The organism is Lysobacter sp. (assembly GCA_013141175.1).
GTDB lineage: Bacteria > Pseudomonadota > Gammaproteobacteria > Xanthomonadales > Xanthomonadaceae > Lysobacter_I.
The window spans coordinates 1,886,303-2,805,000 of sequence record JABFRN010000001.1; the positions used below are offsets into that span (position 1 = coordinate 1,886,303).

Consider the following 918,698-nt stretch of genomic DNA (forward strand, 5'->3'; position numbering starts at 1 on the left):
GCACGCCGACCCAGGCGGGCAGCTTCACGCTGAACGCTTCGGCCACCGACAGCAGCACCGGCAACGGTCCGTTCACGGTCGGTGAGGCGTTCACGCTGACGGTCGCCGGCCCGACGCTGGCGCTGGCGCCGGCTTCCACCACGTTCAACGTCCCGTACGGTGTTGCCGGTTATTCGCAGGGCTTCACCGCCAGCGGCGGTATCGGTCCGTACACCTACGCGCTGAGCGGCGCGCTGCCGCCGGGCGTGACCTTCGCCGGCAACACCGTGTCGGGCACGCCGACGGTGCCCGGCAGTTACAGCTTCACCATCACGGCGACCGATACGGGTTCCACCGGCACGGGCTCGCCGTTCACGGTGGCGCAGAACTACATCATCAACGTGGCGGCACCGACCATCGTGGTGAATCCCGCCACGCTGCCTGACCCGACCGCCGGCAACGCCTACAGCCAGACGCTTACCGCGACCGGTGGTGTTGGCCCGTACGGCTTCTCGCTCGGCGGCGGCACGCTGCCGTCCGGCATCACCCTGTCGAGCGGCGGTGCGTTGTCCGGGACATCGAACGAAGTCGGCACCTTCAACATCGCCGTCACCGCCACCGATGCCAACGGCCAGACCGGCAGCCGCGCCTACACGCTGACCATCGCCGCGCCGACGCTGACCCTGGCGCCCGCAGCCGGCGTACAGACGTTGACCTACGGCGTGCCGTACACGCAGGCCTTCACGGCTGGCGGTAGCGCCGGTCCGTTCAACTACGTGTTGAGCGGTGCCCTGCCGACCGGTGTCACCTTCAGCGGCAATACGCTGTCGGGTACGCCGACTGCGCCGGGCAGCTATCCGGTCACCGTCACCGCCACCGACACGGTGCTGACCGGTGCGGGTGCGCCGTTCTCGATCACCCAGGACTACGTGCTGAACGTCCCGGCGCCGACCATCGCGGTCAATCCGGCCACGTTGCCGAACCCGGTCGCGGGCGCGGCTTACAGCCAGACGCTCACCGTGACCGGCGGCGTCGCGCCATACAGCACGGCCGTCACCAGCGGCACGCTGCCGACCGGCATCACCCTGACCAGCGGCGGCGTGCTCTCGGGCACCTCGTTCGAGGTCGGCACGTTCAACGTGACCGTGACCGGCACCGATGCCAACGGCCAGACCGGCAGTCGCGCTTATACGCTGACGATCGCAGCACCGACCCTGAGCATGAGCCCGGCGGCCGGCGTGCAGACGCTGACCTATGGCGCGCCGTACACGCAGACCTTCACCGCCAGCGGTAGTCCCGGTCCTTACAACTACGTGTTGAGCGGCGCCCTGCCGGCCGGTGTCACCTTCAGCGGCAACACGCTGTCGGGTACGCCGACGGTCCCGGGCAGCTATCCGGTCACCGTCACCGCCACCGACACGGTGTTGACCGGTGCGGGTGCGCCGTTCTCGATCACCCAGGACTACGTGCTGAACGTGCCTGCGCCGGTCATCGCGATCGCCCCGGCCACGTTGCCCAACACGACGGCGGGCCTGGCTTACAGCCAGACGTTCAGCGCCAGTGGCGGCGTCGCGCCCTACAGCTTCGCGGTGACCGCAGGCGCCTTGCCGAATGGTCTGACGCTGAGCTCGGGCGGTGCGCTGTCCGGTACCACGACGGCCTCGGGCACGTTCAACTTCACCGTGACCGCGACCGACGTGAACGGCCAGAACGCCAGCACCGCCTACACCGTGGTGGTGGCCGTGCCGACGCTCACGCTGACACCGGCCACGTTGCCGGCCGGTACGGCAGGTACGGCTTACACGCAGGTGCTGACGATCGGTGGCGGCATCGCGCCGTACACGGTGACGCTGACGGGCGCACTGCCGACGGGCCTGACCTTCAATGCGGCCACCCGCACCTTCAGCGGCACGCCGACGCAGGCAGGCACGTTCAACCTCAGCGTGACCGTCACCGACAGCACCGGCGGCACCGCAGCGACGGTGACCAACGCCTACACGCTGACGATCGCGACACCGACGCTGGCGATGACGCCGGCCACGGTGCCGGCCGGCACGGCGGGCGTGGCGTACAGCCAGACCTTCGTCGCCAGTGGCGGCATCGCGCCGTACACCTACGCCTTGAGCGCGGGTGCGCTGCCGGCCGGTCTCACCCTCAATGCCGCAGGTGCACTGAGCGGCACGCCGACGGTCGCGGGCACGTTCAACTTCAGCGTGCGTGCGACCGACAGCACCACCGGCACGGCGGGTACGGTGACCATCGCCTACACGCTCACGTTGTCCGCCCCGACCATCACCATCAACCCGGCGACCCTGCCCAACAGCGTCCAGCAACTGCCGTACACGCAGGCGTTGACCGCGACCGGCGGCACCGCGCCGTATGCCTTCGCGATCACGGCGGGTGCATTGCCGGCCGGCCTGACGTTGAGCACGGCGGGTTCGCTCAGCGGCACGCCGACGGTGTCGGGTCTGTTCAACTTCACGATCCGTGCGACCGACGCGCTGGGCTTCACCGGCACGCGGGTCTACGCGCTGAGGGTCGTGGATCGCCCCGATCCGTCGAAGGATCCGGAAGTGCGCGGTCTGCTGGAAGCGCAGGCGGATGCCACCCGTCGCTTCGCGACCACCCAGATCAACAACTTCCAGCAGCGTCTGGAGCGGTTGCATGGTGCGGGTCAGGACGGCGGCTTCGACAACGGCCTGAGCGTGTCCTACGACCAGTACTGTCCGGAGATGGTGGGTGCGATTCCCGGCCGCCGCTGCGACCGTCCGACCACCGGCAGCACGATCGGCGCCGCGATGACCGAGCAGAACAATGCGCGCGCCGGAGACGGCAACAACGCGTACGGGATCTGGACGGCGGGCACGATCCGCTCGGGCAATCACGATGGCCGCAACGGAAGCGCCGGCGTGGACTTCGAGACCGATGGCCTGAGCGCCGGTCTGGACTACCGCGTCAACGATGCGCTGACGATCGGTGGCGGCGTGGGTTACGGCACCGACAGCAGCGACATCGGCGACAACGGCAGCCGCAGCAAGGGCAGTGCCTACTCCTTCGCGCTCTACGGCAGCTACAGCCCGGGCGAGATGTTCTTCATGGATGGCCTGTGGGGCTACCAGAGCCTCGACTACGACCTGCGCCGGTTCGTCACCAGCAACGGCAACTTCGTCGATGGCAAGCGCAAGGGCACGCAGTGGTTCGGCTCGGTGTCGGCGGGTGCCGATATCCAGAAGGGCGCGTGGCAGTTCACGCCGTACGTGCGTGCCGATGTGGCGCGTGCCGAACTCGATGCGTATACCGAGCACGGCGATCCGATCTTCGCGCTGGCCTACGACAACCTTGCAGTCGATACGGACACCGGCAATGTGGGCGTGCGCATCGACTACCGTCGCGAAGCGAGCTGGGGCCTGTGGTCGCCGCAGTTCCGCGTGGAATACCAGCACGATTTCAAGGGCAACGGCGCGCAGACGATGCGCTACGCGGACCTGCCCACCGGCCCGTTCTACCGTGCGGGTCTGAACGACTTCGACCGCAGCCGCCTGATGCTGGGCCTGGGCGTGTTGTTCAATCTGAGCAACGACTGGTCGTTCAAGTTCGACTATCGCGGCCTGATCGGCAGCGGCGGCGACACCGACCACGGCGTCCAGTTCAACGTCGACAGGAAGTTCTGATCTTCAGTCGCCACGGTTGAGGAAGACACGGCGCCGCTGCTCATGCAGCGGCGCTTTTTTTTGCGGCGGTGATATTGTTGTGTGGGGCGAACTTCACCTCACGACCTGCTGCAGGCAATGACCACGTCTCCCGCTCCGATATTGCAGCGCTGGATCCACCGATGCGCGCTGGCACTGATGGCCATGGCGCTGTCGGTGGCTGTGCTCTTGCCGGTCAAGGCGATGGCGCAACCGGCATTGACGCTCTCGCCGGAAACCCTGCCGAATGCCTCGACCCAGGTCTACTACTTCCAGTTTTTCAGCGCTTCCGGCGGCGTAGCGCCGTACACGCATCGCATCAGCGCAGGAGCCTTGCCGCCAGGGATTTTTCTCTTCGGCAATTTCATGTCCGGCGTACCGAGCATTGCCGGCACCTACAGTTTTTCGATCACGGCAACCGATCGGACATCGCCCGTTCCCCTCACGGTGACTCGCGATTACGCGCTGGTCGTAGAACAGACGCCGTTCGTGATCGATGAAGCCATGCCCCCTGTCGCGACGGCAGGGCGGAATTACAGTCATTCGATCACGGCACGAGGGGGCATCAAACCGTACGCCTTTCGGGTGGAGAGCGGAGCATTGCCACTGGGCTTGACCTTGGCCAGCGACGGAAGCGTCAGCGGCATCCCCATGGTAGCCGGGACGTTCGATATCAACGTGGTCGTTACCGACAGCACAAGTGGGACTCCTTCCACCGCGATCAGGAGCTTCCGGTTTGTGGTCGAACTTCCCGTGATGAGCGTTTCGCCCGAGCGGCCGTCGCACGCTGCGGTCGGTTCGCCATACGCGATGTCTCTCGGTGCCGTAGGCGGCAAGGAACCATATCTCTATGCGCTGACATCCGGCGTGCTGCCGGAAGGCTTGGAACTGCAGTCCAACGGGACCATCACCGGCGTACCGGAAGTGGTTGGGTCTTACGAGATCATCATTACCGCGACCGATGGCAGCACCGGCTACGGTCCGATCACAGGCAGTCGCGCGTACACGATGGTGGTGGAGCCACCCAGGTTGGTGCTCGATACCGGCGTCTTGCCGGTCGCGACGGCCGCGCAGCCCTACATCGCCAGGCTTGGCGTCTCGAACGGTGTCGCACCTTATGAGTTCACGCTCGGGAGCGGCACACTGCCCCCGGGGCTCACGCTTGCAGAAGACGGCACGATTTCCGGAATCCCTGCGCGTCCATTGCCGCCACCGGATTTTTCGCAATACGCCTTCGTCTTCAACGTGGTCGATGCGAACAGGCGCAGTGCGACGTTCAGCATGGATATGACGGTGATCGATACACCGATACAGATCGGACCGGCGGTGGTGCCCGATGGCATCGCCGGGGTCACCGAATATCTGTTGCCATTCACCGCCGAGAATGCGACCGCACCCTTTGCCTTCGCGCTGCAGGAAGGCGCGTTGCCTCAAGGCCTGCGCTTCGACCCGGACACCGCAACGTTGTCGGGTATCCCGACCGAATCCGGCAGCTTCGCTTTCACCCTGCAGCTGACCGACGCCGAAAACCGGATCGTGGCCAGGCAGTACGCTTTCACGATCGCCGCGCCCACGTTGGCGCTCACATCGACCGCGCTGTCTGCGGGTACGACCGGGGTTGCCTATCGCCACTTGCTCAGTGCAGGCGGTGGCGCCGAACCTTATCGATTCCGGATCATCGAGGGGGCGATGCCTCCAGGGATGGCCTTGAGTGTCGATGGCGAGATCAGCGGCACCACCCATCAAGCCGGAACATTCCCGTTCGCGATCGAAGTGGCATCGGCCACTCGACAGCTGAGCGTCCAGGCATTGACTCTGCAGATCAATCCGCCGGCGAGCATGGATTCAGCTCCGGTCATTACCACGACAGTCGCGCCGGTCATCATATCTTCGCGCACCGTTACCATGGTGGCGGGCGTAGCCGCGACGATCGAGCTCACCGAAGGCGCGACCGGCGGGCCGTTCACTGCGGCGAACGTCGTGTCGCTGAGTCCTGCCAACGCGGGCACGGTCTCCATCGACCATGGCGGTAGCGGCACGAATACGCACTATGCGCTGAGGTTCGCGCCCGCGCCGGATTTTTCCGGGGTCGCCACTGTCCAGTACACGCTCGGCAACAGCGGTGCGATCTCGGCCCCGGCGACCATCGTATTCACCGTCGTGCCACGTCCCGACCCCGCGCACGATCCTGAAGTGCTCGGGTTGCTGGATGCGCAGGCGCATAGCGCGCGCAGCTTCGCGACCGCGCAGATCGGCAATGTGCGCCAGCGGCTCGAACGTCTGCACGGCGCGGGCGATGGCCGCTACGGCTTCAGCGATGGTCTGACGTTCGCATCCAACGGTGGGATCAACCGTTGTGCGTCGCGCGTCGCAACACCGCCGGGCGAAACCTGCGCGCGACCGCTTGCCGACGACGTGGTCGTCAGCAGTCGGCATCGCAGCGATTATCTGTTCGGCACCTGGGTCGCCGGCACGCTCGGCAGCGGCGAGCGCGATGCGCGCAACGGTCGCGAGGCGATGGATTTTGAAACCCGGGGCGTCAGCGGCGGCGGCGACATGCGCATCGGCGATGGCTATGCGGGCGCAAGTGTCGGTTACGGGCGCGACCGCACCTGGGTCGGCGACGACGACACCCGCAGCGATGCGCAGGCGTACACGCTCTCTGTCTACGGTGGTTATGCGCCGGGCGATGTGTTCTTCATCGACGGCATGCTCGGCTACCAATCGCTGCACTACGACCTGCGCCGCAGTCCGACTGCGACTGCGGGAGACGTGAAAGGTCGACGCAACGGCCGGCAATGGTTCGCCGCGCTCACCGCTGGTGCCGATCTCGAACGCGGGCGCTGGCAGTTCACGCCCTATGGCCGATTCGAATTCGTGCGCGCCACGCTCGACGGTTATCGCGAGCAGGGCGACCCGGTCTACGCCCTGCGCTACGACGACCAGACCCTGCGCAGCACTTCGGCCAATCTCGGCCTGCGCGTGGATTACCGCAGAACAATGGGATGGGGCATGTTCGCGCCGCAGTTGCGCCTGGAATATCAGCGCGATGTGGAGCGCGACGGCGCGGCCACGCTGCACTACGCCGATTGGACCCAGGGCCCGGCCTATCGCGCGGATGTGCCCGGCATCGGTCGCAGCCGCTTGGAAATCGGTCTGGGCGCGTTGTTCGAAAACCGCGCGCAATGGACTTTTGCCTTCGGCTATCGCGGTCTGTTCGACGACGACGGCAGCGATCACGGTCTGACTTTCGACATCCAGCACGAGTTCTGAGCGCCGGGCATTCCGCCCGTGCGACGCTGCGGCCCGTGGGTGTGCGGTGTTGAGCGCGCATGCGTGCGTACACTGCGTCCTCCCGTATCGCGAGTCGCGCACATCATGGCCATCGACCTCCACACTGCCGCCATCCCCCCGTTGTCGCGCACGCTGCAACAGTTGCGCCAGGTACTCGCCAAGGGCGCCGCGCACGCCGAAGCGCAGAACTGGGACCCTGCCGTACTGCTTGGGATGCGGCTGGCGCCCGACATGTTTCCGCTGACCCGCCAGGTGCAGATCGCGACCGACATGGCCAAGAACGCAGGCGGACGCCTCACGGGCACCCAGGCGCCTGCGTTCGAGGACAACGAAACCACGTTCGCCGAGCTCGACGCGCGTCTGCTGCGCGCCATCGACTACCTGCACTCGCTGCCGGTCGATGGGTTCATCGGCGCGGAGACGCGCGCGATCACGGTGCCCACGCGCGCGTACGGCGATCTGCATTTCATCGGTACCGACTACCTGTTCGGCTACGTGTTGCCCAACGTGCATTTCCACAGCACCACCGCCTACGCGCTGCTGCGCCATGCCGGCGTGCCGCTGGGCAAGGCCGACTACATCGGCCAGCCGCCCGTACGGGACTGATCCGGCATCCGCGGAAGCCCCGGAGGAGGCGTCCTGAGGACGTCTCCGGCATCATGTCGGATCGATGCCCACCGCCTCCGCCCGTTTCCACCTGATTTCCGGCAACCGCCTCGACCGGTTGGCGGCGCATCTGGGCGCGCGGCTGGCGGCGCCTGCGGATCCCGACTCGCTGGTGCCGGATGTGGTGCTGATTCCGCAGCCCGCGCTGCGCCACTGGCTGCAGCAGGCCTTGGCCGAACGCTACGGCGTCGCCGCCAATCTCGACATCTGCACGCCCTCGGAATTCGTCTGGCGCCTGCTGCGCAGCGCGCATCCGCAGCTGCCCGACACCTCGCCGTGGGATCGCGAATCGCTGCGCTGGCAGCTGTACGCGCTGCTCGACGACAGCGCCGCGACATTGCCGACTGCGGTGCGTCTGCATCTGCAGCGTGCGGCTGGCGCATCCGCGGAGATCGGCGAACATGCGCTCGCGCGTTATGGGCTCGCCGACGCCTTGGCCGGTGCCTACGACAAATACCAGGCGTATCGCCGGGACTGGCTGCAGGCGTGGGAGCGCAACGATCTGGCCAGTCGCGACGATTGGCAGGCACAGCTGTGGCGCGCACTGCGCCAGCGCCTGCGCGGCACGCCGCATCGCGCTGCGCTGCTCGGCGACTGGCTCGCGCGTCACGATCGCGATGCCGACGGTTTCGCCGGCAGCGCACCGCCCGGACTGCCGCCACGCGTCGCCGCGTTCGGCACCATCCATGTCTCGCCGGATGTGCTGCACCTGCTCGCGGTGGTCGGACAGTGGTCCGAACTCGATTTCTATCTGCCCACGCCCTCCGCCGAATACTGGGGCGATGTCGAGTCGCTGCGCGAGCGGTTGCGTCGCGATGGCGTCGCGGCGCTGCCGACGGCGCTCGCGGATGCCGAGCGCGACAACCCGCTGTTGACCGCGTGGGGCGCGGGCGGACGCGAAATCCTCGCGCAGCTGTTTTCCTACGAGATCGTCCTGCCGCAGCGCGAAACCGAACTGTTCGCTTTGCCCGGCCGCGACACGCTGCTGCACCGGCTGCAGCAGGACGTGCTGGATCGCACCGCGCCCGCGACATCCACGTTCGACGCCGACGATGCGTCGCTGCAGCTGCACGCCTGCCATTCGAAACTGCGCGAAGTCGAGGTGCTGCACGACCAGCTGCGTGCGTTGCTCGATGACGCCCGCTTCGACCCGCCGCTGCAGCCGCGCGAGATCGCGGTGCTCGCGCCGGACATCGCCGACTACCTGCCGCTTGCGCGCGCGGTGTTCGGCGGCCTGCCGCCGGACGATGCGCGCTATATCCCGTTCTCGCTGGCCGACCGTCCACAGGCGCAGTCGCATCCATTGATCGGACTGTTGCTGGATCTGATCGCGTTGGCCGATACGCCGCTGACCGCCAGTGCGTTCCGCGATCTGCTCGCAACGCCATCGATCGCGCACGCGCTGCAGCTCGATGCCGCGCAGCGCGCGAAGATCGACGCGTGGTTCGAGGCCGCCGGCATCCGCTGGGGCGAGGACGAATTCGCGCGCGAACGCGTCGGCGCCGGGCGCTGGCGCGAATACAGTTTCGATTTCGGCATCGACCGTCTGCTCAGCGGCTATGCCACGGGCACGCAGACGGCGGAGATCGAGGTCGGTGCGGAGTTCATCGCGCCGTATCCGGAACTCGAAGGCGCGGATGCGGACACCCTGGACCGCGCACTGTCGGTGTACCGGCAGCTGCGCGAACTCATCGCATGGATGCGCGCGCCGCATACCGCCGCCGACTGGCGCGCGCGACTCGCCGACACGCTGCAGACGCTGCTCGCACCGGTGCCGCAGGACGACAGCGAAGCGCAGGCGCGGCGTCTGCTGCTGGACACGCTGGACGATTTCGCGAACGAGGCCGAGCATGCCGGCGCGTTGCCGGCCACGCTGGTGCATCGCACGCTGCGCGACACGCTCACCCAGCCGTCGTCGCATCGTCCGTGGCTGTCGGGCGGCGTGACCTTCGCCGGCATGGTGCCGCTGCGCACGGTGCCGTTCCGCGTGATCTGCCTGCTCGGTCTCGACGCCGATGCGTATCCGCGCCGCGAACCGGGCGACGACATCAACCGCATCGTCGACGCGATCCAGGGCCGCGCGCCGCGCCGGCTCGGCGACCGCTCGGTGCGCGACGACGACCGTTTCCTGTTCCTGCAGCTGCTGTGCGCGGCCGGCGACGTGTTCTATCTCAGCTACGGCGGCCGTGATGCGCGCGACGGCAGCGTCCGCGAACCCTCGCCGGTGATTTCCGAACTGCTGGATACGGTCGAGCGCATGCATGGCGATGCCGCTCGCGAGCGTCTGTGCGTGCAGCATCCGCTGCAGCCGTTTTCGCCGCGCGCGTTCGGGAGGGGTGACGACGACGGCATTGAGTCGCGCAGGTTCTCGTATCGTCGGGAATGGGCGATGCCGGTCGCTGACGTGCAGGCGATCGAACCGCCGTTCGTCGCTACGCCGCTGCCGCCGCCCGCTTCGGACGATGCGCAGATCATTCCGGATCGCGACGCGCTGCAGCGCTTCTTCGTCAATCCCGCGCGCGACTGGCTGCGCGAACGGCTCGGTCTGCGGCTGCCGGATGCGGCGCACGAGATCGCCGACCGCGAGCCCTTGGGCGAGAACGGCCTGTTGCGGTATGGCGCGACCGATGCGCTGTTGCTGCATGACGACGACGAAGCCGCTGCACCGTGGCTGCGCGCCCAGGCGCTGCTGCCGCCGGGGCGCGATGGCGATGCGATCGCACAGCATGCGCGCGGCGTGGCGCGTGATCTGCTCGCGGCGCGCGCGACCGCCGTGGGAACGGCGAGATCGCGCATCGTATCGGCGGATGCAGAGGATGCGGCGCACGGCATCGCCTTCCGTTTCGACGATGTCCATGACGATGCCCGCGCCATCGCGGTTGCGGGCAGGCCCGACGGCAAGCGTCGTCTGCGTGCCGGCATCGACCATCTGCTGCTGGCGTCCCTGCTGGGCGAGCCGGCGCGGACCCATCTGATCGGCTACGACAGCAAAGCTGATGCGCCGGTCGAAATCGTCTACACCGGTTTGTCGCAGACGGAAGCCAGCGACAGACTCGTTGCGATGCACGCGCTTTGGCGCGAAGGCCGCGACGCACCGCTGCCGTTCGCACCGAAGACCGCGTTCGCATACGCCGCGCTATGGCATGCCAAAAAGGATGTCGGCGCCGCGTGGAAAGCCGCTCACGCCGCATTCGCACCTTTCGGCGGCGGCGGCGAAAGCGAAGACATGTGGCTGCGGCTCGCGTTCCGGCCCGAGGGTCTGCTCGCCCGTTTCGACGCAGCGCACGCGCAACGCTTCCGCGAGATCGCGATCGTCGTGTTCGATGCGCGGGAGCCGGCGGCATGAGCATCGATGGCATGAACGCGCCATTGCCTGCGGACATCGCGGCCGATGTCGGCCTGCATCTGCCGCTGCACGGCGCGCGCCTGATCGAGGCCAGCGCCGGAACCGGCAAGACCTTCACGCTGGCCACGCTCGTATTGCGCTTGCTGTTGGAACGCGGCGCGTCGATGTCGCAGATGCTCGCGGTGACCTTCACGCGCGCCGCGACGCAGGAATTGCGCCAGCGCCTGCGTCGTCGTCTGCGGCTTGCGCGCCGGCTGCTCGATGCACCGGAAACTTCGCTGCAGGGCGAGGCCGCCGTGACCGATGCAGTGCTGCAGGCAGCGATCCGGCGGGATGGCACCACGGTCGTGCGTCAACGCATCGAAGCCGCACTGCTGCAACTGGACGAAGCCACCGTCTCCACGATCCACGGGTTCTGCCATCGCGCGCTGCGCGAGTTCGGGTTCCGTGCAGGGTTGTTGGCCGAACAGGCGGTGATCGACGATGCCGGCGAAGTATGGAGCGATGTCGCCGCCGATCTGTGGCGCGCGGCGGCCAATACGGACGCTGCGGTATTCGATGCAGGCATCGACGTCCACGGCCTGCTCGCAGCGCTGTGGAAAACACCCGATGCATTGGCCGGGGATCTGCCGGCGCTGTGCGATCCGCTGCGGGTCGTGCATCCGCTGCGTGAAGAATCGATCGCGGCGGCGGCCCTGCATGCGCTGCGCGATGCCGCCGTCGTGCGTTTCGATACCGCGATGTCGCGCCGCAGCGAGTGCAGCCAGGACCAGTTGATCGAGCGCGTGTGGCAGGCGTCGGAAGCGCCGGAGTTCGCCGCCGCGCTGGCTGCGCGCTGGCCGCTGATGCTGATCGATGAATTCCAGGACACCGATCCGCGCCAGTGGGACATCTTCCGGCGGATGTACGAAGCCGGCGATCCGGGTGCGCGCTGGCTGTGCCTGATCGGCGATCCGAAGCAGGCGATCTATCGCTTTCGCGGCGGCGATCTCGCCACGTATCGACGTGCGCGCGCCCATGTCGTGGCCGATGCCAGCGACGGCACGCGCGGCACCGCCGAACTCGACGCCAATTTCCGCTCGACACCGGCGGTGCTGCGCGCGATCGAAACGGCGTTCACGGCGAATCCATTGCCGTTCGTCGACGAGATCATCGCGTTCCATCCGGTCCGCGCTGCGGGTCCTGCACAGGATGGCGATCTGCGCGTCGACGATGCGGTGGTGCCGGGCATGACCCTGCACTGGTTGCCGCCGGGCGAAGGGCGTGGCGGCATGCGCACCAAGGACGACGAGTTCGCGATGATGCGCGATGCGGCCGTGCGCGCAGTCGTCGAGCTGTTGAACAGCGGTCGATTCATGGACGCAGGCGTTGCGCGCGCGTTGCGGCCATCGGAGATCGCCGTGTTGACGCACACCAACGATCAGGCGATGACGATGCAGGCCGCGCTGGCTCGCGGCGGAATCGCCGCCGCGTTGCTGTCCAGTGCGAGCGTGTTCGCCAGCGACGCTGCGGAGGATCTGCACGCATTGCTCGCCAGCCTGGTCGAGCCGGCCGATGGCGGACGTTTTCGCGCCGCATTGGCGACGCGGCTGTTGGGCTGGGACGCCGCGCGGATCGCTGCGCTCGATGAAGGCGATGGCCTCAGTCAGAGTGCCGGCCAGAACCCGCTCGAACGCTTCATGGGCGCCGCGGAACAGTGGCGCGGACGCGGACCGCTGCCGGCGCTGCTGCCCTTCATCGCCGACGCAGCGCCGCGCTGGCTGGCCGAAACCACCGGCGCGCGTCGATTGACCGATGCGCTGCATCTCGCGGAGCTGCTGCAGGCGGAGTCGTCCTCGCGTCACGGCATGGCCGAGCAGTTGCAGTGGTTCTCGCTGCAGCGCGCGACCGCCGCTGCCGATGAGGCGCGGCAGCTGCGCCTGGAATCGGACGCAGGCCTCGTGCAGATCGCGACCGTGCACAAAAGCAAGGGGCTGGAGTATCCGGTGGTGATCCTGCCGTTCGTGGCCTGGCGCAGCGAGCCGGGCGCGCGCGGCCTGTCGTACGATGATTTCCACGATCCGCAGGGACGACCCGCGCGCGCATGGCGTTGCAAGGATGTGCTCGAGCCGGCGCAGGCGGACGCGATCGCGGTGCAGGTCGAACGCGAGGAGCAGGCCGAGGCGCAGCGCCAGCTGTACGTCGCGATGACCCGTGCGAAGCATGCGCTGCACGTGGTGTGGAGCCGCAACAGTCGCACCGAAACCAGCGCCCTGCACTGGCTGCTGCATGCAGGCGCGAAGACAGGGCGCAAGCACGACCCACTGGATCACGCCGGCATGCAGGCGCGGATCGCAGCGCTGGCTGCGGATTCCGGCGGCAGCATCGTCGTGCGCGCATTCGATCCGAATGCGCCGCGATCGCGTCTGCGCGCCGTGATCGACGCGGACAACGTCGACACTCCGCCCGCGCGTACCGCTAGGCGCCGCTTCTCCACCGACCCGCGCCTGCACAGCTTTTCCTCCCTGCACGCGCGCAGCGAAGACGGCGAGATCCTGCGCGGCGCGGACGATGAAGTCGTTGCGATTCCCGACGAGGAAGTCGAGGTCATCAGCCTCGGCGGCACCGCGTTCGGCAATGCGGTGCATCAGGCGCTGGAAACCGCGGATGCGCCGCTGTGGTGTCGCGAGGCCGAGGCGCAAGCCTCGTTGCTGGAGGATCGCTGGCCGCAAACGCAGCGCGCTGTGCTCGAACACGCACTGCTGCGCCATGGCCTGGCGGCCACGCCCGCGCATCTCGTGCAGACCGCGCGGCTGGTGTCGCGGGCGCTGAATGTGTCGCTGCCGGGCGATGTGCGCCTGTGCACGCTGCCGGCATCGCAGCAGGTGCGCGAGATGGCGTTCCATTTCCGGCTGCGGCCGACGCGCATCGACGCGGTGCACGCGCTGCTGCAGGCGCACGGCTATCCGCGCGCGCGCAAGCCCGCGCAGGCGACGCTGGATGGTTTGATGCAGGGCTACATCGATCTGGTCTACCGCGATCCGATCGGCCGGCACTACGTGCTCGACTACAAGACCAATCGACTGCCGGCTTACGATCCCGACAGTCTGCGTCGCGCGATCCGCACGCAGGATTACGATCTGCAGTACCTGATCTATCTCGTCGCCCTGCGTCGTTGGCTGAAACTGCGTCGCGGCGCGGCCTACGACGATGCGCGCGATCTCGGCGGCTCGGTGTATCTCTTCCTGCGTGGAATCCGCTTGCACGACGAAGAGGGCGATATCTCGCAGTCGCGCGCCGGTGTGCATGTCGATGCGGTCGCGCCGACGCTGCTCGCCGAGTTGGATGCGCTGTTCGATGGTGTGGATGCGAATGCGGGAATGCCGCGATGAGCGATCCACGAATGGACGACCGGATCGACGCCGTTGCCGCACGCGCGCTGCAGCGCCTGCAGATCGAAGGCGCATTGCGTCAGGTCGATATCGAATTCGCCGAACTGCTGCGCGACCGCCTGCGCGCCGGCACGCCAGTGGCGCTGGCCGGTGCGCTGGCGATGCGCGCGGTCGCGATGGGCCACAGCAGCTTCGCCATCGCGGACGCGCACCGTTTGCTGGACGCGCTCGACGCCCATGCGCAGTTGCCGGATATCGACGCGTGGACCGAAGCATTGCATGCCAGCGGCCGGGTCGCGATTGCGCAGGCAGCCGACTCCGAAAACGCATTGCTCGCATTCGAGAACGGGCGCATCGCGCTGTTGCGCTACGCCCGCTACGAACAGGATCTGGCCGAACGTCTGCATCGGCGTGCGCATGCGCCGGTCGAGGATGCGCCTCTCGGCGATTCGGCGCTCGCCGACATGCTGCGACGATTGTTCGGACATGACGCTGCGGCGCCAACGCACGCCGACATCGACCGGCAGGCGCTGGCGGCGGTCGCGGCACTGCGACGACGCCTGCTGCTGATCACCGGCGGCCCCGGCACCGGCAAGACCACCACCGTCGCGCGCCTGCTCGCCATCCAGGTGGCGGATGCGCAGGCGCGCGGCCATGCGCCGCTACGGATCGCGCTGGCCGCGCCCACCGGCCGCGCCGCCGCGCGTCTGGGCGAAGCGATCGACAGCGTGCTGCGCGCCGATCTCGACGCCGGCCGACTCGATGTCGCCTGCGCCGACGCGATTCCGCGCCGGGCGCGGACCCTGCATCGCCTGCTCGGCTGGCAGCCGGGTCGGGTCGCGTTCCGGCACGATGCGGAGCGTCCGCTGCCGTTCGATCTGGTCGTCGTCGACGAAGCCTCGATGGTCGATCTGCCGCTGATGGCGAAATTGGTCGCGGCGGTGCCTGCGGAAGCGACGCTGGTACTGCTGGGCGACCCGGATCAATTGCCTGCGGTGGAAGCAGGCGATGTGCTCGGTGGCCTGTGCGCGGCCAGCGGCGATGGGCTCGCGCTGCCGAAGAACGATGCCGATGCAGCAGCTGTATTGCTCGGCATGGCGGTGCCATCGCGCGATGAGGATTCGCCATTGGCGGGATCGCGCGTGCATCTGCTGCGCGGCTGGCGACAGACCGACGCCGAAGCGCTGCTGGCATTGGCGCAGGCGATCCAGCGCGACGACCGCGACGCGGTGTTGGCACGCCTGCGCAGCGACGATCCCGCACTGGCGTGGCGATACGGCGATGTCGCCGCGCTCGCGGAAACGATGCGGCGCGATGCCTTGCCACCCTTCGAAGCCGTGCGCGATGCCGACGACCCGCAGCAAGCGCTGAGGCAGGGCGCACAGCTGCGCGTGCTGACCGCGCTGCGTCGCGGTCCGTTCGGCGCGGAACACTGGAATGCATGGTGCGCGGCGGAACTCGGCGCGCGCATGCCGTATTTCCATGGACGTCTGCTGATGATCGCCGCCAACAGCGAACGCCATGGCCTCTACAACGGCGATGTCGGCGTGGTCTGGCAGGACGCGCGCGGCGATGCTTCGGTGTGGTTCGAGACCGCGCATGGACTGCGCGCGTGGCGCCCGGCGCAACTGCCGGCGCACGCATCGGCCTATGTCACCACCGTGCACAAGGCGCAGGGTTCGGAGTTCGATCGCATCGTGCTGATCCTCCCGGATGCCGATGCCCGTGTGCTCTCGCGCGAACTGCTGTACACCGCGCTCACGCGTGCACGGCGCGGCGTGGTGCTGTGGGCGACGCCGACCGCGCTGGATCGCGCGCTCGAACGCAGGACCTGGCGCGACTCCGGTCTGGAAGCGCGGCTGCGGGCGCTTCCTCTGCATCCGCAGGACGGGCCCTGACGTATGCAACGCGGTAGGCATTCGCCTGCCGCGATACCATTCCTCATCCAGATCCACGACCGAGACCCCGACCATGTGCTCCGCCGATCACGACGACACCTCCCACGACGCAGCCACCCACGCCCAGGACGCAACGCCGGCCGCCGACCAGCGACACGGCGTCACCCGCACCCAGGCGGAGGATGCGGTGCGCACCCTGCTGCGATGGTCCGGCGACGACCCGTCCCGCGAAGGCCTGCTCGACACGCCCAAGCGCGTCGCGAAAGCCTACGCCGACTGGTTCAGCGGCTACGCCATCGATCCCGAGGAGTATCTCAAGCGCACCTTCGAGGAAGTCGGCGGCTACGACGAAATGGTCGTGCTGCGCGACATCGAATTCGAAAGCCACTGCGAACATCACATGGCGCCGATCATCGGCAAGGCCCACGTCGGCTATCTGCCGAGCGGTCGCGTCGTCGGCATCAGCAAGCTCGCGCGCGTGGTCGATGCCTACGCGCGCCGTTTCCAGGTACAGGAAAAAATGACCGCGCAGATCGCGCGCTGCATCCAGGACGTGCTGAAACCGCGCGGCGTCGGCGTGGTGATCGAAGCCGCGCACGAATGCATGACCACCCGCGGAATCCACAAGCGCGGCGTGAGCATGGTCACCTCGAAAATGCTCGGCGACTTCCGCGACGACGCGCGCACGCGCTCCGAATTCCTGCACTTCATCAACGATGGTGCGGGGCGTTGAGGACATGGCTCGCGGATCCACTTGACCGGGATTGTCGCAAAGGCTAGCGTGACTATCGTCACGGACGGCGATCGATTCGCTGCTCCGGGCGCTGCCGAGCCTCGATCACGCAGACTGGATGGTTCGAGGCTCGACGGCTCGATTCACGGATCGGGTGATGGGGCTTGCATGGATCAGGACGGACAGGGGTGCAGTGGTATCCCGATGGCATGGCAACAGGGCGCGATGCGTCTGCTCACGGTGATGGCACTGGCGTTCGCCGGAATCGGTGTTCCGGCATTCGCCCAGACGACAACGCAGTTCTGTTACGACAGCACACCGCAGCAGTGCCGCGACACGTTGGATCAGGCGGAGGCGGCGATGCGCGCGGCGCCGGAGAACGCTTCCATCGCGACGCTGCTGGAGCAGGATGTTCCGGTGTTCCAGCTGGCGGCGCAGACCGCCAGTCATGTCTATCGGGTGAAGGATCAACCGGCGTTGGCGCTGTACGCCCCGAGTTACCAGACCGGTACGGTCGGTGCAGGAGGCGGCTACCTGCCGGTCGGTGGCCATGGCTGCAGCTCCAGCACGGATCCCCATCTCGGCAACAGCTGGTGCAACGACGAAACCGAACTGGTCGGCAAGGCGGTGGAAAAGTACCGCGCGATGTACCCCAACTGCACCTTTACTGGCGCGTCCGAAGTCCAGGACCTGCGCGTCGAACCGTATCGCACGGTCAGCGCCAACAATACGGTCACCGTGCTTTACGGCTCGGTCCGTTACGGTTGGAAGAACTACCGCACGACCCGCACGTGCTCCAGCGGCAGCGACGATCTGGTCTTTCCCATTTACAAGGAAGCCAGCTACACCTGTGCGGCCGGTTACACCCGGGTGAGCGATTCGACAGCGAATGACGGCATCGAGGATCTCACCCTTCCGATGCTGTGCAGAACGGCCAGATTCGCCACCATCAACGGCCCGATCCAGCAGGTCGCCAGCTGCAAGGCCAGCAAGCATCCGTGTTATCCGGCCACCGGCGACAAGGCGCGCGCCGAGCCCGACTTCGCGTTCGCCGGCCGCACCTTTACGCGCTATTACCATTCCCTGCATCAGTTCCGCACCAACGTGGGCTTCGCGGTGGGTTGGACGCACACGTTCGGCGACCGCATCTTCGGCGTACCGGGTGGCTCGCCTGCAGCGCTGGTCGACGAAACCGGCACCTACGAAAGTTTCGTGCTGATCGGCGCGCACCGGTATCGCGGTGAGAACTCGACCGACAAGGTGCTGGAGTCGTTTCCGTCGGGGACGGTGCGCTGGCGGCTGCGGCTGTCAGGCGGGGAGATCCGCGACTTCAACAGCAGCGGCCTGTTGCTGAAGATCCACAATCCCGCCGATCCGCGCGTCGATGCGACCCTCGCCTATGCGAACGGTCTGCTGTCCACCGTGACCGACGGCCAGGGTCGAAAGCTCAAGTTCGAATACTCGGCAGTGAAATTGCTGTCGTATCTCCGGCTACCCGATGGCGCGTCGATCGGCTATGGCTACGATGACGACCGCAATCTCACCAGCGTCGATTACGGTGGTGGCCGGATCAAGCAGTACCACTATGCCGAAGCGGGCGCGATCGGCGATGCCAGCCAGCGACATCACCTCACCGGCATCACTTCGGAAACCGGCGCGCGCTTCGCGACCTTCAAGTACGACGCACGCGGGCGCACGATCGAGAGTCGGGCGTTGGGTGCACCCGACGATGTCACCAGCGTCAGTTACGACAGCGACACCCAGGCGACGGTGACCACGGCCTCGGGCGGAACCCGCATGTACACGATCCGACCGGGTCTGTATCGGCGCATTACTGCAGTCCAGAATGTCGGGGAAATACTGGCCGCCAACCAGCACTTCGATGCTGCCGGTCGGCTTGACAGCAGCACCGACCGAAGGGGTGTGGCGACCCACTACGAATACGCCGGCACGGGCGCCTATCGCTCCGCGACGGTCGAAGCGGTCGGCACGCCGGAACAGCGGCGCCAGGAGATCACCCGGGACCCTGCGACGAACCTTGTGACCGAGCACCGCACCCGCGATATGGCTGGCGCGCTCAAGGCGAAGACCACCTGGAGCCATAACGCCCGCAACCAGGTCGCGGCGGTGGCCGCAACCGATCCGGCCGACGACGCGACCCGCACGACCGGCATGAGCTACTGCGAATCGGCGGATGTTTCGGCACCGGGCAGCACGTGTCCCATCGTCGGCCTGATCAAAGAGATCAACGGCCCGCGTCCCGAGGTGGCCGGCGTCTTCAAGGACATCACGCAATACGCATATCGCCCAGCGGACGAACCGACCTGCGCCGCATCGCCGGCGACATGCCCGTACCGCAAGGGAGACATGTGGGAAATCACCAACGCAAAGGATCAGGTCGTCGAAATCCTGGCCTACGACGGTGCCGGCCGGGTGAAATCGGTGAAGGACGCCAACGGCGTGATCACCGATGCCGAATACGACACGCGCGGCTGGCTCACCGCCAGCAAGGTGCGCGGCACCGACAGCGGCAGCGAGAGCGACGACCGGATCACGCGGATCGAGTACTGGCCGGACGGATCGGCGAAGAAGCTCACCCAGCCCGACGGCGTGTATGCGCTGTTCGGCTACGACGACGCGCGCCGGCTGACCCGCATCAGCGACAGCGAGGGCAATGCGATCGTCTACACCCTCAACGGCAATGGCGACCGGGAGAAAGAGGAGATCTTCGATACGGCCGGTACGCTGCGGCGGACGCTGTCGCGGACCTACAACACGCTGGGCCAGTTGCAGGCGGTATCGACGCGTCATCCGAACCCCGCGATCACAACGCCGGTCACCACCACTTACCACTACGACCTTGAAGGCAATCCCGACAAAGTCACCGATGCGTCGAACCGCGAGACGACCAGCGAGTACGACCCGTTGGGCCGGCTCAAGCGCACGGTGCAGAACGCGACCGCCGCCGCCACGGCGACGGACCGCGCGGAGACCGCCTTCATTTACGATGCATTGGATCGCCTGACCAGGGTGACCGATCCGAAGATGCTCCACACCGACAATCGCTACAACGGCTTCGGCGATCGGACCCAGTTGGTCAGCCCGGACACCGGCACCACCGACTATACCTACGACAGCGCCGGCAACCTCACGCAGCAGACCAACGCCAACGGCAAGATCGTCCAATACGCATACGATGGATTGAATCGGCTCACGACAGTCACCTACCCGCAAGAGCCGGCGCTCAACGCAATCTATCTCTACGATGTCGCACAGAGCGATTGCCCTGCGGGCGAAACCTTCCTCGCCGGCCGTCTGGGCCGGATGACCGATGGCAGCGACAACGACAGGACGACGTACTGCTACAACCGCTTCGGCGACCTGACCCGCAAGGTGCAGCGCACGCAGGGCAAGACCTTCACGCTGCAATGGCAGTACGCCGCGAACGGCCGGCTGCAGGCGATGACGTATCCGGATGGGATCGTCGTCGATTATCTGTACGACGGTCAGGGGCGCGTGGTGGAGATGGGCGTGGCGGTGAGCGAACGGGCAGGGAGTCGCCGCCAGCTGCTGCGCAGCGCCAATTACCACCCCTTCGGTCCGGTGGCGCAGTGGACGTACGGCAATGGCCGGGTGATGGAGCGCACGCTCAACAAGAGCGGTCAGCCGGGGATCGTGCAGGACACGGCGGCGGGCGGAATCAGCCTGGGCTACGAGTTCGACGAGGTGGGCAACCTCAAGGTGTTGCGCAACGGCGATCAGACCGATCCGCCGCAGCGCAGCTACGAGCACGATGGTTTGAACCGTCTGATCAGCGCGAAGGACGCGCAGGCCGTGCCGTGGCAGAGCTACGGCTACGACAAGACCGGCAACCGGACGAACTCGGGTCAGCGGGACACGGTCAGTGCCCAGGACTGCAGCGGAGTACCACCGGGCGAGCCGTGCATCCCCGGCCCATCGACCACGCAGTGGACCGGTGATATCCACAGCTACTGGCCGGGCACGCATCGATTGATGACCGCATCGGGCGCGCAGCGGAACTACGACATGGCGGGCAATCTGATCAGCATCGTGCCGATGGGGACGATCGTGATCGACGACCCGCTGCCCACGCCGGAGGAATCTCTGGAGAGCGCGGCGTACAGCGGCACGGAGCAGGAGGCGACAACCGACGAAGCGCCGCCGCCGGGCGCCTTGACGCGCAGCTTCACGTACAACGCGGCGAACCGGCTGGCCAGCGTGAGCCTGGAAGGCGAGCTGACGATGAGTTACCGCTACAACGGTGCAGGCGAGCGGGTCTACCGCAGCGGCAGCGACGAAGTGGTGCACACGGTGTTCGACCCGGCCGGCCATTGGATCGGCGACTACGATGCGAACGGCATCGCGGTCCAGCAGGCGATCTGGCTGGGCGACCTGCCGGTGGGACTGGTCCGCAACGCGGGCAGCGCGCTCGATCTGCACTACGTCGAAGCGGATGCGTTGGGTACGCCACGCGTCGTCATCGACCCGGACCGGGACGTGGCGGTGTGGCGCTGGGCGTTGACGGACGAGGCGTTCGGCGAGACCGAACCGGAGCAGGACCCGGACGGCGACGACACGCTGTTCGTGCTGGACCTGCGCTATCCGGGACAGCAGTACGACAGCGCGACGGGGTTCAATTACAACTACTTCCGGGATTACGATCCGAGCACGGGGCGGTATAGCCAAAGCGATCCAATCGGACTCGGTGGCGGCATCAGCACATATGGTTACGTTGGCGGAAACCCGATGATCGAAATTGACCCGTTTGGGTTAGCGCAACCTGCACGTATTCCGACGGGAACGCCGAGCTTTCCGCGTGCTCCTGGTCGCTTCACGCCGCCAAATTTGCCACCTGCTAATGATCCGTTTTACGGGCCGGCAAGAGGCGTCGGGATCACTACGGTAGCGAGAATGTGCACGAACCCGATTACCGCAGGGGTCATTTTGATGATGATTCCTGGAAATTTTGGACAGGATGCTTCGTGCTCGGATGATCCATTCAAAGAGCGAGATCAATGTCGGCCTGACAATACATGCCCGCCTTGCAAAACCACCGCAGGAAGAATTGTTCCTGTGGGTACAGTAGGGTATCGGCCATTAGATGTGATCCCAGACACTGAGATGCAACACGGTGTCTATGGATCACATCACAATATGTTTATCGCGAATCAGTATCCATACCCGAAGTGTGATTGCTTTTGGGCAAAGCAAAAATGGGTAGCGAAGCCGGATGCGTTGCAGCCTAGCTGGGTCCCTGTTGAACCGTTTGTAAATTGATTCGGAGTTGGCCTATGAAGTATCTCAAAGGTGATAGAGACATCCGGGTTGGTGACGTGGTTAATGTTGAGGGTAATGTCCGTGGTCTTGTTGTTTGTGACTTTGATAATTGGCTATGTGCTGTGGGATATGACAGTTGGCTTACGAAAGAGGAAATGGTCGGCGGTGGTCGTCTTGATAAAGGTGTTCTCATAGAGACCGAAGATTTAGGAATGCTCTATTACGCAGAGCCAGATCAAACCATCGAAGTTATTGCTTGAAAGAGAACGGCTATCGATGTCAGGTTGTCCCAGTTCTGTCCTGCAAACAAAGAACGCCCCGGCAAGGGCGTTCTTTGTGGATTGGTAGGATCGTCCGCTTTTCACACGACCTGACAAGACTCCTTCGCAATCGATCGACGATTCAAATTCCATGCATCAATCATCTTCCGGCCTTACGTCGACCAGCACCCGCAAAGTGCGTCCGGGATTGATATTTGTCACGGTCTGGTAAGCAAGGCCGGCGTAGGTGTAACTCACCCGATACGTGTCGCGACCGCCATTGCCGCCGATCGTGCGGCAACGACGCTCGGTACCGGAGTTGTCGCTGTAGCGATCGTATCCCTCGTAGCGGTTGTCACGACCGGAGTTTCCGCCGATGGCAGCGCCGATCGCTGCACCGGCGATGGTGGCGGCGGTACGGCCATCACCGCCGCCGACCTGCGTTCCCAAGGCGCCACCGACGATCGCGCCGATCACCGTACGCGTGGTCTTGCTGCTGCTGTCGCCGCGATAGAGTCGACCGGATTCGTCGCGGTAGTAGCCGCTTTCGTTCCTGTTGGTGCTCTCGTTCCAGCACTCCTGACGCTGATAGGGATCACGCCGGTAGCCAGCGTCACGATTGGACATGCGTTCGACACGGGTGACTCGAGCGGATGCGCGGCGCGAGTTTTCGGGCGCGTAACTGTTTTGGGAACCATAGGTCTGGGCGGCGACCAAGCCGCTGAATGAGGTGGCGATAACGAGCGATAGTACAGTGAGTGCGATGCGTTTCATGAGGACATATCCAGAGTTCAGGTGTTGGCAACACCCGTCACGGGAGCGCTGCTTGGCGGCAGTGATTTGAAGGTGACTGCCGGAATACGTGTCGTATTGCTGATGTGCCGTCTACCGGTTCATCGGGGCGTACCGGGATCGGATGCGCCGCGCGGTCTCATGAAGCGCAACGGGAGGCCGCAGTCGGCCTGTATTCGACAAGGCTGACGACATGCGTCGCGAAGGCTTCCCTGCGGATTCGAGAACTCCACGAACATACCGCCATGCTATAGGCCGACGACAACGAAGTCGGTGCGCCAGCGCACCGATCTTAGACTTGCGCTGCAAGGACATGTTCGCCTTGCGACCCTGGGGTAAAAACGCCTGTCGCGAAAGGCCGTAAAGCGGAGTCCGCGAAGCGGATTCCCCTTTTTTCGATGCCCGCCATGATTGAGTTTCGAAATGGCGAATGTGTCGTGATGGCGTGATCGCCTATGGCGGTTACTCCTTGCGTGACTTCCCAACAGGCGATGGATGGGCCGGCGACTTCGTGTTCACCGCCGACGATAGGGCGCATGACGTTTCGCGTATGCACCCTGCAAAAGCGGGGTCTTTGGCGTGCTGTCTGTGAGATAGCAGTCACAAGTGCTGCATCCGTTCGTCCGAAAACCCCCGTTTTTCTTGACATTCTGGTCGTTTTGGAACATCCCATTAATTACGCACAGGAATGCGCAAACGGACCGCAGACGCGACGCACGGTCCCGATAACCATCAGGAGGATTCATGGCCATGCCTGCTCTCTCCCTTACCTTCCTTCGTCTCCGCCTGCGCGACCGTATCGCGCTCGCGGCTCTCTTCATGCTGGCCTTTGTCCTGCCGGCGCATGCGCAAGTCTGCAACACGCCCAATCTGGCGCGCAGCGCCACGGCTACCGCGCAGACCACGTATCCCGGTTACAGCGCCGCGCGGACGAACGACGGCGATCGCAGCACCGCACTGGGCGGTGGCGCCAAGGCCTGTAACCCGCACAAACCGGCGTGCTGGAGCACGACCTAAACCGACCGAAATGTTCTGAGTAGGGCGCGCCCTGGCGCGCCGGATGCGAGCGACGCAAGACTTGCCGTCGAGCGACCGTGTAACGACCCAGCAACTTCTGCACAAGTCAGGCGACAACCCCCTTTTGCTGATCAGCCCAGAAACCTCACGATACTCGCCGCCGCATCCCTGCCTTCCTGCACCGCAGTGACGACAAGGTCCGCGCCGCGCACGCCATCGCCACCGGCGAAGACGTTCGCGTTCGCGGTCTGGTAGGGATAGACCGGGTTCGCGGGATCGATGCGCAGAGGGTGGTGCGGCGGCGGTGCCGGAAACACTTTCACCCGGCCGTCGTCGTGCAGCGCGATGCCGTGCGCGGCGAGCCAGGCGGGCGGATCGGGCTGGAAGCCGAAGGCGATGATGACGATGTCGGCGTCGAGCTCGGTCTCGCTGCCGGGCAGCTGTTCCGGGCGACGGCGACCGCGCGCGTCGGGTTCGCCAAGACGCGTTTCGGCGACGCGCACCGCGCGGACATGGCCATCGCCGTCGTCGAGCAATTCAAGCGGCGCGCGCTGGAACAGGAACTGCACGCCTTCTTCGCGCGCGTTCGCGACTTCGCGCGCGGAGCCCGGCATGCTGGCTTCGTCGCGGCGATAGACGCAGCTGACCTGCGCCGAGCCGAGCCGCACCGCGCTGCGCACGCAATCCATGCCGGTGTCGCCGCCGCCGAGCACGACCACGCGTTTGTCGCGCAGGTCGGGCAGTCGCACCTGATCTTCCCAACCGGCGATGGGCCGGCCGGCGACATCGTGTTCGCCCACCACGATGCGTCCGTTCTGCACCAGGAACGGCAGCGCCGGCAGCACATTGCGCAGGTCCTGCCCGGGCAGGCCGCCATCGGTGTAGCGATAACTGCCCAGACCGAGGAACACCGCGTCGAATTCGGCGAGCAGCGTGTCCATCGTGATGTCGCCACCGATCTCCACGCCGAGGCGGAACTCGACGCCCATGCCTTCGAGCGTGGTACGCCGCGTTGCGATCACCGCTTTGTCGAGCTTGAAACTGGGAATGCCGAACTGCAGCAGGCCGCCGATCTGTTCGTATCGGTCGAACACCACCGCCTGCACGCCCGCGCGCGCGAGCCTGTCGGCGCAGGCGAGACCGGCGGGGCCGGCGCCGACGATCGCGACGCGCTTGCCGGTGGGCTGCGCGGCGGAGACATCGGGCTGCCAACCTTCGGCCAGCGCCTTGTCGACGATGTATTTTTCGACCGCACCGATGGTGACCGCACCGAAGCCATCGTTGAGCGTGCACGCGCCTTCGCACAGACGATCCTGCGGACATACGCGTCCGCAGATCTCGGGCAGTGGATTGGTTTCGTGACACAGCGTCGCCGCCTCGTGCACGCGGCCTTCGCGCGCGAGTTCCAGCCACTGCGGAATGTAGTTGTGCAGCGGGCAGCCCCAGCTGCAGTACGGATTGCCGCAATCGAGACAGCGCGAGGCCTGCTTCTTCGCCTCGGCTTCCTCGAAGCGGCCGTACAGTTCGTGCCAATCGCCCTGCTGGCGCAGATCCAGCGCCACGCGCTCGGGCATCTGCCGCTGCGATTGCAGAAACGCCTGCGGGGTTTTCTTGCTCATGCGGCTCTCCGCAATGTTTCGCCCAGCGTCTCGATGCTCACGGCCTTGGGCTTCACCAGCCAGAACTTGCCGAGGTGGTCGCGGAAGTTGTCGATGATGCCCTGCGCGTACACGCTGCCGGTGTGGCGCACATGGGTTTCGAGCAGATCGAGCAGATGCGAGCGATGGTGCTCGAATCCCTCCGAGTTGATGCGCAGGATATCGATCAGTTCATGGTTGTAGCGGTCGACGAAATCGCGGTCGCGGTCGAGCACGTAAGCCATGCCGCCGGTGAAGCCGGCGCCGAAGTTCAGGCCGGTGCGGCCGAGTACCGCGACCACGCCGCCGGTCATGTATTCGCAGCAGTGATCGCCCGCGCCTTCGACCACCGCAAGCGCGCCGGAATTGCGCACCGCGAAGCGTTCGCCCGCGCGGCCTGCGGCATACAGTTCGCCGCCGGTGGCGCCGTAGAGGCAGGTGTTGCCGAGGATCGGCGACTCGTGCGCGATGTAGCGCGCGGTGCGCGGCGGGCGGATCACGATGCGGCCATCGGCCATGCCCTTGCCGACGTAATCGTTGGCCTCGCCTTCGAGATCCAGCTGCAGGCCGCCGGCGAGGAACGCGCCGAAGCTCTGCCCGGCGCTGCCGTCGAAATGCAGGGCGATGGGTCTGTCGTGCATGCCGTGGTTGCCGTGCGCGCGCGCGATGCGTCCGGACAGGCGCGCGCCGATGCTGCGGTCGGTGTTGCGGATGTCGTAACGCAGCGGCGTGTCGAACGCCTGGTTGCCGCGCTTGTGTGCGATCGCATCCGCGAGATCCGTTTCCAACTGCGCGGCCAGGCCGGTCGGCGCCGGCTGCGGCGCGCGCACGCCGCAGTGTCCGCCTGCGGTGAGGCCTTCGTGCGCAAGCAGCGGCGACAGATCCAGCAGGCGATGAACGGGCAGCGTGCCTTCGGTCTGCTGCAGCAATTCGGTGTGGCCGACGATCTCTTCGATCGTGCGTGCGCCCAGCTGCGCGAGATAGCCGCGCACTTCCTCGGCAAGGCCACGGAAGAAATTCTCGACGCGCTCGGGCAGGCCGGTGAAATGATCGGCGCGCAGCGTGTCGTCCTGGGTGGCGACGCCGGTGGCGCAGTTGTTGAGATGGCAGATGCGCAGGTACTTGCAGCCCAGCGCGATCATCGGCGCGGTGCCGAAGCCGAACGATTCGGCGCCGAGCAGCGCGGCCTTGATCACATCGAGGCCGGTCTTCATGCCGCCATCGGCCTGCACGATCACGCGGTCGCGCAGCCCGTTCGCGATCAGCGACTGCCGCGCTTCCGACAGGCCCAGTTCCCACGGCGTGCCGGCGTAGCGGATCGAGGAGATCGGGCTGGCGCCGGTGCCGCCGTCGTGGCCGGAAATGGTGATCAGATCGGCGCCGGCTTTCGCCACACCACTGGCAATGGTGCCGACGCCCGCATGCGCGACCAGCTTCACCGAGATCAGCGCCTCGGGATTGACCTGGCGCAGATCGAAGATCAACTGCGCGAGATCTTCGATCGAATAGATGTCGTGATGCGGCGGCGGCGAGATCAGGCCGATGCCCGGCCGCGCGTAGCGCAGGCGCGCGATCAACGCGTTGACCTTGTGCCCCGGCAGCTGGCCGCCTTCGCCGGGCTTGGCGCCCTGCGCGACCTTGATCTGCAGCACTTCGGCGTTGACCAGATACTCGGGCGTCACCCCGAAGCGGCCGGACGCGACCTGCTTGATCTTCGAGACCTTGCCGGTGCCGTAGCGCAGCGGGTCTTCGCCGCCCTCGCCGGAATTGCTGCGCCCGCCGAGACGGTTCATCGCGATCGCCAGGGCTTCGTGCGCTTCCGGCGACAGCGCGCCGAGGCTCATCGCGGCGGTGTCGAAGCGTTTGACGATGCTTTCGACCGGTTCCACTTCGTCGAGCGGAATCGCATGCGTCTTCGAGGTGTCGAACGCGAGCAGATCGCGCAGCGCTGCGGGCGGGCGCGAATTCACCGCGTCGGCGTAGGCGTTCCAATCCTCGCGCAGGCCGCTGCGCACCGCGCGCTGCAGGGTGACGACCACATCGGGGTTGTACTGGTGGTATTCGCCGTTCGGCGTGTACTGCAGCAGGCCGCCGATATCCGGCAGCACGTTGTTGTCCCAGGCGCGTTCGGCGATGCGGACGGTTTCTTCCTGCAGAGATGCGAACGTGGCGCCACCGATGCGCGAGGGCGTGCCGGTGAAGCACAGGTCGACGACTTCGCGATCCAGGCCGACGATCTCGAACAATTGCCCGCCGCGATAGCTGCCGATGGTGGCGATGCCCATCTTCGAGATGATCTTGAGCAGGCCTTTCTTGATGCCGCGACGGTAGCTGCGACCGATCTGCGTCGCTTCGCCGTGCTTGGTCTTGAGGATGCCGCGCTCGCCGAGATCGTGCAGCGTCTGATAGGCGAGATACGGATAGATCGCGGTCGCGCCATAGCCGAGCAGGCAGGCGAAATGATGCGGATCGCGCGCGGTGCCGGTTTCGACGATCAGGTTCGATGCGCAGCGCAGGCCGAGCCGCACCAGATGCTGATGCACCGCGCCGGTGGCGAGCAATGCGTGCACCAGCAGATGATCGCGACGCGGGCGGCGGTCGGTGATGATCAGCAGCTTCACGCCGGCGCGCGCGGCGGCTTCGGCATCCGCGCACAGCCGCAGCAGCGCGGCGCGCAGGCCTTCCTCTGCGCTGAAATTCAGGTCGAGATAGCGGTGCGAATCGCGGAACGCCGGCAGCGTCAGCAGCTGCCGCTGCTTGCGCTGCGACAGCACCGGCGAGTTCAGCATCACGTGCGCCACCTGCTCGGGACCGTCGACGAAGATGTTGCCTTCCTCGCCGATCTGCGTGCCGAGCGACATCACGCAGTCTTCGCGCAACGAGTCGATCGGCGGATTGGTCACCTGCGCGAACGCCTGGCGGAAGCGGTCGTACAGCGGGCGGACGTGGCCCGACAGCGCCGCCATCGGCACGTCGTCGCCCATCGAGCCCACCGCTTCCTGTTCGGTTTCGGCCAGCGGGCGCAGGATCTGTTCGCGTTCCTCGCGGGTGAGCTGGAAGAGTTTCTGGAAACCGGACAACGTGCTCGCGTCGAACGGTGCCGCGGTGAGATTCGGGTCGACCAGTTCGGTGTGCAGGTAGGTCATGCCCTGCTTGAGCCATTGCTTGTACGGCGCGCGCGCGCGGTTGATGCCGTCGATCGCCTCGGAATCCAGCAGGCGGCCGGTCTGCAGGTCGGCGGCGATCATCTGCCCGGGGCCGAGTTTGCCCTTGGCGAGGATGCGCGGCGTCTCGACATCCCACACGCCGGCTTCGGACGCGACCATGAACACGCGGTCGTCGCTCAGCTGCCAGCGCGCGGGGCGCAGGCCGTTGCGGTCGACGGTGCAGGCGGCGTAGCGGCCATCGAACGCGACGATGCCGGCCGGGCCATCCCACGGTTCGCTGTTGATCGCGTAGTACTCGTAGAACGCGAGCAGGTCGGCGTCCTTGTATTCCAGCGATTGGGTCGCCGGTGGAATCAACAGACGCAGCGCCTTGAGCAGATCCATGCCGCCGGCCTGCAGCAGTTCCAGCATCGAGTCGAGACTCTGCGAATCGGAGCCATCCGTCTCGATCACCGGATCGAATTCGGAGGGATTCAGCGTATCGGTGCGCCACACGTGCGCGCGCGCCTGCGCCCAGATGCGGTTGCCGGCGATGGTGTTGATCTCGCCGTTGTGGGCGAGCAGCCGGAACGGCTGCGCCAGCGGCCAGCGCGGACTGGTGTTGGTGGAGAAGCGCTGATGGAACACCACCGCGCTGCTCGCCAGTTCCGGACGCTGCAGATCGGGATACAGCTGCGGCAGGTATTGCGGCAGCACCATGCCCTTGTAGCCGATGCTGTTCGCCGAGAGGCTGACCACATGCAGCCCGGGCACGTCGCGCAGCTGCTGCTCGGCGCGGCGGCGCGCGAGATACAGCGCATGGGCGAAGGCATCGCGGGTCATCCGCGCGCCTTCGACATCCAGCACCGGCACCACGAACAGTTGTTCGATCGCCGGCATCGTCGCTTTCGCCAGTTCGCCGCAGACCGAGGCGTCGGTCGGGACGTTGCGCCAGCCGGAGACGGCCAGGCCGACTTCGCGCAGCGCCTGCGAGAAGGTGCTGTGGATGCGCTCGATGGCGTTGTCGCCGTGCGGCATGAATACGATGCCAGAGGCGTAGCGCTGGCCCAGAGCGATGCCGGATTCGGCCGCGAGCGCGCGCAGGAAGGCATCGGGGGTTTTCATCAGCAGGCCGCAGCCGTCGCCGGACAGGCCGTCGGCGGCGACACCGCCGCGATGGGTCATGCGGGCGAGGGCGTCGAGCGCCTGTTTCACCAGCCCGGCACCGGGTTTGTCGTCGAGATGGGCGATCAGGCCGAAACCGCAGGCATCGCGCTCGTCGCGCGGATCGTAGAGACCGTGGTCGTGATGCGGACGGCAGCCGCGTTGGTCGCTTTCCATCGGAAGAACTCCGGGAACAGAACGTGGGGAGAACGTGGGGCGACAACCGCTCCCGCAGACCCGTGGGGTCCGCGTGTCCCGTGTCGCTGGATGACCCGACTAAAGCACAAATGCTGCACTGCGACAACTGGCCGCTGCCCGGTGCCGGTTCCCGGCGACGGTCGGGTGGTCGGGGGCGGGTTAGACTGCGGCCCTCGCTCGTCAGCTGCCCCCACTCCGTGAACAATCCCCTCGTTGGCGCCAAGCGTCAGGCCGCGCTCGTGTTCATCTTCATCACCGTACTGATCGACGTGCTGGCGTTCGGCGTGATCATTCCGGTGCTGCCGCATCTGGTGCAGACCTTCGTCGGCGGCGACCAGTCGCAGGCGGCGTACTGGGTGGGTGCGTTCAGCACCGCGTTCGCGATCGTGCAGTTCTTCAGCGCCCCGATCCAGGGCGCGCTGTCCGACCGCTACGGGCGACGGCCGGTGATCCTGCTGTCGTGCCTGGGGCTGGGGATCGATTTCATCTTCATGGCGCTGGCGCCGAATCTCGCCTGGCTGTTCGTCGGCCGGCTGATTTCGGCGGTCACCTCGGCCAGCTTCTCCACCGCCAACGCCTATATCGCCGACATCACCGCGCCGGAGAACCGCGCCAAGAGTTTCGGCATGATCGGCGCCGCGTTCGGCCTGGGTTTCATCGTCGGTCCGGTGATCGGCGGTCTGCTGGGCGATATCGACCATCGCCTGCCGTTCTGGTTTTCCGCCGGGCTGGCGTTGATCAACTTCGGGTACGGTCTGTTCGTGCTGCCGGAGTCGCTGCCGAAGGCGCGCCGCTCGCCCGCGTTCGACTGGGCGCACGCCAAGCCGATGGGTTCGGTGCATCTGCTGCGCGACTACCCGCAGATCTGGGGTCTGGTGGCGGTGGTGTTCCTCGCCAATTTCGCGCATTTCGTCTATCCCAGCACCTTCGTGCTGTACGCCGATGCCAGCTTCGGCTGGAAGGAAAAAGAAGCCGGTTACGTGCTGGCGGTCGTCGGCGTGCTGAGCGTGATCGTCAACGCGCTGCTGATCGGAAAGATGGTCAAGCGTCTCGGCGAGCGCCGGGCGATCCTCGTCGGCCTGAGCTGCGGCGTGATCGGTTTCCTGATCTACGGATTCGCCGGTAGCGGATGGATGTTTCTCGCGGGCCTGCCGATCAGCGCGCTGTGGGCGATCGCCACGCCATCGACGCAGGCCTTGATCACGCAGCAGGTCGGCCCCGAAGTACAGGGCCGCATCCAGGGTGCGTTGAGCAGTCTGGTATCGCTGGCGGGCATCGTCGCGCCCGCGCTGTTCGCCGGCTCGTTCGGCTACTTCATCGGCCCGCATGCGCCGGTGCGCTTGCCCGGCATCGCATTCCTGATCGCATCTGCGCTGCTGGCCTGCGCGGTGGCGGTTGCATGGCGCTATGCGCGGGCGCCTGCGGCACCGGCGTCCGCCATTGCCGATCCCGCGCTGTAGCCGCACAGCACTGTTGCCTTTGCAGGAGCGGTTGCCTTTGTAGGAGCGACGGAAGTCGCGACAAGCTGCGGATGGACTTTCTTCCGCCTGTCGCGACTTCCGTCGCTCCTGCGAAAGCCTGGTCGCTCCTGCGAAAATCTATTCGTTGATGACGGCCAGATCGCGCGTGGACACCGGCAGGAACGCCCAGAACGGCACGCGGTCTTTCGCCCAACGCTCCGCCGTCTGACTGAGGATGTCGAGCACCGTGTCGAACGTGTCCGACTCCTGCGCGCGCCAATCGGCGGTGTTCTCCAGCACCAGCACATAGCCTTCCGACGGCAACCACGACAGGTCGCCCAGGCAATCCGCCAGCGCGTCTAGGTTTTCGCCGAACCAATCGGGAAAACGCAGCACGTCCGCGATCTCGCACATCGCCGCCTCGGCATCGGCGCAGGCGCGCAGATCCACCGGCAGCACCGCGAACTGCAGCGTGCCGCCGGCTTCCACCAGCGCTTCGCGGTCGCGCGCATCGACGAAATACGCGCCGGCCTGGCTGGAGTCGGCCAGCAGGGTGCCCAATTCGATATCGCTCATCGCGGCGTCTCCCTGCCGACGGTCGCGTTGTCGTCGAGCCTGCTGTCGTCGAGCGTGAACCGCTGAAAGCGGCCGTAGTGATCGTCGGTGTAGAAGTATTCCACCGGCGGGCGACCGCCAGCGATGATCCGGCGCGCGCCGCGATCGCGCGAGCCCGGTGTTTCGACGGTGTATTCGCGGTAATAGCCGCGCGACTGCTGCGGCAGCCGGCGTTCGCGATTGCCGAACACGCCGTCGTCCTGTCGATACGGGTAGGGGCCGCCGCGTTCGATCAACCGCAGGGTGTCGATGGCTTCGGCCGGCAGGAAGGCGGGATAGGCCGCGTTCGGCGCCGTGGCGTCCACCATCGGCGGCGGTGTTTCGAGTGCCGCCGTTTCGCTCGGTGGCTGCGCGCGCGTTGCGCGCGTGGTTTCGCTGGCGACGGACGTACCGGGCCCGCTGCCGTTGGGCACGACGTCGTTCGGCGTGCGGAAGGTGGTCCACGCGAACGCTGCCAGCAGCGCCATCGCGACGACCGCCATCCACTTCGATCCCGATGTCGGATTGCGCATCGCCCGTCTCCTGCCTCGAATGAGGTCGCAGTCTAGGCCTGCGGCGGCGTCCGTGCGCTGATCCGCCTCAATAATCCGCCGCAGTGCGCCTTGTTGCCCGCTGCATGCGGCTTCAACCGCATGCGATCTCGATGATCTTTCCGTCGGCGTCCACGCGGATGTTCAGACGGTCGCCGCGGTAATCCATCGTCACCATCATGTCGGGCTCGATCACCCGCACCGTCTTCGCGCCGCTCGCGGCGATCGCCGCCTGCACCGTGCCTTCATCCGCCTTCCGGCCAACGAAGCGCTGCGCCGGCTCGGCGCTGCAGCTGGCGTCCAGGATTCCCGGCGCCACACGGATCTGTTCCTCGGGCGGCAACGGCCCGCTTTTCATCCGTGGCTTGCCGCCAGCGGCGCTTTCCCCGCCCTCATCTCCACCGGGCGGCGGTTCGTTCGATGCCACCGGCGTGCAGGCAGCGACGGACAACAACGCGAACAACGAGAGCGGGAACGGTGACATGGCAGCTCCTCCTTGGGCGACGAAACGATCGCGACGCGGCTAAGGTAATCCATCCAAAAGACGCGGGTCTGAACGTCGGCACAGGGCCTGCACGGCGGGGTCCGGCAAGGTGCGGAAACCGACGACGATTCGCCCGGTGGATACGGATTCTGTCGATCGGGGTTGTTTCGCAGCAGTCATGAGGCGCGTTGTGCTGGCCATGACTTCCGACCCGCTTGACGGCGCGGCTTTCTTGTTCTACAACTGTAGTACGACACTTGTAGAACGAGAGCCGGCATGGCCGAAGACATCGTATTGAGCGACCTGCAGCTGGACCTGATGCGGGTGCTGTGGCGGTCCGGGGACCTGAGCGTGGCCGAGGTCACCGAGGCGCTGGCCGACCGCGATCTGGCCCACACCACGGTGGCGACGCTGCTGACCCGGCTGGAGAAGCGCGGCGCGGTGGCCGCGCGGCGCGATGGCCGGATGCTGGTCTACACCGCCAGCGTCAGCGAGGCGCAGGTGCGCCGGAACATGGTGTCGAGCCTGATCGCGCAGGTCTTCCGTGGCGACCCGAAAGCGCTGCTGGCGCATCTGGTGAACGAGCGCGAAGTGGCGCAGGGCGATCTGGAACAGGTGCGCGCTCTGCTGCAGCGCGACGATGCTGACGGGAGTGCATCGCCATGATCGAGTGGATCGAAAGTCTGTCGCTGTCGGCGTCGGCCGGCTGGCTGATCGCATTCGTGCTGCATGCCACGGTGCTGCTGTCGGCGGTGTGGGCGATCGAGCGGCTGGGCCTGCTGAAACATCCGGGTTGGGCGGAATGGGCGTGGCGGTTCGCGCTGTTCGGCGCGTTCGTCTCGGTGTCGATGGAGCTGACGCCATGGGATGCGATGCGCGCGCCGTCGATCGATGCACGGCCGACCGCCGTATCGACGCCTGCGCCCGCGGCGGAGGCCACGCCTGTCGTCGATCGTGATGTCGCGTACGGGTCGAAGCGGGAGGACGTCGCTGAAGTGGTCGCCTTCGATACCCGGACAGCTGCAGCGACGCCGACCGCCGGGCCCGCGCCGGTGGCATTGCCGATCGCAAGCGATGCGCTGTTCCTCGGACTGATGCTGTGGTTGTCGGGCACGGTGCTGCTGTTCGTGCGAGTCATGTGCCAGGCGCTGGGGCTGCTGCGCCTGCGCCGACGGCTGGTGCACGCGGGCGTGCCTGCGGGCGTGGAACTGCAGCGCACGATGCAGAGGCTCGTGCAGGAGATGCATGTCCGCGCGCCGACACTGCGCGTGCTGTCGGGACTGACCAGTCCGCTGGTGTTGCCCGGTGCGGTGCTGTTGCCGCGCTGGGCCGAAGGGCTGGATGCGCGCCAGCAGTGCGCGATGCTGGCGCATGAACTCGCGCACCTGCGTCGTCGCGATCCGCTCTGGCGGCCGTTGCAGCGTCTGGCGCTGGTGCCGCTGTTCTTCCACCCGCTGGCATGGCACGCAGTGCGTCGCCTCGAAACCCTGGCCGAAACGCTGTGCGATGCGGCGGCAGTGGAGCGCAGCGGCAATGGCCGGCATCTCGCCGAATGTCTCGCCGAATGCCTGGCGAGAAGCGCGGACCCCTACAACACCGATCATCGCGGCGCAGGCTGGGCGCTGGCGATGGCCGAACGCAGCGGCGGCATCGTCGACCGCGTGCGCACACTCCTGGAGAACTCGCAGATGAAATTTTCGACGATTCCGAAACGCTGGCGCTGGACCGCAGCCGTGTGCGCGATCCTGGCGTTGATCGCATTGCCCGGCGTCATGGTGGTGTCGCGGCCCGGCGTGTTGCCGGAGTTGCTCGATCACCACAGGCTTGCGGATGCGGTCTGGCAGCATGCGCTGTCGATCACCATCCGCAACAACGGCGACACCATGACGATCCGTTCGTCCGCGCCGGCGCCGGGAGAAACCCTGCGCGCGACGATCGACGGAGACGTGGCGTTCAACGCAGAGGAAAGCGACGTCGCGCGCATGGGGCCGGGTGCCGTCTTCGAGATCGAGCAGCGTCGAGGCGGGGTCACGCGCAGTCTGCGCATGGTGCCCGGCAAGAACGGCCCGGTGCGCGAATACACCGTCGGCGGCATCGCCAGGACCTTCGATGCCGAGGCGAAAGCGTGGTTGTCGACAGCGATTCCCGATGTCTATCGCGTCAGCGGTCTGCAAGCCGAAGCGCGCGCGAAACGCATCCTCGCGCGCGGCGGTGCGGCGGCGCTGCTGGATGAGATCGGCATGCTCAAACACGATTTCGCGCGCGCGGCCTATCTCGGCCAGTTCTTCGCGCAGGCGCAGCCGGATCAGGCGCAGATGACGAAAGCGTACGCGTTGATGCGCGACATCGGATCCGATTTCGAGAAGCGCCGCGCGCTGGATACGGCGCTGGTGCGCCCGAGGCTGGAGCCAGAACACCAGGTGGCATTGCTGTCCATCGCGGCGACGATCGATTCGGATTTCGAGTGCGCGGAGTGGTTGATCGAAGCCGCCGGAAAACTGCCGGTGAACGACGCCAGCGCCGCCGAATGGTCGCGCGTGTTGCGCGGACTGGACAGCGATTTCGAGCGCAGGCGCGCATTGGTCGCGGTGATCGAGGACGGCACGCCGCGCGTCGGGGCGGCAGCGCTCGCACTGCAGTCGATGCAGGGGATGGACAGCGATTTCGAGCAGCGCTCCGTTCTGGAAGCCGCATCCAGGACCGGCATCGCCCTGCAGGACAGCGATTATCTCGCGGTGGTCGAAGCGTTGGCGTCCGATTTCGAGCGGCGCGAAGCGCTGGTGGCGTTGATCCGCAGTACGACGCCGGATGTCGCGCGCAGCCAGGGCATCCTGCGCAGCGTGCGCGGCATGTCCTCCGATTTCGAACGCAGCGAAGTGCTCAAAGCGCTGGCCAGCGCGATGCCGCACGACGTGGCGCTGATCGAGGATTACCGCGCGGTCACCCGCGGCATGTCCGATGTCGAGCGTGCGCAATCCGAGAAGGCGCTGGACCGGTTTTATCCAGGTTGATGCTTGCGGAACAGGAATGAACGAAGACCGCGATTTCCCGGGGTCTTCTGTTGTCGACCGGCTGCTTGAACGCGCGGCTTCGCGTCATGCATTGAATTTCTGCAGCAACTCCACCTCGCGCGCCTTCGCCTTGTGCAGATGTGCTTCCTTCACGTGGCCATAGCCGCGGATGTGCTCGGGAATGCTGGCGATCTCGGTGGCCAGCGCGACGTTGCCGGCATCGAGCTTGTCGAGCAGCAGTTTGACGGTCGCGAAATAGTCCTCGATCAGCTGGCGCTCCATTTTGCGTTCTTCGGTGCGGCCGAAAATATCGAACGCACCGCCGCGCAGGAAGCGCAGCTTGGCCATGAGCTTGAATGCGGTGAACACCCAGGGACCGTATTCCTTCTTGATCAGCTGGCCATCGGCGTTCTTCTTCGCCAGCAGCGGCGGCGCGAGGTTGAATTTGAGTTTGTAATCGCCCTCGAACTGCTGCGCGACCCGTTTCTGGAAATCGCCGCTGGTGTACAGGCGCGCGACTTCGTATTCGTCCTTGTACGCCATCAGCTTGAACGCGTAGCGGGCGACGGCTTCCGACAGATCGGTGGAGCCGGGCGCTTTCGCCTGTTCCGCCGCGCGTACCTTGGCGATGAAGTCGCCGTAGCGCTTCGCGTAGATGATGTCCTGGTATTCGCTGAGGAAGCTGGTGCGGCGCGCGACCACTTCGTCCAGCGAACGCGACAGGCGCGCGTCGTCCAGCGGCGCGAACCAGTCGCGATCGGTGGCGACTGCCGGCACGTGGCGCAATTCGTCGGCGCTGCGCAGTTCGGCGCTGTGCGGGTCGAGGCCGGATTCGTGGCCTTCCGACGCGGTCGGCGCCAACAGCGACAGCGCATGCGGCGTGCTTTCGGCGGCGGTCGGCGCGTTGCGCACGATGCCGGCGGCATCGATCACCGCGGGCAGATCGATGACGGCGAGCCGCCCCCAGGCGAACGCGGTCTTGTTCATTTCGATCGCAGCGCCGTTGAGTTCCACCGCGCGCATGATCGCGTCGAACGAAATCGGCACCAGTCCCTGCTGCCACGCGTAGCCGAGCATGAACAGGTTCGCGGCGATCGCATCGCCCATCAGCGCGGTGGCGATCTGCGTGGCATCGATCACCAATGGATCCGCGCCGCCGAGCGCGGTGCGCACGGCGGAGATGATGTCGGCGGCCGGAAACTGCATGTCCGGGCGCGTCGTGAACGTGCCGGGCATCGCTTCGTAGCTGTTGAGCACCACATGACTGCGGCCTTCGCGGATCTTCGACAGCGCCCAGTAGTCGTTGACCACCACCATGTCGCAGCCCAGCACGAGGTCGGCTTCGCCTGCGGCGATCCGCACCGCATGGATGTCTTCGGGTTTGGCGGCGATGCGGATGTGGGTGGTGACCGCACCGCCTTTCTGCGCAAGACCGGTCTGGTCGAGCACGGTCGCGCCCTTGTGTTCGAGATGTCCGGCCATGCCCAGCAGCGCGCCGATCGTGACTACGCCGGTGCCGCCGACGCCGGTGATCAGGATGTTCCAGGGCTTGTCGAGCGCGCTTGCGAAGGTCGGCATCGGCAGGTCGGTGAGGCGGTCCGCGTTGCTGGCCTTCTTGCCTTTCTTCAGCTGGCCGCCGTGCACGGTGACGAAGCTCGGGCAGAAGCCTTCGACGCAGCTGTAATCCTTGTTGCAATTGCTCTGGTCGATGTCGCGCTTGCGGCCGTATTCGGTTTCCTTCGGCAGCACCGAGACGCAGAAACTCTTCACGCCGCAGTCGCCGCAGCCTTCGCAGACCAGCGAATTGACCAGCACGCGTTTCTGCGGATCGACGATCTTGCCGCGCTTGCGGCGCCGGCGCTTCTCGGTGGCGCAGGTCTGGTCGTAGATCAGGATGCTGGTGCCCTTCACCGTGCGCAGTTGTTTCTGCACCGCATCCAGTTCTCGGCGGTCGAAGAATTCGACGCCGGAAGGAAAGATCGATCTGTTCGACCACTTTTCGATGTCGTCGGACACGACGACGATCCTCTCGACGCCTTCGCTGCGCATCTGCTGCGCGATCTGCGGCACGCTCAGCGTGCCGTCGACCGGCTGGCCGCCGGTCATCGCGACCGCGTCGTTGTAGAGGATCTTGTAGGTGATGTTGACGCCGGCCGCGATCGACTGGCGGATCGCGAGCGAACCGCTGTGGAAATAGGTGCCGTCGCCGAGATTCTGGAAGATGTGTTCGTTGTCGGTGAATCCGGCCTGCCCGCACCAGGTCACGCCTTCGCCGCCCATGTGGGTGAAGGTGTCGGTGCTGCGGTCCATCCACGTCACCATGTAGTGACAGCCGATGCCGCCCTGCGCGCGCGAACCTTCCGGCACCTTGGTCGAAGTGTTGTGCGGACAGCCGCTGCAGTAGTGCGGCACGCGCGGGAAGTTGGCGCGCGGCAGCGCCAGTTCGCTTTCCTTCTCCTCCATCCAGCGCAGCACATCGCGGATGTGGTCGCTGGCGCTCGCTTCCAGCGGGATGAATTTCTGGATGCGACGCGCGATCACGCCGGCGATCTTGGCCGGCGTCAATTCGCCGGTCGACGGCAGGATCCATTCGCCGCTTTCGTCGTGCTTGCCGACGATGCTCGGACGGTCGCCTTCGAAGTTGTAGAACAACTCTTTCATCTGGCTTTCGATGAAGCTGAGTTTCTCTTCCACCACCACGATGTCCTGCAGGCCGCGCGCGAACGCGCGGATGCCCACCGGTTCCAGCGGCCAGGTCATGCCGATCTTGTACACGCGGATGCCCAGATCGGCGCAGGCGCGGTTGTCGAGACCGAGATACTCCAGCGCCTGCAGCACGTCGAGATAACTCTTGCCGGTGGTGACGATGCCCAGTCGCGCATTCGGCGAGTCGATCACGATGCGATCGAGTCTGTTCGCGCGCGCGAAGGCCTGCGCGGCGTTCACCGCATAGCGATGCAGGCGCATCTCCTGGTCCAGCGGCGCATCCGGCCAGCGGATGTTCAAGCCGCCCGGCGGAATCTCGAAATCGCTCGGCGTGACGATCTGCAGCGCCAGCGGATTCACGTCGACGGACGCGGACGACTCGACGGTTTCGGCGATCGTCTTGAAGCCGACCCAACGGCCGGTGTAGCGCGACATCGCCCAACCGATCAGGCCCATGTCGAGGATGTCCTGCACGCCGGCCGGATTCAGCACCGGCATCAGCGCGGACTGGAATTCGCCTTCGCTGCCGTGCGGCAAGGTCGAACTGCGGCAGGCGTGATCATCGGCGGCCAGCGCCAGCACGCCGCCGTGACGGGAAGTGCCGGCGGCGTTCGCGTGCTTGAACACGTCGCCGCAGCGATCCACGCCCGGACCCTTGCCGTACCACATGCCGAACACGCCCTCGACCTTGGCGCCCGGGAACAGGTTGGTCTGCTGGGTACCCCAGACCATGGTGGCGCCGAGGTCTTCGTTGAGACCGGGCGTGAACTTCACTCCGGCGGCTTCCAGATGCTTCTTCGCCCGCCACAGCTCCAGATCGAAGCCGCCCAGCGGGCTGCCGCGGTAACCGCTGACGAAGCCGGCGGTGTTCAGCCCGGCCGCCTGGTCGCGCAGCCGCTGCATCAGCGGCAGCCGGACCAAGGCTTGTACACCTGACAGGTAGACGCGGCCCTCCGTTCGGGTGAACTTATCGTCCAGGGTGTAATCGCGATCGACAGCGGGGGGGCTGCCGGCAGCCGGCGGATGGAGGTCGGTGGGGGTGATCATGAAGTTGGGCGTCCTGGTGCTACCGGCGCGAATGCGGCACCGGTGCTTGGCTGGCGATGTGGCGAAAGCGGGATATAGAGCGAAAATTCTAGCAGGGGCGGGAATTTGGGCGCGTGGGCCGCTTGGGGCCAGTGCTCGTCAGCCGCTTCCGGGCGACGGATCCATCGAACGGATTTCCGAATTTAAAGCGGGACGGATTTGGCACAATGGTGCAAAATGTGACTCAATGCGCAGACGATCAGTGCCCGAATCATGGATTTTTCGGTACTTGCAATTGCTTGCTGAATCAGGGGCATAGGCGTTTTCTTGCTGAAAAATCGGCACCTTGGCGTGGAACTTGCTTGCTGCCTCCGGTGTTGTGGATTCCACCCGCCCTCGGACCAGGAGACTGGTCCGGCGACGGGTTTTGTCGCATCCGCAAGTGGTCTTTGATCGTAATTAGATAAATATTCAAAAAAACTCATCCGCGGCACCGGGGGGATTCGGGGCTGCGTCACCGGGATACGGGCAGCGGTCGCGTCGGGGCGGTCGGGTCCAAGGGGAAGTTTCAGTGCTAGCCAATTTGACTTGCATTGCCGATAAAACGCGTCGTTCGATCGTCGCGACTATCGTTTTCGGTATCGCGTTCGTCGCGAGTCCTGTCGCCTGGTCGCAGAACGCGGTCAACAGCGCCACGATCACGCCTCCGGCCACGGTCACCGACCCCAACAACGCGAACAACTCCGCGACCGACAGCGATGCGATCACCCGCACCGCCAATCTGAGCCTGACCAAGACCGCGAGCCCGAGCCCGGTCGTCGTGGGTCAACTCCTGACCTACACCCTCACACTCGGCAATGCCGGCCCGAGCGCCATTGCCGTCGCCGATACCCTCTCCATCCTCGAATCCCTGCCCGCCGGCCTGACCGGCTGCAGCTTCACGCCGTCCACGGGCACCTTCAACGTCGGCACCATCGCCTCCGGCGCGACCGGTACCGGCACGTGGACAGGCGTCGCCATTCCGTCGGGCGGCACCGCCACCCTGACCATCGCATGTACGGTGGGCGCGGCGGCTGCCGCCAGCATCACCAACACCGCCACCGTCATTCCGCCGACAGGCGTCAGCGACCCCGATTGTTCGGGCGCCCCGGTCACATGCGCCGGCGGCAACACAGGCAGCGTGACCACGCCTGTCAACCGTCCTGTGCTCACACTGACGAAGACGGCTTCGGCCGCATCGTTCACCGTGGGCGTGCCGGCGAGCTACACGCTGAGCGTGCAGAACACCGGCACCGCAGCGACGACGGCTGTCTCGACGATCACCGATACGATTCCTGCGGGTCTGACCATCGGCACCTTGCCGGCGGGCTGCACGGCCGCAGGTCAGACGGTGACCTGCACGATCGCGGCCGGTTTGGCAGTGAACGCGACCACCAGTTTTGTCATTCCGGTCACTCCGACCGCAGCGGCAGCTTCGCCTGCGGTGAACACCGCGACGGTGACCGGTGGCGGTGATCCGACCTGTCCGGCGGCAGCGCATTGCACCAGCACGACGACGACGCCCGTAAACCGTCCTGTGCTCACACTGACGAAGACGGCGAGCGCCGCATCGTTCACCGTGGGCGTCCCGGCGAGCTACACGCTGAGCGTGCAGAACACCGGCACCGCAGCGACGACGGCGGTCTCGACGATCACCGATACGATTCCTGCGGGGCTGACCATCGGCACGTTGCCGGCGGGCTGCACCGCAGCGGGTCAGACGGTGACCTGCACGATCGCGGCGGGCCTGGCGATCAATGCGACCACGAGCTTCGTGATCCCGGTGACTCCGACCGCAGCAGCGGCGAGCCCGGCGGTGAACACCGCGATGGTGACCGGTGGCGGCGATCCGACCTGCCCGGCGGCGGCGCATTGCACCAGCACCACGACGACGCCCGTGAACCGCCCGAACATCAATATCGCCAAGACGGCCGGCACGGCGACTGGGCCTTCGGTGGGCGGCATTTACAGCGTGACCTACACCGTCACCGTCACCAACAGCGGTGCTGCTGCGGGCACATATGGTGCGCTGACTGACTCGCCGGTCTTCCCGGCGGCCACCACACCAACCGGCATTGTCTGGACCACGAGCGGCGCAGGCGCGCCTCCGGCCGGTTCGCAGGCGGGCGGTGGTGCATACACGCTTGCACCTGCGGGCAACACGATCGGCGCCGGGGTGACACATACGTTCAACGTCACTGTCACTTACGTATTCACAAGCAGCGCCCCACCCACCGTCTGTGCGGCGACGCCCACGCCAGGAAGTGGTCTCTACAACGCGGTGTCGTTGCCGGCCGGCCAGGAAAATGGCGCCGTCACCGATAACGCCGTGTGCGTCAATTCGCCGCCGCAACCACCACTGCTGACATTGACGAAAACAGCGAGCGCTGCGAGCTTCGTCGTCGGCGTGCCGGCGAGCTACACGCTGAGCGTGCAGAACACCGGCGGAGTGGCGACGACGGCAGTCTCGACGATCACCGACACGATTCCTGCGGGTCTGACCATCGGCACGCTGCCGGCGGGTTGTACCGCAGCCGGTCAGACGGTGACCTGCACGATCGCGGCCGGTTTGGCCGTGAACGCGACCACGAGCTTCGTGATTCCGGTGACTCCGACCGCAGCAGCGGCGAGCCCGGCGGTGAACACCGCGACGGTGACCGGCGGCGGCGATCCGACCTGCCCGGCGGCAGCGCATTGCACCAGCACGACAACGACCCCGGTCAACGCACCGGTGTTGACGCTGACGAAGACGGCGAGCGCCGCATCGTTCACCGTTGGCGTGCCCGCGAGTTACACGCTGAGCGTGCAGAACACGGGCACCGCAGCGACGACGGCAGTCTCGACGATCACCGATACGATTCCGACCGGTCTGACCATCGGCACGTTGCCGGCGGGCTGCACGGCTGCGGGCCAGACGGTGACCTGCACGATTCCGGCCGGTCTGGCGGTAAGTGCGACCACCAGCTTCATCATTCCGATCACGCCGACGGCAGCGGCAGCTTCGCCTGCGGTGAACACCGCAACCGTCACTGGCGGTGGCGATCCGACCTGTCCGGCGGCGGCGCATTGCACCAGCACGACGACGACGCCGGTGAACGCACCGGTGTTGACGCTGACGAAGACGGCGAGCGCGGCGAGCTTCACGGTCGGCGTGCCTGCGAGCTACACGCTGTCGGTCCAGAACACCGGCACCGCAGCAACGACGGCGGTGAGCACGATTACCGACACGATTCCTGCGGGTCTGACCATCGGCACCTTGCCGGCGGGTTGCACGGCTGCAGGCCAGACGGTGACCTGCACGATCGCGGCCGGTTTGGCCGTGAACGCGACCACGAGCTTCGTGATTCCGGTGACTCCGACCGCAGCAGCGGCGAGCCCGGCGGTGAACACCGCGACGGTGACCGGCGGTGGCGATCCGACCTGCCCGGCGGCAGCGCACTGCACCAGCACGACGACGACGCCCGTAAACCGTCCTGTGCTCACACTGACGAAGACGGCTTCGGCCGCATCGTTCACGGTCGGCGTGCCGGCGAGCTACACGCTGTCGGTCCAGAACACGGGCACCGCAGCGACGACGGCAGTCTCGACGATCACCGACACGATTCCTGCGGGTCTGACCATCGGCACGCTGCCGGCGGGTTGTACCGCAGCCGGTCAGACGGTGACCTGCACGATCGCGGCGGGCCTGGCGATCAATGCGACCACGAGCTTCGTGATCCCGGTGACCCCGACCGCAGCGGCAGCTTCGCCTGCGGTGAACACCGCGACGGTGACCGGCGGCGGCGATCCGACCTGTCCGGCGGCGGCGCATTGCAACAGCACGACGACGACCCCGGTCAACGCACCGGTGTTGACGCTGACGAAGACGGCGAGCGCCGCATCGTTCACCGTTGGCGTGCCCGCGAGTTACACGCTGAGCGTGCAGAACACCGGTACTGCAGCGACGACGGCGGTGAGCACGATCACCGATACGATTCCGACCGGTCTGACCATCGGCACGCTGCCGGCGGGTTGTACCGCAGCCGGTCAGACGGTGACCTGCACGATTCCGGCCGGCTTGGCCGTGAGTGCCACTTCAAGCTTCATCATTCCGATCACCCCGACCGCAGCGGCGGCGTCGCCTGCGGTGAACACCGCCACGGTGACTGGCGGCGGCGATCCGACCTGCCCGGCGGCAGCGCATTGCACCAGCACGACAACGACGCCGGTCAACGCACCGGTGTTGACGCTGACGAAGACGGCGAGCGCCGCATCGTTCACCGTTGGCGTGCCCGCGAGTTACACGCTGAGCGTGCAGAACACCGGTACTGCAGCGACGACGGCGGTGAGCACGATCACCGATACGATTCCGACCGGTCTGACCATCGGCACGCTGCCGGCGGGTTGTACCGCAGCCGGTCAGACGGTGACCTGCACGATCGCGGCGGGCCTGGCTGTGAACGCGACCACGAGCTTCGTGATCCCGGTGACACCGACCGCAGCGGCAGCTTCGCCTGCGGTGAACACCGCCACGGTGACTGGCGGCGGCGATCCGACCTGCCCGGCGGCAGCGCATTGCACCAGCACGACAACGACCCCGGTCAACGCACCGGTATTGACGCTGACGAAGACGGCGAGCGCGGCATCGTTCACCGTTGGCGTGCCCGCGAGTTACACGCTGAGCGTGCAGAACACCGGTACTGCAGCGACGACGGCGGTGAGCACGATCACCGATACGATTCCGACCGGCCTGACCATCGGCACGCTGCCGGCGGGTTGTACCGCAGCGGGCCAGACCGTGACCTGCACGATTCCGGCCGGCTTGGCCGTGAGTGCCACTTCAAGCTTCATCATTCCGATCACCCCGACCGCAGCGGCAGCTTCGCCTGCGGTGAACACCGCGACGGTGACCGGCGGCGGCGATCCGACCTGTCCGGCGGCGGCGCATTGCACCAGCACGACGACGACGCCGGTCAACGCACCGGTGTTGACGCTGACGAAGACGGCGAGCGCGGCGAGCTTCACGGTCGGCGTGCCTGCGAGCTACACGCTGTCGGTCCAGAACACCGGCACCGCAGCGACGACGGCAGTCTCGACGATCACCGATACGATTCCGACCGGTCTGACCATCGGCACGCTGCCGGCGGGTTGTACCGCAGCCGGACAGACGGTGACCTGCACGATCGCGGCGGGCCTGGCTGTGAACGCGACCACGAGCTTCGTGATCCCGGTGACACCGACCGCAGCGGCAGCTTCGCCTGCGGTGAACACCGCCACGGTGACTGGCGGCGGCGATCCGACCTGCCCGGCGGCAGCGCATTGCACCAGCACGACAACGACCCCGGTCAACGCACCGGTATTGACGCTGACGAAGACGGCGAGCGCCGCATCGTTCACCGTTGGCGTGCCCGCGAGTTACACGCTGAGCGTGCAGAACACCGGTACTGCAGCGACGACGGCGGTGAGCACGATCACCGATACGATTCCGACCGGCCTGACCATCGGCACGCTGCCGGCGGGTTGTACCGCAGCCGGTCAGACGGTGACCTGCACGATTCCGGCCGGCTTGGCCGTGAGTGCCACTTCAAGCTTCATCATTCCGATCACCCCGACCGCAGCGGCGGCGTCGCCTGCGGTGAACACCGCCACGGTGACCGGCGGCGGCGATCCGACCTGTCCGGCGGCGGCACACTGCACCAGCACGACGACGACGCCGGTGAGTGCTCCGCAGCTGACGTTGACGAAGACGGCTTCGGCCGCATCGTTCACGGTCGGCGTGCCGGCGAGCTACACGCTGTCGGTCCAGAACACGGGCACTGCAGCGACGACGGCAGTCTCGACGATCACCGATACGATTCCGACCGGTCTGACCATCGGCACGTTGCCGGCGGGCTGCACGGCAGCGGGCCAGACAGTGACCTGCACGATCGCGGCGGGTTTGGCCGTGAACGCGACCACCAGTTTTGTCATCCCGGTCACTCCGACCGCAGCAGCCGCGAGCCCGGCGGTGAACACCGCGACGGTGACCGGCGGCGGCGATCCGACCTGTCCGGCGGCGGCGCATTGCACCAGCACGACGACGACGCCGGTCAACGCACCGGTGTTGACGCTGACGAAGACGGCGAGCGCGGCGAGCTTCACGGTCGGCGTGCCTGCGAGCTACACGCTGTCGGTCCAGAACACGGGCACTGCAGCGACGACGGCAGTCTCGACGATCACCGACACGATTCCTGCGGGTCTGACCATCGGCACGCTGCCGGCGGGTTGTACCGCAGCCGGTCAGACGGTGACCTGCACGATCGCGGCGGGCCTGGCGATCAATGCGACCACGAGCTTCGTGATCCCGGTGACTCCGACCGCAGCAGCGGCGAGCCCGGCGGTGAACACCGCGACGGTGACTGGCGGCGGCGATCCGACCTGTCCGGCGGCAGCGCATTGCACCAGCACGACAACGACGCCGGTCAACGCACCGGTGTTGACGCTGACGAAGACGGCGAGCGCCGCATCGTTCACCGTTGGCGTGCCTGCGAGCTACACGCTGTCGGTCCAGAACACGGGCACTGCAGCGACGACGGCAGTCTCGACGATCACCGACACGATTCCTGCGGGTCTGACCATCGGCACGCTGCCGGCGGGTTGTACCGCAGCCGGTCAGACGGTGACCTGCACGATCGCGGCGGGCCTGGCGATCAATGCGACCACGAGCTTCGTGATCCCGGTGACTCCGACCGCAGCAGCGGCGAGCCCGGCGGTGAACACCGCGACGGTGACTGGCGGCGGCGATCCGACCTGTCCGGCGGCAGCGCATTGCACCAGCACGACAACGACGCCGGTCAACGCACCGGTGTTGACGCTGACGAAGACGGCGAGCGCCGCATCGTTCACCGTTGGCGTGCCCGCGAGTTACACGCTGAGCGTGCAGAACACCGGTACTGCAGCGACGACGGCGGTGAGCACGATCACCGATACGATTCCGACCGGTCTGACCATCGGCACGTTGCCGGCGGGCTGCACCGCAGCGGGCCAGACCGTGACCTGCACGATTCCGGCCGGCCTGGCGGTGAGCGCGACCACGAGCTTCATCATTCCGATCACCCCGACCGCAGCGGCGGCGTCGCCTGCGGTGAACACCGCCACGGTGACTGGCGGCGGCGATCCGACCTGTCCGGCGGCGGCGCATTGCACCAGCACGACGACGACGCCGGTGAGTGCTCCGCAGCTGACGTTGACGAAGACGGCTTCGGCCGCTTCGTTCACGGTCGGTGTGCCCGCGAGCTACACGTTGAGCGTGCAGAACACGGGTAGCGCGGCGACGACAGCGGTCTCGACGATCACCGACACGATTCCGACAGGTCTGACCATCGGCACCTTGCCGGCGGGCTGCACCGCATCGGGCCAGACGGTGACCTGCACGATCGCGGCGGGCTTGGCTGTGAACGCGACCACCAGCTTCGTGATCCCGATCACCCCGACCGCAGCGGCTGCGTCGCCTGCGGTGAACACCGCGACAGTCAGCGGCGGCGGCGATCCGACCTGTCCGGCGGCGGCGCATTGCACCAGCACAGTCACGACGCCCATCACCAGCTTGGCGATCGATGCGGTCGACGACGACTACAGCGCAACGCCGGTGAACGGCGCGAGCGGTGGCAGCACGCCGAGCGTGCTGGTCAACGACACATTGAACGGCAACCCGGTGACGGTGGGCGCTGGCGGCAACGTGACGCTGACCCCCGGAGCGGCGCCTGCGCCGACGGCCGGCAGCATCACGATGAACGCGGACGGCACGATCACGGTGGCGGCGGGTACGACGGCGGGCGTGTACACGTATCCGTACACGATCTGCGAAGTGCTGAACCCGACGAACTGCGACACGGCGACGGCCACGATCGTCGTCAGTGCGGCGGTGATCGATGCGGTGGACGACACCGGCACGGTGGCGAACGGTGCGGTCGGCGGCGTGGGCATCCCGAACGTGCTGGTCAACGACACGTTGAACGGTGCTCCTGCGACGCTGGCGACGGTGACGATCACGCAGCTGGCGACGACCAATCCTGGCGTGACGCTGAACCCGGCGACGGGTGCGGTGAGCGTGGCGCCGGGTACGCCTGCGGGCACGTACGACGTGACGTATGAGATCTGCGAGACGCTGAACCCGACGAACTGCGACGTTGCGATTGCGACGGTGACGGTGGGCGCGGCGGTGATCGACGCAGTGGACGACACCGGCACGGTGCCGAATGGCGCGACCGGCGGAACGGCGGTGGCGAACGTGCTGGTCAACGACACGCTCAACGGTGTGCCTGCGACGCTGGCGACGGTGGTGATCACGCAGGTGAGCACGACCAACCCGAACGTGACCTTGAACCCGGCGACGGGTGCGGTGACGGTGGCGCCGGGTACGCCTGCGGGCACGTACACGCTGGTCTATCAGATCTGCGAACAGCTGAACCCGACGAACTGCGACACCGCGACGGTGACGGTGACGGTGGGCGCGGCGGTGATCGATGCGGTCGACGACGACTACAGCGCAACGCCGGTGAACGGCGCGAGCGGTGGCAGCACGCCGAGCGTGCTGGTCAACGACACCCTCAACGGCAATCCGGTGACGGTGGGCGCTGGCGGCAACGTGACGCTGACCCCCGGAGCGGCGCCTGCGCCGACGGCCGGCAGCATCACGATGAACGCGGACGGCACGATCACGGTGGCGGCGGGTACGACGGCGGGCGTGTACACGTATCCGTACACGATCTGCGAAGTGCTGAACCCGACGAACTGCGACACGGCGACGGCAACGATCGTCGTCAGTGCGGCGGTGATCGATGCAGTGGACGACACCGGCACGGTGGCGAACGGTGCGGTGGGCGGCGTGGGCATCCCGAACGTGCTGGTCAACGACACGCTCAACGGCGCTCCTGCGACGCTGGCGACGGTGACGATCACGCAGCTGGCGACGACCAATCCTGGCGTGACGCTGAACCCGGCGACGGGTGCGGTGAGCGTGGCGCCGGGTACGCCTGCGGGCACGTACGACGTGACGTATGAGATCTGCGAGACGCTGAACCCGACGAACTGCGACGTTGCGATCGCGACGGTGACGGTGGGCGCGGCGGTGATCGACGCGGTGGACGACACCGGCACGGTGGCGAACGGTGCGACCGGCGGAACGGCGGTGGCGAACGTGCTGGTCAACGACACGCTCAACGGCGTGCCTGCGACGCTGGCGACGGTGGTGATCACGCAGGTGAGCACGACCAACCCGAACGTGACCTTGAACCCGGCGACGGGTGCGGTGACGGTGGCGCCGGGTACGCCTGCGGGCACCTACACGCTGGTCTATCAGATCTGCGAACAGCTGAACCCGACGAACTGCGACACCGCGACGGTGACGGTGACGGTGGGCGCGGCGGTGATCGATGCGGTCGACGACGACTACAGCGCGACGCCGGTGAACGGCGCCAGCGTTGGCAGCACGCCGAGCGTGCTGGTCAACGACACCCTCAACGGCAATCCGGTGACGGTGGGCGCTGGCGGCAACGTGACGCTGACCCCCGGAGCGGCGCCTGCGCCGACGGCCGGCAGCATCACGATGAACGCGGACGGCACGATCACGGTGGCGGCGGGTACGACGGCGGGCGTGTACACGTATCCGTACACGATCTGCGAAGTGCTGAACCCGACGAACTGCGACACGGCGACGGCAACGATCGTCGTCAGTGCGGCGGTGATCGATGCAGTGGACGACACCGGCACGGTGGCGAACGGTGCGGTGGGCGGCGTGGGCATCCCGAACGTGCTGGTCAACGACACGCTCAACGGCGCTCCTGCGACGCTGGCGACGGTGACGATCACGCAGCTGGCGACGACCAATCCTGGCGTGACGCTGAACCCGGCGACGGGTGCGGTGAGCGTGGCGCCGGGTACGCCTGCGGGCACGTACGACGTGACGTATGAGATCTGCGAGACGCTGAACCCGACGAACTGCGACGTTGCGATCGCGACGGTGACGGTGGGCGCGGCGGTGATCGACGCGGTGGACGACACCGGCACGGTGGCGAACGGTGCGACCGGCGGAACGGCGGTGGCGAACGTGCTGGTCAACGACACGCTCAACGGCGTGCCTGCGACGCTGGCGACGGTGGTGATCACGCAGGTGAGCACGACCAACCCGAACGTGACCTTGAACCCGGCGACGGGTGCGGTGACGGTGGCGCCGGGTACGCCTGCGGGCACCTACACGCTGGTCTATCAGATCTGCGAACAGCTGAACCCGACGAACTGCGACACCGCGACGGTGACGGTGACGGTGGGCGCGGCGGTGATCGATGCGGTCGACGACGACTACAGCGCGACGCCGGTGAACGGCGCGAGCGGTGGCAGCACGCCGAGCGTGCTGGTCAACGACACCCTCAACGGCAATCCGGTGACGGTGGGCGCTGGCGGCAACGTGACGCTGACCCCCGGAGCGGCGCCTGCGCCGACGGCCGGCAGCATCACGATGAACGCGGACGGCACGATCACGGTGGCGGCGGGTACGACGGCGGGCGTGTACACGTATCCGTACACGATCTGCGAAGTGCTGAACCCGACGAACTGCGACACGGCGACGGCAACGATCGTCGTCAGTGCGGCGGTGATCGATGCGGTCGACGACACCGGCACGGTGGCGAACGGTGCGGTGGGCGGCGTGGGCATCCCGAACGTGCTGGTCAACGACACGCTCAACGGCGCTCCTGCGACGCTGGCGACGGTGACGATCACGCAGCTGGCGACGACCAATCCTGGCGTGACGCTGAACCCGGCGACGGGTGCGGTGAGCGTGGCGCCGGGTACGCCTGCGGGCACGTACGACGTGACGTATGAGATCTGCGAGACGCTGAACCCGACGAACTGCGACGTTGCGATCGCGACGGTGACGGTGGGCGCGGCGGTGATCGACGCGGTGGACGACACCGGCACGGTGGCGAACGGTGCGACCGGCGGAACGGCGGTGGCGAACGTGCTGGTCAACGACACGCTCAACGGCGTGCCTGCGACGCTGGCGACGGTGGTGATCACGCAGGTGAGCACGACCAACCCGAACGTGACCTTGAACCCGGCGACGGGTGCGGTGACGGTGGCGCCGGGTACGCCTGCGGGCACCTACACGCTGGTCTATCAGATCTGCGAACAGCTGAACCCGACGAACTGCGACACCGCGACGGTGACGGTGACGGTGGGCGCGGCGGTGATCGATGCGGTCGACGACGACTACAGCGCGACGCCGGTGAACGGCGCGAGCGGTGGCAGCACGCCGAGCGTGCTGGTCAACGACACCCTCAACGGCAATCCGGTGACGGTGGGCGCTGGCGGCAACGTGACGCTGACCCCCGGAGCGGCGCCTGCGCCGACGGCCGGCAGCATCACGATGAACGCGGACGGCACGATCACGGTGGCGGCGGGTACGACGGCGGGCGTGTACACGTATCCGTACACGATCTGCGAAGTGCTGAACCCGACGAACTGCGACACGGCGACGGCAACGATCGTCGTCAGTGCGGCGGTGATCGATGCGGTGGACGACACCGGCACGGTGGCGAACGGTGCGGTGGGCGGCGTGGGCATCCCGAACGTGCTGGTCAACGACACGCTCAACGGCGCTCCTGCGACGCTGGCGACGGTGACGATCACGCAGCTGGCGACGACCAATCCTGGCGTGACGCTGAACCCGGCGACGGGTGCGGTGAGCGTGGCGCCGGGTACGCCTGCGGGCACGTACGACGTGACGTATGAGATCTGCGAGACGCTGAACCCGACGAACTGCGACGTTGCGATCGCGACGGTGACGGTGGGCGCGGCGGTGATCGACGCGGTGGACGACACCGGCACGGTGGCGAACGGTGCGACCGGCGGAACGGCGGTGGCGAACGTGCTGGTCAACGACACGCTCAACGGCGTGCCTGCGACGCTGGCGACGGTGGTGATCACGCAGGTGAGCACGACCAACCCGAACGTGACCTTGAACCCGGCGACGGGTGCGGTGACGGTGGCGCCGGGTACGCCTGCGGGCACCTACACGCTGGTCTATCAGATCTGCGAACAGCTGAACCCGACGAACTGCGACACCGCGACGGTGACGGTGACGGTGGGCGCGGCGGTGATCGATGCGGTCGACGACGACTACAGCGCGACGCCGGTGAACGGCGCGAGCGGTGGCAGCACGCCGAGCGTGCTGGTCAACGACACCCTCAACGGCAATCCGGTGACGGTGGGCGCTGGCGGCAACGTGACGCTGACCCCCGGAGCGGCGCCTGCGCCGACGGCCGGCAGCATCACGATGAACGCGGACGGCACGATCACGGTGGCGGCGGGTACGACGGCGGGCGTGTACACGTATCCGTACACGATCTGCGAAGTGCTGAACCCGACGAACTGCGACACGGCGACGGCAACGATCGTCGTCAGTGCGGCGGTGATCGATGCGGTCGACGACACCGGCACGGTGGCGAACGGTGCGGTGGGCGGCGTGGGCATCCCGAACGTGCTGGTCAACGACACGCTCAACGGCGCTCCTGCGACGCTGGCGACGGTGACGATCACGCAGCTGGCGACGACCAATCCTGGCGTGACGCTGAACCCGGCGACGGGTGCGGTGAGCGTGGCGCCGGGTACGCCTGCGGGCACGTACGACGTGACGTATGAGATCTGCGAGACGCTGAACCCGACGAACTGCGACGTTGCGATCGCGACGGTGACGGTGGGCGCGGCGGTGATCGACGCGGTGGACGACACCGGCACGGTGGCGAACGGTGCGACCGGCGGAACGGCGGTGGCGAACGTGCTGGTCAACGACACGCTCAACGGCGTGCCTGCGACGCTGGCGACGGTGGTGATCACGCAGGTGAGCACGACCAACCCGAACGTGACCTTGAACCCGGCGACGGGTGCGGTGACGGTGGCGCCGGGTACGCCTGCGGGCACCTACACGCTGGTCTATCAGATCTGCGAACAGCTGAACCCGACGAACTGCGACACCGCGACGGTGACGGTGACAGTGGGCGCGGCGGTGATCGATGCGGTCGACGACGACTACAGCGCGACGCCGGTGAACGGCGCGAGCGGTGGCAGCACGCCGAGCGTGCTGGTCAACGACACCCTCAACGGCAATCCGGTGACGGTGGGCGCTGGCGGCAACGTGACGCTGACCCCCGGAGCGGCGCCTGCGCCGACGGCCGGCAGCATCACGATGAACGCGGACGGCACGATCACGGTGGCGGCGGGTACGACGGCGGGCGTGTACACGTATCCGTACACGATCTGCGAAGTGCTGAACCCGACGAACTGCGACACGGCGACGGCAACGATCGTCGTCAGTGCGGCGGTGATCGATGCAGTGGACGACACCGGCACGGTGGCGAACGGTGCGGTGGGCGGCGTGGGCATCCCGAACGTGCTGGTCAACGACACGCTCAACGGCGCTCCTGCGACGCTGGCGACGGTGACGATCACGCAGCTGGCGACGACCAATCCTGGCGTGACGCTGAACCCGGCGACGGGTGCGGTGAGCGTGGCGCCGGGTACGCCTGCGGGCACGTACGACGTGACGTATGAGATCTGCGAGACGCTGAACCCGACGAACTGCGACGTTGCGATCGCGACGGTGACGGTGGGCGCGGCGGTGATCGACGCGGTGGACGACACCGGCACGGTGGCGAACGGTGCGACCGGCGGAACGGCGGTGGCGAACGTGCTGGTCAACGACACGCTCAACGGCGTGCCTGCGACGCTGGCGACGGTGGTGATCACGCAGGTGAGCACGACCAACCCGAACGTGACCTTGAACCCGGCGACGGGTGCGGTGACGGTGGCGCCGGGTACGCCTGCGGGCACCTACACGCTGGTCTATCAGATCTGCGAACAGCTGAACCCGACGAACTGCGACACCGCGACGGTGACGGTGACGGTGGGCGCGGCGGTGATCGATGCGGTCGACGACGACTACAGCGCGACGCCGGTGAACGGCGCGAGCGGTGGATCGACGCCGAGCGTGCTGGTCAACGACACCCTCAACGGCAATCCGGTGACGGTGGGCGCTGGCGGCAACGTGACGCTGACCCCCGGAGCGGCGCCTGCGCCGACGGCCGGCAGCATCACGATGAACGCGGACGGCACGATCACGGTGGCGGCGGGTACGACGGCGGGCGTGTACACGTATCCGTACACGATCTGCGAAGTGTTGAACCCGACGAACTGCGACACGGCGACCGCGACAGTGGTGGTCAGCGCCGCAGTGATCGACGCGGTGGACGACAACCTCGGTCCGGTGGTCGGCGCGAGCGGCGGCAACACGCCGAGCGTGCTGGTCAACGACACGTTGAACGGTGGTGCGGTGACGGTGGGCGCGGGTGGCAACAGCACCCTGACTCCGGGCGCGGCGCCGACGCCGGCAGCGGGTTCGATCACGATGAACCCGGACGGCACGATCACGATCGCGCCGGGCACGACCGCAGGCACGTACACGTATCCGTACACGATCTGCGAAGTGCTGAACCCGACGAACTGCGACACGGCGACGGCCACGATCGTCGTCAGTGCGGCGGTGATCGACGCGGTCGACGACAGCGGCACGGTGGCCAACGGCGCGAACGGCGGCGTGGCGGTGCCGAACGTCCTGGTCAACGACACGCTCAATGGCGTGCCGGTGACCCTGGCGACGGTGACGCTGACGCAGGTCTCGACAACCAATCCGAACGTGACGCTGAACCCGGCGACGGGTGCGGTGACGGTGGCCCCGGGCACTCCGGCGGGCACCTACACGCTGGTGTACCGGATCTGCGAAATCCTGAACCCGAACAACTGCGACACCGCGACCGTGACGGTCACGGTGGGTGCGGCGGTGATCGACGCGGTGGACGACAACCTCGGTCCGGTGGTCGGTGCGAGCGGCGGCAATACGCCGAGCGTGCTGGTCAACGACACGTTGAACGGTGGTGCGGTGACGGTGGGCGCGGGTGGCAACAGCACCCTGACTCCGGGCGCAGCGCCGACACCGGCAGCGGGTTCGATCACGATGAACCCGGACGGCACGATCACGATCGCGCCGGGCACGACCGCAGGCACGTACACGTATCCGTACACGATCTGCGAAGTGCTGAACCCGACGAACTGCGACACGGCGACGGCCACGATCGTCGTCAGCGCGGCGGTGATCGACGCGGTCGACGACAGCGGCACGGTGGCCAACGGCGCGAACGGCGGCGTGGCGGTGCCGAACGTCCTGGTCAACGACACGCTCAATGGCGTGCCGGTGACCCTGGCGACGGTGACGCTGACGCAGGTCTCGACAACCAATCCGAACGTGACGCTGAACCCGGCGACGGGTGCTGTGACGGTGGCCCCGGGCACTCCGGCGGGCACCTACACGCTGGTGTACCGGATCTGCGAAATCCTGAACCCGAACAACTGCGACACCGCGACCGTGACGGTCACGGTGGGTGCGGCGGTGATCGACGCGGTGGACGACAACCTCGGTCCGGTGGTCGGTGCGAGCGGCGGCAATACGCCGAGCGTGCTGGTCAACGACACGTTGAACGGTGGTGCGGTGACGGTGGGCGCGGGTGGCAACAGCACCCTGACTCCGGGCGCAGCGCCGACACCGGCAGCGGGTTCGATCACGATGAACCCGGACGGCACGATCACGATCGCGCCGGGCACGACCGCAGGCACGTACACGTATCCGTACACGATCTGCGAAGTGCTGAACCCGACGAACTGCGACACGGCGACGGCCACGATCGTCGTCAGCGCGGCGGTGATCGACGCGGTCGACGACAGCGGCACGGTGGCCAACGGCGCGAACGGCGGCGTGGCGGTGCCGAACGTCCTGGTCAACGACACGCTCAATGGCGTGCCGGTGACCCTGGCGACGGTGACGCTGACGCAGGTCTCGACAACCAATCCGAACGTGACGCTGAACCCGGCGACGGGTGCTGTGACGGTGGCCCCGGGCACTCCGGCGGGCACCTACACGCTGGTGTACCGGATCTGCGAAATCCTGAACCCGAACAACTGCGACACCGCGACCGTGACGGTCACGGTGGGTGCGGCGCCGATCGATGCGATCGACGACAGCTTCGGTCCGGCCAACGGTGCGACGGGCAACCCGAATGCCGGCAATGCGTACACCAACGACACCCTCAACGGTGTTCCGGTGAACGTGGCCGACATCACCGGCTCGGTGACGACGCCGGCGACGCCGATCAACGGCGGCCCGGTGCCGGTGCTCGATCCGCAGACCGGCAACGTGAGCGTGCCGGCCGGAACGCCGGCGGGCACCTACACGATCGTCTACAGGATCTGCGAGAACCTGAACCCGACCAACTGCGATTCGGCAACGATCACGGTGACGGTGGACGCCGCGCCGATCGATGCGGTGGACGACGCCTTCCCGCCGGTCAACGGCGTGGGCGGCGGCTCGACCGCTTCGGTGCTGGTCAACGACACGCTCAACGGCGTGGCGGTGAACCCGGCCGATGTGACCCTGACGCCCGGCACCGCGCCGACGCCGGGCAGCGGCAGCATCGTGATGAATCCGGACGGCACCATCACGGTGGGACCGAATACGGAAGCGGGCACGTATCAGTATCCGTACACGATCTGCGAAGTGCTGAACCCGACCAACTGCGACACCGCGATCGCGACCGTGGTCGTGTCCGCGCAGCCGGGCCTGACGATCGACAAGATCGCCGGCACCCCGACCGCGAACTCGGCCGGCGGCACGATCCCGTACAGCTTCGTGGTGACCAATACCGGCAACGTGACGGTGACGGGCCTGACGATCAACGACGCGCAGCTCAGCGCGGCGGCGGTCTGCCCGACCACCACGCTGGCGCCGGGCGCGACCACCACGTGCACGGGTTCGCACACCATCACCCAGGCGGACGTGGATGCGGGCACGGTGGTCAACACCGCGACCGCGACCGGTACGCTGCCGCGCGGCGGCACCACGGTGTCTCCGCCGGACAGCACCACCACGACGATCGTGCAGACCCCGGCGATCACCGCAGTGAAGACGGCCACGCTGACCACCGACGGCGGTCTGCCGGGTCTTGCCGATCCGGGCGATGTCATCACCTACAACGTCACCGTCCGCAACAGCGGCAACGTGACGCTGAGCAGTCTGGTGGTGAACGACAGCTTCGAAGGCGGCGCCTCGACCACGCTGAACTGCGCGCCGACCACGCTGGCCCCGGGCGCCACCGCCACCTGTGCGAGCTACACGCACACGGTGACCGTGGCCGAAGCGGCGGCGGGCGGCACGCTCGAGAACGTGGTCACGGCCACGGCGACCTCGTCGACCTCGACCCAGACGGTGACCTCGACCAGTACGGCCGTGGTCAACGTCAACGGCGAGCCGGCGGCGATCCGCATCATCAAGACCGCCAATCCGCGCGACGTGAAGGTCGGCGATCTGGTCCGCTACACGCTGACGATGCAGAACACCAGCATCACGCCGATGGTCGATGGCACGCTGATCGACACCCCGCCTGCGGGCTTCACCTACGTCGAAGGTTCGCTGGCGGTGGTCGATGCCGACAACGCCGGTCGTCTGGTCGGGACCTACCCGATCCGGGTCGACCAGCTCGACATCGCGGGCGAAGGCAGCGCCACCATCACCTACCTGCTGCGCGTCGGCGCGGGTGTCCGTCCGGGCGTCCACACCAACAGCGCGTATGTCGAGGACAACGGTGAGGTGGTGTCCAACGTCGCCACCGCGAACGTGCAGATGACGTCCGATCCGCTGATGGACGAGTCGCTGATCGTCGGTACGGTCTTCAGCGACCGCGACGGCGACCGTTGGCAGGATACGGCCGGCCTCAGCGGCGTCCGCGTCCAGGGCGGCTTCGCGCCGGAGGCCTACGTGCCGAATTCGACCACGGTCGATCGCGGCGCCGGCCCGACGCCGGAGCCCGATGCCAGCTCGCCGATGCTCCACGGCATCGACGTGGGCGACATCACCGCGCGCCAGTCCGAGGCCGATCCCATCGCCAAGCACACGGTGGTCATCCGCCAGACGCTGCGCGAGCTGCGCTTCACCGACGACTTCGCGCTGACCACCGCGCAGGGCGTCACGGTGCGCATGAGCGCCGACGGCAAGACCTCGGTCGACAAGGCCGGCGATGCGGCCAAGGGCCTCAACGCCGCCGAGCCGACGGTGGAACGCCGCGTCAGCCAGGTGGCCGACGGCTATGTCGTCGACTACGTGATCGCCAACGCCGGCATCGATGAGCGCGGCATCCCGGGCGTGCGTATCGCCTCGGTGGAAGGTCTGCTGATGGAAACCGACCAGTACGGTCGTTATCACCTGACGGGTGTGGACGGCGGTCGCGAACGCGGTCGCAACTTCATCCTCAAGGTCGATCCGGCCACGCTGCCGCCGGGCAGCACGCTGACCACCGACAATCCGCTGGTGAAGCGCGTGACCCCGGGCGTCCCGACCCGCTTCGACTTCGGCGTGAAGATGCCGGTGGCGATGCTGGAAGGCGGCGCGCAGACGGTCGAGATGGAGCTGGGCGAAATCGTCTTCCACGCCGAAAGCGCCAAGCTCCGCGAGGAATACCTGCCGGTGATCGAAAAGATCGCCGAGCAGGTGCGCAGCCACGGCAACGGTGAAGTGGTGCTGGCCGCCAATGGCGAAACCCAGTCGCTCGCCTACGATCGCGCCAAGGCGGTGCAGACAGCGCTGCTGGGCATGTTGAGCAAGGACGAGGCGCAGGCGGTGAAGATCAGCCTGCGCAGCGACCTGGCCGATCCCGACAGCACGCTGGTGTCGCTGGGCGAGTCGCCGGTGCTGGGCATGGTGCTGTTCGATACCGACCAGTCGGCGATCAAGCCCGAGTTCGAGCCGGTCATCGCCAAGGTTGCGGCGGATATCGAGCGATTGCGAGGTGGCGTGGTCGGCATCATCGGCCATGCCGACAAGCGCGGCTCGGCGGAATACAACGTCGCGCTGGGCATGCGTCGTGCGAAAGCGGTGTACGAGGCGATCGCTGCGAAGCTCAGCCCCGAGGTGCGCAGCAAGCTGCGCGTGGATTTCAGCGACAACCCGACCGCCCCTGTCGGCATTCGTGGTCAATAAGGGGCGATGACGATGAAGATGAAACTCCTCGACTACACCTTGATCAGCCTGCTGGCCGGTATGGCGCAGATGGCGTCGGCCCAGTCCGCCTCTTCGCAAAACGCCGAGGCTGCGAAGGACCCGTCGCCCAATGCAGCGGCGCAGGTCGACTGCAGCGGTAACGACTGCACCTCGCAGGACGGCCTGCTGCTGCGGGTCCGTACCCGCGGCGAGCATCAGCCGGAAACGCGCAACACCACCGACATCGACAGTTCGCCGACCCTGCAGCCGGACCGCCGGGTCACGATCGAAACCGAGCAGCCCGGCAAGGTGCAGGCGATCGGCAAATGGTCGACAGACGTGCCGGGCGGCGGCGTGATCTGGGCCACCGAAGATCCCAATCTCGGCCAGCCGCAGTTCAACGTGTCCGCGCCGTCGCTGGTCGCCTTCGACGGCGGCCGGATCACCAAGCCGGTGCGCTTCTACGCCTTCAGCAACTACTCGGCCTTCATCCAGCGCGCCGAAGTGCTGGTCTACCGCGCCAGCGACACCGATCTGGTGACGCCGCTGGCCAAGGTCGATCTGCCGCTGGGCGCGGTGAGCGACGCCTCATGGGACGGCACGCTGCCGGCGGGCTTCGAAGCCCGCGCCGGCGACGAACTGCTGTACCTCGTGCGCGCCTACGGTGCCGACGGCAACTTCGACGAAACCTATCCGCGCCGCCTGCAGCTGGTCACGCCCGAGGAAGTCGAGCGCGGCAACCAGACCCTGCGCCAGTCGGTGGAACGTCGCAGCGGCCTCGCGCTGAGCACCGAGGAAGCCGAACAGCGCAGCCTGGTCGAAGGCATCTTCGGCGAGAACTCGCTGCGTCAGCAGAACATCCCGATCTACGGCTCGCGCATCCGCATCCAGGGCCGCGACCTGCCCGAAGGCTACAGCGTCCGCATCAACGGCCAGAGCCATCCGATCGATCTGCAGCGCAAGCTGGTCGCGGAATACCTGGTCCCGGTCGGTCGCCACGGTTTCGCCCTCGAGCTGCGCGGCCCGAACCAGGAAACGCTGTCGCGCAATCTCGATATCGACGTCAGCGGCAAATACATGTTCGCGGTGGCCATCGCCGACCTCACCGTGTCCGGCAGCAGTGCCTCCGGTTCGATCGAGCCGCTGGCCGGCGACGACCGCTACGACGACAGTTTCCTGATCGAAGGTCGCCTCGCGTTCTATCTGAAGGGCAAGGTCAAGGGCAAATACCTGATCACCGCCCAGGCCGATACCGAAGAGCGCGAAGTCTCCGATCTGTTCGACGGTTTCTGGAACGCCGATCCGCAGGACGTGTTCCGCCGCCTCGATCCGGATGCCTACTATCCGGTCTACGGCGACGACTCCACGACCTATCGCGACGTCGACACCCAGGGTCGCCTGTACGTCCGCGTCGACTGGGACAAGAGCCAGGCGGTGTGGGGCAACTTCAACACCGGCATCACCGGCAACGAATACGGCCAGTACTCGCGATCGCTCTACGGCGGCGCGCTGTCGTGGCGTTCGCGCCAGGCGACCGCGCTCGGCGAGCCGGGCAGCGAGCTGAAGGTGTTCGGTTCCGAAGCGCAGACCGCGCCCGGCCACAGCGAATTCCTCGGCACCGGCGGCAGCCTGTACTACCTCAAGCACACCGACGTGATGCCCGGTTCGGATCGCATCGTGCTGGAAGTGCGCGACGAAACCACCGGCCGCGTCGAGCGCCGGATCGACCTGGCGCGCGGCGCCGATTACGAGATCGACGAGTTCCAGGGCCGCGTGCTGCTGACCCGTCCGCTCTCGCAGATCACCCGCGAGAACATCCCCACGCTGACCCGCGACACCCCGCTCGACGGCTTCGCGCAGATCCTGCTGATCGATTACGAATACATCCCCAGCGGGTTCGACGCCGATGCCTTCACCGCCGGCTTCCGCGGCAAGCACTGGTTCGGCGACCACGTCGCGGTGGGCGGCACGTGGGTCGACGAAAACCGCGCGGGCGACGATTACAGGCTTCAGGGACTCGATCTGACCCTGCAGGCCGGTCGCGGCACGTATCTGAAGGTCGAACAGAGCCACACGCGTGCGACCAGCGCGCCGATCTTCTTCTCCGACAACGGCGGTCTGAGCTTCACCGAGACCAATGCCGCGCTCGGCGTGCGTGAAGGCGATGCGCGTTCGGTCGAAGCCCGCGCCAACTTCAAGGAACTCGGCTGGACCGGACTGGACTGGTCGGCCGGCGCCTGGTGGCGCAACGTCGACGCCGGCTACTCGGTCGGACGTTTCGATACCGGTGCGGACATCCGGGAACACGGCGCCGAAGTGCTGGGACAGTTCGCGCCCAACGTCAACGTGCACGGCCGTTACACCCGCGCCGAACGCGGCGCCGAAGCGCTCACCCAGACCCAGGTGACCGGCGAGTGGCGGATCAACGACCACGACAGCGTCGCGGCGGAACTGCGTCGGGTCGATGAAGAGCGGGTGTCCGGCGATGTCGTCGGCACGCTCGCCGCGCTGCAGTACAAGCACCGCTTCGGCAGCAGTCTCGATGTCTACGGCACCGCGCAATTCACCGTCGACGACGACAACGGCCAATACGTCAGCAACGACGCGCTGACCCTCGGCGGCAAGTACCTGTTCGGCGATCTGTCCAGCATCGGTGCGGAAGTCACCAGCGGCGATCGCGGCGATGCCGCGCAGATCAACGGCGAATACCGGATCAGCCCCGAGCACACCCTGTACGGCGGCTACACCTATTCGACCGACCGCAGCGACTACGACCCGCTGTTCAACGACCGCCAGAATTCCGGCTGGACGCTGGGCCAGCGCTGGCGCCTGTCGGACCAGGTGAACCTGTTCAACGAAAGCCAGTTCCTCAAGGCGCCGAACGAATCCGGCCTGGCCCACACCTTCGGCATGGATTTCTATCCGGGCGTGGGTTGGACCCTCGGCTTCACGCTGCAGCAGGCGAACCTCGACAAGGCCATCGGCAACGTCGACCGCGAAGCGGTGAGCGTCAGCGCCGGCCGCACCTCCAACGACACCCAGTGGCAGAGCAAACTGGAATGGCGTCAGGACACCGGCGCGGAACAGCGCGACCAGTGGGTGACCACCAACCAGTTCACGCACAAGATCAACGAGAGCTTCCGGGTCGCGGCGCGCTTCAACTACTCGAAGACCACCGACGATCTGCTGACCGAAGCCGGTGCGAAATTCATCGAAGGCAACTTCGGTTTCGCATGGCGTCCGTTCGATTCGGGCAAGTGGGCGCTGCTGGGCAAGTACACGTACCTGTACGACGTCTCTTCACTGCCGCAGATCGGCGACAACGTCGCGTTCTACGACCAGCGCAGCCAGGTGCTTTCGCTGGAAGGCATCTATTCGCCGAACACGCGTTGGGAATTCGCCGGCAAGCTGCTGCGGCGCGAGGGCGAAGTGCGCTTCGGCCGTCTCGCCGGGCAATGGGCGGATTCCGGCGCGACGTTCGCGGCGGGCCAGGCCCGTTACGCATTCGCCGACAAGTGGCACGCGCTGGGCGAATACCGCTGGCTGGGCGTGAAGGACGGCGGCGACCGCCAGGGCGTGCTGCTCGGCGTCGATCGCGATCTGGGCAAGAACCTGCGCGTCGGTACCGGCTACAACTTCACCGAGTTCAGCGACGACCTGACCGACTTCGATTACGACCACAAGGGGTGGTTCATCAATCTGGTCGGTTGGTACTGATCGCGATGGGCCGGGGTTCGCCGCAGGGCGGGCCCCGCACCTCTGGCGCGATCGATCGAGCATGCGGTCGGATATACGATTCGGCAGACGATCGAAGGACACGATCACCGATGCCCCGCATCGACGCGCAGGGATGCGCGCTGTTGCAGAAAGCAGTGGATGAGGACAGCGAGATGGTAAGGGTCAAGCGGGACGGCGGTAGTGTGCGGTTGGGCGCGATGGCGGCGCTGGCCACGGCGTTGTGCGGTGCGCTGGCAATGCCGGCGCAGGCGCGCGTGCCCGGAAAGGACGGTGCGTTCACGGTCTCGGCCGCCAACACCACCGTCAATGCCACCACCACGCTGACCGCCGGTGCGACTTCCGGGGCGACCACCATCACGGTGGGCAGCGCTGCGGGTATCACCGCCGGCGACGTGCTGATGCTGCATCAGGCCCAGGGCGCCACGATCAGCACCGCCAACGCCAACACCTACGGCGCGGTGACCGCGCTGGGCAACGCCGGGCGCTACGAATACGTCAGCGTGGCCTCGGTCAGCGGCAACACCATCACCCTCGGCACCGCCTGCGACACCACGCCGCTGCGCTTCGCCTACAGCGGCGGTGCGCAGGTCGTGCGCGTGCCCCAATACAGCAGCCTGACCGTGAATGCGGGCGCGTCGATCGTGCCGGCGGCATGGAACGGCAGCACCGGCGGCATCGTCGCGGTCATCGTCGATGGCACCGCCACCGTGAACGGCTCGATCAACGCCAACGGTCGCGGCTTCCGGGGCGGCGCGATCGAAAACGACACCACGGATCCGGCCACCGACGTCACCGCCTATGTCGCCGCGACGACCGTCGACGGCGGCGAAAAAGGCGAAAGCATCGCCGGCAGCCAGGCCACCTACGATGGCTTGGGTGGGCGCTACAACCGCGGTGCGCCCGCCAATGGCGGCGGCGGCGGCAATGCGCACAATGCCGGCGGCGGCGGCGGCGCCAACGGCGGCAACGTGGCCACCTGGAATGGCCAGGGCGTGCCGGATACCAGCCTTGCCGGCTGGGTCACCGCGTGGAACATCGACGGCACCCTGACCGCAACCACCAATTCGTCCGGTGGCGGTCGCGGCGGCTACACCTATGCGTCCGCCAACCAGAATGCGCTGACCCGCGCGCCCGGCGCGACCCAATGGGGCGGCAACCTGCGTCGCGAGCGCGGCGGCCTGGGCGGACGTCCGCTGGCCAACAATCCCAGTACGACCGGCGATACGCGCCTGTTCTTCGGCGGTGGCGGCGGTGCGGGCGACGGCAACAACGGCGCGGCCAGCGCCGGCGCCAACGGCGGTGGCCTGGTGTTCGTGATCGCGACGGCCGTGGCCGGCAGCGGCAACCTGCAGGCCAACGGCGCTGCGGCAACACCGACTGTTCCCGGCCACAACGATGGTCCCGGCGGCGGCGGCGGCGGCGGCTCGGTGGTGCTGGTCGCTCCCGGCGCCGGCGCGCTCAGCTTCGCGGCCAGCGGCGGCCAGGGCGGCAACCAGCTGATCACCGTGGTCGAATCCGAAGGCCCGGGCGGCGGCGGTGGCGGCGGCTTCATCGCGTCTCCGGCGGGGACCGGCACCATCGCCGGTGGCGTCAACGGCACCACGTCATCCAGCGCGCTGACCGAGTTCCTTCCCAACGGCGCGACCCGTGGCAACACCGGCAACGCTGCGACCGCGCCATCGCTGGCGAATGTGCCGATCTGCAACGTGCCGAATCTCGCGGATCTCAGCATCACCAAGACCAATACGCCGGTGTCCGGTCCGAACGACCAGGCCGCCGACACCGTGGTCTCGGGCGCGCAGACCACCTACAGCGTCATCGTCACCAACAGTGGGCCCGGCCCGGCGATCAATGCGGTGATCCAGGATGCCCCGGCAGCCGGTTTGACCTGCCCGCCCGCCAACGCGGTCACCTGCACCAGCGCTGCCGTCGGCGCCTGTCCAGCGGGCCCCTTGACCGTGGCCAACCTCACCGCAGGCGTCACCCTCGGCACGCTCCCGGCCACGGCAGGCAGCAACACCATCACCTTCAGTTTCAGCTGCACCGTACAGTAGCCGTCGTGTTTACCGTCAGCCTCAGGAATCCAGCGTACATGCACGTCAACTCATCTCTCCGTGGTTCCGCGGCACGGTTGCGCAAGGCGGCGTTCACGGCCTTCGCTTTCGGTGCAGTGGTCGTGTCGGGTATCGGCGCCGCCAACGCCCAGGTCTGCGCGCTTCCGGGCAGCAACGGCGACGCCACCATTTCCGGCACGGTCAACACCTACTGGACAGCGGGCACCGGCACCTACAACAACGGCAGCACCACGATCGCGCTCAGCGGCCAGCGCGGCGCCGCCGCGACGTTGGCGGCGGGCGATCTGGTGCTGGTCATCCAGATGCAGTGCGCGAACCTCAACACCGCCAACGGCCTGAATTACGGCGATGGCGCAGGCGGCGAACCCGCGTCCGGCTATACCGATCCCGCCGGCAGCTGCCTCGCCGGGCGCTACCAGTTCGTGCGTGCCGGTACCGGCACCAGCAATGCCGTGCTGAATCTCACCGGTTCGCCGCTGACGGCCACCTACGTGCAGGCCAATGCCACCGCGACCGCCGGGCGCCGCACCGTGCAGATCATCCGCGTGCCGCAGTACGCGAATCTCACGTTGGGCGGCACCGTCACCGCTGCGGATTGGGACGGCAACAGCGGCGGCATCGTCGTGCTCGATGCGGCGTTCACCCTGAACTTCAATGGCCAGGCCATCAATGTCGATGGTCTGGGTTTCCGCGGCGGCGCCGGTCGCAGCCGTTCCGTCGACGACGCCGTCGAACGCTTCCGTTGGGACGACGACACCCGCCACGCCGTGAAGGGCGAGGGCATCGCCGGCACACCGCGATTCGTCAGCCTCAAGCGCGATCCGAACTCCGGCGCCACCGCCGGCTTCACCGATCTCGGCGCGGCCTGGGGCGGGTATCCCACCGGCACCGCCAGCACCGGCGACTTCGCCCGTGGCGCGCCCGGCAACGCCGGTGGCGGCGGGCGCGTACTGGGACGCCGGCAGCGACAACGGCGGCGGCGGCGGCGGCGGCAACGGCGGCGCGGGTGGTCGCGGCGGCGCCGGTTGGCGCAGTGCCGGCTACGCGGGCATCCTGGCCAACTACAGCAACCTCACGGACAAGAAATGGGGCTTCGGCGGCACCGGCTTCCTCGGTGCGGGCGTCGCCCGGTTGGTGATGGGCGGCGGCGGCGGTGCCGGCGACAACAACGTCAACAGCCAGGCTGTCGAATCCAGCGGCGCCGCAGGCGGCGGGATCGTGATGGCGCGCGCGGTCACCTTCACCGGCGCCGGCAGCATCAGCGCGCGCGGTGCGCGTGCCGCCGACAACCCGACCAACGACGGTGCGGGCGGCGGCGGTGCCGGCGGCAGCGTGGTGGCGGTCGCCACCACATGGTCCGCCACGCTCAATGTCGATGTCCGCGGCGGGCGCGGCGGCGACACCTGGCTCACCGGCACTGCGGCGCATGGCGCTGGCGGCGGCGGCGCCGGCGGTGTGGTGGTCACCAGCAGTCTCGCCACCACCACGCTCACCGGCGGCGTGGCCGGCACCACCACCACGGCCGATACCCCGCCCGGCGGCGCCAATCACGGCGCGCAGGGTGGCGCCAACGGTGTGGCGCAGGTCATCACCCCGGCCGCCGATACGCCCGGCAGCGATGTCGGCCGCACCTGCAAGGCGGACATCCGCATCACCAAGACCAATACGCCCGGCGTGAACGGCGAGGTGGATCAAGCCGCCGATATCGTGAATTCGGGTGCGGCCACGGTCTACACCATCACTGTGACCAATACGGGCCCCAAGCCCGCGAACAACACGCGCGTCAACGACCCGCTGCCCACGGGCCTGAACTGTCCGACCGCCACCTGCACGGCGTCTGGCGGCGGCGTCTGTCCTGCATTGACCGGGGCCGCACTGGTCGCCGCGCTGCAGGGTGCTGGCGTGACGGTGCCGACCTTGCCTGTCAGCGGCAGCGTCAACTTTCTGTTGAACTGCACCGTTCAATAGTGATTTCCGATAGGAATATCGAAATCCGATAGTCGTTATCTATATCAAAAGCGATGGCGCGCGCTCGATGCGCGCCATCCCTCGACACCGTGAATCTCGAGCACGGCCACGCTGTGCGCCATCACCGTGACCAATCTGGCCGAAGCCGCGAACAACGCGGTCATCGCCGACCTCTTGCCCAGAACCTTGATCTGCACACCGCGACCTCTGCAGCCGCTGCCTGCGCTTGAGGATGTCGCGCTGCCCGCATCGTTGCATGGCGCCTGTGCGACGGTGCCGACATCGCCAGCAACGACATCAATTTTCTGTTGGATCCCGCTGTTCGATCAGATTGTCGGCTGGAATCGCGAAATTCGATAGTCGCACTCTATCCATAAGCGGTGATGCGCCGCTCCGATGCGACGCCATCGCGAAAACCCCGGTTTTTGCGGGAAAAAAAGCCAACCTGTCAGTAGTGACAGTGCAAGCGCGACGACACGCGCGCTTATCTTGCATGCCGGGGCCACTGGTTCACCGGCCCTTTTCAGCGCGCGATGGATCACCAATGCGCTCTGTCATCGATGGATGGCAGAGCGTGTTTGCGTAACGTGCCGATGAGGGTTGGCGGCCAGGGAAGCGAGACGCAAGACGGGGATTGTCATGACAGCAAGTCGGAAGTGGGTACAAATCGCGCGTGCGCTGACGCTGCGCAGCGGGTGTCGTGCAGCAAGGTCGCTGCGGTCGATGTTCGTTGTCGCAGTCGTATCGGGCGCATGCATCGCGACCGCGCACGCCGCGCAGGTGCAGCACCTCGATACCCAGACCGCCACGGCCACCGGTGCGGGTGCGGCCGGCACGCCCACCATCGCCAGCTTCAATATCCCCAGCGGCAAGAACCGCGTGCTGTTCATCTGGCCGACGTTCGAGCGCGACCACTGCTCGCCGGCCGACGGCACCGGTGGTCTGTGCAACAGCGGCAATACTGCCGGCACTGGCCTGGGCGACAACTATCCCGAACCTCGGGTCGGCACCCCACCGGCCACGACCAGCAACAACCAGCTCACCGCGCGCATCGTCGGCCCCGGCGGCACCATCAACAAGCAGAACGCGCTGGTGATCGGCGGCACGCCCAGCGGCGATACCCGCTTCATCCGCATCAGCACCTCGCCGTCCGGCTCCCCGGCCGGTACGGCGTTCTTTGGCGTCGATTCGTTCCACATCGTGCTGTTCGAGAACGAGATCAATACGCTGCTCGGCGGCGCGGCCTCGGGCACCGTCACCATCACCCTGCCGGATACCGTCGCGCCCTCCAATGCGGGCGACGACGCGCTGCTGATCGCCTCGGTCTACCAGAACGTCGAACAGACACCGACCGGCTTCGTCCGCAATGCGACAGGTGTCGCGCAGGCGGTGGCCGGTGTCGATCCAGCCGGCAACTACACGATCACAGTAGCGGCCTACGACGCTGGCCAGGCTCCGGACGAAGCCGACGACGGCAAGCTGGTGATGGGCGCCAATGCCACCACCGCCGGTTTCGCCGTGCCCGCTGGCCATGTGGCTCTGGCGACGCTATCCACCACCAATGCTGGCGGCACCTTCGATACCCCCAGCGGCGGCGTCACCAATGAACCGAACGGTATGTCCGGCGGTGCCTGGTTCCGCAACGGCGGCGCCACGCCCGCCAGCCTGTACGCGCTGACCTCGGCGGGCACCGCAACCCCTGCGGTCTATGGCGGCACCACCTCCTCGTTCCTGCTCGAATCCGACAACGCCGACGTCGGCGACGCGCCGATCACTTACGGCAATCCCACGCATACGATCACGGGCATCCGCCTCGGCGCCAGCGTCGATGCCGACGCCAGCCTGCTCAACAACGCCACCGCCACCGGCGACGACGTCAACAACACCGACGACGAAGACGGCGTGACCCTCACGCCGCTGCTGCCGACCGGCGAAACCACCATCGTGCCGACCAGCATCCAGAACGGCAGCGGTTTCCTCAACGTCTGGTTCGACTGGAACGCCGACGGCGACTTCAACGATGCCGGCGAGCAGATGATCACCAACCAGGCGGTCGCGGTCGGCGTGACCAACCTCAACATCGCGGTGCCGGTCACCGCCATCATCGGCCCGACCTTCGCGCGTTTCCGGGTCTGCACCAACAACACCGCGCTCGACAACTGCTCCACGCCGGCCGGCACCGTTCAGAGCGGCGAGGTCGAGGACTACCAGTTCACCGTGTCGCGCAAACTGCTGCTGCGCAAGACCACGCTCGGCGGCGTCGGCGGCGCCTTCGGCTACACCTTGACCAACACGGTGCAGACCACCGGCACGGTGACCACCACGGTCGTCAACACGCCGACCCAGGTCGATGGCGACACCGCCAGCACCGCGACGCTGGCCTACACCATCATCGCGCCGACCACGGCGGTCACCGTCGACGAAAGCACCTTGCCGGCGGGCTGGTCGTTCACCGACGCGACCTGCGTCAACGCCGCCGGCACCACCGTCGGCAGCCTGAGCGGTTCCACCTACACCCTGACCGGTGCCGAGATCGGCGCCAGCGTCAGCTTCACCTGCACCTTCACCAATACGAAATTGCCGATCCTGCGTTTGCAGAAGGCGCTGCCGAACGGCCGTTTCGTCGCGACCGACCAGTTCGCGTTGACCATCGCCGGCACCGGCGGGCCCGCAACGGTCACCACGACAGGCGCAGGCACGACGGCCACGGGCATCGCCACGCTCAGCCCCGGCGCGCTCGGCGCGGTCTACACGCTCAGCGAAGCGGGCGCGGCCGGCGCACTGCTGACGAACTACGCGACCATCTGGGCCTGCACCAACGCCCTCACCGGCGGACAGACACCCAACGGCAGCGGCACCAGCTTCAGCATCACTGCGGTCGCGGGCGACGATCTGACCTGCACGCTCACCAACACCCGGAACAACCAGGCCGACCTTCGTCTGACCAAGACCAACACACCGGGCCTCAATGGCGAGGTCGATCAGCCGGCGGACACGGTGGTCTCCGGCACCACCACCAGTTACAGCATCACCGTCACCAACAACGGCCCCGATGCCGCCAACGGCTCGGTGCTGGCCGACCCGGCGCCGACCGGGCTCACCTGCACCACCGCGAGCTGCACCGCAGCGGGTGGCGCGGTATGCCCGGTACCGACCGGCGCGGCACTGGTCACGGCGCTGCAGGGCGCGGGCGCGACCCTCCCGACCCTGCCCAACGGCGGCTCGGTGACGGTGACCCTGACCTGCACGGTGCAGTGACCCCGACGGTTGCCGTTGCTGCCAGCGATGGATCCGCAGCGATGCCGGTCATCGCCTTTCGGGCCATCGCTGCGGTTGCCGTACTCGCGGTCGCGGCATCACGACGGCGCGCGGCCCGGCGGCGTCGCCATTCCCACCTTGCCCGCCACCGGTCGGTGGCCTTCACGCTCGCCTGCGCGGTGAACTGATCGCGGGGATTGACCTTGCGCGCCGCCCGCCCGAATGGAGCTAGACTGGGTTCGTGGGAAAGCGCTGGGGCCGCTGCTCCTGCTTTTCGCGTGTCCGGTCCATGAAACCCTGCGGTCAGCATGTCGATGATCGCGGGCTTTTCGCGATGGTGGGGGGAGGGGGCGATGATGGCGAGTGCAGCAAACTCGAAACAGCAGGAACGCGGCGCGCGCGCGCGCCGCCACAATCACGCCCTGGTCGCATTGGGCCGGCGCGTATGGCACGAGGACTGCACCTTCGACACCGCCATCGCCGAGATCTGCGAAGTCGCCGCCGACACGCTCGAAGTGGAACGCGTCAACATCTGGCGCGTGGACGCCGCCACCCATCAACTGCACTGCGTGCATGCCTACGTCCACAGCAGTGGCGTGCACAATCCTCCCGGTTTCGACGAAAGCCTGCTGCTGGATTCCGAATACGGCACCCAGCTCGACGAGGTGCGGGTCATCGACATCGCCGATGTCGGCAACGACAGCACCGTCTCCGCATCGCAGGAAGCGCTGGGTGCGTATCTGCGCCGGCATGAAATCCAGTCGCTCCTCGACGCGCCGGTGCGCGCCGAAGGCGAACTGCTGGGCGTGATCTGCAATGAGCATGTCGGCAGCGCGCGCGTGTGGAGCCCCGAAGACCACGCCTTCGCCGGCAGTCTCGGCGACTATGTGGCGGTCGCGTACGAAATCGCGCGGCGACGCGACATCGAAAACCGTCTGCGTTTCCTCGAACGCCACGACGCGCAGACCAATCTTCCCAACCGCGACCACCTGCTGGAAGTCGCGCACACCGCGCTACGGCCGCTGCACGACAACGATGCCGGCCTCGCGGTGATCCACCTGCAGATCGATCCGCCCGCCGGCAACGAACAGCTCGATATCGAAGGCTTCCACCGGTTCCTGATCGACTGCGCCGAGCACCTGAGCGAGATGACCTCCGACAACGCCGCACTGGCACGGGTGCGCGACGACGCATTCGCGATCATTCCGCACCGTCATCTGCGCGAAGTGGAAGCGCTGGAACTGGCGGAACGCTGCATCGACCTGGTGCAATCCGACGCGGCGTCGCCCACCGGCTATCCGGCGACGGTGACCGCCGGCATCGCATTCTCGCGCGATCTGGCCGCGCCTTCGGCCGACGCGCTGCTGCGCAATGCCGAAAACGCCAGCCTGCGCGCACGCGCGAACGGCATGGGGCGCTGCAAGGTCTTCAACGCCGACCGGCACCGCAGCCTGCTCGCGCGCATGCGCACCGAGCAGGCGCTGCGCGATGCCTTCGACGATGGCCAGCTGCTGCTGTACTACATGCCCGAGGTCGATCTGCGCGATGGCCACTGGCGGTCCGCCGAAGCGCTGCTGCGCTGGCGCAACAGCGACGGCCGCATCGTGCCTGCGGGCGAGTTCATCGACGCGGCCGAAAGCTCCGGCCTGATCGTCCGTCTCGGCCGCTGGGTGCTGCTGGAAGCCTGCAATGCGGCGATGCGCTGGCCGGTGCGCGACGGCATCGCGCCGATGCTGCGCGTCAACGTCTCGGCACGGCAGTTCGAGGAGACCGGCCTCGCCGCCGATGTCGACAGCGCGCTGGCCGAATCCGGACTGCCGCCCGAGCGGCTGTGCCTGGAGCTCACCGAAACCCTGCTGCTGCGCGACCCCGACGCCGCCGCCAAGATCCTCGCGCGGCTGCGCGCGCTGGGCGTGCACGTGGCGCTGGACGATTTCGGCACCGGCTTCTGTTCGCTCGGCTATCTCAAGCACCTGCCGATCGACACCATCAAGATCGATCGCGGCTTCACCGCCGGCCTGCCCCAGGACCGCGCCGATCTTGCGATCGTCAAGGCACTGGTCGGCCTCGCCAACGACCTGGGCATCGACGTGGTCGGCGAAGGCGTCGAAACCGAAGCCCAGGCCCAGTGCCTCCGCGACTGCGGCGTGGTCGCGGTGCAGGGTTATCTGTATTCGCCTGCGATCGACAACGATGCGTTGATCGCGGGCTTCAACGGAACACGCCTGACAGCGACATAGGGTGCGCCTTGGCGCACCGTTTTTTGCGACGATCCCGAAGCGGTGCGCCAAGGCGCACCCTATTGGCCTACGCTGTAGGTCCCGAGCCCGAGGCGGTTTCCATGCGCAACTTGCCCCTGACCTTCGCGTCTGCCTGTCTGTTGAGCCTCGCCACGGGCGCGACCCACGCCGCCGACCGCGTCACCGGCCAACCCTTCGCCACCCGCAGCGAGGTCTACGCGCCGCATGCGATGGCCGCGACCTCGCATCCGCTGGCCACGCAGATCGCTCTGCAGACGATGCGCGATGGCGGCAGTGCGGTGGATGCCGCGATCGCCGCCAACGCCGCGCTCGGGTTGATGGAGCCGACCGGCAACGGCATCGGCGGCGACCTGTTCGCGATCGTGTGGGATCCGAAGACGAAGCGGCTGCACGGGTACAACGGTTCGGGACGTTCGCCGAAAGCGTTGACGCTCGACGAATTCAAGCGTCGTGGCCTGACCGATATTCCCGCGCATGGTCCGTTGCCGGTGAGCGTGCCGGGCACCGTCGATGCGTGGTTCGCGCTGCACGGACGTTTCGGCAAGCGCACGATGGCGCAGAACCTCGCGCCCACCATCCGCTACGCGCGCGACGGCCATCCGGTGCACGAAGTCATCGCGTATTACTGGAGCCGCAGCGTGCCGGTGCTGTCGAAGTGGCCGGGCTTCAAGGAACAGTTCACTCTCGACGGCGACACGCCGGATAAACGCCGGGGCCCACGCAGGGGCGAGACCTGGCGCAACCCGAATCTCGCGAACACCTTGGAGAAGATCGCGAACGGTGGCCGCGATGCGTTCTACACGGGCGACATCGCGCGCAGCATCGATGCGTATTTCAAAGCCAACGATGGCTTCCTGCGCTATGAAGACATGGCCGCGCATCGCGGCGAATGGGTCGAACCGGTCAGCACGAATTATCGCGGCTACGACGTGTGGGAACTGCCGCCGAACGGGCAGGGCATCGCCGCGCTGCAGATCCTCAATCTGCTGGAACCCTACGATCTGAAAACCTACGGCTTCGGCAGTCCCGAGCATGTGCATCTGTTCGTCGAAGCGAAGAAGCTCGCGTTCGCCGATCGCGCCGCGTCGTATGCCGATCCCGCGTTCCACAAGACGCCGGTCGCGCGCCTGATCTCGAAGGCCTATGCGAAAGAGCGCGGCGCGCTGCTGTCGATGGACCGTGCGATGAAGGCGGTGGAGCCCGGCATCATTCCCGCGTTGAACGAAGGCGACACCATCTACATGACCGTCGCCGACGCCGACGGGATGATGGTGTCGCTGATCCAGTCGAACTATCGCGGCATGGGCAGCGGCATGGCGCCGCCGGGCCTGGGTTTCATCTTCCAGGATCGCGGCGAGATGTTCGTGCTGAAGGATTGCGATCGCAGGCCTGCACATCCCAACTGCTACGCACCGGGCAAGCGCCCGTTCCAGACCATCATTCCCGCCTTCGTGACGAAGGATGGCAAGCCATGGCTGTCGTACGGCGTGATGGGCGGCGCGATGCAGCCGCAGGGCCACGTGCAGATCCTGCTCAACATGATCGACTTCGGCATGAACCTGCAGGAAGCCGGCGATGCGCCGCGCATCCAGCACGACGGCAGTACCGAACCGACTGGACAGAACACCGCGATGACCGATGGCGGCGAAGTGGATCTGGAAACCGGTTTTCCGATCGAAACCATCCGCGCGCTGATGCGCAAAGGCCACAGCGTGCGTTTCGCCGACGGCCCCTACGGTGGGTACCAGGCGATCATGGTGAATCCCGAGGGTGGTTACATCGGCGCCAGCGAGTCGCGCAAGGACGGGCAGGCGGCGGGATATTGATGCGTCTGCGATCCGGCGCGCACGCACGCTACGCATATCGGCACGACAGGGCGTCCGTGTGGCCGCCCTGTGAGATCGCGTTGTTCCCGTGCGCTGCCGTCGCGGCGATCGCAGGGGACGAGATGACGCCTCAGCCGCAGCCGCGACGGGAGAGGCAGTCGAAGTACTCGGCGTTGCACTCGTCCTCCAGACCCCCGTTGACGAGGCACATTTCGCGCTGTTCCCAGCAGTAGGCGTAGGTGGAGGGTGTACAGGCGGCGACGGCATAGCCGCCGCTGCCGAAGGTGAGCAGCAGGCCGAGAACGAGGGGGCGGATCAGATGGCGTGTCGTGTTCATGGCGCTTCCATTGCGTTGGCCCCACAGCGGGGCGAATCATGCTACTACGCTGTGCGCGGCGCTGACGCTGCAGTGCCGCAAAATGCGCACGGCGCCGCGCCCGCATTCCTGTCGCTCCCACAGTGGACATGAACACTTACCGATTCCCGCCCGCATCATGACCTTCGACGCCTTCGCCCTGATCCTCGCCATGCTCGCGCTGGGCTACGGCTTCCAGCGCCTGCATGTGTTGCCGGACAACGCGGCGCAAACGCTCAACCTCGTGGTGTTGTACGTGTGCCTGCCGGCGGCGGTATTGCGCTATGCGCCGCGTCTGCACCTGGAATCGGCGCTGATCGGTGTCGCCGTGGCGCCGTGGCTGCTGTTGATCGCGACCGTGGTGCTGGTGTGGTTGTGCGCGCGCGCATTCAAATTCAGGGACGACGAACGCGCGGTGCTGTTGCTCACGGTCGCCCTGGGCAATACCAGTTTTCTCGGCTATCCATTGACCCGCGCGCTGATCGGCGAACACGCGCTGCCGTACGCGGTGATCTACGATCAGTTCGGCGCCTTCCTCATTCTTTCGACCTTCGGTTTGTGGGTGCTCGCGCGCTACGGCGGCGACGCACCCCCGACCGCGCGCGGGATGCTGCTGCGGGTGCTGAAGTTTCCGCCGCTGTGGGCGCTGATCGTCGGCTTCAGCGTGATGCCCGAAAACCCGCCGCATTGGATCGCCGGCGCACTGCAGCGTCTGTCCGATGCGCTGCTGCCGCTGGCGATGCTGACGATCGGGCTGTCGGTGAAACTCGCGTTGCCGCGCGACGAGCTCAAGCCGCTGGCCATCGGCCTGTTGTTGAAACTCGCGCTGATGCCCGCGCTGGCCCTGCTGCTGGTGCCGTTGCTCGGCCTGCACGGCGACATGGCGCGCACGACCGTGCTGGAATCGGCGATGCCGTCGATGGTGACGGCCGGTGCGCTGGCGATCTCGCACAACCTCGCACCGCGTCTCGCCGCCGCGATGGTCGGTTATGGGCTGCTGCTGTCGCTGCTCACGCTGCCGTTCTGGGCGCATGCCGCCGCTGGGTGATGCCGGTGGGATGTCCACGCCTTCGCCCGCCGGGAATGTTCAGGGGCAGGTCCGTGCCACGATTGCTTTTGTGACGAACAGAGCAAAAAGCCGCTGATGCCGCCTGCGTGTCGCAGCGGCATGTCCTGTTCGTGCCGCAACGCGCGGCCTTCTGACTGTTGAGCCGCCATTCCGGCCCCGCTTGGGCATGGGATGCATCACGCATGCGCCCTGTCGGGTCACCGATGCGTGCGACCGGCTCAGCGCCGTCATGTCGCGAAGAGATGTCCGGATCTTTCGCGATGCCGAAACCACCGGGTCGATGGACAACACGTCAAGGACACACAGATGCGCAGAATCAAGAGGAAGACCGGCCGCGCTTTCGCGGGCATACGTTGCAGCGCAGGTTTGCTGCTGGCCGCGATGGTCCTGCCGGGAACGGGCATGGCCGCCGACGGAACAATCGGCACGTCGCGATTCAGTTCGCGCCTGGCTTATGACGTGAACAACAGGCCCTACCGCATCGCGGAAATTCCCGCGAGCTGGTATGGCGGACGACCGGCCTGTGCCGCCGCCCATGCCAGTGGAACGTTGAACAGCACGCCCTATGTCGCCGCTTTCGTGGGCGGCGGCGGAAACTTCGGCAATACCGATCCCGGCAACACCATCAGGAACGGGTATTACCAGGGCAAGATGATGAACATGGCGAATGCGCTTTCCGCCAATGGCGGTTGCGTCAGGGTGGTGTCGATCGAGGCGCCGCTTGCCGCGGATGGCGGTTACGGCGCATTCGGCGCGTATCCCAATTACAACTTCTTCGGCGCGACGATGAGCGGCAGCTACGATGTCTACCTGCCGATCTCCAAGGGCGCCAGCGCGGATTTCGCCATCAGCCTGGCCATCCAGCGCAATGCGACCTATTCGACGGCTTCGCGCTGGTACCTGCACGGCGGAAGCGGCAGCGCGATGCATTCGGCGCGTTTGCTGGACATGCTCAACGATGGCGCGGTCGCAGCGTACGCCTACAAGGTGCCGCAGGCGACGATCCTCGAATCGCTGCCGATTTCCGGCGATATGCTCGAGGCATGCCGGAACGTCAACGCACTCAGTGACGCGGACAAGATCATTTCCATGTCCTACGCCGGATACGAAACCGCCAACACGTGTTCGGTGGTTCGCGCCAATCCGTCGCTGTACAACTACAGGATCTACACCCCGGCCATTCGCGACTGGTACGTCGGCGCCAAAGGCAAGAGCGTGTACGTGATGATGGGTGCGAACGATCCGCTGTGGAAAGAGACGCTGGGCAAGACGGATCCAGCCGCCGGCGGGTCGGTGTATTACGTCTCGCCGACAACGACAGGTTGGGCATCGCTCGGGCTGTACAGGAATTTCCTTGCGACGATCGGTGTCGCCGAAAGCTCGTGCACGAATCGATCCACGTATGTCTTCGACGCTTCCCACGCGAGCCATATGTACAACACCTACCAGAAAGCCGATTGCGGCGCGGGTGGGCGGATCAAGATCCGCCAGTATCAGAATGGCGGTCACGGGCCATTGACCAACGCCACGTTCGGCGCGATTCCCGCCGGCGAGAAAAATCCCATCGACCAGCTCAGGGCTTGGCTCTTTTGAGTGGATGACCGGTGCGCCGTCCACCCAACGTCGCACGGGACACCTCCACGCGACTTGCGACCTGAGCAGACAGCGCTTGATTGCACGGACGCCGGCACGAAGCCGGCCATTGGATTTTCACACATCGATCATTGGAGAGAACGGATGAAGATCAACACACGGAACACGAGTCGGAAAACCATCAAAAGCCGCAGTCGGGCGCTGAAGCTCCTGATGCTGGGCGGCCTGGCGGCAATCCTGCCGGGCCTCGGGAATGCGGCGGACGGTCAAGTCGGCACCTCGATCTTCGTGGCGCGGTCCGACTACGACGCGTTCAATCAACCCTATGTGATCGCGGAAATACCCGACGCCACCTATGGCACGCCGGAGGCCGGAAACTGCAGGGCCGCGTATCTCAACAACACGCTGAAAAACATGCCTTATGTCGTGGTGTTTCCGGGGGACACCGGAAACTTCGGAAACACGGACCCCGGAAACGCGGCGAGAAACGCCCATTACCAGAGTGTATTGACGCGCGAAGCGATCAGGTTGGCGAATGGCGGCACCTGCGTGCGCGTGGTTGCGGTGGAGACGAGTCCCGCATACACCGGCTATGCGGCTTACCCGCAGACAGGATTCATCGGCGCGAATTTGTCCGGAAGTTCGAATATCAACTGGCCGATGACGAAAGGCGCTTCCGCCATTTTCAACATCACGCGGGACATACAGGGCAACGCCAAATACAGCGGCGCGCCGCGCTGGTATCTCCACGGTGGAAGCGCCGGTGCGATGAACGTCGCGCGGATGGTCGATATGCTCAACGACAGCGTCGTTTCGATATACGCCTACAAGATCCCGGAAGCGGTATTGCTTGAATCGCTGCCGATTTCCGGCGACATGAGCTTGACGTGCGCGAACGCGAACACCGGGAGTCTCGTCTACGCCATCGTCAACAGGGACTATCAGAATGCGAATGCCTGCGCCTATGCCGCCGGGAATCCGTCGGCCTACAACTACAAGGTCCTCAGCGGCAATATCCGGAACTGGTACGTTGGCGCCAAGGGAAAACGTGTCAATGTCATGATGGGCGCGGACGATCTGATCTGGAAAAGCGCGTACACGTCTTCCGGATGGACCGCGCTGGGCAACTACAAGAACTTCATCGGCGCGATTGGCGCATCCGGCTGCGTGGGCTCTGCCTACGCGCTCGATCCTTCGCATGTGACGACGATCTACAACGCCGACATGTGGGTGGATTGCGATGGCGGGCGGATCCGCATCCGGCAGTTCCAATTCGGCGGGCATGGTCCTTTGTACAACTCCTCCGTGGGCAATCATCCTTATGGGAGCGCGGAGGATCACCTCAGGGCCTGGTTCCAATAATCGATCCTGTTGTCCGCATCCGGTCTTCGGATTCATCCGGAGACCGGATGCGATCCGCAACGACATCAACGGCAGATGGACGCCATTCCCGGATGCGATGCTGCCGGTCGCGGCGGGCGCTGCGTGCTGGAATTTCCGTCCCAACCATGCGCCCGGACAATGTCTCGACATCAGCGCCGGCAGCACGGCCAACGGCGGCAACGTCCAGCAGTGGACGTGCAACGGTCTGGAGCCGCAGCAGTTTTCGCTGACGCCGTATCGATCGGCGTATCGACGGGAAACCCTCATCGAGGAATCAACACCGGCTGCCGGACACCCGTCCGCCAGCCGTTGGGCCACTTTCCGCACCACTGGCCACCGATGCGGACACCGCCGCCGATCGGATAGGATGGTGCGAACCTGCTCTCCGCCCGTGTCCCATGATCAGCAACGAGATCGATATCGACCACTGGCGACGCGCGCTCACGGAACGCTCGAGGATCCAGATCCCGGATTTTCTGCAGCCCTCCGCCGCCGATGCCTTCGCGCGCGAGTTGGCCGAACGCGTGCCATGGCAACTCGCCGAGCGCAGCGACGGCGAATCGCGGCTCTCGCCGCGCGGCGCCTATCCCGACGATGCCGAGTACGCGCGTCTGCTGCAGTGCGGCTATGCGCGCGCGACCGATACTTACCAGTTCGCCTACGACAGCTACATGCTGGTGAAAGCCGCGAAGGAAGGCTGGGACCCCGGTCTGCTCGTCCACGGCCTGCTGCAATTCCTCAACACGCCGCCGTTCATCGAATTCGCGCGTTATCTCGGCAGCGATGCATCCATCACCCACACCGCCGCGCAATGCACCCGTTATCGCCCCGGGCATTACCTGATGCCGCACGAGGATCTGGATGAAGGCGAAGGCCGCCGCTATGCCATGGTGATCAACCTGAGCCGCGAGTGGCGAACGGACTGGGGCGGGCAGCTGCAATTCCTCGACAGCGATGGCGGTGTGGGCGAGACCTTCCTGCCGCGCTGGAACTCGCTCAGCCTGTTCCGCGTACCGCAGCGGCACCAGGTCACGCTGGTGGCGCCCTGGGCGGTGCAGCCGCGGCATGCCATCACCGGATGGTGGCTGGCGCGATAGGGCGACGTCCGGGCGATTGCTATATTCCGAGACGACCGGTCCGGGCAGGAGGGGCAGATGTGGAAGCGGATCACCCTCTACGGCGTGCTTTTGGCAGCGGGCACGCTTGCCCTGCAATGGCTGGATTACCAGCGGCTGGCCCGCGCCCACTCGGGCGATTTCTACGTGTTCATGATCGCTGCGGCCTTCCTGGCGCTCGGTGTCTGGCTCGGCGCCCGTGCATTCGGTACCCGGGCGCCTCCCTTCGACGGCAATCCACAGGCGTTGGCCGAACTGGGGATCAGCGCGCGCGAACGCGAAGTGCTGGCCGAGATCGTGGCCGGCCGCTCCAACAAGGAGATCGCCGCGCGGCTCAAGGTCTCGCCGAACACGGTCAAGACCCACGTCGCCCGGCTGTTCGAGAAACTGGGCGCCAACCGCCGCACCGAGGCCATCCGCAGGGCCCGCGAGCTGGGAATCGTGCCCTGAGGCTCATCAAGACGGCTGATTTCGCCGGAATCACCCGTTCGGGCGATTGATCCGCCGCCGTTCGGCACCGTCAATGGCGCCTCCACCGCTTTGAGGAGACACACCATGTTCCGCAAGATCCTGCTCTGGGGGACCGTCGCCGGCCTGATCGTCGGCAGCATCCTGTTCGGCACCACGGTCGCGATGGCCGGCCATCCGCCCTCGATGGGCATCGGCATGGCGATCGGGTACACGTCCATGCTCATCGCCCTGAGCGCGATCTTCGTGGGCGTGAAGCGCCACCGCGACGAAGCGCTGGGCGGCGTGATCCGCTTCTGGCCGGCGTTCGCCATGGGTCTGGGGATCAGCTTCGTCGCGGGGGTGTTCTATGTGATGGCCTGGGAGGCGGCGCTCGCGGTGACCGGCATGGACTACGGTGCCGAATTCGCCGGGCACATGATCGAGCAGCGGAAGGCGGCGGGCGCCAGCGCCGCCGAACTGGCGAAATACGTCGCCGAAATGGAACGCTTCAAGACCCAGTACGCCAACCCGCTGTTCCGCATGCCGATGACGTTCACCGAAATCTTCCCGGTCGGCGTATTGGTGTCGTTGATCACCGCCGGCCTGCTGCGCAAGAGCACGTTCCTGCCGGCAAGGCGGTAGCGCTTTTCGTCTCATGCGGCAAGGCGGCCCGCAAAAAACCGTAAGCAAGCTGTCATGCCGTGCAACAGGCGGGTCGATATACTCGAAGCGTCGTGCGATGGAGTGCCGACGTTGTCCCTTTGCGCTCGCGCAATGCGGAGATCCGGTTCGATCCACGCGCATGACGCCATCCGCACGACCGTGCGGGTGCCGCCCATCGCGTCCCGATCCGGACGCCTTCACGAACAAGGATGATCCTCATGAAAAGACACGCTGCATCCCGCACCGCCGCGCTTGCGGCTGGTGTTCTGCTCGCGATCGGTTCCGCCGCCGCGTTCGCAGGCGAGTTCCGCGCCGTCGAGAATCCCGTCCAGGGCCGCTATATCGTCGTCCTCAAAGAGAACGCCGCCCGTCTTTCCACCGAGGTCGGGATCAAGGCGCGCGTTCCCGATGTCGCGCGCGGCATGGCCACCGGCCATGGCGCGAAACTGTTGCGCAGTTACGAAAACGCCTTGCGCGGTTTCGTGGTCGACGCCGATGACCGCGCCTTGGCGAAACTGCTGGCTGATCCGCGCGTGGCGTACGTCGAGGAAGACGGCTACGCCCGCATCAATGCCACCCAGAACGGCGCGACCTGGGGCCTGGATCGCGTCGACCAGCGCAATCTGCCGCTCAGCACCACCTACACCTACAACACCACCGCTGCCGGCGTACACGCCTACATCATCGATACCGGCATGCTCGCCACCCACAACGAATACGCCGGCCGCGTCGGCAACGGCTTCGACGCCGTCGGCGGCGGCACCAACGACTGCCACGGTCACGGCACCCACGTCGCCGGCACCGTCGGCGGCAGCACCTACGGCGTCGCCAAGGGCGTGACCCTGCATCCGGTGCGCGTGCTCGACTGCGGCGGCTCCGGCACCTGGGCCGGCGTGATTGCCGGCATCGACTGGGTCGCGGCCAATCGCGTGTTGCCGGCGGTCGCCAACATGAGTCTGGGCGGCGGCGCCAACGCCTCGGTGGATGCTGCCGTCGCCAATCTGAGCAACGCCGGCGTCACGGTGGCCGTCGCAGCAGGCAACAACGCGTCCGATGCCTGCGGCTTCTCGCCCGCGCGCGCGCCGTCCGCGATCACCGTCGGTTCCACCACCAGCACCGACGCGGCATCGTCGTTCACCAACTGGGGCACCTGCCTCGATATCTTCGCGCCGGGCTCGTCGATCACCTCATCCTGGAATACCGGCAACACCGCGACCAACACCATCAGTGGCACCTCGATGGCCTCGCCGCATGTGGCTGGTGCCGCCGCGTTGTATCTGGCGAGCAATCCGAGTGCGGCGCCTGCAACGGTCCGCAATGCGCTCGTGGGTAATGCCACCCCGAACAAGGTCACCGGCATCCCGGGATCGGGGTCACCGAATCTGCTGCTGTACACGTTGGGCAGCGCGCCGCCACCGCCACCGCCGCCGGGTTGCGGCATCCTCGCCAGTGGAGCGTCGCTGGCCACCGGCCAGTCGGTGACGTCGTGCGATGGTCGCTTCACGCTGGTCATCCAGGGCGACGGCAATCTGGTGCTGTATCAGGCAGGCGTGGGCGCGCTGTGGGCCAACTACGTGTTCGGCACCGGCCACACCCTGCACATGCAGGGCGACGGCAATCTGGTGGTCTACAACAACATCGGCCAGGCGCGCTGGCACACGTACACCTACGGCCGCAACGGCGCGTACCTCGCCGTGCAGAACGATGGCAACGTCGTGGTCTACAGCACGACGTCGCAGCCGCTGTGGTGGTCCGGCACCTGCTGCCGCTGACTTCGTTTCGCATTGATGCGGTAATGCAGCGGTCCCTGTCGCGACAGGGACCGCTGTCTATTCGTCGTTCGTTCCCGCACTGCGGAAATCGCGATGCACGTTTCGCCCGCGGGTGCCCACAGGCAGGTTTTGCGCAGAATTTACGGCTTCTTCGCCGGCAGTGGATGGCACGTTTATGGCCTGCAGGCGCACAGTGCGCGCATCCGATCGCGCCGCTTCTCCGACCCGCATGTCCATCGCCATCATCCGCAGTCCCGATGCCCCGCCGCCCCGTTCGAGCGGAATGTCCACCGAAGTCGTTTCGCTGCTGGTCGAGCGTGCCTCGCTGGCGGGCAAGGCGCTCGCGCTGCGCAATTGCGATTCCGACGCCGAAGTATTCGATTGCCTGGGTCGGATCAACGACTCGTCCATCGAGCTCGTACTCTTCGACCCGGGCAGGTGCGCATGCGTCAGCGAGCGGCTGCGGGCGAGATTGAATCAGCTCAAAGTGCCGTATATCGAAGTGCACGACGACCACTTCGGTGCGCTCGAAAACCCGTTGAGTCTGGACTGCGGTCCGCGTCTTCGATTGATCCAGGGGTATGGGTCGCAGAGTTACACCCTGGCGCTTTCGATCGCGCTGGAGCATCTGGGCTGCGGCGAATGCGGGAACGATGTGCATGTCGGAACCTGAGTCCGAGCGATCCGATGCACAGATACTGCTATTTCGTCGACTACGAAATCTTCATGGGCGAGAGGTTCAGGATGTGGGGACAGACCACGCTGGACTACCGCATCGACGATCCAGCGGATTTCGATCCAGCGCAGGTCCTGACCCTCATCCGCGAACGGGCCGCCCGGACGCACGGTGTCGGCTGCACCGACGTGAGAGTTCGTGTATTGCACAGGCTGTGATCTTTGCGCGGACTCGGCAGCCCGATGAAAACGATTGCATAGGCGCTACCTATTGATCCTGATCATGGGAGGCATGCCCGCCCGGGACTAGCGTGACCTTGGGCCGGGGCCCCGGCAGACATCACGAGGAAAGCCTCATGCCGACAGACCTATTCAGGAACGAGACGCATCGCTGCATCGCCTTCAGCGACCTTGTGCCGGGCGAGGATGGTGTCCAGGCCAACCAGTTCCTCATCATCGACAACGATGAGGCGGCGCTGATCGATCCGGGCGGCGACCTGCTCTACACGCCGCTGTGGCTGGCCATTTCCAGCCATGTACGGATCCCCCAGGTCAAATGGATCCTCGCCTCGCACCAGGACCCGGACATCATCGGCGCCGCCGACCGGTGGCTGGCCAATACACCCGCGCGCATCGCCTGCTCGCGGCTGTGGGGCCGCTTCGTACCGCATTGCGTCTCGCACTACCAGGCCGGCAAGCTCGGCGACGACCGCTATCTGCTGCTGCCGGACGAAGGTGGCGTCATCACGCTTGGCCGCAGTGCGCTGCATGCGCTGCCGGCGCATTTCCTGCATTCGGTCGGCAATTTCAGTTTCTACGATCCGGTGTCGCGCATCCTGTTCTCGGGCGACGTCGGTTCATCGATGGTCGCGCCCGGCGTGGCGTACGCGGCGCCCACCGATTTCGCGCAGCACGTCCGGACGATGGAAGGTTTCCACAAGCGCTACATGGGCTCGCGCCGAGTCGCGCGGTTGTGGGTGGACATGGTTCGCGAGCTGGATCCCGCGATGATCGTCCCACAGCATGGCTTGCCGATGGATGTCCGCACCATTCCGGCATTCCTGGACTGGCTCGCCGATCTGCCCTGCGGCATCGACCTGCTCGATGCCTCGCTGTATCGAGCGCCGAATGCGCTGGCGCGGGTGGCGTAGATATTCATGCGCGCGGGGCGAGTTTCGTTGCGGCGTGCAGTGAAACTGTTGTCGATTGTCCGAAAGCCGAAGCATTCTGGCTGACCGACGCGCGTGCGGTGCGGCGCTTCGTTCCTGGCGGGCCAAGGCTTGAGGTGCCCCCACTTTTTCCTCAAGAACATCAAACGGATCGATTGATCGGCAGTCACCGCTCTTTTTACCCGTCGTTCCCGCGAATGCGGGAACCCAGTGCCTTTGCGCTGCGCAGAAGCTGAAAGTCGCTGGATCCCCGCGTTCGCGGGGATGACGACGTTTTTTGAAATGCCCGAAAGAATAGGGACACCTCAGGCCAAGGCCTGCCCTATGCGGTGATGAATTTGCTGGCGCGATTCCAGACGTGATGTTTTGGCTCCCTCCCTTTCGCGCAGCGGGGAGGGTTGGGGTGGGATTTTTTTAAAAGCCGGGCAGGAAAACGTAGGCGTCTCAGCGTGAATTCCGCGCGTGTGCAAGCTGCTTCGTTTATGGCGGGCCTACGCTGCCGTGACAACATGGACTTCGGATGAGAGCGGGTGCGCAGCATTGTGAGTAGGGCGGGTCTCGACCCGCCTGCAATGAAACTGTCGTTCATTGATCGAAAATCGTAGGTATTCCAGTGTGACATCCGTACGCGCGATGCGGTGCTTCGTTCGCAGCCAGCCCTGCACTGTTTGGATGTCAACCTGTAACTTTTAACAGGTTTGCGAAAATATAACAGTGGTGAGAATCTTGGAATGATTTTATTGAGTAATTAAAAAACAACCAAATCAAGCAGGGGGTGAGCATTGAATGTTTTACAAAAAGACCATGAAAATTTGTATCGAGAAGAAATCGAGAAAATAGAGAGATATCGATTACTGCTCGACATGGTGAAGTATCACCAAACTATCGTGTGGGGCCCATTCCAGTCTTTTGTACTAACCAATTCAATTTTTCTCGGCATTTTTGCCAGGTATGCAATAGAGGTCGGCCTTACGGCGCAGTCTAAGCCTCATTGGGGTGTGGTGGCCGCATCCGTAATGGGATTCATATTTTGGCTGCCTTGGTATGTCACTTACCAGAGAAGCAACTACTACTTTCTATTTCGCTTAGAGCAGGCAAAGCGAGCGGAACCAGAGGGCTTGAATATACTTCGCGGGTCAATGGAGAGATTGACTGATTACGGTGAAGTATTTGTGGACAACAAAAGATACAAACTGCCTTTCCCTGTAAATATTCTCCAGACTAGAAAGGTTATTCCTTTGTTTATTTTTGGATATGCGGCAATCTACGTATTCTTTGGGCTTTCTCAAATTCCAATAATAAAAAAATATCTCATAGAAGCATTTTGACCTTTAATGCTGGAGCGGTGTGCGTGATTTAAGCCGTCATTCTTTGTATGAAAAACATGAAGACGATTGTGAAAAATTTCTGATTTTGCTCCCTGGTAGACTTGGGGGCAGTCCGATCAATCCGCCGGCACAGTCCGCGCCGAAGCCCACTCCCGCAATTCATTGACCTGCTCCGCCATCAACACCGACAGCGGTCGCGTGTTCTTCAACTCCGCGCGCAGTTGGAAATCGCTGAGCGGGTGGCCGGCGGCGTGGGCGGCGTACAGCGCGGCCACGATGGCCTGTTCGATTTCGGCGCCGGAGAAGCCGTCCGCTGCGGTGGCGAGTGCGGGCAGGTCGAAGCCTTCCGCTTCAACGCTGCGACGACGCAGATGCAGTGCGAACAGTTCGGTGCGCGATTCCGAACTCGGCAGATCGACGAAGAAGATTTCGTCGAAACGGCCCTTGCGCAACAGTTCGGCGGGCAGGTCCTGCACCTGGTTGGCGGTGGCGACGAGGAACACGGGCGATTTGCGTTCGGCCAGCCAGGTGAGGAAGGTGCCGAGCACGCGGCGCGACACGCCGCCGTCTTCGCCGCCGGAGCTGGCGAGGCCTTTTTCCAGTTCGTCGATCCACAGCACGCAGGGCGAGAGCTGTTCGGCCGAGGCCAGCGCGTCGCGCAGGTTCTTTTCGGTTTCGCCGTGGTATTTGTTGTACAGCGCGGCGAAGTCCAGGCGCAGCAGCGGTACGCCGAAACCGGCGGCGATGGCTTTGGCGAGCATCGATTTTCCGCATCCCTGCACGCCGAGCAGCAGCAGGCCTTTCGGCGGGTCGAGGCCCGGCGGTGCGTTGCCTTCGACGAAGGCGCTGCGGCGAAGTTCCACCCAGCGCTTCACGCGTTTGGCGCCGATCACGTGGTCCAGCTTCACCGGGTCGAATTCGTAATGCAGATGGCCGCTGCGGTTGATCAGCTCGAACTTCAGTTTCGCCAGTTCGGGCAGATCGTCGGCGTTGAGCACGCCGTCGCGGAAGATCAGATGGCGCGCGATGCGGCGGGCATCGGTTTCGGACAGACCGCGCAGATTGCGCACGATCTGTTTCACCGCTTCGGGGTCGACCTCCACGCGCTTGCCGCCGTGTTCGCGGGCGTAGGCGGCGGCTTCGTCCTTGACCATCTTCAGCAGCGCTTCGCTGCCGGGCAGTTTCGGGCGGTAGCGCACCGCGTGCGCTTCGAGGTCCTCGGGCAGTTCCACCTTGTTGCCGACCAGCACCAGCACGTGCGGCAGGCAATTGCGGCGCTGCAGGATGTCGCGGACCTGGCGCTGGGTGCCGGCGTATTTCAGGTAGGGCGCGAAATCGAGCAGCAGGAACACGCCGCGCTGGTCCGACCGGTAGATCGCCTGCAGCGTGGAGCCGGCGTCGGGTGCGCCTTCGGCTTCGTCCTCGCGGTCCATGTCGATGCGGCGCAGGCCTTCGGTGATCGACCACCGGTACAACGCGCGCCAGGCGTGCATCAGCGATTGCCGGAACAGTTCGACCACCCGGGGTTCGTCCGGGGTTTCGATCACGATCAGTGGGGTGTCGGCGCGGATCAGCGCCACAAGGTCCTGCAAGCCGCTCATGGGGTCCTGGAGAGGCGGAAATCCGCCGAAAGCAGCGAAAACGATAGCAAAGCCGCGTCGTGGGCGGGCACGGCACCGCCAAGTGATTGATTCGCTTGCCAACCCTTTCCGGAGGGCTCGCCGCGCGCCGCGATTCCGGTGATAAGCTGCGGGCTCTTCACTGCGGAGGTGCCGATGAAAACGGTTCTGGTCGCCAGCTCGAAGGGCGGGGTGGGTAAGACCACCATCGCCACGCATCTCGCCGCGCAAGCGGCTTTGGACGGTCATCGCACCGTCCTGATCGACGCCGACCCGCAGGGGTCGTCGACCCGTTGGGCCGAACGCCGGTCCGATCTGGAAACCGCAGTGCTGCCGATCGACGGTACCCGCAGGAACTGGCAGAAGCTGGTGCCCGACGACGTGCAGCGCACCGTCATCGACGCCCCGGCAGGGGCGACCGCCGACAGCCTCGAAACATTCCTCGAGCGCGCCGATGCGCTGATCGTCCCGGTGCTGCCGTCGACGCTGGATATCGACGCCACCGTGCCCTTCCTCAACGCCATCGCCAAGCACCCGCGCGTGCGTCGCGGCCAGTTGCGCGTGGGCCTGATCGGCAACCGGCTCAAGCCGTGGACGAACGCTTCGCAGCAGGCGGTGGATCTGCTGCAGCAATGGCCCTATCCGGTGGTCGCGCAACTGCGCGACAGCCAGGCGTACGTGATGCTGGTCGGTCTGGGCCGCAGCCTGTTCGACTACCACTCGCAGCAGGTGCGCGAACACCAGGAAGATTGGGCGCCGCTGTTGAAGTGGTTGAAGAAGGGCTGAGCGCCGCAGGGAGGCGACGGCCGAAGCGGGCCGCCGCCCGGCTGCTCACCTCGGCGGCAGCAGACCGTCGGCGCGCAGCAATTGCTTGCCCAGCGCGACCCGCTTCATGCGGTTGTCCGGCGTCTTCAGGTCGATGCCCAGCACGAAGCTTGCGGCGGGTGCCTTGTGGCCTTCCACCCAGCCGCCTTCCACCCAGCCGATCCACCACGCGTTATCGGGGAGGGTGCCGGTCTTGCCGTAGACGCGGCGGCCTCCGATGGTCTCGTCCAGCATCGCCGCCTTCACCGCCTCGATGGTCTTGGCCGAGAACGGCAGGTCGTTGCGGCGCAGGCGGTCGACGAACTGAAGCTGTTGGCGGGCGGTCACGGTGAGCACGCCGTCGAGCCAGGCCTTGGCCGGAACTTCACCGATGCGGCCGTTGCCGTAGTCCGCGCGCGACACCCACACCGCCAGCCGGTCGTGGCCGATGCGGTCGGCGAGCGTGCCGAAGTAGTTCTCACTGGAGCTCTGCATCGCTTCGCGCAGCGCCATGTCCTTCTCCCACTCGGGCTGCTTCGGATAGCGCTTGCCGTCCCAGGGCACGACCTCGTCGGCGCCGCGCAGCGTGCCGGTCTCCAGCGCGACCAGCGCCAGGAAGACCTTGAAGGTGGAGGCCGGCCGCAGCGGCATCGCGGCGCGGTCGGCGCCGTGCAGCACCTGCGGGGCACCGCCGTCGCGCTGCAGCAGCCACGTCCCGGCATGACCGTAGTTGGCGAAGCGCATCGCGATCGTCGTGGTCTTCGCGGCGGCCGGCTTCGAGGTGGATTGGGCCGCCGGTACCGCCAGCGGAGCCAGGCAAAACGTCGCCAAGAAGGCGGCGAGGAACATCTGCGGGCGGATGTTGCACGACATGGATGGCTCCAGTGGATGGGTGAGGCCGCAGTGTGGCGAGCGCACCGGACCGTCTCCAACAGCGCGTACCGTTGCGCGCGTCACTCCTGTAACGTCCGTCACCGCACCGCCGCCGCATGCCAGACTCGACCGATGACGACCAGCCGCACGAAGCCCGCCACCACGCCCGATCGCAAGCAGAAAGATCGTGTGAAGCCCATTCGTACGAAGCCCGACCGTATCGACATCGAACTGGCGGCACCCGCATGCGTACAGGGGCAGCCGGTGCGCCACCAGTCGCTGTGGATCCTGCTGCGGCTGTGGCTGGCGGCGCAGTCGGGCGACGGTTCGGGCTGGGTCCGCGAGACCCAACTGCGCGAGCAGTTCGCCAACGCGCGCAATCTGCGCATGGTGATCAGCCGCGCCTATGCGGATTTCGCGCGCTGGGGCCTGCGCGTGGGCTGGGGCACCGACCGCAGCCGCGATCCCGATCTGCTGCCGCTGGCGGGACGCAATCGTGGCCCGTACTGGTTGGGCGAAGGCGAAGCGGCACGGCTGCAGATCAGCCTCCACGGTGCGCCGGCCGGGCTCGACGCGGTGATCGCCTGGCTCGGTACGCCGGACGCGACCCGCACCGCCGTCGTGCTGGGCGATGCCAGCAGCGCCAGTCCGGCCTACTGGCATGCCTGGGCCGGCGCGCGCCGCGACATGCTCGACGGCCGGCTGATCCTGGATCGCGACCACGGTGCGCTGGCGGGGTATCGGCGTGCGCAGACACTGGCGCCCGATCCCTGGCTGCAGGCGTTGGCGCTGCTGCAGCAGGCGATGGTCTGGCGCCGCGCCGGCAACGCCGATGCCGCGCGCGCAGTGCTGGCCGAGCTGGATCGCCACTGGCACGACGAGCAGGCGCCCGAGCATGCATGGCTCGGCGCGATGGCCGCGATCGTGCAGGCCTGGTGCGCCTATGCCGGCCGCGACCCGCAGGCGGCGCGGCAGATCCTGCGCCAGGCCACCGAGGACCCGCGCTGGTTCGGCCTGTTCCAGTACCACCCCCGGGTGCGCAGCGAGCACGCCAACCTGCAGGCGCTGATCCATCGCGCGCTGGCGCTGGACGAGCGTTCCGACCTTGGCGAACGCACCGAAGCGGCGCGCACCGCGTTGCGCTATTACCGGCTGGCGCTGTCGCTGGCCAACGAGGCCGAATTGTTCGATGCCGCCGCGTCCACCGCGAGCAACCTCGGCTGGTCGCTGTGGTTGTTCCAGCGTTGCGGTCTGGACGTGCCCAGCGACGATGGCCATCCGTTGACCTGGATCGCACTCGCCGCGTGGCTCAGCGAACGGCATGGCGTGGGCGGCGGTTGCTGGAATCTGATCTATCTGCTGCGCATGGTGCGCGGCGGCGGTTCCGACGCGGCGCATCCGCGCGCCGACGTGTTCCGGCGCTGGCCGGTGATCGCACCGGCGGAGTTCCGCGCGCTGATCGCACCGGTCACGCTGTCGATCGAATGGCCGAGCTGGCGCGCGCTGGCACTGGCGATGCAGGCGGACATCGATGCCGGGCGCGTGCAACTGGATGCGCTGCAGCGCGCCAACATCCTGCTGGAAGTGGCTTGGTACGAAGCGCACGACGGCGACCCGCAGCGCAGCACCGAAGCCGCCGCACGGCTGCGTCGGCGCCTGCGCGAATTGACGCCGGCCGATCGCATCTTCTTCCGCGATGCCCTGCGGCGCTTGCCGGAAGTGATCGGCTGAAGAGTGCGGCCCCGGCTTTTCGTAGGAGCTTTTCGCAGGAGCGACGGAAGTCGCGACAGGCGGAGGAAAGTCTTCCCGTAGAGCGTCGCGACTTCCGTCGCTCCTACGCGAGAGATGGCAGGCTTTCCCCGAATCCCGAATCCCGGCCGTTCGCGTTAAGCTGCCTGATATTCCACCGGCCAGAGACCGACGCGCACATGCGAACCCTGATCCTGCTCCGCCACGCCCACGCCGAACCCGTCAGCGACGGCCAATCCGATGTCGATCGCGCGCTGTCTGCGGAGGGACTGGCGGAAGCCGAGGCCGCCGGACGCTGGCTGGCCGGGCAGGGGCTCGCGCCCGATCGGGTGCTGTGCTCGCCCACGCGGCGCACGCGCGAGACGCTGGAAGCGGTGCTGGGCGCGATCGGTTTCGTCGAACAGCGGCTGGTCGACAGCATCTACGAGGCCACGCCGGGCGCGCTGGCCGAACTGGTCGATGAGCATCGCGAGGTCGAGCGGCTGATGCTGGTGGGTCACAACCCCGGTCTGGAACGTCTCGCCGCGCTGATGCACAGCGGACAGTCCGGCGACTACCGCGGCATGCCGCCGGGCAGCGTGGTGGTGCTGAATTTTCCGCTCGACGTCACCGTCGAACCCGGTGTCGCCAGCCTCTCCGCTTTCTGGTGGCCGTGAATTTCGCGACAGTCTCCGTTTCCCTGTGCGCCTGTGCGTTGGCTGCGGCCACCAGCCTTACCGCACACGCCGCCGACATCGATCCGCAGTACACCCAGATCGGCTTCACCCTGAAAACGCGCTGGGGCCAGGTGCTTCGGGGGCGGTTCCCGCGTTACAGCGGCAGTATCGAATCCCTGGATGACGGCCACGAACGGGTGCGGCTGCGGTTGTCGTCGAAGGATGTCGAGATCGTCGGTCATCCCAGCTACACCGGCATGACCCGTGGCCGCGGGTTCTTCGAGGCCGACCGGTTTCCCGAGGTCGAGTTCGTATCGGAACCGTATGCGCCCGCGCTGGTCGCCGATGGCGGCAAGCTCGCCGGCCAGTTGACCATCCGCGACGTGACCCGGCGCGAGACCTTCACGATCCAGCCCAGTGCCTGCGCGCGCCCCGCCGTCGACTGCGATGTGGTCGCCAGCGGCAGCGTGCGCCGTGCCGATTACGGCGTCGACCGATGGGTGCTGGCGGTCTCCGACAGCGTGCGTTTCACATTGCGACTGCGCGTGCGCGAGGACGCCGAATGACCGCGACGCGCGCAATGTTGCTGGTGGTCTTCGCATTGGCGCAGGTCGCGTGCACGCGCTTGTCCACGAAGGACCAGGCGCGGGTGGATACGCTCGTGGCCGCCGCGCGCAGTACCGAGAACACCTGTGGACGCGCCGATGCCTGCGCGCGGCCATCGCCGCTGCTGGCGCTGGGCCTGCGTGCCGGTGGCGAAGCGCAGGCCACGGCCGATGCGCCACCGGCGCCGGACATCGCGTCCTCCGCGATGCCGTCCACGGAACCATCGCGTCCGCAGCACTACGCGCTGATCCTCGACTATGGCCAGGATGCGTTGCTCGCGCGATTGGATCTGATCCGCGGCGCGACCCGCAGCATCGACGTGCAGACGTATATCTTCGACGAGGACGACGCCGGCCACCTGGTTCTCGACGAACTGCTCGCCGCTGCGCATCGCGGCGTGAAGGTGCGGCTGCTGGTCGACCAGCTCGCCGCATTGCGCCGCGTCGACACGCTGGCGGCGCTGGCCGGTGCGCACGCGAATTTCGAGATGCGCCTGTACAACCCGGTGCTTGGACGCGCGCGGATCAGTTATCCGATGTACGCGCTGGCATCGGCCTGCTGCTGGCGCAAGCTCAATCAGCGCATGCACAACAAGCTGATGGTGGTGGACGGACAGGTGGCGATCACCGGCGGACGCAATTACCAGAACGATTATTACGATTGGGATACGAGCTACAACTTCCGCGATCGCGACATCCTCGTCGCCGGGCCGGCGATCGCCGAGATCGCCGCGAATTTCGATGCGTTCTGGGATGCGCCGCTGAGCAGGCCGCTCACCCGCTTGCTGGATGTCGGGCGACTGGTCCTGCGCGATGGCGTGCCGGCGGTGCAACACCCGGAACCCGAGCAGCCGCGCCGGATCGAACTCATCGGCCGCGACGCCGACGACGCCGCGCTGGTGCGCACCCGTCTGGTCGATGCGGCGATTCCCGTGCGCAGCCTGCGCTATATCGGCGATGCGCCAGGAAAACACGCGGGGTCGGTGCCGACCACCGAAACGCCGTCGCAGTTGCTGCGCGAGCTGATCGATTCCGCCGAAGATCGCGTGCTGCTGCAGACGCCCTATCTGGTCCTGTCGAAGCCGGCGCAGCGCCTGTTCAGCGATTTGCAGCAACGCGAGTCGCCGCCGCGGGTCGTGGTGTCGACCAACAGCCTGGCGGCCACCGACGCCTTCATTCCCTACGCGCTGTCGTACAAATACAAGCGCCGTTATCTGCGCGACTTCAAGTTCGAGATCTACGAATTCAAACCGTTTCCGCAGGACGCGCCGATCGACGTGGAAGCGACCGGCACCGTCGGCGTGGAATGGCACGCCGACGGCACCGCCGTCGTCCTGGGTTCGGGCGCCTCGGGATCGGGCGCATCACGATCGGGACCGTCCCGGGGAGGATCGCTTGGCGCGGGCGCCGAAGGCAGCCGTTCGCCGGATCGGCCGATTCCGCTGGCGCGCGAGTATTCGGCGCTGCGTTATTCCAAGCGCGGCGCCAACGAACCGGTGCCGTTGCAGCGCGGCGGCGTGCGCTTCGGCCTGCATGCGAAATCGATGGTGATCGACGAACGCGTCGCGGTGATCGGCACCCACAATTTCGACCCGCGTGGGGAGAACTACAACACCGAGTCGGTGGTGGTGATCGACGATCCGACATTCGCGCGCGTGCTCGCCGCGAGTATCGAACGCGACACGCTGCCGGCGAACGCCTGGATGATCGCGCGGCGCGACAAGCCGCCGGTGTTCTCGGGGCTGGAGTATTCGCTGGCGAAAGTGTCCGAGCTGCTGCCGCTGTTCGATTTCTGGCCGGTGCGCTACGCCACCAGCTACGAATTCACGCCCGGGCCCGATTGTCCACAGCCCATCTCGCCGCGCGACCCGCATTTCCGTCGCTGCTACACGCCGGTGGGAGACTTCCCCGAAGTCGCGCCGGTGATCCGGCCGCTCACCCGGATCTTCACTGCCTTTGGCGCCGGGTTGGCTCCGATTCTGTAGAGCTTGGCCTGCTCCGGACATGATCCGGGGTCTCGGGCTCGAGCCCGCCATGGCGACCCATCCGGTCGCCTCTTGGAACGGCCGAAATCGATCCGGCCATGGCCTCGCAAGCCCTCGAACGCCGCAAGGCGGCCCGAAACCCTGCACAGCAGTCCGTTTAGGGCCTGTTTTGGCGCGAATCGGCACCTGACAGTGGCGTGCCCAAGACTCAGCTCACGACCGTTCGTCGGCTGACAGGCCATGAAAATACAATCAAAACAATGAGTTGTTGCCATGACTGGAGCTGGGTGACTTCCGGCACATCTGTTTTGGTCAATAGGTGTTGTACTTTACCAACACACCAATTCACACCCACTCAGGAACACCGCCATGAACACCCAGACCCAGACCACCGAATCCAACGTCCGCAGCCACGACAACGTCGTCGCTTTTGCCTCCAAAGCCCGCCACAGCTACCGGACCCCCAGCTTCGGTATCGGTTACGGCACCAGCAGCGGCTACGGCACCGACAAGCGCTACACCACCGATTGGGGCCAGATCCGCTTCCGCTGCGCCTGATCAGCGTCTGCTTCCCCGGCGTTACCGGCAATACCCGTTCGTCACTCCCCCGCACATCTGTTTCCAGGACTGCTTCGTCATGAACGCCCCTCGCACCCATGTCACGCTCGCCCCGCGCACGCCGGTCAACGTGCCGTCGCGCGCCGAGTCCACCTCCCGACATTCCCAGCCCAGCCGCTATCGCGCACGCGATTCCGGCATCGGCTACGGCGCCAGCAGCGGTTACAAACGCTACACCAGCGATTGGGGCCAGACCCGCTTCCAATGCCGCTGAACCTTCGATCCACGCCGCAAACCACGTCCCCGGAGCTCCGGCCGCAACGCGCATGTCCTCTCTCCCATGCGCCTGCGGCCGGACCGCCGCTGTCGGCCTCGGTTATCCTGATGCGGTGACCACACCCGAATCCCCCACGCCGCGCCTGTTTCGCGGCACAGCCACCGTCGACGATCTCAATGCGATGTCCCGCGACACCGCGATGGCATCGCTCGGCATCGTCTTCACCGAGATCGGCCCGGATTTCGTGCGCGGCACCATGCCGGTGGACGCGCGGACCCACCAACCCTATGGCCTGCTGCACGGCGGCGCTTCGGTACTGCTGGCGGAAACGCTCGGCAGCAGCGCGGGCAATCTGTGTGTCGCGCCCGGCGAGCTGTGCGTCGGCATCGAGATCAACGCCAACCATGTGGCTGCAGTACGCGAGGGTCGGGTCACCGGCACCGCGCGACCGCTGCATATCGGCCGTCGCACCCAGGTCTGGGAGATCCGGATCGAGGACGCGCTCGGCCAACTCGTCTGCATCTCGCGGCTGACCCTCGCCGTCATCGCGCAGCGCAGCTGACCGGGCCCGTATGCAAAGCTCTAATCCGCTTCCGTATGGTCGCCCGATGACCGGAGCCCCTCTCATCGCGCGCGCCGCACGACCGCTGCGCTATCTCATCCGCACGCCGATGCTGATGTGGCACGCGCTGGTGCACCTGCCGATCACCCTGATCCTGATGTCGCCGCCGTTCGCCGCGATACGAATCGGCGACGACCGCCTCGGTCACTGCATGGTGCGCTGGTGGCAGGGCGGGTTGATGCGGGTGTTCGGTTTCCGCATGCGCCGTATCGGCACGCCGCTGCCGGGCGCAGTCATGTTCGTCGCCAACCATGTCAGCTGGATCGATATCACCGCGTTGCACAGCTATCGGATGATGGGCTTCGTCGCCAAGCGCGAGATCGCCGGTTGGCCGCTGGTCGGCTGGCTTGCGACCATGGGCGAAACCATCTATCACCAGCGCGGCAGCCAGGAATCCCTCGGTGGCGTGCTGCACGAAATGCTGGCGCGGCTGCGCGATGGCCGCGCGGTCGGCGTGTTTCCGGAAGGCCGCACCCGCGGCGGTGAGGAAGTCGGCCCGTTCCACGCGCGCATCTTCCTCGCCGCGGTGGAAGCCGGGGTGCCGGTGCAGCCGGTGGCGCTGCGCTACGGCGTCGGCGGCTCGCGGCAGACGGTGGTGGCGTTCGGCCCGACCGAAAGTTTCGCCGCCAATCTGCTGCGCCTGCTCGGGGAACCCGGCTGCAGCGCCGAAGTGGTCTTTCTCGAACCGATTCTCCCCGGCGATGCCGAGGGCCGCCGTCGTCTGGCCGACACCGCCAGGACGCGGATCGTGGAGGCGATGGGGTCGTGAGGCTGGCGACCACGCTACGCAGTTGCGGCATCCGCGCCGACGGACTTGAATGTCGTCATACAGCAGGTCCTTGCGAACCATGAGCAGATCCCACGACCCCACCGCCGAACGTCTGGCCATCGGCATCCTGATCCTGTTCCTGATCGGCTATGGCTGGTTCGATCTGTGGCAGGGCGGCATTGCGGTCAAGGGTCGCAACGGCGTGGTGGGTTATGCCGAGGGCGGCTACGCGCTCGCCATCGCCGCCGGGGCGTTCCTGTTCGCAGCGCTGGTATCGCTGCTGCTCGCGCGCAGTCTCCGGCTGAGCCGACCGGGCATCCTCTTGCTGCTCGCGGCGATCCTGCTGCCGCCGTTGGCGTATGTCCTGATCGGATGAGGACATCTCCGTCCGCTTATCGCCCACCGCTGTGGCTGCGCAGCCCGCATCTGCAGTCGCTGATTTCGACCAGTCCGCTGCGTCGCGCGCGCGGTGCGCTGCTGTTGCGGCGCAGCGGCGCGATCAGCAAACCGTACATCGTCGATGGCGGCGACGGCGTGCGTCTGGAAGGCGTGCACAGCCGGTTGCCCGGCACCCAGCCGCGCGGGCTGGCGCTGTTGCTGCACGGTTGGGAGGGCAGCGTCGAATCCAGTTACATGCGCATGACCGCCGCGCATCTGCTCGGCGCCGGCTTTGAAGTGTTCCGGCTCAATTTCCGCGATCACGGCGACACCCATCATCTGAACCAGGCGCTGTTCCATTCCAACCGCATCGACGAAGTGGTGAATGCGGCGGCGGATGTCGCGAATCGCTTCCTGGCGGGGTCTTCGCGGCCGATGGTGGTCGCGGGCTATTCGCTGGGCGGCAATTTCGCGCTGCGCGTGGCGATGCGTGCGCATGCGGCCGGGCTGCCGCTGGCGCGGGTGGCGGCGGTGTGTCCGGTGCTGGATCCAGCCGTGACCATGACCCGCCTGGAGCAGGGGATTCCGGTGTATCTGCGCTACTTCGAGCAGAGCTGGCGGGAATCGCTGCGCCGCAAACGCGACCGCTTCCCGCAGTACTACGACTTCGACGACCGCGTGCTCAAGCTCGAGATGCGCGAACTCACCCGCTGGATGGTCGAGCGGCACACCGATTTCGACACGCTCGACGATTATTTCAACGGTTACGCCATCGCAGGCGACCGGCTTGCGGGTCTGGATGTGCCGGCCGATCTGCTGACCGCCGAAGACGATCCGGTGATTCCGGTAGAAGAATTCCACGCGCTGCGCCTGCCGGATACGGCGCTGATCGAGATCGCCCACTGGGGCGGGCACTGCGGGTTTCTGGAAACCGCGCGCCTCGACGGTTATGCCGAGCGCTGGGTCGCGCAGCGGCTGTCGGCGGCGTTCGATACCTGACCGCCGATACCTGAGCACTGTTTCCGGAGGGCGCATTCCCTGCGGCGTTACACTAGACGCTTCCGGGCCCGGCCCCGCAGTCCCAGAACCTCCCATGCAAGAACGAATTTTCGCCGCGCTGCGGCGCGGCGCCAACGCCGAAGCCCTGACGCTGGCCCGCGTGGCCGTGGCCGAAGCCCCGCACGATGCCCACGCGTACGCGCTGCTGGCCCATGCCGAACGCGCCAACGGCGACCAGGCCGCCGCGCAGCATGCGATCGCACGCGCGGTGCTGCTGGCGCCGGAAGACGCCAACCTGCATTTCCAGCGCGCCGGCTTCCTGCTCAACGAGCACAAGCTTGGCGAAGCCCAGGCCGCGCTGACGCGCACGCTCGATCTCGACCCGAACCAGTTCCCGGCCTACATCCTGCAGGCGCAGATGGCGATCGGACGCGGCGAGATCGACGAAGCCGAACGCCTGCAGCGCTCCGCCGCCCGGCTCTCGCCCGATCACGCCTGGGTGAAAACGCTCGAAGGCATGATCGCGCTGCGTCGCGGCGACGGCGCGCGCGCGCAGACGCTGCTGATCCGCGCCGCCGAGCAGATGCCCAACGATCTGCAGGTGCTGTACGCGCTGGGGTTCGCGCATCTCAACCAGCGCCAGTTCGCGTTCGCCGAACAGGCGTTCCGCAAGATCATCGATCTTTCGCCGGCCATGCAGGGCCTGCGCGGCCTGCTCGCCGATGTGCTGTTGCAGCAGCAGCGCCCCGACGAAGCGCTCGAAGCGCTGCAGCCGCTGCTGGACAACCCCGCGACCGCCACGCCTGCGCTGAAGCGGATGACCGCCGAACTGGAAATGACGATGGGTCGCCAGGAATCGGCCATCCAGCGTCTGCGCGAAGCGTTGGCCGAAGATCCGCGCGATCCGCGCGCGTGGTCGCTGGCGACCGACATCTGGCGCCGCACCGGCGATGTCGCCGATGCCCGCACGACGCTCGATATCGCGCTGGAGCGTCACCCGGAAGCGGTGCGGCTGTGGCAACTGCGGCTTGCGTTCGAGCCCGAAGGCGGCGACGGCGCCAAGGCGGTCGTCGACCGCTGGCTGGCGGCCACGCCGGAGCACGTGCTTGCGCTCGAAGCGGCGATGCATCTGCACGAGGCGCGCGGCGATACCGAAGCGGTCGATGCGCTCGCGCAGCGCATCATCGAAGTGGAACCGGGCCGCACCAGCGCCGAGATGCGCGTGCTCGATCGCATGATCCGCGATCAGCCCGAAGCCGCCATCGTCCACATCGAGGGACTGATCGCCAAAGCAGGCGATGACGAAGCCAAACGCGGAGTGATGCCCTGGCTCGGCTATGCGCAGGATCGCGCCGGTCGCCATGCCGAAGCCGTGGCGACGTGGATCGCGCTCAACGCCGGCGAAGCCGCCGCGCGTTGGCCGCTCACGAGTCCCGGTCCCGCCGGCCCGGTCGGCGGCATTTGGCCGGATGCGGCCACGGCCGTGCCGGGCACGCCGCCGGTGGCGTATCTGTGGGGCCTGCCGGGTTCGGGTGTCGAGAAAGTGGCGGCGGTGATCGGCCATGCCGGTTATCCGCTGTGCGCGGATCGTTTCGCACCGAATCCGCCGCAGGACCCGATGCAGAACCCCGACACCATCGCCGCGCTCAACGACGGCAGGCTGACGCCCGAACGCCTGCTCGCCGAATGGCATGCCGCGCTGCCGGCGCGCGGGATCCGCGATGGCATCGTCATCGACTGGCTGCCGTTCTGGGACAACGCGTTCCTGAAGATGCTGCGCCCGCTGCAGCCCGGCGCGATCGTGATGGTCGCGCTGCGCGACCCGCGCGACATGCTGCTGGAGTGGCTGGCGTTCGGCAGCACGCTGCCCTACGGCATCGCCTCGCCGACCGACGCCGCGCTGTGGATGGCGCGACAGCTGCAGCACGTGGTCGCGCTGCGCAAGGACAACCTGCAGCCGCACAAGATCGTCGCTACCGATCATGCGTTGACGAATGTCGAAGCCTTCGCCGCCGAAGTCGGCGGCGGCCTCGGCCTCGAAGAAATCCGGGTGCCACCCGACGTGGCTTTGGGGACGCAGCGCTTCGCGTTCGGCCATTGGCGCCACTACGCCAAGCCGTTGGCCGAGCCGTTCGCGCTGTTGTCGCAGGTCGCGCAGACCCTGGGCTATCCGGAGCGGTAAGGGGCCCGCGCGGTTGTCGATCGATGCACCGTTCGACACTCCCGAAGTCGCGGAGACGTTCGCGCGCTATCCGCCGCACGCACGCGCGAAGCTGCTGGCGTTGCGCCGCTTGATCCTGGACACCGCCGAACGCACCGAAGGCGTCGGCGCGGTGGTCGAAAGCCTGAAATGGGGCGAGCCGGCCTATCGCAGTCGCAGTGGGCGGATGGGCAGCACCGTCCGCATCGACTGGAAGCCGGCGAAACCCGGGCAATACGCGATGTACTTCCACTGCAAGACCACGCTGGTCGAGACCTTCCGCACGCTGTTTCCCGGCGAATTCGGCTTCGAGGGCAATCGCGCCATCGTCTTCGATATGGATGCGGATCTTCCGGAAGATGCCGTACGCGTTTGTATCGAAGCCGCGTTGACCTATCGAGCCGACCGGCGACGGTCGCAGGATCCGGCGAAGCGCATCTGACCGCGGCGGAGCGCGTGCGATATCCTGTTTCCCGGCCGATCGACCGGCCGATCTTCAGCGGATGAACCAGGAGCCGGACATGCAGATCGTCAGCGACAGTTTCGAACATCGCCACCGCATCCCCGCCGAATTCGCGATGGGCACGCCGGAGGGGTTCGGCGGCAATCGCAATCCGCATCTGCGCTGGAGCGATGCGCCCACGGACACCCGCAGCTTCGTGCTGCTGTGCATCGATCCGGATGCGCCGACCGACGGCGCGCTGGTTGCCGACGAGAGCACTGCGATCCCGGTCGAACATCCGCGCGGCGATTTCGTGCATTGGGTCATGGTCGATATTCCCGCCGATGTGAATGAACTCGCCGCAGGCGCTTGCAGCGATGGCATCACGGCGCGCGGGAAATCCGCGCCCGGCGGGCCGGCCGGCGCGCGCCACGGCGTGAACGATTACACCGGCTGGTTCGCTGGCGACGCGCAGATGGGCGGCGATTACCTCGGCTACGACGGTCCGTATCCGCCGGGCCACGACCTGCGCCTGCATCGCTACTTCTTCCGCGTGTTCGCGTTGGATGTCGCGCGCCTGGATCTGCCCGCGAGATTCGCCGCCGCCGATGTGTTCCGCGCCATGCATGGACATGTTTTGGCGGAAACGGCCGTCTACGGGACGTATTCGCTCAATGCGAACGTGAAGGGCTGAGCCGATTCGACGCAGATTTCAGCGGTGACGAATCCGGTTCAAGCAACTCAGAGCGGAATCGGTTTCGCCTGGAACACCAATACCTGGCCGCTGTCGCTGGTCAGGCGCATGCGGTAGGGCTGCGGTTCGATCAGTTCGACCTTGAACGACTGTCCCATCAGTTCGCTGAAGCTGCGATCGGCGAGATTCTTGTCGTCGGTGCAGGACATGCGGGTGGCGATGGCCAGGGTCATGTCGAGGCGTTTGCCTGCGACCGTGTACGTGCCGCGCAGCCGATTGCAGCCGCCGGAAGCACTGACTTCGCCGTTGCTGAATGTCATCTCGAAAGCGATGCCCGGTGCGCGCAGCTCGGCGATGCCAGCGCCGCCCGCCGCATCGGCGGATTCAAGCGTCCAGCCGCCGGTGTTGCTCAGTTCGGTCGGGCTGAAGCGGGCGGTGCGCTCGCGTTCCGCGCCGGTGGCTGCGGCATCGCCGCGCGCGGTGCCGGCCATATCGCCGGTGGCGTCGGCGGACGCGCAGGCGGCGGTCGAGAGAAACAGGGTGGTGGCGATCAGGGCGGTGCGGGTGTTCATGGACGTTCTCCGGAACGGAATGACGATCTGCGGTGACTGTAGACGACGAAGGGAAGGCGCATCACGGATCGATGGTCTGCGACTCGATCACCATGTCCAGCACGTACCCGGTCGCGGGCGCGTCCATCGGCGGATTGGCGATCGCAAAGCGTTTGACGCGCAGCACGTTGCGGACGCCTTCCTCGTGGGTGTAGCCCTCGATGGTGTCATGGAACAGCTGCCATTCGCCGGGTGTACCCGAACGCAGACCTTCTGCGTCGTAATGGAGTTCCCGCACTTCGAGGCATTGCCTGGGCGTGGGCATCATCGGGTGCTGGCAGGGTTCGAGGCGTGCCGCCACTTCCATGAAAACGATCGTGCCCGGATTGCCGAAACGGATTTCCGGCGCGGCCATGCCGACGAAGCGCAGCCTGTCGCCATTCGCGACGTTCAACATCAGTTGCGGTGGATCGCTTTCGAGCAATCGGAATGCGATGCCGCCTTCCAGGCGTTTCGCGATTTCGGCGTCCAGCGCCATCACCGCAGGGTCGGCGCAGGCCATCTTCGTCGAGGCCAGCGCGCCGATGCGCAACGTATCGCCGTCGATGCGGAGGTCGCCGCTCATGCCGTTGCAGGCATTGGTGATGCGGAGACGTCCTTCGGCGACATCGAATTGCAGCGGTTGCGCCGGGCGCACCAGCAATGCGTCGATACGACGCCCCTGTGCGTCGGTGGCGTCCTGCAACCGCCAGCGATAGCCGTCCAGCGCGGTTCCCGTCGCGTCGTTGCTGCGCTCCGACTGCGATGGTGCGGCGGCGACGGATGCATCCGTGTGCGTGGTGGGTCGTGTGCAGGCGACGAGGATCAGTGGCAAGATCAACGACAAGATCAGCGGCAAGATCGGCATCGACAGGGAACGGGTCATGGCGGGCTCCGCGAGAGTGCGTCCTTGAACGTGCGGCGAGGCAGGACGGGGTTCATGTCACTGAATATCGCGCGCGGCTTCGCGCTTCCGAACGATACACCCGACTGCCTCAGCGCGCGTGTGGGCGCAGCAGCAGGGCGATACCGCCGGCGATCAGCCCCCAGAACGCGGACCCGATGCCGCCGAAGCTGAATCCCGAGGCGGTCACGAGGAAGGTGATCAATGCGGCCTCGCGATCGCGGTCTTCGCGCAGCGCGACCGCGAGACTGTTGCCGATGGTGCCGAACAGCGCCAGCCCGGCGATCGCCATGACCAGTTCCTTCGGAAACGCCGCGAACAGTGCGGCGACGGTCGCGCCGAACACGCCCGTGAAGAGATAGAAAATGCCGGCGAAGACCGATGCCACATAGCGCTTCGACGGTTCGGGATGCGCCTCGCGACCGCTGCAGATCGCGGCGGTGATCGCCGCCAGGCACAGCGCGTACGCACCGAACGGCGCAAGCAGCAGATTGGTGGCGCCGATCCAGCCGATGCTCGACGAAATCGGCGGGTCGTAGCCGGAGGCGCGCATCACCGCGACGCCCGGAATGTTCTGCGAGGCCATCGTCACCACGAACAGCGGCAGCGCGATGCCGAACACCGCCGCCAGCGACAGCGAGGGCAGCGTGAAGATCGGCCGCGCGACGCGCAGTTCGACGTCGTCCAGATGCAGCAGGCCGGATGCGCCGGCCACGCCCATTCCCAGCAACAGCGTCGCCAGCACGGCGTAACGCGGAAACCAGCGCCGCCCGCACAGGTAGATCGCCAGCATCGCCAGGGTCATGGCCATCTGCGTGCGCATCGACACGAACACGTCCATGCCGAAGCGCAGCAGCACGCCGCCGAGCAGGCCGGACGCCAACGTCAGCGGCACCCGGCGCATGCCGCGCTCGAACACGCCGCTGAAACCGACGATGGCGGTCAGCGCCGCGACCAGCACGAACGCACCGATGGCATCGGACAGCGGTACGTCGGCGTTGCTGGCGATCAGCATCGCCGCGCCCGGCGTCGACCATGCGGTGACGACCGGTATCCGCCAACGCAGCGAGAGGCCGATGCAGGTGACGCCCATGCCGATGCCCAGCGCCCACAACCAGGATGCGGTTTCCGCTTCCGACGCGCCGAGCGCCTGCGCGGCCTGGAACACGATCACCGCCGAGCTGGTGAACCCGACCAGCACGGTGACGAATCCCGCTGCGACCGATGACGGTGCGATGTCGTGCAGCCATGAATCCCGCGGTGGGGGTGTCGCTGTGCTCATTGGCCCGTGGGGACCAGCCAGAGCAGCGCCGCGCCGACCACGAAGCGATACACCGAAAACGCGGTGAACCGATGGCTCTGGATGTAGCGCAGCAGCCATTTCACCGCGACGAAGGCGGTGATGGCCGAAGCGACGAACGCGACCGCGAGCGCGGTCCAGTCTTCGTGCGCGGCGCCGCCGTCCTTGAACACGCTGAGCAACTCGTAGGCGGTGGCGGCGAACATCGTCGGAATACCGACGAGGAACGCGAACTCGGTCGCGGCGACACGGCTGGTGGTGCCGGCGAGCAACGCCACGAAGATGGTCGCACCCGAACGCGATGTGCCCGGAAACACCCCGGCCACGACCTGGGCGATGCCGACCAGAATCGCCACTGTCCAGCTGATCTCGCTGCGTTCGCCGAGGGTGGCCGCGCGTTTGGCGGCGAAATGTTCGGCCAGCAGCATCCAGACGCCGCCGAGGATCAATGCCCACGCGATCGGCCGCACCTCGTCGGGCAATTCCCAGCCAAGCTTCTTGACCAGCAGCCCGCCGACCGCAGTGACGCCGAACGCCACCGCAAGCTTGATCGCGTAGTCGAAATTCTCGCGTTCGCGAAAGCCGATGAGCAGGCCCCACAGCCGCTGCCAGTAGATCGCGACCACCGCGAGGATCGCGCCGGCCTGGATCGCGATGTTGAACAGGTCGCTGCGATGACCCAGCCAGCGTTCCGCGATCAGCAGATGACCGGTGCTGGAGACCGGCAGGAATTCGGTGATGCCTTCGATGATGCCGAGCAGCAGGGCGGCGAGCAGATCGTTCATGCGGGGGTGGGTGCGATCAAAACGCTAGTGTAACGGTGAAGCAAAGCGCGCGATGCCGAGCGGGGGAAGCGAGTGCCGGAACGACGACACCCCCGATTGCGCGGGGGTGTCGAAACGGGTGTCCGCATGTCGTGTGCGGCTGTCGCAGGGTTACAGTCCGGCGGTGTTGCTCGCCCAAAGCAACTGGCCCTGATGGCTGATGATGATCATGTTGCCGTTGTCCTGTAGCAGCAAGAAAGCACCTGGATGACCGCCCGTGACGCTGCTCCAGCGCAACTGTGGATACGGCAGCCGCTGTGGGAACACGTACAGCATCAGATTGCCGTCGGTTGCCATCGAAAGCCTGTGCGGCATTCCATTGAACCCACTGACGCCCCGCGACCAGATCACACTGCCCGCGGAGTTGTAGAGGCTCAGCCAGCCCGTATACCCCATCGACAGGCGGTAGCGGCCGTTGCATGACAACAGCGAGGTGCCGGCCGCCACGGAATTGCCGGGATTCAGACGTCCGCAGCTGGGTGCGGTGCGCAGCGTCAGTCCGTAGGCGTTGAGGATTGGCTGCAGCGGCTGATGGAACGATATCGGCGCGGCGATCGAACAATTCTCGCCGTTCGCGTTCAATGCGCCGCCGGAGGCCACACCCTGCGCTTCTCCGGTTGGAGTGATGAAGGAACCACCGGAATCGCCCTGCCCAAGACAGGCGCTGGACTGGGTGAGGCCGTAGACGAGACTGCCGCCGTAATTCACGGTGACGTTGCGGGCGCCGATGATGCCGCAGCGATAGCCGGTGCGTGCGCCGGAGCGGCAGGTCACCGCACCCACGGGCGCTTCCAGGCCGCCCATGACACCGATCACGCCGCCCGCATAGTTCGCCACCCACGGCTGGCTGATCCAGCTCGTATTGGTGGCGCGGACCCACGCGAAATCATTGCCCGGGAACGACGAACCGGCGAAGCTGCCGATGGCAACGCCGTTGGATCCGGTGACTGCGGTATTCAGCGTGCCGCAGTGTCCCGCAGTGACGAAGCCGCCCTGCGTGACCGGGAGTCCGATCGAGCACCAGCCGCCGTTGGGCAGCGTATAGCGGTCGCCGCCGATCAGGTCGTACGCCAGCTGAGGCCGCAGCGTCGAGGTTTCGACGCGCACCGTCTGCGGATCGGCGCCGCTGGCGGCGACGAAGTCGATCGCTGCAGCGGTCGCGCTCGCGGCGGCGGTCACCACCACCGTATTGCTCTGCAGATCAACCCGCCAACTGTGGATGTCCTTGCGTCCCGCCACCGAGGCGCGTCCGCGATTCAGGCGCGACATCGACGTTTCCAGCTGCGCCAGACTGTGCCGCACGCGTCTGACTTCCGCGCCGAGCGTTGGTGCCTTCGCGGCGAAGGCACTATTGGTGGTGCCGACGACGAGCTTGAATTCGCCGGTGCTGTCGCGTTCCATCCATGAACCGGCATAGGCATTGCCGAACAGCTGCCTGGCTTCTTCCTGCTTGCGCGCGGCATGACGTTCGGTATCGATGTAACGAGGGATCTGCGCGGAGTCCATGCCCAGATCGCGCTTCATCGCCTTGCGCATTTCGGGCGTTATCGTGTCCGTTCGATCGCCTTGCGCTGCGAACGCAGTCGATGAAAGCGTGGTCGATGAGAGCGCGGCCAGCAGCACGCTTGCGGCCACGATCGAGGTCTTCGTGGGGGTACGGGTATTGGGTTCGATACGACGCTTTCGCATGTGGAATCCTATGTTCGAGTCGTTGACTGGACGGAATATCCAACCAGGCATTCGCGGCGGAGGGGCGAATGCCGGTGCGGAGGGTCGTGGCGATGCGTGGGTGTCTTTTGGGATTGGTATCGCAGTTCGAGCGAAATCATCAAAAAGGATGAGGTGGCTCGTGGCCCGCAAAACGAATTTTTTCTGTTCTTGCGGTGCGTTCTGTGCGAATAGGATGCAGTACGCGTCTGCTTGTCGCGTCGCATCATGCTTTTGCGGTGCAGGAGGCGTTGTATGCGTCAACGCCGCGCGCCTGCGATGCATCGCAGGGCACGTCGTGGCCGCTACCGGCGCATGACAGGATGTCGAGATCGGATGCGTCGCGACATCCTGCGATCAGTACGGCTGGCCCAGTCTCAGGAACACCGCTTCCTGGCCGTTTTCGGCAAGCCCCAGGCCGAAGTAGATCGGACCCAGTGGCGTATCCAGCGCGGTGTAGACGCTGCCGCCGAAGATCGTGCGCTCGAAGCTCGGCGTTTGCCCGCGTCGCCAGAGTTGCCCGGCTTCCAGCGAACCGCCGACGAACAGCGGGTACTGCAGCAGCTGCGCCAGCGGGTAATTGAACTGCAGCGTGCCCAGCGCCGCGCCGGTGCCGCGCAGCGTGTCGATGCCGTAGCCGGACAACCGGAATGGGCCACCGAGCTGCGCCACGTCTTCGTAGGCGTTGCCGCGATGGTCCTGCGCCTGCGCGCCGAACTGCCAGCGTCCGCCCAGCGCGGTGAATGCGTACGAAGCTTTCGCGCTGCTGGTGAAGCCATCGGTATCGGCATCCATCAGCGGCAGGTAGCGCGTGTGCCGCGCCTGCACATACCAGCCCCTGCCGGGGAATTCGGCGTCGTCCTGGGTGTCGAGGGTGAATTCCGCATCGACGCCGGTACTGGTGCTGGTGCGCGGGATGCCGCTGGACAGCGGTTGCGAGCGCAGGTCGAAGTGGTTGCGACGCAGGAACGGGGTGATCGCGATTTCGCCCCAGTCGCGAAGATTCAGGCCCAGCGCAGCGCGCGCTTCCCAGCGGCTGTCGCGATAGTCGCCGGTGTCGTTGTCGTCGTCGATCAGGGTTTCGTTTTCGCCGTTCCATTCCAGCGACGGCCGCACGAACGTGTTGCGGTGCATGTCCAGCGGCTGGTTCCACTGGGCGAACGCGCGGTTGCGGTCGCCCAGTCGCGCTTCGAGCAGCAGGTCGCCGCCGAAACGGTTGAGCTCGCGTTTGCCGTAGCGCGCGCCGATCTGGTATTCGCCGTGGCCTTCGAAATCGTCCTGCAGGAAGATGCCGAACTTCAAGGTGCCGTCCTCTTCCCAGCGCCGGCTGCGCGCGACATAGGTGAGCACGGTCTTGTCGGCCGCATCGGTGTCGACGGTGTAATAGGCGCGCGAGAATTCGCCCAGGCCGTAGAGCCGGCTCAGGTCTTCTTCGATTTTCTTCGGATCGATCGTATCGCCCGGCTGCGTGCCGAGATACGTGCGCAGCGCCTCGTCGTCCATGGTCGAGGTGTTGACCAGTTCGACCCGGTCGACCGGACCGATCGGTTCCAGTCGCGCCAGTCGCGCTTCGCGCCACGTGGCATAGGCCTCGGGCGACACCCGCATCGCCTGCAATCGCGGCAGCGCAGCGACGGTCGCCTGTTCGCCCAGCGCGACGCCCTGGTCCAGGCCGGCGGTGAAATCGGCCGAGCTCAGATCGCCCAGCTCGGGGATGATCAGCACATCGGCAGCGCCCAACCGTTCGCGCTGGTGTTTCGTTTCCTTCAACATCAGCGCGGTCACCATCTGGTCGGTGATGCTGAAAGGGTCGGTCAACTGTTCGCGCTTCTTCAGCGTCGCGCCGATGTCCACCGCGATGATCCGCTTCGCGCCCCAGCCCTGCGCGATCTGCACCGGCAGGTTCATCGACATGCCGCCGTCGACCAGCGAGCGCTCGTCGTAACTCACCGGCGCCAGCGCGCCCGGCACGGCCATGCTTGCGCGCACCGCGTTGACCAGGTCGCCGTGATCCATCGCCACCGCGTCGCCGGTTTCCAGATCGGTGCCGATCGCGCGGAAGGGAATCGGCAGGTCGTCGAAGCGCGGGATGTTCGCGCTCGGCAACAGGGCCGCGCGCAGCGCCACCGCGAGGCGTTGGCCTTCGAACACCGACGGCGGCACCGTCAGCTTGCCGTCGCGCAGGCCGAAGCCGCCTTTCGCCAGGAAACTGCGGTCCTCGTCCTTGCGCCGGTGGGTGAAGGTGCGGCGGTCGATGCGGTCGACGAACATCGCGTTCCAGTCCAGCGCGCGCAGACCGCTTTCGATCTCGGCCGCAGTCATGCCGCTGGCGTAGAGACTGCCGACCACCGCGCCCATGCTGGTGCCGACGATGCAGTCCACCGGGATGCGCTCGCGCTCCAGCACCCGGATCACGCCGATGTGCGCCATGCCGCGCGCGCCGCCGCCGCTGAGCACCAGGCAGGTGCCGAAACCCGACGTCCGGGCCAGCCCTGGGCCGGACGCTTGCGGGAGATTCTTCAGGCCCGAGGGGTTCAGATCGTCGGTTTGCGCCTGCGCTGCGCCGGTAGCAACAAGCAGCAGTGCGAGGGCGACGACAAAGACATGGATCCGCATACCGAGAGTCCTGGAGAGTTTGAGCCAAAAGAGGGATTTCGACGGCAGCTGCACCAATTTGGCGCAAAAAACCAACGGTCGATCAACCCAGTTCCTTTCTGATCAATAGTTTATCGCGACTTTGCCGCTGGCACGCACCTTGCAATAGCAAAGGCATCCTTCTCACCCATCGGAGCCTCCGGATGTCCCTCGAGCACGTCGAAAAACTCATCAAGGACCACAAGATCGAATTCGTGGACCTGCGCTTCACCGACATGCGCGGCGTGCAGCACCACGTCACCTTCCCGAAATCCATCGTCGAAGCGAGCCTGTTCGAAGACGGCAAGATGTTCGACGGTTCGTCGATCAGCGGCTGGAAGGGCATCAACGAATCCGACATGGTCCTGTTGCCCGACGCGTCGACCGCGGTCATCGACCCGTTCACCGCCGATCCGACCCTCATCCTGACCTGCGACATCCTCGACCCGGCGACCATGCAGGCCTACACCCGCGACCCGCGCGGCGTGGCCAAGCGCGCCGAAGCCTACCTCAAGGCCAGCGGCATCGCCGACCAGGCGTTCTTCGGCCCGGAGCCGGAATTCTTCATTTTCGACAGCGTCCGTTTCGCCAATGAAATGGGCCACACCTTCTTCCACATCGATTCGGAAGAAGCGCACTGGAACTCCGGCCGCGAGTACGAAGGCGGCAACACCGGCTACCGGCCGATGGTGAAGGGCGGTTACTTCCCGGTCGCGCCGCTGGATTCGCTGCACGACATCCGCGCCGAAATGTGCAAGGAACTGGAAGCCGCCGGCATCGAAGTGGAAGTGCATCACCACGAAGTCGCCAATGCCGGACAGTGCGAGATCGGCACCAAGTTCAGCACCCTGGTGCAGAAGGCCGACGAACTGTTGACGATGAAGTACATCATCAAGAACGTGGCGCATCGCAACGGCAAGACCGCGACCTTCATGCCGAAGCCCATCGTCGGCGACAACGGCAGCGGCATGCACGTGCACCAGTCGCTGGCCAAGGGCGGCGTGAACCTGTTCTCCGGCGACGGCTACGGCGGCCTGTCGCAGATGGCGCTGTGGTACATCGGCGGCATCTTCAAGCACGCGCGCGCGATCAACGCGTTCGCCAACTCCACCACCAACAGCTACAAGCGCCTGGTCCCCGGCTTCGAAGCGCCGGTGATGCTGGCTTATTCGGCGCGCAACCGTTCGGCCTCGTGCCGTATCCCGTACGTGTCCAACCCGAAGGCGCGTCGCATCGAAATCCGTTTCCCGGACCCGATGAACTCCGGTTACCTCACCTTCGCCGCGCTGATGATGGCCGGTCTGGACGGTATCAAGAACCAGATCGATCCGGGTTCGCCCAGCGACAAGGATCTGTACGACCTGCCGCCGGAAGAAGAGAAGAACATCCCCACCGTCTGCCATTCGTTGGACCAGGCGCTGGAGGCGCTGGACAAGGATCGCGAGTTCCTCAAGGCCGGCGGCGTGTTCAACGACGACTTCATCGACGGTTACATCGCGCTGAAGATGCAGGAAGTCACCAAGTTCCGCGCGGCGACGCATCCGCTGGAATACCAGATGTATTACACGATCTGATGTTTGCTCCCTCCCTTCCGCTGAAAGCGAAGGGGAGGGTTGGGGAGGGGTTGCGGTTGCAGATGTCGGGACAACAGCACTCCCTCCCGACCTCCCCCTGCGCTGTGCGCAAGGGGAGGAGAACACCCGGTTGAGTTGGGGGAGGCGATGGAGATCCGCATCGACGATCTGCGCAGCGAAGCGGTCATCGCGTTGCTGCGCGAACACAAGGCGGATCTCGCGCAGCACTCGCCGCCGGAGAGTTGCCACGCGCTGGACCTGGACGGTCTGCGCGCACCGGAGGTCACGTTCTGGAGCGTGTGGCAGGCCGGCGAACTGGTGGGCTGCGGCGCGTTGAAGCAACTCGACGCGGCGCACGGCGAAATCAAATCGATGCGCACGGTTTCGCGGCATGTGCGCAAAGGGGTGGCGGCCAGGTTGATGCGCCACATCCTGCAGGAAGCCAGGGGCCGGCAGTATCGGCGCCTGAGTCTGGAAACCGGTTCGATGGAAGTATTCGAACCGGCGAGGGCGCTGTACGAGCGTTTCGGCTTCGAGCCATGCGATCCGTTCGCGGATTACGTCGAAGACCCGTACAGCATGTTCATGACGATCGCGCTTTGAAGCGCGGCCGGCGTGCGAGCGATATCGGCGGCTTGGGTTTTTTGCAAGACGAGGCACGGGAAACGCATACGCAGCTTCCTTCCCCACGTCGGAATGCGTAGAGCGGTTCTCTTCATCGATGGCCGGTACTCCGGTGCCGGCCATCATCCACAGCGAATATTCGCCAACGGGGAGAGCGCATGAAACTGATCACCGCCATCATCCGGCCGTTCAAGCTCGACGAGGTGCGCGAAGCCTTGTCCGAGATGGGCGTGTCCGGAATCACCGTCACCGAAGTCAAGGGCTTCGGTCGACAGAAGGGACATACCGAGTTGTATCGCGGCGCGGAGTACGTCGTCGATTTCCTGCCCAAGATCAAGGTCGAGGTTGCGGTTGCGAGCGACAGGCTCGATGCCGCGATCGAAGCGATCCAGCAATCCGCGGGCACCGGCAAAATCGGCGACGGCAAGATTTTCGTCACCGCGCTGGAACAGGTCATCCGCATCCGCACCGGCGAAGTCGGCGCGGACGCGCTCTAACCCTTACTCGGAGACTGTCCCATGAACACTGGATTCTTTTCCGGGTTGCGAACCCGTACGTGGTTGCTTGCGCTGCTGTGCGGCGCGGCGATCTTCGGCGCAACGTTGACGGCGGCGGCGCAAACCGCACCGACGACCGAAACCGCCGCAACAACCGAAACCGCCGAAGCCACCGCTGAAGAGGCCAAGCCCGACGATGCCGCCGCGCCGGCCGCCGCTGCGGAACCCGCCGCGACCGAACCCGCCGCCGCGCCCGCGCAGGTCGCCGACAAGGGCGACACCGCATGGATCCTGGTGTGCTCGGCGCTGGTGATCTTCATGACCTTGCCGGGACTCGCGCTGTTCTACGGCGGTCTGGTGCGCAGCAAGAACGTGCTGTCGATCCTGATGCAATGCCTGGTGGTGTTCTCGCTGGTCGCGGTGCTGTGGGTGGTCTACGGCTACAGCCTCGCGTTCACCGAAAACAACGCCTTCGTCGGCGGCGGCGCGCGCTTGTTCGGCGCCGGGCTCAACGGTGCGATGGGCGCGACCTTCACCAAGGGCGTGTACCTCCCCGAACTCGCGTTCTTCGTGTTCCAGGGTGCGTTCGCCTGCATCACCTGCGCGCTGATCGTCGGTGCGTTCGCCGAACGCGTGAAGTTCGCAGGCCTGCTGCTGTTCACGGTGATCTGGTTCACCTTCGCCTATGCGCCGATGGCGCACATGGTGTGGTTCTTCCCGGGCCCGGATGCGTTCACCGGCACCGATGCGGTCGAAGGCGTGCTCGCGAAGTCCGGCATGCTGTGGGCCAAGGGTGCCCTGGATTTCGCCGGCGGCACGGTGGTGCACATCAACGCCGCCATCGCCGGCCTGGTCGGCGCGTACGTGATCGGTCCGCGTCTGGGCTATCGCCGCGAAGCGATCCGTCCGCACAACCTCACCCAGACCATGGTCGGTGCATCGATCCTGTGGTTCGGCTGGTTCGGCTTCAACGCCGGTTCGGCGCTGGAAGCCAACGGCGTCGCTGCGCTGGCGTTCGTCAACACCTTCCTCGCCACCGCCGCTGCAGTGCTGGTGTGGAGCGCGGTGGAATGGATCGCGCGCGGCAAACCGTCGATGCTCGGCGGCGCTTCGGGCGCGGTCGCGGGTCTGGTCGCGATCACCCCGGCCTGCGGCTACGTCGGCCTGATGGGCGCGCTCGCCATCGGCGCCATCGCCGGCATCGTTTGCTTCTGGGGCGTGACCGGGCTGAAGAAGCTGCTGCGCGCCGACGATTCGCTCGATGTGTTCGGCGTGCACGGCGTCGGCGGCATCACCGGTGCGCTGCTCACCGGCGTGTTCGCGGCGCCGTCGCTCGGCGGCGCGGGCATCTGGGACTACGTGACCGAAACCGCACTGGCCGACTACAGCATCGCCTCGCAGGTCTGGATCCAGCTGCAGGGCGTGCTGGTGACGGTCGCGCTGTCGGGCGTGGTCTCGCTGGTCGCGTTCACGCTGGTGAAATACACCATCGGCCTGCGCGTGACCGAAGAAGCCGAGCGCGAAGGCCTGGATATCGCCTCGCACGGCGAAGCGGCTTACGAGCACTGAGCATCGTCGCTGCCCCGATTCGCAGCAGGTGTTTTCGCGACAACCGACGGCGCCGGAGTTTCCGGCGCCGTCTTGCGTTCCGGCGGCTGTTCAGAGACTGCAGTTGGTCATCAAGCCGCCCCCGGGGCGGTTGTTGCAGGTGACGTAGTACTGCGTGTTGGCCGGACCGAAACCCATCCGCTGCTCGATCAGTTGGCCGTTGAGGTAAAGATAGGTCGCACCCCACGGATCGGCCTCGCGCCAGTAGTCGATGATCGCCTGTGCGTTCTGGAACGGGCCTTCCGCCGGGCAGTTCAGCTTGATGAGTGCGTCCTGCGGGCAGACGAAGTACTGGCCCATGGCGGCCGGACCGAAGCCGTAACGCTGGAATACCAGCGTGCCGTCGACGTAAGCGTAGCCGGCACCCGCAGGATCGAACTGCTGCCAGGCCTGGACCAGGCCGTGCACGTTCTGGAACGGACCCTGTGGAATCTGCTGGGCTTCGGCACGGCCGCCGAACAGCAGCGCGCCGAGCAGGAGCAGGGTGGGGAATACGATGTTTCGGATCATGGAAAAACTCCTGGATGCGAGGGAACGGTGCCCATGGGCACCGGGGGATCCGTGCGTGGATCCAGTTGCTCAAGCGAAATGGGCCGTGCGGGAGGATCACGCCGGAGGCATCCGCAGTGCCGCCGCTGGCCTATGATCGAACCCGGCCGATGTGCCGGCCGACGTACCGGTCAATACGGCAGAGGACTCCGGGCAGATGGAACGACACCGCCACGCTTCGCGCGCCTGCGCACGCCAACGATTTCTCCGGCGCCGGGCATGAGCGCCAGCGTGCACGACGGTCTGCCCGATCTCCCGTTCGCGGCCGATGTCGATGCCATCGGCGATGAGCCGATGCGCTACCTGGACCGATGGCGCCGTTCGCTGGGCGATCTGTACGCATTGCCGGTCGACGGCCCGCTGCTGTCGCGATCGTCCGACTGCCGGGGCGTGGTCGCTGTTTTCGGCGAAGCCCATCAGCGCGCGGTGCTCGCCGATATCGAGCGTTTCGTGCTGCCGGTGTCCGCAGCCGTGCGCCTGGGCCTGCCGCCGACGCTGCAGAATCTCAATGCAAGCCTGCACGGCATGCGCGGCAGCGAGCACGAGCGCCAGAAGCAATCGCTGGCGCGCGTGCTCTCTTCCGCCGATGCGGCGGCCGTGCGCGACGCCGCGGACTCCGCGGTCGCCGAGACCTGCGCGCGCATGCGGACGCAGCGCAAGGGGGGCTTGCTGGCGGAAATGCGCGACCTGGTCCTGCGGGCGTCGTCGCGCCTCATGTTCGGAGACTGCGCCACCTGCATGCTGTCGCCAGCGCTGCTGATGACCTATTTCCAACTGCGGCGCGAAGCCACCGCGCCCTGGCATTCGATGGATGATGCCAGTCGCGATCTGCTGATCCGGATGGGTGGCGACGTCGACGCGGGGTTGCGCGACTACCGCCGCGCCGCGCGGGAGGAGGCTTCGCATCCCGAACGTTTCGGGGCGCTGGCGGCGCTGGCGACGGCGCCCGAAGATGTCATCGACGAAGACCGCTTCGTTGCGCATGCCAATGTCCTCTTCATGTCCTGCAACGAACCGGTGTCGGTGGCGCTGGCGTGGACGCTGCTCGCGCTCAGCCAATTGCCGGGCCTGCGTGCGCGTCTGCGCGAGGCCGATGTCCGCAACGGCGCGACTTCGGCGTTACTCGATGCAGTGCTGAGCGAATCGCTGCGGGTGCTCACTCCCAACGCATTGATGGTGCGCATGACCCGCGAACCGGTGCAATTGGGCCCGCATCGTCTGCCTGCGGATTGCGAAGTGCTGCTGTGCCCGTTCCTGTCGCACCGCGAGCCGGCGCTGTTTCCGCAGCCGCAGCGGTTCCAGCCGTCGCGGTGGTCGCAGCTGCGTCCTTCGCCGTACGCCTATTTTCCGTTCGGCGCGGGCGGACACGGCTGCGTCGGTCGCGGGCTTGCGATGCGTCTGCTGCAACAGACGATGACGGCATTGATCCGGCACGGCGACTGGGTGCTCGATGGCGATACCTCGGTGGATTGGCGCGTGCACATCATGCTGATGCCTGCGGATGATCCGCGCATGCGCTTTCGCGATGCGTCCGACGCGCTTTCCGGTGAGGTTCGCGAAGACGGTCGTCTCTCCGGCGGCGTCAGCGCGATCGTCGAGCTGTCGGATGTCGGGTGTTGACAACGTCGAGAAAGCTGTGACATGTTCGTGTGATCGCAGTTTTCATGCTGGATTTTCGGAAGGATATTCGAACAACGGATTTTCGAAGAACGGGTGTTCAAGGCTTGGGCGTTTCCAGAAAAACCGCGCTTCGGAATGTTTCGTCGGACGTCGCAAGGCGTCCATCACTCGCAGGACGGAGGAGCAGGGAAATGGCAACAACGAAGAAACCAGCCGCCAAAAAGGCAGCCAAGAAAGCAACCAAGAAAGCCGTGAAGGCGGGTGCCGCCAGCATCACGCTGGCAGGCGCGATTCCCAAGCTGCATCTGTCGATGCCGCTGGACAAGAAGAAGATCGCCGCGATCCAGCGCTGCATCGAGAAGGGCACGCTCAATGTGACCCTCAGCAAGGTCGATCTGGCCGGCGGCAAGCTCGGCAGCGGCTGGCTGTACGACTGATGCCTCGTCGGTTCCGGCCGTAAAGGCCGGAACCGATCCGCTCCGCATGACGCGATGCGTTCGCGCATCGCGGGCAGGCGGTGTTCGCGACATGTCTTCGCGAGATCTCTTTGCAACAGCCTTCATCAGTCGAATCGTCGTTATCGATCAGGGGCGCGCAGCGTGAAATTCTTCGAGGCGGATTCCGGAAGAACGCAGTTGGGCCTGGCCTATGGCCCGAGCGCGCTCGCCTATCTCGACAGTCACCCGGAACATCTCGACTACATCGAAGTCCCGTTCGAGCAGCTGCGGCACACGCCCGAGGTCGCGGCGCTGCAGGAACGCGTTCCGATGATCCTGCATTGCGCCAGCGTATCGGTCGCAGGCACCGTCGCGCCGACGCGGATCACGCTGGAAGCCATCGCCGACATCGCCGAGCGCATGCGCACGCCGTGGATCGGCGAACATCTGGCCTTCGTGTCCGCCGAATCCCTCGAAGATGACCGTAGCGATGAGGACCACCGCGACGAGCACCCCCGTGAGCCTGCCGACCCGACCCTGCTCACCTACACCGTCTGCCCGCAGCTGAGCGAAGCATCGGTCGAACGCGTCGTCGCCAACCTCGCCGCCGCGCGCGCGCACCTGGGGGCGACGCCGCTGCTGCTGGAGAACTCGCCGCAGTATTTCCGGATTCCCGGCAGCACCATGCCGATGTCCGAATTCATCTCCGCTGTCATCGATCGCTGCGATGCCGGCCTGCTGCTCGACCTCAGCCATTTCCTGATCACCTGCATCAACACCGGCGCCGATCCGCTGCGCGAATTGCGCAGGATTCCGCTGCATCGCGTGGTCGAGATCCATGTCTCCGGGCTCAGCGTGCAGTCGGGCATCGCCTGGGACGATCACGCCGCACCGGCGCCGCCGCTGGTGTTCGAGATGCTGCAGCGCGTGCTGCGCGAAGTCAGGCCGCAGGCGCTGACCGTCGAATACAACTGGTCGGCGGCGTTCCCGCAGCCGATCCTGCATCAGCACATGCAGCGCGTGCGTGAGCTGCTGGACGCGGCATGAGCGACCTGGCCCGGGTGCATGCGGTGCTGGCCTCCGGCGTGGAGCATCCGCGCCTGCTCGAACAATGGCGGCAGCAGCCAGAGACGCTGCGCGAATTGGGTATCGAACCGGAGACGCTGGATCTCGCGGCGCTGGGAAAATTCGCCGGCCTGAGCGTCAAGGTGCGCCACAATCCGCTGCGGCCGATGATGCCGCTGACGTTCCGGCTGATGAGCATCGCCGCGATCGAGATCGACATCTTCGCTGCCTACGCCGCGTTCCGCTCGCGACAGGGCCTGCGTTACGCGGGTGCGATGCCGGCGCGCGCCCGCGATCTGATCGAATTCCTCGGCGGCTGGCTGGATCTCGGCGATCACACGCATGCGCTGCTCTGGGATGCGATCCGCTACGAGGATGCGGTTGCACGTTTGGGCGTGTGGTACGAGTCCGATGCGTGCGATGCCGACCATGCCGATATCGCTACAGCGCCCCGCGTGCGCGGCGACCTCCTGCTGCAGGAACTGCAATCCGATCCGCGCGCGCTCGCCGATGCGCTGTTCGCCAGTGTTCCCGACCTGGGCAAAGTGCCGTTGCAGCCGCAGTATCGCTGCTTCTGGCGCGCACCCGATGGCGACGATGCGGCGGTGATCGTGCTCGACGCATTCGGTTACTACCTGCTGTCGCTGCTCGATGGGCGCCGCTCCATCGCGGTGTTGGCGCGACGGCTCGGCGGCGGGCAGGGCATGACCGGCGCGGTGCGCGAAGCACTGCAGACGTTCGCGACGCTCGGCATCGTGGAACTGCCGGGCCCGATGGAGGCGCGCTGAGTGCGACTCACCCTGGTCGACAATCTGGTGATGCCGGAAGAAGGCGATCTGGCCATGCTGGATGTGCATCCGCATCTCGGCCTGCTCGCGCTGGCGGCGGCGGCGGAAACCGACGGCCATGTGGTACAGATCTACGACCCGAAGCGCCTGCTGCGCAGCGGCGAGTTGCGTTACGACGAGACGCTGTACGCGCGCGCGGCGAAAACAATCCTGGCCCAGCGGCCGGAAGCGGTGGGCTTCACCACGCTGGGCTGCAGTTTCCTGTTCGCGATCAACGTCGCCGCGCTGCTGCGCCGCGAAGAGCCCGACCTGCCGATCCTGCTCGGCGGCCCGCACGCGACGATGCTCGACCGACCGATTCTCGAGCGCTTCCCGCAGTTCGATCTGATCGTGCGCCACGAGGCCGACGAGATCTTCACCGGCGTGCTGCGCGCGCTGCCGGATCGTCATTTCATTTCGGTGCCGGGCCTGAGCTGGCGCGATGGCAAGGGCCGGTTCCAGATGACGCCGGGCAAGCCCAAGGTCGAAGATCTCGATCGCCTGCCGCTGCTGCGCTACGACCATTACCCGATCGCCGATCTCGGCCTTGATCTGCTGCGCATCGAGGCCGGACGCGGCTGTCCGTTCATGTGCACGTTCTGCTCCACCGCAGGTTTTTTCCAGCGCAGTTTCCGGCTCAAATCGGCCGAACGGCTGGTGCTGGAACTGGAGCGGCTGCGCGAGCTTTACGGCTATTCGGAGTTCAAGCTCGACCACGACATGTTCACGGTCAACAAGCGCAAGGTGCTGGAGTTCTGCGAAGCGGTGCAGGGCCGCGGTTTCCGCTGGCGGGTGTCGGCGCGCGTGGATTGCGTCAATCCGATGATGGTCGAGAAAATGGCCGAGGCCGGCTGCGTCGGTCTGTATTTCGGTATCGAGACCGGCTCCAAGCGGATGCAGCAGATCACCATGAAGCGGCTCGATGTCGATCTGGTCGAGCCGATGCTCGCGGTGTGCGAAGCGGTCGGGATCGAAACCACCGCGTCCTTCATCACCGGGTATCCGCAGGAAAACCGTCAGGACCAGGACGACACGCTGGACATGATCGGCCGCTGCTTCAGTTCCAATTGCCTCACCCAGCTGCATATCCTGCAGCCCGAGCCCGGCACGCCGATGTACACCGAACACGGCGCCGAGGTCCGCTACGACGGCTATTCCAGTCCCTACAACAGCTATCTGCTCGGCGACCGCGATCGCGATCTGGTGGTGGGCACGCCGGAGATCTTCCAGACCTATTTCCATTACCCGGCGGAACTGCCGCGCGACGCGCACGTGTTCGCGGTGCAGACCGTCGAGCTGCTGCGTCGGGTCGGGCCGATCGTCATCGGTTACGCGCTGCGTCGCTTCGAGGGCAAGCTCAGCGCGTTCGTCGCTGCATTTTCGGCATTCATCGCGCGCGGCGAGAATGGCGATAGTGGCGAACGCATGCAGGCGCCGGATGCGACGCTGCTCGTCGCGTTCGTCGCCGATTGTTTCGGGCCGCGACATCACCTTGCTTCGCTGTTCCGCTTCGGGTTGGAATTGCACGATGCGCGCCCGTTGAACGGCACCGATCCGGTCGCGCGCGAGGCCTTCGAAGCGCCGCGCGCCTACGTGCTCAGCGACCGCGTGCGGATCCTGCCGGATCTGCACGACTGCGACCGCTGGCTGGCGCGGATCCGCGACAGTGCGTCGGTCGACGGCCTGCTCGATGACGGCCTGCTCGACGATCGCCTGCTCGACGACAGCGACGACGATCGCGTGATCTATCTTCTGCAGTTGGACGAGCGGGAACCGAAGGCCTACCGGATCGACGAAGGCGTCGAGGCGATCCTCGGCGTGTTCGCGCAGCCGCAGCGCTGCGACCATGTCGCCGAGATGATCCGCGCCAACACCGGCGGCGCGGCGGTCGAAATGACTTTTTTCCGCGATCTGGTGAGCGCCGGCATCCTGGTGCCGCCGCGCGATGCGCATGCGGGCACGATGGATGCCCGGGAGCGACGGCATTGAGCGTCGAAGCGGCGGCGCGAAAGCGCGCGAACGTGGGCGACGCTGCACAGGCAGATGCCGGCATCACCGCCACGCCGCGCTGGTCGGCGCTCGATCTCGCCGAAGGCCTGCAACTGGGCCACGCGCTGTCGACGCTGCACGATCTCGGCGTGCTTGCCGCACTCGCGCGTCCGCGCGGCGTCGACGAACTGGCGGTCGAGTTCGGCCTCGATGAGGCGATGCTCGGCGCGACGCTCGAATTCGCCGCCGCGCGCACCGATCTGATCGACAGGCGCGGACAACGCTTCCGCACCACGGCGGCCTATGCGCCCGCCGCGCGCTTCGTGCTCGATCTGTATGCCGGCGCGTTCGCCGGCAATGCGGTCGCCCTGCCGTCGATCCTGCGTCGCCCCGCGCGTGCGGGCGCGGCGGTCGATCGCGCGCGTCACGCGCAGGCGTTCCTGCAGGCGCCCGCCGGCCCGGAAGCGGTGCCGGCCGGATTGCTGCATCAGCTCGGCGTGCGCGCCGCGCTCGACCTGGGCTGCGGCCCGGGCGCGCTGCTGCGCACCATGGCGCTGCAGGACGACGGCTTTCGCGGCTGGGGCATCGACGCGAACCCGGCGATGTGCCGCAACGCCCGCGCCCGCCTGCGCGAGGCCGGCGTGTCGCGGCGCGTGCGCATCGTGCAGGGCGACGGCCGCGATCCCGCGCGCACGCTGTCGGATGCGGCGCGCGCGAAGATCCAGGCGGTCGTGGCCGGCGATCTGGCCAACGAACTGTGCGCGGTCGGCGCCGATGCGGCGGTCGCGTGGCTGCGTCGCCTGCAGCGCGATTTTCCGCAGCGGTTATTGCTGGTCAGCGATTACTACGGCCGGCTCGGTCATCGCGGCCACGCGGCGGGCCGCGAAACCCTGTTGCACGATTACGTGCAGGCGATTTCCGGGCAGGGCATTCCGCCGCCGGATCGCAAGGCGTGGCAGGCGATCTATCGCGCCGCCGACGTGCGCCTGGTGCATTGCATCGAGGACACGTCGACCACACGGTTCCTGCATCTGCTGCGTCTGTAGTCCTGGCCACATGCCTTGCGTCGGCGACAGCGACGCCGGGAAACCGCGCATCGAGGACGCTGCGCGCGGAACGCCCGGGCAGCGTGGCCGCCCGGGCGTCGTCGGGGATCGATCCTGCGATCAGCGCAGACGCGCGATGTTGCCCAGCGGCTGGTTCACGGTGGGGTTGCCGTTGCCGTCCCACTCGAAATAGCGGCCATAGGCGGTCACGGTTTCCACTTGCGCCCCGCTGGGGAGATGCCGCAGTTCGCGGCTGCCGAAGGTGCAGACCGAACCCGCCGGCCGATACGCGCAGGGGCCGTTGGCGAAACGCGGCACGCTGAGCAGCGTATCGGTGCCGACCAGGTTGCCGACCGCGTCGAAGATCCAATAACGGCCGTAGGCGGTGATCGATTCGTACAGCCCGCCCCATTCCGGCGCATCCAGCAGATTGCGGGTGTCGAAGCGGCAGGGCGTGCCGCCGGCGTAGAGGCAGGGTCCGTTGGCGAAGCGGGTCACGCTGGAGAGCAGCGAGCCGTTGCCGGCAAGACCGTTGCCGTTCTGATCGAAGTTCCAGTAACGGCCGTAGGCGGTGACCGATTCCATGTAGCCGAAACCGGGATAGTCGAGCACCGTCGCCGAATCGATGACACAGATCTCGCCGGCCGGGGCATACAGGCAGGGGCCGTTCGCGTAGCGCGGCAGCGTCGTCAGCTTCCTGGTCGTGCCGATCTGGGTGCCGGCGGCGTTGAACTGCCACAGATAACCGAACGCATAGACCGATTCCACCAGCGTACCGGCGCTGTTGACGTACTGGCCGATGCTGTCGATCCGGCACAGTTTCGACGTAGATGCGCCTGGTGCGCTGCACGGGCCGGTGGTGGTCGACAACGCGGTGTTGACGGCGCCGTAGGCATTGAGCAGGCCCGGGCCGCAGTTGCTGCCGCAGCCGGGCATCGCGCTGGCGGTGCCGCGGATCAGTGAAGTCACCTGCTCCGGGAACAGTCGCGGATTGACCGACAGCATCAGCCCGACCGTACCGGCGACATGCGGCGCCGCCATCGAGGTGCCGCCGAGATGACGGTAGCAGTGCGCGTTGCCGCTGCCCGGCGAAGTGGTCCATGCCGAGACCGCGCCCTCCAGATCGGCGGGATTGAAGCCGCTGGATCCGTCCGCGGGACAGCCGATGCCGGCGCCGTAGAACGAGCGTCCGCCCGGTGCGGTGACGCCGATGTTCGGGCCGCGGCTGCTGTACGGTGCGAGCGCGTTGGTGCGATCGCTGGCGGCGACCGAAATCACGCCCGGGCACGATGCCGGCGTAACGTTGTCGACGTTCACCGCGTTGTTGCCCGCAGCGGCAACCAGATTCACGCCGTGGTCGCGGGCGCGGTCGATCGCGCTGCGCAAGGCCGGAAACGAGGCCTGGGTGCAGGCGGCGGCCGATTCGAAACTCATGTTGACGACGCGCGCGCCGTTGTCGGTCGCCCAGTCGATGCTGGCGACGATCGAGGTCATGCTGATGCCGGTCGTGGTGTCGCCCACTTTCACGTTCATCAGCGTGCAGCCGAAGCACACGCCGCTGCCGCCGATGCCGTTGTAGGCCGCAGCGCCGGCGATGCCCGCGACATGCGTGCCGTGACGCCAGCTGCCGTTGTCGGTGGCGGGCTGACCGGGCGCGGGGCCGTTGTATTCCAGCGGCGACCAGCGGCCGTTCAAGTCCGGATGTCCGCTGCGCCCGGAATCCAGGATCGCGATGCGGGTCGCGCTGCTGCCGATGGTGAGATTCCACGCGCTGGGCAGCGAGATCAACGGGTAGTGCCACTGCTGCGGGTACAGCGGATCGCTCGGGGTGAGCGCGAAGTCGAAAATGTAGTTGAGCTGCGCATATTCGACGTCGTCGCGCTGACGCAGTTTCGCCAGCAGCGCGAGCGTTTCCGATTTCGCGACCCGCATGTCGTTGCGCAGCAGGAGCGTGCTCTCGAGCGTCGCGACGTCGAACCGCGCGGTCCGCGAAGTCAGCTTCACGCCGGCGAGTTGCGACGCGGCTGTAGATTTGCCGGTGTCGTCCTTGAATTTCACGATCACTTCGAACGGCACGAAGCGGAGGTTGCCGGCGGTGTCCGGCGGTGGCGCCGCCAGTGCCTGGCCGGCCAGCGCCAGGCCACCCACGGCCAGGAGAACGGGGGAAATTCTCATGTGATGTTTCTCCATCGAGACAGCATGAAAGGGAGTCGACCGGCGCAGGGTCGGATGCGCCGGAAACGGGCCCGCCCATTGGCGGACCCGCACCTGTCAGCGGAATGCGGAGGAAAACAGGATCACGCGCGAATGACGCTTGCTTGAGCGTCGCATCCCGATGCCGCTGTCGCGCAGACCGTAGGGACGAACTGCGGAACGGGTGCCGTCGCCGTTACGCTGACGAGTGGTGTTCGCAATCGCCTGTCAGAGCGTTTTCGCCGACAGGGAAGGGTCGTCGATCACCAGGCGGAACTCGCTGCCGTACTGCGAGTCGTCGGGCACGTTGTAGTCGAGCAGCCCCATCGAAAGCCGGTCGGCCCATTGCCTCGGCAACGAGATCGAATAGAGCACCTTGTCGGTCGAGCCGTCGTCCCCCATGCTCGAGCCCAGCACTTCGAAGACGGAGTCGATGTTGTATTGGATGACCGGGGGACCGACGACCGGGCCAGCCTCGAACCGGCGGGTGGATTCCGTTGCGATCTCCGCTGCGATCGGGTTCTGCGCGAATTGGGTCCAGCGCAGCGCGATGGCGGTCCGGCCTTCTTCGCCCACCAGCGGGATCTGGGCGACAACGCGGTCCGACAACGGCGGCTTGGTATAGGGCGGACCGATGTCCGCACGCGATTCGATCACTTCGAGCGTCGCCGGGCCTTTCCCGCGCTGGATCTTGCGTACGCGGTACACGGCCGATAGCGGATTGGCCTGTTCAATGTCGTGCGCGAATTCCAGCTGGGTCAGATCGATCCAGTCGCCGGTACGGGCGAGCAATGCGTTGTCGACAGTGAAATGAAGCGCGTACTGCAGATGCAGATGATCGGTCGCGACGAAGGGCAGTTCCGGCAACGAGATGATCCCGAAGCCGCCGAGGCTCGCATACGCGGGGCTCAGCTGGATCGTGCCGTCGGAAGTGTTGGCATCCGGGACCGGCAATCGATCCTTGCATTTGCTCCTGGGGTCGTTCGGGTTCTTCAGCTGGTCGATGATGTCCTCGTTGCCCCACATGACATATTCGGCCTGAAGCCACAGTTCGGTGGCGGCCACTGGCGAGCCGAGCGGCAACAGCTGCAGCTCGGAATTCGGGCACGGTGGAAAAGCCAGGGCCATCGGCGCCCAGGCGAAGACCAGTGCCAAGGGAAGGAAGCGTTTGATCATGTGATTCTCCAAGCGTTCGGATGCAGGCAGGGTGTGGAAGATCGCAGGTCCTGCGCGCTCTTCGAATGTCTCCGGCCCGGGCGTGTCCCGGGCCGGTTCGCGACGCGGCGAACACGTGCGTGCCTGCCGGTCGATGCGGTGATCCTTGGCCGCATGAGTGGGTCGCTGTCGGCGGGTCCGCAGGGTTGAGCGTATTCCGGCGCCGGACAGGATCACCGTTCGTCGGCGCGCGGTCCAAGACGCGTCTCGAGGCTGCGCATGGCGTCGGCAAGCGTGGCCGGCAGTGGTTTGCCGATCTGCCGCCACAGGGCCTCGACAGCGGCGATTTCCCTCCGGACATCTTCCGGCTTGCGCAGCGCAGCGGCGGCTTTCGCCAGCTCCAGCCGCAACCCGCTCAGGGCTTCGGCATCCACCGCATCGTCAGGCTCGCCCGGAGGCGCCGACAGCCGATCCACGCATTCGCGATGGCGCCCCAGTCTGTTGAGCGTTTCCGCCCAGGTCAGCTCGAACTTGCGTACGTCGGCATGCGCGCGCGAAGACGCCTTGCGCCCGATCTGCACCGCTCGCGCCAGATGCGGTTCCGCCAGCTCCGCAGGGTGGCGATATTCCAGATAGAAGCCCGCCATGTTGTATTCGGCGTAGGCGCGGGCGGTGGACACCGGCGGCAGCTTCGCGGTCTGTATGGCGTAGGCCTTGCGCATCAGCGCGTCCTGTTCCCGTGGGTCGGTGATCACGCCGACCGACCAGACGTACGCTTTGGCCGCCTCCAGCGAATCGCTGCCGTAAAGCTGCTCGGCCGTGCGCCTCCAGTCGCCGATGGTCCGGATCAGCGCGTCGCGGTCGCTGCCGCGCGCATCGAGTTCCCGTACGAACAGCCGCAGCGCGCGGATCTGCAATGCGGGATCGCGATCGCGCAGCGCGTCGCGATCGATGCGCTCGCAGATCCGTCGCGCATCCGCATTGCGGCCGGCGCTGAGCAGCGCGTAGCCCAGGTCGACGTGCAGTTGCAGCTTCGATTGCTCGTCCAGCGACCCCGAATAACGTCGCCATGCGTCTTCCAGCGTGCGTGCCGCCAGGCCGAATTCCGACCGGCGCACGTGCAGGCGTTCCTGTTGCCGCGCCGCCTGCACATGCGCTTCGGGCGTATCCGCGATCCGCTGCAGCGCCGACAGCGCGGCGTCGAGCGGCGGCCCATCGTCGGCCAGGACGATCCGATTGGACAATCGCAGCAGATGCGCCCGGAAGCGTACTTTCGGATCGGTGGCGGAGAGGGTTTCGATCGCCGCCGCATGCTTGCGATAGAGCGCATCGCTCTCCTGCACCAGCCCCATGCCGGCATTGCTTTCCGCCAGCAGCAGCGCGAGTTCGGCCTGGACGTCCGGCTGGTCATCCAGCGTATCGAGCCTGCGCTTGCCGCGTTCGATCAGTTCGCGCGCCAGCAGCCCGCCTTCCGAAGCTTTGCCGGGATCGGCCTCTTCGAAGGTCGAGCGCATGAATCCGGCGACGGCGCGCGCGCGATCGCGGTCGATATCGGAACGCGCCCGCGCCGCCTGCGCCGCGTCGCGCTCGGTACGCAGCGCCGCCGCCTGCCACAGCGTGACCGCGAGCGCGATCAGGACGCTGCATGCGGTGAGCGCAGCGAAGGAAACGCCGACCCGGTTGCGGCGCACGAACTTGCGCAGCCGGTACAGCCTGTGGTTTCCGGAAACCGAAATCGGGTAGCCCGACAGCCAGGCGCGCAGATCGCGCGCGAGGTCGCCGACTTCCACGTATCGCTCCGAGGCGTCCTTGCGCAGGCAGTGGGCGACGATCGCGTCCAGTTCGCCCTGCAGCTCGCGTGCCGGGATCGGCAATGACCCGGTGTCCGCTGCCGTGGCGCGCGATTCGCGTTCGCGCGCCACCGTTTCGCTCATGCGCGGCGGTACGGTATCGAGGATCGCGCGCTGCAGTTCGATCGGGTCGCGGTGCGGTTGCGCAAACGGCAGCGCGCCGCACAGCAGCTGGTGCAGCAGCGCACCCAGCGCATAGACATCGACCGCGACCGTGGCGCGCTCCCCGCGCAGCTGTTCCGGCGCCGCCGTCATCGGCGAGAAAAAACGATCCTGCAGGGCGGTCTGTCCGTCGTCCGCCGTTTCCACCAGCGATTTCGCGATGCCGAAATCCAGCAGCTTCACCGCGCCTTGCGCATTGCCGTGCTCGCAGACCAGCACATTGCTGTCTTTCAGATCGCGGTGGATCACCAGGTTGCGGTGCGCGTACTGCACCGCGTCGCACAGTTGCAGGAACAGCGCGATCCGCTCGCGCAGTCCGCTGCCGGTGCGCTCGCACCACGCGCACAGGCTCTCGCCCTGCACGTATTCCATCGCCAGCCAGGGCGTGCCTTCCGCCAGTTCGCCGCCGTCGAGAATGCTGCAGATATTGGGATGCCGCAGCTGCGCCAGGATCCGGCGCTCCTGCGCGAAGCGCTCGCGGCTCCTGTCGTCGATCGCGAAGCGCGGCATGATCTTGATCGCGACCTGCTGCTCGAAATCGCTGCGACGTTCGGCCAGATACACCACGCCCATGCCGCCGCGACCGATCTGCCGCACCAGCCGGAACGCGCCGATGTCGCTGATGTCGCCGACCGGGTCGGGCATCTCCGTGGCCAGCACGCTGCGCGCGGTGTGCGTGCCATAGGCCTCGTCGATCGCCAGCAGACGCCGCAGGCGCGATGCCAGCGTCGGATGCGTCCGGTCCAGTTCGCGCAGGCGCCGGGTCCGCGCTTCGGGGTCGAGTTCGCACAGACTCTCGAACAGACGCCCCTCGTCGATGCCGTCGCGCTCCTGGATGTCGTCAACCATCCCGTCTTCAACCATCCGTGCCGGGCTCCGCATCGAAATGATCGATCAGCCAGGCGCGGGCATAGCGGTAATGCCGGATCACGGTCGCGCGCGACAAGCCCATCGCGTCGGCGATCTGTTCATTGGTGAGGCCGGCGAAGAATTTCAATTCGACCACCTGCGCGGCGGCTTCGTGCTGGCTCGACAGGATGGTCAGCGCCGCGTCCACCGCGATCCAGTCCACGGTGTCGTCCAACGGCGCCGCCGCTTCGTGTTCGATCTTTTCAAGCCGCTCGAACGGCAGGCCGCTGCCGCGTTTCTCGGCGCTGCGCCTGCGCAGGTAATCGACGACGATGTTGCGCACGATCCGCGCGGCCAGCGCGTAGAAATGCTCGCGGTTGTTGAAGCGTCCCGGAAACTCGTGCATCAGCGCGATGTAGGCGTCCTGCGCCAGATCCGAAGCCTGCAGGGTCAGGCCGCTGCGGCCCTGCAACTGGTGCGCGGCCAGGCGTTCCAGCTTCGGCCACAGCGCCGCCGCCAGCGCTTCCAGCTCGGGCTTTTCCACCGACGTGCGTCGATTGATCAGATCGGTGAGATTCATGGCGTCGTCCGCAGCAAAGGCGATGAGGTCCGTCGAGCGCCAGCGGAAGCGAAGATCCGCCGATCCCTCGGCCGGGAACACACGAAGAGAAACACGAAGAGACACACGACGAAAGACACGACGAAAGACACGAACCGTCCTTGGCGCGGCATCGGTGCCGCCGGAGCCGGCCCCCGATGCCCGCATCGTCTCCGGGCGCCGGCGATCATATCGCGTCAATCCGCGCCGGTGCCCAGCTCCCGCAGCAGGCCATCGGCGTGCTCCACGCGGTCGAGCTGCCACAGCAGATAGCGGATATCGACGCTGATGTTGCGCGACACCGCCGGGTTGAAGCCGAAGTCGCCGGCGACGTTCTCCCACACCCGGTCGAAGTTGATGCCGACCAGCGCGCCGCGACCATCGATCACCGGGCTGCCGGAATTGCCGCCGCTGGTGTCGCCGTCGGCGAGGAAATTCACCGGCACATCCTTCAGCGTGTTCTGGCGCCAGCGCGTGCCCGGCGTGCGTGCCGCGTCCCGCACCGACAGCGGCAGGTTGAAGGGCTCCTGGCCGGTGTGCTTTTCCAGCACGCCGGCGAGCGTGGTGAACGGCGTGTAGCGCACGCCGTCGCGCGGCGCATAGCCCTGCACATGGGCGAAGCTGATGCGCAGGGTACCGTTGGCGTCGGGCGCGACCGGCTTGCCCGCTTCCGCCGCCACCGCGCGCCGCCACACCGGGCGATGCAGCGCGGCGCGCGCGTTCCAGTCGCGCTCGCGTTCGCGCAGTTCACGCAGATCCCGGCTCCATGCGATCCCGAAATCGAGCAATGGATCCTTGCGTGCGATCAGCGCATCGGCGCTTTCGCCGAGCATCGCATCGCGTGCGGACGGATCGAGTAGTGGCGATGCCGCATACAGGTCGGCGATGACGCGATCGATCTGTTCCGGGGCCAGCCCGCCGAAGCGCGCGTCGACCGCGTCGATGCGCTGGTCCTGCGGCAGCGCCAGCGCGCGCCGCACCAGCGCGGCGAAGATGCGTTTGTCCGCAGCGGGAAAATAATTGCTCTGCTCGCGACGCAGGCGGTCGCGGAGTTTCGACTGGTCGGCATCGGCGAAGCCGCTCGCGCGCGCCGCATCCGGCTTCGCGCGTTCGTGCGCGTTGTGCGCCAGCGTGGCGCCGTAGTACAGGCCCTTCGGCAGCGGCGGAATGCCGCCGGCCACCGACTCCGCGCCCAGCGGAATCAGGTTCAGCAGGAAGTCGTGCTCCCACGTACGTTCGCGTTCCTCCAGCACCGCGCGCAGCGCATCGCGCGCGGCGATCGCGCCGGCATGCTGCGGATGTTTCGACGCCCATGCGGCGACGACATCGTCCTGCGCGCGCTGGCGGTCGACGATCCGGCCGCGATCGAGCCCGGCGATCTGGCCCTGCGCGTTCTTGTAGCGGTTGAGGATGCCCTTCACGTTCGCCGCGACCGCGATCCTGCCCTGCGGGTCGGCGGCGCTGGCCTGTTCCAGATGCGCGATCCATTCGCCGAACACGTCCTCGCGGCGCACGAAGAACCGCTCGCGGCGTTCGCGCATTTCCTCGGCGATCAGCGAACGGTAGGTGATGCCCGGATAGCCCAGCACCATCACGAAATCGCCTTCGTCCAGTCCGCGTTTGGAGATCGGGAAGAAGAACTCGGGCGTGTACGGGCGATTGGTGTCCGCACGATCCGCAGGGCGCCCGTCCGCACCCACCCACGCGCGGGCGATCGAGAAATCGCCGGTGTGCCGTGGCCACGACCAGTTGTCGGTCTCGCCGCCGTACTCGCCGATCGCGCGCGGCGGCGCGTAGACGAGGCGGATGTCGCGCAGTTCGATCGATTCGACCAGCGTGTAGTTCACGCCGTCGTCGAAGGCGGCGACCTTGCATTTGATGTCGGGCTGTTTCCGGCATTCGCCCACCAGCGCTTTCTGCGCGGCGTCGATCGCCTGCAGCCGCGCCGGGGCATCGGCGCCGGCCGGCACCGATGCCAGGATCTTCGCGGTGACATCGGTGAAGCGTTTGGGGATCTCCACGCGCATCGTGCTGCCCGCCAATTCCTCGCCCCGGGTGCGCGCGAGAAAACCGTTGGTGATGAGATCGCGCTGCGGCGTGCTGTGTTCCTGCACCAGCCCGAACAGGCAGTGATGGTTGGTCACGATCAAACCGGTGCTGGAGACGAAGGCGCCCGAGCAGCCGGCCACATTCACCGTGCCGGTGAGCAGTCCGGTGCCGCGCTTGTCGTCCCAGAGCGCCGATGGCGGCAACTTCAGACCCTGCTGCTTCAGCCATTTCGGGTCGATGTCGAGGACCTGGTCCGGCGTCCATTTGCCGTCGAGGGCGAAGGCCGGGAACGTGGCGAGGGCCGCGACGAGCGCGGCGGCGAGGGCGATGGCTTGCGCGGCCGGAGCTGACGGAGTCTGAGCAGGTTTCTTCATGGCCGGAGTGTAGTTTCAGGGCGCTGACGGCGCCATCTCCCGGCCCGGCGGGCGGTTGCCATGGCGTGTGGTCCCGGACGGCGTCCGCGCAGCCTCGCGGCGCGCGGGCGGCAGGCCTGCATCGACAGCGTTCAAAATGCCCGCTCTCGCGGCTTCCGCATGCGCGATGCATGGCTGGAGGCGTCTCCATCGCGTCGTTCGATGCCGCATCTGTACGGAATCGGACCGCAGCGCGCGGCGCTTGCGGACGCGCGGATGCGGGACGAATGTCCGTGCTAATACTGGGCCGATGCCCAAGACGCGCTCCCCGTTACAGAACCGTCTGCTTTGTGCGCTGCCCGCCGAAGCCCGGGCGCGCATCTTCCCGTGTCTGGAATACGTGCCGCTGCCATTGGGGCATGTGCTGTACGAATCCGGCGATGCCCTGCGGCACGTCTATTTCCCGACCGATGCGATCGTGTCGTTGCTGTACGTCATGGAGAACGGCGCTTCTGCGGAAATTTCCGTGGTCGGCAACGAAGGTCTGGTCGGCATCGCCCTGCTGATGGGCGGTGACAGCACCACCAGCCGGGCGATCGTGCAGAGCGGCGGCTTCGCGTACCGGCTGCCGTCGCAACAGATTCAGGACGAGTTCGCGCGCCATGGCGACATGCTGCGATTGGCGTTGCGCTATACCCAGTGCCTGATCACGCAGATGGCGCAGACGGCGGCCTGCAACCGCCATCACTCGATCGATCAGCAGTTATGCCGCTGGCTGCTGCTGTCGCTGGATCGACTGCCGGACAACCGGCTGGCGATGACCCAGGAATTGATCGCGAACATGCTCGGCGTGCGTCGCGAAGGCGTGACCGAGGCGGCCGGAAGGCTGATGCGTTTGAACGCGATCGAATATCGCCGCGGCCACATCACGGTGTTGGACCGGCCGCTGCTGGAGCGGCTCAGCTGCGAGTGCTACGCCGTTGTCCGCAGGGAAACCGATCGCATCCTGCCGCCGGCTTCCATGGACCTCGCACAGACCACTGCGCGAACCATGGCGCAGGACATCGCGCCGCGGATCCGATCGCCGATCGCGCTCACTGCGTCGCGCTGACCCGCCATATCGTGTTGCCGACATCGTCGGCGACCAGCAGCGCCCCTTTGCGATCCAGCGCCACGCCAACGGGTCGGCCATGGGCCTCACCTTTGGCATTGACGAAGCCTGTGAGCACATCGATAGGCTCACCGACCGGTATGCCTTGCGCGAACGGTACGAAAATCACCTTGTAGCCGGCGAGGGTTTTCCTGTTCCACGAGCCGTGCTGGCCGATGAACATGCCGTGCGCGAAACGCGCGGGCAGGCTGGTGCCGACGGAAGACGCCAGCCCCAGCGACGCGGTATGCGAGCCCAGCGCGTAATCCGGCGCGATCGCCAGCGCCACCAGATCCGGACGCTGCGGCTGTACCCGCGCGTCCACATGCTGGCCGTAATAACTGTAGGGCCAGCCGTAGAAGCCGCCATCGCGCACCGAGGTCATGTAATCGGGCACCAGGTCGTCGCCGATCTCGTCGCGCTCGTTCACCACCGTCCACAGCTGGCCGGTATCGGTTTCCCATGCCATGCCGTTCGGGTTGCGCAGACCCGATGCGAAGATCCTGTGCTCGCCGCTGGCGATATCCACGCGCCAGATGGCCGCGCGCGCGATTTCCGCTTCCACGCCGCGTTCGCCGACGTTGCTGTTCGAGCCTACGGTGACGTAGAGCGTGCGCCCGTCCGCGCTGGCGATCAGGTTCCTGGTCCAGTGATGATTGATCGGCCCGGCGGGTAATGCGACGACCGTCATGCCGTTTGCGACGATGCGCAGATCGCCGGTCCTGTAGGGAAATTTCAGCACCGCGTCGGACGCGGCGACATAAAGCGCGTTGCCCACCGGCGCGTCGCCCACCAGCGCCATGCCGAACGGCGAGTTCAACCCTGATAACAACACCGAGCGCAGGTCGGCGATGCCATCGCCGTCGGTGTCGCGCAGGAGGGTGATGCGATCGGCGCTGGGCACCGCCGCACCTGCGCGTTTCATCACCAGGCCCATGAACCATCCGCGCAGACCTTTGCCGTCGTCGGGTTTGGATGGCGCATTGGTTTCCGCGACCAGCACATCGCCGTTCGGCAGCACGTACAGCCAGCGCGGATGATCGAGGCCGGTCGCGAAGGCATTGGCGCGCAGGCCCGACGCCGCCGTCGGTAGCCGGCCATCGGGCCAGCCAACGGCCGGCGCGATGTTGACCACCGGAATCCACGGATGTCGCGGCGCTGGCATTGCCGGTGTCGGGCCGACGCCATGGGCTAGCGATGGCGTCGCCGGTTCGCCGCCATGGGCGCACGCGCAGAGTGCGGCCAAGAGGAGCAATCCGACCGAACGGGTCGGTAAGCGCAGTGCGATGAGGCGACGGTTGGGATTCATATGCGGAAGCTCACGTCTCGATGATGACTTTCAGCGCGTGCGTGGTCGCCGCATTCGCGAAGGTCTCGTAAGCGTCGAGGATCTTGTCGAACTTGAAGCGGTGGGTGATCAGCGGTTTCGGATCCAGCGTGTGCGCGCACAACGTCTTCAGCAGCATCGGCGTGCTGACGGTATCGACCAGCCGGGTGGTGATGGTGATGTTCCGGTCCCAGAGTTTTTCCAGATGCAGATCGACCTTGGTGCCGTGGACGCCGATGTTGGCGATATTACCGCCAGCAGCGACGATCTGTTGGCACAGCTCGAATGTCGCCGCTACGCCGACCGCTTCGATGGCGGTGTCCACGCCGCGTTCTCCGGTGAGTTTCATCACCGCTTCGGCCGCGTGACCGTCGCTGCTGTTGACGGTGGCGGTGGCGCCGAAGGCCTTGGCCACGGCGAGACGGCCGTCGTCGAGATCGATCATGATGATCTCGGCGGGCGAATAGAATTTCGCGGTGAGCAGCGCTGCGAGTCCGATCGGCCCGGAACCGACGATGGCCACGGTGCCGCCGGGCTGCACGCGGCCGTTGAGCACGCCGCATTCCAGGCCGGTCGGCAGGATGTCGCTGAGCATCACCAGCGCTTCCTCGTCGGCGTCTGCCGGGATCGCATACAGGCTCATGTCGGCGTGCGGAATGCGCACGTATTCGGCCTGGGTGCCGTCGATGGTGTTGCCCAGGATCCAGCCGCCGGTTTCGCAGTGCGAATACATCTGTCGGCGACAGTAGGCGCATTTGCCGCAGGCGCTGACGCACGAGATCAGCACCGCATCGCCGGCCTTGAATGCTGTCACCGCCGAGCCGACTGCATCGACCACGCCCACGCCTTCATGGCCGAGGATGCGGCCGGGCTGGCAGCTCGGCACGTCGCCTTTGAGAATATGCAGATCGGTGCCGCAGATGGTCGTGCGGGTGATCCTGACGATCGCGTCGGTCGGCGCATCGATCGTCGGCATGGGTCGATCCTGCACCGCTTTTTCGTGCGGCCCGAGATAGACGAGCGCTTTCATCACCGTGGCTTTCATATCGATGTGTTCTTCTGGATGCCTGCATGCGCAGCGGACACCCAACATCGCGGTCGCGAGTATCATGGTCTGTCTGTTTTCGCACATACCGTCGCGCCGATCCGGCGCCCGTTCAGCTTGCGCGCGATGTGCTGCTGCCGTTGTCGTGCCGGTCTTGCGACGCGCATGCGCTGTGGCATGATCCGGAGACGATTCCAGGATGTTGCCGATGACGATCCGCTTGAACATGCCTTTCAACATGCACGCTTGGCGCCATGGCATGCGCGCCCTTCTCGTGGCCGCCGCGCTGTGGCCGGCGCTGGCGATGGCGCAGGAAGAACCCTGGGTGCCGCTGGAACGCGCGCCGGAGGAGATCGAACGCCTGCTGCTGGGGCTGAAGACCGCGGACTCGGGGCTGCCGCTCACCGTGCGTCAGGGCATGCTGCGGCGCGTCGAGGCGATCGAAGTGCCACGCGCGGAGGGGCCATCCGATCACTATCTGCGGATGAAGCACGAAGGCGACGGCGTGTACTTCAACGCCATCGTGCGTACGTTCGCTGCGGCTCGACCGGAAGACACCGTGTATTTGCTGCAGGTCGCGAGCGAGATCGATACCTGCGCCGGCTTGAAAGCGCTGCTCGGCGCCGACGATCGCGTCGGCCGGAAGTTCTGCGCGTACGACGAAGAGCAGGGTGCTGCCCGCATCCATCCCGATGCGGACGAACGCTTCGGCTTCATCGCTTACCGTCTCGACGGTCGCGGGCGGGCGCATGTCGTCACGCGGCGCGTCCTGCCCGAAGATCCGATGCTGAATCTGCCCAAGGGCGAGGCTTACGGCGTGCACGACGAAACCGGCAGCGATCCGGGCGTCTGGGTGGACCTCAGCCGATTGTCGGAAGTGCCGGTACTGCGGCTGTATGTCGAACTGGGCGACAGCGGCGGTCTGCCGCGCGATCATCCGCGTGCGTTTCCCGGCGGCTACCCGGGCCGGGTCTACACCGTGCATTTCGGGTTTCTGGTCTGGAACGGGCAGCGCTTCGATCTGCGCAACAGCGTGCCGCGCGCGCTGTGGCCCTGCACCTACGACGACAGCGCGCCGAGCGGCCAGAGCTGTCTCGAACGCGATCCCGATCCGTTCGTGTCGCCAGCGGATCTGCCCGCGAGGCCTTCCGCAACGTCGACGCCCTGACGCGTCCGCCGCGCGGAACGATTACTTCGCGGGCTTCGTCGTCGGCAGGTCTTCCTGGGCGGTCGACGCAGCAGCATGCGTCGGCGGCGGTGGAATGGATTTCAGGGTGTGCGTGGTGCCGAGCACTTCGATCGTGCCGCCCGCGCGCTGGAACGCCGCCAGATCGTCGGCGATCTTGTCGTGCGTCAACGCGGTGCGGCGTTCTTCCTTCGGTTTGCGGAAGAGATCGCTCGTGCTGGATGTCGGCGATTGTGGTTTCAGAGCCATTCGTAGTGCCTCAGCCCACCAGGGCGATTGGAAGCGGGTGCAGCGCGCGCGCGGCTTCGGCGCGCACCTCGCGGCAATAAGGCCCGGCCATCGCGAACTTGCGACAGATGGTCGGGCGCGTTTCGTAGATACCGCAGTTCATCTGCGCGCTGTTCAACGCGACGCACCAGCCGTCGGCGTCGCGCGCCATCACCGTCACGCCCTGCTCGTTGCGTTCGGTCAAATGCGCCGGAATCGCGTCTTCCTCGAACAGCACCACGGTCAGGCGGCAGCACAACGCATCGCAGCGGTTGCAGTGCACGCCCTTTTCGCGGGCAGGCGGCTTGGGGACGGGCGCATTCCAGACAGGCGGGTTGGAGACGGGCGGATTCATCGGCACACCGGGCCGGTGCCGTCGATCGGGTGCGTGGAAGAAACGGTGGAGAATGCGGGCATGGCGGCTCCCGGTAGGCGTCACCCGGCGGAGGGGTGATGACGCAAGAAAGGGAGCGGAGCGAGCCGGATGAAGACTGCAGGCCGTCGATTCGGGCCGTATTTGCATTTCGGGACGCAACGCGCGAATGCAGCGTTTGCAGCTCCATCCTACAGCAAGGGCGACCCTTGCGCCCGGCCCGTGCGATTCAGGTACGGGAATCGCCTGCCGGACGCTGCATCAACGGTGCGCGCCGATACTTCCGCCACATGACAATTCCGGCGCCGCGAAGCATATTGAAAGGATGGCGCAAGCCGTTTCATCCGGTCCGGTCGGGAGTCGACAGTGAGTGCAGACAAGGGCGTCGAGACGGCGCTGGAAGACATGAAGGTCCATGTGCGCATCAAGCTGTCCGCGCTGTGGACCAGTGTGATGCTGTGTTACCTGTACGGCGATTTCTTCGGCCTGTACGTGCCGGGCACCGTGAAGCACATGCTGAACGGCGAAATAGGCGAACTCGGGCCGGCCACGCAGGGCATCGTGCTCGCGATGGCGCTGACGATGGCCATCCCCAGCGCAATGGTGTTCCTGTCGCTGGTGCTCGAAGCGCGGATCTGCCGATGGGCGAATATCGTCCTCGGTGCGCTCTACACCGCGATCATGCTGGTGTCGATGTCCGGCATGTGGACGTTCTACATCGCCCTCGGCGTGATCGAAATCGTGCTCACGCTGTTCATCGTCCGCTACGCGTGGACCTGGCCGAAGCGCGTGGCCGCCTGACGCGCGCGCGCGCGGGAAGCCACTGCAAGTCGTTGTCACTTCCGGCACACGCCCGCGCGCGACGCGGGGTCTACCGTGAAACGCACACACCGCGACCGATCGGAGATGCCATGCGCGAATCCTCATCCACCGCCATCGAACCCGGCGTCGGTTTCTCCGGGTCGTTGGCCTGGGCGCTGTTCTTCGCGTTCGCCGCGACCGGAGTGAAGATGCTGACCGAAGGTCTGACCACCGGCCGCGACGGCCTCGCGATCTGCGGCGGCGCGCTGTTCCTGCTGTCGTTCGTGTTCGGGCAATGGCCGGGCCAGGCGAATCTGCGCTCGAAGCGCGGTTACCGCGCCGCGCAATGGCTCGTGGGGCTGATCGGGTTCGCGGCGATGGTGCGCAGCGTGTTCGTCTTCGGGATGAGCCTGACGTCGTAGCCGACGCGCCGTGCGGGCGTTCCCCGCACCGCGTGACTCGACCGTAGGCGCGTGACAGACTGCGTCCATGCGCATCTTCGCGACCTTGAACCTGCTTGCCCTGCTGGGGCTGCCGATCGCTGCGGCGCATGCCGAAGAGGGCGTGGTCGACATCGCATTCGTCGGCGACATCATGGTCGCCGAAACGCCCGGCGAACTGATCGAGCGCGGCGAAGACCCGTTCCTGCCGTTCGCCGCGTGGCTGCACGACGCCGATCTGCGCGTCGGCAATCTGGAGTGCGTGATCGCCACCGGCGGCACCGCGGAAACCAAGCCCTACACCTTCCGCGCGCATCCGCGCACGCTGCCGGTGCTGGCGCGACATTTCGATGCCTTCTCGCTGGCCAACAACCACTCCGGCGATTTCGGCAAGGCCGCCTTCGCCGAACAGCTGGGCCTGATGCGCCAGGCTGGCCTGCCGTATTTCGGCGGCGGCGTCGATCTGGAAGAAGCGCACAGACCGTGGATCGTCGAACGCAACGGCTTGCGCATCGCGTTCCTGAATTCAAGCCGCGCGCGTTCGAGGCCGGCGCCAGCAAACCCGGCATCGCCTGGAGCGGCGAAGACGAGCAGGTGATCGGCGATATCGTCAATGCACGCACGCGCTACCGCGCCGATCTGGTGATTCCCTTCATGCACTGGGGTTGGGAAGACGAGGGCTATCCGAGCGAACGCCAGAAGATTTTCGCGCGCGCGATGCTCGATGCCGGCGCCGACATGGTGGTGGGCGCGCACCCGCACGTCACCCAGGGCGCCGAGATCCACAACGGCAAACCGATCGTCTACAGCCTCGGCAATTTCCTCTTCAACGGTTTCGACACCGAAGCCACGCAGACCGGCTGGACGCTCAAGGTGACGATGGACAGGCAGGGCGTGGTGGCATGGCGCACGCACGTCGCCCGCCTCGACAAGAACGGCGTCCCGCATCCGGACCCCGCCACCGCCAGCCCCTGCGGCAAGCGCGGCGACGATCGCGTCGGACAGTGTCGCGATGAATAGATTCCAGTGGCTCGCAATATCCACGGCGTTCTGCGCAGCGCAACTCTGCGCAGCGAACGCGCACGCCGACAGCGTCCGCTGCCACATCATCTACGGTGGCGAAAACTTCACCGTCGATGCCGCTCCGACCACCACCCCGTATCAGGTGCCCGCGCAGAAGATCGGCCGCTATTTCGACTTCAAGGCCAGCTATGTCGCCGCTCCCGAGCGCGCCGCCGCCATCAATCTCTACGTCTACGCTCTCGCCAGCGGCGAACCGGTGCTGATCCACCAGGCCAAGCATCGACCGCCGTTCATCGTCGGCGGCTCGCGCTATGGCTTCACAGGTTTGCACTACGTCTACGAACCCAGCAAGGGCAGCGAGCTGCAATATTGGTGTGAGCGGATGGGGTAGGGGTGATGCATGTGTGCGGTGTGGGGCGACAGAAGATCAAAAGCAGCCCCTCATCCGGCCTTCGGCCACCTTCTCCCCGCGTTGCGGGGAGAAGGGCGAAAGATCGGCTTGCTGGTGATGCCTCGTGCTTGGATCGCTCATGCGCTCCCCGCTCCCCGCGTGCGGGGAGCGGGTGGCCGCAGGGCGGGTGAGGGGCGGCTGCCGAAGTGGCCGCTCAGAACGCCTTGTCGATTTGTATCGGCACGGCTGGTTTGCGGAATCCAAGCAGTCGTCACAAGTCGCAGTCTGCGCCTGCATGAGGATTTTCCACTTGCGATCCTTGGGCGTTGCGAACGGCGTCTAAGGCTGCGGGGCCGCGACATCCAGCGGTTACGATAACGCCATCGTTCGCCAGCGGAGTCGCGATGAGTCTCTCACCCACGCGTGTCGTTCTATGGGTCTCGCTCATGGCGAGTGTGCTGGTGTATGTCGTGTTGCTGCCCGCACAACATGCCGCATCGATTCGCAGTGATGATGAACCGTGGATCGGACTTCCTGACACCGGCATGGATGCCTCGAAAATTGGCGTGCGCTGGTTGCTGCGGCTACCGTATGGCACTTTGATGAGCGAAAATGAGTTCGATCAGCTGAAGCTGCTTTGCGGTAATGGCGATACATTCATCCGTGAACGCTACATCGCCCATATCGGTAGAAACGCTTGGGAGCCGTTCCTCGACGTACAAATCGATGTACAGGGCGAATGGCTTGAGATCGCCATGCGTGATGGATCGCCGCTCCCTGCGCCATCCGCGCCGCCTGACGCGGACGATGCTTCCAGTCAGGCGCTGCCGCTTCGACCCATTGTCAGAATGCGCATGCAGAAAGACGATGCTGGGCCGATGCAGCAAGCATGGCGACAACCGGCACTGTGGCACGCCGAGCAAAACATGAATGCATTCAGTTGTCGTGACGGGAACCCTGTTTTTCTCGAAGCGTGCATCAACAATCGCTACGCGGCCCGATTCCGGAATTGCGATGCCGAGGCAGGCGTGCCGACGCAGCAACTGTGGCAAGCGGTGAATAGGCTGCTGCCCGCATTGGGTGGAACCCGCCGAGAGGGAGCAATGCGCGCGCCGCAGTAAGACACATCAATTGCGATGCGCCGCAGCATTCGAAACGCGTTCGATATCCAAAACCATCGCATCGACAGCCTCAGACCACGCCCCAAGATCGAAATTCTGCGGATCGTCGTGCCCACCGGGGTACGGGGTGTCGATCACGGCGTGGTAAGCGGGAATGAGCCATTCGCCGGCACGTACACTGGCGGCGATGTAGGTCAGGGCAAGCAGATGCATCTGCTTGGGCGTGAAGCCCGGGTCTTGTGCGATCCGGTCGTTGACGCAGTGGCCTTCGGCGTTCGCCAGTGGCGCATCGGCCTCGACCTCCGGGCGGCGCAGCTGCACGTTTTCGATATGCAGGAATCTGCCCCGCGTGCTTTCGCCGATCGTCATTTCGTGTTTCGTGGCGCGCCATGGCACGGAGAACGTGCGGCCCTGCGGCGAATAGGCGGCGCCGTCGCGGGTCAGATAGAGATGCGCCTGCTTCGATGATTCCCACGTAGTGGCCGTGTTCCACATTGCGTCCGGGGCGTCGCTGTCGTCGGGAAAATCTTCGCGCGTGCACAGGATGTCGCTGGTGTCGTGGATGACGAAATACAGCGCCGGATGAGCGGGCTCGCCTTCGGTTGTGGAGAGCGGTTCGTCGAGGCCGCCGCCGAGGCGTGTTTCCTGAATGCCCTGTGCTTGCAGATAGTGCCTGAGTGCCGATCGACGGATGGAAACGGGTTGACCGATGCGTGCCGCCAAATGGGCGGGAAGTTGGGCTTCGGTGTCCGCGACGGCGCCGCCTTTGCCGACGGTGCGCAGCAGGCAGGCCGCTTGTTGCAGTGCCGTGCCTTGATAGCCGAGGTTGGCTTCGTCCCAGCGGCAGGCTTTGCTCCAGGCTGCGGAGGGAAAGATGCACAGCAGCACAAAAGTCATGCGAGTGAATGACATCGAAGCAGCTCCTTGATCAGCATCTGGCCCAGTCACTGGTCTGGGCGCACTCCGCTTCATCTTGATGAAAATCGATCAGATCGATCGGTGGGCGCCGTTGTTTTTCGTCATTCCCGCGAACGCGGGAACCCAGTGTCTTTGGCGCGTTGTAGGCCGCATCAAAGTCGCTGGATCCCCGCTTTCGCGGGGATGGCGACGCTTATCATCGACTTTCCAAAGAGGGTGACCGATCTCTGATCCATGGCACAGGCTACAACGCTACGAAAATGCTCTTTCAAAATATCCAACTCTCTCCGGCGGCCATCATCGCGCGTTCGCCCAGCGTTTTTTTCGCGCCGCTCAATTGTTCGCTGTGCTCGCCGCGCAGCGCGACGGGCACAGCGAAGGTGATGGCGTTCGCCGGATCGAGGTTGATCACCACCCACGTCTCACGACCATCGCTGCGCGCCTGCAGCACCCATGCGTGGGTTTCGGCGACGGGGTAGTAGCGCAGTTCCTGCGGTTGCTGCAGGTTGGGGTTATGGCGGCGTACGGCGAGCAGGCGTTTGTAGTGATTGAACAGCGAGGCCGGATCGGCCTGCTGCGCGGCGACGGAATGGCCTTTGCCGCGCAGCGAGGCCCAATACCGCGACCACCATGCGCCCTGGTCGCCGCGATAGCCCTGCGGTGCGGGCAGGTCGATCCAGTTGCGGCCGGTGGCGTTGAAGCCGGCGTTGGCGTCGTCGGTCCATTGCATCGGCGCGCGGCGATAGCGGTCTTCGCCGATGTCGTGCTGCGACATGCCGATTTCCTCGCCGTAGTAGAGATAGGCGGTGCCGGGACTGGTCAGCAGCAGGCTGGCGGCGATTTTCGCCTTGGCGGTGCTGTCCTGCAGCGAATGCATGATCCTGTTCTTGTCGTGATTGGTGAGGAACGGCGAGAAATAGCCCATCGGCGCGGCGGCGGCGCGTTGTTGCAGGTTGCTCCACAGATCGTCGCGGTGTTTGTCGGCGGGCGTGTCGCTGAGCGTTCCGAAATCGGCGGCGCGCACCGATGCCGGATTGAGGATGCCGATCACCAGATCGCCGAAATCGAAATCGAAGGCGCTATCGAGGCCGTGCCCACCGTCGCGGTATCGACCGACGACATCCAGCGATGCCCACGCTTCCGCGACGAGCACCGCGTCGGGATTGATCGCTTTGACGCGCCGGGTGAAGCCGGTCCAGTAGTCGATGGTGGCCTGCGTATCCGCCTGCTTCGACAGCGCGCCGTCTTCGATCGCGTAACGCACGGCGTCGAGGCGGAAACCGTCGACGCCTTTCTTCAACCAGAAGGCGGCGAGCGCATCGAGTTCGGCGACGACTTTCGGATTGCGCAGATTCACGTCGGGCTGCGAGCCGCCGAACGCACCGTAGTAGTACGCCTTGCGGGTTGCGTTCCAGTGCCACACCGCTTCGGGATTCGATTGGTTCGACCACGCCTGGCCCCAGCCTGCGGGCCGCTGGTCGCGCCAGATGAAATAGTCTTCGTAACCCGGTTCCTTGCGTGCGGACTTGAGGAACCAGTCGTGCTGGTCGGAAATGTGGTTCAGCACCAGATCGAGGATGACCTTGATGCCGCGCCGGTGCGATTCGGCGACGAAATGCTCGAACTCGGCCATCGTCCCGTAGTCGCGCTCGACGTTGTGGAAATCCTGGAAGTCGTAGCCGTGGTACGACGGCGCCTCGAACATCGGCGTCAGCCAGATCGCGTCGACGCCGAAGTCCTTGAGGTGATCGAGCTTCGATGTCATGCCGTTGAAGTCGCCATTGCCGTCGCCGTCCGAATCCTTGAAGGACCGCGGCCAGATCTCGTAGACCGTGGCGGCATTCCACCAGCGCTGCGTGCCGGCATCGAAGGTCAGCGATTGATGGTCGGGCGCAGGCATGGCCGGTGCGGTCGCCGTCATCGGCGGCGGCGCGTCGAGACTGGACTGCGCAGTGCAGCCGAGCAGGAGAGTGGCGAGTAGGGCAGTGGCGAACGTTTTCACCGACGGTGTCTCCGGGTTTCGATAGCGAAGCATGCAGGGATGGTCGGCATCGTAGTCAGGCGCGTTGCCCGAACAGCCGCATGCACAGCGCGACGCCGAGTCCCCACGCGCCGTTGAGCAGCAGTGCGCCGCCGATCAGCGTGCCGTTGAGCGCGATGCCCTTGATCGGAAACACCACGAACCATGCGACCAGGCTGGGCAGGACCGCGCCGAGGACCAGCGCGAGCAGCCAGTGCGCTGTGCCGATGCGTTTGTGGATCAAGGCCCACAGTGCGATGCCCCACAGCCCGCCCCAGAACGCGAGCGACACCACTTTGGGCACGCCGAGCGGCGGCGTGGGGTCCATGTTCCAGGCGGCGGTCGGCACTTTGCCGGCCAGATGCAGCAACTGCAGCAGGCCCTGATGGAACAGCAGCGTGGCGATGAAGCCGGCGAGAAAGGCGAACACCAGCGTTTTCGGTTTGAACACGACGCGGCTCCTGTGCGGGCAGGTCCGCAGGATACGCCGAGGCGCAGGCGTTGGTCAGGGTGCGGAAGACGCGGCCTGCGGGTCGCGCCACACCATGTAGACGTCGGCGCGGTCGTAGTGCGAGTCGGGCTTGATCGATGCCTGGTGCTCGAAGCCCATGCTTTCGTACAGGCGCACCGCTGGCGTCAGTTTGCTGTTGGTTTCCAGGAACAGCCGAAGACCGCGACGCTGGCGGAATTCGGCGATCGCCGCTTCCATCAGCGCACGACCGATACCCAGGCCCTGGCGTTGTTCGTCGACCGCCATCTTGGTGAGTTCGTAGACGCCGTCGGATTCGAGCAGCAGCGCGCAGGTGCCGATGACGTCATCGCCCAGCATCGCGAACAGGATCGCTCCGCCGGACTGCAGGATTTCCGCTTCAGGATTCGACAGCACGCGATGGTCGATTTCCTCGACGTAGAAATATTTGCGCAGCCAGGCTTCGTTGAGCCGGTAGAAGTGTTCGCACAGCGCTGGATCGAACGGCACGATCCGCAGCGCGGAGCGGTCCTGCATGGCCGCGCGCGCGACGATGGTGCCCGCGAGCGTCGGCACGAGCACGCTCTCGAAGGCGGTCAGCGTCTGCAGCAGGTCGATGCCCTGTTCGCGGCAATGCTGCGCGAACAGATCCTCGATCGCGCGCCACAGCGGTTTCGCGGCGCGCAGATCGGTGTCCGCGCGCGGGGTCAGCGCCAGCCGCCGACGGCGTTTGTCGGCCGGGTCGACGACGACCTCCAGCCAGCCCTGGTCGGTGAGCTTGTCGGCGAGTTGGCTCACCGCCGAATGGGTCTGGCCGATCGCTTCGGCGATCTCGCCGACGGTCAGCGGCCCACGATCGTGGAGGATGCGCAGCAGCGGAAGCCAGCGCCCCTGGATGTCGAGACCGCTGTGGCGATAGACCTCGTCGGCGGTGGCGTAGAGGCGGTCGCTGACCGCGCGCATGCGGCTGCCGAGGGCGATCAGTCCGAGTTGGGTGATGTATTCCATGGCGATAAAATAGTATTTATGTAAGTAATAACATATTTGCTCGTGTCTGGATTCGCAAGCAGTTTCACTCGCGCCCGGGCTTGATTTGCACTAGATTGGTGCAATGTCTGCCGAGGCCGTATTTCCCGATGCCCATGTCTTCGATGTTCTGGCCACACCGGTCGCCTGGTGTGACGGCGAGGGGCGGGTGCTGGGCGGCAATCTGGCGTTCGCGCGCTGGCTGGGCGTGAGCCAGCGCCGCCTGCCGGGGATGCCGCTGGCGGCGTTCGAGGTGGAAGGCCAGCGGCTGGCGCGGATTCTCGACGAGGCGCCCGTCGGCGAGCAGATCCGGCTGCGTCGGCTGCACTTTGCGTTCCCCGGCAGCGACACCCGGCCGTATGCGGACGCCCTGCTGTCGCAGCGCGCGGACGGCGGCTGGTGGATCGAGGCGCATCCGGTCGATGAATTCCCCGGCGACGACCCGGCCACGGTGCTGCCGTCCGCGCTGTCGGCGGCGCTCAAAGGCCTGGCGCACGAATTGCGCAACCCGCTTGCCGGACTGAAGGGCGCGGCGCAGCTGCTGGCGCGGCGGGTCGAGAGCGACGAGGCGCGCGAGCTCACCGGACTGATCGAATCCGAAGTCGCGCGGCTGACCGAGCTGATCGACCGCCTGCTGTCGCCGCAGCCGGCGCGCGCGCACGAGGCGCTGAACATCCATGTCGTGCTGGAACGTGTGCTGCGCCTCGCCGAAAGCGATGCCGGTTGGGCGGTCAAACTGGTTCGCGACTACGACCCGTCGCTGCCGGAATTGCCCGGCGATGCCGACCGGCTGACCCAGGCGGTGTGGAATCTGGTACGCAATGCGATCGAAGCCGGCGCCGCGAGCGTCAGCCTGCGCACGCGCGTGGAGCACGGCGTGCGCATCGGCGATGCGGCGCATGCGCGCGCGCTGCGGCTGGAGATTTCCGACGACGGTCGCGGCGTGCCGGAGGCGCTGGCCGAGCAGGTGTTCCTGCCGCTGGTCAGCGGTCGCGCCGAAGGCACCGGTCTGGGGCTCGCGCTGGCGCAGCAGGTCGCGCGCGAGCACCGCGGTTCGCTGAGTTATCGATCGCGTGCGGGCCACACCGTCTTCACCCTGCTGCTGCCGTTCGCGCCGCTGGCGCACGACGATCACGATCACATGAAGACACGCAACGATGACCGCTGATCACGACACCAATACCGAGTCGATCTGGGTCGTCGACGACGACCGCTCGGTGCGCTTCGTGCTCGCCACCGCGCTGCGCGAAGCGGGTTACGCGGTGACCGCTTTCGATTCCGCGCGCGCGGTGCTCGATGCCATCGCGGTGCGCCCGGTGCCGGATCTGCTGTTCACGGATGTGCGCATGCCCGGCGACGACGGTCTGGTGCTGCTGGATGCGATCAAGGCGCGGCATCCGCAATTGCCGGTGATCGTGATGAGCGCGTACACCGACATCGCCAGCACCGCCGGTGCGTTCCGTGGTGGCGCGCACGAATTCCTGTCGAAACCTTTCGACCTCGATGCGGCGGTCGCGCTCGCGGCGCAGGCGCTCGCGCCCGGGCGCGAGCGCGGCAACGACGCGGACGATGCCGGTGCGGCGTTCGATGCGCGCGTGCCGGTCACCGACGCGCTGGTCGGCGATACACCGGCGATGCAGGCGCTGTTCCGCGCCATCGGCCGGCTGGCGCAGGCGCCGCTGGGAGTGCTGGTCACCGGCGAAACCGGCACCGGCAAGGAACTGGTGGCGCGCGCGCTGCATCGCGAATCGCCGCGCGCGCGCAAGCCGTTCGTCGCGCTCAATACCGCAGCGATTCCGTCGGAGTTGCTGGAAAGCGAACTGTTCGGCCACGAGACCGGCGCGTTCACCGGCGCCAGCAAGCGTCACATCGGCCGCTTCGAGCAGGCCGACGGCGGCACCTTGTTTCTCGACGAAATCGGCGACATGCCGCTGCCGCTGCAGACGCGGTTGCTGCGCGTGCTCGCCGAGAACGAGTTCTTCCGCGTCGGCGGGCGCGAACTGATCCGCGTCGATGTGCGGGTGATCGCGGCGACCCATCAGGATCTCAACGCGCGGGTCGCCGAAGGCCGCTTCCGCGCCGATCTGCTGCACCGTCTCGACGTGGTGCGGCTGCCGCTGCCGCCGCTGCGCGCGCGGCGCGATGACATTCCGCGTCTGGCCGAGCGCTTCCTGCGCGCGGCTGCCGGCAAATTCGATGCGCCGGTGAAACGCTTCGCGCCCGCCGCGCTGCAGCGGCTGCACGCGCACGACTGGCCGGGCAATGTGCGCGAACTGGAAAACCTGTGCTGGCGGATGGCCGCGCTGGCGCCCGGCGATGTGATCGTCCCGGAAGATTTCGACGATGCGTTCGGCGCGCAGATTGTGGATGCAGCGTCGACATCGGCCGCGTCGGACTGGCAAACAGCGCTCGGCGCTTGGGCGCGCGCGCGTCTCGATGCGGGCGAACGCGATCTGCATGCCGCCGCGCGCGCGCGCTTCGACCAGGTGCTGTTCGACGCCGCGTTGGCGCATACCGGCGGTCATCGTTCCGAAGCGGCGGCGAAACTCGGTCTCGGCCGCAACACGCTGACCCGCAAACTCGGCTCCGGGCGCAAGCCGCGTCGACCTGCCTGAACCCCGGCATGCGTCGTTGGCGCATAACGATGACATGACGATCGTTCGCTTAAGATCGCGTTTCCCGCTTTGCAGGAATCCCACCATGGCACCGATCCGCGTCCTCGCGATCACGACCCTCTCTGCCGCGCTCGCCGCCTGCGCCAGCGCGCCGCCGCCGAAACCGCCCGCGCCACAGCATCGCATCCAGCGCGCGGTCGCCAATATCGCGCCGGTGTCCGCGAGTCTGGTCAGCGGTCGTCTCTCGATCACCGCAGTGGACGGTGGCGTGCGCATCGAAGGCGAACTCGGCGGACTCGGTCGCGGCGGCAGCCATGCGATCCACGTGCACGAGCGCGGCGACTGCAGCGCCGCCGACGGCAGCAGCGCCGGCGGCCACTTCAATCCCGAGGTCGCCGCGCACGGACGCGCCGGCAGCGGCGCGCATCATCTCGGCGACATGGACAATCTTTCCGCGAACCACGCAGGTGTCGCTGCGGTGAATCTCCGACTGCTGGGCGTCACTCTCGGCAGCGGCGGCGCCAACGACATCCTCGGCCGCGCGCTGGTGGTCCACGCCGGCCCCGACGACTACACCAGCCAGCCTGCCGGCAATTCCGGCCCGCGCGTGGGCTGCGGGGTGATCGAGATGGCGATGTGATGCGACGTTGGCGGCGGATGCGCGCAGGTCGTTGGGACCCGTCGTCCTGATCCGGCGACATCGGGCCAGCGTCTGTCCGCGTCGCCCGGGACTCCGCGAAGGCCCGGGGTCTGGTGCCCGGGCCTTCACGGTCCTGGTATCGGATCTGCCTCGCTACTTGCGCGGATCCGCTTTGGTCTGTTCGATCACCGAAAGCATGGCGCTGTCCAATGCTTTGTATGAGGTGCCGATCGACAGCAACGATGTTTCAAGTGCGATGACCGTGTCGGAAACCAGCGCGTAATTGTTCTCGTCGGCTTCTTCCGGTCCGGTGCTCAGGATGTTGTCCTGCACCGTATAGCTGTAGCGCGGTACCCCATCCGAAAATCGTTCGAGCAGGACGCCGTTGTAGCCGAGGACAGGCTCGGGGCTGTAGGCCTCGATGATCTTCTCCGGGTTGGTGGTGGCCTTCGCCAGCGACTGTTCAACACTGTCGAAGTCGTCGCCGGGCGCGAGCAGCACGGTCGGGCTGGGAAGCCCCGAATGCACAAGGAAGGTCATCCGGAGCCATTCGCCCTTGGCCAGCGCCTCGTCCACAGGTGCCTGCTCGGGGAGTCCCGCATACGGATCCGGAATGGGTGGATCGAGCGGTGCATCCGGGTCGTCGTCGGGCGGTAGCGGTTCCAGGGGCGCGTCGCTGTCGAGAGCCGCGGCGGGTTTGAGTGCGGCGCCCGGCTCTGCAGCCTGCGCCAGGAAGATCGCGAACGCTGCAGCGAAAAGGCTCGCGCAGAGCAGGGTCTTGCGATGGATTGCGGTATGCATCTCGTTTCTCCTTGTCCCTGGCGGAATCAGTTGATGTTCTCGTGTCCGTAGCCTTCGGCGATGTCGGACCAGGCGAGGAAGAAACCGCAGAAGTTGCTGTACGGGCCGCGATTCGCAGTGCGTGGGTCGGTGATGATGTTGCCGGCGTTGTCGCGATTGGTCGCCGCGGTGCCACCGGGTTTGTGCGTCCATGTGCCGTTCTGATCGAGCCGGTACCAGTGGTAGTCATAGCCCGGCGCCACTACCAGTGCGAGGCCGGTCTTGAAGTCCAGCGGCCAGTTCGGATAGTAGGAAATCGGCTGCAGGCCATCGGCGATCGCGGCGGCGTGGACTGCCGCGCAAGTCATGGAGACTGCCTGTGCGCCGGCCGCGCGACCGGGTTGTGCGAAGGTGTTGGTCGCCTTGTTGTTGGAATAGTTGTAGCAGTTGTTCTGCCCTTGCCGGCTGTTGCCGTTCCAGTACGACGGCGTGAAGTTCGGGCGACCCGGGTTGAGCACCGACCATACTTCCCAGTTCGGCAGCGCACGGTTGTAGGCGAAAACTTCATCGATGCGGTCGTTGAAGCGGAAAGACGGGATGTTCACGTGCCCGCCGATGTAGAACGGCTGGTCGGTGTTGTTGATGTTGCCCATCTTCGGCGTGGCGTAGCCGGCGTTCTGCCCGTCGATGTAGAAGGTGATGTTGACCGGCCACGAGGTACGATTCACCGAAACCGCGACGTGGTGCCAGCGGTTGGTCGACAGCGTGACCGAACTGTCGGAAACGTAGTTGAGCCAGCCGGTTTCGTCGGAGAGCTGCAAGAGAAGGCGGTTGCCGTTATTGACCGCGAACGAATACCCGCGGCCATTGCTGCCGCGATTGTCGATGATGGTCTTGACGCTGCTCGAAGTGTCGTTGATGCGCACCCATGCCGCCAGCGTGAAACTGCCGGTACCGAAGTTCAGGTTCGACGAATTCGGCACGCGGATGTATTTGCCGCCGGACAGGTTCACGGATTGGCCCATCCAACCGTAGGATGTGGCGGAGCCGGTGTAGATGCGCCCGTGGCGGGCGAAACCGCTGGTGTCGGGCGCGAGCCTGTAGAAAAACAGATTGACCGGGGTCAGATGCCATTCGCCGACCATGCCGTTGGTGACGCGGATGGGAACCGCATGGGTGACCGCAGCCGGCATCAACATGCCGAGGGCCAGTAGCAGGCTCAGCAGGATATTTCTCATACCTTCACTCCTTCGAGGTGGCTGGTGCGCATTGCCGCTGCGGGGGATGCGCGGGCTCCCTGTTCTCTGAACGTTGCCGCCGATGCGACAACGTTGTGTTGCGCAGCTATCCGGAGGTTAGCATGCTCGGCAGCAGCGGAATCGACATCCAAGATCGCTGCGCGCAGGTGCCTGGTGCGGCTCAGCCTGCGAGCACCGCGCGCGCATCGCGCCCCGCCGGGCAGGGCAGCATGCGCACGTCCAACCCGTGCACTTTGAGGATCGCCGCGAGCTGGCGCTGACGCGCCTGGAAATGCATGAAGCCGCGATCGATGCGCGCCGCATCCAGTTCGTCCGCGGCGTAGCGGCGCTGCCAGCCGCTGCGGTCGAAGTCGGCGATGCGCACTGCGCCATCGATATAGCGCAGCAGTGGTTCGGGTGGCGCGTCCAGCCAGGCGTCTTCGTTCGGTGCCAGCAGGGCGGTTTCCACCAGCGGCCACAGTGCGCCCAGGCCGACGTGGCGATATTGCAGTGCCATCATCGCCGCGAGGTCGTAGGCGGTGAGGTAGCGGGCGTGTTCGACCTTCGCCGCGAACGCGTCCTGCGCCGTCAGCGCGGTGTCGGCCTGGGCCATGCCGCGTTCCAGCAGGGCGTGCTCGAATCCGGCTGCGACCGCAGTGGCCTGTTCGGCCGCGCCGACCAGCAGGAACGGCACCACCCGCAGCGGCCCGCCGTGGAGTTCCAGTTCGGCGCGCAGCGGCTGCGGCACCACGCCATGTTCGTCGGCGCCGAAGGCGATGATCCGCGCCGTGTCCGCACCCGCGCCGGTCGATTGCGGCGCGCGCGCGTGCAGTTCTTCCAGCCGCCGATGCAGCGGCCAGCCCGGGCGCAGCATCTCGGCGGGGTCGTAGTGGGCGCCGGCGAAGACCAGATCCAGCGCGGCGGCATCGGCGGCCAGCGTCGCCAGATCGCGCCCGACCAGGCCGGCGAGCGTGCCGGCCTCGGCCTGGCGCAGTGCCGCCCGGCCTGGTTGGCTGCCGGGGACCAGTTCCAGCGCCAGTGCGCCGCGCACGATCATGCGCGGGGTTTTTTTCTGCGTTGTGTGCGGATCTGCGCTCATCGTCTCTTTGGTCGGGCTGCGGTGCGGCGTTACACTCTCACGCATTATCGATGGCCGCCGTGCGCTTCAGCCAGCGGGTCGCTCAATCAAGAGGTGTTCCGATGCTGCATGGTCGTCCCGTCGCCGTCCTGGGTGGCGCCCGTATCCCTTTCTGCCGCCAGAACACCGCCTACACCGATGTCGGCAATCTCGGGATGTCGGTCCGGACCCTCGGCGCGGTGGTCGAGAAATTCGGCCTGCACGGCCAGCAGCTGGGCGAAGTGGCGATGGGCTCGGTGCTCAAGCACAGCAGCGACTGGAACATCGGCCGCGAAGCCGCGCTGTCCTCGGGCCTGTCGCCGCTCACCCCGGGCATCACCATGCAGCGCGCCTGCGGCACGTCGCTGGACACCATCATCACCGTCGCCAACAAGATCGCCACCGGCCAGATCGAGTCCGGCATCGGCGGCGGTTCGGACACCACATCGGACGTACCGATCGTCTACGGCCAGGCCTTCCGCCGCCGCCTGCTGTCGGTGGCCGCGGCGAAAACCACGATGGACCGCATCGCGCGCTTCACCAACGGGTTTTCGTTCCGCGAACTCAAGCCCGAATTTCCGGGCGTCGGCGAGCCGCGCACCGGCAAGTCGATGGGCGAACACTGCGAGGACATGGCGAAAGAGTGGAAGATCGAACGCGAGGCGCAGGACGCGTGGGCGGTGTCATCGCACCACAAACTCGCCGCCGCCTACGAGCGCGGCTTCTTCGATGATCTCGTGGTCAATTTCCGCGGCGTCTCGCGCGACAACATCCTGCGTGCCGATTCTTCGCTGGAAAAACTCGCATCGCTGAAACCGGCGTTCGACAAGACCTCCGGTCGCGGCACGCTCACCGCCGGTAATTCCACGCCGCTCACCGATGGCGCTGCGGCCTGCCTCATCGCTTCCGACGACTGGGCCGCGCAGCACGGCCACGAAGTGCTGTGCCACATCCGCGACGCGCACGTGTCCGCCGTCGATTTCGTCCACGGCGAAGGCCTGCTGATGGCGCCGACGGTCGCGGTCGCCGAAATGCTCAAGCGCAACAATCTCACGCTGCAGGATTTCGATCTCTACGAAATCCACGAAGCCTTCGCCGCGCAGGTGCTGTGCACGCTGCGCGCGTGGGAAAGCGCCGACTACTGCAAGACCCGGCTTGGATTGGATACACCACTGGGCAGCATCGATCCGGCGAAGATCAGCCCGCTCGGTTCCTCGCTCGCCACCGGCCATCCGTTCGCGGCCACCGGTGCGCGCATCGTCGCCACCGCCGCCAAACAGCTGAAGGAACGCGGCGGCGGTCGCTGCCTGATCTCGATCTGCACCGCCGGCGGCATGGGCGTGGTCGCGATCCTCGAACGCTGACATCGGTCACGGTGACGCCGGTTACATCCGGCCGTGGCCGCTCCGCGCTAACCCCACGATCCGATCCGGTACGTTTGATCGCGCCGTGCGTTGCATCCATCACTGATCGATCACCGGGGAATCACCATGCGTTCCATCCATTCGAATCTGATCGCCTGCGGCCTGACCGCAGTGTTGTTTCTGGGTATCGCGGCCTGCAGCAAACAGGAAAGCGCTGCCGAATCGACGAACATGGCGTCCGCCGACGCGGTCGCCTCCGCCGAGGGCGGCGCGATGCCCGCATCGGCACCGATGCCGCAGGAAGCGGCGAAGGCGGAATCCAAAAGCGCCCCCGCTTTCGCCGAACTCGGCGATGCGGCCGTCGAATCCGAAGAAGACGCGCGCCGCAGCGAGCCCCAGGTCGAAGTCGAGACCCGCGTCGATGCCGGGCAGGTCAGCTCCAGCGCCGCCACCTTCGACGACGGCCAACGCAAGTTCATCCGCACCGCGCAGGCGCAGTTCCGGGTGAAGGACGTGTACTCCTCGGCGCTGGCGATCGAGGATGTGGCGGCGCAGCAGGGCGGTTTCATCGTCAACAACAACATTTCCGCGCAGACCATGCGCGTGCAGCGTCGCCCCGCAGGCGACGGCAAGCTGATCGAGCTGGTCGAATACACGGTGCGCGGCACGCTCAGCGTGCGCGTGCCCAGCGACAAGACCCAGGATTTCCTGCGCGCGATCGCGTCGCAGATGGAATTCCTCGACCAGCGCAGCTTCGACGCGGCCGATGCGCAGTTCCAGATGCTCCGCCAGCAATTGGCGTACCAGCGCGAACAGCAGGCGCAGATGGAACTCGGGCAGGCGATGCAGTCGGGCGACCGCCTCGATCGCAAATCCGAAGTCATCGCCGCGCGCACCGGCGCCAAGCTGCAGCGCGACGAAGCGTTGATCCAGCAGAAGGAATTCGAGGACAAGGTCGACTACAGCACGATCAGTCTGACGCTGTACCAATTGTCGAAGATCCGCCAGACCGAAATGGTCGATGTCGAAGCGGTGTTCCAGAAGCACAGCCCGGGCTTCTTCACCCGCCTGTTCGATGCGTTGCGCGTGGGCTGGTACGGCGTGCTCGACCTGTTCATCGGATTGATGAACGTGTGGCCGCTGTGGCTGGTCATGGGCCTCGGCCTGTACGGCCTGCGCCGCTGGGCGGTGTCGCGTCGCAAATCGCGGTCGGTGCCACCGCCGCCGCCGCCGACGGAGTGAATCGAAGCATGATTGCATCGAGGGCGCGCTTCGGCGCGCCCTTTTCGCGAAACCGATGCTGCAGGGCTGCGCAGGCGTCGACCGCATCCCTCCGCATGAGGATTTCGTCGTGACCGAACAGAGCCGTTTCTTCCGATGGATCTACCGTGCGCTTGCGCTGTCCGGGCTGTTGATCGTGTCGATGATCGCTTACGTTTTCGTCAGGGAAGCCCTGTTCCCGGAGCTGTGGCCAGCTTCACACACCATCGAGATATCGGGCGCATCAGGAAACAAAGGGGCGTCCACTATCCGGATGCATGTCGGCAGCGTGACCCGGATCAAGGGATCCGCAGTGAAGATGATCGAGATGACGACCGTAAGTCGCGGCACCGGAAGCCTGCGATCAGGAGGAAGAAATTATGGCGATGACATCCGCAATCTGATCTTCATCGTCGAGGGGCAGCCCGAAGCCAAGTGGCTCTTTGAAAAAAACGGCCAGCGGTTGCGATCGATCCAGCAGGTCTGCGCATGCGACGACCGCGCACAGAGCGGTGATGCCCCGACAACCGCGATCTTCCTCGAAGTGATCCGCACCGATAGCGATGGCGATGGCGAGTTGGATTGGGGCGATCGGCCGGTTCCTGCGCTGCTGCGGCCCGATGGCAGCGGATATGCCGAGCTGGGTCCGTCCGTCGAGAACATCCTCGATACCTCGTTGAGCGAGGATGGCGAGCGCTTTGGCCTGCTGATCAACGATGGCGGCAAGCTGCTGTACCGGGAGTACGCCATCACGGACTTCTCTCTGCATTCCGAACAGGTTTTGACCGAACTCGATCGTTGAGTGCGATCGATAACCAGCGTGTTCGGCGCACGAGTTGTTGCATGCGCGTCATGCGGCGATCAACGCTCGCGTACGCTGCGGTTGCCCTCTGCGAGCACCCAGCCTATGAGTTGCATGTTCGCATCGCCAAGCGCGCGCTCGAATGCACGATTGACCTGGACGACATCGGTGCCAGCGGCAGGCACCGTCACATCGAATACGCGAGTGGCGACGACGCGGTTGCTGGTGTTCTGCACGAGACGTGCGCCGATTTCGATGCGTGCGCCCGGCGTGGTGCCGCCGCTGTAGTCGGATTCGAAGCGGCGCAGGTCGAGCAGCAGTTGGTACTGCGCGCTCACACCTTCACCGCGCCGGGCGACACCGGCGAGCTTGCCGCTGTCGGCGAACGCGCGCAGCAGCGTGTCCAGCACGAGGTCCGGCGCCGGCTGCGTCCACGCCGCGCCCTTGTACACCTGCAGTTCGCCCGGCTGCGGGCGCACGAGAATGCGCGCGGAGTCGTGCATGGTGTCCGCGTACGGCCGTGCGATCTGCAGCTGCCAGTCCGCCTGCGGCCATGCGCTATCGACGGCGATCGTCGGCTCGGGGCGATACAGCGCCAGCGTTTCCTGCTTCGGCAGGATGCCGCAGCCGGCGAGCGATGCGGTCGCGAGCAGCAGCGCAGCGAGGCGGATGCCGGCCACGGAGCGCGCGGAGAGATGTCGATTCATCAGGGCTCGAACTCCTTGGGTTTCTGCCGGCCGAGGACGTAGCCCGCCGGGTTGTCTTCGAGGCGGGAGGAAATCTTGCGCAGATCGCGCACCAGCCCGCGCAGCTCTTCCATCGTCGGCCCGAGCTGGCTCAGGCCGTCCTGGGTGAAGCTGTTGATCGCGCCGCGATTCTCGCTGAGCAGTTTGTCGGCGTTGCCGGCCGCGTTGTCGAGCCGGTCGAGGGTGCTGTCGAGTTTGGCGATGAGCTGCGGCAGCTTCTGCACCAGCTCGCGATCGACATCGGCGATCGCGCCGTTGGTGGTGTCGAGCGTGGCCGCGAGTTTTTCGCTGGAGACGCGCGCGTTGGTGATCAGCGCGCCGATGTCCTTGCGCTGATCGGCCAACACGCCGGTGGCGTTCTCGATGTTGTCGAGGGTCTGGGTGATGTTGCTGATGTTGTCGTCGCTCAGCACCTTGTCGAGTCGCGCCACCAGCTTGTTCGCGGTTTCGGCGATGTTCTGCAGCGCCGAGGCTTCGGTGAGGATCGTCGGCACCGTGTCGCTGTTGTCCGGGACCAGCGATTTCGCGTTCGGGCTGCCGCCGGTGAGCTGGATGAACGCGGTGCCGGTCAGGCCGGTGAACGACAGTTTGGCGCGTGTGTCGACCTTCACCGGCGTGGTCGCGCGCAGTTTGACGTGCGCGACCACTTTGCGCGGATCGTCCGGCGCCAGGCTCAAGGTGTCGACGGTGCCGACGCTGATGCCGTTGTACTGCACGCTGCCGCCTTCGGTGAGACCGGTCACGGCTTCGTCGAAGACGACGTTGTAGTAGCGCCAGTCCTTGCTCGAGGTGTATTTCGCCGCCCACAGCCCGAACAACAGCAGGAACGCGGCGGTCGCGAGCGTGAAGGCACCGATCATCACGTAGTTGGCACGGGTTTCCATATCAGATGCTCTTGGCGGAACGGCATTGGCTGTCGCGCGCGGCGCGTCCGCGCGGCCCGTTGAAATATTCCTGCACCCAGGGGTGATCGAACGTTTCGATCTCCGCCAGCGGCGCGACCGCGATCACGCGCTTTTCGGCCAACACCGCGACACGGTCGCAGATCGCGTACAGCGTGTCGAGATCGTGGGTGATCAAAAAGACCGTGAGTCCCAGCGCCTGCTGCAGCGTGCGGGTGAGATGGTCGAAGGCCGCGGCGCCGATCGGGTCGAGACCGGCGGTGGGTTCGTCGAGGAACAGCAGCGGCGGATCGAGCGCGAGCGCGCGCGCAAGGCCGGCGCGCTTGCGCATGCCGCCCGAGAGCTGCGACGGCAGTTTGTCCAGCGCGTCCGGCGGCAGCCCGGCGAGTTTCACCTTCAGCAGCGCCAGTTCGTACAGCAGCGATTCGGGCAGCTCGGGATGATGTTCCTTCAGCGGTACCTGCACGTTTTCGCCGACGGTCAGCGACGAGAACAGCGCGCCGTCCTGGAACAGCACGCCGGTGCTGCGCTCGATGTGCAGCCGGTCTTCGGTGTCGCGCGAACGACCGTCGACGCCGAGTATTTCGACCGATCCCTCATCTGGCTCGCGCAGGCCGATGATCGAACGCATCAGCACCGATTTGCCGCTGCCGGAACCGCCGACCACGCCGATGATCTCGCCGCGACGCACGTCGAGATCGAGATGGTCGTGCACCACCTGCGCGCCGAATTGATTGCGCAGGCCGCGCACGCGGATGATGGGTTCGTCGGTGGCGTAAGAGGACATCATCGAATGCGAAAACCGACTGAAGCAGGCGCGGTCTCCGCCGCAACGTATTGAATAGGGTGCGCCTCGGCGCACCGATGGTCGATAGAGAGCGTCGTCATGATGCTTCGATCGAAAATCGACGATTTCTTCTTCGCAGGACGTGGCTTGGGGAAACGGTGCGCCGAGGCGCGCCCTATGAAAATCACGGTGGTCGAAGTGATTGGCATCGTTCACCAGCCTACCTGCATGAACCAGATCGCGGCGAACGCGTCGAACACGATCACCAGCGAAATGGTCTGCACCACGCTCGAGGTGGTGCGTTCGCCGACCGACTGCGCGGTGCCGCTGACCTGCAGGCCTTCGAGGCAGCCGATCAGGCCGATCACCACCGCGAAGATCGGCGCCTTCGACATGCCGACCAGGAAATGCCGCAGTTCCATCGTTTCCTGCAGGCGGCCGTAGTAGGCCTGCATCGGGATATCGAGGCTGCTCATGCCCACGACCATGCCGCCGAGCAGGCCGGCGAGCATCGCGATGAAGGTGAGCAGCGGCAGCATCACGATCAGCGCGAGCAGGCGCGGGATCACCAGCAGGTCGACCGGATCGAGGCCGAGGGTGCGGATGGCATCGACTTCCTCGCGGCTGACCATCGAGCCGATCTGCGCGGTGAACGCGCTGGCGGTGCGGCCGGCGAGGATGATCGCGGTGAGCAGCACCGCGAACTCGCGCAGGAAGGCGATGCTGACCAGTTCGACGACATAGATCGACGCGCCGAAGTCGGCGAGGATGTTCGAGCCCAGAAACGCGATGACCGCGCCGACCAGGAACGACAGCAACGCCACCAGCGGCACGGCGTCCAGGCCGACCTGTTCCATGTGGAAGACCGTGGCGATCACGCGCAGGCGACGCGGCTGGACAACGGTGCGCACCAGTTTGCTCAGGGTCTCGCCGAGGAAACTCACCAGCGCGACCACTTCGCGCGCGTTTTCGTGCACCGCACGGCCCAGGCGTTCGAGCGCGGCGACGAAGCCGTAGTTCTTTTTCGCCTTGGGTCGTCCGTCCTTCACGTCCTCGATGATCTGCACCAGCGCGCGATGATCGTCGCGGAAACGCAGTGCATCGTCGTCGAGCCCGCGTCGCGCGGCGTGACGCAGCAACTGAAGCACGCCGAGCGAGTCGAGGCGCGAAACCGCCGAGGCGTCGAGGCGACGCACCTGGTCGGGAATTTCGCGCAGGGCGGCGCCGATGGCTTCGGCGTAATGCAGCGTCCACTCGCCGGACAGGCGCACGCACGCCGCGTCGCCCGGATCGATCTCGATACCTGGAATGGCGTGGCTGGGCGGCGTCATCGTCGGGGGTCAGCCGAGCAATCGCGGCAGGCCATGGGCGTCGCGTTCTTCGATCGCCGCTTCGGCAAGGATCTGCTGCTTCAGATCGCGACCGGGCATCGGTTCGGCCGCTTCGCCGCGCGCGACCCGCAGTGCGTTCCGATAGCAAAGCCTCGCGCGCGCATCGTCGCCGGCCTGCGCGAAGCCGTCGCCGAGCGCTTCCCACGCCTCGCCGCCGCCGCCCTGGGCAATGGCGCGATGCAGCGTCTGTTCGGCCTGCGGCCACTGTCCCTGCGCACGCGCGAGCCGCGCGACGCCGAGCAGTGCACCGGGATTGGCGGGATGCGCGCGAAGCCAGTCTTCGGCGCGCGCGCGCCGACGCTCGAGCGCCGTCGCGTCGAGGCGCTCGACCGGCAGCGCCCCGTAATGCGCGGCGAGCGATTCGTTCCACTGCGCGTCGATCGCCTGTTCGAGACTGCGCGCGGCGGCATCGTCCCAGCGCAGCGCGGCGGCACGGTCGGCGTAGGCGCGCACCACGGTGGGCGCGTTGCGCAGTGCGGCGGGCAGGGCGTCCCAGTGATCGGCCAATGCGTTGGCGTCGGCGGCTTCGCGCAGTGCGCTCTCGGCCCACAATCGTTCGCGTTCGACCAACTGCGATGACGACAGCGCCTGCTGCTGGCGCAACGCACCGAGCATGCCGTAGGCCTGCGCGCTCTGGCCGCTGGCGGCCAGGGCATCCGCGCGCAGCGCCAGCGCGCGCGGCGGCGGCGCGCCATCGGCGACGGTATCGAGTGCGGCGATCGCATCGGCGATGCGGTCTTCGGCCAATGCGGCTTCGGCCAGCACGACCGCTCGCGCATTGGCATGTTTCATCGGCAACGCATCGAGTTGTGCGGTCGCGGCCACGACATCGCCGCGCGCCAGCGCCGCGCGTGCGGCGGCGACCCGCGCCGGCGCTTCGAACTGCGGGTCCCGTGCTGCCTGCGTGAGCAATTTTTCGGCCTGCGCGTAACGCCCCTGATGCAGCGCGTCGATGCCGTCGCCCAAGCGCGCGCGCGCGATGCGTTCGCGTCGCCGATACCACAGCCGGAAGGGCAGGCGCAGCAGTGCGTACAACAGCCACAGCGCGAACAGCGCAGCACCGACCATCAGCAGCCCGCCGACCAGCGTGGACTCGATCGTGGTGCCGAGATATCGCACCAGCACGAAGCCCGGGTCCTGGATCAATACCTGCGCCAGCAGCGCGCCGGCCAGCGCGGCGAGGATCCAGAACAGGATGTGGCGAAAGAGATTCATGTCGTTGCGCGCAACGATGCGATCAATGCGGATACAGCGGGTTTCAGGGGTAAGCCTCGCATCACGGCCCCCGCTGCGCGCGCATCTGTTCGAGCGTGCTGCCGAGGGTGGGGATGTCCAGCGTCAGCGGCGCATCGCGCAGGGTCTTGAATTCGTCGCGCAGCGCGCGGCGCTGCGGCGAGGCCGGCCACAGCCGCACAAGCCAGGCATCGGCGCGTTCGATCGCGGCGCGCAGCGCGGTGGCATCGCGGCGTTCGATCGCGGTACGCGCAAGGCTCAGTTCCAGCTGCAGGGCGATATCGCCGGCGCTGCGGTCCTCGCTGGCGAGCGCGGTCGGCGCATCGGTGCGGCGGACACTCACCAGCCGTGCCAGCACCCGATCCCACCACGGTGCATTCGCCGATGGCACCGGCGCGCGCGGCAGGACGGCGGGGTCGGGCAGCTTCGCCGCCAGTGCATCCAACCGCTGCAGCGCGATGCGGCGCGGATCGGCAGCGAGCGCATCGAGTGCGGCGCGTTCCTGGGCCAGGGTCTGGCGCAGGTTGAGAAAGCCGGGGTTGTCGACGCCGTCGAGCACACCGGCGGCCAACGCATAGGCCCGGCGCGCGCCATCGAGGTCGGCGGCCAGTAGCAGGCGCTGTTGGCCGAGGGTGAGCAGCAGTTCGGCTTCGTCCAGTCGCAGCGCCTGTGCGCCCTGGCGGTTGGCATCGGCGAGTTTGGCGACATTGTCTTCCAGCAGCGCCGCGCGCTGGTTCATGCCCAGCAGTTCGTCGCGCAGGACGCGATTGGTGGCGTCGGCCTGCTGCAGGCGCTGGCTGTGGCCGCGCACATCGCCGCGCAGGCGGTCGAGGCGCGATTCCAGTGCTTCCAGCCGCTGCGCGGCTTCGATGTCGGCGGCCCGTTCGCGTTTCGCCCGTTGTTGGCCGCTGTACCAGGCACCCCCACCGCCAGCGGCCAGCGCGAGCAGCACCAACAGCCACACCCAGCCGCCACGCGCGCACCGCGTCGTGGCCACGGGCGGGGTGGATACGGAGGCAATGGAAGGTGTGGCGCTTTCGGTCATGGGGGCTGGCCGGCTGCATCGGCGGCAGCGCTGGCCGCATGTTAGCCGGATCGCGTCGTTGCGGCAGCGAGCAATTGTGCCGGGCGCGGTCCGGCGGCGATCCGTACATCGTCGCAGCCCAGCGTTCGCGCCAACGCGGCCAGACGTTCGCTGGCTGCGAGCACCCGGGCATCGCGCAGACGCACGGCGATATCCGTGGGTGCCTGCTCGAAGACCTGCTGCAGCGCTTCGCCGCTGCTCACCGGCAGCAGCAGCGGACCGTCGAACGCGCGCAGCCGCGCCAGCGATGCGGGCGAGAGCGCGATGCGCTCTCGGGCATAGACATCGGCACGCTGCACCTGCGCGCCGCGCTCGCGCAGCGTCGGTGCGATCAGATCACGGCCGCCGGGTGCGGTCAGCAGCCCGATCGTGCGCCCATGCACGACACGCAATGCCGACAGCGCGAGCAGGCCGTCGCTGTCCATGCGTTCGGGCGACAGCACATCGGCGACGCCGGCACGTCGCAGCGCGGCGGCAGTGGCGCTGCCGACCGCGCAGAAGAGCTGCCCGCGCCGTGCCCGCAATGCGGACAGGGCGACCGCCGCGCGGACCGCCGCCGGGCTGGTGGCGATCACGATGTCCGCCGCCAATGCCGCGCGCAGGGTCGCACGGGTCGCCGTGTCGGTCTGTACCGCGATCTTCCAAGGCGACAGCGCGGCCACCCGCCATCCGTGCGCGGCGGCGGCGCGGCGCATCGCCGCATGGTCGTTCGCAGGCCGAAGCGACACGACGAGCGGCGCTGCGGAGCATGCCGTGTAGTATTCGCGCGGGCTGCGGCGGGTGGTGGGGCCGGTACGGGACATCGTCGCAGCTTGGCCATTCGCCCCGACGCCCGCAAGCCGGTCGGTTCGCAGGATCACCACACGACTCGCCGATGACCCGATCCACGCCCGCCATACCGAACACCGGAATCGATCTGTCGCCCCTGCGCATGCTCGAAGCCGAACTGCTGGCGATGCCGCCGGTGGCGGCGCTGGGCCTGCGCATCGTCGAGGCCACCGGTGATCGCCTGCGCCTGCACGCACCGCTGGGACCCAACATCAACGACAAGGGTTGCGCCTTCGGCGGCAGTCTCGGTTCGCTGATGACGCTCGCCGGCTGGGGCTTGATCGTGCTGCGGCTGGCCGAGGCCGGGCTGGATGCCGATGTTTTCGTCGCCGACAGCGACATCCGCTACCGCGCGCCGCTCTACGCCGACATCGAAACCACTGCGGAACTGGCCGAAGGCGAGTCCTGGGCGGATTTCCTGTCCACGCTCCGCAGCCGCGGCCGTGCCCGGCTCTCGGTGCGGGCGGTGGTCGGCTTACCTGAAGGCGGGGTGGCCACCGAGAGCCTGTCGCGGTACGCGGCCAAGCTGAGGGGGTAGCATGGCCGCTGTCCCGCACCACAGCCCCCCGGACTCTCGATGCCGACCCCGATGCCGACGATGACGTCACCGTCCCTGCGCTACATGGCCCAATTGCTGATGGCGCTGCTGCTGGTTTCGATGACCGGCGCGGCGTTCGCGGACAAGAAACGCAGCGAACTCGACAGGAGCCAGTACTCGTTCTCGGCGGCGATCCGCTGGGCCGACTTCGAGGGCGCCTGGACGATGGTCGACCCCGAGGTGCGCAAGGCGAGGCCCATGAGCGACGTCGACTTCTCGCGTTTCGAGCAGGTCCAGGTCACCAGTTACCGGGATCTGGCCGTCATGCCCGGCCCCGATGGCACCGAACTGCGCGAGATCCAGATCGAACTGGTCAACCGCAATACGCTCAGCCAGCGTCGCGTACGTTTCACCGAAGTCTGGCGCTACGACGCCGAAGCCAAGACCTGGTGGATCGCGGGATTGCCGGATTTCTGGCAAGGCAAGTAAACGCCGTCGCCGGTCCGGTTTTGCCAGCGGGGCCCATGCAGGCGACAATTCCGGCCCCATCGCGCTCATCTCGCGCCGCTCCCGGATCCGTATCCCGTGAACCTTGAAGAATTGTTGGCCTTTGCCGGCCGTAACCTCGTCTACGCCATCGCCATCGTCGTCCTGACGGTCGCCATCATCGCCAACGAGTTGTCGCGGTTCTTCCGCGGTTACAAAGCGCTGCGACCCGCCGAAGTGACGCATCTGATCAATCAGGAAAATGCGCTGGTGGTCGATCTGCGCGCCAGCGCCGACTACCAGAAGGGCCATATCGCCGGCGCCAAGAACGTGCTCATGAGCCAGTTCGATCCGGAGAGCAAGCAGCTCGCCCCCGCCAAGGCCCTGCCGATCATCCTGGTCTGCCAGAACGGCGTCACTGTCGAAGCGGCGGCCAAGCGGCTGAAGAAAGCCGGCTTCGAGCGCATCCACATCCTGGAAGGTGGCATCACCGCGTGGCAGCAGGCAGAGCTGCCGCTGGTCAAGGGCAAGGGCTGAGCCTCGCCGATCCGACTACGGGCGTTGCAAATACCGGCACCGGCCCCCACGACTGCAAGCGACGGGGGAGTGTCGTCTGCCATGACGGCGATGCCCGGCCCGGCGTCCATGCGATAATCGCCCTCTTTTCCGCTTTCCTTTCAGGAGCTCTGCCATGTCCGAACCCGTCGCCAACGGTGCCGCTGCCGAAGCCAACGGCCCGACCTTCTCGGTCGAGAAGATCTACGTCAAGGATGTCTCGTTCGAGGCTCCCGGCGCGCCGCAGGTGTTCAGCGAGCAGGGCCAGCCCGCGCTTGAAATGAACCTCAACCAGCGCGTGCAGCGCGTGGCCGACAACCTGTTCGAAGTCGAACTGGGCGTCACCCTGACCTGCAAGCTCGAAGACAAGACCGTGTATCTGGCCGAAGTGCGCCAGGCCGGCCTGTTCGGCCTGGGCGGTTTCGACGAGCAGACCCTCGACGCGATGCTCGGCGTGCACTGCCCGAACATCCTGTACCCCTACGCCCGCCAGACGATCAGCGACCTGATCACGGCCGGCGGCTTCCCGCCGTTCCTGCTGCAGCCGATCAATTTCGAAGGCCTGTACGCCGAAGGCCTGCGTCAGCGCGCCCAGCAGGGGACCGGCCTGGCCGGTGCCGAGACCGCCGGCAACGCCTGATCCGGCCATGTCGTCCGATCGCACGGACACCAACGCCTCCCGGCCCGCCGTCGCCGTTCTCGGCGCCGGCTCCTGGGGCACGGCACTGGCGGCGCTGATCGCCCGTCATGGCCATCCCACAGTGCTGTGGGGGCGCGACATCGACACGCTCGCAGCCATCGATGGCCGCCACGAGAATCCCCGGTATCTGCCGGGGATTCCGCTTCCCGAGACCCTTCGCGCTACGCCCGATCTCGCCGCAGCGCTCGTCGGCTGCGATCTGGTGCTGGTGGTCGTGCCTTCGCATGCCTTCGCCGACACCCTGCACGCGCTTGCGCCATACCGGCCGGCACATGCCGGTGTGGCCTGGGCGACCAAGGGCTTCGAGCCCGGCTCCGGCCGTTTCCTGCATGAAGTCGCGGGCGGGATACTTCCCGCCGACGTGCCGCTGGCGGTAGTCACCGGCCCCTCGTTCGCCAAGGAAGTCGCCGCCGGCCTGCCGACGGCGCTGACGGTCCATTCCGACACTCCCGAATTCGCCCAGCAGGTCGCCGATGTCCTGCACGGGCCGTCGTTTCGCGCCTATACCGGCGACGACATGCTCGGCGCCGAACTGGGCGGCGCGATGAAGAACGTGCTGGCGGTCGCCACCGGCGTCGCCGATGGCATGAATCTCGGCCTCAACGCCCGTGCCGGGCTGATCACCCGTGGCCTCAATGAAATGCTGCGGCTCAACGCCGCCATCGGCGGCAAGGCGGAAACGCTGATGGGCCTCGCCGGCCTCGGTGATCTCGTGTTGACCTGTACCGGCGATCTTTCGCGCAATCGCCGGCTGGGTCTCGCCCTCGGGCGCGGCCAGTCCATCGAAGAGGCGGTGCGTGAAATCGGCCAGGTGGTCGAATCGTTGCAGACGGCCGAGGAAGTCATGCGTCAGGCCGGCCGCCACGGCGTCGAGCTGCCGATCTCGAGCAATGTCCGCGACGTGCTCCACGGCAGCATCACGCCGGCCGAAGGGCTCAAGCGGCTGATGGCGCGCGAACAGAAGCCGGAGTACCCGCAGGGCCTGTTCGGAGATTGAACGCAGCGTCCGCCCGGTGCTTGCCGCAAAGAAAAAGCCCGGCAGCAATGCCGGGCTTTTTCATCGGAACGATCGCTGACCGGAGGATCGTGGATCAGAAGCTCGCGCGAACACCCAGCATGTACTGCGATGTGAGGTCGCCGGCTTCGACTTCGCCGACCACGCCCCAGGTCTCGTTGATGATGAACTGCGCACCGAGCGTGCCGCTGAATTCGCCATCGTAGTCGCTGCCGTCGACATAGTTCGCCTTCACCCAGCCCTCGAAACTGTTGCCCAGCGCGCCGCGCAGGCCCACCGACACACGCGCTGCATCGAGGCTGTTGTCGTTGCTGCCGGCGCCATCGAGCTTGGCGTGCTGGAAACCGACATCGGCGGTCAGGTCGGCATTGTCGAATACGGTGTAACGGTAACCGAAGCCTGCCTGCAACTGGCGGGCATAGATGCTCGTGTCCAGATCGCTGTTGTTCGACCAGGCGTAGCCGCCGTAGATATAGAAATTGTCGGACAGTTCTTTCGATGCGCGGATGCCGACGCCATTGAAATCCAGGCTGTCGCTGCCCGGCGTGCCGAAATCGACGCTGAGGCGCTGAAAGCCGCCTTCGACGTAGGTGAAACTGCCCAGACTGTCGCGGGCCGATGCCGCGAACGGCGCACAGGCCAGCAGAATTGCGGCCGCAAGTTGCTTCTTCATGAATCTCCCCAGTGCTTCTGGAAACGGTGAATGGTGTCCTGTCCGCGCCGGGCGCGGCCCCGGGAGTGTACCCAAGCTTGCCCCGATTTGCTGCTTTTTTCGCCGCCCCGGCACAGGAAAGCCCGGCTTTCGCCGGGCTTTCAGGTCGCGTCACGGGAAGGTGGGGCGCGAAGCGGCGGACTTGTGGGCGTACGCCGGCCCTGCACGGGTGAAGCAATGCGTGAACGGGATCACCAGGTGAAGCGCGGGCCGACGGTCCACTGGGTGTCGCCATCGGCGAACTTGACGTCGCCGTTCAGACCCCAGTTCTGATTGAATTTCACCTGCGCGCCGAGGCGGCCGTAGTAGTCGCCGTCCAATTGTTCGAAGTCCTCGTAGCCGGCCATCGCATAGCCTTCGACCTTGGTGCCCAGCGCGCCGCGCACGCCGACTTCGGCACTGTAGCCATCGAAATCGAAGCCGCTGCCGGCGTCGTATTTCTCATAGGCGATGCGGGTGACCAGATCGGCCTTCGGCGAGATTTCGTAGTTGTAGCCGACGCCCAGCTTCCACTGGTCGACATCGATGTTGGTGTTGTCGATTTCCTGCTGGTTGTAGCCGCCGAAGAGGTGGAAGTTCGGGTGGACGGCCACCGAGCCATCGATACCGAAACCGTCGGCATCGGCATTGCCGTTGCCATTGGTGGCGACATAGCCGCCCTGGACATGGTTGTACGACACGCCTTCGGCCGCGGTGGCGGCGAACGGGAGGGCGGCGAGCAGGCTCAGGGCAAGGAGGGAACGCTTCATGGAGGATGACCTCTTGGTTGTTATTGGGCCGAAGCGGGCAGGGGAGAGAGGAGAGTTCCCGCGTCGGTGAGGCGCATTCTCAGGATTGGCGCATAACAAAACCTTAATACTGAACCGGGCGGTACGGGAACTTTCGTGGACGGTTCAGGTGGGCGGCATTTTCGCGACAGCCTTCATCGCGTCCCACCCATCGAAACGCTGGCGCCCCACGCCGACGAATGTCGAATCGCTCCGGGCGCATCATCCGGTCGAATCGCCGATCCGATTGCCACATCGTCGCGTGCTCGCGCGGTGGTCGGAGGAGCGCAAAGCGATGTCGTGACGACGCGGTGTGTCTTGCGTGCTCACACTCTTTCAGTGGCCGCATCCGTCGGGAAGTCGATGGCTACCGGTGCGGGGCGCGATGCGCGTTTGATCGGTGCGCGCGATCGATGGAACTTCGAAAGCGATTGCTTCGCGGACAAGGATCGATGGGCGAATACCGGTGGCGTCATGGCAGCCGCGGATATCTTGACGGCCGAAGTCCGATCGTGTTGACCGTCTTCGATGCCTGTGACACGATCGACGGTCACGGAAATACAGCAGCCATGGCATTCGGCGAACGATGGGAGCGTATCGCTAATGAAAAGCGAAGGACTGCGATGAGGATATTCGCGTTATCGGATATCCATGTCGACTACGATGCGAACGCGGAATGGGTCGGCAATCTTTCGAAATACGATTATCGCGACGATCTGCTGATCCTCGCCGGGGATGTCACCCACAAATTGACGCTGTTGGCATGGTGCGTGGGCGAGTTGAGCGCACGCTTCAAACATGTCCTGTTCGTGCCCGGCAATCACGATCTCTGGGTTCTGGGCAAGGAAAAAGACAAGACATCGCTGCAGAAATTCGCGGATGTGAAAGCCACGGTCGAGGCCAGTGGCGCCTCGATGCGATCTTTCCGCAAAGACGGGGTGCTCATCGCTCCGCTGTTGGGCTGGTACGACTACTCTTTCGGCCAACCGAGCGAAGAGCTGATGCAGATGTGGGCGGACTATCGCGCTTGTCGATGGCCGGCCGGTGTGGGCCCCGCCGAGGTGGCGGCGTATTTCGCGGAAATGAATGCGTACCTCGACACCAGCGACGCAACCCGGGTCATCACCTTCTCGCATTTCCTGCCCCGCATCGATCTGGTGCCTTTCTATGTTCCGCGGAAACATCGGGTTCTCGATCCGGTGCTGGGCGGCACCAGGATCGAAGTGGAACTCCGCAGGCTCGGTTCCAGTCTCCATGTCTATGGACACAGCCATATCAACCGTTCGGTCCATATCGATGGCGTCAGATACGTGAACAATGCATTCGGCTACCCGCACGAAAGCATGATCGCTTCGAAACAATTGTTTTGCATCGACGAAATCTGACTGCTAACCGTTCGCGAAAATGCATCCGGCATCGACGCCTGGCCGCCGCGCAGGTGGCCTGCGGTATGGTTTTCGACAAGGGATCGACGGTTCTGCCGACGATTCCTTCGGCCGGTTGAAAAGCGCGGGCACGTATCGGCGCACACCCGCTCGACGAAACGTCATGGAACCCCGGTAACCTGTCGATCAAGCCGATCCGGTCCCGGATCACATCCACGATCGCATCCACGGGCGCATCCATGATCGTGTCGGGCCCGCCAAGCGCCTCTTTCCGGGGCATCGCTGCGGGCGTCCGGCCGGCCAGAAGTTCCTGGAGGTCTTGGGCTACAATATCCGCATGCAACTCGCTGACAGGGACAGGTTCGCTGCGTGTCGTCTCGGGAAGGGGCAGAGCCGGAGCACACTGCACGATTTCCGATGACTCCACAGCTACCAGGATGCCGGATGCGGCTTGCCCGGGCATCGCCTGCACCGGTTTTCCACAGCGGTACGTGGCCAAGTGGGGCGTTGAATTCCGTGATACAGCGTGGAAGACAATGGAAATGGATCGTCGAGCCCGGTTCCGACCGTTCCGTCGATGCAATCGGGGCACAGCGCATCATCGGGTCGTTCCGAAGGCGGCTCGCGCCAGTGACATGAAATCAAGCAGGGGAAGCGAGCGGGCATGATCGGGAATCGAAGCGACGAATGTCTTCGCGGGCACCGCCTGCAGCGATGCATCGAGGCCGGACCGACACCACGACCCGCCCGAACAGACGCATTCGCAGTCGTGAAAAGAGCATCGACAAACGCCAAGACCGCGTCCAGGCGTCCGCCGGGACGCGACGCGACGAATATCCGCAAACCGTTGGAGAAGACCCAGTGAACAAAGAAGAGATTTTCGAAATCATCGTGCGTCATGCCCGTGAGGTGTTGCCGGAACTGGAGACGCACGATTTCCAGGCGACCGATTCCCTGAAAGCGCTCGGCGCGAACTCGATCGACCGTGCGGACATCATCATGATGACGCTCGAGAGCCTTGTGCTGAACATCCCGCTGATGGAGATGGCCAAGGCCGAAAATATCGGCGAGTTGGCCGGCATCATCCATGCCAAGGCCTGATCTCCACGGGCCCGGGCACGACGACCTGATCGTCAGTGGAATCGGCGTCACCGCGTCGATCGGGCAGGGCAAGGACGCCTTCATCGCAGCGCTGCTGGAAGGTCGGCATCGTTTCGGTGTTCTGGGTCGTCCGGGCCGCCAGCTTCCGGTGCAGGAGGATGCGCCGGCCCTCGCCGACAACGCGCCCGCCGCCTTCGTCGGCGCCGAGATCGGCGATCTGGCGATGCCGGCATCGGTCTCGAAGAGCCTGCTGCGCACCGCTTCGTTTTCAGGACACGTCGCGTTGGCGACGCTGCACGAAGCCTGGCACGACGCAGCGTTGGACGGGGTCGATCCGCAGCGGATCGGCCTGGTGATCGGCGGCTCGAACTTCCAACAGCGCGAGCTGGTGCAAACCCACAATACCTACCGCAATCGCGAGACTTTCCTGCGACCGACGTACGGCATGGGCTTCATGGACAGCGATCTGTGCGGGTTGTGTACCGAGATATTCGGCATCCGAGGATTCGCGTACACGATCGGCGGCGCGTCCGCGAGCGGCCAGGTCGCGGTGATCGAGGCGATCGAAGCGGTCCGGTCCGGTCGCGTCGATGTGTGCATCGCGATGGGCGCGCTGATGGACATCTCCTACTGGGAATGCCAGGGTTTCCGTTCGCTCGGCGCGATGGGCTCGGATCGCTACGCGCAGGACCCCGCATCCGCATGCCGTCCATTCGATCGCGATCGGGATGGATTCATCTACGGCGAATCCTGCGGCGTGGTCGTGGTCGAACGCGCCCGATCCGCGGCACGGCCCGGCGCGCAGCCCTATGCGCAGCTCGCCGGTTGGGCGATGGCGATGGACGGAAACCGCAATCCGAATCCGTCGCTCGACGGTGAAGTGCATGCGATCCGGGGCGCGTTGGCGCGCGCGGGGTTGGCCGCAGCGGACATCGATTACGTCAATCCGCACGGCACCGGCTCGACGATCGGCGACATCACCGAACTCGCGGCGCTCCACGAATGCGGGTTGACGCACGTGCGTTTGAATGCGACCAAATCGGTGATCGGCCACGGCCTGAGCGCGGCGGGCGCGGTCGAACTGATCGCCGTATTGCTGCAGATGCGCGAAGGATCGCTGCATCCCAGTCGCAACCTCGACAATCCGATCGAACCGGATCTCGATTGGGTGCGCGGCACGTCCGCGCCGCATGCGATCGGAAATGCGTTGAACCTCAGCATGGGGTTCGGCGGGGTCAACACCGCGGTCTGTGTGCGCAGGTACTGAACGGTCGCCGGAACATTTCGATTCAATGGAGATAAACCATGGAGAAGCACCGATGAAAACCTACATGTTTCCTGGGCAGGGCTCGCAGGCCAAGGGCATGGGCGGCGAGTTGTTCGATCACTACAAGGATCTGACCGCGAAGGCCGATGCCATCCTCGGATATTCGATCAAGGAACTCTGCCTGGAGGATCCCCGCGACGAGCTCGGCAACACCCGGTTCACCCAGCCGGCGCTGTATACGGTGAACGCGCTGTCCTATCTCAAGAAGATCGAGGAGACCGGTCAGTCGCCGGACTTTCTCGCCGGCCACAGCCTCGGCGAATTCGATGCGCTGATGGCGGCAGGCTGTTTCGATTTCGAAACCGGTCTGAAACTGGTTCAAAAACGCGGCGAGCTGATGGGTCAGGTTTCCGGCGGCGGCATGGCTGCGGTGCTGAACGCCTCGAAGCAGGAAATCGAGGAGATCCTCGGCAAGAACGGCCTCGATGAGGTATCCCTGGCGAACTACAACTCGCCGTCGCAGATCGTCATCTCCGGCTCGGCGCAGCAGATCGCCACCGCGCAGCCGCTGTTCAAGCAGGGCAAGATCCGCTTCTATCCGCTCAATACCAGCGGCGCGTTCCATTCCAGGTTCATGCAAGGCGCGATGGAGCAGTTCCGCGAGTTCCTGAAGGACGTGACGTTCGCGGAACAGAAGATTCCGGTGATTTCCAACGTCACCGCAAGGCCGTACGACAACGATGCGATTCTCGACACCCTGTCGCGCCAGATCGCCAACACCGTGCAATGGTCCGAGAGCGTGCAATACCTGCTTGCGCTGGCCCGCAGTCGTGGCGAAGCGATGACGTTCGAGGAATTCGGTCCCGGCGATGTGCTGATTCGACTCGTCGACACGATCCGCAAGCAGACTCCGGACGCGCTGCTGGATGGTTTCTTCCCATCGACGGCTCCGGCGAAAGTCGAAACGGAAGCGGCGGGCAACCCTTCAGGCGCCACCGCGAAGGTCGTCGCATGGAACCGGAAACACCCGATCGGTACCCGGGTGAAATCCACGGTCCTGGACGATGCCGATCTCGAAACCCGATCCCAAGCGGTCGTGCTGTTCGGGCACCGCGCCGCGGTCTACATGAAGGGCTTCAACGGCTACTTCGATCTGGATGAACTGGCGGCGGGCTGAGCCCGCCTCGGATTCGGGCAATCCTGTCGTTCGGGGCGCTGCGGCAATGCGGCGCCCCGCTGCGGACGACCTCAATCGTTTGCCGGAAAACGCCGCCGGCACCAGTCCGTCACCGCCGAGATCAGCGCAGCCTGTTGCGCGGTTTCGGTGAACGTGTGGTTGGCGTCCGGGTAGTACAGGCTGTCGAGTTTCCCGCGCAACTCGGGAAACCATTCGTACAGTTGATCCGCATGGTTGTAACGCACGCCCTGCGCCGACGAATAAATCGACAGGATGCGCACATCGCGGGCGACGAGGCCGGTCAACTGGCGGCCGTATTCCTCCTGGGGAGGCGGCTGACGTCCGCCGGACGATGCGTCCAAGGCGTCCGCAGATGGCGACAGCCGTACGCGCACCCGTTTCAACAGCTTGGCCGGGAGTGCCAGCCAGGCCGCAGGATGGCGAAGACGCGATCGCAACGCGCGCAAACGCGCCCGGGTGGAGACATAGCAGGGAGGGTCGATCAGGACGAGGCCAACGATGCGCGGGTCCGCTTCGGCCGCCGCCAAGGCATTGTCCGCGCCCGAGCAGATGCCGAACACGATCGCCGATGCAGCCGGGTCGCCTGCGCCAAGATGATCGATGGCGGTGCGGATATCGGCAACGGAGCTTGCCCTGAAGCCGAGCCGCTCCGGAAGCGCGCCGCTGTCGCCGATCCCGGACAGATCCATGCGCAGCGCGGGATGGCCGGCCTGGGCGAGGCGTCGCGCCAGTCGCACATGCAGCCGGTGCGGCCCGATGCGGTGGATCACGCCGGCATTCACCAGCAGCACTGCGGGCACGCCGCGTGGCATTGCCGGTGCACTGGCAATCGCGACAAGTGTACGATGCTCCCCCAGCCGCACCACGCGCTCGGGGATGCTTGAATCGCCGCAGTTTGATGAAAGGGACATGCGTTGCCGGGTCCGACCGGATAATACGTTAACGGGTAAGTACACGGTGGGGGGCACCGCTTGTCAATCCGATTTTTCCAGGCACACGACCGCGATCTGCTCGCAGCCGTGCACATCTCGCCGCGACTGCATGCGCGCAGCGCGGCGGTATTGCTGTGCAATCCGTTCGGCGAGGAAGCCGCCCGCGCGCATCGCGCGTATCGGATCATGGCGCGCAGGCTGGAGGATGCCGGCTACGCCGCGATGCGTTTCGATTACGCGGGCACCGGCGATTCTAGCGGCGATATCGCCGACTACGGCGTCGATGCGTGGATCGAGGATATCGAGGCCGCCGCCGATGTGCTGCGTCGGGAATCGGGCGTGTCGCGCATCGTGCTGGTCGGCCTGCGCTTCGGTGCCACGCTTGTGGCGCTCTGCGCGCAGCGCGGACGGCTGCGTGCGGCGCACGTGGTGCTGTGGGATCCGGTGGTCGACGGTGCGCAATACCTGCGCGAGCTGCGCCGTGCGCATCGCGCCTACATGGATGCGGAATTCGGAAGAGCCACCGCCGCGCATCCTGATCCTGCCGAAGGTTCGGAATCCATGCTCGAGGAAGCGCTCGGCACGCCGATCAGCGCGCGTCTGCACGGCGAGCTCACCGCCATCGATCTGGCCGGCGTTGCGCCCGCCACGACCTTGACCACCGTGCTGTGCACCCAGCGCACGGCGGACATGGATCGTCTCCGCGAACGTTGGGTCGAGGGGCCGCGAATGCACTGGCTCGATGTCGACGCCAGCAGCGCGTGGAATTCCGATGCCGCGCTCAACAACGCCACGGTCCCCATGAACGAAATCCTCGCCATCATTTCCAGAATCGAAGCCTGCCACCCGTGACGACGCCCCAGACCAACGCCGAAGACAAGCAAGGCTCCGCTCCGAACACCGGCAGTCGCCGTATGGATGGCGATCGACCCGACGCCACCGTGCACGCGCGGTTCCGCGAATGCGCCAGACGCCACCCGGAGCGCATCGCACTGCGCTGGCCTGAAGGCGAAATGCGTTACGCCGAACTCGATCGCCGCTCGGACGCGCTCGCGTTGCGGCTGCGCGAACTCGGTGCCGGCACCGACCAGCCCATTGCGTTGTGCCTGCCGCGTTCGCCGCAGGCGGTGGTCGCGGTACTGGCGATCCTCAAGGCCGGTGGCGCGTATCTGCCGCTCGATCCCGACTATCCCGCCGCGCGCCTGCGTCACCTCGTCGAGGATGCCGCCGCGACGATCCTGGTCACCGATGCCGCGCATGCGGATGTGTTGACAGGGATCGCGGCGGAGACGTTGACGCTCGATGTGATCGACACGGATGAGCAGCATCGGCAACCCGTCTCCGACGCACGCCTGCAGGACACCGCATCGGCCAGCAGTCTCGCGTACGTGATGTACACCTCCGGCTCGACCGGCATGCCCAAGGGCGTGCAGATCGAGCATCGTTCGATCCTGCGTCTGGTCGCCGATGTCGATTACGTCCGTCTCGACGGCGACACCTGTTTCCTGCATGCGGCGCCACTGGGTTTCGATGCGTCGACGCTGGAACTGTGGGGCCCGCTGCTCAACGGCGGTCGCTGCGCGATCCTCACCGCGCCGGTTCCGGATGCGCGCGCCCTGGCCGAGGCCATCGACGGAATGGGCGTCACCACCGCGTGGCTGACCGCCGCGCTGTTCAATGCGGTCATCGACGAATCGCCGCAGTCGCTGCGCGGTCTGCGCCAGTTGTTCACCGGCGGCGAAGCGCTGTCGCCCGGCCACGTGCGCCGCGCGCTGCAGGCCTTGCCGGATATCGGTCTGCACAACGGCTACGGCCCGACCGAATGCACCACCTTCGCCACCACCTACGCGATTCCGCGCGATCTGGCCGACGACATCGCCAGCATTCCGATCGGCCGGCCGATCGCCCACACCCATGTGCATGTGCTCGACGCGCAGCAGCGGCCGGTCGCCGCAGGCGACACCGGCGAGCTGTACATCGGCGGTCGCGGCGTGGCGCGCGGCTATCTCGGTCGTCCCGATCTCGATGCCGAACGTTTCCTCGCCGATCCCTTCGTCGCAGGCGAACGCCTGTACCGCACCGGCGATCTGGTGCGTTGGCGCGATGCCGGTGCGGACGCGGTGCTCGAATTCGTCGGCCGCGTCGACGACCAGCTGAAGATCCGCGGTTTCCGCATCGAGCCCGGCGAGATCGAGAGCGTGCTGTCGCGCGTTCCCGGCGTGCGCGCCTGCGCGGTGGTCGCCAAGCCCGGCCCGGGCGGCGGCAAACGCCTGATCGCCTATGTCGTCGCCGATGCCTGGGACGTCGCGCAGGCCCGTGCAGCGCTCGCACGCGAATTGCCGGATTACATGGTGCCATCGGCGTTCATGCGTCTGCCCGCGCTGCCGATCACCGCCAACGGCAAGCTCGACCGCGCCGCATTGCCCGTGCCGAGCCGCGAACGTCCCGAACTGCAGCATCCGTATCGCGCGCCGCGCGGCGAACGCGAGCGTGCGATCTGCGCCGCGTTCGCGGATGTGCTAGAACTCGACCGCGTCGGCATGCAGGATGCGTTTTTCGAACTCGGTGGCGATTCGCTGTCCGCGCTGCGCGTGCTGCAGACGCTACGCACGCGCGGCATCGGCGACCTGCGTCCAGCGCAGTTGTTCGAAGCGCCGACGCCGGCCGGCGTCGCGCGGCTGATCGATGGCGATGCCTCGCCGTCGACGATGCCGTCGTCCGCAGCGAAGAAGCCGAGCGCTGACGAGCCTGTGGCCATAGTCGGCATGGCCGGCCGTTTCCCGGGCGCCGAGGATATCGAAGCGTTCTGGCGCAATCTCTGCGCGGGCGATGAATCGATCCGGGTGTTCGCGCCCGACGAGCTGGATCCTTCGATTCCGCGTGCCCTGATCGACGATCCCGCCTACGTACGCGCACGCGGCGTGATCGACGGCGTGGACCGTTTCGACGCCGCGTTCTTCGGCATCGCGCCGCTCGAAGCGCAATTGATGGACCCGCAGCACCGGCATTTCCTCGAAACCGCGTGGCATGCGCTGGAACACGCCGGCTATGTGCCCGAACGCGTGCCGGGGCGGGCCGGCGTGTTCGGCGGCATGTACAACGCCTCGTATTTCCTGCATCACGTGCAGGCGCGGCCGGATCTGGTCGCGCGCCTCGGCGAGATGCAGACGATGCTCGCCAACGAGAAGGATTATCTGACCAGTCGCGTCGCCTACAAGCTGGGACTGGATGGTCCGGCGGTGAGCGTGCACACCGCGTGTTCGACATCGCTGGTCGCCACGATCATGGCGATGGACAGCCTGCGCAGCGGCGACTGCGATCTGGCGCTCGCGGGCGGCGTCGCCATCACCTGTCCGCCGAACAGCGGTTATCTGTACCAGGAAGGCGCGATGGCATCGCGCGACGGCCACACCCGCAGTTTCGATGCCGATGCCGCAGGCACGGTGTTTTCCGATGGCGTCGCGATCCTCGCGTTGCGCCGGTTGTCGGATGCACTGGCCGATGGCGATACCGTGTACGCGGTGCTGCTCGGCGGCGCGGTCAACAATGACGGCGCCGATCGCGCCAGTTTCACCGCGCCGAATCCGGCCGGGCAGGCGGCGGTCATCGCGATGGCGCACGACAGCGCCGGCGTCGATGCGCGCAGTATTTCCTATATCGAAGCGCACGGCACCGCCACGCCGATCGGCGACCCGATCGAAGTCGCCGGCCTGACCCGCGCTTTCCGTCGGCACACCGACGATCGTGGTTTCTGCGGCATCGGTTCGCTGAAGAGCAATGTGGGTCATCTGGTGACCGCCGCAGGCGCCGCCGGTCTGATCAAGACCGCGCTGGCCCTGCATCGCGAAACGCTGCCGCCGACGATCGGCTACGCGCGCCCCAATCCGCAGATCGATTTCGAGGCCTCGCCGTTCGTACCGCAGGCCGCACTGCAGGCATGGCCGCGCGGCGCGCAGCCGCGCCGCGCGGGCGTCAGCGCGTTCGGGTTCGGCGGCACCAATGCGCATGTAGTGCTGCAGGAAGCGCCGCTCGCGAACGCATCCGTGCCTTCGCTGCGTCCGCAGCAGCTGTTGACGCTCTCGGCGCGCACGCCGGAAGCGTTGGCCGCGCTGTCGCAGCGCATGGCGGCATATCTCGATGATGCGGATAGCGCCGCAGCGCTGTCCTTCGTCGATATCGCGCACACCGCACGCATTGGCCGGCGCGCATTCGCGTATCGCCGCAGTGTGGTCGCTGCGGATCGCGCCGAAGCTGCGCGATTGTTGCGTGCGACCAGCGTTACCGCCACCGCAGCGGTCACCGATGCACCCGAAGTCGCCTTCCTGTGCCCGGGGCAGGGCGCGCAATACCCGGCGATGGGTCGCGGCCTGTACGCCGCCGAGCCGGTGTTTCGCGATGCCTACGACGCCTGCTGCGCAGTGCTCGCGCCGCAGATGAAGATCGGTGCGAATACAGCGGACGATGTGCGCGATCTGTTCTTCACCGATGCGCCGGACGTGCTGGTCGCGACGCATCTGACCCAACCGGCGGTGTTCGCGCTGGAATACGCATTGGCGCGGCTGTGGATGTCGTGGGGAGTCGAACCGGGTGCGCTGATCGGCCACAGCGTCGGCGAGTTCGTCTGCGCGACCCTGGCGGGCGTGATGTCGCTGGCCGATGCGCTGGCGCTGGTCGCGCTGCGCGGGCGGCTGATGCAGGCGCAGCCGGCGGGCAGCATGCTGTCGGTGCGTTTGTCCGCTGATGCGATGTCGCACTATCTCGGCGACATCATCGAACTTGCGGCGGAAAATTCGCCTACGCTGTGCGTGGTCGCCGGCCCGACGCCGGATATCGAGCGTCTCGAAGCGCACCTCGCCGCCGATGGCGTCGCCGCCAAGCGGCTGATGACTTCGCACGCGTTCCACTCGGCGATGATGCAGCCGGTGGTCGCGCCGATGCTGGCGCAGCTGCAGACGATGACATTGCACGCGCCGCGGATTCCGATCGTGTCCACGGTGACCGGCGACTGGCTGAGCGATGCCGACGCCCGCGATCCGCAGTACTGGGCGGAGCATCTACGTCGCCCGGTGCGCTTCGCGCCTGCCGCGTCGCGCCTGCTCGAAGATCCGAACCGCCTGCTGATCGAAGTCGGCCCGCGCGGAACGCTCGCGACGCTGGCGAAACAGTGCGCGCCGAAAGGCCGCAGCGGTCAGGTGGCCATCGCCAGCCTCGGCGACAGCGCCGCGCTGGAAACATCGCTGCTCGCGCAGGCGCTGGGTCAGGCGTGGACGCTCGGCGTCGCGCCCGACTGGAAAGCCTATGTCGCGCGCGAATCGCGTCGTCGCGTGGCGCTGCCGGGCTATCCGTTCGCGCGCGATCGGCATTGGGTCGATGCGGTGGCGAAAACCGCGACTGTTATCGAAGCAGCGCCGGTCGCGTTGCACGCTGTCGAACCTGCGAGTGTTGCTGCGCCCGCAGCTAGCCCGGCTGAAGATCTCGTCGAAGCGAGCGACACGTTGCCGCGTCTGATCGCACTGATCGAAGACGTGTCCGGTTTCGAGATCGGCACCGCCGAAACCGATACGCCGTGGCTCGAACTCGGTCTGGATTCGCTCGCGTTGACGCAGTTGGCGCTGCAGCTGCAGCGCGCGTTCCAGGTGAAAGTCACGTTCCGACAGATCATGGAACAGTACGGCACGGCGGCGCAGCTGGCGACGCATCTGGACGCGAGCCGCGCACCGGAAAGTTCGACGCCAGCATCCGCCGCAAGCACCGCCCTGCAGGTCGCTGCACCGCCGACCGGCGGCGACGACAGCAGCGAAGGCCTGATGTCGTACGACGTCAAGAAAGCCTTCGGTGCGATCGCGCGCATCCATACCCGCGCCGACGCGATGACGCCGCGACAGCGCACGCGTCTGGATGCGCTGATCGCGCGTTACGTCGCCCGCACCGGAAAATCCAAGATCTACACCACGCAGCACCGCCAGCGCATGGCCGATCCGCGCGTGGTCAACGGCTTCCGGCCGCTGACCAAGGAGCTGACGTATCAGCTGGTGATCGAACGTTCGCGCAATTCGCGGATGTGGGATCTCGACGGCAACGAGTACGTGGATGTGCTCAACGGCTTCGGCATGAATCTGTTCGGCTGGCAGCCGGACTTCCTGCGCGACACGTTGCACGAGCGCATCGATCTGGGCTACGAGATCGGCCCGCAGCATGTGCTGGCGGGCGAAACCGCCGAACTGTTCGCGGACCTGACCGGCAGCGACCGCGTCGCGTTCTGCAACACCGGTTCGGAAGCAGTGATGGGCACGATGCGCATCGCGCGCACCGTGACCGGCCGCAGCACCATCGCCATCTTCACCGGCGCCTATCACGGCATTTTCGACGAAGTGATCGTGCGCGGTACAAAAAAGCTGCGCAGCGTGCCGGCCGCGCCGGGCATCATGCCGTCGACCGCGCAGAACGTGCTGGTACTGGATTACGGCACCGAGGAATCGCTGCAGATCCTGCGCGAACGCGCGCATGAGCTGGCCGCGATCCTGGTCGAGCCGGTGCAGAGCCGTCGGCCGGATTTCCAGCCGGTCGAATTCCTGCGCGAGCTGCGCACGCTCACCGAGGAAACCGGTTCGCTGCTGATCTTCGACGAAGTGGTCACCGGCTTCCGCGCGCATCCGCGCGGCGTGCAGGGCCTGTTCGATATCCAGGCCGATCTCGCCGCCTACGGCAAGGTCGTCGGCGGCGGTTTCTCGATCGGCGTGATCGCCGGCAAGCGCGCCTACATGGATGCGCTCGACGGCGGCCACTGGGACTACGGCGACGATTCGGTTCCAACCGTCGGCGTGACTTATTTCGCCGGTACCTTCGTGCGCCATCCGCTGGCGCTGGCTGCGGCCAAGGCCACCTTGCAGCATCTGCAGGATGCCGGCCCGGACCTGCAGCTGCGGCTCACCGCGCGCACCGCCGGCATGGTCGCGCGGGTCAACGCGGCGATGGAGGAACTGGGCGCGCCGTTCAAGCTGGTCACGTTCGCGTCGTGGTGGCGGAACGTGTTCACCGAGGATCTGCCCTACGCCGATCTGATCTACGTGATGCTGCGCGATCGCGGCATCCACATCCTCGACAATTTCCCGTGCTTCCTGACCACCTCGCACACCGACGAGGACATCGATCTGATCGTCGCCGCGTACCGCGATGCGGCGGCGGAAATGATCGCCAGCGAATTCTTCCCGGTGCGTCGCAGGGAACAGGCGCTCGCCGAAGACGGCACCCGTGTGGTGCCGACCACCGAACCGCAGCGCGAAATCTGGCTCGCCGATCAGCTCGGCACCGAGGCTTCGCTGGCGTACAACGAATCGGTCTCGCTGCATCTGCGCGGCGTGCTCGACGTCGAACGTCTGCGCGCGGCGGTGCAGGCCTTGCCGCAACGTCACGATGCGCTGCGCGCCACGTTCTCCGACGACGGTCTGTGGCTGCGGATCCCCGCGCAGGCGGCAGCATTCGAGATCGCGCTGCGCGATGTGTCCGCATCGCAGAAACCGCAGGCGGAACTCGCCGCGATCTGCGAACGTCACGTCTCCGAACCGTTCGATGTGAGTCGTGGCCCGCTGCTGCGTGCCGAGATCGTGCGGCTTGCGCCCGAGCATCACGTGCTGGTGCTCACCGGCCATCACATCGTGCTCGACGGCTGGTCGTTCTGGGTGCTGGTGAAGGATCTGGCCGCGCAGTATCGGCCGGACGCCCTTCAAGCCGCAGCGCCTTCGTTCGCCGATTACGCGGTCGAACAGTCAGCATCGGATGCCGATCCGGCCGACGAACTCGCCTGGTGGATCGCGCAGTTCGCCGACGGCGGACCGGTGCTGGATCTGCCCTGCGATCGGCCGCGTCCACCGATCCGCACCCAGCGTGCGGGGCGCGAAGATCATGTGCTGCCGGCGGAAATGCTCGCCGGGGTGCGCCAGCTCGGCACGCGTCGCGGCGCGAGCCTGTTCGCGACCCTGATCGCCGGCTTCTCGGCGCTGCTGCATCGGCTTACCGGGCAGGACGATGTCGTCATCGGCGTGCCCGCCGCAGGGCAGTCTGCATCGGGGCAGGAGGGTCTGGTCGGACACTGCGTGCACATGCTGCCGCTGCGCATCCAGCCGCACGGCGAACTGCCGTTCGAGCGCTTGATCGATCAGAGTCGCGGCATCCTGCTCGATGCCTACGATCATCAGCGCATCACCTTCGGCCGACTGCTGCGCGCGCTGCCGATTCCGCGCGAACGCAGCCGTCTGCCGTTGATGAGCGTGATCTTCAACATCGATCAGGCGCTGACCGGCGAACACGATGCGATGCCGGGATTGCAGCTGGATCTGGACAGCAACGCGCGCCGCTTCGAAACCTTCGAGCTGTTCGTGAATGCGGTCGATCTCGGCGCCGCCGGCATGCGTCTGGAATGCCAGTACAACGCCGACCTGTTCGATGCGCAGACGGTCGCACGCTGGCTCTCGGGATTCGAGCTGCTGCTGCGCGCTGCGGTCGCCGATGTCGGCAGCCCCCTCGATGCGCTGTCCGTGCTCACGCCCGAAGACCAACGGTCGATCGATGCCTGGAACGCGACCGACGCCGACTATCCGCGCGAGACCCGGATCGAAGCGCTGATTCTCGATCAAGCGTGCCGCACGCCGGATGCCATCGCCGTGACAGCGGGGTCGAAGCATCTGACCTATGCGCAGCTCGCCGATCGCAGTGCGGCGATCGCGATCGCTTTGCAGGCGGCCGGCGTCCAGCGCGGCGACCGGGTTGGTCTGCTATTGGAACGCGATCTGGAATTGTTGCCCGCACTGCTCGGCGTGCTGCGCGCGGGGGCCTGCTATGTGCCGCTGGATCCGGCGCTGCCGGAAGAACGGCTGGGCTTCATGGTCGAGGACGCGCAGCTGCGCATCCTGCTGGGCGATGCGGCATCGATGGCGCGGTTCGACAGCGTCTTGGCATCGATCGCGCAACTGCATCTGCACGGCATTCACGATCGCAGCGACACCGCGTTGCGCGATGCCGGCGCTGACGCCGAGGACGATGCGTACATCATCTACACCTCGGGCTCGACCGGTCGTCCCAAAGGCGTGCGTGTCCGCCATCGCAATGTCGCCAATCTGCTCGCGAGCATGCGGCGCACGCCGGGCATGCAGGCGCAGGACGTTGTCCTCGCGGTCACCACGCTGGCGTTCGATATTGCGGTGTGCGAACTGATCCTGCCGCTGTCGGTCGGTGCGACCGTGGTGCTCGCCGACCGCCGCGACGCGGCGGATGCCGACCGTCTGCGCGCGCTGCTCGACACGCATCGTGTCAACATCATGCAGGCCACGCCCGCGACCTGGCGCCTGCTGCTCGAATCGGGCTGGCGCGGCCATCCGGGACTCAAGGCCCTGAGCGGCGGCGAACCGCTCGCGGCGGATCTCGCCGCCGCGCTGCTGCCCTGCGTCGCCGAGCTGTGGAATGTCTACGGACCGACCGAAACCACGGTCTGGTCGAGCCATCATCGCGTCGTCGACGCGGACGCACCGATTCCGATCGGCGTGCCGTTGGCGAATACGCGGCTGCTGGTGCTCGATGCGCATCGTCAGCCGGTGCCGGTCGGCGTCGTCGGCGAACTGTATATCGGCGGCGACGGCGTGGCCTGCGATTATCTCAATCGTCCGGAGCTGACCGCCGAACGTTTCGTCCCCGATGCGGACGGCCAGCCGCTGTACCGCACCGGCGATCTCGCGCGCTGGCGTCGCGATGGCGTGGTCGAGTGCCTGGGCCGCACCGACTTCCAGGTGAAGCTGCGCGGTTACCGCATCGAACTGGGCGAAATCGAACAGGTGTTGATGACGCATCCGGATATCGCGCAGGCGGTAGTGGTCACCCACGAACCGCGTCCGGGCGATCTGCGTCTGATCGCCTATGTCGTCGCGAACCCGGACTCGGCGTTCGACGGCAGTCGCGCCAGCGAGGACGGTCTGCGCGCGCATGCCGAAAAACTCTTGCCCGAATACATGCTGCCGCAGCGCTGCATCGCGCTGCCGGTGTTGCCGTTGACCGTCAGCGGCAAGATCGACCGCAAGGCGCTGCCGGCGCCTATCGACGCATCGCCGTCGATCGACAGCGGTGAACCCGAACATTTCTCCGACGTCTGGCAGGCGCAGGTCGCGCAGCAGTATCGCGACGCGCTGGCGCTGCCCCGGATCGGCCCGCACGACGATTTCTTCGCGCTCGGCGGGCATTCGCTGCTCGCGGCGCAACTGGCGGCGAAGCTCGGTCGCGAGCTGGACCGTCACGTGCCGATGCGCGTGGTGTTCGATCATCCGACCGTCGCCGGTCTTGCGGCATGGCTGGCCGCGCAGGAAGCGACGACGCTGCCGACCGTTGCGGTGCTTGCGAAAGACGAACGCGCGCCGCTGTCGCTGATGCAGCAGCGGATCTGGTATCTGGAACAGCTGCATCCGGGCCGCACCGTCTACAACGTGCCGTCGGCGCACCGTCTGCGCGGCGCGCTGGATCGCGATGCGCTGTCACGCGCTTTCGCCGGAATGGTGCGGCGTCAGGCCGCGCTGCGTACGACGATCGGCATGCACGAGGGCGAACCCTTCCAGCAGCTGCACGAGACGGTCGATACCGCGCTGCGCTTCGAGGATCTGACCGGCATTGCCGTCGACGCGCGCGAAGCGGAGCTGGCGCTGCGGATGGAGGACGAGATCGCGGTGCCGTTCGATCTCGCGCGCGGGCCGCTGTTCTGCGCCTGCGTCTACAAACTCGGCGACGACGAGCATGTGATGTTCTTCATGGCCCATCACGCGATCTGGGACGGCTGGTCCTTCGATCTGTTCTATACCGAAATGGCCGCGCTCTACGACGCCAACCGCCAGGGCCGCGAACCGTCGCTGGCGCTGCCGCCGGTGAGCTATGCCGATTTCTCGGCATGGCATCGCGAATGGATGGCCGGGCCGGAGTTGACGCGACAGCTCGATCACTGGCGCGGCAAGCTGCAGGGCATGCCCGAAGCGCTGGCGCTGCCGACCGACAAGCCGCGACCGGCGACCCAGAGCGGCGACGGCGACACCGCGTGGCTGCGCGTACCGACCGGCACCGCCGATGCGCTGCGCGCACTGGCGCAGCGCGAAGGCTCGACGCTGTTCACGGTGCTGCTGTCGGCGTGGACGCTGCTGCTGCACCAGCTCAGCGGACAGCGCGACCTGATCATCGGCACGCCCGTGCGCGGACGCAATCTGCCCGAACTCGAACCGGTGATGGGCTTCTTCGTCAATGCGCTGCCGCTGCGATTGCGGGTCGATCCCGCGCAGGGCTTCCGCAGTCTGCTGCAACTGGTGCGCGTGGAGATGATCGATGCGCTGGGCTGCCAGGACGTGCCGTTCGAGCATCTCGTGCGCGTGCTCGGCACGCACCGCGATACCAGCCGCTTCCCGATCTACCAGGCGTTCTTCTCGTACCAGGATGCGCGTCAGCGGCCGTGCCGCTGGAGCGATCTTGCGCACGCCAACGTGCCGGTGTTCCAGCCGGCGGCGGCGCAGGATGTCGCGCTGTGGTTCCTCGACGGCGCCGACGGTCTGGTCGGCGGCCTGAACTACAACACCGACATCCTGATCGCCGACACCGCGACGCTGCTGGTGGATCGTTATCTCGCGCTGCTCGACGGGCTCGTCGATGCACTCGCGAATGCGTCGCAGGACGTGCCGCTGCGCGCGCTGCTGTCGATGACGCCTGCGGAATCGGCGCGCCTCGCATCGTGGAACGCGACGGCCACGCCGATGCCCGACGACCGCGATCTGTCGCATTATCTCGACGACGCCATCGCCCGCCACGGCGATCACGCGCAGGTGCTGTCGACCGACGGTGCGATCACCCACGCCGCGCTGTCGGCGCAGGCCGATCGCGTCGCCACCGCGCTGCGCGTGCGCGGCATCGGCAACGGCGCGGTCGTCGGTCTGCATCTGCAGCGCTCGCCGGCGATGCTCGCGGCGATGCTCGGCGTGCTGCGCACCGGTGCCGCGTACCTGCCGCTCGATCCCGGATTCCCGGCCGAACGGTTGAAGTTCATGGTCGCGGATGCCGACGCGGCGCTGGTGATCGACGACAGCGACAACGATCTCGGACTCGACGCCGCGCATCGGCTGACGCTCGACGATGCGCTCGCGACAGAAGACATCGCAGGACTGCGGTCCGATCATCGCAATGCCGATGCGCTCGCGTATCTGATCTACACCTCGGGTTCGACCGGAAAACCCAAAGGCGTGCGCGTGCCGCAGCGCGCGGTGATCAACTTCCTGGAGTCGATGCGGATCGCGCCGGGGCTCGACGCATCATCGCGCCTGGCTGCCGTCACCACGCTGTCGTTCGATATCGCCGTGCTCGAACTGCTGCTGCCGCTGGCGGTCGGCGCGGATCTGGTGCTGGTCGCGCGCGACGAGGCCAGCGACGGCGTCGCACTGCGCGCGCTGTTGGAACGCCACAACGTCGACACCCTGCAGGCGACGCCGAGCACATGGCGACTGCTGCTGGAATCCGGCTGGCGCGGCGGGCCGCAGTGGAAAGCGCTGTGCGGCGGCGAAGCCTTGCCGGCCGATCTGGCCGAAGCGCTGCTGCCGCGCGTCGGTGCGCTGTGGAACATGTACGGCCCGACCGAAACCACGGTCTGGTCCACGTGCGCGCAGGTCCGGCCGGGGCAGGGCGAGATCGTCGTCGGCCGGCCGATCGCGAATACGCAGGTGCATGTGCTCGACGACGACGGCGCGACCGTGCCGATCGGCGTGAGCGGAGAACTGGTGATCGCCGGTGCCGGGGTGACGCTGGGTTACCACGGGCGCGATGAACTCACTGCAGAGAAATTCATCGCCGACGCATTCGCCGATGCCGCGACGCCTGGCGCGCGCATGTATCGCACCGGCGATCTCGGACGCTGGCGCAGCGATGGCCAGCTGCAGCATCTCGGCCGCCTCGACCAGCAGATCAAACTGCGCGGCTACCGCATCGAAACCGGGGAAATCGAAAGCATCCTCGCGCGCCATCCGGATGTCGCGCAGGTGGTCGTGGTCGCGGCGGTGCGCAGCAGCGAGGATGCGATCCTCGCGGCGTACATCGTGCCGCGCGCGGGTGCGGGCGTCGACGGCAATACGCTGCGCGCGCATCTGCGCGGAGAGCTGCCGGACTACATGCTGCCCACGGCGTGGATCGAGATCGCACAGGTGCCGACCACGCCCAACGGCAAGGTCGACCGCAATGCGCTGCCGCCGATCGCATCCACGACATCCGCCGCCAGGCCGCGTCTGTCGCAGGCGCCATCGACGCAGAGCGAACGCTGGCTCGCGGAGATCTGGCGCGAACTGCTCGGCGTGGACGCCATCGGCGCGCAGGACAACTTCCTCGATCTGGGCGGTCATTCGCTGTTGATCATGCGCGCGGTCGCGATGCTGCAGACGCGCCACGGCGTGAGTCTCAGCCCGCGTGCGTTCGTGTTCCAGACCTTGGCGCAGACTGCGATGGAATGCGATGCGCAGATGGGCACGGGCGCGACGGGCGATGCTGCGCGAGCGCCGGCGAACGAGGAGGCGCCGTCCGGCGGATTCTTCGGGCGCCTGCTGTCGCGGTTCGGAAAACGCCGGGCGTGATGCGCGCCCGACGCTCGAGCGCAGCATGCCCGGCTCTCGCAGATCATGCGGCGCTTACCGCGTAGGCCGGGCCGTCGACCACGGCCCACTACTTTTTCGAGTGCTGAAAAAACATCACCGTCGTCCCCGCGAACGCGGGGACCCAGTGGCTTCGAGGACTCAATGACGTTCAATCAGTCTGCACAGCGTCGAGACACTGGATTCCCGCGTTCGCGGGAATGACGAGCCAAAGAACGATTTCCGCCGGTCAAGCGATCGGTTTTGCCGGCTGGAAGACAAATTGGGGCGCCTTCAACTCGATGACACTGCGCAAAGATTCGTCGATCTTCGACGCGGTCGTCGATGCGGGGTTTCGATCAAAGTCTGGTCGAACCGTCAATCGAGAACGAAGTAATACCCGCTGTAGGCATCGATGTCGCGTCCGCGTGTGTGCGGGATGCGGCACGAGGTTTCGCGATTGGTCCAGTCGTCGACCGCGCGATAGCCCAGCGCGGTGATGCCGGCGACGAATTCGTCGCGGTTGCCGATCCGGTACGGATGGAACGCGCGGCCGGTGGACTGCACGGTGACGAAGGTGTCGCCGTCGTACAGCGGCATCTTGTTGATCAGCAGATGCTGCGGACGCGCGCCCATCTTCGCGAGGATATCGGCCAAGCTCATGTCGACGTACTGCAGCGAGCCGGCGGCCATGAAGATGGTGGTGTCGCTGCCGGTGGCCAGGTCGTCGGTGAAGAACAGGCCGTCGGCCTGCTGTTCCCGGGCGAAGGCCTGGCCTTCGCGGACGATCGCCGGCATGTCGCAGATCGTCCAGCGCATCCCGGGCGGGTAGTGCAGGTAACGCTTCCAGCCGTAGTGGCTGACGCCGATGTGGCCGCCGAAATCGAGCAGCCGCGTTTGTGCGTTCAACAGGTCGCGTAGCCAGAACAGCACCGCGTAATCGCTCTGGCAGGCTTTCTGGATGCGGTCGCGGTACATCCCGGCCAGGGCGTCGTGGTCGTAGCCTACGCGGCTGCCTTCCGGAATGGCCGCTTCGGCTTCGGCGAAGCTGGCGTGCACGCCGCGAAATCGGCCGCGCGGCATCTTCGCGAAGCTGCGCGCATCGTCCATGGCCAGCACGCTGCCGACGATGGGAATGCGCCACGCATTGCGCGCGACGCGTTCCGAAAAATCGATTATTCCCATACGCTCCACCCCATGCGCCAATCGTAGCAGAAGGCTTCCGACCCATGACCACGACCGATCGCCGCGCTGTCGTCGATGTCCCCGCATTCGCCCCATGGGCGATCGGTGCGGTGACCCACCGGCTGTGCGGGCATCCACTGCTGGGCATCGACGCATTGGTCGAACTGGGCCAGCGCCTGGAAGCCCGCAGTCTCGTCCGCACCCACAGCGACGAAGCCACGGCCGGCAGTTCCTTCAGCGATGCGCCCAACCTGCATCCCAACCGGCGCGACGCGGCGGCCACCCTCGCGGGAATCGCCGACGCGCATGCGTGGATGTCGCTGCTGAATGTGCAGGCCGATCCGGTCTATCGGCGACTGGTCGACGAAGTGCTGGACGCGCTCAAGCCCATGGTCGACCGTCATGATCCGGGCATGTGCTTTCGAGGCGGCTGGATCTTCGTCAGCTCGCCCGGCGCGGTCACGCCCTTCCACATCGACCACGAGCACAATTTCATTCTGCAGATCGCCGGCCGCAAGCGGCTTCATGTCTGGGATCCGTTCGATCGCGAAGTGGTCACGGAGCGCGCGCTGGAGCTGTTCCACGAGCAGAACTCGCGCGAGAAGATCGCGTGGGACGAATCCTTCCGCAGTCGCGCGCGGATCTTCGATCTCGAACCCGGGCAGGGCGGCTACATGCCGTCCACCTCGCCGCACATGGTCGAGAACGGAAGCGAACCGTCGATCACCATGAGCTTCACCTATTACACCGACAGTACGCGTCGTCGCGAGCTGTTGTATCGCGGCAACGACAAACTGCGACGGATGGGCATCGAGCCGCGCCCGGTCGGCGCATCGGCGCTGGCGGACCGAAGCAAGGCCTTGTTGCTGGGGGCGTACACGGGCATCCATGCGGGCATCAAGCGCCGCCTGGGTCGTGGCGTGCGCGACAACACGGTCGCCTACGCCCCGGCCTGACCCGTAGGGCCTGCAAGAGCCGTAGGGCGTATGAGCCGAAGGCGTCATACGCCATTCCGCCAAGAAGCCCCACACACCGTTTCAAGAGCCGAAGGTGCGTGACGCTTCGCTTATGCACCCTACTCCTCTACCGCATGCGGCTACGCAACTTCGTCGCCAGCATCCGCACGACGTTGGCATCCGCCTCATCGAGGCCGCGCAGCAGCCAGATCGAGAGCGGATAGCCGATCGCGAATACCACCGTGCCGGCCAGCAGTCCCGACAATGGCGGGAACGACCGCGCGATCGGTATGCAGCACAGCGCCGGCAGCGTCGCCGCCGCGGAGATCCGCAGCAGCCGCGCCCACGGCATGCCGGTGCCCGAGACGCGCATGGCCAGCAGGATGGTGACCGCCGATCCCGACAGCGCCAGCACCATCGTCGAGAAGATCGCGCCGGTCAGGCCGAACGCATACGTGCAGGCGAACGCGCCGATCAGGCGCAGCGCGGAGAACGACAGGGTGAGCCGCATCAACGCGGTCTGGCGGTCGGCGCTCATCAGGAAAGCGGTCGCGCCCTGGCCGAGCACGCTGGCCACGCGCGCGATCAACAGCACGATCAGCACCGGCGCGGCTTCGGCATAGGCACTGCCGTACAGCCACTCGATCGCGTGGTCGGCAAACACCGCGCCGGCCGCGATCAGCGGTGCGCCCAGCACGTACAACCACACGGTCATCTCGACGAAACGCCGGTTCGCTTCGCCCTGGCTCCGTCCCTGTGCGCTGGCCATCATCGGCAACAGCTGGGCGCTGAGGATGCCCGGCAGCAACAGCGCCACGCCCGATGCCACCGCGTTGGCGACCTTGAACAAGCCGGCATGCGCGGCATCGCTGAGCAGATTGAGCGACAGCAGTTCGATCTCGCTGCTGCCGATGGTGCCGAACACCGTCGTGAACGCGACCACGCGCAGGTGGTGGCGCATCCGCGTTTCCAGTTCCGGCGACAAGGTCGCTGCGCTGTCGGTCGCGATGCGCGCGAAGCGCGATGCCCGCCATTGCGAGACCAGATAGAACACCAGGCTCGACAGCGCGTAGACCTCGACGAAGGTTTGCAGCGATGCGGCTTTCATCCACGCGAGGATCACCAGCGCGAGGTTCAGGCTCGCGCCGATCACGGCGATGATGGCGGTGGATCGAAAATCCTGTCCGCCCTTCAGCACCGCGATGTTGAACATGTACGGCGCGCGAAACGCGATCGAAAGGATCAACAGGCCGAGCAGCCACAGATCGACGCCCGGCGCGATCCGGCCATGCGCGAACGCGAAGATCGCGCACAGCACCACGATCACCACCAGCAGCATGTTGCGCTGCATCCGTCGCAGCCGGCGCACCAGTACCGCAGTGGCGTCGTCGCGGCCGGCGCCGCGCAGTTCGGCGATGAACTTGATCGCGGCCATGGTGATGCCGGCATTGGCGACCACGATCGCATTGGCCGCGACCCACACCAGCAGGCTGTAGATGCCCATGTCGGTGGGCAGCAGCGCCCGCGCGATCACGATCGATGCGATCAGGCCGAACAGATATTCGATATACAGCGCCAGCGACGAATAGGCGGTGTTGGACAGTGCGCGACTCATCAGCGGGCGCCCGGCCATCGCAGCGGACGCGCGGATACGCGTGCGCAGACATCGGCAGGCGCGAGTTCGTACTTCACCCGCATGGCCGTCGCCCTCGTCTTCGCGTCCGGGCAGACCCCATCGCCGCCCACGCCGGCATGATACCGAAACGCACGCTCATGCCGATGACGGCGCACGCTCCGGTTGCCGCAGCGGCAAACGCCGTCCTTCCCCGATCGAGCGCCACAGCCATTCCACCGGCCCCAGCCGGAAGCGTGCCAGCCACCAATGGCTCAAGGCCATCTGCGCACCGAAGACGGCGATCCAGACCAGAAAGCGCGCCGGATAACCGTATGCGGGGCCGATGCCCAGGCCGATGCCGTAGAACAGCCACAGGCACACCACCGTTTGCATCAGATAGTTGCTGAGCGCCATCCGTCCGACCGGCGCGAGCCTCTGCAGCCAGTGTCGCCAGTCGGGGCGCAGGAACAACAGCGCGAAACCCGCGGCGTAGGCCAGGCCCATCCCGAGCGGGCCGATGCGCCGCAGCAGCCGCAGCGCGAATTCGCTGTACCACCCGCCGCGCAGCAGCGTGTCGGTGAGCTGCGCGGCATCGATCCATTCGATCGCGATCACCGCTGCCAGCCCCACGCCGCCGCCGACGATGACGATCGCACGCAGCAGCCGGCGATGCGCGGCGGGATCGTGCAGCAGCAGCTTGCGCCCGGCCCAATAACCGAGCAGGAAACGCGCGAACACGAACGGCAGCACGCCCCACATGTCCAGCCACATCCAGTGCGCGACGCGCGCGTTCTGTCGCAGCGTGGCGGCGATATCGTTGCCCGAGAAGATCGCGAAGGTGTCGGCATACACGCGCGCCTGCTCCGGCCAGTCGTCCGGTTTCAGCCATTCGGCGAACGGCGCCATCAGGAACCAGAACAGGCCCAGACCCAGACCGCAGAGCAGGAACGCGACATCCGGCAAACGTCGCAGCACGATCAGGCCGAACGCCAGCACCGCGTAGATCGTCAGGATGTCGCCCCACCAGAACAGATGCGCATGGATCAGGCCGATCGCGAGCAGCACCGCCAGCCGGCGCACGATGGGACCGATGCCCGTGCGTTTCGATTCGGCGTGCTTTACCTGCACGGCGACACCCAGGCCGAACAGCAGCGAGAACAGGGTGAGCGCCTTGTCCTGCACCAGGATCTGCACCAGCAGCCATGCCCAGCGATCGAATCCGGCCGAAGGCAGCGCGGCGCGCGCGCCGTCGTCCATGAAGTAATACAGCGAGAAACCCCCGAGATTCACCAGCAGCACCCCGGCCAGCGCGAATCCCCGCAACGCATCGATCAGCGCGAGACGTTCGCTGCCGGTGCGATCGACGATGGGAAGCGGTTCGCTGCGCGCGGTCATACGGTGTCTGGTGGTCCGACGGTCGCGCTAGTGTAGTGCTTCGAAAATAACGAACACTTGTTTTGTTGCGGCCTCGCGATCCGCGCCGCTTGCAACGCCTCTCGGGAGGCTTGGCAAGCACAACGCTGTTCCCTCTCCCCGCGCTTCGCGTGGGGAGAGGGTGCCCGAAGGGTGGGTGAGGGGCGCTCTTCGCGACGCATTACGGCTGCGCTCGCCCCTCATCCGGCGCTACGCGCCATCTTCGTCCGGCCCTCGCGCACAGCGCTCGGGCGTTCATCGGCGTGCGAGCCAATGGCTCGCAAACACGCCTCTTCACCCCCGCTGTGCGGAGAGAAGGAACACCTCCTCAGTGTCGCCGGCTCGATGCAACTCCCTGCATGTCTCGCGGCGAGAATAGAAAAGCAGATGGCGTTCAATATCGCTCGAATCGCTCAAACAGCGTGAAGCACTGCATCAGTGGGCCGGGTTTCCAGCGCGCACGCTTCCTGTCGATACGGTTGTCGCAGCCTGTGAGACGGGCGCGGTGTACCAAGACGGGCTTCGCAGGAGTCCGCCATGCCGCCCATGCTTGCTTCAATGCACGCCGATGTCCGCACGCCCGTCGACGTACCGCCCTCCAGCGATCTGCTCGCCGCACGTCTGCAGCACAAATATCCGGATCGCATCACCGGCGCCATCACCGTCCCGGCGCGCGCGGGCCGCTACGTGCCATTCCCCGGCGATCTGCCGCAGGCGCTGGCCGCTGCGCTGCGCGCGCGAGGTCTCGGCCAGCTGTACAGCCATCAGGCCGAAGCCTGGGAGGCCACGCAGCGCGGCGAGGATGTCGTGGTGGTCACGCCCACCGCCTCGGGCAAGACCCTGTGCTACACGCTGCCGGTGATCGCCGCCGCGCTCGGCCGGCAATCGAAAGCGCTGTATCTGTTTCCGACCAAGGCGCTGGCGCAGGATCAGGTCGCCGAGTTGCTTGAACTCAACAAGGCCGGCGGCCTCGGTATCCGCGCCGCGACCTTCGACGGCGACACCCCCGGCGACCAGCGTCAGGCGATCCGCCTCAACGGCGACATCGTCGTCACCAATCCCGACATGCTGCATCAGGGCATCCTGCCGCATCACACCAAATGGGCGCAGCTGTTCGAGAACCTGCGTTACATCGTCATCGACGAGATCCATACCTATCGCGGCGTATTCGGTTCGCATCTGGCGAACCTGCTGCGGCGCCTGAAGCGGATCTGCGCGTTCTACGGCGCGACGCCACAATTCATCCTCTGCTCGGCCACCATCGGCAATCCGCAGGAGCACGCCGAAGCGCTGATCGAACGCCGCGTCACCGCGATCACCGACTCCGGCGCGCCCACCGGCGACAAGCACGTGCTGCTGTGGAACCCGCCGGTCACCAATCCCGATCTCGGCCTGCGCGCGTCGGCGCGTTCGCAGAGCACGCGCATCGCGCGCATGGCGATCAAGGCCGGGCTGAAGATCTTGATCTTCGCGCAGTCGCGGACCATGGTCGAAGTGCTGACCAAATATCTCAAGGACGTGTTCGACCACGACCCGCGCAAGCCGCCGCGCATCCGCGCGTATCGCGGCGGTTACCTACCCACCGAGCGCCGCGACGCCGAACGCGCGATGCGCGCCGGCCGCATCGACGGCATCGTCACCACCTCGGCGCTGGAACTGGGCGTGGATATCGGCAGTCTCGACGTGGTGGTGCTCAACGGCTATCCCGGCAGCATCGCCGCCACGTGGCAGCGCTTCGGTCGCGCCGGTCGCCGCCAGCAGCCGTCGATCGGCGTACTCATCGCCAGCTCCGATCCGCTCGATCAATACATCGTGCGGCATCCGGAATTCTTCACCGCCGCCTCGCCGGAGCACGCGAGGATCGCGCCGGACCAGCCGGTGATCCTGCTCGATCACATCCGCTGCGCCGCGTTCGAGCTGCCGTTCCGCGACGGCGACCACTTCGGCCCGGTCGAACCGCGCGCCTATCTCGATCTGCTCACCGAAGACGGCGTGCTGCACGCCGAAGGCGCGGTGTGGGAATGGATCGCCGACAGCTATCCGGCCAACGCGGTCAGCCTGCGTTCGGTGGCCGACGGCAATTTCGTGGTGGTCGACCGCACCGACGGCCGCCAGACCATCATCGCCGAAGTCGACTACAGCGCCGCGCCGCTCACGCTGTACGAAGGCGCGATCCACATGATCCAGTCCACGCCATATCAGGTCGAACGGCTGGACTGGGACGGTCGCAAAGCCTTCGTCACCCGCACCCATGTCGATTACTACACCGACGCCATCGACTACACCAAGCTCAAGGTGCTGGATCAGTTCGACGGCGCGGTCGCCGGCACCGGCGCCAGCCATCACGGCGAAGTGCACGTGGTGCGCCGCGTGTCCGGCTACAAGAAGATCCGCTACTACACCCACGAAAACATCGGCTACGGCCCGGTGAATCTGCCCGATGCCGAACTGCACACCACCGCGGTGTGGTGGCAACTGTCGCAGCCGGTGCTCGACAGTCTGTTCGCATCGAAACAGGACGCGCTCGATGGCGTGCTCGGCGCCGCGTACGCACTGCACGTGATCGCGCGCATCGCGGTGATGGCCGATGGCGCCGATCTGCAGAAAGCCGTCGGCAGCGGCGACGGCGCATGGTTCGCGGTCGCCGATGCGCAGGGTCGCGGCCAGCTGCGTCGTCACGAGGGCCCGCCCACCGCGCCCGACGATCTCGCCGCGTTCACGCCCACCATCTATCTCTACGACAACTTCCCCGGTGGCGTGGGCCTGGCCGAACCGCTGTGGACGCGGCAATCCGAACTCGTCGCCCGCGCCACCGGGTTGATCGACGGCTGCGACTGCGCCAGCGGCTGCCCCGCCTGCGTTGGCCCGGTGCTCGGCATCGACGCGAAACCACACGACGCCACCGCGAAAGCGCATGCGCGTCGCGTGCTGACCGCTCTCTCTGCAGCAACAGAACAATGATGAGCGCACGCGCACGCTGTTCCCTTCTCCCCCCGGGAGAAGGTGGCCCGAAGGGCCGGATGAGGGAGTGCCCGTGACCGTAGCTCTGGAACGCATCCGCACCCTGCGCCAGCAAAGCGGGCAGTGCACACCCACGCGCGCGCCGTCCGTACCCGTACCACCGCCCGCAGCGCCCAGACCAGCATCGCAAACCGTCGAAGACCTGCGCCGCCTGCTGCGCGTACGCACACCCCCGCGCATCGCGCACGCGATCGATCTCGACCGCACCCTGCCCGGCGACGAGATCGCCCCCGGCCTGCGCCTGATCGACACCACGCTGCCCTGCGACCCGCTGCCGCAACATCTGTGCGGCGCATTCGACCGCCGCGTCGCGATGATCCCCACCGACAACGTGCTGTTCTTCGACACCGAAACCACAGGCCTCGCAGGCGGCACCGGCACCCGCGCCTTCATGATCGGCATCGCACAGTGGCGCGATGACGCACTGCACCTCCGCCAATGGCTGATGACCACACTCGGCGCCGAACGCGACCTGCTCACCGTCTTCGCCGACACCCTGCGCGCCGACACCGTGCTCGCCAGCTACAACGGCAAAAGCTACGACGCCCCACTGCTCGCGACACGCTTCCGCCTTGCGCGCATGCCCAACGCGCTGGCGGGCCTCGACCACATCGATCTGCTGTATCCCACCCGCCGACGTTACAAGGGCCGCTGGGAAAACTGCCGCCTCGCCACCATCGAACGCCAGGTGCTGGGCATCGTCCGCGAAGACGACCTGCCCGGCAGCGAAGCCCCTGCTGCATGGCTCGGCTATCTGCGCGGCGGATCCGCACGCAACCTGCGCAGAGTGGCCGATCACAACCGGCAGGATCTGGCGTCGTTGGGTGGATTGCTGGTGCATCACGCGAGTCTCGATTCGCTGTGATTGCGACCAGCCTCCCGTAGCCCGGTTCTCGCCACCGGCGAGAGCCGGGTTTGCGTGCGGCGATCCCGGCTCTCGCCGGTGGCGAGAACCGGGCTACGTCACTGGCGATCAACAAATGAAATTATTTTCCAGACGTGCCCAAGTCGCCTGGTTGATTTGCAATGGTCGACGCTGGCTGTGCAGGATTTGCTTTTGTAGCCTGGGCAGCGGCTTCAAGCCCCGAGACAATACTGCATGCGGAGTGATAACCGATGGCGTCTGCGATAGCGCGATTTGCCGGATAAGCCGATATTTCTTTTTCTCTCTCGGCAGTCATCAGCTTCAATAGATTCTCGCGGCGTATCGTTATGCCGGATGTGATTACGTTCAACGCGAGGTCGTTGAAATATGATTGATTGTAATTGCTTAATACCGAGTTCGAGACCGCGCTCCCTGCGGAAAGCGCTTTCGCCAAGCTGGTCGGAGAGACGACTGATGCGGCGCTGGTCAGCAGCGTTGAAATCCCACTCCAGCCCATTCTTGTTTGGTTTTTTGACGAAATGAGGATTCTTATGAAAGTGCCGCACCTCTGGTTGGACGCGGCAATGATTTGATCTTGCATTTCGTTTCGGAGATAGATGTGCTTGGCTCTGGATTCGAGTGTGGTTGATATGGTCTTCGGGTCGCTGAATCCATATTTTGAAAGAAGATCTTCGATGATGATCTGTTCGAAATCTTCTGCTTTTCCATGGCTTTTTCCGACAACGATAGAGCCGGCGCCGCTCAGGAGATTATCCTCGTCCGGCATTGTGCGTTCTCGCAGCGTGCCGCATCCGGACAAGGTCATCACAACAAGCGCAAGCGATATTCTTCCAAGATTTTTCATGCGGATTAACTCCTGTCAGTAAAACAAATGGGATATCCGCGAGCCCCGTTCGCAGTAGAGAAAACAGGGATCGCCAAAATTTCTTCGCTTGCATGGAAGGCGAGTGGCCGAGATTTCCGCCGGAAGGTTTGCAGGTATGCCGCTGCGCGAACTACCGGCAGGCCAACGACGTCAGATCGGGATTCGTTGGCATTTAAACGACACGGATCCCGCTGTCATCATTTTTCTCGGGATCGTGATTGGGCATCGAATAACTGCGCCATGAGGATGTGTTGCCGCGATCGCAGTGAATCCCGCCAGGATGGCAACTGTTGTGACAGCTTTCGGTATTCGGTCGTCCGCGATGCGCGGAAGCGTTGCTCTCGAAGATGAAGTCGTGAGATAGCAACGACACATTTCCTGCGCCTGCCTTGGCCATCCGGCATTCCCCCTGTGGAATGTGCTCGGGCTTCAACCTGAAGCTGGATTCGACTCTCGCTTAACGCGAATCGTTTGTCAATCGAGCACGCGAATCCTCTGCTGACAGCAGTTAACGAGACACTCATACCCATTCGTTGAAAAAGGCTGGTTGTCCCAGCGCGCGCTGGGGACTCAAGCCCGCAGCCGGCACGCGGTGCGTTGTGCATCGGGGTGTAGTCGAAAGGAATTTCCAGGATCCGAGCCTGTTTGTGTTGCACCGTTGCATCATCTGAACCGCCTTGTTCACCCACCCTCATTACGACAAAACACGCATCATCGTTTTCGATACAACAGAACGACGTGCCATGTGTCGAAGCGATGCACGCTCATCGCCGTACCGACAGAATTCCCAAGACGATAGACAGCCGCCGCACCCACTTCGCATTCACGGCGACGGCGGTGGAGACGGCGATCGCGGGCGCTTGGTGCCTTTGCGCGGCGGCGAATCTGGTGCCGCGGCTGCCGCACCCGCACCCGCACCCGCACCGCCCACGGCAGGTCCACCGCGCAGGAACGTCAATGCGGTGCTGGTGCGCACGTCGGCTTGCGCATAGGCCATCTGTGGGCGGATATGGGCGGGCATCGCGACGATGGTGGGTGCGAGGTCGGTGGGCACCACTTCGTGCGCACCTGCGCCAACGCGGGGATGCAGCGTGGCCGATGGCACCGCGCCGACGCGTACTTGTGCGTGCGTGGGTTCTGCGCCGGCAAGATACTGGGCAGTTGCATCCCTGCCGACTTCGCCCATGTGCACAGCCTGCGCCATGTAAGCAGTGCGGGCCTGGTTCACCGCAGCGCCATGATGCGGTGCGGCGGCGACGCCGGCGTCGCGCGCGGGTGACGGAGCGGCCCACTCCGGTTCGGCGAGCGGTGTCATCAGGCTTCTGGCCATTTGCCGTTCGGCGCCGACATCGGCCGGAGGCAGTGCGGCCGGAGGCAAAGCCAGCGGTGGAGGATCGATGTAGCCGCCGCCGTGCGCCATCGAATCCCGGCGCGGCGAGGGCAACGCCACCTGTGCAAGCGATGCGGGCGACAGCAGCGCAGCGGCATCGAACACGTTCGCTTTCACATGTTCGCGGCGTTCGTGGATATTGCTGGACAGCGCATCGACCGCTTCGGGCATCCTCAGATTGCCGTTGCCGCCGGGCTGCGCCAATGCCGGAAAGCCGTGATCCAGCGCCGCGCGCAGTTCGGGCCCGGGCAGGCTGACATGCAGCTGCGAGGACGCCATATGCACGGCGGTGGACAGCACGCTGGGCGGCGCTGCGGCCGTTGCCTGATCGCGGAAACCCAAGACCGATGCACGCAAGGCCTCATGCGCAGGCGCCTGGTCGGCATATCCGCGCACCGGGGCTTTGCGGTGTTGATCCTGCGCGAGTGCGCCGGAGTGCGGCGCAAGCGCGACATGGGTGCGCATCTCGGTCAATGCATCATCGACGCCCGGGCGCAGGCCCAGCGGATTGCGCGCCGGTGCGACGGCAGGTGCGGCAAGGGCAGGTGCAGGGAGCGCAGCTGCAGCGACGGGCGGAACAAAGGCTGCGCCCGCGCTCACGGCCGGACCCGGCAGCGGCGCCGCATGCATCGTCGCGCCCGCACCCAGCTGCGGTGTGGGGATGGCCGGCAAGGGCGCGTGTGGCGGCGTGCCCGGAAAGGGAGACAGCCCCGATCCGCCCGATCCGCCCGATCCACTCGAAGGTGCGCTCATCCGGGCCGTACCGTGCCTGGCGGAGCAGTGTCCCTGCGGCGCGATGTGTGTATCCGTATGCCGAAAACGGGCACGCCGAAGCTTGCGACCCTGCGCATCAGAGTTTGCTCTGGAACTGTACGCGTGCTCCGGTCAAAGGTGGGCCCGGTGGCGCATCGCCGCGTTGGCTCGGGGTGAGCCTGACCGGTGTCGCAAGCGCCGGCAGGGGGGCCGGTCTGGGAGCCACAGCGACCGGCGGTAACGGGGCAGCACCCGCTGCCGATCCTGCATGTGGCGCGACGACGGCAGGGAGCAGTGGGGCCGCAAGCGCTTCGGCTCGGGCTTTGTAGCGCGGCATCACGTACGTATCCGGCGGTGCTCCGACGAACGGGCTCAATGTCGCCGTGCGGCGTTCTGCATTCGAGGTCGGCAGGATCGGCGGCGCCAGCCTGCTGTCCGGACCGATGTCGTATCGATGGCGCGTGGGGTAGTTGCCGGCCGGCAGGCCATCCGGCATGGCCGCGTGCGGCGCCGGCCGCACATCCGTCACATGCGGGACATGGACAGGATCCGCTCTGCGCGTGATGTGCGGAAAGGGCGCCTGCGCGCCCGACAGCGCGGTGGGGTGATAGAAGCGATCCCCGGCCGGAGCATCCTGCGTATACAAGGGCATCGCGTCCACGAGCGCGCGCCCGGTCGGCGCGGGTCCGCGAACGTTCTGGACGGCTTGATGCATGGCGCGGGACACCTGCGCCAATGCAGCGCCATCGTCGAGCGAAAGAAAATCCGCGATGCCCCGGCCCTCGCCTTGCAGCAAGGCCGCCAACGCAGGCGGTGCCGCAGGAACAGCAGCGGCGCCGCTTGGACTCGCAGCGGACTTCGGTTTCTTGGGCGGAGGTGCGGACATGGGCTCTCGTTCGTCATCGTTATCGAAGGTGTCGACCGCACAGGGAATTCGCGACTTGCGCGGGGACATGCGCACTGCCGCAACCGACAGCGCCAGAACTGCAGAGACACATCAAGTTCCGTGCCAACCCTGCGTGCCCATCGAAGTCGCTGAATTCACGCGGTTCGCGAGCGGGATCGAAGATCCGGCCCGGCCGCAGGGTGTGCGTTTCCACTCACCCACGGTGAAGCATCCGACGCGGTGCGCATCCTGGCCTGGATGGAATCCGCGTGTGCAATCAAGGGTTTGAGCGGATGGCTTCGGTGCGATACCACGCAATTGCAGGGCATGTGCGGAAATGCCCTGCGTGGGTGAATCCCGACCATGCTCGGGCGACGATGGATACCCGCTGCGATGCCGTGCGGATCAGGCCGGAAACGTCAGCCGCCGACGCATGTCCGGAGGCAGCCGCATAGGGCGTGCTCAAGCACGCCTTCCGGGAGTGCCGCATTCGACCAGTGGATTTGGTGCTGGCCCGGTTGCGGAACCCCAGGTCACCAGATCAGATCGTCGGGCACCTTGAACTGCGCGTAATACGCATCGTCTTCGGAGGTTGCGGTGGCGGGCTCGCTGCCGGCATCCTGGCCGTGATCGAGCACGATCATGCCGGCGTCGCGCTCCCGCACTTTGTCGGCAGCCGCACGCGGCAGCAGTTCGTAGCGCTCGTCCAGGCGTGCGATCACCAGCACGCCTGATGCCAGTTTCTTGCGCAGCTCTTCGTTGAGCAGCAGGGTGCGGATGGCGCCGTCCGCGGTGAACCGGTACTCGCTATCGCCCGAACGCGGCACCTTCCTGTCCTGGATGATCTGCCGCGCCTGAGCGCGAAGTTCAGCCGCGTGCGCCTGCGTTTTGCGCTCCGCAGCGAGAGCGCGATCCCGCTCGACCTTCTCCGCGCGTGCCCGCTCCGCTTCCAACTGGATTTCGCTGGGCTGTGGCGTCCCTTTGGCGTGTCGGGCCTTGTTCTGCTCGCGCGCCACCGCGGTCACTTTGGACTTCTTGACCAGGCCCGCCTTGAGCAGTTGTTCCTGAAGCGGATTCACTTTCGCCATGTCGCCGTTCCCTGCCGAGGATTTCCGGCCCATCATACCGGCCGCCCCCGCTGCCCGCCGTTCCACTGCCGATGGAAGCATTGAAGTACTTCGCCGGTTACCCGGAACACCTGCAGGCGCAGGTGCGCGCGTTGATCGAACAGGATCGGTTGGGCGCGCTGTTGACCGACAAGTACGGCCAGTCCCACAGCGTGCGCAACGATGGCCAGCTGTACGACTACGTTCAAGCGCTCAAGGACCGGCATCTGCGGAAATCGGTGCCGCTGGGCAAGGTGATCTACGACAGCAAGCTGCAGGTGATGAAGCACGCGCTCGGCACCCACACCGCGATCTCCCGGGTTCACGGCGGCAGGCTCAAGGCCAGCCGCGAGATCCGCATCGCCACCGTGTTCCGCGATGCGCCCGCCGAGTTCCTGAAGATGATCGTGGTGCATGAACTGGCGCACATGAAGGAAGCCGAGCACAACAAATCGTTTTACCAGCTGTGCACGCACATGACGCCCGACTACCACCAGCTGGAGTTCGATCTGCGCCTCTACCTGACGCATCTCGATGCCGGGCAGAAATGAAGCGTCCCCGCGCGCAGCCGTCGAATCTGAAAAGAAGAGCGGAAAGGCCATTGCGGCGCAGTGTTCAAGCCGCGTAGGGCGTGCTCAAGCACGACTTGTGTACGAGATACCGATTTCAGCCGAAGGCTGTCGTAAACCCCGACATCGCTGCGGTAGTAGGGCGCATAAGCTGAAGGCGTCATGCGCCGTTGTCTCCGATCACGACCAGCTTTGCGTAGCCCGGGTAAGGCCGAAGGCCGCACCCGGGGCTCTTCGGAGAGGCATGTCTTGCATCATCCCGGGTGCGCGCTTCGCGCTTACCCGGGCTACTCGCTACGAAGGTTCTCCGCCTTACGGACTTACCCTATGGTTCGCAAGTTTGTTAGTATCGATCAAAGTTGGCTCCGTCTAACAAGATTCTTATTACAAACGCGGGAAATTAGGATGATCCTCGCTGCATGGCCTTCATACGACAGCTGGCATGAAAGATGGCGCGTGGAAGTTCTTGCACAGACTCCAGGTGAAGCTCCGAAGTGGAAGCAGTTGCCCTACATTGAGCGCAACAATCATCGATATGCCCCCTTCTTCAATGATTTGGAAGAAGCGCGGGCTTGGTGCGCTGAGCTAAATGCGAACGCAATCCAGTTTATCGATTCGGAGCTTGATCCTATACGTCGCCTATCTCTGCGTCTGAAGGCGGACAAAAGCCTGCAAGCAAAAAAGCGCCTTGCTGAAGAGGAGCAGCTAATGCTTGTTGAGGCGAAGCGTCGTCAGTCTGACAAGCAGTTTGTTGAATCCGATTTTTTTCTTAACGAAAAAAGTGAGAGGTTTAGAGAGAGAATCATCGCTGAGCTCAATGAGTTTCCTTATCTCAATCTAGTATTGATCCGAGAAGAAGGCCGTCACTTCTTCTTTTTTAAGATGAAAGATGGTTCGTGGTCCTCGCCACAGATGCCTAATAGAAAGGAGGTTTTAGGCGCAAATCGCTCAAAAATTGCTAACGGCTTCGATTTCTCAGGATTAGCTCACTGGGGTAAGACGAAGGCAGAAATTAGGAAGATACTGCTTCCCCGCGCCAATGAGCTCCTACAACGTGCAGGTATTAAGCGAATGCTTGCCGAAGCGTTGGTTCAAGGCAAGCGAGTGTTGGTATGGGGATCCTATGTATTTTGGTATGAAAGTCATAACAGCCCGGGTTGGATAGTCAAAGAGCGAAGTAGTGGTGCAGACGGTACAGATGGCGAGGCTATGTGGCGGGAAGGCACCATCTGCTCAAAAAATCATGGTCGCATCGTGGTGCTTCCCTACATTAAGGAAGATGGTGTTCGCGTCACTGGTCACACCAAGAATGCGCCGCATGATGGCCCTGCACTACCTCGTCATCCAGACGACATTATTGAGATTCCATTTGAAGAACTTGATGGGGATCTGATGATTGGACTCCTCGGTGAACTTCCCTACGAGTAGCAGGCAGGGTCGATATTGGCGAGTAGGGTGGAGTAAGCGCAGCGCAACTCCACCATTGCCAAAGTCGCGATGCGCGCCTGAAAAAATCGGCGGCTTTCATGTTGGGAATACGCACAGTTTTTGGTCGATTCGATGGTGGAGTTGCGCTGCGCTTACTCCACACCTACGGCGGGCTTGAGCCCGCCCTATTTGAAGGCACTGCGACCGATGCCAAGGGCGCCACCCCTCATCCGCCCTTCGGGCACCTTCTCCCCGCGTTGCGGGGAGAAGGAATGGCGTGCTTCCTTCAATCGATCATCGTGATTCGATGATTCAACCAAAATCCCCCAACTCGATCACGATCGCATCCGGATCCCCGGCATCGATCGCGCGGGAGACGGCGCTGTGCTCCGCGCCTTCCACCCAACTGCGCAGATCGCGCCCACTCTTGCCGTCGGCGCGTGCGGCGAGTGCGCGGGTGCCGGTGTCGAGATCGAAGGCGACCGGTTTTCCGGCCAGCATCACCGCGAGCAGCTGGCGTGCGCCATCGCGGTCGGGCAGCGGGATTTCGATCTGTTTCGGCAGGCGCGACAGCACGGCGGCGTCGATCTGATCGCGGCGATTGGTCGCGGCGAGCACGAACACCGGTTGCGTCTGCGCGGCGATGCCGTCCATTTCCTGCAGCAGTTGGCCGACGATTTCGGTGAGGATCGCGTCCGACTGGCCGCCGCGGGTGGCGGCGATGATGTCGATCTCGTCGATGAACAGCAGCGATGGCGCCGATTCGCGCGCTCGCTCGAACACTTCGCGTACTTTCTGGCCGCTCTGGCCGAGAAAGCCCTGTTTGATGTCGGCGGTGGAGACGGCGATGAAGCGCATCCCGGTTTCGTTGGCCAGAGTGCGTGCGATCTGGGTCTTGCCGGTGCCGGGTGGGCCGTACAGCAGCAAGCCGCGCGGCACGCCGATCCCGCGTTTGCGGAATGTATCGGCATGCTGCAGCAGGCCCGCAGTGGTCTTCAGCTCTTTCAACGTGGCTTCCGACAGGATCAGCGTGTCCCAGCGCGCACGGCTGTCGGTCGAGGTGGAGCCCTGTTTGCGCATCGATGTGGTGAACGCGGCGAGCGCGTCGTCGCCGACCGGTGCCTTCGCGCCGTGTTCGCGCCCGACGCGCTTCGCGAGGCTGCTGAGGTCGCGTCCCGACATGCCTGCTGTCAGCGCTTCGGTCTGCGGCGGCAGCGGCGGCGGAATGCCCAGGCGCGCGAATTCCCTGGCGAGGATGTCCAGCCGTTGAAGGCCGCCGGGCAGGCCGATTTCGAGCTGATCCTCGAAGCGCGACAGCATCGCGGAGTCGATCAGATCGCGTCGGTTGGTCGCGCCGACCACCCAGACGCTCGACTGGCGATCGAAGCCGTCCCACTGCGCGAGGAACGCGGTGACGATTTCCTCGACGAAACTGTCGGTGCCGGTGCTGCCGCGACGGCCGAACACGCCTTCGCATTCGTCGACGAAGATCACCGCGCGCGGTTCGCCGCGCGCCTTGCTCCACAGCGCCTTCACGTTCTCCCCGCTCTGGCCGATGTAACCGGATTTCAGATCGGTGAGCGACAGCGGAAAGAACGCGCAGCCCATGCTTTCGGCGAAAGTGCGGGCGATGAGGGTCTTGCCGGTGCCCGGTGGGCCGTACAGCAGCAGGCCGCGCGTGGCCGAGGCGCTGCCGGTGGCGAAATGCCCGGCGACCGACATCAACTGCGCTTTCACCTTGGGATCGAGCGCCACGCCGGCCCAGGCCTTTGCGGGATCGATCGCTGCCTTTCCCTGCGCCTCGCCCGCGCGCAGCGCGCGATTGCGTTCGATCCGGTTGGCGTGTTTCGCATTGGTATTGCAGGCATTGTCGAAGGCCAGCGCCAGTGCGCGCACTTTCGGCGGCATCGGTGGGAAGGCGTCGTGCTGCAGCAGGTCGCGATCCCAGACGATGATCGGCAGACGGCCGATCGTGCGCAGCGGAATGATGCCCAGGCCACGGCCGTGGGTGTCGCTGATCGCGACCACGATGTCGCCCGGTTCGACCCCGCGCATGCTGCGCCAGGATTCCCGGTCGAAACCGGTCGGTGTGGTCGGCGTGCGCGCGGCCAGATAGACGAACGGAAATTCGCTGCCGCTGTCGACGTGGGAGAGTCGCATCAGCCGGAAGTGGTAGCGCGCCAGCGTCATCTGCGGCAGCAGCCAGCGCTCGATGAAGATCAGCACCACGATCGCGGCGACCGCCCACCACGGCGAATACGGCGACAGCAGGGACGTCAGTTTCGGCAACAGGTCCGGCTTGTACACGGTGAGGGCGATCACGGCGAGCATCAGTGCGACGATCAGCACCAGCCACGGCGAGGGCGCGTGCATCGATACCCGCATGCCGCGCTCGCGGTTGTATCTGGGATGTGCGAGCAGGCGGCGCAGGCCGAGGGTGGCGTAATGCCGGCGCAGCGTGGCGTCGATGCTTCGCGCGAAGGTCTGCAGTTCGGCTTCCACGCCCCGGAGGTCGTCGCCCGTCCGGTCTGCGGCGCTGTGCTGCGGATTCACGTCCTTGCCCTGTCCTGTCGCGATATCGGGAGTCCGGATGATAGCCCGCGCCCGCCCGTGGACGACAACGGAGGCGGGCGGTCGCGGTTTTGGGTTATCTTGGAGGATTGCCGGCCCCCTCCGGCCGGCCACGGTCGCGGCGGACGTGGTGGCGGTTGTTTTCGCGTTGCGGATGCTGCATCCGTGGCGTGTTCATTGGAGCGCTTTCCCGCGCCGTGCGACTTCACGGCTGGCGGTCGCGCGCCATTCACTGGAAAGATGCGGTCATGGCCATTCTCAGTTTCAATGGACGCGTGGAGATCGCGGTGGAACGTTTGCGCAGCAGATTTCCGGATGCGCAGCTGCTCGAAGCGGTGGGCAGAGCGTCGGCCGGTTTGATCGAGCATCCCTCGGCGATCGACCATCTGCACGTGGTGTTCCGGCGCGGAGACACGATGTTGCTCGTCGAGGAAACCGGTTACGGCGAATTCGGCAACGCCGTCGAACTGGATGTCGAGCCGCCGAAGGCCAGCGCCACCCTCGCGTGGCCGATCGAAATGGATCTGCCGGACGCCGACCGGCTCAAGGAACAGTTCGGCTACAGCGATCCGTACGCGAGCGTTGCGCTGCGCGTGCCGTTGGGCGTGACCTGGGCGAACGCGTCGTTCGTGTTCGGCGGCAACGCACAGTGTCCGGATGTGGTGGTGGACACGGTGACGGGGCGGGTGTTCGAAGGCCGTTGAGCGCGCAATGACGGTCGCGGCATCGCAGCTTGTCTTTCCCTGCGTGCTTCCGTATCCGATCCCTGGAACGAACAAGCGTCGCGAACGTCGCCGTCTTCCCGGTTTTGCGGAAAAGACGGCGATGTCCCGATCGCGTTACAGGATCGACAGCGTCTTTTCCTTGCGCTCGGCCAGCCGCTTTTCGAGGTAGTGGATATTCTGGCCACCGGTCTGGAAACCGACATCGGCCATGATCCGCTGCTGCAGCGCGATGTTGGTCTTGATGCCGTCCACGACCATTTCGCTCAATGCGACTTTCATGCGCGCGATCGCGGTGGCGCGGTCGGGACCGTGCACGATCAGTTTGCCGATCATCGAATCGTAATTCGCCGGCACCCGGTAGCCTTCGTAGATGTGCGAATCCACGCGCACGCCCGGACCGCCGGGTGCGTGGAAATGCTTGATCAGGCCCGGCGAGGGCATGAACGTGTCCGCGTCTTCGGCGTTGATGCGGCATTCGATGGCGTGGCCACTGAGCACGATATCGCTCTGCCGGATCGACAGCTTCTGGCCCGAGGCGATCATCAGCTGTTCTTTCACCAGATCGACGCCGGTGATCAGTTCGGTCACCGGATGCTCCACCTGGATGCGGGTGTTCATCTCGATGAAGTAGAAACGGCCGCCTTCGTAGAGGAACTCGAAGGTGCCGGCGCCGCGATAGCCGATGCGCACGCACGCGTCGGTGCAGACCTTGCCGATCTCGGCGCGCTGTTCCGGCGTGATGCCCGGCGCGGGCGCTTCTTCCACGACCTTCTGGTGGCGGCGTTGCATGGAGCAGTCGCGTTCGCCCAGATGGATCGCGCTGCCCTGGCCGTCGGCCAGTACCTGGATTTCCACGTGGCGCGGATTCTCCAGGAATTTCTCCATGTAGACCTGTTCGTTGCCGAACGCGGCCTTGGCTTCGCTCTGCGTGGTCTGGATCGCGCTGTTCAGTGCGGCCTCGGTATGCACCACGCGCATGCCGCGCCCGCCGCCGCCGCCCGCCGCCTTGATGATGACCGGGTAGCCGATCTCCCGCGCGATACGCACGTTTTCCTTGGCATCGTCGCCCAGCGGGCCACCGCTGCCGGGCACGCAGGGTACGCCTGCGGCCTTCATCGCGCGGATCGCTTCGACCTTGTCGCCCATCATCCGGATGGTTTCGGCGCGCGGGCCGATGAAGATGAAGCCCGATGACTCCACGCGTTCGGCGAAATCGGCGTTTTCGCTGAGGAAACCGTAGCCGGGGTGGATCGCCTGGGCGTCGGTGACTTCGGCCGCAGCGATGATCGCCGGCATGTTGAGGTAGCTGTCCTTCGAGGCGGCCGGGCCGATGCAGACCGACTCGTCGGCCATGGCCACGTGTTTGAGATTGCGGTCGACGGTGGAGTGCACCGCGACCGTCTTGATGCCCAGCGCGTGGCAGGCGCGCAGGATGCGCAGGGCGATCTCGCCGCGATTGGCGATGACGACTTTATCCAGCATGGGTGCGTCCTCAGCCGATCACGAACAGCGGCTGGTCGAATTCCACCGGCTGGCCGCTCTCGCATTGGATCGCGAGCACGGTGCCCGATACCTCGGCCTCGATCGGATTGAACATTTTCATCGCTTCGATGATGCCCAGCGTTTCGCCCTGTTTCACGGCCTGTCCGACTTTCACGAACACCGGTTTGTCCGGCGACGGCGAGGCGTAGAAGGTGCCGACCATCGGCGAACGCACGACGTGGCCATCGGGCAGCTCGGGGCTGCTGCGGCTGCCGCCGGTGGCGGCGTCCACCGGCGATTGCATCGGCATCGCCGCCGGCTGCGCGGGGCGCGGCGCGTGTTCCAGATGCAGCGGCGCCGGCGCGGGTACGCTGACGGCGACGCCGCCTCGCGGCATGCGCGCGAGGCGTACGGATTCTTCGCCTTCCTTGATTTCGATTTCGGCGAGATTCGACTCTTCCAGCAGGTCGATCAGTTTCTTGATTTTGCGCAGGTCCATGTTGTGTGCTCTCGCTCGTTGGCCCGGTGTCTCGGCACCGGTGTCGGTTCAGGTGGATGGGGTTTCGAGGCGGCGGATCGCGGCGGTCAGCGCCAGGCCATAGCCCAGCGGCCCGAAGCCGGCGACGATCCCGACCGCGAGGTCGGTGAAGTAGCTGGTGTGACGGAACGGCTCCCGCGCATGCGGATTCGACAGGTGCACTTCGATGAACGGAATTCCGACCGCCGCCAGGGCATCGCGGATCGCGACCGAGGTGTGGGTGAACGCGGCGGGGTTGATCAGGATGAAGTCGACATCGCCGCGCGCGGCCTGGATGCGGTCGACCAGTGCGTGCTCGGCGTTGGACTGGAAACTCTCGAGCACATGCCCGGCGGCAGCGGCGCGCTCCACAAGCTCCGCGTCGATCGCAGCCAGCGTCGTATGCCCGTAGATCCCGGGTTCGCGGGTGCCGAGCAGATTCAGATTCGGGCCATGCAGGGCGAGCAGTCGCGCCATGGAGTCGATCCGTCGAATGGAGGGCCAGTCTGCGCGAAAGCCGGAGTAGTGTCCAGATCGGCGACGTTCGACCCTTTTCAATCATCTGTTTGAAATATGGATGCGGTGGACGGTGCCCTGGAAACGATGTTATCGGGGCACAAAAAGTTACGGCCCCGGCATTGCTGCCTGGGGCCGTCGCCCTGCACGGGTTGTACGGTGTATCGCTGGACCGGCGCGTTGCCGATGGCGATGTGCGGTCCGGCGCTACAGCGTCCGTGCCACGGGAAGGGGGTGGGAGGCGTTCCGGTCAGCGATCACGGGAAGGCGTGCACAGCGTCGAGATCGTCGTGGCGCAGTGCCGGGTGAGGCTGGCCAGCAGGCCGGGATTGGTTTCATGGCCGGTCGCGGTCAGCATCACCATCTGCTGACCCGGGCGCGGGACCCGCTGGATCACTGCGATACCGCCGTCGGTCTGCACCACCATGTCGACGAAACCGTGCTGGCCGAGGTCGCGGGTCAGGGTTTCGGCCATGTTGGCCAGCGAGCTGGAAACCGCCGCCAGACGCGGTGCGTCCAGCATGGGGGCCGCCGCATGCGCAAGGTGATGACCGTCGAGCGTGGACAGCACGCAGGCCTGTCCGTCGGGGATGCCGGCCAGCATGCCGTGCATCGCGCGGACCACCTCGTTGTAGCGGCTGTACTCGAAGTACTTGCCGAATTGCCGGCTTTGTACGGGAAACGGCACGGTATTGGCGGACATGGGTGACTGACCTGATAGCAGGGCGGACACGATGCCGTGTCCGTGGGCTTCGGCCCATCGCAAACGCGATGGGTTCGATCCAAAGCAGAAGCATTCTTCGTGCCAAGTGCGGAAGACGTGCCGGAGCATTGCCGACGCCCGGTGCCGAATTGGGAATGTGTCGCAAAAACATGGCTCTGGCCGACCTGCAGGCGGCGCGGTCATGGGCCGATCGGTGACGAGGACGCTGGGCGCGACCTGTCGCAGGGGGGCAAGCGAGTGCCGTGCTGTGTCGTTTCTGTCCGCCCGAAACGCCATGCCGCTAAACGCCATGCCCCTAAGTGCCGGGGTTTGCCGGGATTGGCGACAGCTGCCGCCGTTCAGCGGGTCGCGTCGGCGGCGAACCCGTCCAGTTCTCCGGCCATGAAGGGGCCGACCCGCTGTCGCAGCAGGCGACCATCGGCGCCGATCAGCACCGAATAGGGCAGGACGCCCTTGAGATTGCCCAGGCGCACGCTGGCATCGGCCGGGCCCGGCCGCTCGATCAGGATCGGGTACCGGACCGGTACCCGGGTCAGGAAGGCATGGACGGCATCGGGTTCGTCCAGTGCGATCCCGACGACCTGGATGCCCTGCGCGCCCTGTCCTGCGCTGAAGCGCTGCAGTTCCGGCATTTCCTCGATACAAGGCCCGCACCAGCTGGCCCAGACGTTGATCAACAGTGGCCGCCCCGCCCAGGCCTCGGGCACCGCGACCGTGCGACCGGCCAGATCCGGCAGCCGCAGCGGCGGCATCGGCTCGCCACGCTTCGCCACGACGACACCGGCGGGAGGCGGCGGCGCTTCCGCGTCCATTGCATGCTGGAGCACCTGCTGGCCAAGGCGTGTGCGCCACAGCGGCCCGGGGCCGGACACCATCAGGCCGGCGATGGTGCCGAGCGAAGCGGCAAGCACGGCGACGATGAGGATGGTGCGGGTGTTCATGCGACAGGCTTCACTCGGATGCCGCTTGCTCCAGCGCCTCGCGCATGAGCGTAGGCGTCAACACCGTCGGCAGTACGGCGCCTTCGCCGCCGCTGCGCGGATACAGCACGTACAGCGGCACGCCAACGGCTTTGTAGCGGCGCAGATAGGCGGTGATCTGGGGATCGACATCGGTCCAGTCGCCGACCATGTACACCGCGTGCGATGCATCCAGCGCTTCGCGGAAACCATCGCGCGCGAACACCGCTTTCTCGTTGGCCTTGCAGGTGACGCACCAGTCGGCGGTCATGTTCACCAGCACCACGCGATGCGCGGCGCGCAGATCGGCGAGGCGTTGTTCGGAGAATGGTACGGACACGGCATCCGCCGATCGGGCGGCGGCGCGCGCAGCGCCGAGCGGCGGCAGTTTCGAGATCGACCAGACCGGCCACAGCGCCACCAGCATCGCGATGATGGCCGCGAATCGCGCCCAGCGCGCGCCGTGCATCTGCGCATGGGTCCACGCCCAGGCGGCGAACGCCAGCAACACCGCCGACACCGCCCACAGCGCGACCGCATCGGCGCCGCGCTGTTTCGCCAGCACCCACAACAGCCACACCGCTGTGAAGTACAGCGGGAAGGCGAGCAACTGCTTGAAGGTGTCCATCCATGCGCCCGGCTTGGGCAGCAGCCGTGCGAGTGCGGGGATGTAGGCGATCAGCAGGAACGGCGCCGCCAGGCCGAGACCGAGGCCGAAGAACACCAGCAGCGCCGACGCCGTCGATGCGGTGAAGGCCCAGGCGAGCGCCTGGAACATCATCGGCGCGGTGCAGGGCGCGGCGACCACGACCGCGAGCACGCCGGTGAAGAAATCTCCGGAAGCGCCGCTGCGGCTCGCGAGCGTTTGCCCCATGCCGACCCAGCGGCCGGTCAACGTCCACACGCCGGACAGGCTCAGGCCGAACAGGAAGATGACCAGGCCGAGCACGGCGACCACGCCCGGTCGCTGCATCTGGAAGCCCCAGCCCAGCGCTTCGCCGGCGTTGCGCAGCGCCAGCACGATCGCACCCAGCGCGACGAAGCTCACCAGCACGCCGGCCGTGTACCAGTGCGCATGCGCTCGGGCGCGGGCGCGGCTGTCGTTGCTTTCGATCAGGCCGAGCACTTTGATCGACAGCACCGGCAGGACGCAGGGCATCAGATTGAGGATCAGGCCGCCGAGCAACGCGGCGAGGAAGGCGAGCAGCAGGTTCGTCTTCATCCCGAAGACGCGCAGCTCGCGTGCGGCGGGCGCAGCGACGGCGGGAGCGTCCGTTGCTGCGGGCGGCGTATCGCTTTCCGCAGCGACACCGGGAACCGTCGGCGCGAGGGTTGCGGTGTCGCCGGTGTCCGTTGCCGGGGCCGCGATCGCTGCGTTGTCGACAACCGCCGCCTTGGTCACCTCGCCGCGCGGCAGCGCGATCCGCACCGAGCGCGTCATCGGCGGATAGCAGATGCCGTCGTTCTGACAGCCCTGGAAGGTCGCGCGCAGCGTCACCGTCTGCGCATCGGGCTTCGTGCGCGTCAGCGGCAGCGGCACGTCCACCGGATCGAAATAGACGACGACATCGCCGAAGTGCTCGTCGTGATGGGTCGTGCCCTTCGGCCAGCCCGGCTTGCCGGGCGCGATGCCGTCGGCGTCCAGCGCGAAGCGGCTGCGGTCGCGATACAGGTAATAGCCCGGCGCCGGCACGAAGCGCAGCAGCAGGGTGTTGCCGTCGCCGGCGATGGCCTCGAAGACGAAGGCCTGTTCCTCGGGCAGCGGTCCGCTTTTGCCGGCATTGCCGAACACCCCGCCCAGCGGGTTGGCGGGCGGGCCCGACAGGCCGGTCCGTGGTGCCAGCGGGTTGAAACCACTCGTGTCCGCCGTGGCCGCGGCACCCGGCAGCGCGACAGACAGCGTGCGGGTCTGCGGCGGATAGCAGATGCCGAGATCGGCGCAGCCCTGGTATTTGATCTTCAGCGACACCGTGGCGCCTGCACCGGCGATGCCCGGCAGGGTCGCGACCAGTTCCTGGCGATAGGTTTCGGTCTTGCCGAAGAATTCATCGTTGTGCGGTTCGCCGCCCGGCAAGCGCAGCGCGCCGCTGCGGACGGTCGCAACGGTCGGCTTGACCGAGATGCGGTGACGATAGAGGTAGTAACCGTCGGCGATCTTCCAGCGGATCCGCACCGCGTCCGGCCCGGTGGCTTCGGCGCTCACGGCGAAAGCCTGGTCCACCGGCAGCAGATCGGATTCGTCGATCGCAAGCGCGGGCAGCGCGGCGAAGACCAGCAGGGACGCCAGGGAGCGAGCGAGGCGTCGGGCGAATGGGGGCATGGGATCGGTCCGGGGCGCGGGATGTGCAGCGATGGGTCCGCAGGACGTCAGTGTAGGGATACGGACGGCGCTTCGACAGCCTGCGCAGCGATCGGTTCCAGCGCGTCACGGCGGAGGTCCGCCGGACGCGCGCGTTTCATTCGCCCGACAGTGGGTGCCGTTTCGGGCGGGTGCGGCCGAGGCGCTTCGCAGTGAGCTCCTCGACGATCTCCACCAGCGCGATTCGGGTGCGCGGCGATGCTTCGCGGAACGCCTGCACCAACCGCAGTTCGAGCATGTCTTCGACCAGGATCGCATCGGCCGCCGAGACCGAGTCGAACTTCGCGTCATCGGACAGCTGCATCTTGCCGCGACCGGTCGCCAGCCACTCGAAGGTGACCCCGGCTACTATCGCCACGGCACGCAGGTGATCGACGCTGGGATTCTTGCCCTGGGGCGACTCCCAGTGGCTGACGGCGCTGCGTTGCACGCCGATGGCTTCAGCCAATTTCGCCTGCGACATGCCTGCCTGCCGACGCGCCAAACGGATTCTGTCCTGAGAATTCATGTTTTTGTGATTCAGTTCACTGAACGGGGCTGGGATAACGCAATCAAAACACTTCCACGGAAGATATACGATTTGCCACCAAAATTCACCTAGCCACCAATGTTGGCCTAACACTGTCTGCTTTCGGTAGCATGCCACCATTGATAGCATGTGAATCAGTCAGATAGCGCGTTTTCCTGAAGTGCGCTCACCGGGATTGGCCCTTTTTTGCGGACCCCCCATCTTCACACCAGAAATCACATCGGTATTCTCCATCCAGCCGGTAAGGACGCTGGCTGCAATACGGAGGTTGCAAGGGGGGGAACGCACCTGCACGGGTGACGTCAGGATGGTCTTCTCCGGGAGCGCGCACTATATGTGCGCGCTCTTTTTTTGTGCGTCCGAAAAAGAAAAAGCGCCGAAAGGCGCTTTTTTTCATGGGGTTTCCCGGCGATGCCGTCAGCCGACCCGCATCGCGGCCTGCATCATCAGCAGCGCCACGCAGACGATACCGACCAGCCAGCACAGCGAGCGCAGCACATGCTTGTCGGCGAGATAGAACACGCCGTGCAGGATCCGGGCGACGAGGAACACCAGCGCGAGGATGGTGACCCGGAACGGGTCGACGCCCGCAGCCTGCGCCATGAGCACGCCCGCCGCGAACGGCGCGAAGGCCTCGAACGCATTGAGGTGAGCGGCATTGCCGCGCTGCACCCGGGGGTGGGTCTGCTCCGCCACCCAGCCGCGCGGATTGCGGTTGTCGTAACCCTTGGCGGCGGATTTGCCGATCGTGGCCCACAGATAGGGCAGGAACGCGGTCAGGACGATGCACCAGTAGGCGATGGCCATGGGGACTCCCAAACAGTTGGACTACAGAATGCGAACGGCATGGCCGGGCGTGCGATGCGGTGATTGACCACGTATGCCAGCGAGTATAAATAAACGATCTGGGTCACCACAGGGAGGAAGTCATCATGTCCGCAAGCGAAGAAGAAGTCAGGAAGCAGCAGGCAGAAGACAAGAAAAAGCCAACACTGCCCGGCGACGATCGCCCGCCGCCGGAGCCCACCAAGTCGCATTATGAGCCGCCGAAAAGCCCGGAATTGATCACCGGTTCCTTGAACAAGGAAGGCGGAAAAGACGTTAAAGAAGTCAACTTGAATCTGAAATCCCCAGAAGGGGACGGTGTCAGCATTGGCGTGGTACAGAACGATGCCAAGAAGACGACTACGGCCACGGTCGGGATAAAAGAAGCCGATAAAAGTGTCGAAATCTACGCCCGCGAACAACCGGGAGCTGAGGCGGCTGGCGTCAAGATAAGAGTCGGCAGCGGCGACAAGAACATCAAGGCATCGGTTGAACACGACAACGAGACAGACCGCACCAGTGGAAAATTAGAGCGCCAGGACGGTAAGGATAAGCAAGTCGTCATCGTTTCTGGCGGTAAAGGCGGCTCGAACGTGTCGGTCTCGGTGACGGAGGACATGGGCAAGAATGGGACGATTACTGCCAATGGGTCGACGAATCTCAAGGACCGCTTCAATGCCGGCGTCGGCTACAGTGACAACGGCATCAGCAGTTCTTTTTCGACCGAGAAAACGACAAGCGGCTGGACCAACACCTATGGTGGTGGAGTCGAGAAAGGGCGGGTGAAGGTCGAAGCCATTCTCAAGGATGCACCTGACAAGCCGCCCGAGGTATCAGTCAAGGGCACCATCAATGTCGGCCCGACCCCTGGGAAAGCGGAGCCGACGTTCTGGGACAAGCCTTCAGTGAAGCAAACGCCCGGGGAGGGGCAGGGAACATACGGAGAGTTCTCCAGGGCGCGCGACCAGCTTTCGCCGGAAGACCGGAAGCTCTACGAAACCAGCCTCGCAGCGGTGACGAAGGCGATCGAGTCCGGCAAGCCGCCGGAGTTGTCCAAATTCAAAGGGCGAGAGGAAGAGTTCGCCATCAATGTGGCGGTGCAGGCCAAGACGCTGGGTATGTCGCAAGTGGCGGATATCGGCATCCAGTCGGGCCCCAATGGCCAGCCGCTGGTCAGGCTCGGCGAGAAGCCGCTGGACGACCCGTCGCTGAACAACCGCGAGGGCCCCAGCAGCAAGACCATCAGCCTCAATGCCCTCGACAAACCGCCGATGGAGGCCTTGAATGATTTGCGAAACACCGTGCCGGAGAAGGGCCGCGAAACGACGCAGGTGCCGTCATCGCAGCAGACCAACGAGATTCCGAATGTAGTCCCTATCCAGGAGTCGAGTCCGCTCAGGCGGTGATGGCGGGTCGGGCGCGCGCCTGCCGGCGCGCGCCGGGTTTCAAAGCGCGTAACCGAATTGCTGGCTGAACTGCTCGGCGAACTCCGCGTAATCGAAGCGCTGGTTCTGGGTGCCCGGATGCTCGACTTTCAGTGCGCCCATCAGATTGCCGATGCGACCGATGGTCGGCCAGTCGTAGCTCTTCTCGATTCCGAAGATCAATCCGGCGCGGAACGCGTCGCCGCAGCCGGTCGGGTCGGTGACCCGGCGCTCGTGGGCGGGCGGGATGTCGTAGACCTTGCCGCCGGCGAAGATGCGGGCGCCGCGCGGGCCCTGGGTGGCGATATAGGCCTTCACCTTGCCGGCGATGGTGTCTTCGCTCCAGCCGGTGCGCTCCTGCAGCAGATTCGACTCGTAATCGTTCACGGTCACGTAGTCCGCCTGCTCGATGAAGGCGCGCAATTCCTCGCCGTTGAACAGCGGCATGGCCTGGCCCGGGTCGAAAATGAAGGGAATGCCCGACTCGGCGAATTCCTTCGAATTCTGCAGCATGCCCTCGCGGCCGTCGGGGCTGACGATGCCGAAACTCACGCCCGGGACGTCGCGGACATGGTTCTCGTACGACCGCATCATCGCGCCCGGATGGAAGGCGGTGATCTGGTTGTTGTCGTGGTCGGTGGTGATGAAGGCCTGCGGCGTGAACAGTTCCGGGATTTCCTTCACCCGATCCAGCGGGATGGCCATCTCCGCGAACCAGTCGCGGTAGGGGCCGAAATCCTGGCCCACGGTGGCCATCGGGATCGGATCGCCGCCCAGCAGCTTCAGGTTGTAGGCGATGTTGCCGGCACAGCCTCCGAATTCGCGACGCATCCTCGGCACGAGGAACGAGACGTTCAGGATGTGGACCTTGTCCGGCAGGATGTGGTTCTTGAACTGGTCCGGGAACACCATGATGGTGTCGTAGGCCAGGGACCCGCAGATCAGGGCAGCCATCGTGTCGTGTCTTCGCTTTGAAGTGGAAGGAAAGAGCGGCGGGTCCGATATGGAATCAGGCCCGGAAAACCGGCCGCATAGGGTAGCCGTTGGCTCGCGGCGAGACCAGCGTCACGCGCCGGCCCGGACGCAGGTCCATCCCCGTGGATCGGGTGTGAACGCAGCGCTTCGATGACGCGTGAATCCCGCCGTGGAACCTGTTTTTTGTTACGCTAACGGGCTGCCGAAACCGCCCGCGATGCCAAGGACAGCATTCGCGATGCGCAGGCAGTCTGTGCAGACAGTTTTCCCGGCGGTTCCGCCTCTGCGCGAAACCCCGGCACCCTCCGTCACGCTCCCCCACCGGCACGCCTCCCGATGTTCAAAAAGTTTCGCGGCATGTTCTCCAACGACCTGTCCATCGACCTGGGCACGGCCAACACCCTCATCTTCGTCCGCGGCCAGGGCATCGTCCTGAACGAGCCGTCCGTGGTCGCGGTGCGCCACGACCGCGTCGGCGGCGGCAACCGTTCGGTCGCAGCGGTCGGCGCCGAAGCCAAGCAGATGCTCGGCCGCACCCCGGGACACATCACCACGGTGCGTCCGATGAAGGATGGCGTGATCGCCGACTTCACCTACACCGAGGAAATGCTCAAGCACTTCATCCGCAAGGTGCACAAATCGCGCTTCCTCAAGCCCAGCCCGCGCGTGCTGGTGTGCGTGCCCTGCGGCTCGACCAATGTCGAACGCCGCGCGATCAAGGAATCGGCCGAAGAAGCCGGCGCCCGCGAGGTGTACCTGATCGAGGAACCGATGGCCGCCGCGATCGGCGCCGGCCTGCCGGTGACCGAGGCCCGCGGGTCGATGGTCATCGACGTCGGCGGCGGCACCACCGAGATCGCGGTGATCGCGCTCAACGGCATCGTTTACGCGCAGTCGGTGCGCATCGGCGGCGACCGTTTCGACGAGGCGATCATCAACTACGTGCGTCGCGCCCACGGCACCCTGATCGGCGAGGCCACCGCCGAGCGCATCAAGCTGACGATCGGCTGCGCCTATCCGCAGGCCACGGTCATGGAAATGGAAGTCTCCGGCCGCAATCTCGCCGAAGGCGTGCCGCGCATGATCAAGCTCAACTCCAATGAAGTGCTGGATGCGCTGCGCGAGCCGCTGGGCGGGATCACCAGTGCGGTCAAGCTGGCGCTGGAGCAGACCCCGCCGGAACTGTGCGCCGACGTCGCCGAGCGCGGCATCGTGCTCACCGGCGGCGGTGCGCTGCTGCGCGATCTCGACAAGCTCATCAGCGAGGAGACCGGCCTGCACGTGCAGATCGCAGACGATCCACTGACCTGCGTCGCCCGCGGCGGCGGTCGCGCGCTGGAACTGGTCGATATGCACGGCAACGAGTTCTTCTCGCCGGAATGACGCTGCTCTGCTCCCTCCCTTTCGCCGCAGGCGAAGGGGAGGGCCGGGAAGGGGTTTGAATTTGCTTTAACCCCCTCCCGACCTCCCCCTGCGCGATGCGCAAGGGGAGGAGAAGGGCCGGCCCTTCCCCGGACCCGGCGCTCGCCCTCCTGATTCTTTCGCGAACTCCAGACCGAATTCCCTGACGTGTCTCCCTACGCCGGCCCTTCCGCACACCGCTCCGAGGAGATCGCGGGCACGTTGCGGCTGTTGGTCGCGCTGGCGCTGGCGATCGCGCTGATGGTGCTGGACCATCGCGGCGGTTGGTTGACCGCCATCCGTGGGCAGATCGAAATCGTGGTACAGCCGCTGTGGCGGCTGGCGGGCCTGCCGGCGAAGCTCGGCGACACCATGCGCGACGACGCATCCACCCGTGCGCGGCTGGCGAAAGACAACGAAATCCTGCGCAACGCGCTGCTGATCAGCAGCGCGCGGATCGCGCGACTGCAGACCGCCGCCGCCGAGAACGCGCGCCTGCGCGGTTTGTTGGGTGCTGCGGAGCAGGGCGGACTCGATGTGCAGCTCGCACCGATCCTCGATATCGCGCTCGATCCCACGCGCCAGCGCGTGGTGCTCGACATCGGCGCCAATCAGGGCGTGACCCAGGGACAGGCGGCGATCGATGCCGGCGGGCTGATCGGCCAGGTGATCGAAGTGCGCCCGACCACCGCGACCGTGCTGCTGCTGACCGATCCCGACCATGCGGTGCCGGTGTCGGTATCGCGCAACGGCATCCGGCTGGTCGCCTACGGGCGCGGCGATCGGCTCGAACTGGCCAACATACCGACGTCCAGCGACGTGAAGATCGGCGACCGGATCGTCACCTCCGGGCTCGGTGGGCGATTCCCGCCCGGGTTTCCGGTCGGCACGATCACCAAACTCCGTCGTGACGAAAGCCGCGCCTTCCTGATAGGCGATCTGAAGCCGGCCGCGCAACTCGATCGTGGCCGCGACGTGCTGCTGCTGCGGCGCTCGCCCACGTCCGCGGTCCTGCCGGCGGCGGCCAACGCCGCCGACACGGCCAATGCGCGCCCGACCGTACCCGAACCGCCCGCAACGGCGCCCACAACGACGGAGCCGGTGCGATGAGTCGCGTGCGTCGGCCCTGGCTGTTCCCGGCGAGCATCCTCGTCGCGCTGCTGCTCGGCCTGTTGCCGCTGCCGGCGGTGCTGCAACCGCTGCGGCCGTACTGGCTCGCGCTGGTACTGACCTACTGGCTGCTGGAAGACCACGAGCGCGTCGGCCTGGGCCTGGCCTTCGGCATCGGCCTGCTCGCCGATGTCGCATTCGGCAGCCTGCTCGGCGAGCAGGCGCTGCGATTGACGGTGATGACCTTCATCCTTCAGCGGTTCCGGCCGCAGCTGCGGTTCTTCCCGATGGCGCAGCAGGCGCTGGCGATCGCCGGCCTGCTGCTGAACGATCAGATCATCGTCGCGGCCATGCATCTCGTGTTCGGCCAGCCGATCCGCGGCTGGATGCAGTGGTGGACGCCGCTGATCGGCGCGATGCTGTGGCCGCCGCTGTTCGTGCTGCTCGATGGGCTGCGCGTGGGTCGGAAGACATAGGCACGACACGATGCGCCGCCGCTACGTCAAGAATTCCGCGCAGGAAGCCACGCAGTTCCGCGCCCGCGCCGCGATCGGCTTCATCGCGGTGGCGCTTGCGCTCGTCGGCCTGTCGCTGTGGTACTTCAAGCTGCAGGTGTTGGAGCACACCGACTACGCCAAACGCTCCGAAGCCAATCGGGTGAAACAGCGGCCGGAAGTGCCGGCGCGCGGTCTGATCTACGACCGCAAGGGCCGCGTGCTCGCCGACAACGTGCCGGCGTATCGTCTCGACGTGGTGCCGGGCGAAGCCGGCGACATCGATGTGCTGGTCGCGTCGCTGTCGAAGATCATCGCGCTCACGCCCGACGACATCGAGCGTTTCAACGATACCCGCCGCGTCACCCGGAGTTTCCTGCCGGTGACTTTGCGCCTGCGCATCACCGACGAAGAAGCCGCGCGTTTCGCGGTCGACCGCTGGCGCTATCCCGGCGTCGAACTGGTGCCGTATCTCACCCGCCGCTATCCCTACGGCGATCTGTTCGGACATGTGATCGGGTACGTCGGCCGCGTCGACAAGCAGGATCTGGAAAAACTCGGCGAAGGCACCGCCGCATTCAGCCACACGGGCAAGTCGGGCATCGAACGCTATTACGACGCGATCCTGCGCGGCGAGATCGGTTACGAACAGATCGAGACCAATGTCGATGGCCGGATCATCGGCAGCCTCGGGCGGATTCCGGCGAAGCCCGGCGTCGACCTGCGCCTGAGCATCGATGCCGACCTGCAGCGCGCCGCGATCATCGCGTTCGGCGACCTCACCGGTTCCGCGGTGGTGCTCGATCCGCGCAGCGGCGAAGTGCTGGCGATGGTCAGCCTGCCCACCTACGATCCGAACCTGTTCGTCAACGGCATTTCCCACGCCAATTACCGTCTGCTGATGGACGATCCGGCGAAACCGCTGTTCAACCGCAACGTGCTCGGCGGCGTCGCGCCCGGCTCCACGCTCAAGCCGCTGATCACGCTCGCCGGCCTCGACAGCGGCCTGCGCACGCCCGACGACAAAGTGCTGTCGACCGGCGAATTCCGTATCGCCGGGCAGAAGCGCGGCTATCGCGATTCGCACGGTGGCGGCCATGGCTGGACCGACGCGCGCAAGGCGATCGGCGATTCGGTCAACACCTACTACTACCGGCTGTCGCTGGACATGGGCATCCGCAAGTTCGACGAATACCTGTCGCTGTACGGCTTCGGTGCGCCGACCGGCATCGATCTGGCCGGCGAGACCGGCGGCATCCTGCCGTCGCCGGAGTGGAAAGCGAAGAACGCGAAGAAGCAGGGACCGTGGTATCTCGGCGACACCGTGATTTCCAGCATCGGCCAGGGGTTCTGGAAAGCCACGCCGCTGCAGCTCGCGCAGGGCACCGCCGCGCTCGCCAGCGACGGTCTGCTGCGTCGCCCGCACCTGGTCAGCGCGCGCCGCGACGATTTCGACAAACCGTGGGCGATGGTGGAACAGCCGGCGCCGCGTGCGATCAGCCGCAGCGCGGCGAATCTGCAGGTCGTGCGCGACGGCATGATCCGCACGGTGCACGGCCCGGGCGGCACCGCGCGCGTGATCAGCGGTGGGCTGCCGTATCGCATCGCCGGCAAGACCGGTACGGCGCAGGTCGTCAGCCGACGCGGCAATGTCAGCATCAATCCGCGCAACCTGCCGATGCATCTGCGCCATCGCGCGCTGTTCACCGGCTATGCGCCGGCCGACAGCCCGACCATCGCGCTCGCGGTGGTGGTCGAAGGCGGCGGCTACGGCGCCAGCACCGCCGCGCCGATCGCACGCAAGATCTTCGACGCCTGGCTGCTCGGCAAGATGCCCGAGCAGGATCCCACAGCGCTCGCGGCAGCGCTCGCGACCAACCCGTTCGCGAATGTCGTCGCCAGCGCGAGTACCGCATCCACGCCGACGGCCGCAGCGCCTGCCGCTGCGAATGCCACCGTCGAGCCGGTCAGCACCGAGCCCGCGCGATGAAGACTTTCGTCCGCTGGCTGCTGGATATCTTCCTGCGCCTCACGCGCACGCTCGACTGGCCATTGCTGACGGCGCTGCTGGCGCTGATGGGCGTGGGCCTCGCGGTGCTGTACAGCGCCGGCAACGAAAGTCCGCGTCTGGTGATGGCGCAGGGCGCGCGTTACGGCATCGGCCTGGCGGCGATGTGGCTGCTCTCGCGTGTGCCCACGACGCAGTTGCGCAGCGTGACGCCATTGGTGTTCGCCGGTTCGCTGCTGCCGCTGGTCGCGGTGCTGTTCATCGGCCAGGGCAAGCACGGCAATCACTGGATCAATCTCGGTGTGTTCTATTTCCAGCCGGCCGAAGTGCTGAAGCTCAGCCTGCCGATGATGGTCGCGTGGTTCCTGCATCGCGAACGCCTGCCGCCGCGCGTGCTCACGGTGCTCACCGCTGGCGCCATCATTGCCGGGCCGACGCTGCTGATCCTGCTGCAGCCGGATTTCGGCACCGCCATGCTGGTCGCCGCCAGCGGCGCGTTCGCGCTGTTCCTCGCCGGCCTGCCGTGGCGCTGGTTCATCGCTGCAGGCGCCAGCGTCGCCGCCGCCGCGCCGGTTGCATGGTTCTGGATGCTGCGGCCGTACCAGAAAGACCGCATCCGCACCTTCCTCAATCCGGAATCCGATCCGCTCGGTACCGGCTGGAACATCATCCAGTCGAAGATCGCGATCGGCTCCGGCAACTGGACCGGGCAGGGCTGGGGCCAGGGCACGCAGTCGCATCTCGATTATCTGCCCGAGCACACCACCGACTTCATCTTCGCCGTGCTGTCGGAAGAATTCGGCTGGGTCGGCGTCGCCACCGTGCTGGCGCTGTACACCTTCGTCGTCGGCCGCTGTCTGTGGATCGCCAGCGAAGCGCGCGACACCTATTCGCGACTGCTCGCCGGTGCACTGGGCCTCGCGTTCTCGGTGTACGTGATCGTCAACGGCAGCATGATCTCCGGCCTGCTGCCGGTGGTCGGCGTGCCGATGCCGCTGCTCAGTTACGGCGGCACCGCGGCGGTGTCGCTGCTTGCGGGCCTTGGCGTGGTGATGGCGATGAAAGAGCGGCGTTGAACGCGCAGGCTGCCTGCATCACTTCCCGCCTGCAGCCTGTTTGCGTGGACTCGCGAGTTTCACCACCCGGCTGAAATAGAACGCCGGCCACCAGCGCTTCAACCGCCAGCGCATCGGCTCACGTTTGGTCGGGATGATCATGAACTCGCCGCGTTCGGCCGATGCGAACACCTTGTCGGCGACGCCGTCGAGCGTGTCCGGCGAGGTGTCCATCAGTTTGATCACCTTCGCCTTGACCTTCTCGCTGGCGAACGCGGTCTCCAGCAGATTGGTGCGGAAGAACGCAGGACAGATCACGCTGACGCGGACGCCGTGGTAATGCGTTTCGGCGCGCAGTTGTTCCGACAGTGCGACCACGGCGGCTTTCGCGACGCCATACGTCATCATGCCCGGCGCGCCGGCGAGGCCCGCGAAACTCGCGGTGTTGATGATCTGTCCCTTGCGCGCGGCCAGCATGGCCGGCAGGAACAGCCGGCAGCCGCGCACGACACCGACCAGATCGACATCCAGGATCTTCCGCCACTCTTCCATCGTCGTCTCGACCATCGGCCCGACCGATGCGATGCCCGCGTTGTTGATCAACACGTCCACGCCGCCCCATTCGAGCTCGATGCGATCGTGCAGCGCCTGCATCGAGGCGTCGTCGCCGACATCGGCGGCGTGCGCCAGATGACCGCTGCCCGACAGCGCCGCAGCGGCGGCTTCGGCGCGATCGGCGAGCAGATCGACGCAGGCCACGCGCGCGCCGTTGCGTGCGTAGCGGTGCGCGAGGGCGAGACCCAGCCCGCTGCCGGCCCCGGTGATCAATACGCGTCGTCGATTCGTGTCCATCGGTGCCTTTCTGCTGCTGTGCTAGTCTCGGCAGCATAGCAAGCCGCCGCGTGCGCGCTCTCGTATCCACCCCACGATCTGGCCCATCCATGTCGACACCCGACCCTCTCTTCGACCTCACCGGCAGGATCGCGCTGGTCAGCGGCGCATCGCGCGGCATCGGCGAATCCATCGCCCATCTGCTCGCCGCGCATGGCGCGCATGTCGTCTGCACATCGCGCAATGTCGAGGCCTGCGCCGCTGTCGCGGAGGCGATCCGCGCCGCCGGCGGTTCGGCCGAAGCGCACGCCCTGCATGTCGGCGATGCCGATGCGATCGAGGCGCTGTTCGGCGCGCTGGACGCCGCAGGCAAAGCACCCGATATCCTGGTCAACAACGCGGCGGCGAATCCGTATTTCGGCCCGATGATCGACATGGACCTGGGCAGCTACCAGAAAACCGTCGACGTGAATCTGCGCGGCTATTTCTGGGCCACGGTGCAGGCGGCGCGGCGGATGAAGGCCAAGGGCGGCGGCAGCATCGTCAATATCGCGTCGGTCAACGCGAAGCGGCCCGCCGCCGGGCAGGGCGTCTACTCGATGACCAAGGCCGGCATCGTCAACATGACCGAAGGCTTCGCCAAGGAACTCGCCGCGCACGGTGTCCGCATCAACGCGGTACTGCCGGGCTTGACCGATACGAAATTCGCATCGGCCATCACTTCCAATCCGAAACTGATGGGCATGATGTCGCAGCTGATTCCGATGGGCCGCAGCGCGCAGCCGGACGAGATCGCGCCGGCGGTGCTGTTCCTGTGCTCGCCGGCTGCGGGCTATGTCACCGGGACCTGCCTCGTGGTGGATGGTGGTTATCTGGCGTAAGTCGGGGTCGACATCGCACCGCGCTTTGCCGATCGTGTCGATTGCAGCGGACAACGATACGGCCGTGACTTCCGGCCCGTGACGGTTTCGCCCGACGCGGGCGCATAGTGTCGGACTGTCGCTGGTCAGGAGAGCCCCATGCGTTCGCTGCACATCACCGTTCTTGCACTCGCATTCGCCACGCTCGCAGGCTGTGCCCATGTCGGCGTCGTCGACGGCGATGCCATCGCCCGTCGGCTCGCCGCGCCGTCGCGCAGCGTCGACGATCGCGAACGCGATGCGCGCGACCGTCCGGATGCCGTGCTCGAACTCGCCGGATTCGGGCGCGGCGAGACCATCGCCGACATCTTCGGCGGCGGCGGTTACTACAGCGAGATCATTTCCGGCATCGTCGGCCCGCGAGGGCAGGTACTGTTGATCAACAATGCGGCCTACGATGCCTACGCGAAGAAAGGGCTCGAACCCCGTCTCGCCGGCAACCGTCTGCCCAACGTCCGCTATTCGATCGTGCCGAACGAAGCCCTGGGGCTCGGCGAGAACGCGCTCGACGGCGCGCTGGTCGTGATGTCGTATCACGACCTGTACCACGCCGACCCGGAAAACGGCTGGCAGGCGATCGACGCCGGGCAGTTCATCGATCAGATCGTCGCTGCGCTGAAACCGGGCGGGCGGCTGCTGATCGTCGATCACGTCGCGCGCGAAGGCTCCGGCAACGCCGATGCGCAGGCGTTGCACCGGATCGAAGCGACGTTCGCCGTACGCGATTTCAAGGCGCATGGGCTGGAGTTCGCCGGCAGCATCGAAACCCTGCGCAATCGTGACGACGACCACAGCAAGAACGTGTTCGACCCTGCGATCAGGGGCAAGACCGACCGTTTCGTGCATCTCTACCGCAAGCCATGACGCTCTTGCCGGCGACAGCGACGCTGTGTACCGTGGACGCGTGACGCCAATTTCGGCGGCACGCTCTCCATGTTGCGGAGACGTCATGAAAACGCTGTCGATGTTCTGCGTGCTGCTGTCGGCGGGTCTGTCTCCGTTGGCTGCGCAGGCGGTGTCCGGCTCCGACGTCGATCCTCTCTTCGATACGATCTCCGCGCTCGACACCGAAGTCTTCGCCGCTTTCAACGCCTGCAGCGATCCGGCGCAACTCGACAAGCATTCGGGTTTCTTCGCGCCCGATATCGAGTTCTATCACGACACCGGCGGCGTGACCTGGAACCGCGATGCGATGCTCGCGAATACCAGGCAGTACGTCTGCGGCCATTTCCGTCGAGAATTGATTCCCGGTTCGCTGGAAGTATTTCCGGTCAAGGATTTCGGCGCCATCGCCCGCGGTTCGCACCGCTTCTGCCGGTTCGACAGCGGCGAATGCGAAGGCATGGCCGATTTCACCATCGTCTGGCGCCAGCAGGACGGGAAGTGGACGATCACCCGCGTGCTCAGCTACGCCCATCGCGCCGCATCCTAGCCTGCAGCCATGCATCTGTCTTCGCTGCATCTCTATCCGTTGAAGTCGGCCGCAGGCCTTGCGGTCGAAACCATCGATATCCTTCCGCGCGGTCCGCGTCACGATCGCCGCTGGCTGGTGGTGGATGCCGACAATCGTTTCGTCACTGCGCGACAGGTTTCGCAGATGGTGCTGATCCGCGCGCAAGTGCAGGAAAACGGCCTGCGTCTGTCCGCGCCCGGCATGCCCGATCTCGATGTCGCCTCTCCGCTGCCGGATGCCTCGCGCCTCCGCGTCACGATCTGGAAGGACACGGTGGATGCACCGGTCGTCGATCCTGCAGCGGATGCCTGGTTGAGTGGGTTTCTGCAGCAGCCGGTCCGGCTGGTGCACATGGACGACGACGCGCGGCGCGCGGTCGATCCCGCCTACGCGCGGCCCGGCGACGAAGTGAGTTTCGCCGATGGTTATCCCTTGCTGGTCATCGCGCAGACGGCGCTCGATGGCTTGAACGCGCGTCTCGCCGAAGCTGGCCGTGCGCCGGTCGCGATGGCGCAGTTCCGGCCGAACCTCGTCGTCGCCGGTGCCGCCGCGCATGCCGAGGATCATTGGAAACGCGTGCGCATCGGCGGGCTCGAATTCGAAGCGGTCAAACCGTGCGCACGCTGCGTGTTCACCACCGTCGATCCTGTCAGCGGTGCGCGTCGCCACGACGGCGAGCCGTTGAACATCCTGAAGGATTATCGACGCACACCGGGCGGGATCACCTTCGGCATGAATCTGATTCCGCGTGGCAGCGGCGTATTGCTTGTCGGCGATGCGATGGCTGTGTTGGCTTGATGTGAATGACGGAACAGCCTCCGCCGGTTCCGCGCGACGGAGCCGGGGATGCAAAAGTAGGCTGGGCTGAAAAGCCCAGCATGGCTCTCGATAAAGACCGCGGTGCCGGGTTTTTCAGCCCAGCCTACGCATGTTGCGTGTCGACGACGGGACGACCGTGTTGGCGTGAGCGTCGATATCGGGCATCAGTGTGCTGCGCGGTGCGTTGCGAACCAGCGTTTCGCTGCCACCATATCGGGATCGATGCCGATCGCCGCATCCTCCAGCCGCGTGCGCACCGCGATGTCCGGCAGTACGCCGCGATCCGGCTGAGGCGTTCTGGCGAAACCGGAGATCAGCGGGATATCGATGCTTACGCCGGACGTGGGCAACACCATCCACGCGAGCTGGCCGCCGTTGAGCCCGCGCAGGTTGCCGCCGGTTTCGCGGCCGATCAGCGTGGCCGCGCCGCTGGCCTTGAAGTCGCGGGCGATGAGGTAACCGGCGGAACTCATCTGTGGCCCGGTGAGCAGCACGACCTTGCCGCGATACGGCTTCGCCACCGGGGCGACGACGCGGTCCACATCCTGTTCGCGCAGCAGCCAGTTGCGGCCTTCGCCCCGCGAGACGCGACCGGTGCGGTCGAAGAACGAGAAATCCCAGGTGTCCAGGAAGCGCGCAAGATCGTACGGCACCCGTTCGTATGCGCTTTCGCTGCGGTTCGCGGGAACCGTGTGCGGTGCCGAAAGAACATGCGCCAGGAGCGTACGGCCGATCGCATCGTCGCCGCCTTCGTTGCGGCGCAGATCCAGGATGAGATTCGGAATCTTTTTCTCGTCCAGGGTCGCGAAACTTCGATCGAGAAAATCGTTCCAGTCGAAGTTTCCGTTCCAGAACGCGAAGGTCGGCAGGGTGAGCGTGGCGGTGTCGTCGACGATATCGAAGCGCCAGTCCGCGCTGTCCTGCGCCGCGCCCGCAGCGGTGAGCAGGCGTTCGCGTTCGTCGGCGGTCATCGCCGGCACCGTGATCCGAAGGACCTTGCCGCCACGCGGTCGCACGGTCAGCACATAGCCTTCCGCTCCCGGTGGATGCAGCAACGGCAGCAACAGGTCCATGGCGCCGCCGTTCTCGTTGCTGTCGAGCTGACTCAGGCGTTTGCCGTCGTTGTCGCCATCGGCGCGCAGGTAGGGCATGAACCCGGCCATGAGTGCGGTCGGGGTCCGTCCGTCGATGTTCAAGAGCTCGGCGTTCGCGGGCACCCGAGGGTCCGCGCTGGCGGTCACGAGCAGGCGTTGCTCGAGCACGCGCACGCGCAGCGGCAGCGTCGGCAGCGCCGCGAGCGCCCGCCGCACTGCCGGGCCCTGGTTGAGCGGATTGGTCCAAGTGTGGCCGCAGCGTACCGACGCCGCGACCCGGCTGACGATCAGGAACATCTCCAGTGTGTCGCTGCCGTCGGCGACCTGGGCTTCGGCGCGGGCGAATTCGGCCTCGATCTGCTCCGGGCTCCGGTAGCGATACAGGCCCGCGTGCAGATCCGTCAGGCCCCGCTTGAGGATCCGCAGTTCGCGCTGGGCTTCCTTCGCGGTGAGCGACTGCGGGACATCGGCGGCGCTGGCGTTGGCCGATGGGACGAGCGCGAGGCAAATGACGAGGACGAATCGGGCGATGCCGGACATGGCGGCCTGGGGGCGTTGAACAGAGCCGCTACCGTGCCGTCATGCTGTGCTGCTGTCGTTCCAGTCCACGAAAAAGCCGCGCTTTTATCCTTCGGTACGTGCCGCGCCGGCCGATTCGCGGAATCGGGACGGCGTTTTTCCGGTTTGCGCCTTGAAGCTGCGGTTGAAGCTGGTCTTTGAACTGAAGCCTGCGGTGAAGGCGATGTCGAGCAGATCGCCATCGGCGGCATCCGATGCCAGACGACGACAGACCTCGTCCACACGCAGCCGGTTGATCGCTTCGTTGAAGCTGACACCAAGACCTTCGTTGAGTGCGCGCGAGAGGTAGGCGGTGTTGGTGCCGAGATGCCGGGCAAGGCGTTCGAGGCTCAACGCCGGGTCGCGCCACCAGCCGGCGGCTTCGGTGCGCGCCAGCCATTCTGCACCCTGCACGGTCCAGTCGCGGCTCGACGGCTCGATGCGCGGTGCCGCGAAGCGTGGCGCTTCCGCCGGCTCCGTTTCGGCGGATGGCTGCGGATATGCGGTGCCGGCATGGCGCCAGCCTTCCAGGCCCAGATAGAACACCAGCAGCGTGAAGCAGACGTACAGCGGGAAGCGCTGGTAGTAGTTGAAGCCGGTGGCGTAACTGAATGCTTCGTACAGCGCCCAGATCGGCCATGCCAGCGCGAACGTGACCAGGACATTGCGCAGCCACACGATGCGGAATTCCTCGCGGTTGCTCAGATGCGCGTCGAGCCAGCGCTGGTACGTACGGTAGGCACGCAACGCCAACCACAGATAGATCGCGAACGAGAGCAGGTCGAGGAACGTTTCCGACGGATCGATCCAGTCGCGATGGATGCTGTCGTTCCAGGCATCCTTGATGTCCTGCGGCTGCATGAACATGACGGCGCGATACGCGAACTGCAGCGCCCCGGGCAGCAGATGCCGGTACCAGCCCGTCGGCAGCCCGCCGGAGGTCAGCCGACGCACATGCAGATACAGCAACGGACCGATCGCCAACCCCAGTTCGAACGGCGCGAACGACAGCCACGGATAGGCGTCGTAATAGCCGGCGAAACCGAGCACGTACGGCATCAGCTTCAGCACGAACACCAGCAACAGCAGGGCCAGCAACCGATTGGCCGCAGCGTTGCTGCGGGTGGACGCGAGCAGCAGCGCGACCGCAAGGCCGAAGGTCGCGCCGATGGCGAGGGTGGTGCTCCAGGGGCCGAAGGCGGTCATCGCTGTCGGCACCAGCCGCCGCCCCATTCCGCACAGGCTTTCCGCTCGAATGCTTGTTGCTGGGCACGCACTTTTTTCGATTTGCGCAACGCGCGTTCCCACGCGCGACCGGCAGGCGGCGTGATCGCGCCATCGGCCAAGCGGATGCGTATCGACACGACCAGCCCATGGTCGTCGCCGAAATCGAAGCTCGGTTCCGCGACGCGAAGAATCAAGGTTTCTTCGTCCTCGGAAAAGAAGTGTTCGCGTCCCCAGCGGATGGAGCTGACGCTGGCCGGCAGCGTTTCGATATAGGTTCTGGGAAGGAAGTCGGTCAGCGCGTACTTGCGGATCAGCCGCCCACCGGTGCCGTAGATGGCGACCGCATCGGTTCCATGTCCCATGCTGTGCCAATTGTCGAATGTAACGAGGTATTTTCCGTTGTTCGCGGCCATGGCGTGTACCGGTGCGACATCATTGACCAGAGACTGCTGCCAGAGCGTCGTCCATCGACCGCCGTCCGTCCGCCGCGATACGCGCGCGAACGGCGCCATGATATTGCTGCCGGGGCGCTGCCCGGCAGGCGATTTTCCATCGACCTTGTCTTGAAAATATTCCAGATTCCCAGCCAGTGCGCGGGGCACGATGACGATTTGGACATTTCCATCCGCGGAGTAGTAGCGCTGGGTGCGCGGCGGTGGCCAGGAATCAGCCAGGACAAGCGTCGCGAACAGCATGACGAACACGCCCGCCATGAGCGCGAAGCGCGCGCTCATTCCGAATCCACGCCCGCAAGATCCAACACCCACTTCGGCACGATGGGTTCTCCGTCGTAGAATGTTTTCGGCTGTTTCTCCGCCATCGCCCAGCGGTGCAACCAGCTGGGGCCGTAGCGCCCGTGATAGCCGTCTTCGCGGGCATAGGCGGGATCGCGCATCGCATCTTCCAGGGTCACGAAACGGTAGCCGCGGCGCTTGATGCCGGCGATCAGTTCCGCATACGCCTCGGCGTTGAGTTCGTTGGCGTGCAGCAGCAGCGTCTGCGGCAGCGCATACCCCAGCAGCGCCTGCGATTGCTGTTCGTAATAGTCGATCTTGTTGAGCATGTAAGGTACGTAGCCCAGGCGCAGGCGTTCGAGCAGCGCTGCGCGCTCGGGCGTGTCCGCCTGCCCGTCGAGTACGCGCGCGTAGGCGAAGGCCCAGACCCACTCGCCGTTGTCGACCGTCACCGGCGCGATGCGATAACCGTGCTGCGAAAGAAAATCCGCGATGGTCGCCTTGTCCTCGGCGGTGCGGCCTGCACGCAGATACGGATGCCGGAACCACTGCGGCGTTTGCCCACGCTTCGCCAGCATCGGCCGCAGCACGCGTTCGCCGCGCAGGATCGCGTCCTCGAACGCGGGGATCCCGACGGCGTGCAGATCGACGTGGCCGTAGGTGTGGTTGCCCAGCAGATACCCGGCGTCGAGCCAGGCGTCGAGCATCGCCACGCGTTCCGGCTGCACCGCGCCGTCGCGTTCGAGTTTGTCCTCGTTGACGAAACCGGTCACCGGCACGCCGCCGATGCGCAGTTGCTCCAGCAGTGCGGCGTGACGCATGCGCAGCGCGTCGGGCGACGTGGTCGCCATGCGCTGCCACGGCAGATCGTCGATGGTGACGGCGATGCGGCGGTCGGGTTCGGCGGCCTGCACGAGCGCTGCGAACAGATACAAGCTGGCGATGAGCAGTCGGCGCATGGCGGCTCCGGAGATGGGGCAGGCCGAGGTTACACGACCAGATGCATCAGAAGCGTGCTCACAGCCTGTTCAAAATCCCCGTAAGCCATCTGTCATCCCGAACGCACGCGCAGCGGGCGGAGGGACCTGCTGTTGTCACATCACCCGCTACAAGCAGGTCCCTCCTCGGGCTTCGCCCTCGTTCGGGATGACAGATGCTTCTGCATCCGGGGTTTTGAACAGGCGCTTACTTGTTCTTCGCGGGCAGCGTCGCGTCGAATTTGTACACATCCACGCCGATCGCATAGGCGACGAAGCCGCTGTCGGTGGGCAGTACGCGGATCTTGTTCACCGCGCGGCCCATCTCCACCGGCGTCCAGTGTCTGCCGCCGTCCACGGTCTGGAAACCGCTGGTGCTGGTGCCGACCCAGCCGATGCGTTCGTCGCGGAAACCGATGCCGAATTCGCGCACCTTCGCATCGTCGACCAGCGGCAGTTCCTTCCAACTGCGACCGCCATCGGTGGTCTTCACGACATGGCGCTGGCTGCTGGCCGGGTCGGGGTCGTAGCTCTGCACCGTTGCATAACCGACTTTCGCGCTGGGGAAGCTGCCTTTCCAGGTGATTTCGAACGGGCGCTTCGATTCGTAGACGGTTTTCCAGGTGACGCCGCCGTCCTGGGTGCGGACGATGCGCGCATGCGATTTCTCCACGTCGCTGTCGCTGGCGCCGAACACCACGCCGTTCATCGCATCGAAGAATTTCACGTCGAGGATCATCGCCGTATGCGGCGTCATGTCGATGATCTTCCAGTGCTCGCCGCCATCGAGCGAACGCAGCAGCGTCGCCGGGCCGCCGACGCGACCGCCGGCATGGACGATGACGCGCTCATCGAGCTTGCCGGCATTCACGAAGCGGTTGTGCAGCACATCGATCGCGCACAGACCTTTGACCTGTTCACCGGTCAGGCCCTCGACCACGCGCCAGGTCTTGCCGCCATCGCGGGTGCGGTACAGCGGCCGGGTATCGGTGACGCCGGGAAAATAATCGATGCCGATATTGCCGGCGAAGCCGTTGTCCGCATCGACGAAGCCGACGGTACGGAAATACGTGCCCGGCTGTTCCAACTGCAGCGTCCAGGTGTTGCCGCCATCGGCGGTCGCATGGATTTTGCCGGCGCCGTTGACGTACCAGCCGTGGTCGGCATCGATGAAGTGGATGTCGTCCTGTTTGCCTTTGTAGGGTTCGGTCTGCAGTTTTTGCCACGTCGCGTCCGCAGGCAGTCGGGTCGGCGGTTTCGCGACGACCGCAGCCGAAAACGCGAGGCCGAGGACGAAGGCGACGACAGCGAAGCGGCCGGTGCCGCAGGGAATACGAAGGGTGCGCATGGGCGTCGTCGCGATCGATGGGAGCGTGCAGGGATGCTCCGCTCGACGTGCATGCGGGGACACTGCCAGAGGTCATGCCGGCACATCGGGGTTGCCGGCAGCGCATCGCACAGACAGCAACGGCGACCTCGCGGTCGCCGTTGCGTTGCGTCGCCGATGCGTTCGCCGACGTTTACCTCATCACGAACACCACCGCCGTGCGCGGAGGAACACTGAAGCGACCGCTGACGCTGTCGTAGGTCGCCTGCGCGGCGCGACGATCGGCGGCGTCGTGGGCGAGATGCACCGGATGCAGGCGATAGCGCTTGCCGGCCTCCTCGGCGATCGTCAGCGATTGCGGCACCTTGTCGACGTTGACGAAGTACAGCACTTCGCGGAAGCCGGCGCCGTGATAGCCATTGCCGTCGAGATGCGCCGTCAACACCGTCGCGACCTGGCCGCTGCCGGTGTTGCGGAACGCCAGACGCTGTTTGATCTCGGCGGCGGTGCGCAGGCGGAACAGGCGCGAACTGGCGCGGATCTTCATCAGGTCGCGGAACGCGTCGCGGGTCCAGCGGATCTCGGTGTCGGTCGGCTTGATCTCCGCGTTCGCCAGCAGCGGACCCATCACCGACCAGTTGCCGCCGTTGTCGCCCTGCGGCGGCAGACCGGCGGCGAAGCCGTTGTCGCTGTAGCTCCAATCGATGCGGTTGAACCAGTCGCCGCTGTCGTAGCTGTTGCGGTCCAGCGACTTGCTGCGCAGCGTGTCCACGCCGGCATGGAAGTACGACACGCCCTGGCTGAAACTGTTGATCGCGGCGCCGAGGATCTGCACTCGCGCGCGGTCCTCGCGGCTGGTGGCGGTGGGCAGCTTGAACGCGTTGTTGTCGAACAGCGTCCAGTTGTCGTGGTTCTCGACGTAGTTCACCACTTCCTGCGGATCGACGACGTAGCCGGCCGGCTGGCCGCCGTAGTCGATCTGGTCGAGGCGCAGCGAAGCATCCCAGTGCGTGGTCATCACGTAATCGCGGATCGAACCCGCCAGGCCGACCTTGATCACGTCGCCCGACCACATCAGGTCGTTGCGGCTCTTGTTGCCGCCGCTGCCGTTGTCGTCGTAATGCATGCCGTTGATGTAGCCCTGGTTGCTGCGCAGCGCATTGCCGCTGTCGAAACCCGAGCCGCCACGGACATGGTCGCGGGCGCGGTCGCTGAAGGTGCCGATGCCGCTGCCGTTGAGCGACAGCTGCGAGGCCTGCACGAAGCGCGCGCCGTTGGCGACCTCGCCGAAGTTCCAGCCTTCGCCGATCAACTGCACCGGATGGCCTGCGGCGACGGAGACTTCATCGCGCAGCCGTTCCATCACCGCGCGCGGCTGATGGCCCATCAGGTCGAAGCGGAACGAATCGATGCGGTACTGCGTGGCCCAGGTCTTGACCGAATCGATCATCAACTTGGCCATCATCCGGTTTTCGGTCGCGGTGTTCTCGCAGCAGGTCGAGCGCTCGATGTCGCCCGCGACGTTGAGGCGCTGGTAGTAGCCGGGCACGATGCGGTCGAGGACCGATTTGTCGTTCTGCCCCGACGCGCTGGTGTGGTTGTAGACCACGTCCATGCCCACGCGCAGGCCCGACGAATTCAGCGCCATCACCATTGCGCGGAATTCGCGGATGCGCGCGGCGCCGTCGTCGGCGTTGCTGGCGAAGCTGCCTTCCGGCGCGGTGAAGTGCCACGGATCGTAGCCCCAGTTGAAGCAGTCGTCGGCGCGCGCGGCGCCGGCTGCGGCCTGCTGCGCTTCGGAGTCCGGCGCGGCATTCGGGATCGTCGGCGTGATGCAGCCTTGCTCCGGCGTGCTGGCGAAATCGAACACCGGCAGCAGGTGCACATCGGTCACGCCCGCGCGCGCGAGCCCGCGCAGGTGGCGCATGCCGTTGGAGTTCGCTTCGGTGAACGCGAGATACTTGCCGCGATTGCGCGCGCTGACCGTGTTGTCGTTGGCGGAGAAATCGCGCACGTGCAGTTCGTAGATCGACATGTCCTCCTGCGCGCGGACCGCATCCGGCGACGAGGCGTGGCGCCAGCCCGGCGGCATCAGCCATGGCGAATCCAGATCGGCGATGTAGCTGCGCTGCGAGTTCGCGTTGAGGCTGATCGAGTACGGATCGGTGACCAGATTGCGGACCACGCCGACGCCGCGCACGAACACTTCCACCGCGTATCTGTAGTAGAGGCCGCGCGGCCTGTCGTCGTCATCGTCGTCGTCGTCATCGCCATGACGGCCGTGGTTGCGCGGATCGAAGCGCCAGACACCGGTGGCGGCGTCGAAGCTCATCGCGTCTTCGCTGTGCGCCACGCCCTGCGCGCCGTAGGTGCAGAGCGTGACCTTGCGTGCGGTCGGCGCCCAGAGCTTGAACGCCGCACGGTTGCGGTCGAACGATACGCCGAGATCGTCCACCGCTTCGGCAGCGGCATAGCGGTCGTCCAGCGCGCCGGCCAGCTGCGGCGTGGTCGCGCCCAGCACCTTGCCGTCGGCGTCTTCCTGCACCAGCACGAGCTGCTGCTTCAGCACATCGCCCAGTCGCGCTTCGTCCGCGGCGTTCACCGCCAGCACCACGCCGGCGTCGAGATATTTGAAGCGTTCCGCCGCATCCGCCGGCACGCTGCCGCCGATCTGCAGCGTCAGTGCACCATCGGCGCCGGTTACCGGCTGTCCGCGCGGCGCGAGGATCTGTCCGTTCGCGGAGTGATACAGCTTGAACGTGCCGAAATCGTCGGCCAGCGGCCACTTCAGCAGATTACGGGTGAGCCATGCCGCGCGCGCATCGGTGGTGGAAACACGGCGGGTGTTCGGCGGCGCGGTGAACACCGTCGGCGTGCCCTGTACCAGCCAGACCTGGCCGACGCGGTTGCTGATCGACAGCGCCGCGTAACTCACGCGGATGTTGTCGTTCCAGCCGTCCTTGTTGTTGACGCCGCCGTTCGGATTCGACGGCAGGCCGTGGATGATGAATTCGACCGCGCTGCGGTTGGCGTCGCCCTGCGGATTGAGCACCGGCAGATCGAACACGATCTCGCTGCTGCCGGTCGCGTAGCCCGGCATCGACGCCAGCGGCACCGGATTGCCCCACTGCTCGAGCGCCAGTCCTGCGAGGCGCGACGGATCGATCCCGCTGCTCGGCCACAGGTGCAGGCCCCACTGGTCGTAGGCGCTGTCGAAGCGCTTGTAGTGCACGCGCACGGTGTCGATGTCCGGCGTGCTGCCCAGCGGATTGCTGCGATACACGCTGGCATCGCCGGAGCGCAGCCAGAACTCGCCGCCGTCGGTGAATTTCAGCGTGCGGTCGACGCCGGGATCGCCGCCCTGTCCCGGTGGATGCACGATGAAACCGAAACCCGCAGCCGCCGGGTGGGCGAACTGGGTGGCCTGCAGATCGAAATACGCGCCATAGCTGTCGATGCCCGCGCGCACCAGCGGCGCATTCCACGACACGCCCGGATAATCGGCGATGTACTGGCCGGCGTCGTTGACCTGCCACAGATGCAGACCCCAGTCGCCGTAGTTGCCGTCCGGCCGGTTGTAGTGGATGCGCACGTCGATCGGCGCGCCGTCGCGCGGCGGATTCGGCACCGGCGTGAGGATCGTACTCGCGGTGCTCGCGTCGCAGATGCCGCTGGTCGCACCGCTGTTGTTTGCGGTGCCGGCGAAATCGTCGAGCGCGGTGGTTTTGGCCGCGCCGGTCAGCGTGCCGCCATCGCTCAGCGGCAGATCGCAGGCCGCGAGCAACAGGGTCAGGAAGAAAACGAGCATCGCCGAAAGCGCATTGCTTCGGCGGATCGGTATCGTGCGCATCTTGGCCTCCAGGGCACATCGCATCGGGAATGCGGCGCGGGCGCGGGATGTTGTGCATTGCAGCAAAAAACGCTGCGGAACATGCGGCAGATCGTGCGCAGCGTCGGGTCGACAGGCGTTGCACTGTCGGCGATCCGCGCGGGGAGCACAAGGCAAGAGGCGGCGCCTGCAAACGTATTCTCGAAATACAGGCCGTGGCTCATGCCGGGGATGGCGTGGTCACTCCGCAGCGTGCTCCGGAGGCGATGTCCTGTTTCATCCGCCACTGGCGACTGATGATCCGGCGGCAAACAGCCGTCGATGAAAAGGAGAATCACCCGATGCGTAGATTCATCGCAAGCGTGCAGGCGGTCGTGCTGGCCTGCGGATTACTGTCCATGATCCATACCCCCGATGCGAACGCGCAGGTTGCGCGCACGGTCGGCATCTTCTACGTGATATCGCACTGTCCCGCCAAAGCGGGCACCTACAATCTCAGCAATATCCTCGAAAGCGATAATCCGAGTGCCCTGGGTCCCCTGAACTCTACGCATTGGTGGGGGATGCCGAGGGCCGGTTACTACTGCCTGTCGCAGAACGACGCGCTGCTGAGGGAACACGCCACCCTGCTGAAGGCGGCGGGCATCGACTATATCTATGTCGATATCACCAACTGGCCCGATACGCAGAGCATCGACGCCGACAGGATGATCGTGCAGCCGTTCGAGCGTCTGCTGGCGGTATGGGGCGGGATGGGCGCGGGCAATACGCCGAAGATCATTCCGTGGGTGACGGTGTCGCCGAATGCGCCGCCGGCCGGCGCGAAGGACACGATCGAGTACGCGCGATTGAAGATGACCGGCAGCGCGCTGGCGTTCCTCTCCAACAACAAGCCCGTGGTGTTCGTCGCGCCGCGCGATGGCAGCTATGCGGTTGCCAAGATCGCCAGTTACGCCGCCACGCTGACGACCGTGAAGATGTGGGCGCAGGACCCCAACGGCGGCGCTATCGACGCATGGGGATTCATCTCGGGCTGCAGCAACTGGCCCGCATTCAAGGCCAGCCGTGGACAGTCCGCCTGCAACCAGCGCGGCAGTGCGGACGGTCAGCAGATTTCGGTGGCGCCCGCGTTCGCGTTGAACTGGATCAGCTACGAGCCGACGGCGGTGTCGAAGTTCAACGGCATGACGTTCCTGAGACAGATGGAAACCGCGCGGTTGTCCAACCGGCCCTACGTGATGATCACCGGATGGAACGAATGGGTCGTGCAGCGGGTCTCGTGGCCCGGCTACGGCGACCGGCTCTTCACCGATCAATACAACCAGGAATACAACCGCGATCTCGAGCCGGCCGCGCGTTCCGGCACGCTCTACTACGATCTGTTGAAGCGTTCGGTCGCCGCACTGCGCAACAACACCAGCGTGACCGCACTGGCCGGCAGTTTCGGCCAGACCAGGGGCGTGATCGATGGTGTGGTCAGCAACCGGGTCAACGGCTGGGCGTGTTCGTACGGCGCGCGGATTCCGGTCGATGTGCATCTCTACGTACGCAGTTCGACCGGCGTCAGCACGGGCATCGGCGCCTATACCTCGGATTTCGCCAGCACGACCGATGCCGACCGCATCGCAGTCGCGAACGCCTGTGGTTCGGACGGCGTGGCCTATCGTTTCTCGATCCGTTTGCCGCTGTCGGTGCGTCAAGCGCATCAGGGCAAGAAGATCCACGTCTACGGTATCCATCCGACCGGCGCATTGCCGAACAATCCGGTCGGCAATTCAGGCGTGTTTCCGGTGCCCGCGCCATAACCGGGCGCAATGACGAAGGCAGCGCGGTGCGGTGGCGGACGATCCGCTGCCGCATCGCGACGGTTCCTGCTCACGGGTGTCCGGTGGATATGTCGTTGGATGCGTTGGGCGTTTTGAGGTTGCGGAGCGCGTGCAGGCCGACGAACGTTCCCAACGGCGGCGACAGGATGCTGAGCCATGCGAAGACCATCAGCGCGCTGCGCTGTCTGGCATATCGGAACACCGCAGCGGCGATCGCGAACTGTATGGCGCCCGAGGCGAGGAGCAGCAGCAGGAACGCCATCAACAGCCATTTGCCGAATGCGCCGATCAGGGTGCCGCCGAACGACAGATACGCGGCTTCGACGAAGGTCTGGTCGCCCCACTGGGTCTTCCAATCGTCGGCGAGCCACTGCATCACGAACACGGTGCCGATCACATGGAGGATCGTGGCGACGACGTGATACGTCGCATTGCGGCGCTGCCATGGCGCGATGGCCTTGTGCCCGGGAACCGCGAGCGGCAGCGGCGGGAGTGGGGGTGGCGGCAGATTGGGCGGAGAGGGACGATGCATGCGGGAGGACGTCCGGGATGCGGCCATGATACGTGGGCGATCATGACATGGACGATCATGACGCGGCCGATCGCGTCGCAGCCCCGGCATTCAAAGCAGCGGGACGTCTTTCTCTTCGTACGGGAATTTGAACGCCTTGCGCATGTCCCGCAGATGTTCGGGCATGGGTGGACGCGCGATGCCCTTGTCGCGGAGCCAGTGCTGGCAACGACGCTGCCATTCCGTGGTGGCGGGGCTGCCCGGATGCCAGTAGATGTCGGCGATGACCGGCGTGTAGCTGTGCTTCGAATCGGCGCCACGGGTGATCTTCGTGGGATCCGCACCGTGCTGCAGCAGCCAGTAGGTCTGCTCGAAACCACCGCGACCGCTGTACCAGTCGATCGGCCGTCCCGACCACGACGCGCCGTGGATGTCCGCGCCGCGTTCGATCAGAAGCTTCACGTTCTGCCACTGGTTCTGTTTGATGAAGGCGATATACGTCAGCGGTTCATCGTTGCCGTTGCGGGTGTTCGGGTCGCCGCCATGATCGAGCAACAGTCGCAGGTAGATCGGATCCTCTTCCTGCGCCGCGTAGACCATCGCGTTTTCGTAGCTGAAGTAGCGGCCACCGCTGCCGTCCTTGTACTGCTTGTCGACGTATTCCGGGCGGCGCGCATCGGGGTCGGCGCCGTTGTCCAGCATCGCTTTCAGCCCTTCGGGATTGCGCGTGTATACCGGCCATGCGATCAGCGGCAGGCCTTCGTCCCTGGCGAAGATCGTGTCGGGGTCGACCTTCTCGTCGCGCATCAGTCGGCGGATGGTGTCGGTCTGTCCGTGCTCGGCCGCGATCGCCAGTTCCAGGCCTTTGCCTTCGAACCTCCGTTCCGCGCCGTGCTCGGAGCGACGGCTGTCGTCCGAAGCCGATAGCGGCGCTGCGCACCCGCTCAGGGTCGCGATGATCAGCAGGGCGATCGCCCAACGGGAGAACGACAGGCGCATGGCGGGCCGGGTGGGGGAAGAGCCGACGCAATAAATAGCAGAAACCCGGGCCTGCGGTATGAATCGGGCCGGATGCTATCAACGGATACGCTAGGATGGGAGCAAACGCCCGTGCCCAGGAGCTGCACCGTGACCGAGCCCACTCAGGATGCCGTACGCGCCGAGCGCGAAATTCAGGACCGTTTGCTCTCCGGGCTGCGTGGCGCCGGCAAGGGTGGCGAGGCGGACAAGCTTGCGCAGGGGTATCACGCGCAGCGCATGGCCGGCCTGGCGGAGGACGTGTACGAATCCGCGCGCGGCGAAGGCAAGCCCCCGGCGGGCTGGACCCGCGCCAGCGAACACCCCGAGCAACTGCGCGCACTGGCGCCGCAGCTGACCGACAAGCAGATCGCCGACATGCTGCATCCGGACAAGTCCGGCTATCGCGCCGAAGTCTATCTCCCCGACAAATCCGTGCTCGGGCCCGATGCCAAACCGGTGCTGGTCTTCAAGGGTTCCACCGGCGCGATCGTGGACCCGGCCGCACCGGGCGGTCGCCGCGAAAGCGCCTCGGAAGATTTCCTCGCCAACAACATCCCGCAGGGATTGGGGCTGAAGACCGATTACTACGATCGCGCCATGGATGCCGCACGGCTGCTGCAGCGCCAACCGGATTTCAAATTCGAGATCGCCGGTCACTCGCTGGCCGGCGGCATGGCCTCTGCGGCGTCGGCGGTGACCGGTGTCGAAGCCACCACGTTCAACGCCGCCGGGCTGCATCCGAACACCGCGCAGCGCTATGCCCAGGAGAACGGGCTGACCGTCTACAACCCGCGCGACACGGTGAAGGCGTACCAGGTCGGCGGCGAAATGCTCACCGACGGACAGGCCGGCATCCAGCAGATGAACGCCGCGCGTCGCGTCCAGGCCGGCATGCTGGCGAACGATGTCGCCACGCTGATGGAAACCCCCGGTGCCAAACAGATGGTGCAGGGCAAGATCGACGACCTGCTGCCGCCGCACGCGCGCCGCGCCGCGAACGACACCATCGACTATCTCGCCACGCATTCGGGCAATCAGGCGCTGCGCAACCTGCCGACCGCAGCGGGCGAGATCCAGCCGCTGCTCGCGCCGAAGACCCGCGATGAACAGGGGCATCTGGTCCATCGTCCGAACGAACTCGCACTGAGCGAACTGGCGGCCTACGCCGGCCCGTTGACCAATGTGCTCAGCGCCACCGCGATGAGCGCGCGCGCCGGCCGCGCGGTCGGCGAAGTGGTGCAGGCGCAGGGCCAGGTCGCCGAAAAAGGCCTGCACCTGGTGGGACAGGGCCTGAACACCACGGCGCGCATCCAGGGAGAAACCGGTGCATTGATGACGAACACCGTCGGTGTCCTCGGCAGCACCACCGTGCGCGGCGGTGGCGAAGTCACCGCGCAGGTGCGCCTGCAGGCCGGCAATGTCGAGGCCGGCATCGATCATCTGCAAGGCAAGACCCAGCAGACGGCGACATCGTGGACCGCCAGCGCGATGCGTTTCGGCGCGAAGATCCTTCCCGACGGCGCCGAGAAATGGGTCGGTCAACAGGCGCAGGGCATCGAGAGCTACGGCAACGAAGCGATGCGCCGCAACCAGCAGGAAGCGCAGCAGGCGCGCACCGCCGCGCAGGGCGACGCGACCGCGATCCGCCACGGCACCCAGGGCGTCGCGACCAACATCGACCACAGCGCAGCCGCGTTGGCCAATGCACAGCGTCAGCTCGGTCAGCAGACCGGCGCGGTGCTGCAGCAGGGCGCGGATGCGGCCGGACACGGGATCCGTTCGGTCGCCGACAAGGCGCCTGCCGCCGGCATGGTCGTCGGCGGTGCCGTCGGTGGCCTGACCTCCACCGTCGCCACGCACTTGCCGGTGAATCCGCACAACACGGCCAACCTGTACGAGACCATCACGGTGCTGCAGCGCGGCCAGGCGGTCGCGGGCGAAGCTGTGTTCCGTCATGGCATGGCGGCTTCGGTCATTCCCAGTCTGGATGCGGTGGTGGAGAAGCAGGAACGCGCAGCGAAGCAATCGCTCGCGCCCGCGCATCCGAATCATCCGATCGCGCCGGATGGCATGGCCCCCTCGACGCCGACGCCCATCCCGCAGCGCACCGGCATGCTGCTCGATCATCCCGCGCATCCCAGCAACGCCATGTTCAATGACGCCCGGCAAGGCGTGCACGCCATCGATCAGCGTTTCAACCGCACCCCGGACGACAGCAGCGACCGACTCGCCGGCACGCTCACCGCCGAAGCGCACAACGCAGGGTTGTCGCAGATCCGTCGCGTCGATATGAGTCCGGACAACACCCGCGTCTTCGCGATGGATACCGCCGATCCGAATGCGGCGCATCAGCGTGTCGCGTTCACGGAGGTCACGCGCGGCATGCAGCAATCGCTGGTGGCCAGCACCCAGCAGGTCGACCGCGTCAACGATCGCGCCGCAGAACAGGCGGCGCAGCAGCCGGCGTTGCAACAGCCCGAGCAGGAAAGTCCGGCGCGCGCCGCGAAAGTCTCCTGATCACCCGCGCCGCAGCGCGCGGAGGCGATTCATTCGCTGCCGAAATCGATGAACGCCACCGGCACCGCATCGGTGAGCCACACACCGTTTTCGGAACGGAAGAACCCGTGCCCCGCCGCCGCCATTTCGCTGGCGCGCACGATAGAACAGGCTCCGGCACGCTTGGCGCCGACCTTGAGCCCTGTCCTGACATTCGTCATCCCCGCGAACGCGGGGATCCAGCGTCTTTGCTTGACCGCAAAGGCGTGAAGCCACTGGATCCCCGCGTTCGCGGGGATGACGGGGCTTGAGCAAGTGCCGTTCGTGCCGGAGAACGTTCTCCGGCGCGACTTTTCTTCCAGATCGGAATCCTCAGAACTGCATCGACCAACTGTCGATATAGCCGGTGTCGCCGCCGATGCTGTCGTTGGCGCGCAGCTTCCACACGCCGTTGGCCACTTCGCTGCTGGCGTTGATGGTCACCGTCTTGATGATGTTGGTGCCGCTGGTGCGGTTGTGGATGTTGTAGAGCGAGCCGTCCGGGGCGACCAGATCCACGCGCACATCGCTGGGGAAGGTGTGGATGATCCGTACCGCCACTTTCAGCGTCGCAGGCGCATTGCCGGTCACGCCGGTCACCGTGATCGGGCTGTCGATGGTGCTGTTGTCGTTGATCGCGTAATCGGTGAGGTTCTGGAAGAACGCGCCGCCGGTGCCTGCGCTGACGGTCACCGGTTTGGTGACGGTGTGGGTCAGGCCGCCGTTGTCGGTGACGGTCAGCGAAACCGAATACGTGCCGCCAGCGGCATAGGTCTTGCCGGGATTGGCGAGCGTGGAGGTGCTGCCATCGCCGAAATTCCAGCTGCGCGAGGCGATGGCACCGCCGGCATCGGTGGAGCTGTCGGCGAAGGTGGCGGTGAGTCCGCTGGTGGTGAAGCTGAAGTTGGCGACCGGCGGCGTATTGGTGGTGGAGACGGTGACGGACTTGGTGGTGGTGGTGCTGAGCCCGCCGTTGTCGGTGACCTTGAGCGACACGGAATACGTGCCCGCCGCTGCATAGGTGCGCGAAGGATTGGTGAGCGTCGAGGTGCTGCCATCGCCGAAGGTCCACAGCCGCGAGGCGATGGTGCCGTCGCTGTCGGTGGAGCTGTCGGTGAAGGTGGCCGTCAGGCCACTGGCCGCGAAGCTGAAGTTCGCGACCGGTGCGGTATTGCCGCCACCGCCACCGACCGCGATCACCGCCTTGTTCGCATCGGCCACGCCCGCGCCGCATCCGCCGGTGCAGGTGCCGACGAGCGCGCGCGTATTGGCCTTCAGCGTCGATTCGATCTGCGCCGGCGTGAGCGTGGGATTGCGCGAGCGCATCAACGCTGCCAGGCCTGCGATGTGCGGTGCGGCCATCGACGTGCCCTGCAGGCGCGCGTGGTAGCCGCTGGTGCTGGGGTAGGGCGTGGTGGTGCCGAAATTCAGCGTCGACAGCACGCCGTTGGCGGCGGTCGGGCTGGTTTCGCCGCCGGGCGCGGCCAGATCGATCAGCGCGCCGAAGTTGGAGTACGCCGCGCGATTGCCTTCGCGATCGAGCGCGGCCACGTTGATCACGTTGTTGCAACTGCCCGGACGATGGCCGCTGGCATCGGCATTGGAATTGCCCGCCGCGACCACGACCACCGTGCCGCGCGCGACCGCCGCATCGATCGCGGTCTGATACGCCGCATCGCAGGGACCGGTGCCGCCGAGCGACATGTTGATCACCTTCGCGGGCGTGGCGTTCGCGGGCACGCCCGCGATCGTGCCGCCGGACGCCCAGACGATACCGTCGACGATATCGGACACCAGGCCACCGCAGCGGCCCATCACGCGCACCGGCTGGATGCGCGCGTTGAATGCGACCCCGGCCACGCCCAGTGCGTTGTTGGTCACCGCGCCGACGGTGCCGGCGACATGGGTGCCATGCCACGAGGAATTGCGCGCCGTCCACGTCGCGCTGCATTCACCGGCGACGGTCCAGTCGCCTTCGTCCTGCGGGTTCGCATCGCGGCCGTTGCCGTCGCGCGCGCGCGCCGGATCGGTGATGAAGTCGTAGCCGGCGATGACGTTGCCGTTGAGATCCGGATGCGAGGTGACGCCGGTGTCGATCACCGCGACCACCACGCCGGTGCCGGTGGACAGATCCCACGCCGCCGGCAGATTCATGCCCGAAGCGCCGCCCTGGTAATGCCACTGATCGATGTAGCGTGGGTCGTTGGGCACCAGCGTCGGATACATCACCGCATCGGGCTGCACGTATTCGACGTCGGGATCGGCGGCGATGCGGCGCATGAAATCCAGGGCTTCGATGGACGACAGCGCGACGCCATCGATGCGCACCAGATCGGCGCCGATGCCGAGCCGGCGCGCGTGACGCACGCTGCGCCCGGTCTGCGTACCGATGCGCGCGGCGCTGCCGGCGGCATTCGTCTGGCGGGCGAGCGTGGTGCCGGTGCGGTATTTGACGATGAACTGGTCGTGGCGCTGCTGTTGGCCGAGCGCGGCGGTGTAGACATTGCCGGCGAAGGCAGCGGGAGCGAACGCGGCCGACAGCAGCAGACAGGCGGTGGCCCATGCGCGCGGCGCGGAGGAAGAGCGAAGACGCATCGTGATTTCTCCATCGATGAAGGGAATGTGGGCGTTGATGTGCGTCATCCCCGCGAACGCGGGGATCCAGCGTCTTTGCTTGACCGCAAAGGCGTGAAGCCACTGGATCCCCGCGTTCGCGGGGATGACGGGGCTTGAGCAAGTGCCGTTCGTGCCGGAGAACGTTCTCCGGCGCGACTTTTCTTCCAGATCGGAATCCTCAGAACTGCATCGACCAACTGTCGATATAGCCGGTGTCGCCGCCGATGCTGTCGTTGGCGCGCAGCTTCCACACGCCGTTGGCCACTTCGCTGCTGGCGTTGATGGTCACCGTCTTGATGATGTTGGTGCCGCTGGTGCGGTTGTGGATGTTGTAGAGCGAGCCGTCCGGGGCGACCAGATCCACGCGCACATCGCTGGGGAAGGTGTGGATGATCCGTACCGCCACTTTCAGCGTCGCAGGCGCATTGCCGGTCACGCCGGTCACCGTGATCGGGCTGTCGATGGTGCTGTTGTCGTTGATCGCGTAATCGGTGAGGTTCTGGAAGAACGCGCCGCCGGTGCCTGCGCTGACGGTCACCGGTTTGGTGACGGTGTGGGTCAGGCCGCCGTTGTCGGTGACGGTCAGCGAAACCGAATACGTGCCGCCAGCGGCATAGGTCTTGCCGGGATTGGCGAGCGTGGAGGTGCTGCCATCGCCGAAATTCCAGCTGCGCGAGGCGATGGCACCGCCGGCATCGGTGGAGCTGTCGGCGAAGGTGGCGGTGAGTCCGCTGGTGGTGAAGCTGAAGTTGGCGACCGGCGGCGTATTGGTGGTGGAGACGGTGACGGACTTGGTGGTGGTGGTGCTGAGCCCGCCGTTGTCGGTGACCTTGAGCGACACGGAATACGTGCCCGCCGCTGCATAGGTGCGCGAAGGATTGGTGAGCGTCGAGGTGCTGCCATCGCCGAAGGTCCACAGCCGCGAGGCGATGGTGCCGTCGCTGTCGGTGGAGCTGTCGGTGAAGGTGGCCGTCAGGCCACTGGCCGCGAAGCTGAAGTTCGCGACCGGCGGCGAATTCGAAGGCGTACCGCCGTTGTCGCCGTTCGGCACCACGCCACCGAAGAAGCTCGACACCTGCGGCCAGATGTAGGCGAACTGCACGCCGCCGTTCAAGCAGCTGCCGTAGGTCACGTGGTGCAGCGCCAGCACCTTGTTGCTGGTGCGCGAGATCACCGGCGAACCGGAAGAACCGCCTTCGGTATCGCACTGGTAAGCCGTGTCGCTCAACGTGCCCCACAGATTGTCGTGCAGCGGCACGTCGATGATGCAGCGCGCGCCGCCGACATGGTTGCTGACCACCGCCAATTCCTTGAGCCTTGCGCCGGGATGCTGCGGGATGGCGATCTGCTCGTTCTGCAGCGGCGTGCGCACGTCCAGGCCCAGATAGCCGAACTGCGAAATCGACGCGAAGTTGTTGACCGTGAACAGCGCGAAGTCGAGCGAGCCGTGGTTCTTCAGCAGGCTGGCGCCGGTCACTTTGACGGTCGGGCCGGAGGTGGTGCCGCCGCAGGTCGCGGACTGGTAGTTGAACCACACTTCCGCGGACGCCGCTTCATCGGCGGTGCGGATGCAGTGCTGGTTGGTGAACATGTGGTTGCCGGGGCCGACGCGCCACGCGGTGCAGTTGCTGCCGCGGGCCAGCACCAGCCGCGCCACCGGACGCGAACGGTCGTAGGCGGTCGGATCGGTGGCGGAATAACAGACCGCCGAGCGCTTGTCGTTGACGCAGGTCGCGCGCGTGCCGACATCGCCGGTCAGCGCCTCCGGCTGCACGGCGTCCAGCATGTCCTCCGGATAGCCTTCCAGCATCCGGGTCACGCGCACCGCGTGCGCGCGCGTCCACGGTTCCTGCGCAACGCCGACCAGGCGCACGACCGCGGTCGGCCCGCTGATCGACATCGCCGAAAAACTGGTCGTGCCGTTCTGGCCCATCGCCTTGTCGACGGTGAAGCCGTCGCGCTCGCGGTTGCCGTAGCGGTAGACCTCGCGGCGCAGCGGATCCGAGACTTCGATCGACATGCCCTTCGGCAGCTTGAAGTAATCGAAATGGATCTTGACGAAGGCCGCGTCGAGCGTGTCGATCGTGAACTGCCGCGATGGCGATTTCGACAGATCGATGCCGTGGTTCGCGGGCCTTTGTTCGGCGACGCGTCCTTCCTGCGTGCTTGCGGCGACGGTGTTGCCGGTGTTGGCCGCGTTGGCGGAGAACGCGTTGGCGGAGAGCGCGTTGGTGGAGAAACAGTGCAGCAGGCCGCAGAGCACGGCGGAGGCCACCGTGGCGTGGCCTCGATTCTTGCGAAACGACATATCGACTCCTTGAATTCGCTTTCAAGATGGATTGGCGACCGGTGCGTGGGCACGGCCGCGAGGATTTGATTTCGATCCCGCACAGCACCGTCCGCGCATCGCGCGACGGCTCCTGCGCCCCGCATCGCCCGCAGCCCTCCCCTCAGAGGCGCGGACGAATCGTCGACCCTCGGGTCGCAGGCCGCCGATGGAAACAACAGGCATCGGCTGGACGACACGTTGCGCGCGGTTTCCATGGCGCGTCAACAGCGCAGACGGATCCAGGTGGGGATGTCCGTTCCAGAAAGACACGCGTGCAGTCTTTGCCGTTGAATATCTGCGTACACGGGTCGAGGCAGATTCAACATTGCAATGCTCGCGTGCGGATCTGGCTGCGATCGCAGGTGTCGGGACGATGTCGTCGCGGCCGTCCGATGCTGCGATGCACAAGCCACGATCGTGCACGCGCTAAGGCGTGTGCCGCGCGCCTTGCCAACGCAGCGCCCGCCACGCTTCGCGCTGCGTGGCATCGAGAAACGTCCAGGCGACGAAGCGGCTCTGCTTCTGGCCCTGCGCCATGCGGATTTCGCGCACGTCCTGCGCATCGGCCTGTTGCAGCTGCTTGCGCACATCGGCGAGATGTTCGGACTTCGCGATCAGGGTGCTGAACCAGTACACGCGGCTCGCGATCCGCGCGCTTTCGCGGATCATCCGGCGCACGAACGCCGCTTCGCCGCCCGGGCACCACAGTTCGGTGGATTGTCCGCCGAAATTGAGCGGCGCATCCGCGCGCGGCGATGTCGGCGTTCTGCCGAGATTGCGCCATTTGCGTTCGCTGCCGCGCGCGGCGTCATCGGCCGAAGCGTGGAAAGGGGGATTGCACAGCATGAGGTCGAAGACGTCGTCATCGCGCAGCGGACCGGCAAAGATGCGCGATGGATCGGGCTGATGGCGCAGTTCGATCGCTTTGCGCAAACCATTCGCGTCCACGATCGCTTCGGCCGCGCGCAGTGCGGTGGAATCGATGTCCGTGCCGACGAAACGCCAGCCGTATTCGCGATGACCCAGCAACGGATAGATCAGGTTCGCGCCGGTGCCGATATCGAGCGCGCGGATCGATGCTCCGTGTGGAATGGCGCCGGCATTCGATGTCGCCAGCAGATCGGCGAGCCCGTGCAGATAGTCCGCGCGGCCGGGAATCGGCGGACACAGATAACCATCGGGCAGATCCCAGTGCGCGATCCCGTACTGCGTCTTCAGCAGCGCGCGGTTCAGGGCGCGCACGGCGGCGGGATCGCTGAAATCGATGCTTGCCTCACCGCCCGGCAAGGCCTTCACGAACGCCGACAGCGCGGGCGAGGCGGCGGCCAATGCCGCGAAATCGTAGCGGCCCCGATGCCGGTTGCGCGGATGCAGGCCCGTCGGTGCGGTGCGGGTGGACGATGCGGAAGGTCTGGACGGGCGCGACATCCGTCGATTGTCGCGTGAATCCGCCGTGCGGCGGTACTCAGGGCATGTCCCCGGGCACCACCGCGTCGTACAGCGCTTCGTCGTTTTCCACGCCGTAGTCCGCGCGCGCCATGTCGAGTTCGGACCTGCCGGGTCCGTCGTCGAACATCCCTGCTGCGAATGCGTCGATATCGCCGAAATAGCCGGCGGTCTTGAGGAAGTGGAACAGGCGCTCGTCGCGCGACCATGCATCCGAAGCTTGCACGACATTGATCCGCAGGGTCTGTCCCGGATACACCAGCCACAGGTCGTCGGGTGTTTCGCAGTACGCCCGGGTCGCGCGTCGCTGCTGCCGGGCGTTCATCGCCACGCGGCCTTCGGCGTCGGTCGTACCGCGCGCCAACACCTCGCCCGGGCCGTAGACCGCCAAACCTTCCGGCGCATCGCCACGGAAGATCATCCACGGCGCGGACGACAGCGGGAAGCCCGATGGGCCCGGCATGTCGGCCAATACGAAATCGAACGACTGCGGGCAGATGCGACCGTCGGCCGTGTGCCGCACAGGCGTATCCCCGTGCGTGGCGCAGGCGGTCAGCGAGAGCGCGAGCAGGAGCAGGCCGACGGTGCGGGATGCGCGGAGATTGGTCATGCGCGGAGAATAAATCGATAGTCGTTGGCCGCGTGAACGTGGCATCGCACGATGCGGGCGTATCCGACGGCATCGGGCGACCGGTATGCGGCGCATGGCCGCGTTCGCCCGGCCTTCGGGATCGGATCGCAGGCACGGGCGGATCGTGCGCCGATCCGCAGAATCCTCCGCCGGTTCCCGGCGGCCGGGCCGCGATCTGCCTGCCGACCGGCTTTGGCCTTATCCTGACGCCTTCCAGTGGAACGGAGTGAAGACATGCGTTTATCCCTTGTGTGCGCGGGTATCGCCATCGCCATGCTCGCTGCGGCCTGCGACAAGAAGGAAAAAGTGGCTGCGCCGTTGCTGCCCGTGCCGGAATGCAAAGCCGCCCAGGACTACGACCCTGTCGCCTTCGAGCGCATGGTGCGGGCGATGGACCGCTCGGGTGATCTTGTCGTCGTCGTGAACCGTTTCCAGAAGCACCGCAAGGTGGTCGAAGAACAATTGGGCCAGCGCGATCCCGCGCTGCTGCCGCGCTTGAAGCCGGTGCTGGACGCGCAGTTCTCCGAGGCGCGCCTGCGCGATCGGGCGGCCTGCGTATTCGTGGAGCTGTCGGGCGAGACCGAGGGCGTGAAGCTGCTGGATGCGTGGTCGCGCTCGCCGGGAATGCAGGCGATCAATCGCGCGATCTGGACGCGCACGCCGGGACCCTCCAAGGAGCCCGATATCCAGATGACCCCGCAGCGTCAGGCGATCCTGCATGAGCTGGCCGTTGCGATGGCGCTGCAGCAGGTCGAAACGAACAACAACAAGGTGAATGGAGAAGGTATCCCTGCGCTGGTCGCCATCTTCTCCCCGGCCCCGCCGCCGCCGCCCGTGCCCACGCCTGATGCCGTGCCGGCGACGGACATGGCACCGGGCGCGGCACCGGCCGCAACACCAGCGCCGGGTACGTCACCGCTGCCGACGGCCACGCCAGTGGCGGGCGCGGCTCCGGCACCGACCACCGCACCGGGCACGCCGTCGCCGCCGACTGCAATGCCGGTCACGAGCGCGGCTCCGGCACCGACCGCCGTACCGGGCACGCCGCAGAACGCAACGCCAGTCGCGAGTACGACCCCGGCCCCACCGGCGACCACCGCACCGGGCATGTCGCCGACTGCAACGCCAGTGGCGGGTACGGCCCCGCCGCCGCCCGCGACGGCCGTCGCTTCGAATGCAGCGCCCGCTCCCGCTCCCGCTCCGCAGGCGCTCACGGTGAACACGGCGGATCTGAGCGTGATCCTCAATCGCTGGCTGACGCCAGCGCTGGTGAAGGTCCCCGATGAGCAACTCGCCAAGTTCGTGGCGTTCGCCAATACCAGTTTCGGCGCCAATTACTACGTCGCGCTGAGCCGGGCCCACGACTTCCAGGCGGGCGAGTGGTATGCGCAGACCGCCAAGAAGTTCACGGACAACATCCCGCCGGTCGCCGCTGCAGCGGGCGCTCCCGGAAGCGATGTGCTGGTCGCGGATGCGCGGCACGCGCTGCGCAATGACGGCAGCCCTGCCGCTGCGGCCTACGCGGCGGGCAAGCTGCTGGAGGCGGACCGGATCGATCCGCGCAATCCCGAAATCCAGACCCTGCTCGGCGAAGCCGCGATGAAGACCGCGCCCGGCATGCCGCTCGCGCCGGACCAGCTGCGGGTGGTGATCGAAACGCCGAACTACGAGCAGGCCGAGAAATATTTCCTGCGCGCGATCGAGCTCTCGCCCGAGTACGCGGATGCGCACATGCTGCTGGGGCGCCTGAGATTTCTGCAGGGCAGGGACGAGGAAGCCGCGCAGTCGTTCGCGCGCGCGATCGACATCGAGCACGAGCATCCCAACATGGATCTCTTCCTCGGCGATCTGGCCTACGTCAAGAAGGACTACAACGTGGCCTATCGCCACTACAAGGCGGCGATCGCCAAGCCCGAGCGTCTCGCCTACGTCCACGTCAACGCCCTGTCGCATCTGCTGATGACGCTGCGCAAAGGCACGCAGATGGCGGAGTACCCGCGCATCGCCGAAGGTTATCTGGCGAAGTATCCGCAGGCCTGGAATTTCCGTCTCGACTACGCGGATTTCCTGATCTCCGCCGATACGCGCGCGGACAAGATCTTCGCCGTCGCCGATCCGATTCCCGACACCTGGTTGCCGGCGCGCAAGGTGCCGATCATCTCGTCGGCGCTGGTGCGCAAGGCGGGCGAGCGCGTCGACAGGGCCGGCGAACCCCGGGAGGAAAGCATGGCGCTCATCCAGCGCGCCATGGGCATGAATCCCGATCCGGTCACCCTGGCGGAATCGATCTGCCGGGCCGGCGCGAAAAGCAAGCTGGTGCGGCGCACCTACGATGTGAACAAGGACCAGAAGCGTCTCGCGACCGCGTTGACCGTCTGCGGCCTGCGCTGGCAGCGTCACGACATCGTGCGTGAGATGTCGCTGCGCGCGGACACCAAACAGCTGAATCTGCCGCTCGTCGAACTGGGCGGCGATACGCCGCTGTGCTACGCGGCGGCGACCAAGAATCTTGCGGGATTCGGCGCGCTGGTCGAAGCGCAGGTCAGCCCGGTGCGGAAATGCCGCGACGGCAACACCGTCGCCGAGCGCCTGCTGCAGATGTCGTTCGCCCGCGACCCCAACGTGGCGCAGATGCAGATCATGATGAAACGGTTCTACAAGAAATCTTGACGCTTCGCGCGCCGGGTCGGTTCCGCCGACCCGGCGCAGCATCGGGATCCATGCGTCCGGAAGCCGGGCACAAGCCGTACCGTTCGGGCTTACGGACCCGCCAGCGTCTTCAACATCCGCACCCAATGATCGATATCGTCGCCGAGCGCTTTCGCCGGCAGGCGTTCGTCGCGCCCGTGCGCGCGCATGTCGTCGGGCACGATGCCCCATGAACCGTCGACGCCGTAGATCGGAATGCCGTGCTCGCGGAACGGACGCGCGTCGCTGGCGCCTGCGCTCATCTCCGGAATCACCGGCGCGTTCGGGAACATCGCGTGCACGCTGTCGGTATAGGCCTTCAGGATGTCCGCGCGCAGCGGCGAATCCAGCGACGCCAGCGACGCGTCGAGGCGCGTGACCTCGACATCCCCGCCCGCGATCAACTGCAGTTCGTCGAGGATGGCGTCGGGCGAGATGCCCGGCATGATGCGGCAGTTCACCGTCGCCCGCGCGAGCTGCGGCAGCGCGTTCGGCGCGTGCCCACCGTTGAGCATGGTCGCCACGCAGCGCGTGCGCGTGAGCCCGACTTCGCCGAGATCCGCTTCGATCGCATCCGCCGCCGCGCCATCGGCGGGATTCGCCAGCCATGCGCGCATCGCATCGCCGAGCGCACCCGGTTCGCTCTTCTGCCGTTCGCCGAAATACGCGCGCGTCGTCGCATTCAGCGACGGCTCGAAGCGATAACGACCGAGCCGCGCCAATGCATCGGACAATTGGTAGATCGCATTCTCGGGGCGCGGCCTGGAGCTGTGACCGCCGGGATTGCGCGCGGTGAACGCATAGTCGGCGTAGGTCTTTTCCGCAGTCTGGAAAGTGAAGCCGATCGGTTTGCCGTCGTGCGCGAAACCACCGCCGCCGCCGTCGGAGTTGAGCCCGTATTCCACGTCCAGCAGATGTTTCCACTCGGTCGCACCGAGCATCGCGCCCCGGCCGACGGTCTCCTCGTCGCCGGAGAAGAACACGATGATGTCGCGCTTCGGCTTGAACCCCTGCGCCTTCAGCTGCATCAGCGCGATCGTCACCGCCACCACGCCCTGCTTGATGTCGCTGGTGCCGCGCCCGTACAGATAGCCGTCCTTTTCGATCATCGTGAACGGGTCCATCGACCAGTCTTCGGCTTTCGCTTCCACCACGTCCATGTGCGACATCAGCATGATGGGCCTGGCCTTCGCCTTGCCCGCCGCCGGCCAGCGCACGATCAGCGCCGCGGTGTGGTCCTGCGGCGATGCGTCGTAGGGCAGCACATGGATGTCGCTGTCGGCCCAACCCGCCGCCTTGTATCGATCGGCCAGCGACTGCGCCAGCGCCGGCACCTTGCCGCGCCCGGCGACCGTGGGAATCGCGATCGCCTGCTCAAGCATGTCGCGTGCTTTCGCATGCCACGGATTGTCCGCAGCGGCTGCAGTCGTCGACGCGGCGGACAGGGCCAGGGCGAGCAGGGCGATGCGCATGGACAGGTCCTCGAAGGGGCTGGCAGGTGGGGCGATCTTACACGCCGGCCGGATCCAAACCTTGTGAAGCATGAAGGCACTGGTTGCGCAAAGTACCGAACCCAACCGTTCAGGGGAAAAGGCAATCGATGGCTGCGGCGCCGTTCGGCAAGCGGGCCCGATCCGATTTGTTGTGGGCTATGCTCTTCCCCTGGAAACATTGAGAGGACATCGGCATGCGCGGACTTGTCTGCCTTGCGGCCTTCGTCGCGGCGATAACCACCGCTTCGCAGCTTCATACCCAGGAGCGCCCGCTGCCGCCGCAGCCGGCTGGTGCGGTGGTGGTGCCGGGCTGCAGGATGAAGGATTATTTTCCCCAGCAGACGCGGCAATCGTTGGCGTTGGCGGAATCTTCCGGAGATATCCGCCGCATGGCCGAGGCGATGCGCGCCCAGCGCGCTGCCATCGATGCGGTGATCCAGGGCGACACCAGGCTCGAATCGAGGCTCGAGCCGGTGCTCGACCATTATTTTTCCGACGAAGTATTGCGCGACCGCGCGCGCTGCGGGTTCGTTGGCGGCCTGCGCCACGACCTCATCCCGATCTGGGTTGCATGGGCAGGCGATCCGGCGATGCAGCGCATCCACGTATCGGTGATGACGCCGCCGAAGAAGCCGATGGCCCATGCCACGGATCCGGAACGCCTGAAGTTGCTGGTGCGTCTTGCGCGAGCGATGGCCTTGAGCGAAATGCTCGGTTCCCAGCAACGCGAGCGCGAATACCTGATTGCAGTGGTGGAGGATGCGCGCGACCCCATGAGCTCCGCGAAAATCGCATTCGAGAATTCACGCTATTGGCACGGCCCCGGGGACGAGGCGGTTGCGGAGCAATGGTTGGCGCCCGCGTTGAAAGGCGTCGGTGCAGACGATCTGGGGCGTTTTCTTGCGTTCGCCGAAGGCGAGGCGGGGCAAGCGTACTACCGTAATTTCGCATCGCCGCACTATCACCAATTGCAAGAGTGGCATGGCGCTTTCGCCAAGGCGGTGAGCGATGCCCTGCCGCAAGCGGTGGCGAGCGGAACGCCCGCGGAGGCGGATGCCATGGTGGCCGAAGCCAGGCAGCTTTATGGCAACGGCGATGCCCAGGGCAACGGCCGCGCCCGTCTCCTGCTGCAGCGTGCCGCGACGATCAAACCGAAGGACGCGGGGATCAAACTGTTGCTTGGCCAGATAGCAATGACGATGCGTGAGGGTCGGCAGCCCGAAGTCGGCGAACTGCGTGTACCGACGGATCCGAAATTTTTCGTCGAGGCCGAAACGTATCTGAAGGAGGCGATAGCGCTGGACCCGGCGCTGCCCCTGGCTTATCTGGTCTACGGACGCGCCCGTTTCCTGCAGGACGACAACGTCGGTGCAGCGCGCAATTTCCAGCTCGCACGCCAGTACCCGTGCGATTGCCCGCGCCTCGATCTGTACGAGGGCGACCTGATGGCGGCGAAGGAGGACTGGCAGGGTGCGTCGGCCGCGTATCGGATTGCGTTCGCGCACCCTGCCAGTAGCGACTTCACCCGGCGCGACGCCTTCACGAAATTGGGCAGCATCGCCGTGCAGGCGAAACGTCCCGATGAAATCCGTGCGATTGGCGACGCCTACATGCAGCAACACCCCGATGACGCGGGCATCGGCGAAATCTATGCCACCCATTTGATGAACGTACTGCGCGACTATGCGACCGCGTTGAAGATCATCGATGGTGTGGGCGATGGCTACGGATACGGCTGGAAGCAGCTGCGCGCTTACGCATTGTCGGGCCTGGCCCAGCAAGGGGCGGGCAAGCAGGGAAAGCTTGCGGGCAAGCAGGCGCAGATGATGCAAGAGGCGATTGCGCTCGTCGGCGGCCCCGATCTGGCGAGGATCCACTGCCTGGGCCAGAGCGATGCAGCCACGATACGTTCGATCGCGATCTATAGCGACGATCCGAAAGAGACGGCCACCCATGTGCTGGGCTGCGCCATCTTCACTCGCAACACCGATGCTGCTGTAGCCATGATCGTGCTGGGCGCCGATGTGAACGTGATGACGAAGTACGCAATCGAAGACATGCCGCTATGCCATGCGGTTTACACCAAGGATTCCGTGGTCTTCAAGGCTCTGCTCGATGCGAAAGCCGATCCGGAGCGCAAATGCCGTGACGGCCGCGATGTGCGTGGCATGCTCGAAAGCAGGCGACATGAGGCCGGGGAATTCGAGGACATGTTGCGCATGTTGGGCACGGGCGGCGCGGCGCCGGCAGGTACTTGAGACGCGGCGTGCATGAGGGAAGGCTCATGCACCGCGTTGATCGATGCCGCGACGCGTGACGGTTTGGGTGGCGCATGCCTTGCGTGCCGTGCCGAGTCAAAGCGCTCGTTGCGGTCCATCGATTCGTTCTTGGCGGGGCGGGGCTCGCCCCGCGTCGGAGGCCCCACGTAGACGATACGGGTGATGCGGCCCTACTCGGATTCGTCGTTGGATCCGTTGCCCACGACACCGCGCGGCTGGCGCGCTGCCCACATGTTGTCGACCAGATTCGGATAACGCCGTCCGGCCGCCCCGGCGCGCGCTTTCGCCGCCGCTGTCTGCGCGGGCGTCAGCCCTGCCGGGCGCTTTGCGGACGGCGGGCGGGGGCGTTTCCAGAGCGGTGTTTTCGCGGGCATGCGGCATTGTGCAGGAGGGGCGCCGGTTTTGCGCACAGCGCCGTTTGCGATGGGCAAGCCGGCCGTATTCTTACGCGATGCGGTCGGAACCAAACCGCACCTGAAGCCGGGTGCCGCATAATGGTGATGACCGTCAACGATTGCGTCGAGTGCGGGCGCGAACCGGTTCGATCATGGGCGGAGCGAGTAGCATCGGCCGTCATCACGCTGACTGGAGAGCATCATGAAACATTTGCTGCTGGCGATTTCGCTCGCATTGCTGGGCACGGCACCGGCGCTGGCCGACGACGACCATGGGCGTCGGCAGGGACATGGCCACGACGATGATCGCGGCCATTCGCGCAAGAAACACGGAAGCCGGCACCACGAATACGAAATGCATCGCGGCGGGCATATTCCGGTCGTCTATCTGGAACGCGACTATTACGTCGAAGACTATCGCGCCTACGATCTCGCCCCGCCGCCGCGCGGTCATCGCTGGGTCCGCACCGACGACGGCAAATACATCCTGATCGCGGTCGCCACCGGCATCATCGCGGATATCATTCTTCACCACTGATGCCCGCACGCCGTACACGACGAGCCCCGCTTCTGCGGGGCTCGTCCTTTTGGAAGCGCATCAATCCGTTCCGAGGAAGTCCGCGCCACAGCCGGGAATTCAAAGCCGGAACAGCGAGACGTTCCTTTCATCACCCGGAGACACGCTTGCGTGCATCCAGGCGACGACAGTGCATCAGTCCTTGCGCGTGCCGATGATCTCGCCGGTCGCGGCATCGATGCGCAGCTCGAAGTCCTGGCCACTGTCGTTTTCGGCTTCGGCTTCCCACACGCCGTCGCGGAAGCGCAGGTCGTGGGCATCGACGTAGCCGGCCACCGCCAGTTTGGCTTCCACATCCGCCTTGCTCAGGTTCGCGACCTGGGTCTCGGGATAGATCTTGCCGGTTGCGGCGTCCACCCGCACATCGACGCGGTTGCCGTCGGCGCTGCGCGCGTCGGCTTTCCAGACGCCGTCCTTGAACTTGACGTCGTTGATCTTCGTGTAGCCATTCGTTTCCAGCACCGCCTTGACCTGCGCCTCGGTGATGGCGTCCTGCGCAACGGCCACGCCGGAAACCACGAGTGCTGCGGCCAGACCGGCGGCCAGCAGTGCGTTGCGCGGGCACATGCGCGCATGAACGCTTTCGGTCGAACGATTCGTCGCATGATCCATGGGGGCATGATTCATGGGGCTCTCCTGCAATGGGGGAGGGCCGAGTATCGACATGCTTCCGCCAATCGATGATGAAACGCGGCAACCTGGGTCAGCTGCGTTTCATCCTGTGCGAAATGCACGGTCGTTCATGCATCAGTGTCGATCGGAAGCGCCCGTGGCGTCGGAACGACCATAATGTCCTGCCTGTCGCTGCATTGCATGTAGGATCATGCGTGACATCGAACCCACACAGGAGAAGGCGGCTGAATCGCGCAACGGCGCGCGCCGCCTGCGCTTATGCCGACATCCCTCGAAATGCGTGAACCCGACGAAGCGGCGATGACCGCCGAGATGATCGATATCCTGCGCCGCAAGATGGCGCGCGATTACGATGCCGGCCAGACCCGGCGCGATGCGCATCCCAAGGCCACCGGCCTGCTGCGCGGTCGCTTCGAAGTGGCGGCCGATCTGCCGAAGCACCTGCGCGTCGGACTGTTCGCCCAAGCGCAGACCTTCGATTGCTGGGTCCGTACCTCCAATGCCAGCGGCAAGCCGCAGTCGGACGCCATCGGCGATGCGCGCGGCTTCGCGATCAAGCTGATGGCGCCGGGCGGCAAGCGCAAGGACGAAACGCCGCTGGGTCAGGACTTCGTGCTGCTGAGCACGCCGGTGATGCCGCTCGGCACCATCGCGCTGTTCCGCGATGCCGTCTACTACACCATCGAAAGTTCGCCGCTGCTGTTCGCCGCCAAATGCGTGCTGGGCGGACACACGCGCGCGCTGCTGGGTCTCGTCGCGTTGCGCATCCGCCCGGCCTCGCCGCTGGACATCCGATATTGGAGCACCACGCCCTACCGCTTCGGCAAGGGCCGCGCTGTGAAGTATTCGCTGATCCCCACATCGCAGCACCACGGCGCCATGCCGAAAACGCCGGGCGCGTCTTATCTGAGCGAAGCGATGCAGCGCCATCTCGACAAGCACGAAGCCAGCTTCGATTTCTGCGTGCAACTGCGCCAGGACGGCATGCCGATCGAAGACGCCGCACCGCGCTGGGACGAAACCGCATCGCCGTTCGTGAAAGTCGCGACGCTGCGCATCCCCAAACAGAAATTCCGCAGCGCGCAGCGCGACGCGCTGGCCGAATCGCTGGCCTTTTCCCCCGGCCACGCCTTGCCCGCGCACGCGCCCATGGGCGGATTGAACCGCGCCCGCATCAAGATCTACAAAGCCTTGTCGAAATTCCGGCACACGCGCGATGCGCGTGCGGAGATCGCATAGGGTGGAGTAAGCGCAGCGCAACGCCACCATTGTGAGAAAACAAGTACGGTGTACGTCAAGCGGGGAAGCATCTTCTTGGGCTTGGGAAATTGTTGTTTCCTTGGCTCCATGGTGGAGTTGCGCTGCGCTTACTCCACCCTGCTTTCTGAACACACGCCGTCACGAAGCTGCATGGCAGCTCAGCGCAGCCGCGTATGTTGGCAATCGCACAGAACGAACGTTCGCCGTGAGCCTATGTTGTGCGAAACCGAACCGTGATCCGTTGCGATGTCGCGCAAGCGATCTTCGTCGCATCGTATCCAGCCACATCCGCGCGCCAATATCGAGGAGTCAACACCATGAAGCGCCGCATCCAGATATCGATCCTGTTGCTTTCCGTTTCCGTCGCCGCCTGCGAGCAGCAGCCTACCGTGGTGACGGTGCCGGCGACGCCCGTCGCCGTGCCTGTGCCGGGCCCACCGGGTCCTCCCGGCGATACCGGCAGCCAAGGCGTGCAGGGCGATCAAGGCTACACCGGCAATCAGGGCGAACCCGGACAGATCGGCGACAAAGGCGATCAGGGAAATCAAGGCAATCAGGGCGACACCGGCGCGACCGGCGCGACCGGCGAGCCTGCACCAGCGGACAAGCGATACTAAGAACACAAGCACACCCACAAACCGGAAATCGTTAAGCACGAATCCGCAGCGCCCTGAGATTCATTACCCCGGGTACGCACTTCGCGCGCATCCGGGCTACGGCACTGCAGCGATCCCGTCGCGCTCGATCACGGAATCGGATCGGCGCATCAAGCGGATTCACGCTCGTATCCACTCCAACAATGAGGACGGCGCCATGGATGATTTCGATGATATTAAAGGCAGAGTCGCGGCGCTTCATGCCGTGTTGACGTATCTGCTCTCGGAGTTGCCGGTGGACCAGCAAGCAAGAATCCGCGATCGACTGGCACGCGAACGCTTGACGAATCCCACGCCCTACGCGGACATGCCCGTGGTGCAGGATTCGTTCGTGGAAGCGATGGCAGTCCTGGAATTCCAACTGCTGCCGAGGTGAACCGGCTGTGGCATCGTTGTTTCATTCGACAGGCGGGCGCATGACCCGCCTGTCGAGAAGAATCGACGCATCTTAGGACTTAACGGGCCCAGGGCGCCGTACGCACGTAGCTTGTATTGCCTGCGGTAAGCCAGGCTCTCATGGTCGATACGGAGATGCCCAGGCCGTCATTGTTGCGGCGGGCATCATAAGCACAGCGTGGACCGTCCGGCCCCCGATCGATTCTCGCCACGATTTCCGTGGATTGGGCTTGGACTTCACGCGCAGGAATGGAACCACTGAACGTCTGGCTGGTTCCCGGGTGGATGGTATCGATATTGGCCATCTGACCGAAATAGCTTTGAGCGCGTCTGAGGTCTTTCACTTCAAGCGCGACGCCCAGAACGCCACCGGCGCTGGTGGGTGAGCCCTCGGCCGGCTCGGTACCGATATTCGAGATCGTGACATTGACGTTGTAGGTCGCGCCATCGCCACTGCGGGACACTTCAAACCGGTCCACGCTCAACTCCGCCCGACAGGGCCCTGTCGGTGCAGGGGGCACAAGTGCCCTGCGGACATCCTCGCGCAACGGGGTCACGGAACCGGGAATGACTCTGGTCGCGGGTGGATCGGCCAGTGCGGTGGAACACACGGATGCGAACGCGAGGACAGCGAGCAAGCGCCTGGTTTGAACTTTCATTTCGTCTCCCAAGATGGACAGCGTAGTGAGGGCGGGAATTCCGTCATCGGAGTTTCTTTGACCCGGTGACATCCGCCCCTCCGGCTGGATCGTAAAGCGGCTCGGCGCCGCCTTCCAGCTCCGGTTGGGCATCGTACACTTCCAACGCTTGTCCGCTGCCGCCGACGCGGCGCAAACTGCAACAACGCTTACATCATGAGCGCTCACCATGGCTTCGCGCATCGAGTGGCACAAGGTCAAGCCGGCGACGGTGCGCGACGAGCTGATCGAGCTGGCCATCGCGCTCGCGCTGATCGCCGTCGGCTGGCTCAGCCTGCCCACCCTGCTGCTGGCGGTGCTGGCCGAACTGCTGGCGACGGTGGCGCTGTCCTGGTACTTCTACCCGCAGCGCGGCCTGCGCAGGCATCTTGCCGACGTCGCGAAGATGTTCGGCCTGCTGTGTTTCCTCGCCATCTTCATCCTCGCCGCCTACGCCGGGGCCGGCGGCTTCGCCAACGGTCCGTGGCCGGACGCACGGTCGCTGCTGGGCGTGGTCCTGCTGGTCGCCGTGCGCGGCGGTCTGCTCCTGCGGGAAGCCCGCGCCTCGTCGGATCCACGATTGTATTGGGCGCGCAGTGCGCTGATGCGTGGAGGCGCGCTGATCGTCGGCAGCTTCCTGGCCGCATTCACCTGCTTCCTGCCGGGTGTCCTGCTGGCGCAAGCGCTGGCCCCGGTCTGGCCATCGCGCGCCGCCGACCTCGCCATCGCGTCGGTCTACCTGATCACCCTCGGTGTGCTCGCCTGCATCATCTCCACGATGAGCGAGCAGGAAATCGTCGACATATCCGGTAATCCGTACATCGACTGATCGGCGGCTCCTGCCATCGCGGGCGCGGCATGTCTGTTTGCAGACCTGAAGACGGGTCCCGTAGAGTGGTGGTGAGCGCAGCGAACCCCACCATTCGAGTGCCCAGGTTGCGATGGCGCTTGAGCGGACGGGATTGCTTCTCCGGTGCGCTTGCCGCAGTTGAGACGTGTGCATGTTCGTTGCAGGTGGGGTTCGCTCGCTCACCGCCACCCTGCGAATGTCTTCACTGGCCTTCAATCGATGCGCGCTGCATCAGATACGCGAGCCAGGCTGGATCCTCGGACGCCATCGCAGCGAGCCGGCGCTTTTCGAGGACGGGCAGGCGTTTGAACCGATACTCGTTCGACAGCGCCTCGCCTCGGGTCTCGAAAGCGAATGCGCCGACCAATCGAACGGGCTTCCGCATTCTCGTAAACCGCGCCCCACGTCCCGCGCAGTGATCCTTGAACCTGCTCAACGGATCGATCGCGGTGCCCGTGTACAGCACATCGTTCTCGCACAGCAAAAAGTAGACCCACGTTTCCATCGATTCTCGAGCCGCCCACGTGCGCCACCAGTGGCCTATTGGAGCGCAAGACCTCTCAGTCCGCAAACCACATCCCGTCTGTACGAGATTGGGCAACTCGCGATCGTGTAGCCAAGTAGGGTGGAGTAAGCGCAGCGCAACTCCACCATTGTGAGAAGACACGTACGGTGTGCGTCAAGCGGGGAAGCGTCTTCTTGGGCATGGGGAATTATCGTTTCCTTGATGCCATGGTGGAGTTGCGCTGCGCTTACTCCACCCTACTTGCTGCGGCCTTACCCGGGCTACTTGCTACTTGCTGCGGTCTTACACAGGCTAATCGGCATGGCCCCAGTCCGCAGTCAATATGCCAGCACGGACGAAACGATGAAATGAGGAATGCGGCCAGTCTGCTGCCCGAGCAGTTTTTCCGTGTTTGACCGGATTGATATGGGTGTAATCGATATGGTTGCGCAGATCGCGTTCGTCACGAACTGTATGCTCCCAGAATCGCGCCTGCCATGGTGAATCGGTCGCTCTTCCGCAGGAGACTCGTCGTGTAAATCCTTTCTTGATGTCTTGGATGAGGCGCGAATAGTCATCGCGGCCATCCTTCATCGTGACCACCGCATGCAAATGATCCGGCATTACGACGAATGCGACGATTCGATGAGGCACTCGGCGACGTGCGCGGCGCCACGCTGCGAATAGTGCATCGATTCGATGTACAAGCAAAGTAGAACGTCGATTCCGCAGCGTCACCGTAAAGAAGTAAGTGCCGTCTTGCGTTCGATTGCGCCGATAGTTGACCATGCCGCCAACATAGCCAAGCCCTCGCACCGCGCCCATCAGGCAATCCCGATTTCCCCGTCAGAATTCCCCGACCCGTAGCCCGGGTAAGCGCACAGCGCGCACCCGGGAGAACGCAAGTGGGCGGTTATCCGTAGCGGTTCAAGTTCAAAAGCCCCGGGTGCGGCCTTCGGCCTTACCCGGGCTACTCGCTACTTGCTCTCCATCAGAATTTCTCGACACGCGTAGCCCGGGTAAGCGCACAGCGCGCACCCGGGAGAACGTAAGTGGTCAGTCATCCGCAGCGGTTCGAGTCAAAAACCCCGGGTGCGGCCTGTGGCCTTACCCGGGCTACTCGCTAATCGGCATGGCCCCAGTCCGCATTCAATATGCCAGCACGGACGAAATGATGAAATGATGAATGCGGCCAGTCTGCTGCCCGAGCAGTTTTTCCGTGTTTGACCGGATTGATGTGGGTGTAATCGATATGGTTGCGCAGATCGCGTTCATCACGAATCGTATGCTCCCAGAATCGCGCCTGCCATGGTGAATCGGTCCCTCTTCCGCAGGAGACAATCCTTTCTTGATGTCTTGGATGAGGCGCGAATAGTCATCGCGGCCGTCTTTCATCGTGACCACAGCATGTAAATGATCCGGCATTACGACGAATGCCACGATTCGATGAGGCACCCGGCGACGCGCGCGGCGCCAAGCCGAAAATAGAGCATCGATTCGATGCACAAGCAAAGCAGAACGTCGATTCTGCAGCGTCACCGTAAAGAAGTAAGTGCCGTCTTGCGTTCGATTGCGCCGATAGTTGACCATGCCGCCAACATAGCCAAGCCCTCGCACCGCGCCCATCAGGCAATCCCGATTTCCCCGTCAGAATTCCCCGACCCGTAGCCCGGGTAAGCGCACGGCGCGCACCCGGGAGAATGCAAGTGGCAGTTTATCCGCAGCGGTTCAAGTTCAAAAGCCCCGGGTGCGGCCTTCGGCCTTACCCGGGGCTACTCGCTACTCTGACCCCTGTTTTCCTACGAGTCCAGCTTATGCGTTGTGCTTAAGATAAGCACGCGCTTGTGATTTTCCAGATCGAACAAGCCGCAATTAGCATTATTATGCAAGCTGTTCCGCCAGCTACCACTGTCAGAACAGTAGACCGCAGCACAAACTCTTTAGGAGTGGGCTTTATCGCTTGCTTCATGCTTCGCCAAAGAGTGATAGAGCCTACATGGAGCAACGCCAGAAGGCCGATCATTGCAATCAGGTGGTTGATTATCTGCGTCATGGAATCACGCCGCCGAGAGGTTCTCGTGCTTGCCTAGCAAATCCAAGCAGTATTCCTCAAACGCACCCAGTGGTTTGCGTGAGCGCTTGCCAGTTAAACGGAGAGATGACTCTTCATTTGCCATGGCATATAAGCCATCAGTACTGGTCATTGCAGGCATCTCGCCAGTATCATAAGCAGCCGCACTAGCCACCCGTATGGCTAATTCATAGTGCCGCTTGTAGACATGCATTGAAGATGCGTAATGATGATAACTTCCTAGCTCCGTACCTAACTCCAATGCCATCATTTCCTGCAGGATTGTAAACAAGAATACATCATAAGGAACACCCCAGATTGCATCATTGCTTCGCATGTTTGTAAAAGCATGCAGCTTTCTGTCTCTAATTATAAACTGGAGGGTATTGGTACAAGACAAATCTTTAGTAGGGCGCGACACATCCTCTTCAATTCTGAAGTTGAGAACAGCTCTTCTTGATTGGTGATCTGAGTTCAGCAGATTTCTCACGTTGTTCCATTGAGAGCCCTTGCCTGCTAAGGGCTCAAAAATCCTTGCTCCATAACAGCTGCCCCTGACTTGGCCGTCGGTATCGGCGAAATCCCTCCAGCGTGGGGTATAGAATGCAAGCGCCTCAACGTCGGTATCTCCTCTCAAATGCCAAGCAAGTTCGGCGGCTGCGAGTGATGGACTCCATTTGCGGGCTTTAAGTGATGTCAGGCGATTTCTGGGGTTTTTTATTTCAAAAGCAAAGCCAAGAACTTCTCGCGTTTCCAATCCTCTCGGACTGGCCTCGGTGCCGCTCTCAAGAAGTTGTTGGCAAAGGGAAATTTGCATCTCGTTGGCAGAGTTAGCGATTATATAATTCATTGCTGTTCTCCCATTCCGGGTTTTTTCTTGGCCTGAGCTTGAGGCAATACCGTCTCAGCTGGTGAGATCGCCCGCTTTTGACGCTCCAAATCATTCACTTTTTCCTCTAGGCGCTTAATTGCTTCTGCCTGTGTGCCGTTGCTCGAAAGGCGAGCGATGGTAGCAATGCCTATCGTGACCATTAGAGCGAAGAATGCGAGTGAAAACGCACCGATCGGAAGGTATTTGAGCATGGTTTCTTTGAAGCGAGCATTCTCTTTCTTGGAGGCCTTTCCGACCAATTGCTTAATATTCAAGAAGCTCTTGCCAAAACTCCCTGCTGCTCTAGCTCTTATTTCGCGCACGTAATCTTGAGGTGGGCTATTGATGTACCTTTTGCTTTCGATGTCATGTGCGTTCTGAATCTGATGAAAGGAGAGCCGAATGAACGGCTGTCCCACTTGTAGGAGCCGTCTCTCTGAGCTGAAGTTGAGAACTGGTGTCGAGAGATTGTTCTTCCAGCCAGGGTCAACGACGCCAATGTTTAGCGTTAGGAGACCATCGTTGCAAACTCTGGTTAGCACATGCGCCAAGCCGCATACCTCGTCAGGAAGATGGACGCATTCTGCTGAGATGAGGTGGGCGATACCTTGCGGCTCAAGAGTTAGAGAGTCTACGCATTCGCCCTTGTGGTTAATGATTTTACCAATATGAAGTATTTGGCCGACCTTCCTGCTTCCGTCATCGTTGACTTTAGGGAATAAAGCTTTGCCATCTTCGATTTTTGGATGAATCATAGTAAGCGCCTCTGTTGATCAGATTCCCACCGGATTCCCCTTCTCCACATCAATCTTATAAAGCTTGATCGCCCGAGAAACATCCTTCCCTGTCATCTTCCCTTCCTTCGCCAGCGCATCAATCGCCGCATGCGCGATGTAATACCGATCCACCTCGAAATGCCGCCTCAAATTGGCGCGAGTGTCAGAACGCCCAAACCCATCCGTCCCCAGCACCGTATACCGCATCGGCACGAACGCCCGGATCTGATCGGCGAACGCCCGCACATAGTCGGTCGCGGCGACCGCCGGTCCCTGACGCGCTTCCAGCAGCTCGGTGACGTACGCCTTGCGCGGCGCCTTCGCTTCGGGATTCAAGCGGTTCCAGCGTTCCACATCGAACCCGTCGCGACGCAGTTCGGTGAAGCTGGGACAGGACCAGAGGTCTGAGGTCACGCCGAAATCCTTGTCCAGCAGATCGGCGGCGGCGATGGCTTCGCGCAGGATCGTGCCGCTGCCCAGCAGTTGCACGCGCAGCTCGCCTTTCTTCGGTTTGCCGGCGTCCTTCAGCAGGTACATGCCCTTGATGATGCCGTCGGCGGCGCCTTCGGGCATGTCCGGGTGGGCGTAGTTCTCGTTCATCAGGGTGAGGTAGTAGTACTCGTCCTGCTGCAGTTCCAGCATGCGGTGCATGCCGTGCTGCAGGATCACCGCGACTTCGAAGCCGAAGGTAGGGTCGTAGGATTTGCAGTTCGGGATCGCGCCCGCCAGCAGATGCGAGTGGCCGTCTTCGTGCTGCAGGCCTTCGCCGTTGAGCGTGGTGCGGCCGGCGGTGGCGCCCAGCAGGAAGCCGCGCGCGCGCATGTCGCCGGCCGCCCAGGCCAGGTCGCCGATGCGCTGGAAGCCGAACATCGAATAGAAGATGTAGAACGGCAGCATCGGCAGATCGTTGGTGCTGTAGCTGGTGGCGGCGGCCATCCACGACGAGAACGCGCCGCATTCGGTGATGCCTTCTTCCAGCACCTGGCCGGCGGCGTCTTCGCGGTAGTACATCAGCTGGTCGCGATCGACCGGCTTGTACTTCTGGCCTTCCGGCGCGTAGATGCCGAGCTGGCGGAACAGGCCTTCCATGCCGAAGGTGCGGGCTTCGTCGGCGACGATCGGCACGCAGCGCGGGCCGACCTGTTTGTCGCGCAGGATCACGTTCAGCGCCTGCACGAAGGCCATGGTGGTGCTGATCTCGCGGTCGCCGCTGCTCTTCAGCAGGCGGTCGAACACTTCGAGCTTCGGCGCTTCCAGGGTCTGCGTGCTCTTGCGACGACGCTGCGGCAGCGAGCCGCCCAGCGTGCGGCGGCGCTCCAGCATGTATTCGATTTCCGGCGATTTCGCGCCGGGGTGATAGAACGGCACCGCGCCGTCCTTCAGCTGGTCGTCGCCGACCGGAATCTTGAAGCGGTCGCGGAACGCGCGCACGGCGTCGTCGTCGAGCTTCTTGGTCTGGTGCGTGGGGTTGAGCGATTCGCCGGAGGCGCCCATGCCGTAGCCCTTCACCGTCTTGGCGAGGATCACGGTGGGCATGCCCTTGGTATCGACCGCGTTCTGGTAAGCGGCGAAGACCTTGTGCGGGTCGTGGCCGCCGCGGTTGAGGCGGTAGATGTCGTCGTCGCTCATGTTGGCGACGAGGGCGGCGGTCTCGGGATATTTGCCGAAGAAATGCTCGCGCGTGTAGGCGCCGCCGAAGGCCTTGTAGTTCTGGTATTCGCCGTCGACGGTTTCCATCATCAGCCGCTTGAGCTGGCCGGTGGTGTCCTTGGCCAGCAGCGGATCCCAGTAGCTGCCCCAGACGGTCTTCACCACGTTCCAGCCGGCGCCGCGGAACTGGCCTTCCAGTTCCTGGATGATCTTGCCGTTGCCGCGCACCGGGCCATCGAGGCGCTGCAGGTTGCAGTTGATGACGAAGACCAGGTTGTCCAGGCCTTCGCGGCCGGCGACCGAGATCGCGCCGAGGCTTTCGGGTTCGTCGCATTCGCCGTCGCCGAGGAAGGCCCAGACCTTGCGGTCGGTCTTCGGCATCAGGCCGCGGCCTTCGAGGTATTTCCAGTTGCGCGCCTGGTAGATGGCGCTGATCGGGCCGAGGCCCATCGACACGGTGGGGAACTGCCAGAAATCCGGCATCAGCCACGGATGCGGATAGCTGCTCACGCCGCGACCGTCGACTTCCATGCGGAAGTTGTCGAGCTGGGATTCGCTGAAGCGGCCTTCGAGGAAGGCGCGGGCGTAGACGCCGGGCGAGCTGTGGCCCTGGACGCAGATCAGGTCGCCGGGGTGGGCGTCGCTGGGCGCGCGCCAGAAATGGTTGAAGCCCACGTCGTACAGCGTGGCCGACGACGCAAACGACGCGATGTGGCCGCCGAGATCGCCGGGCTTGCGGTTGGCGCGGACCACCATGGCCATCGCGTTCCAGCGGATGATCGAGCGGATCCGCCATTCCATGTGCTGGTCGCCGGTCATGCGCGGCTCCAGGTGCGAGGGAATGGTGTTGATGTATTCGGTGGTGGGCGCGAACGGCAGATGCGCGCCGGCGCGGCGGGTCAGTTCGACCATGCCCTCCAGCAGCTGGTGCGCGCGGCCGGGGCCGTCGGCATCGATCACCGCCTTCAGCGACTCGACCCACTCGCGGGTCTCGGTGGGATCGGGGTCGTTCTGCAGCAATTCTTTCAGCCAGCTCATGCCTTTGGGCTCCGCAGCGGCCGGGGGCCGCGTCCAGTGGGTGTCGTCGGTTTTTTAGAGCCCCGATTCTAGCAGCGGGTGCGGGGGCTGCCCCGTACGGCGGGGTGTGGTGTGGGGTGTGGGGGAAGAATTCGATTTCGTGGGTGGAAACGGCAGGCGTTGATGATTGTCCATCGACGATCCGACGCCCGTTCCCGACGGGGTCGCCTCACACGCAATCCAATGATTCCGGTGCCGGTTTCTTGAGAACCGGGGGCTGCATCGACTTTCCGCGAAGGCGGTGCGGTGCTTTTCGATCAGCTCTGCGACAGTGCGCGACAACGCTCGCGGAATGTGGCCAGCCGCAGCTCGTGGGCCGGCAACATGTGAAGACGGCGCAGCACTTCATGACGCGCAGATTCGTACAGGCGCAGATCCCAGGTGTTCAGTGCGAGCACCGCATCGAAGGTCTCGTTGCCCCACGCGGTGCGGCAGGCATCAAGGGTATCTTCGCGGCCGGAAGGGCTGTGGCCGTCGGGCGAGGAGACGTTATGCGCCAGATAAGCGAGATCGATGCGCGGAAAGCACGGGCCAAGGAAGAATTCCGCGGCGGTGAGGCTTTCGTCGAACAATTCCACCACGCCGGGGACCGACATGTCTTCCAGGATCGCCAAGGCGGTGCGGAGATCCTGCGGGCCAGCGGCCCGGGCGAATGCGCCGCCATTGACGATATAGTTGATCTGCACATCGGTCAGCATGTGCGGCACGTGCTGGAGGAGATGCGAGACAAACCCGCCCTCGTCCTGTGCGAGGGCGAGTTGCGCAAGCCAGTTCCCGGGATCCAGCATGCGGCCGTAGTGGTACAGCGAGCGGATGCGGCTCAGCGGATGGCGCACGAAGCAGATGTCGAAGAACACCAGGCCGTGCGCGCGGGGCTTGGGATATCGGGTGTGATGGCTGGACAGCGCGGAAATGGATGCATCCGCTTGAACCAGCTCCACGATGTCCTGCGCGCACAATCTCGCGTCGTCGTGCCCACCGTGGAAATCCACGAACGCATCTCCGAAACTCCGGCGCAGCGCGTAATCGATCGTGCTTCCGCCGTTCTTGAAGATGTGATAGTGCAGCACGACGAAACGGTCGCGCGCGACCGGGACGCGGATATCCCGATGCTTATCCAAGGCGCTCAATCCCCCCGCAGTGCCTTGCGATGGACGGCTTCGGCTTCGCGCTGCTGCTGGCGGATCTGCGCATCCACCGCCGCGATCGCGGTCATGTTGACCACGCGGCGCGGGCTGGAGGCGGGTGTGAGGATGTGCGCGGACTGGTCGAGGCCCATCAGGATCGGGCCGATGGCGACGCCGTCGGTCATCACCCGGACCATGTTGTAGGTGATGTTGGCGGCGTCGAGATTCGGCAGCACGAACAGGTTGGGACGGCCGTGCAGGGTGGTGTTGGGGAACATGCGCTTGCGCAGGCCTTCGTCCCAGGCGGTGTCGCCCTGCATTTCGCCGTCCACCTGGAGCTTCGGCGCGCGCGCGCGGATCAGCTTGTAGGCGCGGCGCATCTTCGCGGCGCTGGGGTTTTCGTGGCTGCCGTAGTTGGAGTGCGACAGCAGCGCGACCCGGGGTTCGATGCCGAACAGTTTCAGGCGGTAGGTGGCCTGCAGCGTGGCTTCGGCGATCTGCTCGGCGCTGGGGTCCACCTGCACGTGGGTGTCGAGGAAGAACCACACGCCATGGTCGTTGATGACGCCGGTCATCGCGGCAGTGCCGCTGACGCCGCGATCGAAGTTGAAGACGCTGAGCAGGTAGCCGAGTTTCTTGTGGAAACGGCCGACCAGGCCGCAGATCATCGCGTCGGCTTCGCCGCGCTCGACCATCAGCGAGGCGATCAGCGCCGGACGCGAGCGCAGCAGGTTCTTCGCCGCCGCCGGGGTCACGCCGCGACGTTCGGTCAGCGCGTGGTACTGCTGCCAGTATTCGTTGAAGCGCGGGTCGTCGTTGATGTTGGTGAGGTCGAAATCGACGCCGACCTTCATCCGCAGGCCGAGGCGCTGGATGCGGGTGTCGATCACGTCGGGGCGACCGATCAGGATCGGGCGCGCCAGCTGTTCGTCGACCACGGTCTGCACCGCGAGCAATACGGTTTCCTCTTCGCCCTCGGCGTAGACCACGCGTTTGCGGTCGTTGCGCGCGCGGTCGTAGACCGGCTTCATCAACAGGCCGGTGCGGTAGATGAACTGTGCGAGTTTTTCGGTGTACGCGGCCATGTTGAGCATCGGCCGCAGGGCGATGCCCGAGTCCATCGCCGCCTGCGCCACCGCAGGCGCCAGCACCGTGAGCAGGCGCGGGTCGAACGGGCGCGGAATGATGTAGTCGGCGCCGAAGCGCGGCACTTCGCCGCCATAGGCGCCGCCGAGGTCGGAGGCCTCCATGCGCGCGAGCTGGGCGATGGCGCGCACGCAGGCGAGCTTCATCGCTTCGTTGATCTCGGTCGCGCCCACGTCCAGCGCGCCGCGGAAGATGTACGGGAAACACAGGGCGTTGTTGACCTGGTTCGGGTAGTCCGAACGGCCGGTGGCGATGATGCAGTCGGGCCGGACGCGCTTCGCGTCCTCGGGCAGGATTTCCGGATTCGGATTGGCCAGCGCCAGGATCACCGGCTTGTCGGCCATGGTCGCGACCATCTCCGCCTTGAGCACGCCCGCAGCGGACAGGCCCAGGAACACATCGGCGCCGGTGACAATTTCGGCCAGCGTGCGCTTGTCGGTGTCGCGCGCGTAACGCGCCTTGTCGGGGTCGAGATGGGCGCGGCCGGTGTAGAGCACGCCGTCGCGATCCACCGCGAGGATGTTCTCAGGCTTCATGCCCAGCGCCACCAGCATGTCGAGACAGGCGATGCCCGCCGCGCCCGCGCCGGAGGTGGCCAGCTTCACGTCGCCGATCTTCTTGCCGACGACTTCCAGCGCGTTGAGCACGGCCGCGCCGACGATGATCGCGGTGCCGTGCTGGTCGTCGTGGAACACCGGGATGTTCATGCGCTCGCGCAATTTGCGCTCGACGATGAAGCACTCGGGCGCCTTGATGTCTTCGAGATTGATGCCGCCGAACGTGGGTTCGAGCGAAGCGATGATGTCGACCAGTTTGTCGGGATCGCGTTCGTCCACTTCGATGTCGAACACGTCGATGCCGGCGAACTTCTGGAACAGCACGCCCTTGCCTTCCATCACCGGTTTGCCGGCGAGCGGGCCGATGTCGCCGAGCCCGAGCACCGCGGTGCCGTTGGTGATCACCGCGACCAGATTGCCGCGCGCGGTCATTTCGCTGGCGGCGTTGGGATCGGCGACGATGGCTTCGCAGGCGTAGGCCACGCCGGGCGAGTAGGCGAGCGCGAGATCGCGCTGGGTCACCAGCGGTTTGGTCGGCACGACCTTGATCTTTCCCGGCGGGTCCTGACGGTGATAGTCGAGGGCGGATTGCTTCAGATCGTTGTTGTCGGACATCGCGACACGCTATCCATGGGCCGGGGCTGCATTCTAACAGGCTGTTGAAAAACAGCCTGTTAGGGCAGCCATGGATGGCCGCCACGACGAAACAAGCGCGCAAGCGATTGTTTCGTCGTGAGCAGGTCCGGACATGTGCCGGACTTGCGATTGACTGCGCCGGCAGGAGCCGGCGCGAACAGCGAAGCTGACCCCGAAGGGGCGAGCCGCACGGATGCGGCGAGTCAAACGCGCACGAAGTGCGTTTTTCAACACCCTGCCAACGGATCGGTCTCAGTCCGGATCGTCGAGGTCGCGCTGCGCCGGCGTATGGAAGGTAATCGCCGGTGTGGCGGCCGGTTCGATCGGCCCGCCCGGCCCGGCCGCCAGCTCGGCGCGCAGCCGGTCCAGGTCCAGCTCGCCTTCCCAGCGCGAGACCGCGAGCGTGGCGACGCCGTTGCCGATGAGGTTGGTGATCGCGCGCGCCTCGCTCATGAAACGGTCGATGCCGAGGATCAGCGCCAACCCCGCGACCGGCACCGACGGCACCACCGCGAGCGTTGCGGCGAGGGTGATGAAGCCCGCGCCGGTGACGCCGGAGGCGCCCTTGGAGGTCAGCATCGCGACCAGCAGCAGGGTCAGCTGCTGGGTCAGCGTGAGCTCGATATCCATGGCCTGCGCGATGAACATCGCGGCCATCGTCAGGTAGATGTTGGTGCCGTCGAGGTTGAACGAATAGCCGCTGGGCACCACCAGCCCGACGACCGATTTCGGGCAGCCCAGACGCTCGAGTTTCTGCATCAGCGGCACCAGCGCGGACTCGGACGAGGACGTGCCCAGCACCAGCAGCAGTTCGTCGCGGATGTAGCGCAGGAACTGGAGGATCGAGAAACCGGTGATGCGCGCCACGACGCCCAGGACCACCAGCACGAAGATCGCGCAGGTCGCATAGAAGCCGCCCATCAGTTTCAGCAGCGGGCCGAGGCTGTCCACGCCGTACTTGCCGATGGTGAACGCCATCGCGCCGCCCGCGCCGATCGGCGCCAGCCGCATCACCATCGCCATCATCCGGAAGAACACCTGCGACAGCGTGTCGAGCACGGTATTCAGCGGTTTCGCGCGTTCGCCCAGGGCGCTCAGCGCAAAGCCGAACAGGCAGGCGAGCAGCAGCACCTGCAGCAGATCGCCGTCGCCGGTGAAGGCGTCGGTGAAGGTCTTCGGAATGATGTGCAGGAAAAAACCGACGGTGGTCTGCTCGTGCGCCTTCTCGGCGTACTGCGCGACCGCTGTGGCGTCGAGCGTGGCGGGATCGACATCGAAACCGTCGCCCGGGCGCCACAGATTCACCACCAGCAGGCCGATCCCCAGCGCGAAGGTCGACACCACTTCGAAATACAGGATCGCCTTGGCGCCGACGCGGCCGACCTTCTTGACGTCGGCCACCCCGGAAATGCCGGCGACCACGGTGAGGAAGATGATCGGTGCGATCAGCATCTTCACCAGTCCGATGAAGCCATCGCCCAGCGGTTTCAAGGCGACGCCGGTCGCGGGCGCGAAGTGGCCGATCAGGCCACCCGCGACGATCGCGACCAGCACCCAGAGGTAAAGGCGCGATGCGCGGGAAGGCGAACGGGTCATGTGCAGGTCCGGTTGAACGATCGGCGGCGCCGATGCCGGGCCGGTGGATGACGCGGGACAGAGGCTACACGGCGCCGCGCTCAGACGCCCAGCCCCAGCACCAGATCGTCGGTATCGACGCGATCCAGCCGGATCTTGTTGGCGAACAGCGAGAACGCCAGCATCCCCGCCAGGCCGTTCGCGCGCTGCATCCACGGCGGCAGATATTGCGGCGCAGCAATCGCGCCGCTGTCGAACATCGGCTGCAGCGCGAACACGTCTTCCAGCGCCAGCTTGCCGGCGAACAGCTGCCGCGCGACCGCGAGCTTGCGGTGGCGCAGGCACCAGCGGAAGAAGGTGTGCACGCTGAGCAGGCCGTGCAGGTACACGGTGTCCTTGGTGAACGCCGCGCCGCCGCCGAGCGGGGCGCCGCGGTACACGCGCTGGGTCGAGGCGAAACTGTCCTCGGGCGTCTGTCCGGCGTCGAGGAAGAAGCGGAACACCTGCACGAAGTCCGCGCCGTTGATCGCCATGTCGATGGCGACGATGCGCAGGCTGATGCGTTTCATGCGCTCGATGTCCATCGAGCCGGAGATCAGTTCGGCGAACGTCGCCAACCCTTCCTGGGTCGCGGTGGTGCGCGGCGCGCTGCGCGCCATCGATTTGAGCAGCGGCTGTTCGCGGCCGTTGATGCCGGTGAGCGTGTGCACGAAGGCCTCGTGCACCAGCAGCTGATGACGGTCGTATTCGCTGAACCCGGTATTGGTGCGCAGGCGGATGCGGGTGGGGCTGGCGGCGGCCTTGGCGATCAGCGCCGGATCGAGTTCGACCTTGACCTTGTGCCAGGTGAAGAACGCGTCGATGTCCCGCTGCAGCGCGTCGCGCACGGTTTCGGCGGCGACCACCGTGTCGGGTTCGAGCTGGCGAAGTTCCTGGTCCATGTCGTCGGCAACCGTCACGAAATGCTGCGCGGCCTCGAAATTGGTGGGGCCGTCGCCGGGCAGCATTTCCACCGGACGGCCGTAGAGCCGGGTCGAATACGCGGTGATTTTGTAGCTGCCGGCGGCATCGAGCAGCCGCGTGCCGATACGCCAGCTGTCGGCGGTCTGGATCAGGTAGTGGCCGAGCGGGTGGTCGGGGTCGGCGGCGGCGCGCACCGCGTCCAGTTCCGCGCGCACGTGCGCGAAATCCTCTTTCGGGTATTCGATCTTCGGCAGATGGATGCGGCCGATCTTCCACGCCGCAAGAAAAGTTTCCTGCGCGCTGGCCGGCCAGCTGAGGGTTTCGAGCAAGCGGATGCCGCGCACCGCCGCGACCAGGCGCGCATCGAGCGCGGCGTGATGGACGATGTCGGGGGCGAGGCTCATGGCGATGTCGCCCGGAGCCCATGTAGGAGCGACGGAAGTCGCGACAGGCTGCGGGTTTTCAACAGCCGAATGGCTGGTAAAGATCTTCTTGCGCCTGTCGCGACTTCCGTCGCGCCTGCAGAAGCCGGATCAATGCCGCCCATATTTCTCGTCCAGGCGCTTGTGGAACGCTTTTCCGCCCACCTTCGCATCCGCCTTCTGCGCCAGCCGCGTCGCGAGCTTGTCGGCCGCACCGGCGATCTCGTCGCGCAGCTTCAGGTAATTCGCCAGCCGCGCCGGATCCAGCGTGCCGGCTTCCAGCGCCGCGCGCACCGCGCAACCCGGTTCGCGCGCATGCTGGCAATCGCGGAATTTGCATTCGCCGGTGATCGTTTCGATATCGGCGAACCCGCCGTCGGCGACCTGCTCCTCGCCGGTGGGCTTGAGTTCGCGCATGCCGGGGGTGTCGATCAGGCACGCGCCCGAGGGCAGCGGAATCAGCGTGCGGAAGGTGGTGGTGTGACGGCCGCGCGCATCGTTCTCGCGGACCGCATTGGTCTTCATCTTCTCCACGCCCAGCAGCGTATTGGTGAGCGTGGATTTGCCGGCGCCCGACGAGCCCACCAGCACGGCGGTGCGGCCGGCCTGCAGCCACGGCTCCAGCGCGGCGACGCTGGCGCGGTCCTTGGCGTTGACCGCGACCGCGACGATGCCCTGCGCCGCCAGTTCGGCCAGCGCCGCCAGCGAGGCTTCGGCGTCGCTGCCGTCCTTGTCGGCCTTGGTCAGCACCACCACCGGCTCGGCGCCGCCGCCGCGCACCAGCAGCAGGTAGCGTTCGATCCGGCGCGGATTGAAGTCGGCGTCCAGGCCGCAGACCACCAGCACGGTGTCGATGTTCGCGGCGATCACCTGCTGCTGGTAGTGCTCGCCGGCGGCGGCGCGCTTGATCGCGGTCCGCCTGGGCAGCAGGGCCACGATCCGGCCGCGCGGGCCTTTGCCGGCCTCGCTCTGGCCGTCTTCGATCAGCACCCAGTCGCCGACCGCCGCGCGGTCCTGCGGCGGGAAGCGCCGACGCATCCATTCCTGCGGGGATTCGGTCGTCAGCGCGTCGCCGGGGGCTTCGGCGACCACGTAGCCGGTGCGGTGCTGTTCGATCACCCGTGCCGGCCGCGCCAGCGGATGCGCCACGATGGCGGCGGCCCAGGCGGCATCCCCGACGTCATCGGCGGTCGTGCCGGGAAATGGCCAGCCGATCGCGCGCAGTGCGGGCGTGGACGCGTTCAAGGGCGGGAGCGGGAAAGTGTCATGGCACGATTATGGCCCGGTTCCCGCCGTGTGCCCGGCCGGGAGGCGGAGCGGGGCGATTTCGGCTAGGCTTTGCGGCACTTTTTTGCGTTCGACGACAGATGTCTCCTTCCAGACCCAAGCCCACCCTGAAGACGCGCGAGCGCCTGTCCGAAGTCCGCTACGAGATCCGCGGCGAACTCGCCCGCCGCGCGCGCGAACTGGAATCCCAGGGCCGGCAGCTGATCAAGCTGAACATCGGCAATCCGGGCGCCTTCGGGTTCCGCGCGCCGGAACACCTGCAGCGCGCCATCGCCGACCACATCGCCGAGACCGATCCCTACACCCACCAGCAGGGCCTGCCGGCGGCGCGCGAATCGATCGCCGCGTTCCACAAGCAGCGCGGTACACCGAACGCCTCGCCCGAGCGCGTGTTCATCGGCAACGGCGTCAGCGAGTTGATCGATCTCAGCCTGCGCGCGCTGCTGAACCCCGGCGACGAAGTGCTGCTGCCGTCGCCCGACTATCCGCTGTGGTCGGCCGCGACCATCCTCAACGACGGCCGCCCGGTGTACTACCGCTGCCGTGCCGACAACGGTTTCCTGCCGGACCCGGACGAGATCGCGCAGCTGGTGTCGTCGCGCACCCGCGCGATCGTGCTGATCAACCCGAACAACCCGACCGGCGCGACGTACTCGCGCGAGATCCTCGAACGCATCGTCGCGATCGCCGCGAAGCACAACCTGCTGCTGATGGCGGACGAGATCTACGACCACATCCTCTACGACGACGAACGCTTCCAGCCGCTCGCACCGCTGGCCGGCGACCTGCCGTGCCTGTCGTTCGGCGGCCTGTCGAAAGTGCATCGCGCCTGCGGCTGGCGCGTGGGCTGGGCGGTGCTCAGCGGCGATCCGCTGGCCAGCGGCGACTTCCACCACGCCATGGATCTGCTCGGCGCGCTGCGGCTGTGCGCGAACGTGCCCGGCCAGTTCGCGATCGACGCCGCGCTGCACGGCACCGACACCATCAGCGCGCTCACCGCGCCCGGCGGCCGTCTGTACGACACCCGTCGCGCACTGATCGATTGCTGCGCATCCAGCGAGCACTTGAGCCTGGTCGCGCCCGCCGGCGCGCTGTACGGCTTCCCGGCGGTGGTCGGCGATGCCGCGCACGGTTTCGACGACCATGCGTTCGCGCTGGAAATGCTGGAAACCGAGGATGTGCTGATCGTCCCGGGTTCCAGCTTCAACGTACCGGAACGCAATTTCTTCCGCGTCACTTTGCTGCCGGAAGCGCCGGTGCTGCGCGAGGTGTTCGCGCGCATCGAGCGCGTGCTGCAGCGCCGTGCCGATGCCGCGACCGACGCGCAGCGCGCAGCGGTCGCCTGAACCATGACCGCGGTGCCGGCGATGCTTGCGGCGGTACTCGCGGCCGGCGCGTCGCAGGACACGCGAATCCAGGTGCCGGTGCAGTACCTCGCGCTCGGCGACAGTTACACCATCGGCGAACGCGTCGAACCCGACGGCCGTTGGCCGGTGCAATTGACCGCCGCGCTGCGCGCCGACGGCGTCGTCATCGACGCCCCGCGCATCATCGCCAGGACCGGCTGGACCACCGGCGAATTGTCGACCGCCATCGATGCCGCCGCCCCGCTGGGCGACGACCATGCGCTGGTCACGCTGCTGATCGGCGTGAACAATCAATATCGCGGACGCGATGTCGGCGAGTACGCGCATGAATTCGCGGTGCTGCTCGAACGCGCGATCGGTTTCGCCGGGCGCCGCGCCGACCGCGTGGTCGTGCTCGCGATTCCGGATTGGGGCGTCACGCCGTTCGCCGCGCAGAGCGGTCGCGACACCGCCGCCATCGCACGCGAACTCGACGCCTACAACGCGGCAGCCGCGAAGATCTGCGCCAGGCGCGGCGTGGCCTTCGTCGATATCGCGCCGGTGAGCCGCGAACGCGGCGCCGAACCGGCGATGCTGGCCGACGACGGTCTGCATCCTTCGGCCGCGATGTACGCCGAATGGGCGCGACTGGCGCTGCCGGTCGTGCGCCGCCTGCTCGCGCAGTCGCACGCCCCGTGAGCACGGCGGCGACGCAGCCGCTCGCCGCTGCGGATGCGCGCCGGATCGCCGAAGCCTTCCTGCCGAAATTTCCGCTCGGCAACCGCTACGACTACTACTACGTGCGCGGCAAGCTCGGCAGCGATCCGCTGTATCCCGGCGTGCTCGCCGCGCTGCGCGGCAGCGATGCGCCGCTGCTGGATCTCGGCTGCGGTCTGGGCCTGCTCGCGCATGCGCTGCGTTTCGATGGCCAGGCACTGGCGTATCGCGGCGTCGACAACGACGACGCCAAAATCGATCGCGCGCGCCGCGCGGCGGAAACGAGCAAGCTCGCGCAGGCGCGGTTCGAAACGATCGATCTCGCCAACACGATCCCGGAACATCGCGGCAGCGTCGCGATCCTCGATGTGCTGCAGTATCTCGATGCCGATGCGCAGCGCGCATTGCTTGCGAACGCGGCGGCGATGCTCACGCCCGGCGCGCGGCTGGTGATCCGCAGCGCGCTCGACGACGACAGCAGCCGTGCCCGCGCCACGCGCATCACCGACCGTCTCGCCAACTGGATCGGCTGGATGCGCTTCCGCCCGCGCTGCTGGCCCACGCGCGAAGGCTTGCGCGAAACGCTGGAAGCGGCCGGCCTGCAAGCCGAGTTCGCGCCGCTCTACGCCAACACGCCGTTCAACAACTGGTTGATCGTGGCGAAACGCGCGTAGCAAAACGGCTTTTGTAGGAGCGGCGCAAGCCGCGAAGCCCGTGCCGCGTCCGATGACGCATCGTCCGTCATCACGACATCTTGCCGAGGCATGTTTCGGATTGCATACAACACCGTGTCGGATGAGGCGCTGGCTTCGCGGCTAGCGCCGCTCCTACAGGGGATTCGGAAGGGTCGTCCTGTAACCCAGTGTCTCCAACCGCTTCAACAACAGCGAGATCGTTTCGACATTGCGCCCATGCGCCGCGCCTTCGTGCAGCAGCACGATCGCGCCCGGCGCGAGATTGCGCTCGATGCGATCGACCACCGTCCGTGGATCGGCTTCCACCGCATCGAAGCCGCGCGCGTTCCAGGCCACGCGCGCGAGGCCATGCGCTTTCAACGCCGCATTCACGAACGGATTGCTCATGCCGACGACCGCACGGAACCAGCGCGGCGGTTCGCCGCTGATCCCGGCAAGGATGCTTTGCGTTCCGGCAATCTCGCGGCGCATCCGCGCCGGCCCCAGCGCCCAGAACCAGCGTGCGGGATGGGTGGCGCTATGGTTGCCGATGCCGTGGCCGCGACGCAGGATCTCCCGCACGTGTTCGGGATGCCGCGCCGCGCGTTCGCCGACCAGGAAGAACGTCGCCTTCGCACCGTGGGCATCGAGCATATCGAGCACGGCGAGCGTGTCGTCGGAGGGACCATCATCGATGGTCAGCCACACGACGCGATCGTCGGTGGGCACATGAGTCAACACCGGCCCGAACAGCGCCGACTGCGGCCACAGCGTGCCCCACCAGAGCGGCGCATGGCTGGCGAGCATCAGCGGCAGCCCGAGCGTCCAGCCCCAACGCCACCACGCCGTGGCGACCAGCAGTTGCGACAGCATCAGCAGCCAGGCCCACGCGTGCGGGTAGCGGGGAATACGGTGCAGGCTGGCGGAGGGGGCCGTCATCGCGGCATGATGCCACGCATCGCCACAGGCCTCAGGGACACGTCATGAGCTTCCGCAATCTTTCCGTCGCCGATGCCGATGCGCAGACCCGCGCCGGAGCAGTCACCCTGGTCGATGTGCGCCCGCCCGAGGAGCGCGCGATCGCGGCGGTATCGGTCGAATACTCGGGCCTGGAGAACGGCGGTCTCGAGCGGTTGTTGACGCTGCCCAAGGACACGCCGATCGCATTCCTGTGCCATCACGGCGGACGCAGCGCGCAGGCAGCGATGTATTTCGCGCAGCAAGGGTTCGGGAATCTCCACAACGTCGTCGGCGGAATCGATGCGTGGAGTCTCGGCGTCGATCCGGGTGTTCCGAGGTATTGAAGCGCCGGCAACGCGTCAGGCGAGCAGCGGTTGCTGCAGGGTGGTCAGCAGGTTGTTGACGGCTTTCTTCGCCATGCTGCGCGGCAATCGCGCCATGATCCCGTCGGCGGTCAGCGCCAGGTTGCCCTTGACCAGCAGGCCGTCGATCTGGGTGTAGGCCTTGAGCACGTGCTGCGCGCCGTCGGCGGTCGATTCCAGGAACATCGGCGCGGTCAGGAAATTGACGCCCTTCTTGTACACCTGCGTCCCGCCTTCGGTGCGGACCAGCCGATAGCCGTGCGCCGCAGCCCACGACGCGACGGTGCCGGCGATGTCGTCGCGTGCGGGCAGGGTGACGATATCCCAGGGATTGTTCCGGCCCTTCGCCATCGCCGCCATCACATTGATGCAGCCCAAGCCTATCAGGCCGCCGATCACACCACCGATCACCACGACTGTCGCCGACATCGGAACCTCAGCTGGAAAAGACGAGAATAAAAAGCATCCTAGGTGGAGACTGTCGCGTCGTCCAGAGCATCGGGCGATCTCGTGCAACCTTGCTTCGGCAAGGTCTGCAACATCGTCGACGGGAGCGATGCGCTAGACTCCTCAAGCGCGATGCGCCGGAAGCGATGCTGTTCCGACGCGCCAAATCCACGGTATCGATACGGTAGGGAGCATGATGAATCGCAGGATGTTCTGGATGCTTTCGCTGTTGGCATGGAGCGGCATCGTGTCCTCGGCGCCACCTGCCGAGGCGTTGCGCGAGTACCGGGAGGCGGCGAGTCGGTTCTCGTCTTTGGTCGCTGAAGCGGAGGCCGGTGAGAAAGTGGCTCAGCTGAGAAGCCCTGAATTCAAGAAGCTGGTCGAAATACTGTCCGACGAGCAAACGATGCTCGCGGCGAGCGCCGAACCCGAGAATGACGTCGAAGCAGATCTCGAACTGTGCGGAATCACCAATAACGCAATCGTGTCTTTGGCGATTTTCGACATCAGGGGGAATATTCCAAAGACCGACGATCAACAGGAGTCGATGTCGAATTTCAAAGTAATGATGAGCCGCAATCTTCTGGTGTTTCAGGACGAGCTGAAAGAACTGCAGCCATTTCTCATTCGCTGCCTGGCGAAGGCGGTTTCAAAGGTCGATCGTTTTCTGGGTTCCCTGGGTCCGGGTCAATTGACCGATGTCCGTCGTAGAGGGGTGGTGAAAATGCGGACGGGCATCCTGATGACTTACAGCAGCGGTCTTGCGATTGCGAACGACACCGGCACGGCGCTCAGGGTGGATTACAGGACTGCATTTCTTTCTGTGTTGGCCGAGACGGCCGAAGCCTACGCTTCGATGATGCCGCTGCCTGAGCGGAAGAAAATCGCAGAGGCGGCGGGATCCGCAGCATTGTCCGGAGACGAGCAATACCAGGCATACCTGATTTCGATCGCACGCGCCTTCCGAAACGAGGAGTGCTCGACGATCTGCAAAATAGAATAATCACAGCGATCATCGTCCGACGGCACGCTTCGTCGAAGGGGATTGTCGACAGAGGCGTGTTACCCCGGCAAGCCCAGATCATCCAGCATCGCCCGCAAGAATCTTGCCGCCTCGCCGCCGGTGCAGGCGCGGTGATCGAAGGTGATCGACAGCGGAATGACCTTGTGCGATTCGAAGCCGCCGATCACCGGCGTGATCTGATGGCGCGCGCGGCCTGCGGCGACGATCGCGACGCAGGGCGGTACCACCACCGGCGTGGCGTAGCGGCCGGCGAACATGCCGAAGTTCGACAGCGAGATGGTGTAGCCGCTGAGTTCGCTGGCGGGAATGCTGCGCGTTTCGACCTGCGCGCGCAGGCGGCCGATCGCTTCGCGCACGCCGCGCGCGTCGAGCATGTCGGCGTTGCGCAGCGCGGGCACGAACAGACCGTCGTCGGTATCCACCGCGATGCCGATGTCGACCTGCGGATGCAGGGTGCGGGTGAGGTTGTCGCCATCGAACCACGCGTTGAGCGCGGGCACCGCTTTGGCGGCGACGCAGATCGCGCGGACCAGCCGCGCGGTCATGTCGTTGCCGTGCGCCCATGCGTGGATATCGGCGTCGTCGGTGAGCGTGGTCGGCACCACTTTCGCGTGCGCATCGGCCATCACCCGCGCCATGTTGCGGCGCACGCCCTTGAGTTGTTCCGGTTGGCCGGTGACGGACACGCCCGGCGGCTGCGTGCGCATGGGTTTGCCGGTGGCGGAGAGTTGGGTGCGCTGTGTCGTCGCATTTGTGGGAGCGGCGGAAGCCGCGATGGAGTTCGTGGCAGCGCCGGATATCGCGGCTCCCGCCGCTCCCACAGGAGCAATGCCAAGCTTGGCCGAACCATCGGTAGCAGCGCGCTTCACATCGTCCATCGTCGCCACGCCGTCGGCGCCGGTGGCGCGCACGCGCGACAGATCCACGCCGAGCTTGCGCGCCATCGCGCGCACCGCCGGCATCGCCTTGACCCCGCCCACCGCGACAGCGGCTTCGCTGCGCACCGCGTCGGAGCTCTGCATCGCACCGACTACCGTGCCGGCGTCTGTGGGCGCGGCGGGTGTGGGAGCGGTGGAAGCCGCGATGGATGTTGCCGCCGCGTCGGGTATCGCGGCTTCCGCCGCTCCCACAGGAGCTGGTTTCGGCGGCGGTGCGTGATGATGGCCGGTGTCCTGGCCTTCCGCACGCTGCGGCATCGAGGCATCGATTTCGAACTCGGCGAGCAGCGTGCCGGTGACGACGATGTCGCCGGCCGCGCCCGCGAGCTTCAACACTCTGCCCGAGACCGGCGACGGCACTTCGACGACCGCTTTTGCGGTTTCCATCGACACCAGCGGCGCATCCAGCTTGATGGTGTCGCCGGGTTTCACGAACCACTCGACGATGGTGGCGTCGGGCAGGCCTTCGCCGAGGTCGGGGAGAATGAAGGTCTTGGTCTGGCTCATGGGCGATTCCTTGGGTGCTGTTGCCGATACCGTCGAGGTGTCATGTCGACGACCCGGCCGAGAAACGAAGCGCTTGCGCGATGTAGTCCCGCAGATGTTTCGCTTCCAGATCGGCGAGCGTCTGCAGTTTGATGTGGCGGCGGAATTTTCCGCTGCCTTCGAGCACGCGGTGCGGGTCCTTCAGTTCGGCGCCCTGGCCGAACTCCATCGAGACATGCGCGGCGTAGGCGAACACGCCGCAGAATTGCCCGGGCGCGGCGAACAGGATGCCGCCGTACATCACGCGCTCCGTGACCTCGGGCGCCACCGAACGGACCAGCGTTCTCGTCGCCTGCACGATCGCATGCAGATCGGGATGGGTGAGCTGCAGGTCGTGGAGGAGTTGTTCGACTTTCCTGTCGCTCATGTCCGCTCCAGATGTTCAGTCGGTATCCAACCGCATCGTCCATCGGCGTGTCGACACCACCACCAGCCGCCGAGTTCGTCATCGAGAACGACATCGTCGCCGGCATCCACGTCCAGTTCCTGCGCGGAGTAATCGCGCGTCGCTTCGGCACGGCCGTCGCCGAGCGGCCTCAGCCAGTCGAACGGCGCCCAGCCGGCGTTGCCGTCGGCGGTGATCGTCCAGATGAAGGCGGGCCATTCCGTGTCGCGTGCGCCGAGGGTCACGATCTCGCCCCGCGCGAAGCGGATCGGGTCCGCGTACTGGGTGCGGTAGTCGCGGGTAACGCGGGCGCGGCTCATATCCACACGTCGTTGCGTGCGGTGAGTTCGCCACCGGCGTCGCCGGTATTGACCACGCCGCGGGGTTCGATCAGCAGGACATGGCACTCGTCGTCGGCGTGCGGACAGTGTTCGACACCACGCGGCACGACGATCATCTCACCCTCTTGCACCACTTCCTCGCGATCGCGGAACCGCATGCGCAGGGTGCCGGCGATCACGATGAACGTCTCGTCGGTGTCCTCGTGCGCATGCCAGACGAATGTGTCCCGCAGCTTCGCCAGCTTGAACTGGTAGTCGTTCATTTCGGCGATCACGCGCGGCGACCAGTGCTCGCCGAACAGTGCGAATTTCTGCGCGAGGTTGATTGCCGAAGCCGTCATCGCATCAACTCGCTGCCAGCGTCCGCTTCGCTGCCGCGACGATCTTCTCGACGCTGGGCAGATACTTCATTTCCAGGCGGAACAGCGGGATGTGGGTGTCGTAGCCGGTGACGCGTTCGACGGGAGCGACGAGGTCGTACATCGACTGTTCGGCGAGGCGCGCGGCGATCTCGGCGCCGAAGCCGGCGGTTTTCGGGGCTTCGTGCACGATCACGCAGCGGCCGGTCTTGCAAACGGACTCGGCGATGGTCGGGAAATCCAGCGGTTTGAGCGTGGCCACGTCGATGACCTCGGCGCTGATGCCGTCCTTCGCCAGCGCATCGGCGGCTTCCAGGCATTCCTTCACCTGCGCGCCCCACGTGACCAGGGTGACATCGCTGCCGTCGCGCAGCACGTAGCACACGTCCAGCGGCAGCGCTTCGCCGTCGTCGGGCACCCGTTCCTTGTACTGGCGATAGATGCGTTTCGGCTCCATGTAGATCACCGGGTCCTCGTCGCGGATCGCGGCGAGCAACAGGCCGTAGGCGCGCTGCGGCGACGACGGCATCACCACGCGCAGTCCCGGCACGTTGGTGAACATCGCTTCGTTGGCTTCGCTGTGATGCTCCGGCGCGCGGATGCCGCCGCCCCACGGCACGCGCAGCACCATCGGGCAGGTGAGGCGACCGCGAGTGCGATAGCGCAGGCGCACGGCATGCGACACGATGTGATCGATCATCGGGTACACGAAACCGTCGAACTGCGCTTCGGCCACCGGACGCATGCCTTGCGCGGCCATGCCGACGGTGAGGCCGGCGATCGTGGTTTCGTCCAGCGGCGTGTCGATCACGCGCTCCGGTCCGAAGATCTTCTGCAGGCCGGCGGTGGCGCGGAACACGCCACCGTTCACGCCGACGTCTTCGCCGAGCACCAGCACGCGCTCGTCGGCGCGCATTTCGTAGGCGAGCGCCTGGGTGATCGCTTCGATGAGCGTGATGGGAGCCGGGGTGATGGAAGCTGCATCAGCCATGCTTGCGGCCCTCCGCAGCGATGGCTTCGGCGCGCTGCAATTGCAGGTCCGGCGGCAGTTCGGCGTAGAGGAAATCGAACATCGCGCTGACCGGCTGCACCGGGGTTTCCAGATACGCGTTGATCTCGATGTCGATCATCCTCGCGCATTCGTCGGCCCAGGCGCTTTCCTTCGCCTCGTCCCACAGGCCGGCGCCGGCCAGGTAGGTGCGCAGCCGCGAGATCGGTTCGCGCGACCATGCGGCTTTGACTTCGTCTTCGTTGCGGTAGCGGCGCGCATCGTCGGCGGTGGTGTGGTCGTGCAGGCGGTAGGTCATGAACTCGATGACGCTGCCGCCACCGCCGCTGCGCGCGCGGTCGAGCGCGCGGCGCATGCCTTCCATCACCGCGATGATGTCGTTGCCGTCCACCTGCAGGCAGTGCAGGCCGCCGGCGATGCCCTTCTGCGCCAGCGTCGGTGCGCCGGTCTGCGCCGCGCGCGGTACCGAGATCGCCCAGCCGTTGTTGATGATGCACTGGACGAAGGGCAGGGCGTAGGCGCCTGCGGCATTGATCGCGGCGTAGGTGTCGGTCTTGGAGCTGCCGCCATCGCCGCAGGTGGCCACCGCGACGCGCGGCTCCTTGCGCAGTTTGAACGCGAGCGCGGCGCCGGCCGCGTGCAGGCATTGGGTGGAGATCGGCACGCACCAGGAAAAGTCGTGCCTCGGCACGGCGAAATCGTTGCCGCGCTCGTCGCCGCCCCAGTACAGCAGCACTTCGCGCGGGCGCACGCCGCGCATGAACTGTGCGCCGTACTCGCGATAGCTCGGCGCGAACACGTCCTCGGGACGCATCGAGGCGCCGATGCCGATATGGGTGGCCTCGTGGCCGAGGCATGCGGCGTAGGTGCCGAGCTTGCCGGTGCGCTGCAGGGCGATGGCCTTGCTGTCGAAGCTGCGCACCATCAGCATCTGCTTGAACAGCGGCAGCAGCGTTGCGGGATCGGCGAATGCGGCGGGCGGTTCCGCGACGAGCGTGCCGTCCTGGCCGAGGTACTGCAGGTATTCGATTTCGAATCGTGCTGCGACGGTCATCGTGTTGTCGTCTGTTGCGTCGGTGCACGAATCATACCCGCTGCACCTGAAGCGTCCGTTGCGCACCGCGTCATGACACCGGCCGTGCGACGGCGTATGGCGTCCTTGGCGTCCGGGCACGAAAAAGCGCGGCCGGAGCCGCGCTTCTGGTCTTACGTTGATCGCGCGGCAGGAAGCCGCCGACGGCCGGGGTGCGGCCGTCGGCGTATCGCTTACGGTGCGACGATGTTCACCGAGTAGACCGAGGTGTTGTTGCCCGGCAGCTGGTCGGTGGTGGTGGTCGAACTCACGCTGCTGGTCATGCTCATGCTGCTCTGGACGAGATGCGACGGCGCGACACCGGAGAACGTGAAGGTGTGGCGGCCGTTCACCGCGAAGCTGCCGGTGAGCGTGCAGACGATCGAGAAACCGCCCGCCGTGGTGTTGCGCGGGCAGGTCCAGCCGGCGGGTGCGATCACGCTGGCGTTGGCCAGCGGGATGGTGCCGGTGAAGGTCACGACCGCCTGCGGCACCGCGTTCGGGCCGGTGTTGCGCACCGGCACCGAGAACAGCGCCGTGCGACCGCTGCGGATGAAGCCGGACGGGCCGCCGACCATGCGCAGCGAGAGGTCCGCGTTGGGCAGGACGACGACGACCGCAGCCACCGCGACCTGGGCCGAGGCCGAGTTGTCGGCATTGGCGGGGTCGTTGGTCTGCGAAGTCACCGCAGCGGCCAGACTCAGCGTGCTGGCGACCGGCAGCGACGGTGCGGTCACGGCGGCACTGAACGTGGCCGAGCCGCCGTTGGCGAGCGATGCCGCAGTGCAGGTCACGGTGGTGGTGCCGCCTGCCTGTACCGGTGCGGCACAGGTCCAGCCTGCGGGCGCGGTGACGGTGACCGGTACCAGCGCATCGAACACCAGCGCGACGCTGGGGAACGCAGCCTCGTCCGTGCCGGCATTGTTCACGCTGGCGGTGAAGGTGGCGATGCCGCCAGCGGCGACGTTGGCCGGGCTGGCGCCAGCGGTGATCGACAGATTCGCGCTGGTGAAGCCGGGCACCGTGATACGCACGCGCACCGGGTCGTGATCGGACACGCGCAGGGCGGTACCGGCGATACCGAAATGATGCTCGCCGAACTCGGAGTTGATCCGGGCATGGTCGACTTCGATATCGGCCGCGTCGAGGAAGGCCGCTTCGTTCACCACGACATGGTCGAGGGTCTGCAGGTTGCCGTCGAACACGTACGAGTAGCGTTCGTCCTTGTCCGGCGTCAGCAGATTGCCGTTGATCAGCGGGATGGTGATCGGGCTGGCGGAATAGGTCAGGACCTGCGGTTCCGGCGTGGGGTTGCCGCCGATGATGCCCATCACATCGACATAGCCGTCGTTGTACTCGAAGGCATTGAAGTCGCCGAGCAGCACGATGTGTTCGTTCGCGTCGGCGGTCTGGCGCGCTTCCACGAGGTCCGCCAGGAATACCGCCTGCTGCGCGCGCTTGGCGCTGACGCGCGCGTTTTCGGTCGGCCAACCGTTGCTGCCCGGGGTCGCATCGCCGACGCCGTTGAGCGAACGCAGGTGGTTGATGAACGCGGTGACCGGGTAGGTCCCGCCGTTCTGGTGGTGCACGATGGCGCGCAGCATCAGCGGCGGACGGTCGTTGAGCAGGCTGGTGCTGCCGTCCGGGTTCGACAACAGCGTGTCCTTGCCGAACTGGGTGACTTCGAGCACTTCGACCCGCGCGACGCTGCCGACGCTGCGGTTGCTGACCAGGAAGCCGACGTTGATGCCGCCGACGTCGTTGCCCTGCACGAGATACGGCACGTAGCCCGGCGCGGTCGCGCAGGTGGCGTTGATGCGGTCGGCCAGCAGGCCGAGCACGCGCAGGTTCTCGACTTCGACCACGCCGAGGATGTCCGGCGTCTTCAGGTAATCGCAGATCGCCAGCGAGGTCTTGGTCAGGCGCTTGTCGAGTGCGGCTGCCGTGAGCGTCGGCGCGCCGTTGCTGTTGTTCACTTCGTCGAAGAAGCGCAGCAGGTTGAAGGCGCCGATGGTCACGTCCGCATTGCCGGCCGTGGACACGGCGGCCGGGATCTTGCCGCCGCTGACGACGAGGCCGCCGGTCGGATCGGGCAGGACCGCCCACGCGCCGCTGAAATAATCCATCACGCCGACCATCGAGTCGATCTGCGTTTCGGCGTCGATCGCGACAGCGGTTGCGCCGATCTGGCCACGGCTGCGGACCATGATGCGTTCGGCGTTGTGATCGAAGCGCGGCGGATCCTTGCCTGCGGGAATCGGGAACAGGTCGAGGATGTCGATGCCTTCCTCGCGGAACGGACGCGCCACGCCCGACAGCACGATATGGAAGACGCCGGTGGTGGTGGCGGTCGCGCTGGACTCGGTGATGTTGCCTTCCGCACCGGTGGTCGCCAGCGCATTGGTCGCGCTCACGCGCATGCCTTCGAACTTCTCGGCGGTGCCCGGCGTCGACGTGTCGTCGAAGTCGGCGCTGGTCAGCGCGATCGGTGCAGGCAGCGTATTGCCCGAGGACAGCACCTGGATCGCGGTGACGAAACCGAGTTCGGTGATCGACAGCTGGTTGAGGTTGGTGCTGGGCGTGAACTCGGTGACCGTACCGGTGACGCGGACGCGGTTGCCCACGGCGGCGGTGGCCGGCGGCGCGGTGGAGGTGAAGATGAAGATGCCTTCCGAGGTGTTCGGGTCGGCGTCGATTTCGGCGTCGCTGGTCTGCAGGAAGAAGCCGTTGTTGAACTTCTGCGCGGTGACGATGCCTTCGGTGGTGACGATGGCGCCATTCACCGGCGAGGTCAGGCCGCTGCCCTGGATCTGCGCGATCGAGACGACGGTGACATCGTCGTTCTGGATCGTGCCGAGGCCTTCGTTGTCGGCGATCGTCGCGCCGGTGGCGGCGGTGACGCGCACGAAGAAGGTTTCGTTCGCCTCGCTGACGGTGTCGCCGGTGACGAGGATGTCGACGGTGGTCGAGGTCGCGCCTTCGGCGATGGTGACCGTACCGCTGTTGGCGGTGTAGTCGCTGCCTGCGATCGCGGTACCGTCTGCAGTGGTGTAGTTGATGGAGACGCCGCCGACGCCGGCCGGCGCGCTCAGACCGAAGCCGAAGCTCATCGTCGTAGTGCCGGCGTCGCCCTCGAAGATGCTGACATCGCTGACCGCAAGCAGCGGCGTCGACGAGCCACCGCACACGTTCAGCGCGGTCGCGCTGTTGCGCGGCGCGGCTGCGCCGGTGGCGAAGTCGGCGCCGTTGTTGTTGCTGTCCGTGCAGCCGTTGCCGGCGCGCAGCACCGCGAGGGTGTTGCTCGGCGCCGGGGTCGGCGCGGTTTCGGAACAGTTGGCGGTGCCGAAACCGACGAAATCGACGACCGTGCCGCCGAGCGGGCAGGCACCGGTCAGCGAGGTCTGGCTGTTGACCAGGGCGACCTTGCCGGCGGTGCCGCTCATCGCAATGGTGCCGGTGGCGTCAGGCGTGGGCAGCGGCAGCGCGGTGGTGCTGGCGCCGTCGGCCTGCTTCACCAGATAGTAGGCGCCGGCCGGGATCGAACCGCTGAGGTTGGTCCGCGCCCAGGTCGTGCCGGTGGACGACGCGTACTGCACCGACCAGGTCGACAGATCGACGGCGGTCGCGCCGTTGTTGTGCAGTTCGATGAAGTCGCTGCGATAGGTGGCGCCGGTGTTGCCGCCGCCACCGTGGAGCTGGCTGACGACGACCTGGGCGTGAGACGCCCCGGCATACAGAATAAGACCGGCCGCCAATACGCGACCCATGAGACGAAGCATGGTGATCCCCCGATCCGGATGTGATGCCGCAGCAGAGCGTGCGGACTGCGAAGTGTGACGGAAATCCTCCCTGATGTGGGTTTCAATCCGATGACCGGCCGCTCGTCGGAAAGAGCGCGGCCCGTTCATCAAATCAACAAGTTGGAGCCTGCACTTGATATGACATGGTAGATGGCGGGTCTAAACCACCATCCTGTCGCACGGAATCAAAAGCCGTGCGAACAAAAAAAGCGCGGCCAAGGCCGCGCTCTTGAAGAGAATGGGGATGGCTGCAGACCGTTCATATCGACACAGGATCAGTCCTCCGGGCCCTCATCGTCGTCACCCGGGGGGCCATTGATGTTTTGGCGCCGCCTCGATGTGTTGTTGTCCCTGTTCGAATCCTTGACGTAGGCGCTGTCGATCGTCGCTTTGAGATTCAGCTTGTTCCTGTCGCGAGGCGGCGCAACGACCTGCAGAAAGAACACGCTCGGCGATTGCCCGCGCGGCGCCAATTCGGCTCCGTAGATACAGTTGATCTTGAAATCCGTCGTGCTGTAGTCCCCTTCGCAGCTCCAGTTGCCGGAGTCGCCGAACGTCACGTTTTCGAATGGGGCATCAACTGCGATCGACACGGTCGGAGTCCATGCGGCATCGCGGCCCCGGTTGTCGAGCGTGAGCACGAACTCCGCGACGTCGCCCGGACGGTAGGGACCTGTCGGACCGCCCGACCATTTCGCCGACAGATCCGCGTCCGCAAGCTTCACCGCGACCGAACGCGCGCTGCTGTCGTTGCCCGGATTGTCGTCGGTGCCGATGCTGCTGATCGTCGCGGCCACGTTCAATCCATCGGCATCGGGCAGTGGCGTTCTGATCTGCAGATTGAACACCGCATTCGCGCCGACAGCGATTTCTTCGACAGGGTTGATGCATTCGACGACGAAACGCGAGAGATCGCTATCGTCCCGCTGGCACGCCCAATCGGCCGGCGCTTCGATCGTGACGTCGTTGGCCGGGGCGTCCGCGGTGATGATCAGCGAAGAACGTTGCGCCGGGTCGGGGCCGGCGTTGCTCACGGTCAGCGTGAATTCGCCGATCAATCCGCTGCGTAGAGGCGCCTTCGGCGTTTTCGTCCATTGCACGGACAGGTCGGAATTCGCCAGCCTCACCGGCAACGACAACAGTGCCTCGTTGTTGGCGGGGTTGGTGTCGGAGCCTGGCCCGGTGACGGTCGCGGACAGATTCATCCCATCCGCATCGGCTGCCGGTACTGTCCCGGATACCGAGAAGGTCTTGATCGCGCCGGCCGGGAAGTGGCCGACCGTCGGAATGAAGCTCTCCAACTGACACACGGTACGGAAAGTCGGCGAAGTGAAATCGGGCTGGCAGAACCAACCCTCGGGTTGACCGGCAGGATTCGCGATCAAGGTTCCGGACGGGGCATCGGCGGTGAATACGATCTTGGGCGCCCAGGACGGATCGGGACCGGGATTGCGCACGGTGAGGATGAATTCGCTCTGGGCGCCGGCGGCCAACGGTGCCGACGGCACGCCCGTCCATTGCGCCGACAGATCGGTGTCGGCCGCTACCGCCAATGCACCTGTCGAGGCGTTGTTGTCGGCAATGACGGGGTCGGTGATTTGCGAGCGTACGGCGGTCACGAACTGCACAGTCTGTCCCGTTGTTTCAGGGGTCAGTTCGAAGGTCATTGTGAAGGTCGCGCTTGCGCCGGAAGCCAGCGTCGAGGCCGTGCAGACCGCAGTGGTGTCGAAACCACCGCTGGAGATCGGCGAAGGGCCGCAGCTCCAACCCGAGGGAGCGGCGATGTCGTAATTCACGCTCGTCGTTCTTGGGCCAAAGACCAGGAGCGACACCGCCGGGAACTGGGCGTCGCTCGGCCCGTCGTTGTTCGCGGTCACAGTGAAGCCGAGCGGTTGGCCGACGCGCGGCGTCACCGGATTCACGTTCGTGATCGCGACGCGCAGGTCAGCGCTGCGGAAGCCCGGCACCGAAATCGCGATGCGCACGGGATCGCGGTTCGATGCTCGAATTGCAGTATTGGGTTCGCCAAGACGATGCGTACCGAAATCGGTATTGATGCGCGCGTGTTCGACACGAATATCTTCCGCACCCATCACGACCGCCGAATTCAACAGGATGTGATCGAACGCCAGGGCATTGCCATCGGCGATTTGATCATAGCGTTCGGTCGGATCGATGATGAATTCAGCGCCGTCGATCAGCGGAAATGAAAGTGGGCTGCTGGCGTACGTGATGACCTGATCTTGCGCAGCAGCATTCCCGCGGAGGACACCCATTACGTCGGCGTAACCATCGTTGAATCCATAGGCATTGAAGTTTCCGAGCAGAATGATGCGCTCATTCGGAAGTGCAACCTGACGCGATTGAACGACGTTCGCAAGATACGCCGCCTGCGACAGGCGCAAGGCGCGAACACGCTCACCGACGGTTGTCCAACCGTTGCTGCCGACCGACCTGCTGCCGACATCGGCGATCGACTGGAGATCGTTGACGATGACCGTGAGTGGATACGATGCGCCAGTGCTTTGAACGGCGGTGGCCTGCATCATGAGCGGCGGTCGGGCGAACAGCGGAACGGTGGTCCCGTCCGGGTTGGTGAAAACTTCGTTCTTGCCGAGTTGGCTGAGCGTGGAAGGAACGATCCGCTCCTGTCCACCCATGACGCGGCGACTGAACAGGAAGCCGACATTGGTCCCGCTGGCATCGTTGCCCGGAAGCAAGGCGGCGGCATACCCTGGTCCAGCAGCGCATGTTGCATTGACGCGTTCCGCCAACAGGTTGAGTGCACGCAGGTTTTCAGCTTCGACGATGCCGACGATATCCGGCGTCTTGAGGTAATCGCAGAGGGCCAGCGAGGTTTTGGTCAGGCGTTTATCGAAGGCTTCCGCCGTCAGCGTGGGAGCGCCGTTGTTGTCGTTCACTTCGTCGAAGAAACGGAACAGATTGAAACTGCCGATGGTGACATCTTCGGCGCGCGGGTTGCCGACGGCTTGAGCCGTGATTGAACCGGTTACCGTTCCCGAGCCGATATCCGGGAGCAACGCCCAACTGCCCAAATAGTAATCGAGCACACCAGTCATGTTGTCGACCGTCGCACCGGTATTGACGGCAAGAGCAGGCGCTCCGAGTTGACCATTGCTACGGACGGTCAAGCGCTCGTTGTTGTGATCGAAACGCGGAGGAGCCTTGCCGGCCGGCACGGGGAATGTGTCATACACGTCAATGCCGGGTTCGCGAAATGTACGAGGAACGCCGGGCAGCACGAGCCGGAATATGCCGGCCGTGGTTGCCGTGGCGGTGATTTCGTCGATGAACCCGGTGGACGCGCCTACAACTCGCGCACCGTCGACGCGCACGCGCATCGCCTCGTATTTCTCGACATTGTCAATCGCGGAGCCGGGCGCCAGATCGGCACCGGTCAGCGTAATGGCTTCCGGCAAGGCGACGCCGCTTTCGAGCAGATCAAGCGTGGAGATGGATCGAATCTGGGTGATCGTGGCAGCAGTCGGATCGCTGGCCGCTTGCCGTTGTTCGGTCACTACACCGCTGATGCGAATGCGTGCACCCGTTTGAAGCCAGCTTGGCAGGCCAGATGAAAATACGTAGAGGCCCTCGGAGGTCGCCGGATTGCCATCGTCGTGCGTGCTTTGCAAGAAGAATGCGTTGCCCGCTGGTCTCATTGCGGTGACGACGCCTTCGGTCGTCACCAACTGTCCGTTCAGGGGTGAGGTTGCACCGCTGCCCTGAATTTGAGAAATGGGCGTGATGACGTTCGAAGTGTCGTCATTGATGATCGTACCGGTGGCGATGAGATCGCCCGCGATCGCGCCGCTGATATCGGACAGCTCGAGTTGAAAGGTTTCGTCCGCTTCGACGCTCGGGTCGGCGTAGATGGCGATCGACCACCATACGGCTGTTTGGCCTTCCAGAATGTAGCCCACCACGGACTGCGCGTTATAGTCCGCGTTGATGCTGCCGGACTCATTGCCATTGGCCGTGCCTGGTATCGTTCTGAGCGCGAATCTGATCCCGCCGGGGCCGGCCGGCTCGCTGAGCGAGATCACGAACGGGCTCATTTGCGTGAACGTGTTCGGGCGAGTGCCCTCGACGACGGAAGCGTCGTAGATATTGATGGTCGGCAATGGGCCCGTGTGGCAAAGCCGCGCTTCGCTTTGCGTGTTGCGCGGGGCGGGTGCGCCGGTTACGAAACTCTCCACGTCGGTATGGTAGAAGCAGCCATCGAGCTTACGAAACAACGATGTCGTGTCGGTCAATGCCGAAGTGGGCAGGTAATCCGCGCACTGGGCAGTGCCGAAGCCGACCACATCGACGGTTGGCCACCCGGGTGTTTCCAATGGGCAACCCACACTGTCAAGCACGGTCTGCGTGTTTCGCAACATCAGGGTGCCGCCAGCGTTGTTCATCGTGATCGTGCCGATGGCGTCGTAAGCTGGGAGTGACGGCGCGCTCGCATCGCTGCCGTCGGCCAGTTTGACCAGGTAGAAACCACCAGGCGCGATGCTGCCGCCGAGATTCGTGCTTTGCCAGGGACCAGGCGCGTAGGCCTCTTCGGCGTACTGCAGCGACCAACCCGTCAGATCGATGCTGGTATCGCCGTTGTTGTGCAGCTCGATGAAGTCGCTGCGATAAGCGGCCCCGCTGCTGCCGCCACCGCCGTAGATCTGACTGATCACCACATGGGCGTTGACGCTGCCTGCGGCGCAAAGCAATGCAGCCGCAACGAAGCGGATCATGATCTGAAACATGCGTATTCCCCTGAGTCTTGATGGACAGCTGCAAAGCGACTGACGGTTTCCTGAAAAACGCACGTCATGCGCGTTTTTCAATTCGCGAGTCCGAGGCATGCCCCGACCTGCTTCTCAAGAATCAAGTGCTCGCGCACAAGACCCTTCGCCGCGACTATCCATGGCCGCCCTCGCTTGATTGTTCTTCGACAGCCTGCGAGTGGCCGATGGATTGTGACCTAAAGCTGACCGGCAATCAAAACACCGGCTGGCGTTACCGCCATATGGTCCAGCCGGCGGCGATGCAAGCTCATTGTTTTTCCATGAAATCAATCGTTTAAGCGAATGCTCTTGGCGCGAATGCCGCCGATGCGGTGATTTCCGAGGTCTGGATGGAGTAGCCTGAGACATGACCATCGACCAGAACGAACGCCCGCTCGAAGCAGGCATCCATACCGACCTCGCCGGCCGCATGACCTACGGCGGCTATCTGCAGCTGGACCGGCTGCTGAGCGCCCAGCACCCGCTGTCGGATCCGCCCCACCACGACGAGATGCTGTTCATCGTCCAGCATCAGGTGGCCGAGCTGTGGATGAAGTTGCTTGGCCACGAATTGACTGCGGCGGTCGACCATCTGCGCAACGACCGCGTCTGGCAGTTCGGCAAGGCGGCGGCGCGCTGCAAGCGCGTGCAGGAACAGCTCACCGCGATGTGGTCGGTGCTGGAGACGCTGACGCCGTCGGAGTACATGGAGTTCCGCGATGTGCTTGGGCCGTCGTCCGGATTCCAGTCGCTGCAGTACCGAAGTATCGAATTCCTGATGGGCAACAAGAACGCGGCGATGCTGCGGGTGTTCGAGTACGACCCCGCGGTACAGGCGCGGCTGCGCGCAGTGCTGGAGGCGCCGAGTCTCTACGATGAATTCCTGCGTTATCTGGCGCGCTGGGGACACGCGGTGCCGGCGCAGCACATCGAACGCGACTGGACCCGTGCGCACGTCCACGATCCCGCGCTGGTACCGGTGTTCGAGCGCATCTACGAGGACACCGGCAGCTACTGGCGCGAATACTCGCTGTGCGAGGACATGGTCGATCTCGAAACCCAGTTCCAGATCTGGCGTTTCCGCCATCTGCGCACGGTGATGCGGGTGATCGGCTTCAAGCGCGGCACCGGCGGTTCCAGCGGTGCGGGTTTCCTCAAGCAGGCGCTCGATCTGACGTTCTTCCCGGAACTGTTCGACGTGCGCACGGTCGTCGGCCCCGCGCGCTGATCGCGCGCCTCGCGCAGAGATCACGGACATGATCGATCTGCCGGATATCGACACGACACCGGTCTCGGTCGCCGCGTTCGCGCTGGCCATCGCCGTGCTGGTATGGGCCGCGCGCGGATTGCCCTGGTACAAGCTTCGCGACGATCCCGAAGCGCAACGCGTGCTGTTGCTGACCACCGCGGCCCTGATCGCCATGCGCTGGTTCAATACCGATGCCCTGGCAGGCGTCCATCTGCACTTCATCGGTGCGACCGTGGCCTGCCTGATGTTCGGGCCGCGCTTCGCGCTGTGGTCGATGGCGGTGGTGAGTCTGGCCGCCTGGGTGATGGGCAGCGTCTGGCAGGGCTGGGGTCCGGATTTCCTCGTCTGCGGCGCGTTGGCGGTCGCGACGACCGAGGCGGTGGGCCACTACATCGAGAAGAAATTGCCGTCCAACCCGCTGGTCTACGTCTGGGTACGCGGTTTTCTCGGCGGCGCACTGGCCATCGCCGCGTCGAACCTGGCCAAGGCCGGGGTTGCCTGGTCGCTCGATGACGCTGCGATCGAGGCCTATCTGATCGCGACGCCGCCGATGATGTTCGGTGAAGGTTTCTTCTGCGGCGGCGCGATGGCGTTGATCGTGGTCTATCGCCCGCAGTGGTGCGCGAGTTTCGACGACGCCCGTTACCTGCGCCCGCGCTGAGCCGCCGTTTGACCTCGATTGGCCTGTCGACCGATGGCATTGCCGCCATGTCGGTCCGCTGCCGGACGCATGCGCCATGAAACCCGGTGCCCGCAGGCGATGCTGCGGTGCAGCAGCGGCAGGTCGGTTTGACGCATGCGCACCGGGTCGGTCATTCTCCGCCGGCCCGCTGTGTCGACAGGGGTTTCGACGCGTGTACCCTCAATTTCCGTATTTCAAATCAAAGAGAGAACCCGCATGAGCGGAGCGACAACCACCTCTGGCCCACCGGCCATCCCCGAGTTCAAGCAGGTGATGGGGCATCCCAAGCCGCTGTGGATGCTGTTCATGACCGAGTTCTGGGAACGCTTCGCGTTCTACGGCATCCGCTGGGCATTGACGCTGTACATCGTCGCCCAGTTCTACAACGGCGATGCCGCCGGCCAGAAGCCCGCCAGCTTCACCTACGGCGCGTACCTGGCGCTGGTCTATGCGGGTGCGATCTTCGGCGGCTACATCGCCGACCGCGTGATCGGTTACCAGCGTTCGATCCTGCTCGGCGCGGTGGTGATGGCTGCCGGCCTGTTCATGATCTCGATGCCGAGCGAACAGATCTTCAAGTTCGGCCTCGCGACGATCATCGTCGGCAACGGTCTGTTCAAACCGAACATCTCGACCATGGTCGGCAAGCTCTACGGGGTGACCGACGAGCGGCGCGACTCGGGTTTCACGATTTTCTACATGGGCATCAATGCCGGCGCGTTCATCGCACCGATCCTGACCCAGATCCTCGCCGAGAAAGTCTTCGGCACCGATGCGATGCCGGCCTACAAGGTCGTCTTCATCGCCGCCGGTATCGGCATGCTGGTCAGCCTGTTCTGGTTCTGGGTCGGTCGCAGCCAGCTCGAAGGCATCGGCGCACCGCCGGCCGACGCGCAGGGCATGCAGCGCACCATGCTGGTGGCCGTGGGCGCCGCACTGGCGATCCCGGTCGTCTACTTCCTGCTCGCGCTGGGTGCGGACAAGCTGCAGTACTGGGTGTTGACGCCGATGTTCATCGGTCTCGCCGCGATGCTGTTCATCGAGGGCGTGCGCAACGGCGGCGAAGCGCGCGACAAGGTGATCGCGATGCTGATCATCTTCGCCTTCAACATCCTGTTCTGGATGTTCTTCGAACAGGCCGGCAGTTCGTTCAACTTCCTCGCCGAAAACATCGTCGACCGCACCCTCGGCAGCTGGGAATTCCCGACCGCGTGGTTCCAGTCGGTGAACTCGATCGCGATCATCGTGCTGGCGCCGGTCATCGCCTGGATCTGGGTGAAGATGGGTCGTCGCAATCCGTCGATTCCGCGCAAGTTCGGCCTCGGCCTGCTGTTCAACGGCCTCGCCTTCCTGCTGCTGATGTTCGCGCTGTCCTCGCTGATCGATCCGACCAGCATGAAGATCCCGTTCTGGACGCTGTTCATGGTCTACGTCATCCAGTCGGTGGGCGAGCTGTGCCTGTCGCCGATCGGCCTGTCGATGGTGACCAAACTGGCGCCGGTGCGCCTGGTCGGCCTGGGCATGGGCGGCTGGTTCCTGTCGACCGGTATCGGCAACAACCTGTCGGGCATCTTCGCCGGCCACGTCAGCGGCGAAGGCGGCATGACCACGGCGTCGGCGCTGTCGGGCTACACCTTCGGTTTCTGGGCGCTGCTCGGCGCCGGTCTGGTGCTGTTCCTGATCGCGCCGCTGGTGCAGAAGCTGATGCACGGCGTGAAATAAGCCGCGAGATCTTCATCCGACGCAACAGACAACGGCGGCTTCGGCCGCCGTTGTCGTTTCCGCGTCCGCGCGCGGTTCAGTCGTTGCCGGTGTCGGCGCCGATCAGATCCTGCAGACCCTGGCTCAGCTTGGTCAGCATCCCGTCGAGCAAGCGCCTGTCGTCGGCGCTGAAATGCGCCAGCAGCGCGCGCTCGCGGGCCAGCGCCAGCGGCACGACCTCATCGTAGATGCCATAACCCGCTTCGCTCAATTCCAGCACGGAGCGACGGCGATCGTTGCCGTGGGTGTCGCGCTGCACCAGGCCGCGTTCGAGCAGTCGTGCGAGGGTGCGGCTGACCGCGACCTTGTCCATCGCCGTGCGTTCGGCGACACCGTTGGCCGATAGTCCCGGATGCCGTCCGAGCACCGCGATCGCGCGCCACTCGGGGATACCGATGCCGAACCGTTCCACATAGGTTTCGGCGATGGTCTGGCTGATGCGGTTCGACAACACGCTGAGCCGGTAGGGCAGGAAATGCTCCAGATCGAGCAGGGCGTGAGTGTCAGGCATGGCGATGGTTCTCGGGCGAAACGGGCGGCGGCATCGGTGCACATGATCATGCGCCGTGGCCGGCTTGCATATGGTTTCAAGTGAAACTATATTCCCGGATCGCTGCCGTCCTCCAGCGAGCGCAACCTTCCAGCACCGCCCAGCCATTCAGGAAGCACGTCCATGAACGCACAGTCCTCGCCCGGCATACCGCTGACCACGTTCGAAAACCCGATGGGCATCGACGGCTTCGAGTTCGTCGAGTTCGCCGCGCCTCCCGGGCAGGCCGCGGAGCTGCACGACTACCTGCGCAAGATGGGCTTCGTGAAAGTCGCACGGCACAAGACCCGCGCGATCAGCACCTATCGGCAGGGCGATTGCACGTTCCTGATCAACGAAGATCCCGATTCCTTCGCCGCCGATTTCGCCGCCAAGCACGGCCCCTGCGCCTGCGGCTTCGCGATCCGCGTCAACAAGCTGGCCGAATGGGTGCGGGTGCAGGCGCTGAAGAACGGCGCCACGCCGATCACCAACAAGGAATTGACCAAGGCCGTCGCCGCGCCGGTGATCGAAGGCATCGGCGGCTGCATGCTGTACATCGTCGACCGTTACGACGACAAGGGCACGATCCACGATCCGGATTACGAATGGCTGCCGGGCGCGGAGATGATGCCGAAGGGGCTGGGCCTGACCTTCATCGACCACCTCACCCACAATCTCTATTTCGGCAACATGGAGAAGTGGTCGAACTACTACGAGCGACTGTTCAATTTCCGCGAGATCCGCTACTTCGACATCAAGGGCGCCAAGACCGGCCTGCTGTCGAAGGCGATGACCGCGCCGGACGGCATCGTCCGCATTCCGCTGAACGAATCATCCGATCCGAAATCGCAGATCAACGAATACCTGCAGCAGTACAACGGCGAAGGCATCCAGCACATCGCCTGTTTCACCGCCGACATCTACGCCACCGTCGAAGCGATGCATGCGGCGGGCATCCAGTTCCTCGACACGCCGGACACCTATTTCGATGTCGTCGACGAACGCGTGCCGGGCCACGGCGAGGATCTTCCGCGCCTGCGCGAGAACAAGATCCTGATCGACGCCGATCCGGGCGATTCGCAGCGCAAACTGCTGCAGATCTTCACCCAGAACGCGATCGGCCCGATCTTCTTCGAGATCATCCAGCGCAAGGGCAACGAGGGTTTCGGCGAAGGCAATTTCAAGGCGCTGTTCGAGAGCATCGAGCGCGATCAGATGCGACGTGGTTTCCTCTGACCCCACGTCTTTCATAGGGTGCGCCTCGGCGCACCGTTTCGACCATGGGTGCGCCCGGGCGCACCGTTTCGACGATCGATGATTCGGCACCGGTGCGCCGAGGCGCACCCTATTCGGGGCACACCATGAAATCCAACGGCTATCAATCCGGTTTCGGCAACGAATTCGCCAGCGAAGCGATTGCCGGCACGCTGCCGATCGGCCGCAACTCGCCGCAGCGGGTCGCGCACGGCCTGTACGCGGAGCAGATCAACGGCACCGCGTTCACCGCGCCCCGGCACCAGAACCACCGCACGTGGACGTACCGCATCCGTCCGGCGGCGATCCACGGCGGTTTCGTGGCGCACGCGCATCCCGGTTTCAACGGCGATTTCGGCGAGGGTCCGGTGCCGCCGGACCAGTTCCGCTGGAGCCCGCTGCCGTTGCCGGGCACCGATGCCGCAGCGGCGCCGATCGATTTCATCGACGGCATGTTCACCATGGCCGGCAACGGCTCGGCCGCCGCGATGTCCGGCGTCGCCATCCATCTGTACGCGGCGAATCGCGACATGCAGGGCCGGTTCTTCTACAACGCAGACGCGGAAATGCTGATCGTGCCGCAGCAGGGGCGTCTGGACATCGATACCGAACTGGGCGTGATCGAGATCGAACCGCAGGAGATCGCGGTGATTCCGCGCGGCATCCGCTTCCGCGTATCGCTGCCCGACGGTGTTGCGCGCGGCTACGTGTGCGAGAACTTCGGTGCGTTCCTGCGCATCCCGGATCTCGGCCCGATCGGCAGCAACGGCTTGGCCAATCCGCGCGACTTCCTCACCCCGAACGCGGCGTTCGAGGATGTCGAAGGCGATTTCGAGTTGATCGCGAAATTCCAGGGCCATCTGTGGCGCGCGCCGATCGGTCATTCGCCGCTCGACGTGGTCGGCTGGCACGGCAACCACGCGCCGTACAAATACGATCTGCGCCGCTTCAACACCATCGGCTCGATCAGCTACGACCATCCCGATCCGAGCATCTTCCTGGTGCTCAGTTCGCCGACCGATTCGGCCGGTGTCGGCAATCTGGATTTCGTGATCTTCCCGCCACGCATCCTCGCGATGGAAAACACCTTCCGTCCGCCATGGTTCCACCGCAACATCGCCAGCGAGTTCATGGGCCTGATCCACGGCGTCTACGACGCGAAGGCCGATGGTTTCGCGCCCGGCGGCTGTTCGATCCACAACTGCATGACCGGACACGGCCCGGACGCGGCGACGTTCGAGAAGGCATCGAATAGCGACACTTCCAAACCCGATTACATCCGCGACACCATGGCCTTCATGTTCGAGACCCGCGCCACGATCCGCCCGACCCGGCAGGCGCTGGACGCCGCGCATCGCCAGCGCGAGTACCAGCAGTGCTGGGCCGGGTTGCAGAAGCACTATCGCGGCTGACCGGTCCGATCCGCTGCGGACGCGCCGCGCGCCCGTGCCCCTGCGATGCCATCTGGCATAGAATCGGTCGGACGACTTCGAGGGAGACGGCGCGATGATCATGGCACTCGGCTGGTGCGTACTGGCGTTGGTGATGCTGGCGCTGGGCGGCGATTCGGTGTTGAAGGGTGCCTCCGGGCTGTCGCGCCGCTTCGGCTGGTCGCCGTTCGTGACCGGGCTGTTGCTGGTCGCCTTCGGCACCTCGATTCCCGAGCTCGCGGTCAACGCGCGCGCGTTCGTCACCGGCAGCCAGAGTCTCGCGCTCGGCAATGCCATCGGCAGCAATATCGTCAACTTCGGTCTCACCCTTGGTCTCGCCGCGATCGTCGCGCCGCTGGTGGTGCGCTGGCGTGCGCTGGCGCCGCTGCTGATCTGCCTGATCGCCGCCACCATCGCCCTGATCGCGCTCGGCTACGACGGCGTGCTGACCCGCGTCGAAGGCCTGATCTTCGTCGCCGCATTCTTCGTGGTGGTGACCATCGCGGTGATCCGCAGCCGGCGCGAAACGCCCGAACTGCAGGATGAGATTTCCGGCTATCTCAAGACCGGCGATGGCCTCGGCCTGAATCTGCTGCGTTTCGGCATCGGCGCCGTGCTGCTGTATTTCGGCGCGGCCTGGCTGGTGCAGCACGCGCCGATCGTCGGTACCGCCTGGGGCATGACCCCGCTGCTCACCGGCCTGATCGTCATTGCCATCGCCACCGCGCTGCCCGAGGCGGTCGCTGCGATGTCCGCCGCCCGTCGCGGGCAGGGCGACATGGTGGTCGGCCACGTCATCGGTTCCAGCCTGTTCAATCTGCTGATCGTGGTCGGCAGCATGGCCGCGCTGCGCGATCTGCCGATTCCCGCTTCGTTCGTCGGCTTCGAATTGCCGGCGGCTTTGGCCGTCTCGCTGCTGCTGTATCCGATGCTGCGCCGCGATCTTCAGATCAGCCGTCCGGAAGGCTGGGTGCTGTTCGTCAGCTTCATCGCCTGGGTGGTGTTCGAGCTGATGCTGTCGCGCTGAAACGTCGATGACCGACGCTCCGGGCGGCATCGTCCGTACATTGCCCAGCCGTGCGGTGCGCGGTCTGCAGGAATTCTTCCGGCTGGAAGCCGCAGGCGGCATTCTGCTGATCGCTGCCGCCGCGCTGGCGATGATCTGCGCCAATTCGCCGCTGTCGTCGCTGTACGACGGTTTCCGCGAGCTGCCGGTGCAGGTGCGCGTCGGCCAACTCGATCTCGCCAAGCCGCTGCTGCTGTGGATCAACGACGGGCTGATGGCGATCTTCTTCCTGCTGGTTGCGCTGGAGATCAAGCGCGAAGTGCGCAGCGGGCAGCTGTCGAGCCGCGCGCAGCTGCTGCAGCCGCTGCTGTGCGCGTTCGCGGGCGTGGCGGTGCCGGCGCTGATCTACAGTGCGATCAATCGTGGCGATGCGCAGGCGATGCAGGGCTGGGCGATTCCCGCCGCCACCGATATCGCGTTCGCGCTCGGCATCCTCTCGCTGCTCGGTTCGCGCGCGCCGGTGGCGATGAAACTGCTGCTGTCGACCATCGCGGTGCTCGACGATCTGGTGGCGATCATCATCATCGCGCTGTTCTACACCAGCGAGCTTTCCGCAGCGGCGCTGATCGGCGCGGGCATCGCGATCGCGGTCATGTTCGCGTTGAACCGTCGCGGCGTGCGCTCGCTCACCCCGTATCTGCTGCTGGGCGCGGTGGTCTGGGTCTGCGTGCTGAAGTCGGGCGTGCATGCGACGCTGGCGGGCGTGGTCACCGGTTTGATGATCCCGCACGTCGACAAGCACGATGCGGTCGACGACGAAGTCGAGCACTCGCCGCTGGAGCATCTCGAACACGCGCTGCATCCATGGGTCGCCTACGGCATCCTGCCGCTGTTCGCGTTCGCCAACGCCGGGCTCGCGCTCGGCGGCGTCGCGCTCGAAGACGCGCTCGCGCCGGTGCCGCTCGGCATCGCGCTGGGATTGGTGCTGGGCAAGCCGATCGGCGTGATCGCAGCGGCCACGTTCGGCCACGTCACCCGGCTCGCGCCGTTCGGCGAGGGACTCGGCTTCAAGGCCATCGTCGGTCTCGGCCTGCTGTGCGGCATCGGCTTCACCATGAGCCTGTTCATCGCCTCGCTGGCGTTCGCCGACGACGGCGCCCTGTTCGAGGCGAGCGTGCTCGGCGTGCTGGTGGCCTCGGTGATCGCGGCCGTGTCCGGCTATGCGTGGTTGCGCATGGCGCTGCCGGAACCGGCCAGCGAAGCTTAGCCCGTCGCTGCCCGACGACGTTACACTGCCCGCATCGATGTCGCTGCGAGCGTCGCGCATGTTCCCGCTGTCACGCATGTCTTACGTCCGCTATCCGCTCGCGACCGCGCTGCTGTCGATGCCGGGCGTCGCGTTCGCCTCCGGTGCGGGCCTGGACTTCACCGCGCACTGGGCCGGGTATGCGGCCATCGCGGTGTTCGTCGGCGCCTACCTGCTGGTGATCGCGGAGGAGTACACGCAGCTGCGCAAATCGCAGCCGGTGATGCTGGCGGCGGGCGCCATCTGGACCATTCTGGCGATCGCTTCCGCGCAGCAGGGCCAGTCCGAACTCGCCCACCATGCGGTGCGCGACTATCTGCTCGAATTCGCCGAACTGCTGCTGTTCCTGCTTGCGGCGATGACCTACGTCAACGCGATGAGCGAGCGCCATCTCTTCGAAGCGCTGCGCGTGCGGCTGCTGCGGCGCGGGTTCGGCTATCGTGCGCTGTTCTGGGTCACCGGTGGTTTGGCCTTCGCGCTGTCGCCGCTGATCGACAATCTCACCACAGCGCTGGTGATGTGTGCGGTGGTGCTGGCGGTGGGGCGCGACAGTCCGAAGTTCGTGGCGATGGCCTGCATCAACATCGTCGTCGCCGCCAATGCCGGCGGTGCGTTCACGCCGTTCGGCGACATCACCACGCTGATGGTGTGGCAGAGCGGTCGGGTCGAATTCTGGACGTTCTTCGCGCTGTTCCTGCCGGCGCTGGTGAACTGGCTGGTGCCGGCGGTCTGCATGCACTTCGCGGTGCCTACCGGCGCGCCGGAAGCGACCACCGACGAGGTGTCGCCCAAGCGCGGCGCGGGCGCGATCGTCGCATTGTTCGCGGTCACCATCGCGCTGGCGGTCGGCTTCCACCAGTTCCTGCATCTGCCGCCGTTCATGGGCATGATGACCGGATTGGCGCTGCTGAAACTCTACGGTTGGCGGCTCTCGCGCACCGCGCGCAAGATCGAAGCCGACGAATTCGACCGTCAGGGCGCGCCCGGCGATGTCGATGCCTTCGACAGTTACGAACAGGTCGCGCGCGCCGAATGGGACACGCTGCTGTTCTTCTTCGGCGTGATCATGTGCGTGGGCGCGCTCGGATATTGCGGTTATCTCGCGCTGGGCTCGCAGTATTTCTACGGCGAGCTGGGCGCGACCAGAGCCAATATCCTGATCGGCCTGATGTCGGCGGTCCTCGACAATATCCCGATGATGGTCGCGGTGCTGCAGATGGATCCCGACATGAGCGTGGGCCAGTGGCTGTTGGTGACGTTGACCGCAGGCGTCGGCGGCAGCCTGCTGTCGATCGGTTCCGCCGCGGGCGTCGCGCTGATGGGCCAGGCGCGCGGGCAGTACACGTTCTTCAGCCACCTCAAATGGACGTGGGCGATCGCGTTGGGTTACGCCGCGAGCATCGCGGTGCATATCGCAGTGAACGCAAGGTATTTCTGATGAAGACCGCACTCGTGTTCGGCGCCAGCGGGCAGATCGGTCTGCCGCTGCTCGATCGCCTGCGCGACGACGGCTGGCGCGTGTACGCGGTGTCGCGCAGCGCGCACCCTGAGCAACCCGGGCTGACCTGGTTGCAGGGCGATCTGGCGCGCGTGGAAGGGTTGCCTCGACACTCGCATGCGATCTTCAGCTGCGGCCCGCTCGATCTGTTCGCACAGTGGTATGCGCGCACCGAGGTGGAATCGCCGCGCGTCGTCGCGTTCGGTTCGACCAGCATCGACGTGAAGCGCGGTTCCGCGGACGCCGAGGAGCGCGAGTTGGCCGGGCGGCTGCGCGAAGGCGAGCGCGTGCTGTTCGAAGTCGGATCGAAACGCGGCGTCGCGGTGACGATCCTGCGGCCGACCTTGGTCTACGGCGTGGGCCGCGACCGCAATCTGCACCGTATCGCGCAGGTCGCGCGCCGTTTCGGCCGGGTCGTGCTGCCGCGCGATGCCAATGGCCTGCGCCAGCCGGTGCATGTGCACGATCTGGCCGATGCCGCGTTCCGCTGCATCGACGCCGAGGCATCGTTCGGTCGCAGCTATGCGCTGCCCGGCGGCGAAACGCTGACCTATCGCGAGATGGTGGCCAGAGTGCTGGCGGCGCTGTCGCCGCCGCCGAGGCTGCACGAGGTGACTTCGCCGGTGTTCAATGTGGTCCTTGCGGCTGCGCATGCGGCGGGTTTTGCGCTGGATTTCAACGAGGCGGCGGTGGCGCGGATGCGCAGCGATCTGGTGTTCGATCCGGCGGATGCGCAGCGCGATTTCGGTTATTCACCGCGGGGTTTCAGGCCGAATGCGGCGATGTTTCCGGTGTAGGAATAATCAGGGTTTCTGTTGGCTTTGAATTCGCTCATGGTTTTTTCGTGATTGATGTCTGAATTTTCGGGGCGCAGCCGACGTCTGTTATGGGTAAAGCCTGGAGCCTTTTTCGCGCTGGTGCGCGAGTTACTTTCTTTGGCGCAAAGAAAGTAACCAAAGAAAACACCTCAAGTCCAATTCAAACCTACGATCTGAGGCGAAGCCGGGATTTTCCGATGAGACATCCTTGTCTCATCGGAAAACGATGCACATCCTGTGCATCGCCCTCCGGGTCTCCAATCAGGGGATAGCGTGCCGTGTCTGCAAGATTATCGGGACGTTGCCCTCTGTTGGCATCCAAGCAGTAGTTCCGCCGCTTGCTTTCGTTTTCATGCATCGCAGCTGCAGCATGTCGTGATGTCGTCCGCTCGTTGTCAAAATTCCAACAATCCGCATCGTCCCATTGATGTCCAGACCGTGGCGTCGTCGGACTAGGTTGCAGACCCGGAGGGCGGCGCACAGGACGTGCGCCGTTTTTCGATGAGGCAGGACGCCTCATCGAAAAATCCCGGCTTCGCTTCAGCTGGCAGTTTAGAATTGGACCTGAATGCTTTCTTTGGTTACTTTCTTTGCGCCAAAGAAAGTAACTCGCGCACCAGCGCGAAAAAGGCTCCAGGCTTTACCCATAACAGACATCGGCTGCGCCCCGAAAATTCAGTCGGAAATCACAAGCTGGTTCCAGTCGCCGCACCGAAGGTCATGCGCAAAGTCATGACCCACACGAGTTCGCAAAGCGCCGAAATAACAACGCCGCCGATCAGAGCTGGAAATCGCCCGGATTGGTCTTCACGTTCTGCTTGAAGCTCAGCACCGAAACGAACACCCGTGTCTGATCGTGCAGCAGGAATTCGAAACCGATCGGCTGGCCGGCCGACGAAAACCACGCCAGCCCACTCGTCACGCCGCTGCCCCAGGTCTTCGGCGTGAAGCGCGCGCCGCTGATCTTGCTGCCCTTCGACAACACCAGATCCTTCGGGGCGCTGAAGCGCAGCAGTTCGCCGGCGGATCCGAGCAGCGCGATCGCGAGCGGATCGGTGATCTTGTCTGCGGCGTCCTTGCCGGAGATACCGGTGGCCAGATCGAGCCAATTCACGATGCCGGCTTGCGCCACCGCACGGAATTCGTCCTTCGCGCCGGGGTGCAGCACGAGACGGAAACGATCCGGGCGCTCGAACAACAGCGTCGCGGGATAGCGCTGCGGCGCGCCGACCTTGCCGTACTTGTCCGGCGGTGCGTACAGATCGACGGAGACATTGAGCGCACCGCTGTAGGTGGTCTTGTCGAAGGTGTAGAGCTGGCTGGTGGCGGAGGCTGCGTGCGCGGACAGCGCGGAACCCAGGGTCAGCGTCACTGCGAGTGCGATGCAGGAGAGCGATCGAATCATGTTCATGGCGGCATCTCGTGGAAAGTGGGAGGAAGGTGGTGTGGATCAGAGGCCGTGTCCGGAACGGGCGGTCATGGTTCGCGTCGGTGCGAAGGCCTGCGCGATGCGACGCGGCGGGAGTGATCTTCAGGCCACAGCGTCATGTGACGAATGTCAGCGACAAGACATCCGTGCCAGCGTGCGCAGCGGCGGTGGCGGTACGTTGTTGTCCATCGTGCCCGTCGAGTCGCAACGCGTGCCGGGAGCCGGGCTGACAGGCCTGACTTCAACCGTGCGCGCGTTTTCGACGCTGGTGGGCACGCCGGGCATCGCGTTCAGACATTCGCCGGGCGACATCGTCTGCGTGAACGATGTGCCATCCGCGCCGCCGGACAAGGTCACGACCACGGCCACCGAATTGACGTTGCACAGATCGGTGAGTCGCAGGTTCGACGAGAATTGCGGCGGACCGGGCAATGGCTGCGAGCTGTTGACCGGCGCGCTCCCTGCGCACATGCCGCCGTGGACCAACTCCTGGTTGACTGTGGCGATGCGCCTGGCGATTCTCGTCTGGTTGAGGCTTTCTCGTTGCAGGAAGACGCGACCCTCGGGCTGGATTTCGGCGGTCGGCACCAGCACGCTGTCGCGGTCTGGGTCGAACAGCACGCTCACCTGTTCCGCGTCGGGTGCAGTGAAACTCACGTTGCCGGTGTAGTTCGTGATCGATTGCGCCGGAAACGCTGCGGGCGTGCTGCTGAGGGCGACGGTCGGAAAGAAACTCGCGCAGCTGGCATCGGGCGGACACACGTCGGTGCCGAGGAAATCGACGGAGGCGGTGAGCGTATCGCCGGGGCAATAGTTGTTCGGCTCCAGGCGGGCATATCCAGGCCCCGTCAGATTCCCGCGGTGGATGATGCAGCCTGTGGCGACCACGACCGAGCAGATGGCGATCATCGGGATGCGGAACCAGTGGCTTTGAAGGATGTGCATGCGGTTGCCCTGTTGATGAGTGCGGTTGTTCGAAAATGCGTACAAACAGCTAACACGTCGAAACAATGCGCCACAGGTCATCGAAATGATGTTCGTCCGATCAGGATGTTCTGCCCGATCGAATCCAATACCGTATCGCTGCTGCATGCAGCGAACGTTTGCGCTTCGGCGAAGGACAAGACGCGGGCCGCATCGCGACGCCCGCGTGATCGCGCATGGAGATGTCGCCGTGTTCCGCTCAGGCGCAGCCTCTGCGCGCCAGCGTCCGCAGCGGCGGTGGCGGCGTGCTGGGGCCGGTCGCGCTGCAGCGTGTCGAAGGATCCGCGACCAGCGATCTGACTTCGACGACAGTGGACGCGTTGATGCCCGCAGGCACGCCCGGCATGCCGGTATTCAGGCATTCGCGCGGCGCCAATGTCTGCGTGTACGTCGTGCCCGGCGCGCTGCCGCTGAGCGTCACCGACACCGGCACGCCGTTGATGTTGCACAGCTCGGCCAAGCGCAGATTCGGCGAACGCCGGGGGTCGCCGTTCAAGTTGGCCGGTGCGTTCACCGGCGTCGAACCGTCGCACATGCCGGCATGCTGCAGTTCGGTTTCGCTCGATCCGGTGATCCGCCGGATCGTCTGCGCCTGGGTGCGCGGAACGCTGCGCGAAACGTTCACTACGCGTCCTTCTGCATCGGTGCGGCTGGTCAGTACCAGTACCGCGTCGCGATCGATGCCGTAGTTCAAGGTGACGACATCGGCGGCCGGAACGAAATCGACGCCGCCCACGTAATTGCGGATCGACTGTGGCGGGAACGATTCCGGCGTACTCGTCATGGTCACGGTCGGAAACTGCATCTCGCAGGCGGTGGCGTCGCGACAGGTTTCGCTGCCCAGGTAATCGAAGCTGGCGCGGACCGTGTCGCCGGGACAGAATTCCGACGGCGTCGCGTTCGCGATGCTCGGCAGCGGACTGCGTTCGAGGCGGCAGCCGTTGGCGACCACGACCGCGCAAGCGGCGATCGTGCAGTAGCGGAAGAGTTTGCTGTGGGGCGTGCGCATGTCCAACTCCGGGGGAATGGATGCCGATCCATCGGCCTTGATGAGGAAACCTCACCCGAAGTCACGTAAGCGGTCCGGTGAACCGGACACCCGCCGCGCGGCGATGACGCCGAACGTCATGCATGTCAGTGCGTCGACAGGGCCTTCGCACGGGCGCGCAGCGCGATGACCAGCACGCCGCCGAGCACCATCGCACCGCCGATCCACAGCTGCGGACCCGGGCGGTCGCCCCAGACCAGGATGCCCAACGCCACGGCGAACACCGGCGTCAGCAGCAGATACGGCATGACCGTGGCCACCGGATGACGCTGGACGAGGCGATAGAACACGCTGTGTCCGATCAGCGATGCGAAGACCGCCGAGTAGAGCGCCGCGCCCCAACTGCTCCAGTGCGCATCGCGCAGCGCGGCGAAGCCGTCGGGCTCGATCAGCGCGCTGATGATCAGCAGCGGTGCGATGCCGATCAGCGCAGTCCAGCCCTGCAGGTTCAATGCGTCGATCCCGCTCAGGCCGCGCATGAACACCGTTCCCAACGCGATCAGGAAGGCCGCCAACAGCATCATCGCCAGCGACGCAGGGTGATCCAGCACCAGCGGATCGAAGCCCAGCACCAGCACGCCGGCGAAGCTCAGCGCGATCGCCGAACCGGTGCGCCATGCGAAGCGTTCGCCCAGCAGCCACCACGCCAGCAGCACCGACATCGGGATATAGCTCTGCATCACGATCGCGGGCGAGGAGAGATCGCCGGCCATGCGCAACGCCCACAGGCTGGTGCCGAAATGCAGCGCGCCGTTGAGCAGCGCCACCGCGATCAGCCGTGGCCACTGCGCGCGCGGTGGCAGTCTGACGAATGCGCACAGCAACACCGCGAGCATGCCCATCCGCAGCGCGCTGAACAGGAACGGCGGAATCTCGCGCAGCGCATGCGCGGAGGTCAGGAAATTGCCGGCCCAGACGGTGCAGATCAACAGCGCCAGCGCAATGTCGCGCCGGCCGAAGTGGCGCTCAGGCATCGTCACGCATTCGCGGCCTGCGCATCGGGCCGTTCGGCATCAGAATTTCCAGCCGAGCTTGCGATAGGCCTTGCCGAGCACCCAGGCCGGTCCGATCAGCAGGTACACCACATCGGTGAAGAAGCTCGGCTTCTTGCCTTCGATCTTGTGGCCGATGAACTGCGCGATCCACGCCAGCACGAACACCGCGATCGCGACCTGCAGCATCCGCGTGCCGCCCAGAGTCGCGTACAGCCAGCGGTTGAACCACAGCATCGCGATCAGCACCGCGAGCATGCCGAAGCCGAGCGGACGCGAGGCGCGGTAATAGAACATCCACGCGAAGAACGCGGCGATCGCGGCCCAGAACCCTGCGCTGAACCACGTGCCCGGCACCGGAATGCACCACAGCAGCGCGGTCACCGTCCACAGGATCGTCGGTACGGCGATGACGTGGATCTTCTGGTTGGTCGGGTTGATGTGATCCGACGAGTATTTGTCGAACCAGCGGTCGATGGGGCGTTCGAGGTGCGCTTCAGTTCCGGTATTCGCATTCATCGCAATGTCCTCGAAGTGTTTGTCGATGTGGTGTCGTGGAATGATCGCGTCAATCGACGCTGATGCCCGCCAACCGCTGCAACGCTTCCGCATATTTGGCGCGGGTGCGATCGATCACGTCCTGCGGCAGGCGCGGGCCCGGTGCGGTCTTGTTCCAGTCCAGCGTTTCCAGATGGTCGCGGACGAACTGCTTGTCGTAGCTCGGCGGACTGATGCCGACTTCGTATTCGTCGGCGGGCCAGTAGCGCGACGAATCCGGGGTCAGCATTTCGTCCATCACGTACAGGCGGCCGTCGGCGTCGGTGCCGAATTCGAATTTGGTGTCGGCCAGCAGGATGCCGCGCTGTGCGGCGTAGGCGGCGGCGTAGCGGTAGAGGCGCAGGGTCGCGTCGCGCACCTGTTCGGCCAGCTCGGCGCCGACGGTTTTCACCATCGTATCGAAATCGATGTTCTCGTCGTGGTCGCCGACGGCGGCCTTGGTCGAGGGCGTGAAGATCGGTTCCTGCAACTGTTCCGCCTGACGCAGTCCGTTCGGAAGCGTGATGCCGCTGACCCGGCCGGTGCGCTGGTAGTCCTTCCAACCGCTGCCGATCAGATAGCCGCGGGCGATGGCTTCCACCGGCACCGGCTTGAGTTTCTTCGTCACCACCGCGCGCCTGGCGTACAGCGCGGCGTCCACGCCGGCCGGCAGCACGCTGGCGACGTCGATATCGGTCAGATGGTTGGGCAGGATGTGCGCGGTCTTGTCGAACCAGAAGTTGCTGATCTGGCAAAGCATCTCGCCCTTGCCGGGAATCGGGTCGGGCAGCACCACATCGAACGCGCTGAGCCGGTCGGTGGCCACCATCAGCAACAGCGGGCCTTGGTCGCGCGCTTCGGCAGGCAGTCTGTCCGGCGCGAGATCGAAGACATCGCGGACCTTGCCGCGATGGCGCAGGGTCAGGCCGGGCAGGTCGGATTCGAGCAGAGTGGTCGCCACGCGCAGTCCATCGGAAGCGGTCGGGCCGCCTAGTGTAAGGCCGTGCGGCCCGGGATGACGGCCCCTGCCGAGCGGTTTCGCGGACGCTCGTCTCATCGGTCGGGACCTGTAAACTGGCCGCCATGACGCGCTGGTACGGAAAAGCATTGGGATTCATCGCGGGCTGGCTGCTGCTGCGGCATCCGGCGGGCGGCCTGCTCGGCCTGCTGCTGGGTCACGCCTTCGATGCCGACTGGTTCAAGAGCAACCGCGACACGCCCTACCGCGTGCTGGGCGTGACCGAGGATGCCTCCGACGCCGAAGTCGAACAGGCCTATCGGCGGCTGATCAGCCAATATCACCCCGACAAGCTGGTGGGCGTGGCGGATGAGCTGCGGCGCTTGGCGGAAGAGAAGGCGAGTGAGATCAACGGCGCCTACGATCGCATCCAGACCCTGCGCCGCGCACGCTGAAGAAATACGGGGCCGCCGCCGAAGCGGCGATCCCGTGCGCATACCGATCCGTGCTGCGGATCAGAAGCGATAAGTCGCGGTGAGGCGCACGCTGTCCAGATCGAAGTCGTCGTCGCTGCGGCGGAAGTCGGTGCCGTTCGGGTTCTGGCGGATGAAGGGATTGGTGGCCGGCGCCGGACCCTGTGCGCGCACGCGGTATCCGTCGTCGCTCAGCTGGGTGCGGATGTATTCCACGCCCACCGCGAACGCGCCGATCCGGCGCTCGTAGCCGATACCGATCTGAGCGCCGGAAGCGTTGCCGTCGCCGTTGTTGCTGAAGGTGTTGACGCCGTTGCTGGTCAGGAACGTGTTCTCGATCCTGGCGCGTGCGTAGCCACCGGTGACATACACCAGGTTCTCGCCGCTGTCGCCGAACGCGGCGCCGACGCGGGCGCGGATCGCGGCCATGCCGTCGACCTTGCGGAGCATGGTGTAGCGCGCCGGAGTGGTGCTGAATGACGAGACGGCATCGCGCGCGTCGTCCATGCCGTATTCGCCGACCACGCCCACCACCCAGTTGCCGAATTGCCAGTCGTAGCCGCCGCGAAGACCCCAGTCGGCGCCGCCGCTGTTGCTTTCACAGCCGGCGGCCGGGGTCGCGCCGCGCGCCACGCCGTTGCACGAGCCGGGCGAGAACGCATCGGCATTCGCAGCGGTGGTCACGGTGTCGCCGAATTGGCCGTCGAGGTTGGTGTCGAACAGGAACCGGTCGGAACCGTCGTCGGGATCCATGATCTGGCCGACGAAACCGCCGATGTAGCCACCGGTCCATTCGTCGGAAGATTGCGCCAGCGCCGGCTGTGCGGCAGAGGCGGTGAGCAGAGCGAGGATGACGGGGGCGTGCTTGGGCAGGGTCATTGGGTTTCTCCTTGGGGGATCGTGCGGGCGGCGTAATCCGCCCATCCGTGCGACGCGACCAGTCTCCGGCGGGTGCGCGCTCGTCATGGAATACGGGCGCCTGCCGGATCCGGATGCACCCGGCGGGAATGCCCGGCGTGAACCACGGATATGAACATCCGGTCCGGCGCGTACATCCGCGCTTGGCCCGTCCCCTTGCGGAGGCGACAATGACCGCTTGCCCGCCCGAGCTCCGCCCCATGCAATCCACTGTCATCGCCCCATCCATCCTGTCCGCCAACTTCGCGAAGCTCGGCGAGGAGGTCGATGCGGTCCTCGCGGCCGGCGCCGATTGGGTGCATTTCGACGTGATGGACAACCATTACGTGCCCAATCTCACCATCGGGCCGTTGGTCTGCGAGGCGCTGCGCAAACACGGGGTGACCGCGCCGATCGATGTGCATCTGATGGTGGAGCCGGTGGATCGGCTGGTGCCGGATTTCGCCAAGGCCGGCGCGTCGCTGATCAGCTTCCATCCCGAAGCCAGCCGCCACGTGCACCGCACCATTCAACTCATCAAGTCGCAGGGCTGCCAGGCCGGCGTGGTGTTGAATCCGGCGACGCCGGTCGAGGTGTTGGATTACGTGCTGGACGAGCTCGATCTGGTGCTGCTGATGTCGGTGAACCCGGGTTTCGGCGGCCAGAGCTTCATTCCATCTGCGCTGGATAAATTGCGTGCGGTGCGCCAGCGCATCGACGCGGTGACGGCGCGGACCGGCAAGCTGATCCGCCTCGAAATCGACGGCGGCGTGAAGCCCGACAATATCGCCGGGATCGCGCAGGCCGGTGCGGATACCTTCGTCGCGGGGTCGGCGATTTTCGGTCAGCGCGATTACGCTGCGGTGGTCGCGCAGATGAAGGCGGCGGTCGCTGCCGTACGCCGCGCGTGAACCAACCCGGTGGGACCCACGCCACGATCGGCACACACGCGGTCTGGCTGATCCTCAACGGCAAACAGGCGCACGACGCCGAGGTGAGGCTGGCCGTCGCCGCGATGCGCGAACGCGGCGTGTCGCTGGCGGTCCGCGTCACCTGGGAAGCGGGAGACGCGGCGCGCTTCGTCGACGAAGCCATCGCCGCCAACGCGCGCACCGTGATCGCCGGCGGTGGCGACGGCTCGCTGCGAGAGGTCGCGGCGGCGCTGGCGCAGCGCGATGCGCCCGCCGATGCGCTGCCGTCGCTGGCGGTGCTGTCCCTGGGGACCGCCAATGATTTCGCCACCGCAGCGGGGATTCCCGTCGATGCCGAAGCAGCGCTCGATCTGGCCTGCACGTCGATGGCGCAGCCGGTGGATCTGCTGCGCATCGATGCCGATGGCGAGCAGCAATGGTGCATCAATCTGGCGTCCGGCGGTTTCGGTACCACCGTCACCACCGAGACCGGGGAAGGCCTGAAGAAGATGCTGGGCGGTCTGGCTTACGTGGTCAGCGGCTTGGCGCGCATCGGCAGCGTCGAACCCATCCGCGCGCGTTTCGAAGCCGTGGATTTCGCATGGGCGGGCGATTTCATCGCGCTGGGCATCGGCAACGGCCGCCAGGCCGGAGGTGGCCAGGTCCTGTGCCCGCAGGCGTGCATCGACGACGGCCTGTTGGATGTCACCCTGGTGCCGACGATCGAAGGCGAATTCGCCGCCACCATCGGCACGCTGATTGCCGAAGGCAAGCAGGCCGCGCTGGAACGCGTGTCGACGCAAGTGCGGTCGCCGTGGCTGCGGATCGCCGCCGACCCACCGCTCACCCTCAACCTGGACGGCGAGCCCGTCGCAGCGCGCGCGTTCCGGATCGAATGCATCCCCGGACGCCTGCGGATGCATCTGCCTGCCGGCTGCGTGCTGCTGACCGCGCATGCCGAGCCGGGCTGAGTGGCGCGCGGCCATACACGTGAGCGCCATGCCTTCGGCGCAGAAAGAAAACGCCGGCAAGCCGGCGTTTTCCAGGAAGGATCGGAGGCAATCCCGCCTCCTTCGTTCGTCCCTGCGATGGCCTTCGATTCTCCGCCGCGCCGATGACCGCGCGGTGACAGCAGGCGGTCGTTTCCATGTCGTCCTGCGCCCGAGGGTGCGGCAGCGGGCCGAAATCGCTAGCATGTGGAGGAACATGAACGAGACCACCGATCATCATCGCCCGGCCGCAACACCCGCCGTGAGCGCGAACGGGCGATGGCGCCGCTGAGCCGGCCCGCCATCCTCCCGCATCGTTTCATTCAAGGATTTTCCGCGTGATCTCGTTCGAACAGTTCCAGCAATACGCCGACGACGGCCATACCCTGATTCCCGTGGTGCGCGAGGTGCTGTCCGACCTCGATACGCCGCTCTCGGTCTATCTCAAGCTGGCCGATGGCCCGTACACCTATCTGTTCGAATCGGTCGAAGGCGGCGAGCGCTTCGGCCGCTACTCGATCATCGGCCTGCCCGCGCATCGCGTGTACGCGTTCGCCGGGCATACGCTGTACGTCACCCAGTTGGGCGATTTGATGGAGGCGCGTGAGGTCGAAGACCCGCTGGCCGAAGTCGAACGCCTGCGCACCGCACAGAAGATTCCGCGCCTCGCGGGCCTGCCCGGTTTCACCGGCGGTCTGGTCGGCTGGTTCGGTTTCGAATGCATCGAATACATCGAACCGCGACTGCGCGGCGGCGGCGTGCATCCGGACCGCCGTGACGAACTGGGCACGCCCGATATCCTGTTGATGGAAAGCCGCGAGGTCGCGGTGTTCGACAACCTCAAGGGCCGACTGTATCTCATCGTCCACGCAGACCCGCGCGAACCGCAGGCCTGGGCGCGCGCGAACCGGCGGCTGGATGCGCTCACCTATCGTCTGCGCCAGGGCGGCGCCGGGTATCCGGAAACCCTGGATTCGACCGGCCTGAGCGAAGCGGATTTCGTCTCCGGCTTCACCCGCGAAGGTTTCATCGCCGCGGTCGAGAAATCGAAGGAATACATCCGTGCCGGCGACATTTTCCAGGTCGTGCTCAGCCAGCGGCTGTCGGTGCCGTTCCGCGCGCGCCCGGTCGATGTCTATCGCGCGCTGCGCGCGCTCAATCCGTCGCCGTACATGTATTTCCTCGATGTCGGCGGCACCCAGGTGGTGGGCTCGTCGCCGGAAATCCTGGTGCGCCTGGAGGACGGAAAAGTCACGGTGCGCCCGATCGCCGGCACCCGCCCGCGCGGCAAGACGCCCGAAGCGGACGCCGCGCTGGAAGCGGAATTGCTGGCCGATCCCAAAGAGCGCGCCGAACACCTGATGTTGATCGATCTGGGCCGCAACGATGTCGGTCGGGTCAGCGAGCCGGGCACGGTGGAAGTGGGCGATCGCTTCGTGATCGAGCGCTACAGCCACGTCATGCATATCGTCAGCGAAGTCACCGGCCGGTTGAAGGAAGGCCTGAACTACGCCGACGTGCTGCGCGCGACCTTTCCGGCCGGCACCGTCAGTGGTGCGCCGAAGATCCGCGCGCTGGAAGTCATCCGGGAACTTGAGCCGGTGAAGCGCAACGTCTACGCCGGCAGCATCGGTTACATCAGCTGGCACGGCGACGCCGACACCGCCATCGCGATCCGCACCGCCGTGATCCAGGACGGCAAACTGCACGTGCAGGCCGGCGCGGGCATCGTCTACGACTCCGACCCGCAGAAAGAGTGGGAAGAAACCATGAACAAGGGCCGCGCGCTGTTCCGAGCGGTGGAAGAGGCGGCGCGGGGGTTGTAGGCGCCTGTCCACGCGTTTTCTGGATTCGCGAACAGAAAACCATGCACCGGCCCTGAGCGCCGCGCGGACCCACGATCAGAGCGTGCGAGCCCCCCGGCTCATGCCTGGTTGCCCGGCGTCCTGCTGTTGCGGAGATTGTGTCGTCGCGAGCGATTGCTGGTGGCTTTCGATCGACGCCAGGCTCTGCTCGAAGGGCCGCTCGCGGCCTTCCGCGATCCCGACCGCGACCCGGTTGACCCATGGCATCGTCGGGTCCTTGCCTTCGATCGGGATCACCGACTTGCCGTCGGTGCTGGCCACGACCAGATCGATGGTCTTCAGCCCGCCGCGCGTCGCGCGATCGGCGACGGCAGCGCTGAGGTTGTCGCGGTCGCGCGTTTCTTCGATGCCGAGTCCGTGCCACAGCGGCGCGAGGCGACTGTTGGCCTGTCGCAACAGATCGGATCCGGCGCCGCTTTTTGAATCGGGCGCATCCTTCGGCATGGCTTCGCCGGCAGCGGTTCCCGGCTTGGACGGCGCGATCGCGGGCTTGGGCATCAGCTTGTCTGTTTCGATCTTCACCCGCCCGTTGTCGCTGGTGTCGTAGAAGACGCCCGGGGGCTTGATTTGATTGAGCAGGGGCGCAAGCTGCTCGCGATCGAGACCGAGGCGTTTCAGGTCGATCAGCACCTCGGACTTGTTGCCCGCATCGCGCTCGACCTGCAATATCTGCTTGATGACATCAGCGCCACTCTTGTTCTGGTAACTGACCAGAACGTCGCTGTAGTTGTATTGCCGGCGTTCGTAGAATGACGTTTCAAGCGTCCGCTGGTTCGTCTCGCTCACGGGCAGCAATCCGTTGCCGGAAGGATCCAAAGACAGGCCCGGCCTCAATTTCCAGGCATCCTTCGAACCGGCGGGCGCAGGCTCGAAGAAATCGTTCCTTTCGCGAGCAGGCATCTTCTCCGCGACCGCATTCGGCGTTCGCATGTTCTTGTCGAGCGTCAGCGCGATCGCATTGTAGAATCCGAATTGTGCCTTTGTTTCACTGGGCTTGATCTCGGCCAGTCGGCTCTGCGCCACGCCCGTGTAGTCGTGTTCTCGATCTGGGCTGCTGAGAACGTCCCCGCGTTCGCGGATGTACTTCGCGAAGCGGACTTGGGATCCTTCCCTGTCCTGGGAATGTTCTTTCTCGTGGCCGATCGTGCCGACAAGCTTGTAGAAAGCGACACTTTGCCCTTCAGCGCTGTAGGCCCAGACGGGATGGACACTCAGGGTCTTTTGGGATGGGCTGTAAGTGCCGGCGTTGGTATCGCTGATCGGCGAAAGATCGAATTTCTCGATCCGTCCTTCGCTGATTTTATTGACGATATCCGCGCGCAGCTCGCTCGATGATTCGATCGCGCGCTCGAGGTTGTTGCGCATCCTGGCGGCGATCGCCTGCCGTTCCTGCTCGGTGTCCTGCCTGGGCGGAAGCGACTTCGATTCGAGCTCCTTGTTGAAGCTCTTGATCAGGTTCTCGTCGGCGGCAAGCCGCTTCTGGAAGTCGTCGAGAAGCGTGTCAAGCGGGTCGCGTTGTTTTGGTGTCGCCGGGTCGCCAGGGACGGTCCTGTCGCCGTCCTTCATGCGCTCTGCGGGCGTGGACATGGTCGCGTCCCTCCATTTTTTCCCTCTTGTTTCATGCCGACTGAAGGCTGTCAAGACGTCGCCGACATCCGGCGCGGATGATTTGCGTGCCTGCGATTGCCGCAGCGCTCAACTGGAAGCCAACCGGCCTGCATTCCGGTCTGCGATCCTGCTCGCCGATCCGTTTGCCTGCTTTCGGGCAAGGCGTTTCATGAGGGCTTTCAGCAGCGTGGGCTTTCGGCCGTGCGGATGCGGCGTGTCCTGGCGCAAAAAGAAAACGCCCCGCATCGAGCGGGGCGTTCCGTGTTGCGATCGGCAAAGGATTTTCGCCGTACGGTCACATCGCCTGGCTGCGCTGCGGCTGCGGCGTTTCCGCTGTCGCGACCTTCGCGCTTTCCGGCATCTCCTCAAGCGTTTTGGACGCGGGCTGCAGTTTCGCGGTATCGACATCCACGGCGGTGCGCTTGGCCTGATCGGTGGACGGGTCGCCCTGGAAGGCGATGATGCTGCCGTTGCTGCCTTTCACCGCGCCGCTGATTTCGGTCATCCCGGCCTTGTCCGCCTGCGCCGCCATCGTTGCCGCCACGTTGCGCAGCTCCTGTCCGCCGACGCCGCTGTCCAGCTTTTCCAGCGCTGCCATCGCCTGGCCGTAGAGTGCGGGTTCCGGTTTCGGTGCGCCTGCGGTTTCCGGTGCGCCCGCGGAAACATCGATCGGTTTTTTCGGACTGGTGTCGGTGTATTTCAGCCCGGTGTCCATCAGCGACTTGTCCAGGCCGATGTCCTTGAGGTTCAACTGCACTTCGGGCGCGACCGCTTTGGGATCGAGCTTCCTGGCGTCGGCCAGCGCCTGCTTTTCGGTGTCGTTGATGACGTTGACCGCCCACTCGCCGTAGTAGTTCGGGTAGTCCTGGTTGCCTTTGGCGCCGAGGCCCGCCGAACTCGGCGGCTGGTCGAAATAGTACTTGCCCATCGCCTTGACGTTCTCGGGAGAGTCCCTGAGCGTCATGTCGGATTCCATCGTCAGTCCCGGCTTCAGCGCGTAGGTGAACGCGGGCGCTTTGCCGCCGCGATCGATGAAGTCCTCCATCCGGCCGGGATGCGCGTTGTAAAGCTCCTTCAGGCCGGCGGCGGGATTGTCCTTCATCACCTGCGAAGAGATCGCGTTGAAACCGCCGATGTGCGCGCCGGCTTCGTCCTCGCGATAGTTCTGGATCAGGGTTTTCACCGTCGCGGTGTAATCGTGCGGACCGGGACCCTTGGCGATCTTGTCGACATCGCTGACGAATTTGTCGGTCGCCTTGTCGCTGGCGGTGCTGTTGAACGAGTGCTGGATCTCGTGACCCATCACGAACACCAGCTCGGCGGCGGAGGCCTTGTTCTTGCCCGCTTTGTTCAGCTCGTCCAGCGGCAGGCTGATGGCCTTGTCGTCGGGGCTGTAGCTGCCTCCGGCGTGCTCGCCCTTGGGGAGCAGCTCGAATTTCTCGAGGTGGCCCTTGGACACGGAATCGACGATGCGGGCTTTCAGATCCGGCGAATGCTCGAGCAGTTCGCGCAGGTTCTTGCCCGGGGTCTGGGTCTTGGTGTCGTTGGCGGTCTCGAAATCGGTGAGGATCTTCTCGAGCTTGGTTTCCGCCGCCAGCTTGGCTTCGGCCATTTTTTTCAGGACGTCGTCGGGAACTGCTGCCATGGTCGTATCCCTCAGGCGTTGATGATGAGTTTGGAAACGCAGGCGTGCTCGGCCTTGGCGTCGTTTTCGCCGCGCACGTAGATCTGCACGGACACGTCGTCGCGCGCGAAGTCCCAGTATTCGATGCGGTCATGCTTGCCGCGCGTGGCGCTGGACGCGAAGCCGGCGGCGCGCAGCGTGGCGGCATAGTCGTCGAAGTCGAGCGCGCAGATCGGCGCCATGTCGGCGTTGCTGCGGCTTTCGTCGTCGAACGAGAACATGATCCGCGAGGGCTTTTTGCCCGCGCCTTCGGGCAATGACACGAGGTTGTAGGCCCACGCGTCGGTGAGCTGGCCGCTGAAGCCGTATTCGTTGGTGTCGTCGGGATTGAATTCGACCTTGATGCCGGTGAGCTGTTCGATGCGGGCCGGGGCGATGTCGTCCGGTCCGTGGACGTTCTCGACGAGCTTCAGCACGCGTTGGCCGATGTCTTCCGCGTTGGTGGGAGTGTGCAGTTGGGTCATGGGAAACCTGTTCGCGTGGTGGGATGGGGAACCCGTCGGGTCGGGTCGGGCGGTCGGGGAGTCGCACGCGGCGCAGGCCAGCGCCAGGAGGCAGGTGGCCAATCCGGATGCGGCACGATTCATGCGATTACCGTGTGGGCGGGGCGATTGCGGTTCGGTCTGCCCCTTCGAACGCAGCAACCTGCTGGGGATTGAACGGAATGGGCGGCTGGAATCGGCCAAATGCCGCGACCGTTCGTCGGCGGTTGTCCTGCCTGGCCCAGCATGCTCGGGAACGGCATGCTCCGGAACGGCATGCTCAGAACAACAGGTTGACCACCAGCACGACGATGCCGGTGTAGAGCAGGCACAGCGGGCCGCCGACTTTCCACAGTTCTTTCGCGGTGTAGCCGGCGGGGCCGGTGATCATCGACATCACCGGATTGGACGCGGTCATGAAATTGTTCGAGGCCGACAGCGCCACGATCAGTGCGAACGAAGTGGGGTCGCTGCCGGAGGCCAGCGCCAGATTGATCGCGATCGGCACCATCACGATGGTGGCGCCGACATGGCTGATCACCAGCGAGAACGCGGTGGTCAGCAGGCCCAGCGCGATCTCCAGCAGCCAGTGCGGCGTGCCCTCGGGCAGGCGATCCAGCGAATGCGCCGCGACCCAGGCGGCGGCGCCGCTGGAATCCATCGCCCAGCCCAGCGGAATCAGGCAGGCCATCAGGAACACGGTCTTCCAGTTGATCGCGGCGTAGGCCTCGTCCATCTTCAGCACGCCGGTGATCAGCATGCCGGCAACGCCGGTCATCAGCGCCACCGACGCGGGGATGCGCGACGACAGCGCGATCAGCATGGTGATGCCGAAGATGGTCATGGCGATCTTGAACTTGTGCGGGCGCTGCTCGGCTTTCGGGTAATCGGTGACCGGCACGAAATCGCGGTTGCTCGCGGCCTGCGCCAGGTCCTGCCAGATGCTGTGCAGCACCAGCAGGTCGCCGGCGCGCAGCGGCTGCTCGCGCACGTTCTCGCGCAGCACCTGCTTGTCGCGGTTGATCGCGAGCAGCCGCAGGTTGTGCAGCTTGCGCAGTTGCAGCTGGGTGGCGGTCTTGCCGATGAAGGTGGACGTGGGCGGAACGACCGCTTCGGAAATGCCGGCGCGCGCCGGGTTGAACAGGTCGGCGAATTCGCGCAGCCGCGAGCTGCTGCGCAGGAAGCGGTTCTGTGCGAAATCGACGATGGCCTGGCGCGGGCCCATCACGCCGAGCACGCTGCCCACCCAGATCCGCGCATCGCCCGGCGGCGCCAGCCGCGAGTCGTTGCCGGTCTTCAGCGCGAGGATCAGCGGCGCGTCGTGCAGGTCTTCGGTTTCGCGCAGCGACATGCCCACCAGCGGGCTGTCGGCGGTGACGGTGAGCTCGTAGACATCGCCGTCGATGCCGTAGGCGCTGGCGAAATAACTTTCGGTGCGCGCCGGGGTGACCCCGGCATCGGCGGCGTTTTCGTGCAGGCGCTTGCCGCCGAAGAAATGGAAATACGCCAGACCCGCCGCCAGCAGCGCCAAGCCGATCGGCATGGGCGCGAACATCGGCAGCGGTTTCAACGTGGTCAAACCGGACGGCAGGTTGGCGTTGGCCGAAACCAGCAGATCGTTGAGCAGGATCAGCGGCGAATTGCCGACCATGGTCAGCGCGCCGCCCATCATGATCCCGGTCGCGATCGGAAACAGCAGCTGCGACAACGGCAGTCCGGTGCGCGACGACAAGCGCGACGCCACCGGCAGATACAGCGCCATCACCGACGGATTCTGCATCACGGCGGAGTTGATGCCGGCGATGGTCGAAGTGAACAGCAGCAGGCGATGCTCGACGCCGTGCGCGCGGCGCAGCAGCCACGCAGCGAGTCGATTCAGCGCGCCGGTTCGATCGAGCCCGGCGCCGAGGATCATGGTCGCGATCACGCTCATGACCGCGTTGCCCGAGAAGCCGTTGAACAGATCTTCCGGCGCGACCAGTCCGGTCAGGCCCAGCAGCACCAGCACCACCAGCGCGACCACATCCGCGCGCAGGCGCTCGAACAGGAACAGCACCATCGTCAGCACCGTCAGCCCGAGGACGAGCTGCATATCGCTGGTGAGGGTGAGGGTGTTCTCCATCGCTCAGTCGGTGATCTGTCGGGTCGTCTGGTCGATGGTCGGGTGGGTGGTCATGCCGTCGGCGTCCTTGTCGTACAACAGATCCCACACCCCGTGGCCGAGTTTCTGGCCGCGCGTCTCGAAATGCGTCTGCGGTCGCCAATCGGGGCGCGATACGTGACCGCGCGCACCGGCGCGATTGCGCAGCCCGGGCGTGGCGTCCAGCACGTCCCACATCTGTCCGGCGTAATCCTGCCAATCGGTGGCGAGGTGCAGACGGCCGCCGACGCGCAGTTTGCGGGCCAGCAGCGCAGCGAATTCCGGCTGCACCAGGCGGCGCTTGTTGTGGCGCTTCTTGTGCCACGGGTCGGGGAAGTAGATGCGGATTTCATCCATGCTGCCGTCGGCGATTTCATGGGACAGCACTTCCACCGCATCGTGGCGGTAGACGCGGACGTGATCGCTGCCGTCGTCGCTCAATGCATTCAACAGCCGGCCGACGCCGGGCGCATGCACTTCGATGCCGATGTAATCGCGCGACGGATCCTGCCTCGCGGCGAAACGCAGCGCCTCGCCGTTGCCGAAACCGATCTCGACCACGCGCGGCGCACTGCGGCCGAAGATCGCGTCGTAATCGCGCGCGCCGGCGGTGTAGTCCAGACCGAAGCGCGGCCAGAGTTCGTCGAACGCACGCTGTTGCGCCGGGCTGAAACGGCCTTGGCGCAGCACGAAGCTGCGGATCTTGCGTTGGCCGGGTTCGACCGTGAAGGGTTGGTCGTATGCCTGATCGGTGGCCATCGGCATCACGTGCCGCGCTTGCGGGATTTTGGGCCGGCCGGCTTGGCTTTCTCGGCCAAGGCCAGCAGCCCCAGCAGGGCTTCGTTGACGGCGTCCGCGTTAGGGAATGCCTGTGCGACACGGTCGTCCAGCAACACGAGATTCGTGCCTTTCGCGTATTTGCCCAAGTACTTGCCACGGACGCCGATGCCGAGGTCTTCACGCTTGTATTCGACCCGCATGGCTTCAGTCCTGCTCATAGATCGTTCGCTCGTGTCGAGTGGCCTTGCGTGCTGCGTGCGCTGATGATCCGGACCATGCGTCCACGTTCGATGTGCGCGACGACCAGCAGTAGATCCTGCAGCGACTGTCCGATGGTGATGAAGCGCGCTTCTCGAACGGAATGGTCCGGGTCCGGGAACGTGAGTGCGAGCGGGTCGCCGAACACGGTCGCGGCTTCTTCGAAGGATACGCCGTGCTTGCGCAGGTTGGCGGTCGATTTTGGCGCATCCCAATCGAATGTGAGCATGAGCCGGCCGTTTATCCGATCAACCCATCCACCGGCGACGACGCCGAGGCGTAGCGCTTGCGCGGGATGCGTCCGGCGAGGAAGGCGTGTCGGCCGGCTTCGATCGCCAGCTTCATCGCCAGCGCCATGCGCACCGGGTCCTTGGCGCCGGCGATCGCGGTGTTCATCAGTACGCCGTCGCAGCCCAGCTCCATCGCGATGGCGGCATCCGAGGCGGTGCCGACGCCGGCATCGACCAGGATCGGCACCTTCGCGTTCTCGATGATTTCCAGCAGGTTGTAGCGGTTCTGGATGCCGAGGCCGGAGCCGATCGGCGCGGCCAGCGGCATCACCGCGACGCAGCCGATCTCTTCGAGGCGCTTGGCCAGGATCGGGTCGTCGCTGGTGTAGACCATCACGTCGAAGCCGTCGGCGACCAGGGTCTCGGCGGCTTTGAGCGTCTGCACCACATCCGGGAACAGGGTGCGGGCGTCGCCCAGCACTTCCAGTTTCACCAGCGCGTGGCCGTCGAGCAGTTCGCGCGCCAGCCGGCAGGTGCGCACGGCATCGTCGGCGGTGTAGCAGCCGGCGGTGTTGGGCAGCAGGGTGTAGCGGTCCGGCGGCAGGACATCGAGCAGATTCGGTTCGCCCGGGTTCTGGCCGATGTTCGTGCGGCGGATCGCGACGGTGACGATCTCGGCGCCGGCGGCGTCGGTGGCGCGGCGGGTTTCGTCGTGGTCCTTGAACTTGCCGGTGCCGGTCAACAGACGCGAGCGATAGGACTTGCCGGCGATGACGAGCGTGTCGTCGTATGCGGGGAGTGCGGTCATCGCCCGATTATCGCCGATCGGTGCGCCGAACGCCGCTCCTGCAGGGGGCTCCGGGCCGATCACCCGCCGCCCAGCGCATGCACGATCTCGACCACGTCACCGTCCGCCAAGAGATGGCTGGCATGACGGCTGCGGGGGACGATCTCGCCATTCACCTCCACCGCGACCCGGCGCTCGGCCAGACCTTGGGCGAGGAGCAGGTCGGCGATGGTGCCGTGGGCGGCAAGGGCGAGGGGTGTGCCGTTCAGTCTGATATCCATTCGCGGATTGTCCCCCGTGCCCGGCGTCCTGCCCAGCGCCAGCGCGGGAACCATCGATCTCCGGGGGACTTGTCACACTTGAGTCACAAAGGGCTTCGTGAAAGGATGCGGCCACCATCCGGCGCCGTATCGCAGGAGCGCCGGGGCATTTCGCGGAAATTTCCGCCATTTTTTCAACCGTTCGGGAGTGGGGTATGTCTTTCAATCGTGGGGCCAAACGGCCCATCCGCAGTCTTCTTACGGTCGCCCTGATCGCGGCGACTGCAGCAGTGGCCGCACCGGTCTTCGCGGCCGGTCCTTATTCGCAGACGGTGTTCTTCGGCGACAGCCTGACCGACGCCGGCTTCTTCCGCCCGCTGCTGCCGGCCAGCGTCCGTCCGGTCACCGGCCAGTTCACCACCAACCCGGGATTCGTCTGGTCGCAGTACCTGGCCGATTTCTACGGCACCACCGCCGGCCCCAACGGTAATGGCCAGACCGGCACCAACTACGCCGCTGGCGGCGCCCGCGTGGGCATCAACACCACCGGTGCGCTGGGCCCGATCCCCTCGCTCGCCACCCAGGTCACCAACCATCTCGCCGCCAACGGCGGACGCGCGGACAGTCGTGCGCTGTACACCGTCTGGGGCGGCGCCAACGATCTGTTCGCGATCACCAATGCCGGCGCGCCGGCCAGCACCACCATCGCCAGTGCGGTGGCTTCGGAAGTCGGCATCGTCGGCCAACTGCAGGGTGCCGGCGCCAAGTACATCCTGGTCGCGACCGTGCCGGATCTCGGTCTGACGCCGGCCTTCCGTGCCCAGGGCGCGACGGCGCAGGCGCAGGGCACCGCGCTCACCACCACTTACAACAGTGCGCTCTTCGGTGCCCTGGCCAGCAATGGCCTGCGCGTGATCCCGCTCGACACCTTCAACCTGATCCGCGAAATCACCGCATCGCCGGCCGCGTACGGCTTCACCAACATCACGGGCACCGCCTGCCAGCCGCAGATCACCGCGAACTCGCTGACCTGCAACCCGACCAGCCTGGTGTCGCCGGATGCGCCGAACAGCTATCTGTTCGCCGATGGCGTGCATCCGACCAGCCGCGCGCACCAGATCCTGTCGCAGTACGCAGTCTCGGTGCTGGAAGCGCCGCGCCAGATCGCGCTGCTGCCGCACGCGACGGCCACGGTCGGCCGCGCCCGCGCCGATCGCGTTTCCGGCCATCTCGCCGGCAAGCCCGACAGCGACGGCATGCGCTGGTGGGTCGACGGCCGCGCCGATTTCCAGCGTTACGGCGACGGCAACACCTACGACGGCGTCGGCCCGGCCTTCACCGGCGGCGTCGATTGGACCCGCGGCAACTTCGTCTACGGCGGTTTCGGCGGCATCGGCCGCAACAGCTACGACTTCGGCCGTCGCGGCGGCGATTTCGACCAGACCGACGCCACGCTCGGCGGTTTCGCCGGCTGGTATGGCGAAAACGCCTGGGTCAACGGCCAGCTCAGCTACTCGATGGTCAGCTACGACGTGAATCGCGAAGTGTGGCTCGGCCCGGTCATGCGCAGCCATACCGGCTCGCCCGACGGCAGCAACCTCAGCTTCGGCGTCAGCACGGGTTACAACTTCACCGGCGAAGCGCTCAGCCACGGCCCCGTCGTCAGCGTGTTGGCGCAGCAGGTCGATGTCGACGGCTATGCCGAAAACCAGCCGACCCTGTCCACCTCGCTGGCCTACCCGGACCAGAGCTTCGATTCGCTGATCACCAGCCTCGGCTGGCAGGCCAGCTACAAGATCAACGACCACCTGACGCCCTATGGCCGCTTGACCTGGGACGTGGAGCATGAAGACCAGGCCAAAGAAGCGTTCGCGCGCTCGCAGTCGATCGCCGGCAGCCTGCCCTACGCCGTACCGGGCCAGACCTTCGACGACACCTACGTGACCCTGCAGATGGGCGCCCGTACCGAACTGTTCGGTCTGGACGCGAACATCGGTCTCAACGTGAGTGCGGCGCAGGACCGCGGCAACGACGCCACCCTGTTCGCCACCTTCGGCAAGCAGTTCTGATGCCGGGCGGCATCGCGGCCCCCGGCGATGTTTCCGGAGGCCGCGACAGCCGCTAAGATGAAGCCCTACGCGGGTGTAGTTCAATGGTAGAACTGCAGCTTCCCAAGCTGCTAGCGTGGGTTCGATTCCCATCACCCGCTCCAAGTACACAAAAACGGCGGCCCGCAGGGGTCGCCGTTTTTTTGTGCGTTCGCTTCAGGCCAATAAAGTGGTGACGCAGTGAAAGGTATTTGCGGTGCCTGCCGGGGCGAGCTGGGATAGCGGCTGGGTCGTGATCTTGTTAGAGAACGGCTGTCGGAAAGATGCCGTGAAGGTAGGTGAGAAATTTCTGGTTGTAGGTGTCCCGGTTTTCGCTGGCAATGGGGCTGTGACTGGAACGATGCGACGCAATAGTCCCTCCACCAAGAGCCTCGCTTCCATCACATAAATTTATGTGTCATTCTACATGAGACTATGTAGATCAAATCGACGTGGTATGCCATATTCGGTATTTCTTGCGGAGTTGCAGAGGATTGGCCTAAGCGTTCGCGCGTTTGCCGAACTGATAGGCATGAATCCAAATTCGATTTCCAACTACGCGCGCGGTGGCGAACTTCCCGCCCATATTGCGCTGATTGCCGTTCTCGTCGTCGCGGTCAGTGAGATGGGTGGAGACTATCGTCAGGCCATGTCCAAGGTCACGCTCACGCCAAAAAAACCGCGTGGTGGTGCCCGACGAGGGCGCTTTGGAGGTGACCCGCAGCAGGGCATGGAGTTCTGAGTTATGACGAAATCCCAGCAAAAAAACAAAAGGGAGCTCACGGCATATGCCATGCCTCTTTCAAGCTATACGAGTAGAGCAAGCTGATGGCTGACATCACCGCATCGCTTGGTGACTTTGGTGCCGACCCAGCAGCATTGCACTTATTCGACGTTGACGGCCCAGAACTGTTGCCTTACGCAACAATTTTAGCTGCACGGCGTGGTGGCGATACGGCGCTTAGCGTTATCAGCGCGGTCTATGAATGGCAGGGTGCGCCTCTGATATTTCTTGTGAACGCTGACTCACTTGAAGGGGAGAGCCAACTTCATCGCATACGTCGCCTACTCGCCATGCGTGGGGATGCTCCCTATCTTGGTGTCATAGCGCCAGGACATCTTGACGTATACCGCATTGAGCTCGACAAGAGATCCCTTCAACAAGCCAAGATTGAGGTGGGGAGTAATGGTCGCAATAAATTTGCAACGCTTTCGCGACTTGGCAATCTACGCCCAGGCGCCGCGATCAGCCAGCGAGGCTGGATTTCGAATGTTGTTTTGAACCTTCTCACCAGCTCAATTAATGGGCTTATAGAATTGGGAAAAATTTCGGACGAGGATGCCATCTCCTTAGTTGGTAGAGCGCTGTTTACTCGGTTCCTTGCTGATCGCGACTTATTGCCCAACGGGATGTCCGTGACAGGGACTGCAGCCAGCCTTTTCGACAATCGTTCGACAGCAGAAAGCACATCGAAATGGCTTGACTCTACGTTCAATGGCGATTTGTTACCGCTATCGAAAACCGTTTTCGCAAAACTTCCGAAGCAGGCATACTCTATTTTGGGAGATGTGCTGAGGCGAGCACCAGATAGCCAACTTTTTCTTGGCTGGGAGGAGAAGTGGGATAATCTTGATTTCGCCCACATTCCCGTAGGCGTCTTAAGTCAGGCCTATGAGCTCTACCTGCGCAATCATGCGCCTGATCGACAAAGGCGCGAGGGAGGGTACTACACTCCGCGCACTATTGCGGATCTGATGGTCAGAGCGTCCTTTCGGGCACTGGAGCGCAACGGCGCTAGCAGCGGCGCCAAGGTTCTCGATCCTGCAGCAGGAGCAGGTGTCTTTCTGCTGACTGCGTTTCGCGAGCTCGTGGGCGAGCGTTGGCGTGTCGATGGGAAGCGGCCCAGCACGGGGATTCTCAGATCGATTCTCTACCGCCAAATAACCGGCTTTGACATCAATGAGGCTGCTCTGCGGTTTGCTGCGCTGGGCCTATATCTCATATCAATTGAGCTTGATCCTAACCCTAGACCAGTTGATAGACTGGGTTTCAAGAATCTTCGCGGAACCGTACTACATAGACTGGAAGCAGATGGTCAGACTAGTGGCTCGCAACTCGGCAGCCTCGGCCCACTCGTTGGTAAGCAGCATGTCGGAAAGTACGATCTAATTATCGGCAATCCACCATGGGCTAGTAGTACAAAGTTGCGCGATTGGCATTTAGTGCGTGCAACTGTTGCCCGCATTGCAGTCAGCAGAAATACCACTAACCCAAGCCCTCCTTTACCTAATGAGGGGCTTGATCTTCCCTTTGTTTGGCGAGCCATGGAGTGGGCAAAACCGAACGGCCAGATTGCATTCGCGCTCCATGCCCGGATTCTCTTCCAGCAGGGCGACGGGATGGCGGAGGCTCGCCGGGCATTGTTCGAGGCGCTTGACGTCACATCAATCATCAATGGCGTTGAATTGAGGCAAACCAAGGTATGGCCTGAAATTTCAGCGCCATTCTGCATTCTGATTGCAACAAATAAGGTGCCTGGTGTCGGTGCCGGCTTTCGCCTCATTAGCCCTAGATTGGAACAGGCGCTGAATGATGCGGGCAATATGCGAATCGATGCGCTCAACGCTGAACTTGTTCCATCATCAAAGCTTGGTGAAATGCCAGATATTCTGAAGATCTTGTTCAGAGGAACGAAAGCAGATCTTGGGATAGTGGAGCGCATCCGCGCACAAGGGCATCCCACGTTGGAAGCTTATTGGCGCCGGAACATTGGCGAGACGAATCGAGGCCTACTAAAAGGAAGTGGAAACGGTTATCAACGGCTTCGGCAGAGCAGCCGGGTGCGCATGAAAGGCGATGGTTTGCCAGGAGTAGATGCGCGCTATCTCCACGGTCTGCTGGAACTGACCGGCGAAAGCTTTACTGGCCCGTTCATTGATAGCAGTGTCTTAGATGCTTTCTCACACAAACGCATCCATGACCCTAGAGCTATCGAGCTTTTCGCTGGGCCACTAGTCATCGTTCACAAGTCCCCGCCTGCTGCAACAGGGCGGATCGGGGTTGCTGTTTCCGATGGTGGCGTGATTTTCAACGAAACGTTTTACGGATACAGCCCACATAAACACCCCGAGGCTGCCACATTCGTACGTTATATCACCCTCATACTAGGGAGCAAGCTGGCAGCTTGGATGGCCCTCGTCACCAGCGGCGAATTTGGCTTCGAGCGTGAGGTCATTGAGAAATCAACTATTGACCGTATACCCATCCCCGACTTCGGTGCAATAGCTCTCGTTCAGCGCACTGAAATCTTCCAGCTGTTCGATAAGTTGTGCATTGGAGAAGCTTCTTGGAGTGATGTCGATGAATGGGTGGCCCATCTTTATGGACTTGGGGGGCGCGACTTGCAGGTTATCTCAGACACACTTGACTACAACCTGCCTTTCTCCGAGAACAAGCGCAAGGCCCAGAGCCCACCAGAATCTGTGGGTAAGACAAACTTCCGAAATGTTCTTACTAAAGAAATTTCCCCTTGGTGTAAGCGATTCGGCACATCATTTGTAGTGCATGAGGTAACTCAGCTCACTAGCTCACCTTGGCACGGCATTGAGTTGCGGTTCGGCGATATCAGGCCATCACAAACAGTTTCTGCAAGTGATTGGGCAGGGTTGCTGCGCGCTGCAGATGAGGTTGCGGGTTCGGAAATCATGATTCAAGCCGATGAAAACAGATTATTGATAGGGCGGCTTGCCCAGCAACGCTACTGGACTACAACCCAGGCACGTCTGTTAGCGCAACGAATCATCTGGTCACACTTGGATGTGTTAAGAGGACAAGCCCGGACATGAAGTCTTCCGCCATTCGTCCCCGCCCAGATCAGATTGGTGAGTTGACGCGTGGCTTGCGACTGCCACTACCCGCTATCGATGTGGCATATCTAGAGATTATTGCCGAAAGTCTATCTCGCGCGTTCGATGATGTTCGTGCCAACAGCCCGGTGGTGGTGGCTTCTGGCAGCGAGGCGGAAGTGACAGCCTTGCTGGAAACGCGTCTGAATGCATTGCTTGAACAGGATCCTTTTTGGGGGCAGCTGGTGATGTGCGTCGTTAGGGGAAAGGAGACCGTTAGCTTTGACGGCTCGCATCTTGAGAAGCGGCCAGACCTTTCGATCTATCTCTCTAATCGAGAACGTAACTTTCCATTGATCGCTGAGGCCAAGATCCTTGATTCCACCGCAGCGAAAACTGAAACAATGTACTGCAATAAAGGATTGTGCCGTTTTCTGGACGGTGACTACGCATGGGCAAACCAGGAAGCCTTCATGGTTGCCTATGTCCGCGATGGCTCCTCGATCAATGGCAAGCTAGTTCCATTCCTAGCAAGTGCCATGATGAAGACACCACCTCTCTACTCGGTGGAAGTGCTTCCCTATCCTCCTAAGAGCGGAGTTGGGCATCTTGCTTGCTCAAGGCATAGCAGGAGCTTTGTCTACAACAACCAAACGCCACCTGCGAGTCCAGGCCCGATCAATATTTTGCATCTGTGGTTATCGTAGTGAACAGACTGAGCGTCAGGCCGCATCAGCCATCTCTGTACTGAACGCGGGCCGCCACTTAAATCATTCAAGTGACCGTCCCGGATGCGGACATCATCCGCTAATTCAATGGCCTCTTGGCAGCCCGCCGGGGAACAGCAGTTGCAGATCCGTCCGCGATAGAAACCTAGGACACCCACTTTTTTAATCCGTAGCCGTGCGGTCGATTGACGCAATGTGCCATAGCGTGCGCTTAGCATTTCGCTCTTCCGGTTCAATGCCCGAGGAAGGCGAACAACGGCTTCACTGGTCGTCGAACCAAAGCCATCGAACAATCGCACCACCCCAACACACCCACCCATCACCCGCGCTCCAGCACCCCACAACGCCGCAACACCGCACGACAAGTCGGCGGCGAAACATCCAGATCCAAACGCAGTTGCACGACATCTTCAGTGCAGACCGGGGCGGCGTTCCGATGCAAGAGCGTGATCCGTCCTCCGAAACCGGGATCGCCCAGCGCGGCTTCGGCCAGCAGATGCAGCACGTGCACCAGATAGCGTGGCCAGTCGAGTCCGGTGACGTCCACTTCCAATTCCCAGCGTCCCTCGCTGTCGTCCCAGATCACGTCGGTCGCGGTGTCTGCGGCGGGGCCATCGCGGGTGCGTAGCGGAACCAGCAGGTCTGCGATGCGGGGATGCCGGGCTTCGGCATCGATCAAGGCAAAACCCAGTGCGTCCGACTCGATGCAGGTCAACAACGGTGCGACGGCGGTGCGGGTGGGATTGCCGCGAACAGACGTACTTTTGTGAAATTGGCCAGCCAGGCCGAGCGTTCGCTGGCGGGCTGTTTCGCCAGCAGGCGAGCGAGGCCGCGTGCCAGGGCCTGCATGTCGGGTTTGCGCAGGCCCCGTGCGTGCAGGAAGTAGAGGCGGAAACCCAGCCGGATTTCGGCGCTGCTGGCGCCGACGGCAACGCGCTGGTGGAACTCAGGCCATCCGCAGTCCCTTCGGCCCGGGATCATCTTGCGTCGGATTGTTCTGTGCCTGTGCCAGCATCTGTGCCTGCTGCTGAGCCAATATGTCGACCTTCTGCAGCGATTGTTCGACCGGGCGATCGATCGCTTGCGCCACATCGGTCATCGCGCGGCGCGCCGCCGGATCGGACGGGTCTTGCCCTTGCACGACGAACAGCAGCGCTCCGGCGGCGACCTGCGACCCATCCTGCTGGCGCTTGCCGGTCTCATTGATCGCGAGATGGTCGGCGGAGGTGATGCCGGCCGCTTTGGCGTCGTGGAATGCGCCCATCGCCAGTCGTTCGCTGGTCGCATCGAAGCCGCGTCCGCGTTCCGTATCGATGCCCGCCACGCCACGCTCGATCTGTTGGTAGAGACGATGATCGGGACAGTTGGGATCACGCGGGTCTGGAAGGCGAGTCGCCAACGATGCCAAGGATATCGCCGTCGTCATCGAATCAGCGCGAGCGTCGTGGTTCTGTTCCGAATGGCGTTCGGTCGCATGCGGTGTCGCGCCCATGCGCGTCTGCGCATGCTCGATATCGTCTGGCGCCGTAACGGCAGCAATCGTGTAAGTCTTACCGTCTGTGTCCAGGCGCAGGCTGGCCAACTCGTGCCGGCCATCGGCCTGTGGTCGTGCTTGCAATGCGGTCGTCGCCGGGTCCAGTCCATTCGCATCCCATGTCGCACGCACGGCGACGGCCGCGGCGGAGACCTGCTCGGCACTCGCATCGACGCCCGCGTTGCGATACGCGCCCGCGACCGTATCGCGCAAGCGCGCATCGGCGTCCATCGGCGGCACGGGCGGGATCTCGCGCGGAGGCGGCAGGCGCGCCTGCAATACCTCGCGGGTCGCTTCCAGTTCGTCGTGCAGTCGGCCACTTGCGGTGGCGTCGACGAGCATGCCGTCGCTGACCCAGCGGCCATTCGCCTGTCGTTGATACCGATCACCGTCCGAAGCCACCAGCGTGTCGGTATCGGTGCATGGCGCACGGCGTCGGGCATCTCGCCATGCGCCTTCCAGCCGTTGCGGATGTAGGCATCTTCGTAGCGCGCCGCGATCGAGGCCGGGCTGTTCGTCGCGTTCTCCACCACGATCTGCGCCGCTTGCCGGTCCAGGCGCTCGGCGCGCGCTGCATCGGCGGTTTCGGTCGAATACGGCGTCATCCCGCGCTCGACGAACGGGCCGTAGACCTTGCGTTCCCACTGCCCATTCTCGGGATCGCGTTCCCAATTCGATGGCTGACTGCTCGGCGCATCGCCCGCTTCGGCGGGCAGCGAGAACGGCTCGCGCTGCGACGGCGGGCCGCGCAGAACCAATTCCACTGAGGCACTGGTCGCTTGATAGTTGAGCGCGTTTTCGGTTGCAGGTGAAGCGCGCAGATCGCCGCGCCGGGCATTGTCAATGCTGTCGTCGGTGCTGTCGATCGGCGCGCTTCGTCGCCAGCCCTCGGTGGGCTTGTCCGGGTCGTAGCTCCAGGATTGGCCGGCGAGTTCCTGGTTGTAGATGCGACGGTTGTCGGTCCACTCGGCGATTTTCTCGCCCGCGAAGACGCCCGCGACACCGCCGATGGCCCCGGTGACCAACAGGCCAGGACCCGATTCGACGCCTGCGACAGCACCGGCTGCCATGCCGATGCCGGCACCCGCCCAGCCACCGACGCTGCGCGCGCCGAAGTGGATCAACTCCGACTCGGCGCCCGTGCGATTGCCTTCACCCGCCAATCGATGCGCCGTGCGGACGCTGTCGGCACCGTCATAGACTTCCAGCGCGAGTCCGGCGACGCCGAGAGCACGCCCAGCTTGTATGTGTGCAGGGCGAACGCGATGGGGCGCGTCGATCTCCGGCGACGCAAAGTCGTATCTGGACGCACGCAGACGCGGGCTGTCTTGAAATACCTGTTGCGCGTCGTAGCCGGCACTGTAGCGAGCGTGGTCTTCGGTGCTGATGAATTTCTGTTCGTACGCCTCATCCAGCAATTCTTTACTCATCGATCGATGCGCGTCGGGATGGTGACGCATGATCTGCTCGGAATCGAAATACTTGTCGTCCGCCCAGAGGCGGGTGACACGGCCAGCTTGGTTCTCGCGCTCGGCGACTTCGAGCATGGAAATTTCGCCAGCGTTGACGCGAGTGATTTGGCCGGTTCGTAGTTTGTGTTCGGTGTCGGGGGCAGAGACTATGGTGACTTTTCTGTCGGCGATGTATTGCAGAAGTTCGTGCTTGAGCGGGCCGTCTTCGATTTCGTCCAAGACCGTTTTTGTGATTGCAAAATTGCGATCCTGTTCCTTTGCCGCATCCAGATAAGTATCAAGCAGTTCCGGGCCGCCTGCACGATAGGCGTAAACAAGGCTGTTGGTATCAGCGAGGAAGTATCCGTTGCTCATTGAGGTTCCTTTCTCATCCGATTAAATGGGCGCGGGCGTAATCACGGACTTTGCCGAACAACGTACCTAAATCAACGAATTCAAGGCCTGGAAGCCAACGGTCTGCAAGTCGACGCGCTCTCCAAGCCAACTCACCTTCAATTTCATTATTCTCACGTTCCTGTCTCAAGAACTCGGCAAAGTCATCGGGCATTTCCTGCTTGAAGTGCTCGACGAATGCAGCGACTTCCTCGTCGGTCCATTGGCGCCATTTCGCACGTTCTGTCATGACTTCTTCGTAATCAGCCACCATTTCGTCAAATATCTGTTCGTTAGATTTTCTGCGTTTCCAAGGGCGGTTGAGATACCGCAGGATGTTCGCCTTCAAATTCTCATCTGTTAGCGCATCGATCTTGCCTTGCAGTTCGGGGCTTATGTGGTTGTCTGCGTTCATGGCGGCACTCTTGTTTGAGCAAGGATTGATTTCAATTGATTTCTCATATGCGCCATGCGCATGCATATTGCGGGCTTGAACGGGGAATGGATGACGCTCAGGCGATCCATCAGGAGATACACTGCTGGCAGAGATACCTCCCGCTTCTGTCCGCTTCGATGGCGCAGCCGCATTGTTTGCAGCGGTTCTGCAGATAACCGGGAATCCCATAACAGCGCCAGGAGACATCGTTCGACGGCGCGTAGTGCTCAAGATCGGCATCCTCTTCCGTCATATCGAAAAAAAAGTCCACACGCCTTCCATCGCTCGCAACAATCCACTCAATGTAGTCCCATTCATTAGCGTCGTTGAAGACTGCGATACGCCATCCGTTGCTCGCGTTGTACCCGACCACACCCGCATAGACCCACTGAGGCTCTTGCATGGGCGTCAGCACGATCTCTCCAGATTCGATCGCGCGAAGGAATGAAAAAATATCTTCTTTGCTGATGGCTAGCGTCATACGTCTCCCTTCTGCGCAGGCAGGCCACCGGCGGGCAGCGACCCGAGCACGTGCATCGTCCGTTCGTTGATCGCATCCACATCCCGCAGCAACTGCAGGTCGTTCAACGGGTCGCTGCGGTTCGTGCGCAGACCGGGGCGAGATGTGTGCTGATCGTGATCCTGTGTGGGCATCTGCGATTCCTTCGGCATGCCCTGAATGTTACCCGGCGAGGGGGGCTCGATGGGTGGCTGGTGGAATTCCCTGCACATTCCCCCAAAAAAGTCCTTCCAAAACAATGCCTTGACGGGAAGAAATAAAAAGCCCGTTTTCTGCCTGTCCTTCTTCCTGCTTTCTTCCCGTCCGATCCATAGTGTGTGTCTCGCCCGCTGCAACCGCAGCCTGTCGAGAACCAAGCCATGCAAGACCGTACCGCCGCGCACGCCGCCCCCGGGGGAAGCGCGCGCCTTCGATGAGAACCAACTCGCCCGACGCTGGGACATCTCCGTCCATACGCTGCAGCAAAGGCGCCGGATGGGTATCGGTCCGATCTACCTGAAGCTCGGCAACCGCGTCAGTTACCGCCGCGAGGACATCGAACAGTACGAACGTCAGGCGCTGCGTCGCGGCACCGGCGAACGCGCGTTCGCGTGAGGACGACAGAAACCACAGAAACCTAGGAAGAAACCTAGGACACCCACTTTTTTAATCCGTAGCCGTGCAGTCGATCGACGCAACGCGCCATAGCGTGCGGTTCGCATTTCGTTCTTCAGGTTCAAGACTCCGAGCAAAGCGAACAACGGTTTCGATTGGATGTCACTGGTCGTAGAACCAAGCTGTCGAACAATCCATAGCACCCCAACACACCCGCCCATCACCCGCAATCCACCACCCCACAACGCCGCAACACCGCACGACAAGTCGGCGGCGAAGTATCCAGATCCAAACGCAGTTGCACGACGTCTTCCGTGCAGACCGGGGCGGCGTTCCGGTGCAAGAGCGTGATTCGTCCTCCGAAGCCGGGATCGCCCAACGCGGCTTCGGCCAGCAGATGCAGCACGTGCACCAGATAGCGTGGCCAGTCGAGTCCGGTCACGTCCACTTCGAGTTCCCAGCGTCCGTCGCTGTCGTCCCAGATCACGTCGGTCGCGGTGTCTGCGGCGGGGCCATCGCGGGTGCGTAGCGGAACCAGCAGGTCTGCGATGCGGGGATGCCGGGCTTCGGCATCGATCAAGGCAAAACCCAGTGCGTCCGACTCGATGCAGGTCAACAACGGTGCGACGGCGGTGCGGGTGGGATTGCCTGCGAACAGACGCACTTTGGTGAAGTTGGCCAACCAGGCGGAGCGTTCGCTGGCGGGCTGTTGCGCCAGCAGGCGAGCGAGGCCGCGTGCCAAGGCCTGCATGTCGGGTTCGCGCACGACGACGAACAGGGTGCGGCGCTCCGAGACTTCTGTAGCGGCGTGTGCGACCGACGCCAGGCGCCGGGCCATCAGGAGTTCATGCAGGGATGGCATTACAGCAGGCATTGCAGCACCGCGTGTCGAAGGCCGGGCGCGGCTTTCTTCTGTTCCAGCACCGCAAGGGCGCCGTAGACATTCGCACTGCCATCGCGCTTCATGAGTTTTTCGAGCGCGGTGCGGTCGTCGGTCGTCAGCGGCGCTGGCTCGTGCACGTCGAGCAGGCGTCGTGCGCGTTCCAGGCATGCGCCGAGGCCTTCGTCCGAGTAACTGTCGGGTTTGCGCAGGCCCAATGCGTGCAGGAAGTAGAGGCGGAAGCCCAGTCGGATTTCGGCGCTGCTGGCGCCGCCGGCCACGCGCTGGAGCAGACGCGCGCCGGTGTATTGCTCCCATCCCCCCTGTTTGGCGCTGAGCACCTGCCCATCGAGCGGCACGCGCGTGAACCCGACGCGGCGGCATTGCACGCCAAGCCGTTGCAGCACGCGCATCAATGCCTCGTAGTCGCGTTCGATGCCGGAATCATGGTAGAGGCAGACACTGTCGTGATGCGGCGCGCGATCGAGCAGATCGCGCAGGATGGCGAGGATGTAGTTGGACAGCCCGTGCTCCGACATCAGCAGGCGCAGAGGACGCCCTTCGTCTGTCAGGTCGAGATGGACGCCGCCGCCGAAGCGGCGCTGGTCCAACAGCATGTCGTGCGCGTCGAGCCGTTCAAGTACCGCTTCCTGATCGAGGCCGAACGGCGCGGAATGGAACAGCGCATCACCGGCCAGGCCAAGGGTGGCGAACACCTCGCCCCACAGCGCGAGGATCCGGCCCGATGCGGGATGGACGTAGCCCTCCGTTTCGATACGGCGGGCATAGGTGGCGATCCGATCGGCGGAAGGCAGTGTGCCGGTGCGGTGACAGTCGATATACAGCGCGCCGATGTCGCCTTCGCCCATGGTGCTGAAATCGACACCGCTGTGTTCGCGGTCGAGATAATCCCAGAAGCGGATGGTCTGCAGCGAGATATCCCAGGGACGGCGGTTGTGCCAGATCGCGCCGGGCGTGAACAGGCCTTCGAAACGCTGCATGAAATCCAGCAGCAATACGCCTTTGAGATGCGACGGGGTGAGCGGCTTGGTGGGTGTGATGCCGATGGGCGCGTAGAGCGTGCTCATGCCGCCGGACCATCCTTGGCGAAGTCTTCGCGCAGCCAGGCACGGAGTTGCGCTTGCACCCGCTCCGGCGCTTCGCTGTTGTCGACGATGCGATGCGCCAGGCGTCGCCCCAACTGCAGTTCGTCCTCGAAGCTGGCGAGACGCGAGCCGATGTCGCCATCGCGTTCGACGCGCGCGCGCAGGTGGGCCTCCACGCGCGCGCGCGGCGCCTCGACCTGATAGACGATATGCGCAGGAAAATAGTGGGGCAGGCGCTGCAGCAGCATCGCGCGCAACATCAGGACGCGAATACTGTTGCCATCGTCCTCCAGCGCTTCCCTCGGCAGGCCGTAACGCGCCTCGAGGCCGAACAGTTGCACGGTCTCCAGGAAAAACCCCGCCTGCTCGCGCGCCGTGAATTCGTCGTCGTCGATGAAGACATGGTCGGCGTTGGCAGGGTCCTCGTAGTGCCGCGACTTGCGCGTGGTCCAGGTGGGCACCAGCCGCACCTGGCCTTCCTGGCGCAACGGCGCGAACAGCGTGCTCTTGCCGACGCCGGAGGGGCCGATCACCACCAGGATCTTGGACATCGATGGACTCACGCGGGCAGCAGGGGTTGCAGCGCGATGACTGCGACGACGGGCACGAAGAAGTTGTCCACGCCTTTGTGCGAGAAGGCTTCGACCAGCGTCAGGATCGCGCTGACCGCGACCCCGGTCAGCAGCGCCGCCATCGGCGGCAGGCCTGCGAACACTGCGGTCGGCCACAGGATGGCCAATCCGGACAGGAAGAACGCCACGCTGCCGACATAGGATTTGGCATGGCCGAACAGCGTGTAGCGACGCTGCCCGTAAGCGCTCCCGATCAGGCTGGCCAACGTGTCGGAGATGCACAGGACAAGATAAGCGGCAAGGAAAGCGGGATACGGAACGCCGATCGCTGCGACCGCGACCACCGACAGCGGCAGCATGAGATCGCCGTAGGATGTCCGCTCCACCGCCATGACGGAGCGCATCAGCACCGTGCGGCGCAACAGTGCGAGTGCGATGACACTGCCCACCGCGATCAGCAGGAGCTGGTGATGATCGATACCGAACAGCGGGAACGCAGCAATCAGCAGACAGGTGCTGACATGCACGGATTTGCGCGAGACCTCTGCGGAGGCGCCGCAGCGATGCACGATGTCGCCGAGCAGACAGCAGGCGATGATGCCCAGGACGAAGAGGATCACCGCGCCGGACTCACGATGCGGTCCTTGACCTGCGGCGGACGCAGACCCGCAGCGACGCGGTCGCACCACTGCCGCGTGAAATGATCGGGCGGCACCTGCCGTACCTCGCCCAGCGGCGTGCCGGCGATCGCCGCGTCCGCAGCATAGGCTTGGCGCAGCGTCGCCTCGCAGATGACGGCGTCTTGCGTGTCGTCGCAGGCGATCAGCAGGTCGAGTACGCCTCCCGCCGCAGGCACGAACGTGAAGTTGCGCACGCGCAAGTCGTGCTCGGTGCTGTGACGGCGGATGAAGCGCAGCAGCGCCGACTCGGGCACGGACGCGACCGGCGTGATGCGTCCGGCATAGGCGACGGTGGGCACTGCGCCCGCGTGACCCGTCACTTCCAGCAGGTCGCCCAGCACGTAGCGGCAGAAGCCTCCGGCTTGCGTTGCCACGACGGCATAGGACGCGCCCTCGCGCAGTTCGTCGAGCCGCAGCGGCGTCTGCGTCGTGCCGTCCTGCACATCCAGGAACTCGAAGAATGCGGCGTTGTAGGCCATGACGCCGCGCAGGCCGTCCGGCAGCAGGTGCAGGGCCAGCGGCACTTCCGAGGCGGCCAGCGGCGCCGGCACCACTACAACATCGGTGCCGTAGTCTGCGAGAACCTGCGGCAAATAGACTCCGGCGATACCTTCGTCCCAGCAGATCAGGCGTTCGACCCGTGGCCACACATCCATCGGCAGCAGGCGTCCGCGCGCGGCGCGGCGCGCAGCGAGCTGCGCGGCCAGTGCGGGATCGGGCGCCATCACCGGGCGACCCGCGAACGTGCCGGCGGCGACGTCGGCGCACAGGCGCTCGGCATTGGTCTCGATCAGATGCGGCACGGCAGCGAGGATGGCGGGATTGATACCGACGAACTGGCGGATGTCATGGCCTGCCGCCATGCGGATGCGGAAGTAAAGGCGCTCGAGGTCGGCTGCGATGTCCGCCGGCACCGTGGCCCAGGGACCTTGCGTACCCGGCTCCATCAGGGCCTCGCTGCCGAACTCGTTCGCCAGATTCACCTGGCTGAGACCGACATGCGGCATGCCACCGGTGAGAACCGAGGTGTCGCGCAGCGGATCCCACTTGAAGTTGATGGTGAGGTCGCGACTGGCCATCAGCCCCGGATGGGCGCGCATGGTGCCCTCGAGATACGTCATGTAGAAAGGATTGAACGCTTCCGCAAAATAAGCGCGCGGCAGTGGCAGCACCTTGGCCTTGCCGGCGGTGCTGCCGCTGCTGGAAATGAAACGGAAGACATCGCCGGGGAACAGCACATCGCGCTCGCCGGCGACAATGCGGTCGACATACGGGCGCAGGTCCTCGTAGCGGCGCAACGGGACCCGACGCCGGAAGTCGGCCAGGTTGTTGATGTGCTCGAAACCATGTTCGCGACCGAAGGCGGTGCCGCGGCCACGCTCGACAAGGCGCGAGAGCACCTCATCCTGAGTGCGCGTCGCGGTGTCGAGGCCGCCGATGAATTGCGCATAGTGTTGGCCGTGTCCAATGCCCATGACGGATGCTTCCAGCTCGAATGGATGAATCTTCCGGACTTTCATGGGCACCCATCGTTTGCGTGACGCATGGTGCCCGCCGGACTATACAAGCAACACGTCTTCCGTGTGAACCATGCGGGTTTCGGGTTTCTCCTCGCGCGTCGGCATATCCCGACCCGGCATCAAGGCCGGAAGAGGGCGTGCCTGGCCTGGGCCACGCCGTGCGGCACACTGGAGTTTTATCCGGCTCGTTGAGCGGATGTCTGAGCGGTATCGGGAACGGGAAAGGGTGATCCGTTTCCCTCGCCTGTTCCCGGGATGCCAACGGCGGCCCTCACTGGCCGCCGTTCTTGTTTGCGAACCTTGTGTGCGGACGTCGCGTTTCGCGCAGGAACTGTCATCATCGTTGCGGCAGGCTTTAGCTGCCGTCCGCACGCGCCCGGAGCGCCGCATGAAGCTCGCCATTCTGTCCCGCAACAGCAAACTCTATTCGACCCGCCGGCTGGTGGAGGCCGCGCGTGCGCACGGGCACACCGCGCGGGTGCTCGATCCGCTGCGCTGCTACATGCGCATCGCGTCCGACGGGTTCGACATGCATTACAAAGGTCGCCCGCTGGCCGGTTACCAGGCGGTGCTGCCGCGGATCGGTGCGTCGATCACCCGGTATGGTTCAGCGGTCCTGCACCAGTTCGAGCTGATGGGCAGCTACACCCCGAACCCCGCCGATGCCATCGCCCGCGCCCGCGACAAGCTGCGCGCGCACCAGCTGTTGGCGGCGCAGGGCATCGGCATGCCGACCACGGTCTTCGGCGACAACCCGGACGACACCGTCGACCTGCTGTCGATGCTCGGTGCGCCGCCGCACGTGATCAAGCTCAACGAGAGTTCGCAGGGCGCCGGGGTGATCCTGACCGAGAAGCCGTCGGCGTCGCGCAGCGTGGTCGAAACCCTGCGCGGGCTCTACGCGAATTTCCTGGTGCAGGAGTTCATCGCCGAAGCCGAAGGCGCCGACCTGCGCTGTTTCGTGGTCGGCGACGAGGTGGTTGCGTCGATGCGCCGGCAGGCGCCGAAGGGCGACTTCCGCTCCAATCTGCATCGCGGCGGTACCGCTGAGGCGGTGCAGGCGACCGAAGATGAGCGCGCGGTGGCGATCCGTGCCGCCAAGGTGCTCGGCTTGGGCGTGGCGGGCGTGGACCTGATCCGCGCCCGGCGCGGCCCACTGGTGCTGGAGGTCAATGCCTCGCCGGGGCTGGAAGGGATCGAGGCGGCCACAGGGGTGGATATTGCCGGAAAAATCATCGATCTTCTGGCAAATGGCGTTCAAATGAGCGCAACACACAAAGCCCCGAAACGGTGACGGGAGCCCGAAAGGATCCTGTCATCTGTTTTTAACGGCCCTTTAATCGCCCCGGGCGTAGCGTGTACTGACCGAATTCTGTCACCACACCCACCCTCGTCAGGGCGATGCAGAACCGGTAATCGGGGTTACACCCAATTGTTCGGCCCGGGCGGCCCATGCCGTCCGGGCCATTTTTTTCGATCGCGAAACGGGCAAGTTGTCCCCAAGCCACCGCCCCCAAGCCGACGATGATGCATCGCGCACGGCGTACCTGTCGCAGGTGCAGTCGCATGAGCGCCGTGTGCCAGAATTGCAGGCGCGCTGCCCATGGCTCGCGCCGGGGACTTTGGGAACCGAACGCACGCCGACCGGTCACAGCAGCACCTTTGAGGATCCACCGCCCATGCGCATACTCGTGATCGAAGACAATCAGGACATCGCCGCCAATCTGGGCGATTACCTCGAAGACCGCGGCCATACCGTCGACTTCGCCGCCGATGGCATCACCGGCCTGCATCTGGCCATCGTCCACGAATTCGATGCGATCGTGCTCGACCTCAACCTGCCCGGCATGGATGGTCTGGAGGTCTGCCGCAAGCTGCGCGGCGAGGCCCGCAAGCAGACCCCGGTGCTGATGCTCACCGCCCGCGACACTCTCGACAACAAGGTCGCCGGCTTCGAGTCCGGCGCCGACGATTACCTGATCAAGCCGTTCGCGCTGCAGGAAGTCGAAGTCCGCCTCAATGCCCTGGCGCGACGCGGCAAGGGCAACCAGACCCGGGTGCTGGAAGTGGGCGATCTGGAATACAACCTCGACACGCTCGAGGTACGCCGCCAGGGCAAGCTGCTGCAGCTCAATCCGACCGCGCTCAAGATCCTGCAGTCGCTGATGGAAGCGTCGCCCGCTGTCGTCACCCGGCAGGAGCTGGAAACGCGCGTGTGGGGTGAAGAGCTGCCCGATTCCGACAGCCTGCGCGTGCATATCCACGGCCTGCGCGCGATGGTCGACAAACCATTCCCGGTGCCGCTGATCCAGACCCGTCACGGCATCGGTTACCGCATCGCCGTGCCCGATGCCAGCGCCTGAGATCGCGCCATCGCGGCGGCGTAGACCGGCTTACCGTCGGCGGCTGCGCAGCCGCATCATCCTGTCGTTCGTATTGCTGGGGTTCGGGCTGACCACGCTGTTCGCGATCGCGACGCAGTGGACGCGCAATCGGGTCGAGAACGCGCTGGTCGAAGACCTGATGAACCGCAACATCGAAGAGGCGGCGAAGCAGTTCAAGAACGATCCGTCCAATCCGCAGTTCGCCGTCGATCAGATCCGCGCTTTCGTTTACACGCCGGAAAAATTCGACTCCGTGAGGATCAATCGGCCGGAGTGGTACGCGCTGTCGGACGGCATCACCAGCATCACCGGCACCGATGAAACCGGCAATCCGCTCAGTTACAAACTGGCGGTCCGCAAGACGCCCGATGCCTGGTTCTTCCTCGCCTACGACATGACCCGCGCCAGTCGCGGCGACGCGCAGTTCAACCGCGCGATCTTCGGCTCGGTCGGGCTGTTCTCGCTGTTCTCGCTGCTGGTCGGCTGGTGGGCGGCGTCGCGGGTGATGAGCCCGGTGACCGAACTCGCGCAGCGCCTGCGTCGCTCGGGCCGCAGTGCCGAACCGGAAGCGCTGGCGTCGCACTTCGCGGAGGACGAGGTCGGCGAGCTTGCGAAAGCGCTGGATGATTACGCCGAACGCCTGACCGACGTGGTCAAGCGCGACCGCGAGTTCAACGCCGACGTGAGCCATGAATTGCGCACGCCGCTGGCGGTGATTCGCGGCGCATCCGAGCTGTTGCTCGCCAAGCCCGACATGGACGACAAGACCCGGGCACGCTTGCAGCGGGTGCAACGCGCCGAGCAGCAGTGCACCGATCTGATCAGCGCGCTGCTGCTGCTGTCGCGCAACGAGCGCGGCCACGGCGCCGCCGATGTCGGCCGTCTTGCGGAGCAACTGCTCGACGCGCACCGCACCCAGCTCGGCGGCAAGCCGCTGACGCTGCGCATGGAAGGCGCGGTCGGCCAGGTGGTCGTCGATGCGCCGGACGCGGCCGTGACCGTGGCGCTCAGCAACCTGATCGGCAACGCGGTGAAGTACACGCAGCAGGGCGAAGTGGTGGTGCGCCTCGGCGACAACGCCGTCGAAGTGATCGACAGCGGTCCTGGTCTCAGCGCCGAAGACGCGGCGCGGCTGTTCGAGCGTGGGTATCGCGGCAGTCATGCCGAACATACCCAAGGCGGCGGGATTGGTCTTTCGATCGTGCGTCGTCTTTGTGCGCTGTACGGTTGGCGCGTGCGGGTGGTGCCGGGGCAGGAGCGTGGCGTGATTGCGACGTTGACGTTCGGGGTTTGATCAGCTGCTTTTTATACCCAGATCCCCGCTTCCGAGAACTGCGGAAACCAGCGTTTCCGAATATCTTCGATATCCGAATTAGGCTCTGTTGTTCTAGGCGCTTTATAGCGTATCGGTAACGCATGGCGCCTTTTTCGCGCTGGTGCGCGAGTGACTTTCTTTTTGAAAAGAAAGTCACCAAAGAAAACACTTCAAGTCCACTTCTAAACTGCCATCTGAGGCAAAGCCGGGATTTTTCGATGAGACATCCTTGTCTCATCGAAAAACGATGCACATCCTGTGCATCGCCCTCTGGGTCTACGATCAAGGGATGGTACTCCACGTCTGCAATCTTATCGGGACGATCGCCTCTATCCACATGCGAAAAGTGGCTTAGACATTTTCATTCCTGCTCGCTCTCAGCGGCTTTCAAACTACCGTGCGATCGCATGCAAGTTGCCAGTATTCCCGAAAACTGTTTCGTCCCCACGACATTAAAACTACCGTGCTGTCGGACTGAATTGGAGACCCGGAGGGCGGCGCACAGGACGTGCGCCGTTTTTCGATGAGACAAGGATGTCTCATCGAAAAATCCCGGCTTCGCCTCAGATGGCAGTTTAGAAGTGGACTTGAAGTGTTTTCTTTGGTGACTTTCTTTTCAAAAAGAAAGTCACTCGCGCACCAGCGCGAAAAAGACGCCATGCTTTACCCGTGAACTAATAATCACCAATATCGGCAGTGCCACGAAACTTCCAGCGAAGATTCAAGAAAGGCCGGTAACAATCAAACAGTGCTCACACCCTTTCCAACCACCCATACTTGTCCGCAGTCTTGCCATCGAACAACCCGAAGAACAATTCCTGCAAATGGCGCGTCATGGGCCCGGGTTTACCCGCACCCACCTGACGACCATCGACCGAACGGATCGGGGTGATCTCCGCAGCCGTGCCGCACATGAAGAGTTCGTCGCACAGATAGAGATATTCGCGCGGCAGATCGCGTTCGAAGACTTCGATACCTGCGTCGCGTGCGAGGGTGATGATGGTGTTTCGGGTCAGGCCGTTGAGCAGCGCGGCGCTGACCGGAGTGGTGTGCAGCGCGCCGTCGAACACGAGAAAGAGATTCTCGCCGGCGCCTTCACTGAGCAGGCCGGTCGAAGCCAGCGCGATGCCTTCACCGAAGCCGAGGCGGCGCGCTTCGCGTGCGACCAGTTGCCCGGAGAGATAGTTGCCGCCGGCTTTCGCGCCGGCCGGCAGCGTGTTGGGCGCGAAACGCTGCCAGCTGGAGACGCAGGCGTCGATACCTTCTTCCAGCACGGTCGCGCCGAGGTATTGGCCCATCTTCCAGGTGGCCACCGCCATGTCGGTGGGCGTATCGGCGGAGAGGCCGAACCCGCCGAGGCCGCGATATGCGACCGGGCGCAGATAATCGGTGGTGAAGCCGTTGGCCTTGATCACCTCGCGACAGGCCGCGTTGATGTCGTCCAGACCATACGGCATCGACATGTCGTAGATCTTCGCGGAGGCGTACAGGCGCTTGTTGTGATCGGTCAGACGGAAAATCGCCGGGCCGTCAGGCGTGTCGTAACAGCGGATGCCCTCGAACACCGACGATCCGTAATGGACGACGTGGGACATGACGTGGGTGGTCGCCTCGGCCCAGGGCTTGATGCTGCCGTTGTGCCAGATCCATTCGGGGTAACGCTGGGTCATGTCGATGTCCGTCTGCTGGGTGTCGGTGCGACCGGTATTTTAGGCGATGCGCAACAGGGCCGACAGTCCGCGCCTGAAAAGACGGGGCCTTGCGGCCCCGTCCCGGTCTTGCGGAAAACCAGTCGTCATCAGCGGAAGGCGGCGATGGTCGCCTTGGTGGTGTTCAACACGCGCTGGTTGTGCGCCCGCGTGGTGTTGCCCATCGCCTGCCCGCCATAGGTCTTGGCCGGGTTGGACCAGTAGTTGATGCGCGGGCAGCCGCCGGTGGTGCAGGCATAGGCCATGATCGTGCGCCAGGCATTGGTCGGCGAACGATAGCCGTGGCCGTAGGCGTACGGGGTCAGGGTCGGATCGGTGGCGATGTCGTGACGCGCCGACTGCAGGTGGCCGATTTCGTGCGCGAACGAGTAGTACCCCGTGGCGCAGCCGTAGTGCGCGACCGCGAACGCGGTGGCGGCGGTGGAGCCGATGCCCGACGCCAGGCCGCAGGACGAGGCGTTGTTGATCAACAGCATCATGACATCGGCCGTGACCGTGTTGCGGGTGGCGTGGTACGAATCCATGAAGCCGTCGGTGGTGCCGCGGAAGCGCGTCAGATCGGTGCTGAAGCTGCCGGATTCCACATACGTCGTGGTGTAGCGACCGGCCAGTTGCAGGGTGATCTCGACGCCGCTGTTCGCATAGCCCTGGTTGCTCTCGGCGACGGCGAGATTCACCAGGCCGACGATGTCGCCGCTGGCGGTAGCGGCCGATTGGGTTGCCACCACCATCACCCGGATCGTACTGATCGCCTGCGGGCCGACGTCGCCCGCTGCCCTGGCGGCGCGCTGCACGTTGCCCATGTCGATCTGCGGCAGGAAGTTGTAGGCCGCCGGGTGATCCGCAGGCATCTTCATTTCGTCGATGCGTGCGATCACGTGTCCACCGGAGCGCAACGGACGCAGCGCATACAACTCGCCGTTCTTGCGGATGGTGCCGGTGAGCTTGTCGCCGTTGCGGACGATCATCACCGAGTTGTTGGGATCGTCGGCGATCTCACCCGTGGCCTTGCCGCGCAGCGTATCGAGCAGGCCGAAGTTTTTGCCGATGTTGCCGTACCACACCAGCGTGCCGTCCGGATTGCGCTTGGTATAGCGCATGTGCACGGCGCTGGCGTCGCCGAACCCGAGTTGCAGCGTGTCGCTCTTGGCGCTGATCTGGCTGGCATCGGCCTGCACCATCTGCAGCGACTCCGTGGCGCGGCTTTCGGCCAATGCGCGATAGCTGGCGTCCGCGCCGATGCCGGCCGGTGCAGCTTTCATGGCGGAAAACAGGGGCTGTTTGGCGGCCTGACTGGCGGACGCGGCGAAACCCAGCGCCGCGATCGTGCCGATGGCGATGAACATGATCGAACGTTTCATGCGATGACCTCTCCTTGATCCTTCCATTGCGGCGTCCGAGCCGGTGGATATGCAATGTCGGGACGTGATGATGGTTGGTCTGGAGTGACCCGGACACCTTGCCCAACGCCATGGATCGCACGGTGCAGTGCCGCGTGCAAGCCGCAACGCAGCAATCCGCCTGCGTATGTCTCAGGACGGTTGCCGATACTGTCTCAGTACCCGATGGCATTCGGCTTGAGCGCCGAATCCCGATGTCCGTCTCCCTGCGTCCGCGAGAGGAGGGCTTCGGTCGCCGCCCTTCATCCCAGTACGCGGTGTGCCTGGCCCGGCATGGGTTCTACAGCGTGATCCACCAGCAATCGAGGTGCCGGCGCAGACCCAAGACCGTGCGCGAAGGCGTGCTGCCCTTGCCGAGCGTCTGCTCCAGACGAAGGCCGACCGGTGGCCTGCGGATCACGCGCGGTGGTTGCGGAGCGGCGTCGTCGGTGCCGGCAGGCGGAGCGGTGGTGAATGTCGGGGCCGGTGAAACGAACGGGGCGACAGGAGCGGCCTCGGGATCCGTCACCGGCGCTTCCGTGACCATGCCCCGCAGCGGCACGATGTCCACCAGCGGACGATCCACGATCGCCTGCAGCTGGTCGAGGATGCGGTCGCCGCTTGCGGAGTTCTGCCCGACCCAGTGGTAGACCGCGCCGAGCCGGTTCACATCGCGGTTGTCGATGGCTGCGGTGATCTCGTAGACCAGATCCTGCAGATTGCGCGCACAGCCGCCGCGACGCAGCCCGTACGCGCCGGCGATGGCGGCACGCGGCAGGCGTTCGCTGGCGCCGATGGTCTCGCAGGGGCGGTCGGTGTAGATCGTATTGCCGCCGGGGCCATTGCAGCGATTCAGCGGCTGCTGCGCGCGTGCGCTACCCGGCCACAGTGCGCATGCCGCGAGCAGCGGGAGGAGGATGAGAAGCGCGCGGCCGGAGGTGGACATTGCCCGAGGCTAGCATTCGGGAAGTGAATGCCGGGCGGTCGACTTTGCATTCAACCCGGTGCGAGCCAGACGAAGGGTGCCCATGGCAGGTTACGCGCGATTCCGTAGGTGGGCAGCAGGACCAGCCAGAAACGTGGTTCGGCCAGAACGAGCATCAATGGGCGGAACACGCGTGGTTTCCAACCCCAATACCACCCCAGCATGACTGGCGTCAGCGCCAGCAGGGCCATCATCAGCGGATTCATCGAGAAAGCGCGCGCGACATCGCCGTGCGCCAGCGCATGCATGCCTCGAGTCAAGCCGCATCCGATGCACCAGTAGCCGGTAAGGCTATGGAACATGCATTTCGGGAACAGATTGCTCGGTGCGCTGGGATCGAACGTCCGCAATAGCCAGAACGCCATGGCTCCCGCTGCCGCGAGTGCCATGGCTTGCAGGGTCATCACCGTGAAAGAGGGTCTGGAAGAGACCATTTCAACGGTTGCGCTGTGCCTGTTCGATGCCCTGCCTGATCGATTCTTCGAGGCCGCCGACACCGCTGGTTGCGATGCTGAAGGCAAGCCAGAACAAGCCGATGATCGCGCAGGCAGTGGTGATCCAGCAAAGAATCTTCGCGGTATTCGAAGCGGACTGCGCCCCGGCGATGTCGCCTGCATTCAACTTCGAATTGACCTGGGAGGAGAAGACGATGGCGGCGATACCGGTGAAGAGCCCGGGGATGCCGCAACACAGGCAGAGGCTGAAGACCGTCGCGATGATCGCCCAGGCCAGATGATTGGGGATGGAGCCGGGTGCGGCGGTCGTGTTCATGCGGAATCTCCGGAAATCGGGCGGATAGGTGGGGCGAGAGAAGCTAGCGGACCACCCGTCTCGGGGCGACCGTGGCGTACTGTCTTCCACATTGTGCCGATTCCGTCGCCGGGCGCAATCGGTTGCGGGCCTGGAATGAGGTGGCGGTCGCAGCTCAGGCCGCGTCGCCGCGCAGCGCGCGGACCTTGGCTTCGAGCGTCGCCACCGCGACCCCGCGTCCGTCGATGGGCGGCCCGGCCACCACTTCCACATGCGCACGGAACCGGCGCGGCAGGCGCATCTGGCGCATGCGCCCGTCGCGCTTGCTCCACATGCTGGTCCACATGTTCTTCAGCGCCATCGGCACCACCGGCACCGGGCGTCGTTCCAGCGCACGCAGCACGCCCGCCTTGAACGGGGCGATCGCGCCATCGCGGGTCAGCGCGCCCTCCGGGAAGATGCAGACCAGCTGACCGTCGGCCAGCGCCGCGTCGATCTCCTCGAACGCGCGCCGCATCACCTCTGGATCCTCCTTTGCGCCGGCGATGGGAATCGCCTTGCTGGTGCGGAAGATCCAGCGCATCACCGGCACATTGAAGATCTTGTAGTACATGACGAAGCGCACCGGCCGCGGGATGCTGGCCGACAGGATCAGCGCGTCCATGTAGCTGACGTGGTTGCACACGATCAGCGCCGGGCCTTCGTCGGGAACGTGCTGCTCGATGCCGTGCAGCTGCAGCCGGTAGAGCGCGCGCACGAACATCCAGCTGAGAAAGCGCATCAGGAATTCGGGCACGATCGTGAAGATCCAGATCGCCACCAGCGTGTTGGCGATGGCCAGGCAGAGGAACAGCTGCGGAATGCCGAGGCCGGGCATCCTGATCGTGGTCGAGCCGATCGTGAACTGTTCCATCTGCAGCGCGATGCCCAGCACCGCAGCCAGCACGATGAAGAACGCGTTCTGGATGTTCACGCCGGAGATCACCCGGGACAGTTCCTGCTTGGGCGTGCGGCTCTGGATCAGCGCGAACAGCGGCACGAGGAAGAAGCCGGCGAACATGCCCACGCCGAACAGGTCCAGCGACACCCGCCAGCTGCCGGCCTGATGCAGGAAGCCCGCGATGTCCAGCCCGGCGACGCCGGCGACGCCACTGCGCGCGAAGTAGAGGTCGAACAGGAAAAAGCTCATGCCGAACGCGCCCAGCGGCACCAGCCCGATCTCGACCGTGCGCGCCGACAGCTTTTCGCACAACAACGAACCGATCCCGGTACCGATCGAAAACACCCCCAGCGCGAACAGATACAGGGTTTCGTCGCCGCCCAGGTATTTTTCGGCGTAGTTCGGCAACTGCGCGGTGAGCGCGGTACCGATGAACCAGAACCAGGACACGCCGAGCATCGCGTTGCGCACCGCGAGTTGCTTGCGCGCCAGGGCCATCACCCGCAGCGACTCCGGGATCGGATTGACGTGGACCTTGAGCTCCGGCGCGCCGGCATCGACCTTGGGCACGAGACGGCTGACCGCATTGCCTGCGATCGCCAGCAGAACGATCGCGACCGCAGCGGTTTCCGGGCCATGGCTGCCGGCGAGTTTGAAGATCATCCCGCCCACGATCATGCCCATCAGGATCGACACCGAGGTGCCCATCTCGACCAGGCCGTTGCCGCCGGTCAGCTCTTCGGGCTTCAGCACCGACGGCAGGATCGAATACTTGACCGGACCGAACAGCGCGGACTGCACGCCGGTGCCGAACAGCGCCACCAGCAGCAGCGGCATGTTCTGCAGCAGGAAGCCCACCGCCGCCACCGACATGATCGCGATTTCCATCGTGGTGGTGATGCGGATCAGCCGCGATTTTTCGAGCTTCTCCGCTATCTGGCCGGCGGTGGCCGAAAACAGGAAGAACGGCAGGATGAACAGCGCCGGCGCGAGATTGGTGTACAGCGTCTTCTGTTGTTCGTCGATGCCCAGCCAGAACAACAGACCGATGATGGCCTGACGGTAGACATTGTCGTTGAACGCGCCCAGCGATTGGACGACGAAAAAAGGCAGGAAGCGGCGCTGCCGCAACAGTTCGAACTGGTTGTAGGCCATGCGCGCTCCGCGAGGCCGGTCCCTGCCGGCGAGGTTCCGGCGGAGACTACCAGTTTGTTGAAAAACGCACAGGGTTTGTTGAAAAGCGCACAGGTGTGCGTTCGAATCGCCGGTCCGGTACATGCCCGGACCGGCTTCCGGCAAATCGATCGCGGACGCCCTTGCTGCGCAGTGGCGGCATCTCCACCCCTCTCCAGGCTGTTTTCAATCGCCTGCCGGCTGGTGTCAGTACGCCGTGGTCGCCGCACGGCCGCGACGCGCTAGCGGCGCGGTTCCGGCCAATGCGACCAGCAGCGCCGACAGCATGCCTTCGCTGCGTTTCCACGACCAGAACAAGGGCGCCTGCAACTGCACGCGATGCCAGCGCCGATGCTGTCGCTGCACGGCCGGCAATGCGTTCGTATGCGCGCACCATCGTGTCAACGCGCGCTCGGATGGACCTGCCGGCTGCGGTTGCGCAGGGCAGGACGGCAGGAAGTCGACCAGATACACCGCATCGACGGTGCGGACCAGCGCATCGGGCAAACCCAGCGGCGAAATGCCCTGCGCCAACAGGCTGTCGCGGAGGCGCATGGCGTGCCGGCGCGGATCGAGCAGGCAATGACTTTCGACCCCGGGATCGCACTCCGCGCATTCGAGGAATGCCCGGCGCAGCCCGTTGTCGTACGCGCTCCAGCCTGCGTGCGTATACACCGATTTGCGAACGGGCATCGATTGTCGTGCGCGCAGGATCCGGCGCGGCAGTTCCGATAGGCGGTCCGCGCCCACCGCCCGTCCATCGCTCATGCCTTGTAGTGCGATCTCGAAATCATCCGCGTCCGCGCGCAGGCCGGTGACGATCAGGTCGCCGACGGCGTCGGTTCCGCACGGGTCTCCGCCCCGCGCCGCCAGCCCGGCGCGCAGGAGGTCGGTGTAATCGGCATGGCGCTGCGGATGCTCTACCACCGACAGCACGTCGATCAGATGCGCGGGTGAGCGCCCCAGGACCGCGCGTTCGCGATTTTCGCTGCGCAGCACGGCGAAGTCGGGTTCCGGCCACAGCGGCGGCAATGCCGGCGCCAGCAATGCAGTGGACGTACGCGGATCGATGCCGGTCCGCAGCACCACGATCACGCAGATGCGCGCGTCCGTGGCGATGGCGTGCGCCGGTAACGTATCGATGACCACGCGCGCCGCGATGGCGGACTTGTCCAGTCCGTACGCAGTCAAGGCATGGCGTACGCCACGAACGACGTGCGGTGCGTCGCACAACACCAGCAGTTTCGGCCGGCGTACGGAATCGATGGCGACGAAGCCGGCGTCGCGTCGAGACAGCGCTTCGATTCCGATGCCGAGCAGACTGCGATGGGCACGCGACAGCCGCGGACGCAGCCCCACGGGTCGCGGGGGAGTCTCGCGCAAAGGCGGCATGCGCAGGTGCTGCGTCGGTTCCAGCATCGGCAGCTTCACTGCGCCATCGCGAATCGCGCGTTGCAGCGGGAATTCGGCGATCGGCGCCGAACCGGCGCAGGGCGCCGTCGATGCCTGCGAAAGCGCCAGGTCGATCCATAGCAACGAAGCGTGCCGCGAGGATTCGGGATCGTCGTGCGCATGCGTCGCCCCACCGAGCATCCTGGCGCCGACGCCCGCGACCAGCGTGATCGGCGGAGAGCTTGGCGTGGTTTCGCTGGCGACGTCGACGAAGCACATCGCGTCCTCGTGCTTCGCAGATCGCGTCTGTCGAGCCAGCCAATCGCCGAACGAATCGCGCAACGATGGCGGCAGGAACAATGCCGCATGCCGGATCGGACTGCTCCGTACGGCATCGCGCTGTCCCCGGGCATCGGCCGCGCCGAACAGCGCATCCTGCAGGCGCACCCGTACCGGATCGGTGGCGGCGGACAGCAGGAAATGGCTGCTGAAACGGGGGTCGTCGTGCCCGGATGCGCGCGCCGCGATATGGTTCGCCCATTGCCATATCAGCAGCGCCTGGGCCACCCATCGCAGCCCACTGCCGGGCGCCATCCGCAGGACATAGCCTGCGTATCGCGTCGGGCAGGCGCTTGCGGCTGGCGCATCGAGCCGGGCACGAGCGGGATCGCAGGCGAGCCGGTAGAGCCATTCGGGATCGTCGGTCTGCAGGAGCTCGTGCGCGAGCACCGTGTGCAGGATCGCCTGCTTCTGCCCCGCATGGAAGTTGTCGACGCGCGTGTTGCAGTATTCGACCGCGCACCACCAGCGCAACAGCGCAGCGCTGGTGGGCGTGAGCCGCGATGCGAGGATGGCATCCGGAAGCGCTGCAGGCCCTCGCTCCAGCTCGGCCAGCAGCTTGCGTGCGCAGTAATCCAGCGCGGCGTGCAACGGCGGCGTGTGCGTGCTCATGTCCATCCGCCTGCTCCCCATGCGTGTGGTGCGTTCCGCCCGGCCGCGACGGGTGCGGTCGAGTCGCCATCGTGATTCCGGCAGGCCCCGCCTTGATCGCCCCTGTGCCGACTGCCCTTGTTCTGTTTCTTCCGTTGGCCGGACATGGCCGCTTTCCCTGTCGTTGTCGAGGTGCACGCTAACAAAAAGTTTGATACTGTACAAATCACAACTTTCCAACGCCGGCGTGCACCGGCCTAACGTCAGGTGATGAACAATGAACAAGTCGCGTTCAGCGAACGGCTGCGCGAAGCCCTGCGACGGGCGGGGCTCGTTGAGAGTCCCGTCGAACTCGTCCGCCTGCTCGCGCGCTTCGGCGGGGAGCCCGTCTCCCAGCAAGCCGTTTCCGGTTGGTTGAAGGGTCGCGCCATGCCAAGGCAGGCCAACCTGCGAGCGCTGGCGAAGATGCTGTCGGTCGAACCACAGCAGCTCCAGTACGGCGACGACAAGCGGGTGCGCGAGCATCGCGGCGAATGGCGGCTCGATCCGCGCGACCAGCTGGCGATCGAGGCTTTCCTGCAGTTGCCGCCCGCCCAGCGCAAGCTGTTGCGGCATGTGATCGATGAATTCGTGAAGTCCGGCGGGCCGGGGAAAAAGGGCTAGCGGGTGGGGGGCTGTTGGAGCGGATGTTGCATCACAACATAAACTGAGCGTGATCGACAATCACGTCTTTCACATCGCGGCCGGTGCCGACCTAACGTCGGCGCATGAAGACCGAACAAGATGCTTTCAGCGAGCGCCTCCGCGCCGCATTGCGCCAAGCCGGCACGAGCGAGAGTCCGGCCGAACTCGTCAAACTGCTCGCCCGTTTCGGTGGCGAGCCGGTATCGCAGCAGGCCATTCCCGGCTGGCTCAATGGCCGTGCCATGCCCCGTCAGGCCAATCTTCGCGCCTTGGCGAAGATGCTGTCGATCGAGCCGCAACAATTGCAGTACGGCGACGACAAGCGGGTGCGGGAGAGTCGCGGCGAGTGGCGGATGAATCCCCACGACCAGCTCGCGATCGAAACCTTCCTCAAGCTGTCTGCATCGCAACGCAAGCTGGTGCGCAGCCTGATCGAGGAGTTGTCGAAATATCAGGCACCCGCAAAGCCGGCGAAACGCGGACGTTGATTCCGGGCGCGGCTCAGGCCTCGCGCGCTATCGCGCGCCAACCGATGTCGTGGCGATGGAATTCGCCGGGCCAGGAAATGTTTTCCATCGCCGCATAGGCCCCGCGCTGCGCATCCGCCACCGTGGCGCCCAGCGCGCAGACGCAGAGCACGCGACCGCCGCTGGTGACGACGTTGCGATCATCGTCGAGCCGCGTGCCGGCGTGGAAGACCTTGGTGCCCGCAGCCTGCGGCACGGATAGTCCCCGGATGACATCGCCGGTCTTCGGCGTATCGGGATAGTGCGCCGCTGCCATGACGACGCCCAACGACGGCTGCGGGTTCCAGCGCGCTTCGACCGCGTGCAGCCGCTCGTCGATGGCCGCTTCGACCAGATCCAGCAGATCCGAGTCCAATCTCAGCATCACCGGCTGCGTTTCCGGATCGCCGAAGCGCACGTTGAATTCGATCACTTTCGGCATGCCGGCCGCGTCGATCATCAGCCCTGCATAGAGAAAACCGGTGAACGGCACGCCATCGGCGGCCATGCCGCGCACGGTCGGTTCGACGACTTCGCGCATGACGCGTGCATGCACCTCGGGCGTCACCACCGGCGCGGGCGAATACGCGCCCATGCCACCGGTGTTCGGCCCGGTGTCGCCGTCGCCCACGCGCTTGTGGTCCTGCGATGTGGCCATCGGCAGCGCGGTGACGCCGTCCACCATCGAGATGAAACTCGCCTCCTCGCCGTCGAGGAATTCCTCGATGACCACCCGCGAACCGGCACTGCCGAACGCGTTGCCCGAAAGCATGTCGCGCACTGCGTCTTCGGCTTCCGGAAGCGTCATCGCCACGATCACGCCCTTGCCGGCGGCCAGGCCATCGGCCTTGACCACGATCGGCGCGCCTTTGCTGCGGACGTATTCGAGTGCCGCATCGACTTCGGTATGCACGGCGTAGTACGCAGTCGGGATGCCGTGGCGATCGAGGAAATCCTTCGCGAATGCCTTGCTGCCTTCGAGCTGCGCGGCGGCGGCGGTGGGGCCGAAGATGCGCAGGCCTTCGCTGCGGAAACGATCGACGACACCCGCGACCAGCGGTCCTTCGGGGCCGACCACGGTGACGGCGACACCTTCCGCGCGCACCAGCGCGACAAGGCCGTCGATATCGGTGGCCTTCACATCGACATTGCGGCACTTCGCCTCCGTCGCCGTGCCGGCGTTGCCCGGCGCGACCAGCACTTCGCCGACGCGCCCGGATTGCGCGAGTTTCCAGGCGAGGGCGTGTTCACGGCCGCCGGCGCCGATGACCAGGAGTTTCATGGGCAGATCGCTCGTGAGGAGGGCAGTGCGTTGAGGGTCGGATCAGAAACCTTCGTCGCAGCCGTCGCGACGCAGCGCTTCGGCAGGGGCGCGATAGACGCCGTTGGCGAACGGGATCGGAATGCTGCGCGCGACTTTCTTGCCGCCGCGTTCGCCGGTCACCTTCACGACGAGATCGTAGAAACCGTGGTGGTAGCGGTGCTTGTCGGTGCGCAGCGTGCAATCGAGCGAGATCGATTGCTTGCGGCATGTGCGGTCTTCGGCTGGATCGCACGCGCCGGTGTTGCTCAGGTGCGTCGACACGGTGAGCATTTTCACGAAGCGATCGCTTTCCGCATGGTGCAGCGAGACGTTTTCGGTCGCCCAGCCCATGTTGGCGTATCCCGAGGTCAGCACGAACGCGGCGCGGCCGGGACCGATCTCGAAGAAGCGCACCTCCCCGGGCGTGCCCCAGCCGCCGGATTCGATGCCGCGCTCGCTTGCGCCGATGCGCGCCTGCGTCTGCGCGCCGCGCGGATCGAGCATCAGGAAGAGATCGACTTCACCGGATTGGGCATGACCGCCGTCCGCGAACGAGGTGCACACCGCCACGCGCCGGGGACCGGTGCTGCCCGCGCCGCTGTCGGCGCAGACTTTGCGCGATGTCGGCGCGATCTCTTCGCTGTCGTTGGCGATGGCAGCCGCCGGCCAATCGCCCTGCAGCGTCGCTTTTTCGCGATAGACCTCGCGCAGCAGGCGCAGGACCTCTGCGTCCGACACATGGCCGGGCGCCTGCGTCGTCAGTGCGAACGCGGGCGTTGCGAGAAGGATCGTGCCGTAGGCGAGCGAGAACACAACGGAGCGCGGATGCATGCCATGGTTCCTGTGGGTTGTGGTGAGTGTCATGGTGCGACGGATCCGGGCAATTGCGCGACCTGCAGAGAGACCAGTTTGGTCCCGTCGGCCACGCGTTGCCTGCCGACTTCCACGAATCCGAAGCGGAGGTGGAATGCGTTCGAGGCGGGATTGGGCGGATCGAGGTTGTATTCGCAGGCGACGATACCGATGCCCTCCGCCCGCGACCGCGAGAACAGGTCCTCGTAGAGAAGACGTCCGATGCCCTGTCCCGCGAAGGCGCCGTCGACCACGATCCGGTCGATATACACGAAATGCGGATAACGGCCGGCGAACCAGCCGAAGTTGTCGTTGGCGTATTCGGCGCCATCGCGCATCGAGAGCAGGAATCCGACGAGCCGGCCATCGGCCAGCGCGACACGGTGCTGGAACGCGAGCGTGTGCAACCGCTGCAGCCGATCGAGATCCATCGCGCTGGTTTCGCGCACGGCTGCAGCGTTGAGTTCGACGATGCGATCGAAGTCGGGTTCCTTCGCGTCTCGAATGAGGATCCGGGTCATGCGTGTTCGTCGATCAGTGCCGGAAATGCCGCACGCCCGTGAACACCATCGCGATGCCGTGTTCGTCGGCGGCGGCGATCACTTCAGCGTCGCGCATCGAGCCGCCGGGCTGGATCACGGCTTCGATGCCGGCGTCTGCGGCGGCGTCGATACCGTCGCGGAACGGAAAGAACGCATCGCTGGCCATCACCGAGCCGGGGACCACGAGGCCGGCATCGCCCGCTTTGATGCCGGCGATCCGCGCCGAGTACACCCGGCTCATCTGGCCGGCGCCGACGCCAATGGTGTGCCGGTCCTTCGCATACACGATCGCATTGGACTTCACGTATTTCGCCACGCGCCAGGCGAACAGCAGGTCGCCGAGCTGTTCGGCGGTGGGCGCAAGCCGGGTCACTGTTTTCAGTTCGTCGACGGAGACCTCGCGGATGTCGGCGGTCTGCATCAGCAGGCCGGAGCCGACGCGCTTCACGTCGATGTTGTTGCGGCCGTCGCCGTGCGGGATGCGCAGCATGCGCACGTTGGCTTTCTTCTTCGCATAGGCCAGCGCGTCGTCGTCGTAGTCGGGTGCGATCAGCACTTCGACGAACTGGCGGTCGAGGATGGTTTTCGCGGTCGCGCCGTCGAGTTTGACGTTGAACGCGATGATGCCGCCGAACGCGGAAGTCGGGTCGGTGGCGTACGCCAGCTCGTAGGCCTGCGCGCAGTCCGTGCTTTCGGCGACGCCGCAAGGATTGGCGTGCTTGACGATGACGCAGGCCGGCGCTTCGAACTGGCGTACGCATTCCCACGCGGCGTCGGCGTCGCCCAGATTGTTGTAGCTCAGCGCCTTGCCCTGCAGTTGGGTGAATGTGGCGAGCGTGCCCGGCACCGGCCAGAGATCGCGGTAGAACGCGCCCTGCTGGTGCGGGTTTTCGCCGTAGCGCAGATCCATCACTTTGACGAAGTTGCTGTTGTTCTGCGCCGGGAACAGCGCAAGGCTGCCATCGTTCTGGATCGACGACAGATAGTTGCTGATGAACGCGTCGTACTGCGCCACGCGGTTGAACGCGGCGACCGACAGCGCGAAACGGGTCTTCGCCGAAAGCGAACCCAGATTGGCGTTGAGCTCTTCGAGGATGCCGGCGTATTGCGCCGGGTCGGTGGCGACCGCGACGCGCGCGAAGTTTTTCGCGGCGGATCTCAGCATCGCCGGGCCGCCGATGTCGATGTTCTCGATGATCTCGTCCATGGTGCTGTCCGGGTTCGCGGCGACCGCTTCGAACGGGTACAGGTTCAGCACCAGCAGGTCGATCGCGCCGATGCCGTGTTCGGCCATCACCACGTCGTCGATGCCGGCGCGGCCGAGCAGCCCGCCGTGGACCAGCGGATGCAGCGTCTTCACGCGGCCGTCCATCATTTCCGGGAAGCCGGTGAACTCGCTGACATCCCGCACCGGCAGGCCTGCTTCGCGAATGGCCTTGGCGGTGCCGCCGGTGGACAGCAGTTCGACGTTGCGGGCGGCGAGGGCGCGGGCGAGGTCGAGCAGGCCGGTCTTGTCGGACACGGACAACAGCGCGCGACGGATCGTGACCGGGGCGCCGGGCAGGTGGTGAGAGGTCATGAGCGGAGGCAAGGCGGGAAAGCGCGATTATAAGCGGTCCGCGCCACCGGGTCGGGACTCAGCCGAGCCCGTAGTCCTTCAGTTTCTTGCGCAGGGTGGCGCGATGAATCCCGAGCATCGCCGCAGCGCGACTCTGGTTGCCGTCGCAATGCTCCAGCACTTCGGCGAACAGCGGAATCTCGAATTCGCGCAGCGCGATCTCGTACAGATTGGATGTGTCGGAACCGTTCAGGTCGCCGATGTAGCGGCGTACGGAATTCGCGACATGATCGCGCAGCGGTGTGCGCGCAACAGAGCGGATGGCGGGTTCGTGGCGTTCGGCGTTCAAGCACGGTCTCTCAGGTGGCGCGTCTTCGCATCGGCCCCATCCCTGGCCGCGTCCCGCCGCAGGGACGACGAGGGGGAATGAGTCTAGCGTGCGTTGTCGCCGGCTGCCACGACGAATCGTGGAAAATCGCGGGTTCGAGGGTGTGTTTCCCGATGAATGGCAACGAGACCTGTGTCGTGGCGATGTTCCGCGCATGTCATGGCCGGACATGCGCCGCTTTCGCGTTTCCGCCGGCCGTGCGACACGTGCCTGTTCAGCGGAAACTGAAATCGTAAGCAACGATGCGCGCGGCCGGTTCGAGGATGTCCATCGCGACGGTCGCGCTTTCGCCACTTGCGAGTTCCGGCTGGCTGGGTGGACCGCCGAGATACTCTTCGGCGCGGAAACTGCGTTCGCCGGCGGGCCGGCCGTTGACATCGGACAAGGTCAACCGCAGTGACGGCCAAGGTTGCGACCATCGCGCATCGTTGCGGAACGTCGCCGATACGCGCAGTGCGCCGGGAATATCCGGATGCTGGCGCACATCGCGCTGCAGCAGCGTGAAAGCGGCGGGTTCGCGCCACGGCGGCAGCTCGCAGCGCAGCGCCTTGCACACCGCATTCAAGACCGGGCGCCACTGCGGATCGGCGGCCAAACGCGCGCGATCTGCGAGCAACCATTGCAGCCCAAGCAGCAGTGCGAGCATCGCCGCGATTGCGGGCAGCCAGCGTTCGCGCGGGCTTGCCGGCGTGCCGCCGGCGCCGCGCACGAAACTCGGCGCGTTGCGCGACCTGCGATTCCCCGGTGCGACCGCAGCAGCGGCGACAGGCACCGCTGCGCCAGCCGCCGGTTCGGCGACAGCCGGTGCGACGACTTCGGCGCCGCGTTCTTCTTCTCTGTCGAGGGCATCATCGAACGCGTCTTCGCTGGGGGGCGTTTCCGCTTCGATCCCGTTCGCGATATCGTCGGGAGCATCGGGATCCGCCGCTTCGCGAAACGCGTCGCGCACGGTTGCTTTTTCTTCGGCCGCGTCGTCGGCGCGCGATTCCAACAGGTCACCAAGATCGATCGGCAACGGTGCCGTGTCGTCGTCTTCGACGGTGGCATCGCGGCGCAACAGGCTCATGCACTGCGGGCAATGCGTGGGCGGCAGGTCGGTGACCGGATCGGTTGCGACCAGCGTGCGGCAATAGGGGCAGTTGATGAACATGGCGTTATTCGATCACGGAGCGCGTGCGCCGTCGTCGATGCGGCTGCCATCGATGCGGCGGCCATCGATACGCACCCAGTCGCCTTCGCGGGTGACGTTCAGAGCGTCGAACCACGCACCGTAGCGTGTCAACAATGCGTCCTCCTGTCCGACCAGGATGCCCGACAGCGCGATGCGGCCACCCGGGGCCACGCGCGCGGCGAGCGTGCCGGCCAGTGCATCGAGCGCCGATGCCAGGATGTTGGCGACGACGATCGGATGGACGGCGGGCGGTTCGTCGCCAGGCAGATGCACCGAGATCCGCGCGCCGACACCATTGCGTTCGGCGTTGTCGTGGGTGGCGAGAATCGCTTGCGGATCGTTGTCGACGCCGATGGCGCGGCTGGCGCCGAGCTTCAATGCGGCCAGCGCAAGAATGCCGCTGCCGCAGCCGAAATCGAGCACGGTGCGACCCTGCAGTTCGCCGCGCGCGGCGAGGTCGTCCAGCCATTGCAGGCACAAAGAAGTGGTCGGGTGCGTGCCCGAGCCGAAGGCCAGGCCGGGATCGAGCCGGATCACCGCAGCGTCTGCGCCGTCGGCGCCCTCCGGCAGTTCGTGGTTCCACGGCACGATCCAGGTGCGTGCGCCGAAATGCAGCGGCACGTACTGGTCCATCCATGCCCGCTCCCAGTCCTGGTCCTCGACTTTGCGGAAACCGGCTTGCGACCAGTCCAGTCCGGGGTCGAACGCGTCCAGCGCGGCGAGCAGCAGCAGCGGGTCGGCATCGGCATCGAACAGCGCCGACAGCGCCACTTCGCCCCAGATCGGCATCTCGCCGACGCCGGGTTCCAGGATCGCGCGCTCATTCGGCGTCTCGGCATCCGCGTCGAGCAGGGTCACCGCGAGCGCCCCGACATCCTCCAGCGCGTGCTCGTAGCGTGGCTGTTCGGATTCGCGGCAACGAAGGGAGAGTTCGAGATAGGGCATGGCGGCAGGGGGCAGTCGACGAACGGCGGACAGGGACAGCTTACCGGACACCGGAAGCGGGCATCGGTCCGGACCCGACAGAGACGGCGGTGCTACGATTCCATCGATCCAAAGTCCGGAGCCGTCCATGCGCATTGTTCGCACGTGCTTGTTGACTGTGTTCGCACTGACCTGCGGCATGCAGGTCGATGCCGCCCGCCGCATGGACGCGTCCTCCGCCAAGTCGGCCGCTGAAGCACCGCAGCTCATTATCGGCCGATTGGAGCTGGAGTGGGGCGACCCCGACGCGCAGGCCAAGGCCAGCGATGGGCCCGGTGGTCAGTTCCGCGCGACCCTGGTCGACGATGCCGGCGTGCGTCGTGCGCTCGACACCGCGCAGGCGCTGCAAGCCGCCGAGGATCTGTATGCGCTCTACGGCCGTCGCATCGCGGTCTCGACCGTGCCGGTTGCGGCGAAGTCGAGCGGTGTGCGAGGTTCTCAGCCTCGTGCATCACGGGTCGGCGCCCGGCGCATCGATGCCATCGTGCCGATCGACGATCTTGCGCCGGCAGCCATGTCCGGTCGCGCCCGTTCCGTCGCGCAGAGCGCCGAGGCGGTCGCCGGTGTCACCAGTTGGGTGACGCTGATGTGCAAGTTCAACGATATCGTCACCGAGCAGAAGACACTGGCTTTTTTCCAGTCGCAGTACGGTGGCGCCATCGGCCAGTTGGATCACTATTGGCAGGAAGTGTCCTACGGCAAGATCAATCTTGCCGGCAGCGATGCCTACGGTTGGGCCACGCTGCCGCTGCCGCGCGGCGATTACGTCACCACCGATGCCAACGGCAAGACCACCGCGGACCTCAGCAAGCTGTTCCAGGACTGCACCGCTGCGCACGACGCCGCTGTCGACTTCGCGATCAACGGCGGTGTGCAGGGCGTCAACATGATGTTCAACGGCGACCTCGACGGCTACGCCTGGGGCGGCAGCCGCTGTGCGACGCTCGATGGCATCAACAAATGCTGGAGTACCACGTGGAATCCGCCGTGGTCGTTCGGCAACCTCGCGCCGCTGTCGCACGAAATGGGTCATGCCTACGGCCTGCCGCACGCCAACAACTCCGACAACGATTCCGACCCCTACGACAATACGTGGGATGTGATGAGCGACAGTTGGAACAACGGCGTGCCCAACGCGACCTACGGCACGCTGCCGAAACATATCAACATCTACTCGCGCAATCGCCTGGGCTGGGTTGTCGATGCGCGCAAACTCACCGTGACCGCCGGTGCGCCGGCGCGTTCGATCACGATCGATCGCGCCAGCCTGGCCGGTTCGGCGAATCGACAGATGCTGATCCTCAACTATCCCGATCAGGCCAACCGTTACTACACCCTCGAAGTGCGCAAGCGCGGCGGCAATTACGAGAATCGCCTGGCCGGCGATGCGGTGATCGTCCATGAAGTGCAGACCTCCCGGAAAGAGCCGTCCTGGAGCATGGATGCCGATACGCCGCCGGCCAACCGCGCCAACAACGAAGGCAGCATGTTCAAGGTCGGTGAAACGTGGGTGTCGTCCGACTACGCGTTTCGCGTCACGGTGGACTCGCAGACTGCCGAGGGGTTCGTCGTCACCGTGCGTCCCGGCCCGCGCAAGAGCCTGCCCGGGCAACACGTGTCGGCGCCGGGCACCGCAAAGCCTGCTTCAGCCGCGACGCCAGCCGCCGATCACCGCGGGACACGCGGGATCGTGGGGCCCGCAGGCCGCCGCTGAGCTGTCCAGAAAACGGTTCCAGCGCTGTTTTCGCGTGGCTGCATGCCGGACGGATCCGGCGATGCGCAGCTCGCAGCGTGCCATCGGGGAGGGGTCGGCTACCAGCGTCGGCGGCTCGCCCCCATGACTTTCTGAATGCCGAAGAGGCGTATCCGGGCATGCCATCGAGCCCGATCCGGTTCCGGGGCGGGTCTTCGCCCGCGATCCCGTCGCACATGGGCATCGATTGATGCGCCCGATGATGATGATACCGTCGAACTGCCCGGGGGGATTCCTGGACGGGCGTCGAATCGTTAGCCCCGCTGCACAGACGCGTGCAGCGTTGCTAATGCCATTGTTGCGGAATATATCAAGGAGAAACCCATGTTGAAGTATTCGTCTTATCAGCGTTTTCTGTCCGTCGCCGTCCTGCTCTGCGCGTTGATCGCGAGCCCGTTCGCGAGTGCTGCGTGCGGTTGCCCAGCCGATATCCATGGTTCGCCCACATTGGGCGGGAATGGGCTGGGCGAATCGTTCCCGCCGACCCCCGATGTGGCGCCCGACCCGGCGTGGCAGGTGTACGAGTTCTCGCGTGACGGTATCCGGTACGTCCAGGTGAACGACATTCTGGGACGCGTGAGAGCGGCGGTCGGCAGGATCGATGGCACGTTCTGGGTGCTGCCGATCGGCATCGACGTCGATCGCGTGTCGATCTCGGGAGATGTCCCGGCGCCGACGAACAGCCGACTGATCTATCGGTCGGGCGAAGTCGAAGTCGTGTTCTACCGCAGCGGCAACCAGGATCGCTGGATCATCCGGCAAGCCGGTTCCGGTCAGTGAAGCGTCGACTCCGCATCCACGGGCTCGGATAACAACATGCTGATGCGATTGAGATGGCGGCGCCTCACGGCGCCGCCATGCGCTTTGACCCGGCCTTCCAGTTCCATGGCGGCCAGCAGACCGGCCTGACTGTGCTGTAGATCCAGATCGACCGTCGGCTTCGCGATCACGAACAAGGCGATCCCGCGCTTGCCGTGGTATCGCCAAACCCTTGTTTTCACGGTGTATTGCTCCGGGTCGCATTCTGACAACAGCGCGAATGCGTTGCACACGCAGCGATAGGCGGCCAGTTGCAGGTCCACGGTCAGGCGTTTGGGCTGGCCGCGCAGCTGATAGCGCACGGCGGTTTCGTTCGCCCAGAAATCGGTGAAGGCTTCGGCGTTGAGCACGGCGTACAGCCCCTGCGCTTCGATCCGCATCGGATACAGCGCCAGTGCCTGCTGGTCGAACAACCGGGCATGGGCCACGCCGGAGCTGTTCAGATCCATCGCGGCCTCGAAATGTCGATGCTGCTTCAGCCACGACACCAGGTCGTCGCGGTAGTCGTCGAGGCGCAGCTGCATTTGCGCCATGTAGATCACCTGGTCGCGCAGCTTGCTCTCGCTCGACAGGAAACTGTTCTGCGCGAGCAGCAGCGCCTCTTTTTCGGCAACACCCGCGGTGCGGGCCTTGTCGAAGAGATCCGAAATCACCGTGCCGAGCATCAACAATCCCGTCGCCGCGATCGCCAGTGCCTGCTGGGTGACGAAGATTTCGGCGTCGTGGGTGCCGGGCGCGTTCATGTAAGGGATTTTCATGGCCGTGACGATATTCACGGCCAGGATGCCGACAGCCGCACCTCGCCAGCCGTGCCGGAACGTCAGCCCGACGACCGGCAGGATCATCAGCATCAGCAGGCCCTGGTGGAACGCGGCTTCCAGCATCGGGATGGCGGCGACGCAGTAGAGGGCGAAGATCGCCGCGCCGGCGATGAGGGCGTCGCGTACCGCATGCCTGGGCATGATCTGCCCGCTGTTCCTGCCCATGAAGAGCAGGACAGGCAGGATCACCATCAGGATCCCGAGATAGTCGCCGACGGAGAGCTTGTAGAAATTCGCGAAGGTCACCGAAGACCGTGGGCCGTACAAAAAGTAGCCCAGCGCCATGTTCAGGAGGGACGACCACAGGGCGATCGACAGCCCGACCAGCGGAAGCCAGCGTGCCTTGTCGCGATGGGTCTTGAGTTTGTTGCGCAGCACCAGGGCCAGCGACGCCACCAGGGGCATCAGCAGGAACGGGCTGAGATAGACCCAGAATGCGCTGTACTGGTCCGCTTTCGGCACCCGGATGACCAGCAGCGCCGCCGCATCGCCCGCGAACAGGTAGGGCCAGTACCGGTAGGGAACGAACAGCAGCGAAGCCGCGCGGAGGCCGGCAGGCAGGTACCACTGATCGAACGAGAGGCACCACGCCCCCAGGAACGAAGCGCAATAAGCCGCGCTGAGCACGAGGCCTTTGGCTGTATCGCTCCACTTGGCATCTTCCATTGCTTTCCCCCTAAGTCCTTTGGTGCCCGGACGAACCCGATGGCGCTCAGATATGTGCGCTTTCCTTAGACGCTATTCGCATAAAAGAACGGATTCGTCAAATCCGGCGGTGTCCGGGGCGCGTCCGCCAAGTCTACAACGCGCCGAGGACAGCACCGAAAATTTTGAGGTTGGGCAGCTCTGAGGTTTGTACTTCCGTGTACTCGGCGTCCTTCCCGTAGCCGAGGACCAGCCAGTGATCGCGGCGTATCAGGAGCCGGCGGACATCGGGGCGGCCCCAGAGGGAGTAGGCATAGGTGCCGCCATCGATGACCTGGTCATGCTGCGTGGCGGTGATATCCACCAGCACCAGCGCGTGTCGTTCGATTTCGGGCTCCATTGCGTGGGAAGGCTGGAACGTCCAGCGCACTTCCTCGATCGCGGTCAGGCCGATCTTCCGCCTGGCCAGGAAATCCGGCAACAGGATGCGCGCCGGTCCCTCGGAATGCCCGAATTCGAGGAGCCGTTCGATCGTGACATGGTCCACGGGCGAGGCGCCCGTGCGAGCGCCGAGGGACGGCGTCTTGTGCGGCGGCGTGTACCCGGCATGCAGCAAGCGCTCGTAGCCTTCGCTGATGCGCTCAGGCGCGACGCCCAGCAGGGCGGCGATGGCGACGGCTCGCTCGGCGGGAATCGGTCGCCGGCCCGTCCGCCATTGCGACACATTGTTGCTTCCCACCCTGGCATGCGCGGCCACGGTGATATTCCGGGTGCCCGTGCTGTCCATCGCTTCCGCGAAGGCGCGTGAGTATCTGTCCATAGCGGTCATCCTAACGGAATTCAGGATTTCGAGTGCTTCGGGTGCAACTTTAGATATTGACATGAAAAATAGCAATGCTATCTTTCTGGTCGCGCCGTATTGCAGCTCAAGCCGCCATTTGTCAGCTAGGCGATTTCGCAGCAAGGGTGGGGGAGATCGGCGGCAGCCAAGGTGGCTTGCCGGGAGGCCCGGGTCGTCGGAGCGATCGCTGACCCGATGCCAAGGGGTTCACCGCGCATGGTGTTATCACAAGGGAGGTGCAACGTGCTGATTCTGACGTGCCGTGTCGGCGAAACCATCCGCATCGGCAATGATTTGAGCGTGACCCTGCAAGACCGGTGCCGTGGCCGCGTCACGGTCAGCGTCATCGGGCCGGTCGAGGCGGACCTCTACTTCGACAACGTTTGCATGAGGCCTTCGGTGCTGCCCAGCGGCGCGCGATCGTATCTCTTCTCGATGCTGGCGATCCGGCGCTTCCGCGTGGGTGAGGTCGAAATCAGGATCTGGTTGCCGGGAGACGCGGTCTCGCTGGCGGCGGATTGCGACGAGCATCTGCATATCGGCGTCATCGCCCCGAAGTCCCTGCAGGTCACCTGCGAATCGAAAAACCTGGATGTCCGCCCTGCTGCGGATTCGTCCCATGCATTGTCCGGCCTGGTCTGGGCCTGAGGTCATCACGCCATGCTCATCCTCAACCGACGCGTCGGCGAAACCATCTGCATCGGCGACGATGTCTGCGTGACCGTCTACGACAAACTGCGCTATCACGTCACGATGGGCGTGATCGCGCCACCCAGTGCGCAGTTGTTCTACGGAGACACGTGCCTGCGTCCCGCGATCCTTCCGGATGGCGAGCGCTTCTACCTGATTTCGTTGCTGACGGAGGAAAGCTTCCGGATCGACGATGTCCAGCTCGGCGTCAGCTTCACTCCCTCCTATCTCGGCGCTGGGCCCACCCGAAAACGCCAGGTCCGCATCGCGGTGGCGGCACCGCAATCGGTGGCGGTGCATCGCGAGGAAATCTATCTGCGCCGGTTGAAACTCGCGGGCAAGGGCTGTCCTCAGATGCCGTTTTCAACCTGGCTACGCCAGGCGAATCTGGCCGTATCCTCTCGCGCAGCCGCCTGAGTTACCCAATCCCGGATTCCGGATCCGGATCCCGGTTTCTGCGCAGCCGCGCCCCAGCCCCTCGACGTTCTTGAGCGATCCAACGGCAGGCCGCACTTCGGTGCCGGCCCCTGCGGCATGTCCGCCGTGCGCGTACAAATATCGTCCCGAGCAGCGGAGACACGCCGGGACGACTACAATCGACCCTCCTCGACAAGCATGCCAGCGGTGGAGGGCGATGGCTTTCCGCTCGCGCGCCAGCACCCGGAATTCAAAAAAATACAGACGGATCAAAGGGATATCCACTCCATGGTGCTGATGATCGACAACTACGACAGCTTCACCTACAACCTGGTGCAGTACCTGCAGGCGCTGGGCGCGGATGTGAAAGTAGTGCGCAACGACGAATTGAGCGTCGCGCAGATCGAAGCGCTCAACCCTTCGGCCATCGTCATTTCCCCGGGCCCGTGTACCCCGAACGAAGCGGGCGTGTCGGTGGACGTGATCCGCCAGTTGGGCGACCGCATTCCGATTCTCGGCGTCTGCCTCGGACATCAAAGCATCGGTCAGGCCTACGGCGGGGATGTCATCCGCGCGGGCCGGATCATGCACGGCAAGACGTCGCGCATCCACCATCAGGGCAAGGGCGTGTTCGCCGGCCTGCCCGACCGCTACGAAGCGACGCGTTACCACTCGCTGGTGGTCGATCAAGGCACCTTGCCCGATACCCTCGAGGTCACCGCCTGGACCGAAAACGACGACGGCACGATCGAGGAGATCATGGGCCTGCGTCATCGCGACTACCCGGTGGAAGGCGTGCAGTTCCATCCCGAATCGATCCTCACCGAACACGGCCATGCGCTGCTGAAGAATTTCCTCGCGCGCGCGGCTTGAGCGTATCCGGCGACATCGCGGCTTGCGCTTCCGAACCAGACTCCGAATTGCGAACTCCATCCATGTCGATCACGCCACAAGAAGCCCTGCAACGGACCATCGAGCATCGCGAGATCTTCCACGACGAAATGGTCGAGCTGATGCGCCAGATCATGCGCGGCGAAGTCTCCCCGCCGATGGTCTCGGCGATCCTCACCGGCCTGCGCGTGAAGAAGGAAACCATCGGCGAAATCGCCGCCGCGGCCTCGGTGCTGCGCGAGTTTTCGCACAGGGTCGAAGTTCCCGATCGCGACCGCCTGATCGATATCGTCGGTACCGGCGGCGATGGCGCGCATACCTTCAACATCTCCACCGCCAGCATGTTCGTGGTCGCGGCGGCCGGCGCGAAAGTCGCAAAACACGGCAATCGCAGCGTGTCGTCGAAATCCGGCAGCGCCGACGTGCTCGAAGCGCTTGGCGCGAAGATCGAGCTGCAGCCGGAACAGGTCGCGGCCTGCATCGCAGCCACCGGCATCGGCTTCATGTTCGCGCCCGTGCATCATCCCGCGATGAAAATGGTGGCGCCGGTACGTCGCGAGATGGGCGTACGCACGATGTTCAATATCCTCGGGCCGCTCACCAACCCGGCCGGCGCGCCGAACATCCTGATGGGCGTGTTCCATCCCGACCTCGTCGGCATCCAGGCGCGCGTGCTGCAGGAACTCGGCGCGAAGCGCGCACTGGTGGTCTGGGGCCGCGACGGCATGGATGAGCTCTCGCTCGGCGCGGCATCGCTGGTCGCGGAACTGCGCGATGGCGTGGTCCGCGAATACGAAGTGCATCCCGAGGATTTCGGCATCGGCATGTCGGCCAGCCGCAACCTGCGCGTCGAGGATGCGCACGAATCCAAAGCGATGCTGCTCGAAGCGTTGAACAACAAGCCCGGGCTGCCGCGCGAGATCGTGTGCCTCAACGCAGGCGCTGCGCTGTATGTGGCCGGCAGCGCCGACAGCATCGCCCTCGGCATCGAAGCGGCGCGCGCCGCGATCGCCAGCGGCGACGCGCGCGCCAAGCTCGAACACTTCATCGACACCACGCAGAAACTGGCCGCATCGTGAGCGGGATGCCGTCCGCCGGGCGTTTCGCGGATACGCCGGAGCCGCCTTATTACGCGGTGATGTTCACGTCGTTGCGCAACGGCGAGGACGACGACGGGTATGGAGAAGCGTCCGGGCGGATGATGGAGCTCGCCGTGCAGCAGCCCGGTTATCTGGGCGCGGAATCGGTGCGCGACGCCGAAGGCATCGGCATCACCATCAGTTACTGGCGCACCGAAGCCGACATCCTCGGCTGGAAGCATCAGGCCGAGCATGCCGCCACCCGCGCGCGTGGCCGTCGCGACTGGTACACGCGCTATATCACCCGCGTCGCCAAGGTCGAACGCGCCTACGACTGGTTCGCAAAAACGCCATGATCAACACCATGAACGATCGACAGCACAGCACCGGACGCGCGGATATCCTGCAGCGCATCCTCGACCGCAAAGTCGAGGAAGTCGCAGCGCGCAGCGCGCGCGTGTCGCTGGACACATTGCGCGCGCAGCTCGCGGATGCGCCGCCGCCCCGCGGCTTCGTCGCCGCGATCGAAGCGAAACGCGCGGCCGGAAACCCCGCGGTGATCGCCGAGGTCAAGAAGGCCAGCCCGTCGAAAGGCGTGATCCGCGAGGATTTCGACCCCGCAGCGATCGCGCGCAGTTACCAATCCGCGGGCGCCGCGTGTCTGTCGGTGCTGACCGATATCGATTTCTTCCAGGGCGCCGACGCCTATCTGCAGCAGGCGCGCGCCGCCTGCGCGCTGCCCGTCCTGCGAAAGGATTTCACCGTCGATCCGTATCAGATCGTGGAAGCGCGCGTGCTCGGCGCCGACTGCATCCTGTTGATCGTGTCGGCATTGGACGACGCGCAGTTGACTTCGCTGTATCGCGAAGCGATGGACATCGGTCTCGACGTGCTGGTGGAAGTGCATGATGCGGCCGAGCTCGAGCGCGCGCTGAAACTGCAGTCCATCGGCGGGCGCCTGCCGATGATCGGCGTCAACAACCGCAACCTGCGTACGTTCGAGGTCTCGCTCGCGACCACGCTGTCGCTGAAATACGCGGTGCCTGCCGACCGCATTCTGGTGACCGAAAGCGGTGTCGGCACGCGCGACGATATCGATTGGCTGCTGGCGGCCGGCGTCGACGTATTCCTGGTCGGCGAGTCGTTCATGCGCGATCCCGACCCCGGCGCCGCGCTGCAGCGACTGTTCTTTCCGGGATGAGCGCGCACGCATACCCGACACCTGCGGCCGACGCACCGCTGATCGTCTTCGATTTCGATCACACGCTGTACGACGGCGACTCCGGCAGCCATTTGTTCAAGTGGCTGATCGAACGCAATCCGTGGCGCAAGCTGCTCGCGCTGCTGATCGCGCCGGTGTTCGGCCCGATGATCGCGTGGATGCCGACGCGACGTCGCGGCATCTCCGCGTTCGTGTGGGTCGGCACGCTGGGCATGAAAACCGTCGCCGATTTCAACGCTGCGACCGATCGTTACGTGGTTGCGCACACCGATGCGATCCGATCCAGATTGCTGCCGATCGCCCTCGGCGTCTTGCGCGCGCATCGTGAGGCCGGCGATCGCGTCGTCATCGCCACCGGCGCGCCGCCGGAACTCGCCCGCGCGATCCTCGCCTTCGTCGCACACGAGGATCTGCCGGTGATCGGCACCCGGGTCGGCCCGAAATACGGCGCCATCGGCGCGATCCGCCACTGTCACTACCGCATGAAGATGACGATGATCCGCGACGCCGGCTTCACCGCGCCGGTGGAAAAAGCCTACTCCGACAGCAGCGCGGATCTGCCGCTGCTGCAGGCGGCGCTGCATCCTGTGGTCGTCAATCCGAAGGCGAAGCGCATCGCGATGTTCCGTCGCGCGCTGCCCCCAGGTACGCCGATCCTCAACTGGGGGTGTCCGGGGCGTGCTGGCGATGCCGTTTGCTGAGTGAGCTCAGCTATCGCCATCGAGCTGGACGGCTGTCGAGTCGGCAACAGCCTGCAATCAGCATGCTGGCTGCGTGAGGTCAACGCTGATGCACCCCGGGCAACATGATCGAGCGACGGCATCAGCAGCGGAGGTGAAGTTTTTTCGGGCGTCTTCCAGTCGCCGCTGCGCTTCTTCAAGCCGCAGTTGTTCACGGAGAACACGGATTGACAGCCCGATCGCGACACCGAGCGCGATGGTTGCGATGACCAGGAGGACGGCGCCGAGGGCTTGGCCGACGATCGGAACGGCGGATACCGCCGCCATCGCCGCGTACAGTGCTGCAGCCAACACGAACAACGCTGCTACCGCCGTGGCATACGCATCTCGAGTGCTGCGAATGGAATTGACCTCCGTGCATCGTTCCAGGATTACATTGCGCGCCCGGACGATGCCGGCTTCCGCGTCACGGCACGCGGCGTTTTCCGCACAAAACAATGGCGAACACGGCGTTGGAATGCCAGGCCCGTCCATGCCTGGCGGAATCAGCGCATAGGGCGTATCGGGAGGAGTGATGGCGTCGTTGCATTCGACGCCCTCTGCAAACAGCGGGAAACGCCCTCGCTCGATGCTCTCCACCAGAAATTCCGAGTACGGCGCGCAGTTCGCGATTTGCTCGTGGATCGGAACGTGCGATCTGTCGAAAATCCGGACCCGCCGGATGCCAGCGCCACCGCGATCAATCGCGATGACACGAACCGTGGCGACGAAAGTGTCTGCTTCGCGCAGTAATAAATGGAATTCGATCACGGCAAATCTCCATGCGCATGTGGCAGGGCTCTAGAACACGCCCCTGCGTCGACATGTCGTGCATCGTGCTGGGCTATGAAAGAAGGTACGGCAATGCAGCGAAATTGCGGCCAAGCAGGATTGATGAATGCCGGGCATGATCTCGACGAAGGTCCGCCGTTTCCTTGTCCGCATTCCTCCGGATGTGCGAATGGAACGTCCTCAAGAGCGTGAGCGGATAGGGAGATGGGTTCGCAGGGGTGTCTATCCCCTTCGCGACCAGCGATAATTCCCGCATGGACACCTGACCCCTGTCGCGCCCTCGTGGTGCGATGACCGCTGCCACCGGGAGCCACCGAATGGCCGAGACCATCCGCCACGACAAGACCGCGCGCCAGCTGCGTCTGCTATCGGACGCGCTGGACAGCGGCCGTCTGGGTCCCGTGCGCCGGCTGGTCAACAGTCTGTCGCCGGCGGAGATCGGCAACCTGCTGGAATCGCTGCCGCCCGGCAAGCGCAGCGTGGTCTGGGGTCTGGTCGACGCCGAGGACGACGGCGAGGTGCTGGTCCACGTCGGCGAGGATGTGCGCGAAAGCCTGATCGCGGACATGGATCCGGACGAGCTGGTCGCGGCGGTCGAAGATCTCGATATCGACGACCTCGCCGATCTGGTCGAAGACCTGCCCGATACGGTCATCGACGAAGTGCTCAAGTCGATGGATCGCGAGAACCGCGAGCGGCTGGAGCAGGTGCTGTCCTACGACGAGGACAGCGCCGGCCGATTGATGAACCCGGACGTGGTGACGGTGCGCGCCGACACCACCGTCGATGTGGTGCTGCGCTACCTGCGCCTGCGCGGCGAATTGCCGGAGCATACCGATCATCTGTACGTCATCAGCCGCCGTCATCAGTATCTGGGACGGATCGCGCTGCAGTCGCTGCTGACCCGTGACGCCAGCACGCCGATCAACCAACTGATCGACGATGAGCAGCCGGCGATCGGCGTGGACGAATCCGCCGATGAAGTGGCGCGGGTGTTTTCCGACCACGACTGGATCAGCGCGCCGGTGGTCGACGACAACAACGTGCTGCTCGGTCGCATCACCATCGACGATGTGGTCGACATCATCCGTTACCAGGCCGAACACCAGGCGCTCGGCGCCGCCGGTCTGGACGAAGAGGAAGATCTGTTCAGCCCGGTGCCGCGCGCGGCGAAGCGGCGCGCGATCTGGCTGGGCATCAACCTCGCGACCGCGTTTCTCGCGTCCTGGGTGATCGGCCGCTTCGAGGCCACGCTGGAGCAGATCGTCGCACTGGCGGTGCTGATGCCGATCGTCGCCAGCATGGGCGGCGTGGCCGGTACGCAGACACTGACGCTGATGGTGCGCGGTCTCGCGCTGGGCCAGGTCGCGCACGGCAATCTGCGCGCGCTGCTCAGCAAGGAAGTGCTGGTGGGTCTGCTCAACGGCATCATCTGGGCGATCGTGGTCGGCGCCGTGTCCACGTTGTGGTTCCGCGACATCAAGCTCGGCCTGGTGATCGGTGCGGCGATGGCCATCAATCTGGTCGCCGCCGCATTGGCGGGAGTGCTGGTGCCGTTGACCTTGAAACGGATGAACGTCGATCCCGCACTGGCCGGCGGCGTGGTGCTGACCACGGTGACGGATGTGGTCGGGTTCCTGAGTTTCCTCGGACTCGCGACGCTGATTCTGATCTGAGGATCTGCGTGCGGGCTTTAGATCGCGCTTTTGATCTGATTCCCGATCCGATTTTCGATTCCGCCGGAATCACCGCGATTGGTTCGTGCGCCCGACCTGACATGAAAAACGCCGCGACTGCGGCGTTTTTCATGATGTCGTCGCTATCGTATCGTCACTCGGTGCTCAGAGCTTCACGAGTTCGACCCGACGATTTTTCTCGCGCCCGGATTCGTCGGCATTGTCCGCCACGGGCTTGTCTGGGCCGAAGCCTTTGGAGCTCAGGCGCGACGGATCGATGCCAAGACCGACCAGCGTATCCAGCACGCTGCTTGCCCGTGCGGAGGACAGCTGGCGATTGTGGTCCGCGCTGCCGGTGTTGTCGGTGTGACCTTCGATCGACAGTTTGAGGCCTGCGTTGGCGTCGAGAAGCTTCTTGATTTCATCGACGACGGCTTGGCTGTCGGCGCGCAGTGTCGACTTGTCGGTGTCGAAATTGATGTGCAGCGACACGCGGCCTTCTGTATCCAGTGCGGACTTCATCGCGCTGGCGTCGAGAAAACCAAGCGATCGAATCATCGCCTGCTTTTCCAGAACCACGAGATAACCGGTGGGCCGCGCGGCTGCGGTTCCGACGTGAATCCAATATTCCTTGTCGGCGTTGCGGATCAGGTAGCTGTGGTGCTCATAGCCACTGGTCGGCGGCGCACTGCGCCAATACTGATTGACTTCGCGCAGGCCGCCGACTTCGTCGACGATCGGGCGTGTGAACTGCGTTTCGCTGATCTCGGCGCCGCCCAGAGCCAGCACCGCATCCTTGTAGTTGCGATGGAATTCCGTGGTCGAATATTCCCGCTGTTTGTCGGGGCCTATCAGGCTCATCTGATTGTGGTAGAGCCGACCTTCGACCGGGATCATTTTTTTTCCGGCGAGAAAGAAATGTCGCGCGAAGCCGACGGTGCTTTTGTCGACCTTGATCTTGCCGGCCAGGCCCTCGGGTATATCGAAGAACGGGAAGGGCGGCAGTGTCCCGGTCGACAGCGGGATGTTCTCCACGCTGAACCCGGTCTCCGCCTTCGGTGCCACGGCTTCGACAGCGGCAGCGGCAGGAGGTGCAGCAGGCTTCTCGGTCATCGCTTCCGGTGTGTTCGTCTCTACGGGCGCCGTGGCCGCCGGAGAGGTGTCCTGTTGCTTGCAAGCGGACAGCAAAAGCAGAAATAGTGTGCTACCGATCAGCAGACGGCTCTGACGCATGAGGCGGTTTCCTCGACGAAACGGGATGTGTCCGCAGCATACCGGAGCATCCCGTTTTCCGCTGTTCAGGTCGCACGGCCAGGGAGTCATGCGGCGCGTGCGGGATGATTGCAGCACTTCGTAGACATGGTCGCGGCAGGACTGACAGCATTGTCTTTTCCAGAATGCAATCGATTTCCGATTGACTGCGTCCGGTCTGCGGGAGTACACCCTGCGAACCATTCTGGAGCCCCGTATGCGCCCGACTGCCCTGTTCGCGATGGCCCTCGGCCTCGCCGTCCTGACCCCCACCGCTTCGGCAAACCATCCGATGACATCGCCCGTCGAAGACCGCTATCAGCCGAAGCCCTACATCACGCTGAAGCACCCGGCATGGTCGAAGGATGCGGTGCTGTACCAGATCAACACCCGTCAGTTCACGCCCGAAGGCACGTTCCGCGCGGCCGAGCGCGAACTGCCGCGACTGAAGACGCTGGGCGTCGATATCCTGTGGCTGATGCCGGTGCATCCGATCGGCGAGAAGAACCGCAAGGGCACGCTCGGCAGTCCTTATTCGGTGCGCGATTATTACGGCGTGAATCCCGAGTTCGGCACGCTCGACGATCTGAAACACTTCGTCGATGCCGCGCATGCGCAAGGCATGTACGTGATCCTCGATTGGGTCGCCAACCACACCGCCTGGGACAACCCGATGGTCGCGGAGCATCCGGAGTGGTACGCGCGCGACTGGAAGGGCGATTTCCATCCCACGCCGTGGTGGGACTGGTCGGACATCATCAATCTGGATTACCGCCAGCCCGGCCTGCGCAAATACATGACCGAAGCGATGGCGTACTGGGTGCGCGACGTCGGCGTGGACGGCTATCGCTGTGATGTGGCGGGTTTCGTGCCGGTCGATTTCTGGGACAACCTGCGCGGCGAACTCGACGCGATCAAACCCGTGTTCATGCTGGCGGAATGGGAATCCCGCGATCTGCACGCCAAGGCCTTCGACGCGACCTATGCCTGGAGCTGGAACAGCACGATGCACGAGATCGCGATGGGCAAGGGCGACGTCAACAAGTTCTACGTCTACTACTCGTGGAACGAGGCCTTCTTCCCGCGCGGCGGCATGCGCATGAACTTCGTCAGCAACCACGACAAGAATTCGTGGGAAGGCACCGAGTTCGAGCAGTTCGGCGATGCGCTGCACGCCGCGATGGTGCTGTCGTTCGTCGGCGAAGGCATTCCGATGATCTACAACGGTCAGGAAGCCGGCAATCCGCGGCGGCTGCAGTTCTTCGAGAAGGATCCGATCGCCTGGCGCAAGCATCCCAATGGCGCGCTGTACGCGGACCTGATCGCGCTGAAGAAAAAGACCAGCGCGCTGTGGAACGGCGAGTGGGGCGCGATGATGGTGCATGTGCCCAACGACAAGTTGGCGCAGGTGCTCAGCTTCGTCCGCCAGGATGCCAACGGCAAAGTCTTCGCGGTCTTCAACCTCTCGCCGACGGCGCAGAAGGTGCGTTTCGAGCAGACCTTGTTCCACGGCGTTTACACCGAGCATTTCAGCCGGAAATCCGCGACACTGGATGCATCGACCGCGCTGGAACTGAAGCCATGGGAATATCGGGTGTTCGTACGCTGATCCGCGGCCTCGCCTGCGCGGGCGTGTTGGCGATGACGGCGATGCTCGGCGCGTGCACGACGCTGCCGAATGCGCCGTCCACCGGCGCATTCGTCGAACGCAGCGTGACCGTTGAGGGCACGGCGTATCGCTATCAGGTGTTCGTGCCGGCCGCGCGCCATCGTCACGGTGCGGCGCCGACCGTACTGTTCCTGCACGGCACCGGCGAGCGCGGCAGCGATGGCGACAAACCCACGCGCGCCGGCGTCGGTCCTTACCTGCGTGCGCATGCGGATGTGTTTCCGGGCATCGTGGTCTTTCCGCAGGCGCCGGACGACAGCGACTGGAAAGGCGTCGCCGCACAGATCGCATTCGCCGCACTCGACGCCGCCACCGATGAATTCGGCGGCGATCGCGATCGCACTTATCTCACTGGCCTCTCGATGGGCGGCTATGGCACCTGGGAACTCGCATTGATGCAGCCGCAGCGTTTCGCCGCGCTGGTGCCGGTCTGCGGCGGGTTGACCGCGCCGCGCGAAGAGCGCGACCTCACCGTCACGCCGCTGCGCGACGAAGCGGATCCGCCGGCCGCACTGGCGCAACGGTTGAAGCATCTGCCGGTATGGATCTTCCACGGCGCGAAGGACGACGTGGTACCGCCGCGCGAGGACCGCCTGATCGATGCCGCGTTCCGCGCTGCTGGCGGCGACGTGCGCTACACCGAATTCCCCGATGCCAACCACAACAGTTGGGATCCCGCGTATTCGCAGACGCCGGCGTTGTGGACGTGGCTGTTTTCGCAGCGACGCCAATAGCGGCCGTGCTGGCCTGAAGGTTCAGTCCGCGGCGGGCTTCTGTTTGGCCGCGATCGCGCGCGCGCCGGTGATGATCATCGTCACCATCGTGCAGATCTGATCGACCAGTTCGCGGTCGCGCTCGGGCGGCAGGTCCATCGCCATCGCGCCCATCGCGAACACCAGGCGGGTGATGGCTTTCGACACCAGCGCCGGTTCGTGCATGACCGCGCCTTCGGCCGCGGCCAGCCTCACCAGATCGGTGCGCAATTCTTCTTCGAAGAACGTCAGTTCGCGATCGACCGCCTGCTTGAACGCATCCGAGCCGACGGTGCCCTCGCGCAGCAGCACGTGCAGCAGCTTGTCGTCGGCGCGCAGCTGTTCCATGAACGCTTCGACCGAGCCGCGGACGATGCCGCGCCGGGTCGCCACGCGGTGCCGCGCCGCGCCGATGATCTTGCGCAGCGAGCGCCCGGCGATATCGATCAGGGCGACCGCCAGTTCGTCCATGTCGCGGAACTGGCGATAGAAGCTGTTGGGGGCGATGCCGGCTTCGCGCGCCACTTCGCGCAGGCTCAGGCTCGAGACGCTGCGGTGTGGCCCGATCAGGCGAAGCGCCGCCGCGAGCAGGTCTTCCCGGGAGATCGAAGTCTTGCGCCCGGCATTCAGGTCGAGGCTGTCGGCGTCGGAGAGCGGTTGGGTCACGGGTAGGCGCGCATCGGAGGCCGGGATTCCGCATCATAGCCTCGCCAGAAATATACATCTGTATAGACAATTGTCTTCTCGTCTGTATAGTAGTGGCCATGAACGCTGCCGCCACCCCTCGCATCGCCCCCCGCCGTCACCTGCTCAAACGCCTGGGACGTGTCCTGCTGGCGCCGGATGCCTTCGATTTCTGGGCCTCCCGACTGAAGTCGACCTGGTCCCTGGACCGCCCATTGGCGCGGATCGTGGCGCGGACGCCGGAATCCAGTGACACCTGCACGCTGCTGCTGCAACCCAACCGCCACTGGCGCGGGTTCCGGGCGGGGCAGCATCTGAATGTCTCCGCCGAGATCGACGGCACCCGCGTTACCCGCAGCTACAGCCTGAGCGATGCCCCGCGCGCCGACGGCCGCATCGCGATCACGGTCAAGGCCATGCCGGGCGGCAAGCTCAGCCAGTATCTGTGCCATGTCGCGAAGCCGGGCGACGTGCTCACGCTCGGTCCGGCGTACGGCGAGATGACGTTGCCGGAGCGCATCGAAGGCGCCTGGCTGTTCCTCGCCGCCGGTAGCGGCATCACGCCGATGATGGCGATGATCCGCGCACAGGCTGCACAGGGCATGCCGATGCCGATCGCGCTGGCGTACTGGGCGCGCAGCCGCGCCGAACTGTGTTTCGTCGACGAATTGCGCGCACTGGCCGCGCGCCAGCCGAATTTCCGGGTCGACTTCGTGCTGACGCGCGATGCCGATGCCGCCGATTGCCGTTACGGGCGCATCGATGCGTCGCTGTTGTCGTCATTCGCGCCCGACCTGCATCAACGCCGCGTGTTCGCCTGCGGCCCCGACGGCTTCGTCGCGGCAGCGCGCGCACTGACAGCCGAGCGCGCCGTCGCGTTCCTCGCCGAAGCGTTCACGCCACCGCAGCGTGTTGATGCCGATGTCGAAGGCGGCAGCGTTCAGCTGACGCTCGCTGCGAGCAACCGTGTGTTGACCGTGCCGCGCGGCGAATCGCTGCTGACCGCGCTCGAAGCCGCTGGACTGAAACCCGCGTCCGGCTGCCGCATGGGCATCTGCAACACCTGCGCCTGCGGCAAACGCGCCGGCACCACCCGTCACCTGCATACCGGGGATGTCGAGCACGAGCCGGTGTCCGCGCTCCGCCTTTGCGTGAACAGCGCCCGCAGCGATCTCGTTCTCGACCTGTAACCACTTCGATCAGTAGCCACAACATGACCGTCACAACCGCAAACCGCGCACTCACCGCCGACGAACTCGAAAACTTCGGCCGCGAACTCGATGCCGTGCGCGCGCATACCGTCGCGACGCTCGGCCAACGCGACGCCGACTACATCCGCGCGATCGTCGCTGCGGTGCGCTGGACGGGTGTCGCGGGGCGCCTGCTGCTGTGGCTGGGCGCGGTGGTCGGCGCATTCGTGCATCCTGTCCTGTGGCCGCTCTGCATCGTCGGCACGTTGCTGCTCGCGTTCTCGAAAATCCTCGAGAACATGGAGCTGGGCCACAACGTGATCCATGGCCAGTACGACTGGATGCGCGACCCGCATCTCGACGGCAAGACCTACGAATGGGATATCGCCGGTACCGGCGACAATTGGCGCAAGACCCACAATTACCGTCATCACACCTGGACCAATGTCCGCGGGATGGACGACGACATCGGCTACGGCCTGCTGCGGATCTTTCCCGAACAGCGCTGGAAGCCGTTCCATCTCGCGCAGCCGGTGGTCGCGGTGATCTTCGCATTGCTGTTCGAGTGGGGCGTGGCGATCCAGAACCTGCGCATCGGCCGCTGGTTCGCGGGGAAGACCCGCTTCGCGAAAATGCGCGAGCAGTTCCGCCCGGTCGGCCGCAAGATGGCGCGCCAGGTGCTGAAGGATTACGTGCTGTACCCGCTGCTGGCCGGCCCGTTCTTCCTGCCGGTGCTGCTGGGCAATGCGGTGGCCAACGTGATCCGGAATGTGTGGACCTACGTCATCATCTTCTGCGGGCATTTCACCGCAGACGTGGAAACCTTCTCGAAGGAATCGGTCATCAACGAATCGCGCGGACGCTGGTACCTGCGCCAGCTGCGCGGTTCATCCAATCTCACCGGCGGCAGGTGGATGAATCTGATGTCCGGCAATCTCAGTCACCAGATCGAGCATCACTTCTATCCCGATGTGCCCGCGAACCGCTACGCCGCGATGGCCGTCGAAGTGCGCGACATCTGCGCGCGCTATGGCCAGCACTACAACACCGGCTCGCTGCCGAAGCAGTTCGGGCAGGTGGTCTGGCGGATCCTCCGGCATGCGTGGCCGAGCAGATCGAAGGTGCGTTTCGCGTATCGATTGCAGAGCGACTGAGCGCTGGACGCCGTCGTTGCCATGACCGGCTTGTGCCCCGTCAGGTGGTCAGGTGGATCGCTCAGCGCGGATGCTGCGCAGCAGAATCCGCCTGGTCGACGCTCGATGGACCGGTGATCCTCAGGAGCCCGGACAGGTTCGACTTTTCGATTTTTGCGGCAACTCCGACGCTTCTGCCCGCCAGGTTCGCGACAACGTACTGGACCGAGCTGCCGAGGACCTGGGCGCTTTCGGAGAGCGTGAGGCCGTAATCCTGCTCCAGCCATTGCGTCAGGCCTGCGGTCGCCATGCGCAGCGCATCGTCCAGTGAGCCTGCCTGGCCCAGCGCCATGATGTGGGTCGGCGATTCCACGCGCGGCATGGCGATCGATCTGCCGCGCAGCACATCGACGGAGAACTCCACTTCCATCGACGTTTCCAGTGCGAATTGAGAAGTCTCGCCATCGCCCTGCAGCGCATGCGCGTCGCCGAGATACAGCAATGCGCCGGGTTGGTACACCGGCAGGTAGACGATGCTGCCTTCGACGACTTCGTTGAAGTCCATGTTGCCGCCGAAGCGGTTGGTGTCGCCGGTCGAAGGTGGAGCGAAACCGAATCCCGGCGCGACCGCGAGGCCACCCAGCATCGGGCGCAGCGGTACCTTGAAGTCTTTCAACCGCTCGCCCGGTTGTTCGGGACTCGCGAATCCATGTTCCACATCAAGCTTCCACCGGATGGGCCGGCCGAGCTCCGTGGCCTTGGCCGCGACACTGTTGCTCTGCGCGCGGGCAACGATGTCATCCAGACTGTCGGCATAGTCCCGGCTCAAGCGCAGACGTTTGATCCTGACGACCAGCGTGTCGCCCGGAGATGCGGTCGCGATGTAGAACGGCCCTGTCTGTGGATTTCCGTAGAGGGCACGGGTGATGCCGCTCTCATCGACGCCACCGGAATCGATGGTGGTCGTCTGCACGCTGTCGCCTGGCCAGATGGTCAGCACGGGTTTGCGGTGCTGGGAAAACTCGTTGGCGTAGTCGGTCGGCTTGAAGACGTACCGCTTCGGCGGCCCCGCCGGTCTGGCCGGGATCAGGTTCGCGACGAATGCATGCTCGACCCGGCGCTGGGCATCGTTGTGGTCGGGGAAGTCGGCCATGCCTTCGATGGCGTTGCCAGCGCGTTTGCCGAGATAGGAATAGGTCGCGTTGTCCGAATCCGTGACCGTGAAGCGGATCGTATCTCCGGAGATATCGCCTTCGAGCCTGTCGCCATCGAGCATGCCCGTCAAACGGCTGCCGTCGCGGCTCAGCTCGAGCTCCGAATACATCGGGTTGCCCCAAAGATCGGTGCTGACGACCCAGCTCTCGCGCGCTCTCTCGTTGGCGTACAGGCATGACGGCAACAGACACATCAACAGCAGCAACAACTTCGGCATGGTCATGTCCGGTAGTCGAATCTCCATATGGATGCGCCGGAGCGGGAAAGCGTCGCAGGCACGTAACTTCGCAGCGGAGGCATCTGGAAAATGCTCAAGTCAACAGCGTCTCCAACACCGCCATCCGCACCGCAACTCCATTCGCGACCTGCTTGAGGATCAACGACTGCGGGCCATCGGCGACGGCGTTGTCGATCTCCACGCCGCGGTTGATCGGACCCGGGTGCATCACTACCGCATCGGACGCGGCGCGCTTGAGTCGGGCCTCGGTGAGTCCGTAGTCGCGGTGATAGTCGTCCAGCGATGTGATCAGCCCCTGTTCCATCCGTTCGCGCTGCAGGCGCAGCATCATCACCACGTCGGCGCCTTCGATCGCTTCGTCCAGGTCCTGGGTGACGAGGCAGCCGTGCAGCGTACCGCCGCCGTCTTCCACGGGCGGCAACAGCGCAGCGGGGCCGCAGACGCGGATTTCACCGGCGCCGAGAATGCGCAGCGCATGCAGGTCCGAGCGCGCGACGCGCGAGTGCAGCAGGTCGCCGACGATCGCGATCTTCAGCGTCGAAAAATCCACGTGCTTGGCCTGGCGCAGGGTCAGCATGTCGAGCAGGCCCTGGGTGGGATGCGCGCTGCGGCCATCCCCCGCGTTGATGATGCGGGTCTTGCTGTCGGCGGATGCCGCCAGCGCGTTGAGTGCGCCGTCCTCGTGATGGCGGATCACGAAACCGCGCACGCCCATCGCTTCGATGTTCTTCAGCGTATCGCTCGCGCTTTCGCCCTTGGTGGTGGACGAGGTGGCGGCGTCGAAATTCAATACGTCTGCACCGAGCCGCTGCGCCGCGCGCTGGAAACTCAACCGGGTCCGCGTCGAAGGCTCGAAGAACAGGGTGCAGATCGCGATGCCATCGAGTACGCCAGGCGCTTCTTCGCCATCGACGAACTGCTGTGCGCGGTCCATCAGGCGGACCATCGTCGCGCGCGACAAACCGTCGAGCGTGAGCAGGTGGTGCAGCACGCCCTGGGCGTCGGTCTGCAGTTCGGATTTGTATCCGGTGGTATCGGGGGGCGTGCCGTGCAACGGGGTCATCATGGTGTCGATCACTCCTCAAGTAAGGTGGCGTCCTGCGGTGCTGCGAACCAGCGTTCGAGAATCACGGCGGCGGCGACGGCATCCAGCAGATCGGCATCGCGGCGCTTGCGCTTGCCTTCGGCGCGGTCGTCGGCGAAGCGTCGCGCGGCTTCCTGCGAGCTGTTGCGTTCGTCGATCATCGCGACGGGCAGCGAGAACTTCATGCGCAGGGCGCGCGCGAAGCTGCGCGCGCGTTCCCGGATCGGCTGATCGCCACCGTCGAGCGTCATCGGATCGCCGACGACGAAGCCGGTCGGCCGCCACTCGCGGTAAAGGCGTTCGATCGCCGGCCAGTCGATCCTGTCGTCGTGCACATCGACCACCGCCAGCGCGCGCGCGCCGAGGCCGAAACCGCTGCCGACCGCGACGCCGATGCGGCGAGCGCCGACATCGAAGCCCAGCAGCGTGCCGTTCGGCATCGTGTCGTGGCCGTCGATGGGCGACGCGTCGTTCATGCGTGACCGCTGTAATCCGTCATGCGCATCAGATCCACGCCGATCCGTCCGGCGGCGGCTTGCCAGCGCGCGTCCAGCGGCAGCGAGAACAGCACGTCCGGATCGCTCCCGGCGGTGAGCCAGGCGTTGTCGACCAGTTCCTGTTCGAGTTGGCCCGCGCCCCAGCCGGCGCAGCCCAGCACCACGGTCGAATGCGCGGGGCCTGCGCCCTGCGCAAGGGCTTCGAGCACGTCGCGCGAGGTGGTGACGTACAGACCCGCGACGATTTCGAGCGTCGAATCCCAGCGCCGGTCGCCGTCATGCAGCACGAAGCCGCGTTCCGGATGCACCGGACCGCCGGACAGCACCTGACGTTCGCGCAACAGGGCGTCTTCGGTGGTGATGCCCATCTGCTCGAACACCTCGCCGAGCGTGTATTCGGACGGGCGATTGATCACCAGCCCCATCGCACCGTCGGCGTCGTGCTGGCAGATCAGCGAAACGGTGCGGGAAAAGTTGGGGTCCGCCAGCGAGGGCAGTGCGATCAGCAGCTGATTGGCGAGGGAGTGGGATCGGGGAGCATGGGGCATTGTAAGGCCACCTTCTGTCATCCCGAACCCGGCGTCGCCGGGAAAGGGCCTGCTTTTTCCTTGTGGCTCAAAAGCAAAAGCAGGTCCCTCGCCTTCGGCTCGGGATGACAGCTCACTCACGCCGCGAACGGCACTCCGGTCTTTTCGCGGAGTTCTTCAAGGCTGACGCCGGGTGCGCGCTCGGTGAGTTTCAGGCCGTCCGGGGTCACGTCGAACACCGCCAGATCGGTGATGATCCGGTCGACCACGCCCACGCCGGTCAGCGGCAGGGTGCATTCGGGCAGGATCTTGTGTTCGCCGCCTTTCGCGGTGTGCTCCATCAGCACCACGACGCGCTTGACGCCAGCGACGAGGTCCATCGCGCCACCCATGCCCTTGACCATCTTGCCGGGCACCATCCAGTTCGCGAGGTCGCCCTGGTGGGTGACCTGCATCGCGCCGAGGATGGCGAGGTCGATGTGGCCGCCGCGGATCATCGCGAACGAATCGTGGCTGCCGAAATAACTGGCGCCGTGGCGTGCGGTGACGGTCTGCTTGCCGGCGTTGATCAGGTCGGCGTCGACCTCGGTTTCGGTCGGGAACGGGCCGATGCCCAGCAGGCCGTTCTCGCTCTGCAGCCACACGTCCATGCCGTCGGGAATGTAGTTGGCCACCAGCGTCGGCAGGCCGATGCCGAGGTTGACGTAGGCGCCATCGCCCAGTTCAAGCGCTGCGCGCTGCGCCATCTGTTCGCGGGTCCAGGCCATTATTTTTCTCCTCGCACGGTGCGCTGTTCGATGCGCTTCTCGGGGGTCGGATTGACCACGATGCGGTCCACGTAGATGCCGGGCAGGTGGACGTGGTCGGGATCGATGTCGCCGACCTCCACCAGATGTTCGACTTCGGCCACGCAGACCTTGCCGGCCATCGCCACCGCCGGATTGAAGTTGCGCGCGGTCTTGCGGAACACCAGGTTGCCGGCCTTGTCGGCCATCCATGCCTTGACCAGCGAGACGTCGGCTTTCAACGCGGTTTCCATCACGTACCAATGGCCGTCGAACTGGCGGGTTTCCTTGCCGTCCGCCACCACCGTGCCGTAGCCGGTGCGCACGAAGAACGCCGGAATGCCGGCGCCGCCGGCGCGCAGGCGTTCGGCCAGCGTGCCCTGCGGATTGAATTCGAGCTCGAGTTCGCCGGACAGGAACTGGCGCTCGAATTCCTTGTTCTCGCCGACGTAGGACGAAATCATTTTCCGGATCTGGCGGGTCTCCAGCAGCATGCCCAGGCCGAAACCGTCGACGCCGGCGTTGTTGGAGATCGCGGTCAGGCCCTTGGCGCCGGAATCGCGCAGCGCGGCGATCAGCACTTCGGGAATACCGCAGAGGCCGAAACCGCCGACCGCGAGGGTCTGGTCGTCGGCGACGAGGCCGCGCAGCGCTTCGGCTGCATTCGGAAAGACTTTGCTGCTGCTCATGCCGACACCGTGCGATGCATGCGAGACACTCCTGACGCGGGGGCGATCCGTGGAAGTCCACAAGTCTACCGGCTCGTCTCCCCGTCGGGACACCGTACTTTGGGGCATACCCGTCCGTATTTCGGCCGCATTCCCGACCGTACGGACCGTGGCCGGCTAAACTGGCGGTATGCCCCGTATCGCCTTCGTCACCGCCATCGCGTCCGCTGCACTCGACGACGACATGCCGCTGCTGCTCGCGGCCTGCGAGCGTCTTGGTCTATCTGCCGAAGTCCGCGCCTGGGACGACTTCACCGTCTCCTGGGCCCGTTACGACGCGATCGTGCTGCGTTCGCCCTGGGACTATCACACCCGGCTGCCGGAATTCCTGCGCTGGTGCGAACGGGTCGACCGCGTCGCCCGGCTGCACAACCCGCTGCCGATCCTGCGCTGGAACACCGACAAGCACTATCTCGCCGATCTGGAAGCCGCCGGCATCCCGGTGGTACCGACGCGTTTCGTCGAACCCGATGCCGATCCGCTGCCGGCGCTGCAGGCGTTCCTCGACGCGTTTCCGGAGGCCGCGGAATTCGTGGTGAAGCCGACGGTGAGCGCGGGTTCGTGCGATACCCAGCGTTACCGGCGCGAGCAGGAATTCGCCGCCGCCAACCATATCGGCCGTCTCCTCGATGCCGGCCGCAGTGCGATGCTGCAGCCGTATCTCGATGCGGTGGACACGTGTGGCGAAACCGCGCTGCTGTATTTCGACGGAAGCTTCAGCCACGCGTTGCGCAAAGCCGCACTGCTGCGACCGAACGAGGCGGCGCTCGACCATACGCAGCTCGCCGATGCCATCGCCGGGCGCGAGCCCGATGCCGATGAACTGCGTCTGGCCGAAGCGGTGCTTGCCGCGCTGCGGGCGCGCGGCGACGGGCCGCCGCTGTACGCCCGCATCGATCTGATCCGGGACAGCGACGGCCAACCGCGACTGCTGGAATTGGAGTTGACCGAACCCTCGCTGTTCTTCACGTCCGAACCGGCTGCAGCCGGGCGTTTCGCGACGGTGCTGGCAGGACGGATCGAAGTGGAGGTCGAGGCGAGGCAGGTCGCGGCGGGGCTTGCGCCAGCGTCGCACCGGAGCCATCCATGAACGCTGCCCTGCAGCGTCACGATCACGATACGCGCGTCGATTTCGTGGTCGAACTCGCCGGCCGCCTGCACGCATACGGCACCACCGCGCATCGTCTGGAAGGTGCGGTGATGGCGGTCGCGACCAAGTTGGGGCTGGAATGCGGCGCGTGGTCGAACCCGACCGGGATGATCCTGTCGTTCGGCGAGGTCGGGCATGGCCGCCGCGACACCGTGCGCGTGGTGCGCCTGTCGCCGGGCGAGACCGATCTGTACAAACTCTGCGAAGTGGATCGCGTGGCCGAGGCGGTGATGTCCGGCGAACTGGATCTGGAAGCCGGCCATGCAGCGCTGCGCGCGCTCGATCGCCCCGGCAGCTGGCGCGGCAAGGCCATCGCGATCTTCGCGTTCGGGTTGTCCGCCGCCGCCGTCGCGGGGCTGTGGCGATTGCCGTGGCTGGATATCGCCACGGCCGGCGTCACCGGTCTGCTGCTGGGCGTGCTGGACTGGGCCACCCGCGACCGGCCGCGGCTCAAGGAAGCCAGCGATGCGATCGCAGCGATGTTCGCGGGCATGATCGCGGTGCTCGTGGCGACGTATGTCGGCGCCCTGAATCTGAATACCGTCATCATTTCGTCGTTGATCGTGCTGATGCCCGGCATGTCGTTGACCAATGCGGTCAATGAATTGACCAATCAGAATCTGGTCTCGGGCACCGCGCGTTTCGCCGGTGCGATGACCACCATCCTCAAGCTCGCGATCGGCATGATGGTGGCGCTCACCGCCGCGGACATGATCGGCATGCAGCCGGAAGTCCGCGCGCTGCGCCCGCAGCCCGATTGGGTGGAAGCCATGGCGCTGCTGCTCGGCACGTACGCGTTCGCGGTGCTGTTCCGTGCCGACCGCCGCGACTATCCGCTGGTGATGCTGTCCGCGGCCACGGGCTATCTCATCTCGAAAATCGCCGGCGACGCCTGGGACAACACCGTCGGCATTTTCCTCGCCGCGCTGGCGATGACCGCCGCCGGCAACGCGTATGCGCGCTGGTTCAATCGCCCGGGCGCACTGGTGCGGCTGCCAGGCATCATCATGCTGGTGCCCGGCAGCGCGAGCCTGCGCGGATTGCTGGCGGTGGTGCAGCAGCAGAGCATGGAAGCCGGGCAGGCGGCGATGGTCGCGGCGCTGAACATCCTGTTGGCGCTGGTGGCAGGCCTGTTGTTCGGAAACATCCTGATCCCGACGCGGCGGAATCTCTGATTCGCGAGCGGCAGGCGAAGGGCAGGCCACAGGCAATATCCAGAATGCCGTGCTCCCGGCGCAAGCCGGGATCCGGTTCTTGTATGTCGAGGCTACGGCGATTGAATCAAGCGCTGGATTCCGGATCGCGCCGGAATGATGGCTTGTTTGCTTTCCACTCGCGGTTGCTGCGCAAACGAAAAAACGCCGGCACGGGGCCGGCGTCGTGTTTTTTTGCGGAAGCGCGGTTGCTGATTACTTGATCAGCAGCTCTTCGGCTTTCTTGCCTTTCTTCAGCAGGTCCGCGAACCACAGCGGCTGCCTGCCGCGACCGGTCCAGGTGACCTTGGAGTCGGCGGGATTGCGGTATTTCGGCGCGACCTTGACGCCGGTGCGCGCCTTCTTGGTGGCTTTCTTCGCCGCTTTCTTGGCCGCTTTCTTGGTGGTCTTTTTGGCGGCTTTCTTCGCGGCCTTGCGAGTGGCCTTCTTCGCCGCAGGCTTTCCTGCCTTCTTCGCCGGGGCCGACTTGGCGCTGCCGAACAACTCGGTGATGCTGTAACCGGCGGCCTTGGCCAACGCGACGAGTTTCTTGCGTACGCCAGCAATGGGTTTGCGCTTGGTCAGCGCCGTCTGCTGCTTCTTGATTTGGGTCGCCAAAGTCTTCAGCTCCTTTGAAGAAAGACCGTTCAGATCGATTGCCATGTGTGCTCCGTAGGACGGGGGGATCATCCGCGCAACGTTGCGGGACGCGCGATCATAGTCGAATCCTCGCGTTCACGAGTGAATAGATCGCCCAAAACAGAAACGCCGCAGATGCACCGCAGCGTTCTGTCGTCCGTTTGGCAGGCTTTTCCAAGCCTGTTCCAGCGATCAGCGCGCGATCAGTCGCTGCATCAGCGCATCGCGCCCCAGGGATTCCGCTTCGCTGGCGCGACGCGCGCGATATTCGAACGTGCCCGCAGCGAGGCCGCGCTCGGACACCACCACGCGGTGCGGAATACCGATCAATTCGATATCGGCGAACATCGGACCGGGGCGCAGGCCACGGTCGTCGAGCACCGCTTCCACGCCAGCGGCGTTCAATTCCTCGTACAGCGCCTGCGCGGCTGCGACGACTTTCGCGTCGTTCTTCGGATTGATGATGCAGACCGCGACCTGCCACGGCGCCATCGTCTCCGGCCAGATGATCCCGGCGGCATCGTGGTTCTGTTCGATCGCCGCAGCCACGATCCGGCTCACGCCGATGCCGTAGCAACCCATCGTTGGTGTCGCGGCCTTGCCGTTGGCGTCGAGCACGGAGCACTTCATCGCCTCGGAATATTTCCGGCCCAGCGCGAACACATGACCGACTTCGATGCCGCGCGCGATGCCCAGCGTGCCCTGGCCATCGGGCGAGGGATCGCCGACGACGACGTTGCGGATGTCGGCGACGGTATCCGCTTCCGGCAGGTCCCGGCCCCAGTTCACGCCGGCGATGTGATAACCGGGCTCGTTCGCGCCGACCACGAAATCGTGCATCGCGGCGACGCTGCGATCGGCGATGACGCGGATCGTTTTCTTCGGATTCACCGGGCCGAGAAAACCCGGCTCGCTGCCGAGATGTTCGAGAATTTCCGCTTCGGTCGCGAGTCGGTATTCCGCGAGCCCCGGCAGTTTTGACAGTTTGATTTCATTGACGATGTGATCGCCGCGCACCAGCGCGAGCACGAACTGCGGCGGCCTGTCCGCGCCTTCGGTCATGATCGCCACCGATTTCACGGTGCGGGTCAGTGCGAAACCGAGCAACGCAGCAACTTCATCGCAGGTCTTCTGCGTCGGCGTCTCGACCTTGCGCATCGTTTCGGCCGCCGCCGCGCGTTCGCCCGGCGATACCGCTTCGGCCAGCTCCACGTTCGCGGCGTAATCCGAACCATCGGAGAAGGCAATGGCGTCTTCGCCGGAATCGGCCAGCACGTGGAATTCGTGCGATGCGCTGCCGCCGATCGCGCCGGTATCGGCGAACACCGCGCGGAAGGTCAGGCCGAGGCGGGTGAAGATGCGCGAATACGCGTCGTACATGTTCCTGTATTCGGCGGCGAGCGAGTCGTCGTCGATATGGAACGAATAGGCATCCTTCATCAGGAATTCGCGCGCGCGCATCACCCCGAAGCGCGGGCGGATCTCGTCGCGGAACTTGGTCTGGATGTTGTAGAAGTTCACCGGCAGCTGTTTGTAGCTGTTGATCTCCTGGCGCGCGAAATCGGTGATCACTTCCTCGGCGGTGGGGCCGTAGCAGTACTCGGCCTCCTTGCGGTCCTTGATCTTCAGCAACTGGCCGCCGAATTTCTCCCAGCGCCCGGTTTCCTCCCACAGTTCGCGCGGCTGGATCGTCGGCATCTGCAGCTCGATCGCGCCGGCGCGGTTCATTTCCTCGCGGACGATGCCCTCGACCTTGCGCAGCACGCGCAGGCCCAGCGGGCTCCAGGTGTAGAGGCCGGCGGCCAGCTTGCGCAGCATGCCCGCGCGGAGCATCAGCTGATGGCTGACGATCTCGGCGTCGGCGGGCGTTTCCTTTTCGGTGCGGAGATGGAACTGCGACAGACGCATGGACGGAACTCGGGCAAGAGTGGGGATAGCCCCACATTTTGCCCGATGTTCGCGGTGCGTGGTTCCGTTGGGGGCGGCGGGTGCCGCCCGTCAGGCCCGATTACGGCGCCTTGGCGGTGCTCGGGCTGCAGTTCACCCGGGACACCGTCTGCGCGATCTGCAGCTGCTTTTCGCGGTCGCTGTCGCTGAGGTCGCGGTCGGGTTTGCCGTCGCCGTCGCTGTCCATCTGCAGCTTGGCGCCGCTCATGAGCAGGTCGATGTTCTTGCGTGCGGTGGTGCACTGCGGCGACTCGGCCGGCGCGTCGGTGGCCGTGGCCTGATCGTCGGTGGCGCGTTCGCGGTGGTAGATCGACCGGGCCTGGAACTTGCCCTGCGCCGGCGGCGTCTGCGAGTAGTGGCTCACGCCGTTGGCGTCCTTCCACTGGTAGACCTCGCCCGCGATGGCCGCAGGGGCGATGCCCAAGGCGAGGGCGGAGGCGATCAGGCTGGAGATCAGGCGGGGGCGGAGTGCACGAAGCATGGCGATACCTGCGGAACGGCTGGCGGGGGGTAAGACCCGGCGATTGCAGCACCCCCGCGCGACAGGCGCAAGCGCTCCGCTGCCGGGAGGTCAGCCGGGCCTCATCGCCGGTCGACCGTGCTGTGACCCCGCGCACGTTACGCCCGGTGCAGTGCCCCGTTACACTGCGGACATGAACGCACCCGAGCCACCCATCGCGCCCCGACGCAGTCGCGGCATCTATCTGCTGCCGAACCTGTTCACCACGGCGGCGCTGTTTTCTGGCTTTTTCGCGATCATCGCCGCCTCCCAGGGCCGGTTCGAGGCGGCCTGCGTGGCGATCTTCATCGCTGCGGTGCTCGACGGGCTCGATGGCCGGGTCGCGCGGATGACCAACACCCAGAGCGAGTTCGGGGTGCAATACGATTCGTTGTCCGATCTGATCAGCTTCGGCATGGCGCCGTCGCTGGTGATGTACCACTGGGCGCTGGCGTCGATGAAGCTCGACGGCACCACCCTGGGCAAGATCGGCTGGCTCGGCGCATTTCTCTATGCCGCCTGCGCCGCGCTGCGGCTGGCGCGCTTCAACAGCCAGGTCGGCACGGTCGACAAGCGCTGGTTCATCGGCCTGCCCAGTCCGTCGGCGGCGGGCCTGGTCGCCAGTTTCGTGTGGACCATGCACGACCTCGGCCTGAGCGGCGAGTCCCTGCGCTACGCCGCACTGGCGGTGACGGTCATCGCCGGCCTGCTGATGGTCAGCGGCTTCCGCTATTCCAGCTTCAAGGGCGGCAAGCCCGGTCCGCAGGGCGATCGCATCCCGTTCTTCGTGCTGTTCGCGATCGTGGTCGCGATCATCGGCCTGGTGATCGATCCGCCGAAGGTGCTGCTGTTCGTGTTCGCGACCTTCGCCGTCTTCGGGCCACTGATCTCGCGACGGATGGCGCGCAAAGCGCAGGCGGAGGAGGCGTGAATCCGTCGTGGAGCCCATTGCAGCGGAGCATGCTCGAAGCGATGGGGCTACCGGTGTATCGCGCCGTGGGCATCGCGGCCCCCGGCGAATTGCCGGACGATCCGCTGATCCATGCGCTGCTGCGCGCCGCCGGTCGCGCGCGCGATGCCGAAGACGCGGTGCGTCTCGCCAAGACCTGGCCTGCGCCGCGCACGCTGCGCGCCGATCCCCGCGCCAAGCGCGCGCTGTGGCCGCAACTGCGCGCCCTGCGGCGCTCGCCCGGGCCGTGAGCAAGCATCCGTGAGCAGCCCGCTGTCGTTCGTCGAGCCCTCGGCGCCGGCGTCGACGACCCTGCGTGCCATGCGGGACACTGATATCGATACGGTCATGGCGATCGAAACCCGCGCCTACCCGTTTCCGTGGACCGACGGCATCTTCCGCGACTGCCTCAACGCCTGTTACCCGTCATGGCTCTTGATGCAGAACGGCAGCATCGTCGGCTACGGCGTGATCAGCATCGCCGCGCGCGAGGCGCATATCCTCAACATCTGCATCGATCCCGACGCGCAGAGCCACGGCCACGGTCGCCGCCTGCTGCGCGCGCTGGTGCGCATCGCGCGCGCGCAGAACGCCGAACGCATCTTCCTCGAGGTACGGCCCTCGAACCCGCGCGCGATCGCGCTGTATTTCGACGAAGGCTTCAACGAGATCGGCCGCCGCCCGCGTTACTACCCGGCGCATGCGGGTCGCGAGGACGCGATCGTGATGGCGATGGAGTTGTTGCCGGAGGCGTGATCCATTGGTGGGAGCGGCGGAAGCCGCGATCTCGACCGCGATCGCGGCTTCCGCCGCTCCCACAGGGAAAAGTTTTAGAGTCGTGCGCGTTGCTCGGCCAGCGCCGCTGCTTTTCTCCTCCCCTTGCGCAAAGCGCAGGGGGAGGTTGGGAGGGGGTGCATTTGGAGTCGCTGCGATGCGACGACAACCCCCAACCCTCGCCTGCGGCGAAAGGGAGGGGGCAGAAGTCAAAATCGCGCGCGCTGTTCGGTCAGCGCCGCGAGTTTCGCGGTCCAGTCGGCGAGGCGCAGGCGCTCCTGTTCGATCACGGCCGGCGGCACGTTGCCGCCGAAGCGCGCGAGCTTGTCCTCGCTCTTGGTTTTCTCCGACGCGACGCGCGCGATTTCCTTGTCGAGGCGCGAGCGCTCCGCGTCGAGGTCGACCAGACCTTCCAGCGGCACCAGCAGGGTGAGGCCGCCGACCACGGCGGACGCCGCTGCGGGCGATTCGCCGGTCAGCGTTTCGATCGATTCGAGCTTGAGCAGGAACTTCAGCTGCGATGCGAAACGGGCGATGCGCGCGGCATCGTTGGCGTCGCCGTCCTTCAGCAGCAGGCGCACCTGTTTGGCGGGCGAAATGCCCAGGGTGCTGCGGATGCTGCGCAGGTTCCTGATGACGTCCTTGAGCCATTCGATATCGGTTTCGGCGGCGGTGTGATCCTGTCCGGCGAAGTCGCCGGTCTGCGGATAGGCGCGCGTCGAAATGCTGTTGGCGTCGATGCCGAGTTTCGGCGCGACGCTGCGCCACAGTTCCTCGGTGACGAACGGGGTCAGCGGGTGCAGCAGGCGCAGCAGCGATTCCAGCACATGCAGCAGCGTGTGGCGGGTGCTGTCGGCGGCGAGCTTGTCGTCGCCGTTGAGCGCGGGCTTCGCCAGCTCCACGAACCAGTCGCAGAACTCGTTCCACGCGAATTCGTACAGCGCCTGCGCGAGCAGGTCGAAGCGATAGGTGGCGAAGTGTTCGCCGGCTTCGGCGGAGACTTTGGCGAGGCGCGAGAGGATCCACTTTTCGGCGTCGGTGATCGGCTGCGGCCTTGTTGTGGGAGGGGCTTTAGCCCCGACGCCTGCGCCAGTCGGGGCTAAAGCCCCTCCCACAGAGAATCCCTCGGTGTTCATCAACACGAAGCGCGTCGCGTTCCAAAGCTTGTTGCAGAAATTCTTGTAGCCCTCGCAGCGGGCCATGTCGAATTTGATGTCGCGGCCGGGGCCGGCCAGCGCGGCCATGGTGAAGCGCAGCGCATCGGCGCCGTGCGGCGCGATGCCGTCGGGGAATTCCTTGCGCGTGTGTTTCTCGATCTTCGGTGCATCCTTCGGTTTCATCAGCCCGGTGGTGCGCTTGGCGACCAGTTCATCCGCAGTGATGCCGTCGATGATGTCGAGCGGGTCCAGCACGTTGCCTTTCGACTTCGACATCTTCTGCCCGTCCTTGTCGCGGACCAGACCGGTGATGTAGACGTCCTTGAACGGCACGCGCGCGGCATCCGGTGTGCCTTCAGGCATGAAGTGATCGGTCATCATGATCATCCGCGCCACCCAGAAGAAGATGATGTCGAAGCCGGTCACCAGCACCGACGACGGCACGAAATCGTCGAAGCCGCGCTCGCGCATCGATTCCGGACTCGGCCAGCCCATGGTGCTGATCGGCCACAGACCGGAGGAGAACCAGGTTTCCAACACATCGTTGTCGCGCCGTAGGGTGGGCCCCGGCCCACCGCTCTTCCCCGCAGCCTGTTCGAGAGCTGCCGCCTCATCCCGTGCCACGTACACATTGCCAGCCTCGTCGTACCACGCCGGAATACGATGCCCCCACCACAGCTGACGGCTGATGCACCAGTCCTGGATATTCTCCATCCAGTGTCGATACGTGTTGATCCAGTTCGGCGGCACGAATTTCACCGAACCGTTCTCGGCAAGTTCAAGGCCGCGCTTTGCGAAGCCGTCCATCGCCACAAACCACTGGTCGGTGAGGTAAGGCTCGATCACCTGGCCGGTGCGGTCACCGCGCGGCACCTGCAGTTTGTGCGGTTTGGTTTCGACCAGCAGGCCGGCTTCTTCGAGATCGGCAAGAACGGCTTTGCGGGCATCGTAGCGGTCGAGCCCGTGGTAGCGGGATGGAATCAACTCCGGGCTGAATCGTTCGTCTGGAATCAGGACGCCCCGATCTTCAATGGGATCATGCTTGGAAAGCTCAGCAGAAATATCAGCATGGCTTTTTGCAGACCCAATAATCTTCGCATCCGGCGTAAAGATATTGATCATCGGCAAGTCGTGCCGCTTCCCCACCGCATAGTCATTGAAATCATGCGCAGGCGTCACCTTCACCACGCCCGTGCCAAATTCCCGATCCACATAATCATCAGCGATGATCGGAATCTCGCGATTCGTCAGCGGCAGCGTTACGGTCTTGCCGATCAGATGCGCGTAGCGCTCGTCCTCGGGATGCACCATCACTGCGGTGTCGCCGAGCATGGTTTCGGGGCGCGTGGTCGCGACCACCAGCGAACCGCTGCCGTCGGTGAGCGGGTACGAGATCGACCACAAAAAACCGTCTTCCTCTTCACTCACCACTTCAAGATCGGAGATCGCGGTCTTCAACACCGGGTCCCAGTTGACGAGGCGCTGACCGCGATAGATCAGACCTTCCTCGTAAAGTTTCACGAACGCTTCGATCACCGCCGCCGACGCGCCGTCGTCCATCGTGAACACGCTGCGCGTCCAGTCGCCCGAAGTGCCGAGGCGGCGCATCTGGCGTTCGATGGTGCCGCCGGACTGCGCCTTCCATTCCCAGACTTTGTCGATGAACTTGTCGCGACCCAATGAATCGCGCGTCTCGCCGGTGCCGGCGATCTGCAGGTTGCGCGACACCACCATTTCGGTGGCGATGCCGGCGTGGTCGGTGCCCATCTGCCACAGCGTCTTGTAGCCGCGCATGCGGTGATAGCGGATCAGCGCGTCCTGCAGCGTGTGCTGGAAGGCGTGGCCCATGTGCAGGGTGCCGGTGACGTTCGGCGGCGGCAGCAGGATGCTGTAGGCGGGGCCGTCGCCCTGCGGTGCGAAGACGCCGCTTGCTTCCCACTCGGCGTAGAGGCGGGATTCGAAGTCTTTGGGTTCGTAGCCGGAGGCGAGGGTGGTCATGTTTCGGGACTCTGTGTGCTTTGGATTGTCATCCCGAGCGCAGCGAGGGACCTGTTGTTCAATCGCGAACGTTCAAAAGCAGGTCCCTCGCTGCGCTCGGGATGACAGTGGATTTTTGGAGCGACGAAATCACATATCGTATTTCTTCAACTCAAGCCCGCGCGCCTGGTACTGCTTCCAGCGTTCGCGCAGCGGGCCGCGCGCGCTGTCGTCGGCGGGCACCACTTCCAGCACGCGCTCGAAGCTGCCTTCCACCGGGGCGTCGCGCAGGTTGATGACCAGCGGGCGCAGCGCGATGTCGCTGTCGGGCGCGGCGATCAGCACCGGGGTCAACTCGTCTTCGTCGTCGCTGCCGGCGATCTGGTGCGGCACGAACGCCTCTTCGTCGAACGCCCACAGCAGATCGTCCAGCGCTTCGGCCTGCGCCGCGTCGCGGGCCAGCACCAGCGTCCACAGATTCGCGTCGTAGGCCTTGCGCGCAAGCTCGCAGACCAGCCGCAGCGGCTCCTCGCGGAAGCGCGGTTTCTGGATCAGGTAGAAATCGGCGCGGGGGCTCATGTGCTCGCGCGCTTAGCCCGCACGATCCATCAACCACTGCGCCAGCAACCCGACCGGACGGCCGGTGGCCATGCCCAGTTTGCCGTCGTCGTTGGAGACGCCGGCGATGTCCAGATGCGCCCAGCGCTGGTCTTCGGTGAAGCGGGCGAGGAAGCAGCCGGCGGTGATGGCGCCCGCGTTGCGTCCGCCGATGTTGTAGACGTCGGCGAAGGTGGAGTTGAGCTGGCTCTGGTATTCGTCCCACAGCGGCAGGCGCCAGGCGCGGTCGAACACGTTCTCGCCGGCCTGCAGCAGTTCGTTGGCGAGGTCGTCGTGCTTGCTCATCAGGCCGGTGGCGTATTTGCCGAGCGCGACGATGCATGCGCCGGTGAGCGTGGCCACGTCGAGCAGCGCGCGCGGTTCGAAACGCTGGGCATAGGTGAGCGCATCGCAGAGGATCAGCCGGCCTTCGGCGTCGGTGTTGCCGACTTCGATGGTCTTGCCGGACATGCTGGTGATGACGTCGGACGGCCGATAGCTCAGGCCGTCGGGCATGTTTTCGACCGCCGGCACGATGACCACGAGATCGATCGGCAACTGCATGCCCACGACAGCGACGAACGTGCCCATCACGGCAGCCGCGCCGCACATGTCGTATTTCATTTCCTCGATGCCGCCGGCGGTTTTCAGGTTGATGCCGCCGGTGTCGAAGGTGATGCCCTTGCCGACGAGCACGAAGGGTTTGGCGTCGCCGCTGCCGTGGTCGGATGCGCCATTCCATTTCAGCACGATGAGTTTCGGCGGATTGGCCGAGCCCTGCGACACCGCGAGCAGCGAGCCCATGCCCAGCGCCTGCATCTGGTCGCGCTCCAGCACTTCGCAGCTGGTCCTGTCGAACTTGCCGGCGAACACTTGCGCCTGTTCGGCGAGGTAGGTGGGGTTGCAGATGTTCGGCGGCAGATTGCCCAGCTCGCGCGCGAAGGTGATGCCGTTCGCGATGGCTTTGCCTTGGGACAACGCGACGGCGTCGTTGCCGCTCACCGCGACCGCGGTCAGCTTGCTGACGCCCTTGGCCTTGTTCTTCTCGCCGAGGGTGGCGTTGTAGCGGTATGCGACGTACGCGAAGGCGATCACCGCTTGACGGATGTTCCAGGCCGCGTCGCGGCCCTGGGTCGCGGCTTCGCTGATGGTGAAGGTGGCGCCGGTGGCCGCGCCGTCCTTCAGTGCGCGGGCGGCATCGCTGGCGGCCTTGATGTACTGCGGAACGCCGAACTTGGCGGCATCGCCCAGGCCGATCACCAGAACCCGCGTCGCGGCCACGCCGGGCAGGTCGTGCAGCAGCGCGGTCTTGCCGGTCTTGCCGGAGACGTCGCCGCGTTCGATCAGCGCCGCGATGCGACCGCCGCTGGCGGCGTCGAGCGCCTGACCGGTGGCGGTGAGGGTCTTGTCCGCGTACGCGCCGACGACGATGCAGTCGGTGGCGAGGGCGGCGGCATCGGCGGCGGGGCCGGTGTGGAGCGTGAATGCGAGGGCCATCGATCGGGTTCCGTGGAGGCGGTCTGTGGGAGGTTGGGCGAAGCGATGCGCGGAGACGGCGCCTGAACCGCCATCGACGTGGCCGTTCAGACTGCGCGACTTTCTGATCGCGGCATTCCGTACAATCCCCGGGCGTCGGCGACGGCGCGGGGCCGCGGCCCAAGCAGAACCGCCGAGTTTAAAGCAAAGCCCCCGCCGGATGCCCGGCTTCCGGAGTCGCACGTTCCCCGATGCTGAAGCTGGACCGCTACCTGATCCGTGAGTTTGCGCAGAGCATCTTCGCCGTCCTGGCGGTGGTCTTGATCGTGCTGCTGGGCGGCGCGTTCGCGGATGTCCTCGGCGATGTGGCGCGCGGCAAGGTGCCGGCGGGCATGCTGCTGGCCCAACTGGGGCTGGTGTTCCTGAAATGGCTGCCGATGATCCTGCCGCTGGTGGTGATGCTGGGGCTGATGCTGGCGATGGGCCGGCTGTATCGCGACGCCGAAATGCCGGTGCTGGTGTCGATCGGCATCGGCCCGAAGCGCTTCCTGCGTCCGCTGGCCTGGATGGCGTTGCCGGTGGTGCTCGTGGTGGGCCTGTGTTCGCTGTGGCTGGGACCCTGGGCCGACCGCACATCGCAGCGGATGATCGACGAGGCTGGCCGCAATCTGCTGATCGCGGGGATGGAGCCGGGCCGCTTCACCGAGCTTCCGGGCGGTGGCGGCGTCATCTATGTCGGCGGCATGTCCAGCGACAACCGCGAGATGCAGCGGGTGTTCGTGTATCGGCAGAAGAAAGACCGTTTCGACGTCACCACCTCGCAGACCGGCACGCTGTCGGTACAGAACGAACGCGACCGCTACCTCCGGCTCGAACAGGGCTTCGAGGTGGAAGGCCCGACCGGCAGCGGCCGTGATTTCCGGCTGATGCGCTACGCGGCCAACGAAGTGCGCCTGCCCGAAGAAATATCGCAGCGGCGCAAGTCCGATGCGGTGGAACTGCAGCCGACGACCGCACTGTTCCGCGACCCCCGCCCCCAGGCCAATGCGCAGCTGCATTTCCGCATCGCGCCGCCGCTGCTCACCCTGGCGTTCGCGCTGCTGGCGGTGCCGCTGTCGCGCAGCGCGCCGCGCCAGGCGCGCTACGGCAATCTCGCGGTGGGCTTCCTGATCTATCTTTTCAGCATGTTCCTGATGCTGCTGGGCACGCAGTGGCTGGACGACGGCAAACTGCCGGCCGTGCTGGGCCTGTGGTGGATGCTGCTGCCGCTGCTGGTGGTGGCGGTCTGGATGTATGCCCGCGATGGCGCGATCAAGCGCCCGCGGCTGAAGGCAGCGGGCTGACTCGGATGATGCCGTTTCCGAAAATCCACGATCTTTACATCGGCCGGGTGGTGCTGGGCTCGGTGCTGTTGACCTGGGCGGTGCTGATCGGCCTGGATGCGACCATCAGCGGCATGCTCAACGAGATGAGCGACGTGGGCACCGGCAATTACGATTTCCTCGCCGCGCTGACCAACGTCGCCTACAGCCTGCCGCGCCGCGCCTACGTGCTGTTCCCGACGTCCGCCGTGATCGGCGCGCTGCTCGGCCTCGGTCAGCTGGCCGCCAGCTCGGAATTGACCGTCCTGCGCGCGCTGGGTCTATCGCGCCGCCGCATCAGTCTGTCGGTGGTGCTGTCGCTGGTCGTGCTGACCGCATCGATGGTGATCGCCGGCGAGACCGTCGCGCCCTGGGCGCAGCGCCGTGCCGATACCCTCAAGGCTGCGGCGAAGTCGAAGGATGTGATCGTCGCGCAGTACTCCGGCCTGTGGGCGCGCGAGGGCGATGTGTTCCTCAATGCCCAGACCGGCCAGGAGCGCAGCGAAAACGGCCGCCAGTGGATCGAATTGAACGATGTGCGCCTGTTCGAGCTGGGCAAGGACGGGCGCCTGGCCTCGATCACCCATGCCGGCAGTGCCGAGCATCGCGAAGGCGAATGGATCCTGCGCAAGGTCGAGCGCACCCGGTTCGAGCCCAAGACGGCGGTCCGCACCACGGTTGCGGAAGAACGCTGGGCCTCGCAACTGGACATCGCCGCGCTGGCTGCCAGCGCGCGCGACATCTGGCGTCCGCGGTATCTGACCGCGGGCCAGCTGAAGGACGGTATCGAATACCGTGAGCGCAATGGCCTGGATTCCAGCGAATTCCAGGAACATTACTGGGGCCGCTGGTTCTATCCGGTCAACGTGCTGGTGCTGTGCCTGCTCGCCATTCCGTTCGCGTTCGGCTCGCTGCGCAGCGGCGGCATGGGCAAGCGGTTGTTCCTCGGTATCGTGTTCTCGCTCGGCTTCTGGCTGGTGCAGACCCAGTTCGTACGCCTCGCCGGCGTGTTCAAGTTCGACTACCGCATCGCGTACATGATTCCGGCGCTGGTGATGGTCGGCCTGTCGATCTGGTTGTTCAAGCGCCGGTCCAGCTGATCGCCCGCATGCCCGGTGTGCGCCGAGCGCCGGTAATGGTAGGAGCGACGCAAGAGGAGCGGCACGTCGCGTGCTGTCGGTTCTGGTGCCGGTGCGGATCCACTGGACGGTCCTTAGAATCGATTCGGCTTATGTCTTCGCCACCCGCACCACGCGCGTCCCGCTCACCCGGTCGTGCCAGGTCAGCCGTTCGCGATCGAACCACGCCCACCAGAATCCCAGCCCGCCCGCGAGCAGCGAGAGCGTGCCGACGACATAGCGTTTGATCAGCTGCGCGCGCGTCGGTGCGGCAGCGCCCGCGCCGATCACGCGCAGCCGCCACGGGCGCATGCCCAGGGTCTGGCCGCCGCGCGACCAGCTGCCGACGGCGTAGGCACCGGCCATCAGCCAGCAACACACCCACAGCAGCACGCCGAGCACGCTGCCGGTCTCGAGGATGTCACGTTCGCCGTGCCCGCCGAGGTAGTAGCCGAGGTTGAACAGCGCCGACAGCAGCATCCACAGCGCAAGCGCCGGCCACAGGTCGTAGAACAGCGCGAGCAGACGGCGCAGGATCAGCGCGTCGGGCTTGGTCGGGGCGGGGGCTACGGAGACGGTGTCGGTCATCGCGACAGGATAAGGCGGAAGCGAAGGGCGGTGAGCCGCTTTTGTAGGAGCGACTTCAGTCGCGAAGCAAACGATGTTTCAGATTGCGGTCGTTATAGCGTCTGCAATACGCTCAGCTTCGCGACTGAAGTCGCTCCTACAAAAGCGCATCGTCGCGCTACCCTGTGGCCATGCCCGCCGCCACGCCCTCCGAACGTCGACAACAGGCGCTTGCGCTGCCGCCGCTGCGCGATGCCGACGCGACCGCGATCCATGCGTTCGTCGAGACGATCTGGGCCGAGAACGGGCTCGCGAAACAGACCCTGGCGAGCTACCGGCGCGACCTCGAAGGCTTCGCGCGCTGGCGCGACGGTGCGGGTGAAGGTCTGGTCGGCGTGGATCGTGGCGGCTTGTTCGACTACTTCGCATGGCGCACCCGCAGCGGGTATTCGCCGCGCAGCAACGCCCGTCTGCTGTCGACGCTGCGTGCGTTCTTCGCGCTGCAGGTCCGGCGCGGCCTGCGTGCGGACGATCCCAGCGCGTTGCTCGATCCGCCGAAACTGCCGCGTTCGCTGCCGAAGGCGCTGAGCGAGCGCGACATCGAAGCGTTGCTGGCGACGCCGGAGATCGGCGAGCCGCTGGGACTGCGCGATCGGGCGATGCTCGAACTCATGTACGCCGCCGGGCTGCGGGTCAGCGAACTGGTCGGGTTGCCGGCGACCATGGTCAATCTGCGTCAGGGCGTGCTGCGGGCGACCGGCAAGGGCGGCAAGGAGCGGCTGGTACCGCTGGGCGAAGAGGCGCAGCACTGGTTGAGCCGCTATCTGGCCGAGTCGCGCCCGGTGCTGGCGGGCAAGCGGGCGCCGATGGCCCTGTTCCTGAATCCGGGTGGCGAGGCCCTGAGCCGCCAGCAGTTCTGGGGTCTGGTGAAGCGCTACGCCGGTGCGGCGGGCATCGACCCGCGCAAGATCAGCCCGCACGGCCTGCGCCACAGTTTCGCCACGCATCTGTTGAATCACGGCGCCGATCTGCGTGCGCTGCAGATGTTGCTGGGACATGCCAGCCTGTCGACGACCCAGATCTACACCCTGGTGGCGCGCGAGCAGCTGAAACGGCTGCATGCCCAGCACCATCCGCGCGGCTGACCGGTTGGCCTGCCCGGGCTGTTATTGCCGTCACACTTGTGGCCGTCCGGACGGCCGCCGGGATGCGGCCTGCATGCGACAATCGGCCGAACTTTGTTGCGCCGGCGTGGTCCCAGCCGTCGCGCCTCGCACCCATTCGATGGAACTTCCCTACATGAAACTCCCGGTGTTCGCCCTGCTCTGCGCCCTCAACGTCTCCGCTTGCGCGCAATCCACGCCGGCCACCGCCGACAAGGCGCCGGAGCCCGCAGCGAAAGGCGCCAGCCCCGCGTCCACCGCGTCCGCCGGTGGCAAGCAGGCGGGATCGAAAGAGGCGATGGTCCGGGCCGCACTGAAGGCGCTCAATCCGAAGATCGAGGTCGACCGGATCGGTCCGGCGCCGATGCCCGGCTTCCAGGAAGCGATCGTCGCCGGTCAGGTGCTGTATTTCAGCGACGACGGCCGCTACATGCTGCAGGGCTCGCTCTACGACATGCACGAAAAGAAGGACCTCAGCCAGATCGGCCTCAGCGAACTGCGTCGCGAGCAACTGGAAAAAATACCGGTCACCGATCGCATCGTGTTCGCGCCGGTCGGCACGCCCAAGCACACCGTCGCGGTGTTCACCGACATCGAATGCGGTTACTGCCGCAAGCTGCATTCGGAGATGGCGGACTACAACAAGCTTGGAATCGCGGTGCAATATCTCGCGTTTCCGCGTGCCGGCCTGACCAGCCCGGACGCGCTGGCGATGGAATCGGTCTGGTGTTCCGACGATCGCCGGCAGGCATTGACCGAGGCCAAGAATGGTCGCCCGGTGCCGCCCAAGCGCTGCAACAACCCGGTGACCGCGCAGTACGAACTCGGCCAGCGCATCGGCCTGCAGGGCACGCCGATGATCATCAACAGCGACGGCGTGGCCATGCCGGGCTATATGCCGCCGGCCCAGCTGCTGGAAGCCCTGGACAAGCTCGCCGCCGAATCGAAGGGCAAGGTCGCCGCCGCTGCCGGCGGTCGCTGACCTTTCCGGGGCCTGGCGCCCCGCCCAGCCGGTCGGAAACGGCCGGCGGCTGCGGTAACGACGTTGACCGCATCCGGTACAATCTGCGGCCCGCTTCAAGACATGGCTGGACATGATCGTCCTCGAGGGCCTGCCCGCCCTATCGCCGTTCCGCCGCGACCGTCTCCAAACCCGTCTCCAGGCCATCGTCCCCGGGCTGCGCATCGTCGGGGCCTGGTTCGCGTACTGGGTCGAACCCCAGGCCGGAGCCAGCCCCGATCCCGTCGTCCTGCAGCGGATTCTCGAAGCGCATGGCGACCGCGCACCGCTCGCGGCCGGCGCGGTATCGCGTTTCGTCGCGCCGCGACTGGGCACCATCTCGCCCTGGGCCAGCAAGGCCAGCGAACTGCTGCGCGGCGCCGGCCAGCCGGTGAAGCGCGTCGAGCGCGGCACGCGGATCGATCTGACCGGTTTTCCGGAAGACGCGGCCACCCGCGCCGCCGTCGCCAAAGTCCTCCACGACCCGATGACCCAGTCGCTGCTCGCGGATGCCGGCGAAGCCGCTGCGCTGTTCGCCACGCCTGCGCGCGGTGCGCTGGAAGTGATCCCGCTGGCCGAACTGGAGCGCGCCAATGCCCGCCTGGGCCTGGCCCTGGCCGAGGACGAAATCGAATACCTGCGCGCGCGTTACGCCGAGCTGGGGCGCGACCCGCACGATGTCGAACTGATGATGTTCGCGCAGGCCAATTCCGAGCACTGCCGGCACAAGATCTTCAACGCGGGTTGGACCATCGATGGCCGCGAACAGCTGTTGAACGGCGGACCGCAATCGCTGTTCAAGATGATCAAGCACACCCACGCGCAGACGCCCGCGCACACGCTTTCGGCGTACAGCGACAACGCGGCGGTGGTGGAAGGCTATCCGGCGAAACGCTTCCGTCCCGATCCGGCGACGCTGGAATATCGCGTCGAATCCGAAAAACCGACTGCGTTCTGCATCAAGGTCGAAACCCACAACCACCCGACCGCGATCTCGCCGTTCCCCGGCGCGTCCACCGGCAACGGCGGCGAGATCCGCGACGAAGGCGCGACCGGTCGCGGCGGCAAGCCCAAGGCGGGCCTGAGCGGTTTCAGCGTGTCGCATCTGCGCATCCCGACGTTGCCGCAGGACTGGGAAAGCGATCGCGCCCTGAATCCACGGATGGCCCCCGCGCTGGACATCATGCTCGAGGGCCCGCTCGGTGCCGCCGCGTTCAACAACGAATTCGGCCGGCCGAATCTCACCGGCTATTTCCGCAGTTTCGAAGTGCGGGAAGGCGATGACGGCCTGGTCCGCGCCTACGACAAGCCGATCATGCTCGCCGGCGGTCTCGGTGCGATCGACCGGCCGATGGTCGCGAAAATCAGGCTGTCGCCCGGCGACGCGGTGATCGTCCTCGGCGGCCCGGCGATGCTGATCGGTCTTGGCGGGGGTGCGGCCAGTTCGGTCGCGTCCGGCGACAGCGCCGAAGATCTCGATTTCGCCAGCGTGCAGCGCGACAACCCGGAAATGGAGCGCCGCTGCCAGGAAGTGATCGACCGCTGCGTCGCGCTCGGCGAACACAACCCGATCCTGTGGTTCCACGATGTCGGCGCAGGCGGGCTGTCGAACGCGATTCCCGAACTGCTGCACGACTCCGGCGTCGGCGGCGTGATCGATTTATCCAAGGTGCCGAGCGACGATCCGTCGCTGTCGCCGATGCAACTGTGGTGCAACGAATCGCAGGAGCGCTATGTGCTGGGCGTGGCGCAGGCGCGGCTGGCCGAATTCGCCGCGCTGTGCGAACGCGAGCGCTGCCCGTTCGCGGCGGTCGGTGTGGCAACGGCGGAAGAGCGGTTGGTGGTGGGATATGGCGCGAGCCCCCTCCCCAACCCTCCCCCGCATGCGGGAGAGGGAGATTCGCGCGCAGCGCGAATGGGTGGGGGAATGGCCATCGATCTGCCCATGGACGTCCTGTTCGGCAAACCGCCGAAGATGCACCGCGACACCCGGCGCCCCGCGCCGTCGAAGTGGTCGGCGCTCGACGGCAAGGACATCGATCTGCACGAAGCCGGTCTGCGCGTGCTCGCGCATCCCACCGTGGCGGCGAAGAACTTCCTGATCACCATCGGCGACCGCAGCGTCGGCGGCCTGACCGCGCGCGACCAGATGATCGGACCATGGCAGATGCCTGTCGCCGATTGCGCAATCACGCTCGCCGGTTTCGACACGCATGCAGGCGAAGCGATGGCGATCGGCGAACGCACGCCGCTGGCGCTGATCGACCCCGCCGCCGCCGCACGCATGGCGGTGGGCGAGGCGATCACCAATCTGCTCGCCGCGCCGGTGTCGTCGCTGCAGCAGGTCAAACTGTCCGCGAACTGGATGGCCGCCGCCGGTCATCCGGGCGAGGACGCGCGCCTGTTCGACGCGGTGAAGGCCGTGGGCATGGCGCTGTGTCCGTCGCTCGATCTCAGCATTCCGGTCGGCAAGGATTCGCTGTCGATGCAGGCGCAGTGGGCTGTCGATGGCGAGCCGCGCAAATCCGTTTCGCCGGTGTCGCTGGTCGTCACCGCGTTCGCCGCCGTCGAAGACGCGCGTGCGCAGCTCACGCCGCTGCTGTCGCGCGACGGCGAGACAGAGCTGTGGCTGATCGGACTCGGCGCGGGGCGCAAGCGTCTCGGCGGTTCGATCCTGGCGCAGGTGTACGACGGTTTCGGGGGGCGTCACGGCGACGACAGCGTGCCCGATCTGGACGATCCCGAACGCCTGCGCGGGCTGTTCGATCTCATGCGCGACGCGCGCGAACACGGACTGGTGCGCGCGTACCACGACCGCTCCGATGGCGGCGCGTTCGCCGCGCTGTGCGAAATGGCGTTCTGTTCGCATCTCGGCCTCGATATCAGCCTTGACGATTGGGGCGGCGATGCCTTGCGCACCTTGTTCTGCGAAGAACTGGGCGCGATCGTGCAGATCGCGACCGAAGACCGCGCCGAGTTCGCCGATCTCGTTTCCCGACATGGCCTGATCGAATGCGCGCAGCGCATCGCACGCCCGAGCACCGCGCCGGCGGTGCGCGTGCATCGCGATGGCGAAGTGCTGGTCGAGTGGCGTTGGGACGAACTGTTCGATGCCTGGTGGTCGGTCAGCCATGCGCTGCAGCGATTGCGCGACAATCCCGAATCCGCCGATGAGGAACGCGCCGCCGTGCGCCGCTTCGAGGCACCCGGCCTGCGCCCGAAATTGAGCTTCGATGCGGCCGACGATATCGCCGCGCCGTACATCGCAATGGGCGCCCGGCCGCGCGTGGCGATCCTGCGCGAGCAGGGCGTCAACGGCCAGATCGAAATGGCTTCGGCATTCGACCGTGCCGGTTTCACCGCGGTCGACGTGCACATGAGCGACCTCATCGCCGGCCGCGTCGCGCTCGACGGCTTCGCCGGTTTCGCCGCATGCGGCGGCTTCAGTTACGGCGACGTGCTCGGCGCGGGTCGCGGCTGGGCGACATCGATCCTGGAACGCGCCGCGCTACGCGATGCATTCGCGGAATTCTTCGCGCGGCCCGATACGTTCTCGCTCGGCGTGTGCAACGGTTGCCAGATGCTGTCGCAGCTCAAGGACATCATTCCCGGCGCCGGGCACTGGCCGCGTTTCCTGCGCAACCGCAGCGAGCAGTTCGAGGCGCGCTTCGGTCTGCTCGAATTCGCCGAGTCGCCATCGCTGTTCTTCGCCGGCATGCACGGCTCGCGCATCCCGGTGGCGATCGCGCATGGCGAAGGCCGCGCGACGTTCGACAGCGAAGCGGATCGCGATGCTGCCATGGTCGCACTGCGATACGTCGCCAATGACGGCAGTGCCGCCGCATCGTATCCCGCGAATCCGAATGGATCGGACGGCGCCATTGCCGGGCTCACCAGCCGTGACGGCCGTTCGACCATCCTGATGCCGCACCCCGAGCGCACGCCGCGCAGCGTCAACATGAGCTGGCATCCGGACGACTGGCCGGAAGATTCGCCGTGGCTGCGGATGTTCCGCAATGCGCGCGCGCAGATCGGTTGATCCGATCGTTGTTCATGGGGTGCGCCTTCGGCCTGAGGTATCCCCGCGCTTCGAGCATTTCAAAAAACGTCGTCATCCCCGCGAACGCGGGGATCCAGCGACTTCCGGCTTCCGCGCAGCGCAAAGACACTGGGTTCCCGCGTTCGCGGGAACGACGAGTGGAAGAACGGCGACTACCGATCAATCGATCCGTTTGATTTTCATGAGGGAAAAGTGACGTAGCCCGGCTCTCGCCGGCAGCGAGAGCCGGGGCCTTCGCCGAGACAAACGACACCTTGTCCCGGGTATCCACTTCGCGGACACCCGGGCTACTGGCTGCGGATGTTCCGCAATGCGCGCGCGCAGATCGGTTGATCCGATGGTTGTTCATGGGGTGCGCCTTCGGCCTGAGGTATCCCCACGCTTCGGGCATTTCAAAAAAACGTCGTCATCCCCGCGAACGCGGGGATCCAGCGACTTCCGGCTTCCGCGCAGCGCAAACACACTGGGTTCCCGCGTTCGCGGGAACGACGAGTGGAAGAACGGCGACTACCGATCAATCGATCCGTTTGATTTTCATGAGGGAAAAGAGGGGCACCCCAAGCCTTCGGCGCACCGGCATATGCGTTTGCCGTGAGCAGATGGTGCGCCGAAAACGCACCCTATAGCCACTCGATGCGCCCGTAGTGTCGGGTTGAAACCCGCCTACGTATCGTGTCCGACCTGCCCCTGAACGAATCCACGGAGCTTGCGCACCGCAAGCTGATGGTCGATACCGAGCAGCTCGTAATCGCCTTCGAGCGTCGCCAGCAAACCATCGACGCCGAGTTTCGGCGTTTCGGTCGCGACACTGCGGATCTGTTTCAGCAATGCTTCCCGCCGCCAATGGCTGCCACGCAATTTCGCCCACAAACGCACGAGACGGTTGGGTTTTTCCGGTTTGCCGTGCTTCTGCGGCACCCAGTGGTAATCGTCGAAGATCATCACACCGCCCGGCTTCAGCAACGGCCAGGACATGACACCGTCTGCCAACGCGCCGAACGCCGAATGCCAGCCGTCGATGTAGACGATGTCGAATTCGCCTTCGACCCGGCGCAGCGCGTCGAAGCTGTAGCCGGCGTGCTCGACGATCTTGTGCGCATGCGCGGCGGTGTTGCTGCGGAAACGCGCGTGGTAGTCGCCATAGACCGGGTCGTTCGCGAACAGGTCGATGCAGTCGATGCGGCTGTCGTCGGCGGTGAGGATGTGCTCGCACAGCCACAGCGTCGAACGCCCCTCGAAACTGCCGATCTCCATCGCGCGCAGTCCGGATTGTCCACGGAACGCGTCGAGCCACCGCTCCCAATGCGGGATGTTGTGCTCGAACCAGTTCTCGGAGAACTGCGGCGCCTGTTCGGCGGTGGATGGAGTCGGGTCGGTCATGATGATTCGCGCAGTCATGCGGATATGGAAGTCGCCTGCGCCAGCCAACGCTCGATCCCCGCGCGATCGCGCGCGCGCAGCAAGGCCGGCGCGCGTGCGCGCAGCGCCGAATGATCGAGTCCGCGCACCGCGCGGCGCAGTTCCAGCAGCGTGCCGGGATGCAGGCTGAATTCCTCCAGCCCCAGCGCCAGCAGCACCGGTGCGAACAGCGGGTCGCCGGCCACTTCGCCGCACACCGCCACCGGTTTGCCGCGCGCGCGCGCGGTGCGCATCACCGTGTGCAGCAGGCGCAGCACCGCCGGATGCAGCGGGCTGTAGAGGTCGCCCAGCGCCTCGTTGTTGCGGTCGGCGGCGAGCAGGTACTGCACCAGATCGTTGGTGCCGATGGAGAGGAAATCCGTGGCGCCGATGAAGCTCGGCAGCGCGATCGCGGCCGATGGGACTTCGATCATCGCGCCCAACGGCACCGCGTCGGCGATGGCGGAGCCCTCGCGACGCAGTTCGCGCTGCACGTCGGTCATGAGCGCGCGCACCGCGATCATTTCCTCGCGACCGCTGACCATCGGCACCAGCACCCGGACCGGGCCGTAGGCGCTGGCGCGCAGGATCGCGCGCAGTTGGGTGCGGAACAGGTCGGTGCGCGACAGCGACAGGCGCACGCCGCGCAGACCGAGCGCGGGATTGGGTTCGCCGGTGAGCGCCAGTCCGCTCTCGTCGGCCTTGTCGGCGCCGATGTCGAGGGTGCGGATGGTGACGGTCCGCCCGGTCATGCCCAGGACCAGATCGCGATAGGCGCGGAATTGCTCTTCTTCGTCCGGCACCGTGCGCCGCAGGTCCGCCGGGCGATGCATGAACAGGAATTCGGTGCGGTACAGGCCGACGCCGGCGGCGCCGAGCGCATGCGCTTCGGCCACGTCCTCGCGCGATTCCGCGTTCGCCCAGAGTTTGATGTCGACGCCGTCCAGCGTGCGCGTCGGTTCGCGACGCAGCCGGTGCAATTGCTTGCGTTCGCGCGTGTGCAATTGCACGCGCGCGCGATGTTCGCGCAGGTCGTCGGCGTTCGGTTCGAGGATGACCAGGCCGCTGCCGCCGTCGACCGCGAGCACGTCGCCATCGTTGACCTTCTGCAGCACGTGCGAGGCGCCGATCACCAGCGGCACATGCAGGCTGCGGGCGAGGATCGCGCTGTGCGACAGCGGGCTGCCGCTGGCGGTGACCACGGCCATCACGCCCTGCGCGTGCAGCTGCGCGAGGTCCGAGGGCGAGATGTTGTCGGTGACCAGGATGTCGCCGGCGACCCCCTGCAGTTCGGCCTCGCGGCGGTGCAGTGCGGCGTGTATGCGGCCGACCACCTGGTCGATATCGTCGATGCGGCTGCGCAGATAGGCATCGTCCATGCCCGAGAACACCGAGGCGATGCGGTCGCGCTGCAGGCGCAGGGCGTAGTCGGCGGCGTAGCGGCCGGTGCGGATCAGCTGGTCCAGGCCGGCCAGCAGCTCCGGATCGTCCAGCAGCAGTGCGTGCAGGTCGAGGAATTCGCCGACCTCGTGCGCGAGCGCGCCGTGCAGGCGATCGCGCAGGGTGTGCATCTCGCCGCGTACGACCGCGATCGCGGTGTGCAGGCGCTCGACTTCGGCATCGACCAGCGAGGCGTCGATCCGCTCTTCGGCCACGTCCAGCGCATGCGGCAGGCGGACACGCGCACGTCCGAGTGCACTGCCGCGCGATGCGCCATGGCCGGAGAGGATTCTTCTCATCAGCTGTCTTCGTCGAACCGGCGTTCGAACAGGGCGATCACCGCGTCCATCGCGGCGGCTTCATCCTCGCCATCGGCGCGGACGATGACCGTGGTGCCCTGGCCGGCGGCCAGCAGCATGACGCCCATGATGCTTTTGGCGTTCACCTCGCGGCCCTTGGCGGCGACGGTCACGCCGCAGCGGAAGCCGGAGACCGCCTGCACCAGTTTGGCGGTGGCGCGCGCGTGCAGGCCGAGACGGTTGCTGATGATGAGGTCGCGTTCGATCATGGCGCGGATTCGGTCGGGAATTGGAAAGAGGGGGTCGGGCAGCGTTCCGGGGCAGGCGCCGTGGACTCAGGCATCATCGATGATCGCTCCATTGCGCGCGCCGGCGGCTGCGATCGCCGGCAGTTCGTCCAGCGGCAGCTCGGCATAGTTCATCACCCGCAGCAGCATCGGCAGATTCAGCGACGCCACCCGCCGCGCGGGCGTACCGAGGCGCGCGATGCGCGCGGCGAGGTTGCTCGGCGATGCGCCATACAGATCGGTGAGGATCAGCACCCCGTCGCCGCCATCGACCCGGCGCAGCGCGGCGCTGGCCTGCGGCAGGGCGGCGTCGAGGTCGGCGTCGAACGCCAGCTCGAACGCCTCGGTCTTCAGCGGCAGCTGGCGCAGCATGCGGCCGGCGACCTCGACGAGGGCGCTGCCGATACCGGGATGGGTGACGAGGAGAATGCCGACGGCCATGGCGACAACTTAACAGACGGATGTGACGCGCCGGAAGCCGGCAGGCTCTATTCGTCCAGCACCGCGTGGAACAGGGTGTTCAGCAGCGGCAACGCGCGCGGTTGCCGCGTGGTGTCCGGGCTCATCGCTTCCAGTCGTGCGAGTTGTGCTTCGACGAAGGCGTTGATCGAAGGCACCGGATCGCCCAGCCCCATCTCCGGTGCGCCGCGCTTGCGCTCGAGCAGCGCCTCGATATCCGCGCGCAGGGCGGGGCGATCGTCGATCAGATGCAGCAGTGCCTGGAATTCGATCGGCGCCGGCGTGGCGTAACGTTCCAGCCACAGCACCGACAGCAGCGGTCGCAGCGCATAGAAATATTTCTTCAACGGGACCCGGTCGGCGCGGAGATGGCCGCGATAGTTGGTCTTGGCCATGCTGCGGTAGTGGTACATGCCGCCCTCGACCGAATACACCTGCGGCAGGAGTGCGCGCGCGCCGGCACCGAAACCGCCGCGTTCGATGTAGCGGATCGGCGACTGGATCCATTCCACGAACGCCGGATTCGATTTCCAGAACAGCCGCAGGGCCTTGCGCACATCCCAGCCGTTGAGGTCGATGTCGTCGACGATGTCGTACTCGATCACATCGCGGCGTTCCTCCAGATCCACAGCCTGATACCAGCGCGGTGCGTGCGCGTAGACGAAGCGGACGTCGTAATCGCTGTTCGGCGAGGCGAAACCCCAGGCGCGGCTGCCGGATTCGATCGCCAGCAGGATGCGCACGTCGTGCTCTTCTTCGGCGCGGGCCAGTCGGCGCATGATCTCGGCACGCACGTCCATGGGGATGACGGAATCGTTCGGCGGTCGGGCATTCATGCGTGGGATCGCGTGTCCGTGGTCGCGAAGACCGTGATTTCCTCGCGGTCGTGATACAGCTGGCGGGCGCGGACGATCAGCGGTTTTCCCGCATCGTCCTCGAAGCATTGCAGACACTGGCGGGTTTCCTGCCAGCGTTTCTTCATCGGCAGTTTGAGATTGAAGATCGCGTGCCGGCACCAGCCTTCGCGGAACCATTCGGCCATGCGCGCGGCGACGCGGCTGGGCTGTTCCACCATGTCGCAGACCATCCAGTCCAGCGGTTTCGCCGGGTGCCAGGCGAAACCGTCGGCGCGCAGATGCTGCACCAGTCCGGTGTCGATGACGTGCTGGCGCAGCGGACCGTTGTCGACCGCGGTGACCTGCAGGTTCTGGCGTGCGAGCACCCAGCTCCAGCCGCCGGGCGCGGCGCCCAGATCGGCCGCGCGCATGCCGGGGCGCAGCAGGCGTTCGCGCTCGTCGGCGTCGAGCAGGACCAGCAGCGCTTCTTCGAGTTTCAGCGCGGAGCGCGAGGGCGCATCGGCATGCAGGCGCAGGCGCGGGATGCCCAGCGGCCATGGTGCGCTGTCGTACGGGTCGCCGACGGCAAGGAAGGCGTGGTCGCCATCGACGAAGCACACATGGAGCCGCGACAGGCGGTCGTTGTCCTGCGCGGCGAGCAGCCCGGCCTTGCGCAGCGCCGGACGCAGCGCATTGCCGAAGCTGCGCGCGAGCCCGGCCAGCGGTTTGGCCTCGTCGGAATCGGGGTGCTCGACCACGATGGTGCCGTAGGGTGGGCCTTGGCCCACCATTGGAGCTGTCAGCACCCCCAGCATCGGCGCGATCCGATCCTTCGGATCGAGGCCACGCAGCTCCGCGATCAGGCGCAATTTCTGCCGCGCGAAGATCAACTCGCGAAAAGGAAGCGCCCGGGCCAGCGCGATGCCATCGTCGCCGACGAACACCACGTAGCCGCTGTTGCGTTCCGTACGCGCGTAGCCGCCCAGCCCGCGTGCGGCGGCGCGTTCGGTCAGTTCGGCGGCGAGCTCGGGCTCGAAGCCCGGGCGGCAGTAGCAGAGCAGTGCGTGTTCGCTCATTGGCGGCGTGTGCCGAACCGAATCGCGATCGCGCTCCGCGCGCTTTGCCTGGAAGGTCTGCGTTTCGCTTGCGGCATCACATCACGACCGCACCGCTGGTGATGTTCTGGCACTGGCCCTGCACGCATTGGCAGCCGCTGACCTCCTGGAAACCGCAGACCGATGCAATACCGGCTTTCGCGCACTGCGCCTGCACGGCGGCGGGGTCGGTCTTCGCACTCCTGTTCACGCAGCTCGGAAACGCACCGCAGCAGTTGCCGACGTTCTTCACTGCACAATCGGTGTCGGTCCTGCAGCTGCGGCCTGGATTCGACGCGTCGGCGACCGGGGCCGTCTCCGCGCCCGGTGGCGTCGCGGCGGGAGGTGCGGCCACCGGCGGTTCGGCCGGCCGGGCGGCGGCGACGGGCGCTGCCGGGGCCGGTTGCGCCGAGGGTGCGTCCGGCGTGGGCGTCGGTGCGGTGCAGCCGATCAGCAGCAGGGCGGTGAGGGCGGTGAATGCGAAATGGCGCAGGCGCATGGCGAATCTCCTCCAGTCATGGAATGGGCCGCACTGGGATGCGACCCGGCGTGCGCCCGAACGTTCAAACGTTCGCGGCCCAGGTATCGCGCAAGGTCACGCTGCGGTTGAACACCGGCGCGTCGGCGCGATGATCGAAGCGGTCCGCGACGAAATAGCCGATGCGCTCGAACTGGAAACCCTGCTCGGGCGCGGCGGTGGCGGCTGCGGGCTCGACATAGCCGCGCACGCTGCGCCGCGAGTCCGGATTCAGATAATCGCGGTAGGTTTTGCCGTCGTCGTCGGTGTCGGGGTTGGCGACGGTGAACAGGCGGTCGTACAGCCGCACCTCCGCCGGTACCGCATGCGCGGCGCTGACCCAGTGGATGGTGCCCTTGATCTTGCGGTCGGCGCCGGGCATGCCGGGGCGCGATTCCAGATCGAGCGTGCCGCGCAGTTCGACGATCTCGCCGGCATCGTTCCGGATCACTTCGTCGCAGCGCGCGATGCCGGCGCCGCGCAGGCGCACTTCGCCGCCCGGGATCAGCCGTTTCCAGCCTTTCGGCGGCACTTCGGCGAAATCTTCGCGTTCGATCCACAGTTCGCGCGAGAACGGCACCGTGCGCTGGCCGAAGGTGTCGTCCTTCGGATGATTCGAGAACGTCAGATGTTCTTCGTGATCGCCCGGCAGATTGGTCAACACGAATTTCACCGGATCGAGTACGGCCATGCGCCGTGGCGCGCGGCTGTCGAGATCCTCGCGCAGCGTGTTCTCCAGCACCGAGTAGTCGATGAGCGAATTCTGCTTCGACAGGCCCAGCCGCGCGACGAACAGTTTCAGCGCATCGGCGGTATAGCCGCGGCGGCGGATGCCCTGCAGCGTCGGCATGCGCGGGTCGCCCCAGCCGTCGACCAGGCCTTCGTCGACCAGGGTCATCAGCTTGCGCTTGCTCATCACCGTGTAGTTGAGATTGAGCCGCGAGAATTCGATCTGGCGCGGCTTGTCGGCCTCGAACGGCAGGCCGCGATCGATCAGCGATTCCACCAGCTCGGGATGGTGCGCCAGATCGACCCTGTCCACGCACCAGTCGTACAGCGGGCGGTGATCCTCGAACTCGAGCGTGCACAGCGAATGGGTGATGCCTTCGGCGGCGTCGCTGAGCGAATGCGCGTAGTCGTACATCGGATAGATCGGCCAGTCGTTGCCGGTGTTCTGGTGCTCGACGTGCTTGATCCGGTAGATCGCCGGGTCGCGCAGGTTGATGTTGCCGCTGCCCATGTCGATCTTCGCGCGCAGGGTGCGCGCGCCGTCCGGGAACTCGCCCGCGCGCATGCGCCGGAACAGGTCGAGGTTTTCCTCGACGCTGCGGTTGCGGAACGGCGATTCGCGGCCGGGCTCGTTCAGGCTGCCGCGATAGGCGCGGACTTCGTCGGCGCTGAGGTCGCAGACGAAGGCGTCGCCCTGGCGGATGAGCTTTTCGGCGGCGAGGTAGAACACCTGGAAATAGTCGGAGGCATGGCGCAGTTCCGCCCATTCGAAGCCGAGCCAGCGGACATCGTCCTGGATCGCGCGGACATATTCGGGGTCTTCACGGGCCGGATTGGTGTCGTCCAGACGCAGGTTGCAGCGCCCGCCGAACTCTTCGGCGATGCCGAAATCGGTCCAGATGGCCCGGGTGTGGCCCAGATGCAGGTAGCCGTTGGGCTCCGGCGGAAAGCGGGTCCGGATCGCGGCGTGCCGGCCGCTGGCGAGGTCGTCGCGGACGATCTGGCGAATGAAGTCCTGGCGGCGCTCGGAAACGGCGTCGGCGGGAAGGGTGTCCGTAGGGTGGTCCGGGGTCATCGACAATGCAGACTGCGAAAACGACCAGTCTAACAGGCTGCCGAAAGACAGCCTGTTGAAGGCCATGCCGCCGTTTGCGACGTACGGCACCCTTTCTACGGCGTTTCCGCCCTGAAGCGCCGGCATCGCGGCTGCAGAACAGCAGGTCGTGGTGGTACTGTGTCCGGTGGAATAGGGGCGCCGCATAGGCGTGTGCAAATAGGCCGAAATCGATCAAAGGGGGGCGGGCGATGGGCGTTGGTGCCGATCGGCCTGTAATTTCGAAAACGACTCCTCTCACCGCGCGGGGCGAAAGCCGCGTTGCGGCGACGTATTGGCCCAAGGCCGGCGTCATCGCGAATTGGATCATGGAGATCCCGATATTCGCGATCTCCGATTGACCATGGCGTTTCCGAACTGGGACATGCCGCAACACTGGTTCCGCGCGTTCGGCGTGGTGGTGGTGTTGCTGCTTGGCATGTACGCACTGTCTCCCAGCCGTGCCGAAGCCCCGCATCCGCAGCCGCTGGCGGTGGAGCTGGTGCCGTTGGCCGATACGCAAGGTCGTTTGTCCGAACTGGGGGCGGGCGGCGATTCCCTGCGGCTCGGAGTCTCGGGCGACGCGCCCCGGTCCCGGGCCGAGTTGCGCTTCGTGCTGCCGGCGAGCGACAACGAATCGCTGCACTGGGTGGTCTGGATGCGGCGGACGCCGGTGGAGACGGTCGAGCTGCGGGTGAACGACACCTGGTCGAGCGGGCCCCGCAGTTTCCTCGCGCCGCAGCGCTTCGAGGGGCCGATGCCGGTGGGGTATCTGTTCCGTCTGCCGGGCACGTGGGAAGGCGAAATCCGCTTGGAGCTCGACGCCAAGGCGATGCGCCTGGCGGCATTGAGGCCCGAAGTGATTTCCGAAGAACAGGCGGACCGCTATGTGCAGGAAGCGACCATCTTCGCCAGCCTGTCCTATGCCAGCCTGCTGATCCTCGCGCTGATGACGCTGGCGCTGTTCTTCGCGTCGCGCGATGCCGGTTTCCTGTCGTTCTTCGTGTTCTGCATCACCGGCGTCCTGCTGCTGGCCGTCTTCAACGGTCATATCTACCTGCTCGATCCGTTCGGCATGTTCCGTTTCCTTGGCGGCTCCGGCCTGCATGCGGTCTCGCTGCTGTTCGAGGTCGTCTCGCTGCGGATCCTGTTGAGATATACCGATATCGAACAGACGCGTCCCCCGCTTGTGAAGGCCGTCAACAACGGCTGCGCGATCCTGCTGCTGGCGATCGGGCTGCTGCTCGCATGGCGCGAACGGCTGGACGCGTTCGCCAGCCTCTTCATGCCCGTGTTCTGGCTCCTGGGCTGCATGGTCGCGTTCTACCTGTTGAGCGAAGCCTGGCGCCGCCGCGTGCCGCTGGCGGGTGCGGTGTTCTTCTCGGTGCTGACGGTCGCGGTATCGATCCTCGCCTGGGAGCTGGCGTCGCGCGGCATCATCGCCACGACCCTCTGGACGACCTACGGTTATCAGGCGGGGATCGTGCTGTGCGCATCGATGATCGCGGTCGGCTTGATCAGCCGGATCAGCAAATACCGGGAGCAGCGCGATCGCGAGCAGCGCGCGCGCGCCGATTCCGAGCGCCGCATGTATCGCGAAGCCGTGCGCTCGGAATTGATGACCGTGCTGCAGACCTCGTTGCGGGGGGTCGCCGAGGACGAGGTGCAGCCGATCGTGTTCCGCCATCTGCTCGAGCATCTGCGCCGGATCGTGCCGACCACCACCGCGGTCGCGGTCGCCCGCGGCTACCATGGCCGCGACACGCTGGTGGTGCAGCCGGCGGCCTATCTCGACGATGTCGAGGCGAATGTCGGCCAGCGCCTGCAGACGCTGCGAAAACAGCTCGCCGGCAACATCGAACTGCAACGCCCGGTCACCAAGACCGGCGAGCTCACGCCGGTCGCGATCGAAGCCCTGATCGCGCTGCCCGTACGCGCGCCGGCATGGGGCTTGATCGTGCTGGAACGCAGCGGCGCCACCGTGTTCCATCCCGAGGAACTGACCATCGTCCGCGAACTGGCGCGATTGGCGCTGCTGCAGGCCGACGAGGCCATCGCCGCGCTGCATCTTCGCCATACCGCGGAGATCGATGCCCTGACCGGCGCGCTCAACCGCCGCAGTCTCGACCAGTCGCTCGCCCGGACCTTCCAGCACGCGCATCGCAAGGGGTTGCCGCTGTCGGTATTGTTCGTCGATATCGACCGCTTCAAGGCGATCAACGACAAGTTCGGCCATGCCAGTGGCGACCACTGCCTGCGCGAGATCGCGAAGACGATCGCCGCACAGCTCAGCGAGGACGATATCTTCGGGCGCTACGGCGGCGAGGAGTTCCTGGTGATCCTGCCGGGCCGGCAGACCGAGATGGCGCGTGCGATCGCCGAGCAGATCCGGCTCGCGGTCGAGCACACTGACGTCCGCTACCAGGAACAGCCGCTGCGCCTCACGGTGAGCATCGGCGTCGCGACCCAACTCTCGCACGAGGGGCAGCCGCAACCTGCGGTGGAGCGCGCCGACAAGGCGCTCTACGCCGCAAAGCGCGCGGGTCGCAACCGGGTCCACGTGGCGCCGGCGGTGTTCGCGTCGCGACCGGCGACGGCTTGTTTCCGGTGCGGTCGTCCGCATCTTCTTTTCACAATGTTTTCGGTGGAGTATCGCGATGTTCGAATCTTTGCTGGGCATCGGAGCGCACAAACAGCGCATGCCGTCGCCGCAGCGTGCGCTGCCCGGGCGTCCGGAAGAAATGCCGCTGGGGAATGTCCATCATGTGCACGAACGTCCGCTGCGCGACGTGTTTACCGGTTTCGCGCGCGTGCAGTTCGGCATGGGCTGTTTCTGGGGCGCCGAACGCAAGTTCTGGCTGCAGCCGGGTGTGTTCACCACGGCCGCCGGCTATGCCGGCGGGCATACGCCGAACGCGAACTACCACGAAGTCTGCAGCGGCGAAACCGGCCATGCCGAAGTGGTGCTGGTGATCTACGACACGGTGTCGGCGTCGTTCGAAGTGCTGTTGAAAACGTTCTGGGAAAGTCACGACCCGACGCAGGGCATGCGCCAGGGAAATGATGCCGGCACCCAATACCGGTCCGTGATCCATTGCGATACCGAAGCCCAGTACGCCGCTGCCGTCGCCAGTCGCGGCCGGTACCAGGCGCAGCTCGAGACTGCCGGTCTGGGAAGGATCACGACCGAAATCCTGTACCCCGCACCGGTGTTCTATTACGCCGAAGACGAGCACCAGCAGTACCTGTCGAAGCACCCGAAGGGTTATTGCGGGCTCGGCGGCACCGGCGTGAGTTGTCCGACCGGGCTGTGATCGGCACGCCGCGCGGTCATGGTCCCGGCGCGGTATCGGTGCAGCTTTCCGGGGTGTCGACCAGGCGTCTCACGATGCGGTGGCGATCGATGTCGTAGACGGCCAGGTTCGGGCACCAGCGCAGGCCGGCGTCGTCCTTGATCCGCCGCCAGCGCATCGCATCCGTACGTTCGCGCCGCGACCCGCCCTTCGCATCGGCCGCGAACACGTCCACCGCCAACGACTCGCCCCAGGCGAAGGGTTCGTCTTCCAGCTCGAAGGTCGTGTCGTCGACGCCTTCCAACCGTAATTGGCCGGCAGCGTCGCGCACGATCCGCGGCGAAAAGACGATCTCGCCGTCGACGTAGCCCGGCATGCTGTAGAGATAGCCGAGTTTTCCCTGTCGCAGCACCGGCAGGAGGTGGCTCGCCTCGCTGTCCATCGCTGCTAGATCGCCGTCTTTCCAGCGATACGTGTCCACCCCGTGCGAGCAGCAACTGCCGCGCCAGAAGCTGTAAACGATGCGGTGCTTCGGATCGAACTCCGGCGAGGTGATGTCCTGCAGGCTCGCCGGTGCATCGACGAAGCGCTGCGTGGCGGGATCGAACAGCCACGACTGGTGCGGGATGTTCGGACCCGCCGGCAGCGTGAGCGCGATCGAGATATCCGGATGGCCGTCGAAATCCATGTCGAACTGTCGTGGCAGGAACATGCCGCAGGTGCCGACCGAGTCGGTGTCCAGGGTCTGCAGCAGCGCGCCCTCGCGATACACGCGGATCGCCGACACCGGCGGCGATTGCGCGTCGCAATCATCGTCGTCCGCGCCCGGCACGAACGCCGCAACCACGCGCAGTTCGAAGGGCTCGGGGTCGTCGTCGATGGAGAGGGTCGCGGGCAGGCGCCGCGTATCGTCCGCGCTGCGCCATTCGCCGCGCCAGGCGTTGCCGTCCTGCAGCAGGAGCCAATGTCCGGTGATCTGCTGTTGCCCGGCTGCGTCCGGCGCGTATTCGTCGAGCGACAGGCCGCCGTCGCGCCATGTGCCGGACAAGCGCAGCCCATCCGTCTGCGCTGCGCAGGCGCCATGGCAATACACGCCTTCGATGCGATCGCCGATCCGCTGCAGATAGGGCAGCCGTACGGGCGCGTCGCCGATCCGTCCGCTGAAGCCCTGTCGCCAGACCGTGAGCTCCACGGGCATATCCAGCGTTTCCGCGCGGACATGCGGGACCGATGCGAGCGTCGCGGCCACCAGTACGGACAACGACAGTGCTGGTTTGCCGAAGAAGCGGGTCATTGTTTCGAGACGCTGCAGACGTAGACCACTTCGCAGGCGCCAGCGCCCGAGTCCTCGCGCGTCAGCGAGCTGCGCCAGTGCCAACCATCGGGCGTATCGATCTGCACCAGCCAGCCGTCGATGCGTATGCGGTCTCCCGCGTCGACCGCGTCCAGCGCTGCGGCAATGGACGAATTCGAAGGCACCATGTGCATGTTCGCGCTGCTGCGCACGATGTCGTCGGGTGGGATCGGCGGTGGCCCGCTCCAGCGGTAATGATAGAAACGTCCGGACTGCGAGATATCGAGCTCCGACAGCACCGCATCGTCGCGCATGCGTCCCCAGCCCAGGGCAAGATCCACGGGCGAGAAATCCGCTTCGCGGCCGTGGTCGTAGTCCTCGCGCGACAGGACCCGCGCGGCGACGCTGAATCCGGCCAGCGGCTTGGCGGTCGCCTTCGACAGTTGGAACGGTGTCATGCCACCGGGCGCATCGCTCTGCACGGTGCCGTCCACGCCCGCCAATCGCGCCGGCGGCACGCAGCCGAGCACCGGCTGTCCGTTCGCAGCCGTGAATGCGGCGGGGGTGGACGCGGGCGATGACGGCGTCGCCAGCCACCAGGCCGCGACGGCAATGACGATGAAGATCAGGAGCCAGCGGAGCATGGGCGATTCCGGAGCCGTACCGGAACGCAGTCTACCCGGTGCTCCGCCGGTTCAGCGATGCGGGCCGATGTGGGTACGGATGCCGGTGACCGACTGGTCGAGATGGCTCAACGGCCGAAACGCGAAGTAGGCCGTGCGCGATCCGAAGATCACGTAATCGTGGCCATCGAACGCCCACCGCTGGCGATGCGTTTCACGGTAGCCGAGATAACCGGAGACATACGTGGCCAACAGCGCGACGCCCAGCATCAGCGCACGCTTCATGCGCGTCCGGCTCAAGCGAAATCGCGCAGCAGCGCTTCGCGGACCGCCATCGGGACTTCGATCGTCGCTGGCATGCGCGCATCGTCGATTCCGAAGGACAGCGTGGCGCCCTCGCGCAGCGACGAAATCTGCGACGCCGTGAAATCGAAACGCAGGAAATGCACCGCCGAGGTCTTGTCGTCGTCGCTGCGGTCCATGTCCTCGTCGGCGTGCGTCGTCGCGCGGCCGGTGCCTGCGACTTCGGCGTAAACGTGGCGTTCGATGCCGCCGAGCCGCGCCAGTTCGCGGCGACGCAGATCCACGTCGGCGTATTCGATCAGCATCGTCGCCTTCAGATCGTGACCGCCCGGAACCAGCGGGTTGTAGGCGTCGAGTTCGTCCTGGATCGCCGCGGGTTCGAAGATCCGCTCGATCCGCAGCATTTCCTGGATCTGGTACTGGATCGTCAGCCGATCCTCGAACAGCAGGGTCACGTGTTCGCCGAGCTGCAGTTTGCGCGCTTTCTTGTGGGCGAGCACGCGGGTGCGGAACGCGGCGCGTTCGACCGCGTAGGTTTCCAGGTTGAACAGATCGGTTCGGGTGAGCGCTGTCATGGGTCAGATTCCGTAGGCCTTGCGCAGCAGCGTGACTGGATGCTCTGCAGTGGTGCCATCGTTCAAGCCGTGGGCGATATGCGCACCGGCCATCACGCAGTCGCTGGTGAAGTGCTGCGCGTCCGTTTGCCTCACGCGGTTCTCCACCGGCTTGGCGATCTTGCGCGCGTTCTCGTAGGTGGCTTTCTTCACGCCGTAGGTGCCGTCGTGGCCGGAGCAGCGTTCGATCGTGGTCACCTGGGTGCCCGGCACCAGTTCCAGTACCTGCCTGGTCTTCGGGCCGATGTTCTGCACGCGCTGGTGGCACGCCGCCTGCCATGCGACCTTGCCGAGTTCATTCCTGAAGTCGTTCTTGAGCAGTCCTGCGGTCTGCCGGTGCATCAGATATTCGAACGGATCGAAGATCGCGCGCCGGATCGCCTGAACCTGCGCGTCGTCGGGATACATCAGCGGCAGTTCCTGCTTGAACATCAGCACGCAGGACGGAATCGGCGCGATGATGTCCCAGCCATCGTCCACCGCCGCGGACATCGGCGGCATGTTGCGCTGTTTGTAGTCGTCGACGCTGTCCAGATCGCCAAGTTCGAGTTTCGGCATGCCGCAGCACTGGTTCTGGCGGATCAATTTCACCGGGATGTCGTTGTGGCGCAGCACCGCGACCAGGTCTTCGACCATCCGCGGATGATTGTGGTTGCCGTAGCAGGTGACGAAGATCGCGACTTTTCCACGCGTGGGCCCTGCGGCCACCGCGCCGTCGCCGCTGTCGTCCTGCTTCAGCTTCCTGAGCGCGGTCGGGCTGTGATACGCCGGCACCTGCGCGTCGCGATGCACGCCGAGGGTCTTTTCCATCACGCCGCGCAGCGCGGGCTGGCGATTGCCCCAATTCACCGCTTCGACCACGACCGGAATCGAAGCGAAACTGCCGACGGTGGTGGTGCTGGACAGCAGTTTCGCCGACATCGGTGCGCCATGCGCTTTGAAATGCACGGCTTTCGCGCGCAGCATCAGATGCGGGAAGTCGATGTTCCACTCGTGCGGCGGAATGTACGGGCACTTGGTCTGGTAGCAGAGATCGCAGAGATAGCACTGGTCGACCACCTTGGCGTAGTCGGCTTTCGCGACCCCGTCGACTTCCATCGTCGTCGATGCGTCGACCAGATCGAACAGCGTCGGAAAACTCTGGCACAGGCTCACGCAGCGCCGGCAACCGTGGCAAAGATCGAACACGCGCTCCATCTCTTTTTCGAGCGCGGATTCATCCCAGAACGCCGGGTTCTTCCAGTCGAGCGGGTGCCGCGTCGGCGCATCGAGGCTGCCTTCGCGCGCGGATGGGGGCGATGTGGAGGTCGGAGGCTGGCTCATGCGTTCCTCGTGATCGAGACCGGCTGTTTCGAGGACGACGGCGACTCCCGTCCACCGCTGCGATTGCGTCGGACGCGTGCGCGGCGATGTCGCCGTGTGAGGTTGCTTTCTTCCGCACCGGGAGAGGAGGTGCGGAAGAAAGCGGGGGCGCCCGTTGGCCTGGACGCCCCTTTGCCCGGACTCAGGCGCCGAGTTCGTTCAGCGCTTTCTGGAAACGGTTGGCGTGCGAGCGCTCGGCCTTGGCGAGGGTTTCGAACCAGTCGGCGATTTCGTCGAAGCCTTCGTCGCGCGCGGCCTTGGCCATGCCCGGATACATGTCGGTGTATTCGTGGGTTTCGCCTGCGATCGCCGACTTCAGGTTGTTGGCGGTATCGCCGAACGGCAGGCCGGTGGCCGGGTCGCCGCATTGTTCGAGATATTCCAGATGGCCGTGCGCATGCCCGGTCTCGCCTTCGGCGGTGGAGCGGAACACCGCAGCGACATCGTTGTAACCCTCGACATCGGCTTTCTGCGCGAAATACAGGTAGCGGCGATTCGCCTGGGATTCGCCGGCGAAGGCGGCTTTCAGATTGTCTTCGGTTTTCGAGCCTTTCAAACTCATGGTGTTCCACTCCTCAAGACTGTGATGGATGGGCTGTGACGATGCGGGTGACGGAGCAGTCGATCTGGCGGGCGGTGCGCCGACGGATGGCACGGTTTGAGCATACGCCCGGCCAATGGCAAGTTGTGATCAATTGTTATGATCGATTCGATAGTTTTCGTGAATGTTGCGCAGCAGCAAGTGCGGCGACTCTCCCCGTTGAATCGCCATGCCGCTGCCGGCTCAAGCGGGCTCGATGACGGGCGGATGCCGTGCGCCGCCATGGGTGGGCACGTCGCCGGTCGTGAGCAGATCGGCAGGCAGGTCGCGGAACACGGCGGCGAGCTTGGTCAGGAATTCCGACATCGCCGAGCTGCGTCGCCAGACCATCGCGACGCGGCGGCTCGGTGCGGGGGCGCGGAACGCCAGCAGGCGGATATCCTGCGATGCGGCCACCGGGGGTTTCACCGCCAACACCGGCAACAGGGTGATGCCGACGTTCGCCGCCACCATCTGTCGCAGGGTTTCCAGCGACGTCGCGCGGAACCCGGTCTTCTCGCCGGCACCAGCGAGGTGGCATACGTCCAGCGCCTGGTCGCGCAGGCAGTGCCCGTCTTCGAGCAGCAGCAGGCTCTCGTGCGCCAGATCCTGCATGGTCAGCATCCTGTTCGCGGCCAGTGCATGGGTTTCCGGCACCGCCAACATGAACGGCTCCTCGAACAGCGGCTCGATGTGCAACTGCTCGTCGTGCAGCGGCAGCGCGAGCACGCCAGCGTCCAGCTTGCCTTCGCGCAGCTGGCGCAGGATGACTTCGGTCTTTTCCTCGATCAGCAGCAGCTCCAGGTCGTGGAAGCGCTCGCGGACCCGCGGAACGACGTGCGGCAACAGATACGGTCCGAGGGTCGGGAAGATGCCCAACCGCACCGCGCCGGCCTCCGGATTCTGGCTGCGGCGCGCGGCCTCCTTCATTTCCTCGACATCGGCCATGATCCGGCGCGCGCGTTCGGCCGCGTCGCGTCCGGCGGGGGTCAGCATGATGTGGCGCGGCGCGCGCTCCACGAGCGAGACGCCCAGTTCCTCTTCGAGCTTCTTGATCTGCGTCGACAAGGTCGGCTGGCTGACGAAACAGGCGGATGCCGCGCGTCCGAAGTGTTTGTGGTCGGCAAGCGCCACCAGGTACTTGAGGTCGCGCAGGTTCATGATGATCCCTTCATGGCGTCTCGTTCCCTTGATCGGGTTGCATCGCATCGAATGCGAGGACCGGGGGCGGCAATGCATCTTGCGACATGATTGCCAAGAAAAACTTTATAGACCTGAAGTGATACCGGCGATTGTCGTATTGGTAAGCCTGTCGTTTCTGACAGGCTCGTTTTTTTCGGTCGTGCCGCCGATGCCCGCGCGCAGTGCGATCCCTCCGCACGCGGGAGGACGGCTCAGGCCGCCTGTGCCGCCGGCATCGCCGCCGCCGGTGCGGAGCTGCGGATCAGGTGGTCGAACGCGCCGAGCGCCGCTTTCGAGCCTTCGCTCATCGCGATCACGATCTGTTTGTAGGGCACCGTGGTCGCATCGCCAGCGGCGAATATCCCGGGCAGCGAGGTCTGGCCGCGTTCGTCGATCACGATCTCGCCGCGCGGCGAAAGCGCCAGCGTGCCTTTCAGCCATTCGGTGTTGGGCAGCAGGCCGATCTGCACGAAGATGCCCTCCAGCGGCAGCGTGTGGATAGCCTGCGTCAATCGATCCTGATAGTTCAGGCCGATGACTTTCCGGCCGTCGCCCAGCACTTCGGTGGTCTGCGCCGAGACGATCACCTCGACGTTCGGCAGGCTGCGAAGCTTGCGCTGCAGGACTTCGTCGGCGCGCAGCCTGGCGTCGAATTCGATCAGGGTGACATGGGCGACGATGCCGGCCAGGTCGATCGCCGCCTCCACGCCCGAGTTGCCGCCGCCGATCACCGCCACCCGCTTGCCCTTGAACAGCGGGCCGTCGCAGTGCGGGCAATAGGCCACGCCTTTGTTCCGGTACTCCTGCTCACCGGGCACGCTCATCTGCCGCCAGCGCGCGCCGGTGGCGAGGATGACCGATTTCGATTTCAGCGAAGCGCCGCTGGCGAGCTTCACCTCGACCAGACCGTCCACGCCGGCCGGGATCAGCTGCTCCGCGCGCTGCAGGTTCATGATGTCCACGTCGTAGTCGCGCACGTGGCGCTCCATCGCGGCGGCCAGCTTCGGGCCTTCGGTTTCGGGCACGGATACGAAGTTCTCGATCGCCATCGTGTCCAGCACCTGCCCGCCGAAGCGCTCGACGGCGATGCCGGTGCGGATCCCCTTGCGCGCGGCGTAGATCGCCGCCGCCGCGCCGGCCGGGCCGCCACCGACGATCAGCACGTCGAATGCGTCCTTCGATGCGATCTTCGCCGCTTCGCGCGCACCGGCGCCGGTGTCGAGTTTCGCCAGGATCTCTTCGACGCCCATCCGGCCCGCAGCGAAGATTCCACCGTTGAGGACGACCGTCGGAACCGACATCACCTGGCGCGCATCGACTTCGCTCTGGAACAGCGCGCCGTCGATGGCGACGTGGCGGATCTTCGGATTGAGCACGGCCATCAGGTTCAGGGCCTGCACCACGTCGGGACAGTTCTGGCAGCTGAGCGAGAAATAGGTTTCGAACAGGTAGTCGCCATCGAGGGCGCGGACCTGCTCGATGACGTCCTGCGCCAGCTTCGACGGATGCCCGCCGACCTGCAGCAGCGCCAGTACCAGCGAGGTGAATTCGTGGCCCATCGGAATCCCGGCGAAGCGCAGCGAAATGGTTTCGCCGGGCGTGGACAGCGCGAACGAGGGCACGCGGTCGCCGGCCCCGCGCGCTTCGCGCAGCGTGACCAGATCAGACAGCTGGGTGAGTTCGACCAGCAGCTCGCGCAGCTCCCGCGACTTCGCGCCGTCGTCGAGCGCGGCGGTGATCGCGACCGGGCGGGTCAGCTTCTGCAGATAGCTCTGGAGCTGGGTTTTCAGATCGGCATCGAGCATGGCCGGTTCCTTGCGCGTGAGTGGAGAGGAGAGGGAGCGGCTGCGTTTGCAGCAGCGGCCTGCGTCGGCGGACGTGGCGGGGGGAGGCCGGCACAGGAAAGGAGGCGTCCGGAGCGGTGCAAACCGCTGATGCAAACGAAGCGGGGAAGGTCGCCCGCCGACCCTCCCCCGTTTCCGGGGGAGGGCGATTCGCGCGGAGCGCGAATGGGTGAGGCGGAAATTCAGATCTTGCCGACCAGATCCAGCGACGGCTTCAACGTCTCGGCGCCTTCCTTCCACTTCGCCGGGCAGACCTGGCCCGGGTGGCTGGCGACGAACTGCGCGGCCTTGAGCTTGCGCAGGGTTTCGGACACATCGCGGGCGATGGCGTTGTCGTGGATTTCGAGGGTCTTGATCACGCCTTCCGGGTTGATGATGAAGGTGCCGCGCAGGGCCAGACCTTGTTCTTCGATGTGCACGTCGAAGGCGCGGGTCAACTGGTGGGTGGGATCGCCGACCAGCGGGAACCTGGCCTTGCCGACCGCCGGGGAGGTTTCGTGCCAGACCTTGTGCGAGAAGTGCGTATCGGTGGTGACGATGTAGACCTCGGCGCCGGCCTTCTGGAATTCGGCGTAGTTGTCGGCGGCGTCCTCGACTTCGGTCGGGCAATTGAAGGTGAAGGCGGCCGGCATGAAGATCAGGACCGACCACTTGCCCTTGAGCGTCTCGTCGGTGACCTGGATGAATTCGCCCGCGTGGAATGCGGTGGCTTTGAAGGGTTTGACCTGGGTATTGATCAGCGACATGGAAAATCCTTTGGAGGGGGAATGAAAGGTGGGGTCGATCGCAACGAAGAGAAGCTTAGGCGACGTCATTCGATTGATCCAATCAATTAAAATGATTATATCAATAGATAATAACTATCATAAGGCGTTGCCGGTGGATGCCGGCAGCGTGGAGTGCAGATCAGGGCTTGGCCAGGTCAGGGCTTGGCCGGCAGATTCATGAAAGCCCGGATGGCTGGCATCAGGGCGGGCTGTCGGCTGGGCGCGCGCATCGCCACCAGCGGCGCGAGGTGGCCGGCCCCCGGCAGCCAGACCAGCGTCGTTTCCACGCCGGCACTGCGCAGTTTCACGGCCAGTTCCCGGCTGTCTTTCGCTTCCACCGTCATGTCAGCGGTGCCGTGCACCAGCAGGAACGGCGGCTCGTCGCCGTCGACGAAGTTCACCGCTTGCGCTCGCGGCCACTGCGTCTCGGGGCCGAAGACGTCCTCGTAGCCCGTGATCTCGAAATCGTAGGGTCCGGAGAAGCCGATCACACCCGCCAGGTCGCGCGGCCGTAGGCCGTGCGGTGCGAGATAACATGCATCGGTACCGATCAGCGCGGCGATCTGCGCACCGGCGGAATGCCCGGCGACGAACAGCCGCCGTGGATCGCCGCCATGTTCGGCTGCATGCGCTCGGGCCCAGGCCACCGCGCGAGCGCCGTCTTCCACGAAGCCCGGAAAGGTCGTGCGCGGGAAGGTGCGGTAGTCGGCGACGATCGCCAGCACGCCCTGCTGTGCCAGCCGATGGCCGACGAAACGGTACTGCGATCGATGGCCCTGCTTCCAGTTGCCGCCATAGAGGAAGACGACCACCGGCACGGGCCCCGTCGTCGTCCCGACCGGCCGATACACGTCCAGAGCCAATCCGTGCCGCGGGTCGTAGACGACGCTGGCGACCGGCGCGGAAGCGCCGAGATTGGCGATACCGAATCCAGCGCTCTGGCAGCCGGCGAGGAGACCTGCGAGCGCCAACGCGGCGAATGGAAAGCAGCGGAGGTGTCGTGGATGGAGCGCTGGAGCTGGCATGGGTGTCCTGAACTGCGGGCGGGCTGCGGGCGGGAGTGCTGGAAGCGCGGGCATGGTCCTGCCAACGGCTACGATATCGACAATGGATACGACCCCCCGCCCCCGGCTGGATGCAGTACTGCGTGAAGCCCGTGAGCGCATCGACGACGTCGACGCCCGGGTGCTGCTGGCGCATGCGCTCGGGCGCTCACCGGCATGGCTGTTCGCGCACGGCGACGACGTCATCGATCCGGATGCGCTGCATCGCTTCGACACCCTGAGCGCGCGCCGCGCGCAGGGCGAGCCGGTGGCCTATCTGACCGGTCGCCGGGCGTTCTGGTCGTTCGACCTGATGGTCTCGGTGGACACGTTGATCCCGCGTCCCGAAACCGAACGGCTGGTGGAGCTTGCGCTGGAGCGTCTGCACGCCGGGTCGGAATCGCGCGTCGCCGATCTCGGTACCGGCAGCGGCGCGATCGCGCTAGCGCTGGCGCACGAACGTCCGCAGGCGAGGGTCGTTGCGGTGGACGTGAGCGCGGGCGCGCTCGAGGTCGCTGGCGCCAACGCGCGCGAGTTGGGCCTGCGGAACGTCGAATTCCGCCAGGGCGACTGGCTGCAGCCGCTGGCCTGCGAGCGCTTCGACCTGATCGTCAGCAACCCGCCCTACATCGCCGATGCCGATCCGCATCTGGATGCGCTGCGTTACGAACCCGGGCCCGCGCTGTCGTCGGGTGCCGATGGCCTCGACGCAATCCGCATCATTGCCGCCGCCGCCCCTGTTCACCTGTGCAGCGGCGGCTGGCTGTTGCTGGAACATGGTTGGGATCAGGGCGACGCCGTGCGCGCGCTGCTGCAGGCCGCCGGCTTCGACAGCGTCGAAACCTGCCGCGATCTGGAAAACCGCGACCGAGTGACGCTTGGCAGACGCACGGACCGAGGCGAGGGTGGCACACTCTCCCGATCTGGTCCTGACCAGCCGTCCTGACCACCCGCATTCTCCCGGACCCACCATGGCCGTCAGCCACCCCGACATCCTGCAGCATGCCTTTCTCGATGAGATGTATCGGGACAGCTACTTTCCGGATGCGCTGGTCGACAGGGGCAAGGACATCCTGCTGCGCCTGTGCGACAGCATCGAGTTGGAAAAGCCGCGCGACCTCGAAGCCCTGTATGCGCTCGCCCATGCCTCCACCGATGAATTCAACGCACTTGCCGAAGCGTTCTACGAACACGACAGCGAAATCGAGACGGCGGCGCGAGAATGCATCGCCGGGGATTTCGCTTTCATTGCAAGCACCTACGGTTTCGATGCCGATACCGAGGAAATGATCGCGACCCGCGACTGGTAAGCCCACGAGACCGGCGCGGAATGCCTCCGTCGCCGCACGCCACGCAACGCAGAGACACGACACCGCCATGCGCACGTTCTATCCCGAACTCGATACCTTCGATACCGGTACGCTGAAAGTCGACGACCGCCACACGCTGTACTACGAACAGTGCGGCAATCCCAACGGCAAACCGGTGGTGATGCTGCACGGCGGCCCCGGTGCGGGCTGCAGCACGAAGATGCGGCGCTTCCACGACCCGTCGAAGTACCGCATCATCCTGTTCGACCAGCGCGGCAGCGGGCGCTCCACGCCGCACGCGGATCTGGTCGACAACACTACATGGACGCTGGTCGCCGACATCGAAAAACTGCGCGGGCACCTGGACATCGCGCGCTGGCAGGTCTTCGGCGGTTCCTGGGGCTCCACGCTTGCGCTGGCGTATGCCGAAACGCATCCCGGCAAGGTCACCGAACTGGTGCTGCGCGGCATCTTCATGCTGCGCCGCTGGGAACTGGAATGGTTCTATCAGGAAGGCGCCTCGCGGCTGTTTCCCGATGCATGGGACCACTACATCGCCGCGATTCCGCCGGTCGAGCGCCACGATCTGATCTCCGCCTACCACCGTCGCCTCACCAGCGATGACAAGACCACCCGCCTCGCCGCCGCGCGTGCGTGGAGCGTCTGGGAAGGCGCGACCAGCTTCCTGCATATCGACGAGGATTTCGTCGCCGGCCACGAAGACGCCGCGTTCGCGCTCGCGTTCGCGCGCATCGAGAACCACTATTTCGTCAACGGCGGATTCTTCGAAGTGGAAGACCAGTTGCTGCGCGACGCCCACAAGATCGCCGATATTCCCGGCGTGATCGTCCACGGCCGCTACGACGTGGTCTGCCCGATCCAGAACGCCTGGGACCTGCACAAGGCCTGGCCGAAGGCGCAGCTGCATATCTCGCCTGCATCAGGGCATTCGGCCTACGAGCCGGAGAATGTGGATGCACTGGTGCGGGCGACGGACAGGTTCGCGTCGTAACACTTGATCCCGATATCGTAGGGCAGGGTGAGCGCAGCGATGCCCACCATTTCGCATGTCAGGTCTGACGGGCATCGGACAGAACTACGAAACATCGCAGATGCATTGGTGAGTATTCGGGGCTGGGTGTGCATCGCTGCGCCCACCCCACCCTGCCTGCTGTCTGATGATGGCGTGGCCTGTACGAAAGCTTCCCCAATCAGTACGCGCCGAGCCACGCGCGCGCCATGCTGCTGCCGGTGTCGCTGCCGAGAAACATCAATACGACGACATTGATGGCGACCGTTCCCCAGAACGTGCCTTGGAATTCGCGTTTGCGCGATTTGTGCCGGAACATCCGCTGCGCCAGAAGTGCGCCCGGCCAGCCGCAGAACAGACCGAGGGCATGCAGTGTCGCTTCCGGCGTGCGCTGCTTGCCTGCCGTCGCCGCCGATTTGTCCCGGCCGTAGGCGACGAAGGCGACGCCGCTCATCGCGGCGTAGGCCAGGAGTACGTTCATCGACAACTGATGGGTGAGCACGGTCCCGGTCATCGTCGCTACGAACAGCAGCGCAAATGCCGGCCCGAACCAGCCGGGGGTCGCGCGATCGTCCACGGGCGCCGTCTCGCCGACGAAACGGATCGCATGGGCCTGCAGTCGGCCGCGCGTGTCGCGGGTGACGGCGTAGGTGATGAGGTCGCCGTCGAGGGGGCGACGCGATGCTCTCGCGAACGCCTTGATATGGACGAAGGCGCGATCGCCGCCGCCGTTCGGCGCCACGAAGCCGAAACCCTTGTCGTCGTTCCAGTCGCTGATTCGTCCCTGGTAGCGCATGCGATGTGATGGTGTGGAGTGGAACGATTCTAGCGCGCGCTCTCGTCTTCGTATCCTGCAAGATCTTCCTGTACCAGCAGCGCCTGCAACTGCGCCGCCGACGCGCGCCGCATCGGCTTCTCGTCGATGTTCGACAACGGCGCCTGACGCAGTGCGTCGTGCGGCAGCACGGTGATGTCGAAACTCAGCTCTTCGGCGGATAAGAGCCAGACCGGGCAGTCGAGCGCGCGTTCGCGGTCGAGGCGCATGCGGCGGCTGCGGGTCTCGGCGGGGATGCGGTGGTCTTCGAGGAAGCGCGGCACGGCTTCGGCATCGTCGGTATAGAGCTGCAGTTGCACCGGGGCGTTGGCGTCGGCGGTGCCGTCGAGCACCGGGCCGACGAGACGGGCATCGAACGGCGCGAAGAATTCAAGCGCGCGCAGCGCGGCATCGCGACGCTGACGCAGTGCGTTGACCTGCGCGTCGCCCTGGAACAGGCGCTGGTATTCGCGCAGTGCGTCCTCGATCTCGCGGTTGCGCGGCAGCGAAGCATCGTCGTGGATGCCCAGGCGCTGCGCGGCCTTGAGTTTCGCCTGATGGAAATCGCGGATGCCGCTTTCGGCGATGAGCCGGGCGGCTTCGTGGGCGAGGCGCGCGCGTCGCTCGCGGGTCTTGGTTTCGGCGTGTTGGCGGGCGTGGTGCATGGTCAGCGTCCCGGCGGGGCCTGGGGCGACTGTAACCGACGCGCCGGGATTGGGGAATCGGGATGGGGTAGGTCGGGCCCTGGCCCGACATTGAGGTGTTTCCGGTTGCATTGCGCAATGATCGAAACGGTCTCGAGCATTGAACATCGCAATCGGACCGGTTACGACGTCGGGCCAAGGCCCGACCTGCGCAATTCCGGCGGAAAAGCCCGGGGTCAGAAAATATCGAACGACTCTTCGCTCGGCAGCGCGTCGTCGTTGCCGTAGTCGACGTAGGTTTCCATCTTCTCGAGATCTTCCACCTTCACGTACTCGGTGATGCCGCCGCCGCCAGTGGAAGGCAGCAGTTGTCCGCTGGCGGTGACCGCGACCTTGACCATGCCGTCCGGCGGGTCGTTGGCGGCGATCGGCACGTCGGTCAACGCGACCTTCATGTAGTCGATCCAGATCGGCAGCGCCGCCTTGCCGCCGTATTCGCGGTAGCCCAGCGTGGTGTTGTCGCTCTTGCCCACCCAGACGGTGGTGATGAGATTGCCGCCGGTGCCGGAGAACCAGGCGTCGCGGTGGTTGTTGGTGGAGCCGGTCTTGCCGCCGATATCCTCGCGGCCGAGGCGCTTGGCGTCGGTGGCGGTGCCGCGCAGCACCACGTCGCGCATCATCGAGGTGAGCTGGTAGGCGATGCGTTCGTCGATGGCGCGCGGCGCCAGCACGGCATCGGCGGGCAGCGCTGCGGGCGGTGCGGCCTTTGCGGTGGCTTTCTTGCCGTCGGGTTTGGCGGCGGCGGGCTTTGCGCTGCCGGCGGGACCGAGGTCGAAACCGTCGACCACGCTGGATGCTGGCGTGGCCGGCTGTCCGGCGCGTCCATTGCCGCAGCTGCGGCAGGCGAAGGCCGGCTTTTCCTTGAAGATGATCTTGCCTTCGCGGTCCTTCACTTCGTCGATGAACCACGGTGTGATGCGAAAGCCGCCATTGGCGAACGTTGCGTAGCCGCGCGCGACCGACAGCGGCGTCAGCGAGGGCGTGCCCAGCGCGATCGACAGATTCGGCGGCAGTTCTTCTTCCTTGAACCCGAACTGGGTGATGTATCTGCGCGCGTAGTCGACGCCGATGGCATCGAGCATGCGCACCGAGACCAGATTGCGCGATTGCACCAGCGCTTCACGCACGCGGATCGGGCCGGCGAAACCGCCGCCGTCGTTCTGCGGGCGCCAGACTTTGCCGGCGCGCATCCGGAAGACGACCGGGGCGTCGAGCACGATGGAAGCGGGGTTGTAGCCGCGCTCGAACGCGGCTGCATAGACGAAGGGCTTGAACGACGAGCCGGGCTGGCGGCGGGCCTGGGTGGCGTTGTTGAATTTGTTGCCGGCGAAACTGTAGCCGCCGACGAGCGCGCGCAGGGCGCCGGTATCGGCGTCCAGCGACACCAGCGCCGATTCGGCGCGCGGCAATTGATCGAGGCGCCAGGTGACCGGGCCGGCGGGAACGGGGGCCGGAGCGGCGGCCGTGGCCTCGCCAGCTTTGGCGGTTTTCGGGTCAGGCTTGGCTTCGGGCACGATCTTGCGCACCCGGGCCACATCGCCGCGCTTCAGCAAGGCGGCCGGCGACTTGCCGGTCCAGCGCGAGGTGTCGGGGCCGAGATCGAGCACGGTGCCGTCGGCCAGGACCGCTTGCGCATTGTCGCCGCTGGTGCCCAATACCAGTGCGGCCAACAACGCGCCGCGGGCCGGGAAGCTGCGCAAACGGGTCGCGGCGGTGGCGGCATCCTCGTTGGCGGGCAGTTCGAGGTGCTGGATCGCCTTGGGGTTCCAGCCATGGCGGTGGTCGTAGGCGCCGAGGCCATCGCGCACTGCGCCATCGGCGGCGGCCTGCAGCGCCGGATCGATGGTCGTGGTTACGTGATAGCCCTTGGTCAGCGCTTCCTCGCCGTATCGCGCGATCATTTCCTGGCGCACCATCTCGGCGATGAACGGCGCGGAGACTTCGATCGGCCGCTCGTGCGGGCTGGCATGCATCGCCGCTGCCTGCGCGGCCTGCTCCTCGGCGACGGAAATCATGTTGAGCTCGCGCATGCGCTGCAACACGTAGTCACGGCGGATCTTGGCGCGCGCCGGATTGTTCAGCGGGTTGCCGCTGGACGGGAATTTGGGGATCGCCGCCAGCGATGCCATTTCGTCCAGGCTGAGCTGATCCAGCGGTTTGCCGTAGTAGAACTCCGCCGCGGCGCCCACGCCGTAGGCCCGGTTGCCGAAGAAACTCTTGTTGAGATAGAGCTCGAAGATCTCGTCCTTGCTCAGTTCCTGCTCCATTTTCCGTGCGAGCAGCATTTCTGCGAACTTGCGCTTCAACTTGTATTCGGAGCTGAGGAAGAATTGGCGGGCGACCTGCTGGGTGATGGTCGAGCCGCCGGGGATGCGCTTGCCGTCGGTGGTCGCCATCAGCCAGATCGCGCGCGCCACACCCTTGTAGTCGACGCCGCCGTGTTCGTAGAAGCGCGCATCCTCGATCGCGATGAAGGCGTCCTTGAGCGGCTTGGGCACCTTCTCGATCTGCACCGGGTAGCGCCGGGTCTCGCCGAACAGGCCGATCAGGCGCCCGTCGCGGGCATAGACGTAGAGCGGCTCCTGCAGTTCGATGGTGCGCAGGGTCTGTACGTCCGGGAGCTTGGACGAGACACTGGCATAGAGGATCCCGAAACCGATGCCCCCGACCAGCAGGCCGAGGAAGGACAACAGGAACGCCCAGCGCAGGAGGCGACGAATACGGGACATGGTTGGGGGAATCCTGGGGGCGAAAGGTGTACTGATAGCGGTGGCGGATTATAGGGGACCCGCCCCCGGCGCTGTCGCACGGTCGCGGGGAAGCCCGGAAAGCGGGTCCGATGGGGCGGGCCAGCGACCGGGCGAGCGGGCCGGAGAGGGCTTCAGGTCGTGACAGAGGTCACTCTGAGAACGATCGGCAGCAATGGGGAGTTGCCTTAAAGTTGAAAGTCCGTTATTTAATGTATTGGGACACGTAACGTGCGTAAGCGCGCGTGGGATGGGGAAAAAGTGGGACTGCTAGCAAAAAATCAGTCACCTTTGGTGGGCGTCGATATCAGTTCGACCGCCGTCAAGCTCCTGCAGCTGTCTCGGGCTGGCGACCGCTATCGGGTGGAGCACTACGCGGTCGAGCCATTGCCGCCGAACGCCGTGGCCGAAAAGAACATCGTCGAGGTCGAGGCGGTCGGCGAAGCCATCCGCCGCGCCCTGAACCGGTCCGGCAGCAAGGCCAAGCATGCCGCCGCGGCCGTGGCCGGCTCTGCGGTGATCACCAAGATCATCCCGATGCCCGCCGAGCTCGACGAGGACGATATGGAGTCCCAGATCGAGCTGGAGGCGGTGAATTACATCCCGTATCCGATCGAGGAAGTGAATCTGGACTTCGAGGTGCTGGGCGCCATGCCCGGCAACCCGGAGATGGTCCAGGTGCTGCTGGCGGCTTCGCGTTCCGAGAACGTGGAGATGCGCGCCTCGGCGCTGGAGGTCGGCGGCCTGACCGCAAGAGTCATGGATGTCGAGGCCTTCGCGATCGAAAATGCCTACGCCCTGATCGCCGGTACGCTGAATATCCCGCACGACGGTATCGTCGCGCTGGTCGATGTCGGCGCCACCATGACCACGCTCAGCATCCTTCGCAATGGCCGCAACATCTACAGCCGCGAACAGGTGTTCGGCGGCAAGCAGCTCACCGACGAAGTGATGCGCCGCTACGGTCTCAGCTATGAGGAGGCCGGCCTCGCCAAGCGTCAGGGCGGTCTGCCCGAGAGCTACGAGATCGAAGTGCTGGAGCCGTTCAAGGAGGCGATGGCCCAGCAGATCGGCCGTCTGCTCCAGTTCTTCTATGCCGGCAGCGAGTACAACCGTGTCGACCAGATCGTGCTCGCGGGCGGCTGCGCCTCGATCGCCGGCATCGCGCCGATGGTCGAGGAGCAACTCGGCGTGCAGACCGTCGTCGCCAATCCGCTGGCCCAGATGACCCTTGGCCCACGCGTGCAGGCCCACGCGCTCGCGCAGGACGCGCCGGCGCTGATGATCGCCTGCGGCCTTGCTCTGAGGAGCTTCGACTGATGGCACGGATCAACTTACTTCCGTGGCGCGCGGAGCGCCAGAAAGAGCGCAAGAAACAGTTCTTCCTGATGTTGGCGATGTCCGCGCTCGCCGGTCTGGCGGTGTGGTTCATGATCAACACCTACTACAACCGCCAGATCTCCGGCCAGCAGGCGCGCAACGCCTTCCTCGACCAGGAAATCGTCGCTGTCCAGGCCAAGATCACCGAGATCCAGGCGTTGGAAGAAAAGAAGAACAAGCTGCTCAACCGCAAGATCGTGATCGAAGAACTGCAGGCCAACCGCTCGCAGATGGTGCACCTGTTCGATTCGCTGGTGCGCACCATCCCGGACGGCGTGATCCTCACCTCGATCAAGCAGGATGGCGACAAGCTCACGCTCGAAGGCCGCTCGCAATCGAATGCGCGCGTGAGTACCTACATGCGCAACTTCGAGACCTCCGGCTGGATGACCAAGCCCGAGCTGTCGGTGATCCAGGCCGAAGGCGACGACAAGGGCCTGCCGTACACCTTCAGTTTGACGGTGACGCTCGCCAATCCCAACGCCAAGAAGGAAGGCGAAGAGGGCGTTGTCGCCGCCGACCCTGCAGCCGCCGCTGCCGCGCCGGCCACCTTGCAGCCGCTCAGCCCGGCACAACCTGCCGGCGCCGCGCCGGCTGCCGCGCCGACGACGACCCCGGCGGCGCCCGCGCCCGCCTCCAGCGCTGCGCCGACCACTCATCCCGAGTCCGCACAACCGCAGCCGACGGGAGGAGCCGAGTCGTGAAAAAGAAAATGTCGCTCAAGGAGCTCGACTTCAACAACGCCGGTTCCTGGCCGCGCGAATGGCAGTTCGGCTTCTGTATCGCACTCGGACTGCTGATCCTGTTCCTGCTGTGGAACTTCCTGACCCGTCCGAAGAGCGCACAGCTCGAATCGTTCGAGGCCGAAGAGGTTACCAAGCGCAGCGATTTCGAGAGGCTGCAGGGCCAGGCCGCGAATCTGGAGCCGCTGAAGCAGCAGCTCGCGCAGATGGAACAACAGCTGCAGCAGATGCTTCGCCAGCTGCCGAGCAAGACCGAAATGCCCGATCTGATCGTGGACATCTCGCAGACCGCGCTCGCCACCGGCATTACCAACGAACTGTTCCAGCCGGGCGAAGAAACCGCGCTCGAGTTCTACGCCGAAAAGCCGATCGAGCTGAAAATGGTCGGCAGCTACCATCAGTTCGGTGCCTTCGTCAGCGGCGTCGCTTCGCTGCCGCGCGTGGTGATCATGACCATGCACAACATCGAACTCACGCCTCGCGTCGATGCCAACGCGGACAAGAAGAAGGTGGTCGGCATCGGCCCGAATTCCACGCTGGAACTCAAGGGCACGGTCAAGACCTATCGCTATCGCGATGAGGACGAAGCCGCTTCCGCGACGTCTGCTGCTGCCGGCACCGCCGCGACGGGCGCGCCACCTGCTGCCGCTGCTCCGGCTCCGGCCCCGCAAGGAGGCAAGTGATGATGCGCAGACACTCATCGATCCGGTCGCTGGCGACGCGTCCATTCCTGGCTCTGGCGCTGTTCGCGGCGCTGACAGGGTGTGGCCGGTCGATCACCAGTACGCCGGGCGAAGCTCCGAATCTCGAAGAGTGGGTCGCCGAGGTCAAGGCGCGGCCCGCGCCGCCGCTCGATCCGCTGCCGGTGATGCAGCAGTTCGAGACGTTCGAATACTCCGCGCAGTCATTGCGCGATCCGTTCAGCAGTGCATTCGCCGCGGGATCGTCCGCCTCCGGGCCGCGTCCCGAAGCGAACCGGCGCAAGCAGGTGCTGGAGCAATTCCCGCTCGACAGTCTCGACATGGTCGGGACGCTCGGCAAAGGCGGGTCGCTGATCGCGCTGGTGATGGTGCCCGAAAAGGTCACCTACCGGGTGCGTCCGGGGGATTACATGGGCCAGGCCGATGGGCGCGTGACAGGCGTGTTCGAAGATCGTATCGAACTCGTCGAACTGGTTCCCGATGGTGCAGGCGGTTGGCTGGAGCGGCCGGCGACGGTCTCGCTCGATGACGAATAAGACGAGGGGATAGCGAAATGATCGTACTCAACGCGCATAGCCAGCAGCAGGGCCGTCGCACATTGCCAATGAAGGCCGCCATGTACGGCTTGGCCGCCGGTCTGTTGTCGGCGCTCAGCGTCGTCAACGCGGCTCCGCCAAGCCCGCCCGCGTCCGCACCCGCAGTCGCGGCCGTGCCCCAGACCCCACAGGTCGGTGCCGCAGTCGCTTCCATTACCAGCATCGACTTCAAGCGAGGCGATGGCGGTTCGGGCAAGCTGATCCTGCACTTCGACAAGGATGGCGCGACGCCCGACATGCGCGCCAGCGATGCCGGCGTGGTCGTCGATATCGGCAACGTCACGGTGCCCGCGCACCTGCAGCGGATGTTGAACGTCAGCGACTTCGCCACACCGGTGCAGCAGGTGCAAGCCAGCGGCAGCGGCGACAAGGTGCAGGTGGTGATGAGCGCCAAGGGCGCATTCGAGCCGCTGGCCTACCAGACCGGCCGCGATTACATCGTCGAACTGGTGCCGCGCGCCGCGGCACAGACCCGCGCGGTCGGTGGCGCTTCCGCTGTCGCCGGCACCGCGCAGAAGGCCGCGACTGCGGCTCGCCCGTTCAACGGACGTCCGGTCACCTTCAATTTCCAGGACGTGCCGGTACGCACGGTGCTGCAGCTGATCGCGGAGGAGTCGAACCTCAACATCGTCGCCAGCGACACCGTGCAGGGCAACGTCACGCTGCGCCTGATCAATGTGCCGTGGGACCAGGCATTGGATATCGTGCTGCAGGCGAAAGCCCTCGACAAACGTCGCAGCGGCAATGTCGTGTGGGTCGCTCCGCAGGCTGAAATCGCCAAATTCGAGCAGGACAAGGAAGACGCGCGCATCGCGATCGAGAACCGCGTCGAAACGGTCACCGAATACATCCCGGTGAGCTACGGCAATGCCGAAGACATCGCCAAACTGCTGACCGACGAAAGCAAGGGCAACCAGTCGGGCGGCGGCGGTGCGCAGGGCGGTGGCGGTGGCGGTGCTTCCTCGCAGCAGAGCCGCGGCTTCCTGTCTGCGCGCGGCAGTCTCAGTTTCGACCGCCGCACCAACACCCTGCTGGTGATCGACATCCCGGCGCGCGTCGCCGAGATCCGTCGCCTCGTGGCCCAGCTCGACAAACCGGTCGACCAGGTGCTGATCGAAGCCAAGATCGTGATCGCCACCGAAGACTTCGCCCGTGAACTGGGCGCGAAATTCGGCATCAACGGTTCCAGGAACAATGTTGCGTTCGGCAACAACACGACCAACACCACCGGTACGATGAACTCCATCGCCGATGCCAACAATCGTTACAACACCGCGTATCGCGACTGGCAGATCGCCAACCTTGATCGCGCTGCGCAGGGTCAGCCGCCGCTGCCGCCGCCGCTGCATCCGGTTCCCAGCATCATCAAGGGCAGCAACGTCGACCTCGGCGCTGCGGTCGGCTCGTTGATCACCAGCAATCCTGCGTCGCTGGCCTTCACCATCCTCAACGCCGGCTACGCGCTCGACATCGAACTGTCGGCGATGCAGGAAGAGGGTCGCGGCGAAGTGATCTCCAACCCGCGCGTCGTCACCAGCAACCAGCGCGAAGCGGTGATCAAACAGGGTCGCGAAATCGGCTATGTCACCACCACCGTCTCCGGCGGCCTGGTCACCCAGACCGTGAACTTCAAGGACGTGGTGCTCGAACTGAAGGTCACGCCGACGATCACCAACGACGGTCGCGTCTTCCTGAACATGGCGGTCAAGAAGGATGAACTGGAAGAGTTCATCAATACCGCCAACGGTTCGGTCCCGCTGATCGCCAAGCGCGAAGTGAACACCGCCGTGCTGGTCGAAGACGGCAACACCGTCGTGATCGGCGGCGTGTACGAGTTCTCCGACCGCAGTCAGGCGTCCAAGGTGCCGTTCCTGGCCGATCTGCCGATCCTCGGCAATCTGTTCAAGAAGAAAGGTCGCGGCAAGACCAAGGCCGAACTGCTGATCTTCGTCACGCCGAAGGTCATGACGGTTTCTCCGCGGATCTGAATTTCGCGATCCGATCCACGGGGCCTCCATCGCCTGATGAATACGTAAACGGGGGCTTCGGCCCCCGTTTTCTTTTGGCGCCGCGCACGGTCAAGACGGCAGTGGCCGGGCAGTGAACATTTCCAGCGAAGATCGGTCAAACTGCGGATCGAATCGCCGAGCCGACGGATGCCTGTCTGAGATGGATACCCCCGCTGCCCCTTCCCGATTGCATGCCGTCTTCGCACAGCTGCGCGAACAGTTGTCCGCGGAGATCGTCGGCCAGTCCGCGCTGATCGAACGGCTGTTGATCGCGCTGCTCGCCGACGGCCATCTGCTGGTGGAGGGCGCGCCCGGACTCGCCAAGACCACCGCGATCCGCGCGCTCGCCGGTCGCCTCGAAGCCGATTTCGCCCGCGTCCAGTTCACGCCGGACCTGTTGCCGGCGGATTTGACCGGCACCGAAGTCTGGCGCCCGCAGGACGGCCATTTCGAGTTCCAGCCCGGCCCGATCTTCCACTCGCTGTTGCTCGCCGACGAAATCAATCGCGCGCCGGCCAAGGTGCAGTCGGCGCTGCTCGAAGCGATGGGCGAACGCCAGGTCACCGTCGGCCGCCAGACCTATCCGTTGCCGCGACTGTTCCTGGTGATGGCGACCCAGAATCCGATCGAACAGGAAGGCACCTTCCCGTTGCCCGAAGCGCAGCTCGACCGTTTCCTGATGTACGTGCGCATCGGCTATCCCGAAGCGGCGATGGAAGCCGAGATCCTGCGATTGGCGCGCGATCGCGCCCGTGCCGAGCATTCCGGCGTGCCCGCTTCGGTCGGGACTCCATTGCGCTTGTCGCAGGCCGATGTCTTCGAAGCGCGCACGGCGGTGCTGGACCTGCATGTGGCGCCGTCGCTGGAGCGCTATCTGATCGAGATCGTGCTCGCGTCGCGCGATGCCACCCGTTACGACCCTGCATTGGCGCGACGCATCGGCTGGGGCGCGAGCCCGCGTGGCTCGATCGCGCTGGAACGCTGCGCACGGGCGCGCGCATGGTTGGCGGGCCGCGACTTCGTGACTCCGGACGACGTGCGTGCGGTCGCGCTCGATGTCCTGCGCCACCGCGTGCTGCCGAGTTACGAAGCGGTCGCCGAAGGTTGGGATGGCGAGCGGCTGGTGAAGGCGCTGCTCGACAAGGTGCCGTTGCCCTGAGCTCCGGCCCGGACCGCGCACCATGAGCGAAGGCATCACACCGAGTCTGGATGAGCTCGTCGCGCTGCGGCGTGCGGTGCTTGGCCGGCGCCCGCCGCGCCGCGGAAGTCATGGCATGAGCGGGCAGGCGCAGTCGCCGATGCGCGGTCGTGGGATGGAATACGCCGAATCGCGCGAGTACGCGAACGGCGACGACGCGCGTCATATCGACTGGCGCTTGACCGCGCGCACCGGGCGCCCGCACACCAAATTGTTCCAGGCCGAGCGCGAGCGCTTGACGTTGATCGTCGCCGACACGGCGCCGACGCTGTATTTCGGGACGCGCACGCGATTCAAATCGGTGCAGGCCGCGCGTGCCGGCGCGATCGCGGCGTGGGCGGCGGTGCGCGATGGCGATCGCATCGGCGCGTTGCGCGGCAGCGCGCGCGAAGCGCCGATCGTGCCCGCGTCCGGCAGTCGCGGCGCACTGCGCGTGCTCGATGCGCTGGTACGCTGGTACGCGAAGCCGCCCGAACACGATGCCGGTCTCGCGATTGCGCTGGATCATGCCGATCGCCTGCTGCGTCCGGGTTCGCGGTTGGTGGTGCTGGCCGATCCGCTGAGCGTGATCGCGCTGCCGGCCTCGCGGTGGCCGATGCTGGTGCAGCATCGCGAAGTGATCGTGCTGTTGCTGACCGATCCGCTGGAACGCGATCCGCCGCGCACGACGCTACCGTTTCTGATCGACCACTCCGTCGAGCGCATCGCCGCCGCAGGCGCCGCGCCCGCGACCCGGCGCATCGAGCTGGATCTCGCCGCCGAGGCGCAGCGTCAACGCTGGCAAAGCGCGTTTTCCGCGCCGCTGGATGAAGCCACGGCGATCCTTGCGCGCAGCGGCATCCGTACGCGCGCGCTGTCCACCGACGCGCCGAGCGAAAGCTGGCTCGATCTGTTCGCGGGGACGCGCGCGGCATGAGCTGGCCCGCGATGCGCGTGCAAAACCTGCCGCTCGGTGCGTCGAAGCCACCGGCGTCCGATCCGCTGCCGCTGCAGGATGTGCATCTGCCGCCCGCGCCCGATTGGTGGCCGCCCGCGCCGGGCTGGTGGATCGTGGTGGCGGCGCTGGCAACGATCGCGATCGGCGTTTGGCTCTGGCGTCGTCGCGTGCGTCGTCGTCGCGTCGTGATCGAAAGGCTGTTCGACGACACGCTGGAAGGTGTCGATAACGCATCGGCGCGGATCGCCACGATGTCGGAATTGCTGCGTCGCGCCGCGCGCCGCCAGGATCCGCAGGCGGATCGCCTCAGCGGCGATGCGTGGCTGCGGTTTCTCGACGCCGGCCAGCGGATCCCGGTGTTCTCCGCCGGTGCCGGACGCACGCTGCTCGAAGGCGGCTTCCGGCGCGATGTCGGTACGCAGGAATTCGAAGCCCTGCGCGGGATCGTGCGGATGCGTTTCGTCGAATTGATGACGCACGGGCCGGCCCGACGCTGGCCGTGGTCGTCGCGGCGGCGGACATGATCGACGCCGTGCTCGAATCGCTGCGATCGAACTTCGCCTGGCCGCTGTGGCTGGCCGCGTTGCCGCTGCCGTGGCTGGTGCGCCGCTTCTGGCCGACCGCATCCACCACCGCGCCGGCGCTGCGCGTGCCGTATGGCGACCGCATCGGTGCGATCGGCGGGCAGATCGGTCGCGCGCGATCGCGCGGTTTGGGCGTATTGCCGTGGCTGGCGTGGGCACTGCTGTGCGTGGCGGTGGCCCGTCCGCAACAGCTGGGCGATCTGGTGCAGCCGCCGCAGGCGGCGCGCGATCTGATGCTGGCGGTGGATCTGTCCGGCAGCATGGACGAGCGCGACATGGAGCTCGGCGGCCGGGTCGTCACCCGCACGACCGCCGCCAAGGCGGTGATCGCGGATTTCCTCGAACGCCGCAGCGGCGATCGTGTCGGCCTGATCGTGTTCGGTCGACGCGCTTATGCGCTGACGCCGCTGACCCGCGACCTCCACACCGTGCGCGAACAGCTCGACGGCACCGTCACCGGTCTGGCCGGAAACGAAACCGCGATCGGCGACGCGATCGGCCTGGCGACGAAGCGCCTGCAATCGCAGCCGGCCGAACAGCGCGTTCTCATATTGCTGACCGACGGCCTGAACACCGCCGGTGCGCTCGATCCCCAGAAAGCCGCGGAAATGGCCCACGACGACGGTGTGCGCATCCACACCATCGCCTTCGGCGGTTACGGTGCCGGGTTGTCGGTGTTCGGCATTCCGATCCGACGCGCCAGCAGCGACCAGATCACCGACGAAGACGGGCTCAAGCGTATCTCCGCACTCACCGGCGGCCGTTCCTTCGTCGCCCGCGATGTCGATCAACTTGCGGGCATCTACAGCGAAATCGATCGGCTCGAACCGGTGAAGCGCCCGGGACAGCGCCTGCGCCCACGGATCGAGCGTTACCCGTGGCCGCTCGGCCTTGCGCTGCTGTGCACGCTGCTGGTGCTGTGGCAACGACGGGAGACGCTGCGATGAGCGTCGATCTTGCGGCGGCGGATCTGCTGAGCGTGGCGTCCACCGATTTCAGGTTCCTGCGTCCGCTGTGGTTGCTCGGGCTGCTGGCGATCCCTCTGCTGCTGTGGTGGCTGCGTCGCCTGCGCCAGCGCCGCGACGTCTGGCGCGACGTGGTCGATGCGCATCTGCTGTCGCATCTGTTGCAGGGCCGGCAGACGGCGCGGGGCGGCTGGCGCAACATCGCGCCGGTGCTGGCGTGGACGCTGGCGATCCTGGCGTTGGCCGGGCCGAGCTGGCGCGAATTGCCGCAGCCGCTGTGGCAGGACCGCAATCCGCTGGTGATCGCGCTGGATCTGTCCTACGCGACGCTGACCGCCGACGTGCAGCCGACGCGCCTGCTGCAGGCGCGCGCCAAGATCGCGCATATCCTGCGCACGCGCGGCGGTGGACAGATCGCGCTGGTGGCTTTCGCCGACGACGCCTACACCGTATCGCCGCTGACCGACGATGCCGACAACATCGCGCTGTTCCTCGACGCGCTGACGCCCGATGTGATGCCGCGCGACGGCAGCCGCACCGACCGCGCGATCGAGGAATCCATGCGTCTGCTGACCCGCACCGGCTTCAAGCGCGGCGATATCCTGCTGATCACCGACCATGCCGGCGGTGCTGCGGGGTCTGCGGCGATCGATGCGCGGAAAGCCGGGTATCGCGTTTCGGTGCTGGGGCTCGGTACGCCGGCCGGCGGTGCGTACCGGCAAGCGAAAGGCGGCGTCGGCAGCGCGCGATTGGAAGAGGATGCGTTGCGCAGGATCGCCAGTGTGGGTGGCGGCAGCTATGCGACGGTGGCGCCCGGCGACGAAGACCTGCGCGCACTCGGCGTGCTGCAGGCCGATCGCATCGATGCCGCAGCCGCGCAGGGCAAGCGCGGAACCGCGCCGCTGGATGAAGGGTTCTGGCTCTTGCCTGCGCTGTTGATGCTCGCGCTGCTGGCGTTCCGTCGCGGGGTGCTCGCGGTTGCGCTGCTGGCGCTGTATCTGCCGTGGCAACCGGCGTTCGCCGCCGACGGCAGCCTGTGGCAGCGCGAGGATCAGCGGCAGTACGCGCAGATGCGGCGCGGCGTCGAGGCGTACCGCAGCGGCGACTATGCCGCCGCCGAAACGGCGCTGCGCGATCTGCCTGGCGCCGAGGCGGCCTACAACCGCGGCAATACCCTGGCGAAGCAGGGGCGTTACGACGAAGCCATCGCCGAATACGATCGCGCGCTGACGCTGCAGCCGTCGATGCGCGATGCGGTCGAGAATCGGCAACGGGTCGAGGCCGCGCGCAAACGCAAGCCGCCGCAGGACCCCAAGCAGAAGCCACCGCAAAAGCCGAAAGACAAGCCGAAGGATCCCGCGCAGGACAAACCGCAGGACAAGCCGCAGGATCCGCCCAAGGACAAGCCGCAGGATCAACAGCAAGACCAGCCGCAGAACCAACCGCAGGACAAACCGCAAGACAAACCCCAGGAAAATCCGCAGGACAAGCCTCAGGATTCGCCTAAGAACGGACAACAGAACCCCGCGCCGGGCAAGCAGGGTCAGCCGCAGCCTCCGCAGAACGCTTCGCAGAATCCGCAACCGGCAAAACCGCAGCCGCAGAAGCCCGACCCGGCCGATCGCAAGGCGCAGGAACAGGCGCAGCGCGAGGCCGATGCCGCGCAGCGCGAGCGCATGCGGCAGGCGAAGCCGCCCGAGAAGAAGGGTCCGGGCGATGCGCCGAAGAAGCCGCCACAAACCTTGCCCGGGACTTCGACGGGCGGTCCGGTGCCGGCGAAGGAAAGCGCGCAGGCTCGCGAACGCCGGATCGCCAATCAAGTGGCGCTGCAGCGCGTTCCGGACGATCCGGGCGGACTGTTGCGGGCCAAGTTCAAGCTCGAACAGCAGCGCCGGCGTCGCGGAGGCGATCGATGATGCGGCGTGCGCCCGCGCCCCTGATCCATGCGTTCGTGCTGTTCTGGACGCTGTGCGCGCTGGTATTCGCGGTGCCCGCATCGGCGCAGCCGCCCCGCGTATGGATCGATCGCGACCGCATCGCCTACGACGATACCGTCACGTTGACCATGGAGGTCGATCTCCAGTCCACGGCGGGCATGCCCAGCCTGGTCGACCTGACCCGCGATTTCCGCATCGTCGATCAACGACTCGAGCAGGATATGGCGCTGGTCAACGGCCAGATCGCGCTGAAGATCAGGATGCAACTGGTGCTTGCGCCGACCCGCGAAGGCACGATCGAGATTCCTTCGCTGTGGGTCGGCAGGGATGCGACGGCGCCGTTGCGCGTGACCGTGTTGCCGCCGCGCAACCCCCGGGTCGTCGACGAGCCGCCGCCCGTAGCGGCGACCGAAGGCCGGCCGATCTTCATCGAAGCCAAGGTCGATACCATCACGCCGTACGTGCAGCAGTCGGTGGGATTCACCCTGCGCCTGTACTACCAGTCGGGCATGCTGGTCGATGGTCGCCTCGACCAGCATCAGCCCGCGGGCGCGAGCCTGCAGAAGATCGGCGACGATCTGCAGATGACCGTTCCCGTCGGCGGTCGCGATTACGACGTGGTCGAGCGCCGTTATCTGCTCATTCCCGAGCGCAGCGGAACGCTCACCGTCCCCGGGGCGAATTTCATCGGCCGCGGGATGGGGTTGTTCGACGGCAGTCGACATGACCTGAACATTTTCGGCGCCCCGCTCACGCTGCAGGTACGGCCCATTCCCGCGACCGCGTCGCAACCGTGGTTGCCGCTGCGCGGTCTGCGAATGCGGTACGTCGAAACGCCGCAGTCGCTGCAGGTCGGCAAGAGCGTGCCCGTCACCGTGGAAGTGGTCGCGGAGGGGGCCACTGCGGCGCAGCTGCCGACATTGATGGTGCAGGCCGGCAACGACGCCCAGGTGTTCGCGGAACCACCGCAGGTGGATGATCGTTTCCAGCAGGATCGCCCGCAGGCCACGGTCGTCCGCCGTTTCTCGATCCTGCCCACCCGAGACGGCACGCTGCGGATCGTCGCGCCGCGCATCGTGTGGTGGGACACCCAGGCCGGTATCGCCCGCATCGCATCGCTACCCGACCTGACGCTGCGCGTGGCCCCGGGCGCGGCGGGCACCGCTGCAGGGCAGGACACCGGCGACACCGGAACGACCGCGACCGCGAGCGACGACGCGCGCGGTTGGCGCGACTGGATCCCCGACGGACACTGGGGCTGGGCGGGACTGGCGCTGGGGTTGCTGTGGCTCGGCGCGCTGGTCCTGGGTTGGCGGCTTTGGGCGTTGCGCACCAAACCCGCACCGGTCGTTGCGCTTGCGCCGCCCGGGAGCGACCCGCAGCGGTTGATGCGGGCGCTCGCCCGCAACGATCTGGCTGCGATCGTACAGGCGCTGTGCGCTGCGCCCGCGCCGGTCGCAGCCGATCTCGACGCCATCCGCGCGCGGCTGGCCGATCCGGCGCAGCGCGCGGCGGTCGATGCCCTGCAGCGCGCGCGCTGGGGCGATGGCGACAACACCGCCACGCTCGCGGCGCTGCGCAAGGCATTCGCATCCGGGCCGCGCTGGCGCACGCCGGCCGCACGCGCCGAACCGGTCCTGCTGCCGCCGTTGTATCCGGAGCGGTGAGCCGCTGCGCGCAACAGTTGGCCGGCAGCGTGGCCGTCGGGTTTCCGGTCCGCGCTGGCGACCCCTGATATCCTCCGTCGAACTCCAGCGGGAACCGCCCCATGAGCACAGAATCCGCCGCGCCGTCGCGCTTGCCGATGCATTGGAAAATCGCGATCGGTTTCGCCATGGGCATCGCGCTCGGGCTGGCTGTCTATCGTTTTGTCGGTGCGGACGCGCCTTGGGTGCAGGCGTTGATCGATTACGGCACCCAGCCGTTTTCGACTATTTTCCTGCGCCTGATCTTCATGCTTGTCATCCCGCTGCTGTTCTCGGCGCTGGTCGTCGGGATCAGCGAAATGGGCGATGTGCGCGCGCTCGGTCGCATCGGCTGGCGCACGCTGGGCTACACCACGGTGCTGTCAGCGATCGCGGTGCTGATCGGCCTGGTGTTGGTGAACTGGCTCAAGCCCGGCATCGGCGTGGACAGCGCCGAAGCGATGAACATGATGAGCGAGGGCGCCGAACGCGCGAAGAGCATCGTCAGCGACAGCGCCAGCCAACCCAAGGGCCTGGACATGCTGATCGCGATCGTGCCCGACAATGTGGTCAAGGCCGCCGCCGACAACACCATTCTCGCGGTGATGTTCTTCGCGCTGATGCTGGGCATCGGCCTGGTGCTGACCCGCAGTGAGGCGGCCGATACCCTCAAGCGCGGCATCGAAGGTCTGTTCGATGTCTCGATGACGCTGATCGGCCTGGTGATCAAGCTGGCGCCGTACGCGGTGTTCTGCCTGATGTTCAACCTCGTCGCCCAGTTCGGTTGGGATCTGCTGGTGCGGTTGGGCGCGTTCGTGCTGGTGGTGCTGCTGGCGCTGGCGGTGCATCAGTTCGTGGTGTATTCGCTGGCGATCTGGCTGATCGCGAAGCGCTCCCCGCTGGGCTTTTTCCGCGATGTCCAGGAAGCGATGCTGATGGCGTTCTCCACCGCCTCCAGCAACGCCACGCTGCCCACCGCGCTGCGCGTGGCCGACGAGAAACTGCATCTGCCCAAACGGGTCTCGCGTTTCGTGCTGACCGTCGGCGCCACCGCCAACCAGAACGGCACCGCGCTGTTCGAAGGCGTGACGGTGCTGTTCCTGGCGCAGTATTTCGGCATCGACCTGTCGCTGTCCCAGCAGGTCACGGTGATGTTCGTGTGCATTCTCGGCGGTATCGGCACCGCGGGCGTACCCTCGGGTTCGCTGCCGGTGATCGCGCTGATCTGCGCCATGGTCGGTGTGCCGCCGGAAGGCATCGGCCTGGTGCTTGGGGTCAATCATTTCCTCGACATGTGCCGCACGACGGTCAACGTCACCGGCGACCTGGGTATCGCTGCGATGGTGTCGCGCGGGGAGTCGGACGTGCCGCCGGACGCGCTGGACGCGCCGATCAAGGCCTGACATCGCGCGACCGCGTCGTCTCACGTGCGCTTGTGGCGACCGGCGGCCACTGGCAGAATCGACGGAATATCCGCCTATTCCGGGCGCGGCGCGATCAAGGAGAACGAACGATGCACAAGATGTTGACGATGGCGGTGCTGCTGGCGATGGCAGGCACCGCGTCAGCGGCGGACCCGGCCTGCAAGACCAATTTCAAGCAGGAAGGCAAATTCATGACCGGCCGCAGCTTCACCACCTTCGACACGGTCCCGGGCGTGAATGTGTCCACCGCCTACAAGCGCATCTATGCCGAAGGCACCAAGTCCGGCCTGCGCGTGGCATCCAGCGACGAGAAAGCGGGCGTGATTTCGTTCGAGCAGCCCAACGGCGGCGTCGATTTCACCGGCGCCAAGGCGACCCTGCCGTGGAACGTGGTCATCGAAGCGCAGGGCAAGAAGGACGTGAAGATCACGGTCACCAAGACCACGCCGGGCGGCTTCTCCACCAGTACGGACTTCCAGATCACCTCGATGTGCGCGGTGATCGACGCCGCGCGCTGATCGCAGCCGCGACCCGCGACCTCGCCGGCCATTCCGCCGGCGGGGCGCGCTGCCGGAGGCCCGTCGGCGAGACATCGCGGGCTCCCGGATGGGACAATAGGCGGCCCGCACCCCGCCGGGCGCTGCCGAATCCTTCCGCCCCATGACGACGCCCAGCCGCCGCGACCTTGCCAACGCCATCCGTTTCCTCGCCATCGACGCGGTGCAGGCCGCCAACTCCGGTCATCCGGGCATGCCGATGGGCATGGCCGACATCGCCGAGGTGCTGTGGAACGATTATCTGCAGCACAACCCCGCCAATCCGCATTGGCCCAACCGCGACCGTTTCGTGCTGTCCAACGGCCACGGCTCGATGCTGCACTACGCGCTGCTGCATCTCACCGGCTACGACCTGCCGATCGAAGAACTGAAGCAGTTCCGCCAGCTCGGTTCGAAGACCGCCGGCCACCCCGAAAACCACATGACGCCCGGCGTCGAGACCACCACCGGTCCGCTGGGGCAGGGCTTCGCCAATGCCGTGGGTTTCGCGCTCGCCGAAAAAGTATTGGCGCAGCGCTTCAATCGCCCCGAATTGACGGTCGTCGATCACCGCACCTGGGTGTTCATGGGCGACGGCTGCCTGATGGAAGGCATTTCGCACGAAGCCGCGTCGCTCGCCGGCACCTGGGGTTTGAACAAGCTCGTCGCGTTCTGGGACGACAACAACATCTCCATCGATGGCCAGGTGCAGGGCTGGTTCACCGACGACACCCCGGCACGCTTCGAAGCCTACGGCTGGACCGTGGTGCGCAACGTCGATGGCCACGATCCGGTCGAGATCAAGACCGCGATCGACACCGCGCTGAAATCCACCGACAAGCCGGTGTTGATCTGCTGCCGCACCACGATCGGATTCGGTTCGCCCGCGAAGGCCGGCAAGGAATCGTCGCACGGCGCGCCGCTGGGCAAGGACGAAGTCGCTGCGACGCGGGCCGCGCTGCACTGGGATCACGCGCCGTTCGAGATTCCGCAGGCCATCGTCGACGGTTGGAACGCGCGCAGTGCCGGCCACAACCGCGAAACGCGCTGGGGCCACGTGTTCGAAACCTACGCGGCGCAGTTTCCGGAACTCGCCGCCGAACTGGAACGCCGCACGCGCGGCGATCTGCCCGCCGATTTCGCCGGCGTCGCCGACGCCTACATCGCCAAGCTGCAGGCCGAAGGTCCGGTGGTCGCCTCGCGCAAGGCCTCGCAGATGGCGATCGAAGCGTTCGCACCGCATCTGCCGGAACTGGTCGGCGGTTCCGCCGATCTCGCCCATTCCAATCTGACCCTCTGGAAGGGCAGCAAATCGGTCGCGGGCAGCGATGCGGATGCCAATTACGTCTATTACGGCGTGCGCGAATTCGCGATGACCGCGATCAGCAACGGCCTGGCGCTGCACGGCGGTTTCGTGCCGTACGATGCGACGTTCCTGGTGTTCAGCGACTACGCGCGCAACGCGGTGCGCATGAGCGCGCTGATGGGGGCGCGCGCGATCCACGTCTACACCCACGACTCGATCGGTCTGGGCGAAGACGGCCCGACCCATCAGCCGGTCGAACATCTCGCCTCGCTGCGCTACATCCCGTACAACGACGTCTGGCGTCCCTGCGACGCGGTCGAATCGGCGGTGGCGTGGCGCGCGGCGATCGAACGCGCGGACGGTCCGTCGTGCCTGGTCTTCTCGCGTCAAAACCTGCCGCATCAGATGCGCAGCGATGCGCAGGTCGCCGACATCCGTCGCGGCGGCTACGTGCTGAAGGACAGCGTCGGTGCGCCGGAATGCATCCTGATCGCGACCGGCTCGGAAGTCGGTCTCGCGATGCAGGCCGCCGAACAGCTCGGCGACGGCGCACGCGTGGTGTCGATGCCGTCGACCGATGTCTTCGATCGCCAGGACGCGGCGTATCGCGAAGCGGTGTTGCCGAACGCCTGCCGCAAGCGCATTGCGATCGAAGCGGGCGTGCGCGATTTCTGGCGCAAGTACGTGGGCCTGGACGGTGCGGTGATCGGCATCGACAGCTACGGCGCATCGGCGCCGGCCGAGAAACTCTATCCGCATTTCGGCATCACCGTCGACGCGGCGGTTGCGGCAGCTCGCGCGCGCTGACCGGCGCGCGGCAACGAGGCAGGAATCCTCATGATCGAGTCGACCTACCGCACCGAAATCCAGGGCCGCCGCATAGCGGTCTACGACGGATTGATGCCCGAGCCGGAGCTGTTGAAGCTGTGGTCGGTGTTGAACCGCGCCGGTTTCACCCGCACCGAGATCGCGCGGCCCGACACCGCCGAGCATCGTCACTGGGCGACCGAGATCGCGATGGATCGACTGCCGACGATGCCGTTCTTCGCGCCGACGATGGCCGCGCTGCTCGATTACGCCCCGAACCAGCGCTATCGTGCGTATCGCAGCTACGTCAATGTCGCGCACTATGGCGACATGTTGTTCACCCACACCGATTGTCATCCCGGCGCCGGCGAGTTGACCGCGCTGTGGTACATCTGCGACCGCTGGGACCACGAATGGGGCGGCGAGACGATGTTCTACGACGACGCGCGCGACGTCCGTGCGGCAGTGACTCCGCGCCCCGGGCGGCTCGCGGTGTTCGACGGCGAATTGCTGCATGCCGGACGTCCGCCGAACCGGGTGTGCTACCTGCCGCGATTCACGTTGGCGATCAAGCTCGAACGTGCGGATGACTGAGTCGCGGCGCTCGCTGGCAGCGAACTGCGGAAAGCGCGTGTGAGCGGCAGCCGGCGCGGTGCATGCGCATTCGAGTGGGCCATGGTCTTGGCGGTCCTGCTCGGTCCTGCGGTGTCCTGCGCCGCCGCTGCGGTATCGACGCCGTGCGCACGGATCGAGGCGATGCCCCGTGCGATCCCCGATCCGGCCATGTGCCTGCGTCGCATCGATATCGCGCCGATCGCGCTGCCCGCCGTTTCCGATGACGCTGCCACGAACGCGACGGCCGCGGCGCTGTTCGAGCGCGCGGAAGAACGCGTCGCGGCCGGGCGCTTCGACGAGGCCGAACAGACGCTCGATTGCGCCGAGGCGGTGCTGCGTACCGGCGGTGATGCGACCGCGCATTACGAACTCGTTCGTCGTCGCGGCATTCTGGATTACCGGCGCGAACGGATTCCCGAAGCGCTGGAGCGTTTCGAATGCGCGCTGGAACTCTCGACCGCGCGCGAGGATCGTTCCGCGATCGCGCGCGACCTCAAGAACGTCGGCAGCGCGCTGCGTCGGCTCGGCGATTTCCGCGGTGCGCTGCGACGCCTCGCGGAAAGCCTGGATCTGCAGCGTGCGGAAGGCAGCGATGCGCTGGGGCCGGTGCTCAACAACATCGGCGATGTCTATCGCGAGCTGGAGGAGCCCGACACCGCCCAGCGCTACTACCGCGAAGCGCTGCAGGACTTCCAGCGTCGCGGGAATCCTGTCGAAGCGGCGCACGTGCTCGAAACCCTCAGCGTGCTCGCGCTCGACCGGGGCGACTCGCGCGAGGCGGCGCGGCTGCTCGAAAACGCACTGGCCGAGGATCGCCAGAACGGGAATCGCCCGTATCGATTGCGCATCTACGCGGGACTGACCCGGCTTGCGATCGCGGAAGGCGATCTGGCGAAGGCGAAGCGTTGGCGTGCCGCGGGCCTGGCGATGGCCGACGAATACGACCTGACCTTGCCCGCGGAGCTGGAACTGGAGGCGGCGCGCCTTGATCGCCTCGACGGGCGTTTCGGGGCCGCGCAGTCCAGGCTCCGTCGCGCCATCGCGCGCTTGCCGGAAAAGGATATCGAACGCCCCGAACTGCTGCGGGAGCTGGCGGCGAGCCTGGAAAGCGAGGGCGATACCGGCGCCGCGATCGCGGTGTTGCGGCAGACGCATACCGCCGTAATTGCGACTGGCCGAATCCAAGTACGACCGCCAGTTGGCTTGGGCGCGATCGCGGTTCGAAGCGGCGGAACGCGAACACAAGATCGCCGTGCTGGAACGCGATGGTCGCCTGCGCAGCGCAATGCTTCGCCAGCGCACCTTGCTGCTGTGGTCCACGATCGCTTCCGGGTTGGCGCTGCTGCTGTTGATGGCGATGTTTTTCCTGCGCCGGCAGCAGCAGACGCGCATCGCCGAAGCGGCGCGACAGGCACGTCACGATGAGGAACTGGCCCGTTATCGCCAGCAGGCCATCGCACTGGGCGTCGATCACCGTTTGTTGAAGGCGCTGTTCGACGACCGTGCCGATGCGGTGTGCGTGATCGATGCGGAAGGTTCGGTGCTGACGCTCAACCGCGCGGCGTGCGAACTGCTCGCCATCGCCGAGGATGCCATGGTCGGCCGGGATTTCGCCGACTGCCTGCAGGACGATCGCCGCGACGAATTCCATGCCGCGCTGGTGCGGATGGAGGATATGGCGACGCTGCAATTGGCGATGGATCAGCAGCAGGGCGGCGCGCAGCTGTTGCTGCGGCTCTCCGAATGGGAACGTGATGGCGGATTGATCCTGTTGACGATCTCTGCGCCATCGACATCCACTGAGTCCGCATCCACTGAAACCGCATCCACTGAAACCGCATCCGCTGCGATACCGTCCATCGATGCGGTTTTCATGCCTGCCGGCGAAGCGGATGCGCCGCCGGAACAGGATGATTCCTCGCAGCAGCGGTTCCGTCGCGCGCTCGTCGAACTGATGCTGGCGACCGTCGATGCCTGGGAGCGCGGCACCGGCCAAGGGCGTCTGGAGTTGGCGGAAAAAAGCCGGATATGGCGCGTGACCATCGATGACGGACGTTTGCGCGCCCGCTCGATGGAGCGTTACCTCACGCTGTCGAAACTGCCGCAGAACCCGCGCTGGCGCGATGTCCTGCGCTCAGCGTATTTCGTCCTCGGCCAATGCGAGATGGACGCCGCCGCCCGGTCCGCGTTGCAGGGCGGCGTCGACGCCGTACTGGCCTACACTCGGCGCAGCGCGCTGGCGTGAGGCGCGGCGACCGTCCATGGTCGCTTTGCCAGAACAACATCTTCCGTTCACCGTTGGTCTCCGCTCATTTCGACGGCAGCGGGGATTCCGGCGCGGGTACGGCTTCGTTCGGAATACAGACCACGCAGACGCCCTTGAGGCCATCGCGGAAGTTGTAGAGCCGGTGGTGTTCGCTTGAGTTGAACGTGGCCGGCAAGCCCACGAACGGCACGCTTTCCGAGGCGCGCGGCAACGACCTGCGCAAGGGCGACGCCGAGCAGAACGTCTGACTCATCTCGTTGGCCCAGAACCAGTCGTCGACGATGCCGCAACTGGAGTCGGCCCTGCACGTATCGTTGCCGGGCAGCGGATGGTCGTTGCGGTAGCTCGTCAGGTCCGCCTCGGTGAAGTCGAAATTCAAGACGACCTTGGGCACCGTGTTCGGGTCGAGACACCAGTTCCTGGGCAGGGTCTCGTGCGCGAATGCGGGCGTGGCGAGCAGCAGGCCGACCCCGAACAGGGACAGGCGGAACCGGCGGATCGAAGCGTTGTGTGGCATGGGAGCGGCATGGAAAGGACGATGATCGAGTGTAGAGGCTGATCACGGGCGCCAGCCAACCTTTTCGAGGGCAAAAGAGGGCATGAATCGCTCGCAACCGTTTGATTCGTCATGGCGCGTCTGCTTTGTGGCGTCCGCTGCGGCAGTGTGGTGCGCGATGCCGCATGCATACCGATCGCGAGCGGGCGGGCAGATGCCCCGCGATGTTCCCGCTTTTCCCCGGTTTTGTACTGGTGCGCAGGGATGCGACTCCCTAGCGTCACACGGGCCGGGTGTGCGGCACGGAGCCTCTGGGTGATCGATCCGTGCGGTCCATTGCGCGAGCGTCCATATGCTTCGCACCCGCGCTGCTGATCCGGGTTCCCTCGACCCTCCGGAGCGCCGGACGGATTCCATCGACTGAAATCAAGGAGTAATCGTTTCATGAACATGATTCGCAAGATCTGTGTCGCCACTGCGCTTCTGATCGGCGTCTCCACCGCTGCGGATGCGCGTCCACCGGCACCTTGGGGCGGCGGCTACTACGGCAGCGCCTGGTACAGCAGCGGCCAGGGCTCGGTCATCGCCGGTGCATCGACCTGGGCCGAATGCAATTCGCAGCTTCAGGATGCCATCAGCCGTGCGTTGGGTTGGGGCTGGAGTGTGGTGAGCTATGTGCCCTGCCACTATCAGGCGCCGTTCCAATTCGCCCCGGCCCCGGAGGACGGTGTCGAGATCGCGGCGGGCTCTCCAGGCGAGTCGGCGGGTGTGGTCCGGGTGATCACCGATGAGATCGTGCGGGTGCGCACGCAATACCAAGCCGACGAATACGAAGCCTCGATGCGCACCATCTATCAAGCCGCCATCGGCAAGTAAGTCGCGGCCAGACAATGCGTCGCCTGCGCGTCTACCTGCACGTGCAGCTCCGCGAAGCGATGCCTGTTGCAAGGGCCCAAGGACGGGCCGTCTTCAGATTGCAACGCTGCGGCCAATCGTTGGCCATCGGTGCCGAGCTGAACTCCGATCGCGATATGCGACGATTCGCGCGACAGCCGCGGGCGCGGGATGGCATCGGCTGCACACCCGTATATTGTTTTGTAAATGATTATCGTCACGAGTCATCGCGATGTTTCAACAAACCGGAACGCGACCGCCGCCGCCAGAAAAGTCCTGTAAACGCAACAAGTCCCATTATTTATGAGACGATAATCTCGCTATATGGGGAATCATGGACTTGATTGTTTTCTTCGATGCTTGGCGTGTCGAGCGAGGTAATGCGTGGTCGATCTGGGAGAGTTGTGCGGCGTGCTGAAGTCGGCGATGGCCGATGGTGGTGGGCACAAGGTGTTTTTCTACGCCGCAGGAAAACATGGAGCCGGGCTCAGGCACGGTTTCATCGCGATCGTCGATTCGCGTACGTGTCAGCTGAATTTCGAGCAGTTCGACAACGATCGTGCGCTGACCGAGATCCCGCAGCTGAATTTCATCAAGGTCCAGGCCTTGCCGATGATCGGACAGAATCCGGCCACGGGCAGCAATCCGCTGCTGGATGTCCAGCACGTCTTGAATCTGTTCGACCCCGGGAGGCAATCCGCATCGACCGGCGTGCCGCAGGCACCCGCGGAGACGCAGCATCGAACCGCACCGGAAGCCGCCTTGCCGCGATCGGTGGCTGCGCATGCGACCCCGGGCACCGCGAAGTTGCCGTATACCCGTCTGAGGGAAGACGCGACCGCATTGCTGCAGACCTACTACGGCAATTCCGCGCCGCAGAAAATCGCGGACGTCGTGGCCAGGTTTTCGCCGGTGACGCAGCCCGCCGAATTCCTGGATGCCTGCCGGCAATTGACGGCGGTGCTGGTCGGTACGGCCAAGGCCAATGAAGTGTTCAGGGCATTGTCCGAAAAACTGGATTGAGGAATCACGGGATCGAGCCGCGGTTCCGGGGAGCGGACTGTGGCGCGCATGTGTTCGGGATCGCCGTATTTGCCGGCGTCCCGGATCTATTCATTCAAGGGGAAAATCAAATGACGGGAATACAACGCTTCATCGCTGCGATCTGGGTGCTTTCGACGTTGCTGATGGTGGTGCTTGCGATGGCGGGCGTGGACGAAGTGGTCCGGCTTTATTACTCGAACGCATTGCAATTGTTGTCCAGCATCGGTTGCGGCCTGATCTGCCTGACGGTCATGGACGCGTTTCCGGCGGGCAGCCCGCTGCGCAATGCATGGCGTCTGATCGGCGCCGGCGTGCTCGCGTGGGGGATCGGCGCGATGATCTTCGCGGGCTACCCGCTGATGCACGATGGCGAAGACACGCCGTATCCCTATTACGCGGATATCGGATATCTGTTGACCAGCCCGCTGATCGCGATGGGCCTGCTGGTGTTCAAGCGCGGCGCGGGCCTGGTCGCACCGCTCTGGGGCAAGATACTGGCGGTGGTGGTACTGCTGATCAGCATGTATTGGGGCTACTACGCCAACCATGAAGGTCTGACGGGGCAGGGCGTGGCCATGTCGCTCAGCTCGATCTGCTACATGCTGTTCGACCCGATCCTGATGTCGATCACCGTGCTGACCGCGACCTCCTTCACCGGCGGGATCGTGGCCGAAACCTGGTGGAAGGCCGTGCTGGGCGTCGCGCTGTATTTCTTCGCGAATCAGGCCTTCACCTATCTCAATCTCATCGACGACTACACGACCGGGTCGTGGATCGACATGGGTTGGATGCTCGGCTTCGGCATGATCGCATGGGCTGCGATGACCGCTCGCAGGATGATGCTGTGATCGCTGCAGTCTGAAATCGCCTTCGATGTGGCGCAGGATGTGCTGTGTCTTGCCCTGCCTGGTTGGGCACGCTTGCCGATGATGCCCTTTTTACTGAGCCAGGCGCCGGTGCATGTGGTGTTAGCATTGGTCCGAAGGCGAGGGAGAAGGTGAGTCGCTTGCAAGGAGGCGCTGCATGAGGGCGAATTTCAAGTTGGGATTCCAGATATTCCGCGCTTTCGTAGGCACGGTGATGCTATGCGCCGCAGCTACAGTGAGCGCCGGGTCGATTCCCGTGTGTGCGGTGATCGACCCGAGCACCTTGCCCACAGCTGGAAGCTGTCAACGCCGTTTCGCATCGGCCGACCCGGACGTGCTTTACGCATTTGCGGACGCGAAGATCAAAGCTGGCGACTTCCTTGAAGCGCAATCTGCGCTGGACTGTGTCGCAAGGCAGTTCATTGGCAAGAACGACCCTCTGAGCCAGTACGAATGGGTGCGCCGGCGTGGCGTGCTGGCCTACCAGGACCAACGCATCGACATCGCGCTCGGACACTTCGAGTGCGCTTTGCGGATGGCGGAGAAGCGCGGCGATCGCGCGGCGACCGCCAAACAGCACAAAAACGTCGGCAGCGCGCTGCGCCGTATCGGCGACTACCAAGGCGCGCAGCGAAACCTTGAACGTGGATTGCAGATGATGCGCGAGGATGGCGACCCTGCGATCGGCGGGATGTTGTCGAACATTGCGGACATCTACCGCGAAACCGAAGACCCTGCGAAAGCCGAGCGCTATTACCTTGAAGCCGAAGCCGCGTTTCGTCTCAAGGGCGATACGGTCGAAGCAGCGCACGTGCTCAACAGCCTGGGCCTGTTGGCGTTGGAACGCAAAGATTACACGACCGCCTCGGGGATGCTCGAAACCGCACTGCGCGAAGTTCAAAGCAAAAAAGATTTCCGATATCAGCTCAGCTTCTACGGTGTTTTGGCAAAAATTGCGATCGCGCGGGGCGATGTGCAGGGTGCGGCGCTGCATGCGGCTAACGGTCTGGCCGTTGCCGATGCAAATAAACTGCCGATTCCAGTGGTGCTGAATTTGCAGGCTGCGCGCGTTGATCGTTTGCAAGGTCGCCAAGATGCTGCGATACGCCGGCTCGAAACCGCCCTGAAAAAGCCTCTGAGCAATGCCGACCGCGCCGAGTTATACGAAGAATTGGCTTTCATGCACGGTGAGAGCGGACACAATGCAGATGCGATCGATAATTATCGCAACGCACATGAGGCCGTGGAGAAATTACTGCGCGCGCAGAGCGATCAGCAGCTCGGGTGGCTGCGTGCACGATTCGAATCCGACGAGGACGAACGTACCATCGCCGCGCTGCGTCAGCGCACGTTGCTGCTGTGGCTCGCGGTGGCATCGACTCTCGCGGTGCTATTGGCGTTGTCGCTGATCTTCGTGCGCCACCAGCAGCGTGCGCGGATCGAGGATGCGATGCGGCGTGCGCGCTACGAAGAAATGCTGGCGCGCTACCGGCGCGAAACCGATGCTTTGGGCGAGGACCGCGACCGCTTGCAGACTCTCTTCGACAGCCGTAGCGACGCGCTGTGTTTGCTCGATGCGGATGGCATGCTGCTGACCGTGAATCGCGCGGCCTGCGCCTTGCTCGGTGGCGAACGCGAACGCTTCGTCGGCCGTGCGCTGACCACATTTTTCAGCGATTCCGATGCCGGTGTTCTGATGGTCGCGCTGGAGCGTATGGAGGATGCGGTAGCGCACACCATGAATGTATCTTCACCCACGGATGGCGCTGAACTACGTGTTGAATTGGTCCCGTGGGAGCATGGCGATGGTTTGATCGTCATGCAGTTGCGCCGATGCAGCGACATCGCGACGGTAACGGCGGAGGCGCCGATCTCTACGCCGCTGCCTGTCGCTGCTGAGCGCAGCGTCAGCGACGAGCATGATGCGGATGACGGCCTCGACACCAGCGATGCCGCCAATGTGCCGGTGCCCGAGTTCGCGGCGGCGATCGCACTGGCTAGCGACGACGATGCGCGGGCGGATTTCCGTCGCGCCTTGGTCGAACTGATGCTGGCTGCGATCGAGGCCTGGGAGCGCAGCACCGGCCAGAACCGGATCGAGCTGGCCGACCGCAGTCGCATCTGGTGCATCAATATCGACGATGGTCGGCTGCGCACGCGTGCGATGGAGCGCTACATGAGCTTGACGAAGCTGCCGCGCAACCCACGTTGGCGCGATGTACTGCGTTCGGCGTACTACGTGCTTGGTCAATGCCAACTCGACCCGACGGTGCGCGATGAACTGCAGCGCCGGGTGGATACCGTATTGGCGTATGCGAGGCGTACTGCTTTGGCATGAGGCCGCGGTTCAGGCTCGCGTCAATCCTCGGGCTTGACCTGCACTCTCTTCACCGGATCAGCACTGGGTTCTTTCATTTTCACGCAGACGTAACAGGTCCCGGTGACTGGGCCGTCGTTAAAACTGTAGCGTTGGTGGTGGTCTCTTGTGTTGTAGCTCGCGGGGCGAACAACCTTGAACCCGATTTCGCGACGATGCTTGGCGTCGCTTGTGGGCTGCGCACTGATTTTGTTTTGCGTGCCGGTGACTATCGTATTGGCACCCTGCGCTTGTCGTGTGCAATAGCGAACGATCAGCGCACTCGCTTCGTGATAGCCATCGACGACGCCGCACATGTTCGGATTGAAGTCCGGCAATACCGTCGACTGTCCGGCCGACGGTGCATCAGGTCTAAGCACCTGGTTTTGTACTCTTCGTTCTGTAATCGCGAGCTCTGAATTGCCTCGGCTGTCTTGCCTGTCGAGTCCGGCAAGCGGGCATGGCCTGCTTGAGTGGGTCTCCCGCTCGCGCATCAAATCCTTTTTTGTGAAGCGGAAGGTCCCGGTCACGACCGAGTAAGTACCCTCCACCTTGCATTGGTAGTTGTGGGCATTGGCCGAAAAGGCCATCGAGAAAAGGCATGCGAAGAGTGCGGTCTGCCGTGTTGCCATCATGAAACCCCTGAGTGATTGTGCGAGTTCACTTTAGGCGGTATCCGCAGGTTGCCGCTACGGTTTTATGTGGCACAAAGTGGGAATAAAAAAAGGCAAATCTTTGATTTATTTCAGCTTATTGAATTTTCCGTGTTCCAGTCCGGCAACGGGTTGCGTCACCTCGTAATGCATGAACTCTCGCGCGCACCTCAATGGTCGGAAACGACGAGCTCTCATATTTTTGTAGCGCACATTGGCGCTCATCGACGGCAGCCTGAATGCGAGTTCCGTTCGTAGAAGGGGCTTCGGGTCCGATAAGCCCATCTCTCGAACGTTATCGAGGCTAGAGCCCCTCCTGCGCGAGCGCGGCGGTCGAATTCGTACATATGTGGGTCTGATAGGTTGTGTGAATCGACTGATTCTTATCGTTAGAACATGCGAAGACCCAGCCGGAAATGTGTCGCGGTTGAGCGCCGCATGCGATTCGGTCGCATCGCCGGCCTATGAAGACCTGTTTCGAAGCGGCGATTCAGCGCGGCGCAAATGGGTATTCGCGCTAACTCCATTGTCTAGAGCCATCGAGAACGTTCTTATTTGCATCGGCAGCGCGGCCGGCAGGTCTGGAAGGCAGGCTGCGCGCGGGTTCTACCCATTTGTTCCCGGTCCGTTCCCCGCTCACTCCTTTAACGGCGAAACCGCGCGGCATACGGTGATTTCACCGGATCGTGCCGCCGACATTGCGCGATCCGGCCACGCATCCACACCGCCATCGGCATCGCCAGGAGACACTTCATGAATCGCATGCTCGTCCGTTTCCACACCACAGCCACCGCCAAAACCACGCGCCGTATCGCCCTGCTCGCGGCGCTGCTCGCGGCACTACCCGCTGCATTCGTGTCGCAAGCACAAGTGCAAGAGGCCCCGGCGAGGCAGCGCCCGTCGCCGATCGACATGCCGCTGCCGCTGCCGCAAAAAATGCTGCCATTGGGTTGCTGTCAGTGCCTCGGCGAGCAGAAAACACTGGATCTGAGCACTGGATCCAGCAATGGATGGAGCGTCGTCAGCAGTCTGACCCCGGCCATCGCCGCTGTGCCCGCGACTATCCTGACGTCGCCGCATCCTGCGTGGAATCTTCCTACCGGCGGTGCGCAATGGGTGTCGGCCGGCACCTCGGGAGCGACTGGCCTGCCTGCAGCGACCTATACGTATCGACTGCGGTTCAAAGTCCAGAAATGCACGATACCGCAGACGGTCAAATTGACGGGCATCGCCGGTGCCGACGACATTTTCAAGGTCTTCCTGGACAGCAACCCAACGCCCGTTTCCGCGTGCAGCGGCGGATGGTGCTTCAACACGCAAAACCCGACACCATCGTTCACGGTCAATAACCTCGCGCCCGGCTCGCATGTATTGACGGTAGTCGTCGTCAATACCGGGGGACCCACCGGCATGTTCCTGAAGGCGGGGCTTGAAGGGCAGTGCCCGAAAGAACCGATCAAGTCCGATAGAGCTGCGGAGTATTCCGATAAAGCGACGGACAACTGATCAGCGCCTGGCACGCTATTCCCTGACACGCATCGCGCAAAGAGACTGCCGAAGAACCGTATATGCGGTTCGAAAAAAGCGGTGCTATAGGCGCGCAACAACACAAAGGATTTGGCATATGACGTTCCGTAATCTCATCACAGCGTTACTCACCGGTGCTGTATTGGCAGCAATCGCCAATCCTGCATTTTCCGCCAATCTATTCGCTAATCCGGGCTTCGAGACACCGGGAACATCAGCGGTGACCGTCAGGAATATTGACGGCTCGGCTGCCAGCGGTGCCGGAGGATGGTTGACGACTCATCCCATGGGGTCCTTTTGTGGCGGCCAGTGTCGACCGATCGAGTTGTGGTCGAACCACTACCTCGCTCCGGCATCACAAGGCGTGCAGATCATGGAGCTCAATTCGATCCAGCGGAATATGGTGTTCCAGGCCCTTGCCATGGCTCCGGGCGATGTCTTGAACTGGAGTTTTCATCACCGCGGTCGCGGCAGCGCAACGAGCCGGGATACGATGGAATTTCGCATCGGCATACCGTCGGGTTTGCCGGCGGGCTCCCTGCCTGCGGATGCTTACGGTTTTTCGATTGTACGCGTGGGAACCACCAACACCGGTGCGACCAATCCGCCTGCTGGCAGCGGTACGATCAATCCTCCGGCCGCGCTCGCGAATGGTTGGGTTCGGTATTCGGGCAGCTATCAACTTCCCACGACGGCCGCCGCAGGGAATCTCAACATCGGCTTCATCGATACCGGCACGTCGGGCGGCAGTGATATGGGGAATCTTGTCGACGGTGTATCGGTGGAGAAAGCTCGTGAAGTGGATCCCTGTTGCCCGCCATGGAATCCGCAAACTCTGATCGATTCGCTGCAGTACGTCGGATCGGGCAGTATCGGCGCGCCTTATACATTGAAGCTTGCGCCATCGCCGACGACGATTCAATCCATACAGCTGTACCTCAACTACATTCATTCGATCAACGCATCGTTGACCGCCCTGCAGATTGAGTTCCAACTGTACGATCAGGGCAACGGCGCCAACCCCCTTCCGCCGGGCAATAACGGTACCGGCGTCGGGCCGGTTTCCGGCATGGGTTTCAGCGCGAACAACACGTCCGTGAATTACCACACAAGCTACGCCGCTACGTCAACGGTGTACGTGGGGACAGCGACTCCGGGGACTTCCACCACGCCTTCGTCCTACCCGATGCAGGTTGGCAAGTGGTATTTGGTGCATACAGGCATGTGGACGGATGCCGGAAAATTCTTCCCCGACAAGTGCGCCAATAACGATGCCTATGTTCGGATTCAGGCGCTGCGGGGTGCAAAGATGGCAGAGGGCGGCTACGTTCTGCAGATCAGCAACGGTCGCAAAATCGTCAAGAGCGTACCGATTCGTTCGCGCTGAATCTCATCGCGAACGCTTCGGATAAGGGCATCTCAACTGTACCGCCATGTCGCGAGACCGCCGGATCTGTTTATTCGGCGGTCTCGCGCAACGCCAACGCCCCCAATTTCGAATACAGCGTTTCGGCCAATCCCGACGGAAGTTAGTTTCAATCAGCGCCAGCGTAATCGATGCGTCGGGCGTGCTTCATGGCTTCGCCTCGTTGTCTTCGCAATCCGTGCTTCCGGCGTTCGCTGTTTCGTCAGTCAGGATCGACAGCCGTTCGGCACGCCATTGATCGGTGCCACGTGCTTCGCCTGCCAGCAGCAGATCATCGCCCAACCATGCCAGCACCGGTCGTGAGCCCTGATGCCCTGTGTCGACATCCCAGACGCGGATGCAGCGGGTTTCGCGCGGATCGTCGAGCGTCGACAGTGCGATGCGATCGCCGCGCCAGCGCGCGATCCGGTCCTGTGCATCCATCGCAATCGCATCTGCCGGCGTCGATCCCGGATTGCCGATCGTACCGAGCAGCCTGCCCTGCTTGAGATCGACATCGAAGATCGTGCCGTTGTCCGTTTCGATCAGCAACCGCTGACCGTCGGCCGACAGCGCGGCGGTCTGTGCGACCGACGATTCCGGCAGCGCAATCGCCGGCAGCGTTTTCTGCCGCGCGAAATCGTAACGCGCCACTTCTTTCGCGCCGATGCCATGGCTGCTGCGGACGGCGACCAGGACATCCTGATCCTGCCACAGCAGATCGGCCACATCGGAGATCGCAAGACGCCATGTCTCGAAAGGCGGTTCCATCCATTCCTCGCGTCGGCCATCCTTCATGGCGGTAACGCGCAACCGGTCGTAATCGATCGTTGCCAGCCATCGGCCGGATGGACTGAGCGCGGTGCCGTGCACGCCGCCAGGCAGATCCTTCGGTTGGCTCGTGGCGCCGTGTCCCGCAGACGTTGCATTCGCGGGCTCGTCGAACACGCGCGTAACCGTGCGGATGGCGGTGTCGTCGTTGCGGTCGGGGTCGCCGACGAGCACCGATCGCATGTCGAAGTCCCAGGCCAGACTGTACAAACGCCGCTCGGGCAAGCGATAGCTTTCCTTCAGCGTGCCGTGTCCGGCGTCGAAGATCAGGATCGGACCCCACGTGTCGCTCACGGCCAGCAGCGATCCGTCCGGCGACAACGCTTGCGATACCGTCGCGGGCATGGGCAGCAGGATTTCCCATTCGGCGGCCTGCGCGCTCGATGCGCAGACGAATGACAGGCCGGCGAGCGAGAGGCTGCCAATGCAGAGCCATGTCCGTGGACGACGGCCGCGATCGTTCGCGGATCTTCCAGGCATTACGCAGCCGTTTCCCGCAACGCCAACGCCACCAGCTTCGCGTACAGCGTTTCGCCCAGCCCGGACGGATTCGCGTAACCCATCCGCGCCACTGCTTCGAGATCTTCCGTCGATGACGCGCGCGCGCCGATCGACGCGCGCGCGATCGTTTTCAGCTTCGTCGCACGGGTCGCGGTATTCGCTTTCAGCCAGGTCAGCGCTTTGACCAAGCGCTGTTCGACCGGCGTGAAATCGCTGCCCAGCGGGTAGTCGGGCAAGATGCCGTCGCGGCGCAGCGGCGCCAGCGCGGACTGCAGGCGTTCCGGTGTATTGCGACCGGACAGTCTGAATTTCACCAACTGGTCGTAGAGCTTGCCGTTGTGGTTGGCGGTGCCCAGCAGCGCGTGCTGGAAGCGGCTGTCGGCGATCGCCGCCATCGCCTGCACGCAGTCCTCGTCGCAGGCGCCGTGGACATCGGCGATGCCGTATTCGCTGACGTAGACATCGCGCAGATGGCGCGGAATGGTGCTGTGCCCATAATTCCAGACGATGCTGGAGATCGCGGGGCAGCCCGGTTCCTCGCGGGTCGCGCGCAGCATCAGTACCGATCGCGCCTCGGGCAGCGCATGCGCCATCGCCACGAAGTTGTATTGGCCGCCCACGCCCGAGACCACGCGGCCATCGGCAAGACCGTCCGATACCGCCGCGCCCAGCGCGGTCGCCATCATGCAGGTGTTGAAGAATCGCGCATCGTGCCGCTGCACGCGCTCCAGGGTTTCGCGTCCGCCGTAGAGTTCGTTGACTTCGCTGACCCGGCGCATGCCGATGGCGCGCTGCCCGGCTTCGTCCAGCCCGCGCAGCCAGTCGTAGAACTCGTGCGATCCCAGATAGAACGCGCCGTGCAGGTATTCGCCCTCGCGTTCGATGCGCTCGCGATCGGCGTCGCTGGCGCTGCCATCGTTGATCCGCCGCATCAGCGGTTCGTCGTCGACCACCTTGCGTCGCAGCACGCCGCCCTGCACCAGCTTGCGGAAGCCTTCGTTGATCATTTCGCTGCAGCCGTACAGGCCATGCTCGAATGCATCCAGCCCGCCGCTGGCGATCACCGCCGGGTTTCGTTCGATCTCAGGATCCAGCGCCTGCAGCACGCGTCGGTATGCGGCGTTGTCGGTGTGGCGCAGGACCAGCGCATGACACAGCGCGTCGGCCAATGCGCCGATGCCGATCTGCAGCGTGCCGCCGTCGCGCACCAGGGTGCTGGCGTAGAACCCGATCGCGTATTCGGCGTCGGCCACCGGCTGCCGAGGCAGCGCGAACAGTTTCGGATACGGCCCCGGCGGGGTCAGCACGATGTCGAAGAAATCGGCGTCGACCGCCGCGCCGTTGTCCAGCCACGGCAATTCCGGATCGACTTCGGCCACCATCAGCGGTCGCGGCAGGCCGCGCGCGAGGATCGCGTCGATCGCATCGAAAGTCAGGTCGGTGTTGGACGACAGCGACAGCCGCGAGCCATCGGCGTTCGCAGCGACTTTCTGCACCAGGCAATTGACGCCGCGTTCGGCGATGGCGCGCGCGACATGCGTGTAGTTGAGGCTGGCGTAGCGCGACTGCGCCTGGCGCGAGCGCAGCAGCGCACCGGACTGCATGTAGAACTCTTCGATCTCGATATGCGCCGGCAATGCATCGCGCTTCTGCGCCTGCACATAGGCGAGGCGCGGGAAGTCGTCGCCGAAATGACGGGTCACGAACGGCGCCAGGAACCGCTTCTGCAGATCGTTCGCCGGAACCGGCGGATCCAGCGACAGCGCGGTGTACAGATGCAGCGCGCGCGACGGGTCTTTTTCCACCCGCGCGTACAGCGCATTGAGCAGCCGGTGCGGCTTGCCGATGCCCAGCGGCGCGGCCACGTGCAGCGGGCCATCGATGCTGGCGAGGAGGGTTTCGACCGCGTCGTCGAGGTGGTCGAGGCGATGGGGCTGGGGGGCGTGCGGACTGGTCATGGCGACATCATCGCGCGGTTTGAGTCGGGTTGCCCCGGCCATGATCAAAAAAATCCACGATCAGGGCAGCAGCAACTTCCCCGCCGCGATCAACAACACCACGCCGAGTGCGTAGCGCAGGCCGCGCACCGGCAACCATTTCAGCCCGAGCTGCGTACCGATCAGCGCACCCACCGCCACCGCGCCCAGCCACAGCGGCAGCATCGCCGGCAGCGTCTGTTCCGACTGCAGCAGACCGGTCAGTGCGGTCAGCGAGTTGATCCAGACGAAGGCGACCGAGGTGCCGCTGGCTTCGCGGGTGGGCATCCAGCGTGCGAACAGCAGCAGCGGGGTGAGGAAGATCGCGCCGCCGGTGCCGGTGAGTCCGGAGAGCATGCCGATGATGCCGCCGACAAGCAGGCCGATGATCCAGGGTACCTGTCGATCGCTGGCTTGAAGATCTTCCGCTTCGGCGCGTGCGGCCGAACGGAAGACGCCGACCGCCGCGACCAGCAGTACGCCCGCCAGCAGCATCGAATAGCTTTCTTTCGGCAGTTTGATCTGCGCCGCGAAAAAAGCGGCCGGGGCCGAGGCGAGTACGAACGGCAGGATGTTGCGCCAGCGCACGAAGCCGCTGCGCCAGAAACGGAACAGGCCGATACCGCCGACCAGCAGATTCAGCGTGAGCGCGGTGGGGCGCATGTGTTCCGGCGCCAGACCGACCAGCGCCATCGCTGCCAGATAACCGCTGGCGCCCGCGTGGCCGACCGACGAATAGAGGGTGGCGACCAGCAGGAACAGCGCCGCGAGCAGGACCGCGTCGCCGCTCAAGGTTTGCCGGCTCCGGCTTTCAATGCATCGTTGAGCAGCGCAGCAAGGCGATGCCCGGCGATCCGCAATTGTTCGTCGGCGGTGGGGCGCCAGCGCGAGAAATACGCCGGTTCGATCTTCGGCTTCGACGGATAGAAGCCATCGCGCAGAACGATCCTGCACGACGCCTCGGTCCAGGCGGCGGGGTCGTCGATACCGGTGCGCGCCCATGCAGGCAGCGGCATGCGCTGCAGATGTTGCAGATAGCGGCGCTCGTTCATCCGCGCGGACGCGATGACTTCGCCATCCCAGAGCCAATGCAGATTGGTGCCCTTGCCGTCGAGCTGGATCTGGATCGTGTTGCCGCCGCGATCGCGGGCGTAACCGGCATGCAGCGGCTGGTGCGCGTCGCCGACGAAATGCACGAGGAACTTCAGCGCCTGCGCGCGCACCGCAGCGGGCTGCCGACGGTCGGCGAGCAGATCGCGCTGACGGGCGATGGCCTCGATCAGGCAATCGCCATCGGGACAATCCACCGGCGCGCGATAGCGGCAGTCGTCTTCGGCCAGATTGACGTAATGCCAGCGCGCGGAACGTTTGCCGAGATTCGGGTCGTGCTCGCGCAGGTCATCGGCCCAGTTGGCGACGCCGGCCAACGTGGGCTCGGCTTCGCCGCGCAGCAGTCGTGCGATTTCGGCGCGGGCCTGTGGGGTGAGTTCGCCGCTGGCCAGCGCGGCCACCAGGCGATGGCCTTTCGGCCCCCAGGCATGCGCGGCTGTGGGCAGGAGCACCGCCAGCAGCAGAACGATGGCGGCCCCGGGCCGTGGATGCGATGCGTGTGGGCGGGACGATGCGCCGCCGAAAAAAAAGAAACGGATCATGTGGTGGAGAGTAGCCCACATGACCCGTTTCTGCAGTTGCACTGGTGCTGCCTGTTGCCCCGGTGTCGACCGGGGCGCAGGGGTGTTGCGATCAGAACTTGAAGACGTACGCCGCGCCGTAGACCAGCGGGTCGATGTTCACGGTGCCGATGTCGGCGCCGTCGAGCTTGGCATCGGTGTCGATGTCCATCCAGCGCGCATCGACGCGGATCGAACCCTTCTCGCTGACCGCGAAATCGATACCGGCGTGCACGGCCAGACCGAAGGAATCGTCGAGTTCCAGATCGCTGCCGGCCAGCGCGCCGCTGGTGCCGGTGCTGAAGAAGCGGGTGTAATTCACGCCGAGGCCGACGAACGGCTTCACGTTGTTGCCGCCGAAGTGGTACTGCAGCGACACGGTCGGCGGCAGGTGCTTGGTCGAACCGACCCTGCCCAGGCCGACGATGTCGACGTCATGCTGGAACGGCAGCGCGGCGAGCACTTCGATACCGAGGTTGTCGCGCACGAAGTATTCGGCGGTGATGGTCGGACGGACGCTGCTGCCGACTTCGACATCGAGCGTGCCGTTGACGACGCTGCCGTTGTCGGATTTCGGGTTGACCTGATGGGCGCCGACGCCGAAGGTCCACTCACCGGCCTGTTGGGCGAAAGCGGGAGCGGCGACACCGCCGAGAACGAGGGCGAGGGCGAGCGGAGCGAAACGGTGAATCATGGGAATGCCTCCTGGGCAGTAGATGTCTGACGTACCGGATTGGCCGGCAGTATCAGGCGCCTTTCCGGGCGCGGTTTGAGAATGATCAATTTTTTAACAAATGAACAGCAGACGAGGCCTGCGGGGCGGGTTCGATCCCCGGATATCTGCCCGCCGTCACATCATCGGCGCCCAGGCCACGTCTTCGGCGTCCTCCGGGATGATCCGCTAAAATGCCCGGCTATCCCCGTCCTCACCCCCGTTCAGGAGCGTTCCGCCCATGGCGATCAAGGTTGGCATCAATGGTTTCGGCCGCATCGGCCGCAATGTCCTGCGTTCCGCCGTGCAGAATTTCGGCGGCGAGATCGAGATCGTCGGCATCAACGATCTGCTCGAACCCGACTATCTGGCCTACATGCTCCGCTACGACTCGGTCCATGGCCGCTTCAAGGGCGACGTGTCGGTCGACGGCAACACCCTGATCGTCAACGGCACCCGCATCCGCCTTACCCAGGAACGCGATCCGGCCAATCTGAAATGGGACGAAGTGGGCGCCGACATCGTCATCGAATCCACCGGCCTGTTCCTCGACAAGGCCAGCGCCGAGAAGCACCTCGCCGCAGGCGCGAAGAAAGTCATCCTGTCCGCGCCATCGAAAGACGACACGCCGATGTTCGTCTACGGCGTGAACCACCAGAAGTACGCCGGCGAAACCATCGTCTCCAACGCCTCGTGCACCACCAACTGCCTCGCGCCCGTCGCCAAGGTCATCAACGACAAGTGGGGCATCAAGCGCGGCCTGATGACCACCGTGCACGCCGCCACCGCCACGCAGAAAACCGTCGACGGCCCCAGCAACAAGGACTGGCGCGGCGGACGCGGCATCCTCGAAAACATCATTCCCTCCAGCACCGGCGCGGCCAAGGCCGTCGGCGTGGTGCTGCCGGAACTCAAAGGCAAGCTCACCGGCATGGCGTTCCGCGTGCCGACCTCCGACGTCTCGGTGGTCGACCTGACCATCGAACTGGAAAAGCCTGCCACCTACGCCGAGATCTGCGCCGAAATGAAAGCGCAGTCCGAAGGCGCACTCAAAGGCGTGCTGGGCTATACCGAAGACAAGGTCGTCGCCACCGATTTCGTCGGCGACACCCGCACCTCCATCTTCGATGCCGACGCCGGCATCGCCCTCGACAGCACCTTCGTCAAACTCGTCTCGTGGTACGACAACGAATGGGGCTATTCCACCAAGTGTCTTGAGATGGTGAAGGTGATTGCTGGGAAGTAAGCAACGCGGGGATTGGGTAGGGTGGGGTGAGCGTAGCGAACCCCACCATCGGCAAACCCCAACATCGCAGCCTGTTTGTCACGAAAGCGCCTTAGGGCGCTTTTGTGTTTTTTTTGGGTGGGATAGTGGTTATGTGCCTAATCTTTAGTGGCAACCATTGTGTAAATGGCAGCAGTTACGATCTGATCCACTGATCCACAATTCTTGTGGATTCGGCAACACTAACATATACGCCGCAATCTGTTTTCAAGCGCTCAATGCTTTCTAATAATCGCGCGGTTCTAACGGGTGAAGATCTACCCAGTGAATTAATCGCATCCTGGTAAAAAGAAATAGCGAGCTTGTACTCGCTTTTGGACTCTAATACTTCTCCAATCCATTGCCTGGCATATGCTCTATTTCCGCTTAAGTCTGGGGCCGTGTCACCTTGTAGAGCGCGAATCGATTTTTTATAACAAACTAGCGCGCCATCAAAATCTTTGACTAAGTGTAAACATCTGCCGACATTGCCGAGTGTCGGTCCATCATCAAGTGCAACATTGCTGTTTGAGTCTATTAAATCTGCCAAGGCATAACTTTTCAAAAAATATTTTAAAGCAGCACGCGGGTCTCCATTGTCTCGTTGGGCCAAAGCCAAGCTGTGAGCGCAATCAAAGGAAGTATCAACATTGGTCTCGTTCTTCAGCGAATCTCCTTGGGATGCCCATTCGATAGCCTGTGAGAAATTCAAACGAACCCAATATGAGTGCGCTTTGATATCACAATACTTGATAAATCGAGCGGTTTTCTTTGGTATCGTCAATTCAAACCTAGATAACAGCTCGTCAGCTTTGTCATGCTCACCTAGTTGATCAAATGCGTTGACTGTGGCGCCAATAAGGTGATCGAATCTCTTGAATTTTGTGGCAGCAGTCTCCCAATCAATTGATTCAAATAGAATGCGCGAAATACGTATGAACTCTTCGATATGCCCTCCGCCAAGCATTACATCTTCGACTTTATGCAGGGTGTCGAAGGCTTGTTCGTGGAGTCCAGCTGTTATTTCAAGTTCCGCTTTTTGTGACCAGCGTTCTAGCATGGGAAGCGGCAAAAAAGCGCTTAGCATTGATTCAATCGAGCCAATAATGAATTCGTACTGAGTGAGAACCACTCTTATGAAACCACTGCGTTCATTCCGTTCAAAACGTGCTCTGATGAATTGCCTAACAAGAGGGTGGAGGTCATATAAGTCAGGGGCGTTCGTTTCCGGCTTAACTACGATAAGGTTTAGTGAAATTAGTGATTTCAGAGACTTCTTGAATTTATTGTAGTTCAATTCTGAAGAGACAAATTTCTCAATCGTATTCTCTGTCTCTGGGCGCATTGTTTCAGCCATAAATCTAAGAACCATTTGTTCTCTTTGAGCAAGAGTATCCCAGATCGAAGATAACACGTCAGGGCCATCGCCTCGTCCACGGCGTAGATTATCTAAGAGTTTTCTTAGAGTAGTTCCGGGAACTTTTGCCACTTGAGTAGCCATCAGGTCTAGCCAAAAGGCATGCCCTTTTGTAAGGGTGTGCGCCTCTTTAATTTCAATTTCAGGCACAAATTCACCATTTGCTCTTTTCTTAAAAAGCTCGATTGCCTCATCTTCAGAAATGCCTTGCACGGAAAACGTAATAATTTCTGAAGAATCATAATGTATATCAGGTCTGCACGTGATTATTAATCGGTTTGAAGTCGCGTTGTTTGATAGCTTTCCAACAAGAGTATCGAGAATTCCTGTGAATTTTTTAAATTCCAAGTCAACGTACTTATCTACGTTGTCAAATACGAATATGGACTTTGAGTTTTTAGTTATATCTATCAATAATTCTGATATTTCAATATCAGATAGCTCGCAAATTTCTTCTGATTTAATGGAGCCCCCGCTGTAGCGGGAAATTATTTCTGTAATTTGGGTTCTTATTCTATCCCCCTCTTCTTTGCAGTCACGCCAATCCCATCTTTCAAAATTTATCTTTTCCTCCATGGATATCTGCAAATATCTGGCAGCCAAGACTGATTTTCCTTGGCCGCCAATTCCGCAAAAAGCAACCACCTTGGCGTTGGAAGTCTCAAGTGATCTAAGCTCGGCTTCGCGACCTACCCACACGTCAATGTTTGGTGGGCGATCGCATTCCAGAGTCGGTAGTTTGAAGGGTTTCGTTTTATGTATTTCTCTCTCTGAATCGATCATATTTGACCGCGATACGGCTGAATTCTCCTGCCCACCAATATTTTTATTTTTATGCCATGCTGCTAAAAGATCAGGGATAAAAGTATGGCAATTTATTCCCGCGTAAAAAGTTACTCGATTGCGATTAATCCCGGAGGCGAGTGATTCTAATAGATAATCAGAAAATTTGGGCTGATCTTCATAGGCGGCCCAGAGTATTTCAGGGAATAGATTGTTGTTGCTTACAAGGCCGTTAAGAGCGCCTGTGAATATATCTGGCCAGCCTCCATACGCTAGAACGACCACAATCTTATCTTCAAGAAGTTTCAATAGTGAATTCTTTAGTGTTGGCCTGCCGTGTAATAACTGCTCTCCAGTATGAAGAGTGTCGTTGCCATGCCAATAGCCATGAATGTGAATGACTTGACAGCCATTTGCTGTGCTATTTTCTATCGCCCCATCGGCCGATAACGATGTTCTCCATGCTGAGCCGCCATGCTTGTTGATGGCAACCTCTATCAGTGGGTCGAAATTGGATGTAACTACTGCCTTGCCGAAGGTTTCTGGAAAATCAGCGATTAACTGACCAAGCGCATCAACGCCTGGGCTTAGATGCCAGCAGCGCGCATCTTTGTCTAAGTTTGCAAGCTGGTCGTTTGTTAGAGAGCAAATAGTATGTTTAGAGATATTATTTTTATTAATTAATAGAGCGCCTGAAACAGCTTGCTTAACTATTTTGTTGGCTGCATCTTGCCCTCTACCTCCTGTGAGAAATTTGAATGCAGACTGATATCTGTTCTTTGATGTTGACAACTCTCTATCTAAAGCTTCAAGTCGAGCTGGTCTTGCAAGGAACTGATCGCGGATAAGTTCTACGACTGACTGAACATTTGCAATTCCATAGCGGCTATCCCCATGTGGTGCTGTCATGGGCGAACCTGTTACAAAAATAACTTTTTTCCCCGATCCTATTACTCCATCAGAAAGCCTGTCTAGCAACGCCTCTTTATCGTAAAGCTGCAGTCTATTGTCGATCATTGAGATGGTTTCCACTTTCTTCTTAGATTGGTAGGCCAAGGATTTTATTGATAAATGTCTTTTTGATTTAGTCGACAAAGTCGTGCGCAAAGTTGTGGCTAATTGCGAGGTGCTGTGGCCTTGATTTTTGTCAGATAAGTTTTCGAGAATCCATTTGTCGGAATTTTCTAGCAACCTGTCAAAACTGACAGCTTTACAAAAGCACTGTGGGCTGGGTCATCAGTAGTCAGCGAGTAGTCCGGGTAAGGTCGAAGACCGCACTCGGGGCTTTTGATCATTAACCGTCACCGAGGCTTGGCAGCTTGCGTTTTCCCGGGTGCGTGCTGCGCACTTACCCGGGCTACGATAAAGGCCGTAATGCGCATACGTGCAGAGGGCACAAGCGAAGCGTCATGCACCATTTCTTGGCATTCGGCGGTTGCGATGCTCCCTTGGCGCATGACGCCTTCGGCTTATGCGCCCTACGAAAGCGGGTTCGTGTGTCCGCTCCTGGCCGAAAGTCGCCTTGGCTGCTAGGCGGTAGGCTGCCGCGATCCTTGGCGACCTGAAAAACCTATTGGAAGCAGTTTTTTCAGCAACCTGTCAGAGCGCAGCCGCGTGCGCCAATCCCGTCACCACGCCCAGCGACGCGTTGCCCATGACCAGCTCCGCATCCGGGAACATCTCCCTCACGAGCTGCGGCACATAGGGCGAGCGCGACATGCCGCCGGTGAGATAGACCGTCTCCGGCGGCTGCGTCAGTTCGGCCATGGCGCTCTCCATGAGCGTGCGCACATGGCGGAGGAACGGTGACGCGGCATCGTCGAGGCGTGCGGAGTCGAGGGTCCCGATCAAGCCTGTCTCGATGAAATCGAGATCCAGCGTTACGCACTCGGTTTGGCTCAATTGGATCTTGGCGCGCTCAACGGCACGATTCAGGCGAACGGTTTGGCCCGGCGCCCTCAGGCTTTCCAGACGCTGGCCATAGGGCGCTTCGACATGCGCGAACGAGGCCTCGCGGAACCGGGCCTGACGCTGCAGGTCCTGCACGGCGGACGCTTCGTAGAAGCGGTGCACCGGCGTGTCGGTGACGTTTTTCCCGAACAGCGGCATGACCGAGCGCATGCTCAGCTCGATGTCCACATCGGTTCCGCCCACCGGCTCGCCCCATGCGCCATGCACGACAGGTGCGTTTTCCGCACCGCCGACATCGGCAAGGGCGATGTCCGTCGTTCCACCGCCGATGTCGAGGATCAGCGTCCTGCGGGGGCGTTCGTTGCGCTGGTGATAGCCGTACGCAGCCGCTGCCGGTTCTTCGAGGAACGCCACATCGTCGAAGCCCGCGGCATACGCCGCGTCGGTCAGTATTTCGAGCGCCTGTACGCCGCCTGCTTCTTTCATCGAGCTTCGGAATCGCACCGGGCGCCCCAGGAGGGCCGCCCTGACGTCGCGACCGAGCTGCGCGCTCGCCGTAAGCCGGATATGCCGCAGCAACTGTGTGGCGATACCCAACAGTGTGTCGCGCGCATGCGCCTCCAGCCGGTAGCCCAGCATGGACTTCGGAGAGACCACCAACTGGCCCGTGCTCTCCTCGATGAAGGCATCGACCGCCTCTTCGCCATAAAGCGCGTGCTGCAGGTCCACGCGCTCGAGCATGGCCTTGCGCATCTCCAGGGCCGCCCAGCGCCGACGCACGAGCGCGCGCGCGTCGCGCTCCAGTTCCGGCTCGCTTCGAACGCGCGGCGAGGGAATCATGCCCAGCTCGCGTGACCGCTGGGGTTCGGGGCGCTGCATCGCCTGCTCGCGGCGTGCACGAAGGTCCGCATGCAGCATGGCCTGATCGCGCCGGAATTCTCCCATCAGCCTCCGGGTCTCGTCGTGCATGTCGTCGGTGAGTACGAAGTCGGACAGGTCCGGTAGCCGTTGCGGGAAATAAACCGTGGTACGGAACTGCAGGTCGTCGCCAAACCGGATCAACTGCAACTCGCCATCGATCACAGCACCGGCGGCCGAATAGCTCGTGCCGAAGTCGATTCCGATGCGCATGCACTTCCCGAAAAGCAATGATGAGGCAGACCATTCTGCCGCAAACGGTGCCGCTTGGTGTCCGTTGGATCAATCGAGCCTGCTGTGTCTGCTTCGGGTTCTGCGCGTTCCACGCCGCATACCAAGGCCGTAAGGCGCATACGTGTAAGGTGCATAAGCGAAGCGTCATGCACCATTTCTTGGCATTCCCGGGTCTCGCCGATGGCGAGACCCGGGCTACGAAAAGCCGGGTATGTGTCTATTTCGTCACGCCATGTTTCGGCTGTCTGCCCCTCATCCGGCCTTCGGCCACCTTCTCCCCACGATGCGGGTTTGTAGCTGTATTTCACACACTATCGAACGCATGTCTGTCTAGTTCCCGTTGTTGTACATTTCCCCATCCCGCCCCGGATGGCCGCACACAGGTGAATCGATGCGACTCAGGCCGTGGATGCCGCTCATCATCAGTGTCGTTGCGATCACCGCCGCGCTGCTGTACTGGCGGCACTGGATCCACGAGCAGCGCGCGCTCGAAAAGGCGCAAGCGCGGGCGCAGGTCGCGAAGCGCAGCGTGAAGCGAGATCGCGCGGCGCATCCGGCGCCGTTGCCCGGTGCGAAGCATGTCGAGAGTGCGCACTATGCGATCACGACGACCGCCGACGCGGCGCAGACGCAGCGTGTCGTTGATGCGGTGGAGGCGCTTCATGTCGCGTACGGTCGGTTGTTTTCGGCGCATGTGGCGCCAGCGGCGGATCGCGACAGACTGAAGCTCACGCTCTATGCCTATCGGGAACAGTTCAAGGCGAACAACTACAGCATGCCGTGGGCGGAAGCCTATTACCTGCGGCCGGTCTGCTACGCCTACTATGCCAAGAGCGAGCGCAACCCGTATCACTGGATGATCCACGAGGCCACGCATCAGTTGAACGCGGAGGTCGCGGGTTTCCGGAAAGCGAAATGGATCGACGAAGGCCTGGCGACGTATTTCGGCACGAGTCGATTGGAACGGGGTCGACTGGTACCCGGCACGATCGATCCGGATACCTATCCGGTCTGGTGGCTCACGAACGCAGGGTTGACGGGCAGTCTCGACGACGACATCGAAGCCGGTCGCTGGATACCGATCCGCGCGATCATCACCGGCAAAGATGCGCCCAACATCAACAGCAACGTCAATCGCTATTACATCCAGTACTGGAGCCTGAGCCATTTCCTGTTCCACTACGAGAATGGCCGCTACGCCGCCGCATACAAGCGCCTGATCGCCGAAGGCGGCTCGCTGAAGAATTTCGAGACGATGATCGGGCCTGCCGACAAGATCGAATATCAGTGGTACCGCTATCTTCAAGGAAAGATCCAGGAGATGACGCCGACGGTCGACGCTGATGGCGTGACCACGATTGTGCGGAGCCGGTAGTGTCGTCGGCGGGGTGTCGCATCGCGACACCTGGGGGAGCGGTCGCCGCGATGCCACGCATCGAATATCAACCGGGTTTGCTGCCACATGTCTGCCTGCCGAGCTCCCGGGTCTCGCCGATGGCGAAACCCGGGCTACGAAATCGGCGCGGAGCCATGGCGGGCCAGTGGATCACCAGGAGGTCGTGCGGATGCGTGCAGAACCCATGCGTCGGATTCGTCGAGGGTTGTTTTTCCGGATGTCGGTGCTGCTCGGGATCGGATCGCTGCTGGCCGGATGCATCGATCGCGAGATTCTCGAATACGAACCGGTCGCTCTCGATCTGGACGGCAAGAGCGAGCTGCATATTTCGACCTGCCCGGCGGGATTCCCCCGGAGGATTTCGGGCATTCCGTTCCTGTACAAGACCACTCGAACCCCGGAATCGGTTTTCTTCCAGGTGTTCGTCAGGGACATCCAGAAAAAGTCGGCCCGAACACCCACGTCGAGTCCATCCGGATCCATTCGTTTTCCTACCGGATCGACAACGATGCGCCTGTCGTACTGAGTTCGCAGTACGACGGCCACTTCTGGATGCAGGAACAGAACCACGACAACAACGGTGAGATCAAGCCGGTCCCGTGGGTATCCGGCAAGCCGCTCGCCATCGACATTTCGCTCACCCTCAATGGCAAGGATTACGCATTGAAGACGCGAATGCGGCCCATCATGCGCGAGAAGACCGGGTCGCTCGTGGCGCATGAATTGCTTCGATGACATCGCCGTAGCCCGGGTAAGCGAAGCGCACCCGGGCGAACGACGGGAAACCCCCGGATGCGGCCCGCGGCCTTGAATTTTTTGACGCGTGTGCTGACATTGCGCCCAAAAAAAAACAGAGACGCCATTGCTGGCGCCCCTGGTTTTCGATGCGGTGGATGGATCATCCATGCCTCATCTGTTGCGGTCCGCCTGTGGTGGACAGCGCTGCGTCTGGATCGCTGTTATCCAGCGGGTGCTTGGTCGCGACAGTGTCGAGGGTGTCGCACCGGGATCGCCGCGATTTGCAAGCCGGCAATCGGATCGTGGCGCATGCTCATGTCACGCTGACCGAAGGGTCAGTCGGCGGATCGGCGTAGCGCCTGGTTCAGCGCTTGCTGTCGCCGGAGGCTTTCGGTTCGTCGGCCTTCACGGTCGGCTTGTCGGTACCGGTCTTGTGGTCATCTTCCTTCACCGCCGGCTTGGCGCTGGGGTTCGACGGGTTGGACGGGTTCGGCGACGGGGCCTTCATCGGCGGATTCTGGTTTTCTTTCTGGTCGCTCTGGCTCATGGGTGTTTCCTTGGGGGACGTGCACTGATCGCGCACATCCAGAAGCATTGCAATGTTCGTGCCAGATGGGGTTCTCTGCCGATTCAACCACTTGGCGACGATGCGCACGCTTCGCGTCATGCATTGTGCGGAATGCTTCATGCGCAGCGCGCGATGCGTTCAGCTTCAGGTGTCTTCTTCCCGAAAGACATTCAGCGGGAGGGTCACGAAGAATTCGCTTCCAAGCCCGATGCCTCCACTCGCGACGACGACCGTTCCGCCGTGCGCTTCCACCAATTCCTTTACGACGGTCAGGCCGATCCCCAGTCCTTGTCCGTTGAAGCCTGTGGCGTGGTCGTCCTGGGCAAAGGGCTCGAAGACGCGCGGCAGCGCATCGAGGCTGATGCCGATGCCATCGTCGCTCACATGGATCACCACATCGTCCTTGTGGACATGGACGGCCAGACGGATCTCGCCGCCATCGGGCGTGTATTTCGAGGCGTTGTCGAGCAGGTTGCTGAGAATCTGGTTCAAACGAATGGGGTCCGCCTCCAGCACGACAGGTTGCAGGGGCAGGTCGAGGCGGAAATGCTGCAGCCGCGCGTCCATGGCGGGTCTCGATGCGTTGATGGCATCGTCGATCACCTTGGCGAGATCGATCGTACGAAAATGCAACCGGAGCTTGCCCGTGCTGGAGCGCGACAGATCCAACAGGTCGCCGACCAATCGGGTGATGTGCGTGACCTGCTGCTCGATGATGGTCTGCATGCGCTGCAGATCGTCGGGATTGGCGCTGCGCAACAGGGACGCCGCGACGCCCAGCGGTGTCAGGGGGTTGCGCAGTTCGTGCGCGACCAGCGCCAGGAATTCCTTTTGGCGCTGCTGCGATTGCTCGGCCGCCGCCTGGAGTGTCTGGGCATTCAATGCGGCCAATACCAGCTGTTCGTTGGCTTCGCGCAATTGCGCGGCGCGTCGCTCATGGTCGGCCACCACCACATCGTGATGAACGATGGATTGCTGCAGCGAAGCCAAGGTTGCGGGGGGGGGGCTTCGTTCTCGGCACCCTCCTTGTGGAAAGCGTAACCGCCCATGCCCAGCCGCTTCGCCCGGTACATGGCCGCATCGGCGCGATCGATCAGCAACTGCGGCGCGTCTCCATCGTCGGGATACCTGCAAATGCCGATGCTCGCGGTGAGGCGGAGGATATGGTCGCCAATGCGGAAGGGCATTCCCAATGCGGATGTCACTTTGCGCGCCACCAGGACGATTTCGGAGGGATGTTCGACATCCGTCAGCAGGATCAGGAATTCATCGCCACCATGTCGGCTGACGGTATCGACTTCGCGAACCGCCGAAGACAGGCAGCGCGCGGCCCGTTGCAGCACCTGGTCGCCGATCGCGTGGCCCAGCGTGTCGTTGATCGTCTTGAAGTTGTTCATGTCGACGAACAGCAGTGCGAGATGTTCGCCTTTGCGCCGCGCCATGGCGATCGCATGCGTGAACCTGTCGAGCAGAAGTTCGCGATTCGGCAGTTCGGTCAAAGTATCCAATTGGGCGGATTGGGTGGCATGTCTCAACGATTCGGCGCAAACGTCGGCATCCGCCTGTACGCGCAACGTGGACAGCACCAGGTTCTGGTTCGCCTCCAGCAATTGCGCGTAGTCGCTGTTGCCCAAACGTTTTTCCGCTGCTTCGACCTCCAGATTCAACTCGGCGAGTTGAGCGCGCGCCTCGCTCACTTCCGCACGGGCTTCATTGCCCTGGGCCTGGAGGCCGGCCAACGCACGCGCGGCCTCCGCGCGTTGTTCTTCGATGGATGGTGTATGCCGCAGAGGCGTCATCGTGGCGTGCCTAGGCTGGCAGTCCATCATCGCCATCGCCGCCATCGCCGCCATCGCGCGCTTGCGATGCCTTGCGGGTGGGCCGGCCGCCCAGCAGACCTTCCTGACCGGAGACGCGATCTCCAATCCGAAGACCCGCGTCTTCGATACTGAACAGACGCAGCTCGTTGGAGTGCGCGCTTGCGCGCACCTTCACCACCGCGATGACGCGCAACAAGCGGCTGTCGACCTCGATATAGCGCTGGACGATGATGGCATCGGTCATGAACGCCGTGCCGTACGGGCTGAAGCGCAGGTCCGTGTACCGGTCCTCCAATTCGGACGTCATCAATACCGTCACGCCGGAAGCGGCCAATGCCATCACCATGCGCGACAGGTTTTCCCGGAAGTCTTCGCGGAACGTCGGCGCCAGGGCGAGTTCGAAGCCCGACAGCGAATCGATCACGACCCGGGCGGCGTCGAGGCGGCGGATCTCGCTCAGCAAGAGCCGCGTGGTTTCATCCATGGACAGGTCGGGCGCCCAGCTGTCGACCAGGCCCACCTGGCCGTTCTCGATCAATGCCGCGATGGCCGGCGAGCGGCCATGCGTCGGGCGCTGCTCGAACGCCGCGATCACCCCGGTTTGCCCCAGCCGTGCTCCTTCGGCAAGGAAGGCGGCGGCCAATACGCTTTTGCCCGACCCTGACGGCCCGGCCACGAGCAGCGAGTAGCCTTGCGGCAAACCGCCTCCGAGCATCTCATCCAGTCGAGGCACGCCCATCGTGAGCCGCTCGAGGGGTGGAACACCGGGAGCCATCGGGTTCGGGCTGGGCGGCGACGCAGCGAGAACCGGCGCGAACACTTCGATGCCGGTGCTGGAAATGCGGAAAGTATGCAGCCCCGGCAATGTCGGTTGGCCGCGCATCTTCATGATTTCCATCTTGCGGACCATGGAGTTGCGAACCACACTTTGCCGTAGCCAGATCAGTCCATCGGAGACGGTGAATACCGGATTGGCGTCCGCCTCCGCGAAATATTCCCCGATCAGGAAGGTGGTGGCCTGCCAACTGGTCATGGCCATGCCCAACTGCTGCACGAACTGTTGCAGGGTGTTGCGCGGGTTGTCGTTGCTTGTGCCGGAGAGCACGATCGAACGGAAGGAGTCGACGAACACCAGCGTCGGGTTGAACGACTCGACCTCTTCGATGATGCGCTTGAGGACCAGATCGAGATCGCCGCCCAGCGTGTCCTCGGAGAGATTGACGAAGCGGATGGTGTGATCGATCGCGTCGGTGTCGAAGAAGTCGAACTGCTGCTGGTATCTCAGCATTTTCAGCGGCGGTTCGCCCAGCACGGTGAAATACAGCGCACGACGCTGCGGGTTGACCAGCGAGAACATGATCTGGTGGGCCAGCGTGGTCTTGCCGCAACCGGGCGGGCCGGCGATGAGGTTGAACGAGAATTCCGGAAGACCGCCACCCAGGATCTCGTCCAGGCCGGGCACACCGGTCGACAATCGATGGATGGCTACTTTGCTTGTCATGCGGTCGGTTCCAGTGCGGGCGGGTCGCTCAACGGGCGATCCCACAAAGAACTGAGCAATCGCTCCGTGAGCGAAAGTCCCACCAGGCTGCCGAGCAGCTCGTAGAAGGACTGCAGGAGTGAGGTACCGACGGCGTTGGCTTCGGCCTCGCTCAAAGACGCCAACGTCGTGGTCAGGCGCGACAGGTCCATCGTTGTCTGGATGCCTTCATGCAGGCGCGAGAGCACCGGGTGCTGATGGCTGGTCAGGAAAAGGCTGCGCTTGTAGAGCGCGGCGACGCCGCGAGGGCCCACGATGGGCGTGAGTGCCACGCCGATGTCCCCGCACAGTGAGGCAACGCAACTTGCAGCGCTTTCGGCGCCGGCTTGGCTGCGGATTCGATTCGCCAGAATGGCGGCAATACGGTGCGCTGTTTGGCCTTCCACCCAGAGTTTCCAATGGCCAAGTATTGCGGCCGACCATACACCCTTTGCCGCGAACATGTCTGATCCGTGAACATGCCGATGGTTGTCGGCGCACGTCACTGTGCAAGGAGGAAGAGAGCCGATGTCGAAACCGGGAATTTCAACATTCGCCTGTGAGTCTGGTCGTGCCGATTGCACGATGCCTTCATGGATGGATGGGCAATGCCAATACCATTGCTGTCCAAGAAGTAAGCGCGGAAGCGTGTTGTGGTTGCTACCGATCGCTCTCAACCGCCAACAGCAGCGCACCCAGAATTCCGCTGCGATCGTCGAGCCCGGGCGCAACGATGTAGTCGTCGATGCCTGCTTCGACCTGATGGCGTGCGATGTAGCCGCCCAGCCAGTGTCGGGTGCGTGCGCGGATCAGCGGAAACAGGCGCGCGTGCTGCATCACGCCGCCGCCGAGGATGATCCGCTGCGGCGAGATCGCCAGTGTGACCTGCGCGCAGAGTTGGCCGAGGTAATCGGCTTCGATCGCCCAGATCGGATGGTCCGGCGAGGCGTTGCCGAGTTCGTGGCCGAGTCGCGCGACGATGGCGGGGCCGTTCGCCAGGCCTTCGAGGCAATCGCCGTGATGGGGACACACGCCTGCGAAACCGATGTCGTCGGGATGACGGCGCGGAAACAGGTGGCCGAGTTCCGGATGCATCATGCCGCGCAGCGTGCGGCCGTGTACGACCACGCCGCCGCCGATGCCGGTGCCGACGGTGACATAGATGAGCGTGTCGAGCGGCGTGCCTTCGGCATCACGTCCCGCGCCCCACGTCGATTCGGCAAGCGCTGCCGCATTCACATCGGTGTCCAGTGCGACCGGAATGCCGAGGTGCGCGAACGGCGCGATCAGATCGGCGTCGTGCCAGCCTGCTTTCGGCGTGCGCAGCAGGCGGCCGTAAAGCGGCGCATACGGATCGAGCTCGAGCGGGCCGAAGCTGGCGATGCCCAGTGCGCGCGGTCGTCCGTGACGTTCCCCGGCGGCTTCGAAGAAGGCGAGTGCTTCGCCGAGCGTGCTGTCGGGGTCGCGGGTCGAGAAACGCACGCGTTCGCGCAGCGTGCCGTCGGCGGTGCCGAGGGCGCAGACGAATTTGGTGCCGCCGGCTTCGATCGCGGCGTAGACGGGTTCGCTCATCGGTACGGGCCTGCAGGTTTACTCACGACGCAGCCAGCGTAGCGCATATGGCGCCAGGACGATGGGCAGTGCGATCGCTGGTTTGTTGTCGTCGAGCAAGTCGCGCCATCGCGATCCGACGAACGCTGTCGGCGGTGTTGCCGAGACCGGCCGTGCGCTCAGATTGAACAGCGCGATGAAGTCGTCGCCGCGCGCGATGCCGAGCAAAGCGGTGTCCGCGAAGTCGAGCGCGCGCATCGGCGCGTCGCCGCGCAGTGCCGGCGACGCACGGCGCACGGCGATCATCCGTCGCAGCGCGCTGCTGATATGCGCGGCGGTGGTTTCGGTGTCGTGTCCTGCGTCGACGGCATCGGCCTTCGCCCAAGCCATCGCCGGACGATGCAGCCAGCGGCCTTCCGCTGCGCGCAGCGGATCGTCGATGTAGGCCTCGTCGTTGCCGAGCGCGATTTCGTCGCCCATGTACAGCGCCGGCAAGCCTGCGGTCACGAACACGATGCCGTACAGCAATTGCAGCCTCTGTTCGGCCAAAGCCAGCGCGTCCGCGTCGCCGCGCGCCTGCGCATCGGCGATGCCGGCGAGCGCGCTGGCCATGCCGTTGGTGCCGTGCACGTGATCGCCGCCCGCGCTCTGGAAACTGCAACCGCGCGCGAAGGAATCGCCGGTGTCGCCCGCGTAGAACCGCGCGACGCGCGCGAGGTCGAACGGCGCATGGCTTTCGCCGCCCCGGGCTTCCTCGCGCAGTACGTTCCAGCCGATGTCGTCGTGGCAGCGCAGATAGGTCAGCCAGCCGCTGGCCTTCGGCAGTGTCGGCGTGTGGGCGATCACGTCGGCGAGCAGATCGCCGCGCTGTTCCGCCAGTGCCACCCACAGCGCCGCCATCAGCGTGCTGTGATAGGCGAGATGGCATTCGCGGCCGGCGGCGCTGTCGTTACCGCTGCCGTTGCCGCTGTCATTGCTCAGACCGAAATAGGGCGGCAACTCGCGCGCGGGCACGATCGCTTCGGCCTTCAGCAGCACGCCCGGCGCGACGATGTCGACCACCGCGCGCAGCGCCTGCAGGATCGCGTGCGCTTCGGGCTGGTTCATGCAATCGGTGCCGAGGCGTTTCCACAGATAGGCGGTGGAATCGAGGCGGAAGGCTTCGATCCCGCGATTGGCGAGCCGCAGCATCGTCAGCGCCATCTCGACGAAGACATCGGGGTTCGACCAGTTCAGGTCCCACTGGTAGCCGTAGAACGTGGTCCACACCCAGCCGAGCGTCGGGACATACGTGAAATTGCCCGGCGCGGTCTGCGGAAACACCTGATGCAGATCGCGTTCGTAGGCGTCGGCCAACGCGCGGTCCGCAAAGCGATGGTAGTAGGCGCGATAGTGCGGGTCGCCGCGCAGTGCGGCCAGCGCCCAATGATGGTCGTCGGCGGTGTGGTTGAGCACCAGGTCGGCGCACAGGCTGATCCCGGCATCGCGAAGTGCCGTGGTCAGCGCATCGAGATCGTCGTCGGTGCCGAGCGACGGCTCCACCGCATCGTAGTCGCGCACCGCGAAGCCGCCGTCGTTGTCGCCTTCGCGCGCGTGCAGGAACGGCAGCAGATGCAGATAGCGGATGCCGAGTCCCTGCAGGTACGGCACCCGTTCGGCGACACCGCGCAGATCGACGCCGAAACGGTCGGCATAGGCGGTGTAGCCGATCATGTCCTGGGCGAGGAACCAGTCGGGGTCGCGCTCGCGGGCAGCGTCCAGCGCACGCAGCGCATCGGGTCGCGCATCGTTGCACGCGGCCATGCCGGCGAGCAGCCGCTGCAGCGCGGCTTCGAAGCGCGGCGTATCGGCGTAGAGCGAAGCGAAGGTGGCGATCAGATGCGTGCCATGCGCATCCCAGCGTGCGCGCGCCTGCGCGCGATGCGATGAACGCATCGCTTGCAGGAAGCGGTCGCGACAGCGCTCGTCGTCGGTGATCATGACGTGGGCGTTCATATCGTTGATCTGCGCCAGGGATTGCGACGACGCGTACCGGAGCGGGAGAGTACGCTCCGGCACACGTCGTCGCGGGCTCAGAACTCGTAGCGCACGCTGAGCGACGCGGTGCGGCCCGGAATCGAGCGCGCGCGGATGACGTTGTCGGCGCCAGCGACGATGCTGCCTTCTTCCGCTTCGGTGATGCCGAACGCGTCGAACAGGTTGTTGACGTTCAGGCCGACCACCCAGCTCTCGGCGAAGCGGTAATCCGCGAACAGATTGACCTGGGTGTAGCCGGGCATCACCAGCTGGTTGTTGTCCTGCGCGTAGGCATCGCCGGTGCCGATGATGTTCGCGCCGACCGTCCAATTGCTGGCGGCATATCCGCCGGTCAACTGGTAGACCACATCGGCCTGCCGGCGCGGCGTGTTGCCTTCATTGACCGGAGAAATCTCGTCCTTGCTGATCTCCGCGTCGGTCCAGGTCAGGCCGCCGTTGACGAAGAACTCGTTGTAGCGCAGCGAGGCTTCCAGTTCGATGCCGCGCGCGTTGTAGACGCGATCGAAGAAGCGCTGGCTGGTGAGTTCGAAGTTCTGTTCCTCGGTCTTGGCGAAGAACGCGGTCGCGAACAGGCTGAAACCGTCGCGACGCCATTTCAGGCCGGCTTCGTATTGATCGACCAGATCCACCGCGTCCTGCGCGCGTACCGAGCCGTCGGGCTGGACCACGCCGAACAGCAGGCGGTCGGCGTTGGCGCGACCGCCACGACTGATCCGCGCGAAACCGGCGAGGTCGTCGCTGAGCAGATAGTTCGCGCCGACCGAGTACGAGGTGTAGCCCCAGTCGTAGTTCACCGGCGATGCGCCCGCGTTGTTGATCTGCGACACGCTCAGCTCCGGGCCGGAGATGGTGCCGTCGCCGTCCACATCGACGTTCGCGGCCTGCACGGCGCCGGCATAGTTGCCGGTCGCGTCGCCGCTGTCGCGACGCACGCTGGCGTCGATATCGAGTTTGCCCAGCGAGAAGGCCGCCGAGAGATACGGCGCGCCGATTTCGTACTTCGCGTTGTAGCTGCGCGTGCAGCAGTTGCCCCAGAACGGCACGCCGTAGGCGTACAGGCCGTTGTCGGAGAGATTGACGTTGGTGGCGCTGTACACGTCGATCAGCGCGGAATTGCCGTTGCCGCGCAGTTCCTGCAGATAGGAATTCCACACCCAGTCCATGTCGATGTTCTGGCGCGAGGCGTAGTAGCCGGCGCTGAGATCGAGATTGCCGCCGTCGCCGACGCCGAAGCTGCGGGTGAGTTTGAGATCGTTGGCGTAGTTGCCCAGATCGTTGAGCGTGGTGTTGAACAGATGCGTGCGCACCACCGTGCCGGTATAGGCCTGGCCGGCGTTCGGGCCATTGCTGTAGCGCAGGGTGGCACCGGCGCCGCCGATGGTCGGCGCGATGGCCGCAGCGCTGCCGACTTCGGCCGGGAACTGTCCGACGAAACGGCCGCTGGTGTCTGCGTAGCGGAATTTCTCGTTGATCTTCCAGCCGTCGCCGAAGCGGTATTCGACCTCGGCGCCGACCACGGTGCTGTCCGGATGCATGCCGTCGGCGATGTCGGTGCTGCGGCGGTTGTTGGCGCCGTCCAGGCCGATATCGGTCAGGAAATAGCGGCTCTGCAGCGTGTCGCGCGCGGGGTCGAAGCCTTCGATCGCGCCCAGGTTCGGGCTGCCGTTGCTGCCGGTGGCGCGGGTCGGGACCGGCAGATAGCCGATGGCGCGGTCGTCGAGGCGCTTGAAGTAGAAACGCGCGTACCCGTTCTCGAAGTCCTTGGTGAGGTTGGCCTTGAGCTGCCCGCCTTTTTCGGCGGTGTAGCCTGCATCGCGGACGCCATCGCCGCGGCGATAGAAGCCGGCGACATGGAAACGCCAGCCGTCGCCGAACGGCATGCCGTAGCGGAAGTCGACGCGGTGGCTGCCGTAATCGAGACCGGTGGTGAGGCCGACCGCGCCGCCCTGCTGTTCGCCGGTGTTGCTGATGAAGTTGATCACGCCGCCGGGCGAGTTGCTGGCGAACGTGGACGCCGAGCCGCCGCGCACCGCTTCGATGCGGTCGATCGACCAGTCGTTGCGCAGGAAGATGTCGGCGTTGCCGAAGGCGATGTCGCCGAATTCCAGCACCGGCAGACCGTCTTCCTGCAGCTGCAGGAATTTCGCGCCACCGGACGCGACCGGCAGGCCGCGCACCGCGATGTTCGCGTTGCCTTCGCCGCCGGTGGACTCGGAGCGGATGCCCGGGATGTTGCGGAAGATTTCCGCAGTGGAGCGCGGCGCCGAGCGTTCGATGGCGTCGGGGGAGATGCTGCTGGTCGACACGCTGGTGCGCAGTTTGGATTTGCCGCCGGCGGTGGCGGTGATGACGATGGTGTCGAGATCCCCGGGCGTACTGTTGTCGTTCGCGGGGGCATCAGCGGTTTGCGCCGAGGCGAAGGTGGGTGCCAGCAGCAGGCACACGGCCCACGACAGGGCATGGGGGCGCAGGGTGGTGGTGCGGCGATGGGGCGGCTGGTTCGGCTGGCGACGCATGACGGTGTTCCCTCCGTGTGTCTGGGTGGGCGGCTGCCCGGGTGCGGCACTTGATAGAACATCGTGCAATCGATTGCAAGTTGCAGTGCAGCGATTTTCTCCCGCTGCCCCGGAGATCGGGAGGTCGTTTCAGAATCCGGATGGTCCCAGGATGTCTTTCATAATGTTAAAAAACAAGGGCATATCATCGATGTCGAAGGCCCGTGACCACCGGTGGCACGGTACAAGGGCACAGCAGGGATGCTGCGGCGCAGCATGTACAATCGTTTGCATTGATGCACTATCTGCGCGCCGGTGGGGTATCGAACCGGTGTCCGAAGTCCTGACGGAGCCGTGCAATGGCTGACCTCAATGTGCATCTGGGTGGCCTCGATCTGGCCGTGATCGCGCTGTACGCGCTCGGCATCATCGCCTTGGGTCTGTATGTCTCGAAGCGGCGCGCGTCGGCCGAGGATTACTTCCTCGCCTCGCGCTCGATGACCTGGCCGGTGATCGGGCTTGCGCTGCTGGCATCGAACATTTCATCGACCACGCTGATCGGTCTGGCCGGCGCGGCGTACGGCAACGGTATCTCGGTCTACAACTACGAATGGATGGCGACGGTGGTGCTCGCCTTCTTCTGCGTGTTCTTCCTGCCGTTCCTGCTGCGCTCGCAGGTGTACACGCTGCCGGAATATCTCGAACGCCGCTACGACCGACGTTCGCGCGTGTATTTCTCTGCACTCACCATCTTCCTCAACATCGTGGTCGATACCGCCGGCACGCTGTACGGCGGCGCGATCATGCTGAAGCTGATTCTTCCGCAGTGGCCGCTGTGGGAAATCGTCGCGGTGCTGGCGCTGTCCGCAGGCATCTACACCGTCGCGGGCGGCCTGCGCGCTGTGATCTACACCGAAACCGTGCAGGCGGTGATCCTGCTGGGCGCATCGGTGTTCATCGCGTTCTACGCGTTCGACAAGGCCGGCGGCTGGAATGCGGTGATGGCGGCGGTGGATCCTGCGAAGCTGTCGCTGATCCGCCCGATCGACGACCCCGGCGTGCCGTGGCTCGGGCTGGTGCTGGGCGTGCCGCTGCTCGGCTTCTATTTCTGGTGCACCAACCAGTTCATGGTCCAGCGCGTGCTGTCGGCGAAGGACGAGAACCACGGCCGTTGGGGCGCGCTCTTCGCGGGTCTGCTGAAACTGCCGGTGCTGTACGTGATGGTGCTTCCGGGTACGGCGGCCATCCTGCTGTATCCGCAGTTGGACAAACCCGATCTCGTCTATCCGACGCTGATCTTCGATCTGCTGCCGGCCGGACTGATCGGTGTGGTCGTCGCCGGTTTCTTCGCGGCGATCATGTCGTCCATCGCCAGCACCTTCAATTCCGCAGCGACGCTGGTGACCATGGATTTCGTGCAGCCGCGCCTGCCCGGCGCGAGCAATGCGACGCTGGTGCGCGCGGGGCGCATCACCACCATCGTGTTCATGGTGCTGGCGGTGGCGTGGGCGCCGCAGATCGAGCGATTCGAATCGCTGTGGCAATACCTGCAGGCGGTGTTGGCCTACGCGGTGCCGCCGGTGTGCGCGCTGTTCCTGATCGGTCTGTTCTGGCGCGGCGCGAATGCGAAAGGCGCGTTCGCGTCGATCGTCGCCGGTTTGATCGGCGGCGCCGCGCTGTTCTATGCGAACGTGATGGCGCCCGCGCCGCTGGGCCTGCATTTCCTGTACGTCGCGCCGCTGCTGTTCGTGCTCAGTGCGGTCGTGTTGATCGGTGTGAGCGCGGCGACCACGCCGCCATCGATGGAACAGGTCGGCGCGATGCTGTGGACGCCCGCGTTCTATCGCGACGAAACCCGCCAGCTCGCCGGTCTGCCGTGGTGGCAGAACTATCGGGTGCTGTCGGTGTTGCTGCTGGTGTTGACGGCGGTGATCGTGTGGAGTTTCCGCTGATAAATCGTCATAGGGTGCGCCTTGGCGCACCGATGCATCGAACACGCATCAACGACAAGCGAAATGTTTGCTGCGACAAAAAAAGCGGTGCGCCAAGGCGCACCCTACGCCGATGCCCTGACGATCAGGCTCGGCGCCAGCGTCGTCGATTCCGGATGCTCGCCACGGATCGCGGCGATCACGGTATCGACCAGTTTGATCGCGCCCTGCGCCAGTTCCTGGCGTACCGTCGTCAGTGCCGGGTGCGTGTGTTCGGCGAGCAGGATGTCGTCGAAGCCGACCACCGACACATCCTGCGGCACCCGGCGGCCGGATTCGGACAATGCGCGGATCGCGCTGATCGCGATCACGTCCGAGGCCGCCATCACGCCATCGAAATCGGCGCCGCTGTCGATCAGCGCGCGCACGCTGGCGTAGGCGTCTTCGCTGCCGAAGTGGCTGCGCACGTGCAGTTCGGGATGCGCCTTCAGGCCGGCGGTGCGCAGCGCGTGACGATAGCCGTCGTGGCGGTGGCCGACTTCCGGCAGGCGCTCGTCGCCCAGGAAGGCGATGCGGCGGCGGCCGTGGCGGATCAGGTGCTCGGTGCCGATCTGCCCGCCGAGGCGGTTGTCGGTGCCGACCACCGGATATTTCTGCGCCGGCAACCGCGTGCCCCAGGCGGTGAGCGGGATGCCGGCGCGCGCGGCTTCGTTGATCGAGCCGTGCTCGAAGCTTTGGCCGATCAGGATCACGCCGTCGCTGCGCCCGGGCTGCTGCAGCCGTCGCACCCAGCCGTCCTGGTGCGCGGCGATCTTCGACAGCAGCATGTTGTAGCCGCGGTCGCTCAGCGCATCGGCGAGGTGCGCGAGCATCGTCATCATGAAGGGATCGACCAGATGCGCGACCCGTTCGTGGACCAGCGGCACCGCCACCGTGATCACGCCGGTCTGGCGCGAACGCAGGCTGCTGGCGACCGGATTCACCGCGTAGCCGGCCTCTTCGGCAAGGCGCTGGATGCGCTGGCGGGTGCTGGCCGCGATCAGCGGGCTGTCTTTCAGCGCGCGCGAGACGGTGGATTCGGAGACGCCGGCGAGCTTGGCGATATCCGCCATCTGCAGGTTGTTCGGCGGTTGCGAGGTCCGGCGGCGGGGTCGGGTCATGGGCACTAGAGTCCGACGAACCGTCCGTGGGATCAAGCGCGGTCGTCGTCGGCGGGGTATCGGCAGACGATACCGCAGGCCGTCAGGAGCGCTACACGCGGGCGGATCGGTTGCAATTCATGCGCGCTTGGGGAAGGCTGCAGTCGTGTCCGCCCGAAGCATGCAACCGGTGGCGGACGATGGGGGACATGCCGCATGAGGGCGGCTGCTGATGGATGATCTTGCTGGAATCCTGATCCTGCTGGGCCTTGCGGTTCTCACGGTGCCCCTGCTGTTGGTGATGGCGTTGATCAAGATCGGCAACGCGAAACTCAGGATCGACGCGCTCGAACGCGACGTGCAGCGCCTGCAGGCGCGGGTCCTCAATGTCGAATCCTCGCGTGCCGCGCCGGCGGCACCGAAACCTGCCGAAGCGCAGGAAAGCGCGTTCCAACCTCCGCCCCGTGCGCAGCCCGCCGCCGCATCGCCGCCGCCGACGCGCATCGATGCGCCGGAATCGCCACTCGATGCGCCGATCTCCGGTCGCGCCCGTTTCGACGTGCCGGAGTCTCCGCTGCCGGAGACGCCACGCCCCGAATCCGTCTCCGCAGCGGGCATGCCGCCGCCGCTGCCGTCCGAGCGCGCAGTGCCTGCCGCCGCCGCGACACAGGCGCCGCCGCGTCCGCAGCGCCCGCCGCCTGCGCCGCCGGCCGACCCTTTCGCACCGATCATCGACGGTGTCCGCCGCTGGTTCACCGAAGGCAATGTGCCGGTGAAGATCGGCATGCTGGTGTTGCTGGCCGGTGTCGCCGCGCTGTTGAAATACGCCAGCGACCAGCATTGGCTCGTGGTGCCGATCGAATTGCGTCTGGCCGGGATTGCGGCGGCGGCCATCGGCGGACTGGTGTTCGCATGGAAACAACGCGACACGCGGCGGTCGTTCTCGCTGTCGCTGCAGGGCGGCGCCATCGGCGTGTTGATGCTGGTGACCTTCGCGGCCTTCAAGCTGTATCACCTGATGCCTGCAGGCGCCGCATTCGGTATCACCATCGCGCTGGTCGCCGGGCTCGGTGTGCTCGCCGTGCTGCAGAACGCATTGGCGCTGGCGGTGTTCGGCATCCTCGCCGGCTTCCTCGCGCCGATCTGGCTGTCCACCGGCAGCGGCAATCACGTCGCGCTCTTCAGCTATTACGCGGTGTTGAATCTCGGCATCTTCGGCATCGCATGGGCGCAGTCGAAAGGGCAGGGCCCGTGGCGGCTGCTCAATCTGCTCGGCTTCGTCTTCACCTTCGGTATCGGCACGCTTTGGGGCGTGCTGCAGTACAAGCCGGAGAAATTCGCGACCACCGAACCCTTCCTGCTGCTGTTCTTCGCGCTGTATCTGCTGATCCCGATCTTCTACGCGCGCGGTCGGAGCAATCGCGACGAGAATGCGCATGGGCTGGTCGACGGCACGCTGGTGTTCGGCACGCCGCTGGTCGCGTTCTCGCTGCAGGCGGGCCTGCTGCATGGCGGCGTGTTCGGCGACAGCCGCATGCCGCTGGCGCTGTCGGCACTCGGTGCGGCTGCGATCTACGCGCTGTTGGCGGCATTCCTGCGCGGGCGCGGACGTTTCTCGTCGCTGGTCGACAGCTATGCGGTGCTCGCGGTCGGTTTCTCGACGCTGTCGGTGCCGCTGGCGCTGTCGGCGCGCGCGACCGCCAGCGTGTTCGCGCTGGAAGGCGCCGCGCTGGTGTGGCTGGGCGTGCGTCAGGAGCGTCGTTTGCCGCAGATTTCCGGCCTGCTGCTGCAGTTCGGTGCGGCGCTGGCGTTCGTGCTGGGCATCGGAGGCATCAGCAGCGGGTTCTCGCCGACGGGTGCGATGGTGGATACGCCGATCGCCAATCCCGCCTTCATGGCGGCGCTGCTGATTGCATTGGCCGGTTTCGCCACTGCCTGGACCTATCGCAAGACGCTCGACAACGGTCTGGTCGGCCTGTTCACGCTCTGGGCCTTCGGCTGGTGGACCTTCGCCGGTCTGAACGAGATCGGCGAGTACATGCCGTACCGGTATCGCGTCGACGCGATGTTCGCCTTCATGACGCTCACCGCCTGGGTCGCGGCGGAACTGCGCCGTCGTTTCGACGACATGGCGCTGCTGGGTGGCCTCGCCGCGATGGCGCTGCTGCTGGGCGTGCCGTTCGCGATGGCGCAATCGGCCGAACATGCGTATCCGTTCCGAGAATGGGGCACGGCGGCCTGGGTGGTGTACGCGGCGCTCGGTTGGCGCGCGCTGGTCTGCCTGCGCGACACCGGCACGGGAGTGCGTCTGTTCGCGCACGGCGGGTGGTTCTGGTCGTGGGTCGTCGCGCTGGCGCTGGCGGCGTTCCATCTGGTGTATCGCAGCGAGGCGGACTTCGCCGATGCGGCCGTGGTCGTGCAGACGATGGGCGATGGTTGGCGGATGCTGGCGCTGGGACTGCCGGTCTTCGTGTTCGCCGCGCTGCTGCAGTTGCGGCCGGCGTTGCTGGCGCCGCCGCTGGCGCGCGGTTTCGAGGATTACCGCAAGCTGCTGTCGGCCTCGGCGTGGGTGGTGCTGGCGATGTTCTGGCTGCTGTCGCTGTTCTTCCCGGGCGACAGTGCGCCGTTGCCGTGGGTGAGCGTGCTCAATCCGCTGGAATTGCTGCAGGTGGCGGTGCTCGCACTGTTGGCGCAGCGCGCGTGGGCCGGTCGCGGAACGCAGGCGCCCCGCATCGGTGCAACGAACATCGGCGTGCCGCTGTTCGCGCTGGCCGCCTTCGCCTGGATCACGTTCGCCACCCTGCGCGCGACCCACCAGTGGGGCCACGCAACGTGGTCGCCATCGATGCTCGACGACTACATCGTGCAGACCGCGTTGACGGTGGTCTGGAGCGTGCTGGGCGTACTCGGCTGGATCTTCGGTTCGAAGCGCGGCGATCGCCTGCTCTGGGGCGCGGGCGCGGTGCTGATGGGCGTGGTGCTGCTGAAGCTGCTGCTGATCGATCGCAGCCATCTGGGCAATCTGTTCGGCATTGTTTCTTTCATTGCGTACGGTCTGCTGTGTACGGCCGTGGGGTATTTCGCCCCGGCACCGCCGCGGCGCGCGGCATCTGCGGAGGTTTCGGCATGAATCGCACACACGGCACCCTCTCGAAGTTCGCGGTCGTGTTCGGATCCGCGCTGAGCGTCGCGTTCGCGGCCTCCGCAGCGCAACCCGAGGCGTCGTCCGCGAGCGGCGACTACGCTTATCGTTGGCCGCTGAACGCGGAGGGTCAGAACGCGGCGTGGCAGTTCGAGCTGACGCCGGAGGTCTACGCCGCGCTGATCGATCCCGGGCTCGGCGATTTCGATGTCGTCAACGCCGACGGCCAATCGGTGCCGGTGGCGCGGCTGACGGTCGATCCGACCGCGCTGCCGGGCGTCGCCCAGGTGGCGCTGCCGGTGTTCGCGCTGCCACGCATCGATGGCGATGGCGGTCGCGACGATCTCTCGCTGCGGCTGGAACGCGACATGGACGGCCGTCTGCGCATGCTGCAGGCCGATGTGACTTCGGCGCCAGCGCAGGCCCGGATCGACTACGTGATGGACGCGGACATCAGCCGCGATCCGAAGCGGCCATCGACGGTGGATCGTCTCGATCTGAACTGGCCCGAGGGCGGCGATGTGAATGCGCGCTTCGCGGTGGAAGGCAGCGAAGATCTACGGCAGTGGCAGACATTGGTGGATGCCGCGGCCGTGGTGTCGCTGCGCCGTGGCGGTGCGCTGCTGCAGCGGCGGGATATCCCGCTGCCGACGACCGCGCTGCGCTACCTGCGCCTGCGTCAGCTCGATGGCGACCCGGTGCCCGGTCTGCAGGTCACCGCGCGACGCACCCGCGCCGGCGTGTCGTCGCCACAATGGAAGCGGCTGCGCGCCGATTTCGTCGACAGCGGTCGCGACGAGATCGGCAAGGATCATGTCTATCGCTACCGGTTGCCGGCCAAGCTGCCGGTCGGCCGGATCGACGTCACGCTCGGTACCGACAATGGCACCGCCGAAGTGATCGTCGATGTGCAGAACGGCTCGCCGGGCAGCGAAATCTGGACACCCATCGGGCGCACGCTGCTGTTCCGGCTGCAGCAGGATGGCGTACGGATCGACAACGAGGATTACGTGCTGACATCGGCGCTCGCCGCGCGCGAATGGCGCCTGCGCAGCCCGATCGAACTGGTGCCGTCGCCGACCGTGGAGATGGCGTATCTGCCGGATCGCTTCGTGTTTCTCGCCCAGGGCCGTGGCCCGTATGCATTGGTCGCGGGCAGCCGCAACGCGCGGCGGACATCGCTGCCGGTCGAGCAGGCGCTGGCGCCGCTGCGCACCCGACTCGGCAAGGACTGGACGCCGCCGGTCGCGACGCTCGGCCCGCGCGGTGCCGCCGCCGGAACGGCCGCCTACGCCAAGCAGGCGAAACCGACCGACTGGCGCAGCTGGCTGTTGTGGGGGTTCCTGATCGTCGGTGCCGCGATCGTCGGCGGCTTCGCGCTGAGCCTGCTGCGACAGAAGCCCGCTGCCGAATCCTGATCGGATGCGGTGTTCGGGATGATCTTTCGTCATCACCGTACGCCTGCTTCCTTCCAGCCGTGTCATCCCGAATCCCGGCTTGTCCGGGAGAGGGATCTGTTTTTGCTTGTCAGGGAGAAAAGCACAAGCAGGTCCCTCCGCCCGCTGCGCGGTCGTTCGGGATGACAATGCGGGGGTTGCGAGGTTATTCGCGGCACCAGGTTTTTTCATTCATCGCTCATGCCGCCATTGCCCGTCAGGAAGCGAGCACAGACAATGCAGGTCTGTTTTTCAGGAGCCCCGCATGACCATCGTCCGCATGTCCGATCTCGACCTCGCCGGCAAGCGCGTGTTGATCCGCCAGGATCTCAACGTGCCCGTCGCCGACGGCAACATCACTTCAGACCAGCGCATCGTCGCTTCGCTGCCCACGCTGAAACTCGCGCTGGAACGCGGCGCGGCGGTGATGGTGATGTCGCATCTCGGCCGGCCGAAGGAAGGCGTGTGGAGCGACGCCGATTCGCTGGCGCCGGTCGCGAAGCGGCTGGGTGCACTGCTCGGCCGCGACGTGCCGCTGGTGAAGGATTGGGTCGATGGCGTCGACGTCGCGCCCGGCCAGCTGGTGCTGCTCGAAAACTGCCGCATGAATGTCGGCGAGGGCAAGGACGACGAAGCGCTCTCGCAGAAGTACGCCGCGCTGTGCGATGTGTTCGTGATGGATGCCTTCGGCACCGCGCATCGCGCGCAGGCGTCCACCCACGGCGTCATCAGGTTCGCGAAGCAGGCCGCGGGCGGACCGCTGCTGATGGCCGAACTCGATGCGCTGGCGAAGGCGCTGGAACACCCGGCGCGCCCGCTGCTGGCCATCGTCGCCGGCAGCAAGGTCAGCACCAAGCTCGAGCTGCTGTCGTCGCTGGTCTCGAAAGTCGACCAGCTGATCGTCGGCGGCGGCATCGCCAACACCTTCATCGCCGCGATGGGCTACGGCGTGGGCAAGTCGCTGGTCGAGATGGACCTGCTCGACACCGCACGCCAGATCATTGCCGACGCCAAAGCGCGCGGCGCCGATATTCCGATTCCCAGCGATGTCGTGGTCGCGTCCGCCTTCGCCGCCGATGCGACGGCCACGGTCAAGCCCGTCGATGCGGTCACTGCCGACGACATGATCCTCGACATCGGTCCCGACACCGCCGCGCGCTATGCCGCGCTGATCAAGAGTGCCGGCACCGTTGTGTGGAACGGCCCGGTCGGCGTGTTCGAGTTCGACGCCTTCGGCAAGGGCACCGAAACGCTGGCGCATGCGATCGCCGACAGCAGCGCGTTCTCGATCGCCGGTGGCGGCGACACGCTGGCGGCGGTGGACAAATACGGCATCGAGAATGAAGTGTCGTACATCTCCACCGGCGGCGGCGCGTTCCTCGAGTTCCTCGAAGGCAAGACCTTGCCGGCGGTGGCGGCGTTGCATGCGCGGGCGGAATGATCCCCCGGTATCTGTCATCCCGAGCGCATGCGAGGGACCTGTTTTCGAGTCGCCGATGCATCCATGAAAAACGGGTCCCTCCCCGGGCTTCGCCCGCGTTCGGGATGACAGGTTTTTTTCTTTCGCCTGGGCGATATCCCCGAATGCGAACCCTCTTCTTCGACCTCGACGGCACCCTGATCGACTCCGCCGTCGGCATCACCCGCTGCGTGGCCTATTCGCTGGAACGCATGGGCCATCCCGGGCTACCGCAACAGACATTGCGCGGCTGGATCGGCCCGGCGCTGCGCGTGAGTTACGCCGCGCTGTTCGACAGCGCCGCCGATATCGAACGCGCGGTCGACCTGTATCGCGAGCGGTTCGAGGCCGAAGGTTGGCGCGAGCATGCCATCTACGACGGCATCGGCGATGCGGTGGAAGCGGCGCACGCCGCCGGTTACCGGCTTGCGGTGGTCACCGCCAAGAACGAACCCCATGCGCGCAGGATCGTGGGCACATTGCCGTTCGGCCACCGTTTCGAGGACATCATCGGCGCGACCCCCGACGGTCGCCTCAGCCACAAGCCCGAATTGATCGCCGAGGCGCTGGCGCGGCTCGCGCTGCCGCCGGAGCGCTGCACGATGATCGGCGACCGCCATCTCGATATCGAAGGCGCGATGCACCACGGCATGCGCGGGATCGGCGTGCTCTGGGGGTTCGGCAGCGAGGACGAGCTGCGTGAGGCCGGCGCGTACGCGCTGGTACGGACGCCGCAGGCGCTGTCGGCGCTGCTGTTGGACGCATGAGCGTCCTTGTGCCGCGATGCCTGCGATTGTGATCGTTTACAGCGGCACGACCGTCTGAAACGGCATGGCGGCATGTTACGGTTGGGCGATCAGGAGATCGATATGACCCAGCAAAGCATGACCCCGCAAAGCCCGACGCAAAAGACCCCGACCGAACAACGCCGCCGCACCAAGATCCTCGCCACCCTCGGCCCCGCCACCGACGCCCCGGGCGTCCTCGATGCGCTGCTGCGCGCGGGCGTCGACGTGGTCCGGCTCAATTTCTCGCACGGCGATCCGGCCGCGCAGATCGCCCGCGCCGAAGCGGTGCGCGCGGCTGCGGAGCGCGTCGGCACCGAGGTCGGCATCCTCGCCGATCTGCCCGGTCCGAAGATCCGCATCGAGAAGTTCGTCAACGACAAGGTCCAGCTGCGCGCCGGCGAGCGCTTCGATCTGATCGCCAGCGAAGACGCACCGCTCGGCGACCAGCATCAGGTCGGCGTGAGCTATCTCGGCCTGCCCGGCGATGTCCTCCCAGGCGACACCCTGTTGCTCGACGATGGCGTGGTGCAGCTGCAGGTCACTGCGGTCGAAGGCCAGCGCATCATCACCACCGTGCTCAACGACAGTGAACTGTCGAACCGCAAGGGCCTCAACAAACTCGGCGGCGGCCTGTCGCTGGGCGCGCTGACCGAGCGCGACTGCGAGTTGATCCAGGTCGCCGCGCAGCTCAATGCGGATTTCATCGCCGTCAGTTTCTGCCGCAACGCCGCCGACATGAACGAAGCCCGCCGCGTCGCGCGCGCCGCCGGCAGTTCCGCCGCGCTGGTCGCCAAGGTCGAACGCGCAGAAGCCATCGAGAATCTTGTCGAGATCGTCGACGCCAGCGACGTGGTGATGGTCGCGCGCGGCGATCTGGGCGTGGAAATCGGCGATGCCGAATTGCCGGGCCTGCAGAAGAAGATCATCCGCGTGGCACTGGAACGCGACAAGGTGGTGATCACCGCCACGCAGATGCTGCAGTCGATGGTCAGCAGCCCGATTCCGACGCGCGCCGAAGTGCTGGACGTCGCCAACGCGGTCATCGACGGCACCGACGCGGTGATGCTGTCGCAGGAAAGCGCCGCCGGCATGTACCCGATCAAGGCCGTCGAAGCGCTGGTGCGCATCTGCCTGGGCGCCGAACGCCAGTTCGAGCACGACACCGATTTCGAAGCCGCCCCGCGCAACCTGCAGCGCGCCGACCAGGCCATCGCGATGACCGCGATGTTCCTCACCGAACACATCGGCGTCGGCGCGATCGTGGCGATGACCGAATCCGGCGGCACCGCCCGCTTCCTCTCGCGTTTCCGTGGCAAAGCCCCGATCTTCGCCTTCGCCCGCGACCCCGGCGCCCGCCGCCGCATGGCGATGATGCGCGACGTCTTCCCGATGGACTACGACAGCCGCGGCCAGACCCCGCGTCAGGCCGCGCGCGGCAGCATCCGCAAACTCGTCGAAGCCAACCTGCTCAAAGCCGGCGACCGCGTGGTCTTCACCAGCGGCGAGCATATGGAAACCCACGGCGCCACCAATACGCTGCGGTTGCTGCAGGTGGGCGAGGATGGGACTGCGGAGGGGTTGGGGGAGTTGTAACGCGTAGGGTGGACCCTTGGCCCATCATTGCTCCAGTCACAGTGAGAGCATGCATCGCGTGGAGTCTGGAATGAAGTAGTCGGCTTGAATTCCATGAGCGGTGGGCCAAGGCCCACCCTACATTCTTCGGAACTGTTGAAACGAGTTGTCATTGCGCGAATGAATGCTCCTGCCACCACCCTCCGCGAAGCCACCGAAGCCGATGTCGAAGCGTTGCATCGGCTGATCGTCGCCATCGCCGAGCATCACGATCAGCGTCAATACGTCTTCGTCACCGTCGAGGATCTGCGCCGCGATGGCTTCGGGACCGTACCGAAGTTCGGCGCGGTGCTGGCCGAGGTCGATGGCGCGCTGGTCGGCTATGCGTCGTACACCTGGAACTATGCGATCTGGCTCGGATCGGCGTACATGAACATCGACGATGTGTATGTGTCCGCGTCGCATCGCGGACTGGGCATCGGCGAGGCCCTGATGCATCGATTGCAGCAGGTGTGCGCAGCGCGCGGCCTGCACCGGATGAAGTGGGAAGTCGAGCCCGACAACATCGCTGCGATCCGTTTCTACGAACGGTTGGGCGCCAGGATGCGTGCCAAGGGCCTCTTCTACTGGGAAGCCTGATCGCGCCCCGCCTGGGGCGTAGATTGCCCGCCACCGAATCGCTCAGCGCCGAATTCATGAATACCTATTTCATCGCCGCCGCCGTCCTCGCCTTCGTCGTGGGCCTCGCCCATTCGGTGCTCGGCGAGATCATGATCTTCCGCCGCATGCGCAAGCCCGGGCAGGTGATTCCGACCGATGGCGGTGGGATCCTGCTCGGCTCGAACGTCCGCATCCTGTGGGCGAGCTGGCATGTGCTGACGGCGTTCGGCTGGGGCATGGCCGCGATCCTCGTCTGGATGTCGCGATCGGCCTCCGGCAGCACCGATCATGCGGTCATCGCGCATGCGATCGAGATGTCGATGCTGATCGGTTCGGTGCTCGTGCTGGTCGCGACCAGGGGTCGGCATCCAGGTTGGATCGGTCTGCTCGGCGTGGCGGTGCTGGTCTGGCTCGGGCGGACGATGTGAGGCCGATGTGGATGCAGCAATGAGGGCGTGCCAATGAAGATCGTCGATATTCCCTTCGGCATCACCGACTGGTCGGCGATCGAACGCACCGAACATCCGGGCGATACCGGCATCGCGTATTGGCGCACGCAGCGCTTCGGCGAGATCCGCGTGCGGATGGTCGAGTATTCGCCCGGCTATCTCGCCGATCACTGGTGCGGGAAGGGACACGTGCTGCTGTGTCTGGAAGGCGAATTGCGCACCGAACTGGCGGACGGGCGCGTGTTCACGCTGAGCGCAGGGATGAGCTACCAGGTCGCCGACGGCGCCGAGCCGCATCGTTCGTCCACTGGGCGCGGCGCCAAACTCTTCATCGTCGATTGACGCTTCGGATGCATTCCATCTGAGCGTGGTGCCATGGCGGCAGTGCAGCAGGCATGCCGCAGCGAAAATGCAGTGCGCGATGATGGCTGAAGATGCCTGGGAACTTGCATCGGAGTTGCAGGCCGAAGCGCGCGCAGACTCAATCCGTGAGACGGCGGAAGCATAGACTGTCTATCGCGTTCGATGCGCGCCCTGTCTACGCAACAGTATCGTTTTACTCCACTCCGCGATGGTGTCGGCGACACCTTGCGGATCGCGATTGCGCGCATCCATCCCTACGGGTTCGATAGCGCAGCCGCGATGTTGACTCAGGCAATGCCCGTACATATTTCGATCGCGCGCTTGTTCCAACACCCCTCAGCCAAGGAGTTCTGCATGAAAAAATACGCCCTCGCCTTCGCCGCCGCGATGCTCTTCGCCGGATCCGCTTCCGCCGCGACATGGCAGTCGCTCGGTCGCGTCAATGCGCTCACCGCGATGCCCGATCTTCAGCAGTGCGAACAGCGCATCGTCAATCGCTACTGGAGTTCGCAGCCTGCCTATTATCCGAGCAGCATCCACAACTACGGCCCGAACAACATCCAGTTCGTGTTCGATGCCGATCTGCGCTCGCTGCGGACCCTGACCAGCAATGCGCCGGCCAATTCGCGCTTCAAGACGGCGATCGACAGCTACAACGCGCAGGCCGGTGCGAAGAGCATCCACGGCGCGGTGTCGGTGGGCCAATATCCGCGCGTGTCGATCGAAGTCTCCTATGTCGACGCGCAGGGCCTGACCCAGGGGCTGGGTTACGGCGTGGTGCCGGCCGAACTGCAGTACTACGAACTGCAACAGCTCTGCCCGCTGTGATCGCAGGGTAGGTTGCATCGCTTCGACTACGGCAGGGTCCGCGAAAGCGGGCCCTGCCGTCTTGCAGGCGCTTGCGATGGCCGGGATCGTGTCGCGAATGCCCTCGTTTCGCCAGCTGCGCCTCTGGTGGCTGCATTCGATTTCACAGGAAGGCCGGAACCGGCGCTTTCGACACTTAAGTCATTGATCCGGAATAAAGTTCAAGGGTTGCCGAGCGCGTATAATGGCCAACTTTCCAGCCGCCCATCAGGACCCCCCATGAGCATCGAACAGCTTGCCGATATCGCCCGCGCCATGGTCGCGCCGGGCAAGGGCATCATCGCCATCGACGAATCCAACGCCACCATCGCCAAGCGCTTCGAAGGCGTGGGCATCCCCAACAGCGAAGAAAACCGCCGCGCCTACCGCGAGCTGCTGCTGACCACGCCGAATCTCGGCGAGCACATTTCCGGCGCGATCCTGTTCGACGAAACCATCCGCCAGTCCACCAGGGACGGCGTGCCGTTCACCAAGGTGATGATGGACAACGGCATCATCCCCGGCATCAAGGTCGACAAGGGTACGCACGCACTGGCCGGTTTCCCGGGTGAAGTCGTCACCGAAGGCCTCGACGGCCTGCGCGACCGCCTCAAGGAATATGCGGCATTGGGCGCCCGTTTCGCCAAGTGGCGCGCGGTGATCAACATCGGCGAGGACATTCCGTCCGGCACCTGCATCGAAGCCAATTCGCACGCATTGGCGCGCTACGCCGCGCTGTGCCAGGAATGCGGCCTGGTGCCGATGGTGGAGCCGGAAGTGCTGATGGACGGCGACCACGATATCGAGACCTGCTACGAAGTCACCGAAGTCACTTTGCGTTCGCTGTTCGACGCGCTGTACCAGCAGAACGTGATGCTGGAAGGCACCATCCTCAAAGCCTCGATGGTGATCTCGGGCAAGGGTTGCGAAGAACAGGCATCGGTCGAGGAAGTCGCCGAGAGCACCCTGATCTGCCTGAAGTCGACCGTGCCGGCGATCCTGCCGGGCATCGTGTTCCTGTCCGGTGGCCAGAGCGACGAGGATGCCACCGCGCATCTCAACGCGATGAATCAGCTTGGCCCGAACCCGTGGCCGCTGTCGTTCTCCTACGGTCGTGCGATGCAGACGGCCGCGCTGAAGATCTGGTCGCAGGATCTGGTCAACAACGTCGCCAAGGCGCAGGAAACCGTGTTCGCACGCGCCCGCGACAACGGGTTGGCGGCGCTGGGCCAGTTCAAGGGCTGAGTGGGCGCATGGACCGGTGTCCACGGCCGACCGCCTTGACCGCATTCGTTTCGGGATTGCCGGTTCCTCTCACCTCATACACGAAAGGGTCTTCGACCATGTCGCATACGCTCCGTCCGCAACGTCATCGCCGGCGCATCGGCGCAAGCGCATTCCTGTCAGGCGCGTCCCTGTTCGTGGCGTGTGCGGCATCGCTCCCGTCAACCGCGCTGGCCGGGGATGCGATCCGCACGATTCCGATCAGGAATGGAGAAGTGCAGATCGAACGGCAAAACCATGCGTACGTGCATGGGGAAGCCGGCAGGCTCCGTGAGCACGGCGCGATCGATATGGTCATGATCGTGGATGCTTCCGGGGCAACGGTTTCGGAATCGGCGTGCAGCCATGTGTCGGGCAGCTACGACACATATCACGCGTTCTTCCGTACGCTGGCGCAAGCGGTCAAAGCCGATGACGTCGAACGGTTGTCGTCATTGGTCCGTTATCCGCTGCAGGTGAACCAGGGCAACGGCAAGCGTCCGCTCGTCATCGCGAACGCAACCGCATTCCGGGAAAAATATGCGCGCATTTTCGACCGGAAGACGCGCACTGCGATTCTCGAAGCGGAACCCGCCGAGGTGTTCTGCAAACAAGGATCGGCGATGATCGGCCACGGGATTGTCTGGGCGAGCGGGCAGGCCGGTCGCGTGGCGCTCAGCGTGGTCAATCCGGGCGCACCGTAGCCGCTCGCGGATATCCCACGACGTTCCCTGCGGTCACCGCGACGACTCCCGAATGCCGGTCCAGTGCCGGCGTTCGCCGTTCGGGGATGTCGATTTCCGACGCGGTCTTTATCGCCTGCCCGGGTTTTCGATGCGGAGCGCTCAGCCGGGTGCGGATACCGTCGCTTTCGAGCTCTTCGCGGCCATGTTGCGGTCCAGCGCGTCCAGGCCGATGTCCGACAGCGTTTTCAATGCGGTGAACAGCACCAGCAGGCCGGTGCCTCCGCCGAGCCCGCTGCCGAAGATGATGCCCAGATGCATCGGCAGCACGCGCAGATACGGCGTGAACATCAATTGCCCGAGGTTCGGCTTGCCGCGCAGATCGGAGGCATGCTGCGCGGCATAGGTCGCGCGCTGCGACAGCACGAACGACACGCCGCAGGCGATCAGCACCAACATGTTCCACAGGCCGGACACGCGGTGTTGGCCGAGCAGGAAGACCAGATAGCCGACGTGGAAGAAACCGTAGTGGAGGGTGAAGAAATTGGCGGTCGAACGCTTGCCCGCTTCGTTTTCGGGAACCCGCTGGCGGTTCGAGGTGAAGCCCTCGGTGCTGAACTGCGCGAGTTCGAGCATGCGCTTGCGCGCGTACCAGCCGATGATGATGCTTTGGATCCAGTACGGCCACAGCAGCCATGCCGGTGCCCAGTGGAAAACCAACGCTGCGATCAGCGTCGCGCCATTGGCGAGGATCAGGGTGCGGGCGGATGTGCGGGGCGGTGAAGACATGTGGGCTCCAGCGGCGAAACGCAGTGTTGCCGAACGAGGGCAGGCATAGGCCAAAGGTCACGATTGAATGCGAATCGCACGCTTCACTGGCGGTTTTCGTGCGGAATGCGGCCTGCGATGCGCACCGATTGTGCCGGCTTCGCAGGCCTGCCGCTACAATCGCCGCAGACCGTTTTGTCGGGCCCCGCAATGCTTCGTGCCACCTCGCGTTTCAATGATCCGTCTTCCGATCCGCGTCCTGCATCGCGTGGCCGGTCGCAGCATGCGTTCGGGATGTTCGCCGCAGGCGCGCTGTCGCTCGGGCTCGCGGCCTGCGGCAGCGGCGACAAACCCGGCGGCCCCGGCGGTGCCGGGCAGGGCGGCGATCGCCCGACGCCGGTCACCACCATGCGCATCCAGCCCGAGACCTTCGCCGACAGCGTCACCGCCATCGGCACGGTGAAGGCGCGCGAATCGGTGACGGTGACCGCGAAGGTCAGCGAGATCGTGCAGACGGTGCATTTCGACAGCGGCCAGGAGGTGCGCGTGGGCGATGCGCTGATCACGCTGTCCGACCGCCAGCAGCAGGCATCGCTGGCCGAAGCGCAGGCTGCCGCCGATGAGGCCGAGCGCTTGTATCGCCGCCAGAACGAACTGGCGCAACAGCAATTGATCGCGCGTGCGCAGCTCGACAACCAGCGCGCCGCGCGCGACGCCGCGCAGGCGCGGGTCGCGCAGATACGCGCGCAATTGGCCGACCGTGTGATCCGCGCGCCGTTCTCCGGCGTGCTCGGTCTGCGCCAGGTCAGTCCCGGTGCGCTGGTGACGCCCGGCGTCGCCATCGCCACGCTCGACGATCTGTCGCGCGTCTATGTCGATTTTCCGCTGCCCGAAGCGCAGCTCTCGCGCGTTGCCGTGGGCCGGCGCATCAACGGCCGTGCGACCGCCTACCCGGATCGCGCGTTCGATGGCGCGGTGACCACCATCGACGCGCGCCTCGACCCGGCGACCCGCGCCGTGCAGGTGCGCGCCGACTTCGCGAACGGCGAGCGCCTGCTGCGCCCGGGCATGCTGATGACGGTGGAAGTGCCCGGTGTCGAACGCCAGGCGCTGCTGCTGCCGGAGATTGCCGTCACCCAGGTCGGGCGCGACAGTTTCGTGTTCCGCGCAAAGCCCGACGACAGCGTGGAGCAGGTCAAAGTGACCGTCGCCGCGCGCCGCGGCGGCAAGGTCGAGATCGCCGAGGGTCTCGCCACCGGTGATCGCATCGTGGTCGAAGGCACCGGCAAACTGCGCGCCGGCGGCAAGATCAGCGAGGGCGGCCCGGCCGCGAAGGACGCCGTATCGCCCGCGCAGCCGGCGGCACCGGCGAAGGGTTGACCCATGCGCGTGTCCGACATCTCGATCGAACGCCCGGTGTTCGCCACCGTGCTGAGCCTGATGCTGATCGTGGTCGGGCTGATGGCATACGCGCGGTTGACGCTGCGCGAACTGCCGGCGATCGATCCACCGGTGGTCTCCGTCGACGTGACCTATTCCGGCGCATCGGCGGGCGTGGTCGAAACCCGCGTCACCCAGGTGCTGGAAGATGCGCTGGCCGGTATCGAAGGCATCGAGACCCTGCAATCGCGCAGCGTCAACGGCCGGTCGTCGGTCACCATCGAATTCACGCTGGATCGCGACATCGAAGCCGCCGCGAACGACGTGCGCGACGCGGTCAGCCGGGTCACCGGACGTTTGCCGATCGAAGCCGATCCGCCGGAAGTGCAGAAGGCCGACAGCGATTCGGAAGTGATCCTGTGGTTGAACATGAGTTCGACCGCGATGGACACGCTGCAACTGACCGATTACGCCGAGCGTTACGTCGTCGACCGTCTGTCCGCGCTCAACGGCGTGTCGCAGATCCGGGTCGGCGGCCTGCAGCGTTATGCGATGCGGGTGTGGTTGAACCGCGACGCGCTGGCCGCGCGCGGCCTGACCGCCGCCGACGCCGAGAACGCGCTGCGCCGCGAGAACATCGAACTGCCGGCGGGCCGGCTCGAATCGCAGGATCGCGATTTCACCCTGCGCGTGGAACGCAGCTATCGCAAGCCCGAGGATTTCGCGCAGATTCCGCTGGGCAAGGGCGCCGACGGCTATGTCGTGCGTCTGGGCGATGTGGCCAAGGTGGAACTGGCATCGTCGGAACGTCGCGCGTACTACCGCAGCAACGGCGAACCCAATGTCGGTCTGGGCATCATCAAGACCTCGACCGCGAACAGCCTCGACGTGGCGCGCGCCGCGCGCGCGGAAGCCGAACGCATCCAGAAGACCTTGCCGGAAGGCACCCGCATCTTCGTCGCCTTCGATTCCACCGTGTTCATCGAATCCGCGGTCGAGCGCGTGTGGGCCACGCTGTTCGAGGCGATCGCGCTGGTGCTGCTGGTGATCTGGCTGTTCCTCGGCAGCGTGCGCGCCGCGCTGATTCCAGCGGTGACGGTGCCGGTGTGCCTGATCGCATCGTTCATCGCGCTGTATGCGTTCGGTTTCTCGATCAATCTGTTGACCCTGCTCGCGCTGGTGCTGTGCATCGGGCTGGTGGTGGACGATGCCATCGTGGTGCTGGAGAACATCCAGCGGCGCGCGGATCTGGGCGAACCTTCGCTGGTCGCGGCCAAGCGCGGCACCGCGCAGGTCGCGTTCGCGGTGATCTCGACCACGGCGGTGCTGGTCGCGGTGTTCCTGCCGATCGGCCTGCTCGAAGGCAACACCGGCCGCCTGTTCCGCGAACTGTCGGTGGCCTTGGCGGCGGCGGTCGCGATTTCCGCGCTGGTCGCGCTGACGTTGACGCCGATGATGTCGTCGAAGCTCGTGCGCCCGCACGACAGCGAAAAACCGAATCGCCTGCACGGCGGCATCGCGCGGATGCTCGACCGGGTGTCGCGCGGCTATCGCCGCCTGCTGGAACGCAGCATCGATCGCATCTGGCTGTTCGGTGCGCTGATGCTGGTCGCCATCGCCGCCAGCGCGGTGTTGTTCAAGGCGGTGCCGAGCGAGCTCGCGCCGCCGGAAGACCGCGGTGTGTTCTTCGCATCGGTGGTCGGTCCGGAAGGTGCGGGCTTCGACTACACCGTCGGCCAGATCCATCAGGTCGAACAGGTGCTGCTCAAGCAGGTGGGCGAAGGCAAACCGATGCAGCGCGTGAACACGCGGGTGCCCGGCGGTTTCGGCGCCAGCGAGGAAATGCACACCGGCCAGGCCATCGTGTTCCTGCACGATTGGGACAAACGCGACGTCAGCACCGACGACGTGGTCCAGCAGGTGCGCAAGGAACTGGGCGCGTTGCCGGGCATCCGGGTCAATCCGCAGGTGCGCTCCGGGCTGACCCGCGGCGGTGGCCAACCGTTCCAGATCGTGCTGGGCGGCCCCGAGTACGGCGACCTCGCGCAATGGCGCGATCGCGTGCTCGCGCGGATGGAGAAAAACCCGAATTTCTTCGGCGTCGATTCCGACTACAAGGAAACGAGGCCGCAGATGCGGGTGCAGATCGATCGCGCGCGCGCCGCCGATCTGGGCGTGTCCGTCAGCGAGATCGGGCGCACGCTTGAAACGATGATGGGCGGCCGGCGCGTCACCACGTTCGTCGACAACGGCGAGGAATACGACGTGGTCCTGCAGGCGGATCGCGCGCTGCGCGCGACGCCGGCCGATCTGTCCGCGATCCAGGTGCGCGGTCGCAACAGCGAACTGATTCCGCTGTCGAATCTGGTCACGCTGACCGAACTGGCCGAGGCCGGCAGTCTCAACCGCTTCAACCGCCTGCGCGCGATCACCATCTCCGGCGGGCTCTCGCCCGGTTACCGCATGGGCGATGCGATCGCCTGGGCCCAACAGGTCGTGCGCGAAGAATTGCCCGCGACCGCGCAGGTGGACTGGAAAGGCGAATCGCGCGAATTCCAGAAAGCCGGCGGCGCGGTGTTGATCACCTTCGCGCTGGCGCTGCTGGTGGTGTACCTGGTGCTGGCGGCGCAGTTCGAGAGCTTCATCCACCCGCTGGTGATCATGCTCACCGTGCCGCTGGGCGTGGCCGGCGCGCTGCTCGGCCTGTGGGTGGCCGGCAGCACGCTCAATCTCTACAGCCAGATCGGCATCGTGATGCTGGTGGGGCTGGCGGCGAAGAACGGCATCCTGATCGTCGAATTCGCGAACCAGCTGCGCGACGAAGGTCGAGACGTGCGCGAGGCGATCATCGAATCCTGCGCGGTGCGCCTGCGTCCGATCCTGATGACCTCGATCGCCACGATCATGGGCGCAGTGCCGCTGGTCCTTGCCGGCGGGCCCGGCTCTGCCAGTCGCGCCACCATCGGCATCGTGGTCATCTTCGGCGTGGCGTTCTCCACGCTGCTGTCGCTGTTCGTGGTGCCCGCGTTCTATCGCCTGCTGGCGCCGTACACGCATTCGCCAGAAGCGGTGAAACATGCGCTGCAGAAACTCGAATCGGAAACGCCGTCGGTGGGCGGTCACGCCTGATTTCCGCAGTGCCGCGACGGACTCCATGGGGTGCGCGTGCCCGCGCACCAAGGTTGTGATCGCCGCGAAAAGCCGGTGCGCCGAAGGCCTGAGGTGTCCCGCTTTTTCCTCATGAACATCAAACGGATCGATTGATCGGCAGCAACCTTTCATATACCCGCCGTTCCCGCGAACGCGGGAACCCAGTGTCTTTGCGCTGCGCGGAAGTTGAAAGTCGCTGGATCCCCGCGTTCGCGGGGATGACGGTGTTTTTTTGAGATGCTCGAAAAGATGGGATACCTCAGGCCAAAGGCGCACCCCATCGGGTTGAGCCGCGTTTCATGGGGTGCGCGTGCCGCGCACCGAGTTTGTGAGCGCCGCGAAAAGCCGGTGCGCCGAAGGTGCAACCGATAGACGCACCTGGCCGGGCGGCGGGGCGTGACGTTCTGCGCGAACCCTTCCGGCGCGCTATGCTTGATTCATCAGCCATCCGGGTCGCCCGGGTGGGATCATCCGGGCATATCGATGAGCAATCCACGGGAAATCCCTCAGGAAGTGGTCGCGGCCCTGATGCGCGGCGACAAGATCGGCGCGATCAAGCTGATCCGGGAAGCCACGGGCGGCGATCTCAAGGGCGCGATGGCCATGATCCAGACCTATGCGCAGCAGATGGACGCCGCCAACAAGCAGCGCGACCGCATCCGCACCGACGATGGCCACGGCGAGGTGTCGAGCAAGCGCGGCGCCGAACTCAGCGACCATCTCAGCAAAGGCCTGAGCGAAGGCCGTGCCGAGCGCGATGCGCTGATGAACAAGACGCGTCCGCCGACGGTGATGGCGGGCGATGGCACCTCGCACCATTGGGTGTGGCTGCTGCTGGGCATTTTCGCGATCGCGATGTGGGTCTATCTCGGCTGACCGGTCTTCGCGACGCATCTGGCGCAGGCATTGCGGCGAGCGTCTACAATCCGCCGATGCCCTGGAAAAAAACTCCGCCTTCGCCTTCTCCCCCGGCTCCTGCCGAGCCCGCGCGCCAGCGCCGTGATGTCGAGCTTCGCCTGTACGGCCTGAATGCGGTGCGCGCGGTGTTCGCGCGGCGGCCGGAGGCGATCCGGAAACTGTATCTGGCCGAAGCGCGGATTCCGCAGCTGCAACCGCTTCTGAAATGGTGCGTGGCCAACCGCGTCGGCTATCGCGTGGTCGAGCAGGACGATCTGCAGAAACTCGCGGCCAGCGCGCACCACGAGGGCGTGGTCGCGGAAGTGCTGCGCGAGGAGCCGCTGTCGCTGTCGCCGTGGTTGCGCGAGTTGCCGCCCGGTCCGTGCTGCGCGCTGTGGCTCGATGGCGTGGGCAATCCGCACAACCTCGGTGCGATCCTGCGCTCCGCCGCGCATTTCGGCATCTCCGCGGTGCTGCTGCCGAAGCATTCGACCTTGACGATGTCGGGCGCGGCTGCGCGCGTCGCGGAGGGCGGCGCCGAGTCCGTGCCGTTCGTGCGTCTGGGACGCGAGGACAATTCGATCGCGCAATTGCACGGCGCCGGTTTTTCGCTCGCGGCGACGGTGGTGCGCGGTGCGGCCGATCTGTTCGCGACGAAGCTGCCGGAACGGTTGATTTATGTGCTCGGCGCCGAGGGCGAGGGGATGGATGCGGAGCTTGCGAAGGCTTGCGATCTGCGGGTGTCGATTCCCGGTAGCGGGGCGGTGGAAAGTCTGAATGTGGCGGCTGCGACTTCGGTGTTGTTGGCGGAGTGGCATCGTGGGGTTCGCAATCACCGGAAGTGATGGTGTGTGTGGAATCCATGCGGGATTTCGTAGTGCTGCTGATATCGGTGCTTGATGGTGTGCGGGTAAGGCCTGGCACCTTTTTCGCGCTGGTGCGCGAGTTACTTTCTTTGGCGCAAAGAAAGTAACCAAAGAACACATTCCAAGTCCAATTCAAACCTGCCGTCTGGGGCGAAGCCGGGATTTTTCGATGAGGCGTCCTGCCTCATCGAAAAACGGCGCGCGTCCTGTGCGCCGCCCTCCGGGTCTACGGCCTGGTCGGACTGTGCGATGGCCTGAATATCGATGGGACGAAGCAATTCCCAAGCAATCAGGCGAAAAGCATGTAATTGCGCAGCAGTTTTATATTAATGCGCGACGAACATCCATTTGAATGGAAGCACGACTGATCGCATATCGGCGGATGGTAATCGTCCTGATGATCTTGCAGGAGCATTTCGCTATCCCCTGATCGTAGACCCGGAGGGCGATGCACAGGATGTGCATCGTTTTTCGATGAGGCAGGACGCCTCATCGAAAAATCCCGACTTCGCCTCAGATCGTAGGTTTGAATTGGACTTGAGGTGTTTTCTTTGGTTACTTTCTTAACTCGCGCCTACGGCGCTCGCCCTTCGGGCCGGCTTCGCCGTTCGCGCCGCAAACGGCGCAGTGCGCCAAAGAAAGTAACTCGCGCACCAGCGCGAAAAAGATGCCATGCCTTATCCGCACACCATCAAGCACCGACATCCACAGCGCCACGAAACCGCCGGAAAAAAAATCAAGCCGACTGCTTGATCGCCTGCAACACCTTGGCGTAATCCTCAGCCTTCTCCGGCTCGCGGATCATCGCCGCCAACGTAGCCGAAAGCGCCGATTCCTGCAGAATCAACAACAGATTGGCGTGACTGACCCGATTCATCGTCTCGATCGCATGCGCCATCGCATCCACGGCGCTGTGCAGGCCGGTCACGAAGGCATGCACATTGCCCAACACCGCATCGTTGGAAAACTTCACCGCCGCCTGGATCTGATCCACGATCTCGCGCCCGGTGGTGTCGACGTCGGCGGTCATCGCTTCCGGCGCCATGGCGACAGCGGAGGCCTTGGGCGCGGCATCGCCGCGAAAGGCGTTCAGCACGGTCAGCAGGCTGGTGAGATTATCGGCGACGCCGGTCTGCGCGACTTTCTCGGTCGCGCCGGCTGCGGCGGTGGTGTCGATCGAGTAGATCTGCATCACGCCCTGGTTCGCGGCGGCCTGCGCCAGCGTGTTCTGCTGTTGCTGCGCCGCGACCGCGTTCTCGAACAGGATGCCGGTCGAGTGGGCCATCGTCTGGTAGATCGATCCCATCGCGATCGCGGGGGCTTCGGCGAGCACTTTCACATTGCTCTGGGTGACGGAATCTGTGATCTGCGAATCGATGGCGGTCGGGAATGCCATGGCTCTCTCCTTGATCCTGGGGCTGTGATGTGTGGTGTGGTGATGCGTGGTGCGGAATGCGCCGCAGAGAAGACGGTCAGGGTTTCGCGGGCACCGGCTTCGGCGCGCTGCCGAAGCCGCCGTCCGCCGACGCGGCGAGATACGCGAACACCGCATAGGCGGCGGCGTTCTGCGCCAGCGCTGCGGGGTCGATCTTGTCGAGGGTGTCGTCCGGCGTGTGGTGCAGGTCGAAGTAGTCGGTGCCGTCCTGCCCCAGCCATGCCCAGGCCGCGCCTTCTGCGGCGATGGGGCCGACATCCGGACCCGCGCCGCCTTTGGCCAGTGTTTCGATGCCCAGCGGTTTCAGCGCTTCGGCGATCTGCGCGACGGCGGTGGCCGCGTGCGCGGCGCTACCGGTGTTGAAGGCGTAGATGCGGCCGGCGCCGAAGTCGCTTTCGGCGACCAGCTGATGTTTCGCCACGTCGGCCTTGTACTGCGCGGCATAGGCTTTGCCGCCGTACAGGCCCTGTTCTTCGTTCGCGAAGGCGATCACGCGGATCGTGCGCGCGGGGCGCTGCGCTTTCGGCAATTGGCCGATGAGATGCCCGGCGGCCATCGTGATCGCGATACCCGCGCCGTCGTCGATCGCGCCGGTGCCGAGGTCCCAGGAATCGAGATGGCCGCCGATCACGACCACTTCATCGCGCAGCTTGCGATGGCTGCCGGTGATCTCGCCGATCACGTTGAACGACTCCGCAGTGCGGTCCCAGCCGCAGTCGAGCGCGATGCGCAGGCGTACCGGTGATCCCAGCGCCACGAGCCGCGCAAGCTGTTCGGCATCGGGTACCGACAGTGCGGCGGAAGGAATCGGCGTGAGGCCATCGTCGAAACGGGTGACGCCGGTGTGCGGGTTGCGGTGGCTGTCGGTGCCGGCGGAGCGCATCACGAACGCGGCTGCGCCTGCGCGGATCGCCGCAGACGGCCCGCGCGTTCGCACTTTGCTGCCGATGCCGTAACCACTGCCGTCGCGGGCGCGTTCCATCCGGTAATCGACGAAAGCGATTCTGCCGGCGAGCGAACCCGCAGGCGCGGCTTCCAGCGCGGTCAGGTCGGCAAAGCGCACCACCTCGCCTTCGACCGTGCCGCCGGGGCTGCCGCCAAGCGCGGTCAGCGTCAGCGGCTGCGCGTGCGCGCCGAGGACATCGCCGCGCTCGCTGCGGCGTATCCATTTCGGAAAACTCACCGGTTGCAGCCAGACCTTGTCGTAGCCCAGCGCCTTGAATTTGGCTTCGGCCCAGCGCACCGCGCGCGCGTCGGCTTCGCTGCCGGCCAGGCGCGGCCCGATTTCGGTGGTCAGCGATTCCACCACCTGCCATGCGGTCTTGTCCTGCAGCGTGCGTTCGCGCAGCTGCGCGACATTCGCCAAGGCCGCGTCCGGGATGCGGGTTGCGCGCGGTTCCGCAGCCAGTGCGATGGTGCAGGCGAGCATGCCAGCGAACACGCCGATGAACGGGACGAAACGGATCGGACTCGAACGCATGGCGGATTCTCCGGCCGAAAAAAACGGAAGGCCGCGAGCGTATCAGCCCGCGGCCTCCGCAGTCATGTCGCGATGTGTGGCTTACTTCTTCAGCGAATCGCGGATCTCGCGCAGCAGCAGCACGTCTTCTGCGGGCTCGGCCGGCGGTGCGGCGGCTTCGGCTTTCTTGAGCCGGTTCATGGCCTTGATCACCATGAACAGCACGAACGCGATGATGGTGAAGTCGATGATGGTCTGCAGGAATGCGCCGTACTTGATCGCCACCGCAGCAGCGGTTTCCTTGCCGTCCGGGCCGATGACCGCGTCCTGGAGCACGTAGGCGAGATCGCCGAAATTCACGCCGCCGACCAGCTTGCCGACGATCGGCATGATCACGCCATCGACCAGCGAGCTGACGATCTTGCCGAATGCGCCGCCGATGATGACGCCGACCGCCAGGTCGACGACGTTGCCCTTCATCGCGAACTCTTTGAACTCACTGATCATGCCCATGAAGCCTCTCTCCCGGAGGTGGATGTGGGCAGGAGTCTAGCTCCCGCAGGCGACCTTGTGCAGGCGAGCACCGTTATTTTTCAGCGCGGCGGCGCGATCCGGCAGTCGAGGCGGATCAGATCGTCCAGCGTGCCTTCGCAGAGATCGCCCGGCTGCAGCGCGGCCACGCCGGCGGGCGTGCCCATGAAAACCAGATCGCCGGCGCGCAGTGCGTAGAGCTTCGACAGCTCGTGCAGGATGTCGGGGACGTCCCAGATCAGCTGGTCGAGCCGCGACTCTTGGCGCAGCGTGCCGTTGACCCGCAGCGACAGCGTGCGCGGTGCGAGTGCGCCCACTTCGCCGGCAGGCAGCAGCGCACTGATCGGCGCGGACTGGTCGAAGGATTTTCCGGTGTCCCACGGCAGGCCTTTGGCCTTGGCGGCAGTCTGCAGATCGCGACGGGTCAGATCGAGGCCGATGCCGTAGCCGAAGACCAGCGCTTCGGTCTGCGCGGGATCGAGTACGCCGGCCGGCGCATCGCGACCGAGCGCGACGACCAGTTCGATCTCGTGGTGCAGGTCCTGCGCACCCGGCGGATAGGCGGCGACGCCATCGATGACCAGCGCATCGGCGGGTTTCAGGAAAAACACCGGCGTGCCGCGTTCGGCTTTCGATGCCGGCGCGGTGGCGCCCATTTCGCGGGCGTGGTCGGCGAAATTGCGGCCGACGCAGTAGATGCGGTGGACCGGGAAATCGCCCGAAACGGAGATGCCGCGCACGGGCACGCGCATCGTCGCGGGCGCGGGGATGAGGTCGCGGGTGTGATCGTTCATCGCTGCATGATCGCGCGCGCGATGGCGGTGCGTCGAGAGCGCTGCGGCAGCGGGCTCAGCGGCCGGCCGACAGCATCGGCTTGCGCAGCACCCGGTATTCGGCCTCGATCGTCCGTGCCGGCTTCGCGATCGGTTTGCCGCGCTGTCGCCACAGCCGATACAGCAGCCCGCCGCCGAGCATCGCCGCACCGATCATCAGCCCGAACACCAGCAGCACCGCGAGCAGCGCCACGCCGAACAGCGCCAGCAATACGCGCAGCACGCGATGGCGCGGCTTGCGCGGAGCGAAGAAATCACTGGCGCGGCGACGGCCGGAACGGAACGCGGGAATCGAGAAAAAGCGGTGAGCGCGCATGCGGATATTGTCGTGACACACTATGGGCCAGCGGCCGGTCGCCGCAGTATCGGACGCCCGATGACCGAAGGTGTGAGAACTTCGTTAAACCCCGAGGTCGCCGCAGCCAAGCCGTTGCTGGCGCTGGACGATCTGCCCGACGGCGGGTTGCTGGAGGTGGAGGCGGAGGTCGACGGCGTGGCCGAATCGCTGATCCTGCACCGCAAGGGCGACAGCGTGCACGCGTGGCTCAATATCTGTCCGCACGCGGGTCGCCGCCTCGATTGGGCGCCCGGCAAGTTCCTGATGTCCAAAGACGGCCTGCTGGTCTGCGCCGCGCATGGGGCGAGCTTCGAGCTGCATGCAGGCGCCTGCGTGGCCGGCCCCTGCCGTGGCGACTCGCTGCGCGCGGTGGGGGTGGCGTTGGTGGATGGCGCGGTGTTCGTTCGTGGCCTGGATCAACCGCCTGCGTAACGCAGCATCGAAGCGACCGCGATTCCGGCCACGACCGCAGTTTCGTCGAGATGGAAATCCTGGCCGGTGCCGGTGCCGGTGTCGTGTCCGTGGATGATAGAGTCCCGGCGAGTCTTCCCACGCCGGCATCGGTCGAACCACGGGCAACGCCATGACGAAATCCGCCGTATTCGCGCTGCTGCTGTCGTGCATGCCCGTCGCGCGCTCGTCGGCTTCCGATACGCAGGCGCCGCCGCCGGCATCGCATTGCTTCAGCGCCCGCGACGTGCGGGAAGTGCGGCAGAGCGATCCGCGGACGCTGGCCATCCGCCTGGGGGATGGCGCCCGTTATCGACTGGAGTTGGCCGATGCCTGTCCCGGCGCGATGCGCGCGGAGCATCTGCAGCTGACCAGCAGGCAAGGCTGGATCTGCGGCAGCAATGAGGAAATCCTGGCGGTGGGCGATCGCCGGTGCGCGGTCGCGGGTCTGGCGCGGATCGATGCGCGCGAGTATGCCGAACATGCCCTGCGCAGCGATCGACAGGGCGGCAACGTTGCCGAGTTGGCCACCCTCGAAGTGCGCGGCAAGCGCCGGCGCGGTTTCGGCGGCACCACCGCCTACTGCGTGGATGCGCGGTACATGCGCGGCTGGAGCGAGGACAAAGGCGACCTCATCGTCGAAATGTCGGCCAAGCGCAGCGGCGGCAACCGGTATTACCGGATGGAACTGGGCGGCAGCTGCAACGAGATGTCTTCATCCAACCATATGCAACTGGTCTCGGGTGTGGGCACGAACGCGATCTGCGGCAACATCGGCGATCGCGCGTTGTTCACGCGCGACGAAAACATCGGTGGCGTCCTGCGGCCCCGGACCGAGGGCTCGCTGGCGGCGCAGTACGGATGCACGATCCGACAGGTCTACCCGCTGTTGCCGGGCGAAGATTCCGAAAAGCGCTGATCGTTGCGAGCGCGGCGTCCCGGCGACGCTCAATCCCGCATCAGCGTCGACTTGCCGAACAGACTCTCCACCAGATCCACCGCGAGTTCGGCGGTGCCGTTGTGGTTGTCCAGCGCGGGGTTCAGTTCGACGATGTCCAGCGAACCCATGCGGCCGGTGTCGGCGATCATTTCCATCACCAATTGCGCTTCGCGGTAGTTCGGGCCGCCGGGCACGGTGGTGCCGACGCCGGGAGCGATGCTGGGGTCGAGGAAATCGACATCGAAACTGACATGCAGATGGGTATTGTCGTCGATGTCTTCCAGCGCCTCTTCCATCGCGCGCTTCATCCCGACTTCGTCGATGTAGCGCATGTCGTAGATGTCGAGACCGTGTTCCTTCACCAGCCGCTTTTCGCCGGCATCGACCGAGCGGATGCCGATCTGGCGGATTTCGTCGGGACGCATCGCCGGTGCGCTGCCGCCCAGCTGCACCAGCGGCTCGGGGCCGATGCCGCAGAGACAGGCGACCGGCATGCCGTGGAGGTTGCCCGAAGGCGTGACATCGCTGGTGTTGAAATCGGCGTGGGCGTCGAGCCACAGCACGCGGAGTTTCTTGCCGGTGTCGCGGCAGTAGCGGGCGACGGCGGTGATCGAGCCGACGCCGAGGCAGTGGTCGCCGCCGAGCACGATCGGCATCCGGCCTGCGCGCAGCTCGGCGCCGACCGCGTCCATCAGCGCTTTGTTCCAGGCGACGACTTCCTGCAGATGGCGGTAGCCGTCGGTGGGCGGCAGCCAGGGGTTCGAGGGGCCGGGCAGGTTGCCGCGATCGGTCACGTCCACGCCGCGCGCGGCCAGCGCTTCGCCGAGCCCGGCGATGCGCAGGGCATCGGGGCCCATGCGCGCGCCGCGATGGCCGGCGCCGATGTCGGTGGGGACGCCGATCAGGGACACGGGCGGGAAGCTGCGCATGGCGGGAATCCTGCAGGGACAACGAAGGGGGATGGTGCCGACAGTCCGATTTGAACGGACGACCTACCGCTTACAAGGCGGTTGCTCTACCAACTGAGCTATGCCGGCGAGACGTGCGGGCCGCGTGGCGGTCCCGACAGAGGTGGGGATACTAGCAGCACCCTCCCGCAGGCTCCATCCGCCAGATGCAGTCAGTGGGTTCAGTGCGGGGTTTCAGCGCCGGGGTCCAGCGCAGGGTTTCAACGCACCCCGGCGCAATCGATCGTGCGCGACTGCGCCGCGCCGCTGGAGCGGCGGGCGGCGGCAAGATCGGTATCGGCCTTGAGTGCGACGTCGATCCAGCGTGCGGTGCGGGCTTCGCCCAGCGCCTCGGCCTTGGCCTCGAAACCGGCGGCGCGCAGGGCGGCGGCGTGCTGCTGCGCCCGGGCTTCTCCGCTGAACCGTCCGAGCGCGATGCTGTTGGCTTCTGCGCCGTCGCCGACGACCAGCAGATCGCTGAAGCCGGCGGCCTTGAGCTTGTCGGCGTTGGCATTCGCGGCGGCGCGGTCCGCAGCCGCCGGCAGGTAGACCCGCCAGCCGCGTTCGCCGCCCGCTTGGGTCTCACGGGTCCGCAGGCGTAGCGCACCCGGACGCAGGGCGGTCTGCGCGGTAGCCAGCGCGGCGGTATCGGCGAATGGCCCGAGGCTGATGCAGCGCTCCGGCGTGGTTGGCGGCGGCGCTGCGTCCTCGGCCGCTTTGGCTTCGGGCGGCACTGCGGTCGCTTCGGCGACAGGCGCGGGTGCAGGCCGGGGGCCGGGGCGTTCGCTGACCAGTCGCAGGCGCGCGATCCCCGATGACGCATCTTCGATGACCGTCGGCGCAGCGTCCGGCCGGGACAGCCACCATGCGGTGATGCCGAGGTTGATGACCACCAGTAAAACGATCAGTGCGCGCAGGCTCATGCCGGCATTCTGGCCCAAGCCGCCAACCCTTCCAACACCAGCGCTGGCGCACGCAGCGGCCGGTTGTCCTTGCCCATGCCCATGTCCAGACCAGGCAACGCATCGACGCCGCCGCCGTGCAGCAGCAGCCGCGGCGTCGCACCAAGCAGCGCCGTGCCGGCGTCCAGCGCGTCGCGGATCAGCGCCAGCGCCGCGCCATCGCAGCCCGAGCGCAGCGCATCGGGGGTGTTGTCGGCGAAGGCGACGAATTCGCCGCCGTGCTCCGGCAGCTGCGTCGCGCGCGCATGCAGCGCCGCGCGCATCAGCGCAGGCGAGGGTGCGATGCGTCCGCCGCGATGCAGCCCAGCGGCATCGATCAGATCGAGGGTGATCGCGGTACCGATGCCGACGACCAGCCATGGCCCCGGGTCGCCCGCAAATTTGTCGCGCGCGCGCGCGCCGAGCATCGCCAGAAAACGATCCGCACCCAGCGTCTCCGGCTGCGGATAGGCGATCCGCAGATCGCCGAACCGCAATACCGTCCGCGCGATCGAAATACACCCGCAGCGCGCGGCCAGCGCGTCGAGCAAGCGCGTGCGCAGCGTCGCGGAACCCACGGTGGTCAGCGCCGCCGCGTCGAAGCGTGTCGGCAACGCGGCATCCCAACCGGCGGGCAGGGTTTCGCCATCGTGGGCCACGGCCACGACTTCACCGATCCCGCCGTCATCGTGCAGCGCCGCGTATTTCAGCCGGGTGTTGCCGAGGTCGAAGAGGAAGGTCGTCATCGCCGCCATCATGCCTGTGTCGGCATGCGTTTGCGTACGCCGACTTCGCCCGCGCGCAGCAACAGTTCGCCCGTGGCGGTGCGCAGCCGCAGCGCACCGTCCTCCGCGAGCCCGGCCGCGACGCCTGCCTGCGCGACGCCGCCGATAGCGGTGGCCACGTCGGCATCGCGCAGCGCATCGAGCGCATCGAATCGCGGCAGGAACGGCGCGAGGCCTTCGGCATCGAAGCGATCGATCGCGTCGACCAGCGCCGCCAGCACCGCCGCAGCGATGCTGTTTCGCGAGGGCAGCGCATCGCCCAGCAAAGCGTGCAGATCCGTCCACGGCTGATCGATCGCAACGGCAGCGTCTTTCGGCATCCGTATATTCAAGCCGAGCCCGATCACCGCACGCGGCCGTCCTTCCTGCATGCCACCCTCGATCAGCACGCCGCCGATCTTGCGGAGCGATTCGCCATTGTCGACCACCAGATCGTTCGGCCATTTGACCCGTACGGAATGCGCACCGAGCCTCTGCAGGGCTTCTGCGGTGGCGATGCCGACGACCAGACTGAGCCCGCCGAGTCGCGCGAGTTCGCCATCGAAACGCCGTGCGAGCGACAGATACAGATTGTTGCCGGGCGGGGATGTCCACACGCGGCCATGCCGGCCGCGACCGCCGGTCTGCTGTTCCGCGAACAGTACGTCGATGCCGTTTGAGGAGGTGTGCCGGCGCAGCAGTTCGCTGTTGGTCGAATCGATCCGGTCGACGATGTCGAGGGTCGCGATCCGTGTCTGTGTCGTCGCCGACAACCGTGCGCGCAGTGACGCGGCATCGAGCGCGTCGTCGAAGCGATGTCCGCTCATGCGCGCCGTGCCCACCGGTGCAGCAGCCGCGCTTTCTCGAACCGGGATTCGGTGCCCGCGCGCAGCCGCGCGAGATTGGCCCGATGGGTGAACAGCAGCAGCAGGGCGACCGCGATCGCGAACGCGACCCGGACCGCATCCGCATGCGTGACCAGCGCGAGCGCGACGATCGACAACCCCGCGAGGATCGTGCTCAGGCCGACATAGCCGGTGAGGATCAGGCCGCACAGCCAGACCGCAAGCAGCACCGGTACCGCCGCCGGCCACAGCACCGCGACGCCGCCGACCACCGTCGCTGCGCCCTTGCCGCCGCGGAAGCCGTGCCAGACCGGCCATACGTGACCGATGCCTGCAGCGAATGCAGTGGCGTAGGGCAGCCATGCCGCATGCGCATCCTGCGCGAAACGCAGCCCCAGCCACGCCGCGAGCGCGCCCTTGCCGATGTCGATGACGACCACGCCGAGTGCAAATTTCACGCCTTGGGTGCGCAAAGCGTTGGTGCCGCCGGCGTTGCCGCTGCCCTGGGTGCGGATATCGACGCCGCGCAGTTTTCCCAGCAGCAGGCTGCCTGAAAGCGAGCCGAGCAGATAGGCGATGAAGACGAAAGCGATGGCGAGCGTGTCGGTAGGCATCGGGTCGGCAGGCGTTCAGTGCGCCACGGTGTCGGTGGTCTTTCGCGATTTTCGCAGGATCGCCCGCACGATGCCGCCGACGCCGCCGGCAACCGCCGGAAAGACCAGCAGCGTCAGCGACGAGAACAGCAGCAACACGATCCAGGCTCGCGTTTCGCTGCTGCCGAACGCATAGGCGTATGCGTTCATGCCGATCCATGCACCCACGAGGCAGAGCAGCGCGCGAAGCATGCCGACGCGCAATCCGATGACCAGGACCGGAATCGCCAGCACCGCCTGGCAGAGGAAGAACCCCGTCGAGTTGTCGAAGGGCTCGAATTTCCCGGAGACCAGCTGCGACGCGACCCAGCTCAGCGGTCCGAGCAACAGGCCGATCGCGAAGTACAGGAGGATGCGCATGCCCGGTTACTCCGGCGCCGGCTGGAACGATGCCACCAATGTCCTGCGCCCGGCATGCGCGCCGATGGCGGGGCCGGTTTCGACCAGGTGCGCTTCGCTCAGCTCCAGCCGCTCCCGCAACGCGGCGAGCAGTCGCTCGCCGTCGGCGAGGGCGTCGCAATGGCCGATGATCGCGCGCAGTCGCGTCTTTGCGCCGAACGCCTTGCGCACGCGCCTGGCGACATGGCCCGCAAAGGCTTCCGGTGCCTTCGCCTTCGCGATCAGGCCACCGGCGATACCCAGTCTGCCGTCGGTCTTCATCTTCGCGACCGGCGTGAGTCCGGTGATGTTCACCATCGATTCGGCCCAACCCGGAATGCGTCCGCCGCGCACCGCGTGGCGGATGTCGCGCGCCATCGCCCAGGTGAGGGTGTGCGGGCGCAGGCGTTCGAGTTCACGCAGGATCGCATCGGCGTCCGCCCCTGCATCGGCCATCTCTGCCGCGCGCCACGCCAGCAACCCTTGTCCGCCGGCGACGTTGATGCTGTCGAAGACGTGAATCTTGCCGCGTGAGCCGACGTCGTCGCCGCGTGCCGCCGCGTGCTCCGCCGATTGCAGCGTGCCCGACAGCGCGCGCGACAGTCCGACATAGATCACGTCCGGGTGGTGCGCGCACAGGAATTCGAAGTGCCGCCGGAAATCGCCCGGCGGCGGCTGGCTGGTGCGCGGCAGTTGCCGCGACGCGGCCATGCGCCGGTAGAACTCGCCGGTGGCGAGACCGATCTTGTCGAGATAATCGCGGTCGTCCAGGTTCACCCGCACCGGCACCACGTGCAGGGCGTAGCGTTCGGCGATGGCCTCGGGCAGATCGACGGCGCTGTCGGTGACGACGGCCACGCGATCTTCGCGCTCGGCGCTGCGCGACTGCAGCAGCATGTCGTCGGCCTTCATGCCTTCGACCGTCGCGAATGCCGCGCAGGCGTCGAACAACTGCTGCGGCGTGCCGACATGCGCATGCACGCGCATCCGCGTGCCGCCGCCGGCGAGCACCATCGAATCCGCGCCGATCGCGTCCAGCGCCGCACGCAGCGCGCCGCGCTCGATCGGCACGCCGCGTTCGCTGTCGACGATCAACAGGCATTCCGTGCACCAGCGGCGATCGGGATCGACCGCATCGTGCGCCGGATGCGCATGGTCGTCGTCGCCGTTCCCGTCCTCGTCGCCTTCGTTCGCCGCGCGCAGGTTCGCGCGCAGACGCATCGCGCGCGGGCCGCCCTCGACGAATTCGCCGATCCCTTCGAGAAGATCGACGAAGCCCTGGGCGCCGGCATCGACCACGCCCGCCCTTTGCAGCAGCGCCATCTGCTGCGGCGTGCGCGCCAACGCGCGCCGTGCCTGCGCCAAGGCCTGGTTGAAACCGCCGCGCGGGTCGTTCCGCAGTTGCGCTGCGGATTCTTCCATCGCATCGGCGAAGCTGTCGATCACGCTGATGATCGTGCCTTCCACCGGATGGGCGAGCGCAGCGCGGGCACTGTCGGCGCCATGGCGGACCGCAGCGGCCAGCGTCCGTGCGTCCAGCGAGGGCTGCGCGCGCGCATGTTCGGCCACGCCGTGCAGGAACTGGGCGAGGATCGCGCCGGAATTGCCGCGCGCGCCATCGATGGCGTCGTCGCCGATCCGTTTCAGAAGCTCGCCGATGTGACGGCTGCGCCGGCTCAGGGCGCCGTTGAGGACACTGCCCAGGGTGAAGGCGAGGTTGTTGCCGGTGTCGCCATCGGCGACCGGGAAGACATTGATCCTGTTCAGTCCATCGCGCGCGGCGATGACCCGGCGGGTGCCGGCGATCAGCGCACGGCGCAGTGCCGGCGCCGTCAGATGGGCTGCAGGCGTGGCTGTGGCTCCGGAACCATCGCTGGTGTCCGGTCGCGGGTCTGAAGAGACGGTGTTCACGGCGCGAGTCTGCCGCAACTCGTGCCCTCCCGGATGCTGCGCCGCAGCAGGCATCGCCGGCTGCGGTCGGCGGCGGGGCTGCGTCAGCAAAAGCGGTCACATCCGCGCTATAGTCGCCGTCTTGTCTGGGCCTCCGCCACGATGGATACCGTCATGCGCCGTTCCCGCTTCCTTCCGTTCACGCTGCTGCTGCTCGCGCTGGTCAGTCTCCCGGTCGCCGCGCGCACCTCGCCGCTCTCGAACGCCGGTGAAGATGTCGCCAGCTGCCCCGATACCGGTGCCGCAGACGACGACCAGACCGATCCGGCCAACAAGTCCACCGCAACCAAGCGCGCCGCAGCGCCTACCGCGACCAAGGTGCGTCCCGCAGTGCGCGGCAACGACACCGCGCCGGGACGCGCGCCGCGCTGGCACCGCTTCCTGCCCGGCATGTACCGCTGAGTCTGCTCCGCGCGTCCCGCACTTGCGCTGGCTCCTCGGACTGTTCGCCCGACCCGATCCGATCGATACCGCCCAATGGCGGCGCGTCCGCGCATCCTTGCCCTGGATCGAGAGGCTCGATCCCGACCGCGACGATCGTCTTCGCGCGCTGACTGCGGGATTCCTGCACGGCAAGACCATCACGCCGGTGGACGGCCTGGTCCTCGACCCGGACCAGCGCTGCATGCTCGCCGCGCTGTGCTGTCTGCCACTGCTCGAATTCGGCGCGGAAGGTCTGCACGGCTGGTCGCAGTTGATCGTGTATCCCGATGCCTTCCGCGTGCAGCGCGACCATGTCGATGCCGCCGGGGTGCTGCATATCGAGGATGACGAGCTCAGCGGCGAGGCCTGGGACGCCGGCCCGTTGATCCTGTCCTGGGCGGATGTCTGCGCGGACATCGACGATCCCGAATCCGGTTGCTGCGTCGCCGTGCATGAAATGGCACACAAGCTGGACATGCTGGACGGTGCGATCGACGGCACGCCGCCGCTGCCGCGCGACTGGCAGCGCGCGTGGGCGCGTGATTTCCAAAGTGCCTACGACGCATTCGTGACGCAGATGGAGGCGGGCCTGGAAACCGCGATCGATCCGTATGCCGCCGAGGCGACCGACGAATTCTTTGCGGTGTGCAGCGAATACCACTTCAGTGCGCCGCAGTTGCTGCGCGAACACATGCCGGCGATCGCCGCGCATCTGCAGCGGTTCTACGGCGAGAGCCCGTTCGATCGTGCGGTGGTGTAGGTCGGGTTTCAACCCGACATCACGGCGTGTCCGATTGCGTCGAACAATGATCGAAATGGTTTCGATCGTTGCAATCCAACGTGTCTTGATGTCGAGCCATGGCGCGACCTACAGCCCAGGCGGCAGCGTGACCTCGAAGCGTGCGCCGCCGAGTTCTTCCGACACGCCGACCTCCAGCTCGCCGCGATAGCTGCGCACGATGTCCTGCACGATCGCCAGGCCGATACCGTGACCCTGCACGCGCTCGTCGCCGCGCACGCCGCGCTGCAACACCAGGGCGATCTTTTCCTCCGGGATGCCGGGGCCGTCGTCTTCCACCACCAGCAGCAGGCCGGGGCGGCGGTTGGGTGCGGTGCCGCCGGCTTTCGCAGTGAGCAATACCCGTGCACGCGCCCATTTGAACGCGTTCTCCAGCAGATTGCCGAGCAATTCCTGCAGGTCGCCCTTTTCGCCGTAGAAGCGCGCCTCCGCGTCGATCTCGAATTCGCAGAACACGCCTTTCGCTGCGTAGACTTTTTCCAGTCCGCTCACGATTTCCTCTGCGTTGCTTTCGATCGCAAGCGGCGCCGCGAACAGTTTGTGGCCGCCCGAGGCCGCCCGACTCAACTGGTAACCGACCAGATCGTTCATGCGTTTGAGCTGGTCATCGAGTTCGGCCCGCAGCTCGGGCCCATCGGTGCCGCTGTCCATCCGGCTGCGCAGCACCGCGAGCGGGGTTTTCAGGCTGTGCGCGAGGTCGGCGAGGATATTGCGCTGACGTTCGAGGTTCTCGCGCTCGCTCTCGATGAAGGCGTTGATGCTTTCGGTCAGGGGTTCGAGCTCGCGCGGATGGCGTTCGCCCATCCGGTGCGCGATGCCGCGCTGCACACGCTTGAGCTCATCGATCACGCGTCGCAGCGGCAACAGGCTCCAGCGCAACACCAGCACCTGCAGCAGCAGCAGAAACACGCCGACGCCACCCAGATAACCCCACAGCGCGCGCCGGAACACCGTCAACTGGTTCTGCAGCCGCGCGGTGTCCTCCAGGATGTAAATGGTGTGCGGGACCTCGTCGGACAGATCGTCGCCCGGCCACACCAGGCCGTAACCGAACCGGTACGCCTGGCTGGTTTCGCCGTTCGACTTCATGTATTCCAACGGGCCTTCGAACCGCTCCTGCCCGGCTTTGAGCATGCGCACCGGCGGCAGCTGCGGCCCGCGCGCCGAATCGGAATCCCACAGCACGAACGGCAGCACGATCTGCGCGTACAGGCCGCTGCCCGGGCGTTTCAGGCGCGGATCGGGCAGTTTGTCGTCGTATGGCGGCACCAGGTCGCCGCCGCGGCTGAATTCGGTTTCGCGGGCGAAATCGAGCGCGTAGTCGCGCAGCCGACCGCGCAGGATGTTCTCGGCGGTGTTGAGGAACGCGCGGTCCAGGGCGTAGCCGGCCAGGGCGAGAAACGCGATCAGTCCGAGGCTGGCGGCCAGCAGCTGTCGCGTCTGCAGCGAGCGCGGGCGCCAGTGATAGAGGCGTTCACGCGTGGCCATGGCGGGTGTCCGGCAGCGCATGCGCGACGAGGCCGCGCGTGGAAGCGCGGCCTCGGAGGCACTGCGGCGCGGCCGGGTTCAAGCGTCGCCGGTACGCGCGATCGCGAAACGGTAGCCACGACCGCGCACGGTCTCGATCGGCTTGAGCGCGCCATCGGGGTCCAGTTTCTTGCGCAGTCGGCCGATGAAGACTTCCAGCACGTTGGAGTCGCGATCGAAATCCTGCTGGTAGATGTGCTCGGTGAGGTCGGCCTTCGATACCAGCTCGCCCGCATGCATCATCAGATATTCGAGCACTTTGTATTCGTAGCTGGTCAGGTCGACATTGCTGCCGTTGACGCTGACGGTCTGCGCGGCGAGGTCGAGGGTGACCGGCCCGCATTCGAGCGCCGGTTTGCTCCAGCCTGCGGCGCGGCGCACCAAGGCGTTGATGCGGGCGAGCAGTTCTTCGACGTGGAAGGGTTTGACCAGATAGTCGTCGGCGCCCTGTTTGAGGCCTTCGACCTTGTCCTGCCAGCTGGAGCGGGCGGTGAGGATCAGCACCGGGAACTGTTTGCCTTCGGCGCGCAGGGCCTGGATCAACTCCATGCCAGACATCTTCGGCAGGCCGAGGTCGATGATGCCGATGTCGAACGGCACCTCGCGGCCCATGTACAGGCCTTCCTCGCCGTCCTGGGCGGTATCGACCGCGTAGCCTTCGCGTTTCAGCCGCGCGGCCAGGGTCTCGCGGAGGGGGGCTTCGTCTTCGACCAGAAGGATTCGCATCGATCGCTCCAAGGCTGGCGGAAATGCCAGCGTCTCATTCAGGAACGGAGCATAGCCGCGTGTGGCGACGACCGAGCGCCGGGCGTTCGGTCCGTTCAGATTTCACTTATGCGCCCCCTGCAGCCGGAAGCCTGGGTTCAATCTTCTTTGTGTTGGCGAGACGGGTTGTCGCCGTTGCGCGGCACTTGCCGGCGCGGGTCGGGGTTCGGCTGGGCGTCGTCCATGTAGATCCGGACGCGGCCCGCGTCGTCGACCACTTTGATGCGGGTGACGTCGCGGCCGTCGTACTGCATGCGCTCGGCGCTCAGCACCTGGCCGCGGTTGGAGCGTTCGATCCTGCGGACGGCATCGGACACACTGTCGTCGCGCTGGGAACGAGTCGGCTCCGGCGGCGGGCGTTCGCCGCGCGGGCCGCGACCTTGCTGGGCAGCCGCCGGCAGGGCGGCGCTGGCCAGAGCGACGGCCAGAACGGTCAGCGGCGGGAGGCGGCGGGACAGCGACATGGGCGAAGGCTCTGGAAGGTGGCGATGGTGGAACACATCATCGCGCTTGGGATGGGCATTCTTGAAAGGTAGCGGTGAATCCGTCCTTAACTTTTTCTTAAGCCCGTCCGATCAGGGGGTGGGGTTCAGCGACGAAGCATCGCAGGCGCAGGCTTCAGTAGAGTTCTCCGACACAGCAGCGCAACGAACCGCCAGCGGCTTCGATGGCATCCAGGGCCACGCTGCGCACGTCGAAGCCGGCCGCCGCCAGCGCCGCCCGGGTCGTCGCAGACAGCGTTTGCGCGGCGGTGGCGCTCATCCAGACCGTCTCGGGGGCCAATGCGATCGCATTGCCGGCGAAGGAGGCGCGCTCGTCCGGCGTCAGCCTGATCGCGTGCGGGGCGTAGCCGGCGGCGATGGTTTCGACGACCGCCGGGTCCGCGAAACCGTCGGCGCAGATCAGCGCTGCCCGCCCGGCCAGCACCGCCAGCACCACGTTGGTGTGATATTCGCCCGGGGCGAGATCGAACATCAGCGTCGCGCGCAGACCGAACGCCTCGTGCATCCGCCGGGCGCCGGCCTCGTCGCAGCGCTCCGACAGGCCGCAGTAGCCCAGGCCACGGGCACGGTCGATCACCAGCGCGCCGGTCAGTTCGCATGCGTGCGGTTGCGTGGACAGATCGATTTCGTCGTAGCCGAGCGTGTCGGCGAAAAAGCGGCGGATGTCGGACCGCGCGGCTTCGCGCTGGCGCACCGGATGGCGCATGCGGCCGATGATCGAACGCCCCGGCGCGGTCGCGAAGACATTGTTGGGAAACACGGCATCGGGCGTCGTCGGATCGCCAGCGAAGCAGATCACCGGCAGCTCGGCCGAAAGCGCGCGCTGCAGTTCGCGATGCTGGGCGGACGCGCGTGCGGCGTCGAATGCGGCAGCTTCGGCCATGTAGCGGTTGTCGCTTGCCGATTCCGCCGCCAGCCCGAAGCCGTCCGGCGCGACCAGAAACGCGGCCTTGGCCGTGGCCGGGCCGAAGTCGGGTGGGCAGATGCGTGCGCGGGCAAGGAACGCGGCGGTGTCGCGGGTCAGCATCGGATCACGCCGCCCGATCCTGCGGCGCGGCGGTCACCGCCAGCGCCTGTTCGATCAGCGCCCACTGCGCGCAGGGACGATGCGCACCCTCGCTGAGGATCTGCCGGAACGCACGGCCACCGCGCTCGCCGTGGAACAGACCAAGGATGTGGCGGGTCATGTGCTTCAGGGCGATACCGCGCGAGAGCTGGTCTTCGACATACGGGCGCCAGGCGCGCAGCAGGTCGCCGCGGGTGTGGGCCGTGTCATCGAACCAGGCGGCATCCAACCGATGCAGCAGATACGGATCGTGATACGCCGCGCGGCCGAGCATCGCGCCATCGGCGTGATCCAGATGCGCGCCGGCTTCGGCGAAGTCGGCGATGCCGCCATTGACGACCACCTGCAACTGCGGGCGTTCGCGCTTGAGTCGATAGGCCCAGTCGTAGCGCAGCGGCGGCACTTCGCGGTTCTCCTTCGGCGACAGCCCTTTCAGCCAGGCGTTGCGCGCATGGACCACGAACATGCCGCAACCTGCGGATGCAATCGTGTCGACGAAATCGAGAAAGCGCGCCCACTCGTGATCGTCGTCCACGCCGAGCCGGCATTTCACCGTGATCGGCGTGGACGGCGCGGCGTCGATCATGGCGGCCACGCAGTCGGCGACCAGCGCCGGTTCGCGCATCAGGCAGGCGCCGAAACGCCCGGCCTGCACGCGGTCCGACGGACAGCCGCAGTTGAGGTTGATCTCGTCGAAGCCGTGCTCCGCACCGATCCGCGCGGCCTGCGCCAAGAGCGCTGGCTCGCTGCCGCCAAGCTGCAATGCGACCGGATGCTGGCGGTCGTCTTTCGCCAGCAGCTTCGACCGGTCGCCGTGGATCACTGCGTTCGCATGCACCATTTCCGTGTAGAGCCGCGCATGCGGCGCCAGCAGGCGATGGAAATTCCGGCAGTGCGTGTCGGTCCAGTCCATCATCGGCGCGACGGACAGACGGAGCCGCCCTGAGGCGATGGTGGCGGAATGGACAGGCATCGCGGCATTCTAGAGAGCCAGACCGGCGATGCACAGCCGACAGGGCGGCGCCATTGCGGTCGCCGCCGGTACGACGAACAGCCCAAGAGCAGATATGGTCAACGCCGATTATCGAAATATCACCCGATGGCTCGTCGAACAGATCCGTGCCGGCCAGTCCACGCACGCGCTGCTGCAGTCGATGTCGCAACAGGGCTGGCGGCGCGATATCGCGATGGGATTGATCGCGCAGGCGATGGGCGAGCGTTCGGGTGCGGCCGATGCGTCGCCGGAAGCGGTTGCGCCACCGCTTCAGCCCGCTGCAAGTGGCGCGACGACGATGCCGGGGCCCGCGATCGAAGGGTCACCGATCTCGCTGGATGCGGGCGACCGCAGGGTGTCGGTGCTCATGACCTTGCCGGAGCCGAGGGTCGTGCTGTTCGGCGATGTCCTCAGCAAGAACGAATGCGACCGCCTGGTGGAGGTCGCGCGCCCGCGCATGCAGCGTTCGCTCACCACCGATCTGAAGACCGGCGACAACAAACTGGATGTCGTGCGCACCAGTCGCGGCATGTTCTTCAATCGCGGCGAGAATCCGCTGATCGCCGCGATCGAAGCGCGCATCGCCCGCCTGCTGGCGTGGCCGGTCGAGAAAGGCGAGCACCTGCAGGTGCTGCACTACCGCCCCGGCGACTGTTACGAACCGCATTACGATTATTTCGATCCCGCGGGCGACGCCGCGCCGGCGCTGATCGCGCGCGGCGGACAGCGCGTCGCGACGCTGTTGATCTATCTGCGCGAACCCGAGGCCGGCGGGGAAACGATCTTCCCGGAGACGGGGCTGCGCATCTCGCCCAAGCGCGGCTGCGCGCTGTTCTTCAGCTACGACCGCCCGCATCCATCGACCAAAACCCTGCACGGCGGCGCGCCGGTGATCGCCGGCGAGAAATGGGTGGCGACCAAGTGGCTGCGCGAGGGTGTGTTCCAGTAGATCCCGCGTTGGTGCAGATTCTCAGCGTTTGAGCCCCCGCAGCGCATCCGCCATCGCGGTGTTGGCGGGAGGCGATGCATTGCCGGGACGCGGCTTCTGCGCGCCGCTGCCCCCATTGCGCGCATCGTTGCGTCCGTTCTTGCGGGCGGTGTCGCCGTCGGCCGCCTGCTCGCGCTTGCCGCCGCGCGCTTCGCCCGGTACATCGTCGAGACGGCAGGTCAGGGCGATGCGTTTGCGCGGGGCATCCACTTCCATCACTTTCACTTTCACGACGTCGCCGACCTTGACCACGCTGCGCGGGTCCTTGACGAACTTGTCGGACAACGCGGAGATATGGACCAGACCGTCCTGGTGCACGCCGATATCGACGAACGCGCCGAACGCGGCGACGTTGGTGACCACGCCCTCCAGCACCATGCCCGGCTGCAGATCGCCGATGCGCTCGATGCCGTCGGCGAAGCGCGCGGCCTTGAACGCGGGTCGCGGGTCGCGGCCGGGTTTTTCCAGTTCGCCGACGATGTCGCGCACCGTGGGCAGACCGAAGCGGTCGTCGGTGAATTGCTCCAGCTTCAGGTTGCGCAGCGTCGCGGTATCGCCGATCAACTGCGCGATGGGGCGTCCGCAGGCTTTCACGATGCGCTCGACCACCGGATAGGCTTCCGGATGCACGGCCGATGCGTCCAGCGGCTGGTCGCCGCCGGCGATGCGCAGGAAACCCGCGCACTGCTCGAAGGTCTTCTCGCCGAGGCGCGGCACTTTCAACAACTCGCGACGCGATGCGAATGCGCCGTGCTGGTCGCGGTAGACGACGATGTTCTCGGCCACCGCCGCGCTGAGACCCGCGACGCGCGCCAGCAGCGCCGACGACGCGGTGTTGACGTACACGCCGACCGCGTTGACGCAGTCCTCGACCTTCGCATCGAGCGCGCGCGCCAGCGCATACGGATTCACGTCGTGCTGGTACTGGCCGACGCCGATCGCCTTCGGTTCGATCTTCACCAGCTCCGCGAGCGGATCCTGCAGACGACGCGCGATGGATACGGCGCCGCGCAGGCTGACATCGAGATCCGGAAATTCGCGTGCAGCACGCTCCGACGCCGAATACACCGATGCGCCGGCCTCGCTGACCACGACCTTCGTGAGCTCGAGCGCCGGAGACTTCGCCATCAGTTCGCCCGCGAGCTTGTCGGTCTCGCGCGAGGCGGTGCCGTTGCCGATCGCGATCAACTCGACCCTGTGCTCTTCGCAGATCCGCTTCAGCACCGCGATCGAGCCGTCCCACTGCCGTTTCGGTTCGTGCGGATAGATCGTATCGGTGGCGACCAGTTTGCCGGTGGCATCGACCACCGCGACCTTCACGCCGGTGCGCAGACCGGGATCGAGACCCAACACGGCGCGCGGGCCGGCCGGTGCGGCGAGCAGCAGATCCTTGAGGTTGTCGCCGAATACCGCGATCGCCTCGTTTTCCGCTTTCTCGCGCGCGCTGCCGATCAGGTCGAGGGAAAGATTCATCAGCAGTCGCGCCCGCCACGCCAGGCGGCAGGTATCGAGCAGCCATTTGTCGGCGGGGCGGCCCTGCGCAGCGATGCCGGCCGCGAGCGCGACGCGGCCTTCCGCATACGCATGGCCCTGTTCGACATCGGTCGTCGGTTCGAGATCCACCGACAGCATGTCCTCGCGCCGGCCGCGCAGCAGCGCCAGCATGCGGTGCGAGGGAATGTTCTCCAGCGATTCGCTGTGATCGAAATAGTCGCGGTATTTCGCGCCTTCGTGCTCTTTTCCGGCGACGACTTTCGCGCGCAGCACGCCCCTGGCCTGCAGCCAGCTGCGCAGCTCGCCGACCAGCGCGGCGTCTTCGCCGAAGCGCTCGATCAGGATCGCGCGCGCGCCTTCCAGCGCGGCAGCGGCATCGGCCACGCCCTTGTCGGCATCGATGAAGGTTTTCGCGCGTTCGTCTGGCGCGACCGAGGGATCGGCAAGGATCGCGTCGGCCAGTGGTTCCAAGCCGGCCTCGCGCGCGATCTGCGCCTTAGTGCGGCGCTTCGGTTTGTACGGCAGATACAGATCTTCCAGCCGCGATTTGCTGTCGGCGGCGAGCAGATCGTCCAGCAGCGGCTTCGTCAGTTTCCCCTGCTCCGCGATCGACGCGAGGATCGCGTCGCGGCGGTCTTCCATTTCGCGAAGATACGACAGCCGCGCTTCGAGATCGCGCAGTTGGGTGTCGTCCAAACCCTCGGTGACTTCCTTGCGGTAGCGCGCGATGAACGGCACGGTCGCGCCGCCGTCCAGCAGCTCGATCGCTGCGCGCACCTGCGCCGGTTTCGCAGCGATTTCGTCGGCGATGGTCTGGGCGATGACGGCTGCGATGGCTGCGGCGGAACGTACGGGCGCGGCGATGCCGGCGGGCGACTCGGAAGACGGTGCTGCGGTGTTGGGCATCGGGATTTCGCGGTTGAAAGACTGAGGTCCGATTGTCACCTCCGCACGTGCCGGGGGCCAGACTGGTGTTGGGCTGAAAGATATGGCAATGCTTCAGTTACCACTTGCTGTTCAGTGATGCAGGGACTATCCGCATTTGGGTAATTTTGCCGTCACTGCTGCCAATTTTCAGTTCTTGACGCATCTTTCTATCTGCAGGCATGAACCATTGGCTGCAGATATCCAAAAGATCTCTGACATCGTTTCTTATGAGGTTTTTTTCTAAAAGTTCGTTCGTTAAGTGTTGGTTGGGGAGCAGGAAAAAATCGCCGGCTCTTTCAAGATTGGGGCTGTCATTCATTTCGACTTTTTTCTTCTGGAACATCCTCCTCGGCACGGGCGATTCAAATCCAGCCTCTTGAGCTGAGAAATTGAAAAGAGGTGCCGTGAAGTCGATGATCCAGTCTTCCGACTCCACCCAACAATGAAAAGAGTCCTCGTCGCTATCAACTGCCATCGTGCCATCGTCTTTTTTGACTTTGGCAAATGAAAGGATGTCGCTTTTATCAGTCGATTTGCTTACGCAATAGAATGCGGCTCCGGCAACAGGTCGAGCTTCGATTTTAAGCCTTGTGCTAAGAATGTAGGCGCCAGCCATGCTGAAAAACAAGCACGATTTGTGCGGTATGGATTGTTGCCCTTTCAGCACCGCATGAGCTATGTCGTGGATGCGTTCGTAGTCTTTGATTCTGATGAGTGGGGTGTGGTCCATGCGTTAGCCCCTAAATGCTGTACAGCGAAAGTCTTGCCGTGTTCCTTCCCTGTCCGCAAAGAACCCATGCTCGCGCATGCGAGCACGGGCTGTGCCATTCAGAAAATCAATCCCCCAAAGTCAACAACGAAGCATTCCCGCCGGCCGCAGTGGTATTCACCGTCACCGTCTTCTCGGTCGTGAAGCGCGGCAGATAGTGCGGACCGCCGGCCTTGGGCCCGGTGCCCGAAAGATTCTGGCCGCCGAACGGCTGCACGCCGACCACCGCGCCGATCTGGTTGCGGTTGACGTAGATGTTGCCGACTTTCGCGCGCGCGACGATGCGGTCGATGGTTTCGTCGATGCGCGAGTGGATGCCCAGGGTCAGGCCGAAGCCGGTGGCGTTGATGGTGTCGATGACCCGGTCGAGCTGATCGGCTTTCCAGCGGATCACGTGCAGCGCGGGGCCGAAGTTTTCGCGGGTCAGCTGCGACAGCGACTGCAGTTCCCACGCGCGCGGTGCGAAGAAGGTGCCGTGGGCGACGCTGTCGTCGGTGCCCGCGGTCGCGATGAGTGTCGCGCCGGCCGTCATTTTCGCGGCGTGGTCTTCCAGCAGCTTCAGCGCGTCGGCGTCGATCACCGGGCCGACGTCGGTGGACAGCAGGCCGGGATCGCCGACTTTCAATTCAGCCATCGCACCGGCGAGCATGTGCATCACCTTGTCGGCGATGTCGTCCTGCACGAACAGCACGCGCGCGGCCGAGCAGCGCTGGCCGGCGGAGGTGAATGCGGACGAGATCGCATCTTTCACCAGTTGTTCCGGCAACGACGAGGAGTCGCCGATCAACGCGTTCTGGCCGCCGGTTTCGGCGATCAAGACGCCGATGGCGGCATCGCGCGCGGCAAGCGCGCGGTTGATCGCGCGGGCGGTGTCGTTGGAGCCGGTGAAGGCCACGCCGGCCGCGCGTGAATCCCTGGTCAGCGCCGCGCCGACGGTGGCGCCATCGCCGGGCAGGAACTGCAGCACGGCTTCGGGCACGCCGGCTTCGTGCATCAGTTTCACTGCGGCGTAGCCGATCAGATTGGTCTGTTCGGCCGGCTTGGCGATCACGCTGTTGCCGGCGGCGAGCGCCGCCGCGATCTGGCCCATGAAGATCGCCAGCGGGAAATTCCACGGCGAGATGCACACGAACACGCCGCGACCGGCGAGCTGCAGGGTATTGGATTCGCCGGTCGGGCCGGGCAGGGGCTCGACCGCGAAGATTTTTCTCGCCTGGCCAGCGTAATAACGCAGGAAATCCACCGCTTCGCGGACTTCGGCGATGCCGTCTGGAATGGTCTTGCCCGCTTCCTTCGTGCACAGCGCGATGTACTGCGGCATGCGGTCTTCGAGCAGTTTCGCGGCGTGTTCCAGGATTGTCGCGCGGCTGGCGGCGGGCATCGCGTCCCAGGCCGGCTGTGCGGCGACCGCGTTCTGCAGGGCCTTCTCGACGGTGGCGCTGTCGGCGGGCTGCCACTGGCCGACGGCCTGGCGGCGATCGGCGGGATTGAACACCGGCAGCGATACACCGGCGATGGTCGCGCCCGGCACCAGCGGTGCTGCGCGCCAGTCGGCGACTGCGGCGTTGATCTGCTGCGCGAGCGTCTGCAGCTGCGCGTCGTTGGCGAGGTTGAGGCCCATGGAATTGTCTCTGTCGTTGCTGCTGTCGAGCGCGAGGTAACTGCGGTACAGATCGACCGGCAGCGGGATGCGCGGATGCGGAATGCTCTCGAACGTCGATACGGTGTCGACCGGATCGTGGATCAGATCGTCGATCGAGACCGTGTCGTCGGTGATGCGGTTGACGAAGCTCGAATTGGCGCCGTTTTCGAGCAGGCGGCGCACGAGGTACGGCAGCAGGTCTTCGTGTGAGCCGACCGGCGCGTAGACGCGGCACGGCACGTTCAGGCGGTCGGCGGGGATGACTTCGGCATACAGATCGTCGCCCATGCCGTGCAGCTTCTGGAATTCGTACGCCGCGTCGCCGGCCATGCGGTGGATCGCCGCGATCGTTTGCGCGTTGTGGGTCGCGAACATCGGGTAGATCGCATCGGTCGCGTTCAGCAGGCGCTGCGCGCAGGCCTGGTACGACACGTCGGTGTTCGGTTTGCGCGTGAACACCGGGTAGCCGCTCTGGCCGTCGACCTGGGCGCGTTTGATTTCGCTGTCCCAGTAGGCGCCCTTGACCAGCCGCACCGGGATCATCCGGCCGAGGCGGCGGGCGATGTCGGCGATGTGGTCGATCACGAACGGTGCGCGCTTCTGGTATGCCTGCACGACGATGCCGAAGCCGTTCCAACCCTGCAGCGACGCGTCCGCCAGCACCTGGAAAATCAGATCGAGCGACAGTTCGAGCCGATCGGTTTCCTCGGCGTCGATGGTCAGTCCGATACCGTACTGCTTCGCCAGCTGCGACAGTTCGAGCAGGCGCGGGCCGAGTTCGGCGAGCACCCGCGCGCGCTTGGCGTGTTCGTAGCGCGGATGCAGCGCCGACAGCTTGACCGAGATGCTGGGCACCGCGAACACGTTGTCGCCGAGGAAGCTGCCGTTCGGCCCGCTCTTGCCGATGGCGCGTATCGCCATCCGGTAGGCCTCGAGATAACGCAGGCCGTCGGCGGTGGTCAGCGCGCCTTCGCCGAGCATGTCGAACGAATAGCGGTAATCCGCGTTGTCGCCCTTGCGGCTGCGGGTGAGCGCTTCGTCGATCGTGCGGCCCATCACGAACTGGTGGCCCATGATCCGCATCGCCTGGCGCACCGCGAGCCGGATCACCGGCTCGCCGACGCGGCCGATCAGGCGCTTGAAGGCGTTGTGGACATCGCGCCGGGTGTCGTCGGCCAGATCGACCAGTCGGCCGGTCAGCATCAGGCCCCAGGTCGAGGCGTTGACCAGTACCGAGTCGGACTGGCCCATGTGCCGCTTCCAGTCGGCATCGCCGAGCTTGTCGCGGATCAGCTTGTCGGCGGTGTCCTGGTCGGGAATCCGCAGCAGGGCCTCGGCCACGCACATCAGCAGCACGCCTTCCTCGCTGCCGAGGTCGTACTGGCGCATGAAGGCTTCGATCGCGCCCTGGTCCTGGGCGCGGGCGCGGACCCGGCGGACCAGATCGGCGGCGGTGGCCTGGATCGCGGCGCGGTCGGCGTCGCTCCAACCGGGGCGCGGCTGGCGCGCGGCGGCCAGCAGCTCGCGGACGTGCTCGGTCTCGTCGCGGACCCAGGCGGCGGTGATCGCGGCGCGCAGCGGTTCGGGCGGGGGCGGCAGTTCCGGCGACAGCATCGGATGGGTGGTCTGGTGGATGGTCTTGTCGACGATCACGTTCACGACGGTCCGGCGGAGCGGAGAGGTCGCGAATTCTAGCAGTGCCCGTCGTCAGGGCTCGCGTGCCTTGTGGCTGGGGCGCCGGGGTGGTGACGCGTAAGGTTTGCTTGCCGGTGCGGGGCGCGAAGGGCTACCATTCTCGGGTTTCCCGGGACCGATTCGCGGCCTGCATGGCGCCCATGCCTGCATCCGCCGCCCGGTTTTCTCGTACCTAAATAATTGAGTCAGTCACGACTTCTGGGGTTTTGGGCCATGGTGCAAGCGCGTGCGTGTTGGACAAACTGGGGCCGGAGATCGCTGGCGAAACCGTCCCTGGCGATGGCGGCGCTGCTGATGCCGGTCGTGGCGATGGCCCAATCCGCGGACCCGGAACGTTGGCAGCTCAACATGGGGCAGGGCGTGACCGCGTCCTCGCAGAACGCCTACGACGCCCACATGTTCGCACTGTGGGTCTGCGTGATCATCGGCGTGATCGTCTTCGGGGCCATGGCCTATGCCATGTTCAAGTTCCGCAAGTCCAAAGGTGCGGTGCCGGATACCTCGCTGGTGCACAGCACCAAGCTCGAAATCATCTGGACCGTGGTTCCGATCGCACTGCTGGTGGTGATGGCCATCCCGGCCACCAGCAAGGTGATTGCGATGTACGACACGCGCGATGCCGCGATGACGGTCAAGATCACCGGCTACCAGTGGTTGTGGAAGTACGAATACCCGGGCGACAAGCCCGGTGACAGCATCAGCTTCACCAGCCGGCTCGATCGCAAGAGCGACGAGATCCGCCAGAGCAAGATCGATGCGCGCACCGCCAACCATCCGACCTATCTGCTCGATGTGGACAACGCCCTCGTCGTCCCCACCGACACCAAGATCCGCTTCCTGATCACCGCCGATGACGTGATCCATGCATGGTGGGTACCGGCGCTGGGCTGGAAGCAGGACGCCATTCCCGGCCTGATCAACGAAGGCTGGACCGAAATCAAGACGCCGGGCCTCTACCGTGGCCAGTGTGCCGAGCTCTGCGGCAAGGACCATGGTTTCATGCCGATCGTGGTGAAGGCCGTGCCGAAGGCCGAGTTCGAGCAGTGGCTGGCAGCCGAGCGCGCCAAGAATGCGCCGCCGGCCCCGACAGCGCCGGTCGAGGCCGCACCTGCTGCTGAAGCCGCCGCGCCGGCCACCGCCGCCGCGGACCAGAACGCTCCCGAAGCCGCCGCCAACACGGCCGGCTGATCGCATCACATTCGAGGTAAGTCATGGCCACCACGCACGCCGACCACGTCTCCGCTACCGAAGATCACGCGCACGACCACAAGCAGAGCTTCGTCGAACGCTGGCTCTTCTCGACCAACCACAAAGACATCGGCACGCTGTATCTGGTGTTCAGCTTCGTGATGTTCATCGTCGGCGCGGCGATGTCGGTCGCGATCCGCGCCGAACTGATGACGCCGGGCCTGCAGCATCTGAACCCCGAGCAGTTCAATCAGATGACCACGATCCACGCGCTGGTGATGATCTTCGGCGGCGTGATGCCGGCCTTCGTCGGGCTTGCCAACTGGATGGTGCCGCTGCAGATCGGCGCGCCCGACATGGCGCTGCCGCGCATGAACAACTGGTCCTTCTGGATCATGCCCTTCGCCTTCACGCTGCTGCTGATGACCTTCTTCATGGACGGCGGCGCCCCGGCGGGCGGCTGGACGCTGTATCCACCGCTGTCGCTGCAGGGCGGCACCAACCTGTCGTTCGCGATCTTCGCCATCCACATGATGGGCATCAGCTCGATCATGGGCGCGATCAACATCATCGCCACCATCCTCAACATGCGCGCCCCGGGCATCGATCTGCTGAAGATGCCGATCTTCTGCTGGACGTGGTTGATCACCGCGTTCCTGCTGATCGCGGTGATGCCGGTGTTGGCCGGCGCGGTGACCATGCTGCTGACCGACAAGTACTTCCTGACCAGCTTCTTCAACGCCAAGGGCGGCGGCGACCCGGTGATGTTCCAGCACATCTTCTGGTTCTTCGGTCATCCCGAGGTCTACATCATGATCCTGCCGGCGTTCGGCGTGGTCTCGGAAATCATCCCGACCTTCAGCCGCAAGCCGCTGTTCGGCTATCAGGCGATGGTCTACGCGACCGCCTCGATCGCCTTCCTCTCGTTCATCGTGTGGGCGCACCACATGTTCACCGTCGGCATGCCGATGGGCGGCGAGATCTACTTCATGTTCGCGACGATGCTCATCGCGATTCCGACCGGCGTGAAAGTCTTCAACTGGGTCACCACCATGTGGCGCGGCTCGATCAGCTTCGAGTCGCCGATGCTGTGGGCGATCGCGTTCGTGATCCTGTTCACCATCGGTGGTTTCTCGGGCCTGATGCTCGCGATCGTGCCGGCGGACTTCCAGTACCACGACACTTATTTCGTGGTCGCGCACTTCCATTACGTGCTGGTGACCGGCGCGCTGTTCGCGATCATCGCGGCGGTGTACTACTGGTGGCCGAAATGGACCGGCCGCATGTACAACGAGACCTTCGCCAAGTTCCATTTCTGGTGGTCGGTCGTCTTCGTCAACCTGCTGTTCTTCCCGCAGCACTTCCTGGGCCTGGCCGGCATGCCGCGCCGCATCCCGGACTACAACGTCGTGTTCGCGGACTGGAACTTGATCAGTTCGATCGGCGCGTTCGGCATGTTCGCCACGCCGTTCATCATGGCTTTCGTGCTGTGGCATTCGCTGAAGCACGGCGCCAAGGCCGAAGCGCGCGCGTGGGAAAGCGCCAAGGGCCTCGAATGGACGGTGCCGTCGCCGGCGCCGCACCACACCTTCACTACGCCGCCGATCATCCGCGAAGGCGATCTGGCCCACGGCGACGTCACCCACTGACCGCCTGAGCGATCCGGACCGACAATGACGACTTCGCAGCCGCCCATTCCCTTGACCGACGAGCAGATCGCCGTCCGTCGGGCTTCGGCGCGGCGCACGGCGCTGATCGCGGCCTGCATCGCGGTCGCGGTGTATGTCGGCTTCATCGCCCTGAACGCGCTCTCGCAATGAACGCCGACGCCCCCATTGCGCGCACGCGCCGCTTCGGCGTCACCGCCATGGTCGCCGTGTCGCTGGCGGCTTTCGGGTTCAGTTTCGCCCTGGTTCCGCTGTATCGGATCGCCTGCGAAAAATTCCTGGGCATCCGTCTCGAGCGAGGCGCGGCCGACGCTGGCGTCGTGGCGACGACCGCGCGGAACGATCGCCTGGTCACGGTCACCTTCGACAGCACCGTGAACTCGAAGCTGCCTTGGGAATTCGGTCCGATGGCGATGAGCATGCAGGTCCGTCCGGGCGAGGTGTACGAAACCACCTATTTCGCGCGCAACACCAGCCAACGCGACATTGTCGGCAGCGCCACGCCGTCGGTCGCGCCGGCGCGGGCATCGCAGTATTTCAACAAGACCGAATGCTTCTGCTTCACCGCGCAGACGCTCGCTGCTGGCGAGAGGCGCGAGCTCCCGGTGCGTTTCATCGTCGATCCGGATCTGCCGGAGGACGTACGCACGCTCACGCTGTCCTACACTTTCTTCAAGAACGATCTGCTCACCGCCAGGTTGAACGCGCCCAAGTCGGGCGTTTCGACCGATGCACAGCGCAGCTCGCCCTGACTCCAATCAGATTTCTCATCAGACTTTCCGCGAGACGACCGCCATGGCCCAAGCGCACGCCGACCACCACGATCAGAACGCCTACTTCGTACCGCATGGCAGCAAGTGGCCGGTGTTCGCCTCGGTGTTCCTGTTCACCACCATGCTCGGCTTCGCCAGCTGGTTGAACCATGTCGCCTGGGGCAAGAGCGTGTTCTTCCTCGGGCTCGCGGGACTGATGGCGATCCTGTTCAAGTGGTTCGCCGACGTGATCCTCGAATCGCTGGCCGGTCACTACAACAAGCAGGTCGACACCTCGTTCCGCATGGGCATGGTGTGGTTCATCTTCTCGGAAGTGATGTTCTTCGCTGCGTTTTTCGGCGCGCTGTTCTACACCCGCCAGTTCGCATTGCCGTGGCTGGGTGGCGAAGGCGATGGTGCGCTGACCAATGCCACCTTGTGGCCGAATTTCAGCGCTGCTTGGCCCAGCAGTGGCCCCGAGAGCGTTGGCGGTACTTTCCAGACCATCCCCGCCTGGGGATTGCCGCTGACCAACACCCTGATCCTGTTGACCTCGGGCGTCACCGTCACCATGGCCCACCATGCGCTCAAAGCGGCGCATCGCAAGGCGCTGCTGGTGTGGCTGGGCGCGACCGTGCTGTTGGGTTGCACCTTCCTGTTCCTGCAGGCCGAGGAATACATCCACGCCTACCAGGAATTGAATCTGACCCTCGGTTCGGGCATCTACGGCTCCACCTTCTTCATGCTCACCGGTTTCCACGGCGCGCACGTGACCCTCGGCACGCTGATGCTGGCGATCATGTGGCTGCGCTGCGCCAGGGGCCACTTCACCAAGGACCAGCACTTCGCGTTCGAAGCCGTGGCGTGGTATTGGCATTTCGTCGACGTGGTGTGGCTGGGCCTGTTCCTGTTCGTCTACGTCCTCTGACATCCGGAGTGCGGGCGAGGATTTCGCGGGCACGCTTCACGCATTGCGGATTCGCGCATACCACGTTCGCGCACGCCAGAAACGAAGAAGGCCGGCATTGCGCCGGCCTTCTTGTCTGCAGTCGATGAGGCGGATCGGATGCCGCGCCCGCTCAGCCTGCGGGCCTGCTGCCGATGCCATGGGGTTCGATCCAGCCCATGAAGATCGCCAGAACCACCAGCAGGATCAGCGCGACGGACAGCGCGATGCGTTTGGTCAGCGCATTGACCGTGCGCTTGGTTTGGCCCTTGTCGACCAGCATGTAATACAGGCCCGCCCCGAGATTCCACAGTATCAGGATCAGAAACCCGATGATGAGCAGGGTCTTCAACGAATCGCTCATGAGACGCTCCAGCGGCGTGCGCGGCTGCACGTGGTGTGCCCGGCATTATCGCAGGGGATGAGGACGTCCGGATGAATCTGCGCCGCCATCCGCTGTTCCTGTGGGCGATCGCATTGCTTGCGCTGGCGCTGTTCGCGCGCCTTGGATTCTGGCAACTGGAACGCGCCGCCGAGAAGCGCGAACGACTCGAAAATGTCGCCGCGGTGCTGGCCGCGCGCCTGCCGCAGTCGTCGGCTGTGATCGTGGATACGGGCCGCGCCCAGGCATACGATTGGGTCGATCTCGAAGGCGGCTTCGCGGATGGCCCGATGGTGCTGCTCGACAATCAGCAGCTGGGTGGCGTGGCGGGTGTGCGCGCCTATCGCGTGTTCGTGTCGAATGAAGGCGCTCGGGTGTTGCTGGATCTGGGTTGGGTCGCGCTGCCGCCCGATCGGACATTGCCCAGGCTGGCTTCCGATCCTGCGCGCCTACGACTGTCGGGTCTGCTGTTGCCACCGCCGGGGCAGGGCATCGACGTGGGTGGGCCGGTCGCGCAGCCCGATGGCACGCTGCTGGCGACGGCCATCGATCTGCCGACGCTGCGGACCGCGCTGAAGCAGCCCACGCTGGCACCGCGGGTCTTTCGCCCGGAGCCGCAGTCCGGTTTCGGTTTCGAGCGCGATTTCGACATCCTGCCCAACACGCTGCCGCCCGAACGGCACCTCGGCTATGCCGTACAGTGGTTCGGATTGGCGGCGACCGTACTGATCACCGCGCTGCTGCTGACGTGGCGCGCACGCCGCGCAGCCGCGCACCGCAACGACAGGCTTCTGCCATGAACGACACCGCCGCACGCCAACGTGGCCGCAATCGACTCGTACTGATCGCGATCTTCGCGCTCTTCTTCGGCGCGTTCGCGCTCGCAGGTCTCCTGCGCTTTTCGGGCTGGCGTCCCGCCGGGATGAAGAATCACGGCGAATTGCTGCAGCCGCCCGGCGACCTGCGCACGCTCAAGCCAGTCCTGCTCACCGGCGGAGAATACCGCTGGAATCCGGTCGAACGCGTATGGCGGATCGTGGTCGCGCCGCCTGCCGACTGCGGCGAACCCTGCGTTGCGCTGTCCGCAGAACTCGATCTGGTGACGCAGTTGTTCGGGCGCGATGCCGATCGCGTGCATGTGCTGTGGGTCGGCAATGTGCCGGAAACTGCGCTGAAAATGCGGGAGACGCGCGGCTTGCGCGACGATCCGGCTTTGCGGCACGCACTGCCACGCGTCGATGACCCTGCGGGCATCCCGGTCTACGTGGTCGATCCCAACGGCTTCGTCATCCTGCGCTATGCCCCCGGTTTCGATCCCTCGCATCTCCGCCAGGACGTGTCCCGGCTGTTGAAACTCAAGTAAGAAGAACGCTTTCATGTCGAACGACACAACAGACGCCAAGCCGGCCGCGCACAAACCGACGGTCTATCGCCACTTCCATCGCATCGCCTGGCTGGCGGTCGTGCTGGCGCTGTGCGTGATCGTGTTCGGTGCGTTCGTGCGGCTGTCGAACGCAGGCCTGAGCTGTCCCGATTGGCCGACCTGCTATGGCCGCGCGACGTGGCCGCAGGCGGTGGGCGATGCCGACGACCATGCGGCCAGTGCGATCCGCCCGTTCGAGACGCACAAGGCCTGGCGCGAACAGGTGCACCGTCATGCCGCCGCCGTGCTCGGCACGCTGGTGTTGCTGCTCGCGCTGCTCGCGGCGCGGCGCCGTCGCTTCGGCATCGCGCAGATATTGCTGGCGGCCGGTTTGATCGCACTCGGCATTCCGCTGTACATGCGCGGCATGCACGATGCAGCGGTCGCCTGTGCGGTGCTGGGCGAACTGATCCTGCTGATCGCGGCGCTGCGCTGGAGCAACGACGATCTGTCGCGTGTCGCCGCGTTCACGCTGATGCTGATCGTGTTCCAGGCGCTGCTGGGCATGTGGACGGTCACATGGCTGCTCAAGCCCATCGTCGTCATGGGTCATCTGCTCGGTGGCATGACCACGTTCTCGATGCTCACATGGATGGCCTGGCGTGCCACAGACAGCCCGGTGCGCATCGCCGGCGCGAACGCGATGCGCTGGTGGTTGATCGGTGCGGTATGCGTGGTCGGCATCCAGATCGCGCTCGGTGGCTGGGTCAGCGCCAACTATGCGGCGCTCGCCTGCGGCAACGACTTCCCGACCTGCGTGGGTCAGTGGATACCACCGCACGACTTCAGGGAAGGCTTCGTGCTCTGGCGTGGGGTTGGCGCCGATTACGAAGGCGGCGTGCTCGACGGCGCATCGCGGATCGCGATCCAGCTGGCGCATCGGACGATGGCGCTGGTGGTGTTCCTCTACCTGCTGTGGATGGCGCTGAAGCTGATCCGCACGCCGGGGCTCTGGCTCACCGGCGTGGTGCTCGGTGTGCTGCTGTTGGTCCAGGTAGGGTTGGGCATCGCCAACGTCATGCTCGGTCTGCCGCTGTGGACGGCGGTGATGCACAACGGTGTCGCCGCGCTGCTGCTGTTCCTGCTGGTCGGCCTGCTGGCGCGTCTGTGCCGGCCGAAGGTATGAGCGCATACCGATGACGATCCCGATGCGCGAATACTGGGCACTCACCAAACCACGGGTCGTGGCGCTGATCGTGTTCACTGCATTCGTGGGCATGTTTCTCGCGGTGCCGGGATTGCCGCCGTTGCGCCAGAGCGTCTTCGGCTTCATCGGCATCTGGCTGGCCGCCGCCAGCGCGGCGGCGATCAATCATCTGATCGACCAGCGCATCGATCGGATCATGGCGCGCACCGCGCATCGTCCGCTCGCGACCGGCGCATTGAAGCCGGCGCAGGTGCTCGCGTTCGCGGTGTTCCTCGGTGCGCTGTCGATGGCCATGCTGATTTCGATGGTCAATCCGATGACCGCGGCGCTGACGTTCGCATCGCTGATCGGTTACGCCATCGTCTACACCGCATGGCTCAAGCGCGCCACGCCACAGAACATCGTCATCGGCGGTATCGCTGGCGCCGCACCGCCCCTGCTTGGCTGGGCCGCCGTGACCGGCATGCAGAACCAGTGGGATTGGGCGCACGCGCTGCTGCTGGTGCTGATCATCTTCGTGTGGACGCCGCCCCATTTCTGGGCGCTGGCGATCTTCCGTCGCGACGACTACGCCCGCGCGCTGGTGCCGATGCTGCCGGTCACCCACGGCGTGGAATACACCCGCTGGCAGATCCTGCTCTATACCGTGCTGCTGGTCGCGATCACCGTCCTGCCGTGGGCCGTGGGCATGAGCGGTCTGTTCTACCTCGGCGGCGCGCTGGTGCTGGGCGCGGTGTTTCTCTGGTACGCGTGGAAGATGCTCGATCCGCCGGACGAATTCTTCGCCATGCGCACGTTCAACTATTCCATCGTGTACCTGATGGCATTGTTCGCGTTCCTGCTGGTGGATCATTGGCTGCTGCCGTGGCTGACGCCTGCGCCCGCGTTCGAACTGCGGCCGGCGGGCTGATAATCTTCTGTAGGAGCGGTGCAAGCCGCGATGGATTGCAGATTCATTTCCCACGATCAATCGCGGCTTCCGCCGCTCCCACATAGGAGCCAACCATGCGTCGACTGCATCTCCTGACGCTGTTCTGCAGCTTGACCCTGACCGCAGCCAGTTTCTCGCCCCGAGCCCAAGAGGCGGCGAAACCCCACGGCAACGCATCCGTCGTCAGCGCCGCGCGCATGCTCGACGTGCGCAGCGGCCGGATGCTCGAAAACGTGCATCTGCTGATCGAAGACGGCCGCATCAAACAGGTCGCCTCCGGCAGGGACGCGTTCATTCTCACCACCGACATGGCGCGCTACGACCTCGGCGACGTGACGCTGTTGCCCGGCATGATCGACATGCATGTGCACATCGACAGCGATCCGACCTACAGCGGCTATTCGTATCTGCAGTTCAGCGACCGCTTCTGGTCGGCGGTCTCGGTGGTGCACGCGCAGAAAACACTGATGGCCGGTTTCACCACGATCCGCAACCTCGGCTCGGAAGACTGGAACGACGTCGGCCTGCAGCAGGCGATCGACGAGGGCAAGATCGTCGGCCCGCGCATCGTGCCTGCGGGCTTCGCTTTCGGCGCGACCGGCGGACACTGCGATTCCACGTATTTTCCGCCGTCGATGAACGACCGCAATCCCTACAACGCTGACTCACCAGAAGAAGCGCGGAAGTCCGTGCGCGCAATCCGCAAATACGGCGCGCAGGTGATCAAACTCTGCGCGACCGGCGGCGTGTTCTCGCGCAACACCGAACCCGGCCAGCAGCAGATGACCTACGCCGAAATGAAGGCGGCCGTCGACGAAGCGCAGATGTGGGGCTTGAAAGTCGCGGCGCATGCGCACGGCGCTGCAGGCATCCGCGATGCGATCCGCGCCGGCGTAGGCACCATCGAACACGCGAGCCTGCTCGACGACGAAGGCATCCGCCTCGCGAAGCAGTACGGCGCCTGGTTGTCGATGGACATCTACAACACCGACTACACGCAGGCGGAAGGCAAGAAGAACGGCGTGCTCGAAGACAACCTGCGCAAGGATCGCGAACTCGGCGACATCCAGCGCGAAAACTTCCGCCGCGCACACCAGGCCGGCGTGAAGATGGTCTTCGGAACCGATGCAGGCATCTTTCCGCACGGCGACAACGCAAAACAGTTCGCGGTGATGGTGCGCTACGGCATGACCCCGACGCAGGCGATCCAGTCGGCCACGATCAACGCCGCCGAAGCGCTGGGTCGCAACGATATCGGCGTGATCGTAACCGGGCGCCTCGCTGATATCGTCGCAGTAAGCGGCAACCCCGCGCAGGATGTGACGCTGTTGGAACACGTCGCGTTCGTGATGAAGGGTGGTGTGGTAATCATTGGCGAAGGAAAAGGCTATCAAAAATAACGCTTCGATAGCGAGATGCTTGCAGTAGGTGAAGATGGATTTAGTGATCTAAATTCGCTTTCGTAAACGCTCGTTCGAGTACAATTTTTCAAACGAGTTAAATTTGAGCTGTGCTTTTCGTGATGCCATAAGCAGAATTCCGGCCAAGCTGAAGGGAGAAAACAATGAAGAGGATGTTCGTGCTGGCCGCGCTGCTGCTGACCTGCTTGGCTTTGAAGCCATCGGATTTATTTGCCCAGACAAGCGACAACACATTCTGCAATGTCTTGAATAGCGTCAGTGCATGCTTTAGCACGCGCGATGCTGCAGAAGCCGATATGCGAAGCAAACTGCCGGTCTCTTATCGCGACGTGATTCAACCCATGACGCCACGGCCGGCTGGATATCAGCCAAATTCTCAGGGCCTGGAACAATGGCGGGTTGATTATTTCATTCCGGATCAGCCGCCAGCGCAGGTATTTCCCGAAGCCTATAGCAACGGCTCAATTGGTGCGCCTACTGTTTGCGTACCTGCAGGCGATCCATTTGTCTCTTCTTTATGCAGTACGGAGAATGGGGCGGCGTACGGTCTTTATAACAAACTCAAAACCGACTTCCCGCAATGCACTTTCACTGATCGTGGCTATAAGAATTCATATGTGACGCCATTTGCAAGCGTCAATGAATCTTCTTACCGCAGCGGGTATGGCGTTGCTTCTTACAACAATTCCACTTTGCCACCATCAGGGAATAGAAAACTGTCTTACGAGATTCAGTGCCCGGGTTGGGCACAGCCGGACTTGCGGGAAATCAATCTTGGCAAACGTCAGACTTTCCAATGCCCGGACCGCTTTTATGCGGTAGCTGGATATAGTTCTCTTGCCTATTCGCCGAATGGCGGCGGCACGGTGATTGGCGGCAAGCTCTGTCGACCGATCGATGTGATGCCCTATATCACATTCTACCAGCGCGGCACGGCAACCTGTCCTGCGGGAAAGCATCCAGGCCCTTGCCACCCCGCCAGCGGCGATAAGTCGCGTGACGAAGTGGATTTCCAGTTTGCGGGAGAATCTTTTACCCGCTATTACCACTCGTTTCGACAGGCAGGGACGTTGCCCGCATTCGCGCCAGGGTGGACCCATACTTTCAGCGATCGCGTCCTGAACGGCGGCACGTACAATATGAAGACCGTCCGTAGCGACGGTAATGTCGAATATTTCTTTTCACTCGGAAACAATCAGTTCAAATCGAGTCAAACGTCCCGAAAGAAGCTCGTCAAGTTCGCTGATGGCACTTACAAGATCTATGACGAAACAGGGCGAATTCTGTCGTTCAATACGGCTGGTCGTTTGGTCCGACAGGAACAGTCGACCAATGGTCTTTACCATATCGATTTCACCTATGACGGCGAAAAGTTGATCCGGGCCCAGGATCAAACGGGCAGGGTGCTCGTATTCAACTACGTTAACAATCGTCTCGACAGCGTACATTTGCCGGATGGTGGCGTTGTCCAATACGAGTTCGATGTTCTCGGCAACTTCACCCGTGCGAATTACCCTGATAGTACAAACAAGCAATACCACTACAACGAAACGGCGCTTTCCCTGGCGAATAATCCGCATGCGTTGACGGGAATCACAACAGAAAACGGTTTGCGCTATTCATCCTATGGCTATGCCGTCAATGGGCGCGTCAACCTGAGCCAACGACACAAGGGTGATGGGACTGTCGTCGAAAAGACCACGATTGACTACCCAACCATCAATCAGCCTGTCGTGACATTGCCCTACGGCGAAGTCATCACATACGGGATCGTGGATGAAGGTCCGTATCGGCGTATTACAAGCATGGTCAACGGGCCTCGATTGGTGAATGTCGCTTATTCAGGAGGCGCCGTAAGCCAGGCAATCTTCGCTCTAAGTACGACAAAATACGTATATGCGGCGGATTATCTGAGCGAGCGCTATGAGGCGTTCGGTACGCCGGAGGAACGGAAGTTTGTCACCGTTCGCGATACCAGTTATCGAACCACTTCGTATGAGGTCCAAGCGAAGTCTGGTGCCAGTTATGTCGCCAAGCAGCGGCAGACGTTCGGCTACAACAGTCGTGGACAGCTGATCACCGCGAATTCCATCGACCCGACGACATCAGTTACGAGAGCGGTCAGTCTGAGTTACTGCGAACAGACCGATGTCGATGCCGGATCGTGTCCATTGGTTGGCCAGTTGAAGACAGTGAATGGCGCACGAACCGATGTTGCTGATATCACTACCTATTCGTACTACCTGTCCGACGCTGCTGGTTGTGTGCCTGGCGTCAGCCCGTGCAGTCATCGCAAAGGTGACCTGTGGAAGATCACCAATGCTCTGGGCCAGGTAACCGAGATCCTGGCCTACAGCGATGCCGGTCAGCCCACTGTTGTCGCTGACGCCAATGGGGTCGTCAGTAATCTGGAATATGATGCCCGTGGCAGGTTGACCGCACGAAAACGTCGCGGTACGAACGGTAGTGTGGAAACCGACGACCAGATCACCGGTATCGAATATTGGCCGACCGGTCTTGTCAAAAAGATGAACATGCCCGGCGGGTCGTTCGTATCCTTTGTCTACGACGATGCGCATCGTCTGACAGGCATTGCCGATAACGCAGGGAATAGCATCACTTACACGCTCAATGCCGCCAGCAGGCGCATCAAGGAAGATACGAAGGACAGTACCGGCACGTTGCAAAGGACGCTCTCGCGCATCTACAACACGCTGGATCAGCTCCAGACGGTCACAGATGCGTATGGACGTATCAGCAGCTTTACGCATGATGCAAAAGACAATCTGGATCAGTCTACAGACGCCCAGTCGCGTATCGAAGACAGCAACTACGATCCGCTCGACCGCGTCACCCGTATCCTCCGGGACATGAACGGCATTGCGGCCGAAACGCAGTTCACTTACGACACATTGGACAACCTGACCCAGGTCAAAGACCCCAATGGATTGAATACGAATTACACCTACAACGGTTTCAGCGATCTCACGCACCTGTCGAGCCCGGATACCGGCGCCACCGGCTACACGTACGACAGCGCAGGCAATCGTGCGAGCCAGACCGATGCCCGTAACGTCACCACCAGCTACGCTTACGATGCGTTGAATCGGCTGACGTTGATCAGTTACCCGACATCCTCGCTCAACATCAGCTACACCTACGACACGGCACAGGCAGCGTGCGCCACCGGTGAAACTTTCACTATCGGTCGCCTCACCAAGATTGTCGATGGTAGCGGTAACACCGTGTACTGCTATGACCGCTTCGGCAATCGGGTGCGTCAAGTGCAGAACACCAATGGCAAGATCCTGACGCAGCGCTACACCTACAGCGTGGCCGGGCAGCTCACCAGTGTGATCTATCCGGATGGTGCGGTTGCCGATTACGTCTACGACACCCAGGGCCGTGTGGTGGAGATCGGCGCCAAAACCGCCACAGGTGCGCGCCAAGTATTGTTGACCGGTGCGACTTACTACCCGTTCGGATCCGTGTCGGAATGGACATACGGCAACGGCCGTATGATGAAGCGCAGTCTCAACCTCAACTATGAGCCGGGTTTTGTCGAAGTCGATGCGCCAGGGGGCATCAGTGTCGGCTACGAATTTGACGAGGTCGGAAATCTCAAGACGCTACGTCAGGCCGATCAGGCCGATCCACCGCGACGGCGGTTCGGTTACGACCGCCTTGATCGTTTGATCGAAAGCAAGGATGGCGTCAGCACTGCGGTGCTGGAGGGCTACACGTACGACAAGACCGGCAATCGCACCAGCGCCACCCTGGGTGCTGTGACCTCTGCCTATGCTTACCTGACGGGTACTCATCGTCTGGATACCGCTGCAGCGGCGGCACGAACCTATGACGCTATCGGTAATACCACCAGCATCAGCGGCACCGCCAGACAGTTCGTTTACAACGATGCCCGGCGGCTCTCGCAGTTTTCACAGAACGGAATTTTGCAGGCCAATTACGCTTACAACGGCAATGGCGAACAGGTCCAGCGTTCCGGCGGCAGTTCCGCGCCGATGTATTTCGCCTACGACGATGGCGGCCATTGGATGGGGCAATACGACACCAACACTGCGACGGTCCAGCAGATCATCTGGCTGGATTCTCTCCCGGTCGGTGTATGGGTAGGCAACGGCGCGGCACAGAAATTGTATTACGTCGAAGCGGATGCGCTGGGTTCACCGCGCGTGGTGGTCGATCCGGTTCGCGGTGCATTGGGCACAACGGTCTGGACGTGGGATCTGGCGGGCGAGGCATTCGGCAATACGGCGCCGAATGAGGATCCGGATGGCGATTCCACCGCTTTCGTGTTCGATATGCGGTTCCCGGGGCAACGCTATGACGCGATCAGTGGGCTGAATTACAACTACTTCAGGGATTACGATCCGGCGACCGGTCGGTATATGGAAAGTGATCCGATCGGATTGTCGGGGGGCATCAGCACTTATGGGTATGTGGGTGGGTCGCCGCTCAATATTACGGATTCGACGGGCCTATGCTTCGACACGGTATGCGCCAAGTGCAGACAGGATCCATCCTTCTGCGCGGATCTGTTCGGTGACATTGCCCAGGGGTTTGCAGATGTGCAGTGGGTCTCAGGCAATCACTGTGCGGTTGGGGCTCAGAAGGTTGCGGATTATCTGCATCGTGGTGCCCGGATGTTGGAGGCGTATGATTATTTTAAGGGTATGCGGCGTGCGGCTAAGCTTAAATATGCGCCAGTATCGCGTGTGGCAAACGGATCGCCACATATTGATCCGAGAGACGTAGCGGGAAAAACTCCCACACAGATTGATCGGTTCGTGAAAGAAAAAGGATTGATTCCTAAAGGCGCGAGCCCAATGGCGGGCAAGGGTGCTTACATTGACCCTGTTACGGGGAACCAAAGAGTTCTTACGCATCCACACAGTTGTAATGGACCACACTGTCATGTTAACAATCCTGCTGGGGAGAGGCTTGATATCAATGGAAATCTTGTCGCACCGGAATCTTCGGGCGCGCATCTGCCTTTGAATTACCCATGAGGAATATGTATGCACGATTGGACATTGTTATCCATCTTGATCGATTGGATTGCTGGAACTGCGACCATCACGTTTCGCAACGAGAAGTCTGAGGAAGTAAGGCTAGTTGCGGAGGGGATTTTGGATATTCATGTTCCAAAACGCGAGGAGTGGGGAAGGAGCGTGTCCATTAATGATGTTATTGGGCCTCAGTGCGATTCTGATGGGAACATAAGTGTTGAGCTTGAGGTGCAGTCAGGTGATCTGATTAAGCTGGTTGCTAGATCCGTGTCTATGCCTTCATGATTTGACTGCTGAACAACTCCGACAAGCCCATAAGGTGTACAAAGTGGTGTGCTTGAGCACGCGCTATGCCATCTCAGTGAATTCTGTGTAGGGTGCGCCCTAAAGCAACGAATGCGGTGGTCTGTGCGATGAAGCGGCCTGCGATGTCTGGCGGTGTTTCGAAAGTCAGCTTGAGTGCCCTCTTATGAGGGCAGAATTTTCTTATGGTGCTGTGGGTGAGACGGACACATCTGTCTGATCGGAATTGTTGTGCGCAGTTGCGGCTTTCTCAGCGGTGCGCTGAGCGCATCCTATGAAAACGTTGCGAGTGTCCGGTACTGCGCATCCAACGCAGCGACATGCCGCTGCAGATCTTCAATACTGCCGGTATTGACGATGATGTCGTCGGCAATGGCGAGTCGCTGTTCGCGGGTCGCCTGCGCGGCGATCATCTTTTCGGCGAGCGGGACATCGATGCCGTCGCGACGCGTGAGGCGTTCGCGCTGCACATCGACCGGCACGTCGACGACGAGAATGCGCTGCAGCCACGGATAGGCAGTGCGCGCGCCGACTTCGGCCAACAGCGGAATCGCGGCGATGGCATACGGGCTTGATGCCTGTGCGCACTGGCGCGCCAGCGTTTCGCGCACGCGCGGGTGGATGATTGCTTCGAGACGTTTGCGGGCACTGTCGTCGCCGAACACGCGCTTGCGCATCGCGGCGCGATCGAGTCTGCCATCCGCGTCGAGTACGTCGATGCCGAATGCGGCGACGACTTCGGCCAGTCCTTCGCTGCCGACAGCGACGGCTTCGCGCGCTGCGATATCGGCGTCCGCGACGACGATACCGAGCGATTCGAATGCGGAGGCGACTGCGGTCTTGCCCGAGGCGATGCCGCCGGTCAGGCCGATGCAGTACATCGGATGGGACGTGGCCGCCATGGCATCACTGCTGCAGGCCGGAGATACGCATGTACGCGCCGATGATGTCGTTGCCCCACAGGAATACGATCCAGCCGGCGACGGCGAGATAGGGGCCGAACGGGATCGGCGTGGCTTGGTCGCGGCCTTTGGTCATCAGCCAGATCGAGCCGACGATGGCGCCGACCATCGACGACAGCAACACGATCGGCAGCAGCGCCTTGTAGCCGGCCCAGGCCCCGAGCGCGGCCAGCAGCTTGAAATCGCCGTGGCCCATGCCGACCTTGCCGGTCAGCTGTTTGTAGACCCAGTACACGACCCACAGCGACAGATAGCCCAGCACCGCACCGGCGATCGCGGCCTTCGCGGGCACGAACAGATTGTCGACGCTCGCGATCAGTCCCAGCCAGAGCAGCGGCAGCGTGAGCTGATCCGGCAGCAGTTGCGTGCGCACATCGATGCCGGACATCGCGACCAGGAAACAGCTCAGTATTCCGGCGCCGAATCCCTGCCAGCCGAAGCCGAAACGCCAGACGCAGGCGGTGACCAGCAGCATCGTCAGCAGTTCGACGGCGGGATACTGGATCGAGATCGGCGTCTTGCAACTGCGGCAGCGTCCGCGCAGCGCAAGCCAGCTGAACACTGGAATGTTCTCGTACCACGACAGCCTGTGCTGGCAGTGCGGGCAATGCGAGGGCTCGACCACGATTCCCGGCGGCGGTGGGTCGTAGAGATCGGCCTGGCCCAGCGTTTCGAGACTGTCGCGCTTCCACTCCCACTCCAGCCGTTTCGGCAGCCGCAGGATCACGACGTTCAAAAAACTGCCGACGAGCAGGCCGAGCCCGGCCGCGATCGGATAACCGAGGGCCGGGTTCTGGTCGAGGAATGCCATCGATGCGGGAGCCCGGGCTCAGCCGCCGACCGCAGCGGCCAACTTGAAGATCGGCAGGTACATGCCGACGACCATGCTGCCCACCATCACGCCGATGATCACCATGATCATCGGTTCGAGCAGGCTGGCCAGCGCGTCCACGGCATTGTTCACTTCCTGCTCGTAGAACTCGGCGACCTTGAACAGCATGGTGTCGAGCGCGCCGGCCTCTTCGCCGATCGCCGCCATCTGCACCACCATGTGCGGGAACAGGTTGACCTGTTTCATCGCCATGTTGACCGGATAGCCGACCGACACGTCGTCGCGGATACGCCACACCGCTTTCTCGTAAACCGAGTTGCCGGTGGCACCGGCGACGCTTTCCAGCGCTTCAACCAACGGCACGCCGGCCTTGAAGGTGGTGGCGAGCGTACGCGAGAAACGCGCCACGGCGGAGTTGTGCATGATCGCGCCGATGACCGGAATCTTCAGCACCACCTTGTCCAGGAAATGCTGGAAGCCGGGCGATCGTTTGTAGGCGAAAACGAAGCCGACGATGGTGACGATGGTGACGATCAGCATCAGCCACCACCACGACACCATGAAGCGCGAGAACCTCACGATGAGCTGGGTGAAGGCCGGGAGTTCCGCGCCGAAGTTCTTGAACACATCCTCGAATTGCGGCACCACGAACACGAGCATGATCGAACTGACCAGGATCGCGACCGCGATGACCATGGCCGGATAGAACAGCGCCTTCTTGATCTTGCCTTTCAGCGCTTCGGTGTTTTCCTTGTAGGTCGCGATGGTGTCGAGCACGGTTTCGAGCACGCCGGCCGATTCGCCAGCGCGGACCAGGTTGCGATACAGCTCGTCGAAATACACCGGATGCTTGCTCATCGATTCGTAGATCGAGGAGCCGCCCTCGATGTCGATGCGTACCGCTTCGACCAGGTTCTTCATCCGCAGATTCTTCTGGCCGTTGCCGATGATCTCCAGCGACTGCACCAGCGGCACACCCGATTTCATCATGGTGGCGATCTGGCGGCTGAAGATGGCGATGTCCTTGGCTGTGATTCTGCTGCCTGCCGTACCGAACAGCGGCTTGGGCTTGGGCTTCACCACGCTCGGCGTGATGCCCTGGCGGCGCAGTTCGGCGCGCAGCAGATTACTGTTCTTGGCCTGCTGCTCGCCCTTCATCTTGATGCCGCGTTTGTCGGTACCCTCCCAGACGAACATCGGCATCTGGTTGCCCAGGCGTTCGGTGGCGGGTGCGCTTTTGGCGGCGGTGCGGGATGCGGCCATGGCTTAGTCCTTGGTGACGCGGTTGATTTCGGCGAGGCTGGTGATGCCGTTTCTGGCTTTCAGCAGCGCGGATTGACGCAGATTGCTCACGCCGGAGGCCCGTGCGGCTTCTCCGATCTGCATGGAATTACCGCCCTGCAGAATGATCGACTGGATCTTATCGGTCATCGGCATCACTTCGTAGATGCCGGTGCGGCCTTTGTAACCGCCGGTGCATTCGTTGCAGCCGATCGCCTCGTACAGTTTGATGCCGGCATGCACTTCGTCGGGGGTATAGCCCTCGGCCAGCAGCGCGTGTTCGGGCAGTTCCGCCTCGCGCTTGCAGTGATTGCACAAGCGGCGGGCGAGGCGCTGGGCGATGACCAGACTCACCGAAGACGTGATGTTGAACGGCGCGATGCCCATGTTCATCAGGCGCGAGATGGTCTGCGGCGCATCGTTGGTGTGCAGCGTCGAGAGCACCATGTGGCCGGTCTGCGCGGCCTTGATTGCGATTTCGGCGGTTTCCAGGTCGCGGATTTCGCCGACCATGATCACGTCCGGGTCCTGGCGGAGGAAGCTGCGCAGCGCCGCGGCGAAGGTCATGCCGCGCTTCTGGTTCTGCTGCACCTGATTGATGCCGGGAAGGCGGATTTCGACCGGGTCTTCGACCGTGGAGATGTTTCGCTCTTCTTCGTTGAGGATTCCCAGCGCGGTGTACAGCGAAACCGTTTTACCGGAGCCGGTCGGGCCGGTGACCAGCACCATTCCGTAGGGTTTCTTGATCGCATCGAGGAACAGTGTCTGCTGGTCCGGCTCGTAGCCGAGTTTCTCGATGCCGAGCTTGGCCGCACTGCCGTCGAGGATACGCAGCACCACTTTTTCGCCGAACAACGTCGGCAGCGTGCTGACGCGGAAGTCGATCTGGCGGGTTTTCGACAGGTTGAGCTTGATGCGGCCGTCCTGCGGCACGCGCTTCTCGGCGATGTCGAGCTGCGACATCACTTTCAGGCGCGCGGCGATGCGTTGGCTGAGCTTGACCGGCGCCTTGGCGACCTGTTTGAGGATGCCGTCGATGCGCAGGCGCACGCGGTAATCGGTTTCGTAGGGCTCGAAGTGGATGTCCGAGGCGCCGCGGCGGATCGCGTCCACCAGCACCTTGTTGATGAACTTCACGACCGGCGTGTCGTCGCTCTTGCTGTCGATGCCGCCGTCGCCGCCGGGTTCGTCGTCGCCGCTCGAGACATCGAGATTGTCCAGGCCTTCCGCGTCGTCCAGACCGCCCAGCGCGTCGCTGGACTCCATCCACTGCTGCATCGTGCGCTTGATGGTGTCCTCATCGACCAGGATCGGTTCCACCAACAGATTGGTGTGGAACTTCACCTCGTCGAGCGCAGCGGTATTGGTGGGATCGGAAACACCGACGAACAGGCGCCCGCCGCGTTTGAACAGCGGCAGCACCAGATGCTTCTGGAGCAGTTCTTCCTTGACCAGCCGGATCGCGCTCTGGCTCGGGTCCATGACGGCCGGGTCGAACAGCGGCATGCCGAACTCGATCGAGTTGGCGGCGGCCAGTTGCGATGGCGTGACCAGCTTCAGGTCGCGCAGGTAATTGGCGATCGGCTTCCGTTCGCGGGTGGCGGCATCCAGCGCTTCGCGCGCGACGTTCTCGTCCAAGGCGCCGTCCAGCACCAGGCGCCGGGCGATACCGGTGATACCGATCAGGTTTGAAGTGTGAGCAACATTCACTTTTTCGCTGCGCCTCGCCCGCGCGGACCCATGTGGATCATGCACTCCCGACAATAACATCGAAACCGCATGAGGATTCGGGAAATAGTACCGCTTCCGTTCACGCCCCGGGAAAGTCCCGATAGCAATGTGTGTCGACCTTCCGACGGGCAAGTCGCCGGTCTGGTCGGCAGCCTGATTCTGAGCCAGTCCGCGTTCGGAAAAAAATGGCCCGAAGGATCGGGCCAGGGACATCGGCGAGGATGTCGCGGGTCATATCAGAGCTGCGGGTAACCGCGTGTCAGGAGCAGCCGTTGGGACGGTAGAGCGCGGTGACGGTCGTGCTGCAGCTCCAGAGCCCTTCGCTGTCGCGGGTCAGGGTCAGGTTTTTGCCTGCGACATTGGGATTGCCGGCGAGTGTGCAGGCGATCGTCTGTCCATTGGTGGCGGCCCACGTCCCGCCAGGCGTGATCGCGCTGCAGCGGACGGTGCTCAGCGGTAGGCCGATGGCATTGGCGTCTGCCGGACTGCCGGCATTTTCGCCGTTTTGGATACCTTCTTCATAGATTACAACGCCGCCGCGCAGGTCGGCCAGGCCTGCGGTAACCTGCGATTTGCCCACATAGATCTGGTAGGCAGGCAGGGCGATCGCAGTCAGGATTGCAATGATCGCAACGACGATCATGAGCTCGATAAGGGTGAAACCTTGGATACTCGGGCGCATTGTCTTCATGAGAAGTGGTCTGGGTTGTTGAGGAATACGCGTGCTATGTGTTTGCGCAGGTGTAGCGATCACTTTGGTGCAGGCTGTCAAACAGGAAAGGGGTGCCGAAGCACCCCTTTCTGGAACGAAGCGTCCTCAGGCAGGGATTAGCAGCCGTTCGGTTCGTAGTTCACGTTGCCGATGTCGTTGGTGCAGGCCCACTGTCCGGTGTTGTTGCGGGTCAGGGTCACAGTCTTGTTCGCAACGTTCGGGTTGCCTTTCAGCTTGCAGGCGATGGTCTGGCCGGCAGCCGCGTCCCAGTTGCCGCCCACGGTGATGTTGCAGCGCGGGGTGGCGGCAGCCAAGCCGATGTCGGTGGTCGGGCCGATGGCGCCAGCGCGCTCGCCGCTCTGGATGCCTTCTTCATAAGCGGTCACGCCGCCACGGATGTCGGCGAGGCCGGCGGTGGACTGCGACTTGGCGACGTAGTTCTGGTACGCCGGCAGAGCGATGGCGGCCAAAATGGCGATGATCGCGACGACGATCATCAGTTCGATCAGGGTAAAGCCTTGTTGCTTCTTCATGAAGTTCCCCTCGGGAGTGGTGTGGCGAAGATGTTCACGTGCCCCGTGGCCAGAGGTTGATCCGGTCCGTGGGCGCCCGTGCTACCGAGCACGTGCATCGAAAACACACGCATAAGCCGTGCCAAGTTCTCCGAGCGGACTCTCGTCGCGAACGCGTTCGCAGGGATGGGCTTGGGATCACGTTTTGACCGGGACAGAAAGTGACGCTAAACGTCAGATTGATGACCGACTGACCTCGTCAGTCATGTCGTGTCCTGTGTCCGAATCGGCAGTTGCGTCATGTTGACCAATGCGTCAATCAGCCGGCGGCACCCTTCGGCCATGTTCGTCACATGGCCCGCGACCGGCGTTGTCAGTGTTCCGCTTGCGGAATGGAGGGCTGCGCATTCAGGCTATGCTATCCATTGATCCAGATAGGGAAGCATCTTCATGCCGATGCCTGTGGCCCGCCTCGAGCGGGCATTGTTGTGGCTGTTCGTCGCGTCCGGGTTCGCCGGTCTGGTGTACCAGGCGATCTGGTCGCACTACCTCGGGCTGGTGCTCGGGCACGCCGCGTATGCGCAAACGCTGGTGTTGGCGATTTTCATGGGCGGCATGGCGGCAGGTGCGTGGCTTGTCAGTGCGCGCGGCGGACGGTGGTCGGGATTGATCCGCTCCTACGCGATCGTGGAGCTGATCATCGGCGCCACTGCGCTGGCCTTCCATCCCTTGTTCGTGGCCTACATGGATGTGTCGCAGAACACGATCCTGCCTGCACTGCACAACGAGTCTGGGATCCGGCTGTGGCAATGGGGCTCCGCCGCGTTGTTGATCGCGCCGCAGAGCGTTCTGCTCGGCATGACCTTCCCGCTGATGAGTGGTGGGTATCTGCGGGTGTCGCCGCATCAGGACGGCGAAATTCTTGGTGGACTGTATTTCACCAACAGTATTGGCGCCGCTGCGGGTGCGCTCGCGGCCACCTTCCTGCTGTTGCCGTGGGTCGGCATGCCGGGAGCGATCGTCGTCGCGGGTGTGATCAATCTGCTGGTGGGCTTGGTCGCCTGGCGGGTGGCGGCCTCGGTATCGGACGTCGCCATCCAGAGCGCGCCTTCGCCCGACCGCGTTCCCCGTGAAGAGATCGCGGACAAAGGCCTGTCGCGCTTTCAGCTGCTGATGCTCTGCGGCGCCGCGATCACCGGCGCGAGTTCGTTCGTGTACGAGGTGGGCTGGATCCGTCTGCTGAATCAGGCGCTGGGGACCACCGTGCACTCGTTCGAGCTGATGCTCACGGCCTTCATCCTTGGCTTGGCATTCGGTGGCCTGTGGGTGCGCAAGCGCAGCCGGAAGATCGAGGATCCGGTCGCGACGGCCGGCCTCGCACAGGTGCTGATGGGTCTGGCGGCATTGACGTCTCTACCGGTGTTCGCCCAGAGTTTTCAGTGGGTCGGCTGGTTCATGGGCGTCTTTCCCCGGGACGAGAGCGGCTACTATTTCTTCAGTCTGGCCAGTGGCGTGGTTGCGCTGCTGGTGATGTTCCCGGCGGCGTTCTTCGCCGGCATGACCCTGCCACTGTTCACGATGTCGCTGCTGCGGCGCGGGTATGGCGAAAAGAGTATCGGCCGGATCTACGCCGCGAATACGCTGGGGGCCATCGTCGGCGTCGTGCTCGCGATGCATGTCCTGATTCCGTTGGTCGGTTTGCGTTTGGCGGTGACGCTCGCTGCGCTTGCCGATATCGTGTTGGGGCTCGTGCTGTTGCGCGCTTTGAGTGTGACCTTCAAACCGAAGCTGTATTTTGGCGCACTGGGCGCCACGTTGGTGGTGGCTTCGCTGAGCCTGTTGTTCGGTGGCGCGGATCCGCGTGCGTTGGCTTCCGGCGTCTTCCGCCACGGGTTTTTCGAGCTGCCGCAAGGCACGAATGTGAAGTTCCTGCGCGACGGCAAGACCGCGACGGTCGCATTCTTCAAGCAGGGCACCGTCGGTACGATCGCAACCAACGGCAAACCCGATGCGTCCATCGAGATGTCCGACAGCGGAATCCCGACCGACGACGAATACACGATGGTGATGGCGGCGAGCCTGCCACTGGCGTTGCATCCGGCGCCCGAACACGTTGCGGTGATCGGTTGGGGATCGGGCTTGAGCACGAACACGCTACTTGGCAGCAAGATGCCGAAGGTTGTCGATACGATCGAGATCGAGGCCGCGATGCATGCGGGCGCCGAGGGGTTCGGTAATCGCGTACTGCGGGCCTACATCGATCCGCGCAGCCAACTGCATGTGGACGATGCGCGGACGTTCTTCGCTGCCGGGCAGAAAAAGTACGACGTGATCATTTCGGAGCCGTCGAATCCATGGGTCAGCGGCGTGTCGAGCTTGTTCACGCGCCAGTTCTACCGGTTCCTGACCCGGCATCTGGAACCGCAAGGCTTGCTCATCCAGTGGATGCAGACCTACGAATTGAACGATCCGCTGTTCTATACGATGGTGGCGGCGCTGATCGAGGAATACCCACATGTCGAGGCGTATCTGACCAATACATCCGATGTGATTTTCGTGGCGTCGCATGCCCCGATCCGCGATTTCGACGTATCGCGGTTGCAAGATCCGGGTCTGCTCGCGGATCTCAAACGACTGAGGTTGGAGACCGGCCCGGATCATGAGGTCCGGCGTTTCGCCAACCGCGAGGTGCTGGCTGGACTGGTCGAGTTGTACGGCGTGCCTGTCCATACCGATTTCCACCCGACCGTGGCACTAGGTGCGCCGAAGAGCCGCTACAAATCGGAAACAGTGCAGAGCGTGATGAATCTGATGGGTGTCGGCATGCCGGTGCTCGAATTCACCGGCGGGCGCACGCCCATGCCGGTCGCTGCGAACGTGCATGAAATAGCGGTTAGCACGGGCGCCAAGGACCACGCGAATGCGCGGCGGGTCCGCGAGCGCTTGCTCGGGGGCGGCTCGACGAAAGGTCTGGAACCCGCGGTGATGGCGAAGCTCGAAGCGCTGATGTCGGTGAAGACGCCCAAAGCCGAATGGCTGGACGCGGCATCGGTGATCGCCGATTTCAGCATCGGCTACCTGCCGCCAACGGATTTGCAGGGGGTGTGGATCCAGCCGGAATGGGTCGGCGAAAGGGCGAAGGATCCCGAAATCGCGGCGGTGCTGGCGGCCTACGAGGCGACCGCCAAACGCGATGCCGTGGCGATGTACGCCACCGGTCTGGCAGGCCTGAAAGCAGTGCCGGCCGGCGACACGCCCGCACTGGTGCGCGATCATCTGCTGGTCATCGCCATGCTTGGCGCCATCGGCCAAGGCAAGGGCGATCTGGCGATCGCGCTCGAACGCGAGCAGGGCGCGGCGGTGCGGGTGAGCAACGTCTACTACTGGACGGCTCGCGCCTACATCCCCGCCTGGTTGCAGGCGACGGGGCGCGCCAAGGTCACTCGATCCCCAGCTTCTTGAGCTTGTAGCGCAGCGCGCGGAAGGTGATACCCAGCGCTGCGGCGGTCTTGGTCTTGTTGTACCGGTGTTCCTGCAGCGCCTGCTGGATGGCATTGCGCTCGATTTCCTCGATGTACGAGGGCAGGGCGCTGGTGCTGGTGTCGCGCGGGTTGATGGTGCGCGGGTCTTCGACGGCGGGGTTGGCTGTCTGTGGTGGGGTGGACATGCCGCCACCCAGCATCGACGGCGGCGCAGCAGCCGTTGCAGGCGTGGACGAGGCATGCGGCACGTTCGGCAACCGCAGATCGCGGGCCGCGATGATTTCGCTGTCGGCCATGGCCAGCGCGCGCTCGAGGATATTCTCCAGCTCGCGGACATTGCCGGGGAACGGGTAGATTTCCAGCGCGGCGACTGCGTCGGGCGCCAGACTGGGTGCGCGGCGCTTCATGGCGTACGCAAGTCGCTTGAGAATGGCTTCCGACAGCAACGGCAGGTCGCCGGCGCGTTCGCGCAGCGGCGGCACATCCAGTTCGATCACGTTGATGCGATAGAACAGGTCATGGCGGAACTTGCCGTCCGCGACCAGCACGTCGAGATCCTTGTGGGTCGCCGACAGGATGCGCACATCGACCGGGATCTCGGCGTTGGCGCCGACCGGGCGCACGGTCTTTTCCTGGATCGCGCGCAGCAGCTTGACCTGCATCGCCAGCGGCAGCTCGGCCACTTCGTCGAGGAACAGCGTACCGCCATCGGCGACCTGGAACAGCCCGGGTTTGTCGGTGTGGGCGCCGGTGAAGCTGCCTTTCTTGTGGCCGAAGAACTCGCTTTCCATGAGTTCCGAGGGAATCGCGCCGCAGTTGACCGGAATGAACGGGCCGGCCGCGCGCGAACCCTGGGCATGGATGGTGCGTGCGACCAGTTCCTTGCCGGTGCCGGACTCGCCGCTGATATGCACCGGCGCCTGGCTGCGGGCGACCTTGGCGATGGTGTCGCGCAGACCGACCATGGCCGGCGATTCGCCCAGCAGCAGGGTCGAGCCCTCGGGATTGGCCTGACGGCGGGTGTTGAGGTCGAGCGCCTGGCGCACGAGACCGCGGAGCACGGTGAGATCCACCGGTTTGGTCACGAAGTCGAAGGCGCCGCTCTTCAGGGCTTCCACCGCCGCTTCGACATTGCCATAAGCGGTGATGACCGCGACCGGGGTGGTCGGGAAACGGGTCGCGATCTCGCTGACCAGCTCCAGACCCGAGCCATCGGGCAACCGCATGTCGGTCAGACACAGGTCGTAAGCGACCGTGCTGAGCATTTCCCGGGCCACGGCGAGGTTCGGCGCAGTATCCGTGCGCAGTCCCATCCGTCCCAGGGTCACCACCAGTAGTTCGCGGATGTCGTGTTCGTCATCGACGATCAGCGCACTGCGTTGCTCAGTCATGTTGCCCTCCTGCGTCAACTTTAGCCCAATTGCGGCAGTCGCAACAGCCTTGGCCGTAGTTTTACGGCCTGACTGGCAGATGTAGCAGGTCCTCAGGCAGGCAGCAGCGTGTGCTGTCCGGGCATGCCGATCCGGAAGCAGCAGCCACCACCGGGAACAGGAACGTAGTCGAGCGAAGCGCCGTTGGCCCGGCACAGCTCGCGGGCGATGTACAGGCCGAGGCCGGTGCCGTGCTCCGAGGTGGTGAAGAACGGCCGGAACAACTGCGGAACGACCGCCTCCGGGATGCCCGGCCCCCGGTCGATGATGTCGATCACCGGCGCGTCGTCCAACCGGTACGCGTGGAGCGTGATCCGCGCAGGCTCGCCGGGCAGATGGCCGTGCCGGCGCGCGTTCTGCACCATTGCGGTGACGATCTGGTGCAGGTGTTTGGGGTCGACCAGCGCGGGCACCAGCGGCTGCGGCGCGGCCAGCGTGATGTTGTCGGTTTCGTCGGGCACGCTTTGGCGGAACTCTTCGATGAAATTGCGCAGAAAGCTCACCAGCTCGATGTGCTCGGCGGTCGCGCGCTCGCGCCGCGCCAGACCCAGCACGCTTTCGACGATGCTGTTGGTGCGCATGCACTGCTGGTGGATGATCTGCACCATCCGGCGGTCGCCGTCCGGAAGCTCCCGCGATTCTTCGAGCAACTGCGCCGCGTAGCTGATCGCCGCCAGCGGGTTGCGGATTTCGTGGGCGAGGCTGGCGGAGAAACGCCCCATGGCCGCCAGCGTCAGCGATTCCGCGCGCCGCGACACCAGCGAAGTATCGTCGAGAAAAATCAGGGTGTTGTCGCTGTTGGCCAGTAATCGGGCGAAGCGCGGCACCACCTCGAACTGATCGCCGCCCAGACGCAACGGCGTGTCGTTGCCCAGCCCGCTGCGCAGCCATTCGCTCAGGCGCAGCGCCAGTTCGGGCGCGGCCTCGGCGAGGTGCCGGGTGCCGGCCGCGCCTTCGCCCAACAGCAACATCGCCGCTTCGTTCGCCAGCCGGATCTGCGCTTCGCGGTCGACCAGCAATACGCCGGTGCGCATGCGGCGGATGATCAGTTCGTTGATCTCGGCCAGCCGGATCGCTTCCGCGCCGCGTCGCTCGGCCAAGGCCTCGGTGGCGCGCATCTGTACCCGCAGCTGATGGGTCAGCGTGGCGATGGCGAGAAAGCTGACGGTGAACATCATCAGCTCGGCCAGGGGCCGGGGCTGCTGCTGTTCGACCAGCAGCGTCCACAGATAAGCGATGGCGAGGCCTGCCGACGCCAGCGAAGCCACGATCAGCCCCGTCCGCAGCGATAACAGCAGTGAGGCCGAGCCGACGTTGAACAGCAGCATCAGCGCGACGCCCGAGCCGGCCGAAGGCACGGCATGCGCGACCAGCGTCGCGACCACGATGTCGATGCCGACGCCGATCAGGGTCGGGCCGGTCAGGCTCTTGGCTTTCCGCGCCTGCATCAGCAGGAGCAGCGACACCGCGAAGTAGACGATCGACACCCCGGCGACCAGCGCTTCGTGCCCCACCTGGGGTTGGAGCTTCGCGACCGGGCCGAAGACCAGCAACGCCAACAGCCCTGCTTCGAGCACCCGGTACAGGGCGAACAGGTAGAGCTCGCGCCTCTGGTAATCCTGTGACGGCTGGGCGGAGGCGGTGGAAAGGCTCAAGCCGTGGTTCCGTGCGGAAGATGCGGCGAGTATAGGCGGCCCGGACGGCTTCGCGCGCCCGCACCGCCTTCGACGATCGCCGGGTTGGCTGCGGCTCCGCGCATCGGCGACAATAGCGTCCTGTCCGCAGCTGGCCGGCACGATCCGGCGGCGCGGCCCCCGCACTTTCGCAGGTGCGGCTCGTCTTCCCCGCATGGAACCCACATGAACTTCCACGAATATCAGGCGAAGCAGTTGTTTGCCGACTACGGCATCGCAGTTCCCGCCGGGCGCGTCGCGCGCACGCCCGAAGAGGCCGTCGATGCGGCCAAGGCCATCGGCGGCGATTTCTGGGTGGTCAAAGCCCAGATCCATGCCGGCGGGCGCGGCAAGGCCGGCGGCGTCAAACTCGCCAAGACCTACGACGATGTCCGCGAATACGCCAAGGGCATGCTCGGCACGAAGATGGCCACCTACCAGTCCGCCGGCGTCGCCCTGCCGGTCGACACGGTGCTGGTCACCCAGGCCACCGACATCGCACAGGAACTCTATCTGTCTGTGCTGGTGGACCGTTCGAGCCAGGCGATCACCTTCATCGCCTCCGCCGATGGCGGCGTCGAAATCGAAAAGACCGCAGTAGACAACCCCGACGCGATCAAGACCCTCGACGTGAACTACGTGCAGGGCCTGCAGCCTTACCAGTGCCGCGACATGGGCTTCGCGCTCGGCCTCAACGCCAAGCAGGTCGGCCAGCTCACCAGGATCATGATGGGCCTCTACAAACTCTTCAACGAGAAGGATCTGGCGCTGGTCGAACTGAACCCGCTCGCCATCCTCACCAACGGCGACCTCGCCGTGCTCGACGGCAAGATCAACTCCGACGACAACGCGACCTTCCGTCACCCGGATCTGGCGCAGATGCGCGACATCCGCCAGGAAGACGAGACCGAAGTGCTGGCCAGCCAGCACGATCTGAACTACGTCACGATGGACGGCAACATCGGCTGCATGGTCAACGGCGCCGGTCTGGCGATGGCGACGATGGACGTGATCAAGCTCAACGGCGGCGAGCCGGCGAACTTCCTCGACGTCGGCGGCGGCGCCAACAAGGAGCGCGTGACCGAAGCCTTCAAGCTGATCCTGCGCGATGAAGACGTGAAGGCGATCTTCGTCAACATCTTCGGCGGCATCGTCCGCTGCGACATGATCGCCGAGGGCATCATCGCCGCGGTGAAGGAAGTCGACGTGAAAGTGCCGGTGATCGTGCGTCTGGAAGGCACCAATGTCGAAAAGGGCAAGGAGCTGCTGAAGAACTCCGGCCTCGCGATCATTCCCGCCGACGACATCAACGACGGCGCGAAGAAAGCGGTCGCATCGGTCAAGGCGGCCTGACCTGATCGATTCGTAAAAGATTCGTAGGGCGGGCCCTGGCCCGCCGAACCAGTTTCCGATGGCGGGCCAAGGCCCGCCCTACAGGGATAAAGCAATGTCCGTTCTCGTCAACAAGCACACCAAAGTCATCGTCCAGGGCTTCACCGGCCAGCAGGGCACCTTCCACGCGCAGCAGATGCTGGAATACGGCACCCAGGTCGTCGGTGGCGTGACCCCGGGCAAAGGCGGCAGCGAACATATCGGCCTGCCGGTGTTCAACACCGTCGCCGACGCCGTGAAGGCCACCGGCGCCGATGCGTCGGTCATCTACGTGCCGCCGCCGTTCGCGGCCGATGCCATCCTCGAAGCGGCCGATGCCGGCATCCGGGTCATCGTCTGCATCACCGAGGGCATTCCGGTGCTCGACATGCTGCGCGTGAAGAACACGCTGAAGGGTTATCCGCAGACCGTGCTGATCGGGCCGAACTGTCCCGGCGTGATCACCCCGGGCGAGTGCAAGATCGGCATCATGCCGGGCCACATCCACCTGCCCGGCAAGGTCGGTATCGTGTCGCGTTCCGGCACGCTGACCTACGAAGCCGTGAAGCAGACCACCGACGCCGGCCTCGGCCAGTCGACCTGCATCGGTATCGGTGGCGATCCGATCAACGGCACCAACTTCATCGATGCGCTGAAGCTGTTCCAGGAAGATCCGCAGACCGAAGGCATCATCATGGTCGGCGAGATCGGCGGCAGCGCCGAGGAAGAAGCCGCCGAGTTCATCGAAAAATACGTGACCAAGCCGGTGGTCGGTTTCATCGCCGGCGCGTCCGCGCCCGCAGGCAAGCGCATGGGCCATGCCGGTGCGATCGCGTCGGGTGGCAAGGGCACCGCCGAAGGCAAGTTCGCGGCGATGGAAAAGGCCGGCATCACCACCGTGCGTTCGCCGGGCGACCTCGGCGCCGCCATCGCCAAGCGCTTGGCGAAGTAAATTTCAGCGACAGGATGTGTGCGAAAGGCCGCCTTGTGCGGCCTTTCGTGTTTCCGACCTTTGCGTTCTCCCCGATCGATGCGCAGAATTCTCCTTTTCCCGCATGTGGGGCCGCTTTTCTCCTTCCCCCGCGTGCGGGGGAAGGCCGGGATGGGGGCGGCGTTTTCCTACAGATCCCGTGAAGCCCTGATGCTCGAATGATGGCTCTTGAATTGAACGAGACCATCCATGCGGGAAGGACAAAAGCGGAATTTCGCGCGCATCCTGCGGGCGAACATGACAGACGCGGAAGCCGAGCTGTGGAAACATCTCAGGCGCAGACAGCTGCTGGGATGCAAGTTCAGGCGACAGCATCCGATCGGTCCTTACGTCGTCGATTTCGCTTGCCTCGAAAGACGACTGGTTGTGGAAGTCGATGGCGGGCAACACGCCGAATCGGCCTCGGACCCTCGTCGGGATGCTTGCATCGGACGCCTGCAGTTCGTGGTGGTCCGCTTCTGGAACGATGATGTGCTGACCAATATCGACGGGGTTTGCGGCATCATTTGCGAACATCTGGCCGCCGCCAGCCCCCATCCCGGCCTTCCCCCGCAAGCGGAGGAAGGAGAAAAGCGGCCCCCGCAAGCGGGGGAAGGAGACCAGTCATGACCGCCACCACCCTGCGCATCGCCCTCGCCCAGTTCGATTTCCCGGTCGGTGCGGTGAAGCAGAACGCCGAGCGCATCGCGGCGATGATCGCCGAGGCCCGCGACGAGTACGGCGCCGATGTCGTGATGTTCCCGGAACTCGCGCTGTCGGGGTATCCGCCGGAAGACCTGCTGCTGCGACCGAGCTTCCTGCGCGATTGCACGGCGGCGATCGGGACGATCGCCGCTGCGGCGACCGGTGTCGTGGCGGTGGTCGGTTGGCCGCAGGCGGCCGGCAGCGTGGTCTACAACGCCGCCAGCGTTCTGCGCGACGGCAAGATCGCGCAGACGTATCGCAAACGCGAGCTGCCGAACTACGCGGTGTTCGACGAGCGTCGGTATTTCGATGTCGATCCTGATCGCGAGGATTGCGTGTTCGACGTGAAAGGCGTGCCGGTCGGGCTGATCATCTGCGAAGACCTGTGGTTCGCCGAGCCCATCGCGAGCACCGTGCGCCACGGAGCGCACATCGTGCTGGTCCCGAACGCGTCGCCGTTCGAGCGCGACAAGCACGCGCAGCGCGACGCATTGTTGTCGCAGCGCGCGAACGAAAGCGGCGCCGCCATCGCCTATCTCAATGTCGTCGGCGGCCAGGACGCGCTGGTGTTCGACGGCGCCTCGGTCGTCGCCGACGGCGACGGCACGGTGCATCCCGCCGCCGCTGCGTTCACCGACCAGTGGCTGGTGGTCGATTACGACAACGACACGCGACGCTTTTCGCCGGTGCAGTGGGTGGACGATGGCGACGAGAGCCGCGACGCGCTCGCGTGGCGCGCGATCGTGCGCGGGATCCGCGATTACTGCGGGAAAAACGGCTTCCGGAAGACCTGGCTGGGGCTTTCCGGCGGCATCGACTCGTCGATGGTGCTCGCGCTGGTGGTGGATGCGCTGGGCGCGGACAACGTCACCGCCGTGCGCATGCCGTCGCGCTACACCGCCGATCTGTCGAACGATCTGGCCGAAGAACAGTGCAAGACACTGGGCGTGAAGATGATCACGATCCCGATCGAAAAACCGTTCCAGGGCTATCTCGATGCGCTCTCCGAGGTCTTCGCGGAGCATGCCGTCGATGTCGCCGAAGAGAATCTGCAGTCGCGGACCCGCGGCGCGATCCTGATGGCGCTGTCGAACAAACTCGGCGGCCTGCTGCTGACCACCGGCAACAAGAGCGAATACGCGGTCGGCTACGCCACGATCTACGGCGACATGTGCGGCGGTTACGCGCCGATCAAGGATCTCTACAAGACCGAAGTGTTCGCGCTGTGCCGTTGGCGCAACACCGTGGGCGGTGCGCCCGTGATCCCGCCAGCGGTGATTTCCCGGCCGCCGACCGCGGAACTGCGCGAGAACCAGAAGGACGAGGATTCGTTGCCGCCCTACGACGTGCTCGACGCGATCCTGTTGCGTCACGTCGACCAGGAGCAATCGCGCGACGAGATCGTGCGTGCCGGCTTCGACGCCGCCACCGTCGACCGCGTGCTGAAACTGGTGCGGATCAGCGAATGGAAACGCCACCAGGCCGCGCCGGGGCCGAAGGTCTCGCGTCGCGCGTTCGGCCGCGAGCGGCGGTATCCGATCACCAGCGGCTATTCGGCATAGGGTGCGCCCTAGCCTGAGGTGTCCCCACATTATTCCTTGAAAAATCATCGGCTTGCACGGAATCAGTGATTACTCTCATGACAAATCGTAGAGACGCGCAAGTTTTTTCACTGGTTTGACTGCAATCCGGAGCCAAGGCTAGCGGCAAGATTTCTGGCTCGGCCCTGGTTTCGCTCGCTGTCGCGAGCGAGTTACTTTTCTTTGCTTGTGCAAAGAAAAGATAACCAAAAGAAAGCACACCCCGTCGGTCGCGCCCGGCGCGATGCGCCGGGTCCGCAGGCTTCGCGGGGTTTTTCGACAGGACATCCGTGTCCTGTCGAAAAACGCGCGGCGTCCTGCCGCGCGCCCTACGGACCTGATCCGCGAAACCCGCCGCGACCAGGGGCCCCGGCAAGTCAAGATCAAGATCAAAAGCGGCTTCGTGTGAAATCAAAGATTGCCGTGTTTCTGCGCAAAATTCGGTCAAGCTCTTTTTTGCGTATGAAAAAGCCGCCTTCCGGCGGCTTTTCCTGTCGCGACGCAAACGCTCGCGGGGCTCAGTCGTTGTCCAGCGCCGACTTCTCGCTGGCCAGCGGGTTGAGCTTGCGGAAGTTTGACGGATAGTCCGGCCACTTGCCGTCGCCCTTGAGCCACGGGTGCTGCGGCGCTTTCTGCTGCAACTGCTGGCGCGCGCTGTCGGCGAGCACGGTGTTGCCCAAGCGGGTATAGGCCTCCGCCATGATCGCGGTGCCGTCGCTCTCGAACGCGCTGCCAGGATAGGTTTCGCGCACGTACTCGACGCGCTCGATCGCGGCCACGTATGCGGTGCGGCGCAGGTAATACAGCGCGGTTTCGATCTCGTGGCGAGCGAACAGATCGCGCAGTTCGTTCATGCGCTTGACGGCATCGGCTGCGTAGCGCGAGTTCGGATAGCGTTCGGTGACGATCTTGAAGTCGTTGAAGGCCTGCTGCGGCGTGGCGAGGTCGCGGCGGCTGGCGTCGAGTTTCCATACCCGCTGCAGGAACACGGTATCGCGGCTGGAGTTGACCAGCCCGCGCAGGTAATAGAGATACGCCGCGTTGCGGTGGGTCGGATAGGTGCGCAGGAAGCGGTCGATGGTGGAGATCGCGTCGTCGTTGGTGCCCATCTTGAACTGCGAGTAGGCGGTTTCGACCAGCGCCTGCTCGGTGTAGGGGCCATACGGATACTGCGCGATCAGGCGCTTGTAGGTCAGCACCGCCGAGTCGTAGTTGCCGTTGCGGATCGCGCGTTTGCCCTTCTCGTACAGCTCGGCGACGGGCACGCCTTCATTGTCTTTCTTGTCCTTGAACACACCCTTGAGCCGGGCGCAACCGGAACCGCCGAAGGCGAGGATCAGAACCAGCAGCAGGGTCGGACGCAGGAAGGCGGAGAGCGAAAGTCTACGAAGAGGCATGCGGGCTGCTGCGGGGCGGGTGAGCGGGCGATAATACCAGCCCGGGCCGGCCAGCCCCCTTAACCGCGCAGAACCGCAGGGCTCGCGCGCCCCCGACCAGGAGCCCCGGATGCCCGCAACACCCTCAATGCCCGCTCAGGACACCATTGTGCGCACCGCCGTGGTGCCCGATGCGGTGTCCGGACGCCGGTTCGACGCGGTGCTGGCGGAGCTGTTTCCCGAGTTCTCGCGCTCCCGGCTCGCCGAATGGATCAAATCCGGCGACGCCGTGCTCGATGGCCGCCAGGTGCGTCCGCGCGACCCGGTGCGCGGCGGAGAGACGGTGACGCTGACCGCCGTGCTCGAAATCCAGACCCGCTCCGAGCCCGAAGACATCGCCCTCGATGTCCTGTACGAGGACGAGGATGTGTTCGTGCTGAACAAGCCCGCCGGGCTGGTGGTCCACCCGGGCGCGGGCAATCCCGCCGGCACCCTGGTCAACGCATTGCTGCATCGCGACCCGAGCCTCGCGACGCTGCCGAGGGCCGGCATCGTGCATCGTCTCGACAAGGACACGTCCGGGGTGATGGTCGTGGCCAGGACCCTGCCGGCGCACACCGCGCTGGTCGCACAGCTGTCGGCGCGTGAAGTCCACCGCCAGTACCTTGCGGTGGTGGTCGGTTCGCTGGTCTCGGGCGGCACGGTGAATGCGTCGATCGACCGCCACCCCCGCGACCGCCTGCGCCAGGCCGTGCGCGAAGACGGACGCGAAGCCGTCACCCATTACCGTCTGCGCGAACGCTTCCGCGCCCATACGCTGCTGGAATGCCGGCTCGAAACCGGGCGCACGCATCAGATCCGCGTGCACATGGCGCACATCAAGCATCCGATCATCGGCGATCCGCTCTACGGCGGTCCGCTGAAACTGCCCAAGGGGGCGACCGTCGAACTGGTCGAGTCGCTGCGCGGCTTCAAGCGCCAGGCGCTGCACGCCGAAACCCTCGAATTCATCCATCCACTCAGCGGCGAACCGGTCCGCTGCTCCACGCCGATGCCGGCCGACATGCAGGCGCTGGTCGCCATACTGCGCGAGGACAGCCGCGAAGCCGAGGAACGCGCGCGGTGAGCGAAGGCCTGCTGCTGTTCGCCGATTGGCCGGCGCCGCCGGGTGTGCACGCGTTCACCACGCTGCGCCATGGCATCGGTGCGTCGCGGCCTCCGTTCGATACCTTCAACCTCGGTAATTGCACTGCCGCCGATGGCGACGATCCGGCGACGGTCGATTGCAGCCGTGCGCTGCTGATCGAGCATGCGCGATTGCCGTCCGCGCCGCACTGGTTGAAGCAGGTGCATGGCGTGGATGTTATGCGCTGCGATCTCGCAAGCCCCCCCCAACCCTCCCCCGCATGCGGAGGAGGGAGGCGGGCGCGCAGCGCACGTGGATGGTTGCGCGCAAGCTGAAATGCACGAACCCGTCGCCGACGCCTCCGTCACCTCCACGCCCGGCGTGGTGCTTGCCATCCTCACCGCCGACTGCCTGCCGGTCGTGCTCGCCGCAGACGACGGCCGCGAAGTCGCCGCCGCGCATGCCGGTTGGCGTGGGCTCGCTGCGGGAGTGCTCGAAGCGACCATCGCCGCGATGCGCACGCCGGCCGAACGCGTCGTTGCATGGCTCGGCCCCGCAGCCGGGCCGCAGGCCTACGAAATCGGCGAAGAGGTGTATCGCGCCTTCGTCGACCGCGATCCCGCATCGGCCGCTGCCTTCGTCGCGACGCGCCCCGGGCATTGGCGCGTCGATCTGTACGCCCTGGCGCGCATGCGTCTCGCACAGGCGGGCGTGACCCGCGTCCATGGCGGCGGTCTGTGCACCATCTCCGATCCGCAGCGCTTCTACTCGCATCGCCGCGATGCACGCACCGGCCGTCTGGCGACGCTGGTGTGGTTCGACTGAGTCGACGATGACGACGCCGGCGCCGCTGTTCCGACGCATCCTCGGCGGTTTCATCGAACAGACACCGATCAGCGTGCGCCGTCTGCACGACTGCCGGGGCAGGGCGCTTTATCGTGGTGAAGTTGTGGTCGAACGTGGCAGCGGGCGCTGGGCGCGGGGTATCGCTTGGATCACCGGTTTGCCGCCCGCAGGTGCGGGGCCGATCGAAGTCGAGATCGTCGCTGGCAATGGTCATGAACGCTGGGCGCGCCGTGTCGGTGGGCACACGATGCGTTCGATCCTCTGGGCGCCGGGTTTCAGCGGGTTGTTGTGGGAACTGCTCGGGCCGGTGCTGTTCGTCTATCGCTTGCGCGTCGAGAATGGCGCCATCGTCTGGCGCGTCGAAAAAGTCCGGGTGCTCGGTGTGTTGCCGCTGCCGTCGCGCTGGTTCGCGGGCGTGGAGGCGCACGAGTCCGGCGGCGAGGGACGCTATCGTTTCGATGTGCGTGCAGCGCTGCCGGGCATCGGCCTGCTGGTGCATTACCGTGGTTGGCTGGCGGTGGATGCCGATGATGCGGGCCGCAATCCCCGCTGAACCGCCGATCGAGAGGTGACTTCCGGCAGGATCTCCGGCCGTATCGCCGGTTGCTAGAGTCGCCCATCCTCCGTCGTCGAGACACCATCATGCGCACAGCGCGTTTCGTTCTTCCCGTACTGCTGATCGCGGCGTGCGCCGCTCCGCTCGCGATCGCCAGGACATTGCCCGAAGTGCAGTCGATGGTGGAGGCGAAGGCCTCGGGCGCGCTCGCCGCCGCTGAAGCATTGGCCAAAGAGTCGCCGAACGATGCCAGCGCCTGGGTGGTGCTGACGCGCGCGCGCCTACAGGCGAAACAGGCCGAGAAAGCCATCGCGGCCGGCGAAAAAGCCACCGCGCTCGGCCCGAAGAACGCGCAGGCGTTCTATTGGCTGGGCAACGCCTACGGCAACCGCATCGGCGAAGTCGGGATGCTGTCGAAGATGACGATGGCGCCGAAACTGCGCGATGCCTTCGAGCAGGCGGTGAAGCTCGATCCCGCATTGGTCGATGCGCGCAGTTCGTTGATCGAGTTCTATCTGCAGGCGCCGGGCGCGATCGGAGGCGGCATCGACAAGGCGCGCGCGCAGGCGGCCACGATCGGCAAATACGACCGTGCGAAAGGATTGATGGCGCAGGCGCGCATCGCCATGCACGAAAAGAAGCCGGCCGAAGCATTGAAGGCCTACGAAAGCGCCTACGCGCTGAAGCCGAACGATGCCCAGCTCCGACTGTCGTTGATTCTGTTCTATCAGGAAGCCAAGCGTTGGAAAGAGGCTTACGCGATGGCGAAGCAGTGGACCGTCGACGAGCCGAAAAAAGGCAAACCGTGGTACCAGATCGGTCGTCTTGCTGCGGAATCCGGCCAGTATCTTGCTGAAGGCGAAGCCGCGTTGCGTACCTATCTGAAGCTCGGCCGCGAAACCGGCGACCCCGAGCCCAAGCATGCCCGTTATCGTCTCGGTCAGATTCTGGCGAAGGCCGGGCGCAAGGACGAAGCCCGCGCCGAGCTGCAGGCGGCGCTGAAGATCGATCCGGCGCTGAAGGAAGCCAAGGCCGCGCTCGCGGCGCTCTGACGGTCCGCCGCAACGCAGGCAGCGCGGTCCGTCCGACCGGCGGGCTTGGAATTCATGCACACAGCCCTCATCCCGTGAGCATCGCGGCCTCGCCGCTCTCTCTTGCGGAGTCCAGACCATGCGCATGGACAAGCTCACCTCGCGTTTCCAGCAGGCCATCGCCGACGCGCAGTCGCTGGCCGTCGGCCGCGACCACAACGTCATCGAACCGGTGCATCTGCTGGTCGCCCTGCTCGACCAGCAGGGCGGCGGTACGCGCCCGCTGCTGGCGCAGTCCGGTGTCAATGTGCCGGTGCTGCGCGAACGGCTCGGCGAAAGTCTCGAAAAGCTGCCGAAAGTGTCCGGCCAGGCCGGCAGCGTCAACGTCGGCAACGATCTCGCGCGGCTGCTCAACGTCACCGACAAGCTCGCGCAGCAGCGTGGCGATGCCTTCATCGCCAGCGAGCTGTTCGTACTGGCGGCGCTCGACGATGGCGGCGACACCGGTCGCGCGCTCAAAGCCGCGGGCGCGAACAAGCAGAAGCTCGAAACCGCGATCGATGCGATGCGCGGCGGCGAGAAAGTGCAGAGCGAGAACGCCGAGGAACAGCGTCAGGCGCTGGAGAAATACACGATCGATCTGACTGCGCGCGCCGAGTCCGGCAAGCTCGATCCGGTGATCGGTCGCGACGAGGAAATCCGCCGCACCATCCAGGTGCTGCAGCGACGCACCAAGAACAATCCGGTGCTGATCGGCGAGCCCGGCGTGGGCAAGACCGCGATCGTCGAAGGCCTGGCGCAGCGCATCATCAACGGCGAAGTGCCGGAAGGTCTGAAGGGCAAGCGCGTGCTCTCGCTGGACATGGGCGCCTTGATCGCCGGTGCGAAATTCCGCGGCGAATTCGAAGAGCGCCTGAAAGCCGTGTTGAACGATCTGGCCAAGAACGAGGGCCAGATCATCCTGTTCATCGACGAGCTGCACACGATGGTCGGCGCGGGCAAGGCCGAAGGTTCGATGGATGCCGGCAATATGCTGAAGCCTGCGCTGGCGCGCGGCGAACTGCACTGCATCGGTGCGACCACCCTGGACGAATACCGCAAATACGTCGAGAAGGACGCGGCGCTGGAACGTCGTTTCCAGAAAGTGTTCGTCGGCGAACCCAGTGTCGAAGACACCATCGCGATCCTGCGCGGGCTGAAGGAACGCTACGCGGTGCATCACGGCGTCGAGATCACCGATCCGGCGATCGTTGCGGCGGCGACGCTGTCCCATCGCTACATCGCGGACCGCCAGCTGCCGGACAAGGCCATCGATCTGATGGACGAGGCCGCGTCGCGCATCCGCATGGAGATCGACAGCAAACCCGAAGAACTCGACCGCAAGGAGCGCCGGCTGATCCAGCTCAAGATCCAGCGCGAGGCCTTGAAGAAAGAGAAGGACGATGCGTCGAAGCAGCGGCTGGCCGATCTGGAAGCGGAGATCGCCACGCTGGAACGTGCGTTCAACGATCTGGAAGAAATCTGGAAAGCCGAGAAAGCGGTGGTGCAGGGCACGACCAGGCTCAAGGAACAGGTCGAAGCCGCGAAACTCGAACTCGAAGCCGCGCAGCGCCGCCAGGACTACGCGAAGATGAGCGAAATCCAGTACGGGCGCATGCCGGAACTCGACAAGCAGCTGAAAGCCGCACAGGAGGCCGAGACCCAGGGCTTCACGCTGCTGCAGGACAAGGTCACCGAAGAGGAAATCGCCGAAGTGGTGTCGCGCTGGACCGGCATCCCGGTCAGCAAGATGCTGGAAGGCGAGCGCGACAAACTGCTGAAGATGGAGCAGATGATCGGCGCGCGCGTGGTCGGGCAGGCCGAAGCGATCAAAGTGGTCTCAGATGCGGTCCGCCGTACGCGCGCCGGTCTCAGCGATCCGGATCGCCCCAGCGGCTCGTTCCTGTTTCTGGGCCCGACCGGCGTGGGCAAGACCGAACTGTGCAAGGCGCTGGCCGATTTCCTGTTCGACTCCACCGATGCGATGGTGCGCATCGACATGAGCGAGTTCATGGAAAAACACGCGGTGAGCCGTCTGGTCGGCGCACCTCCGGGCTATGTCGGCTACGAGGAAGGCGGCTATCTCACCGAAGCGGTGCGCCGCCGGCCGTACAGCGTCATCCTGCTGGATGAAGTCGAGAAAGCGCATACGGACGTGTTCAACATCCTGCTGCAGGTGCTCGACGACGGACGCCTCACCGACGGCCAGGGCCGCACCGTGGATTTCCGCAACACCGTGATCGTGATGACCTCGAATCTCGGCTCGCAGATGATCCAGGAGATGTCGGACGACGACAGCGCCGAGAGTTACACGAAGATGAAGGCGGCGGTGATGGGCGTGGTGCAGGCGCATTTCCGCCCGGAGTTCATCAACCGGCTCGACGACATCGTGGTATTCCATCCGCTCGACAAGGCGCAGATCCGCAGCATCGCGAAGATCCAGCTGCGAGGACTCGAAAAGCGCCTCGCCGAGCGTGGCATCCGCATCGAACTGTCGGAGAAGGCCTTCGACCTGCTGGGCAATATCGGCTTCGATCCTGTGTACGGCGCGCGCCCGTTGAAACGTGCGATCCAGCACCAGCTCGAGAACCCGCTGGCGCAGAAGATCCTCGGCGGCGATTACGGCAACGGCGATCTCGTACGCGTGGATGCCGAAGGCGGCGCGCTGGTGTTCGGGAAAGCGTGACGCGTCGTGTCGGCATCGTTCACGGTGCCGACACGGGATTGGAATGTCAGTCCGCGGTTCCGCCGGCATTCGCTTCCAGCACCGCCACCCGCGCCTCCAGCGCATCGATGCGCGCCAGCAGCGCATCCATCGCATCGCTGTCGTGCGTGCGCGACGATGAATTCTCGGCGCTGCGCTCGGGCATCACCGGTTCGCCGCACAGCAGTTGCGCATAGCGGTCTTCGCGCTGGCCGCCGCCGCGCGGCAGCCGGCGCACCATCGGCATGTCGCGCTCGGCCAGACGTTCCAGGGTGTGGCGCACATCGTCGATATCGGCGAAGCGGTGCTGGCGTTCGCTGCGCGTGAGCAGTTCGTGCAGGGTCTGTGGGCCGCGCAGCATCAGCAGCGAGAGCAGGCAGGTTTGCGCGGGCGTGAGGTCGAGCACCTTGTCCATGCGATGCAGGTAGCGTTCGCTGCGGGCGCCGTATTCGGATTTGACCAGGCCGCGCACTTCCATCTGGCGCAGCGCGTGGCCGACATCGCCCGGCATCAGATTCATGGTCGGCTCGCGCGCGGTCTTCTGGTTGCAGGCGAGGACGACGTTGTTGAGCGTGAGCGGGTAGACGTCGGGCGTGGTCGCGGCTTTCTCGACCAGACTGCCGAGGATGCGCGCCTCGGTCGGCGTCAGGCGTGGGGTGGCGGTGTCGTCGGTGCGTTCTGAGGGCGTGTCCATCGTGTATCCAGATGCAAGTTGCAATGATTCTAACGACTTGTTGCCGCATTCATCTGCGCGGGTGCATGCTCGCTGCGGCGCTCGAACGCGGTGGCGATGCCCGGCCGCTGGGCGGCGATCCGATCCTACGTGGAGATTTCCCATGCGAAAGACTGTGCGAACCCATTCGATCCGCGGCTTGGCGCTGTGCCTCGCGCTGGCCGCAGCACCGGCGGCCATGGCCGGCGACATCACCTGCAAGATGACCTACAGCCTGTCCGGCTGGTCCGCTTTCTACAAAACCGCGTCCGGCACCGGCACCGTGAGCTGCAGCAACGGTCAGCGCATGTCGGTGAAGATCGAGACCAAGGGCGGCGGTCTCACCTTCGGCAAATACAGGATCCGCAACGGCTTCGGCCAGTTCGCCAATGTCGACGATATCCGCGATGTGCTCGGCAGCTACGCCACCGCCGAAGCCCACGCCTCCGCCGAGAACAGCGCATCCGCGCAGGCGATGACCAACGGCAAGGTGTCGCTGGCGCTGTCGGGCAAGGGCAAGGGCTGGTCGCTCGGCGTGGCGTTCAGCCGGTTCGCGATCGAGGCCGGCGGCTGACATCACGCGGAAGCGCTTCAACGACCGCCGATGGTTGGCTGCGGGCGCCGGTAAGGCGGCGCCGACATCACCATTTCGACGAGCGAATGCGCCAGCGCATGCTCGGCGAGGATCGCGGCGTCCGCGCCGCGTTCCAGCAGATGCTTCACCGCCGCGTCGCTGTGCGCGCGCGCCAGCACCGGAATCGGTGTATCGCATTGTTTGAGTCGTTTCGCGACCTTGCCGGCTTCCAGCGGGTCGGGAATGGTCAGCACCGCCAGCGCCGCGCGTTCCGGCATCGCTTCGGCGAGCACATCGTCGTCGGCGGCATTGCCGCGGATCGCCCGGTATCCGGCGGTGCGCGCGGTCTCGACGCGATCGGTGTCCGTATCGATGACCACGAAGGGTACGTCTGCGCGGGTCAGCAGCTCGGCGAGCTTGATGCCGACGCGTCCATAGCCGATCAGCAGGACATGACGCATCGGTGGCGCTGCCGGCGCATCGGCCGCGATCTTCGCTTCGGCGCGCGCGCGGCGGCGCGCCAGCAGCGCGAACAGCAATGGGTTGAGCATGATCGAGAGGATCGCGCCCGCCAGCACGAGGTCGCGTGTCTCGGGCGACATCAACTCCAGAGAGACACCGAGGCCGATCAGGATGAACGAGAATTCGCCGATCTGTGCGAGGCTGGCGGCGATGGTCAGCGCGATCTCGTTGGATTTGCCCAGCATCCGCACCATGGTCCACGCCGCCAGGGATTTGCCGATCATGATGATCGCCAGGGTTTCCAGCACTTCGAGCGGGTGTTCGATCAGGATACCGGGGTCGAACAGCATGCCGACCGACACGAAGAACAGCACTGCGAACGCATCGCGCAGCGGCAGCGAGTCCTCGGCCGCCTTGTGCCCGAACGGCGATTCGTTGAGCAGCATGCCGGCGAAGAACGCGCCCAGTGCGAACGAGACCCCGAACAGTTCCGCTGCGCCGAATGCCACGCCCATCGCGCAGGCCAGCACGCACAGCGTGAACAGTTCGCGCGAGCCGGTGTCGGCCACGCGCTCCAGCACCCGGGGCAATACGCGGCGACCGACGATCAACATCAGGGCGATGAATCCACCGACCTTGAGCGAAGTCGCCAGCAGGACTTTGCCGAGTCCTTCGCCGTCATCGTTGCCGGCCAGGGCCGGCACCAGTACCAGTGCGAGCACCATCGCCAGATCTTCGACGATCAGCCAGCCCACCGCGATGCGGCCGCGTTCGCTGTCGAGCATGCGCCCGCTCTCCAGCGCGCGCAGCAGCACGACGGTGCTGGCGACCGACAGCGAAAGTCCAAAGAGGATGCTCTGCGGATGCGGCCAGCCGAGCCGCCAGCCGAGGAACCAGCCCATCGCGGTGGCGACGCTCATCTGCACGATCGCGCCGGGCATGGCGAGATTGCGCACGGCGATCAGGTCGCGCAGCGAGAAGTGCAGGCCCACGCCGAACATCAGCAGGATCACGCCGATCTCGGCCAGTTGCGGCGCGAGCGTCTGGTCGCCGACGAAGCCGGGCGTGTGCGGGCCGACCAGCACGCCGGCGATCAGGTAGCCGACGATCGGGGAGAGGCGCAGGCGTTGTGCCAGCAATCCGAACACGAAAGCCAGTACGAATCCGATGCATAGGATGGCGATGAGGGAGGTGTGGTGCGGCATCGGGGCAGTATGCGTGATTGTCGACGACTCATGGTGAGTGGGTAAGGCCTTGAATCTTTTTCGCGCTGGTGCGCGAGTTACTTTCTTTGGCGCAAAGAAAGTAACCAAAGAAACACTTCACGTCCAATTCAAACCTGCCTTCTGAGGCGAAGCCGGGATTTTTCGATGAGACATCCTTGTCTCATCGAAAAACGATGCACATCCTGTGCATCGCCCTCCGGGTCTACGATTGCGGTCCGACAGTGCGGTGGTTTGGATATCTGTAGGACGAAGGAGATTCCGGGTGCTCACGCGAAAAATGCGTGTGGCTGCGTGACAGCTTCAATTCAAAACAAACAGAACGCCGATCAAAGCGGCGGAACGATCGATTGCAGCGCAGCAGATGGCCATCGTCCCCGAAATCGTGCAGACGTAGTGCGCTATCCCTTGATTGGAGACCCGGAGGGCGGCGCACAGGACGTGCGCCGTTTTTCGATGAGGCAGGACGCCTCATCGAAAAATCCCGACTTCACCTCAGACGGCAGGTTTGAATTGGATTTGAAGTGTTTCTTTGGTTACTTTCTTTGCGCCAAAGAAAGTAACTCGCGCACCAGCGCGAAAAAGATTCAAGGCGTTACCCTCACGCCATGAGTCGCCGACATCCGCTGCGCTGCGAGATTCGATGGGCGCTACTGTCGAAGCGACGTCAAATATCGACCCGCCAAATCCAAAAGAAAAAATGCCAGTCAGACAAGTCTGACTGGCATTCCGGCATCATCGAAAGTCCCCGCTTTCAGCGAACAACCAACCGGTCGATCACCACTTGTACCCGATGCGTGCATACACATACGCGCCGTTGAAACCGTTCGGCGAACTCGCGCTGTACGGCAACTGCCCGTTGGTCGAGTTCGCGAACAGCACCTCATCCGGATAATCGTTCAGCACATTGTCCGCACCGAGCGTGAAGTCCCAGTTGCGGTACGCATAACTGCCGGAGAGGTCCAGCGCCCACTGCGGATCGAAGGTCTGGTCCCGCGACGTGTCGGCCGGATTGTTGCCGAACAGAACGCTGAACTCGCCGTAGCGCGTGGCATTGGCGCCGAAGCTCCAGTTGCCGAGTTTGTACAGGCCGCCGAGCTGGAACTTGTCGCGCGGCGCACCCACGGTGAGCCGGCCCACTTCGACGCGACCGATGCGCACTGCGGTCGGATCGATCGCGGCCAGCGCCGTCGGGTTCGGTGCGATCCGCTCGACCGTGGTCTTGTTGTAGTTGTAGCCGGCGGTGAGGTCGAGGCTGCCGCTGCCGATGCCCCAGCGATACGTAGCGATGATGTCGACGCCCTTGGTGCTGGTGTCGATCGCATTGGTGAAGTAGCGCCCGCCGCCCAGCGCCGGATCGACGTTGGCGTTGAGGTAGGCGCGCACTGCGGCCGAGGTGAGGTTCTCCGACAGCATGATCCGGTCGTCGATGTCGATGCGGTAGGCGTCGACGGTGACGTACAGATTGTCGATCGGCTGCAGCACCAGGCCGAGGCTGAGATTCTTCGATTCCTCGGCCTTCAACGGTTCGGCGCCGAGCGCGACCGCCGCCGCATCGTTCACGCGGAAGGTACGGATGTCGAACGGCACGCCGCCGATGAAATTGGTCGCGGTGGAACGGAAGAACTGCTGCTGCAGCGACGGCGCGCGGAAGCCGGTGGAGACCGTGCCGCGCAGCGCGACCTTGTCGCTGAAGTCGTAACGCGCCGAGACCTTGCCCGAGGTGGTGTCGCCGAAGTCGCTGTAGTCCTCGGCGCGCACCGCAAGACCGAGATTGAACTTGTCGGTCACGTTCGCTTCGAGATCGAGATACGCGGCGTAGCTTTCGCGGTTGAAGTCGCCGGCATCATCGGGGCGGAAGCCCGGGAAGACCTGCGAGCCCGACGGTGCCGGCACGCCGCCCGGCAGCAGTGCGCCGCCGTTGACGTAGGACGCGAGTTCGCCCGCGCCCTGCTGGAAGTCTTCGCCGCGCCATTCCATGCCCCAGGCCACGTTCAGCGGCGACGACAGCCAGCTCACGTCGAAGCCGCGACTCACATCGAGGTTCAGCAGGTGCTGGCTGATTTCCAGGGCGCCGGCGTAGAAATTCCGCTGCGAGGTCGGGCCGATGCTGCGGTTGAGGCTGTTTTCGACGCCGAAACTCAGATCGTTGTTGCCGTAGTTGTAGCTGAGGTCGACATCCCAATCGAGCACGGTCAGGCCGCGCAGGCCGATCACGGCGGCGCGGTCCTCGGCGATGTTGCGGATCTGCGGCAGGAAGCCGTCGGGATAGATCGCCGGGATGTTGCGGGTGTCGAGCGCGGGGCGGAAGAAGCCGTTCGACAGCGCGTCGCGGCGGCTGGCGTTGGCGAAGCCGTAGAGGGTCAGCGCATCGTTGATCGTGAGTTCGGCGTTCGCGGACACCGCGAACTGGTCGATTTCCGGATCGCCGTAACGCTGCACGACGACGCCCGGCGGCGGCGCGGTGACCGGACGCACGATCACGCCCGGCGCCAGCACGTACGGACGCGCGCGATCGGTCTGGTCCTGGTTGCGCGCTTCGGCGGCGAGATGCAGCGCACCGCTTTCGCCGAGCTTGATGCCGACATCGCCCGCGAGCTGCGCGCTGCGGCCGTCGCCGGCGCTGTACTGGCCGGCATTCGCGGAAAGGCTGCCGCCGTGATCGCTGCCCTTGAGCACGATATTGATGACGCCGGCGATGGCGTCGGAGCCGTACTGCGCCGAGGCGCCGTCGCGCAGCACTTCGACGCGCTGGATCGCGGAAATCGGAATGGCGTTGAGGTCGACCGGCGACGAGCCGCGGCCCTGGCTGCCGTTGAGGTTGATCAGTGCGGTGGTGTGGCGGCGCTTGCCGTTCACCAGAACCAGCACCTGGTCGGGGGCGAGGCCGCGCAGCTGCGCGGGCCGCACCGCGTCGGTGCCGTCGGTGATGGCCGGGCGCGGGAAGTTCAGCGAGGGCAGGGCGCGCGACAGTGCGGTCGCCAGCTCGGTGGTGCCGGTGGCTTCCAGCGCCGCCGGGGTGATCACGTCGATCGGCGAGGGCGAGGACGCCACGGTGCGGGTCGCGGTGCGGGTCCCGGTGATGACCACGGTTTCCAGGGCGTCGCCGGCTTCCTGGGTTTCTTCGGGGGTCTGGGCGAGGGCCGGTGCTGCGGCGAGCGCCAGCAGCAGGCCGAGCGTGAGTGGATGTCGAGTCATGGTGCAATTCCTTGCGGGAGGGGAGGGAATGACGTTCATGGCGGTGTAACACGCGTCCGGGGAGGGGTCAAACGCTTGATCCGAATAAAGAGATGTCTCTGAACGCGCTTGTCGCCCCGGAATCGCAGTGCACGGCGTAAAATCGCCGGCCCGGTTGGTGTCCGCCGTGCTCCAGAGTCTTCCTGCCCGATGATTTCCTTCCGCAATTTCGCCCTCCGCCGGGGCGAGCGCCTGCTCTTGTCCGATGTCGACATGGCCCTGCATGCCGGCTGGCGGGTAGGCGTGGTCGGCCGCAATGGCGCCGGCAAGTCGTCCCTGTTCGCTGCGTTGATGCGGGAGATCGAGCCCGACAAGGGCGATCTGGACCTGCCCGGCAAGGCCCGGATCGCCAGCGTGGCCCAGGAAACCCCGTCGCTGCCCGACCCGGCGCTGGACTTCGTGCTGTCCGGCGATGTCGAGGTGCATGCAGCGGTACAGGCCGAGGCGAATGCGTTCGCGGCCGAAGACTGGGAAGCGGTGGCCGAAGCGCACCACCGGCTCGAAGAATTGAACGGCTACGACGCTGCGGCGCGCGCGGGTCGCCTGCTGCACGGCCTGGGCTTCCCGGCCGAAACGCATCCCAAGCCGGTGTCGGATTTCTCCGGCGGCTGGCGCGTGCGCCTGAACGTGGCGCGCGCGCTGATGATGCCCAGCGACCTGCTGCTGCTGGACGAACCCACCAACCATCTCGATCTCGACGCAGTGGTGTGGATGGAGGAATGGCTGCGCCGTTACGCGGGCACGCTGCTGGTGATCTCGCACGACCGCGAGTTCCTCGACAACGTCACCACGCATACGCTGCATCTGCACGAAGGCAAGGCCAAGCTCTACACCGGCAACTACACCGCCTTCGAGCGCCAGCGCGCCGAGCACCTGCGCCAGCAGAACATCGCCTTCGAGAAAGAACAGGCCGAACGCGCGCACCTGCAGAAGTTCATCGACCGCTTCAAGGCCAAAGCCAGCAAGGCCAAGCAGGCGCAGTCGCGGATGAAGCGCCTGGAAAAACTCGCCGGCACCGAAGCGGTGCGCGCCGAGCGCGAATTCCGGATCGACTTCCCGCAGCCGCTGAAACTGCCGCATGCGTTGATGCGTCTGAACGATGCGGACTGCGGGTATGGCGATGATGCGGTCATCCTGCACAACGTCGGTTTCGGCCTGGAGGCCGGCGACCGCATCGGCCTGCTCGGCGCGAACGGCGCCGGCAAATCGACGCTGGTGAAGACGCTGGTCGGAGAACTGCCGCTGCTGGCCGGCGAGCGCTACGCGCACCCGGATCTGCGGATCGGTTATTTCGCGCAGCACACGGTGGAGTCGCTGGTCTCGGGCACCTCTCCGCTCGATCATCTGCGCGAGCTGTCGCCCGATCTGCCCAATCAGGCGCTGCGCGATTTCCTCGGCAAGTGGTATTTCCCGGGCGAGCGCGCGTTCGAGAACATCGATTCGTTCTCCGGCGGCGAAAAAGCGCGACTCGCGCTGGCATTGATCGCATGGCGGCAGCCGAACGTGCTGCTGCTCGACGAACCCACCAACCATCTCGATCTGGACATGCGCGAAGCGCTGGCCGAAGCGCTCAGCGATTTCGATGGCGCGATCGTCATGGTCTCGCACGACCGTCACCTCATCGGCCTGGTCTGCGACAACTACGTGCGCGTCGCGGATGGTACGGTCGAACCCTTCGATGGCGATCTCGACGAATACGCCGCATGGTTGCGCACCCGAGCCAGCAGCGACCCGAAAAAAGCGGCGGCCAAACAGGCGGAGGCCGCGCCGCAGCCGGTCGCTGCGCCGGTCTCCACACCGGCGAAGAAAGGGTCGAAGCTCAATCCGCAGAAACTGGCGAAGGCCGAAACGCGCGTCGCCGAACTGGAAGCGCGGCTCGCGCGGATCGAAACCGAACTGGCCGCGCCAACGGCTTATGCCGACGGTGGCAAGCGCGCCACCGATCTCGGCCGTGAACAGCAGACGCTGCGCGGGCAGTTGGAAGCTGCCGAAGCGGAGTTGCTGGCGCTGTACGAATAGACCCGAATGGCGGAATCGCCTTCGGCGGTTCCGCGCCGCGCGGCTTCACGGCGGATGCAGCCTTGCCGCCCACTCCCGCACGCGGGAGTGGGCAGAGCGCGCAAACGCGCGCGCGGGTGAGGGCCTACTTCGCGATCAACACCAGCAGCGAGCGCGCTTCGACCCCGTACGTGGTCCATTCGCCGCCGATCAGCGCTTCGGCGCCCGGCAGGGCGACCGTGTTGGCGCCTTCGTTCCAGGTCGCGGTGTCGGTGACGCGATACCACTGCTTGCCGGTGCCCGGCCAAGGCAGGGTGAAGGTCACATTGCCCGACCAGCCGTTGTAGGCGACGTAGATCGCGCTGGCGCTGTCGCCGAACTCGCTGCCGTCGACGCGCCAGGCGATGGCGTGGTTGCCGGTGCTGTTGAAGTACGCGGCATCCGCCACCGCGCCGTCCGGTTTGAACCAGCGCATCTGCTCCATCACGTTGCCGTTGGTGTCGGTGCTGGCGTAGAAATTCAGCGGGCGCAGCGCCGGGTGCGCTTTGCGGAACGCGATCAGGCGGCGGGTGAAGGTCTCGTGGTTGGCCTCGATGGTGCTGCGCGTCCAGTACAGCCAGTTCGCGGGCGAGTCGAGGTTGTAGACGTTGTTGTTGCCGAACTGCGTGCGCAGGGCTTCGTCGCCGCCGGTCATCATCGGCACGCCGGCGCTGAGCATCATGAAGGCGGTGCCGGTGCGCGCGGCGCGGCGCTGGTCGATGACGATGCCGCCCTGGTTCCAACTGTGGTTGTTGTCGTCGCCGCCATCGGACGGACCATAGGGCCACGCCTGATTGTTCTGCTTGCTGTTGTAGGCGTACAGATCGTTCAGGGTGAAGCCGTCGTGGGCGACCATGAAGTTGACCGAGTTCCACGGCTTGCGGCCGTCGTCGCCGTAAAGATCGGACGAACCGGCGAAGCGCGAGGCCAGGGTGCCGGTGGTGACGACTTCGACGCCGAGCTGGTTCTGTTTCTTGCGCATCGCATCGCGATACAGGCCGTTCCACTCCGACCAGCCCGACGGGAAGCCGCCGACCTGATATGAATTGCCGCCGATCGCCCACGGTTCCGCGATCAGGTCCAGACCGCTGCCGCCGGCCGCCGCGCGCGGCGGCAGTTCGTTGACGATGCGGTTGAGCGCGTTGCCCGCGTCCATCTTGTCGAAGTTGAAGCAGCCGTGCTGGCAGGTGTTGCCGAGGACGGATGCGAGATCGAAGCGGAAGCCGTCGATGCCGATCACGTCGCGCCAGTGCGCCAGCGAATCGACGATCATGTTCTGGGCGATGGTGTTGCGGGTGTTGTAATTGCCGCCGACGCCGGTGTTGTCCCACGAATGCTGCAGATTGGCGGTGAGCGAGTAGTAGGTCGGGTTGTCCAGGCCGCGCCACGACATCACGTTGTAGACGGTGAGGCCATCGCTGCCGCCCCACGCGCCGCCTTCGCCGGTGTGGTTGTAGACCACGTCGATGTACACCTTGATGCCGGCATCGTGATACGCCTTCACCATCGCCTTGAATTCGCGGGTCGGGCCGCCTGCGGTCTTGTCCGAGGAATAGCGGCGGTCCGGCGCGAAGTAGTTGAGGGTCATGTAGCCCCAGTAGTTGTCGCCGCTGGTCGAATTGGGAGTCAGCTCGTTCTGGTCGTTCTGGGTTTCCTGCACCGGCAGGAATTCCACTGCGGTGACGCCCACCGCCGCGAGGTGCGCCGCCTTCAGCGCAGCGCCGGCATACGTGCCGCGCTGGAACAGCGGGATCGACGTGTCGTTCATGGTCAGGCCGCGCGGATGCACTTCATAGACGATATCGTCCTTGAACGCGCGCGTGGGCTTGGTGCCGAACGAAGTGGTGTCGTTGGCGAGCACGATGCCCTTGCTGGCGCAGGTGCCGCTGTCCTTGTTGCGATGGAGCGCGCCCGAGGCGTAAATGGTGCCGTCGGTGCAGGTCGCGGTGTTCGGGTCCTGGCTGATTTCGCGCGCGTACGGATCCAGCAGCAGCTTGTTCGGGTTGAAGCGATTGCCGCTGGCGTCGATGTCGGTGACGAAGCCGATCGCCGTGCCCTTGGTCCAGGTGGCGCTGTAGGTCCAGTTCGGGCCCCAGGCGCGATAGCCGTAGTACACCGGGCCGGTGATGCCGTACGTGGTCTTGAGGGTCGCGACCGACGCGGTTTTCGACCAGACGCTGGTCGCGGCGTCCTTGGTCATCACGTATTTGACGGCTTCCTGCGCGCCGGACGCGGTCTTGTAGATCCAGACCTCGATCCGCGTGGCCCGCGAGGAATAGACGCGGAAGGTGATGTTGGCCTGGGTGGCGTCGTACTTCGCACCGAGGTTCTGGGAATTGATGGCCGCTTCGGCGGCGCTCATGGGCAGCCATGCCAGCAGGGCCGCGAGCATCAGGCTGCCCGCCGCGCGAATCCAGTGTTGCATCGTTCGTCTCCTTTCGTGGGGTGCGCGCCGGGGTTGTCCGGGCGCACCGCACTATCGCCGGATGTGCGAACGCACATGGCCGCCGTGGGGCCGTCTGGAATCGTATTCATGGCCCGAGTTTGCATCTTCGGCATCCGGCCCCAGAATGGGGCCCAATCGCGACTGTCAATCGAGACGCCACGGAACGCCATGCCCATCTATGCCTTTGAATGCACTGCCTGCGGCCACCAGTTCGACCGGCTGCAGAAGATGTCCGACCCCGATCCGACCGACTGTCCCGAATGCGGCGCGACGCAGGTCAAGCGCCAGCTGACCGCACCATCGTTCCGCTTGTCCGGCAGCGGCTGGTACGAAACCGACTTCAAGAAGGACGGCGACAAGAAGCGGAACCTCACCGAAAAGGCCGACGCGCCGGCCTCCGGGGCGTCGGCCGACAGCGCGCCTGCGACGAAGGCTGCAGACCCTGCGCCGGCCGCCAAGCCCGCAGAGAGCAAGCCCGCTGCCAGCAAGCCGGCCGAATGACGCACATGCCGATGCGAGCGCGCAGGCTCGTCCCGTTGATCGCGCTGTGCCTGTTGTCGGCCTGCGCCAGCACCCCGTCCTCCTCCTCCGTGCCGGCGGACGCCTTCCTCGCCGCGTTGCGCAAGCACTGCGGGCAAGCGTTTTCGGGCCGGGTGCTCGCGGATACGCCTGCATCCGCGAACAGCGCATTCGCAGGCAAACCGCTGGTGATGCACGTTCGCGAATGCGGATCGGACACCCTCCGCGTCCCGTTCCACGTCGGCGACGACCGCTCGCGTACCTGGGTGTTGAGTCGCACCGCGAACGGGCTGCGCCTGAAGCACGATCACCGCCACGAGGACGGCACCTCCGACAAGGTGACGATGTACGGCGGCGACACCGCTGCGGCCGGCACCGCGCAGCGCCAAGCATTTCCGGTCGATGCCGAATCCATCGACAGCTTCCGCGCGAACGGCTTGACCGCGTCGGTCGAGAACACCTGGGCAATGGAAATCGAGCCGGGGCGTCGCTTCCTGTACGAACTCTCGCGTCCGAACGGCCGCCTGTTCCAGGTCGAATTCGACCTGAGCGCGCCGCTTCCGGCACCGCCTCCGCCTTGGGGCAACGAAGTACCGTTGCCCTGAAGCCGCCGATGCCCCGACACGAAGACGCCGCCCGGAGGCGGCGTCTTGATTCGATACGTGAACCGGCTCAGCGCAGGCCGAAGCGCGCCCGGCAACCTTCGTCCACCCACAGCCCCTGCTGCTTGTCGTAGCCCCAGGAACGACCCTGGGTGCAGGGCGATTTCGACAGCGTCTCCAGCAGGGTCGGCGTGCCGCGGCTGCGGTCCCACGGACAGGTCTGACGACGGCCGTTTTCGCTGCCACAGGTCGTGCTGTAGCGACCGCCGCTTTCGCCGACGCGGAATACGCCGCGACACCCCTTGTCCACCCAGATCGCGCCACCGCGCATGCCCCAGCTGCTGCCTTCGCGACACGGGGTGTCGGAGAGCTGCCGGATCAGGTCGGCATTGCCGTACAGATCCTTGCCGCAGCTCTTGCGACGACCGTCGCTGCTTTCGCACTTCACTTCCTTGCCGGCGTACTGCGGGCCGAACTCGGCGCGACAGCCTTTCTCCACCCAGACCTTGCCCGCCGTGGTGCCCCAGGTGCGGCCCTGCACGCAATCGGTGGCCGACATCTGCCGGATGAGCCGGGTCTGGCCGGGCCAGGGCGTGGCGCAGGTTTCGCGCCGGGCGTCCTTGCTTTCGCAGCGGATGCTGTCCTTGTCGCCGAATTGGGCGAAGGCGCTGGGCGCGGCGGAGCAGGCCGCTGCGGCGATCGCAAGGAGGAGAAGGGTTCTGATCTTGGGCATATCTGCAGACTCGTATCCGGTGGTGTGAGGGTGGGTCGCTGTGGCGATGATAGGCCTCAGCGGAGGCCGAAGCGTGCCCGGCAACCGTAGTTGACCCACAGTCCCGTGCGTTGGCTGTAGCCCCACGAATGACCTTGGGTGCACGGGCTGTCGGACAGTGTCTTCAACAATTGCGGCATGCCCCGATTGCGATCCCAGGCGCAGGGCGTGTATCGGCCGCCGGCGCTTTCGCAGGTCACCGTGTAGCCGGAACCATTGTCGTAGCCGTCGTTGCCGTAACCACCGTTGTTGTAGCCGCCGTTGTTGTAGACACCACCGTTGTCGACGACGCGGAACACCCCGCGGCAACCTTTGTCCACCCAGATCGAACCGTTGCGCAGGCCCCAGTTGCTGTTCTCGGTGCAGCGACGGTCCGACAGCTGTTGGACCAGGTCGGCGTTGCCGTAAAGATTGGTGCCGCACTGCTTGTAGCGGCCGTCGCTGCTTTCGCAGCGGACCTCCTTCGATACCGACTCGGCGGTCGGCACGAAGACGCCGCGACAGCCGCCGGTCACCCGGACTTCGCCGCGGCTGGACGACCAGTTCTGGCCGGCCACGCAAGGGGTGCCGGAGATCTGGCGCAGCAGGTCGGAGCTGCCGGGCCACGGTGTGGCGCAGGTGCGTGGCCGGCCATCGCTGCTTTCGCAGTTGATTTCGCCGCCGGCATTGCTGACCAGCGCGGAAAATTCGGCCCGGCAACCGCCGCTGACCCAGACCTGGCCACGGCTGGACGACCAGCTCTGGCCGGCGGTGCAGGGGCTGGTGGAAAGCTGTCGGGATAGGCGCGATTCGGTCTGCCACGGTGTGGGGCAGGTGCGCTGGCGGCCGTCGGTGCTTTCGCAGCGGACCGTTTCGCCGCTGTTGGCCGGAGGATAGCCGCCGGCGCCGGCGAGCGACTGCGCGATGTCGTTCTTGATCTGCTGGAAGGTCCAGTTCGACAGCCGGACCTGGTCCAGATAGAAACGCATCTGCTCTTCGGGGATGGTCCTGCCGCCGGACTGGTCGCTGTATTCCAGGCCGATGACCCGGCGCTGATCCGTCACCGGGAGTTCCCACACCCGTTCGGGCGCGTAGGCCTTGGCCTGGATCTGCTGCGCCGCCACCGGCAGGGCGCACAGGCCGAGCAGGGCGACGGCGAATACGCGGGTGAGCACACCTTTCATTTCAGACTCCTTGAACGTGGCGGACGATGACAGGTCTGGCGGGCGGGCGCAGGCAACGCGGCGTTCCGTCGACGCGTTCGGCCGCTGCAACCGCTAAAATGCGCGGCTGACCGGCAAGCGCCGGACGATCCTACACCCGGAGCCCCCCATGCGTACCCACTTCTGCGGCCTTGTCGACGAGGCGCTGACCGGCCAGACCGTCACTCTCTGCGGATGGGTCAACACCGCCCGCGTCCAGAGCCATCAGGTGTTCGTCGATCTCCGCGACCATGAGGGCATCGTGCAGGTGCTGATCGAAAGCGACCAGCCCGAACTGTTCAAGGCCGCCAGCGCCCTCGGCAACGAAGACTGCCTGCGCGTCACCGGCACCGTGCGTGCGCGGCATGCAGTGAACGACAAGATCCGGACCGGCCGGATCGAAATCATCCCGACCGCCATCGAGGTGCTGAACAAGGCCGAGCCGCTGCCGTTCCACGCCCACGAAAACGCAGGCGAGGAAACCCGGTTGAAGTACCGCTATCTCGATCTGCGCCGCCCCGAGATGCAGACGATGATGCGCACCCGCATCAAGCTGGTGCAGGCGCTGCGTCGTTGGCTGGACGCGCGCGGTTTCCAGGACATCGAAACCCCGATCCTCACCAAGGCCACGCCCGAGGGCGCGCGCGACTTCCTGGTCCCGGCGCGCATGCATCCGGGCGAGTTCTACGCGCTGCCGCAATCGCCGCAGTTGTTCAAGCAGATCCTGATGGTGGCGGGCTTCGACCGTTACTATCAGATCGCGCGCTGTTTCCGCGACGAAGCGCTGCGCGCCGACCGCCAGCTGGAATTCACCCAGCTCGACATGGAGTTCGCGTGGGTGGGCGAGCGCGACGTGCAGGACGCCACCGAAGCGATGATCCGCGAGATCTTCCGCGAAGTGATGGAGGTCGATCTCGGCGACTTCCCGCGAATGACCTACGCCGAAGCGATGCGTCGTTACGGTTCGGACAAGCCCGATCTGCGCAATCCGATGGAATTCACCGACATCGCCGAACTGGTGAAGACCTGCGAATTCAAGGTCTTCACCGACTGGGCGAATCATGAGGATGGCCGCGTGGTCGCGCTGCGCGCGCCGGGCGGCGCGGTGTTCTCGCGCAAACAGATCGACGACCTCGGCGCGCATGCCGCCAAGTACGGCGCCAAGGGCGTGGCGTGGATGAAGGTCGAAGATGTCGCCAAGGGCCGTGAAGGCATCAATTCGCCGATCGCCAAGTTCCTCGACGACGCGACGCTCGCCGCGATCGTCAAAGCCACCGGCGCGCAGAGCGGCGACGCGATCTTTTTCGGCGCGGCCACATATAAGACCGCCAGCGATTTCATGGGCGCGCTGCGCCTGAAACTCGGCAAGGATCTGAATCTGGTCGAAGCTTCATGGAAGCCGCTGTGGGTGACCGATTTCCCGATGTTCGAATGGGACGACGAAGCGCAGCGCTACGTCGCCCTGCATCATCCCTTCACCGCGCCTGCGGTGGACGACGAAGCCGATCTGCGCGCGAACGCGAAGACCGCCGTGTCGCGCGGCTACGACATGGTGCTCAACGGCAACGAGATCGGCGGCGGTTCGATTCGTATCCATCGCTCTTCGATGCAGTCGGCGGTGTTCGATCTGCTCGGCATCGGTCGCGAGGAAGCGGAGTTGAAGTTCGGTTTCCTGCTCGACGCGCTGCGCTACGGCGCACCGCCGCACGGCGGCATCGCCTTCGGCATCGACCGCATCGCCGCGCTGATGGCCGGCACCGAATCCATTCGCGACGTCATCGCCTTCCCCAAGACCACCTCCGCGCAGTGCCTGATGACCGGCGCGCCGTCGCCGATTCCGGACGTGCAGCTGGCCGAAGTGCATGTGCAGGTGCGACTTAAGGCGTCGGAACAATGAAAATCGCTTGCGTGCTGTCTCTTGGAATCATTGGCATAGGGAGCTTGACTCTTCCGGCAAGTCATGCGGCTGAAGCGGCCGGCATTAATCTGGTCGACGAATTCGTCAAGGTCTGTATTAATCAAGGGCCTGATCCGGATTTGATCGAGGCGTCGCTTGCGGCACGTGGCGTCAAGAAAGTTACATCGAGCGGGGCGGGTGCTGCAGGCGGAATCCCGGTACTCAGGCGTTACAAGGAGAAAAGAGTTGGCAATGCTTATTTGATCGCCCTGGATGAAAACGGTATGTGTTCAGTGTCGCAAGCGGGCGCGAATTTGCCGCAAGCGCAAGCGGATTTCAAAGAAGCTGTCGAGAAGGCACATCCCGATTTTCGAATCAGCCCAACTCAGGACACGCGGCGGAAGGGGAATGGTCGGCTGGTGGCTGGTTATCTTCTTGAAACGAAAAACGACACGCCCGCCTTCAAAATAGTGCTTACAGCGTACAAGCGCGCTACGGGCGAGGAAGTCTTGTTCATTACTCGCTACTACGTGCATTTCTGATATGCCTTCCATTCCGTTTCGCATATCGAGCATGATCATCCGCCGCGCCACCGCCGCCGATGCCGAACGCGTCGTCGACATCACCCGGCGCAATTTCACCGAGACCTTCGGCCATCTTTATCCGCCGGAGGATCTCGCGTATTTCCTCGACAACAGTTATTCGGTCGATGTACACCGCTCGCTGCTTGCGGACGAGCACTACGCGATCTGGCTGCTGGAGCGCGATGGCGAAGCGATCGGACACGCGGTCGCCGGGCCGGCGGGTCTTCCGCATGCAGATCTCGCCGAGGGCGATGGCGAGCTGAAGCGCCTCTATATTCTGGAAGAGGCCCACAACGGCGGCTGGGGCAGCCAACTGTTCCAGACGGTGCTTGATTGGTTGGAACGCGATGGCCCGCGCACGCTGTGGATCGGCGTATGGAGCGAAAATCTCGGTGCGCAGCGCTTCTACGGCCGCTACGGTTTCGAAAAAGTCGGCGAATACCTGTTCCCGGTCGGCGCGACCTGCGACCACGAATTCATCCTGCGCCGCAAGGCTGGCGGTGCCTGACATGTCCATCGACGGCGCCACGCCGCCCAAGGTACTGCTGGTCCACGGCATCTGGAACGCCAGGCATTGGCTGGCGCCGTTCGCGATCCGCCTGCGCCGCGAGGGCCTTGCGCCGGAATTGTTCGGCTACGACAGCATCCTGCGCGACCCCGAGCATGCCGGCGACCGCCTGATCGCGCACCTGCGCCGCAAACCGGTCGAGTTGCTGGTCGGCCACAGCCTCGGCGGTCTGGTCATCCTCGAAGCCCTGCGCCGGGCGCCGGACCTGCCGGTGAAGCGGGTGGTCTGCCTCGGTTCGCCGCTGCGTGGCAGCGGGGTCGCGGCGGCCATGAGCGGTCGCCGTGCGCCACTGTCGCTGGTGCTGGGCCGCAGCCGCAGCCTGCTCGAAACCGGCTGCGCGCCTTGGCAGGGGCCGGTCGAGGTGGGCGTGGTCGCCGGCAATCGTGCGCGTGGGGTCGGCGGCCTGTTCGCACGGATGGACGGCGACTCCGACGGTACCGTCAGCGTGGCCGAAACCCGGCTCCCCGGGCTGACCGACCATTGCATCGTCCCGGCCAGCCACAGCGGACTGGTGCTGTCGGCCGATGCCGCCCGCCAGACCGCCGGCTTCCTCCTCCGCGGTCGTTTTGGTGACTGAACCGGCCGCAGCGACTGCGGGATAGGGGTAAAATCGCCGGCTTGGCATTCGCACAGGCATCGGACGTTCATGGGCAGAGGTCCTTCCATCGAAGCGCGCAAGAACGCGGTCGACGCGCAGCGCGGCAAGATCTTCACCAAGATCATCCGCGAGATCGGGGTCGCCGCGCGTGCCGGCGGTGGCGATACCACCACCAATCCACGCCTGCGCACCGCGATCGACAAAGGCCTTGCGGTCAACATGACCAAGGAAGTGATCGAACGCGCGATCAAGAAGGCCACCGGCGAACTCGAAGGCGTCGAATACGAGGAAGTGCGCTACGAAGGTTACGCGCCCGGCGGCGTCGCGGTGATCGTCGACTGCCTCACCGACAACAAGGTCCGCACCGTCGCCGATGTGCGCCATGCCTTCAGCAAATGCGGCGGCAACATGGGCACCGAAGGCTCGGTGTCCTTCATGTTCAAGAAACTGGGCGTGCTGTCGTTCGCGGCCGGCGCCAACGAAGACACCATCACCGAAGCCGCGATCGAGGCCGGCGCCGACGACGTGGTGGTGTATCCCGAAGACGGCGCGATCGATGTGATGACCGCGCCCGATGCGTTCGTCGCCGTGAAAGCGGCGATGGAAACCGCCGGACTGAAGCCCGACATCGCCGAAGTGGCCTATCGCGCCGACAACGACATCGCCGTCACCGGCGAAACCGCGCAGCAGGTCGTGAAGCTGCTGCGCTGGCTCGAAGACCTCGACGATGTGCAGAGCGTGTATTCCAACGCCGAGCTCGGCCAAGACGCGTACGCCTGAGCGGATCCGCCGAGCACAACGAAGTGACCCGTATCCTCGGCATCGACCCCGGTTCGCAGCGCACCGGCGTGGGCATCATCGATGTCGACGCGGCGGGCAAGACCACGCACGTGTTCCATGCGCCGCTGAATCTGCTGTCCGCCGACGAAGACACCCGCGACAATTTCCCGCTGCGATTGAAGCGCCTGCTCGACGGGCTGACCGATATCATCGAGACCCATCGCCCCGACGAAGTGGCGATCGAAAAAGTGTTCATGGCCCGCAACCCGGATTCGGCGCTGAAACTCGGCCAGGCGCGCGGCGCGGCGATCTGCGCCGTGGTCCAGCGCGATCTGCCGGTGCACGAATACGCGGCGAAGGAAGTGAAGCTGGCGGTGGTGGGCACCGGCGGCGCCGACAAGGCGCAGATCCAGCACATGGTCGGCATGATGCTCAATCTGAAAGGCAAACTGCAGGCCGATGCCGCCGATGCGCTGGCGGTCGCGATCACCCACGCGCACGTGCGCGCCACCGCATTGCGCCTCGGCGTGAACGCGCGCCAGGCGTGGAGGAAATGAAGCCATGATCGGTCGTCTCAAAGGCACGCTCATCCACAAACAGCCGCCGTGGGTGAAGCGGCGCGTTTGCGAGGCATTGCCTCGCGCGCCGCTGAACGCCCGGCCAAGGATGGCCGGGCAGGTCATTCCGGAGGCGCAGATGCATCGCCAAGGATGGCCGTCGCATTCCTCCTGGTCGAGGGCGCTGTCGTGATCGGACGATTGAAAGGCATCCTGATCCACAAGCAGCCGCCGTGGTTGGTGGTGGACGTCCACGGCGTCGGTTACGAACTGGAAGCGCCGATGAGCACCATCTACGACCTGCCGGAGCTCGGTCGCGAAGTGGTGTTGTTCACCCATTACGCGCAGAAGGAAGACAGCGTCTCGCTGTACGGCTTCCTGCGCGACGCCGAACGCCGGCTGTTCCGCGACGTGCAGAAGGTCAGCGGCATCGGCGCGAAGATCGCGCTGGCGGTGCTGTCGGGTGCGAGCGTCGACGAATTCGCGCGGCTGATCCAGACCGGCGACGTGACCGCGCTGACCCGCATTCCCGGCATCGGCAAGAAAACCGCCGAACGCATGGTGGTGGAATTGCGCGACCGCGCAGCGGATTTCGTCACCGGCAGCGCCACCGCGAGTCTCGGCATCGGTGCCGACGCGCAATCCGAAGCCACCAGCGCACTGCTGCAGCTCGGCTACAAACCCGTGGAGGCCGCGCGCATGGCGCGCGACGCCACTGCGGCCGGCGACGATGCCGCCACCATCATCCGCAAAGCGCTGCAGTCCGCACTGCGCTGAGCCCCCATTTCCGTCGCCTCGCGCGCCGACTACGGCAGATTCTTTCGATGAGCCAAGCTTCCAATCAAGACAATTCCCATGCCGATGGCGGACACGGATCGGCCGGCATGGCCGCGCTGGTCGCGGGTGCGGTCGGCGTGGTGTTCGGCGATATCGGCACCAGCCCGCTGTACACCATCAAGGAAATGTTCCACCCGCATTTCGGACTGACGCCCGACGCGGAAACGGTCAAGGGATTGCTGTCGCTCGGGTTCTGGTCGCTGCTGCTGGTGGTCACGCTGAAATACGTGATCGTGATCATGCGCGCCGACAACGAGGGCGAGGGCGGGATCATGGCGCTCACCGCGCTCGCGCAGCGCAGCCTGAAAGCCGGTTCGCGCTTGAGTTACGCCGTCGGCATCCTCGGCATTTTCGGGGCAGCGCTGTTTTTCGGCGACGGCATGATCACGCCGCCGATCACCGTGCTCGGCGCGGTCGAGGGCCTGGAAGTGATCTCGCCGGTCTTCACGCACTGGGTGGTGCCGATCAGTCTGGTGATCCTGTGCGGTCTGTTCGCGATGCAGCGTTTCGGCACCGAGAAGGTCGGCAAGGCGTTCGGCCCGGTCATGATCACCTGGTTCATCGTGCTGGCGGCATTCGGTGCCTGGAACATCGTCCAGAACCCGATCGTGCTCAAAGCGATGAACCCGTACTGGGCCTGGAATTTCTTCGCCACCCACAACTGGCATGCCGTGCTGATCCTCGGCGCGGTGGTGCTGACCGTGACCGGCGGCGAGGCGCTGTACGCGGACATGGGCCATTTCGGCAAGAAGCCCATCCGCTGGGGCTGGTTCGCCTTCGTGCTGCCGGCGCTGGTATTGAACTATTTCGGCCAAGGCGCGGTGCTGTTGGCGAATCCTGCGGCGGTCGCCAATCCGTTCTACATGTCGATCCCCGACTGGGCGCAGATCCCGATGCTGGTGTTGGCGACGGTGGCGGCTGCGGTGGCGTCGCAGGCGGTGATCACCGGCGCATTCTCGGTCACCCGCCAGGCGATCCAGCTCGGCTATCTGCCGCGACTGGCGATCAAGTACACCTCGAAGGACACCATCGGCCAGATCTACGTGCCGTCGATCAACTGGATGCTGCTCATCGCGGTGATCGTGCTGGTGCTGGCGTTCCGCAGCTCGACCGCGTTGGCCACGGCGTACGGGCTGTCGGTCACCGGCACGATGCTGATCGACACCCTGCTGCTGGCGATCGTCGCCTACACCCGCTGGCCGGATACCCGGAAGTGGGTATTGCCGCTGTGCGGCCTGTTCCTGGTGATCGATCTTGCGTTCCTGATCGCCAACGGCGCAAAGCTGTTCTCCGGTATCGGCGCCTGGGTGCCGCTGTTCATCGGCATCACCGCATTCACGATGATGCGCACCTGGCGTCGCGGTCGCGAGCTGCTGCACGCCGAAATCCGCAAGGAAGGCATCCAGCTCAATACCTTCCTGCCCGGCCTGATGCTGGCCCCGCCGGTACGGGTGCCGGGCACGGCGGTGTTCATGACCGCCGACAAGACCGTGGTGCCGCATGCGCTGATGCACAACCTCAAGCACAACAAGGTGCTGCACGAACGCAACGTGTTCCTGACTGTCGACACCCTCAACGTGCCGCACGCGCCGAAGGAAAAACGCCTGAACATCGAATCCATCGGCAACGATTTCTATCGCGTCGTCATCCGTTTCGGCTTCATGGAAACGCCCGACGTGCCGCTGGCGCTGATGCGCAGCTGCGACAAGGGCGGGATCTATTTCGATCCCATGGACACGACCTATTTCGCCAGCCGCGAGACCATCATCGCCAGCGCCAATCGCGGCATGCCGGTCTGGCGCGACAAGCTGTTCGCGCTGATGCACCGCAATGCCGCTTCGGCCACCGGCTTCTTCCGGATCCCGGGCAATCGTCTGGTCGAACTGGGTTCGCAGGTGCAGATCTGATGCCGTGCCCTCCCTTTGCGCGTCGCGCAAGGGGAGGGTCGGGGTCGGGTGCTGTTGTCCTGGATAGGGCCGAATCACTGCGGTGTTGAAGTTTTCGTTGTTCGACCCCTCCCCAACCCTCCCTTGCGCTGCGCGCAAAGGGTAGGGAGTGAAAGCCGAAAGTGGAGGGAGTAAAACCCGGACGTTCCAGCCATAATCCCGCAATGACCACAGACCGCATCATCGCCAGCGGCGCCAGCCGCGAGGACGACGTCGTCGACGCCACCATCCGCCCGAAACGGCTGGACGAGTATCTCGGCCAGCAGCCGGTGCGCGAGCAGATGTCGATCTACATCGAAGCGGCCAAGCGTCGCGGCGAAGCCTTGGACCATGTGCTGATCTTCGGGCCGCCGGGCCTCGGCAAGACCACGTTGAGCCACGTCATCGCCAACGAACTGGGCGTCAATCTGCGCGTCACCTCGGGACCGGTGATCGAGAAGGCCGGCGATCTGGCCGCGCTGCTCACCAACCTGCAGCCGCACGATGTGCTGTTCGTGGACGAGATCCACCGTTTGTCGCCGATGGTCGAGGAAGTGCTGTATCCGGCGATGGAGGATTTCCAGCTCGACATCATGATCGGCGAAGGTCCTGCGGCGCGTTCGATCAAGCTCGATCTGCCTCCGTTCACGCTGATCGGCGCCACCACCCGCGCCGGACTGTTGACCGCGCCGCTGCGCGACCGTTTCGGCATCGTCCAGCGGCTCGAGTTCTACAGCGCCGAAGAGCTGACCCGGATCGTGCGGCGCTCGGCGCTGATCCTCGGCATCGACTGCGCCCCCGAGGGGGCCGATGAAATCGCCCGGCGCTCGCGCGGCACCCCGCGCATCGCCAACCGCCTGCTGCGTCGGGTGCGCGATTTCGCCCAGGTCAGGGCGGCAGGACACATCGACCACGATGTCGCCCGCGCCGCGATGTTGATGCTGAAGGTCGATCCGGAAGGCTTCGACGATCTCGACCGTCGCCTGCTCAACCTCATCATCGAGAATTTCGACGGCGGCCCGGTGGGCGTGGAGTCGCTGGCGGCGGCGCTGTCCGAAGAGCGCGGCACGCTGGAAGACGTGATCGAGCCCTATCTGATCCAGCAGGGCTTTCTGGTGCGCACCGCGCGTGGGCGGATGGCGTCGCAGAAGGCGTATCGGCATCTCGGGTTGAAACCGAAGCCGGGTGCGGCCGGTCTGTTCGTGGATGCGCCGGATGCATAGGGGCCGCGGACCTGCGATCGGAAATCCGAGCGGATCCGGGTTACGTTTGACCATCGCGCCGACGCCGACTTCAACATGAACGCTGCATTCACCCACCCTGTCCGCGTTTACTGGGAAGATACCGACGCCGGTGGCGTCGTCTACCACGCACAGTATCTGGCGTTTCTCGAGCGCGCCCGCACCGAATGGTTGCGCGCGCACGGTTACGGCCAGGAACTGTTGCGCCTGCAGCACGATCTGGTGTTCGCGGTACGGGCGATGTCGATCGACTTCCGTCTGCCGGCGCGTCTGGACGATGCGCTGCAGATCGGCGTGGCGCTGCGCCAATGCCGGCACGCGAGTCTGGTGATCGTGCAGACCGTCGAACGCGACGGCGTGCGTCTGCTGGATGCGGAGGTGAGGATCGCGGCGCTGCGTGCGTCCGATTTCCGCCCCCGGCCGATTCCGGATGCGCTCTACCCCCAGCTGAAGGCGTTGCAGGAAGCCGCGTCGGAACACCTCCCTCCATCGAACGCGGAGTAATCGAAAGATGTTTTCACAAGCGATGCTGCTGCAGGCCACCGCCATCGAGCCGTTGTCCGACGCGGCGGGTGCGGCCAGTGCGCAGAGCGGCGGCCTGAATTACCTGCAACTGATCATCGACGCCAGCCTGCCGGTGCAATGCGTGATGGCGCTGCTGCTGCTGGCCTCGGTGGCGTCCTGGATCATCATCTTCCGCAAGAAGCGCGTGCTCGATCGCGCACAGAGCGAGGCCGACGGCTTCGAAGAGCGTTTCTGGGCCGGCGCCGATCTCGGCCGGATCTACGCCGAAGCCAGCGGTCGCAAGCAGCAGATCAGCGGCCTCGAAGCGATCTTCGAGGGCGGCATGCGCGAATTCAACCGCGTGCGCCAACGTCGCGGCATGGATGCGCGCTCGCAGCTCGAAGGCGCGCAACGGGCGATGCGCGCGACCGTCTCGCGCGAACTCGACGGCCTGGAACACAATCTCGAATTCCTCGCCAACGTCGGTTCGATCAGCCCTTACGTCGGCCTGTTCGGCACCGTGCTCGGCATCCTGATGTCCTTCCACGGACTGGCCACGATGAAAGAGGCGACCATCGCCACCGTCGCGCCGGGCATCTCCGAAGCCTTGTTGGCGACCGCGATGGGTCTGTTCGCGGCGATTCCCGCCGTCTGGGCCTACAACCGGTTCGCCACCCGGGTGGAACGCATCGCGGTGCGCTACGACACCTTCACCGAAGAGTTCTCGTCGATCCTGCAGCGTCAGGCGCATATCGAAGAGGCGTAAGACAAACCCCGATCACCCCGTCATTCCCGTGAACGCGGGAACCAGCGACTTCACGACGATTGAATCCAGCCCGCAAGCCGATTGCTCATTGGTTCGGATTCGGACGCAAAGGCAAAGACGCTGGATCCCCGCCTTCGCGGGGATGACGATCAAGAACAACAGGTGTTTTTATGGCCGTCACCGCCTCCGGGCGCCGCATCCGCAAGCGCAAGCTCAAAGCCGAGATCAACGTCGTGCCGTACATCGACGTGATGCTGGTGCTGCTGATCATCTTCATGGTGACCGCGCCGCTGCTGAACCTCGGCACCGATATCAATCTGCCGCAGTCGCGGGCCAAATCGCTGGAAACGCCGAAAGATCCGATCGTCGTCAGCGTCTACGCGGATGGTCGCTACGCGCTGATGCTGGAGCGCGGCAAGAACCGCGAGATGACCGCCGCCGACATCACTGCGGAGCTGAAAGCCATCCACGGCCAGAACGACGCTGCCACGGTGCTGGTCAACGGCGAGCGCGACGCCAGTTACCAGACGCTGATGAAAGGCATCGACCTGATCAAGGACGCCGGTATCGCCAAGGTCAGCCTGGTCAGCCTGCCGGCGGAGGGGAAGTAACCCCATGCGCGAAAACCGCGCCGACACTGTCATCGCCGTCGCCTTCGCGCTGCTGCTGCACGCGCTGCCGCTGCTGTTGCTGCTGGTCGCATCGCTGTGGCGCGCACCGCCATCCTCCGCTGCTGGAGAACCGATCAGCGCCGATGTCGTCGATTTGAACGCGCTCCCTTCGAGCATGCGCAGCGCATTGCGGCGCGAACCCGAACCGCTGGCGCAGGCGACACCGCCACCCGAGCCGCAGCCGGAGGCACTGGACGAGCCGCTGCCGGAAGAGTCGCTGCCCGAACCCCTGGAAGAAACGCCACCCGAACAGCAATTGCAGCCGCAGGAGCAATTGCCCGATCCGGACGAGGTCGACCAGGAAGAAGTGAAGCCAGATTCCACTTCGTCCGACACCGCCGCGCGCGAACAGGAAGCGAAACAGCGCCAGGCCCAGGTCGATCTGACCGAACGCGAACGCCAGCAGCAGGCCGAGCAGAAAGCGCGTACCGCGATGGAACTGGAGCGCGAGCGCCAACTCGCCGATATCCGTCGCCAGCGGGCGGAACAGCGACGTGCGATCGACTTGTCGGAAGAAAAGCTCAGGCAGATGGCCGACCGCGAAGCGCGGCGCGCATCCGCTGCCGCCGCCAGCGCCAGCCCGCCGCCGGGCAACCGGGGTAGCGAACCGAATCTCAGCGCCGCCTACACGAAGGCGCTGACCGACGCGATCCGCAACAACTGGACCCAGCCGGACAATGTCTCGTCGCTGCAGGTCTGCAAGATCATGATCCGGCAGATCCCCGGTGGCGAAGTCGTTGATGCCCAGGTCGACCCGTCCTGTCCCTACGACGAGCAGGGTCGGCGTTCGGTCGAAGCGGCCGTGCTCAAGGCGCAGCCGTTGCCGTACCGGGGCTTCGAGAGCGTGTTCAGCCGCAACCTGACCATCAATTTCCGGGCCGAAGATCGTTGAAGCCGACCGTGCAAAGCCTCTCGAGTCCGGGTTCGTTCATCTTTCTGACCGCTTTCGCGGCCAAGCTGTCCCCTCCCGTGAGTCGCCCGGATACCCGATGACCCGATCCCTGTCGCAGAAGACGATGCTTTCGAAAACACGCCAGTTGCAGAACCTGCTTTCGAAAGCCTTCCTGTTCGCACTGCTGCTGCCCTTCACGGCGTTCGCCCAATCGCGCGGGCTGGAGATCGACATCGTCGGCGGCAATGCCTCGGCCATGCCGATCGCCGTGGTGACCATGCCGTATCAAGGCGCCGGCACGCCGCCACCGACCGATGTCGCCAGTGTCGTGCGTGCGGATCTCGCCCGCTCCGGCCAGTTCCGGCCGATGCCGGATGCCGAGATGGGCGCGCAGCGGCCGACCCGCGGCAGCGAAATCGACTTCGGTTTCTGGCAGCAGGCGAAGCAGAATTACGTGGTGGTCGGTCGCGTGCTCGATGCCGGCGATGGCGGTTATCGCGTCGAATACGAATTGTTCGATATCGGCAAGAACCGTCTGCTCGCCTTCGCGCTGACCGCACGCGCCAACGCGATGCGCGACGTTTCGCACCAGGTCGCCGACGCCATCTACGAAAAAATCACCGGCGTGCGCGGTGCGTTCTGGACGCGCATCGCCTATATCACCGCCTCCGGTCTGGGCAAGGACACGCGCTACGCGCTGATGGTCGCCGATGCCGACGGCTACAACCCGCAGACCGTCGTGCGTTCCGACAAGCCGCTGCTGTCGCCATCGTGGAGTCCGGACGGGCGCAAGCTCGCCTACGTGAGTTTCGAGCGCGGCAACTCCTCGATCATCATCCAGGACATCGCCACCAGCGCGCGCGAAACCGTCGCCGGTTTCAAGGGCATCAACGGCGCGCCGAGCTTCTCGCCCGATGGCCGCAAACTGGCGATGGCGCTTTCCAAGAGCGGCAACCCCGAAATCTATGTGATGGACCTGGGCAGCCGCGCGTTGACCCAACTGACCAACCAGTTCGGCATCGATACCGAGCCGACCTGGAGCGCCGATGGCGGCACCCTCTATTTCACTTCCGATCGCGGCGGCAAACCGCAGATTTACCAGGTGTCCGCCAGTGGCGGCAGCGCCAGCCGCGTCACCTTCCAGGGCAGCTACAACGCCAAGGTCACGGTGTCCTACGACGGCAAAAAGCTGGCCGTGGCACAGGGCAGCGGCAACGTGTACCGTATCGCGATGCTCGACCGCAGCCTCGGTTCGCCGCGCTGGTCCATGCTTTCGCCGGGTTCGCTCGACGAATCGCCGAGCTTCGCGCCGAACGCGAGCATGGTGCTGTACGCCGCGCGCGAAGGCCGTCGTGGCGTGCTGTACGCGGTGTCCGCCGATGCCCGCGTCCGCCAGCGATTGGTGTTGGCCAACGGCGATGTGCGCGAGCCCGCCTGGGGCCCGTATCGCCTGCCGCGCTGATGCCCAGCCTGCGCTTCCCGCCGCTTCCGAACCATTCCCCCGTGACTCACCCGCGACAAAGACGAGGACCACCATGAACACGACCACCCGAGTGCTGATCACCGCGATCCTCTGCATGACCGCCGTTGCCTGTACCAAGAAAGTGAAGGAGGATCCGAACACCGATGCCACCGACAGCAGCGCCTCCAGCGGCACGACCAACACCGGCACCGGCACGGTCACCGACAACGGCCCGATCCGCACCGGCGCCTACGGCCCGGCCGATCTCGACACCGATGCGTGTCTGCGCCAGCGCGTGGTGTATTTCGATCTGGACCAGGATGCGCTGAAGCCCGAGTTCCAGGACATCGTTGCCTGCCATGCCAAATATCTGCGCGATCGCCCCAGCGCGCGCATGACCCTGGAAGGCAACGCCGACGAACGCGGCAGCCGCGAATACAACGTCGGCCTGGGCGAACGCCGCGGCAATGCGGTGTCGTCCTCGGTGCAGGCGAACGGCGGCTCCGGCGGCCAGATCTCGGTCGTCAGCTACGGCGAAGAGCGTCCGACCTGCACCGATTCCAGCGAAGACTGCTGGAGTCGCAATCGCCGGGTCGAGATCGTCTACACCGCGAAGTGATGTTCCGCATGGGGCATCGTTCGCGATGCCCCATCGCGTCCTCGCGTGGTCCGCGCTTCACGTCGCCGCGTCCATTGCCGCCGTGTCTTTTCGTAACACTCTTCGCCTGGGTCGTGCCGTCGTGATCATCAGACGCTTTCCGCTGTCCGCCTGTCTCGTTCTTGCACTGGCTTTCGCCGCGCCGGCATCCGCGCAACGGGTCAGCACGGGCGATCGCCTCACCGCGCTCGAGCAGCAACTCTCCGCAATGCGTTCGGGCAATCTCGATCTGCTCAACCAGGTCGGCGAATTGAAGACCGAAGTGCAGTCGCTGCGCGCGCAGATCGAAGAACTGCAGCAGCAGCTCGAACAGCAGAAACAAAGTGGCCGCACCCAGTATCTGGATCTCGACGGACGCTTGAACCGGCTCGAAAGCGGTACGCCGCCGCCGGCTGTCGCACCGCATGCCACCGTGCCGGCCCCGGTCGTTGCGACACCGCCGCCGGCACAGATTCCGGCCGTGCAGGACACGCCGCCGCGCGTGTACGGCGACGCCGCGACCCTCGGCAAGAGCGTCGACGAGCGCAGCGCCTACAACGCCGCCTTCGATGCGCTGAAAGCCGGTCGTTACGCCGAATCCGCGCGCATGTTCCAGGCTTTTCTCGACATCCATCCCAGCGGGGCCTATGCCCCGAATGCGATGTACTGGCTGGGCGAAAGCTATTACGTCACCCAGAACTACGCACTGGCGCAGGAACAGTTCCAGAGCCTGATCGACCGCTATCCCACCCACGACAAGGCCGCCGGCGCACTGCTGAAAGTCGGCCTGTGCCAGTACGGCCTGCGCCAGCTCGACGCCGCCGAAGCCACGCTGGGCAAGGTCGTGGCGCGCTATCCCGGCAGCGAAGCGGCGCGCACCGCCGACGACCGCCTGCGCGCGATCCAGCTGTCGCGGGTGCGTTGACCCGCATCGGGCTGCAGGGCGCGTGCGAAGCGCCTCCGTCCGATAAAATGCCGCGATGACCACCGTCGCAACCGCTGCGGCTGCCGCAGCGGCGGACCGCCTCAAGATCACCGAAATCTTCCTGTCGCTGCAGGGCGAAGCCCGCGATGCCGGCTGGCCGACGGTGTTCGTGCGCCTCACAGGCTGCCCGCTGCGCTGCCAGTACTGCGACACCGCCTACGCGTTCTTCGGCGGCGAATGGCGCGATATCGACGCGATCCTGGCCGAAGTCGCCAGCCACGGCGTGCGTCATGTCTGCGTCACCGGCGGCGAACCCCTGGCCCAGAAACGCTGCCTCGACCTGCTGCGCCGCCTGTGCGATGCGGGCTATCGGGTGTCGCTGGAAACCTCGGGCGCGATCGATATCGCCGACGTCGATCCGCGCGTCTCGCGCGTGCTCGACATCAAGACGCCCGGTTCGGCGGAAGTCGATCGCAACCGCTGGGAGAACCTGCCGCTGCTCGATGCGCACGATCAGATCAAGTTCGTGATCTGCAGTCGCGAAGACTACGACTGGGCGCGTGGCATCGTCGCCGGGCATCGCTTGAGCGAACGTTGCGACGTGCTGTTCTCGCCGAGCAAAAGCGAGATCTCCGCGCGCGATCTCGCCGACTGGATCGTGCAGGATCGTTTGCCGGTGAAATTCCAGATGCAGTTGCACAAGCTGCTTTGGAACGACGAGCCGGGCAGGTGACGTGAATACGGCAACAAAGGCACAGTTCCATCGGTCATTCCCGCGAAAGCGGGAATCCAGCGGCTTGGTTTTTCGGTCGGTCGCCCGACCAACAATACAAAGGCACTGGATGACCAGCCTTCGGCTGTTGACAAGCATTCCCGCTTTCGCGGGAATGACGATTCCTCCCGATCGTTCCGCCCCTGGCGAAGCCCAATGAAGAAAGCCGTCGTTCTCGTCTCCGGAGGCATGGACTCCGCCGTCGTGCTCGCCATCGCCCGTGAACAAGGCTTCGCGCCGCATGCGCTCAGCGTGCGCTACGGCCAGCGCCATACCTCCGAACTCGACGCGGCCGTGCGCGTCGCGGCATCCATCGGCGCAACCGTGCACAAGACCGTGAATGTCGATCTGCGCAGCCTCGGCGGCTCGGCGCTGACCGCGGACATCGACGTCCCGATCGACACCGACGGCCACGTCATCGGCGCCGACATCCCGGTCACCTATGTGCCGGCACGCAACACCATCATGCTGTCGGTCGCGCTGGGCTGGGCCGAAGTGCTGGGCGCCACCGACCTGTTCTGCGGCGTCAACGCGGTCGATTACTCGGGCTACCCCGACTGCCGCCCCGAGTTCATCGCCGGCTTCGAGGCGCTGGCCAATCTCGCGACCAAGGCCGGCGTCGAGGGCGCGGCTTTCCGCGTGCACGCACCCCTGATGCGGATGACCAAGGGCGACATCGTCCGCGAAGGCCTGCGTCTGGGCGTGGATTTCGCACAGACCGTGTCCTGCTACCAGGCCGACGCCGAGGGCCGCGCCTGCCGTCATTGCGACGCTTGCCGCCTGCGCGCCGAGGGTTTCGCGGCGGCCGGCGTGGCCGATCCCACCCGTTACGTCGCCGGCTGACCCATCCGCGCGCGGTTTGAGCTAAAATGCGCGCCCCGGCGCAAGGTCGGGCGGCCCCCGGGCCGGCGCGGTTGATACAAACGTGGGCCGTTAGCTCAGTCGGTAGAGCAGAAGACTTTTAATCTTTTGGTCGAAGGTTCGAATCCTTCACGGCCCACCACTCTCTTCAAACAATCGAACCACGGGCGATGCTTCATCGTCCGCCGTGGACGTGGCTTTGCACCCGTCGATCACGCCGCCGCTTCCGGTTGTGCCGCAAGCGGGTGTTCCATCCAGATTCGCCATCAAGATTGGAGGACGCACGGAAAGCGTGATCGAGCTCAACTTTTGAGATCGAGTCGATTTATACTCCCGCGCAGCAAAGGACAGGGAACCAGCATGCGAAACCGGCAAGAGGGCGCCGTGCGGCGCAGTGGCGCGATCGGTATGACGGGCAGTGGCAGGATTCTGGGCCGTGCCCGGGTCGGGCTGGCGACGATGTTGCTGACGATGCTGGTCGGCCTGGGGCATCCGGGTGCGTTTCCGAGCAGTTACGCGCAGGTTGCACCGATTCCCTTCGATCTGATCGGCGATCAGGCGCCGGTCAGTCTGCAGGGGCAATTGCCGGCGCACGATCCCACGGTCGGCCGGCTTGCCGGTTCCGCCAGCGTCTCCGGCGGCGCGGCCAGCTACGAGATTCCGATCGCTGTTCCGCCCGGGCGTCGCGGCATGCAGCCGGGCCTGTCGTTGAACTACAGCAGCCGCGCCGGCAACGGCATCGCCGGCATGGGCTGGTCGTTGTCAGGCCTGTCGTCGCTGCATCGTTGCCCGCAGACACTCGAACAGGACGGCCAGATCCGCGCGGTCCAACTCGATGCCAGCGACCGCCTGTGCCTCGATGGCCAACGCCTGATCCTCACCGGCGGCACCTATGGTGCGGTCAACGCCACTTACGGCACCGAACTCGAATCGTTCGCACGCGTGACCCAGCTCGGCGGCGACCTCGTCTCCGCCACCAGCTACTTCAAGGTCGAACGCAAATCCGGCGAGATCGCCTACTACGGCAACACCGGCACAGCAGCGTCGACCGCGCGCGTCGTGCCCGGCGGCGTGAGCGTGCCGCTGACCTGGATGATCGCGCGCCTGGAAGACCGCGTCGGCAACGCGATGGATTATGTCTATACGAGCTATGGCGATGGCGAGACGTTGGCGAAGGAAATCTGGTACACCGGCTTCGCCGGTGCCCTGGGCGATCGCCGGGTGGTGTTCAACTATGAGGACCGGCCGTCTGGTGCCGGCACCAACGATCGATCCTCCTCTTATCTTGCTGGCGGGATTACTCGGCAGACCAAGCGTTTGCAATCGGTCGTGACCTACGCAGTGAGCGCACCTGTCCGTAGCGTTGTGCTGAGCTACGGCACCGGCGTCAGCACCACCACCGGCCGCAGCCTGCTGCAATCGGCGACGGACTGTGCGTTCGACGGTACGAACTGGATCTGCAAGCCGCCGACCACGTTCGCGTGGCAGCAGGGCCCGGTGATGCATTCGATGAAGATGCCGAGCCTTTCGCTGGGTGCCGGAGCCGATGTGACGGGACTGAGACCGGTCGGCGACATGGACGGCGATGGCGCGACCGAGGTCATCACCACCAGCAGAAGCGGCAGCACGGTGACGAGCCATCTCGTCTCGCTCACCCCCGAGCGCACCGTGCGCTGGTCGATGGCGATTCCGTCGCAGTACGCGTTGATCGATCTGCGTCATGGGTCGGCGGACTTCAATCAGGACGGGCGCGTCGATTTCGTCGCCCGCGACAGCAGTAGCGGCACCATCGTCGTGCGCGCCTGGAACGGCTCGCCGACCGACAGCAATTTCGCGACCGCGTTCGGCACGATCCTGAATACGGGTATCGCCGTGACCGGGACCGGCAATGGGATCGATGGTCTGAAGCACGTCGGCGATATGGATGGCGACGGACGCGCGGATATCGTATTGCTGAAGCGTATCAACAGCGGCGCGGGCAGTTGTTCCGTCAAGATCTATATTTACCGGAATCAGGCCAATGGCGCTTCGCCGCCAACGTTTCCGGAAGTGGCGTCCCACTGTCTCAACGTGCCGCATGTCGGCGACGTGATGTATGAGGGCGAGCAACTGCAGAGCGTCAGCGATTTCGATGGCGACGGTTTGCCGGACCTGTTGATCGAATCCGATCTTGCGTTCTGGCCCACGCCCATCGGCACCGAAAAGGGCCGCAAGCTCCATCGCATCCTCTTCGGGCAGAAACAGGGCAGCACCTATTCGCTGTTGCAGAAGTCGTTTTCGAGTTTGTTCCAGACCGCATACCCGCGCACCGCGCACGAGGACAAGACCGGGTTGTTCTCGATGTGGATGGACGCCAACGGCGATGGTCTCGACGACTGGCTGTACATCGGCAGCGACGTGAAATGGAAGCTGCGCTACAACCGCGGCGGCGTTCTCGGCCAAGCCTACGACCTCAACACTTCGGCCGGCCTGGCGGGCTGCGGCGATGGCAGCAGCGGGAGCAACACGCACTGCGCCGAAGTCTGGCAGCCGTGGCAGGCCGGGCATCTCGCGCCGGGCGATCATGATGGCGACGGTCGCAGCGAACTTCTTTTCCCGACCGCATTCGCAGCCAATATCTGCACCTACAAATACGTCGACAACGGTGCATGCCCGGGTGGCGATGGCGTCGGTCTGGCCTGTCAGGAACGCTGGGTCTGTCCGGAAGATCCGATCACAGCGCAGCCGATCCCCGGCGGCGCAGGCACCGGCGTGACGGTCGATTACGACGGCAACGGCGTGCCCGAAACCGAGATCGATCAGCTCGCGATCGCGACCCACGCCAAAGGCTTCACCGACTACAGCAGCTACAAGCTCAATGCGCTGCGGATCGTCGAGAGCGCCACCGGCGCGCCGGTGGTGAGCGAAACCGCGACCGGGATCGTGTCCGGTGCGGTGAATCTGCCATCGGAAGACCTGTACGGCGATGGTCATGCCGATGGGCTGTTGCTCAGTTCGCCCGAGTTCGCGCTGCGCGATTCCTTCGGCATCCTCACCTCGCGCGGTGGCGTGCCGGTGTCTTCGACGGTGTCGCCGCAGACGCTGCCCGGTGGCCTGCCGATCCTCACCGGCAATATGCTGATCAACGAAAATCTCGGCCCCGGCGCGCTGAAGAATCCGGACGGCATCACCCCGCAGACCCAGGACATGTTGCAGATGGTCACCGACGGCTTCGGCCAACAGGTGGTCTGGACGTATTCGCCGCTGGCGGGCAAAGCCGGGCGGACCGCAGGCATGACCCCGCTGTACACGGTGCCGACGGTGGCATCGCAGCGTTACATCGACGAGCGCCACATCTACTTCACCTCGTCGATGCAGGTGGTGTCGGAGATGATCCAGAGCGACGGCATCGGCGGACTCCGCACATGGCGTTACGGCTATGGCGAAGCGGTCTACAACAATCAGGGGCGCGGATTCCAGGGCTTCCGCACGTTGATCGAAGAAGACGTGCTGTCCGGCCTGCGCACCACGACCACCTTCCACCAGAAGTTTCCGCTGACCAGCCAACCCGAGCGGGTGGTGGTGAACCCGATCACGCGGAGCGGCGAAGACGGTCCCATCAGCAAGCAAACCTACGCCTGGCGCTGCGACCGCACGAATCGCGCGAACGCGGCGGCGTGCGTGCCGACGCTGGGCGTGCCGACGCGGTATTTCCCATTCCTCGACACCAAGGAATCGTGGACGTACGACGCGACCACGGCCGCAAGCGGTGGTACGCCAGCGACGCTGGGCCATACGCAGGAGATCGCGGCGGACGACGGCAATTGCGCGGGCACGTTGTCGAACGGCTCCGGCTACGACGCATGGGGCAATCTGGTGCAGCGCACGGTGTACAGTCGCGATGCGGGCACTGGTAGCGCCAGCGGCACCAGCAACCGGCTGGACCGGCAGTGCGTGAGCGAGGTCAACAGTTACACCGTGGACACCGCAAACTGGTGGCTGGACAAGTTGACCAGCAAACTGGTGACTACGAAGACCGCTTGGGATGCGGCACAGCACGCGTTGCCGGCGGGGACGAGCAACCCGGCGAACACCGTCAGCAGCAGTTATGCGTGGAACACGAATCGCACGCTCTCGACCGAGACGGTGCAAGCGGGCGTAACGAACCAGCAACGGGTGACCGCATACACGTATCCGACGACGAACAACCATGGCCTGCCCACGGGTGTGGCGGTGAGCGCTTCAGGCGATGCCAACGGCACCCGCAGCACGGGCACCACGTATACCGCCGATGGCTATTTCCCGCTGGCGGTGGTCAATGCCCTGGGCCACGGCGCGACGACCACGGTGCGGACCAGGGACGGCCAACCCAGCAGCGTCACCGATGCCAACGGCCTGCGCACGCTGATCGATTACGACGCGTTCGGATTCGTGGTCAAGAAGCGCTTCAGGGGAGCGACGGATGCGGTGTACGTGGCGCCTGATCAACAGTTAGCGGTTAATAAGTGCAATTTGAGTTTTTGTTGGAAGCCAGTCGAGCAGTACCAGATGATCACGGTGCAGGACGGCAGCCCGACACTGCTGTCGCGGCACGACGCACAAGGCAGGGTGTGGATGTCCGCTGAACTGCGGATGGACGGGGTATGGACGCATGTGATGCGCGAATACACAGCACGTGGTCAGGTGTTGTGGGAAACCGAGCCGTTCAGCGACACGGCCTCGATTCCGTGGAGCGATTTCAGTTACAACGATATTCTAGGACGGATGACTTACAAACGTGTCCCCAAGCAGGGCGAAGACGGCCGCGGCGACATGGTCACCACGTACAGCTACGCTGGCCGGACCACGAATATCCAGGTGCAGGGCAGCAGTGATGCTCCCGGAGTCCTCGGGCTGAGCTTGAGCCGCACCACCGACAGTCTGGGTCGTTACGTGGAGACGCGCGACGCGCTCAATGGCCGCACGCGCTTCTGGTACGAAGCCAACGGCAACGTGGCGGCGATCGAAGACGCGAACAACGTGGTGACGAAGGCGAGCTACAACGCGATCGGCCAGCGGATGTCGGTGAACGATCCGAACCAGGGCAGCTGGGGGTTCGCGTACAACGCGCTGGGCGAGGTGCAAGCGCAATCGGATGCGCGGGGCGTCACCACGGTGTATGCCTACGACAAGCTGGGCAGGGCCACGGCGCGTGAGGCGACGCTGGATGTGACCGGAGACGGCCAGGCCGAACGGGTGTGGGATACCTGGGGTTACGACCCTGCGACGGCGCGCGGGCAGATGGCGTCGTCCCACCGGATGATAGGGGCTCAGACCGAGCGTTGGACGAGTTACAGCTACGACAGTCTGGCGCGGCCGATCCAGAGCGACGTGACGCAGGCGCTGGCCAGCGGCACGCAGAGCTACCGCATACGCACGAAATACGACAGCTACCACGGTCGCCCGGTGGGACAGGAATATCCCAACGGCGAAGCGGTGCAGGTGCTGTACTCGATCTACGGTCATGCCCTCGCCGAGAAGGATCCGGGTACGGGCATCGAGTACCGGCGTACGAACAGCACCAACGCACGTGGTCAGGCCACGCAGGAAAGCTTCGGCAACGGGGTGATCCTCACGCCGACATACCAACATCAGACCGGCCAGCTGACCGGGCTGACCTACAGCGGCGCGAGCGGCAATCTGCGCACGCTGGGCTACGGCTACGACGTGTTCGGCAACGTGAAACGACAGAGCCTCAACGGCGGCGCCAGCCGCGAGGACTACAGCTACGATGAGTTGCACCGGGTGGTGCAGTCGATCCGCAGCGGCGCAGCCAGCGGCACGGTGAACTATGGCTTCGACGCAGTGGGCAACCTGACGAAGAAGAGCGACTTCAGCAGCAACACCGCGAACGCCTACAGCTACACCGGCGGGTCCTGCGGCGGCGGCGCGAACGCGGTGAAATCGGTCGCGCTGGCGGCAGGCGGCACACGCACTTACTGCTACGACGCCAACGGCAACCTGACCGGCGACAATGCGGGCCTGAGCCTGAAGTACGATCACCAGAATCTGCCGACGGTGGCCCAGCGCGGCGCGCTGCGGGACGACTTCCGCTACGGCACGGATGGGCAGCGGACAAGAAGTTGGGGCAGCGACGGCAACCGCGTGTATCTGCCGGGCTACGAGCATCGCACCGACACCGGCGAAACCAAGGTCTACATCGGCGACTACGCGGTGATCAGCAGGACCGGCGCGACACGCAAGGTCGAGTATCTGCTGAAGGACCGACTCGGCAGCGTGGATGCGGTGGCGAATGCCAGCGGCAGTGTGATCGAGACGCGCGGTTATGATGCGTTCGGCAAGCCCCGCAATGGCACTTGGAACGACTTGAGTCCGGCGAAGATCGCCAGCACGGCGGTGACGCCGAAGGGCTTTACCCAGCACGAACATCTGAACCAGCTTGAATTGATTCATATGAATGGGCGGGCTTACGACTACAACCTCGGACGGTTCACGGGGGTGGATCCATTCATCCAGTTTCCGTTGAATTCGCAGTCGTTGAATCCTTATAGTTACATCCTCAACAATCCGCTCAGTGGCACGGATCCGACTGGGTATTGCTCAGCTGATACCGGATCGCATATCAAGAACTGCGAAACCATCACGGTGACGGATACCAAGACGGGAGAGTCTGCATCCGGTCTTGCGAATAAAGGGACGTTTGGAAAACTGGCGGCAAGCGGTATTGGCACCTTGAGCAATGGTGGATCCGCAGGTGCGAGTGCGACTTCAGAAAATCGCAATGGATCTGGCAGCGGAATCGCAAGTCGCATCAAAAGTGCGATCGGTCGGGCATTTGTTCCGAACGCCCAAGACCTTCAGTCGCGAGGTGAGCCTGGAAGTGATTTGGATGATACGAAAGGCTTTGGGAAGGGGCTTTTAAACAGTGGCATTGGGCTCCTAAACAGTGCTATCAACGCGGCACCATTGGGCGGTATTTATAATCGCTTGAATCCAGATAATCAGATTGGCATTCCGGAAGTGCCAATTGAGAACAAGGAATTGCTGGGTGCTTTTGCAAGCAATCTAGGCACATTGGTGCTGACTGCGTTAACGCCAGTGGCTGCAAGAGGCGTAGGCGGTGCGGCGGAGGCTGGTGCTCCGTCGATGAGGCAGGCTGGGACCGGACGCGGGGCGCTGCAATCTGCGGCGGAAAGTAGCCCTGCATGGTCTCCTGGAAAGGCGGCATCAAGTAAATTGCCTTCAAGTTGGGGTGAAGGCGTACCAACAAGGAAAGGAGAGGGCGTTCGTTGGACGGATCCATCGAATAAAGGGAATGGCGTTCGAATTGATCGAGGCAACCCGGCTAATAGCCAGCCAACTCAACGAGTTGATCATGTAATAGTTCGCCAAAACGGGCAAGTTATAGGCAGAAACGGTAGACCCATCAATGGAAGTATTGCGGACAATGCTGTTGAGGCACACATCCCGCTTGATGAGTGGAAAAAATGGTCCAGCTGGTCATCGCCGTGAGGAGGTCTAGATATGAATGAAATTTCTAAAAATATGCGCACGATGTTAGTGCAAACTCTTGTCTTGATTTCATCCGAAGAAGAACAGGTGAAGTATCAGCATGAAGTTTCTCATGTCGATGTGTCAGCCGAATTGTTCAATCAATGGGATGACAGCTTTTTTCCGGACGACGTAAATTTCCGTGAAGCCTTTAGCAATGAAGAGATTGTTGCTCTTGGTTTATTTAATGCGGTATTAAGTGAAGTTGCCGAAGAAACTCCACATAATCTTCCTGCCTTGGATGATTTTGTTAAAACACAATGCTGGCGAAGGCTGTCCCGGGCAGCCCATGAGGCTTTGGTCGTATTGAACCGGCCAAACAGTGGACAAACAATGGCGCTAAATAGGCCGTAAGGTGCAATCCGTACGGCCGTACGGCGGGTTAAAACCTAAAGGCCTGTAACTCGTACAACGGCGCGCCGGGGCGCGCCCTAACATTCTCTCGTAGGGTGCGCCCTGGCGCACCGAATGAGCGAACGACGAGCCCCGCCACGCGCGGGGCTTGTGCGTTATGGGCGTTGCGCGAGCACCGACTCGATGACTTGCATGACGAACTGTTGTCGTGCGCGTGGGAGCTGCGCGATGCGCTCCATCTGTTGTTGCAGCTTCGGCGTGGGGCCGCGCTTGCTGCTCTTGGCTGGCTCGCCCACAAGTTCTTCGATGCTGATGCCGAGCCGTCGCGCGATCGCAGCGAGGAGCGACACCGGCACGCGACGCCGACCCGTCTCGTAGGAGTTGATGGTCTGCTGGGTGACGCCGATGAAGGCCTGTAACCCGTACAAGCGGCGTGCTTGAGCACGCCCTAAACTTCCCAGGATTTTGTTATAGGGTGCGCCCTGGCGCACCTTCGGGGAGCGCGGCATGTGTTGCGGGGAATGCCGACGCTGTGTTCGGGGTTTTCCGATGTTGTGGGCTTCGTGGCGTTGGCATGCTGGGGGATGCCTCGTTATCGCCGCGAACACGTGCCGGGCGGCACGTTCTTCTTTACCGTGAATCTGCTGGAACGCCGGCGGCGTCTGCTGGTGGATCATGTCGATGATCTGCGCGCATCGTTCCGGGCTGCGCGACATGCGCAGCCTTTCGATGTGATCGCGATCGTGATTCTGCCGGATCACCTGCATTGCCTGTGGCGGTTGCCGGACGGCGACGGCGACAATGCGGGACGCTGGGCGCGGATCAAATCCGGTTTTTGTCGATGCCTTCCGCCGGTCGAATATCGCTCCGCCGTGCGCATCGCGCGACGCGAGCGTGGGGTGTGGCAACGTCGTTATTGGGAACGTCCTGTGCGTGACGAGACCGATCTTCGCCATCACGCCGACTACATTCACATCAATCCGGTGAAGCACGGGCATGCGGTTGCTGTGCGTGACTGGCCGTATTCTTCGTTCCACCGTTTTGTCCGGCTGGGCTGGTTGCCGCCGGATTGGGCAGGCGAACGGTCCGTGATGCCTGCTTCGATCGGGACCGATGGCGAGCAGATGCCAGCGCATGTAACAGATCGCAAACACCACGAGCCTCGCTGATGCGGGGCTTGTGTGTTGTGGACGTCGTGCTTATCCGCCCTGCTGCTGCACGGCCTACAACGGCTTCGGCGTCAGTTTCAACAATCGTCCACCCGCGCCATCTTCGAGCAGCCAGATCGCGCCGTCGGGGCCCTGTTCCACCTCGCGGATGCGTTTGCCCATCGGGTAGCGTTCGGCTTCGCGCGCGGTGGTGCCGTCGAACTGGATGCGCACCAATGCCTGCGAGGCGAGGCCGCCGATGAAGCCGTGGCCCCTGAAGTAGGGGAACAGGTTGCCGGAGTAGATGATGAAGCCGGCGGGCGCGATGACCGGGGTCCACCAGGTTTCGGGGGCGTTGAAGTCGGGGCGCGTCGGGTGGTCGGGAATCGGCGAGCCATCGTAGTTGTCGCCGTTGGAGACGATCGGCCAGCCGTAGTTGTTGCCGCGTTCGATCAGATTGAGTTCGTCGCCGCCGGCGGGGCCCATTTCGTGGGTCCAGAGTCGTCCGGCGCCATCGAAGGCGATACCCAGCAGGTTGCGGTGGCCCAGCGACCACACCTGTGCGGCCACGCCGCCTTGATTCGCGAACGGGTTGTCTGCGGGCACGCTGCCGTCGTCGTTGAGGCGGATGAGTTTGCCCAGATTGCCGCCCATGTCCTGTGCTGGCGAGCCCTGCTGGCGTTCGCCTGAGGTGATCCAGAGTTTGCCGTCGGCGCCGAAGGCGATGCGGTGGCTGTAATGCCCTTGGCCGCCGACTTTGGGCGATTGCCGCCACAGCACCTGCGAGGTGCCGAGACTGCCGCCGCCGTTCGCATCGAGCGAGAGCTGCGCGCGTGCGACGACAGCGCCATAGGTGCTGTTGCTGCCGGCTTCGGCATAGCTGTAATAGACGTAGCGGTTGTTGGCGTACTGCGGATGCAGCACGACTTCGCCGAAGCCGCCTTGTCCGCCATAGGCCACGGCGGGCACGCCGGTGATGGTGCCGGTGGTTTTCGTCACCGTATTGAACAGCCGCAGTTGCCCGGGTTTCTCGGTGACCAGCAGGCGGCCGTCGGGCAGGAAGGTCATCGCCCAGGGTTCGTTGAAGGTCCCGAACGAGGTGCTGACGAACGGCGGGCTGGGCAGTTGCGTGGTGCGCTGCGGGCCGCCGGTGATTCTGGGTTTGACGGCGGCTTCGGCAGCAGTAGGTGCAGGCGTCGGCGATTGCCTGCGAGAGGCCGCGGTCTCGCGTTCTTTGCGGGAGGTCAGCTGGACGCCATCGCTGCCGATCGTGCCGCTGCACGCGGTCATCAGCAGGAGAGTGCAGGTCAATGCGATGGCGCGCGGCGCGATACGGCGTGGGGCCGGGAAAGACGTGGGCATGGGGGCGTGCCTCGATGTCGGATGACGTGGTGTTGTAACGGATAGCGGGTGACGCTGCCGTGACCGTTTCAACAGGTTGGAAGCGACCGGGCGGAAGCTGCTGGGAGTGTCGCAGGCATCTTGCGCCGGATGCGCACGACTTGCCTGAATATGGCGACCGGGATGGTGGCGAGCATGACTTCCGGATGGTTGAAGCGGGTGCGATGGGTCCACACTTCATCGAATTCGACCCCACTCCCGGAGCATCGCGCATGAAGACCCAAGGCTTTCTCGATCAACTGCTGAAAACCGCGCAACAGAGCGTGGGCGACCTCACCGGAGGCAAGGGCGTGGGCGGCGATTTCGGCAAGGGCGCACTGGCGGGCGGCGCACTCGGGCTGCTGCTGGGCAACCGCAGGGTGCGGAAGATGGGCGGCAAGGTCGCGATGTATGGCGGCCTCGCAGCGGTCGGTGCGCTGGCCTACAAAGCCTATGGCGATTGGAAACAGCAGCAGGCCGGCGCCGGAGCGGCGACCGCATCCGCTGCGCCGCAGACCTTCGATGCGCTGCCGCCCGCAGAGATCGAATCGCACAGTCAGGCGATTCTCAAGGCCCTGATCGCCGCAGCCAAGGCCGATGGCCATGTCGATGATCGCGAGCGTCAGGTGATCGAAGGCGAATTCAGCCGCCTCGACGCCGCGCCGGAAGTGCGCCAATGGCTGCAGGCCGAACTTCAGAAGCCGCTGGACCCGGCCGAAGTGGCGCGTGCCGCGACCACTCCGGAAATGGCCTCCGAGATGTATCTGGCCAGCCTGCTCGCGGTGGACGAACAGAACTTCATGGAGCGTGCCTATCTCGACGAACTGGCGCGGCAGCTCAAACTGGACGAAGGTCTCAAAACGCGTCTTGAGCAGCAGATGAAGGAGGCCGGCGACGCGGTGTGACGGGCCTGCGCCGACAGGATCGTGTGGCGATGTGTCGGGTTGTCGAGAAAGGGGAGGGCGGCAGATTAAGGCGCCTTAATGTTCTTCAGGCGCGGGGCCGCCAGAATGCCCCCTCCATTCCCCCGTGGAGCGCCCGGCGACGGGTGTGCCGTTGACCCATGAACCCCCTCGTCCGCTGGTTCCACCAACTCGGTTCGCCGCCGTACTTCGACCGCTTCGCGGCGCGCTGGGCGCCGTGGTGCTTCGGCCTGGGCGTGCTGGTCATGCTCTGGGGCGGCTGGCAGGGCTTGTTCGTCGTTCCCGCCGATTACCAGCAGGGCGACAGCTTCCGCATCCTCTACATCCATGTGCCCTCGGCATGGATGAGCATGTTCATCTTCGCGCTGATGGCGTTCTATGCGGCCATCGCGCTGATCTGGCGGATCAAGCTGTGCGAGATCCTGGCCATGGCCTGCGCGCCGATCGGTGCGGCCTTCACCGTGATCACCCTGGCCACCGGCTCGATCTGGGGCAAGCCGATGTGGGGCACGTGGTGGGAATGGGACCCGCGGCTGACCAGCGAGCTGATCCTGCTGTTCCTGTATCTGGGCGTGATCGGTCTGTACCAGGCGATCGACGACCGCCGCAACGCCGCGCGCGCCGCCGGTCTGCTGGCGATCGTCGGGGTCGCGCTGCTGCCGGTGATCCGCTACTCGGTGACCTGGTGGAACTCGCTGCACCAGGGCCAGACCATCCGCATGTTCGGCGAGTCGAGCATGGATGCCAGCATGATTCCGCCGCTGGTGGCGATCGTGCTGGGGACCAAGCTGTGGTTCGTCGGTTCGCTGCTGCTGCGGGCGCGCGCGGACAATCTGGAACGCGAAGCGGGCAAGGACTGGGTGCGGCAGCGTGCGGGGATCGACACCGCAGCGGAGCGTGGGCCATGACCTATCTGGGCTATGTCGTCGCGGCCTACGCGATCTTCGCGGTGGTGCTGCTGTGGGACCTGGTCGCACCGCTGCTGCGCATCCGCCGTATCCTGCGCAACGTCTCTCTGCGTGCGAGGCGCGCATCCGCGCAACAAGACGCGCCCATTCCCACGGAGCTGCAACGATGAACCCCACCCGTAAACGCCGCCTCGTGCTGGTGCTGTTGCTGCTGGCTGCGGCCGTCGCCGCGACCGCGCTGGTGACGCTGGCGCTGCAGCGCAATGTCGCCTATCTGTACACGCCCAGCGAAATCCTCGCCGACGAAGCGGGCGCGAAGGTCAAGACCGGCGACGCGGTGTTCCGCCTCGGCGGCATGGTGGCGGCCAATTCGCTCCAGCGCGCCGAAGGCTCGATGGAAGCGCGGTTCAAAGTGACCGATGGCGACGGCGAACTGGAAGTGCGCTACACCGGGATTCTTCCGGATCTGTTCCGCGAGAAGCAGGCGGTGGTGGCGACCGGTCGGATGGACGGGCAGATCTTCATCGCCGAGCAGGTGCTGGCCAAGCACGACGAGACCTACGTGCCGAAGGAAGTGGCCGACAAGATGGGTTTGGCGCACAAGAAGCACAACGTACCCGAGGCGACGGGCGCCGCTGCAGCGGGAACACCCGCCGCGACAGCGCCGATGCCGGAGCGCTGAGCGCGCATGCGCCTCCATGAATGCGATTCATTCGCACCGACGGGATCAAGATCGGCGCTCGATCGCCGACCGGACATCGAAAGATTCCGATTGCGTCAAGGATTTGTGCGCCCTGTCACGCAAATCGATTCCGGACACGGTCATCTTGCCCAGTCGCCAGAAGCGCATCGGTTTCTGCGAACGGAAGACAACTCGATGCAGCCTCATCCGATGAGGTCGGATGAGGTCATGGCGACGGGGCGCCATGGCGCGACATTCTCGGTGCGGAGCACCTTGAGACACGGCTCGAACCATCCTTTGAATCCATCACCCGGAGCGAATGCATGATCCCAGAGCTTGGCCAAATCGTACTGATCCTGGCGTTGCTCGTCGCGATCGTGCAGGCAGTGGTGCCGCTGATCGGCGCCCATCAGAAAAACCCGCTGCTGATGGCGGTCGCGAAGCCTGCCGTTTATGCGCAGGCTTTTTTCGTCGCAATCGCATTCGGGATACTCGTCTATCTCATGCTGGTCCACGATTTCTCCGTGATGTACGTCGCGCAGAATTCGAACCTGCGCCTGCCCTGGTATTACAGCGTGTCCGGTGTCTGGGGCGCGCACGAAGGCTCGCTGCTGCTGTGGGTGCTGATCCTCAATCTGTGGACGGTGTGCGTGGCGGTGTTGGGAAAGCATCTGCCGCCGGTATTCCTGTCGCGGGTGCTCGCCATCCTGGGGTGGGTGAGCGTCGGCTTCCTGCTGTTCACCACGCTGACATCGAATCCGTTCGCGCGTTTGCTGCCGGCGGTGATGGACGGCAAGGATCTGAATCCGCTGTTGCAGGATTTCGGACTGATCATCCATCCGCCGATGCTGTACACCGGCTACGTCGGGTTCTCGGTTGCGTTCGCCTTCGCCATCGCTGCGCTGCTCGGCGGTGAGGTGGACCGGCAATGGGTGCGCTGGTCGCGGCCGTGGACGAATGTCGCCTGGGCCTCGCTGACGCTCGGCATCGCGATGGGCAGCTGGTGGGCGTACTACGAGCTCGGCTGGGGCGGTTGGTGGTTCTGGGATCCGGTCGAAAACGCATCGTTCATGCCGTGGCTCGCGGGGACGGCGTTGATCCACTCGCAGGCGGTCACCGAGAAACGCGGCGGTTTCCGGGCATGGACGCAGTTGCTGGCGATCTTCACCTTCTCCTTCAGTCTGCTCGGCACGTTCCTGGTGCGTTCCGGCGTGTTGACGTCGGTGCACGCGTTCGCGAGCGATCCCGAACGCGGCATGTTCATCCTGATGTTCCTCGGCGTCGTCGTCGGCGGCTCGCTGCTGCTGTATTCGATCCGTGCCCCGAAAGTCGCCGGGGGACTGGCGTTCAGCACCACATCGCGCGAGTCGATCCTGCTGGCGAACAATCTCGTATTCGTCTGCGCGGCAGGCATGGTGCTGCTCGGAACCCTGTATCCGCTGATCGCCGACGTGCTCGGCCTGGGCAAGATCTCGGTCGGCCCGCCGTATTTCGGCACGATGTTCCTGTGGATGATGGTGCCGATCGCGATCATGCTGCCGTTCGGGCCGCTGTTGCGCTGGGGGTCGGACGATCTGCGCATCGCGATGCGGCGGCTTGTGCCGGCGCTCGCGTCGGCGCTCGTGGCCGTGCCGGTCGCCTGGCTCGTCTTCGACAACCATTCGTGGAAAGCGCTGATGGGCGTGGCGGCCTGCGTCTGGGTGGCGATGGGCGTGATCCGTTTTGTCACCCTCCGCGTGCGCGAACGTCCGCCGGGCCAACGTTTCAATCGCGAACAGGCCGGTATGGTCATCGCCCATCTCGGCGTCGCGATGTTCTTTGCCGGTGTGCTGATCACCGAAGGCACCAGCGTCGAAAAAGATCTGCGGATGGCGCAGGGCGAGACCGTGAACGTGGGCGGCTACGCATTCAGCTTCGGCGAGATCACGCGGGTCGAAGGGCCGAACTACATCGCCGACGAAGGCCAGATCCGGGTGGTCCGCGACGGCAAGGAAGTCGGGATCCTGCGTCCGCAGAAGCGCCAGTATTCGGAAGGCTCGAACGTGCAGACCGAAGCGGCGATCCAACCCGGGTTCTACCGCGATGTCTATGTCGCACTCGGCGAACCGCTGGGCGGCATCGATGGCGCGTGGTCCGTGCGCGTCTACCTGAAGTCTTTCATCCGCTGGGTCTGGGGCGGTGCGATCCTGATGATGCTGGGTGGATTGGTCGTCGCCACCGATCCGCGCTTCCGCAGGTCCGCCGTCAATGCCAGCGCTGCGAAATCCAATGCGGACGACGTGATTCCTGCTTCTGCGGAGGCGGTTGCATGAATTCGCGGATACTGCCCTTCGCCGGATTCCTCGCGCTGTTCGCGCTGCTCGGTGCCGGACTCGTGTACGTGCGCGACCACAACACCAGCGAAGTGCCGTCGCCGCTGGTGGGCAAGCCGGCGCCCGCGTTTTCGCTGCCGGTGCTCAATGACCCCGAGCGGATCGTCGACAGCCGCTCGTTTCTCGGCAAGCCCTACCTGCTGCACGTGTTCGCCAGCTGGTGCTATGTCTGCCGCGAGGAAAACGCGGTGCTGATGACCGAAGGCAGGCAGATGGGCGTGCCGTTGATCGGCTTCGACTACAAGGACGAACCCAGCGATGCGACCAGCTGGCTGAAACAGTTCGGCGATCCCTACGACGTGGTGCTCGCCGACCTGGAAGGCGACGTCGCGATCGATCTCGGCGTGTATGGCGCCCCCGAACTCTTCCTGATCGATGCGAAGGGCGTGATCCGATACAAGCATATCGGCGCGCTGACCTCCGAAGTCGTGCGGACCAAGCTGATGCCGATCATCAAAACCATGGAACAGGAGTCGTCGAAATGATCGCCAGACTGTTCGCTGGACTGTTGCTGGTGCTGCTCGCGTTCGCCGCACAGGCGATCGATCCGATCCAGTTCAAGGATGCCGCGGAAGAGGCCAGATTCCAGGGGCTCGCCAAGGAACTGCGCTGCCTGGTGTGCCAGAACGAAAGCCTGGCCGATTCCACCGCCGGTCTCGCCCAGGACCTGCGCCGCGATCTGATCGAACAGATGCGCAGCGGTGCCGACGACAAACAGATCAAGGCCTACCTGACCGACCGCTACGGCGATTTCATTCTCTACAAGCCACCGGTCAAGCCGACGACATGGTTGCTGTGGTTCGGGCCCGCCGCGATGTTCGCGGTCGCTCTTTTCGTGCTGATCCGTATCGTCCGCCGCAACGGCCCCGTTGCCGGCGACGATGCGACCGATATCGCTTCCGGAGATTGGGAATGACCGTTTTTTATCTTGTCAGCGCGATGCTGGCGCTGCTGCTGTTGATGTTCCTGCTGTTGCCGTTGTGGCGCCGGAAGACGGGCGCCGCGCATCCGGGCCAAGACCCGCGTCGAAAAGCGCTGCAGGATGCGTTCGATGCAGGCGTGCTGACCCGTGAGGAGTTCGATGCCAAGCTCGCGGCATTGCCCGAGGACGCGCCGGCGGACACCGCCGCGAATCCGCAGACGACCCGCACGGTGAAGATCGTCATGGTGTCGATCGCGATTCTGCTGCCGTTGGGCGTGTTCGGCCTGTACCGCGCCGTCGGCACACCGGATGCGTTGTCGCAGGCCGGATCGGCCGCTTCGACCGCGGCGATGCCTGCTGCAGCGGCGGGGGGTGCCAAGACATCGATGGACATGGATGCGGCGATCGGCAGCCTGCGCGCCAAACTCGAGAAGAATCCGGGCGATGCCGATGGCTGGCTGCTGCTCGGTCGCGCCTATCAGTCCGTCGGACGCAACGATGAAGGCGGCAAAGCGTTCCAGAAAGCCTACGAACTCGCCCCGGATCGTCCGGCGATCGAGATCGCGTATGCGGAATCCCTCGCCCTGACCAGCACGACCCGCCGGATCGAAGGCAAGCCGCTGCAGATGATCCACCATGCGATGAAGGCCGACCCCGAAAACCAGGACGGCCTGTGGCTGATCGGCATGAGCGATTACCAGAATGGACGCTACGCCGAGGCGATCGTGTCCTGGGAAAAGATCCGCAAACAGCTGGGCCCCGATTCGGATGTGCTCGAATCGGTCAACAACATGATCGGCGATGCCAAAGCGCATCTGCGCGGCGAACCGACGGCGGGCACTGCGATGGCAGGCGCGCTGGGTGGTACCGCCGCAGCCGCAGCCACTGCCGGCGGCGGCCCGCGCCTGCAGGTGCGGGTGGCGTTGGCGAAAAAGCGCGAAGGGCAGGCATCGCCGGGCGACACCGTCTTCGTGTTCGCCAAAGCGGCCGGTGGCCCGCCGACGCCGCTCGCGATCCGCCGTCTCCAGGCGTCCGATCTGCCGACGACGATCGAACTGACCGACGCGGATGCCATGGTGCCGGAGATGCGTTTGTCCAAGTTCAAACGCATTACGGTGACCGCGCGCATTTCCAAAAGCGGCGACGCATCGCCGAAGCCCGGCGATCTGCAGTCCGCGGCGATCGAGGCGGATACGGGGCAGAGCGGGCCGATCGAAATCTCGATCGACCAGGTCGTGCCCTGAACCCGGCGTAGCGCTTTCGCCCCGGCAGACAGTTGAAGCACGCGCTGCGTGCACGTTTTCCATGTCGCGGGCCCGAATGCATCCGGACACGCTCACGACGAAACGATCGCAGGCGCGCGCGTCGCCGCAGCCGTCCTCAAGGCTGCGCCAGCGGGTTGTCCATCCACAACCCGCTAGAGCTTCTCGCCGAATTTCGTCTCGAAACGGATCCCGATGTTCTTCAGCAGATCGGTCGGCAGCACGCCGCCGATCGAGACGATGACCGCGTCGTTGGCGATGTCCTGCAGTTCTCCGTGAACCGACAGGATGACGTTTTCCGGGTGGATCTCGATGATTTCAGACGAGAAGACGACGTCCACCTTGCCGGTCTGGCGCAGGCGTTCAAGCCGGTCGCGGTTCTTGACCTTGACGCGGTTGAGCGCTTCGCCGCGATAGCTGAGGTGGACGCTTCTCGCGTAATCCGAGCACGCGACCGCAGCTTCCACGGCGCTGTCGCCGCCACCGACGACCAGGACCTTCTGGCCGGTGAAGCGCTCGGGGTCCGCGAGGCGATAAGCGACTTTCGGCAGTTCCTCGCCCGGCACCTGCAGCATCCGCGGGCTGCCGCGCCGCCCGATCGCCAACAGTACGGCGCGGGTGTGATAGCGCTTCGTCGCGCTGTGGACCACGAAGGTATCGCCTTCGCGTTCGATCCCTTCCATCTGCTCGGAATAGTTGATCTTGAGCTGGGTCTTGACGACCACGTTCTGCCAGAATTCCAGCAGTTTCTCCTTGCTCACTTCCGTGAACCGCATCTTGCCGATCATCGCCAGATTGACCGGCGCGGTCATCGCCACCTTGTTGCGCGGATAGTGGAAAATCGAGCCGCCCAGCGAGTGTTCCTGTTCCAGGATCACGTATTTGAGCTTTTTTTCGATCGCGCTGAGCCCTGCGGAAATGCCGGCGGGACCCGAGCCGACGATCACCACGTCGTATTCCGCACGGCCGGCCTTGATTTTCTCGATCGCATCCATCGCCTGGCGGCCCTGCTCGGCGGCTTTGCGGATGAGGCCCATGCCGCCCAGTTCGCCAGCGATGAAAACGCCGGGCACATTCGATTCGAAGTTCGGCTGCACGTCGGGGATATCGACGCCGCGACGCTCGGTGCCGAACACCAGCGTGATGCCATCGACAGGACAGGAGGCGTGACAGGCGCCATGGCCGATGCAGGCGCTGGGATTGGTGAGGACCGCCTTGCCGGCGATGATGCCGATCGCGCCCTCGGGGCAAGCGCGAACGCACGAACCGGAACCGATGCAGCGCTCGGTGTCGATCACCGGATGCAGCGATGGCGGCTCGGTCAGGCCCGATGCGATGGACTCGCCCAGCACCTTGGCGTGCTCGGTTTCGACATGGTGACGACGGCGGAAATAGTAGACAACGGCGATCAGCACGGGTACGACATAGAGCAGGTAAACGAAATTGGTAGTCATTATCAAATAGTGCTCTCGCGGGCAGTTCGCTTACGGTGAGGATGCTTTGTCCGCTATGCGGTTTCGTTTCGCAATAAAAAAGCGTGAGTTAAAAAGCGCCATCGCTTATTGTGAACGCGCTCACGCGAATGAACCGTGATGTCGTCGCATAATCGAAACCACGAAGATCGTCTCATGGAGATGCATGTCGAGTCCTGAATCCAGTTTGCGTTCCACGGCCGAGCCGCAACCGGTCCGCGAACAGCTGCGCGATGCCGCGAAAGCAATCGCCGTGGACGCGACGCCCGCAAGGCATGCGAATGCGAATCGTTCTTCCAAGGAGGGCGCGGGAACCTCGCTCCATCGCATCATTCCCTGGCTGCTGTTCATCATTCTTGCCGCTGCGATCTACCTGGTCGCGCGTTCAGGCCTGTACAAGCCGGGCGATGATGTCGGCTACAACCTCGGCCTTGCCGGTGGCTTGATGATGCTGGCGCTGCTCGGCTACCCGCTGCGCAAGCGCCTGGGCTGGTTGTCGTCCGCGGGTCGCGTCAGCAAATGGTTTTCGCTGCACATGGTGTTGGGCGTTGCGGGTCCGACATTGATCCTGCTGCATTGCACGCTGCAATGGCGGTCGACCAATGCGGCGATCGCGTTCTGGTGCATGGTCGTGGTCGCCAGCAGTGGATTCCTCGGTCGCTATCTTTACCGTCACCTCCATCAAGGCCTCTACGGTCGGCAGCTGACGTTGTCGGAAGTGCGCACCGAAGCCGCGACGAAATTGGGAAAAACGAAGGAACGCCTGCGTGTCGAAGGCGCCGAGGATGTGCGCGCCGCGCTGGAAACGTTCATGCGCAAATCCGTCGTGGTCGAAAGCCATGGCTGGAAACGTCCGCTGGCGCTCGCATCGCTCGGGTTCAGTGCCCGCCGCGCGCAGTCGCGACTGGTCGCGAATGGCCGGGACCCGAGGGCAGGACAACCGTATGCGTCGCAGGAGGCGATCGATATCGCAGCCGACTGCATCCGGGCCGTGCAACGGTCGGCGCAGTTCCTGCCCTACGAACGCCTGTTCTCGCTCTGGCATGTGCTGCATGTGCCCTTGGTGTTGCTGCTGGTCCTCAGCGTGATCGCGCACATCATCGCAGTCCACATGTACTGAATCCGGATGCTTTTTTTTCGAAAAATCGTCCTGCTGTTCGCGATGCTCTGCGCAGCGTCGGCGTGCCTGCTGTCCTCGCAGGCGAGGGGCACCGATATCGAGACCGTGCTGATGCCGGGTCAGGTCATCCGTGGGCACGCGAAAACGGAATCGACCTGCGCGGCGTGCCATCGATCGTTCGACAAGGAAGCGCAGCCCGCGCTGTGCATGGCCTGCCACAAGGATGTCGCTGCCGACATCCGTGCCAAGCGCGGTTTCCATGGACGCGGCGCCGCGAAGGCGTGCCGCACCTGCCATACCGACCACAAAGGCAGGAATGCGCAGATCGCCAGCTTCGACAAGAAAACGTTCCGGCACAACCTGACCGATTACGAATTGCTGGGCGCGCACAAGACGGTGACCTGCGACAGTTGCCATCCGCCTGCAGCGAAGTACCGCGACGCGCCTTCCACCTGCATCGGCTGTCATAAGGACGACGATACGCACAAAGGGACCCTGGGCCGGGATTGCGCGAAATGCCACGGCCCCGTCGACTGGAAGAAGAGCAGTTTCGATCACAACAAGACCGATTTCGCATTGCGAGGCAAGCACGCCGTCGCCAAGTGCGCCGCATGCCATACGCGCCCGCCGGCCGAACTCAAGCTGGGCACTGAATGCATCGCGTGCCATCGCAAGGACGACTCGCACAAGGGGTCGATGGGCACCGCATGCGCCAATTGCCATACCGAGAACGCATGGAAGGAGACGAAGTTCGATCACAGCAAGACCCGGTTCCCGCTGTTGGGTCGACATGCGTTGACCGAATGTTCGGGCTGTCATCGCCAGGCCAATGTCTTCCGTGGCGCGCCGACCGAATGCGTGGCCTGCCACAAGGCGAAGGATGTCCATGCCGGTACCCTGGGCACCGACTGCAAGGACTGCCACCAACCGCGCGCATGGAAGCCTTCGCAGGGTTTCGATCATGCCAAGACCCGCTTCCCGCTGTTCGGCAAGCATCGTGATGCCGCATGCCTCGGCTGCCACAAAGGGCCGAAGCTGTTCCGCGGTATCGCCAGCGCCTGCAACGATTGCCACAAGAAAGACGATCCGCACAAGGGGCGCAATGGCGCGGAATGCCAGTCGTGCCACAACGCGGCATCATGGAAGCAGATCAGTTTCGATCACGCGAAAGCGACGCGTTTCCCGCTGCTCGGCGGTCATCGCCCGCTGACTTGCAAGAGTTGCCACAAGAACGATGCGCATCGCGAGAAACTGGACATGCAATGCGTGTCCTGTCATGCCGAGAAGGATCCGCATCAAGGAAAACTCGGTCGTGACTGCGCGCGCTGCCATGTCGCGGACAGCTGGACCAAGGTGGTCGTCGACCACAATCGCACCGCATTCCCGCTGCTGGGCCGGCATCAGGTGACCGAGTGCAAGGGTTGCCACACCGACAAGTTGTATCAAGGCGCACCGAAGGCATGCGTTGCTTGTCACGTCAAGAATGATTCGCATTCCGGAAAGCTCGGACAGAAGTGCGAGACGTGCCATAACGCACGCAGTTGGTCGCTATGGGAGTTCGATCATGCGAAACAGACTCATTTCCCGCTGATAGGTGCGCATGAAAGTTTGAAGTGCGATAATTGTCACAAGACGGCGCGCAAAGACGATATAGCTTTGCCACTAGCTTGCGGAAGCTGCCACAGCGGGGACGACATCCATAACGGTGCGTTCGGCAACCGATGCGAAAGATGCCACTCCAGCACCTCGTTCAAAGACATCCTGCCCAACTCACGCTGAGACCGCATGCACATGCCGAAATTACCGATCATCGTGCACCACTCGATACGCCGCGCATGGCTCGCCTGTGCGCTGCTGTTGATGTCGTTCGCTTTCACGATGCCGGTGGCCAGTGCGGCGCAAATCCAGTCGCCAGCCAATTTCGATCACGCAAGGACAGGTTTTCCGCTCACCGGCGCGCATCGCAATGCGAGATGCGAAAGCTGCCACGATCGCGGCATCCTGCAAGGAACACCGAAGGACTGCGTGAGTTGCCACGGCACCGCCAGCCGTCTGCCGGATGCGAGCCGATTGCCTGCCGCACATATTCCGGTCACCGGAGGCTGCGAATCCTGCCATCGCACCAGCGCGTGGGTGCCCGCAACGTTCAACCACGCGTCTGTCGAAGGGCAGCGGTGCGGAAGCTGTCACAATGGCATGGTCGCGACAGGCAAGACCTCGGATCATATGCAGACGGTCCAGATCTGCAGTGCGTGTCACCGTACAACGGCCTGGCTGCCCGCGAAGTTCGATCACAATGGTGTCGCTGCAGGCAGCTGCTCGACCTGCCACAACGGCAGCAAAGCGACCGGCAAGCCCTCGAACCACGTGGCGACGACAGAATCCTGCGATGCCTGCCATCGCACGACGGCGTGGCTCCCGGCGACGTTCAAGCACAGCGGTGTCGCAGCGGGCAGCTGTTCGACCTGCCACAACGGCAGCAAGTCGACCGGCAAGCCCTCGAACCACATCCCGACGACGCAGTCCTGCGACGCCTGCCACAAGACCACCGCGTGGTTGCCGGCAACGTTCAACCACAGCGGCGTGGCCGCCGGCAGTTGTTCGACCTGCCACAACGGCAGCAAGGCGACGGGCAAGCCATCGAACCATGTGGCGACGACGCAGTCCTGCGATGCGTGCCATCGCACCACCGCGTGGTTGCCGGCAACGTTCAACCACAGCGGCGTGACCGCCGGCAGCTGCGCGACCTGCCACAACGGCAGCAAGGCGACAGGCAAGCCGTCGAACCACTTGCCGACGACGCAGTCCTGCGATGCCTGTCATAAGACGACGGCATGGACGCCTGCCACGTTCAATCACAGCAATGTGACGGCGGGCAGCTGCGCGACCTGCCACAACGGCTCGACCGCGACCGGCAAACCGTCGAACCATGTGCCGACGACGCAGTCCTGCGATGCCTGTCATCGCACGACCGCATGGACGCCTGCCACGTTCAACCACAGCGGCGTCACCGCCGGCAGCTGTTCGACCTGCCACAACGGCTCGACCGCGACCGGCAAGCCCTCGAACCATCTGCCGACGACGCAGTCCTGCGACGTGTGCCACCGCACGACCGCATGGTTGCCCGCCACGTTCAACCACAGCGGCGTGACTGCCGGTAGTTGCTCGACGTGTCACAACGGCACGACCGCGACCGGCAAGCCGTCGAACCACATCCCGACGACGCAGTCCTGCGACGCCTGCCATCGCACCACGGCCTGGTTGCCGGCGACGTTCAACCACAGCGGCGTTGCGGCGGGCAGCTGCGCGACGTGCCACAACGGTTCGGCCGCGACCGGCAAGCCGTCCAACCATGTGCCGACGACGCAGTCCTGCGACGTGTGCCACCGCACGACCGCGTGGTTGCCGGCGACGTTCAACCACAGCGGCGTCACCGCCGGCAGCTGCGCGACCTGTCACAACGGCACGACCGCGACCGGCAAACCGTCGAACCACATCCCGACGACGCAGTCCTGCGACGCCTGCCATCGCACCACCGCATGGTTGCCGGCGACGTTCAATCACAGCGGCGTTGCGGCGGGCAGCTGCGCGACCTGCCACAACGGCTCGGCCGCGACCGGCAAGCCCTCGAACCATCTGCCGACGACGCAGTCCTGCGACGCCTGCCACCGCACCACCGCGTGGTTGCCGGCGACGTTCAATCACAGCAACGTGACGGCGGGCAGCTGCGCGACCTGTCACAACGGCACGACCGCGACCGGCAAGCCCTCGAACCATCTGCCGACGACGCAGTCCTGCGATGCCTGTCACCGCACGACCGCATGGCTGCCGGCGACCTTCAGTCACAGCAACGTGACGGCGGGCAGCTGCGCGACCTGCCACAACGGCACGTCGGCAACGGGCAAACCGTCGAACCACTTCGTGACGACCAAGTCCTGCGATGCCTGTCACCGCACGACCGCATGGGAGCCGGTAACGGCCTACTCGCATGTGTCTGCGGGTTACCGCCAGCACCAGGCCGGCATGTCCTGCTCGTCCTGCCATACGACGAACAATGAGGTCATCACTTGGAAGTTCGCTGCGTATCGTCCGAATTGCGCGGGTTGCCATGCCAATGAATACGAGCCGGGCGAACACAAGAAGGTGAGCACTCCGAAGATCCTGTACACGGTGCAGGAGCTGCAGGATTGCTCGGGTGCCTGCCACGAGTACACGGATGCGACCTTCTCCACGATCAAGAAGACAAGAACCGGGCAGCATCGCGCCACAGACGGCAGCTTCGACTGATTTTTTGACTGTTCCCCTGCAGAGACCTATTTTCAGATGATCGAACGCCAGTTCAGAATCCGCCTTGCCTGCCTTTCGGCCGCGATCGCCATCGCCGTAGTTTCGCCATCGGCGATGGCGCAGATCTTCGACGATGTTTCGGTGGTCAAGTACCAGACCGATGCGACCCAGATCACGGTGCAGTTCAACGCGAAGGTCAGGTTCAAGCGCGCCGTCGTTTCTTCGACCAACGATCTGGTCACGATCTATTTCGAAATCGCAGGCCTGACCGGCGACGGCAGATCGGTGTTCGAAGAATCGCGGAAATGGGACGATTCCGGCCTGTCGCCTCCGTTCCAGATGCGTTATTTCAGCGAAGCCAATCAGCCGACCGAAAAACGCCTCGAAATCTCCTTCAAATCGCCGGTGCAGGGCGTGCAGGCAGGCCCCGGCATCGACGAACAGAGTTTCGTTCTCACGATGAAGCGGCCGGTCGTCGCCGAGGAAACGCCGCCGCCGAAAAAGGAAGAACGCGGCGCGCCAACCTTGCCGCCTTCGGCGATACCACCCGCGACGGTCGTGTCGACGCCGCTGACCGAATCCGACCAGGCGCAGGCGCTGCTCCTCACGACCGCCCGCGACGCGGTGCAGCGCGAGGATTACGAGGGCGCGATCGCCGAGCTCAACAAGCTGTTGAACATGCCGCCGGGCGCATATTCGCAGGACGCCCAGGAGTTGATCGGGTTCGCCCGTGAGCGTCTCGGCGAAACCGCGCGCGCGCAAGCGGAATACGAGCTCTACCTCAAGATCTACCCGGACGCGCCGGGCGCGGCGCGCGTGAAGGCGAGAATCGCCGCGCTGTCCACCATCGCGCCGCCGGAGCCGGTCGCAACGGCAGGCGACAAGCCGCGCGTGAGGAAGCCGGTCACTTCGACATGGGGCGGCATCTCGCAGTATTACTACGGCGGCAAGTCGAAGATCCGCGACGAATTCACGACCACCGACCCGATCAGCGGCGCGACCCAGATCGACACGCAATCGCTCAGCACCACCGACCAGTCGTCGATCGTCACCGACGTCAACTACAACCTGCGGCATCGCCGCGGCGCCTGGGATACCCGCGTCACCCTGCGCGATACCTTCCGCCACAGTTTCATTCCCGACCAGCCGAGCCGTAATCGCCTGTCTTCGGCGTACGTCGATCTGAAGCACGAGACCAGCCGTTTCGCGACCCGGATCGGTCGGCAGACCGCCACCAGCGGCGGCGTGCTCGGGCGTTTCGACGGCGCGGTGGCCAGTATCGGTCTGGGCACCGACAAGGTGCGCGGCGGCGTGGAAGTCGGCAAGCTGATCGAACCCGGTCTTGGCGGCGACAAGCGCTTCTACGGCGCGACGATGGATGCGGACCATATCTTCGACAAGATCGGCCTGGGTATCTTCGGAATCCAGCAGGACGCATCCGGTGATCTGGACCGGCGTGCGGTCGGCGGCGAGTTCCGTTACTTCGCCGACAACCGCTCGGTGTTCGGGCTCGTCGATTACGACGTGTTCTTCAAGAAGCTCAATGTCGCGTCGGTGCAGGGCAATTTCGGCTGGGGCAGGAAATTCAGCGTCAATTTCCTCTACGACTACCGTCGTTCCCCCAGCCTGCAGATGACCAATGCGCTGCTCGGCCAGCCCGAAACCAACCTGCAACAGCTGTCGCAGACGATGACCCAGGAACAGATCAAGCAGCAGGCCATCGGCCTGACGCCGATCGCGCGGTCTTCGTCGCTGGGCGTCACCGTGACGCTCTCGCCGAAATGGCAGGTGGCGGCGGACTATCGTCTTTCCAGCGTGACCGGCACCATCGCCACCGCGACCCTGCCGGCGAGCGAGCCGACCGGCGACATCAAGACGTTGAGCGCACAGGTGATCGGCACCGGCGTCTTTTCGCCGTCCGATGTCTTCATCGTCAACACCAACTACCTCACCAGCCGCGCCTACAACGCCTGGTTGCTCGGCCTGTCGACGCGCGTGAAAGTGGGAGAGGCCTGGGTCATCGAGCCGGGCATCAAGTACTACATCCAGGACAACGCGGCCGGCTCCACATCCAAGCGCCTGTCCCCGGTCGGCAGATTCGCCTACCGGCGCACCGAGCACCTGAGCTTCGAGGCCGAATTCAATCTCGAAAAAACCAGGACCGAGGCGGATACCAGTTCGGAAGATCTGCTGTCGCTGTTCTACTACCTCGGTTATCGCTACGACTTCTGAGTCTTCGCGCAGGCGCATTGCCGGCCCAACCGATGCCGCAACAACGAAAAGCCGAAGCGCGAGCTTCGGCTTTTCGCGTTGCCCTCTTGTAGGAGCGGCGCAAGCCGCGAAGCCCTTGCCCCTGTAGGAGCGACGGAAGTCGCGACGCTTTTGGCTCCTGTAGGAGCGGCGCAAGCCGCGATGCCCTTGGCTTCTGCGGGAGCGGCGGTAGCCGCGAAGCCCTTGCCCCTGTAGGAGCGACGGCTTCCACCAACCGGATGGTTGGTCAAGTCGCGACACAACCCCGCCGCTGCGACATCCGCCCCGGAAACCGGAGACCCAATGCCGTCCCTTCTCCCCGCCTCGCGGGGAGAAGGTGGCCGAAGGCCGGATGAGGGGCGCTCTTCGTACAGCCACCACGAAATAACCGGATTGTCGCTTCGCAACCAACGCGCAATGTCACTGCGTTGTCACGTCTTCTGCACCGACGACGGCAACCCCGCCGCTACATCGCGGAACGCGGCCAATGCAGCTTCCAGATGGTCGATGATCTCCTGCTGCAGCACGTCCGGCGGCGGCGGGTCGTCCAAGTTGTCAGGTTGTCGGCTTATTCAAGGACATTGGGCAACCAGCGGTGGCCCAATAGCCGCTCATGTCTTCGGCTTGTCTGGCTTGGTCAGGGTTTTGGCTGCATCTTCCAGTGCCCGCACATTGAATGCTGCGCCCTCTGCTTCCAACAACGCCCGGCGCTGGGCGGCGAACTGCTCGTACTGCTCTTCCGCATGGGCGTCCGCCTGCTTCTTCGCTACCTGGCCCGCGCCGTCCAGCACCGCGCGTTCGTTGAACGTCAGGAAGGCATCGAGTCTTTCGGCCCAATCCGTCAGGAACACCTCTTTGCGGCGAAGCGCCTGATCCTCTGCGAAATCCAGCCACATCGTCACGATCCGGTTCAGTTCGCCGATCTCCGGTTCGTGCAGATAGTTTTTGGCCACGGTCACATCGGCCTTCTGCACGCTACCCGACTTCCATGTGGTCAGGCCCATGTTCGGGCTGCGGCTGTCTGCGCGCTCGGCGATCAGTTCGGCGGCTGTCTTGCCGGTCACGGCGAAATGCAGCTTGTTCTGGATGAACCGGAAGAACTTCGTCGTCTCGGGCAGCGTGGGCGAATAATCGGCCGCCATCGCGAAGATCTCGCGCACCCGCAGGTACATCCGCCGTTCGCTGGCGCGGATGTCGCGGATACGCGCCAGCAACTCGTCGAAGCGGTCTGGCACGGCCGACCCGGGCACGGGCGGGTTCTTCAGGCGCTCATCGTCCAGCGTGAAGCCCTTGACCAGATACTCGCGCAGCCGCTCGGTGGCCCAGCGGCGGAATTGGGTGCCGCGCGGGGAGCGCACCCGGTAGCCCACGGCCAGGATGGCGTCCAGGCTGTAATGGGCTACCCGGTACTGCTTGCCGTCGGCGGCAGTTGTCAACCATTGGTTGACAACTGAATCGGGGGCCAGCTCGCCCTCGGCGAAAATCGCCTTCAGGTGTTTGGCGATGTTCTGTTTGCTGGTCTGGAACAGCGCGGCCATGCCGGACTGCGGCAGCCACAGCGTGTCGGCCACGAACCGGCATTCCACGCGGGTGCGGCCGTCTTCGGTGTCGTAGAGCAGGAATTCTCCGGGCTGTGGCTGCAGGTCATGGCTCATGGCGCGCTGTCCAGAAAAGCGAGTGCGGCGGATTCGGAGTCCAGAGATTGATCGGGCGGCGCGCGCCGGCCTGACTCATTCATGAGGTGCTCCACCATCGGTTGCGATGTCGATTTCTGGAACAGCGGTCGCCCCATTGCAAGCGCACGTATCAGCCCACCAACTGTTCAAGCGTGCTCACCACCTTGAACTGCACCTGCTCGAAATTCTTGAAGTGCCGCTTGCCGCACTCGATGCGCAGGTCTTCAATCGGTCTCAGCAGGCCCAACTGCACATGATCGCCGTCGCCGGTCTTCTTGGTTTCGGCCACGAAGTAGAGCGTTGTGTCGTTGCGGTACGCTACTGCCCAATCGGGGTTGTAGGGTCCGACCGGGGTTTCGATCTTGAACCAGTGCGGTAGCTTGATGTAGAACAGCACGTCGGCATTGTCCTCGCATGCTTGCGCAAAGGCGCGCTCCGGCCCCGAATTGGAGTCGATGACGATGTGCGAAAACAGCGTCTTCTGTTGCTGCTCGACGGCGCGAACATTGGACGCGAACACCTCCATTAAATCGTCGTGCTCAAAGCGACGCATTTCGTAGACGGCATCGTCCAGTTTCGCGTACTTCACCCCGCTGTCATCCGAGCCGTCGCCATAGACCAGGAACTCGCGTTTGACCGCATTGATGATCTCTGAAGCCTGGTCGATGAATGCCTGCGGGTTGTTGACCGCATCATTCAAGCGACTTGATTCAAGAAGAATCCGCGCAACGGTCGACTTCGCCAATCCCGTTTTTGCCTGTACTTGGCTGACGAAATCCGGCATCACGTATTTGGCTTCTACGGCCCGCGTGCGGTATCCGGTCTGCTTGCCAGTCACCCCATCCGCATTGATGGCGATCTCTGCACGGATCAGGGCAATCTTCGGGCGCTCGATGGCGGCCATTTTCGACTTGATACGACTGGCGGCCTTGGCAATCAGCTCGCTGGTCTGATAGGTCACGCTGTAGCGGGTGCGTGCCCGTATGCGCTCCCATAACGCGAGAAACTGCGGGTCGGTCTCGAAGCCTTTCTTCAAGCGAACAGTGACCTTGTCGCGCTCGTTCTGCACCATCTCGCGTTTGAATCTCACACCCGCCTCGACCATTTCGGTCTGCAACTGGTTGGCGAAGTCTTCATAGCTCTCGTTGGCGATCACGGTCAGCCGGTTGATGGCTGGGTCGCGCACGCGCTCGCCCTGTTGATTCACGGCGAGTCGCAGGCCGCGCCCGATCTCCTGCCGTTTCTTGATCTCTGAACTGGATTCGGCCAGCGTGCAAATCTGGAAGACGTTCGGGTTGTCCCATCCCTCGCGCAGTGCGGAGTGGCTGAAGATGAAAGCCAGCGGCTCATCAAGGCCCAGCAAGCGCTCCTTGTCGCGCATGATGAGTTCAAAGGCGCCGGCCTCAGCGTCCGCATTGGTCTTGCCGGTCAGCGTCTCGAACGGCGATATCGCTCGTTTATCCTGGGAAAAATAGCCGTTGTGCACTGCCGGTGCATGTGCGGTCAGCAGACCTGCGAACTCTTGCATGCCTTGATATTGCGCATAGATGTCCTCGAACCATTCCGCAAATTTGCCTTTGGACGTGGTGCCGTCTTCGCCATACACCCGATAGTTCGCGACCCGGTCGATGAAGAAGACAGATAGCACCTTGATGCCCATCGGATGCAGCTTTTTCGCCTTCTCGAAATGGCGGCGCACCGTTGCCTCGATCTGCAAGCGGAGAATCGCGTCGGTCAACGCACCATGCGGGCGACCGATGGACACGCGCACATCGTTGGCGAAGGTGACAAAGCCTTCGCCTGCATCGATCTCGTTGACAATGAAACCATTGCGATAGATTTCGCGCTGGTTGGACAGTGCATACAGGTCGTCGCCGTTCTTTACCGCCACTGATTTCTTTGCCGGGCCGCTGGCTTGATTGATCCAGATCGATAATTTTGCCGACACGCTACGCTTGGCGGTTTTGAACCCGTCCAGTTCGATGAACGCCTGGTTGGCATCCTGCAGCTCAACGACCGAATCCACGCCGATCTGCTTGACCAGCCCCAGCTCATACGCGCGCACCGGATCGAGCGAATAGATCAGGTTGTAGGCGTTGCGGTGCGTGGCCGAATAACGCAGCGTGCACAGCGGATTGAGCCTGGAAATTGCCCGTTTGCGAATATCGGTTTCCAGATTCTGCGGTTCGTCCAGAATGACGACGGGATTCGACGCCTGGATGAACTCGATCGGCCTGACACCCGCCTCACGCATCTGGTTGATGACGTTGCCCTTTGCCTTCTTCGTGGTTTTTCCGCCTGCGGTATCATCGCCGGCTTCGCTCGAATCCTTGGCGAAGGCGTCGATGTTGATGACCAGAATTTGAATCGCGTCGGACAATGCGAAATTGCGAAGCTGGTGCACCTTGCCCGAGTCGTACACCATGAACTCCATGCGCTCGTAGCCGTAGAGCGTCTGGAAGTGCTCGCGAGTGATCTTGAGACTGGACAGGACACCCTCGCGGATCGCTACCGATGGCACCACAATCACGAATTTCTTGAAACCGTAGGTCTTGGAGAGTTCGTGAATCGTGCGCAGGTAGACGTAAGTCTTGCCGGTGCCGGTTTCCATCTCCACCGTGAAGTTGGGGAAGCTGCCTATAGGCGTACCGTTGTCCAAGGCCATCGTTGCCAGAGCGTTCGACGCCTCAATGCCGTGCGCCGCCTGCACCACGTGCAGGTTGGCAAGCCATTGTGCATCGTCGATCACGCGCTGGTTGGCAATGCCCATTTCGGTCAGCGCCAAACTGGACAGCGTGTCGTCCCGCGCCACAGCGGTTTGCGACGCATCCGGTTGCCCTGCGAACAGGGACACCACGGCGCGGATCGCATCGAGCTGATATTCCTGATGCGCGTCGAATTGCAGTTTCATCGCGCATATCCCTGTGTTCGATTCTTCGCGCGCGCTATTGCGCGTGCAGATATTCTGTCTTGATCGTTTGTCATCTGCATGACCTCACAGACAGGTGAAGCGGACGCCCGCATCGCGGCACTGCAAGTCCAGATTGGTCTTGAGCATGTCCGAATCATTGAACACACCGTCGATGACGATGATCTCACGCGGCTTCATGTCCACCAGCGGCACGATCATGGTCTCGGTGAACGACTCCAATACGAACAGCATGCTGCGGTCGTGGATGGCGAACACCTTGCCGCCCGCGACGTCCAGCGGCTCGATGGATGTGGTCAATTCCTGTCCGAATTTCAGCAGCAGCTCGTACAGCATGTCTTCGAGAGCTGCGCCCTGTTTCTCTGATTTTGCGAACATCTGGATCTGACCGGCCAGTTGTTCGGCAGTGTCGATGCCATCGCCGCGCCATTGCTTGAAGTTCGAGGGCGTCAGCAGAAAAGATTTGAAACCCAGGTCCTCAGGAATGGGAGATACCAAGTCGGAAGCTTCGCCAAGTTGCGCAACGACACGCGCGATGCGCTCTCTGCTCAATGCAGCAATGGTCGGGTATCCGGCTTTCAGCGCTGCGCTTTTCTCCTCGCATGGCTCTGGAATCTGTACGGCCAGCACACGCCGATTGCCGCCTTCCCGCGCATTCAAGGCAAGCACTGCTTCTGCGGTACTTGCGGAACCGGCAAAAAAATCCACCACCAGGCCATTGTCATCGTCACCCATGCAATAGCGAATGAGCCGCGCCAGGACTTCATGGTCCTTGGGGTTGTTGAACAGTTTTCCCCCCATCAGTTTTCGCAAATACTTTACGGAGACTTGGGATTGCTTGTATAGAACGCTTCCGAGCACCTGAAGACCGATCTCGTCATCGGAGACTTCTTCGTCATCGAAATCGGTCCCTTGTTCGTCGGATAGTTCATCGGGGACGGGAATCAGATGGGCTTTGCGGAATGGCGGTTCCGAGTGGTCGTCACGAAACACAACCAGTCCAAGTCTGATCTGACGCTGCATCTCTTCGGGACTTGAGTAAATCCAACCTCGTTCGGGGATTTTGCAGGGCTTTTTCGTAACAGGGTGCAGAACGTCATAGCGTGGTCCACCGCCGCCCGGCCATGAAATGTCGCGGTCGCGCCATGGCCCCCACTTGTCCACCCATTTGTGGCGGCTCAGTTTTTTCGACGGATGCGAATCGGGGAGCGATCTGTACCATTCACGGAGCGCCTGCTGTTGCGCTTCGTAATCGGCATCCCCGTGTTTGGTTTTCAGTGCGCGCCACTGTTCAACAATTTCCTTGGCTCCCGGTTTCGGCTCGCGCCAAATCACGTTTTCTTCTTTCAGCTTCATCATGCTGCGCGCGTAGATAAGCAGATATTCGTGACCGACGGAAACGAGTTTGGCGTCGTTCTTTCGTCCCTTTTCCCAGACCATCTGCGCAATCAAGTTCTCGGGGCCGAAGACCTCATCCATGAGCAACTTGAGATTGGCAGCCTCGTTGTCATCGATGGACACCAAGATCACGCCATCCTCGCGCAGCAGATTGCGTGCGATATACAAGCGAGGCAGCATCATCGACAGCCAGTTGCTGTGGTAGTGACCGCTCTCCCTGCTGTTCTTGCGGAAGAAGCCTTCGCGCATCAAGGTGCCATCGTCGGCCAGATCGTTGATGCGCCTGAGGTAGTCCTCTTTGCTTTCCTGGAAGCGATCCGGATAGATGAAACTGTCGGAGCCGGTGTTGTAGGGCGGATCGATGTAGACGAGTTTGACCTTGCCGAAGTAGGCCTTCTGCAGCACCTTGAGCACTTCCAGGTTCTCGCCTTCGATGAACACGTGCTGCGCCTGATCGAAGTTCACCGATTTGTCGCGCTCGGGCCGCAGCGTGGCGGTGGATGGCGTTTGCAGCACCTTGTAGGCGTCGCTCTTGCCTGCCCAGGTCAGCCCATAGCGCTCGCCGCCTTCGATGACAGCGCTTTCGCCCAGCGCACGTTTGAGTGCGGCCAGATCGAGCTTGCCTTCAGAGAAGGCTTCAGGGATGAGGGCAGCCAGCTGCGCGCGGCGAGCGTCGGCAGGGTTCGGTGATTCAGCCGACGGGGTATCGCTTTGTGGATCGCTCATTGTCTGTCCTGTGCTTTTCGACAACCAATTGACGATTGCAGTCCTCATGCGCCGCCGGCGCGAGCATCGTTGCGCCGGTAGAAACCCTGCAATCGGCAATCGATACAGCATTGATGTGCTGCTGGTCGTACATCTTGCCAGCCGCAGCGGGTTCGGTCGATTGGCAGCGCAAAAGGATGCATCTGATTGACATCGGTGGCTGCGTGCGGCCTGAGTTTTGGTCTGATGCGCGAAAAGCGCCCCTCATCCGGCCTTCGGCCACCTTCTCCCCGCTGTGCGGGGAGAAGGGATTGCTTGCGGGCGGCGGCGTTCAGCCAAACAAAAAAGCCGAAGCATGCGCTTCGGCTTTTTCTTTCGTCGAATGGTGGAGCGGAGGGGGATCGAACCCCTGACCTCCACGATGCGAACGTGGCGCTCTCCCAGCTGAGCTACCGCCCCATTCGACGTGCGGCAAGTATACGGAGGCCGATCAACCGCCGCCAGTCGGGGCCGGCAGCGAGGCGAGGATCGGCGCCAGCCGGGTTTCGAGTTGGGCGCGGCGCCAGCCGGAGAGGGCGCCGGGCCAGTCTTCGCCGTCCTGCAGGGCTTCGATCCAGCGTCGCGAGGCCAGTACGCCATCGGGCAGCGCCAGTTCGGCGCTGCGTTCGGCCACCGCCTGCTGCAGTTTCTTGTAGGCGTTGCGGTCGCGGTCGTCGCCGCGTGCGGGGGGCAGGTCGTTTTCGTCGGCCAGTGGGGTGTGCAGGGCGTCGAGCACCTGGTCGGCGAGCTTGCGCGGCGCCTTGGGTTGGCCGTCGAACATCGACTGCAGTTGGGACAGGTCGCGCGGCGGCGTGCGCGCCAGCGATTGCGCCAGTTCGTTGTCGAGAATCCAGGTGCGTGGGCGGTCGTGGTCGCGGGCGTAGGCGTCGCGCCAGCGCAGCAGCCGCAGCAGGCGGATCTGGCCGTCGCGGTCGAGGAACTGCGCCGAGCGCATGCCCAGGTGCGGCCAGCGCTCGCCGTCGTCCTGCGCGGCGTTGGCCAACATCCGTGCGCAGTCTTCTTCCAGCCACGCGGTGCGCTGCAGGGCGTCGAGGCGTTCGCACAGCGTGCGGTGCAGGGCGTCGAGATGGCGCACGTCGTCGGCGGCGTAGTGCAGCTGCGACGCCGACAGCGGCCGGCGCAGCCAGTCGGAGCGGGTTTCGCCCTTGTCGACCGTGACCCCGAGCAGGTCCTGCAGTACGCGCTGATAGCCCAGCCCCGCGCCCACGCCGCACAGGGCGGCGGCGATCTGGGTGTCGAACAGCGGCTGCGGCAGGGCGTTGCAGAAGTACTTCAGCGCGATCAGGTCTTCGCTGGCGCTGTGCATGACCTTGAGGATGCGGGTATCGGAGAGCAGCTGCGCCAGTGCATCGACCATGCCCGGCAGCAGCGGGTCGACCAGCAGGATGCCGTCGTCCGGCAGCGCGTCGCCGCCCGCGATCTGCACCAGCGCCAGCTGCGGCCAGTAGGTGCGCTCGCGGACGAACTCGGTGTCCATGCCGATGCTGGGCGGTGCGGCGGCGATGAGGGCATGCAGCGGTGCGGGGTCGGTGATCCAGTGCGGCACGGGCTCGGTTCGTGAATGGCGGGCCGCTATGCTACCGGAGTGCGGTCCGGGTCATCGTGCAGTGCCGACGATGCGATAAGGTGACGGCCGCACACGAAGACCACATTCGGAGCGGAGATTGGCGCTGCGCGCGACACGACAGGCATGGGCGGCAGGCGTCATCGCGACGCTGGTCCTGCTGTGCGCCTGCGATCGCGACGGCGGCAAGGCGGCGACCGGACAGGGCGGCCAGACCCCGCAGCGCCAGGCCGACGGCACGGTCACGGTCAGCGGCGACGACGCCATCGCCGAACGCCTGACCTGGCGCAGCCCGGAGATCGTGCTGGCCGATGCCGATGTTCCAGCGGCACGCAAACGCGCCGCCGCTGCGCTCGCCGAAGGCCGGCTCTACGAGGATGCCGAGGCCGCGATTCCGCTGTATCTCGCGCTGCTGGCGCGCGATCCCGGGGACGCCAAGGCGAAGACCGGGCTGTCCCGCGCGCTGACGCGGCTGGCCAAGGCCGGCAAGGACGCGCTGGCGGCCTCCGGCGACGATGCGGAGGCGCTGCGCCGCGCGCATGCGGTGGGTGCGGTGATGCGCAGCGTCGGTATCGAACGGGTGGAGGGCGGCGCGGATCACCTCGTCCAGGTCGACCGTGCCGACCGTCTGTGGGAATTGAACGAAGCAGGCGAGCAGGCGTTGGCCCAGGGTCGCCTCGGCGAAGCGGGCGAGGGCGCGTTGCCCTTGTTCCAGCAGGCGCTGGCGCTGGAACCCGGGCAGCCGCGCGCGTCGCAGGGCGTCGCGGCGGTCGAAAGCGGACTGATCCGGCGCGCGGAGGATGCGGCCGAAACCGGCGATTTCGATGCCGCCAAACGCTGGCTCGCGAAAGCGGGGGCGGTGCGGCCGGGCATCGGCACGCTCGATGTCGGGCACGAACGCGTGGAGGCGATCCGGCGCGCGCGCATCGCCCGGCTGCGCGATGAGGGCATGGCCCTGTTGCTGCAGCCGAACCGTCCGAATCATCTGCCGTGGGCGCGGCAGCGACTGGCGGAAATCCTGCGCATCGCCGCGCCCGGCGATCCGCAGGCCGCCGAGTTGCGCAATCGGATCGATCGGGCCACCCACTACGGCCTGCAGCGCCCCGGCCAGCGGTTCACCGATGCGCTCGACGGCGGCGGACGCGGCCCGGAAATGGTGGTGGTGCCGCACGGCGGTTTCCGCATGGGCGCGCGCGATGCCGAGCCCGATGCCAGCGGTTCCGAGCGCCCGTCGCGCTATGTGCGTTTCGATCGCGGCTTCGCCATCGCCCGCACCGAAGTGACGGTCGGCCAATTCCGCCGTTTCGTGCTGGCCAGCGACTATCGTCCGCGCGCGCTGCGTCGCGGCCACTCGATGGTCTACGACGAGCGCGGCGGCAACTTCGTGCATCGCAGCGGCGTGGACTGGCGACACGATCATCTTGGCCGCCCCGCCGCCGACGACATGCCGGTGCTGCACGTCAGCGCCAAGGATGCCGAGGCCTACGCGCGCTGGTTGTCGGAAGCCAGCCGCCAGCGCTACCGGCTGCCCAGCGAGGCCGAGTTCGAATACGCGCTGCGCGCCGGCGCACCCGGGCGTTACCCGTGGGGCGACCGCCCGCCCACGCGCGGCACCGGCAACCTCACCGGCGGCGGCGACCGCTCGCCTGCGGGCCGCAGTTGGGGCAATGCGTTCGTCGGTTACGGCGATGGTTTCTGGGGCCCGGCGCCGGTCGCGCGGTTCCGCGCCAACGCCTTCGATATCCACGATCTCGAAGGCAATGTCCGCGAGTGGGTCGCGGATTGCTGGCATGATGGCTACCGTCGCGCGCCGACCCAGGGCGAGGCTTGGGTGAATCCCGGTTGCCGCACCCGCGTGGTCCGCGGCGGTGCCTGGTCCAACGCGCCCGCGCAGACCCGCGCGGCGTGGCGCAGCCAGGCGGAGGCGGATGCGACGAATGCGCTGACCGGGTTCCGGGTGGTCAGAGAACTTTAGGCCGCAGGCCTGCGAGGGCAAGTAACGATGCGACAGAATCCTTTCGGCAACCAGCAACAGCAGGGCTACGGTGGGCAGCGCAAACGCGGCATCAATCCGCGTTTCATCATCCTGCTGCTGTTCGCGGGCTACGCGGCGTACTACTGGGTGTCGAACCGGCAGGTCGATCCGTACACCGGCGAGAAGGTGCTGATCGACGGCAGCATCTCGATCGATCAGGAAAAGGCGATGGGCCTGCAGGCCTACGAGGACATCCTGTCGAAGGAACGACCGGTCGATCCCAATTCGCAGATCGCGCAGCAGGTGCGCGAGATCGCCAAGCGCCTGATCGCCAAGGTGCCGGAAGTCGAAGCGCAGATGGCGGCCGACAGCGGCAACACGCCCAACAAGGTGTGGGAAACCTTCGACTGGGATGTGAACGTGATCCAGTCCGACCAGGCCAATGCGTTCTGTCTGCCCGGCGGCAAGATGGCGGTGTACACCGGCCTGATTCCGGTCGCGCAGAACGCCGATGCGGTGGCGGTGGTGATGGGCCACGAAATCGCGCACGCATTGCTGCGCCACGGCGCGCAGCGCATGTCGCAGCAGAAGCTCGGACAGCTCGGGCAGATGGCGGGCGCGATGAGCGGCATGGACCCGCAGTCGCAGCAGATGATGCAGGCGGCGATGGGTTACGGCTTCATGTTGCCGTATGCGCGCAAACACGAAACCCAGGCCGATGCCGTCGGTTTGATGCTCGCGGCGGCAGCCTGCTTCAACCCGGAGGAATCGGTGCCGCTGTGGGAGCGCATGAGCGCGGCCAGCGGCGGCCGTGCGCCGGCGGAGTTTTCGTCCACGCATCCCAGTCCGGAAACCCGCATCCGCGATCTGCAGGCGCTGATGCCCAAGGCGATGGAATACAAGCAGAAATTCTGCCGCCAATGATGCCGACGCGGCATTGAACGCCAGCGTGCGGCGCACCGGCGTGCTGGCGAAGCTTCTCCGGGCCGGTATCGTCGCGGTTTCGGTGTATTGCGGCGGCTGCGCGACGGACGCCGCTCCCGACGCGCCGGTGTCGTATCTGTACGCCGACCCGCGGCCGGTCACGATCGAAGGCTACGACGGCGACGCGATGGAGCCGTTCCTCGCGCGCGACGGCCGCTATCTGTTCTTCAACAATTCGAACCATCCCTCCGTCGATACGAACCTGCACTACGCGGAGCGGATCGACGACCTGCGGTTCGGCTATCGGGGCGAAGTGCGCGGCGCGAATACGACCGCGCTGGACGCGGTCGCGACGATGGACCGCCACGGCGTGTTTTATTTCGTGTCGTTGCGCGACCACGACAAAACCTTCCATTCGATCTTTCGCGGCGAGTTCCGCGACGGCGCGCTGTCCGGCGTCGAGCCGGTGCGCGGAATCTCCAGAAAAAAGTCCATGTACATCAATTTCGATCTCGACATCAGCCCTGATGGCGAGCGCATGTATGTGGTCGATGGCCGCTTCGATCTGCTGTGGGTGCTCGGGCCGAAAGCCGCCGACATCGTTGTGGCGGATCGGCATGGCGACGGTTTCGTCATCTCGCCCGACAGCGCCGCAGCGCTGGGCAACGTCAACACCGATGTGCTGGAGTACGCGCCGTGTATTTCTGCGGACGGGAGAACGCTGTTGCTCACGCGCATGCGCAGAGGGCTCGGCGCGCAGCCGGCGATCTACGTGGCGCAACGCGAAGACCCCACGCAGCCGTTCGGCCCCGCTCGACGGCTTGCCGCGTTGGAAGGCTTCGTTGAAGCAACCACATTCTCCGTCGACGAGCGCGCGATCTATTACCACAGGAAAGTCGACGACCGTTTCAAGCTGTTCAGAGCGACGAAACGCTGACGCACCGCACCTGCAGAAGCGCAACACCACGTAGCCCGCTTCCCGCGTAGCGGGAGGCGGGAAAGCCGCCGCGAATTCCATCGATAGGGTGCGCGTGTCGCGCACCGACGCAGGGAGACCGGGCTTTTGTAGGAGCGGCTTTAGCCGCGAAGCCCGTTTTTTTTCAGCGATCACTTCGATCGCAATCATGGCGCTGTCTGCTGCATTTTTCGGGTTGCGCGAATTTCCGCGGCTGATGCGCTGCGGGCTTCGCGGCTAAAGCCGCTCCTACAAAAGCAGCGCCGTCAGGATTACAGGCTCTTGAACACGGTCGACAAGAGCAGCAGCACGAATGCGGTCGCCAGCAGCCAGAACGCATTCGGTGAGGCGACGCCGAGATAGCCGAGTTTGCCGGCGATACCGGCGCTGCCCAGCAGCAGCGAGACGAGCCATGCGGCGGTGCTGGGCGGGGTGAGCTTGATCATGATGTCGCTGCCGGATGGATGTCGTCGTGAAGAATGTCGATGTTCGCTCCTCCCCTTGCGCATCGCGCAGGGGGAGGTTGGGAGGGGGGTGCCCAGTACCCCGATACCTTCGTCGCGCGATCGATGCTGGGCCAGGACCGCTATTCGATACCGTACTTGCGGATAGTGGCTTCGAATTCCGAAATGCGCCATTCGTAATGCTGGGCCATGCAATCCAGCATTTCCGGAGTTTGTCCGTTTCCGTTGAGATTCAGCGCCATGCCCACTTCGCAATCTGCGGATGCGAACGTCTCCCAGGCGCTTTGGGCCTTGGTGAACGATGCTTTTGCGCTTTTGTAGTCCGCAGAGTCGTCGCCGGGTCGATCGAGCCATGTCTCGATCGCTTTTTTCCGCGCATCCAATGTGCCTTGCAGCGATTCGAGGTCGTGACTGCGGCAAATCGTGTAATCGACGTGTCCGCTGGCTTCGGCGCATTTGATAATGGCCATCGTACCGTCGTCGTGTTCGTAGCAGAGCATGCCGTCGGGCAGCGTCTGCGAAGCCGTGCAGGCATCACCGGATTGGATCGCTGCGGCTCCGGCACCCTGCGAAGGCGCCTGTGCGGCCTGCGCATGGCCGGCGAAGAGAAGTGTCGAACACATCAGTAGAGTCAAGCGGATCATGAATGCCTCGTTGCGTGAGCGATGTTGAATGATTCCAGCGTGAAGAATCTATACGCCGTACATGATCGAATACGTGCAGTTGCCGTTCTCGCAAGTCAGTTTTTCCACGATCGCTTCGCCTTCATACAGGACCGTTCCCGCTATCGGCCTGGTGACTTCGCCGTTGGATTTCGATATCCAATAGCTTTCTGCGCGCGACAATGCCTCGGTCGCAGTGGCTTTGAACCGCATGCGTTGCCCGCTGAGGGTGATTTCATGATCCTGGTCCCAGTAGGTCTGGGTGTACGAAAGTTCAGCGACAGGATAGCCGAGCCAGTTCAAGGCTTTGGGCCGGATGTCGATCGTGGTCGTGTGCTCCCACGCATCTGGTGTCCGGCCGCTCACAACGCATTTGACGCGAGCGCGCGACACGAATCGAGCAAGCGCTGTCGGCGCGGGCACGGATTTTCGGGACGAGCGGGTACAGCTTTGTTGAAGCGAGGCAATCCATTCGTCGTACCGGGAAGAATCGGAATACGCCAGGTCGAGCGCCGCATCCGGTGTTCGTGCTGCGGAGGCGTTGAAAAACACTGCGCCAAGCGCCGCGAGAGATAGCGCGCTTCGCGAAATGGACGTGGGTTTTCTACGATTCATGATGCAGCCTCGATGTCTTGCGGAAGCGAATTTCTTTGCGATCCGCTTTTTGTGAGGAGAAACGCCCGACTCAGAAACTCATGAACATCCCGCCATTCACCGGAATGTTCGCGCCGGTGATGAAGCCGGCGTCGTCGGCGGTGAGGAATTCCACGGTACGCGCGATTTCCGAGGGTTTGCCGAGGCGGCCCACCGGTACTTTCTCGACGATGCCGGCGCGGATGTCTTCGGGGATGGCCATCACCAGCGCGGTTTCGCAGTAACCCGGGGACACCGAGTTCACGGTCACGCCCTTGCGCGCGACTTCGCGTGCCAGCGCCATCGTGAAGCCATGCATGCCGGCTTTCGCGGCGGAATAGTTGGTCTGCCCGAACTGGCCGGTCTGGCCGTTGACCGAACTGATGTTGACGATGCGCCCGAAGCCGCGCGCCATCATCCCGTCGACCGCGTGCCGGCACATGTTGAACACGCTGTCGAGATTGACGTTCATCACCGCATCCCACTGCACTTTGTCCATCTTGCGCAGGGTGCCGTCGCGGGTGATGCCGGCGGCGTTGACGAGGATGTCGAACGAGCCGTGCGCGGTTTCGATCTTGCGCGCCAGCGCGGCGCAGCTGTCGAAATCGCCGGCGTCCAGCGCCTCGAAATGGATGTCGAGGCCGGCGACGTCATGTTCGAATTCGGCGATGCGTTCGGCGCGCGCGCCGAGGTCGGCGGCGACGACGGTGCGACCCGCGCGGGCGAGCGTTTTGCAGATTTCGGTGCCGAGCCCGCCGATACCGCCGGTCACGACGGCTACACGCTTGTTCATGGGTCTGTTTCCTTGAAAACGTTCATGGCCGCGCCGCGCGCAGCCGACGCCGTGCGCGGCGATGCCGCGCCATCGATCCACCGGGGGTCAATCGTCGCGCGCCGACTTGCTGGTGGCGGGCTTCTCTTTGGGCTTCGTCGAAGCGCTGCGGCCCATCGCGCCGATCAGGTTGTGCTGGAACTCGCGCCACAACTCGAGATTGCGCTCGGTGAGCTGGTTCATCATCGTCCAGGGCGTCTGGCCGATCATGCCGCCCATCTGTTGCCGGAACTGTTGCTGCTGGTCGAGGAAGATCTGCATCGAGCGTTCGAGGTAGTTGCCCATGAAGCCCTGCAGCGAATCTCCGTAGAAACGGATGATGTGGCTGAGCAACTGCGTGGACAGCATCGGCTCGCCGTCCTGCTCGTGCTCGGCGATGATCTGCAGCAGCACTTGACGGGTCAGATCGTCTCCGGACTTGGCGTCGCGGACCTCGAAGTCTTCGCCGTCCACGATCAGCTGCCGTACGTCCTCGATCGTGATGTAGCTGGAGATCTTGGTGTCGTAGAGACGGCGGTTCGGATACTTCTTGATGATCCGTGAAGCTGGCATGGAGCCTTTACTCTAGAGGACTACAGTCGGCGAGCATGGCGCAGCCGGCGGCGGCTTGCAACTCGCCGCCCCGGGGCCGCCTTCCGGCGCTTCCGGCCTGAAGGGAAATGCCCGTTAAAAACGTTTTCAACCATGGGCATGAACCGCCATGCGCACACCGAGCGCACAACAGCCCCTCCTGGCACGCATGTGCCGGAGGGGTTGGCGTGGGCTCACCAGCCCATGTGATGGCCGCCGTTGATGTCCAGATTGGAGCCGGTGATCCAGCTCGCCTGTTCATCGGCGAGGAAGGCCACGCCGTAGGCGATTTCCTCCGGAGTGCCGAGGCGGCCGGTGGGAATGTCGGCCACGATCTTGGCGCGGACGTCTTCCGGCACGGCCATGACCATGTCGGTGGCGATGTAGCCGGGGGAGATCGTGTTCACGGTCACGCCGAGTTTGGCGTTCTCGCGCGCCAGCGAAATGGTGAAGCCGTGCATACCGGCCTTGGCCGCAGCGTAGTTGGCCTGGCCGTATTGGCCCTTGAGGCCGTTGATCGAGCTGATCTGGATGACCCGGCCCCATTTGCGGTGGCGCATGCCGTCGATCACCGGGCGGGTGACGTTGAACACCGAATTGAGATTGGTGTTGATCACGTCCTGCCACTGGATCGCGGTCATCCGGTGGAAGGTGCCATCGCGGGTGATGCCGGCGTTGTTGATCAGGATATCGATCGGCCCGAGTTGGCGTTCCACCTCGCGCACCATCGCTTCGGCTTCCTCGGGAGAACTCACGTCGCCCTTGGCCAGCGCGATGTCGTAGCCCTGCGCTTTCAGGTCGGCCTGCCAGGCCTTCGCTTTTTCTTCGTTGCGATAGTTGGTGGCGACCTTGTGGCCCATGTCGGCCAGGCGCTTGCAGATGGCGGTGCCGATGCCGCCGGTGCCGCCGGTGACCAGTGCGACGCGTGTTGTCATGCCGTTCTCCCGTCCCAAAGTTAAGTGTGCGTGGCGACTGCCGTCGGGTCTTGCGCCCGGCTGGCAGTTCGGTTGGTTGCGATTCGATGCGTGCCGCTTCTCTCTGTTCCGATTCTATGCGTCCCGGATTGCGCTGCCATTGTGCAGTGCGGCGAAGTCGATCGGTTTGCGCGGAATCAGACGCGGATCGAATGCCACCATCGCTCGCGAGAGCGTGCGCCCGACGCTGCCCGGACCGTCCAACCCGTCCGGCCGCTGCCCCAGGGCCCGCCATGCCAGCCGCAGCGCCGGCAGCGGGTCGTCGCCGTCCACCGGCAGCGCCGCCACCGATTTCGAGAGCTTCGCGCCGTGCGCGTCGACGATCAGCGGCAGGTGCGTGTAGGCGGGTGTCGGCAGTTCCAGCGCGCGCTGCAGCAGGATCTGTCGCGGAGTGGAGTCGAGCAGATCGGCGCCACGGACGACATGGGTGATGCCCTGTTCGGCATCGTCGACCACGACCGCGAGCTGGTAGGCCCAGAAGCCGTCGGCGCGCAGCAGCACGACATCGCCCACGTCTGCGGCCACGTCCTGGACGATGCGGCCGTGCAGGCCATCCTCGAAGGTCACGATACTGCCGTCCGCCACCCGCAGCCGGACCGCAGCTTCGGTGCGGGACCGGTGATCGCGGCAGGCGCGGTGGATACCGTCGGCGGCCGACAGATCGCTGCGGCTGCAATGGCAGGGGAAGGCCAGCCCATCCGCGAGCAGGCGGTCCAGGGCGGCGCGATACCGCGCATGGCGCTCGCTCTGGCGCACGACCGGCGCGTCGGAAACCAGCCCGAAGCCGGCGAGCGTGCGCAATTGCGCGTCGGCGGCGCCGACGACTTCGCGCGGGGGATCCAGATCCTCGATCCGTACCCACCATTCGCCGCCGGCGCGGCGGGCCATCAGCCAACTGCCGAATGCGGCGACCAGCGAACCGAAATGCAGCGGTCCGGTGGGCGAGGGCGCGAAACGGCCGCGATAAGGCGTGGCGTGAACCATGTCGGTCGAAGGCATCGAAACTGTCTGATGGCTGTCTGCGGTGGCGGTGCGATCGGCGATGCCGCTTGTGCCGTCGGGACCGGTCCCCACTGTACACGGGACCGCGATCTCCCCCTATCGCAACGGTGTCCGCCATGTTCAAACGCATCGCCCTGTTCCTTGCCACCAACCTCGCCGTACTGATGCTGCTCAGCGTCGTGATGGCGGTGTTCGGTATCGATCCGCGCAGCAACGCCGGCCTGCTGGTGATGGCCGCGATGTTCGGTTTCGGCGGCTCGATCATTTCGCTGCTGGTCTCGAAGTGGATCGCCAAGAAGACCACCGGCGCGCATGTCATCGGCGAACCGCGCAACGAAACCGAGCGCTGGCTGGTGCAGACCGTGCGCCGCCAGGCCGAAGCCGCCGGCATCGGCATGCCCGAGGTCGCGGTCTACGACGCGCCGGAGATCAACGCCTTCGCCACCGGTGCGAACCGAAACAACGCGCTGGTGGCCGTATCGACAGGTCTGCTGCGCGCGATGCAGCGCGACGAGGCCGAAGCGGTGCTCGCGCACGAAGTCAGCCACGTCGCCAACGGCGACATGGTGACGATGGCGCTGCTGCAGGGCGTGCTCAATACCTTCGTGATCGTGCTGGCGCGTCTGGTCGGCCGCGTCGTCGACGGCATGCTCGGCGGCCAGCGCGATGACGGCAGCGTCGGTATCGGGTATTACGCGGTGGTGTTCGTGCTCGACATGGTGTTCGGCGTGCTGGCCAGCGTGATCGCGATGTGGTTCTCGCGCTGGCGCGAGTTCCGCGCCGATGCCGGCGGCGCGCAGCTGGCCGGCCGTCACAAGATGATTGCGGCGCTGGAGCGCCTGTCCGCGACCTATGGCACCAGCACGCTGCCGAAGCAGGTGCAGGCGTTCGGGATCTCCGGCGGCGTCGGCCATGGGTTGCGCAGGCTGTTCCTCAGCCATCCGCCGCTGGAGGAGCGCATCGCGGCGTTGCGCAATGCGGCGCCCGTCGCGCTCGATGCACGCCGGAGCGTGGTCTCCTGAGTTCGATCGCCACCGGCTGGAATCGAAAAGCCCGCCTTTCGGCGGGCTTTTCGTTGGCGTCGCGAAAAAGATGACCGCGAAAAGGATTACTCGAAGTCGTAATTCATGTCGGGCCCGGCCGTGGCCAGGAAATGGCCTTCGACATAATCGACGCCGGCCGAGAACAGGATCGACATGCTCGCCGCGTCCTGCACGAATTCGGCGATGGTGAGGATGTCGAGGTCGCGGGCCCTGCGCGCGATGTCGCGCACGCGCTGCTGGCTTTCCGGATTCTTCGGGAGATCCTCGATGAAGCTGCGGTCGATCTTGAGCAACTGGGGCTGCACATGGGTCAGCAGTTGGAACGAATCGAGGCCGGCGCCGAACTGCTCCAGCCCCAGGCGGCAGCCGAACTGGTTCACCGCCGCCGCGAACTGCTGCACGGCATGCAGATGGGTGAAGACCTTGGCTTCCTGCAGTTGCAGGGCGAGGTATTCGCCGGAGGCGCCGCGCATCGCCAACTGCTCGCCGATGAAGACAGGCAGCGCGTCGCTGTGCAGCGAGGCCTGCGACACCTTGACCAGCAGCGTCACCGGTTTGCCGCCGTGTTCGCGCTGGGCGATCAGTTCGATCGCGCGCTCCACCACGTAACGGTCGATCAGTTCCAGCATGCCGTGGTCTTCGGCGATCTGCAGGAAGTTGCTGGGCGAAATCAGGTCGCCGTCGCCGCCTTCGAGCCGCAGGAAAGTGTCGTAGACCGGCTGGTTGTCGCCCTGCAGGTTGATGACCGGCTGGAAATGCAGGGCGAAGCGTTTCTGGTCGAGCGCTTCGCGCAGCCGCTCCACCCAGGCCTGGATGCGCTCGGTCTCGGCGCGGTCCACCGCGTTGGGGTCGAACAGTTCCAGGCGGTTGCCGCCGATGCCGGCCGCCGACTGCACGCCCTGGCTGGCTTTCGCGAGGACCTGACTGACGCTGGCGTTCTTCTCGCTGATCTGCACGCCGCCGATGCTGGCGGTGATCACGCTGGAGTGTTGGCCGATGGCGAAGACTTCGGCGGCGAAGGTGTTGCAGATGCGGGTCGCGAGCGTCGAGGTGGCGGCGTGGTCGCTGTTGCGCAGCAGGACCGCGAGGCTGTTCTCGGAGAAGCGCGCGGCGATCGCGTGTTCGTCGAGTTCGCTGCGCAAGCGGTCGGCGATCGCGGCCATGATGGTGTCGGCCGAGTCCAGGCCGATTTCATGCAGCAGGCGCTGGTAGTGGTCGGGTTCGATCAGGACCAGGCCGTGCTGGCTGCCGTTCTGGGCGGCATCGGCCACCGCGCTTTCCAGCGCGAGCAGGAAGGTCGGGCGATTGAGCAGGCCGGTGACCTGGTCGCGCTGGCGCAGTTCCTCGACCTTGCGGGCCAGTTCGGGGTCGGCCGTCTGTTCCTGGCGGCGGAAGATCACCTGCTGGCAGGCTTCGCCCTCGTACTGGGCCAGGGTGAATTCCATCACCGCCGGGAAGGCGTTGCCTTCGATATCGCGCGCTTCCAGCTCGTAGCGCGGCGGCGGCAGCTCGCCCTTGCTCATGCTCTTGAGCAGTTGCTTGAACTTGTCGAGGTACTTCGGACCGACCAGGTCGAGCAGCGACATGCCCTCGATATCCTCGAACGATTCGTAGCCGAACATGTCGAGGTAGGCGGCGTTGGCGCGGATGTGCATGCCTTCGTGCACATAGGCGATGGGTTCGCGCGAGGATTCGATCAGCGCGTCGCAGCGGCGCTCGGTTTCGCGCACCTGGGCTTCGAGCCGGCGCTGGGCGCGGCGCGCTTCGAGGTCGGCCCATTCGCGGCGCACGGTCGCCAGCAGTTGGGTCGGCTTGTGGCGCAGCGCCAGCGAACGGACGCTGCCGCCGAGCAGTTCGGAGAAGCTTTCGGTGTCCACGTCCGCGACGACCGCGACCAGTGGCGTGTCCTTGCCGCTGGTGGCGACCTGCTGCTGCACGTCGGCGAGCGGAATCGAGCGACAGGGATGCGCGGCCAGCACCAGATCGACCTGCTGGGCCAACAGCATGGTGGCGAGTTCGTCTGCGGTGGTCGGGCGCAAGGGGCGCACCGCGATGCCGGCGTTGCGCAGACCGGTCACGATACCTTCGGCTTCGTCGACGCTGTCATCCACCAGCATCAGACGCAGCGCGGGGTCCTGGCTTCTCGACATGCGTGGGCTCTCCGTGGGGTGCGGCTATGGTACGTGCTGAAGGCGCTCGATGCCGCTCCGACTTTGCGACAGCGGGCCCGTTCCAGACAACCGCACCGACAGCGGGCGCTTGCCCGGGTCGCCGGCCACTTCGCGCACCAGCTTCGGTACCAGATAGCCCGACAGCCGCGCCATCAGCGCCGCGTGCAGCGCCAGTGCGGTGTCGTCGTCGACCTCGAAATGCGCCGCACCCGCAACCCGATCCAGCTGGTGCAGGTAGTAGGGCAATGCGCCGGCGGCGAAGCCGCGCTCCGACAACGCGGCGAGCGCATCGACGCTGTCGTTGACGCCGCGCAGCAGCACCGCCTGGTTGAGCAGCGCGGCACCGGAGGCGCGCAGCCGCGACAGTGCGGCATCGACGGTGGCATCGAATTCGTTGGCGTGGTTGGCGTGGATCACCACCACGGTCGGCCAGGGCAGGGCGCGCAGCCACGCGACCAGTTCGGCATCGACCCGCTCCGGCAGCACCACCGGCAGCCGGGTATGGATGCGCAGGCGGCGCAGATGCGGAATCGTCGCCAGCTGCGCGGTCAGTTCGGCCAGTTTCGACGTGCTCAGCGACAGTGGATCGCCGCCGGAAAGGATCACCTCGTCGATGTCGGCGTCGGCGCGGATCGCGTCCACCGCCTCGCGCCACTGCCCGGCGGCAGCGGTTTCTTCGGCGTAGGGAAAATGGCGGCGGAAGCAGTAGCGGCAATGCACCGCGCAGCTGCCGGTGGCGATCAGCAGCGCCCGCCCGCGATATTTGTGGATGACCCCGGTCGCGGCCTTGGCCGCCGCATCGCCGACGGCGTCCAGACCGTAGCCCGGCATCGGCCGCAATTCTTCATCCAGCGGCAGGATCTGGCGCAGCAGCGGGTCGTGCGGGTCGCCATGGCGCATCCGCGCCACGAACCCGCGCGGCACCCGCAGCGGGAATTGTCCTGCGGCTTCGGCGGACAACCCGGGCACCCGACCCGAAAGCCCGAGCAGGTCCAGCAACTCCCGCGGGTCGCGGATCGCATCCCGCCACAGCCGCTTCCAGCCCCCACCGGACAGGGCGGCGGCAGGGGTGGGCTGCAGGGCGGGGGAGGCTGCGGGTATCATTGGCGGTTCGGTGAGTGGCGTCATGCCGGAACGCAGCGGCGTTCCGGGGCCCAGCCTCCCATTCTAGCTGTCCACGGGTGCTGTCGACCCGGGGCGGACCCGCAGATCGCATCCACGCACATCACATCAGTCAGGAGCACCCATGGCCAGCCTGGGCATGAACGACGTCAAGAACGGCCAGAAAATCCTGGTCAACAACGATCCTTGCGTCATCACCGAGACCGAATACGTCAAGCCGGGCAAGGGCCAGGCCTTCACCCGCATCAAGTACCGCAACATCAAGTCGGGACGCGTGGTCGAAATGACCATGAAGGCCACCGACTCGCTGGAAGTGGCCGACGTGGTCGACACCGACATGCAGTTTCTCTACAACGACGGCGAATACTGGCACTTCATGAACCCGGAAAGCTTCGAGCAGGTGCAGGCCGACAAGGCCGGCATGGGCGGCGCCGAGAAATGGCTGAAGGGCGAGGAACAGTGCGTGGTGACGCTGTGGAACGGCACGCCGATCACCGTGCAGCCGCCGAATTTCGTCGAACTGAAGATCGTCGAGACCGACCCGGGCGTCCGTGGCGACACCTCGGGCGGCGGCGGCAAGCCGGCGGTGCTGGAAACCGGCGCCGTGGTCCGCGTGCCGCTGTTCGTGAGCCAGGAAGAGATCATCAAGGTCGACACCCGCTCCGGCGAATACTTCAGCCGCGTGAAGTGATTGATTCGCGGAGGCCCGCGCAGCGGGCTCGTCGCGAATCGATCATCCCCGCGCAGGCGGGGATCCAGCTTCAAGAGTGTTTTCGCAGAGGCCCGCGCAGCGGGGCTCGTCGCGAATCGATCATCCCCGCGGTTTTCAACCGCCGGGCGCTGGTCAAACGGCGGGGGGCAAACGTTCCGTAAACCGGTTCCGGCGGGCTTCAAACCGTAGGAGCGACGGAAGTCGCGACGCTTTTGGCTTTTGCCCCAGTACGGTATCCGCACCCGTCGCTGGATCATGAATTGAGGAAAAGCGTCGCGACTTCCGTCGCTCCTGCAAGAGCGTTGGATCGCTTTGGCAGGTTGCGGAATGCGACAATGCCGCCATGACCTATCAGCCCGTTTCCGAATCCCTCGCGCCTGAATCCTGCGATCTGCTGATCGAGGCCCGTTATGTAATCCCCGTCGAGCCGCGCGGCGTCGTGCTCGAACACCATGCGGTCGCGGTGCGCGATGGCGTCATCCTCGCAGTGCTGCCGATCGAAGAAGCGCGCCGGCTGTTCGCCGCGCGCGACACCGTCACCCGGCCCGAGGGTGTGCTGATCCCGGGCCTGATCAACGCCCACTGCCACAACCCGATGACGCTGATGCGCGGCGTGGCCGACGACCTGCCGCTGAAGCAGTGGCTGCAGGAACACATCTGGCCGATCGAGGGCGCGATCATGGGCCCCGACTACGTGGCCGATGGGGTCGCCTTCGCGATCGCCGAGATGCTGCGCGGCGGCACCACCTGCTGCAACGAGAATTACTTCTTCCCCGACGTGCAGGCCGCGACCTACAAGCGCTACGGCTTCCGCGCGCGGGTCGGTCTGCCGGTGATCGATTTCCCCACCGCCTGGGCGAAGAGCGACGACGAGTATTTCGATCGCGGCGGTGAAGTGCACGACCAGTGGCGCGACGACGGATTGATCGCAACGGCCTTCGCGCCGCATGCGCCGTACACCGTCTCGGACGACAATTTCGAGCGCATCCGCATGCTCGCCGACCAGCTCGATATCCCGGTGCACCTGCATACGCACGAGACCGCGCAGGAAGTGCAGCAGTCGCAGGAGAAGCATGGCCAGCGTCCGCTGGCGCGGCTGGATCGCCTGGGCCTGGTCAACGATCGCCTGATCGCCGTGCACATGACCCAGCTCACCGACGCCGAGATCGCGCTCTGCGCCGGGCGCGGGGTCAGCGTGGTGCATTGCCCGGAATCGAATCTGAAGCTGGCCTCCGGGTTTTGTCCGGTGGCCAGGCTCGAACGCGCGGGCGTCACCGTCGCGATCGGCACCGACGGCTGCGCCAGCAACAACGACCTCGACATGTTCGGCGAACTGCGCACCGCCGCGCTGCTCGCGAAAGCGGTGGCCGACGACGCCGCTGCGTTCGACGCCGCCAGCGCGCTGCATGCGGCCACGCTGGGCAGCGCCAGGGCGATGGGTTTCGATCACCTGGTCGGCTCGATCGAGCCGGAAAAACAGGCCGACCTGGCCTGCATCGATCTGTCGGCGCTGGAAACCCAGCCGCTGCATCACGTGCTGTCGCAACTGGTCTACGCCACCGGCCGCCATCAGGTCACCGATGTCTGGGTCGCCGGCAAGCCGAAACTGCGCGATCGCATCCTGGTCGACATGGACATCGTTGCGCTGGTCGCGAACGCGAAACAATGGCGCGCGCGGATCGGTGCGGTGAAAGTGGGTTGAGGGGCATCGAAAACGAATGAACACGGCAGAACAGCACGACAACTACAGCCAGATCGAACTCGACAAGTTCAACGCTCTGGCGAACCGCTGGTGGGACCCGCAAGGCCCGCAGAAACCCCTGCACGTCCTGAATCCCGCGCGCCTGGATTACATCCGCGAACGCACGACGCTGCACGGCGCGCGCGTGCTCGACGTCGGCTGCGGCGCCGGCCTGTTGAGCGAAGCGCTGGCGCGCGAAGGCGCGCACGTCATCGCGATCGACCTGGCCCCGGACCTGATCAGGATCGCGAAACTGCATCGGCTCGAATCCGGCGTCGAAGTCGATTACCGCCTCGCTGCGGTCGAATCCCTGGCCGAAGACATGCCGGCCAGCTTCGATGCCATCGCCTGCATGGAAATGCTCGAACACGTGCCCGATCCGGCGGCGGTGATCGCCGCCTGCGCGACGCTGTTGAAGCCGGGTGGCCGCCTGTTCCTGTCCACGCTCAATCGCACGCCCGCCGCGTTCGCGCTGGCCATCGTCGGCGCCGAGTACGTCGCGCGGATGCTGCCGAAAGGAACGCATCAGTACCGCGATTTCATCAAGCCTTCGGAACTCGCGGCATGGTTGCGCGCAGCGCGGTTCGAACTCGAGGACGTGAGTGGCCTGATCTACGATCCGCTGCGCCACACCGCGCGCGTCGGCAGCCGTACCGATGTGAATTACCTCGCGTGCGCAGTGAAGCCTTGATGTTGCATTGCAGGAAGGGCTTCAGCCCCGAGTGATGCATGTCGGGCTGAGGCCCCTCCCACAAGATCGATCCGCCATCCGAATCCGTTGGAGCCACCGTTGTCCCAGATCCGCTTCTCCCAAGGTGTGTACCCGCGCGGCGTCCTGTTCGACCTCGACGGCACCCTGCTCGACAGCGCGCCCGACATGGTCGAGGCGATCAACATCCTGCGCCGCGAGCGCGGCGAGCCCGACATGGCGCACGAACTGCTGCGCCCGCATGTGTCCAAGGGCGCGCGGGCGATGATCGGCGCATCGTTCGCGCATCTGGATCACGACGCGCGCGAAGCGCTGGTGAAGCCATTCCTCGACGCCTACGAAGGCATCATCGGTCGCTATTGCGTGCTGTTCGACGGCATCGCCGAGATGCTCGAAGCGCTGGAAGCCGACGGCGTGCGCTGGGGCATCGTCACCAACAAGCCCGAATACCTGGCGAAACTGCTGATGCCGATCCTCGGCTGGAACGAACGCTGCAGCGTGATGATCGGCGGCGATTCGCTGCCCGAGCGCAAGCCGCATCCGCTGCCGCTGCTGCATTCGGCCGAAGTCCTCGGCGTCGCCGCACAGGATTGCGTGTACGTCGGCGACGACGAGCGCGATATCGTCGCCGCGCGTGCAGCCGGCATGCCATCGATCGTCGCGCTGTGGGGCTATCGTCTGCCCGGCGTCGATCCGCTGGACTGGAAGGGCGACGTGATGATCGAGCAGCCGCGGACGCTGCTGGATCCGGAGGTCTGGCCGGCCGTGGTGGCGCAGCCGCTGTGAGCGATCCGTCCGCCGCCGATGACGCGCTCGACGACTTCCTGGGCAAATGGCGCGGACGTTGGCCGGAATGGCGGATTGCCCAGGTCTTCGTCGCCGAATCGCAGCGCGCGACCGCCGAAGCGTGGTTCGCGCTGCTGCAGGAATGGACCGACGCGGCGTGGGCCGGCGATGACCCCACGCCGGGTTCCGCCAAGCTGATCTGGTGGCAGGAAGAACTGCTCGGCTGGTCGAAAGGCGTGCGTCGCCACCCGCTCGGGCGTGTACTGCAGAAGCAGCCGGCGCCGTGGGCGACGCTCGCGGCTGCATTGCCGGCCTTGCAGGCGGTGCGCGAGCCGCTGCGCGCCGGGGCCGAGCCACAGACGCTGTATGCGTCGCTGCAGCCATTGGCGGTCGCCATGGCCGACTGCGAGCGCGCTTTGTTCGCGCCGGAGGCCGCGCCCGTCGCCGATGCCTTCGCGCTGCTCGCCGCGCACGCGCTGTGGCATCGCGACGAGGCCGCGGCTGCGACCCGTATCAGGGATTGGGCACGGGGGCTTGCAGCCGCCACGCGGCTGCGCGCGGGATCGCGTCCACGCCGCATCCATGACACCTTGAGCCGGGCGCGGTTGCAGCGCCTCGCCACGCGCGGCGAGGTGTCGGCGCTGTCGCCGATGGCGGCGCTGTGGCGGAGCTGGCGCGCGGCGCGCGGCTGAGCCCCAAAACGCAGCGTTCCGGCGCGATTCCGGAAGCTGCCGGCCGGGCTGGGTACAATGGCCGCCCCCCTGCCGTCCCGTCCCTCCTCCGTGACTTTGCGCCCCGATTCGTATCCGATGCCCGATGTGGCCGGCGATGCCGCCGCAGCCGCGCGCGCGCTCGATTGGGTGGGCATGCGCAATGTCGCGCTGCCGCTGCGGGTGCGCGGCGAAGATGGCGTGGTGATGCAGGTGCCGGCGTCGGTCGATGTGCTGGTCGATCTTCGCGATCCCGATGCGCGCGGCATCCACATGTCGCGGCTGTATCTGCAGTTGCAGGACGCGTTGATCGAAGACGTGCTGACGCCCGCGCGCCTGCGCCGCGTGCTGCAGGACTGCATCGAATCGCAGGGCGCGCTGTCGTCGTCCGCGCGGCTTGCGCTGCGCTTCGATCTGATGCGCAGGCGCCGCGCGCTGGCCAGCGACAACAGCGGCTGGAAGCGCTATCCGCTGGAAATCGATGCGATGCTCGCGAACGGCCACCTGACCCTGACGCTGGCGTTCTCGGTCGAATACTCCAGCACCTGTCCGGCGTCGGCGGCGCTGTCGCGCCAGCTCAATGCCGAGCGCTTCGCGGAGGATTTCGCGGCTGCGCACCCGCTGTCCACCCAGGTCGTGCGCGATTGGCTGGCATCGGAACGCGGGCTTGCCGCGACGCCGCACGCGCAGCGCAGCCGCGCCGACATCAAGGTCGAACTGCAGCCGGCATTCGACGAGCTGCCGGTCGCCGATCTGATCGATCGCGCCGAAGCCGCGCTGGGCACGCCGGTGCAGACGGCGGTGAAGCGCGAGGACGAACAGGCGTTCGCGAAGCTCAACGCCGAGAACCTGATGTTCTGCGAGGACGCCGCGCGTCGCGTCGCCGCCGCGCTCGCCGACGATGCGCGCTTGCAGCGTTTCGACGTGAGGGTCGCGCATTTCGAAAGCCTGCATCCGCACGACGCGGTGGCGCAGGTGTCCGGCAAGGGTCGCGCCGTCGACTGAAACCGATGGACGTCGTCCATCGATCGACCGCTTGCGGCATGCGCCGGCATTCGACGACCGAGCCGCCCTCGATTGTGAACGCATTCCGATGTCCGTATGCTCGCGGCGTTCATGGCGAATGCCATGGACGACCACGCCATGCGGGATGCTGCGCGAGGATTCAGGGGCGCAAGGCATCTCCGCCAATCATCGATCGACACAGGAGGTCACATGAAGATGCGTTTACTCGCGTTGCTGCCCGCAGCGCTGCTGCTCGCCGCTTGCAACAAGGAAGCACCACCCTCCGAGCCGGCACAACCGGCCGAAACCGCGCCGAAGCCGGAGGTGGCCATCGCAGGCATCAAGCCTGTCGATATTCCCGCTGGTTATGGCTATCCCGGCAACCGCGACGAGTTCCAGGCCTGGGCCGATACCTGGCAGATCGACAACATCACCACCGCCGCCTGGAATCTGTGGGCCGGCATGACCAGCGCTTCCGGACAGAGCTGGGACGACAGCAGTCTGCCGGTATGGGAAACCTGGTGCGGCAACGAAGAAGTCTTCAGTGCCAATGGCTGCACATCGCTCGGCCGCCCGGCACGCAAGTTCAAACTCGCCACGCAGCTCAGCCACGGCGCGCGCAAGGCCGGCCTGCCGCTGCCTGCCGACGGGCAGGTGGTGTCGTTCAACAAATTCAATCCGGCGATGGTGACCTACCTGTCCACGCCGCAAGCGACCAACGGCAGCAATTACAGCTACATCTCGGCCACCGACCTGAGCAATCTCAATGCCGCCTGGCCTGCGGGCACGGCGGTGAGCGCCCGCAAAGTGGTGGATGCGCCGTACACGCCGGATGGCGGCGATGCGCTGGGCTCCACCGCGATGGAAACCAAGCCGGTGATCTTCGTGGTCAAGGCGACCGGCCTCACGCCGATGCCGCTGTGGATGGGCCCGCAGTTCTCGACCACGCCCGCGAACGCGACGCCCGAGACCTGGTTCAACTGCGTGTTGCTCGATCCCGCCAGCACCGCGGGCCCCGACACCACGCCGGTGCCGGCCACGCCCGCGCAGATCGCGCAGATCGTCCCGGGCTCGACGATGTCCTGCAAGACGTATCTGTATGCGCCGTTGTCGACCATCTACAGCTTCAAGATGGATGCTGCGGAAGCCAGCGATTGGAATGCGCTCCTCAACAGCTCCGGCGACGGCGGCCAAGGCGTGACCGCCGTGGCCGGCGACTTCGGCGTGCTGGCGGGCATGCACGTCAACAGCAAGACGATCGTCAACTGGACGTGGGAAACCTTCTGGTGGCAACCCGGCGACGATGCGCCGAACAACTTCCCCGGCAGCAAGCAGGGCATGACCGACAACGTGACCGGCGCATGGCGCAACTATGCGATGTGCACGGCCTGGAACCAGACCAAGGGCAATGCATCGAAGGAGATGGTGGTCTGTTTCAACCCGTTCCTGGAAACCTCCAGCGGCATTCCTTCCGGCCAGACCAGCAACTGCGTGAGCTGTCATGGCACCGCCACTGCGGGGGCGTTGTCGAACAGCCAGCTCGCCACGATGAACTATCCGGCCAACTACGGTGCGCCGATCGACTTCAACACGAACGCCTGCACCCAGTCGACGCCGCCCGGCAGCCAGACCTGCTTCGCCGATTTCACGAAGACCGATTTCTCGTGGGCGATTCCGCAGAACGCGATCGTGCCGCCGGCAGCGCCTGCGCCCGCGCCTGCCGCGGAAGCGAAGCCGTAGGTTCCGATCCATCGCAATGCGAAACGGCCCGATCGCGAGACCGGGCCGTTTCGTTTCGACCATCGCCGCCGGCAACCGGGATGAAAGCATTGAACTCATTAGCGCGCGTGCAGCAGTAGAGAGTCGCCGTGCGCGGTTGTGAATGATGCGCTTACTTCGCGAGCTCCAGCACCAGCAGCGGGTCGATGCGCGCGTCGAACCAGTTCATCCCCCAATGCAGATGCGGCCCGGTCGCGCGGCCGGTGGCGCCGACAGCGCCGAATACCTGTCCTTGTTCGACACGATCTCCCACTTTCACATCGATGCGCGAGAGATGCAGGAAATTGGAGCTGATCCCCGCGCCATGATCGATCACGACGGTGCCGCCGGTGAGATACAGCGACGGCGATGCGAAGGTGACGATGCCGGCGGCGGGCGCTTTGACCGGCGTGCCGTTCGCGGCGGCGATGTCCATCCCCGAATGCGGCGATTTCGGCGTGCCGTTGTACACGCGCTGGTTGCCGAAACGGCCGCTGATCCGGCCCTGCACCGGCCAGATGAACGGCTGCGCGAAATCCTCGCGCGCATCGTCGCGCGTGCGCACCGCCGCGACGGACGATTGCTCGCGTGCGATGCGCGCGGCGATCTCCGGCGGCGGGTTGACCGTGTCCGGCGGCACGCCGTCGATCGTCTCGATCGGCCAGTCGCGCGGCAGGATCTCCACGGTGTACTGCTTTTTCCCGGCCACGGGCTCATTCACGACGACCGTCACCGACCCGGTGGCATCGCGTCCGACCGAGAAGACGAAACGTCCGTTCGGTGAAACGCGCAGGCTGCGGTCGCCGTATCGCACGCCGGCGCCCGGGTCGGTGATGCCGACGATCATCGCGCCTTGCTGCACGGATGTCGGCAGTTCGGTTTTCCGGTACGGCAGGATCGAGGCGGCGGGCGATGCCGAAGCGGCGGGCGTTGCCGGCGTCGTTCCGCGGTCGGGCGAGGATTTTTTCGTCTGCGCGGTCGTCGTCCCGCACGCGGCGAGGGTCAACGCCAGCGCTGCAGCAAGCGGCGCGAGTGTCGTTGCGCGCCTCATCGGTCGAACTCCAGGCGCATGCCGCGCGGTCCGCCGACGATCTGCCGTCCGTCCCAGGCGAGGTGGCCGTTGACCCAGGTCGAGGCGATGCGCGAGCGGAAGACAGTGCCTTCGAACGGCGACCAGCCGCATTTCGACAGCACCTGTCCGCGCTTCACCGTGAACGGCGTGTCGTCGATCAGCACCAGATCCGCGCGATAGCCTTCGCGCAGGAAGCCGCGTTCCTTCACGTCGAACAATTGCGCCGGCGCATGCGCGAATTTCTGCACGACCTGCGCGGTGCTCAGGCGCCCTTCGTGCACGCATTCCAGCGCGGCGTTCAGCGCGAACTGCACCAGTGGCAGGCCGCTGGGCGCGCGCAGGTAGGGATGCTGTTTTTCTTCCAGCGTATGCGGTGCGTGATCGGTCGCGAGCACGTCGATCGTATCCTCGGCCAGTGCGCGGACCAGCGCCTCGCGGTCGTTGGGGTCCTTGATCGCGGGATTGCATTTGATGAAATTGCCGAGCCGGGCGTAATCGCTGCGGTCGAAGCGCAGGAAATGGATGCAGGTCTCGGCGGTGATGCGCTTGCGGCTGCCGTCGGCGCGGACCAGCGGGCCGCGCTCGAACAGCGCGAGCTCGTCCGCGGTCGAGATATGCAGCACATGCAGGCGCGCGTCGTGCCTGCGCGCGAGCGAGATCGCCAGTTCGGTCGATTTGACGCAGGCCGCACGCGAGCGGATCTCGCCATGGAATTCCACCGGAATGTCGTCGCCGTATCTTGCGCGGTACTTCGCAAGCTCCGCGTCGATCATCGGAGTGTCTTCGCAGTGGGTGATGATCGGCGTCGGCGCGTCGCGGAACACGGCGTCCAGCACCACCGGGTCGTCGACCAGCATGTTGCCGGTGGAGGCGCCCATGAAGATCTTCACGCCGGGCGTGGTGAGCGGATCGATCGCGCGGATGTCGTCGATGTTGCCGGTGCTGGTGCCCATGTAGAAGCCATGGTTGCCCCAGGCACGACCAGCGGCCCGCTGGTACTTGTCTTCCAGCGCATCGCTGTCCAGCGTCGGTGGGCTGGTATTGGGCATGTCCATGAAGCTGGTGAGGCCGCCGGCCACCGCCGCCGCCGACTCGGTCGCGATATTGCCCTTGTACTCGAGCCCCGGTTCGCGGAAGTGGACCTGGTCGTCGATCATCCCCGGCAGCAGCCGGCTGCCGTCGGCGTCGATCACGATGTCGCCCGGTCGTGCGGCCAGACCGCTGCCGATCGCGTCGATCCGGCCGTCGACGAAGCGCAGGTCGCCGTCGAACTCCCGGCCTTCGTTGACCAGGCGGGCGTTGACGATGAGGGTGGGGGATGGGTGGTCATCTGGGGGCGCTCGAATCGGGGCGTGGCGGCACGGGATTGTGCCTGCCGGGGCNCAGGGGGTGGCAGCGCGACAGGCGCCTGGCGGTCATCCAGCTGCCCTTGAGGGCGCCGAAACGCTGGATCGCCTCCATCGAGTATTCCGAGCAGGTCGGGACGAAGCGGCAACGCTGGCCGAGCAGGGGGCTCACCCACCGTTTGTAGAAGCGGAGTGCGGCGATCAGCAGACGGTCGATCAAGTGCGGAATCCAGCGGGGGATGCGGCGGGCGGGCCTCGCGCGAATGCGAGGTTGCTGCTGCAGTCTTGGCAGGGTATAACAGCCCGCTTTCCCGCCTCAAGGGAAGATACGAAGGATTCTCGGACGTGGCAGCAAAGAAACCCGTAAAAAAGGCCGTCAAACCACCCGCGAAAGCGGTCGCCAAGAAGCCTGCGGCCAAGAGCGCCGCAAAGCCGGCAGCCAAACCAGCCGCCAAGCCTGTGGCCAAGAAGGCCGTTAAACCGGCCGCCAAGGCCGCTGCCAAGCCGGCGGCGAAGAAGCCCGTGGTCAAGCCTGTGGCCAAGCCCGCTGCGAAGCCGGCGGTCAAGTCGGTTGCCAAGAAGCCCGCCGCCAAGCAGGCCGCGAAACCGGCGGCGAAGTCCGCTCCGGTCGCCAAGCCCGCGCCCAAGGTCGAAGTGAAGGCCCCGGTCGCCAAGCCGGCGCCCAAGGTCGAAGTGAAGGCCCCGGCCGCCAAGCCCGCGCCCAAGGCCGAAGTCAAGACACCCGCCGTCAAAGCACCCGTTGCCAAAGCGCCGGTCGCGAAGCCTGCCGCCAAGGTCGAGACCAAAGCGGCGGCCAAGCCTGCACCGACGCCGGCGCCACCGCCGACTCCGCAGCCGAAGCCCGATCAGAAACCCGATCCCAAGCCGGAACCGAAGCAGCCGGCCAAACCGCCGAAGCCCGCTCCGCGCCCGACCCCCGGCGAACCGGCCCCGAAAGTCGCCGTCAAACCTGCCGTGGTGGTCGCCCCGCGCCCCACCATGGGCAAAGTCGCGGTGGCGGTCACGTCCCGCCCTGCAACACCTCCCCCGAAAATCCAGGTGAAAGTGATTCCCTACAAAACCGACGAAGCCACCGGCCGCCCGATTCTTCCCGCCGGCTACAAGCCCGCTGCGGACGAGGAATACATGAGCGCGCTGCAGCTCGAATATTTCCGCCAGCGTCTGCTGGGTTGGCGCGCCGATCTGATCGAGGAATCGAAACAGACCATCGAGAACCTCAAGGACGAAGTGCGCGACGTGGGCGACGATGCCGAACGCGCCACCCGCGAAACCGAGAACTCGCTGGAACTGCGCACCCGCGACCGCTACCGCAAGCTGATCGGCAAGATCGACAGCACCCTCAAGCGCGTGGAAGCCGGCGAATACGGCTACAGCGTTGACTCGGGCGAAGAGATCGGCCTGCATCGCCTCGAAGCCCGTCTCACCGCCGAGCGCACCATCGACGAGCAGGAACGCTGGGAGCACCTGCAGAAGCAGCAGGGCGATTGACGCGCAGCGATCGATGCGCAACGCATGGCATCGCAACGAGAACCCCGCGGAAACGCGGGGTTTTTCGTGGGCGCGAGGCTTTCAGCGCGATCCCGGCGCAGGCGCCTCGCCGGTGACTTCGAATGTCTTCGCCAGCGTCGCATCCGAGCTGCCGCCCACGAACACGGTGAAGGTGCCGGGCTCGACGACGCGCTGCATCCGCGCGTCGTAGAAGGCCAGCGCATCCGGCGCGAGATCGAAAGAGAGCGTGCGGCGCTCGCGCGGGCGCAGATGGATACGGCGGAAGCCGCGCAGTTCGCGCACGGGGCGGGTGATGCTGGCGACATCGTCGCGCAGATACACCTGCACCACGTCGTCGCCCGCGCGCGCGCCGGTGTTCTCGACCGTGATCTCGACGCGCTGGGTGTCGTCCGCGCGCATTTTCGCCTTGGCGATGCGCAGGCCGTCGTAGCGGAACGTGGTGTAGCTCAGGCCGTAGCCGAACGGATACAGCGGCGTCCACGGCGCATCGATGTACTTCGAGGTGTAGTGATCGGCTTCGACCGGTGGTCGGCCGGTGTTCTTGTGCGCGTAGTGGATCGGGACCTGGCCGACGTTGCGCGGGAATGTCGTCGGCAGGCGCGCGCCGGGGTTGTGATCGCCGAACAGCACGTCGGCGATGGCATTGCCCGCTTCGACGCCCGGGAACCAGGCTTCGAGGATCGCGGTCGCGTCGCGCTGCAGCGGTTCGATCGACAGCGGTCGGCCGTTGAACAGCACCGCGACCGTCGGCTTGCCCGCGGCGCGCACGGCGGCCACCAGCTGCGGCTGCACGCCGGGCAGATCCAGCGACGTGCGGCTGTTGGCTTCGGCGCTCATGTTTTCGCTTTCGCCGACGAACAGCAGCACCGCATCGGCGTCTTTCGCGATGCGCACCGCTTCGGCGAAACCCGAAGTGTCCTGGTCGCGGATCCCGGAACCGCGCGCGTACAGCACGCGGGTCTGCGGTGAAACCGCAGCGCGGACGCCCGCCAGCGCCGTGACCGCGTCTTCGGCACGGCCTTCCGCCGCCCAGTTGCCGAGCATGTCGCGGGCGTCATCGGCCAGCGGCCCGATCACCGCCAGCGTGCGGATGTTTTTCGACAGCGGCAGCACATCGCCTTCGTTCTTCAGCAGCACCAGCGTGTCGCGCGCGATCTCGCGCGCGGCGCGGCGATGCGCGGGGGTGAGCGTGCGTTCGCGCTCGCGGGTTGGGTCGCAATAGCCATACGGATCGGCGAACAGTCCGAGCCGGTACTTCGCGCGCAGGATGCGCCGCACCGAAGTGTCCACGAGCGCCTCGGGCACGCGCCCGGCGCGCACTTCGGCGGGCAGATCCTTGCGGTAGATGTCGCTGACCATGTCCACGTCGACGCTCGCGTTCAGACCCAGTCTGCCGGCAGCGGCGCGATCGGCGGCGATACCGTGGCGCATCAGTTCCATCACCCCGCTGTAATCGCTGACCACGATGCCGTCGAAGCCCCATTCGCGCCGCAGCACCCCATCGATCAGCGTCGCGTTGGCGTGCATCGGCACGCCCGAGAGTTCGTTGAACGAGGCCATCACCGAGCCCGCGCCCGCGTCGATCGCCGCGCGGAACGGCGGCAGATAGACTTCGCGCAGCGTGCGTTCGGAGATGTCGACGGTGTTGTAGTCGCGTCCGGCTTCCGCTGCGCCATAGGCGACGAAATGCTTGGCCGTGGCCAGAACCGTATCGTCGGCGCCGAGATCCTTGCCCTGGAATCCGCGCACCCGCGCCGCCGCAAAGGCCGCGCCGAGGAACGGGTCTTCGCCCGCGCCTTCGACCACGCGGCCCCAGCGCGCGTCGCGACCGATGTCCACCATCGGCGCGAAAGTCCAATGCACGCCGTGCGCGGCGGCCTCGGTGGCGGCGATGCGCGCGCTGCGTTCGGCGGCGGCCGGATCGAAGCTCGCGGCTTCGGCCAGCGGCACCGGGAAGATCGTGCGGAAACCATGGATCACGTCGTAGGCGAACAGCATCGGGATTCCGAGCCGGGATTCCTCCACCGCGATCTTCTGCAGCCGGCAGCTGCGCGCCACGCCCTGCATGCCGAGGATCGAGCCGACTTCGCCACGGCGGATCGCCTCCAGCCCGGCGGTTTCCGCAGCGGGGCCGGTGTCGTTGCCGGGACCCGGCGGCTGGTTGAGCTGCCCCAGCTTTTCTTCGAGCGTCATCCGTTCCAGCAGCGTCTCGATGAAAGCCGCTTCGCGGTTCGCGGGCGTTTCGCCAGCGGAAGCGCCGACGACGGCCGAAAACAGTGCGGTCGCGATCAGCGACTGGACGATGCGCTTCGGGCGCGGGGACGGCGTCTTCCGGGTGTTTGCGTGCGGCATGCGCGGGACCGTCGGGCCTTGAAAACGCCGAATGTAATCGGTTACATCGAATCTGTCACCCGCTGTGGACACCAGCGCTATTGCAGGTCCTTCAGATTCAACCGGCGCAGGACCGGCAGTTTCCACGCGGTGAATCCGGTCACGCCCAGGGTCATGCAGCCGCCCACGATCACGGCGGTGGTCAAGCCCAGCAGCTTCGCCATCGAGCCGGCGTAGAACGCGCCGAGTTCGTTCGATGAGCTGATGAAGATGCTGTTGATCGACGACACCCGGCCGCGCATGTGGTCGGGCGTCGCCAGTTGCAGGATGGTGGAGCGCAGCACCACGGAGACGCCATCGAACATGCCCGAGAAGAACATGCAGGCCACCGACAGCCACAGCGCTTCCGACAGGCCGAAACCGATGATGCACAGTCCGAACCCGGCGACCGCGCACAGCATGTAGCGGCCGGCGTGGCGTTCGATCGGCCGACGCGCCAGCCACAGCCCGACGATGACCGCACCGGCGGCGGGTGCCGCGCGCAACAGGCCCAGCGCTTCCGGCCCCGCGTGCAGCACGTCCTTGATGAAGGCCGGCGCCAGCGACACCGCGCCGCCGAACAGCACCGCGAACATGTCCAGCGCCATCGCGCCCAGCATCACCGGGGTCGCGAACACGAAGCGCAGGCCTTCGCCGATGCTGGCGAAGATCGGGCTGCGTTCGTGCGACAGCGCGGGCTCGGTGGTGCGCAGGGTCGCCAGCGCGAGCACCGCGACGAGTGCGCACAGGGCGCCCAGCGCGTACGCGGGACCGGCGAGCGCGGTCGATCCTGGCGGATGGAGGGCGAGTGTCTTGGCCAATCCGATCACGCCACCGCTGATCGCGGGCCCCAGCACCAGCGCCGACTGGAATACCACGCTGCCGATGCCCGAGCCCCGGGTGAACTGCTCGCGCGGCAGCACGCAGGCGAACAGGGTGTTGTAGACCGGGCCGAGGAAGGCGCGCACCGCGCCGGTGAACATGATCGCGGCGTAGATCAGCCAGAGTCGCGAGTGCACCTGCTGCGCGTCGCCGAAGACCATGCCCCAGGCGACGGCGGCGAGCAGCACCGGAGTCATCGTCAGACCGAAGCAGGCGATGATGCCGAGCCGCCGTTTCGGCAGGTGGTCGACCAGATAGCCGGCGAACGGCGCCACGCAGAAGAACGGCAGCACTTCGGCGAGCCCGATCAATCCGAGCTTCCACGGATCGTTGGTGAGTTCGTATACATGCCAGCCCACCGCGACCGCCACGATCTGGTACGACAGGATCGTGAACAGCCGGTAGCCCATCAGGCCGAGGAATGCGGGGTTGCGCAGCGGCGGCGCGGCTTGCGGCTGATCGGTGGCGATCATGCGCGCGGACTCCTGCGCATCAGTGCGTGCGTGCGGCGCGTTCGCGCAAAGCGTCCTGCGCGGTGGCCTTGACGAACGCGAGCAGCGCTGCGAGGCCGTTGTTGCGCGTCGGCGAGAGATGTTTGGCCAGGCCGACATCGGCGATGTAGCGCGCGTCGGCGGTCATGATCTCGTCGGCGCTGCGGCCGGAATACACGCGCAGCGCGAGGTAGACCAGGCCGGAGACGATCGCCGAGTCGCTGGCGGCGGCGAAGTCGAGGCGGTCGGCGTCGCCCGAGGCTGCGATCCAGACCATCGATTGGCAGCCGTGCAGGCGATGGGTGTCGTTCTTCAGCGCGTCGTCCATCGGCGGCAGTTTGCGGCCGAGGTCGATCAGGTACTGGTAGCGCTCGGACCAGTCGCCGAAGAACGCGAATTCGTCGCGGATGGCGTCCTGCGCTTCGGCGGCGGTGGGTTCGAGCGGGAAGGTGGTCATTGATTGCTTTTCGTCGGAGCGACTTCAGTCGCGATGCTTCTGGTTTGTACCGGTCTTGAAGAGCTTCCGTCCGCTTCGCGGCCGGGTTCATTTCTTTTGCTGGCCCAAAAGAAACGAACCAAAGAAAAGGGCCTTCCCCGACGAAGCGAAACTGCCATCGGATGCGGTGCGGGGATTTTCCGACTCGTCATCCATGACTCGGTCGGAAAACGACGCACATCCTGTGCGTCGCCCGTTGGGTCTGTACCGGCTGTGGGCTTTCAAACATCAAGCCCGCTTCCAGCGCACGCCCTGCGCAGTGTCTTCCAGCAGGATGCCTTCGTCGGCCAGCTGCTTGCGGATCGCGTCGGCACGGGCGAAATCGCGAGCGGCTTTTGAAGTGTTGCGTTCGTCCACCAGCGACTGGATGCGCGCATCGTCGTCGTTCGAGGCGCCGCGCGCGAACCAGGCTTCCGGCGTCTGCTGCAGCAGGCCGAGGGCGATGCCGGCGCCGAGCAATTCGGACTTCAGCTTCGCGCGTTCGCCCGCGTCGTCGCTCCTGCGCGCTTCGCTGGCGAGGCGGGCGATTTCCGCCAGCGCTTGCGGCGTGTTCAGATCGTCTTCGAGTATCGCCTCGATGCCTGCGGAAATCGCGGGCGCCGCTTCGACATCCGCCAGATCCCGCAACGTGCCGTACAGGCGATCCAGCGTCCGCACCGCCTGTTCGATCAATCCATCCGACCACTCCAGCGGTTGCCGGTAATGCGCCGAGAGCAGCGCGTAGCGCAGCGCTTCCGGCGGATGTTCGCGAACCAGATCGTGGACGCGCTGGATGTTGCCGACCGACTTCGCCATCTTGCTGCCGCCGAAATTCAGCATGCCGTTGTGCAGCCACCAGTTCGCGAAGATCCTGCCGCCGTGTGCGCATTCGCTCTGCGCGACTTCATTCTCGTGATGCGGAAACTGCAGGTCGACACCGCCGGCATGGATGTCGATGGTCTCGCCGAGATGCGCTTCGGCCATCGCCGAGCATTCGATGTGCCAGCCCGGGCGGCCGATGCTCCACGGCGATTCCCAACCGGGCAGGCCTTCGGTCGACGGCTTCCACAGCACGAAATCGCCCGGGTTGCGTTTGTATGGCGCCACTTCGACGCGCGCCCCGGCGATCATGTCCTCGGGGTCGCGTCGCGACAGCTTGCCGTAGCCGGCGAAGGTGTCCACCGCGAACAGTACGTGGCCTTCCGCGGCGTAGGCGTGACCTTCGTCGATCAGGTGCTGGATCATCGCGATCATCTGCGGGATGTGCGCGGTCGCCGAGGGTTCGATGTCCGGCGCGAAATCGCCGCTGACGCCCAGCGCAGCCATGTCGTCGCGATACGCGGCAGCGTACTTGTCGGTGATCGTGGCGATCGGCGTACCGAGTTCCTTGGCCGCCGCGTTGATCTTGTCGTCGACGTCGGTGATGTTGCGGGCGTAGCGCAGCTGGCCATAGCGGCGGCGCAGCAGCGCGGCGAGCACGCCGAACACCACCGGCCCGCGTGCGTTGCCGATGTGCACGTAGTTGTAGACGGTCGGTCCGCAGACGTACATGGTCGGGCAGGTCGGGTCGAGCGGGGCGAACGCTTCGACCTGGCGGGTCAGGCTGTTGTAGAGATGCAGGGTCATGGGGATGTCGACGCGAGGGGATGGGTCGATTCTAGCGGTCGCGGGACGGTCACGACAGCGGCGGTTCAGCATGCCGGCGGCCGAGGCCCTACACTGGTCGGCCGATGAATCCACCCTCCGCCATCTTCCTGCATCGACTCGGCCTGCCGCTGCTCCTGACTGCGGCGCTGTCCGCGCAGGCGCAGACCACGGTCATCCAGACGCCCAACGTGCGCACCGAGTACGCGCAGGTGCTGCGGGTCGAGCCGGTCTATCAGACCCTGCGTGCCTATGCCGTGGAAGAGCGCTGCGACCCGCCGACCGAGGCCGGACAGCCCGGCCGGAACTGCCGTCCGCTGCGGGTGGAGCGCGAGTTCCAGCGACCGATCGCCTACGACGTCGATTACATCCATCGCGGCGTCAAATATCGCTCCCGCATCCCGTACGACCCCGGCAAGCGCTTGCGTCTGAAAGTGTCGGTCACCCCCGATATCGACGCTGCCGGCAAGCGCTGACAGTCCGCCGACGCAAGCCGCAACGCTTGCAGCCGGTCCCGGCGCATGCGAGCATTCGCCCCCTATGCAGATCGCGCAGCCCCTCTCGACGACCAGTGCCCGGATGGCCTCCGGCATGACCTCGCGCGCGCGCCGACCGGAACCCCACACGCCTGCTGGGTGATCCGGAACCGTCGTCATACGCTGCACCGACAAGATTCCACGATCAGGCCCGGCTCACCGCCGGGCCTTTTCTGTTTGCGCCGCAAAATTTTCCGCCGCTATTTCCTACCACCACCGCCGGGATCTTCCATGAAGCACTTCTTGAACACCCAGGACTGGAGCCGCGCCGAACTGGACGCCGCGCTCGCCGATGCCGCACGCTTCAAGCGCGAAAAGCTCGGCGATGCGCTCAAGGGCAAAAGCATCGCGCTGGTGTTCTTCAACCCGTCGATGCGCACCCGTACTAGCTTCGAGCTGGGCGCATTCCAGCTGGGCGGCCACGCCGTCGTGCTCGCTCCGGGCAAAGACGCCTGGCCGATCGAATTCGATCTCGGCACGGTGATGGATGGCGACACCGAAGAACACATCGCCGAAGTCGCGAAAGTGCTGAGTCGCTATGTGGACCTGATCGGCGTGCGCGCGTTCCCGAAATTCATCGACTGGTCCACCGACCGCGAAGACAAGGTGCTCAAGGGTTTTGCGAAATACGCGACCGTGCCGGTCATCAACATGGAAACCATCACCCACCCGTGCCAGGAACTGGCGCACGCGATGGCGCTGCAGGAACACTTCGGCACTTCGGACCTGCGCGGCAAGAAGTACGTGCTGACCTGGACCTACCACCCGAAGGCGTTGAACACGGCGGTTGCGAATTCCGCGCTGACCATCGCCACGCGCATGGGCATGGACGTGACTCTGCTGTGCCCGACGGCCGATTACATCCTCGATGAGCGCTACATGGGTTGGGCCGGGCGGAACGTCGCCGAAAACGGCGGCTCGCTGCAGGTGAGCCACGACATCGACAGCGCCTATGCCGGCGCCGATGTGGTCTACGCCAAGAGCTGGGGTGCGTTGCCGTTCTTCGGCAACTGGGAACCCGAAAAGCCCATCCGCGACCAGTACAAGCACTTCATGGTCGACGAACGGAAGATGGCGCTGACCAACAACGGCGTGTTCTCGCACTGCCTGCCGCTGCGCCGGAACATCAAGGCGACCGATGCAGTGATGGACGCGCCGTACTGCATCGCCGTGAACGAAGCCGAGAACCGCCTGCACGTGCAGAAAGCGGTGATGGCCGTACTCGCGAACCAATAATCCTCCCCACGGAATTTCACCATGAGCAGCCAAGACATCGTCCTCGCCTTCTCCGGCGGCCTCGACACCAGCTTCTGCGTGCCCTATCTCAAGGAGCGCGGCTGGAACGTGCATACGGTGTTCGCCGACACCGGCGGTGTCGATGCCGAGGAGCGCGCCTTCATCGAACAGCGCGCCGAGGAACTGGGCGTCGCCTCGCACCTCACCATCGACGGCGGCCCGGCGCTGTGGGACGGTTTCGTGAAGCCGTTCGTCTGGGCGGGCGAGGCATACCAGGGGCAATATCCGCTGCTGGTGTCCGATCGTTATCTGATCGTCGATGCCGCGCTGGCGCGCGCGAACGCATTGGGCACGAAGACCATCGCCCACGGCTGCACCGGCATGGGCAACGACCAGGTGCGTTTCGATCTGGCGGTGAAATCCAGCGGCGATTACGTGATCGTTGCGCCGATCCGCGAAATCCAGAAAGAGCACACCCAGACCCGCGCCTACGAACAGGCGTATCTGGAAGAACGCGGCTTCGGCGTGCGCGCCAAGCAGAAGGCGTACACGATCAACGAAAACCTGCTCGGATTGACGATGTCCGGCGGTGAGATCGACCGTTGGGAAGCGCCGGGCGAGGGCGCGCGCGGCTGGTGCGCACCGCGCAGTGAATGGCCGGAGCAGGCGCTGCAGATCACGCTGCGTTTCGTCAACGGCGAAGCGGTCGCGATCGACGGCGTCGAGATGCCGGGCGCGCGGATCCTCGCGCAGCTCAACGCGCTGTTCGCGCCGTACGGCGTCGGTCGCGGGATGTACACCGGCGACACCACCATCGGTCTCAAGGGGCGGATCGTGTACGAAGCGCCGGGCCTCACCGCGCTGCTGGTCGCGCACCGCGCGCTGGAGGAAGCGGTGCTGACCAAACAGCAGAACCGCTTCAAGCCCGACGTGGCGCGCAAATGGGTGGAACTGGTGTACGAAGGTTTCTATCACGACCCGCTGAAGACCGATCTCGAAGCCTTCCTCGCTTCCTCGCAGGCGATGGTCAACGGCGAGATCGTGATCGAAACCCGCGGCGCCCGCGTCGATGCCGTCGCGGTGCGTTCGCCGCATCTGCTCAACGCCAAGGGCGCCACCTATGCGCAATCGGCGGACTGGGGCGTGGAAGAGGCCGAAGGTTTCATCAAGTTGTTCGGCATGAGCAGCACGCTCTGGGCCGAAGTGAACAGCAGCCGCTGACCGACGATGCTTCCAGACATCCTCCGACATCTCGAAACGCTGGTGTCCTTCGACACCCGCAATCCGCCGCGCGCCATCGGCACCGGCGGCATCTTCGATTACCTGCAAGCGCAGCTGCCGGGCTTCGTTTGCAGTGTGACCGACCACGGCGCGGGCGCGGTGTCGATGCTCGCCGTGCGCGGCGCCCCGACGCGCGTCTTCAACGTGCATCTCGATACCGTGCCGTCCTCCGAAGCGTGGAGCGCCGATCCGCTGAAGCTGCGCGTCACCGATGAAAAGGCCATCGGCCTCGGTGCCTGCGATATCAAGGGCGCGGCTGCGGGTCTGATCGTCGCCGCGCAGGGTACCGCTGGCGATGCTGCATTCCTGTTCAGTACCGACGAAGAAGCCAACGACGCGCGCTGCATCGCTGCGTTTCTCGCCAGCGATCACGGGTTCACGGAAGCCATCATCGCCGAGCCGACGCGATGCGAAGCGGTGCTCGCGCATCGCGGCATCGCTTCGGTGCTTATGAAATTCCGGGGGTCGGCCGGACACGCTTCCGGTGCGAATGCGATCCATGCGAACGCCTTGCATCACGCGATGCGCTGGGGCGCGCAGGCGCTGGATCTGGTCGAAGCCGAATCGCATCGCCGCTTCGGCGGACTGACCGGCCTGCGCTTCAACATCGGCAAGGTCGAAGGCGGCATCAAGGCCAACGTGATCGCGCCGAGCGCCGAAGTGCGTTTCGGGTTCCGACCGCTGCCATCGCATGATATCGACGAACTGCACGCACGATTCCGCGCCTGCGCGACCGAGGATGCGTTCGGTCACTACGGGGAAACCTTCCGTGGACCGCCGCTGCCGGCCGGCGATGTCGCGGGCGCGGAGGAGCGTCGCCTCGCGGCGCGCGATCTCGCCGACGAACTCGGCTTGCCGATCGGCAACGCGGTGGATTTCTGGACCGAAGCCTCACTGTTCTCCGCCGCCGGCCTCACCGCATTCGTCTACGGCCCCGGCGACATTGCCCAGGCGCATACCGCCGACGAATGGGTCGCGCTCGAGCAGCTCGAACGCTACGCCGCTTCCATCATCCGCATTCTCGACGGAACCGTTTCGACATGAGCCCTGCTTTCCACAGCCGCGTCCTCGACCACAAGGTCCACGATCCGCAGACCCGGCAGACCATCGTCCGGCTGCTGTCGAGCATGGCCGGCGCGAAGGAGATTTCGCAGTATCTGAAGCGTTTTTCGCAATTGGATGCCGCGCGCTTCGCGCTGGTGAAGGTCGGCGGCGCGGTGCTGCGCGATGACCTCGATGCGCTGACCTCGTCGCTTGCGTTCCTGCAGGACGTGGGGCTCACGCCGATCGTGATCCACGGCGCCGGGCCGCAGCTCGACGAAGAACTGTCCGCCGCCGGCATCCAGAAGCAGACCGTCAACGGTTTGCGTGTGACAACACCGGAAGCGCTGGCGATCGTGCGCCGCGTCTTCCATGCGCAGAATCTGAAGCTGGTGGAAGCGCTGCAGTTGCAGGATGCGCGCGCGACCTCGATCGTCTCCGGCGTGTTCGAGGCCGATTATCTCGACCGCGACACCTATGGCCTGGTCGGCGAAGTGAAGCGGGTCGATCTTGCGCCGATCTACGCCAGTCTGCAGGCCGGTTCGATTCCGGTCATCGCCAGTCTCGGCGAAACCATCGGTGGCCAGATCCTCAACGTCAATGCGGACTTCGCCGCGAACGAACTGGTGCAGGTGCTGCAGCCGTACAAGATCGTGTTCCTCACCGGCAGCGGCGGGCTGCTCGACGGCGACGGCAAGGTCATCGATTCGATCAATCTCTCGACCGAATACGACGCGCTGATGGCGCAGCCCTGGATCAACGGCGGCATGCGCGTGAAGATCGAGCAGATCAAGCAGCTGCTGGATGCGCTGCCGCTGTCGTCGTCGGTGTCGATCACGCGGCCGGAAGAGCTCGCGAAAGAGCTTTTCACCCACAAGGGTTCGGGCACGCTGGTGCGTCGCGGCGAACGCGTGCTGCAGGCGACGCACTGGAGCGAGCTCGACACCGGACGCCTGCGTGGACTGATCGAATCCGCATTCGGCCGGACGTTGGTGCCGGACTATTTCGAACGCACCGCGCTGCATCGCGCCTACGTCAGCGAGAATTATCGCGCTGCGGTCATCCTCACCGAAGAGAACGGCCTGCCGTATCTCGACAAGTTCGCGGTGCTCGACGACGCGCAGGGCGAAGGCCTCGGTCGCGCCGTGTGGCAGCTGATGCGCGAAGCCCAAACGAAGCTGTTCTGGCGCTCCCGCCACGGCAATCCGGTCAACGCGTTCTACGATGCGGAAGCCGACGGCAGCGTGAAGCAGGAACGCTGGCGCGCCTATTGGTATGGCCTCGGCGACCTCGATCGCGAAGGCCTGGAGACGATCCGCTACTGCCTCGAACACTGTCGGCAGCGGCCGGCGACGCTGACGGACTGAAGACGATGGACGCTGTCTCGATCACGCCGATCTGGAGCACGCCGACGTTGATCGGTCGCCACGTGCGGCTGGAGCCGCTGCGCGCCGATCACGCCGATGCGCTGCGTGCAGCCGCCAGCGATGGCGCGCTGTGGGAGCTTCGCTATACGAGCGTGCCGGGGCCGGAAGCGGGCGAGGCCGAACGCTACATCGATATCGCACTCGCTGCGCGCGATGCAGGCCAGGTGTTGCCGTTCGTGGTGCTCGATGCCTCCGGTGACATCGTCGGCACCACGCGCTTCTACGACATCGATCGCGACGTGCCGAGGGTCAAGCTCGGCTACACCTGGTATGCGCAGCGCGTTCAGCGCACCGGGTTGAACACCGAGGCGAAGCTGCTGCTGATCGGGCATGCGTTCGCGCAGTGGGCCTGCGAATCGGTCGTGCTGGAAACGAGCCACGAGAATGTTCGCTCGCAGGCGGCCATTCTGCGCCTGGGCGCGAAGCGCGACGGCGTTCTGCGTGCGAACATGCGCCATCGCGACGGGACGCTGCGCGACACGCACGTGTTCTCCATCCTGCGCAGCGAATGGCCGGCGCTGCGCAGCCGCCTCGAACGCAAGCTTCAGGAGCGCAACGCATGAGTGCCGGAATGTTTCGTGTCGGGATCGTCGGCGCACGCGGTCATGTCGGCGCCGAACTGATCCGCCTGCTCGCCGCGCATCCGCGCTTGGAGTTGGCCTACGTCGGCTCGCGCGAACTCGACGGTCAGCGCCTTTCCGACCACATCGATGCCTATGCGGGCGAGCTGCGCTATTCGTCGCCTGCGAATGAAGTATTACCCTCGCTGGGTGCCGATGCCGTGGTGCTGGCGCTGCCCAACGGCAAGGCCGCCGCCTGCGTCGCCGCGTTCGATGCCGCGAACAAGAATCCGGTCATTGTCGATCTGTCCGCCGACTATCGTTTCGACGACGGCTGGTACTACGGCTTGCCGGAACTCACCCGCACGCGCTATCGCGGCGAGCGTCGGATCAGCAATCCCGGCTGTTACGCGACCGCGATGCAGCTGGCCATTGCGCCGATGCGCGATCTGCTGCAGGGCCCGGCGCAGTGCTTCGGCGTGTCCGGCTATTCCGGTGCAGGCACCGCGCCGTCGGACAAGAACGATCCGGACAAGCTGCGCGACAACCTGATGCCGTATGCGCTCACCGGCCACGTGCACGAGCGCGAAGTGACGCGTCAGCTCGGACATCCGGTCGAATTCATGCCGTACGTTGCGGCGCATTTTCGCGGCATCACCATGACCGTGAACCTGCATCTGACCGAAGCGACGACGCGCGACGCGGTGATCGCGCGCTACCGCGAGGCGTATGCGGGCGAACCTTTGGTGCGTGTGATCGACGAGGCGCCGTGGGTCAGCCGCATCGCCGGTCGGCATCACGTCGAGATCGGTGGCTTCACGCTGTCGGAAGACGGGCGTCGCCTCGTCGTGGTGTCGACCGAAGATAATCTGTTGAAAGGTGCGGCGACCCAAGCGCTGCAGAATCTTAATATCGCTTTTGGTCTGGATGAATGGACGGGCATTCCATTGGAGTTGCAATAAGATCTTTGTGTGTCATTCCGAATCCCGGTTCCATCGGATGAGGAATCCGCTTCCCGTTCATGGCATGCGGAGCAGAAGCAGGTCCCTCCGTCTGCTGCGCAGACGTTCGGGATGACAGATGGTTTTTTCACGTATCGCTATTGGAACTTCACCATGTCCGATCTTCTCTGGCAAAAACCCGGCGTGAAAGTGGATGCGCGCATCCAGACGTTTCTGGCGGGTCAGGACGTGATCCTCGATCGCGAATTCTTCCTGTTCGATATCGAAGCAAGTCGCGCGCACGCCGAAGGCCTGCTGCGGATCGGCATTCTCGCCGCCGACGAATTCGCCGGCATCACGGTGGCGCTGACCACGCTCGCCGAGGATTTCCGCAACGGCGACTTCGTGCTGGACGAGCGTTACGAGGACTGTCATTCCGCGATCGAATCGCGGTTGATCGAACGCCTCGGCGATGCCGGCCGCAAGATCCACACCGGTCGCAGCCGCAACGACCAGATCCTGGTCGCGACGCGGCTGTGGCTGAAAGATCGCCTCGCGCGTCTGCACGCGCTGTGCATCGAGTGCGCGGAGGTCGCATTGGCGCGCGCCGAGGCCGAAGCGTCGGTGCCGCTGCCGGGGTACACGCATCTGCAGCGCGCCGTGGTGTCGTCGCTGGGCATGTGGTGGGCGGCGTGGGCCGAAGGCTACATCGACGACGCGCAGCGCACGCGCGATACGCTGGCGTGGGTGGATGCCAATCCGCTCGGCAGCGCCGCCGGCTACGGCGTGAATCTGCCGCTGGATCGCGATCACGTCACCGCCGCGCTCGGTTTCGGCCGGCTGCAGGTATCGGCGGCCTATGCACAGCTGTCGCGCGGCAAGTTCGAGATGGCCGCGATCGAAGCGCTGGGTTCCGCGCTGCTCGATCTGCGTCGTCTGGCCTGGGATCTGAGTCTGTTCACCAGCGCCGAATTCGCGTTCGTGGCGCTGCCGGCGCAGTACACCACCGGCAGTTCGATCATGCCCAACAAGCGCAATCCCGATGTGATCGAACTGATGCGCGCGACCTACGCCAGCGTCGCCGCCGCGCGCACCGAGATCGAACAGCTGCTGTCGCTGCCGTCGGGCTATCACCGCGATCTGCAGTTCAGCAAGGGCGCGATCTTCCATGCCTTCGGTCGCGGTCTCGGCGCGCTGGAATTGTTGCCGGATCTTTTGCGCAATCTCGAATGGAAGACCGACGCGATGCGCGCCGCGCTTGATCCGTCTATGTATGCGACCGATCTCGCCGTCGATCTCGCGCGACAGGGGCTGCCGTTTCGCGACGCGTACAAGCAGGCCGCCGATCCGGCGCGATGGGCGCAGGGCGATCCCGATGCGAGCTTGAACGCGCGCGTCTCGCCGGGCGCTGCAGCGGATCTGCGGCTTGATCTGCTGCGCACACGATTGCGCAGCGCGTGAGATTTCATTGCCCGAGATCCGCATGAGCACCCGCATCGCCTTCGCCGAACAGACACTTCCTGCGTGGAAGCGTGCCGTGCTGAAAGTCGGCAGCAGCCTGCTGGCCGACGATGGCGGCCTGTCGCCGCGCAATGCGCAGCATCTCGCCGCGTTCGTCGAAGCGTGCCAGCAGCAGGGCAGGGAAGTGGTCATCGTGTCGTCGGGCGCGGTCGCCGCAGGCCGCGCCATGCTGCATGCCTCGCCGCGACCCGGCGCTGCGATGGCCGAACGCCAGGCGCTGGCTGCGCTGGGGCAAGCCAAGCTCATGGCGTTCTGGCAGGGATTCTTCGCAAGGCCGGTGGCGCAGGTGCTGCTGACCCACGACGACGTGCGCAATCGCCGTCGCTATCTCAATGCGCAGGCGACGCTGCGCGAGCTGCTGCGCTGCGGTGCGCTGCCGATCGTCAACGAGAACGACACCGTTTCTGTCGACGAACTCAAGCTCGGCGACAACGACACGCTCGGCGCGATCGTGGCTGCGCTGATCGATGCCGATGTGCTGTTCATCGCCACCGATATCGATGGTCTTTACGATCGCGACCCGCGCGCCCATGTCGATGCGCGGCCGTTGGCAGCGGTCGCCGATCCCGGCGACGACATCCTTGCGATGGCCGGCGGGGCGGGCAGTGCGGTCGGCACCGGCGGCATGCGCACCAAGATTCTCGCAGCGCAGCGCGCGGGCGCGGCCGGCATCGACACGGTGTTGTTCAACGGTACGCGCGCGGCGGTGGCGCATGCGTTGGGCGAGGGGCGGCTCACCGGCACGAGGCTGGTTGCCGGTCGCAGCCGCATCGCTGCGCGCAAGCACTGGCTGCGGCATGCGCCCGTGGATACGGATGCGGCGATCGTCATCGATGCCGGCGCTGCAGCTGCGCTGATCGATCGCGGCGCGTCGCTGTTGCCGATCGGCGTTGCCGATGCGCGGGGCGAGTTCCGTCGCGGCGATCTGGTCGAGATCGTGCTGGTCAATAGCACGCTGGTCGATAGCACGCTGGTCGATAGCACGCTGGTCGGAAGCATGCGCGTTGGCGGCGGGCGCACGCCGTGCGTCGCGCGCGGCGTCACCCAGTATTCCGCCGCCGACATCCGCCGGATCGCGCGCCGGCAGTCGCACGAGATCGAAGGCATCCTCGGCTACAACTACGGCGAGACCATCGTCCATCGCGACGATCTTTGCCTGCACGCATCGCATCCGAACGAGGCCGCCGATGTCTGATTCGACGATCCGCGCCCAGGCGTTGGCCTGTCGCGATGCCGCGCAAGCGGTCGCTGCGCTGTCCACCGATGCCAAGAACGCCTTGCTGCGGGCGATGGCCGATGCGCTGGAGGCCGATGCCGAGGCGATCCTCGCCGCCAATGCCGAGGATCTGCGTGCGGCGGAGGCGAAGGGCATCGGCAGCGCGATGCTCGACCGTTTGATGCTGGATCCGCAGCGGCTCGCGGGTATCGCCGATGCGCTGCGCGAAGTCGCCGCACTGCCTGATCCGGTCGGTCTGGTGACGCGTCGCGATGTGCGGCCCAACGGCATCGCGATCGAGCGCGTTCGCGTGCCGCTGGGCGTGATCGCCATGATCTACGAAGCGCGGCCGAACGTGACCGCTGATGCTGCGGCGCTTTGCATCAAGGCCGGCAACGGGGTGATCCTGCGCGGGGGGTCTGAGGCTGTCGGATCGAATATGGCGATCGTCGGCGCGCTTGAGAGCACCCTATGCGCGCACGGGATTCCGGCGGCGGCGATCACGCTGATCGACGATCTGCGCCGCGAGGCGATGGTGGAACTGCTGCAGCTCAACGACATCATCGATCTGGCGATTCCACGCGGCGGCGAGGGCCTGATCCGCTTCGTCGCCGAACACGCGCGGGTGCCGGTGATCAAGCACTACAAGGGCGTCTGCCATCTGTACGTGGATGCCGCCGCCGATCTCGATCTCGCGCTGGACCTGCTGCTCGACGGCAAGGTCGCGCGGCCCAGCGCCTGCAATGCGCTGGAAACGCTGCTGGTGCATGCGGAGGTCGCCGCCGATTTCCTGCCGCGCGCCGCCGTGATGCTGCGCGAACGTGGCGTCGAACTGCGCGGCGATGCCCGCAGCTGCGCGTTGATCGATGCGAAACCTGCGAGCGACGACGACTGGGATGCTGAATTCCTCGACTTGATCCTCGCCGTGCGTGTCGTCGACTCGCTCGACGACGCCATCGCCCACATCCGTCGTCATGGCTCCGATCACACCGAAGTCATCGCCACCGGAGACGAAGCCGCCGCCGCACGCTTCGTGCATGCCTTGCGCAGCGCGGTGGTGATGGTCAACGCCTCGTCGCGGTTCTCCGACGGCGGCGAGTTGGGCCTGGGTGCGGAGATCGGTATCTCGACGACGCGCCTGCATGCCTACGGGCCGATGGGCGCGGAGTCGCTGACCATCGAGCGGTTTGTCGTGCGCGGGGTGGGGCAGACGCGCAATCTGCGCCATGCCGGAGATTGAACGAAGCTGCATCCACTCCCTCCCTTTCGCGCAGCGAAGGGGGAGGAGTCAGACTTCAATGCCTCCGCGTGCAGCAACGGATCGATTGATTGGCAGTCACCGTTCTTTTACCCGTCATTCCCGCGAACGCGGGAACCCAGTGTCTTTGCGCTGCGCGGATGCTGGAAGTCACTGGATCCCCGCGTTCGCGGGGATGACGACGCTTTTTTGAAGCACTCGAAAAAAGTGGGGATACCTCAGGCCAGGCGCCACTCTCCTTGCGGAGGGCCGCTCTACCGCCCCGTGATTTTTGTAGACAACAAAAAAAGCCGACCCAGAGGCCGGCTTTGACATGAAGCAATTGGTCGGGGAGACAGGATTCGAACCCGCCCTCGACGATCCCTGCGCGCCGATGAAGTGATGCCGCGCGGGCGGCTGATCTACTCACCGTCGATCCGACAACAAAAAAGCCGACCCAGAGGCCGGCTTTGACATGAAGCAATTGGTCGGGGAGACAGGATTCGAACCTGCGACCTCTACGTCCCGAACGTAGCGCTCTACCAGACTGAGCTACACCCCGACATTGCAGCCGGTCATTCTAAGGACTCGCCTCCGGTCCGGCAACCCCGACGGACGCGTTCAGGCGGACTGGGCCGGTTTCGGGACCGGGCGCCTGTCCGGAAGGGCGGTCGCCGGGCCGGCCACCCGGTAAACTTGCCCGCATCTGCTGCATGCCCCGGAGCTTCACTTGATCAAGCCGCGTACCCCGCCTGGCGTCCTCGAACTGCTGCCGCGCGACCAGATCGCGTTCCAGCGGATGCTGGACACCATCCGCCGCACCTTCGAGCGCTTCGGCTTCCTGCCGGTGGAAACGCCGGTGATGGAGCTGTCCGAGGTGCTGCTGACCAAATCCGGCGGCGAAACCGAGCGGCAGGTGTATTTCGTGCAGTCGACCGGCGCGCTGGACAAGGAGCGGGATGGATCGTCGCGGCACGCCATGCCCGAAATGGCCCTCCGCTTCGATCTGACCGTGCCGCTGGCGCGCTATGTGGCCGAACACGAGCACGACCTCGCGTTTCCGTTCCGCCGCTACCAGATGCAGCGCGTGTATCGCGGCGAGCGCGCGCAGCGCGGCCGGTTCCGCGAGTTCTACCAGTGCGATATCGACGTGATCGGCAAGGACGCGCTGAGCACCCGCCACGATGCCGAAATCCCGGCGGTGATCGCTTCGGTGTTCGAGTCGCTGGCGATCGGCGAATTCACCATCCAGTTCAACCACCGCAAGCTGCTGCGCGGTTTTTTCGAAGGCCAGGGCATCGGCGACGGCGAGCGTCAGGCGTCGGTGCTGCGCGAGATCGACAAACTCGACAAGCGTGGCGAACCGGCGGTGCGCGCGACGCTGATCGGCGAGGGTTTCGAACTCACGCCCGAAGTGGCGGATAAGCTGCTCGCGTTCTCGCGCGTACGCGCCACTGGTCACGATGCCGCGCAGGCGGCGCTGGATGCGCTGGGTGCGGGCACGGCGATGTTCGAGGAAGGTCGCGATGAGCTGCGCGAAGTCCTGCGCCAGCTGCGCGCGCTGGGCGTCGCCGACAACCGTTTCGCGCTGAACCTGTCGATCGCGCGCGGCCTCGATTACTACACCGGCATCGTCTACGAAACCACGCTCAACGCGAATCCGGAGATCGGTTCGATCTGTTCCGGCGGCCGTTACGAAAATCTCGCCAGCCACTACACCAAGTCGAAGCTGCCGGGCGTGGGTATTTCGATCGGTTTGACGCGGCTGTTCTGGCAGCTGCGCGAAGCCGGGCTGGTGGCGACCGCCGACAGCTCGGTGGATGCGCTGGTGTCGCTGATGGATGACAGCGGCCTTGAAGCTGCGCTGTCGCTGTCGCAGAAACTGCGCGCGGCCGGTCTCAATGTCGAAACGCAGCTCGAACCGCGCAAGCTCGCCAAGCAGATGCAGTACGCCGATCGCGCGGGGATCCGTTTCGTGGTGATCCGTGGCGAGGACGAAGTCGCGCGCGGTACGGTCGCGGTGAAGGATCTGCGTCGCGGCGAGCAGTTCGAGGTGGCCGAGGCCGACCTCGCGCGCACGCTGCTGGTCGAACGCGAACAATGGCGTGCGTTGCCACCGGCCGCTTCTACCCCCACTGAGGTCAAAGCATGAAGCCGATCCGACTCGACGGCCGTTCCTTGACCCGCGACCGTCTGGTCGAAGTCGCTTACGGCGCGCAGGTGATGCTGGACGAGGGCGCGCTGCGCAACGTCGCGCACGCCGCCGCGTTCCTGGCCGAACAGGTGCGTCGCGAAGAGCCCATTTACGGCGTGTCGACCGGCTTCGGCAGCAACGCCGACAAGCTGCTCGGCGCGCACCCGCTGCGCGATGAACTGCCGGGCGCCACGCCATCGGGCCGCTCGCTGCACGAAGAACTGCAGCGCAATCTGATCATCTCGCACGCGGTCTGCGTCGGCGAACCGTTCGCCGCCGACGTCGTGCGCGCGATGCTGTGCATCCGCATCAACACGCTGCTGCGCGGGCATTCCGGTATCCGCGTGGAAACCCTGCAGTCGATGACCGCCATGCTCAATGCCGGCGTGGTGCCGGTGGTGCCGCAGCTGGGTTCGGTCGGCGCGTCGGGCGACCTCGCGCCGCTGTCGCATCTGGCCATAGTGCTGCTCGGCGGCGGCGAAGCCTTCTACGGCGGCGAACGCCTGCGCGGCGACGAAGCGCTGAAGCGCGCGGGCCTGACCCCGGTGACGCTGTCGTACAAGGAAGGTCTGGCGCTGAACAACGGCACCGCGCAGATGCTGGCGACCGGCGTGCTGGCGCTGCATCGCATGGAAGAACTGCTCGATACCGCCGATCTGGCCGCCGCGATGACCATCGACGCCTTCGCCGGCCGTCTCGGTGCGTTCGCCGAGGAAGTGCATGCGCTGCGACCGCATCCGGGCCAGGTCGAAGTGGCGGCGAATCTGCGCGGCCTGCTCGCCGGTTCCACGCTCGCCGATATTCCGTACCACCTCGTGCCGAAGTTCCGGCCGTGGCTGCCGCAGAGCTGGGATACCGATGAATCGCAGGCCTTGAGCTTCGACATCGGCTGGGAGTGGGTGCCCACTTCCCAACGCCACGGCCGCGAAAAATTCTATCGCCGCTTCAAACCGTTCCGCGGCGGCAAGAAGCACCAGCCGCAGGACAGCTATTCGCTGCGCTGCATCCCGCAGGTTCACGGCGCGGTGCGCGATGCGGTGGCGCAGGCCAAGCGGGTGTTCGAGATCGAGCTGAATTCCGTCACCGACAATCCGCTGGTGTTCCCGGACGCGCGCGCCGAGCACGTCGAGCAGCAGGTGATCTCCGCCGGTCACTTCCACGGCATGCCGCTGGCGCTGGCGATGAGCTATGTGAAGGCGGCCATCCCGGTGCTGGCCTCGATCAGCGAGCGCCGGCTCAACAAACTCGTCGATCCCGCGACCAACGATGGCCTGCCGCCGTTCCTGATCGGCAATGAAGATGCCACCGAATCCGGCTTCATGATCGTGCAGTACACCGCTGCGGCGATCGTCAACGATCTCGCCAGCCGCGCGCATCCGGCGTCGGTGTATTCGATCCCGACCAGCGCCAACGCCGAGGATCACGTGTCGATGGGCGCCAACGAAGCCCGGCACGTGCTGTCGATGGTCGACGATCTCGGCAAGGTGCTGGCGCTGGAGCTGATCACCGCCGCGCAGGCGCTGGATCTGCGCCGCGACATGATCAACGCCGCGCGCGATCTCGCCGATCGCGCCGATGCCGTGGAGCTTGCGGCGAAAGTGCAGGGCGGCCCGCAGTCCGTCGACGACAGTCATGCGGATTTCCTGGCCGAAGTCGAAGCGCTGCGCGTCGAGCTGTCGGCCGCCGAACCTTTCCACCCGGGCCGGGCGGTGGCCGCCGCGCACGAGGCGATCCGCGCGCGGGTGCCGTTCCTCGAACGCGACCGCGCGCTGGATGTCGATCTCGCCGCCGCGATGGTGCTGGTCCGCGAGGGCAGCGTGCTGGCGGCTGCGCATGCGGTGAACGACTGAGCAAACCCAAGCCGCGCTGCGGCATTGCCCCTGTGGGAGCGACGGAAGTCGCGAAGCCCGCTAGCTGGTAGAACTCACCACATGCGCAATCAGACAACATCGAACGCGCGCATTGTGGTTACAGACCCCGTGATTGTTTCATCGCCGCGGGCTGCGCGACTTCCGTCGCTCCCACAGGGCGGCAGAGGTCTTCCGCTATGTCCAACGGCAGGTTTGCCCGGTTGACAGATACGACGCGCATCTCTAATGTATTAGCACGTTAATACATTGATTCGCCCGATCCTCCATGAAACAACGCCCCCAGCCCGTTCCCGACCGCGACGCCGAGGCCGCCCTCGACGCGCTGTCGCGTGCGCTGGCGGGGCTGTCGAAGCCGGGGGCGGTGCGTGCGTTCCTCGTGGACCTGTGCACGCCGGCCGAACTCGAAGCCATGGCCGACCGCTGGAAAGTGGTGCCGCTGCTGCTCGAAGGCGTGCCGTATCGCGAAATCCACGACCGCACCCTGGTCAGCGTCACCACCATCGGCCGCGTCGCGCGCACGCTCGAACGCGGCGCCGGCGGCTACGGCCTTGCCATCGAACACCAGCAGCGACCGAGCGGTCGCCGCGCCTGAGGATTCCACCCATGCAACGTACTTCCGCCGCCACCGAGCGCGATCGCCTGCGCATCGCCATCCAGAAGAGCGGGCGGCTCAGCGAACCCGCGCTGGCGCTGCTCGCCGCCGCCGGCCTGAGCTGGCAGGAGAGTCGCGACAAACTGTTCTACTACGGCGAATCGCTGCCGGTGGACCTGCTGCTGGTCCGCGATGACGATATCCCCGGGCTCATCGCCGATGGCGTCTGCGACCTCGGCATGGTTGGACGCAACGTGTTATTGGAACAATCCTATGAACGCGAGTCGCGCGGCGCGCCGCCGGCGTTCCGCGAATGGCGCGCGCTCGGCTTCGGCCGTTGCCGGCTGATGTTCGGCATTCCCGCCGAGTGGACGTGGGCGCCGGAGACGCAATTGCCCGGCAAACGCATCGCGACGAGTTATCCCGCGCTGCTGGCGCGCTGGCTGTCGGACCGCAGCATTCCCGCCGACGTGGTGACCATGTCCGGCTCGGTCGAGATCGCGCCCCGACTGGGACAGGCCGATCTGGTCTGCGATCTGGTGTCCAGCGGCGCGACCCTCGTCGCCAACGGTCTGAAGCCGATCGAGGTGGTGCTCGACAGCGAAGCGGTGCTCGCCGGCCCGGCCGATGGTTTCAGCGATGTGCGCGCGGGGATCGCCGATCTGCTGCTGCGCCGGCTCGACGGCGTGATGAAGATCCGCGACAGCAAGCTGCTGATGTTCCAGGCCTCGCGCGCGGTGTTGCCCGGGCTGATGCAGTTGCTCCCGGACGCCGAACCGCCGACGGTGATGGCGCTCGACGGTCACCTTGACGGCACCGGCGATGTCGCCCTGCAGGCGCTGTGCCATGGTGTGATGACGTGGCAACGGCTGGAGGATCTCAAACGTGCCGGCGCGCGTGGTTTGATGGTGGTCCCCGTGGAAAGGATGCTCGCATGAACGCTCCGCTCGCCAACAGAATCGGCCTGAATCTGCTGACCTGGGACACCCTGGACGATGCCGGCCGCCGCGCCGCGTTGCGCCGGCCCACGCAGGACTCCGCTGCCGCCGTGCGCCTGGGCGTGGGCAAGATCGTCGCCCGGGTCCGCGCCGACGGCGATGCCGCGCTGCGCAAATTCTCGCGTCTGCTCGACCGCGCCGCGCTGGATGTGTTCGAAGTCACGGTGGAGGAATTCCTCGCCGCCGAGGCGTCGCTGGATCCGACCCTCAAGGCCGCGATCATCGACGCATCGCAACGCATCGATGCCTTCCATCGCGACGGCGGCACGACCGAATACGCGATCGAAACCGCGCCCGGCGTGCAGTGCAGGCGGGTGGTGCGCCCGATCGCGCGCGTCGGCCTGTACATTCCCGCCGGCAGCGCGCCGCTGCCCTCGACGATGCTGATGCTGGGCGTGCCCGCGCGCATCGCCGGCTGCGAGGAAGTCGTGGTCTGCACGCCGCCGCGCGCCGACGGCACGGCCGATCCGGCGGTGCTGTTCGCCGCGAGCCAATGCGGCGTGCGCCGGGTCTTCAAACTCGGCGGCGCGCAGGCGATCGCTGCGATGGCGATCGGCACCCAGAGCATTCCCGCCTGCGACAAGCTGTTCGGCCCCGGCAACGCCTGGGTGACCGAAGCCAAGCGCCAGGTGTCGACCGTGGAGGGCGGCCCCGCCATCGATATGCCTGCGGGGCCTTCGGAACTGATGGTGATCGCCGATGGCGGCGCCAACCCGGCGTTCGTCGCCGCCGATCTGCTGTCGCAGGCCGAGCATGGCCCGGATTCGCAGGTGATCCTGCTCAGCGACTCCGATGTGCTGATCGCGCACGTCGCGCGCGCGCTGGTGATCCAGCTCGCACAGCTGCCGCGCGCCGGAATCGCCCGCGAAGCGCTGGCGCAGTCGCGATTGATCCGCGTGGCGACGATCTCCGATGCATTCGATGTCAGCAATCGCTACGCGCCGGAACATCTGATCCTCGCGCTGCGCGAGCCGGATGCGTGGCTGGATCGCGTGCGCGCGGCGGGTTCGGTGTTCCTCGGCGATTACGCCGCGGAAGCGGTGGGCGATTACTGCAGCGGCACCAATCACGTGCTGCCGACCGGCGGCGCAGCGCGCGCGTGGAGCGGGCTGTCGGTGGCCAGTTTCCAGACCGCGATCAGTGTGCAGAGCGTCTCGGCCGAGGGTCTGCAGCGGATCGGTCCCAGCGCGATCCGGATCGCCGAGGCCGAAGGACTGCAGGCGCATGCCAACGCGGTGTCGATCCGCATCGCTGCGGCGGAGGCGGAAGCCGCGAAATGAGCGCGCCGTTCGCGACCCACCCGAAGCCCGGCATCCTCGATCTGGTGCGTGAGGATCTGCGTGCGTTCGCCGGCTACGCCTCCGCGCGCAGCCACGCGCTCGAAGGCTTGCCGCCGGGAAGCACGGTCTGGCTCAACGCCAACGAATCGCCGTGGACGAATGCCGCGGATACCGACGGTCTGCTGCGCCGTTATCCGCAGCCGCAGCCCGAAGCGCTGCGCGTGAGATTGGCCGAGGTCTACGGCGTACGTCCCGAGCAACTGCTGATCGGTCGCGGCAGCGACGAGGCCATCGACCTGCTGGTCCGCGCGCTGTGCCGCGCCGAACACGATCCGATCGTGATCGCTCCACCGGTGTTCGGGATGTACGCGGTCTGCGCGCGTCTGCAGGGCGCGCCGCTGATCGAAGCGCCGTTGCGCGAGCGACCGGACGGCTGGATGACCGATCTCGCCGCGATGCGCGACCTCGCCGTCGCGCGGCACGCGAAGATCGTGTTCCTGTGTTCGCCCGGAAATCCCACCGGCGAGCTGATTCCGCTCGCTGCGGTGCGCGCATTGGCCCAGGCGCTGGCCGGACGTGCGCTGGTGGTGGTCGACGAGGCCTACATCGAATTCGCCGATGCGCCGTCGGCGGCCACGCTCATCGATGCGTATCCGAACATCGCCGTACTGCGCACGCTCTCGAAGCTGCATGCGCTGGCCGGCGCGCGCATCGGCTGCGTGCTGGCCGATCCGGCGCTGATCGCGGTGCTGCGTCGCTGCCAGGCGCCGTATCCGGTGCCGCAGCCCTGCGCCGAACTTGCGCTGCGTGCGCTGGAGCCGGCAGCGCTTGCGGAAGCGTCCGCGCGGGTCGTAACGATCCGCGCCGAACGCGAACGGATGTTCGCGATGCTGCCGCAACTCGATGGCGTACGCGTGGCGTACCCGAGCGCCGGAAATTTTCTGCTCGCACGATTCGACGACGCCGAAACCGCGTATCGGCGTCTGTTGGCCGCGGGTGTGGTGGTGCGCGACATGCGCGCCACGCCGGGGCTCGGCGACGCGCTGCGGATCACGGTGGGCTCGCCCGATGAAAACGATGCGGTGTTCGCAGCGCTGAAGCCGGCGGAGGTTGCGGCATGAGCGCGACGAAGCCGATCCTCTTCGTCGACCGCGACGGCACGTTGATCCGCGAGCCGGCCGATTTCCAGATCGATGCCTACGACAAACTCGCCTTCGTCGATGGCGTGATTCCGGCGATGCTGCGCCTGCGCGACGCCGGCTACGATTTCGTGATGGTGACCAACCAGGACGGGCTCGGCACCGAAGCGTTTCCGCAAGCCGACTTCGACGGCCCGCATGCGCTGATGCTTCAGATCTTCGAGAGCCAGGGCATCCGCTTCCGCGATGTGCTGATCGACCGCAGTTTTCCGCATGAGAACTCGCCGAACCGCAAGCCGGCGCTGGGCCTGATGCAGCCGCTGCTGCGCGATCGCAGCATCGACTGGGCGCGCTCGGCGATGGTCGGCGATCGCGAGACCGATATCCAGTTCGCCGCGAATCTGGACATCCGTGGTTTCAAGCTGAAATCGCCGCAGTTCGGCGACGGCGTCGACTGGGCGCATATCGCGCACGTCCTCGTCGATGTACCGCGCACCGCGACGATCGAGCGAAAAACCAAGGAAACGCGGATCGTGGTCGAAGTCGATCTCGACCGCGAGGCCGAACCCGACGTGAAGACCGGACTGGGTTTCTACGACCACATGCTGGAACAGTTGGGCAAGCACGGCGGTTTCGCGCTGCGGCTGCGCTGCGACGGCGATCTGCATATCGACGAGCACCACACCGTCGAGGATTGCGCGCTCGCGTTGGGGCAGGCGTTGCGCCAGGCGCTGGGCGACAAGCGTGGTATCGGCCGCTACGGCTTCACCCTGCCGATGGACGAAGCGCAGGCGAGCGCGACGCTGGACTGGTCCGGGCGCCCGCACTTCGTGTTCGACGGTGCGTTCAAGCGCGAGAAAGTCGGCGACCTCGCCACCGAGCTGGTGCCGCACGCGTTCCGCTCGCTGTGCGAAACCGCCGGGCTGAATCTGCATCTCTCCGTACGCGGCGACAACGACCATCACCAGATCGAAGCCTGCTTCAAGGCGGTCGCACGCGCGCTGCGGCAGTCGTTCAAGCGCGAAGGCGATGCGCTGCCGAGCACCAAGGGAACGCTGTGAGTGGCGATGGTCTGGTCCTGATCGATGCCGGCGGCGCGAACCTCGGTTCGGTGCGCTATGCGCTGGGCCGGATCGGCGCACGGCCGCGTCTCGTGCGCGATGCCGATGAACTGGGTGCGCCGGAACGGATCATCCTGCCGGGCGTCGGCGCCGCCGCACCGTCGATGGCGCTGCTGCGCGCGCGCGGGCTGGATGCCGCGCTGCGCGCCAGCACGGTGCCGCTGCTCGGCGTCTGCGTCGGCATGCAATTGTTGTTCGAGTCGTCGGAAGAGGGCGATGTCGATTGTCTCGGTCTGCTGAAGGGCCGCGTGCGCAAACTGTCCGGGGGCCCCGGGCTGCGCGTGCCGCATATGGGCTGGAACCGGTTGCGCAAGCGCGTCGATGCGAACGGCGACGGCTCGCCGCTGCTCGATGGCATCGACGACGGTGCGCACGCCTATTTCGTGCACAGCTACGCGGTGCTGGTCGACGACGAGACCGATGCCTGCGTGCTCGCCGAAAGCGATCACGGCCAGCGCTTCGCGGCGGTGGTCGGCAGCGGCAAGCGCTACGGCGCGCAGTTCCATCCCGAGCGTTCGTCGGCAGCCGGCCTGCGACTGCTCGACAATTTCCTGAAGCTTCCCGCATGACCTTCGTTCCCTATCCCGCCATCGATGTCCGCGACGGGCGCGTCGTGCGCCTGCAGCAGGGCGATTACGATCGCGAAACCCGCTACGCCGACGATCCGTTCGCGGTCGCGATGCGCTATGCCGATGCCGGCGCGCGCTGGCTGCATCTGGTCGATCTCGACGCTGCGCGCGCCGGTGGCTATACGCTCGCGCCGCTGCTGCGCAGGATCGCCGACGACGGTCGCCTGCGGGTGCAGACCGGCGGCGGCGTGCGCGACGAGGCGGCGGTCGCATCGATGCTCGAACACGGCGCATCGCGCGTGGTGATCGGCTCGTTGGCGGTGCGCGAACCGGCCTCGGTCGAAGCCTGGCTGAAACATTACGGCGCGGAGCGCATCACCATCGCGCTCGATACCCGGCAGGACGAGGCCGGCGCATGGCAGCTGCCGATCCACGGTTGGACCGAACGCGCGGAACTCGATCTCGATGCCTGTCTGCGCCGCTATCGAGACGCCGGCGCGAAGCATCTGCTGTGCACCGACATCGCCCGCGACGGGATGATGCGCGGCCCGAATATCGATTTGTATCGAACGATCGTGGCGCGGGGAGAAGGCTTCGCGCTGCAGGCCAGCGGCGGCATCCGTGATGTCGCCGATATCGTCATGGCCCGCGAGGCCGGCTGCGCGGGTGCGGTGCTCGGTCGTGCGCTGCTGGAAGGCGGCATGACCATCGAGGAGGCGCTGGCATGCTGAGTGTGCGGATCGTGCCGTGCCTGGATGTGCGCGACGGACGCGTCGTCAAGGGCGTGCGGTTCCGCGATCACGTCGACATGGGCGATATCGTCGAACTGGCGTGCCGCTATCGCGACGAAGGCGCGGACGAGCTGGTGTTCTACGACATCGGCGCGAGCCCGGACGGTCGCGCGGTCGATGTCGATTGGGTCGAACGCGTGGCTTCGGTCATCGATATCCCGTTCTGCGTCGCTGGCGGCATCCGCAGCGTCGACACCGCGCGGCGGGTATTGTTCGCGGGCGCCGACAAGGTGTCGATCAACACGCCGGCATTGGAGCGACCGGAGTTGATCACCGAAATCGCCGACGCCTACGGCAGCCAGTGCGTGGTGGTCGGCATCGATTCGATGCGCGATGCCGACGGCGTCTGGCGCGTGCGCAGCTACACCGGCGATCCGGACAAGACCCAAGCGCTGCGCAAGTCCACGCTCGACTGGGTGCGCGAGGCGCAGGCGCTGGGCGCAGGCGAGATCGTGCTCAACTGCATGGACAGCGACGGTGTGCGCAAGGGATACGACCTCGAACAGCTCAAGGCGGTGCGCGCGATCTGCCATGTGCCGCTGGTCGCGTCCGGCGGCGCCGGTGCGATCGGACATTTCGTCGACGCGTTCCGCGAGGCGGACGTCGACGCCGCGCTGGCGGCAAGCGTCTTCCACTCCGGCGCGATCGCGATCCCGGAACTCAAGCGCGCACTGCGCGCGCAAGGCATCGAGGTGCGGCTGTGAACGAGAACCCCTCCGTCGAGATACCGGAGCTCGATATCGATTCGCTCGCCTGGGACAAGCAGTCCGGACTGCTGCCGGCGATCGTGCAGGACGCGGATTCGCGCCGCGTGCTGATGCTGGGCTACATGTCGCGAGAAGCGCTGGTCAGGACGATCGAATCGGGGCAGGTCACGTTCCACAGCCGCAGCAGGCAGCGGCTGTGGACCAAGGGCGAAAGCAGCGGTCATGTGCTGACGCTGGTGGGACTCGAAGTGGATTGCGACAACGACACCTTGCTGGTGCAGGCACGGCCGCAGGGGCCGACCTGCCATCTAGGCACCGTGAGCTGTTTTCCGAATGCACCCGGCGATGTGCTCGGCGATCTGGATGCGCTGATCGCCAGGCGTGCGGTCGATCTGCCCGCCGGCAGCTACACGACGAAGCTGTTCGAGAGCGGCATCAAGCGCATCGCGCAGAAAGTCGGCGAGGAAGGGCTGGAAACCGCGCTGGCGGCGGTGGTGGAGGACGACGACGCGCTGCTGGGCGAAGCGGCGGATCTGCTCTATCACCTGGTCGTGCTGCTGCGCGCGCGCGGGTTGGATCTCGATGCCGTGATGCAAACATTGGCGAAGCGACGCAGTTGACAGGGTGTGCCTTCGGCCTGAGCTCTCCCTGCTTCTTCGGGTATTCCAAAATAACGTCGTCATCCCCGCGAACGCGGGGATCCAGCGACTTTCAAGCTTCTGCGCAGCAAGACCCTGGGTTCCCGCGTTCGCGGGAACGACGAGTGAAAGAACGGCTACCGCCGATCAATCGATCCGTTTGATTTTTCTGAAGGGAAAAGCGTGGGCACCTCAGGCCGAAGGCGCACCCGATGTGCTGTCACGCCGCCGTGATCGACGTACGCACGCAATCCCGGCCGTTGGCTTTCGCGCTGTACAGCGCCTGATCCGCCACCGACAGCGCCGCGTCGGAATCGATGTCGGCGTCCGGCTCGACCGTGTGCACGCCGATGCTCGCGGAGACGCGCAGGCGGTGTTCGCCGCTGGCGCATGATTCCTCGACCAGCCGCTTGCGGACGTTCTCGGCCACGCTGACCGCGCTGCGCAGATCGTGCCCGGGCAGCACGGCCACGAATTCCTCGCCGCCGAATCGCGCCAGCAGCGAGGTCTCGTGCACGCGCAGCGACTGTCCGATCCGCTGCGCCGCCCAGCGCAGGCAGTCGTCGCCGGCCAGATGCCCGTATTTGTCGTTGATCGATTTGAAATGGTCCAGATCGATCATCAGCAGCGACAGCGGCTGCTTCTGTTCGCGCGATTCCTTCAGCAGCAGCTCGAAGTTTTCGTGGAAGTGGGTGCGGTTGTAGAGGCCGGTGAGACCGTCTCGACGGCTGGAATCGCGCAGCCGGCGATGCGCGTCCTCCAATTGCATCAGCGTGCTGCGCACTTCCTGGGTGCGCTGCGCGACCTTGCGCTCCAACTGCAGATTGGCTTCGGCGGCGATGCGCTCGTTCTCGTTGCGCAGCGACGCGTAGCGGTAGCTCAATGCGATCGACAGCAGCAGCATTTCCAGCGCCGAACCGATCTGCACGCCGTATTCGGTCATCATGTTCTTCGGCAGCAGGCCGAAGGCGAGCGCGGCGATCATCGCGGCGCCGGTCAGGAACACCGCCCACGCGACCAGGAACAGCCGTGCCGGCATGTAGCCCCGTCGCAGAACGACGATCGCGACCGTGACCGTCCACAGCACGCTGACGATCACTGCGCGCGTCGCCCACGGCGTGGCGATGCGATACGGCAGCCACAGCGCTGCGATGGCCAGCAGCACGCAGACGGCGATGACGCACAGGCTGACGATGTTGCCGCGCGGGAACCGCTTGGGCAGCTCCAGGAAGTTTCGCGAAAACTGCTGCATGCCGACGATCGCCATGCAGATCGACAGCGGCACCGCGACATTCGCCAGCCACGGACTGTTCGGCCAGAGATGCTCGAAGCTGTAACCGTTGAGCGTGAACAACACCAGGCCGAACGCGGTGATGTGGAACAGATACCAGAAATAGCTGGCATCGCGCAGGGTGATCCAAAGCACCAGGTTGTAGACGAACAGCGCGAGCAGGATGCCGTAGTACACGCCCATCACGAACTGCGAGTCGCGCGAGAGCGAGGTGAACGCGGCCGGCGTGTACAGCTCCAGCGGCACCTGCATCGAACTCTGGCTCTGGGTGCGCACCAGCAGGTCGATGGCTTCGCCCGGCGGCAGCGCGATCCGGAAATTCGGATGGCGATAGGAAATGCTGCGCGCCGAGAACGGCAGCGCGTCGCCGCTCGCGTGATGGACGACATGCCCGTCCGGATAGCGCAGATACACATCGACGCGGTCGATCAACGCGAAGCTCTGCACCAGCATCCAGTAGGGTTCGCCGGGATTGCGGTTGACGACCCGGGCGTGGAACCAGTACGCGCCCTGCTGGAATCCGAAGGCGGTCTTGCCGTTGGGCACACGCTCGAAACGACCGGCGGCGATCAGCCGCCATGCATCGTCGGCGGAATCGACCGCGCTCTTGTCGTGCAGATAGCTGAGGTAAGGGGTGAGCGGCAGCGCATCGGTGCGGTCGTCCAATTCCGCCGGTGGCGGATTGGCCGCCGGGCAGCCGATCGCGAACAGCATCGCAATCGTCGCCAGGGCGGTTGCCCACAACCAGGTGCGTCTAAACGGCATGCATCTCCCCCAGTGATCCGGATCAGCGCGATGTTACTGCAGTCTGGTGGGAGGATGCCGTTACGACGGGCGCCGATGGGAAGGCATAATCCTGTACTGGCCCGGGCAGTAAAGAGGCGACGATGCGGTTTCGCGATGGTGTGCTGTGGCTGGCGGTGCTTGCCGCAGCCGGGAACGTGCAGGCGTTCGATGATGCGCGCACGTTGACCGGCACGGTCTTCGATGACCGCAATGGCGATGGTCGCCAGGGTCGAGGCGAGCCGGGCATTGCCGGGGTGGCGTTGTCGAACGGACGTGCGCTGGCGATCACCGACGATCGCGGGCGCTATCGTCTGCCGGTGTCGCCCGGGCAGACGGTATTCGCGATCAAACCGGCGGGGTGGCGCTTGCCGGGCGATGACCTGGCGCGGCCGGGCGCCTGGCGGCATCTGCCGGCAGCCCGAGCACCGATGGCATCGCCCGCATTGAAGTACGGCGGCATCGCGGCCGGACAGTGGCCGAGCCGTTTCGATATCGCGCTGCGTCGCGCGCCGGCCGACGATGGTTGGCTGGAGGTGCGCGTGTTCGCCGATCCGCAGGTGAAGTCGTCCGCCGATGTCGGCTACTACGCCCGCGACATCGTCGACAGCGTGCTTACCGAGAGCGTGCTCGCCGAAGCCGGCGGGGCGCGACGCGCTCCCGAGCTGGGATTGAGCCTCGGCGATATCGTCGACGACAAGCTGGATCTCTACCCGGCCCTGAACGCCGAAACCCGGCGCATCGGCGTGCCGTGGCTGCATGTTTCCGGGAATCACGATCTCGATTTCGATGCGGCGCGCGACGAGGATTCGCTGCAGACGTTCCGCAACACGTTCGGTTCCGATACGTTCGCGTGGGAGGAACACGGGGCGGTGTTCGTCGGTCTCGACGACGTGATCTATCGCCCCGGCGGCAGTCCGGCGTACATCGGCGGACTGCGCGAAGACCAGTTCGCATTCCTCGAAGCCTACCTGCCGCGCGTGCCGAAGACGCGCCTGCTGGTGCTGGCGGTGCATATTCCGCTGTTCGAGCCGGAGGGCCGCGACACGTTCCGCGACGACGACCGTGCGCGGCTGTTCGCGCTGCTGCGCGATTTTCCGAAGATATTGATCCTGAGCGGCCACAACCACAGCCAGCAGCACTGGATGCACGATGCGCGCAGCGGCTGGCAGGGCGCCGCGCCGCTGCACGAATACAACGTCGGCGCGGCCTGCGGTGCGTACTGGAGCGGCGTGAAGGACGCCGCCGGCATTCCCGATACGACGATGCCCGACGGCACGCCGAACGGTTACGCCAGCCTCGGTATCGATCGCGATGGCCGCTATGCGCTGGGCTGGCACGCCGCGCGCGATCCGCAGGACGGACAGATCGGCCTGCATGCGCCGAAGGTGCTGCGACGCGGCGCGTATCCCGCGCATGGCATCTACGCGAATGTGTACATGGGCCGCGAAGACACCCGCGTCGAGTTCAGGATCGACGACGGCGAATGGAGACCGATGCGCCGCACCGTCGCGCCCGATCCGCGCGTGCTGCGCGAGAACATGCGCGATGCCGATGCCGAGACGCTGCGCGGTTACGACCGTTCGGCGGAAGCGACGTTCTCGCCGCATCTGTGGCGCGGCACGTTGCCGACCGATCTCGCGGCCGGCACGCATCGCATCGATGTGCGCGCGTTCGACGCCTGGCGCGGCGACGTGCACGCACAGGGTGAATATCGTCTGCAGAATGCGGAGCCGTGATCATGGCCAACGATGCGAAAACACTTCCCGATGATCTGCCGGTCCTGCCGTTCGCAGATGCTGCGACGTGGGAGACCTGGCTGATCGCGAACGCTGCGTCGAAAGGCCTGTGGCTGAAGATCGCGAAGAAGGACAGCGGCATCGCCACCGTCACCTACGATCAGGCGCTGGAGGTCGCGCTGTGCCATGGCTGGATCGATGGCCAGAAGCGCGGCTTCGACAGCGCGTATTTCCTGCAGCGGTTCACGCCGCGCCGGCCGAAAGGATTGTGGTCGAAGATCAATATCGGCAAGGTCGAACGCCTGGTCGCCGAAGGCCGGATGCGTCCGGCCGGCCTGCGCGAAGTCGATGCCGCGAAAGCCGACGGCCGCTGGGACGCCGCCTACGATGGTGCGCGCAACATGGAGGTTCCGCCGGAGCTGGCGGCGGCCTTGGCGAAGAACAGGAAAGCGCGCACGTTCTTCGAGGCGCTGGACAAGACCAACCGCTATTCGGTGTGCTGGCGGGTGCAGACCGCGAAGAAACCGGAGACCAAGGCCAAGCGGGTCGAGACGCTGGTCGCGATGCTCGCGCGCGGCGAGAAGATCCACTGAGTACCTGCCCTCGCCATTCCTCAACCCTCAACATCCCGCAGGCGCAAATAGACAAAACACTGTCATCCCGAACGGCCGCGCAGCGGGCGGAGGGACCTGCTGTTGCGACACCATCGGCCACAAGCAGGTCCCTCCGCCCGCTGCGCGGCCGTTCGGGATGACAGGATTTTCCAGAGCCGAGATTTTTGGACAGATTGCTCGGCAGACCGCTGGTGATCGATGCTGCAGCGCTATTTTTTCGACTTGGATGCTTTTTCGTCTTTCTGTTTTGTCGCTTTCTCGGCAGTGGCGGCCGTGTTCTGCGCAGGCGCAGGCACGGTGAAAGCCACCTTCGGGCCCGGCACCAGCTGCGATTGCCAAGCTTGCAGGCGCGGCAGGATCTGTTTGCCGATCTCGATCTGTGGCCGCGATGGGCGGAAACCCTCGGCGTCCTCGCGTTCGGCGATGCGCGTTTTCGCGGTCTCGAATGCGGCGACGAAATCGGTGGTTTCGTTCAGCGCTTCGATGAGCCAGGCGCGGCCGAAATAGGTCGCGTCGGAATCCGCGCCGCACCCGAACGACGGCCGGTTCCTGTGCGAAGCGGTGAGGATCAGGGTGTTCTCGTTCTTCAGCGCGGAAACGAAGCCGCCGGAATAGCAGGCGGAAATCACCAGCACGCGGTTGCGGATGCCGGCATCGTCCAGCGCCGCGCGCAGCTCGCGCGGATCGATCAGATCGAAATAGCTCGGCGGCATCTGCACGAACAGCTGGTGCTGCGGCGTGCCGTGCATGGTCATGAACAGCAGTAGCACGTCCTGCTCCGGGTCCATCGTCTTGCCGATGCCCGCCAGTGCAGCGCGCAGGTTCTCCAGCGTCGCCAGCGGCTTCGGTACGCGATCGAGACTGTCCTCATGATTGATCAGCGTCAACACACGACCGCGCGCGCCGAAACGCCCGGTCATCAGGGTATCGAGGTAGGCGGTCTCGTTGCGGAACACATCCTCGGTGCTGTCGCCGCCGACGCCGACGACATACAGGTCCGGCACGCCCGGGCGCTGCGGCGCGAGCGCGGACAGCGCGGAGGCGAGCATCGCGCGCTGACGCTCGCGCAGCGCGGGATCGGTCAGTCCTTTCGCCACGACGCTGTCGGTGACGCAGAGCATCGCCAGTACGCACAGCAGCAGGCAGCGCAGACGGGTCATGGTGCGGGCGCGAGTCCTTGGGCAGGGATGTCTTCGGGAGCGATCCGGTCGAAACGCTCGACGCGCGGATGGCCGTGCGTGGCGGCGTCGAATCGCGGCTGCGGGTAATCCTCGAGGCGGTCGATCAGCATCGTGCGCATGCCGGCTTCGCGCGCGGCGTCGAGTTCTTCGACCACATCGGACAGGAACAGGATGTCCTCGGCCGGGCGATCGAGCCGGCGCGCGATCTCGCGATAGCTGCCGGCCTCGCGCTTGTGCCCGACTTCGGTATCGAACCAGCCGCCGAACAGCGTGGTGAGGTCGCCGGCATCGGTGTGGCCGAAGAACAGCTTCTGCGCCGGCACCGAACCCGAGGAATACACCGCCAGCGGATGCCCGGCGGCATGCCACTGCCGCAGCATCGTGGCGGCATCGGGATAGATGTGCGCGGTGAAATCGGCGTTGTCGTAGCCTTCGCCCCAGATCATGCCCTGCAGCGCCTTCAGCGCGGTGTGCTTGCGGTCCTCGTCGATCATCCCCTGCAGGATTTCGACGATGACATCGTCACTGCAGACGGCGCCGTGCTCGGTCGCGACCGCGTCGAGCCACCTGCGCACGTCATCGCGCAGCCCGTGCTGGCGCACGAACCCCGGCAGCGCGTCGCGCGCGTACGGAAACAGCACATCCTTCACGAACGAGATGCTGCTGGTGGTGCCTTCGATGTCGGTGAGGATCAGTGTGGTCATCGCTTGCTGCTGAAAAAATGCGGAGTGGCCTGCTTCGGCTCGTCATTCCCGCGAAGGCGGGAATCCATGCGGGTGCGGTCGTATTTTCCTGGATGGCCAGCCTTCTGCCGTTGTAACGCGCCTTGCGTTTTCGCGGAAATGACGGATGACAGTCAACCTGCTTGTCCAATGCCATAACGCGGAAACCGCTGCGCGATATCCGTCCCCGTGAAATGTCCGACCCAGCCGTCCGGCTGCTGGAAAAAACGGATCGCGACGAAACTCGGCTCCGGGCCCATGTCGAACCAGTGCGTGGCGCCATCCGGCACCGAGATCAGATCGCCGGCTTCGCACAGCACCTCGAACACCTTGCCGTCGACGTGCAGGCTGAACAGCCCGGAGCCGGCGACGAAGAAGCGCACTTCGTCTTCCCTGTGGACATGTTCGTCGAGGAATTTCGCGCGCATCGCCTCGCGGTTCGGGTTGTCCGGCGCGATGCTGACGACATCGACGGTGGTGAAGCCGCGCTCGGCGCTGATCCGGTCGATGTCGGCCCGGTAGGCGGCGATGATCGCTTCGGACGGGTCGCCGGCCTGGATCGGCTGCGCCGCGCGCCACTGCTCGAAATCCACGCCGATCGTCGACAGCGTTTCGGCGATCGTCGGGTGGTCGTGGGCGACCGACAGCGGGGCGTCGGGGCGGTCGTCGGCGAAGATGCGCAGGCGGCTCATGGCGGGTTGTCCTTGGAAACGATGTCTGAAGCTTGAATAGGGTGCGCCTTGGCGCACCATCGGAACAATGGGGTCCTGAACATCCGTATCAAGCCGCCGGATCAATGCCGCAGTCGCAGCAGATCCAGTTCGCAACCCAGCAGGAACTCGAACGCGTCCAGATGCCGCCGCGCTTCGGCCATCGTCCGGCCCCAGGCGTACAGGCCGTGGCCATCGATCAGATAGCCCCACATCGGGCCGGCGTCGAGCAGGGTCTCGACCTGCGCCGCCAACGCCGGCATGTCCTGGGTGTTCGGCAGCACCGGCAGGTCGAGTTCGGTCTCGTGGGTGGTATTCCCGGCGAACGCCTTCAGCAGTTCGTAGCCTTCCAGATGCACCTTGCCGGCGTCGCCGTACAGCCGCGAGGCCACGGTCTGGTTGTGCGAATGGGTGTGCAGCACGCAGCCGATCTCCGGGAACCGGCGATAGAGCTGGGTGTGGAGCAGGGTTTCGGCGGACGGCCGGTGGTCGCTGCCGACGGCGCGGCCGTCGAAGTCGACCACCATGATGTCGTCGCGGGTCAGGCGGCCCTTGTCGCGGCCGGAGACGGTGATCGCGGCGTGACGCTCGTCGAGGCGCTGGGAGAAATTGCTGCTGGTGGCGGGCGTCCAGCCGGCGACGGCCAGTTCGCGGATGTTGGCGATGAGTTCGTCGGCCAGCACCTGCAGCCGTGCGGTGTCGTAGAGGGCGATGTTCATGGCGGGAAGTGTAGCGGAAGGCGTCGCTGTCCCCGGTCGAAATGAGAATGATTCATGTTCGTACGACGGGAAAAACCGCTTGATAGCATGCGCGCCTCTGGGACGCTGAACGGAACGGTTGCGGCTTGATCCAGCGCAAGGTCGACGACCTCGCCGCGGCCCGATAATTGTTTCCACTTTTCCCACAACTACGGTGTTTTCCCCATGTCCCAAGATATGTCCCGTCGCCGTTTCCTGACCATCGCCGTCGTCGCCGCGGCCAGCGCCCCGCTCGCGTTGCGCTCGCTCAGCGCCGAAGCCGCTGCCCCGGCGCCCGCCGCCGCTGCCAAGCCGCTGCCCAAGCTTGCCGTGACCGACGCGACCGCCAAGGCGCTGGGTTACGCAGAGGACGCCACGAAAGTGAAGCACGCCGCTTTCAAGGCCGGCAGCAACTGCGCCAACTGCAATTTCTTCAAGGGCGCGAAAGGCGCGGCTTCCGGCCCGTGCACCCTGTTCCCGAAGAACAGCGTCGTCTCCAAGGGCTGGTGCAGCGCGTGGGCGAAGAAAGTCTGATCGCCCACGGTTCCCGGGCATGAAAAAAAACGGCGCGGAATTCCGCGCCGTTTTCGTTTCAGTACCTGTTCCGGAATCGGTTCCCGGAATCAGTTCCGGGATTACGGGCCCGGATCGGGGCCTACGCGCACCAGCGGGTCGGGCGGCAGCTTTTCGCCGTCACCATGCAGCAAGGATTCGTTGCCCGGTGCCATGTGGCTGCGGTTGCGGGCGTAGATGAAGTAGATGATCAGACCGATCACCGCCCAGATGCAGAAGAACTTGATGGTCGGGTTCCAGCCCAGGCTGAAGAACAGCAGCACGCAGCCGCCCATCGCCAGCGGGCCGACGATCCAGATCAGCGGCGTGCGGAATGGACGCAAGCGGGCCGGGTCGGTGCGGCGCAGGATCATCACGCCCGCGGCCACCATGAAGAACGCGAACAGCGTGCCGGCATTGGAGATGTCGGCCAGGATGTCCACCGGGAACACCGCAGCGAAGCAGGCCACGAAGATGCCGGTGATCCAGGTGACGACGTGCGGTGTGTGGTACTTCGGATGCACTTTCGAGAACGTCGCCGGCATCAGGCCGTCGCGCGACATCGTGAACAGGATGCGGGTCTGGCCGAACATCATCATCAGCACCACCGACGGCAGCGCCAGGATGGCAGCGCCGGCGACCAGATCGCCGATTCTCGGCCAGCCGATCTCGCGGAGCACGAACGCCAGCGGTTCCTTCGACATCGACAGTGGGCCGCCCGGCTGCGCACCCAACGCGCCGACCGCCGCGTAAGCCACCAACAGGTAGAAGACCGTGCAGATGGCGAGCGAACCGATCAAACCGATCGGGATGTTGCGATTCGGGTTTTTGGTCTCTTCGGCTGCGGTGGAGACCGCGTCGAAGCCGACGTAAGCGAAGAAGATCGATGCCGCTGCCCCGAGCACACCCACGCCCGACAGCGGCGTGCCCCAGCCATTGGGCAGCATCGGCGTGAAGTTGACGCTGTTCACCGCCGGGAAGGCCAGTGCGATGAACGCGGCCAGGGCCACGATCTTGATCATCACCAGGACCGCAGTGACTTTGGCCGATTTGGATGTGCCCATCACGAGCAGCCAAGTGACCAGCAGCGCGAGCATGAAGGCGATGAGGTTGAAGCCGCCCTTGTGGGTCACGCCGTCGACCATGTGCACGGACGTGACGCCGTCGACGTGCTCGGTGTAGAACGGGCCGGCGGTCAGGAAATCGGGCAGTCCCATGCCGTGGAACGCGAGGAAGCCGTTGGCGTAACCGGACCATCCCACCGAAACCGCGCCTGCGGCGACCGCATATTCGAGGATCAGCGCCCAGCCGACCATCCATGCGATGAGTTCGCCGAGGACCGCGTACGAATACGTGTAGGCGGAGCCGGAGACCGGCACCATCGCCGCGATTTCCGAATAGATCAGCGCGGTCAACGCGCAGACGATGCCGGCGATCACGAACGAATACATCATGCCGGGGCCGGCCTTGTTGGCGGCGACGGCGGTGAGGACGAAGATACCGGTGCCGATCACGGCGCCGACACCCAGCATGGTCAGGTCGAACGCGCCGAGCTGGCGCTTCAGCGATCGCTTTTCGGCGGTCGCCAGAATCAGATCGAGTGGCTTCTTGCGCTGGAACAGCATTGAAAACTCCCCGGAAAGGCTTGCGAATGTCGCCGACGGTGGATGCCGGCACGGTAACTGGGCGACCATACCCGGCCAGCCGTCGTGGCACAAGTTCGGTTTCGGGCGGGGACGCACGATCTCGGCGTCGGCACGTGCGGCGGGCGATAATCCACATCGACCTGCCGATGGTGCGCCGCAGCATGAACCGTTTCGCTTCCAGCAACCCTTCGCTTGCGGCGGCTTTCGCCGCCTACGATCGCGCGTGGCCGCAGGAGGACGGCGTCGGCACGATGTTCCTGGCGCTGCTGGACGATGCCGATGACCCCTTCGTGCGCGCGCGTTTGGCCGGGCATTTCACCGCTTCGGCCTGGCTGGTCGATGGGGGCGGCGAACGTCTGTTGATGACCCATCACCGCAAACTCGATCGCTGGCTGCAGCTCGGCGGCCATGCGGATGGCGACCGCGATCTGGCGGCGGTGGCATTGCGCGAGGCGGAGGAGGAGTCGGGGCTGAGCGATCTGGTGGTGCTGCCGCAGATCTTCGATCTGGACCGGCACTGGATTCCCGAACGCGGCGAGGTACCCGGGCATTGGCATTACGACGTGCGTTACGTGGTGCGCGCGACCGGCAGCGAGGGTTTTGCGGTCAGCGACGAATCGCATGCTCTGGCATGGCGCGGGATCGCTGATCTGCTCGACGATGCGGGCCTCGATCCGTCGATCGCGCGGATGCGCGCGAAATGGGTGGCGTGCCGCTGAGCGTGCCGGTCATTCGATGTCGCTGTCGAGCGCGCCAAGCGCAGCGCTGACGGCGGTATCGTCGCGGTAGCGGGTGCGCAGCCGCAGCAGTTCGGCATCGCTGCCCGTGCACAGTTCGCGCAGCGCCGTTTCGATCTGGCGGCGGCGTTCTGCGCCCGGGTCGTCGGCGGGTTCCGGGACGGGTTCGCCGCGGAAATGATCGCAGCCTTCGCGTCGGTCGAGGAATGCGCGGACCTCGTGCGGGTAGTCGCACCAGTTCGGTTGATCGCTCGGCGCGTCCGGCACTTCGCACCGCGAACGCTCGGCCAGGCTCAGGCGCCCTTCGGGTCGCGGGTCCTCGAACGCCGCGAACGGCCGGGCGGCGCAGCCACCCAGCGCGCAGACGGCCAGCGCGCATACGAAAAACGCGGCGAGCGGATTCCGCTTCAACGGCATTATTCCGCGCGACCGCCGAATTCGCCGGTGGTGGTGTTGACCCACACCTTCTCGCCGTTGGTGATGTACTCCGGCACCTGGATTTCGATGCCGGTGTTGAGCTTCGCCGGCTTCGGGCGCTTGGTCGCGGTACCACCCTTGAGTTCCGGCGGCGTTTCGATCACTTCCAGGATCACGCTCTGCGGCAACTGCAGCGCGACGGGCGAATCGTCGATCACCTGCACGTAGCAACCGGTGAGGCCATCGGTGATGTAGCCGGCGCCATCGCCGACGACATCGGCATCGAGCATGTACGGGGTGTAGTCCTCGTCGTCGAGGAAGACGAACGCATCGCCGTCCTTGTAGGAATACGTGGCCTGGCGACGCGCCAACTCGACTTCCTTGAGATCGTCGTCGCCGCCGAGGCTGAGGTCGAATTTGTTGCCGCCGGGCACGCTGTACATCGTGAAACGGAATTTCACGTTGCCGCCGCGACCCTGCGGCGAGCTGCGCTCGATATCGCGGACCTGGTACACGGTGCCGTTGTGTTCGACCACATTGCCTTTCTTGATGTCGTAAGCCTTCATTGCCATGGATTCCGTGTAGGGCGGGCTCAAGCCCGTCATTGAGATTGATGCGTCGTGCGATTCGATGATCGATCGAATCAGCTTCGATCATTGCCTGTTGTGATCGGAAGATGTCGTAACGGCGGGCCAGGGCCCGCCCTGCGCGCGGGTTATTTCGGCGCCAGCCGCGTCGCGCCATCGAGGCGGATGGTTTCGCCATTCAGATAAGGGTTGCCGAGGATGTATGCGACGAGATCCGCGAATTCTTCCGGTTTGCCGAGCCGCGATGGAAACGGAATCGAAGCCGACAGCGACTGCTGCACCGACTCCGGCATGCCGTCGACCATCGGCGTCCAGAAAATTCCCGGCGCCACGGTCATGACGCGGATCCCGAAGCGGGCGAGTTCGCGCGCCATCGGCAGCGTCATCGCGACCACGCCACCCTTGCTGGCGGAATACGCGGCCTGGCCGATCTGTCCTTCGTAGGCGGCGACCGAGGCGGTGTTGACGATCACCCCGCGCTCGCCATCGCTGCCGGGTGCGTTGTGCTGCATCACCGCAGCAGCGGCCTTGGCGACGTTGAAGCTGCCGACCAGATTCACCATCACCGTGGTCTGGAACTGCGACAGCGGCATCGCCCCGTCCTTGCCGAGCACGCGGCCCGCGCCGAGGATGCCGGCGCAGTTGATCGCGACATTGAGGCCGCCGAGAAAGGCGTTCGCCGCGTCGACATTCGCGACCACGCCGGCTTCGTCGCTGACATCGGTGCGGAAGTATCGGGCGTTGGCTTCGCCGAGTTCGGCGACGGCGGCGGTGCCCTTGTCGTCGTTGAGATCGAACAGTGCGACCCTGCCGCCCCGGGCCACGAGATGTCGGGCGACGGCGAGGCCGAGGCCGGAAACGCCGCCGGTGACGATGGCGCGGGTCGAGAGGAGGAGCATCGAGGGATCCTAGGGCGGTCGAAACCGGGATTTTAACGCACCGGCCCGGTCCGACAGGCGCCCGGTGACCTGCCCGGGGCCCGCGACAGTCGCGTGAAGGTCGTGATATACAGTGGCCGAGCCCCCAACGGCGGTTCTACCCGCTCCACCGCAATACCCACAACTCTATCCACCAGTCGTATCCAACGAGGAAGCTGTCATGGCTGATACGAGACTGAAGGCAGTGGCCACTGCCGAACGCCCGCGGACCCTGTCCGTAGGCACAGGAGGGTCCGCAACGGCAGAAGTCGTCGGCGATCTCCAAGGCCATTCCATTTCCGGCCATGCTGTTCGTGGCCATACGTCTTCCGGCCATGCTGCTTACGGCGCTTCCGCCGTGACCGCTTGCTGCGCGCAGCGCCTTCCGGGCCTCACGCACCCCTTTTTCGCCCACACCTCCCCGTCCCTGCGCCCGATCTCCGTTCGGGCCGGTGCCGCCATGCGTTCTGGCGCCCCCCGCCAGACGCAGTCGATGCGGACCGGGCTCCCCTGTTGCCGTCCAGTCCAGGCGCTTGGGGCGCCGTGGACGGATCGGCAGCGGACGCGAGTCGCACATGCCCTCGGGAAGGTGTCGATGGGCGCGGACCGCGATCCCTCCATCGTCGAAGCCTGCTGAGCGCAGACCCGTCATGCGGCTGGTCTGCCAGGGCTTCCTCCGGGGTTCTGTGTCCGCCGACCGCTGCGGGTCTCCTCCATGCTTCGATGGTGCGGGCGATCGAACCGCGGGAACCGCCGCAAGGCCTTCCGAAGTTTCGCCTTCCCGCACGGTCGCGTGTCCGGATTTTCCATATCAGGAGTTTTGAACCGATGTCGCAACATGCTTCCCTTGTCCTGTTGCTCGCTGTCGCGGCGCTGACCACCGCCTGCAAGCCGTCCGCTCCCGAGGCGGCGATCGTCGCCTCGGCGCCGCAAGCCGCCGCGTCCGCAGCGGTCCCGCCCGCCACCCGGCCGCCCGCAGCCAGGACTCCCGATGCCGCCAAGGCCGATGCCGCGCGCATCGTTGCCGACGTGATGCGTGAGCAGTATCCGGACGGCTACGACGAGAAACATGATTGCTGGTCGTTTTCGCGCAAGTCCGCGGACGGCGAGACCGGATACTGCATGCGATCCCATCCCGCGCAGTGGGCCGATGGCGAAAACGGGAATTCGTTCTACTTCATCGCCAGCAGCGCAAGCGATATCAACGACGATCTGCGCTATGCGTATGGATCGGTGGACCCCGGCCTCATGGGCGCATTCAAGGTATCGGTCGCTTCCGACGGCGGATGGACGCTGGAGTCCGCGTCGAAAGCCATGGACTTCGGCACGGCGGGCGCATGCGGTTGCGAGGATGCCAGGCTAGTCAGATTGGGGCGCGGCTATTACGGCTGGATGTTCACCAGTGGCGGCATGTGGCAGGGCGTCGTGGTCTCCAACCACGAGATCGTCGCGCCGCATGATGGCAGTTTCAAGAACCTCAGCGCGATTCCAGAAATACGCGAAGAGGCGCAAGACGTGCGGTACACGGTCACGGTCGTCGATAGCGATCCGGATATGGATGTCTTTCCGCTGAAGGTGGAAAAATCGGCATCCGGCAAGCAGGCCGGTGAGCGCATCGTCGGATTCGACCGCAACAAATGGGCATATGGAACGATTGGCGATTTTTGATCTTCAACAGACACCGACACCTACCCGAGGGGAAGCGACATGGCAGGAAACGATAAATTGGATCAGCGTTGGGATGCATCGAAGCAAGTACTGGTCGATGCCGCGAGAACGGCGGGCGTCGATCCCGACATCATGGTCAAGATTTCCGGGTTCGAGTCGGGCTTCAATTCCCATGCGAAGCCGGTTTCGAGCGATCCGGACAAGAACAAAGTCACGCAGTTCGACGGCACCAAGGCCATCTCGTCGGCATACGGGTATGGCCAGTTCCTCAACGGCACCTGGACCGAAATGGTCCAGAAGTACGGCGAGAAATACGGCATTCCGGATGCCGCCCAGATGACCAGGGAACAGGCCAACGCTCCCGCCATCCGCGACAATCCCCAATTGCAGGCGGCGATGCTCGCCGAGTTCACGCGCGAAAACGTCGCCAAGGGCGCGAAGCTGGGAGGTCCCGATGCGGATGCCAATGTCTACGCCTTCCACAATCTGGGTAGCGAAGACGCGACCAAATTCCTCAACGCGATGCGCGAGAACCCCAGTCAACGCGCGGATCAGGTGCTGTCGGCGAAAGTCATCAGCGGTAATCCGTCGCTGTACGGAGATGGCAGCCGGACGCTTGCGGAATCCTACAGCGTGATGGGCCAGCACATGGACCGTTACGAGAAATACGCCACAGAGGCGCGCACCATGGCCGGACAAACACCGACGCCGGACAACACGCCGTCGCAACCAACCCCGGGTGCTTCCCAAAAAGGCGATCCCAACTGGCCGGCGCCGGGCAACTACACCATCAACAAGGCCGACAAGCCACGCGAAGGCGAGGGCGAATTCGGCACGCCGCGCGGCGATCACAGGCACGGCGGCATCGACATCGTCGGCAAGGTCGGCGATCCGATCGAATCGATGCGGCCGGGCAAGGTGATCGCGGTGAAGCCCAACAACGGCGATGCCGGCAACATGATCACGATCGATCACGGCGGCGGCCTGACCACGACCTACATGCATCTGGACAAGATCAAGGTGCAGTTGGGGCAGGATGTCACGGAAAACACGGTCATCGGCACCATGGGCCGCAGCGGCAATACGCCCAAGCAAGGCGACACCCATCTGCATTTCGAGACCCGCGAGAACGGTGTCGCGGTCGATCCGCGCAAGTACCTGACGCTCCCGGGACAAACCCAGAACCCGAACTCGCAGGGCTCCGCGATGGCCGACGGAAAATTGTCGTCGGGCGACAAGGGTCCGGAGGTGGAGCGCTTGCAGAAGCAGTTGAACACGCTCGGTTATACCGATGCGGCTGATCGCAAGCTCGGCGAGGACGGCAAGTACGGGAAGAACACCAAGGATGCGGTGGAACAATTCCAGCGCGAAAACGGCCTGAATCCCACCGGCGTCGCCGATGCCGCGACGCTCAAGATGGCGGACCGCGGCATGACCCGGTTCGCGATGAAGGACGACGTGCTGCAGCCCGGCGAGCGCGGCCCCGATGTGCGCAATCTGCAGCAGTCGCTGGCCGATGCGGGCTACAAGGGCACGGACGGCAAGCCGCTGGCGGTCGATGGCGTTTACGGCGACGGCACGAAAGCCGCCGTCGGGGCCTACCAGAAGGCCAATGGGCTTCCGGAGACCGGCGTCGCGGACAAGGCGACGCTGGTGAAGATGGGCGAGATCATCGTGGTGGAAACCCGTGAGGCGAAGCTGCCGACGGACCAGACCAAGCCTGCGGACCAGACCAAGCCGACCGATCAGGCAAAGCCGGTAGATCAGACCAAGCCGACGGATCAACCGACGCAAACCGACAAGCCACTGCTCTCCAATCCCAACCATCCGGACAACAAGCTGTATCAGCAGGCGATGTCGAATCTGGAGCAATTGGGGCCGAGCGGCGGATTCAAATCGCGCGAAGAAATGGAGAAGGCCGCCGCTGCGGTGGCGGCGGATGCCAAGGCCACCGGCCTTCAGAGCATCGATCACGTCAGTCGTACGTCCGCGCCGAACGGCCAGAATTTCCTGGTCGCGGTGCAGGGCGATCCGACGAGTCCGGCGGCGAAGAATTCCTATATCGATTACGGCCAGGCGGTGAATCAGACGGTTGCGCAGAGCACCGGCATGGCCGAGGCGCAGAAGCCCGCCGTGCAGGCGGCCCAGCAGACCGACCAGCCGCAGCAGGAGCCGAACAAGGTCGTGGCCGGTGTCCGATAATCGGTTGTAGGGGGGCCGTTCATGGGGTTAGATTCCCGGCGCCGGGGCGCATCGCGTTCCGGCGCCGTTCCGCTGGGTCGGTCGGCTTTGCGGAGCATGGGCCGTGCTGCATGCGGGCATCGCAATCGAATCCAGAGGAGCAGGGCGTCGTGTCGAATATGATGAGAATGCTTGCGCTGTCCGGCATGCTGGCGATCGCCGCCTGCAAGGCCGAACAGCACGCGCCCCCGGTGGAGCGCGCGTCCGTGCCGGAAGCGGCTGCGCCGGCACAGGGCGGCCAGGGATCAGTCCAGGGGGAACATCGCATGACCGTGTTGAATGAGTTGTTGGCTCTGTTCGCCACTGAAGACGGTACGCGCTGGCAGTCCTACGACGGCATCGCGGGCGTTGCGTGGCGGGATCCCCAACCCATCGAAACGCCCGAAGTGGCCGATCCCGGCGCACGGTACTCGCGCTCCGGCACGCTGACGCTCGCGGGATTCGGCGAGACCGACCTGCCTGATGGAAACGTCGGTGCCGATGCCGGCGTGCGTCGCGGCAACGAAGGCGAATCGGGCGTCACCCTCAGCGGCGACGCCGATCGGGTGAACGAGGTCGCGGTGGTCAAGTTCTATCCGAGCGACGACTACGAGAACATTCTCCGCCAGCAGTTCCCCGCAGGCGCGACGCTCATGCCGGAAGCCGATCGTTGCGCGCTGGATTTCGGAACGCAGGCCGAAAACTCCGGCAACAACACGTTCTATCGCATCGTGATCGGCGCTGCCACGCTCGCCCACGTCGAAGCCTTCATCGATGAGGACGCCGGCCCGTCCGGCCCCGGATCCACCACTTTCGTGTTCTACAGGACAAAGCCCGAACAAAGGATTGCGGCAATGCAATGTCATGCGGCCCAGCCATAAACGGCTGTGCGCGACCCTCCACCGTCGATATCCATAGAGGAGCGAACTGATGGCTGATATCCGACAGAAAGCAGTGGCCACTGCCAATCATTACGACCAAGGCAACATCGCCGGCCTGGATGCTGCGATGACCCGACGCCTGATCGCGTCCACCGTGCTGACGGAAAGTCATGGCGGGGATCTTGCCGTCACCAACAAGCAGGGCTATGTCGGCCGCTATCAGGCCGGTGCCGGCTGGTTGGCGGATGCCGGCTACGTCGATGCCGACAAACTCAAGGCGTCGATGGCGGGCTACAAGAACGAATGGGCCTGGGCGCAGGCCGGAGGCATGACGAAGTTCCTCGAAAATCCGTCGAACTGGAACAACGGCCTGAGTCTGGAGAAGTACAAGGCCTCCGACGACCTGCAGGATCGCGCGTTCAAGACCAACTGCGACAAGACCTATCAGCGCGCGGTCAAGGAAGGCGTGCTGGATGCCGACGATTCGCCGGAAAAAGTCGCCGGGTTCCTCAAGGCGCGGCATATCTCCGGTTACGGCGGCGCCGTGGCCGCAGCCACCGGCGGTCGCGTGTACGCGGACAGCAACGGCACCAGCAACTACGATTACATGCACGACATCACCCGCAATCGCGATGGCTTGAATCAAGTCATGTCGCAGGGCGGGCAGGTGCAGTCGCCCGCTTCGAAACCGGCGCCGATGCAGTCATCGGCACCATCGCATTTCGCGGCCAGCGGTTTTCTTGCGCAGCAGACGCCCGAAGTGCGCGCCTATCTCGATCTGGTCGCATGGAAAGAGGTGCGCCCGGGTCATTCGCTCAATGCGGATGGTTCTCCGGCGGGTTATCGCGACCGCAATGGCGTGCCGGGCAGCATGGGCACCATGCCCGAGTCGGCGGTCGCCAACAACGGTACGTTCCCGCGCGACGAACTGCAGTACAACGTCGGCCGCTACCAGATGAAGCAGGTCGACGTGGACGACATGCGCAAGCGCTACGACTCGAAGATCGACGATTTTTCGCCGGAGAGCCAGGACCGCATCGCGGTCGCGAAGATGAAATACCGCGACGTGGTCGAGCCGCTGCAGAACGGCGATATCCGCACTGCGATCCACAACGGCGGGAAGGAATGGGCGTCGCTGCCGGGTTCGCCGTACGGACAGGTGCAGCAGGGCTACACCGTCGATAAGGCGGTCGATTACTACAACCAGCGTTTGAGCTTCCACCGTGCGCTCGATCAGGGCCAGACGCCGCCCGCGCAGACCGATGCGCGGCCGACGCCAAGCCAGGGCGGCGGCATCAACGACACGCTGCTGCTCAAGGGCGAGCGCGGCGAAGGCGTGAAACACCTGCAGGAAGCGCTCAACAAGGCCGGTATCCGCGATGCGGAGGGCAAACCCCTGCCGACGACCGGCAACTTCGGCGACATGACCGATGCGGCGGTACGCAAATTCCAGGAGCAGAAAGGCCTGGAAGTGGACGGCAAGGCGGGCAAGGACACGCTGACCGCACTCGGGATCCATCCGGGCCAGAAGCAGGCAGCGACGACCGGCAATGTCGCCGAGAGGACCGAACAGGCCGTGCGCGGATACCAGGAGCAGACGACGCCTGGCCAGGGGGGCAATGCCGGCAAGCAGCCTTCGACCGAACCCGCGAAGACGCCGCCGAGCGGCAATTTCGGCGACAGGACCGAAGAGGCCGTGCGCAAATACCAGGAGCAGGCGCCGACGACCAACGCCACCGACAAGCCGCTGATCTCGAATGCCGCGCATCCGGACAACAAGCTGTATCAACAGGCGCTCTCGAATCTGGAGCAACTGGGGCCGAGCGGTGGCTTCAAGTCGCGCGAGGAGATGGAAAAAGCAGCCGCTGCCGTGGCGGTGGACGCCAAGGCGACGGGCTTGCAGAGCATCGATCACATCAGCCGTACGACGGCGCCGAGCGGTCAGAATTTCCTGGTGGCGGTGCAGGGCGATCCGACGAGCGCGGCGGCGAAGAACTCCTACATCGACTACGGGCAGGCGGTGAGCCAGACCGTCGATCAGAGCACCAGGATGGCGCAGCCCTTGCAACCGTCATCGTCGACGCAGAAAGCGCCATCGGAAGAAGCGCCGACGCTGGACAGCCAGACGCGCGGCAAGACGGTTTGATCGCTCGCGTTTCGATGTTGCAGATACGCCAACGGGCCATCCATCGATGGCCCGTTTTTCATCCGTACCGTAAACCGCCTGCTTCGTGTGCGCCGCTCAGCGCAACAGCCCTTCGATCATTCCCGCATGACGTTTCGTCTGTGCCTCGCGGCGCAGGCGGCTGGCGGTGAAGATCGAACACATCTCCGCGACCGCGGTGTCGAAGATTTCGTTGACGATCACGTAATCGAACTCGTGGTAGTGCGACATCTCCTCGCGCGCGGCGGCGAGGCGGCGCGCGATGGTGTCTTCGCTGTCCTGCCCGCGCTTGCGCATGCGCTCTTCCAGCGCTTCGCGCGATGGCGGCAGGATGAAGATGCCGACCGCGTCCGGCACTTTCTCGCGGACCTGGCGCGCGCCCTGCCAATCGATCTCGAGCAGTACGTCGCGACCGGCGGCCAGCTGCGGTTCCACGGACTGCCGCGCGGTGCCCTTGAAGTCGCCATGCACCAGCGCATGCTCGAAGAAGTCGCCGGCGTCGATCATGCGCTGGAATTCGTCCGCGCCGATGAAGTGGTAATGCTGGGCGTGGCGTTCCCCCGGGCGCGCCGCGCGCGAGGTGAACGAGATCGACAGGGCGATGTTCGGATCGCGCGCCAGGCAGGCGTTGACGATACTGGACTTGCCCGCACCCGAAGGTGCCGCGACGATGAAAAGGGTTCCGCGCATGGGAGTTGACTGGCCGGAGACGTGAGCCGAAGTCGCGGCAGCATGCCTCATCTCCGGTCGCAAGTCATGCAAGGGATCATTCGATGTTCTGCGATTGTTCGCGGATCTGGTCGATCAGCACCTTCAGCTCCACCGCCAGCGCCGAGGTCCGCGCATCCACGGATTTCGATCCGAAGGTATTGGCTTCGCGGTTGAATTCCTGCAGCAGGAAGTCGAGCCGGCGACCCACGGCCTCCTTCTGGCCCAGCACCCGGCGCAGTTCGGCGATGTGGCTGTCGAGGCGGTCGAGTTCTTCGTCGACATCCAGCTTCTGCAGCGCCATCACCAGCTCCTGCTCGAAACGGCCAGGATCCAGCGGCTGCGGCAGATCGGCGAGGCGGTTCACCAGTTTCTGCTTCTGGCCGGCGCGGATCGCGGGCATCAGCGTGCGCGCATCGGCGGCGTGGCGGGCGATCGCGTCGACCCGATCGAGGATGTTCGCCGACAGATTCGCGCCTTCGCGGGCGCGGGCTTCGACGAATTGATCCAGCACTTCATCGAGCAGCGACAGTGCCTCGGCGTGCAGTGCCGCCGGATCGCCGGTCTGGGTCTGCAGCACGCCGGGAAATTTCAGCAATTCGGTCATTTCCACGCGCAGCGTCGGGAAATGTTCGTGCAGATTGCGCCCGAGCGCGGCGAGATGCGACACCCGCGCCGGATTCAGCTGCAGCGTCTCGTCGTGATCGCCGTTGCGCAGGCGCATGCCGAGGTCGACCTTGCCGCGCGAGACGAGCTTGGCGACGCGCTCGCGGATCGACGGCTCCACCGCCCGCAGTTCGTCGGGCAGACGCACCCCGAGTTCGAGAAAACGATGATTGACGGCGCGTACTTCGCAGCTCAGCGCGCCCCACGGCGTATTGCGTTCGCCGGCGGCGAAAGCGGTCATGCTGCGGATCATTCGTTGCTCCTCATCAGGGTTTTCCCCGCCGTGGGTGAACAGGCGTGGTCTTGTCTGCGAAACCCGCAGCGGTCCGTGGGCATTATCCGCGAAACCCACGGGCCAGCGCGGTGCGGCGACAGGCTGTCAGTCTCGCGCATCGCGGCTTCGGGCGTTTTGCGCCCACTCAAGCGCGTCGAAACGGGTTGTCCAAGCAGGTTCGAGGGGGTTTGCAGAGGCCGTGGACGGCGCCGATGCTAAACTGCCGCGCTTTCCAGCAGGCCACCCTTCGAATGAGCATCGTCCGTCCCAGTGGCCGCACGCCCGAACAACTGCGTCCCGTCAAGATCGAGCGCGCATACACCCGCCACGCCGAGGGTTCGGTGCTGGTCTCCTTCGGCGATACCCGCGTGCTGTGCACCGCCAGCGTCGACAACAAGGTGCCGGGCTTCATGCGCGGCAAGGGCGAGGGTTGGATCACCGCCGAATACGGCATGCTGCCGCGCGCCACCCACACCCGCAGCGACCGCGAGGCCGCGCGCGGCAAGCAGGGCGGACGCACGCTGGAAATCCAGCGACTGATCGGTCGCTCGCTGCGCGCCTGCGTCGATCGCGGCGCCTTGGGCGAACGCACCATCACCCTCGATTGCGACGTGCTGCAGGCCGACGGCGGCACCCGTACCGCAGCGATCACCGGCGCCTACGTCGCGCTGGTGGATGCGGTGCGCTTTCTGCAGAAGCGCAAGGACATCGCCAAGGATCCGATCCACGGCGCGGTCGCCGCGGTCTCGGTCGGCATCTATCGCGGCGTGCCGGTGCTGGACCTGGACTACGCCGAAGACAGCGATTGCGATACCGACATGAACGTGGTGATGAACGATGGCGGCGGTTTCATCGAACTGCAGGGCACCGCCGAAGGCCATGCGTTCCGCCGCGACGAGCTGGATGCATTGCTGGGCCTGGCCGAGCGCGGCATCGCCGAACTGTTCGCCGCACAGCGCGCTGCGCTGGCGGGTTGATCGCGCGGTGAGCCGGGTTTCACGCCGATGAAGCGGCACATCGCCTGTTTCGCGCTGGTCGTCGACGACTACGACCGCGCGATCGCGTACTACACCGGTGTGCTCGGCTTCGAGCTGCGCGAAGACGCCCCGCGCGAAGCGGCACCCGGCCAGCCGCCGAAACGCTGGGTGGTCGTGGCGCCGGCCGGTGCCGAAACCGCGATCCTGCTGGCGCAGGCGTCGAACGATGCGCAGCGCGCGCGGATCGGCGACCAGACCGGCGGGCGCGTCGGATTCTTCCTGCACACCGACGACTTCCGCCGCGATCACGCGGCGATGCTCGCCAAGGGCGTGCGCTTCGTCGAATCGCCGCGCGAAGAGGACTACGGCATCGTCGCGGTGTTCGAGGATCTGTACGGCAATCGCTGGGATCTGCTGGAACTCAAGGGATGAAACTGGTGCTGGCCAGCGGCAACGCAGGCAAACTCGCGGAACTGCGCGATCTGCTCGGCAATGCCGGCATCGATCTGCATGCGCAGTCGGAATTCGGCGTGGAGGATGCGGACGAAACCGGCCTCACCTTCGTCGAGAACGCGATCCTCAAGGCGCGCCATGCCGCGCGTGCGACCGGATTGCCGGCGCTGGGCGACGATTCCGGCCTTTGCGTCGACGCGCTCGACGGTGCGCCCGGACTCTACAGCGCACGTTATGCCGGTACCCACGGCGATGCCGGCGCGAACATCGCCAAACTGCTTGATGCGCTGCGCGATGTGCCGGAACAGCGGCGTAATGCGCGTTTCGTCTGCGTGCTCGCGCTGCTGCGCCACGCCGAGGACCCGCAGCCGCTGATCGCCGAAGGCGTGTGGGAAGGCCGCATCCTGTCCGCGCCGCGCGGCGAGGGCGGTTTCGGTTACGACCCGGTGTTCTTCGATCCGGATGTCTTCGGCCACGGTCGCGGCATGGGCGCGGCCGAACTGGATGCCGCGTTCAAGAACCGCATCAGCCATCGCGGTCGTGCGCTGGCGCTGCTGCGCGACAAACTCCTCGCTGCGGTACATCGCGCCTGATGTTGAGCCTGCCGCCGCTCGCGCTGTACGTGCATCTGCCCTGGTGCGTGCGCAAATGCCCGTACTGCGATTTCAATTCCCACGAGACCCGCGGCACGCCGCCGTTCGATGCCTACGTCGATGCGCTGATCGCCGATCTCGACCACGATCTGCCGCTGGTCTGGGGCCGCACGGTGCAGACCGTGTTCTTCGGCGGCGGTACGCCGAGCCTGTTTCCGGCGGCGGCGGTCGATCGCTTCCTGCAGGCGGCCAGCGCGCGGCTGCGGTTCGCGCCCGGTGCCGAGATCACGCTGGAAACCAATCCCGGTACCGCCGAACACGGTCGTTTCGAGGATTACCGCAAGGCCGGCGTGAACCGGCTGTCGTTCGGCATCCAGAGTTTCGACGATGGCTGCCTGCAGCGGCTCGGCCGGATCCACGACAGCGCCCAGGCCGAGGCGGCGGTGAAACTCGCGCAGGACGCGGGCTTCGACAACCTCAATCTGGATCTGATGTACGCGCTGCCGGAGCAGACGCTGGCGATGGCCGGACGCGATCTCGAACGCGCGTTCGCGCTGCAGCCCGCGCATATCAGCCACTACCAGCTGACCCTGGAGCCGAACACGGTGTTCGCAGCGCGTCCGCCGGGTGGCATTCCCGACGACGACGCGGCCTGGGACATCCAGGAACACTGCCAAGCGATGCTCGCCGACGCGGGCTACGCACAGTACGAGATCAGCGCCTACGCGCGCCCCGGCCGGCAGTGCGCGCACAACCTCAACTACTGGCGGTTCGGCGATTACCTCGGGATCGGTGCGGGCGCGCACGGCAAGATCAGCCTGCCGGCGAGCGACGCTGGCCGCACGCCGGAAGAAAGCATCCCGGATGAGGGCCGGGACCGGGTGCTGCGACGGTGGAAGCACAAGCACCCCGCGACCTATCTGGTCCACGCCGGCACCCCGGCCGCGATCGGCGCGGATGCGTTCATCGCGCCGGAGCAGCGGCCGTTCGAGTTCATGCTGAACGCCCTGCGCCTGCGCGAGGGCTTCGCGCTCGACCATTTCGAGGCCCGCACCGGGCTGTCGCAGGTGGCCATCGACGAGCCGCTGGGTCGCGCAATCGCGCACGGATGGCTGTGCCGGGACGGCGCGCGGGTCGTGCCCAGCGAATCGGGCCTGCGCTTCGCCAACGACGTGATTTCCCTGTTCCTGCCGGCCGATGGCGCCGGCGGATGACCCGGTCCCGGTGCCAGCGATCGCGTTTGTTGCACTGCAGCAATTGGCTCGCGACGGCCGAACATGTTAAGAAATGCGGTTACCGTCGCACTTCGACAGGCTGAGATGGCTGCACCGACCGACCCCCAGGATCACACCGCGCCACGGACCTTGGCCTCTGCCGGGTTGCCGCGTCGCGTGCGTCGAACGCTCGAGCGTGCGCTGGCGCTGTTCAGCGAGGAGCTGGAGCGCAATCTCGTCACCACGGTGACCGAGTTCGAGGAAGAGCTGTTCCGCCTGGCCGACCGCATCGGCACCATCGGCGGAGGCTCCACCGATTACATGCACACCCTGCGCATCGTGCGTTTGAACCGTCACGATCTGGTGCCGCGCTTCATGCAGGTGGTGGAAACCGGGCTGGCGGGCATCCGCAAGCCGATGCTGTTCTCGGCGACGTCGCGTCCGGCCACGACGCCCGCGCCGATGGTGAACTTCCGGAATCTCAGCCTCGTCGACGAATCGGTGATGGACGAGGGTGCGGTGCTGCATGCGATCGCTTCGCGCCAGGAATCGCGCGCGAATCTCGTGCTGCACCTGTTGGGCCAACGTTTCGGCGTGCTTGCGGCGGCACCCGCTTTCGACAGCGAGCGGATTCCGCTCGGTCCGCAGGCGCTGTGCCGTGCGATCCGTCATGCCACCGAAAGCGTGCAGTTGGATCATGGTGCACGGCTGTTGTTCTATCGGATCTTCGATCGCCGGGTGATGATCCAATGCCTGGGGCTGGCCGAGAAACTGGATGCGCTGCTGGTCGAAGAAGGCGTGTTGCCCGGCTTGACCTATGTGCCGATGCGCACCCGCGCAGCCGGCGCAGGCGGTGGCGACAGCGATACCGATAACGACGAAGACGGCGAAAACGAAGACCCCGCCGAAGGCGCGGGCGCAGGCAAGTCGACACAGGGCGCGCGTCCCGGCGGTGTTCAAGGCGGCGGCCCGCGTGGCGGGGCACCGCAAGCGCAGGGCGGCGGCCCGCAGGCCAGGGGTCAGCCGGGTGCGCAGAGCTGGATGTCCGGGTCCGGATCGCCCGGCGGTCAACTCGCCGGCTCCGACGACGCGGGTGCGTATGCGGACGAGGGCAGCAACGACCCCAATCGCCCATTCACCACGTGGATGGGCCAGCCGATGCCGAGCGCGGCGGTCGCCAATGAACAGGCGGCGTACCACGATCTCCAGCAGTTGCTGTCGCGTCGTCGCGCCGAGGCCGAGCGCCACAATCCGATTCCGCCCAACCAGCGGCCGGAGCGGACCATCGTTACCCGCGATCTGCTGCAGACGCTGGGCCGGATGGATGCCGAGCCGATGTCCGGCGGCAACGTGCCGGATATCGAGGACATCAAGCAATCGCTGCTGGCGCAAGCGCGCCAGCAATACGGCAAACCGGTCGCGCTGGCGCCCAGCGACAGCGACACCTTCGATCTCGTCGGACTGCTCTACAGCCATCTGCAGCGCGAAATCCGCGACGACGCGCCGGCTGCGGCGCTGGTCAAGCGCATGCAGCTCACCCTGCTGCGGGTCGCCCTGCAGGACCGTGCGTTCTTCGTCCGCCCGAACCACCCGGCGCGGCAACTGCTGAGCACGGTGTCGGAAACCGCCGCGAAATGGCTGGCCGACGACGACTTCGATCCGCAACTGCTGGCGCCGCTGCAGCAGGCGGTGACCCATGCGGTCAAGAATTACGACGGCAACCTCGAGGTTTTCGAGCAGAGCAACAAACAACTGCAGGCGCATATCGACACCCAGGTGCGTCGCGCCGAAACCCTCGAAAAGCGGCACGTCGAAGCCGCGCGCGGCAAGGAAAAACTCGAAGCCGCGAAACTGCGCGCCGAGCAGGTGCTGACCGAAATCATCGGCGAAGCGCCGCTGCCGAGGTTCACCCGTGCGCTGTTGAACCAGGCCTGGGCCGATGTGCTGACCCTGACCTTCCTGCGCCACGGCGAAGGTTCGGAAGAGTGGAACCGGCAGATCGACGCGACCCGTCAGATCATCGCCGCCTGCACCGATCGCGATCCCAACGCCGAACACCCGGCGCTGAAGGCGCATGTGGAATCGGCGCTGAAGCAGGTCGGCTATCACGAGGACGAAGCCGAGGTCATCGCCAAACGCCTGTCCAGCAACGTGCGCGACGAGGAAGACGGCGAGTCGCGCACCGAACTGACGATGAAACTCAAGGCGCGCGTGCGCCTGGGCGAGGATTCCCAGAAGGCGCGCAAGCCCGACCTGCCCGCGCGCTCCCCGCACGAGCAGGAGTGCTACGAACAGTTGCGCCTGCTGCCGTTCGGCACCTGGATGGAGTTCGTCACCAATCAACAGGGCGACGTGGTCCGTCGTCGCATGTCGTGGTTCAGCCCGGTCACCGACAACGCGCTGTTCGTCAACCAGCGCGGCCAGCGCATCGGCGAGCACTCGCTCGACAGCCTCGCGCGGATGATGGCCAAGGATCAGGTCCGGATCGTCACCGTGCAGCGTGCCGGTCTGGTCGATCGCGCCTGGAGCGCCGCGATGAATGCGCTGCGCGCCCTGACCGGGCACCGCGAGGAGCATCCCGAGGACGAACCCGGCGAAGCCGCCGCCCAAGCCGATATCGCCGTGCGTTCCGGACCTGCTGCGCCGATCGATGCGACAGTGACGGCACCGGAAGGGACCTTCGTCCGTTCCGTGCCCAGTACGGAGCCGGGCAACCCGAGGGCGGTGCCGTATCCCGGTCTGATCGGCGATGAATCCGCCGGATTGCCGCCCAAAGGAAGTGCGTGATGAGCAGCAAAGACCACCGCCGTTCGCCGCGGCGCAAAGTCGCCGAGACCGTGCTGGTCAGCGACGTGATGACCGAAGAAATCGTCGGCCGCATCGGCAACCTGTCCGAAGGCGGCATGCTGCTGATGGCCAGCGCGCCGCTGACCGAGGATGCGCTGTACCAGTTCCGCTTCCGCTTGCCCGGCGTCGACGGTGCCGACATCGAAGTCGGCGCGCACCTGCTGTGGGTCGATCGCGCCAGCTCGCCGGGACAGTCCTGGGCGGGATTCCGTTTCATCTCGCTCACCGACGCGCATCGCGCACGCCTCAATGGCTGGGTCGAAGCGCCGGGTTCGCACTACGATTGATGACGCGATGGTGTCCGGCCGTCGCGTCGCTGGACCGATCCCGCGACATGCATCGTCGCGGTCGCCGTTTCTTCCCGCAGGATGCGCTCCAGCAGAATGCGCTCCAGGCGTTGTGTCGCTTCCACCCGCGTTCCGCCGAATCTCCCCCGAATCCATTCCGAGCGAACCGTCATGCCTGCAGATCTCTCCCGTCTCTACGCCGATCATCTCGCCATCCAACGCACGCGCGCCGATGCGGCGCTGGCGCGCGGCGGCTTCGACCATCTGGTCGTGCCCAGCGGCACGCAGCATTACCAGGTCTTCGACGACCGCGATTATCCGTACGCGGTCAATCCGCATTTCAAGGCCTGGCTGCCGCTGACCAACACGCCCGGCAGCTGGCTGGTGTACACGCCGGGCGAGCGTCCGAAAGTCGTTTTCCTGCAGCCGCACGATTACTGGCATGTCGTGCCGCAGGCGCCGAACGGCGATTGGGTCGAACACTTCGACATCCGCATCATCCGCAATCCCGATGATGCCAAGCAGCATCTGCCGAAGAACGCCAGCCATTGCGCGATCCTCGGCGAGGCGCAGAGTGCGCTGGGCCAGTACGGCGCGTTCGCGCCGAACAACCCGACGCCGGTGCTGGATCACCTGCATTATCACCGCGCGTACAAGACGTCCTACGAAATCGCGATGATGCGCGAAGCCACCCGCGTCGGCGTGCGCGGCCATCGCGCCGCCGAACGCGCGTTCCACAGCGGCGCCAGCGAATTCGGCATCCATCTCGCGTATTGCCAGGCCGCGCGCCAGGACGCCAACGATCTGCCGTACAACAACATCATCGCCCTCAACGAGCACGGCGCTGTACTGCACTACACCGATCGCGACCGCCAGGCGCCGCGTCCGGTGCGCAGTTTCCTCATCGATGCCGGCGGCAGCCATCGCGGCTACGCCAGCGACATCACCCGCACCTACGCCGCCGACCCCGGCAGCGAGTTCAAGGCGATGATCGACGCGGTCGACGCCGCGCAGCTGGCGATGTGCGCGCAGGTGCGTGCGGGTACCGATTACAAGAACATCCATCTCGATGCGCATCTCGCGCTGGCGAAGATCCTGCGCGATTTCGATCTGATCAACGCCGCGCCGGAAATCGCGGTCGAGACCGGCGTCAGCAGCGCCTTCTTCCCGCACGGCATCGGCCACGGCATCGGCCTGCAGGTGCATGAAGTCGCCGGCTTCGCCGCCTCCGACGCGGGCGGCACCATCGCCAAACCCGACGGCCACCCGTATCTGCGCCTCACCCGCACGCTGGAACCGGGCATGGTCGTCACCATCGAACCGGGCATCTACTTCATCGACATGTTGCTGGATGCGCTCAAGGACAAAGGCCTCGGCCCGAGCGTGAATTGGGATCGCGTCGCCGCGTTCCGTCCGTTCGGCGGCATCCGCATCGAGGACGATGTGGTGTGCACCGAGGGTGCGCCGGTCAATCTCACGCGGGAAGGTTTCGCGACCGCGTGATGTTCTTGTGGGAGCGGCGGAAGCCGCGATTGGATCTTGCCGAAACGGAAAGCATCGCAGCTTGCGTCGCGTCTGCAAGGGCAAAGCGCCGTGTGCTTGGACGAGCAAGCATCACGAAGCAAATGCACCCCCTCCCAGCCTCCCCCTGCGCGATGCGCAAGGGGAGGAGAAGGACGTCGCGAAGTCCGCAAGAATTCCAGAAGAGCGAAGACGCTGGATGCCCGCGTGCGCGGGCATGACGCTGCGCACACGGTCTTCTGATCTTCCGCTGGCGGCAAGCGATATTTTTCTTTCCGATGGAGTCCGGTTTCACCCGGATACCGCGTTTGTCATGTCTGTTCGCGGGGTGAGCCTCGTGTCGCCGCCACGAAAGCGGTGAGCGTTCGGCTGTCTCCCCACGTCCTCGCGACGCGAGGCTGCCGGTCCGGGCTGCATCGCATCAACCGCATCATTCCATCGGAAGGAGTTTTCATGCATCTTCGCGTCCTGACCTACAACGTCCAATGTCGTCCGATCGTCGACAACGTCGACAACGGAGTCCGCGCCGAAGAGATCGCGCGCCGCATCGTGGCATCGCATTGGGATTTCGATATCGTCTGCCTGAACGAGGTGTTCGCCGACACCGCCCGCGAGAAGTTCGTCGCCGGGCTCAAGACGAAGTATCCCCATTACGTGGAAAGCATCGGCGGCGAGCGCGGTTTCGCGTCGTCGCTGGCTGACACGGACAGCGCGGGTTTCGTCGCGCTTTCCGTCGGTCTTCGTGTGCTCACGCTGGGGTTGATCGACGTGTTCGGAACATCGCAGGACAGCGGGCTGATGTTGTTCAGCCGTTTTCCGTTCGATCGAAAGCCCAATCCGGACGATGCCGCGACGACGCTTCCGGCCCTCAACTGGAAGCCCTATTCGCAGCGCACCAACGACGATGCGCTGTCCGAAAAAGGCGCGCTGGCGATCCGCCTGCTGCTGCCCAGCGGCGACAAATACGTGGTCAGCGCCACCCACATGCAGGCCAGCGACAAGGACGACGATGAGGATTCCGGGATCCGTCTTTCGCAGTTCGAAGAGGCTTGGGGCAATCTGCAGCCGCTGCTGTCCGAAGGCGGCAGTCAGTACGATTTCGTGCATTGCGGCGACGTGAACGTGGACGGCGCCATGACCCTGCCGAACGCCGGTGATGCCGGCACCGAGTGGAAAGCGCGTTTCTCCCAGCCCATGAGCGGCCCCGCCGATTATTGGGATGCGGTCGCCTTCGAGCAGAGTCCGCATCTGTGGGAATACCGCAGTCCTGGCCTGACCCATCCGGTGGATCCCGGCATCACCGCGCCCACGGCCAATGGCGATCGTCGTTACGACTACTTCCTGACCCGGCCGGGGACCGGCAACCGCACCCTGCAGCACGCGTTCATCGATCATCCGCTGTGCGTGACGATGCAGACGTTGTCGTTCACCAGCGATCATTGGCCGGTGGTCGCCGACTTCATGCCCGATCATCGCGGTCCTGGCACCAGCGCCGCGCGCGGAATTCCCGTGGCCTGCGACGAGACGTCACCGTCTTTCGGTACCAGCGGGAGGCTGCGTGCCGGCGAGATCGACTGGTTCTGCGTGACCAAGCCGGGCACCTACGAATTCGCGACGTTCGGTGCCGACATCACACTGTATGGCGAGGCCAATCTCAGTCGCCCCTTGGCGATCTACCAGACGCTGGATCGCGGCGCCGAACGCAGCGTCAAATATCTGTTGCCGGATGCGCCCGTGTTCGTGAAGGTGCAGTCGCCGGATCGCCATGCGACGCCGGATTACGCCTTGAACATCCGTCGCTTTCTCGGCACCAGCCTGAGCGACGCGATCGGACTGGTGCGTCGGGTGACGGAAACGTCGAATCATCGCATCGGCTTTCCCGACAGCGACTACGAGTGCCTCCTGGGCGACGGCGAACGCGGCGAACCGGTGGTGGACGCCCGTTACTTCGAATTCGATGTCCTGCCCACGACGAGCGGAAAGCCGCAGGAAGTCCGTCTGACAGGTGCATCCAGCAGTGGCGGTGCGTCGATGCGTCTGATCATCGGCCAGCAGGTCGCGCCGGACGTGCTCGATGTCATGGCCAATACCCAATACGGGACAGGCGCGTTTTCGCTGGTGGTGGAGCTGAAGGCGGGCCACTATTTCGTGGTCGCGCAGCGTCACCCGGGCAGCGGTTTTGCGGGCTCGGACTTCTCGCTGTCGTGGGACTCGAATGTTTCGGTGCTCTATACGCCGGCGGGATACGAGAAAGGCGCCAACCCGGAAGGGTTCAATCCCTTGGCCGGGTTCCCGCCGCCGCAATCCGTCATCCTGAAATGCGTCGAGGAAACCGACAGTCCTTTCGATATCGGCTCGGATGATATCGCGGTGCAGATGCTTGTCGACGACATGAGCGTCGTCGTCATCAAGAACAGTGAGCTCGGAGAATTCGATACCAACGCTCCCCGCCCGCTCGATCCGTGGATCCCGTCCATCATCACTTACGTCGATCGGCTGCAGCTCAAGATCGTCGAGGAAGACAGCGTCGAGAACGATCATGGCAGTCTCGAATTCGCGATGGCGGCGAAATACCGCAGCGGTGCGCGTCCCGGCGCCACGCCGCTCGATCCGGGTGCGATGATCGTGACCGAGCGCGCGGACTTCAGCGGCGGCACCTACACGTTGACGTTGACGCTGGTGTGATGCCCTAGACCGGGCTTCGCGGGGCGCGCGCTTTTTCGCGCGCTTCGCGATGCGCGGTTTCGGCAAGGACTTTGAACTGGCGTTCGCGTTTGAGCCACAGTTCGTTGTTCGTGTCTTCCTCGACGTCCGTCTGCGGGATCTGGCCGAAGGCGATCCGCATCGGCGCGGCCTGCTGCGACAACGCATGCTGCATCGCGCCGAAGTAGAGCGCGTTGTTTCCGTAGCGCTGGTTGATTTTGTCGAGGACCACGCTCGTTTCCCGGCTGCGCTGGCGTTCGGGCATGAGTTCGCCGCTGATCTGGCCACGGGGTTCGAGATGCACCAGCGTCACCGCCACCGACAGCGGCGGATAGCGTTTCGGATTCCAGCGGCCGTTTGCGAGCGCGCGTTCCAGTGCCTCGAGTTCGTGGCCGAGGAGCTTCAGGAACGTGGGCGTGTCGTCGATCGGTGCGAACGACAGGTCGCGTTCGAAGCGCTTGTCCATGCCGACGAAGCGCATGCGGATCGACAGCCCACCGGCGAGGAAGGCTTCCTTGCGCAGGCGCATCGCGGCTTTCGCCAGCAGTTTGAACAGCACCGAACGCGCGCCGTCGTAATGGCGCAGTTCCGGGCCGAGCACATGCGAATGCCCGACCGAGCCGCGCTGGCTTTCGCGTCGCGGCAGGTGATGGCCGCGCAGTTGCAGCCAATAGCGGTCGCCTTCGACGCTGCCCCACGCGGCGCGCAGGTGGTCGCGGGTGGCGGCGCAGAGTTGCTCGGTCGTGCGGATGCCGGCGCGATGCAGGCGCCGCTCCATCGACGGGCCGATGCCGCAGAAATCGCGCAGCTCCAGTGCGTGCAGCGCGTGCGGCAGATCGGCCATTTCCAGCACCGTCAGCCCGTCGGGTTTGCGCATGTCCGATGCGGTCTTGGCGAGAAATTCATTGGGCGCGATACCGATCGAACAGCGGATCGCATCGAAACCGCGATCGAGCAGGGTGCGTTTGATGTTGCCGGCGATGGTTTCGGCATGCGCGCGCTGGCGCTCGCGGCCGAGCAGCCAGCAGGGCACTTCATCGATGGAGCCGGGTTTGTCGTGCGGGATGCAATCGCCGATGGCGTCCATCAGTTGGTGATGCACTTCGACATAGCGCGCGGGCCGACCTTCGAGCAGCACGATGTCCGGACATTTCTCGCGCGCTTCCCACACCGGCGTGCCGGTCTTCACGCCGAAGGCCTTGGCCTCATAGCTCGCCGCGATGCAGCAGGTGGTTTCCGCCATCACCGGCACCACGCCGACCGGGCGACCGCGCAGTCGCGGGTCGTCCTGCTGCTCCACCGAGGCGAAGTAGGAATTGAAATCGACGAAGAGGCAGCGCAGGGTCATGGGCGGGTCGCAGCGTGTCTGCGGCGCGTCCGCCCCAACGGCGCGTGCGGATGGATCGGTCGAGTCGCCTGTCGCCGGACCGGCTGGATCGATTATGGCACCGTCTGCCCGGTCGCGCGCTAAAGCGGCTTCCGGATTGCTTTTCGCGGGGCTGATGGTGGGAAGTGTGAGCGGATGCCATTTTGCGCATGAATGCGCGCCCGTTCCCGGCCGACGGGCCTTGCCATACTCGCCACGCGTCCGGACCCGTGAGGTCGGCGTCGGGAGCTTGGGGAGCCTGCATGGGATATCCATCATCAGGGAGTATGGAAAGATGAAGAAGTTGATTCGACGCGCCTGTGCAGGCGCAGCGATGGCGCTGCTGAGCCTCAGTGTCCAGGCGCAGACGTACACCGGCGTCCAAGGGCCGGGGTGGCGCGAGATCGCGATGCCGCTTGCCAGTACCAGCTTGAGAACCGCGCAAACGGTAGGCACCTACACCACCCGCAACGCGGTGCTGATCGAGATCGACAGCCCCGCCGGTCTGGCGTATGCGCCGATTCCTTCGGCGGCCAAGGACAATATCCTCAGCGACGGATTCGGCGACGGTCCGATCTATGTGGATCGCGATGTGGTCAACGCGATCGCGAACGGCACCGCAGCCACCACGTTCGCCGAATACATCGAGCCCGATTCCACCACCGCGTACAACTCCGCCGAGGGTCGCGAAAGCGCAGGCGGTGGCATGAGCCGGGCACGGATGACCCCGCAGGGACTGTTCTGCAACAGCGGCTGGCGGACGTACACGCTGTCGCGCAATATCCCGTTCAATACGGTCAATGCATCCAAGGGCGTCTTCGGCGGCACCCTCACGTTCGACGGCCGGATGAACGGGTCGGCCGATGTCAGGATCGTCGTCGAATACAAGAAATCCGATTGGAGCCTGTGCATTCCCTACACCGTGCGTTTCAAGGAAGCCGGTGCCGTGGGCAACATCAATCTCAACGATTCGCGCTTGGCGTTGACCGCGTCGGTCAGCACCACCGTGGCCGAGGATTCCAGCCGCCAAGACCTGTACAAATCGAATGGCGTCGTCTGGCTGGGGCCGATTCCGGTCTGGTACACCTACGCGATCCCGATGGACTACGGGTACAAGGTGATCCTCAGTGCATCGACGACGGTCGAATACAGTTCGCAGCTTTCCGGACAGATCACCTTCAATTACACCTGCGCCAACGGCAACTGCAGCGGCAGCAGCGATACCTCAACCGTCAGGCTCAGCAATCCCAATCCGAATTGGGCGGTACAGGCCGATGCCACCTTCGACCCGTTCGTGAAGGTGGGATTGGAAGGACGCGTGTATCCGATCGGCAACTGGTATCTGGCATCGGCGGGGATCGGCTTCAAGTTCTCGACGCCGCTCCAGGTCTACGGTTATTACGGCAATGCCTGCGGCGATGCGGACAAGGACGGATACAACGAAACCGTCAACACCTATTTCGCCGATCTGCAGGCCCGCGTTTCGCTGGTGTCGTCCTGGTCGCTGCTGGGCGGGGAGCGGGTACGTTACGTGTCCGTCGGCGGTTGGGCCGGCCGCAAGATCAACGGTGGGCTGTACAAGGTGCTGAATACCGAGGGCAACCACACGCCGCTGTGGAACCGGCGCCTGTATTACACCGACAGCGGGTCGCCGAGCATCTTCTCGCCGGTGCTGCGCCAGCAGGCAGGCAGTTTCACCGGCACCCAATACGAACACGTGCTGCGTACCTCGATGCGTCCCTGCGTGCCTTTCGAGAATACGTACTTCGTCGATATCGTCGATCCCGCCGGTCAGGTCACCACCGTTTCCGTGCCTTCCCGGACCGACACCACGACCACGAAGATCTACAACAGCTCCTCCGTCTGGAGACTGCGCGCCAGCGGCACCCGCGACGACGATGGCCGCGTGTTCAACAACTCGTCGAGCGTTGCGCCGATTCTTGATCCCGCTCCGCCCGGCGGCGGCAATGGCGGGCCCGGGCTGTTGCAACGGGTGTCCAATACCCGGACGGCGCCCGGTGCTTCCGGCGACATTGTCACGGTGACGGTGCGCAACGGCGGCACCGGGACCATCACGTCCATCGTCCACAGCTGCACGGGCGGCTCTTTCCACGTCTGGGGCAATGGGCTGACCAGCCTCGCGCCGGGCCAGAGCGGCACATATCAGTGCCGGGCCGCGGCATCGGGCACATACGCTTGGCCAACCTTCAACATCAGTGGCAATGGGGCCAGCAACTCGCCGTTCTCGCAACAGTTGTATTGATGTATCGACGGTCACCAACCATCTCGCGGCAGCTTGCTACCGCGAGATGGTCGCCGGGCTGTTATCCGTGAACCTTGAAAGTCGGCCTGTCGGATCGATGAGTCAATGGCTTACAGCACGGTTGGCGGCTTGCCGCCGACGATCACCACATCGGCCGGGCGGCGCGCGAACAGGCCGACGCTGACCACGCCGGGCACCTGGTTCAGGTCGCGCTCCATGCCCACGGGATCGGTGATCGCGAGGCCGTGGATGTCGATGATCCAGTTGCCGTTGTCGGTGACCACGTCATCGCGCCATACCGGCTGGCCGCCGGTCAGGCGCACGATTTCGCGACCGACCAGGCTGCGCGCCATCGGGACGACTTCCACCGGCAGCGGAAAGCGGCCGAGGATGCCGACCTGTTTGCTCGGGTCGATGATGCACACGAACGTCTTGCTGGCTTCGGCGATGATTTTTTCGCGGGTGAGCGCCGCGCCGCCGCCCTTGATCAGGCGTTTGTGGCCGTCGCATTCGTCGGCGCCGTCCACATACAGCGGCAGCGGGCCGGTGCTGTTGAGTTCGAGCACCTCGATGCCGTGCTTGCGCAACTGCACGGTGCTCTGTTCGGAACTGGAGACGGCGCCTGCGATGCGGTGTTTCATGCCGGCAAGGCCATCGATGAAATGGGCGACCGTGGAGCCGGTGCCGACGCCGACGATCATGCCGTCCTGAACGTAGTCGAGTGCCTTGAGTGCGGCCAGTTTCTTCGCTTCTGACATGGGGGAATTACTCGAGGGAGAGAATGATTTTCCACTGCGCAGCGGTGACCGGCAGCACGGAGAGTCGGTTTCCCTTCCGGATGAGCGCGAACTCTTCGCCGAGTTTGTCGGCCTGTCCGCGAATGTCGTCGAGCGTGATCGCGCGCTTGAGCGTGCGCACGTAACGCACATCGACCAGATCCCAGCGCGGTTCTTCGCGTCTGGATTTCTCGTCGAAATATTTCGATTCCTGTTCGAACTGGGTCGGGTCCGGATACGCGGTGGCGGCGACTTCGGCGAGGCCGTACACGCCCGGCACATCGGCGTTCGAGTGATAGAACAACACGCCGTCGCCGAGTCGCATGCTGCGCATGAAGTTGCGCGCCTGGTAGTTGCGCACGCCGGTCCACGGTTCCGCGCCGACGCGGGCGAGGTCGTCGATGGAGAAATCCTCGGGTTCGGATTTCATCAGCCAATAGTGTTTGCGAGCGGTCATGCGGTGGTCGCGTGCGTGTGGATGGTTTCGGATTCGGTACAGATGGCGTCGAGGGGCACGTCCCACGGCTCGGAGGACAGGGCATCGACATGTTGGACGGCGAAGCCCGCGCCGACCAGCCACGGTGGCGGCGCGGCGCGATCGCGGCGGAAAGCGAGGCTGCGATCGTACCAGCCGCCGCCCATGCCCAAGCGTTGTCCAGCGTTGTCGAAACCCACCAGCGGCAGCACGATCATGGCCATCGCTTCGGCCGGCAGCGCTTCGGCTTCGACGGGTTCCGGAATGCCGAATCGGTTGGTGGCGAGTGCTTCGCCCGGGCGCCAGGGTGCGAAGCGCAGCAGATCGTCGTCGCCCAGCACCGGCAGGCAGTAGCGCACGTCCGGCGGCAGCCGCAGCTGCCAGGCATGCAGCGCGATTTCGCCGTCCATGGCCCAATAACCGGCGACGTGGCCCGCATCGGGCGCGAACGACAGCGTCAGCAAGCGCACGGCGAGCGTTTCGGCGGCGGCGATGCGCGCTGCCGGCGGCAGTTGCCGACGACGATCGCGCAGCGTGCCGCGGAGCGCTTTGCGCAGTGCGTCGCGGTCGTCGGTCATGTCGCCTCGCGGTGGAAGGAATGTCGGGTGTGTCGTCGTTGTCGCGGCGATTGTCGCAAACAAAACGCCCGCACGGGGTGCGGGCGTTGGCGGTGGCTCACGCAATCGTTTGCGGTGAGCGTTTGCTGCGAAAGCCGCTGCGGTGCGGCGTAACGATCCATGGCATGACAGCGATCCATCGCGACAAGGCATGATCGTGGCAAGCGCATGATCGTGACAAGCGCATGGCAACCGGAATATCGCGGTGCGACATTCCTCGGAATCAAGACATCCTCCGCCATGACGATGCGCGCTAAACGACCTTGAACCCGGGGTTCAAGTGGGAACGCTTGGCTTCCATCGGGCTTCCCGCTGCGAGGCGGACATGCACACCCGGACTCCATTGCATTCCCGTGGTCGTATTTAAGGGCCAAGGTGAATGTTTGGCACGCCGTCGTTCACGGCAGAGGACGCAAGCGCAGTATAGGCGCGCGACACCGGAGCGCAAGGGTCGTTCCGGCGCCGAAAACGAATACTGCGAAAGCGTGCGTGTTTTATGCGTGTCTTATTGGAGATCGTCTTGCGAAGCCCGTCGCGATCGATCATGCGATCGGTCGCGCGATTCGTGTCGCGTTCAGTCGGAAGCGAGCGCGTCGATCCTGCGATTGAGTTCGCTCAGCGTGCGCGCCAGTTCGCGGTCGCGCGATGCGTTTTCGTTGCGCAGCTGTTCCAGTTCGTGCGCGAGGTTCAGCGCCGCGAGGACCGCGACCCGATCGACGGCGGCCATGCGGTTGCTGCCGCGCACTTCGCGCATCCTGGCTTCGAGCAGACGCGCGGCCGACAGCAGGCTGTCGCGTTCGTCGGGGGCGACGCCGACGGTGTACTCGCGATCGAGTATGCGGATGTTGAACGGCTCGCTGGCGGACTGGGTCATGACCGGACGCTCACGTGTGCTGCTCCAGCGATTTCAACCGCGCGATCATCGCCTCGACGCGCGAACGCGCCTGCTCGTTCTTGGCGAGCAGTTGCGAGCGGTCGTTCGCCAACTGCTCCTGCTGCTGGCGCAGGCTGCGGTTTTCTTCGGACAGCCGCTGCACGCGCTGCGCGAGGGTCTCGACGCGGTCGGCGAGCGCGCGCAACTGGGCGATGACATCGGCGTCGTTCATGACTGCACCATAGGCAGGCGCCCGTCGGGGGTCAAGATGTCGTGGGCCGCGGGCGGCAGGGCGGCAGGGGACGGAATCGCCGCCTGCGGACCGGCGCCGCTGGCCTTGGCCGGCGTCCAGTCGCGGATGAACTGCAGGCAGGTGTCGGGGTCGACCGGACGCAAGAGCCAATAGCCCTGGATCTCGTCGCAGCGGAAATGGTCGAGGAAGCGCAGTTGGGTTTCGGTTTCCACGCCCTCGGCGACCACGTTCAGGCCCAGCGAGTGGGCCATGGTGATCACCGTGGTGGTGATGGCGGTGTCGTCCGGGTCGCGGTTCAGGTCGGTGATGAAGGTCTTGTCGATCTTCAGCGTCGTGATCGGCAGCCGCTTGAGGTAGGCCAGCGATGAATAGCCGGTGCCGAAGTCGTCGATCGCCAGCGACACGCCCATTTCGCGCAGCGACTGCAGCTTGGTCGAAGTCTGTTCGGCATTGGCCATCAGCACGCTTTCGGTCAGTTCCAGCTCCAGTGCATGCGGCGGCACTCCGGTGTCTTCCAGGGTCCGGCGCACGATCTCGGAGAAGTCGCCGCGCAGCAATTGCAGTACCGAGACATTCACCGCCATGTTCAATTCGGTCAGTCCGGCCTGATGCCAGCGCTGCAGGGTGATGCAGGCTTCGCGCAGCACCCATTCGCCGATTTCCAGGATCAGGCCGCTTTCTTCGGCCAACGGGATGAACTGGATCGGCGGGATCTCGCCGTACTCCTCGCTGGTCCAGCGCAGCAGCGCTTCCACGCCGGTGATCCGGCGCGTGGTGAGCGACAGGCGCGGCTGGAACACCAGCCGCAGTTCGCCGCGATCCAGGACCTTGTGCAGCGCGCTGGAGAGCTGCGCCCGGCGGCGATTGGCGATCTCCATGCTGTCGTCGTAGCGCACGAAGGTACGGCGCCCGGCCGCCTTGGCCTGGTACATCGCGGTATCGGCCTGCTTCAGCAATTCGGTCGGCACCTGGCCGTGGTCCGGATACAGGCTGATGCCGATCGAGGGCGAGATCACCACTTCCTGGCGGTCGTCCAGCACCAGCGGCGCTTCGAAGGCCATGATGATCTCGCGGGCGACCTTGTCGGCGTCCTCGGGCTGATCGAGGTTTTCCAGCACCACGGTGAACTCGTCGCCGCCCAGCCGCGCCACGGTCTGTTGCTCGCCGACGGTCTCCTGCAGGCGCATCGCCGCCGCGCGCAGGATGCGGTCGCCGGCGGTGTGGCCCAGCGAATCGTTGATGTCCTTGAACCGGTCGAGGTCCAGGAACAGCACCGCGATCCGGTGGTTCTGCCGGCGCGCACGCACGATCGCCCGCGACAGCCGTTCCGAGAACATCGCCCGGTTCGGCAGATTGGTCAGGGTGTCGAAGTTCGCGAGGTAGCGCAGTTCCTGTTCGGCGCGCTTCTGCTGGGTGATGTCGGTGATCACCGCGATGTAGACCCGGTGTTCGCCGTAGATGCTTTCGGTGGCGCTCGATTCGATCTGGCAGAGGAATTCCTGGCCGTTCTTGCGCCGCTGCCACATCTCGCCGGCCCAGTGGCCCTCGTTCGCCAGTTTCTGGCGGATGCGGTTGTAGAACGCGACATCGTGCTGGGTGCTGTCGAGCAGGCTGGCGCTCTGGCCGATGACCTCGCGCTCGGTGTAGCCGGTGGTGCGGGTGAAGGCCGGATTGATCGAAATGAAGTTGAAGTCGCGGTCCAGCACGGCGACCGCTTCGTTCATGCTGCGCAGCACGGCGATCGCGATCCGGCGTTCGCGCTCGGCCTGGCGCACCAGGGTGATGTCGCGCGCGGTGCCGGCGATCCGGCGGACCTTGCCGTCGGCCCCGCTCTCCACCGCACGGCCGCGCGCGCGCACCCACAGCCATTCGCCGCGCGGGTCGAGGATGCGGTGTTCGGAAATGAAGAGTTCGGATTGTCCGTTCAGGTGCTCGCGCAGCTTGCTCTGCACCTGCGGCAGGTCGTCGGGATGGATGCGGTGGTCGCTGTCGGTGGTGGACAGCACATGCAGATCGGCGCGGTTGCTGCGCGAATCGACCCAGATCCGGCGCATGTGCCTGGTCTTGAGGTCGTAGTCCCAGTACTGCTCGGACGATGCCCACAGCGCGAGTTTCAGGCGGTCCTCGCGGTCGCGCAGCTGGTTGATGTGGCGTTTTTCGGCGCCGACCCGACGGGTCCACACCAGTAACAGCACGACCGCGAGCACGCCGGCCAGCGCCAGCGCTGCGAAAAGCTGCAGTTCCGAGGAATCTGACACGTGGTCCCCCAACGCACATGACGACGCGCCAGTGTAAGCGCTGCGGGAGCGCTTGCGGAGACGGCCGTTGTACACTGCACCACCCGACGAAACACCGACGACCGACCGATGATGTCCGCCCAGCCGACCCCGGCGCTGCCCAGTCTGTTCGAGATCGAGGATGCGGTCCGTGCGCAGGGATTGGGGGTCGGCGCGTCCGAATTGCACGGCGCCTTGTGCGGCTGGTTGGCTGGCGGCGGGGACGACTCGTCGCGCTGGTTGTCGCAGGTGCTGGCCGACGATGCCGTGACCGCCCCGATGGCCGGCAGTGCGCTGGATCGTCTGCGCGAGGCCAGCGTTGCCCAGATCGAGGACCGCGATTTCGGTTTCGAGCTGCTGGTCCCGGCGCCCGAGGCGTCGCTCGTGGAGCGCAGCAGCGGCCTGTTCGACTGGTGCCGGGGATTTCTCGGCGGTTTCGGTCTGGCCGCCGGTGCCCATCCGCCGCTTACCGAGGAAAGCACCGAAGCGCTCGCGGACATCGCCAAGCTGGCCGCAGCCACGCCCCAGGACGAGGGCGACGAAGAGGACGAGGCCGCGCTGATCGAGATCGAGGAGTTCGTCCGCGTCGCGGCCCTGCTGCTCCACGGCGACTGCGCCATGGGCGTGCGCCACCGGCGACAACTGCACTGACCGCATGACGCCCAAAGCCACTTCACCCGGCATGACGTCGACGGGAATTTCCGCGCAGGGCTATGCCCGCCGCCGCCGCCAACTGATGCGGATGGCCGGCGACGACGCCATCGTGGTGATTCCCTCGGCACCGGAGCGCATCCGCAGCCGCGACACCCATTATCCGTATCGTCAGGACTCCGATCTCTGGTATCTCACCGGTTTTCCCGAGCCCGAAGCCGTGCTGGTGCTGATTCCCGGCCGCAAGCACGGCGAGGCGCTGCTGTTCTGTCGCGAACGCGACCCCGAACGCGAAGGCTGGGACGGACCGCGCTCCGGCCCGGAAGGTGCGGTCGACGCCTTCGGCATGGACGACGCGTACCCGATCGACGATCTCGACGAGATCCTGCCCGGCCTGCTCGAAGGCCGCACCCGCGTCTACTACCACTTCGGTCGCGACACCGATTTCGATCTCAAGCTGATCGGTTGGCTCAACCGCGTGCGCGCGCAGATGCGGATGGGGGCGCAGCCGCCGCATGAATTCCTCGAACTGGGCCATCTGCTCGACGAGATGCGGCTGTTCAAGGAGCGCGACGAACTGAAGCTGATGCAGCGCGCCGCCGATATCAGCATCGAAGCGCACCGCGCGGCGATGCGCGCGGCCAGGCCGGGCATCCACGAATACGAACTGCAGGCGGAAATCGAATGCGTCTTCCGCCGTCACGGCGCCGAGCCGGCCTACGCCAGCATCGTCGGCGCCGGCGACAACGGTTGCGTGCTGCATTACCGCGCCAACAATGCGCAGGCGAAGGACGGCGCGCTGGTGCTGATCGATGCCGGTGCGGAGTATCGCGGTTACGCGGCGGACATTTCCCGCACGTTTCCGGTCAACGGCCGTTTCGGCAAGGAACAGCGCGCGCTGCACGATCTGGTCGGCGCGGCGCAGCGCGCGGCCTTGGCGCAGGCGCGACCGGGCGTGCCCTACGACGCCGGGCACCACGCGGCGGTCGAAACCCTGACCGAAGGCCTGCTCAAGCTGGGCCTGCTCAAGGGCACGCTGGAAAAGAACATCGCCGACGAGCACTACAAGCGTTTCTACCGGCACAAGACCGGGCACTGGCTGGGCCTCGATGTCCACGACGTCGGCGAGTACCGCTTCGACGGCGACTCGCGGCTGCTCGAACCGGGCATGGTCTTCACCATCGAGCCCGGTCTGTACATCGGCAGCGACGACAAGAGCGTGCACGAGAAGTGGCGCGGCATCGGCATCCGCACCGAGGACGACATCCTCGTCACCAAGGATGGCCACAAGGTGCTGACCGACAAGCTCGCGCGCAGCGCCGACGAGATCGAGGATTTCATGGCGGGCGGGTGATCAGGGCGCGAAGCATCGCTCTTCGTAGGAGCGACTTCAGTCGCGAAGCCCGCGATCTCCGGCCGGCAGAGAAAAAACGCTTCGCCGGAATACGATGCCATCGTGCAGAATCGCCGAAGCGTCATTGTGGAGCCGGTGCGTCGGATTACTGGCTTCCTTTGTTGCTCGGATTTGTGGGCTTCGCGACTGAAGTCGCTCCTACAGGGGGCTGCGCCATACGATTTTCGCAGGACGATTTTCGTAGGAGCGACTTCAGTCGCGAAGACCGTAACCTTCGACTGCCGGAAAACGCATCACCGGAATGCGATGCCATCGTGTTTTGATGATGTCTGGGTTTGTGGGCTTCGCGACTGAAGTCGCTCCTGCAGGGAAGCCTATCCCGCCAGCGTCCCATCCGGATTGTGCTCGATCATCCACAGCCCGCCCCAGAGCTTGAGGTCGAGCTCGTAGCCTTCGCGCTGTTTCAGCATCAACCACGCGGGCGCCTGCGCGCGCGGCACCGTATGCACGATGATGTCTTCGTTGTCCACGCCGCCGCCGTCGCCGACTTTCACCAGATCGCGGGCGCGCACGAAGGCGATGCGCTCGTTGCTCATGCCCGACGACGTGGGGCCGATCAGCAGCACTTCGACCTTGTTCGCCTGCCAGCCGGTTTCTTCGATCAGTTCGCGGCGCGCGGCGCTCTCCAGCGTGTCTTGATCGTGATCGTCGCCGACCAGGCCGGCGGGCATTTCGATGGTGCGCGCGCCCAGCGGAACCCGGTATTGCTCGACGAACAGCACCTCGTCCCGCGGCGTCACCGCGACGATGATCACCGCCATGCCGTTGGCGTGGTGGGTGCGTTCGCAGGATTCCCAGCGGCCGATGCGCACCAGGCGCAGCCACTGGCCTTCGTAAAGCACTTCGCGGGGTTCGGTCATGCGGGCCTCGTTGGAGATGGATTCGGTGTTCATGCCTGCGGCGCGTGGTCGGCGAAATCCAGGCCGCCGGCGGCGTAGATGCGTTTGCGCGTCATCGGGCCGAAGCGCAGCGTCTCGCAGATCGCGCCCAGCGCTGCGGGATCGGCGCTGGTGCGGTGGAAGCGCGGCGCGGCGTCGCCGACCGGCGCATCGCAGGCGATGGTGGTCAGCTGGCGGAACAGCAGGGCATTGCCGCGATGTTCGCGCAGTTTCACGGCCGCTTGCGCGGCGCCGCGGAAACGCAGGAACGGCACTTCCTCGACCCGCGTCAGCAGGCTGTCGAGATCGCCGAAATGCGCGAGCAGCACCGCAGCGGTCTTGGCGCCGATCCCGGGCACGCCCGGGATGTTGTCGACCGCGTCGCCGCTGAGCGCGAGGTAATCGGCGATCTGGTGCGCTTCCACGCCATGGCGCGCACGCACGCCGTGCGCACCCCAGCGCTGGTTGCGTGCGTAATCCCACTGTTCGTCGCCGAGATGCAGCAACTGCGAAAGATCCTTGTCGGCCGACAGGATGATGCCGCGATGCCCCGCCGCGCGCGCATGCAGCAACGCGCTGCCGATCAGGTCGTCTGCTTCGTATTCGCCGTGACCGAGCACGTTCAATCCCAGCGCGGCGCAGAGCGTCTTGCAGTGCACGAACTGGCGCTTCAATGCGTCCGGCGCGGGGTCGCGATTGGCCTTGTAAGCGGGATACAGCGCGTTGCGGAAACACGAATCCAGGGCTTCGTCGAATGCGACCGCGATGTGCTTCGGGCGTTCGCGTTCCAGCACATCCAGCAGGAAGCGCGCGAAGCCCTGCACCGCGTTGGTGGGCCAGCCATCGCTGTCGGTGAACTCGTCGGGCATCGTGTGCCACGCGCGGAACACGTAGATGCTGGCGTCGATCAGATAGACCGGCGGCGGCTCCGCGCGCGGATCGCGGCCGTGATTGTCCGGGCCGCGACCGTCGAGGTCGCGATCGAGGATGTCGTCGTCTTCGCCGCCGATCATTCCGGAATCCAGTCGGTCAGCAGCGCGGCGGCGTCCGGGCGTTCGCGTTCCGGGATATCGGCCTGCGCGGTACCGATGTGGATGAAGCCGGCCACGACTTCATCGTCGCCGATGCCCAGCAGCGCGCGGATCCCGGGATCGTAGGCGACCCAGCCGGTCAGCCACTGCGCACCGAAACCCAGCGCCTGCGCGGCCTGCAGCAGGGCGAAGCAGACGCAGCCGGTGGTCAACAGCCGCTCCTGCTCGGGAATCTTCTCGTCCGGGCCGAGTCGGGCGATCACGGTGACGATGGTCGGGGCGAACGAGAACCGCAGCCGGTCTTTTTCGACCGCGCTGTCGGATGCATCGGGATCGCGTGCGCGGCTGCGTGCGGCGATGCGTTCGCCAAGACTGAGACGGGCATCGCCTTCGACGCGCAGAAACCGGAACGGTGTCCGCTTTCCATGATCGGGAACGCGCGATGCGCTGCGCAGCATGCGCAACAGTGTGGCGTGATCGGGCCCGGGCGCGGCCAATTGCCGGCTCGGCACCGAGCGCCGATCATCGAGCAATTGCAATGTTTGGCTTGGATGATTTGCGAGTGGAGTCACAGACGTCCCGCTGGCAGTTGAAGGATGGTAACGTCTGGCAGACCAGCCGCTTCCCATTCTCCCCCGAAAAGACTCAGATGGACGACAACAGCCGGTTCTTCCCTGGCCACTCGCCATTGGCGCGCCAGTCCGCAGACAAGACTTTCGAGTCGATCCGCCGCGACGCAGTGACCGCGCTCTCGGGCGTGCTTGCGGGCTTCTGGGGCGATATCGAAGAGCAGGTGCGGCTCGCGGCCATCGCCAGCCACGAGAACAGCGCGATCTACGACGACCGGATCGCGATCCGGCTGCTGAACCAGCGCGCGCTGGAACTGGCGAACCGCTATCGCGAATCGCTGGAGACCGCGTTCGACCAGTGGCGCAATCCGCGCCCGCGTGCGGTCATCGACAACAAGGGCCTGAGCCTGATGTCCGAGGCCCAGCTCGAAGTGCATCTGTCCGGCCAGCAGATCGTCGAACTGCTCGAACATCAGCTGATGCACCCGCTGCACCTGATGCACCAGCGGCTCGATTCGCTCGCCACCGCGCTCGGCCTGCCGCGGCAGGCGCCGGAAACCAACCCGCTGCGCCCGGACGTGCCGGTCACCGCGCTGGTCAAACTGTTCAACGAAGACGATCTCACCCCCGAACTGCGCCGGCTGATCTTCCTGCAGCTGGAGAAGCGCCTGTCGAAGGTGCTGGACGAGCTGTACACCAAGATCAATACCGTGCTGGAGCAGGGGTTTGCGCCGCGCGACATGCCGATGGCGCCGTCCGCGCCGTCCATGGCGCCATCGGCGGCAGGCTGGACCCCGGACGGCGGTCTGGTCGAGGGCCGCAGCGCGCAGCAGGGCGGCTTCCAGCAAGGCGGCTTCCAGCAGGGCAACCACCCGCAGGGCGGTCAGGCCGGTTACGGCCATGCACCGAATGTGCCCTGGGACTTCGGTGCCCAGGCGATGGGCGGCGGTCAGCCTGCGGCCGGTGGCTTGCTTGCGGGCGGCGGTGGCCGGCCGCTGCGTTATCGCGAGGACGTCCATCAGCAGCTGCGCGCATGGCGGCAGACCGTGCTGCGTCCCGGTTCGATGGCGCCTTCAGCGGCATCCGTGGCCGGTGTGCGCGTGCTCGCGCCACAGGAACTGCTCGGCATCGCCGCCATGCTGCAGGGCGACGATCCGGCGCCTTATGTCCGCGCGCTGGCCGGCGACGATGCCCGCCCGCTGTCGGCGGTGATCCGCGACCAGATCGTCAGCGGTTCGCGCCAGCTCGGCTACGACCCCACCCAGACCCGCTTAAGCGAGCTGGACGAGGACGCGATCGATCTCGTCGGCATCCTGCTGCAGACCCTCTCCCGCAGCCATGCGACGCTGCAGCGCTCCCGCGCGCTGTACGGCCGTCTGGTGGCGCCGTACCTCAAGCTGGCGCTGAGCGACGACAGCCTGTTCGATCAGCGCGCCCATCCCGGCCGCAAGCTGCTCGAAGCATTGAGCGAAGCCTGCGATGGCAACACCGGCGACTCGCCGCAGGACCAGCAGACCCTGACCCACGCCGAACTTGCGGTGGAGCGCGTGGTCGAGGAATACCGCGACGACAAGGCGATTTTCGAGCTGGCCGCCAGCGAGCTGCGCGATCATCTCGATCAGCAGAAGCGGATGCGCGAAGTCGCCGAACAGCGCGCCGCCGATGCGGTCAGTGGCCGCGAGCGCCTGCAGCACGCGCGCCGTGCGGTCGACGAACTGCTGGGCTCGCGCCTCGGCCAGCGTCCCTTGACCGAAGGCATCGCCGAATTCCTGACCGGCCACTGGCGCCATCATCTGGTCCAGACCTGGCTGCGCGAAGGCCCGAGTTCGGCCCAGTACCTGTCTGCGGTGTCGGTCGGCGAGAGCCTGATCCAGATCGACGCCGACGCCGCGCGTGCCGAAGGCGCAAGGGTTGCCGACAAGATCCTCGAACTGCAGGGGCCGCTCGGCCGCTGCTATGCCAGCTGTGGCCTCGATGCGGTCGCCGCCCGCGATTCGCTGGCGAAGATCGTGACCGCGCTGGCCTTTCCGGACCAGCCTCGCGCACTGCATCCGGTGCCGACGGAAGACTCCGCTGTCGAAGTCAGCGATGCGGCGAACTGGGGCGGATTGCGGGTGGTCGGCGGTACCGACAGCATCGATTACGACCTGTCGATCGCGGCGCGGATGCGCCGCCTGCGGGTCGGACAGAACCTGAGGCTCATCGAGGACGATGGTCGCGAAAGCGCCGCGCGCATCGCCTGGGTCAGCCCACTCACCTCGCGGTTCCTGATCGTCAACCGTCGCGGCATGCGCAAGCTGGTGGTCTCGCCGGAAGAGCTCGCCGCGCTGGTCGCCAAGGGACGTGTGAGCCTGCGCTCGTCCGAGGCCCCCTTCGACGAGGCCTTGCGCGACATGTGGCAACAGCTGAGCCAGACCCGCGCCGCCGTCGGCTGAGCGCCGGCCACGAGCGTTTCCTTGAAGGCCGTCGACGCGATCCGTCGGCGGCCTTTGTTTTTGCGGCGCCGGCCGGATCGTGAAGGCGGACGCACCTGCTACGATGCCGGCAACCGACGCGGATCGATGGGGAACAGGCAATGGCGGCAGCAGGTGCGGACACAGTGACGGAGACGGCTGCCGAAGCCGTCGTGGCGAAAGTGATCATCGGCGCGGTGCGTGAGACCGCCCATGGCGAACGGCGCGTGGCGCTGACGCCCGAAACCTGCAAGAAACTCGTGGCTGCGGGCGCCAGCGTACGCATCGAACGTGGCCTTGGCGACGGTGCGCACGCTCCCGACACGGCGTATGTCGATGCCGGCGCCGAAGTCGTCGATGGCGCCGATACCGTGCTGGCTTCCGCCGATATCGTCGTCTGCGTGCAGCCGCCGTCGGCGCAGGCGATCGCTGCGATGAAATCCGGTGCGGTGCTGGTCGGCATGCTGCAGCCGCAGGGCGACGCCGCACGCGGTGAGGCCATCGCCTCGCGCGGGATCGTCGCGTTTCCGCTGGAACGCCTGCCGCGCACCACCCGTGCGCAGGCCATGGATATCCTCAGCTCGCAGGCCGGCATGGCCGGTTACAAGGCGATGCTGATCGCCGCGCAGCTCGCGCCGCGTTTTTTCCCGATGCTCACCACTGCCGCGGGCACCATCCGGCCGTCGAAAGTCCTGGTGATCGGCGCCGGCGTGGCCGGGCTGCAGGCGATCGCCACCGCCAAGCGCCTCGGCGCCCAGGTCGAAGGTTTCGACGTGCGCCCGGAAACCCGCGAACAGATCGAATCGCTCGGCGGCAAATTCCTCGATCTCGGCGTCAGCGCCGCAGGCGAGGGCGGTTATGCCCGCCAGCTCACCGACGAAGAGCGTGCCCTGCAGCAGCAGCGCCTCGCCGATCATCTGAAGAACATCGACGTGATCGTCGCCACCGCCGCCGTGCCCGGCCGCCCTGCGCCGAAGATCGTCAGCGCGGCGATGGTGGCCGGCATGAAACCCGGCAGCGTGATCGTCGATCTGGCCGCCGAAACCGGCGGCAACTGCGAACTCACCCGGCCCGGCGACAACGTCGTCCATGGCGGAGTGACGGTGTCCGGCCCGCTCAACCTCGCCAGCAGCGGCGCGATGCACGCCAGCGACATGTTCGCGCGCAATGTCTTCAACTTCGTCTCGCTGCTGCTGAAGAAGGACGGCTCGCTGCATTTCGACTGGAACGACGAACTGCTGGCGAAGACGGTCTGGCCGGAACGCGCCGCAGGTTGACGGTCGAGGCGGTTCCGTCGTGCGGGGACCGCCGCCGGGTGTTCGGCGTTATGCTTGTGGCCTGACGAAGGGGCGTCGGCATCTCCGCTCGAAGGTATCGAAATGAGCGGAATTTCTTCTTCGCAGGGTGCCCATCGAGCGACCTGCCCAGCAACCGAGGAGGTGCGCCATGCCCGATCCGACCGAGTATCCGAAGCCGCCTTCACCCGAAGATGAGGGCACGCGCCCGGAAGCGAAAGCGATCGCTGTCGATCCCGATGCGGATGTCGAGGCGGAGGCCGGGGCCGACGATACCGAAGGCACGGCATCGAACAGCGCGTTGAGCGGTACGTCGAGCAACGCCTCAAGCAATGCCTCAAGCGGTACGTCGAGCAGCGGTTCGAGCGGTACCTCGGGCGGCAGCGCGCGCGGTATCGACGAACACGCCATCGAGAAGTGGACCCCGGAACAGCAGAAGGTCTTCAATTCGGTCAAGGACAAAGTGCAGGAGCTGGGCATCGCCAAGGACGACGTACAGCGCATCGCCGCGTTCAGCGTGCTGCAGTTCATCGCCGAAAAAGACCGCAAGCCGGACACGCGCGTCGATCGCGTGCAGGCGGTGAACGCCAACGGCGACACCATCGTGCGCATGGAGAACATGAAGTACGGCGACAGGGAACCGATCTTCACCAACGACGTGCGCATGAAGGATGCCCCGGCGTTCGACCAGAGCGCGGCACAGATCGAACAGGCCAATCAGCGCCTGCAGGGCAAGTCCGCCGCCGAACAGAACATCGCCATGCACCAGCAGAACCAGGACAACAACCAGCACGAGCGGATGAATGCACTGCAGGCGACCGAAGACCAGGTCATGGCGCGCGTGCAGTCCTCGAATTCTGCGCTCAAGCGTTGATATCGAACGCTATCGACGGTTGTCTTCGAATCGTTTCGAGTACAAAACAACGGCGCCGAATGGCGCCGTTGTCGTGTCCGGATATCGCCTGGGTCAAGGCGCCGCGCGCTGCTTACTGAACTGCTGGAGGCTCCCAAAGTTCAACCTTGTTTCCATCGGGATCGATCACCCAGCCGAACTTGCCGAAATCCGAGGGCTCTGTGTTGTCTATGACGTTGCAACCTTCAGTGCGCAATGTGGCGAGAAGTGTGTCCAGATCCGCCACGCGGAAGTTGATCATGAAGGATGCCGGGCTTGGATCCATTTTGTTTGTATCTTGCGCAAATGGGCTCCAAATAGTCATCCCCGGTGAGCTGTCAGGGCCACCCCACTGAAATATGGCTCCGCCCCAATCGCTCACGTCCAAACCAAGATGGTCGCGATACCAAGCGCTTAGGCGCTTTGGGTCCGACGATTTGAAAAAGATACCGCCGATGCCGGTCACGCGCTTCATACGTTTTCTCCAAAGATCGACTAGTGCTTGTTCTGCGGCCTGTCGACGGATTATTTCCGACGGATTATTTCGCCGGCGCTGCTGCCGCAGCCGTCGCCGGTGCCTTCGCCGCCATCATCTTGTCGCGCGCGGCGCGGAACGGGTTGTCGGCATACCAGTTCGGCCACTTGTCGTCGAACGCCAAGGCCAGACCCACTTCGTAGACGGCGGCAAGATCCTGCATCGTGCCATCGAGTTTCCAGGTGGCCGCGTCGTACTGGTCGCTGGGCTTGTGGTAGTGGTTTTCGTTGTAGATTTTTCCCGCCGCTTCGCCTGCCGCCGTGCCGCCGTCGATCAGATCGGTGCCGCCGTCGGGATACAGCGCCGGCACGCCGGCCTTGGCGAAGTTGAAGTGATCGGAGCGGAAGTAATAACCGCCGGCCGGGTTCGATTCCTCCACCAGCGTGCGGCCCTGATGCTCGGCGATCGGCTTGAGGATGTCTTCCAGTTCCGAATTGCCCATGCCGACCACGGTGATGTCGCGGGTGCGGCCGGCCACGCTCATCGCGTCGAGATTGATCACGCCCACGGTCTGGTCCAGCGGAATGCTGGGATGCGCGACGTAATACTTCGAACCCAGCAGCCCGGATTCCTCCAGCGTCACCGCAGCGAACAGCACCGAGCGCTTCGGTTTCGCGCCCTTGGCCAGCAGTTCGGCGATTTCCAGGATGCCGGCGACGCCGGTCGCGTTGTCCACCGCGCCGTTGTAGATGGTGTCGCCAGAACCGTCCGGATTCTTCTCGTCGGTGTGGTGACCCAGATGATCCCAGTGCGCCATGTAGACGATCGCTTCGTTCGGCGTTTCCGCGCCCGGCAGCAGCGCCAACACGTTGCGCGATTCCTTTTCGGCGGTGGTGCTCTTCAGGGTGACGGTCGCCTTCGCCTGCATCGGCACCGGCTTGAAGCCGCGTTTGCCGGCGGCGGCGCGCATCTTCTCCAGATCCAGCCCCGCGTCGGCGAACAGCGCCTTCGCCTGCTCGCCGGTGATCCAGCCCTGCAGCGGCACGCGCGGCGCCGGGTCGTCGGCCGCGCGCAGATCGTACTGCGCGCCGGACCACGAATTCTTCACCACGTCCCAACCGTACGACGCGCCCTCGGTGTCGTGGATGATCAGCGCCGCCGCTGCTCCCTTGCGCCCCGCTTCCTCGAACTTGTACGTCCAGCGCCCGTAGTAGGTCATGCGGTTGCCGTCGAACAGATCCGGATCCTTGGCGTGGAAGCCCGGATCGTTGACGAACATCACCACGGTCTTGCCCTTCACATCGACACCGGCGTAATCGTTCCACTGCTGCTCCGGCGCATCCACGCCGTAGCCCACGAACACCAGGTCGCTCGCATCGATCTTCACTTCAGGTTGCCCCGTGCGCGTACCGATCACCATATCGGTGCCGAACTTCAGTGTATGCGGCTTGCCCTTGACGTCGATGCTCATCGTCGTCGCTTCGTCGGCGGTGGTTTCCATCATCGGCACGGTCTGGAAATAACTGTCGCCGTTGCCGGGCTTCAGACCGATGCGCTGGAACTGCGCCTTGAGATATTCGACGGTCTTGTCCTCGCCGGGCGTCCCCGGCGCGCGGCCCTCGAATTCGTCCGACGCCAGCACGCGCACGTGCTCGGCGAAATCGGCCGGTGTGATCGCGTCCTTGAATGCGAAGCCGGGCTGGGCCGGCGCGGTCTCGGCCGGCGGCGCGGCGGGCGCTTCGGCCTCGCGTTTGCAACCGGCAAGGGCGGCCGTGGCCGCAAGGGTCAAAAGCAGAACTTTCGGGAACAGGATTGGCGGAGAACAGCGCATCGGAGGCTTCCAGACGAAACGGAAGCGGCGAGTGTACGACGCGCCCGCGATCCGGGGCGCCTGCCGGACGGCAGATGTCGGCGGCATCAATCCTTCGGCGCCGTCGCCCCGTCATAGCTCACCGCCGTCGCGCCGGTGACCTGGCCGATCCGTGCGGTCTTGTGCACGTACAGGTTCACCTCGCGCTTGAACACCATCGGGCCTTCCACCACCGCGTTGGGGCCGATGATGATCCGCAGCTTGCGCTGCTTTGTGCTGACCGGCATCCAGTTGCTGGTGGGTTTCTCGATGGTGATGCCACCATGGACGAACGAACCGGCGCCGACGGTGATGTCGCCGTTCACGGTGCTGATGCTGCCGTGGACATCGGTATCGACCAGGCCGATCGCGCCGTTGACGGTTTCGACGTCGCGGGCGACATCGCCGCCGCGGTCGACGAAGACGCTGCCGTTGACGGTTTCGATCTTGGCGACGCGGCTCTGTTCGCCCAGGCGGATGCTGCCGTTCACCGTTTCCAGCGCGCCGGCCTTGGCCTTGTCGTCGGCCTTGATGCTGCCGTTGACGGTTTCGGCGTCGCCGACATTGGCGCCGGTTTCCAGATGCACGCTGCCGTTGACGGTTTCGATGTCGCCGGTGTTGGCGCCGGCCTCGACGCGGATGCTGCCGTTGACGGTTTCCAGCGAGCCGTAGCTTTCGCCGGCATGGGCGGTGATGCTGCCCATCACTTTCTCGATGTTCTGGCCGGCGAATGCGCTGGGCGCGGACAGCACCAGTGCGATGGCGGAGGCGAGGAGCAGTGGAGTGTGGCGCATGATTGACCTCATGAACGTGAGCGGGCCGGTTCCGGCCCCGTGACGCGTAGGATGCGGGCGCTTCGCTACAATCGCATCTGCCCTAAGTCACAGCCCCGAAGGTCACATGCCCGCTGCCGCCCACCGTCCGAAGCCCGTGGTATTGCTGATCCTGGACGGCTGGGGCTATCGCGAGGACCCGGCCGACAACGCGCTGGCGCTGGCCGATCTGCCCAACTGGCGCCGGCTCTGGGCGCAGCGCCCGCATACCCTGATCCACACCGAGGGCCGCCACGTCGGCTTGCCCGACGGGCAGATGGGCAATTCCGAAGTCGGGCACATGAATCTCGGTGCCGGCCGCATCGTCTACCAGGACCTCACCCGCGTCGATGCGGCGATCGAGGACGGCAGCTTCTTCGCCAACACCGAACTGCGCGCCGCCTGCGCGGCGGCGAAGGCGTCCGGCGGTGTACTGCATGTGATGGGCCTGCTCTCGCCCGGCGGCGTGCACAGCCACGAACAGCATATTTTCGCGATGCTCGATCTGGCCGCGCGCGAGGGCGTCGCCCGCGTGGCGGTGCATGCGTTCCTCGATGGTCGCGATACGCCGCCGCGTTCGGCCGAAGCCAGCCTGCGCGCGCTGCAGGCGAAGTGCGACGCGCTGGGCAATGCGCGCATCGCCACGGTCGGCGGACGCTATTTCGCGATGGACCGCGACAAGCGCTGGGAGCGCGTGCGTCTTGGCTGGGATGCGATCGTCGATGCGCAGGCCGCGCAGCGCGCGCCGGATGCGCTGGCCGCGCTCGCAGCGGCCTATGCGCGCGGCGAGAACGACGAGTTCGTCGCGCCGACGGTCATCGAAGGGACGCAGCCGATGCGCGACGGCGACGCGATCGTGTTCATGAATTTCCGCGCCGACCGCGCGCGTCAGCTCGCTGCCGCATTCGTTGATCCCCTGTTCGGTAAAGGCGGGTTCGACGGCTTCCACGCACGACGTCCGCAGCTGTCGCGCTTCGTCTGCCTTTCCGAATACGACGCCAAGCTGCCGGCGCCGCTGGCGTTCGCGGCGGACGATCTGCGCAACACGCTGGGCGAAGTGCTGGCCGCGCATGGTTTGCGCCAGCTGCGCATCGCCGAAACCGAAAAATACGCGCACGTGACCTTCTTCTTCAGCGGCGGTCGCGAAGCGGTGTATGCGGGCGAGGAGCGCATCCTGGTGCCGAGCCCGAAAGTCGCGACCTACGATCTGCAGCCGGAAATGAGCTGTCCCGAACTCACCGCGAAGCTGGTCGATGCCATCGCGTCCGCACGATTCGACGTGGTCGTGTGCAATATCGCCAACCCGGACATGGTCGGTCACACCGGCGATCTGCAGGCGGCGATCCTCGCCGCGCAGGCGGTGGACGTGGCGATCGGCGCGATCGAAACCGCCGTGCATGCGGCCGGCGGCGCACTGCTGGTCACCGCCGATCATGGCAATCTCGAAATGATGCGCGACCCCGAGACCGGACAGCCGCATACCGCGCACACCGTCGGCCCGGTGCCGTTCGTCTATGTCGGCGATCGCGAGGGCGTGCGCCTGCGCAGCGGCGGCGCGCTGCGCGATGTCGCGCCGACCATGCTCGATCTGCTCGGACTTCCGCAGCCGGCGGAGATGGGCGGACGTTCCTTGCTTGGCGCAGCACTGGGCGCAGGACCGGGCGCCGGATGAGCGCAGTCCTGCGCGGTCTTGTCGCGATTGCGCTGCTGCTGTCGCTGGCGTGGCCACTGGCCGCGCAGCAGAGCACGAGCCGCGAAGCGCAGCGCCGTCTGGAGAAGATCCAGCGCGAATTGAAGGACGTCGCGGCCGAGCGCCGCAGGCTCGAAGGCCAGCGCGGCGCCGCCAGTCGCGAACTGCGCGCGGTGGACGAACGCGTCGCCGATTCCAGCCGCGCCCTGCACGTGGCCGAAACCGAGCTTGCGCGCGAGCAGGACTCGCTGGCGCAACTGAACGCACGGCGCGAGGAACTGAAGACCCAGCAGGCCGCACAGCGCAGGGAACTCGCCGCGCTGCTGCGCGCCGCCTATGCGCAGGGCGAGCATGCGCCGCTGAAAGTGATGCTGGCGCAGGATCGCGTCGCCGACGCCCAGCGCCAGATGACGTATTACGGCTATCTGCAGCGTCAGCGGCTGCAGCGTGCCGCGACGCTGAGCGCCGAACTCGCCGAACTGGATCGGGTCGAGACCCAGATCGTCGAGAAGCGCACCGCGCTGGATGCCGCGCGCGCGCGTCAACGCACGCAGCTCGCCGCGCTCGCCCGCGACCGCAAGGCGCGCGCGGTGACCCTGGGCGAACTGGAACAGCAGTATCGCGACCGCCGCGTCCGCGAGCAGGCGCTCGGCAGCGATGCCAAGGCGCTGCAGCAGGTGATCGGTCGTCTGCGCGCCGCCGCCCGCCGCGCGCGGCGGCAGAGCGGGCTGCGGCTGAACGCGCCGCCGCGAAAGCCGCTGCCGCGCCCTCGAAAGCCAATGGCTCACGTCCCGCCGGCACGAAGGCGAACGGCTCGAAGCCGGCAGCCGCACAGGGCACGCCGCCGCGCCAGACCGCCAACGCCGCGCCGGTACGGGTCGGCGGTTTCGGCTGGCCGCTGTCGGGCAATCTTGTCGCCGGTTTCGGCGGACGCATGCCCGACGGCCGCGCCAGCAGCGGCCTGCTGATCGCCGCCGGCCTCGGCACCCCCGTGCGCGCGGTGGCCGACGGCAGCGTGGTGTTCGCCGAATGGATGACTGGTTACGGCCTGATCCTGATCGTCGACCACGGCAACGGCTATCTCAGCCTGTATGCGCACAATGAATCGCTGCTCAAGGACGTGGGCGCCACGGTCAAACGCGGCGATGCGGTGGCGCGGGTCGGCAACTCCGGCGGTCTGGAACAGCCCGCGCTGTATTTCGAGCTGCGCCGCAACGGTCAGCCGGTCGATCCCGGCAGTTGGCTGCGGCGGCAATAAGCCGCTACGGTAGACCCTGCGGCAGCGCAATGAACCCGCCGCAGTCTTCGCGGTCAGACCGTTAGACCTCTTGGTTGGAGTATTCGATGCCTTTGCTTCCGTCGTCCTCGTCTTCCCTGCGCACCCGCTGTCTGCCGGGCCTGTTCGCGTTCGCGCTGTGCGCGCCTTCGGCCATGGCGCAGGAGGTCAAACCCGCCGATGCCGCAGGATCGAAAAAAACCGACGAGACCGAGGCCAGCAAGGTGCCGCTGGAAGAGATCCGCCGCTATGTCAGCGTCTTCAACGCGGTGAAGTATGCGTACGTCGAGCCGGTCGAGGATCGCAAACTGATGCAGTCGGCGATCCGCGGCCTGCTGCTCGATCTCGACCCGCACAGCGCCTATCTCGTCCGCAGCGATGCCGAGGCCTTCGACGAAGACACCAGCGGTGCCTACGATGGCATCGGCGTGGAAGTGCAGCAGCAACCGGACGGCACCATTCTCGTGATCGCGCCGATCGACGACACCCCGGCGGCGCGCGCGGGCGTCAAGCCGGGCGATCTCATCATCGCGATCGACGGCAAAACGCTGACGCCCGAACTGATCGACAGCAATCCGCTGCGCGGCAAGCCGGGCAGCAAGACCCTGCTCACCGTGCAACGCGAAGGCGCGAAGAAGCCGCTCGACATCACCGTGCAGCGCGAAACCATCCGCATCAGCAGCGTGCGCAGCCGGATGCTGGAGCCGGGCTATGCGTACGTGCGGGTCAGCGCGTTCCAGGCCGATACCGCGACCGATTTCGAGCAGCAGATCGACAAGCTGCAGGCGCAGGCCGGCGCGGGCAAAAGCCTGCGCGGGCTGGTGCTGGATCTGCGCAGCAACCCGGGCGGTCTGTTGACGTCCGCCGTGCAGATCGCCGACGACCTGCTCGACAAGGGCGGCATCGTCAGCACCCGTGGCCGCAATCCGGTGGCCGACGCGACCTTCAACGCAACGCCCGGCGATCGCATGCGCGGCGCGCCGCTGGTCGTGCTGGTGGATGCCGGTTCGGCCAGCGCATCCGAAGTGCTGGCCGCTGCGCTGCGCGACAACAAGCGCGCGCAGGTCGTCGGCAGCCGCACGTTCGGGAAGGGATCGGTGCAGACCGTCCTGCCGCTGGACAATGGCGATGCGGTCAAGCTCACCACCGCGCGTTACTACACGCCCAGCGGCAAATCGATCCAGGCGCGCGGCATCGATCCGGATGTCGTGCTCAAGCCCGACGGCGCGGTCAAGTCGGCGCAGGCCGACATCATTTCCGAAGCGGCGCTGCCGGGACACCTGCGCGGCGAGCAGGAGACTTCGGGCGTCGGCATCGGCGATGTGCTGGAAGGCGAAGCGCCGATCGCGGCTGCGCTGGTCGTGTTGAAAAAGCAGGTCGCGAGTCTGCCCGTCGCCACCGATCGGCGCTGAAGCCGATGCGGAATCGCGCTGGTCCCGTCACTGCGGTTGCGGTGGTCCAAAGGCTGGGTATCCCCGCTTTCTTCTCAAGAACATCAAACGGATCGATTGATCGGCAGTCACCGTTCTTTTGCCCGTCGTTCCCGCGAATGCGGGAACCCAGTGTCTTTGCCGCTGCGCGGAAGTTTGAAAGTCGCTGGATCCCTGCGTTCGCGGGGATGACGACGCTTTATTGAAGCACTTGAAAAAAGCGGGGACACCTCAGGCCGAAAGTCATGAGTGACTATCGGCCCGTACGCGTTGCCGATCTTGTCCCTAGGATGCCAACGGTCGGCCCGCCATCGCGGGCCCCGTATCCGGGGACTTCAATCCATGCTCGCCATCCGCGACCTCAGCAAAACCTACGCCAACGGCGTGCGCGCACTCGATGCGGTGACGCTCGATATTCCGCGCGGCATGTTCGGCCTGCTCGGCCCGAACGGCGCCGGCAAATCCTCGCTGATGCGCACGCTCGCCACGCTGCAGGAAGCCGACAGCGGCGCGGCCACGCTCGATGACGGCAAGGGCGGCAGCATCGACGTGCTGCGCGACAAGGATGCGGTGCGCAGGCAGTTGGGCTACCTGCCGCAGGATTTCGGCGTGTATCCGAAAGTCAGCGCGTCGGATCTGCTGGAACACTTCGCCGTGCTCAAGGGCCTGACCGACCGCAGGCAGCGGCGCGAAATCGTCGATGGATTGCTGCAGCAGGTGAATCTGTGGGATGTGCGCAAGCGCAAACTCGGCGGTTTTTCCGGCGGCATGCGCCAGCGCTTCGGCATCGCCCAGGCGTTGCTCGGCAATCCGCGACTCGTGATCGTCGATGAGCCCACCGCAGGACTCGATCCGGAAGAGCGCAATCGCTTCCTGAATCTGCTCGCCGAGATCGGCGAGAACGTTGCGGTCATCCTGTCGACGCATATCGTCGAGGACGTGACCGATCTGTGCCCGACCATGGCGATCATGAACAAGGGCAAGGTGTTGCTGACCGGCCGGCCGATCGACGCCATCTCCGCGCTCGAAAGCCAGGTCTGGCGCAAGCAGGTGCAGAAAGCGGATCTCAAGCGTTATGAGGAGAATTTCACGGTACTGTCGATCCGCCTGGTCGCCGGCACTCCGGTGATCCACGTGTTCAGCGCGGAACGGCCCGAAGCGGGATTCGAGCAGGTCGCGCCCGATCTCGAGGACGTGTACTTCCAGCGCCTGCGCCAGCACGCCAAAGCCGCCTGAGGATCACGCCATGTTCGAGTTCTTCAGATTCGAGCTGCGCCAGCAGCTGCGCTCACCGCTGCTGTGGATGATGGGTGCGCTGTTCGCCGCGCTCGCGTTCGGCGCGGCTGCGACCGACGTGATCCAGCTCGGTGGCGGCATCGGCAATGTCCATCGCAACGCGCCGATGATCGTCGTGCAGTTCCTGGGCATCTTCACCCTCATCGGCATGCTGTTCATCGCGATGTCGATCAACGGCGCGCTGCTGCGCGATTTCGAGCAGGGCACCGCCGAACTGATCTTCGCCAGCCCGATCAAGCGTCGCGATTACGTCGCCGGTCGGATCGCCGCGGCCGTGCTCGGCTGTCTGTTGATCTATGCGTTGATCGGTTTCGGCATCTTCATCGCCCAGTTCATGCCGTGGATCGATGCCAAGCGCCTGGGGCCGGTCTCGTTGTTCCCGTACGCATGGGCGTTCGCGGTCATCGTGCTTCCCAATCTGTTGTTCACCGCCGCGCTGCTGTCGCTGTTGGCCATCGTCACCCGCAGCATCCTGTGGGTGTATATCGGCGTACTCGGCTTCTTCATTCTTTCCGGCGTGACCGCGGTCCTGCTGCGCGATATCGACAATGTCTGGATCGCCACGCTGGCCGAGCCATTGGGGATGCGCGCCTTCGGTCGCACCATCCGTTATTGGGCGGCGGAGCAGCGCAATACCCAATTGCCGGCGATCACCGGCTATATCCTCGCCAATCGCGCGCTGTGGAGCGGTATCGCGCTCACCTTGTTCGCGGCGTGTTTCGCACTGTTCAAGACCGAGCGCAGCGGCACCGCGCGCGGTTGGCGCCGTGCGAAAGCCCTGCCGGCGAATACGGATTCCGGTGCGTCCGCGCCTGCGGCGTCCGCCGCCAGAGCGCTGCCGAAAGCGTCGCCGTCGTTCGGCCCGGCCACCGGCTTCGCGCAATTCCTGCGTCAACTGCGATTCGACATGCTGGGCGTTCTGCGCGGGATCCCGTTCATCGTGATGCTGCTGTTCGCGCTGGCGAATTTCATCCCCGCTGCGATCTTCGCGGAGAGCATGTACGACACGCCGATCCACCCGGTGACCTCGCAGATACTGGCTGCGCTGCAGGGCGCCTACAGTTTCGTGTTGATCATCATCGTGCTGTTCTACGCGGGCGAACTGGTCGCCAAGGAACGCAGCGTCAAGATCCATGAAGTGACCGACGCCATGCCGGTGCCGAACTGGGTGCCGCTGGCGGCGAAATTCGGCGCGCTCGTTGCGGTCGTCGTCTGCTTCCAACTGCTCGGCGGCATCGTCGCGGTGCTGATCCAGCTCGGCAAAGGGCATGTCCAGCTCGAATTGCCGGTCTATGCCGGGACGCTGATGCTCAACAGTCTCGTCTTCGTGCTGATGGGCGGTCTGGCGCTGTGTCTGCAGGTCTTCACCAACAACAAGTACGTCGGCTATGCGCTGCTGGTGCTCGTGCTGATCGGGCAGTTCGTGCTGGGCACGCTGGACTACACCCACAACCTGTACAACTATGCCAGCGCGCCCAATGCGCCGTACTCCGACATGAACGGCTACGGCCACTTCCTGCAGGGCCAGCTGTGGTTCCAGGCGTACTGGGGCGTGTTCCTGCTGTTGCTGCTGTTGCTGTCCGCAGCGCTCTGGGTGCGCGGGGTGAGCGGCAGCATGCGCGAACGTTTGCGTCTCGCGCGCCAGCGCTTGAGTGGCCCACTGGGCATCGCGACCGCACTGTCGGCGCTGGCGTTCATCGCCATCGGCGGCTATCTGTTCTGGAACACCAACATCCGCAACGAGTATCTGTCTCCGGACCAAATCCTCGATCTGCAGGCCAGGTACGAACGCGAATACAAACAGTACAAGGACCTGCAGCAGCCGAAGATCCTCGCGACCGAAATCGAAGTGGATCTGCGTCCCGAGACCCAGGTCATGCGCGCCAGCGGCACCTATCGTGTGCGCAACCCCTACACGAAGCCGATCACCGACCTGCATATCGGCATGAACGATGACAAGTCCCTGGTCAGCATCGACATGGGAGTCGCGTCGTTGATCAAGCACGACGAAGCGCTCGGCTATCGTATCTACAGGTTGAAGGAACCATTGCTGCCCGGCGCCGAGCGCATCATTTCGTTCAAGGTCGAACTGGCGCCGGATGGCATCACCAACGGCACCGCGCAATTCCGGATCGTCGACAACGGAACGTTCTTCAACAGCACGTTCTTCCCGACCTTCGGCTACAGCGACAACGCTGAAATCCAGGACCGCAATGAACGGCGCAAGCGCAAGCTCGGCGAGCCTCGGCGCATGCCGAAGCTTGAGGACCAGGCGGCGCGCGCCAATACCTATCTCACCGATGATGCGGACTGGATCGATTTCAAGACCACCATCTGCACCGCGCCGGACCAGATCGCACTGTCGCCCGGTTACCTGCAGAAGGAATTCGTCCGCGACGGCCGCCGCTGCTTCAGCTATGCGATGGATCGACCGATGCTGAATTTCTATTCCTATCTGTCTGCGCGCTGGCAGGTGAAGAAGGGCAAATACAAGGACATCCCGATCGAGGTCTACTACGACGCCAAGCATCCGTACAATGTTGACAGGATGATCGAGTCCGTGCAGAAGTCCCTGGCGTACTACGAGGCGAATTTCACGCCGTATCAGCACCGCCAGGTGCGCATCATCGAGTTTCCGGGTTACGAGGATTTCGCGCAGAGCTTCGCCAATACCATTCCGTATTCGGAGTCCGTCGGCTTCATCGCCGATCTGCGCGGCAAGGATGCGGTCGATTACGTGTACTACATCACCGCGCACGAGATCGCGCACCAATGGTGGGCGCATCAGGTCATCGGCGCCAACATGCAGGGCGCGACGGTGCTGTCGGAATCACTGGCGCAATACTCTGCGTTGATGGTGATGGAGAAAGCCTACGGCCGGAGCAAGATGCGACAATTCCTGAAGTACGAACTGGACAGATATCTCTCCGGTCGCGGCGAGGAGGTCGTCGAGGAGCTGCCGCTGTATCGCGTCGAAAACCAGCCTTACGTCCACTATCGCAAGGCGTCGCTGGTGTTCTACCGGCTTCGCGACGAGATCGGCGAAGACACGTTGAATCGCGCGCTGAAGAAATTCCTGCAGGACAAGGGCTATCGGCAGCCGCCTTATCCGACGTCGGTCGAATTGCTCGACTACATCCGTGCCGAAGCCGGACCGCAGCACGCGTCGCTGATCGCCGACCTGTTCGAGAAGATCAGCTTCTACGACAACCGGGTCGAAACGGCGACCGCGAAAAAGCGTGCCGACGGCAGGTACGAGGTCGTGCTCGATCTGCACGCCGCCAAGCTCTATGCAGATGGCAAAGGCAAGGAGATGCCGGGCAAGCTCGACGATTGGATCGAGGTCGGCGTGTTCGCGCGCGGCCCCTCTGGCGAGGAAGCCGACGAGAAAGTGCTGTATCTCAAGCGCCATCGCATCACCGGCGGACAACCGAAATTGACGGTGCTGGTCGATGCGGAACCTTACGAAGCGGGATTCGATCCGTACAACAAACTCATCGACCGGGTGTCTTCGGACAACCGCAAGCGCGTAAGCCTCTGAGACGGGAAGGAGGGGCGGCGCGCGTGATGCGCGTCGTCGTGTCCGGGACCGCTGTCCTGTCCAGCGCCGCGGGATGAACGGGGCGCGGTCGTGGCGCGTCCCGGCTCAGTAGCCCCGGTTGTGGCGCAGCCTGCGCGCGATCGCGGCGCGTGCGACCAGCGCGAACAGGACGCCGAACAGAAACCCGGCGATGTGCGCGCTCCAGGCCACTGCGCCGAAGGCCGGGCCGATGTAGGCGAACACCACCTGCAGGACCGCCCAGACGCCGATCAACAGCGACGCCGGTGCGCGGATGAATTCGAGGAACAGGCCGAGCGGTACGACCACGCCGAGCTTGGCGCGCGGGAACAGCGCGAGATAGGCACCGATCACCGCCGACACCGCCCCGCTTGCGCCGATGATCAGCCGTTCGGGCGTGCCGATCATGAACACGGCGGCCAGATTGGCGATCGTCCCGCCCATCAGGAACAGCGCCAGGAAGCGCCACGGGCCCATCGTGCGTTCCGCCGGCAGCCCGAAGATCAACAGGAAGACGAGGTTGCCCAGCAGATGCGCCCAATCCGCGTGCAGGAACATGGCGGTGAACAATCGCAGCCAGCGCTGATCCGTCCATAGCGCGTGCCAGGTGTCGATGGCCGCCGGCCCTCCGGTCAGCGCGCCCCATTCCTGCAGGAGCGCACGCTGGGTCGCGTCCGGTCGCGTGCTCGCCCAGAGGTAGGCCAGCCACAGCGCGGCGAAGACCAGTGGGGTGGCCCAGCGCAGGCCGGATTTCTGACGGGTGGGAAGCTGAACGAACATGGCGTCTGACGATCGCGGAAATCGTGGGGAATGCCCATGAAAGCACGGGTTCCCGTAAAAAAGGGGTTGTTAGCTTTGAGTTAACGGGCAAGGTATAGTGCGCACGGCGTCGTACGTCGGGAGGGGGCTTCCGGCAGGAGCGGCACGGGCAGGGATACAGGCCTGGTCGCGCGACGCAGATCATCATCCTGTCCACGGAGACGCAAGCACAATGCAAACCCAGAATCGTTTCATCCAGGTGACCGCGCTCGCGCTCGGCATCGCCGGCGCGCTCGCTGTCGGCCAGGCGCAGGCCTCTGGCTTCCAGTTGAAAGAGAACAGCGTGAAGGCCATGGGCCGCGCGTTCGCCGGCTCCGGTGTCGCCACCGGCGACGCATCGGTCGTCGTCAACAACCCGGCGACCATGACCTCGTTCGAGGGCACCACGATCCAGTCGGACGTGACGGTCGTCGATCTCAACGCCAAGTTCGATGGCGGCGGCTACGCAGGCGTCGGCTTCGGCCCGGTGTCCGGTCCGCTCACGGGCAGCGACGGCGGCAATGCCGGCGGCGTGACCCCGGTTCCGGCCATGTCGATCATCCACAAGTTCGGCAACGGCCTGACGGTCGGTGCCATGGTCAGCGCGCCGTTCGGTCTGAAGACCGAATACGACGACGGCTGGGTCGGCCGCTATTCCGCGCTCACCTCCGACGTCAAGACCGTCGACCTGACGTTCTCCGCCGCGTATGAAATCGTGCCGGACCGTTTCTCGGTCGGCGCAGGCATCGTCTATGAGCGCGCTGAAGTCGAATTGTCGAAAGCCGTCGATTTCGGTACCGCGCTGTTCGCCAACCCGGCGACGCGTCCGCTGCCTTTCGCCCGTCCGCAGTTGCGCGACGGCAAGGCCGTCATCTCCGGCGAAGACAACAGCATCGGCTACATCTTCGGCATGAATTTCCGTCCGACCGACAAGCTGACCATCGGCCTGTCGCATCGTTCCGAAATCGATCACGACCTGACCGGCAAAGCCGACTGGACCGTGCCTGCCGATGTCGCGACCGTGCTCGGCTCGAGCCCGACCACTGCGCCGCTGTTCCGCGACGGCAACGTCAAGGCGAACCTGACCACGCCGAGCATCACGTCGCTCAGCGTCGCCTACCAGTTCAACGACCAGTTGGCGATCATGGCCGACTACGCGGAAACCGACTGGCATTCGCTGCAGGAAGTCCGCATCGACTTCGTCAATCCCGATCCGGATTCGGTCGAAGACTTCAGCTGGGGCGATACCCGCTTCTGGTCGATCGGTGCCGAGTACAAACTGTCCGAAGCGTTCACGCTCCGCGGCGGTTACGCCTACGACGAAACCCCGACCACGTTCGCCACGCGCACCCCGCGCCTGCCCGACGAAGACCGTCGCTGGTATTCGTTCGGCATCACCTGGAACATGAGCGAGCAGATCGAGATCAATGCGGCCTATACCCGCATCCAGCCCGACAAGCCGAAGATCGGCGTTCTGGACGCGCAGCGCCATTCGCTGTTCGGCGAGTTCAGCAGCGACGTGAATCTGTTCGGCGTTTCCGGCCGCTACAGCTTCTGATATCCGCTGTATCGTGTTGCACGAGAAACCCCGCTCCGGCGGGGTTTTTTGTTGGGCGTGAACAGCGCTGCGACAGTTTTGGTCGGGTCCATGTCGATGCGGACGCCAAGCCATGCGATCGAAAAAATTCACTTGTGTGCGATTGAAATTTCGTGATAATCGCGGTCATGGGTTCACGGATTGCCATGCCTTGCATGGGCCGCAGTCGACCCGCATGACGATGAAGCCAGGGACGGTCCAAATGTCTATCCTTCAAGCCTGCACACCAGTCCGCACGCATCCGGGCCGACGTGCCCGCTGCGCGTCGATCGAACGCACGACAAGGCAAACCCCATGACTGAACGGCAAGACCGTGTCCGGCTGCAAGGCCTTGATGAAATCCTGTCCATGCTGCGGAACAGTCGCAGGCTTCTGTTGACGTTGGCGTTGCTGGTCGGCGCAGGCGCATTGGCGGCGGTGCTGGCGCCGACGGTGCCGCCGACCTTCTGCACCACCAGCGGCTGTTACCCGACGCTGGACAAGGCCGAGGCTGCGGTGCGCGCCTCGCCCGGCTATGCCGGCGTGGGATCGCTGGTGGAGCACATGCAGACGGTGCGTTTGAGCGCCACCAGCGTGCGCCAGCAGTACTGGCTGCGCGACCGGCCCGTGGCGTCGGTGCGCGGTTTGGCGTACTACGCCGCTTATGGACTGCAGGGCGGCAGCACCGGCAGTTGCACGCTGAGCGACGACCAGATCGCCAAGCCCGGCTGGTGTGCGGACGAGGGCGAACTGGTGAACCTCGGCCTGTCGCGCATGCAGGCGGCGTGGGCGAGTGCGGGATGCACGGTCACAGAGACCGTCATCACCAAGGACTACGACCCGCCCGGATTGAGCGCATCGCCGGGCACACGGGGGATCGTCGGCTACGGCGCACGCAACTACCGGACCCGGGGCACCTGCACCAACGGCGCCACCAAGACGCAGACCTGGTCGATCTCCAAACAGCGACCGGTCTATTGCCGCACGAACTTCGGTGCGATCCCGATGGATACGGTGTCCGAGGCAACGCTGACCACCGCGAATCTGTGCGAGGCGGACCAGTCGGCCATTGCGCAGATCACCATGCCGATCCAGCAGTGCGCCAGCTGCCCCGGCAGCCCCAATCCAGTGTATCCGGCGACCGGTGAAAAGCAGCGCGCGGAGCCGGATTTCACGTTCGCAGGGCAGACCTTCACGCGCTACTACCGTTCGCTGCGCCAGTTCCGCAACAACCCGAGCTTTGCGGTGGGCTGGAGTCACAGCTACGCCGAACGGTTCCTGGTGTCGACCAACGACCATATCGACGAAGCGGGCAACTACGAGGGCTATGTGTCGATCGGCGGCAACCGCTACCGCGCCGCCAATGCGCCGGACCGCATCGCCGAGAAGGTCAATGCCGGCGGGATCAGCTGGCGGCTGCGGATGCCGGATGGCGAGGTGCGCGAGTTCGACACCAGCGGTTATCTGATCGCGATCCGCAACCCGAACGACCCGCTGAACGATGTCGTCATCGCGTACACCGCCGACAAGGCGATGTCGACCGTCACCGACGCGCAGGGCCGCGCGCTGCGCTTCGAGTATGCGGACAACCTGCTGCGGCGCATCGTGCTGCCCGACGGCGCCGACGTTGCCTACGCTTACGACGCCAACCTCAACCTGACCGCCGTGACCTATCCCGGTGGTGCGACCAAGCAGTACCACTACAACGAGCCCGGCTTGGCCGGCGATGTCGATCAGCGTCATCACCTGACGGGCATCACCTCCGAAGACGGCCAGCGCTTCGCCTCGTTCGGCTACGACGCGCGCGGTCGGGTCACCTCCAGCCGCGTGCTGGGCACGCCCAACGAACTGACCACGGTCAGCTATCCGACCGAGGACAGCGCGGTCATCCAGACCGCCGAGGGCGACAGCCGCGCCTACACCATCCAGCCGGGGACCTATCGCCGCATCCTGGGTGCAGTGGACAGCGGGGGCTCCGCCGCGCAGACCTTCGATACGCAGGGACGATTGGCGACCAGCACCGACAAGCGCGGCATCCTCACCCGCTACGAGTACGCAGCGGACTATCGTTCGGCCACGGTGGTCGCGGCGGACACGCCGGAACAGCGTCGCGAGGAAGTGACGCGCGACCCGGCCACGCGCCTGATCACCGAAGCGCGGACGCTCGATCACCTGGGCGCGCTGGTGGCGCGCACCACGTGGACCTACAACGCCCGCAATCAGGTGTCGGCGATCACCGCGTTCGACCCCGATGGCGCCACCGGCGCGACGCGCAGCGCCACGATGACCTACTGCGAGACGGCGGACGTGACGGCCGGCAGCTGTCCGCGGGTCGGTCTGGTCACGAAGATCGACGGCCCGCGCGCAGGCGCGGCCGATGGGGTGACCTACACCTACCGCATGGCCGACGAACCGGCCTGCGCGGCGTCGCCGTCCACCTGCGCTTATCGCAAGGGCGATCTGTGGAAGGCGACCAATGCGCTCGGCCATGTCGTCGAAACGCTGCGCAGCGATGGTGCGGATCGACCGCTGTCGCTGCGCGACGCCAACGGCATCGTCACCGATCTGGAATACGACCCGCGCGGCCAGATGATCGCCAGCAAGGTGCGTGGCAGCGACGACGGCAGCGAAGCGGACGACCGGATCACCCGGATCGAGTACACCCCGGCCGGCACGGTGCACCGGGTGATCCTGCCCGATGGCGTCTACACGCAGTTCGGTTACGACGCGGCGCTGCGGCTGACCTCGGTCGCCGACCCGGCCGGCAACACGATGGTGTTCACGCTGAACGCGGCGGGCGAGCCGCTCAAGGAAGACACCCGGGACACCAGCGGCGCGCTGCTGCGCACGCTGTCGCGGACCTACGACACGCTGGGCCGGCTGCAGACGCAGTCCGACGCCGACCTGCAGCCGACGGGCTTCGGTTACGACCCGGAAGACAACCTCACCCTCACCACCGACGCGCTGAACCACAAGACCGCCCACAGCTACGATGCACTGGGCCGGCTCAAGACCACGCTGCAGGATGTGGACGGCGTGGCGGCGCAGACGCAGTTCCAGTACGACGCGCTGGACCGGCTGACCCAGGTGCTCGATCCCGGCGGCCTGCCGACCACCTACACCTACAACGGCTTCGGCGAGGTGCTGACGCTGCAGAGTCAGGATACGGGTCTGGCGACATCGACCTACGACGAGGCCGGCAACCTCAAGACCCGCACCGATGCGCGCGGCATCACCGAAACCTACAGCTACGACCTGTTGAACCGGGTGACGGCGGTGAGCTACCCCGACAGCAGCCGCAACGTCAGCCTCGTCTACGACAGCGCGCCGGTCGACTGTCCGAGCGGCGAACGCTTCAACCAGGGTCAACTGTCGGTGATGACCGACAGCAGCGGCAGCACCGGCTACTGCTACGACCGCTATGGCCAGCTCAGCCGGAAGCTGCAGCTCACGCAGGGCCGCAGCTATGCGCTGCGCTATCTCAACACCGACCCGCGCGGCTGGCTGCCGGATCAGACGACTGCGGTGCAGAACCCGCCGCCGGGCAATCAGTACATCGGCCTGATCCACCCCGACGGCAGCAGCGTGCGGATCGTGCGCGATGCGCAGTCGCGGCCATCGGAATTGAAGGTCACGCTGGCCACGGGGCAGACGAAGACCCTGCTGAGCGGTGCGACCCATTACCCGTTCGGCCCGGTCAGCCGCTGGACCTACGGCAACGGCCGCATCCTGCGTCGCTCGTTGAACCAGAACTACCAGCCGGGGTTTGTCGAAGACACCACGGCGGGTGGCATCAGCGAGGGTTACAGCTTCGATGCGGCAGGCAATCTCGAATCGCTGCGCAAGGCGGATCAACTCGATCCCGCGCGCCGAGCCTACCGCTACGACGGTCTGAATCGATTGACGCAAGTGCGCGACGGCGCGAACGGCGCGAACGGGACCGTGCTGCAGGCCTACACCTATGACGGCACCGGCAACCGCACGAGCCGGACGGACAGCGGCACGGCAACGACCTACGTCTACGGCCCGGCCAGGCATCGCCTGACCCAGATCGGCACGGAAGGTCGCAGCTACGACGCCGTGGGCAACACGACGCGGATCGAGAAGCCCGGAGCAGTGACGCGCGAGTTCGCCTACGACGATGCCAACCGCATGCGCCAGGTCAAGCGCGACGGCGTGGTCGCGATGAGCTACCTGTACAACGGCAAGGGCGAGCAGGTTTACAAGACCGGCAGCGGCAGGACTATCGCGACGCTCTATGACGAAGCCGGTCATTGGATTGGCGATTACGACGCGAACGGCCAGCCGATCCAGCAGGCGATCTGGCTGGACGGTCTCCCGGTTGGGCTGCTGGTGGGCGCGGGCGCGAACCAGAAGCTGTACTACATCGAAGCGGATGCACTGGGTACACCGAGGGTGGTGATCGACCCGGATCGTAATGTGGCTATCTGGAACTGGAATCTCGCCAATGAGGCGTTCGGCGATAGCGCCGCGAACGAAGACCCGGATGCGGACGGCACTACGTTCGTGTTCGATATGCGCTTCCCGGGGCAGCGATACGATGCGGCGAGTGGCCTCAGTCAAAACCACTTCAGGGACTACGACGCCGCGACCGGGCGATATGCGCAGAGTGATCCGATCGGCATCGACGGCGGCATCAGCACGTATGGCTATGCGAACGGCGCACCAACGATGTATGGCGATCCGGATGGGTTGATTGCGGGGCGCATTGGACTACAGTTGGTCACCCGGTTCGTGCTGCCGAGACTGGGCATACAGTTGGGGGCCAGGGCCGCAGTCCGAGTGACGCGGGCGAGGGTTGCGCAGCATATGGGGATGAGGACGGTTGCGAGAACCGCATCCCATAGTGAAGTGTTGACGGCGGAATCGGCGGCTTGCAGAGCGGGGTCTGGTGCCGCAAAGAGAGCTGCACCTCCGAATCTAAGTCCTGCTGGTGCTGGTCGGAGGGGTGCGTTTAACGAGGCCAAGCGACAGTCCGGCATCCCAACAAGTCAACAACCCAGTCGAGTCCTAACAAATGTGGACAAGCGAGGCAACCTGCAACCGGGGCGAATCTACGAATTCGAGATTCCCGCTCCAGGTGGAGGGACCAGAACAATGAGAATTCGCAATGATGCTGGGGGGCACAATTTCGGCCCCGCAAATCCGCAAAATCGTGGCCCTCATTTCAACGATGCTAAAGGTAATCACTATGACTACTGACATCTTAGTGGACTTTGCTCAAGATATCTTCGTAGAGAACAATGTAATGAACTTTGACACGGTCAATTGGCCAATGAGCAGCCCGCTTGCAGGTGCAAGTTGGGTTGCTACTGAAGCATCACCAAATGACTCGCTGCTAGCTGTACTGCAGTTTCTGTTCGTCAAGGTGAGAGCCAATTTTCCTAGCGCTGAGGTCTGCCTACTTGTCGGTACGTCGGCTTGGCAGCCGAATAATCGTGTTGTTCGATATCACAGACTATGGGGAGCTTTGAAGGCAAGGGGGCTTGCAGCGCTTGGCACTGATCAACGGTCTGAAGAAGTCTTGCTTGAATCAGATAAAGGGCTGAAGTTCTTTGGTGCCGCGAGACTTTCAGATATGGCAATTGAAGATGCCGTTCAGGTTCTCCTAAGCGAGAACTGTTCGTATCTCGTTGTACTTTTGGGCGATATCTCTCCTCGCGATTTAATCGATGTTGGCTGGTCTGGCGATATGGCCAAAGACTTCCGGATAATTAATCGTATAGCTGATTCAGATTCACTACTGCTCAAGAAGATTGGTGAATTCGATGATAAAGGGATAGGTGTTGTCGCGATCGGGCGCCAAAATGTAGTAAAGACTCTTCTAGCTTGATTCGGAAGCCAATGCCTGTATCCCGCACAATGAGCACCGTATGGTGTATGTGGACTCCTCCCGATGGTCAACCGCTTTTTCTGATCTTGGTTGAGATTGCGAACGTATATCCGGTCTGTGAGTGAAGCCTTTGGCTTCTGTCCATGATGGAGCAATCGCACGCGGGCGCCTCAGAAAGCTGTCAGCCTCGAAAGCCGCCACCCTACTATAGGACCGCAGAGCGGGCGGTCCCCCACTTTTTCTGATTGCATAGCTCATCACGTGGTGCCTCTTGAAGCGGCAACACGGTTCCCTGAATTAATGAGAAGAGCCGCGCAATCTGGCTTAAACATCAACGGAAGAAATAATAGCGCTCTGTTGGACGGCATCAATCATGTTGGTGGTCATCCTATATACAACAGGGAGGCATTGGGGCAGCTTGGGCGTGTCAATCCAAGCCTCTCTCCTGCTCGCGCTGCAAGGGAGTCGAAAGGGATCTCTGATGCCTTGCAAAATTAGGTTGCAAGTACCATGAGGCACGACTATTTGGCAGATTGGGACGCATTCGTTCGAGTAATCATTTCGATGATCGAGGCGGGGCATGACGAGGCGTCGATATCAGAGAGATTCAATGGCCTCATGGTGGAATGGAGTGGAGTTATCATTGAAATAAAACTGAATGAAGAGTTTGCGCCTGGGGTAGCGGTTTCAATGGATACTGGAATTTTTCCGATATCAAACGGGAAGTCATTGAGAGCAGATTATCTTTTTTTGAACATTCGCCCATCTGATAGTTCGGATTGGAAAAACTGCAAAATCGGGGACAGAATCAGATTTCGAGCAAAAATATCTAGAGCCCTGGGGCCATTCCCAGGGGTTCAGCTTTCTGAATTCGATGATGATCCGGAAATTATCTTGATGCTTGGGTTGTATGAGTGTCAGACCATGCATTCGGACTAAAGCTATCTCAAAATTGCCCGGGCAGGACCGTAGAGTGGGCTTTATGCCCATCGCATGACGCTTGAATAATGTCGGTAGTCAGTTTGCCCGCGTACGGATTGGCTTCGATGATGGTTCGCGGCGACGTGATTTATTGCAATGATGGGCATAAAGCCTAAGGTCACCCCACTTTTTCTGATTGCAGATCAATCAGATACGGTTTAGTGTCCGCAAAAACAGCGCGTGCATGCCGCGGTTTTTTCCTCGGGGTATCGAAGCCTGAGGACCACGCCATGCACGCGACCGAGATTCTGCTCCGTCCACTGGCCGCTGCGCTAGACCCGATGCATGGCCGCAGACGCAACGTCCTGCTGCATGCGGTTCAGGCGTTGATTGACGGTCGTCGTTTGACGTTGACCGATCTGTCCCGGTCTTGGCCTGACGCGACCTTTGCACACGCGCCGCTGAAGGCGCTGGATCGCTTGTTGAGCAATCGCCATTTGCATCGGGAACACGGTGCGCTGCGTCGGGCGATGGCGGCGTGGTTGCTGACCCAGGCGCGTCCAGTCATTGTCGTGGACTGGTCCGATCTGAAGGGCGATGGTCGTTGGTGCTTGTTGCGGGCAGCAGTGCCGGTGGGAGGTCGACCGCTGACGGTGTACGAGCGCATTTATCCGAACGCCCGATTGAATTCCCCGGGCGCGCAACGGGAGTTTCTTGATGCGCTGGCGACGATCATTCCTGTATGCAAGCCTGTGATCGTCAGTGATGCGGGATTCCGCAGCGACTGGTTTCGTGCAGTGGCTGCACATGGCTGGGATTACGTCGGGCGATTACGCAACAACACGAAAATTCGTGGTCCACAGCAGGAATGGCAACCTTGCAGTTCGCTGCATGCGGGCGCATCCGGTAGATCGGAAGCCATGGGTGCATGGTCAATGGTGCAGGGTTCGCCCTGGTCGTGTTTCCTGGTGCGCTTGCGTCGCAAGACGCACAAGCCCAGCCGATCGGAAAAGCACGCATTGAGGCCCAAAGGCGATCGGATGGTGCAAAAAGCGCGTAAGCGAGAATGCGAGCCTTGGCTGTTGGCAACCTCGCTGTCGCCGCAGGAGGCCAGCGCATCGCAGGTCACTGCAATCTACGCCAAGCGCATGCAGATCGAACTGGCGTTCAGGGATCTGAAAAGTCACCGCTACGGGATGGGATTCGAAGACAGCTTGAGCCGTGCTCCCGAGCGGTTGGCGATACTGCTGCTGATTCATACGATGGCGGCATTCGCTGCGTGGTTGCTGGCGCGGGCAGTGAAAGAGGCGGCGGTGGCAACGGACCCATTGACGGACAAAACAAGTCACCGCGCCCGTTACAGCGAACAGCGCCGGTGCTTGGAATGGATGCGGCACCGAAGACAATGGCCACCGGAGCTATTGAAAATGGTGCGCAAGATCTCGACGGAAATTCCTGGAAGAAGCATGAAAAAAGTGGGGTGACCTTAGGCTTTATGCCCACCGCAACGAAGGTTGATTGATAGTCGCGGCCTGTTGCCCATGCGAAACTTGACTTCGATCGTTGCGTCGGCGACGAATGCGTTGCTATGGTGGGCATAGAGCCCACCCTGCGGATATCGATGGCGGTGCTCGTCGGTTAAATGCATTGATTATGTTTCTTTGAGGGTATTCATATGGAATTTCCAAGCACAGCTGATTTTTTGGAAGCATTCGGTATGGAGCCTGTTGAGCAAGATTCCAGCATGGCGTATTGCCGATATGTAAAGCAGTCAGGCGATGGTCTTCAGGAATTGGACATATCTTTCAGTGCAGTGGCTGAATCATTTCAAGCGGTACTGCGCTGTGGCAACAAAGAGACGATTCGGTTTTCATCCGAAAATGTGAGGAAGATCGAGATCCATCGCGATCAACTCAGCTCAGGTGTTCATGTTTTCTTCAAAGTTCGTGATGGAACGTCAGAAGCGGTTGTGCTTATGGAGCCGGATTTGCATTGCCATTGGTGGGCATTGAGGGATTGATGGCCAGAGGCTGGGCTGTATACCCATTGCATGACGTTTGAGCGATGCCGGCAATTAGTTCGCCCGAGTATGCTTTGGCTTCGATGATTTTTCGCGGCGATCGATATGCTGCAATTCTTGGCATAAAGCCCACCCTGCGAGACTGTATCGAGTTGCACAAAAAAATCCGCTTCGGTGGGTTCTTTTGTTGGGTAACGCAAACGTCGCGTCAGTTGCACCATTGCTGCTCGCACGGAATGCCATCGCCATCGCCGTCCATCTGTGTGCCGGGACAATGCTGCAGCACTTGGGTGGCGTCTGCGCATGAGCGCATCTGCGAGCAGTGCGTGCGCCCATCGCAACGATAGCCTGGCGACGCAGCTGCACCAGGGGCGCTGTGCGACGGATTGGTCGGCGCAAGACTCGTTTCCGCGCTTCGTCCGTGCAGGGTGTCGACGGCGACGGCGCGGTATTCGAGAAACTTCCGGTAACCGAACGCCAATCCGCCGATCAGCAACACCGCGAAGATCAGCGTGCCGAGTCCGCCGGTCGATCTCCGGTGAGATTCGCGTTGCCGGCGCCGTTCCGGGTGCGGCGCCGATGTGCGCACGGGCATCGGCCGCGACGCCTGTTCGTTCGGTCTTTGCTGGTTGGGTTTTCGTTCGATCGGCGCGAGCGTGAAATCGGCGCGTCCCTGCGGTATATCGTAGGTGACGGCCTTGGCCTGTTTGCGGCCGTCTGTCGCGGTCACGATCTCGAAGGACAGCGCATCGCCGACCTGCGGTTGCCGTCCGCTGCGCGGAAAGGCGGTGATATGGACGAAGATGTCGACGCCGCTGTCGCGCAGTCTGACGAAGCCGAAGCCGCGATCCGCATCCCATTTGGTGAGAGTCCCCAGCGCTCGCATCGGTGCGTCTCCGTTCGCAACGTTCCGTTGGTGCGGCTCAGCTCGCCGCGAGTTCCCGCAGGTAGAAGGTATTGCAGCCGCCATGGCCGGTCGCGCCCATCGCCGTGTCGATGCGGCGGAAGCCGCTGCGTTCGTACAGGCGCATCGCAGCGTCCATGCCGGTGAGGGTTTCGAGGTAGCAGCGCTGGAAGCCGGAGGCGCGGGCGGCGTCGAGGCAGCGCGCCATCAATGCCGTGCCCGCGCCGAGGCCGCGCAGTGATGGCAGGAAATACATTTTGCGCAATTCGCAGACGCTGCTGTCGCCGCCGGACAGCGGGGCGATGCCGCCGCCGCCTTCCACGACCGGATGTCCGGAAGCATCGTTGCGCTCGATCACGAAATACGCCGATCGCGGTTCCGCGTAGGCGCGATGCATCCAGTCGACTTCCGGATCGTTGATGGCGAAGCCGCAGCCGCTCGCGCCGAATTCGGGCATCACGCTGCGGATGATCGCGGCGATGGCGGCATCGTCGCGGGCTTCGATGGGGCGGATGCGGAACGTCGGTGTGGTGGAAGTCGGCATGGGCGGACAGGATCAATGCGCAGGCGAAGGATGCAGGCCGCCCTGTTCGAGGCGACGCGCGAATTCGTCGGGTTTCAGGCCGGGCGCGAACAGGAAGCCCTGCGCGATCGGCACGCCGAGCCGCAACAGGAACTGGCGCTGCGCTTCGGATTCCACGCCCTCGGCCACCAGGCTCAGGCCGAGGCTGCGCGCGATCCCCGATACCGCCTGGCATACGGCGACGTCGGAATTGTTGTTCGGCACGCCTTCGACGAACAGCTGGCTCAGCTTCAAACCATGGATCGGCAGCCGGCGCAGATAGTTCAACGCGCTGTAGCCTTCGCCGAAGTCGTCGATGGTCAGGATCACGCCCATCTCGCGCAGGTCGGCGAAGGTGCGCAGGGTATCGGGTGCGTCCTCGATCAGCACCCGTTCGGTGAATTCGAGTTCGAGTGCGGCACCGGGCAAGTGGAATTCGTCGAGGATGTGCCGCACGCCTTCGGCGAGGTCTTCGCCGACGAACTGGCGATACGACACGTTCACCGCCACGCGGACGATGCCGAGCCCGGCGTCGCGCCACGCCGCGACCTGGCGACAGGCTTCGCGCAGGACCCAACTGCCGATGCGGACGATGTCGCCGGTGGTTTCGGCGTGGCTGATGAAGCGGTCCGGGCGCAGCTCGCCGAGCAGATGGTTCTGCCAGCGGATCAGCGCTTCGGCGGCGACGATCCGGCCGCTGAGCAGATCGACCTGCGGCTGGTAGACGAGATGGAATTCGCCGTTGTCGGCGGCGCGGCGCAGATGGGTTTCCATCCACAGCCGGTCCGCCTGGGTCTGCGCGAGCGCGGGCGTGAACGCCTGCCATGCGTTGCGCGAGCGGCGCTTGCTGTCGTACATCGCGGCGTCGGCGTTCTGGATCAGCGACTGCGGGCGTTCGCCGTCGCTGGGCGCGCGGGCGATGCCGATGCTGGCGGTGATCGTGAATTCCTCGTTGTCGAAGCGGAAGCTGTCCATCAGCGATTGCAGGATCGCGCCTGCGATCCGCTCCGGACGCTGCGGGTCGTCGGCGAGATTGCAGACCACCAGGAATTCGTCGCCGCCGAAACGCGCGACCAGCCCTTCGGTGCCGACCGCGTTGGCGATGCGCTGCGCGGCCGAGGCCAGCAGTTCGTCGCCGGCCGCGTGGCCGAGCACATCGTTGACGACCTTGAAACGGTCGAGGTCGACGTACAGCACCGCGACGGCGGCGTGCGTCGGGTCCTGCATCCGCACTTCGAGTTCGACGAGGATCGCATCGCGGTTGAGCAGCCCGGTAAGCGGGTCGGTGCGCGCCTGCACACGCAGCGTCTCTTCGGCGTGCTTGCGCTCGGTCATGTCCTGCAGCGTGCCGACGATGCGCGATGTGCCCGGGTCGCCGGTATCCGCTTCGCCGATCACGCGGATCCAGCAGACATGACGGTCGCTGCGCAGATACTGCAGTTCCAGGTCGAAGCTGCCGCCGGTTTCGATCAACCGGTCGATGGCGTTGCGGATGTGATGCTGGTCCGGGCCGTAGACCCCGGCGAGCATGTCGTCCATCGTTTCCGGCGTGGGAATGCGGCCGAGGATGCGCTGTGCCTCGCGGGTGAGGTACAGCCGCTGGCGGCCACGGTCCCATTCCCAACCGCCGATATGGGCGAGGCCCTGGGCGCGGTCGAACAGCACGTTGTCGCGTTTGAGCGTGGTGACATCGCTGAACATCGCGAACACGTACTGCGGTGTGGTGCCGCCGGCTTCGAACACCGGTACCGCCGTCACCGAGATCCAGGACATCCGCCGGTTGGGCACGAAATACAGGCCGATGACGGTGTTGCTGATGGCCTGCGCACGTTCCAGCGCCAGTGTCGTCGGCCATTCGTGGAAGCCCAGCGGCCGTCCACGGGCATCGACGATGTTCCAGTTCTCGGGCTGCAGCAGCGTATGCACGCTCTGGCCGGGCTCGGCGCCGATCGCGCGATGCGCGGCCGGGTTCGCCGAGATCACGTGCATGTCGCGATCGAACAGGATCACGCCGACGTCGATGGATTCGAGCAGCAGCCGATAGCGCGTTTCCGCCTGCCAGCGGTTGCTCAGGTCGCGCGCCACCGCGACCATCACTTTCTTGCCTTTGTAGTCGAAGCCGGCTGTATGCACCTCCACCGGGAAACGGCTGCCATCGGCGCGCATGTTCGCCACTTCGACCACGTAGGTCTCGCCGCGGCTCAGCGCCTCCCACACCGGCACCATGTGGTCCGGGGGCAGATCGGGGTTCAGCACTTCGATGGGTTGGCCGACGATTTCCGCGCGCGAGCGTCGATACGCGGCCATGCCGGCCTTGTTGAGATCGAGGACGGTGCCGTCCCAGGCGATGATGCTGACCGGGTCGGGCACCGCGTCGAACAGCGCGGAGTAGCGCAGGCGTTCGGATTCGGTGTCGGCGATCGCGCTGTCCAACGCGGCGTGGGCGCGGTCGAGCAGCGCGCGGGTATCGGCGTCGAGGTCGGCGTTCTGTCGGGCCTGGTCCAGTGCGGCCAGTGTCTGCGTCATTTCGACGGACGGCGGCAGCGTGGGATCTGGCCAGGTCTCGGTCATCGTGCCCGGTCCGTGATGGATGACGTCCGCGCCTGGGTGAATTTGCTGCCGGTCGGTCGGCCGAGCAATTGCGCCAGCCAGCGCCCGGTGGCGCTGAGTGCGTCGAGGTCGATGCCGGTGTCGAGGCCCATGCCCTGCAGCATATACGCCACGTCCTCGGTCGCGACGTTTCCGCTGGCGCCTTGTGCGTACGGACAGCCGCCGGTGCCGGAGACGGCGGCGTCGACCACGCGCACGCCCGCTTCCAGGCAAGCGAGGATATTCGCCAGCGCCTGGCCGTAGGTGTCGTGGAAATGCACCGCGAGTGCGGCCATCGGCACCTCGTCCGCGACCGCGCGCAACATCGCTGCGGCCTTGGTCGGCGTGCCGATGCCGATGGTGTCGCCGAGCGAAATTTCGTAACAACCCATCGCATGCAGCGTCTTCGCCACGCGCACGACATCGGCCACCGGGACATCGCCCTGGTACGGGCACCCCAATACGGTGGACACGTAACCGCGCACCGCGACGCCGTCGGTTTTCGCGCGCGCAACGACGGGTTCGAACCGCAGCAGCGATTCCTCGATGGACGCGTTGATGTTCCGGTGGTTGAAGGCTTCGGATGCAGCGGTGAACACCGCGATCTCGTCCACGCCCACCGCGCGGGCGCGTTCGTAACCCTGTTCGTTCGGCACCAGCACCGGATAGCGCACGCCGGGTCGCTTTGCGATGCCGATGTAGACCTCGGCGGCGTCGGCCAGTTGCGGCACCCATTTCGGGCTGACGAAACTGGTCGCCTCGATGCTGCGCAGGCCCGTGGCGGAAAGACGGTCGATCAATTCGATCTTCGTCGCCGCCGGCACCAGCGTCTTCTCGTTCTGCAGCCCGTCGCGGGCGCCGACTTCGACGATGCGGACGAAGTCGCTCATCGGGCGGTGTCCAGCGGAAGGCGGCGGAGCGCCAGCGTCCCGCGCGCTTCGGCCATGCGGAACATCGCATCGCCGCGCGTGCGCAGCAGGGTTGCGATGGCTCTGCGGTCGCCTTCGACATGGATGAGTTCGTCTTCGATCCGGCGGCCGGTGGCTTCGCCCTTCGTTCCCGCCTGCATCGCGATCTGCGGGTCGGGTAGCCACAGCAGGGCGCTGTCGCCTTCGATGCGGTAGCGGGCCAGGAAGACGCTGCCCTTCGGCGCGCTGCGGATGAGATCGCCTTCCGCCGCCATCAGCCGGTCCGCGTCGGTGGGGCTGAACACGAGGTAGCGGTCGTCGCCGAGCGTGAAGCCGGTGAGCGTGGCGCGGTGGAAACCGCCGGCCTCGTCCGGCCAGCGCAGCGTGCAGTCCGGTCCGATCTCGACGATATTGTCGAGCGGGCCATCCTTCACGGGTTGCCAGCGCCCCGCCAGCGCGGGGTCGCAGCTGAGCTTCGATACGGGTGCGCGTTCGAAGGCGACGCATCCGGACAGGAGCGACAGCGCGAGCGAGTACGTCGCGAAGCGCAGGCTCATTGCGTCAGCACCACCAGCACGGCATCGGCCTCGACGAAATCGCCGACGGCCACGCGGATTTCGGCGACGATGCCCGAGCACGGTGCTTTCAGCGCCAGTTCCATCTTCATCGCCTCCATCACCAGAATCTCCTGGCCGTCTTCGACAGGGTCCCCGATCCGCGCTTTGATCAGCACGATGCGGCCGGGCATGGGGGCCCGGGTGCGGTCGCTGGCGGTATCGGCCTGTTCGCTCGCCGGCTGATACGCAGGCACCCGCGCGAACCGCCAGCGACGTTCGCCATCGTGCACATCCACACGCGCGAACGCATCGGAAGCGCCGCCGGCATCCACACGCAAACGGCGGCCTTCATCATCGAAACGGGCAAACAACATGTCATCGGCCAGCCGCGCGCCGCGCACGTCGACCGCGCCATCCGCGTCCTCGAAGCGATAGTCGCCGGTCGTGCCGTGTGCGATCAGCGTGTGGCGCTCATTGCCGTCGTCCAGTACCAGGCGCCGATGTCCGGCGTGGCCCAGGCGCCAGCCGTCGGCGATGGCCCACGGTGAGCCCGGATCGCCGCCGATGGCCGCGGATGCGCGGGTCTGCGCTTCTTCGATCAGCAGCAGCGCCGTCGCCGCCGCCATGCGCGCAGCGCGCGCGTGCGATGCGCCTGCGGGCTTGGGCATGAAGGCATCGAGATCGCGATCCAGCGTGCCGGTGTCGATGGTCGCGTCGACGACGCTGGGGTGGCGGATCAGCCGTTCGAGGAACGCCACGTTGGATTTCGGGCCATCGATCGAACACTGCGCGAGCGCGTCGCGCAGGCGGGCGAGGGCGCGCGGGCGATCCTCGTCCCAGACGATGAGTTTTGCGATCATCGGGTCGTAGAAGATGGTGACGGTGTCGCCTTCGATCACACCGCCATCGATGCGCGTATGCGCGTCCGCTGCGGGCAGCCGCAGCCGCGTGAGCTTGCCAGAGCCCGGCAGGAAGCCCGCTTCCGGATCCTCCGCGTACAGCCGCACTTCGATGGCGTGACCGCGCTGGGCGATTTCATGCTGCGCGTTCGGCAGGCGTTCGCCAGCGGCGACGCGCAGCTGCCATTCGACCAGATCGAGGCCGGTGACGTATTCGGTGACCGGATGCTCCACCTGCAGGCGCGTGTTGATCTCCATGAAATAGAAGCGACCGTCCTGGCCGACGATGAATTCGACGGTGCCGGCATTCTGGTAATCGATCGCATGCCCGGCCTGCACCGCCGCTGCGCCCATCGCTTCGCGCAGTTCCGGCGTGAGGAACCGCGAGGGCGATTCTTCCAGGACTTTCTGATAGCGACGCTGCGCCGAGCATTCGCGTTCGTTGAGATGGATCACTTCGCCGTACGCGTCGCCGAAGATCTGGATCTCGATGTGGCGCGGTTTTTCGACATAGCGCTCCAGCAGCACGCGGTCGCGGCCGAAGGCGTTGCGCGCTTCGCGCTGGCAGCTTTCGAGATTCGGCAGGAACTCGCCGGAATCGCGCACGATCCGCATGCCCTTGCCGCCGCCGCCGTGCGCGGCCTTGATCATCAGCGGATAGCCGATGGCGTCGGCTTCGCGCTGCAGCAGTTCGGGCGTCTGGTCTTCGCCGGTGTAGCCCGGCACCACCGGCACGCCTGCGGCCTGCATCAGTTGCTTCGCGCCGGCCTTGCTGCCCATCTTGCGCATCGACGCGGCTTTCGGGCCGATGAAGACGATGCCGGCGGCTTCCACCGCATCGGCGAAGTCCGCGTTCTCGCTGAGAAAGCCGTAACCGGGATGGATCGCCTGCGCGCCGGTGGCTTTCGCGACGTCCAGAATCGCATCGCCGCGCAGGTAACTGTCCTGTGGGCGCGCGCCGCCGATGTGCCGCGCTTCATCGGCCAGCCGCACGTGCTGCGCATCGGCGTCGGCATCGGAATACACCGCGACCGTGCGGATCCCCAGCCTGCGGCAGGTGCGGATCACCCGGCAGGCGATCTCGCCGCGATTGGCGATGAGGATCTTGTCGAACATCTTTCGCTGCAGGCTGCTCAAGCTTCGCCATCCCAGTAGTCGAGGCTCTCGCCGTGGCGGGCGAGATGACGGAAGTCGTCGTGGCCCATGCCGGTGATCGCGTTCAATTTGCCCGAATCCGGGTATTCGCAGATTTCAGGAAACGCCATGGTGCTCACGGCGAGAAAGCGCAGTTCGTCGCTGCCGGTGTTGACGAGTTGATGCGCGGTGTCCGGCCCGCCCGGTGGGCAGGCGATGACATCGCCGGCGCGGATCGGATAGGTCGAATCGCCGAGCTTCAGCTCGCCCGCGCCATCGAGAATGTAGAACATCTCTTCGTTGACCCGGTGCGAATGCTTCGGGAACGCGGCCTTGCCCGGTGCGACTGCAGTGAGGTTGTAGCCGAGCTTCTGCGCGCCGATGTGCGGACCGATCGGACCGATGCGTCCGCCGAAGCGCGCAGTCGGCATTTCGCTGCCGCGCTGCCGCGACCGTTCCGCCAGATCGATCATGTCGACATCGGCGATGTTGAGGATGGGTGAAGTCATGGTCAGGGCGTCCAGCCGGGTTTGCGCTTTTCGAGGAATGCGATCAGGCCTTCCTGGCCTTCGGGCGAGACGCGCAGGCGGGCGATCAGGTCGGCGTTGTCGCGGTCGAGCTTCTCGCGATCGTGCTCGCCATCGACGCGCCTCACCAGCAGCTTCGCGTGGCTGGCGGCCAAGGGACCCGCATTCAGCAGCAGATCGATCTGCCGCTTGATCGCCGCGTCGAGCTCATCGGCAGGGACCACCGCATGCAGCAGGCCGATCCGCAGTGCCTCGGCGGCGTCGAAATGCTCGGCGCTGGCGAACCAGCGTCGCGCCTGTCGCGCACCGACGGCGGCGATGACATAGGGCGAAATCACTGCCGGCAGCAGCCCGAGCTTGCTTTCGGTCAGGCCGAATTTCGCTTCGTCGCTGCCGATGGCGATGTCGCAGCAGGCGACCAGACCGACGCCGCCGCCGAAGGCCGCGCCGTGGACGCGGGCGATGGTCGGATGGGGCAGGTCGTCCAGTGTCCGCATCAGGCGGGCGAGGGCCAGCGCATCGACGCGGTTCTCCTCCTGGCTGGCGGTGATCATGCCGTGCATCCAGTTCAGATCGGCGCCCGCCGAGAAACTGGGGCCCGCGCCTTCCAGCACCACGACCCGGACCGTCTTGTCCGCGCCGATGGCGACCAGCGCCGCGGTCAGGCTTTCGATGAGGTCGGCGTCGAAGGCGTTGTGCAACGCCGGTCGATACAGGCGCAGATGGACAACGGCGCCATTGCGGTAGTGCTGCAGCGAATCGGTCATGCCCCTGATCCTGAGTGTGGTCCGCAATGCGAAGATATGAATGATATCCGCTCACCCGGAAAGGGCGGAATTTGATCTGGATCGACCTGACTACCAGCGATATGTTATAAGATGAGAACAATTCCTATTTGGAATCCCTAACTTGGAACGGTCTTTGAATCTGACCGAATTGACAGGGCGCGTCGAAGCTCGGGTTGAATCCGTGCGGGAACTGACGCCGAACGATGCGATCGCACGGCGCCTGCGCGAGCTGGGTTTCGTCGCGGGCGAGCGTGTCGAGGTGGTCGCGGCCGGCCCGTTCGGCGCCGAGCCGCTGCTGGTGCAGATCGGCTTCACCCGGTTCGCGCTGCGCCGCAGCGAGGCTGCGCGCGTGATCCTGTGCGTGAAGGCATCGTCGTGAGTGGTACTGCCGCGCAACCGCTTCGGCTGGCGTTGGTCGGCAATCCCAACTGCGGCAAGACCGCACTGTTCAACCTGTTGACCGGCAGCCGCCAGAAGGTGGCGAATTACGCCGGCGTGACCGTCGAGCGCAAAGAGGGTCGGTTGCAGACGCCGGCCGGCCGGCCATGCGTGCTGCTGGATCTTCCCGGCGCCTACAGTTTCCATGCCGCCAGTCTCGATGAGGCGGTGACCCGCGATATCTGCCGCGGCTTCTATCCCGGCGAACCCGCCCCGGATCTGCTGGTCTGCGTGGTCGATGCCACCAACCTGCGCCTGCATCTGCGCTTCGCGCTGGAAGTCCGCGCGCTGGGCAAACCCATGGTCGTCGCCCTCAACATGATGGACGCCGCCAAGCATCGCGGTATGGAAATCGATCCGCAGGTGCTGCAGCGCGAACTCGGCGTGCCGGTGGTCGAGACCGTGGCGGTGCGTCGCGATGGCGGCACGGCGCTGCTGGCGCAGCTCGATGCAATGGCCGATCGGCTGTCGCCGCCGGTGCAGCCGGCCGCGACCGGGATCGGCACCGGATCGGGCCCGGAGCAGAAGTTGCACGAGGAAACGCGGCGCCTGCTGGCGCTGGCCGTGCGCATGCCCACACGCACCGCGCACGTGGACGACGTGCTCGACCGCTGGCTGCTGCATCCCGTCGTCGGCCTGTTGACGCTTGCGGTGGTGATGTTCCTGATATTCCAGGCCGTCTACGCGTGGGCCGCGCCGCTGATGGGCGGGATCGATGCGGCGACCGTATGGCTCGGCCATGCGCTTGGCGCACGGTTGCCGGAAGGGCCACTGCGGAGTCTGTTGGTCGATGGCATCATCGCCGGCCTCGGCGGCGTCATTGTGTTCCTGCCGCAGATCCTGATCCTGTTCGCGTTCATCCTCGCGCTCGAGGAATCCGGCTATCTGCCCCGCGCAGCGTTCCTGCTCGATCGCCTGATGTCGAAGGCAGGTCTGTCCGGACGCAGTTTCATCCCGCTGTTGTCGAGCTTTGCCTGCGCGGTGCCCGGGATCATGGCCACGCGCAGTATCCAGGACCCGCGAGACCGCCTTGCCACCATTCTGGTCGCGCCGCTGATGACCTGTTCGGCGCGATTGCCGGTGTACGCGCTGCTGATCGGCGCGTTCATTCCGCGCCGCGATGTGTGGGGCATTCTGAACCTGCAGGGACTGGTGCTGTTCGGGCTGTACGTCGCGGGAATCCTCAGCGCATTACTGGTGGCGTGGGTGATGAAGCGCTGGCGCCGCGACAAGGGCGAGCACGCGCTGTTGCTGGAGTTGCCGTCGTATCGTGTGCCCAACCTGCGCGACCTGGCGATCGGTCTGTGGGAGCGCACGATGATCTTTCTCAAGCGGGTCGGCGGCATCATCCTTGCGCTGACCGTTCTGCTGTGGTTCCTGCTGTCGTTCCCGATCGCACCCGCCGACGCCATCGGACCGGCCATCGATTACAGCTTCGCCGGCCGCATCGGCCACGCGATGACGACAGTGTTCGCACCGCTCGGCTTCGGCTGGCAGATCTGCATCGCATTGATTCCCGGACTGGCGGCGCGCGAAGTCGCGGTATCGTCTTTGGCGACGGTCTACGCGCTGTCCGCGGTCGACGAGACTGCCACCGCACAGGCGTTGTCGCCCCTCATCGCGCATGACTGGTCGCTGGCAACGGCGCTGTCGCTGCTGGTCTGGTACATCTACGCGCCGATGTGCATCTCCACGCTCGCCACGATCAAGCGCGAAACCAATTCGTGGAAGCAGATGGGCAACGCCATGATGTATCTGTTCGCATTGGCATACATCGCATCGCTGGTGACGTATCAGCTCGCGGTTGCGATGGGGGCGGGTTGACGATGTCGCTCCAACTCCCGCTGACGCTGCAATATATGGTCGTCGCGCTGGCGGTGACGGTCAGCGCGTGGGTGGTGCTGAACAAACAATTTCCGGATGTCGCGCGACGGTTGCGCATCGCGCTCGCGCTGCCGCTGGTGCGTGAAACCCGCCCGGCCTGGATGCGTGCACTCGGCAAGCGGATCGCGCCGAATCCGAAACCTGCGGGGGATGGTTGCGGCGGTTGCAACAACTGCGATACGGGAAACGCAGCCTGAGCCGCATGCGCGCGTCGTTCGCCGCGCTCAATGTTTCCGTGGCTTCGCGCCCTTCGCCTCGAACACTTCCACCGACAGCGTGAAGCTGCGCTCGTCGCCGGCATGCATCGCGCCCACGCCGACGACCTGACGCGTGACTTCGTTGCCGCGATCGTCGCGGATCACCAGCACCACGGAATATTCCCAGGGGTCGCCACCCGCCGGATGGCGGATGGTGCCTTCGACCTGTAGCGGAATCTGCGCCGGCTTGGCCGGGCGTGCGTCCGAGTCGTAGCGCAGATAGTGCTTGCACGCGGGACAGATCACCGCGCTTTCGAGGATTTTCGCCTTGCAGTGCGGGCATTCGCGGGTGGCGCCCGCAATGCCCGGACGCGTGCTCATGACTCGGGCTTCGGTTCCGCTTTGCCGCCCGATTTCTGGGTGCCGCTGTTTTCCCAGCCGCAGTCGATGTGTCCGCGGATCTTCGAGCCTGCGGCGACCGTGAGCGTGCCGGCCTTGAGATCGCCGATCACCACCGCCGTGTCCAGCAGTTCGACTCGCGCGGCGGCTTCGACGTTGCCTTCCAGCTCGCCGGCCAGCGTGACTTTTTTCGCGCGCACGCCGCCATTGAGCTTGGCGCCGCGTTCCAGCGACAGATCGCCTTGCACGTTGACGTCGCCCTTGAATTTTCCGGCGATGCGGACGTGGCCGGAGCCTTCGATCTTGCCTTCGATGGTGAGGTCGGCAGCGATCAGCGACTCTTTGGCTGCGGGTGCGGCGGCCGGTTCAGGCGCGGCGCTGGTGCGCGGGAACGTGGCGGGCGCGAAATCGGTATTCGCGGGCGGCGTGGATGCCTCGCGCGCGGCGAAGCTCGGCGTATCCGCCGCAGCGGGTGCGGCGTCTTTCTTGCCGGTGTTGGATTGATTGAAGATGGCCATGCTGGGGACTCCGGATACGCCGATGGCGACGGCAGGACTGTCCACCATATCGCCGTCGCCAGCCTCACGGTGTGACACCGGCTGCAGAATCGCGGCTGTTCACGCCACCGACTTTTCGCATTCAGCTCGACGCGGCGCGCTGTTTGCGCAGGTCGAATGCCCACAGCGCCACCGCTGAAGCGCAGATTCCACCGATCACTGCGTGCGGCGCGCTGCCGAGCAGCGCCAGGCCGGGGCCCAGCAGCAGCGCGATACCGACCGCATACCAGATCGGCCCGCGTGGCGCGAAACCGAAAAGCGGGCCGTTGCGTCGGCGGTAGCGTTGCCATGCCAACAGGAAAGTCCACAACGACAAGACGGCAGCCGCGATGTCCCAGTCCAGCGCGAGTTCCAGCGCGAATGCGATCAATGCGAACGTGGGAATCGCCGCCCGACGCAAGCGACCGAATCGCCCTTCTTCCTCTTCCGGCAAGCACTGCCACTGCAGGCATGCCTGCCCGCCGACCCATGCGAGCCAGCCTGCCGACATCCCTGCAAATACGGTCGCCGCGGTCTTGATCGCCGCGGATGCGTGCAGCTCCGCTTCCGGCGCCAGCAGTTTCACCAATGTCACCAGCAGCATGGTCAGCGCCGAATACGCCACGCAGCGCGCTGCACCGATACGAAGCCGTGGCGCGGAGACGCGCGAACGATCGCCGGCCGCGTCCCAGAACGCCACCTGCTGCGGATCGATCGGCAAAGGCAGGTCATCGAGGTTGCCGAAGTCGAGCCGGTACAGGAACCTGCGCACCGCCGATGGGTACATCGGCATCAACCCGGCGAACATCGCCTGTACGGTATTCAGCGGGCGACGGAGCTGCTTGAGGATTCGCCGGGTCTGGCGCACGTCGGCGGCGAGACTGCCGCCATCCGGTTGGCCCCGCTGCGCGAGGGCGTGCAGTTGCATGGTCTGGATTTCCCATGCCAGATGCAGACGATGACGCAGGCGCTGGATGGCGTAGGCGTCGTAACCCGAGTGCAGGTCGAGCAGGCCGAAGAATTCGGCGATGACGTCGAAGCGGCGCGCTTCGATCGTCGGCCGATGCTCGTTCAGGTGCCCGAGCAGCCACTGCGCGATCTGCGCCTTGTGCTCCAGCGACCAGAGGACAGGCTGCGCATTGAGCCAGTCCAACAGCTCGCCGTCGCGACCGTGCGCCGCCAGCGCGATGCACTCGTCGAAGAACGCATCGAGATCGAAGCGGATGGTTTCGGTGGACAGCCCCTCCTGAGGATCGGTGTCGATCGTATCGCTTTCGGCGACGTCGAATACGCCATCGCTCGCGTCGTCGTGCGTGCTCTCCTCCGTTTCTCTGGGAGGGGACTCCAGCATGGCGGACAGCGCATCTGCCGAGAGGACCTGCGTGATCGCGCCGAGCGGCACTTCATCTGCAGTCGCGCCGATTTCCACATCCGTATCCGATGCGATCGACAGCGGTGCGAGCGCAACGTTCGACCGCGACTGTACCCATGCGAGCGCGGCCTGATACGCTGAGTTGAGACGTTGGAAACCTTCCGGATCGGTATCGGGGCGGGTCGTCTTCAGGCGCGCGGCGTATGCGCGCTTGACCGCGCGCTCGTCGGCGTCCGGCCCAAGACCGAGTTCGCGCAGCGCGCGGCTCATGCCTGCGCTTCCAACGCGTCCAGCGCCTCCACCAAATGGCTACGGTGATGCGCGATCTGCGCCACGTCCTGGGTATCGAGAATCGCGCGGAACTGCATGATCCAGTCCTGCAGTTGGCCGCGATCGTGCAGGAACTCCTCGTACAGCCGCCCGGCGCGTGCCAATACCGCGATGTTTTCCTGCTGGTCGCGCGGATGCACTTTCAATTCCGACAGCGCCGCGAGTCGCGCGCGGATTTCATCCGGCGTCAGCAGTCCCGGATTCTGTTCGAGCAGCAGCTCGTGTCGCCGCTGTGTCGCGTGCTCCGTCACTTCCACCTGCAGCAGGCCGTTGATGTCGTAGGTGAAGCGCACGGTGACGCCGTTTTCGTTGTGACTGCGGCGTTTGTCGAGATCGAGCGTGATCTCGCCGAGTTTGATGTTGTTCGCGACCAGCGGGTTCTCGCCCTGGAAGATATCGATGGTCAGCTGATGCTGCTGCTCGTGCATCGGGTAGAAGACATCCTCGCGGCTGATCGGCACCGTGCTGTTGCGCAGGATGATCGGATGGAAGTAGCCGTCGTGGACCTGGCCGTTCGGGTCGCGGCGCCCGATCTGGGTGCCGAGCGTGTAGGGGCAGACGTCGGTGAGAATGATCTCGTCGAGCTTTGCATTGCGCGATTTCAGGCCGGCGGCGACGCTGGCGCCGAGCGCGATGGCCTGGTCGGGATTGACGTGTCGCAACGGCAAGCGGCCGAACATGCGCGACACCAGCCGTGCGACCAGCGGCATGCGGCTGGCGCCGCCGACCAGCACGATCTCGTCCAGCTGCGCCGGCTGCAGCTTCGCGTCGCGCATCGCGCGCTCGATCGGCGCGCGCATTCGCTGCACCAGCGGTTCGCAGAGGCGCGCGAAGCGCTCTTCGTCGACACTCCACGTGTAGCTGTTGTCGCCGATCGTGATCTGCAGCGGTGCGACTGTGGCGCCGCCCAACTCGCGCTTGAGCACTTCCAGGCGGCGCCGGAGCTGGCCGTGCTCCGACGCGCTGATGGCATGCTTTCGCAGCGAATGATCCTGCAAAAACGCCTCGACCAGCGCGTCGAGGAAATCCTCGCCGCCGAGGAAATTGTCGCCGGCGCTGGCGTGCACTTCAAACACATTGTCGAAGGATTCGAGGATGGACACGTCGAAGGTGCCGCCGCCGAGATCGAACACCAGAAAGCGGCTTTCCTGTTCCCGGTTCTGCAGTCCGTAAGCCAACGCCGCAGCGGTCGGCTCGTTGATCAACCGCTCGACGCGCACACCGGCCAATTCGCCTGCGCTGCGCGTGGCCTTGCGCTGGGCGTCGGAGAAATATGCGGGGACGCTGATCACGGCTTCGGCGATTTTTTCGCCCAGCGCCGCTTCGGCATCGGCCAACAGCGAGCGCAGGACCAGCGCCGAGAGTTCCTCGGGCCGGAAGCCGCGATCGCCGAGCCGGGTCTCGCGCGACGATCCCATCCAGCGTTTGAACGATGCGACCGTGTGCTCCGGATGGCTGATCAGGCGATCGCGCGCGGCCTGTCCGACCAGGACGGCATCGCCATCGACGCTGACCACCGATGGCGTCAACAGGTCGCCAAGCGCGTTCGGGAACAGTTTGCTGCCTTGTTCCGTGTAGGCGCCAATCAGGGAATGGGTGGTGCCGAGGTCGATACCGACGATCATGCGATGGTCTATGTCTGGAAGGATTACATCCGGAATACGCCGAAGCGTGCCGGTTCGATGGGGGCGTTCAAAGCGGCGGAAATTCCGAGCCCCAGCACGCGGCGCGTATCCGCGGGATCGATCACGCCGTCGTCCCACAGCCGTGCGGTGGCGTAGTAGGGATTGCCCTGGGTTTCGTACTGGTCGCGGATCGGGGCCTTGAAGGATTCTTCCTCTTCGAGCGTCCACACCTTGCCTGCGGCTTCGATGCCATCGCGACGCACGGTCGCGAGCACGCTCGCCGCCTGTTCGCCGCCCATCACGCTGATCCGCGCGTTCGGCCACATCCACAGGAAACGCGCGCCGTACGCACGGCCGCACATCGCGTAGTTGCCGGCACCGAAGCTGCCGCCGATGACCACGGTGAATTTCGGTACGCTGGAGCAGGCGACCGCAGTGACCATCTTCGCCCCATCCTTCGCGATGCCCGCGTTTTCGTATTTCCTGCCGACCATGAAGCCGGTGATGTTCTGCAGGAAGACCAGCGGGATTCCGCGCTGATTGCACAGTTCGATGAAGTGCGCGCCCTTGAGCGCGCTTTCGGCGAACAGGATGCCGTTGTTGGCGACGATGCCGACCGGATAACCATGCAGGTGCGCGAAACCGGTAATGAGCGTCTTGCCGTAGCGCGCCTTGAACTCGTCGAAGTCGGAGCCATCGACGATACGCGCGATCACTTCGCGGATGTCGAACGGGCGACGCGTGTCCTTCGGCACGATGCCGTACAACTCGTCGGCGGCGTAGCGGGGCTCCGCCGATGGTCGCACCGCGACCGGCAGCGTCTTCCTGCGATTGAGATTGCCGACGAGATTGCGCGCGATCTGCAGCGCGTGGCGGTCGTCTTCGGCGAAATGATCGGCCACGCCGGAGATGCTGGTGTGCACGTCGGCGCCGCCCAGTGCTTCGGCGTCGACCACTTCGCCGGTCGCGGCCTTCACCAGCGGCGGACCGCCAAGGAAGATCGTGCCTTGCTCCTTGACGATGATGCTTTCGTCGCTCATCGCCGGCACATAGGCGCCGCCAGCGGTGCAACTGCCCATCACCACGGCGATCTGCGGGATGTTCTCGGCGCTCATCCGCGCCTGGTTGTAGAAGATCCGGCCGAAGTGTTCGCGATCGGGAAAGACCTCGTCCTGCAGCGGCAGGAATGCACCGCCGGAGTCGACCAGATAGATGCAGGGCAGCCTGTTCTCGCGCGCGATCTCCTGCGCGCGCAGATGCTTCTTCACCGTCATCGGAAAATAGGTGCCGCCCTTGACCGTGGCATCGTTGGCCACGATCACCACTTCGTTGCCCATCACCCGGCCGATGCCGCAGACCATGCCTGCAGCCGGCGCTGCGCCCTCGTACATGCCTTCGGCGGCGAGCGGCGCGATTTCCAGAAAGGGCGAGCCCGGGTCGAGGAGGGCGGTGATGCGGTCGCGCGCGAGCAGCTTGCCGCGTTCGGTGTGCTTGGCCTTGGCCTTGTCGCCTCCACCTTCGGCAGCGCGCGCCAACCGTGAATCCAACTCGGCGACCAATTCGCGATGGTAGGCGACGGTATCGCGAAACTCCTGCGATTGCGGATCGAGTCGGGTGCTCAGCACGGGCATGGGCGCGTCGGGATCATCGATGGGACGCCAAGGATAACCGGTGCGACGATGTGGGGCTGGGTTCAGGGCCGGAGAGACCTGCCGTGGCAGGTCTCTCCATCCGTGCCTGGCCGGTGGAAGCGAGCTCTTATTTCTTGGCTTCTTCCGCAGCGGCGGAGGCTTTGTCCGCAATCGCATCGGCCTTGTCAGCCATCTTGTTCGCTGCGTCGGCGGTGGCGTTGGCGGCATCGGCAGTCGCTTCTGTCGCAGCGGCGGTCGCCTTGTCGGCTGCGCCTTCGACTGCGGCCGAGACTTCTCCCATCGCTTCGCCGGAGGAGGCTGCCGCGGCGTCCACGCCCTGTGCGGCGGCATCCCCGGCGGCCTTGGCGGCATCCGCAGCGGCATCGCCGGCTTCTTCCATTGCCGTAGATGCCTCTGCAGCCTCGTTTTTAGCGGTCTCGGTTTCATTTTTGCAGGCAGACATCGACAGCATCGCAGCCGCCAGCAGAATGTAAATGGTCTTGTTCATGAGTCGCTCTCCGGACAGGGGAATTGGTATGGAGAATGGCGAAGAGGTCTCGACCTCATGTTCCGGCGCCTGCACGGTGGCAGAGTGCCGCCCCTCCAGCATTCTTGCCGTTGCTCAAAGGGCAACGTCAGCCGGCAAGCTAACGATGATCCATCGCCGAAGCAATCCGATTTCACTGTCGTGCACACGGCACGATGCCGGTCGCAATACGCACGCCTGAAAAGCCGTTGCCTACGCTCGGAACCGAATGGGCTTGCCCCAAAGAGAAAGGCCCGCCGAAGCGGGCCTTTCTGGTACTCGGCAGCTGAAAGCCAGAATTACTTCTTGGCTTCTTCGGCAGCCTTGTCGGCCACTTCAGCAGCCTTGTCGGCCATGGCGCCGGCCTTGTCGGCCATCGCACCAGCAGCGTCGGCGGCACCGGCGGCAGCGTCGGCGGCGCCAGCTGCGGTAGCAGCGGCAGCGTCGGCACCAGCGGCAGTGGCGGCGTCGCCAGCGGTGGCAGCAGCTTCACCAGCGGCAGCGGCAGCGTCGCCGGCAGCGGTGGCGGCGTCGGCAGCGGCATCGCCAGCGGCGGTAGCAGCGTCGGCGCTGGCGTCGGCGGCTTCGGTAGCGGCTTCGGCAGTCGCGTCAGCGGCTTCTTCGGCCTTGTTGCAAGCCGACAGAGCGAGGACGCCAGCGGCGAGGAGGACGTAAAGCTTCGTATTCATGCTTTTCTCCAAAGGAGTTGTCTGAAAGGAACTTAGGGGTCAGGCAACGCCAGTGCGCGGGGCAGTCCGGCATTCGCCGGCTTGTGTTCGTTCACTGACTTACTTGGTGCTTGCCAGCACCATGAAAAAGCCGCAAATGAGTCTGCGGCCTCCTCATTGTAGCAACCAATCCAGCGATGTGAAGCTTTGCTGAATCAGTTGGTCTTTGCGGCGTCGGCGGCTTTGCCGGCGGCGTCGGCTGCAGACTCGGCGGCGTCGGCGGCCTTTTCGGCGGCATCGGCAGCGGCGTCGGCGGCTTCGGTGGTGCCCGCAGCGGCGGCGTTGGCGGCGCCAGCGGTCGCGGCATCGGCAGCAGCAGCAGCGGATTCGGCGGCGGCCTTGGCGGCATCGGCGGCTGCGGTGTCGCCAGCGGCGGCAGCTTCGGTCGCGGCGCCAGCGGCTTCGGTGGAAGCTTCAGCAGCTTCGGCGGCGGAATTCTCGGCCTGTTCCTTGTTGGAGCAAGCGGTCAGGGCGAAGCCCAGGGCCAGGGCGATCAGAGCCTTGTTCAGGGTCATGGCGAAGTCCTCGTCTGTGTAGGGGTGGCGGGTGAACAATACGCATCAAGTGCGGATGGCCACATCATGACAAGCCGGTAGCGGCTGTCAAGCGGGCGTGTCCGGTTTTTTTCCTTTTCTGCGTTTGACGGTCTTATGGCAGCTCCACCGCCACGGCAGTTGCCTCGCCGCCGCCGATGCACAGCGATGCCACGCCGCGCTTCCCACCGGTCGCCTGCAGTGCCGCGATGAGGGTCACGACAAGACGTGCGCCGCTGGCGCCGATCGGATGACCGAGCGCGCACGCACCGCCACGGATGTTCAATTTCGCATGGGCGATGCCAAGGTCTTTCATCGGTGCCATCGCAACGCATGCGAATGCTTCGTTGACTTCGAACAGATCGACGTCCGCAACGCTCCAGCCCGCTTTTTTCAGCACGTTTTCGATCGCTGCGACCGGTGCGGTGGTGAACAGCTCCGGTGCCTGCGCGTGTGTCGCGTGCGCAACGATTCTCGCCAGCGGCTGCAGCCCGCGACGTGCGGCTTCATCGGACGACATCAGCACGGTGGCGGCGGCGCCATCGGAAATTTTCGACGACGAAGCAGCGGTCAATACGCCGTCCTTGCCGAATGCGGCGCGGAGGGTCGGGATCTTCGAAGGATCGATCTTACCGGGCTCCTCGTCGCCGTCGACCACCACTTCACCTTTGCGTGTAACCACTGTCACCGGGACGATCTCGCCCTTGAACGCACCCTCGGCGATGGCTTTCTGTGCCCGGGTGACGCTTTCGGCGGAGAACGCGTCCACGGCGGCCCGGTCGAAGCCGTATTTGGCGCAGGTGGCGTCGCCGAAGACGCCCATGGCCTGCTTGTCGTAGGGGTTGGTCAGGCCGTCCCAGGCCATGTGGTCGAGCAACTCGCCGCTGCCGTAGCGGATACCGGTGCGCGAACCGGTCAGCAGGTGCGGGGCGTTGGTCATCGATTCCATGCCGCCAGCGACGACGACGTTCGCCGAGCCGGCCTTGATCAGGTCGTGGGCGAACATGATTGCTTTCATGCCCGAGCCGCAGACCTTGTTGATGGTGGTACAGCCGGCGGAGGTGGGGATCCTGGCCGCTAGCGACGCCTGGCGGGCCGGTGCCTGGCCGAGGCCCGCCGGCAGTACGCAGCCCATGATGACTTCGTCGACCTGGTCCGGGGCGATGCCGGCCTGTTCCAGCGCTCCGGCGATGGCCGCCGCACCGAGGGTGGGGGTGGGTACGCCAGTGAATTGGCCGAGGAAGGAACCGATAGCGGTGCGCTTGGCACCGACGATGACGATGTCGGACATGCAGGACTCCATGGCAGTCGCGCACCCCGTGCGCAGGCGTTGGCAGGGCCGGCGGCGGCGGAGCCGTCTACCGGAACCGGCTGATTATGCGACTCATGCTGCACTGCCGCAAATACGGCTTCCGGCCAAGCCGACCGATGCGAGGATCAAAGCAGGCGCTGGGTGATCGCTTTGAGCACCGCATGCGTGCGATCGCGGCAATCCAGCTTCACCAGCAGTTCGGACATGTAGTTTTTCACGGTGCCTTCGGAGAGGTGCAGGCTGCGGCCGATCTCCTTGTTGGAGTAACCGCCGGCAACCAGACGGAGGATCGAGCGCTCGCGTTCGGTCAGCCGCAGGTTGGGAGCTGCAGACGCAGGGTCGGTCCATGCGGCGCGAACCGGCCCCAGACTCACCGGCTGCAACAGTGTTTCGCCGGCGGCCACCCGCAGGATGGCTGCTTTCAGTTCTTCGGGCGATGCGTCCTTGAGCAGGAAGCCCTGCGCGCCCGCGTCCACCGCCTGCAACATCAATGTCGGGTCGTCGAAAGTGGTCAGCAGGATCACCGGGGTGGCGTCGCCGCGGGCGCGCAGTTCGCGCAGCAGGCCCAGCCCGCCCAGCCCCGGCATGCGGATATCGCTGAGGATCAGGTCTACCGGGCGCTGCGGCAGCGCTGCCAGCAGTTGTTCGGCGTCGGTGGCTTCCAGTGCGATCTCCACGCCAAGATCCGCCAACAGACTCGACAAACCGCGCAGGACCAGCGCCTGGTCGTCGCACAGCGCGATGCGGACCGTGGGCAGCGCAGTCATGGGGTGCGTTCCGGCAGCGATCCGTGAGGCATCCGCGCGAGCAATCGCAGGCCGCGTGGCGGGGTCGAAGTGACTTCGAGCGTGCCGCCGACCGCGTCGAGACGTTCGCGCATCCCCGTCAGGCCGTTGCCGTATTCGATGCGCGCAGGTGCGATGCCATCGTTCTCGACCGAGAGCTCGAACGCATCATCGGTCCGGTGCAGGCCGAGCCGGATCTCGCCGGCGCGGCCGTGGCGCAGGGCGTTGGTGATGGCTTCCTGCGCGCAACGCAGCAGGACTTCGGCCTGTTCGATGTCGCCCACGCGCAGTTGATCCTGCATATCGACGGCGATCCGCACGCCGGGCACTGGATGCGCCAGCGCTTCCAGCGCCGCGCGCAGGTCGAGGCCGTCGTGCGCGCGCAGGGTCGAGACGACCTGGCGGATCTGGCCCAGCAACTCGTCGGCCAGCGCCGATGATGTCTGCAGTTCCTCGCGGCCCGCGAGTACGGGATCGCGGGCGAGTCTGGCGAGATTGAGTTTGAGCGCGGTCAGCGTATGCCCCGCGACATCGTGCAGTTCGCGCGAGAGCTTCAGCCGTTCGCCCGCGCGTGCGGACTCTTCCAGCAGGCGTCGCGTGGCCAGCAGTTCCGCATTGACCTGCGCGAGATGTTCGCGGGCACTTTCCCGTGTGCTGGCGTAGTGGCCGGTGAGCGCGGCGAACGCCTGGAAGCCCAGCACCGGCAGCATCGACAGCAATACGGCGCCGACCGGGTTGCCGCGCGACACCCAAAGCGCCGCGATCCCTACGTTGAGCGCAAGCATGAACAGTGTGGACATGCGCGGCGACAGCAGCAATACGATCTGCCCGGCGACGATGATCAGCAGCACTGCTGTCTGGCCACCGAGCAACAGCCATTCGGCCGCGACCACCAGCAGGCCCTGGGCCATGATGTTCCAGAGCGAAGAGTGCGCTCCATCCTGCGATCGACGCGAAGCCGAGATCACGAACAGGACGATCATCGCGATCAGCGCGGCCATGCCCGCCCATTCGCGCGGGTCGGCGGCGCGCAGTTTCGCAGGGTCCATGATCGCGATGCAGATCGCGATCCAGGTGACGTACGCGGCCAGGTTCAATGGCGTGAAGATGCGCTGCAGCAACGAGCCATCGTGCGATTGCAGGGTGTGGAGCAGCGGGCTGTCGTCGTGGTGCATGCCGTCAGCATGGCAGCGGTGCAGCGGCAACGGAAGACGGTGCGCGCAAGAGGTGACTTTTCTCACCCCTTGCAGGTGACCACGGGCAGGTGCCGGACATGGCTGGCGAAGCGGAGACTGCATCCATCGTCAACGCACACGCATCAACGGAGCGACACCATGGATTCCGCATACCGACTTCTGCTTTCCGTCCATGGCCTCAGCGGTCTGGTCGCGCTGATCGCATTCTGGTTCGCCGCATTCGCGAAGAAAGGTTCGCCGCTGCATGTGCGCGTCGGCCAAACCTACATGATCGCAATGCTCGGCATCATCGTCACGGCGGCCCCGATGGCGATCATGATCGCCCTGCGCGGAAATTCCGGCGTGGCCACCTTTCTCGCGTATCTGGTGGTGATCACCGCCAGTTCGATGTGGCTGGGCCGCCGCGCGATCCGCAGAAAACGCGACCAGACGGCTCTGCGCAGCGGCATTTATCCCGCCGTTGCGGTGTCGAATCTGGTGGCATCGGTCACCGTGTTCGCCATCGGCCAGCAGACATCCAGTGTATTGCTGATGGGTTTCAGTATCGTCGGCCTGCTGATCGGGGTGAAGATGCTGATCCGGCGCGCACGCCCCTTGGCGATGCAGCGCTGGTGGATGAAGGAACACATCGCCGCCATGGTTGGTTGCGGCGTCGCCACCCATATCGCGTTCCTCTCCATCGGCATCAACCGCGTCATCGGCATGCTGGATCTTCACGCGCCGGATGGTTTCGGCCTGGTCGCCTGGCTGGGGCCACTGGCGGTTGCGGTGGTTTCGGGCCTCTGGCTGGACCGTAAATATGTGCCGAAAGAGCATGCCGGCGCGGCGGTCGCCACACGCGGCTGAGGTTCACAGACCCAGTCGTGTCATCACGAGTTGGACCAGTTGCGCCTCGGCGACGCCGGGGCGCAGCGCGTCGACGAAACGATCCGCATGCAGGTTGTGGTCGCCGTCGAGCAACCGTCGCAGCGCGGGCCCGATCTCGCGCGGATGGCGCAGGCGCACGGCGACACCGGCGGCTTCCAGGCGCGCAGCGTGATCGAACTGGTCGTAATCGCTCGGCAGCACCAGTGCGGGAACACCGGCGCGCAGGCATTCCCACATCACCCCGGCGCCGCCGTGATGCAGCACCGCGCGCATCCGCGGTACCCACGACGGATAGTCGACCCAGGCGTGACGCTGCAGCGCGCGATGCGTGGCATCCGCGCCGTCGTCGAGGCGGCCGTCGCTGAAATGCAATCGGATATCTGGATAAGCATGCGCCACGCTGTCGAGCCGTGCGGCCAGATCGTTCTTCGCGAAGCCCAGATGCGTCCCGAGCGTCGCGAGAACATGCGCGCCGCCGTCGCTGTCCGGCAGTGCCGCGCCGGTATCCGGCGGGCTCCACAGCATCGGGCCGACAAAGCGCAACGCGGCCGGCCATGCGCGCTCGAATTCGAGTTCGCGCAGGCCCAGGCCGAGGATGCATTCGTTCGAATACGCCGCTTCGCTGCCGTCGTCGCGATACAAGGACGAAAAGCCGAGTGCGGAAAGTCTGCGCCGATGCAGCCGATGCACGCTGGTTTTGAAGCCGCGCACGATGCGTGCGGCGAGATCGTCGCGGATCCTGCCGAACCGGCCCGTTCCGGGCATCCAGCCGCCGAGATAAGCGGGCGGCCCGCCCGGCGCTTCGATGACGCACGGCGATGGATGACTGGTCCACCACGGAATACGGTGACGTTTCGCGACCGGACCGGCGACGGGCAGGGTGAAGTCGGCGATGAGCAGGTCCGGGCGCGAATGCGCATAGCGCGTATCGAGCGCGGATGCGAATGCGTCGAGCAGATCGAGGCTGCGCCGGAACTGGGCGTGCAGGCGCAGCGGATGCGCGCCGATCGCGTGCGGCGGATCGACGATCTCGCGCAGCAGCGCATCCGCACCCGGCACGACGGCGATGCCGCTCAATCCTGCGGCGCGGATGCGGTCTTGCGCGCGTTCGGTGCTCACGATTTCGACGTCGGCGATGTCGCGCAGCGCGCGACCGATGGCGAGGATCGGATGCAGATGGCCGGCGAACGGCGGCGCCAGCAGTTCGATGCGCGGCCGGCTCATGCGCCGTATCGCAGCCAGTCGAGCTGTTCGCACGCCGCGGCGAGCACCGCGTCGCGCGCCGGGGCGTGCTCGAGATAATCCATGTGGCCAGCGGCGATCATCCGTGGGCGCGGGCCATCGTCGGGTCCCAGCCACGCAGCGATGCGGTCGCCAATACCGCGCAGTTGCACACCGCCGAGCGGCTGGCCATCGCGCTGCGGCCAGCGCGGCGCGACCGCGCCGTAGGCGACCACGCGCAGGCGCGCGCGCTGCGCGTCGTCGAAGGGCGCGATCAACGCGTCCAGCAATGCGAGACCACAGCTGCCGACCAGCAGCAGCGTGCGTGGTGCGGCCAATAATCGCTCGCGTGCGTGGTCGGCCTGCGCCGATGTCAATCCCTGGAATGCGCCGCGACGTGCGGCCAGATACTGACGGCCGTTGGCGAAGCTCGCGCGCAGCAGCGACACAGGCTGCCACGGCGCGGAGTCGGCGGGCCAAGGAAAATTGTGGGGATCGAACGCGAGGTCTTCCGCATGCGCTGCGAGTTGATCGAGCATCGCGCGCTGCGTCGGCGACAGCGCACAGCGTTGCGGATCGCTGCGCCCGGTGAACAGCGCGATGCGTGGGCGCATGTGCGCAGCGCTCACGGAATTTCCTCGAATCGATCATTCGCGAAGACCCGATAGTGGTGTTCCCGCCAACAGACCCGAGTATCGAACAGCGCATGCAGCAGATGCAGCGGCAGCAGCAGCGCGACCAGCAGCGAGGCCACAGGTTCGATCCGCGCGGCACTGCCCGTGCAGGCGCGCTGCAGCGCGCGGCGCCCGTAGAGATGCGCGATCGCGCCGATCGCGATGACAGCGGCAGCCGGCCAGGAAGGCGCCATCGCGAACGCGATCAGTGCGATCGTCGGCAGCAGCGCCGACAAGCCCTGGCCGGCGGCGATCCGCAATCGCATGGGCCACGGCTGGCTGCGCAGCAACAATCGCGCGAACAGCATCCAGCGGTGCATCTGCCGGGCGTAAGCGCGCAGATCGGGCAGCGCGGTGCGCATCCATACCGGCTCGCGGCGCTGGTCGATACGGCCGCCTGCGGCGAGCACCGCCTGCGCCATCGCCAGGTCGTCGGTGAGATGCCGCAGCCGTGCTGCGAAGCCGCCGATCGCGTCCAGCGCATCGCGACGCATCGCCCAGGCCATGCCGTTGATCGTCGGCGTGCGCCCGCCGAGACGTGGAGGCAGGTAAGTGATCGCGGCGCTGTCGTTGACGAAGCGCGCCAGCAGGCGCGCGCCCAGGCGTTGCAGCGACGGTTCGCTGCGGAGATAGATCGGCAGCGCGGTCGAAATCACCGGCGCATCGATGCGGCTGCCGGCCAGCGCCGCGAGCAATGCATCCAGCGTCGCTGCGGGCATGCGTGCATCGTCGTCCAGCACCAGCACGGCGTCGCCCGTGCAATGCGCAAGCGCGCGGTCGATTTTGAAGAGTTTCGGGTTGATTCCCGGCGGACACGGCGGGTGTGCGCTGGTCGCGACCTGCGCACGCAGCGCCGGCTGCGCGTCGACGACGGATCGCACGATGCGTGCCGCCGCCAGATCGTCGATGTCGATCAGCCAGTGCAGCATCGCGCCGCGCGCGCCAAGCGTACGCAGGGATGCGCCCAGCGCTTCGGCCAGCGTGGGGTCGCCGCTGCGGATCGGCTGCAGCACATCGACGCCCATGAAACGCGCATCGTCGTCGTTGACGGGCGGCGAGGGCATCGCGCGCAGCGCGCGCCATGCGGCGATCTGCCGCGCCATTTCCAGCAGCGGCCACAGCACGATCGGCAGCCAGAGCAGCCAGTCCAGCCACATTTTCATGCCGGTTGCCTGCGCTGCCAATCGATGAACACGTCGAGACCTTCGGCGAGCATCTGCGAAGGCGGGCCGAGAATCGTGCGCGCTCTGGTGATATCGAAGGTCTTGCTGAAGGTGAGCACGTCGATGCCGAAGCGCGTCACCGGCGGTTCGCCGCGCAGCGGCAGCAGCGTCCATGCCAGCTCCGCCGCGTGCGCCGCCATCCGCGCGACGCGGTACGGCACGGTGCGCGTCGGCGGCGGCAGTCCGAGCCGCTGGAAGGTTTCGGCGAGGAAGTCCTGCATCACCACCGGTTCGCCGTGACTGAGGTTGAATGCGCCCACCGCCTCGGGCCGCTGCGCCGCGCGCAGCATGTAGTCGACCAGCGCGTCGACGCTGATCAGGTCGCCGACCGCGGGCGCGGCATCGCGGACGATCCGCGGCAGTTTGCCGCGTTTCGCAGCAGCGAGCAGGCGCGGGAACAACACGGTGTCGCCGGGTCCGAATACCGCGCGCGGGCGCAGGATCGTCCAGGCGCCTTCGTAACCGCGCACCAGCGTTTCGCCTGCGGCCTTGGTTTCGGCGTAGGTGTTGGCGAACACCGGGCCGATCGGATCGTCTTCGCGCATGCCGAGCTGGTCGCGCGGTTGGTAATGCACGGAACTCGACGAGAGGTAGACAAGCTTCGGCATGCCATGCGTGCGGCACCAGTCGATCACGTTGCGCGTCGCGTCGACGTTGTGGCGCAGATAATCGCGACGCGGCGCGAACGGCGACGACAGCGCCGCGGCATGGATCACCACGTCGGGCGAGAAGTCGAGTTCGAAAGGTTTCGACAGATCCACCGCGCGATAATCGGCGTCGGGCAGTTCGCGTCGGCCGATGCCGAGCAGCTCCAGCCCCGGCGTGCCGCGAAACCGCTGCATGAAGCGCCCGCCGATGAAGCCGGAAGCGCCGGTGATCAGGAGTTTCATGGCGTGCCCCGCATCGCCTTCGGCAGGCGCGCATAGCTGTCCGCGCAGTGCGAAGGCAATACGCGGCGGCTGTCGTCGATACCGTCGAGCACGCGCTGCAGCTTCGACAGCGTATCGCACTGCGCGCGCCAATCGTCGGCGAGAAAGCGCGTCGGCCACGCCGATGCCGATGCATGGCGGTCGCGATCGATGCGCCAGGTGGCGTCGCCTGCGAGCAGATATTCGCGATCGTCCTCGTGTCGCAGCAGCAGGCCGTATTGCCCACGCGCATGTCCGGGCAGCGGCACGGCGAACAGACTGCCGTCGCCGATCAGATCGCGGCCGTCGCCGAATTCCCGCCATGCGTGCGGCAATGCGCGCAGCGGCAATGTTTCGATGCCGCGATGGCGGCTGTCGAAATCGTCGGGCAGCAGGTCGAGCAGGGTCGCCTTGCGCAATCGCGCGATCCTGCCCATGCCGCGCGCGCCGCGCAGTGCGATGTCGCTGCACCAGATCGCGGCGCGCGGCAGATCGCGCAGCCCGGCGATGTGGTCGGCGTGCAGGTGCGACGCGAACACACCGCGTACCTCGTGCATCGCGATGCCGTGGCGCGCGAGCTGCGGCTGCAGGCATTCGTCGTCCGGCAACGTCACCGGCGTGGTCCAGCGATAGAGTTTCTCGGGCAGGCGCGCGGTCGCGCGCGTGAAGTGTTCGGAATAGCCGGTGTCGAACAGCAGCGCGCCGGCATCGGGATGACGGATCAGGCCGACCAGCGCCGGGAACACGCCCGTGCGCCATGCGCCGCCGCGCAATGCAAGGCATTCCGGATGCGTGCAATGGCCGACGCGGAGCATCGTCAACGCGGTGCGCGGAAACGCATCTGCCCGCGACATGCTCACAGGCGCAGCACCGCGCCGCCGAGGGTGACGCCGGCCGCAGTGCCGATCAGCAGCGCGGTGTCCCCGACGACGAGGCGACGATTCGCCAGCGCGTGATGCAGCGCGGTCGGCAGCGAAGCCGAGACCTGGTTGCCGTGCGTCGCGAAGATGTCCTCCACGCGTTCGCGCGGCACGCCGATGCGTTTGAATACGTGCTGCATGCCGAGCAGCGAGGCCTGATGCGGCACCACGCGCTGGATCGCGGAAAGTTCGACGCCGGCATCACGCAGCAGTTCGCCGACGAAGCGGTCGAAATGTTCCGCCGCGACCCGGTAGAGCCGCTTGCCGTCCATGCGGAAGCTGCAGACATCGCGATAGTCGCCGTCGTACCGCGAGGGCGGCAGCCGCGAGCCGCCGCCGGGAATCTCGCAGGCGTGCGCGGCTTCCGACCACGTTTCGAAGCGTGCCGCGAGCAGCGCGGGACCGTTGTCGTCCGGTGCCGATAACACCGCCGCTGCGGCGCCGTCGCCGAACAGGCCGAACGTGTCGATATCGCGTTCGTCCAACGCGCGCGAGGCCAAGTCGCAGGACACCAGTAGCACGCGGCGGTAGCGCCCGCTCTGCAGCAGCGAGGCGACAAGGTCCAACCCCATCAGGAAACCGATGCAACTGGCGTTGATGTCGAACGCTGGCACCTTGCGCAGACCGAGTGCGCGGTGCAGCAGCGCGGCATTGCAGGGCATCGCCTGGTCGTGGCTGGCGTTGGCGCAGATCACGGCATCGATGCTTTCGATCGAAACACCTGCGGCCGAGAGCGCGGCGCGCGCGGCTTCGGCCGAGACTTCGGCGGCATTGCGCTGCGACTCCACGCCGCGACGGGCAACACCGGTACGTGCCTGCACTGTGCCGGGCGCGAGACCGAGGCGGGCGTCGAGCATTCCACTGTCCACCAATGCCTCTGGCGTCGACAGGCCGGTGCCGAGGATGCGCAGTGGGCGGGGAAGATTCGCGGTCATGACGGCTCGTGTCGGGGGCGGCGCGGAATCCAGCGACCCGCAATGTAGCGAATCGATGCGCGTCGCGCGCGGTCGCGATGCGGGTGACGGCCTGCGATACCGTCCAGCGATGCTTCCGCGACGCCGTGATTCAGTGATGGCCGTTGAACAGTTCGCGACCGATCAGCATCCGCCGGATCTCGTTGGTACCCGCGCCGATGGCGTAGAGCTTGGCGTCGCGCAGCAGGCGGCCGGTCGGGTATTCGTTGATGTAGCCGTTGCCGCCGAGGGTCTGGATGGCCTCCAGCGCCACCTGCACCGCCGAATCGGAGGCGTGCAGCAGGCAGCTCGCGGCATCGATGCGCGACTTGTGGCCGGCGTCGTAATCGCGCGCGACCTGATAGGCGAACGCGCGCGAGGACTGCAGCGCCGTGTACATGTCGGCGATCTTGGCCTGCATGATGCCGAAGGTGCCGATCGCCACGTCGAACTGCTTGCGCTCGCGCACGTAGGGCAGGGCGATATCCATCGCCGCCTGCATCAGGCCGAGCGGGCCGCCGCTCAGCACCAGGCGTTCGGTGTTCAGGCCGCTCATCAACACCTTCACGCCCTGATGGACCTGGCCGAGCACGTTTTCGGCCGGAATCGCGCAGTCCTGGAACACCAGTTCGCAGGTGTTGCTGCCGCGCATGCCCAGCTTGTCGAGCTTCTGCGCGGTGCTGAAGCCCGGCATGCCCTTTTCGACGATGAAGGCGGTCATGCACTGGCTGCCCGCGTCCTTGCCGGCGGTGCGCATGTAGACCACGAGGACATCGGCCTCGGGGCCGTTGGTGATCCACATCTTGTTGCCGTTCGCGACCCAGATATCTCCATGCAGTTCGGCGCGACAGCTCATCGAGCCGACCACATCGGAGCCGGCGCCGGGTTCGCTCATCGCCAGCGCGCCTTTCCACTCGCCGCTGCACAGCTTCGGCAGGTATTTCTGGCGTTGGGCCTCGTTGGCATTCGCGTAGAGGTTGCTCACGCACAGGTTGGAATGCGCGCCGTAACTCAGGCCGACCGAGCCGGACGCGCGCGAGATTTCCTCCATCGCCACCAGGTGCGCGAGATACCCCATGTCGCTGCCGCCGTACTCGCCGGCGACGGTCATGCCGAGCAGGCCCATTTCGCCGAGTTTCGGCCACAGGTCCTGCGGAAAGATGTTCTCTTCGTCGATCCTCGCCGCGCGCGGCGCGATTTCGGCGTCCGCGAAACGGCGCACTGCGTCGCGGAGGGCATCGATCTCTTCACCGAGCGGGAATGGGCGCATGTTCAGATCCTTTGGATATATCGAAGAACTCGACGGAGCCGAAGCCCCCTTGAGTCAAGGGGGCGCCGCGGCAGCGGCGGGGACGTGGAAGAACATGGCGGGGCCCGGGTTTGTGCAACAAACCTGGGTTGATCCAGATGGAGCCTGGATCAATGCCCGCGCATGCGGCCGAGGAATCGCGGCGCGGTACGGCCCATCGGCAGCTTGAGTTTGCCGATCGCGGCGATGCGCTCTTCGGCCAGGCGGTCGGCGGCGAGATAGGTCGGGATGCTGTCGCGATCGGAAATTTCGTAGATGCGCGCGAGGTTGTGGTAGATCGTGCGCATCATCCGCATCGCGCGCTCGCGGTTGTAGCCGTCGATTTCCAGCGAGACGTTCATCACGCCACCGGCATTGACCGCGTAATCCGGTGCGTAGACGATGCCGCGCTTCATGACTTCGTCGCCGATCGCATTGTTGGCCAGCTGGTTGTTGGCCGCGCCGCAGATGATCTTGGCTTTCAGTCGCGGCAACGTGTGTTCGTTGATGGTGCCGCCGAGCGCGCACGGCGAATAGACATCGGCCGGCACGTCGTAGATTTCGTCGGGCGCGACCGCTTCGGCGCCGTATTCCTCGACCGCGCGTTCGATCAGCTCCTTGTTGATGTCGGTGACGAAGATCTTCGCGCCGCGTTCCTTCAACAGTTTCACGAACTCCATGCCGACGTGGCCGAGGCCCTGCACGGCGTAGCTGTGGCGGCCGACTTCCTCGTCGCCGTATTTCTTGTTGAGCGTGGCCATCAGGCCCTGCAGCGTGCCGTATGCGGTGAACGGCGAGGGGTCGCCGGAGCCGCCATGCACCTGGTGCACGCCGGTCACGTATTCGGTTTCGCGGTAGACGTATTCCATGTCGTTGACGTCGATGCCGACGTCTTCGGCGGTGATGTAGCGCCCGCCCAGCGTATCGACGAATTTGCCGAATGCGCGGAACAACGCTTCGGACTTGTCCTTCGACGGGTCGCCGATGATCACCGCTTTGCCGCCGCCGATGTTCAGACCGGCCACCGCGTTCTTGTAGGTCATGCCGCGCGAGAGTCGGAGCACATCGTTCAGCGCGTCCTGCTCGGTCTTGTACGGCCACATCCGCAGACCGCCCAGCGCGGGGCCGAGCACGGTATTGTGGATCGCGACGATGGCTTTCAGGCCCGCGTCCTTGTTGTGGCAGAACACGACCTGCTCGTGGCCGTGGTTTTCGATGTGTTCAAAGATCATCGGAAGCTCCCGTGCGCCGACGCCTGATATTTCCAGTACGTCAGAGTATGTGGCAAGTCGTTGAATCTGTTTGAATCAGCGGCTTGGTGTGGCGGCCGATGCAGGCCGCAGGCGCCGTAGTCTAATGGAATCGTATGCAGCGGGTCTGGCCTTGGAATGACAGCGCTCGCCATGCCTTCAGAAGCTGCGGTACCGCCCCTGGCGGATCCACAGCGTCGCCAGCCATTTCGTGCCCGTTTCGACCGGTGTACCCGCATGCAGCGAGTCCGGATCCAGACTGCCGTCCGGCATGAGGTTGTCGAAGATCACGGCTCGCCCTGGAAGCGGTTCCACGCGCACTCCAGGCGCCGGGAATTCGGTCGCGCCGCCCGCGTCCACCGCATTCAGATAAACGCAGACGGTACGGATGCGGTTGCCGGCATGCGGGCGGTCCATCTGCAAGGTGCCCGGCGGCAGATAGTCGCGATGCGGTCGATACTGCTGGCCCGGCAGATAGCGCAGCACGGTCAACTGCTCGGCATTGGGCAGATCGATGCCCGCAGCGACGGCCATGCGCAACTGCGCCACGCGCAGCGCGCTGTTCTCCAGCAGCGGGTCGAAGCTCGCTTCGCTGCTGGTGCGCACCTGCAGGGTGTGGGGCACGCCGGTGACCGGATCTGCGGTCTGCGAATCGTGCAGATGCGGCTGCGCGCAGGCGATCAGCAGCCGGCATTCGTCGACCGAGAAGAAACGGTCGATCACCGAGATGCGCGGCTGCGCACTCAGTGGCCGCATCGCGGGTGGCGACAATACGTCTTCGATCGACAGCCGTCGCGGCACGGTCTCGTCATCCACCGGCGGCGGCAGCGTGAAGTCGGGCAGCCGCACTGCGCCGTTCGCGGTGAGTTGCGCCCATAGGTCTTCGGCGACGTCGGGCTGCGCGTCGCAGCCCTCGCCATGCGCCAGACGCTCCGCCAGCAGCATCGCGGCGATCGCGCTGCCACGGCCTGCGGCGCGTTCCAGCAACTGCAGGCACAGCGACTGGTCGTCCGGATGCGGCTTGCGCCCGAAATGGATCGCGGCGGTGAGCAGGGCCGGCGGAAAATTCGCCTGCACCGCGCGATGCAGGCGCTCGTTGATGTGCCCATCGCGAGGCAGCACCATGCCGCCCAGCGCGATCTGCACCAGCAGATCGCTGGCCAGCGGATGCCCGGCCTGTTCCGCACGCAGCAGCCACTGTGTCGCGGTCTGCGGCGCGGGCGCACCGGTGATGCCGTACAGCCGCATCCGCGCGTACTCCACCTGCGCCTCGACATGCCCGGCCTCCGCAGCGCGCAGATGCCAGTGCTGCGCGTCATCCATGCGCTGCGCATCGGCCAGCGCGCGCGCCAGCGCGAAGGCGTGTTCGGCCGAACCGGCTTCGGCGGCGGCCTGCAACCCGGCGAGCGGCATGGGCGCATTCACAACTGGGACTCCACGGGCATCCACGAGATCGCGGTCGCGCTGATGCGCTGCCAGGTGTCGGTGTCGGGCTCCGTCGATGCCATGGACGGCGGTTTCGCGGCGCGATCCAACCAGCGCGGGTTGCCATTCTTGTCCAGATGCATCCAATAGCTCAGCTCGGGTCCGGACAGACGCAGGTATTCGTCGCGCACGGCTTTGGCCAGATCGGCGTCGTCGAACATCACGCCCATCTCGGTGTTGAGATAGGCCGAGCGCGCGTCGAGATTGAACGAACCGATGAAGCCGCGCGCGTCGTCCACGCTGTAGGCCTTGGTGTGCAGGCTGGCGCCGCTGCTGCCGAACAGACTGCTGTCGGGGTGCCCCTGCGCGCGCAGCTCGTAGACATGTACGCCGCCGCCGATCAGGGCATCGCGATAGGGCTTGTACGCGCCGTAGACGGCGGCGACATCGTTCGCCGCCAGCGAGTTGGTGACGACGCCCACCGTCACGCCTTTACGGGCCAGGCCGGTCATGGCGCCGGTGACATCGGGTCCGGGCACGAAATACGGCGAGATCAGCAGCACCTTGGCGTTCGCCGCCGACAGGTCGCGTTCGATCCGGTGCACCAGCCATTCGTCGCGGCTGTCCGCTTCCCATTTCAGCGGCGGATCGGCGACCAGATGGATACGGTCGCTCCAGAACGGTTCGAGCCGCTTGCCGGCGTAGTCCTGCACCCTGGGCGAAGCGGTGACCCGCTGCAGATAGCGCTGCGCTTCGGCGCTTTCGGCTTCGGTCCTGATCGCCTCGGCGATATCGTCGAAGGCGCCTTCCGGCGCGCGGCTCAGCCCGGCCAGCGGCACCGCGGCGGCGCTGTTCCAGTAACGGTCGAACATCGCGCTGGTTTCGGCCACCGCCGGGCCGAACAGCACCACGTCCAGATCGCGGAAATTCACTTCGCCGCCGGCGCCGAAATACTCCACGCCGATATTGCGTCCGCCCACCACCGCCACGCGGCCATCGGCGATCCACGCCTTGTTGTGCATGCGATGGTTGACGCTGAAGATGCGCTGGATCAGTTCGACGATCCGGGCCGGGCCGGTGCGGTTGCGGAACGGGTTGTACAGGCGCAGCTCGATGTTCGGATGGCTGTCCAGCAGCAGCAGCTTCGAGTCCATGCCCTCCGCATTCATGTCGTCCAGCAGCATGCGCACGCGCACGCCGCGCTCGGCGGCCCGCCAGGCTTCGCGGCCGAGCAGGCGCCCGGTGAGATCGTCGTGCCAGATGTAGTACTGCAGATCGAGACTGCGCCCGGCTTTCTGCGCCGACAGCGCGCGCGCGGCGAAGGCGTCAACGCCGTCGTTGACCAGCAGCGCCCCGGTCTTGCCCGGGTGTTCGGCCAGCAGCGGGGCGAGTTCGCGATCCAGTTCGGTCGCGTCGGCCTGCACCGCCATCGCGTGGCTCTTGTCGCCGTTGGCCGGCGGGGTGAAGTGGTTGGCCAGCAGCAGGCCGCTGCCGATCAGGGCGGCCAGCGAAAACGTCCCCCATCGCGCGACCCGCCAGAACCGTGTCATCGAACGCATCGAACGCTTCCCCGTGGGAGCAGTCTCCCCATCCGCAGCAGTATCCACGCGGTACAGGCCGGCGAGCAAGGACGCGGAGGCGGGCGGTCGCTGCCGGAGCGCCGCACGCTTACAATACGCACCAGCCTTTTCCAGCACGGAGCGCGCCATGAGCACGCCAGCCGCACCCGCTCTCAACAAGACCACGCCTTCGGTGCAGAGCGAGACCTCGCCGCTGCGGTTCGTGACCGCCGCCAGTCTGTTCGACGGCCACGACGCCGCCATCAACATCATGCGCCGGCTGATCCAGGCGCAGGGCGCGGAAGTCATCCACCTCGGCCACAACCGCAGCGTCGAGGACGTGGTCCGCGCCGCGCTGCAGGAAGACGCCGACGCCATCGCGCTGTCCAGCTACCAGGGCGGGCACGTCGAATACTTCAAGTACATGGTCGACATGCTGAAGGAACGTGGCGCTTCGCATATCAGGGTCTTCGGCGGCGGCGGCGGCACCATCACCCCGGAAGAGATCCGCGAATTGCAGGATTACGGCGTCGAACGCATCTACCACCCGAACGATGGCATGCACATGGGCCTGGTCGCGATGATCGAGGACGTGGTGCGTCGCGCCGGCGCCGCGCGCCAGCCGGTGGAAACGCCGCATCGCGTCGATATCGCCAACGGCAACGGGCGGGATGAAATCACCATCGGCCATATGCTCAGCGCGATCGAAGAGGGCGCGATCGACGAATCCGAACTCGCGCACCTGCGCAAGGAATGGCAACTGGCCGGCGGCAAGACGCCGGTGGTCGGCATCACCGGCACCGGCGGCGCCGGCAAGTCGTCGGTCACCGACGAACTGCTCAACCGCTTCCTCGCCAATTTCCCGGAGATGCGCATCGCGGTGATCTCGGTCGACCCCACCCGTCGCCGCACCGGCGGCGCGCTGCTCGGCGACCGCATCCGCATGAACTCGCTGCGCTCCATGCGCGTATTCATGCGCTCGATGGCGACCCGCCGCCAGCACGCGGCCACCAACATCGTACTGAAGGACTGCATCAGCTTCCTGAAGTCGCTGGGCTACGATCTGGTCATCGTCGAAACCGCCGGTATCGGCCAGAGCGATTCGGAGATCGTCGATCTCGTCGATTTCCCGATGTACGTCATGACCAGCGACTTCGGCGCGCCCAGCCAGCTGGAAAAGATCGACATGCTCGATTACGCCGAGCTGGTCGTGCTGAACAAATTCGACAAGCGCGGCGCGGAAGACGCGCTGCGCGACGTGCGCAAACAGTGGAAGCGCAACCGCGTCGCGTTCCAGACCGCCGACGCGGATGTGCCGGTGTATTCCACCATCGCTTCGCAGTTCAACGACCCCGGCATCAGCTGGATGTTCGCGAACCTGTGCCGGTTGATGCGCGAAAAACTGTCGCTGCCGGCGGAGAAATGGTCGCCGGCCATCGACACCTCGTTGAAGGAACCGCGCGCCACCGTACTGATCCCCGGCAACCGCGTGCGCTATCTCGCCGAGATCGCCGAGCAGGGTCGCGGCATCAACCGCCGCATCGAATCGCAGGCCGACACCGCCGATCGCGCGCAGTCGTATTGGCAGTCGCTGCATGATCTGGGCGATGCGGCGTTGCCGAAGGCGCTGGAGCTGTACGTGAGCGACGCTTTGCTTCCCTCTCCCCCCGGGAGAGGGACCGAGGGAGAGGGTACGGCGACCAGTGACGTCTCTCGTGGCCCGAACCCTCTCCCCAACCCCTCTCCCGATGGGAGAGGGGCTCACGGCATCGACCGCACCCTCATCACCCTCCGCCAACGCTACAACGACGCAGTCCAATCGCTCGACTCCGAAGCCCTCAAGTTGCTGCGCGAATGGCCTGCGCGCCTGAAATCGATCGTCGATGAGGTGACCGAGTACCAGGTCCGCGACAAGACCATCCGCGTCGAAAACTACCGCGAGTCGCTGTCGTACCAGAAGATCCCGAAGATCGCCGCGCCCACCTACAAAAGCTGGGGCGAACTGCTGACCTTCCTGCAGAAGGAAAACCTGCCCGGCTATTACCCCTACACCGGCGGCGTGTATCCGTACCGGCGCACCGGCGAAGACCCCATCCGCATGTTTGCGGGCGAGGGCACGCCGGAGCGCACCAACCGCCGCTTCCACTACCTCAGCGTCGGCCAGCCGGCCGCGCGCCTGTCGACCGCGTTCGACAGCGTCACCCTGTACGGCGAAGACCCGGCGATCCGTCCCGACATCTACGGCAAGATCGGCAACTCCGGCGTCAACATCGCCACGCTGGACGACATGAAGAAGCTGTACTCCGGCTTCGACCTCTGCGCGCCCAGCACCTCGGTGTCGATGACCATCAACGGTCCCGCGCCGATCATCCTCGCGATGTTCATGAACACCGCGATCGACCAGCAGGTCGAGAAATACCTGCGCGCCGACAACGCACGCTGGGATGCGGCGCACGCCACCATCGAAAAGCTGTTCGAAGGCAGGCGCCGCCCCGAATACAGCGGCCTGCTGCCCGAGACCAACGACGGCCTCGGTCTGGGTCTGCTCGGCGTGACCGGCGATCAGGTGGTCGATGCCGACACCTACGCGAAGATCAAGGCGCAGACCCTCGCCAGCGTGCGCGGCACCGTGCAGGCCGACATCCTCAAGGAAGACCAGGCCCAGAACACCTGCATCTTCAGCACCGAATTCGCGATGCGGATGATGGGCGACATCCAGCAGTATTTCGTCGACAGGAACGTCCGCAACTTCTACTCGGTGTCGATCAGCGGTTATCACATCGCCGAAGCCGGCGCGAACCCGATCTCGCAGCTCGCCTTCACGCTGTCGAACGGCTTCACCATCGTCGAGTATTACCTCGCGCGCGGCATGAGGATCGACGACTTCGCGCCCAACCTGTCGTTCTTCTTCAGCAACGGCATGGACCCGGAATACACCGTCATCGGCCGCGTCGCCCGCCGCATCTGGGCGCGTGCCATGCGCGAACGCTACGGCGCCGACGCCCGCAGCCAGATGATGAAGTACCACATCCAGACCAGCGGCCGTTCGCTGCACGCGCAGGAAATCCAGTTCAACGATATCCGCACCACGCTGCAGGCCCTGTACGCGCTGTTCGACAACTGCAACAGCCTGCACACCAACGCCTACGACGAAGCCATCACCACGCCCACCGAAGAAAGCGTCCGCCGCGCCGTCGCCATCCAGATGATCATCAACAAGGAACTCGGCCTCAATTTCTGCGAGAACCCCTGGCAGGGCAGCTTCATCGTCGACAAGCTCACCGACATCGTCGAAGAAGCCGTCTACAAGGAATTCGAAGCCATCAGCGAGCGCGGCGGCGTGCTCGGCGCCATGGACACCATGTACCAGCGCGGCAAGATCCAGGACGAGTCGATGACCTACGAACACAAGAAACACGACGGCAGCCTGCCGCTGATCGGCGTGAACACCTTCCTGCCGAAGGACCATGGCGGGGATATCGTCACCGAGATCGAACTCATCCGCTCGACCGAGGGGGAGAAGGGCCAGCAGATCGACAACGTCGCCAACTATCAGCGCCTCCGCAACGCCGCTCTGCTCCCTCCCCCGCATGCGGGGGAGGGCTGGGGTGGGGGTGAACCGCTGAAGATCCTCCAGAAAACCGCCCGCGACCGCCAGAACGTCTTCACCTCGTTGATGGAAGCGGTGAAGACCCACTCGCTCGGGCAGATCAGCCATGCGCTGTATGACGTGGGTGGGGAGTATCGTAGGAACATGTGAAGCGATACGACCGAGAGTCACCAGGATATGGCCTTCAATCTGCGCGAAATTTTCCAAGCGCTTGCCGACGCGGACTACGTCGTCGTCGGCGGGTTTGCGGTCATCCTGCACGGCCACCTGCGTGCAACGCGCGATCTCGATCTCGTTATCGGTTTTGCGCCCGACAATGTCGCCAAAGCCTGCGATGCATTGTCCGCTATCGGCCTACGCCCACGACTGCCGGTGACGTTTCAGGATTTCACCGACCCGGCCAAGCGCGAAGACTGGTTCAGACATCGCAATATGCAGGTCTTTCCGCTGTGGGACCCCACGAATCCCGAGCGATCGGTGGATGTCTTCGTTCATGAGCCGATGGACTTCGCTTCCCTTCTTGAAAACTCGATCGTCAAAGACCTGGACGGCGTACCGATCCGTGTGGCCTCCATCGCCCACATCATCGCGATGAAGCAAGCCGCCGGTCGTCGCCAGGACCTTGACGACATCGATGCCCTGCGCCAGATTGCAGGCGAAGCCGAACCATCGCGAGACGCGTCATGAATGACCCGCTCCGCTACACCTTCGACGATGCTCGTCGCCAACAGCTCCGCGACGGTGTCGCATTGAGTACGTCCGCCAAAGTGGCGTGGTTCGAGGAAATGGTCGCGCTGGTCGTACGCTTTGGTGCGCGGGATCGGCATGCGGATCGTCTTGAGAGATCTGTCATTGACGAAACAGATTCTGCGCCCTGATGAAAACCATGAAGACCTACTCGCTCGGTCAGATCAGCCATGCGCTGTATGACGTGGGTGGGGAGTATTGCAGGAATAAGTGACGTTTACTCCCTCCCCTGCGCGCGGGGGTGTGGTAACAGCAGCGATGCACGATTTCCGAGGATGGATGGATGAGCGATCACCAGCGGCAACACACGGATGCGTGGCGGTACGGATGCAGCGATCAGAAGTCGCAATGCCCCAACCTGTGGCGACATGCGCTTGCGATGCTGCTGCTGGCTTGTGCACTGGCCGGTTGCCGCGCGTTGCCCGCAGCCGAGCGTGGTCCACCCGCTGACGCTTTGCTTGACCAGATATGGCCGGAGCTCCCTCGCACCAATCAGGTATTGAGCAAACAAGATCAGGCGTACGCAGAAGCGGCCTTGGCCCACTTGCTGGAGACCTATCTGCATCGGGAATACGAAGTGGTCGACCAGCGGTTCTTCTGGAATCAGCCGCACAGGCATTCCTGGTCGGCGCTGGGCAAGAGTCATGGCAGTCTCATCCAGAACAATTGGGGCGGCGTGCTGGTCGATCAGGACTGGAGCGAGCCGGGTTTCGACCAGGTCGCGTTGTGGAAAGTGGTGATCGCAGGAAAGACGCACTATTTCGCGGTCGCGATGACCGACCAGCCGGTTTCCGGCGCTGGCGACCGCTATCTGATCGGCCGTTTCGAGCTGAAGAAATCGATGAAGTGATGGCGCAACAGGAGGCTCTGGAACCCGCAACGCGGCAGCGTTCCTGGGGAGAGATGTCTGAACTATTGGACAAGGATTGAGCGATGAGCGATCAGGACCGCGAGAGGCAATACACCGATGCGCGACTGTACGGGCCCGGTGGCCAGCCACAGCCTGCGGACATCCGGCAAGACAGCTATTACGATTGTTATCTGCTGGCGCCGATGGGAGCGCTTGTCTCCCAGCAACCCGATCGCATCCACGATGCGATCCGCTATCAGCCCGATCCGAACACTCCCAATGCCGGCGTGTTTTCAGTGACCATGCACCACCCGACTCGCGGAGTGCAGCAAATCGAGGTGAGTCAGGCCGATGTGGATTACAACATCCGTAGGCATGGCGGCAGCACGGCGGACAATCACGATGGCGGTCCGATCTGGCCTGCGGTGATGGAGGCGGCCTTCGCGAAGATGCATGACCCGCACCCGGAAAACGACGATCGCGGCGAGGCATACAGGGTCGTCGCCAGACAGAGCGGCGGCGGTTCGCTCAGCGACGGCATGTTCGCGCTGACAGGAGACGCCGGACAGAATCTGCGCATCGGCGAGCGCCCAACGTCAACGTCCACGCACGGGGCAACCGAAGAGCCGCCGCCTTACAGGGTTCCCAGCAGGGGTACTTTTGTCAGCGAGGAGGATGCCTATACCGGGATGCGCGTCGCGCTGGACAACAACCGCCCGGTGTCGTTGGCCACCATGGGCAAGGAAGTGAACGACGGTCTGATGGAGAGTCATGCCTACACCGTCACCGACATCCAGCAGCGCGACGGCCATACCTGGGTCACGTTGCGAAATCCCTATGCGCACAATCAGCAGGATGGCGCCTCGGAGCGGGGAGACACCGCCAGCCCCACCACCATCGTGCGCCTCGATCAGATGGCGAGTTCCGGCGCATTGGGCGAGATCAATATCGGACCGGCGCCCAGAGGGCAATCCCTCGACGGCATCCTGGTTGGCGAAGCCCGTCCCGATCGCATGCAGGGCGGCATCGGACAGGACACCTATCTCGTCGGCAGGAACGATACGGTCATGGACAGCGACGGCCACGGCGAACTGCGCTGGGGCGGGCGCGCGCTCACCGGCGGCGCGCGTGCCGAGGGCGATCCGCCCAACACCTACCGGAGTGCGGATGGCGAATACACCTACGCCCTCGCCGGCACCACGCTGACCGTCAGCAATCGCGCGGGGGAGTCGATGCAGGTCGAGCAGTACGCGCGCGGCGATCTGCGCCTGCGTCTTGAGGATCCGCCCGTGCGGACGCAGAACGAACCGCAGCAGGGCAACGGCGCGCTTGATCGACTCACGCCTCAGGACCGTGCCGTCTACGACCGGATGTTCACCGCCACGGAAGCGCAGTCGGGTGCTTACACGCAGGAACAGCGCGAGAACATCGCCGCCGCCGGGCTGGCGGAGTTCAAGCGCCGCGACGGCGTGGTGCAGCAGGCGCAGGACGTCGGCATCTACGGCGACCGGCTGTTCGCCACGTATTTTCCGAATGGGCAGGGCAACGAACCGAATTTCCATGCCAATGTGCGATTGGACGAAGCTGCGAATACGCCTGCGCGGGAGAGTTTGCAGCAGGTGGAAGCGCTGACGCAGCAACATGCCATTGTGCAGCCCGTACAGCAGATGGAGCCACAGCAGGGGCAGGGTGGGCCGGTGATGGGGGCGCGGGGGTTGTAGGATGTTTGGGATGTTCGATTGGGGCCGACTACGATCAGTGCAGCACAATGGGTCAAGTGTTCAAGCGCTGCGCTTGCCGCGACTAAGTTGTTGAAAATGTACTCTGGCCCTGTTTTCGGTGCCGGGTCGCTGACCCAGCCTACGTGCTGCTTCACCTGACAGCTTGACGATAGCGAGGGCATGCGCCAGATTGCGGACAAGGCCGGACACACGCGAGGCATGTCGTGAATGATCTGTTGCGTTATGCCTTCGAGGATGTGCGCCGTCGGCAGCATTGCGATGCTTTTGTAGGAGCGACGGAAGTCGCGACTGAACTATCAGACGTTGTGGGCCTTCGGAAAGCCGCCTCGGGTGGGAAACTACACTGTGCCCCTGGTTTTTTGCGAGTTGGAAGAGAATCTAGTCCTCAATGCCTGATATTTTGATGAGTTGTTGTGCTACATGTGCAAGAAAAGGAGCATGTGAGATATGTTCTCAATGGAGGCTCTAGATGACCCTGTTTGGAATATGTATACCGGCGTAGCGCCCAGCGACATCCTACAGCAGGGTGATCTGATAAAATTTTCAAAAGAAGGTGTAATTGATCGCTACGGAATAGTTGTCACGGCAGATTGTGATCTCGATAAGCGGAAGCATTCTCGCCTGGTGACTTTGGTGCCGCTTCTGTCTGTTGAGGATGTGATTTGTCAGTGCCTTTCCTTTGATGCTTTCGAGCACTATTCGTCGAAGCTCAAGGATTTTTGTAGGATTTCTCTGGGCATTGATGTTTCGCCAACTGATGGTCAGTTTTTGCCCAAGGTCAGGCTTAGGTTGATGGCAAATGATATTGCGGATGAAAACGCGAAGCTTGCGGCAAAAATTATTGTTCATGCGCCCTTTGAGATGACGGTTTCACGGCTCAGGTCTATTTTGGACGCGGCGGGTGTGGATTGGCCAAAAGTAATTGACCGGCTCCGTAATCAGATAAAGACGCGTGGAGATCTGTTATTGCTTTCAAGGCCGCCGCTCACTATGACTGACGCTCAAATTGCATGGTTGAGGCCAATGTGGCAAGAGCAAGTGTCATCTATCGCGCTTCGCACTTCTGAGTCCGCATCACGGACGGGGTTGCGCGTTGCACAGCTAAATTCTCCGTTTAGATATCGTTTGACGCAGATGCTTGGGCAGGTTTTTTCTGATATCGGGCTGCCCAATTTTTCCGTTTCTTCCGTCGAAGATGTTTTAACAAGGCTGAGTACTTAGAAATGGAAAAATTTATACTTCTGAGTGAGAGCGCAATTCAAGTAATCGTCAGCGGCAGGAATGCGAAGCAAAAAGTTTCCGCCTTGTCAGTCTCTGGTCTTCGTTCGGCTGCCTTGGAGCCCGATCTCCGGGCATTTGCAACGGGTCGCGAACGTGCAGAAGAATTCCGAGCGCTTGTCGATGTCGCGGCATTAGAATCGCTAAATGGAGATCCCGATACGATCTATACGCGAATCGGGCGTGTTCTAAAGGCCGCTGCTATGCCTCCTGTGCATCTGCCTCGTAGCTGGGCTGAGTTCCACCACAAGAATCGACTTGCTTTCTTTGCGGTGGGGGAAGATGAGGGTAGTCAACGGTGGCTGACGGAGATTGATGGTAGCGCCAAGGTTGTTAGATTTCTTGGTCTAACTGACAAAAAGCGCCAGAAAGATCTCGCTGAGTGGGTGCCTCCTAGTACACCTAGCGCTGCATCGTATCAAGAGTGGGCAGATACGGTTACTGCCGAAGTAGTAAAGGAGGCTATAGATAAAAGCTTCTCAGAGCAGTTTGACTTGAAAACAATTGGCAGCGAAGCTGTCGTACAGGGCTACTCATACGAATACTGGTTGAAGTTGCTAAAGAATGAGCAAGCTCAAATAGTTAATAGTCCACTCGACTCTTCAATTCGCGTCATCGGGCCGGCGGGCAGTGGTAAGACGTTAACACTGTGCATGCGTGCAATTCGTCTTTCACGTGATGAGAGTGTAATTGGTGGGCGAAAGAAGATACTAATCGCAACGCATAGTTGGGCGATGGCCGAGCGGATAGACGGGGTGCTCATGTCGCTGAATGGCGGCCATGCTGTGCAGTCTATTTCTGTTCTTCCTCTCCAGTACGTTCTTCAATCACATGCAGGTAATGTGGGGCAAATAGCTGGCTCCGTACTAGGTGAAGATAGTGCTGATGGTCAGCGCCGAGTGATGGAACTGCTTGATCGGTTCTTGGCGGAGTCGGCCGCTAAACTCAGCGCTTCAGCGCGCATCACCCTCTCGCCTCACATTTTACGGGGCCTGGAAGGAGATCAGGGTTCGCATGCCCGGAATGAGCTTGTGCTTGACCTATATGAAGAGGTTGTCGGCGTTTTGTCCCCGCAAGGAATTCTCACGGGGGATAGTGACAAGGTTGCTGAGTACCTATCTGCCAAGCGAGAGGATTCTTTGCCTCCTTTTTTCACGCGCTCAGATCGTGAGCTTTGTTTGCGTGTATCCGAACGGCTAATGGAGCAGTTGGTTGATCTTGGTGTTATTACTACCGATCAGTTGGTGCTCGATTGTATTCGCGTTTTTGAAACATTTACATGGAACGTCAAGCGAGAAACAGAAGGCTATGACTTTATTCTAATTGATGAGCTCCAGCTCTTTGATGCTCAAGAGCGCATGGCGATCTCGTTGCTTTCCCGTGCAAAGCCGGGGATGGTATTTCTCTCCGTTGAGGATCCTTCTCAAGGAATGTTTTCTACGGTTAATGAGCGGTCTGAGGCTTTGCGTGCGCGAAGCGATGTGTATCTCGAAGAGACGCATCGATTTAGGGCGGGATTGTTCGAGTTCATTAGCTACTTGTATTCTCGGTTTCCTCTGAATGCTACAGCTATTAAGGTCTCAAGGGCTGAAGCAAGGTCTCGTAAGCCGCATATCGTCCAGCTAACCGGGAAGGAGGCTATTGCGCAGTTTTGCGTGGGCAGGGCGCGGGAGGTTGATTCTGCGAAGGAAAAAGGGCGCAGGCTTTGCGTAGTATGCATATCACCTTTGGAGGACGCAGTTTTTGATGGGCTCAAGAGCGCTGGTTTCGCAGCAGTCAGGCTTGCAAGTTTTGATGATGTCGAGCTATTGAGTTACCAGCGGAAAACTGCGATTGTTTCTTCTTGGCAGTTTATCGGCGGGACACAATTTACAGATGTCATACTAATCGTTTCAGGGTTGGCGCGGCCAGCAAATGCTCACGCCAAGTTGCGTGAACTCACTGCGATCTATTTGGGATCAAGTCGCGCCAGTTCTGCTTTGGATATTGTGTGTGATGGACGAATTCCTGATGTTCTTCAGGCGGCACTGAAATCGAAAATTGCCACGAAGTTGTAGCCTGCACGAAGAAAAACAGGGGTCAGAGTGCACTTTACCTTGAGCGTGTCTGACTTTTTCAGAAAGTAAGTAGGCCCCCTGGCCCACCACTGAATGATCCGAGCCGTGTCCGATGCATCGCCCCGTGATTACATTTAGATGCATTGGATTTCATCGCGAGGGAGCGCGATGGTGGGCCAGGGCCCACCCTACGATGCTACGGTGGGCTGGCCGGATTTCACGCGGTAATGCGTTTTTTGCCGGTACGAGCGCGCTGCCGGAGCCGCTTCATGCAAAGGAACGTCTTCGTCTCGAAGACACAGGGAATGAGGAAGCGTTGCGCATGGCGAGTATCACGCTGATCAACAATACCCGTGAGATGGTGCGTCTGGCGCTGTTCAAGACGCCGGTGCTGAATCCCGATCTGGCCCCCATCGCCTGGAGGATCGCGTCACCGCCTCCGGGTGGTTCGACGAAGGTGATCCTTCCTTCGGATTTCACCGTGCAGGCCCACTATTCCGGCGATCCGTCCAACCCTGCCCATCTGGAAAATACGACGGTGCCTGTCGCCTTCTCCGAGACCACTGCCGGATTCTCGATCGACAGCATCAATCCGCAGGCGACTCGCGCGGTCATTCGCCAGGTGTCCACGGATCTGGCGATGAACGCGGTGCGCGTCGTCAACAACTTTCCGATCCGTGTCGAAGTATCGATCCGCATGGGTGACGATCCGATCCACGAGCCCCGGATTGTCTGGCCCGGAGGTGTTCTGATGGAGGACTTCCGCGGCCCGATCCATGTCGCGGTCGTGTCGCAGTTCACGATGCAGGGCATGAGGCTTTTGCAGGAGGAATTCAGCCTGACCCGGACCGAGGCGATCGCGGGCGGGAGGCTGCAGGTCACGGGATCGCAGTGGGTGGGATACGCGCTGACGGCGCTCTAAGCGGTCAACCCGCAGGGGTGTTTTAAATCACGGGTCATTGAGCCCGCCCCGAAGCGCAGCGGTTGTTATCATCGACGCATGGCCAAGCTCCTGCTCAATCTGCGCAATGTGCCCGACGACGAGGCGGACGATGTGCGTGCGCTGCTCGAAGACCACGAGATCGCGTACTACGAGACCTCGCCCGGGTTCTGGAATATCTCGCTGGGCGGAATATGGGTGCGCGAAGATGCGGCCTTCGCGGAGGCCAAGCGTGCGATGGCCGGGTATCAGGCGCAGCGCGCTGCGCGCGTTCGGGCCGAGAACGAGGCGGCCCGCCGGGACGGCACCGCTGGCACGTTCATGACCGTGCTGCGCAACGAGCCGATGCGCGTGTTGTCGGCGGTGCTGGGCATCATTTTCGCAATCGCGCTGGTGGCACTGCCGGCGCTGCTGCTGCGGAGATGAGCGAGTAGGGTGGAGTAAGCGCAGCGCAACTCCACCATTGAGACGCGGCATATTTCCTGGTGCGATCGACTGTTTTTCACTCTCTGGTCGATGGGTGGGCTTTCGCCGATTCGATGGTGGAGTTGCGCTGCGCTTGCTCCACCCTACGCGTTGCCGGTGTTGATCAGGAAGACTCGTCCGTGATGCGCTGCACGCGCGCGCGGTACGCGCCCACGTTGTCGCCGTCGATGCGCGTTTGCTGCGTGCCTTCGATCGTGTCGACCTTCGTGTCCGACTCCGCGCCCGTCACCGGCTTCGCCTCGACTTTCGTCTCGTGCTCGAAGCCGTGCGATTTGTCGGTATTGCGGTAATACCGGTACAAGGCCCAGTACAGCGCGGTGGCGCCGACCGGGCCGGCCGCCAGCAGCCAGAGTCCGCCGTCGTCGCTCATGAGGAACCTGCCAGGATCGCGATGGCGATGGTTTCGAGGATGGTGCCGACGGTGAGCGCGGCCAGCAGCAGTTTCCACTGCTGCACCGGCACGCTGCCCATGGTTTCGCCGGTGCGGCCGTTCACCGCGATGTAGTGCAGCATGCCGCCTTTAGCACCGGGCTGGTGGTACGAGTACAGCCAGACCGGCAGGTACATGGAGACCCAGCGCGTGCCGTGGACGTCGAGCTTTTCCTGTTCCCAGCGTACGCCGCGGTCGTAGCGGCGCACCGAGGCCTGGACCTGGGCGCGGGCGATCGACAGCAACTGATCTTCCAGGCGCGGGTGCAGATGCTCGACGTTGCTATTGCGCTTCTCGGAGGTGAAGCCCGAGAGGTACGAGGCGTTCCACTTCACCGCGTTCTTGGTGTCGAACGGCAGGATGGTGTTGATGATGTTGTTGGTGTTGACGCGCACGTCCAGGTTGCCGCGCTCGGTGGACGATTCCAGCGGCAGGTCGTCCACGGTGAAATCCACGTGGCGCTGCAACTGGTACACGTCGGCGTCGTAGTAGGTCTTCTTGTTGTTGTCGGTGCCGCGCGTGTATTCGCGGGTCTTGATCTCGCCCTTGCCGGCGACGTCGGCGCTCGCGTTGCCGTCGACGATCATGTACGGCAGGTACACGCCGACGACGTTCTCGGGCGTGAACTGTTCCTTGAATTCCTTCAGCGCGAACAGCCGCCGCTTGTCGACGAACTGGCGGATGCGCGCGACCGCGTCGTCCTTCTTGATGTGGAAGGGCAGCACCGCGTCGGGCACCGCGCCGTTGGCCACCTGTTCGTTGACGCCGAAGACGTGGCGGCACCAGTGGCAGCGCGCGGTCATCGCGCTTTCGGTGTTGACCGTGACCTCGGCGCCGCAGCCGGTGCATTTGAAGGTCATCAGCACGGCGGCGTCGGCGGCGATGTCGCGCGCGCCCGAGGCGATGACCGTGCCCTTGAGCTGGTCGATGCCTTCGCCGAATCCGAACAGCTCCTCGACCCGCGCGCCGTCCCATTCGTTGCGGCAGTACAGGCAGACCAGCAGATCGGTGCCGAGCTTGTGGCGGATGTCGGTCGAGCCGCATTTCGGGCAGCGGTTGAGGCCGTCGCTGAGCTCGGCTGCGGCGGTGTCGATGGCGACCGGATCGGGCGCTTCGAGTTCCTCGCGGATCGCGTCGGGCAGGGTGGCCGGGTCGATCGGCAGGCTGCCGGGCAACGGCGGCACGTCCTGCGGCGAACCCGGGCCGGTGACGGGCGGCAACGGCGGCGGCGTCTTGAAGTCGGACATGGTCGCTGCGCGCCTGCGGCTTACAGGCCCAGTGCCTTGGCCTTGAGCGCGTCGTAGTCGTCCTGGGTGATCAGGCCGAGGTCCAGCATCTCCTTGGCCTTCTTCAGTTTGGCGACCGGGTCATCCGCAGCGGGCGCGGCGGGCGCCACCGGCTGCTGCATGCTTCCGATGCCGAGCATGCCCGATGCCATGCCCACGCCCATGAGGCCCGCAGCGCCGCCGTTTTCTCCCGCCGACTGGATGCCCTGCGCCACGCTGGCCTGCAGGTTCGAGTTGCCGCGCGAACCGGACAGCGCATCCGCGCGCTGCACGGTCTTGAGCAGTTCGCGGGTGTTCGCGTCGTACTCGATCGAGACGATGGCGGTCTTGACGATGGCCAGGCCGCGATCGGACTTCCACTGGTAGCCCTGCTCGACCGCATCGGACAGGCTTTTCGCGAAGCCGAGCGAATCCTGCTGCAGCTTGGTGATGCGATTGCCCTTGGACGGATCGTTCGTGTACAGGCTGAAGGCCGGCGCGAGCGAGCCGACGACTTCGTTGAACAGCTGGCTGGCGGCGGCGTTGTCGTGGTCGGTGAAATCGAAGACCTGGCCCGGCTGCAGAAAGCTGGCCGGCACGAAGTTCTTCACGAACAGGATCGGATCGACGATCTTCAGCGTGTACGAGCCGCGCGTGACCGCGCCGACCTGGGTGTTGAGGAAGCCGTCGTCCCAGTAGATCTCGGACTGCGTACCGAAACGGTTGTCCGGCAGTTCCTTCAGCGAGACGAAGAAGGCGGCCTGCTGCGAGCCCGGCTGGCCGCCGAACTTGAAGCGTTCCCAACTTTGCGTGATCAGCGGGCTGACGATGCCGTCGCCGGCGAAGATGGACTGCGAGTTGAGGTCGTCCGAGCGCCACTCGTAGCCGCCGGGCTCGGCGACGAAGCCGGTGATCTTGCCGTCCTGGAACAGCAGCAGCCCGTAGCCTTCGGGCACGACGATCTTCGACCCGTTGGTGATGATGTTGGAGGAGCCGCTGGTGTTCGAGCCACGCCCGGCATTGGTGCCCTGCGGGACCGCCGCGAACAGCGCCGCCGTCGACGGCAGGCCGGCCGGCACCGTGTAGAAGTCCTTCCACTGGTCCGCGAACATGCCGCCGACCGCACCCGTGACCGCCTGTACAAGACCCATGACCACTCTCCACGATTCGTGGCTGGGCGCCATGCCCGCCATGCTGGCGAACTATACACGCGCCAAGGTCACGCGAATGACCGGCAACCCGCATGGCGGTCGGGCGGCAAGGACTCCGCGAGACAGCACGTGCGATGAAGCAAGCGCAGCGCAACGCCACCACTGCGGCGCCAGCGGCGCGATGCGCGCCCGACGCAATCGCTCGTTTGCACGGGAGCGGCCAGCGGGTGCAACGGAAGGATCGCAGCACCGGAATCGGCGGGCCGATGGGCTTCAAGTCCAAGCTCATCCGACGCCCTGCTGGCGAGCGCGGGGTTGCCGGGCGCTTCCCTTCCTGGCCATGCACTTGGGAAAACGGCCCTCGTCTCCTTCCCATCGACGGATGTTTGATAGGCTTCCGGGTCTTCGTCGATGGGTGGAAGCCGGTGTCCTTCATGGTGTGGTTGCGTGTGGTGCCGATTCTGCTGTTGATCGTGGCCAATACGCTGGTGCATGCATTGCCCCTGCTGGCTGTCGCGGTGTCAAAAGCCGTACTGCCGTTCGAGCGGGCGCGGCTGGCCTGCAACCCGGTGCTGACGGGCCTGGGCGAAAGCTGGATCGCGGCCAACAGCGCCATGATCGACCGCTTCACGCGCATCTGCTTCCATGTCAGCGAATCGACACCGCTGCATGCGGATGGCCACTATCTGGTGCTGGCCAACCACCAGAGCTGGGTGGATATTCTGGTGTTGCAGAAGGTCTTCAACCGGCGGATTCCGTTCCTGCGTTTTTTCCTGAAGCGCCAACTGATCTGGGTGCCGGTGCTCGGGTTGTGCTGGTGGGCGCTGGATTTCCCGTTCATGGGGCGCTACACGCGCAAGCAGATCGCGAAGAATCCGGCGCTGGGCAAGCGCGACATGGAGGCCACGCGTCGTGCCTGCGAGAAGTTCCGCAGCATCCCCGTCGCGGTGATGAACTTCGTGGAAGGCACCCGGTTCAGGCCGGAAAAGCACGCTTCGCAGGCGTCGCCGTATCGTCATCTGCTCAAGCCGAAATCCGGCGGTGTGGCATTCGTGATCGATGCGATGGGCGAGAGCCTGCACGCGATACTCGACGTCACGATCGTCTATCCCGGCGGTCGGCCTTCGATGCTGGATCTGATCGGCGGGCGCATGGAGGAGGTACGCGTGGCGATCCGGCAGCGTCCGATCCCGGATGCGCTGATCGGCGGCAGTTATCAGGACGATCGCGCGTTCCGGGCCCGCTTCCAGCAATGGATGAACGCGATCTGGGAAGAGAAGGATGCGGAGATCACGCGCTTGCTGGGGTGAGTGGAAGCCACAACGACGGATAGCGAATGGATGGCGGGCCTGCGCCTGCCATTCCCTGCGCAACGCGGAGCAAGCGCCGCGTCACGCCACGGAATCGCGACACCATGTGCGCACCGCGCTGCCGCGATCTCACCCGCGTCGCGCCGCCTCGATGGCGGCGACATCGATCTTGTGCATCGTCATCATCGCGTCGAAGGCGCGCTTGGCGACCGCCGGGTCCGGGTCGGTGTAGGCATCGATGAGGACGCGCGGGGTGATCTGCCACGACAGGCCCCACCGGTCCTTGCACCAGCCGCACGCGCTTTCCTGGCCGCCGTTGTCGACGATCGCGTTCCACAGCCGATCCGTTTCGGCCTGATCGTCGGTGGCCACCTGGAACGAGAACGCTTCGCTGTGCTTGATCATCGGGCCGCCATTCAGGCCGATGCACGGAATGCCCAGTACGGTGAACTCGACCGTCAGCACGTCGCCCTGCTTGCCGGAAGGATAATCGCCCGGCGCGTGATGCACGGCCGTTACCGCGCTGTCGGAGAAGGTCTCGGCGTAGAACATCGCGGCATCCAGCGCGGTGCCGTCGAACCAGAGGCAGATCGTGTTCCTGGGGGCCATGCGTCCGGAAGCCATGCCGTTTGAAGTCATGCTGTTTGAAGTCATGTCGTTCTCCTGTGTCGGGGGTCGGTACATGGTCGGCCCGATTATCCGGGCCCGTTCTTGAACCGGTGTAAAGCCGATGGGGGCGTTCAGACCTCCCCGATCGTGCCGGTCCGCACCTCGCCCACGCGGACATGGCGGGCGACCAGCACGCCGGAGGGTGAGGTCGTCGATGCTTCCAGCCTGAAGGTCGCAGCCTGCGTCCGGCTGTCGAACAGCCGCTTGCCACGACCGAGCAGGATCGGAAAGACCAGCAGGCTCAGTTCGTCGACGATATCCGTGGCGAGCAACTGCTGCACGAGATCGCTGCTGCCCTGCGTCACCAGATCGGGGCCATCGACGCGCTTGAGTTCGCGCAGCGCGTCGATGACATCGCCACCCAGCGCGCGGCTGTTGCGCCAGTCCAGCGTGTCGGGACGATGCGTGGCGACGTGCTTGGCGGCGGCGTTGAATCCGTCGGCGATGTTCCCGTACGAGCCATCGCCCGGCACATGCGGCCAGTACGCGGCGAAGATGTCGTAGGTGCGGCGCCCCAGCACCAGATCGAACGGGCGCGAGAACACGCCGCCCATCACGTCGTCGCCTTCGTCGATGTAGGGCCACGCCCAACCGCCGTGGACGAAGCCGCCGTCGCGGTCTTCGTCGGGCCCGCCGGGCCCCTGTATCACGCCGTCGAGGCTGATCATTGCGGCAACGATGAGTTTTCTCATGTCCACTCCTGCGGGGGATGAAACGTCGGCCTGTTCTTCTCCGACGAGCGACGGCCCCGGGGATCGACAGCCGCCGGGTAAAAAAACAGTGAATCATCGCGCTGACCCGCAAGGCGGGCTTGCGCCCGTCCTGCCGCTGCCATTCGATCGCTTTTTCACATGACGCGCCCCCTTTCTGGCGCCGATCCGATCGCGTATAAAGGCGCTGCGGTTTTTCTGCCATCCGTCACAGAACCAAAGGGGAGCAAGTCCAATGTCCATGTCTTTCCGCATCACCCATGCGGCGCGTCTGCTCGCGCTCGCGACGATGATGATCGCAGGCCTCAGCGGCTGCATTTCCATGAAATCCTACGTCGATCCGGCACTGCCGAAGGCGGGCAAGGGCGATCTGGTGGTCGCGCCGGAACCCAAGCCGGTGCAGGTCCTGTTCGAATTCCGCAGCAAGGGTGCGGCCAACGCTGCGGCGACTTCGCAGATCCGTCCCCGGGTGGTCGCGGTCGCTGCCGAATCCGGTCTGTTCAAGGAAATCGCGGCTGCGGGCGGAGCGCCGTCCGGCGGTGTTCTCAAGGTGATGATCGACAATGTCGCGATCACCGACAACGCAGCGGCCAAGGGCTTCGGCACCGGCCTCACCTTCGGCCTCGTCGGCTCGATGGTCACCGATGGTTACGTGTGCACCATGACCTACACGCGCGACGGCAAAGCCACCGAAACGACGGTCAAGCACGCGCTGCATTCCACGATCGGCAACAAGGCCGGCCCGGAAGGCCTGACGCCGATGACGCCGGCCGATGCGGTGAACGTGATCATGGACCAGCTGATCTGGAACGGGCTGAAACAGCTGTCCACCCAGGGCGCGTTCGAGTAAGCCCGCATGCGCCCGTCCATCCGTCTGCTGTTCTGCGGCGCTCTGCTCGCCACCCTTGCCGGCTGCGTCAGCACGCCGGCACTCACCTACCAGCCCAGTATCGATAACACCGAGCGCCTGCTGTCCGATCGGGACAAGCTCGACGTCGGCAGTTTCGATGCTGCCGCCGGTGTCGAGAACCGTCGCCTCGGCATGCGCGGTTCGTCGTTGAACGGAGGCGCCGACGGCACGTTCGCCACGTACCTGAAGGATGCGCTGGCAACCGAGCTGCGCGAGGCCGGTCGATTCCAGCCCATGGCGGCGACCGTCGTCAGCGGCCGGCTGGTCGAGAACCGGATGAGCGCGGCCGGCGCCAGCCAGGGCAAGGCGACGATGGCGGCGGATTTCGTCGTCACCCGGGGCGGCGAGCAGGTGTACGCGCGGACGATCCGCATCGAGAATGCGTGGGAATCCTCGTTCATCGGTGCGATCGCCATTCCGGCCGCGATCACGGGGTATTCGGCCACCGTCCAGAAACTGCTGGGCGAACTGTTCGCCGATCCCGAATTCCGCCGCGCCACGCAGACCGGCGCGATCGCGAACTGAAAGACTGTCGTCATTGAAGTGGTGATGGCGTCGGAGTGGGCTTTCATGAGCCCGCTCCGATTCCGTTTTACCGCTTCGCTCCCAACACGCCATCCAACGCCAATTCGGTCTTGAATCCCGCTTTTTCCAGGCGGGTCGCGACTTCGCGCGGCACATTGCGTCCGCTGGTGAGGGTGTTCGGGCTGCCGGTGTAGTGGAACAGGCGGCCACCGCGACGCAGCACGCGGGCGAGCTGGTCGTAGAACATCTGCGAATAGAGTTCGCCAGCGATACCGAATCGCGGCGGGTCGTGCAGCAGCGCGTCGACCGAGGCATCCGGAATCTGCGCGATCGCCTGCGTCACATCGCCATGGGTCAGTTGCAGACGACCACCGGATTCGGCCGCGTCGGGATCGGGAGACCACGGGTTGAGCGTGCGCAGCCACAGCACGTCGGCGTTCTTCTCGAACGACTGGATGCGCGCGGCGCCGGCTTCCAGGCAGCACGCGGCGAAGTAGCCCAGCCCACCGCAGGTATCGAGTACGGTCTTGCCCTGCGGCTGCACCAGCGCCACCTTGCGCCGCGCGTCCTCGATCGGCGATGCCTTCGCGGTGGGCAGCATCTTGATGCCGTCGATCTCGAAAGTCGGCGCGCCCCATTCGGTGGGCACCAGTTTGATCAGCGCGCCGGAATAGCGCGACACCGCCGTGAACGCGTCGCCATCCCAGTAATGGATCGTGCGGTCCTTGAGCTTGCCGGGCCAGGGATAGCGCTGCCCGCGCCATTCCCATGCGTCCGCGTCCAGCCGCGCTTCGCCGTTGGAACGGCCGAGGTCCAGCGAGCCGGTCCACGTGTCCGCGCCGTACTTGTGCGCGGCGAGCATGGATTCGCCCAGCGGGCGGGTGAGCAGGGGGCCTGCGTAGTGCGGCATGGGGGCGATCTTCGGAGCGGGCGGGCAGAATACCGTGGGTGTACGGTCTGCGCGTCGTCCCTGTTCGCCGCTGCGCCTCACCGCAGGCCCCGAACTGCCGACGATATACTCGCGCATCACTTCCCGCGCATCACTTCCGTGCCAGACATCCATGAAATACGACGATGCCGAATACTACTTCCTCGATTTCGAGACCGATCTGCCCAACGAAAACGGCGGTCGGCACATGGGCTTGTTCCTGGAATGGGCGATCCGTCGCGGGTTGGCGAACGATGAACTGATGGCCGAGGCCGACGCCCTGCGCAGCGGTGGCACCAGCGGCCTGGACCTGCTGTTCGACCACTGCGACGGCAAGCTGCTCGACGACGACCTCGGCGTCGAAGGCAATGCGTTCGCGGCCGATTACTACGAGAAGCACCATATCCATGACTTCATCGAGGCGATGAACGTGAAGTCCGACGCTTCCGTCGACGAGATCTTCGGTGCCGACCTCACGGCGCAACGCCATGCGCGCGTACTGTGGCAGTTGGATCGCCGCTATTCCGACTGGCGGCGCAAGTTCGGGCTGATGAGCAAGGAAGCACTGCTGGAGCGTCTGCTCGTGACGATCCAGCCCATCGCCGAAGCCGCCGGGTTCCCACGCGTGGCCGCCAGTGTCTGGGGCACGCACCAGATGAATGCGACCTTTGAACGACGCGGCGCATGGGGTCACCAGCGCTTCGACCTGATCGCGGTCGACAGTCCCGAGTGGTTCCATGGTGTGCGCGTCGAGTTCACCGTGCATATCAAGGGACTCTACGAGGCGATCGTCGCCGAGAAGACGCTGGATCAGGGCTCGGTCACGAGCCTGCAGGATTCGGCCGCAATCCCGTTCGCGCGGGTGGCGGAAGGCTGGTCCGGCCCGATGCAGGATTATCTTCTGCGCGACGCCGGATTCTGGATCTTCCGGGAAGAGGACATCGCGCCGCTCGCCGCATGGCTCGCCACGCGCCTGCGCACCTTCGCCTTGCCAACGCTGCGCGGTCTCGATGGCGTCGACGCGCTCGCGCTCGCCTATGGCACCAGACCGATGTCGGCGTCGCCGATCCACGACGCCATCGACCCCTACGCAGCACTGCTGTCGGCCGAACAAGCCAGGCATCCGCGCCTCGGCGCGATGCTCGCTGAAACCGAGGAGGCCATCCGCGGCATCGATACCAGCGCCCAGACCTACAACCAGTGGGGCGCGCTTCGCCTGATCGAACGGATCCGCGAGCGTTCGAAAGCCTGGCTCTGAGCAGGGATGCTTCGCGCTCATCGAAAAACGGCTGCCGTGGATTTTCTTTTCGCTGTAACCTTTGTCTTCGGACGCACTCCCCCGGAAGCCATGATCAACAACGACGTGCTGCGCAGCATCCGCTACATGCTCGACCTGAGCGACATCAAGGTCGTGGAGATCGCGAAGCTGGTCGACCCGGCATTGCCGTTCGATAAAGCGGAGGTGCAGGCGTTCGTGCGTCGGGAGGACGATCCCGATTACGTCGAGTGCAGCGACCGCGTGCTTGCGCACTTCCTCGACGGATTGGTGATCCATTTCCGGGGCCGCAACGACAGCCTGCCGCCGCGACCGGTGGAGAAGCGCGTCACCAACAACCTCGTGCTGAAGAAACTGCGCGTCGCGTTCGAATTGAAGGACGTCGACCTGCACGATGTCTTCGCGGTGGCCGGCTTTCCGATTTCCAAGCCGGAATTGAGTGCGCTGTTCCGCCAGCCCGGCCACCACAACTATCGCGCCTGCGGCGATCAGCTGCTGCGCAATTTCCTCAAGGGCCTGACCCTGCGCGTACGCGGCGCCTGAGCGAGCCGCGCACCATCGTCATGGGCGATGCGCTCAAAGGCGCCTTCGATCGACGTGCCCGCGCGCGCAATACTGAAACGTCTGGCTTGTCGCTGCGCTTCATCGGTGCAAGTGCATTGATCGGTGCGCTGATGGCGGCGTCCACGATCCGGGTCTTCGACACGTGGTTGCGGCGGGAGCGCTGAGCGCTCCCGCCGGGATGGTTCCGATGGGGAGGGTGTGCGGCGGGTCGCCGGGATGTGTGCTCAGCGACTGTGCCAGCGCGCTTTTTACCGGGCGCCTGCTTTCTTGCCGGGTGCCTCATGTTCCAGGCGATCCCAGGCGGCGCGTACAGCCTGCCTCGCCTTGTCCCAGCCGATGCTGGTGGCGTCCTTTCCCTGCTCCCATTCGCGCTGGAGATCCGGCTCGACCTGTTCGAATCGTTTGCCGGAATGAAGCCCGCGCCCTTCCGTGCCGATCCGATAGGCCTGGTCGTAGTCCGAAAAATCGCGGCCGGACTCGTAGTAGGGCTCGTTGGAGAACTGCTGTTTCCAGTGCGCACGCTCATCCTCGTAAAGCGATCTGTCCATGCGCTTCGATTGCGACGTGTTCGGCGTATTCCTGTTCGAAGTGTTGGGTGTGTTCACATGCGTCATGATGCCTCCTGGGCAGATGGTGCGATCAGATGCGTATCGCGCAGCCAGTCTGTGTCCGGCGCGGTAAGCGTCGGTTATGGAGGCGGAAACATTTCGTGATGCAGGCGCGCGCGATGCCGTGCATTCAGACGGCATACGGCAAGCATTCATTGGCGCTGCGTCGATCGGCGATCATGCCGCGTCGTTGCCGCGGGCTTCAGAACTTCTCGCCCGCCGGCAGATAACGCCATTCGCCCACCGGCAGTTTTCCCAGCGAGAACCGGCCGATGCGCAGGCGTCGCAGCGACGTCGCCTGCAGCCCCACCTGTGCGCACATGTCGCGGATCTGTCCTGGCCGCACGGCGCGGATCGCGAAGCGCAGGCGGAATTCGTTCTGCCAGCTCACCTTGCACGGCAGCAGTTCGCGCCCCTGATAGCTCAGGCCCTCGTTGAGACGGCGCAGACCGTACGGCCCGATCTCGCCGCTGACTTCGACGATGTATTCCTGCTCGATCTGATCGGCATCCTCGGTCAGCCGGCGCCACACGCGACCGTTCTGGGTCAGCACCATCAGACCGCTGGCATCGGTGTCCAGCGGCACCAGCGGCGTCAAGCGGATGAAGTGGTTCTGCAACTGGCGGATGCCGGACGGATCTTCCGCCCAGCGCGAGGTGGGCTTGACCAGGGTCGCGGCCGGCTTGCGTCCGCCGATCGCATCGAAACCAGCCGGCTTGTGCAGCAGCATCGTCGCGGGCTCGGGCGCTTCCAGCACGGCGTCGGGATCGATCTCGATGCATTCGTCCGTCACCGGATGCTGCGGCGCCTCGATGACCTTGCCGTCCACCGACACCCAGCCGCCTTCGATGTAGAGGTCGGCATCGGCGCGCGAGCAGCGGGCCAGTTCGGCCACGCGCTTGGAGAGTCGGCTGGGTTCGGTCATGGGGCGGTCTCGGGCGGGTCCGTGACGGTGCACGAGTGAGTATGGGCGGATCGGAATGCCGACCGCGGAGATCCGCATGGTTTGCAGCGCTCGGCGTCATGCTTCGGCGCAATGCTACTGTGTTGCGGCGTTCACCGATATCACGACAGAGCGAGCCATCCGATGATCGACACCGTCTTTTACCCGATCGGCACGCCCGGCCAGCCATGGGGCGCCGCCGAAATCGCCGAATGGCGCTCGCGCCAGATCCGTCACCGCAGCTACGCGGCGGATGTGCTCGGCGCGATCGAACGACTGCGCGCGCGCTTCGATGGGGTGCAATACGGCCAGCTCGATTACCCGCCCGACACCTATCCGCTGTTCGCGCTCAGGAGTCGCGATTGGCAGGACGCGTTGCCCTGCGTACTGGTCACCGGCGGCGTGCACGGTTACGAAACCAGCGGCGTGCACGGCGCGCTGCGATTCGCCGATCTGCATGCGGCGGACTATGCCGGCCGCGTCAATCTGCTGATCGCGCCCTGCGTCAGCCCGTGGGCCTACGAGCGCATCCATCGCTGGAACCACGATGCGATCGACCCCAACCGTTCGTTCCGCGCAGACAGCCCCGCGCAGGAATCCGCCGCACTGATGCGACTCGTCGCACCGCTGCGCGACCGCATCCTCGTGCATATCGACCTTCACGAAACCACCGACAGCGACGAATCCGAATTCCGGCCCGCATTGGCCGCACGCGACGGCAAGACGTCCGAACCCGGTGAAATTCCCGACGGCTTCTATCTGGTCGGCGACAGCGAAGACCCGCAGCCCGCGTTCCAGCAGGCGGTGATCGCGGCGGTGGCGAAGGTCACCCACATCGCACCGGCCGATGCCAACGGCGAGATCATCGGCTCGCCCGTGGTCGCGCCGGGCGTCATCAATTACCCGGTCGTGTCGCTCGGCCTGTGCGCAGGCATCACCGCCGCGCGCTACCGCACCACCACCGAGGTCTACCCCGACAGCCCGCGCGCCACGCCCGAACAATGCAATGCCGCGCAGGCTGCAGCGGTGTGCGCGGCGATCGAATTCGCGTTGGCGCAGCGGTAAGTCGCCGGAATTTCCGAGCGCCAAACAAAAGCGTCGTCGTTCCCGCGAACGCGGGAACCCGGCGTCTTCGCACTGCGCAGGCCACTTGAAAGTCACTGGATCCCCGCGTGCGCGGGGACGACGAGCAAAAGAGCGCGATCCGCCGATCCATCGATCTGTTCGATTCACTTCATGAATTGAAGTGACGAGACCCCGGCGGCTTGACCCGGCATCGGTCCCGCCGTAGCGTGACCGCATCGACACCGCGACAGGGAACCCGTCATGCTGAACCGATATGGCTTCATCCTGGCCTCTGCGTTCTCGGCCCTGCTTGTTGGCATGCCGATGCAATCCGCACATGCCGCCAAGCCCGATTTCAGCGGCGCATGGTCGGTGAAGTGGTGCGACAAGGCGAATCCCGACCGCGACTGCGGGGGGTTCAGCCTCTACCTCGTCCAGGACGGCGACCGCCTCTGCGGCGAACATCAGGTCGCCACCGTCGGCCTGGGGCGTCTCGATGAAGGCCAGCCCGGCACCGTATTGGGCATCGTCAGCGGCAACAAGGCCACGGTGGTGATCGATGCCACCCGCAGCGGCGCGAAATATCTGGCCACGATCGAACGTTCGGGCAACCGCGTCCAATGGCGTCTCGTCGGCATGGTGAAAGCGGGCGAATTTCCGGAGCCCACCATCATTCCGCAGCGACAGGCACTGACGCGCAACACCGATGCCAGTCAGGTAGAACACGTGAAAGCCGTCAAGGACGCGCCTTGCCGATGGCCGGAGTGAATATCGAAAGCATCCGTTGTTTGCCCTGACGCTGTGCGCCACGCACCAAGGAGACTGCCGTGGAATACGATGAACTGACCCGAGAAGAATACGCCCGCCGTGCCAGCGCGATGATCCAGCGCTTCGAGGGTTACCGTGCCACCCCGTATCCCGACAACGACAACATGGCGACGATCGGTTACGGCTATACCTTCAACCGCAACAACAATGTTGCGTTGTTCGATCAGGCCGGTGTGCAGCTTTCCGACAGGGAAAGGCAGCAGCTCACCGCGATCGACAACGCTCCGGCGAACCAGAAGACCGCGCTCGGGCTCGCATTTCCCGTCCAGATCACCCGCGATGAAGCGCGCAGCCTGTTGGAAACCGCGAGCCTGCCGAATTACGAAGGCCCCGCGAATCGTCTGAATATGCCGCTGTCGGACGAACGTGCCGCGCTGGTGTCTGTCACCTACAACCGCGGCGCGGGCCGGGTCGACACGCATATGCAGGGCTTCACCGAAGCCGTCGCCGACGGCGACCGCGCCGAGGCCTGGTATCAACTGCGCTACAACAGCCGCGGCACCAATACCGATCCGGATATCGAACTCGGTATCCGCTCGCGGCGCGGCATGGAGGCGCAGGCCTTCGGCCTCTACGACGATCCGCAGAACGTCACCAGCGACGAAGCGCGCGGCGTATATCGCATGCTGCAACTGCATCGCGACGACATCGCCCGCAACGAGCGCGAATGGGGCACCGGTTTCGACGGCACCGCGCAGCCGCTCGCGCACAACGCGGTCGCCACCTCCAACCGCAACAATCCGGATCTGGTGCAGTTGTTCGGCGAAGTGCCCACCATCAATGCCGCACTGGAGCCCGCGCGCAATCGTCTGCTCACCGATCTGCGCACCGACCATCCGGATATCGCGGACCGTCTGGCCAACAATGCCTTCGCTGCCGACGCCATCTTCATGGACCCCGGTCGCGACCTGCGCACCGGCGCCGGTCTGCGCGTCGATCAGCGCAACAACACCACCCAGGATGTCGATCCCGACCACGCCGCCACCATCGATTCGCAGCGGATGACGCGCGGCAACGCGCCGCGCGAAGTCGACAGCAACGATCTGCTGATCGGCAACGGCGGCGACGACACCCTGCGCGCGCATCGCGGCAACGATGTGCTGATCGGTGGCGCCGGCCGCGACCGCATGGAAGGCGGCATCGGCCACGACACCTATGTCGCCAATGCCGGCGACACGGTGATGGACAGCGATGGTCGCGGCGAATTGCGCTGGCGCAACGAACGCGGACGCGACGAACTGCTGAACGGCGGCGTGCGCAATGAAGGCGACCCGGCCAACACTTACCGCAGCGCCAACGGCCAGTTCACCTACGTCGTCGACGGCAGCAACCTCACCGTGAGCAACGGACAGGGCGAATCGCTGCGGGTGGAGAACTACGCAGCCGGCGACATGGGCATCCGCCTGCAGGACGCCCCCACCCGCGAAGGCCGCGCCACGCCGGACGCACCGCCCGCGCAGGAAACCAACGCGCAGGCCATCGAACGCCTCAGCCCGCAGGACCGCGCGCTGTTCGACCAGATGCGCAGCGCCGTGCAGCGCAACGGCGGCGGCTTCACCCAGGAGCAGACCGAAAACATCGCCGCCGCCGGCGTGGCCGAATACCGGCGCCGCGAAAGCGTCGTGCGCGAACCGCAGGACATCGGCGTGTACGGTGACCGTTTGTTCACTTCGTATTTCCCCAACGGCCCCGGCCGCGAACCGAACTTCCAATCGAATGTCCGACTGGAGGATGCGGCGAGCGTGCCTGCGCGGGAGAGCGTGCAGCAGGTGGAAGCGCAGCGGCAGCAGGGGGTTGCGACGCCGGTGCAGGAGCGGGAGCAGCAATTGGATGGTAGGGTGCGGTAGGTGTAGAGCGGAGCATCATTCCCGCGATAGATTTCGTGTTGGCGTGTACTTTGGATTGATCATCCTGTCGTTTGTGACAGGTAGGCCGCGTTCTGGGGTGGTCGTAGCGTGATTAGGGGGATGGCGCGACAGGGGGATAAATGGCTCACGATCCAATCCGGTTTCTCAGCTCACTTGGCGCCAAATTGGCGACAAGGAGCAGGCATGTTTGCTTTTTCTTCGGTGCAGGTACGTCTCGTGCTGGGGGGCTGCCTGACATTGACCAACTTACAACAAGGATCATCGCCGCTCTTGATCCGGTGCAGAGTGAGAAATTTACGCTGCTAATCAAAGATGGCGGCCTTGAACGGGCATTGAGCCGTCTTAGAGCCTTGCAGGCTATGCTGCGCGAAGGGCAAATTCTTGATGGAATGACCGCGCATGATGCTGCATGCTTGGATAGCTTAGTCTGCAGTCTAATAATTCAGGAGCTTGATGTTAAGTCGGCTGATCTTGTGCCGGCCAGAAAATTCGCTTCATGGGTCAGGCGAAGTCAATACAGACTTCCTATCGAGGTGTTTACGGTCAACTATGACCTTATTCTGGAGTCTGCCTTTGATAGGCACTCCGTGCACTATTTCGATGGATTTTCTGGGGTTTTAAGGGCGCGATTTCACACTGATCTTGTCGAGAATAGCGGCAGCAATGACAAAGAAGGAGTGCCTAGTTTTTTTGCGCGACTCTGGAAGCTGCACGGATCCGTAAATTGGGTATGGGATGATAGCGAAGTCATTCGTTTAGGCGCTGCTGCAGAAAGCGGACAAATTGCAGCTATTTATCCATCTGATGCGAAGTATGATCAGTCGCGCAGGTTTCCTTATGTGGTGTTGCAGGATCGCTTTCGCCGGGCATTGAATCAGCCAGAGACTCTTTTGATTATTAGCGGGTATGCATTTGGAGATCAGCATATAAATGAAATGATCTTTGATGCAGCTGCGCGCCGTGAGCGATCCGAGTTCATTGTTTTAAGTTTTGATCCGATATCTGACGAGATTGCGAAGAGAGCATCTCATACGCCAAATCTTCAAGTTGTTCACAAAGAAGAAGCAATATTGGGTGGCGTACGAGCTCCTTGGGCAGTGGACGATGTGTCTTCGCCATATTGGCAAGATTCGAAAATGAAATTACCAGATTTTAGAAGTTTGGCCGATTTCCTCGGACAAATTTCAGTACGAACGAATGAAGCAGATAGTGCGCTAAAGGATCTTAGCGCAGAGATAGCCGCGCAAATTTCTGCGGCCACATCGCCGGAGAAATTATGACCGAGCGTGCTCCTACATGTATTGGTCGAGTTAGGCATGTGCTCGGCTCCACAATTACTGTGGCACTCGATGATGACATGGCTGGTGTGGCCCCTATTTACCGTGGTCAAGTTCTTTCGATTGGGCAGATAGGATCTTTAGTTCGCATCCCTCAAGGGCTCGTTGACCTCATTGCATCGGTGAGTCTTCTTGGTATAGCTGAGCTGTCAGGTGATCTCGAGCCTTCTGGAACCGTGCAAAGGGATGAGCGTTGGCTGCAGGTTCAGTTGCTCGGAGAAATAGATCGGGCGACCAGTCGATTCCAGCGTGGAGTCGCTTCATATCCTGCGCTGGATGACGAAGTCCATTTCGCTACAATCGATCAACTAAGCCCTATATTTCCAAAAGAAAGCGTAGATCGAATCGGTATCGGCTTCCTTTCCGCTGCCGAAGGTTTACCCATTAGTCTTGATGCTTCTCGTCTTGTAGTTAGGCATGCCGCTATTGTCGGTTCTACAGGGTCTGGAAAAACCAGCTCTGTTGCTTCACTGCTGCAAAGCTTCGTAACTGGAGGGTGGCGTACTGCAAATATTGTTGTCGTCGATCCCCATGGAGAGTATGCGCGAGCGCTGGGTTCTCATGCGCACGTTCTTAGCGTGCTGGGTGACGGAAAGCAGTCGTTGAAGGTGCCGTTCTGGGCGCTTCCTGCGCATGACATCATCAAAATATTTACCGGCACTTCAGGAAGCGGTACGTTCCTTAGCCGTTTCACTCAGCTGGTTGGTATTCATAGGCGCAATTTTGTTTCAGAAGCTAGTTGGTTGGATTTGGATCTAAATGCAGTGACTCCTGATACACCCGTCCCTTTTGATATTAAGAAGGTGTGGTATGAGCTTGATACTGAGAATCGTGAAACACAGGCCGTAAAAGGTGACTCTGATACACGTGCAATATTGGACATAGGAGATTCTCAATCTTTGCGATCCGCGACGTTTCAGCAGTACGGTGCATCTTCAAGACCACCCCATAAAGGGCCATTTTTCGATGTATATGGATCGATGCCTGATAGGCTGCGTCTTGGTCTCGTGGATCCAAGGCTGCAATTTTTTCTAAGGCCGCCTGTAGCGCTGGATGGTCAAGACCCTCTTGAAGCAGTTGTCTCAGAATGGCTAGGGGGAGATCGGCCTATCTCGGTCTTAGATTTTGCTGGTGTTCCGCCGGAGGCAGCTGATGCGGCTATTGGTGTTGTGCTGAATCTTTTGTTCGAGCTTGCACTTCGCGCACCTGCTGGCGGTGGAGGAATCGGTCGTCTGTGCCCTGCGCTGATTGTCCTTGAGGAGGCTCACAAGTACCTTGGCAAAAACGCAGCCGAGTTGACCCGTGAATCGGCAAATAGAATAGCTCGTGAGGGACGAAAATATGGTGTTGGTCTATGGCTTGTTTCGCAAAGACCAACAGAATTGCCCGATACAGCTCTAGCCCAATGTGGAACCTTGATCGCGTTGAGGCTCACAAACAGTAGTGACCAAGGAACCGTAAAAGCTGCGCTTCCAGATAATGTTGTTGGGTTGTCCTCAGTTCTTCCATCTTTACGTACCGGAGAAGCAATAGTAAGTGGGGAATCAACGATAATTCCATGCCGTGTAATTCTGAATAAGCCTAATCCGCTTCCATTAGCTGAAGACCCTTCGCTTGATAGTTGGCGAGGTGTTGAAAAAAGCCTGTCATTCAAGAGTGCTTTAGCTGCATGGCGAGGAATCTATAATGGAGAAGAAAATGATTGAATGGAAATCCACTGCATCAAGTTGGGTTGTCGCTGAAGCCTATTCAGCTGATGAGGAAACTATTTTTGTTAAATTTAAAGATGGGACATGCTGGGCATACCAAGCATGCCCTCTCAGTGTATGGGAGGAATTCACTGCGCCGGCTCAGTCTAGAGGGCAGTACATCAACAAGGTCCTGAAGTTTAAGCCCGGGGGCAAGTATTTCGAGTAACCCGTAGCGATTAGGGTGGAGTAAGCGCAGCACAACTCCACCATTGCGACTACAAGTGCGGCAGATGCCTGAAGGCGCCGCGTCCGACGAAATAGATTGTTCCCATGCTCGGCGGATGTGCCGGCTTTTGTGGGCTTGGTGGTGGAGTTGCGCTGCGCTTACTCCACCCTACGAATCCCGCGCGTGGGGATGCGATTCGGGTGTTCATCGGACGACGTGGCGAACCAAGGTCCGCCATGTCCGTTTGTCGATCTTCAAAGGCTCAGCAGGGACGGTGGATGCTTACAGTCACAGCGTCATGGCGTGAATTGCGACGAGGTTGATCCAGCGAGTAGGGTGGAGTAAGCGCAGCGCAACTCCACCATTGCGACTGCAAGTGCGGCAGATGCCTGAAGGCATCGCGTCCGACGAAATGGATTGTTCCCATGCTCGGCAGATGTGCCGGCTTGCGTGGGCTTGATGGCGGAGTTGCGCTGCGCTTACTCCACCCTACGGATTCCGCGCGTGGGGATGCGATCCGGGTGAGTATCAGACGACGTGGCGGACCAGAGTCCGCCACGTCTGCTTGCCGATCTTCAAAGACTCGACAGGAACGGCAGCTGCTTACAGCCACAGATTCATGGCGTTATTCGCGACGAGATTGATCAAGGACACCGAGCTGCCCCAATAGGTGCAGCCATTGTTGCTGCCGACGTGCTCCAATCCCACCGGAACGGTCCAGACCGGGTCCAGGTTCCTGCAGAACACTTCGACTTTCGGGCTGCCCAGCGAGTAGGGTGGGCCCCTGGCCCACCGCCACGAGAATTCACACGCCAACGCCATTCGCAAAATGATCGTGTGAAAGTCGGCGCACACTTTGCGCGACTTCGTTGGATGCTGACATCAAGTCGGTGCTGTGAATGGTGGGCCAAGGGCCCACCCTACGGATCCCGCGCGTGGGGATGCGGTCCAGGTGTGCATCAGACGACGTGGCGGACCAAAGTCCGCCACGTCTGCTTGCCGATCTTCAAAGACTCAACAGGAACGGCAGTTGCTTACAGCCACAGATTCATGGCGTGATTCGCGACGAGATTGATCAATGATACCGAGCTGCCCCAGTAGGTGCAGCCGTTGTTGCTGCCGACATGCTCCAATCCCACCGGAACGGTCCAGACCGGGTCCAGGTTCCTGCAGAACACTTCGACTTTCGGGCTGCCCAGGGCAGACACCAACTGGGTGCGGAAGCTGGCGTTGCCGACGCGTGCCGGGTTGTAGGCTTCCAGATTCGGGCGTTTGGTGCGGATGGTGAACGAATACGCTTCGGCCATCGCGCCACCCAGGCTGTGGCCCGTCACGCTGTACGCATTGTTGCAGGCCACCGCATCGACTGCGGCTTTGTAGCTGTTGAGCCTGCTGGCATACCCACTCCCGATCCTTGCGGCGTTCGCCGGTTCTCCCGGTACGGCAACCGACGACCCGAACTGATTTTGGATGTTCGTGAGCCAGTCACCCGTGGTTGCGCTGCCACGCCAGGAGACGATGCAGTCCGTCGTGCCGCCGCTGGTGCTTTTCCAGACTTTCACGACATCGCGGTTCAGCGCCACCGTGTACGCGCGGCTACCGATCTGCCCATTGCTGGCGGTGGCCTGGTAGGCGTTGTTGGCGAACCATGCGTAGTTGCTGCCTGGCGCGACGGTCCTGGTCGTCATCTCATTCGCAAGCAGTGCTTTTGCCGCGGTGGTCTGCAGATAGTCGATGCCCACTTCGACCGCTGCTTCGGTCGGTGCGAGGTCGGTCGCGACGGCGCGCCCGTTGTCCCAGGAGACCCGTACCGCGACGTTCTGGAGATTCTTCGTATTGACGCGCGGGTAGTACGCGGCGAGGAAGGCGTGCAGGCGCGGCACGTTCCATGTTCCGCTCTCCGCCATCACGACCCAGTTCAGGTCCCTGGCGAGATCGAGAACGGCCTGCATCTTCTTCTTGTTCCACTCGATGCTATCGACATCGATGTAGACGATGGCATCGGTGGCATTCTTCGGCAGCGTCGAGAGCGTGTAGCGCTGCGTTTGCCCATCGAAAATCTCGAAGCCGACATCGCCCATCGTCTGGGTCAGCGATACGACCGGCGTACGCTCGCTCTGAGCGACCGGCGTGTTTTGATTCGGGTTGGAACCGACGGCTTGTGTCGCGAGGCTGTTGTTGCCGGCCGCAACCAGCGAGCTTGCCGCGATGCCCGCCGCCAAAAGGCCGAGCTTGATCGAACTGCGATGTTTTTTCATGATTTTCCTTAATGTTGTGTGGATGATCGTCTTCAGTTGCTTCCGGAATTCCGGAAGTGCCTAGTCCAAACAGACGGCCATCGTTGGTCGTGAATCCTGTCACGCCGTCTTCTGATGCATGGCATCCCAAGTTTCGTCAGCTTTCGGGTGCGCGACAAGTCGCGTTATGATCATGTTTCCATGCGCAAAAGGATTGCGGTCAAGTGATTGATAACAGTGGAGAAAACTTCAGCGGACATCGCGCTGTCCGCGACTGCGCTCAGTTTTTTCTCATGTCTTGGCCCTCCACCCTGTGGCGAACGACGTCGTTCCTGTCGCAGCACGGCCATCGATGGGCTTGCGGAGATCCTCGCCGTTGTCGCGAATGCCTGATGGCCGGCATCATCGAGGGAATGTCGTGAAAGCCGCGAAAGTCGCGAAAGTCGTCAGGCGTCGCCCCACGCAAGCCAGGTCCCAAGGTACGGTCGACGCGATCTACGAGGCGACACTGCAGATCATCGAGCGCGAAGGCGCCGAGAGGATCACCACGAATCGGATCTCCGAGGTTTCCGGTTTCAGTATCGGTACGCTTTACCAGTACTTCCACGATCGCGACTCCCTGCTGATGGCGATGGGAATCGCGCATCGCGACAGATTGATCGAGCGATTGAAAACAACGCTGGCGGCATCTCCCGACCAGGCTTCCCGCGAGGCGATCTCGCGCCTGGTGGCGGTGATGGTCGCCGATGCCCGCAGCAATCGGAAAATGCTCCGGGCGGTGGTCCGCGCCGTGACCAGAAAAGAGATGGCCGCAAGGATGCTCGATGCGATGCGCGTTCTGGACCGATACATCGGACGGAGCCTGGCCGAATCGGCGGGGGGCGATGGCTTGGCGCTGTCCCCAGCCTGCCAGTTCGTGTTGTCGCGGTCGCTGACGTGCGTGCTGTGGTCTGCCGTGATGGAAGATTCCGATCTGCTCGACAGCCAGGAACTTGAAGATCAGCTTCGCAACATGTTGGCGGCGGCGATGATTCGAGGTCCGGAGTCCAACGTCGGTCATGCTGCGCCGAATACGCACTCGGCCATTGTCAGCGAGCTTGCATAGCGAGTAGGGTGGAGTAAGCGCAGCGCAACTCCACCATTGCTCGATGGAATAGATCGTTTCCATGCCCGGCAAATGGGTCGGCTTTCTTCGGCTTGATGGTGGAGTTGCGCTGCGCTTACTCCACCCTACGAAAGGTGGAAGGTGCGACGGGATGTTCGAGGGACTGACACAACACCAACAGGGAGGGTTCAACGATGCAAGATTCATCGATCGATCAGACACAGGCGTTCTCGCCATCACGCCGTCGATTCCTGCGCGCGGGCACGACAGCGGCATTGGGCCTGGGCATGCCATCGCTGGGATGGTTGAGCGGCTGCGCATCGCTGCCGGATGCGCGTGCGTTGCCGTGGTCGGAACTGGCGCGGTCGATGCAGGGGCCACTGTTGATGCCGGGGTCGCCGGAGTTCGCGGCGCGGGCGCGGCCATGGGCGCTGCAATATGCATCCACGCTGCCGCAGGGCATCGCGCAGTGCGCGGGTGAAACGGATGTGCAGGCCTGCCTGCGCTGGGCGCAGGCGAACCGGGTGCCGCTGGTCGCGCGCAGCGGTGGGCATTCGTACGCGGGTTATTCGACGACGACCGGGCTGATGGTCGATGTGTCGTCGATGAATCGCGTCGATGTCGATGGCACGACGGGTATCGCCACGCTGGGCGGTGGCGCGCGCAACAAGCATGTCTATGCCGCGTGCCGGCCGTACAACCGCGCGGTGACGCACGGACGCTGCCGCGATGTCGGCGTGGCCGGGCTGGTGCTGGGCGGCGGCATCGGTTTCAACATGCGCGCGCACGGGCTGACCTGCGACGGTCTGACCGCGACGCGCATCGTGCTGGCCGATGGTCGCGCGTTGAACTGCAGCGCGACCGAGAACACCGATCTGTTCTGGGCCATCCGCGGTGCGGGCGGCGGCAACTTCGGAATCCACACGTCCTTCACGTTCCAGACGTTTCCGGTCGGCATGTTCACGGTGTTCGAAATGAGCTGGAACGACCATATCGCCGAAGTGTTCGCTGCGCTGCAGACGATGGCATTGGCCGCGCCGGAGGCGTTGGGCATCAAGCTCAGCGTGAAGGCCGAGGCCGGCGCGCCGGGCTTGAAGCTGTCGATCCTCGGCCAGCTCGCCGGCCCGCAGGCCGAACTGTTGGCGCTGCTGGCGCCGGTGTTCGCGATGCATCGGCCGGTCACGTCGGTTGTCGAAGAGCGGCCGTACTGGGACGCGCAGGAATTCCTGTCCGAAGACGGCACGCCCGAGTATTCGCACGAGCGCTCGCGTTTCGCGCGCGGCGCGCTGTCGGGTGAGGCCATCGACACCATTCTGGCGAACCTGCGCGCATGGCCGGGCACCACCGTGGCGGCGACCTGGAAATTCTTCCTGATGGGTGGACGGATCGATGCAGTGTCGCCGACCGGCACCGCGTTCGTGCATCGCGGCGCATCGATGATCACCAGCGCCGAACTGGAATGGACGCCCGCCGATTCTCCCGAAGTGCTGGCGAAGAACCAGCAGTGGCTGTCGCGCTTCCACGATCGAATGGAGCCTTACACGTCGGCGCACTGCTACCAGAACTTCATCGATCCGAGCCAGTGCGATTACCTGCATGCGTACTATGGCGACAATCTGCCGCGCCTGCGGGCGGTCAAGCGCGAATACGACCCGGGCGACCTGCTCCGTTATCCGCAGTCGATCCCGCTGTAGATCGCAAAAACGTTTTCGTAGCCCGGGTGTCGCTCAGCGACACCCGGGGCTCTTCGCGACATCGCAAAGTCACCGCATCGCTTGTGGTCCAATGGGCGTTTGATCGTATTCCATGCGCTTTGAACAGCGGCGTATCTTGAGGTTGGGCTTTCTCGCGAAAAGCCCCGGGTGTCGCCGTGCGACACCCGGGTTGCGGAGATGTGCCACGAACGCCTTGGGCTCAGCGGTTGAACGCAGGCCCGTTCACGCCCACATAGCCGTTCGCGCAGCCGGTGGTGCAGGTGGTGGCCAGCATGTTGTAGACGATCCGTCCGGCATTGGTCTTCGAGCGGAAATGGCCGATGCCGTTGCTCAAGTCGCCGCCGCCGGCGTTGTACGGGCTGCCGTCGGCCCAATCCCAGTCGAAGGTATAGGTGCTGCTGCCCGCGCCGATGTCGACCTGCGCTTTGACATTGGTGGTGGCGTTGAACAGCGCGCCGCTGCTGCAGCCGGCGGTGTAGCTGGTGGTGTAGCAGTGGACCTGATCGTAGAGGCCGCCGGTGATGGTGTAGAAGCCGATCGACGGGTACTGCGTGGGCATCGCGCGCAGGCTGGTGGTGCCGCTGCCGGTCCAGCGGTTGTAGCCGTAGAACATCACGCCGGTGCTGGGGTAGTAGCCGAAGGTGTAGTAATCGTACGGGTACACGTAGGCTTCGGCGTTGCAGGTGGGTGCGAGCGCCGACTGGTAGCCGGTGGAATAGCAGGTGTTCAGACCGCGCAGGCCGCCGGCGATATTGACGAAGCGGCGCACGCTGCCCGAATAGTTGTAGTACTTCACCATCGCCAACGCCATGCTCGAACCCATCGAATGCGCGACGATGTCCACCTGGCTGCGGCCGGTGTGCGTTTTCACCGCGTCGATGAAGGTCTTGAGGATCTGGTACTTCGCCGGCTTGTGGTAGTTGTTCTGCGGTGCGCCGCGTTCGCTGGCATCGAGATAGGTGATGCCGAACAGTTCGCAGTCCTTGTAGCCGCGCGCCTTGAGTTCGTCGTATACGGAATTGGCCGGCGTGGTGTAACCGGTCACCGCGCTGGGCGGCATGTCCAGACTGATCGCGCTGTCGCCGTTGCCGTGGATGTAGACCACCGGCGTGCGCGTGGGCGTGCAGGCGCTGGCGCCGCCGAAACCGCCGCTGCCCACACCGGGGCTGAAGCCGCCCGCGTACTGGGTGGCCGTGCCGGTGCAGGTGAAACCGTTGTTGGTGCCGCAGGTGAGCGCCTGTGCCTGGCCGGGCAGCAGCAGTGCGGCGGCGCCCAACGCGGGCAGGGCGAGCGCCAGCAGTGCGGAGGAAGTCGTGGACAGAAGAGCCGGAACGAAGTTCGACGTACTGTGGTGCATGGGTATCCTCCCCGGAATGCCGGCCCGTCGATGACGAGCGACGACAGCCGATGCTGTGCCTGTCGCAGTGTCGCCGCCATTGCATGAAAGGGCATGATGCAGTGCGTCATGCGCCGCGCCGGAATGCGCTGGGTCCCTTGGAGCGGGTGCACGTGTCGCGCGCACCCGCACTGCTGCAGGATGGGATGCCCGCCGATTGTCGATCAGTCGTGTTCCCCCTCGCGATGACGCAGGTAGTTGGGCGGCATGAGCCTGCGTTCGATCAGGGTGTAGTTCCTGTTGTCGGCCGCATCCGGGAACAGGCGCTCGAACGTGGCGGGCGGCATGAACTGCCGGAACTGGCTGAGCAGCGTTTGAAACTCCGCGTTGACGAAGCCGGCATATTCGTCGTGATAGGCATCGTTGGCGGTTCTGTAAAGCCGGTTGTCGGCGGTGCCCTTGCTGTCGGAGAAGATCCTGTCGTGCCGGACGATCTCGTCGATCATGGCTGGATCGGAAACCTTCAGTTCGTCCGGCAGATGGTCGAGCATGCCGCGCACTTCGTGGGCACGGGCTTCGCCTGCGGTGTGATTGTTCAGCTGGTGCCCGATGTGGTGGCGCATGACATTGCGCGCGAGTTCGTGCGATTTGATCAATGCGGCATCGTCGGCTTTTTCGCCGAGAATTGCCTTCACGACCAGTGCGGCTGCGAGGATGGCCGCAGCGTTGGCGTCCTTGCCGTGAAAGCCGTACACCCAATAGCTGGCCGACAGGCTCGGCGGCCAATTGACGGGACTGAAGATGAAAGCGCCCTGCAGCGTCGACCACAGGATGCGATTGCAGGCCTGATGGCAGACGCCGGTGATTCCGTAGACCAGTCCAGCCCAGCAGGACACGCTGTAACCATTGAGCGATGGGTTGAGCCGCCAATACTCGTCCCATTCGTCGATGGTCCAGTCGTACTGCTGCAGGATCGAGAATTGCGCCATGCCCAGCGCCACCGACAGGTTCGCGCGAAGCGTTTTTCCCTGCGGTCGCGACCAGAGGACCGTCGGTGACCAGAGCTCTTCCGGATAGCGGACGCCGGTGTGGCCGCGTTCGTGCTCGCTCAGCGCGAAGGAACCGAAGCAGGGCATCGCATAGCGTCGACCGTCCTTTTCGGCGATCGCGTAGGTGTGATGCGCGAGGTTGATGCCGGCGAGATTGTAGAAGCCGGCCTGGATGTTGCAGTCGTAATAGGCGCTCTTTCCGGACGCGTTGTCGTTGTCGTGCATGGTCGAATCCCCCTGTCTGGATGGCCGCATCGGTGGTTGGCGCGTGAAACGTCGACATCGCGGCGAGGATGGCGACGGAACGGAGATCGATGGTGCGTCGATGGAATCGAGCGCGCTGCCGGGAGAGGCGCGATGCGGTTTTGAACGATGCGGCCGATCAGGCGGATGGGTGCCGGCGGCTCGTTGGAGGCGTCGGTGCGCGCGCGTCGTGGCGCAGGGCGGCGGGTCGCCGTGGAATTGCGGGAATCGCTGGAGGAAGCAACGACTTCACTGTGTTCGGCATCGACCTGTCCTTGGCGACCTTGAATCGGCAGTTGTGCGCTGCCTCGCGGTGTGGATCGAACTTATCCCGGCGAACGGTCGATTGCACGCGGCACCGCACAAAGGCCGCAAGCAGCGGTGCGCAAGGCCGAACCCGAGTCGCTTCGCTCGCGCAGCGACTTGCTTCCAGCCCCCGCCGGTCCGGACGCATGTCCGGACCGGCTCACTGTGAACATCCCATCATCGTTGGAGTGCCGGAGATCCGGCGTCGGAGCGAACGTCCCGGTGCTGCCGTTCCGATCGCCATGTGCCAGGCTCGAAGCCTTGGCGATCCCGACGATTATGGCGCGGTGGAGCAGGTGCCCGTGACGTAGGTGAAGCGGTTCGTCTGCAGACCCCAAGAGAACGGCTGCATCCCGGGGCAGTTGGTCTGCGACATCCCTCCGACGATCTGCCCTTGCGCATTGAAATAGGTGTAGGTGATCCAGCTGTTGCTGCCCAGCACGGGTCTCGCAAAACCCGTTGCGGACACCATCATGCCCAGGGCCAGGGCGACGCCCAGGACGAGCCATTGGCGACGTCCCGCGAAATGTGTTTTGTCGTTCTTCATTGGAAATTGTCCTTTTGATCTCGATGTGTGGATTCCGATCGAAACTGTTGCGAGCGGCCGACGGCATTGTCACGGCGTGCCGGCACTGTCCCTATTCGCAGGAAGTGATGCCAGCCGGACATTCCCGGCATGATGGGGGAACAGTCGGGCGCAAACCGTACGCAGGGGCGACAGGCAATGGTGCGAGGACTTGCCCGGGAACGACTGTCGCCCGATGCCACGGCCCATATCGATTCTTTCTTTGCGACAGCGGTCTGCAGCGGTTTTCTTCGCGCGAAGATCGACCCGAAGCGTGATGGCCGCATGGTATGTGGTGGCTGATTTCCTTCCGGGCAGAGCGATACGCGCCTCGAAAATCCTTGCGTCGCGTCGAAGAACGAGGGCGCTGCAGCGCCCTCGCCGGAACAATGCCATTCCGTGAAACCGGAGTGTTCGATCAGAACGATATTGGGCAGTACAGTCTACGGCTGGCCGATACCGAGCCGAAACCGTTGCTCACGGTCGCACGCACCGTGTAATAGTAACCCTCGCCCGGTGGCAGCAATTGTGCGGATACCTTTCCGTTCGCGTTTTCGCTCGACGACTGCAAGAATGCGTTCCCGCACACGCCGTAGTACCAATCCCCTGCGGCTTGGCCAAGCCCGCCGGACCAATGGACGGTCGCCGCCGTCGAAGAGTTGTACGTGACCCTGCAGTTGTAGTCCGCTGCGTAGGCGCAAGACAGGCCCGTAATGACCGGCGGCGTGCCGCCACCGCCACCCAGCGTGTACAGCAGGCGATTCGGCGAGCCTGCCCCCGGATTCGTCACCACGTTCGGCGTCGATGCATTGATCAATGCCGTCGTCACCTGTGCGGGCGTGGCGCTCGGATTGCTCGCAAGATGCAGTGCGGCGGCGCCGGCCACGTGCGGCGAGGCCATCGAGGTGCCGCTGATGGTGTTGGTCGCGGTGTTGCCGGTGTTCCAGGCCGAGGTGATGGCGCCGCCCGGCGCGAAGATATCGACGCAGGTGCCGATGTTCGAGAAGCCCGAGCGCGAATCGTTGCTGTCTGTCGATGCGACCGTGATCGCCGAGGGCGCGGCGGCGGGCGATTTGAGGCATGCATCGCCGCCATAGTCGTTGCCTGCGGCCACCGCCACCGTGACGCCGGCGTTGCTCAGATTGGCGACGGCAGCGTCCACCGAGGCGTTGGCGCCGCCGCCCAGACTCATGTTGGCGACCGCCGGCAACACGCGATTGGCCGCGACCCAGTCGATGCCGGCAATCACGCCGGCCCAGGTGCCGGAGCCGCCGCAGTCGAGCACGCGCACCGGATGCAGGGTCACGCCCTTGGCGACGCCGTAGGTGCTGCCGCCGACGGTGCCGGCGACGTGGGTGCCGTGGCCGTGGCAGTCGTTGGTGCCGCCGCCGACGGCGTCGAAGCCGTTGCCGACGCGACCGGCGTATTCGTTGTGGCTGGCGAGCATGCCGGTATCGATGATGTAGGCGTGTACGCCGGCAGCGGTGGTGTTGTAGGTGTAGGTGGTGCTGAGCGGCAGATTGCGCTGGTCGACGCGATCGAGTCCCCACGTCGCGCCGGTCTGGGTAGCGTCGATGCTGACGTAGCCGTCCTCTTCGACGTAGGCGACGCGCGGATCGGCGAGCAGGCGCGCGAGTGCGGCGTCGTCGGCCTTGACCGTGAAGCCGCGGAGCACGCGGTCGTAGCTGCGGATCAGATTGGCGCGATGGCTCGTGGCGATGTCGCTGGCCACGGCAGCAACGCGTGCCGCGCGATTCGATTCGCCGGCCAGCGTTGCCGCCGAATTCTTGAGCACGACGATGTATTGACCGTCGACCGGATGCGCCGCGGTACGCAGGTCCGCCGCAAATGCCGTTCCGGCAGCGGTCGTGAGCAGGAGCGAGGCGCCGATCGCGGCTGAAAGCAACGAGATTCGATTGTTCATGTTCATTCCTTTGATGTCGATGTGATGGTGTCGATCTGACGCGATTCACATGGGCGCGAGTCGCGTCTCCACGGATCGCTGGCGGTTCCGCGATGCGCAGGGAACATCGTTGTTGACGACCATTCCCTGGCGCGACAACTGCGGGGATGACATCGATCCGCAGCCACAAGGTATGCCTCTGATCGCAAGAGAACAAGCGTGTATCCGGGGCGCATCGAAACAATTTGTTTCCTGATGGAGGCGGTCGTATTTCCACGCCGGGAACGGTGCCCGGATGCGCGAAAATCCGCAGGAGGTCACTGTTTCGTTGCGGGCGGGGACACGATGATGACCGGCTGCGCATGACGCCGGACCGGTGCCCGCCGCTTGGAGCGATGTCCGCACGTGCCGTGCCGATCCCGGCTGCGGTACTATCCGGGCATGCGCCGAACAGGCGTTGATGTCGGTCCGGATCGGGGGATTCGGGCTTGGGCCGGTCCAAGGATGACCTGCCGCCCGTTGGGCGGCCCGGCATTATCCGTGGGCACGAAGACAATACCGGGGGAATTCATGAGTCGCAGTTCGATGATGGCGCAGTTGATGCGCTTGGCGCGCTTGGCCGCGCAAGCCGAAAAAACGGGGCAGAGTGCGCAGGAGACGATCGAGCGCGATGCCGATGCGCAGGCAGCCGGCCGGCATGAAGCGCTCCGCGACGCCAGTCGTCGGCGTTTCACGCAGGGCGCGGTGGCGGGTGTGGCGACGGCTGCGGCAGGCGCGATGACGCCCACGGCCTGGGCCGGTGCCGCCAAGCTGCGGCGCATGATCGTCGGCAGCAATGTCGCGGTGGTCGGCGCGGGTCTGGCTGGCCTGAGCTGCGCTTCCGAGCTCGCGCGCAAGGGCGTGACCGCGCAGGTGTTCGAGGCGGCGGGTCACGTCGGCGGTCGCTGCGCGACGCTGCGCGGGTTCTTCCCGGGCCAGGTCGCCGAGCGCGGCGGCGAGTTCATCGGCACTTCGCATCACACCATGATCGGTTACGCACGCGCCTTGAACCTGCCGCTCGAAGACGTTTCGATGCTGCCGGGCAATCCGTTCTACCACTTCGACGGCCGCACGTATTCCGAAGCGCAGGTGGTCGAGGAATACCGCGCCTTCGCGGCATCGATGGGCGAGGATCTGTCCGCGCTGGGCAGCCCGATCGCCGACCGGTACACCGAGACCGACGAACTGTTCGATCTGATGACCCTGGACGATTACCTCACCCTGCAGGGTGCGGGTGGCCTGCTGCGCAAGGTGATCGGCGCGGCCTACGCCGCCGAATACGGCGCTGGCGTCGACGAACTGAGTTCGATCAGCTTCCTGCGCTTCGTGCACGGCGACAAGCGCGGCAAGTTCGCGCAGGTCGGCCAGGCGAACGGTCTCGTGGGCGGCGAAGGCTTCCACGTGGTCGATGGCAACGACCGCATCGCGACCGGCCTGGCCGCGCGCCTGCCGACGCCGGTGCAGCTCGGCCACAAACTGCTCGCGGTGCGCAAACTCGCCAACGGTCGCGTGCGGCTGACTTTCGATGTCGCCGGTCGCAGCGTACAGACCGATCACGACGCGGTGGTGCTGACGCTGCCGTTCAGCGTGCTGCGCGATGTGAAGCTCGATGCCAGCCTGGAACTGCCGGCGTGGAAGCGTTACGCCATCAACCATGCGGCGATGGGCGACAACACCAAGCTGATGGTCGGCTTCAACCAGCCGTACTGGTACGTCCAGCACGGCGCCAGCGGCACCGGTTTCGGAGATCGCTCGCATCTGCAGTCGACCTGGGAAACCAATGCCTACAACGGCAACGAAAACCGCGCGGTGCTGACCACGCAAATCGGCGGCGCATCGGCGAAGTCGCTGGCCCCGCGCAACGTGCAGGCGGAGGCGTTGGCCTTTCTCGATCAGCTCGAATCCGCCTTGCCGGGTGCGCATCAGGCCGCGCAGCGCACCGCCAGCGGCGATGTGCTCGCCTTCGCCCAGAACTGGTCGCGCAACCCGTACAGCAAGGGCGCCTATACGAATGCCCGCCCGGGGTATTTCACGATGATCGCCCACAACGAGGCGAAGCGGATCGGCAACGTGATGTTCGCCGGCGAGCACACCAGCAGCTTCTACGAATGGCAGGGCACCATGGAGGGCGCGGCGCTGTCGGGCCTGCGTGCCGCGGCCGAAACCTGCACGCTGTTCCGGGTGCGTTGAGTCGCCCGCGACTGCAGAACTGAAGCGGTGATGTCAGGGCGGATCCCGCGAGAGGGGCCGCCCGGTTCACCCCGATGCCCGCTCAGGCCGTCGTGGCGGGGTCGCTGCTGTCGTCGGCCGACGCTTCACCGGAACCGGACGACTGCTTGGCCGCCTCGCGCGCCTCGCGCTTGCGTGCGTCTTTCTCGTCCTTTTCCTTCTTTTTCGCGATCTCGCGCTGACGTTTTTCGAACGAATAATTGGGCTTGGCCAAGTGGGAATGCCTCGATAGCGGGAAACCCCAGTGTAATCGGGTGGGTGTGGGGCGACAAACAGGGCTGGCGACCGGCCTGGTCCGAGCGCCGATATCGCCGCCAGCGCCTTGGAGGGCGGCTTCTGCTCCCGGCCATCGTGTGTGACCATGGCGGCATCGCGGGCCGGCCGGAATCGCTGGCAACCAAGGATTCCGCAGGGGGCGGGATGCACGGACTCAAGAATGTCAGCCATCGCCATGACGATGCGCTCAGCCGCATCGGCTGGGCGGACTTGGAGCGCCTGCTCGCGACGTATTACCGCGAAGTCGGCTGGTGGGTCGAGCATGCCGGTACCGGCGGCACGGGTGCGAAGTTCGACGGTGGCGTGGATCTGCGCATCCGCCGCGACGCCGAGGTGGTGCTGGTGCAGTGCAAACACTGGAACGCGAAGCAGGTGCCGCACAACGCGGTGCACGAACTGCTGGGCCTGATGGTCAACGAAGGCGCGACCGGCGCGGTCCTGGTCAGCAGCGGCGAGTTCACCCGCGCGGCGATCGATGCCGCACAGCGCCATGGTCACGTGAAACTGGTCGACGGCGAGACCCTGCGCGGGATGCTCGGGCCGCTGGCGGAGCCCGAGCCGCCGCCGGACGCGGCGCCTGCAAAACCCGCAAGACCCGTGCGCCCACGCACGAACTCGCTGCTCTGGCTGGTGGCATTGGTGGGCGCCATCGGTTTTGTACTCATCGTCCGGACGGTGCTTCATCGCACTGCGGATACTGCAGTTGAACCATCGGAGGATACGCGCCGCGCACCCATGGCGCGGACGGCAGATGCCAGCTACGAGGAGTCGCTGCCGGCACCTGTTGCGCAGGCTGTCGCTGCGCCTGCCGTCGCGATGCCGCCGCCCAGGCCGCCTACGGAAGCCGAGATCCGCGAATCGCAGCGCAAGGCGGATGAGGCGATGCGGTTGATCGCGGACGATACGCCTGAGCTTTGACGACGCGCATCTGTTTGCCGGAGAGGCGTGCCGCCATGTCTGCCGTAGAATCGACCGATACCGCAGGGGGCGGCAAGGAGTGCCAGAGATGAATCGGATGCTGATCGTGGCTTTGCTTGCGTGCGGTCCGTTGCTTGCCTGCACGCGCAGTGCCGAGCCACCCGAACGCAAGCCGCAGCAGGCAGGCCAGCCACTGGACCCGGTCGAACTGGCCGCGCGTATCGCCGTCAGCCGTGCTGCAGCCGCAGTGGGCGATCAGCAGGCCGTCGAAGCCAATCTGCAGGCGATCGCCGAGGATTATCGCAAGGCGATCAAACTGGCCGATCCGGCCCGCAGTGTGGACCGCGAGTCGGCGCGGCAGGCGGCGCGTCGGGTCGACGGCGTCCGTTCGGTGGCATGGATCGATCGCGAGAATCTGTTCGTCATCGTCTCAAGCAATCCAGCGAGATCGTATGCGACGATCGACGCGATCTGCCTGGAACTCGAATCGCTGGGCGATACGCTCGGCGTGGTGGTCAATCTGCAGAGCGGCGCGGCCACCAATGGCGACGATCTGGAAATCCTGAGCCGCAATTGCCAGCTCGCGCCGGGCGATCGCGCACTGTTGCAGACCAAACGGCAGATCGACGTGATTCCCGCCGAGGTTCGTGCGCAGCATCGCGTCAACAATCCTGACGTGAGCGCGAAAGCGCTTGCCGACTGGAAGCGCAGCAATGCCGAGGCGATGCGCGCCATCGAAGACGATACGCCGGAGATGTGACCGTACACGAGCGCCGTTTCACGAAGTCGGCGACAATGCCCCCTCACTCCCACGACGCCACGATGCGATGAGAACCCCCAAGGGACTGCAACCTTTGATCGACGACGGTGTGATCGACGAAGTCCTGCGTCCGCTGAAAAGCGGCAAGGAAGCGTCGGTCTACGTGGTGCGCGTGGGCGATGAGATCCGCTGCGCGAAGGTCTACAAGGACATGGCGCAGCGCAGCTTCCAGGCGCGGGTGCAGTACCAGGAAGGCCGCAAGGTGCGCGGCAGCCGGCAGGCGCGGGCGATCGGCAAGGCCACCAAGTTCGGCCGCAAGGAGCAGGAGGAAGCCTGGAAGCACGCCGAGGTCGATGCGCTGTTCGCGCTGGCCGAGGCCGGCGTGCATGTGCCGCGCGCTTACGGCTATTTCCACGGCGTGCTGGTGATGGATCTGGTGACCGACGCCGATGGCCACAGCGCGCCGCGTCTGGGCGAAGTGGAACTGACCGCTGACGAGGCCCGTGCGTACCACGCGCGGCTGATCGGCGATGTCGTGCGCATGCTCTGCGTCGGCCTGATCCATGGCGATCTGTCCGAATACAACGTGCTGGCGACGCCCGACGGACCGGTGGTGATCGATTTCCCGCAGGTGGTCAGCGCCGCCGGCAACAACGAAGCGCGCAGGATGCTGTTGCGCGACGTGCACAATCTGCGCGATACGCTGAGCCGTTTCGCGCCTGAGCTGGCGGAGACGCACTACGGCGAAGAGATGTGGGCGCTGTACGAAAAGGGCGATCTGCGCCCGGATGCCGCGCTGACCGGGCATTTCAAGTTCGACACCCGCCGCGCCGACGTGCGTGCGGTGCAGCTGTCGATCGAAGACGCGCGCCAGGAAGCGATCATCCGCCAGCAGGGTCGCGAAGAAGCCGAAGAGCGCGACTGATCGCGTTCATTCCGTTTTCCGCATGCAGCGCTGATAGCGCTGGTTGACCCGCGTCGCGAACCATTCGGTGGTGAGTTTTCGGGTGATCTTCGGGCTGTGCAGGCGGATGCGCGGCAGCGTCGCGCGCGGCAGCGTTTTGCCGTTGCGCTTGTCGGCCAGGTCGAACACGCGGGTGTACAGATCGCTGTTCTCGAAGCTGTGGCGATGCGCGCCGGACAAGGCGCGATGGATGTCGTCGGGCGTCATGCCGAGTTTTGAGGCGAGTGTGATCACCGCTTTTTCGGTTGTGCCGATCTTGTCGCCGTCCTTGCTTTTTCGGTAGCGGATCAGATCGCCGTCGAGGTCCAGCGGAATGCCGGTCGCCACCGACACCGCGTTCTGGAATGCGGCGTTGCGGCTGGCGTAGCGGCCGGCGTTGAAATCGGCGAAGCGGAACAGCGGCTTCTCATACGACGCGGGATAACCGAGCAGATGGGCGATGCCGAAATACATCCCGCCGCGGCGGGTGAACACTTCGTGGCGGATCGAGCCATCGACGGCGTAGGGGTAGGGGCGTTCGTTGGCATGCGCTTCGGCGAACGCGATGCTGACCTGCATCGGCCCGCCGGTATGCACCGGGTTGGCGCGGGCAAGCAAGCGCTTGCCCATCGGCACGCGCGCGATCATTTCCTCGAAGATGTCGCTCAGTTCCTTCTCGGTGCGCACCGCCGAGATGCGCGTGTCCCAGGTGTCGCCGTTGGGCGATTTCATCTGCAGCGCGGCGCGAACGGCGAACGCCGGAATTTTGTAACGCCCGGCGCGCTGTTCGATCTCGCTGCGCGCGATCTTGCCCAGGCCCGGCACCACCGGATTGGCGCTGAAGGTGGATTCCTGTTCGGTGATGGCCAGCGCCGAGCACAGATGCTGCGGCGTGGGTTCGATCTCCAGCGCCGCGAACGCCGCCTGGATGTCTTCCGCCCAACCGGCGCGATCCTGCACCGTGGCCGGCATCAGCCGACGCAGCTGCGCGCGCACCTGTTCCGGCGTGGGCGGTGGCGGGCGACCGTCGCAACCGCCAAGCAGGGTGAGCATCAGCGACAGCGATACGGACGTGAACGCGATTCGCCTCGCGCGGGGCCGGACGGGTTCGGTCATGCGCACGACTGTAACCCGGCGCCGTTCTTGAACGCGGCGGTGCGCTGGCGACAGGCTGTCACCGCTGTCCCTGATGCCCGGTATCGCAAGCCGCCAAGCCCGGGCAAGCGCTTTGTCCTATGCTGGACGGGCGGAGTGGACGGTTCTGCATCCAGACGCCCGCCATCGGCGGCGTCGAAGCGTTCAGCGCGCAATCTCGCACGAGGGTGATGGTCATGCGCACGCAATCGGTGTCCGGAGATCGTATGTCGCGTCATGTCGAGCCTGTCTGCCTGGTGTTCGCGCTGTCCCTTGCGCTGTCCGGGTGCGGCCCGTCGACGGACCGCGAGGCGGCGCAGCGCTCGTCCCGCGCGTCGCCGTCTTCCTTGATTGTGCCAACGATGATCGCGCCAACGATCGGCGCTGCAGGCGACAAGCCGCGCATCACCGGTGGGCCGCAGCCGGCGGTCCTGGCCGGGCCGCAGTCCTATCCCGTCACCGGGCTTTCGCCGCTCACGCCGGGCTGCGATGGCGCGCTGGTCGGCGGAACGGTCTACATCGGTGCCGAAGTGGAGCCGCATCTCGCCGCGCATCCCACGAATCCGAACATCCTCGTCGGCGCCTGGCAGCAGGATCGCTGGTCGAACGGTTCGGCGCGCGCGCTGATCGCGGCGACTTCGCTGGATGGTGGTCGCAACTGGACGCGTCGCGCGCTGCCGTTCTCGCGCTGCGGCGGCGGCACGGTGATGAACGGTGGCGATTACCAGCGCGCGTCCGATCCCTGGGTGTCGTATTCGCCGAACGGTGTGGTCCACGCGATGTCGCTGTCGACGAATGGCGACATCAACACGATGCTGGCCAGTCGTTCCTTCGATCACGGTCGCACCTGGACCAATGCCGCGACGCTGATCCTCGACGGCGCAGCGGCGTTCAACGACAAGAATGCGATCACCGCGGATCCGTTCGACGCCGATTTTGTCTACGCGGTATGGGATCGCCTGATCGCCTCCAACAATACCGGCCCCGCCTATCTCGCGCGCAGCACCAACAACGGCGCCAGTTGGGAGCCGGCGCGGCCGATCTTCGATCCCGGCACGCGCAACCAGACCATCGGCAATATCGTGGTGGTGCTGCCGGGCGGTCTGTTGCTGGACGTGTTCGCGCAGATCGACAGTCCGCTCGGCGGGCTGCAGCGCGCGCGGGTCGCGGTGATCCGTTCGTTCGATCGCGGCAACACCTGGTCGGCGCCGGTCTACATTGCCGACATGCTGGGGATCGGCGTCACCGATCCTTCCACGGGCACGGCGATACGCGATGGCGCGATCGTCCCGGAGATCGCGGTCGGGCCGAATGGCGAGGTCTTCGTCGCGTGGCAGGACTCGCGTTTCAGCGGTGGGCTGTACGACGGCATCGCGGTCTCGCGTTCCAGCGACGGCGGACTGACGTGGTCGACGCCCGTGCGCGTCAACGGCGCGCCGAACGTGCCCGCATTCACGCCGAGCATTCACGTCCTGCCGGACGGCACCGTCGGCGTGACCTACTACGATCTGCGCAGCGATACCGCGACGGCGCCGCTGTTCACCGACAGCTGGCTGGCGCGCTCCCGCGATGGCGGCGCAACGTGGAGCGATCTGCGCATCGCCGAGCCGTTCGACATGAACTTCGCGCCGTTCGCGCGCGGACTGTTCGTCGGCGATTATCAGGGATTGATGAGCGCTGGCGGCGAATTCCTGCCGTTCCATGTGCGCGCCAACAGCGGCGCCGACGACAACCGCACCGATGTGTTCGCGATCTCGCTGGCGAACGTGCCGCGCGACAGCGGCACGCGGATGCCGGCTGCGGCGATGCAGCGCGACATGCGCGCGCGCCAGGCGCCTGCGGATTTCAGGCCGGGCATCGCGCTGCGCCAGCGCGTCGACGCGAATCTGCGCAAGCGCCTGCGCCGGCCGCCCGAGCCGGGCGCGCCGTCGCGGATGATGCCGCACTACGCAACGCTGGCGCTGCTGCAGCGCTGAGCACAAGGAGCGCCTACAATCCCTGACCCTTTCCCGTCAGGCACCGGCATGTCGCCAAAATCCACCGTGGTCAAGGTCGAGCTGCAGGTCAGCGACATGGACCGGCATTACTACGCCCAGCACAACCTGACCCTGGCCCAGCATCCGTCCGAAACCGACGTGCGACTGATGGTGCGGCTGCTGGCGTTCGCGCTGTACGCGGACGAACGTCTGGAATTCGGCCGCGGCCTGAGCGACGACAGCGAGCCGGATCTGTGGCAGCGCGATTACGTGGGCGATATCCAGCGCTGGATCGAACTCGGCCAGCCCGACGAAAGCCGCATCCGCAAAGCCTGCGCGCGCGCGGAGCAGGTGGTGGTGGTGAATTACGGCGGCCACGCCGCGGAGGTGTGGTGGAACAGGATTTCAGCCAGCCTGTCGCGGTTCGACAATCTCACCGTGATCGATCTGGATCCGAAAGCGATCGATGAGATCGTAGGCCATCTGCAGCGCGGCATGCGCCTCACCGCGATGATCCAGGACACCGAAGTGCAGCTGATGAGCGACAGCCTGAACGTGGCGCTGACGCCACGGGTGCGGATGGCGGCGACTTGAGTCGCCGGAAAGCTCAGTCGCGATCCGGCGCACCCAGCGGAAAATACGCACGATAAGGCCGCGCCTCGTCGACGGCGCGGACTACCGAGGGACGCGCGAGCAGCCGCTGGCGATACGCGTGGACGTTCGCGAACGATGGATCGATGGCGTGGGTCCAGTCGGCGTAGAAGAGGAAAGGCGCGGCGCCGCAATCCGCAAGGCTGAAATGTTCGCCCGCCGCCCATTCGCGATCGCGCATGCGCGCGTCGAGCCATGCGTAGGCTTTTTCCAGCATCGCGCGCGCTTCGGTCACGCCATACGCGTCGCGCGCGGCTTCCGGCCGGAGGCTGTCGAAGACGAATTTCTGCTGCGGCGTGGAGACATAGTTGTCGAAGAAGCGGTCGAGCATGCGTACTTCCAGTGCGGCTTCGGCGTCCTCGGGGATCAGGCGTACCGGTCCGGGAAAGCGCAGGCCGAGATACTCGACGATGATGCTGGCCTCGACGACCATCCGTGGACCGTCCAGCAGTACCGGGAAGCGAGGGATCGGCCACAGCGAGGCGAGTCTGCGCGTGTTCTCCGGGCCATCTTCGCCGTCGAGGATGCGAAACTCGAACGGCGTGCCGTTCTCGTACAGTGCGATCAGCACTTTCTGCGAATACGATGAAAACGGATGGGCATAAAGCTGAAGGGACATCGCGTGCTCCTGAATCGGCGGGGGATGGCATCGAGACGAACCAGGGGGCACGGACTCGACATGCCGGCGCTTTCCGCCGTCCTGACCCGGTCATGACCATGCCATCGTCATGGAACGATACACGCGCCGATCCCGTTATGATCGCCATGACCTGCGATGCCGTCCGCGTCGCGTCGCAAGAGAATCCCACGATGCCAGCCTTACGCTCTTTTGCCGCGCTGTTGGTCGCCCTGTGTGCCAGCGCCCCCGTTTTCGCCTCCGAATCCAACAAGTGGCGCCTCGAGTTCAGCGGCGCGGCCGAGTCCGCGGGTGAAATCGTGCTCGAGATCGTGCCGAAGGGGCGCGAAGCGGTGCGGGTACGGGTGGCGATCGAACGCAACGACGGCGAGAACCGGGTCGCGCGCAAGGTGAAGACCGCGATCGACCGCCAGGCCGGGCGCTGGGTCGATGCCGAATTGGACGATGGCGAGGACGTGCTGGTGCAGCGCCGTTTGCTGCGACCGCGGGTGTCCATCGCGCTGGTGTCCAGCACCGTGAAGGACGTGCGGATCAACTTCGACAAGGAGTGATGCGGGCGCCGGTGCCGTGCAGCGCGGCCGACGCGATCATCCCGCTGCGTTCGGGTACGTGTAGTACCTCGTTGATATTTCGGAGGCGATCATGGCGACCGGATGGGCAGGCGATGGTGCCGTACAGGACCAGATCGACGCCACCGTCAAGGACGGTATCCAGCGCGTGCGCAACCGGCTGCCGCAAGGGCCCGGTTTGACGCACTGCGAAGACTGCGATGCGGACATTCCAGAGGCGCGGCGCAAGGCTGTGCCGGGCGTGCGCCTGTGCGTGAACTGCCAGGATGCCCACGACAAGGCGGACGCCAAGAGCAGCGGCTACAACCGTCGAGGCAGCAAGGACAGCCAGCTGCGCTGAACGCAAGGCGTTGATTTCCCTGAACACCATGGCCGGTGTTCGATCCCTGACCGGAAAAATTTGTGATCGATGTCACGAGATCTCGATCGCGCAAGTCCAGGATGGCCGCCGGTTGCAGGGGGTCGCGTTGTAACAAAAGGCGGCGATGAGGCCGTCAAGCGATCCCCCGAAGCTCAACGACGCGCAGCGACCCTGCCGTGCACGGATGCCGTAACAGCGACACAGCGACTGAAAGACGAAGCCGCCGGGGCGGGCGTCTCCGCCCCGACGGTGTTGCAACGTCAGTCCCGCCGCAGCCACCACAGGAACAGCGCGAGCAGCACGCTGAGCACGATGCCGACCTTCAGTACCGTGCCGAGCCGGGTCTGCTGGCCGGGCAGCGCACTGCGGTTGTAGTCGCCATGGAACAGACGTGCGCGGATCGCCTTCGGAGCGAGGTTTTTGCGGTCCTGCAACGCGAGCCGTACTTCCACATAGGTCTTGTCGGGAAAGCTGTAGGCATGCCCCTCGCGGCCGACCCACGCCGCCTGCGGCGCGCTGCCGACATTGACGACGCTCTCGCCCATGTAGGCGGTGCGGATGCCGATGACACCCAGCGTGATCGGGATGGCGCATGGATCGCGCGCCTCGGGGCATTCGATGCCGACATCGATCAGCGCTTCGCCGTCCATGTCGTCGCTGGGTCGCGTCGCGGCGTAGTCGATGAGCAGGGTGACCGGGCCCTTGCTCGCGTCGTAAGTGAATCGACCGGCTTCAAGCCGGCTGTAGTCCTTGGCCTGCGCCTGGATCTCCGGGCCGGTCCAGGTCGTATCGGCAAGCATTTCCAGCGGCTTCGCCGGATCCTTGCTTTCGAGCGGCATCGGCAGGGCGTTCGACTGCGCGAAGACCGCAAGGGGCGCTGCGATCAGTGCGCCGGACAGCGCGAGACGCTGGATGCAGCGACGCATGGCGATACCGGATCCGATCATGTCGAAATCATCCGCAAGAAGTGAAAGACGGCGATCATTCGATCACCCGCCAACCGCCCGGGCCATCGAACATCGTCACCTTGGTGTCGATGCTCTCGGTCTGCGTTTTCACCGGCGGGAAACTCGCGTTGTAGGTGATCTCGCACACGTACACGCGATCGCCGCCGGTGCAGCCGCGCTTGCTCACCGAGTGCAGGCGGATGTCGAAACGGATGTCGCGGAAACCGCCGGCGGATCCGAGGTTGATCTTCACGCCGCCGCGATCGTTGTAATGATCGAGATGCTCGCGCAGCGCGCTCTCGAGATCACTCTGGCCGGGTTCGCCGCCGCCGACGCTGCAGGCGGCGGGCGCGAGCAGCGCGGCGAGCAGGGCTGCCCGTAATCGACCTTTGCGGAGCCTCATCGCATCCCCCTGCGCGGACCGGATTCTGCGCGCGAGGATAGCCCAGTCGATGCGGCTTGTCGCCGTGGCCCGGATCGGCTTTCGCGTATCCGGGCACGGGGTGTCACGACTGCATCAAGGCTGGTAGGTCACCCTCAACGTCGCCGTCGCACCCTTGTCGATCCAGAGGTAGTTCGTCGTGGTCTGGTTGCTGGCGAAGCGCAGTCGCAGTTGGGTGCGGCCGGTCCTGTTGATCGCGGCGAGGCCGCTTGCGGCGAAGAGATTGCTGGTCTGGTTGCCGCCTGCGAACGACAGCAGTTGGGCGACGGCGCTCGACGTCGTGGCTGCGGCCCAGTCGCCGGTTTCGATGATGCATGCGCCGAGGCAGCCGGTGTGCGCGTCGATCACCAGGCTGTTGCCGGCGGGATTGCTCCACGGGTCGCCGGAAGCACTGCGGTAAGCGACGGTGAGCGTGGCCGAGGTCACGGTGGCGCCGTCGGGCAGCGAAGACGTGTCGAACGACAGCAGCGTGCGATTGAATTTGCTGTCGGTGCCGCGACCGATGGCCAGACCGAGGCTGGATTCCAGCGTGCCGACCGCAGGTGCGGTGCCGCCGCTGCCGGCTTTGACGTAACCATCGTTGGCGTCTTCGTTGGAGAAGGTGACGGTGACCGGCGTGGTGCCGCCGCCACCGCCCGTGCCGCCGGTGACGGTCACGTTCACCGACGCCGAGCTGCCGGTGTTGCCGGCCAGATCGACCGCGCGCGCCTGCAGTGCATGCGCGCCGTTGCTGGCGGTGGTGCTGTTCCAACTGTAGGCGTAAGGCGCGGTGGCGTCGCTGCCGAGCAGCGCGCCATCGAGCAGGAATTCGACGTGATCCACACCGATGTTGTCGCTGGCGTTCGCGGCGATCGCGACGGTGCCGCTGACCGTGGCGCCGTTGGCGGGTGCGGTGATCGTCGCGGTCGGCGCGACGCCGTCGAGATTGTCGAGGCCGAAGAAACGCGCGATGTGGTAGCTCGAACACAGGTTCACGTCGAGGATGTACGCGCCCGCCGTGCCGCATTGGGTCGCGCCGGCGCCCGGGTCCACCGGCGTGCCGTGGCCCATGCCGGTGATGGTGTAGGTTTCGACCCGCGCTTGCCCCGATGCGGTTTTATAGACGTTGTGCGGAAAACCGCCGACGGTGTCGCTGACTTCCGGCGTCTGGTCGATGCCGTGCACATTGGTCCACTGTTCCATGCTCTCGGTCAGGTTCAGCGGACGCACGACGAAATCGCCATCGCCGTGCCAGATCGAGACGATCGGCCACGGCCCGGTCCAGGTCGAGGATGCACGCACCTTGTCGCCCCACTGCGCGGGCGTGAGGTTGCTGCCGGGATTCATGCAACTGAAAGCGGCGCTCTGGCTGGTCGCGCAGCGATGCGGCAGCCCGGCGATGATGGCGCCGCCGGCGAACACGTCCGGATACGCGGCGAGCATGGTCGATGTCATCGCGCCGCCGGCGGACAATCCGGTGATGTAGACGCGCGATGCGGCGGTGCCGTGATCGACGACCATCCGATCGACCATCTGTTTGATCGACAGCGCTTCGCCCTGGCCGCGAGCGGTATCGCCCGATTCGAACCAGTTGAAGCAACCGCTGGAATTGTTGGCGCTCTGCTGCTGCGGCAACAACAGCGCGAAGCGGAAGCGATCCGCGAACAGTTGCCAACCGGTTTCGGCGTCGTAGTTCGCGGCGGTCTGCGAACAGCCGTGCAATGCGACCACCAGCGGTGCGTTCGTCGACAAGCCGCTGGGCACGTATTTGAACATGCGCAGATTGCCGGGATTGCTGCCGAAGCCGGTGACTTCCGTCTGCGCGGACGCGGGCGAAGCGATCAGCGCGAACAGCAGCGCGAACAGTGCGAACGGGCGACGTGCAACGGGGACGAGACGGGCAACGAATGCGAGCGCGGACATCGACGGCACCTCCTGTGGCGGATGGCCGCAGTGGGCCACAGGGATCGGAATCGCGACATTGGCCGATGGGGCAAGCTGCGCTGCAACATCGCGGCGACGGCGCTGGCCGCGCGCGACACGCATGTCCCGGAGCTTCAGGCGTTCTGATCGTCCGGAGACAACCACCAGCGCTCGCCGTCGGTGGGCGGCGCACTCGGGACGGCGTCGCGAGTTTCGACGGCATCGAGCCGACGGCCACTGCCGTTGGACACCCAGCGTTGCAGCAGTTTCGAGATCGAATGCCGGCTCTGCGCGGCGATGCCGAGATTGCGTTCTGGCCACCACTCGCTGCGCTTTTCGACACCGTGCGCATCGCCACCGCGGTGCGGCGCACCGTAACTGCAGCGCAGGCAGTAGTGCGCGATGCTTTCGGTCCAATCTTCGATGAAAGCGATGCCGGGCATGCGCGCTTCCACCAGCGTGTCGAGATCCTCGTGCTGCGGGCAGCTCACGAAAACGGCGAAGGTCTGGAATTCCGAAGTTTCCAGGCGCTCCAGGACGTTGAACACGGGCACCATGCTCTGATGGAAACGGCGTTGGCCGGTGGCGGCGCCGTCGTGCAGCACGATATCGCCGTAGCGGTAACCGCTGTCCGGCAACGGTACGTTGATCAAACGCGCGCGCACCGGGTCGACGCGACGACCGAACAGGGTTTCGCCGCGATCCCATGCATTCAATCTGACGCTGGCCACGCCGAAGTTCGCGTCGATCTCGCCGTCGCCGTCGGGAATCCCGATCCCGCAGCCCGTCCACTGGCGTCGCACTTCGCCCCAGTCGCCGAGCGCGGTTGCGGCGATCGCGGCGTTCCATCGAGATGCTTCGTCCGCGTCGGTACGCAGCGCGAGCGAACGCAGATTGTGTCGCAGAGAGAGCGGCCAATCGCGCAGATACTTGCAGACCAGGCCTTGCATGTAGTGGTAGTCGGGCATGTCCGGTGCAGCCGCCAGCAACGTATCGAACCATGCGCGCGCTTCGATCAGATCGCCGTCGTCGTAGGCGGCGTACGCGCGCGCGGCAAGCGCATCGAGTGCGTCGCGATCGACAGGGGGCGGATCGGTGCTCATGCCCGAAACTCTCGGAGGACTGGCCTGCATCCTGCCATCGGTGGCGTCCGGCGCATAGCGGTGCGCCGGTTGCCGGGAGTCAGCGGCCCGTGGACCACAGCGCCATGGCCAGAATGAGGCCATGCGCCTGCGCCGCGATCAGGGTGACGACGATCGCGGGCCGCAGCTTCTGCGGCGCGGCGGCGCATTTGAAGATCATCGCGGCGCCCGTCAGGGACAGGAGCAGCGTGGGCAGCGCGGCAGCGGCGATCATCGGCAGCGCTCCGCGGCCGATCGCGATCGCAACCCAGCCATGCGCGATGACCGCGAGTGCGGCATACAGCAACGCCGCTCGACGCGGCCCCAGGATCACCGCCAAGGTGCGTTTGTCGACCCGCGCATCGGAGGCGGCATCCGGAAGTCCGTTCACCAGCAGCAGATCGGCGATCAGCAGCGCGTAGCCGGCGCCGGCGATCGCCGGTACTGTCGAAAAACCGCCGCGCTGCACGTAATCCGCGCCGATCACGACCAGCCACCACGCCATCGCCACGCTCGGTTCGCCCAGTCCGCGTCCCATCAGGCGCAGCGGTGGCATCGAATATGCCCACGCCAGCACGAGCCCCGCAGCTCCGATCCACCCTAGACCGGGCGCATGCAGCGCTGCCGCGAGCGTCGCACCGCCAACGACCGACACGAGCAGCAGGACCGACGCCAGACGCCCGGTCTGCGCGACCGTGGTCGCGCCGGTCTGGATCAGTCGGGAGCCACCGGTGAACGGCGCGATGCCGGTGTCGTTGCCGTCGTCGGCGCCGCTGAGCGCATCGGCGAAATCGTTGATGACGTTGGCCGCAGCGTGCGCCACGAGGGCGAGGATCAGCGTGATCGCCGCGAGCCGGGGGGACAGGGCGATGCCCGATGCGCGCGCGGCGCCCAGGCCGATCGCGACACCGATGGCGGTGGCGGTCAGGAAACCCGGTCGGGTCATCCGCCACAGGGTGTTCCATCGGAGCGTGGGCGTGGCGGGCATGGGGCGGCATGGTACGCGAGTCGCCCCGAGGGTTGCGCTGTCGCGGGGCGGTCTCAAGTTGTATCGTGCGCCGGAGGTGGATCGCGATTGGAGAGCACGCAGTGAACGATGACACTCGAGCGCCGGAAGAAACCCCGGGTGCAGCACCGGAAGCAGCAGCACCGCCGTTCGTCGTGCCATGCGCTGTCCTGGATGCCGGCGCACCGCTGCGCTGGCTGCGCGCAGGATGGCGGGATCTCCGCGCCGCGCCGGGACTGTCGATGATCTTCGGCGTGGTGATCGTACTGGTCAGCGCCGGCATCTCGCTGCTGGCATGGAACCTCGGGCGTTTCGCCTTGTTGGCGACGCTGTTGTCGGGGTTCGTGTTCGTCGCGCCGTTGATCTGCGTCGGCCTGTACTGCGTCAGTCGCGCATTGTCGCGCGGACGCAAGCCGACGCTCGGCGATTCGTTCGTGCTGGCGCGTCGCGTGGTCGGGCAAGCGGGCGTCTTCGCGCTGGCCCAAGGCGTGATCGTGCTGCTGTGGTCGCGCGCGGGCATGATGGTCGGCGCGTTCTTTCCGATCGACGAAAGCAACGCGCATACGCTGTGGGAATTCCTCGCGATCGGTTCGGCGGTCGGCTCGATCTTCGCCGCGCTCACGTTCGCGGTCGCTGCCTTCTCGCTGCCGATGATCGCCGACCGCGATGTCGACATGGTCACCGCCGCGGTCTCCAGCGTGAATGCGGTCCTGCGCAACAAGGCGGTGCTGCTGCTGTGGGCCGCGATCATCGTAGCGTTGACCGCGATCGGTTTCGCCACCGCTTTGCTGGGCCTGGGCATTCTGATGCCGTGGCTGGCCTACGCGGCCTGGCATGGCTATCGGGAGACGCTCGACGCGAGCGCGTGGCCGGCGCTGGATTGATCCGTTCGCGGGTCGTCCCCGATACGATCAGTGCTTGGCTGCTCTCAGGCGGGCGCCATGGATCATGCGGATGACCTGATAGAGATCGCCATCATTGAAGCGATAGCCATGTTCAGTATCGACCCGATGCACCATCACCAGCTTGTGCTTCGGATAAACGCCGAGCATGTGGATGCCGACGCCGGTGTGATAGAACGACGGCGCTTCGTCCGCGGATTCCGGCACCAGGACATCCCAGAGCATGCCGTAGGCCAGCCCGTATTGCGGTTCAACTTCGGAGTACGGCCGTGTGCTGCGTGCGATCCAGTCGGCAGGCACGATCTGTCGGCCATGCCACTGACCGCGATCGAGGTACAGTTGACCGAACAACGCCAAATCGTACGCGCTCATGCGGAAGTGATACGCGGGAAAGCGCGATGAGCCCGGTTCGTACTGGTAAAAACCGTCGGCATCGGCGTCGATGACGCTGCCGTCCACCTCGGGGATCACGATGCGGTTGCGATAGTCGAGCATGCCCAGCGGTTTTGCGATCTCGTCATTGAATGCATCGTAGATGCGACGACCCATCGCGCGTTCCAGGATCCGTCCGGCGACGTTGAAGTCCCAGTTGTTGTAGTAGTAATGGGTTGCCGGCGGATGGCTGCCGCGAGCGGGGCGGCTCTGCGCCATGCCCTCGGATTCGGCGGCTGCCGGGTGGTATACGCCGGAGCGCGATTTCAACACATCGGAAAGCGTCGCCATCCGCTCCTCTGTGGTCAGCGATGGCGGAACATCATCGATGCCGAGCTCGGCAAGCGTGGCATCCAGATCGACCTTTCCGCGCGCTTCGTAGATGCCGTAGAGCGCATTGAGAAGTGGTTTTCGCATTGAATGGAGCAGCAATTTCTTGTGGATGTCGCCGTACTCGAAGAAGACTTTGCCGTCGTGGATCAGCAGCAGGCTGTCCGAGCCGGATTGTTGCAGGAACGTACGCAATTCTTCGAGGCGCTGGCTCGAATACCCGGCCGCTTCGGGGGAGATGCGCGCAAAGGCATCCGGCTCGCGTGCATGGGCCACGCCGACCGCCAGAATGAGGCCAAGCAAACAACATGCGATCCGGGTCATGGAAATCCGTCTATTGGCTTTACCTGAGGCAGGCTGGCGTGGATGCCATCTTCAGGCAAGCCTCGAAAGTCACGGTTGGCATCGTTCCGCTTGTCACTGCAGTGCCGCTCTCCGACAATACCTACCCGTGCCTGGTGTCAGTGGCACCCTGTCGACAAGGCCCCTCGATGACCGCTCCACTGTCCTGCCCGCAATGCACCCTGTCCAACACCTACCAGGACGGCGCCAACTTCGTCTGTGCCGATTGCGGTTACGAATGGCCGGCGGCGGGCGATGCGGCTTCCGCGGATGCCGCCACGGTCGTGCGCGACAGCAATGGAAACCTGCTTGCCGACGGAGACACGGTGGTGGTGATCAAGGACCTGAAGGTGAAAGGGTCTTCGATCCCCTTGAAGCAGGGCACGGTGATCAAGCACATCCGCCTGGTGGACGGCGATGCCGAACACATCGAAGGCCATTCGGACAAGATCAAGGGCCTCGTGCTGAAGACCTGCTTCCTGCGCAAGGCCTGATCCTGCCCGCGCGTGTTCCGTGCGGGCGGAACTCGGGCCCCAGCCTGCGATGATCGCGAAGCGCGATCTCCCGAAGAAGATGTGTCCGGTCTGCGGACGGGAATTTTCATGGCGCAGGACGTGGGCGCGCGATTGGCCGCAGCTGCGCTATTGCTCCGACGCCTGCCGCAAGGGCACACCGCGCGGACGCGCTGCGCAATCCATCGCGCCCTGAGATCGATCGCTGAAACAAGTCGCCGCGTTCGACCAGGGCGCAGCGCACGGATGCATATCGCATCGCAAGCATCGTGAAGCGCATCGATCGGATGCGCCCGCGACGCTGCGAACGAAGGTCGAATCCGACCGCATTGTCTTCTCCGTGACGGATGTCGACATCGTTCGCAATTGAATACGTATGCACGCGCGCTTGCTGCATTGCGATGTGGCCCTAGCATCCTTCCCAGTCGTGCGCTCGATGCCACGATGATGCGTCCGGAGTAGTGTCCGGTCGATCGTTCGCAGTCGTGACCCGATCGTGCATGCCCGCACGAGCACGGGGCAGGGAATGTTGCGCCCGCGAAGAGCGGGATTCCATCGTCTATTTCAGGAGAATCCAGATGCCGTCCGTATCGAAGCTGTTCGTTCCGTTCCGCACCGGCGCGTTGCGCCTGTGTTCCGCGCTGTTGCTCGCAGGCGCCATGGCGGGCAATGCCCATGCCGATGCGATCCTGCATGCCTTCAACTGGCGTTATGCGGATGTCGAAGCGCGCGCCGCCACCATCCAGTCCGCTGGCTACAAGGCCGTGCTGGTCGCGCCTGCCTACAAATCGGCGGGCAGCCAGTGGTGGGCGCGCTATCAGCCGCAGGACTATCGGGTGATCCACCATCCGCTGGGCGACACGGCAGCGTTCAAGAGGATGGTCGCCGCATTGAACGCCCGTGGCGTCCATGTCTATGCGGACGTCCTGTTGAATCACATGGCCAACGAGTCGGGCCAGCGTCCGGACCTGAATTATCCAGGCACGAGCATTCTCAACCTCTACAACAGCAACACCACGTATTACAACGGCATACGCCTGTTCGGCAATCTGGGGTTCAATTTTCTCAGCGGCAACGATTTCGGCGAAACGCGCTGCATCACCGACTACAACGATATCTGGCAGGTGCAGAACTGGCGCCTGTGCGGCGGGGGCGGGGACGTCGGTCTGCCCGACCTCAAGAACGCCGCCTACGTGATTTCCCAGCAGCAGGAGTATCTGCGTCAATTGAAGGCGATCGGCGTGAAGGGCTTCCGCATCGATGCCGCCAAGCACATGCCGCTGTCGCATCTCAACGGCGTGCTCACCGCCGACATCAAGAGCGGCGTGTACGTATTCGGCGAAATCATCACCGGCGGCGGTTCGGGCAATCTCGAGTACGACCGCTTCCTGCAGCCTTATCTGCAGAACACCAGCCACGCCGCCTACGATTTTCCGCTGCAGACATCGATCCGCAACGCGTTCTCCTTCAGCGGCAGCCTGTCCAGCCTGGCCGATCCGGCCGCCTACGGACAAGCGCTGGCAGGCTCGCGCGCGCTGACCTTCACCCTGACCCACGATATTCCGAACAACAGCGGCTTCCGCTACGCGCTGATGGATCCGACCGACGAAACGCTGGCCTATGCGTATATTTTCGGACGCAACGGCGGCAAACCGATGGTGTATTCGGACAACAACGAAAGCGGCGACAACCGCTGGGTGAATGCCTACAACCGCAACGACATCAAGGGCATGATCCGCTTCCACAATGCGGTGCAGGGCAACGACATGCAGGTGCTGTCGAGCGGCAGCTGCCACATCATTTTCCGTCGCGGCAGCCTGGGCGTCGTCGGCATCAACAAATGCGGAAGCACGGTCAATGCATCGGTCAACATGAACAACAGCGTGCTGTGGTGGTACAGCAATTACGCCGATACGCTGGGTTCCGGCAGCGTCGTCAACATCAACAGCGGCAACTACACCTTCAGCCTGCCTGCGCGCAGCGCCAGGATGTGGTTGCGCTGATCGCGATCGGATGACAGGAGCGGCCGGGCGAATGCCGGCCGCTTCTTCGCGGATCCGTCAGTGCGGACCCAGGTCATGGCATCGGCTCATTTTCCCTGGTCGGCCGCCGGAGCCGCGAGGCCCTTGGCGACCGCTTCATCCACGATGCTGCGGATCTCCCGATCGACCCTGGCCATATCGGCTTCCTGTTCGCTGCCGAGCATTTGCATCTTCGCGCCCAAGGCTTCCAGTGGCGCAGTCGCCGCTTCGATCTCGTCCCCCATCGCGGCGAGCGGTGCAAGATCGGCTTCGAGCTTCGCGGATTCGCTTTCGATCACGCTTCCGAGGGATTCCATTTCCGCGCCCAATGTTTGCATCTGCGCATCGAGCGCGTCGATCCTGCCTTCGGCTTCGGCCATCGCGACTTCGTCGCTGGCATCCGCGGCCATGGCCGTCGCGAGGGTCGCCTGCTGTTCCGCCAATGCTGCCTGGCGCTCCGCCAGTCGATGCAATGCGTCGACGGCGCTTTGCATGGCGGGGCTCGGCTCGTGTGCGGCTGCTGTCGTATCGATCCGCCGACTGATCGCTTCGATCTCGTCCGATCGCGCCTGCATCTGCGCGCTCAGCGCTTCCATCTCGTCATTGCGCCGATCGCCGATCGCCCAGGTCGCGCGGACGCGCTCGAGGGTGGCGGGGTCGCGCAGGACATAGGCTTTGCCGTCGCGGCGGAACCAGAGGAAATCGCCTTCGATGCGCGACTGTGCGGCACGGATGGCATCGATCTCATCGGTGCTGCCGGACATCGACAGCCGATCGCTGTCGCCATCGACCAGCGCATACGTGCCGACGGATTCCGACCGGGCGGCCGATGCGACCGCGCTTGCCGCAGAGAGCGCGCCGACGGTGACTTTCGGGGTGACGATGGCCGGTGCGCGCGTTTGCGACGACTGCGCATAGGCGAGAACGCCGACGCAGGCCAGAGCGAGACCGGCGACCGGGATCATGGCGATGGCCGTGGACGTGCGGGGTTGGGGGCGAAGCAGGCTCTGGATACGGGACATGAGATGACCTCCGTTCGCGGCTTGGGCGAGTGATGGGCTGTGGGGAGTGAAGCGGTCCAGCTCGGCGAGTGCGTGCGCGAGTCGCCTCGGTTCGCCGATGACTTCGGCGGCGAGCGCGTCGGCGACGAATTCGCGTTCCAGGCGGATGCGGTGCGACAGCCACCACACCACCGGGTGATGGAACAACAGCGCTTCCGCGACGCGCTGGAACAGGTTGACGAGATAGTCGTGACGGCGGATGTGCGCGAGTTCGTGCGCGAGCAGCGCATCGAGCATCTCCACCGGCATGCGCGCGAGCAACGCGGCCGGCACCAGCACCACCGGTCGCCAGATTCCGGCCGCCAACGGTCCGCTGATCGGCGAGCCGTCGTCGAGTACGGCGAACCGGATCTTCGACAGGCCGCATCGTCGTGCCAGACGATCCAGCCGGCGTTGCCAGGTCGGGTCGCTCGGGACCTGCGCGCTGCGCCGCAGTCTGGCGACCCAGCGCAGACCGGCCAGCAGTCGCAGCAGCATCGCGCCGGTGCCGACCGCCCAGAGCGCGACCCCCCAGGGGAGCATGCGATCGAGGGAAAGGGTACCGGGCGGGAGCAGGACATTCGTCGCCGTTGCCTGCGCACTTTCGCTGTCGGGGGTCGAGAATATCGCGACGGGTTGGATCGGAAGCGGTGCGAGCAATGCATGCGCGAGCTGCGCGGCCGGCCACAGGCAGCAGGCGGCCAGCGCTGCGCAGGCCACGGCGTAACGCGCCTGTGGCGTCGCGTTGCGCAATGCATACAGCGCGAGCCATGCGACCAGCCCGATCGCTGCGCACTGCCACAGCGAGTGCAGCAGGGTCAGTCCAATGGCCTGAACCATGCCTTCAAACGCCGCGAACGAGGACAATGGCTCAGTCATTGCTGTTCTCCTCGAGAAAACGCTGGATTTCGGCGCGTTCTTCATCGCTGACATGGCCGCGCAGCGCCGCCATCACCAGATCCTTGCCGGACCCTGAAAACGCCTTGTGGATCAGATCGCCCAACAGATTCGTCTGCAGCGACCGCTGCGCCTGGGCGGCGGCATACACGTGCGAACGCTGGCTTTCATCGCGGATCAGCAGGCCTTTGCCGTGCATGATCTGCAGCAGTCGCAACACGGTGGCGCAGGCAGCGTCGGGCCGTTCCTGCTGTCGCGCTTCATGCACCTGTTTCACCGTGCTGGGGCCCAGCTGCCAGAGCAGTCTGAGCAGGTCCAGTTCGGCGGGCGTGGGCTTCGGAGGTTTGACGGTGCGTGACATGTCGGATCCGGCCAGAAGCGCGAAAGAGTGGACACACGCTAGCTCAACTAGAACGAATTGTCTAGAACAAAATGTCTAGATCATCGCTGGACGGCCGCCGTCGATCCGATCCCTGCCGGCGGGTACGGCACAGGGAGGACGATTGGCCGTGGACTGCGACGCGCTGTTGTTCGGCAGTGCGCAATTGGTGCATTGCATCGGGCCGGCGGGATGTCAGGGATCGATTCGATCGCAGCGGATCATCTTGTTCCGGCAAAAATCATTCACAATGGGTGCGTCGTGCAGCTGTCGCGTATTTCGATATGTCTCGTTGAATATTTGCAACGAGTCACTGCGATGATCCTTCGCACGTGTCCGGCTTTTTGGAAACGTGACGTTGTTGAATAATGTACCGGGGACGGGATCCAAGAGCAGCGCAGCTTCATACGCTGCCGAACCCGGCAAGAGGGGCGCGATCGGCACAGGGGGCATGTGCAGAACAGCCTGGACATCCGAAATGCAGTTGGCATTGCGGGTGCGGGCTCTTTTGGCATGTCGGACCGGTCGCGGCTCGATATCGTAGTGGTCAGGGGGTTTCGTGAGGACCGTACGTTCAAGTCGCAATACATTGGCGATCCGTGGTCTGTGGGTCGTCGAGCTGTGCGTTCTGATGTTGTCGGTCGTGGTCGCCGCCAGGTTGCGCTTTCATGCCGACCCGGTGGGCTTCGAGCATTTCATCGGTGGGCTCGTCGCGCGTTCGATGCTGGTCGCACTCTGCGTCACCGGTGCGATGCTCGCTTTCGGTTTGTACCAGACCTATGTCCGCCACAGTCGGATCGACCTGCTGCTGCGGATCGTCATGTCGTTCGCACTGGGCGGTATCGGCCTGCTGGTGCTGTACTACGTGTTTCCGATTGCCTACATCGGCCGTGGCGTACTCGCGATCTCACTGCTCGTCGGCATGGGTGCGGTGCTCGGGGTCCGCTACGTGGTGTCGCATCTGTCGGCGGCCGAAATGCTCAAGCAGCGCGTGCTGGTCTACGGCGCAGGCAACAACGCCAATCTGATCAATACGCGACTGCGCCGGAAAAGCGACCGTCAATCCTTCAATGTCCTCGGCTTCGTGCCCGCCGCCAACCAGCCGGTCGTGGTCGATGAAGCGATGCTGATCCGGACCGACGAAACGCTGTGCTCGGTGGCCAGCCGGCTCAATGTCGACGAAATCGTGATCGCCCCGGACGAGCGCCGCGGCGGCATGCCGATGGAGCAGATGTTGAATTGCGTGCAGAAGGGCGTACAGGTCACCGACCTGTCGACGTTCTTCGAGCGCGAAGCGGGCATGGTCCAGCTCAATATCGTCGATCCGTCGTGGCTGGTGTTCTCCGGTGGTTTCGACTATTCCACGCCACGCCGCCTCACCAAGCGGTTCTTCGACCTGCTCGCCGCTGCAGCGCTGCTGTCGGTGGCGTGGCCGGCGATGCTGCTGGTCGCGTTGGCGGTACGGCTCGAATCGAAAGGCCCGGTGATCTACCGCCAGATCCGCGTCGGCGAGCATGGCCGCCATTTCGAGATGGTGAAGTTCCGCAGCATGCGCCTGGATGCCGAAAGCGACGGCGTGGCGCGCTGGGCGACGAAGGACGACGACCGCAGCACGCGCATCGGCAAGTTCATCCGCAAGACGCGCCTCGATGAATTGCCGCAGCTGCTTCTCGTCCTGACCGGGGAGATGAGTTTCGTCGGTCCACGGCCCGAGCGCCCGCAGTTCGTGGAAATGCTCAACAACGAGATCCGTTACTACGACGTGCGCCATTCGGTGAAGCCGGGTCTGACCGGCTGGGCGCAATTGCGCTACCCGTATGGCGCTTCGGTGCGCGATGCGAACGAAAAGCTCAAGTTCGACCTGTTCTACGTCAAGAACCACGGGCTGATCTTCGATCTGATGATCATGCTGCAGACGGTGGAAGTGGTGTTGTTCGGGCGCGGCGCGCGCTGAGGCGCGCATCCGGTGGCAGTGATGCGGCCCGGCTGGTTCAGCCGCGGCCTAGCATCACGTTGAGCATGCGTTTCGCGGCGAATGGCAGCATCGCGAGCGCATTGCCGCGCGTCGCGGCATCGGGCGCCAGCCGCCAGCCGGCGAGCCACAGCCTGCGCGCATCGCGCCAGCGGCGACGCAACAGCATGCCGCGCGCGTTGCGCAGGTACGTGAGCGCCATGGCTTCGCGGCGCACCGAGTCGTCGACCAGGCCTTCGGCATCGGCGACCGCGCGCTCGACGACTTTCACGTAGTCGTCGTAGGTGGTCGCTTCTCCGGACAGGCCATCCTGGTGTCCGCGCATCGCTTCGACCAGTTCGGCCTCGATCACGCCGATCTGCCATCGGCGTGCGACGCGCAGGTGGAAATCGAGATCCTCGGCGGTGCGCAGCGACGGATCGAAGCCGCCGCAGGTGTCGAAGACTTCGCGGCGGAACATCGTCGATGCCGGCACCAGCGATGGATTGAGCAGCAAGCGGTGCAGCACCCAGCCGTCCTCGGGCAACACTTCGCGGCGGTGGAAGACGTCGTAGGGTTTGTGGTCGGCATCGACGCGGACGACATCGCACAGCACCATGCCGAAATCCGGACGTGCATCCAGCCATGCGACCTGGTGCGCGGTTTTCTCGGCACGCCATGCATCGTCGCTGTCCAGCAGCGCGAAATAGCGGCCACGGGCGATCGCCATGCCGGCATTGCGGGCGGCGGAGACGCCGGCATTGTCCTGCCAGTGGTAGCGGATGCGTTCTCCGTAGCGTGCGCGCAGCGCATCGCCGGTGCCGTCGGTGGAGCCGTCGTCGATGACGATGATCTCGTCGACCGGATGCGTTTGCGCCAGCACCGAGTCGATCGCGCGCTGCACCAGCTCGCGCCGGTTGTAGGTCGGTATAATCGCCGATACTTCGATCGGGACAGCGGTCGATCCCATGGTGGAGGGTTCGGTCAAGCGCGCCATGCTCAAGGATTTCGCCCGGAAATGTCTGTATGCCAGCGGAGCGCTCGGCTTCTATCACCGCGCGCGCAATGCCGACAGTTTAACGGTGATGATGTTCCACCGCACGCTGCGCGCTGCCGATCCGCGTTCAGCATCCTGCGACCCTGATTACAGCCTCGACGAAGACCTGTTCGTCGCTTCGCTGGCGTTCTTCAAGCGCCATTACCATGTGGTTTCGCTGGATGAGCTGTTGCGCGCCCGTCGCGACGATACCCGGCTGCCGTCGCGTGCGCTGCTGATCACCTTCGACGATGGCTGGCTGGACAACGTCGACTACGCAATGCCCGCGCTGCAGCGCGCCGGCCTGCCGGCGGTCATGTTCGTGGCCGCCGATGCCGTGGGCGCGCGCCAGCCGTTCTACCAGGAACGGGTCATCGCGGCTTGGCGGTTGGGCAGGCTGACGCTGGACGCGCTGGTCGCGACGATGATCGATCACGGTGGAGAGGCCGCGCATCGGGATGGCATCGCCGGCGTGCGCGAGCTGATCGCGCAACTCGAAAAAATGCCGCCGGCCCAACGCAGTGCCGTACTCGAGCACCACGCCGGTCAGCTCGACGACGGCCTGCAGCACATGATCGCGGTCCCCGATCTGTCCCGCCTGCGCGCAGGCGGGATCGAGCTGGGCCTGCACGGGAAAACCCATACGCCGTTGCTGCGCGCCGACGACCTGGATGCCGAGCTCGGCGGCGCGCGCGAGGCGATGGCGGCGATGCTGGATGCGCCGGAGGGGTTGGCGACGCCGGCCTGCGCGACGATGTCCTTCCCGCACGGTGCGTTCGACGACGCGATCGCCGCGCGCGCGCGCGCGACCGGCTACGAACTGCTGTTCACCAGCGTGCCGGTGTTGAATGCGGTGGGTGCGCGGCCATCGTGGCTGCTCGGTCGTACCGGCTACGAAACAGATACTGTTGTCGACCGCCATGGCAGGTTCCGCCCCGAGCGGCTTGCGTGGTACCTGTTCCGTCGCGCGACCCAGCGATTGCGTCCGGACTGAGCGCGCGCTGCGCTTCACGGCGCGCGGTACTTCGCGGTGAGGTGATTGCGACCGGTGCGTCGCTTATTCGTCCTCGTCCGCGGAGACGAGATGCAGCGACGGTATCGCGCCCTCGTCCTTCGCACCCCAATGCCCGAACACGGGACGCTGGCCGCGTGCGCTGAAACCGGCATCCAGCCAGGGCTGCAGGCGTTCGGGCGATGTCGCCAGTTCGATCGAGACCGCCGCATGGCCCGCTTCGCGGGCCGCGCGCAGCAACGATGCGAGCATGTCCGGCGCGATCTGCGCGCCGTCGCGCGACCAGAAATCGTGCACGTGCAGGGTATGGCCGTCGAGGCGGGTCGCGAACCATGCCACCGGCGTTTCGACGTCGAACAACAGCAGGTGCCGGAACGGCATCAGGCCGTCCACGACTGGCGCATCGTCGAAGCGCCAGTGCAGATGCGCCGCATCGCGCAGCGTGGTCAATGCCGACGGCTTCGGCGAGGGTTCCCAGATCGGTGCGATGTCGGGCGAACGGTCGGACCATTGCGCCCGAAGCGATCGCCCGGCCCGCCATCGCCACGCATCGCGCGCGCGGTGGCCGAGATCGACCAGCATGCCGAGCGGCGATGCCAGCCATGTCGGCAGTCCGGGCCACCGGCGATGAACGTATTCCGCATGCCGCAGCACCCGCGCATGCCGCACCATGTCGGCGAGATGCCGGTAGCCGATACGCTTGAAGACCGGCGCGGCCTTGGGGTTGGGAAAACAATAGAGGAGGTCGAGTTCGCGTTGGCCTGCGGCGAACAGTCCCTGCTGCAGGATCAGCGCCGGACCCAGCGATCGGTGCGCGGGCGTCACCGCAAGGTCGACCATCACGCCGGCACGCGCTTCGTGTCCATCGAGCAGCATGCGTCGGCGTCCGGCGGAGCACACGCCGACCGGCGCTTCGGTGTCGGCATGCATCAGCAGTTGCAGCAGCGGCGCGCCCGCCGGAGCGCGGTGGTAGAACCAGTCGTATTTGGCCGCCATCCGCGCGTCCCGGCCGAGATTGCCGCGCCAGACCGCGAGCACCGATTCGCGGTCGATGGTGGCGTCGCCTTCGCGCGTCGCGTATTGCGGAGGCGTCGACCGGGCGCTCAAGTCCGTACGCTCAGGCCTGCGCGCGCGGCCCGGGGGCATGCGGTTCCGGAGCATGCGGCTCGGCGACATCCGCCACCAGCACGGGCGGCAGATGCAGATACTTCGTCGTCCGGCGTTTGTTGGCGATGTCGTCGTAGATCGCCCGTGCCTGCGATTCGTCGATGCCCAGCGCGGTCGCGAGCGCCGATGGCGCATGGCCGTGATTCAGCGCATACAGCGCCAGATCCATCTGTCGATAAGGCAGCGCGAAATAGAATTCGTCCTGCCCCTGGTTGAGGCTGTAGGTGTCGGTGGTGGGAATCGCCGCGCAGACGCGTTCGGGCAGGCCGAGATGACGGGCCATGCCGTAGACCTGGGATTTGTACAGATGCGCGATCGGCTTCACATCGGCGGAGCCGTCGCCGTTCTTGACGAAGAAGCCCTGATCGTATTCCAGCCGGTTGGGGGTTCCGACCACGGCGTAGTTCAGGCGGTCGGCATGGAAATATTCGAGCGTCTTGCGGATGCGCTGCTTGAAATTCGTGGCCGCGACGATGGTCAGGTAATCGGGCAGCGCGAGATCGCGCTCGTGCGGTGCGCCATCCGGCGATTCCGCGATCAGCCGGAAGCGGTTGAACCGCCCCTGGATGCCGCCGTCGATGACGATCTTGAATTTCCAGCCGTCGCCGTATTCGGGCAGCGCGTTGCGCACCGCCGCGTCGCGGGCGCGATAGCAGCCGATGGCGTCGAGCGCCGGGGCGATGTCCACGGTTTCGGTGCGGATCCCCAGGTGCTCCGCGAGGATGGTCGCGCGTGCGGCGCTGTCGTCGGAGGAATCGCGTTCCGGCAGGATCAGGCCGAACACGCGTTCCGGGCCGAGCGCGCGTACCGCCAGCGATACGCTCGCCGAGCTGTCGATACCGCCGGAGATCGCGACCACCAGGCCGCGGCGATGCAACTGCCGCGCGGTGATCTCGCGCAGGCGCGCGGCGATGCGGTCGGCTTCCTGTTCGTAGTCGATGTCGAGCGCGCTCCAGTCGAGCGTATTGGAATTGACGGCGTTCATGGTGTGGTTTGCGGTTCCAGAAGGGCGGCGCGACGGACCTTGCCGGACGCGGTGCGCGGCAGGGCGGAGACGAACTCGATCTCGCGCGGGATCTTGTAGCTGGCCAGACGCTCCCGGCAGTGCGCCTTGATCAGGTTTTCGCTGTGCGGCGGCAGGCCGGGTGCGACGATGAACGCCTTGACCACCTGGCCGAGAACGCTGTCGTCGATACCGACCACTGCGGCCTCGCTCACGCCGGGCACCTCGTGGATCACGTCCTCGATATCGTTCGGATGCACGCGATGCGCGCCGGTCTTGATCATGTCGCTGCGGCGACCATCGATGTAGAGGAAACCGTCGGCATCGAGATGGCCCATGTCGCCGGTGCGCAGCCAGCCGTCGTGGAGCACCGATGCGCTGGCGTCGGGATTGTTCCAATAGCCGCGCATGACGTTGGCGCCGCGCACCCAGATTTCGCCGGGTTCGTAGACGTCGGCTTTGCGGCGGTCTTCGCATTCGATGCGCAGTTCGACGCCGTCGACCGGGATGCCGACCGAACCGATTTTCTCGTCGAGGCGCTCGGGCGGCAGCCAGGTCAGTCGCGAAGTGGCCTCGGTCTGGCCGTACATCACGAACAGACGCGCGTCGGGCAGCGCAGTGCGCAGCCGGCGGGTCAGCATCGGGCTCATCGCGCCACCGGCCTGGGTGAGATAGCGCAGCGACGAGAGGTCGTAATCGGCGAGTTTGACCCGCTCCAGCAGCAAGGCGTAGGTCGAGGGCACGCCCGAGAATCCGGTGATCCGTTCGCGGGCGATGGTGTCCATCAGCAAGTGCGGGAACAGCAGGTTCTGCGCCAGCACCACGCAGCCGCCCGCAAGCAGGTGCGTATGCAGCACGGAGGCGCCATAGGCGTAATAGAAGGCAAGGATCGAGAGCACGCTGTCGTGCTCGCCCAGTTCCAGATAGCGCACCACCGCGCTGGCGTTGGCGAGCAGATTGCCGTGGGTCAGAGTGACGCCCTTGGGTGCGCCGGTCGTGCCCGAGGTGTAGAGAATGAGTGCGGCGTCATCGGCGGCGATGGCGTTCGCATCGATATCGCTTGCGGATGCCCATGCGGCACCCGGCGGCGACAGCGGACGGTCCGCGCCGATCGGCCAGCGCTCGATCGGCGCGTGTCCACTGGAGGCATCGATCTTCGAGATCGCTTCGACGGCATCGCCATGGCTGTGTTCGTAGACGATGTGGCGCGCATCGCAGTGCCGCAGCCAGGCTTCGAAATCGCGCGCGCGGGCCTGTGCGTTCAGCGGTGCGACGATGCCCCCGGCGAGCCAGCAGCCGTAGCAGGCGACCGCAGCCTCGATCCGGTTCGGCAGCAGGATCGCCACCCGTTCGCCGGGACGAAGGCCGCGCGCGCGCAAGGCCCGCGCGAAATGCCCTGCTTCGGCCCAGAACTCGGCATAACGGATGCGGCGGTCGTCGCCGACGATCGCCACGCGTTCCGGATGGCGTCTGGCGACATCGGCGACCCGGGCGGCAATCGACGGCATGACGCGATGCCTATCCGGCCAGTTTTCGGTCGATGAAGGCGTCGATGACTTCGAGCGTATCGAAGTTGTCCGGCGTCATTTCCTCCGGCGCGATCGTGAACTTGAACTCCTCTTCGATGAACATGATGAGTTCATAGATGCCGGTCGAGTCGAGGATGCCGCCGCGAACCAGGGAGTCCTGATCGCCGATGGCGCTGTCGTCATTGGAAAACAGGAAATTCTTGAGGATGTATTGCTTGATCCGATGACTTTGTTTTTGCCGCTGCATGCATGTGTCCCCGTGTCGAAACTTTCAACGCAATAAGGACCCGACGGCGGCCACAAGGGGGCGTCGCGGTCCGATGCGTGGCGATGGTGACCCGGAGCAGTCCGGTCGCTTGGGGATCCCATGGATAGAATAGCCTTCATCACCACCCATCGATAGCGTACGCATATGCCGGACCAGCCCAGGGCTTCCAGATTCACGGCGGATTCGCGCCTTGTCCGCAGGCGCTTGCCGCTGGCGCTGCTGTCGATGGCGCTGGCCGCATGCGATGGCGGCGTCCCGCCGCCGCCGACCGAACCGCCACGGATGGTCGTCGACGCGAAACCCCGGCGTGCCGTTTCGGAGAAGGTCGAATTCGAGGTGGTCGAGCGTGTCGCCGGGCTGGAACATCCGTGGGCGCTGGCGTTCCTGCCCGATGGCGGCATGCTGGTGACCGAGCGCGCCGGGCGCCTGCGCAGGATCAACACCGACGGCACGGTGTCGGCGCCGATCGTGGGCTTGCCGGAAATCTTCGTCGATGGCCAGGCGGGATTGCTCGATGTGGCGCTCTCGCCGACCTTCGCCGAAGACAAACGGGTCTATCTCTCGTTCGCCGAGCCGAATCTGCGCGGCAACAAGGCCGGCACTGCGGTTGCGCGTGGACGGCTGGAAGGCGATGCGTTGCTGGATGTCGAAGTGGTCTATCGCCAGGAGCCGAAACTGTCCAGCGGCACCCACGTGGGTTCGCGACTGGTGTTCGACGATGCCGGGCATCTGTTCGTCACCCAGGGCGAGAACCGGGTGGCCGAAGCGGCGCAGCCGCTCGACAAGCTGCAGGGCAAGCTGGTGAGGATCTGGCCGGATGGTCGCATCCCCGACGACAACCCGTTCGTGAAGCGCGAAGGCGCGCGCCCGGAGATCTGGTCCTACGGCCACCGCAATATGCAGGGCGCTGCGTTGCATCCGGTGACGCGCCGGCTGTGGACCAGCGAGCACGGGCCGATGGGCGGCGATGAGCTCAACATCCCGGAGGCCGGCCGCAACTACGGTTGGCCGGTGGTGACCTTCGGCAAGGATTACAGCGGTTCGCCGGTGACCGGATCGGTCGGCAGGTCCGCGCCGGGGATGGAGCCGCCGCACCATGTCTGGGAAGTGTCGCCCGCGCTCAGCGGCATGCTGTTCTACAGCGGCAAGGCGTTCCCGGAGTGGAAGGGCAACCTGTTCCAGGGCGCATTGGCCAAGACCGCGCTGATCCGGCTCGAACTGGACGGCGACCGCATCGTCCACGAGGAGCGCCTGCTGACCGATCGCGCGGAACGCATCCGCGACGTGCGCGAGGGCCCGGACGGCGCGATCTATGTGTTGACCGACGAGGAAAACGGCAAGTTGCTGCGGATCCAGCGTGCCGTCAATCCGCCCTGATCATCGGGTGCGCTTCCAGCCTGAGGCAACCCCACTTTTTTCGAGTGTTTCAAACAAAGCGTCGTCATCCCCGCGAACGCGGGGATCCAGCGATTTCCAATGTCCGCGCAGCGCAAAGGCACCGGGTTCCCGCGTTCGCGGGAACGACGGGAAAAACGGCGACTGCCGATCAATCGGTCCGTTCGATGTTCATGAGGAAGGCATGGGGATATTTCAGGCTTCCAGCGCACCCTCGCCGTGAATGACGACCGCTAAGCCGGTGCGCCGAAGGCGCACCCTATGAAAGCACCGGCTTGCGGCCGATGAAATCGACGGTCGTGATGCACAACTTTTCCTCCGGAATCCCGGCGAATTCCGGGGCCACGGTCATCGCCTGCAGCTGTTGCAGGCGCTGCGGACGCGCGCGCGAGGTATCGAGCAGCATCTCGAAGCCCGCATCGCGCGCAGCGCCGACGAGCTGATGCGCGCGCAGCCGGTTCTGGTAGAGGAAACCGTTGTTCCAGAACGCCCACTGCCGGTCGGTGAATCGCAGGTAGTTGAGCTGATGCACCTTCGGGTCGGCGTAGGCGTAGTGATCGCCGCAGTTCACCGAATGGAAGATCAGGCCGCCGGGACGCAGCAGCCGCAGCGAGGCGCGATGCAGTCGCTCGATGGCCTCCGGCGGCACGTGCTCAAGCACGCTGTTGGAGAAGATGATGTCGACCGCGCCGTCTTCGAGCCCCGGATCGGCGGCATCGGCGGGTGCGCGGTACTGGATCACGCCATCGCTGAGATCCGCGGGGTCGGCGGCGTCCGCGCCAGCGAGCAGGTGCCGATAGCGCGACTGCACGTCCGCCAGCGGCACCTGGCAAGCCGTTGCGATCCGCGGCAGCGCTTCGCCCAGGATCCCGATGCACAGGCGCATCAGGTCCGGTTTGAGCAGTCGGTTGAGGTCGCAGGTGTACACGCGCGCCGCACCGCCGAGATAGCACGCCAGCGGCAGCGCCGGATACCAGCCGCTGCCGACTTCCATCAGGCGCGCTTCGCGGATATCGGCGCCGACGGTATGCAATTGCTTCGCCATCAACTCCCAATCGTCGATCTTGAGCAGGATCTCGCGTCGCGGGTCGCGCATGCCGCCGAACCTGCGTTGCAACTGGTAGTGCAACGGCTCGCCCCAGGGCAGCACGCCGAGTGTTTTCTGCAGGAGGCCCTTGATTCGCCAATGCATGGATGCGGAGTCTTCCGGTTCGAGTATGAAAGGATCAGGCGCCGGGAGCGGCGACTGCGGGTTCGGTCGCGGGCTTCGCGGTATCGCGCAGCGACTGGTCGATCAGCATCGTCGACAGCACGCCGACGAACGCCTGGTTGTCGGCGAACCCGGTGGCGCGGCCGGCGCGGCATTTGTCGAACAACCGGCCGACGGCATCGGCGTCGAAATAACCGGCGGCGCGCAGGCGCGTTTCGCTCATCAGATCGGCCACGTAATCCAGCGGCGTGCCGTCGAAGAAGAAACTCGTGCTGTCGGGCGCGCGATACGGCTGTTTGGTGCGGTTGACGATGTCCTCCGGCAGCAGGTCCGCCAGCGCGCGCCGCAGCAGGTATTTCTCGGTCATGCCGCGGATCTTGAAGCTGGGCGGCAGTCGATTGGCGAATTCGATCACCCGGTGGTCGAGATACGGAAAGCGGCCTTCGATCGAGTGCGCCATCGCCGCACGATCGCCCTGCGACGACAGCAGATACCCGGCGAGCAGCGATTTGGCTTCGACGTACTGGTCGCGCGCGAGCGGGTTCCAGTCGCCGATGTTCGCCGGCAGGGTCGCCTCGAAGGCATCCAGCGGATTGAAGGCGCCGATTTCGGCGCGCATCTCCGCCGACAACAGCCCGAGCGCGCGCTGCGAGGTGGTCCAGCGCGGGACGTGCGCGAAGATCGGCCGCTGCAGATGCGCCATGCCCTGGCCGAAGAACGACTGCGCGAACGCCGGGTTGCGCACCGGCGAATTCGGCAGATAGCCGTACAGGCGTTCGAGCAGGCGCGGGCGCAGTTTGGATTGCGGCTGCTGCGCCCAGAACCGGCGCACTTTGGCTTCCTTGAACAGGTCGTAGCCGCCGAAGACTTCATCCGCGCCTTCGCCGGTCAACACGACCTTGTAGCCGTGTTCGCGCACGCTGCCGGCGAGCAGCATCAGCGGCACCGGTGCGGTGCGCAGCACCGGCGTTTCGGCATGACGGACCAACTGCGGGAAGGCGTCGCCGATGTCGCGACGGGTGCAGCGCAGCGTGGTGTGATCGGTCCGCAGGTGCCGCACCATCGCCTGTTGGTAATCGCTTTCGTCGAACTCGCCGTCCTCGAACGCGACCGAGAACGTGCGCACCGGTGTATCGGTGAAACCCCGGATCATCGCGACGATGCCGGAGGAATCCAGCCCGCCGCTGAGGTACGCGCCCACCGGGACGTCGGCGCGCAGTTGCAGGCGCACGGCGTCGATCAGCAGTTCACGCAGTTCGGCGGTCGCGGCTTCGACGCTCAGCGGATAGCGCGACGGTGAGGTGTCGGCGGCGTCCGGAAAGGTCCAGTCCCAGTATTGCCGCAGGGTTTCGCGGCCGTCGTGTTCGATCGCGAGCGTGTGTCCCGGCGGCAGGCTGTCGATGCCCCGATAGACGGTGTGCGGCGCGATCGGCGACCAGGTGCTGAAGGTTTCGGCCAGCGCCAATGGATCCAGCGCCGCGCACTGCGGCAGCACCGCGAGCAGCGCCTTGGCTTCGGATGCGAACCAGAGGCGGCCGTCGCTGCGGGCGAGAAACAGCGGACGGATGCCGGCGCGGTCGCGGGCCAGCACCAGCCGGCGGCGTTCGCTGTCCCACAGCGCGATCGCGAACTGGCCGTTGAGATGTTCGACGAAGCGGTCGCCGTCGCGGTCGTACAGATGGACGATGACTTCGGTGTCGGATTGCGTGTAGAACACGCGACCTTCGGCTTCGAGTTCGCGCCGCAGTTCGACGTAGTTGAAGATCTCGCCGTTGAACACGGTCCACACGGTGCCGCGCGGGTTGCGGATCGGCTGGTCGCCGGTGGCCAGGTCGATGATCGACAGCCGCGCATGCGCCAGGCCGACGCCGTCCTCGGCGTGATAGCCGTAGCCGTCGGGCCCGCGATGGGCGAGGGTGTGGATCATGCGCCGGAGCAGTGGGTGCGCCATCGCGGCGCACACCCCAGGCCCGCTGAATCCCGCGATTCCGCACACGTCGTGATTTCCCCTGTTACAGAACGCAGCTGTGGGCCGGTTGTGGGCCAATAGTCGGATCAACGCGAAAAGGACCGGGGGTCAGCCACGGCTCCCCAGCCGGCCCTTCCCGATCAGCGCTGCGTGGTTGCGGTCAACGCCTCTTCGCAGGCACGCAGTGTATCCCTCGCGACCGCATCCCAGCCGCGCGAGAACCGGCGCGACAGTGCGGTCTCGTCCCATGACCGGTCGAGCGCATCGCGCAGGCCAACGGCCAGGGCCGCTGGATCGCGTGCCGGCACCAGCAGTCCGCAGTCCGCATCCACCACTTCGGGAATGCCGCCGACCGGCGTCGCCACGACCGGGCGACCGCAGGCGAGCGCTTCGACCAGCACGTTCGGATGGCCTTCGGAATAGCTGGGCAGCGTGACCAGATCCGAAGCCGCCATCCAGCGCGCGACTTCGTGCGGGCCCTGCGCGCCTGGCAGACGCACGCGCAGGGTGGGATCGGCGGCGATGCGCGCATCGAGTTCCGCGCGCATCGGGCCTTCGCCGATCAGCGCCAGTTCCAGTCGCGGTCGCTGCGGCGCCAGCGATGCCATCGCATCGAGCAGTTCGCGCAGGCCTTTTTCGGGCACCAATCGCCCGACATAGACCACGAGTTCGGCGTCCGGATCGACATCGAGTGCGTTGCGGGCGTCGGTGCGCGACTGCGGATGGAAGATCGTGGCGTCGCAGCCGTTGGGAATCGCGCGGATGCGCGCGGGATCGGCGTCGTAGTCGCGCGCCGCGACCCGGCCCAGGTCTTCGCTGACCACGAGGATGCGCTGCGCGGCGTGCAGCACCGGGCGGGTAAGGCGTTTGCTGATGGCATCGCGCACGCGCAGGTCCGAGCCGCGCGCGCCGACCACCAGCGGCAGCCCCGCGCGACGTGCGGCATGCATCGCACCGAAGGCGTCGGGATACAGCCAGTACGACAGCACCACGTCCGGCGCGAATTCGCGCAGCGGCGCATGCAGGGTGCGCGCGCACAGCCAGCCGTTGAACGGCCGGCTGATCATCGGCAGCGCCGGGTAATCGATGTAGCGCACATCGCAGCCCGGCACGGTATGCGCGGCATCCGCGGCACGGAACAGATAGCTGCGCGGTTTCGCCCAGCGCGGATAGCTGGCGACCGGACTGAGCACGCGCACATCGGCGAGTTTCGACAGTTCGCGCACGGTCTGATGGATCGGCCGACCCCGGTTGGGTTCTCCGGCGATGGGAAACTGCGAGGTGACGATCAGGATGCGCATGGACAACGGCTCAGGAACCGTTCTGCATGCGGAACAGCCCGGCCGCGCAGCCGGCGCTGTCCTTTCCGGGTCGTGGAATGCGTTGTTGATTCGGGGCTTTCATATCAAACGTTCATGTCGACCAGAGGGATAGCGTGGCGCAAGTGCATGCCAGGCGGGAGAGCGGTGGAAGCAATCCACGCGTGGGCGAACTCGACGCCCTGCGCGGACTCGCCGCGATCAGCGTGGTCGTGTTCCATTACACCACGTTCTACCAGCAGGAGCTGGGTCACCTGCAGCCCCTGGGCTTCGGTTTTCCCGCGGGCAACTATGGCGTCCATCTGTTCTTCCTGATCAGCGGATTCGTGATTTTCATGACCCTGGAACGTACCCGCACGGCGATGGATTTCATCGTCTCGCGCGCTTCGCGGCTGTTCCCGGCGTACTGGGCCGCGATCGCGATCACCGCGGCCGTGGTCTACACGTTGGGCATGCCGGAGCAGCGGATTCCGCCGGGGCATCTCGCGGCCAACATCACGATGCTGCAGGACGTGCTCGGCTTCGAGCATCTCGACGGTTCGTACTGGACGTTGCAGGTCGAACTGTTCTTCTACGCGCAGATGCTGTTCTGGTTCATGCTCGGACAGCTCAAGCGCATCCCGTGGATCATCGCGGCCTGGCTGGCGATCACGATCGTGTACGCGCAGACCGAACAGCATCACGTGCATTTCTCGTACATCCTGCGCGAACTGTTGATCCTGAAGCATATTCCGTTCTTCGCGCTCGGCATCCTGTTCTACCGCATCCACAGCCGGCCGGATACGCTGCGATCGACGCTGCTCCTGATCGCGCTGTCGCTGGTTTCGATCGGGATGTGCTATGCGCCCGTGTATCTGCTGGCCGGCATCGTGTGTTCCGCGATCTTCGCGCTGTTCGTGACCGGGCATCTGCGTTGGCTGCGCAAGGCGCCGTTCGTGTTTTTCGGCGGCATTTCCTACTCCCTGTATCTGCTGCATCAGGCCATCGGATTCGCGCTCATCCATCGACTGGAAGCGGCGGGCGTTCCGAGCCTCGCCGCCGTGGTGATCGTCGCTCTTGTGGTGCTGGTGTTGGCTACTGCGCTGACCTACCGCGTGGAACGACCGGCGATGCGACGACTACGCGACGGCTGGCGCAGGCGGAAAGAAGCCGCCGTGTAGGCACGCCCTTGTAGGAGCGGCTTCAGCCGCGAAGACCGCGATCTCCGGACCGCATCGATCATCGCAATCGAGATCCGCTTGGCCCCGGGATCCGCAAGGCTCGCGGCGGAAGCCGCCCCTGCACGGCTTCGACGAAGCTCAGCCTTCGCCGAAGGTGATGTCCAGTCCCTTGCGCACGCCGATCTTCGGCGTCCAGCCCAGCGCATCGCGCGCTGCGGTGGTATCGAAATTCGTCAGCGGACGCAGCGAGCGCACGCGATAACGGGTCAGCGGCACATCGCGCTTCAACACCTTGCCCAGCAGTTCCACGCCGATCGCCAGGCACATGAACACCCACTGCGGCATCCACATCAGTTTCAGCCTGTCGCCGAGTTTGCGCTTGCAGCGTTGCAGGTATTCGCTGCGGTCCACCGAATCGGTATCGACCAGGTTGAATATCTTGCCCACCGCCTGCGGCGCTTCCGCCGCCAACAGCAGCGCGTCGACGATATCGTCGCGATAGACCAGCGGCAGCGGCACCGAGCCGTCGCCGATCGCGATCCAGCGCCCGGCCAGCGCGATGGTGCCGTTCGGGGTGACCTGTTCGGCACCGGGTCCGAAGATCTGACCGGGGCGCAGAATCACCGCCGGCAAATGTTCCTTCGCGATCGCATCGGCGACCATCTGCTCGGCATTGAGCTTGGTCTGCGTGTACGCGCCGCGCAGCTGCGGATGCGGCTCGAAGCGGTAGTCTTCGGTCAGCACTTCGCCATTGCGACGGCCGGCGTGGTCGAAGACGCTCATCGAGCTGACGTACACCAGACGCGAGGTCGCGTGCTTGCGACAGGCGTCCAGCACATTGCGCGTGCCCCAGATCGTGCCGGCCTCGAAATCGCGCGGGCCGCCGCGCATCGCCGCACCGACGTGATACACGATGCCGGCGCCGGCCACCGCGTGATCGACCATGCGCGGGTCGCCGAGATCGCCGATCACGCTCTGGATGCCGTCGTCGTTCGCAAACGCGGCGACCGGCCGGCGCACCAGCACGCGCACGGTCCTGCCCTGCGCGCGCAGCGCCGCGACCACCGCGCGGCCCAGGAAGCCGGCGGCGCCGGTGACCAGCGCATCGGCCGGCGTCAATTCGACATAACGCGCTTCGAGCTGCTGCAGGCGCGCGCGGTCGGGTTCGACGCACAGCGGATCCAGCAGACAGGCGAGACGCAGACCGTCCTCGGCCGTGAACGGCGGCGTTTCGTCGTCGCGCACCGCGCGTGCGAACGCTTCGGCGCCGCGCTGGATGCCGGGCGACGGCTTCAGGCGGCCGGTGGCGAAACGCAGCACGTTCATCGGGATGCGGAACACATCCTTCGCCGCGCCGAAGAATGCATTGAGGATGATGCCGATGAATTTCGGGCCGGGCAGCACGCGGTGGATACGGCAGACCTGGGTGAAACGGTCGACCTCGATGATCCCGCGCGTCCCGCGCACGATCAGGCGGTTTTCCATCGGCCGTGCGTTCCACGACAGCAGCAGGCGACCGACACCGGTCGCGCTCTGCGCCTGGGTCTGCCATTCGTCGAAGCCGAGATTCGGATCGGTGCCGCGCGACTGGTAGCGCACATCGACCTGCGAGATCGCGCCGATGAACGCTTCGATGGTGTACAACCCATGCACGCCGAGATCGCGGAACGGATACGAACCCTGCGTCACCATGCCGGGCAGCGGGCCGCCGGCGTAGGGCGGATATTCGGAATTGCGGACGATATCGACCGACAGCACATCGCCGATGTCGCCGTTCTTCGCGGCGTCCAGCGCGCGCATCAGCGCCGGGTCGAACAGGTCGGAGTGGTTCACGCCGAGTTTCAGGCCGGTCGCGCGCGATTTCGCCAGCATCGCTTCGCAGTCGGCAACCGTGTCGGCCATCGGTTTTTCGACCAGCACGTGGCAGCCCATGTCCATCGCCGCCATCGCCAGCGACGCGTGCGAGGCGGGCGGCGTCAGCACGTAGACCACGTTGGGGTCGACGTCGGCCAGTTCGGCCAGGGTCGCGGCGACTTTCCCGATGTTGAAGCGCTTTGCCAAGGCTTCGGCTGCGGCTCGATTGCTGTCGCACAGGCCGACGATGTCGACGAAATCCAGCCGCGACAGCGCGGCGAGATGATGGGTGGCGACATAGCCGGCGCCGACGACGGCGACGCGGAGCTTGCTGGGAACATGTTTGCGGGAAACGGTCATGAATGTACTGCAGGAGAGGAATGTGCGGAGAGACGCGCGGCGACATCGGCGAGCGCCGATGCGGCGCGCGCGTCCCAGGTCTGGTCGGCGACGGCGGCGATGCGCGCTTCGGCGGCGCCCGGTGCGTGGTCGATCACGGCGGCATCGAGCGCGGCGAGGAAACCCTCGCGGTCGTCCACCAGCCGCACCCACGTCGAGAATTTCTCGATCTCCGGATTGCGCACGCTCACCACCGCTTTGCCGGCAGCGAGATATTCGCGCAGTTTCAGCGGATTGGCGTTGGCGACCTGGCGATTGAGCCGGTAGGGAATGATCGCGGCGTCGAAGGCTTTCGACCACGACGGCAGCGTGGCATACGGCTGCGAACCGGCCAGATGCACGTTCGGCAGCGCACGCAGGCCGTCGATCGCCACATGCGCGTGGCCGACCAGCAGGAAGCTCCACTGCGGACGCTGTTGCGCCAGCCATTCGATCAGCGGCACGTCGATCCATTCGTGGATCGAGCCGATGTAGCCGACCACCGGACGCGGCAGATCGCGGGCGAGCGCAGGTACTTCTGTCGCAGGGTCCTGCGCCTTGGCGAACAGTTCGACGTCCACGCCGTGCGGCGAAAACACCGTATTCGGATTGAGCGCGCGCTTGGCTTCGACCAGTGCGGGCGGCGCGACGAACAGCAGATCGGCGCGACGGCTCAGATCGAGATCGCGCTGCGCGATCAGTGCGGCGTCCACGCCCGGGTGCGCGGCGTAATCGTCGATGCAGTAGTACACGCAAAGGTCTTCGCCGAGCTTGCCGGCGTGGACGCCCGGATGCGGCACCACGAACCACGAAATGCGTTTGCGGATACCGGCCAGCCGCAGCGCGCGCCGGACCGCCCAGCGCCCGAACAGGCGATTGAAGGCATCGACGCCAGGCATGCGCCGGAATGGCAGCTGCGGCACCGTGCAGTGCCAGAGCCCATCGGCGACCCGGGTCGGGCGTTTGAAGGCCGCCAGCACTTTGCGCACCGCGCGCTTGAGATCGCGCCCGGAAGCATTGGGCGCGCGCATGCCGGGCGAATCGACGTACAGCACCGGCACATGCCGTGCCAGCCGCACAGCGATGTGATGACTGCTGGTACGGTTTTCGGCGAACCAGTCGTTGCCGAAATAGACGATGCCGTAGCCTTCCAGAGCGGACATCGGTGCTGCCTCATTCATCGCGCCACCAGCCGATCAGCCATGCGGTGCCGCCATGGTGAATCCAGTCTTTGCGCAGGCCGGGCACGGCATCCAGATGCGGGCCGATCCGCCCGCAGGCCGGCGCGAAGAACGTGACCAGCCCGTTGCGACCGAGCTGGCGCATCCGCGCGATCGTTTTTTCCGGCTCGCTGAGGTAGTAAAGCACCTCGCAGGCGGTGACGAGGTCGAAACGGTGGCGGGCATCGCCCCAGGGCTGGCCGAAGATGTCGGTGGCTTCGAACTGCGCCTGCGGCAGACGTTTGCGCGCGCGTTCGACCGCCTGCTGGCTGACATCGACGCCGTACTGCGCGTCGCTGAGCCGGGCCAGATACTCGGTCTGGTGGCCTTCTCCGCAGCCGAGCTCGAGCACCGAGCCGACCCGGCCGAACGCCTGTTCGATGACACGATTGGTCGCTTCGAAGCGTGCGCGTTCCAGTTCCGAGGCCATGTTCCATGGGTCTTCGACGGTATAGGCCAGATCGAGGCGGTCGAAATTGTCGCTGCCGCCAACGCCGCGCAGGGCGTATTTCATCCACAGTCGACGGCGCGCCTTGCGCAGCAGGGTGATGGCCTTGGGAAACATGCCGATGCCCGATCAGTCGCAGTCGCGGTCGTCTGGCGCAACGGCGCGCGCGCGCGCATCGCGCGCAGCCGAGACGCGCAGCGGGCGCAGCGGCGAGCTGTACCAGTCCACGACTTTGTCGCAGCGGAATTCGACCCACGACGGGCCATAGCTCCAGCGCAGCGCATGCATATCGAGCGGTTCCCCCAGAATATCCCGCACCGTGTTTTTCCCCATGCCCGGCGCGATCGCCAGCGTCGCCGGCAGGGGCTTCGCAGTGCGCGCGGGTTGTGTGCCGCGGTCGCCGGACGTTTCGATCGCGGCGACTCGGCCTGCACCCGCGCCGGCAGCGCGATCGCGGCCGTGTTCGGGCTTGTTCTCCACCACCCGCCAGCCCAGCACGGCGATGGCGACCAGCGATACTGTCACGAAGTAACGGGATATTCTGCCAAATCCGGACGCCGGGAGCGGGTTCGGGTGCGGATCGCCCGCAAATGAAGGGCTGCCGGCATCGGTTCCGAGCCGTTCCGGCGACAGCTGGCCGGAGGGCATCGCACCGGGCATCCGCCGATAGCGCATGTGGAAATCCAGCGCCGCATCGTAGAGGCGGTTCAATTGCTGCAGCTGTCCGGTATCCTCTGCGCTCCCGCCCTGGTCCGGGTGGAGTTTCGATACGCGTCGCCGCCACGCACCGCGCAATTCGGCGAGCGAGCAGGTCGAATCGATCCCGAGTTCGCGATACAGCGCTCCGAAATCGGTGTCTTCGGCCATCTCCGCTCCATCGCTGGTGTTCGTGCAAGGCGCGCAGTGGACCGCGTTCGCCGACTGAATGCAAGCAGCCCCGCAGCGTCCGGACATTGGCGGAAAATGCGTTGTGCGTTGAAGACACAGGGGGTGGAATGAGCGGTACGGTTGGGGATGCTGGGATCCGGTCGGGCGAAATGCCGCTGGCCGGTCGTCGGCCACGGTTGGCGCGCGCCTGTGCACGCGCGGGCCTGCTGCCGCTGATCGCGCGGGTACGGGCGGCGTTGCGCCATGATCTGCGCATTCTTGCCTATCACCGCGTGCTGGATGACGCCGAACCGGCCGGCTTCCGTTTCGACCCCGAACTGATCAGCGCGTCCAGCGACGCCTTCCGCCAGCAGTTGGCCATCGTCAAGCGCCGCTTCGCGCCGATGCGTTTCGACGAGCTGATCGATTGCCTGGATCGCGGACGGGCCGTGCCGCGACGTGCGGTGCTGATCACCTTCGACGATGGCTACGACGACAACTATCGCTGCGCATGGCCGATCCTGCGCGATGCCGGCCTGTCGGCGATGTTCTTCGTGTCCACCGGGCATATCGATTCGGGTCGGCCCTACGCCTACGACTGGCTGGTGCATATGCTGTGCACGACCCGCGCCGGATCGCTGCAGGCGCCGGAATTGGGCATCGAATGGGCATTGCCGGACGATCTGGGCGCACGTCGCGCGCTGGCCGCCCGACTGCTCGACGGCATAAAAGCGCTCGATGCGGATGCGCAGCAGGCGTTGATCGACCGGTTGCAGCGCGAATGGTCGCTGCCGTCGGATGCCGGGCATGCCGATTGCCGGCCGATGACATGGGCGCAACTGCGCGAAATGCATGCGGGAGGCATGGAGGTCGGCTCGCACGGCGTGGATCACCGCATGCTCGCGAAAATGCCGCGTGCGGCGATGCGCGAGGAAGTCGCGGCCTCCAAGCGCACGATCGAACGCGAACTCGGCAACGAAGCGCGGGTCATCTCGTATCCGGTCGGCGGCGCCGATGCCTACGACGAGGAGGTCGTCGGCGCCGTGCGCGATGCGGGCTACCGGATGGCCTGCAGTTATCTCGCCGGCCCGGAGGGACTGCATCCGGATGCCCGTTACGCGATGCGACGCATTCCGGTCGAGCGGCAGATGGACGCGGACTGGTTCGAAAGCATGCTCGCGTTGCCGGAAGTCTTCTGCCATCGCTCGCGCACGCGGGGCGGGTAAGCGCGTCATGTTCATCGCGATGCTGCTCTATCTGTTGCTGGTGCTGATCCGGCCGCAGGACTATCCGGCGCTGGTCGACAGCGTCGGCCTGCCGCTGCAGCCGATCATGCTGATCACCGCCGCCGGGTTCTGGCTGCTGTCGCCGCGGAAGCATTTCGATGCGCCGCAGTATCCGCTGTTGATGATGTTTTTCGGCGTGATGCTGGTGTCCCATGTATTCAACGGCTGGATCGGCGGCGCGATCGAGCAGATCGGCAAGTTCGCGCCGGTGGTGCTGGCGTTCGTGGTGTTCGCCAACGGGCTGGATCGTCGCGGCCGGGTGTTGAAGATCATGGCGACGTTCGCGCTGTGCGCTGCGGTGCTGGCGGTGCACGGGATCGAGCAGCGGCAGACCGGGCTGGGCTGGACCGGCGTCGAAATGTCCCAGGGCACGCGGATCCAATACGTCGGCATCTTCAACGACCCCAACGATCTCGGCCTGCTGTTCGTGAGCTGCATCCCGATGGCCGCCTATCTCAGCAGTCGCGGCGGTCTGCTGGGGCTGCGCCGGCTGTTCTGGCTCGCGATCACCGGCGTGCTGATATATGGCGTGTATCTCACCGACTCGCGCGGCGCGCTGCTCGCGCTGCTGGCGGTGATGGGCGTGTACATCTGGCAGCGCAAGGGCGTCATCGTGGCGGGTACGCTGGGTGCGATGGCGGTGGCGGTGCTGTTGGCGCTGCCGTCGCGATTCAGCGAGATCGATGCCGAAGAGGAATCCGCGCAGGGACGCATCGAATCCTGGTACGAAGGATTGCAGATGTTCCAGGGGCATCCGGTCTTCGGCGTCGGGCCCGATCAATACACCGACTACAACCCGCTGACCGCGCACAACTCGTTCGTACTGATTCTCGCCGAGACCGGTATCATCGGCTACACCCTGTGGCTCGCGTTCGTGGTGTATTGCTTCCGGATGATGTGGACGGGGTCGCGGCCACAGGCCATGCAGGCATGGGAAGAACAGGGCGATGAAAACCCTGGCGCGGGCGATCCCGAAATGGACTTGCTTGAATCAGGCTTGGTCGAAACGGACCTGGTCGAAATGGACTCGTTCGAAATGGACGTCGAAGCGCTCGATGCGCGCATCGAGGAAGGTCGTGCGATCGCGATGACGCTGCTGCTGTCGCTGATCGGTTTCTTCATCGCAGCGTTCTTCCTGAGCCGGAGTTACGTCATCATCCTGTACCTGCTCACTGCGCTGGTGGTCGCGCATTACGCCGATATCCGGCGCGACGACCCGGGTCTGCCGCGCTTCGCGCTTGCCGACGACATCCTCCTCTGGCCGGCCGTGGGCCTGGGCAGCGCCATCTTTCTCTACATCGTGGTCAAGGTTCTTCTGGTGATGCAATGACGCTCCGCGCGCGCACGCTCCGCAATACGCTGTTCTCTTCGGTGGCGATGTACACCGAATTCGCGCTCGGCATGCTGACGTCGATCGTCATCGCCCGTCATCTCGGCCCGGAAGGTTTCGGCGCCTACAGCGCGGTCATCTGGCTGGTCGGGATGGGCGTGGCCGCGACCAACTCGGGCACCGCCAGCGCGGCGATCAAATTCGTCGCGGAACTGCGCGGCGGCGGCCGGGAGTCGCTGGTGCGGCCGTTGATCGCCTATCTGCGTCGCGCGCAACGCCTGTTCCTTGCGGCGGTGCTGCTGGTCGGCGCGATGGCGCTGTGGCTGGCGGGGCATCGGGTGGCGCCCGATTTCCATCATGGGATGCTGTTCGTGTTCCTGGTGGTCGCGGTGTCGCTGCGCGCCGGCTACATGTTCAACATCGGCGTGGCCAAGGGCCTGGAGAATTTCCGGATCAATGCGATGGTCGCGCTGTTGTCGACACCGCTGAATCTGGCGATGGTGATGCTGGTGATGTGGTTCGACATGCCGGTGGAGTGGCTGCTCGGGGTGTTCCTGGTGTCGAGCGTGGTGTTCTATACGATGTCGCTCGCGCAGGTGCGGCCCTTGTTGCCGCCGGGCGAGGACCGCCCCAGCCTGCCGGAGGATCTGGTGCCGCGCGTGCGCCGGCAGATGTTGTACAGCACCCTGATCGTCACGGTCGGTTTCATGGCCGCCAGCGAAATCGAAGTGCTGTTCCTCACCGCATACGCGGACCCGCACGCCGCCGGCCAGTTCAAGGTCGGTTACCAGTTGGCCAGCGGCGCAACGACGCTGGTGCCGGGCGTGTTCGGCGCATTGCTGCTGCCGATGATGGCGAATGCCTTGAGCCAGGGGCGCGAAGTCGCGGGCCGGCGTTTCGCTGCATCCACGGCCTATCTCGCGCTGCTGGCGCTACCGCTGGTGGCGTTCGGCGTGGTGCTGGCGAAGCCGCTGATCGGCCTGTTGTACGGCAGCGAATATGACGAAGCCGCCGCGGTGTTCGCGGTATGCCTGGCCGGCACCGCGATCGCGACCTCGGCGCAGGGCGGGTCGAGCCTGCTGATCAGCGCCGACCGCCAGCGCGCGGTGTTGATCATGGTGATCTGTTTCGGCGTACTGAAACTCGCGCTGGATGCCTGGCTCATCCGCGTCGACGGTCTGCACGGGGCGATGATCGCTTTCTTCACCGTTTCGATCTTCAATGCGATCGCCTATGTGACGATGGCGACCCGGGTCAGCGGCATCTCGCCCGATTGGGCACGCATCCTGCGCACGCTGCTGGCGAGCGTGCTGGCGGTGCTGCCGCTGTGGCCGCTGGTGCCGCACCTGCAGGCATGGGCCGCGCTGCTCGCTGGCGCGGTCATCGGCGGTGCGCTGTACCTGCCGCTGACGCTGTCGCTGGGCTGCTGGACGCGCAACGACATCGCGCACATGCAGCAGTTGCACCAGCGTCTGCTGAAGGGGCAGCCGCGCTTCGGCGCGCGCCTGCTTTCATGGGCGCATGCGCGCGCGGGAGTGCCGGTATGAGCGGTGTCTACGAGTCCCTGTTCCGGCGTGCGCTGTATCCGGCCTACGAGTCGGGTCTGCGCAGGCGCAAGACCTTGGCGTACCTGCGCGAATACGAGCGCGACCAGTGGCGCTCCGCCGATGAGCTCCACGCGCTGCAGTGGAGCAAGCTGCAGCGTCTGATCGCGCATTGCTGGCAACACGTGCCGTTCTATCGCGAATGGTGGGGGCAGGCCGGTGTGCGGGGCGCGGAAGACATCCGCGGCCCGGAGGACTACGCGCGACTGCCGTTGTTGACCAAGCCCGTGATCCGCGAGCATTTCGAATCGATGATCGCGCCCGCGTATCGCGATGCGATGTATTTCAAGAGCACCGGCGGTTCGACCGGTGAGCCGCTGCATTTCGGTTACACGCGCGAGAGCTACGAGCGCCGGGTCGCGGTGATGTTCCGGGGTTACGGCTGGTCCGGCGCGCATCTCGGGCAGCGCACGGTGTACCTGTGGGGCGCGCCGGTCGCGGCGCCCGCGGGCTTCCGGTTGTTCAAGGATCGTCTCTACCACGCCGCGTTCAATCGACGCATGCTCAACGCGTTCGACATGAGCGAACAGCGCATGGCCGAGTATGCCGACGCGATCGATCGATTCAAGCCCGAGACCATCATTTCCTACGTCGGCCCGCTGGTCGAGCTGGCGCTCTGGATCGAGCGCAACGGCCGCATCATCCATCGCCCGCAGCGCGTTCTCGGTGCCGCGGAAGCATTGCATGCGCATCAGCGCGAACTGTTGCAGCGCGTATTCGGCGCGCCCGCCTACGACACCTACGGTTGCCGCGAAGTCATGTTGATCGCCGCGGAGTGCGAAGCGCACGATGGCCTGCATATCAACATCGATCATCTGCACGTCGGGTTCCACGGCGAAACCGCCTCGATTCACGGCAGCGGCCCGGCCGAACTGGTGGTCACCGATCTGCACAACTTCGGCATGCCGATGATGCGGTATCTCAACGGCGATCTCGGTACGCCCGGCGCCAGCACCTGCGCCTGCGGGCGACGGCTTCCGAAGCTGGCCAAGGTCGACGGACGCAAGCTGGACGCGCTGCGTACCGCCGATGGGCGCGTGCTTCCCGGCGAGTATTTCGTGCATACACTGATGAATTTTTCGACGATCCGCCACTATCAGATCGTGCAGCGCAGCTTGGATACGATCTTGATGCGGCTGGTGACGAGCGAAGGATTCGACGCCGCTTCGGAAACCACGATCCGCGATGAGATCCGCAAGGTGGTGGGCGACAGCGTGGCGGTCGAGTTCGAGTATCGCGATGAAATCCCGCTGACCGCCAGCGGCAAGCGCCGCGTCACCATCTGCGAGCTGCCGACGTGATCGCCACCGGCAAGGACGCTGCGACAGCGATCGATATCGCGCATGTGGTCGAGAATCTCCAGCGCGGAGGTCTCGAGCGGATGGTGATCGATCTTGTCGGCGCCCAGCAGGCGGCCGGGCATCGCTGCCGGGTCGCCTGTCTGTTCGAGCCCGGCGCGCTCGCGCATGAGCTCGAATCGCAGGGCATCGAGGTGCATGCCTGCCACAAGCGCAGTGGATTCGATCCCGGCGCGATCGCCAGGCTGCGCGCATGGCTGCGCGCGGTTCCGGGCGCGGTCGTCCATACCCACAATGCCAATGCGCACTATCACGCCATCGCCGCTGGCCTGGGCTTGCCGTCGGCGAGTGTGATCAACACCCGCCATGGCATGGGCGCTACGCAGCCCCGCAGTCGCGGCGAGTGGCTGTATCGCCGGGCGATGGCGCGCACCGATGTGGTCGCAGCCGTCTGCGAGGCGGCACGGGCGCGTTTCGCGCAGCAGGGTGTCCGTCCAAGGAAACGGCTGCTCGCGGTGCCCAACGGTATCCGCGTCGAGGATTTTTCGTGCGCGTCCGGGGAGCGCCGCGCCGCGTTGCGCAATGTGCTCGGTCTTGCGCCGGACGTGCGCATCGTAGGCACCGTCGGCCGACTCAACCCGGTCAAGGACCAGGCGACCCTGCTGCGCGCGTTCGCACGCGTGCATGCGGAATCCGCCGACACTGCGCTGGTGCTGGTCGGCGATGGCGCGTTGCGCGCGACGCTGGAAGCGCAAAGCACCGCGCTCGGTATCGGCGATGCGGTGCGCTTCCTCGGCGATCGCAGCGATGTGCGCCAGCTGTTGCAGGGTTTCGACATGTTCGTGCTGTCGTCGTTGAGCGAAGGTTATTCGATGGCGCTGCTCGAAGCCTGCGCCGGCGGCCTGCCGATCGTGGCCACGGACGTGGGTGGAAACCGCGAGATCGTCGTCGACGGCCGCAACGGCTTCGTGACCGCGCCCGCCGATGAGGAAGCGCTCGCCAAGGCCATGGCTGCGCTGCTGCGCGAACCCGCGCACGCCGCGCAGATGGGGCAGGCCGGTCGCGACTGGGCGCTGCGCGAAGCGTCGATCGCGACGATGGCGGCACGTTACGACGTGCTCTACCGGGACGGCGGGCGATGACTTCCGGCATCATTGCGCGCCCGTTCCGGCTCTCCCTGGTCCACAGCCATGGGCCGAATCCGTTTCCACTCTTGCTGAAGTCATGAATCCACGCCCCAGGAAACTCAAGGTATTGCGCTGGTTGCCGAGCCGTTGGGTGCTGACCCGCGGCGCACGGCGCGATCGGGTGCTGCATCTCACCTTCGACGATGGCCCGCACCCGGAGCACACGCCGGCCCTGCTCGATCTGCTTGCGGCGCACCGTGCGAAGGCGACGTTCTTCCTGATCGGTCGCGAGGCGGAGCGTCATCCGGACGTGGTCGAACGCATCGTGCGCGAGGGCCATGTCCTGGGCAACCATACGTGGAGCCATCCGCAGTTCGATCGCCTCGATCTGGTGGCGCAGCGCGGGGAGATCGATCGGACCGACCGCCTGCTCGCCGGTTTCGACGGCCTCGCGCGACACGATTTCCGCCCGCCCCGGGGCGTGCTGCCGCGGCCGATGGTGCTGGACTGCGTCCGCCGCGGCCAGCGTATCGCGTATTGGTCCTATGACAGCCTCGATTACAGCAAACGTCCGGCGAAGGATTTGATCGTTTCGGCGCAGCGTTATCCGCCGACGTCCGGCGAGATCCTGCTGATGCACGACGACAGCGCGCTCTCGCTGCAACTGCTGGAAGCGATGCTGCCCGCGTGGGCGGCAGGCGGGTTCGCGTTCGAACCGCTGAGGCCGCTGCCATGAGCGCGCATCGACATACGGCCTCCAGGGGGGATGGCATGAACATGGGTCGAAAGAACCGGGATGTGAACAACAGGACGTGGCCATGAGCGTGATCCTCGTCATCGCGCTGTGCGCACTTCTGTCCATCGTCGCGGCGGTCATCGTTGTCGTTCGCGACATGCGCAAACGCAATATGCACCTGTGGCTCGGCGACTATCTGTGTCGACGCATGCCCGAGGCGACCGACCGCCCCGTGCACGTGATGTTCTGCTTCGTCGATCACTTCGAGCCGATGTGGAAGGGCGCCGATCTCGACACCCAGCGCCGTCGCGTCGATCGCTGGTGCCACGAGTATCGCGAACTCGCCTTGCGGCATCGCGATGCCGACGGACGCCCGCCGCAGCACAGCTTCTTCTACCCGGAAGAGGAATATGCCGTGGAGCACCTCGACAAGATCGCGTCGCTGTGCGCCGACGGCTTCGGCGAGATCGAGGTGCATCTGCACCACGACAACGACACGGAACAGAATTTCCGCGCGTCGATCGGTCGTTTCTGCAAGACCTTGCACGAACGGCACGGTGCGCTGTCGCGCGATCCGGACACCGGGCAACTGCGGTTCGGTTTCATCCACGGCAACTGGTGCCTGGACAACTCGCGCGGCGACGGCCGCTGGTGCGGCATCAACAACGAGCTGATCCTGCTGCGCGAACTCGGCTGCTATGCCGATTTCACGCTGCCATCGGCGCCCAGTGATACCCAGACCGCCACCGTCAACAGCATCTACTACGCCACCGACGATCCGCTGGCGCCGAAATCGCACGACCACGGCAGCCCGGTGAAGGTCGGCGGCGGCGTCAGCGGCGATCTGATGATCGTGCAGGGGCCGCTTGGCCTGAACTGGCGCGAGCGCCGGATGGCGGTGATGCCCCGGATCGAGAACGCCGATGTGCGCAGGAATTGTCCCCCGACCGAGGCGCGCGTCGATCTGTGGGTGAAGACCGGCGTGCATGTCGAAGGGCGGCCGGAATGGGTGTTCGTGAAGATCCATACCCACGGCACCCAGGAACACGATATCGACACGCTGCTGGGCGCACCGGTCGATGCGATGCACCGCTATCTCGAAAGCGCGTACAACGACGGCAAGCGCCACGTGCTGCACTATGTGACCGCGCGCGAAACCTACAACATCATCAAGGCCGCCGAGGCCGGCGAGCAGGGCGATCCCGGTCGATATCGCGATTACCTGCTGCCTGCACCGCGCTCGTCGTGGGCCGGTGGGCGCAAGGTGCACGCTGCGTGAGCGAGGCGGGCACGGCGGAAGTCTGCGCTGGGAAAGCCGGCGCTGCCGCCGTGACGGCGAAAGTCAGCGTTGTGATGCCGGCCTACAACGCCGCCGCCACGCTGTGCGCCTCGATGGATTCGGTATTCGCGCAAACGCATGCCGACGTCGAGCTGCTGGTGATCGACGACTGCTCCAAGGACTCGACCTGGACCATGATCGAAGACGCCGCCGCGCGCGATCCGCGGGTCGTGCCGATCCGGATGGCGAAGAACGGCGGTGTCGCCGCCGCGCGCAATGCGGGCATCGAGGCCGCGACCGGTACCCATCTCGCGTTCCTCGACAGCGACGACCGCTGGTTGCCCGACAAGCTCGCGCTGCAGCTCGCGCACATGCGCGACACCGGCACGATGATCGGTTACACCGGCTATCGTCGCTTCGACGAAAGCGGGCGTGAGCTGTCGATCGTGCGCCCGCCGGCCGAAGTCGGTTATGCCGATATGCTCAAGAGCAACCGCATCGGCAACCTCACCGGCATGTACGACCGCGCGCTGGGCGATGGCCGTTTCGAGCGCATCGGCCACGAGGACTACGTGTTCTGGCTGGGCATGGTGCGACGCGCAGGGATCGCGCGGCGGGTGCCGACGACCGGGCCGCTGGCCGAGTATCTGGTCCGCAGCGGCTCGCTGTCCGCCGACAAGCGCAAGGCGGCGCAGTGGCAGTGGAACATCTATCGCAATGTCGAAGGGCTCGGGCGGATCCGCGCCGCGTGGTATTTCGCGCATTACGCCGCGATCGCGGTCATGAAGCGGCGGTAGGCGTTTTCGACGGGCGATGCGACATCGCCCGTCGATCACCAGAGAATCAGAATTCACGCACCTTGACCACGCGCGTCGTCCCCGGCACGCCGTCGTTGTAGTGCTCCACGCCGTAAAGCTGCAAGCCACCGCTGCCGTTGACGTGGATGCCTGCGCCGGCCTGGAAATCGCAGTACCGCGTATTCCCGGTATTGGAGGTGCTGCAATACATGTGACGGTTGGCGACCTTGGTGAAGGTCGGGACATAGCTGGCGGTCAGATCGACGCGCCACAGGTCCACCCAGTCGGTGCTGATGTTCTTGTGCGTTCCCGCGACGAACAGCTGGCCGTCGCATTGGGTGATGAGCTGCAGCCCCTGGTAGTTGCCGCTGCCGAAAGGCGTGTTGGCGCTGGCCATCGAGATCCAGCTCGAGGCGCTGCCGTTGTGGCCGGGCAGGCTCGTGGAGGAAGACACGAAGACTTCGACATCGTCCGAATTGTTGCCGAACACCATCGCCAGGAAGTTTCCGTTGGACAGGCGGGTCATTCCCGCTGCGCCGGCATTCGTGGTCTGGCTGCGTTGGCGCATCACCATCGGACTCCATGATGGCGTGGCTGGAACCGACAGCTGCGCGGTGCGGAAGCCGGCGCCGACGCTGTCGCTGCTGCTCTCCAGCGGCACGATCGCGTATTCGCCGCTGACCTGAAAACCGCCGGCATGGTCGCGCGACGAGTCGTCGGCGTGGTACCGGGTCACGGCATCGGCGCACGAAGGATATTGCAACGGAGTGACGTTGCCGCCGAGCAGGCCGGTGGTGCCGGTGCGCGACCCGAGCCGGATCACTTCGAATCCCGGGTGGATGCCGCTGTTGGTCGACATGGTGACCAGCAGGTAGTTCTGCCCATCGCGGGTCAGGCGCTGGATGCCCTGTCGATGGATCATCCCGTTGCCGGTGGTCGGGGCGTAGCTGCTGCAGCCGTCCGCGCCGCTGCGATAGGCCATCACATAGTTCGGGTTCGTCGGCAGCGTGGCGATGCTGTTCGTCGCATTGATGGCGCATCGATTGACGTATGGATCCGTCGTGCTGCCGGTGACCCAGCCGAGATGGGCGGTGGCGGCATTGGAGATGCCGGACATGCCCAGCAGCACCGGCAAACCCAGCAGCGACAGCGCAAGCGCAGGGCGATGCCGATGGGCGATTGTCGTCTGCGCGGCAGCAGTCTTGTTCGCGGGAGAAATGTTCATTCCATTGTCCTTGTGAGCGAGTGTCGGTTCGAGGCGCGTCGGTTGGAGACGGGCAGTCGGCGGATTGCTCGTGGCCAGCAGATATCCGGGCAGGATCATGCCAGCGAAATTGCTGGTGCCGCCGATCTCAAGCCTAACGGTGTGCTCACCGCATTGCGTTAAAAGAGCCGATATTGCCGATGCTTTCCGGAGTTGCAGGCCAGATGGAGAGCACAAGACAAAGCCCGGCATTACCGGGCTTTGTCGGAATTGAGCGGTGGATGACGACGGTCAGATCACCTCGCTCAACTCCACCAGGTAAGTGGTCGTGCCGCCGCCGATGTCGATCCGCCAGCCCTTGTAGAACTCGGTGGTATCGACCGGATTCCAGTTCTTCAGGGTGATGGTGGCGCCTGCCGGTTCCAGCACCCGCACTTTCAGCTTGCCGGCGGTGACGGTGGTGCCGCTGATCACGGGCTGTACCGGCACCTGGACCTGGAAGAACGCGGTGGTGCCCGCAGCCAGCGTGAAGTTGTCGCGGACGGTGAGCTTGCGCGTGGCGAAATCCAGGCGACGGGTCCATGCGCTGAGCGCGGGATTGCCCCGGTAGGCGGGCGTGAGATTGGACACGACCGTCAGTGCACCGCCGGCTCCCGGCGTGACGGTCATCGTCGAGGTGGTATCTGCGCACTGGTGGACGATGCGGTCGTTGGACGGGCTGGTGCACTGCGCGATGCTGGCGTTGCTGCGTTCGAAGCGCATCGTGTTGTGGACTTCGGTGCCCTGCTGGATGCCGCTGTGGGTCCAGATGTTTTCGGTCACCGCCAGCCAGTCGTTCGCGAACAGGGTGAACGCGCCCTGGTCCTGGTGCGCATGGCTTTCGTTGTAGGGGCCGGCGACGTAGGTCATCCACATCGCGGCGCGATCCCAGCCGGTGCGCGCGAACAGGTGGCCGGTGCCGGTGCCGTGGTAATACAGCTCCGTCGGTGCGGCGCCATTGGTGCCCGGCGGCAGCATGTCGTAGCGGAAGTTCAGCCCTTGCCCCATCTGCTGCACGGAGATGTTGTTGAGCCACCAGCTGGCGATCCGCTGCGCGGTCGCGTCCTTGGTGAGATGGCGGGCTTCCAGCACGAGCCTGCGGTGGTAGTCGTAGATCTCCGGCACCGACACGCGCGACTGGTCGCCCAGCGGCGCGAAGCGGTCGAGGGTCGGCACGGTGGCGTGCGTCCACCACTTGATGGTGTCGGTCGCATGGGTATTGGCGTTGGCCAGATCGATGCCGGTCGCGTCCCGCCACAGGCTGTACAGATTGAACAGGCGCATCTGCGCGGTGCCGTAGCCGGTGCCTTCCTGACTGCCGCCGGTCGGGATCGTGCGGTAATAGGCTTCGAGTTTCGGCAGCTTGTCGCTCTGCAGGAAACTCATCCAGGTGGCGCTGCGCGAGGCCAGCGCCCACGACATGGTCGCTTCCAGGAAGCTGTAGTGATAGTTGTTGCCCGGGTTGTCGATCGACCAGCCGCTCCACGGTGCGGCACGGGTGCCCCAGCGCGCGCTCTGGTAGTTCCAGACATTCCAGATGGCCTGCTCCGCATAAGCGGACCAACGCTGGCGCTGGCTCGCGGTGAGGCGGGTGTTGCAGGTGTCGTAGGTCATCGCGACATCGCCGATCATCGGCCCGACGTCGAGATACGAGTCGCCCGCCACCACCGGATTCTGGCCCGCCGCGATCGCGGTTTCCGCCTGCGAGACCTGCTGGTCGACCATGCCGATGGCATGCGTGCAGTACTTCACATCGCGGGTGATGCGGAACATCAGCGCCGAGTCGCGCGCCTCGTAGGCATAGCCGGGATTGCCGGCGACGGCGTTGTCGACCCAGGTGCGGAAGCGCGTGTAAGCGGTGCGCGAGGTGTCGACGTAGGTGAGATTCATCGGAATCTCCGACGCCTGTGCCGCCGTCGAACCTGCGGTCGAGCGCGTGCGGCTGGCGACGGGGGCGCGGCGGAGCGGCTGCGTGCGGCCCACTGCGGCAACGCTGCCCTGATCGCTTTCGAAAATGCGCGAGCGCAGTTCGCGCATCAGCTTGGCCGGGCCGGCGAGGGCGACGCCGGCGGTCGCGACCACGCCGAGGACGATCAGACTCCGGGCGAGGCGTTGGCGGGTGATGGGCGACGTCGGCGATGAGGCATGGGTCTTGCGGTACGACTGGGGCATGTTCGAGGCTCTGGCGTTCGCGTCCGTGGCGATATTTCGGTCGGTCGCGCCCCCTGATGCACCCCGTCCGGACCCGGGTGCAGCGCGTCGTACGTGGCAGCCCGAACCTGAACGGGGCGACCGGATCACAGTATGGTGTCGGCGATGGGGGCGAAGTGTGACCTGCCGGACTCTCGTGTCGGCCATCAGGGCAAAATGTGAACGCCGTCGAGGACCCTGGTCAGCAAACGTTCAGTTTGAAGCTTCTTCAAGCTCCACGACGTAAGTCCCTGTTCCGCCGGCAATATCCAGGCGCCAGCCGCTGCGGAATTCCCCGCTGTCGACGCTGCGCCAGTCGAGTTTGGTGATGCTGGCAGTCGCCGGGGCGATCACCCGCACGCGCAGCCGCCCGGCGATGGCGGTCTGCCCGTCGATCCTGGGCTCGGCCGGCAGGTTGAGCTGGAACACCGCCCGATGGCCCGGAGCGATGGAGAACCGGTCTTCCACCTGCAGCTTGCGGTCGGCGAAGTCCAGGGTCCGGGTCCAGCGCCGTACCGGCGCGTCGCCGTCGTAGGCGCCGGTGAGGTCGGCATCGACGCGCAGGGCCCCGTCGGCACCGGGCGTGACCGTCATCCGCGAAGTGCCGGGTTGATGCTGCTGGATCACCCGCTGACCGGCCGTATCGCGCTCGAAGCGGAGCACGTTGTGGGTTTCGGTGCCCTGCTGGATGCCGCTGTGGGTCCAGATGTTCTCGGTCACGGTCAGCCAATCGCGCGCGAACAGGGTGAAGCCGCCCTGTTCCTGGTGCGCGTGGCTTTCGTTGTAGGGTCCGGCGACGAACGCCAGCCAGATCGCGTCCTTGTCCCAGCCACTGCGCGCGAACAGATGGCCGGTGCCTTCGGCGTGATGGAACAGGGTGTCGGGCGCGGGCGCATCGGCGTCGCCGGCCGGCAGCAGATCGTGCAGCGTGTTGAAGCCGTTGCTCATCTTCGGGATCGAGATGCGATGCAGCCACCACGATGCCAGTGCCCGCGAATCGGGATCCCTGCCGAGTGCGCGCGCTTCCAGCACCAGCCGGCGGTGGTAATCGTAGATCTCCGGGATCGAGCTGCGCGATTGGTCGCCGATCGGTGCGAAGCGGTCCATGGTCGGAACCGTCGCATGCACCCAATACGCGATGCTGTGGTCCGCATGCGGATTGGCGTTGGCGATATCGTCGCCGGTGGCGTCGCGCCACAGCCGGTACAGCGCGAACAGGCGCATGTGCGCGGCGCCGTAACCGGTGCCTTCCAGACTGCCGCCGCCGGGCAACGTCGCGAAGTACGCCTTCAGCGGCGGGATTTTTTCTTCGTGCAGGAAACGCATCCAGTCGTTGTTGCCGCTGGCCAGCGCCCAGTACAGCGTCGCTTCGATGAAGCTGTAGTGATAGTTGTTGCCCGGGTTGTCGACCGACCAGCCGGTCCATGGGCGCGGTCGTCCACCCCAGTGCGCGCGCAGGAAGTGCCAGACGTTCCACACCGCCTGCTCGGCGTAGGCCGACCAGCGTGCGCGCTGCGCGTCGCCGATGTCCGCTTTGCAGGCATCGAGCGTCATCGACAGTGCGGCGATGCGCGGCCCGACATCGAGATACGAGTCGCCGGCGATGTCCGGCGCGCGACCGTCGGCGATCGCGGTTTCGGCGTCTTCGACTTCGCGCTCGATCATCGTTATCGCGAGCGTGCAGTATTTCTTCTGCGGATCCAGCCGGTACAACAGCGCGGCATCGTAGGCGGAGAAGGCGTAGCCGGGATCGCCCGCGACCGCGCTGTCGACCCAGCGGCGGAAACGCGCGAACGCCGGCGATGTGCGGTCGACATAGCCCAGGTCGAGCGGAATGCCGGCGGAGATCGGCGCCAGCGGCGCGTGCGATGCGACTGCGGCGTTCCCGTTTTCGGTGCCGGCTTCGGTACTGGCCGCCGAGGCGTGGGCGGACTGCTGTTGACCGCACGCGACGAGGGAGATCGGCCACAGGCAGGTCACGACCGCATACGCGACGAATCGCTGCAGTGGAGACAGGGGCGCGACGCCGGCGCTCATGGTTCAGCGGTTGCGGTAGCTGATGGTCATGCCGACGACGTTCTGGTCCGCGTTCTGGCCGGGTGCGGTGCTGTGGCGCTCGTAACGGGCGAGCGAGAGCGTGCCGCTCCAGTGTTTCGCCCAGTCGTAGCGGACGTGGCCGCCATAGCGACGGGTTTCGTCCTGGCGGTCCAGGTTCACGTAATCGATGTGGATCAGCGAAGCGGTGGCGCCGAGGCGCAGGTTGTGCCGTGCGCGCCAGCTCGCTTCGATGCTGGTGCCGTAATCGTTCTGGTCGAAGGTGCCGATGTCCTCGTAACGCCGCCGGCCGACATACGGCGTGACGCCGAAGGTCCAGCGCGTCGCGGTGAAGGCGTAATCGGCTTCGAGTTGGCGTTGCAGGTAGGGCGAGGCGTTGACGACCGCTTCGCCGGTGACGATTTCCGTCGGCAGTTCGCTGCCCTCGCCGAGGTTGGCCAGGCTGTCGGCGGCGACATCGGAGAATTCGCTGTTGAAACGCAGGCCGAGGCGATGGCTCGCGTTGGGCCGCCAGCCCAGCTCCGCGCGCAGCAACGGATCGGATCGAGCGCCGGCCAATCCGGGAAAGGAACGGCGATAGTCGAGTCGCGAATAACCCAGATCGATCGCGAGATCGAAGCGGTTGAGCGTGCGCGAGTAGCGCGCGAACAGGGCGGATCGCGTGTAATCGCGCGCGGTGGCATCGTCCTCGAAATCGACCCGCTGCGTCTGCGCGTTGAACGCGAGGCGGCTGGTGGCGCTGATCGGTTTGATCGCGCGCAGCGCCAGATCGATGCGGTTCGAATTGAACTGGTCGGTGACCTCGGCCTCGCTGCGCACGTAGCGCAACTCGGTCGCGCCGCGCCAGCCCGCGCCCCAATCGAAACTCAGCGTCGGCCCGGCGGCCAACACGTTGACCTGCTGGCGATTGCCCGGCGTATCCGGAGCCAGCGTATCGACCGGCTGCAGCGCGAGGCTGTCGACCACGCTGAAACTGAGGCGCTCGGGAATCGCGACCCAGTTCACGCGACCGGTCAAAGCGCCGTCGACGGTATCGTCGAAGCGGCTGTCGCCGTAGTGGCGATATTCGGCGCGACCGCTGATGTGGGTCTGCAGCGTCGAGGACTCGTGAGCGATGTCGAAGCTCGCGCCCGGTCGCAGCACCGTGAGCGAGACCGGATCGTCCGGCGTCAGCAGCAGGTTGTTGCTGTGTTCCGCGGTGAAATCGATGATGTAATCGATGCGCAGCGCGTATGCGGTGTGCGGACTGGCCATCAACACCGTCGCACCGATCAGGAGAAGATGGAGCCGGCGACGAAACATGCGACCTCCCGTCATCCGGTCATGGACGCTGGTTGAAGACGACGCCGGCGAATTTCTCCGGCGGGAAACTGGCGACGGCCTTGTCGATGGCATCGGGCGCGACCTGGCCGTAACCCACCACCAGCACCACCAGATCGGCGAGATCGGACAGGATCCGCGCATCCGGCGACCCGAGCACGGGCGAGCCGTCGAGGATCAGATGGCGGTTGCCGTGATGGGTGCGCAGCGAGTCGATCAGCGCGCGCATCCGCAGCGAGCTGAAGCTTTCGCCCGGGGTTTCGCGGATGCGGCCGGCCGGGATCAGCTGCAGTCGCGGCACCCCGGTGGCGTAGACGATATCGCGCATCGCGACCGCGTCGTTCTCGAGATAATCGATCAGTCCGCCATGCTCGGCAGCGACCTTCAGCGCATCGCCCTGCGCCGGGTGGGTCGCATCGCAATCGATCAACAGCGCCTGTTTCGTGTCGTCGAACGCGAACGCCGCAGCCAGATTGCGCGCGACATAACTGCCGCCGCAGCCGTGGCGCACCGGCGCCACCAGCGTGACGAAACTGCTGCCGTTGCCGCCAAGCGCGAGCAGCCGCGTGCGCAGTTCGCGAAAGGCGTCCGCGTGCACGCGGACGGATTCCTGGCGATGGATCAGCCGGCGTTCTTCAAGCTGGCGCGTGGTCAGCGCCTGCTCCTGGCGCGTCGTGCTCAGCGATTGCGAAGCGGTCCGCGCGTCGTTGTCGTGGCGGTCGTTCATGCGTGCATCTGCTTGTAACCGTAGACCAGGCCGTAGGCGAGCACGACCGCGCAGACGATCGAAGCGCTGACCGCCATGCGCATCAACTCGCGTCGACGATCGCGCGGCGTGCGATAGCGCGGCACGACCGTGAGCAGCGCGTAGTGGCCCTGGCGTTCGAGCTGGCTCGGCGAACGCACCCGTGGATCGAAGCGCGCCAACAGGAACAGCAGCCCCAGCGGCACCGCGACCGCAGCGGCCAGGCCGCCCAGCGCGAAATGCATGAAACGCAGGCCGGTCGGGCGTACCGGCATCTGCGCCGGGTCCTGGATGCGCATCGTCAGTCCGCGACGCTCCTTGTCCATTTGCATCGACACCCGCGCGTTCTCGCGCCGGCGCAGCATGTCCTGGTAAATGTCGCGGTTCACTTCGTAATCGCGGGTGAGTTCCGCGAGCGTGCTTTCGGATGCGGCGATCCGCCGGCTGCGGCCCAGTTCATCGCCCAGCAGGCCTTCGGATGCGCCCATGCGCGACTGGATCGCGGCGATTTCGCGGCGCGTATCCGCCAGCCGGCTGCGCAGTTCCTGATACAGCGGATTGACCCGCGCTTCCGAGGCTTCGTCGCCGGTGCGCGGCTGGCTGCTGCGCAGTTCTTCCTGCCTCATCGTGTCCTGGATATCGGCCATCTGATGACGGATGCGGACCACGTCGGGGTGCTTGTCGGTGAAGCTCAACAGCAAGGTGTCGAGCTTGTTCTGCAAGTCCAGCAACTGCGTGCGATAGAGGTTTTCGCGCGTCTGCACCGCGGTCACCGCCGATTCGCCCGACAGCTGTGCGGACAGCGCCTCCTCGCGCGACCGCAGTTCCATCAGACTCATCCGGGTCTGTTCGACCTGGGTGCGCAGCGCGCCGATGCGGGTGCTGACGTCGGTGACGCTGCCGGGCTGCGCATCCGCGTTGGCGGAGCGATAAGCCTGCAGATTGTTCTCGGCTTCGGTGAGCTTGTCGTGATAATCGTTGACCTGCTTGTCGATGAATTCGTAGGCCTCGCGGCTTTCGCGTTCCTTGCTGGCCAGGCTTTCCTCGATCAGCAGATCCGCCATCGCGCTGGTGACCTTGTACGCGCGCTCGGGATCGTTGTCGGTGTAGGTGATCTGGACCAGATCCTTGCGCGCGCTCTTGATCAGGGTGCGATCGCGCAACTGTTCGATCAGCCGGTCCTGCATGACGGCCGATGGTTTTTCGTCCATCCATCCGCCGACCGCGAGCAGTTGGCGCATGACCTTGGGACTGAACACGACCTGCCGCGCCAGTCCGGCGCGATCCACCGCCTGCGTCGACACCGCGCGGTTTTCCAGCAGCGGCTGCAGGATGTCGCTTTCCTGCGCGAGCACCGACGTTGTCGCCACATATTTGCGAGGCAGCAGGAACAGGCCGACCAGCAGGGCGATCAGCGCGATCGCGGCGAAGATCGACGTCAGCACCACCTGGTAGCGGCGCGCTTCGTGCAGCAGGATCGGAATCAGATCGCCCAGGCCGATCGTGGCCTGCGTCTGCGCGCCCGCGCGCGCGTTCGGCGTGCGTCGGGCCGGAAGCGGGGCATTCATCAGAACGTCCGCTCCGGCACCGTGATCACATCACCGGGCGCGACCGGATAGTTGGTGGTGAGGTCGCCGCGATTGAGGATGCGATCGAGTTTGATCTCGTAGGCGCGTGCGCCTTCCCCGGACTTGCGATGCAGTTCGGATCGGTCGGGCGCGGCGAATTCGGTCAGGCCGCCGGCCGCAAGCACCGCGTCGAGCACGGTCATGCCGGGGCGGAACGGGACCGACACCGGCTGCCGCACCGCGCCGGTCACGCGCACGCGCGACAGATATTCGTGGCTGCGCAACTGGGTGAGGATCACCGCGACCTGCGGGTCGCGCACATAGGCCGACAGTTTGTCCTGGATGTCCTTGGCGACTTCCGGCGGGGTGCGGCCACCGGCGAGCACGTCCCCGATCAATGGCACCGAGATCATCCCGTCGGGACGCACCGGCACGGTGATGCCCAATTCGGGATTGCGCCAGACGGCGACCTGGACCTGATCGTCCACGCCGATCCGGTAGGCATCCACGGCCTGGGCTCGCGCTGCGTCGGTGGGCGGGGCACCGGCCGTGGAAGCCCCGGTGGTGGCGCAACCGGTCAGGATGAGCGACAGGCACAGCACCCAGACGCATCGGATCGTTAGCATTCTGTCCCCCTGTTATTGCGTTGAATTGTAACGGGAATCAGAGAAACATGAGGCCAGTCACAAAATACAACGATTCAGCATGCGAGGCACATCGGAAAGAAGGCCGCGAATGCGGCCTTCCTGGTACCACCTGTCGATGCGTGGACGTCCTCAGCCTTCCCAGGCCGCCAGCTTCTTCTTCACCGCTACATTCTTCAGCGTCACATACTTCGGCAGGCCATCGCGGCCATACGGCGGGGGAGCTTCGCCGCGGATCAGCGGTTCCAGATAAGCGCGGGCGGCGGCGGTGATGCCGTAGCCGTCCTTGCGCAGGAAGTTGGCCGGCATCACCTTCTCGTGGTTGGCGACCTTCTCCAGCGGTGCGGCCTCGATCTTCCAGCGGTACGGCGCGTTCGAGGTGCGCTTGATCACCGGCATCGTCGAGTTCTGGCCCTTCAGCGCGAACTGCACGGCGGCCTTGCCGGCCGCCATCGCCTGGTCGAGGTCGGTTTTGGAGGCGATGTGGCGTGCCGAGCGCTGCAGGTAGTCGGGCAGGGTCCAGTGGACCTTGTAGCCGAGTTCGTCCTTGACCTTGCCGGCCAGGTACGAGGCGACGCCGCCGAGCTGGGTATGGCCGAAGGCGTCCTTGCCGCCGCCGGCATCGGCGACGAAGGTGCCGTCGGCGGTGCGGATGCCCTCCGAGGCGACGACCACGCAGTAGCCGACCTTCGCGACCACTTTCTTCACGTTGGCCAGGAAGTCGGCCTCGTCGTAGGCGCGCTCCGGGAACAGGATCAGGTGCGGCGCTTCGTCCGGACCGTTGCCGGCAAGGCCGGCGGCGGCAGCCAGCCAGCCGGCGTGGCGGCCCATCGCCTCGTAGACGAAGACCTTGGTGGAGGTTTCCGCCATCGCGGCGACATCGAAAGCGGCCTCGCGCACCGAAATCGCCGTGTACTTGGCAGCCGAGCCGAAACCCGGGCAGCAGTCGGTCACGGCCAGATCGTTGTCGATGGTCTTCGGCACGCCGATGCAGGTCAGCGGGTAGCCGAACCCGGCCGCCAGCTGCGAAACCTTGAGGGCGGTGTCGGCGGAATCATTGCCGCCGTTGTAGAGGAACCAGCGCACATCGTGGGCCCGCAGCACGTCCAGCAGGCGTTCGTATTTCGCGCGGTCCTGCTCCAGCGATTTGAGCTTGAAGCGGCAGGAGCCGAAGGCGCCGCCCGGGGTGTGGGCGAGGGCGCGGATGGCTGCGGCCGATTCCTTCGAGGTATCGATCAGGTCCTCGCGCAGCGCGCCGAGGATGCCGTTGCGGGCCGCCAGCACCTTGACCTTGCGGGCGCGGGCCTCGGTGATGACTGCCGAGGCGGAGGCGTTGATGACGGCGGTGACGCCGCCGGACTGGGCGTAAAGCAGGGTTCCGGATGCCATGGGTGGTGGACTCAGCGATTGGTCGTAGACGGGTTGGGGCGCGGGCCGGGAGCGGTTAAGCTGGGGAGGACGCGCCGGGCGGACGAGTGTAGCGCCGCGGCCTTAAGTTTCTCTTCTTCAGGAGCATGCGATGCGATTGGTCCTCCTCGGCGCCCCGGGATCGGGCAAAGGTACTCAAGCGACAAGATTGAAGGAACACCTGCAGGTGCCGCACATCTCGACCGGCGACCTGCTGCGTGCCGAAGTCGCGGCCGGCTCGGCGCTCGGACTGCAGGCCAAGGCGGTCATGGCCCGCGGCGATCTGGTTTCGGACGAGATCCTGCTGGGCATGCTCGAAGCCCGGCTGTCGCGCGCCGATGTCGCCAATGGTTTCATCCTCGACGGCTATCCGCGCAACCTTGTCCAGGCCGACGCGCTGGGCAAACTGCTCGCCCGCATCGGCCAGCCGATGGACCACGCGGTGCAGCTCGAAGTGGATACCGACAAACTGGTCGACCGCCTCGCCGGTCGCGCCCAGGCCGAAGGCCGCGCCGACGACAATCCGGAATCGGTCCGCAACCGCCTCAATATCTACAACGACCAGACCGCGCCGGTCATCGACTTCTATCGCCAGCACGGCGTGCTGAAAGCCGTCCACGGCGAAGGCTCGATGGACGAGGTGTTCACGCGGATCGTGGAGGCGATTTCGGTAGGTACGGAAGTCGGTTGAAGCTTGCCTCCCTTCTCCTCGTGATCGCGGGGAGACGGTGGCCGAAGGCCGGATGATGGGCGGATGCGCCGAACGCGAATCGCTTCGGCGAACAATCAGCAATTCTTGAAGAGTGATCGAATCTTGAAGCTTCATATTCTCGGCATCGCAGGCACCTTCATGGGCGGCGTCGCCGCGCTCGCGCGCGAGCACGGCCATACGGTCGAAGGCAGCGATCAGGCGGTGTATCCGCCGATGTCCACGCAGTTGGAAAACCTCGGCATCGCGCTGAGCCAGGGCTACAAGCCGGAGAACATCTCCGCCGACTGCGACGAGATCGTGATCGGCAATGCGCTGTCGCGCGGCAACCCCGCGGTCGAATACGTGCTCGACAGCGGCCTGCACTACACCTCGGGCGCGGCCTGGCTGCGCGAGCATGTACTGCCCGGTCGCGACACGCTGGCGGTGGCCGGCACCCACGGCAAGACCACGACGACGACCATCCTCAGCTTCCTGCTGGATCGCGCCGGCCGCGATCCGGGCTTCCTGATCGGCGGTGTCGCCGAGGATTTCGGCGTCTCCGCGCGCGTCGGCACCGGCCGCGAATTCGTGGTCGAAGCCGACGAATACGACACCGCGTTCTTCGACAAGCGCAGCAAGTTCGTGCACTACCGGCCGCTGGTCGCGATCCTCAACAATCTCGAATACGACCACGCCGACATCTTTCCCGATATCGCCGCGATCCAGCGCCAGTTCCACCATCTTGTGCGCACCGTCCCCGGGCGCGGTCGGCTGATCGTCAATGGCGAAGACCCGCGCCTGGACGAAGTGCTGGCGATGGGCTGCTGGACGCCGGTCGAACGTTTCGGCCTGTTGCGCGGCGACATGGCCGACGATGCGTTCGAGTGGGGCGCGCGGCTGCTGCACGACGACGGCAGCGCGTTCGCGGTCTTCCACGCCGGTCGCGCGGTCGGCGAAGTGCGCTGGTCGATGCTGGGCAACCACAACGTCTTGAACGGCATGGCGGCGCTGGCCGCGTGCAATGCGGTCGGCGTCGATCCTGCGGGCGTGATGCCCGCGCTTGCCGAATTCCGCAGCGTCAAGCGCCGCCTGGAAGTGCTGGGCGTGGCCAACGACATCACCGTGTACGACGATTTCGCGCATCACCCCACTGCGATCCGCACGACGCTGGAAGGCCTGCGTGCGAAAGTCGGCGGCGCGCGCATCGTGGTCGCGATGGAGCCGCGCAGCAATTCGATGCGCCTGGGTGCGCACGCCGATGCGCTGGCGCCGTCGTTGGAAATCGCCGATGCGGTGGTGTTCCTGCACCGCCCCGAGCTGTCCTGGGATGCGACCAAGGTGATCGCTGCGATTCGTGGCGAAGCGCGGACCGCGCCGACCGCCGATTCGCTGATCGCGACGCTGCGCGCATTGGCGCACCCGGGCGACCACGTGGTGTTCATGTCCAACGGCGGTTTCGATGGTGCGCCGCGTCGGTTTCTCGCGGCGTTGGGCTGATCGCGTCGTGGCCGATACGTTCCCGCTGTTTCCGCTGCAGACCGTACTGGTTCCGGGCGCAACGCTGGGACTGCGTATTTTCGAGACGCGTTATCTCGATCTCGTCCGCGATTGCGGTCGCAGCGGTACCGGTTTCGGCATCTGTCTGATCCTCGACGGCGATGAAGCCGGTGAGCCGGCGATGCCTGCCGCAGTGGGCACGGAGGCGCGGATCGAGGATTTCGGCAGCACCGATGACGGGCTGTTGATGCTGCGCGTGCGCGGCGCGCGGCGTTTCCAGGTGCGCCGGACGCAGACGCGCAGCGATGGACTGGTCGTGGCCGAAGTCGACTGGTGCGACCCCGATCCCGACGATGAACTGCGTCCCGAACATGGTTTGCTGGGCAGCGTACTGCAGCAGGTGATCGAACAGGCCGGCGGCGAGTTCGCCAAAGTGCCGCCATCGCGGTTCGACGATGCAGCGTGGGTCGGCTGGCGCTTGGCGGAACTGTTGCCGCTCAGCAACCTGCAGCGGCAGATGTTGCTGCAGGAAAACGACCCGCACGCGCGGCTCGACCGGCTGCTCGCTTTGATGCCCTGATGCCTATTTGCCAGTGCGCAGGCGCAGCACCGGCAGATCACCATCCGGATGCTCCGACTCGGCGTGCTGCAGATCGTCCAGGGCAGCGCTCACCAGTGCGTGCGTTTCGCCGTCGTCGGGCTGCGGCATCCACAGGCCGAAGGCGGGCGTCGGGCGCACGAAACGCAGCGTCTGCGTAGTGCCGATCCACAGCGGCTGGCCGCTGTCGAGCAATGCGGGCGCGCGCCACAGGCGCAGCACATGGGCGGTGTCCGGGCGCGCGCCGGAGCGGCGCATCAGCAGCGTTTCGGCCTCGGAACCGAGCGTGGCCGGCAGTACCGGCTGAAACGCAGCGCGACGTTTTGGATCCAGCAGGCCCAGCGTCGCCACCCAGGTCGCCTGCGGCTGCGAGACCCAGCCCTGCGCTTGCAGCCGCGCGCGCACCGGCGTCAACGGACCCGCGATCTGCACGTCCAGCGGCCAGCGCCGACCGGGATCGCGTTCGTTGCGATGCACCGGCAATGTGCGCCACTCCCGGCGCCACCAGTCTTCGGTCGCCAGTTGCCGGGTCGGCAGCGGCGGCGCGAACTGCGCCAGCACATCATCGATCGATCGTGGTGCGTGCCACAGCGCCGCGATCGCGAAGCTCACATAGAACACGGTGGCCACCGGGCGCATCCAGAACGATCGGCCGATGTGGCGACGGTAGGCGATGCCCAGCACCAGCAGCCAGAGAACGCCGAACAGCGCGCCGCCGACGATATCGCTGAGCCAATGCGCGCCGAAATACAACCGTGCGAAACCGAGCAGCGCCACTGCCACGCCGGCCACCAGATACGGCCACACCCGCTGCCGTCCCGGCATTTCGCGCGCGATCAGCACCGCGAAAAACCCGAATACGATGGTCAGCATCGTCACCGGGATCGACGGGAAGCCGAAGCCGTCGAGCGCGGTCGGTGGCCGCGGCATCTCCACCGACAGCGCAAGGAACGCAGTGAAGGCGAAACCGAACGCCACCGCGGCCAGCCAATGCAGCGCCGCAGCGAAGCGGCGGCGCCAGAACAGCCAGCCCAGACCGAGCGCCAGCGCCGGCAGCAGGATATGCAGGTCGCCCAACGACGCGAGCGCGGCCATGAAACGGTCGGCGAGCGGATTGCGCAGCGATGCCATCGCCGCATGCACCTGCTGGTCGATCGCCAGCGGCCCGCGCCGGGTCACCACCACCGCGAGCAGGGCGAACCAGCCCCAGCCGATCCCGATCAGACACATCGCCAGCATCGCCAGCGCCGCCGATTCCGGGCGCTTGTGCTGGATCAGCGATGCCGCATACCGTCCCAGGCGCGGGTGCGCGCGCGTCCACTTGAGTGCGCGCGCCAGCAGGCGATCGGCATGACCGGCGAACCATCGATAGGTGTACAGCACGACCGCCCAGACCAGGGCCAATACCGCAACCAGGGCCAACAGCACCAATACGAGGCGATCGGCGACCGCAGCCACCGCGTCGTATGACGCGCCGAAGATCCAACCCGGCGCCAGGAAGCAGGCCGCCCACAGCATGGCCGCGACCGCGCTGGCCGGCATGTAACGACGCAGCGGCATCCGCAGCATGCCGGCCACCGCAGGCACGAACGGCCGCACCGCGCCGATGAAACGCGCGATCACGATGCCTTTGCTGCCGTGCTTGCGGAACATCCGCTCGCCGCGATCGATGAACTGCGGATAGCGGCGGAACAGCCAATGCTCGCGCATCGATGGTCCCCAGCGATGGCCCAGCCAATAGCTCAGGGCATCGCCGGCGAAGGCGCCGAGTGCGGCGCAGGCCAATGCATAGGGACCATCGAGGTGCCCGAGACCGATCAGCGTGCCCACCGCGAACAGCAGCGGCAGCGCCGGGACAACGATCCCCACCACCGCCAGCGCATCGCAGAACGCGATCAGGAAGATCACGCCACCGGCCGCCACGGGGTGCGCGGAGATCCAGTTCGTGGTGGTGTCCAACCATGCGCTCGTCATCCGCCGATTATGGCAGGAGCCCCGCTCGGTGCCCCAACCGCGCGGCCACGCCCACGGGTCCGTACAATTCCCGCATGTCTTCCGAAGCCATCGAACTCCAGGCACTGAAAGCCGACAGCTTCGGCCGCATCGCCCTGATGCGCGACGCACGCGGTCTGTTCGTGCGTCGCGATCTGGCCCATGTGCCGCTGTGGCTGCGATGGCCGGCATGGTGGCTGGCGCGGCGCGAGGCACGCGGTCTGCAGCGGGTGCTCGGCGCCGAAGCGGTGCCGCAGTTGTTGAACTGGGATGGTCGACGGCTCGACAGGAGCTATCTCGATGGCGCAGCGATGTATCAGCGCCCGCCGCGCGGCGATCTCGCCTATTTCCGGCTCGCGCGGCGTCGCCTGCAGGCGCTGCACCGGTGCGGATTCGCGCACAACGACCTGGCCAAGGAAGCCAACTGGCTGGTGTTGGCCGACGGCACGCCCGCGATCATCGATTTCCAGCTCGCTGTCTGCGGCCCCCCCCGGTCGCGCTGGATGCGCCTGCTCGCGCGCGAGGATCTGCGCCACCTGCTCAAGCACAAGCGCATGTATTGCCCGGATGCGATCACCCCCATCGAGCGCCGGCTGCTGAAGCGCCGCTCGTGGGTGCGCGACCTGTGGTTCCGCACCGGCAAGCCGGTGTACCGCTTCGTCACGCGGACAATACTGAAGTGGGAAGACAACGAAGGGCAGGGGCCGAAGCCCTGAGCCCGAAGCCTTGCCGATACCGGAGCGACGATGCGGATACCGATATTTTTCCTGCCGATCCTGATGATGTCCGCCACTACGGCCGGTTGTGCGGACAGATTGAAGACGCAGATCGAAAAACCCGTCTGGCTGGCCTGCAAGCGCGACGCACAGTGCGTCACGACATATCTGTCCTGCCACGGTTGGGTGGCGGTCGCCAGTGGGCATGAGGCGGACGTCCAACGTTGGTATGTCCACGAAAACAACAAGGCGTTGAGCGTGATGGACTGTGCCGGGTCGGTCGATGTGCCCAGACCCGCCGCAGTGTGCCGTGCCGATGTCTGTACGATCGGCACCGTGCTGTCGCGGCCTTAGCCATTACGAACCCTTGCGACAGCGATCACTTGCGCTTCGTCGCGACCACCAAGGACTCCGGATGACCACGCTTGCAGGTAAAACGATCTTCATCACCGGCGCATCGCGCGGCATCGGTCTGGCCATCGCGCTGCGCGCCGCGCGCGATGGCGCCAATATCGCCATCGCAGCCAAATCGTCGGTGCCCAATCCGAAACTTCCGGGCACCATCCACAGCGCCGCCGAGGCCGTGGAAGCCGCAGGCGGCGCCGCGCTCGCGCTGAAATGCGACATCCGCGAAGAGGACGACGTTCGCGCCGCGGTCGCGGCCACGGTCGATGCGTTCGGCGGCATCGACATCCTGATCAACAACGCCAGCGCGATCTGGTTGCGCGGTGCGCTCGACACGCCGATGAAACGCTTCGATCTGATGCAACAGGTCAACGCCCGGGGAAGTTTTCTGTGCGCGCAGGCCTGTCTGCCGCATCTGCTGCAGGCGCCGAACCCGCATATCCTCACCCTGGCGCCGCCGCCGAATCTCGATCCGAAGTGGTGGGGACCGCATACCGGTTACACCCTCGCGAAGATGGGCATGAGCTTCGTCACCCTGGGACTGGCCGCCGAATTCGGTCCTCGTGGCGTCGCCGTCAACGCGCTGTGGCCGCGCACGGTCATCGCCACCGATGCCATCAACATGATTCCTGACGTCGAAGTGTCGCGCTGCCGCAAGCCCGCGATCATGGCCGACGCCGCGCATGCCGTGCTCGTGCGTGATGCCACCGGCTTCCATGGCCGTTTCCTGATCGACGACGATGTCCTGGCCGACGCCGGCATCACCGATCTGTCCGGCTACGCGGTCGATGCTTCGCAGCCGCTGTTGCCCGATCTCTTTCTCGACTGACGCCCGCCCGGAGCCACGCCATGAAATACCTGCACACGATGGTCCGCGTCCGCGATCTCGATGCCTCGCTGCGTTTCTACTGCGAAGGTCTGGGACTGAAGGAAACGCGACGGATGGAGAACGCCGGCGGCAAGTTCACCCTGATCTTCCTCGCCGCCGATGAAACGCCCGATGCCGAAATCGAACTCACCTACAACTGGGGCTCGGAAGAGGACTACGGCAGCGCCCGCAACTTCGGACACCTCGCGTTTCGTGTCGGCAACATCTACGACACCTGCGCGCGCCTGCAGGCGATGGGCTACACCATCAATCGCCCGCCCCGCGATGGCCACATGGCCTTCGTGCGCTCGCCCGACCTGATCTCGATCGAACTGCTGCAGGAAGGCCACCTGCCGCCGCAGGAGCCGTGGTCGTCGATGGCGAATACGGGGGTGTGGTGATGTATTGCTATGAATTCGACATCAATACGGCATTTGGATGGATCGGAGACAATTTCTCTTCTTTTTTTGAGCCGGTGGCAACGCTGGCGGCCACCTTTATAGGCGCATGGCTTGCTTTCAGGTATCAGGAAAAACTTGATGAAAAGAAACAGCTCAATACGCAGGCCGAGTCTGGAAATCGTGTGCTGTTCCAACTGGTAGATAATTTGAATTGGCTGGAGAATACGAAAAGACAGATGATCGATCCATATCGGAGTGAGCCAGGAAGAATGCTACTGATGCGTCCTGTGTTCTCGCCCGCGCCTCAAACCAACATCGATATTGAGTCTGTTGAATTCTTGATTTCCAAAGGGCAAGCGGAATTGCTTGGAGAGCTGTCAATCGAGAGGCGAAAATTTCAGCAATCGATTGCTCTTGAGTCTGAAAGGTCCAAATTTTATTTGGAACAGGTAAATCCTGCGCTTGAAAGGAGTGGGGTTATGAATGGTCAGGAAGTAACTGCTGTCCAAGTACGAGCAGCTTTGGGCGAATCAGCATTCTTTTTGTTGCATGACCTAACCGGTCACTATATTGATCAAGTGGACAAGACGATCATAAGCCATACGGAAATGGCGGAACGTTTGCGTGATGCTTTAGGAGAATCTTTTCCAGACCATAGCTTCATCAGTTTTTCAATCGAAAAATAATGATGCTTCTCCTCTCACTCATTGCGGGAGAGGACGCTCGAAGTAGGGCGAGGGCTATCAGGTCAATGCCTGCCGTAGATCCCCGATCAGATCGTCGACATGCTCCAACCCCACCGAGATACGCAGCAGGTTCTGCGGCGAGCGCGGATTGGGGCCTTCGACCGATGCGCGATGTTCGATCAGCGATTCGCAGCCGCCAAGCGAGGTGGCGTTGGTGAAAATCTTCACATTCGAGGCCAGCGCCAACGCCGCTTCGCGCCCACCGCGCAGTTCGATGCTCATCATTCCGCCGAAATCGCGCATCTGCTTCGCGGCGACGGCGTGGCCGGGGTGCGAGGGCAGGCCGGGATAGTTCACGCGCTCGATCTGCGGCTGCGTGGCCAGGAATTCGGCGACCATGCGCGCGTTCGCGCAGTGCATCGCCATGCGCGCACCCAGCGAACGGCAGCCGCGCAGGGTCAGCCATGCGCTGAACGGCGCCAGCGTCGCACCGGTGATGTGCAGGCGATGCGCGACTTTCGCGGACAATTCGTTTTTCTTCGCGAACACCAGCGCGCCGCCGAGCACGTCGCTGTGGCCGCCGAAATACTTGGTGGTCGAATGCATGACGATGTCGGCGCCCAGCGCCAGCGGGCGCTGCAGCAGCGGGGTGGCGAAAGTGTTGTCCGCGACGACGATCGCACCGGCCGCGTGTCCGATCTCCACCAGTGCGCCGATGTCGCTGATCTTCATCTTCGGGTTCGAAGGCGTTTCGATCCACACCATCGCGGTCGACGGCGTGCAGGCCGCGCGCACCGCGTCGAGATCGCCCATGTCGACAGTGATGGTTTCGATGCCGCGTTCCGGCAGATATTCGGCGCAGAGCATGCGCAGTCCGGTGTAGCAGTCGTCGGGAATCAGCAGCCGTGCACCGTTGGGCAGGCATTCCAGCAGCGTGGTCATTGCCGCCATGCCGGACGCGAAGGTGATGGCTTCCTCGCCGCCTTCCAGCGCGCCCATCGCTTCGCGCAGCCGGTCGTTGGTCGGGTTGCCCTCGCGCTGATACTCGTAACCGGCGATGCGTTCGCCGTCGGCACTGTGGCGGAACGTTGTGGCGAGATGGATCGGCGCTGCGACCGCGCCGGTCGCGGGGTCGGATTCGTTGCCGGTGTGGACGGAAAGCGTTTCAGGGCGAAAGACCTGCGGACTCATGCATGCAGCCCCGAAAAAGCCGCGCGCGCGGCTTCAATCGTCGCTGCAATGACGTCATCGTCGTGGGCCATCGACAGGAACCCGGCCTCGAATGCCGACGGTGCCAGATAGACGCCGCGTTCCAGCATCGCGTGGAAGAAGCGATTGAAGGCAGCGGTGTCGCAGGCAGTCGCCTGGGCATAGGTGTCGACTTTTTCCGACGTGAAGAACAGACCGAACATGCTGCCGACGCGATTGGTGGTGAACGGCACGCCCGCTTCGGCGGCGACGGCTTCCAGCCCGGCGCACAACGCGGCAGTGCGTGCATCGAGGGTTTCGTAGAAGCCCGGCGCACGGATCAGGCCCAGCATCGCCAGGCCCGCAGCCATCGCCACCGGATTGCCGCTGAGCGTGCCGGCCTGATAGATCGGGCCGCTCGGCGAGATCTGCCGCATGAGGTCGGCGCGGCCACCATAGGCACCCACCGGCATTCCGCCGCCGATGATCTTGCCGAAGGTGCTGAGATCGGGCGTGATGCCGTAGACCGCCTGCGCGCCGCCCAGCGCGACCCGGAAGCCGGTCATCACTTCGTCGAAGATGAGAATCGTGCCGTGTCGCGTGCACAGGTCGCGCAGATGCTGCAGAAAGCCCGCGCGCGGCGGGATGCAGTTGGCGTTGCCGATGATCGGCTCGACGATGACCGCTGCGACTTCGGCACCGATCGCGTCGAACAACTGCGTCGCCGCATCGAAATCGTTGAAGGTCAGCGTCGAGGTCAGGTCCGCCAGCGCTTTCGGCACCCCCGGCGAGTTCGGTACGCCGAGTGTCAACATGCCGGAGCCGGCTTTGACGAGGAAGGAATCGCCATGGCCGTGGTAGCAACCCTCGAATTTCACGATCCGCGTGCGTCCGGTGGCGCCGCGTGCGAGGCGGATCGCGGACAGCGTGGCTTCGGTGCCGGAATTGACCATCCTGACCATCTCGCAGCTCGGGATCAGGCCGGTGATGGTCTCGGCCATCGTGACTTCCAGCGGGTTCGGTGTGCCGAAGCTCAGACCGTTGCGCGCGGTGGCGATCACCGCATCCAGTACCGCCGGATGGTTGTGGCCCGCGATCATCGGCCCCCATGAACCGACATAGTCGATGTAACGGTTGCCGTCTGCGTCGTACAGATAGGGACCGTCGGCGCGCTCGACGAAGAACGGTTCGCCGCCTACCGATTTGAAAGCGCGGACCGGTGAATTGACGCCGCCGGGCATCAGCGTCTGGGCGCGGGCGAACAGGTCGTGCGAACGGTCGGTTTTCATCGTGATCTCGTGGGCAAGTGGGGAATCAAACATGTGCGGATCAATCGAAGCATGCGCGGTAAGCGCGCATCGCTGCGACCGGGTCCGGTGCGTCGAAGACGCCGCTGATCACTGCGATCAGATCGGCGCCGGCCGCGACGACAGATCGCGCATTGTCGGGGGTGATGCCGCCAATCGCCACTCGTGGCAAACCGAAGCCGGCGCTGTCGCGCAGCAGGTCCCCGGTGGCGCGACGGGCATTCGGTTTGGTGGTGGACGGGAAAAACGCGCCGAAAGCGATGTAACTGGCTCCGGAAGCCGCCGCAGCGCGCGCGCGTTCCAGATCGTCGTAGCAGGACACGCCGATGATCGCACTCGGGCCCAGAACGTCGCGGGCCTCATCCGCGTCGCGGTCGTCTTCCCCCAGGTGCACGCCATCGGCGCCGATGGCGCTTGCCAGCGCGAGGTCGTCGTTGACGACCAGCGGGACGCCGTGCGCTTTACATCGTGCGTTCAATGTTTCGGCCTGTACGCGACGCAGCGCGGGCGACGCGGATTTATTGCGGTATTGCAGCAGTGCCGCATGCCCGAGCACCGCATCCACGCGCGCGAGCAGGCGCTCGCTGTCGGCATCGTCGGGCGTGATCAGATAGACGCCGCGCGACCATGACCCGCCCTGACGGGTGCCGCCGACGGTGGCTCGATCAGTGATCGTATCGATATTTTCGGCTGCAAAATTCATCGGTCGACGCTTCCGGCGGTGGGCGCGGGATGGGACAATGCCGCAGGCCCTTGATGCTGGACATTATCCGATGAGTGAGACCGCTGCCCCTGTGACCTACCGCACCTGGATGTGTGTCGTCTGCGGCTTCATCTACGACGAGGCCAAGGGATTGCCGGACGAGGGCATCGACCCGGGTACCCGCTGGGAAGACATTCCGGATACCTGGTGCTGCCCGGATTGTGGTGTGACCAAGAGCGATTTCGAGATGACCATGGCCTGAGAACCACGGGTTTGGCTGGAGGCCGGGCTTGCAGCGGTGCCAGCCCGGTCAATGCAGGCGTTGGCGTTCGCGACCCTGCTCGACGATCCGGTGCCTGACCGCGTCGGCATCGTCAGCCTCGGGATAGAGCTGTAGATAACGTCCGAGATCCTGGTGGGCACCCGCCCGGTGACCCAATTCGGAATAGCCCAAACCGCGGTCGCGCAAGGCTTCCGCGTTGTCCGGCGCCAGTCGCAGGATGCGGTCGGTGCAGCGCACTCCTCGCGCCCAGTCTCCGTTCTCGGTGTAAAGCGCGTGAAGGTTGCGCAGCATCCGCACCAGGATCGCCCGTGGCGGTGCCGGAGTCAGGACCTGCATCAGCGCATCGTCGGGGACGTCTTCTCCGAAATGCGGCCGGGCGCGCTGCCGCAGCTCGTCCGCACTCAGCGGACGCCCCCGATTGAACGGATCCA

747 protein-coding genes, 5 tRNA genes, 1 other RNA gene and 11 pseudogenes (2 of these 764 running past the window's edge) are annotated in these 918,698 nt (G+C 65.1%); 397 read left to right on the top strand and 367 right to left on the bottom strand.

Annotated features, from left to right (window positions below; all coding sequences use genetic code 11):
* The 9 genes from HOP03_08500 to HOP03_08540 form a co-directional block, all read left to right on the top strand.
* A protein-coding gene (locus HOP03_08500) for an autotransporter domain-containing protein (protein ID NOT88210.1) crosses the window boundary here: on the top strand, nt 1–3,650 show its 3' portion. The gene continues 3,220 nt to the left of window position 1, outside the view; 3,650 of the gene's 6,870 nt are visible here — the last part of the coding sequence; the start codon falls outside the window, past its left edge; the stop codon is at nt 3,648–3,650.
* Between the two features lie 117 nt (nt 3,651–3,767).
* Nucleotides 3,768–6,941, top strand: a complete 3,174-nt coding sequence (locus tag HOP03_08505) for an autotransporter domain-containing protein (protein ID NOT88211.1) — start codon at nt 3,768–3,770, stop codon at nt 6,939–6,941.
* A 105-nt stretch (nt 6,942–7,046) separates the two neighbouring features.
* Nucleotides 7,047–7,568 (top strand): DUF1993 domain-containing protein, encoded by a 522-nt coding sequence (locus HOP03_08510; GenBank protein NOT88212.1) that lies wholly within the window; start codon nt 7,047–7,049, stop codon nt 7,566–7,568.
* 64 nt (nt 7,569–7,632) lie between these two features.
* Nucleotides 7,633–10,974 carry an exodeoxyribonuclease V subunit gamma gene (recC, locus tag HOP03_08515; protein ID NOT88213.1) on the top strand — a complete coding sequence of 1,114 codons (3,342 nt, stop codon included), beginning with the start codon at nt 7,633–7,635 and terminating at the stop codon, nt 10,972–10,974.
* Entirely contained in the window at nt 10,971–14,345 is a 3,375-nt protein-coding gene (locus tag HOP03_08520; protein ID NOT88214.1) for a UvrD-helicase domain-containing protein, read from the top strand. Before recC ends, HOP03_08520 begins: the two co-directional genes overlap by 4 nt.
* Nucleotides 14,342–16,243 (top strand): exodeoxyribonuclease V subunit alpha, encoded by a 1,902-nt coding sequence (gene recD, locus HOP03_08525; GenBank protein ID NOT88215.1) that lies wholly within the window; start codon nt 14,342–14,344, stop codon nt 16,241–16,243. Before HOP03_08520 ends, recD begins: the two co-directional genes overlap by 4 nt.
* Nucleotides 16,244–16,316: 73 nt before the next feature.
* Nucleotides 16,317–16,976 (top strand): GTP cyclohydrolase I FolE, encoded by a 660-nt coding sequence (gene folE / locus HOP03_08530; GenBank protein ID NOT88216.1) that lies wholly within the window; start codon nt 16,317–16,319, stop codon nt 16,974–16,976.
* Between the two features lie 204 nt (nt 16,977–17,180).
* Nucleotides 17,181–22,274, top strand: coding sequence for an RHS repeat protein (locus tag HOP03_08535; GenBank protein NOT88217.1), 5,094 nt, complete (start codon nt 17,181–17,183; stop codon nt 22,272–22,274).
* A 14-nt stretch (nt 22,275–22,288) separates the two neighbouring features.
* A complete protein-coding gene (locus tag HOP03_08540; GenBank protein NOT88218.1) occupies nt 22,289–22,534 on the top strand; it encodes a hypothetical protein in 246 nt (81 codons plus the stop codon).
* A 156-nt stretch (nt 22,535–22,690) separates the two neighbouring features.
* On the opposite strand, the gene HOP03_08545 is transcribed toward HOP03_08540, so the two are convergent.
* Nucleotides 22,691–23,308 carry a glycine zipper 2TM domain-containing protein gene (locus tag HOP03_08545; GenBank protein NOT88219.1) on the bottom strand — a complete coding sequence of 206 codons (618 nt, stop codon included), beginning with the start codon at nt 23,306–23,308 and terminating at the stop codon, nt 22,691–22,693.
* Nucleotides 23,309–24,076: 768 nt separating this feature from the next.
* Between HOP03_08545 and HOP03_08550 the strand changes: the two genes are divergently transcribed.
* Nucleotides 24,077–24,343 carry a hypothetical protein gene (locus HOP03_08550; protein NOT88220.1) on the top strand — a complete coding sequence of 89 codons (267 nt, stop codon included), beginning with the start codon at nt 24,077–24,079 and terminating at the stop codon, nt 24,341–24,343.
* A 131-nt stretch (nt 24,344–24,474) separates the two neighbouring features.
* On the opposite strand, the gene HOP03_08555 is transcribed toward HOP03_08550, so the two are convergent.
* The gene (locus tag HOP03_08555) at nt 24,475–25,962 is read right to left on the bottom strand and encodes an FAD-dependent oxidoreductase (GenBank protein NOT88221.1); all 1,488 of its coding nucleotides are present in this window, start codon (nt 25,960–25,962) and stop codon (nt 24,475–24,477) included.
* Nucleotides 25,959–30,467 (bottom strand): glutamate synthase large subunit, encoded by a 4,509-nt coding sequence (gene gltB, locus HOP03_08560; GenBank protein NOT88222.1) that lies wholly within the window; start codon nt 30,465–30,467, stop codon nt 25,959–25,961. The genes HOP03_08555 and gltB overlap by 4 nt, the downstream gene beginning before the upstream one ends.
* Before the next feature lie 110 nt (nt 30,468–30,577).
* On the opposite strand from gltB, the gene HOP03_08565 reads away from it, so the two are divergent.
* Nucleotides 30,578–31,948, top strand: a complete 1,371-nt coding sequence (locus tag HOP03_08565; GenBank protein ID NOT88223.1) for a TCR/Tet family MFS transporter — start codon at nt 30,578–30,580, stop codon at nt 31,946–31,948.
* Between the two features lie 138 nt (nt 31,949–32,086).
* On the opposite strand, the gene HOP03_08570 is transcribed toward HOP03_08565, so the two are convergent.
* The 3 genes from HOP03_08570 to HOP03_08580 form a co-directional block, all read right to left on the bottom strand.
* Nucleotides 32,087–32,524: a barstar family protein gene (locus tag HOP03_08570; protein ID NOT88224.1), complete on the bottom strand. Its 438-nt coding sequence runs from the start codon at nt 32,522–32,524 to the stop codon at nt 32,087–32,089.
* Nucleotides 32,521–32,871: a ribonuclease gene (locus tag HOP03_08575; protein ID NOT88225.1), complete on the bottom strand. Its 351-nt coding sequence runs from the start codon at nt 32,869–32,871 to the stop codon at nt 32,521–32,523. Before HOP03_08575 ends, HOP03_08570 begins: the two co-directional genes overlap by 4 nt.
* Nucleotides 32,872–33,187: 316 nt before the next feature.
* Nucleotides 33,188–33,577, bottom strand: a complete 390-nt coding sequence (locus HOP03_08580) for a hypothetical protein (GenBank protein NOT88226.1) — start codon at nt 33,575–33,577, stop codon at nt 33,188–33,190.
* Between the two features lie 276 nt (nt 33,578–33,853).
* On the opposite strand from HOP03_08580, the gene HOP03_08585 reads away from it, so the two are divergent.
* Nucleotides 33,854–34,243: a BlaI/MecI/CopY family transcriptional regulator gene (locus HOP03_08585; GenBank protein ID NOT88227.1), complete on the top strand. Its 390-nt coding sequence runs from the start codon at nt 33,854–33,856 to the stop codon at nt 34,241–34,243.
* On the top strand, nt 34,240–36,588 hold the full coding sequence (locus HOP03_08590) for a M56 family metallopeptidase (GenBank protein NOT88228.1): 2,349 nt from the start codon (nt 34,240–34,242) through the stop codon (nt 36,586–36,588). The genes HOP03_08585 and HOP03_08590 overlap by 4 nt, the downstream gene beginning before the upstream one ends.
* Nucleotides 36,589–36,672: 84 nt before the next feature.
* Here HOP03_08590 and HOP03_08595 read toward each other — a convergent pair whose 3' ends face one another.
* The gene (locus HOP03_08595) at nt 36,673–40,341 is read right to left on the bottom strand and encodes an indolepyruvate ferredoxin oxidoreductase family protein (protein NOT88229.1); all 3,669 of its coding nucleotides are present in this window, start codon (nt 40,339–40,341) and stop codon (nt 36,673–36,675) included.
* 562 nt (nt 40,342–40,903) lie between these two features.
* On the opposite strand from HOP03_08595, the gene HOP03_08600 reads away from it, so the two are divergent.
* The 3 genes from HOP03_08600 to HOP03_08610 all read left to right on the top strand — a co-directional run bounded on the left by HOP03_08600 (nt 40,904) and on the right by HOP03_08610 (nt 65,244).
* A complete protein-coding gene (locus tag HOP03_08600; protein NOT88230.1) occupies nt 40,904–59,452 on the top strand; it encodes a DUF11 domain-containing protein in 18,549 nt (6,182 codons plus the stop codon).
* Nucleotides 59,453–59,470: 18 nt separating this feature from the next.
* Nucleotides 59,471–63,169, top strand: a complete 3,699-nt coding sequence (locus HOP03_08605) for a hypothetical protein (protein NOT88231.1) — start codon at nt 59,471–59,473, stop codon at nt 63,167–63,169.
* Between the two features lie 110 nt (nt 63,170–63,279).
* Entirely contained in the window at nt 63,280–65,244 is a 1,965-nt protein-coding gene (locus HOP03_08610; GenBank protein NOT88232.1) for a DUF11 domain-containing protein, read from the top strand.
* Between the two features lie 50 nt (nt 65,245–65,294).
* Here HOP03_08610 and HOP03_08615 read toward each other — a convergent pair whose 3' ends face one another.
* A complete protein-coding gene (locus HOP03_08615) occupies nt 65,295–66,029 on the bottom strand; it encodes a hypothetical protein (GenBank protein ID NOT88233.1) in 735 nt (244 codons plus the stop codon).
* Nucleotides 66,030–66,177: 148 nt separating this feature from the next.
* Between HOP03_08615 and HOP03_08620 the strand changes: the two genes are divergently transcribed.
* The 5 genes from HOP03_08620 (at nt 66,178) to ggt (ending at nt 74,578) form a co-directional block, all read left to right on the top strand.
* Entirely contained in the window at nt 66,178–67,233 is a 1,056-nt protein-coding gene (locus HOP03_08620) for a DUF11 domain-containing protein (GenBank protein NOT88234.1), read from the top strand.
* A gap of 126 nt (nt 67,234–67,359) precedes the next feature.
* Nucleotides 67,360–67,593 carry a hypothetical protein gene (locus HOP03_08625; GenBank protein ID NOT88235.1) on the top strand — a complete coding sequence of 78 codons (234 nt, stop codon included), beginning with the start codon at nt 67,360–67,362 and terminating at the stop codon, nt 67,591–67,593.
* A gap of 363 nt (nt 67,594–67,956) precedes the next feature.
* Nucleotides 67,957–70,491, top strand: a complete 2,535-nt coding sequence (locus HOP03_08630) for a DUF11 domain-containing protein (protein ID NOT88236.1) — start codon at nt 67,957–67,959, stop codon at nt 70,489–70,491.
* Between the two features lie 356 nt (nt 70,492–70,847).
* Nucleotides 70,848–72,731, top strand: a complete 1,884-nt coding sequence (locus HOP03_08635; protein ID NOT88237.1) for a sensor domain-containing phosphodiesterase — start codon at nt 70,848–70,850, stop codon at nt 72,729–72,731.
* Nucleotides 72,732–72,832: 101 nt separating this feature from the next.
* Nucleotides 72,833–74,578, top strand: a complete 1,746-nt coding sequence (ggt, locus tag HOP03_08640; GenBank protein ID NOT88238.1) for a gamma-glutamyltransferase — start codon at nt 72,833–72,835, stop codon at nt 74,576–74,578.
* A 130-nt stretch (nt 74,579–74,708) separates the two neighbouring features.
* Here ggt and HOP03_08645 read toward each other — a convergent pair whose 3' ends face one another.
* Complete coding sequence (locus HOP03_08645) at nt 74,709–74,915, bottom strand: hypothetical protein (GenBank protein ID NOT88239.1); 207 nt, start codon at nt 74,913–74,915, stop codon at nt 74,709–74,711.
* A gap of 157 nt (nt 74,916–75,072) precedes the next feature.
* Between HOP03_08645 and HOP03_08650 the strand changes: the two genes are divergently transcribed.
* The 10 genes from HOP03_08650 to HOP03_08695 all read left to right on the top strand — a co-directional run bounded on the left by HOP03_08650 (nt 75,073) and on the right by HOP03_08695 (nt 86,150).
* A complete protein-coding gene (locus HOP03_08650) occupies nt 75,073–75,981 on the top strand; it encodes an AEC family transporter (protein ID NOT88240.1) in 909 nt (302 codons plus the stop codon).
* Nucleotides 75,982–76,308: 327 nt separating this feature from the next.
* The gene (locus tag HOP03_08655) at nt 76,309–77,595 is read left to right on the top strand and encodes a hypothetical protein (GenBank protein NOT88241.1); all 1,287 of its coding nucleotides are present in this window, start codon (nt 76,309–76,311) and stop codon (nt 77,593–77,595) included.
* Nucleotides 77,596–78,835: 1,240 nt separating this feature from the next.
* Entirely contained in the window at nt 78,836–79,843 is a 1,008-nt protein-coding gene (locus tag HOP03_08660) for an RICIN domain-containing protein (GenBank protein ID NOT88242.1), read from the top strand.
* A gap of 289 nt (nt 79,844–80,132) precedes the next feature.
* Entirely contained in the window at nt 80,133–80,543 is a 411-nt protein-coding gene (locus HOP03_08665) for a response regulator transcription factor (protein NOT88243.1), read from the top strand.
* A gap of 105 nt (nt 80,544–80,648) precedes the next feature.
* Nucleotides 80,649–81,185: a DUF4199 domain-containing protein gene (locus HOP03_08670; protein ID NOT88244.1), complete on the top strand. Its 537-nt coding sequence runs from the start codon at nt 80,649–80,651 to the stop codon at nt 81,183–81,185.
* A gap of 230 nt (nt 81,186–81,415) precedes the next feature.
* Complete coding sequence (locus HOP03_08675; GenBank protein NOT88245.1) at nt 81,416–82,978, top strand: S8 family serine peptidase; 1,563 nt, start codon at nt 81,416–81,418, stop codon at nt 82,976–82,978.
* A gap of 229 nt (nt 82,979–83,207) precedes the next feature.
* On the top strand, nt 83,208–83,651 hold the full coding sequence (locus tag HOP03_08680; GenBank protein ID NOT88246.1) for a 3-dehydroquinate dehydratase: 444 nt from the start codon (nt 83,208–83,210) through the stop codon (nt 83,649–83,651).
* Nucleotides 83,652–83,665: 14 nt separating this feature from the next.
* A complete protein-coding gene (locus HOP03_08685) occupies nt 83,666–83,872 on the top strand; it encodes a hypothetical protein (protein NOT88247.1) in 207 nt (68 codons plus the stop codon).
* A gap of 137 nt (nt 83,873–84,009) precedes the next feature.
* A complete protein-coding gene (locus HOP03_08690; protein NOT88248.1) occupies nt 84,010–84,804 on the top strand; it encodes an FprA family A-type flavoprotein in 795 nt (264 codons plus the stop codon).
* Between the two features lie 800 nt (nt 84,805–85,604).
* A complete protein-coding gene (locus HOP03_08695) occupies nt 85,605–86,150 on the top strand; it encodes a hypothetical protein (protein ID NOT88249.1) in 546 nt (181 codons plus the stop codon).
* 116 nt (nt 86,151–86,266) lie between these two features.
* Here HOP03_08695 and HOP03_08700 read toward each other — a convergent pair whose 3' ends face one another.
* The gene (locus tag HOP03_08700; GenBank protein ID NOT88250.1) at nt 86,267–87,751 is read right to left on the bottom strand and encodes an AAA family ATPase; all 1,485 of its coding nucleotides are present in this window, start codon (nt 87,749–87,751) and stop codon (nt 86,267–86,269) included.
* Nucleotides 87,752–87,925: 174 nt separating this feature from the next.
* Here HOP03_08700 and HOP03_08705 point away from each other — a divergent pair, with 174 nt between their 5' ends.
* Nucleotides 87,926–88,555 (top strand): ParA family protein, encoded by a 630-nt coding sequence (locus HOP03_08705; protein NOT88251.1) that lies wholly within the window; start codon nt 87,926–87,928, stop codon nt 88,553–88,555.
* A gap of 45 nt (nt 88,556–88,600) precedes the next feature.
* Here the strand turns inward: HOP03_08705 and HOP03_08710 are convergent, their stop codons facing one another.
* Nucleotides 88,601–89,446: a class D beta-lactamase gene (locus tag HOP03_08710; GenBank protein NOT88252.1), complete on the bottom strand. Its 846-nt coding sequence runs from the start codon at nt 89,444–89,446 to the stop codon at nt 88,601–88,603.
* Nucleotides 89,447–89,578: 132 nt separating this feature from the next.
* On the opposite strand from HOP03_08710, the gene HOP03_08715 reads away from it, so the two are divergent.
* The 13 genes from HOP03_08715 (at nt 89,579) to HOP03_08775 (ending at nt 101,380) form a co-directional block, all read left to right on the top strand.
* Nucleotides 89,579–91,177, top strand: a complete 1,599-nt coding sequence (locus tag HOP03_08715) for a hypothetical protein (protein ID NOT88253.1) — start codon at nt 89,579–89,581, stop codon at nt 91,175–91,177.
* 197 nt (nt 91,178–91,374) lie between these two features.
* Nucleotides 91,375–91,851, top strand: a complete 477-nt coding sequence (locus tag HOP03_08720; GenBank protein ID NOT88254.1) for a histidine phosphatase family protein — start codon at nt 91,375–91,377, stop codon at nt 91,849–91,851.
* Nucleotides 91,848–92,417 carry a polyisoprenoid-binding protein gene (locus HOP03_08725; protein NOT88255.1) on the top strand — a complete coding sequence of 190 codons (570 nt, stop codon included), beginning with the start codon at nt 91,848–91,850 and terminating at the stop codon, nt 92,415–92,417. The genes HOP03_08720 and HOP03_08725 overlap by 4 nt, the downstream gene beginning before the upstream one ends.
* Nucleotides 92,414–94,441, top strand: a complete 2,028-nt coding sequence (locus HOP03_08730) for a phospholipase D family protein (GenBank protein ID NOT88256.1) — start codon at nt 92,414–92,416, stop codon at nt 94,439–94,441. Before HOP03_08725 ends, HOP03_08730 begins: the two co-directional genes overlap by 4 nt.
* A 369-nt stretch (nt 94,442–94,810) precedes the next feature.
* Nucleotides 94,811–94,999, top strand: coding sequence for a hypothetical protein (locus HOP03_08735; protein NOT88257.1), 189 nt, complete (start codon nt 94,811–94,813; stop codon nt 94,997–94,999).
* Between the two features lie 79 nt (nt 95,000–95,078).
* The gene (locus HOP03_08740; GenBank protein NOT88258.1) at nt 95,079–95,273 is read left to right on the top strand and encodes a hypothetical protein; all 195 of its coding nucleotides are present in this window, start codon (nt 95,079–95,081) and stop codon (nt 95,271–95,273) included.
* Nucleotides 95,274–95,325: 52 nt separating this feature from the next.
* Nucleotides 95,326–95,838: a hotdog fold thioesterase gene (locus tag HOP03_08745; protein NOT88259.1), complete on the top strand. Its 513-nt coding sequence runs from the start codon at nt 95,326–95,328 to the stop codon at nt 95,836–95,838.
* A gap of 46 nt (nt 95,839–95,884) precedes the next feature.
* Entirely contained in the window at nt 95,885–96,667 is a 783-nt protein-coding gene (locus tag HOP03_08750) for a 1-acyl-sn-glycerol-3-phosphate acyltransferase (protein NOT88260.1), read from the top strand.
* A gap of 79 nt (nt 96,668–96,746) precedes the next feature.
* Nucleotides 96,747–97,043 carry a hypothetical protein gene (locus HOP03_08755; GenBank protein ID NOT88261.1) on the top strand — a complete coding sequence of 99 codons (297 nt, stop codon included), beginning with the start codon at nt 96,747–96,749 and terminating at the stop codon, nt 97,041–97,043.
* The gene (locus HOP03_08760) at nt 97,040–98,044 is read left to right on the top strand and encodes an alpha/beta fold hydrolase (GenBank protein NOT88262.1); all 1,005 of its coding nucleotides are present in this window, start codon (nt 97,040–97,042) and stop codon (nt 98,042–98,044) included. The genes HOP03_08755 and HOP03_08760 overlap by 4 nt, the downstream gene beginning before the upstream one ends.
* 94 nt (nt 98,045–98,138) lie before the next feature.
* Nucleotides 98,139–100,226 (top strand): tetratricopeptide repeat protein, encoded by a 2,088-nt coding sequence (locus tag HOP03_08765; protein ID NOT88263.1) that lies wholly within the window; start codon nt 98,139–98,141, stop codon nt 100,224–100,226.
* 13 nt (nt 100,227–100,239) lie between these two features.
* Complete coding sequence (locus tag HOP03_08770; GenBank protein ID NOT88264.1) at nt 100,240–100,686, top strand: DUF1801 domain-containing protein; 447 nt, start codon at nt 100,240–100,242, stop codon at nt 100,684–100,686.
* A gap of 79 nt (nt 100,687–100,765) precedes the next feature.
* Nucleotides 100,766–101,380: a YbhB/YbcL family Raf kinase inhibitor-like protein gene (locus tag HOP03_08775; GenBank protein ID NOT88265.1), complete on the top strand. Its 615-nt coding sequence runs from the start codon at nt 100,766–100,768 to the stop codon at nt 101,378–101,380.
* A 47-nt stretch (nt 101,381–101,427) separates the two neighbouring features.
* Here the strand turns inward: HOP03_08775 and HOP03_08780 are convergent, their stop codons facing one another.
* The 6 genes from HOP03_08780 to HOP03_08805 all read right to left on the bottom strand — a co-directional run bounded on the left by HOP03_08780 (nt 101,428) and on the right by HOP03_08805 (nt 109,321).
* On the bottom strand, nt 101,428–101,952 hold the full coding sequence (locus HOP03_08780) for an META domain-containing protein (protein ID NOT88266.1): 525 nt from the start codon (nt 101,950–101,952) through the stop codon (nt 101,428–101,430).
* A 61-nt stretch (nt 101,953–102,013) separates the two neighbouring features.
* Nucleotides 102,014–102,856: an META and DUF4377 domain-containing protein gene (locus HOP03_08785; GenBank protein NOT88267.1), complete on the bottom strand. Its 843-nt coding sequence runs from the start codon at nt 102,854–102,856 to the stop codon at nt 102,014–102,016.
* 109 nt (nt 102,857–102,965) lie between these two features.
* Entirely contained in the window at nt 102,966–104,156 is a 1,191-nt protein-coding gene (locus tag HOP03_08790) for a benzoate/H(+) symporter BenE family transporter (GenBank protein ID NOT88268.1), read from the bottom strand.
* Nucleotides 104,153–104,959 carry an undecaprenyl-diphosphate phosphatase gene (locus tag HOP03_08795; protein NOT88269.1) on the bottom strand — a complete coding sequence of 269 codons (807 nt, stop codon included), beginning with the start codon at nt 104,957–104,959 and terminating at the stop codon, nt 104,153–104,155. The genes HOP03_08790 and HOP03_08795 overlap by 4 nt, the downstream gene beginning before the upstream one ends.
* Nucleotides 104,960–105,109: 150 nt before the next feature.
* Complete coding sequence (locus HOP03_08800) at nt 105,110–106,990, bottom strand: hypothetical protein (protein NOT88270.1); 1,881 nt, start codon at nt 106,988–106,990, stop codon at nt 105,110–105,112.
* A 72-nt stretch (nt 106,991–107,062) separates the two neighbouring features.
* A complete protein-coding gene (locus HOP03_08805) occupies nt 107,063–109,321 on the bottom strand; it encodes a hypothetical protein (GenBank protein ID NOT88271.1) in 2,259 nt (752 codons plus the stop codon).
* Nucleotides 109,322–109,503: 182 nt separating this feature from the next.
* On the opposite strand from HOP03_08805, the gene glnA reads away from it, so the two are divergent.
* The 4 genes from glnA to HOP03_08825 all read left to right on the top strand — a co-directional run bounded on the left by glnA (nt 109,504) and on the right by HOP03_08825 (nt 113,603).
* Nucleotides 109,504–110,913, top strand: coding sequence for a type I glutamate--ammonia ligase (glnA, locus tag HOP03_08810; GenBank protein NOT88272.1), 1,410 nt, complete (start codon nt 109,504–109,506; stop codon nt 110,911–110,913).
* A 147-nt stretch (nt 110,914–111,060) separates the two neighbouring features.
* Nucleotides 111,061–111,516, top strand: a complete 456-nt coding sequence (locus HOP03_08815) for a GNAT family N-acetyltransferase (GenBank protein NOT88273.1) — start codon at nt 111,061–111,063, stop codon at nt 111,514–111,516.
* Nucleotides 111,517–111,695: 179 nt separating this feature from the next.
* The gene (locus HOP03_08820) at nt 111,696–112,034 is read left to right on the top strand and encodes a P-II family nitrogen regulator (protein NOT88274.1); all 339 of its coding nucleotides are present in this window, start codon (nt 111,696–111,698) and stop codon (nt 112,032–112,034) included.
* A gap of 21 nt (nt 112,035–112,055) precedes the next feature.
* Nucleotides 112,056–113,603, top strand: a complete 1,548-nt coding sequence (locus HOP03_08825; protein NOT88275.1) for an ammonium transporter — start codon at nt 112,056–112,058, stop codon at nt 113,601–113,603.
* Between the two features lie 90 nt (nt 113,604–113,693).
* Here HOP03_08825 and HOP03_08830 read toward each other — a convergent pair whose 3' ends face one another.
* Nucleotides 113,694–114,152 carry a hypothetical protein gene (locus HOP03_08830; protein ID NOT88276.1) on the bottom strand — a complete coding sequence of 153 codons (459 nt, stop codon included), beginning with the start codon at nt 114,150–114,152 and terminating at the stop codon, nt 113,694–113,696.
* Nucleotides 114,153–114,410: 258 nt separating this feature from the next.
* On the opposite strand from HOP03_08830, the gene HOP03_08835 reads away from it, so the two are divergent.
* From HOP03_08835 to HOP03_08860, 6 genes are all read left to right on the top strand, one after another.
* Nucleotides 114,411–115,811 (top strand): cytochrome P450, encoded by a 1,401-nt coding sequence (locus tag HOP03_08835; GenBank protein NOT88277.1) that lies wholly within the window; start codon nt 114,411–114,413, stop codon nt 115,809–115,811.
* Nucleotides 115,812–116,062: 251 nt separating this feature from the next.
* Nucleotides 116,063–116,248 carry a hypothetical protein gene (locus HOP03_08840; GenBank protein ID NOT88278.1) on the top strand — a complete coding sequence of 62 codons (186 nt, stop codon included), beginning with the start codon at nt 116,063–116,065 and terminating at the stop codon, nt 116,246–116,248.
* A 162-nt stretch (nt 116,249–116,410) separates the two neighbouring features.
* Complete coding sequence (locus tag HOP03_08845; protein ID NOT88279.1) at nt 116,411–117,295, top strand: DUF692 family protein; 885 nt, start codon at nt 116,411–116,413, stop codon at nt 117,293–117,295.
* A complete protein-coding gene (locus HOP03_08850; GenBank protein NOT88280.1) occupies nt 117,292–118,101 on the top strand; it encodes a hypothetical protein in 810 nt (269 codons plus the stop codon). Before HOP03_08845 ends, HOP03_08850 begins: the two co-directional genes overlap by 4 nt.
* Nucleotides 118,102–120,129 (top strand): B12-binding domain-containing radical SAM protein, encoded by a 2,028-nt coding sequence (locus tag HOP03_08855; GenBank protein ID NOT88281.1) that lies wholly within the window; start codon nt 118,102–118,104, stop codon nt 120,127–120,129.
* A 62-nt stretch (nt 120,130–120,191) separates the two neighbouring features.
* The gene (locus tag HOP03_08860; protein ID NOT88282.1) at nt 120,192–121,175 is read left to right on the top strand and encodes a methyltransferase domain-containing protein; all 984 of its coding nucleotides are present in this window, start codon (nt 120,192–120,194) and stop codon (nt 121,173–121,175) included.
* A 120-nt stretch (nt 121,176–121,295) separates the two neighbouring features.
* Here HOP03_08860 and HOP03_08865 read toward each other — a convergent pair whose 3' ends face one another.
* The 5 genes from HOP03_08865 to HOP03_08885 form a co-directional block, all read right to left on the bottom strand.
* A complete protein-coding gene (locus tag HOP03_08865) occupies nt 121,296–123,350 on the bottom strand; it encodes a S8 family serine peptidase (protein ID NOT88283.1) in 2,055 nt (684 codons plus the stop codon).
* A 246-nt stretch (nt 123,351–123,596) separates the two neighbouring features.
* The gene (locus tag HOP03_08870; protein NOT88284.1) at nt 123,597–124,544 is read right to left on the bottom strand and encodes a hypothetical protein; all 948 of its coding nucleotides are present in this window, start codon (nt 124,542–124,544) and stop codon (nt 123,597–123,599) included.
* A gap of 212 nt (nt 124,545–124,756) precedes the next feature.
* On the bottom strand, nt 124,757–127,384 hold the full coding sequence (locus HOP03_08875) for a serine/threonine protein kinase (protein ID NOT88285.1): 2,628 nt from the start codon (nt 127,382–127,384) through the stop codon (nt 124,757–124,759).
* Between the two features lie 7 nt (nt 127,385–127,391).
* The gene (locus HOP03_08880; GenBank protein NOT88286.1) at nt 127,392–127,964 is read right to left on the bottom strand and encodes a sigma-70 family RNA polymerase sigma factor; all 573 of its coding nucleotides are present in this window, start codon (nt 127,962–127,964) and stop codon (nt 127,392–127,394) included.
* A gap of 215 nt (nt 127,965–128,179) precedes the next feature.
* Nucleotides 128,180–130,405 (bottom strand): S46 family peptidase, encoded by a 2,226-nt coding sequence (locus HOP03_08885; GenBank protein NOT88287.1) that lies wholly within the window; start codon nt 130,403–130,405, stop codon nt 128,180–128,182.
* A 289-nt stretch (nt 130,406–130,694) separates the two neighbouring features.
* Here HOP03_08885 and HOP03_08890 point away from each other — a divergent pair, with 289 nt between their 5' ends.
* Entirely contained in the window at nt 130,695–131,495 is an 801-nt protein-coding gene (locus tag HOP03_08890; GenBank protein NOT88288.1) for a Crp/Fnr family transcriptional regulator, read from the top strand.
* On the opposite strand, the gene HOP03_08895 is transcribed toward HOP03_08890, so the two are convergent.
* Nucleotides 131,479–132,843: a sorbosone dehydrogenase family protein gene (locus HOP03_08895; GenBank protein ID NOT88289.1), complete on the bottom strand. Its 1,365-nt coding sequence runs from the start codon at nt 132,841–132,843 to the stop codon at nt 131,479–131,481. The two genes, HOP03_08890 and HOP03_08895, sit on opposite strands and share 17 nt — an antisense overlap.
* A 10-nt stretch (nt 132,844–132,853) precedes the next feature.
* Nucleotides 132,854–133,891 (bottom strand): zinc-dependent alcohol dehydrogenase family protein, encoded by a 1,038-nt coding sequence (locus HOP03_08900; protein ID NOT88290.1) that lies wholly within the window; start codon nt 133,889–133,891, stop codon nt 132,854–132,856.
* A gap of 274 nt (nt 133,892–134,165) precedes the next feature.
* Here HOP03_08900 and HOP03_08905 point away from each other — a divergent pair, with 274 nt between their 5' ends.
* Nucleotides 134,166–135,074, top strand: coding sequence for a hypothetical protein (locus tag HOP03_08905; protein ID NOT88291.1), 909 nt, complete (start codon nt 134,166–134,168; stop codon nt 135,072–135,074).
* Between the two features lie 21 nt (nt 135,075–135,095).
* On the opposite strand, the gene HOP03_08910 is transcribed toward HOP03_08905, so the two are convergent.
* Both HOP03_08910 and HOP03_08915 read right to left on the bottom strand, forming a co-directional pair.
* Nucleotides 135,096–135,341, bottom strand: coding sequence for a hypothetical protein (locus HOP03_08910; protein NOT88292.1), 246 nt, complete (start codon nt 135,339–135,341; stop codon nt 135,096–135,098).
* Nucleotides 135,342–135,351: 10 nt separating this feature from the next.
* Nucleotides 135,352–135,714 (bottom strand): YkgJ family cysteine cluster protein, encoded by a 363-nt coding sequence (locus HOP03_08915; protein NOT88293.1) that lies wholly within the window; start codon nt 135,712–135,714, stop codon nt 135,352–135,354.
* A 423-nt stretch (nt 135,715–136,137) separates the two neighbouring features.
* Between HOP03_08915 and HOP03_08920 the strand changes: the two genes are divergently transcribed.
* The 5 genes and pseudogenes from HOP03_08920 (at nt 136,138) to HOP03_08940 (ending at nt 139,508) form a co-directional block, all read left to right on the top strand.
* On the top strand, nt 136,138–136,533 hold the full coding sequence (locus HOP03_08920) for a hypothetical protein (GenBank protein NOT88294.1): 396 nt from the start codon (nt 136,138–136,140) through the stop codon (nt 136,531–136,533).
* Nucleotides 136,534–136,643: 110 nt separating this feature from the next.
* On the top strand, nt 136,644–136,955 hold the full coding sequence (locus HOP03_08925) for a hypothetical protein (GenBank protein ID NOT88295.1): 312 nt from the start codon (nt 136,644–136,646) through the stop codon (nt 136,953–136,955).
* Nucleotides 136,956–137,022: 67 nt separating this feature from the next.
* Nucleotides 137,023–137,993, top strand: a pseudogene (locus HOP03_08930) (CapA family protein).
* A complete protein-coding gene (locus HOP03_08935; protein NOT88296.1) occupies nt 137,986–138,387 on the top strand; it encodes a hypothetical protein in 402 nt (133 codons plus the stop codon). The pseudogene HOP03_08930 and the gene HOP03_08935 overlap by 8 nt, the downstream one beginning before the upstream one ends.
* A 446-nt stretch (nt 138,388–138,833) precedes the next feature.
* Nucleotides 138,834–139,508 carry a hypothetical protein gene (locus HOP03_08940; GenBank protein ID NOT88297.1) on the top strand — a complete coding sequence of 225 codons (675 nt, stop codon included), beginning with the start codon at nt 138,834–138,836 and terminating at the stop codon, nt 139,506–139,508.
* A gap of 6 nt (nt 139,509–139,514) precedes the next feature.
* On the opposite strand, the gene HOP03_08945 is transcribed toward HOP03_08940, so the two are convergent.
* From HOP03_08945 to HOP03_08960, 4 genes are all read right to left on the bottom strand, one after another.
* A complete protein-coding gene (locus tag HOP03_08945) occupies nt 139,515–140,480 on the bottom strand; it encodes a hypothetical protein (GenBank protein NOT88298.1) in 966 nt (321 codons plus the stop codon).
* Nucleotides 140,481–140,694: 214 nt separating this feature from the next.
* Nucleotides 140,695–142,461 carry a DUF3459 domain-containing protein gene (locus tag HOP03_08950; protein NOT88299.1) on the bottom strand — a complete coding sequence of 589 codons (1,767 nt, stop codon included), beginning with the start codon at nt 142,459–142,461 and terminating at the stop codon, nt 140,695–140,697.
* 22 nt (nt 142,462–142,483) lie between these two features.
* The gene (locus HOP03_08955; GenBank protein ID NOT88300.1) at nt 142,484–142,879 is read right to left on the bottom strand and encodes a hypothetical protein; all 396 of its coding nucleotides are present in this window, start codon (nt 142,877–142,879) and stop codon (nt 142,484–142,486) included.
* A 72-nt stretch (nt 142,880–142,951) separates the two neighbouring features.
* Nucleotides 142,952–143,923 carry a MarR family transcriptional regulator/GNAT family N-acetyltransferase gene (locus HOP03_08960; GenBank protein NOT88301.1) on the bottom strand — a complete coding sequence of 324 codons (972 nt, stop codon included), beginning with the start codon at nt 143,921–143,923 and terminating at the stop codon, nt 142,952–142,954.
* 103 nt (nt 143,924–144,026) lie between these two features.
* Here HOP03_08960 and HOP03_08965 point away from each other — a divergent pair, with 103 nt between their 5' ends.
* The 3 genes from HOP03_08965 to HOP03_08975 all read left to right on the top strand — a co-directional run bounded on the left by HOP03_08965 (nt 144,027) and on the right by HOP03_08975 (nt 147,196).
* Nucleotides 144,027–145,109: a PAS domain-containing sensor histidine kinase gene (locus HOP03_08965; GenBank protein NOT88302.1), complete on the top strand. Its 1,083-nt coding sequence runs from the start codon at nt 144,027–144,029 to the stop codon at nt 145,107–145,109.
* The gene (ntrC, locus tag HOP03_08970) at nt 145,099–146,556 is read left to right on the top strand and encodes a nitrogen regulation protein NR(I) (GenBank protein NOT88303.1); all 1,458 of its coding nucleotides are present in this window, start codon (nt 145,099–145,101) and stop codon (nt 146,554–146,556) included. Before HOP03_08965 ends, ntrC begins: the two co-directional genes overlap by 11 nt.
* Before the next feature lie 85 nt (nt 146,557–146,641).
* A complete protein-coding gene (locus tag HOP03_08975; protein NOT88304.1) occupies nt 146,642–147,196 on the top strand; it encodes a superoxide dismutase family protein in 555 nt (184 codons plus the stop codon).
* Between the two features lie 153 nt (nt 147,197–147,349).
* Here the strand turns inward: HOP03_08975 and HOP03_08980 are convergent, their stop codons facing one another.
* The 3 genes from HOP03_08980 to HOP03_08990 all read right to left on the bottom strand — a co-directional run bounded on the left by HOP03_08980 (nt 147,350) and on the right by HOP03_08990 (nt 150,271).
* Entirely contained in the window at nt 147,350–147,997 is a 648-nt protein-coding gene (locus HOP03_08980; GenBank protein ID NOT88305.1) for a hypothetical protein, read from the bottom strand.
* A 26-nt stretch (nt 147,998–148,023) separates the two neighbouring features.
* Nucleotides 148,024–149,214: a LamG domain-containing protein gene (locus HOP03_08985; GenBank protein NOT88306.1), complete on the bottom strand. Its 1,191-nt coding sequence runs from the start codon at nt 149,212–149,214 to the stop codon at nt 148,024–148,026.
* Between the two features lie 181 nt (nt 149,215–149,395).
* Nucleotides 149,396–150,271, bottom strand: a complete 876-nt coding sequence (locus HOP03_08990) for a hypothetical protein (GenBank protein NOT88307.1) — start codon at nt 150,269–150,271, stop codon at nt 149,396–149,398.
* Nucleotides 150,272–150,414: 143 nt separating this feature from the next.
* Here HOP03_08990 and HOP03_08995 point away from each other — a divergent pair, with 143 nt between their 5' ends.
* From HOP03_08995 to HOP03_09005, 3 genes are all read left to right on the top strand, one after another.
* Nucleotides 150,415–151,695 (top strand): acetyl-CoA C-acetyltransferase, encoded by a 1,281-nt coding sequence (locus tag HOP03_08995; GenBank protein NOT88308.1) that lies wholly within the window; start codon nt 150,415–150,417, stop codon nt 151,693–151,695.
* A gap of 126 nt (nt 151,696–151,821) precedes the next feature.
* Nucleotides 151,822–152,937, top strand: a complete 1,116-nt coding sequence (locus tag HOP03_09000) for a DUF4349 domain-containing protein (GenBank protein NOT88309.1) — start codon at nt 151,822–151,824, stop codon at nt 152,935–152,937.
* 109 nt (nt 152,938–153,046) lie between these two features.
* Entirely contained in the window at nt 153,047–153,757 is a 711-nt protein-coding gene (locus HOP03_09005; protein NOT88310.1) for a hypothetical protein, read from the top strand.
* 59 nt (nt 153,758–153,816) lie between these two features.
* Here HOP03_09005 and HOP03_09010 read toward each other — a convergent pair whose 3' ends face one another.
* The 7 genes from HOP03_09010 to HOP03_09040 form a co-directional block, all read right to left on the bottom strand.
* Nucleotides 153,817–154,464, bottom strand: coding sequence for an ABC transporter (locus HOP03_09010; GenBank protein NOT88311.1), 648 nt, complete (start codon nt 154,462–154,464; stop codon nt 153,817–153,819).
* Complete coding sequence (locus HOP03_09015) at nt 154,464–155,387, bottom strand: MCE family protein (protein NOT88312.1); 924 nt, start codon at nt 155,385–155,387, stop codon at nt 154,464–154,466. The genes HOP03_09010 and HOP03_09015 overlap by 1 nt, the downstream gene beginning before the upstream one ends.
* 1 nt (nt 155,388) lies before the next feature.
* On the bottom strand, nt 155,389–156,195 hold the full coding sequence (locus tag HOP03_09020) for an ATP-binding cassette domain-containing protein (protein NOT88313.1): 807 nt from the start codon (nt 156,193–156,195) through the stop codon (nt 155,389–155,391).
* 209 nt (nt 156,196–156,404) lie between these two features.
* Complete coding sequence (locus HOP03_09025) at nt 156,405–157,523, bottom strand: ABC transporter permease (GenBank protein ID NOT88314.1); 1,119 nt, start codon at nt 157,521–157,523, stop codon at nt 156,405–156,407.
* Between the two features lie 9 nt (nt 157,524–157,532).
* Nucleotides 157,533–158,798, bottom strand: a complete 1,266-nt coding sequence (locus tag HOP03_09030; protein ID NOT88315.1) for a heme biosynthesis protein HemY — start codon at nt 158,796–158,798, stop codon at nt 157,533–157,535.
* A gap of 61 nt (nt 158,799–158,859) precedes the next feature.
* Nucleotides 158,860–159,861, bottom strand: a complete 1,002-nt coding sequence (locus HOP03_09035; GenBank protein ID NOT88316.1) for a hypothetical protein — start codon at nt 159,859–159,861, stop codon at nt 158,860–158,862.
* Between the two features lie 41 nt (nt 159,862–159,902).
* On the bottom strand, nt 159,903–160,703 hold the full coding sequence (locus HOP03_09040; GenBank protein NOT88317.1) for a uroporphyrinogen-III synthase: 801 nt from the start codon (nt 160,701–160,703) through the stop codon (nt 159,903–159,905).
* Between the two features lie 71 nt (nt 160,704–160,774).
* Between HOP03_09040 and HOP03_09045 the strand changes: the two genes are divergently transcribed.
* The 5 genes from HOP03_09045 (at nt 160,775) to HOP03_09065 (ending at nt 164,004) form a co-directional block, all read left to right on the top strand.
* A complete protein-coding gene (locus tag HOP03_09045; protein NOT88318.1) occupies nt 160,775–161,266 on the top strand; it encodes a thioesterase in 492 nt (163 codons plus the stop codon).
* A 60-nt stretch (nt 161,267–161,326) separates the two neighbouring features.
* A complete protein-coding gene (locus HOP03_09050) occupies nt 161,327–161,755 on the top strand; it encodes a hypothetical protein (protein NOT88319.1) in 429 nt (142 codons plus the stop codon).
* Nucleotides 161,756–161,851: 96 nt separating this feature from the next.
* On the top strand, nt 161,852–162,289 hold the full coding sequence (locus HOP03_09055; GenBank protein NOT88320.1) for a rhodanese-like domain-containing protein: 438 nt from the start codon (nt 161,852–161,854) through the stop codon (nt 162,287–162,289).
* 154 nt (nt 162,290–162,443) lie between these two features.
* Nucleotides 162,444–162,947, top strand: coding sequence for a protein-export chaperone SecB (gene secB, locus HOP03_09060; GenBank protein ID NOT88321.1), 504 nt, complete (start codon nt 162,444–162,446; stop codon nt 162,945–162,947).
* 7 nt (nt 162,948–162,954) lie between these two features.
* Entirely contained in the window at nt 162,955–164,004 is a 1,050-nt protein-coding gene (locus tag HOP03_09065; protein NOT88322.1) for an NAD(P)-dependent glycerol-3-phosphate dehydrogenase, read from the top strand.
* A 94-nt stretch (nt 164,005–164,098) separates the two neighbouring features.
* Here HOP03_09065 and HOP03_09070 read toward each other — a convergent pair whose 3' ends face one another.
* Together HOP03_09070 and HOP03_09075 are read right to left on the bottom strand one after the other, a co-directional pair.
* Complete coding sequence (locus HOP03_09070) at nt 164,099–164,695, bottom strand: outer membrane beta-barrel protein (protein ID NOT88323.1); 597 nt, start codon at nt 164,693–164,695, stop codon at nt 164,099–164,101.
* Between the two features lie 230 nt (nt 164,696–164,925).
* Nucleotides 164,926–165,483 (bottom strand): Ax21 family protein, encoded by a 558-nt coding sequence (locus tag HOP03_09075; protein NOT88324.1) that lies wholly within the window; start codon nt 165,481–165,483, stop codon nt 164,926–164,928.
* 641 nt (nt 165,484–166,124) lie between these two features.
* Here HOP03_09075 and HOP03_09080 point away from each other — a divergent pair.
* From HOP03_09080 to fabD, 4 genes are all read left to right on the top strand, one after another.
* A complete protein-coding gene (locus HOP03_09080) occupies nt 166,125–166,886 on the top strand; it encodes a metallophosphoesterase (protein NOT88325.1) in 762 nt (253 codons plus the stop codon).
* Between the two features lie 861 nt (nt 166,887–167,747).
* Nucleotides 167,748–167,987: an acyl carrier protein gene (locus HOP03_09085; GenBank protein NOT88326.1), complete on the top strand. Its 240-nt coding sequence runs from the start codon at nt 167,748–167,750 to the stop codon at nt 167,985–167,987.
* The gene (locus HOP03_09090) at nt 167,974–169,254 is read left to right on the top strand and encodes a polyketide beta-ketoacyl:ACP synthase (GenBank protein NOT88327.1); all 1,281 of its coding nucleotides are present in this window, start codon (nt 167,974–167,976) and stop codon (nt 169,252–169,254) included. Before HOP03_09085 ends, HOP03_09090 begins: the two co-directional genes overlap by 14 nt.
* Nucleotides 169,255–169,306: 52 nt before the next feature.
* The gene (gene fabD / locus HOP03_09095; protein ID NOT88328.1) at nt 169,307–170,431 is read left to right on the top strand and encodes an ACP S-malonyltransferase; all 1,125 of its coding nucleotides are present in this window, start codon (nt 169,307–169,309) and stop codon (nt 170,429–170,431) included.
* A 71-nt stretch (nt 170,432–170,502) separates the two neighbouring features.
* Here fabD and HOP03_09100 read toward each other — a convergent pair whose 3' ends face one another.
* Nucleotides 170,503–171,252, bottom strand: coding sequence for a hypothetical protein (locus HOP03_09100; GenBank protein NOT88329.1), 750 nt, complete (start codon nt 171,250–171,252; stop codon nt 170,503–170,505).
* Between the two features lie 171 nt (nt 171,253–171,423).
* Here HOP03_09100 and HOP03_09105 point away from each other — a divergent pair, with 171 nt between their 5' ends.
* Nucleotides 171,424–172,236, top strand: coding sequence for a hypothetical protein (locus tag HOP03_09105; GenBank protein ID NOT88330.1), 813 nt, complete (start codon nt 171,424–171,426; stop codon nt 172,234–172,236).
* A complete protein-coding gene (locus HOP03_09110; GenBank protein NOT88331.1) occupies nt 172,233–185,009 on the top strand; it encodes an amino acid adenylation domain-containing protein in 12,777 nt (4,258 codons plus the stop codon). Before HOP03_09105 ends, HOP03_09110 begins: the two co-directional genes overlap by 4 nt.
* Before the next feature lie 375 nt (nt 185,010–185,384).
* Here the strand turns inward: HOP03_09110 and HOP03_09115 are convergent, their stop codons facing one another.
* Nucleotides 185,385–186,191 (bottom strand): methyltransferase, TIGR04325 family, encoded by an 807-nt coding sequence (locus tag HOP03_09115; protein NOT88332.1) that lies wholly within the window; start codon nt 186,189–186,191, stop codon nt 185,385–185,387.
* A 44-nt stretch (nt 186,192–186,235) separates the two neighbouring features.
* On the opposite strand from HOP03_09115, the gene HOP03_09120 reads away from it, so the two are divergent.
* On the top strand, nt 186,236–187,147 hold the full coding sequence (locus tag HOP03_09120) for a hypothetical protein (GenBank protein ID NOT88333.1): 912 nt from the start codon (nt 186,236–186,238) through the stop codon (nt 187,145–187,147).
* A 127-nt stretch (nt 187,148–187,274) separates the two neighbouring features.
* On the opposite strand, the gene HOP03_09125 is transcribed toward HOP03_09120, so the two are convergent.
* The gene (locus tag HOP03_09125; GenBank protein NOT88334.1) at nt 187,275–188,762 is read right to left on the bottom strand and encodes a polysaccharide biosynthesis protein; all 1,488 of its coding nucleotides are present in this window, start codon (nt 188,760–188,762) and stop codon (nt 187,275–187,277) included.
* Nucleotides 188,763–188,918: 156 nt separating this feature from the next.
* Nucleotides 188,919–190,157 (bottom strand): DUF418 domain-containing protein, encoded by a 1,239-nt coding sequence (locus HOP03_09130; GenBank protein NOT88335.1) that lies wholly within the window; start codon nt 190,155–190,157, stop codon nt 188,919–188,921.
* Nucleotides 190,158–190,712: 555 nt separating this feature from the next.
* Between HOP03_09130 and HOP03_09135 the strand changes: the two genes are divergently transcribed.
* Complete coding sequence (locus tag HOP03_09135) at nt 190,713–193,136, top strand: DEAD/DEAH box helicase (protein NOT88336.1); 2,424 nt, start codon at nt 190,713–190,715, stop codon at nt 193,134–193,136.
* A gap of 73 nt (nt 193,137–193,209) precedes the next feature.
* Nucleotides 193,210–194,061, top strand: a complete 852-nt coding sequence (locus HOP03_09140) for a ribonuclease H-like domain-containing protein (protein ID NOT88337.1) — start codon at nt 193,210–193,212, stop codon at nt 194,059–194,061.
* A 121-nt stretch (nt 194,062–194,182) separates the two neighbouring features.
* Here HOP03_09140 and HOP03_09145 read toward each other — a convergent pair whose 3' ends face one another.
* The 4 genes from HOP03_09145 to HOP03_09160 form a co-directional block, all read right to left on the bottom strand.
* Nucleotides 194,183–194,926, bottom strand: coding sequence for a hypothetical protein (locus HOP03_09145; protein NOT88338.1), 744 nt, complete (start codon nt 194,924–194,926; stop codon nt 194,183–194,185).
* A gap of 844 nt (nt 194,927–195,770) precedes the next feature.
* Entirely contained in the window at nt 195,771–197,009 is a 1,239-nt protein-coding gene (locus tag HOP03_09150) for a hypothetical protein (GenBank protein ID NOT88339.1), read from the bottom strand.
* A 178-nt stretch (nt 197,010–197,187) separates the two neighbouring features.
* Complete coding sequence (locus HOP03_09155) at nt 197,188–197,976, bottom strand: hypothetical protein (GenBank protein NOT88340.1); 789 nt, start codon at nt 197,974–197,976, stop codon at nt 197,188–197,190.
* Between the two features lie 533 nt (nt 197,977–198,509).
* Entirely contained in the window at nt 198,510–199,064 is a 555-nt protein-coding gene (locus HOP03_09160; protein NOT88341.1) for a DUF2058 domain-containing protein, read from the bottom strand.
* A gap of 71 nt (nt 199,065–199,135) precedes the next feature.
* Here HOP03_09160 and HOP03_09165 point away from each other — a divergent pair, with 71 nt between their 5' ends.
* Both HOP03_09165 and HOP03_09170 read left to right on the top strand, forming a co-directional pair.
* Nucleotides 199,136–199,633 carry a M48 family metallopeptidase gene (locus HOP03_09165; protein NOT88342.1) on the top strand — a complete coding sequence of 166 codons (498 nt, stop codon included), beginning with the start codon at nt 199,136–199,138 and terminating at the stop codon, nt 199,631–199,633.
* Between the two features lie 423 nt (nt 199,634–200,056).
* The gene (locus HOP03_09170; GenBank protein ID NOT88343.1) at nt 200,057–201,079 is read left to right on the top strand and encodes a hypothetical protein; all 1,023 of its coding nucleotides are present in this window, start codon (nt 200,057–200,059) and stop codon (nt 201,077–201,079) included.
* 312 nt (nt 201,080–201,391) lie between these two features.
* Here HOP03_09170 and HOP03_09175 read toward each other — a convergent pair whose 3' ends face one another.
* Nucleotides 201,392–203,632: an AAA family ATPase gene (locus HOP03_09175; GenBank protein NOT88344.1), complete on the bottom strand. Its 2,241-nt coding sequence runs from the start codon at nt 203,630–203,632 to the stop codon at nt 201,392–201,394.
* A 266-nt stretch (nt 203,633–203,898) separates the two neighbouring features.
* On the opposite strand from HOP03_09175, the gene HOP03_09180 reads away from it, so the two are divergent.
* A complete protein-coding gene (locus HOP03_09180) occupies nt 203,899–204,354 on the top strand; it encodes a hypothetical protein (GenBank protein ID NOT88345.1) in 456 nt (151 codons plus the stop codon).
* Nucleotides 204,355–204,489: 135 nt separating this feature from the next.
* Here the strand turns inward: HOP03_09180 and accC are convergent, their stop codons facing one another.
* The 8 genes from accC to HOP03_09220 all read right to left on the bottom strand — a co-directional run bounded on the left by accC (nt 204,490) and on the right by HOP03_09220 (nt 212,268).
* Nucleotides 204,490–205,857, bottom strand: a complete 1,368-nt coding sequence (gene accC / locus HOP03_09185; protein NOT88346.1) for an acetyl-CoA carboxylase biotin carboxylase subunit — start codon at nt 205,855–205,857, stop codon at nt 204,490–204,492.
* A gap of 10 nt (nt 205,858–205,867) precedes the next feature.
* On the bottom strand, nt 205,868–206,356 hold the full coding sequence (locus tag HOP03_09190) for an acetyl-CoA carboxylase biotin carboxyl carrier protein (GenBank protein NOT88347.1): 489 nt from the start codon (nt 206,354–206,356) through the stop codon (nt 205,868–205,870).
* Between the two features lie 48 nt (nt 206,357–206,404).
* The gene (gene aroQ, locus HOP03_09195) at nt 206,405–206,851 is read right to left on the bottom strand and encodes a type II 3-dehydroquinate dehydratase (protein ID NOT88348.1); all 447 of its coding nucleotides are present in this window, start codon (nt 206,849–206,851) and stop codon (nt 206,405–206,407) included.
* A 289-nt stretch (nt 206,852–207,140) separates the two neighbouring features.
* Entirely contained in the window at nt 207,141–207,593 is a 453-nt protein-coding gene (locus HOP03_09200; protein NOT88349.1) for a roadblock/LC7 domain-containing protein, read from the bottom strand.
* Between the two features lie 359 nt (nt 207,594–207,952).
* Nucleotides 207,953–208,555, bottom strand: a complete 603-nt coding sequence (locus HOP03_09205) for a TlpA family protein disulfide reductase (protein NOT88350.1) — start codon at nt 208,553–208,555, stop codon at nt 207,953–207,955.
* A 10-nt stretch (nt 208,556–208,565) separates the two neighbouring features.
* Nucleotides 208,566–210,893, bottom strand: coding sequence for a cytochrome C biogenesis protein (locus HOP03_09210; protein NOT88351.1), 2,328 nt, complete (start codon nt 210,891–210,893; stop codon nt 208,566–208,568).
* Nucleotides 210,894–211,029: 136 nt separating this feature from the next.
* Nucleotides 211,030–211,440 (bottom strand): helix-turn-helix transcriptional regulator, encoded by a 411-nt coding sequence (locus HOP03_09215; protein NOT88352.1) that lies wholly within the window; start codon nt 211,438–211,440, stop codon nt 211,030–211,032.
* Between the two features lie 438 nt (nt 211,441–211,878).
* Complete coding sequence (locus tag HOP03_09220) at nt 211,879–212,268, bottom strand: hypothetical protein (protein NOT88353.1); 390 nt, start codon at nt 212,266–212,268, stop codon at nt 211,879–211,881.
* 125 nt (nt 212,269–212,393) lie between these two features.
* On the opposite strand from HOP03_09220, the gene HOP03_09225 reads away from it, so the two are divergent.
* Nucleotides 212,394–213,692: a hypothetical protein gene (locus HOP03_09225; protein NOT88354.1), complete on the top strand. Its 1,299-nt coding sequence runs from the start codon at nt 212,394–212,396 to the stop codon at nt 213,690–213,692.
* Nucleotides 213,693–213,731: 39 nt separating this feature from the next.
* On the opposite strand, the gene HOP03_09230 is transcribed toward HOP03_09225, so the two are convergent.
* Nucleotides 213,732–214,664 (bottom strand): carbohydrate kinase family protein, encoded by a 933-nt coding sequence (locus tag HOP03_09230; protein ID NOT88355.1) that lies wholly within the window; start codon nt 214,662–214,664, stop codon nt 213,732–213,734.
* Nucleotides 214,665–215,021: 357 nt separating this feature from the next.
* On the opposite strand from HOP03_09230, the gene HOP03_09235 reads away from it, so the two are divergent.
* From HOP03_09235 to rodA, 5 genes are all read left to right on the top strand, one after another.
* Nucleotides 215,022–216,068: a rod shape-determining protein gene (locus HOP03_09235; GenBank protein NOT88356.1), complete on the top strand. Its 1,047-nt coding sequence runs from the start codon at nt 215,022–215,024 to the stop codon at nt 216,066–216,068.
* A 186-nt stretch (nt 216,069–216,254) separates the two neighbouring features.
* A complete protein-coding gene (gene mreC, locus HOP03_09240; protein ID NOT88357.1) occupies nt 216,255–217,196 on the top strand; it encodes a rod shape-determining protein MreC in 942 nt (313 codons plus the stop codon).
* Nucleotides 217,193–217,672 (top strand): rod shape-determining protein MreD, encoded by a 480-nt coding sequence (gene mreD / locus HOP03_09245; protein ID NOT88358.1) that lies wholly within the window; start codon nt 217,193–217,195, stop codon nt 217,670–217,672. Before mreC ends, mreD begins: the two co-directional genes overlap by 4 nt.
* A gap of 10 nt (nt 217,673–217,682) precedes the next feature.
* A complete protein-coding gene (gene mrdA / locus HOP03_09250; protein NOT88359.1) occupies nt 217,683–219,680 on the top strand; it encodes a penicillin-binding protein 2 in 1,998 nt (665 codons plus the stop codon).
* Nucleotides 219,677–220,774 carry a rod shape-determining protein RodA gene (rodA, locus tag HOP03_09255; GenBank protein NOT88360.1) on the top strand — a complete coding sequence of 366 codons (1,098 nt, stop codon included), beginning with the start codon at nt 219,677–219,679 and terminating at the stop codon, nt 220,772–220,774. Before mrdA ends, rodA begins: the two co-directional genes overlap by 4 nt.
* 18 nt (nt 220,775–220,792) lie before the next feature.
* Here the strand turns inward: rodA and HOP03_09260 are convergent, their stop codons facing one another.
* On the bottom strand, nt 220,793–221,605 hold the full coding sequence (locus HOP03_09260; GenBank protein NOT88361.1) for an SDR family NAD(P)-dependent oxidoreductase: 813 nt from the start codon (nt 221,603–221,605) through the stop codon (nt 220,793–220,795).
* A gap of 89 nt (nt 221,606–221,694) precedes the next feature.
* On the opposite strand from HOP03_09260, the gene HOP03_09265 reads away from it, so the two are divergent.
* The 4 genes from HOP03_09265 to HOP03_09280 all read left to right on the top strand — a co-directional run bounded on the left by HOP03_09265 (nt 221,695) and on the right by HOP03_09280 (nt 224,755).
* Complete coding sequence (locus HOP03_09265; GenBank protein ID NOT88362.1) at nt 221,695–222,465, top strand: glucose 1-dehydrogenase; 771 nt, start codon at nt 221,695–221,697, stop codon at nt 222,463–222,465.
* 138 nt (nt 222,466–222,603) lie between these two features.
* Nucleotides 222,604–223,368 (top strand): class I SAM-dependent methyltransferase, encoded by a 765-nt coding sequence (locus tag HOP03_09270; GenBank protein NOT88363.1) that lies wholly within the window; start codon nt 222,604–222,606, stop codon nt 223,366–223,368.
* Between the two features lie 85 nt (nt 223,369–223,453).
* Nucleotides 223,454–223,936: a nuclear transport factor 2 family protein gene (locus HOP03_09275; GenBank protein NOT88364.1), complete on the top strand. Its 483-nt coding sequence runs from the start codon at nt 223,454–223,456 to the stop codon at nt 223,934–223,936.
* A 9-nt stretch (nt 223,937–223,945) separates the two neighbouring features.
* Nucleotides 223,946–224,755 carry an MOSC domain-containing protein gene (locus tag HOP03_09280; protein ID NOT88365.1) on the top strand — a complete coding sequence of 270 codons (810 nt, stop codon included), beginning with the start codon at nt 223,946–223,948 and terminating at the stop codon, nt 224,753–224,755.
* A gap of 185 nt (nt 224,756–224,940) precedes the next feature.
* Here the strand turns inward: HOP03_09280 and HOP03_09285 are convergent, their stop codons facing one another.
* The 6 genes from HOP03_09285 to HOP03_09310 all read right to left on the bottom strand — a co-directional run bounded on the left by HOP03_09285 (nt 224,941) and on the right by HOP03_09310 (nt 234,501).
* Nucleotides 224,941–226,410: a hypothetical protein gene (locus HOP03_09285; protein ID NOT88366.1), complete on the bottom strand. Its 1,470-nt coding sequence runs from the start codon at nt 226,408–226,410 to the stop codon at nt 224,941–224,943.
* 84 nt (nt 226,411–226,494) lie between these two features.
* Complete coding sequence (locus HOP03_09290; protein NOT88367.1) at nt 226,495–227,634, bottom strand: helix-turn-helix transcriptional regulator; 1,140 nt, start codon at nt 227,632–227,634, stop codon at nt 226,495–226,497.
* Nucleotides 227,631–228,389 carry a hypothetical protein gene (locus HOP03_09295; protein NOT88368.1) on the bottom strand — a complete coding sequence of 253 codons (759 nt, stop codon included), beginning with the start codon at nt 228,387–228,389 and terminating at the stop codon, nt 227,631–227,633. Before HOP03_09295 ends, HOP03_09290 begins: the two co-directional genes overlap by 4 nt.
* Nucleotides 228,386–229,348 carry a polysaccharide deacetylase family protein gene (locus HOP03_09300; GenBank protein NOT88369.1) on the bottom strand — a complete coding sequence of 321 codons (963 nt, stop codon included), beginning with the start codon at nt 229,346–229,348 and terminating at the stop codon, nt 228,386–228,388. The genes HOP03_09295 and HOP03_09300 overlap by 4 nt, the downstream gene beginning before the upstream one ends.
* A gap of 226 nt (nt 229,349–229,574) precedes the next feature.
* Entirely contained in the window at nt 229,575–230,714 is a 1,140-nt protein-coding gene (locus HOP03_09305; GenBank protein ID NOT88370.1) for a hypothetical protein, read from the bottom strand.
* A 172-nt stretch (nt 230,715–230,886) separates the two neighbouring features.
* Nucleotides 230,887–234,501: a DUF3372 domain-containing protein gene (locus tag HOP03_09310; protein ID NOT88371.1), complete on the bottom strand. Its 3,615-nt coding sequence runs from the start codon at nt 234,499–234,501 to the stop codon at nt 230,887–230,889.
* Between the two features lie 362 nt (nt 234,502–234,863).
* Between HOP03_09310 and HOP03_09315 the strand changes: the two genes are divergently transcribed.
* Nucleotides 234,864–236,327 carry a hypothetical protein gene (locus HOP03_09315; protein ID NOT88372.1) on the top strand — a complete coding sequence of 488 codons (1,464 nt, stop codon included), beginning with the start codon at nt 234,864–234,866 and terminating at the stop codon, nt 236,325–236,327.
* 70 nt (nt 236,328–236,397) lie between these two features.
* Here HOP03_09315 and HOP03_09320 read toward each other — a convergent pair whose 3' ends face one another.
* Together HOP03_09320 and HOP03_09325 are read right to left on the bottom strand one after the other, a co-directional pair.
* Nucleotides 236,398–236,880, bottom strand: coding sequence for a hypothetical protein (locus tag HOP03_09320; protein ID NOT88373.1), 483 nt, complete (start codon nt 236,878–236,880; stop codon nt 236,398–236,400).
* Nucleotides 236,881–236,970: 90 nt separating this feature from the next.
* Nucleotides 236,971–237,852, bottom strand: coding sequence for an ankyrin repeat domain-containing protein (locus tag HOP03_09325; protein NOT88374.1), 882 nt, complete (start codon nt 237,850–237,852; stop codon nt 236,971–236,973).
* A 135-nt stretch (nt 237,853–237,987) separates the two neighbouring features.
* Here HOP03_09325 and HOP03_09330 point away from each other — a divergent pair, with 135 nt between their 5' ends.
* The gene (locus HOP03_09330) at nt 237,988–240,396 is read left to right on the top strand and encodes a phospholipase (protein ID NOT88375.1); all 2,409 of its coding nucleotides are present in this window, start codon (nt 237,988–237,990) and stop codon (nt 240,394–240,396) included.
* A 29-nt stretch (nt 240,397–240,425) separates the two neighbouring features.
* Here the strand turns inward: HOP03_09330 and HOP03_09335 are convergent.
* The 5 genes and pseudogenes from HOP03_09335 to HOP03_09355 form a co-directional block, all read right to left on the bottom strand.
* Nucleotides 240,426–240,539: pseudogene (locus tag HOP03_09335) on the bottom strand (RNA--NAD 2'-phosphotransferase).
* 208 nt (nt 240,540–240,747) lie between these two features.
* A complete protein-coding gene (locus HOP03_09340) occupies nt 240,748–243,057 on the bottom strand; it encodes a S8 family serine peptidase (protein ID NOT88376.1) in 2,310 nt (769 codons plus the stop codon).
* A gap of 151 nt (nt 243,058–243,208) precedes the next feature.
* Complete coding sequence (locus tag HOP03_09345) at nt 243,209–245,338, bottom strand: PKD domain-containing protein (GenBank protein NOT88377.1); 2,130 nt, start codon at nt 245,336–245,338, stop codon at nt 243,209–243,211.
* Between the two features lie 447 nt (nt 245,339–245,785).
* On the bottom strand, nt 245,786–246,787 hold the full coding sequence (gene rlmF, locus HOP03_09350) for a 23S rRNA (adenine(1618)-N(6))-methyltransferase RlmF (GenBank protein NOT88378.1): 1,002 nt from the start codon (nt 246,785–246,787) through the stop codon (nt 245,786–245,788).
* 37 nt (nt 246,788–246,824) lie between these two features.
* Nucleotides 246,825–247,415 (bottom strand): hypothetical protein, encoded by a 591-nt coding sequence (locus tag HOP03_09355; GenBank protein NOT88379.1) that lies wholly within the window; start codon nt 247,413–247,415, stop codon nt 246,825–246,827.
* A 255-nt stretch (nt 247,416–247,670) separates the two neighbouring features.
* On the opposite strand from HOP03_09355, the gene HOP03_09360 reads away from it, so the two are divergent.
* Nucleotides 247,671–250,106, top strand: coding sequence for a tetratricopeptide repeat protein (locus HOP03_09360; GenBank protein ID NOT88380.1), 2,436 nt, complete (start codon nt 247,671–247,673; stop codon nt 250,104–250,106).
* Between the two features lie 89 nt (nt 250,107–250,195).
* On the opposite strand, the gene HOP03_09365 is transcribed toward HOP03_09360, so the two are convergent.
* Nucleotides 250,196–251,596: a M20/M25/M40 family metallo-hydrolase gene (locus tag HOP03_09365; protein NOT88381.1), complete on the bottom strand. Its 1,401-nt coding sequence runs from the start codon at nt 251,594–251,596 to the stop codon at nt 250,196–250,198.
* A gap of 635 nt (nt 251,597–252,231) precedes the next feature.
* Here HOP03_09365 and HOP03_09370 point away from each other — a divergent pair.
* Nucleotides 252,232–253,875 carry a hypothetical protein gene (locus tag HOP03_09370; protein ID NOT88382.1) on the top strand — a complete coding sequence of 548 codons (1,644 nt, stop codon included), beginning with the start codon at nt 252,232–252,234 and terminating at the stop codon, nt 253,873–253,875.
* A 191-nt stretch (nt 253,876–254,066) separates the two neighbouring features.
* Here HOP03_09370 and HOP03_09375 read toward each other — a convergent pair whose 3' ends face one another.
* On the bottom strand, nt 254,067–254,270 hold the full coding sequence (locus tag HOP03_09375; GenBank protein NOT88383.1) for a hypothetical protein: 204 nt from the start codon (nt 254,268–254,270) through the stop codon (nt 254,067–254,069).
* 223 nt (nt 254,271–254,493) lie between these two features.
* On the opposite strand from HOP03_09375, the gene HOP03_09380 reads away from it, so the two are divergent.
* Complete coding sequence (locus HOP03_09380) at nt 254,494–254,829, top strand: hypothetical protein (GenBank protein NOT88384.1); 336 nt, start codon at nt 254,494–254,496, stop codon at nt 254,827–254,829.
* Between the two features lie 174 nt (nt 254,830–255,003).
* Here HOP03_09380 and HOP03_09385 read toward each other — a convergent pair whose 3' ends face one another.
* On the bottom strand, nt 255,004–255,435 hold the full coding sequence (locus HOP03_09385) for a PepSY domain-containing protein (GenBank protein ID NOT88385.1): 432 nt from the start codon (nt 255,433–255,435) through the stop codon (nt 255,004–255,006).
* Nucleotides 255,436–255,777: 342 nt separating this feature from the next.
* Here HOP03_09385 and HOP03_09390 point away from each other — a divergent pair, with 342 nt between their 5' ends.
* From HOP03_09390 to HOP03_09400, 3 genes are all read left to right on the top strand, one after another.
* Nucleotides 255,778–256,740: a catalase gene (locus HOP03_09390; GenBank protein ID NOT88386.1), complete on the top strand. Its 963-nt coding sequence runs from the start codon at nt 255,778–255,780 to the stop codon at nt 256,738–256,740.
* A 338-nt stretch (nt 256,741–257,078) separates the two neighbouring features.
* On the top strand, nt 257,079–257,378 hold the full coding sequence (locus tag HOP03_09395) for a collagen-like protein (GenBank protein NOT88387.1): 300 nt from the start codon (nt 257,079–257,081) through the stop codon (nt 257,376–257,378).
* A 196-nt stretch (nt 257,379–257,574) separates the two neighbouring features.
* Complete coding sequence (locus tag HOP03_09400; GenBank protein ID NOT88388.1) at nt 257,575–257,793, top strand: hypothetical protein; 219 nt, start codon at nt 257,575–257,577, stop codon at nt 257,791–257,793.
* Nucleotides 257,794–257,872: 79 nt separating this feature from the next.
* Here the strand turns inward: HOP03_09400 and HOP03_09405 are convergent, their stop codons facing one another.
* Nucleotides 257,873–258,292 (bottom strand): hypothetical protein, encoded by a 420-nt coding sequence (locus tag HOP03_09405; protein NOT88389.1) that lies wholly within the window; start codon nt 258,290–258,292, stop codon nt 257,873–257,875.
* 388 nt (nt 258,293–258,680) lie between these two features.
* On the opposite strand from HOP03_09405, the gene HOP03_09410 reads away from it, so the two are divergent.
* Nucleotides 258,681–259,319 carry a hypothetical protein gene (locus HOP03_09410; GenBank protein NOT88390.1) on the top strand — a complete coding sequence of 213 codons (639 nt, stop codon included), beginning with the start codon at nt 258,681–258,683 and terminating at the stop codon, nt 259,317–259,319.
* A gap of 223 nt (nt 259,320–259,542) precedes the next feature.
* Here HOP03_09410 and HOP03_09415 read toward each other — a convergent pair whose 3' ends face one another.
* From HOP03_09415 to rsgA, 11 genes and pseudogenes are all read right to left on the bottom strand, one after another.
* Nucleotides 259,543–259,845, bottom strand: coding sequence for a GIY-YIG nuclease family protein (locus tag HOP03_09415; protein ID NOT88391.1), 303 nt, complete (start codon nt 259,843–259,845; stop codon nt 259,543–259,545).
* Nucleotides 259,846–260,157: 312 nt separating this feature from the next.
* On the bottom strand, nt 260,158–260,634 hold the full coding sequence (locus HOP03_09420) for a transposase (protein NOT88392.1): 477 nt from the start codon (nt 260,632–260,634) through the stop codon (nt 260,158–260,160).
* A 334-nt stretch (nt 260,635–260,968) separates the two neighbouring features.
* Nucleotides 260,969–261,435 (bottom strand): annotated as a pseudogene (locus tag HOP03_09425) (transposase).
* 467 nt (nt 261,436–261,902) lie between these two features.
* Entirely contained in the window at nt 261,903–262,766 is an 864-nt protein-coding gene (locus tag HOP03_09430) for a thymidylate synthase (GenBank protein NOT88393.1), read from the bottom strand.
* Entirely contained in the window at nt 262,763–263,542 is a 780-nt protein-coding gene (locus HOP03_09435; protein ID NOT88394.1) for a hypothetical protein, read from the bottom strand. The genes HOP03_09430 and HOP03_09435 overlap by 4 nt, the downstream gene beginning before the upstream one ends.
* Nucleotides 263,543–263,560: 18 nt before the next feature.
* A complete protein-coding gene (aceE, locus tag HOP03_09440; protein NOT88395.1) occupies nt 263,561–266,251 on the bottom strand; it encodes a pyruvate dehydrogenase (acetyl-transferring), homodimeric type in 2,691 nt (896 codons plus the stop codon).
* 296 nt (nt 266,252–266,547) lie between these two features.
* Entirely contained in the window at nt 266,548–267,411 is an 864-nt protein-coding gene (locus HOP03_09445; GenBank protein ID NOT88396.1) for a hypothetical protein, read from the bottom strand.
* Nucleotides 267,412–267,416: 5 nt separating this feature from the next.
* Nucleotides 267,417–269,735 (bottom strand): NADP-dependent malic enzyme, encoded by a 2,319-nt coding sequence (locus HOP03_09450; protein NOT88397.1) that lies wholly within the window; start codon nt 269,733–269,735, stop codon nt 267,417–267,419.
* A 273-nt stretch (nt 269,736–270,008) separates the two neighbouring features.
* The gene (locus tag HOP03_09455; protein NOT88398.1) at nt 270,009–271,352 is read right to left on the bottom strand and encodes a dicarboxylate/amino acid:cation symporter; all 1,344 of its coding nucleotides are present in this window, start codon (nt 271,350–271,352) and stop codon (nt 270,009–270,011) included.
* Nucleotides 271,353–271,432: 80 nt separating this feature from the next.
* Nucleotides 271,433–272,698: a DUF1704 domain-containing protein gene (locus HOP03_09460; GenBank protein ID NOT88399.1), complete on the bottom strand. Its 1,266-nt coding sequence runs from the start codon at nt 272,696–272,698 to the stop codon at nt 271,433–271,435.
* Nucleotides 272,699–272,827: 129 nt separating this feature from the next.
* Nucleotides 272,828–273,961 (bottom strand): ribosome small subunit-dependent GTPase A, encoded by a 1,134-nt coding sequence (gene rsgA / locus HOP03_09465; protein NOT88400.1) that lies wholly within the window; start codon nt 273,959–273,961, stop codon nt 272,828–272,830.
* 122 nt (nt 273,962–274,083) lie between these two features.
* Here rsgA and HOP03_09470 point away from each other — a divergent pair, with 122 nt between their 5' ends.
* From HOP03_09470 to HOP03_09480, 3 genes are all read left to right on the top strand, one after another.
* Nucleotides 274,084–275,349 carry an aminotransferase class I/II-fold pyridoxal phosphate-dependent enzyme gene (locus tag HOP03_09470; protein NOT88401.1) on the top strand — a complete coding sequence of 422 codons (1,266 nt, stop codon included), beginning with the start codon at nt 274,084–274,086 and terminating at the stop codon, nt 275,347–275,349.
* 72 nt (nt 275,350–275,421) lie between these two features.
* The gene (locus HOP03_09475) at nt 275,422–276,048 is read left to right on the top strand and encodes an SGNH/GDSL hydrolase family protein (GenBank protein ID NOT88402.1); all 627 of its coding nucleotides are present in this window, start codon (nt 275,422–275,424) and stop codon (nt 276,046–276,048) included.
* Nucleotides 275,988–276,740: a methyltransferase gene (locus tag HOP03_09480; GenBank protein ID NOT88403.1), complete on the top strand. Its 753-nt coding sequence runs from the start codon at nt 275,988–275,990 to the stop codon at nt 276,738–276,740. Before HOP03_09475 ends, HOP03_09480 begins: the two co-directional genes overlap by 61 nt.
* A 153-nt stretch (nt 276,741–276,893) precedes the next feature.
* Here HOP03_09480 and HOP03_09485 read toward each other — a convergent pair whose 3' ends face one another.
* Nucleotides 276,894–277,679, bottom strand: a complete 786-nt coding sequence (locus HOP03_09485) for a polysaccharide deacetylase family protein (protein NOT88404.1) — start codon at nt 277,677–277,679, stop codon at nt 276,894–276,896.
* A 44-nt stretch (nt 277,680–277,723) separates the two neighbouring features.
* Between HOP03_09485 and HOP03_09490 the strand changes: the two genes are divergently transcribed.
* The gene (locus HOP03_09490) at nt 277,724–278,044 is read left to right on the top strand and encodes a rhodanese-like domain-containing protein (protein ID NOT88405.1); all 321 of its coding nucleotides are present in this window, start codon (nt 277,724–277,726) and stop codon (nt 278,042–278,044) included.
* 15 nt (nt 278,045–278,059) lie between these two features.
* On the opposite strand, the gene HOP03_09495 is transcribed toward HOP03_09490, so the two are convergent.
* The gene (locus tag HOP03_09495) at nt 278,060–278,491 is read right to left on the bottom strand and encodes a hypothetical protein (protein ID NOT88406.1); all 432 of its coding nucleotides are present in this window, start codon (nt 278,489–278,491) and stop codon (nt 278,060–278,062) included.
* A 226-nt stretch (nt 278,492–278,717) separates the two neighbouring features.
* On the opposite strand from HOP03_09495, the gene HOP03_09500 reads away from it, so the two are divergent.
* Nucleotides 278,718–279,512 carry a hypothetical protein gene (locus tag HOP03_09500; GenBank protein NOT88407.1) on the top strand — a complete coding sequence of 265 codons (795 nt, stop codon included), beginning with the start codon at nt 278,718–278,720 and terminating at the stop codon, nt 279,510–279,512.
* Nucleotides 279,513–279,571: 59 nt separating this feature from the next.
* On the opposite strand, the gene HOP03_09505 is transcribed toward HOP03_09500, so the two are convergent.
* From HOP03_09505 to HOP03_09540, 8 genes are all read right to left on the bottom strand, one after another.
* Nucleotides 279,572–280,978 carry a 2-oxo acid dehydrogenase subunit E2 gene (locus HOP03_09505; protein ID NOT88408.1) on the bottom strand — a complete coding sequence of 469 codons (1,407 nt, stop codon included), beginning with the start codon at nt 280,976–280,978 and terminating at the stop codon, nt 279,572–279,574.
* Between the two features lie 40 nt (nt 280,979–281,018).
* Entirely contained in the window at nt 281,019–281,384 is a 366-nt protein-coding gene (locus HOP03_09510) for a DUF1801 domain-containing protein (GenBank protein NOT88409.1), read from the bottom strand.
* Nucleotides 281,381–281,722 carry a peptide-binding protein gene (locus HOP03_09515; GenBank protein NOT88410.1) on the bottom strand — a complete coding sequence of 114 codons (342 nt, stop codon included), beginning with the start codon at nt 281,720–281,722 and terminating at the stop codon, nt 281,381–281,383. Before HOP03_09515 ends, HOP03_09510 begins: the two co-directional genes overlap by 4 nt.
* Entirely contained in the window at nt 281,719–282,084 is a 366-nt protein-coding gene (locus HOP03_09520; protein NOT88411.1) for a cupin domain-containing protein, read from the bottom strand. The genes HOP03_09515 and HOP03_09520 overlap by 4 nt, the downstream gene beginning before the upstream one ends.
* Nucleotides 282,085–282,088: 4 nt before the next feature.
* Nucleotides 282,089–283,093, bottom strand: a complete 1,005-nt coding sequence (locus HOP03_09525) for an alpha-ketoacid dehydrogenase subunit beta (GenBank protein ID NOT88412.1) — start codon at nt 283,091–283,093, stop codon at nt 282,089–282,091.
* Nucleotides 283,086–284,165 carry a pyruvate dehydrogenase (acetyl-transferring) E1 component subunit alpha gene (gene pdhA, locus HOP03_09530; GenBank protein NOT88413.1) on the bottom strand — a complete coding sequence of 360 codons (1,080 nt, stop codon included), beginning with the start codon at nt 284,163–284,165 and terminating at the stop codon, nt 283,086–283,088. The genes HOP03_09525 and pdhA overlap by 8 nt, the downstream gene beginning before the upstream one ends.
* 212 nt (nt 284,166–284,377) lie before the next feature.
* Nucleotides 284,378–287,962 carry a nuclease gene (locus HOP03_09535; GenBank protein ID NOT88414.1) on the bottom strand — a complete coding sequence of 1,195 codons (3,585 nt, stop codon included), beginning with the start codon at nt 287,960–287,962 and terminating at the stop codon, nt 284,378–284,380.
* Nucleotides 287,963–288,258: 296 nt separating this feature from the next.
* Nucleotides 288,259–292,749: a hypothetical protein gene (locus tag HOP03_09540; protein ID NOT88415.1), complete on the bottom strand. Its 4,491-nt coding sequence runs from the start codon at nt 292,747–292,749 to the stop codon at nt 288,259–288,261.
* A gap of 20 nt (nt 292,750–292,769) precedes the next feature.
* On the opposite strand from HOP03_09540, the gene HOP03_09545 reads away from it, so the two are divergent.
* From HOP03_09545 to HOP03_09560, 4 genes are all read left to right on the top strand, one after another.
* Nucleotides 292,770–293,069, top strand: a complete 300-nt coding sequence (locus tag HOP03_09545; protein ID NOT88416.1) for a hypothetical protein — start codon at nt 292,770–292,772, stop codon at nt 293,067–293,069.
* Nucleotides 293,070–293,137: 68 nt separating this feature from the next.
* The gene (locus HOP03_09550; protein NOT88417.1) at nt 293,138–293,998 is read left to right on the top strand and encodes a tryptophan 2,3-dioxygenase; all 861 of its coding nucleotides are present in this window, start codon (nt 293,138–293,140) and stop codon (nt 293,996–293,998) included.
* Nucleotides 293,999–294,026: 28 nt separating this feature from the next.
* Entirely contained in the window at nt 294,027–294,680 is a 654-nt protein-coding gene (locus HOP03_09555; GenBank protein NOT88418.1) for a hypothetical protein, read from the top strand.
* 237 nt (nt 294,681–294,917) lie between these two features.
* A complete protein-coding gene (locus tag HOP03_09560; protein NOT88419.1) occupies nt 294,918–296,423 on the top strand; it encodes an MFS transporter in 1,506 nt (501 codons plus the stop codon).
* 76 nt (nt 296,424–296,499) lie between these two features.
* Here the strand turns inward: HOP03_09560 and HOP03_09565 are convergent, their stop codons facing one another.
* Nucleotides 296,500–296,973, bottom strand: coding sequence for a MarR family transcriptional regulator (locus HOP03_09565; protein ID NOT88420.1), 474 nt, complete (start codon nt 296,971–296,973; stop codon nt 296,500–296,502).
* 162 nt (nt 296,974–297,135) lie between these two features.
* On the opposite strand from HOP03_09565, the gene hppD reads away from it, so the two are divergent.
* The 6 genes from hppD (at nt 297,136) to HOP03_09595 (ending at nt 304,285) form a co-directional block, all read left to right on the top strand.
* Nucleotides 297,136–298,230: a 4-hydroxyphenylpyruvate dioxygenase gene (hppD, locus tag HOP03_09570; GenBank protein NOT88421.1), complete on the top strand. Its 1,095-nt coding sequence runs from the start codon at nt 297,136–297,138 to the stop codon at nt 298,228–298,230.
* 125 nt (nt 298,231–298,355) lie between these two features.
* Nucleotides 298,356–299,660, top strand: coding sequence for a homogentisate 1,2-dioxygenase (locus HOP03_09575; GenBank protein NOT88422.1), 1,305 nt, complete (start codon nt 298,356–298,358; stop codon nt 299,658–299,660).
* A 94-nt stretch (nt 299,661–299,754) separates the two neighbouring features.
* Nucleotides 299,755–300,705: a sodium:calcium antiporter gene (locus HOP03_09580; protein NOT88423.1), complete on the top strand. Its 951-nt coding sequence runs from the start codon at nt 299,755–299,757 to the stop codon at nt 300,703–300,705.
* A 7-nt stretch (nt 300,706–300,712) separates the two neighbouring features.
* Nucleotides 300,713–301,951 (top strand): Na+/H+ antiporter NhaA, encoded by a 1,239-nt coding sequence (gene nhaA / locus HOP03_09585; GenBank protein ID NOT88424.1) that lies wholly within the window; start codon nt 300,713–300,715, stop codon nt 301,949–301,951.
* A 37-nt stretch (nt 301,952–301,988) separates the two neighbouring features.
* Nucleotides 301,989–303,428, top strand: a complete 1,440-nt coding sequence (gene nhaD, locus HOP03_09590) for a sodium:proton antiporter NhaD (protein NOT88425.1) — start codon at nt 301,989–301,991, stop codon at nt 303,426–303,428.
* Nucleotides 303,428–304,285 (top strand): NAD-dependent epimerase/dehydratase family protein, encoded by an 858-nt coding sequence (locus HOP03_09595; protein ID NOT88426.1) that lies wholly within the window; start codon nt 303,428–303,430, stop codon nt 304,283–304,285. The genes nhaD and HOP03_09595 overlap by 1 nt, the downstream gene beginning before the upstream one ends.
* A 799-nt stretch (nt 304,286–305,084) precedes the next feature.
* Here HOP03_09595 and HOP03_09600 read toward each other — a convergent pair.
* From HOP03_09600 to HOP03_09625, 6 genes are all read right to left on the bottom strand, one after another.
* On the bottom strand, nt 305,085–305,717 hold the full coding sequence (locus tag HOP03_09600; protein NOT88427.1) for a hypothetical protein: 633 nt from the start codon (nt 305,715–305,717) through the stop codon (nt 305,085–305,087).
* A 147-nt stretch (nt 305,718–305,864) separates the two neighbouring features.
* Nucleotides 305,865–306,680 carry a hypothetical protein gene (locus tag HOP03_09605; GenBank protein NOT88428.1) on the bottom strand — a complete coding sequence of 272 codons (816 nt, stop codon included), beginning with the start codon at nt 306,678–306,680 and terminating at the stop codon, nt 305,865–305,867.
* A 238-nt stretch (nt 306,681–306,918) separates the two neighbouring features.
* Nucleotides 306,919–307,728: a hypothetical protein gene (locus HOP03_09610; protein ID NOT88429.1), complete on the bottom strand. Its 810-nt coding sequence runs from the start codon at nt 307,726–307,728 to the stop codon at nt 306,919–306,921.
* Between the two features lie 125 nt (nt 307,729–307,853).
* Nucleotides 307,854–308,741 carry a DMT family transporter gene (locus HOP03_09615; GenBank protein NOT88430.1) on the bottom strand — a complete coding sequence of 296 codons (888 nt, stop codon included), beginning with the start codon at nt 308,739–308,741 and terminating at the stop codon, nt 307,854–307,856.
* A gap of 39 nt (nt 308,742–308,780) precedes the next feature.
* Nucleotides 308,781–309,278 carry a DUF962 domain-containing protein gene (locus tag HOP03_09620; GenBank protein ID NOT88431.1) on the bottom strand — a complete coding sequence of 166 codons (498 nt, stop codon included), beginning with the start codon at nt 309,276–309,278 and terminating at the stop codon, nt 308,781–308,783.
* A 49-nt stretch (nt 309,279–309,327) separates the two neighbouring features.
* Nucleotides 309,328–310,257, bottom strand: coding sequence for a phosphoribosylaminoimidazolesuccinocarboxamide synthase (locus HOP03_09625; GenBank protein ID NOT88432.1), 930 nt, complete (start codon nt 310,255–310,257; stop codon nt 309,328–309,330).
* Between the two features lie 122 nt (nt 310,258–310,379).
* On the opposite strand from HOP03_09625, the gene HOP03_09630 reads away from it, so the two are divergent.
* Nucleotides 310,380–310,709, top strand: coding sequence for a DnaJ domain-containing protein (locus HOP03_09630; protein ID NOT88433.1), 330 nt, complete (start codon nt 310,380–310,382; stop codon nt 310,707–310,709).
* Nucleotides 310,710–310,769: 60 nt separating this feature from the next.
* On the opposite strand, the gene HOP03_09635 is transcribed toward HOP03_09630, so the two are convergent.
* The gene (locus tag HOP03_09635; GenBank protein NOT88434.1) at nt 310,770–311,606 is read right to left on the bottom strand and encodes an outer membrane beta-barrel protein; all 837 of its coding nucleotides are present in this window, start codon (nt 311,604–311,606) and stop codon (nt 310,770–310,772) included.
* A gap of 239 nt (nt 311,607–311,845) precedes the next feature.
* Here HOP03_09635 and HOP03_09640 point away from each other — a divergent pair, with 239 nt between their 5' ends.
* The 3 genes from HOP03_09640 to HOP03_09650 all read left to right on the top strand — a co-directional run bounded on the left by HOP03_09640 (nt 311,846) and on the right by HOP03_09650 (nt 315,350).
* Nucleotides 311,846–312,535, top strand: coding sequence for a ribulose-phosphate 3-epimerase (locus HOP03_09640; protein ID NOT88435.1), 690 nt, complete (start codon nt 311,846–311,848; stop codon nt 312,533–312,535).
* Between the two features lie 26 nt (nt 312,536–312,561).
* A complete protein-coding gene (gene yegS / locus HOP03_09645) occupies nt 312,562–313,506 on the top strand; it encodes a lipid kinase YegS (GenBank protein ID NOT88436.1) in 945 nt (314 codons plus the stop codon).
* Between the two features lie 356 nt (nt 313,507–313,862).
* A complete protein-coding gene (locus HOP03_09650; protein ID NOT88437.1) occupies nt 313,863–315,350 on the top strand; it encodes an anthranilate synthase component I in 1,488 nt (495 codons plus the stop codon).
* A gap of 75 nt (nt 315,351–315,425) precedes the next feature.
* Here HOP03_09650 and HOP03_09655 read toward each other — a convergent pair whose 3' ends face one another.
* From HOP03_09655 to thiS, 9 genes and pseudogenes are all read right to left on the bottom strand, one after another.
* Nucleotides 315,426–316,976 (bottom strand): hypothetical protein, encoded by a 1,551-nt coding sequence (locus tag HOP03_09655; protein NOT88438.1) that lies wholly within the window; start codon nt 316,974–316,976, stop codon nt 315,426–315,428.
* 316 nt (nt 316,977–317,292) lie between these two features.
* Nucleotides 317,293–318,642, bottom strand: coding sequence for a hypothetical protein (locus HOP03_09660; GenBank protein ID NOT88439.1), 1,350 nt, complete (start codon nt 318,640–318,642; stop codon nt 317,293–317,295).
* An 11-nt stretch (nt 318,643–318,653) separates the two neighbouring features.
* Nucleotides 318,654–319,145: a hypothetical protein gene (locus HOP03_09665; protein ID NOT88440.1), complete on the bottom strand. Its 492-nt coding sequence runs from the start codon at nt 319,143–319,145 to the stop codon at nt 318,654–318,656.
* Nucleotides 319,146–319,443: 298 nt separating this feature from the next.
* Nucleotides 319,444–321,285 carry an SLC13 family permease gene (locus HOP03_09670; GenBank protein NOT88441.1) on the bottom strand — a complete coding sequence of 614 codons (1,842 nt, stop codon included), beginning with the start codon at nt 321,283–321,285 and terminating at the stop codon, nt 319,444–319,446.
* A 3-nt stretch (nt 321,286–321,288) separates the two neighbouring features.
* Nucleotides 321,289–322,068 carry a tRNA (guanosine(46)-N7)-methyltransferase TrmB gene (gene trmB, locus HOP03_09675; GenBank protein NOT88442.1) on the bottom strand — a complete coding sequence of 260 codons (780 nt, stop codon included), beginning with the start codon at nt 322,066–322,068 and terminating at the stop codon, nt 321,289–321,291.
* A complete protein-coding gene (locus HOP03_09680) occupies nt 322,068–322,301 on the bottom strand; it encodes a hypothetical protein (GenBank protein NOT88443.1) in 234 nt (77 codons plus the stop codon). The genes trmB and HOP03_09680 overlap by 1 nt, the downstream gene beginning before the upstream one ends.
* Nucleotides 322,288–322,570, bottom strand: a pseudogene (locus HOP03_09685) (BrnT family toxin). The gene HOP03_09680 and the pseudogene HOP03_09685 overlap by 14 nt, the downstream one beginning before the upstream one ends.
* Nucleotides 322,571–322,581: 11 nt before the next feature.
* Nucleotides 322,582–323,379: a thiazole synthase gene (locus HOP03_09690; protein ID NOT88444.1), complete on the bottom strand. Its 798-nt coding sequence runs from the start codon at nt 323,377–323,379 to the stop codon at nt 322,582–322,584.
* 59 nt (nt 323,380–323,438) lie between these two features.
* A complete protein-coding gene (gene thiS / locus HOP03_09695) occupies nt 323,439–323,639 on the bottom strand; it encodes a sulfur carrier protein ThiS (protein ID NOT88445.1) in 201 nt (66 codons plus the stop codon).
* Nucleotides 323,640–323,833: 194 nt separating this feature from the next.
* Here thiS and HOP03_09700 point away from each other — a divergent pair, with 194 nt between their 5' ends.
* The 5 genes from HOP03_09700 (at nt 323,834) to HOP03_09720 (ending at nt 330,258) form a co-directional block, all read left to right on the top strand.
* Complete coding sequence (locus HOP03_09700) at nt 323,834–325,687, top strand: autotransporter domain-containing protein (GenBank protein ID NOT88446.1); 1,854 nt, start codon at nt 323,834–323,836, stop codon at nt 325,685–325,687.
* Nucleotides 325,688–325,756: 69 nt separating this feature from the next.
* Nucleotides 325,757–325,830 (top strand) — tRNA-Gly (locus HOP03_09705).
* A 332-nt stretch (nt 325,831–326,162) separates the two neighbouring features.
* Complete coding sequence (locus tag HOP03_09710) at nt 326,163–326,447, top strand: helix-turn-helix domain-containing protein (protein NOT88447.1); 285 nt, start codon at nt 326,163–326,165, stop codon at nt 326,445–326,447.
* An 86-nt stretch (nt 326,448–326,533) separates the two neighbouring features.
* Entirely contained in the window at nt 326,534–329,551 is a 3,018-nt protein-coding gene (locus HOP03_09715) for an N-6 DNA methylase (protein NOT88448.1), read from the top strand.
* A gap of 59 nt (nt 329,552–329,610) precedes the next feature.
* Nucleotides 329,611–330,258: a hypothetical protein gene (locus HOP03_09720; GenBank protein ID NOT88449.1), complete on the top strand. Its 648-nt coding sequence runs from the start codon at nt 329,611–329,613 to the stop codon at nt 330,256–330,258.
* 340 nt (nt 330,259–330,598) lie between these two features.
* Here HOP03_09720 and HOP03_09725 read toward each other — a convergent pair whose 3' ends face one another.
* The 6 genes from HOP03_09725 to HOP03_09750 all read right to left on the bottom strand — a co-directional run bounded on the left by HOP03_09725 (nt 330,599) and on the right by HOP03_09750 (nt 334,747).
* A complete protein-coding gene (locus HOP03_09725; GenBank protein ID NOT88450.1) occupies nt 330,599–330,997 on the bottom strand; it encodes a hypothetical protein in 399 nt (132 codons plus the stop codon).
* Nucleotides 330,998–331,225: 228 nt separating this feature from the next.
* A complete protein-coding gene (locus tag HOP03_09730) occupies nt 331,226–331,678 on the bottom strand; it encodes a hypothetical protein (protein NOT88451.1) in 453 nt (150 codons plus the stop codon).
* A gap of 23 nt (nt 331,679–331,701) precedes the next feature.
* The gene (locus HOP03_09735; protein NOT88452.1) at nt 331,702–333,639 is read right to left on the bottom strand and encodes a hypothetical protein; all 1,938 of its coding nucleotides are present in this window, start codon (nt 333,637–333,639) and stop codon (nt 331,702–331,704) included.
* A 13-nt stretch (nt 333,640–333,652) separates the two neighbouring features.
* Nucleotides 333,653–334,072 (bottom strand): hypothetical protein, encoded by a 420-nt coding sequence (locus HOP03_09740; protein ID NOT88453.1) that lies wholly within the window; start codon nt 334,070–334,072, stop codon nt 333,653–333,655.
* Between the two features lie 109 nt (nt 334,073–334,181).
* Nucleotides 334,182–334,574: a hypothetical protein gene (locus HOP03_09745; GenBank protein ID NOT88454.1), complete on the bottom strand. Its 393-nt coding sequence runs from the start codon at nt 334,572–334,574 to the stop codon at nt 334,182–334,184.
* Nucleotides 334,571–334,747: a hypothetical protein gene (locus HOP03_09750; protein NOT88455.1), complete on the bottom strand. Its 177-nt coding sequence runs from the start codon at nt 334,745–334,747 to the stop codon at nt 334,571–334,573. Before HOP03_09750 ends, HOP03_09745 begins: the two co-directional genes overlap by 4 nt.
* A 307-nt stretch (nt 334,748–335,054) precedes the next feature.
* Between HOP03_09750 and HOP03_09755 the strand changes: the two genes are divergently transcribed.
* Entirely contained in the window at nt 335,055–335,207 is a 153-nt protein-coding gene (locus HOP03_09755) for a DNA-binding protein (GenBank protein ID NOT88456.1), read from the top strand.
* Nucleotides 335,208–335,427: 220 nt separating this feature from the next.
* Here the strand turns inward: HOP03_09755 and HOP03_09760 are convergent, their stop codons facing one another.
* Genes HOP03_09760 through HOP03_09780 form a run of 5 tightly spaced genes read right to left on the bottom strand, consistent with a single transcriptional unit; the run spans nt 335,428 to nt 339,920 of the window.
* Complete coding sequence (locus tag HOP03_09760) at nt 335,428–336,045, bottom strand: hypothetical protein (GenBank protein ID NOT88457.1); 618 nt, start codon at nt 336,043–336,045, stop codon at nt 335,428–335,430.
* A 23-nt stretch (nt 336,046–336,068) separates the two neighbouring features.
* Entirely contained in the window at nt 336,069–337,175 is a 1,107-nt protein-coding gene (locus tag HOP03_09765) for a hypothetical protein (GenBank protein NOT88458.1), read from the bottom strand.
* Nucleotides 337,172–337,744, bottom strand: coding sequence for a hypothetical protein (locus HOP03_09770; protein NOT88459.1), 573 nt, complete (start codon nt 337,742–337,744; stop codon nt 337,172–337,174). The genes HOP03_09765 and HOP03_09770 overlap by 4 nt, the downstream gene beginning before the upstream one ends.
* An 8-nt stretch (nt 337,745–337,752) precedes the next feature.
* Nucleotides 337,753–338,385, bottom strand: a complete 633-nt coding sequence (locus HOP03_09775) for a hypothetical protein (GenBank protein NOT88460.1) — start codon at nt 338,383–338,385, stop codon at nt 337,753–337,755.
* A complete protein-coding gene (locus HOP03_09780) occupies nt 338,382–339,920 on the bottom strand; it encodes a hypothetical protein (GenBank protein NOT88461.1) in 1,539 nt (512 codons plus the stop codon). Before HOP03_09780 ends, HOP03_09775 begins: the two co-directional genes overlap by 4 nt.
* 433 nt (nt 339,921–340,353) lie before the next feature.
* On the opposite strand from HOP03_09780, the gene rimK reads away from it, so the two are divergent.
* The 3 genes from rimK (at nt 340,354) to HOP03_09795 (ending at nt 343,643) form a co-directional block, all read left to right on the top strand.
* Nucleotides 340,354–341,259, top strand: a complete 906-nt coding sequence (gene rimK / locus HOP03_09785) for a 30S ribosomal protein S6--L-glutamate ligase (protein ID NOT88462.1) — start codon at nt 340,354–340,356, stop codon at nt 341,257–341,259.
* Nucleotides 341,260–341,644: 385 nt separating this feature from the next.
* Nucleotides 341,645–342,328 (top strand): response regulator transcription factor, encoded by a 684-nt coding sequence (locus HOP03_09790; GenBank protein ID NOT88463.1) that lies wholly within the window; start codon nt 341,645–341,647, stop codon nt 342,326–342,328.
* Nucleotides 342,315–343,643 carry a HAMP domain-containing histidine kinase gene (locus HOP03_09795; GenBank protein ID NOT88464.1) on the top strand — a complete coding sequence of 443 codons (1,329 nt, stop codon included), beginning with the start codon at nt 342,315–342,317 and terminating at the stop codon, nt 343,641–343,643. The genes HOP03_09790 and HOP03_09795 overlap by 14 nt, the downstream gene beginning before the upstream one ends.
* A 773-nt stretch (nt 343,644–344,416) precedes the next feature.
* Here HOP03_09795 and HOP03_09800 read toward each other — a convergent pair.
* The 7 genes from HOP03_09800 to HOP03_09830 all read right to left on the bottom strand — a co-directional run bounded on the left by HOP03_09800 (nt 344,417) and on the right by HOP03_09830 (nt 352,943).
* Nucleotides 344,417–345,334 carry a branched-chain amino acid transaminase gene (locus HOP03_09800; GenBank protein ID NOT88465.1) on the bottom strand — a complete coding sequence of 306 codons (918 nt, stop codon included), beginning with the start codon at nt 345,332–345,334 and terminating at the stop codon, nt 344,417–344,419.
* A 128-nt stretch (nt 345,335–345,462) separates the two neighbouring features.
* Nucleotides 345,463–346,734 (bottom strand): hypothetical protein, encoded by a 1,272-nt coding sequence (locus tag HOP03_09805; GenBank protein NOT88466.1) that lies wholly within the window; start codon nt 346,732–346,734, stop codon nt 345,463–345,465.
* Nucleotides 346,735–347,053: 319 nt separating this feature from the next.
* A complete protein-coding gene (locus HOP03_09810; protein NOT88467.1) occupies nt 347,054–347,671 on the bottom strand; it encodes a hypothetical protein in 618 nt (205 codons plus the stop codon).
* A gap of 77 nt (nt 347,672–347,748) precedes the next feature.
* Nucleotides 347,749–348,171 carry a DUF2752 domain-containing protein gene (locus tag HOP03_09815; GenBank protein ID NOT88468.1) on the bottom strand — a complete coding sequence of 141 codons (423 nt, stop codon included), beginning with the start codon at nt 348,169–348,171 and terminating at the stop codon, nt 347,749–347,751.
* A gap of 1 nt (nt 348,172) precedes the next feature.
* Nucleotides 348,173–348,508 (bottom strand): CD225/dispanin family protein, encoded by a 336-nt coding sequence (locus HOP03_09820; protein NOT88469.1) that lies wholly within the window; start codon nt 348,506–348,508, stop codon nt 348,173–348,175.
* A gap of 154 nt (nt 348,509–348,662) precedes the next feature.
* A complete protein-coding gene (locus HOP03_09825) occupies nt 348,663–350,582 on the bottom strand; it encodes an MFS transporter (GenBank protein NOT88470.1) in 1,920 nt (639 codons plus the stop codon).
* A gap of 225 nt (nt 350,583–350,807) precedes the next feature.
* Nucleotides 350,808–352,943 carry a hypothetical protein gene (locus HOP03_09830; GenBank protein NOT88471.1) on the bottom strand — a complete coding sequence of 712 codons (2,136 nt, stop codon included), beginning with the start codon at nt 352,941–352,943 and terminating at the stop codon, nt 350,808–350,810.
* Between the two features lie 246 nt (nt 352,944–353,189).
* Here HOP03_09830 and HOP03_09835 point away from each other — a divergent pair, with 246 nt between their 5' ends.
* Nucleotides 353,190–353,585, top strand: a complete 396-nt coding sequence (locus HOP03_09835) for a helix-turn-helix domain-containing protein (GenBank protein NOT88472.1) — start codon at nt 353,190–353,192, stop codon at nt 353,583–353,585.
* Nucleotides 353,586–353,689: 104 nt separating this feature from the next.
* A complete protein-coding gene (locus tag HOP03_09840; GenBank protein ID NOT88473.1) occupies nt 353,690–354,094 on the top strand; it encodes a transcriptional regulator in 405 nt (134 codons plus the stop codon).
* A gap of 13 nt (nt 354,095–354,107) precedes the next feature.
* Here the strand turns inward: HOP03_09840 and purD are convergent, their stop codons facing one another.
* Genes purD through prmA form a run of 7 tightly spaced genes read right to left on the bottom strand, consistent with a single transcriptional unit; the run spans nt 354,108 to nt 360,871 of the window.
* A complete protein-coding gene (purD, locus tag HOP03_09845) occupies nt 354,108–355,394 on the bottom strand; it encodes a phosphoribosylamine--glycine ligase (GenBank protein NOT88474.1) in 1,287 nt (428 codons plus the stop codon).
* A 42-nt stretch (nt 355,395–355,436) separates the two neighbouring features.
* Nucleotides 355,437–356,246 carry a hypothetical protein gene (locus tag HOP03_09850; GenBank protein ID NOT88475.1) on the bottom strand — a complete coding sequence of 270 codons (810 nt, stop codon included), beginning with the start codon at nt 356,244–356,246 and terminating at the stop codon, nt 355,437–355,439.
* A gap of 29 nt (nt 356,247–356,275) precedes the next feature.
* On the bottom strand, nt 356,276–356,788 hold the full coding sequence (locus HOP03_09855; GenBank protein ID NOT88476.1) for a GNAT family N-acetyltransferase: 513 nt from the start codon (nt 356,786–356,788) through the stop codon (nt 356,276–356,278).
* Nucleotides 356,789–356,801: 13 nt separating this feature from the next.
* A complete protein-coding gene (gene purH / locus HOP03_09860) occupies nt 356,802–358,388 on the bottom strand; it encodes a bifunctional phosphoribosylaminoimidazolecarboxamide formyltransferase/IMP cyclohydrolase (GenBank protein NOT88477.1) in 1,587 nt (528 codons plus the stop codon).
* 58 nt (nt 358,389–358,446) lie between these two features.
* Nucleotides 358,447–358,911, bottom strand: a complete 465-nt coding sequence (fis, locus tag HOP03_09865) for a DNA-binding transcriptional regulator Fis (protein ID NOT88478.1) — start codon at nt 358,909–358,911, stop codon at nt 358,447–358,449.
* A 58-nt stretch (nt 358,912–358,969) separates the two neighbouring features.
* The gene (locus HOP03_09870) at nt 358,970–359,905 is read right to left on the bottom strand and encodes a DUF3426 domain-containing protein (protein ID NOT88479.1); all 936 of its coding nucleotides are present in this window, start codon (nt 359,903–359,905) and stop codon (nt 358,970–358,972) included.
* A gap of 12 nt (nt 359,906–359,917) precedes the next feature.
* Nucleotides 359,918–360,871: a 50S ribosomal protein L11 methyltransferase gene (gene prmA / locus HOP03_09875; protein NOT88480.1), complete on the bottom strand. Its 954-nt coding sequence runs from the start codon at nt 360,869–360,871 to the stop codon at nt 359,918–359,920.
* A 127-nt stretch (nt 360,872–360,998) separates the two neighbouring features.
* Here prmA and HOP03_09880 point away from each other — a divergent pair, with 127 nt between their 5' ends.
* Together HOP03_09880 and HOP03_09885 are read left to right on the top strand one after the other, a co-directional pair.
* Nucleotides 360,999–362,624, top strand: coding sequence for a hypothetical protein (locus HOP03_09880; protein NOT88481.1), 1,626 nt, complete (start codon nt 360,999–361,001; stop codon nt 362,622–362,624).
* Nucleotides 362,625–362,987: 363 nt separating this feature from the next.
* A pseudogene (locus tag HOP03_09885) lies at nt 362,988–363,380 on the top strand (hypothetical protein).
* Nucleotides 363,381–363,436: 56 nt separating this feature from the next.
* Here HOP03_09885 and HOP03_09890 read toward each other — a convergent pair.
* Entirely contained in the window at nt 363,437–364,969 is a 1,533-nt protein-coding gene (locus HOP03_09890; protein NOT88482.1) for a histidine kinase, read from the bottom strand.
* A 133-nt stretch (nt 364,970–365,102) separates the two neighbouring features.
* Complete coding sequence (locus HOP03_09895; protein ID NOT88483.1) at nt 365,103–365,768, bottom strand: hypothetical protein; 666 nt, start codon at nt 365,766–365,768, stop codon at nt 365,103–365,105.
* A gap of 264 nt (nt 365,769–366,032) precedes the next feature.
* Between HOP03_09895 and HOP03_09900 the strand changes: the two genes are divergently transcribed.
* From HOP03_09900 to HOP03_09930, 7 genes are all read left to right on the top strand, one after another.
* Entirely contained in the window at nt 366,033–366,437 is a 405-nt protein-coding gene (locus tag HOP03_09900; GenBank protein NOT88484.1) for a hypothetical protein, read from the top strand.
* A 12-nt stretch (nt 366,438–366,449) separates the two neighbouring features.
* Nucleotides 366,450–366,896 (top strand): hypothetical protein, encoded by a 447-nt coding sequence (locus tag HOP03_09905; GenBank protein NOT88485.1) that lies wholly within the window; start codon nt 366,450–366,452, stop codon nt 366,894–366,896.
* A gap of 288 nt (nt 366,897–367,184) precedes the next feature.
* A complete protein-coding gene (locus tag HOP03_09910; GenBank protein ID NOT88486.1) occupies nt 367,185–367,769 on the top strand; it encodes an aminodeoxychorismate/anthranilate synthase component II in 585 nt (194 codons plus the stop codon).
* A gap of 62 nt (nt 367,770–367,831) precedes the next feature.
* Nucleotides 367,832–368,866, top strand: a complete 1,035-nt coding sequence (gene trpD / locus HOP03_09915) for an anthranilate phosphoribosyltransferase (GenBank protein ID NOT88487.1) — start codon at nt 367,832–367,834, stop codon at nt 368,864–368,866.
* Between the two features lie 5 nt (nt 368,867–368,871).
* Nucleotides 368,872–369,222, top strand: coding sequence for an antibiotic biosynthesis monooxygenase (locus HOP03_09920; GenBank protein ID NOT88488.1), 351 nt, complete (start codon nt 368,872–368,874; stop codon nt 369,220–369,222).
* A gap of 8 nt (nt 369,223–369,230) precedes the next feature.
* Nucleotides 369,231–370,067, top strand: coding sequence for an indole-3-glycerol phosphate synthase TrpC (gene trpC, locus HOP03_09925; GenBank protein NOT88489.1), 837 nt, complete (start codon nt 369,231–369,233; stop codon nt 370,065–370,067).
* A complete protein-coding gene (locus HOP03_09930) occupies nt 370,064–370,789 on the top strand; it encodes a haloacid dehalogenase (protein ID NOT88490.1) in 726 nt (241 codons plus the stop codon). The genes trpC and HOP03_09930 overlap by 4 nt, the downstream gene beginning before the upstream one ends.
* A gap of 57 nt (nt 370,790–370,846) precedes the next feature.
* On the opposite strand, the gene HOP03_09935 is transcribed toward HOP03_09930, so the two are convergent.
* Complete coding sequence (locus HOP03_09935; GenBank protein ID NOT88491.1) at nt 370,847–371,578, bottom strand: hypothetical protein; 732 nt, start codon at nt 371,576–371,578, stop codon at nt 370,847–370,849.
* 338 nt (nt 371,579–371,916) lie between these two features.
* On the opposite strand from HOP03_09935, the gene mgtE reads away from it, so the two are divergent.
* Nucleotides 371,917–373,275, top strand: a complete 1,359-nt coding sequence (mgtE, locus tag HOP03_09940) for a magnesium transporter (protein ID NOT88492.1) — start codon at nt 371,917–371,919, stop codon at nt 373,273–373,275.
* A gap of 165 nt (nt 373,276–373,440) precedes the next feature.
* On the opposite strand, the gene HOP03_09945 is transcribed toward mgtE, so the two are convergent.
* Nucleotides 373,441–374,508: an OmpA family protein gene (locus HOP03_09945; protein ID NOT88493.1), complete on the bottom strand. Its 1,068-nt coding sequence runs from the start codon at nt 374,506–374,508 to the stop codon at nt 373,441–373,443.
* A 235-nt stretch (nt 374,509–374,743) separates the two neighbouring features.
* Between HOP03_09945 and HOP03_09950 the strand changes: the two genes are divergently transcribed.
* Complete coding sequence (locus HOP03_09950; GenBank protein NOT88494.1) at nt 374,744–376,135, top strand: alpha-amylase; 1,392 nt, start codon at nt 374,744–374,746, stop codon at nt 376,133–376,135.
* Nucleotides 376,108–376,929: a prolyl oligopeptidase family serine peptidase gene (locus HOP03_09955; GenBank protein NOT88495.1), complete on the top strand. Its 822-nt coding sequence runs from the start codon at nt 376,108–376,110 to the stop codon at nt 376,927–376,929. Before HOP03_09950 ends, HOP03_09955 begins: the two co-directional genes overlap by 28 nt.
* A 21-nt stretch (nt 376,930–376,950) precedes the next feature.
* Here HOP03_09955 and fabR read toward each other — a convergent pair whose 3' ends face one another.
* On the bottom strand, nt 376,951–377,577 hold the full coding sequence (fabR, locus tag HOP03_09960; GenBank protein NOT88496.1) for an HTH-type transcriptional repressor FabR: 627 nt from the start codon (nt 377,575–377,577) through the stop codon (nt 376,951–376,953).
* 134 nt (nt 377,578–377,711) lie between these two features.
* Here fabR and HOP03_09965 point away from each other — a divergent pair, with 134 nt between their 5' ends.
* Both HOP03_09965 and HOP03_09970 read left to right on the top strand, forming a co-directional pair.
* The gene (locus tag HOP03_09965; GenBank protein NOT88497.1) at nt 377,712–378,821 is read left to right on the top strand and encodes a ferredoxin reductase; all 1,110 of its coding nucleotides are present in this window, start codon (nt 377,712–377,714) and stop codon (nt 378,819–378,821) included.
* A gap of 23 nt (nt 378,822–378,844) precedes the next feature.
* On the top strand, nt 378,845–379,975 hold the full coding sequence (locus HOP03_09970) for an acyl-CoA desaturase (GenBank protein ID NOT88498.1): 1,131 nt from the start codon (nt 378,845–378,847) through the stop codon (nt 379,973–379,975).
* A 61-nt stretch (nt 379,976–380,036) separates the two neighbouring features.
* Here HOP03_09970 and HOP03_09975 read toward each other — a convergent pair whose 3' ends face one another.
* The 6 genes from HOP03_09975 to HOP03_10000 form a co-directional block, all read right to left on the bottom strand.
* Nucleotides 380,037–381,386 (bottom strand): acetamidase, encoded by a 1,350-nt coding sequence (locus tag HOP03_09975; protein ID NOT88499.1) that lies wholly within the window; start codon nt 381,384–381,386, stop codon nt 380,037–380,039.
* Nucleotides 381,387–381,480: 94 nt separating this feature from the next.
* Nucleotides 381,481–382,470: an aspartate carbamoyltransferase catalytic subunit gene (locus HOP03_09980; protein ID NOT88500.1), complete on the bottom strand. Its 990-nt coding sequence runs from the start codon at nt 382,468–382,470 to the stop codon at nt 381,481–381,483.
* Nucleotides 382,471–382,481: 11 nt separating this feature from the next.
* A complete protein-coding gene (gene ruvX / locus HOP03_09985) occupies nt 382,482–382,967 on the bottom strand; it encodes a Holliday junction resolvase RuvX (protein NOT88501.1) in 486 nt (161 codons plus the stop codon).
* Nucleotides 382,964–383,536, bottom strand: a complete 573-nt coding sequence (locus tag HOP03_09990; GenBank protein NOT88502.1) for a YqgE/AlgH family protein — start codon at nt 383,534–383,536, stop codon at nt 382,964–382,966. Before HOP03_09990 ends, ruvX begins: the two co-directional genes overlap by 4 nt.
* Nucleotides 383,537–383,652: 116 nt before the next feature.
* A complete protein-coding gene (locus tag HOP03_09995; GenBank protein ID NOT88503.1) occupies nt 383,653–384,282 on the bottom strand; it encodes a CoA transferase subunit B in 630 nt (209 codons plus the stop codon).
* Entirely contained in the window at nt 384,282–384,989 is a 708-nt protein-coding gene (locus HOP03_10000; GenBank protein NOT88504.1) for a CoA transferase subunit A, read from the bottom strand. Before HOP03_10000 ends, HOP03_09995 begins: the two co-directional genes overlap by 1 nt.
* Before the next feature lie 169 nt (nt 384,990–385,158).
* Here HOP03_10000 and HOP03_10005 point away from each other — a divergent pair, with 169 nt between their 5' ends.
* Nucleotides 385,159–386,118 (top strand): hypothetical protein, encoded by a 960-nt coding sequence (locus HOP03_10005; protein ID NOT88505.1) that lies wholly within the window; start codon nt 385,159–385,161, stop codon nt 386,116–386,118.
* Nucleotides 386,115–387,353, top strand: coding sequence for a threonine/serine exporter family protein (locus HOP03_10010; protein NOT88506.1), 1,239 nt, complete (start codon nt 386,115–386,117; stop codon nt 387,351–387,353). Before HOP03_10005 ends, HOP03_10010 begins: the two co-directional genes overlap by 4 nt.
* 234 nt (nt 387,354–387,587) lie before the next feature.
* Here HOP03_10010 and HOP03_10015 read toward each other — a convergent pair whose 3' ends face one another.
* The 3 genes from HOP03_10015 to HOP03_10025 all read right to left on the bottom strand — a co-directional run bounded on the left by HOP03_10015 (nt 387,588) and on the right by HOP03_10025 (nt 390,438).
* The gene (locus HOP03_10015) at nt 387,588–388,034 is read right to left on the bottom strand and encodes an H-NS histone family protein (protein ID NOT88507.1); all 447 of its coding nucleotides are present in this window, start codon (nt 388,032–388,034) and stop codon (nt 387,588–387,590) included.
* A 168-nt stretch (nt 388,035–388,202) separates the two neighbouring features.
* Nucleotides 388,203–389,918 (bottom strand): proline--tRNA ligase, encoded by a 1,716-nt coding sequence (locus HOP03_10020; GenBank protein NOT88508.1) that lies wholly within the window; start codon nt 389,916–389,918, stop codon nt 388,203–388,205.
* Nucleotides 389,919–390,018: 100 nt separating this feature from the next.
* Nucleotides 390,019–390,438 (bottom strand): DUF4124 domain-containing protein, encoded by a 420-nt coding sequence (locus HOP03_10025; GenBank protein NOT88509.1) that lies wholly within the window; start codon nt 390,436–390,438, stop codon nt 390,019–390,021.
* Nucleotides 390,439–390,610: 172 nt separating this feature from the next.
* Between HOP03_10025 and pssA the strand changes: the two genes are divergently transcribed.
* The 3 genes from pssA (at nt 390,611) to rimI (ending at nt 392,161) form a co-directional block, all read left to right on the top strand.
* The gene (pssA, locus tag HOP03_10030) at nt 390,611–391,387 is read left to right on the top strand and encodes a CDP-diacylglycerol--serine O-phosphatidyltransferase (protein ID NOT88510.1); all 777 of its coding nucleotides are present in this window, start codon (nt 390,611–390,613) and stop codon (nt 391,385–391,387) included.
* A 29-nt stretch (nt 391,388–391,416) separates the two neighbouring features.
* A complete protein-coding gene (locus tag HOP03_10035) occupies nt 391,417–391,656 on the top strand; it encodes a hypothetical protein (protein ID NOT88511.1) in 240 nt (79 codons plus the stop codon).
* Nucleotides 391,657–391,726: 70 nt separating this feature from the next.
* Nucleotides 391,727–392,161 carry a ribosomal protein S18-alanine N-acetyltransferase gene (gene rimI / locus HOP03_10040; protein ID NOT88512.1) on the top strand — a complete coding sequence of 145 codons (435 nt, stop codon included), beginning with the start codon at nt 391,727–391,729 and terminating at the stop codon, nt 392,159–392,161.
* Between the two features lie 227 nt (nt 392,162–392,388).
* On the opposite strand, the gene HOP03_10045 is transcribed toward rimI, so the two are convergent.
* The 3 genes from HOP03_10045 to HOP03_10055 form a co-directional block, all read right to left on the bottom strand.
* On the bottom strand, nt 392,389–395,334 hold the full coding sequence (locus tag HOP03_10045; GenBank protein NOT88513.1) for a valine--tRNA ligase: 2,946 nt from the start codon (nt 395,332–395,334) through the stop codon (nt 392,389–392,391).
* Nucleotides 395,335–395,463: 129 nt separating this feature from the next.
* Entirely contained in the window at nt 395,464–395,892 is a 429-nt protein-coding gene (locus tag HOP03_10050) for a DNA polymerase III subunit chi (GenBank protein ID NOT88514.1), read from the bottom strand.
* 12 nt (nt 395,893–395,904) lie between these two features.
* Entirely contained in the window at nt 395,905–397,407 is a 1,503-nt protein-coding gene (locus HOP03_10055; GenBank protein ID NOT88515.1) for a leucyl aminopeptidase, read from the bottom strand.
* A 230-nt stretch (nt 397,408–397,637) separates the two neighbouring features.
* Here HOP03_10055 and lptF point away from each other — a divergent pair, with 230 nt between their 5' ends.
* The gene (gene lptF / locus HOP03_10060) at nt 397,638–398,729 is read left to right on the top strand and encodes an LPS export ABC transporter permease LptF (GenBank protein NOT88516.1); all 1,092 of its coding nucleotides are present in this window, start codon (nt 397,638–397,640) and stop codon (nt 398,727–398,729) included.
* A 5-nt stretch (nt 398,730–398,734) separates the two neighbouring features.
* Complete coding sequence (gene lptG / locus HOP03_10065) at nt 398,735–399,847, top strand: LPS export ABC transporter permease LptG (GenBank protein ID NOT88517.1); 1,113 nt, start codon at nt 398,735–398,737, stop codon at nt 399,845–399,847.
* Between the two features lie 129 nt (nt 399,848–399,976).
* On the opposite strand, the gene HOP03_10070 is transcribed toward lptG, so the two are convergent.
* On the bottom strand, nt 399,977–400,453 hold the full coding sequence (locus tag HOP03_10070) for an RDD family protein (GenBank protein NOT88518.1): 477 nt from the start codon (nt 400,451–400,453) through the stop codon (nt 399,977–399,979).
* Nucleotides 400,454–400,623: 170 nt separating this feature from the next.
* Between HOP03_10070 and xerD the strand changes: the two genes are divergently transcribed.
* The 3 genes from xerD to purL all read left to right on the top strand — a co-directional run bounded on the left by xerD (nt 400,624) and on the right by purL (nt 406,634).
* Nucleotides 400,624–401,577: a site-specific tyrosine recombinase XerD gene (xerD, locus tag HOP03_10075; protein NOT88519.1), complete on the top strand. Its 954-nt coding sequence runs from the start codon at nt 400,624–400,626 to the stop codon at nt 401,575–401,577.
* Nucleotides 401,578–401,731: 154 nt separating this feature from the next.
* The gene (locus HOP03_10080; GenBank protein ID NOT88520.1) at nt 401,732–402,577 is read left to right on the top strand and encodes a thioredoxin fold domain-containing protein; all 846 of its coding nucleotides are present in this window, start codon (nt 401,732–401,734) and stop codon (nt 402,575–402,577) included.
* A 112-nt stretch (nt 402,578–402,689) separates the two neighbouring features.
* Nucleotides 402,690–406,634 (top strand): phosphoribosylformylglycinamidine synthase, encoded by a 3,945-nt coding sequence (purL, locus tag HOP03_10085; protein ID NOT88521.1) that lies wholly within the window; start codon nt 402,690–402,692, stop codon nt 406,632–406,634.
* A gap of 684 nt (nt 406,635–407,318) precedes the next feature.
* On the opposite strand, the gene HOP03_10090 is transcribed toward purL, so the two are convergent.
* From HOP03_10090 to HOP03_10125, 8 genes are all read right to left on the bottom strand, one after another.
* Nucleotides 407,319–408,035 carry a class I SAM-dependent methyltransferase gene (locus tag HOP03_10090; GenBank protein ID NOT88522.1) on the bottom strand — a complete coding sequence of 239 codons (717 nt, stop codon included), beginning with the start codon at nt 408,033–408,035 and terminating at the stop codon, nt 407,319–407,321.
* A gap of 14 nt (nt 408,036–408,049) precedes the next feature.
* Nucleotides 408,050–409,792 (bottom strand): phosphoenolpyruvate--protein phosphotransferase, encoded by a 1,743-nt coding sequence (gene ptsP / locus HOP03_10095; GenBank protein ID NOT88523.1) that lies wholly within the window; start codon nt 409,790–409,792, stop codon nt 408,050–408,052.
* Nucleotides 409,792–410,061: an HPr family phosphocarrier protein gene (locus tag HOP03_10100; protein NOT88524.1), complete on the bottom strand. Its 270-nt coding sequence runs from the start codon at nt 410,059–410,061 to the stop codon at nt 409,792–409,794. The genes ptsP and HOP03_10100 overlap by 1 nt, the downstream gene beginning before the upstream one ends.
* A gap of 66 nt (nt 410,062–410,127) precedes the next feature.
* The gene (locus tag HOP03_10105) at nt 410,128–410,520 is read right to left on the bottom strand and encodes a PTS fructose IIA subunit family protein (protein NOT88525.1); all 393 of its coding nucleotides are present in this window, start codon (nt 410,518–410,520) and stop codon (nt 410,128–410,130) included.
* 47 nt (nt 410,521–410,567) lie between these two features.
* A complete protein-coding gene (locus HOP03_10110) occupies nt 410,568–411,374 on the bottom strand; it encodes a nucleotidyltransferase domain-containing protein (protein ID NOT88526.1) in 807 nt (268 codons plus the stop codon).
* Nucleotides 411,371–412,450 (bottom strand): 23S rRNA (cytidine(2498)-2'-O)-methyltransferase RlmM, encoded by a 1,080-nt coding sequence (gene rlmM / locus HOP03_10115; protein NOT88527.1) that lies wholly within the window; start codon nt 412,448–412,450, stop codon nt 411,371–411,373. The genes HOP03_10110 and rlmM overlap by 4 nt, the downstream gene beginning before the upstream one ends.
* A gap of 76 nt (nt 412,451–412,526) precedes the next feature.
* Complete coding sequence (locus HOP03_10120) at nt 412,527–412,967, bottom strand: hypothetical protein (protein NOT88528.1); 441 nt, start codon at nt 412,965–412,967, stop codon at nt 412,527–412,529.
* Between the two features lie 64 nt (nt 412,968–413,031).
* Nucleotides 413,032–414,789, bottom strand: a complete 1,758-nt coding sequence (locus tag HOP03_10125; GenBank protein ID NOT88529.1) for a glutamine--tRNA ligase/YqeY domain fusion protein — start codon at nt 414,787–414,789, stop codon at nt 413,032–413,034.
* A gap of 382 nt (nt 414,790–415,171) precedes the next feature.
* Here HOP03_10125 and HOP03_10130 point away from each other — a divergent pair, with 382 nt between their 5' ends.
* Together HOP03_10130 and HOP03_10135 are read left to right on the top strand one after the other, a co-directional pair.
* Complete coding sequence (locus HOP03_10130; protein ID NOT88530.1) at nt 415,172–417,871, top strand: diguanylate cyclase; 2,700 nt, start codon at nt 415,172–415,174, stop codon at nt 417,869–417,871.
* Entirely contained in the window at nt 417,855–418,121 is a 267-nt protein-coding gene (locus tag HOP03_10135) for a hypothetical protein (GenBank protein NOT88531.1), read from the top strand. The genes HOP03_10130 and HOP03_10135 overlap by 17 nt, the downstream gene beginning before the upstream one ends.
* Before the next feature lie 16 nt (nt 418,122–418,137).
* Here HOP03_10135 and HOP03_10140 read toward each other — a convergent pair whose 3' ends face one another.
* The 10 genes from HOP03_10140 to HOP03_10185 form a co-directional block, all read right to left on the bottom strand.
* Nucleotides 418,138–419,394, bottom strand: coding sequence for a nitrite reductase (locus HOP03_10140; GenBank protein ID NOT88532.1), 1,257 nt, complete (start codon nt 419,392–419,394; stop codon nt 418,138–418,140).
* Nucleotides 419,391–420,038 carry a hypothetical protein gene (locus tag HOP03_10145; protein ID NOT88533.1) on the bottom strand — a complete coding sequence of 216 codons (648 nt, stop codon included), beginning with the start codon at nt 420,036–420,038 and terminating at the stop codon, nt 419,391–419,393. Before HOP03_10145 ends, HOP03_10140 begins: the two co-directional genes overlap by 4 nt.
* A gap of 51 nt (nt 420,039–420,089) precedes the next feature.
* Entirely contained in the window at nt 420,090–420,302 is a 213-nt protein-coding gene (locus tag HOP03_10150; protein ID NOT88534.1) for a hypothetical protein, read from the bottom strand.
* An 11-nt stretch (nt 420,303–420,313) separates the two neighbouring features.
* Complete coding sequence (locus tag HOP03_10155) at nt 420,314–420,895, bottom strand: DUF3501 family protein (GenBank protein NOT88535.1); 582 nt, start codon at nt 420,893–420,895, stop codon at nt 420,314–420,316.
* 3 nt (nt 420,896–420,898) lie between these two features.
* On the bottom strand, nt 420,899–422,257 hold the full coding sequence (locus HOP03_10160; protein ID NOT88536.1) for a Fe-S oxidoreductase: 1,359 nt from the start codon (nt 422,255–422,257) through the stop codon (nt 420,899–420,901).
* A 181-nt stretch (nt 422,258–422,438) separates the two neighbouring features.
* A complete protein-coding gene (locus tag HOP03_10165) occupies nt 422,439–422,858 on the bottom strand; it encodes a rubrerythrin (GenBank protein ID NOT88537.1) in 420 nt (139 codons plus the stop codon).
* A 222-nt stretch (nt 422,859–423,080) separates the two neighbouring features.
* Complete coding sequence (gene oxyR / locus HOP03_10170; GenBank protein ID NOT88538.1) at nt 423,081–424,037, bottom strand: DNA-binding transcriptional regulator OxyR; 957 nt, start codon at nt 424,035–424,037, stop codon at nt 423,081–423,083.
* A 233-nt stretch (nt 424,038–424,270) separates the two neighbouring features.
* Nucleotides 424,271–425,863, bottom strand: a complete 1,593-nt coding sequence (gene ahpF, locus HOP03_10175) for an alkyl hydroperoxide reductase subunit F (GenBank protein NOT88539.1) — start codon at nt 425,861–425,863, stop codon at nt 424,271–424,273.
* Between the two features lie 221 nt (nt 425,864–426,084).
* Nucleotides 426,085–426,648 (bottom strand): peroxiredoxin, encoded by a 564-nt coding sequence (gene ahpC, locus HOP03_10180; GenBank protein NOT88540.1) that lies wholly within the window; start codon nt 426,646–426,648, stop codon nt 426,085–426,087.
* A gap of 176 nt (nt 426,649–426,824) precedes the next feature.
* Nucleotides 426,825–427,640, bottom strand: a complete 816-nt coding sequence (locus tag HOP03_10185; protein NOT88541.1) for an alpha/beta hydrolase — start codon at nt 427,638–427,640, stop codon at nt 426,825–426,827.
* 136 nt (nt 427,641–427,776) lie between these two features.
* Here HOP03_10185 and prmC point away from each other — a divergent pair, with 136 nt between their 5' ends.
* The 3 genes from prmC to pip all read left to right on the top strand — a co-directional run bounded on the left by prmC (nt 427,777) and on the right by pip (nt 430,034).
* Nucleotides 427,777–428,658 (top strand): peptide chain release factor N(5)-glutamine methyltransferase, encoded by an 882-nt coding sequence (gene prmC / locus HOP03_10190; protein NOT88542.1) that lies wholly within the window; start codon nt 427,777–427,779, stop codon nt 428,656–428,658.
* Between the two features lie 25 nt (nt 428,659–428,683).
* Nucleotides 428,684–429,022, top strand: a complete 339-nt coding sequence (locus tag HOP03_10195) for a hypothetical protein (GenBank protein NOT88543.1) — start codon at nt 428,684–428,686, stop codon at nt 429,020–429,022.
* A gap of 67 nt (nt 429,023–429,089) precedes the next feature.
* The gene (gene pip / locus HOP03_10200) at nt 429,090–430,034 is read left to right on the top strand and encodes a prolyl aminopeptidase (protein ID NOT88544.1); all 945 of its coding nucleotides are present in this window, start codon (nt 429,090–429,092) and stop codon (nt 430,032–430,034) included.
* Nucleotides 430,035–430,233: 199 nt separating this feature from the next.
* On the opposite strand, the gene HOP03_10205 is transcribed toward pip, so the two are convergent.
* The 3 genes from HOP03_10205 to HOP03_10215 all read right to left on the bottom strand — a co-directional run bounded on the left by HOP03_10205 (nt 430,234) and on the right by HOP03_10215 (nt 434,299).
* Nucleotides 430,234–430,848 (bottom strand): DUF1294 domain-containing protein, encoded by a 615-nt coding sequence (locus HOP03_10205; protein ID NOT88545.1) that lies wholly within the window; start codon nt 430,846–430,848, stop codon nt 430,234–430,236.
* A gap of 29 nt (nt 430,849–430,877) precedes the next feature.
* Entirely contained in the window at nt 430,878–431,531 is a 654-nt protein-coding gene (locus tag HOP03_10210) for a hypothetical protein (protein ID NOT88546.1), read from the bottom strand.
* Nucleotides 431,532–431,746: 215 nt separating this feature from the next.
* Nucleotides 431,747–434,299 (bottom strand): penicillin-binding protein 1A, encoded by a 2,553-nt coding sequence (locus HOP03_10215; protein ID NOT88547.1) that lies wholly within the window; start codon nt 434,297–434,299, stop codon nt 431,747–431,749.
* A 279-nt stretch (nt 434,300–434,578) separates the two neighbouring features.
* On the opposite strand from HOP03_10215, the gene HOP03_10220 reads away from it, so the two are divergent.
* From HOP03_10220 to HOP03_10295, 16 genes are all read left to right on the top strand, one after another.
* Complete coding sequence (locus HOP03_10220) at nt 434,579–435,637, top strand: pilus assembly protein PilM (protein ID NOT88548.1); 1,059 nt, start codon at nt 434,579–434,581, stop codon at nt 435,635–435,637.
* Nucleotides 435,637–436,401 carry a PilN domain-containing protein gene (locus tag HOP03_10225; protein NOT88549.1) on the top strand — a complete coding sequence of 255 codons (765 nt, stop codon included), beginning with the start codon at nt 435,637–435,639 and terminating at the stop codon, nt 436,399–436,401. The genes HOP03_10220 and HOP03_10225 overlap by 1 nt, the downstream gene beginning before the upstream one ends.
* A gap of 8 nt (nt 436,402–436,409) precedes the next feature.
* Nucleotides 436,410–437,123: a type 4a pilus biogenesis protein PilO gene (gene pilO, locus HOP03_10230; protein NOT88550.1), complete on the top strand. Its 714-nt coding sequence runs from the start codon at nt 436,410–436,412 to the stop codon at nt 437,121–437,123.
* 2 nt (nt 437,124–437,125) lie between these two features.
* Nucleotides 437,126–437,677 (top strand): pilus assembly protein PilP, encoded by a 552-nt coding sequence (locus HOP03_10235; protein ID NOT88551.1) that lies wholly within the window; start codon nt 437,126–437,128, stop codon nt 437,675–437,677.
* A gap of 68 nt (nt 437,678–437,745) precedes the next feature.
* Nucleotides 437,746–439,725, top strand: a complete 1,980-nt coding sequence (locus HOP03_10240; GenBank protein NOT88552.1) for a type IV pilus secretin PilQ family protein — start codon at nt 437,746–437,748, stop codon at nt 439,723–439,725.
* Nucleotides 439,726–439,906: 181 nt separating this feature from the next.
* Nucleotides 439,907–440,905 carry an AAA family ATPase gene (locus HOP03_10245; protein NOT88553.1) on the top strand — a complete coding sequence of 333 codons (999 nt, stop codon included), beginning with the start codon at nt 439,907–439,909 and terminating at the stop codon, nt 440,903–440,905.
* Between the two features lie 22 nt (nt 440,906–440,927).
* Entirely contained in the window at nt 440,928–441,860 is a 933-nt protein-coding gene (locus HOP03_10250; protein NOT88554.1) for a DUF58 domain-containing protein, read from the top strand.
* 11 nt (nt 441,861–441,871) lie between these two features.
* Nucleotides 441,872–442,405: a DUF4381 domain-containing protein gene (locus HOP03_10255; GenBank protein ID NOT88555.1), complete on the top strand. Its 534-nt coding sequence runs from the start codon at nt 441,872–441,874 to the stop codon at nt 442,403–442,405.
* Nucleotides 442,402–443,412, top strand: a complete 1,011-nt coding sequence (locus HOP03_10260; protein ID NOT88556.1) for a VWA domain-containing protein — start codon at nt 442,402–442,404, stop codon at nt 443,410–443,412. Before HOP03_10255 ends, HOP03_10260 begins: the two co-directional genes overlap by 4 nt.
* On the top strand, nt 443,409–445,346 hold the full coding sequence (locus tag HOP03_10265) for a VWA domain-containing protein (GenBank protein NOT88557.1): 1,938 nt from the start codon (nt 443,409–443,411) through the stop codon (nt 445,344–445,346). Before HOP03_10260 ends, HOP03_10265 begins: the two co-directional genes overlap by 4 nt.
* Nucleotides 445,346–447,034: a protein BatD gene (locus tag HOP03_10270; protein NOT88558.1), complete on the top strand. Its 1,689-nt coding sequence runs from the start codon at nt 445,346–445,348 to the stop codon at nt 447,032–447,034. The genes HOP03_10265 and HOP03_10270 overlap by 1 nt, the downstream gene beginning before the upstream one ends.
* A gap of 101 nt (nt 447,035–447,135) precedes the next feature.
* On the top strand, nt 447,136–448,455 hold the full coding sequence (locus tag HOP03_10275; protein ID NOT88559.1) for a dicarboxylate/amino acid:cation symporter: 1,320 nt from the start codon (nt 447,136–447,138) through the stop codon (nt 448,453–448,455).
* 128 nt (nt 448,456–448,583) lie between these two features.
* A complete protein-coding gene (locus tag HOP03_10280; GenBank protein ID NOT88560.1) occupies nt 448,584–448,994 on the top strand; it encodes a hypothetical protein in 411 nt (136 codons plus the stop codon).
* 142 nt (nt 448,995–449,136) lie between these two features.
* The gene (tkt, locus tag HOP03_10285; GenBank protein NOT88561.1) at nt 449,137–451,125 is read left to right on the top strand and encodes a transketolase; all 1,989 of its coding nucleotides are present in this window, start codon (nt 449,137–449,139) and stop codon (nt 451,123–451,125) included.
* 30 nt (nt 451,126–451,155) lie between these two features.
* A complete protein-coding gene (locus HOP03_10290; GenBank protein ID NOT88562.1) occupies nt 451,156–451,719 on the top strand; it encodes a 2OG-Fe(II) oxygenase in 564 nt (187 codons plus the stop codon).
* A gap of 81 nt (nt 451,720–451,800) precedes the next feature.
* Nucleotides 451,801–453,165 carry a tetratricopeptide repeat protein gene (locus tag HOP03_10295; protein NOT88563.1) on the top strand — a complete coding sequence of 455 codons (1,365 nt, stop codon included), beginning with the start codon at nt 451,801–451,803 and terminating at the stop codon, nt 453,163–453,165.
* Between the two features lie 884 nt (nt 453,166–454,049).
* On the opposite strand, the gene HOP03_10300 is transcribed toward HOP03_10295, so the two are convergent.
* Nucleotides 454,050–454,523, bottom strand: coding sequence for a hypothetical protein (locus HOP03_10300; protein ID NOT88564.1), 474 nt, complete (start codon nt 454,521–454,523; stop codon nt 454,050–454,052).
* A 423-nt stretch (nt 454,524–454,946) separates the two neighbouring features.
* On the opposite strand from HOP03_10300, the gene HOP03_10305 reads away from it, so the two are divergent.
* The 4 genes from HOP03_10305 to HOP03_10320 all read left to right on the top strand — a co-directional run bounded on the left by HOP03_10305 (nt 454,947) and on the right by HOP03_10320 (nt 459,644).
* On the top strand, nt 454,947–455,378 hold the full coding sequence (locus tag HOP03_10305) for a hypothetical protein (protein NOT88565.1): 432 nt from the start codon (nt 454,947–454,949) through the stop codon (nt 455,376–455,378).
* 402 nt (nt 455,379–455,780) lie between these two features.
* Nucleotides 455,781–456,419, top strand: coding sequence for a hypothetical protein (locus HOP03_10310; GenBank protein NOT88566.1), 639 nt, complete (start codon nt 455,781–455,783; stop codon nt 456,417–456,419).
* A 110-nt stretch (nt 456,420–456,529) separates the two neighbouring features.
* On the top strand, nt 456,530–457,288 hold the full coding sequence (locus tag HOP03_10315) for a hypothetical protein (GenBank protein ID NOT88567.1): 759 nt from the start codon (nt 456,530–456,532) through the stop codon (nt 457,286–457,288).
* Nucleotides 457,289–457,463: 175 nt separating this feature from the next.
* Entirely contained in the window at nt 457,464–459,644 is a 2,181-nt protein-coding gene (locus tag HOP03_10320) for a tetratricopeptide repeat protein (GenBank protein NOT88568.1), read from the top strand.
* 20 nt (nt 459,645–459,664) lie between these two features.
* On the opposite strand, the gene HOP03_10325 is transcribed toward HOP03_10320, so the two are convergent.
* Nucleotides 459,665–460,294: a hypothetical protein gene (locus tag HOP03_10325; protein NOT88569.1), complete on the bottom strand. Its 630-nt coding sequence runs from the start codon at nt 460,292–460,294 to the stop codon at nt 459,665–459,667.
* 774 nt (nt 460,295–461,068) lie between these two features.
* On the opposite strand from HOP03_10325, the gene HOP03_10330 reads away from it, so the two are divergent.
* Together HOP03_10330 and HOP03_10335 are read left to right on the top strand one after the other, a co-directional pair.
* Nucleotides 461,069–461,821 (top strand): hypothetical protein, encoded by a 753-nt coding sequence (locus tag HOP03_10330; protein ID NOT88570.1) that lies wholly within the window; start codon nt 461,069–461,071, stop codon nt 461,819–461,821.
* A gap of 118 nt (nt 461,822–461,939) precedes the next feature.
* On the top strand, nt 461,940–463,229 hold the full coding sequence (locus HOP03_10335; protein ID NOT88571.1) for a hypothetical protein: 1,290 nt from the start codon (nt 461,940–461,942) through the stop codon (nt 463,227–463,229).
* 186 nt (nt 463,230–463,415) lie between these two features.
* Here the strand turns inward: HOP03_10335 and HOP03_10340 are convergent, their stop codons facing one another.
* The 5 genes from HOP03_10340 to HOP03_10360 form a co-directional block, all read right to left on the bottom strand.
* Entirely contained in the window at nt 463,416–464,558 is a 1,143-nt protein-coding gene (locus HOP03_10340; GenBank protein ID NOT88572.1) for a hypothetical protein, read from the bottom strand.
* A complete protein-coding gene (locus HOP03_10345; GenBank protein ID NOT88573.1) occupies nt 464,558–466,537 on the bottom strand; it encodes an acetyl-CoA hydrolase in 1,980 nt (659 codons plus the stop codon). Before HOP03_10345 ends, HOP03_10340 begins: the two co-directional genes overlap by 1 nt.
* Before the next feature lie 60 nt (nt 466,538–466,597).
* Nucleotides 466,598–467,347, bottom strand: coding sequence for a sulfite exporter TauE/SafE family protein (locus HOP03_10350; protein NOT88574.1), 750 nt, complete (start codon nt 467,345–467,347; stop codon nt 466,598–466,600).
* A complete protein-coding gene (locus HOP03_10355) occupies nt 467,344–468,207 on the bottom strand; it encodes a S1/P1 nuclease (GenBank protein ID NOT88575.1) in 864 nt (287 codons plus the stop codon). The genes HOP03_10350 and HOP03_10355 overlap by 4 nt, the downstream gene beginning before the upstream one ends.
* A gap of 91 nt (nt 468,208–468,298) precedes the next feature.
* Entirely contained in the window at nt 468,299–468,919 is a 621-nt protein-coding gene (locus tag HOP03_10360) for an OmpW family protein (protein ID NOT88576.1), read from the bottom strand.
* 259 nt (nt 468,920–469,178) lie between these two features.
* Here HOP03_10360 and gap point away from each other — a divergent pair, with 259 nt between their 5' ends.
* Nucleotides 469,179–470,183: a type I glyceraldehyde-3-phosphate dehydrogenase gene (gene gap, locus HOP03_10365; protein NOT88577.1), complete on the top strand. Its 1,005-nt coding sequence runs from the start codon at nt 469,179–469,181 to the stop codon at nt 470,181–470,183.
* Nucleotides 470,184–470,358: 175 nt separating this feature from the next.
* Here the strand turns inward: gap and HOP03_10370 are convergent, their stop codons facing one another.
* Entirely contained in the window at nt 470,359–473,592 is a 3,234-nt protein-coding gene (locus HOP03_10370) for a hypothetical protein (GenBank protein ID NOT88578.1), read from the bottom strand.
* A gap of 408 nt (nt 473,593–474,000) precedes the next feature.
* Nucleotides 474,001–475,443 carry an Hsp70 family protein gene (locus HOP03_10375; GenBank protein NOT88579.1) on the bottom strand — a complete coding sequence of 481 codons (1,443 nt, stop codon included), beginning with the start codon at nt 475,441–475,443 and terminating at the stop codon, nt 474,001–474,003.
* A 412-nt stretch (nt 475,444–475,855) separates the two neighbouring features.
* Here HOP03_10375 and HOP03_10380 point away from each other — a divergent pair, with 412 nt between their 5' ends.
* The 3 genes from HOP03_10380 to HOP03_10390 all read left to right on the top strand — a co-directional run bounded on the left by HOP03_10380 (nt 475,856) and on the right by HOP03_10390 (nt 477,595).
* Entirely contained in the window at nt 475,856–476,839 is a 984-nt protein-coding gene (locus HOP03_10380) for a DUF1570 domain-containing protein (GenBank protein NOT88580.1), read from the top strand.
* A gap of 190 nt (nt 476,840–477,029) precedes the next feature.
* On the top strand, nt 477,030–477,386 hold the full coding sequence (locus tag HOP03_10385; protein NOT88581.1) for a hypothetical protein: 357 nt from the start codon (nt 477,030–477,032) through the stop codon (nt 477,384–477,386).
* Between the two features lie 26 nt (nt 477,387–477,412).
* Nucleotides 477,413–477,595, top strand: coding sequence for a hypothetical protein (locus HOP03_10390; protein NOT88582.1), 183 nt, complete (start codon nt 477,413–477,415; stop codon nt 477,593–477,595).
* A gap of 367 nt (nt 477,596–477,962) precedes the next feature.
* Here HOP03_10390 and HOP03_10395 read toward each other — a convergent pair whose 3' ends face one another.
* The 8 genes from HOP03_10395 to HOP03_10430 all read right to left on the bottom strand — a co-directional run bounded on the left by HOP03_10395 (nt 477,963) and on the right by HOP03_10430 (nt 487,609).
* Nucleotides 477,963–478,145 carry a hypothetical protein gene (locus HOP03_10395; protein ID NOT88583.1) on the bottom strand — a complete coding sequence of 61 codons (183 nt, stop codon included), beginning with the start codon at nt 478,143–478,145 and terminating at the stop codon, nt 477,963–477,965.
* Between the two features lie 165 nt (nt 478,146–478,310).
* Nucleotides 478,311–479,114: a HAMP domain-containing histidine kinase gene (locus HOP03_10400; protein NOT88584.1), complete on the bottom strand. Its 804-nt coding sequence runs from the start codon at nt 479,112–479,114 to the stop codon at nt 478,311–478,313.
* Nucleotides 479,045–479,965 (bottom strand): diguanylate cyclase, encoded by a 921-nt coding sequence (locus HOP03_10405; protein NOT88585.1) that lies wholly within the window; start codon nt 479,963–479,965, stop codon nt 479,045–479,047. Before HOP03_10405 ends, HOP03_10400 begins: the two co-directional genes overlap by 70 nt.
* A gap of 10 nt (nt 479,966–479,975) precedes the next feature.
* Complete coding sequence (locus HOP03_10410; GenBank protein NOT88586.1) at nt 479,976–481,487, bottom strand: AAA family ATPase; 1,512 nt, start codon at nt 481,485–481,487, stop codon at nt 479,976–479,978.
* Entirely contained in the window at nt 481,484–481,798 is a 315-nt protein-coding gene (locus HOP03_10415) for a hypothetical protein (protein ID NOT88587.1), read from the bottom strand. The genes HOP03_10410 and HOP03_10415 overlap by 4 nt, the downstream gene beginning before the upstream one ends.
* Before the next feature lie 367 nt (nt 481,799–482,165).
* Nucleotides 482,166–483,077 (bottom strand): ROK family protein, encoded by a 912-nt coding sequence (locus HOP03_10420; protein NOT88588.1) that lies wholly within the window; start codon nt 483,075–483,077, stop codon nt 482,166–482,168.
* Between the two features lie 18 nt (nt 483,078–483,095).
* Nucleotides 483,096–484,991: an amylosucrase gene (locus HOP03_10425; GenBank protein ID NOT88589.1), complete on the bottom strand. Its 1,896-nt coding sequence runs from the start codon at nt 484,989–484,991 to the stop codon at nt 483,096–483,098.
* A gap of 137 nt (nt 484,992–485,128) precedes the next feature.
* The gene (locus HOP03_10430) at nt 485,129–487,609 is read right to left on the bottom strand and encodes a TonB-dependent receptor (protein NOT88590.1); all 2,481 of its coding nucleotides are present in this window, start codon (nt 487,607–487,609) and stop codon (nt 485,129–485,131) included.
* A gap of 338 nt (nt 487,610–487,947) precedes the next feature.
* On the opposite strand from HOP03_10430, the gene HOP03_10435 reads away from it, so the two are divergent.
* Nucleotides 487,948–489,540 carry a sodium/solute symporter gene (locus HOP03_10435; GenBank protein NOT88591.1) on the top strand — a complete coding sequence of 531 codons (1,593 nt, stop codon included), beginning with the start codon at nt 487,948–487,950 and terminating at the stop codon, nt 489,538–489,540.
* A 104-nt stretch (nt 489,541–489,644) separates the two neighbouring features.
* Here the strand turns inward: HOP03_10435 and HOP03_10440 are convergent, their stop codons facing one another.
* Complete coding sequence (locus HOP03_10440) at nt 489,645–490,631, bottom strand: substrate-binding domain-containing protein (protein ID NOT88592.1); 987 nt, start codon at nt 490,629–490,631, stop codon at nt 489,645–489,647.
* A gap of 259 nt (nt 490,632–490,890) precedes the next feature.
* Between HOP03_10440 and HOP03_10445 the strand changes: the two genes are divergently transcribed.
* The 11 genes from HOP03_10445 to HOP03_10495 all read left to right on the top strand — a co-directional run bounded on the left by HOP03_10445 (nt 490,891) and on the right by HOP03_10495 (nt 503,340).
* Nucleotides 490,891–493,788: a DUF2339 domain-containing protein gene (locus HOP03_10445; protein ID NOT88593.1), complete on the top strand. Its 2,898-nt coding sequence runs from the start codon at nt 490,891–490,893 to the stop codon at nt 493,786–493,788.
* Nucleotides 493,785–495,218: a DUF3999 family protein gene (locus HOP03_10450; GenBank protein ID NOT88594.1), complete on the top strand. Its 1,434-nt coding sequence runs from the start codon at nt 493,785–493,787 to the stop codon at nt 495,216–495,218. The genes HOP03_10445 and HOP03_10450 overlap by 4 nt, the downstream gene beginning before the upstream one ends.
* Before the next feature lie 283 nt (nt 495,219–495,501).
* The gene (locus tag HOP03_10455; protein ID NOT88595.1) at nt 495,502–496,677 is read left to right on the top strand and encodes a phosphoglycerate kinase; all 1,176 of its coding nucleotides are present in this window, start codon (nt 495,502–495,504) and stop codon (nt 496,675–496,677) included.
* Between the two features lie 143 nt (nt 496,678–496,820).
* Nucleotides 496,821–497,462: an HAD hydrolase-like protein gene (locus HOP03_10460; GenBank protein NOT88596.1), complete on the top strand. Its 642-nt coding sequence runs from the start codon at nt 496,821–496,823 to the stop codon at nt 497,460–497,462.
* 117 nt (nt 497,463–497,579) lie between these two features.
* Nucleotides 497,580–499,076, top strand: coding sequence for a pyruvate kinase (pyk, locus tag HOP03_10465; protein ID NOT88597.1), 1,497 nt, complete (start codon nt 497,580–497,582; stop codon nt 499,074–499,076).
* A 159-nt stretch (nt 499,077–499,235) separates the two neighbouring features.
* Nucleotides 499,236–499,694, top strand: coding sequence for a GNAT family N-acetyltransferase (locus HOP03_10470; GenBank protein ID NOT88598.1), 459 nt, complete (start codon nt 499,236–499,238; stop codon nt 499,692–499,694).
* 56 nt (nt 499,695–499,750) lie between these two features.
* A complete protein-coding gene (locus HOP03_10475) occupies nt 499,751–500,143 on the top strand; it encodes a hypothetical protein (GenBank protein NOT88599.1) in 393 nt (130 codons plus the stop codon).
* 33 nt (nt 500,144–500,176) lie between these two features.
* Nucleotides 500,177–500,506, top strand: coding sequence for a DHCW motif cupin fold protein (locus HOP03_10480; GenBank protein NOT88600.1), 330 nt, complete (start codon nt 500,177–500,179; stop codon nt 500,504–500,506).
* A gap of 375 nt (nt 500,507–500,881) precedes the next feature.
* Entirely contained in the window at nt 500,882–501,355 is a 474-nt protein-coding gene (locus HOP03_10485) for a hypothetical protein (GenBank protein ID NOT88601.1), read from the top strand.
* A gap of 258 nt (nt 501,356–501,613) precedes the next feature.
* Nucleotides 501,614–502,618, top strand: a complete 1,005-nt coding sequence (locus tag HOP03_10490) for a fructose-bisphosphate aldolase class I (GenBank protein NOT88602.1) — start codon at nt 501,614–501,616, stop codon at nt 502,616–502,618.
* 98 nt (nt 502,619–502,716) lie between these two features.
* Complete coding sequence (locus HOP03_10495) at nt 502,717–503,340, top strand: hypothetical protein (protein NOT88603.1); 624 nt, start codon at nt 502,717–502,719, stop codon at nt 503,338–503,340.
* A 141-nt stretch (nt 503,341–503,481) separates the two neighbouring features.
* Here the strand turns inward: HOP03_10495 and HOP03_10500 are convergent, their stop codons facing one another.
* Nucleotides 503,482–504,108: a hypothetical protein gene (locus HOP03_10500; GenBank protein NOT88604.1), complete on the bottom strand. Its 627-nt coding sequence runs from the start codon at nt 504,106–504,108 to the stop codon at nt 503,482–503,484.
* A 273-nt stretch (nt 504,109–504,381) separates the two neighbouring features.
* Here HOP03_10500 and HOP03_10505 point away from each other — a divergent pair, with 273 nt between their 5' ends.
* From HOP03_10505 to HOP03_10520, 4 genes are all read left to right on the top strand, one after another.
* Nucleotides 504,382–505,467, top strand: coding sequence for an efflux RND transporter periplasmic adaptor subunit (locus tag HOP03_10505; protein NOT88605.1), 1,086 nt, complete (start codon nt 504,382–504,384; stop codon nt 505,465–505,467).
* A 3-nt stretch (nt 505,468–505,470) separates the two neighbouring features.
* Nucleotides 505,471–508,596: an efflux RND transporter permease subunit gene (locus tag HOP03_10510; protein ID NOT88606.1), complete on the top strand. Its 3,126-nt coding sequence runs from the start codon at nt 505,471–505,473 to the stop codon at nt 508,594–508,596.
* Between the two features lie 504 nt (nt 508,597–509,100).
* Nucleotides 509,101–509,493: a hypothetical protein gene (locus tag HOP03_10515; GenBank protein NOT88607.1), complete on the top strand. Its 393-nt coding sequence runs from the start codon at nt 509,101–509,103 to the stop codon at nt 509,491–509,493.
* Between the two features lie 56 nt (nt 509,494–509,549).
* The gene (locus HOP03_10520) at nt 509,550–510,359 is read left to right on the top strand and encodes an rRNA methyltransferase (GenBank protein ID NOT88608.1); all 810 of its coding nucleotides are present in this window, start codon (nt 509,550–509,552) and stop codon (nt 510,357–510,359) included.
* A gap of 1,099 nt (nt 510,360–511,458) precedes the next feature.
* On the opposite strand, the pseudogene HOP03_10525 reads toward HOP03_10520, so the two are convergent.
* The 5 genes and pseudogenes from HOP03_10525 to HOP03_10545 form a co-directional block, all read right to left on the bottom strand.
* Nucleotides 511,459–511,776, bottom strand: a pseudogene (locus HOP03_10525) (RebB family R body protein).
* Nucleotides 511,777–511,852: 76 nt separating this feature from the next.
* The gene (locus tag HOP03_10530) at nt 511,853–513,244 is read right to left on the bottom strand and encodes a M28 family peptidase (protein ID NOT88609.1); all 1,392 of its coding nucleotides are present in this window, start codon (nt 513,242–513,244) and stop codon (nt 511,853–511,855) included.
* A 132-nt stretch (nt 513,245–513,376) separates the two neighbouring features.
* Nucleotides 513,377–513,787: a large-conductance mechanosensitive channel protein MscL gene (gene mscL, locus HOP03_10535; protein ID NOT88610.1), complete on the bottom strand. Its 411-nt coding sequence runs from the start codon at nt 513,785–513,787 to the stop codon at nt 513,377–513,379.
* Between the two features lie 80 nt (nt 513,788–513,867).
* On the bottom strand, nt 513,868–514,599 hold the full coding sequence (locus HOP03_10540; protein NOT88611.1) for a fumarylacetoacetate hydrolase family protein: 732 nt from the start codon (nt 514,597–514,599) through the stop codon (nt 513,868–513,870).
* A 55-nt stretch (nt 514,600–514,654) separates the two neighbouring features.
* Nucleotides 514,655–514,954 (bottom strand): hypothetical protein, encoded by a 300-nt coding sequence (locus HOP03_10545; protein NOT88612.1) that lies wholly within the window; start codon nt 514,952–514,954, stop codon nt 514,655–514,657.
* Nucleotides 514,955–515,014: 60 nt separating this feature from the next.
* Between HOP03_10545 and HOP03_10550 the strand changes: the two genes are divergently transcribed.
* Both HOP03_10550 and HOP03_10555 read left to right on the top strand, forming a co-directional pair.
* Nucleotides 515,015–515,407: a Rieske 2Fe-2S domain-containing protein gene (locus HOP03_10550; protein NOT88613.1), complete on the top strand. Its 393-nt coding sequence runs from the start codon at nt 515,015–515,017 to the stop codon at nt 515,405–515,407.
* 151 nt (nt 515,408–515,558) lie between these two features.
* Nucleotides 515,559–516,344 (top strand): hypothetical protein, encoded by a 786-nt coding sequence (locus tag HOP03_10555; protein ID NOT88614.1) that lies wholly within the window; start codon nt 515,559–515,561, stop codon nt 516,342–516,344.
* A gap of 29 nt (nt 516,345–516,373) precedes the next feature.
* Here the strand turns inward: HOP03_10555 and rocF are convergent, their stop codons facing one another.
* The 8 genes from rocF to HOP03_10595 all read right to left on the bottom strand — a co-directional run bounded on the left by rocF (nt 516,374) and on the right by HOP03_10595 (nt 522,804).
* A complete protein-coding gene (gene rocF / locus HOP03_10560; GenBank protein ID NOT88615.1) occupies nt 516,374–517,294 on the bottom strand; it encodes an arginase in 921 nt (306 codons plus the stop codon).
* A gap of 32 nt (nt 517,295–517,326) precedes the next feature.
* Nucleotides 517,327–517,402, bottom strand: a tRNA-Thr gene (locus tag HOP03_10565).
* Between the two features lie 131 nt (nt 517,403–517,533).
* The gene (locus HOP03_10570; protein ID NOT88616.1) at nt 517,534–518,235 is read right to left on the bottom strand and encodes a hypothetical protein; all 702 of its coding nucleotides are present in this window, start codon (nt 518,233–518,235) and stop codon (nt 517,534–517,536) included.
* Nucleotides 518,232–518,999, bottom strand: coding sequence for a type III pantothenate kinase (locus tag HOP03_10575; GenBank protein NOT88617.1), 768 nt, complete (start codon nt 518,997–518,999; stop codon nt 518,232–518,234). The genes HOP03_10570 and HOP03_10575 overlap by 4 nt, the downstream gene beginning before the upstream one ends.
* 8 nt (nt 519,000–519,007) lie before the next feature.
* Nucleotides 519,008–519,844 carry a biotin--[acetyl-CoA-carboxylase] ligase gene (locus tag HOP03_10580; GenBank protein ID NOT88618.1) on the bottom strand — a complete coding sequence of 279 codons (837 nt, stop codon included), beginning with the start codon at nt 519,842–519,844 and terminating at the stop codon, nt 519,008–519,010.
* The gene (gene plsY / locus HOP03_10585) at nt 519,841–520,476 is read right to left on the bottom strand and encodes a glycerol-3-phosphate 1-O-acyltransferase PlsY (protein ID NOT88619.1); all 636 of its coding nucleotides are present in this window, start codon (nt 520,474–520,476) and stop codon (nt 519,841–519,843) included. The genes HOP03_10580 and plsY overlap by 4 nt, the downstream gene beginning before the upstream one ends.
* A gap of 15 nt (nt 520,477–520,491) precedes the next feature.
* Nucleotides 520,492–520,875, bottom strand: a complete 384-nt coding sequence (locus HOP03_10590) for a hypothetical protein (protein NOT88620.1) — start codon at nt 520,873–520,875, stop codon at nt 520,492–520,494.
* 6 nt (nt 520,876–520,881) lie between these two features.
* On the bottom strand, nt 520,882–522,804 hold the full coding sequence (locus HOP03_10595; protein ID NOT88621.1) for a DegV family EDD domain-containing protein: 1,923 nt from the start codon (nt 522,802–522,804) through the stop codon (nt 520,882–520,884).
* Between the two features lie 253 nt (nt 522,805–523,057).
* Between HOP03_10595 and HOP03_10600 the strand changes: the two genes are divergently transcribed.
* Nucleotides 523,058–524,026, top strand: coding sequence for a hypothetical protein (locus tag HOP03_10600; protein ID NOT88622.1), 969 nt, complete (start codon nt 523,058–523,060; stop codon nt 524,024–524,026).
* A 108-nt stretch (nt 524,027–524,134) separates the two neighbouring features.
* Here HOP03_10600 and HOP03_10605 read toward each other — a convergent pair whose 3' ends face one another.
* The 5 genes from HOP03_10605 to dusA form a co-directional block, all read right to left on the bottom strand.
* Nucleotides 524,135–525,553, bottom strand: a complete 1,419-nt coding sequence (locus HOP03_10605) for a two-component sensor histidine kinase (GenBank protein ID NOT88623.1) — start codon at nt 525,551–525,553, stop codon at nt 524,135–524,137.
* A gap of 78 nt (nt 525,554–525,631) precedes the next feature.
* A complete protein-coding gene (locus HOP03_10610) occupies nt 525,632–526,318 on the bottom strand; it encodes a response regulator transcription factor (protein ID NOT88624.1) in 687 nt (228 codons plus the stop codon).
* Between the two features lie 137 nt (nt 526,319–526,455).
* Nucleotides 526,456–526,821, bottom strand: coding sequence for a PepSY domain-containing protein (locus HOP03_10615; GenBank protein ID NOT88625.1), 366 nt, complete (start codon nt 526,819–526,821; stop codon nt 526,456–526,458).
* 154 nt (nt 526,822–526,975) lie between these two features.
* Complete coding sequence (locus HOP03_10620; GenBank protein ID NOT88626.1) at nt 526,976–527,887, bottom strand: amidinotransferase; 912 nt, start codon at nt 527,885–527,887, stop codon at nt 526,976–526,978.
* Between the two features lie 4 nt (nt 527,888–527,891).
* Nucleotides 527,892–528,899: a tRNA dihydrouridine(20/20a) synthase DusA gene (gene dusA, locus HOP03_10625; protein NOT88627.1), complete on the bottom strand. Its 1,008-nt coding sequence runs from the start codon at nt 528,897–528,899 to the stop codon at nt 527,892–527,894.
* Between the two features lie 94 nt (nt 528,900–528,993).
* Here dusA and HOP03_10630 point away from each other — a divergent pair, with 94 nt between their 5' ends.
* The gene (locus HOP03_10630) at nt 528,994–529,869 is read left to right on the top strand and encodes a 2-oxoglutarate-dependent dioxygenase (GenBank protein ID NOT88628.1); all 876 of its coding nucleotides are present in this window, start codon (nt 528,994–528,996) and stop codon (nt 529,867–529,869) included.
* 21 nt (nt 529,870–529,890) lie between these two features.
* Here HOP03_10630 and HOP03_10635 read toward each other — a convergent pair whose 3' ends face one another.
* From HOP03_10635 to putA, 3 genes are all read right to left on the bottom strand, one after another.
* Entirely contained in the window at nt 529,891–532,308 is a 2,418-nt protein-coding gene (locus HOP03_10635) for an RNA-binding transcriptional accessory protein (GenBank protein ID NOT88629.1), read from the bottom strand.
* 97 nt (nt 532,309–532,405) lie between these two features.
* Nucleotides 532,406–533,059, bottom strand: coding sequence for a DUF2026 family protein (locus HOP03_10640; protein ID NOT88630.1), 654 nt, complete (start codon nt 533,057–533,059; stop codon nt 532,406–532,408).
* 106 nt (nt 533,060–533,165) lie between these two features.
* Nucleotides 533,166–536,354 carry a bifunctional proline dehydrogenase/L-glutamate gamma-semialdehyde dehydrogenase PutA gene (putA, locus tag HOP03_10645; GenBank protein NOT88631.1) on the bottom strand — a complete coding sequence of 1,063 codons (3,189 nt, stop codon included), beginning with the start codon at nt 536,352–536,354 and terminating at the stop codon, nt 533,166–533,168.
* 294 nt (nt 536,355–536,648) lie between these two features.
* Between putA and coxB the strand changes: the two genes are divergently transcribed.
* The 5 genes from coxB to HOP03_10670 are packed head-to-tail and all read left to right on the top strand — an operon-like array spanning nt 536,649 to nt 540,970.
* A complete protein-coding gene (coxB, locus tag HOP03_10650) occupies nt 536,649–537,623 on the top strand; it encodes a cytochrome c oxidase subunit II (protein ID NOT88632.1) in 975 nt (324 codons plus the stop codon).
* Nucleotides 537,624–537,646: 23 nt separating this feature from the next.
* Nucleotides 537,647–539,272 (top strand): cytochrome c oxidase subunit I, encoded by a 1,626-nt coding sequence (ctaD, locus tag HOP03_10655; GenBank protein NOT88633.1) that lies wholly within the window; start codon nt 537,647–537,649, stop codon nt 539,270–539,272.
* Between the two features lie 24 nt (nt 539,273–539,296).
* Nucleotides 539,297–539,443 carry a hypothetical protein gene (locus HOP03_10660; protein NOT88634.1) on the top strand — a complete coding sequence of 49 codons (147 nt, stop codon included), beginning with the start codon at nt 539,297–539,299 and terminating at the stop codon, nt 539,441–539,443.
* Nucleotides 539,440–540,042 carry a cytochrome c oxidase assembly protein gene (locus HOP03_10665; protein ID NOT88635.1) on the top strand — a complete coding sequence of 201 codons (603 nt, stop codon included), beginning with the start codon at nt 539,440–539,442 and terminating at the stop codon, nt 540,040–540,042. Before HOP03_10660 ends, HOP03_10665 begins: the two co-directional genes overlap by 4 nt.
* A gap of 43 nt (nt 540,043–540,085) precedes the next feature.
* The gene (locus tag HOP03_10670; GenBank protein ID NOT88636.1) at nt 540,086–540,970 is read left to right on the top strand and encodes a cytochrome c oxidase subunit 3; all 885 of its coding nucleotides are present in this window, start codon (nt 540,086–540,088) and stop codon (nt 540,968–540,970) included.
* Nucleotides 540,971–541,121: 151 nt separating this feature from the next.
* Here the strand turns inward: HOP03_10670 and HOP03_10675 are convergent, their stop codons facing one another.
* Complete coding sequence (locus HOP03_10675) at nt 541,122–541,352, bottom strand: twin transmembrane helix small protein (protein NOT88637.1); 231 nt, start codon at nt 541,350–541,352, stop codon at nt 541,122–541,124.
* Between the two features lie 71 nt (nt 541,353–541,423).
* Here HOP03_10675 and HOP03_10680 point away from each other — a divergent pair, with 71 nt between their 5' ends.
* From HOP03_10680 to HOP03_10710, 7 genes are all read left to right on the top strand, one after another.
* Nucleotides 541,424–542,170 (top strand): SURF1 family protein, encoded by a 747-nt coding sequence (locus tag HOP03_10680; protein ID NOT88638.1) that lies wholly within the window; start codon nt 541,424–541,426, stop codon nt 542,168–542,170.
* On the top strand, nt 542,167–542,733 hold the full coding sequence (locus HOP03_10685) for a hypothetical protein (GenBank protein NOT88639.1): 567 nt from the start codon (nt 542,167–542,169) through the stop codon (nt 542,731–542,733). Before HOP03_10680 ends, HOP03_10685 begins: the two co-directional genes overlap by 4 nt.
* 13 nt (nt 542,734–542,746) lie before the next feature.
* Nucleotides 542,747–543,919 (top strand): COX15/CtaA family protein, encoded by a 1,173-nt coding sequence (locus tag HOP03_10690; protein ID NOT88640.1) that lies wholly within the window; start codon nt 542,747–542,749, stop codon nt 543,917–543,919.
* 10 nt (nt 543,920–543,929) lie between these two features.
* A complete protein-coding gene (locus tag HOP03_10695) occupies nt 543,930–544,850 on the top strand; it encodes a protoheme IX farnesyltransferase (protein NOT88641.1) in 921 nt (306 codons plus the stop codon).
* A gap of 95 nt (nt 544,851–544,945) precedes the next feature.
* Entirely contained in the window at nt 544,946–546,271 is a 1,326-nt protein-coding gene (locus HOP03_10700) for an amidohydrolase family protein (protein NOT88642.1), read from the top strand.
* 164 nt (nt 546,272–546,435) lie between these two features.
* A complete protein-coding gene (locus tag HOP03_10705; GenBank protein ID NOT88643.1) occupies nt 546,436–551,322 on the top strand; it encodes an RHS repeat protein in 4,887 nt (1,628 codons plus the stop codon).
* 9 nt (nt 551,323–551,331) lie between these two features.
* On the top strand, nt 551,332–551,607 hold the full coding sequence (locus HOP03_10710) for a hypothetical protein (GenBank protein ID NOT88644.1): 276 nt from the start codon (nt 551,332–551,334) through the stop codon (nt 551,605–551,607).
* A gap of 290 nt (nt 551,608–551,897) precedes the next feature.
* On the opposite strand, the gene HOP03_10715 is transcribed toward HOP03_10710, so the two are convergent.
* From HOP03_10715 to HOP03_10740, 6 genes are all read right to left on the bottom strand, one after another.
* Nucleotides 551,898–552,506: a dephospho-CoA kinase gene (locus tag HOP03_10715; protein ID NOT88645.1), complete on the bottom strand. Its 609-nt coding sequence runs from the start codon at nt 552,504–552,506 to the stop codon at nt 551,898–551,900.
* A 25-nt stretch (nt 552,507–552,531) separates the two neighbouring features.
* A complete protein-coding gene (locus HOP03_10720; protein ID NOT88646.1) occupies nt 552,532–553,398 on the bottom strand; it encodes a prepilin peptidase in 867 nt (288 codons plus the stop codon).
* An 18-nt stretch (nt 553,399–553,416) separates the two neighbouring features.
* Complete coding sequence (locus HOP03_10725; GenBank protein NOT88647.1) at nt 553,417–554,682, bottom strand: type II secretion system F family protein; 1,266 nt, start codon at nt 554,680–554,682, stop codon at nt 553,417–553,419.
* Nucleotides 554,683–554,685: 3 nt separating this feature from the next.
* Nucleotides 554,686–556,410, bottom strand: coding sequence for a type IV-A pilus assembly ATPase PilB (gene pilB, locus HOP03_10730; protein ID NOT88648.1), 1,725 nt, complete (start codon nt 556,408–556,410; stop codon nt 554,686–554,688).
* Nucleotides 556,411–556,690: 280 nt separating this feature from the next.
* Nucleotides 556,691–557,122, bottom strand: a complete 432-nt coding sequence (locus HOP03_10735) for a prepilin-type N-terminal cleavage/methylation domain-containing protein (protein ID NOT88649.1) — start codon at nt 557,120–557,122, stop codon at nt 556,691–556,693.
* Between the two features lie 137 nt (nt 557,123–557,259).
* On the bottom strand, nt 557,260–557,676 hold the full coding sequence (locus HOP03_10740) for a pilin (protein NOT88650.1): 417 nt from the start codon (nt 557,674–557,676) through the stop codon (nt 557,260–557,262).
* Nucleotides 557,677–558,105: 429 nt separating this feature from the next.
* Between HOP03_10740 and HOP03_10745 the strand changes: the two genes are divergently transcribed.
* A complete protein-coding gene (locus HOP03_10745; GenBank protein ID NOT88651.1) occupies nt 558,106–561,117 on the top strand; it encodes a spermine synthase in 3,012 nt (1,003 codons plus the stop codon).
* Here the strand turns inward: HOP03_10745 and HOP03_10750 are convergent.
* Nucleotides 561,095–562,528 carry a sigma-54-dependent Fis family transcriptional regulator gene (locus tag HOP03_10750; GenBank protein NOT88652.1) on the bottom strand — a complete coding sequence of 478 codons (1,434 nt, stop codon included), beginning with the start codon at nt 562,526–562,528 and terminating at the stop codon, nt 561,095–561,097. The two genes, HOP03_10745 and HOP03_10750, sit on opposite strands and share 23 nt — an antisense overlap.
* 92 nt (nt 562,529–562,620) lie before the next feature.
* Nucleotides 562,621–564,417 carry a HAMP domain-containing histidine kinase gene (locus HOP03_10755; protein NOT88653.1) on the bottom strand — a complete coding sequence of 599 codons (1,797 nt, stop codon included), beginning with the start codon at nt 564,415–564,417 and terminating at the stop codon, nt 562,621–562,623.
* Between the two features lie 9 nt (nt 564,418–564,426).
* Between HOP03_10755 and sucC the strand changes: the two genes are divergently transcribed.
* From sucC to HOP03_10775, 4 genes are all read left to right on the top strand, one after another.
* Nucleotides 564,427–565,593, top strand: a complete 1,167-nt coding sequence (gene sucC, locus HOP03_10760; GenBank protein NOT88654.1) for an ADP-forming succinate--CoA ligase subunit beta — start codon at nt 564,427–564,429, stop codon at nt 565,591–565,593.
* Nucleotides 565,594–565,687: 94 nt separating this feature from the next.
* Complete coding sequence (gene sucD / locus HOP03_10765; GenBank protein ID NOT88655.1) at nt 565,688–566,563, top strand: succinate--CoA ligase subunit alpha; 876 nt, start codon at nt 565,688–565,690, stop codon at nt 566,561–566,563.
* A gap of 228 nt (nt 566,564–566,791) precedes the next feature.
* The gene (locus HOP03_10770) at nt 566,792–567,211 is read left to right on the top strand and encodes an endonuclease domain-containing protein (GenBank protein NOT88656.1); all 420 of its coding nucleotides are present in this window, start codon (nt 566,792–566,794) and stop codon (nt 567,209–567,211) included.
* The gene (locus HOP03_10775) at nt 567,208–568,848 is read left to right on the top strand and encodes an NAD+ synthase (protein NOT88657.1); all 1,641 of its coding nucleotides are present in this window, start codon (nt 567,208–567,210) and stop codon (nt 568,846–568,848) included. Before HOP03_10770 ends, HOP03_10775 begins: the two co-directional genes overlap by 4 nt.
* Before the next feature lie 536 nt (nt 568,849–569,384).
* Here the strand turns inward: HOP03_10775 and HOP03_10780 are convergent.
* On the bottom strand, nt 569,385–570,263 hold the full coding sequence (locus HOP03_10780) for an outer membrane protein assembly factor BamD (GenBank protein ID NOT88658.1): 879 nt from the start codon (nt 570,261–570,263) through the stop codon (nt 569,385–569,387).
* A 109-nt stretch (nt 570,264–570,372) separates the two neighbouring features.
* Here HOP03_10780 and rluD point away from each other — a divergent pair, with 109 nt between their 5' ends.
* The 5 genes and pseudogenes from rluD to clpB all read left to right on the top strand — a co-directional run bounded on the left by rluD (nt 570,373) and on the right by clpB (nt 576,526).
* Nucleotides 570,373–571,368, top strand: coding sequence for a 23S rRNA pseudouridine(1911/1915/1917) synthase RluD (rluD, locus tag HOP03_10785; GenBank protein ID NOT88659.1), 996 nt, complete (start codon nt 570,373–570,375; stop codon nt 571,366–571,368).
* Nucleotides 571,365–572,193: pseudogene (pgeF, locus tag HOP03_10790) on the top strand (peptidoglycan editing factor PgeF). Before rluD ends, pgeF begins: the two are co-directional and overlap by 4 nt.
* Nucleotides 572,194–572,200: 7 nt before the next feature.
* Entirely contained in the window at nt 572,201–572,767 is a 567-nt protein-coding gene (locus tag HOP03_10795; protein ID NOT88660.1) for a DUF4166 domain-containing protein, read from the top strand.
* 89 nt (nt 572,768–572,856) lie between these two features.
* The gene (locus HOP03_10800; protein NOT88661.1) at nt 572,857–573,822 is read left to right on the top strand and encodes a tetratricopeptide repeat protein; all 966 of its coding nucleotides are present in this window, start codon (nt 572,857–572,859) and stop codon (nt 573,820–573,822) included.
* A 124-nt stretch (nt 573,823–573,946) separates the two neighbouring features.
* On the top strand, nt 573,947–576,526 hold the full coding sequence (gene clpB, locus HOP03_10805) for an ATP-dependent chaperone ClpB (protein NOT88662.1): 2,580 nt from the start codon (nt 573,947–573,949) through the stop codon (nt 576,524–576,526).
* Between the two features lie 46 nt (nt 576,527–576,572).
* Here the strand turns inward: clpB and HOP03_10810 are convergent, their stop codons facing one another.
* Nucleotides 576,573–577,238: a DUF480 domain-containing protein gene (locus HOP03_10810; protein NOT88663.1), complete on the bottom strand. Its 666-nt coding sequence runs from the start codon at nt 577,236–577,238 to the stop codon at nt 576,573–576,575.
* A 142-nt stretch (nt 577,239–577,380) separates the two neighbouring features.
* On the opposite strand from HOP03_10810, the gene HOP03_10815 reads away from it, so the two are divergent.
* Nucleotides 577,381–577,830 (top strand): hypothetical protein, encoded by a 450-nt coding sequence (locus HOP03_10815; GenBank protein ID NOT88664.1) that lies wholly within the window; start codon nt 577,381–577,383, stop codon nt 577,828–577,830.
* A gap of 17 nt (nt 577,831–577,847) precedes the next feature.
* Here HOP03_10815 and HOP03_10820 read toward each other — a convergent pair whose 3' ends face one another.
* Entirely contained in the window at nt 577,848–579,497 is a 1,650-nt protein-coding gene (locus HOP03_10820) for a Kef family K(+) transporter (protein ID NOT88665.1), read from the bottom strand.
* Nucleotides 579,498–579,809: 312 nt separating this feature from the next.
* On the opposite strand from HOP03_10820, the gene HOP03_10825 reads away from it, so the two are divergent.
* Nucleotides 579,810–580,127 (top strand): hypothetical protein, encoded by a 318-nt coding sequence (locus tag HOP03_10825; protein NOT88666.1) that lies wholly within the window; start codon nt 579,810–579,812, stop codon nt 580,125–580,127.
* Between the two features lie 165 nt (nt 580,128–580,292).
* Here HOP03_10825 and HOP03_10830 read toward each other — a convergent pair whose 3' ends face one another.
* The gene (locus HOP03_10830; protein NOT88667.1) at nt 580,293–582,713 is read right to left on the bottom strand and encodes a TonB-dependent receptor; all 2,421 of its coding nucleotides are present in this window, start codon (nt 582,711–582,713) and stop codon (nt 580,293–580,295) included.
* A 189-nt stretch (nt 582,714–582,902) separates the two neighbouring features.
* Between HOP03_10830 and HOP03_10835 the strand changes: the two genes are divergently transcribed.
* Complete coding sequence (locus tag HOP03_10835) at nt 582,903–584,771, top strand: ABC-F family ATP-binding cassette domain-containing protein (GenBank protein ID NOT88668.1); 1,869 nt, start codon at nt 582,903–582,905, stop codon at nt 584,769–584,771.
* Between the two features lie 124 nt (nt 584,772–584,895).
* Here the strand turns inward: HOP03_10835 and HOP03_10840 are convergent, their stop codons facing one another.
* Nucleotides 584,896–587,214, bottom strand: coding sequence for a glycogen-debranching protein (locus tag HOP03_10840; GenBank protein ID NOT88669.1), 2,319 nt, complete (start codon nt 587,212–587,214; stop codon nt 584,896–584,898).
* Between the two features lie 189 nt (nt 587,215–587,403).
* Here HOP03_10840 and HOP03_10845 point away from each other — a divergent pair, with 189 nt between their 5' ends.
* Nucleotides 587,404–587,736 carry a zinc ribbon domain-containing protein gene (locus HOP03_10845; protein ID NOT88670.1) on the top strand — a complete coding sequence of 111 codons (333 nt, stop codon included), beginning with the start codon at nt 587,404–587,406 and terminating at the stop codon, nt 587,734–587,736.
* 11 nt (nt 587,737–587,747) lie between these two features.
* Nucleotides 587,748–588,359, top strand: coding sequence for a hypothetical protein (locus HOP03_10850; protein ID NOT88671.1), 612 nt, complete (start codon nt 587,748–587,750; stop codon nt 588,357–588,359).
* Nucleotides 588,360–588,426: 67 nt separating this feature from the next.
* Here HOP03_10850 and HOP03_10855 read toward each other — a convergent pair whose 3' ends face one another.
* Together HOP03_10855 and HOP03_10860 are read right to left on the bottom strand one after the other, a co-directional pair.
* A complete protein-coding gene (locus HOP03_10855) occupies nt 588,427–589,089 on the bottom strand; it encodes a DUF3011 domain-containing protein (GenBank protein NOT88672.1) in 663 nt (220 codons plus the stop codon).
* Nucleotides 589,090–589,145: 56 nt separating this feature from the next.
* Nucleotides 589,146–590,291, bottom strand: coding sequence for a DUF3011 domain-containing protein (locus tag HOP03_10860; GenBank protein NOT88673.1), 1,146 nt, complete (start codon nt 590,289–590,291; stop codon nt 589,146–589,148).
* A 148-nt stretch (nt 590,292–590,439) separates the two neighbouring features.
* Between HOP03_10860 and aspS the strand changes: the two genes are divergently transcribed.
* From aspS to HOP03_10965, 21 genes are all read left to right on the top strand, one after another.
* Nucleotides 590,440–592,206: an aspartate--tRNA ligase gene (gene aspS / locus HOP03_10865; protein ID NOT88674.1), complete on the top strand. Its 1,767-nt coding sequence runs from the start codon at nt 590,440–590,442 to the stop codon at nt 592,204–592,206.
* Nucleotides 592,203–592,748: a hypothetical protein gene (locus HOP03_10870; protein NOT88675.1), complete on the top strand. Its 546-nt coding sequence runs from the start codon at nt 592,203–592,205 to the stop codon at nt 592,746–592,748. Before aspS ends, HOP03_10870 begins: the two co-directional genes overlap by 4 nt.
* A 31-nt stretch (nt 592,749–592,779) precedes the next feature.
* Nucleotides 592,780–593,298, top strand: a complete 519-nt coding sequence (locus tag HOP03_10875) for a GNAT family N-acetyltransferase (GenBank protein ID NOT88676.1) — start codon at nt 592,780–592,782, stop codon at nt 593,296–593,298.
* A 1-nt stretch (nt 593,299) separates the two neighbouring features.
* Nucleotides 593,300–593,935, top strand: a complete 636-nt coding sequence (locus HOP03_10880) for an alpha/beta hydrolase (GenBank protein NOT88677.1) — start codon at nt 593,300–593,302, stop codon at nt 593,933–593,935.
* 69 nt (nt 593,936–594,004) lie between these two features.
* Nucleotides 594,005–594,736, top strand: coding sequence for a YebC/PmpR family DNA-binding transcriptional regulator (locus tag HOP03_10885; protein ID NOT88678.1), 732 nt, complete (start codon nt 594,005–594,007; stop codon nt 594,734–594,736).
* Nucleotides 594,737–594,759: 23 nt separating this feature from the next.
* The gene (gene ruvC, locus HOP03_10890; protein NOT88679.1) at nt 594,760–595,293 is read left to right on the top strand and encodes a crossover junction endodeoxyribonuclease RuvC; all 534 of its coding nucleotides are present in this window, start codon (nt 594,760–594,762) and stop codon (nt 595,291–595,293) included.
* Nucleotides 595,294–595,482: 189 nt separating this feature from the next.
* The gene (gene ruvA / locus HOP03_10895) at nt 595,483–596,070 is read left to right on the top strand and encodes a Holliday junction branch migration protein RuvA (protein NOT88680.1); all 588 of its coding nucleotides are present in this window, start codon (nt 595,483–595,485) and stop codon (nt 596,068–596,070) included.
* A gap of 47 nt (nt 596,071–596,117) precedes the next feature.
* A complete protein-coding gene (locus tag HOP03_10900; protein NOT88681.1) occupies nt 596,118–598,037 on the top strand; it encodes a potassium transporter Kup in 1,920 nt (639 codons plus the stop codon).
* Between the two features lie 203 nt (nt 598,038–598,240).
* The gene (gene ruvB / locus HOP03_10905; GenBank protein ID NOT88682.1) at nt 598,241–599,278 is read left to right on the top strand and encodes a Holliday junction branch migration DNA helicase RuvB; all 1,038 of its coding nucleotides are present in this window, start codon (nt 598,241–598,243) and stop codon (nt 599,276–599,278) included.
* Nucleotides 599,279–599,353: 75 nt separating this feature from the next.
* On the top strand, nt 599,354–599,800 hold the full coding sequence (ybgC, locus tag HOP03_10910) for a tol-pal system-associated acyl-CoA thioesterase (protein ID NOT88683.1): 447 nt from the start codon (nt 599,354–599,356) through the stop codon (nt 599,798–599,800).
* A 7-nt stretch (nt 599,801–599,807) separates the two neighbouring features.
* A complete protein-coding gene (gene tolQ, locus HOP03_10915; protein ID NOT88684.1) occupies nt 599,808–600,566 on the top strand; it encodes a protein TolQ in 759 nt (252 codons plus the stop codon).
* 170 nt (nt 600,567–600,736) lie between these two features.
* A complete protein-coding gene (gene tolR / locus HOP03_10920; GenBank protein NOT88685.1) occupies nt 600,737–601,177 on the top strand; it encodes a protein TolR in 441 nt (146 codons plus the stop codon).
* Between the two features lie 4 nt (nt 601,178–601,181).
* The gene (locus tag HOP03_10925; protein ID NOT88686.1) at nt 601,182–602,129 is read left to right on the top strand and encodes a protein TolA; all 948 of its coding nucleotides are present in this window, start codon (nt 601,182–601,184) and stop codon (nt 602,127–602,129) included.
* A gap of 124 nt (nt 602,130–602,253) precedes the next feature.
* Nucleotides 602,254–603,591, top strand: a complete 1,338-nt coding sequence (tolB, locus tag HOP03_10930) for a Tol-Pal system beta propeller repeat protein TolB (protein NOT88687.1) — start codon at nt 602,254–602,256, stop codon at nt 603,589–603,591.
* A gap of 73 nt (nt 603,592–603,664) precedes the next feature.
* A complete protein-coding gene (gene pal, locus HOP03_10935; protein NOT88688.1) occupies nt 603,665–604,210 on the top strand; it encodes a peptidoglycan-associated lipoprotein Pal in 546 nt (181 codons plus the stop codon).
* A 25-nt stretch (nt 604,211–604,235) separates the two neighbouring features.
* Nucleotides 604,236–605,153: a tol-pal system protein YbgF gene (gene ybgF, locus HOP03_10940; protein NOT88689.1), complete on the top strand. Its 918-nt coding sequence runs from the start codon at nt 604,236–604,238 to the stop codon at nt 605,151–605,153.
* Between the two features lie 55 nt (nt 605,154–605,208).
* On the top strand, nt 605,209–605,886 hold the full coding sequence (gene queE / locus HOP03_10945; protein ID NOT88690.1) for a 7-carboxy-7-deazaguanine synthase QueE: 678 nt from the start codon (nt 605,209–605,211) through the stop codon (nt 605,884–605,886).
* A gap of 195 nt (nt 605,887–606,081) precedes the next feature.
* On the top strand, nt 606,082–606,768 hold the full coding sequence (queC, locus tag HOP03_10950; GenBank protein NOT88691.1) for a 7-cyano-7-deazaguanine synthase QueC: 687 nt from the start codon (nt 606,082–606,084) through the stop codon (nt 606,766–606,768).
* An 84-nt stretch (nt 606,769–606,852) separates the two neighbouring features.
* Nucleotides 606,853–606,928: transfer RNA gene (locus tag HOP03_10955), tRNA-Lys, on the top strand.
* A 218-nt stretch (nt 606,929–607,146) separates the two neighbouring features.
* Complete coding sequence (locus HOP03_10960) at nt 607,147–614,277, top strand: hypothetical protein (GenBank protein NOT88692.1); 7,131 nt, start codon at nt 607,147–607,149, stop codon at nt 614,275–614,277.
* A gap of 12 nt (nt 614,278–614,289) precedes the next feature.
* A complete protein-coding gene (locus HOP03_10965) occupies nt 614,290–614,670 on the top strand; it encodes a hypothetical protein (protein ID NOT88693.1) in 381 nt (126 codons plus the stop codon).
* A 155-nt stretch (nt 614,671–614,825) separates the two neighbouring features.
* Here HOP03_10965 and HOP03_10970 read toward each other — a convergent pair whose 3' ends face one another.
* Complete coding sequence (locus HOP03_10970) at nt 614,826–615,179, bottom strand: helix-turn-helix domain-containing protein (GenBank protein NOT88694.1); 354 nt, start codon at nt 615,177–615,179, stop codon at nt 614,826–614,828.
* 75 nt (nt 615,180–615,254) lie between these two features.
* Here HOP03_10970 and HOP03_10975 point away from each other — a divergent pair.
* A pseudogene (locus tag HOP03_10975) lies at nt 615,255–615,749 on the top strand (transposase).
* Between the two features lie 144 nt (nt 615,750–615,893).
* Here HOP03_10975 and HOP03_10980 read toward each other — a convergent pair.
* Nucleotides 615,894–617,108: a PQQ-dependent sugar dehydrogenase gene (locus HOP03_10980; protein NOT88695.1), complete on the bottom strand. Its 1,215-nt coding sequence runs from the start codon at nt 617,106–617,108 to the stop codon at nt 615,894–615,896.
* Nucleotides 617,109–617,431: 323 nt separating this feature from the next.
* Between HOP03_10980 and HOP03_10985 the strand changes: the two genes are divergently transcribed.
* The 8 genes from HOP03_10985 (at nt 617,432) to HOP03_11020 (ending at nt 624,249) form a co-directional block, all read left to right on the top strand.
* The gene (locus tag HOP03_10985) at nt 617,432–618,103 is read left to right on the top strand and encodes a tellurite resistance TerB family protein (protein NOT88696.1); all 672 of its coding nucleotides are present in this window, start codon (nt 617,432–617,434) and stop codon (nt 618,101–618,103) included.
* A 158-nt stretch (nt 618,104–618,261) separates the two neighbouring features.
* Nucleotides 618,262–619,029: a heme ABC transporter permease gene (locus HOP03_10990; GenBank protein ID NOT88697.1), complete on the top strand. Its 768-nt coding sequence runs from the start codon at nt 618,262–618,264 to the stop codon at nt 619,027–619,029.
* Entirely contained in the window at nt 619,026–619,199 is a 174-nt protein-coding gene (gene ccmD, locus HOP03_10995; protein NOT88698.1) for a heme exporter protein CcmD, read from the top strand. Before HOP03_10990 ends, ccmD begins: the two co-directional genes overlap by 4 nt.
* Complete coding sequence (gene ccmE / locus HOP03_11000) at nt 619,196–619,711, top strand: cytochrome c maturation protein CcmE (GenBank protein NOT88699.1); 516 nt, start codon at nt 619,196–619,198, stop codon at nt 619,709–619,711. Before ccmD ends, ccmE begins: the two co-directional genes overlap by 4 nt.
* Before the next feature lie 323 nt (nt 619,712–620,034).
* Nucleotides 620,035–622,023 carry a heme lyase CcmF/NrfE family subunit gene (locus HOP03_11005; GenBank protein ID NOT88700.1) on the top strand — a complete coding sequence of 663 codons (1,989 nt, stop codon included), beginning with the start codon at nt 620,035–620,037 and terminating at the stop codon, nt 622,021–622,023.
* Nucleotides 622,020–622,568 carry a DsbE family thiol:disulfide interchange protein gene (locus HOP03_11010; GenBank protein NOT88701.1) on the top strand — a complete coding sequence of 183 codons (549 nt, stop codon included), beginning with the start codon at nt 622,020–622,022 and terminating at the stop codon, nt 622,566–622,568. The genes HOP03_11005 and HOP03_11010 overlap by 4 nt, the downstream gene beginning before the upstream one ends.
* Entirely contained in the window at nt 622,565–622,999 is a 435-nt protein-coding gene (locus HOP03_11015) for a cytochrome c-type biogenesis protein CcmH (protein ID NOT88702.1), read from the top strand. The genes HOP03_11010 and HOP03_11015 overlap by 4 nt, the downstream gene beginning before the upstream one ends.
* A complete protein-coding gene (locus tag HOP03_11020; protein NOT88703.1) occupies nt 622,996–624,249 on the top strand; it encodes a tetratricopeptide repeat protein in 1,254 nt (417 codons plus the stop codon). Before HOP03_11015 ends, HOP03_11020 begins: the two co-directional genes overlap by 4 nt.
* A 173-nt stretch (nt 624,250–624,422) precedes the next feature.
* Here the strand turns inward: HOP03_11020 and HOP03_11025 are convergent, their stop codons facing one another.
* On the bottom strand, nt 624,423–625,721 hold the full coding sequence (locus HOP03_11025; protein ID NOT88704.1) for an NAD(P)-binding domain-containing protein: 1,299 nt from the start codon (nt 625,719–625,721) through the stop codon (nt 624,423–624,425).
* Between the two features lie 184 nt (nt 625,722–625,905).
* On the opposite strand from HOP03_11025, the gene HOP03_11030 reads away from it, so the two are divergent.
* From HOP03_11030 to HOP03_11045, 4 genes are read left to right on the top strand one after another with little or no spacing between them, the layout of a single operon-like run.
* Entirely contained in the window at nt 625,906–626,859 is a 954-nt protein-coding gene (locus HOP03_11030; GenBank protein ID NOT88705.1) for a hypothetical protein, read from the top strand.
* Between the two features lie 6 nt (nt 626,860–626,865).
* Nucleotides 626,866–628,638, top strand: coding sequence for a cytochrome C (locus tag HOP03_11035; GenBank protein ID NOT88706.1), 1,773 nt, complete (start codon nt 626,866–626,868; stop codon nt 628,636–628,638).
* 6 nt (nt 628,639–628,644) lie between these two features.
* Complete coding sequence (locus tag HOP03_11040) at nt 628,645–631,146, top strand: cytochrome C (protein ID NOT88707.1); 2,502 nt, start codon at nt 628,645–628,647, stop codon at nt 631,144–631,146.
* Nucleotides 631,147–631,182: 36 nt separating this feature from the next.
* Nucleotides 631,183–633,378: a hypothetical protein gene (locus HOP03_11045; GenBank protein NOT88708.1), complete on the top strand. Its 2,196-nt coding sequence runs from the start codon at nt 631,183–631,185 to the stop codon at nt 633,376–633,378.
* Nucleotides 633,379–634,007: 629 nt separating this feature from the next.
* Here HOP03_11045 and HOP03_11050 read toward each other — a convergent pair.
* The 3 genes from HOP03_11050 to HOP03_11060 form a co-directional block, all read right to left on the bottom strand.
* Entirely contained in the window at nt 634,008–635,051 is a 1,044-nt protein-coding gene (locus tag HOP03_11050) for a virulence RhuM family protein (protein NOT88709.1), read from the bottom strand.
* A 151-nt stretch (nt 635,052–635,202) separates the two neighbouring features.
* Complete coding sequence (locus tag HOP03_11055; protein ID NOT88710.1) at nt 635,203–637,983, bottom strand: DEAD/DEAH box helicase family protein; 2,781 nt, start codon at nt 637,981–637,983, stop codon at nt 635,203–635,205.
* A gap of 84 nt (nt 637,984–638,067) precedes the next feature.
* Nucleotides 638,068–640,125 carry a site-specific DNA-methyltransferase gene (locus HOP03_11060; GenBank protein ID NOT88711.1) on the bottom strand — a complete coding sequence of 686 codons (2,058 nt, stop codon included), beginning with the start codon at nt 640,123–640,125 and terminating at the stop codon, nt 638,068–638,070.
* A gap of 35 nt (nt 640,126–640,160) precedes the next feature.
* Between HOP03_11060 and HOP03_11065 the strand changes: the two genes are divergently transcribed.
* Nucleotides 640,161–640,517, top strand: a complete 357-nt coding sequence (locus HOP03_11065; GenBank protein NOT88712.1) for a hypothetical protein — start codon at nt 640,161–640,163, stop codon at nt 640,515–640,517.
* Here HOP03_11065 and HOP03_11070 read toward each other — a convergent pair.
* A tRNA-Ala gene (locus HOP03_11070) sits at nt 640,488–640,563 on the bottom strand. The genes HOP03_11065 and HOP03_11070 overlap by 30 nt on opposite strands.
* A gap of 31 nt (nt 640,564–640,594) precedes the next feature.
* On the bottom strand, nt 640,595–641,710 hold the full coding sequence (gene rnd / locus HOP03_11075; GenBank protein NOT88713.1) for a ribonuclease D: 1,116 nt from the start codon (nt 641,708–641,710) through the stop codon (nt 640,595–640,597).
* 124 nt (nt 641,711–641,834) lie between these two features.
* On the opposite strand from rnd, the gene HOP03_11080 reads away from it, so the two are divergent.
* Genes HOP03_11080 through HOP03_11090 form a run of 3 tightly spaced genes read left to right on the top strand, consistent with a single transcriptional unit; the run spans nt 641,835 to nt 645,564 of the window.
* A complete protein-coding gene (locus HOP03_11080; GenBank protein ID NOT88714.1) occupies nt 641,835–643,703 on the top strand; it encodes an SUMF1/EgtB/PvdO family nonheme iron enzyme in 1,869 nt (622 codons plus the stop codon).
* A 27-nt stretch (nt 643,704–643,730) separates the two neighbouring features.
* Nucleotides 643,731–644,627, top strand: a complete 897-nt coding sequence (locus tag HOP03_11085) for a M48 family metallopeptidase (protein NOT88715.1) — start codon at nt 643,731–643,733, stop codon at nt 644,625–644,627.
* A gap of 13 nt (nt 644,628–644,640) precedes the next feature.
* Complete coding sequence (locus tag HOP03_11090; GenBank protein NOT88716.1) at nt 644,641–645,564, top strand: hypothetical protein; 924 nt, start codon at nt 644,641–644,643, stop codon at nt 645,562–645,564.
* A 290-nt stretch (nt 645,565–645,854) separates the two neighbouring features.
* On the opposite strand, the gene HOP03_11095 is transcribed toward HOP03_11090, so the two are convergent.
* The 7 genes from HOP03_11095 to gluQRS all read right to left on the bottom strand — a co-directional run bounded on the left by HOP03_11095 (nt 645,855) and on the right by gluQRS (nt 650,701).
* The gene (locus tag HOP03_11095; protein ID NOT88717.1) at nt 645,855–646,028 is read right to left on the bottom strand and encodes a hypothetical protein; all 174 of its coding nucleotides are present in this window, start codon (nt 646,026–646,028) and stop codon (nt 645,855–645,857) included.
* Between the two features lie 140 nt (nt 646,029–646,168).
* Nucleotides 646,169–646,690, bottom strand: coding sequence for a DUF1311 domain-containing protein (locus HOP03_11100; GenBank protein ID NOT88718.1), 522 nt, complete (start codon nt 646,688–646,690; stop codon nt 646,169–646,171).
* A 48-nt stretch (nt 646,691–646,738) separates the two neighbouring features.
* Nucleotides 646,739–647,323 (bottom strand): hypothetical protein, encoded by a 585-nt coding sequence (locus HOP03_11105; protein ID NOT88719.1) that lies wholly within the window; start codon nt 647,321–647,323, stop codon nt 646,739–646,741.
* Between the two features lie 70 nt (nt 647,324–647,393).
* Nucleotides 647,394–648,134, bottom strand: coding sequence for an acetoacetyl-CoA reductase (phbB, locus tag HOP03_11110; protein ID NOT88720.1), 741 nt, complete (start codon nt 648,132–648,134; stop codon nt 647,394–647,396).
* An 87-nt stretch (nt 648,135–648,221) separates the two neighbouring features.
* Entirely contained in the window at nt 648,222–648,725 is a 504-nt protein-coding gene (gene phaR / locus HOP03_11115; GenBank protein NOT88721.1) for a polyhydroxyalkanoate synthesis repressor PhaR, read from the bottom strand.
* Nucleotides 648,726–648,937: 212 nt separating this feature from the next.
* Nucleotides 648,938–649,678 carry a beta-ketoacyl-ACP reductase gene (locus tag HOP03_11120; GenBank protein ID NOT88722.1) on the bottom strand — a complete coding sequence of 247 codons (741 nt, stop codon included), beginning with the start codon at nt 649,676–649,678 and terminating at the stop codon, nt 648,938–648,940.
* A 114-nt stretch (nt 649,679–649,792) separates the two neighbouring features.
* The gene (gluQRS, locus tag HOP03_11125) at nt 649,793–650,701 is read right to left on the bottom strand and encodes a tRNA glutamyl-Q(34) synthetase GluQRS (GenBank protein NOT88723.1); all 909 of its coding nucleotides are present in this window, start codon (nt 650,699–650,701) and stop codon (nt 649,793–649,795) included.
* Nucleotides 650,702–650,835: 134 nt separating this feature from the next.
* Here gluQRS and htpX point away from each other — a divergent pair, with 134 nt between their 5' ends.
* On the top strand, nt 650,836–651,741 hold the full coding sequence (htpX, locus tag HOP03_11130) for a protease HtpX (protein NOT88724.1): 906 nt from the start codon (nt 650,836–650,838) through the stop codon (nt 651,739–651,741).
* 86 nt (nt 651,742–651,827) lie between these two features.
* Here htpX and HOP03_11135 read toward each other — a convergent pair whose 3' ends face one another.
* Together HOP03_11135 and epmB are read right to left on the bottom strand one after the other, a co-directional pair.
* Complete coding sequence (locus HOP03_11135; protein ID NOT88725.1) at nt 651,828–653,912, bottom strand: EAL domain-containing protein; 2,085 nt, start codon at nt 653,910–653,912, stop codon at nt 651,828–651,830.
* A gap of 24 nt (nt 653,913–653,936) precedes the next feature.
* Nucleotides 653,937–655,037 carry an EF-P beta-lysylation protein EpmB gene (gene epmB / locus HOP03_11140; protein NOT88726.1) on the bottom strand — a complete coding sequence of 367 codons (1,101 nt, stop codon included), beginning with the start codon at nt 655,035–655,037 and terminating at the stop codon, nt 653,937–653,939.
* A 142-nt stretch (nt 655,038–655,179) separates the two neighbouring features.
* Between epmB and efp the strand changes: the two genes are divergently transcribed.
* The 7 genes from efp to HOP03_11175 all read left to right on the top strand — a co-directional run bounded on the left by efp (nt 655,180) and on the right by HOP03_11175 (nt 662,458).
* A complete protein-coding gene (gene efp, locus HOP03_11145; protein NOT88727.1) occupies nt 655,180–655,746 on the top strand; it encodes an elongation factor P in 567 nt (188 codons plus the stop codon).
* Nucleotides 655,747–656,110: 364 nt separating this feature from the next.
* On the top strand, nt 656,111–657,469 hold the full coding sequence (locus HOP03_11150) for a TRZ/ATZ family hydrolase (GenBank protein NOT88728.1): 1,359 nt from the start codon (nt 656,111–656,113) through the stop codon (nt 657,467–657,469).
* Between the two features lie 16 nt (nt 657,470–657,485).
* Nucleotides 657,486–658,199 (top strand): bifunctional 2-polyprenyl-6-hydroxyphenol methylase/3-demethylubiquinol 3-O-methyltransferase UbiG, encoded by a 714-nt coding sequence (gene ubiG / locus HOP03_11155; GenBank protein ID NOT88729.1) that lies wholly within the window; start codon nt 657,486–657,488, stop codon nt 658,197–658,199.
* A gap of 69 nt (nt 658,200–658,268) precedes the next feature.
* Nucleotides 658,269–659,003, top strand: a complete 735-nt coding sequence (locus HOP03_11160; protein ID NOT88730.1) for a phosphoglycolate phosphatase — start codon at nt 658,269–658,271, stop codon at nt 659,001–659,003.
* Nucleotides 659,000–659,695, top strand: a complete 696-nt coding sequence (locus HOP03_11165; GenBank protein ID NOT88731.1) for a phytoene/squalene synthase family protein — start codon at nt 659,000–659,002, stop codon at nt 659,693–659,695. The genes HOP03_11160 and HOP03_11165 overlap by 4 nt, the downstream gene beginning before the upstream one ends.
* 117 nt (nt 659,696–659,812) lie before the next feature.
* Nucleotides 659,813–660,718, top strand: coding sequence for a GTP cyclohydrolase I FolE2 (locus HOP03_11170; GenBank protein ID NOT88732.1), 906 nt, complete (start codon nt 659,813–659,815; stop codon nt 660,716–660,718).
* 210 nt (nt 660,719–660,928) lie between these two features.
* Nucleotides 660,929–662,458, top strand: a complete 1,530-nt coding sequence (locus HOP03_11175) for a hypothetical protein (GenBank protein ID NOT88733.1) — start codon at nt 660,929–660,931, stop codon at nt 662,456–662,458.
* Between the two features lie 151 nt (nt 662,459–662,609).
* Here the strand turns inward: HOP03_11175 and HOP03_11180 are convergent, their stop codons facing one another.
* Genes HOP03_11180 through yidD form a run of 3 tightly spaced genes read right to left on the bottom strand, consistent with a single transcriptional unit; the run spans nt 662,610 to nt 665,135 of the window.
* Complete coding sequence (locus HOP03_11180) at nt 662,610–663,527, bottom strand: M23 family metallopeptidase (protein ID NOT88734.1); 918 nt, start codon at nt 663,525–663,527, stop codon at nt 662,610–662,612.
* Entirely contained in the window at nt 663,524–664,894 is a 1,371-nt protein-coding gene (locus tag HOP03_11185; GenBank protein ID NOT88735.1) for a dihydroorotase, read from the bottom strand. The genes HOP03_11180 and HOP03_11185 overlap by 4 nt, the downstream gene beginning before the upstream one ends.
* Entirely contained in the window at nt 664,875–665,135 is a 261-nt protein-coding gene (gene yidD, locus HOP03_11190) for a membrane protein insertion efficiency factor YidD (protein ID NOT88736.1), read from the bottom strand. Before yidD ends, HOP03_11185 begins: the two co-directional genes overlap by 20 nt.
* A gap of 104 nt (nt 665,136–665,239) precedes the next feature.
* Here yidD and dksA point away from each other — a divergent pair, with 104 nt between their 5' ends.
* Entirely contained in the window at nt 665,240–666,403 is a 1,164-nt protein-coding gene (gene dksA / locus HOP03_11195; protein NOT88737.1) for an RNA polymerase-binding protein DksA, read from the top strand.
* A gap of 81 nt (nt 666,404–666,484) precedes the next feature.
* Here the strand turns inward: dksA and bglX are convergent, their stop codons facing one another.
* The 4 genes from bglX to HOP03_11215 all read right to left on the bottom strand — a co-directional run bounded on the left by bglX (nt 666,485) and on the right by HOP03_11215 (nt 672,268).
* Nucleotides 666,485–668,776 (bottom strand): beta-glucosidase BglX, encoded by a 2,292-nt coding sequence (gene bglX / locus HOP03_11200; GenBank protein ID NOT88738.1) that lies wholly within the window; start codon nt 668,774–668,776, stop codon nt 666,485–666,487.
* 77 nt (nt 668,777–668,853) lie between these two features.
* Nucleotides 668,854–670,149: an MFS transporter gene (locus tag HOP03_11205; GenBank protein ID NOT88739.1), complete on the bottom strand. Its 1,296-nt coding sequence runs from the start codon at nt 670,147–670,149 to the stop codon at nt 668,854–668,856.
* A 19-nt stretch (nt 670,150–670,168) separates the two neighbouring features.
* On the bottom strand, nt 670,169–670,624 hold the full coding sequence (locus HOP03_11210; protein NOT88740.1) for a SufE family protein: 456 nt from the start codon (nt 670,622–670,624) through the stop codon (nt 670,169–670,171).
* A gap of 267 nt (nt 670,625–670,891) precedes the next feature.
* Nucleotides 670,892–672,268: a cysteine--tRNA ligase gene (locus tag HOP03_11215; protein ID NOT88741.1), complete on the bottom strand. Its 1,377-nt coding sequence runs from the start codon at nt 672,266–672,268 to the stop codon at nt 670,892–670,894.
* Nucleotides 672,269–672,474: 206 nt separating this feature from the next.
* Here HOP03_11215 and HOP03_11220 point away from each other — a divergent pair.
* The 10 genes and pseudogenes from HOP03_11220 to HOP03_11265 all read left to right on the top strand — a co-directional run bounded on the left by HOP03_11220 (nt 672,475) and on the right by HOP03_11265 (nt 683,285).
* Nucleotides 672,475–672,762 (top strand): annotated as a pseudogene (locus HOP03_11220) (hypothetical protein).
* Between the two features lie 291 nt (nt 672,763–673,053).
* Nucleotides 673,054–674,058: an N-acetylornithine carbamoyltransferase gene (locus tag HOP03_11225; protein NOT88742.1), complete on the top strand. Its 1,005-nt coding sequence runs from the start codon at nt 673,054–673,056 to the stop codon at nt 674,056–674,058.
* Between the two features lie 21 nt (nt 674,059–674,079).
* Nucleotides 674,080–675,279, top strand: coding sequence for an argininosuccinate synthase (locus HOP03_11230; GenBank protein ID NOT88743.1), 1,200 nt, complete (start codon nt 674,080–674,082; stop codon nt 675,277–675,279).
* A gap of 6 nt (nt 675,280–675,285) precedes the next feature.
* Complete coding sequence (locus HOP03_11235; protein NOT88744.1) at nt 675,286–676,383, top strand: acetylornithine deacetylase; 1,098 nt, start codon at nt 675,286–675,288, stop codon at nt 676,381–676,383.
* Nucleotides 676,380–677,747: an acetylglutamate kinase gene (locus HOP03_11240; GenBank protein NOT88745.1), complete on the top strand. Its 1,368-nt coding sequence runs from the start codon at nt 676,380–676,382 to the stop codon at nt 677,745–677,747. Before HOP03_11235 ends, HOP03_11240 begins: the two co-directional genes overlap by 4 nt.
* Before the next feature lie 5 nt (nt 677,748–677,752).
* Nucleotides 677,753–678,370 carry a GNAT family N-acetyltransferase gene (locus tag HOP03_11245; protein NOT88746.1) on the top strand — a complete coding sequence of 206 codons (618 nt, stop codon included), beginning with the start codon at nt 677,753–677,755 and terminating at the stop codon, nt 678,368–678,370.
* Entirely contained in the window at nt 678,367–679,329 is a 963-nt protein-coding gene (locus HOP03_11250; GenBank protein NOT88747.1) for an N-acetyl-gamma-glutamyl-phosphate reductase, read from the top strand. The genes HOP03_11245 and HOP03_11250 overlap by 4 nt, the downstream gene beginning before the upstream one ends.
* A 153-nt stretch (nt 679,330–679,482) precedes the next feature.
* Nucleotides 679,483–680,769, top strand: a complete 1,287-nt coding sequence (argH, locus tag HOP03_11255; GenBank protein ID NOT88748.1) for an argininosuccinate lyase — start codon at nt 679,483–679,485, stop codon at nt 680,767–680,769.
* A gap of 22 nt (nt 680,770–680,791) precedes the next feature.
* Nucleotides 680,792–682,024 (top strand): glutamate 5-kinase, encoded by a 1,233-nt coding sequence (proB, locus tag HOP03_11260; protein NOT88749.1) that lies wholly within the window; start codon nt 680,792–680,794, stop codon nt 682,022–682,024.
* Complete coding sequence (locus tag HOP03_11265) at nt 682,017–683,285, top strand: glutamate-5-semialdehyde dehydrogenase (protein NOT88750.1); 1,269 nt, start codon at nt 682,017–682,019, stop codon at nt 683,283–683,285. Before proB ends, HOP03_11265 begins: the two co-directional genes overlap by 8 nt.
* A gap of 482 nt (nt 683,286–683,767) precedes the next feature.
* On the opposite strand, the gene HOP03_11270 is transcribed toward HOP03_11265, so the two are convergent.
* Nucleotides 683,768–683,844 (bottom strand) — tRNA-Pro (locus HOP03_11270).
* Between the two features lie 168 nt (nt 683,845–684,012).
* On the opposite strand from HOP03_11270, the gene HOP03_11275 reads away from it, so the two are divergent.
* The 11 genes from HOP03_11275 to HOP03_11325 all read left to right on the top strand — a co-directional run bounded on the left by HOP03_11275 (nt 684,013) and on the right by HOP03_11325 (nt 695,164).
* Nucleotides 684,013–685,434 (top strand): histidine--tRNA ligase, encoded by a 1,422-nt coding sequence (locus HOP03_11275; GenBank protein ID NOT88751.1) that lies wholly within the window; start codon nt 684,013–684,015, stop codon nt 685,432–685,434.
* Nucleotides 685,431–687,326 carry an aromatic amino acid lyase gene (locus HOP03_11280; GenBank protein ID NOT88752.1) on the top strand — a complete coding sequence of 632 codons (1,896 nt, stop codon included), beginning with the start codon at nt 685,431–685,433 and terminating at the stop codon, nt 687,324–687,326. The genes HOP03_11275 and HOP03_11280 overlap by 4 nt, the downstream gene beginning before the upstream one ends.
* Nucleotides 687,327–687,612: 286 nt before the next feature.
* Entirely contained in the window at nt 687,613–687,939 is a 327-nt protein-coding gene (locus tag HOP03_11285) for a DNA-binding transcriptional regulator (GenBank protein NOT88753.1), read from the top strand.
* An 11-nt stretch (nt 687,940–687,950) separates the two neighbouring features.
* Nucleotides 687,951–688,877 carry an ATP phosphoribosyltransferase gene (locus HOP03_11290; GenBank protein ID NOT88754.1) on the top strand — a complete coding sequence of 309 codons (927 nt, stop codon included), beginning with the start codon at nt 687,951–687,953 and terminating at the stop codon, nt 688,875–688,877.
* Nucleotides 688,878–688,903: 26 nt separating this feature from the next.
* The gene (hisD, locus tag HOP03_11295; protein NOT88755.1) at nt 688,904–690,217 is read left to right on the top strand and encodes a histidinol dehydrogenase; all 1,314 of its coding nucleotides are present in this window, start codon (nt 688,904–688,906) and stop codon (nt 690,215–690,217) included.
* On the top strand, nt 690,214–691,338 hold the full coding sequence (locus tag HOP03_11300) for a histidinol-phosphate transaminase (GenBank protein ID NOT88756.1): 1,125 nt from the start codon (nt 690,214–690,216) through the stop codon (nt 691,336–691,338). The genes hisD and HOP03_11300 overlap by 4 nt, the downstream gene beginning before the upstream one ends.
* Nucleotides 691,335–692,417, top strand: a complete 1,083-nt coding sequence (hisB, locus tag HOP03_11305) for a bifunctional histidinol-phosphatase/imidazoleglycerol-phosphate dehydratase HisB (protein ID NOT88757.1) — start codon at nt 691,335–691,337, stop codon at nt 692,415–692,417. The genes HOP03_11300 and hisB overlap by 4 nt, the downstream gene beginning before the upstream one ends.
* A gap of 11 nt (nt 692,418–692,428) precedes the next feature.
* Nucleotides 692,429–693,046, top strand: a complete 618-nt coding sequence (gene hisH, locus HOP03_11310; protein ID NOT88758.1) for an imidazole glycerol phosphate synthase subunit HisH — start codon at nt 692,429–692,431, stop codon at nt 693,044–693,046.
* Nucleotides 693,043–693,777, top strand: coding sequence for a 1-(5-phosphoribosyl)-5-[(5-phosphoribosylamino)methylideneamino]imidazole-4-carboxamide isomerase (hisA, locus tag HOP03_11315; GenBank protein NOT88759.1), 735 nt, complete (start codon nt 693,043–693,045; stop codon nt 693,775–693,777). Before hisH ends, hisA begins: the two co-directional genes overlap by 4 nt.
* Nucleotides 693,771–694,541, top strand: a complete 771-nt coding sequence (gene hisF / locus HOP03_11320; protein ID NOT88760.1) for an imidazole glycerol phosphate synthase subunit HisF — start codon at nt 693,771–693,773, stop codon at nt 694,539–694,541. Before hisA ends, hisF begins: the two co-directional genes overlap by 7 nt.
* A gap of 20 nt (nt 694,542–694,561) precedes the next feature.
* Nucleotides 694,562–695,164, top strand: coding sequence for a bifunctional phosphoribosyl-AMP cyclohydrolase/phosphoribosyl-ATP diphosphatase HisIE (locus HOP03_11325; protein NOT88761.1), 603 nt, complete (start codon nt 694,562–694,564; stop codon nt 695,162–695,164).
* A 238-nt stretch (nt 695,165–695,402) separates the two neighbouring features.
* On the opposite strand, the gene HOP03_11330 is transcribed toward HOP03_11325, so the two are convergent.
* Nucleotides 695,403–697,238 carry a GGDEF domain-containing protein gene (locus HOP03_11330; protein ID NOT88762.1) on the bottom strand — a complete coding sequence of 612 codons (1,836 nt, stop codon included), beginning with the start codon at nt 697,236–697,238 and terminating at the stop codon, nt 695,403–695,405.
* Between the two features lie 122 nt (nt 697,239–697,360).
* On the opposite strand from HOP03_11330, the gene HOP03_11335 reads away from it, so the two are divergent.
* Nucleotides 697,361–698,995, top strand: a complete 1,635-nt coding sequence (locus HOP03_11335; protein NOT88763.1) for a calcineurin phosphoesterase — start codon at nt 697,361–697,363, stop codon at nt 698,993–698,995.
* Between the two features lie 2 nt (nt 698,996–698,997).
* A complete protein-coding gene (locus HOP03_11340; GenBank protein NOT88764.1) occupies nt 698,998–699,588 on the top strand; it encodes a hypothetical protein in 591 nt (196 codons plus the stop codon).
* Between the two features lie 230 nt (nt 699,589–699,818).
* Here the strand turns inward: HOP03_11340 and HOP03_11345 are convergent, their stop codons facing one another.
* From HOP03_11345 to HOP03_11360, 4 genes are all read right to left on the bottom strand, one after another.
* Complete coding sequence (locus tag HOP03_11345; GenBank protein NOT88765.1) at nt 699,819–700,769, bottom strand: peptidase C13; 951 nt, start codon at nt 700,767–700,769, stop codon at nt 699,819–699,821.
* On the bottom strand, nt 700,766–701,494 hold the full coding sequence (gene mtnC / locus HOP03_11350) for an acireductone synthase (protein ID NOT88766.1): 729 nt from the start codon (nt 701,492–701,494) through the stop codon (nt 700,766–700,768). Before mtnC ends, HOP03_11345 begins: the two co-directional genes overlap by 4 nt.
* A 152-nt stretch (nt 701,495–701,646) precedes the next feature.
* Nucleotides 701,647–702,204: an acireductone dioxygenase gene (locus HOP03_11355; protein ID NOT88767.1), complete on the bottom strand. Its 558-nt coding sequence runs from the start codon at nt 702,202–702,204 to the stop codon at nt 701,647–701,649.
* Between the two features lie 101 nt (nt 702,205–702,305).
* Nucleotides 702,306–702,941, bottom strand: coding sequence for a methylthioribulose 1-phosphate dehydratase (locus tag HOP03_11360; GenBank protein NOT88768.1), 636 nt, complete (start codon nt 702,939–702,941; stop codon nt 702,306–702,308).
* Between the two features lie 204 nt (nt 702,942–703,145).
* Between HOP03_11360 and HOP03_11365 the strand changes: the two genes are divergently transcribed.
* Nucleotides 703,146–703,493, top strand: coding sequence for a High potential iron-sulfur protein (locus HOP03_11365; protein ID NOT88769.1), 348 nt, complete (start codon nt 703,146–703,148; stop codon nt 703,491–703,493).
* 101 nt (nt 703,494–703,594) lie between these two features.
* Here HOP03_11365 and HOP03_11370 read toward each other — a convergent pair whose 3' ends face one another.
* Entirely contained in the window at nt 703,595–705,136 is a 1,542-nt protein-coding gene (locus HOP03_11370) for an amino acid permease (protein NOT88770.1), read from the bottom strand.
* A gap of 182 nt (nt 705,137–705,318) precedes the next feature.
* On the opposite strand from HOP03_11370, the gene HOP03_11375 reads away from it, so the two are divergent.
* Complete coding sequence (locus HOP03_11375) at nt 705,319–705,876, top strand: NUDIX hydrolase (GenBank protein NOT88771.1); 558 nt, start codon at nt 705,319–705,321, stop codon at nt 705,874–705,876.
* A gap of 9 nt (nt 705,877–705,885) precedes the next feature.
* On the opposite strand, the gene HOP03_11380 is transcribed toward HOP03_11375, so the two are convergent.
* The 3 genes from HOP03_11380 to HOP03_11390 all read right to left on the bottom strand — a co-directional run bounded on the left by HOP03_11380 (nt 705,886) and on the right by HOP03_11390 (nt 707,797).
* Complete coding sequence (locus tag HOP03_11380; GenBank protein ID NOT88772.1) at nt 705,886–706,305, bottom strand: hypothetical protein; 420 nt, start codon at nt 706,303–706,305, stop codon at nt 705,886–705,888.
* A 5-nt stretch (nt 706,306–706,310) separates the two neighbouring features.
* Nucleotides 706,311–706,877, bottom strand: coding sequence for an elongation factor P-like protein YeiP (gene yeiP / locus HOP03_11385; protein NOT88773.1), 567 nt, complete (start codon nt 706,875–706,877; stop codon nt 706,311–706,313).
* Nucleotides 706,878–707,026: 149 nt separating this feature from the next.
* Nucleotides 707,027–707,797 carry an SDR family NAD(P)-dependent oxidoreductase gene (locus HOP03_11390; GenBank protein ID NOT88774.1) on the bottom strand — a complete coding sequence of 257 codons (771 nt, stop codon included), beginning with the start codon at nt 707,795–707,797 and terminating at the stop codon, nt 707,027–707,029.
* 741 nt (nt 707,798–708,538) lie between these two features.
* Here HOP03_11390 and HOP03_11395 point away from each other — a divergent pair.
* The 4 genes from HOP03_11395 to HOP03_11410 all read left to right on the top strand — a co-directional run bounded on the left by HOP03_11395 (nt 708,539) and on the right by HOP03_11410 (nt 714,730).
* Nucleotides 708,539–709,483 (top strand): hypothetical protein, encoded by a 945-nt coding sequence (locus tag HOP03_11395; GenBank protein NOT88775.1) that lies wholly within the window; start codon nt 708,539–708,541, stop codon nt 709,481–709,483.
* Nucleotides 709,484–709,522: 39 nt separating this feature from the next.
* Nucleotides 709,523–711,685 carry a peptidoglycan DD-metalloendopeptidase family protein gene (locus HOP03_11400; GenBank protein ID NOT88776.1) on the top strand — a complete coding sequence of 721 codons (2,163 nt, stop codon included), beginning with the start codon at nt 709,523–709,525 and terminating at the stop codon, nt 711,683–711,685.
* Between the two features lie 494 nt (nt 711,686–712,179).
* A complete protein-coding gene (locus HOP03_11405) occupies nt 712,180–712,584 on the top strand; it encodes a hypothetical protein (GenBank protein NOT88777.1) in 405 nt (134 codons plus the stop codon).
* A 49-nt stretch (nt 712,585–712,633) separates the two neighbouring features.
* Nucleotides 712,634–714,730, top strand: a complete 2,097-nt coding sequence (locus HOP03_11410) for a hypothetical protein (protein ID NOT88778.1) — start codon at nt 712,634–712,636, stop codon at nt 714,728–714,730.
* A 96-nt stretch (nt 714,731–714,826) separates the two neighbouring features.
* Here the strand turns inward: HOP03_11410 and gmk are convergent, their stop codons facing one another.
* Nucleotides 714,827–715,438 (bottom strand): guanylate kinase, encoded by a 612-nt coding sequence (gene gmk / locus HOP03_11415; protein NOT88779.1) that lies wholly within the window; start codon nt 715,436–715,438, stop codon nt 714,827–714,829.
* 76 nt (nt 715,439–715,514) lie between these two features.
* Nucleotides 715,515–716,375 carry a YicC family protein gene (locus HOP03_11420; GenBank protein ID NOT88780.1) on the bottom strand — a complete coding sequence of 287 codons (861 nt, stop codon included), beginning with the start codon at nt 716,373–716,375 and terminating at the stop codon, nt 715,515–715,517.
* 272 nt (nt 716,376–716,647) lie between these two features.
* On the opposite strand from HOP03_11420, the gene rph reads away from it, so the two are divergent.
* From rph to HOP03_11460, 8 genes are all read left to right on the top strand, one after another.
* Nucleotides 716,648–717,373, top strand: coding sequence for a ribonuclease PH (rph, locus tag HOP03_11425; protein ID NOT88781.1), 726 nt, complete (start codon nt 716,648–716,650; stop codon nt 717,371–717,373).
* A 27-nt stretch (nt 717,374–717,400) separates the two neighbouring features.
* The gene (locus tag HOP03_11430; GenBank protein ID NOT88782.1) at nt 717,401–717,805 is read left to right on the top strand and encodes a VOC family protein; all 405 of its coding nucleotides are present in this window, start codon (nt 717,401–717,403) and stop codon (nt 717,803–717,805) included.
* Nucleotides 717,802–718,419 (top strand): RdgB/HAM1 family non-canonical purine NTP pyrophosphatase, encoded by a 618-nt coding sequence (gene rdgB, locus HOP03_11435; protein NOT88783.1) that lies wholly within the window; start codon nt 717,802–717,804, stop codon nt 718,417–718,419. Before HOP03_11430 ends, rdgB begins: the two co-directional genes overlap by 4 nt.
* The gene (gene hemW, locus HOP03_11440) at nt 718,419–719,633 is read left to right on the top strand and encodes a radical SAM family heme chaperone HemW (protein ID NOT88784.1); all 1,215 of its coding nucleotides are present in this window, start codon (nt 718,419–718,421) and stop codon (nt 719,631–719,633) included. The genes rdgB and hemW overlap by 1 nt, the downstream gene beginning before the upstream one ends.
* A gap of 105 nt (nt 719,634–719,738) precedes the next feature.
* Nucleotides 719,739–722,420 carry a DUF1631 domain-containing protein gene (locus tag HOP03_11445; protein NOT88785.1) on the top strand — a complete coding sequence of 894 codons (2,682 nt, stop codon included), beginning with the start codon at nt 719,739–719,741 and terminating at the stop codon, nt 722,418–722,420.
* Entirely contained in the window at nt 722,420–722,767 is a 348-nt protein-coding gene (locus HOP03_11450) for a PilZ domain-containing protein (protein ID NOT88786.1), read from the top strand. Before HOP03_11445 ends, HOP03_11450 begins: the two co-directional genes overlap by 1 nt.
* A 171-nt stretch (nt 722,768–722,938) precedes the next feature.
* Nucleotides 722,939–724,270 (top strand): Xaa-Pro dipeptidase, encoded by a 1,332-nt coding sequence (gene pepQ, locus HOP03_11455; GenBank protein NOT88787.1) that lies wholly within the window; start codon nt 722,939–722,941, stop codon nt 724,268–724,270.
* A 471-nt stretch (nt 724,271–724,741) separates the two neighbouring features.
* Entirely contained in the window at nt 724,742–726,973 is a 2,232-nt protein-coding gene (locus tag HOP03_11460) for a hypothetical protein (GenBank protein ID NOT88788.1), read from the top strand.
* Between the two features lie 4 nt (nt 726,974–726,977).
* Here the strand turns inward: HOP03_11460 and HOP03_11465 are convergent, their stop codons facing one another.
* Nucleotides 726,978–728,339 carry a DNA polymerase gene (locus HOP03_11465; GenBank protein ID NOT88789.1) on the bottom strand — a complete coding sequence of 454 codons (1,362 nt, stop codon included), beginning with the start codon at nt 728,337–728,339 and terminating at the stop codon, nt 726,978–726,980.
* 313 nt (nt 728,340–728,652) lie between these two features.
* Here HOP03_11465 and HOP03_11470 point away from each other — a divergent pair, with 313 nt between their 5' ends.
* Nucleotides 728,653–730,620: a hypothetical protein gene (locus tag HOP03_11470; GenBank protein NOT88790.1), complete on the top strand. Its 1,968-nt coding sequence runs from the start codon at nt 728,653–728,655 to the stop codon at nt 730,618–730,620.
* A 110-nt stretch (nt 730,621–730,730) separates the two neighbouring features.
* On the opposite strand, the gene rpiA is transcribed toward HOP03_11470, so the two are convergent.
* The 7 genes from rpiA to HOP03_11505 all read right to left on the bottom strand — a co-directional run bounded on the left by rpiA (nt 730,731) and on the right by HOP03_11505 (nt 735,885).
* Complete coding sequence (gene rpiA / locus HOP03_11475; GenBank protein NOT88791.1) at nt 730,731–731,378, bottom strand: ribose-5-phosphate isomerase RpiA; 648 nt, start codon at nt 731,376–731,378, stop codon at nt 730,731–730,733.
* A gap of 7 nt (nt 731,379–731,385) precedes the next feature.
* Nucleotides 731,386–731,853 (bottom strand): EVE domain-containing protein, encoded by a 468-nt coding sequence (locus HOP03_11480; GenBank protein ID NOT88792.1) that lies wholly within the window; start codon nt 731,851–731,853, stop codon nt 731,386–731,388.
* Nucleotides 731,850–732,449, bottom strand: coding sequence for a 5-formyltetrahydrofolate cyclo-ligase (locus HOP03_11485; protein ID NOT88793.1), 600 nt, complete (start codon nt 732,447–732,449; stop codon nt 731,850–731,852). The genes HOP03_11480 and HOP03_11485 overlap by 4 nt, the downstream gene beginning before the upstream one ends.
* A gap of 267 nt (nt 732,450–732,716) precedes the next feature.
* Nucleotides 732,717–732,901, bottom strand: a non-coding RNA gene (gene ssrS / locus HOP03_11490) — 6S RNA.
* Between the two features lie 161 nt (nt 732,902–733,062).
* Nucleotides 733,063–733,362 (bottom strand): cell division protein ZapA, encoded by a 300-nt coding sequence (locus HOP03_11495; GenBank protein NOT88794.1) that lies wholly within the window; start codon nt 733,360–733,362, stop codon nt 733,063–733,065.
* Nucleotides 733,363–733,372: 10 nt separating this feature from the next.
* Nucleotides 733,373–733,594, bottom strand: a complete 222-nt coding sequence (locus tag HOP03_11500) for a TIGR02449 family protein (protein NOT88795.1) — start codon at nt 733,592–733,594, stop codon at nt 733,373–733,375.
* Nucleotides 733,591–735,885: an EAL domain-containing protein gene (locus HOP03_11505; protein ID NOT88796.1), complete on the bottom strand. Its 2,295-nt coding sequence runs from the start codon at nt 735,883–735,885 to the stop codon at nt 733,591–733,593. Before HOP03_11505 ends, HOP03_11500 begins: the two co-directional genes overlap by 4 nt.
* A gap of 99 nt (nt 735,886–735,984) precedes the next feature.
* Between HOP03_11505 and HOP03_11510 the strand changes: the two genes are divergently transcribed.
* Together HOP03_11510 and HOP03_11515 are read left to right on the top strand one after the other, a co-directional pair.
* Entirely contained in the window at nt 735,985–736,542 is a 558-nt protein-coding gene (locus tag HOP03_11510) for a UPF0149 family protein (GenBank protein NOT88797.1), read from the top strand.
* A 31-nt stretch (nt 736,543–736,573) separates the two neighbouring features.
* Nucleotides 736,574–737,896 (top strand): M24 family metallopeptidase, encoded by a 1,323-nt coding sequence (locus HOP03_11515; GenBank protein NOT88798.1) that lies wholly within the window; start codon nt 736,574–736,576, stop codon nt 737,894–737,896.
* Between the two features lie 374 nt (nt 737,897–738,270).
* Here the strand turns inward: HOP03_11515 and HOP03_11520 are convergent, their stop codons facing one another.
* Genes HOP03_11520 through HOP03_11530 form a run of 3 tightly spaced genes read right to left on the bottom strand, consistent with a single transcriptional unit; the run spans nt 738,271 to nt 740,494 of the window.
* Nucleotides 738,271–738,816, bottom strand: coding sequence for an NUDIX hydrolase (locus HOP03_11520; protein NOT88799.1), 546 nt, complete (start codon nt 738,814–738,816; stop codon nt 738,271–738,273).
* A gap of 29 nt (nt 738,817–738,845) precedes the next feature.
* Nucleotides 738,846–739,847 carry an exodeoxyribonuclease IX gene (locus HOP03_11525; GenBank protein ID NOT88800.1) on the bottom strand — a complete coding sequence of 334 codons (1,002 nt, stop codon included), beginning with the start codon at nt 739,845–739,847 and terminating at the stop codon, nt 738,846–738,848.
* Nucleotides 739,844–740,494, bottom strand: coding sequence for a nitroreductase (locus HOP03_11530; protein ID NOT88801.1), 651 nt, complete (start codon nt 740,492–740,494; stop codon nt 739,844–739,846). Before HOP03_11530 ends, HOP03_11525 begins: the two co-directional genes overlap by 4 nt.
* A gap of 20 nt (nt 740,495–740,514) precedes the next feature.
* On the opposite strand from HOP03_11530, the gene HOP03_11535 reads away from it, so the two are divergent.
* The 3 genes from HOP03_11535 (at nt 740,515) to HOP03_11545 (ending at nt 745,056) form a co-directional block, all read left to right on the top strand.
* Nucleotides 740,515–742,869 (top strand): DUF1631 family protein, encoded by a 2,355-nt coding sequence (locus HOP03_11535; protein ID NOT88802.1) that lies wholly within the window; start codon nt 740,515–740,517, stop codon nt 742,867–742,869.
* A 140-nt stretch (nt 742,870–743,009) separates the two neighbouring features.
* Nucleotides 743,010–744,164, top strand: coding sequence for an NAD(P) transhydrogenase subunit alpha (locus tag HOP03_11540; GenBank protein NOT88803.1), 1,155 nt, complete (start codon nt 743,010–743,012; stop codon nt 744,162–744,164).
* A gap of 169 nt (nt 744,165–744,333) precedes the next feature.
* Nucleotides 744,334–745,056: a hypothetical protein gene (locus tag HOP03_11545; GenBank protein ID NOT88804.1), complete on the top strand. Its 723-nt coding sequence runs from the start codon at nt 744,334–744,336 to the stop codon at nt 745,054–745,056.
* Between the two features lie 112 nt (nt 745,057–745,168).
* Here HOP03_11545 and HOP03_11550 read toward each other — a convergent pair whose 3' ends face one another.
* The 3 genes from HOP03_11550 to HOP03_11560 all read right to left on the bottom strand — a co-directional run bounded on the left by HOP03_11550 (nt 745,169) and on the right by HOP03_11560 (nt 748,192).
* Nucleotides 745,169–745,549, bottom strand: a complete 381-nt coding sequence (locus HOP03_11550) for a VOC family protein (GenBank protein NOT88805.1) — start codon at nt 745,547–745,549, stop codon at nt 745,169–745,171.
* A gap of 64 nt (nt 745,550–745,613) precedes the next feature.
* A complete protein-coding gene (locus tag HOP03_11555; GenBank protein NOT88806.1) occupies nt 745,614–747,380 on the bottom strand; it encodes a M28 family peptidase in 1,767 nt (588 codons plus the stop codon).
* A gap of 86 nt (nt 747,381–747,466) precedes the next feature.
* The gene (locus tag HOP03_11560) at nt 747,467–748,192 is read right to left on the bottom strand and encodes a hypothetical protein (GenBank protein ID NOT88807.1); all 726 of its coding nucleotides are present in this window, start codon (nt 748,190–748,192) and stop codon (nt 747,467–747,469) included.
* Between the two features lie 106 nt (nt 748,193–748,298).
* On the opposite strand from HOP03_11560, the gene HOP03_11565 reads away from it, so the two are divergent.
* The 5 genes and pseudogenes from HOP03_11565 to HOP03_11585 all read left to right on the top strand — a co-directional run bounded on the left by HOP03_11565 (nt 748,299) and on the right by HOP03_11585 (nt 757,443).
* Nucleotides 748,299–749,882, top strand: a complete 1,584-nt coding sequence (locus HOP03_11565) for a 2,3-bisphosphoglycerate-independent phosphoglycerate mutase (GenBank protein NOT88808.1) — start codon at nt 748,299–748,301, stop codon at nt 749,880–749,882.
* Nucleotides 749,879–751,158, top strand: a pseudogene (locus HOP03_11570) (peptidoglycan DD-metalloendopeptidase family protein). Before HOP03_11565 ends, HOP03_11570 begins: the two are co-directional and overlap by 4 nt.
* Nucleotides 751,159–751,331: 173 nt before the next feature.
* Nucleotides 751,332–752,588: a S41 family peptidase gene (locus HOP03_11575; GenBank protein NOT88809.1), complete on the top strand. Its 1,257-nt coding sequence runs from the start codon at nt 751,332–751,334 to the stop codon at nt 752,586–752,588.
* 360 nt (nt 752,589–752,948) lie between these two features.
* Nucleotides 752,949–753,842: an ABC transporter ATP-binding protein gene (locus tag HOP03_11580; GenBank protein NOT88810.1), complete on the top strand. Its 894-nt coding sequence runs from the start codon at nt 752,949–752,951 to the stop codon at nt 753,840–753,842.
* A gap of 10 nt (nt 753,843–753,852) precedes the next feature.
* Nucleotides 753,853–757,443 carry an ABC transporter permease subunit gene (locus HOP03_11585; GenBank protein NOT88811.1) on the top strand — a complete coding sequence of 1,197 codons (3,591 nt, stop codon included), beginning with the start codon at nt 753,853–753,855 and terminating at the stop codon, nt 757,441–757,443.
* Between the two features lie 105 nt (nt 757,444–757,548).
* On the opposite strand, the gene HOP03_11590 is transcribed toward HOP03_11585, so the two are convergent.
* Complete coding sequence (locus HOP03_11590; protein NOT88812.1) at nt 757,549–758,241, bottom strand: rhomboid family intramembrane serine protease; 693 nt, start codon at nt 758,239–758,241, stop codon at nt 757,549–757,551.
* Nucleotides 758,242–758,452: 211 nt separating this feature from the next.
* Between HOP03_11590 and HOP03_11595 the strand changes: the two genes are divergently transcribed.
* The 6 genes from HOP03_11595 (at nt 758,453) to HOP03_11620 (ending at nt 768,630) form a co-directional block, all read left to right on the top strand.
* Nucleotides 758,453–759,817, top strand: a complete 1,365-nt coding sequence (locus HOP03_11595; protein NOT88813.1) for a porin — start codon at nt 758,453–758,455, stop codon at nt 759,815–759,817.
* A 387-nt stretch (nt 759,818–760,204) separates the two neighbouring features.
* Nucleotides 760,205–765,058 (top strand): type IV secretion protein Rhs, encoded by a 4,854-nt coding sequence (locus HOP03_11600; GenBank protein NOT88814.1) that lies wholly within the window; start codon nt 760,205–760,207, stop codon nt 765,056–765,058.
* Nucleotides 765,048–765,689: a hypothetical protein gene (locus HOP03_11605; protein ID NOT88815.1), complete on the top strand. Its 642-nt coding sequence runs from the start codon at nt 765,048–765,050 to the stop codon at nt 765,687–765,689. The genes HOP03_11600 and HOP03_11605 overlap by 11 nt, the downstream gene beginning before the upstream one ends.
* Before the next feature lie 510 nt (nt 765,690–766,199).
* A complete protein-coding gene (locus tag HOP03_11610; GenBank protein ID NOT88816.1) occupies nt 766,200–766,628 on the top strand; it encodes a hypothetical protein in 429 nt (142 codons plus the stop codon).
* Nucleotides 766,629–766,900: 272 nt separating this feature from the next.
* On the top strand, nt 766,901–768,094 hold the full coding sequence (locus HOP03_11615) for an IS4 family transposase (protein ID NOT88817.1): 1,194 nt from the start codon (nt 766,901–766,903) through the stop codon (nt 768,092–768,094).
* A gap of 191 nt (nt 768,095–768,285) precedes the next feature.
* Entirely contained in the window at nt 768,286–768,630 is a 345-nt protein-coding gene (locus HOP03_11620) for a hypothetical protein (GenBank protein NOT88818.1), read from the top strand.
* A 208-nt stretch (nt 768,631–768,838) separates the two neighbouring features.
* Here HOP03_11620 and HOP03_11625 read toward each other — a convergent pair whose 3' ends face one another.
* The 8 genes from HOP03_11625 to HOP03_11660 are packed head-to-tail and all read right to left on the bottom strand — an operon-like array spanning nt 768,839 to nt 777,477.
* A complete protein-coding gene (locus tag HOP03_11625) occupies nt 768,839–769,516 on the bottom strand; it encodes a cold shock domain-containing protein (protein ID NOT88819.1) in 678 nt (225 codons plus the stop codon).
* Nucleotides 769,517–769,553: 37 nt separating this feature from the next.
* Nucleotides 769,554–770,078 carry a GNAT family N-acetyltransferase gene (locus HOP03_11630; GenBank protein ID NOT88820.1) on the bottom strand — a complete coding sequence of 175 codons (525 nt, stop codon included), beginning with the start codon at nt 770,076–770,078 and terminating at the stop codon, nt 769,554–769,556.
* A gap of 12 nt (nt 770,079–770,090) precedes the next feature.
* On the bottom strand, nt 770,091–772,667 hold the full coding sequence (locus tag HOP03_11635; protein NOT88821.1) for an EAL domain-containing protein: 2,577 nt from the start codon (nt 772,665–772,667) through the stop codon (nt 770,091–770,093).
* Nucleotides 772,664–773,575 carry a hydroxymethylglutaryl-CoA lyase gene (locus HOP03_11640; protein ID NOT88822.1) on the bottom strand — a complete coding sequence of 304 codons (912 nt, stop codon included), beginning with the start codon at nt 773,573–773,575 and terminating at the stop codon, nt 772,664–772,666. Before HOP03_11640 ends, HOP03_11635 begins: the two co-directional genes overlap by 4 nt.
* Entirely contained in the window at nt 773,572–774,150 is a 579-nt protein-coding gene (locus tag HOP03_11645) for a hypothetical protein (protein ID NOT88823.1), read from the bottom strand. Before HOP03_11645 ends, HOP03_11640 begins: the two co-directional genes overlap by 4 nt.
* On the bottom strand, nt 774,147–776,165 hold the full coding sequence (locus HOP03_11650; GenBank protein NOT88824.1) for an acetyl/propionyl/methylcrotonyl-CoA carboxylase subunit alpha: 2,019 nt from the start codon (nt 776,163–776,165) through the stop codon (nt 774,147–774,149). Before HOP03_11650 ends, HOP03_11645 begins: the two co-directional genes overlap by 4 nt.
* A 17-nt stretch (nt 776,166–776,182) precedes the next feature.
* Nucleotides 776,183–776,692 carry a cupin domain-containing protein gene (locus HOP03_11655; GenBank protein ID NOT88825.1) on the bottom strand — a complete coding sequence of 170 codons (510 nt, stop codon included), beginning with the start codon at nt 776,690–776,692 and terminating at the stop codon, nt 776,183–776,185.
* Between the two features lie 2 nt (nt 776,693–776,694).
* Nucleotides 776,695–777,477 (bottom strand): enoyl-CoA hydratase/isomerase family protein, encoded by a 783-nt coding sequence (locus HOP03_11660; GenBank protein ID NOT88826.1) that lies wholly within the window; start codon nt 777,475–777,477, stop codon nt 776,695–776,697.
* A gap of 154 nt (nt 777,478–777,631) precedes the next feature.
* Here HOP03_11660 and HOP03_11665 point away from each other — a divergent pair, with 154 nt between their 5' ends.
* Genes HOP03_11665 through HOP03_11675 form a run of 3 tightly spaced genes read left to right on the top strand, consistent with a single transcriptional unit; the run spans nt 777,632 to nt 780,017 of the window.
* A complete protein-coding gene (locus HOP03_11665; protein ID NOT88827.1) occupies nt 777,632–777,877 on the top strand; it encodes a ferrous iron transport protein A in 246 nt (81 codons plus the stop codon).
* On the top strand, nt 777,874–779,760 hold the full coding sequence (locus tag HOP03_11670; GenBank protein ID NOT88828.1) for a ferrous iron transporter B: 1,887 nt from the start codon (nt 777,874–777,876) through the stop codon (nt 779,758–779,760). Before HOP03_11665 ends, HOP03_11670 begins: the two co-directional genes overlap by 4 nt.
* Nucleotides 779,761–779,762: 2 nt before the next feature.
* Nucleotides 779,763–780,017, top strand: a complete 255-nt coding sequence (locus HOP03_11675; protein ID NOT88829.1) for a hypothetical protein — start codon at nt 779,763–779,765, stop codon at nt 780,015–780,017.
* A 27-nt stretch (nt 780,018–780,044) separates the two neighbouring features.
* On the opposite strand, the gene HOP03_11680 is transcribed toward HOP03_11675, so the two are convergent.
* The 11 genes and pseudogenes from HOP03_11680 to HOP03_11730 all read right to left on the bottom strand — a co-directional run bounded on the left by HOP03_11680 (nt 780,045) and on the right by HOP03_11730 (nt 790,969).
* Nucleotides 780,045–780,398: a hypothetical protein gene (locus tag HOP03_11680; protein ID NOT88830.1), complete on the bottom strand. Its 354-nt coding sequence runs from the start codon at nt 780,396–780,398 to the stop codon at nt 780,045–780,047.
* Entirely contained in the window at nt 780,395–780,934 is a 540-nt protein-coding gene (locus HOP03_11685) for a polymer-forming cytoskeletal protein (GenBank protein ID NOT88831.1), read from the bottom strand. Before HOP03_11685 ends, HOP03_11680 begins: the two co-directional genes overlap by 4 nt.
* A 1,504-nt stretch (nt 780,935–782,438) precedes the next feature.
* Nucleotides 782,439–782,594, bottom strand: a pseudogene (locus HOP03_11690) (J domain-containing protein).
* Nucleotides 782,591–784,279, bottom strand: coding sequence for a molecular chaperone HscC (locus tag HOP03_11695; protein NOT88832.1), 1,689 nt, complete (start codon nt 784,277–784,279; stop codon nt 782,591–782,593). The pseudogene HOP03_11690 and the gene HOP03_11695 overlap by 4 nt, the downstream one beginning before the upstream one ends.
* Before the next feature lie 23 nt (nt 784,280–784,302).
* Nucleotides 784,303–785,910 (bottom strand): methylcrotonoyl-CoA carboxylase, encoded by a 1,608-nt coding sequence (locus HOP03_11700; protein ID NOT88833.1) that lies wholly within the window; start codon nt 785,908–785,910, stop codon nt 784,303–784,305.
* 127 nt (nt 785,911–786,037) lie between these two features.
* On the bottom strand, nt 786,038–786,418 hold the full coding sequence (locus HOP03_11705) for a hypothetical protein (protein NOT88834.1): 381 nt from the start codon (nt 786,416–786,418) through the stop codon (nt 786,038–786,040).
* A 317-nt stretch (nt 786,419–786,735) separates the two neighbouring features.
* Nucleotides 786,736–787,125 carry a hypothetical protein gene (locus HOP03_11710; protein NOT88835.1) on the bottom strand — a complete coding sequence of 130 codons (390 nt, stop codon included), beginning with the start codon at nt 787,123–787,125 and terminating at the stop codon, nt 786,736–786,738.
* 194 nt (nt 787,126–787,319) lie between these two features.
* Nucleotides 787,320–787,679: a hypothetical protein gene (locus HOP03_11715; protein NOT88836.1), complete on the bottom strand. Its 360-nt coding sequence runs from the start codon at nt 787,677–787,679 to the stop codon at nt 787,320–787,322.
* Nucleotides 787,680–787,812: 133 nt separating this feature from the next.
* The gene (locus HOP03_11720) at nt 787,813–788,988 is read right to left on the bottom strand and encodes an acetyl-CoA C-acyltransferase (GenBank protein NOT88837.1); all 1,176 of its coding nucleotides are present in this window, start codon (nt 788,986–788,988) and stop codon (nt 787,813–787,815) included.
* Nucleotides 788,989–789,134: 146 nt separating this feature from the next.
* Nucleotides 789,135–789,767 carry a response regulator transcription factor gene (locus HOP03_11725; protein ID NOT88838.1) on the bottom strand — a complete coding sequence of 211 codons (633 nt, stop codon included), beginning with the start codon at nt 789,765–789,767 and terminating at the stop codon, nt 789,135–789,137.
* A 5-nt stretch (nt 789,768–789,772) separates the two neighbouring features.
* Nucleotides 789,773–790,969 carry a sensor histidine kinase gene (locus HOP03_11730; protein ID NOT88839.1) on the bottom strand — a complete coding sequence of 399 codons (1,197 nt, stop codon included), beginning with the start codon at nt 790,967–790,969 and terminating at the stop codon, nt 789,773–789,775.
* On the opposite strand from HOP03_11730, the gene HOP03_11735 reads away from it, so the two are divergent.
* A complete protein-coding gene (locus tag HOP03_11735; protein ID NOT88840.1) occupies nt 790,925–791,836 on the top strand; it encodes a hypothetical protein in 912 nt (303 codons plus the stop codon). The two genes, HOP03_11730 and HOP03_11735, sit on opposite strands and share 45 nt — an antisense overlap.
* Nucleotides 791,837–791,839: 3 nt before the next feature.
* On the opposite strand, the gene HOP03_11740 is transcribed toward HOP03_11735, so the two are convergent.
* The 10 genes from HOP03_11740 to HOP03_11785 form a co-directional block, all read right to left on the bottom strand.
* Nucleotides 791,840–793,081 carry a glycosyl transferase gene (locus HOP03_11740; protein NOT88841.1) on the bottom strand — a complete coding sequence of 414 codons (1,242 nt, stop codon included), beginning with the start codon at nt 793,079–793,081 and terminating at the stop codon, nt 791,840–791,842.
* The gene (locus HOP03_11745) at nt 793,078–793,707 is read right to left on the bottom strand and encodes a hypothetical protein (protein ID NOT88842.1); all 630 of its coding nucleotides are present in this window, start codon (nt 793,705–793,707) and stop codon (nt 793,078–793,080) included. Before HOP03_11745 ends, HOP03_11740 begins: the two co-directional genes overlap by 4 nt.
* Complete coding sequence (locus HOP03_11750; GenBank protein ID NOT88843.1) at nt 793,704–794,915, bottom strand: glycosyltransferase; 1,212 nt, start codon at nt 794,913–794,915, stop codon at nt 793,704–793,706. Before HOP03_11750 ends, HOP03_11745 begins: the two co-directional genes overlap by 4 nt.
* Nucleotides 794,912–795,865, bottom strand: coding sequence for an NAD-dependent epimerase/dehydratase family protein (locus tag HOP03_11755; protein ID NOT88844.1), 954 nt, complete (start codon nt 795,863–795,865; stop codon nt 794,912–794,914). Before HOP03_11755 ends, HOP03_11750 begins: the two co-directional genes overlap by 4 nt.
* Nucleotides 795,862–796,737 carry an MBL fold metallo-hydrolase gene (locus HOP03_11760; protein NOT88845.1) on the bottom strand — a complete coding sequence of 292 codons (876 nt, stop codon included), beginning with the start codon at nt 796,735–796,737 and terminating at the stop codon, nt 795,862–795,864. The genes HOP03_11755 and HOP03_11760 overlap by 4 nt, the downstream gene beginning before the upstream one ends.
* A gap of 2 nt (nt 796,738–796,739) precedes the next feature.
* On the bottom strand, nt 796,740–797,738 hold the full coding sequence (locus HOP03_11765; protein ID NOT88846.1) for a 3-oxoacyl-ACP synthase: 999 nt from the start codon (nt 797,736–797,738) through the stop codon (nt 796,740–796,742).
* Nucleotides 797,739–797,868: 130 nt separating this feature from the next.
* Entirely contained in the window at nt 797,869–799,026 is a 1,158-nt protein-coding gene (locus HOP03_11770; GenBank protein NOT88847.1) for an isovaleryl-CoA dehydrogenase, read from the bottom strand.
* Between the two features lie 149 nt (nt 799,027–799,175).
* Complete coding sequence (locus HOP03_11775) at nt 799,176–800,276, bottom strand: Glu/Leu/Phe/Val dehydrogenase (GenBank protein ID NOT88848.1); 1,101 nt, start codon at nt 800,274–800,276, stop codon at nt 799,176–799,178.
* Nucleotides 800,277–800,453: 177 nt separating this feature from the next.
* Nucleotides 800,454–801,050 carry a 2OG-Fe(II) oxygenase superfamily protein gene (locus tag HOP03_11780; GenBank protein NOT88849.1) on the bottom strand — a complete coding sequence of 199 codons (597 nt, stop codon included), beginning with the start codon at nt 801,048–801,050 and terminating at the stop codon, nt 800,454–800,456.
* A gap of 665 nt (nt 801,051–801,715) precedes the next feature.
* Nucleotides 801,716–803,269, bottom strand: a complete 1,554-nt coding sequence (locus HOP03_11785; GenBank protein ID NOT88850.1) for a phospholipase D family protein — start codon at nt 803,267–803,269, stop codon at nt 801,716–801,718.
* A 157-nt stretch (nt 803,270–803,426) separates the two neighbouring features.
* Here HOP03_11785 and HOP03_11790 point away from each other — a divergent pair, with 157 nt between their 5' ends.
* The 9 genes from HOP03_11790 (at nt 803,427) to HOP03_11830 (ending at nt 814,928) form a co-directional block, all read left to right on the top strand.
* Complete coding sequence (locus HOP03_11790) at nt 803,427–807,038, top strand: methylmalonyl-CoA mutase family protein (protein ID NOT88851.1); 3,612 nt, start codon at nt 803,427–803,429, stop codon at nt 807,036–807,038.
* 27 nt (nt 807,039–807,065) lie between these two features.
* Nucleotides 807,066–807,575: a hypothetical protein gene (locus HOP03_11795; protein ID NOT88852.1), complete on the top strand. Its 510-nt coding sequence runs from the start codon at nt 807,066–807,068 to the stop codon at nt 807,573–807,575.
* Complete coding sequence (locus HOP03_11800) at nt 807,572–807,766, top strand: hypothetical protein (GenBank protein NOT88853.1); 195 nt, start codon at nt 807,572–807,574, stop codon at nt 807,764–807,766. Before HOP03_11795 ends, HOP03_11800 begins: the two co-directional genes overlap by 4 nt.
* A 368-nt stretch (nt 807,767–808,134) precedes the next feature.
* Nucleotides 808,135–808,485, top strand: a complete 351-nt coding sequence (locus tag HOP03_11805) for a hypothetical protein (protein NOT88854.1) — start codon at nt 808,135–808,137, stop codon at nt 808,483–808,485.
* 83 nt (nt 808,486–808,568) lie between these two features.
* A complete protein-coding gene (locus HOP03_11810) occupies nt 808,569–810,206 on the top strand; it encodes a hypothetical protein (GenBank protein ID NOT88855.1) in 1,638 nt (545 codons plus the stop codon).
* A gap of 468 nt (nt 810,207–810,674) precedes the next feature.
* Entirely contained in the window at nt 810,675–811,448 is a 774-nt protein-coding gene (locus HOP03_11815; protein ID NOT88856.1) for a hypothetical protein, read from the top strand.
* A gap of 2 nt (nt 811,449–811,450) precedes the next feature.
* Nucleotides 811,451–813,562 (top strand): hypothetical protein, encoded by a 2,112-nt coding sequence (locus HOP03_11820; GenBank protein ID NOT88857.1) that lies wholly within the window; start codon nt 811,451–811,453, stop codon nt 813,560–813,562.
* Between the two features lie 322 nt (nt 813,563–813,884).
* Nucleotides 813,885–814,484: a hypothetical protein gene (locus HOP03_11825; GenBank protein ID NOT88858.1), complete on the top strand. Its 600-nt coding sequence runs from the start codon at nt 813,885–813,887 to the stop codon at nt 814,482–814,484.
* Nucleotides 814,485–814,562: 78 nt separating this feature from the next.
* A complete protein-coding gene (locus tag HOP03_11830; protein NOT88859.1) occupies nt 814,563–814,928 on the top strand; it encodes a hypothetical protein in 366 nt (121 codons plus the stop codon).
* A gap of 163 nt (nt 814,929–815,091) precedes the next feature.
* Here HOP03_11830 and HOP03_11835 read toward each other — a convergent pair whose 3' ends face one another.
* The 3 genes from HOP03_11835 to HOP03_11845 are packed head-to-tail and all read right to left on the bottom strand — an operon-like array spanning nt 815,092 to nt 817,834.
* The gene (locus HOP03_11835; protein NOT88860.1) at nt 815,092–815,358 is read right to left on the bottom strand and encodes a hypothetical protein; all 267 of its coding nucleotides are present in this window, start codon (nt 815,356–815,358) and stop codon (nt 815,092–815,094) included.
* Complete coding sequence (locus HOP03_11840) at nt 815,355–816,665, bottom strand: TFIIB-type zinc ribbon-containing protein (protein ID NOT88861.1); 1,311 nt, start codon at nt 816,663–816,665, stop codon at nt 815,355–815,357. The genes HOP03_11835 and HOP03_11840 overlap by 4 nt, the downstream gene beginning before the upstream one ends.
* Before the next feature lie 20 nt (nt 816,666–816,685).
* Entirely contained in the window at nt 816,686–817,834 is a 1,149-nt protein-coding gene (locus HOP03_11845) for an SPFH domain-containing protein (protein NOT88862.1), read from the bottom strand.
* A gap of 434 nt (nt 817,835–818,268) precedes the next feature.
* On the opposite strand from HOP03_11845, the gene HOP03_11850 reads away from it, so the two are divergent.
* On the top strand, nt 818,269–819,144 hold the full coding sequence (locus HOP03_11850; protein NOT88863.1) for an acyltransferase: 876 nt from the start codon (nt 818,269–818,271) through the stop codon (nt 819,142–819,144).
* 129 nt (nt 819,145–819,273) lie between these two features.
* Here the strand turns inward: HOP03_11850 and HOP03_11855 are convergent, their stop codons facing one another.
* Both HOP03_11855 and HOP03_11860 read right to left on the bottom strand, forming a co-directional pair.
* Complete coding sequence (locus HOP03_11855; protein NOT88864.1) at nt 819,274–819,753, bottom strand: VOC family protein; 480 nt, start codon at nt 819,751–819,753, stop codon at nt 819,274–819,276.
* Between the two features lie 131 nt (nt 819,754–819,884).
* Nucleotides 819,885–820,505: a dihydrofolate reductase gene (locus HOP03_11860; GenBank protein ID NOT88865.1), complete on the bottom strand. Its 621-nt coding sequence runs from the start codon at nt 820,503–820,505 to the stop codon at nt 819,885–819,887.
* Between the two features lie 253 nt (nt 820,506–820,758).
* On the opposite strand from HOP03_11860, the gene HOP03_11865 reads away from it, so the two are divergent.
* Both HOP03_11865 and HOP03_11870 read left to right on the top strand, forming a co-directional pair.
* On the top strand, nt 820,759–821,373 hold the full coding sequence (locus HOP03_11865) for a hypothetical protein (protein NOT88866.1): 615 nt from the start codon (nt 820,759–820,761) through the stop codon (nt 821,371–821,373).
* Nucleotides 821,374–821,379: 6 nt separating this feature from the next.
* A complete protein-coding gene (locus tag HOP03_11870; GenBank protein NOT88867.1) occupies nt 821,380–821,958 on the top strand; it encodes a hypothetical protein in 579 nt (192 codons plus the stop codon).
* Nucleotides 821,959–822,025: 67 nt separating this feature from the next.
* Here HOP03_11870 and HOP03_11875 read toward each other — a convergent pair whose 3' ends face one another.
* Entirely contained in the window at nt 822,026–822,868 is an 843-nt protein-coding gene (locus HOP03_11875; protein NOT88868.1) for an SAM-dependent methyltransferase, read from the bottom strand.
* A 151-nt stretch (nt 822,869–823,019) separates the two neighbouring features.
* Here HOP03_11875 and HOP03_11880 point away from each other — a divergent pair, with 151 nt between their 5' ends.
* The 3 genes from HOP03_11880 to HOP03_11890 all read left to right on the top strand — a co-directional run bounded on the left by HOP03_11880 (nt 823,020) and on the right by HOP03_11890 (nt 824,890).
* A complete protein-coding gene (locus HOP03_11880; protein ID NOT88869.1) occupies nt 823,020–824,144 on the top strand; it encodes a hypothetical protein in 1,125 nt (374 codons plus the stop codon).
* A 90-nt stretch (nt 824,145–824,234) separates the two neighbouring features.
* Complete coding sequence (locus HOP03_11885) at nt 824,235–824,705, top strand: DUF1456 family protein (GenBank protein NOT88870.1); 471 nt, start codon at nt 824,235–824,237, stop codon at nt 824,703–824,705.
* 20 nt (nt 824,706–824,725) lie between these two features.
* Nucleotides 824,726–824,890: a hypothetical protein gene (locus HOP03_11890; protein NOT88871.1), complete on the top strand. Its 165-nt coding sequence runs from the start codon at nt 824,726–824,728 to the stop codon at nt 824,888–824,890.
* A gap of 84 nt (nt 824,891–824,974) precedes the next feature.
* On the opposite strand, the gene HOP03_11895 is transcribed toward HOP03_11890, so the two are convergent.
* A complete protein-coding gene (locus HOP03_11895; GenBank protein ID NOT88872.1) occupies nt 824,975–825,274 on the bottom strand; it encodes a hypothetical protein in 300 nt (99 codons plus the stop codon).
* Nucleotides 825,275–825,536: 262 nt separating this feature from the next.
* Nucleotides 825,537–826,259, bottom strand: coding sequence for an RNA-binding protein (locus HOP03_11900; GenBank protein NOT88873.1), 723 nt, complete (start codon nt 826,257–826,259; stop codon nt 825,537–825,539).
* A 162-nt stretch (nt 826,260–826,421) separates the two neighbouring features.
* Between HOP03_11900 and HOP03_11905 the strand changes: the two genes are divergently transcribed.
* The 6 genes from HOP03_11905 (at nt 826,422) to HOP03_11930 (ending at nt 833,292) form a co-directional block, all read left to right on the top strand.
* Nucleotides 826,422–827,342, top strand: coding sequence for a M14 family metallocarboxypeptidase (locus HOP03_11905; GenBank protein ID NOT88874.1), 921 nt, complete (start codon nt 826,422–826,424; stop codon nt 827,340–827,342).
* Between the two features lie 261 nt (nt 827,343–827,603).
* Complete coding sequence (locus HOP03_11910; GenBank protein NOT88875.1) at nt 827,604–828,110, top strand: hypothetical protein; 507 nt, start codon at nt 827,604–827,606, stop codon at nt 828,108–828,110.
* Between the two features lie 59 nt (nt 828,111–828,169).
* Nucleotides 828,170–830,017: a hemolysin gene (locus HOP03_11915; protein ID NOT88876.1), complete on the top strand. Its 1,848-nt coding sequence runs from the start codon at nt 828,170–828,172 to the stop codon at nt 830,015–830,017.
* A gap of 140 nt (nt 830,018–830,157) precedes the next feature.
* Complete coding sequence (locus HOP03_11920; GenBank protein NOT88877.1) at nt 830,158–831,318, top strand: SIR2 family protein; 1,161 nt, start codon at nt 830,158–830,160, stop codon at nt 831,316–831,318.
* Between the two features lie 77 nt (nt 831,319–831,395).
* Nucleotides 831,396–833,081, top strand: coding sequence for an ATP-binding protein (locus HOP03_11925; GenBank protein NOT88878.1), 1,686 nt, complete (start codon nt 831,396–831,398; stop codon nt 833,079–833,081).
* Nucleotides 833,074–833,292 (top strand): KTSC domain-containing protein, encoded by a 219-nt coding sequence (locus HOP03_11930; GenBank protein NOT88879.1) that lies wholly within the window; start codon nt 833,074–833,076, stop codon nt 833,290–833,292. Before HOP03_11925 ends, HOP03_11930 begins: the two co-directional genes overlap by 8 nt.
* Nucleotides 833,293–833,895: 603 nt before the next feature.
* Here HOP03_11930 and HOP03_11935 read toward each other — a convergent pair.
* Together HOP03_11935 and HOP03_11940 are read right to left on the bottom strand one after the other, a co-directional pair.
* Complete coding sequence (locus tag HOP03_11935) at nt 833,896–834,114, bottom strand: hypothetical protein (protein NOT88880.1); 219 nt, start codon at nt 834,112–834,114, stop codon at nt 833,896–833,898.
* Between the two features lie 212 nt (nt 834,115–834,326).
* Complete coding sequence (locus tag HOP03_11940; GenBank protein ID NOT88881.1) at nt 834,327–835,550, bottom strand: hypothetical protein; 1,224 nt, start codon at nt 835,548–835,550, stop codon at nt 834,327–834,329.
* Between the two features lie 397 nt (nt 835,551–835,947).
* Between HOP03_11940 and HOP03_11945 the strand changes: the two genes are divergently transcribed.
* Complete coding sequence (locus HOP03_11945) at nt 835,948–836,634, top strand: TetR/AcrR family transcriptional regulator (GenBank protein ID NOT88882.1); 687 nt, start codon at nt 835,948–835,950, stop codon at nt 836,632–836,634.
* A 194-nt stretch (nt 836,635–836,828) separates the two neighbouring features.
* Entirely contained in the window at nt 836,829–838,328 is a 1,500-nt protein-coding gene (locus tag HOP03_11950) for an FAD-binding oxidoreductase (protein ID NOT88883.1), read from the top strand.
* Between the two features lie 220 nt (nt 838,329–838,548).
* Here the strand turns inward: HOP03_11950 and HOP03_11955 are convergent, their stop codons facing one another.
* The 4 genes from HOP03_11955 to HOP03_11970 all read right to left on the bottom strand — a co-directional run bounded on the left by HOP03_11955 (nt 838,549) and on the right by HOP03_11970 (nt 843,772).
* Entirely contained in the window at nt 838,549–839,706 is a 1,158-nt protein-coding gene (locus HOP03_11955; GenBank protein ID NOT88884.1) for a lipase, read from the bottom strand.
* Nucleotides 839,707–839,909: 203 nt separating this feature from the next.
* Nucleotides 839,910–840,959, bottom strand: coding sequence for a hypothetical protein (locus HOP03_11960; protein NOT88885.1), 1,050 nt, complete (start codon nt 840,957–840,959; stop codon nt 839,910–839,912).
* A gap of 601 nt (nt 840,960–841,560) precedes the next feature.
* Nucleotides 841,561–841,830: a hypothetical protein gene (locus tag HOP03_11965; protein ID NOT88886.1), complete on the bottom strand. Its 270-nt coding sequence runs from the start codon at nt 841,828–841,830 to the stop codon at nt 841,561–841,563.
* A 436-nt stretch (nt 841,831–842,266) separates the two neighbouring features.
* Nucleotides 842,267–843,772: a S8 family peptidase gene (locus tag HOP03_11970; protein NOT88887.1), complete on the bottom strand. Its 1,506-nt coding sequence runs from the start codon at nt 843,770–843,772 to the stop codon at nt 842,267–842,269.
* A gap of 549 nt (nt 843,773–844,321) precedes the next feature.
* Here HOP03_11970 and HOP03_11975 point away from each other — a divergent pair.
* Complete coding sequence (locus tag HOP03_11975; GenBank protein ID NOT88888.1) at nt 844,322–845,980, top strand: FAD-dependent oxidoreductase; 1,659 nt, start codon at nt 844,322–844,324, stop codon at nt 845,978–845,980.
* An 82-nt stretch (nt 845,981–846,062) separates the two neighbouring features.
* Here HOP03_11975 and HOP03_11980 read toward each other — a convergent pair whose 3' ends face one another.
* The gene (locus tag HOP03_11980) at nt 846,063–846,233 is read right to left on the bottom strand and encodes a hypothetical protein (protein NOT88889.1); all 171 of its coding nucleotides are present in this window, start codon (nt 846,231–846,233) and stop codon (nt 846,063–846,065) included.
* A 206-nt stretch (nt 846,234–846,439) separates the two neighbouring features.
* On the opposite strand from HOP03_11980, the gene HOP03_11985 reads away from it, so the two are divergent.
* The 3 genes from HOP03_11985 to HOP03_11995 all read left to right on the top strand — a co-directional run bounded on the left by HOP03_11985 (nt 846,440) and on the right by HOP03_11995 (nt 848,898).
* A complete protein-coding gene (locus tag HOP03_11985; protein ID NOT88890.1) occupies nt 846,440–847,213 on the top strand; it encodes a restriction endonuclease in 774 nt (257 codons plus the stop codon).
* A gap of 88 nt (nt 847,214–847,301) precedes the next feature.
* Nucleotides 847,302–847,973, top strand: a complete 672-nt coding sequence (locus HOP03_11990; GenBank protein ID NOT88891.1) for a hypothetical protein — start codon at nt 847,302–847,304, stop codon at nt 847,971–847,973.
* Nucleotides 847,974–848,040: 67 nt separating this feature from the next.
* The gene (locus HOP03_11995; GenBank protein ID NOT88892.1) at nt 848,041–848,898 is read left to right on the top strand and encodes a serine protein kinase RIO; all 858 of its coding nucleotides are present in this window, start codon (nt 848,041–848,043) and stop codon (nt 848,896–848,898) included.
* 6 nt (nt 848,899–848,904) lie between these two features.
* On the opposite strand, the gene HOP03_12000 is transcribed toward HOP03_11995, so the two are convergent.
* Nucleotides 848,905–849,969, bottom strand: a complete 1,065-nt coding sequence (locus HOP03_12000; GenBank protein NOT88893.1) for a DUF1615 domain-containing protein — start codon at nt 849,967–849,969, stop codon at nt 848,905–848,907.
* Between the two features lie 599 nt (nt 849,970–850,568).
* Here HOP03_12000 and HOP03_12005 point away from each other — a divergent pair.
* Nucleotides 850,569–852,026 carry an exo-alpha-sialidase gene (locus HOP03_12005; protein NOT88894.1) on the top strand — a complete coding sequence of 486 codons (1,458 nt, stop codon included), beginning with the start codon at nt 850,569–850,571 and terminating at the stop codon, nt 852,024–852,026.
* A gap of 48 nt (nt 852,027–852,074) precedes the next feature.
* Nucleotides 852,075–852,620 (top strand): YaeQ family protein, encoded by a 546-nt coding sequence (locus HOP03_12010; GenBank protein ID NOT88895.1) that lies wholly within the window; start codon nt 852,075–852,077, stop codon nt 852,618–852,620.
* 13 nt (nt 852,621–852,633) lie between these two features.
* Here HOP03_12010 and HOP03_12015 read toward each other — a convergent pair whose 3' ends face one another.
* The gene (locus HOP03_12015) at nt 852,634–853,296 is read right to left on the bottom strand and encodes a glutathione S-transferase family protein (GenBank protein NOT88896.1); all 663 of its coding nucleotides are present in this window, start codon (nt 853,294–853,296) and stop codon (nt 852,634–852,636) included.
* A 92-nt stretch (nt 853,297–853,388) separates the two neighbouring features.
* On the opposite strand from HOP03_12015, the gene HOP03_12020 reads away from it, so the two are divergent.
* Both HOP03_12020 and HOP03_12025 read left to right on the top strand, forming a co-directional pair.
* On the top strand, nt 853,389–853,865 hold the full coding sequence (locus tag HOP03_12020; GenBank protein NOT88897.1) for a hypothetical protein: 477 nt from the start codon (nt 853,389–853,391) through the stop codon (nt 853,863–853,865).
* A gap of 91 nt (nt 853,866–853,956) precedes the next feature.
* Complete coding sequence (locus tag HOP03_12025; GenBank protein ID NOT88898.1) at nt 853,957–854,223, top strand: DksA/TraR family C4-type zinc finger protein; 267 nt, start codon at nt 853,957–853,959, stop codon at nt 854,221–854,223.
* A gap of 281 nt (nt 854,224–854,504) precedes the next feature.
* Here HOP03_12025 and HOP03_12030 read toward each other — a convergent pair whose 3' ends face one another.
* The 5 genes from HOP03_12030 to HOP03_12050 all read right to left on the bottom strand — a co-directional run bounded on the left by HOP03_12030 (nt 854,505) and on the right by HOP03_12050 (nt 859,602).
* The gene (locus HOP03_12030) at nt 854,505–855,170 is read right to left on the bottom strand and encodes a hypothetical protein (GenBank protein ID NOT88899.1); all 666 of its coding nucleotides are present in this window, start codon (nt 855,168–855,170) and stop codon (nt 854,505–854,507) included.
* A gap of 55 nt (nt 855,171–855,225) precedes the next feature.
* The gene (locus HOP03_12035) at nt 855,226–855,594 is read right to left on the bottom strand and encodes a hypothetical protein (protein NOT88900.1); all 369 of its coding nucleotides are present in this window, start codon (nt 855,592–855,594) and stop codon (nt 855,226–855,228) included.
* 114 nt (nt 855,595–855,708) lie between these two features.
* A complete protein-coding gene (locus HOP03_12040; protein ID NOT88901.1) occupies nt 855,709–857,535 on the bottom strand; it encodes a PHB depolymerase family esterase in 1,827 nt (608 codons plus the stop codon).
* Nucleotides 857,536–857,669: 134 nt separating this feature from the next.
* Nucleotides 857,670–858,638 carry a hypothetical protein gene (locus HOP03_12045; GenBank protein ID NOT88902.1) on the bottom strand — a complete coding sequence of 323 codons (969 nt, stop codon included), beginning with the start codon at nt 858,636–858,638 and terminating at the stop codon, nt 857,670–857,672.
* Nucleotides 858,639–858,717: 79 nt separating this feature from the next.
* Nucleotides 858,718–859,602: a prenyltransferase gene (locus tag HOP03_12050; GenBank protein NOT88903.1), complete on the bottom strand. Its 885-nt coding sequence runs from the start codon at nt 859,600–859,602 to the stop codon at nt 858,718–858,720.
* Between the two features lie 143 nt (nt 859,603–859,745).
* Between HOP03_12050 and HOP03_12055 the strand changes: the two genes are divergently transcribed.
* Nucleotides 859,746–860,546, top strand: coding sequence for a DUF2189 domain-containing protein (locus HOP03_12055; GenBank protein NOT88904.1), 801 nt, complete (start codon nt 859,746–859,748; stop codon nt 860,544–860,546).
* Nucleotides 860,547–860,573: 27 nt separating this feature from the next.
* Here HOP03_12055 and HOP03_12060 read toward each other — a convergent pair whose 3' ends face one another.
* Nucleotides 860,574–861,602, bottom strand: coding sequence for a serine hydrolase (locus tag HOP03_12060; protein ID NOT88905.1), 1,029 nt, complete (start codon nt 861,600–861,602; stop codon nt 860,574–860,576).
* 215 nt (nt 861,603–861,817) lie between these two features.
* Here HOP03_12060 and HOP03_12065 point away from each other — a divergent pair, with 215 nt between their 5' ends.
* The 3 genes from HOP03_12065 to HOP03_12075 all read left to right on the top strand — a co-directional run bounded on the left by HOP03_12065 (nt 861,818) and on the right by HOP03_12075 (nt 864,183).
* Nucleotides 861,818–862,162 carry an alkylphosphonate utilization protein gene (locus tag HOP03_12065; protein NOT88906.1) on the top strand — a complete coding sequence of 115 codons (345 nt, stop codon included), beginning with the start codon at nt 861,818–861,820 and terminating at the stop codon, nt 862,160–862,162.
* A gap of 49 nt (nt 862,163–862,211) precedes the next feature.
* Nucleotides 862,212–862,376, top strand: coding sequence for a DUF2256 domain-containing protein (locus HOP03_12070; protein ID NOT88907.1), 165 nt, complete (start codon nt 862,212–862,214; stop codon nt 862,374–862,376).
* Between the two features lie 382 nt (nt 862,377–862,758).
* A complete protein-coding gene (locus tag HOP03_12075) occupies nt 862,759–864,183 on the top strand; it encodes an alpha-amylase (GenBank protein ID NOT88908.1) in 1,425 nt (474 codons plus the stop codon).
* Between the two features lie 86 nt (nt 864,184–864,269).
* Here HOP03_12075 and HOP03_12080 read toward each other — a convergent pair whose 3' ends face one another.
* Together HOP03_12080 and HOP03_12085 are read right to left on the bottom strand one after the other, a co-directional pair.
* A complete protein-coding gene (locus tag HOP03_12080; protein ID NOT88909.1) occupies nt 864,270–866,120 on the bottom strand; it encodes a hypothetical protein in 1,851 nt (616 codons plus the stop codon).
* Nucleotides 866,113–866,499, bottom strand: a complete 387-nt coding sequence (locus HOP03_12085) for a BlaI/MecI/CopY family transcriptional regulator (protein NOT88910.1) — start codon at nt 866,497–866,499, stop codon at nt 866,113–866,115. The genes HOP03_12080 and HOP03_12085 overlap by 8 nt, the downstream gene beginning before the upstream one ends.
* Before the next feature lie 613 nt (nt 866,500–867,112).
* On the opposite strand from HOP03_12085, the gene HOP03_12090 reads away from it, so the two are divergent.
* Complete coding sequence (locus tag HOP03_12090; protein ID NOT88911.1) at nt 867,113–868,471, top strand: TIGR03013 family PEP-CTERM/XrtA system glycosyltransferase; 1,359 nt, start codon at nt 867,113–867,115, stop codon at nt 868,469–868,471.
* A 37-nt stretch (nt 868,472–868,508) separates the two neighbouring features.
* Here HOP03_12090 and HOP03_12095 read toward each other — a convergent pair whose 3' ends face one another.
* Nucleotides 868,509–869,438 carry a glycosyltransferase gene (locus HOP03_12095; GenBank protein ID NOT88912.1) on the bottom strand — a complete coding sequence of 310 codons (930 nt, stop codon included), beginning with the start codon at nt 869,436–869,438 and terminating at the stop codon, nt 868,509–868,511.
* Between HOP03_12095 and HOP03_12100 the strand changes: the two genes are divergently transcribed.
* Complete coding sequence (locus HOP03_12100) at nt 869,437–870,498, top strand: polysaccharide deacetylase family protein (protein NOT88913.1); 1,062 nt, start codon at nt 869,437–869,439, stop codon at nt 870,496–870,498. The two genes, HOP03_12095 and HOP03_12100, sit on opposite strands and share 2 nt — an antisense overlap.
* A 63-nt stretch (nt 870,499–870,561) precedes the next feature.
* On the opposite strand, the gene HOP03_12105 is transcribed toward HOP03_12100, so the two are convergent.
* Genes HOP03_12105 through HOP03_12120 form a run of 4 tightly spaced genes read right to left on the bottom strand, consistent with a single transcriptional unit; the run spans nt 870,562 to nt 874,462 of the window.
* A complete protein-coding gene (locus HOP03_12105) occupies nt 870,562–871,623 on the bottom strand; it encodes a hypothetical protein (GenBank protein ID NOT88914.1) in 1,062 nt (353 codons plus the stop codon).
* Between the two features lie 10 nt (nt 871,624–871,633).
* On the bottom strand, nt 871,634–872,668 hold the full coding sequence (gene nadE / locus HOP03_12110) for an NAD(+) synthase (GenBank protein ID NOT88915.1): 1,035 nt from the start codon (nt 872,666–872,668) through the stop codon (nt 871,634–871,636).
* A complete protein-coding gene (locus HOP03_12115; GenBank protein ID NOT88916.1) occupies nt 872,665–874,194 on the bottom strand; it encodes an acyl--CoA ligase in 1,530 nt (509 codons plus the stop codon). The genes nadE and HOP03_12115 overlap by 4 nt, the downstream gene beginning before the upstream one ends.
* 10 nt (nt 874,195–874,204) lie before the next feature.
* Nucleotides 874,205–874,462, bottom strand: a complete 258-nt coding sequence (locus tag HOP03_12120; protein ID NOT88917.1) for an acyl carrier protein — start codon at nt 874,460–874,462, stop codon at nt 874,205–874,207.
* Nucleotides 874,463–874,765: 303 nt separating this feature from the next.
* On the opposite strand from HOP03_12120, the gene HOP03_12125 reads away from it, so the two are divergent.
* Nucleotides 874,766–875,860 (top strand): PQQ-dependent sugar dehydrogenase, encoded by a 1,095-nt coding sequence (locus HOP03_12125; protein ID NOT88918.1) that lies wholly within the window; start codon nt 874,766–874,768, stop codon nt 875,858–875,860.
* A gap of 277 nt (nt 875,861–876,137) precedes the next feature.
* On the opposite strand, the gene HOP03_12130 is transcribed toward HOP03_12125, so the two are convergent.
* From HOP03_12130 to HOP03_12140, 3 genes are all read right to left on the bottom strand, one after another.
* Nucleotides 876,138–877,070, bottom strand: coding sequence for a class I SAM-dependent methyltransferase (locus HOP03_12130; GenBank protein ID NOT88919.1), 933 nt, complete (start codon nt 877,068–877,070; stop codon nt 876,138–876,140).
* Nucleotides 877,071–877,104: 34 nt separating this feature from the next.
* Nucleotides 877,105–879,084 (bottom strand): asparagine synthase (glutamine-hydrolyzing), encoded by a 1,980-nt coding sequence (gene asnB, locus HOP03_12135; GenBank protein ID NOT88920.1) that lies wholly within the window; start codon nt 879,082–879,084, stop codon nt 877,105–877,107.
* A 113-nt stretch (nt 879,085–879,197) separates the two neighbouring features.
* The gene (locus HOP03_12140; GenBank protein ID NOT88921.1) at nt 879,198–880,358 is read right to left on the bottom strand and encodes a glycosyltransferase; all 1,161 of its coding nucleotides are present in this window, start codon (nt 880,356–880,358) and stop codon (nt 879,198–879,200) included.
* A gap of 182 nt (nt 880,359–880,540) precedes the next feature.
* On the opposite strand from HOP03_12140, the gene HOP03_12145 reads away from it, so the two are divergent.
* Nucleotides 880,541–881,536: an acyltransferase gene (locus HOP03_12145; GenBank protein ID NOT88922.1), complete on the top strand. Its 996-nt coding sequence runs from the start codon at nt 880,541–880,543 to the stop codon at nt 881,534–881,536.
* A 138-nt stretch (nt 881,537–881,674) separates the two neighbouring features.
* On the opposite strand, the gene HOP03_12150 is transcribed toward HOP03_12145, so the two are convergent.
* From HOP03_12150 to HOP03_12165, 4 genes are read right to left on the bottom strand one after another with little or no spacing between them, the layout of a single operon-like run.
* Nucleotides 881,675–883,750 carry an NAD-dependent epimerase/dehydratase family protein gene (locus HOP03_12150; GenBank protein ID NOT88923.1) on the bottom strand — a complete coding sequence of 692 codons (2,076 nt, stop codon included), beginning with the start codon at nt 883,748–883,750 and terminating at the stop codon, nt 881,675–881,677.
* The gene (locus tag HOP03_12155) at nt 883,747–884,931 is read right to left on the bottom strand and encodes a glycosyltransferase (protein ID NOT88924.1); all 1,185 of its coding nucleotides are present in this window, start codon (nt 884,929–884,931) and stop codon (nt 883,747–883,749) included. Before HOP03_12155 ends, HOP03_12150 begins: the two co-directional genes overlap by 4 nt.
* Before the next feature lie 10 nt (nt 884,932–884,941).
* Nucleotides 884,942–885,553 (bottom strand): class I SAM-dependent methyltransferase, encoded by a 612-nt coding sequence (locus tag HOP03_12160; GenBank protein NOT88925.1) that lies wholly within the window; start codon nt 885,551–885,553, stop codon nt 884,942–884,944.
* Nucleotides 885,554–885,565: 12 nt separating this feature from the next.
* On the bottom strand, nt 885,566–886,303 hold the full coding sequence (locus HOP03_12165) for a J domain-containing protein (GenBank protein NOT88926.1): 738 nt from the start codon (nt 886,301–886,303) through the stop codon (nt 885,566–885,568).
* Between the two features lie 170 nt (nt 886,304–886,473).
* On the opposite strand from HOP03_12165, the gene HOP03_12170 reads away from it, so the two are divergent.
* The 8 genes from HOP03_12170 to HOP03_12205 all read left to right on the top strand — a co-directional run bounded on the left by HOP03_12170 (nt 886,474) and on the right by HOP03_12205 (nt 895,760).
* Entirely contained in the window at nt 886,474–887,529 is a 1,056-nt protein-coding gene (locus tag HOP03_12170; GenBank protein NOT88927.1) for a polysaccharide deacetylase family protein, read from the top strand.
* Nucleotides 887,530–887,536: 7 nt separating this feature from the next.
* Nucleotides 887,537–888,919 carry an O-antigen ligase family protein gene (locus tag HOP03_12175; GenBank protein NOT88928.1) on the top strand — a complete coding sequence of 461 codons (1,383 nt, stop codon included), beginning with the start codon at nt 887,537–887,539 and terminating at the stop codon, nt 888,917–888,919.
* Nucleotides 888,916–890,466: a polysaccharide biosynthesis protein gene (locus HOP03_12180; GenBank protein ID NOT88929.1), complete on the top strand. Its 1,551-nt coding sequence runs from the start codon at nt 888,916–888,918 to the stop codon at nt 890,464–890,466. The genes HOP03_12175 and HOP03_12180 overlap by 4 nt, the downstream gene beginning before the upstream one ends.
* On the top strand, nt 890,463–891,824 hold the full coding sequence (locus tag HOP03_12185; GenBank protein NOT88930.1) for a phenylacetate--CoA ligase family protein: 1,362 nt from the start codon (nt 890,463–890,465) through the stop codon (nt 891,822–891,824). Before HOP03_12180 ends, HOP03_12185 begins: the two co-directional genes overlap by 4 nt.
* Before the next feature lie 29 nt (nt 891,825–891,853).
* A complete protein-coding gene (locus tag HOP03_12190; protein ID NOT88931.1) occupies nt 891,854–892,963 on the top strand; it encodes a glycosyltransferase in 1,110 nt (369 codons plus the stop codon).
* An 82-nt stretch (nt 892,964–893,045) separates the two neighbouring features.
* Nucleotides 893,046–893,684 carry a polysaccharide deacetylase family protein gene (locus HOP03_12195; protein NOT88932.1) on the top strand — a complete coding sequence of 213 codons (639 nt, stop codon included), beginning with the start codon at nt 893,046–893,048 and terminating at the stop codon, nt 893,682–893,684.
* 82 nt (nt 893,685–893,766) lie between these two features.
* Complete coding sequence (locus HOP03_12200) at nt 893,767–894,963, top strand: hypothetical protein (protein ID NOT88933.1); 1,197 nt, start codon at nt 893,767–893,769, stop codon at nt 894,961–894,963.
* Complete coding sequence (locus HOP03_12205; protein NOT88934.1) at nt 894,960–895,760, top strand: glycosyltransferase family 2 protein; 801 nt, start codon at nt 894,960–894,962, stop codon at nt 895,758–895,760. Before HOP03_12200 ends, HOP03_12205 begins: the two co-directional genes overlap by 4 nt.
* A 46-nt stretch (nt 895,761–895,806) precedes the next feature.
* On the opposite strand, the gene HOP03_12210 is transcribed toward HOP03_12205, so the two are convergent.
* The 8 genes from HOP03_12210 to HOP03_12245 all read right to left on the bottom strand — a co-directional run bounded on the left by HOP03_12210 (nt 895,807) and on the right by HOP03_12245 (nt 906,914).
* Nucleotides 895,807–896,985: a hypothetical protein gene (locus tag HOP03_12210; GenBank protein ID NOT88935.1), complete on the bottom strand. Its 1,179-nt coding sequence runs from the start codon at nt 896,983–896,985 to the stop codon at nt 895,807–895,809.
* A gap of 270 nt (nt 896,986–897,255) precedes the next feature.
* Nucleotides 897,256–899,175: a hypothetical protein gene (locus HOP03_12215; protein ID NOT88936.1), complete on the bottom strand. Its 1,920-nt coding sequence runs from the start codon at nt 899,173–899,175 to the stop codon at nt 897,256–897,258.
* A gap of 231 nt (nt 899,176–899,406) precedes the next feature.
* A complete protein-coding gene (locus HOP03_12220; GenBank protein NOT88937.1) occupies nt 899,407–901,230 on the bottom strand; it encodes a hypothetical protein in 1,824 nt (607 codons plus the stop codon).
* Between the two features lie 3 nt (nt 901,231–901,233).
* On the bottom strand, nt 901,234–902,550 hold the full coding sequence (locus HOP03_12225; GenBank protein NOT88938.1) for a hypothetical protein: 1,317 nt from the start codon (nt 902,548–902,550) through the stop codon (nt 901,234–901,236).
* A 19-nt stretch (nt 902,551–902,569) separates the two neighbouring features.
* Nucleotides 902,570–903,295: a polysaccharide biosynthesis protein gene (locus HOP03_12230; GenBank protein ID NOT88939.1), complete on the bottom strand. Its 726-nt coding sequence runs from the start codon at nt 903,293–903,295 to the stop codon at nt 902,570–902,572.
* Nucleotides 903,292–904,881: a hypothetical protein gene (locus tag HOP03_12235; protein NOT88940.1), complete on the bottom strand. Its 1,590-nt coding sequence runs from the start codon at nt 904,879–904,881 to the stop codon at nt 903,292–903,294. The genes HOP03_12230 and HOP03_12235 overlap by 4 nt, the downstream gene beginning before the upstream one ends.
* On the bottom strand, nt 904,881–905,507 hold the full coding sequence (locus HOP03_12240) for a sugar ABC transporter substrate-binding protein (GenBank protein ID NOT88941.1): 627 nt from the start codon (nt 905,505–905,507) through the stop codon (nt 904,881–904,883). Before HOP03_12240 ends, HOP03_12235 begins: the two co-directional genes overlap by 1 nt.
* 150 nt (nt 905,508–905,657) lie before the next feature.
* Nucleotides 905,658–906,914 (bottom strand): 6-phosphofructokinase, encoded by a 1,257-nt coding sequence (locus tag HOP03_12245; GenBank protein ID NOT88942.1) that lies wholly within the window; start codon nt 906,912–906,914, stop codon nt 905,658–905,660.
* Nucleotides 906,915–907,044: 130 nt separating this feature from the next.
* Here HOP03_12245 and HOP03_12250 point away from each other — a divergent pair, with 130 nt between their 5' ends.
* From HOP03_12250 to HOP03_12260, 3 genes are all read left to right on the top strand, one after another.
* Complete coding sequence (locus tag HOP03_12250) at nt 907,045–907,623, top strand: adenylate kinase (GenBank protein NOT88943.1); 579 nt, start codon at nt 907,045–907,047, stop codon at nt 907,621–907,623.
* 120 nt (nt 907,624–907,743) lie between these two features.
* On the top strand, nt 907,744–909,120 hold the full coding sequence (mpl, locus tag HOP03_12255) for a UDP-N-acetylmuramate:L-alanyl-gamma-D-glutamyl-meso-diaminopimelate ligase (protein ID NOT88944.1): 1,377 nt from the start codon (nt 907,744–907,746) through the stop codon (nt 909,118–909,120).
* Nucleotides 909,083–909,700 carry an ATP-dependent protease gene (locus tag HOP03_12260; protein ID NOT88945.1) on the top strand — a complete coding sequence of 206 codons (618 nt, stop codon included), beginning with the start codon at nt 909,083–909,085 and terminating at the stop codon, nt 909,698–909,700. The genes mpl and HOP03_12260 overlap by 38 nt, the downstream gene beginning before the upstream one ends.
* Nucleotides 909,701–909,703: 3 nt before the next feature.
* Here HOP03_12260 and HOP03_12265 read toward each other — a convergent pair whose 3' ends face one another.
* Nucleotides 909,704–911,692 (bottom strand): phosphatase PAP2 family protein, encoded by a 1,989-nt coding sequence (locus HOP03_12265; protein ID NOT88946.1) that lies wholly within the window; start codon nt 911,690–911,692, stop codon nt 909,704–909,706.
* A gap of 74 nt (nt 911,693–911,766) precedes the next feature.
* Between HOP03_12265 and HOP03_12270 the strand changes: the two genes are divergently transcribed.
* The 5 genes from HOP03_12270 (at nt 911,767) to HOP03_12290 (ending at nt 914,786) form a co-directional block, all read left to right on the top strand.
* Nucleotides 911,767–912,426, top strand: coding sequence for a serine/threonine protein kinase (locus tag HOP03_12270; protein ID NOT88947.1), 660 nt, complete (start codon nt 911,767–911,769; stop codon nt 912,424–912,426).
* A gap of 30 nt (nt 912,427–912,456) precedes the next feature.
* Nucleotides 912,457–912,780 (top strand): hypothetical protein, encoded by a 324-nt coding sequence (locus tag HOP03_12275; GenBank protein NOT88948.1) that lies wholly within the window; start codon nt 912,457–912,459, stop codon nt 912,778–912,780.
* A 61-nt stretch (nt 912,781–912,841) separates the two neighbouring features.
* Entirely contained in the window at nt 912,842–913,660 is an 819-nt protein-coding gene (locus HOP03_12280) for an NAD(P)-dependent oxidoreductase (protein ID NOT88949.1), read from the top strand.
* Between the two features lie 20 nt (nt 913,661–913,680).
* Entirely contained in the window at nt 913,681–914,100 is a 420-nt protein-coding gene (locus HOP03_12285; GenBank protein NOT88950.1) for a lactoylglutathione lyase, read from the top strand.
* On the top strand, nt 914,067–914,786 hold the full coding sequence (locus tag HOP03_12290; protein NOT88951.1) for a hypothetical protein: 720 nt from the start codon (nt 914,067–914,069) through the stop codon (nt 914,784–914,786). Before HOP03_12285 ends, HOP03_12290 begins: the two co-directional genes overlap by 34 nt.
* A 57-nt stretch (nt 914,787–914,843) precedes the next feature.
* Here HOP03_12290 and HOP03_12295 read toward each other — a convergent pair whose 3' ends face one another.
* From HOP03_12295 to HOP03_12305, 3 genes are read right to left on the bottom strand one after another with little or no spacing between them, the layout of a single operon-like run.
* Nucleotides 914,844–915,977 (bottom strand): cystathionine gamma-synthase, encoded by a 1,134-nt coding sequence (locus HOP03_12295; GenBank protein ID NOT88952.1) that lies wholly within the window; start codon nt 915,975–915,977, stop codon nt 914,844–914,846.
* Nucleotides 915,974–917,263: a glutamate-1-semialdehyde 2,1-aminomutase gene (gene hemL / locus HOP03_12300; protein ID NOT88953.1), complete on the bottom strand. Its 1,290-nt coding sequence runs from the start codon at nt 917,261–917,263 to the stop codon at nt 915,974–915,976. The genes HOP03_12295 and hemL overlap by 4 nt, the downstream gene beginning before the upstream one ends.
* Before the next feature lie 40 nt (nt 917,264–917,303).
* Nucleotides 917,304–917,984 (bottom strand): thiamine phosphate synthase, encoded by a 681-nt coding sequence (locus HOP03_12305; GenBank protein NOT88954.1) that lies wholly within the window; start codon nt 917,982–917,984, stop codon nt 917,304–917,306.
* A gap of 70 nt (nt 917,985–918,054) precedes the next feature.
* Between HOP03_12305 and HOP03_12310 the strand changes: the two genes are divergently transcribed.
* Nucleotides 918,055–918,246, top strand: coding sequence for a rubredoxin (locus HOP03_12310; protein ID NOT88955.1), 192 nt, complete (start codon nt 918,055–918,057; stop codon nt 918,244–918,246).
* Between the two features lie 48 nt (nt 918,247–918,294).
* On the opposite strand, the gene HOP03_12315 is transcribed toward HOP03_12310, so the two are convergent.
* On the bottom strand, nt 918,295–918,698 hold the 3' portion of the coding sequence (locus HOP03_12315) for a tetratricopeptide repeat protein (GenBank protein ID NOT88956.1). It continues 439 nt past the right edge of the window; the window shows 404 of its 843 coding nt (coding positions 440–843); its start codon lies beyond the right edge, outside the window; the stop codon is at nt 918,295–918,297.

Excerpts from the sequence above, each read along its gene's own strand:
- HOP03_08505 (NOT88211.1), top strand. The coding sequence starts at position 3,768 with ATGACCACGTCTCCCGCTCCGATATTGCAGCGCTGGATCCACCGATGC.
- HOP03_08510 (NOT88212.1), top strand. The coding sequence starts at position 7,047 with ATGGCCATCGACCTCCACACTGCCGCCATCCCCCCGTTGTCGCGCACG.
- recC (NOT88213.1), top strand. The coding sequence starts at position 7,633 with ATGCCCACCGCCTCCGCCCGTTTCCACCTGATTTCCGGCAACCGCCTC.
- HOP03_08520 (NOT88214.1), top strand. The coding sequence starts at position 10,971 with ATGAGCATCGATGGCATGAACGCGCCATTGCCTGCGGACATCGCGGCC.
- recD (NOT88215.1), top strand. The coding sequence starts at position 14,342 with ATGAGCGATCCACGAATGGACGACCGGATCGACGCCGTTGCCGCACGC.
- folE (NOT88216.1), top strand. The coding sequence starts at position 16,317 with ATGTGCTCCGCCGATCACGACGACACCTCCCACGACGCAGCCACCCAC.
- HOP03_08535 (NOT88217.1), top strand. The coding sequence starts at position 17,181 with ATGGCATGGCAACAGGGCGCGATGCGTCTGCTCACGGTGATGGCACTG.
- HOP03_08540 (NOT88218.1), top strand. The coding sequence starts at position 22,289 with ATGAAGTATCTCAAAGGTGATAGAGACATCCGGGTTGGTGACGTGGTT.
- HOP03_08545 (NOT88219.1), bottom strand. The coding sequence starts at position 23,308 with ATGAAACGCATCGCACTCACTGTACTATCGCTCGTTATCGCCACCTCA.
- HOP03_08550 (NOT88220.1), top strand. The coding sequence starts at position 24,077 with ATGCCTGCTCTCTCCCTTACCTTCCTTCGTCTCCGCCTGCGCGACCGT.
- HOP03_08555 (NOT88221.1), bottom strand. The coding sequence starts at position 25,962 with ATGAGCAAGAAAACCCCGCAGGCGTTTCTGCAATCGCAGCGGCAGATG.
- gltB (NOT88222.1), bottom strand. The coding sequence starts at position 30,467 with ATGGAAAGCGACCAACGCGGCTGCCGTCCGCATCACGACCACGGTCTC.
- HOP03_08565 (NOT88223.1), top strand. The coding sequence starts at position 30,578 with ATGCTGCACTGCGACAACTGGCCGCTGCCCGGTGCCGGTTCCCGGCGA.
- HOP03_08570 (NOT88224.1), bottom strand. The coding sequence starts at position 32,524 with ATGAGCGATATCGAATTGGGCACCCTGCTGGCCGACTCCAGCCAGGCC.
- HOP03_08575 (NOT88225.1), bottom strand. The coding sequence starts at position 32,871 with ATGGTGGACGCCACGGCGCCGAACGCGGCCTATCCCGCCTTCCTGCCG.
- HOP03_08580 (NOT88226.1), bottom strand. The coding sequence starts at position 33,577 with ATGTCACCGTTCCCGCTCTCGTTGTTCGCGTTGTTGTCCGTCGCTGCC.
- HOP03_08585 (NOT88227.1), top strand. The coding sequence starts at position 33,854 with ATGGCCGAAGACATCGTATTGAGCGACCTGCAGCTGGACCTGATGCGG.
- HOP03_08590 (NOT88228.1), top strand. The coding sequence starts at position 34,240 with ATGATCGAGTGGATCGAAAGTCTGTCGCTGTCGGCGTCGGCCGGCTGG.
- HOP03_08595 (NOT88229.1), bottom strand. The coding sequence starts at position 40,341 with ATGATCACCCCCACCGACCTCCATCCGCCGGCTGCCGGCAGCCCCCCC.
- HOP03_08605 (NOT88231.1), top strand. The coding sequence starts at position 59,471 with ATGAAACTCCTCGACTACACCTTGATCAGCCTGCTGGCCGGTATGGCG.
- HOP03_08610 (NOT88232.1), top strand. The coding sequence starts at position 63,280 with ATGCCCCGCATCGACGCGCAGGGATGCGCGCTGTTGCAGAAAGCAGTG.
- HOP03_08630 (NOT88236.1), top strand. The coding sequence starts at position 67,957 with ATGTTCGTTGTCGCAGTCGTATCGGGCGCATGCATCGCGACCGCGCAC.
- HOP03_08635 (NOT88237.1), top strand. The coding sequence starts at position 70,848 with ATGGCGAGTGCAGCAAACTCGAAACAGCAGGAACGCGGCGCGCGCGCG.
- ggt (NOT88238.1), top strand. The coding sequence starts at position 72,833 with ATGCGCAACTTGCCCCTGACCTTCGCGTCTGCCTGTCTGTTGAGCCTC.
- HOP03_08645 (NOT88239.1), bottom strand. The coding sequence starts at position 74,915 with ATGAACACGACACGCCATCTGATCCGCCCCCTCGTTCTCGGCCTGCTG.
- HOP03_08650 (NOT88240.1), top strand. The coding sequence starts at position 75,073 with ATGACCTTCGACGCCTTCGCCCTGATCCTCGCCATGCTCGCGCTGGGC.
- HOP03_08655 (NOT88241.1), top strand. The coding sequence starts at position 76,309 with ATGCGCAGAATCAAGAGGAAGACCGGCCGCGCTTTCGCGGGCATACGT.
- HOP03_08660 (NOT88242.1), top strand. The coding sequence starts at position 78,836 with ATGGCGGGCGGATCCGCATCCGGCAGTTCCAATTCGGCGGGCATGGTC.
- HOP03_08665 (NOT88243.1), top strand. The coding sequence starts at position 80,133 with ATGTGGAAGCGGATCACCCTCTACGGCGTGCTTTTGGCAGCGGGCACG.
- HOP03_08670 (NOT88244.1), top strand. The coding sequence starts at position 80,649 with ATGTTCCGCAAGATCCTGCTCTGGGGGACCGTCGCCGGCCTGATCGTC.
- HOP03_08675 (NOT88245.1), top strand. The coding sequence starts at position 81,416 with ATGATCCTCATGAAAAGACACGCTGCATCCCGCACCGCCGCGCTTGCG.
- HOP03_08680 (NOT88246.1), top strand. The coding sequence starts at position 83,208 with ATGTCCATCGCCATCATCCGCAGTCCCGATGCCCCGCCGCCCCGTTCG.
- HOP03_08685 (NOT88247.1), top strand. The coding sequence starts at position 83,666 with ATGCACAGATACTGCTATTTCGTCGACTACGAAATCTTCATGGGCGAG.
- HOP03_08690 (NOT88248.1), top strand. The coding sequence starts at position 84,010 with ATGCCGACAGACCTATTCAGGAACGAGACGCATCGCTGCATCGCCTTC.
- HOP03_08700 (NOT88250.1), bottom strand. The coding sequence starts at position 87,751 with ATGAGCGGCTTGCAGGACCTTGTGGCGCTGATCCGCGCCGACACCCCA.
- HOP03_08705 (NOT88251.1), top strand. The coding sequence starts at position 87,926 with ATGAAAACGGTTCTGGTCGCCAGCTCGAAGGGCGGGGTGGGTAAGACC.
- HOP03_08710 (NOT88252.1), bottom strand. The coding sequence starts at position 89,446 with ATGTCGTGCAACATCCGCCCGCAGATGTTCCTCGCCGCCTTCTTGGCG.
- HOP03_08715 (NOT88253.1), top strand. The coding sequence starts at position 89,579 with ATGACGACCAGCCGCACGAAGCCCGCCACCACGCCCGATCGCAAGCAG.
- HOP03_08720 (NOT88254.1), top strand. The coding sequence starts at position 91,375 with ATGCGAACCCTGATCCTGCTCCGCCACGCCCACGCCGAACCCGTCAGC.
- HOP03_08730 (NOT88256.1), top strand. The coding sequence starts at position 92,414 with ATGACCGCGACGCGCGCAATGTTGCTGGTGGTCTTCGCATTGGCGCAG.
- HOP03_08735 (NOT88257.1), top strand. The coding sequence starts at position 94,811 with ATGAACACCCAGACCCAGACCACCGAATCCAACGTCCGCAGCCACGAC.
- HOP03_08740 (NOT88258.1), top strand. The coding sequence starts at position 95,079 with ATGAACGCCCCTCGCACCCATGTCACGCTCGCCCCGCGCACGCCGGTC.
- HOP03_08745 (NOT88259.1), top strand. The coding sequence starts at position 95,326 with ATGTCCTCTCTCCCATGCGCCTGCGGCCGGACCGCCGCTGTCGGCCTC.
- HOP03_08750 (NOT88260.1), top strand. The coding sequence starts at position 95,885 with ATGACCGGAGCCCCTCTCATCGCGCGCGCCGCACGACCGCTGCGCTAT.
- HOP03_08755 (NOT88261.1), top strand. The coding sequence starts at position 96,747 with ATGAGCAGATCCCACGACCCCACCGCCGAACGTCTGGCCATCGGCATC.
- HOP03_08760 (NOT88262.1), top strand. The coding sequence starts at position 97,040 with ATGAGGACATCTCCGTCCGCTTATCGCCCACCGCTGTGGCTGCGCAGC.
- HOP03_08765 (NOT88263.1), top strand. The coding sequence starts at position 98,139 with ATGCAAGAACGAATTTTCGCCGCGCTGCGGCGCGGCGCCAACGCCGAA.
- HOP03_08775 (NOT88265.1), top strand. The coding sequence starts at position 100,766 with ATGCAGATCGTCAGCGACAGTTTCGAACATCGCCACCGCATCCCCGCC.
- HOP03_08780 (NOT88266.1), bottom strand. The coding sequence starts at position 101,952 with ATGAACACCCGCACCGCCCTGATCGCCACCACCCTGTTTCTCTCGACC.
- HOP03_08785 (NOT88267.1), bottom strand. The coding sequence starts at position 102,856 with ATGACCCGTTCCCTGTCGATGCCGATCTTGCCGCTGATCTTGTCGTTG.
- HOP03_08790 (NOT88268.1), bottom strand. The coding sequence starts at position 104,156 with ATGAGCACAGCGACACCCCCACCGCGGGATTCATGGCTGCACGACATC.
- HOP03_08795 (NOT88269.1), bottom strand. The coding sequence starts at position 104,959 with ATGAACGATCTGCTCGCCGCCCTGCTGCTCGGCATCATCGAAGGCATC.
- HOP03_08800 (NOT88270.1), bottom strand. The coding sequence starts at position 106,990 with ATGCATCGCAGGCGCGCGGCGTTGACGCATACAACGCCTCCTGCACCG.
- HOP03_08805 (NOT88271.1), bottom strand. The coding sequence starts at position 109,321 with ATGCGGATCCATGTCTTTGTCGTCGCCCTCGCACTGCTGCTTGTTGCT.
- glnA (NOT88272.1), top strand. The coding sequence starts at position 109,504 with ATGTCCCTCGAGCACGTCGAAAAACTCATCAAGGACCACAAGATCGAA.
- HOP03_08815 (NOT88273.1), top strand. The coding sequence starts at position 111,061 with ATGGAGATCCGCATCGACGATCTGCGCAGCGAAGCGGTCATCGCGTTG.
- HOP03_08820 (NOT88274.1), top strand. The coding sequence starts at position 111,696 with ATGAAACTGATCACCGCCATCATCCGGCCGTTCAAGCTCGACGAGGTG.
- HOP03_08825 (NOT88275.1), top strand. The coding sequence starts at position 112,056 with ATGAACACTGGATTCTTTTCCGGGTTGCGAACCCGTACGTGGTTGCTT.
- HOP03_08830 (NOT88276.1), bottom strand. The coding sequence starts at position 114,152 with ATGATCCGAAACATCGTATTCCCCACCCTGCTCCTGCTCGGCGCGCTG.
- HOP03_08835 (NOT88277.1), top strand. The coding sequence starts at position 114,411 with ATGAGCGCCAGCGTGCACGACGGTCTGCCCGATCTCCCGTTCGCGGCC.
- HOP03_08850 (NOT88280.1), top strand. The coding sequence starts at position 117,292 with ATGAGCGACCTGGCCCGGGTGCATGCGGTGCTGGCCTCCGGCGTGGAG.
- HOP03_08865 (NOT88283.1), bottom strand. The coding sequence starts at position 123,350 with ATGAGAATTTCCCCCGTTCTCCTGGCCGTGGGTGGCCTGGCGCTGGCC.
- HOP03_08870 (NOT88284.1), bottom strand. The coding sequence starts at position 124,544 with ATGATCAAACGCTTCCTTCCCTTGGCACTGGTCTTCGCCTGGGCGCCG.
- HOP03_08875 (NOT88285.1), bottom strand. The coding sequence starts at position 127,384 with ATGGTTGACGACATCCAGGAGCGCGACGGCATCGACGAGGGGCGTCTG.
- HOP03_08880 (NOT88286.1), bottom strand. The coding sequence starts at position 127,964 with ATGAATCTCACCGATCTGATCAATCGACGCACGTCGGTGGAAAAGCCC.
- HOP03_08885 (NOT88287.1), bottom strand. The coding sequence starts at position 130,405 with ATGAAGAAACCTGCTCAGACTCCGTCAGCTCCGGCCGCGCAAGCCATC.
- HOP03_08890 (NOT88288.1), top strand. The coding sequence starts at position 130,695 with ATGCCCAAGACGCGCTCCCCGTTACAGAACCGTCTGCTTTGTGCGCTG.
- HOP03_08895 (NOT88289.1), bottom strand. The coding sequence starts at position 132,843 with ATGAATCCCAACCGTCGCCTCATCGCACTGCGCTTACCGACCCGTTCG.
- HOP03_08900 (NOT88290.1), bottom strand. The coding sequence starts at position 133,891 with ATGAAAGCGCTCGTCTATCTCGGGCCGCACGAAAAAGCGGTGCAGGAT.
- HOP03_08905 (NOT88291.1), top strand. The coding sequence starts at position 134,166 with ATGCGCGCCCTTCTCGTGGCCGCCGCGCTGTGGCCGGCGCTGGCGATG.
- HOP03_08910 (NOT88292.1), bottom strand. The coding sequence starts at position 135,341 with ATGGCTCTGAAACCACAATCGCCGACATCCAGCACGAGCGATCTCTTC.
- HOP03_08915 (NOT88293.1), bottom strand. The coding sequence starts at position 135,714 with ATGAATCCGCCCGTCTCCAACCCGCCTGTCTGGAATGCGCCCGTCCCC.
- HOP03_08920 (NOT88294.1), top strand. The coding sequence starts at position 136,138 with ATGAAGGTCCATGTGCGCATCAAGCTGTCCGCGCTGTGGACCAGTGTG.
- HOP03_08925 (NOT88295.1), top strand. The coding sequence starts at position 136,644 with ATGCGCGAATCCTCATCCACCGCCATCGAACCCGGCGTCGGTTTCTCC.
- HOP03_08935 (NOT88296.1), top strand. The coding sequence starts at position 137,986 with ATGAATAGATTCCAGTGGCTCGCAATATCCACGGCGTTCTGCGCAGCG.
- HOP03_08940 (NOT88297.1), top strand. The coding sequence starts at position 138,834 with ATGGCGAGTGTGCTGGTGTATGTCGTGTTGCTGCCCGCACAACATGCC.
- HOP03_08945 (NOT88298.1), bottom strand. The coding sequence starts at position 140,480 with ATGAAGCGGAGTGCGCCCAGACCAGTGACTGGGCCAGATGCTGATCAA.
- HOP03_08950 (NOT88299.1), bottom strand. The coding sequence starts at position 142,461 with ATGCTTCGCTATCGAAACCCGGAGACACCGTCGGTGAAAACGTTCGCC.
- HOP03_08960 (NOT88301.1), bottom strand. The coding sequence starts at position 143,923 with ATGGAATACATCACCCAACTCGGACTGATCGCCCTCGGCAGCCGCATG.
- HOP03_08965 (NOT88302.1), top strand. The coding sequence starts at position 144,027 with ATGTCTGCCGAGGCCGTATTTCCCGATGCCCATGTCTTCGATGTTCTG.
- ntrC (NOT88303.1), top strand. The coding sequence starts at position 145,099 with ATGACCGCTGATCACGACACCAATACCGAGTCGATCTGGGTCGTCGAC.
- HOP03_08975 (NOT88304.1), top strand. The coding sequence starts at position 146,642 with ATGGCACCGATCCGCGTCCTCGCGATCACGACCCTCTCTGCCGCGCTC.
- HOP03_08980 (NOT88305.1), bottom strand. The coding sequence starts at position 147,997 with ATGCATACCGCAATCCATCGCAAGACCCTGCTCTGCGCGAGCCTTTTC.
- HOP03_08985 (NOT88306.1), bottom strand. The coding sequence starts at position 149,214 with ATGAGAAATATCCTGCTGAGCCTGCTACTGGCCCTCGGCATGTTGATG.
- HOP03_08990 (NOT88307.1), bottom strand. The coding sequence starts at position 150,271 with ATGATCGTGCGCGGCGCACTGGCGCTGGAACTGGTCCCCGGCAGCCAA.
- HOP03_08995 (NOT88308.1), top strand. The coding sequence starts at position 150,415 with ATGCTGCATGGTCGTCCCGTCGCCGTCCTGGGTGGCGCCCGTATCCCT.
- HOP03_09000 (NOT88309.1), top strand. The coding sequence starts at position 151,822 with ATGCGTTCCATCCATTCGAATCTGATCGCCTGCGGCCTGACCGCAGTG.
- HOP03_09010 (NOT88311.1), bottom strand. The coding sequence starts at position 154,464 with ATGAATCGACATCTCTCCGCGCGCTCCGTGGCCGGCATCCGCCTCGCT.
- HOP03_09015 (NOT88312.1), bottom strand. The coding sequence starts at position 155,387 with ATGGAAACCCGTGCCAACTACGTGATGATCGGTGCCTTCACGCTCGCG.
- HOP03_09020 (NOT88313.1), bottom strand. The coding sequence starts at position 156,195 with ATGATGTCCTCTTACGCCACCGACGAACCCATCATCCGCGTGCGCGGC.
- HOP03_09025 (NOT88314.1), bottom strand. The coding sequence starts at position 157,523 with ATGACGCCGCCCAGCCACGCCATTCCAGGTATCGAGATCGATCCGGGC.
- HOP03_09030 (NOT88315.1), bottom strand. The coding sequence starts at position 158,798 with ATGAATCTCTTTCGCCACATCCTGTTCTGGATCCTCGCCGCGCTGGCC.
- HOP03_09035 (NOT88316.1), bottom strand. The coding sequence starts at position 159,861 with ATGACCGAAAGCGCCACACCTTCCATTGCCTCCGTATCCACCCCGCCC.
- HOP03_09040 (NOT88317.1), bottom strand. The coding sequence starts at position 160,703 with ATGTCCCGTACCGGCCCCACCACCCGCCGCAGCCCGCGCGAATACTAC.
- HOP03_09045 (NOT88318.1), top strand. The coding sequence starts at position 160,775 with ATGACCCGATCCACGCCCGCCATACCGAACACCGGAATCGATCTGTCG.
- HOP03_09050 (NOT88319.1), top strand. The coding sequence starts at position 161,327 with ATGACGTCACCGTCCCTGCGCTACATGGCCCAATTGCTGATGGCGCTG.
- secB (NOT88321.1), top strand. The coding sequence starts at position 162,444 with ATGTCCGAACCCGTCGCCAACGGTGCCGCTGCCGAAGCCAACGGCCCG.
- HOP03_09065 (NOT88322.1), top strand. The coding sequence starts at position 162,955 with ATGTCGTCCGATCGCACGGACACCAACGCCTCCCGGCCCGCCGTCGCC.
- HOP03_09070 (NOT88323.1), bottom strand. The coding sequence starts at position 164,695 with ATGAAGAAGCAACTTGCGGCCGCAATTCTGCTGGCCTGTGCGCCGTTC.
- HOP03_09075 (NOT88324.1), bottom strand. The coding sequence starts at position 165,483 with ATGAAGCGTTCCCTCCTTGCCCTGAGCCTGCTCGCCGCCCTCCCGTTC.
- HOP03_09080 (NOT88325.1), top strand. The coding sequence starts at position 166,125 with ATGAGGATATTCGCGTTATCGGATATCCATGTCGACTACGATGCGAAC.
- HOP03_09090 (NOT88327.1), top strand. The coding sequence starts at position 167,974 with ATGCCAAGGCCTGATCTCCACGGGCCCGGGCACGACGACCTGATCGTC.
- fabD (NOT88328.1), top strand. The coding sequence starts at position 169,307 with ATGAAAACCTACATGTTTCCTGGGCAGGGCTCGCAGGCCAAGGGCATG.
- HOP03_09115 (NOT88332.1), bottom strand. The coding sequence starts at position 186,191 with ATGGGAATAATCGATTTTTCGGAACGCGTCGCGCGCAATGCGTGGCGC.
- HOP03_09120 (NOT88333.1), top strand. The coding sequence starts at position 186,236 with ATGACCACGACCGATCGCCGCGCTGTCGTCGATGTCCCCGCATTCGCC.
- HOP03_09125 (NOT88334.1), bottom strand. The coding sequence starts at position 188,762 with ATGAGTCGCGCACTGTCCAACACCGCCTATTCGTCGCTGGCGCTGTAT.
- HOP03_09130 (NOT88335.1), bottom strand. The coding sequence starts at position 190,157 with ATGACCGCGCGCAGCGAACCGCTTCCCATCGTCGATCGCACCGGCAGC.
- HOP03_09135 (NOT88336.1), top strand. The coding sequence starts at position 190,713 with ATGCCGCCCATGCTTGCTTCAATGCACGCCGATGTCCGCACGCCCGTC.
- HOP03_09145 (NOT88338.1), bottom strand. The coding sequence starts at position 194,926 with ATGAAAAATCTTGGAAGAATATCGCTTGCGCTTGTTGTGATGACCTTG.
- HOP03_09155 (NOT88340.1), bottom strand. The coding sequence starts at position 197,976 with ATGTCCGCACCTCCGCCCAAGAAACCGAAGTCCGCTGCGAGTCCAAGC.
- HOP03_09160 (NOT88341.1), bottom strand. The coding sequence starts at position 199,064 with ATGGCGAAAGTGAATCCGCTTCAGGAACAACTGCTCAAGGCGGGCCTG.
- HOP03_09165 (NOT88342.1), top strand. The coding sequence starts at position 199,136 with ATGGAAGCATTGAAGTACTTCGCCGGTTACCCGGAACACCTGCAGGCG.
- HOP03_09170 (NOT88343.1), top strand. The coding sequence starts at position 200,057 with ATGATCCTCGCTGCATGGCCTTCATACGACAGCTGGCATGAAAGATGG.
- HOP03_09180 (NOT88345.1), top strand. The coding sequence starts at position 203,899 with ATGGCCATTCTCAGTTTCAATGGACGCGTGGAGATCGCGGTGGAACGT.
- accC (NOT88346.1), bottom strand. The coding sequence starts at position 205,857 with ATGCTGGATAAAGTCGTCATCGCCAATCGCGGCGAGATCGCCCTGCGC.
- HOP03_09190 (NOT88347.1), bottom strand. The coding sequence starts at position 206,356 with ATGGACCTGCGCAAAATCAAGAAACTGATCGACCTGCTGGAAGAGTCG.
- aroQ (NOT88348.1), bottom strand. The coding sequence starts at position 206,851 with ATGGCGCGACTGCTCGCCCTGCATGGCCCGAATCTGAATCTGCTCGGC.
- HOP03_09200 (NOT88349.1), bottom strand. The coding sequence starts at position 207,593 with ATGTCCGCCAATACCGTGCCGTTTCCCGTACAAAGCCGGCAATTCGGC.
- HOP03_09205 (NOT88350.1), bottom strand. The coding sequence starts at position 208,555 with ATGAACACCCGCACCATCCTCATCGTCGCCGTGCTTGCCGCTTCGCTC.
- HOP03_09210 (NOT88351.1), bottom strand. The coding sequence starts at position 210,893 with ATGCCCCCATTCGCCCGACGCCTCGCTCGCTCCCTGGCGTCCCTGCTG.
- HOP03_09215 (NOT88352.1), bottom strand. The coding sequence starts at position 211,440 with ATGAATTCTCAGGACAGAATCCGTTTGGCGCGTCGGCAGGCAGGCATG.
- HOP03_09220 (NOT88353.1), bottom strand. The coding sequence starts at position 212,268 with ATGGCCATCGCCTACTGGTGCATCGTCCTGACCGCGTTCCTGCCCTAT.
- HOP03_09225 (NOT88354.1), top strand. The coding sequence starts at position 212,394 with ATGTCCGCAAGCGAAGAAGAAGTCAGGAAGCAGCAGGCAGAAGACAAG.
- HOP03_09230 (NOT88355.1), bottom strand. The coding sequence starts at position 214,664 with ATGGCTGCCCTGATCTGCGGGTCCCTGGCCTACGACACCATCATGGTG.
- HOP03_09235 (NOT88356.1), top strand. The coding sequence starts at position 215,022 with ATGTTCAAAAAGTTTCGCGGCATGTTCTCCAACGACCTGTCCATCGAC.
- mreD (NOT88358.1), top strand. The coding sequence starts at position 217,193 with ATGAGTCGCGTGCGTCGGCCCTGGCTGTTCCCGGCGAGCATCCTCGTC.
- mrdA (NOT88359.1), top strand. The coding sequence starts at position 217,683 with ATGCGCCGCCGCTACGTCAAGAATTCCGCGCAGGAAGCCACGCAGTTC.
- rodA (NOT88360.1), top strand. The coding sequence starts at position 219,677 with ATGAAGACTTTCGTCCGCTGGCTGCTGGATATCTTCCTGCGCCTCACG.
- HOP03_09260 (NOT88361.1), bottom strand. The coding sequence starts at position 221,605 with ATGGACACGAATCGACGACGCGTATTGATCACCGGGGCCGGCAGCGGG.
- HOP03_09265 (NOT88362.1), top strand. The coding sequence starts at position 221,695 with ATGTCGACACCCGACCCTCTCTTCGACCTCACCGGCAGGATCGCGCTG.
- HOP03_09270 (NOT88363.1), top strand. The coding sequence starts at position 222,604 with ATGCGTTCGCTGCACATCACCGTTCTTGCACTCGCATTCGCCACGCTC.
- HOP03_09275 (NOT88364.1), top strand. The coding sequence starts at position 223,454 with ATGAAAACGCTGTCGATGTTCTGCGTGCTGCTGTCGGCGGGTCTGTCT.
- HOP03_09280 (NOT88365.1), top strand. The coding sequence starts at position 223,946 with ATGCATCTGTCTTCGCTGCATCTCTATCCGTTGAAGTCGGCCGCAGGC.
- HOP03_09285 (NOT88366.1), bottom strand. The coding sequence starts at position 226,410 with ATGTCCGGCATCGCCCGATTCGTCCTCGTCATTTGCCTCGCGCTCGTC.
- HOP03_09290 (NOT88367.1), bottom strand. The coding sequence starts at position 227,634 with ATGACCGCCTTCGGCCCCTGGAGCACCACCCTCGCCATCGGCGCGACC.
- HOP03_09295 (NOT88368.1), bottom strand. The coding sequence starts at position 228,389 with ATGAGCGCGCGCTTCGCGCTCATGGCGGGCGTGTTCGTCATGCTGTTC.
- HOP03_09300 (NOT88369.1), bottom strand. The coding sequence starts at position 229,348 with ATGCGCCGACTGCTCATCGCCAGCTTGTATCTGTTCGCAGCGCTCGTG.
- HOP03_09305 (NOT88370.1), bottom strand. The coding sequence starts at position 230,714 with ATGCGCACCCTTCGTATTCCCTGCGGCACCGGCCGCTTCGCTGTCGTC.
- HOP03_09310 (NOT88371.1), bottom strand. The coding sequence starts at position 234,501 with ATGCTCGTTTTCTTCCTGACCCTGTTGCTCGCGGCCTGCGATCTGCCG.
- HOP03_09315 (NOT88372.1), top strand. The coding sequence starts at position 234,864 with ATGCGTAGATTCATCGCAAGCGTGCAGGCGGTCGTGCTGGCCTGCGGA.
- HOP03_09320 (NOT88373.1), bottom strand. The coding sequence starts at position 236,880 with ATGCATCGTCCCTCTCCGCCCAATCTGCCGCCACCCCCACTCCCGCCG.
- HOP03_09340 (NOT88376.1), bottom strand. The coding sequence starts at position 243,057 with ATGACGCACATCAACGCCCACATTCCCTTCATCGATGGAGAAATCACG.
- HOP03_09345 (NOT88377.1), bottom strand. The coding sequence starts at position 245,338 with ATGTCGTTTCGCAAGAATCGAGGCCACGCCACGGTGGCCTCCGCCGTG.
- rlmF (NOT88378.1), bottom strand. The coding sequence starts at position 246,787 with ATGTCGCGCCCGTCCAGACCTTCCGCATCGTCCACCCGCACCGCACCG.
- HOP03_09355 (NOT88379.1), bottom strand. The coding sequence starts at position 247,415 with ATGACCAATCTCCGCGCATCCCGCACCGTCGGCCTGCTCCTGCTCGCG.
- HOP03_09360 (NOT88380.1), top strand. The coding sequence starts at position 247,671 with ATGCGTTTATCCCTTGTGTGCGCGGGTATCGCCATCGCCATGCTCGCT.
- HOP03_09365 (NOT88381.1), bottom strand. The coding sequence starts at position 251,596 with ATGCGCATCGCCCTGCTCGCCCTGGCCCTGTCCGCCGCGTCGACGACT.
- HOP03_09370 (NOT88382.1), top strand. The coding sequence starts at position 252,232 with ATGACGCCGCCGAAGAAGCCGATGGCCCATGCCACGGATCCGGAACGC.
- HOP03_09375 (NOT88383.1), bottom strand. The coding sequence starts at position 254,270 with ATGCCCGCGAAAACACCGCTCTGGAAACGCCCCCGCCCGCCGTCCGCA.
- HOP03_09380 (NOT88384.1), top strand. The coding sequence starts at position 254,494 with ATGAAACATTTGCTGCTGGCGATTTCGCTCGCATTGCTGGGCACGGCA.
- HOP03_09385 (NOT88385.1), bottom strand. The coding sequence starts at position 255,435 with ATGTGCCCGCGCAACGCACTGCTGGCCGCCGGTCTGGCCGCAGCACTC.
- HOP03_09390 (NOT88386.1), top strand. The coding sequence starts at position 255,778 with ATGCGTGAACCCGACGAAGCGGCGATGACCGCCGAGATGATCGATATC.
- HOP03_09395 (NOT88387.1), top strand. The coding sequence starts at position 257,079 with ATGAAGCGCCGCATCCAGATATCGATCCTGTTGCTTTCCGTTTCCGTC.
- HOP03_09400 (NOT88388.1), top strand. The coding sequence starts at position 257,575 with ATGGATGATTTCGATGATATTAAAGGCAGAGTCGCGGCGCTTCATGCC.
- HOP03_09410 (NOT88390.1), top strand. The coding sequence starts at position 258,681 with ATGGCTTCGCGCATCGAGTGGCACAAGGTCAAGCCGGCGACGGTGCGC.
- HOP03_09415 (NOT88391.1), bottom strand. The coding sequence starts at position 259,845 with ATGGAAACGTGGGTCTACTTTTTGCTGTGCGAGAACGATGTGCTGTAC.
- HOP03_09420 (NOT88392.1), bottom strand. The coding sequence starts at position 260,634 with ATGGTCAACTATCGGCGCAATCGAACGCAAGACGGCACTTACTTCTTT.
- HOP03_09430 (NOT88393.1), bottom strand. The coding sequence starts at position 262,766 with ATGAATTATATAATCGCTAACTCTGCCAACGAGATGCAAATTTCCCTT.
- HOP03_09435 (NOT88394.1), bottom strand. The coding sequence starts at position 263,542 with ATGATTCATCCAAAAATCGAAGATGGCAAAGCTTTATTCCCTAAAGTC.
- aceE (NOT88395.1), bottom strand. The coding sequence starts at position 266,251 with ATGAGCTGGCTGAAAGAATTGCTGCAGAACGACCCCGATCCCACCGAG.
- HOP03_09450 (NOT88397.1), bottom strand. The coding sequence starts at position 269,735 with ATGTCCGACAACAACGATCTGAAGCAATCCGCCCTCGACTATCACCGT.
- HOP03_09455 (NOT88398.1), bottom strand. The coding sequence starts at position 271,352 with ATGACCCGTTCGCCTTCCCGCGCATCGCGCCTTTACCTCTGGGTGCTG.
- HOP03_09460 (NOT88399.1), bottom strand. The coding sequence starts at position 272,698 with ATGAGCCTCGCCCCCGACATCGTCCATCACGCCGCGCTCGATGCGCGC.
- HOP03_09470 (NOT88401.1), top strand. The coding sequence starts at position 274,084 with ATGTCTCCTTCCAGACCCAAGCCCACCCTGAAGACGCGCGAGCGCCTG.
- HOP03_09480 (NOT88403.1), top strand. The coding sequence starts at position 275,988 with ATGGGCGCGACTGGCGCTGCCGGTCGTGCGCCGCCTGCTCGCGCAGTC.
- HOP03_09485 (NOT88404.1), bottom strand. The coding sequence starts at position 277,679 with ATGACGGCCCCCTCCGCCAGCCTGCACCGTATTCCCCGCTACCCGCAC.
- HOP03_09490 (NOT88405.1), top strand. The coding sequence starts at position 277,724 with ATGAGCTTCCGCAATCTTTCCGTCGCCGATGCCGATGCGCAGACCCGC.
- HOP03_09495 (NOT88406.1), bottom strand. The coding sequence starts at position 278,491 with ATGTCGGCGACAGTCGTGGTGATCGGTGGTGTGATCGGCGGCCTGATA.
- HOP03_09500 (NOT88407.1), top strand. The coding sequence starts at position 278,718 with ATGTTCTGGATGCTTTCGCTGTTGGCATGGAGCGGCATCGTGTCCTCG.
- HOP03_09505 (NOT88408.1), bottom strand. The coding sequence starts at position 280,978 with ATGAGCCAGACCAAGACCTTCATTCTCCCCGACCTCGGCGAAGGCCTG.
- HOP03_09510 (NOT88409.1), bottom strand. The coding sequence starts at position 281,384 with ATGAGCGACAGGAAAGTCGAACAACTCCTCCACGACCTGCAGCTCACC.
- HOP03_09515 (NOT88410.1), bottom strand. The coding sequence starts at position 281,722 with ATGAGCCGCGCCCGCGTTACCCGCGACTACCGCACCCAGTACGCGGAC.
- HOP03_09520 (NOT88411.1), bottom strand. The coding sequence starts at position 282,084 with ATGACGGCTTCGGCAATCAACCTCGCGCAGAAATTCGCACTGTTCGGC.
- HOP03_09525 (NOT88412.1), bottom strand. The coding sequence starts at position 283,093 with ATGGCTGATGCAGCTTCCATCACCCCGGCTCCCATCACGCTCATCGAA.
- pdhA (NOT88413.1), bottom strand. The coding sequence starts at position 284,165 with ATGACCGTCGCAGCACGATTCGAAATCGAATACCTGCAGTACCTCGGC.
- HOP03_09535 (NOT88414.1), bottom strand. The coding sequence starts at position 287,962 with ATGCTTCGTCTCATGGGTCGCGTATTGGCGGCCGGTCTTATTCTGTAT.
- HOP03_09540 (NOT88415.1), bottom strand. The coding sequence starts at position 292,749 with ATGTTTCAGATCATGATCCGCTTCGTTGCGGCTGCATTGCTTTGCGCC.
- HOP03_09545 (NOT88416.1), top strand. The coding sequence starts at position 292,770 with ATGGACAGCTGCAAAGCGACTGACGGTTTCCTGAAAAACGCACGTCAT.
- HOP03_09550 (NOT88417.1), top strand. The coding sequence starts at position 293,138 with ATGACCATCGACCAGAACGAACGCCCGCTCGAAGCAGGCATCCATACC.
- HOP03_09555 (NOT88418.1), top strand. The coding sequence starts at position 294,027 with ATGATCGATCTGCCGGATATCGACACGACACCGGTCTCGGTCGCCGCG.
- HOP03_09560 (NOT88419.1), top strand. The coding sequence starts at position 294,918 with ATGAGCGGAGCGACAACCACCTCTGGCCCACCGGCCATCCCCGAGTTC.
- HOP03_09565 (NOT88420.1), bottom strand. The coding sequence starts at position 296,973 with ATGCCTGACACTCACGCCCTGCTCGATCTGGAGCATTTCCTGCCCTAC.
- hppD (NOT88421.1), top strand. The coding sequence starts at position 297,136 with ATGAACGCACAGTCCTCGCCCGGCATACCGCTGACCACGTTCGAAAAC.
- HOP03_09575 (NOT88422.1), top strand. The coding sequence starts at position 298,356 with ATGAAATCCAACGGCTATCAATCCGGTTTCGGCAACGAATTCGCCAGC.
- HOP03_09580 (NOT88423.1), top strand. The coding sequence starts at position 299,755 with ATGATCATGGCACTCGGCTGGTGCGTACTGGCGTTGGTGATGCTGGCG.
- nhaA (NOT88424.1), top strand. The coding sequence starts at position 300,713 with ATGACCGACGCTCCGGGCGGCATCGTCCGTACATTGCCCAGCCGTGCG.
- nhaD (NOT88425.1), top strand. The coding sequence starts at position 301,989 with ATGTCGCTGCGAGCGTCGCGCATGTTCCCGCTGTCACGCATGTCTTAC.
- HOP03_09595 (NOT88426.1), top strand. The coding sequence starts at position 303,428 with ATGAAGACCGCACTCGTGTTCGGCGCCAGCGGGCAGATCGGTCTGCCG.
- HOP03_09600 (NOT88427.1), bottom strand. The coding sequence starts at position 305,717 with ATGAACATGATTCGATCGCTCTCCTGCATCGCACTCGCAGTGACGCTG.
- HOP03_09605 (NOT88428.1), bottom strand. The coding sequence starts at position 306,680 with ATGCACATCCTTCAAAGCCACTGGTTCCGCATCCCGATGATCGCCATC.
- HOP03_09610 (NOT88429.1), bottom strand. The coding sequence starts at position 307,728 with ATGCGCACGCCCCACAGCAAACTCTTCCGCTACTGCACGATCGCCGCT.
- HOP03_09615 (NOT88430.1), bottom strand. The coding sequence starts at position 308,741 with ATGCCTGAGCGCCACTTCGGCCGGCGCGACATTGCGCTGGCGCTGTTG.
- HOP03_09620 (NOT88431.1), bottom strand. The coding sequence starts at position 309,278 with ATGAATGCGAATACCGGAACTGAAGCGCACCTCGAACGCCCCATCGAC.
- HOP03_09630 (NOT88433.1), top strand. The coding sequence starts at position 310,380 with ATGACGCGCTGGTACGGAAAAGCATTGGGATTCATCGCGGGCTGGCTG.
- HOP03_09635 (NOT88434.1), bottom strand. The coding sequence starts at position 311,606 with ATGACCCTGCCCAAGCACGCCCCCGTCATCCTCGCTCTGCTCACCGCC.
- HOP03_09640 (NOT88435.1), top strand. The coding sequence starts at position 311,846 with ATGCAATCCACTGTCATCGCCCCATCCATCCTGTCCGCCAACTTCGCG.
- HOP03_09655 (NOT88438.1), bottom strand. The coding sequence starts at position 316,976 with ATGTCCACGCCCGCAGAGCGCATGAAGGACGGCGACAGGACCGTCCCT.
- HOP03_09660 (NOT88439.1), bottom strand. The coding sequence starts at position 318,642 with ATGGCAGCAGTTCCCGACGACGTCCTGAAAAAAATGGCCGAAGCCAAG.
- HOP03_09665 (NOT88440.1), bottom strand. The coding sequence starts at position 319,145 with ATGACCCAACTGCACACTCCCACCAACGCGGAAGACATCGGCCAACGC.
- HOP03_09670 (NOT88441.1), bottom strand. The coding sequence starts at position 321,285 with ATGGAGAACACCCTCACCCTCACCAGCGATATGCAGCTCGTCCTCGGG.
- trmB (NOT88442.1), bottom strand. The coding sequence starts at position 322,068 with ATGCCGATGGCCACCGATCAGGCATACGACCAACCCTTCACGGTCGAA.
- HOP03_09680 (NOT88443.1), bottom strand. The coding sequence starts at position 322,301 with ATGAGCAGGACTGAAGCCATGCGGGTCGAATACAAGCGTGAAGACCTC.
- HOP03_09690 (NOT88444.1), bottom strand. The coding sequence starts at position 323,379 with ATGACCGCACTCCCCGCATACGACGACACGCTCGTCATCGCCGGCAAG.
- thiS (NOT88445.1), bottom strand. The coding sequence starts at position 323,639 with ATGGATATCAGACTGAACGGCACACCCCTCGCCCTTGCCGCCCACGGC.
- HOP03_09700 (NOT88446.1), top strand. The coding sequence starts at position 323,834 with ATGTCTTTCAATCGTGGGGCCAAACGGCCCATCCGCAGTCTTCTTACG.
- HOP03_09710 (NOT88447.1), top strand. The coding sequence starts at position 326,163 with ATGCCATATTCGGTATTTCTTGCGGAGTTGCAGAGGATTGGCCTAAGC.
- HOP03_09715 (NOT88448.1), top strand. The coding sequence starts at position 326,534 with ATGGCTGACATCACCGCATCGCTTGGTGACTTTGGTGCCGACCCAGCA.
- HOP03_09735 (NOT88452.1), bottom strand. The coding sequence starts at position 333,639 with ATGAGCAACGGATACTTCCTCGCTGATACCAACAGCCTTGTTTACGCC.
- HOP03_09740 (NOT88453.1), bottom strand. The coding sequence starts at position 334,072 with ATGAACGCAGACAACCACATAAGCCCCGAACTGCAAGGCAAGATCGAT.
- HOP03_09745 (NOT88454.1), bottom strand. The coding sequence starts at position 334,574 with ATGACGCTAGCCATCAGCAAAGAAGATATTTTTTCATTCCTTCGCGCG.
- HOP03_09750 (NOT88455.1), bottom strand. The coding sequence starts at position 334,747 with ATGCCCACACAGGATCACGATCAGCACACATCTCGCCCCGGTCTGCGC.
- HOP03_09760 (NOT88457.1), bottom strand. The coding sequence starts at position 336,045 with ATGGCCCGGCGCCTGGCGTCGGTCGCACACGCCGCTACAGAAGTCTCG.
- HOP03_09765 (NOT88458.1), bottom strand. The coding sequence starts at position 337,175 with ATGAGCACGCTCTACGCGCCCATCGGCATCACACCCACCAAGCCGCTC.
- HOP03_09770 (NOT88459.1), bottom strand. The coding sequence starts at position 337,744 with ATGTCCAAGATCCTGGTGGTGATCGGCCCCTCCGGCGTCGGCAAGAGC.
- HOP03_09780 (NOT88461.1), bottom strand. The coding sequence starts at position 339,920 with ATGGGCATTGGACACGGCCAACACTATGCGCAATTCATCGGCGGCCTC.
- rimK (NOT88462.1), top strand. The coding sequence starts at position 340,354 with ATGAAGCTCGCCATTCTGTCCCGCAACAGCAAACTCTATTCGACCCGC.
- HOP03_09790 (NOT88463.1), top strand. The coding sequence starts at position 341,645 with ATGCGCATACTCGTGATCGAAGACAATCAGGACATCGCCGCCAATCTG.
- HOP03_09795 (NOT88464.1), top strand. The coding sequence starts at position 342,315 with ATGCCAGCGCCTGAGATCGCGCCATCGCGGCGGCGTAGACCGGCTTAC.
- HOP03_09800 (NOT88465.1), bottom strand. The coding sequence starts at position 345,334 with ATGACCCAGCGTTACCCCGAATGGATCTGGCACAACGGCAGCATCAAG.
- HOP03_09805 (NOT88466.1), bottom strand. The coding sequence starts at position 346,734 with ATGAAACGTTCGATCATGTTCATCGCCATCGGCACGATCGCGGCGCTG.
- HOP03_09815 (NOT88468.1), bottom strand. The coding sequence starts at position 348,171 with ATGGTCTCTTCCAGACCCTCTTTCACGGTGATGACCCTGCAAGCCATG.
- HOP03_09820 (NOT88469.1), bottom strand. The coding sequence starts at position 348,508 with ATGAACACGACCGCCGCACCCGGCTCCATCCCCAATCATCTGGCCTGG.
- HOP03_09825 (NOT88470.1), bottom strand. The coding sequence starts at position 350,582 with ATGGCCTACAACCAGTTCGAACTGTTGCGGCAGCGCCGCTTCCTGCCT.
- HOP03_09830 (NOT88471.1), bottom strand. The coding sequence starts at position 352,943 with ATGAGCACGCACACGCCGCCGTTGCACGCCGCGCTGGATTACTGCGCA.
- HOP03_09840 (NOT88473.1), top strand. The coding sequence starts at position 353,690 with ATGAAGACCGAACAAGATGCTTTCAGCGAGCGCCTCCGCGCCGCATTG.
- purD (NOT88474.1), bottom strand. The coding sequence starts at position 355,394 with ATGAAACTCCTGGTCATCGGCGCCGGCGGCCGTGAACACGCCCTCGCC.
- HOP03_09850 (NOT88475.1), bottom strand. The coding sequence starts at position 356,246 with ATGCATCCGCGCTCCGTTGTGTTCTCGCTCGCCTACGGCACGATCCTT.
- HOP03_09855 (NOT88476.1), bottom strand. The coding sequence starts at position 356,788 with ATGACCCGGATCCTCATTCGAGACGCGAAGGAACCCGACTTCGATCGC.
- purH (NOT88477.1), bottom strand. The coding sequence starts at position 358,388 with ATGACCTCTCACCACCTGCCCGGCGCCCCGGTCACGATCCGTCGCGCG.
- fis (NOT88478.1), bottom strand. The coding sequence starts at position 358,911 with ATGCGCGGAACATCGCCACGACACAGGTCTCGTTGCCATTCATCGGGA.
- HOP03_09870 (NOT88479.1), bottom strand. The coding sequence starts at position 359,905 with ATGTTCATCAACTGCCCCTATTGCCGCACGCTGGTCGCAACCGATCCG.
- prmA (NOT88480.1), bottom strand. The coding sequence starts at position 360,871 with ATGCCCTATCTCGAACTCTCCCTTCGTTGCCGCGAATCCGAACAGCCA.
- HOP03_09880 (NOT88481.1), top strand. The coding sequence starts at position 360,999 with ATGCGCATTGTTCGCACGTGCTTGTTGACTGTGTTCGCACTGACCTGC.
- HOP03_09890 (NOT88482.1), bottom strand. The coding sequence starts at position 364,969 with ATGGAAGATGCCAAGTGGAGCGATACAGCCAAAGGCCTCGTGCTCAGC.
- HOP03_09895 (NOT88483.1), bottom strand. The coding sequence starts at position 365,768 with ATGGACAGATACTCACGCGCCTTCGCGGAAGCGATGGACAGCACGGGC.
- HOP03_09905 (NOT88485.1), top strand. The coding sequence starts at position 366,450 with ATGCTCATCCTCAACCGACGCGTCGGCGAAACCATCTGCATCGGCGAC.
- HOP03_09910 (NOT88486.1), top strand. The coding sequence starts at position 367,185 with ATGGTGCTGATGATCGACAACTACGACAGCTTCACCTACAACCTGGTG.
- trpD (NOT88487.1), top strand. The coding sequence starts at position 367,832 with ATGTCGATCACGCCACAAGAAGCCCTGCAACGGACCATCGAGCATCGC.
- HOP03_09920 (NOT88488.1), top strand. The coding sequence starts at position 368,872 with ATGCCGTCCGCCGGGCGTTTCGCGGATACGCCGGAGCCGCCTTATTAC.
- trpC (NOT88489.1), top strand. The coding sequence starts at position 369,231 with ATGAACGATCGACAGCACAGCACCGGACGCGCGGATATCCTGCAGCGC.
- HOP03_09930 (NOT88490.1), top strand. The coding sequence starts at position 370,064 with ATGAGCGCGCACGCATACCCGACACCTGCGGCCGACGCACCGCTGATC.
- mgtE (NOT88492.1), top strand. The coding sequence starts at position 371,917 with ATGGCCGAGACCATCCGCCACGACAAGACCGCGCGCCAGCTGCGTCTG.
- HOP03_09945 (NOT88493.1), bottom strand. The coding sequence starts at position 374,508 with ATGCGTCAGAGCCGTCTGCTGATCGGTAGCACACTATTTCTGCTTTTG.
- HOP03_09950 (NOT88494.1), top strand. The coding sequence starts at position 374,744 with ATGCGCCCGACTGCCCTGTTCGCGATGGCCCTCGGCCTCGCCGTCCTG.
- HOP03_09955 (NOT88495.1), top strand. The coding sequence starts at position 376,108 with ATGGGAATATCGGGTGTTCGTACGCTGATCCGCGGCCTCGCCTGCGCG.
- HOP03_09965 (NOT88497.1), top strand. The coding sequence starts at position 377,712 with ATGAACGCTGCCGCCACCCCTCGCATCGCCCCCCGCCGTCACCTGCTC.
- HOP03_09970 (NOT88498.1), top strand. The coding sequence starts at position 378,845 with ATGACCGTCACAACCGCAAACCGCGCACTCACCGCCGACGAACTCGAA.
- HOP03_09975 (NOT88499.1), bottom strand. The coding sequence starts at position 381,386 with ATGCCGAAGTTGTTGCTGCTGTTGATGTGTCTGTTGCCGTCATGCCTG.
- HOP03_09980 (NOT88500.1), bottom strand. The coding sequence starts at position 382,470 with ATGACCCCGTTGCACGGCACGCCCCCCGATACCACCGGATACAAATCC.
- ruvX (NOT88501.1), bottom strand. The coding sequence starts at position 382,967 with ATGAACGACGCGTCGCCCATCGACGGCCACGACACGATGCCGAACGGC.
- HOP03_09990 (NOT88502.1), bottom strand. The coding sequence starts at position 383,536 with ATGCCCCATGCTCCCCGATCCCACTCCCTCGCCAATCAGCTGCTGATC.
- HOP03_09995 (NOT88503.1), bottom strand. The coding sequence starts at position 384,282 with ATGGCCTGGACCCGCGAACAGATGGCGCAGCGCGCAGCGCTTGAACTG.
- HOP03_10000 (NOT88504.1), bottom strand. The coding sequence starts at position 384,989 with ATGAGCAGCAGCAAAGTCTTTCCGAATGCAGCCGAAGCGCTGCGCGGC.
- HOP03_10005 (NOT88505.1), top strand. The coding sequence starts at position 385,159 with ATGCCCCGTATCGCCTTCGTCACCGCCATCGCGTCCGCTGCACTCGAC.
- HOP03_10010 (NOT88506.1), top strand. The coding sequence starts at position 386,115 with ATGAACGCTGCCCTGCAGCGTCACGATCACGATACGCGCGTCGATTTC.
- HOP03_10015 (NOT88507.1), bottom strand. The coding sequence starts at position 388,034 with ATGGCAATCGATCTGAACGGTCTTTCTTCAAAGGAGCTGAAGACTTTG.
- HOP03_10020 (NOT88508.1), bottom strand. The coding sequence starts at position 389,918 with ATGCGTCTGTCGCAGTTCCATCTCCGCACCGAAAAGGAAACGCCCGCC.
- HOP03_10025 (NOT88509.1), bottom strand. The coding sequence starts at position 390,438 with ATGCTTCGTGCACTCCGCCCCCGCCTGATCTCCAGCCTGATCGCCTCC.
- pssA (NOT88510.1), top strand. The coding sequence starts at position 390,611 with ATGAACGCACCCGAGCCACCCATCGCGCCCCGACGCAGTCGCGGCATC.
- HOP03_10035 (NOT88511.1), top strand. The coding sequence starts at position 391,417 with ATGCTCGAAGCGATGGGGCTACCGGTGTATCGCGCCGTGGGCATCGCG.
- rimI (NOT88512.1), top strand. The coding sequence starts at position 391,727 with ATGCGGGACACTGATATCGATACGGTCATGGCGATCGAAACCCGCGCC.
- HOP03_10045 (NOT88513.1), bottom strand. The coding sequence starts at position 395,334 with ATGACCACCCTCGCCTCCGGCTACGAACCCAAAGACTTCGAATCCCGC.
- HOP03_10050 (NOT88514.1), bottom strand. The coding sequence starts at position 395,892 with ATGAGCCCCCGCGCCGATTTCTACCTGATCCAGAAACCGCGCTTCCGC.
- HOP03_10055 (NOT88515.1), bottom strand. The coding sequence starts at position 397,407 with ATGGCCCTCGCATTCACGCTCCACACCGGCCCCGCCGCCGATGCCGCC.
- lptF (NOT88516.1), top strand. The coding sequence starts at position 397,638 with ATGCTGAAGCTGGACCGCTACCTGATCCGTGAGTTTGCGCAGAGCATC.
- lptG (NOT88517.1), top strand. The coding sequence starts at position 398,735 with ATGATGCCGTTTCCGAAAATCCACGATCTTTACATCGGCCGGGTGGTG.
- HOP03_10070 (NOT88518.1), bottom strand. The coding sequence starts at position 400,453 with ATGACCGACACCGTCTCCGTAGCCCCCGCCCCGACCAAGCCCGACGCG.
- xerD (NOT88519.1), top strand. The coding sequence starts at position 400,624 with ATGCCCGCCGCCACGCCCTCCGAACGTCGACAACAGGCGCTTGCGCTG.
- HOP03_10080 (NOT88520.1), top strand. The coding sequence starts at position 401,732 with ATGAAACTCCCGGTGTTCGCCCTGCTCTGCGCCCTCAACGTCTCCGCT.
- purL (NOT88521.1), top strand. The coding sequence starts at position 402,690 with ATGATCGTCCTCGAGGGCCTGCCCGCCCTATCGCCGTTCCGCCGCGAC.
- HOP03_10090 (NOT88522.1), bottom strand. The coding sequence starts at position 408,035 with ATGACCGACCCGACTCCATCCACCGCCGAACAGGCGCCGCAGTTCTCC.
- ptsP (NOT88523.1), bottom strand. The coding sequence starts at position 409,792 with ATGAGAAGAATCCTCTCCGGCCATGGCGCATCGCGCGGCAGTGCACTC.
- HOP03_10100 (NOT88524.1), bottom strand. The coding sequence starts at position 410,061 with ATGATCGAACGCGACCTCATCATCAGCAACCGTCTCGGCCTGCACGCG.
- HOP03_10105 (NOT88525.1), bottom strand. The coding sequence starts at position 410,520 with ATGGCCGTCGGCATTCTCCTCGTCACCCATCCCGGTATCGGCAGCGCC.
- HOP03_10110 (NOT88526.1), bottom strand. The coding sequence starts at position 411,374 with ATGAATGCCCGACCGCCGAACGATTCCGTCATCCCCATGGACGTGCGT.
- rlmM (NOT88527.1), bottom strand. The coding sequence starts at position 412,450 with ATGAGCGAACACGCACTGCTCTGCTACTGCCGCCCGGGCTTCGAGCCC.
- HOP03_10120 (NOT88528.1), bottom strand. The coding sequence starts at position 412,967 with ATGCGCCTGCGCCATTTCGCATTCACCGCCCTCACCGCCCTGCTGCTG.
- HOP03_10125 (NOT88529.1), bottom strand. The coding sequence starts at position 414,789 with ATGACCCCGGACCACCCTACGGACACCCTTCCCGCCGACGCCGTTTCC.
- HOP03_10130 (NOT88530.1), top strand. The coding sequence starts at position 415,172 with ATGGCGTTTCCGAACTGGGACATGCCGCAACACTGGTTCCGCGCGTTC.
- HOP03_10135 (NOT88531.1), top strand. The coding sequence starts at position 417,855 with ATGCGCCAGGGAAATGATGCCGGCACCCAATACCGGTCCGTGATCCAT.
- HOP03_10140 (NOT88532.1), bottom strand. The coding sequence starts at position 419,394 with ATGACCCGCTTCTTCGGCAAACCAGCACTGTCGTTGTCCGTACTGGTG.
- HOP03_10145 (NOT88533.1), bottom strand. The coding sequence starts at position 420,038 with ATGCTCCGCTGGCTCCTGATCTTCATCGTCATTGCCGTCGCGGCCTGG.
- HOP03_10150 (NOT88534.1), bottom strand. The coding sequence starts at position 420,302 with ATGAAGCGTGCGCTGATGCTGGGCGTCGCGCTGTTGGCCACGTATGTC.
- HOP03_10155 (NOT88535.1), bottom strand. The coding sequence starts at position 420,895 with ATGACAGCGCTCACCCGAACCGATCTGTTCAACCTGGAAACCTACGCG.
- HOP03_10160 (NOT88536.1), bottom strand. The coding sequence starts at position 422,257 with ATGAGCCAGCCTCCGACCTCCACATCGCCCCCATCCGCGCGCGAAGGC.
- HOP03_10165 (NOT88537.1), bottom strand. The coding sequence starts at position 422,858 with ATGAGTTTGAAAGGCTCGAAAACCGAAGACAATCTGAAAGCCGCCTTC.
- oxyR (NOT88538.1), bottom strand. The coding sequence starts at position 424,037 with ATGAACCTGCGCGACCTCAAGTACCTGGTGGCGCTTGCCGACCACAAA.
- ahpF (NOT88539.1), bottom strand. The coding sequence starts at position 425,863 with ATGCTCGATGCCGATCTGAAAACCCAGCTCCAGAGCTATCTGCAGAAG.
- ahpC (NOT88540.1), bottom strand. The coding sequence starts at position 426,648 with ATGTCGCTGATCAATACCCAGGTCAAACCCTTCAAAGCCACCGCATTC.
- prmC (NOT88542.1), top strand. The coding sequence starts at position 427,777 with ATGGATACGACCCCCCGCCCCCGGCTGGATGCAGTACTGCGTGAAGCC.
- HOP03_10195 (NOT88543.1), top strand. The coding sequence starts at position 428,684 with ATGGCCGTCAGCCACCCCGACATCCTGCAGCATGCCTTTCTCGATGAG.
- pip (NOT88544.1), top strand. The coding sequence starts at position 429,090 with ATGCGCACGTTCTATCCCGAACTCGATACCTTCGATACCGGTACGCTG.
- HOP03_10205 (NOT88545.1), bottom strand. The coding sequence starts at position 430,848 with ATGCGCTACCAGGGACGAATCAGCGACTGGAACGACGACAAGGGTTTC.
- HOP03_10210 (NOT88546.1), bottom strand. The coding sequence starts at position 431,531 with ATGCACCACGCCCGCCAACACGCCGAAACCAAGACCCGCGAGCGACGC.
- HOP03_10215 (NOT88547.1), bottom strand. The coding sequence starts at position 434,299 with ATGTCCCGTATTCGTCGCCTCCTGCGCTGGGCGTTCCTGTTGTCCTTC.
- HOP03_10225 (NOT88549.1), top strand. The coding sequence starts at position 435,637 with ATGGCACGGATCAACTTACTTCCGTGGCGCGCGGAGCGCCAGAAAGAG.
- pilO (NOT88550.1), top strand. The coding sequence starts at position 436,410 with ATGTCGCTCAAGGAGCTCGACTTCAACAACGCCGGTTCCTGGCCGCGC.
- HOP03_10235 (NOT88551.1), top strand. The coding sequence starts at position 437,126 with ATGCGCAGACACTCATCGATCCGGTCGCTGGCGACGCGTCCATTCCTG.
- HOP03_10240 (NOT88552.1), top strand. The coding sequence starts at position 437,746 with ATGAAGGCCGCCATGTACGGCTTGGCCGCCGGTCTGTTGTCGGCGCTC.
- HOP03_10245 (NOT88553.1), top strand. The coding sequence starts at position 439,907 with ATGGATACCCCCGCTGCCCCTTCCCGATTGCATGCCGTCTTCGCACAG.
- HOP03_10250 (NOT88554.1), top strand. The coding sequence starts at position 440,928 with ATGAGCGAAGGCATCACACCGAGTCTGGATGAGCTCGTCGCGCTGCGG.
- HOP03_10255 (NOT88555.1), top strand. The coding sequence starts at position 441,872 with ATGCGCGTGCAAAACCTGCCGCTCGGTGCGTCGAAGCCACCGGCGTCC.
- HOP03_10260 (NOT88556.1), top strand. The coding sequence starts at position 442,402 with ATGATCGACGCCGTGCTCGAATCGCTGCGATCGAACTTCGCCTGGCCG.
- HOP03_10265 (NOT88557.1), top strand. The coding sequence starts at position 443,409 with ATGAGCGTCGATCTTGCGGCGGCGGATCTGCTGAGCGTGGCGTCCACC.
- HOP03_10270 (NOT88558.1), top strand. The coding sequence starts at position 445,346 with ATGCGGCGTGCGCCCGCGCCCCTGATCCATGCGTTCGTGCTGTTCTGG.
- HOP03_10275 (NOT88559.1), top strand. The coding sequence starts at position 447,136 with ATGAGCACAGAATCCGCCGCGCCGTCGCGCTTGCCGATGCATTGGAAA.
- HOP03_10280 (NOT88560.1), top strand. The coding sequence starts at position 448,584 with ATGGCGGTGCTGCTGGCGATGGCAGGCACCGCGTCAGCGGCGGACCCG.
- tkt (NOT88561.1), top strand. The coding sequence starts at position 449,137 with ATGACGACGCCCAGCCGCCGCGACCTTGCCAACGCCATCCGTTTCCTC.
- HOP03_10290 (NOT88562.1), top strand. The coding sequence starts at position 451,156 with ATGATCGAGTCGACCTACCGCACCGAAATCCAGGGCCGCCGCATAGCG.
- HOP03_10295 (NOT88563.1), top strand. The coding sequence starts at position 451,801 with ATGGTCTTGGCGGTCCTGCTCGGTCCTGCGGTGTCCTGCGCCGCCGCT.
- HOP03_10300 (NOT88564.1), bottom strand. The coding sequence starts at position 454,523 with ATGCCACACAACGCTTCGATCCGCCGGTTCCGCCTGTCCCTGTTCGGG.
- HOP03_10305 (NOT88565.1), top strand. The coding sequence starts at position 454,947 with ATGAACATGATTCGCAAGATCTGTGTCGCCACTGCGCTTCTGATCGGC.
- HOP03_10315 (NOT88567.1), top strand. The coding sequence starts at position 456,530 with ATGACGGGAATACAACGCTTCATCGCTGCGATCTGGGTGCTTTCGACG.
- HOP03_10320 (NOT88568.1), top strand. The coding sequence starts at position 457,464 with ATGAGGGCGAATTTCAAGTTGGGATTCCAGATATTCCGCGCTTTCGTA.
- HOP03_10325 (NOT88569.1), bottom strand. The coding sequence starts at position 460,294 with ATGGCAACACGGCAGACCGCACTCTTCGCATGCCTTTTCTCGATGGCC.
- HOP03_10330 (NOT88570.1), top strand. The coding sequence starts at position 461,069 with ATGAATCGCATGCTCGTCCGTTTCCACACCACAGCCACCGCCAAAACC.
- HOP03_10335 (NOT88571.1), top strand. The coding sequence starts at position 461,940 with ATGACGTTCCGTAATCTCATCACAGCGTTACTCACCGGTGCTGTATTG.
- HOP03_10340 (NOT88572.1), bottom strand. The coding sequence starts at position 464,558 with ATGCCTGGAAGATCCGCGAACGATCGCGGCCGTCGTCCACGGACATGG.
- HOP03_10345 (NOT88573.1), bottom strand. The coding sequence starts at position 466,537 with ATGACCAGTCCGCACGCCCCCCAGCCCCATCGCCTCGACCACCTCGAC.
- HOP03_10355 (NOT88575.1), bottom strand. The coding sequence starts at position 468,207 with ATGATCCGTTTCTTTTTTTTCGGCGGCGCATCGTCCCGCCCACACGCA.
- HOP03_10360 (NOT88576.1), bottom strand. The coding sequence starts at position 468,919 with ATGATTCACCGTTTCGCTCCGCTCGCCCTCGCCCTCGTTCTCGGCGGT.
- gap (NOT88577.1), top strand. The coding sequence starts at position 469,179 with ATGGCGATCAAGGTTGGCATCAATGGTTTCGGCCGCATCGGCCGCAAT.
- HOP03_10375 (NOT88579.1), bottom strand. The coding sequence starts at position 475,443 with ATGCGCATCGGAATCGACTTCGGCACGAGCTATTCGGCCGCCGGTGCT.
- HOP03_10380 (NOT88580.1), top strand. The coding sequence starts at position 475,856 with ATGCGACTCAGGCCGTGGATGCCGCTCATCATCAGTGTCGTTGCGATC.
- HOP03_10385 (NOT88581.1), top strand. The coding sequence starts at position 477,030 with ATGCGTGCAGAACCCATGCGTCGGATTCGTCGAGGGTTGTTTTTCCGG.
- HOP03_10390 (NOT88582.1), top strand. The coding sequence starts at position 477,413 with ATGCAGGAACAGAACCACGACAACAACGGTGAGATCAAGCCGGTCCCG.
- HOP03_10395 (NOT88583.1), bottom strand. The coding sequence starts at position 478,145 with ATGAGCCAGAGCGACCAGAAAGAAAACCAGAATCCGCCGATGAAGGCC.
- HOP03_10405 (NOT88585.1), bottom strand. The coding sequence starts at position 479,965 with ATGACGCCTCTGCGGCATACACCATCCATCGAAGAACAACGCGCGGAG.
- HOP03_10410 (NOT88586.1), bottom strand. The coding sequence starts at position 481,487 with ATGACAAGCAAAGTAGCCATCCATCGATTGTCGACCGGTGTGCCCGGC.
- HOP03_10420 (NOT88588.1), bottom strand. The coding sequence starts at position 483,077 with ATGAGCGAACCCGTCTACGCCGCGATCGAAGCCGGCGGCACCAAATTC.
- HOP03_10425 (NOT88589.1), bottom strand. The coding sequence starts at position 484,991 with ATGCGTTCATCGCATCGCGCGCAGGCGCGCGCACGCTGGGATGCGCAT.
- HOP03_10430 (NOT88590.1), bottom strand. The coding sequence starts at position 487,609 with ATGCGTCGCCAGCCGAACCAGCCGCCCCATCGCCGCACCACCACCCTG.
- HOP03_10435 (NOT88591.1), top strand. The coding sequence starts at position 487,948 with ATGGCTGACCTCAATGTGCATCTGGGTGGCCTCGATCTGGCCGTGATC.
- HOP03_10440 (NOT88592.1), bottom strand. The coding sequence starts at position 490,631 with ATGGCGGATATCGCCAAGCTCGCCGGCGTCTCCGAATCCACCGTCTCG.
- HOP03_10445 (NOT88593.1), top strand. The coding sequence starts at position 490,891 with ATGGATGATCTTGCTGGAATCCTGATCCTGCTGGGCCTTGCGGTTCTC.
- HOP03_10450 (NOT88594.1), top strand. The coding sequence starts at position 493,785 with ATGAATCGCACACACGGCACCCTCTCGAAGTTCGCGGTCGTGTTCGGA.
- HOP03_10455 (NOT88595.1), top strand. The coding sequence starts at position 495,502 with ATGACCATCGTCCGCATGTCCGATCTCGACCTCGCCGGCAAGCGCGTG.
- HOP03_10460 (NOT88596.1), top strand. The coding sequence starts at position 496,821 with ATGCGAACCCTCTTCTTCGACCTCGACGGCACCCTGATCGACTCCGCC.
- pyk (NOT88597.1), top strand. The coding sequence starts at position 497,580 with ATGACCCCGCAAAGCCCGACGCAAAAGACCCCGACCGAACAACGCCGC.
- HOP03_10470 (NOT88598.1), top strand. The coding sequence starts at position 499,236 with ATGAATGCTCCTGCCACCACCCTCCGCGAAGCCACCGAAGCCGATGTC.
- HOP03_10475 (NOT88599.1), top strand. The coding sequence starts at position 499,751 with ATGAATACCTATTTCATCGCCGCCGCCGTCCTCGCCTTCGTCGTGGGC.
- HOP03_10480 (NOT88600.1), top strand. The coding sequence starts at position 500,177 with ATGAAGATCGTCGATATTCCCTTCGGCATCACCGACTGGTCGGCGATC.
- HOP03_10485 (NOT88601.1), top strand. The coding sequence starts at position 500,882 with ATGAAAAAATACGCCCTCGCCTTCGCCGCCGCGATGCTCTTCGCCGGA.
- HOP03_10490 (NOT88602.1), top strand. The coding sequence starts at position 501,614 with ATGAGCATCGAACAGCTTGCCGATATCGCCCGCGCCATGGTCGCGCCG.
- HOP03_10495 (NOT88603.1), top strand. The coding sequence starts at position 502,717 with ATGTCGCATACGCTCCGTCCGCAACGTCATCGCCGGCGCATCGGCGCA.
- HOP03_10500 (NOT88604.1), bottom strand. The coding sequence starts at position 504,108 with ATGTCTTCACCGCCCCGCACATCCGCCCGCACCCTGATCCTCGCCAAT.
- HOP03_10505 (NOT88605.1), top strand. The coding sequence starts at position 504,382 with ATGTTCGCCGCAGGCGCGCTGTCGCTCGGGCTCGCGGCCTGCGGCAGC.
- HOP03_10510 (NOT88606.1), top strand. The coding sequence starts at position 505,471 with ATGCGCGTGTCCGACATCTCGATCGAACGCCCGGTGTTCGCCACCGTG.
- HOP03_10515 (NOT88607.1), top strand. The coding sequence starts at position 509,101 with ATGAGCAATCCACGGGAAATCCCTCAGGAAGTGGTCGCGGCCCTGATG.
- HOP03_10520 (NOT88608.1), top strand. The coding sequence starts at position 509,550 with ATGCCCTGGAAAAAAACTCCGCCTTCGCCTTCTCCCCCGGCTCCTGCC.
- HOP03_10530 (NOT88609.1), bottom strand. The coding sequence starts at position 513,244 with ATGCTCGCCTGCACCATCGCACTGGCTGCGGAACCGCGCGCAACCCGC.
- mscL (NOT88610.1), bottom strand. The coding sequence starts at position 513,787 with ATGGGCATGATCAGTGAGTTCAAAGAGTTCGCGATGAAGGGCAACGTC.
- HOP03_10540 (NOT88611.1), bottom strand. The coding sequence starts at position 514,599 with ATGAACGATCACACCCGCGACCTCATCCCCGCGCCCGCGACGATGCGC.
- HOP03_10545 (NOT88612.1), bottom strand. The coding sequence starts at position 514,954 with ATGCGCGCTCACCGCTTTTTCTCGATTCCCGCGTTCCGTTCCGGCCGT.
- HOP03_10550 (NOT88613.1), top strand. The coding sequence starts at position 515,015 with ATGACCGAAGGTGTGAGAACTTCGTTAAACCCCGAGGTCGCCGCAGCC.
- HOP03_10555 (NOT88614.1), top strand. The coding sequence starts at position 515,559 with ATGACGAAATCCGCCGTATTCGCGCTGCTGCTGTCGTGCATGCCCGTC.
- rocF (NOT88615.1), bottom strand. The coding sequence starts at position 517,294 with ATGCGCAGCTTCCCGCCCGTGTCCCTGATCGGCGTCCCCACCGACATC.
- HOP03_10570 (NOT88616.1), bottom strand. The coding sequence starts at position 518,235 with ATGAGCCTGCGCGCACTGATCGTTTTACTGGTGGTCATCAACCTCGGC.
- HOP03_10575 (NOT88617.1), bottom strand. The coding sequence starts at position 518,999 with ATGACGACCTTCCTCTTCGACCTCGGCAACACCCGGCTGAAATACGCG.
- HOP03_10580 (NOT88618.1), bottom strand. The coding sequence starts at position 519,844 with ATGAGCGGACATCGCTTCGACGACGCGCTCGATGCCGCGTCACTGCGC.
- plsY (NOT88619.1), bottom strand. The coding sequence starts at position 520,476 with ATGCCTACCGACACGCTCGCCATCGCTTTCGTCTTCATCGCCTATCTG.
- HOP03_10590 (NOT88620.1), bottom strand. The coding sequence starts at position 520,875 with ATGCGCATCCTCCTGTACTTCGCGATCGGCCTGTTGCTCGGACCGCTG.
- HOP03_10600 (NOT88622.1), top strand. The coding sequence starts at position 523,058 with ATGTCGCCAGCTGCCCCGATACCGGTGCCGCAGACGACGACCAGACCG.
- HOP03_10605 (NOT88623.1), bottom strand. The coding sequence starts at position 525,553 with ATGGCCACGCGTGAACGCCTCTATCACTGGCGCCCGCGCTCGCTGCAG.
- HOP03_10610 (NOT88624.1), bottom strand. The coding sequence starts at position 526,318 with ATGCGAATCCTTCTGGTCGAAGACGAAGCCCCCCTCCGCGAGACCCTG.
- HOP03_10615 (NOT88625.1), bottom strand. The coding sequence starts at position 526,821 with ATGTCGCTGTCCCGCCGCCTCCCGCCGCTGACCGTTCTGGCCGTCGCT.
- HOP03_10620 (NOT88626.1), bottom strand. The coding sequence starts at position 527,887 with ATGCTGACCCGCGACACCGCCGCGTTCCTTGCCCGCGCACGCATCTGC.
- dusA (NOT88627.1), bottom strand. The coding sequence starts at position 528,899 with ATGCCTGTCCATTCCGCCACCATCGCCTCAGGGCGGCTCCGTCTGTCC.
- HOP03_10630 (NOT88628.1), top strand. The coding sequence starts at position 528,994 with ATGGTCAACGCCGATTATCGAAATATCACCCGATGGCTCGTCGAACAG.
- HOP03_10635 (NOT88629.1), bottom strand. The coding sequence starts at position 532,308 with ATGCCCAACACCGCAGCACCGTCTTCCGAGTCGCCCGCCGGCATCGCC.
- HOP03_10640 (NOT88630.1), bottom strand. The coding sequence starts at position 533,059 with ATGGACCACACCCCACTCATCAGAATCAAAGACTACGAACGCATCCAC.
- putA (NOT88631.1), bottom strand. The coding sequence starts at position 536,354 with ATGCTGTCGCCGGAACTGCCGCCCCCGCCCGAACCGCTGCGCGCCGCG.
- coxB (NOT88632.1), top strand. The coding sequence starts at position 536,649 with ATGGTGCAAGCGCGTGCGTGTTGGACAAACTGGGGCCGGAGATCGCTG.
- ctaD (NOT88633.1), top strand. The coding sequence starts at position 537,647 with ATGGCCACCACGCACGCCGACCACGTCTCCGCTACCGAAGATCACGCG.
- HOP03_10660 (NOT88634.1), top strand. The coding sequence starts at position 539,297 with ATGACGACTTCGCAGCCGCCCATTCCCTTGACCGACGAGCAGATCGCC.
- HOP03_10665 (NOT88635.1), top strand. The coding sequence starts at position 539,440 with ATGAACGCCGACGCCCCCATTGCGCGCACGCGCCGCTTCGGCGTCACC.
- HOP03_10670 (NOT88636.1), top strand. The coding sequence starts at position 540,086 with ATGGCCCAAGCGCACGCCGACCACCACGATCAGAACGCCTACTTCGTA.
- HOP03_10675 (NOT88637.1), bottom strand. The coding sequence starts at position 541,352 with ATGAGCGATTCGTTGAAGACCCTGCTCATCATCGGGTTTCTGATCCTG.
- HOP03_10680 (NOT88638.1), top strand. The coding sequence starts at position 541,424 with ATGAATCTGCGCCGCCATCCGCTGTTCCTGTGGGCGATCGCATTGCTT.
- HOP03_10685 (NOT88639.1), top strand. The coding sequence starts at position 542,167 with ATGAACGACACCGCCGCACGCCAACGTGGCCGCAATCGACTCGTACTG.
- HOP03_10690 (NOT88640.1), top strand. The coding sequence starts at position 542,747 with ATGTCGAACGACACAACAGACGCCAAGCCGGCCGCGCACAAACCGACG.
- HOP03_10695 (NOT88641.1), top strand. The coding sequence starts at position 543,930 with ATGACGATCCCGATGCGCGAATACTGGGCACTCACCAAACCACGGGTC.
- HOP03_10700 (NOT88642.1), top strand. The coding sequence starts at position 544,946 with ATGCGTCGACTGCATCTCCTGACGCTGTTCTGCAGCTTGACCCTGACC.
- HOP03_10705 (NOT88643.1), top strand. The coding sequence starts at position 546,436 with ATGAAGAGGATGTTCGTGCTGGCCGCGCTGCTGCTGACCTGCTTGGCT.
- HOP03_10710 (NOT88644.1), top strand. The coding sequence starts at position 551,332 with ATGCACGATTGGACATTGTTATCCATCTTGATCGATTGGATTGCTGGA.
- HOP03_10715 (NOT88645.1), bottom strand. The coding sequence starts at position 552,506 with ATGTACTGCATCGGCCTGACCGGCGGCATCGCCTCGGGCAAGACCGCA.
- HOP03_10720 (NOT88646.1), bottom strand. The coding sequence starts at position 553,398 with ATGGCATTCCTCGACCAGAACCCGGCCCTCGGTTATCCGATCGCGGCC.
- HOP03_10725 (NOT88647.1), bottom strand. The coding sequence starts at position 554,682 with ATGGCCGCATCCCGCACCGCCGCCAAAAGCGCACCCGCCACCGAACGC.
- HOP03_10735 (NOT88649.1), bottom strand. The coding sequence starts at position 557,122 with ATGAAGACAATGCGCCCGAGTATCCAAGGTTTCACCCTTATCGAGCTC.
- HOP03_10740 (NOT88650.1), bottom strand. The coding sequence starts at position 557,676 with ATGAAGAAGCAACAAGGCTTTACCCTGATCGAACTGATGATCGTCGTC.
- HOP03_10745 (NOT88651.1), top strand. The coding sequence starts at position 558,106 with ATGCCGATGCCTGTGGCCCGCCTCGAGCGGGCATTGTTGTGGCTGTTC.
- HOP03_10750 (NOT88652.1), bottom strand. The coding sequence starts at position 562,528 with ATGACTGAGCAACGCAGTGCGCTGATCGTCGATGACGAACACGACATC.
- HOP03_10755 (NOT88653.1), bottom strand. The coding sequence starts at position 564,417 with ATGCGGGGAAGACGAGCCGCACCTGCGAAAGTGCGGGGGCCGCGCCGC.
- sucC (NOT88654.1), top strand. The coding sequence starts at position 564,427 with ATGAACTTCCACGAATATCAGGCGAAGCAGTTGTTTGCCGACTACGGC.
- sucD (NOT88655.1), top strand. The coding sequence starts at position 565,688 with ATGTCCGTTCTCGTCAACAAGCACACCAAAGTCATCGTCCAGGGCTTC.
- HOP03_10770 (NOT88656.1), top strand. The coding sequence starts at position 566,792 with ATGCGGGAAGGACAAAAGCGGAATTTCGCGCGCATCCTGCGGGCGAAC.
- HOP03_10775 (NOT88657.1), top strand. The coding sequence starts at position 567,208 with ATGACCGCCACCACCCTGCGCATCGCCCTCGCCCAGTTCGATTTCCCG.
- HOP03_10780 (NOT88658.1), bottom strand. The coding sequence starts at position 570,263 with ATGCCTCTTCGTAGACTTTCGCTCTCCGCCTTCCTGCGTCCGACCCTG.
- rluD (NOT88659.1), top strand. The coding sequence starts at position 570,373 with ATGCCCGCAACACCCTCAATGCCCGCTCAGGACACCATTGTGCGCACC.
- HOP03_10795 (NOT88660.1), top strand. The coding sequence starts at position 572,201 with ATGACGACGCCGGCGCCGCTGTTCCGACGCATCCTCGGCGGTTTCATC.
- HOP03_10800 (NOT88661.1), top strand. The coding sequence starts at position 572,857 with ATGCGCACAGCGCGTTTCGTTCTTCCCGTACTGCTGATCGCGGCGTGC.
- clpB (NOT88662.1), top strand. The coding sequence starts at position 573,947 with ATGGACAAGCTCACCTCGCGTTTCCAGCAGGCCATCGCCGACGCGCAG.
- HOP03_10810 (NOT88663.1), bottom strand. The coding sequence starts at position 577,238 with ATGGACACGCCCTCAGAACGCACCGACGACACCGCCACCCCACGCCTG.
- HOP03_10815 (NOT88664.1), top strand. The coding sequence starts at position 577,381 with ATGCGAAAGACTGTGCGAACCCATTCGATCCGCGGCTTGGCGCTGTGC.
- HOP03_10820 (NOT88665.1), bottom strand. The coding sequence starts at position 579,497 with ATGCCGCACCACACCTCCCTCATCGCCATCCTATGCATCGGATTCGTA.
- HOP03_10830 (NOT88667.1), bottom strand. The coding sequence starts at position 582,713 with ATGACTCGACATCCACTCACGCTCGGCCTGCTGCTGGCGCTCGCCGCA.
- HOP03_10835 (NOT88668.1), top strand. The coding sequence starts at position 582,903 with ATGATTTCCTTCCGCAATTTCGCCCTCCGCCGGGGCGAGCGCCTGCTC.
- HOP03_10840 (NOT88669.1), bottom strand. The coding sequence starts at position 587,214 with ATGCAACACTGGATTCGCGCGGCGGGCAGCCTGATGCTCGCGGCCCTG.
- HOP03_10845 (NOT88670.1), top strand. The coding sequence starts at position 587,404 with ATGCCCATCTATGCCTTTGAATGCACTGCCTGCGGCCACCAGTTCGAC.
- HOP03_10850 (NOT88671.1), top strand. The coding sequence starts at position 587,748 with ATGCGAGCGCGCAGGCTCGTCCCGTTGATCGCGCTGTGCCTGTTGTCG.
- HOP03_10855 (NOT88672.1), bottom strand. The coding sequence starts at position 589,089 with ATGCCCAAGATCAGAACCCTTCTCCTCCTTGCGATCGCCGCAGCGGCC.
- HOP03_10860 (NOT88673.1), bottom strand. The coding sequence starts at position 590,291 with ATGAAAGGTGTGCTCACCCGCGTATTCGCCGTCGCCCTGCTCGGCCTG.
- aspS (NOT88674.1), top strand. The coding sequence starts at position 590,440 with ATGCGTACCCACTTCTGCGGCCTTGTCGACGAGGCGCTGACCGGCCAG.
- HOP03_10870 (NOT88675.1), top strand. The coding sequence starts at position 592,203 with ATGAAAATCGCTTGCGTGCTGTCTCTTGGAATCATTGGCATAGGGAGC.
- HOP03_10875 (NOT88676.1), top strand. The coding sequence starts at position 592,780 with ATGATCATCCGCCGCGCCACCGCCGCCGATGCCGAACGCGTCGTCGAC.
- HOP03_10880 (NOT88677.1), top strand. The coding sequence starts at position 593,300 with ATGTCCATCGACGGCGCCACGCCGCCCAAGGTACTGCTGGTCCACGGC.
- HOP03_10885 (NOT88678.1), top strand. The coding sequence starts at position 594,005 with ATGGGCAGAGGTCCTTCCATCGAAGCGCGCAAGAACGCGGTCGACGCG.
- HOP03_10900 (NOT88681.1), top strand. The coding sequence starts at position 596,118 with ATGAGCCAAGCTTCCAATCAAGACAATTCCCATGCCGATGGCGGACAC.
- ruvB (NOT88682.1), top strand. The coding sequence starts at position 598,241 with ATGACCACAGACCGCATCATCGCCAGCGGCGCCAGCCGCGAGGACGAC.
- ybgC (NOT88683.1), top strand. The coding sequence starts at position 599,354 with ATGAACGCTGCATTCACCCACCCTGTCCGCGTTTACTGGGAAGATACC.
- tolQ (NOT88684.1), top strand. The coding sequence starts at position 599,808 with ATGTTTTCACAAGCGATGCTGCTGCAGGCCACCGCCATCGAGCCGTTG.
- tolR (NOT88685.1), top strand. The coding sequence starts at position 600,737 with ATGGCCGTCACCGCCTCCGGGCGCCGCATCCGCAAGCGCAAGCTCAAA.
- HOP03_10925 (NOT88686.1), top strand. The coding sequence starts at position 601,182 with ATGCGCGAAAACCGCGCCGACACTGTCATCGCCGTCGCCTTCGCGCTG.
- tolB (NOT88687.1), top strand. The coding sequence starts at position 602,254 with ATGCTTTCGAAAACACGCCAGTTGCAGAACCTGCTTTCGAAAGCCTTC.
- pal (NOT88688.1), top strand. The coding sequence starts at position 603,665 with ATGAACACGACCACCCGAGTGCTGATCACCGCGATCCTCTGCATGACC.
- ybgF (NOT88689.1), top strand. The coding sequence starts at position 604,236 with ATGCCCCATCGCGTCCTCGCGTGGTCCGCGCTTCACGTCGCCGCGTCC.
- queE (NOT88690.1), top strand. The coding sequence starts at position 605,209 with ATGACCACCGTCGCAACCGCTGCGGCTGCCGCAGCGGCGGACCGCCTC.
- queC (NOT88691.1), top strand. The coding sequence starts at position 606,082 with ATGAAGAAAGCCGTCGTTCTCGTCTCCGGAGGCATGGACTCCGCCGTC.
- HOP03_10960 (NOT88692.1), top strand. The coding sequence starts at position 607,147 with ATGCGAAACCGGCAAGAGGGCGCCGTGCGGCGCAGTGGCGCGATCGGT.
- HOP03_10965 (NOT88693.1), top strand. The coding sequence starts at position 614,290 with ATGAATGAAATTTCTAAAAATATGCGCACGATGTTAGTGCAAACTCTT.
- HOP03_10970 (NOT88694.1), bottom strand. The coding sequence starts at position 615,179 with ATGCCGCGCTCCCCGAAGGTGCGCCAGGGCGCACCCTATAACAAAATC.
- HOP03_10980 (NOT88695.1), bottom strand. The coding sequence starts at position 617,108 with ATGACCGCGTGCAGCGGCACGATCGGCAGCGATGGCGTCCAGCTGACC.
- HOP03_10985 (NOT88696.1), top strand. The coding sequence starts at position 617,432 with ATGAAGACCCAAGGCTTTCTCGATCAACTGCTGAAAACCGCGCAACAG.
- HOP03_10990 (NOT88697.1), top strand. The coding sequence starts at position 618,262 with ATGAACCCCCTCGTCCGCTGGTTCCACCAACTCGGTTCGCCGCCGTAC.
- ccmD (NOT88698.1), top strand. The coding sequence starts at position 619,026 with ATGACCTATCTGGGCTATGTCGTCGCGGCCTACGCGATCTTCGCGGTG.
- ccmE (NOT88699.1), top strand. The coding sequence starts at position 619,196 with ATGAACCCCACCCGTAAACGCCGCCTCGTGCTGGTGCTGTTGCTGCTG.
- HOP03_11005 (NOT88700.1), top strand. The coding sequence starts at position 620,035 with ATGATCCCAGAGCTTGGCCAAATCGTACTGATCCTGGCGTTGCTCGTC.
- HOP03_11010 (NOT88701.1), top strand. The coding sequence starts at position 622,020 with ATGAATTCGCGGATACTGCCCTTCGCCGGATTCCTCGCGCTGTTCGCG.
- HOP03_11015 (NOT88702.1), top strand. The coding sequence starts at position 622,565 with ATGATCGCCAGACTGTTCGCTGGACTGTTGCTGGTGCTGCTCGCGTTC.
- HOP03_11020 (NOT88703.1), top strand. The coding sequence starts at position 622,996 with ATGACCGTTTTTTATCTTGTCAGCGCGATGCTGGCGCTGCTGCTGTTG.
- HOP03_11025 (NOT88704.1), bottom strand. The coding sequence starts at position 625,721 with ATGACTACCAATTTCGTTTACCTGCTCTATGTCGTACCCGTGCTGATC.
- HOP03_11030 (NOT88705.1), top strand. The coding sequence starts at position 625,906 with ATGTCGAGTCCTGAATCCAGTTTGCGTTCCACGGCCGAGCCGCAACCG.
- HOP03_11035 (NOT88706.1), top strand. The coding sequence starts at position 626,866 with ATGCTTTTTTTTCGAAAAATCGTCCTGCTGTTCGCGATGCTCTGCGCA.
- HOP03_11040 (NOT88707.1), top strand. The coding sequence starts at position 628,645 with ATGCACATGCCGAAATTACCGATCATCGTGCACCACTCGATACGCCGC.
- HOP03_11045 (NOT88708.1), top strand. The coding sequence starts at position 631,183 with ATGATCGAACGCCAGTTCAGAATCCGCCTTGCCTGCCTTTCGGCCGCG.
- HOP03_11050 (NOT88709.1), bottom strand. The coding sequence starts at position 635,051 with ATGAGCCATGACCTGCAGCCACAGCCCGGAGAATTCCTGCTCTACGAC.
- HOP03_11055 (NOT88710.1), bottom strand. The coding sequence starts at position 637,983 with ATGAAACTGCAATTCGACGCGCATCAGGAATATCAGCTCGATGCGATC.
- HOP03_11060 (NOT88711.1), bottom strand. The coding sequence starts at position 640,125 with ATGAGCGATCCACAAAGCGATACCCCGTCGGCTGAATCACCGAACCCT.
- HOP03_11085 (NOT88715.1), top strand. The coding sequence starts at position 643,731 with ATGCGACAGAATCCTTTCGGCAACCAGCAACAGCAGGGCTACGGTGGG.
- HOP03_11095 (NOT88717.1), bottom strand. The coding sequence starts at position 646,028 with ATGATCAAGCTCACCCCGCCCAGCACCGCCGCATGGCTCGTCTCGCTG.
- HOP03_11100 (NOT88718.1), bottom strand. The coding sequence starts at position 646,690 with ATGATCCGCTTGACTCTACTGATGTGTTCGACACTTCTCTTCGCCGGC.
- HOP03_11105 (NOT88719.1), bottom strand. The coding sequence starts at position 647,323 with ATGAATCGTAGAAAACCCACGTCCATTTCGCGAAGCGCGCTATCTCTC.
- phbB (NOT88720.1), bottom strand. The coding sequence starts at position 648,134 with ATGAACAAGCGTGTAGCCGTCGTGACCGGCGGTATCGGCGGGCTCGGC.
- phaR (NOT88721.1), bottom strand. The coding sequence starts at position 648,725 with ATGCCAGCTTCACGGATCATCAAGAAGTATCCGAACCGCCGTCTCTAC.
- HOP03_11120 (NOT88722.1), bottom strand. The coding sequence starts at position 649,678 with ATGACAACACGCGTCGCACTGGTCACCGGCGGCACCGGCGGCATCGGC.
- gluQRS (NOT88723.1), bottom strand. The coding sequence starts at position 650,701 with ATGGTTCACGCCACGCCTTATCGCGGCCGTTTCGCGCCCTCGCCCACC.
- htpX (NOT88724.1), top strand. The coding sequence starts at position 650,836 with ATGTTCAAACGCATCGCCCTGTTCCTTGCCACCAACCTCGCCGTACTG.
- HOP03_11135 (NOT88725.1), bottom strand. The coding sequence starts at position 653,912 with ATGTCGAGAAGCCAGGACCCCGCGCTGCGTCTGATGCTGGTGGATGAC.
- epmB (NOT88726.1), bottom strand. The coding sequence starts at position 655,037 with ATGATACCCGCAGCCTCCCCCGCCCTGCAGCCCACCCCTGCCGCCGCC.
- efp (NOT88727.1), top strand. The coding sequence starts at position 655,180 with ATGGCCAGCCTGGGCATGAACGACGTCAAGAACGGCCAGAAAATCCTG.
- HOP03_11150 (NOT88728.1), top strand. The coding sequence starts at position 656,111 with ATGACCTATCAGCCCGTTTCCGAATCCCTCGCGCCTGAATCCTGCGAT.
- ubiG (NOT88729.1), top strand. The coding sequence starts at position 657,486 with ATGAACACGGCAGAACAGCACGACAACTACAGCCAGATCGAACTCGAC.
- HOP03_11170 (NOT88732.1), top strand. The coding sequence starts at position 659,813 with ATGCCCGATGTGGCCGGCGATGCCGCCGCAGCCGCGCGCGCGCTCGAT.
- HOP03_11175 (NOT88733.1), top strand. The coding sequence starts at position 660,929 with ATGAAGATGCGTTTACTCGCGTTGCTGCCCGCAGCGCTGCTGCTCGCC.
- HOP03_11180 (NOT88734.1), bottom strand. The coding sequence starts at position 663,527 with ATGAGGCGCGCAACGACACTCGCGCCGCTTGCTGCAGCGCTGGCGTTG.
- bglX (NOT88738.1), bottom strand. The coding sequence starts at position 668,776 with ATGCCGCACGCAAACACCCGGAAGACGCCGTCCCCGCGCCCGAAGCGC.
- HOP03_11205 (NOT88739.1), bottom strand. The coding sequence starts at position 670,149 with ATGATCGCCACCGATCAGCCGCAAGCCGCGCCGCCGCTGCGCAACCCC.
- HOP03_11210 (NOT88740.1), bottom strand. The coding sequence starts at position 670,624 with ATGACCACCTTCCCGCTCGAACCCACCGCCGCCGAAGCGCAGGACGCC.
- HOP03_11215 (NOT88741.1), bottom strand. The coding sequence starts at position 672,268 with ATGACCCTGCATCTCTACAACAGCCTGACCCGCCAGGTCGAAGCGTTC.
- HOP03_11225 (NOT88742.1), top strand. The coding sequence starts at position 673,054 with ATGAAGCACTTCTTGAACACCCAGGACTGGAGCCGCGCCGAACTGGAC.
- HOP03_11230 (NOT88743.1), top strand. The coding sequence starts at position 674,080 with ATGAGCAGCCAAGACATCGTCCTCGCCTTCTCCGGCGGCCTCGACACC.
- HOP03_11235 (NOT88744.1), top strand. The coding sequence starts at position 675,286 with ATGCTTCCAGACATCCTCCGACATCTCGAAACGCTGGTGTCCTTCGAC.
- HOP03_11240 (NOT88745.1), top strand. The coding sequence starts at position 676,380 with ATGAGCCCTGCTTTCCACAGCCGCGTCCTCGACCACAAGGTCCACGAT.
- HOP03_11245 (NOT88746.1), top strand. The coding sequence starts at position 677,753 with ATGGACGCTGTCTCGATCACGCCGATCTGGAGCACGCCGACGTTGATC.
- HOP03_11250 (NOT88747.1), top strand. The coding sequence starts at position 678,367 with ATGAGTGCCGGAATGTTTCGTGTCGGGATCGTCGGCGCACGCGGTCAT.
- argH (NOT88748.1), top strand. The coding sequence starts at position 679,483 with ATGTCCGATCTTCTCTGGCAAAAACCCGGCGTGAAAGTGGATGCGCGC.
- proB (NOT88749.1), top strand. The coding sequence starts at position 680,792 with ATGAGCACCCGCATCGCCTTCGCCGAACAGACACTTCCTGCGTGGAAG.
- HOP03_11265 (NOT88750.1), top strand. The coding sequence starts at position 682,017 with ATGTCTGATTCGACGATCCGCGCCCAGGCGTTGGCCTGTCGCGATGCC.
- HOP03_11280 (NOT88752.1), top strand. The coding sequence starts at position 685,431 with ATGAAGCCGATCCGACTCGACGGCCGTTCCTTGACCCGCGACCGTCTG.
- HOP03_11285 (NOT88753.1), top strand. The coding sequence starts at position 687,613 with ATGAAACAACGCCCCCAGCCCGTTCCCGACCGCGACGCCGAGGCCGCC.
- HOP03_11290 (NOT88754.1), top strand. The coding sequence starts at position 687,951 with ATGCAACGTACTTCCGCCGCCACCGAGCGCGATCGCCTGCGCATCGCC.
- HOP03_11300 (NOT88756.1), top strand. The coding sequence starts at position 690,214 with ATGAGCGCGCCGTTCGCGACCCACCCGAAGCCCGGCATCCTCGATCTG.
- hisB (NOT88757.1), top strand. The coding sequence starts at position 691,335 with ATGAGCGCGACGAAGCCGATCCTCTTCGTCGACCGCGACGGCACGTTG.
- hisA (NOT88759.1), top strand. The coding sequence starts at position 693,043 with ATGACCTTCGTTCCCTATCCCGCCATCGATGTCCGCGACGGGCGCGTC.
- hisF (NOT88760.1), top strand. The coding sequence starts at position 693,771 with ATGCTGAGTGTGCGGATCGTGCCGTGCCTGGATGTGCGCGACGGACGC.
- HOP03_11330 (NOT88762.1), bottom strand. The coding sequence starts at position 697,238 with ATGCCGTTTAGACGCACCTGGTTGTGGGCAACCGCCCTGGCGACGATT.
- HOP03_11335 (NOT88763.1), top strand. The coding sequence starts at position 697,361 with ATGCGGTTTCGCGATGGTGTGCTGTGGCTGGCGGTGCTTGCCGCAGCC.
- HOP03_11340 (NOT88764.1), top strand. The coding sequence starts at position 698,998 with ATGGCCAACGATGCGAAAACACTTCCCGATGATCTGCCGGTCCTGCCG.
- HOP03_11345 (NOT88765.1), bottom strand. The coding sequence starts at position 700,769 with ATGACCCGTCTGCGCTGCCTGCTGCTGTGCGTACTGGCGATGCTCTGC.
- mtnC (NOT88766.1), bottom strand. The coding sequence starts at position 701,494 with ATGACCACACTGATCCTCACCGACATCGAAGGCACCACCAGCAGCATC.
- HOP03_11355 (NOT88767.1), bottom strand. The coding sequence starts at position 702,204 with ATGAGCCGCCTGCGCATCTTCGCCGACGACCGCCCCGACGCCCCGCTG.
- HOP03_11360 (NOT88768.1), bottom strand. The coding sequence starts at position 702,941 with ATGAACATCGCCCTCTACGACACCGCACGGCTGCAGGTGCTGGCCGAC.
- HOP03_11365 (NOT88769.1), top strand. The coding sequence starts at position 703,146 with ATGTCCCAAGATATGTCCCGTCGCCGTTTCCTGACCATCGCCGTCGTC.
- HOP03_11370 (NOT88770.1), bottom strand. The coding sequence starts at position 705,136 with ATGCTGTTCCAGCGCAAGAAGCCACTCGATCTGATTCTGGCGACCGCC.
- HOP03_11375 (NOT88771.1), top strand. The coding sequence starts at position 705,319 with ATGAACCGTTTCGCTTCCAGCAACCCTTCGCTTGCGGCGGCTTTCGCC.
- yeiP (NOT88773.1), bottom strand. The coding sequence starts at position 706,877 with ATGAAGGCTTACGACATCAAGAAAGGCAATGTGGTCGAACACAACGGC.
- HOP03_11390 (NOT88774.1), bottom strand. The coding sequence starts at position 707,797 with ATGCTCCTCCTCTCGACCCGCGCCATCGTCACCGGCGGCGTTTCCGGC.
- HOP03_11395 (NOT88775.1), top strand. The coding sequence starts at position 708,539 with ATGGTGCGGGCGATCGAACCGCGGGAACCGCCGCAAGGCCTTCCGAAG.
- HOP03_11400 (NOT88776.1), top strand. The coding sequence starts at position 709,523 with ATGGCAGGAAACGATAAATTGGATCAGCGTTGGGATGCATCGAAGCAA.
- HOP03_11410 (NOT88778.1), top strand. The coding sequence starts at position 712,634 with ATGGCTGATATCCGACAGAAAGCAGTGGCCACTGCCAATCATTACGAC.
- gmk (NOT88779.1), bottom strand. The coding sequence starts at position 715,438 with ATGCGCGGAACCCTTTTCATCGTCGCGGCACCTTCGGGTGCGGGCAAG.
- HOP03_11420 (NOT88780.1), bottom strand. The coding sequence starts at position 716,375 with ATGATCCGCAGCATGACCGCTTTCGCCGCCGGCGAACGCAATACGCCG.
- rph (NOT88781.1), top strand. The coding sequence starts at position 716,648 with ATGAGCATCGTCCGTCCCAGTGGCCGCACGCCCGAACAACTGCGTCCC.
- HOP03_11430 (NOT88782.1), top strand. The coding sequence starts at position 717,401 with ATGAAGCGGCACATCGCCTGTTTCGCGCTGGTCGTCGACGACTACGAC.
- rdgB (NOT88783.1), top strand. The coding sequence starts at position 717,802 with ATGAAACTGGTGCTGGCCAGCGGCAACGCAGGCAAACTCGCGGAACTG.
- hemW (NOT88784.1), top strand. The coding sequence starts at position 718,419 with ATGTTGAGCCTGCCGCCGCTCGCGCTGTACGTGCATCTGCCCTGGTGC.
- HOP03_11445 (NOT88785.1), top strand. The coding sequence starts at position 719,739 with ATGGCTGCACCGACCGACCCCCAGGATCACACCGCGCCACGGACCTTG.
- HOP03_11450 (NOT88786.1), top strand. The coding sequence starts at position 722,420 with ATGAGCAGCAAAGACCACCGCCGTTCGCCGCGGCGCAAAGTCGCCGAG.
- pepQ (NOT88787.1), top strand. The coding sequence starts at position 722,939 with ATGCCTGCAGATCTCTCCCGTCTCTACGCCGATCATCTCGCCATCCAA.
- HOP03_11460 (NOT88788.1), top strand. The coding sequence starts at position 724,742 with ATGCATCTTCGCGTCCTGACCTACAACGTCCAATGTCGTCCGATCGTC.
- HOP03_11465 (NOT88789.1), bottom strand. The coding sequence starts at position 728,339 with ATGACCCTGCGCTGCCTCTTCGTCGATTTCAATTCCTACTTCGCCTCG.
- HOP03_11470 (NOT88790.1), top strand. The coding sequence starts at position 728,653 with ATGAAGAAGTTGATTCGACGCGCCTGTGCAGGCGCAGCGATGGCGCTG.
- rpiA (NOT88791.1), bottom strand. The coding sequence starts at position 731,378 with ATGTCAGAAGCGAAGAAACTGGCCGCACTCAAGGCACTCGACTACGTT.
- HOP03_11480 (NOT88792.1), bottom strand. The coding sequence starts at position 731,853 with ATGACCGCTCGCAAACACTATTGGCTGATGAAATCCGAACCCGAGGAT.
- HOP03_11485 (NOT88793.1), bottom strand. The coding sequence starts at position 732,449 with ATGACCGACGACCGCGACGCACTGCGCAAAGCGCTCCGCGGCACGCTG.
- HOP03_11495 (NOT88794.1), bottom strand. The coding sequence starts at position 733,362 with ATGACCCAGTCCGCCAGCGAGCCGTTCAACATCCGCATACTCGATCGC.
- HOP03_11500 (NOT88795.1), bottom strand. The coding sequence starts at position 733,594 with ATGAACGACGCCGATGTCATCGCCCAGTTGCGCGCGCTCGCCGACCGC.
- HOP03_11510 (NOT88797.1), top strand. The coding sequence starts at position 735,985 with ATGTCCGCCCAGCCGACCCCGGCGCTGCCCAGTCTGTTCGAGATCGAG.
- HOP03_11515 (NOT88798.1), top strand. The coding sequence starts at position 736,574 with ATGACGTCGACGGGAATTTCCGCGCAGGGCTATGCCCGCCGCCGCCGC.
- HOP03_11520 (NOT88799.1), bottom strand. The coding sequence starts at position 738,816 with ATGACCGAACCCCGCGAAGTGCTTTACGAAGGCCAGTGGCTGCGCCTG.
- HOP03_11525 (NOT88800.1), bottom strand. The coding sequence starts at position 739,847 with ATGATCGGCGGCGAAGACGACGACATCCTCGATCGCGACCTCGACGGT.
- HOP03_11530 (NOT88801.1), bottom strand. The coding sequence starts at position 740,494 with ATGGGAAGCGGCTGGTCTGCCAGACGTTACCATCCTTCAACTGCCAGC.
- HOP03_11535 (NOT88802.1), top strand. The coding sequence starts at position 740,515 with ATGGACGACAACAGCCGGTTCTTCCCTGGCCACTCGCCATTGGCGCGC.
- HOP03_11540 (NOT88803.1), top strand. The coding sequence starts at position 743,010 with ATGGCGGCAGCAGGTGCGGACACAGTGACGGAGACGGCTGCCGAAGCC.
- HOP03_11545 (NOT88804.1), top strand. The coding sequence starts at position 744,334 with ATGCCCGATCCGACCGAGTATCCGAAGCCGCCTTCACCCGAAGATGAG.
- HOP03_11550 (NOT88805.1), bottom strand. The coding sequence starts at position 745,549 with ATGAAGCGCGTGACCGGCATCGGCGGTATCTTTTTCAAATCGTCGGAC.
- HOP03_11555 (NOT88806.1), bottom strand. The coding sequence starts at position 747,380 with ATGCGCTGTTCTCCGCCAATCCTGTTCCCGAAAGTTCTGCTTTTGACC.
- HOP03_11560 (NOT88807.1), bottom strand. The coding sequence starts at position 748,192 with ATGCGCCACACTCCACTGCTCCTCGCCTCCGCCATCGCACTGGTGCTG.
- HOP03_11565 (NOT88808.1), top strand. The coding sequence starts at position 748,299 with ATGCCCGCTGCCGCCCACCGTCCGAAGCCCGTGGTATTGCTGATCCTG.
- HOP03_11575 (NOT88809.1), top strand. The coding sequence starts at position 751,332 with ATGGCGCAGGAGGTCAAACCCGCCGATGCCGCAGGATCGAAAAAAACC.
- HOP03_11580 (NOT88810.1), top strand. The coding sequence starts at position 752,949 with ATGCTCGCCATCCGCGACCTCAGCAAAACCTACGCCAACGGCGTGCGC.
- HOP03_11585 (NOT88811.1), top strand. The coding sequence starts at position 753,853 with ATGTTCGAGTTCTTCAGATTCGAGCTGCGCCAGCAGCTGCGCTCACCG.
- HOP03_11590 (NOT88812.1), bottom strand. The coding sequence starts at position 758,241 with ATGTTCGTTCAGCTTCCCACCCGTCAGAAATCCGGCCTGCGCTGGGCC.
- HOP03_11595 (NOT88813.1), top strand. The coding sequence starts at position 758,453 with ATGCAAACCCAGAATCGTTTCATCCAGGTGACCGCGCTCGCGCTCGGC.
- HOP03_11600 (NOT88814.1), top strand. The coding sequence starts at position 760,205 with ATGCTGCGGAACAGTCGCAGGCTTCTGTTGACGTTGGCGTTGCTGGTC.
- HOP03_11605 (NOT88815.1), top strand. The coding sequence starts at position 765,048 with ATGACTACTGACATCTTAGTGGACTTTGCTCAAGATATCTTCGTAGAG.
- HOP03_11610 (NOT88816.1), top strand. The coding sequence starts at position 766,200 with ATGAGGCACGACTATTTGGCAGATTGGGACGCATTCGTTCGAGTAATC.
- HOP03_11615 (NOT88817.1), top strand. The coding sequence starts at position 766,901 with ATGCACGCGACCGAGATTCTGCTCCGTCCACTGGCCGCTGCGCTAGAC.
- HOP03_11620 (NOT88818.1), top strand. The coding sequence starts at position 768,286 with ATGGAATTTCCAAGCACAGCTGATTTTTTGGAAGCATTCGGTATGGAG.
- HOP03_11625 (NOT88819.1), bottom strand. The coding sequence starts at position 769,516 with ATGCGAGCGCTGGGGACTCTCACCAAATGGGATGCGGATCGCGGCTTC.
- HOP03_11630 (NOT88820.1), bottom strand. The coding sequence starts at position 770,078 with ATGCCGACTTCCACCACACCGACGTTCCGCATCCGCCCCATCGAAGCC.
- HOP03_11635 (NOT88821.1), bottom strand. The coding sequence starts at position 772,667 with ATGACCGAGACCTGGCCAGATCCCACGCTGCCGCCGTCCGTCGAAATG.
- HOP03_11640 (NOT88822.1), bottom strand. The coding sequence starts at position 773,575 with ATGAGCGACTTCGTCCGCATCGTCGAAGTCGGCGCCCGCGACGGGCTG.
- HOP03_11645 (NOT88823.1), bottom strand. The coding sequence starts at position 774,150 with ATGAGCCTGCGCTTCGCGACGTACTCGCTCGCGCTGTCGCTCCTGTCC.
- HOP03_11650 (NOT88824.1), bottom strand. The coding sequence starts at position 776,165 with ATGTTCGACAAGATCCTCATCGCCAATCGCGGCGAGATCGCCTGCCGG.
- HOP03_11655 (NOT88825.1), bottom strand. The coding sequence starts at position 776,692 with ATGACTTCACCCATCCTCAACATCGCCGATGTCGACATGATCGATCTG.
- HOP03_11660 (NOT88826.1), bottom strand. The coding sequence starts at position 777,477 with ATGACCGATTCGCTGCAGCACTACCGCAATGGCGCCGTTGTCCATCTG.
- HOP03_11675 (NOT88829.1), top strand. The coding sequence starts at position 779,763 with ATGTCGCTCCAACTCCCGCTGACGCTGCAATATATGGTCGTCGCGCTG.
- HOP03_11680 (NOT88830.1), bottom strand. The coding sequence starts at position 780,398 with ATGAGCACGCGTCCGGGCATTGCGGGCGCCACCCGCGAATGCCCGCAC.
- HOP03_11685 (NOT88831.1), bottom strand. The coding sequence starts at position 780,934 with ATGGCCATCTTCAATCAATCCAACACCGGCAAGAAAGACGCCGCACCC.
- HOP03_11695 (NOT88832.1), bottom strand. The coding sequence starts at position 784,279 with ATGATCGTCGGTATCGACCTCGGCACCACCCATTCCCTGATTGGCGCC.
- HOP03_11700 (NOT88833.1), bottom strand. The coding sequence starts at position 785,910 with ATGCCCGTGCTGAGCACCCGACTCGATCCGCAATCGCAGGAGTTTCGC.
- HOP03_11705 (NOT88834.1), bottom strand. The coding sequence starts at position 786,418 with ATGAACAAGACCATTTACATTCTGCTGGCGGCTGCGATGCTGTCGATG.
- HOP03_11710 (NOT88835.1), bottom strand. The coding sequence starts at position 787,125 with ATGAATACGAAGCTTTACGTCCTCCTCGCCGCTGGCGTCCTCGCTCTG.
- HOP03_11715 (NOT88836.1), bottom strand. The coding sequence starts at position 787,679 with ATGACCCTGAACAAGGCTCTGATCGCCCTGGCCCTGGGCTTCGCCCTG.
- HOP03_11720 (NOT88837.1), bottom strand. The coding sequence starts at position 788,988 with ATGTCCGACATCGTCATCGTCGGTGCCAAGCGCACCGCTATCGGTTCC.
- HOP03_11730 (NOT88839.1), bottom strand. The coding sequence starts at position 790,969 with ATGCACCACGACGACAGCCCGCTGCTCCACACCCTGCAATCGCACGAT.
- HOP03_11740 (NOT88841.1), bottom strand. The coding sequence starts at position 793,081 with ATGAGCCGGCCGCGCATCGAACTGCTGGCGCCGCCGTTCGCCGGCCAT.
- HOP03_11750 (NOT88843.1), bottom strand. The coding sequence starts at position 794,915 with ATGAAAATGTGGCTGGACTGGCTGCTCTGGCTGCCGATCGTGCTGTGG.
- HOP03_11755 (NOT88844.1), bottom strand. The coding sequence starts at position 795,865 with ATGAAACTCCTGATCACCGGCGCTTCCGGCTTCATCGGCGGGCGCTTC.
- HOP03_11760 (NOT88845.1), bottom strand. The coding sequence starts at position 796,737 with ATGTCGCGGGCAGATGCGTTTCCGCGCACCGCGTTGACGATGCTCCGC.
- HOP03_11765 (NOT88846.1), bottom strand. The coding sequence starts at position 797,738 with ATGACCGCGAATCTTCCCCGCCCACTGCGCATCCTCGGCACCGGCCTG.
- HOP03_11770 (NOT88847.1), bottom strand. The coding sequence starts at position 799,026 with ATGCGCCCATTCCCGCTCGGTGAAGAGATCGATGCCCTCCGCGACGCA.
- HOP03_11775 (NOT88848.1), bottom strand. The coding sequence starts at position 800,276 with ATGATCTTTGAACACATCGAAAACCACGGCCACGAGCAGGTCGTGTTC.
- HOP03_11780 (NOT88849.1), bottom strand. The coding sequence starts at position 801,050 with ATGCGGCCACTGAGTGCGCAGCCGCGCATCTCGGTGATCGACCGTTTC.
- HOP03_11785 (NOT88850.1), bottom strand. The coding sequence starts at position 803,269 with ATGACACGGTTCTGGCGGGTCGCGCGATGGGGGACGTTTTCGCTGGCC.
- HOP03_11790 (NOT88851.1), top strand. The coding sequence starts at position 803,427 with ATGAGCACGCCAGCCGCACCCGCTCTCAACAAGACCACGCCTTCGGTG.
- HOP03_11795 (NOT88852.1), top strand. The coding sequence starts at position 807,066 with ATGGCCTTCAATCTGCGCGAAATTTTCCAAGCGCTTGCCGACGCGGAC.
- HOP03_11800 (NOT88853.1), top strand. The coding sequence starts at position 807,572 with ATGAATGACCCGCTCCGCTACACCTTCGACGATGCTCGTCGCCAACAG.
- HOP03_11810 (NOT88855.1), top strand. The coding sequence starts at position 808,569 with ATGAGCGATCAGGACCGCGAGAGGCAATACACCGATGCGCGACTGTAC.
- HOP03_11815 (NOT88856.1), top strand. The coding sequence starts at position 810,675 with ATGTTCTCAATGGAGGCTCTAGATGACCCTGTTTGGAATATGTATACC.
- HOP03_11820 (NOT88857.1), top strand. The coding sequence starts at position 811,451 with ATGGAAAAATTTATACTTCTGAGTGAGAGCGCAATTCAAGTAATCGTC.
- HOP03_11825 (NOT88858.1), top strand. The coding sequence starts at position 813,885 with ATGGCGAGTATCACGCTGATCAACAATACCCGTGAGATGGTGCGTCTG.
- HOP03_11830 (NOT88859.1), top strand. The coding sequence starts at position 814,563 with ATGGCCAAGCTCCTGCTCAATCTGCGCAATGTGCCCGACGACGAGGCG.
- HOP03_11835 (NOT88860.1), bottom strand. The coding sequence starts at position 815,358 with ATGAGCGACGACGGCGGACTCTGGCTGCTGGCGGCCGGCCCGGTCGGC.
- HOP03_11840 (NOT88861.1), bottom strand. The coding sequence starts at position 816,665 with ATGTCCGACTTCAAGACGCCGCCGCCGTTGCCGCCCGTCACCGGCCCG.
- HOP03_11845 (NOT88862.1), bottom strand. The coding sequence starts at position 817,834 with ATGGGTCTTGTACAGGCGGTCACGGGTGCGGTCGGCGGCATGTTCGCG.
- HOP03_11850 (NOT88863.1), top strand. The coding sequence starts at position 818,269 with ATGGTGTGGTTGCGTGTGGTGCCGATTCTGCTGTTGATCGTGGCCAAT.
- HOP03_11855 (NOT88864.1), bottom strand. The coding sequence starts at position 819,753 with ATGGCCCCCAGGAACACGATCTGCCTCTGGTTCGACGGCACCGCGCTG.
- HOP03_11860 (NOT88865.1), bottom strand. The coding sequence starts at position 820,505 with ATGAGAAAACTCATCGTTGCCGCAATGATCAGCCTCGACGGCGTGATA.
- HOP03_11865 (NOT88866.1), top strand. The coding sequence starts at position 820,759 with ATGTCCATGTCTTTCCGCATCACCCATGCGGCGCGTCTGCTCGCGCTC.
- HOP03_11870 (NOT88867.1), top strand. The coding sequence starts at position 821,380 with ATGCGCCCGTCCATCCGTCTGCTGTTCTGCGGCGCTCTGCTCGCCACC.
- HOP03_11875 (NOT88868.1), bottom strand. The coding sequence starts at position 822,868 with ATGCCGCACTACGCAGGCCCCCTGCTCACCCGCCCGCTGGGCGAATCC.
- HOP03_11880 (NOT88869.1), top strand. The coding sequence starts at position 823,020 with ATGAAATACGACGATGCCGAATACTACTTCCTCGATTTCGAGACCGAT.
- HOP03_11885 (NOT88870.1), top strand. The coding sequence starts at position 824,235 with ATGATCAACAACGACGTGCTGCGCAGCATCCGCTACATGCTCGACCTG.
- HOP03_11890 (NOT88871.1), top strand. The coding sequence starts at position 824,726 with ATGGGCGATGCGCTCAAAGGCGCCTTCGATCGACGTGCCCGCGCGCGC.
- HOP03_11895 (NOT88872.1), bottom strand. The coding sequence starts at position 825,274 with ATGGACAGATCGCTTTACGAGGATGAGCGTGCGCACTGGAAACAGCAG.
- HOP03_11900 (NOT88873.1), bottom strand. The coding sequence starts at position 826,259 with ATGACCGAACCCAGCCGACTCTCCAAGCGCGTGGCCGAACTGGCCCGC.
- HOP03_11905 (NOT88874.1), top strand. The coding sequence starts at position 826,422 with ATGATCGACACCGTCTTTTACCCGATCGGCACGCCCGGCCAGCCATGG.
- HOP03_11910 (NOT88875.1), top strand. The coding sequence starts at position 827,604 with ATGCTGAACCGATATGGCTTCATCCTGGCCTCTGCGTTCTCGGCCCTG.
- HOP03_11920 (NOT88877.1), top strand. The coding sequence starts at position 830,158 with ATGGCTCACGATCCAATCCGGTTTCTCAGCTCACTTGGCGCCAAATTG.
- HOP03_11925 (NOT88878.1), top strand. The coding sequence starts at position 831,396 with ATGGCTGGTGTGGCCCCTATTTACCGTGGTCAAGTTCTTTCGATTGGG.
- HOP03_11930 (NOT88879.1), top strand. The coding sequence starts at position 833,074 with ATGATTGAATGGAAATCCACTGCATCAAGTTGGGTTGTCGCTGAAGCC.
- HOP03_11935 (NOT88880.1), bottom strand. The coding sequence starts at position 834,114 with ATGGCGTTGGCGTGTGAATTCTCGTGGCGGTGGGCCAGGGGCCCACCC.
- HOP03_11940 (NOT88881.1), bottom strand. The coding sequence starts at position 835,550 with ATGAAAAAACATCGCAGTTCGATCAAGCTCGGCCTTTTGGCGGCGGGC.
- HOP03_11950 (NOT88883.1), top strand. The coding sequence starts at position 836,829 with ATGCAAGATTCATCGATCGATCAGACACAGGCGTTCTCGCCATCACGC.
- HOP03_11955 (NOT88884.1), bottom strand. The coding sequence starts at position 839,706 with ATGCACCACAGTACGTCGAACTTCGTTCCGGCTCTTCTGTCCACGACT.
- HOP03_11960 (NOT88885.1), bottom strand. The coding sequence starts at position 840,959 with ATGCACGACAACGACAACGCGTCCGGAAAGAGCGCCTATTACGACTGC.
- HOP03_11965 (NOT88886.1), bottom strand. The coding sequence starts at position 841,830 with ATGAAGAACGACAAAACACATTTCGCGGGACGTCGCCAATGGCTCGTC.
- HOP03_11970 (NOT88887.1), bottom strand. The coding sequence starts at position 843,772 with ATGAACAATCGAATCTCGTTGCTTTCAGCCGCGATCGGCGCCTCGCTC.
- HOP03_11975 (NOT88888.1), top strand. The coding sequence starts at position 844,322 with ATGAGTCGCAGTTCGATGATGGCGCAGTTGATGCGCTTGGCGCGCTTG.
- HOP03_11985 (NOT88890.1), top strand. The coding sequence starts at position 846,440 with ATGCACGGACTCAAGAATGTCAGCCATCGCCATGACGATGCGCTCAGC.
- HOP03_11990 (NOT88891.1), top strand. The coding sequence starts at position 847,302 with ATGAATCGGATGCTGATCGTGGCTTTGCTTGCGTGCGGTCCGTTGCTT.
- HOP03_11995 (NOT88892.1), top strand. The coding sequence starts at position 848,041 with ATGAGAACCCCCAAGGGACTGCAACCTTTGATCGACGACGGTGTGATC.
- HOP03_12000 (NOT88893.1), bottom strand. The coding sequence starts at position 849,969 with ATGCTCACCCTGCTTGGCGGTTGCGACGGTCGCCCGCCACCGCCCACG.
- HOP03_12010 (NOT88895.1), top strand. The coding sequence starts at position 852,075 with ATGTCGCCAAAATCCACCGTGGTCAAGGTCGAGCTGCAGGTCAGCGAC.
- HOP03_12015 (NOT88896.1), bottom strand. The coding sequence starts at position 853,296 with ATGTCCCTTCAGCTTTATGCCCATCCGTTTTCATCGTATTCGCAGAAA.
- HOP03_12020 (NOT88897.1), top strand. The coding sequence starts at position 853,389 with ATGACCATGCCATCGTCATGGAACGATACACGCGCCGATCCCGTTATG.
- HOP03_12025 (NOT88898.1), top strand. The coding sequence starts at position 853,957 with ATGGCGACCGGATGGGCAGGCGATGGTGCCGTACAGGACCAGATCGAC.
- HOP03_12030 (NOT88899.1), bottom strand. The coding sequence starts at position 855,170 with ATGCGTCGCTGCATCCAGCGTCTCGCGCTGTCCGGCGCACTGATCGCA.
- HOP03_12035 (NOT88900.1), bottom strand. The coding sequence starts at position 855,594 with ATGAGGCTCCGCAAAGGTCGATTACGGGCAGCCCTGCTCGCCGCGCTG.
- HOP03_12040 (NOT88901.1), bottom strand. The coding sequence starts at position 857,535 with ATGTCCGCGCTCGCATTCGTTGCCCGTCTCGTCCCCGTTGCACGTCGC.
- HOP03_12045 (NOT88902.1), bottom strand. The coding sequence starts at position 858,638 with ATGAGCACCGATCCGCCCCCTGTCGATCGCGACGCACTCGATGCGCTT.
- HOP03_12050 (NOT88903.1), bottom strand. The coding sequence starts at position 859,602 with ATGACCCGACCGGGTTTCCTGACCGCCACCGCCATCGGTGTCGCGATC.
- HOP03_12065 (NOT88906.1), top strand. The coding sequence starts at position 861,818 with ATGACCGCTCCACTGTCCTGCCCGCAATGCACCCTGTCCAACACCTAC.
- HOP03_12070 (NOT88907.1), top strand. The coding sequence starts at position 862,212 with ATGATCGCGAAGCGCGATCTCCCGAAGAAGATGTGTCCGGTCTGCGGA.
- HOP03_12075 (NOT88908.1), top strand. The coding sequence starts at position 862,759 with ATGCCGTCCGTATCGAAGCTGTTCGTTCCGTTCCGCACCGGCGCGTTG.
- HOP03_12080 (NOT88909.1), bottom strand. The coding sequence starts at position 866,120 with ATGACTGAGCCATTGTCCTCGTTCGCGGCGTTTGAAGGCATGGTTCAG.
- HOP03_12085 (NOT88910.1), bottom strand. The coding sequence starts at position 866,499 with ATGTCACGCACCGTCAAACCTCCGAAGCCCACGCCCGCCGAACTGGAC.
- HOP03_12100 (NOT88913.1), top strand. The coding sequence starts at position 869,437 with ATGGTGGAGGGTTCGGTCAAGCGCGCCATGCTCAAGGATTTCGCCCGG.
- HOP03_12095 (NOT88912.1), bottom strand. The coding sequence starts at position 869,438 with ATGGGATCGACCGCTGTCCCGATCGAAGTATCGGCGATTATACCGACC.
- nadE (NOT88915.1), bottom strand. The coding sequence starts at position 872,668 with ATGAACGCCGTCAATTCCAATACGCTCGACTGGAGCGCGCTCGACATC.
- HOP03_12115 (NOT88916.1), bottom strand. The coding sequence starts at position 874,194 with ATGCCGTCGATTGCCGCCCGGGTCGCCGATGTCGCCAGACGCCATCCG.
- HOP03_12120 (NOT88917.1), bottom strand. The coding sequence starts at position 874,462 with ATGCAGCGGCAAAAACAAAGTCATCGGATCAAGCAATACATCCTCAAG.
- HOP03_12125 (NOT88918.1), top strand. The coding sequence starts at position 874,766 with ATGGTCGTCGACGCGAAACCCCGGCGTGCCGTTTCGGAGAAGGTCGAA.
- HOP03_12130 (NOT88919.1), bottom strand. The coding sequence starts at position 877,070 with ATGCATTGGCGAATCAAGGGCCTCCTGCAGAAAACACTCGGCGTGCTG.
- HOP03_12140 (NOT88921.1), bottom strand. The coding sequence starts at position 880,358 with ATGCGCATCCTGATCGTCACCTCGCAGTTTCCCATCGCCGGAGAACCC.
- HOP03_12150 (NOT88923.1), bottom strand. The coding sequence starts at position 883,750 with ATGACCGTTTCCCGCAAACATGTTCCCAGCAAGCTCCGCGTCGCCGTC.
- HOP03_12155 (NOT88924.1), bottom strand. The coding sequence starts at position 884,931 with ATGTCCGCTCTGGAAGGCTACGGCATCGTCTATTTCGGCAACGACTGG.
- HOP03_12160 (NOT88925.1), bottom strand. The coding sequence starts at position 885,553 with ATGTTTCCCAAGGCCATCACCCTGCTGCGCAAGGCGCGCCGTCGACTG.
- HOP03_12165 (NOT88926.1), bottom strand. The coding sequence starts at position 886,303 with ATGGCCGAAGACACCGATTTCGGAGCGCTGTATCGCGAACTCGGGATC.
- HOP03_12170 (NOT88927.1), top strand. The coding sequence starts at position 886,474 with ATGCCGCTGGCCGGTCGTCGGCCACGGTTGGCGCGCGCCTGTGCACGC.
- HOP03_12175 (NOT88928.1), top strand. The coding sequence starts at position 887,537 with ATGTTCATCGCGATGCTGCTCTATCTGTTGCTGGTGCTGATCCGGCCG.
- HOP03_12180 (NOT88929.1), top strand. The coding sequence starts at position 888,916 with ATGACGCTCCGCGCGCGCACGCTCCGCAATACGCTGTTCTCTTCGGTG.
- HOP03_12185 (NOT88930.1), top strand. The coding sequence starts at position 890,463 with ATGAGCGGTGTCTACGAGTCCCTGTTCCGGCGTGCGCTGTATCCGGCC.
- HOP03_12195 (NOT88932.1), top strand. The coding sequence starts at position 893,046 with ATGAATCCACGCCCCAGGAAACTCAAGGTATTGCGCTGGTTGCCGAGC.
- HOP03_12200 (NOT88933.1), top strand. The coding sequence starts at position 893,767 with ATGAGCGTGATCCTCGTCATCGCGCTGTGCGCACTTCTGTCCATCGTC.
- HOP03_12210 (NOT88935.1), bottom strand. The coding sequence starts at position 896,985 with ATGAACATTTCTCCCGCGAACAAGACTGCTGCCGCGCAGACGACAATC.
- HOP03_12215 (NOT88936.1), bottom strand. The coding sequence starts at position 899,175 with ATGCCCCAGTCGTACCGCAAGACCCATGCCTCATCGCCGACGTCGCCC.
- HOP03_12220 (NOT88937.1), bottom strand. The coding sequence starts at position 901,230 with ATGAGCGCCGGCGTCGCGCCCCTGTCTCCACTGCAGCGATTCGTCGCG.
- HOP03_12225 (NOT88938.1), bottom strand. The coding sequence starts at position 902,550 with ATGTTTCGTCGCCGGCTCCATCTTCTCCTGATCGGTGCGACGGTGTTG.
- HOP03_12230 (NOT88939.1), bottom strand. The coding sequence starts at position 903,295 with ATGAACGACCGCCACGACAACGACGCGCGGACCGCTTCGCAATCGCTG.
- HOP03_12235 (NOT88940.1), bottom strand. The coding sequence starts at position 904,881 with ATGAATGCCCCGCTTCCGGCCCGACGCACGCCGAACGCGCGCGCGGGC.
- HOP03_12240 (NOT88941.1), bottom strand. The coding sequence starts at position 905,507 with ATGCTAACGATCCGATGCGTCTGGGTGCTGTGCCTGTCGCTCATCCTG.
- HOP03_12245 (NOT88942.1), bottom strand. The coding sequence starts at position 906,914 with ATGGCATCCGGAACCCTGCTTTACGCCCAGTCCGGCGGCGTCACCGCC.
- HOP03_12250 (NOT88943.1), top strand. The coding sequence starts at position 907,045 with ATGCGATTGGTCCTCCTCGGCGCCCCGGGATCGGGCAAAGGTACTCAA.
- HOP03_12260 (NOT88945.1), top strand. The coding sequence starts at position 909,083 with ATGGTGCGCCGCGTCGGTTTCTCGCGGCGTTGGGCTGATCGCGTCGTG.
- HOP03_12265 (NOT88946.1), bottom strand. The coding sequence starts at position 911,692 with ATGACGAGCGCATGGTTGGACACCACCACGAACTGGATCTCCGCGCAC.
- HOP03_12270 (NOT88947.1), top strand. The coding sequence starts at position 911,767 with ATGTCTTCCGAAGCCATCGAACTCCAGGCACTGAAAGCCGACAGCTTC.
- HOP03_12275 (NOT88948.1), top strand. The coding sequence starts at position 912,457 with ATGCGGATACCGATATTTTTCCTGCCGATCCTGATGATGTCCGCCACT.
- HOP03_12280 (NOT88949.1), top strand. The coding sequence starts at position 912,842 with ATGACCACGCTTGCAGGTAAAACGATCTTCATCACCGGCGCATCGCGC.
- HOP03_12285 (NOT88950.1), top strand. The coding sequence starts at position 913,681 with ATGAAATACCTGCACACGATGGTCCGCGTCCGCGATCTCGATGCCTCG.
- HOP03_12295 (NOT88952.1), bottom strand. The coding sequence starts at position 915,977 with ATGAGTCCGCAGGTCTTTCGCCCTGAAACGCTTTCCGTCCACACCGGC.
- hemL (NOT88953.1), bottom strand. The coding sequence starts at position 917,263 with ATGAAAACCGACCGTTCGCACGACCTGTTCGCCCGCGCCCAGACGCTG.
- HOP03_12305 (NOT88954.1), bottom strand. The coding sequence starts at position 917,984 with ATGAATTTTGCAGCCGAAAATATCGATACGATCACTGATCGAGCCACC.
- HOP03_12310 (NOT88955.1), top strand. The coding sequence starts at position 918,055 with ATGAGTGAGACCGCTGCCCCTGTGACCTACCGCACCTGGATGTGTGTC.